Raw genomic sequence first — 922,746 nt, forward strand, 5'->3', positions numbered from 1 at the left:
CTTTGCAGCGATTGCCAAAGAGAAGAACCAAGATGCTACGAAAGAAACCGGCGGCGACCTGAACTTCTTCGGACGCGGCCAGATGGACCCTGCATTTGAAGAAGCAGCGTTCAAATTGAAGAAGGGCGAAATCAGCGACCCGGTGAAGAGCTCCTTCGGTTACCACATCATCAAGGTTACCGATCGTAAAGCAGCCACGAACCCTACCCTTGAAGATAAGAAGGAAGAGATCCGCAGTCAGCTTGAGAACCAGAAGGTTTATTCCGAATCCACGGCTTATATTCAAGAACTGAAGGATAAAGCAACCATCACCAATACGCTGGAAGAAACACCGGCTAAAACGCCAGCAGATCCTGAAAAGGAAACACCGGAAGCACCTGCTGCACCATAAATATTAGTCCAAGCCCCTACCCTTGAGGTATGGGCTTTTTTTAATGCGAAATAAAAAGTTCTTTAAACCCCAGGGAAAACATGTTAGAATGTAAGCGTTATCAAATGTTGATCTTGGAAAAGGGGGAAGCAGAATGATGAAGCACGTATCGGAATCCCGCAACATGTATGAGGACTTCGTGGTGGAGACAGACATTCTGTTCTTTAAAACCGGATCGCACGGTTTGGTCAGCTTTCACGGCAGAAACTATAACATTAAAAAGAGAATGACTGCCGAAAAAATTGCATCCCTGCTCTCCGGTAAACAGTTCTATCATGTCGGCGGAAACTGCTACGTTAACGTAGACAAAATCACGACGGTGGAACAAGGCATCGTTTACTTTGGGGAGAAGGCACCTTCTGCCAAACATCTTCGGATTCCGAGATGGAAGCAAGAGTCACTCAAGCGCCTTGTCGCTGAAGTAAAACAGCCTGTTTGAGAGCAGCGCTCTCTTCAGAATCAGGCGTCAAACACAGAAGATCCCGTATCCGTTAACCGGAAGCGGGATCTTTTGGTTTACAGGGTTAAAGCTTCAGTTTTTTAGCATTGACGATGTACAGATGCTTCAGCGGCATTGCACCGTTTCTGTACTTCCGGGCACCGGATTCAAACAGAACGTACAGATCATTACCCCTCATCGCAATATTCTCGGACATCGGAGGCATCGTCAGCGGCGTAGCCGCAGCCTTTCCCTTTGCTCCACGAGTATATATGAGCAATTTGCTTGCATTGTTGCGGCCGCAGGATTGGCTGTACACAACGCGTGATTTCGTCACGACCGCCCCTTGTATACGGTCAGGTGTACTCCATATATAGGTCACCTTCCGATTCGACGGGAAACCGTCGCTGGACGTCAATGGATAACCTCGCAGTTTGCCCTTAGGTCCCGGCGCACACTGTTTGCCTCCTTGATCCTCACCATCCATATATTCGCCAATCCATAGAATGCCATCTGAATACGTGGCATAGGATGCTTTATGGCCGAGCGCATATGGAGTCATGACAATATTGCTGTAATCTTTCTTGCTGCTAATTGTACTCAGCGGAATTTTGTACACATTTTTGCCGGACGCTACCCACAGATGATTTTTGCTAACCGCAAGCCCTCCGACATGCCCGGTATGCTTTTTGCTGCCGCTCTCATACAAATAGAGTGTTTTGATACGTTTGCTGGTTTTGCTGCTTGTAATCGAGATGCTGCTGGCTTGATTGTTGTCCTTATTGCCCCAATAATGCGAGATAATAATCCAGTTCTTGCTCGGAACGAGAGCCAGTCCTTGCGGAATCCACTCCTTGGTCCCGGAGTAACCAGGAATAGGAGCGCCCTTTTTGCTGATATCGAAAAACTTTTTGTACTTCGAGCTGGCTGCTTCGACCTCTACGGGATGAACAAGCCCGCTTAAGCTGAAGATCAGCACTAAGCTAAGCAGGAGAAATGCATAACGTTTGGCTCCCTGTCGTTTACTCACAATCAATACACCTCTCTTCCATCGTCATAATCTATAACGGTATGATTTTCACCTTGCTTACCTACTTAAATGTAATGTATTCTGGTCAGGTTGTACCTGATGATCGATAGGGATGCAATGGTATGATCCCACCTCTAACTTGCCCCATATTATGGTAATATCAAATTAAAGGCTTATGAACATAGAGAGGATGATTGCGCATCAGACCCTATTTTGATCCGAAATATCCGAAAGTTTTTACTGCTTTCTCCATTGAACATTGGATAGTCATTATGGTATTTATCGCCCTTGGCTCGCTGTTGTACCTGTTCAGGACTACAATCGCCTCCAAGCCTTCTTTGCAAAAGACCGTGAGATGGGGGCTGCTTGCTGCACTTTCGTTACCCGAAGCCTCCCTTCATATCTGGTATGCGTCAACGGGAATATGGGACCCTGCCACTTCGCTTCCATTGGAATTGTGCAGCTTGACCCTGTTTCTCTCCATCGCCATCCTGCTTACGGATGAACGCCGTCTATATCCGTTAGTTTACTTTGCCGGAATTGGAGGGGCCTTACAAGCTATATTAACCCCCAATCTGGGTTACCCTTTTCCCCACTTCCGGTTCTTTCATTTCTTCGTTGTCCATATCGCGATCATATTGACGGCGTTGTACATGACATGGGTTCGAGGATACCGTCCAACCTGGAAATCCATTGCCTGGACTATGGTCTTCCTGAACGTATCCGCAGTCGTTGTCGGTCTGGTCAACCTCGCTGTCGGCTCGAATTATATGTTCCTGATGCACAAGCCGGACACGGCTTCGCTGCTAGACCTGCTGGGACCGCATCCCGTATACATCCTCGTTGAGGAGCTCATCGCACTCGCGCTGTTTATCCTTATGTATGCCGCCTTTTTTGTCATTCCGGATCGCTTGAAACGCAGTCGCCGCCGTAAACAAGAACAAACACCTTTTTCTTCGGCTGGCAGTTGAAGAAGGAGTCCTATAAATATAAAGCGTATGGATTGTAAACGCCCTGTGTATTCGGGCGCGGCAATCCATACGCTTTTTTTCAGGGAAAAGCCTAGACTAATCCTTAATCCTTAAGATACAGCCTGGAGGTTGCTTCCCAAATTTCGCCCGGAGCCAAACCGAACAGGCCGATATCGTCAGCCGGCAAGTCCACGTTCGGTGCATTCACCAGGTTGATCTGTGGTTCGGGACAGAAGAACTTCCGGGATGCCTTGTTGTTCCATACCATCCACTGCTTATACGAATTGCCGACATCATAAACGAACGTTTTACCAAGCTTGGTATCCGTCAATTCCATGCGGTTTCTGCCATTTTGCGGAACGGCCGTGTAATGGTTGTCCATCGAATCGAAATAAGGATTTACGCCGCTTGTCCGAAGCAGTTCTTCTTCTGGCGTCAGAGTCTGGAACTTGCCAGTCGGCAGCATCCGCTCACTCATTTCCCACCGCTCGCCCATGGTAATTCTCACGACGCAGTCATCCGCCGTGCTCCCGGGTGCAAACGGAGCGTTGATCGCCGTGTGGAAGGCTAGCAGGCACGGCATGCTGCCGGTACCCAGATTACGGATAAACACATGCTGGGCCAATCCATCCTGATTCAGTGTATAGCGAAGCCGGAAGGTGAACTGGTGCGGAAGCATGGCATACACGGGATGATTCTCATCAATGGTGACCGAAACTACCACGTAGCTTTCAGCCTCGCTGCTGCCATACTCCTCCACGATCCAAGGAATTGTATGTAAAAAGCCATGGAGGTGATTGCCCGTCGCTTCTTCGTTAATCGGAAACTGATAGGTTTGTCCATTCCATGGAAACCGGCCGTCCTCATAACGGTTAGGCGGAAAGAGAACTGGAATGCCGTGAACGCCCGGATTGGATTTGAATGCTTCCATCTCGCCTGCTTCCGGTTCGCGGAGGAACCGGTAACCGCTTTCGTTATCCCTAAAAGCGATGAGATTGCCTCCGATTTCGGGCAATATCGCCGCTTCGTAAGGGCCGTGCTGGAGCCAAACCGCGCGCTCTCCGTGATATGATCCTTCATACGCTTGGTGGTTCATCGGGTCATCTCTCCTCTCAAGTGTGAACGTATATAGATTATCATACCAATGCCCTTAACTTCTATATTTGAGGAGGGATAGTCATCAGGGTCATCCGCTCCCCCCTCACCCCGTTTGTTTAAAATTAGATGCCGGTTAAGACGTAAGTTTCGTTTTAGAAGAGTTTTGCAAAAGTGGAGCCGGGGCCGATTGATCGCTTGCTGCAGGCTGTGTGGCCGAGACCAACTCCTCATCCAGTTCCTTCGTGTATTCGAGTGTCTGCTGCTCGCTCCAACCCAGTACCGTAGCCATATAATCGATCACAGGCAGCTTCCATTTTCTCGTCCAATCGATATGAAATAATAGGGAACCCGTGCGACGGATAAAAAAGTCGGCCGGCCTCACTGCCATCTCATGCTGAATCGCATACATCAGAGGAACCAGCACCGATACCGGAAGCGCCGCTGCTTCCGCCTGTTCGGAGCCCTCCTTGGCCAAGCGGAACAATTCCGACACGTTGGAGCCGTACGTTCGCGCCCACTGCTCGGCGAGCTTACGATCAATTCCTTGCGCGGCGCCGATCTTCGCCTGCTTGCGGACAAAATCAGGGAATTGGGCCGAGCCGCCAACCTCACCGCCGGAAATAGGCAGATTCTTCGTTACGCAGGCACCATACGCTTTCCCGCCGCTTTCTTGGATCCGTCTCGCAACCAGGTCGACGACGGTGCCGGCCATTTTGCGATAGCCGGTCAGCTTCCCTCCGGCAATGGTAATCAGGCCGGACGGGGACTCCCAAATTTCATCCTTTCGTGAAATTTCGGACGGGCTTTTGCCTTCCTCCAGAATCAGGGGCCGGACTCCCGCCCATCCCGATTCAACGTCTGCCGGGTTTAGCTTCACGCCAGGGAACATGTAATGAATGGCTTTCAATATATAATCCCGGTCCTCCACCGTGATCAAGGGACGTACGGGATCGGCCTTGTAGACCGTGTCGGTGGTGCCTACGTAGGTCTTCCCGTCGCGGGGAATAGCAAACACCATTCGGCCGTCAGGTGTATCGAAGTACACCGCTTGACGAAGTGGAAACTTGGATTGATCGATGACCAGATGAACCCCTTTGGTCAGCTGAAGCATTTTCCCCTTCTTGGACTTATCCATTTCGCGCACCTGATCCACCCAGGGCCCTGCGGCATTTACGATTTTGGTTCCGGATACGGACTTGACCCCGCTACCCAGCATATCCCTCACGGTGATACCGGTTATTCGTCCATTCGCATCATAATTCAATGATTCGGCCTTCGCATAATTGAACAGAACCGCCCCTCTGGCGGCTGCCTCCTTCATGACCTCCAACGTCAGCCTGGCATCATCCGTCCGGTATTCCACATAATAACCGCCGCCCTTAAGGCCCTCCTGCTTCAGAAGCGGCTCCCGCTTCAGTGTCTCGGATGCAGACAGCATGGAACGCCGTTCTCCCCGCTTTACGCCGGCCAGGAAATCATACACCATCAACCCGATGGAGGTGCTGAACTTCCCAAAGGTGCCACCCTGGTGTATCGGCAGGAGCATCCACTCCGGCGTCGTTACATGCGGCCCATTCTCATACACAACGGCCCGTTCTTTGCCAACCTCAGCCACCATGCCAACTTCAAACTGCTTCAGGTACCGCAGGCCGCCATGCACCAGCTTGGTCGAACGACTGCTCGTTCCTGCGGCAAAATCCTGCATTTCTACCAACAAAACCGACATCCCGCGGGTGACCGCATCCAGCGCAATCCCCGCACCGGTTATGCCCCCTCCGATAACAATCAGATCGAAGGTTCCCTCTGCCATTTCTTGAAATCGATGCCTGCGGTCCAAACTTGAAAACGACTGTGCCTGCTTCACAATGAATCCCTCCCAGTATGATTTACCCTGTTTTTATCTATCGTTACCCTTCCAATGCAAAAAGACAGCAAAAAAGAGACCACGAAACGCGCAGTAACAAACCCCATATCATGAGGTATTCCGCGCCTAGTGGTCTCTCCAAGTCTCCAGACATGTATTCACTTAATGATCATTATACCATAGAAAATGCTAATGAAAAGCCATTGCCGCATAAACGGCTTTTTTCCAGCCGCTGTATAATTGCTCCCTTACGTCTTCCTCCATGGTTGGCTTGAAGCTTTGCCCCATGCTCCATTTGCTGCAGATTTCCTCCTGATCCTTCCAGAAGCCGACAGCGAGCCCCGCCAGGTAAGCGGCACCGAGTGCCGTTGTCTCCGTAATGTTCGGCTGTTCCACCGGAACATTCAGGATGTCGCTTTGGAATTCCATGAGAAACGTGTTGGATACAGCCCCTCCATCCACCCGCAGGGATGTGATGCCATAGCCGGAATCTTCTTCCATCACGGATAGGACATCCCGAGTTTGATACGCAAGCGACTCCAGGGTTGCACGGATGAAATGCTCCTTCGACGTGCCTCGCGTCAGGCCGAATACGGCCCCTCGGACATCGCTGTTCCAGTATGGACTGCCGAGTCCGACAAAAGCTGGCACCACGTACACGCCATCTGTTGAGTTGACCCGACGCGCATAGGGCTCACTGTCCTTCGCCTCGCGGAACATCCGAAGACCGTCGCGCAGCCACTGGATCGCCGAGCCGGCCACGAACACGCTGCCCTCAAGCGCATACTGTACACCGCCATCCAGTCCCCAGGCGATCGTGGTGATCAGCCCATGCTCGGATTTTACGGGCTGGTCGCCGGTGTTCATCAGCATAAAGCTGCCGGTTCCATAGGTCGTCTTCACCATGCCTTCCGAGAAGCAGGTCTGCCCAAATAGCGCCGCCTGCTGATCGCCGGCTGCTCCGGCAATTGGAACCTCGCGACCGAAGAAATGATAGGAAACGGTATTGGAATATACCTCGGAAGAAGGCCTGACTTCGGGCAGCATGGCCATGGGGATATCTAGGAGTTGCAGGAGCTCCTCATCCCATTTCAATTCATGAATGTTGTAGAGCATCGTTCGCGATGCGTTGGAATAATCGGTCACGTGCGCCTGGCCTCCGGACAGCTTCCAGATCAGCCAGGTATCGATGGTCCCGAATATAATGTCTCCGCGCTCGGCCCGCTCACGGGCACCGTCTACATGATCGAGGATCCATTTGATCTTCGTTCCCGAGAAATAAGGATCAATCAAAAGTCCGGTCTTCTCCCGAACCATCCCGTCATGTCCGGCGGCAATCAGCTCCTCGCAGATGCCCGCCGTCTGGCGGGATTGCCAGACAATGGCGTGGTATATCGGTTCGCCACTATTCCGATCCCAAACCACGGCCGTCTCCCGCTGATTCGTAATTCCGATTCCGGCAATCTGATCCGCCTTCACGCCCGCTTCGGATAAGCATGTCGCAATGACTGCAAGAATGGAGCCCCATATTTCATTGGCATTCTGCTCCACCCAGCCCGGCTTGGGAAAATACTGTGGAAACTCCTTATGAGCCGAGTGTACGATTTCTCCTTCCTTGTTGAACAGGATCGCGCGCGAGCTTGTTGTTCCTTGGTCAAGCGCCAGAATGTACTGCTCCAATCAACTTCTCCCCTTCCGCATATGCATTTAACCAAAGATAACGTGCAGGTGGAAACGTTGTCAAATCCCTTATTCCGTCAGCGAGAAACCTAGCAAGTCCTGCAGCAGGACTGAGGCCGCACCCATTAACTTGTCTTCCTCGCCAAGGGAGGCCAAACCGAATACCATGTCCTCCTTCAGAATAGGCAGCGCATGCCGGTCTATATAGCTGCGCACCATTTCCAGCAAATTCGGATTTCCATGCGCCATTTCCCCGCCCAGGATTAGCGCTTCGGGATTAAACATATTGACCAGATTGACGATGGCTGCTCCTAGAAGCTCCGCCACTTCCTCATTCAGATCCCTCGCCAGCCTGTCCCCTCTGCGAAGAACTTCTTTAAATACGGACGGAACAATTTTACTGTAATCTCCCCCGCTGAGCTCCTGGATTAGCGTCGGTCTCCCCGTTGCGATTGCCGTAATAATTCGCGAATACACGGCCATCCAGCTGATGTAACTGTCCAAGCAGCCTACATTGCCGCATTCGCAGCGGATGCCGCTGCGGTTTACGCTCGTATGCCCGAATTCGCCGGCACCGCCATGCTTGCCCCTTAGGAGATGATCGTTAATTAAAATACCGGAACCAAGCCCGTCGCCAATGGAGATATAAATCAGGTTCGCAAATGCGTAATCGCCAAATCGGCGTTCAGCCAGTACAACGGAATTCATATCGTTCTCCACCCAGGTGCGCAGTCCATAGCGTTCTTCAATAATCCGTTTCAACGGAACATCGGTCATGCGAAGTTTCGTGTTATAGTGCACCAGGCCCTGACTATCACTCACAACACCCGGCACGGTAACGGAAATCCCGACACACCGCTCTAAGTCTTCTTGGCCTGTCATGAAATTGTCCATCAGGCTCAGCAGTCGCTCGATAACGGCTTCTCCTTGGAGCCCGGCTAGAGGATGCGTTTCCTTCTGGAGCACCTTCGCCTCCAGATTCATGCGGGCCAGCATCATAACCGAATTCGTTATCGCTACAGCGAACAAATAATGATTATCCGGATTGAATTTAAGCAGAATGGGTTTTCTCCCTCCGCTGGAGGAGCCCGTTCCAATCTCGGAAACGTAGCCTTCCTTGATGAGTTCCTGTACGGCTGAGGCGACCGTGGAGGGACTCAGCTTGTTCTTTTTGGCCAGATCGATTCTGGATATGGGTCCCTCTGTGCGGATCTTGTTCAGCACCATGGACCGGTTTAATGCCTGAATCAGCTTATGGTCACCTTTTTTCATATTGTTCAAGCAAGCTCAACCTCTCTATCGTTTCTTCGCATAGTGCGACTTTCTGTATCGGAAAAATGAGGATAGAATCACTATAACATGTTCCAGAACTGAATAAAAACTTATTCCATTGATCGAAATAAGATGTAACGTTAGATCTCATGCTGATTCTCTCATATTGTGAAAAAAAGAATTTAAATGGATTTGAAATCGCTATCTTGAAAAATAATCGAGGGGATTATATAATCTTTCGCAATAGAAGCTGGTTGTTCTGTCAAGAAAGATAGCATATCGATGTTAACTTTTTTCGACTTGTGGAATAACTATTGCTTTTTACATCACTTACATAAAGGGGGCGCATATGGGGTCCGCTTCACTTCGAACAAGCCGTACGACCAACCACGCTTGATCAAAAACCATGTGAATTCAAGGAGGGTTATCTGATGAAAAAAAGAATGTCTGTCCTGATTTCGGTATTATTCGTGTTCACCGCGTTACTCTCTGCTTGCGGAGGCGGCAATGCCTCTGGAGGAGAAAACGGCAAGAAGGTCATCAGCGTCGCTCTATGGGACGAAAATGTGCGGGACACGCTGGACAAGTCCATTAAAATTTTCAATGAGAAGCACCCGAATGTTGAAGTGAAAGTGACTTACACCCCATGGGCCGATTATTGGACCAAGCTGAAAACCAGCCTCGCCGGCAACAGCGGTCCTGACGTCTACTGGATGAACGGTCCTAACTTTCATTCCTATGCCTCCTCCGGTCTGATCAAAGACCTGTCTCCCCTAATTGAGAAGAGCGGTCTGGACACCTCGGTTTATACCGAAGCGCTCGTCGATATGTACACCTATCAGGGTAAACTTCACGGACTCCCTTACTTCCAGGATTCCGTTGGACTTTTTTACAATAAAGAATTGTTTGACCAAGCAGGTCTGCCTTATCCCGACAAGAGCTGGACCTGGCAAACCGTCGAGGAGAACGCAGCCAAGCTGACGGATAAATCGAATGGCATTTATGGCTTCATCGCGCCGATCGACAGCCAGATCGGATATTACAACTTCATTGCTCAAGCGGGCGGATACGTCATCTCGGACGATAAGAAATCATCTGGATTTGATACACCCGAAGCGCTATCGGCCTTCCAGTGGGAGCAGAGCTTGATTGAAAAGGGTTATTCCCCAAGCGCCCAGCAGCAGCTTGAAACGAAGTCCCGCCAATTGTTCGGCTCCGGCAAGGCCGCTATGTTCCCGGGGATTTCGGTTAACTCCCCCGAGTTGTACAAGCTTCTCGGCGATAAACTCGGTGTCGCTGAACTTCCTGCCGGCAAGAAAAAGGCATCGATCGTTCATGGACTCAGCTGGGCCATCAACGGCAAGACGAAGGTCGAGCAGGAATCCTGGGAGCTGATTCAGATTCTTTCCGGCAAGGAAGGTCAGGAATTACTCGCCGAATCTGGATTCTCGATGCCTGCATACAAAGGCACGGAGGGCGGCTGGCTGAAGTCCATCCCATCTCTTGATCTACAGGTGTTCGTGGACAGCCTGGAGTTCGCCGTACCTTATCCCGTATCCCAGAAAACGGCAGAGTGGCAAGACGCTGAAGTGAAGGAAATTCAGGCGGCTTTCCTCGGAAAGAAATCGTTTGAAGAAGCACTGAAAAATGCCGGCGAACAGATGAATGCGATCCTTGCGACAGAAACGAAATGACAAGCGGCCACGCCCAATACGGAAATTAAGAAAGGACGGTGCAGCCTGTGAGCTCTCCCATCACCGTGACCACAGAACCTCCTAAAACAACAACCAAGCGAAAAGTTGGGAAACTTGCCTTACACGAAGCTGTCTGGGGGTATATCTTCATTCTTCCTGTTGTGCTGGGCCTCGGTCTGTTCTATATGGCACCTTCCGCAGCATCTCTGTTCCTGTCGTTTACGTCGTGGGATGGATTAACTTCACCTCAATTCATCGGATTCGATAACTTCGCAAATTTGATGAAGGACGACAAATTCACCGGTTCCTTGCTCAACACGATGCTGTATACGGTCGGTACGGTGCCATTATCCGTTGCACTCGCAACGGTGCTGGCCGTGCTCTTGAACCAGAAGATCAAAGGCATGGTCTTCTACCGCACCCTCTATTTCATTCCCGTGATCACCATGCCGATCGCGGTCGGCATGGTATGGAAATGGTTATACAACTCCGAATTCGGATTGATCAACCATGTGCTGGGCGTCATGAACCTGCCGCAGCCCAACTGGCTGTTCGATGAGCGATTCGCCTTGTTCTCCATCGTGCTTGTCAGTGTCTGGAGCAGCATCGGATACAATGCCGTCATTCTGCTGTCCGGTCTGCAGGGCATCTCCGGCAGCTATTATGAAGCGGCTTCGCTTGACGGAGCGGGGACGTTGTATAAGTTTTTCCGAATTACACTTCCTCTGCTCACGCCCAGCTTGTTCTTTGTCTTGGTCATGTCCTTCATCAATTCGTTCCAGGTGTTTGACCTGATCTTCATCATGATGGATCAACAGACCACGATGCTGGAATCCACCCGAACGGTTGTATACAGCATCTGGGAAGATGGCTTCAAATACTTCAACATGGGTTACGCTTCAGCGCAGGCCTTCATTCTGTTTATCGTTATTCTGATCATCACCATGGTCCAGATGTATATTCAGAAGCGCTGGGTCCACTACCAATAACAGGAGGTGTGTAGATGTGAATACTTCAACCAATACGGGAAAAGCAAGCCGTCTAGCGGTCCACATCCTGTTAGCTGTCGGGGCGCTGCTCATGATTATGCCGTTTCTGTGGATGATTTCCACATCCTTCAAGTCCTTTGCGGACTCCATGTCCGTTCCGCCCAAATGGCTGCCTGTGGAATGGCACCCGGACAACTACCTGCGGGTCATCCAAACCATCGACTTCGGTACCTATTACTTGAACACCATCATCGTGACGGTGGGACGGACGGCTGGCCAACTCATTCTGTGCTCCCTTGCAGCCTATGCATTTGCCAGCTTGAGATTCCCTTTCAAGAACGCCATCTTTCTCGCGCTCCTGGCCGTGTTGATGGTCCCTTCCCAGGTCGTTATGATTCCGAGCTTTGTCATCATGCGCGAGTTCAATTGGCTGGACACGTTCTATGTGCTGATCGTACCCGGCATATTCAGCGCCTTCGGTACATTTTTATTGAGACAGTTCTTTATGACGCTGCCGAAGGACCTGGAGGAAGCGGCCAAAATTGACGGCTGCAGTTACTTCCGGATTTACTGGAATATTTACTTGCCTTTATCCAAGGCGGCTCTCGTCTCCCTGGCGATCTTCACCATATTAGCCTCATGGAACGATCTGCTGTGGCCGCTCATCATGACAAGCTCTGAGGAGATGCGCGTGCTTTCGATCGGGATTTCCAGCTTCCAGGGACAGCATTCCACCGATTACCCGCTGCTGATGGCAGGCGCCTTAATGGCTACCCTTCCCATCATCGTTCTGTTTATCTTCCTTCAGCGTTACTTCATTGAAGGCATTGCGATGAACGGGATTAAGGGATAGAACTCGGAAAGCACGAACCATGCAGAAAAAAGAGTGGACGGAAATGTTACAGGTGTTAGTCATTGGAGCAGGCACCATGGGAAGAACCCATGGTGCCGCCTATGCTTCGATCCCGGGCGTTAAGCTTGCTGGCATTGCGGGTATCCGGGTGGAGGAAGCGCAGCAGAGTTAGCGGACAGACATGGCGTACAGGCCTATGTTTCATTCGAAGCAGCGGCACAGAAAGCGTCGTGGTATTTGAGAGGGTCTTCTGTGCTTTTTATCATTGCGCATCCGTCAATCTAGGTTCAAATGAGTGCTTGAATAATATGGATAGCGGGGCTATAATCACGTGTGAGTAATCGAGTTACCGGAATATGTAACCAACATCTTATACGATCAGGAGTGAGGCAACCTATGATTAAAGCAGGCGTGCTTGGAGCGGGAGGCATGGGCGCCGTCCATATCAAAAACCTTCACGGGAACGAACACGTTCAGCTGGCTGCAATATGCGATACCAATGAAACGTTAGCGCAGCAGCAGGCCGAACTGTACGGCACAGCTTATTATACGGACGGCAGCACGATGCTGGAGCAAGAGCATCTGGATGTGCTGTATGTGTGCATTCCACCATTTTGCCATGGGGATATCGAAGAACAGGCAGCCGCGAAGGGCATTCACCTCATGGTGGAAAAGCCGCTGGGACTGGACGCCCAGTCCGTCCGCCACAAAGCCAAGGTCATTGCTGAAAGCGGAATCATTGCAGCTTCCGGCTACTGTCTGCGGTACCTGGACACGGTTGCGATTGCCAAAGACTTTCTCAAGGACAAAAAAATCGGCATGGTTCGCGCCCACTACATTACAACACCTGTACCAACTCCTTGGTGGCGCAAAAAGGCATTATCCGGCGGACAGCTAGTTGAGCAATCCACGCACACCATGGACTTGGTTCGCTACCTGTGCGGCGATATCACCCGCCTGTATGCCGATATGAAGCTGCTGCTGGTAGACGACATCCCGGACCTCGATATTCCGGATGTGGGCGCCATCCAATTCGTGCTGGATTCCGGAGCCGTCGGCCATATGCAAACTGGATTTATCCAGTTCGATCACCGCAGCGGAATCGAGATCATGGGCCGCGACTTCCGCGTCGTTCTGGACGGAACCACGCTCTCCATTGTAGAGAAGGAGAAAGAGATCGTGTATCGGAGCAAAACGGACTTCTACAAAAATCTTACCAACGCCTTGATCGACGCCATTCGTAACAACGACCCAAGCCTTGTGCTGGCATCTTATGAAGACGGCTTCAAGACGCTGGAAGTGACGCTTGCCGCCAATGAATCTGCGGAAACTGGAAAACCCGTTATCCTACAAGCATAATAATATGGGGCATGCTCATGGTCTGAAAACCTTGAGCATGCCCCTTAATTTTGAATTGGCATGGAGTAGCGCAGTAACATATATGCTTGTCAATCCACCCGTTTCGCATTCTTGTGCAAAGATATACTCCCCCCGCTCTTATAAACCAAGCGAAATATACTTCACCTCCAGGAACTCATCCATTCCGTAGTGCCCGCCTTCCCGGCCCAGTCCACTCTCTTTGAATCCACCGAATGGTGCTTGCGCCGTCGAAGGTACGGGATCATTCACGCCCACAATCCCGTAGTCCAGCGATTCCGCAATGTTGACCGCTTCACCTAGATTCTGCGTGAATACATAGGCGGCTAAGCCATAAGGACTGTTATTGGCTCGCTGCACCGCTTCGTCTATCGTCCGGAAAGTGGTAATCGGCGCAAGGGGGCCGAAGGTTTCCTCATTCATACACTCCATGTCATCGGTTGCGTTCATGATGACCGTCGGCTCAACATAATTGCGACCCAGCTCAGATAATGCTTGACCTCCTGCCAGAATGACGCCGCCCTTCTCTTCCGCGTCCTTGATCTGTCTTACGACTTTATCCACAGCGTCCCGGTTAATCAAAGGACCAATATCGACGCCGTTCTCCAGTCCATTTCCTACCTTCAATTGCTTGACAAGCTCAGCAAACTTCGCGGCAAATGCCTGCGCAATGCCTTCCTGAACATATACCCGGTTGGCACATACGCAGGTTTGTCCCCCATTGCGGAATTTAGAGGAGATTAATCCGGCAGCCGCTTGGTTCAGGTCAGCCTGATCCGTCACAATAAACGGCGCATGACCGCCAAGCTCCAGCGATATTTTCTTGACGTTAGCGGCAGCTCCGGCCATCAGTTGTTTCCCCACCTCGGTTGATCCTGTAAAAGACAGCTTTCTTACACGGCTGTCCGCCTGCCACACGCCGGAAATGTCGCTTGAAGATCCAGTTACGATGTTAATGACCCCGGCAGGAATACCAGCCTGATCGGCAAGCTCTACCAGCTTGATGGCCGTGAATGGCGTCTCACCGGATGGCTTGATCACCACCGTGCATCCGGCGGCTAGAGCGGGCGCCACCTTACGGGTAATCATGGATGCCGGAAAGTTCCACGGCGTAATCGCTGCTACGACGCCAACGGGCTGCTTCGTTACGATGATGCGTTGGCGGCTGGATGATCCGGGGATGGTCTCGCCGTAGATTCGTTTGCCTTCCTCCGCATACCAGGCCACAAAGCTGTTGGCATATTGTATCTCGCCTGCTGCTTCCTTCAGCGGTTTCCCCTGCTCTGTGGTCATAATCCGCGCCAATTCATCCATATGCTCCGCTATGAGCTGATGCCAGCGGCGCAGCAGTTCCCCTCGCTCATTTGCCGTCCTGCGAGACCACGCCGGAAAAGCATCGGCTGCCGCATCGACGGCCAGGGCGGCTTCCTTCTTGCCAGCCTTGGACACGGTACCTATCACCTTGCCATCCGCCGGATTATATACATCCATCTGTTCTTCGGTCTGAATCCATTGTCCAGCAATATAGACTTGATTTCGAAACATAGTAAAGACCTCCTCATCGTCTCTTCAGGCTGCAAGTGTCTATTGATCATCATCTTCTAGGTCACGATTCGTCCTTCTTATTATCCGTTACCCACTTACCCTAATGCAAAAAAATAAAACACCGGAGCTCATGTGAAAGCTCCAGTGTTTTCTATGTTCATCACGACTTCACTATCTTATTTAATCGCTGCGTCTACTTCCGTGATCATTTCGGATACGGACGTCAGGCCGCCACCGGAAAGATACCAGAAATCCGGATTCAAGTAAACGATATTACCCTCTTTCGCCGCGTTCGTTGTATTCACAAGCTCGTTCTCAACGACCGCTTTAGCGCCTGAATCCCCTTCGCCTGTGGCAACCGCTGCACCGCGATCGACAACAAAGAGATAATCCGGGTTCATCTCAACGATGTACTCATTCGAAATGTCTTTACCATGTGTGCTGACTTCGATGTTAGGATCTACAGCTCCGAAACCGAACACATCATGCAGAATGCCGAAGCGGGAACCTGGTCCGTATGCACTGATTTTGCCTTCGTTAGCCAGGATGATCAATGCCTTCTTGCCGGTTGCTGTAGCTTTCTCATTCAAAGCTTTGATGTTCTCGTCAATTGTAGCAAGCTCTTTTTCAACTTCTGCTTCTTTACCAAAGATTTGACCCAGCGTGTTCATGTTTGCTTTAAAGGATTCCATGTATTTGCTTGTATCCACACCCAGGAAGATGGTTGGGGCAATTTTGCTGAGTTCATCATACGCATCTTGCTGTCTGCCGGAAATGATGATCAGATCTGGTTTAATGCTGTTGATTTTCTCGAAGTCCGGCTCTTTCAAGCTGCCCACATTCTCATATTTCTTGTCTTCGAATTTGGACAGGTAGGCCGGGACATTCGCTTGGGGTACGCCCAGAACCTCAACGCCCAGTTTATCGACAGAGTCCAGAATACCAAAATCGAAAACAACGACGCGGGAAGGATTCTTCTTAACAAGTGTATCGCCCAGTTGATGGGTAATCGTGATTTCTTCGGTTGCAGCCGGTGTATCTCCAGCTGCATCTCCTCCACCCGTGCCGCTTGTTTTATCGTCTTGACCACAAGCCGCGAGTACAAGCGTGAACATTGCTACCATAAATAAAGCTAACCATTTTTTCATTATTTCACACCCCATTTTTATATTTAAAAGCTTTAACAATCCAACATATATTTGAACTTATGGTTGAATATGTAATTTAATATGAACAGACTAAACCATGCCGTCCTGTATCCAAGGCAGCCCTGTCCTTGTCTATGATTAAGGATTCCGTGCTTCTGTTCCCCCAGAATCCTTATCCTCTACTCTCTACTACCATGCCGCTTAGCCGTAGTAGACGCATACCCGATTGTCATTAATCTCTTCGATCTCAATGTCCATGTCATAGATTCCGCGGAGCACATTGCTCTGAATGATGTTCTCGGTCTTCCCTTCGCTTTCAATGGCTCCATCCTTCAATGCCACGATGTAATCCGAATAGAAGGAAGCGAAGTTGATGTCATGAATCACGATGACAATCGTCTTGTTCAGATCAGCGACAAGCTTTCTGAGAATCTTCATAATCTGTACGGAGTGCTTCATGTCCAGATTGTTCAGAGGCTCATCCAGCAGGATATACTCTGTATTCTGGGCGATAACCATTGCAATGTAGGCACGCTGGGTCTGACCGCCGCTGAGCTGATGAAGATATTTATGCTGCATATCCCCAAGCTCCATATAAGAGATCGCCTCATCTACGTATTTCTCATCTTCCGCGTTCAATCTGCCCTGAGAGTAAGGAAAACGACCGAAGGATACAAGCTCACGCACCGTCAGACGGAGGCTGATATGGTTGGATTGTTTCAGGATGGAAACCTTCTTCGCCAGATCGCCGCTCTTCCATTGGCTAACCTCTTTACCGTCCACCGTAATTTGTCCGCTGTCCTTGCCTGTTAATCTGCTAATCATGGACAGCAAGGTACTCTTGCCGGCACCATTCGGGCCGATAAAGGAAGTGATTTGACCTTTCGGGATCGTAACCGACACGTTATCAACGACTTTTTTGCCGCCATACACTTTCGATACGTTCGTAACCTGGATCATGCTTTACTCTCCTTTAGTAGCAGGTATATGAAGTAGACACCGCCGATGAAATTGATGATGACGCTGAGCGTTGTAGAGAACGTAAACACCCGTTCTACAACCAATTGACCGCCGACCAGTGCAATAATGCTAATCAGTATGGATGCTGCAATTAAATATGAATGCCTGTACGTCTTCATAACTTCGTACGCAACATTGACAACCAGGAGCCCGAGGAATGTGATCGGCCCTACCAAAGCGGTAGCCACCGAGATCAGAACGGCAACCACAATCAGAAGCCGCTTCACAACATAATCATAATTCACGCCGAGGTTGATCGCCTGCTCACGGCCAAGCGCCAGCACGTTCAGGTACTTGGCAAATCGGGCAAAGTACAGCAAGGTCAGCACAACGACAATGACGGACAGGACCAGAAGCTCGGTCTTCACATTGTTAAAGCTGGCAAACATTTTGTCGGCCACAAACTGGAACTCGTTCGGGTCAATCAACACTTCCATAAAAGAAGACATGCTCGAGAACAGGGTTCCAAAAATCATGCCGATCAGCAGCAGGAAGTAAATGTTGTTTCCTTCCCTTTTGAACAGAATCTTATATAAGACTCCGGCGAATAGGATCATCCCGCCGACGTTGATCAGAAAGTTAACATTGCTGCCCAGTTTGTACAGCGTGAAGGATCCGAAGACGAAGATGACGGTGGTCTGGATCAGTACATATAAGGAATCTAATCCCATAACGCTTGGCGTCAGTATCCGGTTATTCGTGACCGTTTGAAACACCGTGGTAGACAGAGCGATCGCTCCGCCGGTCAGAATGATGGCAAGCACCTTCTTGATTCTTCTTGGAAGCGCGTAATCCCAATTGCCGCCAAGATCAATGAACAGAAAGACTGCCACCAGGATGATTGCCGCTGCGGCCAACAGGCCGAGTTTGGCTTTATAAGTCATAAGCCTTTCTCCTCATCAGTAAGAAAATGAATATACCGCTTCCGAGTACGCCCACGGTTAGACTAATCGGAATTTCATAGGGATAAATAATGATCCGGCCCAGGATGTCACAGAACAGTACGAACCCGGCCCCCAGCAGCGCGGTATGCGAAAGGCTTTTTTTCAAGTGGTCTCCTAAGTACAAACTGACAATATTAGGTATGATCAGACCAAGAAACGGAATCACGCCGACCGTCAGCACGACAGATGCCGTAACCAGCGCCACGATGACCAATCCCAGATTCACAACTCTCCGGTAGTGAAGACCCAGGTTGGTTGCAAACTCCTCTCCCATTCCGGCCACCGTAAACTTGTTGGCGAACAGATACGCCAGAATCAAAAGCGGGATACTAATATAGAGCATTTCATACTGGCCCTTCATGATCATGGAAAAATCACCCTGAAGCCATGCGGACATATTCTGAATAAGATCATATTTGTATGCAAAGAAGGTGGCTATCGAACTCACGATATTACCAAACATCAGCCCTACGAGCGGGATGAAGATCGCATCCTTAAACTTAATCCGATCCAGTATCTTCATGAAGATAAAGGTTCCTACCAGAGCGAATACAAATGCCACGAGCATTTTGATAAGCGGACCGCTTGTCGTGAAGACGAGCATGGCTACCAAAATCCCCAGTCTGGCAGAGTCCATCGTACCTGCCGTGGTCGGCGATACGAACTTATTGCGGCTGAGCTGCTGCATGATCAATCCGCAGATACTCATGCTGACACCCGCCAATATAAGACTGACAAGCCTAGGAATCCGGCTTACAAGCATAATATGCTGTTGTTGTTCTGTCATCGAGAACAGTTGCAGTGGCGAGATATCTTTAACTCCAATAAATAATGAGATTATCGAGAGTACCACAACGGCTGCAAATAAGTATCTAATCTTCATGGCTCTTCCTTCTATGCGTATGTCTCTAAAATATCCGGGATCTCGCAATTTTCAACGCCATTCTCATTGAGATTGATTATCAATCGCGCTCTGATATGCATTATATCATCCTCATTCTGGCTCGACAAGGGTAATTGAGAATCAAAATCAATTAATTTGTTCATACTTGTATATTTTGTTCATGAATTGTTCATAATATGAAGTTTCGAGAAGACATAGCTAATATCCTCAGGTAGGAAGCACTCCTTTCGTTTAAACCTCCATATAATGAAGCTTCTCAAAAAGCCAAACGGATTCAATTCATATTTAATATATAAGGGAAATTATATTTAATCAAAAGTCGTTGACAATTACTCTAAGTTATATTAATATACTAACATAAATATTATTCCTAACTAAACGTAAGTTAATATGGAATGATAATTAAAAATATTGCTAAATAAGCAACATGCATATTTGCTTGAAGTAAAGGACATCTTCTTATCAGGCGAATGCAAATTCGATTACACCAGGAGGTTTTTTTTCAATGTCTAAAGATTTTTCAACTGCACTCAAAAGTCGCCGTTCTTATTACGGGATTAGCAAAGAATCCGTTATCTCGGACGAGCGTATTCAGGAAATCGTAAACGAAGCGGTTAAGTATACCCCGTCTTCTTTCAACTCTCAAAGTGCACGCGTCGTTGTATTGCTTGGCGAACAGCATGATAAACTGTGGAACATCACGGAAGGCATCCTGAAAGAAGTCGTTGGCGATGAAGAAGCATTCAAATCCACTGCCGACAAAATGGGCGCATTCCGCGCTGGTTACGGTACGGTATTGTTCTTCGAGGACAACAACGTCATTGCCGGGCTGCAACAGAACTTTGCCGCTTATGCCGACAACTTCCCGATTTGGTCCAACCAATCCAACGGCATGCTGCAATTTGTAGTATGGACATCCCTTGAAGCAGAAGGTCTGGGCGCATCCCTGCAGCACTACAACCCGCTGATCGACGAAAAAGTAAAATCCGAATGGAACATCCCGGAAAGCTGGAAGCTGCTTGCTCAAATGCCTTTCGGTAAGCCGGTTGCTGAACCAGGCGAAAAAGAATTTGCACCGCTTGAAGATCGCGTAAAAGTATACAACTAATTAAATAGATGAAAAAAGGCCGCCTCCCTAAGTTCCCGCAACTTGGATAGGCGGTCCTTTTATAATGGGCAAAGATTGAAAAACCGATCACTAAGCGATACAATTAGTCAAGTAAGAACCCTCGAACTTCTAAGATAACAGAAGCTCCGGGCAAACTTGCGATAACCAACTACATAGAATGTTGGCTGTACTAGGGGTGCCATGTGCTGAGAGACGGCGGTTTGCCGTTAACCCTTAACACCCGATCTAGGTCATACTAGCGTGGGGAAGTGTAGCATTTATGTTTATTTCTTTTCGTAGGCATAACTGCACTTTCTTCACGGGGTGCGGTTTTTTTGCGTGGACTTATATCATGGGGAGGAAATAACAATGAATGAGCTTGTATGCGGAACCAGTCGGATCGTTGGGTGCCGGTTCTCGGTATTTCCCATGACGGACCGGTTTGTGGAGGTCATCATGGGCGCACTACATTCCGTAGATACGGGGAAGGTATGGATTCAGACAGATGATGTGAGCACCTGTATTCGTGGACGTGCAGAGCATGTCTTTGATGTTACAAGGGCGATATTCGCCTATGCTGCAGCGAGTGGCGTGCATACCGTTTTTAATGGTACTTATTCCATCGGTTGCCCCGGAGATACGGACGCCGATGTATATATGACCGAGGATTCGACTCTCTTAAACAACGACATCGGGGAACATGCCGATATTGAGACTGCTTGCCAATTCGCTCTATACCCCATGGGTACCGATGACTACATGGATGTCATCTACGGTGAAGTTAATCGTACGAAGGCAGCCGGGACATTCGCCGGAAGCGTTCATTACGCCAGCCGATTGGATGGGTCTCTGGCCCAGGTGTTTGGATCCCTTGAAGAGGCTTTTTTACATGCGATTCAATCTGACAGCAGCCATTTGGTCATGACTGCGGTTGTGTCCGCACACAGCCCTTCGGTCAAAGCCGCATCGAATTGAGCTTTATTGAGGCAGACAAAAGCCCGGCAAGCGCCGGGCTTCCTGTCACTACTGCCAAGAATCTTGACGGTTTAAACCCAAGCACTCAAGATAATTACGAGCAGGATAAAGAGAACCAAAATAATTCCTACTGAATTGTTCCATCCACCGCCGCCATATACTCCGCTCATGAAGATCCCCTCCTGGATTTAAAGAATGACGTGATGTAATCACACTATTATAGTATTTCCCGTCTCGTGCTAGTGTCACGGCTAATGTACCCCTCTTTTTATATTGGCAAGGAAATTCTATTCGTCATAACCAATGAGAAGCTTGCCTCCGTACGGATGGAGCATTTCCTCGGTGAATGCCATAAGAACTGAAGGATCATCCTGGCGATACATCGCCGTGAGCGCTGCTTCCAATCGTTCTCCCAAGATCGAGTCATAGCGGTTGAACAGACGGAACAGCGTTTTCCCTTCACCCGTCCACTCCCGGTTCACCCTAAGTACAAAATCACAGAGAATCGCCGCTATTTTGTGCACCGTAAACCACTTTTCGGCATCCCTTCGGGGACTCTGCAAATCCAGCAGGTACTCGGTTAGCATATAACGGTATTCGTTAATGTCGGTTAGCATCAAGGGCATGGGTCCGTAATTCAAGTCGCTTCGAGCTTCCGCCTGCACCTCTTCTCCCTCAGGCAGCGCGTGCAGCACCGTCCCTTCTACGACCATCCGCTGCAATGAAGGATTCGCCGCGATCACTCCCTCATCGAAATATTCGCGATAGGAGGATAAAGACAATATAAATATTTCCGCGATCCACCCATGTGCCTCTATCGTCTTCCTGCTGAAATCATGACCATCCCGTTCAATGACTATGATGTCCAAATCGGATTGTTCGTTATATTCACCTCTGCTCGCGCTGCCGCCAAGCACAGCAAGCAAACAGTCGGGATAATCGTATTGTATGATGCGTTCCGCTGCCTCTACCGGTTCCATCCTCATGACGTTTCCTCCAGTATGATTCTGATCCTCCCGAAAAAAGGGCTCAAAATATCTAATTCAGCTAAAACCCTAAACGTACCTGAATCATATGGTAAATAAATAAACGATTACCCTCATGTTGATGACAAGGAAGAAGGGATAGATGAGATGAACTATATTCATATGCTCTCCAAATTAGGTATGGGCAGTGCCCACCCGGGAGGATTCGAGGCAACCCTCCGAATGCTGAAGAATTATCCCATTCAACCGGGCAGCCGCATTTTGGAGGTCGGGTGTGGAACGGGCAGAACTGCATGCCATCTCTCGGAGATGGGGTATCAAGTAACGGCCATTGACTTGAACGAAAATATGATCAAAAAAGCCCGTGCAAGAGCCGAAGCGATGGAAATCGACGTGCAATTCCAACAAGCGGATGTATGCGCATTGCCTTTCGAGGACAACCAATTCGACCTAATCATGGCCGAATCCGTTACCGTATTTACGGATACTACGAAATCACTGCCCGAATATTACCGCGTTCTGGATCATGGAGGCGTCCTGCAGGACAGAGAATTGCTGCTTGATAAACCCATGCCGGAGGCAAAACTTCAGGAACTGCTCGAATTCTTCGGAATTCCTAATCTCATGATGAGGGAAGAATGGGCGGACTCCCTCTTGGCTTGCGGGTTTAAACAGGAAGAAATTCTGGAGTACAACCACTTCAATGACCAGTTAAAGGAAGAGCAAACACGTCATCTGGATACATTTGAACAGCGCGATAAAGGACTCCTGTTCGATGTGGCGCTCTGGGAAACGTTGTTCAAGCATGACCGCATGATCCTGGATAATACCGATTATCTCGCTTCCGCCTTATTCCGGGCTGTAAAATAAAATCACTTCATATCTGTGCATCAAGTGGGGATTCGCATATTTGCTGCGCATCCCCTCTCCCTCCTCAATTTCGGTCCTTTCGACCTAATCCAACACTTTTTGTCAATTCGTTATATCTAGTTTTGCCTGTCGATGCTATAATCATGGTAAATATATCCTATGTTGTTGAGGAGGACTCATTCTTATGGCATGGTTCAACAGACTCCCTATCTCGCGAAAAATTACCGCAGCCTGTTTTCTCATTGCCGCTTTGTTTGCGGTTCCAATGCTGCTTGCATTTATTCTAATGGGTAAAGCAATCATTGGCGTGGTCATCGTCGTGGCACTAACCGGTTTTACTTTTCCTCTTTCTCGTCTTATTGAGAAAACGCTTACCAATTCCTTTGCGGAGATCTCCAGCGTTTCCGCCAAAATCGCCAAAGGCGACTTCACCTTCCAGGTAGAAGAGGTTGGGGGCATGAACGATCTCAGCCGAACGTTCAACAGCATGGTGGACAAGCTTCGAAAAATATTGCAGGAAACCTCGGATATCACCCGCCAGGTCATGTCGTCAAGCTCCAACATCTCGATTAAAAACCAGGAGCTCATTCAAGTGATGAATCAAGTCTCCTTATCTTCCAATGAGCTTGCTGTCGGCGCGAACGAAATATCGGAAGACGTAGCCGAAATGACGCATTCCATCGGTGAGATCGAAGAGAAGGTCAGCAATTATACGCATTCAACCCAGGAAATGAATACCCGTTCGATCGAAACGCTGGGACTGGTTGAGCAAGGAAGGGACTCCGTTGCCAAGCAGTCTGCAGGGATGCAGCGTAATATTGACGCAACAGCAAAGGTCTCGGAATCCATAGATGCGCTGGCTAAGAGCGCCAGGGGAATTACGCAGATCACGGAGACGATCTCGGAACTTGCCGATCAGACCAATTTGTTATCCTTGAACGCATCCATTGAAGCGGCAAGGGCAGGCGAGCATGGCGCTGGCTTTGCCGTTGTCGCCCAAGAGGTGCGTAAATTGGCTGAGGAATCCACATCATCGACAAGAGAAGTATTCAATCTCGTACGGAGCATCGAATCGGACGTCAAACATGCAACTCAGAACATAAAAATTAATGAAGAGGTCGTCAGGCAGCAAACCGAAATGATCCGTGAAGCTGAGCTGGTGTTCATGGAGATTGTAAACAGTGTGCAGTATATTTCGGAACAGATCTCCGCTTTCTCCAAGGAGAGCGAATCCATGCTGGAAAGTGCGAAGAGCATTTCTTCCGCAATTCAGAATATATCGGCGATTACGCAGCAATCCGCCGCAGGCACGGAGCAGGTGTCGGCATCCATGAATGAGGGCATCTCATCGATCCAGAAGATGGCCGAGGAAGCAGAAGCGATGAATAATGCCGTCTTCCGGCTGCAAAAAACGATCAACATTTTCAAATTTTAAGTAGGGTACAGCCTACATCATGTCTATTACTTTCGAAGCAGCAAACGAACCGAAAATGCGAAAAATGGCTGTGCAAGGATACCATCCTGAGCACAGCCATTTCTTCATTGGACACATTTTTTTAATCTGACGAACCATCCGTGTGAGCAGACCCTTCATATGGGACAGCTCCCTTTTGTATCATGTCAAGTACACCTGAATTATTGCTCGCTCCATAACCGCGCGATATTCACAAGCCGCCCTTCTTCAAACTCGACTCGATATATATCCGGCAGCGTCATTCCTTGCCAGAAATGATAATCGAATCGTTGATCATAATGCTGCAGCATAAGTGTCATAATGTCGCCGTGCGTGCCAATCACGACACGCTTTCCTATATGCGCATTCAAGATTTCCTCTAGCACCTGGACTGCTCGGCTTTGCGCGATTTTGCTGGATTCCCCTCCGGGGAAGGACGTAGTTTGATCCTGAAACAGCATCTTTTTGGCATCGAGGAATGAATGCCCCTGAAAATCCCCGACTTTCCGTTCTCTTAAGTCCTCTTGCTCCGCAATCGGGAGTCCTAAAGCATCCGCCAATGGTTGGACCGTGTCCCTGGCTCGCTGATAAGGGCTTGAAGTAATAGCGTCAATCCCTTCACCCAGGAGCAATTCCTTGACTCGAACCGCAGCGAGGGAGCCCTCCGCGGACAATCCCCGCGACCTTTCCTTCCCATCGATAAAGGGAGATTCCGCATGTCTTACAAAATAGATAGTCGTCATCCTTCGACCTCTGCTTCTTTATGAGCCTCACCCTTTAATACGGGCTCCATCATCATCTCTACAAACGGTGTTAACGGTAACACCCCCAATGACTCCAAGGGAATCCATTTGGCCCCTAATGAGTCTTGGCCGTCACCGTCCGTTTTGATAACAGCTTGAAGATCCAACAGCTCGACATCATACATGATACCAATGTGATGCAGCTCTTCCATCTGATTCGCCTCATACTGATATACGATCGTGTAAGATACAGCCGTCCGAATGCTCCCCTTAATCGGAGAAAGCCCGGTTTCCTCTAAAAATTCGCGCTGCAGCGTATGCTCCGGCTCTTCTCCGAACTCAATGGAGCCGCCCGGTAAATCCCACTTCCCCTTGTGCGGTCCTCTCGCTTTCTGGATCAACAGGATATGATCATGCTGAATCAGTATTCCATAAACACCGAGATGCGTATGTTTCACCACGGTCAACAACCTCCTTTTCTTGCAGTGAAGGTAATCCATTGACTTCGGAAAAGTACGTCTCTCCCATCCTTCACTTCCTGAATATCCTGCTGCACCTGCCGCCTCGTTAAGATCTCCCATTCCGAATACAGCTCATCAAGGATGGAAAAGGCTTTGTCGGCGGATAGATTCAACTCGATTAAGCCTGCCTCCTCCAAACCCGTTTCCTGATCGATTTCCTTTACCTCGGTGCTCATCAATATGCAATGTACGCCCTGCTCCACGGTTCCAGCCTGCATCTGTTTGATCTTGGATACAAAGGCTTCCTCGGAGCTCATATGCTCCAGACATGAGCATGCGATGACGTAATGATAAGTATCCTCGGTAATTTCATAGTGTTCTACGTCTGCCACAAGTGCCTCAAGATTTGAGCTTACGCCATGCAATTCGGCATACTGCCGCAGCTTGTCAACTGCCGATGGCAGCAGATCCACGCAGATGACCTTCCCGTTAACCGCTTGGATCCGCTGCGCAACCGGGATGCTGTTACGCCCGACGCCACAGCCTAGATCCAGTACCCGCACCTCATGAAACGGCAATAATTCCAAATGATCCAGGACCGTCTGAACGGGCTTGGCTAACCAGCTCCCAGGTTGAAACAGTACGGCTTCTTCGTACAATGTCTCGTGATACGATATTTCCTTTTCACGTGCGCGGTTGAATATGTCCATGCTATATCCCCTTGTTCTGGCCGTTATAACGTCACTTCCATATAGACAAGCTCATTTTCTTGCTCACTGCAACTCCTGCTAGGATACCTTTTTCTAATCTTCGCTTATCGTTAGCTGCGGCCACTGATCCTTCCATTGCTTCTTTCCTACCCGCTCCAAATAATAGCGTCGCTTATGAAAGTTAGGGCATCTGCGAACCCGAAGCGCAAATAAATCCTCCAGTCCGTAAGGACAGCAGAGCTCAAGCTCTCCTTCGGCGTTCAGCCTTGCCCCGACCGCGGTAGCCGTCTCCGTCCAATGAGCTAACGCATCATAGGTCGAGTGATAGGGTTCATCTCCATTCTTCACATGCATTCTGGCCTGATTCTTGACCGACCATTTCGGGTTCCCCGTGGTTGTTCTTAGAAGCTCTTCCAATCGAATATCCCGCGCTTCAGACACATCTTCCGGATCGAAATACACCACATCGATATCCGTATGCCGATCCGTCCCTTCTAACCCATGAAGCAAGTCCCACACATAATTTCGGATGTAGCCTGCAGCAATATAGCATTGCGGCAGCCCTAAGTCACGAACGATGTCCAAATCCGTCATCAATTGCTGATGCTGGCTTATGTACTCCTTTAACCGTTTCTCTAACATACCATCCACCGCCAATGACCTAAATTCTTCTCAGCCCTCTTACCATTCAGCTGCCACATGTTCTTATATTAGTTAGCTGCAACTTGAATAAGAGCGTACCCTAAAATCCTGTATTCGTGTAAAAAAGCATAGACCGCTTCACGAAGAGAAGGAAACGGTCTATGCACACTCATAGATATAACTATTATATTCCAGATAATCCCTGAACGGCAAGAGAGAGCAGGGATTATGGGACGCAGCGGGTGATACCCGAGCTGCATGTTGGACAGAAATCTGAGCATGCATGCGCCATAACTGCTTCAACTTGAGCCAGATTGACTTCGGTATGCTCATGTGAGAGAGCTTATAAGCCGGATTTCGGACAGCCATGCACGAAATAATCCCACTACCGAACAATCAAGCCCAGTGGTGCTAGCTACACAGCCGCGTCCACCCGCTCCTGCGAAGCGCCGTCGCAGCGCTTGCACACTTTCAGGGCAGTCCCGTCCGATTTGGTTCGGGGATACAACAATTTCGTTCGGGTACTCTTGCACACCGGACATGTACCGCGCGCGCGAGTTGGTAGGTTCCACAAGGATTTGCCTCTTTTTTGTTTTGCCATTAGTCAGATACCCCATTTCATAGATTCATTATTATCACTCTTACTTATATGAAAGGGTTCAGCAGAACATGTCGGGCAGCTCCATTTAGATCTCACATACCATCGCTCACAACCATTGCAACCTCATCAGATCCGGAATAGATGGTGGATCGCCCTCATGGTATGTCTCCGTCGCACATTAGAAAAACGAGTGGGTAAGATAACAAAAGCGAGAAGGCAATGAAGACGCCCTCCCGCTTGTGCAACGAATTACTTATTTATAAAAGCCAGAATCTCTTCCTTGGACGGTATGGAGGCTTGTGCGCCTGGCCGGGTCACCGTCAATGCAGCCGCAGCAGTTGCAAACTGAAGCGCTTCTTCCGTTTCCAGCCCCTCCGTGCAAGCTGCCGCATAAGCACCGATGAAGGTATCTCCTGCCGCCGTGGTATCCACGGGTCTGACGTGGAAAGCCGGAACGGTGAAACGCTCACCTTGTGCATTCCCATAGAAGCAGCCTTGCTCGCCAAGGGTGATGATCACGTTGGAGGTGCCTCTGCCGATAATCGACGCTGCAGCCGCATCGGCTGAAGCAGTGTCCTCCACCTTTAGGCCGCTTACCACTTCGGCTTCCGTCTCGTTCACAATCAAGGTATCGATCAACGGTAACACGTTATGAGGGATCTTTCGCGCAGGCGCCGGATTCAACCAGACGCGAACGCCTGCCTTGTTAGCCGATTGGATAACATACTGCGTCGTCTGCCATGGAATTTCATTTTGCAGCAGTACAGCATATACTCCATCCCACTTCACCTCAGTCGCAACATCTTCTTCAGTCAACCGCCCATTGGCTCCTTCCGACAACACGATATAATTCTCGCCCGCCTCGTTAACCGTGATGATCGCCATCCCCGAGGTGCCTGTCTTGGAGAGGACGGATGTAACGCCAACCCCGCGCTCCTCCAAGGAAGCAACCAGGGTATTCCCAAAAGGATCAAGACCGACCGCGCCGACCATGACACAATCCGCACCTACTGAGGCTGCAGCCACAGCCTGATTCGCTCCTTTACCCCCAGGAAAAAAAGATGTGCCGCTGCTATGAATCGTTTCTCCCGGCCGGGGAAACTGCTCTACATTACTCACAACATCCATATTAATGCTTCCAATGACAACTAGCTTGCGCAAAGATAACCTGCTCCCTTCTCTTAAACCAACTTCGGCTCTGATGTACGGACGTGAACATCCCTGATCTCATTCTCACCATCCTCCAAGCAGCCAAAGCCGAACATGCCATGACCATAGGCGGTGTCCTTGCATTCTAGCACATGGTCTCCATTAATATACAAGATGAACCGATCCTTCTCGGACACCAGCTTCAGGCGGTATTCTTTACCCCATTCCCAATCGTATCTTGCCGTAATCAGACGCTTGATCCCGAAGTCCTGTTTGATAAACGATACGGAATTCGGACCGTCGAACCCGGCCAGATAATGCCGCATGACCCCCTGCGCCCTCGTAATCAGGCAATGGCTGGTGCCTGATATTGGTCTAATGGTCGCTTCAATCTCCATATCTCCTGCATAGTAATTGCCGGAATAGGACGAGGTATCTCCTTCAGATATACAATGCAGTGCTCCCTCACGCAACTCCCAGTTTCCTCGATGATGCGAGAATGGAGTGACAGAAGCGAACTCTTTGGCCTGCTTGGCAAAATCGATCGTATAATCCGCAGCTCCCGTGATGCGGAATTGACCGACGAACAAACTACCGATAGCGCGGTTCAAGAGCGGCGACGGGCTCTCGAGTATCCAGCCGATCTCATCAATCATGGCGCTTTCGGTATCCGGAATGACGAATTGAATCGTATTCCACTCTCCGCCAACCGGAGTAACGGCCTCAAGACACACATCTTCCTGTATAAAAGTATTCCGTACGTACGGTGTCAGTCTTACCGGTTCGCCTTCCCACTGATCCACATAAATTTGGGCGGATACGGTCTGCCCGCTATAGGCCAGGGGGGCAAAGGTCGGCTTATATTTCTCATCGTTAAACTCCGCCCGGCGATAGAACGGTTTATAGTAGATTTTGCTGCTGTCGCCTTCTACCAGTCGGTCAAAGACCACTTCCAAGGATCCTCTGCTATCATACGTATTCTTGGTTGAATGGCGCAAGACAGGCGTCTTGAACGAATTGCTTGTCCGAAAGCCGTGCGTGGACCCCGGCAGGTCGAAATCGAAATACACCTCGCCTTGCTTCACCCGCGACACCAACGCTTCGGGGGCCTTCTCTCCATTGAGGCGATAGCCAAGCAGTGCAAGCTCTTTGGCAAATGTCGGGAAATCCACCAGATTCAAATAACCGGATACACTCGAAGCCACGATGAAGTCATTGATCGGCTTGCGATAATGATCCGGAATCCCCGCCAGGCCGCCGTAAACGCCTAGGATCGTGCCCACGTTTCCGGCGTTGCAATCGGTGTCCCAGCCACACATCGATGCGATCTCGACCGTGCGCGCAAAATCCCCCTCGCCATACAGAAGGGCAAGCACGCACACGCCCGCATTCGGGATAATGTGGCATACGCCAGTATACTTATCGTATCCCCAGTGATCCTCCAAATATTGACGGCAAGCGCGGAAATCCGATGGATGCTCCCGGTGGAAGTCCATCACCACGTGGACCACGCGCGCATAAGTGGAGTCATCCGGAATCATGCGAAGTCCTTCCGCAATAATCTCATCCATGGATGAAGCATCAAAGGCTTTGGCTATGCAAGCAGCCATGAAGCGGGCGCCGTACAGCCCGTTGCCGTCGTGCGAAACACTGGCGGCTTTTTCCGCATAATCCGCCGCTTTCTCCGCCTGACCCGGGAACAGCAGGCCCCAGGAATCGATGAAGATCTGGCCGCCGATCTGCTCCGCCATCTCCGTGCCGTTGACCTCAATCGAACCGGAGCGCGGGGCTGAAATGCCTTTGCGCAGATTAACATAAGCACGGTGCTCCGTACTGATATCCTCGCCGCCCCACCAAAACATGCCAATCCCTTCCCTTGCGTAGTTGAGCCATGCCTTGCCCACATCCTCAGGCTCAAGCTCGCGGTCCGTCGCATCGTCATACAGCGCGCGAATAAAGAATACCGGTCCGTTCGCGTCATCGTCGGCGGCAAAGGTTTTGTACGGCTTCACGTAATCCCGGATATCGCCGTATACGTCCCGAATGCGTTCATACGTCCAAGCTACCGGTTCGATGGGAGCACCGAGTCTGATGCCAATGTTCATACCGATGAATCCCGCATATACCGTCTCTACATAATGTTTAGGTATCATTTGCTCTCCCTCCTGTATCAACCATTCCTCTACATCCGCTAAGCTGCAATAGCTTGTGAAAAACTATGGACTCACAATATTCTTCCGAGATTCATTGATGCGAAGATCATCCTCAATGATCTGCACAGCAATGGCGCTGAACCTGTCCGCGATGGCACACAGGTCCAAGCGGTTCACCTTATTCAACTGCTCGATATCTTCTTCGCGGATAACCTCACAACCATACATGGCGCCCAGGATGACCCCGGCCATAACGCCGATCGAGTCTGTGTCACGCCCGGAGTTAACCCCGTCCAGAATCGAACGATAGTAATCGCCGTCGTTGAGAACGATAAACGCTAGTGCCATCGGCAGCTCTTCAATCGACCATAGGCGGCTTGGCGTATAATGGTTGCTCGGGATGCCGACCTTGTCGATATGGCGACTCACGTCATCGCCCATCGGCGAATATTTGAGCATGATCGCTTGCAATACCTCGATCACTTTGTCCATGTCATCCCGCTGATGCCGCAATTCGCGGGCGGCTTGCGTCATTTCCACAATGGCTGCTTTCGTGCCGTCTTTTGCCAGGCTGATCGCGGTGCGGACAATATCGTCCACACTCACCCCCGGCTCAAAGGCCTTCGCCACGCAAGCAGCCAGAACGCCTGCGGCTTCCAGACCGTAGCTGCTCTGATGACCCATCGCAAACAGGATGGCCTCATCATAGGCCGCCTTGGGATTACCGGCATTGACGATCCCGATCGGGGCGATGTACATCGCCGCCCCGCAGTTCACCATATTCCCGATGCCCCCTTCTCTCGGATCGCAATTGGCCAACACATGACGCATGAAGATGTATTTTTCCGGATAGAACAACCGGTCAATGATCAACGTCTCCTCATTCAGCTCCGGGACAAACGTCTTGCGGAACGCAATCTCCTTCACGAATTCATTGCCCATATCATAGGCATCCAGATGCCGGCCTTCAGTAAGATAAACATTCATGAGCGCAATGGTCATCAGCGTATCGTCCGTGACAATCCCGTCGCCCCTTACCCGTCCAAGCCGGACGTCGGCGGGCAGATCCATCTTATGCCATCTTGTCATAAGAGATTCCACGCGTCCGTATTTGGACTTAATCTCCTCGTACGTCAATTTCTCGATTGGAGCTCCCATTGCGTCTCCGAGCGCGGTGGATATCACCACGCCCCTCACCCGGTCACGAAACGAAGTCATAGTCATAGGCTCCTTACTTGATGTTTTCGTTGGCATATTTCGTAATTTCTGCACCGCCTGCAGCATTCCAGGCTTCAACGAATTGGTCGAATTGGGACAAGTCTTTCTTGCCCGTAATAAAGTCCGTCGAGTATTCCTTGTACAGATTGTTCATTGCATCCCAATTCGCAATGAATTGCTCAGGAATGATGAAATTGTTGTCTTCCGTGTAGAATTCGGTAGCCATTTTCAACGATTCGGTTCCAGGCTCACCCAATAGCGGCGTTTTCAAAGGCGTTTCGGACTTGATCTCGGTCGGCTCCCAGAAACGCGCATACCATTCGCTGTAGTATTTCTCGTTCAGCTCGATCTCGCCGTCAACGACCTTATAATGCTCGTCTTCGAAACCGAGGCGGTCCAGCATTTGCCCCTTCGGACTTGCAAGGTAATCAAAGACCTTGAACGCTACGTCTTTATGCGGTGACTGCGAAGAGATCGCAAGCCCTCTGGATTCCTTCGTCACGTCGGTTGCCCCGAAGCCCTGCGCTTCGCCCTTAGCCGGCGGCAGGACGATCAGATTGGCGTCATCTCCGCCCAGTTCCTGCATTCTTCCATCATACAAATCGATGATTTTACCGGCTGTGCCCGTGATAACGGCAGCTTCCCCTTTATAGAAGGCGTCCTCCTTGGTATCCCATTGCTTTGTAATGAATTGCGGGTCCAGCAGCCCTTCCTTGTAGAGCTTATTGTAGAACGTCAGCTTTTCTTTTTCTTTCTGAGAAACCTTGGAATACTCATAAGTTCCGTCTTCCTTCTTGAGCCAGGTCGTATCCAAACCGAAAGCCGTATTGAAAATAAAGTTGATCTCGGCAATATCGCCTGCTGCCGTCAGCGCGTAGCTCGGCTTGCCTTCACCCGGCTTCTTCTCCACCAATTCCTTGAAGAAGGCATAATAATTGTCGACACTTGGGTTCTCCATCAAGGCCTTGGAGCTCTCCATGGCATTAAACCAATCCGCCCGGATGACCGGTGTTTTAGGTGCGAGCGGTTTGATCCACAGCAGATACGGATAACTTGCCATCCGGGTCTTGTTGTGCGGCTCCATGATATTTTTGATGTAGGTTGAATTTTCAATATAAGGTGTCAGATCTTCCAACAGACCTTGATCGGCAATTTGCTGGTCACCGCCCTGGAAATAGATGATATCCGGAATGGTTCCGCCCAGCAGCAGCAGATTGAGGTTCTCGGCATAACTGCCTTGTGCCAGATCCACAAGCTCGAATTTCACGTTCAAGCCTTCATCTTCAGCCAGGGATTTCTCCAAGGTCTCGAAGAATTTAACCGAAACGGGGTTTGCCGTTCCTTCATCCTTGTACACGATCTTCAGCGTAACCGGATCCCCGGTCCCGTCAGACTGGGCGGTTCCGGGTTCAGTTTGACCTGCTCCCGGCGTGTTTGACTTCGATGTACATGCCGACATGACCATAACCAGCATGGCAACGATGAATAACAGGCTTAATTTTTTCATGTTCATCTTTCTCCCCTTTTTTGAATTTGAACATTCATGCCTTATAAGTTAGCTGCCTTCGCCTTCCCGCTTAATCCTTCACTCCGCCCTCCAGTTCGCCTTTCGCGTAATATTTAAGAATGAACGGATATAGGAATAACAGCGGTACAATCGCAATCATGATCGTACCTGCCTGCAGGGAAGCAAAATCAAAGTTGATCGAGCTGTCGAACATGTTTTGGTTGCCGATCAAGGACGTATTATCCTTGCGGACAACAAATTGTCTGAGTACAACCTGCAGCGGCCATTTGGTTGGATCCGAAATGTAGAGCGTGGCTCTGAAATATTCGTTCCAGTGATATACCCCGTAGAACAAACCCAATGTCGCCAGCCCCGGTTTGGACAGCGGCAGTATGATCTGACTATATAAGCGAAAATGACCTGCGCCGTCGATTCGGGAAGCCTCCAGAATCTCCTCCGGAATGTCCTGAATGAACCGCATAAGAATAAAGAGATAGTACACGTTGACCGCTTTGTACAGGATCAGTGATGTTAGCGTATTCATCAGTCCGAGATCCTTTACCAGCAGGTATTCGGGAATCATGCCCGGCTCGAACACCATAATGACGATCAGAAAGAACAACACGACTTTTTTACCGATAAACTCGGTTCTGGCCAGCACGTACGCTGCCATGGAGGTCAGCAGCAGATTCAGGAATGTACCCGCTACGGTAATCCATACCGAATTCAGAATACTGCCCGTAATCAAGGGATTGGACAATAACAGTTGGTAATTGATCGTTGAGAATCCCTTCGGAAAAATGTCCAGTCCGCCCATCAAATGGGCTTTGCCGGGATCGGTTAAGGATAGCGCCAGCAGATTCAGGAGAGGAACCAATACCATGAGCGTAAACACAAACAACATGAGATAAATAACGATTTTCGAAACTTCCAGTCGTCTCATCGTAAATCCCTCCTTTACCAGACGCCCTTGCCCGAGAAGCGCTTCGAGATGAAATGCGTGCCCAGGATGAGGATGATACCGATAACGCCCTTGAACAAACTCGCTGCGGTTGCATAAGCAAATTGTCCGTTCCCGATACCGATTCGGTACACATACGTGTCCAAAATATCCACCACACTGATGATGGAATCGTTCATAAAGTTAAACACTTGATCGAAACCAGCATTCATGAAGAAGCCCAGATTCAGAATGAAGACGGTTACAACTGTGCTGTATAAATGAGGAAGCGTAATGAACCTCATCTGCTGCAGGCGGGTCGCCCCGTCAATCTTGGCTGCTTCATACAATCCTGGGCTGATCTTCATGATGGCTGCCAGATAGATGATGGAGTCCCAGCCGGCGCTTCGCCAGATTTCGGAGAATACAAGCACCCAACGAATATGCTCTTTGCTGGTCATGTAATCAATGGATGGCAGTTGAAAGAAATTCGCAATCAGATTGACTCCGCCTTCGGCAGGATTCAAGAGGCTGATCCAGATCCCGGCAATAACGACCCAGGATAGAAAATGCGGCAAATAAACCACGGATTGCACGTATTTGCGGTATTTCGAGCTTCGAACTTCATTAATAAGCAGTGATAACATGATTGGAATCGGGAATACAAATACGATTTTCATCAAACTGATAATGATGGTATTCTCCAGTACGCTTGTGAAGGCGGGCGAACTGAATAGCGTCTTAAAGTGCTTCCACCCGACCCACACATGATCCCCCAGAATCCGGTAATCCTGAAAGGCAAGCTTCATGCCGTATAGCGGAATGATGTGAAAGATAAAAAAGTAGAGCAGAGGCAGCGACAGCATCGCGTATAGTACCCAATCCTGCCTTAAGCGTCTCAACACCTTCATGGCTTACCCCTCCTCCAGATGTTCAATGGATAATTTCATGAGGGGAGCATGCTGCTGGGCTCCGTACACGTCGCGGTCGCCGACACTGCCGGACGATATATCCCGCGACATCGTGATTTTGAAACCCAGCGCCTGGTCGAAAAATACCAGGTGATGAATCTGCTCCTCCCGTATCTGATACAGCTCACATATCGTCCGTTTTGTAATGATGCCGGACTGTTTCACTTTGTCATATTGCTCTTTGGAATCAAACAACACGTCTAAAGTAATTTCGAAGGGGCCTGAATTTTTGCTTCGCAGCACCTTCGCCAAATCGCCGAGTTGAGTCATGGTTTGATCCTCCTTATCGATGCTCTATCCGAAAAGCATTATTGTTCATTTCCATCAGATGGTAGACGGAGAATTCATAGACAGGACCGAACTCGATATCGCTTGGCGCGAAGGGAAAAGCCAGATTGCCTGCCGTTGATTTACGGCCTTCGTATCCATAATGCAGGAAGGTGGAACGCACCGTGGCGCAGATGCTGTTCGCTAACTCCTGCGTCTTGGCCACCACTTCGAACATAACGCCGACCTCGTGTCCGACGAACGACTCCGGCTCCTTGCTTCCGAGAACACCGTTCTTGCCGTAGTTGTAAAATTGAATCTGATAATCCGATTCCGGAATTTCCCGGTAATATTCCCGTGCCTGATTGCGAACATATTCCTCAACCTCTTCCAGCTTCCCGATCAGGATCGGATCCCGGATCCCCGCCACCACGAAGGTCCGATAAGCGACGCGCCTAGCGCCTTCCAGCTTAATGAAATATTTCTCTGCCGGAAGGAACCGGCTGCCGGTTACGCGAACGATGCCTTTCTCCTCTTCCTCGAAGCGGCAATTCTCCAAATCGAGCGTAAATCCGGGACCATGCAGAATATAAGGGTGTTCCTTCTCATAAAAGGTATGGGCCGCAACGCTGGTCGGGCTGCACGTCCGGTCCGGGTTAAGCGACTGAACGGTAAACGAATCGTCGCTGATCGTGCCAAGAATGCTGTCTTTGGTTGTTCCCGGTTCCGCGCACAATGCGCCGCATTCCAATATTTTGCCCAGATGATAGGATAGCCCCGGGTCCTTGCCGTGGTAGATCCCGATCGCCGCGAAAGGCGAAGGATCATACGCCCTGCCGCAGACGATGATGTCCACGCCCTGTTGAAGCGCTTCCACAATAGGTTCATGTCCCATCTGGGCAACGATGCTGTTGGTGGAGTCAATCAACTCACTGGTGAGTGGCGGAATATTTGGACTTAATGCCTTAATCCGCCCTTCTTCCTTCGCCTGATGGATTTCCTCCCGGGTGAAGTCGGCCCATATGACGGACACCTTGGCCTGAAGTCCCCGCTCATCCAAAATTTCATCAATGATGTCGAGTGTCCATTTCACATGGGTCCGTGCGCCCGAGCCGCCGGCCGAGCCGATGATGATCGGAATTTTACGGGGCAAACCGTTCGTGAGCATAATATCCAGGTCTTTCTTAACCGCCCGCTTGCTGACGATCGATACGCCGGCACCCAACTTATGCGGTCCCCCGTCCGTTGAGCCCGCATCAACAACGATGCCGTGCAGCTCGAACTTCAGTCCGTTCATGAAGGATTGTTCAGGAAATCCATATCCCAGCATGCCGCAGGGGGATAGAATTCGAATGTCTGTATTCATCTGCAGTCCCTCTTTACCAAAATATTCACCCATGACCATTGGATAATTGGATTATCCAATTTGTGCTAAAAGGGGTATGTTTCTCCCCTCTTAAACATGAATGTAGTTTTTCTGTATGTTTTCTTTAACCCGGCTGAGATGGTTCAGCAAAGCGAGCTTTGCTTTTACCGGATCGCGTTCCTTAATAGCTTGCAAAATAAGTAAATGTTCTTCGTAGACCTCGCTCTTGCGACCCGGAATCTGGGCTGTTTTGCTCAGCGTCCGCTGAAGCAAATCCATATGCAATTCAATCATATTGACGAGGACCACGTTATGCGTGGCTTTAGCAATTGACAGGTGAAACGCCTGATCCGGCTTCGATCGATCCTCCGCATTCTGATCAATCTCCCCCCACGTCGCGAAGGCTGCCTCAATCTCGGCGATATCCTCATCGGTTGCCCGCTTGGCCGCTAGCTCCACGATTCCTGTCTCGAACAATTCACGCGCTTCTAACAACTCAATGATAGTCGCACGTTCGATATTATCCAGGATGCGGCTTCGATCCTCGGCAACATCCAGTGCCTTGCTCAGGAAGCGCCCGCCGCCGGGTCTGGCTTCAATCAGTCCTTCGCGCTCCAGAATGCGGAATGCTTCCCGCAATGTCCCGCGGCTAATGCCAAACGATTGGGCCAGCTCCCTTTCAGTCGGAAGAACATCACCCGGAGCCAGATTTCCTTCCAGAATCAGATTCTTGATCTGTTCGATAACATCCTCGTACACCCGATGATATTTAATCTTCTTAATGGTCATATGACTACCCTCTCTATCCCTACTTGCGCAAACGATAATTGGGTGATCCAATTAACCGCATGTTTAGCATAAACGCATCGTAAAAGGCTGTCAAGCATAAAAATAGCGCTTACATTATCTTTTTGAAGGTGTTTATTGCCTGATTGAAGACATATGCCGGGTAATTGGGTGACCCAATCATCTTCGGATTTTTCTTTTTCAAAACAAATAACCCTGGCTTTGGACGGAAATCCATAACAGGGTTTATGCTCTCTAGAAAATCCAATATTAAGGTTGCGGTCTTCGTTTTGCCAACATCCATCGAACACATCCATATAAGCCGCCCAATACAATAAAGCCTCCAATTGCAGCCACGGTAAGCCATTCGCTATTCCGCTCGATCATGCCAAAAGTTACTTGAGCCTGGAGGGATTCCGCCCGTTCATATTGCCTGGTCAAATCCAGATCCCGCACATGTCTCTGTGTTAGCACCAGGCCTTGCAGGATCATAAATACAAAATAACCTATGTATATCGCTGCAGCAAACAGCACGGATTCCATAACTACACGTTTACGAGTCATTACGATTCTTCCTCTCTCCTTCTGACTTTCTAACCACAACCATAGTCCTTATATCCACTTCACAATCTCACTGATCACATAAGCGGCCGGAATGATCACGAGCTGTGCCAGCATGGTCCCAAAAAACCTTGAAACCATCAGCATCGTATACACTTTGCCAAGCTGGTCCCTCGCTTCCTCGTTCCGAGTCGCCTTGTCGGTAATCAAACCAAGCTGGGGATCGATAAATATCGTTAAAATAATCGTTGCAATTCCGTTAATCAGTCCCGATGCTTGGGATGCCGTGGTGCTGTACTGAGGAACGAGATGTGCTGCGTACAGAGATGACAGGACACCTACTGTGTAAAAAGCGGTGACCACAATATTCAGCATAATAAACCGTTTAGGTATTCCTAAGTAACGAAACTGACTCCATTTCAAATTGGGCTTTCTTATGTAATGCCTTGTGTTCTTGAGCTGCCCGATGGTCACGCTTGATACAAGTTTCGGAATGGATCCGGCAACCTCCAGCTTGCTGATGACTCTGCTGAACAGATTGACGAAAGTAGGAAATAACGCGATTGCGACAATCGTTCCGATCGAGGCCGCTAACAAAATCGCCCTGAAATAGGAAAGCACGTCAAACGAAGGATCCACCTTCGCATAATCAACAAACTTGGCCGTCAGCGGGGCTTGAACTAAGTTGGATGTTCGGGAAACCAGTACAATGATCCCCGTCAACGATAAGGCAACAGCAATCTTGTTTAGCTTCACCCCGGCATATCTTGCGGAGTATGATAAGGTTTCCGCCGTATGAATAATCATCGTCAGGACAAACACAACGATCAAGCTCTGTATCATAGAGGGCTCCTCCCCACCTGATGTTCAGTTCAAACGCCGTACCCTGTATTGTCGCCAATTGAGTCTGTAAGCTCTAGCCCACTCTTTATATCTATCCGATTTACGATCGAATTAGTACATGCCCTCCCTGCTCTTCCAGCGTCAACGCCGTCCGACTATATATCTGATGCAGCTGCTGTTGAGTGATGAGACTGGCTTTGTGTTCAAATGTTACATGAAACCGTGAATTGCGTTCTGCAAGATACCGCAAATAGGCGTAGGCATCTCCATAGTTCACATCATGATCCTGCTCCGGCAGGACAGGCAGATGATGCGTGAACTTGTCCTCATCATAAAATACGTTACTGTAATGGACCAAATAAACCTGGGATGCCATCCGATCAAGAAAATGATACGGATCGAACCCGTGAAAGGCCCTGCGGGTAATATCAAGCCTGGCCGTGTCCAGCACAAACCCAATTTCAGGATAAGCGTGAAAGCTATCCACAAAAACATCCTCGTAATCACCAAAAAAATCATGCTCCAGCACAATGCGCTGCCCATAACGGAGCTGCAGCTCACAGAGGAACTCAAATAACCGCTTGGAAATTTCCCGGAATTTTGTTTTGCTCAATTGGTTGTAACTATAACGATGTGCAGGATCGGGAAGTCTCGGATATGGGGTAAAGGGCTCCTGGAAGACCGGATAAAATGGATAATGGAACAGCATATAATCTGCGCCCACACTGGATGCTAACTGAACCTCGGCCGAGATTTGTTCTAGTGCTTCCTGAAAGTCCCCGGACTCGGGAGCATTAACTTGAGGCAATCGAAATCCAGCGTCGCCGAGAATCGGGGCATGCACACCGAAAGCGATCCGCTGGCTGCAGCAATAATCGCTGACCTGCAATAATGCCTCCCGATTCGGAAAGCTGCATATTTCCATCCCGCTGATATGCTGGTCAGCAAGCTCATCCCATCGTTCTTCCGTAAAGTGATCCCACATCCCTACCTGTAAACGCCTCGGAATCATGCCTTTGCCCCTCCTTTGACTTTCCTCTTATCCATGCCGAATCATGGATCCATAATCAACGCTGACCCGGCTGTGCGTCTCGGACGACAGACGAATTGCATCCAGAACAGCTTGTACCCTATGGCCATCCACGAAATACGGCATGTTCAACGTCGGTTTATTTGCAGTTATGCTGTGGTACATGCCATCTATCATCTGATAGAAGCCGTTATAATAGTGCACTGCCGGAGCCTCCAGGTTAGCCGGAGGGTCAAACGGATCAATCGGGATAGATTCAAATGCCCCGCCAAAGCTGCATTCGAGGGTATGGTCATCTCGCATCCTCAGCGTCCCCTTCGTTCCGTAGATCTCTAGCGTCCAACCGACTCCGCCAATTCCCGGGAAAAACACATCCGCAAGGACAGAGGTTCCACCCTTAAAACGACCCGAAAAGGTAAAGGCATCCTCAGCATCCCTGAACTCAAGCCCTGCATCTCCCTTATAGGCAGGGATCTGGGTTCTCAGGTCACCGTACACTTCCGTAATCTCTTCGTCCATCCACCATAGGAGTGAATCTATCATATGCGAACCGATCGCAAACAGGAATCCACCGCCATCCTCGCTGCGGGCTTCCCATCCCCGGTAAGAATTAGCCAGTACAGAGTATCCGGAGAAGCTCCCTGTATATTTGATATGCTGAATATCTCCCAGCTTTTTATCTTGCAGCATCTGTTTTATTCGTTGCCGAATCGGCGTCCATCTCCATTGAAAATTAACGAAAGCATGTCGGTCCAGCCGTTCCGACTCTCTCAGCATTCGTAACGTTTGCTCCGTATTCATGCCCAGAGGTTTCTCTGTCAGGACATGGTGGCCGGACTGCAAGGCGAGCATCGTCATTTCATAATGATGGACGGGTGCCGATACGATCGATACCAAATCCAACGGCTCACTCTCCAGCATGTCACGCCAATTCCTGTAATACGGAATTCCATTCCACAAGCGGTCCTCCGTGCGTTGTCGATGGACACTAGCAATGGATTTCACTTCTATCCCCGGGTGCAGCTGAAGAATGGGAGCATGAACGGTACCGCCAAATCCGGTCCCTATAATTCCTACTGACAATGTCTTCATCTTATGAAACCTCCTAACATCAAGCTACCCGCCTGATGTTATTTTAACATTATTTCCCTCTCCCGTACCCTGTGACTTTGGCCAAGCCTAACTTTTCAATGGTCTAATGTACCCCCGCATCGTCGATGTTTTAAGTTTAAACGGTTGTTGCTTAGATCATAATGGAATTATAGAGGTTTATGTTTAAACGACGCTAATGTTGACTTAGCAGGGGGATCAACATGTGGAAAATGGTGCTTTCCTACCTTCCGGATTGGAAGGTTTTTATGCAGGGTTTCATCGCATTGGTAATTCCGTATATGATCTCAAGGTTTTTTAAATGGATTCATAACTCAAAGGAAGACTGAGGAAATGGCGGGTATCAACAATGAAACAACATGAGAATGAAAAAAGCAAAACATTGAGTTCTGCTCAAGCCTCATTAGAGCATTTTACGGGGAATTTCGCCTTGGATCTTGAACTGGTAAGAGAAGCAATCGGCCATAACTCGGATGTACACTTTAGGGAGTTTCATATTGGAGGCACTGGCATTTGTGCGGCCCTCATTTTCGTAGATGGACTGTCGGATAAAGAACTCATCGACAAACACATCATGAAATCTCTTATGGTGAGCTTCTCCGAAAAAAATAATGAGGATCCATCTTTTGGGCAAGGGACCGTTTCTAAAGAGTTTATTAAAAATCAAGTTCTTACCATTAGTGAAGTAACCGAAGCACATCATGTAAAAGATTTAGTGTCCAAGATATTGACAGGTTCGACCGCACTGTTAGTGGATGGCGTGCAGAATGTGCTCATTCTCGGTACAACCAAAGGGAAATCGCGCAGTATTGAAGAACCTTCCTCGGAACCACTGGTTAGAGGCCCACGTGTAGGCTTCACAGAATCGTTAAGTGATAATACTGCCCTTTTACGACAGCATGGTGACAACTACAACTTGTCCATCATCAAGTTTCAAGTAGGACTACGTTCAAAAAAAGAACTTGTCATCGCCTATATCAAAGATATGGCGGACCCTGCTTTGGTGGAAGAGGTCCAGGAAAGAATCAAAAAAATAAAGATAGATGATGTACCGGAATCAGGATACGTAGAGCAGCTGATCGAGGATAATTACCTCAGTCCTTTTACACAAGTACAGAATACAGAGCGTCCCGACCGCGTTTACAGTGCCTTGATGGAAGGACGAGTTGCGATCTTGTTAGATGGGACGCCTTTCGCATTAATCGTTCCGGTTTCATTTAGTATGATGCTGCACTCACCAGAGGACTATTATGATCGTTGGTTACCGAGTTTTCTCATCCGCCTATTGCGTTATTTCGCGGCCCTTATATCGCTTTTGGGACCCTCCTTGTATATTTCGTTTGTCTCGTTTCACCAGGGAATGATCCCAACCAAACTGGCCTTGTCTATTATGGGCACGAGAGAAGGCGTCCCGTTTCCCGCAATAATTGAAGCACTGATCATGGAAATAGCCATCGAGATTCTGCGGGAGGGCGGACTTCGATTGCCTAAACCCATTGGTCCGGCCATGGGTATCGTCGGCGGATTGGTCATTGGAGAAGCCGCCGTACAAGCGGGGATTGTCAGTCCAATTTTGGTGATCGTGGTGGCGTTAACTGCCATTTCTTCCTTTACCGTCCCTCAATACAGTGCCGGAATTACGTTTCGCATGCTTCGTTTTGTAGCCATGTTTTTCGCTGCTGTGTTTGGATTGTATGGGGTCGTTCTCTTTTTCCTTTTCCTTTGCAGCCATTTAGTGAGGTTGAAGAGTTTTGGTGTTCCCTATATCACTCCGATCGTTCCTTATCGAGCAAGTGATTGGAAAGACTTTATGATTCGTATGCCACTTTTGAAGATGAAACGCCTTCGGAAGGCGATACATAAGAAAGATTCCATCCGCTAATGATAGCTCTCTATGAAAGGAAATACACCAACATGATAGGTAGTTCAAAAGACCAAATTACGACTTCGCAAGCAGTTGTTATCCTCGTCAATTATATTCTTGCAGCCGGGATCCTCACCCTCCCCCGCACATCTGTGGAGAAGGTGAAAACACCCGATGTGTGGATCACCGTTATTTTGGGCGGGATGATCGCAATGATCGTAGGGGTGATCATCGTGAAATTAAACAAGCGATTCCCCGAAAAAACCTTTTATCAATATAACCAAGAAATTGTAGGAAAATGGGTGGGCGGGTTCCTCAGTTTACTTGTGATCGGCTACTTTTTTACCATTTCTGCATATGAAGTCAGAACAATGGCAGAAGTAACCGGCCTTTTTTTGCTGGAAGGTACCCCCACCTGGGCCATCATCCTGCCTTTTATGTGGATAGGTCTCTATCTGATCATAGGTGGAATAAACACGATCGCCCGTTTGTTTGAAATCATATTCCCAATTACGATCGTCATTTTTTTATTGGTTGCCTTTTTGAGCTTAGGCATATTTGAGATTGATAATCTCCGTCCCGTGTTAGGATTGGGAATTGCCCCCATGCTAAAAGGAATAAGGACAACGGCTCTTGCATTTTTAGGTTCTGAAATTATGCTGCTCCTTGTAGCCTTTATGAAACAGCCGGACAAAGCCGTAAAAGTTGTTCTAGTTGGAGTATTCATCCCCTTGCTCTTTTACGGCATAACCGTTGTCATGGTCATAGGAGCCCTATCGATCGATGGAGTGGTCACGAGCACATGGCCTACACTTGAGCTTATGCGAAGTTTTGAAATCCCCGGTTTGATCTTTGAACGGTTTGAATCTTTGCTGCTTGTGATATGGATTATGCAAATATTCACTACCTTTACCATTACCTATTATGCGGCTGCTTTAGGGCTGGCTCAGTTGTTCAAAAAGAAGATCCATCCATTTATATATGGCTTGATTCCGATTATTTACATCATTGCCATGATTCCCAAAAATATCAATGACCTCTTTAAACTTGGGGATACCATCGGTAATGTCGCGTTATTATTATTTGCTGTACTACCATTAATCTTACTTCTAGTATCGAGACTGAGAGGTGGAAAAGCTTGAAGCACATCACGATACGGATCCTCTTGAATGCGCTGTTGGTTCTTATCCTCCTACCTCTTACTGGATGCTGGAGCAATAAAGAAATTGAAGATCTAGGCCTTATTGTAGGCACTTCATTGGATTTGGAAAAACAGGAGGAGGCACAGGAAGAGTCAGCGGGACAAACAGGCAGGTATCCTAACCGGGATCAAATTACGATAACCAATCAATTTCTCACCGCAGAGACAACAGGTAAAACAGGTAAAGGAACAAAAACAGGTTCATCACAAAAAGCTTACAACAACGTTTCTGAAACAGGAGATGCTATCCTGCCGACTTTACGCAATATGGTATTAAGAATCGACAAACGTGCCTTTGCCGAACATTCAAAAGTGATTATCATTGGAGAGGATCTTGCGCGTACTTTGGATTTGCAAAAGTTGTTGGATTTTTTTATTAGAGAACAAGAGATGAGACCAAGCGGCCTCCTTCTAATTGCTCAAAACCGTGCGAGTAAAACACTAGAATCGAAAAAACCGATGGATATCCCAGCATTCCGGCTCGTTGAAATGACACACGGTCACGGAAGAACCACCAAAATTTTGCCTCCAACTACACTTACCAAAATAGAGGGGAAGCTGCATTCCGGAGCCAGCTTTCTTTTGCAAAATGTCGTCTCGTCGTCGAATGGAGAAATAAAATTTGCAGGAGCTGCCGTCATTGAAGGGAAAACTAAAAAACTGCGTGGTTTTTTGAATGAACAGGAAATAGAGGGCTTAACGTGGATAACCGGAAAGGGGAAAGGCGGTTTGGTTAAAAGCGTTGATAAAAAGACAGGTCAGCCTATTGTATACGAAATGCTGTCTATGAAAAGTAAAATTAAACCTCATGTTGATGGAAACAATATCTCGTTTAATATAGAAGTCGAGTCCGAAGGAAGAATTGCCGAGCATTGGGTGGTTTCGGAGAAACCCATTGAAACTGAATTTTTGAAAAGAGTGGAAAAAGCTATTGAAGAAGAGGTTGAGCGTTTGGTAAAGAATGTACTCGATAAAATTCAACATGAATACAAGACAGACGTTTCCGGTTTCGGAAACAAATTGAGAATTAAGTATCCTCATATATGGAAGACAGCCAAAAAAGATTGGGATCAAACATTTAGTGAGGTTCCGATCCAGTATGAGGTAAAAATAACGATCAAAGATTATGGGACATCCGATGAATGAGTTCGCTGTATATCCTTCTTCATCCCAATGGTGAATCGCTGAAAACCCAGCTTCTCATAATACGGCTCCAGCTCTTCCTCACACATCAGTTGCGGGAAGACCCCGAACTTCTCGCAATGTTCAACCAATCGATGGAGGATCTCGCGGCCTATCCCTCTGGACTGATAATCCGGATGTACGCCTAATCCGCATATAACGCCGGTAATAACCCCATCGGAAACCAAACGTCCCATGCCTACCAATTTATGCCCTTCATATGCATAGATGGCATACCAGCTCTGCAAGCACATGGTTTTCAATTCGGTAACGGATAGATGAATAGAGTTCCAACCAAGCGAAGCGTACAAAGCTTCCAGTTGACGAAAATCCTCAGGCGCCTCTGAGGTATATATTACGGTTTGTACCATACAATCACCTTCCTTAGGATCTGGTTACCGGATACGCCATGACACTCATTAAGGCATTCTCGGCCTGAGTCGAATCGAGACGGCTGTATTGAACAAATACGGGTGCACTGCTCGTAACTTCCATAGCATAGGGAATACCTGGAGGAATACTTTGCCGGCCAGCCGTTTGAAGCGAGCTGGTTCGTATGTGCTTGGTTCTTCTAGCTGGTACGATGGTTTCCATTCCTAGCAATGGATCACGATCCTCAAAGTAAGCATGTATCGTGACCACAACGTCCTGCTCGGATAAGTTCAAGACACAGACGGATTCATGACTGGTTAATTCTCCGCTGCTTTCAGGAGGGATATATCCGTCGGGAATAATCCAATGTTTTTCACCTTTTGACATGCGCTTCGCTCCTCGCAACTCATGGATTTAAGCTGCATAAATAAAAATACATTCTCTATGGACACCGAAAATTCCTTTAATCCTCGTTCCGACCCATCACGCTAGCGCAAAAACAGAGACAACGGCTGGAGTCCAAGCGCCTTCAAACGGCGAGCCACCATGTCGGCCAACCGGGCCGCACCGCGCTCTTGAAAATGAGTGTTGTCCATCACGCCCTGCGGAAACAGAAGAAACTCCCCTGACCTCCCCCACATAAACACGGATTTAGTCCCTTCGGGACCCAGCTGGTTAAAATTTTGTCTAAATCCATTATGGATTGGGAGCCTCCGAACATAAATTCAAATAACCGTTCTCCTTGTTCAAATAACCGACTACATAAGCAAAGTCTCTTTAATTATTCCAGGCTGGAATAACAGCGCTTGTATTGACAGCGTTTACAACCCGGTACATAATGTGTACACAACATTTTAGGACCAGCGCAAGGAGACGTTGCTGTGCAAAAATGGAAAACGATTTATAAAAATATGAAAATCAAAAACAAGCTTTCCCTTCTTATCAGCTTAATCGTTGCAATGGCATTTACCTTTGCCGTCATCGTCCAGCAATATGCCTTCTCCATCTACGACGAACAGCTGTACCTCAAATCATCCCAGGTCTTACACCTGTCCTCCTCTGCGATTGAGTCAGAGCTCGAGCGGATCGAACAGTTATCCTTCAACATCATTACCGATACCCAGATTCAAAATATGTTACGTTCCATCGCCGGGAGCGACTCCGATTATGACCGCCTCATCCTGCGGCAACATCTGGCGGACCGCCTCCTGAATTATGTAGGTTCCGAGCCGATGCTGTATTCCATCCACCTGATCGATTCCTACGATAAACAGCAGGACGTCGGCAGTGTCGTCCCGATTCATCCCGCCAAAAGGGAGTTTATTCTACAGCTTGCTGGAGATGCGGATGGAGAAGAACGCTGGGTATACCCGGACGAAACGGATTCGGCTCTTCTACTTTCCCGGGAAATAAGATCCTACTCTGGAACCTTATTCGATCTTAACTACTTGGGAACCATCATTATTCGTATCAATATGGACAAAATCGTCCGGAAATCCACCGGTGGGGAGGGCGACCTAATCGTGACTTCGGGTACGGATGTCATCTACCCCGCAACCCCGCACTTCGATCCGGCTGTCATTCAATCCTCCCTATCATCTGGTAACGGGTACCTTACCCGTGAAATGGATAGTCATACCTACTTCATCGCACATAACCGATCAGGCAATACCGGATGGACGTATATGAATGTCACGCCCTTTAATCAGACCTTCAAGCAAATCATATTCATTAAAGAGCTTGTCATCATCGTGTTTACCGTTATTTTCGCGGTTGCGATTCTGCTCGGCATCCGGTTCAGCCGAGGCCTGACACGTCCTATCGAAAGTCTCATCTCTCGGATGAAGCTTGCGGAAAAAGGAAACTTTGCGGAAGCCAACGTGCTGCCTCAGGACGCTGCTCCTGTCGCCATGAACGAGCTGGGCCTGCTGCATCGGACGTTCCGTCTCATGATCGAGAGAATCAATGCGCTGATTACCGAGAACTATTCGAACTTGCTGTTAATCAAAGAGACCGAGTTCAAAGCGCTGCAAGCGCAAATCAACCCCCACTTTCTTTATAACACGTTGGAATCCGTGAACTGGCTGGCGAAGATGAACAAGCAAACCCAAATCTCCGACATGGTGCAAGCCTTAGCTTTCCTTCTTCGTAACTCCGTCAGCTTAAAGGAGCCGATTCTGACACTGGGAGAGGAACTGGAGATTGTCCGAAACTACGTCATTATTCAGAAATTCCGATTTGAAGACCGCCTAGATTTCACGATGGATGTGAAGGAGCAGGATTTGCAGCGCAAAATTCCAAAGCTATCCCTTCAGCCCCTGCTCGAAAATGCGATTCATTATGCGCTGGAGCCTTCCGTTAACCCTTGCCGAATTACGTTGTCCTGCAAGGAGACCCCTTCCGCGTTCTGCGTCATCGTGGAGGATGACGGCCCCGGCATGGCGCCGGATACGTTGGCGCGATTACGAAGCGGCGAAATAGCCACCAGCGGTAACGGGATCGGACTGTTAAACATCGATGAACGGATCAAGCTGGCTTTTGGCGAGCACCACGGGTTAACCATCGACAGCGGATCGGGGCTTGGAACCCGCGTAATTCTGTATTTACCCAAATAACGGAGGGATTCGTATGTACAAAGTTCTGCTCGTGGACGATGAACGAATTATTCTGGACGGCATATCTCAGATGGTGGATTGGTCGGCATACCGAACCGAGCTGGCCGGTACCGCCCAGAACGGAATTCAGGCATATGAAAAAATCGTCAGGGAGAGCCCGGATATCGTCGTATGCGATATTCGCATGCCCGGACTGGATGGGCTTGAGCTCGTAGCCAAAACCTATGCCTCCCACCCTCACATTAAATTCGTGCTGCTGTCCGGTTTCGGCGAATTTGAATATGCCAACCGTGCCATGCAATACGGCGTGAAGCATTACCTGCTCAAGCCGACCGACGAGGTCAAGATCGGAGGGGCGCTGAAAGAGGTCACTGACGAGCTGACCCTAAACGAAAACAAGGAGTCTTTTATCCAAGAGATGAAAGGCCGTCTTCGAAAGGTGCTGCCTCATGTCAAAGAACAGGTGCTCAAGGAGTTTGTCACCAACAAAACCTATGGACGCCATGACTTGGAGGAGTACCGCAGCCTGTTCGAAACTAATTTCAATCAGCCCGTCCGTCTGCTGTTGTTCCAACTGGAGGGCATCGTTGAATATGAGCATCAATTCGCCGTGAAGAACATTGCCGAGGATCTGTTGGACACAACGCTCCTAAGTACGACGATCGGGCAGCATGTACTGGTGCTCATTGAGAACCAAAAGGATCAACAGCGGCTCCATCAACAGCTGCAGGATATCCGGTGTACTTTTAAACAGTATTACAAGATGGACGTCACAATCGCGATCAGCGATCCCGGACCTGTAACCCTGGCGCGGAAGCTGTACCGGGATACGCTGCAATGCCTGAACTACCGTTTCTATCTGGATGAGAGCGGAATGATCACCACGGAAGATACGCTTCATGCCGGCGGCTTGGAAGGAACGTTTGTCCTCGATGAGGAGCGCCTGTGCATGCCGGTCCGATCCGGCCACCGCAACGAAGCGGAGCTTGCCCTGGCCGAATTCATTCAGGAGCTGAAGCGTGCGCAGCTTAGTATCGACATGACCAAATCCTATGTCATTCAGCAGTATGTATCCCTTATCCGTTTAACCGACCCGGATCAGATGCAAGAACGCTATGCACGGATTCCGGAAATCGCCGAGATGAGTACGCTTCAAGCCATTCAAGCCTTTTTGGAAGAAACGGTTCGGGAAATCACGCTGCGAAACTTCGAGCAGAACAAAGTCAAATATAATGCCATCGTCCGCAAGGTGGTTGAGATTATCGAGGAGCAGCTGGGGAACTCGGAGCTTACGCTCAATTTGGTGGCAAACGACATGCTGTATATGAACGCCGACTATCTCGGCAAGCTGTTCAAGAAAGAGACCGGCGAGAAATTCTCAAATTACGTAATGAAACTACGGATGAAGCGCGCAACCGAAATGATGGCAAGCGATCCCGATATCAAGATTTTTGAAATGGCCGAGCTGCTCGGTTTCGGCGATAATCCTCAATATTTCAGCCAGGTGTTCAAAAAACAGATCGGGTGCACCCCCTCCGAATATATGAAAAAGAGTGATTAACTTGTACGTACATCTCTGCTTTTTAAACAAATTGCACGGTTTTTTTCCTTACTCTTTCCCCGCGGAAACAAGATAATTGGGAATGTAAGCACTAACAATCGAAACGATATGAAGTGGTTTATTAACAAAGGGGAGGAAATGGAATGAAAAAAGTGTTACACGCGGTTCTGATGTTTTCCCTGATCGGAAGCTTGATTGGCTGTTCGGGCGGCGGCGCTGCAGAACCGCAAGCCAGCGGCGGAACCGGAACGGAGACACCGCCGGCGGCTGCAAGCGATAGCAAGGATCCGGTCAAACTCCGCATTGCTTGGTGGGGCGGACAATCCCGGCATGATTATACCTTGAAGGTCATTGAAATGTATGAGTCCCAGAATCCGCATGTCACCATTGAGCCGGAGTATGCTCCATTCGATGACTACTGGAAAAAGCTTGCTCCCCAAGCGGTGGCTGGCGGACTCCCGGACATTATTCAAATGGACATCTCCTATCTGAATCAATATGCTGGCCGGAATCAGCTGGCGGATTTGAAGCCGTTCACCGAAAGCGGCGAGCTGGATGTCGCCGATGTCAGCGAGAATGCACTGAGCGGCGGTGAGGTCAACGGCAAGCTCGTTGCCATGAACCTCGGCGTGAACGCACTTCAGACCACCTTCGACGTTGAGACGATGAAGAAGAACGGCATCGATATTCCATCCAAAGAATGGACTTGGGACGACATGGACAAAATGGGCGCCCAAGCCAAGGAAAAAGGCCTGCAGATCGGAGGTTTTGCTTACCGGCATGACGTCTTCTTCCCTTACTACCTAAGAACTATCGGCCAGAAAATGTACAGCGCTGACGGTAAAACGATCGGATACAGTGACGACCAGCTCTTTATCGATTATTTCACCCGCTATCAGAAATGGTACGACAACGGATATATCCTCTCTCTGGACAAGGAAGCCCAGAAAAAAGGCGTAGCGGAAGAGGATGAAATTGTCCTTGGCAACTCCATATCGGGCACCGGCTGGTCCAACCAATTCCTTGCAGTGGCCAATCTGGTCACCGATCGTCCGTTGGAGCTGAATCCGATGCCTGGGCCTGGAACGAAGGACGGTCTTTTCCTGAAACCTTCGATGTACTTCTCGGTCACCGAAACGTCCAAGCATAAAGAGGAAGCCGCTAAATTCATCAGCTTCTTCATTAACGACATCGAGGCCAACAAGCTGATTAAGGGCGAGCGCGGCGTTCCCGTATCCGCCAAGGTGAAGGAAGCGCTCAAGCCGCTCCTCTCGGAGAACGAAGCCAAAATTTTCGACTATGTTACTTGGGCTGAGGCCAACAGCACGCCAGGCGATCCGCCTAACCCGATTGGCGCGGTGGAGATCGAGAAGCTGCTGCGAGATCTCAGTGAACGTATTCTGTTCAAGAAAATCTCGATCGAAGATGCCGCGGCTGAGTTCCGCAAGGAAGCGAACGCCATCTTGGCCAGATCTCAGCAATAACCAGGACATGGTCAGACAAGGCATCTCCCGCACGTCTTTCCCGTGTGCGCAAGAGATGCCCTTTTTGACATCCGTGACCCCTGCACGGGGCGCAACCAAATCTAAATCGTAGGGGTTGAAGTCTATGAAGAGGCTCCGTGAGAACGAGCATATCACCGGTTATGTTTTTTCTGCACCGTTCGTTCTTGGTTTTCTCATCTTTACCTTATATCCAATCCTGTCGTCACTGTATTATTCGTTCACCAATTACAATCTGATGGAAGCGCCAAGATGGCTGGGCCTCGGGAATTATGAGCGGTTGTTCCTGGAGGACGACAAGATCGGCAAGTCATTTCAGGTCACGTTCACCTATGTATTTGCCAGCGTCCCCCTCCGCCTCATCTTCGCTCTATTTGTTGCCATGATTCTGAATACCGCGACCAAGGCGGTGGGACTGTACCGCTCGGCCTTCTACCTGCCTTCTCTTATTGGCGGAAGTGTGGCCGTGGCTATCATGTGGCAGCAGATCTTCGGTGACAAGGGTCTTGTGAACTCTGCCCTGTCCCTCTTCGGGATTCATTCCACGACCTCCTGGATCGGGAATCCAAGCACAGCGCTGTGGACGCTGATCGCGTTATCGATCTGGCAGTTCGGTTCCTCGATGATCATTTTTCTGGCCGGCTTAAAAAATATCCCGAAGGATTACTATGAAGCTGCCAGCGTGGACGGCGCCAACGCAGTCCATCGCTTTTTCAAAATTACGCTGCCTATGCTCAGTCCGATTATTTTGTTCAATCTGACGCTCCAGACGATTTCGGCGTTCCTGACCTTCACCCCCGCCTACATTATTTCGCGCGGCGAAGGCGGCCCGCTGGACCAAACGCTGCTCTATTCACTTTACTTGTATCGCAAGGCGTTCTCGCATTTTGAGATGGGATACGCGTCGGCGCTTGCCTGGATCATGCTCATTATCGTTGGTGTCCTAACCCTGCTCATCTTCAGATCATCTACCCGCTGGGTTCATTACGAGTCGAAAGGAGATTGACGGTTGTGACCAAATCCAGACGTTTCCTCTACCATACCCTGGTCGGATTGTTCGCCCTCGGCATGACCTATCCAATTCTGTGGCTGGTGGCTAGCTCGCTAAAACCTAACCATGAGATATTCACGACGGCTTACAGCCTGATACCGAGTCGGCTGGAATTCTCAAATTATGCTACAGGCTGGAAGGGTTTTGCCGGAACTACCTTCGGTACCTTCTTCAAAAATTCTTTTATCATTGTCATCATATCCACCATTGGTGCCGTCGCTTCCTCCGCGCTTGTCGCCTTCGGCCTGGCTCGGACCAAATTCTTCGGCCAGCAATTCTGGTTCGCCTGCATGATGATTACAATGATGCTGCCCCATGATGTCGTGATCGTTCCGCAATATGTCATGTTCGCTAAATTCGGCTGGCTGTCTTCCTTTAAGCCGTTAATTGTTCCCCAATTCTTCGGCATTCCGTTCTTTATCTTCCTGATCATGCAGTTCATCCGCACGATTCCGAAGGAGCTGGACGAAGCGGCCAAAATTGACGGATGCAGCAAATACGGGATATTCTTCCGGGTCGTAGTGCCGTTGATCGTGCCCGCTCTGATCACGTGTTCGATTTTCTCCTTCTACTGGAGATGGGATGACTTTATCAATCCGCTTATTTACTTGAACAATCCGGAGAAATACCCGGTATCACTCGCCTTGAAGCTATTCCTTGACGGGGAGTCGCTCAATAACTGGGGCGGCATGTTTGCCATGGCTACCTTATCGCTGCTGCCGGTCGTCATCGTCTTCTTTATCTTCCAGAAATACATCGTGGAAGGGATCAGCACAACGGGATTGAAAGGGTAATTCAATAGAATAAATTCAATGGAATATGAAGGGAGCTCATACGATGCCTGCACTTGTATTTGATGATCAACAGATTGAACATGTCATAGACCGCGTGGTCGACCGGACCTTTCGTATGGATTTCAGCTGGGATTGGCCGGGCGGGGTCGCCTTCTACGGAGTATGCGAAGCCTATAAGGCCACCGGCAAGAAGGAGTATCTGGAACGGCTGAAAGCCTGGGTCGACGAAAACATGGAGGAGGGGTTGCCCAAGCTGTCCGTCAACGGCGTCTCCATCGGCCACTCCTTGTTAACGTTGTACGAAGTTTATGAGGATGAGCGGTATATCGAAACGGCCAAGGAAATGGCCGAGTATCTCACGCATGATGCGCTGCGTTTCGGCAACGGCATCTTTCAGCATACGGTGAACTCCGAAACGTATAACTTTCCGGAGCAGGCGTGGGTTGATACGATGTTCATGGCAGGCTACTTCCTGCTTCGGATTGGCGTGATGCTGGACCGGGAGGATTATTTCGAGGATGGCCTGAAGCAGTATCATGGCCATGAGGATTGCCTGCAGGATCCCGTTTCAAATCTGTATTACCACGGCTGGGACAATATCGCTGGCAACCATATGTCCGGCGTGTTCTGGTGCCGGGGCAACGCCTGGGCTGCCCTTACGATGGCCCGTGCCCTGGAGCTCGTCCCGGTGACGCATCCCTCCTTCATGATCATCGAAGGCTCGCTGCGCGACCAGCTCAGCGCCCTGGTCCGGCTGCAGCATGAATCCGGCCTGTGGCATACGATTACAACCGATCCGCAGTCTCCACTGGAAACGTCCGGCTCAGCCGGTATCGCTGCTGCCCTGCTCACCAAAGGACGCATCTACAATAAATACACGCAGAAATCGATTGACGGCATTTTGTCCAAGATCACCGAGGATGGCACCGTTACCGGCGTCTCCGCGGGAACGGCGGTCATGAAAGACACCGCGGGATACAGAGGCGTGCCGGATAAGCGGATACAAGGCTGGGGTCAAGGGCTGGTCTCAACCTTTCTGGCAGAGGTGCTGAAGATCAAGGACAATCCTTATTGATTAAATGCGATACAAAAAAGGCAGGATTGGAGAGGAGAAGTTCGCCTCTACAGCCTGCCTTTGGTTTATGCAATTTAACGCGACTCTGCGACTACGGTTCTTATCTATTGTCCTCTGTCTCGTCCTCACTGCTTTCCTTCTTCTGCTCTTCAGTCTTCTTCGGATGCGGCGTTCCATCAAGTCCGTAGACTTCATCATAAGCATCGAATATTTTCCTCGCAATCGGCGCGGCGCTTTGCGATCCGAAGCCGCCTTCCGGTACAACGACGGCAACCGCCAGCTTCGGATTATCCCGCGGAGCAAAGGCGATGAAGACGCCGTTATCAATCTTCTTCCACGTTCCATTCACTTTAGCTTCCTGCTCGGAGGTTCCCGTTTTTCGGGCAAAATCATATTTAAAATCTTCGAATGCTGCCAGCCCCTGCGTATTCATCCCACGCTTGACGGTCTGCCAATACGCTTTGGGGAATTCGACCTCGTTCAGGATCTCGCGACCGAACTCCTTGACCACGTTGCCCTCCTGATCCGTGATTTTGCTGACCAGTTGCGGCTTGATCCGCTTGCCTTCATTCGCCAGCATAACGGTGTATTGGGCTAGCTGGAGCGGCGTGTATTTCCCCATCTGACCGAAGGAAGCATAGGCTAAAGCTGCCAGATTACTCCCCGCTGCCTTTGTATTCGTATACTCCCCACGGCCCTTAAATTCCCCGGGCAAGCCGCTCCCCGTGGCAACACCAAGACCAAACTGCATCATATACTCATCCCACTTTTTGACGCCTTTCTCTCCTCCGTACTTGCCAACTAACTCCTTGCCGATCATATCGATCATAAAAGCATTCGAGGATTGCTGGATTGCTTGCTGCGGCTTAATGGGTCCATTTCGATGTCCGCTCGAGTTGGAGATAGCCTTCTCATATCCTTCCCGGCCGATTAAAGCGTACCCTTTATCGTCATACGTTTCGTTCAAGCCAAATAACCCCTCATTCAGCCCGATCAACACGGTCAGCGGTTTAATGACAGAACCAAGATAGATCGTGGATTCAAACCCGTTTCCCGATCTGCCCGATCCGTAGATTGTAATCGTGCCGTTTCCCGACGAATCCACGATATCCGGCGTAATCTTGCCTCCGTTTACACGTACATTCGAGTCGTAATCCGGCATACTGGCCATCGCGACTACATTACCGGTGTCCACCTCCATAGCGACCGCGTATCCGGTCAAGGCATCCTTATGAAGCTTGCCCGATACGGGATGGGTATGAAGATATTGAAGCTGATCCGTAATGGCCTGCTCTGTCGAAAGCTGAATGTCTTTATGAATCGTGGTGTGAATATTATGGCCTTTTTCAGGAGCGACCATCGTCGGTACGCCGTCCACCATATTCTGCGGATTGATCGGAATGCTGAGATACCCGCTCTTGCCGCGCAGTTCTTCCTGAAACATCCGCTCCAATCCGTCATAGCCAATCCACTCTTCTTCCGTGTAGATCAAGCCGGGATTCTTCTGATCCTTGTTGCTCTGATCAATAGCCTCATAATCCTTAAGGTCTTTAGAGCCACTGAACTTCTTTAGAAATCCGATCGTCTGAACCGCCACCGTATCCGGATCATAGTGCCTTACATTCTCCTCCACGATCTGGATGCCGGGAAACTTGGCTCGGTTCTCCATGAAATAAGCGATCTCTTCCTTCGTCAAATCGGATTTGATTCGTCTGGGTTCATAACCATGCTGCTTGTTATATTCCAAATCCAGGTCGTCAATCACTGTTTTGACGGTCATCGGTTCCGCCTTGGGGTCCCCATACTTGTTAAACGCCTGGACAAGCCGCTTCGCCAACTCTTCCGCTTCCGGCCTGTTTTCTTTTCCTTTGTCCGTCTTTTTGCTGTAATCCTTCATGAGCGTGATATATAAAGAGTTTGAAGCCGTAGAGTAAGCAAGCTTCGTGCCGGATGCATCGATGATGGACCCCCGGATCGGCTGCAGCGGGAAGTGCTTCTGCTCTCCACCGATTTCCTGACTCGCAAGCTCCGGTCCCTCTACGAACTGCAATATGGCCATTCGAATGATAATGACGCAAAAGATAAGAAATGCACTAAAAAAGAAAATATTAATCCGTCCGTTATATCTGCGTTTCATTTCCGCTTCATCCGGTGCGTCCTTATAAATTTTAAAGCCCTTCACATTGTCTACGCTCCTTTGTTATATGGTTTAATCCAGCCAAGTTGGCAGATGAGGCTGTTTCTCGAACTCGAAGATTCGCTGCAGCTGTTCCTTGGTATTTCGTTCCTGAGACAGCGGAGGCAGTTCGTCCTGCGCGAAAAAACCGACCGCGGACGTCTCGGTCCCCACACCTGCAGTTCCACCCGTAATGTCGCACTGAATGAACATTTTGTACACATGGAAGGCCGAAGGCGGATGGTTATGAAACTTCTTATCCAATACAGCCAGTAATCTCGTTGCGCGTACCTCATAACCCGCTTCTTCCTTCACTTCCTTCACAACAACCTCGGCAGGCGATAGACCGATGTCCGCCCATCCTCCCGGCAATGCCCAAGCTCCGTCGGCCTTTTCCTTCACCAGAAGTAGCTTCCCCTCTTGAAAAATAACGCCACGGACGTCCACCTTCGGCGTTTGGTATCCGGTTTCACTCGCAAACAGCGTACGGATCTTCTCGTCGCCAGCTTCGGTATACTCCTGCATGATCTTGATGCTGAGCTCCCTTAGCTGCTCAAACCGTTCCTTGTCATAGACATCCCTCGTATATTCCAGTCCGGCCTGGCTGATCGCCTGTATCTCTTTTGCCCAATCCAACCATTTTAGTGTCATAGATTCATCCCTCTTCGATTTCTTCTCATATATATAACGCCTGCTACCCACGATTGGTTTATAATGGAAGTGTTTGATTTCAAAATTATAACATATTTTCCGCCTGATTATGAGACGAGTGATATATTAAGGGGGCTTTATTACATGAAGAAAACCCGATCGGTTCTATATGTAATCCTGCTAATCGTTGTGTTCGGTACGGGCTATTATGTCGGATCGAGGTCAGAGAATTCAAAACCGATCTCAAAGGAAAATGCCCGCAAAGCCATCCAAACCCTGTGGGTAAGATCCGCCGAACCTCCGTTGCCCAAGGTTACAATCGACGGCACCGAAATCGCGGTGCAGCGAGGCTGGTACCTTTATTCATGGTGCAACGGGGATAAGTGTTCGATGACGGATGCAGTCCGACCGGAGCTGAAGGATATAACACCCGTTGTAGTCCAAGGCGGTGTGGACATTAAAACAACGCCACCCGAAGGAATACATGGCTTCACCGTCCTAAACCTGACGGAGCCCGATATCGACGGATATACCGTACCGACAGGACCCGGCTCGTACCTGTACGAAATTCATTGTACATGGCCTCTGGAGCAGGGACGCGCCAGCTTTTATTTTGCGGTAACGGTCCAATAGGGTAAGCAGCTCAACTAAAGCGATATCAGTGTTCATAAAAAAAGATGACCTCGACGAATTCGAGGTCATCTGCTTGCTAGTTAAGTCCAGGACGGTTTTCTCTGAACCTTCCCCAATCGGTTCACAGTTCAAACGCCTGGAATGTTCCCTTTTTCCATTAGGAATTCAGTCCTTTTCATCCCTTTGATTCGTTCGGATTAAGGCATACGCCAATTGTCCAGCCATCCCAAGGAATATACCCGTACCGACGACAATATACACCATCGTGAATGTTTTACCAAGCGGTGTCTGCGGCACGAATTCCGGATGACCTACTGTACTCAACGTCACTACGCAGAAATACAGGGCATCCAGCACGGATAACCCTTCCTGCTTGGTATAAAACATCGTACCCGATATCAGCATAATGACGATCAATACAAACAGCGCTACAAAATACCGCTGCTTAAACGCTCGAAACAGACCGCTGAAGAGACGTTTTAACGTTAGTAAAAAAGATATCATCCCGAAAACCGTCCTATTCTATGACTGGAGTATACGTTACATAAATCACATACAGCTATTATATCAGCGTTTTATCCCTTGCGCCCATCCACACTCTTAGAGGCTCAACCCTGAAGCGTCAGCAGCTCCCGGATTTCCGCCTCGGTCCAGCTTGGAAGCGACTCTCCTCCCGGTTGAACCAGTTCCTCGATCAGATCCTTCTTCTTCTGTTGCAGGGCGACCATTTTATCCTCGATGGTATCCTGAGCCACCAGCCGTATCACCTGCACAACCTTCTTCTGTCCGATGCGATGTGCCCTGTCCGTCGCCTGCTGCTCTACAGCAGGGTTCCACCACAGATCATACAAGATCACCGTATCGGCCCCGGTCAGGTTTAGCCCCGTTCCGCCTGCCTTCAGTGATATGAGGAACACTTCCCGTTCTCCTTCGTTGAAGCGTTCGCACAGCTTCACTCGCTCCGATGCCGGAGTCTGTCCATCCAAGTAGAAAAACGGGATCCCCCGATATCCGAGCTCCCCGGCAATCAGATTCAGCATCCCCGTAAACTGGGAGAATACCAGCATCCGTCTTCCCGCAAGCCGACATTCCTCAATGGTTTCCAGAAGCTGCTCAAACTTGGCCGAACTACCCTCATAGCCCTCCACGAATAGGGCCGGGTGACAGCAGATCTGGCGCAGACGAGTAATGCCCGCTAAGATGCGAATCCGACTCTTCTGAAAGCCATCCTGCGCCAAATGCTTGAGCGTCTCTTGCCTTAACTTCGCAAGATAGGCGGTATAGAGCTTCTTCTGCTCGACCAGCAGGCCCGATGCCTGAACCGTCTCGATCTTCTCCGGCAGCTCCTTGAGCACATCCGATTTCAGCCTGCGAAGCAGGAAGGGACGCACTCGCCTCACCACGGTTTCTTTCGGCAATTCCTGAAACGTTTTTCGATCTCCAAAGAGTGCCGGGAAAACGGCATCATATATGGACCATAGTTCCTCAAGTCGGTTCTCGACCGGGGTACCTGTCAGCGCAAACCGATAACGGGCATGCAGCGTTTTGACTACCTGAGCCGTTTGCGTTGTGTAATTTTTGAAGAATTGGGCTTCATCCAGAATTAACGTTAAGAACGGCAGCTTCGCATAGCGCTCAACGTCCCTGCGGAGCAGCGGGTAAGAAGTAATGATGACATCTGCGTTCCCCGCATTCTGTATGATTTTAGCCCGTTCGGTCTGCGTACCATCGGCAATGACGGCCTTGATCTCGGGCGCAAACTTCTGGAGCTCATTATGCCAGTTATAGAGCAGAGAGGCCGGCGCCACGATCAACGCAGGTTCGTTACGTTCTCTGATCTCCGGAAGTACTGACAGAATGAATGCAATGCTCTGAATCGTTTTACCAAGGCCCATATCATCGGCCAAGATGCCGCCGAAGCGGTAGTGGGCCATCGTCTTCATCCATTGGAAACCAAACTTCTGATAATCCCGGAGGACCGTTTCAAGGTTCGGCGGCACGGCAAAATCCAAATGATCCGGATTCTTCACATGCTGCAGCATTTGGCGCAAGGATCGGCCAAGCTGGACCGTTGATCCCAAATTTTCCCAATCCAGCAGCTGAAGTCCTTGGACTGCCGGCATTTTGAACTGCGTGCCCTCCCCTTCGTATAACCAAGGCCCTACCCGGTTCATTAAAGCAACCATTGCCTGGAACTCGGCGCTTTCCAGCGGAAGCAGCGCGCCGTTTCGCAACCGGTGATATTTGCGTTTTTCTTCAAGCGACTTGACGATCTCCCGAATTTCGGCTTCCCGAATCCCCTCCATATCAAACTTCAATTCAAGCCAATCCGTCCGTTCGTCGACCTCCACCCGCACCTTGGCACCCATCGGTTCAGTAAGCACCCGTTCCTTCACGGCCGTCGTTGCATAAACAACCAGCAGCTTCTCCAGCTGCGGGATCGTATGATACAGGAAATCGTATTCGGCATCCTCATCGTTCATGAAGAAACCGCCATCGGTCTTGGCAAAGGAGGCGTTCTCCATGAGCTCAAGAATCCGCTGCTCCTGCTCTCCGTCGCGAACGAGGATCGAGCTGCTGCTGCGTATGGCGCGATGCCCCTCCAACGGATTAATGGTGATTTCTCCATATTGAAATTCGAGTCCGGCCAAAAGCCGGCCACGCACCCGGTCCAGATAGAGCTTCGCTTTTAAAGGCGTTTTGACAATGCGGTCAGATACGGTCTGTGCCACATGGACACTTCCAAGCTTCATCAGTCCCGGAACCACCCGCTCCATAATGGACTCCATCATCTCAGGTTGAATCCGGATATGCGGTTTATTCGCATTCTCAAGCAGCTGCTTCATCTCGGAGAGTCTTCTGCAAGCATCCAATTCAAGCTGAATAAGCTTACCGTCCACAATGACGAGTCCGTAACTTTCCAGAACGGTCATTCGCTCCAGTCCCTCGATCTTCATCAGGTATTGATCATTCCCGGCTTCATCAAACTCGAATTGAAGGGGGATCGGATCTTGAACGAATTCCAGCTTATCCGTGAGGATCCCGTCCAAAGACAACAGGGAATGGTTCGAATGGGACAATCGTTCCCTTACTTGGGGCCAAAAAGTGGGAGGAATAATCAGCATTCGGTCACCGCTTCCGTGTTTGCCATGCGGAGCATACATGTCCAGTGACTGTTTAAACATGCTTTCATGCTCGTATACACGAATCAGCTCCTGGAGAATATCATCATCCTCCTTTTTAAAACTGTGCAGCTCCGGATCGTACGTGAAATTCTTCGTGAACATGCAGGTTTTGCCGTATTTTACACACGCCAGAAACTCTCGAATCCGCTGCACGATATACAATCGTTTCTTACCTATTCGCAGCTCTACGCCGAACAAGTATTTCCGATTTCCGTAAGGATATAACTTGAAGATGAACTCCATCTCCAGAACTTCTCGGGTGTCAAACCTGGACGCTGCCGTGGCCCTCCGGCCTTCGGAATAAGAGAACAATCCGAGCAGCTGGCTGCTGAGCAGCGCATCCTGCTTCCCTTCATCCGAGCTTCTGTCATGCTCCGGAGAATACCGAGGCGTTAATTGCCCGTCTTCTGTATTTCCGCTACCAGAAGGATGTAATAACGATGGATAAGGGCGTATCGGAGCTTCCACCGTTTGCTCAATATCACGGATGTTCAGGAGCAGCGCCGCAATATGTCTGCACCGCTTCCGGGAGAATCCATAATCGATGCAGCTGCATTCGGTGAATACATCCCCGTTCGAGTCAATCTCAGCATAGGCGATACCCAACTCCTGATCCGTCACTTCTGCCTCGTATTTTCGAGTGTCCGGATCTTGTTTCAGCATCGTTACATATCCATCTCTATATAAAACCCCGCCACGATCATAGGAGGTCTTTCCGCATAATAGTTTGATCACCCGTTCGGTCAGTTGGTAACCCATAACCACAATCCCTTCTCTATTTACTGCTAAAAAAACAGTATACCATTTTGTACGGAAAGGCTAGTAATGCCGACGGCCGATATTCGAAAACGTCTATCGACGTACATTCTCAGAAAACTGACCGCATTTACTGGGATATTTTTCGTGCCATATCAGGAAGGCCCATACTTTAAAGTTTATCCTTACTGATATCAAAAAAAGAACTCGCCGCTACGGCAAGTTCTTCTTCCGCTGTTTCTCATAATAACGGGTCAAATTGTCATAGCGGGTGTTTTGGCCTCTCCATGCTCCGCTAGAAATAATGAAACCGACAATCATATAGATAAGAAAATAATAATAATACCGTGTTATAAAAAAATCAGGATCAAACTTGTCCTTGTCAAGAAACCAGGTGGCTGCAGCCCACACAATATATAATAAAAAGCCATGTAAAAGGCCCCGTGAAAGCACAAACCTGCCTTTTCCCTTCGCCCGAATCGCCGTCCATTTGCGATAGAATCGCTCATCTCGATTCATCCAATCCCTCCGCTTCGTGGCTTAGATACGTTTGTAATACAGCACCGTCCCGTCCAATTGGCCGTTAGAGGATATGGCATAATCGGGTATGACTCCAGCTTGGATGTAACCCAGAGACTGATACAGCTTGTTGGAGGGGTCCCCCTCCCGGGTATCTAAGACCAGCAAGGTTCTACCCTCTTGCTTGGCTTTCGGCTCCAGATGCAGCATCAACGCTCTGCCGATGCCGCCGCGACGGGATGCAGGATCCACCATCAGTTTCGCTACCTCGGCCCGGTGTCTACCATTCGCCTTCATGGCGCACTGCAGCTGAACCGTGCCGATCATCTGCTCATCCTGCACGGCAACCCACAGGGTAACCCCTGGGCCAAGTACATCCTCCCAGTAAGCGAAAGCTTCATCGTAAGACAGCGGAGCTAAGAATCCTACCGATGCCCCATTTTCAACTACCCGAATCAATAATTCCGTTAATTGATGATGCATGTCGGTTTCTAATGGATCGACCTCTATTATGGAAAACGCAGGGTTCATTATAGGACACTCCCTCTCTCTCATCTAATAAAATCATTCTATCCTTTCCGTTGGCATATGCAATCATTTTTTACGATGCGAAAACCACGACGCGCGGTCAGAATCCTCTTATCGCTTCAAGATGTCAGCCAGTGCTTTATTCAGCGTATCGTATGTAAAATGAAACCCTGCCTTGCAGAGTCTGTCCGGCATAACCCAGCGGCTCTTCAGCACGAGTTCCGTTTCGGTTTGAATAAGCCGGGCGCCCAGCTCAAGCAGCCATTTAGGTGACGGCAATCCCAATCTGCGATTCAATGAAAGCCGAAGCTGCTCCATCAATTCCTTATTCGTAACCGGATAGGGAGACGCACAATTGAAAACCCCGCTCAGCTCTGCCCTCTCTTGTAAGAACAGAATCATGCGGTACAGATCCTCCACGTGGATCCAACTGAACTTTTGCTTGCCCGTACCTTGAACGCCACCAAGTCCGTATTTTACCAGGTTAACATAAGGAGTCATGACGCCGCCGCCCGGTCCCAGTACGATGGCAATACGCAAAGCGATTTGTCTTGTTTGAGGCAGCGAGAATGAGAAGAACGCGCGTTCCCATTCCTTGGCAACCTCGACGGAGAAGCCCGAGCCGATTTCGCCCTGCTCCTCCGTCATCGGCTTATCTTCCGCATGGCGATAAATCGTAGCCGTACTGGAATTAAACCATGTACGCGGAGGAGTATGGCATGCCTCGATGGCACTGCCGAGTATATTCGTTGTATCTACTCTTGATTTGATTATAAGCTCCTTATTTTTCTCATCGTAACGGCAATTGACCGATTTACCTGCTAAATTAATCAGCATATCCGCCCCCTCCAGGGCAGCAACGATAGCTTCTTGATCGTTCCATGCGATATGACCCTTCCGTCGGGATATCATAAGTACTTGTGTTTGCTGTTCATTCGTGAATTTTTTCGTAAGATAAGTTCCGATAAAGCCAGTTCCACCGGCCAAAACGATCTTTTTCATAGAATAGAATCAGCTCATTTCTCTTTGTTTTATCCACATAATAAACTTCCATGATATCTATTGTTTCTTACAATATACCATTTCCTCAATAGAGAACAAAAAAGAAAACACCTTCCTCATAGAAGATGTTCCATTCATATAGAACTCGCGGAATCGTAGGATGATTTCAGAAAATGATCGCACCTACTTGCCTGTCATCGAAAACAAATATGTGGAAAAATCACGGTTAATGTAATCCTTAAAATGCCTCTTGTCAGCTACGGGAAACAGATCCAGCTCCTCCGTTGTCCATATGCTTAAATGGGTCTCGAATTCGTTCCCGTATTCGGCTCCCTGGGGCCAATCCGTTCCAATCGGAATATTAAGCAAAACAAAACGGGATTTTTGGATACAGGTTTGCAGCAGGATAAGCGCCCGCTCTTTTGTAAAGTGCTCCAGAACGTCACCCAGGATGATCAGATCGAATTGTCCCGGCTGTACGCCCGTTTGTATATGGTCGTATGCATCCACAACATGAATATCGTTATAGAAACTGGAATGATAGGAATCGATATTAGCCGGATAGATTTCAATCCCCTCGATGCGCGTGTTCCAATTTGCGCGAAATACGCGCCCTCCCCATACGTCCAAATATTCACGGCAGATCATACCCCAGCGACCAAAACCAACGCCGACATCCAGGACGGACTTAGGAGATACATATCGGATCAGATCCACACAGTAAGATAAATTCTGCCAGTTTGATGTTCCCATTCCCATACCTCCATTCGATCTCTCTACGCCATGATTCAAGACGATCCCGCACTTCAACTCAACCTAGTCCAGTATATTCTTAGCCAATCATTCTGGACTCGTCAGTTAACTATTCCGTTTCACACATTTCCCCATAAAAAAAGATCCCCGTAGGGATCAATCAATTTAATAGCGACATGATTTGGTTTTTCATGAACTGATAGCTGTGGGGATCATCCTTCTTCGCATAAAAACGGAGTCCGTCCAGCGCTTTGAACAGTTGATGGCCTAACAGCCTCTCTTCAAAATAAGGAATACTTACGCCTTGCTGCTCCATCGCTTGCTGCAGCTTTTTGGGAAACTCCAGCATCGGGTACCACATATGAAGAACAGAGACATCCAGCATGAAGTCGCCAAACATGGCCATCTCCCAATCCACGATCCCCGTTACGTTCTCGTTCTCTCCCAGCATATTGCCCAAATGGAAATCTCCATGTACAAGATATCGCTCCGGAGGCGAATAACGAACCAGTTCGATCATCGTTTGGTAGATTTCTTCAAAGAACTCTTTTTCCAGAAAACTATTCTCATACAGGCTCTGCCATCCATGGTAGAAACCTTCTTGCTCCTCATCGAAAACAGACGTCAGGTAGGCCAGCCATGAACCATGAGCAGCCTTGCCTTGCGGAGTAATCCACCCGAAGCCTTCATAGGACTCTCCGATATGTATCTGACGGATCCGCATGAACTGCTGGACAATGTCGGGGATAAGCCCTCGGATTTGGATCGGCTCAAGAGCACTTATCGGCGTGCCGGATACTTTATCCGAAATGGAGAAGTGAATATTCTCCACCTTCCCTATCTTGTGGATACGGGGAATGGGCAAGGATTGCGTGCCGTACATATCGTAGATTTTGAGCGCTTTATGAAGGCTGTCCCCATTATCCTTAAAATGAATGACATAATCGGCATCTCCCTTGCGGTAACTGAACACCTTGCTCAGTTCCCCCATCTCGATGGGGGTGACATTCATTACTGCTTCCCCTTCAATATGCTTCAGATGACTTACCGCCATATCCAAAGTCATCTCCGGCTTAAATGTTTTCATAACATGATCTCCTCCTTCATCATCTGATCCGGGTTCGATTTGGACGCATTCCATCTTCGATATAACAAGGGGAATAATTCATATAAATTAGCGGAGATACTCGATGCAGAAATATGAATAGTAGAACCCGTCATGCCTTTATTCATGTTCATAAGCTTCCGCTTCCAGGCAGGGTGCCGGGACATCAGATGAGCAGGATCATAAACCTCAATTCCTATGAACTTCTCATTTTTTATCTGATAGATATGAATATTTTTAATTTCGTTCCACGCGACGGCTCCAGCGCTCACATAGGAGGATTTATCGACGATCCCCTCTTTATTGATCAAGAGTGCCGGGTCTGATTGGAAAAGCTTTGTGATGGCAAACACCAGTCCCGCGCCAAAAAACAACGCGCAGATAATTCCGACAATGGCAATGACCATGTTGTCCGACGTCACCCCGCCGTATACTAATCCACTACCCAGCAGCACAAACGCCAGAGAGCCTATTAGCATTTTTGTCACCTTGGAATAAATCTTTATCTCTTCTTGTTCCTGCATTAGTCGTACTCCTTGTTTGTATTAACTTATGTAGACGATTCTATCATTCGTTGGTCATCCATCAATAGCTAACCTGGAACTCCTTGACGAACACCGCCGTACCGGATATATAGACATCCATGGTCTCTTTCCAGCGATTCACTTGAACATGCACTCTCCCGTCTTTCCCCATTTCCTGGCCTTGTTCAATATTAAATTGAGCGGAGGATACCTCAGGGTTCAGGTAAGTCATATAATAAGCTCCCATTACCCCCGATGCAGTTCCAGTTACCGGGTCTTCAACGGTGCCAGAGTATGGTGAAGAGAAATGTCTCGCGTGCATGAACGAAGACGCATCCATCGTTTCCAGGCAAAAAGGATGCAGCGAGGCTTTAGGATTTTCTGTTAAAACGTCCGGAAACACTGCATTATCAGGCACCATACGGTCAAAATGCTCCAACCCTTTTATCGGCACCAACAATGTCCAGATCCCCGTGCTTCCATACACGATGGGCATACTTAAGTCCAAATCGTCACGTTTCAGACCTATGGATGATGCCAAGCGGTCAACATCTCCCTCATAAGATATGAATCGAGGATGATCCTGCTTCATCTTCATGGATAACTGGCCCTCGGCATTTTGAAATTCTATGGGCAGAATGCCCACTTTGGTTTCAATCCACACGGTTTCTTTTTCCGGCAGCAGACCCTTGGTTTTCAAGGCATACATGGATGCCATAGTGGCATGGCCGCACAGGTTCATTTCATGGCCGGGAGTAAAATACCTCAGTCTGATATCTGCTTGCTCCGACTTTACGATAAAGGTGGTTTCATTGAATCCAACGCTGCGGGCGATGGATTGCATCTCTTCCTCCGTCAGTTCATCCGCATTCAAGACCACACCAGCAGGATTTCCCTTGTTAGGCTGCACCGAGAATGCATCATAATGAAGTACGTTTATGGATTTCATGTTCCTCTGATCCTTCCTCCTGCATCGTCTAGAATTTGCGATCGAAATTTGAGACGATTTTACCATTGGATTATTGTTAAATCCAGACCATTTTACGAACGGTTCTCTTCATACGATAAACTTGATTTCATCCCATCAACCGTTATCGATATGTAAGCAATCTAAAAACCGGCCGGGACGACCGGTTTTTAGATTGCTTTAGGAGGGCAAGACCATCGTCTCTTATTGATCGTTTGGTTATTAACCTTTCGATTTCCGAAATACCCCGAGCTCTCTCGTTTTACCTGTACCTGTCGTTATACCAAGCTTCTCATAATGATCAAAATGCGTGCTGCCCAGTAAAATTGCCTTTTCAAGCTCCGGTTGATCTCCGGATTCCCAAAACAACATTTCCTCAACGGTCTGGTTAATTTTACGTAAGAATGCATCACGAGCATTCACGTCTTTCATCATATGATAAAATACGGTTAACAACAGGCCAATATCGTATCGTTCGATCAGATTGGATGTCTCAAATCGCTCTTTCCGCAAATCAAAATAAACTCTTTCCAGATGATTCAGTCGTTGAGCCAGTTCATAATGCTCGGTCAAAGCCTCTACTCCCGTTACAATTGCCCCTTCTCTTGTAAAGTGACGGGCATAATACCCGATATTGCAGCCGATATCGATTACCTTTTTCCCTGTAATTGAAGTTGTATTCAGATATTCAAGAATCAAGTCAAGTCTCGTCGGATAGATGTCATCCCGTTCGCTTTTTAGATCCATGAACGAGGGGTGCAGAATGGGAGTATATATGAGAGTTCGTTGTTGCTGCTGAAAAACTTCCAATACAGACCCGAGCACCTCTGCGTTTTTCCATTGATCATAATCCTGCTGAGTCATGCTAACCCATACCTGTTTGACGCCATGACAATGAAGAAATGCAGTGCGATGATGACCGTCCTTAAGATTAAAGTAACCACCATTTCCGTTGTATTTAACCAATGGTGGATCCTGCTGAAAATAGGAGGTTTGTTTCTTCGAAAGGGCTCCCTTCATTATGTTATATTGAACAAAACGCTGATCTATGATCTGAGTATCAGATAGAGGAGGAACAAGGTTTCTGGAAGAAAAGATGGTATGATACCAATCCAAATACATGCTTGGAAAATCGGCCCGCTTCATAAAATAATGATACAGTTGTTTATGCGGGGAAAAGCGAATAACGGGCTTATTGGCAAAGCGTTTGTGGTGCTCATACCAACGCTCCGTAAAATAGGGAATATCCCTAGTGCCTTCTTCCGGTATGAAATCCGTAAACAACAATTCAATTGGTACTTTCGTATTCACAAGTTGATTCTCATGGTTTACAGACATTGTCTCATCCTCCATTAAGGCAACTTTACTTCGCTCGCGCTCGGGCTAGGAATATAAATATGTGGAACAATCCTTGTTGACGTAATCGGTTTTCTTAAATCCCCCGTGTACGAATATGCCTAGTGGCAGTATATTCCTCTGATTATGATGCGGACTCGTCAGTCATCTATATCCATTCACCTATTTACAAACTGAGTCCTTCATCCGGGATTCACGGTTTCAATAAGCTGATAGCGTAAGAGCCTTACTTTAACTCCTAAAGAAAAGCTATCCCGGAACAGACACAGCCCGGCTCTTCTAAAGAGCCGGGCTGCTGCTATTCTATTGGATCTATTTGACAGAGACGGTGATGGATACGGTCTTGGAATTGTACTGCCCTTTAATGCGGGCGGTTCCCTTCGCGATCGCTTCAATACGTCCGTTCGTTACTTTGGCAACGCTGGAGTTGCTGGTTGTCCAAACGGCGGTGTCTCCAACATTTGTTTTCGCGCCGGTATCGAATTCAGCAGTAACCGTTACAGTCTTAACGTCACCGGGCTTCAGATTCAGTTTCTTCTCGCTTACCGTTAATTTCTTCAATTTCGGAACTACGTTTACCTTAACTGTGGCCTCTTTGCCTTGGTAAGAACCCGTAATCGTAGCCGTACCTTCGGCAACCGCTTTAACAGACGTTTTGGATACCGTCACAATCGCGCTGTCCGACGAGCTCCAATTCATCTTGGAGGAGAGAGAAACCGTCTTGCCATTACTGTAGTAGCCTGTAACTTTAATCGATTTGGATTTCTTGATGTTGAGATCGATTTTCTCGGGCTCTACAACGATTTTTACAACTTCCTGTTCAACCACTACCGGAATCTTGATGTCTTTATTCAAGTAAGTTCCTTTCAGTGTCGTCGAACCTTTGGTTAATCCCTTAAGCGTACCGTCCTTAATGACAGCTGCCGAGCCCGTCAGTGACCATTCAACGGAGGAGGTCACATCGCTCTCCTTGCCATCTTCAAATACAGCATTTACTTTCGGCAGCGCAATGCTTCTGCCCATAACCAACTGATACTCTTCTACATCCGGCAGCAGCACCAGCACTTTTTCATTGACGGTAACCGGCACCGTCGCTACCTCTCTGGAACCAATCTTACCGGTGATTGTTGCTGTACCGGCGTCAATGGCTTTGATTTTGCCGTCTTCAGTCGTTACCACTTTCTCATCGCTGGAAGTCCAGATAACCGCACTGCTGAAATCCTCTTTCTCGTCGTCCAGAAGCGTTCCCGTCACTTTAGGGAAAGATTTGGATTCGCCTTTGAGCACTTCCACTTCCGTATCGGCTGCCTCAAACTTGGTCACGGTCGGATAAACCTTTACCGTGAATTCTTTGCTGATTCCCAAGTAACTCACCTTGATGTTGGAGGTTCCCGAAGCTCTAGCTGTAATCACACCTCCATTAACGGATACGGCCAGCGGGTTGGATGAGGTCCATTCCCCTGCCACGTCAATGGATTGCGAAGCCGCGTTGCGAACCTTGGCTTGTACCGTAATCGAATCATTCATAAACAGCACCGGATTCTTGACGAAATCCGTCTGATCCAGAATTAAAGCTTCATATGGATTGCGCACATACACATCCAGTTTGGCCGTTGAACCCAGATAGCTCACGCTGATCGTAGATTTACCCAACGCAACCGGTTTTAGCTTGCCATCCTCTATTGCAGCTACGGAAGAATTGGACGATTTCAGCTCGATCTTATCCGTTACATCCATACCTGCATCGGTCTCCGACTGCTTGGCGAATACTTTCAGCTCAACAGGTGCATCGCCAACTAAGAGCTCCAGATCTTCGCCCGGGACGATCGCAAGCTTTTGGTAAGGTGCCGTGACTTTGACCGTAAAGGAAGCCTTACGTGCTTTGTATTCCGCAGTCACGGTTGCGCTTCCCAAACCTACAAGGGTCAGTTCGCCTTTACTTACTTTTACTACGCTGTCATCGGAAGTGGTCCACTTCGCTTCTGTTGTTACGTCGTTCGTTCCGTCAGCCAACGCTTTGACGGTTAGACCTTCCGTTCCAAGCTTATGTTCCACTTTATCCGGCTGATCCAGTTTAAACTCGTCAATGGCAAATTTGACATCAACATCAATCGTTTTGATCGCGCCTTTGAATTTTGCCGTAATTCGAGCCGTACCTTTCTCCAGTGGAATAATGAGTCCACCGTCAACCTTTACGATTCTTGTGTTGGACGAACTCCACGTCGATTCATTGGTTACATCCTTCTTCGTAGAAGAGCCTTCAATGTTAGCCAATACTCGAAGTTGTTCCGTTGTTTCATTAACGGTTAAGTAAATTTTGCTCTCGTTCGTATCAAATTCAATCGACGTTACGTCCCCGGAGGCGGCGAATACGCTGGTTGGAAAAACCATCGCCAACATCATCACAACGACAAGAAACATCTTCGTTGTCTTTCTGTTTAAGCTCATTTATTTCTCTCCTTTGTACCTTCTGTCTCTCAGGCTTTTTTTCAGTCTATCTCTATATCGACAGTCCCGGATTAAATCGTTACCTTCTGACGCCAAAATAGGCACAAAGTAGGATAATTTCCCAGCGCCAAATTCGAAAAAAATCCCGACGTGATGAAATGAACAGCTGCCCCAATTAGCTCAAGCCGGAGTGACGGTCATCTTACTCCATCAGTTCAATTTAATGAGTTTATAATTGTTCAACAGATAATGAATGCCCGAGTATATCGTCAAGGCTACTGCGGCTAGCATGAGAAATTCGTCCACTTGAATCATAGTGATGAGCTGAAACGGATAATTGTCCAGCAATACCGCTGCAATGGCTATCACCTGAAGCACCATTTTCAATTTCCCGAGACTGTCAGCGGACAATGCGATTCCCTGCTCGGATGCGACCATCCTAAGCCCTGTGATAACAAATTCCCGCGCAATGATGACAACGGCTATCCATGTCGCAACCATCCCTGATTGAACCATCATGATTAAGGCGACCGATATGAGCAGTTTATCCGCGAGCGGGTCCAGTAATTTTCCGAGATTCGTAATTTGATTGTATTTCCTCGCGATATAACCGTCCAGCTTGTCCGTAGCCGAAGCAAGAAGGAATATACCCAGCGCGATGTTGGTTCCATAAACATGAATGAATCCGAAAAAGCCGCTTTTCTCGGTCAACCATAATGGGTATTCTGCAAAAAAAAGAATAAATAATGGAATCAACAGCATTCTGGCTATCGTAATACGGTTGGCAAGGTTCATCGGCTCATCTCCTCGATCTGCAATTGGAATCGTTCGTTTCTGCTAACTATTCGGCATCGTAAAAGATCATATGCTCTTTATCCGCGCGGTAATAATCCAGCCTGTCTTCCAAGCTGCCCGTATGAAACTCGAACATATGCCCATCCGGGTCCAGGAAGTAGATCGACTTCTTGTCCTTCTCATCCCTTGACCTCCCCGGCAGAATCTCCACCTGGAGCGCTTGCAGACGAAGCAGCGTTGTTTCATAATCCTCCTCTTCCAAGGTAAAGGCAATATGCGTATACGTTCTTTTCGCGGTGCTTCTATCGACATCTTCTTCATTTAAAGCAATCCACAGTCCGTTCAGATCGAAATAAGCCAGCTTTCTCCCCTTGACCAGAAGCTTGGCCTCAAACACGTCCCTGTAAAAAGCGATGGACCGTTCCAATTCCGAAACGGAAAAACAAAGATGGTTAATGGCTTGCAGTTTCATGGCTCCGGCGACTCCATTTCTGTCGAAGATTCGATAAGATCCAGAACATGCAGCGGTTGATGGATCTTCTCGTACTCGCTCTCAATAAACGTATTGTACCAGTAAGCATGATACGGCCTTAAACCGGCGCTGCGAGCGCCTCTCAGCTCATCCGATCCGCCATCTCCGATAAACAGGGAATCCTGTGGTGTTACTGATAAGCGATCACATGCCAATCGATAGATTTCATAATTCGGCTTGGCTACCCCTACCTTATAAGAGAAGATGACGTCATCGAAGTAGGGTGCCAATTCGCTCTGCCAAAAAGAAATCACCTCTTCTTTCGAGCAATTGCTGATCAAGCCCAGCTTCAGACCCCTTTTACGCAGAAGTTCCAGCATCCTGCAAATCTCCTTCGATATCCTATTGAAAGGAACTTTCTTCTCGCTGGCTCTCGACTGATAAAGGAACTCCACGTGTTCCTGAGAATAGGGCAAACTCCGCGAATCCAGAATGTCACGGATTATCGAATGATAGTCGGGAAAATGCCCATTCATTCTTCGCTCAAAACGGATACGCCACTCCTGTTTAAACTCCGCTTCCGATAGCCCGAGGCTATTCATATAATCATAGGACCTCTTAGATATCCGCTTGCCCTTTTCGAACTCCGTGATTAACGTCTCGTACAAATCGAAGAACACCGCTCTGACCGCCATGAACACAGCTCCCTTCGTTATTCAACGATACCTGCTGCCTGAGGTATTTTCGCCGGATACCGCTTGACCGTTTCTTCCAGAACAATCCCTGCCTTCTCGTCCCAAATCTCGCTTAATTCAAACGTGCCTTCTTCAAAAAATAACGGAAACCGGCGTTTAAACCAATCCTGCATGGGAAGTTTCAATGCCTCTTCCCTATCCACCCATAATAGCTCCCCTTCAGGTGGATGCTCCAGCAATTCCCCTTCAAAGGACGTGGCCAAATAATTAAACACCATATACCGCAGCCCTGTATTCGGCTCGCACGATTCCTCGAGACCTTTATAGATGATGTCCTTTACAATCAAGCCGGTTTCTTCCCGTACCTCCCGAATGGCTCCGTTGACAATGCTTTCCGGAAAATCCACTTTGCCACCGGGCGCAATATAACCGGGAAATCCTTTGGCATCCGGTCTATTCATCAGCAGGATTCGGCTTCCGTCTTGGATCATGCACATGGTGTACAACTTCACTTCGGTCTGCAACCTAATCCCCCTCATTCCTAACAATTCTACTTGGTTATAGTATACAACCGGAAGCACTGGATGACGATATGATGAACGGATATCCATACCCGTTTTTTTCATGCTCAAGATTGTTAATCTGCATCAAAAAAAGGCCTGAGCAACTTCTGCTCCGGCCTTCCAAGATAAAGTGTATGATCAGCCGGCTTGAATCTTCGCTTTACGCGGCCATTCTCATATCGGACGAATATCCGCCGTACATCATATAACTTGCGCTCGGGGTTTGAACCTGCATCGGAACCATGCAACCGATGGCTGATGCTTCACTGCTATTCCATTGAATAAGTCTAACGACCGCTTCAACATCCCCGGATTGGTATGCCTCTGCCAATGCCCGAAGATTCAGGGTCATCTCCTCCTCTTCCGGCATAGCCAATGCAAGTTCCTCTTCCTCTGGATCCAGCGATTGCAGCACTTTGTGGGCACGATGAAGGGCCGCTTTCACCGCGCCCTCCGTTGTTTTCAGTTTCATTGCGGTTTCCGAAACCGAATATTCATACACTTCACGAAGCAGCAGCACTGTTCGCTGCAGGGGCGACAAGTGTTCCAGCAGCCATTGAAAAGCGAACTCGATGTTCAGTTTGCTGTTCTCGTTCGACGTTTCTTCCATAGGCAAAACATGTTCCAGCTTCTCATCCAGAATTCGTCTATAGGTCTGATCCCGGCGGACCCGATCAATCCATGTATTCTTGGCAATCCGAAGCAGCAGCGCTTCAGGATTGACATGGCTCCGCTGCTTCATATGCTCCAGTGCCTTGATCCAAGTGTCCTGCACCAGATCATCGGAATCCCATGAGGAGTTTGTAAGGGACAGACAATATCTGTGCAGGGTCGCATTCAATTCCTCCAGACTCAGATCAGCCGGAGGGGAGACGCTCGGTCGATATATCGTCATCGGAAGCCAACTCCTTTCCTCATCTCGGTAAGATATCTTATAGGTAAACGAACGAAGTTATCTTTTCGTTACTTTGATGGTCGAAAATTTTATTTTGTGGTTTCTCCGTATCTTTTGCGGCTGCCTCTTCGTTTACTTGCTGAAACCAGAAAACCTAACGAATATGGAGGATGAAACCATGAATATTGTTCCTTATGTTGTTGAACAAACCAACCGGGGCGAACGATCTTACGATATTTATTCCAGATTGCTGAAGGATCGGATCGTGTTTGTGGGTGCAGCCATCGATGACGCCATCGCTAACAGTATTATTGCACAGCTGCTGTTTCTGGCGGCTGAGGATCCTGAAAAGGACATCCACATGTACATCAATAGTCCGGGTGGCTCTGTTTCTGCGGGCTTTGGCATTTACGATACCATGCAAATTATCAAACCTCAAGTCAACACCATCTGCACGGGCTTCGCCGCTTCTTACGGCGCGATTCTCCTGCTGGCCGGGGCCAAAGGCAAACGTCTTGCGCTGCCGAACAGCGAGATCATGATCCATCAGCCGCTGGGTGGTGTACAGGGGCAGGCCACCGATATTGCCATTACGGCTAAACGCATCTTGAAAACCCGCGAGAAGCTGGCGCACATTATATCCGAGCGGACAGGTCAATCGGTCGAACGCGTCGAAAAAGATATGGAGCGGGATTATTTTATGTCGGCAGAAGAAGCTAAGGAATACGGGATCATTGACGATATCGTCACGAAACTGTAACGCTATTCGAAATCATGTCCAACACCGCTAGCCCCGATACTTTATTTTATTCACAAGGAGTGGACTGTATATGCTGAAAAGTTTGCTGAATCAGGAAGTGAGCATTTATTTTACGGATGGAAGTTATGTGCGAAGTGGCACGCTTGAGGAAGTAGGCGAACAATTCATCCGGTATAAGGATGAATACGAGATGCTGTATGTACCTTTAACCGCCATTCGTTACGTTTCGGTGAATACCAAGGAACGAGACAAACCGAAGGTCGGATTCACGCCGACTGCCTGATCGGATAACAAGAACCGCATGGGCTAACTTAGCTCACGCGGTTCTTGTTTGTATCGCTGTTTATTTTGTCTAATATGAATGAGACCATTCGCTGTTTGCAGACATCGTTCTGCTCCCTCTGATGAAAGCCGATAAATTGCAGGGCATGAATAACGGAGTAGAAATCAATCAGCGCCCGCTGCTCTTCGTTCGCCCCCCACTGTCTGCATAACGCCTCCACGTAGGGCATTCCCTGATCTCCAATATCGGAGACCACCGCCGTCTGGGTGAGGGCGACCATGTACAGCGGATCCCCGTAGCAAACCCAGTCGAAATCAACGATACCCTGAAGCTTGCCTTCAGATACAATCACATTCTTGATCGTAAGATCATCAAGGAAACAGATTGGCTCCACTTGGTCGAAATAAGGCATGTAACGGTGCTTCATTTTTTGCAATAGGACAATGGTTTCCGGAGTAACATCATCGATAATGTTATCTATGTGATTGCGGATATCACGATCAATGATCTGTGTCCAGGATGAAAAAGGCCCCTGCTCCCCGATCGGAACCCAACCGAATCCGGTGCCCCTGGGAAGCTCTGACACTCTTCGCTGGTATGAAATGATTCGTACGGCAAGTTCAGCCAATTGTTCATGTGTCATTCCCTCAAGCTCATATCGGAGGTCCCGTCCGGGAAAGTGCTCCAGTATCATATAAGCAAAGGGGACCTTTTCCAAGGATACATCCGTTCGGATCACTCTCGGTACCGGCAAGCCTAATGAAGAGAGAATCGCAATATTGGCCGCTGTATGCTTCAGGACGCTGGGCTTGCGATTGGTTCGGAGAATGATTTGTTCGTCTGATAATGTCACACTATATACCTGATTGGTATGGCCAAATGACATGCGTTCGATCTTTAGCGGCGGACTGCTGTAAACCTCCGTTATAAGATCTTCCAGGCTCATCTCAAACACCTGCCTTAACGGTTGCTTTATTTATACATCTTCAAAATGTTCAACGACAGGGAATGGATCGTAAAAGTGATGCAGCAGGTTTTTCCATTCCTGATATTCGGCGGATCCCCTAAAACCTATCGTGTGATCCTCCAACGTCTCCCATTTCACCATTAGAACGTACTTGTGTTGATCCTCCAGGCATCGCTTCAACTCATGATGGATATATCCCTCCATCTTGGAGATGATCCCTGAGGCGACTTGGAAATTCCGTTCAAAATCTGCCGTTAGTCCTGGTCTCACCTGCAGCATGGCCACTTCGAGTATCATTGTTTTCCCTCCTTGGTATCTCAGCTAATATTCATAACACTTTATCCTCTATATTCAAGCTCGGTAGAAGCCTGAAACGTGAATAACCCTTCTTCATCCGGCTCAAGACGATACACCTTCTGGACGGCGTTCAGGTTCAGCCCTCCATATATATGCGGGTACAACTGGTTCATCTTATATAAGTCCTCATATACAATCTCCGCATCCACCTGATCTTCTTGAATACCCAGCACCAATAGATCCGTCCTACCTGTATAGAACATATTGGCTACTCCGCTGACCTGCTCCTCTGTGGAGCAGTGGATAAATCGGTCCGTCTGTAAGCTCGGCGGCTCGTACAATCTATTCTTTTGTGCTACCGTCCAGGCTTGCTTAGAAATGATATGATAGATCATTCGCCCGTTCCCCCAGTCGCTTATTTTCCGTATATCTTGACACATTTGAGATAAAAAAACCATTCTTTTCTTATTGTTTTCATGAAAGCATCCTTCTCATTAGCGAGATCTTGCGGGGGCCCCTTCTTGCTGTTAGAAGACGCTCCGTGTGCGAAAACATACGTTAGACATACGAAAAGAAACCGTTTCTTGATTTCTGATTGAGGACTGACGAAAGTGAGTCTAGAGGTCAGATGGCTTTCGTTTGCCCATAATCTTCGTCAAGCAAGCAGCAACGGACCGAAGAGCAAGAAATAGCGGTGCAAGGATAACATCCTGAGCACCGCTATTTCCTCATTTGACACATTTTTTAATCTGACGAATCGTCAGCCAAGTGAGTAAACCTACTTATGGGACTGCCCCTTCACAATCGCATATTGATCCGGGTCAAAATCCTCGAAGATTACTTCATGGACGGATTCGCCCAAAGCATACGCCAGCTGCCCATTGATAAAAGCGGCACATGCCTGCTCATCAATGCCGATCCCGCGCTTCACCTTCTTAGTTCTCATACCCTCCAGCAGATTGGACTGGTCGCTCCACTCCGTATAGTGAACGCTGATCAATACATTCGAAAGTAACCCTACCCCTTGCTTAAACAGCATTACGCTCTGTTCATTATCCAGCGGCGATATGAGGCAGATCTCCGGAAGAATCAAGGCACCTGCCGAATTCCCCGCAATGGGAACACCGTTCTCATAACAGTTGATCAGCAGATCTTTAAAACGACCGGTCGCGTAATAGTGATGGTATTTCTCCGTGTTGCCCCCGCCAATAAATATCCCCGTGGCCTGTGACAACACCTGTTCGGCCTGTTCCATGTCCAGGATCCCATCCTCATCAGGAACGATCACCTGCATATCCTGGGCACCTGATTCTGTCCACATCTGCTGAAACAGGGGAACATACTCCTCCCAGCCCGGTCTGTTCATGATGCATAAAACGATTCTAGCGTTGGAGCCGCCCGCTTGCTCTACAAATTGTCTATTGGTCTCTGTTTGAAAGGAATGTCCTCCAAGCAAATATAGATATCGATCCCTCAAGATAACGCCCCCCTTATTTCTTCTTTTTCGGACCTCGTTTGTAAACATAGAACAGCAGCACGGATATAAAATAAATCGGAAGCAGGATAATGCCAATCACAGCGCTCAGCAGGACGATGGAGAGCTGACCCCGGTCTGCCATAACATCGTAATTCACATACCCGTACACAATCCAAACCAGCCATACCAATGTAACGGCATATCCTATTTTATAAGGTAATCTCACAGCATTGTTCACATCCTAGAAGTTGTTTGGGTGAGCATTATTCATAAACATCTCGAATACAACAATTCAACAAACTCACGTTGGTTCCGTTCCATCCATTCACTTCTGATCAGAAGTTGCTTCAACATCAGGTGAAAATAGGAGGCGATGTTCCTTCCGGCCAAATGCTGTCCGATATAGATGCTTAATAATGAAACATAATATAACTCCATGATATAGGGAATCCACTGGATCTCTGCTCGGGTTAACCTCATATATTTTCGATATTCATCTAAAAATAACTCGACCTTCGTCAGGGTCTGGTCCTCTTGCTGAAGAAGATGGTTCAAACAGATGGATAGTTCCCATATCCGTAAGTCCATAGCCGCAAAATCAAAATCCAATACACCGCTCATCTCCCTGGACTGGGGATCGATCAAGAGATTAAAAACTAAAATATCATGATGGACCATTTGCTTAGGCAGTACATTCAGTTCGGCTGCATGGTTCAACCCAGATTCATAGTATCCTTGCAAAACAGCTATCTGTTCGGCATCAATCTCAAAAGGAAGACATGTCAAAAACTCATAAATGTTCGTCTGATTGGCTAGAGAATGAAGGTTGTAAACTTCATGGAACGCAATCTCAGGACAAACCACATCAACGGAATTCAATTCGAATTGCTGAAGGGCATATGATATTTCCCCAACTGTCCGCCCATAACTAAGCACATCGGAAGTTCTGGATAGATCAGGGATCTCTCCTTCGATAAACCGCGTCAGGGAGCCCAAGGAACCGTCCGACAGAACCACGTACTTCGCATCATCCTTACAGGAAACGAAACCTGGAACATCAAACGATAAGGAACAACGCTCCAGATAAGCTGTTAATTGAACCTCGAACCGCAATCTCTCTTCATTCTTCGTATGACGATTGTATATTCTTGCAACGTATTTCCCTTGGTTCATTACGACAATTCGGGAGTCATTCGTCATGCCGAAAGGCACGGTCTCGATCGAATGCACAGGTCCATGAACATAATGCTGCAACAGCTCCAGAAATAAGTGTTCCAATGTCTACACCTCATTTTTTTCCAACGCGTTCCCCTTATGATCAATCTTATAAACCCCATCCTGATTCATGGTCTCACTCAGCAATCCCCCCTGATATTCGTGTAACTTTTTCGACACATACTCACGAAGGAATGCTGTCACGTATAGACTAATGGTCCTTTGAACCTGCGATACTTCACCCTCTTTAAACAGTAGGGGAACATCACTGAAGGTCATGTGATTGGCGCCCTCTACCTTTAAACAGGACATATACCCAGACAAATAATAATACAACCCTTCATACCCATTGACAAATGGATTCAAGATCGCTTCTGAAAATTGGGGTTGGAGTTCCTTATGGGTACATTTTTCTTGCCGCATCACCAAAAACGGAGTTGCGATATCAGCTCTATCCTGCAGATGGAGAAGATGAAAGCTGGGATCCAGCAAAATCGCTGCCCTGAAATCGGCTTTTCTCTTCACGGCTTCAAATACAGCTGCCCCGCCCAAGGAATGTCCAACCAGACCGATCCGTTCCATGTCCATCAATGGGGATGAAAAACAAGACTCCAGCTCTTGCAAATGAGCAGCCGTATACAAAATATCCTCCACTCTTGCCTGCAACAGCTCGTCCCACAGAACAGTATCAGTACTTTCGATGGATGACATCTTTTCCGCTTGTCTGATAAAGCGACCATCAGGATAAATAGAAAACATGGATTCGTCAGTCGCTCCAATCGTTACCACGATAAATCCCTGCTTGACTAAATTTTCGATTTGAAACATGTACATATCTCTTACAATCCCAAAGGCAGGAACATAGAGAATAACCGGGCGTTTCTCAGCTGTATACATGGGCTCGGCTTGATTCACCACCGGAATCTCTATCGATTTAATATGCTCCTCATCCGCACCCATCTCTTTGAGACTAGCGAGTGCCATTTCAGCACAGGGATCAAACAATCGAGCGTACGATGAGACCGTGGGACTCTCTGCATTAGTCTCTGCCGGATAAAATAGACTAATTATGATACTCCTACCCATATCGCTAGAGTCAAAATCCCCCCTTGAGCGATCGTAAAACACATGTACAAACCTTCCTATGTTCATTCACTTCACTCCAGAATAAGGCAGTTATTAACGTTGCGAATATTATCAAGGCCAGAAGGAACATATGATTCATCTGTGCTACTTACATAAGTGGATCTAAGGCCGACCCGGATTACTCCAGCAGCTGGCAATCCGATGAATAAATTGATAAAGAGTCATGACACAGCTCCTTCATCCAATGTCGGCGAGCCAGCGAACGATCCTTACACACCCTGTTCTTCCCTATAATGACTGACATCCCCATGCAGGATGATGGAAGGCACCTCATCCGTCAGTTCAATCTTGCTCAGGCATGTCGGGTGGATATATGGCAGATCCCACAGCCGGTCCATGCTTCTCCCTTCAAAATAAGCCATTAACAGCTTGACCACCACGGTATGCGTGACCAGCAAAATGCTGGCGCCTGGATTCGATGCGGCAATATCGACAAGCTTGTTCACCGCTCGTTCTCTGACCTCATGAAAAGTCTCGCTGCCCGGGACGCCGAACAGCTCCGGATGATTCCAGAAATGATCCAACTGCTGAGGATATAATTCGCCGATCCGTTCCTGTATCTGTCCTTCCCATACGCCCAAATTAATTTCTTTGAATTCATCGCAAGCCGTAACCGACACATCTCGGTTCCCTCTAATAATCTCAGCTGTATGGAATGCTCTGTTACTGGTACTCGAGTAAATGAGGTCGATAGGGTCATGCTGCAAGGCTTCGCCGAGCCATTCCGCTTGCTGAATGCCTAGCTTCGTCAGCGGCGAATCCAGATGTCCTTGAAATCGGTGTTGCACATTCCACTCCGTCTGTCCATGTCTCACGAGGTAGATCGTGGTTGTTTCTTTCATTAATTGTTCCCTCCCTACCTTAGTATGTTAATCATGGTTCGTCGTTTGTTAAATCGAACGGTCTGCTTGACGTACGGCATAAGCCAGCTTGTACAGATCAGCAATATCCTGCCTGCCCGTCTCTTCAAATCGCTTAACAGCTTCCTCCAAATCAACCGCCTCTACCGCGATGACCTGCTCGCCATCTTCGGGATTTAGCGGCTCTCCAACGATGCGTACATCTCCGTAACCTACCAATCGGACAAAATGAGGATGGGGAATATGCGGCCGATAGGGAGTCTTGCAGCTGGATTCACAACGAAACTGGCCGAAGATCCGATATGACTCGAGCTCAGCACCCAGCTCCTCTTTAACTTCCCGTCTAAGTCCATCCATATAGGACTCTCCGGGTTCCAGGGTTCCTCCAGGGAGCTCCCAGCTTCCGTCCTCTACCTGAAAAATAATGCAGCGATCCCCGTCAAATGGAAGAATGGTGACATTGCTGACTTTCGATTCTTCGATTTCTTCGCCAAAGGCAAACCTGGCTCGCACTACGCCCCAATGGATATCATTCGAGAGAGCCGGGTACAGGCTTAAATCCGTGTTTTTTCTCATGAACACAATTCCTTTCGAGCTTTACAAATAATCATTCAACCTATGGAGTGCTGTATTCATGAACCATAAGCACCTGCTCTATCGAGCTCGTAAATCCAAGCTCCTGCAGCACGTTTACCAGTTCCTGATGCGAATCCCGGATGTTGAATGCGGATCGCTTGCAGGCATAACCGGGTTGTACCATCTCCAGTACCGCCGTCTTCATCACAGCTTCTGCATCGGGGTGTCCTGGAGCGGCCTCACAGCGAAACAGCGTAATTGCTGTCAAACGACCTTTGGCATCGAACACCCGCTTAAACAAACCAAAGCCTACCTGTTCTTCCCCTTCATATACAATAACGCATTCGCCGTCCTTGATACTGGAAGCGTCTGTCTGCCAGACTTCACCGGATCGATAGAAGTCTACGGAGGCAGTCTCCGCGGCTAGGCCTCTGACCAGCGTATACCTTGAAGACGCATCCTGCGCACACTGCTGCTCGATGGACTGTTCATTCGTCATGATGAGAAGCCGGTCGATGATTTCATACCCAACGCTTTCGTAGAGACGGATCGCTGCAGCATTCGTGCTGATCGCCTCTAAATAGGCACGACGGACGCCTTGTTCTACGTAGAGCTCGGCGTTTTTCTCCATCATGTTCTTGCCGATTCCTTTCCCCCGGAAATCGGGGGCTATCGCCGTCCCGCCGTTACGTGCAATCTTAAGGCCATCTTCCTCCCGAAAGCTATTCATGACGATACCGGCCGGTACGCCATCCATGTAACAAGCGAGTGATCTCTCCATGCACAGACCATCGTTTCCGATACGGGCAATGAAACGGTCCAGCGGCATCGAGGCGTTAACCATGTATCCTTCAAATGAGTGATTCCAGAGCTCCGATACTTCCCGAATCGGAAGCTCGCTTAGCGGTTTGTAGGTAATCATATTCAAATCCTCCTAATCCATGAGCCACGAGTGAGTAAGGCATATTTAGAGATGCTCTCTATTAAAAACATGCAGGAAAAACACCTGAGTAAAGTACTCATCGTGTTACCCTGCATGTCTTAGCCATGCTTATTTACGATTTAAAGAGCTGCATCGTCTACGCTGTCCAGCCAAGCTTCGATGCTGCCAATGACGGAAGTGACACAGCCATCCTCGAATGGGGAGATCAACCCTGCCACCTTCACCAATTCGGTGAACGACTTGCTTCCGCCTTGGCGGCACAGGTGCAGATAATCTGCCCATGCAGCGGATTGATCCTCATGCATCTTCTTCCAGAACTGGAATGCACAGATTTGAGCCAGCGTATAGTCGATATAATAGAACGGCGAATTAAAGATATGACCTTGTTTATGCCAGAAACCGCCTTGCTCCAGATATGCATTATCATCATAGTTCCGGTGCGGCAGATATTTCCGCTCAATCTCGCGCCATGCCTGTTTCCGTTCGGCCGGCGTTGCATCCGGATTTTCATAAACAAAATGCTGGAATTCATCAACCGTAACCCCGTAAGGAATGAAGATAAGTCCGCTTGCGAGATGGTCGAAGCGGTATTTATCCGCCTCATCTTCGAAGAAGCGGTCCATCCACGGCCATGTGAAGAATTCCATGCTCATGGAATGAATTTCACACGCCTCATAGGTTGGGAACCCATACTCCGGCACCTCGAAACCTCTGCTCTCATACACTTGGAACGCATGACCGGCTTCGTGCGTCAGCACATCAATATCGCCGGAAGTCCCGTTAAAATTGGAGAAAATAAACGGTGCGCCGTACTCGCTAATATAGGTACAGTATCCACCGCTCTGCTTACCTTTTTTGGCAACCAGATCCATGAGGCCGTTCTCCTGCATGAAGGTAAAGAACTCGTGAGTTTCCGGAGACAATTCTTCATACATCTTTGCACCATGGTTGACGATCCAATCCGGGTCACCCTTCGGTGTTGCATTCCCCGATTTGAATGAGAAGTTCTCATCGTAGTACAGCAGTTGGTCCACATCGATTCGTTTCTGCTGACGTTCTTTCAGCTTGGTTGCAACGGGAACGATATGCTCCAGCACCTGGTTGCGGAAATTAGCAACCATCTCCGCGTTATAATCCGTACGGGCCATGCGGGCATAACCAAGCTCTACATAGTTGTTAAAGCCTAGCTTCTTGGCAATCTTGGTTCTCACCTTAACCAGATCATCATAGATACGGTCGAAGTTTGCTTCGTTCTCAGCCATGAAGCCGCTGGACGCCTCCATAGCACGTTTACGCATATTGCGGTCCGTCGATTGCTGGAAAGGAATCAATTGCGACAAGGTACGCTCTTCACCTTCGAACTGAATTTTGGCAGAAGCGATCAGCTTCGAATATTCCGTCGTCAGTTTATTCTCCTGTTGCAAATCCTCAATGATCTCAGGACTGAATGTTTTGAGGGAGAGCTCTGCCAGCTGGAACAGCTGCCGCCCCCATTTGTTCTCAAGCTCGGCTCTGAATTTCGAATCCACGAGGGCCCGATAATAATCCGTTATGTATTCCTGGATGACGGGTCCATTCTCGTCAAAGAAATCCTGCTCTGCCTTATAGAACTCATCGTTCGTATCAATCGAATGCCGGATATACACCAGTTGACTCAGAGTATCCATCTCACTGCGGAGTTTGTTAATTTGGGTCATCGCCTGGTCCTGCTCCTCATACGTACTGGCGGAGGTGAAGGCGTTAAGTTGCTCTTTAAACTTTTGCTCAAAAGCTTTTACGTCGGGGCGTTCATAGCGATATTCGCTGAATTTCATAAGATACACCTGTCCTTTCCCATGTAAAAATGCATCCTGGCGTCTGATCGCATGGATTCAAAACACCAAACTATATCTAAATTCTATATGCTAATCACAATATCCTTCACAGGTCTATGAAATTCTACACGCCCCGATTGGTTACGTGATGATCTTAAGACCAATCGCTGAAGCCAGGATTAAAGCAATGAAGAAAACCCGACGCGCTTCCTTCGGTTCACCGAACGCAAACATCCCAAGCAGGGTGCTGCCGGCCGTCCCCATTCCCGTCCAAATCGCATAAGCGGTGCCCATGGAAATAAAGGCCATCGCGTACGTCAGCAGCAGGAAACTCGAACCAAGCGAACACGCTAAAAAGATGTAGGAGCCCAAGCTGCGAGTCAGGCTCACCCTTCTTAAGGCGATCACTCCCAACACTTCACATAACCCTGCGGCGATCAGAGCGATCCATTCCATTACGCACCACTCTCCTTCGCCTGGTTATCCGTATCCTTCGTGACCTGTTTGAGTCCCAACACCCCTGCAGCCAACATGCCAATCAGTAGCAGCTTGATGGGATTCGCCTGCTCGCCAAACACGACGATCTCCACCAGCACCGTACCGGCTGTCCCAAGTCCTGTGAAAATCACATAGACCGTACCGATGGGAAGTTTAGCCGCAGAGTCCAGAAAAACTTTAAAGCTGAATATAATCGAAGCGATGGTAATGATCCACTGCCACCAGGTATCGGAATGCTTCAAACCGGATACCCATACAACCTCCAGTGCCCCCGCCAATAATAAGAGCCACCATGCCTTTTTCATCCTCCAACATCCTTCCACTCTATATTTGCATGAAAATATTTATGATGTAGTTGTGATTGTAATCTAAAAATGGCATACCGTATAATGATAAATAATAATGATGTCATCATTTTTAGTGATGCCTGAAGGAGAGAGGAAGGTTTAGATGGAGCTTACCGATCTGAAGGTTTTTCTAAGGATTGCCGATGAAGGGAATATTACCCGCGCTGCGGAGCAACTTGGGTATGTGCAGTCCAATGTTACGGCCCGGGTCAAAAAGCTCGAGAATGAACTGGGGGTTCCCTTATTCAACAGACACTCCAATGGAGTGACTTTGACGGAAAAAGGACGCATGTTCCGGGACTATGCGTGTACCATTCTCAATCTGTCGGAAGAAGCGGTGCGGGCTGTACAGGAAACGCCTTATCCAAGCGGTTCTTTAACCATTGGCGTCGTGGATACGGTGCATTGCGGACATTTCATTAAATCCTTGTCGGACTATCAAACCAGGTACCCGGACGTCACGCTATCGCTCTTGACCGGCAGCTCTTCGGAGCTGATTGAACAAGTATTAAACTACCAGCTGGACGGTGCATTTGTGACAGGAAACATTCCGCCGAAGCTGGTTGCCGATTATGTAGAAGAGGACGAGGTCAAGCTGCTGACCAAATCGAAGGAACAGCCCTTTCCCGACCTGGCGGTGACCAAATGGGCCGTTGCTCCAGCAGGATGCCCATTTCGAAGTATTCTCGAAAGATGGCTGTTAAGCGAAGGAATTCCGCTAACCAATATGATCGAAGTCTCATCGTTAGAGACCCAATTAGGCATCGTACAATCAGGTCTTGCCGCTACGCTGCTCCCCACCTCCGTCTTGAGCGGAGAATTTGCGAATATGGGCAGCTTCTCGATCCCGGAAGCCTTCCGGCATACCTCGACAAGCCTGATCCGGCGCAACGACCGGTTCAGGAACAAGGCATTTTCCGCTTTTACCGAGCTGGTTAAAGTTAATTTCGATAAGACAGAAGGTTTATGAGCTGTGACGTTCTCAACGTCATAATTGTCCTCCCAGAGTGGATATAATGGTATGCTCACCCGACAGTTCCATCTGTTGCTGGATATAATAGGCGACGCCATCAAGCTCATTCGAGTCGATAATATGGTCAGCCAGCTGCCGTATCCTTTCATGCGCGTTTCGCACCGCGATCCGGGTGCCTCCGGCTTCAAATAGCCCCACATCATTGATATGGTCGCCGAAGACCACCGTGCTCTCCAGATCAATACCCATTTGTGAAGACCATAATTGAAGTCCGTCACGTTTGTTCGCTTTGGCATGACTGAATTCCAGGAAAAAATGGTTATGGATATAGTAATCCGGCATCATATGTGCATGAATCACATCACCGAATAATTCCATGACCTTGCACCGTATCGGCTCCAATTCCTCAAAAAGTCCAATGTATGTAAGAGCTAGCGTCCGGTAATCCGGCGGACAGTTCAGGGTCTTCACTTCCATAAATCGCGGATCATGGGGCCGACTATGATAAAAAGCCTTCTCTCCCTCTCTCCGCAGCGCCTCATGCAAAACACGCTCACGATGATCCACATCCAATGAAAAATAGTAAGGAGTAATACCAAACTTCCTCCCCACGTCGATAATCTCATTCGAGATCTCCCGTTCAAGCCAGGAACCATCGATTACAGTTTGATTCACCCCGTCATATATCAAAGCGCCGTTATATAGAATCAGCGGGTACTTCCAGGAGATATCCGAGACGACGCTTTGAGCGCTAATATAGCCGCGGGCAGTGGCAAACGTGACGACCACGTCCTGCTCCAGCGCATTCGCGATAACATCCCTAGTATAGGGTGAGAGTGTCTGATCTGATCGTAGAAGCGTTCCATCCAGGTCGGTAATATACGCTCTTTTCTTCATCATGAAGCAATGCCTCCTTCGCCGTCCAGTATGTGACAAAACCCAGCCATAGAGTAGCTCTTTCTAAGACTGGGCCTTTATTATGATTTAGACATCTTCCATGATTATACAACTTCTAAGTTGGAGAGGGTAAAGGAATTCTATAGAGTCATCAATATGGCATAACTTGTCCCTCGGTATCCTATACACCGAAAATCAGGTATCCCAGTGTCATATATAGAAACAGAAATAGCAGTAACACGGAATGGCCTACCATTGCTGTAATATGGATTATCGTGAGTTTACCTCGATATCTGCTAATGATTGCTAACAGAATCCCCACGGGTGACAACAGAAGAATCGACGCATACGACAGTCCCTGCAAGGGACTGCCTGCCTCAGGCGGAAACATGAAACTGTACAGTGTGAACAGGGTGATGCAGACAAATAAAGTCAGAGACACATGGGACAAATATCCTCTCATCATGTAACCTCAGCCAACATACCTGATAGAATACCGGCTCTACGAATGACCTCAATCCGTTCCTCGCGGCCTTCAATCGCCTTTATCATTTCGATAGCCGTATCAAAATTCATCCTGACGTATCCGGTTGTTTCATAACCTTCCGGTCTCTCCACGAAACGCTTCACGCCTACCAGATAAAATAACCGATATGCGTCGAATTCCTTCCAATGCCATGCCGCGAACAGGGTCCGCTCATCGCTGATTTCGATTCCTGCTTCCTCCAAGGCTTCACGGGTCAAGCCATCCATAATCGACTCACCCGGTTCCAGCCGCCCTCCTATAGTTGTGAGCACCTTCTCATAACGATCCCAAACCATGATCACATCACCATTATCAAGCACGGGAACACAGTGTACACTGCCAATCTGTTTCCCCTCTGGAATCTCCGTTATAAAACTCAGCATAGGGGGATGGCACCTCCGAGATTTATTTAGTGATACGCGGCTGAAGATAATCTATAACTTCTTCTATATGCTGAATCTCGGCAAGCGGAAAAACACCCATGCTGTTCATTCTCGCAATGTTCCCGCGATAGGCGATAAATGGAATTCCGGCGCTCTCGGAGGCCTTGCCATCCACCCAGGCATCTCCGACAGACAACCATTCCTTCGGTGATGTATGAGGGAAATGCTTCAGTACCTCCAAATAACCATCGGGTGCCGGCTTTAACAAGCCCATGGCTTCTCTGCCAATAATGAGATCAAAATATTGCGCAATCCGGTTCTCTTCCAATGCGGCCATCGCTGCTTCCACCGCATTATTCGTCACAATGGCCAGATGCATCTGCCCATGCAAGTGCTGAACAAGCTCGCTTGCGCCCGCTTCTAGTTCTGCACCCATCATCCCTCTCATCTCATGTTCTTTGGCAATATTCCACATCGCCTGACGAAGATCTTCCGACAGCAGCCCTGTATTCATGGCTTCAGCAATAATGGTTGAGGTGGTATGGGTGTCCATAGACAGACCTTGGGGCAAGATTCTGTGATGGCATAGAAAGGCGTAGATGTCCCTCTTCATCGCGCCAAAATCAATGCTGGAATACAGTAGCGTATTATCCATATCAAAAATAATCCCTTTTATCGTGAACCCGATATCTAATCAACTCCAGTCATGGAAACGCCTTGAATTGCGGCCCTAGCAGGTAAGCCTGATTTGGGTATTCGGATCAATGATGTGACGCTTGCCTGGCCAGGGTAATCCTCCGTCCCATCATCTGCTTGTGAAGCTAAAGTGATATATAGATGATTTTTTGGATCCCCTATCTGTTCGCTGGTCATCTTCATGGATGCGATCCGAAAACCTTTTGCCGACGGAAGCTGTCCTCCGCTAATCAACATATAAATTTCCTGACTCGTTTCCTTAAGCACCCACCCGCCGGGAGCCCTATTTATGCTGTCATCATAAAGCTGTTGAATATCCGGATCAAGATGCTCTACCGAACGGGACTGCCAAGTAAATTCCGAGGCGGTTTTGGTATATAGAAGCTGCTCATATGGAACTTGAATATAGTCTGTCTCGCGGATTTCCCTTTCTTCTTCCGTTACACGCCCCGCATCGTAGAAATCGTCTGCTCTCTGCTCATAGCAGCCTGAAATCAATATCATCATAACAATCATGGTGAACGTCAGCCGTCTGTTGATGCGTAGTCGCAAAAAATGCACACACCCCTTCATCTCCTAATCATACACAACTTCCGTACCGGCGATAAAATCGTGAAGGGAACGCTTATCCTCGCGCATCGCAACCATAAAGATACTCATGATGAGACCAATTCCAAACGTTAGCGTATACACAATTCCCGCTACGAGGTTGCGGAGCAGCATCGTTCCTATGCCCGGCGGCTCAAGAAAATCGAATTTGCGTATGCGAATTCCGCATAAACGCTTGCCGATGGTATAACCATTCCAATACACGGGCACCAAAATGGCATACAGACCATAAATCAAATTATTGATCGGCTCATTCTCAAAATTCCCAGTGATCAAACCTGCAATGAACCATAACGGAAGGCTCACGATGATTCCATCCAGGAGATTGGCGCCTAGCCGGATCCAAAAACCGGCCACTTGGTTTTCGTCCATCAATATACCTCCTTAAAAAATCAAGATAGCATTCAATTATGGACTCCTATCGGCGCTGTCTGTCTGATCAAACTCCTCCCAGTTACTCTTGATCTTGTTCAGGTCATCCTCTAGCCATTTACGAATGATGGGGACGATGAAGCATAAGATACCAATAATCAAACTGATGATGCTGAATATCAATGGTCCTTTTCCAAATTCTGATAACAAATCCTCAAACATCCTAGGACTGTATATCCCCGCAATTGCTGCCGTTAAATACCGGATACCGTACAAAAAAGCCGAAATACAGATGAAAATAATGCCCATCGCTTTATTGTTCATAGGGTATCTAGTCCTTCCTATTATCAGTTACTTTATCAACCAAGCAGCGGCAAATGATTATACTCTTTGGCTAATTAGCTCACTTCTGGCTGCGATTAACCACGGATGCACCAATTTCATTTTGTCACGTTGATTCCATACATGGTCCAAATACACAAGCGCCGCTCCGTCTAAATCCAGTTCGTCCAGTCTAGTGCGCATGTCCGCTTGATAGGTGTGATCGCCTTCAAGTTCCCAAGAGATCTTATCCGCAACGAATAATACCTTATCCAATTGGCTTGCCCCGGCTTTTAACGTTGTATGGCATTCAATAGCGTTCAATATGTCCGGAGAAGTGCAGCCGAAGATACGCTGAGCCATTTCCATGGAAAGCTTCTGATGAATGATCCTGATATATCGGTGTTCCTCTTCCATAATGGGTAGAGACCATTCTTCCGCGGCCTCCTTCATTTCACTTACCGAAATAGCATTGCTGATATCATGCAGCAGCGCCGCCTGCCGGGCTGCATCTGGGTTTACATCAAATAACGGTGCGATGGCTAACGCCTCTCGAACTACATCCATGATATGCTCAAACGTTTCCTGCTCTCCATGCTTGATGAGAAAAGCTTCTACATCATCCCTTAGGTTATATGTAAACTCTATGTCATGAGTCAACTTACTAAACACGGAATCCCTCATCCTAGACACACACCTTTCCACACAACATTTTCCATTCCCTCATATCATTGTAAGCTTCGGTTCCTGATCGAACAATAGTTTTTCCCACATTTCCCCATCCCACCGTCATCCAGCTCAAGTAGAGAATGTAACTTTCACACAACTAAATCAGCCACAAATAAAAAAACAGAATGACTTTCCTACATCGTAGTTAAGCCATTCTGCTGCCTGTTATACACTATTTTATGTATGATCGAAATATGCGGTTACAGTTATCTGCTCCTCGATTTCATAATGACCCCAAGCAAACCATAACCAATCGTAACACCTACCGAGTTCAAAATAAAATCGTCCACATCCAGGCTTCCCCGCCGGGAGATCAGCTGTGCCATTTCGAGCACGAATAACCCGACTAAAAAGAAACCCAACATCTTAACGTATCGAATTCGAAATACAACTGGAATCAACACCCCGAAAGGCACAAACACAGCGATATTCCCAACGATATTGATCAATGAAGCCAAGCTGCGAATGGGGAAATAACTTGCCATCGTCGAAAATGGCACCAGATTATAACTGAATTCCGATTGTGTGGTCCTCCCGAATCCCCAGATCATCCAGTAAGTTAGCAACATGGTGTATCCAATGAGGAAGATCAAGGCGATCATTTTATAATGCGATTTCATTGAGGTCTCCTGTGAAAATGAATTCAAACATATTTATCCAATACGTAATCTTCGATTATTTCAATATTTCTGCATTCCTGTGCATACTGTTTAATGTGCTTCTTAATATTCGGATACAAAATAATGTCGTCCAGCTGCTCGAGCGGAATCCATTTCACATCGGTTTGATTCGGATCTGGCGCAGCCGGAAGTTTCGGGGATGATCCTTCATGTGGATAACATTCAAACACGATGTATAGCGTGTGAATGTCCGTTATGTTATTTCCTGGCTGCTTATGAGGAGCATTGTCGTACACAAATGCGACAGGTCCAGCCTCTGCTTCCAGCGTGGTTTCCTCGTACAATTCTCTCAAAGCGCCCTCTATAATCGACTCTCCTGGCTCGGCCCCGCCTCCAGGCAAATTGTAATGCATTCCGTTCTCATCTACATACTCGACCAATAACACATGCTCATTTTGAAAAACCAATGCTGTCGGTCTCACCCGAATATGATACGTCATAAAAACCACCTCTCCACACGGCTAATGAATAGCTGCTGAATTTTCTTGATCTGTCTATCATACAATTAACGAAGTCAAAATGGGAATATTGTGTATAATTGCAGGTCAAAAAGGCTATCGGGTGATCGCAGCAACCTCCCAGATAACCTCCATCCATTAACACATATCGTTAATTCTTTTAACTTCCTGTTCGATCGTTATCATCCAGTCTCACGGTTTCTCCCGTCTCGCGAGAGACATTTGCAGCCTCCAGAAAACGAATGATCTCCAGCGTCTCAGATAAAGGAACATCCGAGACACCTGTCGAGAACATCTTCATGACCTGTTCCAGCAGACTCGCATAATAGGGTTTCGGATGCGCCATAATGTCTACAAAACTGCTAGCCTCCGTGCGATGAATGGTCATCCCAAAGCGATCATTACCTGCGCGATTGCCCCGAATCGTCCCGATTCTCCCATCATTCCAAACCGCTGTTAATACCTCATGCAACTCCGTCGCGGCGACATGTACGCTTACGCATCCAGGTCCGAGAACGCGGTAAAGCATCTCCGCCGCGTGGATTCCATACCAGAAAAATCCCGGCTGTGTCGGTTGAAGGGGAAGCGGTCCGGCGCAGTCCACGCCAATGATATCATCTACACCGCCGCGAGCCAGTTCATCCTGAAGCCCTTGCGCATATCGAAGTGACGAGCTGCTCATAACGGTAACCTGAAACTGCTCCGCCAGTTCGGCAATTTCTATTGCGTCCTTACTGCTCACCGCAAACGGCTTATCAATAAATACCATTTGGCAATGAGGAGCAATCGCGCGAAACAAGGACAGATGCGACCTTCCGTCGACCGCTTCGAGCATGACGGCATCGACCTGTTTGGCCACGTCTCCCGGAGAATCCAATATTTCGGTTCCCCACGCAACAAGTTCCTTGGTATACCCGTCCACCCGGTTTATACTAAGCTCGAAGTCCGGTGATCCTCCGGGAAATGCCGCTGTAACCCTTGCGCCTGGAACGTAATAGAGATGTGCCTTGTCATGCAGCATTTTCGAGAAAATGGAGACATGCGATGTATCCAAACCAATCATACCGATCTTCAAAGTCATAAGTTCATTCTCCTTTACCTGCAGGATTTTAGATGATCACACTGGCATTTCCATTCGCTACGTTACTGAGAGATATCAGCAGCCGGAACATAGGCTTTTCTTACAATCATCATATCACCCTGAACGACTAAAGGACGTGACTTTAATTCGTCTTTTAAATTAAACCTGAATCCAATGCAAAAAGACCGCCTCCATCTGATTATCAGACGTAGGCAGCCTTTTTAGAGGATTTATAAATGCTCCGTGCAGTTGAATAAGGGGCAATTCCATTCACCGTTGGACTTGGTTAGAAGAGTTAAGGAGGCATTATTCATATAGGTTGTTGTAAAACGCTGGGGTAGCAGTTTTTGCAGGGATAATCCAATGACGGCACCATGACTCACGACGAGAATATTCTTATTCCCATAGGTTTGCATTACTTCCTCCAAAAACTGAGTTCCTCGCTCAGCAACATCCTCATAACGTTCCATACCTAAATCCAGTTCTCGCCAGGAGTGCCCCCAAGACACCAGTCTCTCTTCCTCTGTAGTTCCTTCAATATGACCGCAATCGATCTCGCAAATCCGTTGATCTTCCATGATATCAAGCACAGAGATCTTTTCAGCAATGATCCGCGCAGTAGCTCTGGCACGGATCAAGGGACTTGAGATGATGATCTCCCAAGACTCTTTCTTTAAGCGCTCAGCGATTCGTTGAGCCTGTTGCCTCCCCTCAGCATTAAGAGGAATATCGCTCCGTCCCTGAGCCCTATTCTGAACATTCCAATCCGTTATTCCGTGTCTAATAAGGCCGATGGTAGCCGTATCATCCACCTCCCACTAGGTACATCTCCATGTAAATCTGCACTATACGCTCTACGGCTGCATTCTCCATTTTATCACGATGAGGCGGTTCACCAGAGCCACAAATGCAAACACAATGGCAAACGTTATTAAGCCCGAGGATACCTGGCATGCCACCGCGGTTGCAAATATAAGAAATTCGATGAGCAGCACCACGGCAAGCGGCAGCTTGATCCTTGCTTTTGGAGAGATGGTCATGCCCCAGATGACGGCTGCAAGCAGCGGAAGCCCAATACCGAGTACGAACTGTGCCACGAGCCCGGAACCAAAATGGAAGCCCCAGTAACCTATCGAAAACAATAGAATCAATTCCAGAATAAATCGAATCGCAAGATTCAAAACTTTGAACATATTGGAGCACCTTTCGTTTCCTGTTGTATACCAAATGTCAATGCTGTAATCACAGCTCGATTTGCTCCAGGTGATGGATCATATGATCGACATAATCGTTAAATAACCACTCCAGTGTGACCTCCGTTTTATCAGGCAGCACGCATTTTTTCTGGAAATCAGACGAATCGGCTTTTTGCATGACACGCAGAATCATCCGGTTCATCTGCTGCCACAGTGACAACACTTCCGATTGATCATATTGATCCTGGTAATTGTTCACTCGAACCCAATCGTTCTGCGCGTACCCCTGAATGGCAATCGGATAATCGGACAGCAAAATTTTTACAAACCGGATATGGTTATTTACCGCTGAATCGCAAAGGTGACCCAGGATCTCCTTCTTGGACCATTTATCGGGCGCAAGCTTCAGATTGAACTCCACCTCGTTAGTCGCCGTTACAATCTCTGTCATTTCGGTAATCAATGCTTCCAGCTTCATGATTGACTCCATACGCTATTCCTCCTAAGAGCTCCTCTCAGCCAATAAGCTTAGAGAGCTTGGTTCCATTCTATTCGTGCAATCGGCATTCCCATGAAATCGCTATATTGCTTGGCAGCTTCCATAAACTCCTCTTCTCGATCATTCCTTGGCAAAAACGGACTAAATGCGATTTCGATGCCGCTGCGCTTGATCTCCCGCTTCCAGACACCGACCACTTCCCCGCCTGCCACCATCATCGGTTGAAATACCCCGTTGCGATGGGGAGCGATCTTCGCATCGTGCTCTATCTCTATGATCGCGCTGCGATCCTTGTAACCCAAGTAATATTCATCAAAACCCGGAAGCAGAACCACCGAATCCGTATCAGCGGACACGGCCGGTGTTGTGACAGAGCTCCAGTATTCCGTGCCGTTGACAAAATCTAAACGAAGGTTTGATTTTACGGCCTCAAAGCCTCGTTTAGCTTCTGTCAGCGTTAATCCGACCCACCACGCAAAATCCTGAATCGTTGCGGGCCCGTGACCTGAAAAATAACGAAGCGCAAGCTCCGCCAGCGATTCTTCAAGCGTTAGCTCCCTCGAATTCGGGACCCATTCATCCAGCAGCACGAAACTCTGCTGTTTACCTTCATACGGGCCGAAACAGATCATGCCTGTCCGTCCCAAATATCCGAAAATGAAATAACCGCGGCCATTCTTGGTGCTGATCCCCGCTTCCTCCAGCAACTCCATCAGTCTGGGACGGGATACGCGGGTACAGCCACTCAGCGCGTTGCGAATGATCGTGCGGCATCGATGGAGCGTACCTTCGTCAAGCTCAAGTTCGGCCTGCTTCTTCTTATCATGCGTGTGAAAGCGCGATGCCGTCAGCTTCAGCATCCACTTGGCATCCTCCGCAGGCACGAAGAATATCGTCCCTCGCATCGGCCAGGTCAGCACGATCTTGCGATCGATCATGGCCTGCTCCACATCGGACAGCTTGGCAGAATGTGTACGGAGACCGATTCCCCATACCGCTTGATGAAAATCCTGGGCCTGCACAGCGCCGAGCCCTCTTACGACTTGCTCTGGACTCTCATGCTTCATACCTGTTATTCCTTGATTGAACAGCCTTCGATTCGCAATGATTCGACTTGGCACAATGGTCACTCTCCTAAGACATGAATATCTCGCGAGCCTTGAGCCTTCATTTTAAATCCGGAATGGACATCCAGGCGCGATCGTTCTGCCAGCTCACCTCAACCGGCGTCTCAAAAAACGAGGTCAAATTCCCGCTTGTCAGCATATCCTTGGAGCTCCCCTGTCCGAATACTGTGCCCCGGCGGATGAGCAACGAGTGCGAGAAGATCGGCAGTATTTCTTCGATATGGTGCGTAACGAATAGCAGGGTCGGCGCATCGGGCTTTGAAGCCAGTGCCGTAATGCTGGACAGCAGCGCCTCCCTCGACAGAAAATCCAGTCCGTTACAGGCCTCATCCAGTATCAACAGCCTTGGAGAAGCCATAAGCGCCCTAGCGATCAGCAGCTTCTGCTTCTCCCCTTGCGAACAGGTTTCATATGTACGACCCAGCAGATGAATGCAATTGAAATCCTTCATAAGCTGCTCAGCCTGTTCCCGATCTGCTTCATCCACCTTCTGATACAAGCCAATCGAGGCGTGTTTGCCGCTGATCACGACATCCAGCGTGGACTCATTCGGACGGATTCTTTCCTGCAACGAGGAGCTGACCCAGCCTATCGATTTACGCAATTCTCTTAAATCCACCCTGCCAAAACGATGCCCGAGCACCGAAACCGTACCGCTGGTCGGCCAGATATAACCGTTAATCATATTCAAAATGGTTGTCTTTCCGGAGCCGTTCAGCCCAAGAACCGCCCAATGCTCTCCTTGCTGTACGGTCCAATCCACGCCTGCAAGAACGGTCTTCTGCTCCCGTTGCCAGGTTACGTTATTCAGTTCAATCGTCGTGTTCATTGCTGATCCCTCTCCTTCTCTACTTCGTCTCTCTTTTCCTCTTTTCAAGGATTATACCAGCAATTACATATTCCTCAATAGCGAGATGAGATCCAGCCTTGTGAGCAGTCTACGTCTTGGAGTCAAGCTATGTATACCGAGCCGGACATTTCATTTATTAAAGAGGTTTTGATCAACGAATTAAATGTTGACAAATAATTATTTTTGTGTTATGATATAATATTTCACTATTTACATTAGTTTGCTGATTTGATAATCTACTTCTACTCATCTCTCCCGGAAAGATAAACACGGGAAGAACCCTTTATACGTGGAGGTATGTAACATGCAAATCGATCAAGGCATTGCCATGCTGGAAATTTCCGCAGCCATGATGGGACGAATCGAAACGATCCATCCAACATTCATATGGGATCATCAGAACCGGGTGCTTATCGATACCGGCTATCCCGGCCAGTTCCCGATCATTCAGGAGCAGCTGTCGGACATCGGGGTTTCCGTCCAGGATGTAAGCAAAATTATTATAACACACCAGGATTTGGATCATATCGGCAGTTTGCCGGCCATGATCCAACACAGCAACCACGCCCCGGAAGTGTTCGCCAGCGAAATTGAAAAGCCTCATATCGAAGGAGATACAAGGCTCGTCAAATTATCGCCCGAGGCCATTACACAAGCGCTGGCTTCGATGCCGGATCACGTTCCGCCGGAGTGGAGGAATGCGTTTAAGCAAACGCTGGAGAATCCTCCCACAGCCCCAGTGAACAGCATTTTGCGCGACGGCGAGGAACTGCCGTTTGGCGGCGGTATCATCGTGATCCATACGCCGGGCCACACCCCGGGCCATACCAGCTTATATCATATACCGAGCAAAACCCTGATTGCCGCAGATGCCCTGAACGTGATCAATGGATGGTTGGTCGGGCCGGATCCGGCAACTACATATGACATGGCGTCAGCCAAGCTTTCGTTGCAAAAGCTCACTCATTATGACATCCATAAGGTGATCTGTTATCATGGGGGACTATTTACGGACAATCCCAACCAGCGCATTCGTGAATTGGCTTATGCTTAAGCGTTTGTCGGTTCACTTTCCATCAAGTAGACTTCACTTCGTTCTTCTGTCCGTCGATCCAGCTAATCTCAAGGTACCACGTATACGTGCCGCCGGCCGGCACTTCGGCCGCTGCCTGACGATGCATGGCATACAAGAGATCATCGAGCAGCCCCGTCGCTGGTTCCAGCGCAAGATGGTACTGTCCCTGATAGCCGCCGTAATTGGCCCATATCCCTAAATAAGGCACCTGCTCTTTAGGAAACGTCATGCGGAGTCCTTCTCCCGCAACCGGATCGTAAATGGAAGCTTGCCCATCCGGCAGCTCGCCTGCAAAATAAAACTTCTCCGCCGATGCTTCAAGCCTGCTCTCGGTTCGATTCAAGCGGATATGGAGCTTTTCATCCCATGGCTGCGGCCATTTCCGAATATCGCCGAATTCTCCCAATCGACCGTTCGCCGAGTACGATACGATGATCTCCCTCAGCTCGTGAGGAACAATAATCTCTGCGCCTTCATCGATTTGAAACAACGGATGTGCTGCCCAAAGGAAAGAAAATGGGAACGGACTCGAATTATGAACGGCATAATCGATCCGCAGGGTATCTTCACGAGGGAAGGAGTAGGTTTTGCGCAGCTGATAGGGAATTCGGATTCCCTGCACGCTGCAGTGTAGCTGTTCTTGCTCGCTGCGCACCTTCCATGGAATGGACCATACCTCGCCATGATCGGGAAACTCGGTTCCTTCCCATGGATAGGCGGGATACCGGCAAACATTGATCGTAGGAAACATTTCATCCCAGCCGCTCCCGTCCCGCTGTCCGAAGGAGCTTGCATACCCGTTCGTTTCCAGAGCTCCGGCAGGCTGCGCCAGCCATTCCCGGCCTGTTATTCGATTGCGAAGCGAGATGACCCTGCTTCCGAGTTCAGGCACCACGACCATCTCCATAGCCGCCGTCCGCCCTGTCCAAACCTCATATTCATCGAGCGTCCCTTTGCTCCAGATCATCATCGTCATCCTCCTCCGTTGTAGTCAATGCATCACCCGGAATGCACAAATTCTCAAGGACCGTTCATAACGGCCCTTGAGAATGAAGTGTGGATCCCTTAAATAAACGTCTCGCAAAGCGCCAAATGCAACGCAGCTCCTTGATGGTGAGACTCCAGCTGCAGCACTTCGCGGAACAGGTTCTCCGCGGACTGCCGGTCACCGAGTCCAAGATGCCCAAGCCCCATCATGTAACGGCAATGAATTTCGTTTCTTCGGTCCAGATCTTCATCAAACACCAGAAAGTCCGGCAGCGAGACGGCAAAGTAATCGATGCTCTGAGGCTCGAATATATGCTTCTCCCCGTAATCGATCAGCTTATTAAACCGGCTGCGGGCTTCATTCTCTCGGCCCAGTCTCCGCAGCGCGGCCCCTTGATAAAAAATCATGTGCGGCGGCTGATCGTTGTAATACATCGCACTGGTCGGCTCATCCAGCCCCTCCGAAGCTTTCAGGAAGTAGGCCTCCGCCTCTTCGGACCGGCCAAGCCCGTCGTATGCGCAGCCCAGGTAATAATCGATGTTATTCTCCTGCGCTCCCGTGAGTTTCCCTTCATTGATGTTGAGCGGGTATTGCTTGGCAGCAAGGAGCTGCTCTACGGCATCCTCGCAGCGATGCTCCTGAAGCAGCTGCTTCGCCAGCTCCACACGGGCCAACACATACTGGACCGGAACCTTGCCCTCGCCGCCTTCCCATGGGTGAAAGTTGCGTTTCAGAATCAAGGCCAATGCCTCCTCATAACGATTCAGCGTATTGTGCAGCGTCATATATTCCAGATATAAATCATCTCGCTGCTCGACCAGCTCCATGTGCTCCTCCATCGCTTTCAATCGATCGGCCGGAGCATGACCAAGCTTTTTATACAGCTGGTCCAGCTCGTAGAAGACCCTGGCGTCCGCCGGATTCAGCGAGAAGGCTTTTTGCAGCGATGCCAATGCTTGGTCGTGATCCTGCCTCTTGTTATAGAAAGCGAGCGCCAGATTCCGGTGCGGCGTAGCGAAGCTGTCGTCCAGAGCGACCGAAGCTTCCCAGCTGCTTGTGGCTTCATCGTAGCGCTTCTTGTCGTACAGCAGATTCCCCAAGTAGTACAGAGCCTTCGCATCCTGAGGGTGTAGGGCGAGCGCCTGCTTCAGCGTCGCGTAATCATGCAGGGAATTCGGGAAACAGTACGACGGATCGGCCGCTGAGGCCAATCGGTAACAAGCAGCTGCCTCTTCCGCTCGGTTCATCTTCATTAAATAACTGCCCTGATAGTAATAAACCATCGGATATACGGCAGGCCCTGTAAGGCGTTCGATGCGCTGCAACACATCCAAAGCGTCGGCATATTGGCCTGCTTCCGCATAGTCCTGAGCCAAGGCGATATAATTGTGCGGATCATCGCGCAGGAGCTGGGCAAGCGATTCATAAGCCCGCCGGCTTTTATCCTCTTGCTTCTGTTCTTGATATACGGCTGCCAGCTCGTTCATCGCGCCCGCATCCATGGGATCCAGCTTGAGCGTTTCCTCAAGCCATGACTTCGCATCCGCCAAGCGTCCCAGCTTTCTTAAGGCGAAACTCTTGAGATGCCGCGCCTTATAATTCCGATACTGGGCAGCCAGTGATCGTTCGATCAGATCGAACGCTTCCTCATATTCCCGCTTCTCGCAGGCAATCTGGGCCAAAGCCAGATAACCAGCCCCTTGCCAGGCCCCCGCCCAGACCGACTTGTACAGATAAGCGTACGCTTCGTCCAAACGTCCCTGCCATTTCAAGGCTTTGCCCAAATGATAGAACGGTTCGCTGTCATAGGGTCGGGCGTTGTGGCGGGTCAAGGTTTCAATGGCTTTTCTAAAATAAACCTTACTCTGCGTAAAGCACCCTCTCCGCAGCAAGAGCAAACCATAGGCATTGTTTAGCCTTGCGTCTCCCGCATCGCGCCGAAGACCTTCCATATAGTAGGCTTCCGGTTCATAGGTTGCGTGCCGGTACTGCTCCAGATGCTGTCCCGCTAAGAATAGCGCTTCGGTATTCTTCAGCTCCTCCGGCTTGCCAATCTCCGTGGCAGGGTCCGGTGTCCGCTCCAAGGTACGCGGCTTGGGCTGGTAAGCGACCAACTCCTTGCCGTCCGCAGCGAATACCGCGACACGCACATCTTCTTCATTGACACCGGGATCCAGATCGATCACGGCATGGAAGGTGTCGGCCGGCGACAGCTTGACCTTCCGATCCAAATAGGTGCGTCCCGCTCCGGTCACCAGGATGCGAGCCCCTTCCCTAACCGAGGTGGCATAGACATGGACAACGGCTTTATGGTCGTGAACTTCGAGATTTACGGCGGCGTCAATGGACGCGTTCTTCACCAGTCCGATGTCTTTATAGGGCATGAAGTACTGCTTGAAGCTTTTCTCCTCATATGGCGCCAGCCAGGTGAAGTCAGGCTGGTTATCGGTATACACGCCGGTCATGAGCTCGATGTACGGGCCGTCTTCGTCGGTCAGGTTGCGATCCCAGGCTTGGCCGAATTCGCCGTGCCCCCATGTCCACTGTTTTTTACCGGGAGATATATGTTTATTGGCCACATGCAGAATCCCCGCTTTCAAGCCATGGTCATATCCGCCGACGAAATCATAATCCGAATGATAAGCCATATAGGAAGTCGGAACGGGAATGTTGCGGTACATGGAAATATCGACGCCCGCCGAATAGTCCTGCTTATAATACGTGCCGGTGGCAATCGGAAATTTGGACACGTCCCGTTTCCCATGATCGAACACCGCGTGAACATCCGGCGGAAATACGGACTGGGTATGATCGTTGACCGCTACGGCCGGATTCGCCCACCACAGAAAAGTCTGCGGCTCCGAGGTCCGATTGTACATCTGTGCGTGAATTTCAAGATACGCCTTGCCCGGATACAGCGTGAAGCCGGTAGACACCTTCGTGCCGTACATCCGGTCGATCTCGCCGACCCATACCGTCTTGCTGCCATCCGGGTGATCCGTTAAGCTCCACTCCACCTCGCCAAAGGTGTTCGGACGGTGATGCTGCGGCCAGTTAAACTCGATTCCCCCGGATATCCAAGGTCCTGCGAGGCCAACCAAAGCCGGCTTGATCACTTGATTGTGGTATACAATATCATAGTTGTTGGTTTTATCGATGGCCCGGTAGATGCGGCCGCCAATCTGCGGCATGATCTGAATCTGCACGTACTCATTTTCAAGGAAAATGATCCGGTAGGGCTTTACTACTTTCTCATCGTAAATTTTATCGATGACCGGCAGCGGATAGACACGCCCAGAGCTCCCCTGATACACGCGTTTCTCCAAAAACATCGGGTTCAGGTCCGGCTTCCCCACTTCATACGTGGGAATCTCTACGGTCTCTTCCCGTACGCTCACTTGCAGCTGTTTTGTCATGATTCGGCATCCCTCCATTGGTATCAGCATTGGCTGCTTCATGTCTATTTTATAAGCACGTCTGCACGCAGAGCCATTGACGATATCATGTTCAGGATGGATTATATTCTGATTATTTTGCTCTCCATGAGGTTGACAAGGCTGCCGTCCCGATACATAGTAAAACTATGGATACCATACGAAAATCAGACGGATTCGAGTCTCAAAAAGTCATTGTCCTCCCGGATCATATTATGAAAGAGGCGGCCCGCCATCCACTTGTGGAACCGCTGCACGTAACTGACATCGGATACTTTCCGCGTGCGCTTCATCACTACCGGGAACGCCCGGAGGGCAGCGGCGCGTACATCTTAATCTACTGCGTAGAAGGTGAAGGCTGGTACCGGGTCAACGGCGGCAAAACCTATTCTCTGCTCAAGGGGCAGGCGGTCGTCATCCCGCCGGATACGCCGCATGAATATGCATCCTCGGAGCTTCATCCCTGGAGCATTTACTGGTGGCATATGAAGGGGACGAACGCGGGCCTATTATTTGAGGGCTTTAGCCATTCGGCGGAACCCGCCGTCCTTCCGGTCGATCAGTCAAGGAGCATCGTGGAGCTGTTTCAGGAAAGTTACGATCTGCTGCAAAAAGGGTATACGCTGAACCATATCATCCATGTCTCGCAGCTCGCCGGCCACTTGGCGGCTCTGATCCGCCTCGCCCGGCTCCAACCGCAGCGGGGGCTGGATCAGCAAAATAAGCATGACATGGAGCAGACGCTTCGGTTTATGACGGAGCACCTGGAGGGACATGTGAGCCTGAAGGAGCTGGCGGTTAACGCCAATCTATCCATTCCGCACTTCACCTTCCGGTTCAAGGAAGCAACGGGCTACTCCCCCATCGATTACTATCTGCGGCTCAAAATCCAGCGAGCCTGCCAGCATCTGGACCTGACCGGCCAGAGCGTCAAGGAGATCAGCCACCGTTTCGGCTTCCAGGACCCCTACTACTTCTCGCGACTGTTCAAAAAAATCATGGGAAAATCCCCTTCCGAATACCGAGATACCCGGAAGGGGTAGGTTTCTCCTCTTTATGTGTTGTGAGACGCTCCACGTACGAATCGTTCCTACCATCGGTGTTGTCCCCAATTTCTTGAATTGGTTCTCGTCAGGGAAGAAATTCGAGGACAAAGGCGACCGCATTCGCTTCTCGGAATCGTTTCATCCTTTCCACTGCTTCGTGCTGATGCCATAATTAAAAAAATGTTGCAGAAAAAGAAATCATCGTTTGGAAATATGACCTGCGACCTTTGTGGTTACAGTTAAACATAAATCGAGGCTATCCCCAGTAAATAAACTATCTTCTTCCCAAACAAAAAAACTACCCTGACGGTAAAAGTTCCTAGAACAATTGATTCACATGAAGTTTTCAAGTACCGTAAATCGTCCGGTAAGGATGGGGTGATAATGCAGGTAGTGTGGAGCAATCAACCTGTTCTTGAGAGTGTGCGTAGGGGCTAGAAAGAACAAGAAGAAGGCGCTCCATCACGCTGTAGTCTCCATGTTTCACTGCACTTTCTAGAGCGGCCTCTACCCGGTAGTTTCGAGAAATTTCGCGCTGTAGGACGGTCTAACTGCCGTCGCCGATGCTTTCAGAGCGCCGCGATCCGCTGCCTGATACGCGGAAATAGTCCAATGGCATTCTGGTAGAATACCTTCTCATGATGCTGCTCAGGCACGAGCCTGCGAACGAATTCCGCATACAGGTCGATCGGTGCGAGCGGCCAGTCGGTTCCGAACAACATTTTCTCGTAATGATCACAGTACACCAGCGCCCGGCGAAAATGGTCCATGAACAGCGGTTCGTTCATGAACCGTTCAAAATGGGGCCGATCTCCGACGACAAGTCCGGACAAATCGGCGTAGACGTTCGGGTTCTTAGCCACCACTTCGGCGGCATCCATCACCCAGGGATCACCCAAATGGCAAATCATGAAGTTCACGCCGCGCTGCTGGTAGGCCAATTCATCTACGGTAAGCGGATGCGAATACTTCAGCAATCCGTTCATCGAGTAAGTATCGCCGGTATGAATCACCACGGGCATGCCGTACTTGGCAGCCAACTCATAAATCGGCGTGTAGATTTTGTCATAGACGTAATGATGGTAGTACCCAGCATATAGCTTAATTCCCGCCACCTCGGGAACTTGCAGACGAGCTTCAATCCTATCGAGCTCCTCTAGGGCGTGCTTGCCGGTGAGCATGTTCGGATTGATGCCGACGCATTCCATTAGGAACGGTGGAACGCTTTCTTGCAGGTCAAGACCCATCGGATTAGGTGAATTGGAATCAGGAAAGGCTCCCTTGGTCTGCTCCGTGACGCCCATTCCAATACCGAGAATGACGTCGTTCTTGTCAAACTCCGCCTTAAGTCCGGCAGTGGTGTAATCGACTTTGGACTGATCAATCGCTGTTTGATGAAAGCTGTCGATGTCCGACAGATGAATATGAATGTCAATGATCGGCATGTAAGATCTCCTTTTCGTCGGCAGGATTGGTAAAGGTCAGCTTCTGAAGGTCACGGACATCCTCCGGATTCAGATCGATTCGACCCAAGATCAGAAAAGTCGGCTGTGTCCAGGCGGTTTTCCCATTCAGAAGTGAAAGATGGTGATTCACATCGTGACTAAACACCTTGTTGTTCACATACGCTGATGAACTCTGATTGTGATAACTATTCACTATATGCAGCATGTTCTGTCGAGAATCAGCGCCTATTCGCAAGAGTCCCTTGAAATGAAGCTCGGCTTCCAGCTTCCCGAGAAGGAACTTTCCTTCCCCGGGGATTTCCATCCATCCTTCGGAGAAGACTGGTGAAGGCTTGAAGAAATTATCATCCCTGAGCGAATAATGCGGCAGAACCAGGCCACTTTCGTTGGTCACCGAATGCAGCACGCAGAGAACAGGGACACCAGGCAGCATAAGGTAATGCTGGTCGATCGTGATCCCCCGATTCGCTTCCTGCTTCTCGATGACAGTGGTCATTCGGAGTCCCTTCCAGACGTTGCCGTGCACATCCATCCGCTCCGCCCATGTCGCACTTCTCGGCTCCTGCTGTCGACTGAAGCCACTCATGCCGGGAATGTCCACGCCGAGTCCGCCGTACCAGGGATTCCACCAAGAACGCGGGGCAGCTTCCGGATACGAACTGTCCAACCATTCTTCGCCTTGGTGCTTCAGGGAATGCACGACGCTGCCGAAGCCAGGGGAAGCCGCTATGGAGAGAATCCCGTTGCTCACTGTGTACACGGGACCTGCCGCTCCTTCCTCCAGCCCGCAAACGACGGCTGCTTCCGTTTGGGGAAGCCAGAGAGCCGACCGCTCCTGAACCCAATCCTCGCCGCGATAGACGGCACGGGCCTTCCAACCGGATTCGCCATTTTCCGGGTCTTGCTTTTCCCCAGGGGAGTACTCAAAGCTCGCAGAACGAAGGTCCTGCTCCTTTTGCAACTTCATGTCGGCAACCTTCCGCTCCGGTTCCTCACCGTTTTGCACATACAGTTCCAAGCTACCGGCGAGCGGAACCATCTTTCTTTCGATAAGTTCTGCATTCAGCGGCCCAGCCAAGAACGGATTTCCGCCGCCAAGCGCCAGTTCGAGATGATCGTCCAGCATCGGTACGACCGGGTTCCGCAGCTTCCGGGCGAAGCAGCGGAAATCCCACCACTTGGCGAAGGTGTTTAGAGCAAACACGGTCGTCTTCGTCCGCACGACGGCTCCGCCAGAAATTCGGCCAAGATCATGCTCCAGACCAAGCGGGTATTCCGGGCGAAGCAGCTTCAGGGAAGGGTCCCAACAGATGCCGCAACCGACGTTCTCTTCCTTGCTGAACAGCCAGTTCTCCGTGATCTGGGCGCTGTCCCAATGATCCGGATCGCTGGAGTAAGCATCGCCCATGTCCACATAATGGCCCTGGTATGGCAGGATGAGCCTGTTGCCGAAGAAACCGAAATTCGTCAGCAGATACATGTTCTCTTCCAGCCCTTTGCTGCTGGTGTTGCAGATTTCGTGATAAAACTCGGCGATGCCGCTTGCGAACAGCTTGGCCACCGACTTTATCTCCAGGCCGGGGAAGTCTTCCGACTCGTAAAGGGCTTCAAGTACCTGACTCTCCCCTTCTGAGTAAATCTTCACTTCTTTGGCCTGCTTCTTGGAGAATTCTTCTGCAAACGGCTTACCCAGCTTCGGATAGTTCCACCAGAAACTGTGGTGGGATCCTGGATAATCGATCCACATGTTATTATCATGCTTGCTCAGATGGAGGGAGAATGCACCGTTCACGGCGACCCACTGTTCACCATCTTCCCCACCGAAACGGCCGTGTGTTCCCTTCATCAGGACGGACAGCTTGCTTGTGAAGGAAACCGCCTTTTGATCAACCGGAACTGCCGTCACCCCAACCTCTCGCGAGTAGAGTCCGTAGGACCGCAAGATGAAGGATACCGGGACAGAGGCTTTTCCTTTAGCTGGAAGTGTGAAGCGTACGACACGATCGGCCCATTCCACGCATTCATCCTCTGGCCATTCAAAAGCGAACTCCGCTTCCGAGGCAAAATGGTTCTCCACGTTCAGATACAGCTCAGCCGGAATGCCCGGATAAAGCTCCTTGACTGGCAGCGCCGTCTTCATCTTGACCGGGAATTTAGGAGCGATGCCTATTCGGAACTCGGCTCGCTTGCCACCGATAACCCATTGGCTCTTGACAACGGGATGGGTCTTCTTGTCATTCACTTCTTCCCGGACCGGGTTAAGCTCGAATTCCCCCTCCACGATGACCGTCTCTCCCGGAGCGATCGTTTGTGCAGCAGTCAGCGCAAAACGGATACACTTGTCGTCCTGGCCATTGATCTCAATCGCCAGCTCGGAAGCCGAGCGGTTCTTGATTCGATAGCGAACCTTGTAGGCAGAACCGAACACAAGATCGTGATCGTCGATTTCGGTGGAGATTGCATAATCAGGCGTGTCGAGAGCGGTCAGCCCGCGACCGGACTTTTCGAATTCCGCTCGCACGGAGAGATCTCCCTTACCCCAGGTGTATTCAAAAAAATCGAAGCCGCGCTCCCGGCGGCCATCCGGCTCGATGACGAGCTCGCGGGTGCTGTCTGCATACCAATCCAGCTCCTCAAAATAAGGAGCGAGCGCTTCGGTTTGCAAGATGGTCGGAATGAAGTTCATCAGGTGGACGTAATCATCATTTTTTTCCCAGAAGAACCCGCATTTCTTGTACATCGGCACGGCTTTGGTGTTGCCTGCCCAGGTAAACAGATCTAGGCGTGGCCACCCCGCTTCAACTGTCTTGCGGACGGCATTCAAGATCAGATTACGGCCGACCTTGTAGCCGTGATAATCGGGCCGAACATTCAACAGCGGCACATACAGGGCCCCTTCGTCATGGCGGTAGTGGGCGAAACTACAGAAGCCGACAACCTCCTTACCATCGACGGCGAGAAACGCATGAAGATTGGACGAAATCTCCATCTCCCGGCGAACAGCGTCCTCCGTTCTCTGCCTGGTGCCGCCTCCCCAACTTTCGTTGCTGCGGTTCCACATATCAGTGAGCGCCCCAGCGTAGGAAGGGTCATATTCGATAATTCGAATTTGTTCCGCGGTGGTGTTTGTTGTCATGCTCTCATCTCCTTATCATCATCTAGAAGTATGTAGTGAATATAGCTGCACCAAATTACTTTATCTGCATTAGCTTCAAAATTTGATATTTCATTAGAATTCATTAACATATTTATTTTATCGCCACCAATATGTTCGTCATTATCAGCATTATAGAATTGTAAATTCCCAATCTTCATCTACAAATGTCTATTTATCTTCATTAACTAGCGCAATAAAATTAGTGTCACCAAGAGGAAGACAAAACTTCATTTTTAAACCTCCTCAAAAAATAAAGTGCTATTTCATGCCATAGGTTATATTCTTGAACACACCCTGATAAGCCCTATGAGCTATAACTTATCATACTATAAAATGGAAGTATTTAGGCATACAACTAATCCACTACTTCAAAATAAAAACTCCTACCTAGGGGTCGCTTTCGATACTTTCAGCATGTTTTAGATACTCATTTTTAATATTGAAATTACTGCTCGTCTATGTTACCTACACTTTTTCTTTTTATGTAAATAGTTGGGTTTAATGTTATACATTTTTTATTTTGAAAATTATAAACTTTTTAAATTAATTGGAGGTTTTTTCTGTGTATGGTATGTATATATTGTTTATTATCTTAATTATTATTGGAGTTACCCCAACTTTTTATAGATTCAACAAACGGATAAATCTATTAGAAGAGCGCATTCGCAAACTTGAAAACAAAGATTGAATATCAGAGCGTAAAAAAAAACGGCCTAATCCACAAGGAAAAGGCTGTTTGCTTTATTATCTGCAATCTTCTTTTTTGAACGTTCCAGCATCGTCTGTACCACACTTTTTGTAATCCCTATCTCTAGGTCCACCACAGACAGCTGGCTGCGAGTACGACTGGATATGTAGTGGATCTACTGTAACGGTGCGCTGTAGTCCTAATATATGGTGTATGCCCCTCCTCGCTCCTCCATAGGGCGAATATGGAGCCATTCGATACTGTACATTGGTTAGCATACTCAAGACTAACCCCATAATGGTGATCTACATTTCGTTCCTCCCTTAAGTCCATGATGTAATCTAATATCAGTCATAACATTGAGGTTAACGTGGAAGTCGACGGCAAAAAAAACGCCGCATTGCCTATAAGACAATGCGGCGCGCTCCGTTCCGGGGGATATACGAACTATTTTTGGATCTGAATGTGATACACCAAGCTGTCAAAATCCCCGCGCAGCGGCAGCTCGATCCCGATGTTCATGAGTGCCCTGCCGCTCCATGTACCTTCAAGCCCCTGGATGCCATACGACTGATCGGCTTGCAGTCCGGTCAGCCGCAGTCTCGGCAGTGGTTCGCCCAGATTCTGGCTGTGCAGGAACGCAAACAGCACGTTATCGCTTCCGTCTTCGCTGCCGTACTGCACGGCCGTTACGCCTTTATGCCGAAGCGAGTCCAAGCGATACTGGCTGCCGAACTGAACCAGATGACGAATGGATTTATACTGCGCGACAAATTCGGCCGATTCCGCAATCAGCTCGTCGCTCCACTCATTCAGGTTGGAGCCGATGCCGAGCGTTCCCATCATGGCGCTGTGGAAGCGGTATTTCAGGGATACCTGCCTGCGGTTCATCCCTGTCGGCGATTCCGTTACCCAGCAGGTCATCATCCGCGGAGCATAGGTGTACGAGAAGCCCTCCTGAATGCTGAGGCGGTCAAAAGCATCCGTATTATCGCTCGGCCAGGATTGGTCGGCATACCGGAAGATGCCAAGATCGATGCGCGCTCCGCCGCCGGCGCAGGTTTCAAACGCCACATGCGGGAACTTGCGCCGCAGCTCCGCCCAAATCTCGTACAGGCTCTGAACGTGGCGAATCCAGATCTCCTTCTGGCGGTGAAGCGGATGATCCTTCATGCCGGGTTCGGTCACCGTCCGGTTCATGTCCCATTTAATGAACTTGATATCATGCTGCTCCAGCAGGTCCGTCATAAACTGCAAAATGTATGCCTTAACCTCCGGCTTCGAAATGTTCAGCAGCAGCTGATTGCGAAGCTCCGAGCGCTCCCGCGTCTCGAAATGGTAGACCCAATCCGGGTGCTCCCGGTACAGATCGCTGTCCGGATTGACAGCCTCCGGCTCCACCCAGATGCCGAACTCCATGCCGAGCTCATGCACCCGGTTAATCAGTTCGGCGAGGCCGTTCGGGAATTTCTCCCGGTTCACGAACCAATCGCCAAGGCCTGCGCGATCATGGTTACGCCCGCCGAACCATCCGTCGTCCACGACGAACAATTCCACGCCCAAACGCGCGGCTCTTTCGGCCAAAGCCATTTGATCCTTGGCATTGACATCGAAGTATGTTGCCTCCCAAGAGTTATACAGGACCGGTCTCGTTTCGCGGCCCGGCAGAACATCCGAATATTGATAGCGATGCAGCTGCCGGCTCATCCCGCCAAAGCCCCCGCTGCTGTATCCCCCGACGAAGCTTGGCGTATCGAAGGCTTCTCCCGCTCCCAGCACCCACTCGCTGTCGAAATCGTTGATGCCTCCAGTCACCCGAACATGCTCGAACACCGTCCGCTCGGCCGTGATCTTCCAGTTCCCGCTCCAGGCCAGCGCGCCGAACCATACCTGTCCCGCCGACTCCGTGGCATGTCCGTCATCCATCGCAAACCAAGGGTTGGCGTGGCTGTCCGTAAAGCCCCTGCGGGATTCCAGCACCTTCTTTCCTTCGGTGAGAAAGGTGCTGCGCAGCTGAAATTCGCCGGACCATTTCCCCGTCACGTGTGTGAGGCGGTAATCCGCCAGATAGGGGATGACCCATGCCGCGGATTGCGCATTTTCCAGCACGATATCTGCATCGCCTCGGTTTACGATTCGGACTGAGCGTTCGATCAGGTCGCACTCGGGAATCGCCCGGTAGGACAGCTCCACTTCCAGCGGGTACGCTTCATCCTTCATGACGATGACCAGCGTCTCCCTGCCTTCCGTCTGCAGCGTGCGGTGCCCGGCATAACGAACCGCCAAGTCGCGCACGCCATCCGGCATGCGGACCTTCAGACTGGGCTCGCTGTATTTGACGCCGCCCCAGAAGCTGTATTCCTCCACCTCCGAATGGACTTCCGCGTCAAACGAGCTGTGCGATCTCGGCCGCAGCAGCGGCGCAGCGTCTTCGATCGCGACGGACTCCCCCCAGTAGAGATGCTGCAGATTGCCGCTATCGTTGATGCCGAACAGATAGGAGCTGTTATCGGTTTGTATTGCAAACACGCGAAACTGTTCTTGGTATTGAATGGTCACAGAATATCATCCTTCCGATTCGTGTTGATATGGTTTATGCCTGCGCAAGAAAAAAAGGAGAGCCAAAAGACGAAGCATCTTTTGACTCCTCTTGGCCAGATTATTTGCCCCACAGCTCTTGACGTTTGTTGAAGTTGTCCGTATAGATCTTTTCCAGCTTGGCCAGGCCAGCCGCCTCGATCTCGGCCATCATCTGGTTATAGGATTCCACCACTTGGTCCTCGGACGGCGACAGGGCCATCTTCAGGAAATATTTATTGATGGTGTCGTTCACCTTCGTTTCCATAATGGCTTCCGGCGTTCCGCCAGCCGGACCCAGGTTATCGTACGGTGCCGTATCGAATGACGTATCGGCCAGGTTCTTGATCGCCAGATCCGTGACCGGATCGGTCTGGTAACGGCCCATCAGGTCATACGGGGTTCCGTCCTCGCCGGGACCGTTCTTGATCATCCAGGTCCACTTGCGAATGCCCGTCGTACGGGAAGCTTCGTCCCAATTCTTCTTGAAGGCGTCCAGCACTTCTTGTCTTGGTACATGCTTGCCGTCCTTCATGTCCCAATGCTCGCCCTCTACTCCCCACATCAGCAGATACTGGCCTTCTTCGCTGGCCAGGAAATCCAACAGCTTCATCGTACGGACCGGATCCTTGTTGGAGCGGCTGATCGCGACGCCGTCCCAGCCAAGAGAGCTCTTCGGTCCGTAAGTGGCCTCTTCCGGCTTCACGCCCGGGGCCAGCACTTTATATTGGTAGAACTGACGATCGTCCTCGGTGGCCTTATCGGCTGCCTCGGTTTTGAGCAGCGCATTGGCATTTCCCACATTCCAGAGCGCTTCCGCCGTGGCGAATACGTTGCCGTTGCCGAGCTTCTGCTCGAACTGCTTGGTCTTCATCGTTGCCCATTCCTTATCGAGCAGGCCTTTGCGGTACAGGGAGTTCAGGAATTTAACCATTTCGAGATAACGCGGATCGCGGACGTCCTTCTTCAGCTCCCCGTTCGTTTCGTAATACGGCATCATACCGTACATGCCCTTGAAGCTGCCGGTCACGGCTCCGACATTCTCGCCGTTGAGCGTCATCGGAATGCTTTCTTTTCCGTCAATGGTTGGATATTTCTCCTTAAACTTGACGAGCAGCTGCTCGAATTCCTCCGCGGTAAACGGTTCGCCGTTGTTCACCTTATCGCCGACGCCAAGCTCCTTCATGATGTCCATGCGCATCATGAAGCCGAACACCGGGTACTGCTCCAAGCCGTACCAGTTGGAGAAATAATAATTGTTGCCGTCCTCGCTTCGCGTTTTGGCAAGCGTGTCGCCGTACATTTTTTTGATATTCGGTCCGTGCTCTTCGATCAGATCATTCAGCGGGACGACCGCGCCCGAGGTAATATACTTGTTCATGATATCGCTTCCACGACTCATCAAAATAACATCCGGAAGATCGCCGCTGGCCAGCATCAGATTCAGCTTCTCAACCGGATTGCCCGTAGGCTGCTGGATCTCGACGGTCACGCCTGTTTTTTCCGTAATCACTTTAGCGACCGGATTGGTAAAGGCATCCCCCGTGTTTTGGTCAAACCAGGTTAACGTGATCGGCGCGTTGCTGTCCGCATCCGTGCCGCTGTCTCCGCCCGATGCCGCCTTCTGGTTGCCGCCGCAAGCCGAAAGCGTTGTCATAACGAGAGCTGCTGCCAGAATCAATTTTAGTTTCTTCATTCCCTGAACCCCTTTCTAAGGTCGTCATATTCATGTGCTCGAATATATCTATCATTGTAAAAATCGGGAGTTCATTGATCTATAACGCAATCTTACAATCCATGATGCAAAATGTCTTTCATTCAGGGTAACGCCTGCTGCGGGTCCCGTTCGTTTGCAGGATGCCTATCGGAGATTACAGGTATCCGAATGGTCACCGCGGTTCCGATGCCGAGCCGGCTGAAGATGCTGACGCCATATTCTTCCCCGTAGGTCAGCTTGATCCGGTCATCCACATTCTTCACGCCGTAGCCCGACAGATTATCCGATTTGTTCAGCGCGTGATCGAGCTGTTCCGGCTTCATCCCGATGCCGTCGTCGATGACCTGGAGCAAGATGTCGTCCCCCTCTTGCCTCAGCTTCACGTTAATGTTGATTCCCGATTCGTCCCCAATGGCATGATTGATGCAGTTCTCGATGAACGGCTGCAGTATCAGCTTGATCGTCGTGTTCCCGAACAGCTGCTCATCCAGGTCGTAATGCATATGAAGCTTGTCCCGGAACCGAATCTTCTGAATCGCGACATAATTCTTCACCAGGTTGATTTCCTGCTCCAGCAGAATGATGCGCTTCCCTTTATTCAGCGACACCCGGTAATACTTGGCCAAATAATTGACCATCTGGTACACCTGCAAAGCCCCTTCCTTGATCGCCAGAGAAGAGATGGAGGACAAGGTGTTGTACAGAAAATGGGGGTTGATCTGGGCCTGGAGCGTATTCAGCTCCGACTCCTTCCTTGCAATCTCCTTCACGTACACGTCATGGATCAGGGATTGGATGGTCGAGGCCATCTTATTGAACGCAAAGGACACCTGGCCGATTTCGTCATGCCCCATCGGCTTAATCGACAGCCGGAAATCCCCGCGCTCCACCTTCCGGATCTGCTGCAGCAGCACCTCGATGCGCTTGGTCATGACCTTGGTCGTAAAATAGAGCAGCAGGATGGCCATGCCAATCGCCAGCACGGAGAACCAGATGACGTTCTTGGTCGCCTGATTCGCATTGGCCAGCAGCTCGTCGTAGGGCACGGTGATGACCGTGGACCAGCCGTTGCTGAGCTTTTTATATGTGAAAAAACGCTCCTGCCCGTTAATCTTAATATCGAATGAGCCTGCATCCTGGGTCATCCGCTCCTGAATCGGGAACACGTCGAACAGCTGGTTCGATTGGAGGTTCTGATCCCCCGTGCTGATCACGCTGCCAGACTCGTCGATAATATAGACGCTTTTGTTGTCGTTTTCCATTTTGATCAGGGAATAGAATTCGTTTGCGTTAATGTCCATGGTCAAAATCCCGTACGGATGCTGCAGGCTGAAATAACTTAACGAACGGGCAATGGTAATATACGCATCATGGGCCTTGAAATCCCCGGAATGGAAATACACCGTATTGCCGGCGGCATCCAGCACCTGCTCCTCCATCGCCCGAGGCAGCTCTTCCGTATATTTGACGTATTGACCGTCCGAATAAAGGGTATGGTTCCCCGTATAAATGGTGATGCCCAGAATGTTGGCATTCAGGGTCATCAGGGACGGCAGCGTCCGGTTGATGTATTGGAAGGCATCCAGATAATAGTACGCCTGCTCATAATCGGTAGAGAGATAATTGCGGAGCTGCGCATCCATGTAAAGGATGTTCGACAGCTGATTGTAGTACTCCAGCCGTTTCTCCACGTTGGTGTTAATCTGTGCCAGCGATCCGCCCAAAGCCGTATAGGTATGCTCCGTAATCGTGCTGCGGGTCGAAGAATACGAATAATAGATCAGCAGCGAGAACGGAAGGATGATCACGATCAGAAAGATGAAAAAGAACTTGTGCCGGAGCCGCCAATTGGTGTATGCGCGTAAGTGCGCGAACGGGAAAGCCCCTGCCAGACGGCTCCACGGGCCGGACGGGCTAGATGTTTTTGCGGTATTCATTCGGCGTAACTCCTTGGCTTTTTAAGAATAAGGAAATGAAGTAGGATGTGCTCTCATAACCGACCCTTTGGGCGATGTCCTGCACTTTGAGCGAATCGTCGGCCAGCAGCTCCTTGGCTTTGTTCAGCCGGATTCTCGTTAGGTAATCATGGATCGTCATGCCGGTTTTCTCCTTAAAGATGGAACGCAGGTAGTTGGGAGACAGATACACCTGATCGGACAAGCTGTTGATTGTAATGGCCTGGTGATAGGTCTGGTCGATCGTCGTGCGCACCTGGTGCACCAGCCTGGCATTTTTGTCCATGAAGCGGTGTTCCAGCGTCCGAATCGCATGCGCGGCGTAATCCATGATGATCGCTTCGATTTCAATCATGGTTCGGCACTGATAGATGGCATGGTAAAGCTCCGCCCGCTTGTGGCTCTCCGTGATCGGTTCGTGAATCCCCTCCAGCAGACGCTCCACCAATCCGATGGCAAAGTCGCACACTTCGGTTTTTCGGATTCGCAGCATGACCAGCCGGTTGAAGTAATCCCGCAGCTTCTGCGCGGCCTGCTCGGACGCCAGCTGATGAATGTTCTCGAAATAGGCCGGCTCTTGGAAAGGAGGAATTTGCCGGCTCTCCAGCTGCCGCAGCACGTCCTTGGCATAGATGACTCTCCCGTTCCCGACGTAAAACATCTCCTCCAGCATCATCCGCGTCTCCCGGTATAAATCCTGGATGCGGGACAGCTCTTCCGGCTCCTCGTTCACGGCCGCGGTCATCGTAAAGCCCAGCGCATTCTGCATCTGCTTCAGCAAATCCTCCCACGTAAAGCGGCTCAGATGGCTCGCGGCATCCATGAAGATGCCCAGCTCGCCTTCCCGGCAGATGACCAGATCCGCCTCGAGTTTCTTGTCCGCAAGCCACTCCTCCATATGCGTCTGCAGGCGCGCCATACCATCCTCGAGGGACAACCCCGGCTGCGCAGCTTGTGGAACATCGAGGCCAAGCAGCGTAAGGGTATACGTTCTCGGCTCCGTGTGGCGGGACAGCTTCTGGTAGCTGGCGGCGAGGTTCAGGAATCGCTCCTCGTTCTGCTCGAACATCATCTCTCGTACAATATTGGATTTGGTCACGCGAATGGAGCGGTTCTTCATCCGCACTTCCTCGCAGCGCCGTTTCACTTTATCGATAACGCTTACAATTTCACTCAGATCCAGCGGCTTCAATAAATAACCGACGGCACCCACGTTTAAGGCCGACTTCACATAATTGAATTCATCGTGTCCGGTCAGGAAGACGAACTGAATCCAGTCGAATAACTCACTCACCCGTTTTGCCATATCAAGCCCGTTCATGACGGGCATCTGGACGTCCGTCAGTACGATATCGGGCTGAATCACCTCGATCTTCTCCAGGGCATCCCTGCCGTTCAGGGCTGTTCCGGCCACATATATCCCCATCTCTTCCCAACGAATATAATCTCGGATCATCTCTAGCTCCAGCTCTTCGTCATCTACGAGAAAAATGCTATACATGCTCATACCCCCTGTGTCGGCTTATCCCTTAATATTATAGCGATTTCGTTATTTTAACTATGGGAACAGGCAATGTAAGTTATTTTCAAGCATCTTTCGTTACATTGTCATATCGACACTCATTTTTTCGGAGTCTTATAATTTGAGTTAACTTGAGATGCGAGGTGCCCCATATGAAACCTGCTACAACCTTACAGACGCGGAGTGACTTGAGCTTGAGTCCTCATCGAAAAAGCCGCTGGGCCATGCTGAAGCAGCAGAAGTATCTATTCCTGATGATGCTGCCCGGACTGATCTGGGCCATTGTGTTTGCGTATACGCCCATGGTTGGCCTATACATGTCCTTCGTCAATTACCAGCCGACGCTCGGCGGCTTCTGGTCGACCCTGTTTTCGAGCGAGTTCGTCGGCCTGGAATGGTTCCGTTACTTCTTCAACAACGGCGACTTCTGGATCGTCATGCGAAATACGCTGGCCTCCACGCTGATCACGCTGCTCTTCTCCTTCCCGATGCCGATCCTGATCGCCATCGCGATTAATGAGATCAAGAGCGTGAAGTTCAAAAAGACGGTGCAAACCGCCTCCTATCTTCCCTATTTCATATCCTGGGTTATCGCGGCCAACATCATCGTGACCCTGCTCTCCTCGGACGGCGCGATTAACGGCATTTTGAAATTCCTCCATATTACCGATGAAAGCGTTTTATTCCTGCAGAACGGCAAGTACTTCTGGTGGATCGTCGCACTCGGCAATACGTGGAAGGATATGGGGTACAGCTCGATCATGTATCTGGCAGCCATCTCGTCGATCAACCAGGAGCTCTATGAAGCGGCCAAGGTCGACGGCGCCAACCGTTTTAAGCAGATCCGGTACATCACCCTGCCCCATCTGAAGCCAACCATTGTCATTTTGCTGATTCTGGCGCTTGGCGGCATCCTGAACGCGGGCTTCGACCAGCACTTCCTGCTCGGCAATGACCTGACGCGGGATTACTCCGACGTTCTGTCCACCTATTCGTTCCGCTATGGTATCCAGAATGGCATGTTCTCCTATGCGGCAGCCGTCGGCATGTTCAGCTCCGTGGTGGCGTTCATCATCGTGGTCATCGTCAACTATACGGCGAAGAAGTTGAACGGGCAGTCCCTATTCTAAACCATAAGGAGGTACATCCATGTTAAGCAAAAAAACCGTGCCCGAGCGTATCTTCGATGCCTCTTTATACCTGTTCCTGACCGGCATTTTTCTCGTGACCTTCTATCCGTTCTGGAACATCCTGGTCATCTCCTTGAACGATGCAACCGATACGATGCGGGGCAACCTGTACTTCTGGCCGCGCGTGCCAACCATCGAGAGCTACCTGACCATCTTCCGGAACCCGGAGATTTGGAGCGCCATTAAGATCACCGTGCTTCGTACCATCGTCGGGACGGCGGCATCCATCTTCTTCATCACACTGCTCGCCTATCCGCTCAGCAAGCGCAATCTGCTCGGATGGAAATACTTCTCCTTCTTCTTTGTGTTCACGATGTATTTTGGCGGCGGGCTGATCCCGACGTATATGATCATCAAATCCCTGGGACTGATCGACTCCTTCTGGGTCTATATCTTCCCCGGCCTGATCGGCGTGTTCCTGATGATTCTGGTGCGCACCTTCATGGAGCAGATCCCCGGCGAGATCGAGGAATCCTCCAAAATCGACGGCGCAAACGACCTGCAGACGTTCTTCCGCATCATCATGCCGCTGTGCGTGCCGGTGCTCGCCACGATCGGCCTGTTCCTGGCCATCGGCCACTGGAACTCCTGGTATGACTCCTATGTGTATACCTACAAGCCGGAGCTCAAGACCCTGCAGGCCGTCCTGGTCAAAATCCTCAATCAGTTCCAGACCGCCGGCATGATGTCCGATGCGCAGCAGCTGGCGCAGGGCTCCAAGCGGATCCCTGTCTCCAGTGAAAGCATCCGGATGGCGGTGACCATGGTCGCCACGCTGCCGATCATTATGGTGTATCCCTTTGTGCAAAGGTATTTTGTGAAGGGGATTATGATGGGGGCTATAAAGAGTTAAAATTTTGTTAGGAAATGAAGAGAGCCCTTACCCGGGAGGGGTAAGGGCTCGTTTTTCCAGAAAAACTTTGCTTTTTCGAAACGTGTACAAGCATTATTCGTGAGTAAACTCACTTAACTTTTGTATTATAATTTCTGCTAATTGAACAGGGCTAAAATTCTTTGCTTCCAAATACCCAAATCGATCCGTTATTCCCTGAATAGAAGTCTGATCAAGACAAACAGGCAATATATATTCTCCATCCTTTTGCTGCCTAACCATTGCACTTTCGAGCTCTAATTTACACCAATCTTTGTTTATATAGACTTGTGAAATAAACATCACACAGAATGCCGCCTTAAAACTAAACAATTGATCCAGGTATGTCGAGAGATCTTTCCCCCAAAGAGAAACTTGTTCAAATTCATCATAAAACACTTTTATTTTTCTTACCTTTAATTCCTTTGCGATAATCTCAACATAGCTTCGATCTTCCCCAGCAAAAGACAAAGCAACATCATAATTGTATCTAGATTCTATTACTTTATTACCCTCTGTTAGAGAGTCTTGATTGTAACTTAGTTTTTCAATTAATGTTACATTTCCTTCGACTTTCCCACCGGAAATAACTATCCCTTTATTATGATTTATGTTCATAGAACCTCCTTCTAGACAGAACTATTCTTGAATGCACTCCTAACTTGGTTTATAAATTTATTCTTTAGAGTTCCCACTGATACAACATCTCCGTTAATCTCTCCACCATTTATCATAATCCCGTGATTAATAATTGACTCTTTACGCTGGTTAAATTCAGAGATATCAATTCCTGTACTCTTAAGATATTGAACAATACTATCAGTAAAACAACGTTCTATTTGTAATTTATACATATTCAAATCATTTTTTTGAAAGAAATATTGCAAATTTTTGCTCGCTGCCATTTCCCTAATACTTTGGTAAGCTCCATAATCAAATTTCTGATTTATATCTACTTGTTTTATATTTTTTCTGTTATCTTTTCGTCCCGCTAAAAATGTCATCCCATATTTAACCGCACGAAATGGTGAAAGTGGTAACTGTAAAATAGCCGGAATTATCGAAGTAGCACCCATTTTCATAACTCGCCCTAATGAAATTGATGAACTTAGCTGATCTATCTCATAATATTGAGATTCAAGTGGCGGTAACGCATAATAATTTGCTTCAACTAATAAATGTTTCTCATTCTTAGTGACCCTAAAAAATGAAGAAAATACAATATTCCCTTGCCAACCCACTACTTTTACAGTCTGATAATAGCGAATATTTTCTTCATTCCTTTCTTTATATTCATCTACTAAAGAATCTGCAACAATTGAAATAGGGGATTGATAGGGATCCTGAAGGAAACGAGTATCCTCTCGTATCTCTCTTCCATTTACAAAGAGCTTATCCTCAACAGAGAGATTGGGTATTTTCAAAGAGTTCATATTTCGCTCAATAAGATCATACAGTACGTATATAGAAAAATTTTGGGGTTCAGATTCTAACTCCTCTTGTTTTTCTATACTGCATACAAAAGACCATCCATCCAATCGAAATCCAGAACCAACGAATGGGTTGTAGCCACTATAGTATACGACATTACCATCTTGGAGTTTTTCCAATTCGTTCATACGGTCTTCGTATTGAGCTTCAATAATAGAGCTTTTATAATCTTTTTTGTCGAATGTCTTCAAGTCACGCGCAACGATTTTATAACCAAAATATAAATTAGACCATCTTAAGATGATTGCAAATAACCATGGATATGTAAATAAAGTGAGTACAAAGTAAAAAACTCCACTTACAATTCCATAGGACTTTAACGATGAAAAAAACGCATAAATTAACACAATAGATAACAAGGATTCAACAACAAAGTCTCTGATTTGACCTCTGATACAGTGTCGGGCAACAAGTGGAACATCAACCCCATATGATGGTGCAACGTATCGGATAGTATTATCGATAATTTGTTCAAAGACCTTAGTTCTAAACCTTGGTCCGATTTCTGCCGCCGCACACAAATACCTAGTAATATCATACTTCGGTTTGTTCATTATCATCTTCCATTCATCAAATTATTTAAAGGCATCAAATTATTGATATACTGTAGTTCCATAGTTTCTTACTTTTATCATAAGCATTTTCGATATATTTAGTTGGATTTATTAGAAACTCCTTTTCGCTTATTAACAAACCTATGAGGGTGTCTGTAGTTACCTAATTAAAGCGATAATATTAATTATCCCATAGAAAAAATCATTACTCGTTAGTGTCGAACTATTACCATCGTTATTAGTATGTACTGGTTTGTGCCAAGTATAATTTCCGCAATACTTCATACTACTCCAAAACACATTGGTTCCGGATGCTCTGTCACCTCGTTTGATTTGCTTAAGTGAATATTTGAATTCCCAGTCATCCGGTTACTATATTTCATATTAGGAGATATTATTACAATGTAACGGATGTCGAATAAATCATATCCTTTAATTTTTGTCTAAAGAAAATAAAGTATTAGGCTTAGGTTTCTAAAGCTACATCAGTTAAATTTCTGTATTTAACAATAGTATCTCTTATCTTACTTATACAAGTATCCATATTCTCATACAAATCAATAATGTGTTTTTCATCAAATCCATTTGGTGTTATTTTCCTATCAAATTCATCTATCGCAATAGGGATGCAAAATAAAGGACTTTGACACCTTGAAATCATTAGCTCTCTTATTAGCTGTAATTCTTCTTGAAAATAACCAGTAGTATTCTTCATGGACTGTTTAGAGAAACATACAATAACAAATTCTGACTCTTCAAGTTTCTGCCGAATTTTTATTTTCCATTCTTCTCCAGGAAGTATATCCTCTGTATCCATCCATACTTCTACCCCATATTCATCAAGCTTTCCATACAATTGGAAAACAATATCTTTATCAATTCTTGAATAAGAGATAAAAACTTTTGTAGAATTTACTATATGTCTAAGTTCTTTCCGAAGTAATTTGGATTCTTCTAACAACTTACTCACCTTAGTATCTCCCCAGATAAAATTATCCAGTGTAAACAGGAGCACTCTCGTAGCATATTCATTAATATTCCATAATTCATTAAGAATTCTACAAGCACGATCGACATCAAATAGTTCAAGATCTTTTCCTGTCCTTAAATAGTAAATGAACCACCCAGCATGAATATTTGTTCTCCATGGTTTAATTAAAATAATCGCTAAAATTTCGGATAATAGTTCAATATCCTCATCTAAATTAGCATTCTCAACTAATTTTGTAAAATGAGTTCTTCTTCGTTCTGGTGGTGAAATCAGGGGATTTTGGCCATATCGCAACAACTCATCAAAATCAGCCGCTATAATGCCAGTTCCTGCATGTGTATTCTTTATTTTCTCTTTGAGTTCATTCCACCCTTGAATGATAAAATTATCATTTTCATCCCAAACTAAGCCCTTTTCATACTCAAAAATTTTAATGTCAATCACTCCGAACCCATTGAACGCTTTCATGTTCAGCATTATAGTCGAGCTCTTTAAATCGCACTTCTTCTTCATCCGTAAGATTGATACACAATATGTTTTTTCCTAAATCCCTTGAATAATCCAATTCAAAGTTAACCCAATCAGATTCGAGCGAATTTTGTGTTTTAACAAAAACCACATTATTGGATTGCGCTATACGTTTTTTCAACACAACTTTCGTATAGTCACTTACTAGCTCTCTCTTAAGAAAGTCATTATCGCTTGTCCAGTCACAATAAATGTTGAGAGAATGTTTGTTAAGTGCTTTAATTATTTTCTTGATAATATCTGTGTCTTTATAGCTATGAGAAATAAATACATCATATACCTTTTTATTTTGAATATTATTACTCTCAATTCTTTTTAATAAATCAATAGGGGTCATGAAGAACTGAGTTTTCTCCGTCATGAAGTACTTCTTACCTTTAAAGTTTTTTCTTAGTTTCACGTAGTTTCCTGTCACCTGCAGATGTTTAAAAGCCATATTTCTTATCTGATTATTTCGTTCACTATCATTTAGTTTATAAAAGAGTTCTAGAACTTTTCTTGATTTATATTTTTGAAGTTCTTTAAATATTTCCATCTTGCCATCAATACTTATGCCTCGTTTATGATATGCAGCAATAAATGCATCAATATATAGTGGTTCAACCTTTTGAATAAGTTCATTTGCTTTAGCAATCTTGTCACTTCTACTCTTAATAGTGTTTTGCCTCTTAGCCTTAAAACTATCGAACTTTTCTTGATAACCCAGCTTATCAAAGTTGGCTTTGTGCTTAGCAATCATACCTTTAGATAGCATGTGTTTGACTTTAGGCAGATTAAGAAAATGCACTCTCGGTGAATCTGGCGTGTACCTAATTTTCTTTCCGTTCTTTGACAAAAATTCGTCTTTCTTTTTATATTGTTGATAACGTTGATTCAATTTTTCCCACTCATGTGGGTACAATTCTTGAAACAGCGCTAACAGTGTATCCTCATTGTAGTTATAAGGCAAAACATCAGATATACGCCTCAATATTTGAGTTGTTTTTTTATTAATACGCATTGTTTCTCCAACATATTTTCTTTGGGCTACACCAGGCATGCTTTATCCCCTAAACTAACGTTTATAAAAATTATCATAGACTTAAACACTTTTTCGAATGTTATATGAATCAATATTTTCGTTAATGTCATATGCTATTTGCAGATAACGATTGATATCATCAATAAAATCAATCCATTTAACAGATCTTATGTAAGATGATTCTCCAGTATATACCTTGTTAGGTTCGCTATGGTTACTACAATCGTTAAAAGTTGGCGATTTGATGTTGAACATATTTTCCTTTAAGATTGTAAACAAGGTATGTGTCTTCAGTGTCGTACACTCACAATAAGGGCATGAGTTATTCTGAATGAAGTATTCATAGCTATTAGTTTGGTCTGGTAATACAACTGCTAGCAATGCATTAGAGCCACTTTTTCTACCATTTCTCGTAAGTTCCCGCAATGAGTAGGATATCTCCCAAGGAATCCATTGATCTGAATCACTAGTAAAAACAGACTTCATATTTTTTGAAATAAACACAATGGTAATACTACTATCAAAAATTTTATCCTTTAGCTTTGTCCAGATGCTATCATCTTTAAAATCACTTAGGTCCTCACCGTCAGCCTCCCCTTTATTAATGTGATCTTCTTCTTTGAGTTTACTTTGAAACTCGTCTACGTAATGTCTTACAGTAGTGAAATAATTGTTATTAAGCGGATAAACACTGCTATCAGAATATTTATAGGAAATGAAAATCTTTTTTCCCACTTTAAATCACTCCTTATTATAAATAAACTCTTCATCTGCTATTTCGCAAAGCACTGATAATTTTAATTATTATTTTTATTATTTCCTGATGATCATTCTTTGCATCTCCAATGAATTCAAAATCAGGTTTAAGCTCCGGGAAATCACTATAATATGTATCAAAGTTTGCAATTACCTCACCCCAAAGAATCTTGCTCATATAACCAGTGGCGCCAACTGGAATGACCTTAATCCCCTGAGCAACAGCAATATTAAACTCTTTTCTAACACCATCTGCATCTACTAATTGTCCCTTTACATCTTTATTTCCGAATATGAACACCGCGCAACCAACTTCTGATAAAAAATCATGTCTGTACTTATCCCACAAATCTTGTAAATCTTCACCATTAGTTGCGTATTGCGGAAAAGGCCTAAGTATTAAGTAATCGTTGATATTTCTTTTATTTGTAGAATATACGTAATCCAACGCCCCGTTAATAACAGCACTCCCTACACCCAAACCAAATCCAGAAGCGATTTTAAAACTGTTCTTTACTATTTCTCGACTTAGAGTATGAATGAACATTTGTGCATCTTTCTCATTGCTAACAAACTCACTATAACCAGCAGCACTTCCCGATATGAGAATTTTGGACCGACAAAAACGTTGTAAAATAGTTCTTAAGATTTCAGTAATCTCTTCATACTTTTCAACTAAAACTGGTTTAATGTGATACCTTTCTAAATCTACGCATTTTAGTTCCTGCTTAATTGAATCATATCTAAACTTCTCATCACCTTCTTCTTGGGGAAGATAGTTGTAATCATTTCGATTAACCTTCTTGAAAAAACAATAGTGGTTCCTTCCGTCCTGTCCCATCAATACTCGTATTCGACTTAAAATATATTCTAAATCTGGATCTTCAAAGCTATAGCCTATAAATAAAAAGGTCTTTGAGATCAAATCGCCCTTAAGACCAATTGAAAACAGCTGATTTTTTTCATGATACATTTCGTATTCATCCTTTATCAAGACTGTTTCATCGGCTCTTTCTATATCTCCATGCATCTTGTAAACGATCGCATCTCTTTTTGGCCTTAGAAGAGCAAAATCATTAGGTTTTATTTTAATGTCTGGATTCTTGCCTGCCTCAGTTAATGACCTCTCAATTAGTCGATCGTAATTTGTTGTCCAATAAGTATCAATAGGTAGCTGCGCTAAAATTCTGTGATTATCGTTTATCTGCGCCTGCGCTGAAAAATTATCAAGAACTAATTGTGAAAGTCTTTGCCTGCCGTTTTTATTAAAGAAGTACTGTGCCAATGAAATCAGGTCGGTTTCTTTATTAATATCAAGTTGAAGTTCTTCTGCTGCCTCTTTTAAGAGACCTTTCCAATTAACAAACCCCGATGCAGCAGACAAGCCGGCTCCTGCAAAAATAGCTGTATTTTCTTCATGAAGAGCTTTAACATATTCTCGTATCAGGACTTCTTTATCAGTCGCCATTTATTTTTGCCTCCAAATTAATAGACATAGCTAAACAAGAAGTCTCTGTTAGCTATGCCTAGGTGGTAGTATTAGAAATCCCCTCTTCTACATTGTAGATTAATCCTGTCGTTTGATAGGTTTATTACCTTCAAGCCATGAAGGAAAGTTAATGTATACATCGTGAGAATCTTGTATCCATAGTTGTAGTTTCCCTCCCTTAGTGTAGTCTTTAGTTACATAGCTATATAAACCAAGATACTCTTGTCCTGAGTAGCTATTCCCATTATGACTTTGATCAGTTATTGGGAGAATTGCAACCTTCCCCTTAATGCCGTCAAAATAGCCTAATTCCCAGGGCATCCAAATGGAATCTGAAGAGTTGTCTGAAGTTGCAAAAAATAAAGATTTGCAATTCAACATTCGATTACGAAGTACTTCTGCTGTTTTCTTTGAAACATTTGAACGATTTAGCTGCTTATCTTCAATCCAATCAACATATATAGAAAAGCCCATGTCCTCGATTTCTTTTTTCAAGCCCAATACTATCTTAGCATCTGAAAAACTATGTGAAAGAAAAATGTCATAGTACTTTTCAAATTGTAGTGCTGCGCTTTCTAGTATTGTTGAAGCACTTTTTGTTGAATAACTCTTTAATAATTCTGAATCTGCTCTGGCTATAAGATCCCTCTTGTTAAATAAAGCCACCAATTTCACCTGCTTGAACATTTAATTAATGTTACTGAAAACACAACCAAATTTAATCCTTTAAAAATCATTTTCCATTAAACCATTTTACATATATTGTATTCTTTAATATTATCTTTAATGTTTATTGATATTTGAATATGCTTTTCAATGTTTTGAATGAAATCAATCCATTTAACCGAACGAATATATGAAAACTCTCCAGTATATATTGGATTACCAACACTATAATTACGGCATCCGTTAAAGGTCGGTGACTTTATATTGAACATATTTTCTCTAAGAATTTTAAATAACGTGTTTGTTTTGTATATCCTACAAGGACATGCATTATCTTCGAGAAAATAACTGTAGCTATTTTGCTTATCCGGAAGAACTATGGCCAAGACAGCATTTGATGAACTCATTCTGCCATTCCTTATTTGTTCTTTGAGTTGAATAAGAAATCTCCCAGGGAATCCACTGGTCTTCTTCTCTCATAAAAATCTCTTTCATGTTTGGTGAAATTAAACCAATAATGATACTACTATCGTATATTTTCTCCTTCAGTTTTGACCAGATAGTTTCATCTTTAAAGTGGCTTAAATTCTCACCATCAGCTTTATCTTTATAGATATTGTCTTCCTCCAATTTAATTTGCAGTTCATCTACATAACTCCTTGCTGTTGTCTTATAGTATCCACTTAGTGGATACACATTATCATCTGAATATTTATATGATACAAATATTTTTCTTCCCATTGCTGCCACTCCAAAGATATAGTTAGATTCCTAACGTATCTAGTATTTTATTGGCTAATGAAGCATAGTCCGGGCTAATCATGAGTTCCTGGTTAAACTCTATGGACAAATGATTGAGTTTACCTTGCCATGCAGTGTTCTCATACTCTGCTGCAATTTCAGCAGATCTTCCTCCGACAGAACCTATAAGAAATACTGGAAGACCAGCAGTTTTAGCCAACTCAATTTCTTCATCAATACCTGGTGATAAGCCAGGCCTTAGGGTTTTTCCACCTAATACTATCATACATGCTGCTTTTTCATGATTAATCATTGCTTTTCTCATTGCTGTTAAACTCTTTCCACGATCATTCTCTACATTATCAGTGCCTATAACAAATGCATGAGAGGACGCTTCATCAATAGTTGCCTCAGTAACAAAGTATCTTGAGATAAACATATGAACTGCTTGTACAAAGTCATTAGGACGTCGCAGCTTAGCAATATCAAATATAACTTGTTGGAATGTTGGATGAGCTCCAAAAATTACGTTCCCATTCCTATCTAGTATAGCTTGGATAAAAGCATAAAGCGCATTCCATAACGCTTGCTGGTATTCAGGTTCGCAGTCTGGAAATGCCCCTGATATAATCACACCCTTTCTCTGATTTGATGATAATAATTTCCCCCTAGAGTAAACCTCTAAACTCGATATGTATTCATCACAAGAATCAATAAAATGAGGATCTTCTATTAAATCCTGATTATTCTGTGGAGCCATTGGGGCAAGCAATATAGCAGCATCATAGACGTGTCCTAATCTTGGATGTTTTGAATATCCTTGTTCAATAATCGAATGGTTAAAGGTAGCTCTATCATCATCTCTTGGTATTCTTCCGTAGAAGCTAATGAGATGTGTCATTGGGCGTTGAATATAACGAAATCCATTTCTAGGTATCTTTACCTCATACATATAAGATTGCTCGTTTATTAATTCCAGTGATATTTTACCATCCCTGTCTAATTCTCTCATTCTTTGCAAATGACCAAAAACACTCATTGAACACTCCCGCGAAATTTCAAACGCCTTATGTATTACAGAATCAACCAAATTTTGATCCACTTCCCTCAAGCTCAAATCTACAGATTTGATCCAAAAATGAGGGGATTCTGCAGGCTTTATTCTAAGTTTTACACGTCCAGTCTCTTCTCCTAGTTTTACCCATACTATAGGCAAATTCATTGATAATGCCATTTTTATTTCCGTTTCAATCCAAGAAGATTCACCACTTTGGGGGGTATCTAAAAAAATCACAGCATCACTCTTACGAAGATTGTTTTCAATCACATCTTGTGCTTTCTCTCCAACATGAATATCACTTAAATCGCGAAACCGATTTTGGGCTCTTAAACATAAAGCATCATAAAATCCACCTGCAACTGCCTCGCCATCGGATCTACGATGACTTAGAAACAAAGACATGTTCCTTCTTGTTAATGTGGGCTGTAAAATAGAAACAGCATCTCTAGCTACAGCTATAGCAATTGTCTCTAACTGTGAATTAGTTAGATTCCTTCTTTCAATAGCATCCTTAACATCATAACTTTGCGGATCGGGTATACATCTCGGAGGAACTCGATGTGCAGGTGATATCGAAATGGGATAGAATTCTACTCCTGAATGCACTCCTTCGCTGAGAAATTTATCAAATAATTCAGAGTAGTTATTATCAGCTCGATTAAAAAAAATGACGACATCTCTTTCTGTAGGCTGACCCATAGATTGATGTAAATTCATCTCGTTTTGAATTATTCTAGTCTCAGCATGCCTGTTTAATTCATGCAAACAGAATTCATAGAATCTATGAGCTTGATCATCTTTTCCTATTGTAACTCCTGGATCTGCAATATAAACTCGCATAAAAACACCTCTAGTTTGGAATAGTATCAATATCAGAGCTGTAGCAGACACAAAAAACCTAATCTAAAGAACTAAAACACTAGGTATATTATACCATAAATGTGAAATGCATAAATAGATCTTATTAACTATTAAGGTTTTACGACAACTTTTATGTACCCAATCTCTAATTGTATCGTTTTGATAGCTTTACCTTTCAACAATTAATCTGCTACAGTTCTCAAAAACAAAACTATCCCAATGACCACTCTTCTGAACCAGTCCATCCAAGAGTTGCTTTATTTCTTTTCGATTTCATTGAGATTTACCCTTGTAAAGGTTAAAGCATTAATGTCAATATCGACCAATCATCCGGCTGCGCGACCTCTACAATGATATTTATTAAAAACAGCTGTAGATACCTGAACAATAGCACAAATGTCCTATATGAACCGTTCGGACAAATCGAAAGCCGCTTGCCAGGTGGAATACCACTAGAGGCATTCGAATGGAATACGAAGTCATCTCCTTCAGCAAACTTTTCATCTTCAAAAAGTCTACTAGACCAATAGCTTCAGATATTGGAACCATCTTTAGGCTTTGAAAATCACCTGTCCATTTATTTATTACTCATAGAAAATCAGAGCGCTTCAAACCCAAACAAATGACAGGGGAGAGCCCTATTTACATGCTTTATCATCTAACCCTGAATTATTTAATAAACCCTATGGGACTTCCCACAACATCCCTTTCTCAAGTCCCACCTCCATCTCCCTCCCCCCATAAAACACCCGCACACTCTTATCCTCATTCCCCTTCACCCTCGCCTCAACCAACTTCCCATCTGCCCAGCTCATATCCACCTCAATATTCCCTTTTGCCTTCAGCCCTGTCACGCTGCCCGTCGGCCACATCGTCGGCAGTGCAGGCAGAAGATGAATCTCGCCCTCGTGGCTCTGCAGCAGCATTTCCGCAATGGCGGCGGTGCCGCCGAAGTTGCCGTCGATGACAAAGATGTTGGCCTCGGCTCCGGCTACGCCGGGTTTGGAGTAGGTGAGCATATTGTCGAAACACAGCTCCCCGATCAGGTGAGCAATATGCTGGACGGCTTGGTCTCCGTCATGCAATCGGGCATAAAAGAGTCCGAACAGCGCTGCGGTAAATTCAATGTCTTCCAGGTCGGCTCGGCTGTTCCGATTCTCCAATGTCACTCGGGCTGCCGCAGCGAGTTCCGGCGTATGATGCGGGGTGATTTGGCTGCCGGGATACAGGGCAAACAGATGAGACAAATGGCGATGCTCCGGCTGCGCCTCCTCATAGTCCTCCAGCCATTCCTGCAGTTGCCCCTTCTTGCCGATCATCAGCGGAGGCAATTGGTCCAGCGCCGTCTGCCATTTCTGCTGAAGCTCCTCATCCACGCCCAAGGTCTGTGCTGCGTTCACGCAGAACGTCAGCAGATCCCGAACCAGGACCTGATCCATGGTCGGGCCCATGGACAGCTGCTGATGCCCATCCTCCGGTTTGCTTGTATAAAAGCTGTTTTCCGGCGAATTCGACGGACCTGTCACCAGCCAGCCATACTTCGGATGTACCGTCATGTAATCCATGAAAAAGGCTGCGGCCTCCTTCAGGATAGGATATGCCAGTTCCTCCAGAAAAGCCCGATCGCGGTTGTACGCGTAGTGCTCCATCATATGCGTCGCGATCCACAGTCCGCCCGTCACATTCAGCCCCCAGGAGGTTCCCCACCCCGGTGACGCAAATCCCCAGGCATTGGAGAATACATGGGCCACCCAGCCGTCGGCATCGTAGTAATGGCGTGCCGCCGAGCGACCGGCCACCGATAGCTGCTGGATATACCGCATGAGCGGCTCATGGCTCTCGCTCAGGTTCGCGGCCTCCGTCGGAAAATAGTTCATCTGGGTGTTCACATCCAGGTGATAATCGCAGCTCCAGGCCATCTTGTTGGCTTCGCCGTCATTCCATATGCCTTGCAAATGCATGGGCAGGATGGAGTCTTGTCGTGACCCGCTAATCGTCAAGTACCGGCCGTATTGATAAAACAACGCAAACAACGCCGGATCATCCCGCTTGCCCAACTTAAACCTGCCGATCCGCTCGTCCGTAGGCAGACTGGCATGCTCGGAGCTTCCCAGATCTAATCGTACGCGGGCATACAGCAGGTGATAATCCGCCAGATGCTTGGCTTTCAGCTCGTCATACCCTAGCAGCAGAGCCTGTTCTAGCTGCAACGCGCTTTTCTCCCGCCAGCTCTCACCTTCTTCACGATAATCCGTATTCACCGCAAAATAAATCGCCGCTTCATCCGCCCCGGATACGCTTATGGTGTCATCCGTGAAACTCACCTGCCCGCCTTCCGTTACGACGCGCAGCTGGCCTTGGCAGGACGTCCCGCACTCCCCATTGCTATGTATGCCTTCCAACGCCTGTCCCTGGAATTCGATCGTGTTCTTTTCGGTTACGACAGCATGAAAAGGACCGTTCTCGCCTCGAATCGAAATGCGGAATGACACGCCTAACGAGCCAATGCTGCGGCGGATCCGCGAAACGATGACCTGATCGGGGTGGGAAGCAAATACCTCTCGCGTCATCTCCGCTTCATCGATCTCGCAAAAAGAACGCGCCATTGCCTCCTGTAGATCCAGTTCCCGATGGAACAACAGTTCAGCTGCTGCATTTTGTCTCCCGCCCTCGGATGGCTTCACGTTATGGTCAAACTCCAGAAAGACTTGGCATAGTCCCAGATTGGTGCCAAAATTCAATTTTTCCGGCTCCAAGTGCTTCTTGGCCAGCCGATCGCCTTCGCGATAATCGCCCTGGAAGAAATGCTGCCGCATCCGCTCCAAATCCGCTTTGCTGTTGCATCGCCCTTGAGCTGGCTCCGGCTGGCCGGACCAATAGGTGGTTTCGGTGATATGCCATATCTCTCTGTCAGGGGTGGATACCACCACATTCCCCATTCGGCCATTGCCGATCGGCAGCCCTTGCGACCAGCCCTGGGCCGGGTTCGTATACCAAAGCTTCATATCTGTCATGTTGTTTTCTCCTCTTCAATTGATTTTCCAGTATGGATACAAGCGCTATCCCTTTCAGCAAAAAGCAAGAAATCGCGATTCCCGGATAGAGCCGAGAACCGCGATGAACTTGCAGATGTACATAATTAATCTATGACTTCTTGTTATGGATTAGGGACGATTTTATAAATCTTGGATTCAGCCGCTTTAAGCGTCACATTCAGCGAAGAGCCAGACACCGTCTGAGATTGACCGCTCCATACATCCGTCACCGTATATGACGCCGCCCCTTCCGAAGCGATACCGACACGAACGAGATCCACGGTGTGCTGTGCCGCATTGTGCGTATAGTTAAACACGGCTACATAGTGGGTTCCCTGATCGTCCAGCACGAATACGTTCGCTGCCTGCGTGCCCGTGTTGCCTTCTACCGGCCGGAACGCCTTGCCCTTCATCGCTAGCCCGTTCACTTCCGGGTTGGTCAGCAGCGTTTCCATGTACTGCCGTGCCGTCGCATCCGTTACGTCATCCGAATTCAGGAAGACCGTGCCGGAGATCGCGGCCGCATTGACGCGAGACTGCGCGCCTTCCATCGATCCGCCTTTGGTTAAGTGCATATAGTCCGGATCGGTATAATGGTAGATCGTTCCGTTCTGCCACCAGCCGTACGTCAGATTGTTCAGCTGGTATTCCGTGCTGCCGATGCTGCCGTCGATATCGCAGGAGATGCGGCGGCTGTGCGCATATTGGCTAGGGAACAGCGGCGCGATGGAAGCGCTGATGAACATGGAGCCGTCCAGCACTTCATTCACGTAAGCCATCCCTTGGTTATAGGCCTGGATGCCGGTTTGAACGCTAGGGTCATAATGCTTGCCTTCCATTGCCCCATGGCTCAGAAAATCGATTTTGATATATTCAAAGCCCTTGCTCTTGAACTTATTCATGTAATAATCGATCCGCTGCTTCACGCCCGGATGCGTCGGATCCACGGCATAAGCGCCGTCCAGCGTCGGCAGCACGTTGCCGTCCCCATCGCGCAGCACGATATCGCCGTATTTATATTTGCCGTTCGTCCCTTCGACTTCCTGCTCCATATTGTTGCCCCAGTACACGAACGGCGAATAATAGATGCCGGCCTTCTGTCCATTGCTATGAATGAGCTGAACCAGATCCGTCAGCTGCTGATCCGTCATGTTATCCCAATAGGAATCGAGATTGATGTAGATATCGCCTTCATTGTTGAAGGAATGGTTCTGAATATGGTCTTTAAAATAATTGGAGACCGAGACTGCCTTGTCAAAGCTTAAATCGCTGGCATAAGCTCCCCAGCTGTTCCAGCCGACCGGAACGCCTTCAGGAATGTCTTCGCCAAAGGCTAACGGAGGCTGGATCGCTGCATTCACCTGACCAAACGCCTCCAGCCCGGTCCGGTAATCCTCGAAAAAGCCGACCATGATTTTCGGCGAAGCAATCTGCTTGCCCGTTACCTTTCCATGCGGGATCGTGTCCCACGTGGAGGTGGATGACGTAAATCCGCCATATACGCGCAGTTTGTTCAATTTGTCATTCGATCCGCTCCAATAGATGCCGGTCTTCCACGTGTCATGCGTCACCGATCCGATGACGAGGCCGTTCCGGCTCGTATTGTCATAGATGGCCGTCAGCTCCGAACTGACATACAGACCATTGTTGAGGCCGGTATTCATCGACTTCGCCTGGTATCTGGACCAAGCATCATTGTCGAAAGGAACGACGAGGACCCGGTTATCGTCATAACTGCCGATGTCGATGCCGCCTCTTGCTTCCATCGTGATGGGTGCTATGTTCCCCGTAGATATTGCGGAATGATGGGTAGCGACTGTTTCCGTAAGCAGATACGGCCCGTCTTCGTAGACATAATAGATTTGGCTGAGCGATGGCATTCCCCCATCCTCATTCACGACCGTCACCTTGATGCCCTTGCCGGTGGCATCCTGGAATGGGACCACCTGATTTTTATAAAATTTATGATGTTTATAATCTTTGCTTGCAACCATCCGGTCGAGCTGGATCTCGCTGTATAACCCCGTGGCAACCGCTTGGCCGTTCCAATTGTATTGGGACAATCCGGTCGAGGTGTTGTACAACAGCTCATACGTCGGATTGGATACTTTGAAGCCGTTGGCATACTCGGTTAGGGTGATCGAGCCATAACTGGTGGCTTTCTTTTGCTTGCCCAAATCGCCAATGCTTCCATCTGAGCCTGATCCGTCATCGCCGGCTGAATCAAAGGTCAGCTCAATTTTGTCAAAATCGGGCGAGTATCCGCCTGCGTCATCGAACAAAATTGTGTTGCTGCCCTGATTCAAGTAAATTTGAATCTGATAGGTGCCGATCGTGTTCCAATCTGCTGTTTTCGGAAAACTGAAGTTCTCCTTTTCCGCTCCGTTCACGGAGATCGAAGCTGCGCGGGAATCCCCGGAGATGTAGAACATGTTCATATTGTATATACCGGCCTTATCGGCCTGAATCCCGTTAAACGTCAGGGTGGAACCGCCGTACAGATTGCCGGCTTTTTGCCCGCCCGAACAGAAGCCGCAATCGACTGCACCTGCATTGCCGGTAAACGAGTTCTGAGAAGCCTCTGCCTCGTAGGAAAGGATGCCTCCGGCCGTTTGACTCGGCTGCTGCGGTTCTGCCGAAGCAAAGGAGCTGCCTAGCATAGCCCCCGCTAACAGCATCGATAAGAATAGCATGAATGACTTTTGGAAGAATTTGAACGGATAAATACTCACTGAACCTCTCCTCCTTCTATTCATTGATTTCGGCTTAATTTTAGGATTTTCGATTCGGCTGGCGCCAGCTCGACCGTAAGTGTGCCTTCCGATTGACCCGCCGTTCCTTCCCACACATCCAGGACCGTGTAGGTAGCGTGCGCCTCTAGGCCGCAGCGTTTCAAGGTAACCGTCTTCTGTACGGACTCGGCCCCGTCAAAGTTAAATACGGCAATATACGTTGTTCCCGGTTCGCTTGGATGTGTCAGTACAAACGTATCCGCAGCCTGTTTCCCGAGATTCCCCTCTACGGGCACAAAGGTTCTACCCAATCGGGCAATCTCAGTGATTGCCTCATTTCCCAGCCAGGTCTTGGCGCGCCATGCCGCTTCCTCATGCCGGAAGTCATCGCCCAGCAGCAGCACCGTTCCCGAGATCACGGACGCGGTCAGACGGCTTCGCCCTTCATGACGGGTCGTCGAATCCTGGTAGAAGCTTTTATAGATCACGGCATGGTCCGGATCGTTAAAGCGGTACAGCGTATCGTTCATCCACCACCCGTGCGTCAGCGAGTTCAGCAAATATTCCGTATCCTTGATCGTTCCGAACACATCGCAGGAAATTCTGCGGCTGTGCGCATAGGAATAAGGGAACAGCGGGGCAATCGACAGGTTGATGAAGAACGGTCTGCCGATCCGCTCCGGGGAGAGTTTATCCGTCAAATACGACAGGCCGTAATTGTATGCAGCGATCCCCGTCGTAATATCAGGGTTATGATGCTTGCCCTCCAGAGCCCCGTGAGCCATGAAGTCCAGTTTGATATACTCAAATCCCTCGGAGATGAATTTATCCGTGAACCAATCGATTCGCGCCAGGTTTCCGGGATGCGTAGGATCAATCGCAAGACCGCCGTCAACATCCGGCAAAATCTCGCCATCCTGGTCGCGAAGCAGGATATCGCCATAGGTATACTTCCCATCGGTGCCCTCCACGGGGTTCCCGAACCCAGCCGGACTTCCCCAGAAAGCAAACGGCGTCCAGTATGTACCGGGTTTGTGCCCGTTCTCGCGGACCCTTTTCAAGGCATCCTCCATCTCGGCAGGCGTCAGGCGATCCCAGAACGCATCGAAATTAATGTACAGGGTATCCTCGTTATGAAAGCCCTGCGGCTGAACCTCCCGCTTCAGAAAATCGCTCGTCGCCACATAGAGGTCGTAATCCAGCGTGCTCATGGCGGCCGACCAACTGTTCCAACCGATCGGGACGCCGCCGTCCCAGCTCAGAGCAGGCGCTACCTTCGTATTCGCTTCCCCATACGCTTCGAGTCCTGCCCGGTAATCGTCGTAATCCCCTACCATAACCAGCGGAGATTCGACGCGCGTTCCTCTTACGTAGCCATGCGGCTGGGAATCTCGGGTCATGGTGTCGGCCGCGCCAGCGTACAGTTCCACTTCATCCAGCTTGCCTGCAGTTTCCCCTTTGACGCGAATGCCTGTTTTCCATACGTCATGACTGATCGATCCCAGGATCAATCCATTGCGGCTATCCGGCTGGAACAAGGCCGTCACTTCGTAACTTTCCGTCTCCAGAGGGGCCGTCTCCGTCAGATAGCGCACCCATTTGTCATTGTCATACGGCACGCGCAGCACATGCAGCGCTTCTCCCGGAACCGTCTCGCTCCCGCTGGATACGCTATCGGTTTTCACCACCGCGATGCGGTTTACCTTTAATTCCTCTTGGTCGACAATGACGACCCGCGTGATGAAAGATGAAGTTCCTTCATAGACGTAAAAATGCTGTTCCAGTCCTGGGAGCAGATCGGATTCATGCTTAATCACGGCATGGATTCCTGTTCCGAACCGATCTTGGATCTTCTCCGGCTGCCCTATCATATAATGGCGGTCGTAATTTCCCGTATGGTATTCCCGGCCCTGCCAACGAAAGCCGCTTCGTACTTCTTGCAGAGCGAATCCCCTGCTGCCTGCGTAGGCGTAATCGCCTTTTTCCAAATCCACCTCAATGGCCACCATGCCATTCGCCAAGCGAATGTGAGTTTCGGCATTCACCCCCACGTTCACCGCCGTATCGCTGCTTCCTAACATCTGTGGATTGCCTCCTTCTGCGTGCATCTGTGCTGCATTCAGGCCGTTCAACTTTTAGAGCCTTTTACAGCTTGCTATCATTATAGAGACGCGGGTAAAGCGCTTTCTATACAACGATCTTCCGATCCATATCGGGATGTAACGCATCTGGAGCGACTCATTTGTTAAAATGCAATATGGCCTCATTTCGCTATGAAATCACCTAATTAAAAAGGTTACCCGAGGACAAACGAATCGCCCGGATAACCTCTGTAAATACATAAGCTATATTGAAATAAAGCACCTATTCGCGAGCCATGATGAAACACTTGATACCATCAGGACCCGTGAAACTGGCAAATCGGCCAATCCCAGGCTTATCCTGAGTCTCAATGATGGAATGCGCACCAAGCCTCCGAGCATTGATTAAACTTCGTTCACAGTCTTGAATGGTGTAATAAACATTTCATTCAGACCAAGCTGCTCCATTATCGGAAACAACCATACTCAGGCCGCATTCATATTGGCTACGATTCTGAAACACAATCGTTGCATCCTCATTTCGATTTTCAAGTTTCCAATCGACAGCTTCGAATAGAATTCTCCCGGTACTGCTGCATTTGTTAATGTAAGTACCAGCCAGCACGGCAGCCCTTCTGTTGTCATATCCGATATCTCGTTATGGGCATCCTTAGTGATCACGGCGCCCATCGGATCCTGAATGGTAGATAAACGCAAATTCAGGACGTCAAAAGGTTCTCCAATAATTCATCTGATATCAGTCGGAGGCGGGGTCTTAGCCGCTGTAGCCGCCAGTATAGCAAGCATGTCGACTTCTAATTTCCACTGTCGGACCGGCGATTTCGCGATCTGGTCTACCAGATTGCGCTCCAGCAACTCATGACTTCATTTTTGCTAAAGCGCAGCACCAGAAGAATCAAACATCTGTTTTATGTCAACTGCAGGATTGGATCTCTAGTTTACCTAGTTACATCAAGGGTTTGTTTAATTGTTTAAAATAGCGAAAGTTGAGATGAAGTTAAATCAGGTCTGACCAACTAAAGGACTCAATGCACGGATCACTCCAGTACCCCAATAGTTTGCCATTTAAACGAAATTTCTGAACGGATCCCTGCTTCATCAGCTAGATCTATCAACGCTTGTTGCAAATCCTCTTTGTTTACGTAAACATAGGGACTTTTCCAACTGGATTCCAACTGCAATGAACGAATCTGATTCGGCTTGATTTTCGGGAAATTATAGACCCATTGTTGAAGATCAGATTCAGGAATATCAGACTTCACATTTTCACCGATAATGTCCAATATGTTTCCCCATTGGGAAATCCCTTGAAAATCCCCCAATTTCTCAATGATCTGCTTGATCACTTGCTGCTGTCGATCGTTACGTGCGAAATCGGAGGACTCCCGAGTCCCTTGATTTGATTTACGATACCTGACATAGTCGAGCACTTGTTGACCATTAAGAGTCTGCAAGCCCTTTTTTAAATCGATATGCGTTCCGTCTGCGGAATCGTTATATTTCATATCCATGTCGACATCGATTTGCAGTCCGCCAAGTGCGTCCACGGTCTGCCGTAAGGCATCAAAATTCAACACGACCATATGATCAATCGGAAAACCTAGCAAATCAGAGAAAAAACGTTTTGTATTAGGAATAGCCTCTGACTTATCCTTTATATAGTAATAAGCATAATAATAATTGGATTTATGAGCAGGCAACGATTTAGGTTTTAGCAGCAAATCACGCGGCAGGGACAACAAACTAGCAGATTGGGTTTGTGGATTGAAACTGACAAGCATAAGAACATCTGTATTCATCACCCCACCACCACCATCCCGACTATCTACACCCGCCAAAAGAAATGTCATAGGTTGAATCGATTCCTTCTTTACATAATCAATCGGATCATCAGCCAGCTTTGGAGCTGCCACACGTTGAATCGCAGCATCCGCCTTATAATATATATACCCTGCATAGATTCCAACTCCAAGTATCAGGGCGCTTATAACAAGGTAAATGCTCATCATAACTTTACGAATTGCTTTTCTCTTAGGTTTGATAGACATAATTTCCTCCACTCAATTCTAATAACATTCAATTTTTGAGTTTAGAAGCTTTTTTATAACTTTTCCAAATATTATTCTCGATTTTTTCATAAAGATTGATGCCAGCGTTCAAACATTTATGAGCTACAGACCATCGATGAACCATTTGATAAACCAAAAATGCACTAATTACACCAATAAATGCTCCCGTGATGACATCAGAAGGATAATGAACACCATTCCAAATTCGGGAGAATGAAATTAAACCTGCCAATATAAGCCAAATTACGCCATCTTTCTTACGAAACAACCATATACCTGTTGCGATTACAAAGGCCCCAATCGAATGATTACTTGGAAATGAAGCGTTAGCGGAATGTTCAACTAATTGGTTAACCATATGATGGACAAAAGGCCTATCCCTATAAAAAAAGTGAGAAAGTATACTACCAACACTAAATCCAACACAAGCTGACAAGAGAGTTGTTATCACCATTTGCCTGTTCTTATGGATGCGAGTAAACCAATAAACAATAATCCCCATGTAAAAGAGGTATTCCGCTTTTTCTGATAAAAAACGCATAAATGGATTTAGTGCAGAGAATGTTACTGCCATTTGATTGATGAATTGAAATACGAGATCATCCGTTTGAGAAATGCCCAATTTCTTAACCTGCTTTCTATTTCTGTAATAATAAGGTTGTCTTTAGTTCATTCTATATAGATATCGTTTTTATGAAATTTGACACTTAACACCAAACCAATTGCAATCATATTACTAAGTAGTGAGCTGCCTCCATAACTTATGAACGGTAAGGAAATACCCGTCAGGGGTACCAAACCGATATGCATGCCTATATTAACGAAAATTTGAAAGACTAACATTCCTATAAGCCCGGTAACAAGATATGCCCCTGCAAGTTCTCTACTATCTTTGACGATATGAACCATGCGATATATGAGAAGGAAATATAACAGTAACAGCACCGCAGAACCCAAAAAACCATATTCCTCGCCTATGACCACATAGATCGAATCGGAATACGCATAAGGAACAAACCCTCTACGTAAAAAAGATACGTCACTTCCAGTCAATCCTCCCAAAGCTATCGCATATTGTGCGTTTTTAACATGCCATGATTTATCGGGATCGCTGGCTGGGTCAAGAAAGGTCTGAATTCTTGACATTTGATGAGGCTCTACAATCTTGGATAACAATTCGAAATTGGCATAGTATAGCCATAATATTATGCCTACCGTAATGATCATAATACTGATGAACAGAATCATATATAATGAACGGATGTTACCCATCCACAGCATACTAAGCAGTGCACCCACAAAAACTAGAGAAGTGCCTAAATCCGGCTGCTGCATGATTAAGATGATAGGAATCATGAAAATGATACAAATCGGTAATATATCTTGAACAATTCGAAGCTGGGCTCCCTCTCGCTTGCCTAATAAATGAGCAATCAGAAGCACTGTAAATAATTTAGCTAATTCAGAAGGTTGAAGCTGAAAACTTCCAATACTTAGCCAACGAACAGCACCGTTAATGTTCTCTCCGGTAAACTTGACAAGAACCAGCATCCCTATGCCAATTACATAGAGAACGTAGGATAGCTTACCAAACAGAACTCTATAATCTAACAATGCGAGAGCCAGCATAGGAAAGCAGAATGCACCGAATAGATATAAATAACTAATGTGAAGGCCTTCTAAATTCGTATCCACTGTAGCTCCATAAATAGCAATCGTACCAATGGCAACAAGACACAATATAATGAACAGCATGGTTTTATCCAGTTTTGAAATTATGTGGGTGATAAACATGATGGCTACCTCTATTTTGTTGAATTTCTGTAGGAATCCCCCTAAAAATGAACATCACAAATAATCCGATGAGCGCAAATACGCCTTGTTTCATGACGTAATGCCACGGACTACTGTGTTTTATGATTCAGGTCGGCCCCTTATTTTACCGTTCAAATCATAGGACACCTCCCCCATTTTAACTACAATCCTTGGGAAGGATACTCAAGATCGATCTTACCGTGATACTCCTCCTTGGATAACAGCTTCAATTTATCTTCACTCAAGCCATAAATGTCCAGACCATTCCCTGCAGCCCCTAGCGACCAGCCAAGCACGAGCTCGGATCGACCGTCCTGATCGATATCTGGAAATCCAGCATACTCCAAGCCGTAACCAAAGCCCTTGACTTCCGAGACGATTCGCCACTCCTCATTATCTTGCTTAAATAGCGCCGCTTTCAACATTTTACCTGTCGCTTTATTCTCTTCATATACAACGACGGCTTCATCGATACCGTCCCCGTCCATATCTCCGAACGAGATATCATTACCGTCTTTTCCCTGCGTAGGAACTAACAATTGAACCTCGTCAGGTAGTAATTTGATAAGTTCATGGTTCGTTTTTTCTCGCTGAATACTTGCTTCTGATAATGGAGGCTTAATCATATCTACTGGTGTTGCGGGAATCCCACATCCTCCGAGCAACAATAACGTAGTTGATATGAAACCTATTCTAATGAGTTTGTTGAGCATTCTGATTACCAGCTCCTCGATTGTCAAGGTTATTTACTATTCTATCTTTGAAAGGGAACGAAGTGGTTATGAAAAAGTTAAATTTTATAATTTTCTTCTATCGGCAAGTAGATCTGGACTTTAGTACCCTTACCTACCTCACTAATTATGCGTAATTCTCCATGATGTAACTTAATGATCTCATTTGATATGGATAGACCCAGACCACTGCCAGGTGCTTGTGGATCTACTTTGTAGAATTTTTGCAGCACATTCTCTAGATTCTCCTCTGCGATTCCTGACCCAGTGTCCTCAACGGTAATAACAACTTGTTCTAGAGCTGTATGAGCGTGTATAAAAATTCGACCATTGGCATCTGTAAATTTGAGTGAATTATCAATTAAATTTATTAGTACTTGCTTCAATCGATTCTCGTCCGCATGAATGGTAGGGAGAATCTCCTCAGTTTGTATTTCGAGTGAGACTCCTTGCCGAGCTGCTCTTGGGGCAAGTTGTCTACCCACATGATGCAATAATTCTGATAGATGAACAGGTGCTGAGTGTAAGACAATTCTTCCATTATCCAGTTTAGAGAAATCTAACAGTTCTTCCACCATACGAGATAACCTGTCGCTTTCTGATTCAATAATATCCAATCCTTCTTTAAGGATTTGCTCGTTGTGACTCCCACACGATGTCAGCGTGATAACCCAGCCTTTAATTGACGTTAATGGCGTTCGCAGTTCATGGGACACGGATGAAATAAAATCATTTTTAAGCTGTTCGCTCTTCAAAATTCTACCTGCCATCATATTTAACGTATCAGCCAAAGAACCCAGCTCATCCTGATAGCGTTTATGTACTCTTATGCTGAAGTCTCCTTCTGTCATCTGATCTGCCGCCTGTTTAAGATCCTTAATTGATCTCGTGATGGTCCGAGACAACAATAGTCCAAGAACGGTAACAATCGCAAGAACAAACAGACCTACACAGATCAGTACGATTGCAATACGATTAACCGTCTGAAGTGTTTCAGTCAAGGAAGTGACAAATCTGACTTCTCCCACGATGATATCATTGGCTCGTAAGGGATAAGATACCGCTAATATCGCTTCTTGGGTGGAAGGGTCCTTGCCTCTCCATGTGCCGGGTTGTCCTTGGAGTGCAGTTCGTACATCTAAATACGTAGTCATGTCATTGCCGCCTGGAAGTCCGGTAGAGTCCTGCAAAAGTCGGCCTGAGGAATTAATAATCTGTACTTGCGCATCCGAGTTATGTGCAAACCCCTTTAATAGTCGATACGATTGTTTCTCCAGATCTTCATCGGCAAAATATTGCTGAAAAAAAGAAGCAGACAGCTCCGCTTGATTCATCAGAATCCGCTCAACATTATGAAGATAATAATATCTCACGTAAACCATGAGGAAAATCTCAAGAATGAGAACAGTGATACAGATGACCACAAAATAACTTCCTACTAATCTTTTCTGAATACCCACTTCTTAACCGTCCTTCCTAAAGCGGTATCCCACTCCCCATACCGTTTCGATCCAATGTGGGTTAGAGCCATCATCTTCAATCTTTTCCCGTAACTTTCGCACATGAACATCTACTGTTTTAGGATCTCCAACATAATCCTCTCCCCATACGAGATTTAATAATTCATTTCGGGATAGTGCTGTATCGGGATGTTCTAGAAAGGTTCTAACTAGTTGAAATTCCTTCGGCGTTAATTCAATAAAGAAGTCATGTTTGAACACTTTATTCGAATTCAGATCCATCCGAATTGGACCGGATTGAATCACGGATCTTTGTGGTTTTAGAGCAGTTTCTGTTCGGCGCAATATCGCATTAATTCGTGCTACAAGCTCTAACGGATTAAACGGTTTGACAATATAATCATCAGCTCCGATTTCTAATCCTTTGATCTTGTCCAGATCTTGTCCGCGGGCAGTTAAAAAGACAATGATGACCGCAGGCTCTATCTCTCTTAACTGTCGGCAGATTTCAAATCCATCAGCATCTGGCAGCATAATATCCAGAACGACTACATCGGGTCGATTTGCAGTGAAAAGTTGTATCGCTTCTCCTCCAAATGCAGCCTCACTCACCACAAATCCGTTATTTATTAAATTAATCGATATAAAACGTCTAATATGTGCATCATCTTCAACAATAAGTACTTGATTACGATTAGCGGTATCTATAGCCGCCACCCCCATAACTCGATTTCTAACACGTAATAATGCAAAAAAAGCTCCCCCTGTAAAGAGACAGCCTTGAACTCAGATCCTTATTCTTACCTGTGTAATTATTACATGTGGATATTACTTTAAATTAATTAACTTGTCAAAAGCTTCTACTGACCAAGGAATCCTGTCAACTGGATTATGTGCGTGTTGCAGCAAATACAGTGACCTTTCCTTGGTAAATCAATTGAGATATATTATTCGTTGTCATTGGGCATATTGCTCCGTAATAAACCTGCACAAGTTCTTGAAATTTTATTTAGGCCATTTCCAGCGAGGAAGAGCAAAGCCATATCTTAGCAACGGGGCTCCAATGAGAACGGCAATGGTCTTTTAAGAGAATTTATTCCCAAAGGTCATGGCTTTGCTGGTATCTCGGATGAAGTGTTAGCTGAGGCCGCTGGCTCATCAAAACCGCCCCCGTAAATGCTTGAGGTGGAAATCTGCTCACGAAGCCTTTATGGAAGAGTTGTCGTACTCAGCTTGACAATCCATCGCAGAATAGCCTGAACGTCGGCAGCCGAATGAATAGTAATTACTGCTTGCTACCATTATAGAAGCGAAGGTAAAGCGCTTACTATACAACGATCTTCCGATCCATATCGGGATATAACGCTGTTTTAATCTAAACAACCGTAGACCGTGTTCATATGGAGTTTAAAAATGTTATTGACACGACACCAAATGGTGTCCAATTAGAAAGAATCGGAGGATGTATATTCTTTTCTATTTGAAAGAGAGAAGGACTTAACCTGGAAGGCAGGGCAATATGGTTTGTTTAGCATTACGCATAAGACCATAAAAAACCCTACAAAACCATTCAGTTTGGCAGCTGCTCCTACAGAGAATATAGTTAAAATCACCACGCGAATCAGTGATAACCCAAGTGATTTTACAAAAGCTTTATTAGAATTAAAGCAGGGTATGAAAGTTAAAATGAGTGGCCCTGTCGGTTCTTTTTATTTCCAAGATAATAGTCCTTCGCTTCTGATTGCGGGGGGATTGGAATCACACCATTTCGGTCGATCCTTAAACAATTAGAGGCAGAAGGGAATAGTGACGAGAAACATAAAAAGCTGCTCTATTTGGATAGTAAAAAGTCTTATATCTACAAGAATGAGCTAAATGAAATGGCTAACAATACTTCATTAACTGTAACTTATCTTGATTCAAAGGAAGACTTACATCAGGAAATTGAATCGTTTAACGCCTTATATAAAAACAATGGGAAATACTTTATTGCGGGTCCGAAGTCATTGGTAGATTCTATTTCTAGCCATTTGCTACATAATCAGATTTTTAAGCGGAATATCAAAAAGGATGCCTTTTTTGGGTATTAGTTAAGAATAAACATTAGAGATTAACACTAAATCTCTAATCGAGTGATCGTCATTTCTAGGCTTGAATTCGAAAATTCCACTTATAAAATCATGATGCAGAGGCGGTGAAATTAACGGCGGTCCCTTCATACACCATTAGATTACTAACAACAAAAATAAGACTTTTAGGAGGGTTGTCGTGATTGAGAATAATCCGTCCCGCGATGTATTTGACGCAATTGCAGATCCCACTAGGCGTCAACTGATTCATCTGTTATCACAAACAGAGGAGAAACCACTTCATGAACTAAAGGCACAATTTTCAATGGGCCGTACAGCGGTATCCAAGCATTTGACCATCCTTAAAGAGGCCGGCTGGTGCTCGACCGGAAAGTAGGCAGAGAAACGCGATTTAGGCTAAACGCCGAGCCGCTTAGAGAAGTTCAAGATTGGGTGGCTTTCTACAGCAAATACTGGACTACAAATATGTTCTTGAGCCAACTGTGTTGGATCAATAACCGCGTTGAACCCTGCTTGACCCGAATCAACATAAACCGGCTGCATGATTGCAGCCGGTTTATACTATTCTGTAAAGTTTGGCAAACTCTTTCCATTTCGGATCAAGAAGGCAATCAACTTCCCATGCTCCCGCCTCATATCCACCTGGATATTTCCTTTCGCCTTAAGCCTTGTCACGCTGCCCATTGACCACATGGCTGGCAGTGCAGGCAGGAGATGAATCTTTCCTTCGTCGCTTTTGCAGCAGCATTTCCACATGGTTCAGTTCTCGGCATAGAATTCATAGCTGCCCTGCCATGCGAACTTCTCTCCTTGTTTCAGTTCCGGTGTCATCCCTTTGATCTGCAAGAAATAGGTCTTTCCGTATTCCTGCGTAAAGATGACAGGCATATGGTCAGCGAGATTCGCTAAAGCCCCTAAACCATATTGCCGATCCAACCTTACACGCAGTTTGTGCTGGAATCCTCCCTGATCGGTTGAGCTGAGTTGATAGCTGTCGACATTCGGATTCACGGCTTTCGTGCCTGAATCGCTGTATCTATTCGCAGGGCTTGAAGCAACTTCCTGATCGCCTGCGAAGTAGCGAACCGTATCGTTCCATGCGCCATTCACCGACTGAAGTCCGTAATACGTATCGAACGTGATGTCTTCCAGCGCCTCGATTTCATTATGGACCTGTACATGACCGCCCGAGATCTCGTACGTGACAGTCTCCCTAAGCACGGGTCTTCCAGAACCATCCGCCTCTTTCGTGTTATAGGCTTGGATCAGACTGACCACTACGATCTTGGTATAAACACTCGCCGTCACGGTACCATCCGCTACTTCCATACCGTCCGCCCACACGCGGAACGAATCCGTCCTTCCTGTATGCGAGCTGGTGCTGCCGCCATCGTAGTTGTGGTTGCCCCCTGTGAAATCCCACGGATTGCCGTTGCCGTTCGCATTCGCTCTCACCACGTAAGGCCCGATCCAGTCCGATACATCCGCCTGAAGAAGCGTCGATGGTCGAGACATATCCGGATTCACCGTCGTTCCCGTATTCTCGGCCAGTCGCCATTCCTTGAGCCCTTCCAACTTATTCGCACCAAAACGATCGAATACGATCCACATATCGCTTTGGTCATTGTATTTATGGGCGACCGTAATTTCAGTGCCGCATTTCACCACGAATTGCGTCGCATCCGAAGCCACGGGGTCTTCTGGCTGCTTGGAGCAAGGTCTTGGCTTCGCATACGTCCCTGTCACGAACTGAGCCATGAGGTCATAATTCTGACGAACCAAGGGGTCGCTAGACTCGGCACTCTGAAGCAAGGATGCCGTATTGCCTTGATCGAATGCCATAAATGCTTGGTTCATATAGCCATAGTCAATGCCTCCGTTCAGCAAATCGACATATCGCGCCTGCTTATCGGTGTCGGTATTCATCTGTTCATCGAACTCCAGCTCGATTCCCATCTGATATTGCTTCGCTAAACCTGCGGCATCCTCTACGCGCTGCGGAACAGCGGAAGCGTAAGCACCCGGCTCCAGCAGCGCGGCGTCAAATCCTAAAGCCTTCCAGTCATAATTCCGGTTACCTTGGAAGGTTGGAATCCAGTAGAAGTTCACACCCTTCTCATGCACTTGCTTGCTCGTTCCTTGGATTATTTTCGCTTCGTTCAGATCGGTCATACTGATGCTTTTACCGCCCCAATATATGCCGTTCAGCTTCAGATTCGGGTACTTCTCTTCTTTCCACCGTTGCTTGATCTGCTGCATCCACCAGGTAACCGCCTTTTGCTTATTGGCGGAAGCCGCTTCGACTCCGATAACGGAAGAATTAAAATTCTCAGTCACGCCATCGCCATCCACATCCCCGAAATCCGACACGGTATCACCTGGGTTTGGCATCATGAGCACAACGTTCACCTTATGACCTTGTTCTCCCAGCTTTCGCCCCGCTTCAGTTACCGCTTCATTCAAATGCTGCAGATCGCCCTGATCCGTGAACATCTTGTCTAAATACCCCTTCCAATCGCCGAAGGTAGCGGTTCCCTTCGTGAAATCCTGTCCACTCGGCGATTGCTCGCTCTGGAACAGCACCCCGTCGAACAACCAATCCACCGGCTCACCTTGTCCATTGACATAACTCACGTATGGCATAAGGTTGTCTTTCGTCCAGGTATCAGCCCTACCCGGACCGTTCCCGTTATTCAACAGCACGAGATTACGCATGCCACCAGTTGCCTTCCCCGATTCCTGATAAGCAAGCCGATCCGCAGATACCTGCTTGGCTTTGTTCATTTTGCCATCCGTGCCCCAGATCTCGATCTCATCCAAAAATACGAACACATCGGTGGTAAATGTGACTTTGACATATTGGGCATAGGCCATTGTCGCATTGGGGTGATGCTGAGCTAATCCATCCTCATTGCCGTCCCAGATATAGCCTTGGGTGCTCGGAGGAACATCTGCCCATCTCACTTCGCGGCTAGGGATGTGCGCGAGGGTTCCCCACTGTGAGCCATCGTTGGACGCATACATGGATACCGTGTTCGGATAGGCAATACCGACCGAAGAATCTTGGAGGAAATGCGCCTGAATCCGAGCGATCGATTTCTTCTCCCCTAGGTCGAAGATGACGCTGCGCGTGGACTTGCGGAGATGTCCTGTCCATGCCGAATCCGTGAAGATCGTCGAACCGTACTTCCCGTCCGTTAACTTATTCCCCGCATCCCCATAGCTTGGTTCCGGCTGCTCCGACCATGTGTACCCGATACCTGCAGCGAGGTTTCGCAATTCAGGCTGATCTTGGGCCGCTTCGGCTGTCGGCAGCCATAACAGTACTATCCATACTGCAATAGCTGCAGCAATCCCTTGTCGCCTGTTTCGTTTCATTCATTTCCCTCCCGATTCGATGAAATAAGATTAATGAATGCGGTTTCATAAGTAGCTTGGTAATACTGTGCCACAAACGCCGTAATTCTCACCATCGGCCATTGGAACCAAGTAAAAATTTTAGATTACCATCGAATAGTGTGGGTATATGCTGAATTATAGCGAATTAAAAAAGGGCACCTGCGAAAGGCGCCCTTCGTTAGACCTGTTCTTACCTAGGGACACCCAGTCATCGGCACTATAAATGAAAGATCATGTCGACCACCCAGGTCACAACTACGCATTCTATGACAAAGATTCCTAAACAACAAAAATAGAAAACGGACAGCTTCAGCTCCCCGAACTGATCCTTCCAAAAACGTCTACGGAACAAGGAGATGAGATCCGGCGTAAACGAATACTTCACCGACTGCTTCAGATCATCCACATTTTCAAAAATCCGTCTAAACATCCACTTGTATATCGGTATGTTAAGAATAAACAAGATCACATACATTAGAAGTTCCATGAGGTCGCGTCACCTCCTAGTTAAACATGCTTCCACCAGATCCCGGCGCACTCCGGCACCGTTGACCATTGGTTCGCCTGGATCTTGTTCGTTAACTCTTCACCGAAAAAGAATCCCGTGTTTTGCAGTGCCTCTTCTACTGTATCAAACACATAATCCGTTCGAATCCACTGATGGCTAAATTCGTATCGATGCTCCAATTGAGCGTAATAGCCGGTCAGGAAATCCGGAGGATTCGGTGTCTCCGTGCCCGTTCCCATCGTTTCCAGAATTAAGATCGTCCCGCCTGGTCTCAAAACTCGCTGCAGTTCATCCATGACACGTCCGAGATTGTCACTCCATTGTTCTTGGCTTGAATCAGCGAGATAACTAATACTCCAACCCGATACGATCAGATCTACACTTGAGGAATCAACCGGCAGGCTGCGATGATCAGCGACTACGGTAGTCCAATTACGCGAATGATACGCTTCAGATAATTTGTCATCTAAAATATTCAGCATCGGCTCGGATATATCGGTACAAATCAAGGATCTGGCATCACGGGCAAGCAGCATAGATAACCGGCCAGATCCTGCCCCCAAATCAAGTACATCCAGCCCCTCATATGACCTGATTCCATGAATGATTTCGGATAAATCGGGCTGTCTGCTAACCATCGACTCATAGGCTTCTGCCTGTTTTCCGTATATTTCTTCAATAACCATTTGATATTCACTCCCCTGAATTGGTACGATCAATCTCTCTTTTCCAAGTCGCGCAACAGCTTGTCAATCCGATAAAAGTCTTCCTTCGCATCCTTAAACATCGCCCTCATCGCTATGCCAACAACCAGCAGTATAATGGAGATTAACAGGAAAATAACCGTAAGCAAGCTGCCTCTCAAGTCATTTGTAAAGTTGTATGCCAGAATCTCGGGGAACTCGCTGTTAAAAAACGTAATTACCGTCACAATGAAAAAAAATGCGCTCAGGGTTAGGAATACGATGGAGCACTTTCTCGTCCTATCGAAGTATGGCACATCATTCCCTCCTATCCACCCAGCTGTCAGTTTTATTTTTCCGCTGATGTTCCGTCATATCTCCGGTTTGCAAGTCCTTGTATCCACTTGTATATGAAGCACAGCAGCAGCGAGAAGGCGATCATCATGAAGTACGTATTCCAGTTGAAAAATTGATTGTTCAAATGTATCGAAAGGAGGCCGCCGGTCGTAATGGATTCAATATGTTGCCAGTCCGCTGTCCCCCACCTCAATTCGAACGCCTCGGCTAGGACTTCTCTATAGGCTTCGAGTCGATGAAGCTGATATACATAACCCGCTACGATATAGCCGGCCAGGGCTAAGATCAGCATGCTTAACTTGCTGAGGGACATCTTAAGATCCTTGAACATACGAATCCATTGAAGAACAAGCACCAGGAAAAGAATACTCAGAGGGATTAACAGCAGGATGACTGGATTTCCGTTTCCAGAACTAGTGCCGGGCTTCGGGGTCATGGCATTCCCCAGTAGAACCAATATTAGACAGACCAGAGCATTGATGAACAGACCGGTGAGATATTTAATCTTCATTGTCATTACACTTCCCTCAAGCTTCCCAGCAAAAGCCTATTATCTCTTCATGAACGAGCTCCGGCACCTCATGATTGATCGCATGGCCAGCGTCCTTAACGATGCGGTAACGCATCCCATTTGTCTCCAGTCTGGCAACCGCCTTCGGATAATAGCTAAGCAAATCTTGCTCGCCGATAACAAACAAGGACTTGCTGCGAATAGCCTGAATGTCGGCAGACGAATGGATCGTAATGGTATGCTTCATCATGGAGCGATTGTTGAAGTACTTCAACAGGTAGAACCAGTGCTGCATAAGCTCCGGGTTGTTCTCGAATGCATCTGCATGGGCACCGCACAGCTTGCGAAGCAGTGTACGCACACTCCGTTCTGAAGGGAACAGTGCTTCCGGCAGAAAAGCCCGCATCATTTTGATCATCAGTTCAGATTGACTTCCGGCAATGCCGCCAGCCAAGCATACAATCTTTCTTATCCGATCCGGTCTGACAATAGCGTAATGATAGGCCAGATAAGCTCCATAGGATACACCGGCGATATAGGTTGCGTCAACATTCATCGCCTCCAGGACCTCGTCCAACCATTTTGCCTGATTAAAGTTATGCGCATACCGGTCATTCGGCTCGCTTTTCCCCGAACCTCCGATATTATCCACGGCGATGATATAGAAATTGCGGGATAACTCCGACACGTTATAAATCCACATCATGGCGACGTTGTCGCCCGTTCCATGCAATAACAGCAGCGGGGGGAGGTCCGATGAACCTGCCGTTATTACGTGAGTCATCCCGTACGAGGTGGATACTTTATGCTGCTCGTAAGGTACCGTCCATCCCGCCATCAGGCGATCATAGGATTCATAGACGAGCTTTTGTCCATTATCGCTTTTAAAACGCTTCAATCCCTGCACCTCCAGTGACACTGGACTCTACCTTCATTGCTAGCTTTCATAATGTTCATTATAAATACGAATCAATTCTTCCAGCCTATGTATGGTCCGATATGGCTTTACTTCTTCGGAGTAGTCCCAGTTGCCATCTCGCGTAAACCATATGGGTTTGATACCGCTTTGCGCTGCTCCGATGATATCGTTATGCGGGTGGTCGCCGACGAACCACGTCTCTGATGGCAGAACATTAAGCAGATCTAAAGCCCTCATATAGATCCTTGGATCGGGTTTTTTAACGCCCGCCTCTTCGGAAATCACGATGGAATCAAAATACTCGCGTATGCCCAGTTGACGGATCTTCCCTTCTTGTACTTGGACGGTTCCATTGGTAATGATGCCAAGCTTAAGTCCCATAGACTTCAACTCGTGCAACATGGGAGACAGCTGATCCATCGGCTGGATACAAAGCGGGATTGCTTCCCTGAAAAATGTTAAGTATTCATTAGCCATAGGCGGATTCACCCACTGAAGATGCTCGACCAGCATCTCATACACTTCATGCTTATCCCGGTAGCCGTTATGATCCGCTTCCTTGAATCGCTTGGCTATCATGAACTGAGTGTTTACATCAGAGTCCGGGAAATACCTGGCAATCAATCGCTCAATGAACGAGTTAATCGCCGCCCTTCTGTCCGTTAGTGTCTCATCCAGATCAAAGATTATCGCTTTTAACGTCATAGGGGGACCTGCTTTCTAATGTCTTGTCTAGGAAAGAGAAGCCATCTGTATTTCCTATCTTTCCTATCTCGGTAAGATCTCATAGCTTTTGACATAACCACGGTCGTCAAAATAAATAAAGAGACCCTCTCTCTTGTAATCGGCCCTTCGCCGTGCTCCAAGATCATACACAGCTATATCGTCTGTGGCATTTGCCCATTTGGCATTGTCGTTGGCACCCAGAAGGTCCATCACTTCCCCTTGGGTTAAACCGATCAAATCATGTTTCTGTAAAAAATCGTCCACCATGATCAATCTTTGTTCAGGATAACCAACCCAACGGTTGTAATCGAAGTGCTGCTGTGATTGGTTGTAACTTAAGGCGTAGATTGAAAAAGATAAGAGAATCACCCCGATAATGCCAGTTGACCAATAATGTGTGGAATGTAACTTGCTCCACGGTTTTTTGGATATCAGATACAGAATGAGTAGCAGCAATAGCACAGGAAAAGAAATCAATACTACCGATACGTAAGACAACACAACTTTATAGTGGTAAATCAACCGGATGATTACTCTGGCGTAGACCACAACGTATATGCCTACAATCAAACCAAGAACGGCAGCATGCGGATTCCATCTTGCTTCCTTTCTCTCCGACATTAAACGCCGCCACCTCCATAGATTCAGTCTGTCATACCCTTCAGAAATGAGCCCGCTCTCCATTGGCTTTGGTGAAAATATGCTCCGGATATTTTATTGCCATGGGCGGAAGTTGATCCTCTGGAAAGAACATGAGTTCCGCGAACTCGTCATTCTCACGATCCAACTCACCCGAAATGAAGCGGCACTCGAACACAATCGTAAGGTACTCCACTTGATGTCCGTTGCTGTACGTATATCGGCGTTCTTTTCCACCATATACCCCAATGATTCGTTCGGGTAAGATATCAAGCCCAGTCTCTTCTTTCGCTTCGCGAGTCATCGCCTCTGCCGGGGATTCTCCCAGCTCGATGGCACCGGCCACAAGTCCCCATAAATCTTCATGATGCTTTCTTCCAAATAAAATAAAATCCTGATCATTGCGGATAATGCCGGCAACGGACGGCATAAATATTAGCTGGTCTCCGATCTTTTCTCTTAGATCCTTGTAGTAATCTGACATTCCCATGATTTGATGGCTCCTTTGGATTCCTAATAAAATGGATAACTAGAATCTGTTCTCTATGATCAATGCCCTCATCGAATGTATCGCACTGATTAATGCATCTGTATCGCGTTGTCTACCTTTTGGGGTTGATGTCATTTCTATCATTTCAAAGGCCTGCTCCACGCCAACCCACTTGATTTCCTGCGTTTCCTCATCATAATGAGCACTCCATCCTTCCGGACTCATCAAAAAGTATTTCGTCACGCATGTATCCGATTCATATTCACCCGGAATGGCCGCGATAATGCTGCATTTATAACCTGTCTCCTCTAACACTTCCCGGGTTGCGGTTTCTTCCGGGGAGCTATCGCTTAATTCAGCACCGCCTTTGGCGAAGGTCCAAACATAGCCACCCCAATGGCCACTCGGACTTCTCATTAGGACCTGTTGATTCTGATTGAACACGATGCCTCCATAAGGATACTTGGATCTCCAGCTCAATTGGGCTCACTCCTTATGTAACTTCGCGTTTTCACGGTTCAATATGGATGTAATCTGCGCGATATGATGCTGGTTGTGCCACACAAATCGCTGCAGCGCGATATCCAGGGTAATGCTGCCGAGCACTTGGGTTCTCATGGTTCTTTTGAAATCCTCGGGCTGTAAGTCCTTCAGCAGTATTAGAAAACGAAAATGAAGTGTTTCCAGAAGCGTAAGCGAGTTCTCAATGGGAACCTCCGTGTAATCAGTCAGTTCTGCCCATAAATCCTCCCGGTACGAGTTTGCCACCGGCTCCTCCTCGGTCAATGCACGTTTAAATCGCAGATATGCGTTCATATCGTTATCAGCCAGATGGTGCACAATTTGCTGAATACTCCACCCCTCTTCACGATAAGGCATATGCAGCTGGGAAAGGGGACATTTCATTATGATTTGCCGGAGCGTCGGTACGATTGAAGGTATCTGTTGTATAAACCTCTGTCTCTCCTCCAATGTCGGCTCCACCTTTGGCTCAAAGGAACCCAGGGGAAAACGGATGCTGATCACTTCCTTACCTCCTCGATACATCAATCGTATCCTTCACATACGAAAACATATGAACGGTGTTCCACAGCAGTAAAGAACCATCATGCTTCTCATCCTATTACTAGTCCCCATCTATGGGTTAGACCTATGTTTGTTGTTGCAGATAGATCGTATAAACAATACACCGGAGAACACGGAAAGCAGCATGTGAATTTCCGGTTTCCCTAATATCTCTATAACAAACAGCCTTCTGAGTCCAAACCACTCGGGCCAATAAATACTAGGAGTGAAGATGATGACCGTAAGTATAGCAGCAGGCAATAACAGCCAGCTTATTCGAACATGCCCCTTAATTAAATCCCCAAGTGCTCTCCACTCTATTAAAACTCCGAATAGAAATCCCAATAAACTCATCTTTAATAGCAAGAATTGCTGGGGAGATAAATCATAATACGCTCTTTGAATTTCATGATGCGTTTCTGTCATCAAGTACAGTAATATGAACATACCGATGACAACGAATCCGCCAAAAGCGATTTTTTTGGGTTGGCTCATCCCTCTTTCGCTCCTTTATTCAAAAAAATATTACGAAATTCCCCACTAAGAATTATGAATATGCGATGACCCCGAAGTTAGACGTAAAGACGGATGAAACAATGCAAGCGAGTGCTGCACGCCATTCTTGAGATTCTCAACGATCTGTCTCATGACTTCGACATCCCGGAAATTCATGCTGTCATCTGCCAAGATATCAGGCAGCATAACCCACCGGCTATCCTTAATCTCGCCAGCTCCCAATTGAAGCGAGCCTCCCACCACTTTTCCGGTAAAATGAAACATGATGACAGGGTGATTCAAACTGCTGATAAATGGATACACGCCTGTAGTGCCTGTCAATTGGACATCATATCCCGTCTCTTCCTTCACTTCTCTTATAGCCGCCTCAAACACAGCTTCCCCAGGCTCGATGCGCCCGCCAGGGAAGTTCCAGGTATCCCGCACCGAAGGTTTATTTTCCTGGATGATGAGCACTTGATCCCCTTGAACAAGGGTAACGCTGACCACAAGTACAATTCCATTTTCCGTCATATCCTCATTCCTTTGCACACTGATCATAAACAAACAGAACCCACCTTTGGTGTTAACCACGAGGAGGGTTCTTGGATGAAATATTTGCTGATTAACATCATTCTACCGTTAACGCACATTACGCGCAATCCAACCATGTCGTTGAAACTTCAAAACGGATGACTACCCTTCTCGCGCATAATGATCCAGGCTTGTCCAAAAGGATCCGAAAAATCCAGAAACCATGCGAAGCCTTCGTCCCGAATCTGCTCAACTCTCGCGCCAGCCGCAGATAAATAGGAACGCAGTTCTTCAATGTCCCGATTGGTTTTGAATATAAACGAGGCCTCTTGTCCAGATTCCGGCTCCCTTGCTTTCACGCATTCCAACAACAAATTCGGGCTGTTATACAACGTCAACATATAGAAGCCCTCTTCCTGCATTAATATGTTGAATCCTAAATTCCGGGTATACCAGTCAGCCGCTGCCTCAATTGTATCTTTTGTAAAGATCATACGGATGTCGTCCAATCCCTCCAGAACCGGAATGGGTTCCTCCACAGATTCCACCTGTGGCATTGGAGCCGGCTTATAACCACCTTCAACATGGAGAGCTTCAATCTCGCAACCCTGAAGGGCACGATTATAGATCCGCAGGTCGTCGATACGTCCCTGGAAAAAGAAGTACGGTTCATCGGTTGATTTTCTTCCTATATACATCGGTTCTTCATTGTGTGGTGTAAAACTGCCTGAACGCTCGGCAACGGGACGACCATTCACGTACATTCGGTAACGGGATTCCTCGTAAGTCATGGTCACATGATACCAGTGTTCCTTCACGATCTTGGCGTTCATCGATAGATCCGGTTCTCTCAGGAAACCATGGAGCGTAATATACTCATCCTTCGTGCTAAGCTGAAACGCCCGGTTCTGGTTGTGGCCATCTTGCGAAACTATTGCGCTATGCCATCCTCGGAGGATCTTGTGCGTATCATAATAACACCATACGGATATTGAAAAGGCATCATTAGAAAGAATAGGCGGTTGGTCGATCCGGACATAATGATTTCTGCCATCCAACGCTAAAGCCCCGCCCTTCCGTCCAAAGCGGTCGATGCCATATTTTCCGCCTTCAAGCCGTCCATGTCGTCCCTCTCCGCTGCTGTCTCGTACATCACCATCGAACAAATACTCCAGTACGAGGCCTTTCCGTAAATCGAAGTTATGGACATTCCTGCCAAAAAGCTCATCAATCGTGACCCCGAATATATCTGCGAGCATCGGAATTAGTAAGATATCCGGGCAGGATTGCCCATTCTCCCATTTACTCACGGCCTGATAGCTGACACCCAATCTGTTAGCCAATTGCTCCTGTGTGATGCCGAGCTGTTTTCGCAATCTGCCGATATTTCCGTTAATCACGTTATTCGCCTGAATCATAAGTCAAGACCACCACTTTTCCATGAGATGCCTCTACTATAAACAACACTGTAACGAAAAAACATAACGCGGATGTAGAGTATCGCTATCCGGAATTCAACCTCTGGTTGAGTTTCTTTTATTGTCCGGCTATGGGTATATTCCTGATACACTCATCCATTTCCTCCACGAATATCCAAAACGAAAGCAAAAACCTAAAAAATTGTAAATACGCAACCAGCTAAAAATAAGATATGATATGGGCAAATCAGGAAGGGAGGACAGGATAAACCTACTTAATTACCCCCTTTAGAAGAAACATCATCTTGCATATGACGAAGGAGGATTTTAATGAGAATCCCTAAAATCACCAGCCTGTTCATGATGCTTACATTTCTGACGACGGCGCCGCTATCCGCTTCCGGCGAACTGGCAAGCGCGGCTGAAGCATCGTCGGGACCTTTACGCGTGATGAGCTTCAACCTGCGTTATGCCGCCAATGACAGTCAACCTTGGGAGAACCGCCGCCCTGTTACGAAGAACCTGATTCTGGAGCATAAACCGGACGTCATCGGGACGCAGGAAGGACTTCACCGGCAAATTGTCGATCTGGAAAACGATCTGCCAGGATATGATCGGATTGGAGTCGGACGTGAAGGCGGGAGCTTAGGGGAGTACATGGCGATTTTTTATAATAGGGAGCGGCTGAAGCCTTTGGAGCAGTCTCACTTCTGGCTGTCCGATACGCCGCAGACGATCAGCTCCGCCAGTTGGGGGAACCAGATTCCGCGGATGGCAACCTGGGTTCGCTTTCAGGATCTTCAGAACGGCAAAACCTTTTATATGGTCAACACGCATCTGGATCACCAATCCGAGGTTTCCCGGCAGAAGAGCGCCGCACTCATTGTCGACAAAATGAAGGCCTTTGCCTCGGATATCCCCATAGTTGTGACCGGCGATTTCAATACTGTTCCGGGAAGCGATACGTATTCGATTTTTGCAAGCAACGGGTTGTCGGATGCACAGGTCACCGCCAAGAAGCGAACCAACGATGACTTGGGAACCTTCCATAATTACAAGGACCCTACCGGCGGCGGCAGCGGAAACCGGATCGACTGGATTCTGCACAGCCAGGGCTGGAATGTCCTGCACAGTGAGATTATCAACTACAATGAAGATGGCCAATACCCTAGCGATCATTACCCCGTCCTGATGGAAGGTACCCTGCAAAAATCCAACAAAACCACCGAAGAAACCGTGCCCAAGCTGCCCTTGACCACGGCTCTGCACATCACTGAAGTGGTCGCTAACTCGAACGAGCAAGGAAATTACAATTATGTGGAGATCTACAACCCGAATGACCGGGAAATCGACCTGGAAGGATATCAAATCTACTACTATTACGACCCTGCCCTCCCATTCGATAAATCCAAGTCCAATCGCTGGACCATTACAAAGGATCGCTTCAGCACCGAAACCATCATCCGCCCAAATGAAACCAAGGTGATCTGGATCAAGAAGCAGCCCTGCTGTTATGACCTGAGTATGGAGCAGTTCCTTGCCAACTATAACGTCGCCTCCGGAGATAAGCTCTCGCCTTCTCAACTGCTGGCCGTCTTCACGCCGGGCAACAATCAGGGCCTGAACGGAACCTCCACCAACGGACGCGCTTTGGGTATTTCATCGCCTTCCGGTACGCATCTTATAGGTGTCCAGTTCAATAACGGACAGTTGGATATGGGAATCAATGAATCGATCACATATCAGGAGCCCGAGCCGCTGACGAGCATTATGCAGAAAAAAGAAACTCACCAGGTCCCTTCTCCTGGTCAACCGTAATATATAAAGTCCCCCTTGATCGCTGAAAGCGCCATCTAAGGGGGACTTACTTTATTAGATCGATGTGGATTTATATTGAACCTCCAAACACTGCTTCGCGATGTAAAAAATCTGACCCATGTGCTCCGAATAATGCGTGGCGCATTGATGCAGTATGTCGAGGTTGCTGCGTTCTTTTCCGCGTACCGATTGAACCTGTTCAAAGTCCTCGCCAGGCATGGATTTTACCGTATCGATCAGGAACTGAAACCGATTCTTCACGATCTGAATCAGATCGTCCCGGCTGACAAAAACCTGTGCCAACTCTTCCTCCCGGTTCCGCGTAACATCTTGATGCAGAATCCCCTTCATGACCCGCTCTTGAATGTTGCCTTCGATGTGCCTGATCAACGTCGATATACTCAGACTGGAATGGTTGGGCCGCCAATTGACTTGCTCATCGTTTAACTGCACCAGCACTTTTAAGGTACGGCTGCGGATGTTTTCAAATTTTTCCTCCAGCCACTTCCGGTTGAACTCATGATCCATATCGCAACACTCCTTTTTGGGTATGATAAAAGATTTGATGTCACGCCTTCATCGCTTTCCAGATGTATTTATGTTCACGAACCCCAAGCTGTCCGTCGATCTGATTCTCTCGTATCTTGGCGTCCAGCTCTCCCTTCATCTCCGGCAAGGTGAAATCGGGATTCCCTGGCGTATCCGACAGATTTAATGCAAATTCGTGGGCATTCGGGAAGTAAGTAATCGCTTCATTATACTCCTCAATCTCGACATTCATGTAGCCATTCTCCGACAATCGCCTTCGAACGTCAGTCACATCCGTATGGATCCCGATGATGGTGCCGCCTGAAGCTAATATCCTGGGATGTTCCAGGATCGAGGTGGGTCCTCTGCGGTCATAGATGAGGTCAAACTGACCATCTTGAAAGGGCATCTCGGTCTTCGTTGTGGCATACACAAATTCCACATTCCGGGTTCCGCTGCTCTCGAGTAAGGATTGGGAGATTCGGATCATCTCCGCGGAGTTGTCAAATCCAATGATGTTCTCAGCATGCCTGGACATCCGGAGCGTGAACTCGCCATGCCCGCAGCCTGCATCCAGCACCGAATGAAACTGCTGCAGCATCTCCACTAACCGCTCCTCAAACACCTCTTCCGCCGATCTCCCGACTACGGTACACACCGCCCTTCCTTTGTAGCCGCCATTCCTGCGTGCGACCATGTCATACCAAGCGATTCCCATACGTTTCCTCCTCCGTGATAGGCTGCATTGCATTCACCATCCAAGATAGCAGAAACCTGTTGTAATATGATCTGGTACAAGCCGATAGGTACTGAAATCAACCGGTATATCTAATGAATTAAAATATTACCATTTTGTTCCGTAATGTCAACGGTTACATTCAAAAAAATCCCATCAAAATCATACCTTTATCTTTCAAAGTCCCCGATAGCATTCAGAAAAAACAATTGCTTTTGTCATAATTTGTCGTCTACAATGATGGGATATAAATCCAATACATAACTACATACAGGGGGATTCAAATGTTTCTAAGAAGGTGGAGTCGATTATTATCTTTAACTCTTATTCTATCGTTGTGCATGACAACCATGGCAAGCGCGGCGGAATCCAGTCCATCCAAATATGCCTGGGCCAATGAATCCGTTGATTTCCTGAGATCCCATGGGGTCTTTAAGAACATGGAGAATCGAACAAATACCTTAGGCAAGATGGTGACCAAATCTGATCTTACCCTCATGGTTCATCGGTTGTTTACCGATTTACGGGTCGAAAGCGATAAGAACATCAAAATACCCGGCGTACCTAGTGAGCATTCATCTTACCAGATATTCAAGGATGTTTACGGCAGCATACCGTCGGCGCCGAGCGGATTAATTGCGGCCGCCGACAAAATCAATTATCATGACGAAACCTTCAAGTTTATACCGGAGAAAGTGCTAACACGCTGGGACTTGTTGATTACGCTGAATGCGCTGTTCGATGATATTGGATATTCCCTGGAGTTATCGGACGGTGAGGATATTGCGAGACTGCGGGATATCAAAGATCTTCCCAAAAGGTATTTCAATTCCTACAGCCAATATGAAAAATGGAAGTATGCCTATCAGCCGTTGGCACCCGAAATCGGATTGATGCAAGACAAAAAATGGGGGGCTTCCTTAGCCTCCGATCTGGATTACGTCAAAGCTTATGCACTGCTCGGCTTTGCCGAGGCGGGCATCATGAAACCCGATGCGAAAGGGTATTTTCGCCCGAACCAAAAGGTAACATTAGCCGAAACCGCAGTCGTCCTGCATCGTATTTACGACTATTATGATGGCAACGACTATGTCCAGGAACCATCAGCAGATGATCTCATCCCGAATGGCACAAGAAACTTTATCTATGCGGGTTCCCCATCAGGGCACGGAGAAAGTCCGGTTTCTGACTTTGCTTTGGTGAATCCCGATTCCATACCGGAATTCTATTTGGCCGTGAAGGCTTCAGAGAAAATCGACTTGCAAATCAACGTGAACGGGGAGCCATCCTTTTATACTTACGAACAATTGAGCAACCCTAAGCAGCCTGTTCGAATAGCCATGAATGGCGCATCCTATGCGGAGTTCATTCCCATTATCCGAAGTAAGGGCCAAAAAGCCACCGATGACAATAATAACATTGAAGTTATGTATTATTACGCTGATACGTTCCAGGACTTTACCAAAGCCATATGGTATGAACCCAAGTTCTAGTTAAGTTAACAAAGGGAGTGCACAACTGTTGCAAACAGTAGGCACTCCCTTTTTATCGTGTTACAAGACATATTCAAGTTCTTAAAATGTTTGCCTTCCCGCTTTGCAGATCCTCAAATACCGGTCTTTGCACAGAGCTGATGTCCTCTAGCTCAATCTCATGCAATGCCTTGAATTCCAACTGCAACGACTCGTTGTTCACATCGTGATGAATAAGTACCCTGCCTTGTTCCTCTGTCTCCCCTTCCAAATCCACCATGGCGTTAAAAATAAACATCACAAACACGACTTCATTTCCGTCCGGATATCGATACTGCATTCTGGGTCCGCTATAGACCGCATGAAGTTCACTATCACGGACGACCAGCCCCGTTTCTTCGAGCACTTCCCGTCTCATCGTCTCTTCCACGGATTCGCCGGCCTCCATACCGCCACCGGGAAGCCCCCAGTTGCCATAGTCTGAGCGTCGCTGGAGCAATATTCGCCCTTGATGATCCCGGATGATGGCGCCGCCAGTCACTATGATTTTCATATCAGCATAATCCTCTCCACATACGTATAGGCCAAGGGTTTACAGCATAAGCTTCGCTACCGATTCACCCTCCGACCACGGCATGACGCCGATTTCCTCAAAACCCGCTTTGATGTAAAGCTGCCTGGCCCGTTCGTTCTTCGGATCAAAACTTATCATAAGGACATCCGTCCGGTCAGGTTTGTTTCGGATTTCTTCAACTATGTATCGCAAAGCCGCTTTACCGTAACCTTTCCCTTGAAAATTCCCGTCGATCATCAAACGGTAAATCCAGTAGTTGCCGTCATCGGAGTCCAAGCCATACAACGCGAATCCGACCATCGTCTGCTCATCATAAATGGCCATCGCTTCAAAATGTTCAAGAAATTGAAACTGGGCAATCGAATACAGATTGGAAGCAATAAAGCCTTCTTGCTCCGGCTTGGCTTTCAGTTTAATGCATTCGGTCCAATTATCCTTATCAACTGGTTGCAGTCTAATCATGTTAAGCTCCTTCGATGGTTGTTGGTTTTATTCGTTGGTATAGATCATGCTCGTCAGTTCATCTCCTGGTAAGAACCCCAGCTTCGTATATAAAAGCTCAGCTCTATTCCCCGTAGTTACAAACAATCGTAGGACGTCATAATAGCGGTCTAATTTGCGTATGGCTTTTCGTAACATATACTCGGCCAATCCCTTCCCCCTATAGGCATGAGCAACAGCAATTTCATAAATTAACGGTAGGTCCTCCCAAAGGGATACGAAACATACACCCACGATTTCATTGGATTGTTGATCGACTATAGTTGAAGAAGCATCTAATAGAATATCAATTGAATTATTCTCAAAATAATAAAGTATATCCTGGGTAAAAGCCTCACCATCACGGTCATCGATACTATTACGATAGGCATCCATCATCAGTCGGGTTATTTGCACCAATTCATCTGGTTCTGGTTGTTCACACCTAAATTGATCGACAAGTAAGGGGTTGTGTGTATCCACTGTGGGTCGAATCATGCATTTTCTTGCTTGCTCGGGTTTAAAGCCTTCTGCCGCGAATGCTGCCATATGTTCAGGTAGAACGTTGTACGCATGTATTCTAGTGATTCCAGTTATATTTTCCAAGATATATTTCTTCAAATAAGCTGCAATCGGTTGCGAAAAACCAAAGGGAGGGATAACAAACAGGGATCCCAGCGTATTCTCCGATATTGATATTCCTGCTATTCTTATACCGCCAGACATGATCCAGTAGCAGTCGTCCGCATCCGCCATCATCTGCTGCACATGCTTCCAACTCGGTCTGAACCAAACATTCTTCCGATATGTTGCAAAATACCTGGAATATAGGACAGGCTCTGCTTTAACTAATGAATATACCGGATGGATATGCTGCTGCGCCTCTCCCATTCTCTATAGCTCCCTTCCTCGACTAAGACTTAACTTTCCATGACCAATCTTTTCAGTAAGTAATAATGCTGATGACCCCTCGGGGCATCGTCGATACGTGCAATTTCTTGAAATCCATGTTTTCGGTAGAATTCCGGCGCTTGAAAGCTGAAAGTATTAAGCTTGATGAAGGTACATTGCTTTTCTTTTGCAATCCTTTCGATCTCCTGTAATAATCTCGAGCCGTAGCCCCGCCCCCGGAATCGGTCATCCACCCACAGAATATCGACCTCAATCCAATTCCAGCAAAACACACTATTGATCCCGCCTACGATATCACCATTCTCATCTTTTATATGTAAGTTGATCTCCTCATAATTCTGCTGTAAATCTTCTGCGATATGCTGTGCATTAAATTTGATCAGGTTCGTCCGTACCGAATGCGCTTCTTCAGGACTGCTTTGATTGATGTTAATCTGTGACAATTGGTCACTCCCCTTTCTCTTTACTTGTAGGTTTAATTGAACATTCAGCTTCATAACTTCCTCATCGCCAAACCAGATTCCCGTTTCCACAAAACCTAGATTGCTGTACAAAGTTTTCGCTATCTGGTTATCCTTATGTACGGTCAGGCGTATTTCTTTACATTGCGGAAATTGGCCTTGGATCCATGTAATCATCTGGAGTAAAGCTGCTCTGCCATATCCTTTGCCCTGTTCTCTTGCATCTATTAAAAAGCCGTTAATCCAATAACCATCGGCTGTATTCACTTCATAAGCATGCATGATAAATCCGACCATTCGGTTCCCGTCATATATCGCAAAAGGAATGTATTCTACTTGTTCACCATCCGGTTTGATGTAGATCTTGGCTAGAGATACAGCTACCGCTGGCACAAACCCCTGCTGTTGGTCCAAAACCTGCAGTGCCAATGCTTCTTCCCAGTTCTTTCGATTGACCGGCATTAACTCTATGTCCATGTCATTGTCCTCCCTAGCGAGATCCCGAGTGAATCCTAGATTTCTTTCATTTAAAAATCCAGTACAGTGATGTACTCCTTTATCATGGACACCGATTCTCCGCGCTTCACCCAGTATGAATAATACAAGCCGCTTTGACGATACTGGTATACCTTATTTTCCATATCGGTATGGATTGACGCAACTTAACCAAATAGTACCATATGGAAGTGAAATATTCCTGGAATTAAACGACTTTAGATAAACTCTTCCAATCCTTTCGATCGAATGGTATGAGCTTGTTGATGTTTGGAAGTGTTCACGCCGGTGTACCTCTCAACTATAATCCTCTATCACCGCTATCTTTTCGTCCCTAATTTTCATAAGATCCACACTACATTTCCCCTTCGTCAATTTGGGTTGTAACCATGATTTTGTAAAACTCCGCCCTTTGCTTTGCACACTTCTCATCAGCTTATCATTTAATATACTGGCTCTACTATAATAAAAGAGGTGAATCGAATGGGTCGTGTCACTGCTGTTCCTCAACCGGATTTAGTATTAATCAGCTGGTCAAGAAACCCTCTTGTTGCGGGCTCCGCGCGTAGAATCGTTGCTGCCCGTGTCATTGGCAATGCTTCTCCCTGCCGAGCTGATTTGACGCCGAATGCATTGCTAAGAACTGCATTAGCCTGCTTACTAGATAATGATGTAGGTTTCAAAATCGTATTCCGCCAAAGAACATCCAACATTAGCGGTTACCTGTTATTGCAGCGTAATGCATAACCTATGATGAAGAGCAGCGTTATCGCTGCTCTTTTTTGTCTCTGTTCTAGTCGTCATCTTATATACTCATCTAGTAAGTCGTTATTCTCTTTAATTCATCAAGATTTTCATTTAAAAATGCCTTGTGTTTATCCATCCCTCGTTTTGCACACCATGCCACCCCACAAAATGAATCATATAATGAATAAAAGGGCAGTGTTCGCTCAAGATCAATTAACGTTTTAATGCTGTTATAACCTTCTTCAAATATTTCTCTTGTTGCTGGATTCCTCTCCCAGATATATCGATTCACTTTCGTAAAATCAATTTCTGATGAACCTCCCCTGGAACTCTCAAAGTCAATAATACCTGTAATTTTATCATCTTGAACCAATAGGTTTCCCGGTCTAAAATCTAAATGAACAACACATGGAGAATCCGGTTCTGGAAGAGTTGAATACGCTTTATCAAAAAATGCGACGCATCTTTCATATAGCCCCGGTTCTAATATTCCCCTGCATACTGGTTTACAATTATCAAAATTCCTACGTATATAGGTCCGCCAATTATTTTCGGGTAAAACATGAAATCCGTCAGGGCTATCGTAACCGTACCCCGGCATGTTTACTGAATGCATTTGCGCTTGCAAACTTCCGATTTCATAGGCAAGTTTACCATGGATAACGCCTGTTATAGGTAGTCCGGGTATGGATTCTAACAACAATGCACCGGTGACTTCATCATCTCCTTCCCAATAATGATGAACTCTTGGGACAGGCAGCTTCCCAGCCAATCGTTGCAACATAGCAAATTCACGATATAATTTCACCTTATTGAATGGGATCTTTAAATAGACTTGTTGTTGATTCGACAGGGTTAACCGGTAGACTTCCGAGCTATAAGACTCCGGAACTCCATCAATATGAATCACATTCAATTTAAATCTTTTAATGAATTCTTGTATGTTATTTATGGTGGTTCCCTCTTTTCACATCATCCAATATTTCATATAACATCGATTTCAAGTAAACCTATCATAATAAGATTAATGAATTACGTACATCCCTAATTTTCTTTCCCCTTCTGATTTCCCATCTTTTTGCCAGATTAGATTGCCCAGGAAATATCTTTTCTCGAATAGCCTTTTGTAATGAAAAAAGCTTGCAGGTATTCCTTCCCCCTGCAAGCTTCCTCGTAAGAACCTCTATTTGCCTTTTTCATATCTAAACCATATCTCTATAATCTTTTGTCTCTATATTTATTTCAAAAGGGCAACACTTACGGCAACCTTCTCCAGCTGTGCTTTGCTTAAGGAATGATCCGGAGAGCTGATCGTCACGAAGCGGTCATTGATCTGAAATCCCAGCATGTCCGTATCATCCGGTGTATACCATTTCGCTTTAACCCCATTGGACAAAGTAACCGGTTTGCTGTCATATCCGTGAGCGTAGTCTCTTGGGGAAATGTATACCGTCATATGCTTGAAGACCATGTTGACGCCATCTCCCGAAGCACCCGTCTTTTGATACACATCGCCTTTTACCATCTGACTTGGAGCATACGGTGCTTGGAAACCATCAAATTTAGAGAATGCATTTTTGATTTCTTTTAATTGAGCATCGTTATATTTCACTGTAGTTAACTCGATCGTCTGACCGTTTCCAGGATTACTTCCGACCAGCACCTGATGATTCTTCGCATCGTATTGCACGGGTACATTCAGTACATCAGCAATCGCGCGAACCGGCAAGTACGTTGTGTTTTGATATGTGATCGGTGTCAATTTTTTGCCCGTGTTATATACGGTTCCATCCACTTTGATACCGATGCTGTGATTCAGGTAAGCCGAGATTTTCTCCAGGTTTGCCCCCGCATAGACGCCCGCGGCTCCCGTTAACGTCATTCCCAGCACAGCAACTGCCACGATTGATTTTTTTAATGATTTCATTTTATCCATTCCTCTCGTTGTCTCACCAACATCACTAAGTCGATGAGTAATATGATGAAGCTCGATATAAACCTATTTAAAATCCATCACATACGTCGCAATTAAAGCTTCTTTATCATCAATCGTAATTCCCAGTCTTTTTCCAGATGGGCTCCAAGTCAGAGGATAGACAGGATGGGCGGCAGGATGCACTGCAGAATAATAGGGCGCCATCCAGCTTACCTTCCCCGAAGAGGTATCAAATACGTACACTCCGTTCATCCCGCTCTCATTCTCCGAATACACATCGAAGGCTATTCTGGCGGAATCCGGCGACCAGGACAAGTACGAGATCAGATTGCCTTTTCCGATAAGTGAACCTTGCAAACTTCCGGCAGCGTCATAGATCAGCAGTTTGCTGCTCTCGTCCCCTCCTGTGTTGGTCGCTGTCGCAACGGCAATGTACTCGCTGTCCGGAGAAATCGCAAAGTTCCATACATTTTCAATGAGATGTATCGGCTTCGACTGTCCGGGTTCAACGACCTTCAGCACCTGGTTCACATCGGTATAATAGATCCGGCCCTTACTCGCTCCGAATTGGTTGTAAAATTCAACATCCTCATCCTCAATGGCTATGGTGGTATAAGTGCCGTCCGTGGAAATGAGTCGAATATCGCCTTTGCCGCTCATGGAGCCTGCTGCGAGAACATAGGTGTCGGAATCCAGCCATCCCCCAATCTCCATGTAATTGTCACCCTTAACCGGGATGCTCTTGCCAGTACTCAAATCCTTCAGAAAATTGTCAGCCGTGTACTTATCCCTCCATTTCTGAATAAAGCTATATTTACCGTCTGGCGAGATCTCTTCTTTGACAAGCTGTTCGCCTGGATGCGACTCTTCATGCTTCGTGAGCTCACGCCGCTCACCTGTACTTACGTTCACTGCTTCTGTGGTATAAGCATATTGCGGTTCTTCCGTTTCGGTCGCTTCCTTGATCAGTTTGGTTGTTAGCACCTTGACCTCATTCTCCGACAGCCATGCCTCAATGTTGGACGAGGCGATCCGGTGCGTCTGATTCACGATCACTTCCCGACTGTATTGCCCACTCGCCCCTTCTACAACCGTGAGTTTGCGCTCCCCCGATGCCGTCTCTCCAGCATTCGATACAGGAGGCTGACCGGTTGCACTGTTGCCTGGCTCCACGATCGTCAACCGATCCTGGGACTGGCAGGCCGCAAGGGCTGCAGCCACAGCAATAACAGACAGCAACTTGACCCCATGCTTCCCAAATCTATGTTTCATAACAGGTTTCCTCCTATGCATATCCCCAAGGAGCTTCGGCAGCTGCAACTAATGTGTCATAACATGCCGCCTCTTTCCCTGTTGAACTCAGTATAGAATGCGAATATCTCGATACGATATCGAGCTTGTAACGAACTTGTAAACAAATAGATAAGCTTGAAAAAAGAAAGCCCAGACCTTATTCCAAGTCTGAACTTTCTTCTGTCGAAATAACCTCTGTCGATTGTGGCCGATTCATCGGCAGGACAATCACAAACGTAGAACCGCCGGGACCCGATTCCGCAAGCTGAACGGAACCATGCTGTTTCTCCGCCAGATTGCGTACCAGAGATAACCCTAAGCCAGTTCCTCCGTGAACCCTGGAGCGGTCGCTGCTCACCGTATAAAACGGATCGAAGATCCGTTCTCTGGCATCGTCCGGGATTCCGATTCCGGTATCACTTACCTTGATGATCATCCGATCATGGCCATGCTCATCCTGCTTCACTTCGTTCGTGAGCATGACAGTTCCTCCGGGCCGATTGTATTTAATTCCGTTATCCAACAGATTCAGAACCATGTGCATCAGATTCTCCGGATCGGCCCATACCTTACCATCCGTTAGGGAGGGCTGAATCGCAATGTTAGTTTGCTCTGCCTTAGCTTCCAGTCGGGCTGCCGCCTCTTGCAGAATCGGCAGAAGTTCTACGTGCTCCGCATGGGTTTCGAATTCGTAAATATCCATGAACGATAACTGAAGCGCCTTCTCCACCAATCGATATAGACGCTGTGCTTCCTTGCTGATCTGTCCCCTGGCTTCCTCAAGCAGGGCTGGATCATCGCGATACATTTCAAGCAAATCCGCATAGGCCAATATGGAAGTCAGCGGCGTTTTCAATTCATGGCTGATATTCCCGATAAACTGCTTCTGCTGCTGTTCCAGCTCCTGCAGCCGTTCGATGGCATCCAGCAGCTTCAGCTTCTCCTCCGTGAGCTGGCTCACCGAGGAGGAAATTCGCCCGCTCATCTCATATATGCCTTGCGCCAGCTCACCGAGCTCATCATTTCGCTTAACCGTCGGCTCACTAAGATAGACTCCTTCGCCAATCTTCTGCGCAGCCTGGTTCAATCTGCTGATGACATGAACCTGCCGCCAGACGTATAGAAAACCGATTAAGAAGCCCGCGGCCAATACGGCAAGACCCGTCACGATAAACAGGTTCTGGATCCGATCATAGAAAGCATGCTGCTCAGCTAGCGATGCGTGGAATTGAATCGTTCCGATCGGTTTATCCATATTCCGAAGCGGAGCGAGATAGAGCAGCTGGTCCCCCTCGGTAATGTAGGCGGAACGCCCTTGCGCTGTGTGTGCAAGGGCGTCTTGTACATCCATTTTCGGCTGAAACGGAAGGGAAGTCCCTGTGAATGTACCATCCAGCTTATACAGGGTCACCGGCATGCCGCTCTGGGTTCCAAGATCAACCGCTAGCCGTTGACCGACATTTTCCATAAAATCATCCGGCTGGGTTTGAGGATTCGTCAAAAATTCCTGATGAACCCTGAGATTGGCCGCTTCGGCTTCATGGGCGAAGGATTGCTCCAGGCGCACCCGCTGATCCTCCCGTATCCCAGCAAGAACCAATGTGCTAAGAACAACAACAACGGCGATCAACAGCAAGGCGAGAAGAAGTGCGACTTTCCACTTTAAGCCGAAACGGACCTTTCTTTTGCTCATGATGGAATCTCCGTGCTTTTATATCCAATGCCATATACGGTCTGAATCACTTCGTGCTGGTTTCCCAGCTTCTTACGCAATCTCTGGACGTGAATATCGACCGTACGCGTGCCGCCGGCAAAATCCATATCCCATACTTGTTCAAGCAAGGCCTCGCGCGAATATACCCGTTCCGGATTCCGAGCCAGGAGAGCCATAAGGTCAAACTCCTTCGGTGTGAGCTCAAGAGGTTTGCCTTCAGCATGAATGGTGCGATTCAACAGGTTAATGGTAAGCCCGGATATTCTGATGACATGCTGTTCCGGGGCTTGCTGCCCAACTGTCTCAGGGGTGCGGCTTCTTCGGGACAATGCCTTTACCCTGGCGATGATCTCCCGCATGTCAAAGGGCTTTGTCATATAATCATCCGCACCAAGCTCAAGTCCTAGCACCTTATCCACAATATCGTCCTTCACCGTCAAGAGCAGAATGGCAGGACGCTGCCGATCCTCGAGCTTGCGACAAACATCGTACCCGCTAAGCTTCGGCATCATAACATCGAGCACCATCACGTCAGGATCAAACGATTCCACACGCTCCAGCGCTTCCTGCCCATCCCCTGCCGTCTCCACCGTATGTCCTTCTCTTCGCAGCGCATAAGCGACTGCGCTTGAGATACTAATCTCATCATCCACTACAAGTACCTTGGTCATTGCAGATACGACTCCTTTACTGGCCGATTACAACATTTACTAGTGCAATGATGGTACCGTATCCGGCATCATAATTCAACCTGGATGGGCTGCAGTACACTTGAACAGAAAAAGAGAACCCAAGGCTCTCTTTGATTTACCCGCTTATTTTTCAAAAATATACATGGCACCATTCCTGGGTTGTACAAATCCCTTTCCTCGGTAACCTCTTTTGGACAATTCCTGAGTCAGCACTTTCATGAATGCACCGTGACTAACCACTAATACGTTGCGATTATCGTAACGTTCTTCAATCCAATCGATGATATGCCCAGCTCGCTCCAGTGTCTCGCTTCTCCGTTCAGCTTGTGAGCCGTGAGACAAATACCAAGCCAAACGCCCCATCAGCAACCACATATGGTAATGAAGCTTTAGATTTCCCAAAGGATGAATCGATTGGACCTCAATCTCTCTTAACCGATTCGTTGCGATGATAGGGCCTGTATATATCGTTTCTGCCGTCTGAATGGCTCGGGATAAATCACTGGATATACATACGTTCCACTCCGAAAAACCATAGTCCAGGTCCGATTGTTCAATTTCAGCGTTATTGTAAGCTTCCACCCAAGCATTAAACTGATTGGACGTCATCCATTTTCTATCGAGTTCATGTATAACTTTAAAATGTCTTACCAATCCAATTTTCATAGGGCTCCTTAGGTCGTTTATTCTCGACTAACCGTGCCAAAAGAAATCTTCATATTCGGCGCGTAAGTTAACCACGAATCGCTATCAAACACCTGAAACAGCTTAAGTTCGGCGGCATATTGGGCTTGTGCTTCTTCCACTGATAAACCTCTCTGTACCAACTGCTCCACTACCTTAATCGAATCCTCGAGTTCCTGCCCAATGCCTTCTTCCTTCAAGGACTGAAAAAGCCGATCTTTCTCTGCAGCGTCCATATTCTGGTCCAAAAAATTCACTTTGTCACTGACTCGGCACTCCACATTCCGTAATCCCAGCTGACTTAGGAATATCGGCAGCTTCATGCCGATGTTTCCGTCTTTTCCGCTATCTTTGGCGCTCTCTTCGTACAATTTCTGTAATATGCCTAGAGGGACAACTTCAGAATGCTGGATTTCATCAAAGCCATAATTTGCCGTATTAGCAATCCAATGGGGCTCAAAACAAATGACTCGGCCACCGTACAGTACACTATCGATCATTTTTTGAAGAATCATCCGAGGGTTTGCCATATGTAATAAAAATGCATGGCAGATCGCAACGTCATACTGACGATGCACAAACATGTCCTCAATATCTCCTTGAATGAATTCAGCGGAATAGGGCAGCTTATCAAACACCTCTCTTGCTTCCTTGATCAAATCTTCACCTTTGTCTATCCCTGTATAGGTTGACCCTTCGGGTAATAGCGGGAGAAGCTTCAGTCCAAGATACCCATATCCACAACCATAATCCAGGATGTTAACGGGGGCATTCAATTTCCAGACGTTCTTCACTAGAAACTCCAGGTAGTCATCGTTGTAATATAACCATCTGGTATTTCTCAAATATTCGATTTTAGAATCCCAGTAATATTCGGACATCATCTTTACTTCCTTCCAGCATCAAGCCTTGCCTTATGGATCACTTCACGAATGAAATCAGCCTTGCCGTTGGTATAGGCCACGCGGTCATGTTTATATTGACTCTCAAGAACTTTTTTTAAGGTACAATACTGATCCCTTGTATCCGGATGGTTCATTAAATACTCCCTGAATAAAATTTGGTCGTTCCACTGTTGGCCTTGATACTTATAAATATGAAGATGATGCGTCCCCGCCCGCCATTGCCCTCTTCTAAAGAACAGTCGTTCCGGAAACTCCGGTTTAAACACATATTCATACCCGATCCTGGCCAGATTCTCTATATATTGTTCATTTACTAGAGTTAAACTCAAAACACCAGCCATCATATCAATGGTCGGTTTCGATCCTAAACCCATCACAGACGTGCTCCCGATATGTTCGATATGGAAATCAAGTCCCTTCAGTGCTGACTCAATTTTAGCTTTTTCCCGTTCGAACTCGTCTTTCCAGTCCGGATTGTACGGTGTTACAATAACTTCTTCCATGCGAATATTCCTTTCGATACATGATAAACCAATACGAAGTCCTTATATATTCCGTCTCAGCTTAATTTCAAACTCCGGCTTCGTGATATATTCCATATAGACGACCTCTCGATTAAAATCCAGATACGCCTGAAACCGCGTACGAATGGCCGGGGGCTGTAATGTATTGGAGTACTTCATCCTTAGCGATCCAACGACTATCCGTCGTTTCTTCCGAAATCCTCAGCTCTCCACCCGTAGGTTTACACACAAAATCCATCATCACCTTCGTTGGAACCTCAGCAACTCCGCTGTGTCCCGATTTTCACAAGACAAGGCCCCTTAGATATCGTTATAATTTACAGTGCTTCCGGATTCAAAATCCTTGTCGATGATATGTAGCAGATGCGCCCCGATTTCCTCTGTAGATAGCAGCTGTCCAGACTCATGCGCATGGGCGAAGGCTTTGGCCATTTCAAATTCCTGCTCATTTTTCCCTCTGGCCATTCTTTGCATATCCGTGTCCACCATTCCAGGATTGACCGCAATGATCTCCACCGGGTTCTGCCGATTCCTTTGCTCGGTCCCAACACTCTGCGTAAACATATTGATCCCGGCCTTCGCTGTGCAGTATACGCTCATCGTAGGTGCTGGATATGTTCCGGAGCCAGAAGAGATGTTGATGATTTTCTTTCGAATGGAGAGCCCCTCCGTTTTCTTGATGAAGCTGGACGTTAAGATCATCGGCGCAATCAGACTGATTTGCACATTCATATGAATATCTATCGCATCGCATAGTTCAATGGCCTTCAGTGGTTCAAGCATGGACGCATTATTGATAAGGCAGATCATATCCGCATGATCGGCATCAATCTCGTCAAACACTCTATCCACAAGCTCCTCCAGACCCAACGTATCGCTCAGATTATATACATGGTGACTGTATTTTGGATAGCTGCTCAATCTCTCGGACGTTCCTCTCGCGACCCCATGCACGACATGGCCCTTCTCTAGAAGCATATGGGCCAACTGCTCGCCGATTCCTCTCGAGGTTCCCGTGATTATGAAATGACATCCACTCAATGTTTTAACCTCCGTTATTCTAAAAAGATAGCTTCATAATATATTCTTCCACTTCTTCACCACGAGCATGGGCATAGCCCTTATCTTCCCCCCAGATGATGAAGCCGTTTTTTCCCAGGATCCGGATCGAGGCGATATGATCTTTAACTGCGCGTGCATACAATGGACGGGTTTTGATATCTCTGATAAATAACGAAAGGGCTCTCGTCGCTATGCCTTTCCCCCAATATTCGCGCCCTATCCAGTAGCTAACTTCGGGCTGACCCATATGTTCGAAGAATAAAATCTGCCCGGCTACTTGTCCCTCATATAAAACGGTTTTCTTGATGATGGTCTCATCGCCTAAGATTTTGGCCCAGTGCGCATCAAAAGCTGCCTTATCCGAAGGATCTTTCGCTGTAAAAGCCGCCATGTAGTTTGCCTCAGGGTCCCGTTGATGCTCGAAAAATATATCAAGATCCTCTTCGAATACATCTCGCAAAAGCACATCGCTCATCACTAGTCACCCCAGTCGCCTATTGTTTTCTTCCATCGTCTATACCTAATGGATTTCACATGAGACATCCGTTATCCTGCAACCATCGCACAATTTCCTAACTGCATTGTTATGCGAACCCAAAAGTGGCAGGAATAAATTTCTTGAAATTATGAAGAATAGGGTCCAGAAGATTTCTCCAAACTTGTGGTTTGATCACCAAGCCGAGGAAGCAGCCCAGCATTATGTCTCTATTTTTAAAAATTCGCAGATCGAACGAATCACGCGTTACGGTGCAGAGAAGAATGACAATCATGAGTTTGCCGAAGGTGCGATCATGACTGTGGATTTCCTGCTGGAAGGCCAACATTTTGTTGCCTTAAATGGCGGTCCGCATTTCAAATTCAACGAAGCCATTTCATTTATTGTTCATTGCGAGGCACAAGAAGAACTGGACTATTATTGGGAGAAGCTGTCTGAGGACGGTGACGAGAGAGCACAAGTATGCGGTTGGTTGAAAGACAAGTTTGGCGTATCGTGGCAAATCGTCCCGGCTAATTTAAGCGAAATGATAACCGACCCCGATCCGGCAAAATCGAAATCAAAAATCGATATGCAGACGTTGCAACAAGCATACGAGGGGTAAGGAAGGCTGCCTTTAGGGTAGCCTTTCATAACCGTTGAAAGCTCTCTATCAGATCGAGACGGGACATTAGTGATTACATCATAACTCCAGTTCATGCGTGACTAGTTCATCATCCGCATTTTCCTTAAAACCTAAATTCTTATAAAATTCAGCTGCCTTGGGATTGTCCGTTTTCAAGACGAGTTTAGTATAATGGCTGCTCGCCATATGAATTACCGCTTCAACCAACTTTCTCCCGGCTCCATGACGCCGAAATTCCTTTAACACATACAATCTGCGGATCCTGCCGATGCTTCCGTCAGAATGCGGATCACGATTTAACCCGCAAATGCCAATGACTCTATGACCAACTCGACATTCAAACAAGGCTTCAGCTTCATGCTGAAACGTATTGATACCCTCTTTATATTCATTCACTAGCCTATGGATATTCCTGAATCCTTCTTCCTTGCTTTCAGTCAGGAGCTCGGTGATGTCTACTGCACCCAGGTCGGAAACTTCGTGAACGATCATGTTGTTCATGGTATGTCATTATCCCCTGTTTCCCTGCAATTTTTATTATTTGTGTAGAGTCTAGTATTTAAAAAAAGTATTCAGAATGCCAATCGCTCGTAATTGATAATCCTTGTTATCTTCCGTATATATTTGTTCGACTCCCATATAAATGGCAGCATGTTTTATATGCCCTGACTTAAACCGGATGTCCTTCCCGGATTTACTACATTTATTCTCTATCCCTGTGTTTACGCACGTAATTCCATATTCCTTCGACAACCATCTGTTGTAATCGGCCTCATTGGGGCAGGTAACTGCTAAAATGATGAGAACCAGTACCAATATTGCAACCATTCTTCTGATTACTTTGTTCATAACCCTTATCGTTTCTGCCCAATATACAATAAATGAGATGAGACCCCCAAAATGCTTGGGTTCTCCGCTTCCTGGTAGATCAGGTTCATGACTTCTTGGAATTCCTCTTCCCCACGGGACCGCCAATAATCGAACTGCTCTGCCTTGAAGGAGCCTGCTATACTTGACGAACCTATCAATTTAATCGTCTCGAAGCCATGCGATTCCATGAACGGCTTAACGTCCTCCAAGTTATAATAATACGCACCGGTAAATCTTCCTTCATCGTTATGATTGAATATACCGGTCCTAACAAATTCCTTAATGCTGCTGATATTATCATTCGGTTTCCATTGTTCCGGAAATGATAATGATGTCATCAGATGCCGAATTCGAGTCATGAATGCCACAAATACATAACCGCCTGCTCGGGTAACACGATTCAATTCTCGGACAGCCGTAGACCGATCTGATTCTGTCTGTAAATGGTATAACGGTCCCATCATAAGTGCACCGTCAAACAACTCATCTTGAAATAGGCTAAGATCGTTGGCATTGGCACGGTGAAACCCCTTGAACTGGCCTGTTAACTTGAATTCTTCGGCTTTAGCAGCCGCTATCTCGACTAATCTTGGCGTAAGGTCTGTTAAGGTCACATCGTAACCGTTCTTCGCTAATTCCATCGAATACTTCCCAGGTCCCGCACCGTTATCCAGCACATGACCTTTCTCAGGCAGCATACTCAAGATATGATGCAAATTGACGATAAATTCAATGGGCTCCCTATCCAAGCGCCCCCATTCATCGAAGGCATTATAATAATCTATCACTTTGTTCAACTGATTCACCCCTTCACTTACCTGATTAACCCTTACTCGTCACTTCAATCCATCTAACGATGACTTCTTTTAATTGTTCTTTCTTCTCCTCCAGATCGTTTAAATTATAAATCTTCACGATTGCCCGATCATTAGAGGCCCATTCCAATAGAGTATCCTCAGGCATGGCTCCCTTGATGTCATGAGTTTGAACTTTTGGCCCACAATGAAAAATGATGCGAAAGAAGCCTTTCCCTTGTAAATTCAATGTGATTCGGTCTTCGCCCTGAACGCAGAAGCTGGGTGCATTCCATTTGATCTGCTCGGTTATCTGATCATCGACGCTTAATATGAAGCTTCTTACTTCCTCAATTTCAGCCTTTAATGGATGCTCAAGATGGTGAAGATACTCCACGACTTGTTCGTGACCTGTTAATTTTGCCATCCATAACTCCTCCTCATATACTAAGGCAATTGAAAGGAACTCATTTTACCCAGGTGGAATTCATACATAATTTCCTTGCCGTCAAGATCGGCTGATAGAAACCCGATTCCGAAGGCATATGCCATCTGATATCGGTGAATCCCGCTTCTTCCAATAGTCCACTTAATTCCGTTCTCAATAAAGCTCTATAGGATGTGCTGTTGACTTGAGTATTCCATGACCCATCAAGCTCTTGCATAATAAATTGGTTGGTTATATAGTGATTGCCAGCTTCAGCCCAATCCCAGACTTGAAAAACGATACGTTCTCCTTCATCCATAACTCGGGGCAACGTGGAGCGCTGTCGATTCTGCAAAATCTCGTCATAGTCCCTCATCGATATAATCAGTAGCCCCTTGTCTCTAAGCTTCTCATAGAAGTTCCGGCAAGCCACGCTTAATTCTTGGTCGTCCAGTAGGTGGGGAACAGCATTGTCAGCAGACAAAACGACATCGAATTGTCCAGGAACATCCTTATCCAGCGTCCTGAAATCCGCGACTCCAAAACGAACATGTACCCCAAACTTGTCAGCTTCCCTCTTCGCTCGCTCAACCGAATTAGGGCTAATATCTGTTGCCGTTACAGTAAAATCATGCTGCGCTAATCCCAAAGCCTGTGTTCCTATCCCACATGATGCATCCAGGAGATCGATCGGATCCTCATGGCCCTCTGTATATAACGAACGAATAAACTTATCGAAGAAAGCCCCCTGCCATTGAACGGTTTCATGCCAATTCTTAAATATCAGGTGATATGTTTCCGATAGCTCATTGTAAAAATACAAGCTTGTGTCCTTCAACCTTATCCCCTCCTATGAACAATGCATGTTTTTATACGAGTATTGTTAATAATGTGGAACCAAATCTTAAACCGTCTTTGGGAGCAAGCAAGAGTCCAAAAAATATGGGGACTAACGCCTTTTCAATAAATTTGCCCATTATGCTGATAATCTCCTTGGATTTCAGAATCCTTAATCAAGCTTCGTCTGACTTAAGGCCCCTTACAAATATGTTCCACACGGTAGATGAACTCCCCTGCAAGTTCCAATTGTGAACAGGCGAATTCCATATCCCCATGACCTGCAATGGCGTAATCCACGTTGCCAAGTGTAGACATTAATATGCGGGCGGACAGTGCAAATCCAAAGGCATCCCGGTCTGCCACAATGTCGGGACGGCTTATCATAAACCGGAATGTTGGCTCCTGCTCCCCTTTAAATAAAGCCAGATTTGCCACAAATGAAGCCAGATCCCAGTAACGAGGCATCAAGGATACATCTTCAAAATCCATCCAGAGCCAGCCCCTTGGGCTCGGCATTAAATTGCGGGCATGAGCATCGCCATGGCTGGGAGCTAACAGTTGGGATTCTGCGCGCATCTGTTGATCTATTTCATAAAATTTGTGGATTAATCGCTGTATCCGATCATCTGGATGATCGGATAATCGCGTAACCGATTGATAGATCCTGTCCCACACACCCAGAATAGGGAGTTCTCCGGTATATTGCTCCATGGCAAGGGTTAATGTATTCACTATGTTGACCGCTTCACTCGGTGAAGGGAATGGGAGTGCTGTTTGAGGAATGTACTCCCAGAACGTCATCCAGTGCCCATCCAGCGCAAATGGTCCTTCTTGCGAGAAATGCACAGGCAGCAGCACTGGAACTCCCTCCTCGTGAAGATGAGAAGCTACGCGCAGCTCTTGTTCAAGTTTCTTGCCTATTTGGGGATCTTGTTCGGGGGTAAACGCAGCAACCCGGGCAACGATCGGATGAGGGGCCAAGTGAATGATGATATTTCCTCCGCAGCTTAAGATCTTTGGCATAACTTCAGTCAGGCCGAAATTCGCTGCAGCAGTTTGCAAGTGGGAACAAAGACTGTCCATGGCTGACAAGGCAGCACCTCCTTTAAACGGTAATAGCATCATCTTAAAGTTCTCATCGTCTACTTCATTCTAATACGTCTACGACAATGATTATTGGGGTAACAACCTTTTTCAATCCGTTCAACACCTTCAGGATTCTATTTCACTCTGCCAGTGAGTTCCAGAGCTCCTCATACTGAAAGCAAAACCCGGCCTAAGATATTTCCTATCTAAGTCGGGTCATGTGGTGTTTGAGTATTTTTTTCTAATGAGATTAAATCGTAACTCCCTCTTCCCGATACGGATTCAACAACGCCTCTCTCATCGCTTCATCCGTTTCAATCAAGGCACTGATCTGAATCGGGGTTTGTTCGACGAGCTTACCGTCCTTATATGTACAGCGATGATCATAGCAATTGGGATCATGCAAGATAAGTTCGAGCGAACCCGGTATATTGGCTGCAATTCCAACATTCGCATCGTCCGTTATCCATTTAACGGGTTTCCAATCCAATATGCCTTCAGCTGTCGTGATTGGAGTATGGTAGATGTAATCCTCAGGCACCTCTGCTAGATATAAATACATACCACCCGTAATAGAACCGTTGACGGACCAAGTCACTACGCCTTTAAAGGTTAGACTATAGTCTTGTAGATGTGTCTCTTCTTCCAGTTCACGTAACATCGAGTCTCGTGGGGTTTCGTTCGCCTCCAGCTTGCCTCCCACGCCATTCCAGCACCCCATCCAGGGCGGGGATTTACGATTCAACAATAAAACCTCATCACCGCGCCGAACAAAACAAATATTGTATTTAATCATTTGAAATGGATCCCCCTTCTGCATCGGTTGCTCTTATGTTAAGCTTCTGGTCTAATCTTCGATTGGCTTCTGTGCATCTTTATGTCAGTTTACTTTGACAAAACTCCATTTCTTGTTCGAGTAAGTTAACCAAACCTGGTACTCAGTGATTTCATCTCTAAATTCATATACCTTATCCAAATCCAAGTAATGCCCTACGGCAGTAACAGGTACGCTTATACTCGCTTTGCTTTTAACGATTTTCGAGAAATCGATGAATAAGCCTTCCTTAGTCGATTCCAGAAGCATGGCGGCTATGTCATCTGGAAGGTCTTCCATTTTCCGACGTGTTAATCTATGTAATTTGGACACGATGACCCTAGACAACAGAGTCTTATAATCCTCAAGGTCAGATACATACAGCTTATTGAACCATCCATCATCATGCGCGTAGTAAGCAAACCTAGCTTTCGGTATTTCATGTAAGGGCTCGGCAAAATGAGCGAAGGTTAATAATTCCGCAATTTGGAGTTTGGTTAATTTGACCAGATCTTCTTCCCTATCAAAATCAACCCAGCAAAAATCTCCATAATCGTATACGCTATCTTCCACTAATCGATCAAGTTCTTGAGATGTCACATAATCTAATCTGGAATGGATACTCCACTGGGCATCTTCGAACTTGTGTTTAAGGAGAATCAAATTCTCCGGTCGGTTACTTACACATGACATAAATTCATAAAATTCAATGCCATAGGAATAAAAGTACAGGTTATGTTGTTCCTTCCCATTCACATAGATCAAATCTCTAAGATTTTGTTTAGACATGATGACCTCTCTCTAATGCTATCAATGTATAGTCTCTCCAAGCAACTACTCCCTCGAGTACAAGAGCGCACCACCAGACCCAAGAATAACGAAATGTTGACCAGACGGGGAAAAACCGCATTTTATTTTCCCATCCAGCCGGTTCAAATCGATTATCGCGGCATGTTTGAGATATTCATAGTTAGGGACAAACACCCGATCCAAGACTACGGAAGCCCTTGGCCACCAGGGGTAAATGACTTCCAGCATCCAGCCATCGTTCGTAATATGAATCCCGTCTCCAGACTCAAATCCAAAAATAGAAATGTCCTGTCCGTCCTGCGGAATACGAAAACTCAAGTAGTTATCGCTAATATGATCATCCGTTACATTAGGATCCTGGTCTCTGTGCAGTCGGTTCCCGGACCTGGCCTGTGTAATGCTGTAACCGGAGCTGCTGATCAGAACAAGGTTCTCATCGGCATCCCATCCGCACGCAATGCACCCCGCAGCTGGTATGATAACCTCGTGACGCCAAGGATGGGGTGGTTTCGTAGGTTCTTTGGCTTGTGCCTGGTGCAGCAAATCGATCTCAAACTTCGTTCTGATTTCTTTTTTTGAATGTTTAAAAGGGGTCATATCATACTCCCACATTGATCTGAATTAAGGCGAATACGCTCATTCCTTCTCTGCTGGTTAGCAAGACTATCCTCGCTAATTAAAAACAATATCACGGTTTAGGATGATGATTCATCTCCTGTAGTCTTATGTTAAGCTCATCCAGTGATCGCTGCATGTGCTCCATCCTTCTCAGAGCAGAATACTGATTGCTAATAATCCCGGCCAAGCCGACTATCATAACGATAATAATCAAACCGATCATGTAGAATGCATCCTTTCCGTTCTTAGATTGATCTCTAATAATATTTGTTATCGGGTAACATCGATGGTACGTCCCCGGTTTATCTAATAAAGAAAATAAAAAATCATCCCGATCGCATTGTCTTGCTATGCGAAGGCGGATCATCACTACCCAACTCCTTGCGATGAAGAATAGGATCCATATTACTTTGATCGATGTTCAATGTTCCATCAGCTTGTTTTGCCTCATGATTAAATACCAAATACCCTCCAATGATTTCATTGCCTGACTCCAGTATATATCCCACAATCTGATTGTAAGTCATTGTTTTTTCTTGCAGAATATACCCTGTTTCGATAACCTCTTTATCCAAAAATGGTTTCAGGTCCACATGACCCAATTCTTTAATATCTTTCACATGCGACTTAAAGGATTGTAAAGTATGAGCAGCGTATTTTGTTTCGGACGCAAATCTATCAATGCTCCATCCGTAATCCTCCAAGTAATTAATATGCTGTTCTTTATGGATTTCTATGACGACCCCATCATCCTCTTTATTACAACCAACAAGGATAACTAACATTAGAATGAAAAATAATTTTAATTTCAATTCTCCAGTCCTTTCTTGCATCCGGATTATATATCCGAATGAGAAGCCTTTAATTCCTTCTACACAAAACGGCTACGAGTATCCCATATGTTCGGGTCCAATTTTACCGCTGGCGTAAAAGTTGTCGTCAATGCGTACCGCCCACCGGATTCCGCAGATTGATAGGCACCGAACAGAATCTCGTGCACATGTAGCTGCTGTTTCGCAGACTGGACGGGCTGTTCACCCGTACGAAGGCAGCGAACAAAATGGGCAATAACACTCTCATCACGTTGTTCCGCAATTTGACGATACGGCACATAACAGCTCTCATTCCCCCGCCAATTGACTGGCTCCGCATCTGGAACAGCGTCTCCCAACGTGTGAACAACCAAAGGATATCCACCGTCATTCATAGCTATAGTGCCTTTTCGTCCGTAGATCAGCGTATTATTCTGCTTGAAGGACATTCCCCATAACGAGCGAATAACGGCATGCTGCCCACCTGCAAATTGAAGGATGAGGGTGGCATTATCATCCACATCGCTGTTCACCTTCTTACCATCGCCAACGATGCGATTGGGAATTAGCGTGTTGACTTCAGCCATCACACTTGTAGCGGGGCCTAACAAACCGATCAGGCGGCTAACAGGATAAGCCAGGCAATCCAGTACCGCACCTCCATGCGCTACGGATTTATCATAATACCAGTTATCGCGCCATGGGCCGGGAAGGGAGAGTTGTGCTTCCGCGCCTGTGATTTTTCCAATGTAACGCTCATCAATAAAATCGGCAGCAGCTAGAAAGACGGGGTTCAAGTCAAAAGGCAGGCTCATGAAAATCAGCCCCTTCCCCTCTGCGAGCGTAACCATACGCTTACAGTCTTCAAATGTGCTCGCCATCGGTTTCTCGTTCAGAACAGGCAATCCCTGTTCCAGCGCAGCCAGCACGGGCTCAGCATGCATGGAATGAGGAGTCGTAACCACTACACCATCCAAATCTTCTCGTTCCAGCATGAGTCGATAATCATCATACCACCCAGGAATTCCATATGCCGCTGCCTTCTTCTTCGCATTCTCCAAAAGTCTGGAGTATGTTGCTACAATCTGCACACCTTCAAGCATTGCCGCCTGTTCAAAATAACGATTGCTGACATGACCGCTACCGATCATGCCAAGCTTAATCTTTTTCATGGAAATATAACCCCAAACACTCGTAAAATGTTTCATTAAACATGGTCTGATCTTCACTATAATTCTCTGTATATTTGTTCAGCATCCGAACCCCTACCGCATTGAATTCAGGAATAACTACGCAATGACACCCGGCGGCTCCGGAAGCATAAAACCATTTTTCTTGAAAATACCATCCAAAAATCCGGTGCTGATCTTGAGTTTCAGCTCTTAATTGGTTAATCAAACGAAATACTTCATTAGATAGGAGTTGTTGGTCATGAACGGCTCCCTGAAGTAGATGCAGGTATCCCCACATCGCCAAATCTTTGGCGCTCGCGTACAAATTCCGGTCGTGGCCTTCATCGGACTCTATTCGAATGGATGCATACCCATCCGCAGCCTGAAAATCACATACTAAATTGGAGTATGGAACAGACACCCACTCCGAATGGTTCAGCTCCAGTGGTTTAAATACGCGTTCTGTTATTAATTGAGAGATCGTCTTGCCTGTTATCGTTTTTATTAGTTTTCCCGCGACTTCCTCGCGTTCGATTCGCTGGGGACCAAAGTATTTGGCATTGGTTTTGGTTGCTAAATCGCGGATGGTCACTCCTTTTAAATCGCTGGTTGGCATATCTTTCACAATATCAGAGACAACCGTATCGATGGAGATGTTCCCTTCTGTAACCGCAATGGCCGTTGCCATGCCAACGTATGACTTTCTGATTGAATATAGATTAAACATTGAATCCCGGGTTACCGGCAATGCACCACTCTTAAAATGATGCTGTCCAGAATACCATTCCCTTATGGCATGACCATCTTGAATGATGAACAAAGCGGAGGCAGAAGCACCATACTTTTCCTGAGAGGCTTGAGTATATGAAACTAGTTGCTGGAACGGATCGCTCATAAAAAGTCCCTTCTAACGACATAACCCGTCCTTTAGATCTTGCTCTTCTTAGGTCGGGTCAAACGTCGTCTTATTATTTTATTTCGTAGCATAAATCGATAGCCACTGAGGAAGCGCTGCAAGCGGGTTCAGTTGCCAGTTGCGGAAATCTTCCAACTCTTGATCTGACAAACGGCTAGCCTCGTCTTTGGATTCATCCACCCAGAATCTGCCGTCCACTGCGAACATTTCTTCCATATGTTTTACGTTCAAACCGGATGACATCATGGCGTTCAATATATCTTGAATACGCCACTTATACGTCGGTATTTCTCCAAAAGGTCCCGTAGAATCATATGGATTCACCACTTGGATCTTCTCTGTAGAGCTGGTTCCAAATGGACGCATAAACGGATGAATGTCAAACATCATGTACGTCCCTTCTAGTTTAAGAATTCGATGGATCTGGGTATACATCGAATTCAAATCATGAATCCATACATGGACCCCATTCGAGGTGTAGACGAAATCATATTCATCACTCTTGATGCAGCTCAGCTTCATGGTATCGTCACAGATGAACTCAATATTCCATCCGTATTTCTCTGCTATAACCGAACTATTCTCCAGCTGTCGTTCCGAAATGTCACACGAAGTAACCTTAGCCCCCATGAGATGAAAAGCAAACACAGCATGACTGTCTCCGCTTGAAGGAACACATATCCTTTTGCCCCCCAGGTCTGGGAAAGCCTTCATGATCATGGAGAACGCTGTAGGATGAAATGCGGATTCCGGTTGTTTAATGATGTTGGCTATGACCTCTTCGGTCCGATATCCTACATACCACGAGTCTGACCATTCATCCCAAGATCTTTTAATGATATCCTCTTGTTCTTTCATCTTGCAACCTCCTTGCCTGCCAAACACAAGCGTTCATAATTAAACGTATATCGGCTATTATGCTACAACCAAGCCTGACAGGATATGGAGAATTTATATGTAATTGAACTCTACCGACGAATTTAGGAAACGAGTAAACTAATGAATGCAAGATAGATGTCACTACAAGGCTCCGATCGCCAACAGCCTGCTCTGAATCACTCTATTTTGCTCTCGTTTCCCGTCCATTTATGCAGCACAAGCGCTGCACTGAAGATGATGAAAATGGCTAGAATCCTTCCATATGCTAAGGCTGCCGCTCGCGTTCCATCGCCTCAAGCGCCTCGAGTTTTTGCCTATACTGACGTATTAGATCTGGATCGGGCCCATCACGGTGCTTTTCGATGAACGCCTGAAGTGCCAAGCGGTATTCTGAAATGAATGTCGGATTGGTGGGGCTTGTTGCAAGCTGGGCTTCGGCTTTTGCAACTGGTTTCAGGTCTTTATTGAGTACCCATTTCTTCCCATAATCTGACTTGTCGCTCATGATGAGGATATTACCCTCGAAACCTGGAACATATTTGGCAACGAAAACTTCACCCTTGGGCGGAATAAGAATGACATTGCGCAGTGGATAGATGCTGGCAGACATGGTAGTAAAATTCGTCACCACATCTTCCCCCTCGGAGGTTTTAAGGACTGCTTCGTACTCCCAAACATATTGATCATTGTACAGGGAGTTTGTTTCCTCTGCATAAACAACGACTGCAGTACCTTCCGTGCCAACGGCGTTAAGAAATAAGGCATTTAGGTGATGCGTGAAGAAGATGTTGAACATTGCTGCCAGAAAGCCTAAAATCGGCAAGATAAAAAACCACTTTCCGTGGTTACGCCATATCGATAGGAGGATACCCATGGCAAAGCTGAGGAATAAGATTATCAAAAATGACCAGATCGGGTGATGCGTGAGGAAATACAAGACGGCCGAGATCATATACATATATATCACTCACTTCCTCTCATGACGCTCCTTATATCTGGAACCTTTTGACCACGACCTCGTCCTTGAAATGATTGGGTAGAAAGCGAATCTCCACCGGTTGCCCTACCCCTCTATTTCTCTATAAATGCTCAGTGCCTTCTTCATCTTCTCTGTGTACTCCATGGAGTGGCTCGAATTTAATAGCTTAACATCCTGACGCCCGCTGGAGCTGAGCAGATCCTTGTCACTTAATACCTGAATGAGCCTGTTCACGGTTCCTTTACTGCCATCTATAATGCGAATGTGATCCGGCAGCAGATCCGTTAAGATTCTTTTGTAAAAAGGATAGTGGGTACAGCCCAAGACGATGGTTCCATACTCATTCATATCGAAGGATTCGAATTGCTTGGTAAAGTAAGCATTCATGACCTTTTGATCGAAATTCAAAGCCTCACAGTGCTCTACCAACTCCGGCAGAGGCAGGGAGTCCACGATATGCATGCTATCGACTCGTCGAACCAAATCCCTGTACTTCGATTCCTTTAAGGTCAGCGGCGTAGCAAGCACCAAGATTCGCTTCCCGCTGGAACGATTGATTTCGACGGCCGGCTTTACGGCCGGCTCCATCCCGATGACTGGGACCGGATAAGCCTTCCTTAGATCGGAAATCGCCATACTTGTAGCCGTGTTGCATGCAACGACGATGGCTTTGACTTCTTCCTTCATGATCGTTTCCATCGCATGATGGATGTAAGATTTCACGTCTTCCTTGTCTTTGGTACCATATGGCACATGTAGGGTGTCCGCATAAAACAAAAAGTCTTCATGCGGCAGCTCCTTCATAGCCGCCGATAACACCGTTAAACCGCCTAAACCTGAATCAAAAAAAGCTATTCTCATGTTTTTCACCTATCGTTGTATGTTTTTCTGTCAGCATCCTTACGTAAATATCCTTATACATTATACTCCACTACTACAATCTTCGCAGGGCCATCTGTACGATTGGGATCGTAAGTGGATCAGGTTCAAAATACAGAACGACCCAGCCTTATTGTAATCTCAGAGGCCGGGTCGCGTGCGTCGTTTCTATGCAATTCTGAGAAAAACATGTAACTTCCTTCGCAAACATTAAGAAATGCGTGTTTTACTCAAAACATTTCAACAGTGCCAAGGCCTCTTCATGATCGGGTTCCAGAACAAGCGCCTCACGCGTGTATTCCAAAGCCTCCTCGTCAAGACCAAGCTCATAGCAGCAGATCGCCAAGCAATATAAAACCGTTGACACCGGCTCATCTTCATCCGTCTCCACGGATTCCTTCAGGAAGAACCTCGCATCCTCGTACATATCCATCTCGAACAGCACCAGCCCCGCGTCCAATGCCAGATCATAACGCTGCTCCATCACATAGTACGATGACCACATCTTATATATGCCTGTTCGGATATCCAGTATTTCTTCGTCATTTGCATCCGGCAGCAGATTCGATATGCGTTTCGCGCTTTGAATGAAGAACTCGGCGTCATACCCGCCCAATCGCCAAAAAGACAAAATTTGCTGCATGCCCATGCTCTCAATATTCCGGTCGATCCATTCCTTCATACTGAAGAATTCATCCGGTCCGAAGCGTTCGATAAATTGGCGGTAAGCGATCCGAGTATTGGCATAACTCGTGGGTGCTTCCAGCATGAGGATACAGCCGATGTTAATATTTTTATAATGCTGCGTGGGGAAAATCGCCTCTGCGCCCCTTTGCTCAAACACATACTGAAACGCATGATAATTTGCTGTTAGAGAGAAGCTGCCATGGAAAATTAATTGCGGCGGTTCGGCGAACTTCCAATTATCGAGATGATGATCTCCTTTATCCGCTGTGAGAAGCATGAAACCCGACGTTGATAACTGATTCAGACGCTCCATGCAGGTCAAACCCACCTCTGGAAACAGGATATGCGAATCCTCCAGTTCTTGCTGGTAGTGGGCAATCACATCGCGGTACCGGTAGGTGTCCTCCTCGTATCTGGGTTCACGGCGATGCTCGTATGCCAGTTTCATTCGTTCCAGCACTTCAGCTGGCTTGAGCTTGTTGTGCTGCTCCGGAAATTCGATGACAACATCACTCTCGTAAATCTTGCCTTCCCCCACATAGATCAGTTCTTGCGGAATGCCGTCAAAAAAGTAGTTAGCGACAACCAGCAGCGGCTGCTTCAGATCTCCCGGACGTATCGTTGTCTTCGATACCACCAGGTTCAATTCCGTGTCATGCACGGCATCGAACCTCGCGAAGTCCAGCAGTCCCTGTTCAATATAGGATTGCATGGCAGGATGTTGATTCCATGCTGTAACATTTTTAATCGGCAGATCGGTCATGACATAGCGGAAAGGGGGCAGTGCTATACCCGCAAAATCTCTCAGCTCGCACAGCTTGTGCAGCACATGATAACCGAGGCGCCCAGCTCCGGCTCCCAATTCAAGAATTGTTACAGTTTCGGTGAGATCAGCTTGATCGGCGCGGTCCCGAAGGAATCCGAATATAATTTCGGCGTAAGCTGTAGCAATCATAGGGTTGCTCGTAATATACTGTGGAACCTGATCATTATTCCAGGCTTTCATCCCCAGTTCTTCGTAATAATTCCGCTGTAGTTCCCAAATGGGTGCTTCACTGTAACGGAAGCGTTGTTGAATATTGTCCGTCATTCTATATAACCCTGCTCTCTGTATCATTAAAGTACACTCTGATGATGTGCATGCTCATATGCACCGGTCGACCAAGAACGTCTATTGAATCGTACCATATAACTTGGTTCTACCCAAACCTTCTAATGATAAAATCCTGTGTATAGGCTTGAGCTTGATGGCAAATATGCCATTCTTAGGCGTATAGGCACCTTTCCTTCCACACCCTAATATAGTGTAGGAGAACAGAAGGGCGGGATGTGCATGGGTACGAGCATGGAACGAGAACAATGGGCCATTTTCTTGGCAGCGATCTGCGGACAGACCTATACACAATTCACCAATACGGACGGCTCATTTGTCCTTCCGCTAAATTATTCGCTTTATGACACCATTGAGGCGAACTCCTTAATCAGCGTGTCCGAGCGCTTTGGGTTTATTCTAGAGTCACCGGATGAAATTATTATCGCCTTTCGGGGCACCAGTTCCACGACAAACTGGATCTCAGATGCCATCGCCTCCCAAAAAAACTTCAAATATATTAAGGACTCTTCTCTCACACACCGCGGTTTCACTAACATATACGCCTCTGCTCGCGGCCAGATTATGTCGGCACTTAACCAACTTCCTACCCACAAGACACTGTTCATTACCGGCCACAGCCTTGGAGGAGCGCTCGCAACCTTATGCGCAGTCGATGTGGCCGCCAACACGGACCACCAATCCCCTTATGTGTTTACCTATGGGTCCCCTCGTGTGGGAGATCCCGATTTTGCCAAGGTCTTTGCCAAATATGTTCGAAGCAGCTGCCGCATTGCTAACCTGTTTGACGTCGTAACGCACGCCCCGCCTCATATCTACAAGATGCCAAAACGAGAGAAGAAATTCTATTACAGCCATGTGCATACCCAATGGCCCTTGACCTTCCAGAATGGGTCGGTGAGCGGAAACCACGTGATCGGAAGTTATTATACGGAGCTTGCCAAGCTCCAGCCGCAATTTGCCGAACGCTTAAGTTCGACGAATCCCGAGTTCTGTCCGGTTGTAGAATCACCTTTGGAGAAGGTGTAAGCCTATTTTTCGGATCATAAAAGAAAGCGGATTTCCCTGAGAAAGGAATCCGCTCTTTTATTTCTGATCTAACCAAGAATAGATTACACATGAGTACCGGTTAACATCGGGAACAAAACCTTCATTTCAGCTTCATTCGGTCTTCTGCCATAATCAGCAATTTCGAAAGGCTCTGCATATTGTACGCTGGCTGCATGGTCTTGGCCATATTGCTTCGCAAGTGAAGGCAGCATTTCGTTCGAGACGCTCAGGAACCGATCCCAATACTTCAGAATAAAGTCCCGCTTCTCTTCCCAGGTATTCGGTACCGCATCCAAGAAACCGCCCTGCCAAGGTGCAAACTCATAGAATTGGGAAGCGTGGGCATCACAGGCCAGCAATTTCTTCTCGATGACGCTTCCTGCATCGAAGACAATATCCGATTGATACGTCGCCCGTGCTGCATAATCCGGCATCAGCAGAAATATCGGCGATTTCTTCAATGACGGCACTTCAGGGACGGCATTAGGTACGTTCGCAACAAAATCTGCCGCATCCCGCACTACCTTCCCGACATTGCGGTTATCCACATGACCGGGACCGTCCGGATGGAACGTAATGACGATATCAGCCTCCCAGCCACGAATTTGACGGATCACTTCCTTGCGTACTTCGGGCGTTGGCATCAATTCGCCATCGGGAATAGGTAGAACGACGTATTCCAGTACCCCAAGACATTTTGCTGCCTCTTGCGCTTCTTGAATCCGACGTTCGACCAGCTGCTGCCCGCTCATTTCATGATGACCACAGCATCCATCGGTTAACGTTACGAACTTCACCCGATGCCCCATCTCCGCGTAAGCTGCCGAGATCGCGCCAGCATAGATTTCAGGTTCATCCGGATGCGCTGCAATGACAATCACATTGAGAATTTTAGACATCTGCTGCTTCCTCCTTGTAGTTTCTTGAATATACGATCGATATGATATACCGATTACTTCGTCCGTTTCATCAATGGATGATCTTCCTTCAACTCCAGCAAATCCCACAGGTTCCCGTATAAATCCTTGAATACCGCCACCATGCCGTAATCCGCTTCTTTGGGCTCTCTTACAAACTCAATTCCCCGCGATACCATTTCACGGTAATCTCTCCAGAAATCATCCGTGTTTAAGAATAGGAACACCCTGCCGCCCGACTGGTTGCCTATAAATGGCTCTTGCTCCGGCTTGGACGCCTTGGCAAGCAATATTGTCGTGCCAGCCGATCCGGGAGGTGCTACGACCACCCAACGTTTATCTTGTTCAGGCTGGTATGTATCTTCAATCAAGGTGAAATTCAGCTTTTCGGTATAAAATGCGATAGCCTCATCATAGTCCTTCACGACTAAGGCGATATGGACAATGGATTGGATCATGTTCTCTCCCCCTCCGATATGATTGTTCAATTCTTGTACGATCCTCATGAAGTTCCCGTCCGGGAGCTGTACATCTCCCATAAGGACCGAATCCGAAAGGTACACTCAGAAGCCTCGTATACCACCATTCTACCGCTTTTTCCATATGGTTAACATGAATAAAAACGGAAGCTATCTTTTTCTGAATTAACGGGTCAATTAGGTTGAAGCTGCTCAACCGAGTTAGCGGACTGAATTAATTCTTGCTTATCTAACTTAGGCTGGCCTTCATTAAGAAAATATACAAATCTATACGTTAAGCCGTTATTTCTCCACCACAATGATTGATCATCATCATCTTCTTCATAATATCCTTGAATGCCATGATCCAGAGCGTGGCTTACTTTCCCTCTCGCAATGGATTGTTCACTGTATATCTGGTCAGTCTCATCATAAGTAATGATTAAATTATAAAGCTGCTGTTTATTAGTATTCCTATGGTGATATACCACTTCCTGAAATTTCCCTTGCTTGGTTTCATACGATTCCAAAGAAGCGGTTTCTTCTGTTACATCAATTGGGATGTATGTTGGAATCTCCGGGGTAAATTCCAGTTTGGATTCAATAAGCTCAACCGGCTGCTCAGTTAAATACATATAATTTGTAGTTGAACCTTCAGAGTTGGTCTTACATGATGTAATAACAATCAACACAAAAAAGATTAGAACGCGTTTTGCTACTTTCATGAGCCCCTCCAGATTGAGATTGGCATTAACGATTCATTAAACCGGCTCCTAGAACGGAACGCATGGTTGCTATTAGTTTCAGCTCAACTAGTCTTTCCTACAACTGTTTACCTTCAAAGAACTCTTTTTCAAGAATGGAGTAATAGAACTGATCCGTCCACTCTCCCTTCCAAAAAAGCTCTTCTTTAAAAACAGCTTCTTGGGTCATACCGATATGCTCCATAAGAGCTGCAGATCGAGCATTTTGCGAATTGCACATACCAACCACTTTATGCGCGTGCAGTTGTTCAAAAGCAAATTTCAAAAGGAGCTTAGCAGCCTCACTTCCGTATCCCTGTCCGCAATGTTGAGGAAGGATCGCAAATCCCAATTCCCAACTCTTCCTGTAGTCGATATAACTCCACACTTGAGCAAGTCCGATTGGAGTTCTATTCCGATCATTCACTAAACGAACGATAAAATCATAGCTTGTTGTTTCGCTTCCCTCATTGATTTTGTCCAGATAGTTGCTTCGAACAACTTGTTCGTCGGACGGTACTGATTCTTCAAACTGCCATAAATCTCGATCGCATTCAATCCTGCATATAAAATCCAAGTCATCGTTTGTGATTCTAGATAAGATTACGTGTTCTCCATAGATCTCCATTGGCTTGGATGGTTTATTCCCTTCTAAGTCATTCAGGAACGAAAAACCCACCTTCGGCGCTTAACCTTTGGGTGGGTTTTTACTTTTTCTTGTTGTTATTATTAATGTATGTTAAAAGAGCAAGAATGAACGATCCAAACAGAAACATCGAGCGTTGGAGTCAGCTTCACAGCTGCAAAGCCCTCCTCTGTTTCGATCAATTCCCCAACGAAATAGGCATGCATTTTATATTCGGCCAGAAGTAACCTTTTATCATCACTTAAATTGAATTGAATAAGTGTTCCTGCGCATCTTGCTCTGTTTTATATTGCTCTACCAACATGCCGACGATGACAAGTATGCGTATGATCATGATAACGTGCCCTTTAATTCTCTCAGTCTTAACAAAATTTGAGCTGCATGCCCTTTTATACATACGCTGATAAATAACCCTTCGTTAAATCGATCCCCGCGAATATAACTGGTCATTAATTTTCTAAGGGTTTCCAGATCGGCGTTCATGATGCTGGTATCCATATTGTTATCTAAGTTCCTATAGATCTCGTTCTCCATTAACCAGTCGCTCCAGTTAAATACCATTAAGAAGCCGACATCATCTAACGCTTTACGAAAACTTCCAATTTTCTCACTTTCGCACATGTATCCATTTACTTCATGGTAAAAAACGGACCCAGGATCCTGGAAATATTCGAGGAATTGGAGTAATCGATCCACGTCTGCGGAGGTTAAGTCTGCGTCATACGGCATTCAATCACCTCACTGATTCTAATTAATCCCTGCACAGGGTTCCCACGCACCTATGGATCCCCCCCTGAGAGCACTAGTTCTACTAGCGCCCTATCGGAGCTTTCCTAGCCTCGAATGTAATCATCTGATCCGCTTTAACGGGTTTATTCAACCATGCATAGTCAGCCGATTTCGTGATCTCTTCATAACCCTGCTTCTCTAGCATGAGTTCAAATTCGTGATATCCATACCAACTTAGAGGAAACCGTTGCAGCTCGGTCTGAATCAGATTCCCTTCCTTCCACTTTTCATATTTCATAATCGACACAGTATTCTGCTCCAGCAGATTCATTTCCGTGATTCTTTCTTCTAATATGATCACTTCATGATCAGAAGTTTCCCAAGTTCTAGTAGAGGCATGATTCGCTTCGATATCAGTAGGAATAAACAAATCCATAATTAATCTGCCACCAGGTTTCAGATGAGAATAAAAATGATGCAGTGCCGCGACTGCCTGCTCCCGACCCTCCACTAATTGGAAAGATCCGGCGGGAATGATAATGGCTTCATATGAATCCGTCAATGCAAAGTTATGCATTTCGTCTTCATACAGTTTAGTTGCAAGACCCAATTCCTCGACTCGTCTTCTGCAAGAATCCAGCATGGCTGCTGAGTTATCGACACCTTCCATATCGATCCCCGCTTGAAGCAACGGAATTAACACCCTGCCTGATCCACAGCCGACTTCCAGGACTTTTCCTTTTACGTCCTTCAGACGCTCTAAATAATACTCCACGTCGCCAAACGAGAAACCTAATGGTTTACTCAGATCATACACTTCCGTACACAGCTCTCCGTACAAACTATACATAGGATAAAACTCTCCAATCTATATGTATTTTTTCGCTGTTAATGCCCTCTAAATCAGTATCATTACACTTCTCTTTTCTCATCCGGTCGATAGAGGATTCTTTGGTAATCCCAATCTTTAGTATCCATATCGCCTAGATACATTCTCTCATGCTCAGGTACTCGTTCATATTTCTCTCTAAGTTTTTCTCTGTAAAACTCGATGGGATTTTCTAAATATGAATAATAAGCATCCCTGCATTCTTCGAGCGCTGTTTTCTCTCCATTCAGTTTCTTGTGAAGATCCATGAATTCCTTATGTTTCTCCTCGATCTCTGCCGCATACAGCGGTTCAGATAATGTAACCTCTCCAAGTCCGGCCATGCGAATAGGCAATTCCCTATCAAAGGTAGTAAACAAAGTCCCGTCCTGAAACCAAACGTTTGCTTCGTCAAGATGGCACTGGACGTCTTGAGGCAGGTTGTAGATCATGACTTGACCGTCCTGGTAAACATTCAGATGAACTAAATAGTTCGCACCTTCGTATTTCATGAAAATGTTGAAGCCGTCACCCTCCACCGTCTGATAGAACAGTTCGCTTTTTACATAAAAATCAGTGGGACGGGGGGAATGGGCCACTCTTCTGGCTTCCCATTGCTTCTGCTCCCGCTCTGAAATTTCATATATATTCACGAATTCCGGATTCAAGAGCCGAATGGTCTGCTCAATGTGCTCATAGTAGCTTTCTTGATTAAATCTCCAGTTCGCTTCCTTCACTTGGAACGCACCCAGGCCATGTATAGACAGATTTTGGCCAACCGGTACGACAGGCGTCAGCCAGTTGGAGTCGATCTTGTTTTTTAAGCCTTTAAGGTCAACAAGTTCCCAGCAATTCGTCATGCCATCATCATAAATATCTACATCAATATAAAAGTACTGCCCTCCGTTGCAAATCATCCCCGGGATGGTTGTACCTTCAACGATTTTGGATCTTCTAATTGTTTTTATAGCAATCACCTTTTCGATTATAGTTAATGATGCTTCCGTCTATTGCGAGCCTGGTGGCTAAACAGGATCGTAAAGTTTGAACCTGTAATCCGCATGTTAGGTGAAGCGATTAGAATCTATTTCTTTAGAGGCATTCCTTACATCATATAAGAGAGCCACAGGAAGAACTATACCATTTATATTTATAAACAATCTCTACCTAAAACGATTCCCAAGGCACATTCAAGACCCTGTTGTTCTTCTTCGCATCGTAGCGAATGGAGTCATATTTAACGCTTGGGTTTTTAATCGATAATGATTGATTGATCTATATACCTAATATGCTAATGACCTTGTGATTCTGCAGTTGAAGCGCGATCCAGTCCACGAATTCCTGCATGAGCCGGATTAATTGATCCATATTCTCTTCCAGGGCCTCGATAAAATCCGTTTCAGACGAAGTAAATATGAAGCCAATATGCTCCTTCAACTCCTCCGCTTGGGGACTGCCTTTCAAGAAAATCAGGGTTTCTTCAAGTCTGTTCACGATCCGCCTCCATCTTTCTGCATCCAATTCATTGAATGCATAGTGGTCGTACGGTTCATATTCTTTTTCAACGGCGCTTTCCAGGTAACCGAAAGTCTCTTCATCCATATAGATCGAATCCACGTTCCAGCACCGATTCCGGTAAGGCCCCGGCAATACCTCTATGTAACATGAACCTTCCAGCTCATCCAGCCTGTATATTTTCATAATACCATCCTTCTTGTTCCTAACATTCTCATTCTATATTACATCCTCATTTCCGTTTGGTAAAAATAGCAAAAGGACTCCCCCGGCTCATGAAAATCATGGCAACAGGAAGTCCCCTATGTGTAGTGCGTTTAAGCTACGCTCTTAAAAAGGCAATGTAATCCGTTATGATCCCCTTGTGTCCTAGATGCCGGAGCATTGTAGTGATATTGCCTCTATGATATGTTCCATGATTTACGACCTGCTGGAGAATCTCCGAAATCGAATTTTGAAATGCTTCCCCCGCAGTGTTGTGATAAGTCACAACCTTCCCCATATCGTGAGCCGACGTTAAATATTCACGATGCTCGGTTTGGAGCTGGCTCATGTATTGACGAGCTGCTTCCATATTTGCAAATGGTCTCGCGACAAGCGACGGAGGACTTTCCTCCTTGATTCGGGCAAACCAAACTTCCTCCGCAGCTGCAAGGTGACCGAGGACTTCCGCGATGGAGTTGAAGCCCAGATTCACTTCCTGGAGAAACACGCCTTCCGGCAAGGATTGCAAATGATTCAAAACTCTTTCGTTCGCCCACATGTGATAGTCGTACAATTGAAGATACGGTTTGTTCATTCTGCTCTCTCCTCTCTTGATCGCTTTATCGGTCGATTGGAATGCACGATATCCTAATACAACATCGATCCCGTCGAAAAAGCCCCCGGATTCTACACACGATATGAGCACAGCAATTGGCTTATATATGGGTATTCTCCATTGGATTCGGTTATCCTTTTTTCAACGCGTTCAGCACCCCATCCACCTCTCATTCTGCAGGTTGGTGGTGCTGCAGGCTTCCCCTCCGTCGAAGCCGCCAAGAGAGTCTGCGGTCGAGGGGCTGGTTGGGAAGCCCGTTGTCCAGCCCCATTGGACCTTGTGATTCTTAGCCTTTCACCTGCAAACTCGCGATCTCTCCTCTTGTCGAGTCGGGGCCGACCTGAATGCGGAACTCGCCGGGCTCCACCACGGGCTTCATGTCAAGGCCGATTAGTTCCAACTGCTCGCTGCCGATGGTGAACGTCACTTCCTGCGTCTCCCCTGCCTTCAAGAATACTTTTCGGAACCCTTTCAGAGCCTTCTCCGGCCGGGTCACGGAGGCGGACAAATCCGAGACGTACAACTGAACGACTTCCACGCCGTCCCGAGCTCCCGAGTTGGTCACGTCGATCCGGACCGTGGCTTCGCCACCTATTGGGATGAACTCCGGCTCGACCGTCAGGTGGCCGTAACGGAATTCCGTATAACTTAACCCGTAGCCGAACGGATATTGGGGCTCCAAATCCGTCTCCAGGTAACGCTTGCCCCGGGTCCGTCTTGCATTATAAGGAATCGGCAGCTGACCGACCTCCTTCGGAATGGACAGCGGCAGCCGACCGGAGGGATTGACGTCGCCGAACAGTACGTCCGCGATCGCGTTGCCTCCCTCCTGGCCGGGATACCAAGCTTCTACGATCGCCGGAATAAACTCGTCGATCCACGGCTCCGTAATCGGCCGTCCGTTAATATAGACGACGACCACCGGCTTGCCAAGCTTATGGATCTCCTTCAGCAACTCCAACTGCACGCCCATCAGCGTCAGGGTCGAGCGGTCAATCCCTTCCCCGCATTCCATATCGCTCTCGGCATGCCCGGTCACGACCGAGGCGCCGGTTCTCAGATCGATGGTGCCCTCCCCGAAATCCCGTGCGCTAGAGCCGCCAAGCACCATCACGATGACATCGGCTTGCTCGGCGCACGCCAGCGCCCGAGGAAACCCTTCCCTTGAATCGCCTTGAATGCGGCAGCCCGGCGCATACAGAACGCGGCTGTCTCCCAGCCGTCGGCGGATGCCGTCCAGCACCGTCACGATCTCCCCCGACGGCTGAGGGGAGGTATAATCGCCAAGCTGATTATACGGCGCATGGGCGTTGGGGCCAATGACGGCAATCGTTCCGACACTCGGACCCAGAGGCAGCATGTTCCCCTCGTTCTTCAGGAGCACGATTCCTTCAGCCGCTGCTTGGTAGGCCAGTGCGATATGCTCTTTGCAGCCTATGACCTGCTCTGCCCAGGCTGGATCCATATAAGGCCGATCAAAGAGACCCAGCCGAAACTTCAGTTCCAACACGCGGCCGGCTGCCTTATTCAGATCGTCTTCGGTGATCAGCCCTTGCTCCAGCGCTTGGTGAAGATGTGCCCTGAACATGGTCCCGGACATCTCCATGTCGACACCAGCTTTTAGCGACTGGGCTGCCGCTTCCACGCCATTTCCGGCCGTATTATGACCGCATGCCAACATATGGATAGCGCCGCAATCGGTAATGACGAAGCCGTCGAAGTTCCATGCCTCGCGGAGCACGTCTTGCAGCAGGTACCGGCTGGACGTGCAAGGTACTCCGTCGATTTCGTTGTAGGCCGTCATGACCGACAAGGCTCCCGCTTCAACGGCCTTGCGAAACGGCAGCAGATCGACTTCGTGGAGCTCCCGGAGCCCGATATGCACCGGTGCCCCATTGCGCCCTCCTTCGGAAGCGCCGTAGCCTGCGAAATGCTTCAGCGTAGCCAGCAGGCTGGTATGCGAATCAAGGCGCTCTCCTTGCAGTCCCTGCACGGCGGCAACCGCAAATTCGGCCACCAAATGGGGGTCCTCGCCAAAGGTTTCTTCGGTACGGCCCCAGCGGGGATCCCGTACCACGTCCAGCACCGGCGAATAGGTGGCTGCTCCCCCCTGAGCCCTTGTCTCGGCGGCAACGGCGCGGCTTATGCTGCGGAACAGCTCCGTGTTCCAGGTGCTCCCGATCGTGAGCGGTACGGGGAACACCGTCGCCCCGATCGCCATATGTCCGTGGGAGCATTCTTCCCCGAACAGAATCGGAATCCCCAGTCGAGAGTGCTCCATCGCGTAACGCTGAATCGCATTAACCGCTTCCGCCCCTTCCCGCGGGGACAGTCCGTTCGCCAGCGTCACCCCGGTCCAGGGATCGGCCCGCAGCGTACCGTACAAAGAACCGATTCCTCCCTCCGCAAGCTGCGACTTGAACTCCTCGGTAAGCTTGATCGTACCGTCGTCGTTCTTTATGTAAGCTTTCCAGCCGAACGGCTGGATCAGCTGTCCGATTTTCTCCGCCGCCGTCATCCGCTCCAGCAAGTCCTCGACCCGCCGCGAAACTGGCCATGCAGCGTCCTTGTAGTCCATGGCGCACACCCTTCCTTTTTCCAGTTAAAATCATTCAAAATGATTACATGCAATCGTTCGTTGAATGTTCCCCCATCCTATAGGGGTTCGGGTTTAGGCTCTTTCCCATCGGATTCAACGCCACACCGCCCAAGCAGCAGCCCTTCCGACGTTCCCAATTGAAGAAAAAGGCCCTCCGGCACGATCCGCTCGACCGGAGAACCTCCCTCTATGTGTATCGTGCAGAAGGCCGCGCCGTGACTATCCAGGTCAACAGAAAGAACCCTCTTCCAACCGTTTAAGGGGCGAGTACGCCTCAAGATGGTTGGCTCTTCCGGATCCGTACCTCCTCCGGCCGGTATACGGTCCGCACTTGTCCCCCGGCATCGGTCATGAACATCACGGTCCGCTCCCGTTCCAATTCGAAGGCATAAACCGCCTCGGTTACCGGATCCCTTACCTCAACTTCTGCGCTTGCCCCATGCTCGGAGACGAAGACGTACAAGCTTCCATGCCCGAATGCCAGCTTGCGGCCGTAGATTCCGGGCAGCTCGCCTCCCTTCAGCCATTCCAGCTCAGGCGAAACGGCTGCGGAGCGGATAGCTTCCGCGTACAACGCTTGGATCGGCTCCCAGCGCTCGTTCATCTCGACCGGGAGCGGGCACCAGATGAACCGTCCCGCGCCCAAGATAACCGTGATGGGCGCTAGCGTCCCATCCAACCGGCCCGCCGGGCGATCCACCGCCAGCGCGTTAATCTTCCGTTCGCCGAACGAAACGGCGAAATGCTCTCCCGCCAGTTCCAGCGTTTCTTCCCGAAGAACGTTAGCATGGACGGTTTCGCCGATCTCCTGCTGCAGGCGGTGCGTCGCCGGCCCCCAATACGCATCGGTGCGCAGCGGGCCTGTCCACAGGACCGTGCTCCCTTCCCTTGCCAGGTCGAGGAGCTGATCAAACGCGGCATCGTCGAAATTGTGCGCGCTCGGCACAATGATCAGCTTGGCCGGATAGCGCTTCAGGTCCTCCAACTGGTATTCGCCGATGCCTCGCGGATGGACGTTCATGCCGAACGTCAACGCGCGCATAGCCCTCGTCGTTGCTTCGTATGCCAGCTTGCGGCTGGAAAAATCATTCGAATACGGGTAAACGACGGCGATGTCCTCGAGCTGCCGTTCATCGTCGAACAGGCCGGCTGCTTCCTTCATGAAGCGGCCGAAGTCATAGGACACATCGGCCTCGGGCTTCTGCGTTCCGTCAGCCCGAAGCGCCCCGATGTTGGATTCGTTGGCATTGTCCATGAAGTAGTTAATATTCCAAATCCACTGCACGGCACCCGCGCCCCCGGTCGAAAACGAATACGCGTACTTCCGCTCCAGGATGCTGCGAAGCTCTTCCTCCGTCCGCTTGGCAATGCCGTCCGGACGCTGCACGTGCATGATGCCGGTCTCCTGGATCAGATTCGGCTTGTCCGGCGTTTTCGTAAATATGCCGTCCCAAGCCAGGTGATCGTTCTGCCACCAGGAGTGGACCGTCGTGTAATCGACGGCAGGCCCGTAGAACGAAGGCGACGGGCGCTGGGAGCAGATGCCCTCATCCTGCCCGACCGTTACCAGTTGGCGGGGATCGGAGCGCCGAATGGTGCCGATGAGCTCGGATGCCCACCGATTATGCATGTCCATGGTGAACAGCGTGAAATCGATCCACGGTCCCCACTTCTTCGGCTGCAGCACGCTGTTGAACAGCTTGTCGTCCGGTCTCGGCGCCGGCGCCGAGTCGAAGGACGGAAGCTCGCCAGGCGTCATGTTCCAGCGCTCCTGAAGCAGCGCGAGATCATCCCTGTGGCGCTCCCGGAGCCACTCGGACCAAGCTTGCCGCTCGAACCGGTCCCCTATCGATACCGGCCCCTCGAAGATTCGCTTCGGATCGAACAGCGAAGGCTCATTGATCAGGTCCCAATGCACGTTGGTCGTGCCCCTGTGACGTCCCACGATGGAGGCGACAAAGCGCTTTTGCGCCTCCACCGATCGCGGATCCAGGTACGGGTTCACGCCTTCCCAGGCTTCGGGAGCAAACGAGAAGAACGTAAACGTCACTTCCAGCTCATGCCGCTTGGCCGTCAGGATAAAGGCATCGATCGCCCGCATAACGTCCTCGGCAGCATGACCGTCGGCGTACATGATCATCCGGTACCCCGTCCATATGCCCGTCCGGATCAGGTTGATCCCTGCCCGCTTCATCTCCGCCATATCCGCATCCCAACGCTGCACGTTCGGCAGATGGAGGAATTTGCGTGCGACGTCGGAGGTCATGTACGTCATGCCAACGATCGGAACCGTCCGCCCGCCGCGGTGGAAGTAATCGCGCCCGCATTCCAGCCGCTCTCCCGCCAGCAGCAGCGGACGATCAACGCCCCATACCGCCTGGGTCAGGGTGCGGCGCTCCCCGGAATCGGACTCGGCTTCGCAAACGATCCGGTACAAGCCCGCTTCCAGCCGTACGGGTACGGACAAGCGAAGCTGCTGCAGATCCCGCTGTTCCATGCCGGCTTCCGACTTCTCGTGTCCGGTCCAGACGGTCTCGCCGTCGTCTTCCTTGATAAGACTCACATCAAAATGCCAGGTCTGCGCCGGGGCGGACGTCCGGGATAGCGTCTGCAGTTGGATCGTCAACCGCATCTGCTCGCCCGGCTCGTAAGAGGCATAGTTCGGCTTCAGCCACAGCTCTGTCACGCCTGTTCCCGCGTATTCGGCCAGATCCTTCAGGATGTCCATCCCTTTCGTATCCCAGAACGATGCCCTCAGCTGCTGGTTGATCAGAATCCAGCGGCCCCCCGCGTAATCGCCCTTATGCTGTTCCAGCATGACGACCGGAGCGGACCGCTCTCGTCGATCACGGTCCATGCCGATCAGCAGCGGCGAGATGACGGCGTCCATCGGACCGCATGCCCCCATCTCGGCCGGGATGTCGCTCGCTTTGGTCGGATGCAGCGTCAAGCCCCAGGTCGGCTCGATGCCGAACAGCTCCTCGCGTCCGTGCAGAATCGGAAATTCGGCAGAAGCCTTCAGCTCCCGGACGCGCGATACGTCAACCGCCAGCGCATCATGGATATCCATTCGCTGATGATAAGCCAGCTGCTCGCGTTCGGCATGCCAGCTTCCGTTCAGCTCTCGAATCGGCCTGCGGAAAGGCACGCCACCAGCATGAACCAGACCGCCGCCGGCCTTCAGGTGGGCTTCGATGGCCGCCCAAGCCGCTTTTGGAAAGTACGGCCCGTGCAGATGAACCAGCGCGTCCCAGCCGCCTTCCGTCAGCCGCTCAGCCACGTCCGCGGCACCTGTGACCACCGCCCATTCCCGCAATCGATCCAGTGACTCGGCAGATGGGCGTTCGCCTTCATAAGGAAAATGTTCGTCGTAAAAAACCAGTATTCTCATCGCTTACTCCTTTCTCGTCCGCGGCTGGCCGTCGACGTATACGGATGTTCCGCGCGTCCGAGCCCACTCGGCGATCCGGGAAGGGTCGCCGGTCCAGAGGCGGTTCACTCCCCATTGATTCGTCTGCGGCCGCTCCTCGCATTCGATGCGGATGACCGGGAACAGCTCGGTCGGACGTTCCCGCGGCAGCCCTTCGATCCACAGCACGTCGCCCTCCTGTCGGAACGACAGCTCCTGCCTCGTTGTCAGCAGCGTAACCCGTGATACCGGCGTCACCAAGTCCGCCAGCCTCAGCACCGGCCTCCCATCCCAGAAGCGGATGATGAGATACAGCTTGTTGTCTTTCATCGTCTGCCGCCCATAGGTGATGAACTCCGTGAGGTTCCCGCCGTCGGAGCCGTAGATGGCCTCGCCGTGAACGTCCAGCCACTCCCCGATCTTCAGTGCCCGCTCCACGAAGGCCGGCGGAAGCTGTCCGTCGGGCTGCGGTCCGACGTTAAGCAGAAGATTGCCCCCCACGGTCCCCCCTTTTTCCGCGCACTCGCACAGCATGTCGAGCAGAACGTCGGCCGGACGCCATCGTTCGCCGTTCGTATACCCCCACAACCGCCACGTTGTTACCTGGCTGGATTCCCACAGCCGCTTCTGATCCGGAACGATGACATGCTCCGGCGAGCCGAAATCGCCCAGCACCTCAGAATCGCCCGAGCCGCCGCCGCCGTCCGCATGCAGTTTCTCCTCCTCGGACAACCCAAGGCGGTTGTTGACCAGGATGTCCGGCTGAATCGACTTCATCCGTTCCACCAGCTTGATGCTTTCCAGGTCCTCCGCGGTTCGCGGCCAGACCCCGTCAAAAAAGAAATGATCGATGCGCCCGTATTTCGTGACCAGCTCTTCCACTTGGGCATGCAAATACTGCTTCATTGTCTCCCAGCCCTCGGGATCCTTCTCCGGTCCGTCGAAGTAAGCCGGGATCCGCCAATCGATCCAGGAGTAATATAAGCCGACCCGAAGCCCCTGGGCTCGGAACGCATCGGTAAATTCGCGCACCAGATCCCGGCCGGGCGCCTGCTTCGCGCTGGAATAATCCGTCGTGGCCGTATCCCACAAGCAATATCCGTCATGATGCCGCGTTGTTAAGCAGGCATATCTCATCCCCGCCTTGCGCGCGGTGTGCGCCCACAGCTCGGCGTCAAAGAACTCCGGATTCCACTCGCAGGCCTTCTGCGCGTATTCGGCCTGGTCCAAATGCTCCCGGAACAGAACCTGCTCGCCGCGCCCGTATTGGGCATAAGGCCCGAAATGAATAAACATGCCGTACCGGCTTTCCGTAAACCATTGCCAGCCTTCCCGGATGGCTTGTGTTTGCTTGGTCATGAACTACGTCCTCCTTATTCTGCACGGCTCTTGCCGTGCGGCCAGCCTTAATAAAGACTTTCGCTTCTAACTCTTTGAGCAGTCTCAAGGCTTCTTATGACCTTTACTCTAGCCCGGGAATCCCTGTCTTGAACACTTTACTTTTGAGAGAAAACTTTGATTTTGGCCAATATCGGAGAATTGAAGCCGTAAGGCGGCGCCCATGATCACTCCCGAATCCCCTTAGACTCGACTCGAAATTCCTCACGGCCTGCTTCATGGTTCATGCACGAAAAAAAGCAATTCCTCCCCGGCACTAACCGGGAGGAATTGCCCTGTTTAAAAATCATGTTCATTGCCGCCGATCGCGTCTGCACTTACGACTGACCGGCTCTCCACTCATCGAATTGCCGTTTATATTCATCCACGACTTCATCGAGACCGGCGGACTTCATCGCGGCCAGCATTTTATCGTAGGCGTCCTCGTACTTAACGACCCCATGCATGACCGGATAGACGCTGGTCTTCAGCTCTGCGATGCAATTCGCGTACTGGGAAGCGACGTTTGTCGGATCGAAGGTGAAGCCGATCGTGATGCTGTTCACGGCATCGTCCGCAACTGTCGTACGGCGCTCCAGCCGCGCAGGATCTGTATTCGTCGGGTAACGGTTCATCTCGACGTGGCCGAGCAGCCAGTACGGAAGCTCATAAGCCGGGGAACCGTTCTCGTTCTTGGCCAGATAATCCTTCGTATTCTTACCGGTATCCTTCCAATGGACGTCCTTCACGCCACTCTGTACGAGATCCATGTTCTCCTGACTGCTGTACACCCAATTCAAAAATTGAATGCCGGCCTCCGGATGCGGAGACGTGGCCGAGATCCCGTTGGAATTCCGGATCGCGTAGGATCTGAATTTCGGCTGGTCCGCCAAATAGTAAATATCCAGCTTCGCGTCCGGGAATGTTTGAAGAATGGCGTCGCTCAAACCGACGTCGCCCGGTCGATACAGATAACGCCCGGCAAGCTCCTCCTGATTGATGACCTCCGTCGGTGTCGTAAGCAGATCACTCATGATCAGCCCGCGCTTGTATGCCTCGTTCATGTACAACACGTCTTTTTTGAACTCCTCGGTTTCAAACCAGGACTTCACGTTCCCCTGCTGATCGATGTAAATCATGTTGTCGGCAACGGTAAACGGATAGGTGTCGTAGGTTGTATGCAGGAAGTAGGCTGGCTCCTCGAGCATCTTGATATACACGTTCTTGTTGTCCTGCGGCCAGTTCTTCTGCAGCGTCTCCGCCGCATCCAGCAGCTCCCCCGGTGATGTCGGTGGCTTCAGACCGTTTTTCTCGAGCAGATCGGTGCGGATCGTGAACATGCCATCGTTATAAGCGGTATCCGCCCAGAAATTCGGCACGTACGTGATCTTGCCGTTGATTTTCGACGACTCCCAGATCCAGTCCGGCATGGAAGCTTTCAGCTCGCTGCCATACTGATCCAGCAGATCGTCGATCGGAATGATTCCGCCGCTGCCGGCAAGCACCGTCGGTCCTTTTGTATCGTGCATGATGGCAATCAGCTCGAACTCCTCGCCCGTCGACATCATGAGGTTGGTCTTCTGATCCCATACGTCCCACGCGATGTAAGTCGGTTCATACGTGAGGTTCAGACCGTCGGCCTCCAGCTTCTCGTTGATCGCTTTAACCGCCGTTTCCAAATCCTGCGGCGCGGAGCCCGGAAGCAGATACCGGACCGGCAGCTTGTCCCCTCCGCCGTTCTCGCCGCTCGCCGATTCGTTCTGGCCGCCGGCATCACCCCCGCCGGAGCAGCCTGCGATTACGGATACCATAAATATCGCGGCTAGCCATAATGCTAGCGCTTTCCTTTTTTTCATGTGTGTCTCCCCCTGTCTTCATTTGGTTTGGTCATGCGGTACGATTCCTATCTTAAGGAGACATTAGGGATGACGTATACTTCAAAATGATGATTTTCGCCATTTTAAAACACTGAAACCGCCCGTCACTGCGCTTTTTTCGTCTCGATCGCATGCTGGCTTCGGAACTGTGCCGGGGAGATCTGGTAGTGCTTTTTAAACAGCGTATAAAAATAGGTCGTATTCAGAATGCCCACCTGCTCGCTGATCGATTGAACCGACTCCTCGGTGCTTGCGAGGAGCTCTCGGGCCTTTTCCAGTCGAACGGCATTCAGGTAATCGTTGAACGACAGCTCGCAATGCGCCTTGAAGAGCTTGCCGACATAGCTGCGGGACAGCTTCACCTCGCCCGCGACCTGCTCGAGCGACATATCCGGCCTTGCATAATGCTTGCGTACGTACATCTGGATAAAATCAACCACCTCCGCATGCCGGACCGCTCCCGATTCCTCGGACAGGCTGCAGAGCCTAAGGGCAAGATCCTTCAGGGCATCCGCGGTTTCCTGCAGCGTCTGAAAACGGGTAATCCGCCGGGTAAAGTCAAGGAAGAGATCCGCGCTTTCCCGATTTTTCACCGTATGGACATTGAGCTGCTTGTACAGGCCCCCGATGAACTGGTTGATGAAAAACATGACTTCATGATAGTTGTAATCGCGAATTTCCTTAATCCACTGATCGATTTCCTTCTCTAATTTATCCCGCTGCTGCAGCTTGATGGCCTCGATGATGCGCTTCTCCCGCTTGTCCGGATACTGCGCCTCGGTATGCTCCGACTCCGCGGCGATGACCGGATCGCCATGGAACATCCTGCCCTTGCCTGCGAAGAAGCGCTGCTGGAAGCAGGACTGCGCGCAATCGAACGATTCGCGCAGCTCCTCGTACGTCTGCGCGGCAGTTCCGATGCCGACGGTGACGGACACGCGGAGCGTGCGGAGCATCTCGCCCTGCAGCTCCTCCAGCATGCCCAATACATGGAGCGGAAGCCGGCTCTGCTTCATGGGGAGAATGATCGCAATGGTCCCGTCCCCCACCGTTGCCACGCTCGCTCCCTCCGGTTCCAGCATCTGCTGGGCCGCCTGGGCGACGGCTGCGCAGGTATAGGACTGCAGCTCCTCGTCCTCGCCCCCGGGCGAGCCGTCAAAGCTGTCGAGCAAAAGGACAGCCGCCAAGAAATAGGGCCCCTTGCCTTCCCGGGCCAAACGGCGGAATGCCGTCTCGTCGCCGCCTTTCAGCAGCTGCAGCACGTGCGCCTGCCTGGCGACGGAAGCCTCGGACTCCATCGACTTCATTTTCTCCGTCATTTCGGCATAGGTTGTATCCAATATGGCAAATTCGTTGATTTGCCGCCGGTTTTCCTTCATTTTCGGTATGGCGCTCATTTTCTCCAGCAGGTGGCGGATCGGGTTGTACGCATGATGCGTCAGCCAGATCGACAAGAACATGCTGACGACGAAGCATGCCAAAGCGAGAACCAGCGCCGACGTCCGGAGGGCCTGCATGTTGAACAGCAGATTTTGATATTGGCTTACGCTGATAAACGTCCAGTTCATATCCCTGGATTTGACGTAGGTAACGAGGCTTTTGCGGCCGTCGATAGAGCGGGTGAAGTAACCGCTTTCCGTCTCCGTTCCCAGAATGGACTGGACATAGGATTCCTGCGATACATCCTCCATGAACCGGGACCGATCCGAATGGGTGATGATGGTCCCCTTGTCGTCAATGACGTGCAGCGAATCCACCGCTTCGTTGCGGTAGCCTCCGATCAGATCCTGGATGGTGTCGGTGCTCATATTGATCACGATCGCGCCCTTGGAGCTTAACGGCGAATAATAGCTCGGAAGGAGGACGAAAGTAAGGACATCTTCGCTCCGGTTCGCCGAAGTGGCGGAAGAAATCTTGCGCGGAAACAGGTGAAAATAAGATGTATTCTTGCTGTTGATCTCCTCCAGCAGCGCCTTCTCCTGCTCCTTGGTAATCCCCTTCGTATTCAGATACGTGTTATTCGAGCCGTTATAGATCCCGATTGAATGGATGAACGGATAGGTGGACTGAACTCGGTTAAGGGTGCCGAACACGCCATACTGTTTCACCGGATCGGCCTCTTTGTCCAAAAGGGCATTCACGATCTCCTTGTCGCTGAGCAAAAGGTTGCCCACGTTATACACCTGGTCGCGGATGACGCTGGATACAGCGCTGTTCTGCTTCAGCATCGACTCGGATATTTTCCCTACCTCCTTCGCGGTGCTCCAGGAGAACATCATGTACAGGACGACGGTTACGAGGGCAATCATCGCTGCCGTGAGCAAAACAAAGCTGAGAAACATATTTCGATACACTGCATAACGGAATAATCGCTGCCGGATCATATTCTCCCTCCTTATCATTCGGTCTGTATAGTCAACTGAGATCTTATCATTCATGAAAATTACTAACATTATATGTAATATACATGTTAATTTAATAGGGTTGCCTAGCCATCCGATCGCTTGGAACGGATCGATATTTTATTCTCATCTTACATTTGCTCAGGGCATACATCAATATGAAAACGCATTCTTTATTTTCCTCCCCAAACTCCCCTTCATAGACTTCATCGGCTAAACCCCTTATAAAACCAAGCTTTTCCGGTTATTATTCAATCCTGGCGACACTGTGCGAAATACTCAAATTCGAAGTTTTTGCCGTTTTTTAAAGCAGGCGTTCCCCCTTTCAATCCGCTCAAACTCCATTTTCATAGTTTACTGCACGCGGCAACTCTCTTTACACTCGAATCAGAACTGCTACGCTTGCAGCCCCCATCACTTACGAAAGGACGTGCCTACCTATGAAAAAAAGCCGCTCCGGCTTCCTGCGCGAAATCCGTTCGAACGGATCCGCCTATCTGCTCGTCGTACCGGCTGCCATCTATACGCTGGTCTTCGGCTATTTCACGCTTCCGTACATGCTCATTGCGTTTCAGAAATTCAACTTCAAGACAGGACTCTTCAATTCCGCCTGGGTCGGCTTTGACAATTTCAAGTTCTTCTTCTCGTCGCCCCGGGCGTGGGAGGTCACCTTCAACACCTTGAAGCTCAATTTTCTATTCATCATCGTCGGCACGCTCGGAGCCATGGCGCTGGCCATTCTGTTCAATGAACTGCGCAGCCGCTGGTTCTCGAGGGTGACGCAATCCACCATTCTGTTCCCGCATTTCTTGTCATGGGTCATCGTCAGCTACATCATCTATAGCTTGCTGTCGACCGATTACGGCATCCTGAACCGGATCCTGGCGTTCTTCCATATTGATCCCGTCAACTGGTACGCCTCGCCACAGTACTGGACGTGGATCCTTACGACCGCGGCGGTCTGGAAGGACCTCGGGATGAACCTCGTCATCTATCTGGCGGCCATTACGGGGATTGATGACAGTTATTACGAAGCCGGCCGGATCGACGGCGCTACCCGCTGGCAGCTCATCCGCCATATCACCATTCCGCTCATGCTGCCGACCATATCCATCCTGACCCTGCTGGCCTTGGGCAAAATCATGTACGGCAGCTTCGACATGATCTATGCCATCGTGAAGGACAACGGACTGCTGTATCCGACCGTCGACGTTATTGACACGTATGTGTTCCGTTCCCTTCGCACCATCGGGAATCCGGCACAGGCCATGGCCGTCGGACTGTATCAATCCGTGGTCGGCTTTATTCTCGTATGGGGCAGCAACAAAATCGTGAAGAAGGTGAATCCGGACCATGCCTTGTTCTAAAGCAAGCCGGAATCATTCGGAAGGGAGCGAAATCTAGATGACGTCCAGACCTAAATTTTTCGACGCCGTAAACACCGCGCTGATCGGCATCATCTCCATTCTCTGCATCCTGCCGATGCTGCTTGTGCTCATGGTGTCCTTTACCGACGAAGCCAGCATTAAGCAATTCGGCTACCAGCTGTTCCCGAGCGAGCTGTCGCTGGATGCCTACAAGCTGCTCCTGTTCGGCAGCACGCCGCTGTACCGGAGTTACATGATCTCGATCATCGTGACGGTCGTCGGCACGATCCTTGCGGTCACCATCACGTCCATGGCCGGATATACGCTGGCCGCCAAGCACATCCGTTACCGCAACGGGCTCGGATTGTTCTTTTTCATTACCATGGTGTTTAACACGGGCCTGGTGCCCTGGTATCTGATCAACCTGAATCTCGGCATGAACAACACCATCTGGGCACTGATCATACCGTCCCTGGTGTTCAACCCGTTCAACCTGTTTCTCGTGCGCAACTACATGTCCCAAATTCCGCCATCCCTTACGGAGGCGGCCAAGATCGACGGCGCAAGCGATTTCTATATCGCGTTCCGGATCTACTTCCCGCTGTGCATGCCCGTCCTTGCAACGATCACGCTGTTCTACGGCATTGCCTACTGGAACAACTGGTTCAACGCCATCATGCTGGTGGACAACGAGAAGCTGTATCCCCTTCAGTATCTGCTGTTTAAGCTGAACTCCGAGATCAGCATGATCCAACAAATGCAGAGCAGCGGAGCCATTCTCGGCACCCAGACGCTTCCTCAGGAATCGGTGAAGATGGCCACCGCCATTCTCACGATCGGCCCGGTGGTGCTGTTCTATCCGTTCCTGCAGCGATATTTTATTAAAGGGCTGTTGATTGGCTCTTTGAAGGAGTAAGAGGTTTTATCCACATGCCATGGTCTTTGGAAAAAAACTGTGAATCAGCTTTAACCGAAATCAAAGAGGCTAACCGCTCACACGGTTAGCCTCTTTTTTATATGATGGATGTCTTTATGGATACAAAGTCTGCCGCTTCGGATGGAGCATCGTCAACGGGGGTGTTAGCATGACCCTGATGTTGTGCATTGGGTCAGTAACGGTAATCCGCTCTTTGAAGAACAGGAAGAATGCTAAAACGCTCGGCTTTTAACTTCTCCTTGATAAGCCAATGCATCCTGGGCCCTTAACCGCTGAACTTCGCTCAGCTCCGACAACTCGGCCCATTTATACTCAGAGTGCTCCGAACTAAGGATAATTTCCTCATGAAGAGGGATCGAACAGCGGAATATGCCGACCTGTGCGTTGATATGACTGTGATAATAAAATCCGGTCAAAACCGCATCATGTAGGGTGATGCCCAGTTCTTCGCGGCATTCGCGGAAAATGGCTCCATGGATCGTTTCGCCGGGGTCGACCCCGCCTCCGGGCAAACTCCATCCCTTGTTCCCATAGGTCCGTTTTAATAAGAGCAGCTTGCCGTCGGCGTTCGATATGATGGCATGCACACCAAATCTGTACGTATCATGAAAGCTCAAATTCCATCCTCCCATCCTGACATATACTATATCCGTTAACGCAAGCCATCCTTCATTTCCTCCAACATAATTCCCCACCATGAAGAGGAACGGACGGCAGCAGGATCCATGTCTTTTAGCTCCCGCATCATTTGTTCGAAGGCTGTCTTCCACACGCGTTCTGCCTGCAAGGCGTCTGGACGGGTTCCCGGCTTGATCTCCCCTCTCCTAAACTTCTCAAGTTTCAGGCGAGATTGTTCTGCCGTCATGATCATGGGAGGTGGATCGGGCTGCAAGCGCTCCGACTGCTGTTGGAATAGGAACACCCGGTCCATAAATGCAAGCAGGCTCTCGACGGAGGCGTTCATGTAGGTCGGTTTCTGTGTACCGCCTTCCGTTACTGCCCAAATCTCCCCTGTATCCGTTTGGATCGCGACATGCAGCCCTTCGCTCCAGATCTCCCTTCCGATCGCGATATAGTCGCCATGAACATCCTGTAGCGGTAACGCTTGGTGAAACAGAAGACCCAAAGGAGGCTCTTGTAGCTCAAAGTTCGGCATTCCCCAATGCACGAGCATTTCCGCCGTCTTCTGGGGCATTCCCAGGCGATCCAAGCTTTCCCTCGTATAAGACAGCACTCCGTGATCGTACAACGTGTGAAATTGCTGCTCCACTCTATCCCTCCCCTAAAATTCTAAACTGGTACGCAGTCATTAGCATATGATGATGAAATGGTCTACAGATATTCGCCGAAATAAAACTGCAGCGCTTCCCGGGAATACCCATCGCTTCCTTGCCACTCCGACATCGAGAAGAAATCATCGTCCCTCCTCGGACGCGTGCGGGGCGTATCCTTCGGAACCAGCACGCCGGCATATCCCCAAACTTCCATGAGCACGTCTCGTTCATGCTTGCTTGAAGGCAGAATATCCTTCCATCGCTTCTCCAAGTGACGTGGGCTTTCTTGTTCGGTACAGTCTTCAACGGCTTCAATCAGGCCCCGCAGGATGCCGATATCTTCATCACCCACCGTTAAGGTCTCCTCATGGCTCAACAGCTCCAGATCGAGCCAGCAGTAGAGCAGCTGATTCAAACGGATACCTCCCCATTTGACCCGTTCGAAATTCAGCACGTTCAAGTCGGTATTCACATAATCCCGGTCAGACTGAATCCCGGCGTGATTGCAATCCCCGCAGCTGCTGTAATTCGGCACGGCCGAGCACCGTTCTTCGTACGTATGAAGTGGCAGGCGCGAGGTCAGCGCCCAGCTGGAGAGCGCGCTTCGCAAATGCACCTGTTTCGTAGACAAGCTGTGCAGAAAAGCAGCCGCAACCTTTTCTTTTGTTACGCTCTGATGCAGGCTTTGCAGCCGCTGGATCAGCTCATCATGGCCGATGGTGATGGGATCGAACATCAGCCCCATGCTTTTCGCGTATTCAAAATCCTCCCCAGCAAATGGCATTGGGTTGTTCTTCCAGCCGCTGGATGACCAGAACGTTTGCAATAATATCTTTTTTGCCTTTTTTTCCACAGCTTCTCACTTCCCATTTTTTTCTTGCTCCTATCATATCAAAATAAGCAAAACATTTATTTGAATCCTTCGATAATTTCATTTATTTGTTTAATATGTCTTTGTTCATGCAAGTACAGTGATTTAACCCATTCAATTAATAACATCTCTTTAAAGACAGGGTGGGTGAAATGTCTTCTGCTTAGCACGGACGGGTCTTCTAATGAATGGAGCAGTTCCATTAGCTTCTCTCTTGAATGATGCAGTTTCTCGACAATTTCTTGATATTCTATAATTTCATCGGTTGGTTTAGCAATGTCAGGAGCTTCTAACTTTCTACTTCTGTCAAGCAGAAATTCCAAAGGTTTATTCTCAATAATTGAATCTTCCTTGCCCTTCAATCCTCTTTTAATAGCAACCACATACAATTCTTCTGTCTTATATAGATGTTGACATACCTGACTGATACTCCAACTGTTTGAATCATGCCGCCTGTTCAGCTGATCTCCGTTCAATCCATTGAGGATTGTAAGCAATACCTCCCTTGTTTCCTTTAATCTCTGATTGATTTCTTGAAGTTCCAGGGTAAACACTCCCTTCCAATGGTTTTTAAGATGCCGTTCCTTTTCCGGATTGCTGACGATCTTCATTTCTAAAATAGTCAATATAAAATGCCCCAGCCCTAGATAGCTGTTATCTTAGGCTGGAGCATGATCTGTCTGCTACTTCCATGATTATACATCTGATAGCCGAGGCGTGTAAGCCCTGCGTGACAAATATGGTAACAAAAAAATTGTTTCTTCCCGCTGCAAATCCATTATAGGAGGTCTTTCAGTTTTACAAATATAACGGTTGGACGGGCATTTGAGAACAACGAATCAAGCATGGAAAGCCTGCGGCACATTACCTTGCGCTAGGCTGGCTTCCGATTTATTTAGGAACATATTTTATTTTGAGCAAAATCGAAGCCAGGGCAAGGATCGCAAACACGATTCCGCTCCAGATTAACTGATGGATACCCGCAACGGCTATCAACCAGCCCCCTACCGTGGTGCCAAGTGTAATGCCCAGGTTGGAAAACGATACAAACAAGCTGTTGCCAAACGCCGGTGCATCTTCAGTCACCGTTGTCAGCCATGTTTGGCTGACGATTAATCCTCCGGAATGGACCATCCCCCATAAAACCACAACGATCATAGCCGGAATCCAGTATGGCGCCAGGCTGTACAGCAGTACGTAAACCGCAATATACAGGATAGGGAACAGCATCACGGTCACCCGTATGTTTTTTTGCAGCATGGCGCCAAAAACGAAATTGCCGAAAATCATGATGATTCCAAAACCCATCAGCATCACACTGATCACCGATCCGTTCATAGGTGTAACCTGGCTGAGGTATTCCGCAAAATAACTGTACACCGAAAACATCGCCGCAAAAATAAAAATGACCGACGTTATATTTAACCACAATGCGGGTTTCCGCAATATCCCCAGCTGTTTGCCGAATGACATTTTGTTCTTAACCGGCATGGACGGGAGCCAGACCAATATACCAGCAAAGGCAATCGCGCTAACAGCCGCTCCAAACAAAAATGCGGTTTCCAGTGAAACCTTTTCCGCCAGGTAAGAAGTCAAAGGCACACCAAATGCAAATCCGACGGTAATCCCGGCAAATACCTTCGTGACCGCTTTACTGCTCTTCTCAGGTGGAACCAGCTGGGCCGCAGTGACCAAAGCCACGGAAAAAAAGACCGGATGAAAGCAGGCCGGAATGATCCGGAACGCCAGCATCACTTCGAATTTCGATGTCATGGCGTACACGATATTGGACACCGCAAACATGAATACTGCGATAAGAAGAATCACCTTCCGGTTGATACCGGATGCCAATAATGTCAGAAAGGGCCCCGAGATGGCGACCACAAGGGCAAACACACTGACGAGCGTACCCGCCTGTGATGCCGTGATATTAAATTTCCGGGCCACTTGGGGCAGAACGCCAACGATACCCATTTCTGTCGTAATAATGCCAAAAACACCTAAAGCCAACATGATAATAAGTAAAGGGTTCACTTGTTTCTGTCTCAAAGAAATGATGCTCCTATTCTGTCATTCGTATTTTCATATCTGTATATGTAGATATGTTAGTCCGCAGTTTCACCATCTATATTCAATTATATATCTATATATCTAGATGGATTTAAACAAAAAAACACCTCCTTATAGTTTGTTTTGAATATACTCGGAAAATTCCTTGATGGTCTGTTCATTCCGGCGATAATAGGTCCACTTTCCGATACGCTCGGACTCAAGCAGTCCCGCTCTTTGAAGTGTCAGCAGATAATTGGAAATGACGGATTGCGCCAGCCCGCTCTTCTTTTGAATATCGGCTACACAAATTCCGGTCCGGAAGCTGATGCCGTATTCCATATATTTCTTCTCCTCAAAATGATGCTCCGGGTTTTTCAGCCAATCCATGATTTGACAACGGGTCTCATTGGATAACGCTTTGTAAATTAAAATAGGTTCCATACAGATCATTATATCTATTTATATAGATTTGTAAATGTTTTTTTGAATACTGGTCACTGGATTAAATAGATAATCTAGAGTAAAAGACTTTCTAGACAAAGGATTGCCAAGTTCCAAAGAGTGCATCGAGGAAATCTACTGACATTACAAATATACAGAACAAAAACAGACACGCTGAATAGTGTGTCTGTTTTTTCTTTTTCGGATAAATTCATTTGGAAACGAAGGTTTGATGTTGGTAATAGCTGTGCGACTCAGCTGAAATCAATGATGATTGATTGGATTGATTAATGTATAAATGGAATATTTATACATTACCTCATCACTTTAGCAAGCTCCGTGAAAATAACCCCGAGCGCGTGTGCGCCCGCATCCGGGTATCCGATGCTGCGTTCGCCTACCGTGCCCGCTCTACCCATTCGGGCAACGATGTCTGCCGTCTTCTGCGCTCCGAGCACCGCCGCTTCAGCCGCCTTAATCGCTGCTGGCTTCATCTCTTCACCTTGCTCTGCACTCTGCGTCCAGGAATCCGCGAACGGGACGAGTGCGTCGATCAATGTCTTGTCGCCGACGACAGCTCCTCTTCCGAACGATCTTTCGCCCGTATCCTGGATTCCTTTCACAACGGCCTGCATCATATCCGCGACCTCTTGAACGGACAATTCCTGCTTCTGACCGGCAGATTTACTCGCTGCACGGAATGCGGATCCCCAGATCGGTCCGGAAGCCCCGCCGCAATGCTCCATGATGATCAACGAGCAGGCGTCGAGGAAATCGCCGATATCGCTGAGATGGTGGGTCAGAATATCGTCCCACTCCGCCTTGAGCTGCTTGAAACCCTTGGCGACACTCATGCCGAAATCGCCGTCTCCGGCATGGGCGTCGAGCTCGCAAAACGGCACCTCGTTCTCGATGATGACCTCGCTCATTTGATCGATCAGATATACGATATTTTGCAAGGATAGCCGGTTGTTCTTAATCACCGCAGCGTCAGCATCCGTATTGTTTTTATACGAAACTGCCCTCTCTGACTTCTCTTCTTGAATAACCTCGGTATAGTTCACGGGCTCAAAAGATCCCTTAACCGACAGTGCCGGCGTATCGCACGGCGCAGACAGCCACTTCTTAAGCGTCTCGTCCAGCTTCATGATTGTCACCGATGCGCCTGCCATATCGATGCTGGTCATATAGTTGCCGACGAATACTTTGAATACCCGCTTGTTTCGGGACGCTAATTCGCGCATCACCGAATTGTTCAGCAAGTACAGCTCCTGCAGCGGCGTGCCGCCAAACCCATTGATTAATACGGCAACTTCGTTCTCTGCAGAATCATTCATCTGCAAGTTGTCCAGCAAAGATGTGACCATCCGCTGCGCCAGCTCATCTGCAGGAACAACGTTCTCCCTGCGGATTCCCGGTTCGCCGTGAATGCCGACGCCGTATTCCATCTCGTTATCTTCGATATGAAACGTCGGAGTTCCCTTGGCGGGCACGGTGCAAGAGGTAAACGCAAAGCCGATGCTGCGAACATGGTTAATCGCATGCTGCGCCGCTTCTTTCACATCCGGCAGGGACAGTCCCGCTTCTGCGGCTGCTCCGGCTACCTTATGAACGAGCACCGTTCCGGCAACTCCTCTTCTCCCTACCGTATAGAGACTGTCTTCAACGGCGATGTCATCGTCGACCTTCACATAATCCACTTGGATACCGTCCTCGCTCGCAAGGTGGGCCGCATTTTTGAAGTTCATGATGTCGCCGCTGTAATTTTTGATAATAAGCAGCGTTCCCTTATTACTCGCAGAGCTGCGGATCGCTTGATACACCTGGATTTGGGACGGGGAAGCAAACACATCGCCGCACACGGCCGCATCCAGCATGCCACTTCCAACGAATCCGGCATGAGCTGGTTCGTGGCCGCTTCCGCCGCCGCTGATCAGTGTAACTTTATCTTGGTTGATCTCTTTTTTGGAAATCACTTTGAATTTAGGGCTGAACGCTAACTCAGGATGCGCCAGCACAAGCCCATTGCACATTTCCCGAACCAAGGTTTCCGGTTTATTCATGATTTTCTTCATCTTATAACTCCTTACTTAATTTGTATTGACGACCCAACTGGTCAGCGGCCATAATCGCGGATGCTACCGCTTCCTCCGAAATCGGGAATGGCATCGAATGGATGGATTCCTCGGCAATACATGCCTTCTTGGCCACTTCAAGCAGCTCCTCGTAGGTCACACGCTCTACGCCGATATCCTCCAGGCATACAGGAAGACCGATCGACAGGCAGAAGTCCAGCACTTCCTTCATTTCGTCCCGGTCGGCATTCTCAAGCACCAATTGAGCAATCGTACTAAAGGCTACCTTCTCGCCGTGATAATAATGATGCGTTCCTTCAAGAGCCGTCAAGCCATTGTGAATCGCGTGAATCGCTGCCAAACCGCCGCTCTCGAAGCCTAGTCCCGATAACAGAATATTCGTCTCGACGATATTCTCCAAGGCTGGCGTCACAATATTTTGATCACAGGCCAGTTTTGCTCTGTACCCGTTCTCAAGCAGTGTTTCATAACATAGCTTGGCAAGTCCCAGCGCTGTAATCGTCCCTTTGGCGTCACCGCATACGCCTTCGCGAACACCGCACGGCAGACCGGCATTGACATTGGAGTAAGATTGAGCCGTCGCTCTTGCTTCGAAATAGGTAGAGAGCGCATCCCCCATACCAGCAACAAGGAATCTAGTCGGCGCTTTGGCAATAACCGTCGTATCAATCATGACGACACTAGGACTTTGTTTGAAATAAGCATAATCATCGAATTCGCCTTCCGGAGTATAGAGTACCGCCGAATGGCTTGTCGGTGCATCGGTTGCCGCAATTGTCGGGACAACAATCAGGGCCTCACCTTCGGCTACGCATTTTGCCGTATCAATCGCTTTGCCTCCCCCGAGGCCAATCGTGCAGGCACATTGATGCTCCTTCGCCAAAGCTTGCAATCTGGCAACCTCCTGCCGGGAGCATTCCCCACGGAAGCCGCTTTCAACTAGCGTTATATTAAATTTCAGTTTCGTTGACTCCAGCTTGTCTTTCACCCGTGCAACATCATCGGGATGGGCAATCAGCAGAGCGGATTCACCGAATGTCTTCACAAAATAACCTAAATTCAACAGTTCGTTCTCACCTTGCACATATTTTGTCGGACTGATAAACGCTCTTCTCATGTTCATTCCTCCTAAGTAAACTATACTTATTATTATAGGTTGTACTTAATCGGGAAGCATGAAACAATGAGATCGGAATAAAGCGTTTTCTTATCGTATTTTTTTGTCATCTCTATGGAAAATTGTATTATCTTGTTCTTCAGTAGAAGCATTCGCTATAATATTCAGTAGAGTTTCTATAACTTTTCATAGGAGAATGTTGTCATGTCCAAATCCCGATATGATTTAGAAGAAATCATTGATTTGGAGAAATGGGAGAAGCTGCAGGATTCCTTATCGCTCGTGACCCAAATGGCGATCCTTACGGTCGATTACAAGGGCGTTCCCGTCACCAAGCACAGCTATTGTCAGCCTTTCTGCCAAGGCGTGCGCCAGGATTCCCATCTCTCTCCATATTGTCAAAAATGCGACGCGCGTGCCGGCATTGAAGCGGTTCGCCAAAACAAGCCATACATCTATTTATGCCATTTCAACATCATCGATATCGCCATCCCGATCATTATTGATAACCAATATCTTGGTGCGATCATGGCGGGACAGCTCAAGCTCCGAGAATCTGACGCGCCGATGCTGGAACAGATCGTATCTCGGCCGCCCAATGTGGAGTCAAACCGGAAGTTTAAGGAACTCGAAGGGGATTACGATGCACTACCCGTCTTATCCTATGATGAGGTGACGAAATGCGTGGATCTGCTGCTGCAATTAAGCACCTATATCGTGGAGGAAGCGATTCAGAAGCATACCACGATCGATTTATACAAAAAAGTGCTCACGTCCAACATGGATGCGCCAGCTTCCATGGAAGGTTATAACGAGTCGGATCGTGCGGTCCGCAGCATCCAATCCATGCAACAGGAGCTCTCAGGAGCACTGATCGATACCAAATTGAAGAATGGCGCTGGGCGGTTCGTCTCATCGAATGCCGTGCTTCAGCCTGCGTTTGACTACATTTTTACGCACAAGCATGAGAATTTCACCCTGAAGGAAATGGCCAAGCTTTGCCATATTAGTCCCAGCTATTTCAGCCGCATATTTACGAAAGAAACGGGAGAGAATTTCTCCGCCTTCATCGCCCGACTCAAGATTGAATGGGCCAAGCAGCTGTTGGAGTCCACCGATTCGCCGATCCATCAAGTGAGTGATGATTTGGGCTTCTGCGATACGGGCTATTTTATCAAAACATTTAAAAAGTTCGAGCACCTCACCCCGGCCGTGTACCGGAACATGTATGCCGGGCTATCGGCTAAGTGATCGGTTTACCAACCGATTATTACAAGTAAACCCCTTCGTTCATGAACGAAAGGGTTTTTGCACATCAACCATAATAATCGAATACAATTTTAAATCTTCATGTGACCCTTTAACCCAAATCGCTTTTCTTAATAAACCTTCATAGGACATGCCGGCCTTTTCCATCACTCTGGCTGACCCTACGTTTAATGGGTGACAACTGGCTTATTTATATTTTTGTTAAACAGAAATCCATTATTAATTTATATTTCGATCTCCTGCATTTTCACCATAACTTTCTTGACCCTGCCATCCATATCCGTTCCCCCAAACTTTGGAAGCTTGAGTTCGCCTACAATCTTCCCATCGCGCATAAACATAATGCGCTCCGTCCGTGCCGCAACTTGTGCATCGTGAGTGACAAGCATGACCGCAGTACCGTCTGCATTGATTTCAGAGAATATGTCCATCGTTTCCTGAGCGGATATGGAATTGAGTGCGCCCGTAGGCTCGTCGCCGAAAATAATGCTCGGGTTGTTCATCAGCGCCCGGCATATCCCCGCACGCTGAAGCTGACCACCCGAAACCTGGGTGATGCTGCGTTTTTCAAGCTCTGCAATGCCTACCCTTTTCATAAGCTCTCTTGCCTTCACCGTAATGTTCGCGGCGTTTTTTCGGTTATCCCGCATGGATGGAAGAATGATATTGTCGAGGATATTCAAATTTTTCAGCATCGTCGGCTGTTGGAACACAAAACCCATTTTGGTTCTGCGCATATCTGCAAGCTCATTCTCCCCAAGCGTCGATAAATCCTTACCCTCAAAAACGACTTTTCCGCCATTCACGCCATCCGTCCCGCTCAGTGCAAACAATAGCGTTGATTTCCCCGAGCCTGATGGTCCCATAACAGCTACGAACTCGCCCTCGTGAATATAGGCGGACACCCCGTCCAGAACATTGTGCTGTTCGCCGCCTTCACCGAAAGATTTTACGATATCATCACCGATAATCATCTTTTTCATCTGCCTACTCCTTTATATTTTCGGATATTGTTATTTGTCCTGCGCCCGATGTGCCGATCATGGTAGCGATTAGTATCGAGGCTATCATCATAAGCGGGCTGTACAGATACGCCGAAAGCGGATTGACCGCAAAATGAAACGCCGACGCTCCAAACGAAGAGATAACCGCACCCGCAAGCATTTCTCCGAGCGTGTTTGCCAGAAGGGTTCCGAGAACAATGCCGACAATCAGAACAAATACAGAACGCGAAGCATATTGCACCTTAATGTCCGTGTTCGTAAATCCGAGAGCTTTCATAACGGCAATGGAATATCGGTCCTTAGCAACAAGCATTTTCATAAACAACAGGGTAATCAGTACCGATAATATCAGCGCAACAGCCATTGCGGCGTGTGAGGCCTTCTTGACGGAATTTATGGTTGAGCCAAATGTCTGTGCAACAAATTCATCAATGTCTGAAATCTTGGCAAAATCAAACCTGTCCGCGTAGTCCGAAATCCTGGCGTCGACAAGAGATTTATCCGAAAGTTCAGCGAAGATCATGCTCCACATCATATCCGCCGAATTGTCGGTGAATACCGCCTTTGCGGTCTTGCCGCCGTTGGTAATGTCTGAGTATATTCCGCTTACCGTTAGTTCCTTCTCCTGTCCCTCTATCACCAGCGTAATGCCATCACCGGCCTTTTTGCTCAGCTCATCCGCGTTCAAAACCGACAGTGCAATTTCATTCTCTGCGGCAGGTGCTCTGCCTTTGGAATAGGCAATTGGGAATATGGAATGGTCGCCGAGTTCGATTTTTATGTTTTCCTCAGAACCGTCTTCTGTTTTGATGTTAAATGCTTTTGTTGTAAGGACGGCAACCTTGGATATGGCACGGTCGCTGCCCATCGCATTTCGTAGTTCAGCCGTTTTCTCTGAAATGTTATCGGTCTGCTGTATGTCAGCACGTATATCATAGTTTCCGATCCCCATATATTGGATGAAGCTTGTAGAGGAGATGGTGTTGTACAAATTCTGTGGAACAATCAAGATAAATGCTGCAATCACCAACACCGTTAGGCTTGTAGCATAAAGCTTTTTCCTTGCGAGAACATCTTGGATACCGAGGAAAACATTCGTATTCAACAACCTGTTTCCACTTAGATTAAAACCTTTGGCGCCTGTGTTTTTCTCCTGTGAAGTGCCAAAGCGTATGGCTTCTGCGGCGGATATCTTTCGAAAACGTTTCAACACTGTGTTTACATAGGCGATGATGGCAAGGAATACAAGCAGCATGCCGATGATTCCGAACAACAAAGCATAAGCGGAATTTTCGCTTCCCCCCATATACAGCCTTATATTTTCAAGAAGCATGCCTTGGAACATAACCGACAGTGCAAAACCGAGCATACTACCCACCCCGGCAATCGCTGCGTATTTCGTAAGATACATCTTCTTTATGTCGGAAACACGCAGCCCTATTGCCTTCATAACCCCAATCTCGCGATAATCTTCTTCGATTTTCGCCAGGAGCGTAAATCGTATGCACATCAATGCGATGGCCACAACAAGCGCGCTCACAAGAAGTATAACCGCGATCATCAACCCATCGGAAAGTGCATTCATCATTTTAAAAAGCTTATATGTAACGGTTGGTCCGTTTCCTTCAAGTCCTGCGGAGGCATAAGCCGTTTCAAATGAACCGAGCTCAGATAAATCCTTTAATCTAAACTCAATCAGATACTCCATGCTGCCGAGGCCCTTGATTTCCGCGTAATCATGTTCATGTACAAGAAATCTCTTGGATGAAGAGAGTGTAGAATTCATCTGCGAATCCCGGAGGAATCCCGCAACGATAAACTCCTTCCCACTAATGAACGCCTGATCACCGACCTTGGTGGTGCCATCCTTCATATAGCTTACTGGAACATATAACTCGCCGATGGCGGGTTTAATGATGTTACCGTCGAGATCAAGAAGATAATCGAATTTTTGGCTCTGCATGCTAAATCCGTTATCCTGGACACTATTCGCAAGCGAATGTTCGCCTAATCGTATCCGCGCACCGTCCATATTGAGAAATTCTATCACTTGTACATCATCCACATTGCTATGCTGCTCCGCAAAAGCCGAAAGCCGCGCAGTATCTATTTCACCGGAATGCATCTGCATAAAATGCGGGGTTTTAGCTTGCGTCATCAATGTGTTGAGCGCACCCGAGAGATTGACGACGAGGATCGCCGCGAGCGAAACAAGCATTGCCGCAGCAGCGACAAATACCATAGTTGTTAGTGTAGTGGCTTTGCTTTTTAAAAGATCATTGCGGATTATTCTGGAGTACATAAGACACCTCTGTTTTCAAGCATTTTAACCGACTTTAATTTATACAGAATGACCGAAGTTACACATAACAGCATTCCGGCGATGATAATGAGAAATCCCATCCCTCTGCCGAGTCCCGTACCGATGATTTTTCCCACACTGTCAGAAAGCACGCCACCTTCAACTAACAAAGGGGTGAACACATAATCCGCCAAAACACCCGAAAGGGCATAAGCCACTACAAATCCAAGCTGGGAAAGGATTCCGATCAGTGCCCAAGCTCTGCCTTGAACGGAATTATCAATGTTGGTACGAACTAGAAAATCCAGGCTTGTGTTGGCAAACGGAAGCATTGCAAAAAACAGAAATCCCGAAACACAGATCAAGGCAATATGTTCTCGAAATCCGAACGCCATCATAAACACGCCTACACCAAACAAAGAAATCGAAAGAATGTTCACATAACCCTTTTGAATGGGAAGAAATCCTATAATGACACTGGATACGAGCATTCCCGAAGCGATAATGGTTTCTATCATCCCTACGACGGAGCTGCTTGTAAACGTCAGCAGCATGGGAATGGAGAGTGTTTCAATAACTCCAAGGTAAAATGTCAGCACCGATGTCATAATCACAAGAACAAGCACACCTCTGTTAGTAGAGACAGCGTTCCAACCGGCTTTGATTTCGTGGATGAACGATTGCGTGTGTTCGTATGTCTTGGAGACGAGGCCCCTGCGGACGGCAAGCGTAGTTGCAACGGTGACAAAAAAAGTGCAAATGTCGATGACAAGCAGCAGCTTTATATCCGTAACGGTGAGCAAAAATCCCGCAAGGATCGGCGAAATCAGAAATTTTGCCGATCCTGCCACCTGGACAAAACCGCTTGCCCTCGTATACTGCTCCTCGGTCAGCAAATCCGTAACCGTAGCCTTGTATGCGGGGTCAAGCAGCGATGAAAACACCGAGCTTATGGTAACTCCCACACAAATTTGCCATAGCTGTGCTTCTCCGCGAAGCATGCATATGAGGATGAATACAAGACCGATCGCAGAAAGACTATCGCCTAGCACCATTAACAGTCTGCGGTCATAGCGGTCCGCAAGCACTCCGGCAAATGCGCTTAAGAGTAACGACGGCATGAACGCAAGCAAGGTTACAAGCGCCATGGCCGAAGCCTTTCCCGTCTGTTGGAAAACATAAATCCCAAGCCCGAACGATGTGAGCCCGTTTCCTATGGTTGAAATAAGCTGTCCCGACCACAGTAGGAGAAATTTCTTGAAAGACTTCTCTGGTTTATTCATGGCTGCTCTCGTCTCCTCCACCAAACATCTGCATGACGTCCATCAGACTTCCGCTTGCTGCACCGAGCAGCCTTTCTACGTTACAAACAAAGGCCAGCATTCGTGAACCGCGCTCCTCATTCGTCAAGGTAATCATATCGTCATCAAAAACGGTATTCGCATAGATCACAACCATTTCCATGCATTCATACGGAAACGGTGTGCTGAACATTCCCTGCTCAATGCCTTCGAGGATGATTGCTGTCAGGATCGGCGGAAGGCCGTTGATGATGACCTTTTGTATTTTTTGATGCATCAGCGCGTTCTGCGGCTTGTGAATATGCTCCATAATTTCCTTGCTGCTTCCGCCGCTTAAGTTCATTGCCATCACAACGCGGATAATGCGTTCGACTACGGGTATCGTCTTGTCGGCCGCAATGACCTGTGCCGCATCCAGAAGACCGTCACTATACCGATCAATCAACGCATCCATAATATCCTCCTTCGACTTGAAGTGATGATACAAGGTTCCCCGTGCAATACCGACCTTTTCAAGAATATCGTTTGTACTTGTGCCGTCAAAACCCTTCTGACCAAAGAGTTCATCCGCGGCGTCGAGGATTTCGTTCCTGCGTTCTTCCGCTTTTTTTACAACTCTCATTGTTACACCTCCTTCACACCGACCGACTGACTGTCGGTTATAGAATAACAGGTTTCCTGATATTGTCAAGATATTGTTAGCTGAAAAACAAAAGCAGCCCATCCTCTATTGAGGAATGAGCCACTTTTAGTTGTTCATTTCATCTTATTACTGTCTTATTACGAGGATGTCTTGAGGCGGTCTGGCGGTGCTTTGGATTTGGGATATTTCAGCGTCTGTAAGATTCCGTCCTACAACAATGAACGAAGATGTTACATTGTTAAAGTTAAAATTCCCTAAGTTCGCTACGTTTTGGCTGCCGCGGAACACACGGAACGATCCCTGAAAGTTAATTCTCGAAAATAATACAAGCGTTATTTCAGAGCTCTGCACAACATTTCGGAGTCGGAAACTCGAGAGAATATTGTCAAACCGAAACGCACCCAGATCACGGACCGCAACGCCTCCTCGTCTGAAGAGAATCCGACGAACGGAAAAATTAGTGCCTGACCAAAGCGCAAGACGTATATCACTGTTTGCCATCTATATCACTCCTTGTATGAGAATGATATAGTATATTACTTGAGTAATAGAAAGGTGAAAGACAAAAACACCTGAATAATCGTTTGTTTTTCGGATTCTACTTCCCCTGCGATTTCTTAGCTGTTCTCCGAAATATATTCATCCCTTAAAAGGCCATAATACACGAGGTCTTCATATTGGTTCCATTTCCTCACATGCTGTCTTAAACGACCTTCATATTTCATTCCTAACTTTTCCATGACTTTACCCGATGCAGGGTTTTTCCCCAGATAACGGGCAAATATACGGTTCAATTTCATTTCGTCAAACGCATACCGTACGATACCTTTTGCCGCTTCCGTACAATATCCATTGTTCTTATACTGTCTCCCAATCCAATATGCAAGTTCACCATGATCAAAATTCCTATTACATCCAATACAGATAGCGCCTATTACATGCTGTTCTTCTTTATGTACGATAGCTAGTTCCAGTGATCGGTCTTCATTAAAGTTATGAGCATGTGTTTCTATCCATTGTTCTGCCATCCCATCCTCATACGGATGCGGGATATATAATGTTGTTTCCGCAATATATGGATCCCCTGCTAATTGTTGAACGACTTTGGCATCATCTAGACGGAAAGGCCGTAATGTCAATCTTTCCAATTGAATGGTCGGCAGTTTCTTCAAATGGTTCTCCCCCTTAGTTCCATGAATACTCCTCTGTTCCCTGTCAACCAAGAGAAGACAGACCCTTTTTCGGCAATCGAATCGTGAACGAAGTTCCTTGTGAAGGCTCACTTTCTACACTAATTGTGCCGTCATGAACCTGAACCAGCTTGTAGACAATCGCCATTCCGAGTCCCGTGCCCTCAGAGGTAGAATCCGTGGTCGTGCCCCGGTAATATTGCTGGAATAGGTGCTCCACCATATGGGCCGGCATCCCTACGCCATTGTCCTTGATGCAGATTACAGCATGCTCTCCTGTATCCGCAATCTGTACATATATATTCGTATGTTCAGGATTGTGGAGGATGGAGTTCATCATCATATTTTGCAGGATGCGCTGCATGAATTTCAAATCAAAATCAACATAAATGGCAGGTGGATCCGCTTGAAAATGCAAATGATAGCTGCTCGCTTGCGGACTATTGCTGATATCGGCAACTACCCGTTTTGTAAATTCGACGATATCTTGATTCGTCTTCTGTAATGGCAAAGCGCCGTCAGCGCGATTGAGCTGTGTGACGAGGCTTAAATCTTGAATCAATTCCTCCATATGCTTTCCTTTGTCGTCCATTTCCCGAATGAAAGAGATCGCCTCTTCTTTCGACCACTCGTACTGCTCATTCAATAAAAGCGCTGAGTAGCCTTTGATATAGGTTAACGGTGTTTTCAAATCATGAGAAATCCCCGCAATCCATTCCTGCTTGGCTTCTTCGATTTGGCTCCTCTCGATTTCGTTCGCTTGCAGTTTGACTCTCAAGGATTGAAGATACTCAAGCACCTCCTGATACAGGCGGAACCGCATGCGAAGTTTCCCTTTACGGGTATATATTTGAGGTAAATCGGCAGGTTGCTCATAGTTGTCCTGCGAGAGTCGATGAATCCAGGCCATGATGAATCCGATCGGTCCGCCAAAATACCATCCAAACAAAACGATGCACAGCAGCGTACTCGCACCAAAGATCCATCCGACAAACAGTCCTTCATCATCTAGACTGACATGGATACCGAGCAAGGGAAGAAGGCCTTCAAGGATAATAACAACGAGTACACCCGTGCCAAGCATCCATAGAATAAGTCCTAATGCCAAATGAATCGTAAATCGAGTTTTTATTCGCATGACAGTGCCTCATTCGGGGGGATGAATTTATAACCGATTCCCCGCAAATTCACGATGATTTTTGGTTTTCGGGTATCATCGCCGAGTTTTTTCCGCAGCTTGGCGATATGGATCGTGACCGTTTTTTCTTCCCCGTACACATCATTTCCCCATACCAATTCGTAAAGCTGAGCCGTCGTGAAGATATGATTCGGATGTTTACAAAAGAAATGCAGCAGCTCCAGCTCCTTCGCCGTGCATTCTACAGGTTGACGCTTCACGGTTAACGTTGCCGATTCCGGATGAAAAGAGAAGTAGCCGTAATCGAACGCCGTGTTTTGTTGATGAGCATTCTCCATAAACCTTTGCCGGCGAAGGATCGCCTTGATCCGGGCAATGACCTCCAGTGGATTAAACGGCTTGGTAATATAATCGTCCCCGCCGATCCCTAGACCCGTTAATTTGTCGAAGTCGGTGGAGCGTGCGCTAATAAAAATAATCGGTGCATTCGTATGTTTCCGAATCTCCGCACATAGTTCAAAACCGCTTAGATCCGGGAGCATAATATCGAGCAAAATCATATCATATGCCTTTTCTTTGATGCGCTGCAGCGCGCCTTTGCCCGATGATGCGGTGTCGATATGCGTAAAATTCTCTTTGCGAAGCGTGATCTCCAATAGCTTCAAAATACCGATTTCATCATCGACAGCTAGTATGGATGCAGATTCCATTGCGATTTTCCCCTCACTTCAAGCTTTATCCTGTGTATTCACTTTTCTATCTTACTCTATTTACAAGATCCCGAGTTTACTCTAGTTAAAATGTTACGAGCTTTTTCCATTGTGTTTACTTTATTTTTACTTTCGTTCCCTAAGCTTAGTGTAGCACATCATTAAGGGAGGAAATGACAAGTGAACGCCGCCATTCAAATCAATCAAGTAAGCAAGGCATTCAAGGGCACGGAAACCATTACAAACGTCAATATGAGTATCAGCAGAGGAGAAATTTACGGATTTTTAGGTCCGAATGGGGCCGGTAAAACAACCATTATGAAAATGATCTTAAATCTGGTAAAACCGTCTTCCGGTGATATCCAAGTATTCGATCAGCTGGTTCTGCCAACATCGGTTCAATACTTAAAAAGAATCGGCAGCATCATTGAATACCCCGTGTTTTACGACCGGCTGACGGCGGAGGCCAACTTGGAGTTTCATTGTAGATACATGGACTATCGCGATAAGACAGCGATCAAGGAAGCGCTGGAGATCGTAGGTCTTCAGGGTGTGGGGAAGAAAAAAATCCATGAATTCTCTTTAGGGATGAAGCAGCGATTAGGGATTGCGCGCGCGATTGTTACGAAACCCGATATTCTTATTCTGGATGAACCTATCAATGGGCTTGACCCGATCGGGATTAAGGAAATGCGGGAGCTTTTCTTGCATTTAAAGGAGAGATACGGAACGACCATTTTAATTTCGAGTCATATCGTATCGGAAATCGAATCGGTCGCCGATACGATTGGCATTATTCATCAGGGAAAATTATTAAATGAAGTCAAGATGAATGATATTCGAAGACAGCATGCCGGATCATTAGAAGAGTACTTCATCAATCTCATTCATGGAGGCAAACGCTATGCTTAAACTTATACAGCTGGAATGGCAAAAAAGTAACATATCCCGTTATTTTAAAGGATTGGCCGTTTGTATCGTGGCTATTTTCTCCGCCGCTGCATTGATGTCCCAGGGCCCTAGCGGTGATAGTGAACCGCTGTTTCAAAATTATACTGAATTCATTGCTTTAACGGATCTTTTAATGCGCATCACTTATATCATTTTCGCAAGCGTTATCTTATCACGTTTAGTGATTGAGGAATACAAGAGCAACATGATCCAAGTGTTATTTACCTACCCCCTGCAGCGAAAAAAAATCATTCAAGCCAAGTTATCGATTGTGTTTGGATTTAGCTTCTTCAGCATCATCATCTCTACGCTTATAATCAATTTGTTAGTGTACTTCTTGAACCCGATGATCGGATTATTTGAAGACCCGGTGCATATCGGAGACATAATGGCTACACTTCCAACAATGTTGCTCCAAGCATTTATGATCGCCGGAATCAGCCTGATTCCTTTATCTTTTGGCATGCGAAAAAAATCGACGGCTTCCACGATCACCTCGGCTGTCGTCATTGGATTCGTGGTTAACACAACGGTGTCTGACGGGGGAAGCTCGACCAGTCTGTTTCATTTCATCGCCATCCCGATTGCTCTCTGTCTGCTTGGCCTTATCCTTGGCTATCTTTCTTTTCATAAAGTAGATCGAACCGATGTAGCTTAAAATTTCACCGTATATGAATGGAGGACTAGAGCATGAGGAAAATCATAACCACTTCGCTTGTTTTGCTTACCGTTGGCGGATTAGTTATGGGCTGCCAAGGTGTAGGGAAATCAACAAGTTATAACCATGAATCTTCCTACGAAGCTAACCGCATTGAAGAAATTGAAGTCAACAACGAATCTTGGGACATTGAATTCAAGCGTTCCGATTCCCCGAACATCACCATCGCTTGCGAAGGCAAGCGGCAGAACAGTAAGAGCGACCCTGTAACGATTAACCATGACGGGAATAAAATTGTCGTTACCCAGGAAGACCAGGGTAGTGCCATGGCAGGGTTCACTTTTGGCAAAAAAGGGACGATTTATATCTCGATTCCCGACCGTGAAGTCGATACGATTACATTGAACAATCATGCAGGTGACATCAAGATGAAGAATGTAGCGGCGCAAAACATTGTCATTGCCAACAATTCGGGGTCTAAGAACATCGAAGGACTTTCAGCAGAAAAGGGTGTGTTTACTTCCAAAGACGGGGATATCAAATTGAAAGACAGCTCGCTAAACGAATTAACGGTAACCACAGGCAGCGGCGCCAGCTATATGACAGACGTGACCAGCCCCGTGATGAACATCACTTCAACCTATGGGGAAGTATCCGTCAAAGAGATCGAAGAGGGAACGTTGCTGCGAGTAGAAACACAATCGGGAGATATCGCCGTATCTTATAAAACACCCCCTGCTTCGTTAAAGCTTACCGCAAGCAGCGACTCATCGGATATAAGCGTTGGTTTAGATGGCTTCAATGTAAAACAGAGCACGGAAAAGATAGTGGAAGGCACGATTGGGGATGCATCCAATACAATGGAGCTTCTCAGCCGTGTCGGAACGATTGCTGTAAAATAACTGCATCCATACGAGTAGCAACATATTTTTGTCGTCAACCCTTAATAACGCAGAAATCCCCCACGCTACCTCCGGTTGCAAGGTCAACTGAGTATATCCATAGCTTTATCATATTGTTGTGTCAGAGCCCTCCATGCTACAATATCCAAATGGAGCTATAACGCCTACAGGAGAAACTTTCATTCGCAAAGTTCTGGTGATAAATTCCGTTTCGTCCGGAGCATGCGGGTTGCTATTGTTATTATTTCCCGGGTATGTTGCTGAATGGACTGGATTAGACAGTAGAACCGGCTTGGTATCAACTGGTGTTTTCCTGCTCGTATTCGTCGCATTTCTCGTATGGACCGCATCCAGGAGCATTGTTTCTCCAGCGGCCGTGCTTGTTATTACAGTGCTCGACTTCCTCTGGGTCGTCGGCAGTGCGCTTCTACTGGCGGATATAGGAACTACAGTGACGATGACCGTTTTCGGCATTTGGGCGGTTATTCTGGTCGCCGCAGTCGTCGGCGTATTCGGGATTTTCGAGGCAATATATTGCTGGCGCAACCGTGCTTTTGGAAGAGATCAAACGATCCGGTAAATGGCGCAGCCTGTCGGATTTCTTCTTCGACTAGTGCTTTACAGCAAAGAGCCTTTGTCTTGCACGGGCTCTTTGCTCTTGGGTAATGAGATTGGCTTATTCAGAGTGCGTAAAGATATTCGCTGTCACCGCTTAGTTACAACAAGTGAATTAACGAGCTTCCGTTCATCATTTGGAAGCTGGGTACATCCGTATTATTCGAAATAAACACTTATTTCGATAGCTTGGCATCTGCAGCATGAATTGCACTCCTAATATTCCCCTCCCATTCAAATATCTTCTTCTGTAAAGCATGAATCTGGTTAGCATCATCAACGATCCGTTTCAATTCTGCAGCAGCCCTCACAGCATCTCCCTCCTTGACAGCTGCTTTATAACGTTTATTCACTTCATTTTTATTTTTATTGAAGTCTGTTATTTTTTTGTTCTCGGCTGTGATTTGTTTCTTTAGCGTTTGCACCGGTGATAAAGCATCTTTGACGATTTTGGCTTTTGCGGTAGCCTGCTTCTTCGCAGCTGTTAGAGCATCCTTTTTCAATTTGATCTCCTGTCGCGCCGTATTAACAGCACCCTTTATACGGTTTCGCTTGAGATCATACAGAAGAGCGGACTTTCGATCTTTGCGTTTCCTTGCTTCCGTCGCTTTCTTGCCGAGATCAGTATATTCCGCAAGCATAGGAGCGTATTTTTTCTGAGTCTGGTCTGCTTCTGTCTTTAACTTGTCGAGCTTTACCTTGTCAATGAGCTGTACTTTCGAATTAATTTCTTTAAGTTTGTCATTGTTTTGTTTGCGCAGCACCTGTATTTGCTGCTTATCCTGTTTATTGGCTAATTCCAATGAGGTAAGGCTGTCATGCAACTGATCAATTGTTGTTAATGCAGCATCCCACCCTGTATTTGAAGCCTCTGCATAAGCTGGTCTAGCGACAAAAAGAAAACACATGACTAGGACGGCTAAAGCGTTTAAATACCATTTAGTTCTTCTTCGTTGCAGCAATACAATCATCTCCCTTATCCATATCATCCTCAAAGGAAGCGCAAAAAGCACCCCACAAGAAAGGCTTCATAGCCTGTCCTGCGAGGTGCTTCTCCCGCACTTCTTTCGATTTGATAATAGTATATATTTGATCTAATAATATGTCAATCATTTCCTGGAACATTTGTTCTCATTCCAACCTCGAAATCGTTTATTGATTTTTGCATAGATTTCTAATCTCATCAAAGTTCCCAAAACACTCTTATTATTTGTGTTGCCAATGCCAATTTCTCCTGCTTCGAAGAAACTGGAGTTGCATTCACTGGTAATGGTAGCAAGCTCCTATGTTGATTCTAACCTTGTATCCTGCGGAAAAAGTGTTGGTTTATCAATCCTTCATTACATACAGCGCAGCAGATTATCCTGGACGATGCGGGTACCCGCTCCTCCTTCCAGAGCGAGGTCAGCCTGATCCAGGGAACAAATGATAGCAATGCCGCCCTTTTCTGCAAAGCCTATGGCTGATTCCATCTTAGGGCCCATACTTCCGACACTAAACTGACCCTCATCCGCATATCGCTTGGCTTCTTCCAGAGATATCGTTTCCAGTGATTTTTGATTCGGCTTTCCGTAGTTCACATATACATTGTGAACATCGGTCAGAATCATAAAGATATCCGCCTGCACATCCTGGGCCAGCTGATATCCGCTGCGATCTTTATCGATGACGGCTTCCACACCGACAAGGGTCCCGTCTGGTTGCCGGGATACAGGAATACCTCCTCCACCTGCGGCAATGACAATGGCTCCCTGACTAGCCAAGGACTTGATTACATCAGCGCCAACAATGGATTGAGGCATTGGAGATGGAACAACGCGACGCCAGCCTCTGCCTGCATCTTCTTTGACAACCCAGCCTTTGTCTTCTGCAAGACGTTTGGCCTCTTCTTCACTGTAGAACACACCAATAGGTTTAGTTGGGTTTAAAAATGCAGGATCTTTCAAAGATACTTCCGTTTGTGTCAGGATGCTTGTAACAGCCTGATTTAGTCCCAGTTTTTGCAGTTCATTTTTCATGCATTGGTCCATCATGTACCCGATAAAGCCTTGGGATTCCGCACTGCACACATGCAGCGGAAACGGCGGAACCACTTCTCTGGCTTCGTCCTGCTGACGCAATATATTCCCTACTTGAGGACCGTTCCCATGCGTAATAATGACTTCATAACCTTGCCTTACAATGCGGGCGATCACTTCACAGCTTTTCTGGATATTTGCTATTTGATTCTCATAGGTTGCCTGTTGTTTAGGTTGTAAAATAGCATTGCCGCCAAGAGCAATCACAACTTTTTGTGCCAATTTGAATTCCTCCTAATAATCAGCATACCGATCAGTATGCCGAATGCTGTATCCAGGCCTGAGCTGTGTCCTACAAGCAGTAATTCCCTGGTCCGCTTAATCAAGCTGTCTGCATCTCGTTGCAGAAGAGCATTCATGACACCTGTCACTGCTGAACTGAAGTTTCGCTTCAGCGCGTACTTTAGATATTCCCGGCTGATATCGGTAGTTAGTGTTTCTTTCTCCACCAGTTCAGATAATTGTAAACGGAACGTATCCGTGAATATCCCTGCTGTTGCATCCACCGCGAGCATTCCCGCCAGTATGTCATCTCCGGCAGGGGTTAGGCCTTTTCCGCGTCCAATCCAATATCTGAGTATTTCATCTATCTGTGACAAGTTCCCGGCTCGTACAGTATTTATTAGCTGCATCATTTTTTGTTCACTAACCGAACAAGTTGCATGTGCTTCGTTAATGAAACATTCAATGAAATGATCTATCGAAATCCCTATGCCTGTCGGCTGATTATGGATAAGCAGCTCGGTTGCAAACGCATTCAAAAGATGAAGCAGCGATTCCGGCTGCTCCGTTCTCGGTCCTATCCCAGATTGATAAGTTGCCTGAGGATCTAATTTAATACAGAAGGAAGAGAAGAGAAGAGACGATGTATCGGTGTCATAATGAATCATCTGATCTTCTTCATCTTGTTGGAGCATAGAAATGAGCTTTGGCACTTGTTTGTCTTCCAGATGGATGCCGAAAGGAAGCTGCCCGTTCTTTGTGGTGCCTATAAAAATAAGCCCATCTCCCATCCGGATATTCCATCCATTGTGAAATATACTATGCACACATCCAGGTTTACCGCCATGAAGGAGAGGGAGAACAGCTGCGCTGCATACTCCATCTACTTGGATTAAATATTTCATGCGACTGCCACTCTCCTCTGTTCCTTCGTGTTGTTTAGATTAGACCCAGTTTTTGGGCATACGCTTCAAGCGCTTTTTCAAAACAAGCTAGAGGTGCGCGAACTGTACCTGCCCCGATTTGACCAACTCCTGGCTCTTTGTGGGCAATCCCGGTATTAATTACCGGTGTGATGCCTGTTTCAACGACTTTTCTTGCATCAATACCGAGACAGATTCCCTGGAAGTTCCAAGTTGGAATCGTAAAGTTAGGGTTATGGCCAATACAAATTTCAGCCATTTCGCTGCTGGTTGCCAGTGCATCGTCAAAACCGCCCGCACCTACGAAGCGGGTCACACCTGGAGCAGCCACCATGGCCATGCCTCCTACACCGAATGCCTCCGTAATGGCGCTATCACCGATATCAGGATTCGCCATGTCTTGGGAATAACCGGTGAAGAATAAACCTTGCGGCGTATTAACTGGAGCAGTAAACCATTCGTCTCCCATGCCGCTGATTCGGATTCCGAAGTTTTGGCCATTTCTCGACATCGCCGTTACGACAGTACCGTGCTCAATCATTCTTGCAGCATCAAGTACCGCTTTAGAGGTTGCCATAGCAACATTCAGGAAGAACTGATCGGTATCAGCCAGAAATTTCACTACAGCCAATTTGTCTGTTTCGGTTGCATCGGTTTGTAAAATATAAGAACTTATTTCTTTTAGAAATACGAGAGAAGCTGCGATATTCCGCTGATGGAATTCGTCACCCATTGTGATTGCCTTCGCGATCATCACATTAATATTCAGACCTTGCTCAGTCTGGCGTAGAGCTTTAGAAAGGATAGGGCCCAGCACATCTCTCATCCATTGCAGACGCTGAATGACCTCTTCGGAATAGGCTCCGAAGCGCAGCACTTTCCCGATCCCTTCATTCATGGTGCAGAATGCGCGGTTACCATCCGTCTGATTTTCTACCACTAGCAGCGGCATGTTAGCGGAGGTGATTCCGCCCATAGGCCCCACAGCTTTGACATGATGGCACGGAATGAAGGTTACCCCTCCTTGCTCCAACATCTTCATCGCTTGTTCTTCGTTGGCTGCCCAACCTTCAAACAAGACCGCCCCGATACAAGCGCCCTGCATGGGGCCTGTCATGTTGGCGAATGAAATGGGTGGACCAGCATGCAGAAGCACCTGTCCATTTAATTGGTCCACTACTGATTTGGCAGGAACGACGTCCACCAAGAAAGGGGCACCGGCTACAATTTTTTGAATGACTGCCTGATTGGCTTCATCGATCGTTTGATATGGTCCATACATGCTGCATATCTCCTTTTATTTAAGAGGTTGTTCAAACTTTAATTTATTTGAGTAAGCTCAGAATTTTCCGCATCTTCTCATTGCCTCCAGCTATCGGGCGCCAGTCAAAGTGAACGGCATTTCCGCCGTGGCTGGTTACTGCATTTACAAATTTCTTAAGCCCCACATTCACAACTTCTGGCTTTCCGCTCAGCAGTTTAACAATGGATTCAGATACGTTGATGTTTCCTTGTTCGGTCTGCACTGCAGGAATGAATGATTTATCCTTATCCTGAAGCTGGATGCCCATCATCGCCAGAGCGGTTCGCACAGCCTGATTGTTACTGTCTTTAACAATAACGCCTGCTCGTTCAAGTTTGGCCTTTTGCTCTTGATAATTTTGCGGGTCTTGTTCGGTGCCACACACCGCTGCTACGAAATATAAGCTTTTGCCTTGTGCTGCAGCTTCACTCTGTGTTTTCTCAATGACAGGCAAAAGTGCGCCAGCCATATCTTCATGTGAACCGTACCCTAGAACGACATCCAGCATAATAATCGCTGTGGATTTATCCTGGGCTGCCTGCTCGATGTAATGGATTCTCGTTTCTGGATCAATCATCGGGTGTGGTTTACCTTGTGTATATTTGTCATCTCCCAGATCAATCACTTCATGACCTTTAGCTTTTAACATGTATCCATCTTCATGAATCAACTGTCCCAGTTCCAAGCCTTTGGAAATAAGAACCGCAGCTTCGTAAGCGAGTGTACCACCGGAATACAGACCTTTAATCGTTGTCTGCTCCGGTGCCAGCTTCGTCTGTGGAACCTCAACGTTCAGTTTATTGTAGTTCGCCCTAACTTCTCTGCCTTTAGACAAATCCACGGCTATCATGGCAGTCTCTTCCAGCGTATAGGCATAATGTACCGTGCCTTCATGTGTTTCTGGCTCTTCGCCGACGAAGATAGCGACTACCGGTTTTGATATACGATGTAACAGTCGAACGACCTGATTCCGTACTTCGATGGCAGGCGGTTTGGAAATAACGACGATCACTTCAGTAGCTTTGTGATGCTCTAGTCCTTGAATCGCATCCAGCATCGTAATCGCTCCAATCGGTTCAGACAGATCGCGTCCGCCTGTCCCGATTGCCTGGCTCACGCCGCTGCCCAACCGGTCAATGAGGGTGGTAACTTCTTGAATGCCTGTGCCTGAAGCACCGATAACGCCAATGTTGCCTTGTTGTACTACGTTGGCAAAGGCTACCGGAACACCGGATACAATTCCGGTTCCGCAATCTGGACCCATGACCAGCAAGCCTTTGTCATGCGCTTTCTGTTTCAGACGCAGTTCGTCCTGGACGTCAACGTTATCGCTAAAGATAAAAGCGTGCAACCCACGGTCAAGTGCTTGTTCCGCTTCTTCCGCTGCGTATTGGCCAGGGACAGAAATAAGAGCTAGATTGGCATTCGGGAGCGCTTGCAGCGCTTTGTCCCAAGTCCGTACGGATTGGAATTCCTGCTTGTTACTGCTTACCGCCTGATTTTTCAGTTCCGCTTCAATAGTATCTAACACCTCGGATACGTGTTCTTGACTATCGGTCTTGATTACGATACACATATCATTAGGGCCCGCTTTATCGAGTTCATCCGTATACATGGCGGTATTATGGAAAATATCTTTATTCGCAGGCGTCCCCATCATAATAGAGGCTTGCTCTACTCCGTCCAGCGTGGAAATTTTGTTTGTTAAGAGCATGAGGTTAACTGAATCTTGATAGGAATTTTCTTTAATGATGGAATATAACATAAGTACAAGCTCCTCTTCAGTCAGAATAGACAATTGGTGAAGTTACTTGGCAAATGGATCTTTGTTGTCATACTGATTTCTATGAACGACGTCTGATATCAGGTATTCATAAATATCGTCTACCATTTCAATCCCGTTTTTCTCGTATTGTTCTTGAATCAGATCATTATTTTGTCCGGGGAACAGCACTTGCTCAAAGCCAGGCGCCGGTTTGATCTGATTCAAATCGTCCATGGTATTCGAAATATGTTGTTTAAACATGTCAGGGTCCGTAAAAAATGCGGGGTTAATGACAAGATGAAACTGACCAAGATTTCGGTATTCGGTTAGATCATGGTACATCGATGAAACTTTATTCCCAAATGGCAGGCCGAGCAGAATACCTGAGAGCACATCCACCATCATCATCAGACCGTATCCCTTTGGACCGGCAATTGGGAGTAAGGCATTGACTTTAAAAGGATCTGTCGTCGAATGGCCTTCTTTATCGACTGCCCATGAATCCGGGATCGACTCGTGTCTTGATCTGGCATGAAGGATTTTGCCCCAAGCTTGTATCGTCGTCGCCATGTCCAGCGTCATGATCCGTCCATCCTGGCTAGGAGCGGCAAATGCAATCGGATTCGTCCCGTAATAAGGTTCTGAGCCGCCGAAGGGTACGACCATCGGATCGGATTGACACATCGAAATACCGATCATTCCGGATTTGGCTGCTTGCCGTACAAAATAGGATAGGGCTCCGCTGTGTCCGATTCTTCTGACGCCAACAGCTGCTATCCCGTGTTCTCTCGCCATCTCGATGGCCTCATCCATAGCTAGTTTGGCAGCGACATGACCTACTCCATTGTCCCCATCAAATATCGCTGTGCTGGGACCCGTTTTGTTAAATTTAAACTCGGGATTTGTATTTAATCCGCCTTTAGCGATTCGTTCCGCATAGTATTCCACTCGCATAGCGCCGTGAGAATGAATGCCCCTTATGTCGGCATGGACCAGAACATCCGCTACACCGGCGGCATGTTCTTCTGTTAAACCCGCCATGTGCAGCTTTGTTGTGATTAACTCGTGTAACTGTTGTCTGAATATTTTCAATGCTAACACCTCTGTTCATTCGATTTTCTACATGGCACGAGTTTAGAGATCCGCATCCCGATTGCAATCTTTAGAGTAAACATAAGCCAGTTTCTCGCGACCAACTGCATAGCAAGCTTGTTGTACATATGGACCCATGAAGATATAGTCGCCTTGTTTTACCGGAATCCACTTGTTATCCAGATTGTACAGTCCTTCACCAGACAGCAGGTAAGCTCCATGTTCTTGTACATGCGTTTCGATGAATGGATGACATGCGCCCGGATCGAAGGTTAATATGTGAAAATTCATATCGAAAGCAAGATCTTTCGGAAGTAAATCCTGAATTCTCATATTTGTCATTCCGTCATAATCTTCTTCAGGAATGTTGCCTGAATGCCCGGATACGACCCATGGTTTCAAGTCTTTTAACGGTTTATGCTTTTGTTTGTACAGGAACAGTTTGCTGTCGCCGTCTACCAAGTTGTTCAGATACATCTTCGTTCCTGGCGGACAGTACAGGTATCCACCGCTTGTCAGCCTATACGACTTGTCAGCAGCAGATGCCTCGACTTCACCTTCCAGCACATAAACGAAAGTTTCGATCTGTTCTTGTCCGCCAAAACCATCTGTATTTGCGCCGCCTTTGTGCATGGTAACCATATAATCGACAAAGCTTGCTCCAAGTTTTGGGGATGCCAGAATCGATATCGTGCAGTTGTCAAAGCCCGGTACTACGTTATTAACCAGGCCTTCCGGAGTGATTAAGGCATATTTGCCATGTTTAATGATAGAACGGCTGGACAGCAGATCAGTTGGATAACCCATTGTGTGTATCTCCTTTTTCTCTTAAGTTTGTGTGTGAAATAAATGCTATTGTTCTTTTACAGCGCAGGGCGCTTCCTTAAATTTGCGAAGAACAGGAATACAGTACCTACAATAATGATGCCGATAGCTAGGTAAAAGCCCAAAACCTTACTGCCTGTAGCGTCTGAAATCAAGCCAGTTACGAACGGAGCGATGACCGAGGACATCATTCCGAAGAAGTTAAATACGCCGAATGTTGTACTATACCCTTGCTTAGGGGCAATATCTGCTACGTAGGAGATCATGATCGGGTCAACAGCCAGTTTACCGAAGAAACCGTACATAATCAGGAACAACATCAGCAGTTCATTACTTTGAATAGCCACTGTTAGATACAAGGTAACTGCGGCAATCACTTGCAAAATAATGACAACCATAATCTTCTTGTTCTTGAACTTGTCGGATAACCGACTGAACAACAGCGCACCTGGCACAGATGCAAAAGCAACCAGAGCTGAGGCAAAACCGATAGCAGCACCTTGGAATCCGCGCTCCATTTGCAGGTAACTTGGCAGCCAAGTCACAATCATGTAATACCCGTAACATATTGCAAAGTAAATCACGTAAGCCGAGATCATTCGGATATCGCCAAAGAGCGTCTTCATCGTTGCTTTATCATCTGCATCTTTTCCCTTGTTAGCTGCAACGTTATTCGATGCCGGTTTTTCCTTAATGACTTTGGCAAAGGCGATCGCCATAATAACAATCAGGACAGTTGTGACAACGAGCAGCGGTCTCCAGTCCCAACCTAGCCCTTTCACCAAGTAAGAGGAACCGATATATCCGATAGCCATTCCGAGTGCTGAACCGCTGTTGATAATAGCGGTAGAGAAGCCCCGCTTCTCGGCCGGGATTGTGGACGATGAGATCGAATAAGCAGGTCCGTAGTACGTTCCTTGTCCAAGTCCTGCCAGGAAGCTGCCTACCAGGAGGAAAATCAGAGACGGTGCGATTCCGACGGTAAAAACTCCGAAAGCAAAGATAAGGAAACCCGGGATCAGCATTATTTTTCTTCCGAATTTATCAGCCATAAAGCCGGATGGAATCTGCATTGAAGTGTATGCCAGAAAAAACAAACTAGAGATCAGACCCATGCTGGCATCCGATTCAACGCCAAGCTGTATCTTGATTTCCGGTAAAATCGGATTCAGTATTGTTCTGTATATCCAGATGACAGTCCAACCAAGGCAAAATAAAATGACGACCTTTTTCCAATATTCAAGTCCACCTTGTTTAGGTGTAGTAGGGGTTTGTACCTTCATCTTTTTCTGCTCCTTATAATAAGGTTGTAGGCAAGTTTTTTGCCAAGACGTCGTTTATTCTTTGTATGCCAGATTATACAAAGTTCCGATCAGAACCTTCACACCTTCGGCTAAATCATGAGGCTCGGTATATTCAGCCGGATTGTGGCTAATTCCTTGCCTGCTTGGTACAAAGATCATGGCCGATGGTACAAAAGGAGCCAGAATCTGGGCATCATGCCCTGCCCCACTATGCATCAGTTTATAATTCAAGCCTTGTTCCCGGCACTCGCGTTCAATGACTTCTACGACATGTTTATCCATAGGAACCGGATTTGCATCCATCCACATATCGATTTTCAGTTCTACTTTCCGTTCTTCTGCAATGTTCTTTAGGGAATTCGTAATTTCTTCCGTAAATTGAACAAGTGCGTCTTTCTCGGTATGACGAATGTCCATCGTGAATAAGGCGTATCCTGGAACGACGTTAACTACATTTGGCTTCACTTCGATTTTGCCGATCGTTGCCACTAACGGATCTCCGTGTTTGTCCGCTCGGCTTATGACGTCAAAGATCATAGCACTTGCAGCTTGGACAGCATCTTTGCGGTAACTCATCGGAGTCGTACCTGCATGGTTAGCCTCACCTATCACTTCTACGGTAAATCTGCGCTGGCCTACAATGCTGTGGACTACACCAACGGGTTTTTGCTCTGTTTCCAGAACACTGCCTTGCTCGATATGGATTTCTACAAACGCTTTCAGGTCTTTGCGAAGTTCTCTAGATTCCTGGCGGAAATTAAAGTTGCATTCTCTCATCGCATCCACGAAAGCTACGCCATCAAAATCAACAATGCTCTCTACTTCTTTACGTTCTGCTGTGCCTACGATGTTTTTTGACCCCCAGAATGTATATGGGAAACGGCTGCCTTCTTCTTCAGCCATCGATACAACCTGAAGATTGCGCAACGGCTGACCATAGGTCTCTTGTAAATATTTAACCGCAAGCAGACCTGCGACAATACCGTATTGTCCATCGTATAAACCGCCATTGCTTACTGTATCCACGTGAGAACCGGTCATAATCGTTTCATCTGGATACTTCGTTCCTTGTAGACCTCCAAACAGGTTGCCCACCTCATCAAAGTGAGCATGGAAGCCTTCTTTGTTCATCCAATCTTCCAGAGCTTTCTGAGCGTTGAGCCATTCTTTGGAATAGAGAAGTCTGGTAATACCTCCTTCAGGATCATTTCCGAAATATCCGAGCCATTCTAACATCTGCATGATATCTTTACTTTGTTCTCCCATACTTACCGTTCCTTTCTGCGATGATAAAAGTGCTTCAAAAGTGCTGATTAACTTTCTTACACCTTAATTGTAAGCGCTTACCGATATGGGCGTCATTAACAGAGGTGGATAAAAGATTAACAGCTTCTTTATCCACCTTGGCTAAAAACAGGGTCTTTTTAGTTAAAATTTTTAGTGTTCTTCTTCGTTATTTATTAAATTCAGAATTTTTAGACCAACCCGGGTTTCCAGCATCTCTTCAGAATTATCGAAATCCATGTCGCTAATTTCTTTGATCCGTTCCAGTCGGTACATGACCGTTTTGTAATGGACAAACAAATCCTGAGCTGCTTTGGCAGCATTTTGGTTATGCTGCAAAAAGACCTCAAGCGTATGCAGCAAATCTTTTTTGATGGCACTTTTGCTTTGAACAAGCCTGTTTAAAGAAGCGGGAATAAACGAGGTCAGTACGGCAGGATCTGGATACTGACAGAGCAGGCGGAATAAACCAAGCTCGGCGAAGGCGGTAATCGATTCGCTACCGTAGAGCGTACCACCGAGGTTCAGGGCTTCTTGCGCCTCTTGATGGCTTCTCGAAATATCCATGACAGTTGCTACCACATTGCCGATGCCGACCTGTATTACAATATCTTTCGTTTTCGTGCGGATGTTGTCTTGAATCCCGCGGATTTTGTCTTTAACTGCTGGCAACCAGATTTTCTCTTTCCCTTCCTGCGAATCAACAGGCAGTAGCAGAATGATGGTATCGCTTCGGCTACGCGTAATAGCATCTGCAAAATGAGCGTCAATTGCTTCGTGTAAGTAAGTAAACGTTTTACTCTGCAGTCTGCGCAAGTTTTTAGGTTTAAACATTTCTTGTTGGTTGAACGAGATGAACTCTTCTTTCACATGAAACAAAAGCACGGCATATGATCGATCTAAATCCCAGCCGATCAGGTTAGCTCGTTGATACACCGTCTCCGACATCTGACCTTTACCTGAAAGCAGATCATCAATGATATCATTTTTATATTTCCGCTCGACTTCCGCCACAGCAAATTGCTTGACCAGTTCTAGAGACAGAGCAGTAGCGGCATTCTCTATTGCAATGAAATCTAATTCTTCTAATTGTTTATGGATTTCGGTGATAACGAGATGCACCTTAATACGGTTTACTGTACGTATAGGCACGACTACATGGTGGAGCGATTTCAACTCCGGTTCGGTAACTTGCGTAGTTATCCAATAATAAGGAAATTTGGTTTCGAATATTTTCTCGCGTTCTACAATATGCTCCTGTTGGTGTGTGGGAATCGTGTACAAGGAAGTATGAGTCATACAGACAAAATTTCGGTCATAGATGGCAACAGGGTTTCCGATTAATTGTTCCAATGTAGTGATTATTGGTTCCATACCGCTATCTGTTAAGGAGAGTGTAGTGAAGCGATCATGCACCTCTTTAAAATATTTGAGCTTCATTACCTGGTTATTAAACAGTTCTTCCATAACCGGATAGAGCACATCTACATAAGGGATGTCCTGTGGGATTTGGATAATTGGCAGCCCCGTCTGTTCGCCTATTTCTATGATTGCCTCGGGAATCTTCTTAACAAAACGGTGGTTTTTGATCAATATGGCGCTGACGCTTTTGTCAGCCAAGCGGAAGATAAATTCGCGCTGCTCTGCTTCTGTATAATTGAGGATCGGATATAGACTGGTCAGCAGCATCTCTCCGCCTTTCAGCCAATCTGCGATGTCGGGTGCTTCCATAATTGTGATGCCTTTTATTATATTCGTAAGCCCTTTGCTGCCCCCTAGCACTTTTGCATGCTGCAGTCGAGCCATCTTCAATACATGTTCTACTCTGAATTCCATATCTTTAACTCCTTATGATTGCAAGTCTGACGTCTTCTTAATTGTATTGCGTCGGAGTAAGGGTGGAGTATAGCATAATGGTGTATTCGTAAATGGGTGTATTCGCTTACACTCATGCCCGATGAGTTGCCTTTGAAATTGATGCGCGCGGATCAGCTCCTTTATATCTATGTATAAAGGATAAACAATGTAGAAAATGAAGTCAAAAATAGGGGGAATAACTGATGAGAACGATTTGTTATAAAACAGTTGAAGGTGTTGATTTGCTTGGAGACTTTTACAGTGCTTGTCAGACTAGTTCCGCTGTGATTGTCTATATTCATGGAGGCGGATTAATATTTGGTTCAAGAAAAGATATTTTGCAAGAACAGGTGGAGCAGTACAATCAGGCTGGTCTGCACGTTCTGTCCATTGATTATCGACTAGCCCCTGAAACGCGGCTTCCAGCTATTATTGAAGATATTCAGGATGCTCTTCGCTGGCTACGAGAACAAGCATTCATCGAGCTTGGCTTTCAGCCATCCGCTATAGCCGTCGTAGGGAGTTCCGCAGGTGGATACCTTGCTCTGCTCGCCGGATCCAGGGAGCCAACTTTGCAAGCGGTTGTGTCTTTTTATGGCTATGGGGATATTCAAGCCAACTGGTCTTCGAGTCCTAGCCCGTTCTATCTGCAAAAACCTACGGTGCCTAAAGAACTGGCAGATCAGTTGATCACAAGGCGGACGCTTGCTGAAAGCTCCATTCAGCAAAGATTTGGTCTCTATTTATATTATCGTCAACAGGGAATCTGGACTCAGGAGGTTACGGGGTTGGACCTTGTTCAGGATAAGGAGGAGCTGGACTTGCTTTGTCCGGCACAAGTTGTGGACGATTCTTTTCCGCCTACTATGCTGCTGCATGGGGAGGATGATCAGGATGTGCCTTGTGAACAATCTATCGGTATGGCGCGGCGGTTGCAAAGTGCGGGAGTTGAGCATACGCTTCTGACCCTTCCAGGTGAGGACCACTTATTTGACATGCAGCTGGAAAAAGAAAATGTTCAGCGGGCATTTGCGCAGGTTCTGGAGTTTTTGCGGCGTCATTTAGTTTAATAATGGAGCTTTAAACTATGGAATGATTAGAAAAACGTCAATCGACGTACTTTCTACGCACAAAAAAGTTGATAACTTCCCGCCTACTTCTTCCGGTGCATGCAGGTATTTAATCTTGGACAGCTGATCATCATTGTATTCCACATGAACATTATGGGCGCCTGCCTTGTAAACATGCAGAGTAATCAACCGGATCAGGTCGGCTGCTGCGATCGGTCCCATCACCACAACCGTCTGGCCTGGCTGTACATTCACACCTACCTTGAGGGCTAGCTCCGCATAATTTTCCAATTGCTGCTTCAGTGATGCCACAATGCGGAATGAGAGTCTGATATCATAAAAAACCCATCTTTTTCAAGATGGGCTCAAACGAGAGGATTAGATAGAAACCTGCATCCGTAAAAATAATATTCTGAAAAAAAACGCTATTATGACTCCTGAAGTTCTTCCTTCGGTTCCGGAGCCATCTTCTTAGCCAAAAACAGGGCTACAACCACCGCCGTAATTCCGCCAACAAGCTTCCCGACAATCATTGGGAAAATCATTTCCTTCGCGACCCCAGCCGTAAAACCAAGATGATCGCCGAATACAAATGCGGCCGACACGGCAAATGCGACGTTGATGACCTTGCCCCGCGCATCCATGTCTTTCATCATGCCAAACATCGGTATGACGTTAGCAAGCGTCGCAACCAGCCCGGCTGCCGCAATCTCATTCATGCCAAGCAACTTGCCCAGCTTCATAAGCGGTTTATTAAATACTTTCGTAATTACAAATACCATCGCAAAAGCGCCGGCGAGTACAATAGCAATATCGCCAACGATTTTGATTCCGTCTTCAACCGGAGCAAGCCCTGGAATGATGGTAATCCCCGTCAACTGCTGCGTGATGCCAGCTGCGAGTCCCAATGTCGCGACGATGACGATGAACTGCCCAAAAACCGTGAACCCTTTGATCATACCCTGCGGAAATTTCCACAATCCCAGCACGATAAGTACAGCAAACAAAATAATTGGAACTAGGTTGGACAAAATCATTGTGATCGAGTAACCGGCAACCAATCCGCCAATCAAGCAACCGAGCGGTATAGTTACGATACCGGCCAGCACGCCGGTAGCCAAAAATTTCTGGTCTTCTTTTTTAATAATGCCAAGTGCAACCGGAATGATGAATACAATCGTAGGGCCAAGCATAGCCCCCAGGATCGTTCCTGCGAATAATCCCGCTTCCGGACTCTGCGCGAGTTCCTGTGCCAGCGAGAAGCCGCCCATGTCGTTCGCCAGCAATGTAGTCGCAAACATGGCGGGGTCTGCTCCCAATGCGCTGTATATCGGAACGACGACCGGACTTAGCACTTTGGCCAGGACCGGAGACAGGCAGATGATCCCCACCATGGCGAGCGTAAGCGAACCCATGGCCATAATCCCTTCATCGAATTGATGTCCCAATCCAAACTTGTACCCAATGCACTTATCGATGGCACCGAGAATCATGAAAATAACCATGCCGTATATGATAATTTCATTAATCTCCACGTACATGCTCCCCCATTCTATCGCTATATGATCCAAAGCAAATGGTTTTCATTGACCATCGTGCCCTGAAAACTCCCTACCGGAAGTGTTGTATGATTTCTTCGGACGGGGAACGAAGCACCGCATGATGAATGATCCGCTTTGGATCCATGGAGGATACAAACACCTTCATCCCCTGCTCCACATCGCTGACACTTCCTGTGAACACGGCGAGAAACTTTCCCCCAATCGCCATGCCAAGATTCATTTTTTTCACATGAATGTCGCATTGCTTCAAAGCTTCATTTAATGCAAAAATGCCGGGAGACACCGTAGCCGTCTCCACAATGCCAAGCGCATTCACAGGCAGGGAGGAAGGACGGCGTTTCAATCCATCGATGATATCGGGATGTACGCCATGCAGTTCAAAGTCGCTGATCCGGAAGTCGCCGGCTTCCACCTTGGCTGTCTCCATCGCTGCCTGTACGTCTGCGGTATCCCCGCTCATGACGATCAGAAATTTGCCCGGACAGATCGGCTTCATATGATGCACCTCAACAGGCGAAGTCTTCAGCATTTGGTCCGCTGTTTCGTAACCTTTACTAATGCTGCGCATCTCAACAACGCCTATTGCACTAATCATGTGTCACCTCGATCGAATCGACGATCCCTACGATGACCGCATCAACGGGTACGTCTCCATTGGCAAACGATGTTCGGGCCGCACTTCCGGTCGTTACCAATACCGTATCCCCTATGCCCGCCCCGGCATTATCCGCAGCGACAAAATATTCACGTGTGACGGGTTCTTTGGCATATGATAACGGTTTGACCACGAGGAAGGCCATCCCGTTCAGCTTATTATCCTTGCGGGTAGCCCACAGGCTTCCCATAACTTGTCCCATGATCATAAGTTCACCTCGCCCGTTATCTTCTACGTATCTGCATCTGCTGCATGCGTAAGTAATCCTGAGCAAGCGGCGTAATGATACTATGCCGGTCTATCACGATCTCTGTCCGGTTCTGCAGACGGTGCTTTTTCACTTCCGCTTCGGTAATGACTTTGCGGCTCAATACTTCCGCATCATGCGGTGCATAAACGGATTCGGTATGAGGCTCAACCTGAGTCATATCCTTAAGCCGCCCTTCCTCCATACATGCCGCAAGCATTTCCGTTTCTTTGACCATCCGGATTCCGTAATCGCTCAGCTTGTCTGTAAATTCATCGTACATTTTGTACAGCAAAACTGGGGCCGTTGACTTGTATTTTCGGTAAAGCAATCCTTCCTCGAACGCAATCACCTTTCGTCCCTTCAGCAGCATCGTGAGCACGAACCGTTCACGCGGGCCTGCGCTTATGCCGTTCGCAAGGTGGGATAACAGCTGAATACATATTGTAGGAATAATCAGCACATCACAATCTCTGAGCGCCTCATCGTAATAACGCACCTCATAATATGGCTTCAGCTTATTTTCCAGTTCCGGCAGCGGTTCCACAGTCAGAAGAACCGCTTGCTTTTTGGATACATCCGGCTTCTCCGTCTGTGCCAGTTCCAGCCGTTTCATCACCTCAGCCGTTACGGTTTCGATAATCGCTGCCCGATCCAGAGCTTCTATGTTCATTTTTTCACGCTCCTAAACCTGGATGCCCTACTTCAAAATTTTCCCCTTCGTACCTTTCGTAAAGCCGCATGCATTTGCTTCGTCGTAGTCAATATGCATGTAGGTCTCAAAGTTCGGGCTCACTCGAACCAGCACATCGTCAAAAATAAGCGGACGTTTGCCATACACTTTTACCTGTACGATTTCGCCGTTTTTTACGTTGTATTTCTCCGCATCCTCCGCTTTCACGTGAATATGACGTTGTGCTGCGATTAATCCTCGATCGAGCCGAATCATATTGCTGCCCGAAGCGATGACGATTCCCGGGGTTCCTTCCAACTTACCGCTTTCTTTTACCGGAGCAGATATTCCGAGCACAACCGAATCTGTGAGCGATACCTCTACTTGCGATTCTTTGCGTTCCGGACCCAGCACGACGACATTATGCAAAGAGCCCTTGGGCCCGATCAGCGTCACACGTTCTTTGCAAGCATATTGCCCCGGCTGGGAAAGATCCTTGGCTTTCGTCAGCTGATATCCCTTGCCGAACAAGGCATCGATCGTTTCCCGATTCAAATGCACATGCTTGCCGGATGCTTCGATTTCGAAACAGGTTTCATCCTGCACCCGCTTAACCACTTCATTAATGATGCTCTCTACCAGTTGGTTATCCACCTTAGTCACCTCATCAGTTGTACTCTCCAACACGGATGCGGAACATGATAATCCAGAACAAGGAAGACAGCCTGTTCAGTGATCGAATGATATCTTCACGCTCTACATCTCCATGTTCCTTCTTGAAGGCTTGATAAGCCAGCAGTTCCGTCTCCCTCGTCAATGTGCGTAACGCATTTATGACAACAACCGCTTCGCCCATATCATAGCTGGGTTGAAAATGTTCCAGTCCAAAGTATTTCTTGGGAAAATGGGATTGCTCCCTGAGTTCCTTGGGGTTCAGCCCAAGCAAATGGAATTCTTCAATGCTTTCGCTAAGCACTTCGCACCGTACGATCCGCCTAACGAATTGCAAAATCTCTTCCAAATCGTTGACCAACTTGGTCATATTCAGCTTGAAGCAGCTGATTTGTGCTTCCAATATTTTTGTTTCCAATGAGTCCAGCTTGCCGCGGAATAATATCCGTGGATGATCCTTAAAAACGAGCATATTTCCATACAAATGGGTCATATGCTCAGGCTTCGTTTCCAAAAATCCGCCGTACAGCGTTCGAAATCGCTTTTTCCCGCCGGTTGCTGGTTCAACATCCAGGTTGGTCGTCACTTGAAGCTTAACTTCGTTTTGCAGCATCGATTCTTGCGCTGGTGCCGGTACCGGTTCCTTTACCGTATCCTTATCCGTCTCAGAAGCTGTCACATACCGCAGTTCAATCTGATGATCGGTCAAAAAGCTTTTGGCTGATGGCGTCAGTATCGTTCCCGCAGCCGTCTCATAAACGGCAGCATCCTTCAAATTCCGATTTCGAAAATACTTGCGCAGCTCGCTTTCCGTAATCACAGCCATGTTTTCACATCCTTCTAAGGCGAATGCGTGTTCATATTTCCTTACGCGATCGTCCGAACTGTTACAAGCCAGGATAAATCGCCATAGTCAGAAGTGGAATGCGGGCGAAGTGCCCGCATTCTGCTGTCTTCCTCGTCCGGCTTGTCAGAGTAGTTTTATTCTGCTTTTGTGGTTTTAGGCAGGATTGCGTCCACTTCGGCATGAGGTCTTGGAATCACGTGTACCGAAAGCAATTCGCCAACACGTTCTGCCGCAGCTGCGCCTGCGTCGGTAGCTGCCTTAACAGCGCCCACATCGCCGCGAACCATAACCGTTACGAGACCTGCTCCGATTTGTTCTTTGCCGATCAGTGTAACATTCGCTGCTTTCACCATTGCGTCTGCTGCCTCGATTGCTCCTACCAAACCTTTAGTTTCTACCATTCCCAATGCGTTTGCGTTTGCCATGATAAAATTCCTCCTAATAATTTGTATTTATAATGAATTTTAGGGTTACCAATAATGGATTGCTCGTCTTGCCGATGAAATCTACGAAAACTTACATTTTTTCAAGAATACGTGCCACAATCATGTCGATAAGTTGTTCTTTGTCTTCCGGAAGGCTGCATGCGGCTTTCGGCTGCGATTCTTCCTTTCGGTCTGCCAAATCTTCCATTTCTATTAGTCCATAAGCGATTCTGCGAATGTTAAGCAGATTAAGCGGACTGATGTTGTCGGATGTGGAGCTTCCGCCAACCGCACCGCAACCAAGCGTAAGCGCTGGTGCAAGTGCTGTCGTTGCGCCGATGCCGCCAAGCGTACCCGGCGTATTGACTAACAAACGGGATACCGGTTTTTTCAAAGCGAACTGGCGTACAATCTCTTCATTTTCGGAGTGAATGCACATCGTATGGCCTGCGCCTTCTCCATTCAGAATTTCGATGCAGCGTTCGCATGCAGCTTCCCAGCTATCCTCTGTGTAGAAAGCCAGAATTGGAGCCAATTTCTCTCGTGAATATGGAACATTGCGTCCCACGCGGGTTTCTTCGGCGATCAGCACGCGAGCTCTAGCAGGAATATTCAGATTCGCCAGTTTTGCGATATGATCTACGCTGCGTCCAACGATTTGCGGGTTCATGGTGCCATTGGCCCGCATAATGAATTTGCCAAGCTGATCGGCTTCCTCTGCGGAAAGGAAATAAGCTCCTTGCTTTTTGAATTCAGCCACAACCGCTTCCTTGCTGCATGCTTCGACGACGACGGATTGCTCCGAAGCGCAAATCGTGCCGTTATCGAAAGTTTTGGAGTCCATGATGCGTTTGACTGCAAGCGGAATATTCGCACTCTTCTCGATAAAGGCAGGGCCGTTGCCTGGACCAACACCGATTGCCGGCGTACCGGATGAATAAGCGGCTTTGACCATCGCCGTTCCGCCTGTTGCTAGAATCAAGGCGACATCGTTATGCTTCATCAATTGATCTGTTCCTTGAATTGTCGGAACCGTCATGACGCCAATGGCACCTTCTGGGCATCCTGCTTGCACAGCTGCCTCGTTAATGACCTTCACCGTTTCCAGAATACTCTTAAGCGCATTCGGATGCGGGGAAAACACGATACTGTTTCCTGCTTTAAGCGCAATGAGCGTTTTGTAGATAACCGTCGAAGTCGGGTTGGTGGATGGAATTAGACCGGCAATGACACCAACTGGGACAGCTACCTCCATCAACTTATTCTCTTTGTCATCTTTCAAGATGCCAACGGTGTTCATGTCCTTGATGGACTCGTAGACTTGCTGCGAAGCAAAAGCATTCTTGATGACCTTGTCCTGCCAGCGGCCGAAGCCAGTTTCCTCATTGGCCATCTTCGCCAGCTTCTCGCGATGGTTGTATCCGGCATCGGCAACCGCTTTGACGATCGCGTCGATTTGCTTTTGCGTCATGGCGGCGAGCTTAACTTGCGCTTCCTTGGCTTTGTTGATCAGATCACGGACTTCTTGAATGGATCTCAGGTCTTTATCCAATGTTTCCATCAATATTCCTTCTCTCTACTGCGTTTTTACATCGATAGATGTGTATTTGTTTTCTTTAGTAAAAGCGGTCGGTCTTCTTTGCATTTTCATCGATAGATGTTTCTCCTATGAGCTTGCCCTTTTTGACTTCTTGCCGGACTTGGCTGCCGATTTTTGCTTCGGTTGCTCACGGAGTTTACTGTCATTGTGCTTGCTCTTTGGCGCATCGGCCTGCTTCTTATCCGGTGTTGCTGCCTGATCATCGGCATCCTTCTGCTCAGTGACAAGCTTTACTGCGGCTTTTGTTTCTTCTGTTTCCCTGACGTCGGGTGTGGATTTCTCCTCCGCTTGAGTTTGAATTTTCTTCATCGGTGAAGGTTTCCGCTCCGGCTGGGACCCAGCAGCATTCGCTCCATTTGTCTTTAATGCCTGCGGCCAAGCCGTATCTGCCGCTTTGAGTTCTTCTGAACTTGCCCCTTCTTCCGCCAAATCTTTAGAAGCGGCAGTTTCTTTGATGGCAAGGTGTACGGCCTCGTCAACAGCGTCGTTGGGTACAGCGATTTGTTCAGCACCGTCTTCAGCTGCTTCTGTCGTTTGTTCCTGCGCCTGTTCATCCATGGTTGCGACTGCCTGAAGCGGACTTTCGTCAGAATCATCCTGTTCTTCCACCAAAACTGCCGTTTCTTCATGCATTCTAGCAATCACATGGCGGGTCAGCAGCACATCTAATTGCTTCGCCATCTCCGCTCCCGCCTCAACAGCAGCCTGCACCGCTCCGACATCTCCATCCAGTTTGACGGTCACCAGTCCACCACCGATGATCTCCATGCCGATACAGGTAACGCTTGCCGCCTTTAATGCGGCATCCGCTGCGGCGACTGCACCTAGATACCCTCTGACTTCAACTAGCCCTAACGCGCTATATCTCATGGTCCGCTACCTTAATAACTCGTTGGGTTATCCGCAACGAATTGGACAGCGTCCGCGAAAGCGTCACATGCTGCCTTGCAGGCCGATTGACTGCCTGTCAGCAGTGCGCCAGCGAAGTTGGTCTCGGACGGTGGGCCAAAGAAGGTTGCAATCGTAACATCGGCGGCTTTCAGTGCTGCATCGATCGCATACATCGCTTCCAGCGGCGGAGCGATCAAATAAGCGAGCGCCTCACCTTCTTGGATCCCCGCCGTCTCGGATAAATAGGAGCCTGTTCGGGATACGCAGTGGGCGAAATAGGTGATGCTGTCATCCTCATTGGCGCTAACGAAATGAGCGCCGCTTCCGATGAAATCAACGACAGCGTTCATGCCGCTGCGTACTTCCTCGGGATTTGGCCCAGCCAGAATCCCAATGACTTCACCTGCCAGCTTCGTTGAAGCATTAGCCGATCCGGCATACATGCTTCTTGCATACACAACATCCACAGCGGCTGCTTTCGTTGCTTCATCCAGTGCTGCGTAAGTTACGTCATCAATGTCAGCAGTAATGATACCCAAACTTTTATGGTGCGGCTTCAACTCCAGCTTGTTTGCCATATCCAGGCTTACGTTGGAAATGAGCTTCATCCCGAGCACTTGTGCATGAATCGGTTCGTTTCTCATACGTGCCTCCAGCCTTTCCTATAGTTTTAAATCAATACCTGATGCTTTGCGATCAATCATGGTCTTGATCAATTCGGCAATATGCGCCCCTGCTTCTACGGCAGGGGTACCGCCGGAATGAATGTTGGAAATAACGGTACGTCTTGCTTCAGGCATGCCCACTGTTGGTTTATAAGCAATGTAGGCACTCATGGATTCTGCCGTTACAAGCCCCGGACGTTCGCCGACCAGCAGGCAAACCACATCTGCTTCCGTTACATCGCCAATGACGTCCATGGAAGGAACACGGCAATGCTTGACGAACAGGATATTGCCTGCATCGATGCCATACATCTTAAGACCTTGCGTAATGGATGGAATGATATCCCGCAAATTGGCTTCGATCGCTGCCGAACTTAAGCCGTCTCCAACCATGATTTGCACTTTGGCCTGCTTGGTCGTGTGCTGCTTGATGTACTCGATGGTCTCATCCGAGAATTGACGTCCCAAGTCCGGACGCGTAATATATTCATCCTTGTCCTGACACTTGGTGGCGATAGGCACAAGGTGCATCTCCTTGACGAAATCTTCGGATACATAGGAGAACACGGCGTCTTGAGCAGCGGCATGGTCAGCGCGGAAACGCAGCGATGTAAACGTCTTGTACCGCGGACCTGCGCGCCAAACGCCAAGACGGGCCGGCGTTTTTGCTTTCATTCTCATGTATCCTTCGCGATCCGCCGGATCAGGCACGAGCAGCAGCTTGCGAAGGTTAATTTCCGTGATATCATCCAAGCATTCACCGTCGTCCTCTTGTGCTTCCTCAGGTACAGTTTTCTGTACAAGTCCACCTTCGTGCGGCTCCGCGTTATGCGCAATCGGTGCTGCAACTGTCGCTGTTTCAACAGGCTTAGCAACTTCTTGCTCTGCCTTGTTTCCTACCATCTCGTTCAAAATCGATTCAATCATCGATTTCAGATCTTTCTCGTTCATGTGAGCTTCCTCCTTTCCTTACTTGAGAAATACTGACGCATCCCCGGCTTTTTTGGTCAGTTTGCCGTTTTCGATAAAGCCCATTTTCTCCATCCACTGCTCGAACTCCCGAATTGGACGCAAACCGAGCAATTCACGCAGCGTTGCCGTTTCATGATATCCGGTCGTCTGGTAGTTGAGCATGACATCGTCGCCATGCGGGATACCCATGAAGAAGTTGCAGCCTGCTGTAGACAGGAGAACCGCCAGGTTTTCCAAGTCGTTCTGATCCGCCTTCATATGGTTCGTATAGCAAGCGTCGCAGCCCATCGAAACGCCTGTCAGCTTGCCCATGAAGTGATCTTCCAGGCCGGCACGGATAACCTGCTTCGCGTCGTACAAATACTCGGGCCCGATGAATCCGACAACCGTATTGACAAGGAACGGGTTATACCGCTTCGCGAAACCGTAACAGCGTGCTTCCATCGTCACCTGGTCGATGCCATGATGAGCTTCGGAAGACAGTTCGGAGCCTTGCCCCGTCTCGAAATACATTACATTTGGCCCAACCACCTGGCCTTGATTCAGCACAAGCTGCTGCGCTTCCTCAATCGTGGCCGCATTGAAGCCAAACGCCTCATTCCCTTTCTGCGAACCTGCGATCGATTGAAAAATAAGTCCTGTGGGCGCGCCGCGCTTAACAGCTTCCATCTGGGTCGTAACGTGAGCGAGCACGCAGGTTTGCGTAGGAATTTCCCACTTTTGCCGAAACTCCTCGAACCGTTTCAGGACACGCGTCACGCTTTCTACGGAGTCGTCGACCGGATTGAGGCCAAGCACCGCATCCCCGATCCCGAAAGTCAGGCCTTCCATTAGGGAAGCCATGATACCGTCGGGATCATCTGTCGGGTGATTCGGCTGCAGCCGTGCCGACAACGTGCCCGGACGCCCGATCGTCGTATTGGCATGCGCCGTAACCCGAATTTTCTTGGCCCCGTAAATCAGGTCAAGGTTCGTCATGATTTTCGCAACCGCAGCGATCATTTCTGCTGTCAGTCCACGGGAGATGCGCTTGATGTCGCCTTCCGTTGTGTTCTCATTCAAAATCCACTCGCGCAACTCTTCGACGGTCCAGTTTTGAATTTCACTGTAAATGCGCTCATTCACGGCATCCTGAATGATACGTGTTACTTCGTCCTCTTCGTAAGGAACCGCCGGATTATTGCGCAGGTCCGACAATTTGATCTGGGAAAGAACTACCTTGGCGGCTACGCGTTCTTCTGCCGAAGCGGCTCCCAATCCGGCCAGCGTATCCCCCGACTTTTCTTCATTGGCTTTTGCCATGACATCCATGAGCGTCTTGAATTGATAGACTCGCCCAAACAATTTCGTTTTTAAAATCACAAAAGCTCCTCCTTCCACTTGCAGCTCGAATAGATGAAACTCGAATCGTTAATGTGCGACTCTTAGTGAAAAACAAGCGTTTTAATAACGACAGGCAGCACCTTGCCACCCGCAATCGGCTTGCCGATGTCGATATAGTCGCCATTGTCTACCTGTACGCTATCGATGCAGATGACATCTTTCTTGTAATTCAGCAACGCGTACAATGTTTGCCCCAGCACCTTCGCCAGATCGTGATGAACAATTACGATGAGCGGATACTCCCGCTCCAGCAGTTCAGACATCCCTTTGTACAAACCTTGGGCATATTTCTGAACCTCCTGAAAGCTTGCATTTTTCTTTCCTTCAATCGCAATGGCCACCCGCTGCAAATCATTGTTCAGTTTGAACCAATCCAGCTTATCGGTGATGGCCTTTGCCAACTGCTCACTGCTTCCGGACTCGTCGACCACAGAAAGCTTCAAGATCGGTAAATTCTTGATCGGGAAACTTTCATCCGTATAGGTAATCGTGCTTCCACTGATCTCCGTCGTATGGGATCCTGCTCCGACAACGGTAGCCCGGATGGTCTCGGCTGAACGGGCAACGGTTAGCTGCTGCGTTAGCGGAGAAGAGGCGATGGCTCTTCCAAGCAATATACCGATGTCTCCGAACTCGAATACGTCTCCTGTGGATTCATGATAAATGTAGTCTGCAACCCCTCCTGAGAAGGAAATACACGGAATCGCAAGGTCCAGCTTCAGCCCTTTGTTGGTGACGATGGTGTTATAGAAGTCTCCCGGTGGCCTGAGGCCGACGCTTTCTTCGAGCAGCTTGACCATTTCCCCGATAATCGGCTGAAGATCATCTGGAGTGACCCGCTGGCCTATAGCAAGACGGAATCCCCTTCGCTCGGCAAGCTGCTTGATTTTAGGCGCGATATACGTGATTTCATGCGAACTTTGATCAACCTTGATCAGGCGCCCCCCAATATCGAGGCAGCCCGTATCCAACAGTTCGCCATCGGCGAATAATGCCAAATTGCTTGTACCGCCGCCAATGTCGATGTTGGCGATGCAGGTGGAATGCTCTTTGGAATACGAATGTGCACCCGCGCCTTTGGCGGCAATAATGCTCTCCAGATCCGGCCCTGCGGTTGCGACGACGAAATCACCGGCAAAGCCGCTTAGCGAGAGCACGACTTCATTCGCATTCTCTTTGCGTGCCGTCTCACCCGTGATGATGACCGCTCCTGTCTGGATCTCATCCTTGCGGATGCCTGCCTTCTCGTATTGCTCCTGCACGAAGGACTGAATCTTCAACATATCGATCCGGTTATCTTCCAACACGGGTGTAAAACAAATGTCGCTTCGATAGACCACTTCCTTGTCCGTAATAACCAAGCGAGGCACCGAAAACGAAGAAGCCATGTTTTGAATATGGAGCTTAGACAGCACCAGTTGGGTCGTAGAAGTTCCCATATCGATGCCAACGCTGAGCAATTGTTCTTCCACTTTGTTCACCCCCTGGCTTGATTTCTTATCATTCGGACTACAACTTGAAGAGTGCAAAAAGGCTTAAAGTCACAACCTTCCAGATATACCGGAAGGTTTACTTTAAGCCTCATTGCTTCGAAGACTACGCCCTTGTAGTCCGATGATATTATTTTTTGAACGTAAAAGTCACTGTTGTGCCCGTATCGCCGGATACGATCGAAAGCTTACCTTTCAGCTTGTCTTTAACATAGCTGCGGACAATCGTCAGCCCCAAGCTTTTATGCGAAGTTTCCCCGACAACGAACCCGGCTCCGTCATCTGCCACGACGACCGTCACCAGCTCGCCTTCTACTTTTGTCTTGACGGAAATTCTTCCCTCCGAACAATCGCCGAACGCATGTTCATAACTGTTATGTAGCAGTTCGCTTACAATCAGCGCGACAGTTACGGTCCGATCACTGTCCAAGCAAATGTTTTGCTCTGAAGCAATCTCCACCTTGACGGCGCGGCAATCAACAAAACAGCGTTCGATATTGGATGCAATCAATCGTATAACATCCATGAGATCCACTTCGGCTTCGATCTCCGTCGACAGCAATTCATGGGTTGCGGCGATCGCGAGCACGCGACTGACACTGTCATCAAGGCATTTCTTGGCCTCAGGGCTTTTGCACTGCCGCCCCTGAATGCGCAGCAGAGACGCTACCATCTGCAAATTGTTTTTTACCCGGTGATGAATTTCGCGGATGGCAACCGATTTAGAAACGATCTCAGCTTCCTTGTTTCTAATCTCGGTTATATCATGCAGAATAACGCCTACGCATAAATCCTTTTCCTCAATGAACAAGCGTTTCACCTGATAGTAACGTCCGGCGGCTTTCACTTCCACCGTAAGCGGACAACATAGCGAAGATGAATGCTGGCTCATGACCTCGGAGAACATCGTCTGATCAAGCGACAAATTATCATAATGCAATCCTTGGATATCTTCCAAATAACCAAGCTGTCTGTAATATACGTCCGCCTGTTCATTTTTCAGCTTCAAAAACCCATATTTATCGAACACCAGAACGGCGTCTTCCAATTGATTGATAATCGAATCCTTGAACTGCAGCATAGCCCCCAGCATCGAGGACATCTCCCCATCCTCGCATGACGCTCTCTGCCTGTTGAAGTGGGCTTGTATATTGTCGCGGACATCTTTTTCATAGATCAGAACGGCAATGACGCCGCTTTGATTTTTAATAGGATATACCGTTTGCCGAACCAGATGATTCTCCTGCGTCCTGGCGACGAGCCCCTGCGACATAATGCCTGTTTCAAGCGTCCGCAGGACGCCAGGTTCATTCTCGCGCAGCGCCTTCTCCCCCGTAACCGGAAAATAATATACCGATTTGCCTTCACATGGACGACGATGATAGACCACGATGGCTTCGCTTGCCACGCTCGACAATACGTCGATGAACACATCATCCTCTACCTCGGTCATTTGAAATGACTCCGCTATTTCGCAGATCCGGACTATATCCTCTTCCGACAATCCGGTGTGAAGGCTGCAAAGCTGCCTGATCCGTTCTTTGAAATCAATCATAGGAAATGACGATGGTACTAGCAATTTCAATCAGAGGACATCGCCGATCCATGCTGAGTTTTCGTAAGATTTGATAGGCTTCCTCTTCCGTGTAGCCATTTTCTCTCATCAATATGCCTTTCGCTTTCTCGACCGCTTTGCGTTCTTCCATCTTCTGCGTCAGCTTTGAGAGATCTTGTTCCAGCTTTCGGAATTCCTTGCCTCTGGCTATCGTGACTTCCACCATAGGAATGAACGACTTTTCATCAAGCGGCTTTACCAAGTAACCAAGCGCACCGACAGAAGATGCTTTTTCAATCGTCTGTTTGTCGCTGTAGGCGGTCAAAAGGATGATCCCGCCCGCCAGCTGTTCTGAAAGAATTCTTTTACTCGCCTTGAGCCCATCCAAAATGGGCATTTGAACATCCATGATGACGAGGTCAGGCAGATGCTTCTTGCATAATTCGATAGCTTCAAAGCCATCGGAAGCTTCGCCTACTACATTGTAGTTAGCCTCTTCTAGCATCTCACGAATATCCATTCTTGTAATAGGTTCGTCATCGACTATTACAATTTTTCCATTCATGCGTCATGCACCTCATTGTCTGTCGTTATTTGCTTGTCGCTTGTCTATCGATAAGCCCCGCTTGCATTTGAACTAGAATCCAAGTCGTTTACGCCCTCAAATAATCCCGAAGAGCATCCACTCCCACGTTCTCGATCGTCGAGACTTCAAAAATCCGCTCCACGCCGGCCGCCATTAAATGCGCTCTGGCCTGCGCGATTTCTTCTTGCGACTTGGCCAGTTCCACCTTCGTTACCACTCCGATAACCGGCTTGGCGAATACCGTTGCAAAAGCCGGCGGGAAATAGCTGTCTTCTTTCGTGCAATCCTGAACCAGCCCAATGACATCGGCATCTACACTGGATACTAACAGCATTTTGTATAAATACCGGTTCTCGATGCATTCGCCCGGCGTATCGATCGCCTGATCGAAATTTTCAACGGCTTGCGTTTTCTTATAGGCAATCTCCTCACCGTGCAGCCATTGGCACAGCGTGGTTTTGCCCGATCCTGTACTTCCGGCAAAAATAATTTTCTTCATCATAAGCTTCTCCTACGTTCTCGTAATATTCGTATTTGCCGAGAAGCCCAATATATTCTGCAATCCATGCAGCACTGCGCTGATCGCAGATTCTACTGATGATACATCGCCCGTAATGACGAGTGAACCGCTGAAACGGTCGACAAAGCCGATTTGTACGCCAGCCGCCTTTGTAGCGATATCCGCTGCAATGATGGAGGCTTCGCTTGGCGTGATCGTCATAACGCCGATGGACTGATGCGCTTCGTTTCCGAGTCCCAGCTTCTTGTAAATGTCCGGGTTCGGGTTCGCGATAATGTGAGCGAGCGTGACCTGTTTGCCAGGCACATACTCCTGAATCACACGTTGTTTCTCGGCTCCTTGTTCCATACTCCTCATCTCACTCTCGTATCGAAAACACTAAAAGAGGTTGTTCAAAAAGTCTACTTTTGATAAGAAAACCTGCAAAAAAACAATAAAAGCCCCTTAAAAGTCCATGCGGAATTTTTAAGAAGCCACTTTGCTTTGATTTGTATGCAACACGCCATTGTGTTACTTTCACTATATTTGAATATTGCAAGCGATGTCAATACGAAATCCGTCAAATTTCGACTCGATCTTAGAATTGAAACATTTTGTTCAAAATTTGAAGCACGTCCTCTGCCGTAGGAACGCGTGGATTTGTTGCCGTGCATCCGTCTTTCAGCGCGCCTTCGGCGATCGACTCTCTCATCTCTCCAAACAGCGATTGATCCACACCGCATTCACGCAGCGTTTGCGGCATATTCAATTGCTTCTGCAGCAGTTTGATTGCCTGTACGAGACTACGGACGCCGCTCTTCGCATTGGGTGCGGATAACCCCAAGCTTTTGGAAATTTCGGCATACCGAACCGCCGCTCTATTGCTTTCTTCCTTGCCGTAACCCGGCTTGTAATCGGCATTAAATTCGATGACATGCGGAAGAAGAATCGCATTCATGCGTCCGTGGGCAATTTTGAATTTGGCTCCCGCCACATGCGCGATCCCATGATTCAATCCCAGAGACGCAATATTAAACGCCATCCCCGCGATGCAGGATGCATTATGCATTTTTTCGCGCGCCTCAAGATCATTTCCGTCCTTATAAGCTCGCGGCAAATAAGCAAAGACCAGCTTCATTGCCTTCTCCGCCAGTGCATCGGAGATATCATTGGATTTGGTGGATACATAGGCTTCAATGGCATGCGTCAACACATCCAGTCCGGTATCGGCCGTAATGAAGTCCGGCACGCTTTTGACGAGCTCAGGATCGAGAATCGCTTCTTGCGGCAGCATGTCATCGGATACAAGCGGATATTTGATGTTTTTTTCTTTGTCGCTGATAACGGAGAATGACGTAACTTCAGAACCCGTCCCGCTTGTCGTCGGGATTGCAATGAACGGGATATCTCGCTGGTCAAGCAGCTTTTTCGTAAACAGCTTCATCGCTTTAGCGGCATCAATGGCAGAACCGCCGCCAATGGCAATGATTAGATCGGTGTTGAACGCACAGAGCGCCTCGACACCTTCCGTGACGACTTCAATCGGCGGATCAGGCACGATATTGCTGAAAACATATTGCTCGTTACTGCTGTGCAGGCGATCAAACACCATGTTAATCATGCCCGACTTCACCATAAATGGATCTGTGACGATGAACATACGTTTGTTTTGCCACTCTGTTAGACGATCCATCGCGCCTTGCCCCATATAGAGGTCGGCTTTAATCGAAAGTTTATCCATGTAAAGCACCTCCAAGAAGTAATTGCAACAAAAAAAGAGGCCATTCAAAGGGAAATCCCCTTCAAAAGCCTCTTTGCTTGTTATCATGTATGCACGCCATTGTGCAGCTTCTTATCATTTAGTTTTGCATATATACTGTACACCGTCATTCCGATCTTCGTCAACCGCTTCCGGAACTTGTCCTTAGATCAGACACATTAACGGCACGATTTTATAAGTGCCTGTTCAAAAAGGTCGGTCATCAAAAGCGGACTTTGGGAACAGCCTCTATCAATAAAAAAAAGGGATATGCACCCCATAGTGCACGTGCTTCTTCGTCCTTGAAGAATCTCCCCGTTTGCGAGCTATACCTCATTGTATATATTCGGCGGCGAACACCCGGCTGTGGCCGACAACATCGTCGGCAGCCTCTGCTGCAATTAAAAAAAGCCTAGCGAGGCGAGAAACGTCACTAGACTTGTAAACCAGCCATTTTCGCCTCGAAATGACTGGTCTCTCCAAAGTTATTAGGCAAAAGACCTGACTTAAGACCGATCATTCGGTCTATCACAGTGGCGGGACCGTGTTGGATTTGCACCAAACTTCCATTACCTATAACTTTTTCTATTGTACATGACGCGAATAGTTGCCCATTCGACATCATTATAGCACAAACGACGCGTTTGGCGATATAAACCTTAAAAAAATGATTGACCGAATGAAACTCAAATAAAATAAAATGCCTCGGGCAGACCAAGGGACGAACGCTGCAGCGTAGATACGGTGAATTGTCTCAGAAAGACAAACAAGGAAATGGTTTTCCCATTCATTTATTCATGATCCATGTCTTCTTCTGCTCAGAGTACCACTTTCTAAGCTGATTAATATGGGCTTGATGATAACGGTTATGGTCGGCCATATGCCATAAACCCCACCGGATGGTGGCTTGCTTTTCATTCTCGTGTCCGAATGTAACGATGCGATCCAGATCGGCATCCGTTAACTGCGTACATACATCCTTCAACATACTGAGTACAACTTCATATTTAGATATAAGCGTGTCCAGAGACATTCCTTTGACCATCGGCAGCCTGTTATGTTCATCGATCATTGGGCCGTATTCATCTATGAATGACTGGGGAAGCGCCTCACCTTTAATCCTATATACCCAGTTCAGGTCGACGTACATGATATGTTTTATTAACTGAGCGGCACTATTGAAATTGTCACAAGGTCCCTTGAAGTCTATTTCCTCTTGGGCCATGCCCTCTGATATGGACTTTAGCCGTTGGCTGTTCTCTCTGACAGCGCTATATAACATTCCCACGATCGTTGACATATTCTCTTCGCCTGGCAAATCGTACAACATCCTAACACAACCTCCCTTGTAAAAATAAATAGCATCCCGGCCTCACTATTTGGACTCACGATGCTTCTTCCTTAACCGCATGCTGTACTTTAAGTTCATGAATTCTTGCCGCTTCAACTTTTTGCTTAAAGTCGCCTGGCAATAAACGGGATATGACTTCACGAGTGTTTCGCCCAACTTCACTTCGATAAGCTAATAAAGAACCAATATCAAGAGCCGCACTCAAATTAGCGATTTCTGCTTCCGTCATTTCATTTCCAGAATGAACATCATCAATGTGGAGTTTCTTGTTCCATTGACCTGAATGCAATACTTGGACATCGTTATTTACGAGCACGCTCATCGTCATGTCTTCAATACGCGTGATATGCCACATATGCCATATTATTGAGTTTTTTGTATCAGGAGCCTTAACTGGATATTGGCGGAATGTTTCCTCTTGTAGATCTTTAACTAACTCATCCTCAAGGGTCGCAATGGGTGAATGGCTCATTCTTGATGAATGTAACAAGCGATGCTGCTGTAAGAATAGGTCAACCGCACTTTGATGCTTAGCCGGATCCAGAATTATCTGGGTTAGCTTTTTGTGATTTTCATTCCACTGTTTTCTTTCACTCAAATCCATGGAGAACCCTCCCTTTATAGCCTCTTCCTAATATCCATGTAACGGCTTCATTAAAGTCTGTCGCGATAAAATCAGGATACGCTTCTTTCCATTTGCCGAAATACTCGTTGTTATTATATTTTTCCAGTTCTTTGAGGCCAGCTCCCGTCTTCACTAGCACTTTCTTACAACCGGCTTCTTTGGCAGCAACCATATCCGTCCATCTATCCCCTATGACAAAGCACTCCCCTAAGTCCAAATTATTTTCTTCCGCGGCTTTCATCAGCATCCCTGCGGATGGCTTTCTACACGGACAACCCGCTCCATGCTCATGAGCACAAAGATAGATCTTATCAAAACCAAAGGCTAATAATTCCGATTCGAATTCGTCCTGTGTTACTTCGCCACGAGCAATTCCAGGTTGATTCGTAAATGAACAAACAAGCATGCCTGCGGCTCTGAGTGAACGAATCGAATCCTGTACTTGTGGAAATAGCTCAAATTCACTGGGCAAAACAACCCGATCGGTTCCTCCAAGTGTTCCGTCCCTGTCAATGAAAACAGCTTGTCTTGAGAGCTCTAGCAATTAGTTATGCTCCTTTCCTTATTCATTTTTTGCGTTGGATAGTACAGGATGTACAGGACGATTTAAACATCACTGATTGGCCGATTCATATCGCTTTCTCACTCAATTTCGTCGGTTTCGCTCCAAATAGCATATGCGCCGTAGCCTAAATACTCGCGCACCTCAAGAACCTTACTGCCCCGTATCAGAATTTCCATACCATTTTCGGAGTCCCACGCTGTACCTCCACCCAAGATTGCTCCGAATGTATTATCGTTTCGATCACAAGGATTTCGATAAAGGTCAACTTCCCCTACGGACATAAACTTCAAAATATCCTCTCCATACACTCCCTCTAAGCCGGGAGAATAATCAGCCGTATCGCTAGACATTTTGAGATTTTTCCACGCGCATGCTTTCTTGCATATTTCGTTTATGTTTTCATCCGGCAGCTGATTCAACAGATCTTGTATGTAAATTTCCGCTTCTTCCACACTCATGTCTTCCGTGCTAAAACGATATTCAACTTCACATTCGAACAACGCAAGATACCCAAACCCAGACATGCCGGTTTCCTCTGAAGGATCTTCTATTCCTACGTGTTTTAACTCAAATCTATCGCTCACGCTATCTTCCTCCCGAATAATCCGTTTATTCTTGATTTATAATTCAATTGCTATATTCTTCATTCTCGACTGCACGGCAAAAAACCTTTTGCCACTGACGCTTCGCATGTACCGGGACACTCCATGGTCCCCCAGGCTAGGCACTGGCTGAAGGAAGTTGACTTTTATCCACAACCATACTACGATATGTAGTATGAGGTGGAATAGGAATGAAGATTAAAAAAATGAATATCGATGGTGAAGGCCTGAATCGATTTTTTGGACCACTGGAGTCTCGAATTATGGATATTCTCTGGTCTTCGGAAGCGCTTAGTATCAAGGAAGTCCAGTCGATCCTGAATCAGGAGAGTCCGATCTCGATCAATACGGTGATGACCGTCATGAATCGTCTTCTGGATAAAGGCCTGCTGACAAAGACGATGACGGGAACCGGCCGGACACGGGCAGCCAAGTTCAGTCCGCTGCAGTCAAGGGAGCAATTTCTCACCGAACAGACAAAGGAAGTGTCGCAGGGACTCATTCAAGAGTATGGGAGCTTGGTCGTGAACCATATGATCGATGCGCTGGATGATGTCGATCCCGAGGTGATCGCAAAGCTGGAGCGTAAATTAAACGATATCAGACACGGGAAAAAGCAATGAATCCCACCACACGGCTAAGATGTACCTATGCACTGATGATCGTATTCGTTTCTGTTGTTATCGTACATATGGGAATATTCATTACCTACCAGGTCCGAAGCGGAATATTTCAAGGTCCCGTTCTGAATTACGCCTTAATCGACATTGTCATTGTATATACAATTGTTCAGCTCATTTGGCGAAGTACCCGGCAATTGGTTTTATCGCATAAATGGTTAAAGCACTTCCGTGCCAACAGGCACGATAAATTATCCAAGCGCCTGAATTACAAGTACCGCGGCTGGGGAACGGAAATCATCGTTGTACAGGACAATGCCTTTGTGGCTCTGACAATTAGTCTTCTGCGACCGAAAATTGTCGTGTCCACTACGGTTTTAGAGATGTTTAATGACAAGGAAGTAAAGGCAATTTTACTGCATGAACGATATCACTGTCGCAATCATGATGGTTTAAAATCGTTCTTTTCGACCCTGCTGGCAGACGCCTTTGGTTATTTACCAATCGTTAAACCGATTCTTCGGTACTATCAGACGTGGCAAGAGCTGTTTGCTGACCGATTCGCCATCCGAAAGATGGGCACGGAGCTGTATTTAGGCAGTGTCTTATTAAAATTAGCCCAACTTGGTAAGCTTCGGCGTTATGAGGCTGCCGTTCATTTTACGGATACGACATTGCAATACCGGGTCATGCAGGTTCTTGAGCCTGACAGAGGGGTGAATGTTCCGCTAGCCCTGCTGAAGCCTTTTCTGAGATCCTGCTCCATTTTGCTACTCTTTATGTTGACCGGGGATTCGTAATCCCTTTTTTTGAATTATTATACTACATCATGTAGTTTGATCACACCGAGCATAAACAGAATATTTTATCCGGGAATCTATGAGGGGGGTATGAACATATGCACAATGAACTCATTCGTATCGGACCTGTGACCATTTATGGATATGGATTGATGATCGCAATCGGAATCCTTACCGCTTACAAGATCGTTGTTAATAGAACCGCACCTAGGCAACTGGAACTTTCTCATGTTTCCTCTCTAACTTTCTGGAGCTTATTAGGCGGATTGATCGGAGCTAAGCTTTTGTTTTGGATAACCCAAATAAATAATATCATCCATGATCCTTCATTGGTTCTGAATTTTTCGGAAGGATTTGTGGTATACGGTGGAATTATCGGGGGAATTGGGGTTGGTTATGTCTATAGTAAGAAGAAAAAGATAAACTTTCTAAAATATCTTGACCTTTTTGTACCCTCCCTTGCATTAGCGCAAGGCTTTGGAAGAATTGGCTGCCTTCTCGCCGGCTGCTGTTATGGTGAAGAAACGGATGGTTGGTTTGGAATTACGTTTCACGAATCCGAGCTTGCCCCGAATGATGTCAAACTCATTCCTACACAAATATTAGAGAGCTTACTCAGCTTTTCCATTTTTTTTATATTAATCTACATTGCAAGAAGAAAAAGGCCTAACGGCCTAATAGCAGGTCTATATCTCATTTTTTATAGTTCAGGGAGATTTATTATCGAATTTTTCAGAGGCGATATCATCCGAGGACAGTTCGGTGCCCTCGCTACTTCGCAGTGGATCGCACTAGCTGTTATTTTGGTCACTTGCATCGTATTCTTGACTAAGGCTCCCAAAAAAGATCACGATATAAGATACGGACAATCTTGAGCCCTTCACTATATCGTGTTTTCTTCCCTAGAGTAAAAGCGTTAGATACATGGCGGGGCTCAGCCTTAAAAAATGAAAAAACTGAGCCCCGATAGTATATCCTGTCTTCTTGTAGAAACTGATCTTGATCTCTAATATCACGTAATCTTAATCCAATATCTTTTAATTACGTTTCCATCTTCCTCTATGTAATCTGTATCCGGCCTCCCACCGTTCTTGATAATAGTTCTTTCCGATCCCACATTACCGGCATCACAGACAACTAATACATCGTTTATCCCCAGTTTCTTAGCTTCAATCAAGGACAATTCCAATAGTTTAGTCGCATAGCCTTTCAATCTTTCCAACGGGCGGATTCCATAGCCAATATGCCCGCCAGCATTATATAAATGTTCGGTTAATTGATGTCTAATATTAGCCGCACCTAATACTCTATGATGATGATCGACCAACCAAAAGGTTGAATCGGAGACCCAGCCTTCCTTTACACCAATACCCTTCTCTTGATTAGAGAGTTCCTTCAACATTCCCTGAAAATCACTTGGATCCTTGCTTATGACCCAGGGGATCATATTCTCACCGGATTCTTTCCATTCTTGATAAAATGATAAATATTCTTCTTCAAGCTCTAGCTGAGGCTTAACTAATCTTACATGGTTCATATGTTGAACGTCCTTTCTTGGCATTTTATGTCCTTCAAACGGGAACATAGTACAAAATAGGCTGCCCCTAAAGGCAGCCTATTCTAGTTACTGTGTTTACTTGCTGGCGGAGAGAAGGAACTTCTCAAGTGCCCCTGTATCGGTAATACTGTGATTACATGCTTGGCTATCCAAACATACGTATTGGCCAATGAAAGAAAGATTATCTGGTGAAGCGACGGCTGGCTTGGTCTTGACCGAGAACAAGGCAAGCTCTTGATGCCGGTTGCAGAACAGACAGTACCCTTTCTTGTTGGTTGGGGTGATTCTCCCCTCGATCCCGATGAATCTTCCTTCGAACGGATATACGATAAATAACTTGTTAGTGGCAATGTCCACCCAGCCTAAATACGTTACATATCGAAAATCGATCGATTGCAGATCCGGAACTTTCAGTTTCTTATTTTTAGGAAATAGCTTCTGAATCTGTTTCAGCGTAATCGTCGGATAAGGCTCCAGATAGGGTTCTAATGCGTTAAGATATTTCTGGAAATCCTCGGCCCTCTCGATGGTTGATATTTCGCTCAGCATCCGCTTCTGATCCTCTGTCAAAGACGGAAATGCTTCCATAGCGTTCGTTACGGCACGATATCTAACCGTTTCCAAAACCTTTCGATCCGCGACCGTGCGCAATGTTTTCAGAAGGAACTCCGATTGTTTTTTAATCACATTAAACTGGTGGTTTCTAATAAATGGTGTACTCATAGCTTTCAGCCCCTTATTTTTATTAAAAATGAAGGTGCAAAGCCTGTTATTAGAAACGATAAAGTTAAGGTTGGGCGATCGAATTCATCTATCGCACCCCACGCAAAGTATCGCCCCAGATCAGGCTTTGCATGAGGACTTCCTAGCTAATGAGCAATTCGGTATTGCCATCAGTATAACCCCCAATCACATATCATACGCAAAATTATAACAGCAAGTGCCAGATGGCGCAATTTATTCCGTTGGAATGAAACACCGTCTTTCTCAAACTTCAAATCTATTTAATGGTGTCATACAAGTCTGCTTCAATATCATCCACTTTCCCTTGTCCCCATTCATCCGAAATCTCCAGATGCCAGGATCTCAGCAATCGTTCATGGTTATTTTCTCGTATCCAGTGATGGAGCTTTTCATATGTATCTCTAATTTCATAATTAGGCCCCTGATGTCGTTGGACTGCATATTTTTGTTTTGGAATGACTAAAGAAACCATCTCTTCAGGAACCTTTTTGATTTCATTTACCTCAACACATACCCAATAACCATCTTCTTCTTCTGATACTTCCTCAACGAAGAATGCACCGACAAGTCTTGCCGGTGTTACAACGTCATGAATCTCATGCAATCTTTCTTTAAGTTTAACAGAAGCCTTGGGGATCTCATTGACATACTGGTCACCTGAACATACCACTCTTATTCCGACTAACTTCAATTCATGGAGCTCGACTACTTTCATAGGGCTCACTCTCTTTCGTTGAATTGATTACCTTCACGCTTCGTCTTTCTAGAACTCATACCGGCTGTTTTACTCACAGAGCATGTTTTGCATTGGTTCTTTGCAATGCTGGTATCCATTCTTTTTGTAAAAATTAACCCCTCCATCACTGGGCCATACTATAATAAATTCATATTTGTTCTCTTTTGCCCATTCGTTGATTTTTGATATTAATTTACTTCCTATTCCTTTACCTCGATAATCAGGTTTCGTATATACATTCGTCATATATGCAAATGGATGTGTGATTCTTCCTGGTCTCGGTACCTTGTGAATGAGTTCAATATATATGTTGGACACGACCATTCCGTCTTCTTCAGCAACCCATATTTCCCAAATATCACTTTGAAAAGCACCTAATAAAAATTCATAACACTCCTCGTAAAAGTCACTATAGATTTCATTTTGTAATTTTCCATCTAGATCGTCCTCAAGTGTAAAATCCCATCTCATTTGAATGAGTTGATCCATATCTTCCTTAGTCGCAATTCTCATTATCATTGAAACACCCCAGAATTCATTAAAATCACTTCGCCTTTCAAATAACTCCACACACTATCTGATGTTACTTCTTTGTACTGAATTCTTGAATGTATTTCTTTGAATCTTCCATGTATCTCTCCGTGTAATTATTCTTGGAAAATTCACTGATTACTTTTCTCCAAAAAGATATGGCAGAAATATTACTCTCCATCTGAGCTACTTTCCAATTTGCATTGAATAACCCAAATGCCTGCTTAGCTGCAGTGCGACCGATCCCGTTTCTTCTATATTTCTTCAAAATCATAAAATCATAAATTACATGCGTTGGGTCTGGATCCGTGTCTAAGTTTTCAAAAAGCACAACCAAGAATCCTACAATTGCTCCTGACGATACTATGAAATACGGGTTCCATCTAGGGTCATCTTCCCAATAGAAATCAATGTTCACCCCGTATGTTCCATCATCATTTAAATCCTCATTAGTATATCGACTAAAATCATAATGATAAAATTGATACATGTTTGATAATCTTTCTTTCTCTTGAACTGTAACAGGAATAAGTTCGATTTCCATAACGTCTCCTTTTTTATCATCCTACTATTTCTGGAAGTTTCATAGATTCGGCCTAAAGATCCGGTTTACCTGGTTTCCAACCACCTTCCAATCTATGTAACAACATATAATTGGGGTTTGCTTCCCAAGCTTCAAAGGGCACAAAACATGCTGCATTCATCGCATCTAATAATCTAGATCTTTGCTGCGGTCTCGTTATGTATTCCTCGATATTAGATTGATCAATTTTTATGTATCTAGCTTCGAGTATCTCATCTTCTTGTATTTTAATTTCTCCACTTATGTATTGAGCTCTAAAACATATAGACAAAACTTGTTTTGTTGTATTCATATAAACACCGGTTATACCAATTGGCTTAATAACGATGCCCGTCTCCTCAAGAAACTCTCTGCAAATTGCTTTATCAAGGGGTTCCCCTAATTCAACATTGCCACCTGGCATTTCCCATGTATCTGAACGCCAATGTGTTCTAAGCAACAATACCTCACCACGATCATTAGTGACTAGAGCTGAAACCGAAATACATTGTTTAGGTACCTGGTATTCCAAACTACTCACTTCCTCTAATTTAACTTTAGACCCTTTCATCAACTGAGATGTTTCTCTAAAATGCCATTAGGATAAACCATAATAGGATATTTGGTAGTCAAAATCAAGGGACATTCCAACTTTCTCTGCAAGTCGAATAGACCCTGTATTATCCGGAGTACAGTCCCAGTAAGGATGAATTCCTTGTTGTAGGCATTCCTGAACAAATGCTCGAGCTACTGCAGCGCCATAATTTCTTCTTTTATGCTGTTCAAGAGTTTCGATATCAATTGCATGCGTTTTATCCACAACAAATGCTGAAAAACATAAACTCACCACATTGTTATTATCCTCAACAAAGTATCCGAATCCTTGCTCTAAGAAAGAGTCTGTAGAATCCCAAAACCGTAATATTTTGCTTTCTAAAAACGAATGGTTTTCCAATCGCCTTGACTTCAATAACTCACAACTTATCCGTTGAATATTCACCTCTTGATCTTGAAATTCAATAGATTGAGGATTCCCTCTTAATGTAAACACATGTTGAGTATCGCTCGAAATGTTACGCTGCTGAAAAATGTTTTGTATCGTTTTATCCCAAGGATCAGGATCTAAGCCAATCTCGACCCAATTAATATTTTGCTTCTGTAGTTTGGGTTCTATATGCTTTCTCATGTATTCTTCTAATCCTGTTAAAAAAGATATACTCTGCGGATCTCCAACAATCTGAAAACCTTTTTGTCCTTCAATCCAAATGAATGCTGCTGTGGGTTCTGTTGAATGATCTACATAGACCCCACCCGGGTTATTTCCGCTAACCACAGCCCTAACCTCGATATTCTTACACTTATCCGTAATGTGTCTTATTTTATAAAACTCTGATTTATTCAGTTCTGTTATCATTGTTACATCCCCGATTCTATGATTTATTGATTATACTGAATTAAGGAGCATATAAGTTTCTTGTATTACGAACCGGAGAGGAATCTTGATCCATATCGTCAATTCCGTTTTCTTTTTATTACAAATGCTTTATCTGCCCTTTCAAATCCGATCCTCTCATAAAATCCTGCGGCTTTCGGTGCTGAAGTGAGGACATATTGAATTTCGTCTTCTCCTAATTTGTCCCTCAATACTCTTATTAGTTCTTTGCCAATTCCTAATCCCTGATAGTCCATATCCACTGCAATATCTGAAATATAGCAGCAATATGAATAATCTGTAATTGCCCTTAAAAATCCCACCAGTTTACTTCCTTCTCTTACCGTTATAATCTCATCTGCATTATCTATCATCCTATGAATTCGATCTGAATCGCCTACCGGTCTCCTGATCCCTGATCGAATAAATACTTCTTCAACCTCGCTGACAATACAGTTATCATTAATTTTATATTCCAAATTCACAGTCAAACCCTCGTTTATTTTATTTTTCACTTACTAACCATGTCTTGGCCTCCATAACGCTTAGCAAATTCTTGATCCAATAATTCAGCTTCTTCTATTGTAGTTAGTCTCTTTATGTTTATGATGTCCCTCATGTTTAATCTCCTTGTTCGATATAAATGTTAAATATCCAATGCGTAAATACTATGTTATCTGATGTCATTAACTTCTAGATTCCATTTGAAATAACGTATGCACAAAACGCCCCATCCTAAATAGCTTTTATCTTAGGTTGAGGCGTTTATTGTTTGAGCTGCTTGAATACTTTCTACTTAATAGACCACTTACTCCTCTGCAGACTGATTTAATGACTGGGCCGCAAAATGGTAAAACGCCATGGCATCCTCCCCGGTGGCAAAACCGGCCTGTGCCATCTTGTCGCTGCCCCCGCCTTTACCGCTATAATCAGCCAGATACTGCTTGAAGAACGCACCGCAGGCGAGTCCGCTCTTTCCTCCTTGAGCGAGGACTAGCTTATTGTCCGCGTTGGACACGAAGAGCACGATAAGTTCAGCTTCTTCGGTAAGCTTGGCCGCCAGGTTCTGCATATCCTTCAGCGGCTTGTCCGCAAAAACGTGTTTGATCAGCCTGCCTTGACGGTCTGCCAACAGCTTTCCCGCCAGGTAAGCATCATTCTCAGCCTTCACGGCGTTCAATTCAGCCTGGAGCTGCTTCTGTTCTTGATCCCATTTTGCAATCCGATCTAGAATCTCTTCCTTTCCGGTATTAAACCTAGCCGATAGGCTGCCGAGAATCTCCATTCCGGCATTAAATTCATTCAACGCTCGATATCCGCATTTAAAATAGATGCGCATATGCCCCTTCTGCTTCTCGGCTCTCAGCAATTTAATCATTCCGATCTCACCCGTTGCGGAGACATGTGTACCTCCACAAGCGTTATATTCGATACCTTCAATTTCAACGATCCGGATATCGCCGGTTACCTTTGGCTGCTTCACAAGCGGCAGGGCAGCAGCCTGCTCCCGGCTCACAAAATAATTCGTTACTTTTCGATTAAGGTAAATCTGATCGTTAATTTCCAATTCCAGCATCATCAGTTGGGCCTGAGACAGGTCAGATCGGGCGATATCAATCGTAGTGTAATCTTGACCCAGGTGAAAACTGAGTGTTTCCGCCTGGCATACTTCCAGACATATGGCAGACAAGAGATGCTGGCCGCTATGATGCTGCATATGGTCGAATCTTCTATTCCAATCCAAACGACAGCTAACCTCTTCCTTCTCAGGCAAACGCTCGACTCTATGCAGAATTTCTCCTTCTTCCTGAACAACATCAAGAACGGGAATCTTATCGATCCACCCTAGGTCACAGGGCTGCCCTCCACCGTGCGGATAAAAGGCCGTTTCCTCCATTACTAGATAGGTCCCGTCCTCCCGCTCCAGTCTGCGTGTGATTCGTGTCTCCCACTCCCGAATATAAGCGGATTCGTAATATAGCTTCTTCGTCATCTTCATGTCCCCACAGTTCTCAGGTTAATTTATTTCAGTACTACTTAATAATAGAACAACAAAAAACATATACAAAGATAATAAAGTCTCCAACAGATGGAACTTCATCTGCTATATATCCCGAGATAATCATATTTAAGGAACTAGATAGTCTTCTCGAAAATATATAGGTCACCTTCTTCTCTGACTTTGGTGAATCCACACTTTGTATAGAAGTTATGATTTTTGACACTCCACCTAGGAGTATCAAGCCACCATTTTACGCTATCCGGAAAACTTCCTTCAATTTCTTTCATTACTTTTTTACCGATTCCTTGATTCTGATAGTTTGGATCAATAAAAATCCGCCCTAGATTATGTACTTGATTGGTTTCTATAAATATCATTGCGCCCCCAATGATTTCTCCATTATAGAGCACTTTAAAATATTCACAACTATGCATCATCTCTTCTTGCCAACTTACGGAATCGTATCCTAGTGGGCCACAGATTTCATTATTATTAAAATGCTTCAATTCATCATCAAAGCTGGCCTTTTGTATTTCAGCAAGTTTTGGTGCATCACTTTTTATTGCTCGTTCTAGTATCAACATGAGATACAACTCCATTATGTGATTTATTTGTCCTTCACAGGTTTTCTCCTAGTAGCTCACGTGGATATTAACGAAACAACCCAGCCTTAGACATTTCTTATCTTAGGCTGAGTAATGAAACCAGATTGTAAAACATCAAAATATTCTTTCAAAATAGAATCAAACTCAGCATCCTCGGAGACCTTCTCTATATTTCCAAAGAATCATTTCTTCCGTTTCCATCATGATTTTATCATACTAAGAGTCGAGCATTCTCATTGTGTTTCGTGTATTCTTTATACTAAATTCCCTACTGTGAATCACATTCATCATCTTATCTACGATATCGCCATCTTCAGATACTTATTTAGTTCATTCAGCCATCTCTCTTCTTTTTTCCATACCTGCAGGAACCATGACATATAACGTAATCCCATATATCGTGAAGCTACATTAAAATGTCTCGTAAAAATATCCTTTGATAAGTTCAGCCCCCGCGAATTTACCAATTGCCTATAATTTTCCGCTTGGGAAGCTTCTCTAAATCTAAGTGAAATATCTAAGTACAAAGACCCATATCTCGCTTCTTCCCAATCAATAAAATATACTTCTTTATTGTTATAAATTAATGTATTTCCAGGATGTAAATCATTATGTATGAGGGTAAGGGAACTTTGGTCTAAAAGCACTTCCTTGATGTCTTTAACAATATATTTTGCTGATTGTTCAACTTCAGAAATATATTGACCAAATGTACTTATAAAATCTGCATCCAGCTTTGCCTCATCCCAACTTGGTCTCCACTTTTCGTTTAATGCATATTCAATATGATTGGGGTCTGCAAAAGGGAGCCAACTCAATTTATCCGACTTTTGATAATTAACCGCATGAATATGAGATAATGCCAATAGTTCATTTGATTGAAGCAAATGATAATTCAAATGACTGTAATCTGTCTTATAGTCAACATCTTGCATGCAAAGATACACTCTATTACTACTTATTAAATCAGGTGTGTAACTAAAAGGTACATTTGCTGATTGTTCGAAAAGATGTGAAAGCACTCGCCTTTCAATCAGAGTTGCTTGCTTTGAAATAAGATTAATAGTTCTTTCATCATTAGTATCTCTCAATCGTATTTCATGTCTCTTTAGTGCAACGGCTGATAAACCGTAGGCTAACTCAAGATCATTAATACTTAAAATTTCAGCGGTTGGCGATATGTATCGTTCAATGGTACTCTGAATTGTTTGTCTGAGATCAATATTCATTTCTCCTCCTTGAAACTCGTTACAGTGATTGCATATAACGCTTTTATATCTACGAGTCCATAGTACGATGCCCTCCAATCATATTGAATTTATTAATTTCGGTTACTTCATTTAAGAAACCTTTAATCTCGATATGAGGATCTTCTAAGTCAATATTATGATTTCCTTCATACATTTCCTTAGGAGCAAATACGGTGAGAAGTAATTCTTCTCCTGGATTAATATTGAGTTTATTATTTCTAGCTTCAATCTTAAAATCATTGCCTCTAAAACCGTTTTCAACTTTTATGGGAAAACTTAAATATACAATATTCTGTACTATAATATGACTGGATTTGTTATGTAATTTTAATGTGAACACTTTTCCATTTGCTTCTTCTGTTTGTTCTATTAATTCTAATTTAATATTGTCAATGTCGTCTGTAGTAACTTCTCTCTTATTACTACAACTTACGCTAATTAGTAAGCACAAGATGACGAAAATAATGAATACTGGTTTTCTATCCACTTCCTGAATCCCTCCCAAATGTATAGTAATCTGGTTACTGTCGAAATTATTTCACTTTGTAAAAATACGGCCCACACATGTCTTCATGGGTATTCACATACGTCCAAGTAAAGTTTTTATCAAAAATATATATATCTTGTTGAGAATCAAAATCCTCCGCGACTATGGCATTTGCGTTACTGTATAGAAATACATCGGGGGAGTCTTGGTACATTACATATAATTCATCTTTACTTTCTGTATTAAAAGCATTTCTTGCTTCATGTTTTTTCAAACAATCTTGTATTTCATAACTAAAAATATGCCACTTATATTGACTGTAATAAATGCTTTCTTTTACATCTTCACTAATGTTTAGTGTAAATGTCTTATCCCATCTATTAATAATTTCTGTTGCTCCATCAAATACATCTGAGATGTTTACGGCTTTTTCAATTAATTTTTCCCTGTATAAATAGTTTTCTTGAAATATTTTTATTGACCAATATATTTTTTGCAATTCTCTTTCTGGTAAGCTATCTAAAATCAATTGAATCTCTTTTCTGATCAAGTTCTCTCCCCCTAAATAAGTGTAATCCTTTATTATACTTATGGGCCCTCTTCTCGACTTGCTAACAAAAGGCTCTTTCCTAGCATCGGTTCAACTTGTTCTATCCATTTATGCTCTTTATCCGCTAACAGGGTTTTCCATCCAAGTTCGATAACAGGCTTTAGGTTCTTTTCCTGATCATCAATATAAACAACCGTTTGGCCTAGTTCAAATTGTTTCCCGACATGTTGATAAATTCGGATATCAGGTTTTCTTAACCTTACTTGATTTGAAATCGTTATGCTCCTTGTATAAGGTTCTACTCTTTCTAAAATTGGTTCCAACCATTCCTTACAATGATTACTTAATATATGAATATCTGCGATTTCACTCCATTCAGCCAAGTAATTTAATCCTGGCAGCGGTTCCAGTGATTGCATCAACAACGCTCTGGCCCGCTCTTTGTTGATCTGCTTCATTCGCAGGCTCATCCATTCCCAAAACTCATCTTCTTTAATCTTTCCAGTCCATATATCCTTTCGAATCTCATCAAATTGTTCTCGAATGTCTTGGAATGAGATTTCGGAATCCTCAGATAATTGCAGCCAAACCGCAGTTGAAAAATTACTAATTAATACACCAGCTAAATCTAATACCAGTTGTGGCTTTGCAGTCATCGAATCATCTCCTAAAATCTTATACACAAGCTTTACCTAGGGGTTAAGCGAAGTGGAAGGCATCATTGAAGTACTAAGAATCGTCACTATTCTTTATGTCAATTGAAATATGTTTTCTTAAATCAGTAATGTATGCGTATGCATCATTGATCTCAGTAATTCCTTCAACAACATTGTCCATTAATTCTTCAATAAAAAATTCAAGCTCACTCTCACGTAAATCTATATCCTTCAAATAATTCTCATTATAATCCTTGATAAAATCTGACTTGATAATCCTTGATAAAATCTGACTTGCTCTTATAAAGTTTAAAACGTTCTATAACATAAAGTTCCTTAAGGGTGATGAATAAAGCTAGAAAATCTTTAAGGTTTCTTGCAACCAAGTTTACTGCTTTTTCAAAAAACATGCGTTGTATAAAAATAATCGTGGCCTCTTCTAAATCTTTAATAGATTGATTAAACGTATAAAAAGCGAAGTGGTCTCCACCTACCCCAGTTTTGCCAAAAATCACAGCGTCCTCTGGTGTGCATTCATATCTGTCATTATCATTATTAAAGGTAATATAAAAACCTATATAATCATTGACAGTGTGCTCAGGTAGTTAATGAAATTTCTTGTCCAATTGAACAAACTTTTCTAATGTTTCTGGTATTTTGTAATTTAACGGTATCTAAGGTTCCCCTGCTATTTAATATCTGTTATATCGAATAACCTTCTTGCATACACGGACTACTTATTTTAGAAATTATTCATTGATCTTATTTAATTCTTGATTTAGCCTATCTATTTTGTCTTCTATTCTTCTCAAGCTTTCTTTTGTATTTTTTGTGTGTAAAATTAATCTATTCACAAATCGAAATAATCCTACCAAGAACAATATAACTAATAATATAATGAATATTTGAGATAACGCTGCCATCCAAAAAAAATCCAAGTTATTAGCCCCCTTAATAAACTAAAAACTAAATTACGGACCATTGTCCCTTAAATCGATTGTTAACATTAATATTTTCAGGTGTTTCACATAAGATTCAGATAACCTTTCTTCCATCATTATACATATGACAATTAAGCGGTGGTAGTCCAATAGTTTGAATACTGTGTTATCTGATTTCATTCCTTCCACTAACCAACTATCGTTTCTCGCTAGTTCAATCATTCAATAAATATACACTCTAACATCTTCTTTCATCTAAATTATCTACAAAAAGGATTTTCACTACAATGTGGAGTTGACAGATGAAGAAGTAAAAAAGCCCTACTGCGTGTCTTCAAACTTACGCATTGTCCGTAAAGCCAGTCTCCGTAATGCCTCTTAGTTCAATTTTGAACGGGATATAAAATTCTTGTTAATATTCATATGGTTAACAACCGATAATTACCTCAAGGAAATATTCACCATTTCGTTTATAAGGGATGTGTTTAAATGCCTCAAATTACAAGCGTATCAAGCAGATCACAGTCTACGTCGCCTGTAAAGTCCAGAACAAATATTATGTCTCCTATTGACCGGGAGATTGAGCAGCTAATCAATCAAAAAGGAATTATTAATGAAAAAATCGCGAGTATTAAATCAGACGAAAAGCTGGACTCTAAACAAAAAGATGAAAGAATTAAACTTTTAACCACGGATATGCAATTACTTGAATCTCAAATTATGCAGAAGAGAATGGAGAAGACTGAAGAGAATAAGAATAACAATAGTGCTTCTTCTCAAAAGGAGAATTTGAGTAATAAAATCGAAATGGATACAAGTAAGCAAGATGTGTCAGGCATATCAATGGAAAAGTTTTTACAAGCTAGTAATCTACATGACCAATTGACCAAAATGGCAAGTGTACGTAGATCACTGAAAGTGGAAACTGACACTCTTAGGCATGAAGTAAGAAAGGGAAGAGCTCTTCTTGGAGGTGAGAATGAGCCCGGCGACCCAGGCAAATCGGAAATGAGAAAGAATCTAGAATTGACAGTTAATAAATCGAAAACCGATGAAGCGCTAAACATCGAGATGAAAATTACTGAATTGGATCGTAAAATGAGTGAAAAGATCGAAGCCACTAAAGAAGAGATTCAAAGCGATAACAAGAAGATCGTCACCAGAGAGGTTGATCATAAGGAAGATGTATCCGTATCTGCACAAACTGTAAATGCTGCTGATACGCTAAGGCAGAATCAGGATGCCGCCGATAAGAATAAGCATAATAACCTTGAAACACAACGGAATATTGGTATTGACATTCGCGTTTAGAAGAGAACTATACTTCAAAATATACATATATTTATCATAAGATAGAACCCGTCGGGTCAAGGATTGACTTGAAAATGAATAGCACCGTATGAACAGTTATTGACTGTTTGTAACGGTGCTATAGTTATATGCTCATGATCCTGTCGGTCCCGTGTTTTTTTCCAGTGCACGCTCATTATTCAGATCTACATTGACTTATAAATTCAAAAATCTCATCAACAGCTTGATGATACCCACCTGATTGCAGAAAGGATTCCCTAATATTGGCGGCGGCTTTCTTGAAAGATGAGAGACTTAACACACGATCTGCTGCTTCACGCAATTGATTTGCAGTCAAGCTTTGCATTTGTAATGTTATGCCTGCTCCGATATGGGCGACTTGCTCCGCAATGATTGGCTGATCTGCGCTTTGTGGGATTACAATGAGCGGAACCCCATAATAAAGACCTTCATGGGTACTGTTCATTCCACCATGTGTAATAAATAATTTAGCATGTTGCAGTACATCGGTTTGTGGAACGTAATTCTTTACGATGAAGTTTGTAGGAATTTCACCTAAATCAGAAATTTGGACTTTACTTCCAATTGACATGACAATCGTATGATCGGTGTTCCCAAATGCCTCAATACAAAGCTTATAAAAATCCATTGCATGATTAAACACGGTACCCAGTGATATGTAAATGGGGTTTTTTCCCTGGATTGCAGTAAAGTCGAAGTTTTCTTGGGTTAATCGTGAAGAGATGGATGGACCTACAAATTTATACGTTTGGTCGAATGCTTTTTCTTCAGGTTGAAACTCCCTTGTTGTATAAACAATCGTCAGCGGCGCAGGATTGCAAATCACTTCATAAGGCGAATCGATCTCCACATTATATTTTTCCTGCACCATTGCCGTCAGGCTTTGGAATTTATCGTTTATGGGTTTCGCGATGTCTGTAGGGACATTTACAAAAAATGGTTCCAGCATTTTATCGAACGATTCTTTTGTCTGCGCAAAAGTAGTACAAGAGCTGATTGCAGGAAGCTTAAGAATTTGAGCAAGTAAACGACCGCAACCAAACATGGAATCATGAATGATATAATCAAAATGCTCTCCTTTGATCTGTTCAACAACGCTTGGTATGACGATATCAGCCGTAAGTAAAAGACCGTTGACTCTTTCGAGCAAATAATCTCTCCCACCTGAGATAAAGGCTTTAATAAATTTTTGATCGTCAAATGTTCGAACGGTTGCCCCCGCCTTCTCGATACGCTCCCGAAAAGCTTCTATACAAAAGTACACGACCTCTTCTCCACGCGAAATAAGCTCTTGCACAACGCCAATCGTTGGATTGATATGTCCTTCAGATCCGCCATTAATAAATAACACACGCGCCATATCTACCACTCCTTAAAAGGGACTGTCTCCTACCATCGTTCAATCAATGGAATCAAGTTTATCATAGTACAATACTCAAAAATCTCAAAACTTGGATCGCCCATACTTTCCGGTTGAGCAATGTCCTTACAGAGCGGGTCTGCTTCATGGACAGTTCTGCACCCGAAGTACTAAAAATTCAAAATCGTTCTGTATACATGTTTCAAACTAATGCTAACTGGGTAATAGTATTAGACATATTAATGTATTAGGCAGTTATACGGTCCTTCTCGAAGGGGACTCGTTGCCTGCTTACGCATTTTGGATATATCCATTTGGGCCGAGGGAAGCAGTGGCACCATGACATAGCTGCTTGATTCTCGCAGGTATAACTGGGATTCATGTATGAGATCGCATATTTTCCCGAATACGAACAGGGGCATACAGGCTTGGAATACTTCTTCGGATGGATGTAACAAGGGATTGCACAGTTTGGAAAGCTACAATGCATATAAAGGTGGAATTTTGGGTATGTAAGTCAATACCATAACGATGATTTTTAACTTAAATTGTTAGTACCCTCAGGGCTTCCTCTTAGATCTTTCTCCACCCCTTAATCATGCGCTTAATCCTATTCCATTTTGATTTCTTTTAAAGCTAACTTGCTTAGCTTCATTTTCCATTTCTACATAACAAGGCTGAAGCCTTCCCTTATCTCTGGCACCACACTGTTCCTTCAACAATTTTTGGGTCCCGATGGATGATATGCCAAATGCTCCGCATAATATGGATACTGCTTGCAAAGGGGCGATTGAATGATAGTACTGGAGCATGTGAACAAGGTTTACGATAATGGCTTTCACGCGCTGAAAGACATTAATCTGGAATTCAAAAAAGGGGAAATCACCGTCCTCATCGGACCGAGTGGCTGTGGCAAATCGACTACCATGAAGCTGATCAACGCGCTTAATACGCCATCATCGGGCAAAGTTCTGATTGACGGTAAAGATATCTCGAGATTGAATCCGGTTGAACTGCGGCGCAATATCGGCTATGTCATTCAAAGCGTTGGTTTATTTCCGCATATGAATATCTCCAAGAACGCGGGCGTGGTTCCACGTCTGAAAAAGTGGGATAAAGACAAAACAGAACAAAAAGTAAATGAATTGTTGGACATGGTCGGACTGGACCACACCATTTATGGTACGCGCTATCCATCCGAGCTTAGCGGCGGACAACAGCAGCGTGTAGGCGTAGTGCGAGCGCTTGCCGCTGAACCCGATATCATCCTGATGGACGAGCCGTTCTCCGCACTGGATCCGATCAGCCGTGAGCAGCTTCAGGATGAGCTGATCCGGCTTCAGCAGGAACTCAATAAAACCATTATTTTTGTGACGCATGATATGGATGAAGCTATTAAAATCGCGGATACCATCGTTCTGATGAAAGATGGGGAAGTGGTTCAAACGGGTAGACCGGACAGTATTTTACGGCATCCCGCAAACGATTTTGTACGTGACTTTATCGGTTCGAAACGTCTGCAAAATGAAAATGAAAGCGCCTATGAAATTCCGCTTGTTGATGAAGTGATGATTACGAATCCAGTCACGGCATTCCCGAGCCGGGGATTAGCTGAAGCCATCAAGATGATGGAAATGAAGAGGGTCGATTCACTGCTGATCGTGGACCGTAACCGTCAGCTTCAAGGAGCGGTTTCAATCTATCGGGTTCTCGACCAATACGGCGAGGAAGGCAAAACGGTGGCTGACGTTATGCATCCAGTCCGTTTTTCTGTGGCTTCGGGAAGCACGCTTCCACAGGCCATCGAGATCATGGACAGCCATCAGCTCAGTAATCTTCCTGTCATAGACAGTAATAACCGGTTCCTCGGATTAATCACAAGAGGCAGTGTGGTTAAACATTTGGCCGAAGTCTATCCAACGATGGTTCCTCCGGTGCTGAACGGAGAGGGTGAGTGATATGAACGCATTCTGGAGTTTTATCACGGAACGTTATCCGGATATTCTAAATGCATTGCAGGAGCATCTGGTCCTCTCATTCTCTGCCGTGCTTTTGGGGACTGTTGTTGCCGTACCGATCGGAATCCTGTTGGTATACAACCGGATAGGCTGGATCAACAGCATCGTATTTTTCATTACGAACCTGTTTCAGACGGTTCCAAGCCTGGCGCTTCTGGCTATTCTGATTCCGCTGCTCGGCATCGGCATGAAGCCGGCCATACTCGCGCTATTTTTATACTCCCTCATGCCCATCCTGCGGAATACCTATGACGGTTTTCACTCCGTGGATAAAGGGGTGCTCAATTCGGCCAGGGGGATGGGATACAGCACCGCCCAAACGATTTTGAGGATTCAGCTTCCCTTATCGCTTCCTTACATCATGTCCGGTATCCGCATTACGACCGTGTACATCATCAGCTGGGCAACACTGGCTTCCCTGATTGGTGCTGGCGGTTTAGGCCAGCTTATTGTATCTGGACTTGGTGTCAACAAGCCCGAGATGATCTTCATCGGTGGCATTGGTGCCATTCTCCTGGCACTTGTAGCTGACGGTCTGCTTGGGCTGCTTGAGGGCTGGCTAAGCAAACACTACCATCAGACTCACACCCGGGACGCTGCGATATGAGTCACATCAACCGTAGACAGCGAGGCGGACGGAACAAGGAAGGCGTGATGAAACTGAAAAAGCTTAAATGGGCTCCGTTGTTAATCTGCATGATGGCTCTTGCCGCTTTAACCTCCGCATGCGGAATTCAAAGCGAGATTACGATCGGGACTCAAACCTATACCGAAACCAAGATTATAGCTGAAATGTATAAAGCTCTGATTGAAGACCAAACCGATCTGAAGGTGGATATTATCCCGGATCTGGCATCGAGTTCATTGGTCATCAATGCGATGAAAAGAAACGACGTTCAGATGGCAACATTATATACCGGTGAGATTTTCAACAACCATTTTCCGATCAGCGGTACCAAAGACCGCGCCAAAGTCTTGAAGGAAGCTCAAGATGGATTTCAGGAACACTTCGGGTTCACCTGGATGAACCCTTTGGGTTTTGAGAACACCTACGCGTTCACGGTAAGAAAGGATCTGGCCGAAGCCAATGGATATACCAAAATTTCCGATGTCAAAAAAGACATGGATCGTATGAAACTTGGGGTAGATACCACATGGCTGGAGAGAAGCACGGATGGATATCCGGCGTTCTCCAAAGCATATGACATTAAATTCGGTCAGGTGTTCCCCATGGAAATCAGCCTGGTATACAGTGCGGTAGCCAATGAGCAGGTGGATATCGTGTTGGCCTATTCTACGGATTCCCGGCTGAAAGCCTACCAATTGCAGACGCTTCAGGATGACCAGCAATTCTTCCCTCCATATGATGCAAGTCCGGTATTGCGTTCGGACCTTTTAAAGAAGCATCCTGAAATCCAGGATACGATAGCGCCTTTAATCGGTCATTTGGATGCAGATACGATGATATCGCTTAATTATCAGGTGGACATTGAGAAGAAAAGCGAACGAGAGGTGGCAATCGCGTACTTGAAAGAGCAGGGCCTCTTGAAAAGCTAAAGGAGGGTAAGCATGGAAAATGAACATTTAACATTTGCCGACTTTTTGTCGTATATATCACGAAATCAGGGGTTGCTCTGGGAGTATTTCATCCAGCATATTACGATGGTGGTTATCGGTCTGGGACTGGCATTCATCGTCGGAGTACCGCTTGGCATTCTCTGCTCTAAGAGCAAATGGGCTGCCAAGATCATTTTGTTTATCACCAACATCTTGCAGGTGGTACCGAGCTTGGCCATGCTCGTGGTTCTCATGTTATGGATGGGACTCGGAACGAAAACGGTCATGGTGGGACTCTTCCTGTATTCACTGAATCCAATTGCACGTAATACGTACGTTGGATTAAAACAGGTGGATCCGAGCTATCTAGAATCCGGAAAAGGAATCGGGATGAGCCCCTTCCAAATGCTCGTTAAAGTGCGTTTTCCGCTTGCGCTGACTTATATCTTGTCAGGTTTGCGCATTGCCGCCGTCATCGCCATCGGCGTGGTAACGATTGCTCCACTCGTAGGAGGAGGAGGGTTGGGACGGGAAATCTATGCCGGACTCAACAGCAATAACTCCCTTCGGATCTTTGCAGGCGCCATTCCTGCCGCGGTGCTGGCAATCGTTGCGGATCTTGTGCTTGGCATGCTGCAGCGTAAAATGGATCTGGCTAAACGAAAGTCAGCCAGTGCGGCTCCATCGCCTGTGAAAATGCAAAATATCAACTGACGCTTGTAAAGCGTATATTTGACTCAAACGGGGCATCCCAAAAGATCTAAGATCTTGCGGATGCCCCTTTTCTATGAGTTGTTAGCACCAGCGACTTAAGGTGCGTACGCCTATGTGTGATAAGGCGTTAGACGAAGTCACTTTGTTTAACCTACAACTGATTACTTGCTTAGATATTCCATATATATCCTTACGAGTTTACTTAGAATCTCAATACTTTCCTCAACATTTTCGGTCTCTAAAGAATGATTGGCATTAGGAATTTCAATGACCTCTCTAACTTTGTCTATGTTAATTTGATTTGCAAGTTCATTATTAAACACTTCATCCTTTGTTCCATAAACCACAAGTCCGTTAAACTTGTTGATATAGTGAATTGTATCTTTGATTGGTGTCAAAAATAAGTGTTTGATTGGAATTTCAAGTTTCCCATGAACTTCACCAGCAACTATTGTCCCTATGCTCTTACTAATAAAAACAACTTGCTTGTACTTGCCAATGATTCGTTGAACCGATTCGTGGCTATCTTCTATGACTCTTTGCAGTTCATTAACATCCAAATTCGTTCTCGCAGCTTGATATCCATATTCCAGTACCAATAAATCAAAACCACTTTGAAGTGCGGAGGTTCCAGCAAAATGTAGAATTGGTTTATCACAAGGATAGTTTTTTCCGGGAAACAAAACAACCAACTTGCTGTTTTCCTCATAAAGTTGAATATATTTTTGTTTCATTTCAGTTTTCCAATACGAGGGAACACTTAAAACCTCTAATTTCATTGTCTCCCATCCTTCCCTGTTTCAAATGATTTCGTCTAACGTTTGGATACTCGCGAACCCGAGAACCTTAAAGTCCAAACAAATAATAATTCCATTATTGTTTAAATGCCCCCATTTCGCTAGTAAATAATTATTTTCTTCGTTGGCCAGCTTTAGCGTCCTTATTTCAAATGATTTGCACCCCGATGCAATAAATGGGTCAGAATTTAATAAACAAATGTCATCTATTTCCCCTCCTCACACATTCTTATCTATCCCCATTCGCTTCCCCATTTCAACAGATTCTCCTCTTCCGTCCAAACATCTAACACGAGATCGCGTGGAGCATCAAACACGGCTGTTCACAATCTAGCGTCCACTCTTTTTGTTTGTTGCAGTTCATGCACGTCTCCGACTTTAACTTGTTGAAACTATGCGAAGATTTTTTCGCAGCTTGCAGCTTGCGGCTTGCGGCTCGCTGCTTAACCCCAATGATTTGCAATCTCTCCCCACTTATAAGGGCCAATCTTTAATATGGTCGATTCAGTTTTATATTCGCCAGTGCTTGATCTTAATAATGGCAACCCTTTCCTGATTTTATATGATTCCGGAAAAAACAACCATCCTTTATGCTGAATATGTCAAAAGCACATCAAATATGGAGGAGGAACTACGGTTTATGCAGATGAGCAGGAACATCATCAAAAAGCTTATACCTGTTATAACATCTCTGGGACTGGTTGCCACAGCGATGGCCGGCTGCAGTAGTGAGAAGATGCCAAAGGGGCGTACGGAATCCACAGAGTCAACCCAACCTTTGAGCAACTTATCGTATTGGAAACAGATGCATCCCGACGCAGCCGCTATTATGAAAAGCTATGGTGAGATTACCGCTATTCAAGAAATCGAAAATAAAACCGGTGTCAAAATCGATTACCAACACCCGGCCCAAGGCCAAGCTGGCGAACAATTCAACTTGATGATGGCCTCGAAATCGCTGCCCGATGTCGTTGAATATTCGTGGAATAATTATCCGGGAGGCGCTCAAAAAGCGATTAAGGATGGAAAGATCATTCCATTAAATGACTATTTGGACCAAGCGCCTAACTTCAAAAAGCTGCTGGACGAAAACCCAGAATGGAGAAGACAGGCGTCAACGGACGATGGCGATCTTATCGGTTTTCCGTTCATCCGCCCCGTGAGAAAACTGCAAACCCACTCCGGCCCGGTTATACGTAAAGATTGGTTGGACAAGTTGGATTTGCCTATTCCCAGAACCATCGACGAATGGTATACCGTTTTGAAAGCGTTTAAGGAACAAGATCCCAACGGCAACGGAAAGGCGGATGAAATTCCGATCATGATGGGAGCAGGCGAACTTGCCTTTACTGGCGCTTTTGGCATCCCGAACGGCTTCTATCACGAAGGAAATACGGTTAAATATGGCCCCGTTCAACCCGAATATAAGCAATACCTGGAGGCTATGAACCGTTGGTACAATGAAGGCTTGCTGGACAAAGACTTTGCAGCCAATGACAGCAAAATGTACGATGCCAAAATAACCGGCAATCAGGTCGGTGCGGCTGTTATGGCTGTAGGCGGAGGCATGGGCAGGTTTATGGATTTAATGGAGTCCAAGGAACCGCAATTCAAGCTTATTGCCACACCCTATCCGACGTCACAATCTGGCGGTAAACCGATATTCGGTCAAATGGACAATCAGATTGTCGGCATATTCACTGCTATAACTGAAAGCAACAAGCACATCGCTGAAACCGTAAAATTCTTCGATTATTTCTATAGTGAAGAAGGACGAATGATCATGAACTTCGGTAAAGAAGGCACATCCTATACGATGGTTGACGGTTATCCGAAATATATGGATTCCGTCATGAACAATCCGGAAGGATTGCCGCTTGCCCAATCCCTGAAACAGCATGTCTTGTCCGCTGATGCGGGTCCTTTCTTGCAGGATGTACGCTATATGGAGCAATATGCGGCCAGACCGGAGCAGCAAGAGGCTTTGACGGTCTGGGCAGAACCTTCGAATGAAAAAAGAATGCCTCCGATCACCATCGCCCGGGAAAATAATAGCCGATATGCCTCGATCATGAACGATATCGATACGTATAAAAATGAAATGATCGTTAAATTCATTATGGGAGCAGAATCGCTGGATAAGTTCGATGAGTATGTCGCTACCATGAAAAGCATGGGTATCGACGAGGCAATTCAAATGCAGCAATCCGGATTGGAACGCTATAACAACCGATAACATGCCTACTACACTGGAGACGGAAAGCTTGCGGCTTGCCGTTCTCCGGTATTCAAAGAAGGAGTAAACCATGCCTAATGTACAGAGAAACATTGTGAAGACGGCAACGGGGAACCGGGCAGAGAAGAAATGGAGCATGATAAAAAAGGACATAATACGGAACCGCTACATTTATCTTATCCTGCTGCCCGTCGTTGCCTACTACATCGTTTTTCATTACGGACCCATGTATGGTCTGCAAATTGCTTTTAAAGATTACGGACTTGCCGACGGAATTTGGGGAAGTCCATGGATGGGTTTCGATCATTTTGAAAGTTTTTTTGGAAACCACTATTTTTGGAGACTGATTCGGAACACCTTGCTGATCAATATCTATGAATTGCTGTTTGCGTTCCCCGCTTCGATCATACTTGCCTTATTGCTTAATGAGATTCGCAGGAGTTTTTTTAAACGGATCGTCCAGACGATAAGCTATCTCCCGCACTTTATCTCCATCGTCGTTGTGGTCGGGATGATGATCGATTTCTTTGCCCGCGACGGTCTGGTGAATCAACTTCTTGGCATGATCGGACTTGAACCGATTGCCTTCATGCAGGAGCCGGGGTGGTTTCGGTTCATGTACGTCTCTTCCGGCGTCTGGCAGGGAATCGGATGGGGCTCTATTATCTATCTCGCCGCCATAGCCAACATTGATCCGACTCTCTATGATGCGGCCCGGATTGACGGAGCGGGACGATGGAAACAGACCTTGCATATTACCCTGCCCGGGATCATGCCGACCATTGTGATATTGCTCATTCTCAACATGGGATCCATGCTTTCCGTCGGGAGCGAGAAAATTATTTTGATGTACAATCCGATGACCTATGAGACGGCCGATGTCATCTCTACCTATGTATTCAGGAAAGGTATCCTGGGAGCCGATTTCGGTTATACCGCTGCCGTTGGGTTATTCAATTCGGTCATCAGCTTCATTCTGATCGTACTCGCCAATTCCATTAGCAAACGAGTGAGCGAACATAAATTGTGGTAAGGGAGGACCGGTATGTTTCACAAACGCAGCCTGGGTGAATCGATATTTTCCGTCGTCAATACATGTTTCATGCTCCTGCTTTGCTTCGTCACGCTTTATCCGTTCCTATACGTATTATTCGCATCTTTAAGCGATCCTGCAGAAATCGCCCGATTTCGCGGCATGCTGTTTTTCCCGACCGGGTTTAATCTGGATGCGTATAAAGCCGTTATAGATAATCCCATGATTCTGACCGGCTACCGGAACACCCTCTTCTATGTTGCTGGCGGCACAATCATTAACCTATTCATGACAACGCTCGGTGCCTATGCCCTTTCTCGCCGCAACGTCTATTTCAACAATTCCATCATGCTCATCATCGTGATTACGATGGTGTTCAATGGGGGGCTGATTCCAACCTTTCTGCTGGTGAACAGTCTCGGCATGCTGGATACGCCTTGGGCTCTTCTCTTGCCCGGGGCTATCAGTTCATTTAACTTGATCATTATGCGAACCGCCTTTCAAGCGGTACCCGTTAGTTTGGAGGAATCCGCGCGGATCGACGGGGCCAATGATTGGATTATTATGAGCAGAATCATTGTGCCTCTTTCGATGCCCGTTATTGCCGTCATGGTGCTGTGGTATGCAGTGGGACATTGGAATTCATACTTTAGCGCATTGATTTATTTGCGTGATCGGGAGTTATTTCCTCTACAGCTAGTGCTCCGTGAAATTCTGATCTCGAATAGTACGGACAGTATGACGACCGATGCAGCAGCCACAGATCGGTTGGACATCGGGATCACGATCAAATATGCGACGATTATCATATCTACACTTCCAATATTATGCCTGTACCCGTTTCTGCAAAAGTATTTTGTGCACGGTGTCCTGATTGGTGCGTTAAAAGAATGATCATCACACGAATCGGTCATCCAACGAAGGGAGCAAGCTTGCTCTTCCCGAATTATAGGGATTGAGCAAGCTTTTCTATACTAGGAGGATCGCCATGTTTTCAATCATTCGAAGAAAGAATGCCGGAAGCAAAAGAAGGAGCCTATTCATCAGGATGCTCGTATCCAATTGTCTTCTGCTCCTGGTTCCCATCCTGATTTGGTTTGTGTTCTATACCAATATTGAACATATCATGAAATCCAATGCGGAACGGTCCAATCTCGGCATGCTGGAGCAGATGCGTCTCAATATAGACAGCAATTTTAAAGAAATTGAACAATTATCCCATCAAATTATACTCAATCCGAAGCTGCGTTATTTATTGGATACGGAACACAAAGACTTGTCAGAACGGTATCATTTGGTCCAGTTTACAAGAGATTATTTAAACATGCATTCGAGAATTACCAAGGATTTTGTATACGATTTCTATATTTTTTTGGACCGAAGCGATTCTGTAATCAAACCGAATCTCGTAACCGATTCTCACAACTTTTATGATAAATATTATCGCTTTGAACATCTGACCCATGAAGAATGGCGTAAGCAGATGACTAGCTATCATAGTCAAACATACCTGCCGTCCTCCACCTTACAACGAAACGGCTACCTGAAGGATGACCCCATGCAAGTGATTACCTTTATGCAATCGTTGCCGGTCGAAGACACATCCAATATTAAAGGGAATCTTACGGTTCTGATCGATGAAACCAAGATTCACGAAATGACACGACAAATCGAGTCCGCAAACGGGAGTTCCGTTTATATCGTGAACCAAAATCATGAACTCATCAGCAGTACCCCTGGTGCAAGTCCGTTATCACACTCGATATTGAATGAACTGAAGTCGAACTCCGGTTTACGCAATTACAATCTGAACGGTCAAGATGTAACGGTATCATTCACAACCTCGGGACAAGTCGGATGGTACTATATTGCTGTGATGCCTTTGAATATATATCTACAGAAAGTGAAACAAATGGAGCATCTTGCGCTGTGGCTTCTCTTGCTATGTATCCTTGCGGGGAGTGCAGCTGCATATGGAATCGCGTACAGAAACTATTTTCCAATCAAGAGAATGATAGAGGCGATTCAGGCCGGAAAGTCTCATCCACGTAAACCTGCTGTGAATGAATTTGACTACATCCTGGAAATGATGAAGATTTCCTGGGATGAAGAAAGGCATATTAAAAACAAACTGACTCAACAACTGCCCATTCTTCGTTCTAACTATTTGCATCGTGTGCTTCAAGGCTACTTTGAACCTCCAGAGCAAATGAAACAGTCGCTGGAATTTATGGGCATCCATTTTCCATTTCCTCATTTTGCCGTCATTCTCGTTCAAGTGGACGACATGTCCCGGTTCGCACCGAACCAAAGTGAAAAACAATGGGCATTGGTGCGATTTATCATCTCCAATCTGGCTGAAGATTCAATCTACGAAGGCCATACGATACATACGATCGACTTGGAGAAAGACCGGCTGGCCCTGCTCGTTAATCTAATGCCGGATCAGATGGATCATCCGGCTTGCCGGGTGAAGGACATCGTATCCGAATTGCATCGCATGCTGGAGACTAGGTTCAAGCTGGAGATCAGCATAGCCGTAAGCGGCGTTCATAAGGGCCAGCATCAGATTGGGGAAGCCTATTTGGAAGCGGCTGCCGCCTTAGAGTACAGGATGGTCAATGGGCAGCTGTCGACCTTTTACTATCATGATATTCGCCAGAAAAAGCTGCAATATTATTACCCCGTCGAAACCGAGCTGCAGTTAATTAACTGTATTCGAAGCGGCGATACAGAGCAAGTTATCCAACTGCTCACACAGCTGTTCGATCGAAATTTTCGCGACGAATCCATCACTCCGGAGCTTGGGAGGTGCTTATTATTCAGTCTTGCCGGTACCCTGTTGCGTATCATGGCATCGGATTCGGATACGCTGGCCTACCGGAAGCTTACAGAAGGTGACATCCACCCTGTGCGATTCCTGGTTTCCTGTAAAACAACCGACGAAATGTTTGAAAAAGCGAAGGACCTGTATGTATCGGCCGCCGAATCGTTCAAACTGGAACGAAGCGATCACAATGAACAGCTCCTTCTGCAAATTCAAACCTGCATTCAAGCGAATTACGCCGATCCAAACATGAGCTTGAATTTAGTGTCTGAGCATTTGCAGATCACGCCGCAATATATTTCACAATTTTTTAAAAGAGTGAGTGGACAGAACTTCAACGACTATCTGACTGTCGTACGCATGGATCACGCTAAGAAACTGATGTCGGATCCTGGGCTGACCAACGCACAGATTGCCAAGATGGTCGGTTATACAAGCGATACTGTTTTCATTCGGGTTTTTAAGAAGATCGAAGGCATTACTCCCGGTAAATATAGAGAAAGTATTACGAAATGTGCCGGATTAAATCAATAGGAATATATACCGCATTATTTTATATCGGCAGCACATCTCTCATTAAAAGACAGGATGTGCTGCATGATTACGGTCGCTTTTCTTGACGCGCTATCCGCCATTTTTCAATCCATGGGAGGGTTACTGCCAGGGATAGGCTACTTGATTAGTCCCCTCGCTACAGCCCCCATTGTGTTATGTACGATCCTTTCCGTCGGTTCCGGTCTGACCGCCTATTTGCTCACGATGTTGCTTCTCTTTTTTATCCAACCAAGCGAACTGATCGTTTTTCCTTTCACGACAGGCTTATTGGGGCTTGGGGTTGGCGGTTCGCTGATTTATTTGAACATACGTTTGCCGGTCGTGATTACCGGGTCGTTGTCTTTGTGGGCAGGAATCCTTTTTTTGCTATACGTTTTTTGATTTCCTGTTCTGGGCCCGGCAGTTTCATCTACATTTAGCCTGAGTACGATCGCCATCATTTATGTGTTCTCGCTTTTCTACAGCTGGCTTTGGGTAGAAATAAGCAGGTATTACATTAAGAAAATAAGTAAAGGGATTACTTGATTAAGACTAGGCAATCCACGCTATCAGCGCCCACTAACCTCTTTCTTCTACCAGCTGTTAGTATCTTCTTCGAATTCCCCATAACTCCTGCCAAATAATTCTTCTAAAACTCCATTGTCAATTTTTTTGAACCGAGCCTTTTTCAATTAAAAAAATAAAACGGCCATACGATTGAGCTTGGCCGTTTTAATCTCTATGTCTTTTATTAATTGGCTTGATTCAAACTAACAGGTCCTAAACTACCATAAGACCCTTGGAATTGTCCTTTGAGGACATAAGTTCCAGGGCTAAGATAACCTACTGAATACTCGACAGGACTTGAAGAAGTTGGCCCAATATTCACGGTAGTCGTGAAGACTGTACTAAGTTGACCAGATGGTCCTTTCGAATAAAGCGTTAGATCAACGGTTTCATTCGTAGAACTCCATAGGCCAACACTTAATTTATATTGAGCTGGTTGGCTAACTGTCAAATCATGAGATGTTGCAGTATAGGCAGCAAATGCACTAGTAGAGAAAGAGAAGCACGCTAATAATAAGATTAGTACTACTTTTTTCATTTATTCACCTCCTTTCTTTCCTTCCTTCTTGATATAGAATGTCAGTAGAGAAAATATATGTAATGGTTAGATCATAAAGTAATATTTTAACTATTATACCAAAATAAATATTATATGCATATATATCGAAATTCTGAACAAAAAACGTTTGGTGTTGGTGGTACGGTTAATATATTGCAAAAAAAAAGCACCGATTCCATCTGCAGTGCAGAGGAACTGGTACTTCTAGATTTCAGGTATTCGCTTCCCCCTGCATTACCGTAAATTTCCTGTGTGTGTTTAAGTTTGAAAAGGAACCAAGGTAGCCGTGTTAGCAACTCCAATCATCGTTATGATCAATGTATTCACCATTGCACCGAGCCAAATGTTTCCTGTCAGTTTGTATAGGCTTCGACTAATCATTGCCGCTGCAAATAATAAGAAAATAAAGGGAAGTAAAACCATGGGATAAAGTCTCGTCTCTTGCCAGAATGAGTTGCCCGTCATAAATAAAACAGCATACTGGATTCCATTGATCATCATGATTCCAAGCACATTTCCGAATCCAGCGACAATCATGTTTACTTTTTCAGACTTGATATTGCTGAAACTCAATTTGTTTATAAACAACGAGTTCGTCAGATAAAAAATGAAGAAGAATGGCAGGTAGTTCATCCACACCAAGAACTTATCTGAATGGAATGTAAATACCCCCAGTATCCATAATTTAAAATCAGCATTTAAGATGTATTCTGCCAAAAATACAACCGTAAAAAAGATTCCAAAGATACATAGAGCAAGAATAAAAGTCTTCATCAAGGGGTTCAGACCGATTTTTAATCCTAGATGTTGAATAGAAAGCTCAGCACTATTTCTTTTCTCCTGTCTATATTTCCAAATAACCAGGGCCAATCCAACAAGGCTATTAAAGATCGCCCATATCATAATATAGTTTGTAATCGGCTGGGGAAACCATTTTACAGACATGAAACTGGACGTGCTCTTAAAAATAAACCGGTCTGTTCCACCATCATACAGAGCAACATAGGGGAGCTCCAACTGCTCCTCTCCCTTCCTATAACAACCGAGTAGGTAGGGCAGCTCCCCCTTCCACTCACACCACCGTACATGCTGGCCGTACGAAAAAAAAGGAGATCCCCGCCTTCGCGGAAATCTCACATGCCTTTAAAATGATCATTCATTATCTAATGTTTTCTAAACAAAGAGTTCAACTTCCTCACGAACACTTACTATACCCGCAATTCCCGCAAGTCTTGCATCCTTCGATGTTAATCAGAGACGCCCCGCCACAAGATGGGCATAGATCCAGCGACATGGAACTGCCGCCTGCGTGCGAACCATGTCCACCATATCCCGCGGCTATGGTCTCACTCCCGGCATCTGCATCAGCAGGCGCCATCGTGGCTGCGACCGGTGCCGGATCATGGTCATGATCCGCCCCAGCGTTGTTTACCACGTGCGTTTCGAGCGCCTTCGCCACCGCGTCGGCGATAGATTCTACACGGTTTGCGCCGAAGCCGATCGCGCCGGTGCCGCCGATGCCCTTGAGGTGCTTGATCAGCAGCTCTACCTTATTGCCGTGGTCCCCGTAACGGAGGAACAAGGAGCAGACGCGGCCCAAGGCTTCCGCCATCGCGAACACATCCGATCCGGCCTTGCCGACGTTCAGGAAGATTTCGCTTGGAATGCCGTCCAGATCGTTGATCGTAATGTACGCCATGCCAAACGGCGTGTTCATTTTATAGGTTGCGCCGCGCAGCACTTGCGGACGCTTCTTGTATTGTTTATCCAGCCCGCTCTTGCTCGGTGAGGCTGTCACTGCCACGCTTGCAGCCGCCGGCTCAACGCTCGCCGCATCCTCTGCGGCTTGGCCTGTCGCGCTTTGCTCCAGCGCCGTGTCCACAGTAGAAGCTGTTGTCGCTTCGGCGGCCTTATCTTCTTTTTTCTCCGTCTGCAACACCTGCACGTCACGGCTGCCGTCGCGGTAGATCGTTACACCTTTGCATCCAAGGTCGAATGCCAGCTCATACAAACGCTTTGTATCTTCAACCGTGAAGTCCGACGGGCAGTTTGCCGTCTTCGAGATGGAGCTGTCTACCCAGCGCTGAATCGCCGCCTGCACGCGGATGTGATCCTCGGCAGAGAGGCTCATCGCCGTGACGTAATAATCCGGAAGCTCCTCGCCCGGATGGCTGTCCAGCCAATCCTGGGCAATCGGCACGAACTGCTCGTCGAAGCCAAGTCGGCTTTGACGGAAGTATTTGAAGGCAAAGTACGGCTCGATCCCCGTCGACGTTCCGACCATGGTACCCGTGCTGCCCGTTGGCGCTTGGGTAATGACGGTTACGTTGCGCGCACCTTTTTTGCGTACCGCTTCAGCAACCTCAGGATATACCTCAGTCATATTTTTCATGAAACCGCTTTGCAGGTACAGTTCGGCATCGAATGCTTGGAACGAACCCTTCTCCTCGGCAATATCCGCGGAAGCGAGGTACGCTTCGCGAGCAATGAAGCCATACAGCTTATCCAGAAACTCCAGCGATTCCGGGCTGCCGTAACGGATGTTCAGCTTGATCATCAGCTCGGCCAGGCCCATCGTTCCGAGACCCACGCGGCGCTCTTTTTTCTGGTTCAATTCGTTTTCTTCAAAGTGGTACGGCGTCCGGTCAATGACATTATCCAGGAAACGCACAGAGTAACGCGTCGTTGTCGCCAGCTCATCCCAGGCAACGTCATGATTCGCTTCATCATAGAACTTCGACAGGTTCATCGCGGACAGATTACATACGCCCCAGCCCGGAAGTCCCTGCTCACCGCAAGGGTTCGTACAGATAATTGGATTGAAATACCAGCTGTTGGACATCTGGTTATAGTATTCCATGAATACGACGCCCGGCTCTGCCGATTTCCATGCGGATTCGATAATCGTGTGCCAGACCTCGCGTGCTTTTACGGTTTTATATGGAATGATACGGTGTCCGGCTTTCTTCCATTTATCCAGATCCCCGTCCCACAGCTCATCATAATCAGGATCAGTAGTATCCGGGAACACCAGCTCCCAGTCCAGATCTTCCTTCACGGCCTTCATGAAATCATTGCTGACGCATACCGACAGGTTCGCATTCGTAACTTGTCCCATCGTCTGCTTCACGGTAATGAAATCCTCCACGTCCGGATGCCAATCGTTAATCATCAGCATGAGCGCACCCCGGCGGCTTCCTCCCTGCTCGATCAATCCCGTTGTATAACTGAACAATCCGCCCCACGATACCGCGCCGCTGGAAGAACCATTCACGCCTCTTACGATCGCACGCCGAGGACGCAGGGAAGACAAGTTAATGCCGACACCGCCGCCGCGAGCCATGATCTCGGTCATCTCGCTCAGGGTTTCCATGATGCCGCCCCGGCTGTCCTTCGGCGAAGGAATCACGTAACAGTTGAACAGCGTCAATTCATCGCTCGCACCAGCTCCAGCTGCAATCCGTCCGCCCGGTACCAGCTTCCAATCATCCAGAATCTCGCGGAACTTTCCGCGCCACTCTTCCTGCAGTTCCGGCGTTGCCTCAACCGATGACATGGCAGCCGCGAGTCGATCCCACATTTCTTCCGGCGTTTTCTCGATGGTTAACGTCAGTTTCTCCACATCCGATTCCACAAGCTCGCCCTTCCGTGTCTTCACCGTGACCTTGCGGCCTTCGCGATTCACGATTTCGCCAACTTCCTTGGTCGGAAATTTAGGATCATCCTTCGTCAAAACGAGCACCACATCGCCTACCTTCGCGTTGTTGGTGTCCGCGTCCTTCCAGGCATACCGGTCCAAAAAGATCTTCTCGCTTAAACCTTCCAGCCGCTGATTCTGCATCGTACTCAAGAGCAACTACCTCCTATATAAGATATAAAATTAAAAAGTTCCGCAGTTATGCGCTCACCAACAACATAACCTGTTATGTAGTCGGTCAAACATCTAAAACCACTATATACACCATATATAGTGCTACCAATTCATTATACTACACTATATATAGGTTAACTATGCCGATAATGTGAAAATTAAGCCAACAGATCCAAGCTCCCGCTCGCAAGCTTCCGCTTTCTTCCTCTCGCTCTCTTTTTCACCCTTCCCTATGAAAAAAAAGGATGAAAATATCCAATTCCAGCAGCCGTGCGCCCTATAGGGTATTCCACGCCTCCCGAATTCGTGCAAGGTTATGAAGACTTCTTTTTTCGTCCATACTACATATACACCGCTGGCCCGGAATCTTTCACAACAGGAGGAGATCGACATGAACCATCAGCCATCTGCCGAATCAGGCATGATTACCGACCCACGCCTTCCCGTTCCACTGCAGATCGACCGTTCCTGGTTTGACGATCTCGCCGGTCGACTGGACAAGGGTGGACCTTGGGGTGACTATCGTCTGGCCCAACTTGCCGTTGAGGGCGAGAAATCCCGCTTGGTTACAAGCTTTGAAGAATTACAATGCCTTAAGCATCTTGGCGCCTTATCCCCGCTCCCCCATCAGACTGATACCGCCAGACGCGTATTGTTCGAGATGTCGGGCAGAGCGATTCTCGCCGATGAGGTGGGACTAGGAAAGACGATTGAAGCCGGTCTTATTTTAAAAGAATACATCGTGCGCGGTCTGGTATCCAAAGTGTTGATTCTCGTTCCGGCTTCCCTTGTGCTGCAATGGGTTCGCGAGCTGAACTCTAAGTTTGGCATTCCCGCGATTGCGCAGAAAAAAGCGTACTCTTGGGGTAATGATATCGTCGTCGCCTCCATGGACACGGCCAAACGCGATCCGCATCAGGAGATTCTGCTGAACGAGGAATACGATATGCTCATCATCGATGAGGCGCACAAACTCAAGAACAAGAAAACATCCAATTATCAATTCATTCAAAAGCTGCGCAAAAAATACTGCCTCTTGCTGACGGCCACGCCGGTGCAGAACGATCTCAGCGAGCTCTTCAATCTGATCACTCTGCTGAAGCCGGGCCAGCTCGGAGGCCAAGGGCAGTTTGCCGCTAATTTTGTTGTCGATAAACGAAGACCCAAGAACCAGGATCAGCTCAAGGATGAGCTGTCCAAGGTCATGATCCGTAACCGCCGCGGCGAGGGCGAAGTGAAATTCACCAAGCGATCCGTCCGCAATGTAGGGCTTAGCCTTTCGCCCGAAGAACAGTCATTATACGACGGCGTTACGTCCTTCGTCAAAGATCAGTATCAGGCAGCAGGGGGAAATTTAAGCAGTATGCTGTCACTCGTTACGCTCCAGCGTGAAGTGTGCAGCAGCCGCGATGCCGTCTTCGTGACTCTTGTTAATCTGTCCAAGAAGCTGCCCGAGGACTCTCCGCTGCGCGATAAAATCTGGGAGCTCGTCTATCTCATCAAGGCCATCAAAGCCAACACCAAGGCGGAAAAAACCATCGAGCTCATCCAGCAAATGAACGAGAAGGTCATCGTATTTACGGAGTACCGCGCCACGCAGGAATACTTGCTCAATTATTTCCGCGATCATGGACTGATCTCCGTACCGTACCGAGGCGGAATGAACCGCGGCAAGAAGGACTGGATGATGGATCTCTTCCGTGGCAAGGCGCAGGTCATGATCGCGACGGAAGCTGGCGGCGAAGGCATCAATCTGCAATTCTGCCACCATATGATCAACTTTGATCTGCCCTGGAATCCCATGCGGGTTGAGCAGCGGATTGGACGCGTGCATCGTCTCGGCCAGACCAATGACGTGAAGATCTATAATCTGTCCACGTCGGGAACCATTGAAGAGCACATCCTGAACCTGCTGCACGAGAAGATCAACATGTTCGAGATGGTCATCGGCGGACTGGATGTCATTCTGGAGCGGTTCGAGAAGAAGGAATCCATCGAGAAGAGTCTGTACAAAATCATGCTGGAGTCCGGCAACGACGATGAGCTCCGCCAGCGCATCAGCACATTGGGCGATTCGATTCACCATATTAAACAGGATATCGAGCAGGGAAGCACCGTCGAAGAAAATCTAAGAGAGGAAGAAGCCTAATATGACCATGACGCCGCAGGAGGTGCAGCAGCACTTCATGGCCTATTTGGAAGCCACCGAATGCTCCGTCATTGAAAAATCGCCTGAGCATGTCACCGTGAAACTGTCACCGCAAGCCGACAAAATGCTCACCAACCGCCCGTATTACTGGGGCTTCGTGGAACGTACCGGCGCTCCCGCCGAAACGTTGTCCTTCAATTTCGTGTTTGATCCGGAGAAATACGACGAACGGCTTGCAAAGACCCAAGCAGCCGAGGCCAAAGCGCAGCTCGCCTCGCCTACGCAGGATCCGCTCCTAGCCCGCTTTTATGGGAATGCCCCAGTTCTGCCTATCCTCGGTCCCGGCCGCATTCAGCGGGAGAACATTGGCTACGGCAGCAGCCGGCTCGCCCAAATCTGGAATGCTTCCCGGGAGGAAGGCAAATGCGTCTACCTGTTCCAGCAGCGCGATACCGAGCCGCGTCCGAGAGCCCGTTCCACTCCGTATGAGCAGTGGCTGGGCGTCTGCTTCAAGGTGGAGTTCAGCTGTGATCTGAAGCGGGAGGAATTGTTTTTTCTCGGAATCTCATTATCTAGTCGTACGATTGCCCAAGACTTCCCGGCGATCCTGATTGGACGCGAACTGACGCCCCGCTTGCCCGAGAGCGTTCACGTCCGACCGGCGGCTCTTACGCTCGAACAGGCCGTAGATGCGCTGGAGAACCATCTTATCGACAAGATAAGCAAGCTGGACTATGACTGGGCCACCAAAGCAAGAGAACGTCTTGAAGAAGAACTGCTGGTGATCGACAGCTATTACGAGGACCTGCTCAAGGAGCAGGATGAAGAGAAAAAAGCGCTCATTGAGGAGCAATATAAGAACCGTCGGTCGGAAATGCAGTGGCAGTACGAGCCGAAAGTGAGCTTGTCCGTCATAACCTGCGGTCTATTTCATCTGTGTTCGCCTGTGGGTGCGCCATCATGACGCCCCTCTACAAAAGCAGGCAAAAAAAGAACCATTCTCCCTTCTCCTACCGCGACAGCTTGCAACAGCCTTTGCAGAGCTTGTCCGATATGATGATTTCAATACATCCACGGCGCGTAGGGCCAAGGAAAGGCGGTTAATGATTTGAAACAGTGGAACATGAAACTTCATAACCATAATGACAAGGATAGCAAGAATTCCCAGCCAAAATCACCCGATAACAAACAGACCAGCCGATATCGAATGCTGTCTGTCTCTATGATCGTAACAACTATCCTGTTCAGCTCGTTCCAGCCGCAGGCAAGCTTGGCTGCCGCTAGCCAAGCCGACGTTTCCAATTCTGCGAACAGCCCTAGTCTGACCAGCACCAGCACTCAGCTTACAGCCGATCATCATAGATCAGGCGTTTCAGATGTTAATCAGAACAACGCCGTGGCTCAGGTACCCGGGAGTTTGATGGACTTTGCGGAGGAGACTGTCGCTCAATTATCGGCCCATGCGCCATTTACGACCTGGGATGAAGCCAAGCTCGAATTCACCCCGCTTGGTCCGGGAACGCACGGCTGGTTGGTCACGATTTCCGATGAAGGACTGCCGCAAGGATACATGATTATCAGTGCAGAAGAAGACGGTGGATATATCCTGAGTGAATACGGAATCGGCTCGACTCTTCCCTACAGCCAAGCGCCGTTGAAAGAACGGCTCTCTGCGGAAGGACTTGTGAAGGCCGGAGGATCATTGCCTCAAGGAAGCATCGTGCGCAAGCTGTATGACGTGTCCCCCGTCTGGCAGGTCCAGCTGCCCGGCAAGAAGCCGATTTATTTTAATGCATTAAATAGTGAAGCTCTCCCGGATGAACCCCAGCAGACGCATTCAACGACGAAGCTGGTATCCGTATCTCTGCCTACAACAGCCAAAGGACTCGTGGCTTCATCCACGTCCAATCATTGGTTTGCCGCCACTCCCTCCATCGCAACCGGCGACTTCATGGATCCTTACGATAATCTGCTGTGGCTGACCTCAAGCGAACTAACGACCCGAAGCAGCGCCGATCTGCGGAGTTTACTACAAGAGCACTCCACCCTGATATTCAAGTCCAAAAAAGGCAATGCTGCTTACGGTGCACCTTTTAACTTAACCGGCTGGCATCGCTGGTCCCCGGCGAATCAGGAGAACCCGGCTGCGCTTTATGTGTCGGTTCCCTTACGGAATACAGACACTCTCCGTTTCTTGCCGGCATCCCGGTTAATCGGACAAGGTCAATTTTATGCTCAGCCGAAATGACACGGGTTAAAGCAAGCAGCCCTCATCCATGCAATATGCCATGACTGACAAAAGGACGCGGCCCTTAAACGGGCAGCGTCCTTTATATTTTTTCAAAACGGTTTATGGTTGTGCACTCAGCACTCACAAGGGTCTACAGCCATTCCAAAGCATGTTTCGAACCTGACATCGTGCGTAACAGGGAGCAATACGCACGATGTACAAAATGCGACTTCATGAAGGAACGTGCAGCAGCTGCTACTTTGCCCTTTTTTTGCGCTTGGTGGTTACATCTTCTTTCCATAGCGACATGGAGAACGGAATCATGCCGAACCACCTTGTGGTCCAGGATTCCTTCACCTTCGCCTTGCGCCGAACGTCCTTGGGTGTATCTATATAATGAACCACGCGCTCGGTAATGTACTTGATTAAATCATCGCCGCTAGCCATATGAATCAACTCCTTATGGTTTATCCACATCCCAATATCAGTTTGCTCCATTTCGATCGATTCTAGACGCACGTATTTGAACGGCATGATTTTTCCGCTAAATGCACATTCTAATAAAGCCGAAATTTTACGTGAAAGAAGGAATCCATCATGGTTAAGGCAGCAGGGGTGTGGATGCTTCTCTTTACGCTGGCATTCCCGGGTTCTGTCACCGAAGCCTGTCCAGTGAAGAAGCATGCCATGACGCATCCCGCAAGAACCGTTCATCAGACATCGATACAGACAGCCCGGCTTACGTCCGAAACGCCGGAATCCACCCACTCATCGGGTCAGGAAATCGACCAGTCCAAGCTCCGGCACCTGCACCCTTTTGCACATGATGTCGTTCTGATCGATGTGGGTCATGGCGGCATTGACGGCGGTACGTCGTATGGGGACATTCTCGAAAAAGATATCAACCTGGCCATTTCACGCAGAGTGTTCATGCTGCTTCGCAAGGAGGGTTATCATGCCGTGATGAATCGTGATGCCGATTACGCCCTTAGCGACGACAACCGCTGGCACCGAAGCTCCTCCAGACACCGCCGGGATCTGTCGCATCGTAAACAGCTCAGCAGCGAGATTCCGACCAAGCTTGTAGTCAGCATTCATGTGAATTGGGGAAAAAACTCCTCCAAGCGCGGAGGCATCGTCCTGCATCAATCCGAGGGACGGAGCACCTTACTTGCGGACACCATCCAAGAGCAGTTGAATCTGGTTTACCGCAACAACAATGGCATCATGATAGGCAAGCCGTATTATCTGCTCAATCAAACCCAAGTACCCGCCGTCATCGTTGAAACGGGTTTCCTCAGCAACATGGAGGACCGGAATTTATTGACCAGCCGCAATGGTCAAATGCAGATTGCCGAGGCCATTGCCGACGGGATTATCGGTTATTTAACGGCCCTGTAGATTGGGGCTGTTTTTTGTTTTCATCCTACCCGGCTCAGTAGCCAACACGATTCGGAACGGAAATCATCTGTTCGGGACCTTTTAGGGATATTCCGATTACGCACAGCGCGTCAGCAGCAACATTAGCGAGATCATTCACAGCATGCGTGGCCGCTGCCTCAACATAAGTACAGCCTTCCATACAGGGAACGGAATCACCGGGTCCTTGTCTGGAAGGCTATTTATTTTTTATGTCTATACAAGATATGGGCTGACCTTTGTCGGATAACCTTTTATCGTCCAGTTACTCACAACATGGCAAAAAATTGCTATCGGTGCTGCTATTGCACTAATACGCAGGCAGCGGATTCGGTCGCCAGCTTGATCGTTCCCTTACCAGATCGCTGATACCTACAAACTCCACCTTCGCCTGCAGTTTAGGAATGCTTCCTTTTAGCGCTTCTGCCGTGCGGATTCCATACACGCCAACGTGGCCTATTGCAATGCAGGAAGTTCTCTCTTCCGCATGCTGTGCTGCGGTCTGCAGCTGCTTGCTCACGTGCTGAACGGTATGAACGTCATCCAGGAAGATATCGTTGGCGATGGATGGCATCCCCTTCTCCGCTGCCAGTTTGCCAACCACACTGTAGTAATTCGTCTTGCTGTCGATAAAAAACAGCCCTCTCTCCCTGCATACGTCGAGTACGATGGACATGACTCGTTCATCCCCTGTAACCTTGGAACCCATATGATTATTAATCCCTACAGCGTAAGGAATTGAATCAATGGCCTCTTCCATGCGTTTACGAATCTCCTCATCGGTAAGCGAGGTTAAGATGGCACCCGGTCCAAGCCAGGAAGCTCGCCCCTGCTTAGGCTCCATGGGCATATGGATAATCACGTCATGGCCTTGCCGATGCGCGGCCTCGGCCTCCTTCACGCTTGTGGGCAAAAAAGGCATCACAGCGACCGTGATTTTGACAGGCAGACTGAGCATTTCCTGAGTCCCTTTCTGATCATTGCCAAAATCATCGATGATAACGGCTAGCTTATTCGTTTTCTTTTCCTGGCCGGGTCTGTTGCGCCCGGATTCTTCGTGCACTTGGTTTGGCTCCTGACGTGACAGATCAGTCCAAGCAACCATCCCTGCACCATAGCCTATCTGTGGTCCGTTCACGATCCCCCATACCATACACAGCAGGATCACCGAATTTTTATATACCTTCCGCATCTTGACGCCCCTTTCCATCCTATTCATACATACCTAACCGTATTGTTTGAGTAAAGTTGATCAAATATGTAAGTCAGAAAGTAAATGTTGCCGGTTTGCCGTCCAAATTTCAACACAAAAAAGCTCGTAAACTGCTAAAAAGCAAGTTTACGAGCTTCTTCATAAGGATGCGGTCGAGAGGACTCGAACCTCCACGGGGGTTAGCCCACACGGACCTGAACCGTGCGCGTCTGCCAATTCCGCCACGACCGCGTATCATCTTCATCGCTTATAGGAGACAAGCTCTTATCAGCGGCGACAAGATATATAATATCACGCCAGGTAAATCGAGTCAACACTTTTTTTGAACTTGATTAAAAACCTGTTTTCCGGTTAAAATAAGAACATAAGTTCCTATCCAATTAACCATTTTCTATATAAAGGCGGTGATGTTGATGGCCATACCGGCTGTTACGACAGAAGAACGAGCATTGATCAAGAGTTACCTGCTGCTGATGTTCATCCATAAGGTGTTTGAAAGGGATTGCCGAATCATTCAGGAGAGCGGTGTCTTCAAGAGCCCGCAATTGTATGTAGAGGTTGTGGGGAACGGAGCCAAGCGTGCTGCTGTGCTTCTTCGTGAGGTGAAACAGGAATTCACCAAGCGGGCGATCAAGGTGTATGATATTGGGCAAAACCAGGATGGAATCCAGGCGCGATATGCATGCCGGGGTTACATTGGTTCGATGAACATTCTATGGCCATCCTTCCGTGAGGAGATGATGGACCGCATGCGAGCCTATCTTGGGCTGGTCCCGCCCGAGACCGAGTCCTCCGAGCAAGCCCGTCCTCCTGCCGCTGTTTCCGCCCGCTAAATCGCCGCCCTTTAAACAGAGAATAACCGTCTCCCCCACTGCACAAGAATGCTCCGGTTGAGACGGTTATTGGTAACACGTGAATCAATGAAGATTATGCTGCACGCGGGTCAGTCCCTGCGAGAGAGCATGTCCCGCACTGGCGGCAGACGCCACGGCTACAGCCTCCATTATCTGTGCATCCGAGGCTCCCTTCGCACGGGCTTCCTCCATATGATAGAAGGTGCACAGCTCGTTATTGGCAAACAGTCCGATCCCGAGCGCGATCAGCTGCTTCGTTCGCTCATCCAGCTCGCCATCCTGAAAGCAAACGCCGGTGAACTGATGATACGCCTCTGCCATCTCCGGCATGCTCTGCTTCAAATTCAGAATTTCATTCTTATAAGCCGAGACCTTGTCATTGGACATTTCCATAACCCAAAGCAACTCCTCCACAAAAATTTGATGCGAGGTTAAGTTGTCCGACAAGTTCGAGATCTATGCCTACTCCTACTCTTTGATCGGGCTTACTCTTGGATCTTTTTTAAGCTGGTAGCTGTAGCGGCGATCCAGTTTAACGACCCGCCGGTTTCTACGGCGTATTATGACCTGCTCCGGGTCCCAGGCGACGACAAAGCCTATAATATCATTGGTCTCCAAGCCATCTCGCACAACCCGAACCAATTCGCCGGAGAGCCGCAGCTCATCGAGTCTTTCATCGCTAATCATCACAACCATACCTCCTCCATAAACGTACTCTGCAAAAAAAGACCTAAATGAGATCATTTAGGTCTTTTGAATGCGTTGCGATATCGATAAACATCCCGACTAAGAGATGTTCTATATACCCATTAACGCTGTGCCGGCTCGATGCTGTCATTCTTCTCGTACCAAAAATCCAGAACGGTTGAAGACATGACACGCTTCTCGATATATTCTACCTGCTGAGGCGTAAACTGTTCCTTCCATTCGAAGGAAACCTCCTCACACAATCCGGCAATCGTCAGCAGTTCTGACCAGGCAACATAGCGTTTGTACCAGAAAAACTGAGGATGTTCAATCATATAGGGATATAGATCATCAAACTCCGTATGTTTACAATCCAAAGCACGTTCAAAATGTACCTTTGCTTCATTCAGCTTCTCGATCAAAAACGGCTCGGTTACAGGTTGTTTCCCCATGGTGCTGCCTCCTCTCTCTTGCCTACCTCTTTATTATAAGCGAAAATCACGGAGGCGAAAAGATTTTGTTGTGATTTTAGGCAGAAATCCGATGAACATTGACTACGAATTGCCATTTTTCCACTTCCCCAAAGATAGGTGGAATCGTTCATGACTTAAGGCCTAATCCGTCGTTGCTCTATCGCTAACATGCCAAAGAAGATGCTAAGTTTTAGCTGAACGTAATCTTGCCGTCCTCAAGCGACGAGATGGTAACAAGCGATTCCACATGAACATTCTGTTCGCGCAGCGTTCGCGCTCCGGCTTGGAAGCTCTTTTCAATCACAACGCCAAGCCCGATTAATTCCGCCCCTGCTCGTTCAATAATTTTGATCAGGCCTCTTGCAGCGTCCCCGTTCGCGATAATGTCATCAATGAAGAGTAACTTATCCTCTTCACCGATAAACTGGCGCGATACCATAATGTCCGTGACAATGCCCTTGGTAAAAGACGGAACCCGCTCACACAAGGCGTCTGGATCGGCGAGCAGCGTTTTTTTGCGCCGGGCGAATACCATTGGAACTCCCAATTCCAGCGCCGCGGCAAAAGCAACAGAAATGCCGGAGGATTCCAGCGTTACGACCTTGGTCACACCGCTTTCTTTAAATCTCACCGCGAATTCCCGACCCATATCCATAATTAATGCCGGATCTACTTGATGCGTCAGCAAAGCATCCAGCTTCAGCACCTGATCCGACAACACGACACCTTCTTTGATGATCCGCTCCTTCAACCAATCCATCCAAAAGACCTCCCACGATTCCTTTGTCGTAAAAGTACCATATTCCACTCTATACGGCAAGTACAAACGGGGACTCCGTCATTTAACTGTACGATTCTCGTCACAATTCCTGACATGGATCTCCGCTACCTGGCACTAACCCTTGTCACGCCTCCGGCAAAGGACCTGGACAGGTAGGAGTCATGTCCCAGCTGAGCCAAGCATACCTTGTACTATGCAGAACGATTAACTTTCAAGGGGGATGCGGGGCTTGCGTAAATCTATTCGTGTTTTACAGATCGCCTTTACATATATCGGAACCATCGTCGGCGCTGGCTTTGCGACCGGACGGGAAATCCTTCAATTCTTTACCCAATATGGACACTGGGCTACACTGACCATTCTGCTTACGACAGGATTATTTATTTGGCTCGGCACGAAAATCATGACGATATCCAGGCAGATCGGGGCCAAATCCTTTGAGGACTTGAATAAATTTCTGTTTGGAGAGAAAGCCGGCGTCTGGATCAGCCTCTTTATGTTTGTCATTCTGCTCGGGGTGAACAGCATCATGCTTGCCGGCGCTGGCTCTGTTTTTGTGGAGCATCTGAACATGAGCTATCAGACCGGGCTGTTTGTCACGATGATCGGAACCTATTTCATTCTCAGAAAAGGCATCCAGTCTATCATGACGATGAACAGTCTTGTCGTGCCCATGATGCTGACCTTATCGCTTGCGATTATTTCTCAGACGATTCAGACGCCGGGGGCCACCCGTTTCTTAACCTTGACTACGGACCATAGCCTGCCTGCGGTTTGGCTGGCGCCCCTGCTCTACACCGCATTTAATCTGGTTATGGCGATGCCGGTGCTGGTCCCACTCGGCAGCCAGACCGAAAGTGCGCGCACCGTAACCTGGGGAGGTATCATTGGAGGTACGGGCGTAGGGTTTATGCTGATGGCAGCACATTTTGCGATGTCCGCCCACATGCCCGGCGTCGCCCAATTCGAAATCCCGATGGGCAGCATCGCCAACCAGCTGGGCTGGCTCGTGCAGATCATCTATCTCATTCTAATCTTCCTTGAAATTTTCAGCACCTTCGTGGCCAATATCTACGGTATTACCCTGCAGGTTCAGCAGCGAACCTCGCTCTCGCCCAGAGTGATTACCCTTGGCATTATGGTGTTCTGTTATTTCTTCAGCCAGTTCGGGTTCAGTTCCTTGCTCTCTCTCCTCTACCCGATGTTTGGGGGAATGTGTCTGCTCTGGGTGCTCCGGCTAACTTTGTTCGGAACCCCCGATATCAGGGGAAAATAAAGGGGCTTTCCCAAAGGTATGATAAACCTGCCCTTGGGAAGCCCCCTTCTTATGGCTACATCGTGATAAATTGTGCATTGGGTATGCGTTTCATGGTTTGATCTGCTACATGTCGATGACACGTCATCATCACGACTTGCCGGTCTTGCGACAATTCCGCGAGAAGCTCGAGCGCATGTCCGAGCCGTTCACCGTCAAAATTAACAAACAGATCATCAAGCAATAGCGGCAACCCCATCGCATGTGGCATCGATTGAATCAGACCGAGCCGCATCGCCAAATATAACTGTTCCGCCGTGCCGCGGCTTAGCCTGCTGCTCTCTACCAATTCACCAGTCGGGCGCTCTGCCAGCAGACTCTGATCTCCCATCCGCATGACCATCCGGCTGTACATGCCGCCGGTCAGTATGGAGAAGTAGCGGGAAGCCAACTGCAGCACCTGCGGCTGTTTCTCTTCCTCGTACATGCGGCGTGTACGTTTGATAAATTCGGTGGCCATCGAACGTACCGCATATTGCGAAACTAATTCCCTCAGGGCGGAGCGCTGCTCCTCCAACTGCTGCAGGGCGGAATCCTGGTTCCCCGCGGCTTCCAGTGACTCTCTCTCCTGAAGCAGCCGCCCCCGCCGTTCCTGAAGCTCGTCCCGAAGGTGGAGCACGGCGGATACGGCTTCCTCCTTCTTGAAACATTGAGCTTCAAGTTCCGCAGCATCCGTCAGCTCCAGCAGCTGTTCAAGCTGCCGGCGACCCGCATCATCCCAGCCGCTGAACATGGTAATTTCGTGATGGCGGATCGTGCGTACAAGTTCCTCCCGGCGTTTCGCAGCAGCTCCCATACGAAGAAAGGTTTCTTCGTCTGCCGATTGAGACGATGCAATCAGAGCCGCTTTACGCAGCTGCAGCGCTTCCCGCTCCTCTTCTATCACAGCCCCCTCTTTGCGAAGCTCTTGAACACGCTCTGCAAGGACCTTCTTCTGTCTCGAATCCTCTTGATAGCTCTTCCATCTAGAATGTACGTTGCCGAGCTCAGCGACGGCTGGGATTCGGCTGCCGTTAGCGTCTCCCTGGGGATCCGCCGCAAAGATCTCATGGCATTGGATGATATAATCCTCCGCCTCTTTTAATAGCACATCCATTTTCAGGCCAAGTGATTTTTGCTGCCGGATCAGCTCCTGCCCCTGCTCAACCTTGACGAATACGTCCAGCATCACGTCAGGCGACAGACTCTGCGGGAGTGATATGGACATAAGCCAAGCCTCCCACTGCCGCTCCAGCTCCAAATATCGCTTCTCTTCCTGATCGATGGCGCCCTGAACTGTTTGTAATTCAACCTGTTGCAGCGCAGCCTTCTCCTCAGCCGCCGCACAATCGGACGTCAGTCGATCGAGCCGCTGCCGCCATGCTTGCCAGCCCTCCATCACGGATCGAAGCTCGCGCATCTGCGCCTCCACCATGAAGGGGTCGCGAGCCAGGACAACGTTTTTGTCCCTTCGACTGCCCGGGATCGTACTCACTGCTGCTGCCGCGTAAGGGGCAGAGACCAGCCTGGAATAGAGATGATCTATATGTTCCGTTCCCTGCCCGTCTAGATTATTGATCTCATTCGAAACCGTACCATGATCTTCCCGGTCACGTAGACCGCTCCAGAATACATAACTCATGCCGAGCAGCATCACGATGCCTGAGACCACAGCAGCTTCCGTGGTTGATGTCCATAGCAATACGGCTACCAACAGGAATGTCATAACAGCCATTCCCGCCAACAGAGCCGCGTACATCCGAGGCAATCGGCCCCTCCCCGACTGGCGTGTGGAAGCAGGTTCCGGCTGTGTCCGGGTCAATCTCCGTTCGCGCCAACGCTCGATCTCCAGCTGCAGCTGATTCCACAGGGCAGCGGTCTCCTGGGGCGCTGCCGGCTGAATCATGGCAAATGCCTCTTGTCCCCGATCCATTTCCTCGCGCAGCTGCCGCCTGGCTTCCCGCAGCGCCGATTCGGCTGCTGCCGCCGAACGCTGGGCCCCGCGCTGTTCAATGAACAGTGCCTCCATCCGGCGATCATACCCGGCAAAGGCCGCACTGATTCGCCGGACCTCCTCGCGCTCCGAAGCGGATACCGATAGAGTCAGCAGCTCTTGCCGGGTCCATGCCGGATCGATATCTCGGAGCAGCTGTTCCAGCCGGATCTCCTGAGACTTGTATTCAGCCGTAAGCTCGGCAAGCTCCCGGTTTGCGGTTTCATGCAGACTTCGTTTCGCCCACAGCTCCTCAATCTGTTCGCCATACTGTTCCATGAACGCATTAAGGGGGAGGGCTCTCAGCTTATCCTCCACGTCCTCGATCGCCCGCTCGACGCGGATTAACTGGGCGAGGAGAAGACGCTCTTCCTCCTGCATCTTTTCGTATCGGGTGATTCCATCCGGAGGAAAGTTGTCACTGTCCATCAGATCCTTGAGTTCCAACCTGGCCTCACGCCATTCCAGCCAGGCCGGACGAATGTCCTGCGCTTTTCGAAGCAGCGACAAATCCTCGGCGTCCCTGTTGCGATCCTGTTCCAGAAGATTCAACCGTTCCTGTATTTCCAGAATGGATGTAACGGTCTCGTTATAGCGGGAAACGTACATCTTGCTCTCCGAAACCTGGGTTCTTAAATGCTCGATGGATTGCAGCAGCTTGGCGGTATGCTGAACCTTTCCGCGCGGCTTATACAGCTTGTCCATCTCCTGGGACAACTTGCGTTCGGCTTCCAGTATATTAGCCCCGCCGCCGATTCCGGCATGAAACAGGTAACCGCTCATTTCGGCAGATTGCAGGCTGCGGATTTCCTGCAGCTCGCTTAACGAGATGGCAAACAGCTGACGAAACATATCCCTGGATACGCCGCCCAAGGCATATTGCTCCAGTTCCTGCTGTCCAAGCTCGATCACGATCCCGTTATCCGCTAGTTTATGAATATGTACGCGCTCGCCTCTGCCGGTGGCTGAATTTCCTTCTCTGGAACGGCTGTAGCGCCGGATCACCCAAGGCACTCCCTCCTTATCCAGAAAACGCAGCTCGCCGCCGTGTACGCCTTCCCCTGAAGGCTCGCCGCGTTCTGCCGGCGAGCCCTTCCCCGGGAATCCGTACAGCATGGCTCGGATAAAATACAGGACACTGCTCTTTCCCGCTTCATTCGGCCCATACAGCACGGTTACAGGGGCATCGATATCAAGGCTCTTGTCCCGGACAGCTCCGAAGCCTTGAATGTTCATCCGTTCTAGTCTCATGTTCCGACACCTTCCTCTTGCGAACGGTCGCGCAGCAATAAGCCTAAGGTCAGTTCCTCCGCTCTGCGAACCCATTCCAGCAGTTCCTCCGGATTGATCTCGTCCAGCAAGGTGCGGAGCTCCGCATGCTCCAGCAGAGGCTCCAAGCTCTTGGCAACAACCCCATCAGGATCTTGAACCCGTCCCTGCTCGCCTCGAACAAGACGAAGCAAGTCCCCTGCAAAGCTGTCTTCCGCAAGCAGCCTCTCTGTATCGATCGCGTCCCCGGATTGAATGGAGAAACTCTCGATCCAGACGCATCCCCGATAGCCGCATGTCTGCCCCTTCGCGGCTTCTCTTCTCCGCAGATCGGTCAGCAGCTCATCGAGTACATATCCGCCTTCAAGCTGACGATGAACCGGACCTCGTCCCGTAATCCGAACGCGGATCATGCTAAGCCTATCCGTGTTCTCTCTGGCTATTTCGGTGAGAATGGATTCCAGTGAGCGTCTCCATTCATCGACATCCTGATAAGAATCAAGTGGCGCTTCAACGATGTGCCAGCGCATGGAATCGAGCTCATGAAAGCTCAGCTTCGCATTGAAGCTCCCATCCACATCAACGATATAACATCCCTTGGGTCCCGTCTCCCGGACATGACGTCCCTGGATATTGCCCGGATACACAATAAAAGGAGATTCCTGCAAAGTTCGACGGGAGTGAATATGCCCGAGCGCCCAGTAATGATATCCGGCCTGGATTAGATCCCTTTTCGTACAGGGTGCATAGGTTTCGTGATGGGGATCCCCATCCACGTTCGCGTGCAGAAGTCCGATATGGTAGAGACCGGATGACGGAGCAGGATAACGTATCGCAATATTATCGGTTACCTTCGAGGTCGGATACGACATCCCGGTAATGACCGCCACTTCTTGATGATCCGAGCGGCGAACGGCTGTTACGCTTGCAGGCTCCGCCCCAAACACATGGACATGGGGAGGCAGCGTCATAGTAAGCTTGGTGCTGTCCAGCGGATCATGATTTCCATGGATCACATATACCGCAATCCCTTCCGTTCCCAGACGGTTAAGGGACTCCAGGAAGCGAAGCTGTGCGCGCAGCGAGATGTTGGAGCTATCATATATGTCCCCGCTGATGACGATAAAATCAACATGTTGGTCGATGGCGAGCTGCACGAGCCGCTCCAGCGCACGGAAGGTCGATTCCTGAACGAAAGACCGCAGGTTGTCATCGAGCCCGCTGATCCCGATAAACGGACTGTCCAGATGTAAATCCGCAGCATGCATAAATCGAAAAGAAGCCATAACCGATCCCTAACTCTCTATCATAGGTTGAAATTTCAAATACATTTTTTTCAGTTCATTTACGGATCTGGACAGGGAGTATTGACTCTTCGCCTTATCCGAAGCGGTCCGGGCAAGCTCATAACGATAGAGCGGATCACTGATAACCTTCTCTAGCGCAACACTGAGTGCTATCGGATCCTCCGGCGGTACAAGCAAGCCGTTTACCCCATCCTCGATCTGCTCAGCGATACCGCCGACATCGGTGCCTACCAGCGCAAGGCAACTAAGCGCCGCTTCCGCGAACACCGAGCCGAACGCCTCCGCTCTCGAAGGCAGGACAAAGATATCAAAGAACGGCATAAACTCCTCGGGATGCAGCGTATATCCGTAAAAAATCGTCTCCTGGTAGATGCCGAGTGTTTTGGCCATCTCCTCGAGCTCCTGTCGGGAAGGTCCGTCGCCGATAATATGAAGAACGTAATCATATCCTTTGCGTTTCAGTTCCGCGCAAGCTTGAAGCAGAATGTCCAATCCTTTTGCAGGTACCAGACGGCATACCGTAATCAACTGCGGCACCGCATTTTCATGAGGCACCGGTTTAAATCTTTTATCATCAAATCCGTTATGAATAACCCCGATTGATTCGGGCGTATTCACGTAGGGAGCCATATAATCCTTGAAGGAGTTCGACACCGTCAACAAACGGTCGCTGATATACTCAAGCTCCTTATATAAAGAGACCAGGAATCTGTGTTCCAGCCCTCCTTCTTTGATTCTTCCGTTCAGGATGAGCTCGCGCTCGTAACTGGAATGCACGGTTTGGATGAGCGGAACCTCAGGGAATACGGCTTTCATCGACATGCCTGCAATCGGATGATGACTATGGATAAGATCATAAGGCTTTTGAAGACGCAGACGTGTCCACCACAGGTAATCCCGGTAGGTTTGAAGGTATTTCGCTACAATCGCACTCCCTTCGAACTCTTTCCAATCAAAGGTATGGAATACCGGATCCTCCTGGCCTTTGTTGCGGATCCGCTTGGGCAGCCAGAACATCTCCATCTCCCAACGAGAGGAATGAAAACGCTCCTGCAAATAAGGAATCATGGACGAGACGCCGCCTGGCTGTTCAGGAGGGAAGAATAATGCTTGAAGAAGTTTCATGGGGATCCCCCTTTCTCTAAATCTCTTTTCAGATTCATTGTTTTTCGATATGATATATTAGAACATATGTTTCATACAAAGGAAACCTATCCCTACTCAGGAGTGAATCGATTTGTCCTATGAATTGAGTTACTGGTCCACTTCTCCACTACCTACCATATTTGCTGTATGCGGAGCTTATATCGCGCTTATGATGCTGATCATGTGTCTCTTTATGTACAGCAAGCAACGCAAGAATGCTTACATATATATGGCGGCAGCCTTCTTCTTCATTATGACATACGAGGGTCTGAACATCCATTCGGCTTGGAGTGGAAAATCTGTTTTTTCACCGGAATCGGACGTCCTTCGTTTCATTCAGCTTTTTTCGTTTGTCCTGCTGAACGTCTCGATTGTCATGCTGTACCGTAGAGTCAAGACCATGCATTATTGGCTTCCCTTGTTGTCAGCCCTACTTCTCATGCTTCCGCTCATTCTTCCCTCATTTCTTCCTTACACCCTGGACCCGATATGGCAAAGCATATATTTTGATGGTTTTCAGCTCTTGGCGCTCTATCTGGCTTATACCAAAGTCACCCCGCGGATCGGACAACCGATCAAATATGCGATTGGACTTGCCGTCTACGCTCTCTCGGCTATCCTGCAATCCATACATACCTTTTCTGGCAGTCTGTCTCCTCCGCTTCAGGGACTCGCACTCGCCCTGCCGGTGCTTTTCTATAGCATCGTATTCTTCATCCTGTTCAGACGCATTGTCGAGCTGATGCAGTCCATCTACCGGTCCGCCATTACGGACGGATTAACAGGACTCTACAACCGCAGGCATTTTATGAAGTATCTGGACCATTACGCGTCTCAGGAATTGAAGATATCCGCTATCTTCTGCGACATCGACAATTTCAAGAAGCTGAATGATACCCAGGGCCATGCCAGAGCCGATGAAGTACTGAAGCAGGTCGCCGCCATTATGGAGGAAGAGCTTGATGGTATCGGGATTACCGGCCGGTATGGCGGCGAGGAGTTGGTCGCCGTGGTGGTTGACCGCAAAGTCAAACCCGCGCAGGTCGCCGAGAACATCCGAGCCAGAGTGGCAAGCGAGAGCATCGTCACCATCAGTATCGGCTACAGCGTATTGCGCAAAGGCGTTCGCGGCGATGAACTCATGAAACAAGCCGATAAAGCGATGTATCATTCCAAAACAACCGGCAAAAACAAGGTATCCGATTACCGGTCCTTAAAAACCTCTTCAACCGAATCAACGGAATCCGCCGGATAACACTGGCGCAGACTGCCCACTATATGAAGTGGGCGGTCTTTTTTTTTGCTTGACATTTCTTTACTACGCCCTCGGCAACATGATAAACTAATGACCGATTCCTTAAAGCCAGAGAAGAAATGAACTCTGAACTGGGATTTCTTTTCCATACACTGCAGCATGTACCTTATTCTAAAGAAGGAGCAATATAACGAATGAGAAAGGAACTATTGCCTGTTGGCTTTGTCACCAGCATGAATGATATTCTTGGGGATGCCTCGTGCGATTTTTGGGACAGCTATGATTTCCCCCGCACCCACGGGCTGCGTCTTAATCGGCTGAAAGCGGTTCATGCCGCAGACAGCGTAAAAAAACTCATCCGGCAATTCGAGCTGACGCCAGTGCCCTGGTGTGATACCGGATACTATTATGATGAAAGCTTGCGTCCAGGCAAACACCCCTATCATGCCGCTGGACTATATTATATTCAGGAGCCCTCGGCAATGTCCGCAGTCGAGCTGTTGAATCCTCAGCCCGGAGAGACCATCCTGGATCTTGCGGCAGCTCCCGGCGGCAAGACAAGCCATATTGCCTCCAAGATGATGGGCCGGGGACTGCTCGTCTCCAATGAGATCCACCCCGAACGGGCGCGGATTCTAGCCGAGAACGTGGAACGTATGGGAATCATGAATACAGTCGTTACGAGTGCGGCACCGGATAAGCTATCCCGCCGTTTCGTTGCCTGCTTTGACCGGATCATGCTCGATGCGCCATGCTCCGGTGAAGGCATGTTTCGAAAGGATGCCACAGCGATTGAGGAATGGTCGCCTGAACATGTGGATCTGTGCGTCGCCCGGCAGTGGGACATTGTCCAGGAGGCTTACCGGATGCTCAAACCGGGAGGAACTCTGGCTTATTCTACCTGTACATTCAACACGGCCGAGAATGAAGAGATGATTGAGCACATTCTTTTGCAGTATCCCGATATGGAGCTGCATGAAATGAAGCGCTTGTGGCCCCATTTGGAACGGGGGGAGGGGCATTTTGTTGCTATCTTGGTCAAATCGGCGGCTGCCGGAGCTTTACATGAAGACCTCGGTTACTCTGAGGGCAGCAGCAAATCTCCCGCAAAATCAAATCGAGGCAGCAAACAAACGCCTGCGCCTTCCGCTCTGGCTGAATATCAGGCTTGGGCGAAGCAGGACATCCCTGGATTTGAGCTTAACGGCGGTACTCCGATATTGTTCGGTGAGGAGCTGTACTGGCTTCCGGTCAGCGAGAGCTTGGCATGGAATGACAAGCAGCTAAAGGGATTGAAGATGCCGCGCGCAGGACTGCATCTGGCTCATCTGAAGAAGAACCGCATCGAACCGGCGCATGCCCTTGCTATGTCCTTGCATCCTGGCCAAGCTGCCCGCAGCTGGGATCTGCCTTCAGATTCTGCCGAGGCAGCTGCTTATTTGCGGGGAGAAGTGATCTCCATTCCTTCCGAATACCGGGGATGGACGTTGGTAACCACGGATGGATTACCTCTGGGTTGGGGCAAAGCCAGCGGCGGACAGCTCAAGAATCACCTGCCCAAAGGCTTGCGCAAACCCAAGTAACGCCCATTTCTAAAACCCATACAGAACCGTACAGATCGAAACCATCGTTAAAACGGATAAGCTTCCGTTCAGCAGTCTGATTAAATATGTACAAAGGGGCCATCTCTCTGCAACAACATGCAGGGAGTATAGCCCCTTTATCATTTATAAAACTTTATCTGGCCATCTAATCTAATCAAAAATCATAAGCTGCGTCTTTGGTCTCCTGGATCGCGGACACCACATTCAAAAGCATTACCGTGTCTTCGACCAGACGCTCAATCATGAGGGCATCTGCCGCCATAATTGTCTCAGCTACATAGCGGGTATCCCCCTCATATTCCCGATAATCCCGGCCATCGCCAAGAACAAGGTTGTATTCAGCTAAATCCAGCAAGATCATCTCGGCATCCGGATATTTATCGCGAGCCAGCTAACAGCGTATAATTCATCGCCGTTGGTACTGGAAATGGAAAAGGTCAGGAGATCAGCGGCGAAGGCGATACTGCTGACGGAGAACATATAGAGGCTGAGGCTGAAGATACATTTTAATTAAGTGAACCCCCTTAAGGTAGATATTGTTGGAAACCCATATGGGAAACCAATGATACTTTAGCGGGATTTTATGAGGAACAAGCCATTAGACCAACGCCGTGTGGACCGTGATTCCGCTATTTGTAGGCAAAGGTGCTAAACATAATGTTAAGCGGACACGGGTTCCACTATGGCCGGCATATCACAGCAAAAACAGGGAAAAGTCGAGAATAACGGATTCTGTGACCGCGAATCCTTGAATTTGGTACTGTTGTTGGGAAATAGCGGATCTCCTGTCCGCATACATCAGTGCACACTGCCCATCAATTGTCCGACGTTTACATTATTGAATCGGTATTATCTTAAGGCTCATCCTTACTTCCAGCCCCATTTTTGAAAGATTTGATGAGATTCTTCCGTTCTTAAATAATCAATAAATTGCTGTGCTTCTTTTTTCTGATCGGTGATTTTCGTCAGGGAGATCGGCGTTCCACGATAGAGCTTTTCTTCTTCGGGTAGTTCGACCAGGCTGGTCACATCCTGGAGCCGGTAATGCCACGATTCATAGGTAATCCAGGCGTCCAGGCTGGAATCCGATTTCCATCGTTCAATGGCTTCGGCACTCGACTTTACAGAAAGGTTAATATTTTGGGAAATGCCTTCGATCAGCCCTTTTCTGCCTGCCAGGTCTTCCCACAGGCCAAGCTGGCCAGCCCCATTCACATCGAGTATTTTCACTCCCTTTTTCGTTAAATCCTCAAGGTTTTCAATCTTCTTAGGATTTCCTTTCCTCACCAATATTCCTGCAGCACGCGGGTAAAGCTCCGTTCTTGATTTAGTGTCAATGATTTCGGGGTGGTTGAAGATGAAGTCCTGCAGCATATACTCGGAGCCACCGAAAATAATATCTGCATCTTGCTTTGCCTGGCCGATCCAATTGCCCTCTGGTCCGGCTGTTACTTCTACCTCGATTCCCGTTTCAGCTGAAAAATGTTCAGCAGCTTCCTTGATCGGTCCAAGTGGTCCGCCCGGTCCGTACACCCGGATGACATGATCACTTTGGCTGGAATTTGGTGTCGCCTGGGACGCCGGCTTAGGATCCATTTCTGCATAGGCTGACAATCCCGCAGCCGTAATGACAAAGAGCAGTAGAGCTGATAGGAACACGGTCTTCTTCATGATTCTTCCTCCATTTCACACATGATATTTACCGGTATTATTAAAGGAAACGAAGGGAAGTTGTATACGGTTTGATTATAGTTGCAAAACAGTTCGAAAGTTTCATAAATCTATTGAAAATTAGTCTGGTGAAGAATAAATAAAGGTGCCTTCGCTGAGTTAACAAATTATCCACAAACAGGGGTCCTGTCATTTAAACATAAATAAAGAAGAAGCTCATCACTTGCTCACATTTATTAGACAAAATCATTTATATATTTTTTTCGAACCGCTAAGACATTTCGTTCGTTAGCTGATATGAGATGTATTTTTATCCTATGGGAGGTTGTTTGATGATAATCAAAAATCGATTCGTCACCGTGCTATTCAGTCTGGTTATTTGCGCAGGATTTGTTCTGCCAGTAACCGGTGCATCCGCCGCAGAAGGGAAGTTCACAGTGAAATCCGATGTGGATACAGCAAGAGAGCTCGGTCTGCTCCAAGCAGACGGAAACAGTGTCAATGTCGACTTTTTAGCTAAAAAATCAACGAGACTGCAGGCTGCAATCACTTCACTCCTTCTTCAGGGCTACTTGGAGGAAGCCCTTTCTTACAAAGGAAACGGCAATTTTAAAGATGCTGCTCTTGTCGACACTGAAAACCAGGCTATCCTGTCTTACCTCAAAAACCACCCGGAGCGTGGATGGGCAGGCACAACGGGAAACATGTTCGACCCATTAGCCGAAATCAGCGCCCAGCAATTTTATAAAGTACTACTGGAGGTCCTTGGATACGGGGTTGGGAAAGATTTTAATTATGCGGATACTCTATCGTTTGCTGCCTCTAAAGGCCTTATGCAAATTGCCAACGCAGCCACTCTGACGAACACCGATATTGCAACGGCGCTTGTGGAAGGATTGTCAGCGACGTCAGCCAGAAACAATACGCTGTTTTCTGAGCTTCAGGAGCGTAAAGTGCTCCCAGCCGACGCCAAGCTCCCTTTGGGCGAACGGATTACGCTGCGTAGTGACGCCAAGCTGGGTACATATTTTGCCGATAAGACAGGACGCACGCTTTATTTCTTCACCAAAGACGCCGAAAATACGAATGCCTGCCAAGGTAAATGCATCGAAAACTGGGCGCTTTTCTACTCAGAGGATCTGCAGATTCCCGCAGAGCTGAACGCCGCTGACTTCTCCGTATTGACCCGTACGGACGGCACCAAACAGCTGACATACAAAGGCTGGCCCCTCTATTATTTTGCAAAAGATATGGCAGGTGGCGATATAAAAGGAGAAGCATTTGAAGGCGTCTGGTTCGTCGCCAAGCCCGATTATACCGTTATGCTCGGGACTTCTTCCAAGCTGGGCAACTATTTGACTGACGACCATGGGCGTACACTATATTACTTCGATAAGGACGTACCGCAAACAAGTACATGCGAAGGCAAGTGTATCGACAATTGGCCTGCTTATATGGCTGCCGGAAACAGTGTGCCTACAGGAATCGCTAGCTCCGACTTCAGCACGATCACCCGTTCGGACAGTCGCAAGCAATTGACGTACAAAGGGTATCCGTTATACTACTTCGCCAAGGATCAAGAGCACGGCGCAACCTCCGGACATGATTTCAACCAGCTTTGGTTCGTAATCGATCCGGCCAAATTCGACGGGACAACGGCCGCAAAAGCTTCCGGAGCGCCAACAGCACCGGGATCAAGTAATTTATAAAAAAAATTTGAACTTTCCATTAACGGGAATGGAAATTTTCTTGTTAACGCAACGATAGGCCCCATTCAGGATTGAAAACAGTGATGGGTCTAGGTAAGACGGGCTGACAACCTGGTCAAGCACAGTGTGCACAGCTCGAGGCTGGATCATAATTGTCTCAAATGGCAATCGGTTCCCGGTTGCCATTTTTTTTGATAGGATAAAAATAGAGCTTTGAATGAACTCACCTGGAGGCACGGTATGCAGAATCTTTCCGATTATGAACTCATGCTTCTAATAAAATGCAGGCAACACAATGCTTTATCCATCTTGTACGACCGGTATTCATCGCTCGTCTATTCCTTTGCGCAGAAAGCGATCGCGGACGAATCGGCTGTGAGGGAAATCGTGCAGGCCGTCTTCCTTCGTCTGTGGACCACCCAATCCGCTTACGATCCGGATAAAGGCCGATTTACTAGCTGGCTGTTAACCATTACGCGCAATATAACGATAGATTATCTTCGTAAGAGAAGAAGAGGTGAGGCAGAAGTCGTTTTTTTCGATTTGGAAAAGTTGAAGCGGTTTCCCGACGAAGTTGCGGCCTCACCGGAAGACAACGCGATTCGTGAATCGGAGAAGGAGCAACTCCTCGCCGCTTACCGGCATTTGTCGGAGCAGCAAATTCAACTGCTTGATCATTTTTACTGGCAGGGCTACAGCTTAAGCGAGTTGGCCGCAATCTATAACCAGCCGCTTGGAACAATCAAGAGCCGTCTACATCAAACATTGAAAGTATTGCGCAGGTATTTGGCCTCGGAAAGGGAGGAATGATGTATGCATGAGGAAGAACAGCCAACAACCATTTGCGGCCTGATTCTGGACTATGTTGCCGGGAGTTGTAAAAATGGGGAAAAACTGATCTTCGAGCGTCATCTGCCCTACTGTGACAGCTGCCGTTCGGAAATTGCTGAACTTCGTACGGTTTGGGAGGCGCTTCCGTCCGATATGGAACGATTGGAGCCCCCAAGTGATTTAAAACAACAAGTGATGGATGCCGTATTGGCGGCAGAGCCTTCACAGAACCATGATAACGTATCCGCCCGCAAAAGACGCATAGCGATTCACCGGATTCCAGCGAGTGTTACCGTTGCTGTCTTACTGGCCATTGTCCTCACCAGCTCCGTCTGGAATTACCTTCTGTATCAAAAACGAATCACGACAAGTCCCGCTTCCCTGGAGCAGGCACTGACTGTTCCAGCGGCCACAATCCAACGACTGATTACGCTTAATCCGCAAACCGCCGCCCCTAGTGATGCTTACGGAATCGCTGGCGTGGTCGAAAACGGGCAATCCAAGCAATTCGTCGTCTATGTTTTCAAGGCAAAGGCCACAATCGGCAACGAAGCATATCAGGTCTGGCTTATCCGGGATAACAAGCGTAAGAGCGCGGGTACGTTTCGCGTCGACGACAAGGGGGTAGGCATTCTGTCAATGCCGGTTGCTTCCGAGGAGAGCCTCGTCTTCGACGGTATTGGCATCACGCTCGAGCCTGATGACCGCGGCAATCTGCCTCGCGGCACTAAAATGTTCAGCTCAACCCTGTAACAGCAACGCGGGTATTCAGGAATATAAAAGGAGCTAAACTCTTCAGCTTAGCTCCTTTTTTTCTATATTGGTTTGCAGATACATATGAATTATATCTTGTTCGGGTTAGCCAGGTGCTCCTAGCCTATGTTCTGCTGACTGACGGCCCGGTGTTAGCATACAAGCTTCGTTGCCGCAGATCAACCCAGTTCTCGTTGATAAAGGCCACGCATTCCTCCCGCGTGCTCAGTCCAAAAGCCGGTGTCCAGCCGTTCGGAACAGCCGCGAAATCCGGCCAGAGCGAATATTGCCCCTCATGGTTCACCAGTACAAGAAACTTGCCGTCGACTTGCTCAAAAGGATTGGTCATGGATAAGTTCCCTCCTCTCCAATGTGGTCTGCCCTCGGGGTACAGCTGCCTCCAGCTTGCTTAGAATACACTTGCCGATATAGTCCAGAGGACCTGGCTGGCATAGATCCTTATGTCGGCATGCGATATCATGCCGTTCAATTCGCCCTCCAACATAAGGGCTCCACATCTCCGGTTCGATGGGCTCGAACCAATCGGGGATGATGGTCGAGTGGAAGAATATTATATCCCCTTCAAACTTCTTCGGAACGAACGCCTTCAACAGCCGAACCGAGTTCTCATAAGTCGCCTTCAGATTCATCATCGTCTCTTCCTCCAGGGACGCCAGCGCACTGCTCTCATTACGCAGCAATTCCAGCGCTGTCGCTATGGTTAGCGGTGTGTCTCCAAGCCCCTCTTCAATGCTCTCCTTGTCAAAGCCGCCAAGCGCCAGCAGCGCGGTCAAAGCCTCATCTTCGTCGGGGTTTTCCTTGATCGGCAAATAATGACTTGGGTAAGCATCCAGTATGGCTAGCAATTCAATGTCTTCACCCGCCTCCTGCAGCTGTACCGCAATCGACTGAGCGACATTGCCGCCCAGAGACCATCCGAGCAGCCGGTATGGCCCTCTTGGTTGAAGGGAACGTATGTGGTCGATATAGTCTGTCGTCATCTCTTCCAGTGATTTCGGCAGCTCCTCTACTTGCGCTATCCCCCTCGCCTGTAAGCCGTAAATCGGATAATCCATGCCGAGATGCTTCATCAAGCCGGCATAGCACCAGCTTAGTCCTCCAGCCGGATGCACGCAGAACAGCGGGATTTGCCTTCCATGCGCCCGAAGCGGAAGCACAACCTGCAGCGCACTGGTACCGCCACCCATCTCAAGCTTGTCGACAAGGCCCGCTACCGTAGGGGACTCGAATAAAGCCGCTATGCTTAACTCTTTTCCAAGCGCTTCGCGAACCCGGCTGATAAGCCGGACAGCCAATAACGAATGGCCGCCGAGCTCGAAGAAGCCGTCATCGATACCCACCCGTTTGACTCCCAATATCTCGGCAAACAACTCGCATAACACTTCTTCCTGCGGGGTTCGTGGATGGCGTCCATCTGCATCGAATGCCATATCGGGAGCCGGCAGCGCTTTGCGATCGAGCTTTCCGTTAGGCGTAAGCGGCAGCTTGTCCATAAATACGAACGCCCCGGGAACCATGTAATCAGGAAGCATCGAGGCGGCATAACGGCGCAACTCTGCACCTGAAGACAGCTCACAACTGGGCTTGCTCACAACATAAGCCGCAATCCGCCGATCTCCTGGCTGGTCCTCACGCACAATGACAGCCGCCTGCGCGAGTGCCTCATGGCGAATGAGGACCGATTCGATTTCACCAAGCTCGATCCGGAAACCCCGTATTTTCACCTGATGATCGGACCGTCCCAAATAATCCAGCGAACCGTCAGCCTGCCGCTTCGCCAAATCGCCGGTTCGGTACATTCTTGTCCCAGGCGGACCATACGGATCTGCCACAAACCGGTCCGCCGTCAGGTCGGGTCGTCCCCAATACCCCCGCGCAAGTCCTGCGCCGGCGACATACATCTCTCCGGTTACGCCATACGGAACGGGCCGAAGCTTGGCATCCAGGACATATACTCTGAGATCCGGTATGGCTTCTCCGATCATGCTGCCGGCTCCCGGCAGCGCAAGGTTCCGGTTCAATTCCATATAGCTGACATGCACGGTTGTTTCCGTAATGCCGTACATGTTGATCAGGCGCGGGGCATCGTCGGCATAACGCTCATACCAATCCGCAAGCCGTCCGAGCTCCAAGGCTTCACCGCCAAATACAACGTACCTGAGCGACAGTTTCTGCCCCATCTCCGCCTGCTCTCGATCCGCCTGAATCAACGGATAGAACGCCGAAGGCGTCTGATTCAGCACCGTCACGCCTTCCCGGACCAACAAGTTCAACATGTCGTCCGGCGATCTGCTGATCGTATGCGGAACAACGACGAGTCGGCCACCGTACAAGAGCGGTCCCCATAATTCCCATACCGAGAAATCAAAGGCATACGAGTGGAATAATGTCCATACATCGGTCTCATCAAATTGAAACCAATTCGCGGTAGAATCAAACAACCGGATGACATTCTGGTGCGGTACAAGCACGCCCTTCGGTTTGCCGGTAGACCCGGAGGTATAAATGATATACGCAGCATTCTGCGGCGTAAGCGGCCTGTGACGCTCATGGTCGCTTGGATTTTCTTTAGAATAACACTGCAACCGTAAAGCTTGCTCGGACTCATCGATCACAATGCATCTGATGTTTGCTGATCCCGGCAGCCGATCCAGCACATGAACACTCGTAATGAGACATACCGGACAAGCGTTCTCCATCATGTAAGCCAGTCGTTCCTCCGGGTACTCCGGATCCAGCGGCAGGTAAGCGGCCCCCGCCTTAAGTACAGCCAATATGCCGATAACCATGTCCATCGAACGCGGCAAGGCGAGTGCTACGATCTGATCCGTACCGACGCCTGCTGCAATCAACCAGTGAGCAAGCCGATTAGCACGCTCATTCAGCTCCTCATAACTCAGAGACAATCCATCATGGACAATCGCGACCGATTGAGGCGAGCGGCTGACCTGCTCCTCAAACTGCTGGGGCAAGGTTGCCTGCTTAGTGACAGGCAGCGGAGCACTCCACTGTCGACGGATTTCCTCACGCTCATGAACGGTTAATATATCAAGTTCACTGATGGTTTTACTTGGTTCAATGGCAGCACTCTCCAACACGCGCACATATCGCTCCGCCATCGCTTCTGCCGTTCTGCGCTCGAACAAATCTGTACTGAATTCGATTAAACCGTCCACTCCGTCAGGTTCGCCGTTCATATCCCGCCGCTCTGTCAGCTCAAAGGTTAGGTCAAACTTCGCCGTACCTACGCTTTGCAGCTGCAGCTTTGAGCTGACTCCCGGCAGCTCAAGCAAAGTTTCCGGCGTATTTTGCAGCACGAGCATCACTTGGAAAAGCGGATGTCTCGCCCGGGAACGCGGCGGGTTCAATGTCTCGACAAGCCGCTCGAACGGCACATCTTGGTGCTCGAAGGCGGCCAGGCTCCTCTCCCGTACCCGTTGCAGCAGCTCGTCGAATGGAGGGTCATCCGACGTGTCTACACGAAACACAAGCGTATTGATGAAGAAACCAATCAATTGATCCAGACTGTCGTCGTTCCGGCCCGAGACCGGACTGCCGATCGGAATGTCCGTACCTGCACCCAGCTTCGTAAACAGCGCAGCCATTGCAGACTGAAACACCATAAATAAAGTCGCTCGATTGCTCTGCGCGAGCGCATTCAACTGCCGATGCAGTTCACGCGAAATCGGAAACGACACGCTTCCGCCCTGATAGCTGGCGACAGCTGGCCTCGAATAATCGGTGGGCAGCTCCAATTGCTCCGGTAAATCGAAAAGTGCCTCGGTCCAATAGTCCAGCTGACGGGCGATCAAACTGCTCTTATCGCCCGAGCTGCCAAGAAGCTTCTCCTGCCAAACTGCATAATCTGCATATTGGACCGGTAACGGAGACCATTCCGGTTCACTCCCCAGGCGCCGTGCGGTATAGGCGTCTGATAGATCTCGTGACAGGGGAGTAAGCGACCAGCCGTCTCCCGCTATATGATGCAGCAGCAACAGCAGAACATACTCTTTGTTATCCAGCTTGAACAACTTTACCCGCAGCGAGGTTTCGGTGGCAAGCTCGAATGGGTGCCTGACGGCTTCGGCCAATCGATCAGGCAGCTCCGACTGGCTGATTTCGGTCACCATCAGTTCCGGTCGTGCCTCCTCGGCGTCCAGGATGTGTTGATAGGAAGTCCCCTCTTGATCCGGGTAAACCGTGCGCAGCGATTCATGACGAGCCGTCACATCCCCCAGCGCCATTCGCAATGCGTCCACATCAAGCTCACCTGACAAGCGAGCTACAAGCGGAATATTATAGGTCGGACTCGGACCCTCCAGACGGTATAAAAACCATAACCGCTGCTGGGCAAAAGATAACGGCAGATGCTCGGTCCGCATCACGGGACGCACAGCCTGTCTGGCCGCTTGCGCATAATCAAGCCGCTTGACGAGACTCGCGACCGTCGCTGCTTCAAACAGACTTCCCATGCTAAGCTCCACGCCAAAGGCCTCCCTGACACGTACCATCACCCTGCCGGCAAGCAGGGAATGGCCGCCGAGGGCGAAGAAATCATCATCAATGGTAACCCGCGGTAACCCGAGCACCTCGGCAAAAATCGTGCAGAGCATTTCTTCCTGGGGTGTCCGCGGCATACGGCCGACTGTCAACGGATGATCCGGCGCAGGCAGCGCCTTGCGATCCACCTTTTTGTTCGGCGTTAACGGCAGCGCGTCGATTGCCACGATAACAGACGGCACCATGTACTCGGCCAGTTTCTCTGCGGCATAATCCCGTAACTCTGCCATATTGATGAGGCTTGAAGCAGATGGAGACGGTACGATATAAGCAACGAGGCGTCGATCACCGGCCCGATCCTCACGGATGATGACACAGGCCTGCTCCACCTGGTGATAAGCCACAAGCACGGACTCAATCTCTCCCGTCTCGATACGGAAGCCGCGCAGCTTGATCTGATGATCGGCACGCCCCAAATAATCAATCCAACCATTCTCCAGCCAGCGGGCAAGGTCGCCTGTTCGGTACATCCGGGATCCGGACGGACCAAAGGGATCCGCTACAAATCGTTCCGCCGTCAAGTCGGGTCTTCCCAGATACCCCCGGCCAAGCCCCGAACCTGCAATATACAGCTCACCTGTTACGCCTGGCGGAACCGGCGAGAGTGAAGAATCGAGCACATACAGTCTCGTATTCCACACCGGTCCCCCAATGGATGGCTTGTCCCGTTCATGATCGAGCTTCGCCGCCGTCGAATAAATCGTTGTCTCCGTCGGTCCATATTGATTATTCACTTCACAGTTTAGATCTTGCAGCGCAAGCTTAAGACCGACAGGCAGCGCCTCCCCCCCTGTGATGACTTTCAGACGCTCAAACTTTTCTGGACGGCAAGCGACAATGGACTGCCATAACGTCGGGGTCGCCTGCATGACGGTCGTCCCGGTTTCCCGAATTCTGCCTATGAGCGCCGTCGCATCGAGAATGGTATCCCGCATCACGATGTCGAGCGTCGAACCGGATGCTAGCGGCAGCAGCACCTCCATGACCGAGATGTCGAATGACATCGTGGTAACCGACAGCCAGCGATCCCGCTCCCCAATCTCCAATCGCTCGCGCATATCCGATAGCAGATTGGCAAGTCCTTCGAACGTGAGCAGGACGCCCTTGGGCCGTCCTGTGGATCCGGACGTATAGATAACATAGGACGGGTGAAGCGGCAGCAGCGGCCGTATGCGATCAGCATCGACAGGATCATGAAACGCCTGCTGCTCCAATTGCTTGTGGGTAGCCGGCGCATCCAGCACAATCACGTCTTTGTCTTTCATGACAGCTGCGAAATTTCCAGCCAGCTCCTGTGTTATGATCAAACACGCCGGCTTCGCATCTTCAAGCATATAGGCGATCCGTTCATCCGGATAATCCGGATCTAACGGTAAGTAAGCCGCTCCAGCCTTATGCACGGCCAGGATCGCAACAATCATGTCCGCCGAACGGGGCAGGGAAAGGGCAACGATTCGTTCAGGACCTACTTCACGGGCAATAAGTAAGCGAGCCAGGCGGTTCGCTCGCCTGTTTAGCTCCTCGTAACGAAGGGTTAACCCTTCGCATACCACCGCCTCCGCCTGTGGGGTACGTGTCACCTGCTCCTCGAATAATTCCGGTATGCTTAACTGTGGTAAGGGACGAGCCGTATCATTCCATTGAAAAAGCACCTTGTCGCGTTCTTCCGGCAAGATAAAGGCCACACTTCCTACAGAATGGGCCGGCTCCGCTTCGGCCAAGTTGTCCAGCAAATACAAATAGCGTTGTAAATGGGACTCTAACTCCTCCAGGGTATAGATTAAGGGATTGGCGTCCATTTCGACTCTCAGCCCGTTCCCATCCGAACTATCCAAACTTCCATATACGTTCAAGGTCAAGTCATCCACCGGTCCGGAAGCCAGGTTACGAACGCTGCCGCCGAAACCACCAAAGTTCAATTCCGAAGCAAAGGGCATCACATTCACGAGTGGTCCAAATAACCTGCGGTTATCGGCGAGCAGCTTGAGATCGCGCCGGATGTCCTGATGCCTGTAGCGCTGATGCCGCTTGATCTCGCGAACCTCCCGTGCGACCTGCTGCAGCAGGTTGATCAGACTCATATCGGGCCTTATGTGCGCCCGGAGCGGCAGCACATTCATGACCATCCCTGGTATACGGATGGAAGCCGAACCTAGGCGACCCATCACCGGCAATCCAAGCACAACATCCTCAGCGCCTGTTATACGGTGTATATATAAGGCCATTGCAGCCGCAATTACATCCGGCCAGCTTGTCCCTGATGCTTGTGCAACCTCCTGTAAGCGATGGATCGAAGATTCGGGAAGCTGCACCGATCGGCGCAGGAAGCTGCGTGCCGAACGCTGTGCCTGACCGCCTAAGCTGACGACCTCCGGCTCATCGACAAAGCGCCGTAGCCAGAATTCACGATCCGAGTTGAGCTGCTGCGACATGCGGTATGACGTATCTTCTTCCAGGATCGTACGAAACCTGCCGAACGCTCCTATGCCGGAAGATACTCCGCCCGCCAATTCCGTGTAGACTTGGGAAACTTTTTGCAGCAGAAGCGATACGCCGAACCCATCGATTACGATATGATGAATGCGTTGGTACCAATAGTAGCGATCGGCAGCGATCTTGAACAGCGCCTCCGTAAACAAAGGCCCTCGGCTCAGATCGACCGCTTGGGCAAGATCATGTTCCATCCAGCTTTGGGCAGCATGATGGGGATCCTTCTCCCCGCTGACATCCAGCACATGGAGGACCCAGTCCGGAGATGGATCGATCGACTGCCAAGGCCCGTCCACATCTTCGCCGAAGCGAACATGCAATGCATCCGCCTCCACGACCACTTGACGTAAGGCCCTCTCGAACAGAACCGGGTCTATAGGTCCTCGTATTTCAATGCATTCCGCCGTGTTGAATATCGGATTGACCGGGTCAAGCTGCTGGGCGTACCAAATCCCCAGCTGCGCTCCGGACAGAGACCAGCGCTCCTTCTCCCGCTCAAGCATATCCATCCCTCCTTACACCGTATAGTAATCATAATTAGGCCGCGACAAGCACAGCTTATCCGACAACAATTCCCACCAACCCGCCAGTGTAGGCCGCTCGGCCAATTCCACAAAGCTGATATCGATGCCTCCACGCCGCAAACGCTCGGCCAAACTCATGATCCGAATGGAATCCAGCCCCCAGTACTCAATCAGATGGTCATCTTCGCCAATATTAGACGACTGCTCCTGCAGTAAATCTGCTACGTTCTCTCGCAACGTTTGCAGCGTCAACAGCGGTAGTGCGTCCGCAGAACTCTCCCCCTCTCCGCTTGGAGCTACAGAATGCTCCGAGACCGTATGCTGCCCTTGGGTTAACGAAGCAACCAAACGTTCCGTGGTCAGCGTAACAGCGCAGCGTTCGGCAGCATAAGTCAGTGCCAGACGATGCTTCTCTTCCGAGAAATCGGCAAGGGCATCCGCAATGAAGAATGGCTGGATGTCTTTCATAAAAGCTTCGGTTGCGGTCAGCAAACAACCGATATGGGCGTAAATCCCGCAGATCATCAGCTGGTCGCGGCCTTGCTCGCGCATCATTTCATGCAAATTGGTTTTCTGAAAGGCGCTGTATCTCCATTTGGTTAACAGCAGATCCTGCTCTGTTGGCGCCACCTCATCCACGAATCTCTTCTGGTAAGGACCGTCATTGATGCCCGACCCCCAGAAATCCTGCAGCAGACCACGCTGCTCCGGTGCTTGTCCGCCAGGTTGTGCCGAATAGATCACGGGAATGCCAAGCTCAGCACAACAAGAGCGAAGCTTCTGAATATGGGCGATCAGCTCAACGACAGGCGATTGATCCGGAGTGAACGCGTCGATGAAATATTGCTGCATATCGTGGATGAGCAGCACGGCTCGGCTGTGATCTGCCGTCCATGCCACCTTATTCTTGGGCAGATCCGCCTCCCCAGGCATGGGATAAGGTAAAATCTTAGGAAGTGCCATCATATCTCCTCATTTCTAAATGAATTGGATATATTCACCCGAGCGTCATGATGTTTGTATCGCTAGTTCGCGCAGACTCTTTTTGCTTACTTTACCGACACCCGTGTGCGGGAAGGAATCCATAAACTCCACCCGATCCGGGATTTTGTATGCAGCGAGCCCCCTATTTCTGAGAAAAGCCTTCAGTTCATTGCCGCTAACCGCAGCATCATGGACGATAACGAATGCACATGTCCGCTCGCCCAGATACTCGTCCGGCATGGCGACCACGGCTGCATCGTGCACGCTCGGATGGGCAAGCAGATGATTCTCGACCTCCTCGGCCGCGATTTTGTCACCCCCGCGGTTAATCTGATCCTTGGAACGGCCTTCGATCACCAGGTATCCTGAGGGCGTCATACTCGCCAGATCCCCCGTTCGATAGAAGCCGTCTGTGGTAAAAGCCTTTTCGTTAAACTTGTCCGCTTTATAGTAGCCGCGAATCGTATAGGGTCCCCGTGTCAGCAGTTCCCCCACTTCACCGGGAGCCACCTCCACGTCATCCTCATCGACCAGCCGCACTTCATCATACGGGGACATCGGACGCCCCTGCGTATGCACCGTTATCTCTTCCGGGTCATCCAGCCTGGTATAGTTCACCAAGCCTTCCGCCATCCCGTATACTTGCTGCAGCGTACATCCCAGCACCATTTTTACCCGCTTGGCTGCCTCTGCACTGAACTTGGCCCCACCCACCTGCAGCACCTGTAGGTGGGATAGATCATCCGAGCGGGATTGTGCGGCCTCTAGCCAGATTAAGGCCAGAGGCGGGACGACCGCCGTTATTGTTACGGCCTCGGAGGCGATCAGCGGAAACGCCACCTCCGGACTCGCGGACCGGGCAAGGACAACTCTCCCTCCCGCATACAGCGTCCCCAGTACGCCCGGCGAGCTAAGCGGAAAGTTATGGGCAGCGGGCAGTACCGCCAAATAAACGCTATCCTTATCCAGCGAGCAGATTTCGGCGCTCATGCGCAAGCTGTAAATATAGTCGTCATGCGTGCGCGGAATGAGCTTCGGCAGTCCGGTCGTCCCGCCAGACAGCTGCAGGAACGCAACATCGCCGGGATCGGGGCCTTCCTCGTCTAATTCGCTTGAAGGACTGCCCAAATCATTGAGATACAGATCATCCAGGGATAGAAATGACCCCGAGCCCGGGTCGCCTGCAACGATGACATTTCGCAGCGAAGGAACCGATATCTGAACTTGAGCTGCCAAGTCCCGGTAATCATATCCCGAATCCTGATCCGGTATAATATAAGCGGCAGCTTCGCTGAATCCGCATAGATATACGATTTCGCTCCGGCGGTGGACGGGCAGGGCGAAGACAGGAATTGCCCCGATGCGGAACAGCGCAAATATCGTATCGAAAAATGGCGCGATATTCGGCAGCTGAACGATAACCCGTTCCTGCGCTTTAATCCCGAGTTTAAGAAATCCCGCTGCTAGGCGGTCCACCCGGTTGTCCAGCTCAGCATAACTTGTACGCTGATCGCCACTCACGATCGCAGTTCGCTCCCCATGCGCTGCCGCACGCTTCCGCAGCAGCGCTCCAAACGTTTCGCCCTGCCAGCATCCTTCCTCCCGATAACGGGCTGCAAACTCCTCCGGCCAAGCCTTGCAACCTGCCAATTCCGACATCCTCATTCCTCCTCCAAAAGCGTTGTCTGTTGCTCATTCAAGCCCATGGTTGCAAGAATCGTGCGGAATTTGGCTGACGTCTCGGCCAACTCGGCTTCCGCATTGGAGCCTGATACGATTCCGGCTCCCGCAAACACCCGCAGTAAGGTTCCTTCCGTTTCCGCGCAGCGAATCGTTACGGCCCACTCGCCGTCTCCGTTAGCATCCGACCAACCAACGGCCCCCGAATAGAATCCGCGATCAAACGGTTCGATCGCTCGTATGACATCCCTGGCCGCATCGGTCGGCGTGCCGCAGATCGCCGGTGTCGGGTGCATCGCCAGAGCAAGATCCAACGACGTTACGGAATCATCCTTCAGGACGCCGTTGATCTCGGTAGACAGATGCCACATGGCATTCGTGTGGATGAGGGTAGGTTCGGCGGGAACTTCCAACTTGCTGCAAAAAGGCTGCAAAGCCGACGCCACAGCATCAATTACGAGGGCATGCTCATATCGGTCCTTAGCGGATGACAGCAGGGCTGTCGCCCGCCGCTTATCTTCAACGGGATCGGTACTCCGCGCGGCGGAACCGGCCAAAGGATTCCCCTTGATTCGAAGCCCCTTCTTCGTTACGAGCAGCTCTGGGCTTGCCCCAAACAGAGTCCTTGTAGATGCAACGGCATCCGGACTGGAAGCGTGGGGTAACTCGGGTGCCAACGGAACGGCAAAGTTATAGCCATGGGAGTGATGATAAGCTAAGTGATTCAATATATGAGGAATGGACAAGGCATGAGGAAGCGTGATCTCCAGTGTTCGGGATAGCACCGCTTTATGGAGTGTTTCTTGACTAATCAGATCCAGCAACCGGTTCACGCCTTCCTTGAACGCCGCCGGTTCAGGAACGGACAGCACGTTATAACTGGAAATCCGGGGCCTTTCCGGGGCTTGTCCTGTAGAGAATAGAAGGGTATCATACCACTGAGCCGTAAGCGGAATAAACAGGTTCGCCGGCTTCAATATGTCAAAAGGGATGGCGCCTACAACAACGGCATCCGACCGTCCCGCTTGCTTGGCGAGGTCCAGCAGTTCCCAGGCGCGTTCCGGCAGTGAACTATGATCGTTCCCTGAGGGAATCGAAAGTCTTGAATACTCTCCATGCGTTAACAACGTCTTGCGCGGGGATGAGAAGAAGAAGGACGAACCGACCCGGTATTGTTCCATAAGTTGCACAGCCTCGGCTGCGGTTGGAGCATCATACTGTAACATTTCAGTCTCCTCTCTGCTTATGAGCCTACCATTTATCGAATTTGCAAAAAGAGTAAAACACGAGAATCCTCAGCAGCCCAACGTCGCGCCGCCATCCACGCATACATCCTGCATGGTCATGTGCCGGGCCCGATCGGATACGAGAAAAATGACGGCATCCGCAATATCGGAAGGGAGCGCGATTCGACCAAGCGGTATACCGACACGGTAAGAGTCCAGCGCCCCCTCGATGATGGGCCCTGTGCCTTGATCATCCTTCCAGAGCAAACGCTGCATCCCGGTATCCGTAGAACCCGGGGAAACCACATTACAGCGGATGTGATGACGAGCATATTCCAGCCCCAAACACTTCGTGAACATCGTGGACGCTGCCTTCGAAGCAGCATAAGCCGACATCTGGGCCCGTGGAACTTTGGATGCATTCGAGCTCACGGTCACGATAGCCCCAGAATTACGGCTCGCCATCCTTCGGACGACGGAGCGCGACGTGTAGAATACGCCGTTGGTGTTGACGTTGAAATGCGCCTGCCAATCCTCGTCGCCAAGTGACTCAACCCCTCCGATTCGCAGCACTCCGGCAACGTTAACGAGAATCTCGATCGGACCGAGTTCCTCCTCAATCCGCTCGATCATCACTTCAACCTCGGCACTGCAGCTGACATCCGTCTTGTAAGCCGCAGCCTGCACACCTGAGCCGCATAGATCGGCCGTAAGGCTGATCAGCTCGGCCTCCTTCTGATCGCAAGCCGCGACGACAGCTCCTTCCCGGGCGAGGGCTCGTGCCACCGCTTCGCCTATCCCTTGGGCGGCACCGGTCACGAGGGCTACTTTCCCGTTAATACCTGTAATCTCCAAGGCGATCACCTCCTTAGTCGTGAGGATAAAGTGCATGCCGTAATGCTCTGCTGATGAGGACAGGCAGTACGGAAAGATGCCCCTCGTCCTCAAACTCTCTGAATTCGGCTGAGATGCCATACATAGACACAGCAGCCAGACGGTCGGCGAGTTCGGATGCGCTGATGCAATTGCCGGTGACATGGGACCTCTCGTGCTCTCCTGCACCAAGCAGCAGCCGAACATGGCAAGGCTCTTCCTTGATGCGTTCGACAAAGCGCTGCTCCAGCTCATGTAAATATTCCTGATTCCAGTGAATAGATGGGCTGCCCGCGATATAACACGAGAATGCCTGCGGTTTGCTGAACATGGCATAGAGCGTGAACAGCCCGCCAAGGGAATGACCGAAGATCGTCTGACGACGGCGGTCGATGTTAAATTCGCTCTCGATCTGCGGTTTCAGTTCCTCCTCGATGAATTGCAGGAACTCAGCCGCTCCTCCCTGTTCCGGTACGGAACCCCCATCCAGCTTGTTTTTGAACTTCATGTTGGGGTAGGGCGTGTAATCATAGAACCGATTCGGGGCATACTGCCCCTCCGTCTCGTAACCGATACCGACTATGACCGCCGGCAATATCCCTGTTTTGTCCGGCCTGTGGCACTGCAGGCGCAGCGTTTCGACCATCGTGTGAAACACGCTGTTGCCGTCCAGTAAATAGATGACCGGATATCCAGACGGCGGGGCCGGTCCCATCGGCTGAGCCGCAATGATTCGGTAGCGGCGCTGCCCTGCCCTCGAGCGCATCACCCAATGCTCCGCATGGGGCAGCTCCACGCTGCGCCGCATCATATCAACGTAAGGCGTATGATTGCTCATGCAGTGCCTCCCTATTGACCCGTGATGGAGCGAACGACATCATCCACGATTTTCTCGTAGGCAATAAGGCCGCTTCCCAGCCAGTATTCGTTATTCGCTTCATAGACATGCCCGTTCTTAACGGCTGGCATGCCCTTCCAAATCGGGCTTTCCGTGATTTCCTTCAAACGCTCGGTTCCCTGATCATAGGCGTTAATGACAAAAATATAATCTGCATCCAGCTGCGGCAGTATCTCCAGCGAGATGTTAGCTGCATTCTCGTTCTCGACCAGCTTGGACTTGCCCAGTCCCAGGTCTTGATGGAGCACAAAGCCGCAGAGATAATTTCCGCCCATCAAACTGACGCCTCTAGGTGCAAAACGAATGATGGCAACGTTCTTGTCCCCCACCACGGAACTCAGCTTAGCCTTCGCTTCGCTTGCTTTTTGCTCGTAATCCTTCAGAGCGGTCTCGGCCTCCGTTGCTTTCCCAAGCAGATCCCCCAAGGTGGTCAGCGATTTCTCAACATTACCGGAAGCATTTTTGAACACGTATGTTGGCGCAATTTTGGCGTATTTTTCATATGTACCGTCCGCGGCATAGGTTTCGGTATGGAGCACGATGAGATCTGGTTCATAGGACATCAGGGCTTCTGGTGAAGGTAAGCCTCCTGAAAAATCAATCAAGGGGACGCCGTCCAGCTCCTGCTGCAAATAGGTGTGTCCCATCTTGCCGTTGGCCCATTGTGCAACAGGCTTCACGCCGAGCTTCAGCAAAGAATCCTCCATGTTCGGTGCGAACACGTTTTTCACGTCAGCCGGAATCTTCACCTCATGCCCAAGCTCATCCGTTACCGTTCGCTCCTCCTTCGTCGATGTCCCTTCACTGTTCGTTCCTATTTCCTTCGTCGATTCTTGACCGTCCTCAACAGTGCCGGTCGTCTCGACTGCTACGTTCTTCGCTGCCTGCTGATCGCCGCCCGCTGCTTCGGAATCCACCTTGTCCCCACAGCCTGACAACAAGCCTATGACGATAACACAGCACGCCAGTGCTGATATTTTGATCCTCCAACTTCTCTTTCCACGGTTAAAACGTTCTGCCACAATATATCTCCTCCTGTGATAATGATTCTCAATTAAGTCGAGTATATATTACGTAACAAACGATTCACCATGGCTTTTATCCAGAACTCCGTTTGGACTATCTCCTGTAAACAGAAGCAATGCCTCGTCCAGCATTCTCGTCACGGCAAGAGCGGAATATTCGAACCACGGATCGGACGAGATCATGTAGACGCTGCTTCGAACGACAGCTCGGAGTGTCTGCCATTTCGCAGAATGCAAAAGCGCAAGCCAATAGCGGCGTGATGTGGCTTCAGGGCATACCGCGATCAGGATTCGGTCCGGATTAATCCGTTGCAAATCATCCAGCGTGATCTGTTGATTACGCATGGTATCCAGAACGCAAGCTTCCTTGAGCTGTAAATCCTGGTATAGCACTTCCTTAAGTCCCCGGTTACCGTATGCATAGAGGCTCTGTCCATATATTCGCAGCGCAACGATACTCTCGCTTCCCATTACTTGCCGCATTCGTGAGCGTGCGTACTGCACTCGACGTTCATACTGTTCTATCCATAATTGTGCCTGCTCTTCTTTATTCAAAAACGTTGCGATACTCTCCAGCTGCTTCCTCCACCCTGCATGGGACGGAACAATTAAGGTAGGGGCAATATGCTCCAACTTGGTGACTTCCTCTGGACCGAGATGGTCCATGCCGATAATAACGTCAGGTTTTGCGCGGAACAGCTGCTCGATATTCTCCTCGAAACGGCTGTCCGGATAAGGGGACGTCAGCTTTAAGCGCGACTTGATCTCCGAGTGATAGGCATTGTAGTAATACGGGGTCCACTTCGCGTCAAGAGGCGCAGCGGCAGGGACGACATTCAACGCTACCAGCTGCCCGATGATAGAGGAAGAGCAGGCCGCAATAAGCTGCCTTGAATTTCGGGCATATTCGGACGGCGACATGCCCACCTTCTTTTTAAAAATACGGCTGAAATAGAACTCATCCTTGTAACCGACTCGCTGTGCAATGTCTCGAAGCCGATCGTCCGATTCGGCCAAATAACGCTTGGCATGATTCATACGAACGTGGGTTAGGTAGTCGATCGTGGTTTGGCCGAATGTCTTTTTAAATAAATCCACAAAATACTTAGGACAAATATTAGCCATCCTGGCCAATTGGCCAATAGATAACGCCTCTTCATAGTGGCAATCGATAAACTCTTTAATCTCAACCAGACTGGTTCTCCCGCTACGATCCGAATCCGATAGGCTATCTATTTTCAGCTCTTCTTCCGTACGCATGAGTTGCCTCCTTTTTCCGATAAAACGAGATGCAGGCTATGCAGGCATGTTTATCAGCCTCAATAATTGATAATGATTATCATTTTCATTGATAAAAATAGCATGCCATTAGCAACGTGTCAATCCAAATTTGGAAGGAAATGCTTGTCCCTATACTCTGAATGAAACCTGTTAACAGGTTTCAAACTACGCAAAAAACCCGCCATTAGGCACTTTCCCAAGTGTCCTGTGGCGGGTTCTCTTTTATAAAATAGTCGATTTACGACAAACAGTATTTCACCAATGCCTCGTGTACGCCGTCCTCATTATTCGAAGTTGTCACCGCATTGGCTGCAGCCTTGACCTCGACCGGAGAGTTATCCATCGCAATCCCCATCCCTGCATAGGTCAGCATCGTAATATCGTTGAAGTAATTGCCGATGGCCAGCACCTCGTCCGGCTCATAACCTCTTCTTGCTGCCAGCTGCTGAAGCGCGCTTCCCTTGGATGCTTCACTATGCATAAGATCGATGAAGTACTCTCCGCTTCGCAGCATGTTAAAAGGAAGGGTCCACTGGCTCCAATCTGCGTAAACGCGGTCGATATCGGCGGATTCGCCAAAGGTTGTGAATTTGACGACCGGGTCTGACAGCTCCTCCCATGACGGCAGGTTGCTTGGCAGCATTAAATAGTTCTCGTACATCGAACGAACCGGACCGGCAAGCTCCTCCACCTGGTCCACATACATCTCAAAGGCGGTATTCACGTCAAAATGCACCCCGTGCTCACGGCAGTATTTCATGAAAGGCTCAAGCTGAAGCGGGTCCATGCCGAACTGATGCACAATTTTTTGGGTCTCCACTTCTACCGTTGCCGCACCATTATGACTGATGACATAACCGCCAAGACCCATGCTTTTCATAAAAGGAATCGAATTCAGCGGTCCTCTGCCTGTGCACAGTACAATTTCCACCCCTTGTTTTGCGGCTTCCATTACGGTGTTCCTCGTTTTCTCCGTAATTTCATGATCATCATTCAACAGCGTTCCATCAACATCAAGTGCTACCAATTTGTATGCCATTCTCCATCCATCCTTTAGTCTCTATTTCTCTATCGTGATTATGCCCTTCCGATCAAAGACAATTCTTGCTCGGTCAGCTCCCGGTACGCCCCGATCTCGAGCTTTTCATCCAATCGAAGTTCGCCCATGCTGACTCTTTTGAGATAAACGACTTTTTTGCCTACCGCCTCAAACATCCGCTTGACCTGATGAAATTTACCTTCATGGATCGTCAGCGAGATGCGGGACATCTGGGCCCCGTCGCCTCGTTCCTCATGGGAATCGATTACCAGCTCTCCGGGCAACGTTACGTATCCGTCATCTAAGGTAATTCCCGCAGCAAACAACCGCACATCCTCATCGTCCACCCTGCCCTCTACTATCGCTTCATAGGTTTTCGGGATATGCTTCCGGGGCGACAGCAGCTCATGGGCCAATTTACCGTCATTTGTAAGCAGCAGCAGTCCTTCCGTGTCCTTATCTAATCGGCCCACCGGAAACGGCTCGAAGATCAGGTATTCCTCATCTAGGAGATCCAGCACCGTACGGTCACGAAGATCCTCGGTCGCCGAAATGACGCCCGGAGGTTTGTGCAGCATGAGATACACAAATTCCCGGTACTGAACGGTCTCTCCCTCAAACTCAATGATATCCGTATAAGGATCAACATGTTTGCCAGAGTCCTTCATCACCGTTCCGTTGACCACGATGCTCCCTTGTTTGGCTTTTTTCTTCAATTCGGCCCGCGAGCCGAATCCCAGATTGGATAACACCTTGTCCAATCTTTGCGTTGTTCTGCCTTTAGCACTCATATCGATGTCCACCTCCACCCTGCCGGATACTCATTCTTCAATATTCCTGCCTGCCATTTGCCCCAACCGGCTGAGTATCCGTCTATACACACTAACACATAACCCTTCGCTTCAGCACCCGATCGACAGATCACGCGCTCTTCCGGAATCGATAAGGTTTCCCCTTTCAAATACCGGACCGCTTCCCCGTCCTCGGAGGACAGGCTGACATAGCGAACAGCCTCATCCGCTCGAAGTGCTGTAGCCAAGGGATGTCCAGGTACAAACCGTTCATTCTTCAACTGTCCCATATACCATCCGGGACGAATCACTTTGAGCTGCTTCAGCCGCTCTTCTGGCAGGGGCGATACATACACATGATTCCCGTAGACTACGAGATATCCCGTCAGCTCCATATCCAGCTGCTCGCGAATAAAGGCTTGTAAAAGATGAATCGAACCCGATTGAGAATCCGTAACGCTCCGGCGGGATGCCTGCTGGCGCGTTGCACCTTTACCGTATTTCCCTGGTTTACCTGATCTCTCCTCCCGAAGAGCAGTTTTACCTTTACGTTCACGGGATTGCTCTGTCCGGGAGGATATAGCAAGCGACTCGTTGACCAAGCCGCCAGGCTTGAATAATGGAGCTTGTTCCCGTTCAGCCTCACGCATGTTCAGCTCGCCCTCCCGCTGAAGCACGGCCATGAAATGTCCTTCGCCTCTGACCTTATGCGGCCACAGTCTGGCGGTCCCGGAAAGCTGCTTCAGTACATCGTCCTTCACCTTTTCCTGTCCCGACATCCAGGCCGTTTCACCCGGAGAATAAAATTCCGAATGATCCACCGGGACCACGCAAAAATCCGAATGCTCATTCAGAAACTCCGCAATCATCCCTTCGTTCTCCTCTGGAGAGAAGGTACAGGTAGAATACACCAGCCGACCTCCCGGACGGAGCATGGCTGCTGCCGATTTCAAAATATCCCGCTGCATCTCCGCAAACTTCAGCGGAGACGACGCTTCCCAGTACTTCAGCATGGATTCCTCTTTGCGGAACATCCCTTCGCCGGAGCAGGGGGCATCGATCAATATTTTGGAGAAAAATCCGGGGAAAGCACCCGCGATCCGCTCCGGATCCTCATTCAGCACCACGGCGTTCCGCACGCCGTACATCTCCAAGTTTTTCGCAAGCGCTTTGGTGCGGTCCGGATGAAGATCATTGCTAACCAACACCCCCTGCCCACTCAGCTTTGCTGCAATCTGCGTAGATTTGCCGCCGGGAGCCGCGCACAGGTCCAGTACCAGATCCCCCGGCGTTACGCCGAGCAGTTCAACCGGAGCCATCGCGCTTGGTTCCTGAATATAATATAACCCCGCATGATAGTAAGGATGCCGTCCCGGACGCTCTCCAGCCTGAGTATAATAACCGGTGGAACACCAGGGGATGGGTACAAGGTCAAAAGGGGACAACTTCATGAATTCCTCTCTGCTGATCTTCAGCGTATTCACCCGAATGCCGGCATTCGGGGCTTGTTCATAAGACTTCATAAAATTGTCATAGTTTTCGCCAAGCAGCGATTTCATCTTCGCCAGAAACGGCGAGGGCAGTTGTAATGCCATACATGGTACCTACCTGTTCTGTATCGTATCGTTTGAAAGTATATTTTCACCGTGCTGAAGCAAACATTCGCATGTTCCGCTCCGACTTTTAATATTGTATAATAAACTACATTAAAAAGGACAAGTCCTTATTTATTATTAATCATTAGGGGGTGGATCCATGAACCGCAAAAAAAAGAATAAATACACCGCATTATACGCCTTCGGCGGAGTCTTCGTCTTATTGATTGCTGCACTCATTTTCTTGAACGGTCAAGGAGAAGCAAGCGAATTGTACGGGGGCAAGAAGGTCTCCAGCCTGAACCCGGCTACGCAAGAACTCCTTAATGATCCGAACTACCAGCAAATCATTTTGCCGGATCAGCTGAAGAGCAAGGTTGACAACAAAGAGAACTTCTTCGTTTACTTCTTTGCATCCGACTGTCCGCACTGCCGTGCGACGACCCCGGAACTGATGCCTTTGGCGGATGATGCTGGAATTACCATGCACCAGTACAACCTTCGCGAGTATCAGGAAGGCTGGAGAGAGTACAACATTGAGTTCACCCCGACGCTGGTCTACTTCGAGAACGGTGTAGAGAAAGAACGCATGGTCGGCGGATTGAAACCGGAAGGTTCCAGTGAAGGTTATTCCATCGATGACTTCAAGCAAATCCTGGATAAATATAAAGGGAGCGTGACGAAATGAACCGCACTCGCGCCATCCTCTTTACCTTCGTCATTTCGGGCATGCTGCTGACCGCATGCGGCGGTAAAGAATCCGCTGCCGGGCATCAGCACGGCGCCGATTCTGAACGATATGAGACAACAGCCAGCATGACGGTAATGCCGAAGTTCTTGTCGAGCTATACCGACAACACGCAAGCAACCTATGCCACGGTCGGAGAATTAGAAGACATCATGAAGGAAATCAAATGTTATTGCGGCTGCATGGACGAGGAGAACGGCTATCACGATTCCCTTCATCGCTGCTTCATTGCCGAGAACAAGGACGGCGAAGTCAAATGGACGGACCATGGCGCTCAATGCGGCATCTGCCTGACCGAGCTGCAGGATGCCAAACGGCTTCATGACGAAGGAAAATCCGTCGAGGAAATCAAACAGTTCATCGATGATAAATACAAAGGTACCGAATCTTAATCCTAAATGGTCATATAAAAAAGAGCTGCCCAAAAGTAGATCCCTCTACAGACGGGCAGCTCTTTTTTCACTTGTTCCTAAAGTTACTTGGAATGTGCCCGCTCCGGCTTTCGCCGCTGCGGAATGTTCGGCATGATGCGCTCCGATGCCAACCGAACTGCCTGCTTAAGCTCAGTATCCCCAATTTCGATCGTCAAATCCCTATAGGGAAATGGACGAACGTCATACGACGCCAACTGCTTGGCATAGTCACGTACTTCGCTTACCAGTTTCCCCATCGAGATCCCCAGTTCATCCCCGGGATAACCCCCGAGTCGGGATACAGCGCTTGTGAACATTTTAAATGCTCCTCTTACGTTGTTGTTCCGGAAATGAAAAAGCCCGACAGCCACTTGCAGAAGTCCCTTATACCTTGGATCACGATCCCGCGCGAGCCACAGTTCTTCTAACACTTCATGACATTCGAAGTAGTCCCGATCACGGTTAAAGTAAACGAGGTAAGCGACATACAGCGGTTCATAGCTCATGCTCGTTTACTTTCTTCTTGGCTTCGGCCAGCAGCTCCTTCACCTCATCCAGAAGCACCTTCATCGCATCCATGTCATGATCCTGAAATATCGCGTTAAACCGGCTCTGAAAAGCAATTGCCTCATTGACCAGATGGAAGAAATACAGCTTGTGAATCGCGTTCAGCACCTGTGTCGTAATATTGGAATCGTCCTCGAACTGCCGCTGCGCCTCCAATATATCCTCCCGGATGCTCGACATTTCCGTATCCAGCGTATTCGCCGCTTCTCCGGCCTTCTTCAGCCGTGCCCGAATGTCATCCGGGAGGCTTTCCCGGTACTTGTAGCTAAGGGAATGCTCAATCGTAGCCCAGAAATTCATGGCCAGCGTACGGATCTGAATTTCAGCAAGCACCTTCTTTTGCCCCAAAGCCGTTTGCACCGGATATTCGATAATCATATGAAAGCTCCGATAGCCGCTCTCTTTGAAATTGGTAATGTAGTCCTTCTCGTATAATACGGTCAGGTCTTTCCGTGCCCGGATATATTCGGCTACCCGCCGGATATCCTCCACGAACTGACACATAATCCGAATGCCTGCGATATCCTCAATCCCGGTTTCCAACTCGTCCATCGGCACATCGAGGCGTTTCGCCTTGTCCAGTATGCTCGAGATCCGTTTGACCCGACCCGTTACGAATTCGATAGGTGCGTATTCCTCCCGTTTTTTCAGTTCGGAACGCATCGTCTTGAATTTAACCTTCAATTCCTCAACGGTCTGCTCATACGGAAGCAAAAATGTCCCCCAGTCTCTAACGTCCATCGCCTTGCCTCCTGTCTTTACCCTTTACCGATGATTAGCCCCGACGGCTTCGGAAATATGGCTGAAGCCATCCCGTGCAAGCAGCTCCCGGAGACCGGAATGAAGCTTGCGGTTCACCTCAGGCCCTTCATAGATAAGTGCTGTATAAATTTCCACCAGGCTTGCGCCCGCGCGTATTTTGTCATAAGCATCACTTGCCGTAAAAATTCCGCCAGACCCGATAATCGGAAGCGCACCGCCGGTCTGCTTGTAAATCCGGGATACAATCTCCGTCGATCGGTTACGCAGCGGTTTCCCGCTAAGGCCGCCGGTTTCTTTGGCGTTACTGTGCGTCAGGCCATCCCGGGAAAGCGTCGTATTCGTAGCGATAATGCCGGAAACGCCGCTTGCACTAATCGTATCCACCATGAATTCCAGTTCCTCATCACTCACATCCGGCGCAATCTTCACCAGGACGGCCTTCTCGCCTCCATGGATCTTGGCTTGGCGGGACATTTCGTTCTTCACGGCTTCCAGCAAGGATGACAATTCGCTCCCATGCTGAAGGCTGCGCAAGTCCGGCGTGTTCGGGGAACTGATGTTGACAACAAAAAAGTCGCCATACGGAAATAAAGCTTGAATGCAAGCTTCGTAATCACCGTTGGCTTTCTCGTTCGGAGTCGCCTTGTTCTTTCCGATGTTGACGGCAACCGGAATACGGCGTTCCTTGAGTGCGGACAGCCTTTTTGCCATCGCCTCGGCCCCTTCGTTGTTGAAACCCATCCGGTTGATGAGTGCCTCATCCGGAGGAAGCCGGAACAATCGCGGCTGTTCGTTGCCCGGTTGTCCTTTCGGGGTCACCGTTCCTACTTCCATAAATCCGAAGCCTATGGAGGAGAAACCTTTGACGGCCTGGGCATTTTTATCTAACCCGGCGGCAAGTCCGACCGGTGTCGGGAAATGAAGCCCGAACAGGTCCACCGCCAAATCCGGTGTTTCGCTAACACCGTACATCCCTCGCATGACAGCGTCTGCGCCGACCACGCCGGAGGCACGTCCAAGGCCGCCAACCACAAGGTGGTGAGCTTTCTCGGGATCGAGTTTAAAAAATATAGGTTTGCCTATGTTGCGGTACAGCACATCCACTCTTCCTCTCATCCAGTTATTTCTCTATCCTTCAGTTTATCCGTTTCTGCCTCAAAAAGAAAGTTCTTCAGCATAAACCGGGCGATCGTCCTGACGAGAAAGCGATGTGGCAATTTCGGGACAAACCCCTTACAATAAAGGAGGATTGTACAAATCATTTTCATGATCATGAGAGAAAGAGGGGAAAGACATGTCAGCCAAACGTAAGCCTCCGACCTTGCAGCAGAAAAAAGAAGAGGTTAATAAGAAGGCCATACTATGGATCAGCTCCGGCATCGCTCTTCTTATTATCCTGATTATCGTTCTGATTGTGATCGCCCAGCCTTAATCCAGCCAGTGATACACCTTGTTGGGGTTGGTCTGCCCCTGGGCAAGCTTGAGCTTAAAACGCTCTTTCGGCGTCCACAGGTCCTCGGGCAGAACCCCTTCCCGAATTGTCACGACGGTTCCCATCGGAACCAGATCAAACAGCTCCTCCACATCCTCTTTAAGCATACGGATGCAGCCCTCAGATTCATTCGCTCCGATACTGTCCACGTCTAGCGTCCCGTGTATCGCGTATTGCGTATCGGACAGCTGCATTCCCCGCGTCCCATAGGGGCCCTTCGTGGTCCCGTTCGGATTAACAACCTTGTCATTAATATGAAAATCACCCAGCGGCGTTTTCGCTCCTCCAAGCCCGACCGCATAATTGCGCAGCATGACGGTGCCGCTGACAACGGCAAGCCGATGACGTTTCCGGTCAATGATGACCTGAAGCGGCTGCTCAAAAAAAGGATCCCCGTTCGGCGAAGTCCCCCAATATCCAATCTCCTCCGGGTTGTTCCCAGGCTGCTGCCCCGGCTGGTCCTTAGGGCCGCCAGTTCCTTGGGACTTATGCTTCATTAATGCTCCGAACATCTCCTCCATTGCTTTCGAACGGCCGGACAGCCAATTATTCGGATACGGCTGTGTCAGTTCGTTCAAGCCTTTAGGCAGACGTCCATGCCGAGCCTTATACTGGTTGGCCGCTTCCTGCAGCACGGCCGTCTCAACTTGCAGATCCGCCCATTGCCCCGCGCTCCGCTTAAGCTGCGAACTATCCGCAGGCTCGCAATCACACTCCAATGCCGCTCCTTCATATGGCTGGATCGCAATGGCGCCTTTAGCATCCCGATGCAATCCGTATAAACGTTCCATGTCCTTGCTCCATAACTGCCACTTGCCCGATTGCTTCATCCCCAGCGCGACCGACCAATTCGGCAATGCCTGCGGATGCCGAAGCAATGAGGACAGGGCTCCGGCGGAATCCTTCCCCTGACCGGAAGCAACGGCGGTATACAGCGGTTCTTTACGCGAATCCCGCTTCTCTTTGTTAACGGCCGAGGCGGATACCGGCTCATTCGGCGGAAACACATCTGATGCAAAATCCCCCGGAACGGAGCCCGGTGCCTGGGCTGGAGGAAGGAATACCAGCAGCAATAACACCAGCGCAGCAAGCAAACGCCGGGTTCTTTTTCGCCTGCGGTCCTTGTCCCTCTCCATCTCCAATAAACGCTGTTCGTAATTTTTCCATATATCGGACGGGACCTGACTAAGCTCGAAGGCTTCATAGACCCCTTCTGCCTTGTTGTAGCAGTAATTTGCCTTGCCCTGTTCGCCGGCCTGCTCATATTCCTTCCCCAGCAGGTACCAGGCCATTTTATTATCAGGATGCGTCTCCACATACCTTTTGAGGTACAGCGAATTGTTCATTCGGGAGCCTCCTTTTATGACATTTTTACCTCTATTATCCTGTATATCGGAATAAACGCTCCAATTATGTATGAATCGTCGGATACGAAAAAACGCCCCCTGCCTTTGTCGGGCAGAGGGCGTCGGTATAAGTTCAAGATGGAATATCAGGGCTTAAAGCGGTATTGGTTATTCTGCGTTAAACGGCTCGTCTGCAATCCGAATTGAATCTGTTGGGCAGCCATCGCAGGCATCCAGCATATCATCATGCATATCTTCCGGAATTTCAGTTACCCCGCGGTTGTTGTCTCCGTCAAAAATAACTTCTGCCAAGCCTTCGTCGTCGTAATCGTAAATATCGGGTGCCGTTGCTCCGCATGCGCCGCAAGCAATGCAGGTATCTTTATCTACCCAAGTAAACTTCGCCATAGTCTCTCTTCCTCCTGTATATCTATAAACATCTCTATAAACATAGTATAAGCTGACGGTCTCCCGCCACCATCTACATATATTAATACAATTTTTTTAGGAATACAAATATATTTCCTAACATTTTCCGACAATAATTTGTTATTTTCAAAGGAAATGAAGGAGCTTCAGCTATCAAACAAAAGGCTAATCGCGGTCCGGGTCCTTCGCGGGCGGCTGAACGGCATTTTTATTATCGTTCCCCAGATCCCTTACAAAATCCATCTGTAAAGATGTACCTCTCCGCTTATGATTGCGGATTAAGGACGACGGGTCATCTCCCAGCATGCCGGCGGTCAGCACCGCACTCTCGCCGAATTTATTACGCAGCTCGTCCATGACCCGGGTCAGCGATTCTTTCTTTGGCTGTTTCTCGTAATCAAACAAATCCAGCTGAATGGCGGATTCCTCCTTCGCGATAAGCTGCTGCAGCGTAACGCCAAGCAGACGGAGCGGCTTGTCCTGCTTCCAGTGCCGGTGATACAACTCGCACGCATCCCGGTAGATATCCTCGGTATTTTCCGTCGGAATGGCCAGATGCCTCGACCGGGTGATCGTCTTCATATCCGGTGTACGCAGCGTGATCTGTATGCCGCTGGTCATTAGACCCTGCCTGCGAAGTCGGCGTGCTACCTGATCGCTCAGATTCAGCAGCACCCTTCGCGCCTCCTCCGCCGAAGTAACATCCTGCGGGAGCGTGGTCGTGTGTCCGATCGATTTGCTCTGTTCCCGCTCCGCAACGACAGGAGCATGGTCGATGCCGCTGGCTGCCCTTTTCATCCATGACCCCATTACGCCAAAAGTCGAGGTCAGCAGGCCTTCATCGGCAGCGGCCAGCTGTCCGATCGTCTGAATGTTCAACTTACGCAGCTTGTCGGCTGTCTTGCTCCCGATGCCAAACAGCTCTGCGCAGGGTCTGTTCCAGAGTACCTGCGGGACATCCCGTATCCGCAGCACGGATAGCCCGTTGGGCTTTTTCATGTCCGAGGCCATCTTGGCCAGCAATTTATTCGGAGCAATGCCGACGGAGCAAGGCAGCGACAACTCCTCGCGAATGCGCTCCTGGATCTCCCGGGCGATATCCAGGGGGGTACCGAACTGCTTTGATCCCGTTATATCCAGGTAACATTCGTCAATCGAAGTCGCCTCCAACAGCGGCGTATAGGCATAAGCTATATTCATAAATGCATTGGAATACTTGCGGTACAGATGAAAATCCGGCTGGATGATCATCAGGTCAGGGTAGATCCGCAGCGCCTGTCTCACGTTCATTCCTGTGCGGATCCCGAGTGACCGTGCAGCATAGGAGCAGGTGACGATGACGCCTTTTCGCAGCTCGATGCTGCCCGCGACAGCCGTGGGCTTGCCCCGGTAAAGTTCCGGCTCCTCCGCTTCGTGTACAGAACAGTAAAAAGCATTCATATCCACATGAAGTATAACGCGGCCACTGGCCGGATAATAATGGTCGATATGTCCCACGCAGAATTCCTTCTTTCTTCGGCACGGTTCTACTTAAGTCTTATTGCTGCCCTCATCTTGAAGTTCATTTTGAATGATTCTCACGTTTTCCTTATGGCACTTCGCCGTGAATTCGGAGACAAATCCGTGCTCCTGCCGCAGCTGGTCAAGAGCCGTATCATCGCCATCCATAACAGCCTGACGCAGTCGTTCCAGATAGCTCCGGGCTGCCTCCACTCTTCGATTCATCTCAGATCGACTTGTCGTATGCCGGCCATGCCCAGGGATGAGCAAAGCAACCGGATGCTCCTTCAGGATCCTTGCAGCTTGGCGAATCGTTCCTTCATAGTCCCTCGCACTTTGGAAGATAAATGGAAGCTCAAAATCGGATAAATAGTCACCGGCTGCAAATACGCCCACGGAATCAATCACAGTAAACAAGCCGTCGGCCGTATGTCCCGGTGCTCTATAGAACGTAAGCGTTGTGGAGCCCATTGCGAGCTGTTGTCCATCTTCCTCGATAACCATATCAAGTACCGGGAATTCTATGGGATAATCGCGAGTAATATAGTGGGAAGCATCAAAATCACGAATTGATTTCAGTTTATCCTCTTTTTCCGGGTCATCTCTGAGTCCGGCACTCCCAATCGTCTTTGCGTCCGGGAAAGCTTTATATCCGATAATGTGGTCGTAGTCCCCATGCGTGAAGATGAGATAACACTCCCTGTTTCCCCGAACCGCGTTAACATGTTCTCGAATCTCATCGATTTCGTGCGGCAACCAGGTCGGATCGATGATAATGATACTCTCATCCAGCTGGATTACCGTTGATGTGGTCTGAAATAACGCACTTTGAAAAATCGTCACCTGATCATTAGAATATTGAATCATGTCATAAACTCCGTTCCATTATATCTTCTTTAGTCAATGAAGTGTCTTCATGTCATTATCCATGAGGAATCATGAAGGCTTCACCAACGCCTCCAGCATATCGTTACCCTTAACACGGGTCAAGAATAAGCCTCTATAGGTAAGGTTTGTTTTTTACTCTGTTACTTTCCCGCAAAGAAATGTTATAATACAAAATTATAAACAATACGGTCCAATCCCGGACACCCAAAGGAGGACATCATGTCTAAGTCCATTTCCATCTTTGATACGACACTTCGCGACGGAACCCAAGGCGAAGGAATCAGCTTGTCGGCGGACGACAAGGTCAAAATCGCCAAGAAACTCGATGCTCTTGGTGTTCATTATATTGAAGGCGGTATCCCGGGAAGCAACAGCAAGGACATCGAATTTTTCAAAAGAGTCCAGGATCTCGGCTTAACCTCAAAAGTAACCGCGTTTGGCAGCACTCGCCGCAAAGGCTCCATCGCCGACCAGGATGCCAATCTGCTTCGGATTTTGGAATCCGGCGTTTCTGCGGCCACTTTGGTCGGGAAGTCATGGGATTTCCACGTCCATACCGCGCTTCAGACGACACTTGAAGAGAATCTGGCGATGATCTATGATTCCATCGCTTTCCTGAAGCAAAAAGGCCTCGAAGTGATTTTTGATGCCGAGCACTTTTTTGACGGCTATAAGAACAATCCCGAGTATGCTGTTGCCGTATTGTCCAAAGCACGAGAGGCAGGCGCTGATTGGCTTGTCATGTGCGATACGAACGGCGGCAGCCTCCCGCACGAGATCTCGAACATTGTTACATCTTTAGCGGGTCCATTGCCCGGCGCTCCACTCGGCATTCACACCCACAACGATTGCGAGCTTGCCGTTGCCAACACCCTGAGTGCCGTACAGGCTGGTGTCCAGCATGTGCAGGGAACGATGAACGGTTACGGGGAACGTTGCGGGAATGCCAACCTGTGCTCCATCATCCCGAATCTGCAGTTGAAGCTGGGCTATGAGTGCATCGGAGACGATAACCTACGCACGCTGACAAATACCGCACGGTATATCAGTGAAATCGCCAACGTCAATATGCCGGTTAACCAGCCGTATGTGGGTAACGCTGCCTTTGCCCATAAGGGAGGCATCCATGTTTCGGCGATCCTGCGCGATTCCAGAACGTACGAGCATATCGAACCGGAGAAAGTCGGAAACAAGCAGCGCGTGCTTGTTTCCGAGCTTGCAGGACAGAGCAACATCGTATCGAAGGCGCAAGACATGGGTCTTGACTTTGATCCGGCTAGTGAACAATCCAAGCATATTATCGGAAAAATCAAGGATCTTGAGCATGAAGGATATCAATTCGAAGGCGCGGACGCCTCCCTGGAGCTGCTTCTTCGGGAAGCAAACGGAGAGCTTAAGGAGCTGTTTACCTTCGAATCCTTCAAAATGCTGGTAGAGAAATCAGCCGGGCAACCGGTTGTCTCCGAAGCCTTCGTTAAAGTCAACGTTGCCGGTGAGAGCATCTACACTGCGGCAGAAGGCAACGGTCCGGTCAATGCGCTTGACAACGCGCTGCGTAAAGCGCTGGTCCAATACTTCCCGACACTCAAGGAAATGCATCTCGCTGACTATAAGGTACGGGTGCTCGATGACAAGGATGCGACGGCAGCCAAAGTACGGGTGCTGATCGAGTCCAAGAACTTTGAGAACTCCTGGAACACCGTCGGGGTCTCCAGCAATGTCATTGAGGCGAGCTGGGAAGCGCTGGTGGACAGTATGCGCTATGCGCTGCTCGGCCAAATCTCACCGGAACAGGTGCATGAGTCCGCGACTAGACAAGGGTTGGTTAATCACTAAGATTGTATCCAAATATAAAAAGCGCGTATCCGCCATGTCTTGAACATGGTGGCCGCGCTTTTTTGGTGTTTCCGCCGCTTTTCGCTTCACAACTAATTCAACAGCTTGGTTACCTTCTTGCGAAGATCCTTGGGGTCCGGAGCGCCCAGAATGATTTCCTGGATCACGCCGTTTCGATCAATCAGCACATTCGTTGGGAAGACCTGGCCTTTATACAACTCCTCGAACACTTCTCCTTTGGGATCGAGAAGGATCGGATACCGAAGTTCAAAATCCTTAACGAATTGACGCGCTTTCTTCTCATTGTCATACTTGGACACGTTCACGCCGTAGATTTCCAGCTCATCTGCATATTCCGCCGCCAACTTGTCGAGTTCCGGGGCTTCTTGCTTGCACGGTTCACACCATGATGCCCAAAAATTGACGACCATTGCTTTATCGCGCGCTCCGCCGCCGGCATAGGTCTTGTCGTCCATCCCCTTCAAGGTGAAGGTGGGGGCAAGCAGTCCAGCCTTGGCGCCTGTCTCCGTCGGGAGCGGCTTCTCCTGCGTGAAGACGGCTTGAATGTTGTCGCCGGCTTGGTTATAGATTACAGCGCCTGCCGCAACAACAAGCAGGACGAGAATGATGATATTTCGTTTCATAGGTATAGGTTCCTTTGCTAAACTTAGTTATAGTCCCTATTGTACCCTGAAACCCTGATCTTTCAAACACGCGATCAACTTCAATTATAGCCCGGGAGGGAAAAAGATGAACCCGTCTGACATGGCCCTGGAGCAGCTTCTGCTGCACGCGGCAGTACAACAGCATATATCGGACTATACGTACGATTGTCTGCCAGAGGAAGCCTGTGGCGTCCTTATCGGGCACTCTAGCGCAATAAGTCGATCGGTAACTGTTACGCAATTTATCCCCGTAAAAAATACAGCGGAGTTTCCCCTGCATTCTTTTCATCTGGACCCTGTTCAATGGACCCGCTTGGTGTTAACTGAAAAAGGAATCATCGGTTTGTTTCACAGTCACCCGCACACATCCCCTGAGCCGTCCGGCGAGGATCTGCTGCAGCTCCCATCCTTCGGCGGATTGCTTCAGGTGTATGCCATCGGATCTCCTGCAGCTCCAAACGCTCCCGGCTTGAAACCATTACAGCTTCATGCCTACAAAATTATGCGGGAAAAAGAAACCGCCGAATTAGACAGCGATCTACCGTCAAATTCCTGGGTTCGTCCGGCAGCGGAGTTCTATTCCCTCACCCCGATTCCTTGCCAGATTAAATAGGGTAATAGGCTATTGCTGCATCCATCATGTTTGAGGTTATGCCTCGCTTAGATAGACATACAAATCTCCCAGGGTGATTGCATGGCCGCGCGCTTGAATTTCTTTCATATAAGCCGCCCACAACCGGGCAGTCATGCGCGCGTCGGACAGAGCATGATGCCGGCCCTCCACCGGGATGCCGCTGCTCCGCAGCAGCTCATCCAGACTGTAGTCCTTCTGCTCAGGATATAATCTCTGTGCGAGCATCATCGTATCGAGGAGCCGATGGGTTAATCGGACCTTCGATGTCTTCCACAAGGCTGCGTTCAGGAATCCACGGTCATGCGCAGCGGCATGGGCAACAAGCACCCTGCCTCCGATAAATGCCATGAAATCATGCAGCCCCTCCATTAAAGGCGGGGCTGCATCAACCATATGCTGCGTAATTCCCGTCAGCTCAGCAATGAATGGAGGAATAGGAGCACCGCTGTTAACGATCATATGAAAGGTTTCGTTCTCGATCACTTGCTCGCCGATGACCTTGATAGCACCGAATGACAAAATTTCATCACCGTGCTGGTGATTGAACCCCGTCGACTCCAGATCAAATACGACAACCTCCAGCTCGTCCAGCGGGGTACCCAGAACCTCCGGCCTCCGGTTATCCTTCATCTGGGATCGGATGAAGGCCAGCTGCTGCGCTGTCTGCGCGCCGCGCATGGAGGCGATGGCGGAATTAAAGTCACCCAAGCGGAGTGATCTCCAGAACCCACCGTTCGATTGTCCCGGTTCAGTCATGGGTTCCTCCTCTCCGCAAAACGGTGCTCTCGCTGCAATGACCGGTGTATCCGTCTGACCACACCAAGCGTATCGCGAAGCTCGTACTGCATGGTTTTGTTCTTGAGCTGCTCCTGCGGGATATACCCGCTGCTGATGATCAGCCCGTTCTCCAGCCTATGGGGCGTGTTATTTCTCAGCCGAAGCGCCGTCAAAAAAGCGCGCTGCACGCTTTCCAGCAGCAGGTTGCCTCCCTCAAGCAGCATCACCTTCTCCATGCGCTTTTGCGTTGAGGTTTCGATGATGCCTCTTTGCAGCGCCATCGTGCGAATGCTGTTCACAAGCGGAATATAGACGCCATACTTCACGTCAAATTCACCGGCATGCTCACCAAACCGCTCCGTCACAATTCGTCCCATGACATTTAGCGTTGCCTTATGCTTGACCGTGTTTCGCAGCACGGCATTGCCGATGCTCGGATGCAGCTCGACAGCGCTTCGGAAATGGTCAACCCATTCCTCCGATAGTTTGCCATCTCCTGCTACATGACGGAGATCCGAGGCGATGATGAAATTGCGAATCGGCTCCCACTGCTGGTCTTCACACCACTCGCTAATCTGATTTTTCCAATCGCCAAGCTTTTTGCTCCATAATGGTTCCGAACACATTACCTTTCCCGAACATTTGGGATAGCCTGCATCCTCCAGCAGATTCGCCAGCCGAAGGCCAAATTCCCGAAAAAAAGGGAGCTGATCCTCCTCCAGCTCATCACCAATGATCAGTCCATTGTCCTGATCACTCCACAACGTAGCTTCCTGCCTTCCACTGCTGCCAAAAGCAACAAACGCATAACGCGCAGGAGGCCGGCCCAAGCCAGCCTCCCACATGTCCTGCTCACAGATTGCCGCGGCACGCTGTCCAATCAGATCGTGCATCGTATTGACGGATGCGATCCACTCTCTCATCTCCATGTCATGACGCATCTCGATCAGATGGTTCTGACAAGCGATCCGTTCATCTCGTAATTGCTGGGCTGTTGCTGCTGTCTGGATTTCAGAGAATACCGGAAACAGATTGACGGATTTCAGAGGTTTCATGCCGCGGCCTCCTTATTGCATATTCATTAACCATTTCGAGTTTATTATTTATAATGCGGTGTCGCTTCCAGGTAACGCTTTGCCTCCGGAACGAAACTCAGGGGAGTTCCCTTCCGATTCCGCCAGAAGTTTCATTTGCTCCGGATATCCGTAAGTTCCGTGTTCACTGATATCAAGGCCCATCAATTCTTCTTCCTCCGTTACGCGAATACCCATCGTGACTTTCATGATATACAGAATGATGAAAGAGATCACGAGAACGAATGCAAACGTTCCGATCAGACCCAGAAGCTGAACGCCAAGCTGACCGAAGCCCCCGCCGTAGAACAAACCTTCTTTGCCTACGCCTGTAATTTCAACAAGTCTCGGTGCTGCGAACAAACCGGTGGATACGGCACCCCACATACCGGCAATACCATGTACGGAGAATGCATATACAGGATCATCAATGCCTTTGCGGTCAAACCACTGAGCCGTAAAGAAGGTAATCGTACCGGCTACTGCACCGATAACAACAGCCGCCCAAGGTTCCACGAATGCGCAAGCCCCTGTGATGGCAACAAATGCAGCGAGGATACCGTTCAGCATGCTGGGTATATCCGCTTTGCCCAGAACCGCCCAAGAGATCAGCAACGCTGCAAGCGCACCTGCCGCTGCTGCGATATTCGTATTTAAAGCCACAAACCCGAAGAAGCCGTCCGTGAGTGCGGAGATGGTGCTCCCCGGATTAAATCCGAACCAACCAATCCAGATGATGAACACGCCGAGTACCGATAATACCTGGTTGTGACCTGGGATGCTGTTAGGCTTCCCGTCCTTATTATATTTGCCAAGTCGGGGTTTCAGAAGAACGGTAGCCACCAGCGCCGCTGTAGCACCTGTCAAGTGAACGACCGTCGATCCGGCAAAGTCCTGCATACCCAAAGCCCCAAGCCAGCCGCCGCCCCACACCCAGTGAGCAACAATCGGGTAAATCACGATGGTGAACAGCAATCCGAACACGATATAAACGCTAAGCTTCGCACGTTCGGCCATACCGCCGCAAGCGATAGCTAAGGAGACGGCTGCAAAGGATAAATGGAACAGAAACATAATGGTCGTTGGCACATCGTAAGCGGACAAGGAATCAAACGAGCCTGATGCATTGTCACCGCTTAAGAAAAAACCTTCAAATCCGAAAAAGCTGTTCCCGTTACCAAATGCCAGGCCAAATCCTAGCGCCCAGAAGGCCACGATCGAAATGCCGAAGGTCAGGAATGTTTTACCGGCAACGTGGCCTGCATTCTTCATACGAACCGATCCGGCTTCCAGCAGTGCGAACCCTGCTTGCATGAAGAATACGAGCAATGCTGCCAAGAATACGAACACGGAGTTCAAACCAGCCGTTAATTCAACATTTGTAGCTCCTCCATCAGCGGCGAACGCGCTCGCCGGGAATGCAAGCAATGCGATTGCTCCCGCCATTAAACCTAGCCATCTTTTGTTCATGTTTTACACTCCCCTTAATGTTAACTAATATAACATATACTTGAATTCATATTGTCATTATAGGGGGGTAAATGAATATCTGCAACGATTTTTTTCATGATAAACACCATTTGTGTAATATAATCTAACATTAAGTGCATTCAGTGCAAATTGTCTAACATCATGTAGAGTTAAAAAAGACGACTAAACATCCATGTTTTTTTGTCACAACTATGACGTTTGACTGTATGGTTCATGATCATGTATCATATTTCTATTAAAATGAAAATATAAATGCATTCATTAATGTCCAATTCAATGAAAGCTTGTGAGGTGATGAATGATGGGGATCACGAGAGGAAACCTTTTCCGGATCGGTGAGCTGGCCAAGGTTGCCGGAATCAGCGAAAGAACCATTGACTATTATACGAAGCTGGGTTTAATCTCCCCTGAGAAACGGACGTTAAAAAATTACCGGTTGTATAGTTCTGAAACCTTAAGCACTCTCGAACGTATTAATCAGTTAAAGCAAGAGAAATATACTCTCGATGAGATTAAGGAGAGACTGGATCGCTGGAAGTCGGTACCCGATGATTCCGAAATGACGGAGAAGCTAACCAAGCTCGAAATACAGATGAGACAGCTGGAACGGGATGTGAAGGAACTCAACCCGCTTCTGCGTGAATTAAAACCAAGTCAAGCCCGGGAAGTACTTGCTAACATCCTTCCTAAAGGAGCTGCCTGTATCGAGTCGATTCAAATTTTGTTGAACCAGTTCACTTCGATGTAATGGTGAAGAACCAAACGACAACTTTGTATGGGGGTATGATATATGTATTCTGACTGGATGTTCATTCTCATTATTATCGCTTTTATATTCTCGCTCTGGGCTCAGTTCCGGGTCAAAGGCACATTTAATAAATGGGCCAAGGTTGAGAACAGCACAGGCATGACTGGATACGATGCTGCCCGGCACATGCTGGATGCGAGCGGTCTCCACGATGTTCCGATTGAACCGGTGCCAGGCACACTCTCCGACCACTATGATCCGACTAAGCGCGTTGTGCGTTTGTCCGAGCCCGTTTATTATGAACGTTCCATCTCGGCTGTCTCTGTTGCTTGTCACGAGGTCGGCCATGCGATCCAGCATGCGGAACACTATCCGATGCTTGTCGCCCGGCACAAGATGTTCCCTGTCGTAAATTTCGCATCGGGTATCGCTCCGTTTCTCTTGATTGCGGGATTCCTGTTCCAAGCCATGAATCTGGTCGGTCTCGGCATTCTCTTCTTCTCTTGCGCCGTTGCCTTCCAGCTTGTCACCCTGCCGGTCGAGTTTAACGCAAGTAACCGTGCCCGTCAGCTGATGGTTCAAGAAGGCTATATCGCCAATGACGAAGAGCGCGGAGTGGCTAAAGTATTGAACGCCGCAGCTCTGACCTATGTCGCTGCCGCCTTGATCTCTCTGCTTGAGCTGATCCGTTATATCATGATCTTTACAAGCAACCGGGAATAATTTAATAAAGCGTAACAACAAAGGGCTTTCCTCTCTACCATGGTTTGGCGGAGAAGGAAAGCCCTCTTTTTGTATTAGGTTATTCTTGATGAATGAAGCCAGGTTAGGGAGTTGTTGTGGAATCCGCCTTCCCTTCCTTTTTCGGTGACGGATCAATACCAAAATATTGAAGCAGAAACGCACGGAAGGCTTGCGCAACCGGTGGCAGCTTCTCGTCCGCGCGGTGAATCAGACCGATGGAACGCGTTACCTTCGGCTCCGAGATCCGGACGCGTGCCGGCTGCAGCGGATTCGTCTGGAATAGCGCCATTTCAGGAAGCAAGCTGACCCCCATGCCGGCTGCAACCAGCCCGCGGATCGTATCCGTTTCCTCGCCTTCAAAAGCAATTTTCGGCGTGAACCCGGCTTCCAGGCAAGCATGCCACACAATCGGACGCAAGGAGTAACCTTTGCTGAACAGCACAAAGCGCTCCTCTTTCAACTGCTCCAGCTTGATGGACTGCTCCCCCGCAAGCGGGTGATTCGGCGGCAGGATCGCAAACAACTCCTCTGTCAAGACGATATCTCCGTCCACTTGATCATGACGATCCGGAAACGGCGACACAAATGCCAAATCCACTTCAGCCCCAACCACGTCCCGGATCAAAGTCGGGAACATCCCCTGCTTGAACCGGAACTTCACGTTCGGGTATTTCTTCCGGAATTCAGCCACAATGGACGGAATCAAATGGATGCCCAGGCTGTGCGGGAATCCGATGCGGATCTCCCCCTGCTCCGGGTCCAGAAATTCATGTATCTCGACGACCGCACGGTCCAAGTCCTTCATAATGCTCTCCACCCGTTTGCAAAAAAGCTGACCTACCGGGGTTAACTGCAGATTCCGGCCTTTTTGCATGAACAAATTAACACCAAGCTCTTCTTCCAACTGATGTATTTGACGGCTGACGGCTGACTGAGCCACATGAAGTTCTTCTGCCGCTTGGGTAACGTGTTCCTTTTGCGCAACCTTTACAAAGTATTGCAACTGTCGTAATTCCACGCCTTTTATCGCTCCATTCTTATTCCCTAGAAGACTTGAAGACTTTATCAAATCATCCAATTCTATTATAACAGACCCCTCTAAGGTCCGATTATGTTCGACGTTTAAATAATCGAATCATGAGACCGTAGAGGAAAAATCCGCCTACCAATCCGCCGACATGTGCTACAAGGCTGACCCCTGGGGTAAACGAGAACAGAATCCCCAAAATAAGCAGGGTGAACAGCGTCTTGCGGGACGACTCATCAATGACATGCCGCTGGAACAGGGCAATATACAGATAAGCGCCATATGCACCGTATATGGCTCCAGAAGCGCCGACAAGAAAGTGGTAACCCTCAATGCGCTCATAATATGCCAATCCGATGATATTGCCGAGCAGACCACTGAGCAAATACAGGATCGCAAATTTCCAACTCCCCATGATTCTCTCCAGCGGGGGAACAAACACCAGTAGTGCAAAGCTATTAAACAACAAATGATCAAATCCATTATGGAGAAACATCGCGGCAAAATATCGCCAAGCTTCATCAACAAACTGCGGCAAATCCGATAAAGCCCCGTATTTCATCAGGGTCAATGGATTTCTCGATCCGCCGTCAATCGACGTCAGGACGAACATCACCAGGTTGATCACGAGCAGCAGCGATGTAACAGGATAATAACGCAAATAACTTTTCCAATTTTCATAACGTACGAATATCATAGCATCCTCCTCATCCTAAATCAGGCCAGGGATGCCCCTTAGTGGACATTCCCTTTTTAAAAAGATTATAATGTACCATGAACCTGATCACCAAACTTTGATATCCAAGGAGGAGATTTCTCATGGCTCAAGAACGTTCAGGAGCTGCCACTTTCAAAGGCAATCCTATTACACTCATCGGACCACAGCTCAAGGCTGGTGATGCCGCGCCGGATTTTACAGTGAGCAAAAACCTGCTCGAAGACGCATCTCTTAAGGATTATGCTGGTAAAATCAAGCTAATCAGTGTCGTTCCTTCCCTCGACACCGGGGTATGCGACGCACAGACTCGCCGTTTCAATGAAGAAGCCGCCGGTCTAGGCGATGATGTGGTGATCCTTACAATCAGTGCCGACCTTCCGTTCGCCCAAGCTCGCTGGTGCGGAGCTGCAGGCGTTGACCGGGTCATTACGCTGTCCGACTATAAATCGCGTTCTTTCGGTGAAGCGTATGGCGTGCTCATCAAGGAATTCCAGCTCGACATGCGTTCGATCTTCGTCGTGGATACTAACGATACCATCACCTATGTAGAATACCTTGGTGAGATGACGGAGCACCCGAATTACGAAGCCGCGATCGATGCAGTAAAATCTTTGCGGTAACACGCCAAAGGCTACATACACTGCACACTTTTAAAAAGCGGGAGAGCAGCTCTCCCGCTTTTTCTTATTCTACTAAGCATCCACTTTATACTTGCTCAGTTTCTTATCCAGAACAGCGTACAGGTTCAAGATAACCCGGTAGTTCGCTCCCAGATCCCCTAGAGAACCGCGGGACGCCGAATACATATCAACTGCGCTGCGAACCGGACTGATGCCAAGCACGGATACGGTAATGTCCAGTGTACGTCCAAACGAGGTTCTTTTCTCGAGCGTAATTTCTCCCACGGATTTAACCTCATGCAGAACTTTGTAACCCGGAATTTTTTTTAGTGTCGAGGAAACCTCTTCAAAACACTTTTCTTTTGAAAGATTGTAATAACGCGTCTTCAGCTTGGGATCTTTAGCACGGTCGCTTGTGCCGTCATAGCTGCGCACGATACCAATTAGAACTCGTTTTAATGACAAAGACCGTTCCTCCTTTATAAATGACCGTTCCATCCATACTCTAGTTTAACATTGTTTATGCTTTCAGCAAACCTTTATATATAGCAAAAAGGCACCTCTTTCACTTCAAATTCGAAATGAAAGAGGTGCCCATTCATTGGTTTAACGAAACCCGCCTATGCCGTCCGGTAAACATTGTCTTCGAACCTGCATTAGCAGGTGGGTGACCGCAGAACCGCTTATGAATTCCCCTTGTCATATAGACAGGGCATTTCAGCCACGATTACGTATAGATCTCCCTAGACATCGTCATTGGTTCAAAACAACGGAAAACCGAAACGAACATCGCAGGATGTAGTCTTATTATAGGGGGTTTTGCCGGAAAAGTAAACCTCGTATATTAAGGTTTCGATCCATTATCTCCCTTTTGGGCAGCATCCATGCTTTCCAGAAGAGCTTGTTCGGTTTCAGACTCCTCTTCCTCGGCTTTCTTCATCTTCTCCTGCTGTTCCTGCATTTTGGTAAAGGTAGCATAGAAGTTAAAGAACGCGAACAATGCCATCAGGCAGAACAGGAAGAACACGAACAGCACCGGCATCTGCGTGCCGATATATGCCAAGACAGCGCTTCCGATCAACGTCGAAAATACCCGGAACGGGCGAATCAATGTCAGCAGTACGGCATTTTTCAACAGCTGTATCGTTTTCATCTCATAATGGACAGTCATGGAGAAGAAATTAAACAGGGAAACAAACAGCACGATAAGCAGCACGAGCATCACAATGCCGACAAGCTGGAAACCATCAAGCTGCGTCATATAAACCGTGTAATCCACATACATAATCACGAACAGCAGCGTATAAAAAATGCCGCCGATCATGCTCTGCTTGTAATTTTCCTTATAACCCTTAAAGAACGTTTTGAATACGGACACATCCGGATTGCCCATGACCCACTTACGTACAACGGTAAATAAAGCCGCCGTAGCCGGAAACAGAACAAACGGTGATAATATTCCGAGAACCCAGTTGGACAGCAGCTGCTCATTATGCGCATCCGGTGTCTGAACGGCCATCAGGAATTTAGTTAGAACAATAAACAGGAAAGGCGATGTACAAATAACCCACAAGATGTTCGAAAAAGCAATACGGGTAATCCACTCGGTGAGCTTGTATAAGCCACCCATGGCTCCTTTCATTTCCAAATCCGTTTCCTCCTCACTCAAATCATGCATGTATCTATTAATATACCTTATTTTGTACATGCATTGCCAGAGCCTAATTTATACGCACCTGGGTGAATGTCCAATCCAGCGCCATCGTTTTTCCATACGATATCTCGTAATCCGTTCAACAAGCTTGAATTTCCAAATTAAAAGAGGAGGGATTATGTATGTCTTGTGAAGGTGGCGGGTACGGCTACGGATCAAATGTCGGTATTGTCTTGGTTCTGTTCATTCTCCTTGTAATTATTCTCAGCACATTCTATATCTAATGACTCCTTGAATCATTCAGTGAAACAGATCAGCTGTTACTGATCTAAAACTGCAAGTTTAAAGGGGATGCACCCAGGGTGCATCCCCTTTAAACACAAACAAAAGACGAAGCGGGCTTCACTTAGCGTGGGCAACTGCTTCGTCTTTTGTGCTCGGTTACTTCAGTCAGATAAAGTTAACCGTAAATACTATTCGTCTCCGTTCCGGTTAGGACGACGTTCGCCGCCGCTGTAGGAACGCGGTTTACGGTCACCGCTATTGTTGCGGTCACGGTTGTAGCCACCGCCATCGCGGTTGCCATAACTGCTGCCGCCGCCATCACGGTTGTATCCGCCTTTGGAGTAGCCGCCACGGTTACCACCGCTGCCACTTCCGCTTCCACCATCACGGCGATATCCGCCGCCGCTGCTGCGGCCACCATAGCCGCCGCTTGGCTTGCGACCATTGCGGATGTCCGGCTTCCGGCGTTTTGCGCGGATTGGATCTTCTGGAGTCAAGTGAATATCGGATCCTTCCTTCTTGTCTCCAGTAAGGATTTTCATTGCAGCTGCCAGCAATTGTACGGAATCGTATTGTTCCAGCAATTGAATGGCAAGACCTTTATACTCGGTCAATTCACCTTGCTCAATAATTTCAAGCACACGTTCAGCGATGATACGTTGTTTGCCTTCAATCGCTTCGGCAATCGTTGGCAACGGCTTGCGTGGAATACGGTGACGAGTCACACGCTCGATGAAGTACAGATGATCCATCTCACGAGGAGTTACGAAGGACCAAGCTGTACCTTCTTTACCAGCACGGCCTGTACGTCCAATACGGTGTACATAACTTTCCGGATCTTGCGGCAAGTCAAAGTTCACAACATGGGTAACGCCCGATACGTCGAGACCACGTGCAGCCACATCTGTCGCTACGAGAACATCAATGCTGCCGTCACGGAATTTACGCATAACGGTATCACGTTGATGCTGAGAAAGGTCACCATGGAGACCGTCTGCAGAGTAACCGCGTTTTTGCAGGGCTTCTGCCAGTTCGTCTACCCGGCGCTTCGTGCGTCCGAATACAATCGCAAGCTCAGGCGATTCCATATCCAGAAGGCGGCTCAGCGCTTCAAACTTTTGACGCTCAGGAACTTCAATGTACGCTTGATCAATCAGAGGTGCACTAACGTGCTTAGGAATAACGGATACATGCTCAGGGTCTTTCAGGAACTGAGAAGCCAGTTTCTGAATGTTAGCTGGCATAGTTGCGGAGAACAGCAGTGTTTGACGTTCTTCAGGAACAAGCTTAAGGATCGACTGGATGTCTTCCATGAAGCCCATATCCAGCATTTCATCCGCTTCATCGAGTACAACGGTTTGGACATCATCAAGACGAATGGTTTTTCTGTTGATGTGGTCAAGTAATCGACCTGGTGTACCGATAATAATTTGAGGCTTCTTTTTCAAAGCGCGGATCTGACGACCGATATCCTGTCCACCATAAATAGCCAAGGAACGGATTCCTTTAAAGCGGGACAGTTTACCGATTTCTTCAGCAACCTGGATGGCAAGTTCACGGGTCGGTGTCATAATGAGAGCGACGATACGTTCCTCTTCCTTGGCGATCTTGTGGATAAGAGGAAGGCCGAATGCCGCTGTCTTACCCGTACCCGTCTGTGCTTGTCCAATCATATCCTTGCCGGTAAGAGCAATCGGAATCGATTGGGATTGGATCGGTGTGGCTTCCTCAAAGCCAAGTTCAGTAATTGCTTGCAGCACGCGCGGCTCCAAGCCAAAATCTGCGAAATTTTTCAATAGGTTCATACTCCTTCTATACTGTGGACTTCCACTTTCTTCTCTGTATTCTTAAGTAGTGGTAACGTTTATAGGCTTTCCCGGCCAGCAGGATTTTCTGCACGAGGTGAACCGGTATATTTCTCTTATCACCAGTATGTTGACTGGATAATGTATAATCATCCTGATAAGCTTGCAAAGTTATCAATGTAACGGACTACTCAAGAATATCCAATACATTATATCACAAAACATTTCTGGAATACCAGCAAGCTTAAAGAAGTCATAATAACCGGGAGGTGATTCCTATGTTGAAGCGTCTATGGACCTATTTCGCGATCGTATTCGGCGGCATCATTATCGCCGGCGGATTTAATTTATTTCTGATTCCCCATCATCTGCTTAGCGGTGGCGTTTCCGGCGTGGCTCTGATTATCGGCTATTTCACGCCGCTAAATATCAGCATCATGTATTTTGTGCTTAATATCCCGATTCTTATAACCGGTTGGTTCAAGCTTGGCAAAAGATTCGTTGGTCTCAGCGTGATCTCGGTTATTGTTACTACCCTGTTCCTTGAGCTCATTCCAGTTACTCCGGTTGCAACCGATATGCTGCTCTCCTCCGTTTTCGGCGGCGTGCTTGTCGGATTCGGCACCGGCCTCTCCTTTCGGGTTGGCGGTTCTACCGGGGGCTTTGATATCATCGGCTCCCTCGTTACGAAATATCGGGACTTCCCCGTTGGAAGTGTACTCGTGACGCTGAACGCCATCGTCATTATGGCGGTTGCTTATTTGGAAGACGACTGGAATCTGGCCCTCGCCTCGATGGCTTCCATCTATGTTGCCGGAAAAATGGTGGATATGCTCCACGTCAGTCATATCAAGGTTACCGTCTTTATTGTCACGAACCAGACGGAAGCCCTGCTGGAGAAACTGCTCAAGCGCCCCCGCGGCATAACCAAGATCAAAACCGAGGGAGCCTTCAGTCATAAAGAAAAGGATATGCTTATGACCGTCACGACGCGATATGAGCTGGCTGAGCTAAAACAAATTATTACAGAAACAGACCCCCTGGCCTTTGTTAATATCGTGGAAACCACGGCTGTCATGGGTCAATTCCGCAAGAACTAAATATTTACCACCTGTGAGGGGTTGGTAAATATGTGGTATAATATTTGTGCGCGGTTCCTACAATATTCATGAGCTCTGTTTCCCGGGCATCGCTTTGGCCCAATTTTAATTGTTTTTCCGTTTTACAAAAGAACGTCCTGCCTAACCAATTTGGAAGGAAAGGGTGATTTTTATGGAAATGGAAACGGTAAAATTGTCACAAATCGTCATGAAGTGGTTCCCGGAAATGATACCGTTCTTTAGACAGAAGGAACTAAATTCCATGATCGTTCTAAGGGACGGGCTGAGTATTCTGGAGCAGGAGGATGCTCTTGAAATCATTCAGTTCAGCATTTGCGAGCATCAGAATCAAACGCCGCTTCATTAATTTTAATGCAACACGTGAATATCGCACGACAAGTGCCGTTATTCACCGGTAAAATTCACCGGTGAATAACGGCATTTTTTTATGGAGAAATGTAAATTCTATAAGCACGTCTTTCCCCACCATGCAGATCAAGCTGTAAGTAAACGCTATCACCTTCTTATGCTCATTATTTCCGATGCTTGTCACTCCCCATGTTCACAAGTTGTTCACGGCCAGCGCCGAGAAATGTCGATATTTAGCGTTTAAAACGCCCTTGACCCGTTTAATGAACTAGGTACGCTCACCCCCGTTTCCAATTTATTGTCGATTGTAACAATCCTGTTCTTTTTGAAGGCATCCGTTCCTTTATAATCATGATGTGAATGTACACAAGGGAGAGAGTAATTATGAATATCATCTTGGCTTTATTCATCTTAGCGTCCGCGGGCTTCGGTGGTTCCAGTCCGCAAGATAGCAGCCTTACCGCCAAACTTCAGGCTTCATTAAATACCGCTATGATTCAGGGCATGCACCAAAACAACAACCAAGGTCAGGGCCACAGCGGCATCAAATCAAACACAACAGAGATCGATCCGCAGATTGAAGCGCCTAAAGTCAAGGGCATTTATGTAACGGCTTATAGCGCAGGCGGCTCCAGAATGAATCAACTCGTAGATCTTATGGACAAGACCGATCTCAATGCCATGGTCATTGACATCAAGGACGATGAAGGATACATAACGTATAAAACCGAGAATCCGAAGCTGAAGGAACTCGGTAAATCTCAGCCTTTTATCAAAGACATCAAGCAATTGATGAAGCGGCTGGAGAAACACGATATTTATCCGATCGCCAGAATTGTCGTGTTCAAGGACACGATTCTTGCCAAGAAAAACCCGGAGCTTTCCTTCCGTAAAGGAGACGGCAGCGTCTGGACCAATGGCGGGGGCGACAGCTTCGTGAACCCGTACAGTAAAGAGGTTTGGGATTACAACATCGAAATCGCCAAGGAAGCTGCAAAACTTGGATTCAAGGAAATCCAGTTTGATTATGTTCGTTTTCCGGAGGGCTTCGAGAAACGCGCCGATTCCCTGAAATATACCAAGACGGATCAATCGCGCGTGGACGTGGTATCCGACTTTGTACAATACGCCCGGGAAGAACTAGCACCGCTCGGCATACGCGTATCCGTTGACATCTTCGGGTATGCTGCTTCGGTACCCGCGGCAGAAGGGATCGGCCAAGACTTCGTCAAAATTTCCAAGAACGTCGACATCATCAGTCCGATGGTATACCCTAGCCATTACACGGCAGGCTGGTTCGGCTCTCCTGTACCGGATAAGGCTCCTTACCAGACCATCAAAGGCTCCATGGAAGCTACCCACAAAAAGCTGGATGAGCTGGGGGATCAAAAACCGATCATTCGGCCTTGGATTCAGGACTTTACTGCGAGTTGGCTCGGAAGCGGAAATTATGCCAAGTACGGCAAAAAGGAAATCGAGGAGCAGATTCGCGCCCTCAAAGATACAAACGTCGATGAGTATTTACTCTGGAATGCTTCCAACCGTTATACGGAAGGCGTCACTCATAAATAATTCAATTATCAGTCGCGAAGGGTCGGCCAACAACAGGGCCGGCCCTTTCTGCGTTCAAACCGTTCGGTGAACTCTCTTGACAGCAGATGCTATGATGATGGATAGGGCTGGTTTCCCCCCCAATCTTTGAAATTGACGTACTCCAATTCAACCGCTGGTTGAGTTCTGGCTTGCCGCTCAATAAGCCAGTTATTGTTCCCAGCCTTAGCAGGACCCTACAGTATGGGGACAGCGTCATAAAAACTACAATAAGAAAGGCACAAACGCACATGCAACCGACCACAACAACACGGGGAAAGCTGAAGCAATTCGCGATCATTCTGATCCCCATTCTGATTACGCAGCTAGCTTTATCGGCCATTACTTTTTTTGACACCAACATGTCCGGAAAATTCAGCTCGGCCGACTTGGCAGGCGTAGCTATCGCTACAAGCATTTGGATCCCGGTCCAAACCGGCCTTAGCGGAATTCTAATGGGGATAACCCCCATCGTTTCGCAGCTCGTTGGCGGGCGACAGGAAAATAAAGTCGCTTACCAAGTGAACCAGGCGCTCTGGCTGTCCATCTTACTCGCCATCGTCGTACTTGCGATCGGGTATGCCGTTGTACCGGGCATTCTCGGAGCCATGAGCCTGGAGCCGGAAGTTCGGCGGATTGCTTCCCAGTTTCTCGCCGCCATATCGATTGGCATCATCCCGCTGTTCGCATATACCGTGCTCCGCAGCTTTATTGATGCCCTTGGGCAAACTAAAATTTCTATGGTGATCACGCTGATTACCCTGCCGGTGAACGTAGGCTTGAACGCTCTCTTCATTTATGGATTCTGGGGCTTTCCAAGAATGGGAGGCGTAGGTGCCGGCATCGCTTCCGCGATTACATACTGGACCGTTCTCATCATCGCGATCGTAATCATCCATAAAAATCAGCCCTTCTCTTCATTCAGCATCTTCAGGCAGCTTCAAGGTGTTTCCTTGAGCGCATGGAAAAGCCTGTTAAACATCGGCGTGCCGATCGGGTTCTCCATCTTCCTCGAGACCGCCGTCTTCGCAGCGGTGACGCTGCTTATGAGCAGCTTTGATACGGCGACCATTGCCGCACATCAAGCGGCCCTGAATTTCGCTACGACACTGTATATGCTTCCATTAAGCATATGCATGAGTCTGACGATCCTGGTTGGCTTCGAGGCCGGCTCTGGACGCATGAAAGATGCCTGGAAGTACGCTAAACTTGGCATTAGCACAGCCGTTATCCTATCGCTGATCACGGCGGTCATCCTATTTATGGCCGGCAGACAGGTCGCCGGATTATATTCTAACGAGCCTGCAGTCGTCGCGCTGATCCAGCAGTTCCTGCTGTTCGCGATTTTCTTCCAGATCTCGGACGCGATCGCCACGCCGACTCAAGGGGCGCTGCGAGGCTATAAAGACGTGAATGTCGCTTTCATGCTCGCTTTTCTGTCTTTCTGGGTCATTGGCCTGCCTGTAGGATATGTGCTCGCCAACTACACCGATTGGGAAGCCTTCGGCTACTGGATCGGATTAATCACAGGCCTTGCCGTCGGCGCTGCCCTGATGCTTATGCGTCTGGTCAAAGTTCAACGCAAGTACACACGACAGGTAGATGCTTCATCTCGACCCGTATCCTAAACGTCTATCGACGTACCTTCTTAAAAAAAGACCGCCTCCATGCAGAATGCGTTCTGCAATGAGAGACGGTCTTTTTGCTTATCATCAAAAATTAGGCAGCAGCCTAATTTATTGGGACAATCGCAATGCCAAATCGTAAAGCTCACGGTTAAATTCTTTCTTCGTGTTAACGACCTTGTCAATATCCGTGAGGACCAGCTCGCCCTTGATGATGCCGCATCCTTTATCGGATTGGCCGTCAATCAGACTGCGAACCGCAAAATCGCCAAGACGGCTGGCCAGGTTGCGGTCAAACGGAGTCGGAGCTCCACCGCGCTGGATATGTCCAAGCACCGTTACTCGTGCATCGATTGAGGCATGGCACTCTTTAAGATCACATACGATGTCCTCGCCGCGTCCAACGCCTTCCGCTACGATGATGATACTGTGGCGTTTACCTTTTGCAAAATTCTCGCGCAAGCGGGTTGCCACTTCATCAAGGTTATATTCTACTTCCGGCACCAGAATGGTTTCTGCGCCTGATGCAAGACCTGCATGGAGCGCAATGTCGCCGCAGTGGCGTCCCATAACCTCTACAACGGACGAGCGAGCATGGGAAGACATTGTGTCGCGCAGTTTATTAACGGCGTCTACAACGACGCTAACGGCTGTATCAAAGCCGATCGTATAATCGGTAAATGAAATATCGTTATCAATCGTTCCTGGAAGGCCCATCGTTTTGATTCCGAGTTTACTGAGCTTGTTCGCCCCATGGTAAGAGCCGTCTCCTCCAATAACGACCAATCCGTCGATGCCATGCTGATTCAGAATGTCGGCACCCTTCTGCTGCCCTTCCGCCGTCTTGAATTCTTCACAGCGGGCGGAACGAAGGATTGTGCCTCCACGCTGGATGATATCCCCTACGCTGCGAAGATCCATTTTAATAATATCGTTCTCGAGAAGTCCTTGGTAACCGCGCTGAATCCCATATACTTCAAGACCATAATACATACCGCTGCGTACAACGGCGCGAAGCGCTGCGTTCATCCCTTGGGAATCGCCACCACTTGTAAGAACTGCAATTTTTTTAACCTCTGCCATGTTTCGTTTCCTCCTTCAATGTCACTCATGCTTTATGCTTACGAATCCATCGGCTGTTGACGTAGAAAAAGATCCGGGTCATCGGACTCTTCTTCATCAAACGTTTGGATACGGAGCGAACCAGCTGCTGCTCGCTGACTTTTGGATCGGATAAATATAACGCCAGTAACCCCTCAATGATCATACGATGAAAAGGGGTCGAGGGAATTGTTCTGACATCCTTCCGGGCCCACTCAACTATGGAAGCTATACGGTTCAGCATCGTATCGGCATCTTCGTAATAATTACAAAAGTTCAGATCGCCACCCAGCCTGTCTTCGTCTTGATCAATAAGATAATCCAGCATAATGTGGAGACTGCATACATTCGGAAAATAAGACGCATGAATGGACGATGCATCCTCGTCATCCAGAAACGGATCAGTTGCAGCCAAGAATAGCATGAACACACCCAAGGTTGATCCCGTTGCAGCCGCAAACTCGTTCCACCGCAGATGCGGTGTCCGATGAGCATGCTGGGACCACCATTCAAGCAATGCTGCTTCTCTCTTATCCGGATGGATGTGCTTGTGTACCTGCAAATCGGTATACAGCCCAGCCAAATCCCTTATGTAGGGCTTTGCCGCTTCATATCCTGATAATTGACCGATGCAATCCCGGCATTTCTGCACAAGACGGAGAAGGTAACCTCCATCCTCCCTTTCGGTCCGGAGAGCGTAATAATCGGCCGGCTCAGTCTCAGGCGTAACGGCATCCAACATCGACTGATGGAGCTGTCTGAAATCCGCTGGATCCAGCGAAGTACTACGGTCACATAAATTATCGAGATAATCGCTAATTGTCTGGTAAGCTACAATCAATGGAATGAGAATATGCTTCTCCGGCAAATTGGCTGCGGCATACACCGCTCCGCCCTGGCAGTGAAATCTTTTGTTATCTATACTGGCCAGTGCCTGCTTTCGTAGCTCCTCATCCGGAATTTGCTCAGCCTCCCGGCGCCACTTCTCCAATTCGATCCGCACTTCCGGAAGTATGAATTTATACACCCGGCTCATCAGCCCAACCGGACTGCGCGGAACTTTGCGGCTTAGCTCTTGATTATTCAATGAACTCTGCCTCCACATGGTTGTCTTTTTATACCTATCCAAATCAAACCTATTATAATATGATCGTTCATTTTGCACAAATAACACAAATCATTGACGGCGTACGGTAGTTGGACGCGTCCTATAATCCATCTATCTCCATTATGCGATATGTTATATACTAGTCGGAGCTGAATAACAGACCATGAACCTCATAAATAGCGTTATCTATACGGGCTCATGAAAAGAACGGAGATCCCCAGCATGAAACTTCCCGCTACGCCCAGACCGGATCAGAATTGGCTGCGCGCCTTTATGTTTACGATTTTTGGCACGACAGCCCTCGTCATTTCCTATTTCCCGCTATATTTCAAAGAAATCGGCTTCAGCAGCGCGCAGATCGGTTATCTGTATGCCATCGGCCCGCTTATATCCATGTTCTCCAATATGATTTGGAGTTACACCAGCGACAAATACCAGACTATCAAACGTATTATGAACATTCTGATTATCGGACAGCTCGTCACGATGCTTGTGTTGTGGCAGGTTGCAAGCTTCGGCGTTGTATTGTTCACGATCAGTCTGTTTTATTTTTTCTACTATCCGGTCTATCCCCTGGCGGATACGATGGCCATCCAAACGGCACAGAGGTACGGACGCAGCTTTACCGTCATTCGCGTATTCGGCTCACTCGGCTATGCGTTCTTCGCGCTTGCCATTGGATATGCCATCGGTGCTGCAGGCGCATCGGCCACACTGGCGATCGGCATTGGAATCGGCGTGTTCACACTGCTCTGCTCGTTTCTTCTCCGCGACGGAGTTGCTGTCAAGTCAGAGCCTGTTGAGCTGGGAGCCCTCCTCAAAATATTGCGTTCCAAAGAAATATTGTGGTTCTTCGGCTGCACGTTCTGCCTTGCCATCGCCCACCGTATGAATGAAGCCTTTCTTACGCTTACCTTATCCGAGCTCGGTGCGGGCGAAGGACTCATCGGCTGGTCCTTAATGGTCTCGGCTGGCAGCGAGATCCCGATTTTCTTCCTGCTGAGCAAGTATGGCGACAAGATAAAGGAGCTGCCGCTGCTGACCTTTGCAAGCCTAATGTTTGCGCTCCGTTTCCTGCTCATGGCCCTGGCAGCTGATCCGTTGTCCGTGCTCGCGGTTCAGTCGCTTCACAGCATTACTTTCGGCGTGTTCTATGTAACCGCCGTGCGTTATATTACAAGGATCATTCCTTGGCAGTACCGCGCGACCGGCATGGCTCTATTCATTATCTTCTGGTCAAGCGTTTCAGGACTTCTCAGCGGAGCCTTCGGCGGTTTGCTGTTCGAAGCGGCAGGAAGACCGGCCTTCTACCAGCTTGCAGCCCTCCTGGCCTTAATCGCTGGTCTCGGGTTTCTTTACCGGCACCTCTTTGCCAAGCCGGAGGATATGAATGTCGGCGGAATCAGCGCTTAGAGGATCCGCTTGGATATCCCTCGCTTGCTCCAAAACAATAAAGGCAAGTACGGACCAAAAATCATCCGTACTTGCCTTTGCTTTCTAATGACACTGGCTTGACCCATCAGAATACAAAAAAGCACAGTTCTCAAAACCGAGAACTGTGCTTCATGCCTTGGTAATTCTATAAGATCTCCGTATTGGGAGCTAACTTACAGTTTTGTTACGTTGGCTGCTTGAGGACCACGGTTACCTTCAGTGATGTCGAACTCAACCGCTTGACCTTCTTCCAAACTCTTGAAGCCTTCTTCTTGAATTGCGGAGAAGTGTACGAATACATCCTCGCCACCTTCAACGGAAATGAAGCCGTAACCTTTTTCTGCGTTAAACCATTTAACTGTACCTTTCAAATGAACAACCTCCTAAAAATACCGCCATCTATGGCGAATATCCATATTATATCCCATGTTTTCTGACAATGCAATCCGTCAATTCGCCCTAAGAGGCTTTTTTTGAACCACTATTTAACAGAAGATTATTTGCTTTTACGCCCACGAGTGCGTTATCATTTACCCAAAAGCCTAAGTAGCAAACGGAGAATGCATATGATCAAAAAACATGAAATATACAAAAAAGACAAGTGGAACATGATGACGGTTGAAGTTCAGGGCCGGTACATCGTTCTACGCGAGATTTCTGACCAGTGGGGCGAAGAGACCCATACCTTTATGAGTCGGCCAGCCTTGATGCACTGGGCTCAAAACCGTTTCCCCAAAGCAGATTTTGAAGGCCGGGAAGATGAGTGGAGAGAAATGATGGCTGCTTTTAAGCAGGTGTAGAGCATGGATTATACAAATATTGTCATCTTCATTATTCTCGCGTTCAGTCTCGGTGCCGTCATGATCATGTACCGGGATAAGATACCGCCAAGACTGAGGAAGGGGATGGCCCTGATTGCCGTCGCCTTCATCTTGTTTGCCTTTTACCTTATTGTATACAGTTTCTTGAATCCAGGTTCCTCGTAAATTTATAGGATGAAATTGGCGGGTACGCGGCATACTATCGCTCGGATGCTTCAATTCGAGGAGGTATTATGCCATGAGAGGCGCCAAGGTGCTCAGCATGACAATTGCAATCTGCCTGATCGCTCTAACTACCCGCAACGAAGTCTTATCTGAAGGAACCCGGACTCCAACTAATACATATCATTCAAGGAGGATTTCCATGGAACAATTGTTAAAACGCGCTGATGTCCCTAAAGAGCATCAATGGAAGCTTGAAGATTTATTCGCTGACCAGAAGGCATGGGATGCGAGCTTTGCGGAGCTGAAGAATCTTCTGAAACGCACAGCCGATTATCAAGGCAAGTTAACCAACGCGGCTTCCATCAAGGAATGCTTCGAGCTTGAAGACGAAATCTCATATCATGCCGAACGTTTATATGTTTATGCTCATATGCATCATGATGAGGATACAGCAAACCCTACATATCAGGCGCTATCTGCCAAAGCCAAAAAATTGAATGTCGAAGCCGGAGAAGCCCTCTCTTTCATCACGCCGGAAATTCTGTCCTTGTCCGAAGCGGAGCTTGACAAACTCATTGAAGACCCTTCCCTCAAGGAATTCAAATTTACGCTGTCCGAGATGAAACGGGAGAAAGCGCATGTTCTGTCCAAGACCGAAGAAGCGCTGCTGGCTCAAGTCGGCAACCTCTCCTCTGCGCCGCAGACCATTTTCGGTATGCTTAACAATGCGGATATGAAATTCCCGAAAATCAAAAACGAGGACGGCAAGGAAGTCGAGCTCACGCACGGCAACTATATTCAATTCTTGGAGAGCCCGAACCGCGAAGTTCGTGAGCGTGCTTTCAAAGCCGTGTACGAAACCTATGGCAAGCAGAAAAACACGATTGCGGCTACGCTGAATGCCAATGTAAACAAAAATATGTTCTATTCCCGCGTACGCAAGTACCCTTCCGTACTGGAAATGGCGCTCTATGGCGATAACATTCCGAAGGAAGTCTACACCAACCTGATCGACACCATTCACGAGAGCCTGCCGCTCCTCCACCGGTACATGGAGCTCCGCAAGAAGCTGCTGGGCGTGGATGAACTTCACATGTACGATTTGTTCGCACCGCTCGTAGAAGAGTACAAGTGGGACATCACTTACGAAGAAGCAAAACAAATGACCAAGGAAGGCCTTACGCCGCTTGGTGAAGATTATCTCAGCAGCCTGCAAGCCGGATATGACAACGGCTGGATCGATGTATATGAGAATGAGAACAAACGGACTGGCGCATACAGCTGGGGCGCTTACGGCACCCATCCTTATGTGCTGCTGAATCATAAAGATAACCTGAACAGCATGTTTACCCTTGCTCATGAGATGGGTCATGCGCTTCACTCTTACTATTCCGACAACGCCCTGAAATACCGTGATGCCCAGTACACCATCTTCCTGGCTGAAGTGGCATCCACTACGAACGAAGCGTTGTTGATGGATTACTTGCTGAAAAACGCCAAAGATCCGAAGCAAAAAATGTACCTGCTCACCTACTATGCCGATCAATTCCGGACCACGGTATTCCGTCAAACGATGTTTGCCGAGTTCGAGAAGATTGTGCACGAACGCGCGGAGAGCGGCGAATCCCTGACTCCTCAAGACCTATCCGACATCTACTATGAGCTGAACGTGAAATATCACGGCAAGGGCATGCAGGTGGATAAGGAGATCGGCATGGAATGGGCACGGATTCCTCATTTCTACAACAGCTTCTATGTGTACAAATACGCCACTGGCTTCTCGGCTGCGACCAGCTTCTCCAAGCAAATCCTTGAAGAAGGCCAGCCTGCCGTTGACCGCTACCTCGGCTTCCTGAAGAGCGGCGGCAGCGATTACTCCATTAACATTCTCAAGAAGGCCGGCGTGGATATGTCCTCACCAGAGCCGATTCGTGAGGCGATGAGCGTGTTTGAAGACATCATCAGCCAAATGGAGCAATTGACGAAATAAACAGCCTCTATAGCAGGATGAGCGATTCTTAAATTGACCAGTGGAATAAAATCCCTTGCCCTTTACAGGCAAGGGATTTTATACTGTTTGGAGGAAGGAGGTGTTCCCCATGAAAATTCAATGGTCGCTAATCGCAGCCTTATTATTTGCCCTGATTACGGCTGTATTCGCCGTCATCAACGTCAATCCGGTTGAAGTGAATCTGTTATTCGGCACAGTCAATGTACCGCTGATTCTGCTGATTATCGGGTGCTCACTGATCGGGGGACTGATTGTCGGCACGTTCGGCATTTACCGTCAATATCAAATGCAGAAGGAAATCCGTTCGTTAGCGGAGCAACTTATACATATCCGTGAAGTAACGGGATACACCCCTGAAGTACAAGCTGCCGAAGAGGAAAGCAAGAAAGAAGAGAAGGACGCCCCCGCTGCTGAATAGGGAGGGCGGTTCGTTTGAAACAAGGAGGCTTAACAATTCGTGTCGATACAACCGAATGAAACTTATGTGCTGGACCTGCTAAAAGAACTGCTCGATACACCGAGCCCTACCGGATATACCCAAGACATTATGAAGCGGATCGAACAAGAAGCCGCTTCGCTGAATGTCTCGCTGGAATGGAATGAAAAAGGCGGTGCCATCCTGTCCGTTCCTGGACAAGACGGCAGCCGTACAGTTGGACTGAGCGCCCATGTGGACACGCTTGGCGCGATGGTTCGTGCCGTGAAATCAGAGGGCACACTCCGGCTTACCTCCGTTGGCGGATACATGATGAACAGCATTGAGAATGAATACTGTATCATCCACACGCGCAGCGGCAAGAAATATACAGGCACCATCCTGTCCACGCATCCTTCCGTTCACGTGTACAGCGATGCTCGTGATTTCAAGCGCCAGGAAGCCCATATGGAGGTCCGGATCGACGAGCTGGTGGAGTCAGCCGATGATGTGAAGAAACTCGGCATTGGGGTTGGCGATTTTGTTTCCTTTGATGCTCGTCCGGTCATTACACCAAGCGGGTACATCAAATCGCGCCATCTGGATGACAAAGCCAGCGTTGCCGCCCTCTTCGGCTTGCTCGAAAGCATGAAGCGGGATAACTGGAAACCTAAACACAATGTGAAGCTTCTCATCTCGAACTATGAAGAAGTGGGACATGGCGCAGCCTACATTCCTGCCGACATCAATGAAATGATTGCGGTTGATATGGGCTGCATCGGGGATGACCTGAGCTGCAAGGAAACCGATGTATCCATCTGCGCGAAGGATTCATCCGGTCCCTATGACTATGACATGACCAGCCGTTTGATCCAGCTGGCCGAGAGCGAAGGCATTGCTTATGCGGTGGATGTCTACCCTCATTACGGCTCTGACGCTTCTGCGGCGCTTTCCGCGGGCAGCAACATCAAGGCCGCGCTGATCGGTCCCGGCGTTCATGCATCCCATGCCATGGAAAGAACACATAAACAAGCCGTTCTTAACACCGTTAAGCTGCTGGCAGCCTACGTCAGGTAAATCATTCATAAACACGTCTATTTACGTACTTTTATAGAGGACCGTCCACGTTTAGAGGATGTTGTTCTTACGAATATCACAATTGTTCAGCTTCGCTGAAACCTCGATCTAACAAAGGGGCGTCCCGCCAAGGCATTATGCCTGGGGACGCCCCTTTGTTATTGATATGGATCGCTTAGAATCATTACGATTTCTTGCTCTGTTCAATCTTCTCCGCGAGCTCGTTTAGATAGGTCCAGCGTTCCATCAGATGCTCCAGCTCACGTTCCGTTTCCTCTTGAGCCTTCATCAGCTCCTGAAGCCTGGCTGCATCGCTGCCGGCGGTCTCCATCTCCGATTGAATGGATGCCAGCTTGCTCTCTGCTGCTTCAATTAGGCCGTCAATCTGCTCATACTCCCGCTGTTCTTTGTAACTAAATTTCAAACGCTCTCGCGGTGCTTCTTTAGCTGAATCGCTATCCGTGCGATCATTGCTCCCCGAGGCAGACTTGGAACTGGATGCTTCCATTTTACTCGCGGCAGCTTCACCACCATGGCGCTGCATCCATTCCGCATATTCGCTGTAAGAGCCGACATGGACACGAATCTCTCCGTTGCCCTCAAACGCCATAATCTTGTCTACCGTTCGATCCAGGAAAAAGCGATCATGGGATACCACGATACAGACGCCCGGAAACTCATCCAAATACTGCTCCAAGACGGACAATGTCTGGATGTCCAAATCATTCGTCGGTTCATCCAGCAGCAGCACATTCGGTGCGCTCATCAGCACCCGAAGCAGATACAACCGTCGCTTCTCTCCTCCGGACAGCTTCGCAATCGGCGTCCACTGCAGCGCGGGCGGGAACAGGAACCGCTCCAGCATCTGGGCCGCGGTAATCGCCGAGCCGTCCGCCGTGCGGATAACCTCTGCTTCATCCTTGATATACTCAATCACGCGCTGACTACCATCCATCTCCTGATGCTCCTGCGTGAAATAACCGAGCTTGACCGTCGGTCCCAGCACGACTTCCCCGCCATCTGGCTGAATCAGCCCGGCAATCAGATTGAGCAGCGTGGATTTGCCGCTGCCGTTGGGGCCTACGATGCCAATTCGATCTTCGGGAACTGCGATGTAGGAAAGGTCCTGAATTAACGTTTTGTCGTCGATCTTCTTCCGGAGACCTTCGATCTCCAGAATTTTGCGTCCCAAGCGGGTGGAAGCGACTGAGACGTCAAGCTCACCAGAGCTGTGCAACATTTCCTGATCCTTGAGTTTCTCAAAGCGCTCAATTCTCGCCTTCTGCTTGGTCGTACGGGCCTTGGCACCTCTGCGAATCCAGGCAAGCTCGCTCCGCAGCAAATTCTGACGCTTTTGTTCGGAAGCAGCCTCGCGCTCCTCGCGTTCTGCCTTCAGCTCCAGAAAACGGCTGTAATTCGCCTCATATCGGAACAACCGTCCATGATCCAGCTCCAGCATGACATTCGCCACCCGGTCCAGAAAATACCGGTCATGCGTAATCATGAGCAGCGCACCGCGGCGCTTCTGCAAATACTGCTCCAGCCAAGCGACGGATTCATTATCAATATGGTTTGTCGGCTCGTCCAAAATGAGCAAATCGGAAGGCTGAATCAAAGCGGCGGCTAATGCCACTCGCTTACGCTGGCCGCCCGACAGCGTACCCATCTTCGCTTCATAATTCCGAATCCCCAGCTTGGACAGGATGGTTTTCGCATCGCTTTCAAGCTGCCACGCCTGCAGTGTATCCAGCGTCTGATTGAGCTTCAGCAGTTTCTGCTGCAGCTCCTCATGACTCGGATGCAGCTCCAGCAGCTCCATCGTTTCGGTGTACTCCCGCACCGCCTTCATCTCCGGAAGATCGCCCTCAAACACCTGCTGGAGGACGGTTTTGTCCGGATCAAACTCCGGGTTCTGTGCCAGGTAACGCACCCGGATGCGATTGCCCATCGATATTTTACCGGAGTCGGGCGGCTCGAGCCCTGCGATGACGCGCATAAACGTGGATTTCCCCGTGCCGTTAACACCGATAATGCCGACTTTATCCTGATCCTCCATTCCGAAGGACGCATCTTGAAACAAAATTTTATCTCCATAGCTTTTTGTTACCTGTTCGACGGTCAAAATATTCATTGTTATGATCCCTACTTACATCTATAGATTTCGTTGAGCGTTGTTTCATCGGTAAGATGGATACATTATAACGCAATCAGCACTGCAATCCCATAAGCTGCCGCGCCGCCGAGAAGTGAACTGACCAGATTAACTGCATCGTTGGACATCCAAGCATATCCGCGCATGCGCACCGTATCTTGGCCGCAGTGTTGAGATACTTCCACTGATTTGCCGCACGCACGGCACCGATACATCACCTGTAAAGTCGCTCCGAGGTACGAATCGGCAAAAGCCCCAACCAATCCGCCCGCAAGGGCTGCCAGGACATACGGCCATATCTCTGCATCCATGCCGCTCCATCCAGCAAGTAACCATCCGCCTGCCCCAATCAGTATGCTCCCTACCGCTGCAGCCGTGGAGCCGACCCAGGAGACGCCGCCGGATTCGCCGGCGGTCAGTACCTTGCCGTTCAGAACGGAACGCGGAGGCTTCCGGCTAAGGCTGCCTAACTCCGTGGCCCAGGTATCCGCTGTTACGGTAGCCATAACACCTATAAACAGGAATACCCACAGATCGGACGGGAACCATGCGTTTATCAGACACAGCACCATACCGATGCCGCCATTGGCGAATACCTGGCCTGCATCCCGTCGGCCTGTCTTGGCATAGGATTTCTCCAGGTCGGCCTTCCGCTGTTTCCCGTACCGGGAGAGAAGTGTAGACGTTATGAAAAAAAGAAGCAGGGTTCCGAACCAAAACACGTTCCCTGCTCCGTAATATATGGTACCCATCAGAATAGCGGCCGCGGCTCCGGATTCCGATAGCGATCGTTTCCTGTATGCGGCTCCTGCCACGATAAGGGCACCTGCCGCTCCGATCAGCCAATCCATCTGTGACCCCTCCCATGATAAAGCATATCAGATTACCCGATTTCGCAGCGGCCCAGACGGACATCTCCCCAGAACAATTCGAATACGTCACCGGATTCCGTCGGACCTACGCCAGCCGGTGTACCCGTAAAGATTAAATCACCTTGACCAAGGCCATAATGTTCGCCGATGTAATCGATGATGCGCTGAAGGGAGAAGATCATATCCTTCACATTCCCGCGCTGTACCTCTTCGCCGTTCTTCCTTACGATAAAATCAATATCCGCCAGCTTCGCGGTTCCGGGAAACGCTATGGATGGCGTAAGCGGTGCGGAAGATTTAAACGCTTTTGCCGCAGTCCAAGGATGTCCCTTCTCCTTAATGACCGACTGTACATCACGCAGCGTGAAGTCGATGCCAAGAGCCATCGTTTTTACAAGCTCGTCAACACTTTTGCCTGGCGCGTAATCCTCTGCGAGCTGTATAACAAACTCACCTTCAAAATGAAGACTGCCGCGGTCCATCGGCAGCTTCAGCACGCTGCCATCCAGCGGAACGACGGCATGCGAGGGTTTAAGAAAAATCATCGGCTCTTCCGGTACGGCATTGCCGAGCTCCGCCGCATGCAATTGATAATTACGACCTACACAGTAAACGTTATTCACTAAGGCACACATACATTAAAACCTCCATTTTCTTCGCCAGAATGGAACTTTAGGTGCAATTTTATGGATAAAAATCTGCCCCCATGTATCGGGGCGGTTCGTACAGATCATGATGGCAGGATTCATTCTGGCCAGCGATCTCATGCTCTTCGCATCATCCACCGTCCAGGCCATCGGCGTAATGCCATTCTTCACCAAATCCGACGCGAAGGCCGCATCCAGATGGGAGTAGCCGATGGATAAAAAGGAGCATTTCATTTGCTTCAGGCGTGCTACCAAATTGCGAGGATGCGCATCAATAATAAGTCCGGTTCTCACATTAGGTTCCAATTCCTTCGCTTTCATCAAGGCTTTTGGCTCAAAGGAAGTGAGCACCACATCCGGAAGCATCCGGTGGGCATGAATCCGTTCCAGAACGGCCTTCTCAAGGCCGGGATACATATCTCCGCTTGTTTTAAGTTCGATATTAAGTTTCAATCGGCCTTTGACAAGCTGCAGGACTTCATCGAGCGATGGAACCTGCTCTCCCCTGAATTGGCGTCCCTTCCATTCTCCGGCGTCCATCCTCCGGATTTGCTGCCAGGTCAGATCCTTCACCTTGCCCTTCCCGGTCGTCGTACGATCCACGCTGAAGTCATGTATCACTACAGGGACCCCGTCCTGAGTCAATTGCACATCAATTTCCATCCAATGCACGAAGGGCTCATCCATCGCCATCTGAATGGCTGCGCGCGTATTTTCAGGTGCTTTACCGGAAAATCCCCGGTGAGCCACACATAAATTGTTCATGGTGGGACCTCCTTGCTGTAACGTTTAACGAATTATTCCACAGCCTTGCCTGCAATTACTTCACCATCAAGCGCTATTTTGACGCCGCCAACGGATCGCTTCTCCACCTCTTTCAGCAAGGCCTCAGCTTCTTTGCCTTCAAGCGGGATGACCTGTCCGATCTCCGTACGATAAGGCGTCAGCTTCAAGTCACAATCTCCTTGCTTGCTGCATGACGCCTGGAATACGGCTGTTTTCCACGTATCTTCATTCGACGATTTAGTAAATATAAAATTGCCGGTACTATAGGCAATCCACTTGCCTTTGTACTGCTCCAATCCCTGCAGCACATGGGAGTGCCCGCCGATAATCAGGTCAGCCCCGCCGTCAATGAACGCGCGTGAGAGATTGATCTGATGGACATTTGGCGTCTTATGAAGCTCCTCGCCCCAATGGGCAATCACGACCACCAGATCGGCCTTGGAACGCGCTGCCTGGATCGCTTCAACCGCCTTGGGCAGCACATGGTCATACGCCCCGGCCACCCCCGGCCTGTTCTCCAGCGCGTACCAGGTCGTTTCCGGGAGCACACGGCTGAATCCAAGCAATGCAACCTTCATGCCCTGAAGCTCGAAATACTGGGCCGCGAAGGCTTCTTCCTCATTCCGTCCCGCTCCCACATAACGGATATCCTGGTCCTTCAAGTGCTTCAAGGTATCCAAAAGTCCTTCTTGGCCTTGATCCAGGATGTGATTGTTAGCCAGATTAACGGCCTCTACTCCCGCATCTCGGAGAGCCGGCAATACGTCCGGTGAGGACTTGAATACGAATTTCTTATTGGCCGCGCCAACGCCTCCGGTCGTAACCGGCGTTTCCAGATTAAGCACGGTTAGATCGTCCTCCAGGAATGCGGTGCCCAGATGCTTGAAGGGATAATCATATCCGTGCTTCTTCAGCTCAGCCTCCACCTTGCCCGAGAACAAGGTATCCCCTGCAAAATGCATAACCACCCGCTTTGCCATCGCGGAATCGGTAGGATCATCTGTTGCGCTGCCTTCTGGCTCGGTCCTATCGGAACCTGGGGGTTCGCCAGTCTCCGTCGTCTTCGGAGGCTTCGAATCCGCCCCCTCCCCGTCAGCTTGTTGTCCGGAGCCGGGGCTATCCGCCTGATCCCCTTCCATGCCAAAGTCCGGCATACCAAGCGGATAAGCCGTTTGCTGAACAGGATTTTCCTTAAATTTAAAATGATAGACAAGCAAAGCAGCGATCATAAAAATCAAACATAAGTTAAGCATGATCCAAACCCGTCCGGTTCGCTGCTTACGGGCCTTCTTCTCGGCCTTGCTTTTCTCTGATCGTGACAGATGCATAGGTCACTCCTTTATTCACTTATGAGCTCGCGTTATAAGTCGCTTCCCCCATTATACCAGCTTCCATATAAAGAATAGAACCCCCCGTCACCGGGGAGTTCTATATCTAAGCTTCTATTCGAATTTCCGGTAATAACGGATTTACAGACCTATCAAGGTGATCACGGAATCGCTGAGCGCTTCCATGTAAAGCGGGTCACTGTTCAAGGAGTCGATACGCTCAAGCCGCATATCCATTTCCTTGGCAATGCTTTTGGCTTCAATATCCAGATCGTACAGGACCTCAAGATGATCCGAGACGAAACCGACCGGCGCAACCAGTACATCCTCGACCTGCTCTTCTTTATTCAACGTTTGCAGCGTATCCAGAATGTCAGGACCGAGCCAAGGCTCCGCCGTCCGACCAGCACTTTGCCATGTGAACTGCCACTTCTTGACGCCGGCCTGTTCGGCTACGGCTTTGGATGTCTCGAGCAGCTGCTCCTGATAGGGATCTCCGATGGACAAAATGCGTTCCGGGAGGCTGTGAGCACTGAACAGCACTCTCACGCTGTCCCGGTCAGCCCCTGCTTCCTCGAACTGGTTCAGCTTGGCGGACACCCGATCGGCAAAGGCCTCGATCAGTTTCGGATGCATGTGATAGCTCTCCACAAACGAGATCTCAAGTCCCAACTCATCCGCTTTGGCTTGAGCGCGCTTCACGTAGGATCCGATGCTCATGGTGGAGTAATGAGGTGCCAGCACGATGCCGACGGCTTCCTTAATGCCGTCCCGCACCATTTGCTCAACACCATCTTCGATGTACGGTGCTGCGTGCTTTAGTCCCTGATAGCATACAAACTCAAGATCGATCGCGCGAGGATCCGCATTTAATGTATCCTCCAGCGTGCGTACCTGTCGGTCCGTATTCTCCCGGAGTGGAAAGACCCCCCCAACAATCGCCTCATAGCGGTCAGTAAGCTCCTTGAGCTGCTCCTCCGACGGCTTGTTCCCGCGACGGATGTGGGTATAATAACTCTCGATTCCTTCCATGTTCTCCGGAGTACCGTAGGACATAACCAACACGCCAATCTTGTTCTTCATACCAACTCACCTCTGACTAATAAAATATTCAACATTTAAGAGCGTTGTGCACCTGCGTGCAGTGCCTGAGCGGAGTATTCGTGAATATACGATGTCAACTCACGCAGTTTCTCTAGCGAAGCCTCCGGGAATAAACCGTGCCCTAGATTAAACACAAAGCCGGGCTCCTGAATCCCTTGATCGATAATCTCCTTCGCATACTGCTGGATGACCGGCATCGGTCCGGTCAGAACGGTCGGGTCCAGATTGCCCTGAACAGCATACTTATGCTCTAAACGGCTGCGTCCTTCTGCAATGGACACTCGCCAGTCGAGACCGATGACATCCGTGCTGAGATGCGTAAGCGTAGGGAGCAGCTCACCCGAGCTCACGCCTGGAAAATAAATTTTCGGAACACTCAGGTCCTGAAGCTCCGCAAAAATACGCGTAATCGTTGGTAGGACAAACGTTTGGAAATCCTGTGGAGACAATGCCCCCACCCAGCTGTCGAACAATTGAAACGCTTTCCCGCCGTTAGCGACGTGGGCACGCAAATAAGCGATCACCATATCCCCAAGTTTGTCCATCAGCGAGAACCATACCTTCGGCTCACTGTACATGAGCTCTTTCGTGCGAAGATAATTTTTGGATGGTCTGCCTTCGATCAGGTAGCTGGCAATCGTGAACGGAGCGCCGGCAAATGTGATAAGCGGCACTTCCAGCTCCTTATCCAGGATACGGATCGTCTCCAGGACATGTCCAAGATCCCCCTCGACATCAATCGGGCGTAGTTTCTCTACATCCGCCGCAGATCGGATCGGATTATCAATCACCGGGCCGATATTTTTCACGATATCGAAGTCTACCCCGATTGAGGCAACGGGATTCATAATATCGGAATATAAAATAGCCGCGTCTACACCAAGCTTCCGTACGGGCATCAAGGTTACCTCTGCCGCCAGCTCCGGTTGACTGCATATTTCCAGTAAGGAGTACTTTTCTTTAATCTTTCGATACTCCGGGTCGTAGCGTCCCGCTTGACGCATGTACCACACAGGAACATGATTCACTTCCTGCTTACGGCAAGCGCGAATGAATTGATCGTTATAGGTCATGATTAGGCCCCCATCAATGTGTATAAAGTTTCCTAAATTTCATTATGCCCTTTTTAAAAGTAAGTAACAACCGTCTTACATGGACATCCTATGAAAATCACATGACAATCTTATGACATTGTTAGCTTTTGGCACTTTTTAAATATGTTATACTGAAAGAACGGCATTTTTAGGGTACTCCCGCAATTCGCCCGGTCATTCCGGGCTCGACAGCTTAGAAAGGAAGTGAAGGGCACATTGACCAATTGGAAAATCAATCTCATTGTGCTTTGGTTCGGACAGTTTTTGGTCAACTCCGGGATGACAATGATCACCCCGTTCCTGACATTATACCTGGCGCAAGACCTGAATGTTGTTGGAGACCGGGAAATAGGACTATGGGCAGGATTGATATTCGCCGCCAACTTCCTGACATCATTCATTTTTCAACCGATCTGGGGAAAAGTCGCAGATAAATACGGACGCAAAATCATGCTGCTGCGCTCCGGCTTCGGCATGGCGCTGGTCATTGCCTGCATGGGCTTTGCTACCCATCCATGGCATCTGCTGGTTCTGCGTTTGCTGAACGGTACCATATCGGGATTTAATCCTGCGGCGATATCGCTCGTATCAAGCACGACGCCAAAGAATCGAATGGGATTTGCGATGGGCATCATGCAGTCGGGACAAGTTGCAGGCACCATTCTCGGTCCGTTGATCGGCGGACTCATGGCCAGTTGGGTCGGATTCCGGCCAATCTTCTATATCACCGGCGGACTGATCTTTGCCGCTTCGATGCTTGCCTTGTTCCTGGTTAAAGAAAACTTCAACCGCGAGCAGGCAGCCAAGGCGCCGCAGCCCTCGGTTATTGCCGGGCTTAAAGAGCTGAGCCACATTCCGCAGCTGCCGGCGTTATTCGCCGTCACGTTCCTGCTGCAATTCGCCATGATTAGTCCCATGGCACTGCTCCCGCTGTACGTTCAGAAACTGCATGGAACCGCGGTGGATATTGCGATATGGGCCGGGTTCGTTGTAGCCGTAACGGGGCTGTCAAACATGATCGCCTCCCCGATTCTCGGCAAGCTCAGCGACAAGGTCGGTGCGCACCGCATCTTGACCTACGCCTTGATCGGTACGGGACTTACGCTGATCCCGCAAGCCTTCGTTCAATCGGTGTGGCAGTTGATTATTGTGCGGTTCATGATGGGCGTCTTCATGGGCGGGCTGCTGCCGAGTGTCAACGCGCTGATTCGCTCTTACACGCCGGACGGCATGGAAAGCCGCTCCTTTGGTTTCAATACAAGCTCGCTTGCGCTTGGCAACATGCTGGGCGCGGTGATCGGCGGATTCTTATCCGGTTTCATCGGAATCGAAGGATTGTTTATTACTTCCGGCTGCCTGCTGATCATCAATATGATGTGGGTGAGACGAAAGCTGTTCTCGCAAAAGCCTTCGCCCAAATATCGTTGATCCCCCTGGGTCTGTCATCTAGATGGAGCGAGTCTCCCAAACCAAACAACAAAGGGCTGTCCCGTGGTCTACATCGACCCGTGGACAGCCCTTTGTTATATTCATGTACCCGTCAAATCACCTACATCCATGGGCCATGCGCCGGATTATACCAGGCGGCAAGCTACAAAATGACCCGATGCACTCCTTCCAATGGTTATCTGATCGTCCAGCACATCTCGCTATTGATTGTTTCATCCTTTAACTCGTGCAAGGATCAGCCCGTCATAAGCGGGCAGCAGCGTGCTGATCAGCCTCTTGTCCGTCGCGATGACTTCATTAAACCGGCGTACCGCTTGAACCGAAGGACCGTTCTTCTCCGAGTTCAGTGTTCTGCCGCGCAAAAAGCAGTTATCCCCAGCTATAAGCGCACCCGGATTCGCAAGCTCCAAGGCATATTCCAAGTACAGAGGATAGTTCTCCTTATCCGCATCAATAAAGAAAAAATCGAATGTCCGCCCTTCCTGCTTCAAAGCTTCCAGACTATCCGCCGCCGGACCGATGCGGTACTCCACCTGATCCTTGAATCCGGCCTTCTCCAGATGCCTGCCTGCAAGTTGCGCATATTCTTCCTTCAGCTCGAGTGAGGTGAGTTTGCCGTCCGCAGGAAGCCCTCGGCACAGACAGATGCCGCTATAACCGCCAAGGGCACCGATTTCGAGAATATTTCTAGCGCCGGCCGTCTGTACCAGCATGGTCAGCAGTCGGCCATATACCGGTGCCACCGAAACCTCCGGCATCCCATGCTCGCGGATGACCTCTATCACGAACTGAAGCTCTTCATCTTCAGGGTATAATTGGTTAACATAATCATCAGGGGTCGTAAGCAATGAATCCGCCTCCTTTGTCTTCATAAGATGCGTTGTTTCCCGTTAAACCTAACGAGAACTATCATATGATAATTGTCTTAGTCAATGCAATCGCCTATACTATATAGATTGAACCGGCGGCGACTATCGCCGTACACATGTTAAATGGAGTTGACGTCGTTAATGCCTCGATTACAATTGATCGCGACGGCCCCGATGGGGCTGGAAGCTGTCGTTGCCCGCGAGTTGAAAGAGCTCGGGTACACCGACATGGAAGTAGAGAATGGTAGAGTTACCTTTTCAGGTGACCTGATTGATATTTGCCGCTGCAATCTGTGGCTCCGGACGTCGGACCGTATTCTCGTCAAGATGGGTGAGTTTAAAGCCTTTACCTTCGACGAACTCTTTGAAGGAACCAAAGCTCTTCCATGGGAAGAGTGGATTCCGGCGGATGGCGAATTTCCTGTGGAAGGGCGTTCCCATAAATCGCAGCTTAGCAGCGTTCCCGCCTGTCAGGGCATCGTGAAAAAAGCAATCGTGGAGAAGCTGAAGCTCTCGCACCGTACGGAATGGTTTCCCGAGGACGGCCCCCGTTATGTAGTCGAGGTTTCTCTCTTGAAGGATCGAGCCATACTGACCCTTGATACTACAGGACCAGCCCTTCATAAACGTGGCTACCGCAAGCTGGTTACGGAAGCTCCGCTGAAGGAAACCATGGCTTCCGCCCTGCTGCAATTAAGCCGCTGGGGCCCGCATCGTCCGCTGTATGACCCATGCTGCGGTTCGGGCACCATTCTGATCGAAGCCGCCATGATGGCCTGGAATATTGCGCCCGGCCTGCGCCGCTCGTTCCCGTCCGAGCATTGGGATATCATCGGAGACAACCTCTGGGAAGATGCGCGCGAGGAGGCTTTTGACGCTGTGAAGGACGATATTCCGCTGCATATCGCCGGAAGCGATATCGACCCGAAAGCGATCGAAGTAGCCAAAGCCGCCGCCAAAAGTGCGGGACTTGCCGGCGAAATCGACTTTAGAGTCCTCCCTGCTGCCAAAGCCATACCTGAAGGTGAATATGGTTGTATTATCACCAATCCACCCTATGGCGAGCGGTTAAGCGAGAAAGAAGAGGTTGAACGTCTCATTCGCCAGCTCGGATCCGTAACGCATTCACTCCCGACCTGGTCCTTCTTCGCGCTTAGCCCGACCAAGCAATTCGAGCATTACTTCGGCCGCAAGGCGGACAAGCGCCGCAAGCTGTTCAATGGCCGGATCGAATGCCAGTATTATCAATACCTGGGCCCCTTGCCGCCGCGTAACAAATCGGCGGAATAACGAAATGACGCTTCCTGCAATCGCCGCCCTTGGGCGGCTTTTTTGCTCGGTCATCCAGGCCAAGCTATAATAAAAAGATGTTTTTGAAAAAAGGAGGATACCCACGTGCTCTCATCCCCATCATGGAGCGATATCCGAAGCCGGGTCTCCAAAGGGCTGCATTACCGATACACCGCATATTTATTATTCCTTATCCTCATGATGTACAAGCTGATCATGCTTGATCATCATCTCCATATTACCAACATGAAGCTGGATCAGACAGACTATGTGATCGCTGTTGGCTCGCTCCTGCTGATCTCCTTCTGGACCTTGTGGCTTCCGGCAAGAGGCCGGCTTGCGGCCTTAACTTTCTTAAATCTCTTATGGACGGGGATTCTGTACGCCGATTTGATCTATTATCGCTACTTCGATGATTTCATTACAGTGCCGGTACTTATGCAGGCCGGACAAGTCGGTTCCCTCGGGGATAGCATTCGTTCCCTGATTCATGCGTCCGATCTGTTCTTTTTTATCGATTGGCTTATGATCGTCCCATTTACTGCCGTGATGGTGTTCCGCAAACGGAGATCCACCTTGGGAACTTACACTCTCCCGGGTGAAAATCGCCAGCATCGGCGGAACCGGATCATTCGCCGTTTGGTAACAGGCACACTTGTGTTCATCCTCGGCATGGTCATGACTTTCATTCCGATCAAGAAAGCGTCCAATACATGGGCCGTTGGCCTCTTTGAAGGCAATTGGTGGAATATTACGCTGTATAATGTGACGGGACTGATCGGCTTTCACGGTTATGATATCTACCGTTATGGACGAGATCATCTCGTGGGGCAGCCCAAGCTTCCGGAAGAGGAAATCAATCAGATCAAGGCATGGTTTGATGCTAAACGTATGGAGCCGTCCGATACGGACGCCTTGTTTGGCAAGTATAAAGGCAGCAATGTCATCATGATTCAGACGGAGGCCTTCATGAATTTTGTCATCGGCCAGTCGATCGGGGGGCAGGAAATCACCCCTAACTTCAACCGTTTGATGAAGGACAGTATGTATTTCAGCAATTTTTATCATCAAACCGGTCAAGGGCGAACGTCCGACGCGGACTTTGTCACGCACAGCTCCTTGCTTCCGCTGCCTACAGGTTCCGTATTTACGCGATATGCTGATCGCGAGTACGATACCCTTCCGGAGATTCTGAAAGAACAGGGCTATGGCGCAAACGTGTTCCATGCCTATGACAGCAGCTTCTGGAACCGTACCACAATGTACCGAGAAATGAATTACGACCGGTTTTACAGCAAGAAAGATTTTGAAATGAACGATGTGCAGGGATGGTCATTGAGCGACAAAGCGTTCTTCGCGCAATCGCTGGATGCGATGAAAGGCATCAAAGAGCCCTTCTATTCCTTCCTGATTACGTTAACGAGCCATCATCCGTATTATGTCCCCAAGGATGGGGTGAAGCTGGATACAGGGGCTTTTGAAGGCTCAATATTCGGGAACTATTTGCAGTCGATCCACTATGTTGACGAAGCATTCGGCCAGTTTGTCGAGCAGATGAAACAGCAAGGACTGTGGGATAACACCATATTGATCATCTATGGGGATCACGACAATTCGATCAAAGAAAAAGCGGACTATGAGAAATTCCTGGGACGAGAACTGAATGCACTCGACATGGAGCAAATCATGAATCAGGTTCCCCTGCTCATCCGCCTGCCTGATGGGAAGCAAGCCGGAGTATATCCGGAAGCCGCTGGCATGATGAACGTGACACCAAGTATTCTTCATCTTCTCGGCGTGCCAAAAGAACCGTATTACTGGATCGGAAGCCATCTGTTGGATAACAAGCCGCGTCTAATTCCGCTGCGCAGCGGCGCATTCTCCGATGAGAAAGTGTTCTACCTGCCAACCGAAACGGCCGGACTTGAAGGGGGAACCTGCTACGATCTTGCGACGCGTCAGCCGACCGATATTCAGGCCTGCCGTGAAGGTTATGATAAGACACAGGAGCAGCTGCGTATTTCCGATCAAGTGATCACGTATGACCTGCTGAAGTTATTTAAATCACAGGGCGAAGCGAATGCCCGATAACCGGGCCTAACATTAACAAATTCCAAATTTTATTCAGCCTCTGATCGCTGTTGACTGGGGCTGCTTTAAACCAAACCAACCAGGCTGATCATATCCATCAGCCTGGTTGGTTTTTCGAGCTAGGCGTGTCCGAAGAGGCACGCCTAGCTGCATTTATGAAGAATCATCTTTTTACTGGTAACATTTCTTATATCAAGCCCGGCGGGTAACCGACTCAAGATGTTTTCTCCGATTGACAAGCGTTCCGTACATCAGCACAAGCCCCATCCATGCCAGGCTAGCAACAATCCCGAGTGTCATATAGGCAATGTCAGGTGCAAAGAGTCGTATGGAATTCCAAGGGGAGCTTGTCAGACGCGTGAAGAGCGGAATGATGCCAGCTGACATCGCAAATAGAACCAAACTCAGCGGAAGCGTGAGATATAACTTCAAGTTGCGTTTCTTCATTCTTAGCAGCAACCATATCAGAATAGCGAGCAGGATGAACAAAGTTCCCGCCAATCCCCAAATCATCGGATGGACTCCAGCGGAAGGAGGTTTCGGGTCTTGTCCGTCTAGTATCCCCCTCAAATCCTTTGAGACCTGAGACAATCTGGCTTCCTCCAAAATGTGATTCTTGTTGGTTAAAATAACGGCCCCTACGCCCCGATCAGGGATGAAGAAGATTTCCGCCCGTGCCTCCGGCGTTGATCCGGAATGCCATACCAGAGTCTCGCCTTGGTCCGTCTCGCTTATTCTCCAGCCAAAACCATAGGCGCGATCCGGTCGATGCTGAACTAGAGGCGACAGGAGCAGCTCCTTATATTCTCGACGAAGCAACATGTCGTTATCTTGGAGCAAAAATTGGAGATACCGTGCCATATCGTCGATACTCGCCGTGATATAACCATAAGAAGCACCGCTATTGTCATAGGGAACGCTGCTCACTCGCGGATAGCCGAACCAGGATTGATACCCTTGTTCAAACCCGGATCGAACCGCCCGCTCCTCATCGGCTGCAGCTGTACTCATGCCCAGCGGGCCAAACACATGCTGCTCCATATAATCGGCATAGGATTGACCCGACACCTCCTCCAGAACTGCACCCAGGATCATATAATTGGCGTTACTGTATTGATGTTGTTCCCCTGGCGCTCTGCTAAGCTTCGCGTGGGAGAGATTGCGCACATTCTCTTTCAGGGCAGAAGCATCCTTCGCACCCACATCGGAATACTCCATGCCCGTATATGTACTATATCCGCTCGTCTGAGCAAGCAATTGCCTTATCGTTATTGACGACGCCTCGGAAGACGCTTCGGCCGCAAACCATGGCAGATAGGTCCCAATGGACTCATCCAAGTCGACCTGGCCCGACTCCACAAGCTGGACAATCCCTAACGCCGTCATGGATTTGGAGATGGATCCGAGGAAAAATGGAGTATTGGAGCTGACCGTGCTGCCTTCTGCTGTAACGCCATAACTGTTTGTATACAGCGTGTCCCCATCCTGTACGATGGCAACGGAAAGGCCCGGAATTTGATATTCCTCCATCATCGCTTTCATGTAGAGGGCAACCTTATCGGTCATGCCTTCATCCGCTTCGACAACGTTCCCCCATGTCGGAAGTAGAAATGCTAGAACGGTTACAACGACATACGTCCACTTCTTTCTCATAACACGCTTCCTCCTTTTGTAAAACGGAGGGCACGTCTATGTTTTCTTTTACCAAAGACGTAGACCAGAATCGTAACGAGCACCGATATCGAAAGGCTGGATACGATCAACATCATATTCCACCACATCTGATCGGATATCCGGTACAACAGATTGAAGCCGGTTATCTCAAACCCCTTCACCCATGCCGTCGTTAATGAGAAGGAAAACAACAGCTGACATAGGATATAAACGGCCGCAAAGACCAGTGGATATTTCATAAAGCCCCATACACTAAGCCGCCCGCTACGCGGTTCCGGTTCTTCAGGAACAGACTCGAGATCCCTGGCGTCTTGTACTCTAACCAAACCTTGCACCTCTGCATAATCCCTGACATACATATTGGGAGAGCCCAGATCTTCAAGACCATTCTCCCCGTGCTCCCTGCTTGCCTCCAGATGCTCCTGGATCTGTTCGACAACGGCCTCGACCTGGCTTGACGTCATTTCGTATCGTTTCAACTCGCGGCGAACGGCCGCGATAAATTGTTCTTCTTCATAGGATAATATCATGATCTCTGGCTCTCCTGTTCCACGCCATCTTCAAAACGCTGCACATTCGATGAAAGCAATGATCGAATATCCTGCTGCAGCTCCTGCCACTCCTGAATTTTCTTATCCAGAAACAAATCTCCGCTAGGCGTTATTTCGTAATACACTCTGGCTTTACCGCTCTCGCTAAACTCCCTCGTATCCGTCACCCATCCCTGATCTTTCAGCTTGGACAGGATTGGATAAATGCTTCCTACTCCCTTCAATTTCAGTCGGTGTTTCTCCAGCTCCTTCATAATCTCGTAACCATAACTCTTTCCATGACTCAGAATGGCCAATACGCACATTTCCAAATGCCCTTTAATTAAACTTGTTCTATCCATGACAACAATTTAACAAAAATATATATCGGAATCAAGTATATAATTCAAATACGTATATCAATATGTAAAAAAGCCCGTTCATTAGCTCGAAAGCTATTGAACGGACTGCACAGGATCATAAACTACTTTTTAGCTGAACGAAGCTTGGACAGACGTTCCTTCTCATCGCCTAACAACTCTTCCGCCAATTCCACCGCGTTCCGATTTCCCTGCTCAATCACCTGGGAAACCGCTTGCTCCGTATGGGATAACGAATTCTCCGCTTGCTGAATCAGCTGTTCCGTCGGATGGGACATTGCCGAGGATACGGCACGGTGCAGCTTCTCCACGGAATCTAGCGCGCTGTTGCTGGGACTGTTGGAGTGTAGACTGGAATCGTGACTGTTCATGACGGATGCTCCCTTCTAAAGTTGTTGTTCCCGTTGCCCTCTTAGCATGGATGGCTGAGCCAGGAACTATACCCGTAGAATGGGAATTCCACTTTAACTTCAATGCAGATGTGTTAAACAGCCTGTTTGTTATTTCACAAAAGGCAGCGCCTTTGCCAGCACTTCATCCTCTGTAGGCGCGCTGACATAACGGCCATTGATATACATAAATGCTCGTTTGCCGCAAGGACCGCAATAGGATTTACAGCCGATCTTAATGTCGGCATCCGGTACCATTTTCTTAATTTTCGGGATCATTGTCTTCAACTTCGTATGTCTGCACTTCTCGCAGACTCGAATATCATTAGCCATTGTTCATTACCTTCTTTATTCTGAAGTAACCTAGTGGTCGCCGTGATTGCCTTGGGACGGATTCGTAATTACAAAGCCTTCCTCAGGAAAATAAAGATAGTCGATTTTGACGCCGTCCAGGAAAGGTTGTCCTGCCTCCAAAATGACGTCGATCTCTTTATCTGTGGATACGATGACATCATTTTCCTTAGGCGTGTCCAGATCCAGGCCGTAGTGGGCATGATCGCCATGCGCATGGGTAACCAGCACGCGGAGTTTCTTATTCTTGTTCTCTTCCTTGTCCAGCTCTCGCTTTAACACCTTGGCGGCATTACGGGTAATTTTACATTTCACGTATATTCATCTCCTCACGGATGTTTCATTCAATATGTTATTGTAGACCCCTGCCAACTTTTTCGCAAGGGTCCGAGCCGTATTGTTACCGCCCGAAGCTCATTTACCGTACGCGCTTGGCGGGGCCCTGGTCCTCACCGATCAGACCTGGATATTTCCGTTCGACACGGGATACGAACCAGTTCATCAGCAGCATCGTGACTCCGATGTCATCGATCGGCAGCAAAGGCATAAAGTCCGGCAGCACCCAGTACAGCACAACGGGGACCAGAAATAAAAGCTTGTCCCCGAGTGCAACCCGGGAAGAGGCTAAATACCCGAATATCCGCTGGAATACATGCGACCAGCGCCGAAGCGACCATAATCTTCTCCACTTCATATTGTTCCCTCCATTCCAGGCAGCATGTCTATATCATTACCCAATTAGCAAATCTCTAAGAAATCCCGGAAACACGGTATTCCGGTGGCTGCAGCAATAAAAGCGCGAAAAGAGGCCACTGCCTTGTGATCCATTAAAGCAGCGGCCGTATTCTTCTATATTTTATACGTTGAATAGACCTATTCGTTTCAAACGATCTTATTCCAAAGACATAAACGCAGCTAGAATAGAACCCACCTCGACGCACAGATCCTCGAAATCCTCAAGCGGCAGCGGATTCATCCCATAACCAATCTCCACGGTAAAGCCCGGCCTCCGGTAATGCTGAATGAACCAATCCTTGTATCCTGCATCGCTGCCCTGCAGCTTCACCGGCCTGTAACCGCCGGCCTGACCTAATCTTCGGGCCATGTCCTCACTCTCCGGAGGTTCGTAGTCTCTATAATTCCAATAGATTTCCCTGCCTTGGCTGTGCAGGGAAATGGCCCGTTCCGGAGATATCGATAAAGTATGCTGATAGACGGCCTCGGCTTCTGGCTCACTTAGCGGCTTTGTCCCCGCATAATCCTGCGGCGACGGATGGATCTTGCCCCTCCGTGCGACTTCCTCATTCCAATGCGCAGGGAATTGATCCCCCAAATCCACGCCGTTAATATTAGCCTTCCAGCGGCGAAAGTCCTCGCGCCCGCCATTCCATTCGAGCAGACGCTCATAATATGGATGAGAAGGGGTAACGCCTTCTTGGACAAGCTCTACCCCATCCGGGTTCGCCATCGGCACGATCCATAACGTATAGTTCCGGTACCACGCATTCGGATCCTGAAAATAAACCGGTGACTCTTGCGATAAAGCCTTGCTATATTCCTCCATGAATCGCATCAGACAAGGGGTTGTGATCCATTCATTGGCATGCAGTGCTGCATTGATGTGAAGGTTTTTAGGGCCTTTGCCGATTTTGGCCGCATAAATGGGTTTGCCGAGCACACTTCGGCCGATGACACTCCACTCGATAACAGGGTAGCGAAGCTGCATCTCTTGTATATCACGTTCCAGATCCCCCGGTCCGTATTCGCCGGTTAATCGTATCATGCGCCTATGCGTGGTACCCGGCAGAACGATCGTTTTTCCCTGTGGCAGATGATGAGCTGATAATCCGGGATTCAGTTCTTCCAAGGCTTCCTTCCGAAACCGGAACGTACTGGCAATACTATCAAAGGTATCATGTTCCTGAATGACATACCTTCGGCGCAACGATGCAGGAAGATAGAGCATTTGCCCCTGCTGGAGATACGGCTGCTGCGCCGCCCATGGATTCGCCGTAATCAGCTGTTCATACGCCAGACTATATCTGGCAGCCACGCGTCTTAGCGTGTCGCCTTTCTGTACGACATATTGCTGCATAATGGATTCCTTTCCGCGGCAAAGCCGCTTCAATTAGCGTCCATTCCATGTATATGAGCAGCCGGTTGTCCAACATGTATGATGCAAAAGATCAAAAAAGGCTCCGATATCCCTATCCTTTTGGAAACTTAGCACTGGAAATAATGAAGGCAGAACAAGGTGTTATCCCTTGTCCTGCCTGCGCTTGCTTGCTCTTATTCATTCCAGATAAGCTCTAAGGTATGAACGTGAATTATAGCTTCGTAATTTGCCAGACAACAGGTGTCCGCTTGATATGCTCTCCGAGCCATTCGGTCGCAATGCTCTGAAAAATGACCGGATCTCCTGTACAGAAAAATTGATGCACCGGGCTCTCCATGCTGCTCGCGAGCTGGCCCTTATCGTACAGAATCGTGCTAACCTCGCGAGCCGTTTCATCGGCGGAGCTGATCAGTTTCACGGACGGTCCCATAACTGTCTGGATCGTATTCATCAGGAACGGATAGTGAGTACAGCCCAGGATCAGGCAATCAATGGAGGTATCCTTGATGCCTCTCAAGGATTCTTGCACCACCTGCAAGGCATCCTTGGATCGGAACAATCCGTGTTCGACGAGCGGTACCAGTTCGGGACAGGCTTGACTTTGCACCTCGACGTAAGGCGAGAGCTGTTTCAGAGCCGCTGTATATGCTCCGCTGCCAATGGTTCCGACAGTACCGATGACGCCGACGTTACCGGTCTTCGTTGCGCTTATGGCGGCACGCGCCCCTGGGTGAATGACACCGATGACCGGTACAGGCACTTTGGACGAAATATAATCAAGCGCCGCCGCCGTAGCCGTATTACAGGCGATCACAATCATTTTAGGATCATACTGAATTAAATAATCTACAATTTGCTCCGTAAATAAACGGACTTCTTCCGGCGTACGGGGTCCGTAGGGTGCGCGGGCTGTATCTCCGAAGTAAATAATTTTCTCTCTCGGGAGCTGTCTCATCACTTCTTTAGCGACAGTCAGCCCGCCGACACCCGAGTCTAGTATTGCGATTGCTTGCTGCACGAACCCACCGCTTCCTTCTTGTCAAATTCATGGTTTACAGTGATACCATATGTCATTTCGGATCGAAATGTACCTTAAATCTTACCCCAATTCCCCCCTATCTTCAACAAGGGTGCCGCTCCCAAAAGACTGTTGGTTAATTGTTCAAGTAATTGTAGGACTCTTGCGCCGGTCGCTGACCGTAGGTAGTTTATACTATAATAAGCGCGCGTATAGTAAAGGAGAATTCTACGTGAATGACAACATACATCATACCGACCTTATGGAAGCTGCGAAGCCGTTTATCGAGCTTTGTTATGCTGAATTAAACCGCACCCCGGAAGAAGCCGAGGACCGGCTCATGAACATCCGCTCACAGATCGAGCTGACAGGTACATATGAGCATACGCTTGAGGAACTGACGCATGGAGCCAAAATGGCTTGGCGAAACAGCAACCGCTGTATCGGCAGACTGTTTTGGGATCGCCTCAAGGTATTCGATGCCAGGCACTTAACGGAGACCTCTGACATTTTCTCGGCACTCCTTCACCATATCGAGAGTGCCACCAATGGCGGGAAAATCATGCCTACGATTACGATTTTCAAGGCTGCACGTCCAGGGGAGGCCCCGCTTATTATCAAAAACCACCAGTTGATTCGGTATGCCGGTTACGAAACGGCCGAGGGGACGATTGGCGATCCGGCTTCCCTATCCTTCACGAAGGAATGCATGGAGCTGGGGTGGCAGGGAGACTTGACCGACTATGATGTGCTGCCGCTGGTTGTGCAGCAGGGGAATGAGCCGCCGGAGTGGCTCGCGATACCGAAATCCTACGTGCTGGAAGTCCCTTTGGAGCATCCCGAACTTCCTGCTCTTAAAGCGGAAGGGATAAAATGGTATGGGGTGCCTCTCATCTCAGACATGCTGCTTGAAATCGGCGGCATTATGTATACGGCCGCACCGTTCAACGGCTGGTATATGGGAACCGAAATCGGAGCCCGTAACCTTGCAGATGAAGGGCGCTACAACAAGCTTCCGCTTATTGCCAAGCTGATGGGGCAGGATACTTCCAGCGAAACTACCTTATGGAGGGATCGCGCATTGGTTGAACTCAATGCTGCCGTGCTCTATTCCTACAAAAAAGCGGGCGTCAGCATAGTGGACCATCATTCGGCAGCAGCCCAATTCGGTTTGTTTGAACAGCGCGAACAGCAAGCCGGGCGGGAGCTCACAGGGGATTGGAGTTGGTTGATTCCTCCGGTCTCGCCGGCTACAACCCATATTTTCCACACCTCTTATCATAACGACATCCGTTCGCCGAATTTCCATTACAGGAGCAAAGGGCAGTAATCGGGGCTTTATTTCGAATCGTTTATACACAACAAAGCCGGGGCTCATTGCCGCCCCGGCCTTCATGTATTTTGATATGATCCTTATCCTCGTAAATGAGTGCTGAAGCGGTCATCTGATCCCGGATTAATCGTTGACCTTCACTTCGGCAGCAGTGGACACATAAACCTCTTCTTCAAAATCCTCGTCAAACGCGGAGACCTGCGCAATTTCCTCATCTGCCATCCAGCTTTCTTGCCGGTTGCGCCAGGACTGAATGTCGGAGATCACATTCTCTGCCCGATCCGTCATAATGCCGATCAGGTTAACGCCCTGCTCTCCTACCTTCTCTGCTGCCTCCTGCACCTTGCTGCCGATGCCGCGGGCGCCGTCGGCAATGTCATTCCGAAGCTCTTTGCCGGATTTTGGAGCCAGAAGAAGTGCGGTAACAGAACCTGCAACACTGCCGATCAATACTCCCCAGAGGAGCCCTTTGCTCTTCTCTTTCATATTCCATCTCTCCTTCTATTTGGCTTGCCCTTCGTCGGACTTGGAGGTGTATTTGTTCCATGAATGCCAAAGCGTCATTCCGGCATCAACCCACCGGAACACCTCCCCGATCTGCCGTTCATTATCGAGGCGAGCACGTTCCAGATGCTCAATGGCAGTTATGGAAGCTTTTTTCCCTACAGCATGAACCGCATCGGCCGTCTTGGCTACCGCTGACGCAGCATCGGACATGGAAGCGGCAATAGCTTCGCTCGCTGCCAGCTGACGCTGAATCATCTCTAACGAGACCGATGCCTGCTCCAGCACCTGCGAGGCTTCTTGACTCAATCGGCTACTGTCTTCCTCAAGCCTGCCCAGCGTGGTCTCGGCCCGCCCGATCAGCTTTTTAACCGACAGCATCATGATCACCGCCGCAACCGCGATCAGAACGATGCCGATAGCAGCGGCCAGCGCACTCCATTCTGTCATCGGGAACTCCTCCTTTCGTCCGACCGGGCGAATGCCTAGTCGCTTGATGCATTATAAGCAGTATGGGCTTGTCTTGACACAACATCGGCGATTTTTTTATTCCAGCAGAGAAAAACCACGAGTATCCCCTACAACTTCGGAACATCCCAGCCGCTTGAGATAAAGACAACAAAAAAACAGACCGTTCAGGGATTACCTGAACGGTCTGTTATGGATGAATCGTATGGAAGAGCCCATGGCGCGTCATGGATATCTCTTTTTTAAAACTATACAAGCCTCAGTACATCTCGTTCTTTAAATACTCACGGACATTTCCCGCAAACTGCTCCAGCACATCAGGCAAAATCGTGGTTAAAGAATGAAGCGCATGCCTGTCCCAATCATAGTAGTCCTGCACGAGCGGTTTACGCAATCGAACCAGCTCCAGCAGCACCTTATGAACCTCTTCAGGGAACACCTTTTCCTCATGATTAATATCCATGATATCTTCATAACTGCTGGCATCCCGCATAATAAATCCGTCAATCAAGTAGCTGCCGACATCCGTTACGACTTCGATCGCCAGATGAAGCGCACGCTCCTGAACCAAGCCCAGCACCAGGCCTCCGTCCCATGATTGTGCCGCAGCACGCAATCCTTCCGCGATTTCGGGAATCGCGCTCAGACGCCGTTCAATTTGTTCTTGATTCACATAATACACCGCAAATCTCCTCCAGCCTGTTGTTGTAAAGTCTATATCATTGCCTACACTTCAAAATCAACGCTAAGCGTATGATCTTTCACCGTATTGATGTATTGGATCACTTCCTGGTGAACAGGATGAACGGCATATGCTTGTAAATCTTCAAGATTGTCCACTTCAACGATCAAAGCCAAATCATAAGAGCGCTCGGAGCGAATAACATCGGCACCCGCCTCAAGGGATCTTAGCATCGGAATCTTGCCATCCATATCACGCAGCACCTGCACCGTCTTCTCAATATTCTCGGCGGATGAATCCTTCAATTTGAAAAAAACAATATGTTTAATCATCGTCCGTTCCTCCATCTCTAGCATTTATGTAAATCTTTCGTATCTATCATACCCCGTTCGTCCGGAAAAAGAAATCGCTACCACCAACATAGCGGACATATCAGCTGCGCCAGATCTAGCCAAATAGGAGCACGTTCTGACTTACGCCAGAACGCGCTCCTGAAATCGAATTCTATTTAAGGGAACAACCGCTAAAATCACGACCCTAATTGGTTCAGCATGTTCTGGGCAATCCAGACGCCGGCGGCTCCTGCCTGAGCAAGACCCCTGGTAATTCCGGCACCATCCCCGCCACAATAAAGACCCTTGATTTCCGTCTCGAAAGACTCCGACAGCTTCGGTCTTGCGGAGTAGAACTTGGCCTCCACCCCGTAGAACAGCGTGTGCTCTGACGCAATCCCCGGCGTGACTTTATCAAGCGCTTCGACCATCTCGATCAGGCTTTTCATAGTGTTGTACGGCAGCACCAAGCCAAGATCTCCAGGAACCGCTTCCTTCAGCGTCGGCTCCAGAAACCCTTCACGAATTCGGCCTTCGGTGGATCTCCGGCCGCGGAGCACGTCACCGTATTTCTGTACAATGACCCCGCCGCTGGATAGATCGTTAGCCCGCTTGCATATTTCACGCGCATATTCGTTAGGCTTGTCAAACGGCTCCGTAAACTTATGGGATACGAGCAGCGCAAAGTTCGTATTGGCTGATCCCAAAGCCGGATCTTTGTAGGAATGGCCATTGGCTGCCATAACTCCACTATGGTTCTCAACCACAACATGACCGGAAGGATTGCTGCAGAACGTACGCACCCGGGTTCCAACCGAGGTGTTAAAGATGAATTTGCCTTCATACAAATGCTCATTGATCTCGCGCATGACCACATCCGAGGTTTCCACCCGAACGCCCACGTCCACTTGGTTATTATGCATTTTCAATCTGCGTTTTTTTAATATACCGGTCAACCAGGCTGAGCCGTCACGCCCAGGGGCAACCATCACTAAATTCGCCTCATGGACCTCCCCGCCTTTCATTGTGATACCGGTAATACGGTGGGTTCCGTCTTCTTTGACGGTGACAATGTCCTCGACTTCCGCCCGGAAAGCCATATCAATTCTTGTCTTCAAATATTCATATATCGACTTTAGAATCTCCAAATTCTGCTCAGTTCCAAGATGTCTTACCTGAGCGCGAAGCAGCTTCAGGCCCGCTGCGTATCCACGGTGTTCAATATCCCGAATCGCATGGGTTGTCGGGTCCGTAATGGCAGGTGTCGCTCCATGCTCCAGATTGATGGCGTCGACATATTGGATGAGCTCCATGACTTTGGAGCCAGGCAAATAATCGGTCATCCAGCCGCCAAACTCCGTGGTGATGTTGAATTTGCCGTCGCTGTATGCTCCCGCCCCACCAAACCCGGCTGTAATCGAACAAGCCGGCAAACAACCGGCAAATTCCTTGCGTCCTACTGCCGGTGGACAGAGCTTAATCTTCTCTTCCAGGATCGGGCAGCTTCTCCGGTAAATATCATGTCCCTTGTCAACCAGCAGCACCTTGCTTCCTGGTGACTTCAATGTCAGTTCATAACAAGCGAAAATGCCAGCCGGACCGGCACCAACAACGATAACATCATATTTGCTCATCATATCCCCCTGTGTGTTTGACTGTCGCTTTGCGCACAACACTTCCGGGCACAAAAAAAATCCTGCTCCGAATAGGTATGCTTGCGCATCCTATTCGTAGTCAGGAATTTAAGGTCCCTTGTAGAAACCCCTGAACCTTATTTTCAGGGATATACGAATAAGCATCATTTTTCTTTATCAACCGTAGTTAATATAAAACGAATTCACGAATGAGTCAAGTTAAATAATGTTTATCGTTCGTGTTTATCCTCTTATATTCTGGTTTTACATGCGATTCTCCCCGAGTAAAAACATCAAAAGACGAACAATACATTATAATAATCAAATAAACGAGTAGGTCCATCGGACCATTACATCGGACTTATAAATCATGTAACAACGAAATGGAAACAATTGTTTTATGTTTGGCTATTGAAAAGTGAGTGTCGAATATTGTAGTATTGTGTTAAAAAAATCGGAGGAATTATGCCTACAAAACTGCAGCAAGAAAAACACTCCATTGAGGCGTGGTCCCTGATCAATCGTAAATATTTGGGGAAAGGTGTGCGAGTCAAGCGCTTTCGCCGGCCGACCCGCTGCCAAATTCGCAACCGCGTCCTACTAGCCGTACTTATGGCCAACGATATCAAGTTGTCGCAATTGGCCGAGGAACTGGGAGTATCCTCCCGTAGTGTCAGCGCCTGGGTATATGAGGGACGCGTTCCCGGAAAAAACAACCTGGAGAAGGCTTGTGACTACTTGGGTTATCCCCGCCACATACTCTTCAGAGAGGAACTGCTGGACAAGTCACCTTTAATCTGTCAGCCGGCACCTTCCCGCTTCATGAAACGCACCCTGACACGCTCACCGGTTAGCAACCGGATTCTGACAGGTCTGTGCATGGTTCATGATTTGTCGGTAAGCGATGTAAGCCGCTGGATCGGCGTGCATCCTGGCACATTCCGCAAATGGCTGCACCAGGGCACCGTACCATCCCCAGCGTTCCAGGAAAAAGCGGAGCAGTTCTTCCGTATCCCTAAATCTGTTCTATTCGCAGATTGCGCATTAAAGCAAAATTCCTAATCGAAGTTGCCGTAATGCCATAACCATACTATTATTTCAACCCATGCTCAGCTTGTCGGATCGCTCCGGCTAAGCCGGGCTTATTTTCTGTCATGGCATATTTCTAGACGATCAGGGAATACAAGTAACATTCAGACCGCAATACTTAACTTTGAGGTGACAGACATATGACGTTACGTCATAAACAAATTGGCGCTGCACTGGGATTGCTCACCGGAACAACCATGGGAAGCGGCATTGGATTCCTGCTCGGCTGGCACTCCTTTAATCTGATCGTCTTGGTAACCCTCTTCGGCTTATTCGGAGTTGCGGCTGGTCTTTGGCTAGGCTCCCGAATGATATTCAAAGAGCTCCCTTAATGAATGATATGATATTCATCGTTCTGCCTCTTCCTCGCTGAGAATGGAGGCATAACCACACAAAGAAGACCGGAGGTTTCCGGTCTTCTTTGTTATGAATTAGTTATGGGTCCTTGTATTAACAACATACAATGGTCCAGACACAGCGCCTACGTTCTTGGGAGCTTCAGCAGCTCCATCGGTGATAGCTCCCGTGGCAGGGCTGCTGGCGGTCGTATCCGGTATATCCTGGTCGCTCCAGGTTTTACCTCCGTCCTCGGTTTTGGCTTGACCGCTGAATCCCGTTTCAGGCGAGATGAAATGGAGAAATCCGGCATTCGGCGTGCTTCCAATCCGAATCCACGTCTCCCCGCCATCCGTGGTGCGATACAGATCGTTATTCTCCATCACGGTCCAGGCCTGTTTGCCATTCAGCGCAAAGATTTGGCGTACCGTGCCTTTCGGCTGAGCCTGAACCTCCCATTCCGTACCACCGTTATCACTAAAAGCAATCCAGCCTTCCCCGCCAATCCAGCCCGAGCTATGATTAATGAGCCGGACCGCCGTCACATCCGCTAAATCCACATCGGGTTCAGCGGTCTGATGATCGGGCGATACGTCCGTATCCTCTACTGCAACGACACTGCTTCCCGCGGTGTCATCACCTCCTGAAGCTGAGCCGGAAGGGAGCTCTGTCTCCGGGGTATTCTCATTCGAAGAAATCACCGATTGCTCAGGTACCGGATGCTGAGCCACATTCCCCTCATCCGTTGGTTGACATCCAACAGACAAACTCACAACAACGAGCATCGACAACATAAAGCTAAACCCTATTCGAGGTTTTATCACAAGATCACACCCCTTGTATTCAAAATAACTCGCCCATAACTCCCGCTAACAGGTCTTATATTATAAATCCAACTCCATTGAATTCACCTTAAAGCTGAACGGTTCCTCCTGTTTAGTATAACGCGAGTTCTGCATGAAGAGGAACGAAAAAAAGCTGTTCTCCAAGTTAAATTTCCACTTGAAAAACAGCTTTGCTTCATAGAAGCGGTCGAGAGGACTCGAACCTCCACTGGGTTTAGCCTGCTAATTCAAATACTTGATAAGCTTGGACCAAAAGGCCGAATAGTGCTCCCAGTTCATAAACTCCAACGATCCCCAGTGCGGCGAACAATCGCTTGCAAAGGCTGCCGTCTTGCCGGCTCCGTAGGTTCCAACCGTCAGAATGGCATCGCCTTCATGGCTTAGCAATTCCTCTGCCCCCGGCTTGGCTGACAGTTTATTATAACCCAGCAGCCTAGGCCATTCCCCCAAATCATTTACCAGTGGATGCGGCTGCGATACGACAGGCGAGAAGCCGCTCGGCATCTCTACCCGATCATCTTTGTCCATCATGACTACCGGCAGCACATCGGCCAATATCGTATTTCTATAATTGGCTTTTCCTTCGATTCCCATGAAGGTCAGGTAACCGCCAACCATCAGCAAGCCGCCCCCTTCAGCGACATACTGCTTCATTAGCTCAAGGGCGTTCGGAATGATTTGCATTTGATAGAAGGTTGGATTTTGGAGCAGGAATGTGTTGGCCCCTACGTCACTAAGTACAATCGCATCATAGGCCTTTAGCTCTTCCAACGATTGAGGGAAGCGCACCTGTACTTCATGCGCAGGCATATAGGTGACGTCAATTCCCTCCTGACGCAGACAGGAGAGCAAATAGGTTGCTCCCTCCTCGTACTTGGTCGAGGTAAAGCTGTCATAACCTTTCGTATGAATCATATGCACAACCCAAGATTCGCCAACAAATAAGATTTTCATCAGTTCAAGCACCTCCGTATTGTATATCACCAGGCCCTATACCTACAGGCCGTCTTGATCCCGTTTTTACGCTTCCGCGATTTCACACCAGTCCACAATCGTTTTGGCAATCATCTTGACCGCTTGAATCACTTCATCGACAGGTGTAAATTCGTCGCTATGATGGGCAAGGCTTGGGTCGCCTGGTCCAAAGTTAACGGTCGGAATGCCGACGTTCACCGGCCAGCCCATATCGGTATGGAAGCCCAATCCTTCGATCTTCCCTTCCTCTCCAATAGCCTTCAAGGATTGTACACAAGTCTGAACAAAGGGATGAGACACATCCGTTTCTGCACAATCGGCATCCACCAGCCATTCGATTTCCGGCATATGCTCACGCAGCCAAGGATCTGATTCCGATACCTCGCGCAGAAAGTCCGTCAATTCCTTCTTTACGTTGCCGCCTACAAGCTTCTCGTCACGCTCCGATGGCAAGTATTGCGCGTTAAATACGATTTCCGCCTCATTCGCGAAGGAGGTCGGATATTCCCCAGCGTTTAATTGCGCGACATGCACCTGACAAGGGATCGCCAAGTAGGGATGAGTCTTGCTGACAGCCCATTGCTCATTCAAGCGGTCCAAATGCTCCAGAATATATCTCGCTTTCTTAATCGCATCCACCGCGCCGCCGTCCTGCCAATCCGCTTGCGGCATCTCAATATGACCGCTGCGGCCTTGGATTTTGATCTTCCCCCATAAAATCCCACGGCACAGCGGGGCGATCGTTAGCGAGGTCGGTTCTGTCAAAATGCATGCATCTGCTCGATATCCATGGTGGATGAAATCAAGCGCCCCCATGCCTCCCGCTTCTTCATCGACGACCGTGCCGACAACAACCGGACCTTTAAGCTTAAACCCGCTGCGAAGAATAGCTTCGACGGCCATAATCATGGCTGCGACTCCGCCCTTCATATCAACGGTGCCGCGGCCGTACATCTTCCCGTCAATCACTTTGCCCTCGAACGGATCGACCGTCCACTTTGAGCCTGCCATGACGACATCAATATGGCCAAATAAGAGCAAGGACTTGCCTTCCGTTCCTTTGCCAAACGTAGCCGCCAGATTGGGTCTGCCCGTAAAATCTCTTCCCGCATAATAGCCCGCCATGCCTTCATATTGCTTCAGTTCATCAGCGACGGGCTCCCAAATCTCGATGTCCGCACCCAGTTTCTCCAGCTTGCCGGCAATAAATTGTTGCAGGTCCTTCTCTTTCGATGGCCCTGGCTCCTCGAAGAACCAGGGGTTCACGCTCGGAATTTGAATAAGCTGCTGTAAAAATTGAATAATTTCATCTTGATGATTCTCGATCCAATCCATCACTCTTTGTTCTTGGTTCATCTCTCTCTCTCCTTTGTGGCAGCACTCTCCTGATACCGCATGAATCCGCAGCTGCCGTAAGCAAGAGTATCAGGAGCCGTGCCTGCTCCCTTATTCGAATCGAACAGTGCTTCCGTTCATAAAATCAACCCACGGATTGATCATCTCATCCCCGAATTTATCCTTTTTCTTCTCGATGCCGAACATATAACGGGCGTCGTCCGCAGCCGGGTAGGCCGGGCTATGCCAGACCCCCCGATGGATGACGATAGCTTGTCCGGGCTTGATTCGGAAGCACTTGACGGTGGAAGCATCAGGGCTTTCATCCGGATTGTCAATATCCATGCACAATGCTACAGGCTGCACAATCTCACGATCAAAGGTAAGCAGAAGCTCTTCACGACTGACATGCCTCTCCATAGCCGTGACGACAAATTCACGTCGCTTGGTGATCACAAGGCCAAATCCGATGGGCTCCCATACGTCCAGCATTTGAACATAGCTCCAGCAATCCCACCCGTCACCGGATTTGGAAGGGTCAATCGCCGGCACATCCACCACTTTGCCATAGGGAGCAAAAGCCTCCTCCGTTAAATCTTCTATCTGCACCTTATACTCCATTAAGGCCGCCTCCTAAGGGTGTTATTAGAAATCAAAACTGTCCACATTATCGTTCGTGACTTCAAGCGTGCCAATAAAGACGCTTTGTCCGTCTACCTTCACTGTTCCAATCGTCGGAATCTCCATGCCGTCTTTGATTTCCTTGCCTTGAGCCAGTTGATCCATAATATAGACCGTTACGTAAGCCAGCTTGCCCGGATCCCAAATAATATCTGTTTTGATCGTGCCGTTCTTGATGTAATTTTTCACGACGCTCGGCACGGCAATGCCTGTAATGGCCACTTGGTTCTTCTCCAAAGTGCCTGCCTTTACAGCTTGCTCCACGACCTCCGCGGCTGCAGGAGGTTCGCCGCCTGCAAATCCGATTATGCCTTTCAGATCAGGGTAGGTTTGAAGCAGGTTTTGCGCATTGGCATACGCCTTCTGTTGATCGTCGTCGCTCGCGACAGTCGTTACGACCTCAATCTCCGGATAGTTGGCTGCAAAATAAGCTTTAGCCGCATTGGATTTGGCAATCTGGTTTTGCGAGCCCAGACCGGCTACCATGAACGCGACCTGTCCTTTGCCGCCGATTTCCTCTCCGATCGTTTTGGCCAGAAGCTCCCCGATTTCTTGGTCTGTAGCCGGAGCTACATAATATTGGCGGTCTGTATCCGGCGCGTCACTGTCCCAGGTCACAATATTGACGCCTTGGCCTGCCGCCTTCTTGAACACAGGGCCTACCGCTTTCGCATCATTGGGCGATACGCCGATGCCGCTTACTTTGCGGGTCAGCATATCCTGAATCATATTAATTTGCTTGGAGGAATCCGCCTCTGTCGGCGCATTGAACAGAACCTTTACCTTCAAATCGGCCTCCGCCTTCTTCGCGCCCTTCTCAGCCGCCGCCCAATAAGCAGGGCCGATGGACTTTGGATTCATAAAGTAAGTTCTGGATCCCGAAGCTCCCTGGTTCGTTTTGCCTCCGTTATCCGTTTGATTCCCGCTTGTACTTCCGCATGCTGCCAAATTCAAAGCCAATACGCCCGTCAGTAACGTCAATGCCAGCTTTTTCATAGGTTTCACTCTCCATTGAATTTTTTGTTTCCTACAGCAAGCAGAAGCAATGCCCCTAATATGACTGCCTGGTAAAGCACGGATACACCTAACAGATTCAATCCATTACGCAAAAACACGATGATTAGCAGCCCGACAAATGTGCCTGAAAGACTCCCCCTTCCTCCAAAAATATGTGTGCCCCCTATCAGAGTCGCTGTAATGACATCGAGCTCTATATTGGTACCCGATGTCGCCTCTGCGCTTGCCAGACGCGACACCAGAAATATACCCGCCAAGGCCGAAAACAATCCGCTAAGCATAAAGAGGATAAACCGGATGCGTACGACCGAGATACCTGAGTAGCGGACAACCTCTTCATTGTTGCCAATGCCGTACACATAAGTGCTGAATCTTGTTTTCTTCATGACAAAGCTGGCCAGAAGGAACATCACCACTAGGAAAATCGCATTAACCGGAATGCCGCCGACATACTGCTGGCCCATAAAGTAGAATGCATCCGGAAAGCCGCTAATGGGTCTGCCCTGATTGATTACGTAGACCAGACCCCGCAGCATCACGAGCATGCCAATGGTGACAACGATCGCCTGCATTCGGTGCCTTGCGATCAGATAGCCGTTAACCGCCCCGCACAGCAAGCCAGCCAGCAGCCCAATGATCACGCTGATCCATATATCGAGGCCCCGCTCAAAGGCAACTCCCATACTTACAGCGGAGAAAGCGAGAATTGAGCCTACCGAAAGATCCATGGCACCGGATATGATGATCATGGTCATCGGTATGGCGATCAGCCCTACTTCAACCATCTGGTTCAGCACATTCATAAAGTTAGTGACGGTCAGGAAATAGGGAGACAAGAAGCTGAACAGCACGATAATGACGAGCAGCAGCAGCATTTGAACGATCAGCTTATTTCCCCTAAGCGGGAACCGGCTTGTCCATGTACTCATACCAAATCCCCCTCTTTTCCTTTGTTTTGCCTTATACGCTGCAGCGTATTAATGACAATTGCCAGAATAATCAGAAAACCGGTTGCAGCATCAACCCAGAACGGTGAAACCTTGGATATAATGAGCCCATTTTTGACAATGCCCATAAAGAGCACACCCAGCATCGTTCCGGCTATGGTGCCGACTCCTCCAAAGATGCTTCCCCCGCCGATAAGAACGGCTGCCATGACTTCAAACGCTAAACCGCTGCCTGCTGTCGAGGCTTGCACACTGCCTACCTTTGCTGCGAAAATAACCGAGGCGATCCCGACTAGCAAGCCAGTTAATACATAGACCTTAAACTTGGTTCGGGCTACGCTGATTCCCGCCAGCTTGGCTGCTGGTCCATTCCCGCCAATGGAGTAGATTCTTCGGCCCTCACGGGCGAATTTCATTAAATAAATGAAGACCGCGATAAGAATGACGGCTATTAGCAGCGGGAAGGAAATGCCGAGCAAATACCCTTGTCCGAAGAATCGAAATCCTCCCGGAAAGTTCGTCATCCAGGTTCCTCCGCTGATCCCTACCGCAATGCCCCGGAAGATATACATGGTGGCCAAGGTGACGATGATGTCCGGTATTTTCCTAACCGCAATGAAATAACCATTGACCAGGCCGCATAGAACCCCGATGCATATCCCCATAGCGGCTGCAATCCATGGATGGATGCCATGGCTGAGAAACAATCCGACAGAAGTCGCTGTCACTGCCAGCACGGAGCCGACGGATAAATCCATGCCCCCCAGCAGAATGACCATCGTCATCCCGATCGCCACGATGAACATGGAGATGTTCTGATCCAGAATCAGCCTTATATTTTCGAATTGCAAGAAGTCAGGAGATATAATGGAAAACAACAGCGTAACGAGAATGGTAAATAAAATAATAGGCGCTTCATGCACATTTAGTAGGCGTTTCATATGCGGCCTCCTTCTGAAAGCGGATGTGAAGCACGCTGCAGCAATTGTTCCTGATCAGCCTCGCCATGTGCAAATTCATGCACGATCGTGCCTTTGTATAGCACCAGGATCCGATCACAGAGTCCAATCACCTCCGGCATTTCGGACGAAATCAGCAGGATGCTCAAGCCTTCCTGGGCCAGTTGATGAATAATATTGTAGATCTCCGCCTTCGCTCCGACGTCAACTCCCCGGGTCGGCTCCTCCAGAATAAGAATATCGGGATTCGCTGCAAGCCATTTGCCAATCACAACCTTTTGCTGGTTGCCGCCACTCAGAAAGTCTACGCTTTGGCCATCGTTGGGCGCTTTTATTCGAAGCTTCTCCATATACTCCTTGCTCATCTCTTTAATCCGCGCCTCGTCCAGCACCGTATACTTTGAAAGCTGCGGCAGCATCGGAATGGACAGATTTTGCCGAATTGACATCGGTTTAATGATGCCTTGACGGTGACGATCCGGCGGAACATAAGCAATCTTCTTTGCTTTGGCCTGACTCGGATTATTGATTTTCACCGCTGCGTCACGAATAGTGATTTCACCCGTTCCCCGCTTTAGACCGAATAAACGCTCGGCAATCGTGTGCGTGCCCGAACCCGGAACGCCGAACAGCCCTAATATCTCTCCTTTTCGCAGCTCAAAAGATACACAGTGTGCGGAATCGAGCGACAACTGCTCGACCTTCAGCACAACCTCTTGATCGTGCTTCTGTTCCCTGACCGGATATAGCTGGCCAACCTCTTTGCCCACCATCATTTGAATCAAGCTCTGTTCGGTAACCTCTTCGATTCCACGGGTATCAATCTTGGCTCCATCCCGCAGCACCGTTACCTTATCCGCAATTTCAAATATTTCCTTCATGCGGTGAGAGACATACACGATGGCTACGCCCTGCGCCCGGAGCCGGTTGACCACATCAAACATTTTTTTCACTTCGTTTTCCGGAAGCGCCGCTGACGGTTCATCCATAATGAGCACATCCGCCTGAAAAGACAGCGCTTTCGCAATTTCGATTACTTGCTGGCTGTGAACGCCAAGATGCCGGACCTCCTGGCGGACATCAATTTCACCTCCCCCTATGGAATCAACCAAACGCTGCGCCTCGTCATACATTTTGGACCACTGTATCCGGCCGAATTTGCCCACCATTTCCGGACGGTCGATAAATATATTTTCCGCGGCTGTCAAATTAGAAAACAAATTGAATTCCTGGTGGATAATGGACACTCCTTGCCGCTGGGCGTCAAGCGGGTTGCCGAATGTCACTTCTTTGCCCTTCAGTCTGATCGTTCCTTGCGTCGGTGAATATACGCCGGACAAAATTTTCATCAGCGTGGATTTCCCTGCTCCGTTCTCCCCCATAAGCGCATGGACTTCGCCCGGATAGAGCTCAAAGCTAACATCTGATAACGCTTTGACCCCTGGGAATTCCTTGCTGATGCCTTCCATTTTCAAAACCGGATGCCTCATCGTTCGACCTCCTATTCACCTTACTGAGCTGCTTTTTGGATAACTTTAACAAGACTAAGCGTTAACTCACCAAAGTCTGAGAATACAGGTGTCCCTTTCCAGGAAAGAAACCCCGTATATTACCTTTTTATAACGGTCTTATTAACCTATTGTTCTACACCGTAAGAAACGATTGTACCTGTTCTTCTGTCGGAATCGAGCTTTGGGCACCTGGTACAGATACAGCCAGCGCCGATGCCGCTGTCGCGTAGCACAGACAATCGCGCAGCTCCGCTCCCGTTACATATTTAGCTGCGAACGCTCCGATGAAGGTGTCTCCGGCCGCTGTCGTATCCACTACGTCAACCGAAAATGCGGTTAATGTGATTTGCCTTCCGGATTGGTCCATATAGATAGAGCCTTTGCTTCCCAAAGTAATAATGAGATGAGGAATGCCGTCATTAAGCAGTTTCTTTCCGGCCTCCAGGGCCTGGCTGCTTCCTTCAATACGGATGCCGCTCAGCTCCTCCGCCTCGACCTCATTCAGAATGAGGAAAGTGACCTTGCTCAGTTGGCTCTGGTCAAACCCGTCAATTGGAGCTGGATTCATAAATACCGGAATACGTTGCTCTGCCGCTTTATCCAGCACCCTTTGATTGGCTGCCGATGATATTTCATTTTGCAGCAAAATGACGTCGAAACCAGAGAGGTCCAATTTATCTACCTCGTCTGCACCATACCTTCCATTAGCGCCTGAGGATAAAATAATGTTGTTCTCCCCTGCTCCATCGATTGTAATCAAAGCAAGCCCCGTCATACACGGCTTCTCGATAACATGATCAAGATCAATCCTAGCCTCCGCCAATTCCCTGCGTATGTCGATCCCAAAGGAATCCGAGCCCAGTGCACCCGCCATAGCGACCGAAGCTCCGGAGCGAGACGCGGCAACCGCCTGGTTAGCCCCCTTGCCCCCAATAAAGAAACGGGTCTCGTTGCCCTGTATCGTTTCGCCGGGAATGGGGTGACGCTCAACCTGTGTGACAATGTCCATATTCATGCTGCCCACTACCAAGATTTTCGCCATAGCGCTCTCCCCCCAGTATTACTCCTTCAGTCTTTTGACTGAGCCGAATTTCTTCAATTCAACATCCAATATCATTTTTTTCAGCTTCGTCCGCTCTTTAGGCTCTCTCTTGATTTTTTGAATGAGCATTTCCGCCGCTTGAATTCCCATCTCTCTTGTCGGTCTGCTGACCACGGTCACTCTTGGCTGCACGAACTGGGCAAGCTCGTTATCATCAAAGCCAATTAAAGAAATATCCTCTCCGATTCGGAGATTCAAATCGCGTATCGCTTTAATCGCACCCGTACAGATGACGTTGTTAGCCGCAAATATAGCTGTCGGTGGCTGCTCGGATTGCATAAGCTCCGTCGTAAATCGGTAGCCGTCCTCTTCCAGCCAATTCCCCTGCTTGTGATAGGCAGGATCGGGTGTCAGGCCCCTCTCATGCATAGCTTGACGATATCCCCAATAACGGTCCTTGCCATCGTTAAAATCATGCGCCCCATCTATAATGGCAATGCGTTCATGACCATAGTCCACGAAATGCTTGGTCGCTTCGTACGCGCCGCGGAAGTTGTCGATTAAGACACCATCGTGGCCGCAATCGTTGATATAACGGTCGACAAGGATGGTAGGCTTGCGAATGTTCCGGTAAAACTCTGCATCCTTATGCGTACCGATTAAGATGATTCCATCCACATTTTTCCCTAGGAAGCTTTCAAAAAATTCTTCCTCCTCTGCCTCATCGCTATTCGTGGAGACTACTAGAGTAAAGAAGCCTTCCTTCTTGGCCACCTCTACCATGCCGCCAATGACTGCGGTGTAGAAGGGATTCTGAATCTCCGGCACCACGACGGACAGCATGTTGGTTTTTTTATTGACCATCGATGCAGCCATCGTATTCGGAACGAAGTTCATCTCTTCTATTATTTTGAGTATTTTCTTGCGAGTGGCTTCACTTACGCGATCTCGTCCATTCATCACTCGGGATACCGTAGCTACAGATACATTTGCTTGCTTGGCTACGTCCTTAATTGTAATTTCCTTGTTCGTCATAGCCACCCCCCTTCCTTTAGTTTAAAGTCATAACGTTTTCTCAATATTTCCCTTTGATAATAAACGATATGAGTTCATTTCCCACTCTAAAAATGTAAACGTTTACGCAATTTCTGATTTTATTGTAGTTCATGATCAATCAGATTACAATAGGTTTTTTTCGAAAAATCAAAAAATAAAACGGTTACATTTTTAATATCTAACATTAATGTGTTAGGTATTTGTTCGGTATTCAACTTAAATTTTAATATAACTTTGTATCTGTGGCATATATTATAACATTAAATCAAGTTTTTCATTGGTGTCGAGTAAATCTCAGGAAAAATCATACAATTTTTATTAGAATCTAACCTGTCAGCCACTCCTTTAAAAACCAGAAGTGATTTAACCCATTGTTTCCTAATTTAAGACTCCTTTTTTCCAATCAATTCCTTGTTAAAACGTTTACGCAATTTATTTGGAAATGCGCATTGTTAATGTAAAACAAAAAGCCTGGAGGAATCAGGAATAAAAACCTGAATGCCACCCGGCTTGCTGCCTCTTACTTTAAGGATGCATGATAGTTCTCAGGAGATTGCTGTTCCCAAGAGCCATTGGCTAGATCTATTTTACAAGACCTTAGGACGGAAAGTGTAGGATGTAATTACAGTATCGAACATATTACCTGGTAGCTCACTCAAACGCTAAAAACGCCGAATTAGACACATGATCTATTGATCTAATGAACTACTGATAAATGCATTTGGTGCCGGTGAGAGGACTCGAACCTCCACGGTTTCCCTCACGATTTTGAGTCGCGACTGCTATTGAGAAGATAGCAGAAGTTAAGTCCAAGAAGAGGAATTTAAAAACCGCTAAAAGCCTTGTAGAATCAAGGTTTTCACCAAGCCCTTCACATCGAACCCGATTTTGAAAACTTGAGCATCGATTCTACATCGGTCAAAGCCCACCAACACAGTGCCGGTGCAAAAAAATCGCAGATTGACACGAAGTAAACCAACACATCGGCGTCAGTCGTGGCGGCAAGACGACCAAACTTCATGCCGTAGTCGATGGATTAGGCAACCCTCTAGCTTTTCTACTGACGGGTGGTCAAGTTTATGATTCTGTTCCAGCGATCGAATTGCTTCAGGAGTTGGATATTACGGGAAGCCACATTCTTGGCGACAAAGCCTATGGCTCAGAAGCGATTCGGAACTGGATTACGACTAAACAGGCCACTTACACCATTCCGCCTAAAACGAATAGTCAACATCCATGGGAGGTCGATTGGTATCGGTACAAAGAACGCCACTTGGTTGAATGCTTTTTCAATAAAATCAAACACTTTTGCCGTGTGGTCACTCGTTACGATAAGTTGGCTAAGTCATTCCTCGCGTTTATATACATAGCTTCCATTTTTAAATTGACTCAATGATAGTTTTCAGACACGCCCTAAATGACAATGTTAAAAAAAGTGGCGTAATGGCCTCCTCCTATGTAGGTGGGCTTAATAGTAGAGCCTTTATTCCGGTCAATGAAGATCACGGCATGATTCAAGCAGTTCAGCGGGGTACCCTTACACTAGAGAAGCTGGAAGCTATGACCTTTGGTCGAATTTGGCGGCCTGCTCGGATATGCACCAGTTATAGCAGTAAACGGCTTCAACTGCGCGAACTTCGTTAATCGTGGCGGACGAATCTCAGCTCCAATTCATAGCTTTAAGAATTAATTGAAACCTCAAACAGCAAGTCCCTATTTCACTTAGGAGACTTGCTGTTTTTTTGTGTTAGTTGGTCAGTCGTAGAAAAAAACTTTAGCTGAATGAAGAGGCATATCATTTGATATACCCCTTTATCCATCTTATTGCAATTAAATCAAACCGTTTCCATTCTATTTGAACTGGAACCAAGTTAAATTTGCAACTGTGGTTGAATCTGACTTAACAAAAGTAACATATACCGTATGGGTTCCTACAGCTGTCCCGGCATTAAGCGGGATATTCTTGACTGACCATGTCTGCCATCCGCCTGTGCTTTCTGCCGTCCAATAACCCAGCATAGTGCCTGTAGGACTGTCCAAGTGGAATTCTATCCTTCCGCCGGAATTAGCGGATGCAACCTTCAAATCAATACTTGTTTTAGCTGTACTACCAAAGTCTACATTTTTAAATGCTATATAGTCGCCATTACTCCCTCCACCAACATCCAGCCCACCATCAGTGCTTGCCTCATAGGATATAACACCTGAACTAAGGTTATAACCTTCCGCTTCAAATTTCAATGTGTTGAATTTGGGAGCTGCAGCATAGCTGTTAGTATCTGTTATTTTCAATTCTGCGAGTGTAGTTGCCGCAACTCCACCGACGCGAACATTGTTTAATGTAACTCCGGAGACAGTAGATGTGTCACTCCAACCCTTCATTATTGAAACTTCACCTAAAGCGCGTAAATTGATATTATTATAGACCACATTTTTTATCGGACCGGTTTTTGCAGAAAGATCAAACCACCTGGAGTGAACACCGGATCTTGGCCAGAAGCCTTCTACATCTATATTGTCAAATATGATGTTTTGTGCTGCTGGAGTCCCATAAAGATGACCTACCGCTAAAGCGCGCCAGCATCTGTATACATAAGAGTTTTTAACAACTATGCCATCCTGAAGCTGTTTCACTCCATCTCCAACCTTGAATGCTCCACATCTGCTCCAAGCCAAAGCATCATCCACAACTACATTTGACTGGTTTTCAGGACTTCCCGGCCAGTTTGCAGCTATATCCGTAGTTGCTACATCCCATGTCTTAAATGAGTATGTGTCATCCTCCGATACTGCTACCGTGTGCTTTATGAGTACATTCTGGCTCTCTTGAATGTCTATTGCATCATTTTCATAATCAAGTTCATTGTTGTTGAAGTGCTTTGTATTCTGGAATGTTACGTTATTAGATCTTGTAACGATTGTAGCCCAGCCACCGCTGTCTCTTATGGTTATGCCGTCAACCGTGAAGTTGCTGCACTGCAAGGGTACAAGAATATTGTTCAAATAATTGTTTGTATTTCTCATATAATGGCCATTGCCGTCAATAGTCCCCCTGCCGTATATCTTAATATTGTTTGCATTTGTTTCGGTATAAATAAACCATGTTCCATCCTTATTCAGAGAATTCTTATGAAAATGAGTAGTGTAATCGCTTGGATTTCCTGAACCCCTTATAACAGAACCACCCTCCAGATAAACCGAAACATTGCTTTTTAGAACAAGGTTTCCGCTCTTGTAAACTCCGGCTGGAACGTATACGATACCGCCACCTGCTGCGTTAGCCGCATTTATGGCGTTTTGTATTGCAGTTGTAGCCATAGCGGCACCGGTACTGTCGGCACCGTATTGAGTTTTAACATTGTATATACCTGTACCGGATGAAGCCGGAACATTGGTTTCAAGAGCATCTGCCGCAATAACCAGATCTTTCAGGTTATTGATTTTAACTATAAGATAGGTTGGTGATGAAAGTGTAAATGTAAGTGTATTTCCGCTCTTTGTTGCAGTGATTCCCAAAGCTTTGGGAGAAATATTATAGGTATTGATTGGCTCGCTTGCTGTTATTGTGATTGTAGTCGTACCTGAAAAAGAGAAATTACAATAATTATAGTTTACAAATACCTCCGAAGTGTCGATTACCGGTATATTGGTAGAGTCTGCTGTTACTGTGTATTGATTGGTCGTGGTATAGACCGATGGTAATGGATAGCTTACAACTGAAGCCGCGTTTGCTGACGAAGGAACGACAGGTAACAGACTGGCCATACAAATAATTAATAATGCACTTAATAATTTTAACTTTTTCAACATCATTAAACACCTCTTTCATATTTTTTTAGCAAACACTAGGTCATCAGTGAATAATGATTTCACCAGTGATGCTCTATTACTCTTTTCAAAAAGTCGACATATTCCTGTTCAGCTTCGGAAGTGGCAGAGTAATACTAACCTTTTCTGCATCAGCAAAGTTTCCTTTTAAAGTACAGCCCCGGTTTTGTTGCACCTTGTGCAGGATTTCTGCGTTGGTCGCTACTACTGAGCTGTATTGTTGCATTTTATGCACAATCTCCCCACGGTCGCTGCTATTGATCTAGCATTGTTGCACTTCATACACAATCTCCGCGCAAGCCGCTCCAATCATGGCACATGGCCCACACTGTTACTCCGCATTTCCGCCCTCAGCCTGCTTCCAATCTTATCTATGCTCCGGCTCCAGACAGAGCCGGAGCAGATCGTCCACATGGGCCGTTGCCAGACATTCCACCGTATCCGCAGAGCCGTAATAGATCTTGACCTCGCCGTCATCCTCCAGAATCATCCCTCCCGGAAAAATCACATGATTGCGGAAGCCCCCGCCAATCTCATAGTCTGTCTCCGGTGCCAGCAGCGGCTGCCTGCTCATGCCGATCACCTTGCGGGGGTCCTCCAGATCCAGCAGCATAATTCCGGCGGTATAGCGCTTCTTCCAGGTGTCCTCCCAACCGTGCTTGCCTCTGGCCGGGTCCACATCCACCGCATGGAAGGTGGTCAGCCAGCCCTTATCCGTCCGGACCGGAGGTGCGGCCGGGCCGACCTTGTCATTGGCAAACGGCACCTGCTCAACGGCGAGCAGTAGGCTGGAGTTGCCCCAATGCTTCAGGTCCGGCGACTCGGAGATCCAGGCATCGAAGCGGTCCCGGCCGCCGCGGCTGTATACCGTGAAGGGACGCTCCAGCCGGACATACTTGCCGCCGATCAACTCGGGAAACAGTACCATATTGCGCAGGTCCGGTGTAGACAGGCTGAGCACCTCGAAGTGTTCCAGATCATCGGTAACGGCAATTCCGCCGCGGATGCCATGGTGCGTATCCACGGCAAAACACATATAACAACGGCCGCCGATCACGGTCAGGCGCGGGTCGTAGGCGCGGATAATTTCCTCGTCATGCATTTTGAACACTGGCTTCGGGCCGGCGGTCCAGCTCAGCCCGTCGTCACTGTAAGCAATGCCGAGATCCGTGGTGTGGTGCGGCTCAAGCGTCTGATCGACCAGTGAGCCGTAATCATTACGGAAGATCATCACATACTTGCCGTTAAATTTCGTTACACCGGCATTGAATACCAGTGCGGTGGGGTAAGGAACCTTCGTTGCATCCAGCACCGGATTGCCCGGATACCGCCGGATGAACGGGGCAGATTGCAGAATTGCCGGAGCGTGTTGAGTCATGGGGTGTACCTCCTTGAATGTTAAATATGGAATATGGGTTGCGCAGGGCCGGACCGCTACCCTTTGAGGGAACCGGCCGTCATCTGCATGAAGGATTTGTTGGCGAACAGATAGGCCACGAGAATCGGCAGAATGGACAAGCAGGCGCCCGCCATCATATAGTGGGTCTGAGAAGCGGCCGAAATCCCGTATTTCAGGTTCGCCAGCCCGACGGTCAGCGTCTGCAGCTCCGGCTTCGTCATCGTGAACACGAGCGGCAGCAGATATTCATTCCACGCGCCGCGGAAGGTGAACAGGGCACCTACGCCAAGTCCGGGTCCGAGCAGCGGCAGAATTATCCGCCAGAAGGTCCGGCCGGGAGAGCTGCCGTCCATCAGCGCCGCCTCGTCCAGCTCGCGGGGAATCCCCTTCATGAAGCTGGAGAGAATGAAGAAGATCGAAGCATGGGCGGAGATCAGAATCAATATAACGCCCCACAGGCTGCTGTGCAGATGAAGCTTAACCATCAGATCGAACTGCGGACGCAGCACGACCGCCCCTACAGCCACGAACATGGTGAAGGATTGCAGTCCGATATACAATTTTTTGCCGGCAAAATCCATCCGGTCCACCACATAAGCCGCCATGGATGATACCAGCAGCGTGCCGACCACCGCCGCCAGGGAGACAATCAGGCTGTTCAGGGTATACCTGGAGAAATTGGCCTGCGCCCAGGCTTCGGCATAGTTCGAGAAGTGCCAGCTCGCCGGCAGGAAGGTCGCTCCCGCAGTAAGCTCAGCATTAGTCTTGAAGGAGCCCAGGATGGTGATAACGACCGGAATCAGCGTAATAAAAGCAACAGCCAGCAAAAAAATCCACAGGATGATATTGCCCAGTATGGTTCTTAGTCTCATAATAGCCTCACTCCTCAATCGGTCTGATTCATGCGTCTGGATGCGTAGAAATAAATGAGTGATATCATCCCTACAATGACCGCAGACACAAAGGCGACCGCACTGCCGTATCCGAACTCCTGGACCTGAACCGCCGCGCTGCTCCCGCCGACAGGGAAAAACAATTTGTACAAATACAGGAACATGACCTCTGTCTTGCCTACAGGACCTCCTTCAGTCAGAACCATGATGCTCTCGTAACCCTTCAGGGCTGTAATGATCGCCAGCATAATAACCATCTGCATCACAGGTCCGAGCATCGGCAGGGTGACATAGCGGAACTGCTGGATTCTGCCTGCCCCGTCCAGGGAAGACGCCTCATACACATCCTCCGGAATATTCTGCAGACCGGCGAGGAAGAGCAGCATATAATTGCCGACCGCCCCCCAGGCCGCAACCAGAATGACGGTGAGCATGGCATATTTCGGCCCCAGCCAGTCCACACCGGAATCGGAGAGGCCCAGGCGGATCAGAAACTGGTTGAGAATCCCGTTATATGAGTTGAAAATCGTGAAGAAGACTACGGCCATTACAGCGGTACTGATGACGGTCGGCATGAAGAAAATCCCCCGCAGCAGTTGTCTGCCCCGCAGCCCCCGGTTCAATATGACTGCCAGCAGCAGGGCCAGCGGAATGGTGATCAGCAGCTTGCCGCCAGCATAGACAAATGTATTCACCACCGAATCCCAGAACTGGGTGTCCTTCAGAATGCGGCTGAAATTGGCCAGACCGGTAAACCGCGCCGTTCCGAACCCTTTGTAATCATAGAACATATAGCGGAACGCCCAGGCAATCGGGTAAATCCCGAGAACCAACGTGAGCAAGGCACTTGGAAAGATAAAACTGTATGAAAATAAGGCATGTTTCGTTTTGTTCATCTGGTTTCTTCCGGCTCCTTTCCTTTACGACCAGAGCAGAGGGATGAGGGAGTTGCTCCCTCATCCCCTGCTATCCCGGCCTATATCTCTATCCCTAACCTTCTGTCTACTTGGCGAACTTGCCGCCCAGAGCGGCGGGATCAAAGCCGGTATCCGGCTCAGCCTTTATGCCGTCATTCGCAATCACACTGTCCAGTGCAGCGTTATAGCGTTTGTTCAGATCAGCGATAACCGCCTTCAGGTCGCCGCCGTTCAGCATATATTTGAAGAAGGCGTCATCCGATTTCATTCCTTCCGGTGCTACAGACGGATAGACCGGCCACACCCCATCGTGCTTGTTCGGCAGGAAGCCTTCAATGCCGTTCACATCCGGTGTCTTGGCTGCTGCGCTAATGGATGGAACCATGGAGATGCCGAAGCCTTTTTCCTGATAATCCGTCAGCACCTGATCGCCGTACATGAACTCCATGAACTTCCAGGCTGCTTCTTTATGCTCTGATTTCGAGCTCAGCGCCAGCCATTGGCCCCCGAGGAAGCCGGAAGCCCCCTTCACGGTGCCGTCGATGGTAGGAACCGGAGCGGCCGCCCAGTCAATCTTGGCCGGGAACTGATTCTTGTAGACGCCAGGCTCTGAGGAGTAGGACATATACATTCCGATCTTGCCTTCCGCAAACTGCGCCCGCAGCGGATCAATATCCAGCGATTCTACACCCGGCAGCATGCTGCCGTCGTCCCTGATCTGCTTAAAGGCATTGATGATCGGCTCGAAGCCGCTGAAGTCGTAGCGGGCTGTCTTGAAATCATACCCGAAGCCGCCATAGCCGCTCATCTCCGCAACCACCCGTGCCGAACGTGCGAACGCACTGCCGGGGCTCTTGAAGTTAAGGGCGAAGCCGTAAGCGCCGTCCGCTTTGCCGGCTTCTGTCAATTTCTTGGCTGTATCCACCAGCTCCTGCAGGGTAGTCGGCGGATGTTCAATGCCCGCTTTGGCGAACAGATCCTTGTTGTACACCAGACGCATGGTCGTTCCATAGTTCGGCAGACTGTAACGCTTGCCGTCGAATTCATTCAGATCCGGCATGGCCGGGAATTTCGCCTTCAGCTCATCGTTCAGGAACTCGTCAATAGGAGCGAGAAAGCCTTTTTTGTAGAAGGTCTGGATGGTATTCTCCTTCACCCGGATCACATCCGGTGCATCGGAGGTCTGGAAGGACAGATCGAGCGCGGTATCGAAGTCGTCGCCCTTGACGACCAGCTCCACCTCAATCCCGTCAGTATTGGTTGCGTTGAACTCGGCTACCTTCTCCTTCACGAAATCCGCATCGTGGCGGTCGCCTGTCCAGTAGCTGATTTTAGTTTTCCCCCCCGAGCCGGCTGTCGCCCCGTTTCCCGTGCCTTCAGCAGCATTGCCGCCGTTGCTGTTACCGTTGCCGCAGGCTGCCAAGCCAAGTGCCAGGACCAGGCTCAGAGATGTCATTAGCATACGCTTCATCATTGGTAGTGCCCCCTTATATATCCCTGCTGTATTCGCTTACAACCTGATTATAGTTCGATAGGCGCATCCAGATAAGGCGGGTAAGCCCACATTAAGGGCAGATTTCTGCAGGAGTTCTATACAGACAAGGGAGGTAATCTCCGCCCTGCGGAAATCCCTCCCCTGCTGATTCCTATTCTTTTCCAAGATAATACAATTTGAACTCGGACGGGGTCATGCCGGTATATTTCTTGAACACCTCGCTGAAATAGCGCCTGTGCTCATACCCGAGATCCTGGGCGATCTCCTGAACCTGCCGGCCGCTGATCAGCATCGCCTTGGCCTTCTCCATCTTCTCATGCATCACATACTGCTGAAACGAAATTCCCTGAACCTTCTTGAACAGATTGGAGAAATACCCCTGGCTAAGGTTAATCTGCTTCGCCATCTGCTCCAGCGACAGCCCCGTGTCCAGATGACTATGGATATATTCGACGGCCTGACGGATAATCCGCGTGGACTCCAGAGAACGGGCTTGCTCCACCAGCGCACAGGCCTCCCGGCAGAGCCAGGACAGCAGGTCCCGTATATCTTGAAGGGAAGGATGCACCTGGTTCTTCATGGCAGCAATTCTGAGTTCCAGCGGCTCCACCTGCCCATAAGGGAACTGCTCCAGCAGGACCCGGCAGATCCTGGAGCTCAGCTCATAGCCGACACTTTCAACATAACGCGGCTCAGGCAAAAGCCCGCTGTCCAGCAGCTCCGCGAACAGCTGGTCCAGCACCTGCAGGCTTTTGGCGGAATTGCCGGAACGCAGGGCGAACAGCAGCTCCTGCTCGGCGGCGGCGGAATAGCTGTGGAGCGAGAGAGGTTTATTCTCGATATTGCTATAATGATATACCCCGTTGCCCCCGGTATAGAAATGATACCCCAGCGCGCTAAGCGCCTGCCTGTACGCCGTGCCCAGCTCCTGAATCGCCGCTGTGCCCAGGCCCACGCCAATAGAAATGGTATGACGCGAGAAGCGGCTTACATTCATGCAGCAGGCCTCCGTAATCAGCGCGGCGGTCTCCGGGTCTGAGCCGTTCATGATACAGACGTACCGGTCTGTCGCCTCCCGGATAATAACGCCGCGGGTCAGGGCGGAAATCGTCTCTTCGAGAATATTGTGCAGGCTGAATCTTAGCAGCTCGACCTCCTGCACAGGCTGGCCGCTCAGCTTCTCCGCGAAATGATCGATCTCGGCGACAAACACGAAGAAATCATACTGGTCCAGCGGGATATCGAGATAGGCCCAGCGGGAACGGGCATCCGCTTCTGTCGTCCGGTGGTGCAGCAGGAAGGTGAGATATTCCTGGCGGAGAATAGGCAGACTTTCCCTGATTCTCGCCTCCATTACAGCAAGTCTGGCGGTCTCCTGACGCTCCTCCCGGCACAGCTCCCTGGCCTTCAGCACTGCATTCACAATCTCCTCCAGGGAAAAGGGCTTCTTCACGAAATCAAGCGCCCCCAGCCGGATGGCTTCCTGGGCATAAGAGAACTCCGAGTAAGCGCTGAGGATAATAATCTTACAGTCCGGCAGCACCTCCAGTATCGCCCGGGTCATCTGCAGGCCATCCATTCTTGGCATTCGGATATCCGTCAGCACAATGTCCGGCCGGGTCTCGCGGATGATCTGCAGGCCCGCTTCGCCGTTAAGCGCCGTACCTGTGACCTCAATACCGTGATCCTGCCACGGCGGCTTGCGCGAGACCATCTCCACCACACTTTTGATATCGTCGATTACACATAATTTGAACCTTTCCGGCTCCAGATTTTGGTCCATCCTTCAACTCTCCTCCTCTGCGGGAATCCACAGATCCGTCCGCGATCCCTTACATGGTTCGCCGCCAACGTCCATACGGGCTTCGTCCCCGTAATACAGGGCCAGCCGGTGCCTGATGTTGAACAGGGCATAACCTTTCCTCGACTGCGGAGCCCTGACCAGCCCCTGCTTGACCCTTGCAGCATCAAGCCCCCGTCCGTTGTCGGTAATGCAAATATGCAGCAGCCCCTGCTCCCGGCTGACCGTGATGTCTATCCTGCCTCCTATTGTCATGTCGCTGAATCCATGCTGAATGCTGTTCTCCACCACCGGCTGCAGGATAATCTTCGGCAGCAGGCAGGACAGCAGGGCCTCGTCCTCTACCGTCACCGTGTATTCAAACAGTCCTTCATAGCATTTCTGCTGAATGGCGAAATACTGCCGCATGTGGGACAGCTCATCCGCAAGGGTAATCAGATCCTTGCCGCCGCTGAGCCCGATCTGGAACATCTGCGACAACGACAGGATCATCTCATTCACATCCTCATTCTCGCCCATGACCGATTTGCAATAGATGGTATTCAACGTATTGTACAGAAAGTGCGGCTCCATCTGCGCCGTAAGGGCACGGATCTCTGCATGACGCTTGTCCTTCTCCTTCGCCTTCACATCCGAGATCAGCGTCTTAATCTCCGACATCATCCGGTTGAACTGAAAGCCGACCTGGGCAATCTCGTCCTCATAACGGCTCTCATACACCACACTGAGCTGGTTCTCTTCGACTCTGCGCATCAGTCGCCGCAGCTTGAACAGGGGCTTCAGCAGTACAGATGTTAGCTTATTGGAAATCAGCCAGGTCGCCAGCAGGAAGACAACGATGACATAGAGGGTAATGCGCTGCACCCGCTGCAGCTTACCTAGCAACTGGTCCCGCGACTGCATACCTGAGATGATCCAGTCGGGTGATACGGCTGAGCTTGTATAATTCACCAGATATTCCTTGCCGCCATAGCTGTAGTAGTGATCCTGCGGATCGGCTGCTTTTCCGGCTTCTGCAAGCACCGGCTTCCAGGGGAACCTGCCCCGGAACGGCCAGCGGGACTCCACCACCGCCTCTCCTTCCCCGTTCACCAGATAATAATTTCTCCCTGCTTGTTCTCCGCCTGTATTCAACAGCTCATCTATCCGGCTCTCCCTGATATTGACCACAATAAATACATTGCTGATCGGCGTGTAAGGGTATTCATAAATTCCCCGGACTACGAAGGAGACCACCCGCTGGCTGCCTGTGAACAACCGGTCATAATGTCCTTTGGCCCAGTAGCCGCCCGGCTGCTCCTTGCTCAGATCATATAATTCCGAGCCGTAGAACGAATTGTCCTGCGCCCGGATCTGCGTAGTGGGATAGAAATCGCCAATCGGGGTAACGATCAGCACATTCTCAATGATCGGCTGATTGAACATTGCCTGCGAGAGGACATACTGCAGATCGGACAGATGTACGTAGTAATTCGACACATCATGGCTGAACACATCGAGCATCATCTTGCGGTACGCATCGCTCAGCATCAGGGACTGCACGGACAGCGCCACATCATTCAGGCGGGAATCCAGAAGCTGGGCAGTTTTGCTTACGGTCTCCCGGCTGCCGGCGTAGGCATTATCCTCGATCTCCTGCGCGGCAATCCAATACGAGAAGGTGCCCATTGCAGTGATGGACAGCGTGATCAGCACGATGAACGAGAACAGAATCCTCTGTTTGATCGATATCCGGTAATACCTGCCGGCAATCTGCTGCCGGAGCTGCCGGCCATAGGCTGTGAATGTATTCATAGTTCCCCCTTCTTGAGCATGTATCTCCCTACGATTGTCAGTTCTTGTCACTTGTACCATACGGCTGCTCCGGCCCGGCGTCAAGACAGGGCATGATTATTTAGCGGATTCCGTCCCTTATTATCAATAGGCGCAGGGGGCCCTCCGCAAAACATGGTGCGAATTCACTAATCATGGCTAAGGTTGACGGGAAGCTGCGCGATTGAGTAATTATGCTTGTGACGGTCAGTCCATTCCGTTTGATGCCTTTCTGCGGCAAATGTTGAACGATCCAACAGTAGCAGAGCTCACTGATTTTGTTGCCTCATACGTAAAAAATAATACAATTAGCCAAACTGACGGTTTCAAGGGCGATTCTATGAAGCATGAAACAGAGATGGGGGGGAACGTTGAGCGAAGTCCTGCCCCAACTGAATACTGGCAGCAACGCAGTGTTCACTTATTATGGCGGCGGGGAATCTGGTCCGCTTCATGTGGTATTCCATGTATAGGTCTGGGAACAATAAACTGCTTCCATTTGCTGCTTCGACACCTGGATGAACAAGGGCTGGGACCAGTTGTTGGCATTACGATTGCGGATGTAGAGCGCTATTGAGACCAGGAGCATTGACGGACTGATCGAACGACTGGCTGACGACTATGCGGCCCGTCTTCTGGATACCGGACATCGTCAATTTCAGCTAATCGGCTACTGTTTGGGAGTGTTACTGCTAATACATAATGACCGGCGGTTGACGGCGTAAGTTGTCCTGCTGGTGACGGCCAAGCTGTCCGGTCTATGGTGTGAAGAAAGGGAGAATCATGACAATTCTCCCTGGATGACGCGTTTGATCATATGATCGTCAATGATGCGATGTTTGTTCTGCGAGCCGTAGATGAGGCTGTGCGTGCAGACCTTGTTGAAGGCATGAGTCCGGTACAGTACCGAACTCATGCCCAACAAGTTGCCTAATAAAATAATATGTCTAACTTTATGGGGTCACTTCATAGCGGGTGGTTTTTTGTTTCGCGCGTTTCACGCACTCAACTGGCTAAAGCCATAATAAAAACAGTCCACTAGATTTTTAATCTAATGAACTGCTCTTAGTAAAGTAATACCGGCGAGAGGACTCGAACCTCCACGGTTTCCCACTCGATTTTGAGTCGTACATGTTATTGTCCAAGAAGAGGAACATAAAACCCGGAAAAACCTCGTAAAATCAAGGTTTTTCGCGGGTTTTTTCGTTTCTTCCAGGCTACGAGGAGATAAAACATGTCAGAAGCCGGCTCAGAGCCGACTATTATTCCTGACCCTTATACCCTTCTGCTTCTGAATTACCCAGATGTCGTTACGGTGGAGCAAATGTGTGAAATGCTTGGCGGCATCAGCACCAAAAAACAGCTTACAAATTACTGAAAGTAATGAGCACTAGCCTCAATATTTTAAATAAAAAAAGTTCCTGCTCTGCCAAAAAAAGCAGATCAGAAACCTATTATAATTGAAGTGGTGCGGTCGAGAGGACTCGAACCTCCACGGGGGTTAGCCCACACGGACCTGAACCGTGCGCGTCTGCCAATTCCGCCACGACCGCATATTATGTAAAGTCGGTATCGTGTTGATCACCGTAATTAAGAGTATATTACGCCCATAGTTAAAAAGCAAGCATTTTTTAAAAAAATGGTCGAAACCATATATTCCGCGTGATTTCGACCATTCATGGCAACATCAGATCGTCCACTGATCATGAATAATTCCGGATAAGACCCATGTATTCCCTTCCTGCTGAAACACAAGACGCAGGCTTTCCCAGTCCATGCCAGCATAATCAGGATGAACCCCATCGAAGTAATACTCAACGATGACTGCCCCTTTATACTGGCTGGTCGCATTGTTCAACGTATTTCCTTCGCTTTTGGATTGGTTGTAACCCACCCAAGGCGCAGCGGCAAAATCGCTTGTATAAATAAACGTCTTATAATACTTTTCGAAATTCATGGAAATCGGTTTACCGCTGCCATCAAACTCGCCCCAACGGTATAAGGTATCATCTTTAAACCCATCGCGCAGCTGTTGTTTGCTCAACGTGATATCCTTCTGACGGTCCACATAAGCGTATGGGGAGAAGGTGACTCCTTTTGAATGAGCGAATTCTGCAAGCTTCTCAAAATCTTTGTTTTTCAATAGCGTCATCACTTGATCCGCACTCTTGGACAAGGCAGTTTCAGCCTCTTTAGGTGTGAGCACAGGAAAGATCATGGCTTGTTTTGAAGCGTTATTCCAGGTTACCTTGCCTCCGAGACCTTCAGCCGAGAACCGCAGTGGAATATAGACCCGTCCTTCCTTAAGCTTAGGCGAAGCATCCAGCGTCACCCATTTACCGTCTTGTATCGCATTGGGCTTTCCCACTGTATAACTTGTCGTATGTTTACCGTTGCTCACAACCGCGGTCTGCTTGGCTTGATTCCAGTGAACCTCCGCCCCCATCGCAGTCGAAATATCGCGAAAAGGAACCATGACTAGGCCATGCTGAATAATTGCCGGAGAATCGAGCATCAGCTTCCCTCCATTCACTCTAATCTCAATCTGTTTGTTCGAGGATGCCTCCGCTGCCACTACTCCCCCTCCATACTGTAAGTTTCCGGTTAAGGCTATAACCGCCGCAGTAATCCCTGCCAGCAGCACTCGAACCCCTTTGCGCTTCTTCATCAACAGCTGTCACCCCTTCTTATGTTCTCTGTCCATTTTCGCTGATAAATGGCCTATACCCTTAATTCCAAGCGCGAAACGTTATTTTATCTATTCTTACACTTCCATGACGATGCGATTCCGCTTTAAACCTCGATTCATGCTCACGGGCTCCGAATACTCATCCTCCATGATATGTTCCCCCTTATACTAAGGCAATTAAAATATATAATCGCGGAATATATTTTCCAAGCAATTTCAGCAGATTTAATTTATTTCTAATAATGCTTTACATTCCTATTTCATGCGAAGACAGGAAAGAGGGATAGGGATGCTATAAGAAGAATACTCTTACATTAAGATTACATGCGCATAGGAGGACTGTATTTGAAACGATACATGTTGCCATTGATCATCCTGATCATGAGTCTGCTTTATATGTTCTTCATTCCATCCGAACCCTTGGCTGTCAAGCTGCTGTTCAAGCTCATTCCGATGTGGCTCATCATCCTGTTTGCCTATCGGCAATTCCCGCCCCATAGATCCAGAATTCACTATTTGCTGTTAACAGGACTGTTCTTCTGTATGATCGGTGACGGGACGCTCATCTGGTTTGTTGTCGGTCTTTCTGCCTTTCTGATCGGGCATCTGTTCTACACGTCCGGCTTCTTGGGGCAGTGGCGCTATTCAGCTCCCCGCCTTCTCAGCATCGTTCCGATTGCAGCCTATTCGGTATGGATGGGCATCCAATTGGTGTCTTCTCTCAAGTCGAACGGAGAACAGGCTTTGATTATTCCTGTCATCGCCTATATCGCAGTCATTTCGTTCATGCTCTGGACAGCCATCATGACCGGGAATCGATATGCGATGCTTGGAAGCCTGCTCTTTGTCATCTCTGACTCGATCTTGTCCTGGAACATGTTTGTTGCCGATATCCGCTATTCGGACATATGGATCATGACCACTTATTACGCGGCCCAATTCCTGATAGCCAGAAGTATCTCGGCTTTTGACAGCCCTCGATTGCAGGCCTTAGGAAGCTCGTCCTTGAATACATCTGCCGCCCCATAGAAGACATAAAAAAGCCGAGCCCGGGTCCACCCGGGCTCGGCCCTGTGCATCATATGTAGTCCATCATAGGACCTGACCATGTAACATTTTCGCTCATCAAACCAATACAAGAAGCTCTTAATCACGCCAGTTCATGCGTACCTGCTTAATCCCCTCTACCTGCCACAATTGCTCGAACAATCCATTAATTCCCTTGCTGTTAAAAGAGTACACCCGGAACTCCATCGTTACCTTGGTCGAATCGTCTTCCGTCGTGTCATTATTCACGATCATGCCTTCCACCGTCATATTTGCCTTTTGCAGCAATTCCGTAATGGTACTTACATGAACTGGACGATCTCCAGCCTCAATGATGATCTTCAAACTGCCTGACTTTTTAATAAAGAGAAATTTTGATTCCAATTTATTCAACACCAGCGTGCTGACCAGAACGATCGCTGTCGTTATGATCGCGGGCCAGTAAAATCCGGAGCCGACACTTAAACCGATAGCCGCTGCTACCCATAGGGTTGCCGCCGTGGTAAGACCTGAAATGATATGATTGGAACGCCGCAATATTGCCCCGGCACCAAGGAAACCGATACCGCTTACAACTTGTGCCGCCAGCCGGGCAGGATCAAACCTCGCATTAGGATGATTGATCAGTGCAGAATCAAAGCCATAAATGGAAGTCAGCATAATCAGTGTTGATCCGACAGCCACCAAGAGATGGGTTTTTAAACCGGCCTGCTTGTTTCTGCGTTCCCGCTCCCAACCGATTAAACCGCCAAGCAATGCAGCCAATAGCAGCCGCATCAGCATGGTCTCCGTATCCAGTAGAAACACATCCATTCCCTAATCTCCACCCATCTTTGTCATTTACGGAGGATCTTCGCTATACCATATGTTCATCCTGCCAGCGCCATAGCTCTTTGCTGGAGGTGGATATGCCAATTACACCGCTCTTCAAAGCTGTATCAAAATCCTCCAAATCGATCATGAGTCCTCCTGCGATGACGGGTACGTCCACCTCTGCACGAATCCGTTCCATAATCCGCTGACACACCATGCCCGGCAGCACTTCAATGGCATCCGGATTGGAGGCCTTAATCATCTTGATCCCGTTGTCCAGGGAAACAGAATCGAATACAAACAGTCGCTGAACCGTTAACAAGCCCAGTTTCTTCGCTTCAACAATCGCGGTGTTTTTTGTCGTAACAATACCATCGATGCCAACCTTTTCTGCTAAATACTTAACCCCCGTCTTGTCTTTGCCGATCCCTTCAATCAGATCAAAATGCACAAACGAGAGCTTGCCCGCCTCCCGAATCTGCTCAACAATCGATTCGATGATAAAAATATCGGTCTTTAGAATAAACACGATATTCGACTCAGTTGCTAGTACATTGGGGAGTTCATCGGCATTCATTAATGAAGTAATAATGGGCTTACGCTTCAAGCAATACGAAATTCGTTGTGCACCTTCAACACTGGTTTTCATGTCTTCACCTCGTTGCCGCAGCAGCATCTCCAATTCTCCCGTTGCCCCGGCTTATTTTTGTAAATACTCATGACTTGGCTTCGTCTGCCTGCTTCACGGCAGTACCACTGAGATAAATATCGTAGACCGAATTCAGTACATAGGTGGGCTTCACGCTGCTGTTCATCAGATCGTCCCTGGTTGATACGCCTGTCAGCACCATTGCCGTACTCATCCCTGCCTGATTTCCCATCTTGATATCCGTCTCCAGCCGATCCCCTGACATCAGACAATCTTCAGCCTGCACTCCCAAAATATCAAGAGCCGTCAATGCCGTCAAGACGGAGGGTTTGCCCATGACGGTCGTGATTGTTATACCGGCAGTGCCTTCGATGGCACCGATCATACCGCCGCAATCCGGCACATCGCCGCCAGGCATTGGACATGTTCGATCCGGGTGGGTGGCAATCACTTCAGCGCCCCGTTTAATCGCCTGATATGCAAAATCCAGATGACGGTAGTGAAAATCCCGATCCCAAGATACAACCACAACATCGGTTTCCTCCGGTGATGAGGCGAATCGTATTCCATTGTCCAGCAGCTCATTCTTCAATATATCTTCGCCAATGACATACACGTTTGCGCCCGGATGATGTTTTTGAAGATAATGAATCGTAACGAGTGCAGGATTCAATATATTATTCAGTTCAACTTGAATGCCAAGCTTCCTTAATTTCTTCAAATAGTTTTCCCTGGAATCTATCGTTTTGTTGGTCAAAAACAATAGCCTCTTACCTAGTCCCTGCAAATAATGAATGGTCTCCACCGCACCATCAATGGCCTCAGCCCCAAGATAGATCGTGCCGTCCAAATCAAAAATATACCCTGAATAATGATCCATAATTTCGTTCTCCTCTGCATGTTCAATCTGTAATTTCGCCCGCAAACGTAAATTGGACATGTTCTGGCCAGATCAGTTCTGTTATGGACCCACAGTCCCCATCCGTAAAGTATACATATGACAACGTCATGCCCTTTAGTCCTTGGACAAGCGGTTCCACGCGGATACAAAAAAATGAGAAGCACTTTGCATTGAAAAAGCCTTCATTCATGACAAATGAAAGATTCTCGTTATGCAAAGGGCTTCTCATCATCTCTGCCCAGCTCTATAACTTTATATGGTTATACTACATCCACATTTTACATTTGACAAGATGCTCCTGATAAATAAGATTCCTATCGATTCATCGCTGAAACGGCGGAGGAATGCTCGGCTTCCTCGTCGGAGCGCGGTCCTGTGACGTCTTCCCGATCCGGCAGATCCGTAAACCGTTCCATCCTGCTGTCTTCCACCATTCCCCATGCCAATTGCAATTGATCCTGCAGCAGCTCCCATTGCCTGTTGACTTCCACATGATTCCATTCTAAATATTCACGCATTATTCTCATCACGGAAGCAAGGGTTCGCTCGGTTTTTTGCCGGTCGAATAATATCCAGCCTGTTCTTCTTAACAGAAAGTCCACTGCGGTCATCGTCATCTCATATTCGATGGAATACTCGATTTCCGCGCGTAACAATCGAAGCTCGACCGTGTCTGCTTCCTGCGAAGAAGCACCGATCCGGTTCATCAGTTCCATCGTATTGGAGCCGTACCTGTTCATGAGGCTCACAATGTCTTCGGGTCTGATGCCGAGGGATTCACCCTGCTTGATTAACTTCTTCTGAACCTCCTCATAGGTGAGGCCATTCAGGTCGCCTCCGCTGATGGGAACACGATCCGTCGTACAAGGAGGATAGATGGTGCCATCGCCGTCTTGAAGCTGTCTGGCTGCAAGATTCACGACCTTTTCAGCCATTTTCCGAAATCCGGTCAGCTTTCCGCCTGCAATGGTGATCAATCCGGAATCGGATATAAACATCTCATCTTTCCTTGATATTTCCGAAGGATCCTTTCCTTCCTCGCCGACGAGTGGTCGTAACCCCGACCATCCGGATTCAATATCGTTCAGCTTCAGCCTTGATTCCGGAAAAGCATGATTCACCGCATCGATAAGATACCGCCGATCCTCCTCGGTAATACCGGGCTTCTCAATCGCACCCTCATAAAGGGTATCGGTCGTTCCGATGTAGGTCTTGCCCTCTCTTGGAATGACAAAAATCATTCTCCCACCCGGCACATCGAAATAAGCAGCCTGGCGTATGGGAAGCTTGGCATGATCCACCACCAGGTGAACGCCTTTCGTTAAGAGCAGCCGCTTTCCCTTGAGCGAATTATCCTTGAGCCTGACCTGATCCACCCATGGCCCGGCCGCATTGATGATTTTTTTGGCGCATATCGTATAGGTCTTACCACTCACTTGGTCTTCTACGTGAACTCCTACCACTTTTCCTCCTCGATACATGAATTCCTGGACTTTGGCATAATTCGCGATGAGAGCTCCTTTGGCCCTTGCAGACTTCATCACTTCAACCGTTAATCGCGCATCATCGGTTCGGTATTCATAATAATAACCGGAACCTTTCAATCCCTCCTTTCGAAAGAGCGGTTCAAGGGTCAGGGTACTCTCGCGCCGGAACATCTTTCGCCGTTCACTTCGTTTGACCCTTGCCAACCAGTCGTACAGACACAACCCGATCGAGCTGGCAAGATAACCATAAGTACCCTTTTTATAAATAGGGAGCAGCATGGGAATGGGCTCCACCAGATGCGGAGCGCTCCGGTGAAGCAGTGCCCGTTCAGAACCTACCTCGCGTACCAAGCCGATCTCTCCTTGCTTCAAATACCGAAGACCGCCATGAATCAGCTTCGTTGATCTGCAACTCGTTCCCGAAGCAAAATCATTCATTTCCACCAATCCGACGCTCATCCCTCTACAGCTGGCGTCCCAAGCAATTCCCGCACCCGTGATACCGCCGCCAATCACCAGCACATCCAGCTTTTCGGCCGACATGTCCTGCAAATATTGGGTCCGCATCTTGGCGGATAAGCTTGTGTACACCTGACATTCTCCTCTCTAAAAATATAATGAAGAACCTATTCCATAATAAGAACAACGTCTATCGACGTACTTTATCTGAAGACAGACCGCATTTAGCGGAAGTTTTTCTTGCGAGATAAGGATGCTAAGCCTCGGATGTTTATACTTTCTTATCTCTTCAAAAAAAGAACCGCTTCTGCTAAGAATACATACCGAATACAGTACGCATTTAAGCAAAAGGGTTCTCCGTTATCTCCGCCACTTTATGCAATAAATATGATTATTCATTATAGGTTGCTTTTATACTTATGTCTACATGGAGCCCATTCAGAACCGTTAAAGCCGATTCTCACTTTTTTCGTAAAGCCGATGGAGCCATACTTTTATATTTTTTGAAGGTTCGACTGAAATAATAAATATCATTAAATCCGGTTGCAGCCGCGATTTCGGATACCGTAAGCGGACTTTCACGAAGTAGATAATCCGCCCGGTTGAGCCTCGTCTCATTCACATACTCTGTCACGGTCCGACCGCTGATCTCCTTGAACAAGCGACTGAAATGAAAACGGCTGAGACCAGCCATGCTTGATAGGAGCTCCACTGACAAATCCTCCCGGTAATGCTCCTCAATATACTTGAATATCGGGGCAAAGCGCTCTACATTCTTCATCCGCTCGACGTATTCATCCAGTGTAAGGACCGTCGCTACATAACCTCGTACAAGCAGCGTAAGCAGCCGATACAGCTCTGATTTGACCGCCAGCTCATAACCGAATTCCCGCTGTTCCAGCTCATGAATGATGGACAACATGGAGGCTAGCGCATCATCCCCGCTAATTCGATTCTCGAAGATTAGCCGGTTCTGGGTGATGGGTGTGATGAATTTCATCTCGGTTGCATCCAGCGAATGGCTCTGAAGCAGCGAAAAGTCCGCGATTAACGCATAATAAAACAAATGATCCGATAAGCTGAGGCCGTAATGCAGCTCATTCCGGTTAATGACGATCATATCGCCTTCCTTGACCGTGAAGGTGGACGAGCCGCACTCCAGACTCGCTTCCCCAGATATAATATATAGAATTTCAAGATGTTCATGCCAATGATGGTTAAACAAAACCTGTCCCCGGCCGTCAAACTCGCAACGATGGACCTTAATCGGAAACTGAGGATCCGGCATTGTCATCGGTTCTTGAAGTGTTTTGTCCAATGTTCTGATCTCCTTCCAGTAAGACAGCACAATTGTACAAACAAACAGCACGGTTTATCATGGTGTCTTCCTCTAAAAGCATTATAATACGAAAGTGTAATGCAGTAAATTCAGAGGAGTGAACTCATGAAATCTATTAATATTGGCGTCATTGGCACGGGATCGATCTCTGCTATGCATTTGCAATCTTATCAAAAACATGCGAACGCGAATTTGCTCGCCGTGTGCGATTTAAATGAAGAAAGAGCACAGCGTGCAGCTGAAAAATACGGTGCTACCAAAGTCTACACCGATTATAACGAACTTCTGGCTGATCCGGAAATCGATGCTGTAAGCATCTGTACCTGGAACAATACGCATGCCGAAATCAGTATTGCGGCACTGAATGCGGGCAAACACGTTCTGGTTGAGAAACCTCTCTGCCGTACCGTTGAGGAAGCGCTTCAAGTACAGGAAGCCGTTAAATCTTCCGGCAAGCTGCTTCAGGTCGGCTTCGTAAGACGTTACGATCCTAACGCTCAAATGCTCCGCGAGTTTGCAGACAAGGGTGAATTCGGGGAAATCTATTTCGCGAAGGCTTCCTCCGTTCGCCGTCTCGGCAATCCAGGCGGCTGGTTCTCTGACATTGAGCGTTCCGGCGGCGGACCTCTCATCGATATCGGCGTGCATGTCATTGATCTGTGCTGGTACATGATGGGTCGCCCTAAACCAGTTTCTGTAAGCGCCAATACATACCGGAAGCTGGGCAATCGCTCTAACGTTCGCAACCTCTCCTTCTACAAAGCGGCTGACTATGACGCGGAGAAGAACACGGTTGAGGATATGGCGAATGCGATGATTCGTTTTGAAAACGGCGCTTCTATACTGGTGGACGTCAGCTTCACGCTGCACGCTAAGGAAAATCTGCAATCCGTTAAATTATATGGAGACAAGGGCGGCTTTGAAATTGATCCTGAAGTGGTCATCGTCACGGAGAAACACGATACCATCATCAACATTCAGCCTCAGACAGACAGCACAGGATTCGCGTTCGACGCGGCTTTCCAAAGCGAAGTCGATCATTTCATTTCCAGCATCGAGAACGGCACATCACCTCTCAGCCCAGTAGAAGACGGCGTTGAGATCATGAAGATTCTGTGCGGGATCTATGAATCCGCCGAAAAAGGGGTTGAAGTTCTACTATGAAACTTGGAATAAGCTCGTACAGCCTGTACCAGGCCATGAACAAAGGCGAAATGACCATTACCGATGTCATCGACTACGTTGCAGAAATCGGTGGAGAGCATATCGAGATCGTTCCGCTCGGCTTTAACCTGAAGGAAACACCGGAGTTGATCGATACAATTAAATCCCATGCCGCTTCCAAAGGGCTTGAAATTTCCAACTATGCCATCGGCGCCAATTTTGCGGAATTGGATGACGCTGCATATGAAGCGGAGATTGAACGAGTTAAAGGTGAAGTGGACATCGCAGCCGCACTTGGCGTTAAGCTGATGCGTCATGACGTAGCCTCTTCCAAAGACTTGTCCATCACGCATTTCCTGGAGGAGCTTCCCCGCCTCGCCAATGCATGCCGGATCATTGCCGATTATGCGGCTGAACGCGGCATTACGACAAGCGTGGAGAACCATGGCTATTTCATTCAACATAGCGACCGTGTAAAAGCGCTGGTTCAGACCGTGAATCACCCTAACTTCAAAACAACCCTGGATATCGGAAACTTCCTCTGTGCAGATGAGGTGTCCACTGTGGCTGTCAAGAATAACATCGGCTTGGCCTCGATGGTTCACTTCAAGGACTTCTATTATCGCCCGGCTCACCGCGCACCTGGATCCGGTTGGTTTAATACCTCCAGCGGCAACTGGCTGCGTGGCGCGATTGTCGGCCAAGGCGATATCGATATGCCCGAAGTCGTTCGCATCGTGAAGGAATCCGGTTATGACGGTTACATCTCGATTGAATTCGAGGGGCTGGAAGATTGCCGCACGGGAGCTAAGTTTGGATTGGAATATGTCCGTAAAGCCTGGAATGAAGTTTAAGTTAGACGGTCGATGGATGAACACAAGGATGATACAAGGGGGATATTAGGATGTCGAAGCCTATCATGCCTAACAAAATTGGCGTTATTGTTGACAGCTTTCGAGTTGGAGTAAGAGACGGCCTTCTTAAAGCCCGGGATGTCGGAGCAGACGGCGTTCAGATCTATGCCGTTCATGGCGAAATGGATCCGGCCAACCTCTCTGCTTCGGCCCGTAAAGAATTGAAGGATTACATCGATTCACTGGGACTTGAAATCTCCGCTCTCGTTGGTGACCTTGGCGGACACGGTTTCCAGGACCCTGCCGAAAATGCGGCTAAAATCGAGAAATCCAAACGAATCATGGAGCTCGGCTTGGAGCTGGGAACCAATATCATCACCACGCATATCGGTATCGTGCCGCAAGATCATAACAGCCGCGTATATGAAACGATGCATAAAGCTTGTCTGGAGCTTAGCACACTCGCGAAGTCGATGGACGCCTTCTTTGCCATCGAGACAGGTCCGGAGCCTTCTGCTCATTTGAAATCATTCCTGGATGGCCTCGGTTCCAACGGTGTGTCCGTTAACTTTGATCCTGCCAATATGGTCATGGTCACTGGAGACGATCCGGTACAGGGTGTGTACAATCTGAAAGATTATATCGTTCATACACACGCGAAGGACGGAATCAAGCTGGCTGACTATATCGATCCTCGCGATGTATACGGTGATTTCGGATACGAAGCACCTGCGCTTGACCATGACAAAATTGCCGATATGGCTGAATCCGGCGAGAAGTTCCGTGAGGTACCTCTTGGAGAAGGTGGCGTTAACTGGAATGCTTACTTGCAAGCTCTCAAGGATATTGGCTATACGGGGTATCTGACAATCGAACGTGAAGTGAAAGCCAATCCGGAAGCGGATATCAAGCTCGCCGTGGACTTCTTGAAAACATTCAGAGCTTAACGTTTACACGATTATTTAGTGTTCTTGCTGTGGGATATCAGGCGCTATTGCTTTGGTCATCTGCAATGAGCTCATTAACCAAATAACTAAACAAGGCCAATCAGGTTATTCCCTGATTGGCCTTGTTTATATTTGTTCTACCCTATAGTAAGTAAAATTAGGATACTACCTGTTTCCCAGATACCGTCTCCAAAGCGCCGTTCGCTCTCGCGGAACGAATCTCGGCTTCAATAATTTCTAGCGATCCGGCAGCGCTTTCTGGTGTACATACCGTTACCGGCTTTCCTTGCGCAACATGCTCAATGAAATACCGGAGTTCACGGTAATAGCCGGAATCCTCGGACAGCTCAGCCGTAAAGCCTGGAGCGTTTTCAGGGTACACCGTCAGTTCATTATTCTCAAACACCAGCGTAGCCTCTTCCAGATTCACCCGATATCCCATATAGAAACCGTGTTCGCCGTGCAGTGTCCAATCCGCATGCGCGTTAATCACTTTGCCATCCGGGAAACTGTAGTGGGTGGATACGATATCGTACGAGCTTCCTTTAATAATCGTTTTGGCGAATGTCGATACCCGCTCAGGTTTGCCCATAAGATAGTGGATCATATCCACGTCATGCACATGCATGTCCGTAATGCAGCCACCACTCTTGTCTCCTTCCAGGAACCAGCCTTTAGGCGGCTCCGATCCCCGGAAGAATTCGCCTGCAACGATGCTTCCATAACGGCCGTCCTCCACACATTCTTTCAAATATTCATAGGCTGGCCAGAAACGCAGGCATTGTCCGATCATGAGCGTTTTTCCTGTGCGCTCCGCTGTTTTCACCATGCGCCAGGCTTCCTCCGAGCTGCCTGCGACAGGTTTCTCGCACATGACGTGAATGCCCTTCTCCAGCAGCATGCAGGACATGTCTGCATGCAAATATGTCGGCAGGCATACATCCACTATATCCAGCTCTTCATTCTCCAGCATTTTGTCCACATGGTCATAAAGATGATAGGGCTCCAGGTCGTATACATCCCGCTCGGTCGCCATATTGCCGTTGGCTTTGCTGTCCTTAAGCTCATCAATACGCAGATCGCAAATCGCCACCAGTTGGATGTCCGCACCCTCTTCGGCTAGTCGAACATAATTGTCGAAATGCATGCGCCCCATGAAACCAAATCCCAATATTCCGATTTTTAGCATTCTCTTTCCCTCCGTATCCCTTATTATGATTGGCCTTGATGCTGGCGTGCATCCGGCTTGCGCAAAGATGGCGTACGTCCAAGAATCGCATCCATTGCATTGGATGTATTAAATATGATCTGCTCCGAATAGTGGGTATACGCCGGGATCATCTCTGCCGTGACATAGTTGTCATAGCCGATCAAGCGCAGCGCTTCAACAACGGCCGGATAATTAACGTCCCCTGCCAACAGGTCGACAAAACCGTGCAATCCGCCTGCCTGTCTGCGGTAATCTTTGAAATGGACTTTTTTGATCCGCTCACCCAAAATCCGAATCCAGTGCTCCGGATAACCGTTATGCACAACATTGCCTACGTCGAAATAGGAGCCGACATATTCGGAACCGATCTCATCAATGAAGGTCCGCAACTCCAGCGGTGACAGCAGGAATTTATTCCATACATTCTCGAGTGCGATGGCAACGCCGGCGCTTTCCGCGTAAGGAACCAGCTTACGAATGGATTCTTGAGCCCGCTCGTAGGCATATTCGTAGTCAATAACTGCTGAACCGGGAACGAAATCGACCCCGACCGCCCCTGGGATCACAAGTATGGCATCCACTCCAAAAGCGGACGCGAGTTCCAGCTGCTTCTTGCAAATATCCATGGCCTTCTCACGGACAGCCGGGTCATCACTTGTCATCGGGTATTCCCAATACAAACCTGTTGCCAAACCCGCGATTTCCAGGTCCGCTTCTTTCAGCTGTGCCGCTATGGCCTGTACTTCCTTGTCGCCAGCCTGAAGTCCGAGCTCCCCTGTTTGGTTTAATGACAATTCGATTCCTTCAAACCCAGCTTCTTTTGCCAATCGGATGCAGTCGGAGATGGAAGCATCTCCCGGGAACGACCAGATATTAATCCCTTTCTTCATCGTGAATCCCTCCTAAAATCAATAGGTTGATGTTGTAACACTCGTTTTCTGAAACACATCATTTGACTTTTTCCGTCAAGTTGTAAATAAACCATTCGGATGTAATAATACTTATATAATAAATAAATATTCCGCCAAATGATTTAGATAGAAAAGTGATTATTTGGACAATTCCGTTCTATTTATCATCTCTTAATAACATTTTGGAGTGAGTTTACAATGGCCGATATGGATCTCAATTTTCCGATAAAACGCGAAGCGCCTTTTAGGGAATGGTCACCCTGCATTCACTATGCTCAGTTTCAACGCATGGCGACGGGATCACTCCCGCAGCGCAGGTTATACGATTTTGAACTGCTCTATGTATACCAAGGGGAAGCCGCTACAACGATGTACGGGAACCGCTATCGCATCGAAGCTGGTCAGTTGATCTTTCTGCCGTCAGGTGTTTACCATCAGAATGAGGTGGTTTCCCATCCTGATGCGCGGTTTCTGGGGATTCATTTTGATTTCTTTGATGAGCTGGACATACAGACCGAAGCTGATATGATCGTGAATGAAGCCGTGCTGGATACAGATAAATTCGCGCATGAAGCGGTGTCCTCCGCATTTCCCCCACTCTCTTCCCGTGTCATCTACACGCCACCATTGCCTTGCGTTCAGATGATGGAACGAATCGTGGAGGAATTCACCCTGCGTCCCGCCGGCTATGAGCTTGCCTGCAAAGGGCTGATGCTGGATGTGCTCGTGCAACTGCTTCGGACGCATCCTTCCCAAGCCTTGACGGAAACGTCACCGCACGATGCCAAACTGATTGAACTGATGTCTCAAATCGAAAAAGCTCCAGCCAAAGACTGGAGCAACAAAGTGATTGCGGAGCATTTGATGTTAAGCCCGGATCATACCGCCAAATTGTTTAAACGCTTTGCCGGAATGCCGCCAAGTGAATTCGTGCAAACCGTTCGTCATCGCGAAGCGCGCCGGCTTCTCCGGGAATCCGACATCTCGATCGAGATGGTTGGCGAAGGGGTCGGATACCCGGACATTCATTATTTCAGCCGGATCTTCCGCAGACTGGAGGGAATTACCGCTACCGATTACCGTAAACTCTCAAGAATTCTGTAAGGTGGGCAGACCACGGTCAGCACTTGCATGCGTTCGAAGCCAGCGCTCCATTCGGTCGAGTGCTTCGCTCAATTGATCGGACGAAGTTGCATACGAGCAGCGAATAAAGCCTTCGCCCCCGGCGCCAAACACATGACCGGGTACAACGGCGACTTTTGCCTCCCGAAGCAATCGCTCCGCAAACTGCTGCGAGCCCAGACCCGTTCCGGTTATGCTGGGGAACGCGTAGAAAGCACCCTGAGGATCGCGGCAGCTTAGGCCGATATCGGTCAGACCTTGCACAAACATCTTTCTGCGTTCATCATAAGCCTGCTTCATCACGTCCCGATCCCCGAGTCCATTCCTTAAACATTCGAGAGCCGCAATCTGCCCCATGATGGGTGCACAGAGCGCAGTATACTGATGAATCTTGACCATAGCGCTCACCAAGTGGGAATCGCCGCAGAGGTAACCCACCCGCCAGCCCGTCATGGCAAAGGCTTTGGAAAATCCACCAATGACGATGGTGCGCTCCCGCATCCGAGGCAGCGAAGCAATACTGGTATGCGTGCGGCCATAGGTAAGCTCGGCATACATCTCGTCTGAAATCACCACCAAATTGTGCGTAACCGCAAGGTGCGCAATCGGAAGCCAATCCTCATAGGTCATCACGGCGCCTGTCGGATTGCTTGGAAAGTTAACAACGATCGCTTTCGTCCGAGGGGTAATCGCCTTCTGCAGCGCATCCGCAGTCAATTTGAAGTTATGCTCTGCTGAGAGCTCCAGTTCAACAACAGTTCCTCCGTTCAATTGCACAAGAGGAGCATAAGCGACATATCCCGGCACGGGAATAATAATTTCATCTCCCGGCGAAATGAGCGCCCGCAGCGTAAGATCAATCGCTTCGCTGCCGCCAACCGTGACCAGTATCTCTCTCGTCGGTTCGTATTGCAGCTGGAATCCGGTATCCAGATATTCCGCAATCCCTTCCCTTAGCTCCATTAGCCCTTCATTCGGCGTATACATCGTGCGGCCATGCTCCAGAGCTCGTTTGCAGGCCTCAATCGCACACGATGGCGTCACAAAATCCGGTTCCCCCACGCCGAGAGAAATGACATCATCATCCGCTTCCGCCGCATTAAAAAATTGCCGGATGCCGGAAGGCGGCATGACTTGCACCGTTGATGTTAGAAAGCTGCTCGTTGTATTCATATGCCTCTACTCCTTGCCTTCGCTTTTTCGTTCCGATAATGAAGTTTCAATGATGGCATCCAAAAGCCCGCTGAACGAATAGCCCGCCGCTTCCGCGCTTCTTGGCAGCAAACTGTTCTTCGTTAAACCCGGAAGCGTATTGACCTCCAAAATATAAGGAGTCTCTTCCTTCAGGATGATATCGATTCGGGCATACACACTGCACTTCAGCGCCTTATAGCATTGAAGCGCAGCTGCGCGCACCCGCTGCTGAAGTTCGGCAGGAAGCTCAATTACTTGCTCATCCGCTTCGCCTTCTTCGTATTTGGATGTATAATCGAAAAACTCGGAGTTCGGCTTGATGGACACAATCGGGAGCATCTCGCCGTTCAAGACCGGGCAAGTAATCTCTTCTCCCTTGATCATTTGCTCGATCATCACCGAGCGGTCCCACCGCAATGCCTCTTCGACGGCAGAAGCAAGGGCTGCCGAATCACGCACGATCCGAGTGCCCACGCTGGACCCGCCTGCATTCGGCTTCACCACGACAGGAAATCCGAGTCCCTCCACGTCAGCGGCGGCCAACTCCTCCATACTGCTGACCATGATCCAATCGGCTGTAATCAATCCCTCGTACCGCAGCAGCTTCTTGCTCAGGTCTTTATCCATGCAAACGCTGCTGGAGAGAACACCGCTGCCTGTATACGGAATGCCCAGGGAGTCGAGTGTGCCTTGCACCGTCCCGTCTTCCCCGTATTGCCCGTGCAGGGCGAGCAAAGCAATATCGATGCCTTTCGTTTTGCTGATCAGCTCGCGTTTATTGTTAATCTCGATCGGATAAACCTCGTAGCGGCTTTTATCCAGATGAGCGATCATCTCTTTGCCAGTCATTAGCGAAACTTCACGCTCGGATGATACGCCTCCCATGATGACGCCAACCTTCATGATGTAGACCTCCTAAAAGTTTTGTGACACCTCTCCGCATGCCCCGCCTTCACCGTTGCAGTCAGAGATCCGACTTCCTTGTAAGCTGATCATCACTACGCATGCGGATTATTCTTCCGATCTCTGTTGCCCTCAGATTTCTACTGGTTTGAATACTCATTGTTAAAATCCGACGGCAAAGGAGAACGCTGCGCTTCTACACAATAATTCCGCCTTCTCCGTTGAAGTCAAAAGTTCTTTTTCTCAGACCAACTTCCTTGCAAGCTGAGCATCACTCCGCATGCGGATTATTCTTCCGATCTCTGTTGCCCTCAGATTTCCGCTGATTGAATATTCATTTGTTGAAATCCGACGGCAAAGGAGAACGCTGCGCTTCTACAGAATCATTCCGCCTTCTCCGTTGCAGTCAAAAGTTCTTTTTCTCAGACCAACTTCCTTGCAAGCTGCTCATCACTACGCATGCGGATTATTCTTCCGATCTCTGTTGCCCTCAGATTTCTGCTGATTGAATATTCATTTGTTGAAATCCGACGGCAAAGGAGAACGCTGCGCTTCTACAGAATCATTCCGCCTTCTCCGTTGAAGCTTTACTACACCAGCTTTCTGGCCGCCTCGCCGATGATGCGGATTCCCTTCTCGATGTTCTCGTCGGAGACGCGGGAGAATCCGAGGCGCATGGTGTGATGGCCGCCGCCATCGGTATAGAAAATGTCGCCCGGCGTGAACACCACTCCCTGGGCTGAGCATGCCTCTAACAGTTCCCGGGTCCGGAAGTCGGGACCGAATTCAACAAACAGGTGAAGCCCGCCGTCGCCGGACAACCGCTCCATCGGAATCCACTCCTCGCAGCAGCGGATCGCCAGCTCATATTTCCGCTTGTACTCGGCCTTCGCCCTCTTTAAATATTTCTCGAAGTTGCCGTTGTACAGATATTGAAAGAGCAGGGATTGATCCAGGGTCGACGTATGAATGCTGCGGGCGCGCTTCACGCTCTCCAGATAATGAATCAAGGTCTTGTCGGCAAGCACCCAACCGACTCGCAGGCCAGGAAATAGGATTTTGGAGAAGCTGCCCAAATAGATCACGCTGTTGTTCTCTCCGCCTGCACATGCAACGAGAGGCGCGATGTGCGAGCCCGAATAGCGCAGCTCTTCGTTGAAACCGTCTTCGATAACGGGAATTTCGTACTCATTCAGCAGCCGGAGCGCTTCCAGCCTCTTCTGGTGAGACATCACGATTCCTGTAGGATTATGATAGGAAGGCACAAGGTACGCCATGTCGTACGTCCGCTCCGACAGCTCGCGTGCAAGCCCCGTCAGGCTGATGCCGTCTTGCTCCATCTCGACGCCGGTAATGGCGTACCCGTGCATTTTGAAATTTTTAATAGCTGTATGATGGGTAGGATTCTCGCACAGAATGCGGCCATGCCCTTTGTTCAAGGCGGATAGCACCAGACTTAATCCTTCCGTAAAACCGCTGGTGATCAGCATATCCTTACCCTGAATGTTCACGCCCTTGTTCTCCATATAACGGAGGAGGTAATCAATAAGCGGTTTATAGCCCTTGGCGTAACCGTAGTTTAGAAGTACATCACCTTCAAGCGACATCCGGTCCAGGAATGCACGTTTGACATTTTGCAGATCGAACAGCTTCTCATCGGGAGCGATGCTTGTAAAAGATATGGAGCCCTTCTCAGCGCGGATGCCGTGTTTCATCAGATCATTCTCTTCCGCAAGCCTGGCGTATTCGTTCAGACGAGGACCCCAGTCCAGCCGTTTGCCTTCGGGCTGCATGGATGCCCCGCTGATCGAAGGGACAACAAAGTGCCCTTGCCCTTTAACCGCGTAGATATAACCTTCATCCTCCAAATCCGAGTAAGCACTCAGGACCGTATTACGGCCTACCCGAAACAGCGCGCTTAGCTCGCGCGTGGAGGGGAGCTTCTGATCGGCTTGCAGCGCCCCGGTCGTCATCAAGCGCTTCATGTAATCTTTGACTTGAATATACGCCGGGCGGTCATTCGCCAACTTGAAATCCAAATACATCGTCCGTTCCCCCTTGCTCTTATGATGGCATATTTTCGGAGATACCACTAGAACCACGGCAGGCCTCTTTCGCCTCGGGCGTGGTTTACCCGGTAACGGCTAAACGTTCCCAGAATCCCAAACATCTCATCTCTATGATCGGTCTGCCCTTGACATCGGTATACTTTAGAAACATGCCATCTCCCTAACCATGGAACCATAAGGGAACTCGCCTAAGCAAGTATGCATCCTGGAAGAAACCATCCGTGCGAGGAAAAAGCAGCCGTTATGCAAATCAAAAACTGCCCCACCTTCTCAAAAGAAGATGGGGCAGTTTTACGGATGATTCATGCGGCCTAAATCGCCTGATTAGTCTAAATAAGCCGCCAGCCGGCTTACTTCACAACCAAACTTTCCTTGATCTTATCGTTGATCAACTGCCGCTTCGACAGCAGCCATTCCTGCTCCCTCGGATAAGTCTTAAAGGTGATTGGCTCTTCGAGCCCTTCCTCCAGCGCCTGCAGCACAGCCTCTCTGCCGATCTGCGTCTCCAGCAGCTGAAGCGCTCTCAAATCCTGAAGCGCTTCCTGAAATACCTTCAGTCTAATGGATTCAATCGGTCCTTCTTCACCAGGGTAGACCACAAAAGCATCCCCGGAAGGAAAACCGCAATCCGCATCCGTCACCTTGAACGGATCAATGGCGCGTTTCGAGTATTGCGAATTCCAAAAGTTATATCCCCAATGGAGAAATCCCTCGATATTAAACTTATACAGCTGAATCCCGATGATCCGGTTTCTTGCCGAAGGCAAATTGAAGAAACGGTTGGACACTTCCTTGTACTGGGAACAGCAATAATAGGTCCACAGTGGCGTTACCTGTTGATCCAGAAAAGGCTCAATGTGATTGCTGGCCGGAATCGGACGCTTCACCAGCCCCTGCTCATAGAACGAAATATCGGAGAGCGCGTCAATGATCGGGTAATCCGGCAGCAGCTCGTTCATCAGCCGGCTTGCATGACCGTAAGCCTCCAGATGGGACTCGGATGGCTCATCGGATACATGGAAATAACAGCGCTGCTCAAGTCCCCGGCTTTCAATCCAACCGGTGAGGGCCGGTATGAATTGTCTGATGAAGGCATGATACGCTTCTCCGGTTGCATCCGTCTCCCATCCGAACAGCTTCTCAGGCTTTCCGTTCACGTTAGCGATAATCTTCGGCGCATGCCCGGCTCCCCACTGGGTGAAAAGATGCGAGAATTCCAGGTACTGAATCCCATTAGAATTACACAGGTCTGCCCAGCGGTCCAGCTTATCAAACCCAAACGCATATGTTCCATCCTGGGTAACAGCCACGTCAACCAGTTGCACCGTTGGCCGTTCTCCGCCCACTTCTGTATCCAGCGGAGGCGTAAACAATGGGGTCAGGATCATATTGATGCCATGCTGAGCGGCGGTCCGCATAAATTGACCGATCAACGTCCAATGCCGTTCACTAAAAATCTCCACCTCGTAGTAGTTCGCCAAGCAATCGGCATGAAACCATTCCGTATGAATCAGCGTCTGGTCCGGCAAGGCTGCCGGAATCACTTCCAGTGTGAATACCTCTTCCCCAAGCGACTCCCCCGATTCCGCTTCAAAACGAAGCTGGATTTCATATGTACCGCCCTTGATCTCACCCTCAGGCTGTACCGTAATCCATAGACTTCTCCACTGGTTCGGGCATCCGGTTATCACAGGCTCTGATGTCAGAGGCAGCAGCGGGTCCGGATACAGCCCGGGCGTAGCTCTTAAGATAAACTCGTCATGATCATAATATGTAGGCATCTCCGATGGAACCAGGCCTACAGAACGGACGGTAATCCGCTCGCTCAACTCAGATTGCAGATGAACCCGGATGTTTTTCAACAAGCGATTGGAACGGTAAGCAACTTGAAACGAGTACGTCTCATTGCCAAACGACGACCCTCTGTCATACGAGGCTTGGGATAGTTCTTCATCGGCAAATACTTTGGACAAAGAGCTCAACAGCCGGGTCTCAAATGATACGGAATGACTCATGCAGGTTACACCTCTCTACAATGAAATGGGATACTTTCACGTACATCTTACACTAATCTGGATGAAACGGAAGGTGAATTTTGCGTTTTCGAAAAAAAAAGGAGCCACCGCTCCTTTGCGGTGGCCGCCTTATTATGGCTCCATACCGGAATTCCGCGAAGATGCTAGAATTCTCCCATCAATCCTGCGAGCTACAGTATACTTCAAAGCCGGACAGACGCGGACACCATCTCGATTCCAAAATGGTAAGCCTGATATATTGAGCCCGTACAGCGGGAAAGCGGCAAATGCGTTTGCGCCCGACATAGAAGAATGAACGGGGATTACCAACACTTTTTTGGAGTACGGAAGAAAAACAAGTCGAAAGCATCACGACTTCCATAGCATTTACACCGCCCATAAGCTATGGTAATTATCCTTGTCTTAAGCTGCGGCAACAGAGGGAGATCAACCGACTATAGACCGAAACTACGGATTTGGAGGAGTCGGCACTGCTGGTTCTCCCTCGCGGCCAAGCCGCCGGCTTGCCGTTTCCCTGCGTCCCGTCGCGGGGACATGGGCCCCCGCTTTTGCCAAACCGAACCTCGGCATATTGTTGTACAGACATTCATATTGTCCTTCCGGAACCAAATAGGTTTCGTGGAATATCCCTACGTCCCCTCCCGTTCCAATCTTGCGGTTGAAATCCCGCCATGCCTTCAGGTGATTGGCTCCGTGACGGGCGTAATGCTCCAGGTGTTCGAAACTCCTCCAATATTGAATAAGAGTAAGCCCCTTGCCGGAAAAATGATAGGTACCGTCCATGAAACCGAGCTCATCCTTGTTCCGGTACAGCTCCTGAAGCATCGGGGACATGGCATTCATGACAGGCAGCCACTTATGGACCGCCCACCACTTGTTAATCCGAAACCCGATCACGAATACAACGAAGGATCCTTCCATGTGTGCGGTATATCGACCTGGAATGACTTTGCTCATACCTGTTCACTCCTCTTCCTTTATTTCTAGCAGACCAAGATGCGTTTCGTAAAAGCGACTGATTTCGGTTGAATTATACAATTGCGCCGTCAGAAACGCGCCATAAAAAATGGTGAAACAAATCTGCACAGCTTGCTCCAAGGTAAAAGCTTTGTTCAGCCTTCCGGCTTGCTCCTCTTCCTTCATGAACTGCTGGAACAAATCGTACATGTTAGGTGACTTGCTTCCCGCTTCCTCGTGTCCGGGAAAGAGCAGCGATACTTCCGCAGAGCTGAGCTCCGGCATGCAGGGCTGCATGTTCTGCTCCGCGAGAAAGGAGATCAGGCTTGGCATCATGCCTGGCCTCACTTGATGCTCATTAGCCACTTGGGACAACAGATGCCGGAAAGCCTGAAATCCCTTTTTCCCTTCCGTATCGATCTCGATAACCCGTTTGGTCAGCCATACCCGCATAAAATAAATCAGCAGATCCTCTTTGTGTTGATAGAACTTAAAAAAAGTGACTTTTGAGATTTCGGCTCGCCTGCAGATGTCCTCCACCATAACCTGGCTGAACATCCGATCGCTCATCAAGGATAATGCCGCTTCATACAGCGCGATTTTGTTCTTGGCTTTTTTTAACTCCCTTAATGGGATATCCGGATCCATTGTGATAGCCCCCTTAAAGTTAACTTATGTAAATAAATTAACACGAGTTAATTTATTTTGTCAACACAACCATATCAAATAGCAGACAGACAAAATACCCCTAACATCAGGCACGCTGATGTTAGAGGTACGGGATACTTACACTCTGTCTTTTGAATATGGGCTCTCTTCCTTTACCAGTACATATCCCAATCTTTAAAGACCCTCACTAAAGCTTCGAAATAGAAATAGTCCCCCCAGATGCAGCATTCGTCGATTCCGTTGCCGAGCGGCTTTCCGTACACCGCATGCTGCAGAATACCGTTGGATCCTGGGAGCGATACCGTAGTATATCGATCGCTTAATGACCCCAAAACGCGCAGTGCCGCGTTCTCGTACGTACGGCGCCGCGGGTGTGAGAGCGGCAAATGCTTTGCCAGTTCCAGCATTCCGCATACCGAAATGGCTGCGGCCGAGCTGTCCCTCTCTTCTTTTCCTTCGGTGAATATCAAATCCCAATAGCACACATAATCCTCAGGCAGCCGATTCAAAAAGTAATTCGTTACCCGCTCCGCATCATGCAGCAGCGATTCTTCCCTCATATATGCATAACTGAGCGGTAAACCATAAATGGCCCAGGCCTGACCGCGGGACCAGCATGAATGATCCGCATATCCTTGGGACGTTTGCCCAAACCTTGGTTCTCCGCTCTCGACATCCATATAATACGTGTGATACGTTGAGGAATCCTCGCGGATCAAATAACGGGAGGATTGGTGCGCATGGCTTATGGCGGCGCGCCGATACTCCGGTTTGCGGGTTTCCTCTGTCGCCCAATAGAGCAAAGGCAAATTCATGCAGCAGTCGATGATCATTCGGCCGCGCTGTGAAGGCTGGTCCAGCTTGCCCCAAGCCTGAATGATCCCGGCTTTCTCGAAATACCGCTCCATCAACAGGTCTGCTGCGGCCAAGGCAATCCGTCTTGCTTCCTCATTCCCGGTCAGCTTATAGGCGGCAACGCAGGACAAGGAATACAAAAATCCCAGATCATGCGTCTCCGTGGCGATGCGCTGCTCCACGCGCTCCTTGTAGCTGTGGAGCTGAAGCTCCGCAGTCGACCGGTACTTGGCATCTCCCGTGACTTCATAAGCAAGCCACAGCATCCCGGTCCAGAATGACGAGGTCCATTCCGTGTTGCCGATTGCCTCGTAGATATTATCGCGGCTGGCAGGAGACGGAAAACAATTGGAGAACGTGTCTAAATTCTGATCGATCCGATGAAGAACGAATTCGATGGCGGCTTCGGTCCTTTGCTGCGTCCATGTCGTTACCTCACCGTATTTTAAAGGTTCCTGAATCGCTTCCATTTCTGATTGGCCACTCCTCTCTGCGTTCAACGTTATTGTCCGCTAGCGCTCACCCGATATTTGCCGGGGGTGACCCCCTCCAATTTCTTGAATGCCCGGATGAACACGACATCATTGGTATAGCCGACCAGTTGGGCCAGCTGCGCATTGGTCAGTTCCGATTGCTCCATCAATGTCTTCGCTTTCTCAATTCTCGCTCGGGTAATATAGTCGGTGATATTGCATCGATTCATCTTCTTAAAGAAACTCGAAATATATTGCGGCGTCATGCCGAAATGATCGGCGATCATACCGAGTCCTAAATTATAATCGGTTAAATTCCGGTCAATGAATGCCATCATATCCTGCTGCAGCTGGATGCTGTGATCGCTGTGCTCCGTATGAAAGAGACGGGTCAGCTTTTCATACAACCGCTTGGTCTCAGCCTGCATTTCATCGCTTGTGGCACAACCGAATATATGCTTTACAGGGTCAAAGTTCGGGCCCAGCAGGCTTTCATGATCCGTGTTCGTCAAATTCAGTATTTTCAGAAATGTGCTTATGATATTGAAGAACAGGCATCTGCCCAGTTCAGGGGTCATGCCCGCCGAATTAAAATTCATCGTATAAATATTGTCCAGCAGCTTAGCGACGTTTTCCTTATCTCCGCCTCTCACATGATTGACAAGCTGCGTCTCGAATTCGATCGGATAGTAATAATGATGCTTAATGTCCCGCACATGACCGAAGTGAATGATGGAATTTCTTCCGCTGAACATGCGGTAATCCAGAGCGGCCATGGCTTCGAGATAAGCACTGCCGATGGTTCCGTTTCCTGTGTGTATGCTGCTAACGGCAATGGTCACGGAAATGTGGAAACGGTCCTCCAGTATACGGAGCAATCGCTCTGCAATCTCATGAAGGAAGAGCTCGGCATCCGCCTCCTCAACCGGATGGAAATTGACCAGGAACGCTACCCGGTCGCGTTCCATATCGACGGCGAATCCCTGGTGACCCGAATTCGCAATGTCCGTGCCGATATTGGAGACAATAAAGCGGATTTGCGTCCAATCTTGCTCCGATGGTTCCGGCGACAGCCTTGTAATATCCACTGCCTGAACGATGATGACTGCAAACATATCGGACCTGAAGTGGATGCCCATGCCCACTAATGACGGCCCTCCTTGATTCTCCGCATGATCCGGATCGATGTACCCCCGAATGAGCCTTGACAGAAAATCAGCGCGGATGACGGGCGTTTGCCTGAACAGTCGCTCTCTCAGATGCCGCTGCTCAACGAGCGAGCCTTCGATCGTTTGCAAAATGAAATCATATTCGTTCGCGGCCGGCTTATCCTGAATCGGCTTTCCTTGAAGAATGGCATCAACCACCCGTTTGACGGGACTGTATTGTCGGTATGCAAACCAACAAGCAACGGCTGCTCCTGCGACAAGCGAAACGACAAACACCGTCAGCGCCATTCTCTTCAGTTGTGCTACTCGTTCCATGACACTGTCCATCGGCATGACGGATACATACTGCCAGCCGGACTCCTTGGATTCCGTAAAAGTGATCATGCTGTCCGTGCCATTTAATGCTGTCTTGAACAATCCCGATGGTCCGGCTAGTCTTTCCGTCACCTGCACGGACAGCTCCGAGTCCGAGGAACTTGCGATCACGCCCCGTTCCTTATCGAGGATATAAATCTCGCTGTCGTTGGCGTACTCGATTTGCCGGAACATTTCTTGAAGCTGCTGCCCATCGATCATGATAACCAGCGTTCCGCGGATATTAGACACTTCATGAAGCGGAAGGGATTGCGCATAAGTGATCACATTCGCCGGGTTGCCATTTCCTTGGTTCGGGTCCTGAAGCAGCACATCGGAGGGCAGAAATGCCTTGTTATGATAGCTGCCAAGCAACGTCCGCTTCCATGTATCAAAGTCCATATGCCCAAACCGGTAATACTTGTCGTAAAAGGTTCTTGCATCCGTCCGCAATCCAGGCTTCAAAATGACGTCTCCGGCCTGCAGATGAACATAGTAGTCCTTCACGAATCCGCTTACAAAAGATTGATAACGATTTAAGTAATCGCGGACGAATTCTACCTGGCGGTACGCCCCCCCTTGATCATGCCGATCAAGATTCAGCAAATAAGCCAGTTTGGGGTTAAACATAATTTGCTTGGCCAAAATATCCACTTCTTTAAGCTTGCTGTCCATGGAAAGCCGCAGCTGCTCCAGCATCGCCGAATTTGAACGCTCCGCATTGTTTTCCATCACGTTTTCCACCCGTCCATATAGAAAAAGCCCTACGGTCATAGGCAATAAAAGGATGAGCAAATACGAAACGATCATGGTTTTCAAGACGCGTCCCCGACTGCTCTTTCGCTTGCCGGGAAGAAGGCCGGGTATCGAGATCATGACGCATTCCTCCAAGAAAATGTATGGAAAAGCCTATTTCTTGAATCCTTCGCCAAACGGACTAGCAAACCCTTTAATAATTTCGGTCACCCCAAGAGAGACGCCCCCCCCCCCCCCCCCCGTTAAAAGGAACGCTTAAATTTTGGGTACATCGGGGTATTAAAACACCTGAACTAATCGTACCGAACGAAGCTTCACGGCAGCCGCCTGCCAAATTTCCGGTCCGAAAGGTTTCGGCTTCACAAGCTTGGTCGATAAGGTCAATGCATACGTACCTGGATTGTCAATGACGATTCGCCCGATCGATGACTGAACCTCGGTATACGGATGCTGGCAGGATATGGAGTCGCTGACGACCTTATCCTCTTGAGGAACACACACAATCGTCTGCTCTGCTGCCTGTACGGTGACTTCATGATCATATTCCTTTTCCCAAACGGCATCGGATCTTTTAAAGTTGACGAGTTTGACTTCATATATGCCAGACGACGACGCCTTAAAGGTCCACCGGGCCTCGTTCATCCCGTTGCCTGTCGTTATGTCCGACAGTACAAGATCCAAATGAATGGCGCCCTCCGCCTGTTGGATAAAACTCCGATCTACATCGATCCTGCCCTCGACTTCCAATGCAATAACTGATACGTGATCTTCCGGAGGAAGCTCCGGCAATCGGATCCGCATCGCGTGATGGTCCGTTTCCGGCCGATAGCTCTGTTGCACGGGAAGACTGCCTGTACTCGGGTCTGTGAGCAGATAAGCTTTTTTAACCGTATTTCTCACCCCGTTCAATAACAGTTCTTCCGTTGGCCAATAGCGATTGTACACATGGAGAAAGAGCGTATTTCCTTTCACCGTAATCGCCCCCCATTCCAACTCGTAAGGGAACGGGCTTGCGCTTGTGCCGTAGACCGCCTCTCCATTTCGCGCCAGCCAACCGCCAACTTCCTCCAGGCGTAGAGCGGATTTTTCCGGAATTATTCCTGTTTCCGTAGGGCCGACATTGAGCAGCAGATTTCCTCCCTTGCTTACGATGTGCACCAATTTTCGGACCAAAGCATCCGTCGATTTCCATACTTGATCCTTCGTGCTGTACCCCCACGATTGATTTAGGGTCATCGGCGTCTCCCATTCCCTTGTTTCCTCGCCATGCATCGGGATTTCGTTATCCCCCTTGGATTGGTAGTCTCCGAAATCAGGCCAATGGCTTACCCTGCTGTTAATCAGGCATTCGGGCTGAAGCTCGCGGATCATGTTCACCATCGTTTCGCTCTCCTTCTTCGACAATCCGCCGGATGTGTCGAACCAGAGCAGGCCGACCGGACCGTATTCTGTCAGCAGCTCGCGTACTTGTCCCTTCGCTTTATGGTTCCAGTAACTGAAGAACGCCTTCTTCTCCAGCTCGTAGTCCCACAGATTGTTAAACGTATCATGGAGCGCATGCGGATGGTGCCAATCAATGACATGCGAATAGTAAAAGCAGAGGCGGATTCCTTCCTCCCTGCAGGCCTCGGATAATTCCTTCAACACATCCCGGCCGAATGGAGAAGCATCCACGATATTGAATGGGTCCGTCCGTGAATGGTACATGGCGAAGCCATCGTGATGTTTGGCTGTAATGACGATATATTTCATGCCTGCCCTTTTGGCGCAATTCACCCAAGCTTTGGCATCAAACTGTGTCGGATTGAATTCCTCGGCAAGTTTCTCATATTCCTTTACCGGTATTTTGTTGGCATACATGACCCACTCCCCTTTGCCGAGCAGCGAATATACCCCCCAGTGGATGAACATGCCGAATTTGGCATCCTTCCACCACTGCATCCGGTTCTTCCTTTCCGTTACGATCTCTAATGAGTCAGCCATCGTTCTCCTCCTATTCCTTAATGGCGCCGATCAAAACGCCTTTGACGAAATATTTTTGCAAAAACGGATACAGAAGCAGGATCGGCAATGTGGATACGATAATCGTTGCATATTTTATGGTGTCCGCGATCGCCATCCGGTCTCCCGAGGCTTCCGTCATCATGCTGTCCGTTGTATTGGTTATGAGAATTTCCCGTAGCACGAGTTGGAGCGGGAATAGCTCCCGGTCCCTTAGATAGATGAGCGCCCCGAAGTATGAATTCCAGTGCCCCACGGCATACCATAGAATCATGACGGCGATAACGGGCATGGACAGCGGAATAATAATCCGGAACAGAATGATCAGATCGTTCGCACCGTCGATTTTTGCCGACTCCTCAAGACTAATCGGGACGGACTGAAAGGCGGTCCGCATAATGATCATATTGAACGTGCCAATCATCCCGGGGATCAGCATCGCCCAGATCGTGTTCAGCATCCCCAGGTTATTGATCAGCAGATAAGTCGGAATCAGGCCGCCGCCGAAAAACATGGTGATGACGATCAGCATCATCAAGAGATTTTTGAAGTACAGGTTTCTGCGGGACAGCACGTAAGCACCGATCGCCGTGGCCACCAGATTGATGGCTGTACCCGCCGCGACGTAGATCAGCGTGTTCCGATATCCCGTCGTAATCATCGGATTGTTAAACACCGCCTTATAGGCTTCGAAGTTAATGTCAAGCGGAGCGAACAGCAGCCCCCGGTGTTGGGCCAATGAAGCGGGATCGCTGAACGAAGCGAAGGCAACATACACGAACGGATATAAGGTGACGAAGCAGAGGCCCGTCAGGATCAACGCGTTCAAACAGACGAAGGTTAACTCTCCTGCGGATCGTTTGTTAGCCATGAACGCCCTCCTCTCTACCACAGTTTATGTTCGCTGACCCGCTTGCTGATCGAGTTCGCGAGTACAAGCAGGATGAAGCTGACGACCGAATTAAATAATCCAACGGCGGTCGTGAAACCGTAATCCGTCTCCAGAACCCCTCTACGGTAGACAAAGGTCGAGATCACGTCTGCCGATTCATAAGTAAGCGGGCTGTACATCAGCAATACTTTTTCGCTGCCAACACTAAGCATGGAGCCCATATTGAGAATAAAAATGATGATGATCGTTGGCAGCATGCCCGGCAGCGTGATGTGCAGCATTTGTTTCCACCGGCCTGCCCCGTCCATCTTGGCAGCTTCGTAAAGGGTCGGGTCAATGGTGGTGATGGCGGCAAGATAAATGATCGAACCCCAGCCTACGCCTTGCCAAATGCCGGAGCCGACATATATCGTACGGAACCAGCTGGCCTCGCTCATGAACGGAATCGATTCGATGCCGAAAAAGCCCAGAATCTGATTCACCAAGCCATCTCTTGCAAGAAAATCGAACATGATCCCTGTCACCACGACGATGGATACGAAATGCGGCAAATATGATATCGTCTGAACCGTACGCTTAAAAAGCCGGCTGCGGATTTCGTTCAGCAGCAGGGCAAGAATAATCGGTGCCGGAAACGCGAAGATAAGCTCATAGACATTGATCAGCACCGTATTGCGCAGAAGGCGTTCGAAATAATAGCTGTTAAAGAAATTGCGGAAATGCTCAAATCCGATCCACTCGCTTCCCCAGATGCCATCGGCAATACTGAAATCTTTGAAAGCCATCAAGAGACCGTACATGGGTCCGTAGTGGAAGACGGCATAGTATAGAATAACGGGAAGCGCCAGTATATAAACGAATTTATTCCTTCTCAAATCGTTCGCAATCGTTGTCCATTTCCCTTTGTGCTCGAAGGGATTATCCTGGGTTGCAGACAAACGAATCCCTCCCTCCAAATCAATTTATATTGCAGCGCCAGGAGCGGCGGAGACTGCAGATTTCTGCCGCTTCAGGACGTTTAACCGTTTACCGATTACCGTAACGCTCCAAGGCTTTTTGCTGTATTTCCAGAGCTTCGGCAAGACCCATGGATTCAATGGTTTTCACATACTTGTCAAACTGATCCAAAGGCTCGGCGCCCATGACGAACTTCAAGTACATCTCGTCCTTGTAAGTGTTGATGTCCGTCATGATTGAAGCATAGCGGCTGCTCTCGGATTGGGTCGGCGTTGTGCGCGGCATTTTCTTTTCCATGGTCGGCTCTGCCCAGATGATCTTGGACTCCAACTGATCCGGCTCGGTCGTGTATTGTTGATCGAATCGTATATCAAGCATGAACGGTCCGCTGAAGGTTGCGCGGTTATGCTTGGACATGGACTGGATCAATGGCAGTCCGGAAGGATCTTTCAATACTTCGGGCTTAAATATCGGCTTGCCGTCCTCCATCGCGTAGCTGACGCCCTCTTTTCCGAAATTAAACAACAGGGCGCCTTCCTCGGAATAGCCGTAATCCAGCCACTTAACCGTTTCAATCGGATTTTTGTTGCTGGTGGTAACGGCTGCCCCGATTCCATTAAATGCATAGTCCTTATATCCCCAAATCTGCTTATCGCCTTGGTTCATCACAGGATAGGGGGCTGCCACCAATCTGAAGTTCGGATCTTTATCCTTCATCAGCGTTCCATACTTGCCAATCCCGCTGCCGGTGTATAGAATCGCTGATCCGATTTGCCCGCCCGTAATCTTGGCCTCCAGCATTTTCTCATCGGTCGTCGCAAAGTCCCGATCAAGTAAGCCTTCTTTGTACCACTGGTTCATGAGCGTCAGGAATTCCTCGAACCTCGGGTCCGTCGGGCCGTATTTAACCTGTCCTGCCTCTTGGTAAAATCCGGCATTAATTCCCCATGCCCCGAGAAAAGCGGTCGTTGTATCGACATCTCCTTTCGTCAGATACAAGGGAATCTCATCCGCCTTGCCATTGCCATTCGGATCTTGTTCCTTAAAAGCCTTCAACACGTTGTACCATTCATCAATCGTTGTCGGCATCGAAAGCCCCAGCTTATCTAACCAATCCTGCCGGACCGTCGGTCCGAGAAATACCTTAAGCTTGTCGTCGGTGCGCAGGAACGGGAACACATATATGCTGCCGTCATCGGTCGTAATTTCCTTCTTCCACTCCGGATGCTCCTCAAGCACCTTTTTAAAGTTCGGGGCGTATTGGTCGATCAAATCATTGAGTTTGATGATTTTGCCGTCCTTGATCGCCTTCTCCGGTCCCCCCGGGTAACCGGCCCATGAATACTCGATCACGTCCGGGAGCTTATCCGAGGTCATCATGAGGTTGAACTGCTCCGTAGCCTGCTGGCCCTGCGGAGGATGCTGAAAATCCACTTTCACCCCGGTTATCCTCTCCAGTTCCTTATAAGCCTCGATTTCGTTATAACTTTTCATCGTAGCGGACACTTGGCTAACGATTTGCACCCAATACGTCAGTTCCGATAGAACCGGAGGGGATTCCGGGTCCAACGCTGCCTCCGGTTGTTCCTTGGCAGAGCCGCCGCAGCCTGCTGTTATGGCGATGGTGGCGGCAAGCAAAACCATCCAGAATACTTTAAACCTGTTGACCTTCATTATCATTTGCCTCCCTTTTCATTTGCATGTTGTGTGAACTTCTGGTTTGTTAAGCACCACCTTACTGAACATTCTGGCGATTGAACACTGCCGTGTTTTCTAATTGTGCAGTATATTTTTAAGGCAGTACATTGTCTATATTTAATCTTGGACTGATTTATTTAACGATAGATGGTCATTAAAGAGTTCAAGGGCGGCCGAATCGGCCGCCCTTTTCATCAATATAAGCTGCTAGGAAGCCGAGCTGCGGCTTCGGATGTAGTCTATGTCTCCAAGAAGAAGCTCCGCGAAGCCGGAATCGATATGCTTGCCTTGCTGCGCTTTGATGGCATTCTCCAGTGAAGTCAGCGCATCTTCGATGGCTTCGCTTCCGGCCGGGTACTGCTGGAGATCCGCGATTTTGGCCAATAAGCTTTGGGAGATGCCATGATTATCGATCCAGCCCTTCTCTTCCCCTGCTCTCACGATATCGTCGAGCTGTTCCTGATCGACAACGACTTCGAATGGGTATTCGCGAGCCGTGATATTCCCGGCTGCATCTTCGGCCGTAATCCGAAGGGTGTGCGGTCCGGCCGTTAGCGTTAACGCTTCTACAACCAGCGTATCAGGAGCTTCCTTACCATCCAGCTCCAAGGCGATATTGGATACACCGCTTAATGTGTCCGAGATTTGAGGCGAAATGGTGATATGCTCGGTTTGGTATACGGACTGGGTCACGTTTGCCGTGATTTCCGGCCCGGTCCGGTCGATCTTCACCGTCTTGGAAGCCTCGTCGCTGGTCACGCCCGACATAGCGGCCGCTCGGGCATGTATCGTTGTCTGGCCTTCCGCTTCGACAAGTATGGGAGCCGTGTAATCCGTCCATTTGCCTTCGGATCCGATCTTGTACTGGCTTCGCATACCCGCCGCTTCAGCTTCCGCTGTCATGGCAACGGTGACCTTCACCGATCCACGGTTCCATTCGCCGTCCGTGTCGGCCTTGATCTCGGGAGGAGCGTTCAGCGTATGCGTCTCCCTCAGCCGCCACACCTCCTGCGAAGGCATCGGCAGATTGAGGGCGTCAAGGCGGGAACGAACTTCTTCTTTGGAATACGGCAGCGCCCATTTGTCAAAGAACTCCGTCAGATTCTCGCCTGCGATTGTGGATGCCATGACCACAAACGTATCGATTTCCTCTTGGTTCGTCGCAGGCAGCTGCGATGCCGGCAGCTCCCGGTACGCCTTATGAAGCTCAGCGTAGAAATCCCATCCGTAAGCTAGCGACAGCTGACGGAACATCACAAGATAACCGAAGAGATCCAGCTGGCCCGAACTGCCGAACGACTTGTTTGGTATGTCGCTTTCGATATAATCAAATGCGCGGTCGTAGAAGTCCTTTCCTTCCGCGTTCCGAATCAATAAGTTGCTGCTGTTGCCGAATTTTTCTTGGACATATAAAGAATAAATATTAACGGTAATTTCGCCCGTTACGTTCCAGTTCCAAGCTCCTTGCTGATATTCGTGGCCGGTCTCGTGCCAGAAGCCCCATCCTCCCTGAGTAACTCGGGATATGTCCACGGCATGGCCCGCTGAAGGATCGATGTGGAACATGATGGGATAGCCGGCATGCATATAACCCGCGCTAATCTGTCGATCCGCAACATAACGGAACGGAAGGTCTATACTCTTATGCGGCAGCGGTTGATTCGGGGAAAGCCCTGCGACTTCCTCTGTGTAATCCACGATCGCGTCCCACTTCTCCAATAATTGCTGCGGATCTCCAAGCTGCCTGATATACTCGGACGGAAGCGTCAAGATCACTCTGCGTCCTTGAAGTTCTGACCATGGGGAAGGATAATATCGAATCGCGTCTTCCCATTCGTCAGAAGAGGTCTCACCAAGGATATAATACGGAGCACGAACTCCCCCGCTGATTTCAATATTCTTCTCAACGCCAGGCTGCGGCTTGGTCGGAATCAGGTAAATCAGGCCGCCATACGGGCTGCGAATCCGATTTTCACCCGGAAGAAGCGGCTTTCGCTGCGTTATGACCGGAGATCTTTCCCATTCCGTTTTACTTGTCAAATTGTCCGTGTGTGCCCCAACCTGCACATCCAGATGCTGCGTGCCTTCAGGGACCTGTACCGTCACCCATTCCCCGGCCGGCGCGTATATCCCCGTGCTGATCCAATTCTTTGGAACCGTCCCTTGACGTAAATAGTCAAAGGTTGAATAATCAAAATCCACGTGAACGGATTGTCCCGTCACTCGCGGGGCGTCCGCCGGAACGGCTCCAGGAAATTGATCGGCATAAGGGGATTTGGGGGCCGTCAGATCATTGCCGATCCGCCCTAATTGAAAAGCTAACAAAGCACTGGTATAGGGCGCCTTGGAACGGTCCAGCGGAAACGTAAGCTGGGACTCCAAATCGCTGGCATCCTGCTCGATCACGGCATACAGCGGACTTTGAGGGGTGATGCTGCTGACGGTTCCACCAGTCACTGAAGCGATGACCTGCAGCTTCTTATCCGCGCCGGCACCAGGCCGCCCGACGTTCACCTGATCCGGCGACAGCGTTCCTGCCTCAATCGCTTCGGCCTGCTCCAGCAGCTTTAGCGAGTGGTAATTGGCGGATTGCTCCGTCGTCAGTTTAGGCAGGGTTTCCGTTCGAGTCGATGCCGTATTGTTCATTAAGCCGAGGCCCATCCGGTTCAAAAGACGCTGTACCGGGAAGTCCTCACTGAGCCTACCCGACCGGCCTTCATATGCATTCCCGAGAAAGACATGCGGATACTGCTCCATCACCCAGCCCTTTAAGGGAACAACGACATGACCGCCTTGCGCGACGTAGTCCTCGAGGACGTCGACCTCACTATCCTTCAAGGTGCCGTCAACATAAGCTACGGGGTAGCGGGACGGATCCAAGTGCTCAGGCGTGAATTGCTCCAACCGGACCAGATCGATCGGCACATCGGTTTCGATGGTATAATTCTTCCACGTTGCCGACAACATGGGCAATCGGCCCTTGCCTTCCAATGCCTCCTGATAGGTCAACGTCTCGGAATCCTCGGTCAGCCACAGGAGGATGTTACGGGCCACCGTCTTCCGCTCATCGGTAATATCGGAGGTAAACTTGAAATAGGAATCGTCACCTGCAACAACGACTTTGCCTTTTCCGTAACGGGCAGCCGCGAGAATCGGCGTCGTATCGGGGTTCACCGCCAGGACGAAGGCTTGATCTCCGATGGCAGCTACTCCCCCGTTATACGTGGCCGACACCGTCGGATAACCGGACAAACCCTTGTAAATAACATCAAGATCCTGTTGAGTCGCCATATTCGCGGCGGTGTTCGAGTCTAATAAATGAACATCAGCCTGCTCTGTCATACCATCGGCCGCCATCAGTGTCTTTCCTGCTGGCGGAACGGCCACAAGCGCGCACGTAACTGCCAATAACAGCTTCAACCACTTTTTGGTGTGGAAACCCATAGTCAACCGTTCAACTCCTTTGTCGATGATTTCGTAATTAGCAATGAGAAACGAATAACTTCGATTCCACCTCCCCTGCGATCCCTTTCTCCCCACGTCCTAAATATAAAACGGCCGCCCGGAACACCATACAGTCGATTTTTAAGATCGGACTGTATTTTTTCCGGACGGCTCTGCCTTTTTTTAATATTCGGTTGACGGTAATCAAGCGGTGTGCCTGTTTTTGATAATCAGCCCCTGGCTGCGGCATCCGCATAGAAGATAATCGTGTAAAATTTCGTTGTTTCATTACCAGGATTCACGTACCGATGGGGCCGGTTAGCCGAGAAATGCACGGAGCTTCCGGCAGGCACGGTGTAGCTTTCGTCTTCTCGCCAGAGCTCCAGCTCCCCCTGATGCACAAAAATATACTCCTCAACGCCATCATTATGAGCTTCAGATCCGTGATCGCAGCCCGGATCCATTATAACCATGTAGGACTCAAATTTAGTGCGCAGGTTGTAGGAGAACAAAGGGTATACCCGGTACGCGCCTTCAGCCTCGTGAAAAGGCTCCACGTCCTCCGGTGATACCACGGTTACTTCGGTTTCCGCCTCTTCGATGAGCGTGGTGAATGAAATACCGAGGCCGCTAACGATGCGCCACAATACAGAGATCGTCGGATTGGAATCCCCCCGCTCGATCTGTCCCAGCATGGCTTTGCTTACACCGGTCAACTCGGCTACGTTATCGAGGCTGAGGCCCCGTGATTTGCGGATGGCTTGCAGATTTCTCCCTACCTTTTTATGAATGGGTTCCAAGTGTAACCATATCCTCCTTCTGAAACTAAGCCGTTAACTGATCTTGCTCTGATCCGCTTGCGGCTTCTCCATAAGCTTTGACACCATATCATCGGTCATATGGTTCAAATCATATTGTACATCAAATCCCCATTCTTCGCGTGCTGCAGTTGCATCGATGGAATCCGGCCATTCGTTCGCAATCGCCTGACGGACAGGATCCACGTCATAGTCGAGGCTGAAATCCGGTATATGCCGGCGGATGCTAGCCGCAATCCCCTCAGGATCGACACTCATCGCCGTGACATTAAAGGCGTTACGGTGCTTCAGCTTGGACGGATCAGCTTCCATCAATGTCATGATGGCGGAAATCGCATCCGGCATGTACATCATGTCAAGGTAGGTCCCTTTATCAATATAGGAAGTGTAGCTTCCATTGCGGATGGCCTCTACATACATCTCAACCGCATAATCCGTCGTTCCCCCGCCCGGAGGCGCAGAGTGGGAGATCAGCCCTGGAAAGCGCAATCCGCGGGTATCCACTCCGAATTTATGGTAATAGTAGTCACATAACAGCTCGCCCGAGACCTTGCTGACTCCATACATCGTTAACGGGCGCTGCACCGTGTCTTGCGGCGTTGCTTTTTTCGGGGTATCCGCCCCGAATGCCGCGATGGAGCTCGGCGTAAAGAACTGGCAGGATAATGTCCGTGCCGTCTCGAGGGCACTTAACAAACCGCCCATGTTCAGGTTCCACGCCAGTGCCGGATTGGATTCTGCCTTGGCGGACAACAGGGCTGCAAGGTGGATAATCGCATCTGCTCGGTGTTCTTTAGCCGCTTCGTGGAATGCGTGGTGGTCGGTTACATCTAGTATTCTGAATGGTCCTGATTGGACCGTTTCATGATGGATTTGGCGAATGTCCGTTGCGAGAACAGCTTCTTCACCGTATATTTGCCGCAATTTCACCACCAGGTCTGAGCCAATCTGACCGAGCGCACCGGTTACCATAATTCGTTTCATCACTTGTGCCCCCTTATTAGATCAGACCCAACTCGCGTCCGATGGTTTCATATGCGGAAAGTGCGCGATCCAGCATCTCCTTCGTATGAATGGCGGTTGGCATATTCCGAACTCTTCCCGTGCCTTTTGGTACCGTCGGGAACACGATCGATTTGACATACACGCCTTCTTCGTACAATCTGGTGCTGAATTTCTGGGTGGTTGTTTCATCTCCAATAATGCACGGCGTAATCGGAGTTTCGGTACGACCGACAGAATAGCCAAGACGCTTGAGTCCTTCCTGCAGATAACGGGTGTTCTCCCACAACTTCATTTGCAGATCTTTGCTGTTCTGCAGGATATCGATAGCGGTAATACAAGCGGCTACGGTGCCTGGAGGCAGCGCCGTGGAGAACAGGAACGGCCGGCTGCGGACCTTGAGCCAATCCACCAGATCCCGTGATCCAGCAACATACCCGCCGACAACGCCAACCGCCTTGGACAGCGTGCCGATCTGAATATCTACCCGCTCCGACAACCCGAAATGCTTCACCGTACCTGCACCGCCGCCAAGAACGCCAGATCCATGAGCGTCATCCACATAAGTAATCAGATCATAGGTTTCGGCGATCTCCACGATTTCGGGGAGCTTCGCAATATCGCCATCCATCGAGAACACGCCATCGGTAATGACCATAATTTTGTTATATAAACCGGATTCTCTCGCTTCTTGTGCTTTCGAACGCAAATCGTCCATGTCCGAATGGTTAAAACGAATAACCTTCGCCTTGGTCAATCGGCAGCCATCAATAATGGACGCATGGTTGAGCTCATCCGACAAAATCGCATCCCCGGCACCCATCACAGCCGAGATTGCCGCCATATTGCAATTGAAACCGGATTGATACGTCAGCACCGCCTCGGTTCCCTTGAACTGGGCAAGCTTCTCCTCAAGCTCTACATGAAGTGCAAGCGTTCCGTTAATGGAGCGAACAGCCCCGCTTCCAGTCCCGAAATCGGTCGTAGCCCGGATCGCCGCTTCTTTCAATCGCTCATCATTCGCCAGTCCGAGATAGTTGTTGGAAGATAAATTTACGAATTCACGACCCTGAATGGTAATAAGCGGGCCATTCGGACTTTCAAGAGGCTGGATCGTATTATAGAGTCCTTGCTCCTTGAGTTCCGTTAGATTATCCTGTAAGAAAGCGCTTAACGATTGACTGGACATTTGAAATTCCTCCCGTGAATCCGAAGTATCTTAACGTACATATCATTTACCATTCCATTGTATGCAAAAAGTCACACGCATGCAATATCCTGTACAAAAATATGTTATATTGCATAATAGATATAAAGAAGCCCTGCTTCCTCAACTGGGACAGCCCCGAACCTTATCCAATAATATTAAAGAGCCATGATTTTCGCGGCGATAAATGAATTAAGGCTCTTGTCACCCGACAGAAGCTGATGATGATGATGTCGGATGACGGACACTCAGCCGATTCCTTCCTCTTCATTTCCTTCTTTAATCTCATTATTCTTCAATTCTAAAATCCCATCATAGGATGATGGGATTTTAGAATTGAATTTTGATACGCATTTATTATTTACGAACGTTTTCCGCGTTTTGGTGGCGAGATCCCTAATTCTGTCAGTGAACTGCTGAACAGTTTGAATATTTTTTCTTCTGTTCGTTTGCAAATTTCCCGAACTGTGATGATGATATCACAGTGATCGCTACCAGGCCCGATAGTTAATTACTCGTTGATTAGATAACCTGCATTGAGCGATGGCCTTCTCTGCAGTGTTTAGGTCATTTCCCCAATAAACCGAATATCGAAACTCATAAAAACCTCCCAACGTCGCTTTGAAATTCGTCTCCCAGAAATTGTTCAATATCCATGAGTAAATCGCTCTAACTTCGTTACGGTTCTGTTGACCTTGTAGCAACCGGTCCCCAAAAACAAGCGGGCCGAGCTGGACTAAAGGGGTATCCGGCATAGCGATAGCCAAGCCTTGCTCTTGGCCGATCCATCCCAATCCGTTTTGAATGCAATAGAAGTCAAGTCCTGTACCGGGAATTTGGTCAATCCCCGGCCGCATGAGCGCACCCGCTTTCTCTAGCCAAAGCTGGGCGTGTGGAAGGGAGAACGGCAGCGGAATATACACATTCTCCGGTTCCCAAACACTGTCTTTATGCAAGCGTATCGCCACATCCACTCTTGGCTCATGGGCATACACCGTCAGCCGCACCACGTAATGGCTCATCCCGACCGATTCGTACTCCTGCTCTATTGTGATCCACAGCGGACCGCGTTCCACTTCAAGTGCATGAACAAGACGGCCTACGTGCCTCTGCACGTTCATTCCTTTCCGGTTCCGTCCCATTCTCGTACGTGTCTTGCGGATCAGACCATGGTCTTTCACCGGCGTCACTTCGTAGACAGGAGCAAAAGCTGAGTGCGGAGCCGTGATATCGATTAGATTGATCCCTGACCGTTTGTCAATCCATGAGACGATGCCTTTCCCCGCTTCCCAGGAGATCAAGACATGTGCGCTCTCAACGGAGTTTTGGGTCACGCAGAAAGATTCATCTTCTGAGCGAAAATCGCGAATATCCTTCACTCGATCCGAGCCGGTTAAGGCAAAGCTTGAGGTCGTCTTCCCATTCTCGGCGGAATGGGGAACCAATCGGAACGTTCTTTCTTCCGCTGCCATCAGCGTGATCAGAATGGACACCTCTGTTCCCCGGCTGACCTGGCTTACTTGATGGACTATGACGACGTCAGTCCGACCTTCCTCCCTAACCTCAAAGCCGTTCCGAATCAACGGAAGCTCCCAATAATCCAAGTACATCCTTGCGATGACCCGGATATCGTGCTGGAACGGATTGATTACCTTGTAGCGCATTGACCGCCCGGGTGCGAGCATGGCTTCGCCCTTGGATTCCAATACGGCGTCAATAGCGGTATGGACAAGCCGGCTGGCATTGGCCGCATAGGCCTCCTTGCGGGCACCGAGCGATTGCACCATAGGATTCCAAGGCTCGGTAATAGAATGAGAATATCCCCAAGTATGCTCTGCATACAGAGTAAGCTGTTCCTCCATCTCCCTAACAGCTGCTTCGGGAATGATGCTGTTCACCGGATCAAGTTGAACGAGAAGTTGGAAATTGCGCTGTGCATCCCGGAATAGTTGAGTGTGTGCGGCAGTCGACGCAACACCGTCCGACCACCAATCTGGCCAGTCGCCGCGGTAGACGGGAATTTCAATATCCGTCTGCTGCCTAAGCTTTGCAAACAGGTCCGACAGAGTCGTCATTTGAATCGTAACCACATCACCGTGGACCTCATTCCATTGATGGAACAAATCCATAATGGAGCCGTTAGGGGGAGCGTTGTCTACAATGATTCCGGAAAGTGCAACCGGAGCGAAATCGAAAGGATACCCTTCTTTCTCCAACTGGCTCAAATAGCGCATGATTCGAGCCTCCATCACCTCCCAGTGATTGTTCACGATAGGCGGAGTATGAAACTCGTCACGAATGATATAGGAATGAAGCGCATTCAGGGCTAACCCCAGGTCATTGCCAAGGTTATAATGGTCGCCGTTCCACACAAGCAGCCGCTGGCCAGAAGGGGCTTCCCACCAAAACGGCGTCTGCTTTTGTCCAAGCGGAAACATGCCATGATGCGTATGGATGCAGGACAGTAGGTTATGTATGCCTGCATCTAATAAGCATTGCGCAAACCCCCAACTGTATCCATTAATATCGGCCGTCATAGCTGAGTCCAGCGTAACGCCGATAGAATTGGCGTAATTCGTGGAGCGCTTGATCATTCTGGCAAGCAGGTCTGCATCAATAAGTTCGGTCATATTCAAGTAAGTGCCGGACAATGAAATGTCCCCGGACCGGACGTAAGCTTGAAACACCTGCGCCTCATCGTCGGTTGCCTGCGCCAAAAACCGTTCCACGGGCCAAAACGTTTCACAAGTCCATTTAAAGCCTTCCCAATTGCTCTTCTCGCCTGACTTGATGCTGCTTAGGATTTGTAGGGCTTGCTTAATAAAATGAACGTGAAACCGTTCGATCTTCTCTTGACGTTCGGTGTAACCGATATCCGTATGGGAATGATGGATAATGTCTAATGTCCACTTTCGGGTTGGCTTCTTCATATGCGGTTTCGAGCTCCCTCCCTATTCCTTCACGCTTCCCATTACCAGGCCGGTCATGAAATATTTTTGCAAAAACGGATAGACAGCCATGATCGGCAATGCGCCTATAAAGATTTGCGCCGCACGTGTAGTCCGATCCGAAATCTCCGACAAGGTTTTAACATCCTCTGCGCGCATGTTAGCGAAATCCTGTTGAATGATAGCAGTCTGCAAATACGTGGCGAGTGGGTAATCACTTGGCGAGTTCACGAGCATAAGACCATCGAACCAGGAATTCCAGTGCCCGACGATTGTAAACAGCGAGACCGTCGCAATGGCGGGCATGGACAGCGGGAGATATATTTTCCACAGCGTTATCCAATGACTTCCTCCATCCATGAAGCTCGATTCCTCTAGCTCCTTGGGCAGTCCCCGAAAAAAATTGAGCAGCAGAATGACGTTAAACACGGTCACCGCCCCCGGAATGACTAGTGCCCAAATTGTATCCATTAAATGGGTGTATTTGATCGTCAAGTACCATGGAATTAAACCGCCGCTGAATAAGATCGTTATTACAAAATACCAGGCATAAAAGGTCCTCATCCGAAAATCCTTCGCTTCTTTGGAAAGCGCGTAACCCAGCGTTACGGTTAAAAACATACTAATACCAGTACCCAATATTACCCGCTGAATGGAAATCAGGAATGACCCCAGAAAATCTTTCTTCTTCAAAATAAATTCATAAGATTTCAGTGAGAATTCGACCGGCCATAGCTTGACTAGCCCTGCCGCTGCAGCGCTGCTGGAGCTGAATGAGACGGCAATGACCTGGATGACTGGAAGGATGCAGAGCAATGAGAGCGCGATCAAAAATATAAGATTGCAAATATTGAATAGGCTCCGCGTTACGGAGGCGTGTTGAATCATTGTGTTCCCCCCCTATTCCAGTTAAAAAATTCGGTAATTCGCAAACCGGTACGCCAGCCAATAAGACACCGAGATCAGCAAAAAAGAAACGAACGATTTCAGTAATCCAATAGCAGTTGCCGGACCATATTGGGCATCTGAGACACCGATGCGGTAAATCAATGTATCCAGAATATCTCCGCTTTCGTAGACTTGAGGACTGTATAAGTTAAACACTTGGTCGAAGCCTGCATTCAACACGTTGCCTAGGCTTAGCGTGGCCATTAGCACAACAATCGGGATCATCCCCGGCAGCGTAATATAGAGGGTTTGCTTCCAGCGGTTTGCGCCATCTATAGTGGCCGCTTCATAAAGAGATGGATTAATGCTTGTCAGCGCGGCCAGGTATACGATTGTGTTGAAACCGAATTCCTTCCACGTATCCGTCAGCACGAGCGTGATGGGAAACCATCGGTTATCACCGAGGAAGTATATAGGTTGGATGCCGAACCATCCAAGAACTTGATTGACGATGCCGTGCTGTAGAGAGAGGACATCGATGAGGATGCCGGCAAGAATGACCCACGATAGGAAATAAGGAAAATAGATTAAAGTTTGAATGCTGCGCTTCACAATCGTCTTACGGATTTCATTCAAAAGCAGAGCGATGATGATCGGTACGATATTGCCCATTATAATTTTCATCGTAGCAATGTAGACGGTATTCCAGATAATGCGGTATGTGTTCGGCATTTCCAGGACGTATTCCAGATTAGAGAGCCCTGTCCACTCCGAGCCCATAAATCCTTTGATCGGTTTGAAATCCTGAAATGCAATAACGTTGCCAAACATAGGAATATAGCAATAGATCAATACAATAACTAAGCTGGGAAATACCAGTATATGCAAAGGTAACTCGCGGCGCCATTTGCCCGTTTTCATCTGTCATCCCACCGTCCGGTTGTATAATAAAGATAAGGGAAGAGAAGTTGAAGATCATCTTTTCCCTTTCTTTTTTGGTCCTTTAATTATTTGGAGGTTGAAGCCCACTCGTTTACTTCTTTCGTAATTTGGTCGCCGCCGGATTTTTTCCAGTTTTCCACGAATTTATCGAATTCGTCCAACGGTGCGCCAACGATAATCTTGGTGATCATTTCTTTCTCCAGATTTAAGAGCGTCAACCATTTCAGCGTCATCGTCTGCGTCTGTAGGCTAGAGCGATATTCATTGGTATACAACAGATCTTTCTCTTTGTAATAATTCAGAACGGCGAATGAAGAGTCTGTCGGACCTGCTTGCCGAACCGTCGACCACTTCGTCTGATCTCCGTTCTTGAACGCTTGATAAGCTTCGTAGTCCGCTTTTTGCTCACCGTTTAGTGCTGACGGATCATTGGATGCTACTGCTTTTTTTAATGCCTCGTAACGTCCGGGAACATCCTTATCGGGTGGGAAGCCATAGACGAACGGCCACTTGAACGCTTCCAGCCGTTCCTTCGTCACCGGGTCCTTCGTCACGCTCCATTTGTCCCAATCGCCCGTTTTTCCGTAAAACTTCTCGAAGTTCGCGTTAAACATCTTGACTATAACTTCAGGATGCTTGAAATTTTTCTTCACAACATAGTAGGTACCGATAGGGAAGCCTACGGTTGGCCGAGCCGGTTTATTATCGATAGAAGGGATTGGATACGCTTTCCAGTCCATATTCGGATTCAGCTTGCGCGCATCATCGAATGGATAAAAAGGATTGGAGTTCGCCCCGAACGTAATGCCTAATTTATTCTGTCCGAGCAGTTCCGCCTCCTTGGCCGCGTCCTTCGCTCCGAATTCCTTATCGATTAATCCGGATTTGTACAGCTCCTGCAGCTTCGCAAGGGCCGGCTTCATCTCTTTCTGGATGCCCCCGTATGTCAGTTGGCCGGCAGCGTCCTTGATCCACATACCGTTCGGATAAGCGTGATACCCGTTAAAGAAGCTCAGCAGATCGGCGAAGCTGTCATAGATGTTTTTGTTCGCGGCCAATCCGACTACGCCTTCGCCGCCATCGCCATTCGGATCCTTGGTAGCAAAGGCTTCCATGATGGCGAACAAATCCTGCATCGTTTTGGGCTCAGGCAGATTGAGCTTCTTCATCCAGTCCGAACGAATCCATAGTACATTGGCGTTGGTAATGTTTCCGTTAAACCCGGGAATCGCCAGAAGTTTTCCATTGATCGTAGCCGAATTCATCGCCATACCGCCATCCTGCTTGGCCACATCCTTCAAGTAGGGGGATGCGTAATTCTCGAACACTTCTGTAAGATCGGCTAACTGTCCGTCCTCCGCCAGCTGCTTAAACTGCTTGGAGTTCACGGCCACAATATCCGGCAGCTCTCCGGAAGCGATCATGAGGTTCAACTTCTTGTTGTATGCGCTTTCATTTCCGCCAGAGCTGTCTGCAACCCAATCATAGATCAGGTTGATGCCGAACTCGTCCTTGTAAGTCCTTGTCCAGAGGTTATTACCGATATCCTCTCCCTGCGGGAATTTATAACTTCCATTAATCCCACGTACCGCATGGACATCAATAGGTGTCTCGTATTTCCCCAATGGACCACCAGCATCTACCGTCGTCTGTGTGTTCTTGCCGCCGGCAGGGGACGGACTGTTTGCTCCTTGATTGCCTGAATTGCTGCATCCCGTAGTTAGCAGGGCGGCACTCATGAAGCAAGCCATAGCCGTAGATACAACCTTTCGTCTGTTCAAACCAACTTCCCCCTCATCGTATAGTGTTGTATTACTCCCTTCCTCTGTATTATAGAAGGATGGTTTGTGCGCTATCTACTGACGCATCTATACTTGTTGTGACCAAAATTTACTTCTGCAGTTCGCGATATTCCTGCGGAGTCAGGTTAGTGATCGATTTAAAGAACCGGTAAAAGGATCGTTCGGACAAGAACCCGACACGTTCCGAAATATCGCTCATCCGAATGCCGGGATTTCTAAGGAGCTCCTTTGACTTCTGCAGCCTGACTTGTTTGATCGTCTCTGTAAGCGACTCCCCTGTATGATGCTTGTATAATCTTGATAAGTACGATGGGTTGAGCGATACAATATCGCTTAAACGAGTTAAGGAAAGGTCTCCGTTCAAATACTCGTGTATATATTTCTTAATCTTCGTGATGACGTCGTTCTCGGAGTTCGTATGTCCCTCAGATCGATGATTAATAATCAATTCCGCTAATTCTCGTAAATAATCAAACGCCGAGCGCCATGTCTTATGGGCTTGCATCTTCGTCAGCTTATCCAGGTCCATCTGTTCGGCTGCCAGGCGGAGGACAGAGCTGTAATTCAAAATGGACATGTAGATCACGACTAACGTATAGTACCACTCCGTTCTGGCTTTCTCGGTCTGCTCATCCTCTGCAGCAAGCAGCGCGGTTATCCCATCAAATGCAGCCAAGTAGGCTTCACGCCGTCCGGCTTCCAAATCATTTTTTAAATCGATCCACAAATGGGTCTGTAAGGGACTTTTTACTGATTCGAGTCGGCCGTGATCCGTACCATAGGCTTGGTCGGTCAATAATAGCTCTTGACCCAAGCCAAGCCCATATCCGAATAAGCGTTTAATCGCTATAAAGCGGAGAGGCAGTTCCTCCCACTCGCAAGGCTTGCTGGCTACTATAATGGAGAGTTTGATCTTGAGTAATTGCCTGCTCGTATGTTGGATTTGCTCCAATGTACCTTGGACTAACCTAAGGACTTGATCCCACGAATCTTCAGCATCCGATTTCGGTTGAATGAACCAAACCATGCGGAAGCGTTCGTAATCTGTGAAAGCGACACGCGCCGAAACACCTAGCAATTCTTCTGAAATATTTTGCACCGCATATAGGATCAAGGCCCGGTCGAATGTGCTTAGGCCCTCCTGCCATTCATCTACGCGGCCTACAACTAAAAGAACGGGTTTGGTAGAGTGGAGTGAAATGGACAGCTGAGTAAACTGATTGTGAAGGTTGCCGAGCGCATAAGATTCTCCTTGAAGAATATCGCGGAGGTATTCTTTCTGAATATAAGGCAGCGCCCGCTGCAGCAAAAGCGTTGTTTTCTGAAGCGTGCTATGCATGTCCATCTCTTCGTCCAGCTTCGCGATTGCTTTCTTGATGGATCTGATAATGGTTTCGTCGGTCTCCGTTTTAAGCACGTAATCGAACGATCCGTTTCGCATCGCTTCGTGGATATAGGTAAATTCGTTATAGCCTGTCAGGAAAATGATCTTGCAACGTGGCCAAAGCTCTATAATTTGCTGCTGCAGTTGGAGTCCGGTTAATCCAGGCATCTGAATATCAGACAGCACAATGTCAATCTTCCTTCGCTCGAGCCAATCGATCGCCTCTAACACATTGTAGGCACAATACACCTCCAGCTCCATGTCTGTTTGCTCTTGAAACAGATCGGCCATCCCGTCCACAATCACATCTTCGTCGTCAATGATCAACAATCGATACATTCGGCACCTCCCTGATCGGAATGCATATCTCGGTTCGCAACCCGCCAAGGGAGCTGCGCTTAACAAGGACGCCGGCATCGGTCCCGAACTTCAATTGCAGACGCCGGTGCACATTGATTAATCCCGTCGTTTCCATATGTTCATTATGAGAATTCAGTTTGGCTTCAAGCATACTCAATTGCTCGTCAGTCAATTCTTCTCCGTTGTCCTCAACGGCAATACAAATCAGTTCCATCTTTACTTCAAAAGAAACTCGGATGATTCCGTCCGTAATCTTGTTCTGCAGTCCGTACTGGTAGGCGTTCTCCAGAAGAGGCTGAATGATAAGCCTTGGTACATTCAAAGAAGCATACGTGCACGGCTTATCGAAAAAATCGGTCCGCAGTCTCTTGCGGAAACGGACCATCTGGATTTCCGCATAGTTACGGGCGTGCAGCCACTCCGCTTCCAGCGTTACCTCATCATCCGCATTTCTCGTAATATATTGAAAATAATTTCCCAGGTGTTCAACAAAGCTAATTGCGCTTTTATTGTCACCCGCCGCTATCATGCGCTTCAGGACAAAAAAGCTGTTGTATAAGAAGTGCGGATTGATTTGCGACTGCAGCTGCTTCAGCTCCGCGCGCTGGCTATGAATTTTTTGTTCGTACACTTCCTGAATCAACGTATTCAGTCGGCTGATCATAGCATTGAACTGCCGATACAGGTAACCGAATTCAAAGGCCGTCTTGTAGGGGATCGAAATGTCCATATTACCGCTCTCCACGCGGCGAAAAGCGGATACAAGGGAACGCAGAGGTTTATGGATCATCCGATAAATCCAATAAGAGAAGAAGATGATTACTGTTATTGATAATACGGACAGCACTAACAGCATCACGAAATAATGACTAAGGGGATCGAGAATTTGTTTCTCCGGCACATACACGAGCAGGGTTGCATCCAGCATCTCGGATGGTTCGTACGTGACAAGGTAGAACCGATTGTCAATCTTGAGACGTTCGCTTCCCGCTTTATGATCGCCCGATTTATTCTCCCATTGTTTCTTCAAGGTTTGAATAAGCGCAGCCTCTCGGGCTTCTTGGGAGGAAGCGATATGCCAATCTTGCTCTCTCGCAAATAACACGGCCCCCCCTTCCGCTGTATTGGGGATTTGCTTAAGTACGTCTCTCAGGCTTTTTAAAGAAATCTCAACCTTAATGACCGAAGTCGGCGCTTGCGCAGCGGTAAGTCCTAAGGGGAATAAGCTGCCCATGAAGAGACGGTCGTTCAGCATGGTAAAAGGCGACAGTGTTTTATATTGCACAGAGCGAATTTCGCTTATTTCCTTAGCCGTCATGGCTGCCTCGTCATAGCCGCTCCCATGAATCGTAATTTCCATCGAGGGGATGTACAACTTCGAACTTGAAATATACTGGCTAGAATTATTCAAGAGAAAAAGCTTGCTCTCCAACCTATTCAACATATTAAACCGTTCAAAGGTGGGAATGTTCGGGTACAAATTGCTTAAAGTGGATAAGTCGCCGTCATTAATGAAATCCCGCATGGATTTGGTCACCCGGCTCAACTCGGCTTCATACGAGGATAGGTAGAAATGAACCCGGGATTGCATCGAATTCGTAATTTCCTGGCGGACGCTTGCCGCACCTGACATGTTGATGTATAGACTTAAGGTATACATTGGAATAATCGACAATAAAAAGGTTAATACCAAGTTGAGATATATAGATGATTTCCGCAGCCGCACTTGTTTCCCTACCCCCTAGTATCCCATGAAAGAAATAAAGCAACCGACGGAATTCCGTAAGCTGCTTTATTAACCCATTATAAGTCTAACTGACACATCTCCCGCTTATTTCCCATTTTTGATTACTGACAGGTTCTTTCTTTACTCTGTTTTAATTTTATATTTGGTTTTCACATAAGGATTGAGAATGTATTCCGCCCACAAATCTTCAACCGATTGCCCTGTTATTTCTTCAAAATCATGAATATGGAAAGTATTCTGTTGCATTTGTTTGTTTAATATATCTACTACTTTATTATTCTTGTTTTGTTCGATCCATAATAAAAAGCGTGCAGTCTCTCCATAACCGCTATTATAATTATCAGTTTCTTTGGGTTCCCTAAATTTCCAACCTTCATGATGAGGTCCGTATTCATATCGAATATAATCTGCTATTCCTTCTGTAATCCACCATGTCTGATCGTCATACCTTGGATACGCTTGAACAATGTGAGATAATTCATGTGTAAATAGCCCTAAATCCCATGGACGATTAAGGATCCATTTAGAGCTTACAACAATCATTCCAGCATCTGCATCAGCATATGCTACCCCATCGTACGTAGGATCAAATTTTAATATCACTTTTTGGGTTGCAGTTTTTGGGTCAGCAGCATACTTTGTTACTAATTTTGGATAGACATCAAAATATAGTTGAACAAATTCACTAATAATAGGATCGATTGCTGGATCATCCACCTCATTAATCACTTCTAGGATATATCCACGTTTTTCATATTGTCCCCCAGATTCAGCAACATGAGATTTAATAGCGCTTTCATTTGCTAAAACATTTTGGGTGCTTAAAGGACTTAAAAGTATACCCACACAGACTACACTGCTCAACAGCCTTTTCATGAAATATCGCTCCTCCTAAATCTATTATACAGATTTGATAGATAGAATATATGATTCTAGAAGACTCTATCTTTAAGCAGTATGACCTTTATTCAGCATGAAATCATGTTGATTTGCTAAAAACTATTTCCCTCCTTTCCTTGTATGTTAATTTCTCATGACTCATCGATCACTTCGTTTTGTCAATCCTATCATCCTGTAATAAAGCAACCAACGGATCCTGTAAGCTGCTTTATTACACAGATTATAAGTCTCACCGATACAATCCTCCACTGACTATTCTTGATTTTGTTATGACCAATTTTTACATGAACCTGCTGCCGATTCATGCAGCCGACAGCCGGTTTTTACAAGCCTTTATCCCGATGATTCCTTCTACCTGGTACTCGATTGACATTCTAAGCTTTTCATCCCCGAACAACACGGATTCCATGCCGCTTCTTTCCCGTGCCGAACGCTGGAAAGCATTAAGTTTTCCTCTAGGACAATCGAAACGCTCCAGCGCCGTTCGCAACTGCGCATGGTTGGATTCTTCTCTCCCTCACCAAAAAAAATTTCTCTGTAAGAGAGGTATATCATTCTGCTGTCGCTATTCAGTAACTCTAATAAACTATAGCCAGCTATAGTCTATTGATGCTATATCGAAAAAATCAGGTGGCAATCGCTTCATGCAGCGCCTCGACATAAGCTGCGGCAAGCTTGGACAGGGTCGCATTCTTATGACTGATCCATCCGACGTTGATCGTCTCATCGCATGCGAGTGGAACCGGAATAATCTCGTTCCCGTTCAGGTCGGCGCTCAGCACCCCGGTCGAAATGGTGTAACCGTTCAGACCAATCAGCAGATTAAACAGGGTTGCACGGTCATTGACCCGAATGCTTTTTTTATGGGATAACGTGCTGAGGATTTCCTCGGAGAAGTGGAACGAGTTGTATTCCCCCTGCTCAAAGGATAAATACGGATAATTCTGAAGCTCGTCAATGGTCACGATGGACTGCTTCGCCAGCGGATTTTTGATGCTGATAAAAATATGCGGTCTCGCCGTAAACAAGCTGGTAAACTGAAGCCCTGCATCCTTCAATAGCTTGTTGATCACTTTGGCATTGAATTCATTGAGGTATAGAATGCCGATCTCGCTGCGCAGAGTTTTGACATCCTGGATGATTTCGTAAGTCTTCGTCTCCCGCAGTGCCAACTCATATTCGTCCTGTCCGTATTCCTGAACCAGATTCACGAAGGCATTGACCGCAAAAGCATAGTGCTGTGTAGATACCGAAAAATGCTGCGGAGAAGGCTTCGCATTCAGATAACGCCCCTCCAGTAGCTCGGCCTGCTCTACCACCTGCCGTGCATAGCCAAGAAACTCCGCGCCCTCTTTGGACAATGATATGCCTTTGTTGGTGCGCTCGAATATCGTAATGCGAAGCTCCTCTTCCAGATCCTTGATTGCATTGGACAGACTGGGTTGGGAAATGAACAAGCGTTTAGCCGCCTCATTCATCGAGCCTCGATTGGCTACCTCAATGGCGTATTTTAATTGTTGTAAGGTCAAAGACGAGCCCCCCTTTTATATTTCATGTTCAAAAAACGGAAACACCGACCCTGCCAAGGTTCGCTTTGTACTTGGATGGATCACCGTGAGCAGATGGAATCCGGCTAGCAATCGAAAGCACCAATCGGTTTGGAAACTGCTGTATCAACTTTAGAACCATTATAACCCGTTTCCATCATAAGAAGTGATCTGGTGGAACATCTATATCAGATCCAACAAACGCGGCTGGACTGTCGATGTTTCTCATACATGAGGGGGGTTACGCATTACGAAATCGGGAGTGCCACCGTCAATAGACACGATGAACAAAAAAACAAGCGCCAATCACCAGGCTTCTTCGAAGTTATTGGTAATTAAGCGCTTGTTTGCATTCGTAAAAACTAACTAAGTCTCTAAATATTCACCTTATAACCCAGAGCCAGTTCATCCCCCGGAAGCCCCCGGATTCCCCAGTTATGCTGCGGTGTCTCAAATAACGTAATCTCCACATCCTGTGGTGCGATATGCAGCGTATTCTGAATCCGTTCGAATAACAATCGAATCAGATGTTTCTTGGCCTCCACAGTACGACCTTCAAATACGCTGATCTCGATCACGGTATAGCGATCCGTTCTCCCGTCAGGGAAGTGGAAATCCTCCCTGTTCATGGGAAAAAACCGATGGAATTTCTTATCCGCCGGAAGTTCAAACGCTTCGACCACGCATGCGTGTATCACTTCCGATAATTGCTCTTTGACTTGGTTCAACTTATCCCGGACGCCGTAAATTTTGATCTGCGCCATGCTCTGCTCATCTCCTCTATTCTCATCTAAGCTCAGGCTATGTTACCTAATATTTCTATTCGACTCGAGCAGTATAAAAACCTTCCTGTATGGTCCTACTCCCCGGTCTGGAACTGCTTCTTCGCCCATTCTACATAGGATGGATGGTTCCGGATCAATTCCTCATGCGTCCCGCTTCCCGTAATATGGCCCTTCTCCAGAACAATAATCTGGTCAGCCTCGACGACAGTCGATAAACGGTGGGCAATGACCACGGTCGTACGCTCGACCATCAGATTGTTCAGCGCCTTCTGCACTTCATGCTCGGAGTCGCTGTCCAGGCTTGCTGTCGCTTCATCCAGAAGCAGGATGTCCGGCTTCCGAAGCAGCGCCCTTGCAATCGCCACCCGTTGACGCTGACCTCCGGATAACTGGATGCCTCGCTCCCCAACCTCCGTGTCATATCCTTTCGGCAAAGCCTCGATAAATCCCTCCGCATAGGCCAATCTCGCCGCTTCAGCAATTTCCTCGTCGGAGACCGGCTCTTCCCGTCCATAGACGATATTGTCCCGAATCGTTCCGGTCATCAGCGGGCTGTCCTGGGACACATACCCGAGCTTTCGCCGCCAGGACTCCAAAGTATAATCACGGATCGCTTCCGAGCCAAAGTAAATCCCCCCGCCGGATGGCGCATAGAATCGCTCAATCAAGGAGAACACCGTGGTTTTGCCGCTGCCGCTCGGCCCTACCAATGCGGTGACCTTCTTGGCAGGAATCGCAAAGGATACCTCGGACAGAATGGTCTCGCCTTCATGATAAGCAAACGTCACCTCTTTAAATTCAACATCCCGATGCCCTTCCGGTGCCATGCGCACCGCACGATCGTCGCTCTCCGGCTCATATTCGAGGATAAGTCGCAATCTCTCGGTTGCCGCCATCACTTTTTGGAGCTGGGAATAGAAAGTGGCAAACTGGCTGAAAGGAAACATGATCTGGAACAGCAGCAGAATAAACGATACCAGTTCGCCTGCACTGAGTGCCCCTGAAGAGACGCGAACGCCGCCGTATCCGATGATGACCACCAGCAGCACAACCATGACCATCGACATCAACGGAATCAGGACTGAATTGATCTTGGCTTCCTTCATGCCGAATCGGTACAGACTGTCCATATCGTCATACCCGCTTTTCTCCTCCCTCCGCTCTGCATTGGAGGCTTTCACCAGGCGAATCTCGCCGATCACCTGGGTCAGCATGGCGGACAGCTGTGCCAGCTGTCCATACATACTGATGGAGATTTTGTACATCTTCCCGCCAATGGGCATTAATATGCCGAACCCTACCGGAACGGCAATCAGGATGATGAGGGTCATCCGCCAATCCAAGTAAAACAAGATTGCAACGGCCCCCAAAACGGTCAATAGATTCGAGCAAAAAGCAATCAAATGATCCGTGATCAGCGTCTTCACTTCGTTTGTATCGTTGGTCACCCGGCTCATCGTTTCTGCCGAGCGATGCTTGTCAAAGAACGGAACCGGCAAGGCCAGCACCTTGGTCCAGAGCCGTTTCCTAATTTTGTTGACCGTCTGGTTCCCGACATAGGCAAGCATATAATAGGAAAGTCCGCTCGCCACGGCTTCCAGCAGGAACAGAACGGCCAAAAAGCCGACCATGCGAATATTGAACGAATCTGCCGCAAAATTATCGATGAATTGGCCGGTGATGAGCGGGACGACCAGTCCCGTCACCGCACCAACCAAACTGAGCACGATGGCCAGAAAGAGCACCAGCTTCGGGATACCCGAAGAACGCAGAAGCTTCAAAAAATATCGAATCGTGGTTTTTGTAACTTTACCCTTTTCTTCTACGGTTTGCTCCACATGGAATTCCTCCCTTTTCGCATCCATCCGTCACATATAGATTTCTTTGATAAAACGGCCGGTAAACGAGGCTTCCACAGCCGCCACGTCTTCAGGCGTTCCTGTCGCCACCACAGACCCGCCGGCAGCTCCTCCGCCAGGTCCGATATCGATGATCCAATCCGATTTCCAGATCAAGTCCAGATTGTGTTCAACCAAAATCACAGTGTTCCCCGCGTCCACCAAGCGGTTGAGCAGAACGAGCAGCTGCCGGACATCTCCTGGGTGAAGCCCGGTTGAAGGTTCATCCAGCAAATACAGCGTGTGATTCTTCGTTTTTTTGCTCAGTTCCTTGGCCAATTTAATCCGCTGCCCCTCACCGCCGGATAAGGTACTCACCGATTGCCCCCACTTTAAATACCCAAGTCCGACATCGCAGAGCAGCTTTGTCAATTCCATTATTTTCGGTCGATCCTCCAGAATCGACAGACTTTCCTCAATGGTCATATCTAAAATGTCGGAGATGGTGTAACCGTTATAGGTCACGCGCAGAACCTGTTCCTTAAACCGCTTGCCCTTGCAATCCGGACAACGTACTTCCAGCTCCGGAAGGAAGTGCATATGCACGGACACCACGCCAAGGCCTTGGCATGTCTCGCATCGCCCACCTTGCGTGTTAAAGGAAAAGTGCTTGGCCGTCAATTGACTTTCCTTGGCTTCCGGCAAGCTAGCGTACCAGTTTCTGATATGGGTGTAAACATCGGTATACGTAGCAATGTTGGAGCGCTGCATTCGGGATACCGGTGATTGGTCAACCGTAATCAGTTGCCCTACCGATTCCCAACCCGTGATGGCCTTGCAGCCGATTGGAGTTGATTGATCGCTTCCGGATTCCGCCAGAAGATCAAACAAAAGCGTGGATTTACCGGATCCCGATACACCTGTCACCGATATGAGACAGCCGAGCGGGAAAGAGGTCGTGATATGTTTCAGATTTCTTAAATGTGCATCCTCGATCGTCAGCAGCCTTCCGTTTCCAGCCCTGCGCTGACTCGGCGCGTTAAGCATCGTGTTATCCCGGAAGTAGGATCCGGTCACAGACTTGGGATTTTGGATCAATTCCTCCAGCGTTCCTTGACCGACAACCGTACCGCCCATCGTTCCCGCACCCGGTCCGATATCAATGATATGGTCAGCGGCCCGCATTACTTCTTCGTCATGCTCGATGACGAGGACCGTGTTGCCGAGATCCCTCAGTTGTTTCAGAACCTGGATGAGTCCCCTGGTATCTTTGGGATGCAGTCCCGTTGTCGGTTCGTCCAAAATGTAAAGCACCCCTGTGAGGCCTGATCCCAGAATCGATGCGAGCCGAAGCCTCTGGGCTTCTCCGCCCGACATCGTGACAACCTGCCTCTCCATGGACATGTAACCCAGCCCCACATCCAAAATGCGCTTTAGTCTCACGACGGAATCATGAATGAGCGGTTCCACAATCGTTAATTGGTCCTCCGTCAGCTTCTTCAGCAGTGCCTCCATCCAATTCAAGGCTTCCCCGATCGACCAGGCGTTGACTTCGTTAATGGAGACTCCTTCTACCCGGACGCGGCGGCTGTTCTCCTTGAGCTTCGTTCCGTGACAATCCGGACAGACATGCTCATGATACAGGGAGGCTTCACCGGACTCGCTCCCCTTCTCCCGGTACCTTCTCCATATCCCGGTGACTACACCCTCGTACTTGCCTTGTCCTACGGACTTCGGCGGCTTCATCTCAGGAAAATGCCGGCTGAACTGCTCGCTCTCTACACCGAAATACAGGAGATCACGCTGAACATCGTCATAATCCCGAAGCGGCATGAACTCATCGAATGCGAACCCGTAATACTTGGCTGCCGCTTTCAGAATGCTGGTGTTATAATCGGTAAGAGCGCTGTACCACGTTGCCACCCCACCGTCTCTTAGGCTTAATTCCGGACGGAACACGGCATCCATGTTCAGACTCACCGTTTGACCGAGTCCGCTGCATGTTTCGCATGCGCCTTCCGGCTTGTTAAAGGAAAAATGCGACATCGTCAATTTTTCGAGACCATGGCCGCATCGCCTACAATGAACCGTCTCGTGAGAATCGCTGATCTCTTCCTCATCCGCCAGTCCGTGATAGGCTTCTCCATCCACATGAGGCATCACCGTATCGCCACAGGACGGACAAGTACGTTCACCAAGCTTGGCAAACAGAATTCGAAGCAGCGTGTAGATATCCGTCACCGTTCCGATGGTGGATCTTGGATTCCGGTTCGTAATGTGCTGTCCCACGCTGATCGACGGGGAAAGTCCTTCAATCGAATCCACCTTCGGCTTGCTGACCGAGTCCGACACCATGCCCATGGATTCCATGTACTGCCGCTGGCATTCCCGCTGCAGTGTATCCATTGCGAGCGTGGACTTCCCGGAGCCGGACGGCCCTGTCATGACAACCAGTTTGTACTTCGGGATTTCAAGCGAAACATTCTTCAGGTTGTTCTCCCGGGCACCGCGAATCTTAATCGTTCCTTCCATTTCCAAACCTCCTAAAGTTTTGTGGAGCTGAGCTTCATTGAGAACCTTCGCCATAAAACTCGCTTCGGATACTCTTTCATTTTGGAACCTTAGCTCCAATACTTCATTTTACAAACCCATCTTACAACATTGATGCAAGTACAAAATTCCAAACAGAAAAAGGTTGATCTATCGCCGTTTTGGAAATCAAAAGCCGTCACGGAGCTTTAAGGTTTATGTATAATGTTTGGTGCCGTTTCATTTGTGTAAACACAGCATGGACTATATAATGGGCTACAAATAAGTACTTATCGTGTGTTCTGAGGAGAGCGGTACCTATGCCGAAAAAAATCGCACCCGAATTTTATTTTATTGGCAACCATCCCGTACTGGATTTCGTCAATACCAAGATTGCTGTCAACGGTCAGCCGCTGGATTTGCTGCATGACTTCGAGGCTTTACTGGATTGGCAGGTCAAGGCTAACCTGCTGACCGAGGTAGAGCGAAACTTGCGCAAGGCGGTATGGACTGGCTCCGAGGAGGAAGCCGGGATCGTGGAAGCCGCCAGATTGCTCCGCGATCACCTCTTTATTCTGATTCAGCCGGGCAGTGTGAACGAAACCTCAACGGAGGCAAGTCTACAGTTTGTCAATGGGCTGCTGCAGGAGCAAATCACTCGCACAACGCTTGTGGCAGAAGGCAGCACGTACAGCCGCAAAAGCCGGATGCTGTTTCGCAAGCCGCTGGATCTGTTAACCCCGATCGCCGCATCTGCCGTTGATTTTTTAACTACCCATGACTTGAAACTGGTGAAAACATGCGAAAATCCGGCGTGCGTGCTTCGCTTTTACGACAATAGCAAAAAAGGCGAAAAGCGCTGGTGCAGCCCCAAAACATGCGGAAACCGCATGAAGGTCGCGGCTTATCTGGAGCGTCAGAAACAGCAGCAAACGAAGGAATCTTAGATAAACCATCTAAGATTCCTTTTTTAATACCCAAAATAATACTTTACAGGTTAAAACATTTTTGGAACGGCACTCATCATGACATAGATCAAGACGAGGATCCGCAATTTTCCCGGCAGGCTTTTCATTGAGCCATGCTTCATGATACAATCCCCCAGAAAAAGGATTCAGGCAGATCCGCATGAGGCAAGGGGGACCGTCATGGGTATCAGACCGATTGATATCGCCAAGAAACTGGGGGTTACCACAAGTGCGCTCAAGCACTATGAAAAATGGGGAATTGTCCCTCCTGCGAAGCGTGCTCCGAACGGTTACCGGATATATACCGAGGAGCATGCCGCTTACTTTGAATGCATCAGAGCCATGTTTCCCGGTTTCGGCGTAGACGTTACAAAGCAAGTGATGATCAAACTGCAGGAGAACGAGTTGGATGAAGCGCTGTGGATCGTAAGCGAGGTCCAGGCCAATCTGCAGCAGGATAAAATCCTCGCGGAGCGGACCATCCGCATTCTGGAAACCGAGCAGCTTGACGTTGTCGATGCCCGTGGCCGGAAAAGAGAGTTGACTATCGGGGAGGTTGCGGAAGAGACCGGCGTTCCTACCTCGGCCATCCGCCACTGGGAGAAGGAAGGCGTCCTTAATCTGCCTCGGGATCAGGATAACGGCTACCGGAAGTTCGATGGCGCGCAGATCCGGCAGATCATGATCATTCGGATTCTTCGCTCAGCCAATTATCCGCTTGAAGTCATTAAGGATGTACTGCATGAGCTCGAGCATCATCAAGTTCATAACGCCAGACGGGTGCTCAAGGACACGCTGGTTTACCTCAATTACCGCAACCATAACCAAATACGCGGCGTGCACTATCTATATCAGCTGTGCCAAGTATTGAAGTTAATGTAAGCCCCACTTCCAATTCGCGCTATGGTTTACACATACAAAAAAAAACAAACACGAAAGCTCCATCCGTGTTTGTTTTTTTGTATATTTATTGATCCTTGATAACCTTATGTACTAGGGGGATTTGAAGAGTTTTCCCCGATTATTCCTAGAGATTAGCTCGTTATGGAGTCTGGCATGTTCTTAGCTATCATGTGCCGCTTATGGATTAACTTTGATGGAACCAAGGGCGGTCGTCAGGGATATTTTCGCTCCGCCGCCGTTTATGTCACTCTGACCCCGGCTTGCTCCAGTAATCTGTCCAAGCTCGGTTTCGGTATCCAGCGTGTATTTCATGGACGGCGCAAACATGGCCGTGATGCTGCCTGCCGATGTATTGGCCGTCAGCGTGCTGTCCTTATCGATCTGCTCAAGGTCCAGCTTAACACTGCCCGCTTCGGATACGATCTTGGAATTGCCCGTGATTTCCGTTTTGGCGAGCTGAATTTCCCCGGCTCCCAACTGAAGGTCAAAATCCCCCTTCAATTCGTTCACCCGAATCTTCCCAACATCATTCTTGATGCGGATATGCTGCAGGTCTTCCGGTACTTCGATCACATAATCTATCATGAATCCGGAGTCGCCAAATTGCTTCTGCGACCAATCCCATAAACTCTTGCTGGAGTCCTCCATAGGGTGCGTTCTTAATTCCAGGATGTCGTCCTTGAGCGTAAAGGAAGTAGCGGCCTGCTCCGTAACCTGGGTACGAATGTTGTCATTCTTGAAGAAGCCTTCGTTAAACCACACGGTCGTTTTCACTTTGATCTCATCACCGGGTGCAGCGATGAGCTCCACATTGCCTACGGCATGGTCGATGGCCAGTCCCTCGGCTGTGCCGACTTCCTGAGCCGTCGTCAACTCGAACTCTTTCCCTTCCCGCTTTACATGATCACTGATAGCAAGTGCTGAATCGCCGGCTATATTCCCGACTTGCGCTAATTTATCAAGCTCCCGATTTACCGCTTCATCCGCATTTTGGGCGGCGTCACATCCGACCAGCACGGCAAATATCAACAGCGATGAAATTTTCACTGCCATCATGCTATGTTTTCTCATAAAATCCTCCACGTCCATTCCTGTGTATGTATATGTCCATTATATCGTGAAGGAAAAAGTTAACACGCTGCCACGGACCAGTTTCTTCCTGGACCTTAGTCTGGGACGCCCCCTCCGTCTTTTGTATGACGCTGCGCGTACGAATCATTCCTCCATCGCTATCCGCAGCACGACCTTCCCCCGAACATGGCCGGACTCCACGGCGCGATGCGCTTCTGCCGCTTCGCTCAGCGAAAATGTCCGGGACACATGGATCTTCAATTTCCCTTGTTCATATAATTGAACCAGTTCGGCCAATCGATCCTTGGATCGCTGACTGCGGATCGCGCAAACTCCCAGTTCTTCTACCTGATCAAAGGCTACAATCGTGCCGATGCGGCTCCGGTCTCCGACAAGCTCCACCGAGGCTCGCAGCGCTTCTTCGCCAGCTGCATCAAGTGCAGCACTCACTCCCTCGGGGGCTGCCGCCTTAACCCGGTCTACAAGACCTGGGCCATAAACAACAGGAACAGCGCCCAGTGAACGAAGATAATCATGATTTCGCTCGCTCGCCGTTCCGATGACCCGGGCTCCCCAGGCACGAGCGATCTGGACGGCAAAAGAACCGACGCCACCTGCTGCCGCATGAATCAAGACCGTATCCCCGTGACCAACCCCTAACGTCCCAAGTGCCGTATGAGCGGTTTGCCCCGATGCGGTCAAGACTCCGGCTTCTTCCCAAGGCATGGAATCCGGTTTGCGTACAACTTGATCTGTGCTGACCACCACATACTCAGCGTAGCAGGCGAGTAAAGACCAGCCAATGACGTCCTCTCCAACCTCAAAGCCGGTGACCCCCTCACCTACCTGATCTATCGTTCCAGCGAACTCGTTACCAAGGATTTGCGGCATCCGCAATGTCACGCCGGGCGGCGCCCAGCCGCTCCCCCTGATCCCGCAGTCGGCCGGTTGCACGCCTGCAGCCTTGACTTTAACCCTTATCTGGCCGTTACCGGCCTGAGGATCTTCAAATTCCAAGACACGCAGGACATCCGGCGGTCCAATCGTACTAAACGCAGCGGCTTTCATATCGATCATCCTTTCATGAATTCCTTGATCTTGTTTCTGAGATCATTCTATAATCATCAATAGATAATAAAAAATACAAAATTGGCTATGTATATATATACTGCAGTATATAAGCAAGGGGGGGGAACCGTAATGGAAATGTTACAGCTGAAGTATTTTGTAACCGTAGCAAGACTTGAACATATGACCAAAGCCGCAGAGGAGCTCCATATTGCTCAGCCGGCGCTCAGCAAGACCATTTCCAGACTCGAAGAGAATCTCGGCGCTCCGTTATTTGAACGCCAAGGCCGGCAAATCCGTCTCAATCCGTATGGCAAAGCATTTTTGGCAAAAGCCAAAGCAGCCCTGCAGCTGCTGGAAGAAGGACGGAGGGAAGTCGAGGATCTGGCGGGACTGGAGCATGGGCGCATTCATATGGCCTTATCCAACATGGAGCAACTCAGAGAGCCTTTAAGATTGTTTCTAAGCAAACATCCAAAAGTCAACTTTCATATCATCCAGTCTTCGATGGAGGATATGGTTCAGACCATTGAACATAATGAGGTTGATTTCTTTCTCACTTCCATGCCCATCCGGCACCCGGATATACGGAGCTTGCCTTTGCTCGTCGAAGAGGTGTTCTTGGCCGTTCCCCCCACCCACCGTTTAGCCGAAAAAAATCAAATTCACTTAAGCGAGGCTGCAGGAGAATCATATGTCGGTTATAAAGAAGGCCATCCGTATCAGAAGATGAATAATGAGTTTTGCAAACAAGCCGGTTTTCAGCCGAAGGTCGTCTGCGAGGTGGAAGACCCCGGAACCATAGCCGATCTGGTCCGTTCTGGATTTGGCGTAGCTTTAATCGGTGAATGCAGAAGCGGCGAGGAGTTAAAGCTGACGAAGCTAAGCATTCGAGAGCCTCAGACTCGTCGCATATTCCAAATTGCATGGCTGGAATCCAGGTACTTGTCCAAGGCCGCGATTGCCTTCCGTGATTTCCTCGTGGAATATTACGCGGAATCACGGTAAGCCGACCACAAGGGGCTGTCCCAAAAGATCTTAGATCTTGCGGGAGGCCCCCTTCTTGCTGTTAGAAGAACACTCCGTGTACGAATCGTCCCTACCATCGCTGCTGCCCCCACATTTCTTGGAATGGTTCTGGGTAAAGACGAAACGTGGGGGCAAAGGCGAGCGCTGACGCTTGTCCGGAATCGTTTCTTCCTCTCCGCTACGCCATGCAGATTTCTTACTTTTTTAGACGCAAAGAAACCGTTTTTCGGTAAAATGGAGGTGCTATCCAAACTATTAATGGATTTGGAGGAAGATATCCCTTAGGCACCATCTGGTTTGCATCTTCAATGAAGCCATCAACACGTTTGGACGACCGAATCTTTGCGAGTGCCTATCCCGGCGGCGGTCAATAGATGAAAAAACAGCAAAATAAAGGAATGGCGGTTCCAGGGAGATCAGCCCTGTACCGCCATTTCTCTCTTTAACGTTCTAGATCCGTTGTGTGTAAGCGTAGACGATGACTTTGGTGAGCATCTTGGGATGGTAGCTGTCTCGACGCCGTGTGCCAAAGCAACAGGATTGTCAATCAAATCCTATACTCGAATTCCATCATGCCCGCCTCTAATCGTCATCTTATTCAAGCCAACTTGCTACCGCATTTTAACGTCATCGCCATATTGCGCGCTGTACGCTCCATATTGGCGGCGGCTTGTCTTATCGCATCGTCCAGGCTGCATACGCCGGGCACAATCGTGAACACGATATCGATGCCATGCTCAAGCACCGCTTCATGCCCGTCCGCAAGCGAGCCCGCGATGCCGATGACCGGCACTCCGTACCGCTTGGCCGTCTTGGCCACGCCCATCGGCGTTTTGCCGTAAATCGTCTGGCCGTCGATGCGGCCTTCTCCCGTAATGACGAGATCCGCATCCTTCACTTGCGAAGCCAGCCCCGTCGCTTCGATAACAATATCCACGCCCCGCTTCAACTCAGCGGCCAAAAAAGCGAGCATACCGGCGCCAAGCCCTCCGGCTGCGCCAGCGCCGGGAATCTGGGCCACGTCGCGGCCCAAGCATGCCTTAATCATCGCCGCATAATGGTCGAGATTGCCGTCAAGCTGCTGTACCATGGCTGGATCGGCGCCTTTTTGGGGGCCAAATACGGCCGATGCGCCGCGCTCTCCGGTCAGCGGGTTGTCCACATCGCACGCGGCCACGAAGGCAACTTGCTTCAGCCGCGGATCGGCTCCGCCCGTATCGATGCGGGCAATGCGATGCAACTCTCCACCGCCATGGCCTATTTCCGAGCCATCGGCGTCAAGCAGCCGCACCCCGATCGCCTGCGCCATGCCAGCGCCGCCGTCGTTCGTGGCGCTGCCGCCCAAGCCGAGAATAATCGTGCTGACGCCTTCGTTCAGCGCCGACGTAATAAGCTCGCCGGTACCGCGCGTCGTCGTCGCGAGCGGATTGCGCTGCTCCGGCGGCACAAGCGCTAGTCCCGAGGCGGCCGCCATTTCGATAATCGCGGTCTTTCCGTCACCAAGTATGCCGTAGAACGCGGTCACGGGGGTGCCAAGCGGTCCCGTCACTTCGCGGTGAACCAATCGTCCACCTGTCGCATCCACCAAAGACTGTACCGTGCCCTCCCCGCCGTCAGCCATCGGCACATTGACGATATCCGCTTCGGGATACACGGCGCGTATTCCCTTCTCTATGGCATGACATGCCTCTAATGCGGATAAACTCTCTTTAAATGAGTCTGGAGCAATTACAACCTTCATTCTCTCCACTCCCTCTCCATCAGTCTTAACCAACTGCCTGAACAATCATTTTGCCGCAGATTACAAGAACCAGCCGAACACGCCGAACACCAATGTCGATACGACGGCCAGGACGAGACCGATTGCGGTCTCATACGGAATAAGGCGCAGCCGCTCCTTCATCGCCATATTAACGCTTCCGCCCGTTGCATGGAAGAAGCTGCCGTGCGGCATATGGTCGAAGACAGTCGCCCCGGCGTGAATCATCGCCGCAGCGCCCAGGGAAGCAACGCCAAGCCCCATAATCGTCGAGCCGAACACCGAGCTGGCGACTGCGGTACCTGCTGTTGTCGAAGCGGTGGCTAAGGACATGAACGCGCCGCTTATCGGCGCAAGCAAGTAAGCCGGCAAGCCGGAGGAGGCCAGACTGTCGATGATGACATCCTTCAATTGCGAATTCGATATAATGCCGGCCAACGTCCCTGTGCCGAGCAGCATGACAGCCACGCCCGACATTTTGCCCAAGCCCGATACCGCAAATTGATTGATCTGCTTGATGCGGCCCATGCACAAGGCGCCAACGAGCCCGCCGATCGGCAGCGCGATAACCGGATCGATGACGATGCCGGCAATCGGGCGCAGCGCCAACAGCACAATCGCCGTGATCGGAGCCATCATCGCTGCCAGGAAGCCCGGAAGCTGCTGAGCGCCGTCGTCTACGCTTTCCTGGCCCGTGATCTTCGTTCCCTTTTTGGACAGGCGCTTCGCGATCAGATAAGTGGCAAAAAGCCCAAGGACAGCCGGTATGATTCCTGCCATCATCATCGATGTCAGTGGAATGTTGAATGCCTCTGCCGCCGAGATGGCGTTCGGATTCGGCGACATAATGTTGCCGGCCTTCCCGCCGCCGATCATGGCAAGCAATATCGCCATGCGGGACAAGTCGGCGCGCTGCGCAATCGCGATCGCAATCGGCGCCACCGTAATGACCGCGACGTCGATAAATACGCCGACCGCCGTCAGTACCATCGTCGCGAACGCCAGCGCAAACAGCGCACGCGTCTCGCCGACCTTGCGGATCAACGTTTCGGCAATCGTCTTCGCGCCGCCCGATTCAATCAAGACGCCGGCAAGCACGCCGGCTGCCAGGATGCGCAGCACGGCCGGAATCATGCCCTTCGCGCCATCCATCATCAAATTCACCGAATCAACCAGCCCGATTCCGCCGACGACCCCTCCGGCAAGTGCCCCAATCATCATGCCATAGGCAGGAGGGACTTTACGCAATATAAGCACAATCGCCACAACCAATGCCGTCAAAGCACCAAGTACAGTTACAGATACGTCCATAGTCAAGACCCCCTAATGTGTTGTCTCAATTCGTTATACTATTACTGTACCTGTAATGTGAAAGCGCTTCATCATGCATGAAAATGAAATAAAGCGCTTTATTGAGCGTGTTTTTTGTTCAAATGCACAAATCATGCATGTTCCTTCCAGACGCCGTCACTCTCCGGCTTCCTCTCTTTCAGCGCGCTTAGCCAGCGGGCTGTCATTAGCGTATATAAATCGCGAAAATGCTTCGGGTCTTTGCCGGTCGCCTCATGAATGCGCTGCAGTCGGTAGCGAAGCGTATTCCGGTGAATCGACAGCCGCTCGGCGATGCGCTGCTGCTCGCCGTTCTCATCATAATAGGCCTCCAGCGTCTGCTGAAGTTCCCCGCTCTTATCCTCCTGCGCAAACCGCCGCCATAGCCGCTGCAGCTCTTCCGCCACCCACGAGGGCGAAACGTTCGCTGCCACGGTCTCATTCGGCATATCTTCGCCGTAGTATACCGTCTGCTCCGGGAATATCGCCTGGCCCGCCCGCATCGTATCTTGCGCGGAACGGTAAGACGCGATTAAGCCGTCGATGCCGGAATACGCCTTACCAACCGCAATGCGGAGCGGCGTAATCCGCTTCTCCTCCAGCAGCCTGCGAATGTGACGGATGCCTTCGCATATATCGGCGTTCGGCTCCCGCGGGTGGAGATGGGGCTTATACAACACGATTTGGCGCGTATTGTGAATGGCGATCAGGTCGATGGCGGGCCGACCCTCCAATATTTCAACCACCTGCTTGAGTGTAGACAATGAATTCGCGTCCTGCGCACCGATCAGCTCCATAATGCATGCAACCCGCGCTTTATCCGGATGGAAGCCAATCCGTTCCGCCTGGAGGCGCAGCATGGCGTTATCCTTGCCGTCCGCATGAATGATGGACTGAAGGAAATCCTCCTTCATCCGCTTATCCCATTGGGCTTTTTCCAGCAGATCTGCTTGCTCCAAGTACATTTCAGCCGTCATTTTCACCAGCTCGCCGTACTTGGTCACCTCGTTCGGATCGCCGGTAATACCGATGACCCCAACAACTTCGCCCTGGAAGTGAATGGCCAGATTCGTTCCGGGCAGCACCCCTTGCAGCTTGCGCGCGCTTTCCTCGTCAATCTCGAAGCGACCCTTCCTCTCAATCGCAATGAGCGCCCCTTCATGCTTCTGATATAAGCGCGAGCGGTCGCCAGAACCGATAATCCGCCCCCGTTCATCCATGACGTTCACATTATAATGAATCACTTGCATCGTCCGCGTTACAATTTCTTGTGCCAATTCCTTAGTCAATCTGCTCATCTTGTCTATCCCCTGTCTATGTCCGCCATGATATGAAAAAACGCCCTCCATCCGATAAGCGCGATTAATCGCATTCTTCCGGGATAGGGGCATTCAGCTTCGAATAACGTTATTATACGCCCTAAATGTGAGTGTTAACACGAGGAAGGGAATTTCCTCACGAAGTGGCTGTTATTCGGTGAGTTACTATAATTAACGATTATTTTGTCTGAGTATACGCTTTCGCGTTTCTTTTGTAAACTCAAACACCACCAGTATAGCCTCAAGAGAACGCAGGTACTCATGATTCCGTCGCTTGCGGTTGAGGCGGATTTCTTTCTAAGAATGTATCGCTTAAACGAAACTTCCCGGTGAATCGCTTATTGTCTGAGCATTCATGCCACGAACCAACAAGCCGATCCTGATGGATCGGCTTGTTACTCCCTGTCTCTCCTGAGTTTGAGGCTCCCCTCTATGCTACTTCACGGTACGGTTATAATCCTGAATCTTGGTCGTAATTTCTTTCGCTGCGTCGTCCAGTGCCTGCTGCGGTGACTTTTTATTGTTCAGCACCTCTTCAATCGCCCCTTCCACAATCTGTCTTGCCTCGGGGAATACGCCCATCACGGCACCCTGGGTCGCTTTAACCAGCTTCGTCTGGTGCAGCTGATCAATGGCTGTCTGGAATTGCGGGAATTTCTTCAGATTCTCCTTCACGCTTTCTTCCTCATACGCCTTCGTGGTAATCGGGAAGTACCCGGTATTGATATGCCAGTATGCCTGCTCCGATGGAGAGGTCAGGAATTTAATGAACTCCCATGCGGCTTTTTGCTCTGCTTCAGGACGACTGTTCATCATCCACAGGCTTGCTCCTCCCACGATAACACCGCCTTCTTCCGCTCCTTCCGGCTTCGGAAGGAAGCCTGTGCCTACTTCAAACTTGCCTTCCGAGCTATCCACAAGTCCCTTCAAAGCTGCAGTTGAGTCCAGAATCATGGCGACCTGACCGGCCGAGAATGCCTTCTTGGAATCATCGGTTTTACGTCCCAGGTTATTGGCTGCCTTGGAATCGATCAGATCCTTCCACCAAGTCAGCACCTTTACGCCAGGCTCGGTATTGACTAGTGACTCGGTCGCCAGATCGTCTCGGCCGTTGCCGTTGTTCACATACTCCGCACCCTGATTGGCAAACAACTGCTCCATAAACCAGCCGTATATAGCAAAATTCGCTCCAACCGCCTTCCCTTTTTTCGATATCGTGTCTGCCGCGATTTTCAGTTCTTCAAACGTCTTAGGCGGACTTTCCGGATCGAGCCCTGCATCCTTGAACAGGTCTTTATTGTAATACAGTATCGGATTAGAGGAGTTGAAAGGCATGGAATACAGCTTATCCTCAAATGTATAATACCCGCTGATGTTAGGCTCTAGCTGCGACACATCCCACTGATCCGCATCAATGAACTCCTGTATGGGTGTAATTAGTTTGGAATCGATCATAAACCGGCTGCCGATCTCGTACATCTGGACCACGGAGGGCCCCTCGTTTGTTCCCATCGACGCCTTCAGTTTACTTAACAGGTCATCATAGGTTCCCTGATACACCGCTTCTACCTGCACCTTGTCCTGTGAAGCGTTAAAGTTGGCGACCAATTGATCAACCACCTTGGTATTAGCTCCTCCCATCGCATGCCAGAACACCACTTTTTGAACACCAACATCGGTTTTTGGTACGGAATCCGTCCCCTTATCAGGCTCCTCACCCATGTTAATGTTACACGCGCTAAGCAGCAGCATGATCGCAGCTAACACGATACTTACCAACCTCGTTCTTTTTTTCATCCGCGATTCCCTCCCCTTTCGTTCGTAAAATGCATCCTATGATAAACCTGCATATGACAGGCCAACCACCGCACTAACCTTTCAACGCCCCAGCGGTAATTCCGCGCACCAATTGTTTGACGCCAAAAGCCAGCAGTACAAAGGAAGGAACCAGCACGATGGTCACGCCGGCCAGAATCAGGTTCCATGACATCACCTCAGCATGCTGCAGCATAGCCACCCCGATCTGTACGGTTCGCATCGAGGCCTGGTTTGTGATCAAAAGCGGCCACAAGAAGTGATTCCAGTGCGTGAGGAAGGTATACACCGCCAAGGTAGCAATGGAAGACCGGGACAACGGCAGCACCATGGACAGAAAACTGCGGATATGACCGCACCCGTCGATTTTAGCCGCATCAAACAGCTCACGCGGGAGCTGCAGAAAAAACTGGCGCAGCAGAAACACGCCAAAGGCCCCTGCCATAAACGGCACGATCAATCCCTGGTAGCTGTCCATCCAGCCCCAATCCTTAATGGTCAGATAATTCGGAATAATCGTGACTTCCCAAGGAATCATCATCGTTGACAAGAAGAGTCCGAACAGCAGTGCCTTACCCTTAAAATTAAGAAATGCAAACGCATATGCGGCCAGACTTGATGTAATGACCTGACTGATCATGATGGCCGACGAGACAATGAAGCTGTTCAGAATAAAGCGAATAATCGGGAAGCCGGAGATGGCCTCCGTAAAATTGCCCAAATAGAAGCTCGACGGGAACAGCGGTGGTGGGAAATTAGCTACCTCCTTCTCGGTCATAAAGGCTGAGAACACCGTAAAGATGAGCGGATATAACACAATCAAAGACAGGAGGATGAGCAGCAGATAGGTAAACAGGGACGTAATTCCGCGCAGGGTCATTGGTAATGCACCTTCTTTTCCAGAACTTTAAACTGCAGCAGCGTAAGGAGCAGAATAATCGCAAACAGGATCAGAGCCTGTGCGCTGCCGATGCCAAACCGGAAATTGACGAAGGCATCCTGATAAATGGAGTAAACCATGACATTGGTGGAGTTGATCGGACCTCCCTTGGTCAGAATGTGAATTTGCCCGAATGCTTGAAATGCACCGATAACCGATACAATCAAAGCAAAGAAAATCGTAGGTGACAGCAGTGGCAGTACGATTTGGATAAAGGTCCGGATCGGCCCGGAGCCGTCCATTTTGGCGCTCTCGTATATCTCCTCCGGAACTCCCTGTAAACCGCTGGACAACACAATAAACAGAAACCCCATGTTCATCCAGATTGTCATGATCGAGATCGAGATCAGAGCCCAAGAAGGATCGGTTAACCAAGGGATCGGCCCGAGATGAACGAAGCTTAGAAAATAGTTAAGCATGCCCGCCGTAGGATGAAACAACAAAAACCATATAATCGAGCCGGTCCCGACGGAAATGACAATCGGCAATGAGAAAACAAACTGAAACACCTTCATCCCTCGCAGCTTGTTGTGGGTAATGGCGGCAAGAAACAGCGACCATATCAAGGAGGTGGGCACGGTAAACAAAATAAACATCAGCGTTACGCCAAGATTCTTATAGAATGATCCTGATGATAAAAGCCGGATAAAATTCTCCAACCATACAAATTCAACAACCTGACCCCGCGGATCCGTTATCGTCATGCTGAGATAAACCGATTTCAGCATCGGGTAGAACAAGAACATCATAAACAAGATGATGGAGGGTGCCAGAAATCCATAGGCTAAAGCATGCTCACCCCAGAGCCTTTTTCTTATCGCTGCACTTTTAGGTTTCTTACTGTGTAAAACGCTTTCATTACTAGACAACCGACATTCCCCTTTCTTCGAAAATTTCTCTCTGCCTTTCGAAAAGACGCAAGGATTCGCAAAAAAAGAGAACAAAAAAACACATAAACTGCATGCCGAAAAACAGACAAGCAATTCATGTGATTCTCCTCTTCTCCATCACATATGCAGCATGCTCTAAACAATCCTCCCTTCATTATTATCAATAACATTGAAAATTTAGAACATTCCATGCCTTGATATTTCGAGCCTTGACAATAGCTGGAAATGACAATATTCTTGAGTAAACACTCAGTATATGGGATTCGTCATTTAATCAAAAAAGGAAGCCATCTGCCTATGCCTACAACAAACAATCGAAATGCCAAGAAGGAACGGATATTGAACGCCGCTCTGAAGCTGTTCTCGCAGAAGGGATTTCATGCGACGACAACCAAAGAGATTGCCGCCGAAAGCGGCGTTGCCGAAGGGCTGATCTTCTACCACTTCGGAGATAAGCGGAAGCTGCTGCTCTACCTTGTGAACAATTTTTCATTTGTTACGCAGCTTCAAGAGGATGCGGATGAACTGTCGAAGCTGCCTGCGGAGGAAGCCCTGTTTCAATACGGCTTGGCGTACCTTGGGTTCCTCAGGACGAACATGGATTATCTGATGCTCATTTGGTCACCTGAACTCATAAGGGATGCCGAGGTATCCAATGAGGTGTCACGACTGATCGGAGGTTTTGGGACAGCAGGCAGCAGCATACTCAAACAGGCCGCGGGATCGAAGCATCAACCGGAACATACGGTTCAGGTCGCGATGACGATGATGACCTCCTCCATTCTGGTCTACTGCATGCTCCATTCCCGCTTCGGACTGGAAGCCCTCCCGCTCGGGGACGAATCCTATATTCGCGAGCTCGTCCGACTGCTGATGCATGGTTTTAATGAAGGATCCTAAGGCGCCGATGTTCATCCCAGTAAGGATAGAATAGAAAAGCTGATAGCAGAACAGAAATAACCTCTCTGCATCAGCTTCTTTTATCGGCTCAATTTGAGTGTACACTCAGTTTCTATAAATATCGCTAATAGTGTTAGAAGGAAGGGAGAAATGAGGATCATGCTGTCAATCATGCCAGATTGGAGTTTCGCCATGATGTTGTGGCTGCTGCCGGTTGTATTTTTCATTCACGATGGAGAAGAGATTGCCACGATGGAATGGTGGCTTAGGAAGAACAAGAATAACCCTGTGCTATCCAAAATCTCGCCTGTCTCCACTCCGTGGGATAAAAATATCACCCTGCAATTTACATTTGCCGTCCTGCTGATCGGCTTCATTCTCACCAGCGTAACGGCCATTACGGCTCTTAACTTCGAGATCGGCAGCCCATTCAACGCGCTGTTCGCGGGCTTTGTCACGGTGTTCCTGCTGGATGGCGTGAAACATGTGGGAGCCTCGATCGCCCTGTGGGCATACACCCCGGGTGTCATTACAGCTGCCATCTTTGAAATTCCTTACGGGATTTATGCGCTCTATCGCCTCTTTCATGCAGACATCATAAATATAGCTTCATTCGCCCTCGGAACCATCATCGCCCTGCCGATCACCCTGCTGCTTGTATGGACGGGTCTGACGCTAGGAAAACGGATTGCCCCCTTCCGCCACGACATATAGGGCATTCCTATCATTGCGAAAACCATCTTTGACTTGCCTTGCATTCCCTTACATATTAGCCAAGCGATGGCTCATAACCATTATGGATAGCCGTTTAACAGGATATTTTACGGAAAAAGCCTAGAGAGGGAGATACAGATTAATGGAGGATCAGAACCGGAACAGAGGAAATCATGACCGTGTCCCACAGCCGATACGCAGCGACGGAGCAGGCGGGCCAGACTATGGTCCGCGGGATGTGATGAGGGATATCGAGAATCCCGACATGCTAGTGCCTCCGATTACGGATGCGGGCTTGATGCCCAATCTGAAAATGTCGTTCTCCGACACGCATATGCAGCTGAATCATGGCGGCTGGTCGCGGGAAATTACGGTACGGGACCTGCCGATTGCGACCACGCTGGCCGGCGTCAATATGAGCCTCACGCCCGGCGGCGTTCGGGAGCTGCATTGGCATCAGCAGGCGGAGTGGGCCTATATGATCTGGGGTAGCGCAAGAATTACGGCAATGGATGCAAGCGGTAGAAATTTCATCGCGGATGTGGGGCCCGGCGATCTGTGGTATTTTCCTGCCGGTCTCCCCCACTCGATCCAGGGACTCGAGGAAGGCTGTGAATTCCTGCTGGTTTTTGACGACGGCCACTTCTCAGACCTGAACACCTTATCGATCTCCGACTGGTTTGCCCATACGCCAAAGGATGTGCTGTCCGCCAACTTCGGCGTTCCGGAGAACGCTCTTAACCATATCCCGAAGGAACAGGTTTATATTTTTCAGGATCAGGTGCCAGGTTCGCTCGAAAGCCAGGAGATCCAATCCCCTTACGGAACAGTGCCGCTGAGTTTCAAGCACCGGCTGCTGGCGCAAGAACCGATCATAACCCCCGGCGGAAGCGTAAGAATCGTGGATTCCAGCAATTTTCCGATCTCCAAAACCGTTGCAGCCGCGCTCGTTGAGATCAAACCGGGCGCCATGAGGGAGCTTCATTGGCATCCGAATCAGGATGAATGGCAGTATTACCTGGCCGGACAAGGACGAATGACCGTGTTTGCTGGCAATGGAGCGGCGCGGACCTTTGATTACAGAGCCGGTGATGTGGGATATGTCCCCTTTGCCTTCGGCCACTACATACAGAACACGGGCACGGAATCCTTATGGTTTCTCGAAATGTTCAGAAGCGACCGGTTCGAGGATGTTTCCTTGAATCAATGGATGGCCTTGACCCCTCGGGACCTGGTCCAGGATAACCTGAGAGTCGGAACCGAAGTCACCGATGCTTTGCGCAAGGAAAAGTGGCCTGTCGTGAAATATCCGGGATATTCGTATTATCCGAGGTAAGTTCTAGCCTCCCCCTTTGATTGAGGACATTGCCTGTTAAATTCGTGCAGACCGGCCAAGAGGATTTTATTCCAAGGCCGTCTGCCTTTGCCGTCATGCGGACATTTGACTTTTCTTTCCTCCTGCCATATAGTTCATTAATGAAACTATTTCATACGTGAACTATTCGAAAGGAGAACTATTGTTGAACGACAAGGCAAAGCAATGGATCGACCGATATGTGGATGTCTACCTGCTGGTCACCCGGCGGATTAACGCCCAGATTCGGGAACATCTCGGTGAAGATCTGACCAATGACCAGTTTCAGGTTGTGCGCATCATCAACAGCATGGATCACTGTACTTCATCCCATCTGGCGGAAACGCTTGCCGTCGGCAAGAGCTCGATTACCGCTATCGTCAACCGTCTCGTGGATGCCGGCATTATCGACAGAACCCGGGACAAAGCAGATCGCAGGCTGGTTTATCTGACTTTAACGGAATACGGACATACGATTTTTGAATCTGCCCAGGAACAGATGAGGGAGATCGTCTCTCCTTATATGGAGCATTTTGAAGAAAAAGATATCGAAATGTTTATCTCAATGTTCGAGAAGCTGGGGCAATTGATGCTTGAATCAGGGGGGAGAAAGAATTGAAAGCCATACTGAAAGCAAGATGGGCCATTATCATTATGTGGCTGGCAGCCGCAGTCGTGCTGTTTTTGTTCGCGCCATCCATGTCGGACCTGGTGCGGGAGAAGGGGCAATTATCCGTACCGGACGGTTACACCTCTTCACGCGCTGCTGAAATTCTCAAGGAGGCCTCCGGCGGCGAGGGCGCGGAAACCCTGCACCAGGTTGCGCTCGTCTTCAATAAACCCGATGGGTTAAGCGAAACGGATAAGGAGAGTATCCGGGAGGGCGTTCAAGCTTTAAACAACAATAAAGAAAGCCTCCATATTGATTCCATCAATGAACCGTTCACGCAAACGGAGCTGGAAGACACGCTGATTGCCAAAGACGGCAAGACCATCATGGTCGCGCTTCAGGTCAGCGGCGGTCAGGAAGCCGTGAAAGCTCTGCCCCAGAAGGTTGATCAGGTGCTGGAAGGCGTTCAAGCCGATCATTACCTGACAAGCGAAGGTCTCATCAATGAAGATACCATCGTCAGCTCGGAGGAAGGCCTGAAGAAAACGGAATATATTACGGTTGTCTTTATTCTCCTCATTCTATTCGTTGTATTCCGTTCCTTCGTAGCACCATTCGTACCGCTGTTGACCGTAGGTCTCAGTTATATCGTGTCACAGTCAGTCGTTTCTTTTCTCGTTGACCAATTCAACTTCCCGATATCGTCCTTCACCCAGATCTTTATGGTGGCCGTCATGTTCGGGATCGGAACCGACTACTGCATCCTGCTGATCAGCCGGTTTAAGGAAGAACTCACCACGTCGGAGGATACCAAATCGGCCATCATCGAGACTTACCGAAAAGCCGGCGGCACCGTGCTTTATTCCGGGCTTGCCGTATTTGTAGGTTTTGCAGCCATCGGGTTATCCAAATTCATTCTGTACAAATCCGCAGTTGCGGTTGCAATTGGCATTGCCGTTATGCTTCTAGCATTGGTTACAGTCGTTCCATTCTTCATGGCGGTGCTGGGCAAGAAGCTCTTCTGGCCGTCACGCGGCAAGCTGGAGCATAGCGAGAATAAGCTTTGGGGAGCGGCAGGTTCCTTCTCTCTTAAGCGCCCTTGGGCGGCATTGCTTGTCGTCGCTGTGATCGTGGCCCCTTTCTTGGCTACATACAGCGGCAAACTGTCATTTAACAGCCTGGAGGAAATCGGGCCAAGTTACGCTTCAGTCAAGGGCTTTAACATTATTTCGGACAGTTTCGGTCCCGGACAATCGCTGCCTTCCACCATCGTGATCAAGAACGATGACCGGATGGATACGGCAGAATACATGGGACTCGCGGAAAAAATCAGCCGGGAAGTGGAAAAGGTTGATGGCGTATCCAGCGTACGCGGGCTCTCCCGTCCAACCGGTGAGCAGATCAACGATTTCCTCATTCCAACGCAAGTGAAAACGTTAAATGAAGGATTGGGAGAGTCCAAAGACGGACTGACCCAAATCCAGAATGGACTATCCGAAGCAGGCAAGCAGCTCAGCGAGAATACGCCGAAGCTGAATGAAGCCGCAGCGGGAGCCAAAGAGCTGACCAAGGGAACCGCCGACCTCAAGGACGGCATTAAGGAGCTTGGCCAAGGCCTCAGCGCCATTCAAAAAGGAATCCAAAGCGGAAGCGCAGGCGCAGGCGAACTCAAAACCGGGCTTGCCCAAGCTGCGAAAAGTGCGAAAGAGTTAGCTGCAGCCCATGCCCAGCTTCTTCAAGGTTATAAACAGCTTGATACCGGATTAGCAGCTCTTGACGGCGGCGTTGCCGAACTTAAAGAGCAACTGGGCGGCGTGGCGGCCGCACTGAGTGGACTTGAAGGCTCCTTCACGGGATTGGAGAGCAATTACCCGGAACTCATTCAAGATACCGACTACCAAACCATTAAGGGTACCGTTACGCAAACAGCTGCAGGCACAGCCGAGCTGGCAGCAGGGTTAGGACAAATCTCCGGGCAGCTTAAAGGTGCGTCTGCCGGCTTATCGGAAGCAAACGCCGGCTACGCTAAGGCAGCCGCCGGGCAAACGGCGCTTGCCGACGGTCTTCAGCAGCTCGTGACCGGTATCGCCGAGCTGCAATCCGGCCTTTCGCAGGCAGCTAACGGGCAAGGACAGATCGTGAACCAAATTCCTTCCATTACGGGCGGTCTGGACCAGCTGCAGGGCGGGCAGAAGCAGCTTGCCGACGGCTTTGGTGATCTAACCGGCCAGATCGGAGAGCTGACGGCGGGACTGAACTCCAGCGCGGACGGATTGAAGCAAATTTCGGACGGACTGCATTCCGCTCAGGATTATCTGCAGCAGATCCAGGACGTTCAAGATGAAGAGCTCAGTGGTTTCTTCATTCCACAGGAAGCTCTGGAGAATAAAGAATTCCAGACGGTATTCGACACCTATCTCAGCAAGGACCGCAAAGTGATGACGCTGGATGTGGTTCTGGCAACCAATCCGTACAGCGAAGAAGCTCTGGGCAGCGTTGAACAAATTCAAGCTGCGGTAGACCGTGCAGTAAAAGACACGAAATTGGAGAACGCCGAAGCTGCCATCAGCGGCATTACCAGCACAAATAACGATTTGCAGAACATATCCAACGAAGACTATTCGCGAACCGTCATTCTCATGCTGAGCGGAATCTTCATTATCCTGGTCGTGCTGCTGCGCTCCATCGTGATGCCGATCTATCTAATTGTCTCTCTGGTCATCACATACTTTACGGCTGTCGGCGTTACGGAGATGATCTTCGTGCACGGCTTCGGGTATTCCGGCATCACCTGGGCCACGCCGTTCTTCAGCTTTGTCATGCTGGTCGCGCTTGGGGTGGATTACAGCATCTTCCTCATGGCGCGCTTCAATGAGAACAAGTCCTGGAATGTTCAGGATGCCATTCTGCATGCCATGCGCAACATGGGAACCGTGATCCTGTCCGCGGTGGTCATTCTTGGCGGTACCTTTGCGGCGATGTATCCATCCGGCGTACTGTCCATGATGCAGATCGCAACGGTTGTCCTGGTTGGACTTGTGCTCTATGCACTCCTGTTCCTGCCATTCTTCGTACCGGTGATGGTCCGTATCTTTGGCCGGGCTAACTGGTGGCCGTTCACCCCCAAGGAGCAGGACACAAAGAGCAGCCCGTCCGGACATGACGTAGGAATGTAACCATTATAAAGATGACCCAAACCTAACAATATTCACAATAACCGCCTTTTTCCTGATTGATGACAGGTAAAAAGGCGGTTTTTTATACGCCATATCATTAAAAATGAACGGAAACTTTGTTCATATTTGGAACTGCCTCCAAAGAACTGAACAAATGCTTTTTGCAGGGGAATAACTATACGACCGTCACATTTTCTCGTATATTAAGAAGAAGAATCTCGAATTTTACAACAACCCATACAAAACCTAGAAGGAACGTGAACCGTGCCGACTCGATCTGCAAAAAATACATATCACATTGGAAGTAAAAAAATTGTTCAGTATCTATTGGCAATTACTGTTTTTCTGTCCGTGCTCCTCAGCATTCGCTGGTATTGGATCGAAGCCTTCGTCCCTCCCCACCACCCGAAAGCCTCCCAAGGGGTGCTCGACTTGCGCAGTTGGGACCTCATTCATTCCAAATCCATAACATTGGACGGGGAATGGGCGTTCTACCCTGACAAACTCGCCACAAAACAGGAGCTGGAGCAAACCCATCCGCAGCATCGCTATGTGCAGGTTCCGGGAAATTGGCGGGGAAGCCAAACGAAGGAATCCGAATCCGCCTATGGTACCGGCACCTATCGGCTTCGTATTCTGATTGATCCAGCCTTAACCACTCCCCTTTCCTTCTGGATCCAACAAATTCAAGCTTCGGCGAGTGTCGAGATAAACGGGCTTAAGGTAGGGGAGATGGGCAAAACTGGAGAGGACGGAAAAGACACCTATTCACCGGCTCGAAGTCCCTTCGTTGTCGATTACGCTCCAGCTAACCACACGCAAGAAATCGATTTGATTATACGGGTGGCCAATAATGAGCATCCGCTCAAAGGCGGAATTGTAAATTCCATCAAGCTGGGATCCAGCGAAGCCATCCACGATGAACGCGGACTTTCCATCGATCTTCAACTCATTACATTCGTCGTGCTCATCCTTCATGGTCTGTATTCCTGCATCCTGTTTTTATTCAATCCGAAGGAATGGACGCTGCTTGATTTTTTCCTGCTGCTTCTCACCGCATCCGTGACGATTGTAGTGTCAGATGACGATTTACTGCTGAAATGGCTGTCCATCAACTACACTTGGGATCTTAAAACCTCCATTTTGTCTTATTCTTGGCTATCTTTTTTCATATTGAAAATGACCAGAAGTTTCACCATAAAGACTCGCAGCCGATGGTTTATCGGTTATGGCATTTCCCTGCTTCTATATTCCGGATTTATTGCAATCGCACCTGCTTCCCTTGTTTTCTGGACGGTGGAATATAAAGTTTTTAGCATTTATTATATATTGCCGGTTGTCATCTCTATCTATATGTTCGGGAGAATGGTGGCTGCAAGCCGGGATGACGCGATCTTTCTGCTCCTGGCAGCCAGCGGCATTTTCTCCAGCGTGATCTGGGGAGCGCTTAACAAATATCAAGAGCTTCCAACCGTATACTACCCCGTTGATGTCATCTCGGCCATCATCGGTTTCTCGGCCTATTGGTTTAAGCGTTATTTCCGTAATGCCGATAAAATCAGCAAGCTCAACCGCCAATTACAGAAAGCGGACAAAATGAAAGACCGGTTTCTAGCCCAGACGTCACATGAGCTGCGAACGCCGCTGCACGGGATCATGAATATCGCCCAGAGTGTGACGGACAGGGAGCAGCATCATATGGACAGTCGAAGTGCAGAGGATATGAATCTCCTTATTAAGGTTGGACGTCAGATGTCGCATTTGCTGAATGATCTCCTGGACGCAGTAAGGCTGAGGGAAAAGCGAATCATACTGCATACCGAGCCGCTGTCCCTGCCCTCTGTCGTAAATGGCGTTATCGATATCTTGAAGTATTTAGTCGAAGGAAAAGCCGTAGAGTTGAAAATGAACTTAGACATATCCGAAGCCCTCCCACTTGTTATGGCTGATGAAAAGAGGCTTGTGCAAATCCTCATGAATGTACTGCATAATGCCATCAAACATACCGAGGAAGGAATCATTGCCGTATCGGCCATCGCCAAGAACGGGCAAATGATCATCGAGGTAACGGACACGGGAACAGGAATGGATCAGGAAACACAGCAGCGTGTATTTCTGCCATACGAACAAGGCGATCCCGGATACGGCGACACCAACGGCATCGGTTTGGGCCTTAGCATCAGCAGAGAGCTGGTAGAACTTCATGGCGGCAGCATGACGGTTCACTCCGAAGTCGGAAAGGGTTCAACGTTTACCTTCACCCTTCCTTTGGCTGATTCGACGGATATAGAGATTTCTCCGAGCATATTGACCGAGCGGCTCGGAGCCTATGAAGAAATGGCAGCAAGCCGGAACGACCTCAACGGCCAGCCGCTCCTAACCGTAGAAGCGCCGTCCATGGAAGAGCAGATGAATATCCTGGCGGTTGACGATAATCTTGTAAATTTAAGAGTGCTTACCAGCATACTGATGACTGAACCTTACCACCTGCAATTAGCAACTTCGGCCGGAGAAGCGCTGGAATTGCTCGGAACGAAACCATGGGATTTGGTTATCGCAGACGTGATGATGCCGCAGATTTCAGGCTACAAGCTGACACGGATGATAAGAGAGCGTTATTCCCCTTCCGAACTCCCTGTGCTTCTGCTGACGGCGCGCAGCGAGCCCTCCGACATGTATGCGGGATTTCGGGCAGGTGCTAACGATTATGTCACGAAACCGGTGGACCCGATGGAGCTTAAATACCGTATCCAGTCATTAATTACATTAAAACAGTCCGTAAACGAGCGTCTTCGTATGGAGGCCGCTTATCTGCAAGCGCAAATCCATCCGCATTTTCTGTTTAACACCTTGAATTCCATCCACGCTTTGAGTGAAATTGATGTGGAAAGAATGCGAAAACTTAATGAGGCTTTTAGTTCATACCTGCAAATCAGTTTTCAATATCAAAACTCCGGCAAATTTGTCTCACTATCGGAAGAACTCGAACTCGTACGCGCTTACTTGTATGTTGAGAAGGAGCGACATGGTAACCGGCTCCATGTCATATGGAACCTGGATCAGGACGCAAACCTCCTGCTTCCTCCCTTAACGATTCAGCCTCTGGTCGAGAATGCGGTACAGCACGGTATTATCCCAATAGCTAAAGGCGGCACCGTCGAAATCCATATAATCCGTCAGGAGCAGTCCACGCTAATTCAGGTCAAGGATAATGGCATGGGAATGAATAAAGAAAAAGTACAGGAGTTGCTGGATGCTCCGCGCAAGGACAAAAGAGGGATCGGTCTGTATAACACAAATCGCAGACTAATTCAGACGTATGGGAGCGGTCTTTCCATTCAAAGCGAGGTCCGGGAGGGGACAAGCGTATCTTTTGTCATCCCTGATCCGGAGGAATAGCATCTCTTAACAGAAAAAGGAGGGGGTCCCGTCAGACACCCTCCTTTTTTTCAAATATAGACGGATCCGATTGCTTCGGGTTCTTGTTCCTTCTGCCATTAACTTGATCAGGATCGCCGCAAACGAATAAGATGCTCCAGTCTAGCAGCTCACGATACAACTCCGATATAAAACCCGTCATACCCCTTACTTCCCACCGTTTGAATAGCTGTGCCGGAAATGGCGGAGTGGGCGGACAGCATATCCATGAATTTGCGGATACCGTGCACCCGAGGGTCTGTGCTGTGATGATCGATAACTTCTCCATCACGGATCACATTATCGCTAATAATGACGGTGCCTGGCCGTGAGAACTGTAACGCCCACTTCAAATAATTCGGATTGTTGGGTTTATCGGCATCGATAAAGATCAGGTCAAACGGCTTCACCTTCTCTTTGGCCAGCTGCTCCAACTGCAGCAGGGCATCGCCTACCCGGATTTCCACTCTATCCTGTAGTCCGGCCAATACCACGTTGGATTTGGCAACCTCGGCATGATGCGGATCGAGCTCCAGTGAAATTAGTTGCCCCTCAGCCCCAATCGCCCTAGCCATCCAGATCGTACTGTAACCTCCCAGCGTACCGATCTCCAAAATTCGTTTCGCGCCTTTGATCTGAACGATGACTTTCAGCAGCTTACCTTGAGCCTTGGATACATCAATTTCCGGCAATCCGGCCTCGCGATTTGCAGCTAACACCTTCTCCAGCACCTCATCATAAGGAATCAAATGTTCTGTGATATAATCATCCACTTTTTCCCAAGTTGCAGCTGCAGCATCCTTCTTTTTCATGTCCGTTTCCTCCCTTATTCTCCATCTGGATCTTACAAAATCATTGTATGTGATTTAATGTTATAGATATAATATATATTTAAAATACTTATATAACTTAAATATATGATTGGATTGGAGTTCGGCTCTCATGAATTTACACGCATTACGTCTCTTTCACGTCATCGCCACAACGGGCAGTGTTACCCGTGCTGCTGAATTGTTAAATATAAGCCAACCCGCCATAACAGCCCAGATTAAAAAATTCGAGAAGGAACTCTCCCTTACTCTCTTTAAACCGCAAGGCAGGGGCATCGGATTGACGGAGGCCGGAGCCGAGCTCGTCCCGCTTGCCAAAAGACTCTTCTCTGTCGAACAGCAGATTGAACAATTCTGTCTGGATTACCGTAGCGGTTCGAGGGGACAGATCCGCTTGGCGGCAACCTATCTTCCTTCCCATTTTCTCCTGCCGGCCTGGCTTGCAAAATACAAGCAGCGGTACGAAGAAGTAGAAATGAGCATAACCACCACGAATTCAAGCGATGCGCTTAAGCAACTGTTAAATATGGATGTCGAGCTTGCGATATACGGCGGCCTGCCAGAGGAATCTCCGAATACGATACAGACCGAGGAGCTGTTCCGGGATGAGTTATGGTTTGTCGTATCCCCCGATCACCGTTATGCCAATCAGCGTATCACCCTAGAAGAGATGATGAGAGAGCCTTTTGTTATGCGGGAGGAAGGCAGTTCAACGCGGGAACGGTTATTTGCCTTATGTCGTACCCATAGCGCACCTTCCCCGCGGATCACGCTGCAATTCAATGGTCTGCACGAAGCGATCACAGCCGTCATTGCCGGATACGGTGCAAACTTTGTGTCTTCACTCGTCGTGCGGGAGTATGTGGAACGCCACGAGCTGAGCCGGGTCTATGTTGATGGAATCGAGCTGCAAAATATCATTGCAGTCTGCACCCGCAAGCATGAACCGTTATCCGCTGCCGCCATGAACTTCGTGGATATGATCCGGAATCAGTAAGTTACCGTTACATTTCCCCTATACATATTTCCTGCCGGGCTTCTCGTATTCTGATATGCCGTTGCTGATGCATTGTTATAAGCCCCGATCACATACGGAGAAGGGTCTGTCAGGTAAAGCGTATTGTTGGAGAACTCGTTATCGATTCCCCACCCCGGCACGATCTCGTGGAGCTGAAACGCATCCACAATGATGCTGTTCCCGTTCTGATAAGCCGTATTATTCCGTATGATAGCCCCATTGCCTTTCACATCGATAAAGCTGTCAGCATAATTCGCACCGCTAATTCCCTCGCCATAGAAGATGCAGTTCTCAACGAGCGTTCCCATCGACCGTTCCTTGATATCGATGTGCTCTGCCGTTATATTCGGACCAAAAATAACATTACGTATCGCATTGTAGTGGGTATTCTGGTTGTAGCTCGCTCCCTCTGCAGAACCTACATAGACCCCTTCCCCAAAGCCCGCTCCCGTCTTGCCCGTATTATGAATACGGGAGTTCTCAATGGAGCTATAGGATGTGCCATCCCGGAAATGCACCGCTTCGTAACCGATATGGTAAACCTCCACATCCGTGATGCGGGTAAAGTTGGAATTGTCCAGGATGATTCCCTTTTGCGCATTGGTAAACTTTAGATTGCGTATGATCCAGTAGTCGCCCCGAACGCGTAAACTGTAACCAGAACCTGCGGAATACCCGGAAATAATGGCTGGTTCAGTCGGGTTCTGGCTCTCGATGACGATAGGCTTCAGGGCAGTTCCCTCGACATCCGTGGAGAAACTTCCCGTGTATGTCCCGGGTGCCAGGACAATTCGCTTCCCGGGTACCACGTTCTTCAATGCGCTCTGCAAACATGACGTTGTGGAACAAGCGATAAGATCCGACGGATCAGGGTTCGGCGTGCCCCCGCCGCCGTTTTCGGAATTGCATGGTCCTTTATCCTGCCACACGCCCCAAAGGCCAGTGGTTCCCGGCTCTTCGCCAGTCGTCCACCATTTCGCCTTCCACCGTTTCCCGAGATGCGATACTCCAGCTCCGCTCTTGTAAGCGCTACCAACATTCCAGGGAATATTCGTGCATTCGGCAAGAGCCGTACCCTTTCTACTTAATGTATCCTTTCCACCGGATACCACTGACGACTCGGCATTAGCATAGTCCGATCTAACCCATGTAGACGTCAATAACAGCAGCGTCAAAATGACTAATATCGGTTTGATCAGGCCGCGGTTCGTTCCCGTATTTCTCATCAAACATGCCATCCTCCTTCAAATTGATCATGATATGCATCATTAACATATTAATGTGAAGGAGAATCAAAACATTCCATTCATGAGGTTAATAATCGATTCAACACCGCTCTCATAAAGGGCCGACTTAAGCCGGCGCTCGGGAGGCGCGGCGTCGGCAACGGCCTCCATTCGGTCCATCATCCGAAGCGTAACGTCATCCCGAAGCAAGCCGTAAAATTTCTTTTTCGCGTCCCGCCAGATCCAGGATCTTTTGGGGCACCCCTTTTTTGTCTATTTTTCTTAAGCTTGATTATTAAATTCGCCGAACGCGTTAACCTTTAATGGAGCCAATCATGACGCCTTTCTCAAAATATTTTTGCATAAACGGATAAATGAGTAGAATCGGAAGCGTTGATACGATAATGACCCCGTACTTGATCTGATCGGCATACCGCTGGGCATATCCTCCTGCATCCCCACCTGTTCCGGCACCGCTTGAGAACACCTGGTTCGACAGCAGAATATCCCGCAGAACGATTTGCAGCGGCTGGAGCTTCGTGTCCCGTATATAGATCAGCGCGGTGAAGAAATCATTCCAATGCCCCACCAAATAATAAAGTCCGATGACGGATACCAAGGCTTTGGACAGCGGCAAGGCCACTTTGAAGAAAAAGGTGAAGTGGGAGCAGCCGTCCATGACGGCCGCCTCATGTAGCTCCTGCGGCAGCGAGTTTTCAAAAAACGTCCGCGCAATGATCAAATAGAACACATTCACGGAGAACGGGAGAATGAACACCCAGATGGTGTTGGTCAGTCCAAGCCCCTTCATCAACAAATAGGTGGGAATCAGCCCCCCATTGAAAAACATCGTGATCACGAAAATGAACATGATGATTCGTCTGGCGCGAAATTCCTTTCTGGACAGCACGTAAGCTGCCGGAAGCGTGAACAGCATGTTAACCAAGGTTCCAAACACTGTGTAAAACAGCGTATTTCGATACCCGGTCCAAATTCGCATATCCTTGAAAATCTCCTGGTAACCGAAAAAGCTGATGTTTTTGGGGATAAACATAACCTTCCCCGTCGATACGAGCGTTGAGTCGCTGAACGAAGCAATGATGATAAAGTACAGCGGATAGGCGATCAGCAGAAAAATCAAACCGCTCAGAAAACCCAATATGATCTTAAACGCTATCTCCTTACCGTTGATGCGCGTCCTACTATGTTCATGTTCCACAACCGTTTCTCCTTCCCCGATCATTAGAATAGGCTCGTTTCCGACATTCTCTTCGATATCGTGTTCATCGCATACAAGAATACGAAATTGATGAGCGTGTTAAACAAACCGATAGCCGAAGCCAAGCTGAATTGATTGGAGATGATCCCGATTTTATAGACGTAGGTGGCAATGACCTCCGAGACGGGAAGGTTCAGCGAATTCTGCATCAAAAATATTTTCTCGAAGCCGGTCCCGAGGATATTCCCCATGCTGAGAATAAACAGGATGATGATGGTCGGGATGAGAGCGGGAATGTCGACATACCGGATCGTCTGCCATCGGCTGGCCCCATCAATTTTGGCAGCATCATACAGCTGGGGATCAACGGTGGACAAGGCTGCAAGATAGATAATGCTGTTCCAGCCGCAATGCTGCCATATGTCGGAAAGCACATACACCGGGATAAATGTCGAGGTGGAGGCTAACAGATTGATATGCCCCAGCCCCACCGCCTTCATAAAGTGACCGACAACTCCGGTTTCGGAGGATAGCAGCACATTCAGCATGCCGACCAGCACGATGATGGATATGAAATGGGGGAGGTATACAGTGGTCTGCATCAGCTGCTTCATTCTTTTTCTGCGGATCTGGTTAAGAATGAGAGCCAATATGATCGGAGCCGGAAAGCCGAGCACGATCGTAGCCAAACTGATCAGAAATGTGTTACGCATTAAATCCGTGAACAGATAACTGTCGATGAATTGCTGAAAGTAGGCAAGCCCTCGCCACTCGCCGCCAGTCAAGCCTTTGCTGAAATCGTAATCCCGAAAAGCAAGCTGGATTCCGTACATCGGGATATAGTTAAACAACAGGATGACGATAATAGCCGGAAAAATCATAATCCACAGCTGATAATCTCGTCTGAAGGTGTTCTGTCTTTTACGGATTTCCATATCCTCCCTCCTAGTTTTGATTCATGTAGTCGTCATAATATTTTTGCATAATTTCCAAGTTCTGCTTCAGGCCTGCTTTCTCGCTTTCCTTGATGTACGTGTCCCATTCGGATTCCACTCCGCCCTTGGTCACCCATTTGGCAAAGCTGGATTCCGCCAGATTCATCACATTGGTGTTGTTCAGGCTCATGGCGTTATTGTCCATGGTGGAATATTTAATAAACATGCCAGGAAACACGTCCTTGTCGGGATCCACTTCTAAAGCAGCCTCCAGAGGCTCCGATTGTCCCAGCACCTCCTGCATATCGGTGCCGAGCGTCAGCTTCAAGGAATCGGGGATATAAAATGCGCCGTTGTCCGCCATCGTTGAGGTCCATTTCCATGTTCCCGGATCCATCTTGGCATCGGAAGGAGGCAAAACGGCATATGTACCGTCACCGTTATCTTTAATATTCGGACCGATGGATCCGAACAGCACTTGCATACCCACCTCGGGCGCATAGAGCTCGTTGATGAATTTCATGGCCGCTTCCTTGTTCTTGGTCTTGGCGGACATGACAATATGGTTGGGTCCATAGTTCAGCGAGTAATGATCATAGCTCCAGGACAGCTTCCCTGCATAATCTGCAGATACTTTCATCGGCGGCATGGAAGCATACTGCGGTGCCAACTGCTCACCGAAACGGTCGGAAGCCACCCATCCCCAGGTGAAGCCGACCTTCGCCGTGTCCCCCTCGCCGCGCGCAATGGATTGATATTTCGTATAATCATGGGTGAACACTTCCGGGTTAATCAGCCCCGCCTTGTACAGCTTGTTCAGGAATATAACCATCGTTTTGTACCGTTCATCCGTCAGGAAGTTCTTCACCTGTCCGTCCTCCACAAAATAGCCCTGCCCGCTGCCATCTGTCAGCGTAATGCCCATGCTGCCCAAGAGTACCGCAGGGTTAAAATATCCGCCGATGCCTCCCGGCCAATCCATCGGAATCTCGTCACGGGGATCGCCGTTGCCGTTGGCATCGTTCTCTTTGAAGGCAACGAGCACTTCATACAGCTCATCCCATGTCGTCGGCATGCTCAGTCCGAGGTGATCCAGCCACTGCTGGTTAATGAATTGCCTGCTGGCGGAAGCCGGCCAGAACCGCTGATATTTCGGTAGACCGTATATTTTGCCGTCCGACTGCGTTGCAATCACTTTCGTATCCGGTTTTTCATTAAACATGTTCTGTACGTTGGGTGCTTGATCAAGCATGCCGGACAGATCCTGGAAGAGCCCCTGGAACTGCGCAAAGTCGGCATCCGTAATCACGTTCGGTCCGATAAACAGATCCGGTATATCCCCGCTGGCTAGCATCGTCCCTTTCTTCTGTCCCCAATCCGCGGTAATCTCCTGCCATTCGATGTCCACGCCCGCCGTCTCCTCAGCCTTTTGCAGCCATTCCATTTCAGCCAGCGGCTTCGTAAGCGGATGCTTGGTAATGATGGCAGTGAGTTTTACTTTTTTGCCTGTTTGATCTCCGGGTGTTTCGGCCGATTCGTTAGCGTCACCTCCGCCCCCGCTGCATCCTGCTAATAATAATGCAGAGATGACGATAAGCGAGATGAAAACGTTTACCCTTTTCTTCATTCCATTACCTCCTGATTTGGTTTGTTGGTCTGGTCCATGGGGGAGTGCGGCCATGTTTTGGCCTTGCCTTGGGACATATTTCACTCTAAACGGAGGGGAAGAGCCCCGTAAACGAACAGTTTTTTAAGCATCCTCATTTTTTGAAAGCGCTTTTAATTAAAGAGGTGAAAGTGCGACCAGTCCGGATCGCTACAGGGAATTCAAATATTGTATATGTTCAAAAATTGAAGCTGCTCGGCTTTAAGAAAGCGCCGGCAAAGAAGCGTATAACGAAAAAAGTTTACAAAAGACCGCTGTAAGCTGCCTTATTCGGCATCAGCGGTCTTCGTTTTATGCTTTATGCGTATTTCGATATTGACCAGGTGTCGTACCCACCATCTTTTTGAAGGAACGGATAAAACTCGAGGTGTTGGTGTATCCGACCTGTTGGGAAATGGATTCGAGGGTCTCCGCGCTGTCCCGCAGAAGCTGTATGGATTTCTGGATGCGAAGCTGATCGATATACTCTTTGAAATTTTGCCCCATCGTTTTCTTGAAGTGATGGCTGAAGTTGGAGACCGACATATCAAAATAATCGGCCATCATCTGCAGCGAGCAGTTTGGATCCATTCCTTTCTCCGCAATAAGGGACAGAATCTCTTCCTGCGTTGCCGTACGGGACACGGGGAGCGTTTCACTGATCATATCGCATAGCTTGGCATAACTCTCCCTGATAATTCCGATCATCTGCTCCAGTGTATAACGGTGGTTAAATGCCGCCTCGGTTAGCCGAAGCAGGCTCTGGTCGTCATGACGGAACCGCTGGAGGCCGTTGAAGATAACGGTAACCGTATTGAGGTACACGCTCCGTATCATATGCGGCGGCAGGCTGTCATTGCTTAAGTAACCGATCATTCGCTCCGCCAAAGAGGACAGCATGGCCGCATCGTTCTTGAGGATCGCAAGCTCGAGGGATTGCAGGATTTCGGCAAAATAGGAGACGGCTCCGGTTTGGGGGACCTCGAGGTTGTCAAAGACCAGCACGGTCCCGGTCTTCCGGATGCGCAGAAACTCCGCTGTGCGGAGCGCCTGCAGGTAGGAGAGATGGAGGTCCACCGGCGATTGGGCAGCGCTAGGCTTGCCGATGCCAATCGCCGTCTGTTGGCCGGTACGCTCCAAGATTTCTTCCTGCAGCCGCTCTAGGCAGGATTTAATAGGGAAATCATCTGTATGGGAGCACGCCAGAATCAATTCCTGCTGATAGATGCTCTTGAAGAAGTAACCCTGGGCATCATCAGGTAGCAGGCCCTCATATTCCCGGCAGCAAGCCAATATCTTGTCCATCCCTGCTCCATCCGCTTCACAACATAATACGGCAACCGTGAAGTTATCATGATGAAACCGGATGCCGACCCTGCAGGCTTCCTGTTCAAAGTTCTCCCAGTCTGGAATATGCCCACTCACCAGCTCAAACAGCAGGTTATCCCGCATAATCGGCAAAGATCCTCTCACATGCTCATCCAGCTTGCTGTTAGCCTGCGAAAGCTCCTCCAACGTATACTTGATCGTATCAATCTCATTCATCGGTTTTCGCTCCTGCGGTTCAAACACATGTACGGCCAGATCAACCAGACGTCGAATTGGCTGGTAGTTCTTCCGGATGGATACGTAGATGATGAACACTTCAAGCAGCAGGATCAGCCCGACAAGGATGGCTGTATTCAGCTGAATCGTCCGAATGCCCTGCAGGGACTTAGATACCGGCAGCAAACTCACCTATTTCCATCCATTCTTCTCCGAAACCGAGGACGATACCAGATAGTCCGATCCGCTGATTGTATGAATACCCGAGGAGGAAACTGACTCTTCCCCTAAGTCATGCACAAGCTTCTTGAAATCATCGGAGGATTGGTATGACGTGTCATTGGAGGATACCAATCGCCTTCCCTGGCCGTCTAACACAAAAAAATCGCCGCTATAGGTTTCCGAAACGGACTTCATCATCCGGACAATCGTATCCTCCCTGACCATGATCATGACGGCTCCGGGGGAATTCGAGCCCCCTACCGGCAGCGGCTGGACGAAGGTCAGCATTCTGACCCGGTTATTGCCGGGCACAACCACATTCTCCACAGGCCTGACGATAGGAGCATTAAGATCATTCAGGGTCTGGATCATATCTTCATGCGCCCAGTTTTCATAATAGTAACCGACACCCGGAATGGAGAGGTCATCCAGACTGTATGCGCTTCCAGTTTTGGAAAACAAATAACCGATGTTCTTCACATACAGCAAGGTGTTGTAAATAAAAGCATCGGTTGCATTGTATTTTTTCATCTCATTGGCAATAAGCACCCGCTGGTAGTCGCTTTCCTCCGCCTTATACATTTTGAATTCCCGGTTCTGCACCAGCTCAAACGGCAGATTGTACACATACCTTGTAAACGTATCCATCGATGTCATAAACTGCTCCGTAATATGCGCATTCCAGTCCATTTCCTTCTCTTTCACCACTTCTGCCGAATAAGGATAGTAATAGCACAGAATGACAATCACGGGAAACATCAGCACAAGCAAATAGGAAATCAATAATTTTGTCAGCAGGTTAATCTTATGGATTCGCAAGCGGCGACCACCTCCCTATCCTTCATACCCAATCTGAAAATGTTATCTATAAGAATACGTAATTTTCAAAAAAAAGAAAACTCATTTCCTGTTATAACCTTTGGAAATGAGTTTTTTGATATGTGTACTATTTTAGTGGCATGTGGCAGCAGTCAAGAGGATTGTTCCACTCCCCATTTTTCGGCCCACTTCTCCATCTCCTTCAAAGAATCCAGGAAGTCCAGTCCCTTCTCGGTCAATGAATACTCAACGGATATCGGAACGGTAGGGAATACCTCACGTCTTACAATACCGTTTCCTTCCAAATGCCGCAGCACATCCGTTAAGGATTGCGTCTTGATAATAGCTGCATCCCGATGAAGCTGATTAAAACGTTTCGCTCCTTGAGCTAATTGCGCGATGACAAGAAACGCCCATTTGGCTCCAAGAATTTGCAGCACTGAGCAGATATGATTGAACGCCGGCGTTTCCTGAAAGTCTTCTTTAACCGGTTCCACTGCCTCACCCCATTACTAACTAATCGTAAGTTAGTCAAAATGATTGGATAATATCCAAATACTTTGCCTTCTTACATAATATATGCGTCTTACTTATAATACAAACACAAAGAGATTTCAAGTTAATGCAACTCGCTTGCGGCATGTGCTAGCCATGATCGCAGAGGGTAGTGATCTCCTAACGAAGGGATGAATTAAATATGAATCGATTTACGATATATTTATTGGCGCTTGGGGTTTTTCTTACTGCCACCTCGGAACTGGTCGTCTCCGGTATTCTGTATGCAATCGCAGACGATCTTCGTATTTCCTTGGCCTTTGCCGGCCAGCTGATTACCGCTTATTCGCTTGCTTTTGCAATTGGAACACCGATTCTGGTCTCGCTCACCGCTCGGTTCAACCGTAAAAAAGTGCTGGTCGGCTCTCTTCTGCTGTTTATTGCCGGCAGTCTCGTTTCCTATTTCAGCACTGAAGTCTGGATGCTCATGGGTTCCCGCATCATCCTGGGGGTAAGCTCAGGAATGTATCTCGTTGCCGCAATGGGGACAGCAGCCAAGCTGGTATCACCGGATACATTAGGCCGTGCCATCGGCACCATCGTGCTGGGTTTCAGCAGCGCCATGGTGCTGGGCGTACCGATCGGAATATGGATCACGAATCTGCTGAACTGGCAATCGATCTTTCTGCTGCTGGCTCTGCTCAGTCTGCTGGTCGCCTTTATCCTGATCAAACTCCTGCCAGATGTTGAAGGGGACGCCCCCGTTCCCTTTCACCAGCAATTCAAAGTGCTGGGGAGTCTCGTCATCGTGAGCGCGCTGCTGCTTACGTTCTTCCGGGAATCCGGCAACTCGGTACTGTTCACGTATGTTACGCCATTTATCCAGGATATCTTCCATATCGCTCCGTCAGGCATCAGTATCATTATGCTCGGCTTTGGACTATTTGGAGCGATCGGCTCCAGACTCGGCGGATATGGGGTCGACCGGTTTGGGCCAGCGAAAGTGATTACCCTCAGCACGCTCATTCATATCGCGGTATTCGCATTTCTTCCGCTGCTCATAGGCCAATCGTTTATAGGACTCGGGCTGATGGGAATCATGGTGCTGTCCATGTTTGCGGCGGGTCCGGCCGTTCAGAGTTATTTTATACAGAAGGCACCGGGCTCCTCCAATCTGATTCTCAGCTTAAACACCTCCATTGTGCACCTCGGGTTAGCCGCAGGCGCGGGTGCAGGAGGCTTCATGGTCAATACGACATCCACGCTTCAATATCATCCATGGCTCGGTGGATTCGTGCTCACACTAGGCCTGGCTGCAGGACTTGTCAGCTTCTCGGCCGGTCGAAAGACATGGGTTCCAAAATCGGCTTGACCTCACCCGCTCCATCATATGAAATTTGCCCAAGCCACCCTGCCAACGGGTGGCTTGCATGCTGCTGGTTCCAAAAATGGGCTCACGCATGATTGCCCATGGGAATAACGTATTTTATGGGTCAACGCCTATTACAATATGAAGGGCAGGAATCACAGTGGCAACCTCTTATATGGATTTCACCTCACCGTCCGTTCGGTATACTTATGATATGAGCAATAATCCGTTTTTCAAAAAAGATAGCCGAAATTATATTAATTCTCTCTCCATAAAAGAATTGAACACGCTCGGCAACGCTTCCCTGCTGGATATATACCTCAGCACCGGAAACGTGATAGAGCCGCATATCCATCAGAATGCATCGGAATTGGTGTATGTCATTTCTGGTGCAGTCATCGTCTCTATCGTCAATCCATTTACGAAGGAGCTGCTAAACTTCACGTTAACGCCCGGTCAGGTTGTGCTCGTGCCCCAAGGCTGGTGGCATTATGAAATGGCGACGGTTGACAACACCCACCTGATCGCGATTTTTGACGCACCGGTGCCTGAGTTTATTGGAGGCTCGGATCTTTTGAGATTGACGCCGGCCAGCGTGTTCGCTCACACCTACTGCCTGGATGAAGCCAAAGTCAAGGATACTCTCGCTCCGATTACCGATACGGTTATCATCGGCCCGCCCAACGACTGCTCGCTGCAAGAGCAAGTGCAAGGGCAGATGAAACATCCTCAGTATTTGTCACATCATAATCAGCACTATTATCATCAAGAAACATCTGGTAATCGTCGAGACTATGAGCTTCTTCAGCAGCAGCAACAGCAATACCAACAACAGCAGCTGCAATTTCAGCAGCAGCAACAGCAACCGATGTTCCAGCAGCAATTTCAAGCTCAGGATCAACCGCAGCATGGAGCATATGCTGCTGAACCGCAGCGAACATCAGGTCCATCACAAGAGCAATTCCGTTCACAACAGCAATTACAAGAACAACAGCGTCAGCAATTCATCCAACAGCAGCGGCAGCTGCCATTCTTACAGCGCCAGCTGATTGGAAATGGCTGGGATCAATTCTGATCAACCTTTTGGTGATAGGTCCTCGAGCACAATACGCAGCATCACTATTCGTCAGTGATGCTGCGTATTTCTCTTTTTTATATGGAATTATATTATTTAGGAAGACCGGATGCTCCCGTTATTTTCATCTTCCGGCACGTAATGTTCTCAGGCCGCGTAACCGATATGGACCACTGTATACCCGAGGTCAGATTAACCAGACTTAAGTAATATCCGTGTCCTGCGCCGGTATCAATACCCAGCTTACCGTCGCCATACCAGAGCTCCTCTGGCGGTACACCTAGACGAAATGTAGACGTATGACCGAATACAATCGTTTTATCCAACCATCGGGGGGACAGAAAAAACGGCTCGCGAATTTCCGTTAATTCTTCCGGGCTCTGAGCATGAAGCGGAATTCCGGGCCGAATGCCTGCATGCACAAACAAGTATTGATTATACTCGGTCCATAGCGGCATTGTTGCTATGAACTGCTGATACTTCATGAGCCTGGGAGCCGCGAGCCCTGCTTGTTCCGGTCGGTGATGCAGCCATTTGCGTTCGTTATTACCCAGCAGTGCAATAGCACCGGCATCTCGCAGTTCCTCCACATAATCCAGTGTCCCTGCTGAATCCGGTCCCTTATTTACATAATCCCCAAGCAAGAACAAGCGGTCCACCTCCGGATCATAATGTACATGCCGCAGGAGAGTTTCAAGCAGATAACCGTAGCCATGAACATCCGAAACCGCGTACACCTGACTCATGGGGCTAACATACTGCTGTCTGCATATATCATGGTTTGATCCGGAGACAGTCGTATCAACAATTCGCTTCCGGCATCCACGCTGCAATCATGGAATAAATGAATGGGCTGCTGATCTGCCGTTTCCACAATGACTCTCCATCTTGTTCCTTCGTACACCGTCTGCACCACCGTCACCTTCAGCAGGCTCCCTTCCTGCGAAGCTTCGCCGCGCCAAATCCGGATGGATTCAGGATGGACCATCATCACGGCCCTGCCGTCTCCCTTATCCACGCCGATGCGGAGTCCGGCTATCGGACTCCCGGCAAGCATGGCTATTGGCTGTCCATCCTGGGTCAGTTTGGCTTCCAACTGATTATGATAGCCCATGAGCTGCGCAACCCAAGGGCTTGCCGGTCTCTCAAACAACGCCCTCGGCTCCCCGAATTGGTCAATTCCTCCATCCCGTAAAATCAGGATTCGATCAGCGACCGTAAATGCCTCCATACGATCATGCGTCACATACAGGGTAGCGATGGATAATTCGCCGAGCAATCTGGCCAATTCACCGCGCATATCCGTTCTAAGTTTGACATCCAGATTAGACAACGGTTCATCCATTAATATCAGCTTTGGCTCTGTTGCCAACGCTCTCGCTATGCCTACTCGCTGCTGCTGACCGCCAGACAGTTGGGCCGGCAGGCGGTCCAATAAGCCTTCCAGCTTCAGAAGCGACTGGAGTCGATCCAATGTATTCGCTCTGTCTTTAGTGTCTAACTTTCGGCGTTTCATCCCATACTCCATATTTTGTTTCACCGTCATATGCGGCCAAAGGGCATAATCTTGAAACACCATATTAATGGGCCGGTTCTCCGGGGGAATATAGTGTCTCCCCCGTTCAACGGTGACCCCCGCCATCTCTACCTCGCCTGAATCTATGCGCTGAAGTCCGGCAACCATCTGCAGCAGCGTCGATTTTCCGCAGCCCGATGGACCGAGAATGCAAATGCGTTCCCCTTCCCTCACTTCAAACGTGATCGGCTTCAAGACTTGCTGCGAGCCGAATGATTTCGATACGCCCTTTACCTTTAGGATCATTCCACTCTCCATCCTTTCTAAGTTGGATCACGCTCTATCGACAGCCATTTCCGTCTACCGCTTTCTATTGCCATCCAGCCATCGAAATACAAGGCGTCCCGCAGCTTGAAGCAGTACGATGATGAGCACCACGGTACCGCAGCTTACAACGGTAGCAGCCGTAGCATAGCCGTAGCGCGAGAATTCAAAAGCTCTGTCGATAACCAGTGGCATCAGTGAATAATTAGCCGGTTTCAGCATCGAGGCCAAGGCCAAATCAAACACGCTGGTTCCAAACGAAGCTAGGATCGCGATAAGCAAAGACTGACGTACCATGGGCAGTACGATATCCCGCATCCGTTCGAATATGCTCGCGCCTTGGATAGCGGCTGCCTTCAGCATCGTGCCGGACAAATTGCCGAACGCTCCAAGCTGGACCCTGACTGCGTAGGGGATGGCACCGGCTATACCCGCAATCACGAGCAGCGAGGGGGTTCCGTATAAATGGAGTCCTAAAGGCTCCAGCCATTTCTGATTCCATATGAAAATATAGCCGATCCCGAGCACAACGCCGGGGACCGCTAGGGATATGATGGAGAACAGCTGAAGCATGGGCTTTAGCTTAGACTCCGTGAAGGTCAGCATGTAGGCAACTACAAACCCGATCAGCATGCTAAACAATGCGGCTGCGGCTGCAATTGCGAGTGAATGATACATTCCTTCCAGATAACCGAGCAGCCGGTGATCCCCAGCCTGTCCTGCAAATAATTCACGATAATGCTCCAGCGTAAAATTGCCCGGATTCAGGCCTCCGCCTGCCTGTTTCAGCAGAGATACCGCTGCACTCGTCCCAATCGGAATCCCGAGACTCAGGAAAAGAAAAACCGTAATTGACAGATTGTACATCCAGGCAAACCGCGGCTTAACCTTCTCCATTTTGACTGCTCTCGCATTCAGAAAGTCAAATCTGGATTTACGGAGGGTCACCATCAGCAAGGTCATCGCCAGCACCAGTATCAATACCAAGTAGAATGCCAGCACTCCCGCCATATCAAAACGTACAGGTGACTGGTAAATGGCCGAGTAAATGGAGTAGGTCAGCGTCGGGAATTTATACACAGTTGCCAATGCGGCAGGCAGCCCAAAATCGCCGATCGAATCCATAAAGACCAGTGTCCAGCCCGCAACATAAGAAGGGAGTGCCAGTGGCAATTCGACGGTTCTCCATACGGTGAAAGGCCCCGCGCCGTTCAGCCTGGCTGCATAACCGAACTGCCTTATATTCCACTCCGAAGCTGCCATAATAGCCAAGTAAGCTAACGGGAATTTGCTTAGGGACATGACAAACACAAGTCCGGCAGGTTGAAAAATAAATGAAGTGACCCACGTCAGCCCCAGCCACTGATGAACCAGTCCATCCGCACTGGCAAACAATACCCAGCCCTGTGCAATCATGAACGATGGCGCGATCAGCAGAACCCACGCCGTCATATCCAGCAATCTTGCTGTTGCAAAGTTCCATCTTGCCCGGATGGTTGCAAGTACGCCTCCAATGATCGTACCGAACGTAGCCGTCCCCAGCGCTAATGTGACTGAATTCAGGAGGGATTGTTTCCACAGAGGTCGGTGAAATATGTCTCCGATCAAACCCAAGCTGCTGGACTGGATCTGCCCGAAAAAGAGTCCAGGGAAAATCACGTTGATTAGCACGGCAAGCAGCGGCAGAAAAATAAAAACAAACAGGAGGAGGGTTACCCCGCCTCCATAGCGAGCTTCCGAAGTATTCATGTTATGTGCCTACCTTACGTTTTGATCCGCAAACCAAGTCTTGATCTCAACCTCATGCTCTGAGGCCCACTTCGCAGAAGGCAGCATAAAGGCTCCGTTCGGTTCACGTTCACTTCGCGCTGACACACCTTCAACGAGCGGCGTAAAGAAACTATCCGTGGAATCCTGACTGGTTAACATCTGCTGTGTCTCGGGTTTTAGCATATATTCCACAAATGCCTTGGCCGCTGCCGGGTTCTTGGTATGTTTGCTGATCGCTACAACACGCAAGCTGCCTGGCGCACCCTCGCGCGGCCATATCACCTCAATAGGCTCACCTGCAAGCTTCAGTTCATAAGCATTGTGCTCCTGGAGTGCCGCAACCTCGATTTCTCCGCTTAACAATGCTTTTCCGACCGGACCATTCTTGGGGTAGACATGCAGCCCCTTCTTAAAACGCTGCTCATATTTCTGCTCTGCCGCTTCGACACCCCATTGCTCATAAAAAGCAGATACGAGCGGATAGGCAGGCGCTGCTACGGCCGGATCGGCATGACCCACAGGACCGTCATAGGCAAAAAATTGCTCCCAGGTCGTCGGTGCCTTCTCCGGCGTTACCAGCGTTGTGTTATAAGCGATGACCCCGGCCGCATGAATGCCTATAGGAAAGTAGGCGAAATCTTCGGGAACATAACTCCTTCCGTTTTCGGACAGATTTCCCAGATTCTCAGGCTCCCAGTCTGTCAGCAGGAAATCGCGATCTGCCAAATTGCGCACCGAACCGTGCCCATCCATCATCAGGACGTCCCACTGCGGGTTACCCTGCTCGGCTTCTATTTTGGCCAATGCTTCTCCCCCGCCGTAATGCACGGCTTCGATCTTGAAGCCTGTCTCTTCCATAAACTTCGGAGCAATGAAATCTACAAAATCATTCCCGTATAAGTAGATCGTTTCCCCGGTATCCTCTGCGTTGTCGCTGGTCAAGGATACGTCCGACTGTCCGGCGGTACTTCCGCTTCCGCTGGTAATGGGTCCTGTCGTTTCCTTAGATCGAACCGTTTGCTGTCCATCCGATTGCGCGCAAGCCGACAACAACAACATCAGCGCAGTTAATGCAATGAATATCCCATGTTTAAAGCCTCTTTTTTTGTTCATGTCACCCTCCTGTTTCTGATTTCCTTCTTGGTTCCATTTCAGCATAACGCGCCAAATTCAATTAAAAATTATCGCTGCGTTAACAAAGAGTTAAATAATATCTATCAAATGTTAGATAAGATTAAGATTATCAATGATGAAATGGAAAGAGAGGATAGCAACATGAACTTACAGCAATTAAAAGTATTTGTGCTTACCGTGGAGCTGAGGAAGTTGTACCTTGTGGCTCAGAAGCTGGGCATTACCCAGCCAACCGTCACCTTCCATTTAAATAAGCTGCAGGAAGAGCTTGGCCTTGCCCTGTTTCACACCAAGTCCTACCATGTCATCAAGCTTACGGAAGCCGGTCAAGCCTTTTATCATTACGCATCGCAGATCCATTCCCTGTCTGAGGAAGCTTCATCAACTATGGATGTCTTCCGCGGAACCGCTGCAGGAGTACTCGCCATTGGCAGCACCCATACTCCCGCTACCTACCTGTTACCGCCGTTTCTGCAACAGTTGAAACTTAATTATCCGGGATTGTCCATCCAGTTGGATGTCCGACCGGCTGCCTATATTATCGAGAAAGTCAAAAAATACGAGCTCGATGTAGGCATCATATCGAACACGCAAGTAGATGAGCCTGAATTCATCGTACAGCCGCTGATCCATGATGATCTGGTGCTTATATTCGCCCCGGATCATCCCTTTGCCAGCATAAGAGATTTAATTCCGAGCGATCTGGTCGAACATCCCTTTGTTTCGCATGAACCAGGCTCCATCAGCAGACAGCTTATTGACCGCTGGGCTGACAAACATCATATCCACCTTCTAATATCATTGGAAATCTCGGGAACCGAAGCACTGAAAGCAGCCGTTCGGCACCGTCTGGGGTATGGCATGATCGCAGAAGCTGCCATACAAGAAGAACTGGCAGAGGGGAAACTCCAATCACGACCTATTCCGTCCTGGCTGCCCGAGCGCCGGATTTATGCCGTTCGCCACCGTAATAAGCTGATCAGTCCGGCGCTGCGGATGTTCTGGAGAAACCTTTTGGACAATTTTGCATCACAACAGCCGGAAGAGAGTCATGACACGATTCAAGATTAATCCCGCTATATTTCGTATTCCTCGAAAAACGGTTAGAATAGTAAGGTACGGCATCCATCGAATGCCAATGAGAATTTTGAAGGAGGATCCCTATAACATGAGTATTGATTATAAAGCGTATTTCGCTGAACACCGCGAAACCCATCTGAATGAGTTGAAGGAATGGTTGTCCATTCCGAGCATTTCGGCCCTGTCCGAGCACAAAGGCGATGTGGCAAAGGCTGCCGAGTGGCTCGCAGGCAAGCTGACCGAAGCAGGCCTTGAGCATGTGGAAGTTCATCAAACGGCAGGACATCCTATTATTACGGCAGACTATCTGCATGCCGAAGGCAAACCAACCGTGCTCGTATACGGTCACTATGACGTACAGCCTGTAGACCCGCTTCATCTGTGGGAAACGCCGCCCTTCGAGCCGGCTATCCGTAACGGAAAATTGTATGCACGCGGAGCAACGGACGATAAAGGCCAGCTCTTCCTGCATGTCAAAGCCGTTGAAGCCATTTTGAAGCAAGAGAAAGAGCTTCCGGTCAACATCAAATTCTGCATTGAAGGCGAAGAAGAGGTGTCCAGCCCGAACCTCCCGCTCTATCTTGACAACAACAAGGACAAGCTGGCCGCAGACGCCATCGTGATCTCGGATACATCCCTGCTCGCACCTGGCAAACCGGCCATTTCCACAGGCCTTCGCGGATTGTGCTCCCTAGAGTTGTCTCTGGAAACAGCCAATACCGACCTTCATTCCGGTACATATGGCGGCGGCGTACCTAACGCCCTGCATGCCCTCGTCTCCCTGCTCTCTTCGCTTCATGACGAGCAAGGCCGTGTCGCCGTAAAAGGCTTCTATGACGGCGTGCTCGAGCTGTCGCCTGAAATGCGTGAGGAATTTGCCAAGCAGGAATTCGACGAGGATAAGCTGAAGCAGGATCTCGGCCTCGATTCCCTGTACGGTGAGGAAGGATTCTCCTTCGTTGAACGCGTGGGAGCGCGTCCGACCCTTGAGCTGAACGGCGTATACGGCGGATTCCAGGGTGAAGGCAGCAAGACGGTTATTCCGAAGGAAGCCCATGCCAAAATTACGTGCCGCTTGGTGGCGGACCAGGATCCGGAAGCGGTCCTCGACGCGATTGAAGCCCACTTGCATGCCCACACTCCAGTCGGTTCGAAGATTACGTTTAAACCGAAGGAAAAGGCATTCGCCTTCAACATCGATCCGTCCCATCCAATGCTGCAAAAAGCCGCGGACGCCTTCGAACATGTCTACGGCACGCGTGCCCTCTTTACAAAGGATGGCGGGTCCATCCCGATCGTGGAGAAGCTGTCCAGCACGCTCGATGCACCTGCCGTCATGATGGGCTTTGGCTTGCCGGACGAGAATCTGCACGCTCCGAACGAGCATTTGAATTTGGAGAATTTCGATAAAGGTTTGCTGACGATCGTTGAGTATTTGAAGCTCGTGTAAACTTTTGCCGCCAACGGCCAAAGCGTAGACGCCAACATCACCTGGACACCGCGACCTTCCCGCGGGAAGGAAAGCCCAAAGAGTAATCGTAAAGATCCTAAAAAAGAACGCGTATGGCGGGATAACCGAATCCCTGCCAATACGCGTTCTTTGTTTTTAGAAAAGTCCCTTATGCCATCCACATACCGACCATCGGACTGCGGCTTCGGTTTACCGAAGAAAATCGGCCATGGGGTGTGTCCTACAAAAACTTATTACTGGCTGCTATCACCAAACAGGTAATTTCATCACCAACAAGCCGCTGCTATCACCAACAAGCCACACTATTACAATAAGCCGCAACTAACGGACCACAGATCCGCTATTTGCACGATTCAGACGATTTTCTTATCCTAACGGACACCAAGTCCGTTATTCATCCCTTTCGCCGCGAAAAAACGGACTTTTTATGCAAATAACGTACCTCATGTCCGCTAGAATCCCAGTTTAGCTCTTATCGGATCAAATAACGGATCCTTTGTCCGTTAGAATTCGAAGTTATCCAGTTATCGAACCAGCAGTTATCACCGTCCTATGTCCGGTAAGCCCGAAAGTATACATTTAACACGCTTGCCATCGGGCTCGCTTAACACCGTGAATTTACTCTGTTTATCATTGACCGTTCTTCAAACAAACTATGTTTTTGCGCGTAGCAGCGCATATGCATAAATAGCGATGGGGATGTTAATAAAAGTGCATATCGGGTATTGAAAAGAGAACATATGTACATCGCATGAGGAGGGAACAAATGAGAGCAGTCACATTTCAAGGCGCAAAAGACATTCAGGTCAAAGACGTGCAGGATCCATCCCTTCAGACACAGGATGATATTATCGTCCGCATCACCTCTACAGCCATTTGCGGTTCCGATCTTCATATATACCTCGGGACTATGCCCACGTCTAAAGATTTCGTGATCGGCCATGAGCCCATGGGGATCGTAGAAGAGATCGGTGCTAACGTAACCCGCGTAAAAAAAGGCAACCGCGTCGTTCTTCCGTTCAATGTTTCTTGCGGCCACTGCTACTATTGTAATCATGATATGGAAAGTCAATGCGACAATTCCAATGGCAACCCGGATGTTCATACCGGTGGATACCTGGGTTACACCGAACGCTATGGTAACTATCCTGGAGGGCAGGCTGAATATCTGCGCGTGCCGTACGGGAACTTTATGCCGTTTGTCATCCCCGAATCTTGCGAACTGGAGGATGAGGCGCTTCTCTTCTTGTCTGACGTTCTGCCTACTGCCTATTGGAGCGTGGAAAATGCCGGCGTTAAGCCAGGTGATACCGTGACGGTGCTCGGCTGTGGACCGGTCGGTCTGATGACCCAAAAATTCGCCTGGATGAAGGGGGCTAAACGGGTAATCGCCGTGGACCGCCTTCCCTACCGGCTGCAAAAAGCAAAGCGGATGAACAATGTTGAGATCTACAATTTTGAAGACTATGATGATATGGGCGCGTACATCCGCGAGATCACTAAGGGCGGCACGGATATTGTGATCGACTGCGTTGGCATGGACGGGAAGAAGTCAACCATGGAAGCCATTGGTCAAAAGCTGAAGCTCCAAGGCGGAACGTTAAGCGCAATGGATATTGCCTTCGATGCCGTTCGCAAATTCGGCACCGTTCAGCTGACCGGCGTGTACGGTTCATTGTACAACATGTTCCCGCTGAGCCATATTTTTGAACGAAACATTACCCTTACCATGGGACAAGCCCCTGTCATCCATTATATGCCGGAGCTGTTCAAGAAGATCACCGCCGGGGAATTTGATCCAACCGAGATTGTATCCCACCGGCTTCCACTGGAACAAGCAAGCGATGCCTATCGGATATTTAGCGATCATGAAGAAAACTGCACCAAGGTAGTTCTGAAGCCGTAGCATCAATTCAAAGCTACAAGAATAAACCAAACATTCCCTGTCACAACCTTTGGATTGGATAGGAAGTGCTTGGTTTTTTGTGTCCCGTTTCATGGAAATTAGTGATTTTGTGTCCCGGTTCATGAAACTTAGTGGGTGAGGTTAAAATCTTCCCGGATGAGTATTGGACGTTTCGACATGACCTCAAGTCTCAAGGGATCGTGTCATCAACGGCTAATATATTCGCCGGGTAGACTGTCTATTCATTCGCTTTTCTGGGATTCACCCGGATGATCGTTCCGCACGGATCGGATATCCAGTAGCCTCGCGAGTTCTCGTAAACCTCCACCTCATCCCTGCGATCCACCTGATGTTCTCTCAAATATGAAGCGGCGGTCTCGGGATGGTCCGTAGTGACCTCTAACCAGACATCCTGCTGAGCATAGTGAGTCATGCAATCCAGCCATAAATTGTTCGGGCCGTGCTGAAAGAGGTGTGAACCATCCTTGAAGCCTAAATAAGGCAGCCGCAAAACCTCTTTGTAAAAATGCACGGTTTCCTCATACTTGTACTTCGGAATTTTAAGGGCAATATTGTTTCCGCCGACAAACTGAATATCCGCTGATGACATGAGTACAAACCTCCTTTTGGGATTTGATGTCATTGTATCATGCAGCATCACCGAAAAATTCTTCTGGATTGCTATCCTAGCAGCGTTGGTTTAAGACGACCTCGGCATTGGTTTATACCAGTTGGGCATATGCGTCTGGAACCCCTCATACCAGTTCAGCACCTCTTGAGCCTGATTCACCATAACCTCCACTTCCTGCTCTCCAAATGGAATCGCCCAATGAATTGAGGAAATCTGATTGCTCGCGATATAAAGTGCCATTAATCTGAAAAATGAATCCGGTACCTCACGTCCTTGAAAATATCCGTGAATACGACCGGAAGCGAACCACGGGCTAATCGCGGCATCCCACGTAATCCGATTAAACTCCTCCCAAGGGTCACCATAATCCGCCCGGTTGAAATCGATGATGCCCAACTCACCTTCAGAAGTAACCACCATATTGCCGACATGATAATCCCCATGCTGAAAAGCACGGGGCCGCTCATCAAGTAAATACCGATGCTCCTCCATAAAACGAATGATGTTCTCAGCACCTGCGAGCTGGATGCCACAGTTCTTATAATTTTTGATGTACCTATCCATTTTGGAATTATAATAATCTGCCCATGTGTCAAAGCTGCTTTCAGCCGGAATGCGATGCATTTCGCTCAAATATTGGCCTGCCTGAACGCCAAGCCGGTACTGCTCCTGAGAATCCAGTAATGGAATCGCATCCCTTGCATCTTCTCCCGGAACCCATGTAAACAGGGAAAATACTTGCCTGCCATCATGGCATACGCCAAAATCAATCGGGCGAGACGTACGCATTTCGATAGAATCAAGCTTTTTTACCGCTTCAAACTCCCACCGCTTTCGCTCATATTGAGAGATGTCGGATAATCGGAGAAGCCATTCCTGGCCTTCCGTATCCTGAACATAAAATTTACGATCTGCCGACCAGCCCTTGTCAACCGTTTGAACGGTCATCCATTTATCTGCCCCCGGGATTTCGCGAATCGCGTCCTGCATGCTGAACACCCCCTATATTCGATATCCGGCACGATCTTTAAATCTCATACATTATAAAGGAAGATGGTTCATTAGACCATGCAGATCAATCTCCGGCTAAGCACTGGAATAAATAAATTCGTTGCGCCCCATAATCACTGACCGTAATTGTCAGGAATGATGTAATATACTCGACTTACAGCATCCATCCTAATATAAAGCGAGGGTTTACACATGAACATGAGCATAGAGGATTTTACGACAGAATGGTTAAAAGAGGCACGGATTACGGAACAAGTCATGGACGCATTAACCGACGATTCGCTCAAAACCGCCATGACAGATCAGCATCGCACGCTCGGTCAGCTGGCATGGCATTTGGTAATGTCGGTTCAGTATATGACCATGCTCGGTCTACAATTTGAAGGCCCGTCCCGTGAGCAGGAAATCCCGGATTCCGCCGCCGAGATTCAGAGCAGCTACCGCCGGATCCGGCATGCCTTTCTGGATGCCGTGCAGTCGCAGTGGAGCGAGGATGATCTTCGCGCTACCCGTGATTTCGACGGAGAGCCTTGGGCAAATGCGGCATTCCTGCATTTTACCCTTATTCATCAAGCCCATCACCGCGGACAGATGACGGTGCTGATGAGACAAGCCGGCCTGCGGATTCCCGAGCTCTACGGTCCGACTTACGATTCCTGGATCGACAAGGGAATGGACCCGCTCGTGTAGAAAAGATACAATCTACTTAAAAGCAAACATTCGGGATCATCCCATCTGGAAGGAGCGAATCTAGATGTCCAAAGCGGATAATATGCTGTCGATCCTGTGGATGCTCCGCTCGGGCAAGAAGATGACCGCGCAGCAAATCGCCGATGAGCTGGAAATCCATGTTCGAACGGTGTACCGCTGCATCGATTCGTTATGCGCCAGCGGCGCGCCCATCATCGCCGATTCCGGGCCGAACGGCGGCTTTCGGATCCTCGGACAGTTTGCCGAATCCCCGCTGATGTTTCATGCAGAAGAGCAGAAGGCATTGGTGCATGCCTCGATCTTTGCCAAAGAAAGCGGCTATCCGTTCACGGACGCACTGCAGCGGGCGATCGACAAGCTGAAGCTTTATACAAACGAGGAGCAGCTTGATCAGATCGAACGGCACAGCAGCGGCATCTCGGTTTTGCAGCCTCCTACTCATAAGGGACTGCGACCGCTGCTTCAGACACTTGAACGTGCCGCGGCGCAAGGACAAACCCTGAAGATGATGTATTCGAAGGGCAGGGAAGGCGCCAGCGTTACCCGAGACTTCGATCCCTACGGCATCATCCACTGGAAGGGTCAATGGTATGCTGCGGGCTTCTGCCATCTGCGTCAAGAGATTCGCAATTTTCGCGTGGATCGGATCATCGAGCTGGAGCTGACAGAGCATGGATTTGAACGGCCCGCTGATTTTTCGGCCAAGGATGTACTGCTTGGCAGTCTGCTGCCCGATCAAGGCAGCCATGAACCGCTGGTCAATGTCGTCATCCAAGGCCACGATCATGTTCTGAATGAATTAAGTCAGCATTGGTTATTTGGACATACGCTTGTGAAACGCCGTGATGGAGAAGCTCATTTCCGACTGGATACGTCTTCGCTGACGTCTTATGTTCCCTATTTCCTTCTCCCATATGGCAAATCTTTAACCATTCTGGAGCCCGCTTCTCTTGTTCTGAAACTGTCAGAAATCACGACAAGCATGGCGCTCCATTACGAACGCATGTTAAGCGACATGACCAAAAAGGAAGGGTGAACCCGATGGAGAAATTCGCGATGTACGGAAAGCTGATTGCCCATCCCGGCAAACGGGATGAACTTGCAGAGATCCTGCTCGAAGCAGCAGCGATGCTTAGCGATAACAAAGATTGTGAACTCTATATCGTCAACGTTTCGGACAGCGATCCGAATGCCGTCTGGGTCACGGAATTGTGGAGCAGCCAAGACGCGCATGCCGCTTCATTGCAGGGAGCCGATACGTCCGAGCTGCTGCAGCGCGGGCGGCCGCTGATCGCCGGCGCGGAGCCGCTCAAGCTTAAACCGCTTGGAGGAAAAGGTTTTTAGATATACCTGATCAGAAGAAAAGAGGCTTTCCCCGAATCGAAATTCAGGGACAGCCTCTTTTTTTGCTATATATTGTTCCGGTATTCCGAGGGGCTGTAACCAACCTCTTTACGAAACGTCTTCGAGAAATAGTTCGCCGATTCAAAGCCGGTTGCGTCCGCAATTTCTTTGATGCTCAGAGGGGTCGTTCTCAGCATGAGTTTGGCCTGCTCCATTCGTTTGAGGCTTAAATATTTCTGCGGCGTGATCCCGAAATGCCGCTTGAAGTACTTAATAAAATAATTCGGATGCAAATGCAGCGTCCCCGCCATCTGCTCCAGCGTAATCTCCTCATGCAGGTGATTCTTAATGTACTGCTGCACTTTGTGGAGCCTGCCCATATCTTCCATTTTGTCCGTATGAATCTGCGGGTGCTGGTGCTCGAACACTCGGGACAGGATGTCCAGCATCACCGACTTTTCCTTTAACCGCGCGGCGATGGTACCGGTACGATGCGCATCCACCAGCTGCTGGAATAATGACGGAATCTCCGCGTTCTCCGATAAATCATAGCAATAGGGAACGTTCAGCCAGGAAAATACATCGGAATCACCTACGGTCGCCGAGAAGTGCGACCAATATTTAAGATAGGGGCGGCCGCTGATGACAGAGTAGGATTGCCTGGTCCGTGCCGGCATCAGAACCAATTGACCCGGAACGGGATACAGCTCCTCATCGCCGATTTTCACCCATCCTTCCCCATCCAGGATAAAATAGAGCTTGTTGTAAGACACGGTGTAGTCGAATTCCTTCCACTCCGGCCAGCACTGCGTTCTTTCGGCCTCCCAGATCTGAACCTGCATGTTCAGGAGCATCTGCTGAATGGCTTCATGTTCATTTCGTTCATTCTTCATCTTCGATTATCCTCTAAAGTTATTATAATACCCGTCAGAGTTAAGTAATTATCTATTCATACTAACACATTCTTGTTAAAATCAAACTCGACAATTCCAAGAATCGGAGGTTTGAATCCATGACAACAACTACCACTCCAACCAATCAAGTCATCCAGGAACGAAACCAGCGTGTGCAATGGTTCCAGAACGACCGTTTCGGCATGTTCATCCACTGGGGGCTCTACTCGATCCCAGCCAGAGGCGAATGGCTCCGAAGCTCGGAACAGATGAGCATCGAAGACTATCAGACCTATTTCGATGAATTTGATCCCGTTGACTATAATCCGCGGGAGTGGGCCAAAGCGGCCAAAAAAGCAGGCATGAAATATGCGGTGCTGACGGCCAAGCACCATGACGGATTCTGCTTGTTCGACAGCAAGCTGACGGAATATAAATCAACGAATACCAAAGCCGGCCGGGACCTCGTGCAGGAGTTTCTGGAAGCTTTCCGTGAAGAAGGCCTTAAAGTCGGCCTCTACTTCTCGCTGATCGATTGGTACCATGAGGACTATCCGGCCTATGGGGACCGCATTCACCCGATGCGCGCCAACGAAGCCTTCAAGCGCGATCCGAAAAACTTCGACCGATACCTGGATTACATGCACGGGCAGGTTCGAGAGCTGCTGACAGGCTACGGTAAGCTCGATATTATGTGGTTTGACTTCTCCTATGGTAACATGCGCGGCGAAGTGTGGCGCGCCACCGAGCTGATGAAGATGATCCGCGAGCTGCAGCCGCACATTCTCATCGATAACCGGCTCGAAGGCAGCGGCGAGAGCGGAGGCAGCATCTATACTACCGATCCTTCCGTTTACAGTGGAGATTTCGCGTCACCTGAACAGATCATTCCGCCGCACGGCGTCGTGGATCAGACAGGTGCCCCGATCCCATGGGAAGCCTGCATTACACTGAATAACAATTGGGGCTATGCAGCCGCCGACCGCAATTACAAATCGGCAACCACGATCATCCGCAAACTGGTGGAATGCGTTAGCAAGAACGGCAACATGCTGCTGAACGTCGGGCCTGACGCGAGGGGCGTCATCCCTAAGGAGAGCCTTGACGTGTTGGAGGAAATCGGTGACTGGATGAGCAAGAACGGCGACAGTATCTATGGCTGTGCGGCCGCCGATTATCCGAAGCCGGATTGGGGTCGGTACACCCAAAAAGGCAATAAGCTGTACGCCCACGTCTTTGAGGAGTCCATCGGACCGATCAATCTCATCGGCATGGCCGACAAGGTGAAGAAGGCCCGTCTGCTCGCGGACGGATACGAATTGTTCCTCAGCCGCCCATGGAGCGCAGCGGAATTCATCGAGGACGCATTTGTGAATTTCGCGCGTCCTGAACACTTCACTTATCCGCTCCCCGACAAACGCAATACCGTCATTGAACTGGAGCTTTATGACGAATCGGATCGTTCGTAACGATAAGATCGCATATACTATGAACTAATCCCTATAAGAGCCTGACTTGATGTTTTGTTACATCGCGTCAGGCTCTTTTTTATGCCCCGACACCCTATCCTCCTGGATCATCATGCAATTCCTCAACGCAAAAAAAATCGTATTGCACAATAACTGTTTATGAAATATACTAATTATCAATTAAACTGTTTATTATATATACAATTGATTAAGGGAGATGTGCTGACAATGAGTAACTATGCTGTTGAGATTCGGCAACTTCGCAAAAGCTTTGGGCACCAAACCGTGCTGGACGGGATCGACCTGAGCGTGCCTCAAGGAAACGTATTTGCTCTTCTTGGTCCTAATGGGGCCGGCAAAACAACCCTGATCAACATCCTGTCGACCTTGGTAGCGCCCGATGCCGGCAGCGTGAGGATTAACGGATTTGATCTCCGCCATCACAAGCAGAATGTGCAGCAGTCCATCAGTCTGACCGGCCAATTCGCTGCGGTCGACGAAGTATTGACCGCGGAAGAGAACCTGCGGATGATATGCAGGCTGTCCGGTCTATCCGCAGCGGAAGCGCGCCTGCGAACTGCCGAACTGCTCGAACAATTCGATCTCGCTGCTGCTGCCGCCAAGCGCGTGAAGACGTATTCGGGCGGGATGAAGAGAAGACTTGATCTTGCGATCAGCCTTGTTGTGCCGCGGCCCGTGCTGTTCCTGGATGAACCAACCACGGGACTGGATACACGCAGCCGCCGTACCCTGTGGGATATCATTCTGCAGTTGAAGAGCCAAGGTATCACCATACTGCTGACCACGCAGTATTTGGAGGAAGCGGATCAGCTCGCGGACCGGATCGCGGTCCTGGATGGCGGGCGAGTCGTTGCTGAGGGAAGTCCGGCCGAGCTGAAGACCCGTGTCGGAGGAGAAGTTCTGGAGCTCCGCGACGAACACGACGAGGTGATTCACAGGATTCCGACAAGCGGCAGCATCGGGGACGTCGCTCAGACGCTCCATGAGTTCACTCACCTGCTACCGAACGAGACGCGCGTAAGTCTTCACAGGCCAAATATGGATGATGTATTCCTGTCGCTAACCGACAAGAAATTGGAGGAAATCGTATGATGAGAGGAACAGCTTCGAACACAAAAACAACGTCCTTTGCGGTCACCCAGAGCGTCTTTATCGGTCGCAGCTTACGTCACAGCATCCGGAACGCGGAGGCGATGATTACGGCAATGATGCTGCCGATCATGTTGATGCTGCTGTTCACCTATGTATTTGGCGGCGCCATTGATCCCAGCGGACAGTATGTAGACTACGTGGTGCCGGGAATCATTCTGTTATGCGCCGGTTTCGGATCGTCCAGCACGGCCGTCGATGTCTCCCAAGATATGACCAATGGCATCATTGACCGCTTCCGGACCATGCCCATTCAAAGCATGAGTGTCATTACAGGACATGTGGTAGCCAGCCTTGCCCGAAACATGCTGGCGACTGGCGGCGTTATCGCTGTGGCTCAGCTCGTTGGATTCAGGCCTTCAGCCGGACTTCTGGATTGGATTCTCGCCATCGGCTTGATCGCGCTCTTCATCTTTGCCTTCACTTGGCTTTTTGCCGCCATCGGCCTCGTTGCAGGCAGTCCGGCAGCGGCCAGCAGCTATGGATTTGCACTGCTCTTCCTCCCCTACCTCTCCAGCGCCTTCGTTCCTACTGAGACGATGCCGACATGGCTGCAAGGGGTCGCAAGCAACCAACCGATCACGCCCGTCATTGAATCCATTCGCGGGTTGCTGACGGGTGGTTCTATCCAGGATCACATCGGCTGGGCAATTGGATGGTGTCTGTTCATCCTTGTCGGGTCCATGGTATGGAGCATGTGGACGTTTAAGAGAAAAGCCGGTCGACGCTAACTATGCATAGGGTCGACAGCTATCCAAGGATGCACCGGACCACGCACCGTGCGCATAATGGAGCAGTGCGCACGATGTAGCAATGCTTTTTTAAGAGCCAATCTGGACATGGCATCTGCCTTCCAGCGGATGTCATGTCCGTCCCGGAACGATATCAACCAAACCCGACGCTTGATAAAACGTCCGCTTTGGGCCTGATCAACCAGCAAAAAAAAACCGATCCTCATGCGAGGATCGGTTTTTTACCCAGCTGCGGCACGCTTTTACTGCCCTCTCTTACGGCAAGCTCTTACTCCACACTCTTACTGCACACTCTTATCCACCACGACCTGTAACTGTAACTTTGGCCGATATCATTACTTGTCCGACTTTCCCGGCTGTGTCTTGGTCTGGAGATAATGATCAATGCCGTCCAGAATGCGTTCTAACCCGAAATCAATGTCATTGCCAATCGGATTCACTTCCTCGTTGTCTTCCGTATAGACCCCCGACATCACAACCGGATACAGGAACGGAAACCGATCCGGCTTCATAAGCTGTTTCAGCGCTGCCGTATAATCGATTCCACTGAACTGTTCCGGGGTGGAGCCTGCCTGTATGGCGCGGTCCATATCCCGCTGCATCATGCCGCTTGATCTAGCGTAATTGCTTAACAAGAGAATCAAAGACATCCGCTCATAATCATTTAGCGGGAGATCCGTCATGAACCGCAGACCCCAATCGATAAATCGCAGATTGTTCGGCGTAATGGGAATACCCGTAATCGGAATGTCTCCAAACCAGGGGTGATCCCGGAATACCTGCATCGTCGATTTGACGTAGGCCCGCATATTCTCGCGCCAGTCGGCAGAATCTTCTGGAGGAATGGGAATATCGCACGCGGCGTTCTGCATTAGCAGCAAAAGGTCGTCCTTGCTGGAAATGTACCGGTACAGCGACATGGCGGTAAAACCCAAGGAGGACGCGATTCGATTCATGGAGACAGCGGAAAGCCCTTCTTTATCGGCGATATCGATAGCCGTCTCCACAATCTGCGACAGGCTCATCTCCCGTTTCGGTCCCCGCTGCGGCGGCTTTACCAATCCCCAGCTAAGAGCCGCCCCTCTGGGCAGCTTGGATCCAATATCCGAATCCATACTCTGATCGTTTGACATAAACAGTGTATCCTTTCTGCATCCTAGCTTCTGATGTCATCGATAATTGTTTATATTATAAACAGTATATCATATATGCTCATCCTTATGTACTGGGTAGCATATAAGCATCAGTGCGAGGATACCGACTTGACCCACGTATACTCAATCATGTGACAGATGCATCAAAATGTTGACCAGCTTCCCGAACGGATCGCGGACAAAAAAGCGTCTTACTCCCCAAGGCTCATCAACCGGTCCATATTCAATGGAAAAGTCTGCCCGCCTCATCGCATCCAGCACAGCCTCTAGCTCATCCACTTCGATCGACAGATCCGGAACGGGCGTGCCGCTGCCTCCCTCGGAAGCAAAGCTGATCTGTATGCTCATCCTCTCCTGCGAGCCATAAGTGGTGAGCCAGCCATGATCCATTAACATATCCAGACCCAGCACATCTTGATAAAACGTCTTGGCTGCGGCGACATCCTTCGTTGCGACATTTGCGACAATGCGTTTAACCCCCAACTTATACTCCTCCATTCATCATGCTAAAAATATCATTACATCTACGTTATACACACCCTCATGTAACTACACGACTAGTATAACAAATCCTTCCAATAGAAAAAACTGTTGAGGTTTACTCAACAGCTGATTCGTTAGCTTCCCCTATCCCTTCGTTCCGCCCTGCAGCCCGAAGCCCTTGGACATGAATTGCTGGGAGAGAATGTACATGATGATCGCCGGGATGGCGTACAGCACCGAGAAGGCGGCCAGGCTGCCGTAATCAACCATGCCATACTGCCCGAAGAACTGATAGAGCTTCAGGGAAGCCGGGAATTTCTCAGGCGACTGCAGCAGAATATACGGAACGAAGAAATTGCCCCAACTGCCCGAGAAGGTAAATATCGCCACCGTACAAATACCCGGAACCATCAGCGGTGCCACGACCTTGCGCATTCCCGTAAACACCGAAGCCCCGTCCACCCAGGCGGCTTCCTCCAGATCGCTCGGCACGGAATCCATGAAATTCTTCATCATCCAAATCCCGTATGGCATGGATGACGCTACATAGAACAAGATGACGCCCAAAATATTGTCATACAGCTTCAGCCCCAGAAACAGCTGGTAAACAGGCACCATCACAGCCGTAATCGGGAGCGATGTCATAAACAGAATGGTCAGCATAAAGGGTTTCTTATATTTCATCTGATAACGGGATAGCGGATAAGCTGCAAGCAGCGCCAGAAGAACAACCAATACGGCTTGGCCAAGCGACATCACCAGACCAATCAGGTAAGCGCGCTGGTTCTCGCTGCTGGTAATCACCTCAACATAGTTAGCGCCGGTAACCTTGCTGGGCATCTTCAGCGATTGCATCGCATTCGGATCGACGGAAGCCACGAGAACCCAGAGCAGCGGCAGCACAAAGCAAATGCCGATCCCCGTAAGGATCGCGTACGGCAGAATACGATAGATTAATTTACGTTGTTTGGCATTCATATGATCTCACCTCTGGTTACTCTTTCATCGACCTGATATACAGCAGGCTTAAGACAATCCCGATCAACAGCAGCAGCAGCGAAATGGCAGTTCCATAGCCTAATTGATAGTTCACAAATGCCTGATTGTACATGAAGATCGGCAGGGTCGTCGTAGAATTGCCCGGACCGCCCCCGGTCATCGCATAGATGAGTCCGAACACCCCAAGCGTCTGCAGCGTAACCAGCATCATGTTGGTTGTAATGGTGCTTTTAATGTACGGAATAATGATACGCGTGAAGATTTTCCACTTGGAGGCTCCATCCACCACCGCCGCTTCCTCAATTTCGTTAGGCACATCATCCAGCGCAGCTTGAAATACCAGCATCGAGAAAGCCGTGCCGTGCCAAATATTCGCAAGAATGATCGTCAGCATCGGGACGGTAAACAGCCAGGTCACTTCCGAAAATCCAAAAAAAGTAATAATTGCATTGAGCGTGCCCTCATCCCCGAAGAAGCTGTACAAGCAAAGAGCGCATACAATCTCGGGCGTCACCCAGCCCGCAAGCACAATCGTTCCAATCACTCGCCGAAAAGTCTTGTTCCTCTGCTTCATCAGCAGGGCGATCAGAAATCCCAGCACCTGCTGCCCGATCACCGCCGAGCCGATAAGGAAAACCAGCGTGTTCCATATACTGATTCGAACCGTGGGGTCCTGGAACATCCGGGCATAGTTGTCAAGGCCGATAAACTTAAGCTCCCTCGCCGCTTCGCCGGTTAACGCCAGGTTGGTGAAGGAATAGAAGAATGTTAACAGAATCGGATATATAAAAAACACGAGCATAATCGCGATTGAAGGAAGCAAAAAAAAGAGCCAGGTATACGTTTTTCTTCGTTTCGGGTAAACGTCCACGGACAGACTGCTCATGTGTCTTCTCCTTCCATGCAGATGATCTGAAAAACCGCTTGCCCAAGCCTCCGCAATGAATGGAGCGCTTGAGCAAGCCGGTTCTGTGTGTATATCGATTATTTCTCCACGATATGATCCGCTCCGACAATGCGGGTAACGTCCTGCGCATATTTATTCATGGCATCCGCAGGCGACGTTCCCGTTGCCACGGACTCTACCATCGTCTGGATCTGTGTCGACACTTCCGGATACTTCTCCTGCGCCGGTCTGAACTCTGCATTCTGCAGGTATTCGGTCGCGATTTCGTTAAACGGCATTTTTGTATATTCCGGATCCTTGGCAACATCGGCACGTACCGTGATATTCCCTGAGGACATAACAAGCTTCTGCGTATTATCCTTGTTTAGCGCATATTGGATAAATTCCCAAGCCTCGTCTTTGTTCTTGGAATTGCTTGGAATCGACAGCGCCCACCCTCCGGCCAGCGTAATGGACCCAGGGTCCTGCCCTTGGCTGGTCGGCATCGGCGCGAAGCCGAGCACATCTTTGTATTCAGGCCATGGCGCCGCGCCTGATTCCATATAGTTGCCCGTAATCCATGAGCCATCAAGTGAAATCGCCAGCTTGCCCTGCGGCAGGTATTCACGGGAAGCCGTGTTGCCTGCCTGGCCGTTCAATACTTTGGAGAGCGGCGGTCCGAGTTTCTCCTTATTGACCGTCTCCACAAAGGTCAGCGCATCGAGAATGCCCTGGCTTTTCGTAATCCATTTGCCGCCGGCATTGTCATACAGTCTTTCGCCTGTTCCGTAGAGCAGCATTTCATAGGTTTGCATGGAGGTTGCTTCGCCTGTAGCTTTGCCCATGTTCATCCAGATCGGCACAACGTCAGGCGCCTTCTCCTTGATCGTTCGCGCAGCGCTTAAGACCTCCTCCCAGTTCTTAGGCTGCCAATCCTCCGGAAGACCTGCTTGTTTGAAAATGTCTTTGTTGTACCAGAGGCCCCTGGAATCCGTATTGTACGGTACGCCGTACACCTTGCCATCGCTAGCGGTAACCCCCTTCTTCATCGCTTCAATGAAGGAACCGTTGCCCCAGTCTTCCCATGCCGCCAATTTATCGTCAAGCGGTTCCAGATAGCCTGCGCTTGCATCAGAGTTCAGGATAAAGGTATCCTCTGTCACAATATCCGGCGCCGTATCTTTGGACTTGAGCGCCAAGGCCACCTTGGCAAAATAATCGCCTTCCGATGCCTGAATTGGTGTCGGCTTAATCTCTACGCTTTTGTCGGGGTAACTTGCCGATAGTTCCTTGAGCCATTTATAGAACGCTCCGTTCTCGCCGATTCCGTCATCCCGAAACGTCACGGTAATGATTTTCTTGGCTGTCTCTCCATCCTTTCCCGGTTCCGGATCGCCGGTATCGGCTGGGGTTCCCTTACCCCCGGTACAACCGAATAACAAAGAAACGCTTAATAAAGCCGTCGTTACTAGCCAAAAACCCCTCTTGCCTGACTTCATACGAATCCCTCCTTTTGGCTGCAGCAATTTGATATATTATCCAAATTTTGTATACGCTTACGAGAGCGTATATATAACTCTATTTTGAAAATAGTGTGGATATTCTGAACTTTTTTTCGTAACAAATAGGCCGCTCAATATGAAAGCGACCTATAGCAGCCATTCTTCTGCATTTTCTCATCGTATTCTTTATTTTCATAACAGGATATGTAATCAACTAATTACCAGAAATAGAAAATATTAATATATAAATGTGAGTCTATTGATTGATATTAAGTTCCAGCCTATTTAGGTCTTTACTTTTGCTGGAAACCCAATTATATTTGTATGTACAAGCAATTAAAAGAACATGCTGGACTGGAACCATACCAGTAATAACCTATGCCATTGGAGGTATACCATCCATGAGTGACCGCTTGATTTTTTTGTTGGCTTTATTCTCGGTAACAGGCTCGGGACTCATAGCCGGGCTGTTCTTCGCTTTCTCGTCTTTTATAATGACAGCGCTGGCCCGGATTCCCAATGAACAGGGGATTCATGCCATGCAGTCCATCAATGCAACCATTCTCAATCCTTTGTTCGGCACATTGTTTACAGGTACTGCATTAACCAGTATCGTGCTTGCGGTCTTATCCATCATGCGCTGGGGAGAACCCGGCTCGTTGTACTTGCTTGCCGCCAGCCTGCTTTATTTAGCGGGATTCATCGTAACGATGGCGTTCAACGTCCCGCTAAACGACGCACTGGCCGCGGTTGACCCAGGTAGCGGTGCCGGAGGCGAGGTATGGATTAACTACCTGAGACGCTGGGTGCCATGGAATCATGTACGAACCATCACTTCTTTAGGGGCGATGATCCTGTTTGTTTTTGCCTTACGGCATCTCCCTTAAGACGGGATCACGGGAATGGGGCGGCTATAATCCATAATCCTTGAATGCCTCCCCATCGTTCCACATGTTATTAAATGCCGATTCAAAACTTGCGCCTGTCGCTTCATCCTGAATGATCACGGCAATATCATCGTTCTCTTCCACGGCCGACTGGAAGTAATTGAATGAACCCACTTCCACCTTCGTTCCGTCAAGCAAAATTCATGCATCTGTGGGTATAACGCCCACCGCTTGTTTGATAAAATTGTACAATTCTTTGTCCATCCCATAGGATAATGCATCATCCGGATACTCCGCATAGTACTGAATGCATCAGTACATTTTGGCGGATAAATCCAACGGTCTCATGGAGATACCCGGCAAGATTTTCAAAGACATAGAGATTGTCGGGAGCATCCCGATTCAACATTTCTGTGGCTGTTCAAAAGAAGTGTTATACCCCATACTTCATTCACTAGAAAAGAAAGATTTGAAGTACGCTGTTATGAAAGCAGAACCGATTGAACTTGTCTGCCATATTTGCGGCAGCAAATACGATTTCGAGCCCCATGAAATTGCCGGACTCCTCTAGCTCTCTTCATGGGTACACCAAGATCTAAACAAACTTTCTAACAGAAAACCCATACCAAATCTACCGATTCTTCATTAGATATACTATCAATCTAGTAAAGGCGGTGGAGATATGGGGATTCCCATGATAGATAAGTGGAATCACGCATGCCAACTTGACACTTCAGCCAAGCCGCGTCGTAACATCGGATGGATTTCAAGCAATTGGAGCGGATACAGCGTCACAGGAAAAAAAGGGGCCTTCAAACGGATATCCGCCAAATGGAATGTGCCGTTTGTTCGTCCAAGCCGTGCGGCGACCTATTCCTCTGCATGGATCGGAATCGACGGGTTCCGCAACAGCCATTTGATACAGACCGGAACGGGTCATGAATTCATAGATGGTAAGGCTTATTATTATGCCTGGTGGGAGATTCTCCCCGCCTCGGTTACGATCATTCCGCTGCCAATTCAGCCGGGGGATCGGATGCATGCCAGCATCAGCAAGCGTAGCGGTTCTAACTGGTTAATCTGCCTTCGAAACGTATCACGAAATTGGATCTTTCGAACACTACAACGTTACAATGGTCCACAAACCTCGGCGGAATGGATCGTCGAAGCGCCGCAGGTCAATGGGGCACTTGCAACAATGGCACGGTTATCCCCTGTCGCCTTCTCCTGCTGCCGCGTCAATGGGAAAAGTCCAAAACTCACAGCCGATGACGGAGGCATTATGCTTCAGAATTTAAGCGTTACTTCCATACCTTCCAATCCGAACAGGGCAGGAGACCGGTTCGTTGTCAAAAGTGTTCCTCAATAGAGTCTTGACCTTCAGGCAGCGTAAAGGACGATCCTCATGATGATACGGAGCAGCTGTATACCCGATAACCAACAACAGCCGCTGCACACCGGAAAAGTCCGGCATGCAGCGGCTGTTTCTTTATCATGATTCGTAAACCTGTTTTCCCTTGAACAGCACGGCCCGGCGCCGTGACCGTCTGGCAACGGCTTCTGCGGAGCAGCTGGCTTCTACAATCACCGCGTCTGCCGCATCCCCGACGTTAGGCCAGGCATAGCGGCCGTCCTGGTCTAATGGCGTCACGCCTCCCGTAATAAACCCGAGAGCCTGTCCGAGGGAACGCTCATCGGACATATGGAAACGTTCGGCCAGCAAGCCCGCTTTGTCCAGATTATCCCCTTTGCCGAACGGGGACCAATGGTCCATTATGCTGTCTTGCCCAAGCGAGATGTCTACACCACGGCGGTGCAGCTGCGGAATCGGAATGGTTCGGCCAAGCGGTACGGAAGAGGTGACCGAGATGCCCAAATCCGCCAACCGAATCGCCACCTCATCTACTTCGCTTGGTGAGACATCCGCGAAAGCCAGCGCATGGCTGAGCGTGACTCTCCCATTCCAACCCGCCTCTTCCGTAAGGTCAGCCACGCGCTTAAAGGTGTTCAGCCCAACATGTGACGACTCATGCAGGTGCAGGTCAATGCCGGCGTTGGCTTCAACAGCCAGCTCCATCACGGTGTTCAGTGATTTCTCCATGTTCTCATCCACCGTTGTAGGATCCAAGCCCCCAACCAGCGCTGCGCCGTTTCGGAGCGCATCCCTAACCAGGGATACGGACTGGCTGCGAAGCAAGCCGTGCTGAGGAAATGCTACAATCTCAACAAAAGCTTTTTCCCTGTATCCTTCAACCGCCTGCAAGGTGGCCTCTAAATTTCTCAAGCCGACAACAGGATCCACATTGCAATGGGAGCGGATATGCGTAGACCCATAGCGCAGCAACAGGTCAAGCAGTCCCTCCGCTCTTTCCTTGGCGGTAGGAAGAAGCTCCGGAAGCAGCCTCTCTTCCTCCTCGATTCGGCTGAAGATCCCATGAGCCGGACGTCTCGGTGCCTTCCATGGGCCTCCATAATAGGTTTTGTCCAGGTGGATATGCATATCCCTAAATGATGGGAGCATCAGATCCCCGTTCATGTCCCGTGTCGGCAATAACGTATCAGGCAAAGCATCCGCAGGGCGGATCTCGGAGAAAGCCTCGTTCTCTATTTTCACATGAAAAAGTCCCGTTTCGGTTCCGATCACGACGTCATCCTCGTAGCGATAACCCGTCTCCAGACGGACATGCAGCAGCCAATATGCATTACTCTGTTCGATCATAGTGTTCATCCCCTTCTCGTTTATACCTGCCTTCTATTTGCCTCGCTCTTCGTTTACAGCGTCCAATAAGATGCGCTCAATCTCTTGGTATCTCCGCTCCCTGGCATGCTGCAGGGGAGTTACGCCATTTCCGTCGGGAAGCCCAGCGTCCGCCCCATGCTCCAGCAGCAGCTTCACGATGCGCTGATAATGCTCACTGCCGTCACCGAGAATGACAGCCTCGAGCAGCGCGGTCCAGTTCAAGTTATTAATATGGTTCACATCGATGTCGGTCCGGGTCAGCAGCTCTTGAACAATCTCTACATGTCCGCGGTCGGAGGCCGGTATGAGAGCCGTCCCGCCAAAACGGTTGGTCAACGTCACATCCGCATCGGCTTCGATCGCCAACCGCAAAATTTCCATCATTCCTTCTGCACCGGCATACAAAAATACATTATTTAGTTGCTTATCTCGAATATTGATATCAGCGCCAGCCTGGATCAAAGCCTCTACCGTTCCGACATGATTGTGGTAGGTTGCAGCCATTACCGCTGTTCTTCCCTGCTCATCCGTCGCATTGATGTTTGCGCCGGATTGAAGAAGCTGGCGTACTTGCTCCGTATTGCCTTGCTCGGCATATTCAATGAGTTCATGATCCATATTCTGCACCTCTTCTTTCTCCAGATTAGGTTGACAGGCCGACAGGAGAAGGATCAATAGAATCGCTGATAAACGCAGCACTCGATTCTCCCTCCTCTTTCTATCGTGTATATAGGTATGCTAACATGAGAGAGAACCATATGAAAAATACTTAAAAAATTGAATTCACTAAGGTTTTTCATATACAAGGAGGATTGTTTCAACCTATGGACATCAGACAGCTCCGGTATTTTATTGCCATCGTGGAGGAAGGTACGATCTCGCTTGCCGCCAACCGGCTTCATATTTCCCAGCCGCCTCTCAGTCAGCAGCTGAAAGCGATGGAGGAAGAGCTCGGGTCCGTCTTGGTATATCGTAGAGGCAAGCGGCTCGAAATCACCGAATCAGGTAAAACGCTGTATAAATATGCGCTCCAGATGACCCAGCTCATGGAAGAGGCCAAAGCCGAGGTTAAAGAGGTCGGGAACGGTGATAAGGGAGCACTGAGTCTTGGCATCAATACATTATCTTCGGTAGAACTGCCGTCATGGCTGCAGGAGTTCAAAGCAAGATATCCCCAAGTTTCATATAAAATTCAGCAGAACGAGTCGTATCAGCTCTGTGAGCTCGTGAGAAACCGGTCGCTCGAATTAGCGATCGTCCGCCTGCCGCTCGAATTGGATGATTTCTCGATCCTTCATCTGCAGACGGAGCCTTTTTATATGCTCACCTCTGAGCCATCCATCGAACAAGAGATAACCCTCCCTCATATTGCGCAGTATCCGCTCATTCTGCCAAGCACGGAAGGGTTGGGCGTGTATTATACGATCCAGATGGCATTCTCGGAACAGAAACTCCAGCCGAACATCGCAGCCGAATGCTCCGACATTTCGCTGCTGCTGCGTTTGGTCGCTTCGGGTTTTGGCGTGGCGATCGTTCCCGAAACGCTGGTCAAGCAGCACTTGCCTGCTTCTGTTCATGCTTACAAAATCAAGGACACCCCGGCTGCGGCTTCCACAGCCTTGATCTGGCTGAGAGATCATCACGTCTCCAGAACGGCTCTGAACTTCATTGACTTGTTGACAAGTGCCCTATAACTACTTACTGCTTCCATAATCGGCCCCTCATAAAAAAGAAGACAGCGCTAATGAAAGCTCCGTCCTCTGGGAAGAATTTATAGCTGTTATCTTGTCCGATACAATGAACCGGCAGCCTCCTGCTCCTGCTTCTGTCCTTGGGAGTGAAGATACAGCTCTTCATAATACCCATGGGAGTCCAGCAGTTCCTGATGCGTGCCTTGCTCCACGATCCGGCCTTTGCTCATGACTAAAATCCGGTCTGCCCCCATGATGGTAGATAGGCGATGGGCAATGACTAGGGTCGTTCGCCCCTCGGCCACGAGTTGCAGCGCGTTCTGGATCAGCTGCTCCGTGTGTGAGTCCAGATTGGCGGTTGCTTCGTCAAGAATGAGAATCTTGGGCTGGAACACGATGATCCGGGCAAAGGAGATCAGCTGCCGCTCACCGGCGGACAAGCCGCTGCCCCGCTCCGACAACCGGGTATCATAGCCTTCCTTCATCCTCATGATGATCGAATCCGCACCGATAAAGCGGCAAGCCTCGATCACCCGCTCCCTCGAGATGGTCTCATCGAACAACCGTACATTGTCCAGTACCGTGCCGGAGTAGAGATACGGCTCCTGCTGAACAAGGCCTACCATCCGGTGCAGGTCAGACTGTGCCAGCTCCCTAATGTCGATTCCATCAATCCGAATGCTTCCTTCGTTCACATCATAGAAACGGCATAGGAGACTGATGAGTGAGCTTTTTCCCGCTCCGGTGGTTCCGACGATCCCGATCATCTCTCCGGGTTTGATATGGAGATCCAGGTCCTGAATGACCGGCGCCCCGCCTTCGTAACCGAACGTGATCCGGTCAAAGTCAACGCGTCCCTCAACTTTTGCTTTCTCAATAGTCACCGGCTTGCGTTGATCGGTAACCTCAGGCTGAATCGCCAGGAGGCCCCATATCCGGTTAATCGCCACCGTTGCCGATTGCAGCGTATTCCACTGCTGGGTGATCGTGTTAATCGGCTGGAAGAATAAACGGATATACGTTATAAAGGCATACAGCACGCCGAACTCCAGCGTTGTCCCCAGGACGGCTTGTCCACCGAGCCATGTCACGAACGCAATCGCCAAGTTGTTCAATATTTCGTAGGAGCGGTTAAACAGCACATTCGTCCGGATCTCCCGAATATTGGCCTTGAAGTAAGAGCCGTTCCGTTCCTCGAACTGCTTCTCCTGCTCCTTCTGTTGATGGAAAACTTGAATCAGATTCATCCCCGAGAGATTCTCCGCCACAAAGGCCACCAGCCGGGATAACCTTGTTCTGGCCATCTGATAGGTGTGGCGCATATAACGCCGGAACGCAATGGCGATTCCTGCAATGATCGGCAGCAGGATCAAGCAGTATAAGGTCAGTGTGACATCCAGCTGGAACATCAAGACCAGAATGAAGATCAAAGTGAATCCGTCGCGGAACAGGCTGAGCAGCACCTGGTTAAAAAACTGATTAATCGCTTCGGTATCACTGGATACATGCGTAATCAAGCTGCCGCTCGGCACTTTATCGAAATAAGACATCGACAGCTTGGATATATGGGCAAACAGCCGTTTGCGAATGCTCGCTACAATGCTCTGCCCCGCCTTTTGCAGCAAATTATTTTGCAAATAGGTGAACACCATACTGAGCAGCGATAACAAAAAATAAATGCCGCAAATGACCATCAGGCTCCGAAAATCGTTCTTGCCGACCATCAGATTATCATCGATTGCGATTTTCATCAGGTACGGCTGCAGCAGCTCTGCCGATATGGCAATCAAGGTGCAGCCGATAAACCCGGCAAAGATCAGCCGATATTCCTTCATATAACCCGATAAAGCACGAAATGTGGATATATATTTGGGCTTGGACTGAGGGGCATTCAGATCCGCCTTCTGGTCCAGCTGCCAATTGTTAATGGCCTGTGCCATGATGCTTCATCCCCTCTTCCTGAATGTCATGCAGCGTTCGGTACAGTCCGTCCTTCGACAGCAGTTCTTCATGCGTACCCCGCTGAACGATCTCTCCCTGATCCAGGACGATGATCTCATCGGCATGTTTCAATGCACTGATCCGGTGGGCAATAATGATCGTGGTCTTCCCAGCGCGGATATCGCGAATCGTCTCCATAATTTCGGTCTCCGTCACCGCGTCGACGGCGCTTACGCTATCATCCAGAATGAGGATAGGTGCATCCTTAATCATCCCCCGTGCAAGGCTTGTCCGCTGCCGCTGTCCTCCGGACAGCGTAATGCCTCGCTCCCCAAGGCGGGTTTCGAACTTGTCCGGAAACTCCGCGATGTTGTCATACACCCGTGCTTTTCGTGCCGCTTCCTCAACGACAGCCGGATCCGTGTCCCGTTTATAGAAGGCAATATTCTCGCGGATCGTCGAGCTGAACAGGAAGCCGTCCTGGGGAACATAGGCGATCCCTTCGCGCAGGCTTTTTAATGTAAGCTTCCGAATATCCACGCCCCCGATCAGCACTTTCCCCGGAGGCGGATCGTAGGTACGCAGCAGCAGCTTCATCAGCGTAGTCTTGCCGCTTCCCGTTCGGCCAATGATGCCCAGCGTCGATCCTGGCGGAACATCCAATTGAATGCCGCGCAGAACCTGTCTGTTCCCCTCCTCTTGACCATTCACATCATCATAGGAGAAGGATAAATCACGCACTTCGATGCCTGGAATCTCCTGATTCAGCGCCTTGGCGCCAGGCAGTTCCTTAATGTCGGCCTGCTTGCCAAGCAGGTCGTTCAATCGGTCAAGCGAAGCCCTCGCGCGCTGAACGACATTAATGACATTGCCAATCTGCTGCAGCGGATTCATCAGCATGCGGATGTAAAGCGTCAATGCGACAAAGTTTCCGACCGTAATGCGGCCCAGAATCGTCAGATAACCGCCGAATAAGAGGGCGATAATGAGTGAGGCGGCACCCAGAAACGGAATGATCGATTGAAAGAGCGATGACACGCGAACCAGCCGCAGCTGCTTGTCCCGGATGCGGTCCACCGTCGTCCCAAAGCGCCGCTTCATCGTGTCTTCCACCGCGAACTTCTTGGTGACACGGATCCCTCCAAACTGCTCCTCTGCGGATTCTGTCATCAAACCCAGCGCTTCCTGAACCTGCAGCGATCTTCTCCTGATAATCGGCCCGAGCCAAACGACAATTACCGGAATCAGCAGCAAGGGAGCGATGCTCGCAGCCACCAGATACAGCGGTACATTCGTTATAAGCAGCATGACGATCGTGGAGACCAGAAGGATGGAGGAGTTTGCCGTCTGATTGATCCCCATCGAGATCGCTTCCCTTACTGTCGTCACGTCATTCATGAAATAACTTAGCAGCTTGCCAACGCCATTCTTGGAATAAAATCGCTCACTGAGCCCCGTAAAGTGGACAAACAATCGGCGCCGGTTCATAAATTCGAAATACCGTCCCGTGTACATCACCAGAAACTGGCCGATGCCGCCGATGACGGCGAAGCCGACACCGATGCCCAGCAGCGTCCAACTGTACTGCACGATACCGTCGACAGACAATAAACCATCCTTCAGTTCATCCGTGAAATTGCCCAACACCCTCGGGAAATTCACGTGAATGATGTTAGCAACCAAATGGCAGCAAACCGACAATACATAAAACGGCCACGTCTTCCTGAAAAAATCTCCGAGTATTCGATGAGAGTCCAATGTCCCATATCACTTCCTGTCCCGTTGTTGGATTGATTAGTCCTTTACGTTTTCCTCCTTCCATACGTTTGCTGTGATACTCCCATATTAATAGGTTCTAGAAATAAATCGGTCCTCCTTCCTGAACGGCCATATGATTTATTCAAATTTAGACATACTAGAGTAACAATAATCGATGTAATTTCACTCCAATCATCTAAAGAAAAAAGCCGCAAACATCGGTCGCGACTTTTTTAAAAAGGTTTTCCTATGGATGACATGGATGACGCTATCCTGATTTTCGGCTCACGCTCACACGGCCAACCAAGGTGCCAGCTCGCCCGAATAGGTCAGCGATAGCTTATGCATGGCCCGGGTACAAGCAATGTAGAGTAAGCTTCGATCCATCTCGGAACGATAGTTTTCGGCGTCCGCAAAAGGAACGATAACCTGATCGAATTCCAGGCCCTTGGCCATATGGGCGAAGGTGATCGTAATCCCATCCTGAAAGCGGTCGCTGCTAAAATCGAGCAAATTTACGCTGCCCTCAAGCTCTCTGATGGACTCATACACCTGCCGGGCCTGTGAAGATGTTTTGCATAGGATCCCCATCGTCTGCATTCCGGAATCTAAAAAGTGACGGCTAAGATCTTGTATGAACTCCAGTTCCTGCTGGGCGTCACGACACCGGATCACCTGCGGTTCTTCTCCATGCCGCTCCACGGGAATCATGGTGCTGCCCGGATGGATCCGCTTCGCAAGTCCCATAATCTCCAGCGTGGAGCGATAGCTTTTTAACAACTCAATCGTATCGGCATGTGGAAACACGCCCTTGATATCATGCAGTGAAGTGGACGTATATACGTTGACCGACTGATTGCTGTCCCCAAGAATCGTTTTTTTGCACGAAAACCATCTAGAGAGCACGGCATATTGAATGGGTGTATAATCCTGCATTTCATCGACCAGCAGATGCTTCACCATATCGTATGACGTGCTTCCCTCCAAATACATATTGAGATACAGCAGCGGAAAAACGTCTGCATACTCGATCATTTTCCTTCCTTTCATGACAAACATGTCCGGTATGTTCCTATACGAGAAGAATTCCTTGTACATGCTGAGTGCATTTTGAGATTTGAACATTTTCTTGATCGCGGTTTTGACCTTTTTGGCTTCTGCCGCAGTCAGTCTCTCTCCATCCTCTGTACGAACCCGGCCTGACAGGATGGAGGCCGTCTTCTCCAAGCGCTGCCTGAGCGGCATGGTCATGATGCTAAGGTAAATGTCCCTGATCTCCGAAGCCAAAATACATACGCCCTTCAGCTGAATATCCGCAGGCAGGAGGAACTGCTCATCTGCATATTTCATATAAGCCTCCAGCTCGTGTACGAAGTGCATACTGGCCTTATACCGGATCCGTTCAATGACCTGCTCGTCATGGGTGCTCACGATTTCGTTCACCTGTTCGGAGAAGGTCTGAAACTGACATAATCCACCCAGCTCTTTGGCAGCAAGCTCCTCCATCGTAACCTCCATGATTTTCTCTTCGCCAAGCTCTGGCAGAACGTTGGATATATAATCGGAGAACACTTTATGGGGGGATATAATGAGCACGTTGCTGGAAGTCAAGGTCTCCTTATGGCGGTACAATAGAAACGCTACCCTATGCAGAGCCACTGAGGTTTTGCCTGAGCCTGCCGCCCCCTGTATGATCATCTCATTTGCGGTTTCGTTTCGTATGATGGCATTTTGCTCCTGCTGGATGGTAGCCACAATATTCTTCATCTTCTCGTCCGACGTGCTGCTGAGCTCCTTCTGCAGAACGTCGTCATTGATGTTCATGGCGCTCTCAATCATATATTCCATATGACCGTCTTTGATTTTGTACTGCCTTTTGACGGTAATTTCGCCTTGCATCCTGCCCATGGGCGCTTCATACGACGCAGGACCGACATTGTAATCATAGAACAAGCTTGCCACCGGCGAGCGCCAATCATAGATGAAATGCTCCTGACTCCCTCCGTCCGTGAAAGAATGGATGCCGATATAGTAAGCACCTTCTTCAATCGTTTCATTCGTTCGGAAATCCACCCTGCCAAAATACGGCGAGGCAAGTAGTTTGCGAATCTTTTGCAGCCTGGCCACCGTCTTCTCTCCCGTATCAATCGATAAGGAAATATCAACCCGGTTGGCCGCTCGTTCCGCCGCATCCAATTGGGCCATGTTCACCCACAGATATTTCTTCGCTTCAATGATATCTTTGTACGAATCAGACACCTTCCCCTCTAACTCCTCCGATGCTCGATGAAGCTCCTTTAATACAAACTCTAGATACTCCCGCTCTGCGCTTTCGCTTGGATTCAGCATTCGTAAATTCCCCCTCTATGCTAAAGAATAGCTCTAAGTATAGGGGTTTCCCGAAAAAAATATAGACTTATACTTTCCGTTGTAGTATTGTGTATTTATCGTGGGTCCAAAAATAGCGATACGATTTACATCAACCATAATGACGATAAATAGATGAAAAACCAGGCTGCATGCTCATGCAAACCTGGTTTTTTTGTGCCTATTACCGCTCGTTTTTTGTCTGGTACAGATACAGTGTAAGCGGGGTGAAAATAGCGATAAACAGCACGCTGACTCCAATTCCGGTCATAATCACAGGCATGGTTGCCGTGCCGTTCATCAGTCCCCTGACGGTGGCTGCCGCCATGCTGATCGGATTCAGATCGATGAGAATGCCCGTCCATTTTGGCATCGTCGACGAATCCACCAGAATGTTGCTGGCGAACAGCAGCGGATATATCGCAATCATGCTGGACCCCGAAACCGTTTCCGGCCGTTTGGCCACGACGCCGATCAGCGCAAATATCCAGCTGACGCTGAATGCAAAAAATAGGATGAAAGCAATGGCGAGTACAATTTGGATGACGCTGCCCTCGGGGCGGAAGCCCAGCGCAAGCCCTGTACCCAGAGCAACGATAACGCCGACCGTATAGCGTAAACCATCCGTCAGGATGGAACCAAGCACGGAGGCGGGCTGCCAAAAGGGCAGCGTTCGAAAACGATTGTATACCCCTTTGGTAATATCCGAGCATATCGTGGTTCCGCTATACACCGTCATAGGAACGACTGTCAGGATTAGAATGCCGGGCAATAGGAATTGAATATAAGCCCCGGTTGACCCGGCCATGGCGCCGCCGAACAAGTAACTAAATATAAGCAGCAGCAAAACCGGCGACAGAACCGCGTCCATCACCAGACCAAATCCGTTATGCTTGGTATGCTGCCAGGTTCTCCACATAAAAATTCGAATTGCCATCAGGGCATTGGGAGGATCGGTGTCGGCTTGGCGAACAGGCAGCACGCCGTCCTTATTCGCTGTATGTTGGCTCACACTCATGGAGTACCTCTGCCTCCCTTCGACTTCGCGTGGGTCAATGACAGAAAGACTTCGTCCAGACTCGGTTCGCTCAAGGCGAAATATTCAATGGCGAACCCGTTCTTCATCAGCGTACAAAGGGCCTGATTCGCAGCACTTGCATTCTTCACCGGAATCTTATGTACCAACGGATGATTGTCCTGCAATACGTTCAGCGCGTGTTCCTCGTTTAACAAAGTACCGAGCTTGTGCTGATTGGTCGGTTCGATGAATTGGATGGTTAACGTTCTGTTGCCAACGGAAGCCTTCAATTGCCGGGGCGTCCCTTCCGCAATCAAACTCCCTTTATCCATCACGGCAATTCGGTCCGCCAACTGGTCAGCTTCTTCCAGATATTGCGTCGTCAGCAGCACGGTGGTTCCCCGCTTCAAAAGCGACCTTACCACCTCCCACACTTGATTGCGGCTTTGCGGATCGAGGCCAGTTGTCGGCTCATCCAGAAAAATAACGTCGGGCTCGGTAACGATACTGGCGGCAATATCCAGCCGTCTCCGCATCCCGCCAGAGTAACGCTGTACCACGCGGTCCTTCGCTTCGCTGAGTCCAAAAGATTCGATCAACTCCTCGCTTACGAATCGAGCCATTTTCGCCGAATAACCGTAAAGTCTTGAAATCAGCATTAAATTCTGAAGACCGGAGAGTCCTTCATCCAGTGCTGCAAACTGGCCTGTCAGGCTAATCTTTCTCCGAACGTTCCGGGCATTGCCCACGACATCAAACCCGGCCACGCTTGCGAACCCCCCATCCGGCTTAACCAGGGTGGATAACATATGGATGGTGGTTGTTTTTCCGGCGCCATTCGGCCCTAACAAGGCAAACAACTCTCCTTGTTTGACTCGTAGATCAATTCCTTGAACGACCTCCATGTCGTTGTAAGATTTGCGAAGCTCCTTCGTTTCAATGGCGTAAGGCAAGTTTCACAACTCCTCCTCTTTCTATAAATACCGACCTACAGTATGCCATGCCGGCTTATTCTTAAAAATCGTCCAAATGATCACGGACCCAATCAGCAAGCGTTGCTGCCGGACGCCCCGTGACTTCCTCTACCGTCGGCAAAACTGTATAACCGATCTCGGGCGGATTTTTTCCCATTTGCACAAAAAACTCAATCGATTCCTCGTCATAGCCTTGCCCTCTCCATTGATCCCTCGCCTGTTTCTCGGTCAGTTCGACAAAACGGATGTCCTTGCCTGTTACCTCGCTTATGATCCGAACCGCTTCCGTTCGCGATAGGGCTTCCGGTCCCGTAAGGAAATATTCTTGGTCATGGTGACCTTCCTCAAGAAGTGCGGCGACGGCAACCCTCGCGATATCCGCTTCATGTATTCTCGCACTCAGCGCATGGCCGAACGGCTCGCGGACAACCCCCTCCGTGCGGATCGACTCCTGCCAATCCACCAGAATATTCGCCATAAATTCGCCTGGCTTAAGCAAGGTCCATTCCATTGCGCTCTCTCGAAGGGCGGCTTCGACAGGACCTTCTTCATAGCCCACCAATACCGTTACCCGCTTTATGCCGGCCTTCTCGGCAAGCTCAATAATCCGCGGATCCGTCTGCAGGGTCCCATAAGCCTCATCACTGGAGATGATCAAATGCATAGCCGTCACGCCTTGCAGGGCGGGAATCAGGCTTTCCGGGTCATTGAGATTCCCGGCAACTATCTGGACGCCCTCCGGTACTTTCGCTTGCTGCGGATTGCGAGAGATCGCTCTTACTTCTATACCTTGCTGAACAAGTTGCTGCACGATGTGCTTTCCAACGGTACCTGTAGCACCTGTTACCAAAATAGTCATATTGAACTTCCTCCTTGATCGTTGATTTACGATTCATATTTTTGGATTGCTCATCATTCATAACGTTTACGTATTTCCTCCAGCTCCTGCAGCAGGTCTTCTTTCAGTTCCGGCGGGGAGATGATCTCCACCTTGGAACCGTAGCTTAAGATCACCGAGATCGCATAAGCTTTGGTATAAAAAATGGTTTGGACATCAAGAAGTCCTTCGCCGGAGATGAAGGCCTCCGGAAATTGCTCGGTCACCCGCGGTCCCGCGGAAGTATCGAAACGAAGATGAGCCTGTATACCCGGCACCACCTCCTGATCCTCCCGCTCCAGGTTTCCTCTTGGGAGGAACGTGTCAGTGGATACTTCAAGACTGGATATGCGCGATACTCTGAAGATTCGTTTTGCCTGCTTTAACAAGCAGTAAGCCTCCAAATACCACACGCCTTGTTCCCAGTACAGCTGGAGCGGCTCCACTTGCCGCTCCGAGCAGCTGCCGGATGTGCTCGTATAATAAAGGGTCATCAGGTTCGAGCGTTCAATGGCATTTAGAATGGGCTGTACCCATGCCCGCTCATGTTCCGACGTGCTCATATCGAATAGGATTTGTTCATGACATCCTCCGTTCAACAGGGCGGGCTGCAAGGTTCCGAGCTTCTTCATGATGGTGGTGTATCTCCCCTTCACAGTCCTTTCGATGCCCTTCAAAAGATTGTAGATCGCCAAAAAGTCATCAACGGAGAAGTGCTGCCTCGTCAGATAGAACCCGCTCATCAATTCAAAGCCGCCATCCGCACCGGGATAGGAAGCAACCGGGATTCCAGCCTGATTAATGAGGTCCACATCGCGGTAGATCGTACGAACCGAGACTTCATACCGGGCGGCAAGCGTCGTGGCCGTCACTCTTTTTTTGGTCAACAATTCCATCGTAATGCCTAGCAGCCTGTCGAGTTTCATCGTTAACACTCCTCGCGTGTCGTACTTTTTGACTTCTGAATCGAATGATAAATCATAAATCCTGACATCTAGTATGTCAGGATTAAATATCGTTCCTGTTGGAATGGGGATTATTTTGGCAAGCGAAAGCCACCCGACCTCAGGCTCACCTTATGCAAGCCCCGAAGCAGAATGCGCCGGAATCTCCGGTTGTTTTTGATCTGCACGGGAGGAACGATTCGTACACGGAGCGTCTTCTAGCAGCAAGAAGGGGGCCTGCCGCAAGATCTAAGATCTTTTGAGACAGCCCCCCCTGCTATGCCCAGCTGTTGCGTTTTACGCTTTCCATTCGACCCATTCGCCATCCTGCGGAATTTCGATTTGTGCGCGCAGACCTTCCGCTGCCAGACGGCCAGATAGCCCCTCTCTTGTCACAAGGCAGTGGTTGATGGCTTCCATATGGACCGCAACCGCCTTTGTGTGGGGAGCATAACGCAGCAGTTCGATCACATCGTCCTCATCCATGATGATCGGATCTCCCGTGAGAAACCGGGCACCGCCGGCGTTGACCACCGTCATATCAGGCTTGTGGGCATCCAAAACTTCTTTCACTTCATCACACCAGATGGTATCGCCTGCTATATACAGGGTCGGCTGTCCTTCTGCCTTCAAAATAAAACCGGATACCTGCCCCATCATCTGACCGATCTCACCCGTACCGTGATGACCGCCGGTTCGGATTATCGTAACCCCTTCATATTCCAGGGTTTCCTGGACTGCCGTCACGGACGTAAAACCTTGCGATGCCAAGGTATCCTCGTCCCCCGGTTGACACAGAATCGGCGTCGTCTTTGGCAGTGCATCTCTAGCAGCTTGATCCCAGTGATCCAGGTGCAGGTGCGTGACCAGCACCGCGTTCGGACGGAGCTTGTTAGCCATGGAGAACGGCAGCGGCACAAGCGGATTCCGTCTGTCATTCGCAGTGTTGATGACCGGCGGGTTCGCCTTGGCATTGCTAAACATCGGATCGACCAGCAGTTCAAGATGGGCATACTGTATTCTTAACGTAGCATTACGTATAAGCTGAAGTTTCACTTTCATTTCCCCTTTGTTTCATTTAATATGGTTCTGAACCCATTATAGAGAACGCTAATATTCCCGCCTACAGCTTCGTGAAAGGAATTAGGGGAACTCACTTTCATCGTGAAAGGAAATGACCATGCCAAGCGCTCATGAACTCGACAAAGTCGATCTTCGCATATTACATCACCTGCTGGAGGATGCGAGCCTATCTCACAAAGCCATCGGACAGCAGGTACATTTGACAGGTCAAGCCGTCGGGGCCCGTGTTCGGAAGCTGCAGGATCTGGGTGTCATTGAAGGCTTTACGCTGCGCTGGAATCCGGACAAAATCGGTCTGACGGTTCATGCGTTTATTACCATGTTCATGGTGTTAAACACGGCTCATTCCGCCTTTGTATCCTTTGTTCAGTCACATGACATGGTTGCCGAAACCCATCGCGTCAGTGGTGAAGGGTGTTATTGGTTAAGAGTACGGGCCAGCTCACCCAAGGAATTGAATGATTTTCTGGAAGAGCTTCTGAAGTACGGCAATTATAAAGTCAGCCTGTCCATTGATCAGGTGAAATAAAAAAGAAGAAGCCGCAGATCCACGAGATCGGCGGTTTCTTCTTGGTATCTATTGTGAATTTTTCATATGATGTATTTTTAATATGATTTCATTTATTTCACCGCGTTTTCTTCCGCCATCAATTCCCGCGCATATTCGTTCAAATTGATGGATTCGCCGTGATTCAGCCTCGATTTCTCTGCCGCGAACGCAATAAGGTGACTTCGTACGGAGGCACTGGCCGACGTCAGGCTCTCCTGCCCGTTATAGCTCCGAACCTCCTTCAGGAAGCTCGCCACAATTCCGCTGTCGCCCCCGCCATGTCCGCTGGACTGCGAAGGAATCGTGATCTCCGTTTTCTGTCCGGTCAGGAAATCGTAAACCGTAATCTTGCCTTCCTCTCCCCGAAGCTCGCCGCGGGTGCCCATGATCTGAATTCTGCGCTCCTGTTCATACGTGAATCCGCACATGCTGAACATCGCGGTGGCACCGCCCTCAAACTCCATGTTAACGACCTGATGATCGACCACATTGTTATCGCTCCGATATACGCAGCGGCCATAGTCCGTATCGCGAAGCCCTTGAATGATGTTCGGCTTGGTCAGCTCCTGGGTGAAATGCCCCGCCCATCCCTTGTACTGGTCGCTCAAGTAAAACCGCGGTGCCGAATACGGACAGGTTGGTTCCACCTGGCAATCGAGGCACCGATCGGCCGAACCTTCGGGAGCCTGCTCCTCCCGGAAATGCATCAGGGAGCCAAACGAAGTGACCTGCGTACACGGCCGGTCCATCAGCCACGACAGCACATCCATGTCATGGCAGGATTTAGCCAGTATCATCGGGCTTGCCTTGTCGGAGTTATTCCAATTCCCCCGCACAAAGCTGTGCGCGATATGCCAGTATCCCACATTCTCGTTCAGTTGGATCGAAGCCACCTCACCGATGGTCCCTTCCTGAATCACCCGTTTGATGGTACTCCAAAAAGGGGTATATCTCAGAACATGGCATATGGTCAGCAGCCGGTTGTTGCGAATGGCCGCCTGCTCCATCTCAAGACACTCCTTCGGTTCCGGAGACATTGGTTTCTCCAGAAGCACATGATACTGTTTCTCCAGAGCTTGCATGGTTGGGCCATAGTGCATGCGATCCTGTGTACAGATGACGGCGATATCGGCAAGGCAGGGCTCCGCCAGCAGCGGCTCCCAGGATTCATAACACCGTTCCGGCGGAATTCCATGCTTCTCGGCAAAACGGATTCGCCGCGCCGGATCGGCCTCGGCCACGGCCACGAAGGTCAGCTCATGCGGATAATCCAGGGCATAGGGGGCATACCCCCCGGCGCCGCGCGCGCCTGCCCCAATCAATATGGCTTTCAATTGTGTCATATCATGTCGCTCCTTTTAGGTTCTGCTACTCGCTTTTATTTGGTATATCGATCAGCCGCGGACTGGTAAATGGCCAGATAGCGCTCCGACCCCATCTTTTGCAGGTTAGCTACGTATTGATCCCAGTTATCAAAGGACTCGTTGCCAGCTATGAATTTATCCCGCATCTCATCCACGTACGTATTAATGTCGGTCTGGATACCGGTAAGCTCGGACTGCTCATCGGCGGTAAAGTTAAACGGCGGCCAGACCTTGTCTTGAGGTATGACGTACGGCTCGGCTTTTTTTGCATTCTCTACGGACGTCGGCAGGCCTTCTGCTCCCTTGAAATACTTCTGCTTCACGAAACCCGGATAATATCCGCCAGGCCATATCAGATACTGCCCTACCGCCTGGTCCAGATTGAGACCCTCCGGATTGTTCTTGATCTCGTCCACGTAATCCACATTGCCATCAGCATCTTCCTTATACGTTTCATCTTCCCAGCCCATGAAGAACATGCGGATGCCCTCGTCACTGTAGAAGTAATCCATCCAGCGGATCAGCGCGGCTGGATTCTTCGCTTTATCGGTCAGGACAAACATCCCAATGTTCCCCAGCGGAGAGCCCGTGGCGCTGAACATCTGATCGCCGTGCGGCCCCTTCAATACCGGAAGCCCTACATAACCCTCTTGATTGTAGATGGCGATCGGGTCCACATTATCAACGACGCCGAGAAGACCTTCCACGCCTTTGGCGTCCACCTCCGTGCTCTTCACGGACATGATATCCTGCTCCAACAGGCCGTCCTTGTACAGCTTGTTCACGAACTGAAGCAGTTCCTTGTATCTTGGATCCGTCGGAATGAACCGGACCTTTCCGCTCGCCGGATCGGTATCCACGTTAATGTTCGAGGTTCCGTGATAATTGAGGCCGAACGAACCGCGCAAATAGTTGACGATACCGGTAGTTCCCACGCCGCCCCATGCATATTCATCCTTCTGGCCGTTGCCGTTCGGATCCTTCTCCTTAAACGCTTTCAACATATCGTAGAATTCATCCAGCGTCTGCGGCTCTTGAAGGCCAAGCTTTGTCAGCCACTCCGACTTCACCCACGGCGTTCCGTACAGCACGGACCGGAATTCCGGATCGTACAGCGTCGGAAGCCCGTAAATGTTGCCGTCCGGCATCGTAATCCCCTTCTCGATGACAGGATATTTCTCCATCAATGCCTTGAAATTCGGCGCATATTGATCAATCAGGTCATTCAGCGGGATAAAAGCGCCCTGCTTGCCGTATTTTAGCAGATCTGGCCTCGGGAATGCGGAAGCATAGAACATTTCCGGATAATCGCCGCCGGCGAGCAGCAGATTCCGTTTTTCCGCCAAGTTGTCTTTGTGCACCGTGTCCCACTGTACCTGAATATTGGTCATTTTCTCATATTCCTGCCACAGCTTGATGTTGTTCCAGTCGGCGTTGGCAAAGAACTTTCCGGCAAATCCGGTCACCGTCATCTTGTCACTGACAATCGGAAACCCGGTCTCATTAATCGCTGTTTTCCCTTCACCCGCGGAGTCCGATTCAGCCGTTCCTCCCGAACCTTTCGAACTGCAGCCCACCGTCAACGATACCGACAACATGCAGGTCAACAGAAGACTTCCCCATTGCTTCAGCTTCATCCGTAATCCTCCCCTTTTCATGTTCCATCCATATATCCATGCAAGGAATTATCCTTTGATGGCCCCAATCATCACGCCTTTGACAAAATACCGCTGCAGGAACGGATAGAGCGCCAGCACGGGAATATTAGCCACGACCAGCACCGCGTACTTAATGCCCTCCACTTCCCTTTGCTGCTTGATCGCCGATTCGGTCGACATTTTGACCATGTCGTTCGTTTGCCCCTGAATCAGAATTTCACGCAGGATGAGCTGCAGCGGAAATTTATCTTTATCCGATAAATACAGAAGTGCATTGAAGAACGCATTCCAATGACCGACCGCATAGAACAAAATGGTCACCGCGATAATCGGCATGGACAGCGGCAGTATAATCCGGGTCAAAATTTTAATGTTCGAGCATCCATCGATCGTCGCGGCCTCCTGCAGCTCGCCGGGTATGGACTGCTGAAAGAAGGTACGCATAATGATGATATTCCAGATGGATACGGCATTCGGGATAATCATGACCCAGAGCGTATTCAGCATGCCGAGGTTCTTGATCAGCAAGTATGTCGGAATGAGTCCTCCGCTAAAAAACATCGTGAAGACCAGCAGCGCCATAATGGCATTTCGCCCGACAAAATCCTTCCGCGACAGCGGATAGGCTGCAAGGATGGTCATTGTGAGATTAATGAACGTGCCAAGCGAAGTATACACCAGCGTATTGGTAAAACCGCTGATAATATCCTTGTTCTGGAAAATTTTCACATAGGAATTCAGGTTGACTCCCTTGGGCCACAGCAGCATCTCGCCCCTCAGAACCGCCTGCGGGTCGCTAAACGATGCGCTGAGCACAAAGACCAGCGGGTACATAACAATGATGGTGACCAGGATCAGAATCGTATAGTTGATAACATTAAAAATGCGGTCCCCTCTGGTTTCAATTTGCATGGCTCTTTCGCTCCCCTCTTTACCAAAGACTGGTCTCGCTCACGCGCTTCGAAATAAAGTTCACGACAACCAGCAGGACAAAATTGATGACGGAATTAAACAATCCGATGGCTGCGGAGAAACTGTACTCGGCATTCTGAATCCCCATTCGGTAGACATAGGTGGCAATAATGTCGGAGCTATCCATATTCAGGTTGTTTTGCATCAGGAGCACCTTCTCAAACCCGATCCCCATAATGCTGCCCATGTTCAGGATCAAGAGGATGATGATCGTTGGCATAATACCTGGGATGTTAATATGCCATATGCGCTGAAGCCTGGTCGCACCATCGACACGCGCTGCTTCGTGCAGCTGGTTGTCTATGCCGGCAAGGGCTGCCAAATAGATAATGGAGCTCCAGCCCATGGTCTGCCATACATCCGATAGAACGTACAGAGATTTGAACCAGGAGGGCTCCGTCATGAAATTGATCGGCTGACCGCCAAACATTTCAATAAAATGATTGATGATGCCGTAACGGGGCGACAGGAAAATCATCATCATCCCGACAACGACCACGGTAGACAGAAAGTGAGGAGCATACGTGATGGTCTGCACGAATTTCTTGAAACGTTCAGCCCGAACCTCGTTCATGAGCAAAGCCAGAATAATCGGGATCGGAAAACCGACAGCAAGGCTGTATAAACCGATGCCCAGCGTGTTCTTAATCAGGCGCCAGAAATAATAACTGTTGAAAAAGCGATCGAAGTGCTCAAAGCCGACCCACGGACTGCCCCATATCCCTTGCGTTGCTATAAAATCCTTAAAGGCGATCTGGATGCCGTACATCGGAACATACTGGAACAGGATGTAATAGGCGATGACCGGTGAAATCAGGGCATAAAGCTGCCAATTACGTAAAACACGATTCCACAGTAAGCGCTTACGTTTCGTTTCAGGTACCGCGGTTGCTGCGGGCTGCAGGGTCGTATTAGCCAATGAGCATCACCTCGTATGTATGGATTGGGTTAACCTCGTAACACTAGCAAAGCGATCTTCACATGCCATTAAAGCATTGGGATATCCGCTCATTCAGCGGATCAGTTCCAATTCACATGAATGGAGCTTGGAAAGTACTCGTTTATGATTTCCCTCCTTTTCTCTGCAATCCGTCATATGACTAAGCTATCTCCACCTCAAGCTATCCGTTAGCCAATATGGTTTTTGGAGCGCACTATATGTTAGATATAGTAACGCAACATTTTTTATAAATAAAACCCGAACAAGTCAGGTGTTATTTCATTTCTTGGATTTGTTTTGGATATTCATTTGGTTAATTCCGGATTTTATTTGGATATATATTGGTATATGAAAGGCATAACGCTGAGCAAGCGCAGGGCCTAATACATTAATAAGGGGAATTTCTTTATTTTTATAATCTATTTATATAAAGGAAATGAAAGCGCAAACAAAAACAAAGTGGAAATATGCGAAGTGTCGTTTATTCCGAATTCCAAAATCAGAAAATCTATTCCAAACATATCATTGATTTTCACTCATAATAATATAGCAATATGACATTGTCAAACACTTTTTGGACTTTTTTGGCGCAAAAACCTCAAACTTTAGGTAAAACCCGCAAAAAAACAGCTGTCGGATTTCAAGCCGACAGCTGTTCGATGATCCTTTTTTTATCTTCTAATGTTAATTAATTATACATATTGAGTCAGTTAACTTCACTCTCTTGTGAAACTTGAGGACTCCCGAACAATCAATGAGCATGGCAGTAATATTTTGGTTGCCACCTTGAAATGTCCGTCCAAATAATCCACGATGGATTTGGCAGCCACCCTGCCGATCTCATATTTGGGCACGGAAACCGAGGTTAACGGAGGCGTTGTATATTGGGCTACATCAATGTTATCCATCCCCACGATTGCGATATCTTCCGGTATGCGACCTTGATTCTCGACAACGGCACGCATGGCTGGAATGGCAAGCATGTCGCTGGCACAAAAAACAGCCGTTGGCCATAACTCTTTGGGAAGCCCTCCCAATAGCTCGGACATTTTGCTGAAGCTCCGATCCACATTCCATCCCGTATTCATCAGCCACTCCTCGCGCACTTCCAGGTTGGCTTCCAGCATAGCGAATTTATATCCGACATACCGTTCTTCGCTCTCCATCTGCTTGGAATACGCAGGCCCCCCGATATAAGCGATTCGCGTGTGCCCCTGGTCAATCAGGTGGCGTACGGCTGCCCTCGCTGATAAAATCCGGTCACAGTCTACAACGGGCACGGTCAGCCGCTCATCATTCAAACTCACTCCCATGATGACAACCCCGGCCTGCTGTATCAGTTCAAACAGCTCCTTGTCGTACCAGCTGACGGCTACAATCCCCTGGGCTCCTGTCTCCCTAAGCATAAGGCTTATTTTGTCCGCATCGCCGATTTCCTCGCATGTACGAACGATCGCCGGAGGCTGTCCGAGTTCCTCCATTTTTTTATGGAAACCGGCTAGAACCGTTGAGAAATACGGGTGGTCGTCCATCAGGTTTTGGGGCACGACACAGACAACCCGCTTATCGGCCATGCCGTTATCATGTACACTTTTGGATGGCTCAGGTAGTCTATATCCAAGATCAAGCGCAGCTTGCCTGATTTTCTGCTTGGTATCCTCGCTGACCGGACGGCTTGCATCATTGCTGATGGCCCGCGAAACCGTAGATATGGATACCCCGACCCGTTCGGCGATATCTTTAAGCTTAGCCAATCGCATCTCCTCCTTCGCAAAATTTGGAACCAAATTTTCCGCCATCCATTGATCATAGCATAAACTTTCTCATTTTGGGGCGTCAAATTGATGTCCATCTCATTGCTGAAAGGAAAGGTGATGTCTTGCCGATTCTTTGCGGATTCTTTCGTTTCCGGCAGTATGAAAATGCTGCATTTCAGGCGCCGTTACAGCATAGCTGTCACCAGCGGTTACTCACATTAAGCTTCCAATGGCACGCGCTCGGTGCTCTCCCGCTTTCCTAATCGGAAAAGTACAAACGACACTCCCACGGCTATAGCAACGCCCCCGGCACCGATCCAGGTGATGGACGATAAGGACCATTGCTCCACGGCAACTCCTCCGATGCCTGCGCCCGCAGCCATGGCGAGCTGCATCACGGACTGGTTCAGGCCTAGCATAACCCCGGATGAATTCGGCTCCAGCTGGACGAGGTTATACTGCTGCGTCGGACCCGAAGACCAGGCGGATAACGACCATATCACAAGAATCGCAAACACGAAGATGACAGATACGGCTGCTTGGGTAAAGGTCAGAACGATTAGCGCGAGAATATGCAGAAGCATGCCACCGGTTAATGTAAGCGGCACTCCCCATCGATCCGTACTGAATCCGCCGAACTTGGAGCCGATAAGGCTGGCAATGCCAAAGGCAAACAGTGCTGCACTAATCAGACCTTCGTTCAGGCCGCTGACTTGAAGAAGGTAAGGAGACAGGTACGTATAGGCAATGGAGTACCCGCCTAGCCAGAAGAACGTGATCGCCAAACCGAGTGCGACTTTAGTCTTTTTGAGCAGCGCAAATTGCTGAAGCAGCGGCACGGGAGCATCTCCTTTTGTTTTTGGAATCGCCTTATGCAGCACGATCATGGAAACAACCCCTAGAATGGCAATGAAACCAAATACGGATTTCCATCCAAAAACAGCAGCTACGACACGACCGAGGGGGACGCCAATGATCAGGGAAGCTGTGAAGCCCATGACAACCGTAGCGATTGAACTCGCCTGTTTACCCGGCGGTGCGATTTTGGCGGCTATCCCGAGCGCCGTTACAACTACCATCCCTGCCCCCATCGCCATAATAACGCGCGCAATCACAAACGGAATATACCCCGGAAGGGCAAATGACAATAGATTCGCGATCACAAAAATACCCAATGAATAAACCAACAGCTTCCGTCTCTCCACTCTAGCGGTCAGCGCCATAAGAATAGGGGTCAAGATCGCATATACCAAAGAGAAAATCGTGATCAGCTGGCCAGCAGCGGTTATCGTAATTCCTAACGAATCCGCAATTTTATCCAAAACCCCCGATATAATATACTCTGATGTTCCCACTAAAAAACTAACGATAGCCAAAAAATAAATCTTCCATGCACCTGTCATAATTGCTAATTCCACCTTTACCTCAAATTTATATATTGTGAATTGTCGATATGTTAAACCAATAAAAAGACATATCGCAATATATAGATATATGGTACGGAGCAAGACTGAATATTCCTTATTTCTTAAGGAATATTCAGTACCTGCGTTATATCTCCTGCTTCAAATACTCTCCGATTTCTTGGATAACTTCTTCATCCCGCTTATAATACGTGAATTTTCCAAGCCGCTCCGTCTTGATCAAACCTGCCCGATGCAGAATCGATAAATATTGCGATGCGGTGGACTGCGTCATATTCAGTTTCTCGGTCACCTGGCTTACGCATACCCCGACTTTCCTCATATCAATCCCTTCGTGGGGTGTAAAATATTGTTCCGGTTCCTTGAGCCACTGCAATATTTCAAGCCGCGATTCATTCGACAACGCTTTAAAAACTTCGATTGGTTTCATATGTATCATTATATCGAGAATTATCGATGTGTCAACCTATTTCCCTCAAATACCTCCCGATCGAATGCCATAGCGTCTCATGGCACTCGCGTAGAACCATCCATTTGCCGTATGCAGCGCCGTCTCCTCGTCGATCCAGTCAGATAGGACCCGCTCCCACAGAAACTCGGCAGCCAGCTTCTTCACAAGCAAAATCTTGCCGTAACTCCATTCCATACAGCGGGCATCGGAGACGATAATCGAGCTCTTGCTTGCCGGGAGTGCCTCCAGACGGTACTGCATGCTGTCCCGGTAGGTGCTTGCCCGGAAGTTGAACCACCACATGCCGCCAACATGAACGTTCGGGAAATTCCAGGCTGCCTGCACCGCATCAAGATTGTTGAGCTCCGATGCAAGCACAAGCTCAAATTTACAACGATACGACTCAAACAAAGCAGTCAGCTTGAGAATCCGCTCTGTATCGTTGGCCGGGAACGCCGTACCGCACCACGACCTCTCTACTCCCAGAAACAGCTGTACGAGCAGGCCGTTCCGCTCCGCAGCACCACATATGACGTGAAGCAGCTCCATCAGAATGTCGTCACGCCCGCTTGCGGGCCCAATCTCCTTACGGATGTGCGAACTCGATTCATACCGCGGCAGCGTTGTCATGATGCCCGGGAGGCCAGCTTCACGAAATCCGCCGAGCAGCAGGTCAATCTCGCCTCTCACATCCAGAAAAGTCCTGGCCGGATCATTAGAATGCACCATGCGGTCAACCCATGGACCCAGCACCCCGTCAATCCGGGGGAGCAATACGGCATCATCCCGCATCCCTTGAAACGTTGCATGTTCCGGATGATTCACGACAAACCGGCGGATGTTCATTCGGTCTGCCGTTTGTTGTGCCCAGCCCTCTTCGGCGGACGCTTGCCGTACGCGAGCCATAGCTTCCTGCACCGAATGTTCATCCTTGATGATGACTCCGTATAATTCACGCATAATGGAGGTAAATACCCAGTTCATCAGCGTGCTTCTCGTTGATTGATAGGCTTTTAGAAAAGCAGCAATTCGCTCCGCCTCCGGCAATTTATCCGCTTCATCCGGGTAGCCACCGGCTTGCAGCTCTCGGTAGAACCAGAAGTAATGGGCGATCTCCCAAAAGTCCCTTGCGCCAAGCCGGTCACCGATAAGATGGGTATGGGTATCGAAGACCGGCAACCCCATGATTTGCTCGAAGAATACAGCTTGTTTGCCGCTCATATCATGCAAGCTCATGTGAACATCTCCTTCTCTTCATGAATCGGTTATTTCCGGTTTTCCGAGATGACAACGCCCTTCCCTTCGTTGTAGCGGTCTGTGGCTTCCTTAATAATCTCAAGGCCACCCTTCTTCTTATATTCCTCAATCACTTTCGGCCAATCCGAGATCGGCTCTCTGCCATAAATCATCTTGATCATATGATCGAGAACCAGCTTCGGCCCCACGTCATCGCCTTGCGGTGCGGTATCCGGATATTTGGAATACGCGTCCAATGCCGGGGAGAAGCGGATCGACCCCAGCCCTTCCTTGAAGACCACCGTATCCATGAACTTGATCATGTCCTGCCCGTCCTCGGTCAACTCTTCCTTTGCCTTGTTGTACACCATATCGTGGACGAACCAGAACATGCTGCGGAAACCGTCTTCATCCATGGCTTCAGGCGTGGATGGAGGCGTAAACTTGATTGCGCCGTTCTCCCGGGTGTAAGTTTCACCTTCAATCCCGAACGAGAAATATGTCTCCGCCTCCGGCGTCAGCATCCAGTCAAAAAACTTGATAATACCGATGGCCTTCTCCTCTGAGACCTTGCTATTAATATAGTAAGACGTATTAATGCTTGAATACAGAAGATGGCCTCCGGTGTTCTCCGGACCGCGCGGCGATGCAATGATATCAACCTTGGCGTCTGGTACGGCATTTTTCAGCTTGCCGCGGAAGCCTGCCAAAAGCTGGGCGTTGGCGGACCACATACCGGATTTACCGCTCTCAATGTTTTTGCCATAGTCACTGGAGGTCAGGGTCGCAAAATCTTTGGGAATCAGACCTTCATCGTACATGGTCTTATAGGTCTCCAGTGCTTTCGTCATATTTTCCACGTCAAAGAACTTGGGAACAACCTCCCCGTTCTGCAGTTCGTACTGGGATGGCAGCACATCAAACGCCCCCAGAATCGTGTCGGCATATTTAAAGTTCTCCCGCATTTGATACGGGAACTCAACGCCTTCCTTCTTCATCTCACGCATTACGTCCAAAAATTCATCCACCGTTTTTGGTGCCGGGAGCCCTGTCTTTTCCAGCAGATCGGTCCGGATATACAGCCCTCTCCGGGACGGGTTGGACAGCCATGCCGGTATTCCATAAATTTTGCCGTCATAGCTTGTCTCCTGCCAGGCTTCCTTCGGCACACTCTTCATCAAATTCGGAGCATGCTCCTTGAGCAAGTCGTCAAGCGGCATAAATACGCCTGCTTCTACGGAACCGGACATCCCCTTGCTTGTAGCCCCTCCCACGTTCTGAACGACATCAGGAATATCATTAGAGGCAAACATTAAAGTCATTTTGCTATCGAAGTCCTTCAGTGGAAGCATCGTCAGTTCAATATCCGTATTGGTCAGCTTCTCAAGCTCCTTCACCCATCTCTCTTCATTTACATCCTTCGAACGCTCGACATGTTTATTTCCGCTGGTTGCCATAGACATCGTGAAGGACAGCTTGCCATCAGCGGCACCGCCCGAAGAACCGGGGGTTCCGCCATCCGCTTCCTTTGCACCGTTACAGCCGACCGCCGTTAAGGCAATTAGCGCGCTCATCAAAACCAAACTCCATCTTCTTCTCATCCATATCGCTTCCTTCCATATTTCTCTCGGATTGTTTACCTTTGCCACTTCTGATAACTGCTCGAATTTCGAGCTGCTCATCTCCTTGTAAACCGGATATCCCTTTCCCCCTTGAGCATCTCACCTCAAAATCTAAAGCGCTCTCATAATAACATCCAACTTCCGGATATTAACATGTACTTTCTTCTGATCGCATGTGTTTTCATATGCTGTCCGTCTTTCATTACTAGATTTTCTTATCGGAATGCTGATGAACAAAAGCAAGTATTCTTGCATTCACCTCTTCCGGAAACTCGCCATTGATGGCATGCGAGGCGCCAGGCCAGTTCTCGATTTGAATATTCCGCACATGGGACTTGCCCATACCTGACTCTATCAGCCTTGCAATTGGATCACTGTCATCCGCCTTGGTTCCGCTGAAATGTGGCTCATCTGAACACGGCCAAATGCCGTCTCGACATCCTTCGTTTCGGAGGGAGAAACTTCATGGCATCTTCATAAGCAGCCTCGAACTCTGCCTTTCCCTTCTCTGAGAGGTAACGCCCTTGGAGGAATTTATGGCGGGGATGACTCAGCAGTTCAGCTGAAAATTAGAAACCACCAGCTCCCGTTATAAACGTAGCTGGTGGTTTCAGGTAATTCATCCTTAATTGGATGACAGAGGCTGTGTCTTTCCTCCGCCCACACGGCTGGCAGCAGGGACAGCAGACCGAGAAGAGCCAAGAACGCACCGACCCATAAAGGAGAGGCCAGACCTAGCCCGGCATCTATGGTCATTCCACCCGTAGATGAGCCGACAACAACCCCCAAGCTGATAACAGAACCATGAACCGTCGTTACAAGTGACCCCGTATCGGCGACCCTTATCACCCGGGTAGCCATCGCCGGGTTCATTGGTACACCCACCAGACCAACAAGCACAACAGCGATCATGGCAACGACCGGGCTGTGAACGAACAGTCCAAATACCATCAAGGCAGCGGCTAAGGTAATCAGCCCTATCGTGAGAATCGGCATCATATAATGATCCGCCAGCCTGCCGGTAACCACATTGCCAAGCACCGTGGCCACGCCGTATACGCCCAGCAGGATTGGAACCGACGAAACACTGAATCCAGCAAGCCCGGTTAAGATTGGCGAGAAATAACTGAATGCGGCAAAGGTTGCGCCTATAATCAGCATGCTTGTAGTATAAGCAGCCCACAGTCGGCGATTCTTAAAGGCAGCCAGCTCTTGCCGGATGCCAGCCTTCTCCGGCTTCGGCAAGGATGGAATCGTAAACAGCCCTACCAGTCCTGAAACAAGCAGCAGGACAACCACGGCCCAGAAGCTGGCACGCCAGCCAAGCAGCTGCTCGATCCACATCGCCAGCGGAACTCCGATCGCGGTAGCAACCATCAATCCGCCGATAACGATAGAGCTTGCGCGTCCCCGCGACTCCGGATCAACAAGGCTGAAGGAGATAGCGAGCGATACACCGAACGCGGCAGCGGAGGAAAGCCCTGTAATGATCCGCGCCGCCATCATGACTTCGTAATTCGGGGCTATGGCGCCTAAAGTCTGTCCCATTAGGAAGATAACGGACACGGTCATGAAGGCTTGTTTGGGCCTCACTTTCAACAGCCCTATCGTCAGCAGCGGCCCTCCTACGATCATCCCGACTGCATATGCGGTAATGAGATACCCGATGGCGGCAATCGAAACGTTGAATTCCGCTGCAAGCGAAGGCATAATGCCAGCCACCATAAATTCGGAGGTGGTCATTGAGAAGATCATTAGGCCTAATACATAAATGGAAAAAGGCAATGGGAACAGCTCCTATCATAATTATTCAATAGTTTTGTAACTTTCGGTACAAAAATAAGCGCAATAAGTCCAACCACACTTTAAACCGCACTATAGCTGGATTACACTTTCACATAAAACCAACTTCTTTACTACTCAGTACAAAAATATTCAAAAAAACATGCCTCTCTAAATTACTACATTTCGTAACGTACCATTTCGTCGTTGCAACAACATGCCCTCCATACGCTTGCGCATGGTGTTGGCTGCTCCTTTCCTAAGGGTTCCAGCTCATTATATATATTTTGTAACGGTCGGTCAATAAATGTTGTTCATTCCACAGAATTGTCCTTTACGACAGCCAAAATACCCCACTTCTACATGAAGATAGGGTGGGGTATTTAGCTCCGCAACAGCTTTACGTTGCCTTAATGACTTGCTCATTAGTGAACGTACCGAGCTTCTTTAGCTTATCAAATCAACCATCAACGATCCCAATGACGGCATTCATTATAATTCTCTCGCCGGCTCTTGCACCAGCGTATCGTGGCTGGTATCAAGCAATACCGCATTAATTCCGTTAAGAAAAGCCAACGCGCTCGCCTTAATAATATCCGTATCCATTGCGCGCCCGGAATAGATTTTGCCCTGATATTCGATTCGAATGTTTACCCGGCCGATGGCTTCTTTTCCTCTGGACAGACTGTTGATTTTGTAATCCTTTAACTGTACGTCCAAACCGACCAACGCCTTCATGGCGCTGTACAGCGCATCAATCGGGCCATCCCCCACCATGCTGTCCCTGAACGTCTCGCTGCCTTTTCTCAGCTTCACGGTTGCCGTCGGATACAGATCATTGGTCACGACCTGGAACGAATCCAGCTCATACAGATGACTGCTGACTTCTTCATGGGTACGATGCTGGGTCACCAGATAAAAAACGTCATGATCATATACTTCCTTCTTAGCATCGGCAAGCTGCAGGAATTTCTCAAACAGCGCTTCAAAATCTTCGCCTTCGCCTGTCTCGAAACCAAGCTTCTCCACCGCATTCTTGAACGCATGTCTTCCGGATCGCGCAGTCAGGATCAGCTCCATGCTGTCAGCGCCAACTTCCTCCGGCGACATAATTTCGTAAACCTGTTTATCCTTAAGCAATCCATCCTGATGGATGCCGGAAGAGTGCGCGAAGGCATTCTCACCCGTAATTGCCTTATTCACCTGAACATCCAGGCCCGTCAAATGCGTCAGCAGCCTGGAGGTTCTAATCAACTCCTTGAGCCGGATATTGGTGGAGGCCTTAAAATGATTCTCCCGGACTTTGAGTCCCATGACCACTTCTTCAAGCGACGTATTGCCTGCGCGCTCCCCTAAACCATTGATCGTGCATTCTACTTTTTCGGCGCCGTTTCTTACTGCGCTGAGCGTATTGGCCGTAGCAAGCCCGAGATCGTTATGGCAGTGAACGCTGAGGATAACCTGATCGTTCAGATTCTTCAGGCGCTCGTTGATTTTGCGGATCAATTCGCCGAATTCGTCCGGAACGGCATAACCGACCGTATCCGGAACGTTAATCATCGTGGCACCGGCCTTTACCACGGCCTCGATCGTTGTCCACAGATATTCGAAGTCGGACCTGGATGCGTCCTCGGTCGAATACTGTACATGAGGCAGCAGCGTTTTGGCGTACTTCACCGCATCAACACCCATCTGAAGCACCGCATCCTTGGAGCGGTTGAATTTCTTCTCCACATGAATATTCGAGGTGCCGAGCACGATATGAATCAGCGGATTTTGCGCGAGCTTAATGCTTTCATATACGGCGTCGATATCGCCCTTCACCGCACGTGCAAGTGCGGTAATGGAGACGCTATCGCCTACGGTTCGGGCGATTTCCTGAACCGCTTGGAAATCCCCTGCCGAAGACGCGGGAAAACCCGCCTCGATAATATCGACATTCAGCCGCTTTAGCTGCTGTGCAAACTCGATCTTTTGCTGTACGTTCAGTTTGGCGCCCGGAACCTGCTCTCCGTCGCGCAAGGTTGTGTCCAATACGATAATGTTGCGTTCCATTTGATATTCCTCCTCGATAATCGATCGTTCATTTTCCTTCATTTTCCTTCATTTATATCAAGCGGGGTTGGTTAAACCCGGAATTTAACCAACAAAAAACCCCGCCTCTACATATAGAGGCGGGGTTGAACCCGCGGTACCACTCTAATTCATTTTTATGCAAAATGATCTTCTTCGATGGCCATCACCATCTATCCCTATAACGGTGGAACTCCGGCTAACCCTACATGATCAGGCAGCTGTTCATAGACGAGTTCAAAGGGAACGACATTACCGTTTCACACCTGCCAACGGCTCTCTGAAAAGTCATTACGCTTTTACTATTTCTAATCAAAACATTTAGATATGAATTTTGATAACTATCTTAAGGAAAGAGGAGGGTTTTGTCAACCCTTTATCTTCCAAAGGCAAAAGAACGCATGGGTTACAGCAATCCGGACTTCTTCACATTCGCCAGGAAATCATGGAATTCCGGAATATTCAGCTGCTGCGCTGCATCGGACAACGCCGTAGCCGGATCGGGATGAACTTCAACCATCACACCGTCTGCACCTGCAGCAAGAGCCGCTCTGGCACAAGGGGCCAGGATGTCCTTACGGCCTGTGGAATGGGTCACGTCCACCAGTACTGGAAGATGTGTTTCTTGTTTCAGAATCGGTACCGCCGAGATGTCCAAGGTGTTTCTCGTCGCCTTCTCATACGTCCGTATGCCGCGTTCAATCAGCATCACCTGCGTATTGCCGCGGGATACAATGTATTCCGCAGCGTGCACGAACTCATCGATCGTAGCCGCGAGACCGCGTTTCAACAGCACCGGCGTCTGAACATCCCCTGCTGCTTTTAACAGCTCAAAGTTCTGCATGTTCCGCGCACCGATCTGAATGACGTCAATGTATTCGCACGCAAGCTCGATATGCGCAGGATCCACGATTTCGCTGATCGTCTTCAGTCCGAACTCGGACGCCACTTCCTTCAGAATTTTCAGGCCTTCAATACCCAAGCCCTGAAAATCGTAAGGCGATGTTCTTGGTTTGAACGCACCGCCGCGCATAACAGTCATGCCCGCTTCCTTAAGGGCAGCTGCAACCTGGCGTACTTGCTCATAACTCTCAACCGAGCATGGTCCTGCGATCATTACTGGCGTGCCTCCACCAATGATGGTGCTACCCAGTTGAATCAGTGTATCCTCTTGCTTCTTCTTCCGGCTCACCAGTAAATGTTTCTTGTGATCGACTTGCTGCAGCTTCAAGGATGCCTGGAAAATCTGTTTAAATAAATGACGCACCGTTTCATTATCGAAAGGACCTTGGTTATGCTCAACCAGAGTATCCAACATTTTTTTCTCACGTACCGGGTCAAAGTCAGGAACTCCCTGCTTTTGCTTCTCCTGACCGATCTCCTGGGCGATCCGTGCCCGCTCCGACAACAGCTCCAGCAGCTGAAGATTAACGGCATCGAGCTCCGATCTTAATTGTTCCAAACGTCCTTGACTCATACGAAATCTCTCCCTCACCTATTTTTCTAGTTTATAAAAACAAAAAGACCCCCCGCCCGGAAAGGGACGAGGAGTCGTGGTACCACCCTTATTAGATATGCCGAAAAAAGCAAACACATCTCACTTGAACCTCTTAACGCAAGGGTTACGGGTAAACCTACCATCCGCACAGAACATGCAGATTATCAGCATACCAGCTCCGGAATGAACTTCAGCGGAGAACCTTCGCCCGGGCGCTCTCAGTCGGTGGCAGCCCTTTCCTGTCAGGAACGTTCTTTCGCTTACTCTTTCCATCATCGCTTGTTATAACATATCGTGTTCGTTAATTAAGAAGCATTGTAATACACCCCGGATTGAAATTGCAAGAGTTTTATTTAAAGCTTGGGTGCTTTGATGCAGTGAAGTTTATATAAGCGGGCTTCATGTCAGAGACGAACATTCACCTTCTGCCCCTGTTTTACCGGATTCCCCCAATACGTAAACAGGCGCCAGATGTATTCGAACGGTCCTATCGGGAGCCGCTTCAACCAGACTCTGCTGAAGATCGCTTGCAGAGCAAAAATGACGACAACCATCACCATCTGCCAGATCGGTTCGATCGTTCCGTACCACCCCAATCCATAGCTGTAAAAGATCAATCCGCACAGGATCGATTGGAGCAAATAGTTGGTGAAGGCCATTTTTCCGGGATAAGAAAATAAATTCAATACCTTCTGCCACGATGTATTCTGGTATAAAAGTGCAAACGCGCCGATATAGCCCAGGGTCAAGAGTGGTGCACCAACGAATAAGGCTACCGCCTCGCCCCAGGATGGAAGTCCATCCGCTAGCGACATCACGAGTTGAAGGACAAGGCCCAAACTTCCGCCAATGACGACCAATTTGATGATCCCCTTCCGGTTCTTCTTGACCTCGTGCAAAATACGGCGCTTGCAGAAGTAGGCACCCATCAGGAACATTCCTAATACTTGTGGGTAGAAGACCACCATATTCAAGATGGAGCCGATGTAATCATTCAGCCGCTGAGCGATGATCTGGGTCATCGTCCCCTCTCCGTATATGGCTGCATCCCGCTCCTGGAAATAGATCCCCATCTGATGCGCATCCGCCTGGCTCAACGGCTCAAAAACCTGTCCGGCCGAGGAGCTCAGCAGACTTGCTCCCGTCAGCAGGACGGGAACGAGCAGCAGCAGGGACAGTGACCAGATCAGCAGCGTTCTCGGCTTGCAGCGCTGAAATAGCATCAGCAGAAAACCCATGAGTGCATAGTGGGTCAGAATGTCTCCGTACCAAATCAGGATGCCATGGATCAGACCGATCAGAAGCAAAGCCGTCAATCTGCGAGTATAGATGCGGTTAAAGCTTCGGCCTTTGGCCTGACTGCTCTCCTGTAACAACACCATGCCAAAACCAAACAGGAAAGAGAAAATCAAAATAAATTTGCCGTCAATAACAATTCCGCGCAGCAGCATCAGGATCTCATTGTACCAGCCTGACCATAATTCGACCCCGAAGGAAATGGTTTGTAGCGATGTTGTAAAAAACGTAATGTTCACTAAAAAGATGCCTAATAGTGCAAATCCTCTCAAGCTATCGATGAGCTGTATTCTTGGCTGTGGATTCGTTGCCATCATCGTACCTCCTTATCATTGTGCCTTCAGGTTAAGGTACAATCATAAAGAAAGGATAAAGAAACTCATATTGATTTGTAAGTATACAGTAGCTTAAGCATCACTGCGCATGCGGATCATTCTTCCGATCGCTGTTGCCCCCAGATTTCTATCAATCCATTTAAGAGTGGTTGAAATCCGGATGCAAAGGCGACCGCTGCCGCTTCTCCAGAATGATTCCGCCTGCTCCGTTGAAGTATGGATACTTCATAAGTTCAAATAACAAAACCTTTCTTTATCCTTTCTTTAGAACTTTCAGGTAAACTATCAAGATGAATTTACGACTAGGACTTCTTGGAGGATGTAATAAATATGGCAAACGAAACGATCCTATTGGTGGATGATGAAGAAGAAATCATCGCTTTTATACAAGACGCTCTGGAGATTGAAGGCTATCACGTACTGACTGCCGGAAGTGGACGGGAGGCGCTAATCCAGAGCGAGCAGCAGCCGTCCCTGATCATCCTCGATGTGATGATGCCCGAGATGAACGGCATTGAGGTCTGCGAGCAGCTTAGGGAAAGGACGCAGTGTCCCATTGTGTTCTTGAGTGCTTGCCAAAATGAAATGGACCGGATTCGAGGGCTCGCTGCTGGCGGGGACGATTATCTGCTCAAGCCCTTTAGCCTCGCGGAATTGAAAGCCAGAATCCATGCTCATCTGCGGCGAGAAAAGAGAATCCACGCGCAAAAAGATCAAGGCGTCCTGCGATTCCAATCCCTGATGATTGATTGCAAGGGACATGCCGTTACCTGCAGCGGGCACAACATCGCTCTTACGAATAAGGAGTATCAGATCGTAGAACTGCTGGCGATGCATCAGGGGCAGGTCTTTTCCAGAGAACAGATTTACGAGAAGTTATGGGGGTTTGACGCTGAGGGTGACGACGCTACCATTACCGAGCATATCAAGAAAATCCGGGCCAAGCTGGCCGCCCATGCCAAGGAAGGCAGCTATATTCAAACCGTATGGGGCATCGGCTACAAGTGGGATCCCAAATGATGAAACAGCGTTCCATCAAAAACACGTTCGCCCGCCATTTCGTCTCCATTCTGGCCTGCAGCTTGCTGGCTACGCTTGTAACCTGGGGACTGCTCGTCATGCTGCTTGGGTACTTGTTCAACCATGACATCGTGCTCCCGGCAAATCATTACGAAGCTCAGATCCCTGTTATTTCGGAGTACGCGGTAGACCGGGGCGATTCTGTCATGAGCACGCAAGGACAAGCCGAACTTGAAAAGGTGATCCCCTCGCAGGGCATGTCCTACCTGGTTGTATCCCTTACCGGCGAACCCTTATATGGTGATCTTACTCTAAAAGAATCGCTTAGCCGGCAAAAGATACTGGCACGCTTGAACCAGACGCGCAGCAGCATGAATCAAGTCGTTAAATACATTCCGGTTGTCTCCAGTGACGGAGATCTTGCAGGAGCTCTTCTGCTTGGATATAACCTGAAGGTGACGGCAGCCAATCCGGCGCTGAATCCCGTGATAACCTTTGGCTCCCTGGCCTTTATTCTGACGCCTTTTCTGTATATCATCTTGTTCACTCTGATATTCGGAAGACGATTCAGCCGCAAAATCAGCACTCCGCTGCAGCAGCTTCTCCAAGGAGCCGAACAGATTAAGGAGCGAAATTTACACTTTTCCATGACGGGGACATCATCCATAACGGAAGTTAATCAGCTTACAAATGCTTTTGAGGACATGCGTCAGGAGCTGGAGCAATCCATCGAGCGGGAATGGAGATTGGAGCAGGATAGAAGCACCATGTTTGCGGCTCTCGCTCACGACCTTCGGACACCGCTTACGATTATTCAAGGACATGTTGAGGGCTTGGAGCAGATGAATGGGAAGTCTTATGGAGCTAAACAATCGCAATATCTGCAAGTCATCAAACGCAACACCACACGTGCTTCGAAACTCCTTCAGGATATGAACACCATCGCAGAAATTGAAAAGGTATCTTTTCGGCTCCAGCCGCTTCCCGTGGATATTGAAGAATTAGCGGATGATAAAACCATGGAATATACCGCTTTATGCAGCAATAAGAACATAACATTCCATACGGAGATCAACGATAATCGAATGAACAAGAAGCCCGTCATCCTGGATCCCTATCGCATCATGCAGGTTCTGGATAATCTCGTTTCGAACAGCATTCGATATACCCCAGAAGCCGGACAGATTCTATGGCGGATCGAAATTACCGAGCAGGAGGTGATGATGGCTGTGACGGATAATGGAGCAGGCTTTGGGCAGCTGCAAGATCTGCAGCAGGTATTTAAGCAGTTTTATCAAGGGGATCATCCTACCTCCAGACAAAAAGGGCATTCCGGTCTGGGGCTGTATATCGCCAAACTTCTCATTCAGCATCATGGAGGGCATATTTCTGCCGAGAACACCCCGCCTCGCGGGGCAACGGTGCGCTTCACCATACCGACCCAAACATCATAACTTCTCCAAGCATCATAAAGAGGCATCCTACACGATCCTATGGATCGGGGATGCCTCAATTGTTATACCTTTAACCGATAAATCGCCTTATTATCGAGTCCGCGGATCATCGGTGTCCACGGCTCCGTTTCAAGCGTCGTATCCAGGGCATCCTCTACCATCTGCAGCTTGGCATCCAGCAGGTCGATATGGTGCAGCGCAACGGCTTCAGCTGTTTGCGGCTGAACCGGGCTCCCCCACTCTCCCAGGTTATGATGGGACAGTACGAGATGCTGCAATCCCAGTACCACTTCGGATTCTAACGCGATGTCGTTCTGAATGGCCGCTTCCACGATCCAGTTGGATGCCAGGGCGATATGTCCGATCAGTTTACCCTGGTTGCTGTAGTCCGTAACGATGCCCATCTGGGCGATCATCTCTTCCGGCTTTGCGATATCATGAAGGATAATGCCGGCCTTGATCAAGTCCGGATTCAGAAACGGCCGCTGCTTGCAGATGAAATCGCCAATCTCCAGCATGCGGACAATATGATAGGCAAGTCCGGCAAAGTAAGCATGATGATAGGTTTTGGCAGCCGGATAGTGCATCAGCTTCTCTTCCACCTTTGACACACAATACTGCACGATGCTTCGTACCTGCGGCTCTGCAATCTCATTCATCGTAAGTTTGATCGTATGTAACAGATCCACGGGACGGATTGGCGCAGCCCTCACAAAATCGGTCAAGGAAACGCCATCCTCATCCGTTGCCTTACGGATTCGGCTGATTTTGACTTGAAGCTGATCCCTGTAGCTCAGCACGGTTCCCCGGATTTTGACTAATTGCATCGGCAGGAACGTTTCTTTATCCTGAGTGGTCACATCCCAGTACTTGGCCGAAATCTGGCCGCTCGCATCCGAGAGAATAATGTCAAAATAATCTTTCGGCGGCGTGCCGTTGGTCTGTCTCATATTTAACTCTTTCAGCAAGTAAAATCCAACAAAATCATCTTGAACGCTAAGTTTATTAATCGGTTTCATCTGGTTCCTCCCACGATCTTCATTCCATAAAACTACTCTATCATATTTATAACCTATTACTAAATACGATTCCCCATTCGTTCATAATTCTTGATCTGAAAGATTACAATCTAACGAAAAAAACCACTTAGCAAAGTGGCTTTTTACGATTTTCATATTATTTATGTCTAGATTCAAAGCCGCAGCTCATAAGATCAGCTAAAATAATAAATGAAATCCAAGCGTTTTATTCCCTCCACGCACCTGGATGATCGTCCTGGACCAAATCCAGCTCCACGGCTCTTGCGTTCATCTGCACCTGCTCGACGCTCTTGCAGCCTGGAATAACACAGCTGACAGCAGGATGCTTCAAGCACCAGGCCAACGCCCACTCGGCCATATTCACGCCCTCCGGCACTTCGTTCTGCTTAATCTCTTCCACAAGCTTCAGCTTGGCATTAATCTCATCCTGGTCACGGTTCTTGCGCACATTATCGCTGAAGACCGTCCCCGGCTTATACTTTCCGCTTAAGTACCCGCTCGCTAGCGGAACACGCGCCAATACGCCAAGATCCTGCTTCATGCATGAAGGAAGAACCTCTTCCTCCGGAGCTTGGTCCAGACGGTTATACACGACCTGAATGGCTTTGGCATTAACCTCCGCGGCCTTGTCGGTTTGATAGATATTTTTGTTGCTACCAATGGAAATGCCCAGATTACGGATGGTTCCCGCCTGAACCTGCTTGTCCAGCATCGTCCACATATCATCATTGTTGAACACTTCATCCGAGCCGGAATGGAATTGATACAGGTCGATGTAATCGGTACGAAGCGCTTTAAGTGATTCCTCCAGTTGAATTCGGATTTGCTTCGCATCCCAAGCGTGCTCCCATTGCTCATGCCATCGATGACCAAACTTCGAGGCAATGACCCAATCCTCGCGGCGGTCGCGCGACAAGAAATCGCCGATGAAATTCTCGGACATATGATGAGGCCCATAACATTCGGCTGTATCGAGCAGATTAATGCCAAGTTCCTTCGCATGCGTTAAGATGGCATCGACTTCCTTTTGATTGAAATCCTTCCCCCAATCACCGCCAAACTGCCAGGTTCCCACACCGACTACCGATACTTTCAGATCCGTTTTCCCGAGACGTCTGTACTTCATATACTCACCCCTACTCGTAGATTTGTGCGCCTATATCTTATTTGAAATTGCAACCGTTTGCAAATCTTGCTGCAGACTCTTTTTTTTCGTCCATAAACCTTATTTTCATTCACTTGCCGCATCCTGACTGTTTAATAACAAGTCGTTATGGTGAACCCTATAATACGTAAACATTTTGCTATAATAGAACGGAATCAGAAAGGAGGATTGCAGGCGTGAATACTCGGACACTGGAGCAATGGATACCGGATATTATCGAGAGTCTGAAAGCAAAAACACCAAATGACTTTCAGCGAATGATCGATGAATTTCTGCCTTATGACCTGGCCAGAATACATAGCCATCTCAGCGATACAGACCAAACCCGCTTTCTGCAATTTCTGAACGAGGAACAGCTGGCCGATATGATTCAGGAAATGGAGCACGACCAGCAAATCGAGGTTTTGGGCAAGCTGGGCAAAGAAAAAACAGCCATCATCCTGGACTTGATGGATAACGACGACCTCGCCATTCTGCTTGACGAGCTGTCACCCGAGCAGAAAGACGAATTCCTCAAGGGAATGCGGGACGAGGAATCCCAATTTGTCCAGAACCTGATGAAATACCCGCCGGAAACTGCGGGCCGAATCATGACGAACCGTTATGTGTGGATTCCCCAGCATTACACCGTATCGGAAGTAGTCCAGAAGCTGAAAACCTACGTCTCCATTTCGGAAACGATCAACTATCTGTACGTCATTGACCAAGACAAAAAGCTGATGGGCGTGGTGTCCTACCGTGGACTCATTTTGGCCGAGCCGGATGAATATATGGTAGATATCATGCACAGCCGGGTTCTGTCCGTACCTGTGGATGCCGATCAGGAGGAAGTCGCCCAGATTATCCAAAAATACGATCTCGTCGCCATCCCCGTCGTTGAACAGGATAACAGGCTTGTAGGCATCATTACGGTTGACGATATTCTCGACGTCGTCATCAAGGAAGCCGACGAGGACATTCGGAAAATGAATGCCACTGGGGGCAAATCCATCGACTTCAACACCAAAGCAACCGTTGCCGCCTTTCGAAGATTGCCATGGCTAATCTTGCTCTTATTCATCGGTCTGATCTCCGGAACGATCATTTCCCGATTTGAAGAGACGCTGGCTCAGGTTGTGGCGCTAGCCTTCTTCATGCCCATGATTGCAGGAATGACCGGCAACACTGGCACGCAGTCCCTTGCTGTTATTGTGCGAGGCCTGACCACGAAAGAAATGACGAAATCGCTGGTGTACCGGCTATTAGCGAGAGAGCTGAAGGTCGGATTGATGATTGGGGTCACATGCGGCATTCTGATATCCTTGATCGCATATTTCTGGCAGGGCAATCTCTATCTGGGGTTTGTGGTCGGAAGCTCGTTGATTGCAACACTCATCGTGGGAACCATGGCAGGTACCATCATCCCCCTCATTCTGTTCAAATTCAAGATCGATCCGGCCGTAGCCTCAGGACCGTTAATTACAACCATTAACGATATCCTATCGCTTGTCATCTACTTTGGTATCGCCACCCTGTTTCTTTCTTACATTTAGCTGGTATTTACGAATATATTCCTTTACTTTAAAAAGACTTCCGGTTAGCAAGCCGGAAGTCTTTTTTTGGACTCTGCCAAGCAAGGATCTCCATTGGCTCAAGAACCTGCTTGTTCATTACCCGTGTTTCCACTATATCGATGAGCATGTGGAATCCTGCCATCTACTGTGGTATAGCCTTCAAAATAATGATAGTGCCCGCCGCCTGCCAAGGGAATGGCGGGGCCAGTTGTTCCTCTAATCATGTGCTTGTGTTGGTCATTAAATGATGTTTGGGCATGATAATTATGGACGTGTGGAACGCCACTTGGAGCTGGTTCAGTTACACCCACGTAATGGTGGAAATGTCCAACATCAAAGGATGTATCTCCTTTAAAGGGATGAACATGAACATTAACGGGTCTTCCATCCCAAGATGTAAGAAAGAGTTGATGCGAGTGTTCCGAATCGGAGTCATTGGAATGAACAATAAAACCGGTTATTGGTATTTCCATCAAATAATAAACCTCCTTTTCTTAATGCATGATTTCTTTCTTGTTAACCTTCATGCCGGACAATGACCGATCGAACATGTCAAGAATAAATAAGAATCGTTCGGCTTCACGAAAAACGTGATCTGCTAATAAAGGGTGAATGATGCTTTTGATTCGACACTCCTCAATTAAGTCGCGCGCCGTCTTCTTAAAATCTCGCAATGATTTGACTGAAACGCGGTTTTCATCAACAAATTGACTTAGTAATGGATGGGTTTGCGATTGTGGACGCATGGAACTTAAGTCAATGGCTTGAAACATCAACGTATCAAAATCTTGGCTAAACTCCCTTGCTTGTTCCACTAATTTTCGCTCGGATGGATCAAGCAGATGACCTATAAATTTTGCATGGTCAGCCATGATTTTTAGGAAAAAGACATTTTCATCGATAATCGCATCAGGTAATGGTTCAAGTCTCCCGCTATTGAGTTCCTCTAACCGATTTCTAAAGTAATTTGCTTCTCGGCTAACATGATCTACAAGCAAAGGGAAATTGTTTCCCCCAGGAAGTTGGCACCTTAGTATAAGCCCGAGTACCTTTCTCTTAAATGCCCAAATGTGAACAGCGGCATTGTGAACTTCTGAATTAAACTGTCGAATTGTTTGGGGATCAGTATCAGCTTGAAAAGAATGTGATCTTCTTTCAATATCCTCGAAGGTTTCATGAAATTGATTAGCCTCATTAATTAACTGCGTATCTTCACACCTAAATCCTAGTCGAAGAAAAAAGGAATGTTCTTTCATAATGCGTGACCAAAAACGTATTTCGTCTAATGATCTGACTACAAAAGGATCCGACAAACCATATCCCACCTTTCGGCACACTTAAAAACAACCATCTTAATTGGCTTGATAGGAGAGTATATGGTGAGGGCATGTTTCAATATGCTGTCGAAAAATAAAAAATCAAGATCAATTAGATTTAAGTTAAAAAACCTCTCTGGCAAGTTGCCATCTGAGGTGAGAAAATGATCAGGCGTAATGAATGGGACAAAAATTCACTGTATATTCGAACTGCGTGTTTGACGAAAAGATCGTACTTTTGTTACAATCTCACCAACACTTAGGAAAAGGATGAGGACGATGGTTCGTCGTTTGAAAAGGTTTAAGAATGTAGCTACTGCATTAAGCTTCTGAGTAAATAATGATTTTATTCTACTTAGAAGCGAGGAAAAAGAATGAAACAACATCGGTTTGAACACTGGTCCGAAATTAAGTATTTAAAGGATATTGTCACCAACCCCATGATTCAAGTAGGGGAATACTCTTACTATTCTGGTTATTACGATCATCATGATTTTGAAGATGGGTGCGTTAGATACCTATGGGGGGATGAAAAATCCAGAAGATTGTTTAACCCCATCGAAGACCATGGTTGGCATATAGATAAATTGATTATTGGAAACTACGTATGCATTGCAAGTGGTGTAGTTATTTTAATGGGTGGAAATCACAATCATCATCCTGAATGGATAACCGTATATCCGTTTGTGGAGCAGATTGAAACTTCTTACCTACCAAAAGGCGATACAGTCATCGAAAGTGATGCCTGGATTGGAATGAATGCCATGATTATGCCAGGTGTGACCATAGGCGAAGGCGCCATTGTAGCGGCTGGTTCGGTAGTTGCAAAAGATGTCCCACCATATACTATCGTAGGCGGTAACCCTGCTAAAGAGATAAGGAAACGCTTTGCGGAAGAAGAAATTGAAAAGTTAAAGGAAATGCGATGGTTTGATTGGAAGCGCGAGAAAATTAAACGGGTCAGTCATATCTTGTCCAGTTCTTCCGTTGATCAATTATATGACTTTTATCAAAAAGAAATAAAACCATACGTTTAATTTCAGATCTTCTCATAGAAAAAACTAATAGTTTAAAAAGCAATAGTCCCTTCTTGGAATTCAAGAAGGGACTATTTTTCTGAGCCCGATCCTCAAAGTTTTGTTTATCATTCAAAACTCTTTTGTCATCCTGTTCAAAGAAACCCATTAGCTTCGTATCCCCTTAGATTTATGTGGTTGGCATTGCTTAAACATTACCAAAAAGTAACTAGGTCACTTCAAAGTGCGTACTTCTCAATCCGAACCCTAACGTGCAAAATGACATTAATCAAGAACATGTCGTTAGGAGATGAATTTATGAATACGGATCAACAGTCACATTATTCGCAAAAGACGGCTTTGGTTGTAGGAGCCAATGGGGTGATCGGCCGCAACCTCATCGAATACCTTGCGACGCTTCCCGATTGGGATATTATTGGTGTATCGCGCCGAGGCGGGGAATCAACGAACCGCGTTCGTTATATATCGGCCGACCTGCTTGATCGCGAGGATACGATCGCCAAATTAAGTCACTTATCGGAAGTGACGCATATCTTCTATGCTGCCTATCAGGACCGGCCAACGTGGGCCGAGCTCGTTGCACCGAATCTGGCGATGCTCGTCCATGTAGTGGAAGCTATCGAGCCGATTGCTGCCAATTTGCAGCATGTCAGCCTGATGCAGGGTTACAAGGTATACGGCGCGCATCTCGGTCCATTCAAGACGCCAGCACGGGAGTCGGATGCCAGCCATATGCCGCCAGAGTTCAATATCGATCAGCAGAACTTCCTCGAGGAACGGCAGCAAGGCAAAGCTTGGACCTGGTCAGCCCTGCGTCCATCCGTTGTCAGCGGCTTCGCCCTTGGAAACCCGATGAATCTGGCGATGGTCATTGCCGTCTATGCCTCGATTTCGAAAGAGCTCGGCATCCCGCTGCGTTTTCCAGGTAAGCCCGGGGCCTATCACACTCTGCTGGAGATGACCGATGCGGATCTGCTCGCGAAGGCTACAGTATGGGCAGCAACCGATGATCGATGCGCCAATCAAGCATTTAATATCACGAACGGGGACCTGTTCCGTTGGAACGAGTTATGGCCGAAGATTGCGAAATACTTTGACATGGAAACCGCGCCACCCCTGCAGATGAATCTGGAAACGGTCATGGCGGATAAAGAGCCGGTTTGGAATCGTATGGTTGAGCAGCACGGACTTGCGGAGCACACGTATCAAGAGGTTTCCTCCTGGAAGTTCGGTGATTTTGTGTTCTCCTGGGATTATGATTTCTTTGCAGACGGTTCGAAGGCCCGACGCTTCGGATTTCATGAGTATGTCGAAACAGAGGCCATGTTCATGAACATCTTTGACGAGCTCCGGCGGCGTAAAGTCATTCCATAAGTTATCGCGCAAGCTGCATGACGAAGAGCCGACTATACGTGGAATAGTCGGCTCTTTCATTTATCACACCTTTTAATGCCTATCCTCAAATGCCGGCTTCTCCAGCACCATGGCCGATTCGCCATACTTCCGTTCGATATGAATATCTCCCCATCTGCACATCAAATGAAGAATTTCCTTTAAGCTCCAGCCATACTCGCTCAATTCATACTCCACCTTGGGCGGAACCTGATTATACGTCTTGCGTAATATAATGCCCTCCTCTTCCAGCTCCCGCAGATGCTGTGTCAGCATTTTTTGCGTGATCTGGGGAATCAGGCTTAAAAATTCGCTGTTGCGTCTTTTACCGAAGGTAAGATGAAAGAGAATGACCGGTTTCCACTTTCCGCCGATGACCTCCAGCGTAGCTTCGACCGCGGTGTTGTATACTTTTTCCTTATGCTCCATGAAAAGCCTCGCTCCTTCGTTCCACGATATGGCATTACCAGTGATTTCCGACCTCTCGCTTTACTTCTTCCACTATAACACGAACCCCTTCCTCGATCTGTTCCAATCGCGCTCTGGAAATACTGATACGTATAAACTTCTCGCGCATAAGGTAGTCGGACAGATAAAACAGCTTGCCGGACACCACATGAACGTTCCGCTCTTGTAGCCGCCTGATCAATCGCTCCAAGTTAACGGTCTGCGGCAGCTTAAACAGTTTATATATGCCGCCGTCGCCGGGCATGGCTTCAATGAATCCGGTTCCCTCGTACGGTTGCAAAGCGGCATTCAGGGCTTGCATTCGGGTTTCATACTGGCTATAAATCTTCTGTTTGTGCCGCTCGTACATCCCGTTGCTTATATAAATTTCGAGCGCCGCTTGGGACAGCAGCGACGTATCCCCATAACTACTGTGGGCATTAAACGTTTGGAGTAAATGTTCCGGCAGGACGACGGCTCCCAGGCGCAATCCAGGGAAAATAATCTTGGAGAAGCTCTTCAAATACACGACATGCGAAGTTCGGTTGTAGGCATAGATGGGATCGTATCCCCGCTCCTCGCCGAGATCAGCCATATAATCGTCTTCCACAATGTAGACATTATATTTCGCCGCCAGGTTAGCAATAGCCTTCCTCTGCTCTGCACTGTAGGAGGTGCCCAGCGGATTATGATATCTTGACATCGTATAGAAAAATTTAATATGTCCGGATCGGAAATGCCCCTCCAGAGCCTGCAGGTCGATTCCCGCTGCCGTGCGGGTTATTCCGATAACGGGTATTCCTTCACTCTCCAACAACTGCAAGTAGTTATTGTAGCTTGGCTGTTCGACCAGAATGGCGGAATTTCCGCCGGGAAACGGCATTTTTGTCAAAATCTCAAGTGCCTGCTGGGCGCCCGCCGTAATCACGATCCTCTCCGCGGCAGTGAACACTTGAGCTCCTGCCAAATGGGAGACCAGGGTATGGCGCAGTTTCTCCATCCCTTGCGGATCGCCATAGGTAAACAGTTCATATTTATAGGTATCAATCGCCTTGTTCAGGCAATGCTGAAAATCCAGATACGGGAATACATTCACATCCGGAGAGGCCGAAGAGAAATCGATCATGGTGCTGACACTCGCGTCTTCTTCCTCTTTCGGACGGTCGACCACATAATATCCGCTCTGGGATACGGAATAGATCGCATGTCGTTTCTCAAGCTCGGCGTAGGCTCGCAGCACGGTGCTGACACTGCATCCGTACGTGAGCGCAGCACTCCGTACGGAAGGCAGCTTCTGCCCGGGACGGTATTGTCCTTCCGATATTTTGGATTCCATATCCGAGAGGATGGACAAGTATTTTCTCATCATGCACCTCCTGTCATTTCTATGCTTGATTATATCCGACCGAGCCTCAATCTAAAAAGATCTAATATTTTTAGGTGAAAAACCTAATTTTATTAGGTTTTTTGGGAGGAAAGCGTCTGATAGAATTAATACAAGCGCTTACAATGCAACGATTCAAGGAGGAAACGTGATGACCAAACCCGTACAGCCTAATGAACCGATCGTAACCCATATCTATACCGCGGACCCTTCCGCCCACGTATTCGAGGGTAAAATTTATATTTATCCATCCCATGATCTGGACCACGAGAATACCTCCAATGATAACGGCGACCAGTATGACATGGAAGATTACCATATTCTATCAATGGATGATGTGAATGCTCCATGTGTAGACCATGGCGAAGCCCTTCATGTAAAAGATGTTCCATGGGCGAAAAAGCAAATGTGGGCACCGGATGCTGCCTTCAAGAACGATACTTACTATTTATACTTCCCTGCCAGGGATCATGACGATATTTTCCGTCTTGGCGTAGCGACAAGCTCCTCCCCTTCCGGCCCCTTTAAGCCGGAGCCTCATTACATCCCGGGCAGCTACAGCATTGACCCTGCCGTATTCGTGGACGACGATAACCGGGCCTATATTTACTTCGGCGGCCTCTGGGGCGGACAGCTGGAACAATGGCAGACCGGATCGCATATTTCGGATGCGGAAGGACCTGCCGCAGATGCGCCTGCCATCGGACCGCGGGTCGCAGAGCTGAGCGACGACATGCTTACTTTCAAGGAGACGCCGCGAGAAATATCCATCGTCGATGAGGAGGGCAACCCGATTGTCGCGGGGGATGAAGAGCGAAGATATTTTGAAGGACCTTGGGTCCATAAATACAACGGCACCTACTATCTTTCTTATTCTACCGGCTCAACACACAAAATCGTCTACGGCACGAGTCAAAGTCCAACGGGGCCTTTCGAGTTCAAAGGCACGATTCTAACACCTGTTATCGGCTGGACGACCCATCACTCCATCGTTCAGTTTCAGGATAAATGGTATCTCTTCTACCATGACAGCTCCCTCTCCGGTGGGGCCGACAACAAACGCAGCGTCAAGTTCACCGAGCTGACCTACCATGAGGACGGTACCATTCAGACGATTGATCCGTACGGTAAATAAGGCATACCAAGCTGAATTCCACGATGATGGAGTTCAGCTTTTTTTAGTTCATTTTTTATACAGCTGCTTCGCTGTCGTTATTTAGTGATATAATGAAAGCTGCTATCATTTTTTGATGTTAGTGTCGGCGGATCCATCTATATCATAACGAAGAAGGAATGCAACCATGACAAGGCAGCTTATGAAACGATATATCATCCTCATTGTAGGTCTATTCTTAATGGGACTTGGCACGGCTCTCGTGACCAAAGCCAATATTGGAACCTCCCCTATTGCCAGCGTACCGTATGTGCTGAGTTTAAAATTCCCCCTCTCCATGGGACTGATGACCATCCTGTTATGCCTGCTGTTTGTGGTGATCCAGGTCCTCCTGCTCGGTAAGCAGTTTCCCAAGATGCAATATCTGCAAGTGTTTGTCGGTGTTCTGTTTGGCCTGTTTCTGGATATGGGGGCGTATATCGTAAGTTCGCTCAACTTTACAGTGTATTTCATGAAAATTTTGGCGTTACTGACGGGCTGCATGATTCTGGCGATCGGCATCTATCTTCAAATCATCGCGAATACGATCCTGAACCCGGGTGAAGGCATCGTGAAAGTCATCTCTGAAAAGCTCGGTGCCGAATTCGGTAACATTAAGATCATGTTCGACTGGACCCTGGTATCCATCGGCATCGTCATCTCGCTGTTTGCTTTCGGTTCGATTGAAGGCGTACGAGAGGGCACGGTCATTTCGGCTTTTCTGGTCGGTTATTTTATCAAGCTGCTGCGCCGGATCATCTTTCGTTTGCGCAGCAAAAGAGCCCGGGAAGCAGTGCTCGAGCAGAACTCGTAATTTTCATGAGAATCCTGTGGTTAAACGATCACATTTTGATTATAATAAGTGGCAAGAGACGAAGAACGTCCCAGCGCATTCCTTATTTGGAGTGAGGCCGGGGCGTTCTTTTTTTATTTATATGGGGAGGTATACCGTAAGATGGATTTTGAGAAGGCTCATGGGACATTTATGCATTATCATCTAAGGAACAGAACCGGAGAAAGAAGAGGTCGTCTGGAACGAGGGCATGGTGAGGCCGAAACCTTGTTTTGCCAAAATGTCTGGTGGCCGCTGCGTGGTCATTTTCGCGAATTACATCCACAATTCGAGGTGCTGGATTGGCGCGGACGATCCTATTATTGCAGCTTCGCCTTCATCACTCCGCATCTGAGGCTGATCATCGAGGTTAAACCATTTAGCACACATACAACCGAGATGGACCGGCAGAAATATTGCAACGAGCTGAATCGGGAAACCTTTTTATCCGCCATGGGTTATCAGGTGATTTCATTTGCTTGCGATGATGTGGCTCACCGCCCGGAGCTGTGCATGACGCTCCTGCGGATGGTCATAAACCGGTATCTGGCAGAACCGCATTCAACAAGTGTATCCACGGTAACAGAACGTGAAATCATCCGATTTGCATGCATGCTTGCACGACCCCTCCGCCCGATCGATGTGAAGACACATCTGCGTCTGAATCATCGGACCGCCCTTCGCTTCCTTCATTCTCTTTGCGATAAGGGACTGTTAATTCCGGTAACCGGGTCCCAGGGCAAACATGTCGTGAAGTATGAGCTCCATCCCTATGCGGCGCAGTGCCTATAGCTGCTATGGGGGAGGTCTCCCGAACGGATAGACTCGCGCTTTGCCGTAAAATAAACAAGCTGACCCATTCGATCCTCGAGTCAGCTTGTTGGCAGTTCGTGTAGTTTATGCTTTGGAGAACCCGCCCGTTATTACACACCCTTTTTATACAAAGAGAATGAGTATATCGCTGGAGCCGCTGCAATCAGTATAATGATAGGGACAACTGCGACGGCAAGGTTCACCTTCAGAAACGCCATCAGGATCATGAACGCTCCGCCTGCCATCCATAGATACCCTGCAAAACGATGCGTTTTATTCCAATTATCCTGGCTGTTCAGCGTCCAAGGCAGCTTGATGCCCACCGTATAATTCTGTTTGCTCTTCGGCAAATAATTGCCGGTGACCACGAGAAGCATGCCCACGAGAGCCGGTGCAATCGTCTGGATCGGCAGCTCGGCCCCCATGGCCTTGAACAGCGTGATCGGCATGAGAATGAGAGACAACGCGGGGATGAGCCAAAGACCCATCGTTCTTAAAACCGGGGCAGCATTCATTTTCTTAGGATCGTTGTTAAGCGCTACATGCATAATGACGTTAATAACTGCCGTAAACAACGGAAGCACAAACGCCGCAATCGCCTTCGACACATAATTATCCGGATTGCCCGCCGCGTCCCAGTGAACAGCCACCTGCTCAGGCAATTGGCTATACAGCGTCATTGATAAAATAATCGGCAACAAACAGATCAGCGTTGTTATAACCAGCATCGAACTATTCTTTTTCCCCATCTTGTTTCCCCCCGTTAAATTGTGAAAACCACAACATAATTTCTTCGAAAACGGACACGTTGATCTCATAGTAAATATAATTTTTATATTTCGTTTCAAATATCAGCCCGGCCTTCTTCAGCTGCGATAGATGATACGAAATAGTTGCCCCGGTCATATCGAAATGCTGGCCGATCTCTCCGGCTGACATTTTACCGCGCTTGAGCATAACGAGGATGTCCCGTCTCACCGGATCAGACAACGCCTTAAATGTTTCCGGAAACCCCATTGTGCATCACCCATATTTCTATTTAGAATTTCATCTAAATACATTATCTCTCATCCCTGCACCGAATTGCAATACCTATTTTGAAAAAAATCTAAATAGAAGATAAAATGGGTATCCCGACAGGCCCCATCACCATAACCAAGAAATCGTTACTTATCTTAAAACAACAAAAGTCCGCTGCGGAACAGCACACGAGCTGATCCGCAGCAGACTTACTTTCAAGGTCTGTTTATCCAAGTACCTTTTCAAATACCGGAAAGCTTGCTGTTCTGCCCGGGAAGTTGACTTCTCCCCGCAGGTCATAACCTAATCCTTGATACAGCTTGAGTGCAGCGGTATTCTTGGCATAGGTATCCAACCGAAGACTCGTGTAACCCTCTCGAGCGGCATATTCTTCGGAGAAGGCTACCAATTTTCGCGCAATGCCCTGTCCGTGTGCTTCCGGATCGACGGCAAGCCGATGCATCATGAGATACGGTCCCTCTACTTGCCTCCAATTAATGGTCTCGTACTGTTCATCCTGCGTTTCATCGAGGACAACAATCCCCAAGATGCGGCCTTCGCGCTCAGCTGCAAACAATGTTCCTCGCTGCAAATCTTCACCGATCACCTCTCGGTTCGGATACTGATCATCCCATTGATCGCTGCCTCCGGCCTGCATGACCGCAACACAGCGGGTTATCAAAGCCATGATCTCTTGAAGATCCTCTATTCGTCCTGTCCGTATGTTCATATCCATCGATGCACCTACTATTGTTTTTTAGAACAGTTTACTATGCTTGGACGGCTGCAACAACACCTAAACATGAAACCCAAAAGGCATCCGCGAATTACTTTGGTGGGATAGCGCCTTTAAACGTTCCAGTTAGGATGACCATTTATCTAAGCAATGTAAGAGTCACCTCTATCGTATTATTTACGAATGAGCGCTCCGGACGGGATTTCAACATGACGGTCAGCCCAATTAGCGATACGATGAGCGCTTGTGATAAAGCTTTGGCGTTTGTGTCACTCGCAAGCTCGCCCGATTGTATGCCTCGTTCAATGGTTTCTTGAAATATGACCGCCAGGTACATCTGATGCTCCCTTGTCAGAATTTCAAATTTCTCATCATGAGGCGCAAGCTCGACCATCGTATTGATGCAAAAGCATCCTCGGCTGCGGCTTACGGAATATTCCTCATCAACCACATTCTCAAAAAGAGCTCGAAAAGCCTCTCTGACCGATGGCTTGTTTTGAAGCCTGGTTCGCGCCTCGGAAGCATGCGACATCGTGTATTTTCGCAGAGCGGTTTCGAACAGTTCTTTCTTGTCGCCAAAGGCTGAGTATATACTGGGCCGCTGAATACCCATTCTGGAGGTCAAATCGCTTAATGAGGTAGCCTCATATCCCTTCTCCCAAAATAACTGCATCGCGGCATCTAATACTTTCTCTTCATCAAATTCGCGGACTCGTCCCATATTGAAATACCTCTCGTTACATTTGATTTTAAAGAAATTTTATGATCACACTGGGAAGCAAACAGGTTTTTAATTACCAATCAGTATAATTGATATTATGATATATGGCTGCTTTTGTCAAATACCCATTCCCTTTATATTGCAGTGTTATAACTACATTTTCAAATATTACTCATACGATTGAAATAAATCCATTGACATAGATTGTTATTATGGGATATATTTATCAGGCAATTTAACATACTGATCGGTACACAAAAAAACCTCGATAGGATTGGTGCATAAAATGGAAAAATTGATAGCAAAAAAAGCGGTCCATAACGAAGCAGCGGCGAATGCGTCACAGGGGACGGTGAGCACGGCCGAATCCGGTAATCGTATGCCTCTGACTCGTTACGTTACGTTATTGTTTGCGACTGCTTGCGGTATGTCAGTTGCCAATATCTACTTCGCTCAGCCGCTGCTCGATGAGCTGTCGAACGAGTTCAACATGGATTATTCCATTATTGGAATTCTGATTACCGTCACACAGATCTTTTATGCATTGGGACTGCTGCTGCTGGTGCCTCTAGGGGATTTACTGAACCAGCGTCGATTAATTATCGCTCAAATGGCGATCTCCATGGCGGCTCTCGTTATCGTTGGAACTGCTTCGTCCGGCACGATGCTCTTTGCAGGTTTGGCTTTGGTCGGATTGCTTGCCGTAGTAACGCAGACGATTGTGGCGTTCGTGGCGACCATAGCTGCTCCTGCTGAACGAGGGCGTGCCGTAGGTATGGTAACCAGTGGAATTGTGATTGGGATCCTTCTTGCTCGAACCATTTCAGGGGTTTTGAAGGATCTTGCAGGATGGCGTTCGGTTTATTTGGTTTCTGCTGCGTTGATGCTGCTCATGGTTTACGCATTATATAAGGTGCTGCCCAATGTTGAGCGTAAAGTAAAAACTCTTCCCTATTCTCAACTGCTTAAGTCGGTACTGATGTTGTTCCTGCAAGAACGGTTATTACGAATCCGCGCTGTTTTAGCTATGCTGATTTTTACCGCTTTCAGCATTTTGTGGACACCATTGGTGCTGCCTCTTAGCGCGCCGCCACTATCCCTTTCGCACTCTGCCATCGGGGCGTTTGGTCTCGTGGGCGTCGTGGGTGCATTGGCTGCAGCAAAGGCCGGTAAGCTAGCCGATCGAGGTTACGGCCAAAGAACGACGGGAATTGCATTGTCCCTGCTATTGCTGTCATGGCTGCCGATCAGCTACACGGAACAGTCCCTGTTTGCCTTAGTCATTGGTATTATTCTGCTGGACTTGGCGGTACAGGCGGTGCATGTCACGAATCAAAGTATGATATTTGTATTGCGCCCACAAGCGCGCAGTCGCATGGTTGCCGGGTATATGATTTTTTATTCCATCGGAAGTGCCGCCGGTTCCATTGCTTCGACCCATATCTATGCACAGTATGGCTGGCATGGAGTTTGCTTGCTTGGAGCCTCCGTCAGCGCTGTTGCTCTTATATTTTGGGTTATGACCAAAGGCGTTAAGGGCAATTACGGTTACTAAAATCTAAAGGAGAGTATTTCCTAGAGGCTGGCATTACTTCGTTTGTAGAAACTAAGCGGATGTTCACACAGGTGAAGTGAAGAGTCATGTCCCAGTTGTTGCGAAAAGTATTAGAAGAAATTGTTCTTACTGATAAAGTGGGACCCTTCATGTGTTTGTAGGCGGGCATCATCGGAAGGATTATGCGGCATCTTCGCCGACGGTTGTGATGTCCGCATGCCTTTCCTTAGAATAGCAAAAGACACGCCGGTATGGGCGTGCCTTCATTAATCTTTCCTTATGGTGTTTTCCCCAGGATCACTTCGCCTGTCGCCCTATTCCAGGACATCGGAATGCCAAGCTTTGATGTGATCAACTCCAATGGAAACATGCTCGAATCAGCCAGGAATGGAATGCTGGCATTATCTCGCGTCACCTTCCCGTTCACCAATACAACTGCAGGATCACTGGACTTAATGGATACGGTATTCCCTCCATAAGAGAAAGACCAAATTGGAAATCGATGATTTCCGTGTTTCGGATCCGGAGTGGACTGTCCGCGCTTCACTTTGATCCCGAGCGCTTCAAATACGCTATTATACGGTACATACAGCTTGTCTTTCACAATGGCGGATGATCCGTAGAAGCTAACCTTTTGTCCGTTTACCGACCAGGACAGAGGAGGCTGTACGAAGACTGGATTCCCATCGTTCTCGTTAAGAGAGCCGCTGCCCTGATATTTCTCTTCTCCCCAAGCCAGCACCTTACCGTCCTGATTGGTTGCATAACCTGTATATCCCTTGGTGCCCCATAACGCCGTTATACCTGTCAGACCTTTCACTTGAAAGGGCTTTGCCGTTGGGTCGTTGTAATTCCACTGCCAGACTGTGCCGTCGTTTTTAAGCATAAATAAACGGTTGGACCCTGTTCTTATCTCTCGGATTTCTTTAAGGCCCTTTACTGCAATCGGCGCTTGCTGCTTGGTATTCACATTCCACCGCAGCACCGTCCCATTCTCATGCAGCAGGAACACGTCATACCAATCCACTGCGATTCCGGTAATGGAGGAGGTAACCAGCGGTTTAACCTCGCCAAACTCACGTTCCAGGCGGAATCGATCGTAGAAACTGTTATATACCGTTAACATATCGACGCTGCCGTCTTTACCGAGAATCAATGCCTCATGTCCGGCGACCACTATTGTTTTTGCATTCGTGACTCCTTTGATAGGGAAGTATTTTACGGTCATCTTTAAATGATCATTCGGATCATACGTCGGACGCCATATCGTTGCAGTCCCATCCTTATGTAATGCGACAGAACCATGGTTTGAAATGACCAAACTGGCTACACCCTTAAGTCCTTCCAGCTTCATCAGCCCTCCCCGTTTTTGGAAAGGGTCCCCGTTAATATAAGGCGAGTAATTATCGCCCCAGGCCCACACATCCCCGTTTTTGTCCAAGGCATATGAAGAATTGTCACCTGCCGCCACCTGAACAATATCAGTTAGACCCGCAACTTGCTTTGGCACCAATTGATGAATGCTAGTCCCGTCACCTACTTGACCTGACTTGTTATAACCCCAGGCGGTCACGGAGCCGTCGCTCCATGCCGCTACACCATGCCCGCTGCCGCCAGCCACGCTTACCGGTATGGGGCGGGAATCACCGTTCACGGCCTTTGCAGCTCCCACAACGCCCATCGCGGTACAATTGACTGCCAGCAGTATCGTCACTAACATATAAGCTACTCTACGTTTCAATACCTTCAAGTATGAGGCCTCCATTCTCAATCCTTATAATGGTATATAATAACATATCAAAAGATGGTACGGAAAAAATAGTATACTGCCCGTTCTGATAGCTGGAATCAGTTACTCAAATCATTGCTTAAGTCAGGTTACGTCTGCTGGAACAAGGTTGCGGTCACCTGGCAGTCCGCGCACAGGAACATATAATAAATGCCTTCTCCATACTCCTCGATCTGTTCCCAGTCCAGCTGCCCGATGAATGTCATGCTTTTGGAACAGCAGGAGCAGGAGGGATATACGGCGTCCTGAATCCAAGCCTGATAGCCGCCGATTTGCGAAACCGCCGGACCAAGCGCCCAATAGGCCGCATAATAGCTGTTGCGAGGATGGTCCGCAAGCCGTAAGGACTGCCCCACCGCCGAATAGTTCCTATCATCCTTCTCGGAATTAGGCTCCGGTACATAACCCTGTCTACTATTGACTTGGCTCCATTCGGATTTCCCATGGAAATCTACGTCCATATAGATCGTATCGTAACAGCTGCAGTTCAGACAGGTGCTCACTCGCAGCCTCTCTCCGGACACCCCCAAGAATTGAAGCTTCGGATGGCTGATGTCCAGATCCGTCAAGGTGGTTAGACTGCTTCCGCACCATGGACAGAGAGTGGAATGCTCCTTCAAAAATTTTGCGGGTTCCGGTTCTGCTACACATGTGCTTTCTGACAGCTCTATTTTTTCTATGGCGTAGCTGTCATGATAGAATAATAGGCGCTTGCTCCCTTTCTCCGTAAGCTCCCATCCCCCTTCATGCGCATAAGCTTCAGGCGGAACATATAGTTCCTCTGCCCATGATGGAGGCACGGCCCGCCATTCTTGAAATTGGTGCACAACCTGATCATCCCCAATCCAAGCCAGGGCAAGCAGCAGATGGTTGCGGTTATCCTTGTCCTGTTCTACTTGTTGCAGCAGCTTGTCGCGGCTATGGGCAGATGCATCTTTGAACAAAATGCCGGGATAATAGATACCGTGCTCCATCAATGTTGGGATACAGGATTCAAGCGACTTGTTCTGATAACAGACCAGGGAAACCACAATTTCCTGGCAGGTGTCCTCATCGCCCGCTTCCAGCAGATCAAGGGCAATAGTCAGCATGCGCTCGGCCTCACTTGGTGATAATGCTGAATATACCTCTTCTCTTTTTAGAGGATAGGGAATATATCGAATCAATGGATCCCGCCTCAGCGGGGCATGCATGATCTTAAGGATCTCTACTGGATCTGTAATCCCTTCGTATAAGTCGATGTCTCTCCGATTTTGTTCTATGTAACGCTGCCGTTCCTTGCGCTCCATTTCCTGCTTGCACGGCATGCAATAACCGCCGGTCTTGGCCGCGGTTGCCGGTAATATCGTTGCGGAACAGCCTTCGCTTCGACATGGCAGCCGTTCTGTCATGCTAGCCCCTCCTTGTTCTATGGTTAGTCAACTCGGTTCAGTTGGATTCTGGCTCTTTTTCTATGGTAAGTCCACTCAGTTTGATCCTGGCTCCTATTCATCCTCATGGCCATAATCTCCTCTATTAACTATAACTTTCTTTTCATTCCCATATCAACAGGGGCTAAATGAATCATACCACTGGGCCGGCAGGTATTTAGATTTCAGCATATTAGGGAGCATGATGATTGGGAGCCCTATAGCGTCTCCATTGGATTCGTGCACGCTGCTCCCTGTATGCACGGTGCGTGGTCCGGGACATGCTCTATATGCTAATCCTTCCTTTACGGTGTCCATTGTGAATAGCATACTCCTTGTGTATGTACTCTTAACGGTGGAACCGGTTGGCGCATCGCTAAGCGCTCTCATCTCAGCGAATGCGCGAACCCTGTTCGCCACGTGGGGTGCAGCGGATGCCAACCGTACTCCTGCCGGGCTTTGGCGTTGGAAGCACCCCGTTCGCCGCGCTTACTCCCCGCTTGATATGCTGGAGCAGGCGCTTGCAGCGCCTCGGCATACACCGGTAGCCACACCGTACCTGTAGCAGGCTCGTCATCTACGATATTGACCGGACCCGCCGGCCAGTTCAATGCCTGCAGAGCGGCATTCGCCGCATCCTCGACATGGAGAAATGACATGATGCCATCCGTTGCCGGAAGAGCTCGAGTTCGTACCTTTTCCGCCATTACCCCGTTGGCGTCGTACCACGTGCCAGGGCCATAGAACATACCATACCTTAAAATGACGTGATTCGGCATTTGTGCAACGGCATGTTCCAGCGAGACGATCCCGTCTATCGTGGACTTGCGCGGCGCAGGCGCCTGGACATCCAAGGGGACGTCTTCGGTGGCAGGATGATCTCCGGGCTCATAAGCCCAGGCAATGCTCTGGGCAATCATTCGTTTAACGCCATGGATCTGCGCGGCTTCTACCAGATGACGGGTACCCTCCATTCGAATCCTCGCATTATCCTCCAGATTCCATTGGCTTAGCGAAGTGAGCTGATGGATAACGACATCCGGCCGTATTTCCCCGATCGCGGCTATCATCCCTTCCCGATCAAAAGCATCTGCTATGATCCCCCTTGCTCCCCATGATTCGATCAACCCTTTTCGCTGAGGATGGTGGGTCATGCCTGTAACCTCATGACCAGCTTGCACCAGCCTCGGAAGCAACCGCTGACCGATAACGCCAGTAGAGCCTGCTACGAATATTTTGATAAATGATAACCTCCAGTCTGCTGCATATGAAGTGGATTGGGTATCTCCCCATCAACAATGGGATATTTTCAGTTTGATCTTAGCATGATGGATAGACAGCTATAAGTACCACTTTTCATCAAGTCAACCATGCCATTTCATTCGATTGATAGATTGTGACTGACAGGTGGAAAGAGTACGGGGCACTCGCAGTTTGACAGGCGCGACAGGGTGCACTGTGACAAGCGTGAATAGAGTACTCGCTGTACGTGAACAAAGCATTGTAGTTAGACAAGTGCTTAAAGCACTGTTGTTTGACAAGCACGATAGAGTACACAGCAATCGCATATTCGTTCAACATAAAAACGCACCACATTAAGTGGTACGTTTTTATGGGAACAACCTTCTCCTATCATTACTCTTCGTCTATTACATTACTTACTGATATATGCATACGGCTGTGCAGCTGCTGGCACTCCGGCTGATCGCACACGCTATAAAAAGTAACAATTCGATTCGTATCCACCGTATCGATTTGAGAGTTGCAATGCCTGCACAAGATGACACCCATATTCACCTTTTTAATGGAATTGTTCACGCTTCACTCATCCTCTCTTGGTATCAGATTTGTGTTCGAACTTCCCAGCCATCGTCTTCCTGATTAATTGCAGGACTGAACCTCCCCTTCTCGCTTCAAACTCGTCTGGTTTCGATCCACCTCCAATAATGCATATTTTATAATCATCTTATGTGATTAATGTACATTATAAATAAATAATACACAATATATATTCGTGTATTTGTTTAATCGCATCATATATGACGTCATATTTATTTGAACAACATAAAAAACGCTCCCTGTAGTAACAGAAAGCGGTTCAATGACCTAATTTGAGAAGATCAGGCTTTCAGATCTTTTTAAATCAATTGGCGAACTATATCGCTGTCAAGCATAATATGAAAGCAATACCTTATTGCTAAACCCGCAAAACACGAGTTATACTAGCCATCATAACGACGTGAAGAACACGCCGCTTCTATGCAAAGTGCCCCAATGAAAGATTGGGTTGCATTGTATGGGGCGGCTTTTTTATGTTCTAGCGCAATCGCATTCCATCTAATACTAAGGGGGAAAATTGAACATGTCACGGTTTGATCAACAATATGAGCTTTGGATGCACACGAATATCCTGAATGAAAGGAATCCCCGCAGGCTCGAAATCCTTCATAAAGGGTTGGACCACGGCACCGTCGAGTTTCTTCGCTCGGTATGGTTTCCGACGATCGGTAATTTAATGACTTGCATCCGGAATGGGAAGTACGCGATTTCGGCAATGGTTATCGTTATTTGGACCTTGCCTATATGCCCGGTGATGCGAGAGGAGGGATCGAAATCCAAGGCTACGGGCCGCATGCTCGTGATCTGGACGTAAGAAGGTTTAAGGATTTATGCCGCCGTCACTGCTTATTGGCACTGGATGGTTGGACATTCCTTCCCATTGCCTCCCCCTCCATCGTCGATGAGCCAAAACAGTGCCAGCAGCTCATCTTATCCTTCGTCGGCAGATTTGTGGCATCAGATGTACCTGCGTCCTTAAGTTGGCTGGAGGCAGAAGCTGTCCGATTTGCGCGGCGATTGCTGCAACCGATAACGCCCTTAGAACTCGCTAATCATCTTAGGGTGAGTGACCGGCATACCCGACGCTTATTGCATAAACTGGTCGAGCTCCAGATTCTGGTCATAGCAAGCGGTCAACAACGAGCCCGAACCTATAAACTCCGCATGTAATAAACTGCGAACACGCACCTATGAAACTCTGCTTGTTACATTAGGACTTACGGGAGCATCCAGCAGTTCTTGCAGATATTGCAGATATTGCAGATATTGCAGATATTGCAATGCTCGCAGTTATTCAGGTAACCGAGAGACAACTAAACAAACTAAAGGACACCAGATCCGTTATTCCGAAAAAAACAGCCACTTTACCCGTTCTTCCGGACTCAGAATCCGCTATTTACTTTAAATAACACGAATTATCGCACTTCCCTATGTAATAGCGGATCTGGTGTCCTCATATAGCCAAAAACCCACCGATCGAGGCTAAATAGCGGAACCACGGTCCTCATAACGTAGCAATAGTCAAACCCAAGACCGTGCATAATAAACATCAACACTTGCAACAGTCAAACACGAGACCGTACCTATAACATCTCTAAAATCCGCATGTAATGGCAGTACCTACGTGAGCATGCATCAGTTCTTGCAGATATCCACCAGACTCATACTGCGGCCTAGTATTCCTCGGGCAACATACCTACCCCTACGGACCCTCAGATCCATATGACTGAATCTCTTCATTTTGGTGCTATAACCTGGCTTTGTAAGGTAGTCAGCATCTCATCCCAATGACGCCTCATGATCTCTCTCATATAAACATCATCCAGCATCTCCTGGTGAATCGCGATGGTTGTTTTTCCGGTATTCGTGGATAACACATAGATTTGCAGCCGGGACGGGTTGTCCCACTCCTTGCGTTTCCAGGTCAGGCGCAGTTTATGGTAAGGTACGACCACGGTAATTTTGCCGGACACGCCTTCCTTCGACTCATACTCATGCCCGACCTCCGGCTCCAGAGAAGGGACATCTCCGATCCATAACGACAGCCCCTCAGAAGACATGAGGAAATCCCAAACTCTCTCTTTCGTCACGGCCATCGTTTTCCTGACCCCGATCTGCACCCCGGCATCTTTGGAAACGCCGACCGGCACCCGCCCCATGACCTGCTCATACATAACGGCGATCCACTCGCCCCATTCCCCGGATACCTGATGCTGCTCAACGATATGGTTTCGGATCTGCTCGTGTGACCAGAGCGGGCCCACTTCCTGCCCAAGGGCCACAATCCATTCTTCCCAAGAACGTCCCGTTACCTTCATCACTTCTTGTTTAAAAATAGAGCCTGCCATCAGCGTACTCTCTCCTCCCTGACACTATCTGATGGTGTTCATTATATAATACAAACACTGACAAAGAAGGTCAGTGTTTGTATTCAGGATTGATAATATTTTAATAGGGACTCCGCAATGTCGATCATGCCTGATTTCAGTTCATCGGGCCCCATGATTCGAATTTTTCCGCCAAACGACAGAAGGTAGTAGGCAACTTGCGTGTATAACGTATGCTCATCCAGCCTGAACACCGCATGCTCCGCCGTACGATCGACGAGGGCTTGACTGAGCAGCCAATGCGAACATAAATCGTCCAAAGCTTGTGGGATTCCTTGGATATGCACGGAAACCAAATGAGGATTGGATTCGGAACCTTGCCCCGATAGCAAGCTGTCCAATACGTACTCCCGCGGGGAAAACGACGCCGGACGGTCAAACGTGTTGTCGGTATGCCGGATATCGCGCATACGGTCGACACGGAAGCAGCGAATTTCACCGCGCAGATGGCAATATCCCACCGCGTACCATTTACTTTTCCAATGGACGAGTCCATAAGGATCCAGGATACGTGTTTGTTTCATACCGTCGTAGCCTGTGGTGTAATCGATCTCGAGACTGGATTGCCGATCGATCCCCGCCTCGATCTCATGCAGTATCCTGGTGAGCGAAGAAGCAATAGGAGGATGGATGGCCTCTATACTGTTTTTGTGGCGTTCCAAACGCTCCAGCTGCTCCGGATTCGTATATCGTTTAATTTTGGAAACAGCTCGATGGAGCGGCTCTTCGGAGGGATAGCCCGCTTCCCGTGCGAATGCAGCTGCATGAAGAAGCGCCTTTTGCTCATCGCCCTCAAAAAACAGCGGCTCCAGCTTGATATGCTCCGGGATGGAGTAACCTCCATCGCGCCCAATCTCAGATACGACAGGCACGCCGGAAATGCACAGGGCATCGATATTCCGATAAATCGTTCGGATATGCACGCCCAGTTCCTCCGATAGCTGTTTTGCCGTGATTCTTTTTCGCGATTTCAGCAGCCATAGAATAGCCAGCATATTATCCGCTTTGGACATCGTGTGCAGCAGTCCTTCCCTTGAAATTCATTTCATTCTTGTGATCACATTATATATCACTTCCATAGAAGGCTCAGAGATTTCTTCCTGCTATCATCCGGATGTTGATCACCGCTCCCCCTCATTCCGATGAGAAAAGCCGACCCTCTGCAGGATCGGCTGGTAAATGAGTACATCGTGTGGCACTGCTCCCTGTACCCGCACGGTGCGTGGTCCGGGGCATGCTTGGATGGCTGTCAATATCCTTGAATGATGCCTTGCTTCATCTGCTGTCATAATCATGCCCCGCCGTGAATGATGACTTTCCCTCAATGATCATGGCCCACCGTGATGACAACGCTGCCCCTCTTGCGTCCTTCATCCACGTACCGGTGCGCCTCAGCCATTTGCTCCAATGCATACCTTCTGTCGATGACCGGCTTGATCTTCCCTTTTCCAAGCAGCTCCGCAAGCAATCTCAGATCCTCCATCAGCACCTTGGCCACCCCTTGCCCTTCAACGGTTACATAGCTCCCGCCCGGGGTGAGCAAATGCTTGCATCTGGATTTCGGCAGTTTACCGACCGCATCCAGGATGATGTCGTATCGCGCTCCGCTTGTGGTCAAATCCTCTTTTGTATAATCAATGACCCGCTCGGCTCCGAGCGACCTCACCAGTCCCACATTCGCGGTACTGCAAACGCCGGTAACCTCTGCTCCATAATGTTGCTTGGCAAGCTGTACAGCTAAAGTCCCCACCGCACCGGACGCTCCATAAATTAGCACCTTGTGCCCTTGCCGGATATTCCCTTTTCTTAGAAAATGCAGGGCCGTCGTTCCTCCGAAAGATACGGCGGCGGCATCGTCATAAGTCACATGATCGGGCTTTAACAGCAATAACGCGTCTTCGCGCATGCAGATATACTGGGCATACGTGCCGAATCGCATTCCCCTGAATGCCAAGACCTGATCGCCTACCTTGAATCGCGTAACATCCTTGCCTATCGCTTCTACTTCCCCTGCCAGCTCCACCCCGAGTATCGGTTGTCTTGGCTTTCTCAGGCCCAACACCAGCCGCATCGGAATCCTGTACAAAAGAGGACTGCGAAATCCCCGTACTCGGCAATCCCCCGAATTAACGGTGGTTGCGTAAATTTTGATCCGAATTTCGCGATCCTTAGGGATCGGCTTCTCTACCTCTTGCAACTTTAACACATCCGGTGATCCATAAGCGGTGCATACCATTGCTTTCATGGGTTTCCTCCAAACCTGCATTTGCAATCAGTATATCTGGCGCAGGGTACCGAGCCATAGATACTTAAGTATGGTTTTCTTATGAACAGCAGTATGGTTTTCTCATGAACAGCGATATTTGAAGGGAGATCGCTATGGATGAATAGCGATTCTGTGATCGTCACCTACAGTAAACCCAGCTCTCGCGCACGCGCTACAGCTTCGGTACGGCGTGTGGCCTCGAGTTTATCGAAAATCATCCGGTTATGCCCTTTCACGGTGCTGAGCGTAACAAAAAGCCTCTCGCTAATCTGACGATTCGATAGTCCATCGGCAATAAGACGCAGAACCTCCAATTCCCGCCGGCTTAGCGGCTCAATCAGGGACTCAGCAGGCTGAACAAACCCTGGAACGAATACTGATGTAACACCACTTTCGAGTCTTTCAGCATCAAATGCATGCAGCAGCCGCTCCAGATAGTCATGCATCGGTTTCTTTATAGCCTCTCTTAACAGCTGCTTCTGCTTCGATTTGTCTACGGCTTCCCTAAATAGCTTCTGCATCGGTTTGCTCACAGTTGCTGCGCTTAGTAACTCCCGCATCGGTTGCCCTTCCTCGATAAACAACCGGATGAAACCGCCCGGCTCGCTCATCCCCAGCACATCGGCAACAATCTGTGCCGCTTTCAGCTTCTCACCATGGGCTTGAAGGGCCAAAGCCTGCAGCACCATTACCCTAAGCTGTTCGTCCACCCATTCCTTAACTTCCATATCCGTCCGCAGTTGTTCGAGCATCACCAGCGCTGCCGCCGTATCCCCCTGTGCGAGCAGCACTCTGGCTAGGCTTAGCTTGAGCTCAAACTTCTGGGCAAGCTGCAACGCTGAACTGGCATTCCCTTGCAGCAGCATGGCAAGCACCTGTGCCTCGGCAATATGGGGCAGCTGATGCGTGAAATGATGCTGACGGGCGAAGTGATCCGCCCTGTCTAACATGGCAACCGCTTCGCTCACCGCTCCCCGTGAAAGCTTCAGCCTTGCGAGAAATACCTCGCAAGCCACGCCCCTGTCTATATGCTCGAACTGCCCTGCCAAGTGGAGGGCCTGCTGCCCATGCTGTTCCGCGGCATCCAGATCATTCCACTCACTGCATATTCGGGCTAGTCCCAGATGCGCTTCGCACGCTGCCGGCAGCGGAGGGTCACCCGCCAAATCCAGAACGCGCCGATACGTCTCGGCCGCTGCATATAACTGATTCTCCGCTTCCTGAATCATTCCGAGTCCGAGCGTCGCCATCATGTTGATCATGATGTGCCCAATCTTCTGACTGATGGTCACGGCTTCCCGATAAGCCTTGCCAGCCGCGGCCCGCTCCCCCTGCAGCTGGTAGGCATATCCCAGCGTCCATATCGTCGCTGTGCGCACGGGCAGATTATGCGGACTCAAGAATTCCAAGGCCCGGCGCGATTCCGCCATGATGGTTCCCGGCTGATGTTTGCTGACAGCAAGGGTGGCACGTATAGAGGCGATATGCCCTATAAGATCCCGGGTATAATCGTCCTCCGCAGCTTTCAGATAGATTTCGGCGGCTTGAAGTTTAGGTTCGATACCGGTCATTTGACCGACCATTAACATGGCGGAAGCATGCATGACATGTAGCGCGGGCCTTGCATCCATTTCTTCCTTAGGCAAGGAATCCAGCCAATGGAGCACAGGTCCTATTGCTCCACGGAAGATCAAAGGTATCCCCTCCCCTTCAATGAGGCGTGCGGCGCGATCCACATCCTGAGCGGCAATCGCATGTTGAAAAGCTTCCAGCAGAAGAGCTTGACGTTCATGCCATTCGCTGGCACGACGATGCAATTCGGACACGTCCCTCTCTCCGCCAGCCGCAGAAGCACCCGTTCGGGTTAGACGCTGCCGAAGCGCATCCGAGAACAGGTGGTGATATCGGTACCAGCGCCTCTCCTTGTCCAGCGGAACGATGAACAGGTTGACGCGCTCCAGATACTCCAGGGTTTCTTGCCCGGAGATGGTGTTCTTCGGAGCATCACGGTCTTCACTACGAAGAATATATTCACACAATGGACCACACAGCCGGTCAAGAATGGAGGTACTTAGCAAAAAATCCTGAATACCCTCAGGCTGCTGCTGCAGCACTTCTTCAACCAGATAGTCCAGTACGTCACGGTGCTTGCCGCCGAAGGTTCGGATGAAGGTGGCGGCATCTTGCTGGCCCTGCATGGACAGCGCCGCTAATTGCAGGCCGGCAATCCAGCCCTCCGTGCGGGATTCGAGAAGCGCCGCATCCTCTGCTGACAGATCCAGTCCCATGGAGCGGCGCAGGAATTCAGAGGTTTCAGCGGATGTGAAGCGCAAGTCCGATGTCCGCACTTCCGTCAACTGGTCCCGGGCACGCAGCCGGGCCAAGGGCAGATTAGGATCCTGGCGGCTGGCGATAACCACATGCATCTGCGGCGGCATGTGCTCAATGAGAAAGCCAAGAGCGCTGTCTATCGGTTTGGAATCAATTACGTGGTAATCATCAAGAACCAGAATGAAACGGTTCCCCATGGTCGCAATGTGATTAAGGATGGCCGTGACGATGGCTTCGACCGACAGAGGAAGTGGGGATGGAGCTTGGAGTTTGCTTATGATGCCCTCTGCGATATCAACCCCGACGGTTTGCAGGGCAGCCACAAGATAAGCCAGAAATCTTGCTGGCTCACGATCCCCCTCTTCCAAAGACAGCCAGGCGACGGGCAGTCGTGAGTCTTTGATCCATTGGCTGAGCAGCGTAGTTTTACCGCTGCCTGCAGAGGCGGAAATCGTAGTCAGCTTGCGTTGCAATCGCAGCCCCTCGTTCAAACGCTCGATCAAGCGGGGGCGAAGAACAGCCCTCGACCGGGGAGAAGGTATATACAGTTTCGTAGACAAAATAGGCGTGGACATCATAACCCCCGTTATGCCGTCATAGCAGCATTTTTTAACATATATATTATGATAAAGTGTTCGACAGCCTCCCGGTTTTCCCTCTTGTGCGCGATATTCGCTCGCTGCAGTCAAACGCAGAAGCATGATTTGCAGGGTTAGGCATACGATGTATGCGAAATGCTTGAAGCCCTGTAATTGAACCCATCATCCCTATCATTCATGCATAAGGAGGTTCCAGATGAAAATTCACCATTCGATTCCCTGGCGTGACAATCTGTATCTGTTCAACTATCGAAGCGTACATACAGAGCCGGTGGAATATTTTCATTATCACGAAGGGTTGGAGATCCTGTACATTCATGAAGGCGCCGGAAGATATATCGTCAATAATCAAACGCACTCACTTAAGCCCGGCACCTTGGTGTTGATTAAGCCTTTTCAAATACACCATATTCAAGTCATTGTACCGCCGAATTACATTCGCAGCCTGCTGAAAATCAAAGCCTCTGTCATCGAGCGCTTCCTCACCGCACTCCCGCAGCTGACAACCGCTGTTTCACAATTGTTGGAGCATCCGTGGTCCAATCAGGTTTTTCATCTTTCATCCAAGGATGCTTTATATTTGGAAAATCAATTTCTGCAATTGCATGAGATGCTGGCCAGCGTTCCGCGAAAGGTTCAGAAGGAAGTTGTTGCCTTGTTTTTATTTCATTTCTTCACCTACTTCAATAGCCATATTTATCCTCCGGATCGCAGCGGGGGCTTCAAGTATCATACAGCCGCTGCTTCGCTCGAACCTGTCGGCGCCATGGTAAGTTGGATTGGCAAGCACTATCATCTATCCTTTACAATTAACGAAATAGCTGCGGACCTTCATTTCTCCCCCAGTTATTTGTCCAAGCTGTTCAAAGACCAGATGGGCATGACCATCATCGAATATACGAACAACAAGCGTTTGGAGGAAGCCAGAACGCTTCTTGGCTTGCCTTCTCTGACAATCGAAGAGGTCAGTAAACAGACCGGATTCAACTACCCCTCGTATTTTATCGCCATGTTCAAAAAAAAGTACGGTATGACGCCTCTCCAGTATCGAATGCAGACGAAATTATGATATTTTCAAGCAGCAATGTGGTATTCGGATTGGATTATAATTAGAGCGCTTAAACAATGAATCTGATCTCCGTTAAGTGAGGTGATGTGTTTCGCCCAGAAAGAACATAAGGCAACAAATGCGACTGCACGATGAATAGTGTCAAAAATAGCGAGGAGGTTTCATGATGATCAAGCCATCATTCAAGTTTGGCATAGTATCCTTATTTTGCTTCATGCTTGTATTTGCGTTCTACCCTGGTCATATGGTAAAGGCGGCAACCAAATCGGTCCCGGCCGGTGACGTCGCGACGCTGCGGAGCTACTTAGCCAGTGCGAATCCCGGTGACATTATCGAAGTATCCGGGACCTACTCGGTGTCAGATGGAACCATTGCAACCTCCAGGAACGGAGCGTCAGGCAATTACATCACGATACGCGGCACGGGCAGCGGAGCTACATTTCATTTCACGGCATCGGCGGGAAATGCCGCATTCCATATCAAAAACAGCTATTACAAGCTGGAGAATGTGACGATTAACTCCAATGCCAAATCGAACAAAGGCCTGCTGATTGAAGCCTCACATGGCTACGTTACCAACGTAACGGTCAAAAATACGACGGCAGAAGCGTTCAAGATTCGCAAAAACAGCCAATACTGGCTTGTCTCGAACAGTACCGCCCAAAGCGCGGGGCAAGGTGGAAAATTCGGCGAGGGCTTCTATGTGGGGGATGCCGATCAGAACTGGACCACGCTGCCGAACCCGGATCGAAGCGGTTATATTACGTTCCTGAACTGCAGCGCCATACAGACCAAAAACGACGGCTTTGATTTTAAAGAGGGGACGCATCATATCAAAGTGATCGGCAGCACGGTTGACTTTCAGAATACAGTGCCGGAATCGACCGTGGGCAACAACGGAATATTCATGCGGGCCAATGACGTACAGATCATCAACACCACGGTCAAAAACAATGCAGCCACGGGCCAGGCGTTCAGAACAAGCAAAACCACGGCCTCGGACGGAGTGTCCTACGGAAGCAATTTGGAGCTTAAGAACGTAACCGCATCGAATATTTCGGGAGCGATGATTTACACGAACTATACTTCGAACAAATTATATACCGACTATACGATGACCGGTGTTGCCGGGGGACTCTACGCTTCCGGCTCCAAAACAGCGACGTCTACCAATCCGTCCTCCTTCGTGGAGATGACGTGGAGCGGCGAAGGCGGAGATACTTACGGCGGTTTCTAGCAAAAAGCTTTACAGGCCACCTCAAGGTTTTTCCTTAGGTGGCCTGCTGCTTCATGTGTTTTCCTAAGCGTATAGCATAATCCGCTCTCATTTTAAATGATCGGATTCACGAAACGGGCAGATCAACAGCGCTTCCCGGATCGTCTCGGCAACAATATCCGCTGCCGTTTGTCCCGAAGTCAGCCCTCTTGTGCCTTGCCCCGCCCACAATGACATATACTCCGGGTTATCTTGGCGATTAGCCGCGTTTCGTATGTCACGGGTCACCGTATTCTGCGTAGGAAAGGGTAGCGGCTCTACGCCGCTCTCGTCCCATTGCCTGATGAATGCATTTCGGATGCCCCTTGCAGGCCGGCCCGAGAACGCTTTGGTGATCACCGTGCTCTCTTCCGTACTCCGAAGCAGCGCTTGTTTGTAAACCTCATGCGCACCCGATTCAACCGCGGTCAGGAATCGCGTTCCCATCTGAACGCCTTGGGCTCCAAGAACAAGCGACGCTGCGAGTCCGCGTCCATCCATCACGCCTCCGGCGGCAATCACGGGAATCTTGACGCGATCCACGATTTGCGGTACCAAGGCAAACGTTCCGATTTGGGCACCCATCGGGTGCTCCGAAATGTCAAACGTTCCACGGTGTCCGCCCGCTTCGCTGCCTTGGGCGACGACGGCATCACACCCTGCCTGCTCAGCCAGCATGGCTTCGCGGACTGTGGTAGCCATCGCAACAACCAGAAGCTTAGCCGCTTTCGCTTGCTGCATATGAGGCTCATCCAGAATCCCGAATGCCGTACTGATGACAGGCACCTTCTCTTCGATCAGAACCGCGAATTGCTGCTCGAACCAATCCGGGGTTGTTACGTGATCCTTGCCCGCATGGGGAATGCCAAGGTCATTCCGCATCCGGTTTAACTCCTGTTGAACCTCTCCAATTCGCTCATGGCGATCCGGGGCACGTGTCGCAAACAGGTTGACGGCAAAAGGCTGATCCGTCCGCTTGCGGATCTCCTGAATGCTGTGACGAATGGCAGCCGGCTCCATATAAGCCGCACCCAGCGTGCCGAGTCCGCCTGCGTTGGATACGGCGGCGACCAGTTCAACTATCGTCGGTCCCCCGGCCATTCCTGCCAGAAAGAGCGGATAGCGGATCTGGAACCGCTCGCACAGATCGGTGTGCAGTTGAATGTTCATGATATAATCTACCTCCTTTAACATTACAGATATTATCCTATTATATAGAAGGAAACTTCCAATAAAAGAAAAACGTCGGTCGACGTACTTTTCCAGAAGACAGACTGCATATAAGACGTACTCTCTACAGCAGATGCTTTTCTTGCGAGATCAGGAGGGGGAGCATCGGGAGTTTATACTTTCTTATCTATAAAAAAGCCGCTAAGCACCTTGAAACGTGTTTAGCGGCTTTTTACGGGTGCTTTCGTCCGGGGAGACGCTTCCCCCTGTTGGTTACACCGTCTTCTAGGACATTTTCACCAAGCTGTAGTTTTTCTTTCCTTTGCGAATGATGATGAACCGGCCGCCGATCGCTTGGTCGGCTGTCACCTCGTGACCGACGTCGCTGATACGCTCGCCGTTCATCGAGATGGCGCCTTTGGTGATATCCTCGCGAGCTTGCCGCTTGGAAGGCTCGATGCCCAGATCCACAAGCCAGTCCACGATATTCTTCGTTTCTGGCGTGGCTTCGAATGTCGGCATCTCCTTGAAGCCCTGCTCGATCTCATCGGCCGTAAGGGATTTAATATCGCCGCTGAACAAGGCCGCCGTAATGCGCTTGGCCTGCTCCAGCATCTCCTCGCCGTGCACGAATCTCGTCATTTCCTCAGCCAGCATTTTTTGTGCTTCGCGTTTATGCGGCTCGCTCTGCACCTTTTCGGCCAGCTCGTCAATTTGCTCTTTGGTCAAGAACGTGAAGTACTTCAGGTATTTCACGACGTCGCGATCGTCGGTGTTCGCCCAGAACTGGTAGAACTCGAATGGCGTTGTTTTGTTCGGGTCGAGCCAGATCGCGCCGCCGGCCGTTTTGCCGAATTTCGTGCCGTCGGCCTTCAGCATGAGCGGAATGGTCAGGCCGAATGCTTTTGCCTCAGGTCCTTCCTTCTTCCGGATCAGGTCGAGGCCGCTTGTAATGTTGCCCCATTGGTCCGATCCCCCGATTTGCAGCTGTACGTCTTCGTGCTGGTACAGATGCAAGTAGTCAACCGACTGCAGGATTTGGTAAGAGAATTCCGTGAATGAAATCCCGCTGTCAAGCCGGCTCGCAACCACGTCTTTCGCCAGCATCGAGTTAATGCTGAAGTTTTTCCCGTAATCGCGCAGGAATTCGATAATGTTGATTTTATGCGTCCAGTCGTAGTTGTTAACCATGCGGATCTGATTGTCGCCCTCCGTCACGAAGAGCTTTTTCATTTGTCCGGTCAACGCATCAACGTTAGCCTGAACCTGCTCCAGCGTCTGCAGCGAGCGCTCGGTTTGACGTCCGCTTGGATCGCCGATGGTGCCGGTTGCGCCCCCGATTAGAATGACCGGACGATGGCCGGCAAGCTGGAACCGTTTAAGCATGATGAAGGGAATCAGGTGACCGATATGCATGCTGTCGCCCGTTGGATCTACGCCGCAGTACAGCGAGATTGATTTTTCATTCGTAAGCTTCCGGAGCCCTTCGGCATCCGTCTGTTGGTTGATCGCATCGCGCCATTCCAGTTCGTCGATAATATTCACAGTGTTAACACTCCTTCAATTCATTAATTTCCTTATAACGAAACGTCCAACTCGTTGAAAAACAAAAAATCGTCCCTTGTCTGTTATAGACATAGGGACGATTATTAACCGTGTTACCACCCAGATTGCACAAATGATCTGCACGCTTGCCGCGCGTCATTCATGCCGCTCATTAGACGAGATATCGTTCGCCGTTTCCGCTCGGCATTACCCGAGATACTCCAGAGTGTAATTCGCTGCCTTGGTGTGTACCGGGTTCCATCATCCCCCGGCTTTCTAGAACAGGGACCAAGCTGCTACTGGGCTCTTTCAACGTATGTTGCTTATAAGATTACAGACAGTATAGTGAAATAATAAATCGATGTCAACCTGCGTTTCGGACGGATGTCCTGCTTTCCCCGGCAGCATGGGTAAACGTTCGTCGGATAAGCCCCCTTGGTATCAGGTGCGGCGCATGTACGCACGAACCGTAATGGGAGCAAAGATCGCCACGATGACCGCGGCGCCGACCAAGGATATCGTGAGATCCCAGCCCACGGTGCCAGCGTTGGTGAGATCCCGAACGGCTGTCACAAGATGCGAGATCGGATTCATATTGACGAACCACTGCAGCCAGCCCGGCATCGTATCCACCGGCACGAACGCGTTGGAGAGAAACGTGAGCGGAAACAGCACGATCATCGATATTCCCTGTACGCCGGAGGCGGATCTTGCAATCACGCCGCAGAAAGCAAAGATCCAACTGATGGCCCACGAGCACAAAATGACGACCAGCCCGGCAAGAGCAACGTAACCCAAGCCGCCCTCGGGCCGATATCCCATAATATAACCCATCGTAAAGGTAAGCACCGTTGCAATGGTATATCGAATCGTATCTGCCAGCAGGGCACCGGCCAGTGGTGCAATGCGTGCAATCGGCAGCGATTTGAACCGGTCGAATACGCCTTTATCCATATCCTCACGCAGCTGAACACCTGTGACGACGGAGGTCGTAATCACAGTCTGGACGAGGATGCCGGGAATGATAACGGGCAGATAACTCGCCACGTCACCCGAGATGGCGCCCCCAAAAATATAGGTGAACATCAGTGTAAAAATAATGGGCTGGAACGTGACGTCAAACAACTGCTCGGGCGTACGCCGGAGCTTCAGCAGCCCGCGGTAGGCCATTGTCAACGAATTTCGCATCGTCTGAACGAAACTCGTGCGGTTCTTGAGCTGACGTTCCGTCCCTGGCTGAATCATGGTGCTGCTCATACCCTTGCCACCTCTCTATCATTGGATTCATAAGCCCCTTGGCCAGCGTCTTCCTTCACGCCGTGGCCGGTGATCGTTAGGAACACCTCATCCAGGGTCGGCTTCTGCACGCTCATCTCGGACAAGCCGATTCCTGCCGTGCGCAGCTCGATCAAAAGGTCTGTAACAAGACCCGCATTAGCCATCGGTGCCGTTATCTTTCCCGCTTCCGGCGATACATTAGCATGAACTTTGAGCACTTGTTCCACGGTATGGCGGGCGCGATCCATGTCCTGTAAATGCTGGACGGTCAAATGCAGCGAGGAAGTGCCTACCGACATCTTCAGTTCATCCGCCGTCCCCTCGGCCACAACCCGGCCGTAATCGATAACGGCGATGCGGTCTGCCAATTGATCCGCTTCCTCGAGATACTGCGTGGTCAGCAATACCGTTGAACCGGTATTCACCAATCGGCGGATCGTATCCCACATCTGGGAACGCGTACGCGGGTCAAGCCCCGTCGTCGGTTCATCCAGGAAGATGAGCGGCGGTTGGGCAATAAGGCTTGCCGCCAGATCCAGTCTTCTCCGCATGCCGCCGGAGAAATTTTTTAGCGGTCGCTTCGCGGCTTCCGACAAACCGAATTCCTCAAGCAGCTCACTCGCTTTGCGCCGCGCCTCCGTACGCCCCAAACCTAGCAAACGGGAGAATATAATCAGATTCTCCGTAGCGCTGAGCGATTCGTCCACCGATGCGTATTGACCGGTTACCCCGATCAACTGACGGACGATCTGCGATTCCGCCTGCACGTCGTGTCCAAAGATTCGGGCCGTACCGGCATCCGGCCTTAGCAAGGTCGCCAGCATCCGGATGGTGGTCGTCTTGCCTGCCCCATTCGGACCAAGCACACCGTAGATCGTTCCGGTACGCACGTTCAGATCCACGCCATCCACGGCACGATTATCGCCGAATGTTTTGACTAGTCCATAAGCCTCAACGGCCAAGTCACCAGGGTTAGGCTCTATTTTCTTTCTGTATACATGCTCCATTATGATTTCCTCCTCTTTGCTAATGGATGATGCTTGAATCGTAACACCCCTATTTAAACGGAATGTAAACCGGGAAAAGAATGGGCTCTTCTTATGAAATGATTCTCAATCGATAAGGATTCACGGTTTACTCCGACTACTTCTGAGGGTAAACAAAAAAAGTGACAGCACAGAAATACCTTCTGCACTGCCACTTTTTCCTTTATAAAAACGGGAAAACTCTCCGCCCACATGCTACCGCTGCACTTGCCTTTTCTTCGTCTTCTGTTAAGCCTTCGGCCACTTACAAATAGCATGATTAAAGGTCTTCCCCATCCTGATCCATCGTATATTTTACCTGCATGATAATATTCTGTTCGTGATCCCCAAATTGGCGTCCGAACAGATTCAGCCCCCCTTGATTGACGGCATCGGGCTTGATGCCGATACGCAACCGCAATTTGGGACTCTCGGAAAGATTCAGTTCATCCAATGTAACGCCCGATACTTTCTCCATGTCCAGCGTTGTCTTCTCATGATCAACCCGCCATGTCTTGAGAAACCCGTACTGCGTTGCCCAATCGTACCACCAATTCGGGTTCAGCTTGCCGCGCCGATCCCCGAAATCGCCGGGGCTAGTCCACATGCCGATCTCCACGCCATTGACCCACACCGAAATATTCGAAGGCCAGTTTTGATCATAATTGGGTGCCTCAGAGCACATCTCCATGGATAGTTCAAGCGATTGGATTCGTGCTCCGGCTGGAACATCCATCGGCAGCAAGTATTCCAGGTATCCCTTGCGAAGCCAGATGATCTGGGCATTCACATGCTTGGGGTGGTAAAAGCTGGCCGGCTCGTCTTCCTTAATGATGTAACCGTCCGCATTTGCCATTCCGCATGTAGGCGCTACTTCGCAATCGCTGTAATGGCCGATCGGCATATCGACTTCATAAACATGCGTGATTCCTTTAGGTACCGAATTTTTTAAATTTAATGCAAAATGAACATCGTCATAATTACGGCTGCACACCTTCATTGCTCCTCGCGAAGCCGGAAGCAATTCCGTATTAATTAACTCGGCTGCTTCCAACACTTTGATATTGCTCGCAACCGTAGAAACGGGAAGTTTGAGTTTCTCGGCGATTTCAATGACATTCAAGTTCTTGGAGTTCAAGAGCCTCAGAATATCCACCCTAGAGCGCGTTGACAAGGCATGAGCTACCGTGACCAGTCTTTCCGGGTCGTTAAAACCAAGTTCCAGCACAAATCCGCTCTCCTTTAAACATATTCATTACAATAATTTTACTTCTTAATGAAATGAAAAACAATCACACTGGAAAGGCTTACACCGTCCATTTTCCTGCCTCTTGCCATAGGGCATCGTATAGTCGGACGTAGAAAACCATGACTTCCATAGCCAGAAATGGCCTCCGGGAGAACCGGAAGCCATCCATGATCAAGCTAACAACACTTTATTTATCGACCCGCTATGCCATCCGCTGTATCCTAATTGGGCGGCTTGATGTCGAAAAAGTCGATTTCTCCGTATCCCTCGCCTTTTGAAAAACGTATCGTATTCACGCCAGCCTTCAACTGAACCCGCGCCGTGGACAGCCCCCAGTTCTCCCATCCTTTATTCGTGATGTGGAACTTGCTTGCGGTACCGGCATTTACGCTGAGCATGAGATGGGACCAATTCCCCCCGGCTGTTCCATTCGCCGTTCGGGCGAGCAGAATGTATTCGCCTGCGGACGCGGCATGTACCTTGAATTCCACATAGCTCTCCCGCGTATCGATATGCCCGGCCTTCATGCCTCCCGAGCCGTTAGGGCTCTGAGATGCATAGGCGATACCTCCAAATGTCCCTTCCTCACCTTCGTAACGGATATGTGCTGCTTCGCCGGAAGGCAAGGTTATCGGAGCATTCGGATTCACCGGGACGCCGAGATTGGGCGTGTGGTCGGCATGCCACGTGAATTTCTGCATTCGAACCTCGCGGTTCCACCCGGCATTATTGTATTTGGCGACATGATAGAGCATCCAGTCCTCCGTACCGTCGGGCGACTTGGTGAACGAATGATGACCCGGTCCGTACAGACCGTTACCGGACTTGAATATAGGCTGGCTGCGTTTGCTCCATGATGCCGGATTCAGCAGATCGCTGGTTGTGCTGGCTGTGATGAGGCCCAGGCAATAGTCGTTGGTCCAGCTTCCGCTTGCCGAGTATACCAGATTGATGAGACCGTTTCGCACCATCACCTGAGGCCCTTCGTTTACATGCGGGGAATGGTTCGTTTCCCAGCTGTGGGTAGGCCTTGCGATTTCAACGCGATTCGAATCGATCGTCCAGGGATTGCTCATGCGGGCGATATACAAATTCTGCCGGACGTTGGTGTCGCCTTCCCAGCCGGACCATATAAAATACAGCTGACCGCCTGTTTGCAGCACCGTGCCGTCAATCGCCCATTTATTCGTCGGGTCCGTAATTTGGCCCTTATACTGCCAGGTTCCCTGCATCGGATCCGCCGACGTGTTCTCCATGACATACATGCGGTGATTGACGTTATCCCCGTCATCCTTGGCATAGTAGATGTACCAGGCGCCATTGATGTAATGCAATTCGGGAGCCCAGATGCTGCAGCAGCCCGTTTCGACGACCGTCGTCGGAGCTGCATCGATCGTGGTAAGCTGTGCGGACTTCCATATGGTCACATTTCCGCCGGTCGTTTTCGTGAAGTAATAGAAGCCGTCGGTGTGTTTATATACCCATGGATCCGCCCCCTCCTGCATGACCACGTTGTAGAAGTTATTTTGAAGCGTAGCCGCATGTGTCGCCTGACCTATAGGAAGAATAAGGAATGCGCATATCGTGAGCAATAATTTATTCCGGTAATTCACCTTCATCCTTCGTCACGTTCCTTTCGGATAATCTGCAATCATACACCACGCAGAAATGTAACACCGCCTACTTCGATAACGGTCATGATACCGGCTCAATCTTCAATCGCGGCCTTGCGGGAATTGATGCGGCGAATCACTTCGGGATCGAATTTTGGACGTCTGTCATAGGTATACAATCCGTTCACTTCCTGCTCCACGTCGTACAGCTGGGTATAACAAAATCCGAACATTTTCGGATGATCCAGCAGCACATTCGTTAAGCCCGCATAGCGCGTTAGAAACGCTTCTTCGGAGGTCGGCCTGTCGCCGTAACCCCAGGACTTCTCGTCTTTTTGGTCCGGATTCCACCATATGCCGCCATATTCGCTGATGAAATAAGGCTGGCCTTCATACTGCTGCCGATTCGGGAAGCTATTGTACACCTCTCCGCCGTTCTTCATCGGCTCATATCGTTCCTTGAATGTCTCCGGGTTCTGGTCGTAATCATGGATATCGAAAATATCCGTCACGACATGGAAGTTACCGCTCGTATCAATGACGGGACGCGTCGGATCCATCTTTTTCGATACTTCGTACACAATGCGCAGCACTTCGTTATTTTGCTTGGCGCCGTCACGGTCCCATGTCTCGTTAAAAGGACACCAGCCGATGAGAGCAGGATGATTGAAATCGCGTTCCATGCCTTCGAGCCATTCCGGGAGAAAATGTGACAGCCCCTCCGTTGTGGTAATGTCCAATCCCCAATTTGCATGTTCTCCCCACACCAGATACCCTAAACGGTCCGCCCAGTATAGAAAGCGCGGTTCAAACATCTTCTCGTGAAGCCTTGCGCCGTTAAAGCCGAGTCCCATCGAAATTTCGATGTCTTTGCGGAGATCCTCATCGCTTGGGGCGGTGTAGACCCCATCCTGATAGAAACCTTGATCCAGCACAAGGCGCTGAAACACGGATTTGCCGTTGATGCGGAAGGCCATGCCGTCCAGCATGACGGTTCTAAGCCCGAAATAGGATTGGACCTTATCGCTAACCTGATCCCGTCCTTGCAGGGTTAATTCCAGATCGTACAGCCTCGCCTGACCCACCTCCCACAAGTGAACCTCCGCCAATGGAATGGTAAGTTTGACGGACGGCCCGGATACGACCGCACTGGCGTTCCCTACAGGTTTTCCCTCATACAGAGCGGAGGCGCTCAGTTTATGTCCCACAGCATTTCCGCATATCTTTACTTCAAGGTGCGCGCAGGCATTATCGGGATCACCCACTATTTTCATGTCGGACAAATAGGCCTCCGGCACTCGCTCCAACCATACCGTCTGCCAAATCCCCGTCGTACGGGTGTAATCACAACCATGCGAGTGAAACCGCCCGCTTTGTTTCCCGCGCGGCTGGCGTCCGGAACGGACGTCGTCTTCCGCACAGACGGTAATCACGTTCTTGCCCGGTATCACATGCGACGTAATATCAAAGCTAAAAGGCGTATATCCTCCGCGATGCATTCCTACGGATACACCGTTTACCCATACTTCCGTCTCGTAATCCACAGCTCCGAAGTGAAGCAGGATGCTGCCTTTCCATTCTTCAGGCACGGTAAAATCGCGTTTGTACCATACAGCTGCCATGAAATCCTTATATTCAACGCCGGACAGCTTACTTTCGGGGCAGAAGGGAACGGTGATCGTTCCGGATAGATCATGTCCCGGCTCATGGAATCCGCGCTCCTTCCCGCTTTTCCCATGATCGATTTCGAATTGCCAAGCACCGTTCAGATTAATCCATTCAGGTCTTACCCATTGCGGGCGGGGGTATTCCGAACGCGGCAGTGTTAATTCTGTCATGTTTAACTCCTTCTTTTAGGTTTAATTTGTCGGTATTTATCTGTTACCCGGCTGTCACCTATGGCTTTAGCCTCGGCTTTCCTTCACGTACAGCCTGCTGGTCTCTTCCCAGATTTCATTTGGCTCAAGACTGAAACACCCGATTTCTTCGACTTCCATGTCCATATTGGGCGCATTGACCAGATTGATCTGCGGCTCAGGACAAAAGAAACCCTCGGTCGCTTCGTTGTTCCAGATCATCCATTGTTTATAGGAGGTGCCTACGTCATAAACCAGCATCAGTTTCTCCGCCCGATCGGTAAGCTCCATCCGGTTTCTTCCATTTTGAGCTACAGCGGTATAATGATTGTCCATACTTTCGAAGAAGGGGTAAACGCCTGCTCCTTGCATGACCTGCTCGTTAGCGGATAGCTCCTGATAGGATCCGGTGGGCAGCATTCGCCCATCCAGCTCCCACCGCTTCCCGACGGTCAGCTTTAAGCGGTAATCCCGGGCGTCGCCTCCATTGGTAAATGGCGCGTTGATGGACGTATGGAACGCCAGCAAACACGGCATGGCTTCTTGGCCTGTATTGGTAATCGTTACCCGCTGGGATAGCCCCTGCCGGCTTAAGCCATACCGAAGCTGAATATGGAACCGGAACGGGAAGCTTTGGAATACCGGATGCTGTTCATCCACGTGGACAGACACGGTCACATAAGCTTCCTGCCCGGAATGCCCGTATTCATCGACCTCCCATGGAATGTTGTACAGAAATCCATGCAGATGATGACCGGTTGCCTCTTCATTGACCGGCAGCTGATGGACTTTGCCGTTCCACCGGAACTGGCCGTCTTTATAGCGGTTCGGGGGAAACAATACCGGAATGCCATGAATCATCGGCCTTGCTTTGAATCCCGGCATTTCCTCCGACGTCGGCTCATGCAGAAACCGATAGCCCTTATCGAGGTCCCGGAACGATATCAAATTCCCGCCGATATCCGGAAGCATGATGGCCTCATAACCCCCGGCTCTCAAATAAACTGCTCGCTCGTTATGGTATACGCCTTCGTAGGCATTCGTCCCTTCCATTTCTCCACCTCCTATTTACCCGTCATGATGTTGCGAATGGTTTCAAGCGGCGCCTTCGGCTTACGGTCATACGTCAGCAAACCGTTGATTTCCTGCTCAACATCCGTCAGCTGCGTATAGCAATATCCCTGGATCACCGGGGATGAAAACATCGGATCCACTACGGCCTTGAGCCGGATCAGGAAGTCCTCCTCGTTCTCGGCGCCGGAATACCCCCAGCCCTCCCAATCGCTCTTCTTAAAGGCTATCCCGCCAAACTCCGATACCAGAATGGGTTGGCCTTCGTAAGAAGCGCCGCCGACGAATATTCTCCTGTTCGCCGGCATGGCTTCCACCGCGGAAGCGGCTGTTGCATACCGCTCCTCCAGCACTTCCTGGCGGCTCTCGTAGTCATGAATAGTAACCAGGTCGGTGGTCATATGCTCCCACCCGTCGTTGTAAACAACCGGCCTGCTATCGTCCAATGACTTCGTTAAATGATACATGGCAAGCCCATGCTGCTGCTGACGCTTATCCATCTGAACATTGGGAACGCCCCAACTCTCATTGAGCGGAACCCAGGTGACGATGCAAGGATGGTTATAGTCCCGCTCGATGATCTCCTGCCATTCCGCCGTGAAGCGGCGAACATAGGACTCGGAATATTCATACGCGTTAGCCGCCTCGCTCCATAACAGCAAGCCGAGCTGGTCGCACCAGTACAAGAACCTTGGGTCCTCCGTCTTCTGGTGCTTTCTCACGCCGTTGAATCCCATTTCCTTCGCCAGCTCCACATCGCGCTTCAAAGCCTCGTCTGAAGGAGCCGTCAGAATTCCCTCAGGGAAATACCCCTGATCCAGCACCAGCCTTTGGAAATACGGGCGGTTATTCAGGCACAGCTTGCCGTTCTCGATCGATACCTTCCGCATCCCGAAATAACTGGATACTTGATCGACAACGTTCCCATCTTGAACAACGCGAAACTCGATGGTATACAAGTTCGGAAACTCGGGGCTCCAGAGGCGTCCCAGGCCATGATCCGTAAAATCGCTCAGCCCTATAGTCCGGAGCTGTTCCGCATTTCGGATCGTATACTGATCCTCGGCAACCAATTCACCCTTATACGATATGGTGATCTGCAGCTTAAAATCCTCTGTAGATTTATAGCCGTCAAGGAATGTCCGGATGCGAATTTCGTTCCGGTCAATGTCAGGCGTCATCATCGCTTTGCTCAGATGTACCGGGGATACCGGCTCTATCCACACACTCTGCCAGATGCCAGTCGTACGGGTATAGAAAATGCTTGCCGAATGCTCAAGCCAATATTGTTTGCCCCTCGGCAGAGTGACGTCGCGGCTGAAATCCTCCGCCCGCAGCACGACCGTGTTGCTTCCTTCCGTGAGCGCGGCCGTAATGTCCGCTTGAAACGGCGTATGCCCTCCTTCATGCATGGCCACCAAATGCCCGTTCACCCACACTTTGGCCATATAATCCACGGCACCGAAATGAAGCACGATCCGTTTCCCGTTCCAGTTCTGCGGGATTTCAAACGTTCTGCGGTACCATACCACATCATGAAAAGAAGGATCTCCAATGCCGCTCAGCCTGCTTTGGAACGTAAAGGGGACGTTGATCTTCCGTGTAAAGGAAGCCATCGCTTCCGCCCGATACCACCCTTCATCCTCGCCGATGGTTTCATCATCAAAACGGAAATCCCATTCGCCATTGAGGGTTAACCACTCTTTGCGCTGAAACTGGGGTCTCGGATATTCGTTGCGAACCGGTTGTGTCTTGCTAACTTCTGTCAACATGATGCAACTCACTCCTAATTATTTAATCTCTCTATCTGCTCGTTTGAACGTCTAGCCTTTGATCGAACCCACATAAACGCCTTTCACAAAATACTTTTGCAGGAAAGGATACACCAGCAATATAGGCACGGTCGAAACTACTATTGCGCAATATTTAACCAACTCCCGGAAAGCCGTCGAGCTCTGAGCACTGTTAATGACAACCCCGCCCGCGCTGCCGATCGTGGTGGCCGTCGAATCATTAGCGACCAGGATTTCCTTCATCAGCAGCTGTAACGGGAACAATTCCCTATCCTTCAGCAGGACCATCGCGTTAAACCAGGAGTTCCAATTCCCGACCAGATAATACAGGAAGATAACGGCCAGCGTGGCTTTCGACAGTGGCAGGATGACCGTGATCAGAATATTGGCCTGGCTCGCGCCGTCAATCAATGCCGCTTCTTCCAGCTCTCTCGGAATCGATTGGAATCCGGTTCTTAAAATGATGATGTTCCAAGTGCTTAAAGCGGTCGGCAGAATCATCGCCCACAGATTGTTGTACAAGCCGATGTCCTTCATTAACAGGAACCAGGGAATCAGCCCTCCGCCAAAAAACATGGTGATCGTAATTAAAATCATGATAAAATTTTTGAAATACAAGTCCCGCCTGGAGAGCACGTATGCGCCTAATATCGTCATGACCATATTGACCAAGGTGCCCAGTCCAACATAAATGATCGTATTCATGTACCCCTTCAGCAGGCTGTTGTCTTTAAACACCAGCTTGTAACCGTCGAGTGTGAACCCCAGCGGCTTTAACAATACCCCTTTATGGGCCATCAAGGCGCTGGGATCGCTGACGGAAGCAAAGAAGATATGCAATATGGGATAAAAACAAACCAACGTTAATGCGGTTAACAGCGTATAGTTCGTGAAGTCGAACACGCGGTCCCCTATGCTTTTATGCTTCCTTCTTCGTTTCACTTTGAGTTGCTTGATATCCTCCATAGCCTTCCCTCTCTCTTACCATAAGCTGGATTCAGATCTGCGCTTCACGATGGTATTTGTCATCCATAACAGCCCGAAGTTCACGATGGAGCTTATTAATCCGACGGCTGTGGAATAACTTAGGCTCGCTTCCCTCAAGCCCCTTCGGTAAACATAGGAGGCGATGACATCCGCCGTATCATAGATCAAAGGATTATAGAGCAGGATAATTTTCTCGTAGCCGGAGGCCATCAATCCGCCGATCGCAAAGATAAACAGGATGATGATGACCGGACTGATCTGAGGCAGCGTAATGTACCACATTTTTTTCACCCTGCCGACCCCGTCGATATCGGCCGCTTCATATAATGATGGATCGATGGAGCTCATCGCAGCCAGATAAATGATGCTGTCCCATCCGATGCTCTGCCAGATTCCGGAAAAGGTATAAATCGGCCGGAACAAATTGGAATACCCGAGAAGGGATGAGTAGTCTTTTCCCGTTATGAACGAAAGCAGCTGCGTAACGACACCTTCATTGGCCGTAAAGATGTGAATGATCCCGCACACAACCACCAGTGAAATAAAATGCGGCATATACGTAATGGTTTGAACGGTCCGCTTAAACTTGGAAGAACGAACTTCGTTCAGCAGCAATGCCAAGATGATCGGTGCCGTAAATCCAAACACGATCCCCCACACATTCAGCAGGAGCGTATTCTTGACGACTCTCCAAAAATAGGGTCCGGAGAAAAAATCGATAAAATGCTTGAAGCCCACCCAATCGCTATCCGCGAAGCCCAGCAAAGGCTTGAAATCCTTGAATGCGATCATAACGCCCCACATCGGCCCGTAGCAGAAGATAATGAACCACGCCACGACGGGAAGGGCCATCAGATAGACGAACCAATTCTTTTTCAGGTCCTTTTGAATCAACCGCTTGGCATTCTTGGGCTCCGAGGGCGTCCGAACATGGTCTATTTCCCTGTTTTTCCGTAATATCTCCATGAATCAACCACCTGTTCTTATTATGAAAACTATCGTTGGTTATACCGATCCAAGGCTGCTTGATGGAGACTTATGAATTCGTCCAGCCCCATGCTTTGCGCTTCCTTCAAAAATTTATCGTAAGCATCGACCGGCAATTCGCCCATAATGATCTTCGCAAAGTATTCTCCGCGCAGCGTCGATAACTGGTTTCCAAGCTCGGCTTCGCGCGAGGCTTCGTCTTTCGTAAACGTGATTGGCGGCATCGCCATGCTGGTATCCATGTTTTCCGTCCAATTCTTTCGGATATCTCCGGAATAACTTCCTTTCGCCGAGATCAACGGGTTGGCATGATGCTCGTCGCGGATATTCGGCCAACTGTGCCAGCGGTATTTCCAAAGTGTGACGTCTACCGGCTGACCGTCCGGATCATTGTAGATGTAGCTGTTTTCAGGATAATAAGGCATTCCTTGCTCATCCACCAAATGCACCGTGCCGTACTCGCCAAAGTTAATGAGCTCCCAGCCTTTTTTGCTGAAGTTGAAATCCAGCCATGCCATTGCAGCTTCGACATTTTTGCTCTGGGTGGTGATGGCCGCACTGGTTCCGGTTCTTTTGAAGTTTTTATAGGTGGTCGAGGATTTGTCTCCTTTGTTAAGTACAGGATTCAGCGCCCCCACGAAATCAATATCGTTCTGCACTTTCCAATAGCTCCACATCGTATCCGGTGAGTCCATCATCACGGCCGTATCATCGGATATCGCGCTAGCCATCCGTTGATTGAAATCAGCGGTTGCCCAATCCCGATTCAGCAAACCTTCCTTGTTCCACTGCTGCATGGTCGCGAGATATTCCTTGGCTTTCGGCTGCGCAGGACCCCATGCGACCTTGCCGTTCTCATCCAGGAAGGTCCAGTCCCAGACGCCATATGCACCATTAATGATGCCGGTAAAAATTTGACCGTACGTCGATCCGTAATTCAGTGGAGCTTTATATCCGACTTCCTTAGACTTCTTCAGGAACTCATACCATTCGTCTATTGTTGTCGGGATTGGAAGTCCCGTCTTATCCAGCGCTTCCTGCTTGATCAGCGTTCCGAACCAGATCCATTCGGAATACGGGGCGATGCCGTAGAAGCCCAGCAGCCTGCCATCGTCGGTCACGGTCGTTTTTCTTCTCGTTTCGTCCGAATTGCGCCACGCTGTATAGTTGGGAGCATGCTCTTCCATCAGGTCGGTCAGATCGAGGTAAGCGCCGTCATTCACCCCCGCTTCAAAGCCTCCCGGATAACGGCCCGGGTCAATAATGATGTCCGGCAGCTCGCCGGAGGAGATCATCAAGGTAAAAGCATCGGCTTCCTGTCCGACAGGCGGCGTAATGAAGTTCACCTTAATGCCGGTCAGTTTCTCCACCTGCTTCTGAACCAAGTGATTATTCATATCCGGGATGTTGGAGTTGGCAGGCATCCATACATCCAGCACCACATCGCCTTTGACGGGATAAGCGGAATAATCGCTAGGAATGACTTCTTCGAAAACGTCGCCAAGGTATGTATCATTCAGCGTGCTGTTTACCTCGTCAATTTGTTCCTGTGTTGGTGCTTTGTTGCCGCGTATGTCCCCGCTAATATTTTCAAAGGTCACCTCATTCTTCTCTTTGGAGACGCCCTCCTCCTGGGTTACGGTATTATCGGGCTCATTCTTTGCTTTACCGCTGCAAGCGGTCACCATCGAAATGATCAATATGGATATGAATAACAGAGTGAATAAAGGCTTCATCGTTCTGTTCATGCTTAACCTCCCATGATATGAATAATTGACGAGCACCCCCAGCATTAGCGTCGAGAGGATCTATATTCCGTAGTTTTTAAGGGGCGCCAGTTTAAAGCTTGCTATCTACCATTCTTCAATCGTCGGAGTGTCTAAGCACCCCCGTCTGAAATGCTGCTCTTCCTCATCACCACTCCAATGGATCCCCTTTCACATGTAAGTTGACGGTATTACCAACCTCTACGCATCCATTTAATACAATTATTCTGTATATTTAACCGAAGTATAAGCATATCTATTTATCTTGTCAACGCTTTCATACATAATTTTTGTAACTAAAATGAGTCGTTTTTTCAAATACACGCTTTTAATTTAGGATATCGGAAACGATAAATAAACTCATGCCCCTTTATACAAAGGGATTTTCATTTGGAAAAACACGATTTCCGTTATGGATTTGCAATTCCTTCACGTTTTACTCTTATCCGTAATAAACCCCCATTCATTACACAAAATCCGTAATGAATGGGGGTTTATATAAAATCCTATGAATGTTCACTTCATCAGTGCGGCATTTGCCACTCCTTTGCCGTCATCATCATTCTTCTCGGCAGTACCTACTCGTTTATGTTATGAATCCGCATACATGATTCTCCGGACGGTATCGGTATGGCCTCCGAATCACTGGCAGGGACACCGAAGTCCGGGGTTCCATCCGGCTTCCAGTCGAACTTCTGGATGCGGGTCGATCGCAAGGCCGTATCTGCTCCAGGCGCTGGAAGCGCATGGTAGACGATCCAGTCCTCCTTGCCATCCGGTGATTGCGTGAAGCTGTTATGGCCGGTGGCATACACCCCGTTTCCCACGCTTTTGCAAAATACAGGCTCCATGGATTTAGTCCAGGAAAGCGGGTCCATCGGATCTGCGGTTTCATCCATCGTGAGCATTCCCAGCGCATAATCCTCAGACCAGGTGGTGCTGGCCGAGTATACTAGGAAGATACGGCCGTTTCGCTGAAGGATAACGGGACCTTCGTTAATGGCCATTCCGCCTTGTTTTTCCCAGGATAGAGTCGGGGCCGTGAGCAATACATGGTCCCCCGTCAAGGTCCAAGGGTTCGACATTCTCATGATGTATATGGCGGAACCGTAGTCCGGGAAATGTCCGTACCCGGCATACAGGAAATAAAGCTGATTCCCTAAGGTCATGACCGTACCGTCCAGTCCGGGTACAGGGGTTGGCAGCGCGCCCTTCCACTCCCATTCGCCTTCCATCGGATCAGGCTCCACGTTCTCCAGCACGCATATTTGGCGTGACTCGTCGCCTCCTCCATCATTTGCCGTAAAATAAATGTACCATTTGTTATCCAAATGATGAATTTCCGGCGCCCACAGGTTATAACTATAGCGTCCGCCGGCTTCCGGAGTCCAGATCGTTTTCTTCCGGCCCTCCGCAAGGCCTGTCAAGGTCGCGGATTGCGTCAACTCCAGACGATCGCGTCTCGTCGACATAAAATAGTAATGGCCGTCCGTATGCTTCCATACCCAAGGATCGGCTGCTTGCTCCACAATCGGATTATTGAATGTTGGTCCATGTGGCATCTTCTTATCCCCTTCATCCCTTGAATTTCCTGGTTTTTGATCAACACTACGGCAATTCAAACCTTGACTACCTTTAGCTCCCCACACCTCCCCCGAAAAGTTAAACCCAATCTTACTGATGTCTTCCAGCCTTGTCTATACGCAATTTAGGTGTATTTACCGCGTTAGTTTATGTGACATATCTAGTTATAGTGAAGTATTGATGGCCTAGCATCTATTACCTTCTGAAGAAAATTGACGGCGTTTCGATGCGTTTATTGGAAATTCGTTAGGTGCTGCACGATCAAAAAAAAGCTAATCCATTAAGGATCAGCTTTATCGTAAAATCGATCTGGCCAGACGAAACCCGAGATCCTCAATCCGAAAGGTCGGGTGGCTACGACGGCGGCATGTCGCCCCACAGCCCCTGGCCTCTTCCGCCCAGCTTCCGCCGCGGAATACTCTGTATGAGCCGTATACGTCCGGATCGTATATATCCCAACACCATTCCCACACATTTCCGAGCATATCGTAAAGCCCCCAGGCATTCGGATGCTTTTTGCCTACCACATGCAGGGCGCCCCCGGAATTCCCTTCATACCAAGCGATGTCATCAAGCTCTCCGTAACGATAGCCATCACTCCCGGCTCTACACGCATATTGCCATTCCGCTTCCGTCGGTAGGCGGTACCCATCCGTCTCCCAGTTGCACACCACACGCTCACCATCTTCCGTGGCCGAATAACACTCGTCTAGACCTGAGTGCCGAGATAGCATATTACAGAAGTGAATCGCATCATTCCATGATACATCGACGACCGGAGCCTGCATGACATCAGTGAATCCTGCCGACTGCGACATAAGCGAGAAATATAACGCCTTTGTAACAGGAATCGGTGCAAGCTGAAAAGCATTCACTTCAACCGCCCACGAAGATTTGATTCGGTCGTCCCTTAATTGAATTTCGCCTGCTGGAATGTCTACCATCGGATATTCTTTTGGATTAAAAACTGGTACTGACAACCGTCTTCCTCCCGCTTTCGTCTCTTAGTTCAACCTGCTTAACCGTTCAATTCCTTGTTGTTCACTCGGCAAGAAAAAGAAATCGTTTCCCTTATTGCATTCATATATGAAGTCTTGCAAGCTTTGGCTCGGATAAATAGAAAAATCTCCGATAATCGCAACCTTTACATGATAATTGATATACTTCTGAAGGATTTCGCCTGCAAGGCGCGTCTTCAAATCGAAGAAGGCTTCGCTAAATATCGACTGATTCATCACCATACGATGGCTGCCCGTTTCATATTGCACGGTTGCCATAAGATCCAATGCGGATTGGACATCCTTTATCAATATTTCATTGCTGCTTACGACCGCTATGGTTCCTCTATCTGTTTCAACCTTCTCGATATCCATAGTTCCCTCCTGTTTGGGTAAGTCTTCTTACATAATCCTCACATATGTACCGGTTATCGCCGCCATTGGCCGGTGGAACGTTCGCTACTCTAAAGAAGCTCAGACCTATAACCATCGCCATCAGCCCATAGGCAGCGCTGTGGGAATCCTCAACAGACATCTGTCCCGTCCGTTTACCGTAATCCATGATCTTGGTGATGCCTTGGAGATCAGCCTCGTAACTCTTCGATACCACTTCCTGCAAATTGTGATCCAGCATGGCTTTTGAGAAAAACTGCACAAAGAGCTTGCCTTGATCTGCATGCGGGATATACATCTTCTCGACCCCATCCAGCTGCGACACATTAATCGTTTGACCCTTGTCATCGGTGAGCGGGGGAAGCATAAACTTCAGGGCAAGATCCATCATTTCCCCCGATGTCATGGTATGCTCAATGCCTGATTCGATCTTCAGTCCATAGTACGCCAAGAACGACTTGAAAGCTTCAATCGTCAGATGATCCTTATTCTTATAATAATAAGTGACAACTCCCTTGGAGCAGTTCGCATGATCAGCAACCTTATCCAGGGTCATGCCGTCAATCCCATACATGCTGATGCAGGTTAACGTGGCATTAATGACGTCTGCCCTGCGTTTTTGTTCCATCCCTAATTTGGGCATGATTTCTTCACCTGTATCTTTGTTGATTTTATTTATACTGAACAGTCGGAATAAAAAGAGTGTACACAAGAATTACACTTATTGTCAATGAAGGCTTATTAAGCGAGATGGCATCCAATGCCAGAAACCCCCGGTCTTGTTCAAGACTGGGGGTTTGCTTCTTCTCAAAGTGACATTATCCCTTTCAGACGTTCTTCTTTCATGGACTGTATGTCGATCCTCAATGTGTTTCTATCCTTTTTAGAACACGCTTTTATTTCCCCGCCAAAAACTCATCTAACTGACGTTGTACCTCAGCTACATATTCATCAATGCCTGCCTTCTTTAGCTTCTGAATGGCCTTAGGATACGCTGTTTCAAAGTCCACAAAACCGGAACGTATAGCAGCTAAGTCCTTGCCAACGACTTCTTTCAGAGCTGTTTCGATAGATTTGACTTTCTCATTATTAAATCGGAAGCCCAATGAAGCGGATCGTATAGCCTGGTCATCCCAGCTCTTATACTTATCGATGGACTCTTGTGCCACATCCGGCCCGAACAATTGGTAATTTTGGTTTCTGAACATCCATTCATAGAAGAATTCGCTAGGGGTCAGCTTATTGATTCTTCCATCCACAATCTCGTAATCCTTGCCTTCGACGCCATAGAGGGCAAACAGATAATTCTCCTGGGATTTATAAATCCAATTCACAAACTTCATGGCTCCTTCCGGATTAGGAGCATTTACTGGTATGCCAAGAACTTCTCCGCCTGTGGCTGTCACATAGCGCGGTTTATCCTCGGCTAACAGGTACGTTTTAACTTTGGCATCCGGTGCATTGGCTTTGATTGTATTAATAATTTCCATTTCCTTGCCCAAAGAGCCTTCAACCCATAAATATAAGCCTGTCTGCATACGGGAGTCTCTCTCGTTGTATTTGATGGTCAAATCCTCTGTATATAACCCCGCATCATACATGCCACGGTTAAACTTCGCTACTTGCTGGAAAGCCTCTGTTTCATAATAACTGTATGCTTTTTTACTGTCTTCCCCGAATACGACCAAATCTTCTACGGCGATCCAGTTATATTGTTCATCGGCAAAATATCGGGTTAAAGGTTTAAAGACGACATCGGCAGGTCCTTTCATTTCAGGAAACTTCTCTTTCGCCTTGGTCGCGAATTCTTTTAGATCATCGGCAGTCTTCAAGTCGGTCATCCCCACGGCTTCGAGGATATCCTGACGGACGGCAACCAGCTGGTACATGGCCGAGGACGGTGCATATGCCGACGGAATGCCATGAATTTTCCCATCGATCGTTGCGCCTTGAAGCTGTTCCATCGGCAAAACTTTCAACATATCCTGACCATAGTCCTGGATTAAATCATCCAATACCATGGCTTGTTTCTTGTTGACGATCGTCGAAAGGTCCGGGAGTCCATCCCAATATAAATCGATCGGTTCATTTGCGGCCAGCATGATATCTTTTTGTTCCCAATACTGGGCCCACGGCACAAATGTGACTTCGACCTTCAGACCGAGATCGGCTGCCATTTTCTCTGCGAATTCGTTGTCTAGAAATTCGTTCATGCGGTCGCTTCGTTCCCCAGGGTACAAAATCGTGACGGTTTCGAGCGCGGCTGCCCCCTCTTTTTTGCCGCTGCATCCTGCCATTACCGAAACAGACGCAATCAATAAAACCAACAAGATCAGCATTTTCCTTGCTTTCATGAAAGACCCTCCCTAATAAAATGGTTAATCTATGTTAAAAGCCTGAATTGGCCAATAACCACGCAGGTGTCTATTCTTTTACCGCTCCGGCCATAATCCCGTGCACGAAGTATTTTTGGATGTAAGGATACAGGAAAATGATCGGACCGATCGTAATGACCGTAATGGCCATCTTCACGGTTTCCGCAGGCAATGTGATGTTGCCTGATGCCCCTGACGGAATCCGTCCGGAGCTTATCGCATTGACGTTCGACAGGATGTTGTAGAGGAAATATTGAAGCGGAAATAAATCGCGTTCGTTAATAAAGATCAGAGCATGCCACCAATCATTCCAATATTGAAGCGCATACATTAATCCAACCGTCAATAGTGCGGTCTTGCTTAATGGAAGAGCGATTCTTACGTAGATCGTAAAATAATTGGCGCCGTCCATCTCAGCCGCTTCATATAAAGATGGAGAGATGCTTGCAAAGTACGTTCGCATCAGAAACATGTTCCATACGCTGAATATGGACGGCAGGATCAAGGCCAGAATGCTGTTCTTCAATCCGTAATAATTGACGCTGACCATATACCACGGAATCAAACCGGCTGAAAAGATAATCGTAAAGTTGCTAATGAAGGCGAGTACGTTGCGGTATTTTAGCTTTTTTATGGATAGGGAAAATGCAATCATGCTGGTAATCAACAGAGCCCCGAACGTCCCCACGGTGGTTACAAACAGGGTCACGCCATAGGATTTGAGCAATTTCATTCCACTATTAACAAAGATATATTTATAGGTATCCAAGCTGGGGCTCAAGGGAAAGATCGAATAGCCGTTTCTCGCAACGGCCTGTTCCGAAGAAAAGGACACGCTTAACGTTAATACAAGAGGATACAGACAAACGAGTGCAAATAAGCCAATGAATACATAGGCAAAGGCTATCACCAATTTATCACCAAGCAATCTATTCTTTTCCATCATCAAAATAGACCCTCTCCGTCGTTTATTTTCTTAGCGGATTTGTTAGCAGCCGTAATCAGGATCAAGCCCATCAAGGACTGGAATAACCCAATTGCCGTCGAGTAAGAAAAGCCCAGCGTACGCATCGACTGATAAACATAGGTATCGATGACCGTGACTTCTTCAGCCAGGACCGGGTTGTTGCCGACAATACCGTAAATCATCCCAAAGTCCCCGTAGAAGATTCGTCCGACGCTCAGCAAGCTCAAAACGATGATCGTCGGCTTCAGCATGGGCACGGTCAAAAAAAGAATCTGCTGCAATTTGTTGGCGCCATCCACCTTGGCCGCTTCGTATAAGCTCCCGTCAAAATTGGACATCGCCGCCATGTAGACAATGGAACTGTAGCCGCTCCATTTCCAGACGCTCGACAGAATGATGATCCACTTCCAATATTTTGGCTCCGAGTACCAGGAGATCGGCTCTGCACCGAAGAACTTCAAAATATGATTCGCTACGCCCACATCCGTGGAGAAAATTCCGTACAGAATCGCCCCGACGACAACCCATGATATGAAATACGGAAAAAACATCATGCTTTGAGCGATCTTTTTGTAGGCTTTATGCCGAATTTCATTGATCAGAATGGCAATGCTGACAGGAATGATAATGCCTAATATGAGACCGAAAAAGTTGATGTACAGCGTATTATAGGTTACCTTCCATCCCATGCTGTTTTCCGAGAAAAAGTATTTGAAGTTGTCCAGACCCACAAATTTGCTGCCGAAGATGCCGTCGACCACATTGAAATCGGTAAACGCCATCCATATCCCGGCAAACGGGATATAGGAGAACATGATCAGCACAATCAGCGCGGGCACGCACATGAGATACAGGATCCTGTGTTTTTTTATTTCATAGAGAAATCCCTTAACAGCCGAACTCATTCCATCACCCCTTTACATGTGATTACACGACTATACTGTAATGCCGTGTTGCAGCTTCATCTTTAGTTCATCCAGATCGATCACGGTACCGGTAATTCTCGCCTCTTCCGCGGCATAGGCCATCATATGGCTTTCAACGGACATGTCGATGGAGGATCTGCTGCTGAAGTCGGCATTCCCCAGATTCTCCAAAAAGTCGTTCATCAGACCAGTATCGCCGCCGTTATGTCCGCCGCTCACTGTTGCCGGCCGAATGACGGTTTGCTGAACAGGTTCTGCCATATTGGAGTTAAAGCGGGTGACTTCAATAACATTCAAACTGTCATCCCCGCGGATCTCCCCATGCTCGCACATGATTTTGAGCGTGCGGTACATTTTATTCGTAAATCCGCTCAAGTTAAACGTTGCCGTAACCCCGTTCTTAAACTCGATAATGGTCACCTGATGATCACACACATCATTGTCCATCCGATAAACGCAGCGTCCGTAAGGACTCGTTGCGAGCGCTTGGAGCAGTCCCTCTTCGCTTTGATCCGCCGAAATGACGGCAGCCGGCCATTGGCCCCTTACAGGCAAATAGGCTTTTCTTGCATCGAATCGGCAGTCCGCAGCTACCTTGCAGTCGAGGCATCGTTCCGCACTGCCTGCCGGTGCATTCTCCTCTTTGAAATACGTAAGGCTTCCGTACGAAGAGATTCGTTTCGCCCCGCTGTCTACAAGCCAGGATAGAATATCCATGTCATGGCAGGACTTCTGCATGATGATCGGACTCGCCAGATCGCTTCTTCTCCAATTGCCTCTTACGAAAGAATGTGCCATATGGAAATTGCCGATGTTCTCGTTGTGCTGTATGGTCACGATCTTGCCAAGCTCATTGCTATCGATGATTTTCTTGATTTCCGCAAAGAAGTTCGTATATCTGAGCACATGGCATACAATCACTTTCCGGCCTGTTTCATTGGCTTTTCGTTGTATACTCAAGCTTTCTTCAGGACTTGGTGAAATGGGCTTCTCGAGCAAAATATCATAACCAAGATCAAGCGCCTTCATTGTTTGCTCATAATGGTCCTTGTCCATGGAAGAGATGATGACGGCATCGCAAATTTTACCGAGTCGATAAAATTCATCTACGGATGCAAATTGTTTCTCCAGCGGAATCTGAAACTCATCCGCCGCTGCCTTTCTTCTGCCGACATCCGGCTCGATTACCGCCACAATTTCCTCACTTTGGTAAGCATGCCTTGAATAGATCATGCCTCTTTGTCCTGCACCAATTAATGCTAGTTTCAACTCCATAACCTCCAGCGAACTTGTATTTGTCCTAAACAATCTACTCCTGTTCTGGAACCACAGGATCTTCCAAGGGATAATATCCTTCCGGATAATAGGCATCCCAAATATTCATAAGCGGATCCTCATCGGATATTTCGACTTGTATCATGCCTGCCTCATAATACCCATCCTGCTGCGGATTCTGTATATGCAGGGGGATATACGACCGGTCTTCGAAATAGAGTGCTATACTCAGCGTATATTTACCCGGTGACATATCCTTCAAGGGGACCATCTCGTTATGGACAAGGTCTCCGGTTAACCAGGAATGCGTGGCTGCGTGCAGGGGATACTCATAGGAAACCTCCCCTTGCTTTAACTGCACCCATAACTGAAACTCCCGGTATATTCTCGAACTGCCCTCGTTGACGAACCAGAATCGCAATGGCAAGCTTCCACGGCTATATACCGTTTCCGGATAAGTCAGTCGGCGCAAAGTTAGATGATATCCAAGCCCCATATTCAGATTGGAGAGGCTGGCGTGCCAGCGATACGCCTCGCGTCTTGTATGAGGACCGCAAACGTTATCAGTCACATGAAGGACCACCTGGTAACGCTTCCATACTTTCTGCAGCTTATGTATGGCAAAAGCTTCACAGCATTCGATCCAATTCTCCTCACCGCACTTCACCAGCAGGCCAAATCCGCGACTGCGTTCTCTTAAATGTTGAATCAATCTGTCATTCTGCAGTTCGGCTAGCAGCGTCTGCGTTTCAAACGACTCCACATAAGCGTTCCATTCTTCCTTACTGTCAGCTAAGGTTGATATCAGAACGGCTGTTAAGTGTCTGTCGGAGTCAATATAGCTACCGACTTTTCGGATCAAAGCGGCAAAACAATCAGGTGCGTAATCCGGAGCCCAGATCGGCAATTCCGGTACCAGGACAAGAATGGGATTTTGGGCCGTATGCAGTGCTTCATGGATCGCTTCAAGTCTGTATTCTCCTCGAAACGGCTCAAGCGCTCTCCAGGAAAAGGAGACGTATTCGAATGGACCCTGGTTTGCATCAAACTCCCGGTTCAATAAGGGTTGCGGTCGGATTTTTACGGTTTTATACTTCTCGTAGTTTTCGAGCGAGTATTTCCCCATCCTCTTCTCTCCTTTGCAAATGGCTGTCAACGGTTTTATGGAACTGCTCGATATCTGCATCGGTTATATACGGCCTACTGCCAATCTTTTCGATATCTTCCCGCAATACAATCATGCTTAATGTGTTAAAACGGGCTCCCGTTTCCATATACGCCGCTGCTGCTTTTTGCAGGGAGGTTGTATATTCGCCTGGGTTTCGGACCGGGTCTGCCTTCCAGTCCCCAAAGGCTTCATAACGCAGCATGCCGTCCCCTTCCATGGTCGGATAATTATAGAATTGTCGTTGAACGAGGACGATATTGCTTTTTTCAGGGTCCAGGATAAGCGACAGCCTTGTATCATAGAGCCAGCTTGAGCTCCAGAAGCCCTTGATGAGTAACTCCGGAAAGTACTGGTCATAGAATGCAGCAGCCATCTCCATAGAACTCTTCAACCTGTCCGGTGTGTACCCGGGGCCAGATGGAATGTGAAGGGCTAACAGCGTATCCCCTTTTTGAAGTGCCGGCTCCCATTCCTTCTTAAGGATCGGCGTTGTTTCTCTTTCCACGAATCCCATGGGATTTATCCGATTAGCGATGACAAACTCGGCATTCTCGTGCCATTCTGAGGTGAAGTTTCCTTGAAGATCATATACATCATTGATGCCGTTCCGTTGTCCATCACTGCGAAATTCTTCGCCTGCGTGCCGAAGGGCAATAACCTCCTGCGTGTCCACATGACGGAACATGGTGAAAGGATCCTCAAATCGGTAGGGGATAAAATAAAACCGGTCTAACAGAAAGATGGAGCAGGTATAAAAATTCATCACCCATGGAAAATCATGAACCTTGGCATCGCCGTGCTCCACCAATTTTTCCAATTGAAGTTTCAGGGGCTGTTGAGGGATCTGCTCGTAGTAGGCTTTTGGTACGGAACGCGCCTCCAGTTTGTTCATGGAAGGAACAACGCAGGCCAGCAGCAAAAGAAAGGAGTATAATTCTCCGTATTGCTCCATGCATCCTGGTGTCATATTCGTATAATGAGTCTCATCACAGCGATTGCGCAAAGTGCACATATCATCTACCAAAAATTGGGTAAAGTGAAGTAGTACGGCATCTTTCTCTATCGCCTCAACCCCATGGACCAGCCATTGGCGGGTAGGTTCGGGAATTTGATACTGCTCAAAGATTCCAGACAAGAACTCCCTCGGAATGAGATGGAGCTTGCTATCCGGTTTATAGCGATTATATTTAGCCTCCAACCCTTCAGGCAGGTAATCAAAGTTGCAGATTGCGACACACTCGTTAAATTTCAACAGACTCTCCATTTCCTTTTCTCCCCCGTTCAACGATTAGCTTGCCCATCGGGTAATAGCCGTCCTTGTTCCCCTCGATCGCCAGCTGGATATTCCCGATTTCCTTAACTCCGGTTTCGATGCCAATCTCCAAATGATATTCGCCTTCGGACATATTACCGGGTAAATGGAAACTCTCTTCCCAAGCAATATCTTCGTCCGGCAGCCACTCCCTAATGTCCTCTCTGCTGCGCAGTGTATAGGTTTGATCATGGCCGGTAAGCCTCACGACCAGCGGATAGTGATTATAGATCGGGGCCACTCCTACATTAGCCCACAACGCACTGATTGTTAGCTGACCTCCCGCATTCACCATCGAATCGTACGTGAACTTCCTCAATTCAAAGCGGTATCCCATCTTGTTCAGCCAAGCCTTGACCTTCTCTTTCCATGGTTCGGGGACTACCGTTCCTTTGTTGTTAAAGGAAGAAATGTGCCACTTCAGCGTTTCTTGAATGATATAATCCATGTCCCAGCCCTGAAGATACCAATCATTCATGTGCCAGCATGCTTCAAATAGAATCGGAGCCTTCTCCCAGGCATCTCCCATGTTGAAATTCTGAATATTCTGGGGATAGAAATCCGTCATATGAGACCACTGTTTTCCATGAAAACCGCCCATATCACCCAAGCAATCGACGCGAAAGCCCACTTTGGCTTTGCGCTCCTTCATGATGCTGATCGACAGGGGATCATGCAGCAGAGCTTGGAGAGGGGTTATTTTAAACCCATCCAAGTAAGCATCTGTAATGCGCTTAATGGCCTCCGGCTTTAAAAACTCCGTTCCGCCGCCTTCTCCCCAGGCCCCTACAATCGTCAAATCAATCGAGCTTATGACTGGGTGTCCGTCAAACCGTGCGGCAAACGCCTTGATAAAGTCAGACCAATACAACACATAGGGTGTGGTCTCAGGGTCTACCCTCCAGAACGGAAAGTCGGGCTCCTCCGGATGTTCCGCACGATACCAAGCTGGTATATCATCTTCTTCGCTTAACGCGTATGGGGAACAGCGAACCACGGCCGTACAGCCTAGCGATTTGGCGTAGTCCAGCCTCTCCTCAAGAACTTCCCACCTATACTCCCCTTGACGAACTTCCAAGTCCCGCCAGCGCGCGCTGCAGAAATACACTTTACTGTCGGGATGATTGTACGTCCTGCTGTCTTCCGTGAACTTATATTTCTTCTGCTCTTCCCCTCGGTTGTTGCAGATCCGATCCGGGTCCCCCATTAACCCCGGTGCTGCTATAAAACCAATGCCCGGGTTGTTTAGGATGTCTTCTAAAATCTTGGGGTAAACCGTTACAGCTTTGTTCATCTTTTAATCAGCCCCCCGCCGCCTGCTCAAACGCCGCTGTTTGTTACGTAAATGTTACGTAACAAACAGCGTAAAACTTTGTAACATTTCGTGACTTCATGTTATATCATCCATGCATATCCTTGCAATAATAATTTTAGATTTTTAAAAAAATTCTAGTAACATTGCACGACAGGAACATGTTATGATTGATTTTAATCATGAATGACTGTAAACTTAGAACGTAACGGAATAACGCAACAAACTAACGCAACAAAACAACCAACAGGTCCATCATTGTTTACCATGTGACATTCCTATAAACTCTAAATGGTGACTATTCGTAACTAAAAAGGAGAATGTGTTTATTTATGAGTACCATTCGGGATGTTGCTAAATTAGCAAATGTATCTACTGCCACCGTATCCAGAGTGTTAAACAATGATACGAAATATAAAATTACGGACGAAACCCGGGAACGAGTTTGGCAGGCGGTTACGCAGCTGAACTATAAAATCACTTCAAGTCCCAAGCGAAAAGTTTCAACCAAGGATCATTCCGAGAGCAAGTCGCATATCAAAATCGGTTGTGTACTAAGCGTAACAAAAGATAAATACAACGATCCTTATTTCATGTCGATCTTATCCGGTGTGGAAGAGCGATTGCTGAGTGCGGGATATAACATTTCCTTCATCCGGACTGGAATCGAGCTGGATGATAGCAAGATCTTATTCAATACATTCAGCGAACCGATTACCGGTCTGATTCTTATGGAATCGTTGAACAGTGAAACCTATGAGTATATACGCAAGCAGGTTCCTTATATCGTGGGGATTGATACCGAGCGCGGGGATATCGATAATGTCGGCTATGATCATTACAATGTTGCTTCGATGGCCGTCAACCACCTCATTGAAAAAGGCCACACCCAGATTGGTTACATCGGGGGAAGCGGATTAACGAATAACCTGAAAGACAGCCGCCGTTACCGAGGCTACTACGCCACCATGCATGCTGCCGGAATGTCGGTGAATCCCGATTGGGTTATTGATTGCATGTGGGATGAAGCGGTCTGCATTGAACAAATAAATCATTTATGTAAGACCAAAAATTGCCCGACCGCCTTCTTTGCAGGCAGCGATCTAATGGCCATGGCTGCCCTCAACGGCTTGTATAACAACGGCATTGCCGTTCCTACTGAAGTGGCTGTCATGGGTCTATCCAATATCGAGGTGTCCAAGTATTCCAATCCGCCTCTATCAACGATCGATGTACCGACAAAAGAAATCGGTATGGTTGCCGTCGACAACCTGATTGACAGAATGAACGGAAATCAACTACTGCCCAAGAAGGTGATTTTGCCTACCCGTTTGGTCGTACGCAGTTCCACTTAAAGGGACTATGAAGTTGAAATGAATATATTCATCAACGCATTACACATGAAGGCACCTGACACGGTGCTCTTTTTTTCATGGTGGATGTTGGAAGTAAGGAAATTACATAGGAAAGGAGGTGAGAGGTTCAGATTCGGTAGAGTGAATCCATTGTTACAAAGACGTTTGGACTTGCTACTCTATGATACCAATCATTCTGTGAGGAGGTTTTGACATGAAAGCATGGGGTATTAACATGAAAATGACGTTCGCTATTTTTATTATGACGGCTGTTCTCCTTACCTTGCTCCCTTATCCCCTCTTTATTTCGACTGCTGAAGCGGCTTCTATCGTTGTGGATGGTGATCCGAGTGACTGGGAAGGGATTCCGGCGCTTGCCACGAATTCGGGAACCGCTGGTGTCTTAAAGGCTTCCCACGATGACAAGAATCTTTATCTGCTTGTGGAAGGCTCAAGCCTTAGCACTACCATGGGAAGCTTCTGGCTGAATACGGACAAGAATGCTTCGACCGGGTATCAAGCCTACGGATGGGGGGCGACCGGAATTGAATGGCTCCTCGAAAATCAATCGCTTTACCGCTACGCTGGAAATGGCAGCAGCTGGAATTGGGATTGGTCTTCCTCCCTCCCTTCTTCTCAATACGTGCGTTCCTCATCTGTGATCGAAGTTGCACTCCCTCTCGCTACACTTGGACTAGCTGTAGGCAGCAGCGTGAGCATTGGTTATCTGGACAACAATTCGGATATCCATCGCCTGCCAGCGCAGAACCAGCCGCTTCCCATTTATACCTTACAAGCACAAAATCCGGGAGGAAACATGATCGAATTCTACCCAGCCGAGCTGAATGATCCGCTCAATAACCCGTTTAAGGGTTGGGCTCCTTCAGCGAAATCAACCAATTACCCGCAGGACCACCGTCTCGTGTATGCCGGTGTCACCTGGAAGGAGTTAGAGCCAACAAAAGGCAACTATGATTTCAGTGCAATTGAAGCATCCAATCATTTCGACGATTGGCAGAGCCGCGGAGTCAAGGTGGTGCTGCGCTTTATTCTGGACAGTCCTTCCGGCGTGCCTCACCGGGATATTCCCGACTGGCTGTACAACGACATGGCCAGTTTGGGACAATCTCCAGGTAAAGCCTACCAAGATGAAACCGGTGGTATGGGAGCCGGCAACAACACGGGCTTCTCCCCGAATTACAGTTCCGAGTATTTGATCGCCAGACACAAGCTTGCCATTGAGGCGATTGCGGAGCATTACAACACGGCCGATAGCCCGATTGCTTTTGTGCAAATCGGTTCGCTGGGCCATTGGGCGGAATTCCACACCTGGCCTTACATCGGACCGAACGGGGAAAGCAACTATACAGGCGCGTTTCCTCCGAACCCAATATCCAACCAATACATTCAGCACTATATTGATGCTTTTGCCGATCAGGAGCATCATACGCAGCTATTGATCAGACGGAGCGTGGAATTGGCCAAGAATAATAACAAGGGTCTGATTCTAGGAATGTATAATGACGTGTTCGGAGATCAGCCGAGCTTCGATTCCGAATGGGGATGGTATACTGGCACACAGAACGGTTATTGGGATGATATCGGCCAGCAGCAGCCAAACCATGCCAACTTCTGGGACACTCGCGTCTCTGGCGGCGAATTTTACGGAGGTGCCTATGGTATGAATGCTGCGCTCACGACAGGCAGCGGCTTTAATGAGACGCTGCGGCAGACCGAGCTTAGCAAACCGAGCTGGCTTGGACCGAATTCTCCAGCTTCCTTGGCGCTAGGCAATCCGTTGCAGGGCAATATGGATACGCTGAAGAAACGAATGGGCTATCACTTTGTATTGAAGAAAGTTGCATATCCACAAGAAAATAGCGGAAGTGCGTTAAATGTATCCGTCGCTGTGGAAAATAAGGGAGTTCAACACTTCCCGTTCAATTGGCCTGTTGAAGTGCAGCTGCGCAGCGGAGGCCATGTCGTGGCACGTCAATCCACATCGGCGGACTTAAGAACCTGGAGGACTGGTTTGCATACAGTCTCAGGCTCTATCTCCACAAACACGCTGCCAAACGGTACCTATGAGCTGGCTATAGCGATTCTTAATCCGTCCACGAACCAACCCGGGGTTGATTTTGCTAATACGGAACGCCTTTCGGACGGAGCTTATAAGATCGGCACATGGACAAAATAATGAAAGCCGCGGGCTGATCCGAAACGATGAACAACAGCTATCGGGAATAGCCCGATAGCTGTTGTTTTTCACCTAAGATGCCAATAAAATCATCCTCTGGCTGAGTTCTCGACAGGTCAGGTAACCGCATTTCGATTGTGCAGCTTTGTTGTGGAAGAGTCGGCGAGGCAATTTCCGCTAAGCCTCATACTCCAAAGCCTCATAATCCCCCTCTTCTTTCAATTCCGTCCGTTTCTCCGCATATTCCGTCACCATTCACCACCCTAACTGGTAATATTGCCCTTGTTTTCCTCGGCCCATGCTATAATGGACTCACCATTTAAAGCATACGGAACAGGGGCGACTTTTTAATGAATTCTCCTAAAACAGTACTGATCATTGAAGATGAACAGGATATCTCGCGCATTGTGAATGACTATTTGCGTGTTCAGGGATTCAGCGCGTTCATCACGGAAAATGCCGGCGACGGATTGCAGGCGGTCCGCCAACGGCAGCCAGATTTTATCATTCTCGATCTGACGTTGCCTGACGCTGACGGGATTGAAGTGTGCCGCAAGCTCCGTACATTGACGGCTGCGCCCATTCTAATTTTGAGCGCCCGCAGCAGCGACACGGACAAAGTGCTTGCCCTGGGTTTTGGCGCCGATGATTACATGACCAAGCCCTTCTCGCTCAGTGAACTGGTCGCTCGCGTCCAGGCACATTTGCGCAGAATGGCAGATCCGAAACTCCCGGTATCCCCACAGCAGCGCTTGCAATTCGGCGCCCTGTCGATTGATAAAAATGCCCGCAAGGTCATGGCCGGACAGCTGGAAATTTCTTTATCCGCCAAAGAATTTGATTTGCTATACTTTTTGGCCTCCAACCCTAATCAAGTGTTTACCAAATCGCAGCTGCTGGATCATGTGTGGGGGTATTCGGCTTATGTCGAGGATAATACGATCACGGTCTACATTCGGCGGCTCCGTGAGAAATTGGAACGAACCGAAATCAAGTCCTCCTATATTAAAACCGTGTGGGGCGTCGGATATAAATTCAACCCCGATGAAACGGAGTAGCCTCTATGGACTGGAAAACTTGGTATGCTAGACGACTCTGGGCAGCTGGTCTATCCATCATTACAGTGATACTATCTGTCGTTTGGCTTACTCTTATTGGACCTTCAAACCAGCTGGCTCCGTCAACTATTGTGAAGCAAATTCGCGTACTGACGAATCCGATCGTCCATACCTTGGAAAATGAGCATGCGGAATTACTGCTCACCGACGCTCCGATCCGGCGGCAATTAACCGTCTGGAGTCAGGAGACGCGGGGCGGCCTCAAGGTTGTGCTTCCTGATGGAACGTTGATCTATGATAGCGAAAATTCATCGAAGCGCCCAATCAATCCGCGCTTTGAACTAGACTATACGCTGCGAATTTCTGACAGCGAACCGCCCCACTATCATCTCGCTTTTCCGCTGCGGGATGCGGGCACCAAAGCCTTTGTAGGTTACGCTCAATTTGCGGTCCCGGCATCTGCCTTGGCCGCAGTAATGCCCTCCTCCGACTCCTTTATTTATGTACCATGGATCATGCTTTCTCTGGCACTTTTGACGCTGCTTTATTTATTCTTCTCCATCGGACGCCGGGTGCAGCATGACCTGGTGCAGCCTGTTGCCGGACTCAAGCCTTATGCGGAAGCTATATTGAGAGGTGACTATGAGCAGCGTGCCGAATGGACAAGCAATAATGAGGTCGGGGAACTCTATGCCGTATTTGATCTCATGCGTGAAGAGATTCGTAATTTACATATCCAGCAAGCTGCACACAGCCAGTCGCATAAAGAACTCATATCCAATCTGTCTCATGACTTGAAAACTCCGCTGGCGACAATCAAAGCGTATATTGAAGCAATTCGCGAAGGGATTTGCCCTGATCTGCCAAGTGTGATGACTTATCTTGAAGTTGTGCACGCAAATACGAGTAAGATGGCCGTGCTCGTAGACGATTTGCTGCTGCACGCACTGCGTGATCTGGAACAGATTGCCGTACATCCGATTGAGCAGTACAGCGCTCCAACGCTGGAGCCTATCTTCAACGTGATGGGCCATTATATCCGAACAATGGGCGTACGCTGCGAAGAGCCTGCTGTGATTCCTAACGTGCTTGTCCGAATTGATGCTGTACGGATCGAGCAGGTCATTGCCAATCTCGTCACGAACGCACTGAAGCATACCAAAACCGGGGATACAATTCGCCTCGCTGTTGAAGAACACTCGGAAACATCCTGCCTGCAGATCATCGTCTCCGATACAGGCAGCGGGATTTCCCCGCGTGATATGCCTTTTATTTTTGAACGGTACTACCAGGGTAACGTTTTACAACGAACTGCCGGCCAACTGGCCGAGCGCCACGGGGTCGGACTGGGTTTGTCGATTTGCAAATATATTATGGAAGCGCATGGCGGTACGATCTCTTTTCACAGTCAACAGCAGCAGGGAACGACCTTCTGCTTAATTCTGCCCCTTTAGCTGACTCCTGTCATACTTTATTTATAATTTGATAACAAATGCGCAAGATTTGTCTTCTATACTTTGATGGCAGTGGGAGATAAAGAGAGGAGATCACAATATGCCTTCAAGCAACACCGTCATGCTGCAAGCTAGTAATTTATGCAAAACATACACCACCGGCAAGGAGCAATACCATGCCATCCGCAATGTCGATCTGTCCATTTATGAAGGAGACTTTACCGTCATCATGGGCGATTCGGGGTCGGGTAAGTCCACCTTGCTGTACTTGCTCAGCGGACTTGATGATGTGACAGCCGGAGAAGTCTGTCTGCAGGGACAGCGCCTTGATCAATTTTCAGCCAAGGAGCTTGCACGCTTTCGGGTGAATCAGATCGGCTTTATCTATCAAAACAGCAACCTTGTACCGGATCTGTCGCTATTTGATAACATTGCCCTCCCTGGATATATCGCTAATCAGGACAAGGAGCAAGTACGACAACGGGCACATGACTTAATGGTCAATCTGTCCCTCGATAAACAGAGCAACCGGCTGCCTTCCCAAGTATCCGGAGGACAGCAGCAGCGGGCGGCAATCGCCAGGGCGCTCATCAATAACCCGGACATCATCTTCGCCGATGAGCCTACCGGCAGCCTGAACTACGAGCAAGGCGTTACGGTGCTTGATATATTGAGCCAGATGCACGCGGAAGGTCAATCGATTGTCATGGTCACCCACGACATGAAGGCAGCCTGCCGCGGCAATCGCCTCATCTATATTCGAGATGGCAAGATCGGGGGCACGCTGGATATGGGACCCTACAGTCCAGAGCAAGCCTCCGAGCGGGAAGCGATGATCTTTGCTTATGTCACCGGGAGGAGGTAGTCTGGGATGCGAGCCATATTAACACTCTGCTGGGGCAACCTGCGCAAAAGAAAAATGCAAAACACGCTGATCGCATTGCTTATTGCCCTATCTGCCCTACTAGTCAGCACCGCATTTACGGTCTTGATGAATACGGAAAATGTATTCAACGATCGCCATACGGCTGCTCAGGGTGCCCATGAAGTCATCAATATGACCCGCGGGTTGCATGACAAACAAATGGTAGCCGATTGGTGGTCAAGCCAAGACGGAGTAACCGCATCCAGCTTAGTCCCTTATAAGCCATGGACGGGACTGGTCTATAACGGAAAAGAATTGCCCAATCTTTATCTGTATATGATCAATACGCCTCCGATGCCGCATGGGGTCAACAATCCTCTTCCCGGTACAGGCCCTGAGCATCTGACCGTTCCGGAAGCCGGCGAGATCTGGATACCCACCTCGCTTGCCTACAAATACAACATGCACATCGGTGATGAATTGACGTTCACCTCAGGGACTGCACCAGTACATTTCACGATTGGCGCCATTGTCATCGACTTATCCCATGGCGGTCCTTTCTCGACCACTGCCCGCATCTGGATGAACGATGCCGACTACCGGTCAACTATGGGTAGCTTGTCCACTCCGGAGCAATACATGTTATCGCTTCGCTATGCGTATCCCGAACAAAGCGGGGAGTACTGGCAGCGCTTTGAGCAGGCGCTCGGATCGCCGTTTTTGGAGGAACGCGTTTCGTTTGCCGAATTGTCGGCCTTTTACTTTATCATGAACAAGGTGATCGGCTTTGTCATGAGTTTCCTCGGGCTGATCATGATCCTCGTCGCTTTGCTTACGATCGGCTTTACGATCACGGACACGATCCTTGCCAATTATCGCACCATCGGCATTCTCAAATCGATCGGCATGACTTCCGAACGCATCATCGGTACCTACTTGCTGCAATACGGTTTAATGGCGATTGTCGCCTTGGTCCCAGCACTGATTGCAAGTCGTCTCCTTTCAGATGTCATCATCCAGAATTCCCTGTCTTTTCTCAAATCCGATACAGCACCTGTTCCCGTACAAGCAGTAGATGTTGCGATCTGGACCGGCTGCGGCCTGCTGCTCATCATCCTTCTATGCGTCCTTGTTTATGCTGCTAAGACACGCCATATTGAGCCCATTCAAGCGATCCGTTACGGCATGTCGGAATCCTCGCATAGTCGTACCCATCTGCATGGTGCCCGCATAAGACTACTGGACCGATGGTCCGTACCCACGGTCATCGGCTGGAAGCATGTGAGCGGCAACAAAAAAAGCGCAGCACTGATCTTTCTGCTAATGAGCATCACGGTGGCTGTGCTCGTCTTTGGCGCCGTGCTAGTAACCAGTGTCTATCGCATTGGTGAAACGTCGGCCCAGTGGGGTTATGACGATGCGGATATCGCCATTATGGTTATCCATGCGGAAGGTATGGATCGGGGAAAAATGCAAGCCTATATCCAAAACGACCCTCGGGTTCTCAGTCTAAACTGGTCTGGGGCCGCCACCGGCGTCATCGCGGATGTCGAAGGGGATAGCGATCATCAACAGACGTTTAGCCTCCCTTTGACGGTCGTGGAAGGCAGCATGGACGAGATGGGATTTGCCTCGCTTGCGGGCCGTAATCCTGCACTGCCTAATGAAGTTTCTATCGGAATCAATATTGCGCGTAAGTTGGACAAAGATATCGGCGACATACTCACGATCTACATTGAAGGAAAACCGCAGCAATTGCTGATCACCGGCACCTTTCAGTCTATTTCCAATTTGTCGAACGTCGCCAGGGTCACCTCGGACCTTGTGGAGCAGTTGCATCCGGACGCCGGGTTTATTCAGCTTAAGAGCAAAACCGATAGCGATGCGCTTGTACAGCAGCTGAACGAGCGTTACGGCCCTTCCATCCAAGCGCTGAAGCAGGATGTGCTGCTCGATTCCGTATTCAAAGAAGCTGCGGCGGTTTTGCTCATTCCGATGAGTATGCTGGCTCTTCTGTTCATGGCTGTCACTTGTCTTATTGTTTATACGACTTGCCGTCTGCATATTCGTAAGGAAACGAAAACATATGGCATCTATGCCTCGCTCGGCCTGACAGCAACCGATATCCGTCGTGCCTTGACAAGTGGCATTGCCGGACTGGCTGCGCTTGGTGCACTTGTTGGCATCGCTTGCGGTGTCTACGCATTGCCAGCCGTGCTGCGCGGTCTGCTCTCTACCTACGGTATTGTCAAGCTGCCACTCATCATGGAATGGCCGCTGGCCATTGGGCTGGCTCTGATCGCGCTTGCTATTGCCGTCAGCGGCTGCTGGTTGGCTTCACGAATCCTCCGCCGCACCTCCCTTCGGGTGTTGGTAATGGATTCATGAGGACAGTCCACGAGCAAAAAAAGATGACCTCCAAATTTCGGAGGGCATCTTTTCTTGCTTCTTGCCTTAGTAAATCTTAATCCGTTTGTTTCACCGCCCAAGTAGATATCTTCTTATGAAGAAGATCTACTTTCTTTTGATATATTCTTCTTGGTTTTTTAATTGCATGTAACGAACAATCAGCTTGTCCAACGACTGTGAAATGGCGACAACATCTTGATGCACCAATTCGAAACTGCTGGCCACTCGCTCAAGTTCTCTTCGTAGAAGTTCGAGTTTTTTCGCTACTTGTTCGAGCTCGCTCTCGATAGAAATCATCTTGTTCACCCACCCCCGTCGTAACAAGTGATTGATGACCGTTGCCACAGTTCCTGGGACAAACTTTTTCAAACCATAAGAATTGAAGCTCTCATCTTATCGATAACGCGAATCAGCTTAAAGCTACAGCTACTTATCATTATAAAATTCGACGTAAATAAAAAAAATACCCAGAATTGGGTAATCTTTGTCTTAAGAATTTTTATGACGGTTATGTAAATTTTTTAAGAAATGCTCCTTTATGGTTGACTCTCGTTTTTGCATATATCTTTTTAATAAAAGTACGAACCGTACTTTGACTAATACCATAAATATCAGCAATTTCAGGTACATTTTTATTCTCCAGCCACCCATATGCTATTTCTTTCTCTCGATTCGTTAATTCATATTGGTGAAAGTGAGAATAGATCAGCTCCCTTTGCAGAATGGGATCCTTTTGAGGTAACTTTTCTTCAATATTCTTGGCCAAGTGTTCAATGAGTGGTATGGCAAATGTAACCTCGTGTAAATAATGAAAACTAAGGCCAAGGTAGCCTATGATCACATTTTCTATTCGAAGGGGAGTACAAACACACGCCAATTCTGAAAACAAGCGATTACTATGCTCGGCCCCAACTACGACAGAAAGCGTTTGTTGTTCCATGGATAATGAAATGGCATTATTTCCTGCGTCTTCCCTTGCCAATGAGGTCCCACTTTTCATATTATTTCTCTCGAGAAAACTTTTTAACGAACCTGTTCCGCAATAATCGATGACGGTTCCATCCATATCTGTTATAACAAATAAATAGGGTATAGACAGCAAATCGTTCATATTCCTTGTTTCCTCTTGGAGCAAATAAAGAATTTCTTTCCGTTCAATCAACCTTTCTTTTATTTCAGTCATACTGAGGATATTAGGAAAATGATTGTTTGCTTCTACCAGTGTTCTTTGACCCATTATTTTCCCTTCTTCCCTTGTAAGAATAAGCGATTAATAATGGAATCGATCTCCTATTCATCGCCGTGTCTGCATTCGGCAGCTCCTAGCGAAAAATAAAAAAACCCCATCCATTATGATAACCACAACAAAACAGACGGAGGCTTCCGTCGTATTCGGTAACTGGCTGGCATCGCGGTCTTAAGTAGATCCACATTAGCCCCTGTAGCTTTGCGTCGCCACTTTTCAGTGGGTTTGCTATTATCGTACTACGAAGTATGAATTTGTCGAATATTCAAACATGTTATGACATATTCAAACTATAACTTACATTGTTTTTCATTTAATATAGGCCGCACGACCCAAATTTCCATATTTCTGTTATATTTGTCAATCACTCTTATGTCCGTACACAGAATCACTTTTTGCGCCAAGCAGGTTCATAGATCGACTTAGGAGGAGGAAACTGATGAATCCAGTTAATGATCCGGGTCGATATCCACTGGCATACAACTGCAAGGATAATAATTTTCCAATCGATCACATAGGCAGTGAAGGCGAATATGATTCCATTCATCCAGAACAATGAGGTACCGGGGTTGATTCTTTTATACTTATAAATGGCTAAGGCAACATAACCGATTCCCCCGTTCGATACCCTCTGCTTTATGAGGATGGCGACACCTGTTCCGAGAATAACCGAGCCGAATAGAAGATCGATCCATACGTTGCCAAACGGGGGTTCTAAGAACACCTCGAAGAAATTAACGGAAACGGACGTCACCGTTATAACAAATATGGTCCCGAAGGCACTGACACCGTCAAGATAAGGGACTGTAAAGGCGAGGAAAATAAAATTGGCTAACCACAGTCCGAGACTCATTGGGAGCTCAAACATATGGTTCAGAAGAACCGCGATCCCTGCTCCTCCCCCCGAAGGAATGGCGTGAGGAAACAAGAACATTGCCATGGCAAAACCTTGAATGATGGAGCCGGCGGTAATGAAGAAGAGTTTCTTGGAAATACGACGAAAGAAAAAGGGGCTCTTTCGCCCGGGCATGATCTGTAAATTCACGCGGAATCATCCTTCATAGATTAGAGTAACAAGCCAGTCCTGCTTGTTTAGTGTATGCTTGTTCCCTGAAGGGGATTACCGGGATCGGTCTCTTTAACGAAAATATGTATAGGCTGACTCTGGAGATCTCCATAGACAGCCTTCTAGTAATTATCATTCTCTTGTGGTTTGGTCTATGTTTAAATCACGTAACAAAATCCATCCGTATGTTTCTCTCTCACCCCGAGTTCAAACGTATCTTGACGAAGTCCCCGGCGCATCGTTTCAAGGGAAAGCACTTCGGTGGGTTGGATATTCCCCAAATGCACATTAGATCCCAATTTGCGGAGAAGCATCGCTTGCTGCTCCTTAAGAGGTGCCTCCCAAATCAGCTTTCTTGCATCCGACACGTAGTCGATGATAGTATTTATCATTTCTTCCTGGCACTCGCCATGCTTATCGAAAATACCGATACCCAGTCCTGACTCGCGCGCTTCAACGATGATATACTCGGCACCTACGTCTAAATCCGCTTCCATCGTATACGCGAGCATTTCGGCTTCGATGCGGGAACCGGATTGCTTTTTACCATACTCCGTAAAAACCCGAAGTCCGCGTTGTTTACCTTCCCGGATGAGCTCCGTTCGTTTTTTTCGCGACATCTCAATCGTGCCGTCGGATACTTCTATAGCGTTAAATCCAAGACGGCAAACGGTATTAAAAAATGCGGGGACGACATCTTGCTGCACGGCTGTCTCAAGCAAGGTTCCGCCGGGCATGACCGTGATTCCATGTTGTTTGGCTAGATTGATCTTATATAGCAGCATTTCCGTTTTATACAGCGGAGCCGTCCCAAAACCGAATTTGACGCAATCGATGTAATCCGAGGCTGTCTCGATCACATCTGAAAACATGTTTCTACCCAAGCCTTTATCAATAACCATCGTCATCCCGCGTTCCATGACCCCGTAGGTGTCGTGGTCTTTTTTGCCGTGCTCGGGATTTTCGCGCAGCCCGCTCGGATCACATATCTCCATGGGCCAAACTGTTCGCAGGGAACTGTTCATTTTAGGATCTCCTCAATTCTTTTTGATGTAGTCGTTTAATCCAATGACATTGGCATAATATGCTCATGCCCATTGACAGGTGCCCATCTTTTACAATAAGCGATTTGTCTGGTCATCCGATCTGCCGAGGCGGCTTAATCAAAAAGAACACGAATCCTAAAGCAACCAAAGATAGTGAAGACACGGTTATGAAAACGACATGATCCGATTTATCCATCATCCACCCGAATAAGGGAGGCCCTGCTGCAACCCCCAAAAATCGCAAGCTATTGTAAAGGGACGTAATCATTCCCCGCTCACTTTTCTCAACAGCGCCGGTGATCATTGTATTTAAGCAAGGAAGAAGCATTCCGGTTCCAATGCAGCTGACTGTTAGCAACCCGATAAACACATAAATGTTGTTAAAAAAGAAAAGCGTAGCCGCCAGAGAAAGGGTCATGGCAATCAGCCCGATATTCATCAGCCAACGGATCAGCAGGCCCTTTTTCTTGATCAAGCTTCCAGTTGTATAGGAGGTGATCACCATCCCGAGTAATGGGATGGCCAATATCAAGCCCTTCTTGACCCCGTCGATGTGGTACGGCTTGTCTTCAAGAATGTTGGATAAATAGAATAGTACGCCAAACAAAATGAACAACCCCAGTGATCCGGCAAAAAAAGCAGTGATGAGCCAGCGGCCTTTTTCTTTGAAGATGCCTTTGATTTTCCCAAGGTATTTCCCTAGTTCTTGCTTTGAAGATTGTTTCGATTCTTTGATCATAAAAATGACGGCCAACAACGATAACGCACAGAACACGGGAAATGCGAAAAAGGAAGCATACCACACGATCAGCATAAGCAGAGAGCCGATGATCGGGCTGAGTACCTTCCCTGCGCCATTGGAGGCTTCGATTAAGCCCAGTGCCTTGCTTTCGGTCCCGCCATCGTATAAATCGCCAACGAGCGCCATGGCAATCGGTGCTGTTCCGGCGGCCGCTAGCCCCTGAATCGCCCTCGCAGAGATAATCACCGCAAATGAGTTCCAAATGGCGCCGAATCCTGCCAGAATACCGGCAGCTCCATATATGATCAAGGCGGGTATAATAATAATTTTTCGTCCATATCGATCGGACAAATAACCAATAATCGGAATAAACAAGCCTGCTGCCAAGGAGAAAATTGTGATGATCAAGCTGCTTTGAAATTTACTGATACCAAGCTCCCTTTGCATTTCTGGAAGCCCCGGGACTAGCATGGAATTGCCGAAAACGAGTACGATCGGGATCGTCGCTAGTGCGATAAATTCCCACAATTGACCCTTTGAGCTGTTAGAAGACTTTGATTTTCCGGAAGATTCGCTGTCTTTTGTCTCCGCGGAGTCGGTCTGCAGGTCGATATCGCTATTAAAGCTAATATTCAGTTTTCGCTTTTTGGTCTTTTCCATGGTATCGCTCCTCGGACTTGAAGTTCGTTTATAGTAGGCCATTTATTAGTACATGCTTCCTAATTATCACCACATCCGAATTTAATATTCCTTCATTGCTGCCGAATCCTTGGAGGATTTGAGCACTCCTTGGATTTGGGCAAATATACTGTTACTAAAATAGCCCAAGTATGCCGGGTGAAAGGGGTTTGCTGCATGCCGATACGGATTATCCAAGGACATCATCATACATTGGAAGCATCCCACATCAATGTTGTAATTGATGTTATAAGGGCTTTTACCGTAGCTCACTATGCCTTTATCAATGGGGTTCAAGGTATCATTCTGGCAGGAACTCTAGACGACGCCTTGCGTCTAAAAAAAATCGATCCTGACTTTTTATTAGCGGGAGAGATACAGGGGCTGCCGATTCCGGGGTTTGAACTGGACAATTCGCCTGTACGTTTACACAACTTGGATCTTCGGGAGAAATTTCTGATCCAGAAGACAACCAATGGGGTTACAGCAACCCTAAACGCATTGAGTACCGAGCACCTATTCGTTACCGGGTTCACCAATGCAAGAACAACAGCAGAGTTTATAAAGAGGAACTTATTAAAAGAAGACAACATGATGATTAATTTAATTGCTTCGCATCCGTCAGGGGATGATGATCTGGCCTGCGCACAATATATATCGGAGATTCTCCAAGACACTAACCGTATATCTGCCGAGGAAACCATTGAACGGATTCGAAAGTCAGAAGCGGTCGAGAAATTTTACGATAATGAAAAACCGGAATTTTTACAGGAGGATATTTCGTTTTGCATCCAAGAGCTCCCTTCCGATTTTGTAATGAAAGTGAATCTTAATAAAAGTAATCCGTTGATTGAAAGGTTCCAGGTGGGGGCTTTAATCCCTGATCATGAGGGGTATCACTTGTGAATTTCTGATCCGTCATCATAAGGGTATAATTTACATTGATAAAAGAACGAATGTTCGCATATAATACAAACAAACGTTCCCGTCAATGAGGTGGTTAATGATGTTGAGTATTGGGTTGAAACCAGATGAAACCCAACTGGTGAAGGATTATATTTTATTACCCCTTTTACTTGATGTGTTAGAGCATGATCGTTCGATCCTATGCAGAGCAGATTTAAAGACCCCCGAGCTAACGAATGCGATCATCGACCATTTGCAGGCAGCCGCATTATCCGATTTAGCTCAGGCTCGTAAAAAAATGCGTGAATATGCCATTAAGGTTTACGAGGATCGAAAAACAAAGCTGGGCATTGAGGTTGAATTCATCTGTAGAGGGTATCATCACAAGCTGTCCATACTATGGGGGCTAATTGAGGCGGAGATCGAGCAAAGATCGTACACCTACCTGGGGCTACAAATTGCAGATAAGGGGAGTCTGTTGTGAAATCATCTAGCCGAGTCATCATGTTAGGGGATTGCCAGTCCTTTTATGCATCTGTTGAGAAAGCTGACCATCCCGAGTATACAGGCCGCCCTTTGGTAGTTGCAGGGGATCCGGAAAGACGTTCAGGTATCGTGCTGGCTGCTTGTCCGCTTGCTAAAGAAAAAGGAATAACGACGGCAGAGAGATTAGGGGAAGCACTGTCAAAGTGCCCGGATCTTGTCGTCATTAAACCCAGGATGCAGAAGTATATTGACGTTTCGATGCAAATCACGGAGATATACAAGAGTTATACCGATTTGGTTGAGCCTTACAGTATCGACGAGCAGTTTCTAGACGTTACCGGTTCGCTGCATCTGTTCGGCACACCCGATGAGTTAGCCCAAACCATTCAGCGTCATATCCAGGATGCTACGGGTGTTTACGCCCGCTTCGGCATCGGTGAAACCAAAATCCTGGCTAAAACCGCCTGTGACAACTATGCCAAGAAAAATCCGTCCGGCATTTACACTTTGTCCAAGGACTCGCTTGCGGATACCCTTTGGAAATTGCCCGTTAGCTGTATGTTTATGGCCGGCAGCAAGATGACCCGCCACTTTAACGTCATGGGGCTGCCCACGATCGGCAGCGTGGCTCAGACGCCTCTTGCTAAATTGAAGCAGATGATGCGCCGTAAATTCGGTAAAAATTCCGATATCTCAGCCGAGATGTACTGGCGAATTGCCAACGGAATCGATGACAGCCCGGTAAGACCAGGCACTCACCAAGTTGACCCTAAATCGGTTGGACACATGATGACCCTCCCTCGGGATTATACCAAGCTGGAAGAAATCAAGGTCGTGCTGCTTGAGCTAACCGAGTTGGTTTGCCAGCGATGCCGCGGTCTTGGTTTTATGGGGCATGTGGTGTCGGTCGGTTGTATGGGAGCAGACTTTGACCGCCCTACGGGATTTAGCCGACAGATGAAGATGGAGGATCCATCGAATATTACGAATCAGGTTTACCGCTGGGCATGCCGGCTGCTTGAAATGTATTGGGACGGCCTGCCGATTCGGCGGGTCGGTATTAGCTTGTCACAGTTTTCCCCGGATACGGAATACCAAATGTCATTGTTTGATACAGGACGGGAGCGGTCAATGGCACTTGAACGGGTGACCGATGCCCTAAAAAATAAATACGGGAATTCGATTGTGATTAGAGCCGTATCCAAAACAGACGCAGGCCAAGCGCTGGACCGATCAGCCAAGATAGGAGGACACTATAAATGACAACACGAAAAAAGCTTGAGGGTAACGGACTGTGGGAATCCAGTCGGATGATGCTGCCGGAACATAAAGAAACCATCATTCGCAGACAACTGGAAGAGGGCAGAAAAGACCGGCCGACGCTGGATCCGCAAGAAATGGAATTAATCGAGAGCGCGCTCGCCGAGTCATTTCATGAACACCGCATGATTACCGTGAGGCTGTTCGATGAATATGAGAACACGGAATTGACAGGAATTGTCGTGCTGATCCACACGTTTAGACGGGAAATCAAACTCTCCATGGCCGAAGAGGAATCGCGCTGGATTAAAATTGACGAGATCCTTTCAGCAGGATAAAGGCGGATAATAAAGCGGCCGTCCCATAAGTAGATTTAGTTGCTTGACGTACGGCTCTCATAAACAGAAAGTGTGTCAAATAAAGCCATGGCGGTGCTCAGGATGTTACTCCACACCGTTATGGCTTCTGTTTTGATCATTGGCCGCCTTCTTGAGCAAATTGGGATACTTCCTCCAAATCCATTGGCAGATAAAGTTGGTCGACCTGCACGGCATAGCGGAGAGGACGAATCGATTCCGGACAAGCGTCAGCGCTCGCCTTTGCCCCCACATTTCGTCCTTACTCAAAACCATTCCAAGAAATGTGGGGGCAACGGGAGGAACGATTCGTACATGGAGCGTCACCTATAACCTATACCCCATAAAATCTATCGAATCTAACGTTTGTTGACTATAGTATCAAGTTTGTTATCTGGAAGCAGCGAATCCTCCTCTTATACAATGAAACTAACAAGTGCACCGACAAGCGAGATAACACCGTAAGGAGTGACAGACATGAGCTCTACAGCCGAATCAAAAGATAAACGAAAGCGCTTACGAATACGCTGGCACAAGCAGGATACGGAACTTACCCTCTTGGCGCTGCCGACCACGATTTGGTACATCCTGTTTAGTTTCTTACCGATGTTCGGGATCATTATCGCCTTCAAAAATTTCAAGATTAGCGGCGGCTTCTTGAGCAATGTGTTTAACAGTCCATGGGTCGGCCTCAAAAACTTCGAATTTTTATTCAAATCGAATGACGCTTGGATCATTATTCGCAACACCATTGGCTACAACATTGTGTTTATCGTGCTAGGAATCGTTCTGCCCGTTCTATTCGCGATTATGATCGGACTCCTCCACAGCCGCAAAGCGAGCAAGGTCTACCAGACGATGATGTTCCTCCCCTATTTCCTATCCTGGGTAGTCGTATCTGCGGTAGGCTGGGCATTCTTAAGCTTCGATAAAGGAATTGTCAATCAAATGCTCGTCAATATGGGCAGCGATCCGATTAACTGGTATATGGAGCCGAAATATTGGCCATTGTTCTTGATTCTCTTAAATGTCTGGAAGGGGCTGGGCTATGGTATGGTCATTTATTTGGCAACCATCACGAGCATTGACAGCACCTATTATGAAGCAGCTGTTATTGATGGCGCTTCGATTTGGCAGCAGACGAGATTTATTACACTGCCCATGCTCAAGCTGGTGATCGTCATGATGTTCATACTGGCCGTCGGGCGGATATTTTACACTGATTTCGGCTTGTTCTATCAGGTCACGCGAGATTCCAATTCGCTGTTCAACGTGGCAACCACCATCGATGTCATGGTGTATAAGCAGCTGAAAACCGCCACCGTAGGGATGGCATCCGCAGCCGCATTCGTACAGTCTGTTCTGGGATGCGCAACGATTCTGATCGCTAACTGGATTGTTCGCAGAATCGATCCGGATAGCGCGATGATGTAAGGAGGCAAGACGATGACACCGAAAACCACTTACGAGACAGGCCTTGAGAAGTTTAACCGTACAAACAAAGCCGTCAATCTGTTCTTCAACTTGATATTTATCATCTTGGCTCTGCTCTGCGTCATACCCGTAGTTGTTGTTCTGTCCATTTCCTTCTCCAGTGAGGAGTCCATCCGTGAGACCGGTTATCACCTGCTCCCGGTCGCTCTGTCGGCTGAGGCATACGTCTATATCGTTAAGCAGGGAACGATGATTCTGCGAGCGCTCGGGGTATCCGCCCTCGTTACCGTGGCCGGTACCGTGCTCGGCGTATTGCTTACCGCCTCCATGGGTTATGTGCTGTCTCGCCCAAACTACAAGCTCAGGGGCTTTCTGACCTGGGTGGTATTCATCCCCATGGTATTCAACGGCGGCTTGGTGTCCAGCTACTTCATTAATACCAATTTATTAGGACTTAAGGATAGCATCTGGGCACTTATTCTACCGCTGGCTGTTTCATCGTTCAACGTGATTATATGTAAAACCTTCTTCAAGAGCACGATTCCCGATGGGCTGATCGAATCTGCTGAAATCGATGGTGCCAGCCAGCTGCGAATCTTCTTCTCTATCATCCTGCCGATCTCGCTGCCGGTCATCGCAACCATCGGACTGTTTCTCTGCTTTGCTTACTGGAATGACTGGTTCCAATCGATGCTGTATATCGACAACCAGAACCTGTATTCCCTGCAAGCACTGCTCAACAGCTTAATGAGTAATGTAGACGCACTCGCGAAAAATGCAGCAAGTATGGGCGTCAGCTACGCCATGCTCGTTGCCACGATGCCGAAGGAATCAGCCCGTATGGCTGTCGCCATTCTCATCGTGCTGCCGGTAGCATTTGCCTACCCTTTCTTCCAGAAATATTTTATTTCCGGATTGACGGTCGGCGCCGTGAAAGGCTAAAGACGAAATAAGCCAAGAAAAAACCTTGGTTTATGATAGATCACACTGTTCAACTCTTAAGCGATTTAACTTCAATGAGGGGGAATTTGGAATGAAGAGAGCTTTTAAGTTCATCTCTACACTGTGCGTACTGGCACTCATGTTGACCGTTTTAGCAGCCTGCGGCGGCTCGAAGTCTCCAGCTGCGACGGATGGATCTAAAGCGACAACAGACACACCGAAGGACGAAACAAGCAAGGATATTCCGACATTGACCTGGTGGACCATCGGGGGCCAAGTGCCGAACAATTTCAGCAAAGCGGTTGATGCCATGAATGCCTATACGGCCGAGAAGATTGGCGTGAAAGTTGACATCAAGGTAGCCAGCTGGGGAGAATGGGATACCAAAATGAACACCATCGTGAATACCGGCGAACCCTTCGACATCATGTTCACGAACAGCGGTAAATACAGCAAGCAAGTAGCTATGGGCGCATTTGCCGATATTACGGATCTGGTTCAGAGCGAAACGCCCGACTTGTACAAACTGATTCCCGAAAAAGTATGGGAAGGCACAAAAATCGGCGGCAAATATTATTCCGTTCCGACGTACAAAGATTCAGCGCTAACGCAGTACTGGGTATTCGATGATAAGTATGTGCAAAAGTACGGCATCGACATGAATAATATCAAAACGCTGCAGGATCTGGATAAACCTCTCCATGACATGAAGGCTGGCGAAGGCAAAAGCTTCTATCCGCTGCCAATGACGCAAGGCGAAGGCTTGAACGGTTTCTTTAACGAATATGACGATTTAACGCTAGGCTTCCCTCCTATCGGCGTGAAAGCGGACGATGCAGCACGCACGGTGGTCTCTGTTCTCGAGCAGCCGGATGTCATGGCTAATCTGAAGCTCCTGCACCAGTGGTATCAGGATGGTATCATCAACCCGGATGCTCCGACGAAAACGGAGAACGACAAAGGCAGACCGTTCTTTGCAGCCCAGGCATTCCCAGGAGCCGAGGTCAGCTGGCAAATCAATGACGCCGTTGAAAAGTATAATATGGTTCAGCATTATGGTCCTATCTATACCACCAGTACAATCCAAGGCTCGCTCAATGCGATTTCGGCAAATTCGAAATATCAGAAGGAAGCTTTGAAATATCTTGAATTAGTGAACACGGATCCCAAACTTCGCAATATGCTGGCATTCGGCGAGATAGGCGTAGACTACAACAATGTCGATGGCGAAAAGGTGATTGAGCGTACATCCGATACTTGGCCGCTGGCTGCCTACACACAAGGCACATTCTTTAATTTGGCGGTGACCAAAGGCGCTCCCGAAGATCAATGGGAACAGGTTAAAAAGCTGAACGATGCAGCGACCTCTTCGACCGTCCTGGGCTTTGCGCTTGACATCACCGATCTTCAGACCGAAGTGGCGAATTGCCAAGCGGTATGGGATAAATACAAATATGAGCTGATCACGGGCGCATCCGATCCGGAGAAAATGGTGCCGAAGATTACGGCTGAATTAAAATCAGCCGGCATGGACACGATTATGCAAGCTGCCCAAGAGCAAATCAACAATTACTTCAAGTAAGATTACACTCAAGCGCATCCCTTAATGAGGCTCTCTTAAGGGGTGCTTTTTCCTTACGATCTATGAAGCTAGGCGTTAATCGTGTTAAATTGAGATATAGCAACTTGTTTCAACGACCTGCTGCAATCGAGGTGTCATATGGGCTCTTTTTTGCAAATCAAAATTTATCGTCACAAGTTTATTGCCTATGTCATCTTCGTCGTCGCCATCGGAATCACGCTTGGTACGCTGACCTGTGCCATGCTGCTGAATCAATGGGTTGGCAACTCCCGGATCGAGGCGGCTAATGCCTTCTCGCGTGTAGAGAATGAGCTGCAGTATGATGCTGACCGCATTGAGGCTTACATGCAGCGTATTTACTCCAATACAGGTCTGATGGATGATGCTCGCAGCTTTTTAAGCAGCAGTGCTGAGGGATACTTAACCAGCAGGCTGCAGAACAGCCAATTCTCACAGCCGCTTGTTTCTTTTCCAGAGGATGTTAAGACCTATCTGTACAGCTGGGCGCAAGGTGAAATCACGCAGATAAGCACGCATACCGACAAGTATGGCAATGTCGTCCGTTTTAATGATAACGGAATTGCAAGCTTTACCTTCGGGCTTCCGAATACGGATGAAGCTTTTCGCGACACCCTGATGAAGGGATTCGTATATCGCAAGAAACTGTCGGATCCCACGTCAGGTCCCCAGGAATTCGGTGAGCTGCGCTTCTTGGTCAGCAGTGAGCAAATCTTTAAATCCGTTCAAAGCTTCCGATTGGGTAATGCGGCTGCAGTCAGCCCTTCCGGTGAAATATATCAGATCGGTAGCGGACAGGACCGGGACCTAGAAGAACTATCCCGGCTAGCAGCGGCGAATGGACGCAGTCACGGTATTATTTCTAGGGGTGTTTTGAAACATATCTTTTTTGTCTCCTTTCCATCCACCAAGTTTAATTTCAAATTCGTGAGCATCATCGATTTATCCATGCTCATCCGTCAGCATGCCGGGATGCTGATCACCATCTTTCTGATCGTATTGACGGCCATGATTAGTGTGCTTCTGCTCATTGCATACAATATGCGGGATGATGCCCTTTTCCTGCGCCGCATCATTCAATCGATTGGACGTGTGAAAATGGCTAATTTCACGCCTAACCGCCCTGCCCGTTACCGTCGGAATGAATACGGCATGATTGCCCGGGAATTGGACGATATGATTCAGCAGTTGGATAAGCATATCCGGAATGAATATCTGTTAAAGATCAAACAGCAGGAAACTGAAATGAAAGCGCTTCAACACCAAATCAACCCTCATTTTTTATACAACACGTTAGAGGTTATCCGCTCCACTGCTCTTGTCAATCAGGACAGGGATACCGCTGACGCCATTGCAACGCTGGGGACGCTCTATCGCGAAATCGTCAAAAAGGAAAATATCATTTCGATTGCAAGCGAGCTGGAATTGCTGCAGAAGTACTTGGAGATTATGGAGTTTAAGTATCCCGAGCGCTTTTATTATCAAGTCAATGTAGAGCCGGCACTGCTCCTCATCCCTACCGTGAAATTCTGGATGCAGCCTTTGGCTGAGAACTTTTTCATCCATGGCTTTAACGCGAATCATGAGTTTAATTTGTATGTCGTTAATGGCTTTGAAGCCGAAGACTGTTATGTACTGGAATTCGTGGACAACGGATGCGGTATTCCTCCGGAGCGTTTACGTACCGTTCGAAGCACAATGTCTAACCATGATGAACCATCTTCCAATAGTATCGGGCTGCGCAACGTATATACGCGCCTTCACTTTTTCTACGGGGACGGCTTTTCGATCGAGATTGCGAATAATGAGGAATCTGGAGTCAACATTTCCGTGCGGATTTCAAAAGAGGTGATTGAACATGTACAAACTGATGATTGTGGATGACGAACCTCAGATTTTGGAGGGAATGAAGCGAATCCTGGATTGGAAGCAATACGGTTTTGGTCGGATCGAAACCTGCGAATCCACGGAGGAGGCCATGTCCAAAATGGTCGACCTGCTGCCGGATGTCGCCATATTCGATGTTTGCATTGGCAAGGAGCTTGGATATGAAGCGATCCGCAGATTGAACGAATTTCAAATTCCTACGAAATATATCATTATGAGCGGTTATAGTGAATTTACATATGCCCAGGAAGCCATTCGCTGTGGCGTCAAAGACTATCTGCTCAAGCCTATAGAACGCACCAAGCTGCAGCAAGTGATTGAGAAGATCATCGTTGAGGATCTGGGCGGTTCGATAGGTAACAGGAATGGCGAAAGCCTGAACACGGACCCGGTATTAGGTGTAAGCTATGACAGCTTATCCAAGCTGGTCAACCGTATTCTGCTGATGATCAGGACAGAGTATGCTCAGAATATAACCTTGAAGTCCGTAGCGGAGCGTTTCCAGATGAACAGCACCTACCTTGGACAATTGTTTCTTAAAGAAACCGCGATGAAGTTTTCCGAATATCTCATGGCTTACCGAATGCTTCTTGCACAAGAGCGAATTCAATCGACAGATGAGAAGATTTCCTGCATCGCATTTTCCGTCGGCTACAACAATCTCAACTACTTCTATACGCACTTTCACAGCTTTTTTGAAAAATCTCCTTCTGAACTGCGGGGAAAAGGGTAACAACAAACGCGGCGAAAAAGGAGGATACCGATGATGTTTAAGCACCCAAGAAGGCCCAAACGCATCTTCATGATCATCAGTCTCATATTGCTGCTCACATCCTATACAACCGGCTGCTTCCGGCAGCCTGGATACAACGACGAAACATATGATGGGGACACGGTAAACCTGATCTATTATACGATCGGAGAGCCTGACAAGGATCTGCAGCTCGTCAATGATAAAATCAATGAAATCATGGCTCGTAAAATCGGTGTGACGATCACTTATGTCAAGGTAAGCTGGCAGGAGTATGAAGATCGGCTGAACACGCTGATATCCGCCGGAAGTCCATTTGATATTGCTTTTGCACCCGATTATGCAACCACCGCTATGCGCGGCGCCTGGCTGAAGCTGGATGACTATCTTGCCGGCCTTGGCAAGGAAATGTACGATGCCATTGACCCCACCTTTTGGCAAGGGGTACGTATGAACGATGGCAGCATTTACGGTGTGCCGACCAATAAAGAGTTAGCCGTGCTTGATCAGTGGATGTATCCCGCTTCCATCGTGAGTAAATATAATATCGATATTACCAAGTACAATACGCTGGAATCGCTTGAACCGCTGCTTCGGATGATTCATCGGGAAGAGCCGACATACATCCCCATGGAATTGGATCGGGATTCCCACAATTTCTTCGCTCTCCATGGATACGAATATATTATGAACCATAAATTGCCCTTGATGATCAAATCACTGGACCCGAGCGCTCAGGTGGTGAATATCTTCGAAACCAAGGAAGCGCGGCAGGTGTTAGATACGTTGCGGCGTTATTACAAGGAAGGCTTCATTAATGAGGATGCCGCACTGCGAGAGCCTGGAGGACTTAAACGAGGGGCCAAAGTGTTCTGGAAGTCTTCAGGCGGCGGTCCGCTCTCGGAGACGACTTGGAGTAAGGATCGCGGCTACAAGATTGTAGCGAATCCCGTAACCCCAAGCACCGTCACAACGGAATCCGTCCGGGGCGGCATCATGACCGTGAACGCCAATACGAAGCATCCGGTGGAATGTATTAAATTCCTGAATTTGCTCAATACGGACCCGGAAATACGAAACTTATTTAACTATGGGATTGAAGGCGTGCACTATACACTGGATAAACAAGGGCAAGTCGTTCTAACTACGGACAAGGACAGCGATGGCAACCCGATTCCGGATGCGCCTGCAAGCCGCTATTCAGGAGTACAGTACACGCAGGGGAATTGGTTTATCCTGAAAACCATGGGCGGCGATAACCCGGACCCCCTCGACAAATGGGATCAATTTCGCAAATACAACGCAGGCGTCGTCAAGTCCAACGTGCTCGGCTTTACACCCGATCTATCCCAGCTGACCGCCCAAACCGATAACATCGAGATGGTCTGGCATAAATATTATCCGAGTCTCATGACAGGCTCCGTCGATGTGGATACAATCCTCCCCAAGTTTAATGAGGAGCTGAAGCAAGCCGGCATGGACGACGTACGACATGAAGTGCAGAAGCAGCTGGATGCTTGGCGGGGTGAGATGAAGTGAGTATTGACAGCTTTTGCTTCCTGTGATCGGGTCGACCTTGGCCTCCACATTGAGACATGATCCTATTCAAAAGAGACCCTGAAGCGGATAGCTTCAGAGGTCTCTTTCGCCGTTTTTTCACTTGGTCCCCTATACGGTGACGGGGAAAAAGCACATTTTTGAAGTAAGTAGCTATTCCCATTTATCGTAGGCTGCGTGCAAATTAACTTCGGATAGGAGTCCTTTTTGCAGTTGTGGATTCGGAACCATTCGGTTGTACTTTATAATCTTTTGATTGATGGCCTCGAACGCTGTCTCCGGAATCGCAGTTGACTCCGGGCGGTCCAAGAGCCGCTTGATGTCGGCGGCGATTTCTTTTCTCAGCTCCACCCATGCTGGCTGGTAATTCGCATTCTTCATGATCCCGGTTAGAACATCCCCGTCTTCGATCTTAATCGGCTTTCCCTTTAACGGTGAATCGTCAAAGCCGCCTTCTCTGGCAAATTTGTCGACGGCCGATTCCAGAAGCCCGCTGCTGGTCGACATGTAGCGTCGTTCCTTTTCTTCACTTTGATCTTCTTCGGGAGCAAGAGCTGATTCTTTTGGGTCATCGTTCAAATCCATTCAGTCACCTCCGTCTTACATATCAGGGAAATAGATTCTATCCTTCGATGAAATGTTAACAAAATATTGAATTACCCAAAATATAACATACTGCGTCTGAAGTTAACAATTCCCTTGAGCGTGTATGATTACATCATTTGGGCTCGCCAGTAACGGCAAAAATCATTATGAATCCGCGGAGATTCTATAGGTCTTTTCTAGTAAAGAGGCTTATCGTTAAGAAATAGGAAGCGATGAATACAACTACGATACCGATTAGGATAAGAAGTAATGTTTGATCGTTAATGAGACCTTTCTCACTCACCATATTCATTAGCACCGCTGCAGGTTGTGCCAGGATAATTAGGGAGACCATGAATACTGCATTGATAATTCCGGCTCCTTTTTTACTAAGTGCGTAAAAAAGAGGCATATAGATAGAAATGAGAACAAGCAGCATTCCTACTGAAACCAATAGGGACAGTACCGTATAGTCTGGCTTTTCAAGCTGTGGGAATGAAAGCTTAATGAGTCGGTGAATCCCGTAAGAAGCAATGACTCCAAACAATGTATAGATGATGGCTGTTATGTATTTGGCTTGCACAATATGTTTGCGACTAATCGGCAGCGTGACCAGAAATTTATGATTATGGTTTTTGATATCGATCATCGTAGCTAGAATGATGGAGCCGAAAGCCGTATAGATTCCTACAAAATAAATGGACATTTCACTTTTGGGTATAAAAGCGAAACTGAATACAGCGAGATAAAGAAGAATCGTCCAAAGTGAGCTTTTTAAAGCGATAAAGTCTTTACGAAGCAAATTAAGCATGAACTCGTCCTCCCTTGGCCGTGAAATACATGATGTCTTCTAAGGATGGTTTTTCTAAAATAGCATTATTGCCGAACAGCTTCGCGGCCTTGCGTCTATTATCTACTAAGCCCTCAAAACCAAGCGCCGTCTCACGAATCCCGATAAATTCCTTTCGAATATCCGAATCAATCAGTTGTAAGTCGCCCTTCACGATCGCGTATCTCTCAAGCACATCATCTTTTGCTTCATTGAATACGAGTTTTCCGTCATTGACGAAAGTAATATAGTCAGCAATGCGATCCAAATCCGCTGTAATATGTGTCGAGAAGATAATCGTATTTTTTTCGTCCTGCATCATATCCGCCAGTAGATCGAGCATTTCCCTTCTGAACACAGGATCGAGTCCGGAAGTCGGCTCATCCATGACCAGGAGCTCAGCCTCATGGGATAAGGCAATGGCAAGGGAGAGTTTGATCTTCATTCCCTTAGATAAATCTTCAACCTTCTTCTTAGGAGACAATTCGAATTGTTCGAGGTGGCGGTTAAACTTCTTTTCATCCCAATGGCTGTAAAAAGGCGCAATCATTCTCTTCGTATCACGAATCGTAAGATGCTCATAATAGAAGCAATCATCTGTGACGATGCCAATGCGCTGTTTAATTTCGACTTCATGTTTAGGCATATCAAGGCCGAGTATTTTTACACTGCCGGAATCGGGACGGATCATGCCAAGCATCATCTTGATTAAGGTGCTTTTACCAACACCATTCGGACCAATGAGTCCGGTAATGTAGCCTTGTTTCACATCCAGTGAAACATGATCGACTTTAAAAAGAGGGTATGTTTTTGTTAAATTTCGTAATTCGATTGCATTCATGGCGTTTGTTCCTCCTCGAACAGTAAAGTCAGATGATCGATTACATCTTGTTGGCTCATGTTTAATTCCTTGCTTTCTCGAATGATATTCATCATTTTCTCTTCTAATCGCTTCATGCGCTGCTCCCTGATGAAATCTTTATTCGCCCCTGATACGAAACACCCCTTACCTACGACCGAATCGATTAGTTTTTCGTTCTCCAATTCTTCATAGGCACGCTTAGTCGTAATAACACTAACCTGCAAATCCTTAGCAAGTTGCCTTATAGAAGGGAGACTGTCACCTGCGCTCAATTCTCCGCTCAGAATACTCTGTCTAATCTGGTTCATAATCTGTATGTAAATCGGATCGCTCGATGCGTTGGATAATATGATTTTTATGCCGTTCACCTCACTGCTGTTAATCAAGTATATAGTGTATATATATAATATATACACTATTCTCTCTTGTGTCAATTCATCCATCTGGGCAGTCATTCTTGTCTACTTCGATTAAAAATAAAAAAGCCGCGGGTTACGCAACTTTGTATGGGTGTATGTTCTTGTCTCCGACAGGGCCATCTTATGGCATACTCAACTTCATTTATTGTTACTGGAGTGCCGATGCATCCCGAATCAAATAGGCTGCTGCTTCAGCTGAAAATTTCCCCTTTTTCTTTTAAGAGCTGGAACGAACGGATTAGGGAATTTCGTCGATTGACAATTGCCCCAGTTAGAATTACATTGAATATAGTTAAGCACTTAACTATATGGAAGGCGTGATCACTTTGAATGACCTGCAACAATACGTGCTGGATTTGCCGCTGCCTACCCTTGCTTTCTTCACACTGGTGGAAACAACGGCAAAACTGGTCGACGTATCCGAAAGCTACTGGAAAGCGCAAGGGCTGAACGGAGCCAGAATACGGATTTTAGTTGAACTTATGAAAGAAGGAGGGACCATGCTTCCCTCCAAGCTAGCACAAAAAATCGGTGTAACCAAACCCAATATCAGTCTGCTGCTTACCCCCTTGGAAAATGAAGGCTTCATTCGTCGGGATAACCATCCCCAGGACGGTCGAAAGTTGGTCATCACCATTACAAGTGAAGGTCAGCGTCTATTGATCCAAAACCTGCCCGCGAACAGGCAGCGGATTTCCGATAAAATGAACGTGCTGAATGATCATGAATTAAAGCAGCTCCTAGACCTTCTCCAAAAATTAAAAGAAGCGTAACGGTCTTTTACGCCCATTTAGTTAAGCACTTAACCCAATATGGAAAGGATGACATTCGATGTCTACCGTAATTACAGGAGCCAATGGCCGGCTCGGCCGTTTCATTATCAAAGAGCTTCTTCACCGTGTTCAGCCCGATCAAATCGTTGCTTGCGTTCGCCATATGGAGTCCGGAAAATCATTGAAGGAGCTGGGAGTTGCTGTCCGTTTCTGCGATTACGACGAACCTGCCTCCTTGAAGGAGGCATTCGCCGGCGCCTCGCGGCTGTTGTTCATTTCTAGCCCCCATCCCGATGATACCGTTCGTTTGCGGCAGCATGCCCATGTGGTTGAAGCTGCAAAAAAAGCGAACGTTGGCCATTTTTTATACACCGGCTTCGCCTTTCCTGAACATAGTGACATTTCAATGACTCATTTGCATTTGGCTACCGAGCATGCCATTCGCACAACCGGAATTCCTTATACTTTTCTTCGCAGTGGTTTGTACATGGACTTTATTGAAGCGCTGGATTTGAATACAGTCATGTCAACAGGGATTCTTCACATCCCTCCAGGATCGTGGAAATTCAACGCTGTTACGCGCTACGATCTGGCGGCCGCCATAGCGGGGGTAATACCCGGTGAGGACCATTGGAATAAGACTTATGAGCTTGTTGCGCCAGCCGCTTGGAGTTTCAACGATTTGGTCTCCACTCTTTCAGAGCTAACGGGCAAACCGATATCCCTATGTCCCACCTACGAGGTGCAACATTGGATATTTAGCTTTTTAAGAAAAATCGATACGGCTTCAACTTCTGGCGATCTGGAGAATTTGTTGGAACGTCCGGTAACAACGCTTAAAGAAATACTCAAATCTTATATCGGGACAGAAGTCAGATCTGACTGATGATAAAATCGGGACGAAAGTTTCTACGATGATCTCCATTTGGATTAACGATTAGCCCTTCACCATCGGACCGATACAGTATTAGTCACATTTGTCAGAACAAATTAATATTCTGAATTAGTTCATTTCCAGAAGGAGTGCGTTAATGAAGAAAAAATTAACCTATGATTACATTGTGGTAGGCACAGGCCCGGCAGGAGCCGTTATCGCAAAGTCACTCACTGATGATATGCGAACTTCCGTGCTTGTATTAGAATCCGGTGGAAATCATGACAAAGACAAACCGATCAAGGATTCAACCTTTGCGCTTGAGCTTGAAGAAGATTTCTTTCCAAATTACTTTTGGCAGGGAGAAGGCAGTCCCCAAGAAGCACTTGATGGACGCGCATTCGAATGGACGACGGGGCGGCTCTCGGGCGGTGGCTCTTCAATAAACGGAGAGCAATATGTACGACCGACAGCTGCCGTGCTCCAAAAGTGGGAACGACTGCTCGGACCTCTATGGTCACCTGATAAAGCCACACGACGATTCAAAGCTTTGGAGAATTATAACGGTGATACTACAAATTTCGAAGCTCGGGGGTATCGAGGAAGAATCAACATTAGGCAAGCTCCTGAAACTCCAACACCGATGGCACACAAGCTGACATCTGCGATCGAACGGGCATCAGGTTTTCCCATCATTCTTGACTATAATAATCCGGATACTCCTCTGGGACCGTTCACCCGTTGGCAATTATATCAACAACCTGATGGTCGTAGGGAGAGCTCTTCCACTGCCTTCCTGTCATCGGATATTATGACGCCAGCAGGTCGTGGTGTTAGTAACCGAAAATTAACTGTAATGTTTCGGACAACGGCTCTACGTATTCTCTTCTCCGGTAAACGTGCCGTTGGCGTTGAGTATTTGAAGGATGGCAAATGCATCCGTGCGTATTCGCGTAAAAAAGTTATTATATCTGCAGGGATAAATAGCCCTCAGTTGTTAATGTTGTCTGGAATTGGACCCGCTAAAAAATTGAAAAAGGCTGGAATCCCTGTCATCTTCGATAACCCAAACGTTGGACAAAGGTTAAAAAACCATACGCTAAATTCCGCTGTATTTACTACCAATTCAGAAGATCGTCCCCTCCCTTCCCTAGATCCAAATGCACTTTATACGGGAGGAGCTTTCTTGCCAGATCCATCTGGTATCGACCCGGATGAACGGGCGGTTCAACTCATTGGCATCGGATCTGAAGAAGAATTGACGATAGCGATTTTGTACTTGCGGCCAAAGAGCAACGGGGATATCCGCTTACAAAGCAAAGATCCGCTAAATATTGTATTGGCAGACGAAGGATTTCTCTCGAATCCAGACGACATGGAAGCTGTAAAAAGAATTTATCGAACGTATATCAGAGACATTGCCCTAGAGTTGGAAAAGATCGATTCTTCGTATCAGCTCCTATCCCCAACATTCGATGTGATTGATGATGATGACAGGCTTGAAGAATTTATTAAGGAAAATTTCGATCACAATCACCATCAGCAAGGCTTTTTGCGTATGGCTCCTTTATCGAAAGGTGGAGTCGTTGACCGTAGAGGAAATGTGCATGGAGTTCAGGATTTGGTCGTTGCAGATGCGTCCATAGTTCCATTTACAGTCGATGGAAACACGTCTTCTGCTGCATATCTTATCGGCTATACCATAGCCAAGCAATTAGGTAAACGCAAAAAAAATCAACGAGGTTGTAAGGAAGTGGGGGATGAATAAAAGCAGGCTCTTTCGCAACCAACTTCACCCATGAGTGCCCCTCCTTTTCAACGTTATGATTCATAATTATTCGAAATTTTATAAAGTTGACACGGCGATTTGTTATTTAGACACACCGGAAAACAAAGACCCTCTAACCGAATATAACGGGGGCTCTATGCAAAGAACCCTGCAGAATAATACCGCAGGGTTTCTTTGCACATATCCAATCAGAACCATGTGAAAGTGAAGAGCCGGATAAACTGGACTATTTCAACTTCGAAATCATGCAAATACCAGTTATGTATCAGACTTAAAACGAATAACCGCATAAATTAGACTGCAGCCGATATAAATGATCATTCCGATAACGATCTGTATTATTTCAGATTCTGAATGATGAGTATAATGATTAACAAGAAACATTATGAATATTAGGACTAGCGCATCTATTATCAATCGACTCCATTTTATCCTCTTCATCATAGGGATCATAGCAAGTAAATTACAGCATACTGCAATGAACTCCAAAGTGAGAATACCGACTGTTGCCCCCCTGTAATTTAACCCAGGTTTTGCTACAAGAAAGTAATGAACGATTAATGAAATACTTATTCCACTAATTAGACCAATTAACGGTACTTTTTTATACTCTTGGACCCAAAGTATGCTTGTGCTCACTTCACGTAAACCCACAAGCAATGGAACGATAAATAAAAATTGAATCGGTCTTGCCGCCTCAATTGTGCCAAATAAAATAAGTGAAATTTCCTTATTATAGACATAAAGAAACAGACTCGATATCCAGCCCCATATCCAGGATACCTTCAGTGCTATTCTGGTACGGAGATGAAAACGTTCATAGTTTCTTGCCTGCCAATCTGCTACCATTCTCATTGTTAATGTATGTGAAAGTGCAGCAGTGACCAGGGTTGGCATATAGGCTACAAGTGCAGCCATACCTGTAAGAACTCCAAATATTGCTGTTGCTTCTGCAGATGAATAACCCGCAGTTTGAAGTCTGTTAGGGATTATAATAGCGTCCAAAACATCAGAAAGCGGAATCAGCAATCTGGTAATGGATATAATGAAAGAACTGTGTATAAACCACTTTAATCTCTTTTGAAATTTAATGTCTGAATAACGGATTGGGGCTTGATTACCTTGTCGATTCACATATAGGTAATATGAAATTAATACTAAAAAAGCAGAAATCGCACCAAGCGATGTACTCAACATGCTGTTACCGGTTGCAATTGCAGGACCTTGAGGCAGGAAAAGAAAAACGATAGCTAGCATGAACAACACTCGAACTGCTTGTTCAATAATTTCGGAGACAGCAATTACATTGTATAATTCGATGCCTTGTAAATAACCACGAAGTAGACTTAACAATGGAACTGCAAAGAAGGCCGGGGCCAGAAAGTGAATGAAATAATAAAGCTGCTCGTTACCAAGCATTCTTGCTACCGTATCTGAATAATAAAAAGTAAGAGTAGTTGCGCATCCCCCTATAATGATTAAATAAATAGAAAAAATCTTGAACCATATCCAGCCTTGTGAGGGATGCTTCGCAGTGTACAAGGCTAATGCAGTTGGTAATCCGCCGGTTAGCAACATTAATCCTAACCCAAAATAGGAGTAAGCAATCTGAAAAAGCCCAATCCCCTCCGCACCAATAAGTCTTGTTAATGAGACTCTGCCGATTAAGCCGATTGCTTTTACCATCAAAATTGCACATATTCGGAATACCGTTTGTTTGATGAAAGAAGAGCTCATCATTTTCCTCCACTGCATAAGACTTGTCCGTATCATCCTATGACCATGAAGAAGGCGATATGAATGGTGCAACACTTTTATCTAGAATGCCAGTACATGTGCTAGTCGTTGATGTGAATCAAAATATATTTGGTATGTTTATCCCAGCCCAAATCAAAAGGCGCTCGGTAACGATCTGCAGTATGCGAATTAACCAGAGGATAACCGTTGGCATCAAATCCGGTTACTACTGAAAAGTGGTCAACGTCATTGTCTACAACATGAGCAATTAAATCACCCGGTAACAGTTTTGCAAAAGCGGTATCCGGATGTTTGCTTGTTGGTTTTATAAGTTCGGAGAAATATCCGGTTGCAATGACTTTTCCATAACCGGAGTGTACAATAAAGTTCTTAAAGGCATCCGTCTGAACCCAAGTTCGGGTCCCGCCTCCAGCATAGCGATAACGCCAAGGTCCCTTCATCTTGAGACCTCCACCCTCCGCCTGATCACCAACCACCTGGGAGGCAAAATTCGTGCAATCTCCACCTTTAACGTTATAATTCAAATATTTTGGATTGTACCGCCCATTATTGCCTGCACCCCAAGCAGTACCAGCATATTTATTGGCATATTCAACGGCTTTCTTTCTTTTGTAATTTTTCCCATCCCTTATAATTTCATTGTGAAGAGGAAAATACACAGTGCCTCCTGAAGTCCCTCCAATTAGTTTGGGGTTTTCTTCTATAGGATCAAGATACCACTCTTTAAACACAATCCAATTTCCATTCTTTTTTTTCAAAGTAATAGCATGCCAAGTACCAATACCAAAAGATTGGGTAGGCAAGATTTTATCTACATATATGTAGCTTAATTTTTGGGAATGAGCTAACGATACTTTCGCTGTATCCCCTTCCATTTGAATTCGGGTAACACGAATATTACTTTGAGAATCCGTAAAATGAATTCCTCTATAATTTCCCCATGTATTTAGATAGGTCTTTCTTTTTTCCTCTACTCGATATGCATTACGACTTGAATTATAAGCTTGATCGTAGTAACTCGTCATATTCGATGTTTTATTCACTAAAAAATTTGAACGAACAGCGAATAACTCGTTTAAATACTTTTTTATCTCATCCTCTGAAGGATTAGTGTTTGTGATGTGTGAACTTCCAAAAAGCAGCACTATTGTTGTGTATATACTGAAATAAACAGTTTTCGTCATTTTTTTCTCCCGTTTTCTCTACGTAGTATTGTTATTTTAACAACCGCGTATAAACGACTAGCCTCTTTTCATGCTCACCCTTTATTCGATCGTACTTTCCTGTACAAGTAATTAAATTTAACTGCTCTATATCGGTATCGCCGAATATTTTTTCGATAGGTGCTTGAGCTGTAGGGTAAGATTCTACCGCCACGACTTTGAAGACGAGATAATTCCCCTCATTGTCTGATAACACTACAGGTTCCCCAGGCTTTATCTTTTTAAGTGGGTAAAAAACAGCGGGGCCTGTATAATTGTCAACATGCCCTGCCAAAATAGCATTCCCCTTTTGTCCAGGCAAAATGCCATCTACAAACACGCCAGCTACCTTGCTTGATACGGGAGCATCCATCTGCCCATTCTCTAACAGTCCTACTGGTTCAACAGGGGCCTTTATACCAACCGATGGAACCCACACTTGGTTTGGTTTTATAAATACAGATTCTTCATCTTCATTTATTATGTTCTCTTCGTCTTGCTGCTTTGAATTTTTTACGGTTACACTTGGTTCTGCTTTCCCCTCGGAAATTTTTTTAGAGTAAGGCGACCCGGTTTGACGCAGGGGGGGAGGCGCTTTTTCAGAAGACTGCGATGCATGATAATGACAACCTGATAATAACAAAACAGGAAGAGTCATAAATACTATGAGTGTTAATTTGCGTTTATCATTCATTAGTATCATCCTTCGTTAAAAGAAAAGAGGAAAACCAAATTTCCCTCTTTTCGATCTTGATCTTACTCGCTCACGCCACCATAACCTGTTTTCGGTAATGCTTTTGGCTTAATGCTCTTGGTGTGCACTTTATGTGCTTTGCTTTTAGCTCGCATTTTGTGCTCTTTTGCTTTGTGTTCTTTCGTTTTGTGTTCTTTCGCATGCAGTTTGTGTTCTTTAGCTTGGTGTTCTTTAACATGCATTTTGTGCTGATGACTTTCCACTGGTGCTGCAGATGCGGTGATTGCCGAAGCTGAAAGGAACAAACAAGTTGACAAGGCAAAAATTGCTGTTTTTTTCATGTAAATACCTCCTTTGTTTTTTCCCCAATTTAGTTATCTACACAGTGGGTTGGAGTTATTGATGGTAATTTTGACCTGTTAAATAATCCGTCAAAATGAGGTGCTTTTGTGTCATTAGACATGAGCATGGTCATCGATCGATTGAGGATGGATAAAAAGAATCCCCTTAAAGCAGCGTTTAATGCGCCTACTTCAAGGGGATTCTTTCTCGAATCTTCAGATGTTTATGTTTTATCATATTCAACCACACGCTTTATTACATGATCAGGACACCGTTCAAGTCAACCAGACCCAATTGATAAGCCCTCATAATCGCCTCATACCGATGACGAGTGATCATACTCTGACCATTCTGTTGTTGATAAATGCGGTTATACTCTTCTTCATCAGACGGCGTCTGACGTGCAAAACCTGGATTAATCACGCGTTGATTATCAAGCGCTGTCATAAACTCTTCAAAAGTCATTGAACGGGAAGATTGAGGTTGTGAGCTGCCATTCAATTCATTTTGTAGACGGTTGACCAAAGTCAACTTGGTATAGGCCGCAAACTCTGGCGTGAACTTTCCGTTTATTACAGCTTGGCTTGTCATCTCATTTCATCTCCTTAATTATGATCATAGCTATACGTCTCTTTAGAAAATAGGAAGGTTTCAATCGCTTACCAACAATGAATACAGATCAAGATCGATCCATTGTCCCTTCGATTTTTCGGACTCTCGTAATGTTCCTTCAAGGGTAAACTTCAATTTTTTCAGGACCTTGGCGGAATTAATGTTTTCGGGTTGGACTTTTGCCTCTAATCTATGAAGCTTCAAATGATGAAAAGCGTTATCAATTAAACAAGAGATCGCCTCGGGAGCATACCCTTTACCCCAATAATCGAAATGGAGGTCATAGCCGATTTCTGCTTTGGCATGATCTAAGTCCAGGGAATTAAATCCACATGAACCAATAATATCATTGGATTCAGTTTCAATGATCGAGTAGCGAATGGCTTTATGTTCCTCCGCCAGGTTGTTAAGCAATACGATCATGTCCCTTGCCTCAGTTTGATCCGTGAAATGATCGATATTCATAAACTTGGTCACTTCCGGATTCGACCAAATTTGAAATAGCATAGCTGCATCTGCTAATTCCATTTTCCTTAATGTCAAACGCTCCGTGCTTAACTGTGTTGTCCATTTCATTTTTTTCGTTCCTTCTCCTTCATCATCTAGGTTTATAGCGCCTAGGTCTGCTGATTACACATTTAATGCTCTAGTCCATCAAGTAGATTTTGCTTTAAGGACTCGAGGCAGCTAAGAGGAATGCAACATCCCTTTAACAAATATTGTTCAATACTACCATACTGTTTCATAATCTCGTTTAGTACTTCTTCCAAATAGTCACGGCGCACTTCCAACATAGGCTTAATGCGTTCTGGTGGAATTCGGTACAGGCTCATTAATCGAATGAATTTCTCTATTTTTTTCATTTTAGGACCCATTCGTTCGTTGGAATACAAGTAGTCCATCATTACGGACTCATAATGTACCCCCAGAAATAATTGAATTATAGCCGTGACAAAACCAGTACGGTCCTTCCCTCCAGTACAATGGATCAAGGCGGGGACATTCCCCGCATCGGACAGCAGGCAAAAGATCTCCTTCATTTTATCCTTGCTACTGAAAGCCATATGATGATACATATCTTTCATCATTTGTTCAAAGTCCAAATTCTCAGAGTTGCTAACAAGAAGTTTCATGAATTCAAAATGGGTGAATTCCTGGCTCTTATCCTGAATGGATAGAGATTTAATCTCAATCCCCCGATTAAGCATTCGACTCTTTTTAGACTCTTGTTCTCTTACTGTTCTCAAATCACATATTAACTTCAGACGCAATTCATTCACGAGTTCGATATCACGTGTGGTCATACGTGATAACTCATCGGAACGAAATAGAATTCCGGTTTTTATTCGTTTTCCATCCATTGTGTGATGCCCTCCGATGTCCCGAAAATTAGTTAGGGAATCGAAAGATATGATGTTATTAGTTACTTCCACGTTTTTGGTTTTCCTTCCGCATTCGTTTTATTGTGATGTTATTATCAGACCGTGCTGCAATGAAACGTTTTGGTTGACAGCGATCCACTTCACTTTATCATAGTAATATGACTAATTAGTTTTGTAAAGAACCAACGATTCAAACCAGCTTTTAGTGTTGATCTTTTTGCATCCAAAAGCCCATAATGTCTCTTTTATTATTTACACTTAATGTAAACTTTGGGTCTTTCGTTTTCAAACCGGTCATATAGTTCAGAATCCTGTGCGGCATCATGACATCTAAAATGATCAGATCCACCTTTTGAACCCTAATAATTTCTAGAGCCTCTTGCCGCTATGAACGTAGAGAAGCGTAAAGCCTTCATTTTTCACATAGATTTCCATCAGTTTAATGATCGCGATTTCATCGTCCACCATAAGGATGGTTACTTCCGACATGGTTCCTCCTTAAAAAAGTGCTCCTAAACGTTATAGATCAAACGCCGGTCCCTTCACCTATCGAGAAGAAACCGGCGCTTGCTTGATATTATTAAATGAAATGGAGCCTATTCGCATTACCGGGAAGCGGCTGCTTTCTTCACACCGCTGATGTGTCCGCCATGCTGAACGACAAGCACGTCTTGGCCAATGAGGGTCGGCAATGGAACGCCTTTGTAATGAACGGAGGCCAGTGTTCGTCCAGTGTCCGTCTCCAGTGTTAACAGATTGCCATTCTCCAGCCTTATATAGGCGATGCCATTATCCCCGAGGGACCATTCGGACACCCCCGATTCAAACACGTAGGTTTTGTCCGGCTCGGACTTGGATCGGCTATCCATCGGAAAGCGGGAAACAACGGCTTTCTTTTGATTCTCATCATACTTTTCAATCACATAGAAGTAGTTTCCATCTGAAACGACATCGGATGCACTCTGAGCTTCCACGAAATCCACGGGTATGTAGGAATGGGTAGCCATTATTTTTCCGTTGTTCAGATTAATTTCATCGATATTGGCTGCATATCCGGCATCGATGCCTTCGGTTACATCACGCGTGTAGAACGACTTGCCATTCGAGAAGAGAATGTCCCGATGGTCTCCATCGGTCAGTGTCCATTTTACTTTGCCTGTCTTGGCGTCGATCCCTTGTAACCCACTAGTGGTCAGGGCGCCATTGATGGTGGTGGATGCGACAAGGATATTTCCCGTTTGGAGTAGATTGTACCCATAGTTGCTGCCCTTCAATTTCCACTTCACCTTACCGCTTGATGCGTTGTAAGCCGTCAGCCCATATTCATCCCCAACATAGATAACCCCGTCGGCTGCATGCAAGCTGAGGCTCACGTAGCTTTCTTTCTTTCCTGGCTGGGATTGTGTTTTAACTTTCCACTGCAGCTTACCGGTAGCGGCATTCAGCTTAATTAGCCGGCCTGTCGCATCTGTAAACCATACCGACTTATCATCCGTTACGGTCTGTGAGACGGCTGCGGCGGGATACGTCCAACGGGTTTTGCCTGCCAACGCGTCAAAGGCAACATATTTCTTACCCACTGTATAGTATAAATTATTCTTAATTAATGTTGCTTGGGTGTTGAGCCGACTTGGTTCTCCCAACGTCTTCGTCCAAATCGGTTTCAGGTTCAAGGTAGACTTGTCCACAACAGGCGCAGCGGCTGCGACATGCTCGGGCCCACCCGACAGAATGGAAGAGACTGGCGATGCGAGAAGAGCCACTGCCATACTTGTTGCGACGAGACGAGAGGCGGTTTTCTTTTGAATAATATACATGGATGTATTCCTCCTATGTCTAAATATACATATAAGACGATTAAACAAGGTTAAAGTTGCATTAAAATGATAAAAAAACCAAAAAAATATATGATTAACTCAAAATGGTTATTCGTTTGTTTCTTCTATACCTCAAAATCAAGTGACTAACTCGAACAATTCAACTATAAGTATCGTATCGTCGTTCAACTCATGAATGCCGTGCCAATCAGACTTATGATTTTCCTGAAATTGCTTAACGTTCTCTCCATTACCTTCGCCTCGTACCAGTCTTAAGTCTGGGTTCCCAAAAGTGGTTTCAAAAACTTCTATCACCTTAACCTTACATCGGGCATTCCCCTTTTTATCATAGACTGTCAACGTTTTCTTGACGGATTCGTACGTTTCATTTAGCTCCTCTGAAGAATATTCATCTTTTGGAGCGCAGGTCGCTGTTTTTTCGCCTCGCAATATTTGCTGAATCAACGTTTCGCCTAGGCCATTATCATCTTCCCAGCCAAAAATCATCTTATATTCCCTAGAATCAGACATTGTTAACTCTCCTTAAAACTTGTAATTTAAAACTCAATTGAAATGTGATAGTTATATTTTAATTTTAATGTGACTTATAAGTTTTTTTCAAGAACTATTAAGTATAGACGGATAATCTCCCCATTGGTCTGCAGCACTTCAGCATTGAATAAATAAGATATAAAAACAAATAGAAACCCGCCAGTCAACAAGGACAGGCGGGTTTCTAAAGAAATAGCATTCATTTACTTATTAGATAAATAGAGGCCGAGCTCTGATAACAGTGCACTTCCCACGTACGTTCCCGTGAACACGAAAACCGCAACGATTGCGACGCGCCACGATGTTTTGCGAAGATCAACCAGCCTGTCGGCAACGGAAATGCCGGCAAACGCCAAAATCGGGGTCGTAATGGACAAGAAATTGACGTTGGCGATGGCTTCCACGAACACATCCGAAATCAGGCAGCAGATAAGCGACACGATCGATACCCAGCCGAGAACCGGGAAGTCCTGCAAGAATTTCACCGGAGTCTTTTTCATGAGTAATGAGATCAAAACGCCAATGAATGAAAAAAGCCACAGCACGGCCAAGCCGGCAATCGTCCCTAACGTAATATGGCCTTCGCCGTTTTTGATGAACTTCATTTGCTCCGTAAATAAAATAAGACCAACGCTAAGCAGCAGGACGAGGGCGTATTTAGCGTATTTATTCAAACCGGTGCTCATTTCTTCTCACCTCTGACCATTAATTTGTACATAAACCGCTGCAGCGGCACCGCGAGAAATACCATCGTATACGTTCCGAGAAAGCTGGTAAGCAGCTGGCTCGCAGCAGCGTAGCTGTTAATGGTCTCCGTCATCTCAGGAGAATGCGCAACTAACGCGGAAGAAGAGCCTGTCATCATACTGGCGGAGCCGACGCCAGAGGACATGGCGAGCGCTTCGATTGAGAAGCCAGCGGCAAGCATGACAGGCGCAAGAATGCTGAAGAACAGCGTACCGAATAGGGTACCTATAATATAGAGGGACAGCACCCCACGGCCTTCGTCGGAGTCAAGTGTATATTTCTCGGATATGTAGGCGAGTTCCCCTTCCCTCCCGAGTCCAAGCGTAGCGCCGATAGCTTCCCTTCTCAGACCGAGCAGAATGGCGATTGGAAGTCCGAGCAGTATCGTACCCAAGTTACCGATTTCCTGAATGATGAACACCCAGCCTACTTTTAATATTTCTTCAATTTTGGGAGCGACATCAGCACCGTATCTCGCCATAAGTGGCAGCATAATGAAGATCAGATACTTGCTGGAGAAACCGACATTCTCCTTGCTGTAAATCTTCCTCATAAAACCTTTCCGGAATATCGACAAGCCGAGCACCATCGTGATCACAATGGCGAATACGAGCGGGAGCAGGCTTATTTTCACGGAGCCAACCTGGATCGACTGAATGCCGATAAATTCGGCAACCGCAATTACAATGAGCACGAATGCAAGCAAATATATATACTGTAGTTTTAACTTCATGCCATGTCCTCTTTTCTGTTTCTTAGTTAGAGCCAACAATCGACGCAAGGAGCTGCTCGTATTCAGCGAATGTACGGCGGTACAGCTTCGATCGGTCGATACGTCCGCTCATTCGCTCCAGAACCTGGGTTAAGAATCTCGGAAACACTTCGTAAATAAACTCGGGATCGATATCTTTAAAATCGTCGCCGTGAATCGTTCCTGTAAAGCCGCTGTATCCGATTTGAATACAAGGCATCATGAAGGCTAGGTCGCCAATGTCTCCTGCTGCGCTGATGGCGTTGTTGTTCCAAACCTTAGAGATCTCCTCGTTATCTTGGAACGCCTCCAGGACGAATTCGGACAAATACCGGTCCTGTACGAACGGCAAATATCCCATCTGCGTCTTAATCTCGACCTCGCCTTGAAGAGCCAGCGAGCTGCCCCTGGCCGCATCATCCATCTTGGAGGCCGCTTCCTTCATGTAGTCGACCGACTGAGTACGCAGATCGCTGCCAACCGTAATCCGATTAGGAATGACGTTTGTCGACATGTCGGACTCCAGAACGATCGGATTCATGCGGACCTTCTCACTGTCCTTCATTTGCTGCCTGCTCAGGCCTAACGCCACATTGAACAGGGTCGACATGCTGTAGGCATTTTTGGCGGAGAAGGGATCGAAACCCGCATGGGTTGCTTTTCCGGTAAACGTATAATGCTTGTATAGGAATCCAGCCAGGTCGCAGTTGATTTCTATCGTCCGTTCCGCAAACTCTCCACCCATGGCGTGTACGCATAGCCCAATGTCGATATCGTCGAACACGCCGAGTTTCATCGCTTCGGGTTTCCCTCCGTAATAGGAGATCTTACCGCTGGCGAGCAGCTTGTCCCTATAGGCGAGATCCAAATACTCCTCAGCAGGAATGAAAATAAACGTTATTCTATAATCCAGAGCTTCGTACGCCTTAGATTCAAAATAATGTTTGTATAAAGCCAGGGCGATCGCCACCTGCGTATAATGACCGCAATTGTGTGCCGCTCCCGTCGCCTTGTCTGATCGCCAATGAGTTGGAGCATATACGGCGTCCAACTCCGCAATAAAAGCGATGTTCAGCGGCTTGCCGCTGCCGAGGGTTGTCCGAAGCCCGGTTGTGCTGAATGATTGCAGCTCGATATCCGGATTAACCTTCTTCAGAAAATCCGACACCGTTTTATTGGTTTTAAATTCCTTGTAGCCAAGCTCAGGATTATCGAATATGGTTCGTGCTACATCTGCAATTTCTTCGTATTGTTCTTTAAAGTTCATAGCTGCCTCCTTCTTGTTGAAAATAATTCTAATGTTATTTTAGTTTTCTTAGTTATGTCAATAAAAATCACTTTATATTATTTTCCTATAAAAGTGATTATGATTTGATATAACTCTATCTTCCGCTTCATCTTCAATTCAACTGGTTGTTGACTCTTGCTGCCAAAGCAAAAACACCTCCAAGGTTGTCTCCATATCTCATGACATGGTTGCAATCTCTTGAAAGTGTTTTAATTTGTTTCACCTTATGGGGTCAGTCCCAGGGAACCCTTCAGGCTTTTTTTGTTGAGAGAATTGTTGAAGGATTTCAGTATTACAGGTACTGCACGGCGATGAAGAAGAACATACCGTCCGAATTGAAGTTACCTATAATAGTAGGGGCTCCTTTTTTCTCAAAAACAACGCGGTCAGATGGGAAAGCATCCTTCGTTGCTTCGTATCCGGTCAGATTAAGACCAAGCCAAGCTTCAGCCTGCTCTGTTGCTTTTGCCAACAGCTGCTTTTCGGTGAGCGCTTTGATGCTTTCTTCATATTTATCAATAACATCCTGATCCTTGCCATACAGATCATCTGCCAGGGCTCTAGCGTTCACACTCAGTACATCAAGAGTGTTTTTGTCGATCCCTATCCACGTTCCGAAATCACCGTCTACGAACATGAACTCATACACTTGTTTAGTCCCTTTTTTAATAAGAGAGACATTGGCCAACTCTCCTTGCTCCACACCCTCCAGTTTGTCGAAAACAGCTTCCGCAGCTTGTTGTATAGAAGAGTCTACCGCTTCCAGTTGGATTGACTCGGAGGTGTGACTGAGCTTGTCCTCATTGATGTGGTAGGTCAGATTGTCAGTGCTAATGCTAGCTCTACTAATTTTTCCTTTTGCATCCAAGATAACTTGGCTAAAAGGGGAATTTTTAACGGAATAGGACCATTCCTTCGTGCCGAAGGACTCACCTTTGTTAAGTTTATAGGCAGTCCCTGTTATTTTCTTTAATGTTTGCTCGGCTTTCTTGACTGCCGCAGCAGGTGCAGTTGTTGCAGCTTTTTCAGTTGCAGTAACCGTTGTTCCGACACTGGCTGCACTTGCCTGTGTTTGATAATATCCCATAGAAGTGGTACCAATGATTCCTGCTAGCGCTACTGAGCTGAGTACTTTGTAAACCTTTTTCATAATGGTTCCTCCATATTGTGTGATTTGTTTTACACCTATATAACAATCAAGAACCTGTCGATTGTGACACGGATTATTTTTGTTCCTAAAAGCATGCTTTTTGGAAGGCTAGAGTCCTTTCAGAGCCGTGAAACCAAGGGTGCCCCGCGATTCATAGATTGCGGGGCACCCTCTTTTTTAGGCAATAAGTTTCAGTATAGAATTACTTCACAGGAACGGTCATTTCGAGTTCTTGAATATAGTTTTTGACAATCTCACCATTGCTGTCTAATTTGAATTCGCCGTGTGTTGCATTTGGCTCCTTAAATTCAGGTGTGAACGTTTTGATTGTAATCGACTTCGCGTCTTTATCCAGAGCATCAAGAATGAAGTCGTAATAGTAATCGCCGTTGGTGTTATTCTCGTCGGTACCTTTTCCAGAAATCAGGTCAAGCTTGTTTCCTTTGTCATCAACAAAATCATGGAGGATCGTTGAATTTTTTTCTTGTCCTGTCAGGACGAGCTGAAGTCTTGAAGAAGTAGACGTTGCATGGACTTGTTTTAGCGTCATGCTCAGGTTACCTGATTTTTTGGTCAAGTTAGGCTTCATAACAACCGGATTGCCCGCGCTTTTTTGGATCGGAATCTCCAGCGTATATGGTTTGTCTACACCTTCCAGGCTGATTTTGGCCGTGACCTTAAACTTGTCCGGGAAAGCTTCGAGGTTGCCGCCAAGCTGGGAAGCATCCGAGATAATCATAAACGCTGAATCCGCATTTGCACCCGGTTTTGTGCCTAAGCTCGGTCTCTTGGCTAATTCTCCTCCACCATACTCGTAAATGGATTTACCGTCGATGAAGACTTCCATATTATTGATGGCGCCTTTCTCCTGGACATACTCTTTAGTCTTTTCATCCCATTTCCCACCGGTAATACTGCCGGTAAGTTTTTTACCGCTTCGTTGAAGCGCAATGCTGACATAGTTCCCGTCATATAACGCCTCAGACACTCCCAGTGTGATGCCACCTTGGGTAACGCTGGCTATGGTTTTGGATACGTTCTGTGTTGAGCTGCTCGTGGATACTTGGGCTTTAGTCGCGGTTTGGCTCGCGGCTTGAACGGTCCCCCAAGCTGCACCGCCTAAAATCATACTAGCCAACGCCACAGAACTCATCACTTTATACATTGTTTTCATTGTTAATTCCTCCTCATAAATGTTCTATTTCACAGAAACTGTCATTTCAAAGTTTTTCATGTAATTTTTAACGATCTCGCCATTACTGTCCACTTTATAACGACCGGAATCATCATCCATGTACTCCGCTTTGTACGGTTTAATTGTAAATGACTTTGCATTTTTGCCGAGTCCATCAAGGAGAAAGTCGTAGTAGAAATCACCATTCTTGTTGTTCTCGTCCGAACCATTACCGGAGATCATGTTAAGTTGGTTGCCTTGGTTATCGACAAAATCATAATTAATGTTCGAGTTCTTATCTTGACCCCTCAGTATGAGTTGCAGTCTTGTGGAAGAAGATGTGAGGCTAACTCTGTTCAATATCATGCTTAGGTTACCTGATTTTTTGGTTAAGTTAGGCTTCAGGACAACTGGCTTGGTTGCGCTTTTTTGGATCAGAATATCCAGACTGTACGGCTTGCTTACACCCTCCAGGGTGATTTTGGCCGTGACCTTGAATTTGTCCGGGAAGGCTGCTATATTTCCTCCAAGCTGGGAGGCATCCGTTAAGGTAATGAGCGCAGTGTCCGAATTGGCGCCTGCTCTCCATTGTACGCTTGGTCTTGTTCCCATGCTATTACCAAACGTTTTTGTGGATTTACCGTCAATCAAGATATCTAAATTACTGATGGCGCCCTTCGGTTGAATATACTCGTTGGTCTTACTGTCATATTTCCCATCGGTAATCCCGCCGGTAAGTCCTTTGGCGCTCCGTTTGACAGTAATGCTGACATAGTTGCCGTCATATATCGCCTTTGATAATCCAAGCGTAATGCCGGATTGGGTCACACTGGCTGAGTTGAATGCTTTTTGTGCGGAACTGCTCGATGCCGTGTTCTTCACAGTTGTTTTTGCGGTGGCCGATTCAGCGTTACCCCAGGCAGCACCGCCTAGCAGCATGGCTGCTAGTGTCGCAGAAGACATGACTTTATATATTTTTTTCATAGTGATCTCCTTGGGTATTTCCTTTTATGGTTAGTTATTGGTGACTGTCATACAGCTTTTCTAGGCTTGTGCGGTCTACCGGAATGGTGATCTCCAGATCCTTAAGGTACTTCTTGACAATTTCTCCATTGCTGTCGACTGCAAATAATCCGGAATTGGCCGATGGGTCTTGAAATACAGGCATGAACGGCTTGAGCGTAATGGTATCTGGTGCATCTTCAAATCGGTCAAACATCATTTCCGTATGATATTGTCCATCCTTGTTGTAGATACCCATGCCAGCTACCAATCCCAGCACCCTCCCACGATCATCCCATACCTCGTACGACAAATTTTTATGGTCTATTTTTTCCGATTTGCTGCTTGGCTCAATATTAATGATAAGGTCTGTCGTTAATGGAGTGAGTTTAAGCTGCTCGAGAGTCAATTTAAGACCGCCCCACTCCCTTGTCTCTTCAGATGGTACAACGATCTGGTCTGTGCTTTTATGAACAGGAAGATCGATGATAAATGGCTCTTCAATTCCTTCAAGCGTGATTTTGGCTGTTAAAAGGAATTGATCCGGCATGGTTAGAGCCCCTTCGCCCAGATGGGAAAAGGCAGTTAATTGGTATAGCATCGCATTAGGATCCGAGGTTGGGTTCCCCATTAAACCGGGTCTTTTACCTCCGCTATAGTCATAAAGTGAGGTACCGTCTACAAACATCTCGATATTCGTTATGGCACCTCTTTGATATAAATGCTTGATATTTTCGCCTTCCTGTACGATCTCATAGTCCGATATGCCACCAATAAGTCCATTGCCCTCCCGCTTAACTGCCAGGGACAAACGGGATCCGTCATACACAACCTGAGGTATTCGGATGGTCACCCCTTCATGGGTAACGCTGGCGTTCGGGTCTGCTACCAGCCCGCGTTCCTCCGCTGTCTGAAGTCCCAGGTCACTTGCAAGCTTAAAGATGCTGCCGACAAGTGGAATATTCTTTAATGACTCCGCCATAATCGGGGATACAAACGCGCTGCTCATCACCCCAATGATGGCTGCGGCCGCTGTTGCTCCCACAAATCTGCGTATCTTTTTGGAGTGGTATTGATGATCGGTTCTGCTTTGCATCGGAAGGTCGGCCAAGGAAGCATAGACTTCGTCCTGACGATGGCGAATGATGTCCGGAACCTCAAGCCGTAGCTCCTTCCCGGTCTCCCGAAGTTCTTTATCCAAGTCAAAAGGATTCATAGGCCAGCTTCCCCTTCCGATTTTGTTTTACTTGATCAGACAGTATTCCCCGTGCTCTGTGAAGACGTGCCCTTACGGCTCCATCCGAAATATCTAGCACACTTGAGATTTCCTTAATAGGCAAATCTTGAAAATAAAATAAATGGATGACGATTCGAAGCGATTCATCTAATTTTTCTACCGCTTCACGAAGATCAAACTTGTGGCTGTCTTCGTAATAGTTGGATGCTCGTGTGTGCTCCGGCACTTCAGCCATGACCACGATTCGTTCTCTGCTCCGAAGCAACTGATTGCATTCATTAATTAGAATCCGAATCACCCAAGTTTTAAAATACTTCGGTTTTTGTAATGTAGATAAAGATTTATATGCTTTAAGTGTTGTTTCCTGAAAAGCATCCGCACAATCTTCATCGCGTTTCAGAATGGACTTCGCCAAGCCGTACAGTTCGGGTTCCAGCCTCCGGAAGAGCTGGATAAACGCTTCACGATCTCCTCGCTGTGCTCTCTTGACTTCATGCTCCAATTCTTGCACGATATTCATCTCCTTTTGAGGGCCCTCTATAAGATTAGATGGACGAGTATACTGAAATGTTATATTTCTCGATAAGAAACTTGATGGATACCCGTTTGACACAGAATACGTTCATCGTTACTATTATAAATGACTTATTGGTTTTATTAAAAACCATCAGTTTAAGGGGCGGAATATCGCGGCAAATTTACGATATTGGAGAGAGCAATACTCCGCTCCGCAAATCTTCTTGCAAAATTTTAAAGAAAGTAGGTTCACCATCATGTCAGATCCATCAACTATTATCCGTAACGCCTCAGAAGAAAGACCTTTTACGATCAAAGACATTATTGCTCCACTACTTGCCGTCATCATCGGTACCTTCATGGTCCTGTTGGACAGCACGGTCGTTAATGTCGCCGTACCTACGCTAGTTCAATATTTTGATAGCCCCTTACACACCATTCAATGGTCGATAGCCGCCTATACGCTTGCTTTGTCAGCGGTTATCCCTCTCGCCGGGTGGATGTCAGACAAATTTCAGCCCAAGCGGGTGTTTCTAATGTCCATTGGATTGTTTACGCTCGGATCGGTGTTATGTGCTTTTGCCCAGACAGCCGAGCAATTAATCGCCTTCCGGGTTATTCAGGGAATGGGTGGCGGCATGGTATCGCCGATTGGTATGGCGATGGTGTATCGCCTAGCACCTCCGGATAAAAGAGGTTCTATTATAGGAATGTTTGGAATTCCTTTACTGCTCGCGCCAGCGCTTGGCCCCGTCATTTCCGGATGGTTGATTGAGTTTGTCAGCTGGCAGTGGATATTTCTGATCAATCTCCCCATTGGAGTAATCGGGTTATTCGTGGGGTTAAAACATCTACCTTCCTTTCCAGAAAAGGAAGCTCCGTCTCTGGACATTGTCGGCATGATTCTTGGACCATTAGCTTTTGCGATGATCACCTTTGGAGTCAGTGAAGGAGGGGTAGACTGGACTTCTGCCAAGACTTTATCCGGTCTTATCATTGGTGCGATAGCGCTTGTTCTTTTCATATGGTCTTGCTTGAGACAAGAACAGCCTTTGCTTGAGCTGCGTGCATTCAAATCCGTTGATTTTACACGAGGTATTATCATTTCCTGGATCATGCAAACCGCCATGTACGGCTCGGCACTTCTCTTCCCGCTGCTTCTTCAACAGATTAGAGACTTTACACCGCTGACGACAGGGCTTATCCTGCTTCCTCAGGCGGTCGGTTCCATGATCTTTATGCCTATGGCAGGCAAATTATTTGATAGAGTTGGAGCGCGTCCCCCACTTCTGGCCGGGATGACATTAATGACGGTAGCCTTGTTTACGATGTCCTTTGTTCGAACCGACACTTCGTTAGCACTCATTATGGGCGTATTATTTTTAATGGGTTCCGGTATGGGATTATCGATGATGTCTTTGAACACGCATGTATTAAATGCAACACCAAAGAACCTTGTAAGTAGAGTTACTCCACTCACAAGCGCTTCACAGCAGGTAATCGCTTCATTTGCCGTAGCCGGCTTCACGGGGTACTTGTCCTCTCAGATGACATCAAACCTGCCGAGTAACCCTGTTGGAACCAACGCTCTGGAATCCCATGCAGCATCCTTTGCGGACACCTTTTTCCTGGCTGCTTGCATTGCATGTATAGGTCTAGTTCTTAGTTTTTTTCTTAGAAAACCAAAACAAACAACTAACAACTAATGCACCATTAAAAGGAGGTACTGAATTGAAACTCTATCTTCATCCTAAAATGCTGCTGTCAGTCACTGTCCTCTCGGTCCTTGCCTCATGTATTGTTAGTTTTTATTGTTCTCCAGACATTCCGATCCATTTTAGCGGAGGACACGCGGACCAGTTTGTGAACAAATATATTGGACTATTTATTATACCGGCAATAATGCTCATTACGCTTTTCATCCACAGGATTTATAACCAGGCTGCCTGGCTGATCTACTTTTTGACTTGCCTGCATCTTTTTATCTTGTACAGCGCTTTGGTTTATTAAAGTTACCTTGAGCAGCTAGCAGATTTCAAACTATTAAACAAAAACAATAATAACCGTTAAACATAGGAGGAACTTTCTTGAGATTCGGAGAAATGGTTATCATTATTTTCATTATCGTATTAGCATTAGCCACCATTTGGGGACAAAAGACAAAAAAAAGCTGGCTGATTTACTCGTTAATCGCTTTATACGCGGTAACGCTTGTACAGATTATTGTAGGAGATTGCCGTTGGCAAATGATTCCTTGTTATGCGGCTTCGGTTATCCTTACGATTTGTATCATTTTTAGAAAAAACAACAGAAAACAACGCCCCAGAAACAGGAGATATTTCATAGCCTCGTTGTGGACCACAATGTTGATCCTCTACACGTCAGTCATGGTCGCACTACCTGTCCTACTGCCTGTGTTTAGCTTCAATCAACCCCAGGGGCCCTATTCTATAGGAACAACAGTATACCACTTTATTGACAAGGAACGGCCTGATGAATACTCTGCCGATCCAACGGACAACCGGGAGCTGATGGTACAGATCTGGTATCCTTCCGAACAAGAAACAACGGAAGAAACCGCACCCTACATTCACGATGTATCAGCTATTACGCAAGGTCTCGAGCATGCGCTGTCATTTCCAGCTTGGACGCTAAGCCATCTGGGCCTTGTTAAGACCCATGCTTATAGCAATATCCATCTGTCTTCAGCAGAGCAGAAATATCCGATCTTGATTTTCTCGCATGGTATGACGGGTTTCCGTAATCAGAATACCTTCCAAGTTGAAGAGCTGGCCAGCTATGGTTATATCGTCGTAGGGATCGACCATCCCTATGATGCAGCTGCAACGGTATATCCAGACGGCCGAGAGATTTTGATACAAATGAATAATCTTTCAGGTTTTGAAAAGCTTGACGCGCACATGCCATTATGGACCGAGGATGTATCCTTTATTTTGGATCGACTCGAACAATTGAATAAACAGGATGAACAGAACCTTTTTACCGGCCGTCTTGATTTAGACCGAATCGGCATGTTCGGACATTCTTACGGCGGGGCCACCGCTGCCCAGATGTTAATGAAGGATGCCCGGATTAAAGCTGCGATCAATATGGATGGAACCTTATATGGAGACCCTATGCCTGTCACTGGACTAACGAAGCCATATTTACAGATGAATGGTGAAAAGAGCATCGATAAGGCCGTATTCGACAATAAACTGGATCAAGCAATAGCCCAGAGTGATAAAACTAAAGAGGAATACGAAGAATTTTGGGAAGAGACCGTGAGACGGCGCACGAATGCGCTGCAGGGAGGCGGATATACGATGACGATACCGCATACTTCCCATATGAGTTATACGGATTTCCATCTATTTTCCCCGTTATTGCCTAACCCGGGAGAAGATCCGAGATTGGTTCATCGCATCATTAATGAGGTAAGCGTTACTTTTTTTGATCAGTATCTAAAAGGTACCCCGAATAGCGATATGGATCGACTCGCGGAGAAATATCCCGATATCGAATGGGTTCATGATTAAGTACTTGTTCAAAGTGTCTGGATTAGTTCCTAAAATCACGATATGATCAATATGTATTGTCGAAAGAATATGATCGCCGAGGAAATCGGTAAGTGCTTTCTGGCATGGGTGTGTATAATATCCATGTATCCATTAATGTGACCTGATTTTGTTCTGAATCCAGCTTATGTGTATATCGTTAAGGGGGCTGCTCTATGAGCTTGTTAAAGGAAAAAATATTGCAATCGGCCATTCGTTTTTTTGCTGAAAAAGGATACCAGGCTACGTCGATTCAAGATATCGCGGATGATTGCAGCATTGCAAAAGGCTCAATCTATAAATTCTATGGCTCCAAAGAAGAACTGTATATCAGTATTCTGCATAAACGCCAGCAAGATATGATTGATGCTGTCGAGAGAATCCGCAAAAGAGAATTGCCCAAAAGGGAAACATTTCTTGAGGAGATCGCTTACCAGTTCGATTTTTTCATCGAGCATGGTTATTATATTTCGCGTGATCACAACGAGCTTCCACCGGCGAACAGTGATAAAATCGGCTCCGTCATTCATCAGCTCCAATTAAATATGTTCCGGTATTACCAAGATATCTTGATCCGTCATTATGGGGATGCGATATCCGAATGGAAATGGGATGCCACAGCCATATTTAATGGATTGATCCGAGAGTATACCTTTCATGTATTGTTTGGGTTCAAACCACTGGTTCAAAAGGAATTAACCGTTTTTATTGCTGAACGAATGGATGGTCTCGTAGAGGGATTAGCACAACGTCCTCCCCGTCCCCTGCTCACCGATGAACTCATGAAGGAATATTCCATGATTAATTTAGAAGCACTTACTTATACACAAGAGATACGAAGAACCGCATTGATGGATATGATCGAGTCCATAATCCCGGATCTGTCAATTACGAACTCCAGAAAAAAAGATTTGTCTGATGTAGCGGCAATGCTGCGGGAAGAATTCATCAAAGAACAACCAAGGAGCTTCCTAATCCAAGCGCTGCTGCGGGATCTATCCTCAGAGACTGAGCTTGGCTTTTACACCAGTCAGCTGCAGCAATTAATTCGGGACAACAAAATAAATTAGTGTTTGACCAACTGATACTATCCCCTCAAAGTAGACGCTCGAAAAAAGTCTTATGTTATCATGAGAAGCGAGCAACTTGGAGGGGATATTTTTATGGCTAAAAAGGGCCCCGTTTTTCAAGCCCTGATCCGAATGGAGCACGGGTTCTGAGACGTCTTCTTTTTCGTGTCCATAGCTCGGCGGTGTCGACGTTGGAATGGGGCGCCGATCTCGAATATGCGCACCGGCGACGTTCGAATGGAGAACCGATCTCGAATATACGCACCGTCGACGTTCGAATGGAGAACCGATCTCGAATATACGCACCGTCGACATTCGAATGGAGAACCGATCTCGATATGCGCACCGTCGACGTTCGAATGGGGCCGATCTCGAATATACGCACCGTCGACGTTCGGAGAACCGATCTCGAATATACGCACCGTCGACGTCGAATGGAGAACCGATCTCGAATATACGCACCGTCGACGTTCGAATGGGGCCGATCTCGAATATGCGCACCGGCGACGTTGGAATGGAGAACCGAACTCGAATATACGCACCCGTCGACGTTGGAATGGGGCCGATCTCGAATACGCGCACCGTCACGTCTGCATCGTGTGGTAACAGACATTGGACAGATCGAGCGTTCGTCTACCTGATTCACAGGCCTCTGAAGTTGTTTACAAAAGATCGGGACTTTGAATCGATCCGATGTACTCGTATCGATATATCTTGCCAGCAGTACCTGTCGGTATTGCTCGGAACTTGCCTTGTTCCACCAATTTACGGCAATACTTGATGACCGTTTGCTTGTGAATCTCCAGTTCTTTCGCTGCTTGCGGAGGGCAAATGATACGATCATGCCGGATGGCCAGACGCATCAGTTGACGCTCGATTTTTCCGAATCTTCGATAGACGGTTCCGCTCTCATCTTGGATTGCCGCAAGATAAGGGGCTAAAATGCTCCGTACCATGGCCAGCACGAACGATGGATTTTCTTTCATCTCATCCAATGAAATGGAGATTACGTAACATTCTTGCGATTGCAGGAACAACCCTCGATTTAAATCCAATCGATATTTCGAACGATCTTTGCCATGCGAACCATAATCCATGATTTCAAATACGAACCGGAGCCCACCCACGATCCAAATAAAGTCCACAAAATATGACCGTCCTCTCCAGTCCTTCACCTCATATTCCGGATGCAAACCCGTAAAATGTCCCATGAGCGTCCACCATATTTTTTCTGCAAACATGTGATTACCGTACCCATGCCCCCTTCTCAGTGCATCTTTCCGCTCCCCGCGGCGGTTCGACAAGTGTTTCTTTATCCATTTTTCATGTTCGATTTCAAAACTCAATTCCATGCCCCTCTCTAAGGCAGAACAAAAACGCCCCGACTTCGCTTCCGCTCTGGAAGAAAGTACGGGGCGTGCTTCGCCGCGCTGATTATAATTATGTATATCTTAACTAAATCGCTCCCAGGTTGCAAGGAAATGAGCCAAACACGCCATCATTGAATTTTGGACGATTTTTCGTGCAAGTTTCCTTCGGAGATCGCTTCACGCTGGTTTTTTGAACGATTTTTCGTGCAAATTTCCTACTAGTATCGCTTCATGCTCGTTTTTAGATGATTTTTCGTACAAAATTCCTTCCAGGATCGCTTCACTCTCGTTGTTGAACGATTTTTCGTGCAATTTCCCTTCTAGAATCGCTTCACTCTCGTTTTTGTACGATTTTTCGTACAAAATTCCTTCTAGGATCGCTCCATAATCGTTTTCGAACGATTTTTCGTACAAGTTTCCTACTAGGAATCGCTCCACGCTCATTTTTGTACGATTTTTCGTTCAAAACTTCTTCCAGGATCCCTTCACGCTCATTTTTGTACGATTTTTCGTACAAAATTCCTTCCAGGATCGCTTCATGCTCATTTTTATACGATTTTTCGTACAAATTTCTGAAATTGTATCCTCGGGTATTCGTTTTTGTACGTTTTTTCGTACAACTCTCTTACAACAAATGACTGTGTACATGCTTTTGTACGATTTTTCATACAAATCAGGTATCCGATATTACGGTCGGGTAGCGCGTCTAGGTAACAATCTTGCTTCGGATCACAATAACCATAGGTACTATACAATTCCATTTCCGCACTACCACCTAACTCAAAAAAACGGCGAACCTCCCCCCAGCTATAACTGCCGGTTCGTGAAAGTCCACCGCACGCTTTATATTTTCGCCACCTTGCTGCCTTTCACCTTAACGTTCACGAGCAGAATACTGGCTACAATCATGACCAGACCTGCAATCAGATTGATTGTCACCGACTCCCCAAGGAACAGCACGCTGCACAGCAGGGCAATCAGCGGAATCAGAAACGTGAATGATCCCACCTTGCTCGCTTCACCAGAACTAACCAGTTTGAAGAACGCAAGCCATCCCAGTGCAATGACAAACACTGAAATAAACAGCATATCCAATATAAATGGAAGCACCCACTGCACGTCAACCCAGCTCTCTGTAGCGGTACCCGTCAATGTCAGTACAACCCCACCAATCAAAATTGGGATGGCAGTCATCCAGATCCCGTCGACCTTCGCAGAAGTCCTCTTCATGTATACCGTTCCGATCGCCCAGCTTATCGCACTGAACAACCCGAGCACAACCCCTTCGGGTGATACCATGCCTGTCATGCCGCCAATACTGATGGTAGCGACGCCTGCAAAACCGAGGACTAATCCAGCAATTTTCAATCCATACATCGACTCGCCCAACCACAACCAGGCCCCGATTCCGAGCAGCACGGGCTGTAGGAACACGATGGAGGAAAATAACCCTGCCGGTACTTCCGTCAATCCCATGGTCTGAAAGCCATAGAAGAAAATAATGTTGAGCACTGCAGAGATGACATAGATATGCCAGGTTTCCCGGAGCCGTAGCGTTTTGTACCGTGGAAAAGCATATAGTCCAAGCACCAAACCTCCAATTAATAGACGCATGCCTGCAAATAAAAGCGGTGGTGTGTAATTTAATGCGTATTTGGTCAGGGGCCAGTTCACTCCCCACATGAGTACCAGAAAAGCTAGGACCCAGCCTGCTTTTGAACGTGATAAAGCCATTATGTTTGTCTCCTATCCGGCACATGTCGAACTCGAACCCTTTCACTCGTGCTCTGTGCCTGCGTATGCATTTGGACTTCGATCCGAATCGGGCTAGAGCAGCCCGTTGATCGTTCCGTGTCTCCATGATACAATAATCATCGAAATAATAGAAATGCATGTTATTCATAAGGAGCATACCATATTTGTTATGAACAATTCACAACTGCAGTTATTCGTAAAAATTGCCGAGACAGGAAGTTTTACGCGCGCAGGTCAGGAACTGAATATGACGCAGCCCGCAGTCAGCCGGGCCATCTCTTCCCTGGAGAATGAACTGGATGTCACCCTAATCATTCGGGATCGGCGGAACGGCATTGCGCTCACGGATGTGGGACAGCGAATTCTGGTCATTTTCCGCCGGATTTTGCAGCAGTATGATAAAATCCAACAGGTCGTTGCCGCCGAAAAAGGATTGGAGATTGGTACGATTCGTGTCGGCTCTTTCCCCATGTCCTCCGCCCATCTGCTGCCGAAGATTATCCGTTCCATCCGGGACCGCTACCCTCAGATTCAGTTTGAACTGCACGAGGGAAATATCCATGAGATTCAGGAGTGGCTCAATTCAAGGACCATCGATGTGGCTCTCATCATCGTCACGGACAAAGAACCAATAGATATAGCCTATGAGACGCTTCCGCTGTATAACGAAGAGATGCTAGCGGTGTTCCGTGACGATGAACCGTTTGCGGATCAGGAGGTATTGCCTGTACGGATGCTGGACCAGCATCCGATGATCATATGCAACGGTGGGTATGAAGTACCGATTGTCGACCTGTTCAAACGTGCAGGAGCCGAGCTGCAATTCGGGTTTGTTGTGCATAATGTCAACACTTGCCTCAGCATGATCGAGCAGGGGCTTGGTACAGCCTTATTACCCGCGATCTCCTTGTCCTGGCTGCCTCCCGGTGTAAAAGCAGTCCCTACCAACCCGAAGGCCTATCGCAACATCGAGATTGCCGTCCCTTCCCTGATGGAAGCTTCCCCCGCAGCCCGTTTGTTTATCGAAACGGCGCAGCAATTGTTTGGACACCTTAGCTGATTAGAAGATTTAGATTGGCAGTCTTCAGCCCTGCAGCTCTCTGAGCGCCTTAATATCGCGGTCAAAAAACATTCTGCAGTTATCGTAAGTACGGCTAAAGCTGTATCCGGCAACCTCCAGCTTATAAAGTAACCAAAGCATGGACGAGTCATAATGGCTTTTACTAAAGCAAAAAACCCTTGATAATATATCATCAAGGGTTTTCTTTATATGGAGCCTAGGGGGATCGAACCCCTGACCTCATCGCTGCCAGCGATGGATATAGGGTAGGAGCTAATGGGCATTTCCGAATTTGCTTATGCCACAATTGGTGGCTTAATGACTATTGGAGACGAATTTGTTCCCCAATCCGTCCCCAACGTCCGTCAGACGCCTCCCTAGTTTTGTAATAAACATCCAACATTTTTGAACAACTTAATCGTTTGCTGTTACTTTCCAATTTTATCTCTTGGATTCTGTATTTGTTACGTTATTAAAGTCTACGTAGTTGTTACTTCCGGCACTTCATCCCACAATCGTATTAAGAAATCTGTTTCTTTTAGTTTATTTCATTGTTCTTTAGCTTCTCTCATCTCACTCCAATCGTACTGCTGTACTAAAATTTCGTTCCTATGGTCTGGTACAATTTCAGCCACTCCATAAGAAGCCTTTACTATGTCTAGAAGTCCGATCGGCAACTCATCGAGTTCTTTTGTGTTTAGATACTCATATGCCGAGAAAGACTTTGATGACCCCTTTTCATAATCATGTGGCATCTCAGCCTCAAATGTATGACGGAGAACAAACTTTTTATTTCCTCGGGCAAATGCTAGTTTTTCTAATTTGTGATTCAAAGTCAAGGTCGACTTTAATGAAACACTACTTCTTCTGCTACCTTTTCTATCTAGTTCAGTTATGTCGTAATCATGAATAATCGTATAGGTAATACCAAAATTATTCAAGATGTTCAACAAAACATACATTGTTCCTTTTCCGTTACAGTTAACTACACTAGTTTTATAATAATCTTCTGAGTTTAGCTGACCGTTTTCAACTAACTTTTCCCCTATGACTTTTAGAGCGATTACTTCCGTATCCCCCTCAACTAATATTACTCTATCAGCAAAAAAGACTTCGTTTACATAAGGATTAAACCTTAGAAGAGCTTGAAGCCTCTCTTTTTCGTGTCCTGGTAAGCCATAAACGTCTGAATTAACTTGATTTTAGACCAACTTCATTCTCCTGATTTATATAAACTTTTGATAATGTTCTATTTGGCTTTGATAAATCCACAAAATTAGGAGAATGTGAGGTAGCAATTACTTGAAAAAAACCATCATCTGCTAAGCTATACAGAGTATCTTTAAATACTCTTGCCAAATGTGGATGTAAGTATAATTCTGGTTCTTCAAGTGCAATAATTAAATGTCTACTGTTTTCAATATTGTCTGATTCAAACCGTCGTTTGTATTTCCTAAACCCTTTGAAAACGGACAAAATAAACGTCCTTTGTACGCCATTCCCTTGATGGTTTAACTCTGTATCTAAACCATTATAATTAAAATTTGTTGAGAGGGAAGTGCTTACTATTTCATCTAAAGGACTAACATTCACTTTAAACTTAACATCTGTTGAAGTAACTTCATTTAGAAATTCCCTCACTTCAGTTTCAAAGTACCTTATCTTTTCATCATTATGTTCATTGATTTTTTGCTGGAGCAACTGAGTTTTCTCATATGCTTCAATGTACTCTGGCAACCCTGCTACAACATTTTTATATAGACTATACAGCGTTTTCATGTGAGCAGACTTATTGGTTAGCTCATCATTGGCATCCTTAACTGCAGGTATGTATATAACTTCTGGAAAAACATTTAGGAAGTGAGTTCCGTTTCTACCACCTCCAAGTCTTCCTTCCCAGCCTTCTTGTCCTAAGTCATGGGTTAGAGGTCCAGAAATTTTGGCAGCACGTTCAACATTTGAACCTTCCTTATATATAGCTCTTACAATGAAATTACCTGATTCTCTATGTATAGAGTTTCGAATTCCGTGCATCTCGATCTCGTCTTCTGTCAAATTTGAGAAGGTAGCATGAAAACTAATAGGCTGAGACATATCATGTTTATGATAAAAATTTTTACTTAGCTGAAGTTCTTTACTTCCAAATTGATTCAGCGCTTGCAGAATGGTACTTTTACTGCAATTGTTTGGCCCAATAATGACAGAGATATTCTCTATGTCAATTGAAAGTTCTTTTATACCTTTATAATTCCGAATAGTAAATTTCCTTAATTTCATTTTCATTCCCTCCTTGTTACGTGATTCTTTACTCTTCCTAAAATACCTCCCAAGTATATCAAGCAAATTTCGACATTAAACGGGGCTGCAAATTTAGATCGATTTCACTTCTTTTTCATCCTCGAATTTACGCTTGAAACTACATATTTCCTTATCCATTAGCATCTTGATAAACACCCCGCCTTGTACCGATCTGTTCTGGAAACCAACCATCTTAGCATCGGTCGTCGAATACCAGTCAGTCATTGGAACACGGCTCTGCGACTGGTCGTAAGCAAGCCATAAGAGATCAATAATGGCATTGAAATCCTCCTTGCTCTCACACAATGCGGCGCTCCACACAAGCCAATCGGATTTGGTATACGTGTCGCGGTTATCGAGCATCAGGCCGTAGGGTCCCGAATGCTTTTCGATATAGGCCTGCGTCTCTGCCTTAAACGTATCATCAGGGAATAAGTTCAGACCGAAGATTCGAGCCCAAATGGCATTATACTTCATACTAAAAGTGCCGGGACGGTCGAATGCCAGGCGGAACGTACCGTCATCATTTGCAGCCATGGACATCCATTGTTCCGCCATTGATTGGGCGATCTCCATGAGTTCCTCCGCCTTCTCCCCGTTTCCTGCCATGTGGTTCAAGATGGAGAAGCTGGCTATCCCCATGATCGCTTTGAGCGACAAGTTACAGTTATGAGCCAAATGACCTGCAAAATCGTCTGTACACAGCTGATTATCCGGATCGATGCCGTTTTTGATCAAGTAATTGCACCATGTTTCAAGATATCCCCAGTTCTCTTGGGCAAACGATACATCCTGCTCCGCAATCGCGACGGCAGTGACGCAAATCAGCATGTTTCCGCATTCTTCAACCGGCATTTGCCAGTTGGGCGTAGTTCCATTGCTATATACCTGTCCGTTCAGAAGAGGGTAGGTACCCACATCGTGGGGAGCAAAGTCATAGTACCAAATATCGGTTGAAGCGTACTTGAAAATCGGTCGTAGCATCCCCTTCACCAACTCGGGATTATAAAGCAGGAATTGAGGGATGGACGGGTAAGTTACATCGAGCGTGGCGGCGCAACCATTACTGAAATTTTCCTTGGAGACGAACAACACTTCTCCTTCAGGACCCGCAACAATTTTATGTGCGGCAATAGCTTGCCGGTAGGCCAAGGATACCAGGTCTGCATACTTTTCACTTCCGGATTCCGCGGCGTCTTGATACAATTTCTTTGCAAACTGCTCACATTTCTCATGCAACGTATCGTATTCGCACAGAGCCTGCTTAATCGCCTCTTCGATCGTTTCTCCGTCTTTCTTCCAATAGGCATCAAGCGGTTGGTGAAAATACTCGATCGATTTTATATCGTCATATGCGACTGCAAATAGTCCTTCTACGTCCTGATCCGTATCCAGGTCAATAGACAGCCGCATAGTATGGTTTATTGTCCCGTAGACGTTTACATCCTCGGCAGCGGTTACTGCAGCTCGACTATGGTTTGATGCCAGATATACGTAACCCCAGTTAATTCTGAGGTCGTCCCCGCTTCTAGTTAACATATGCTGAATTCTGCTGCCCACCTTACCGCAAGTAAAACCGGGTTCACTGATATCCGAGTACACAGTAGGAAACTCGTATTTCATGTTTTGGCATAGTTCCCCATCTACCGTAATGGTAACCGTCACGTCATGTTTCATCTTGTCATTCGATTCGGTTTGCACGTGAATATAGGATACCGGTCTGGACGTCAGCTTCAAATCATTTAGCAATAGCGGAGTCGTGAACGTAACGGTTAAACAAATTTCATTGCAGACAAACTGGTATTGGCTTGAGAGCGCATGAATATCTAGCTTTGTCTGTTCCATGATCAGGCTGTCCGGGTTAACCCCCATGAATGTATACTCTTTCCCATCAACCAGCGCGGTGCCTGTCATCCGGTGAGGTTTACCCGTCCAATGCTTGGTGTCCGATTCATTGAGCTTATCCGCCATCGACCAGACAGAAAAGTACGGATCTACGGTTATCAGCGGAACAGCTGGAGCACGTAAAATCATATTATTCCCTCCCTTTAAATGTTGTTTCATACAAGATATAATTTATCATGCACCTAGGCGCTTTATAATAGGATAAATCATCATGAATGTGAGGATTATCATCATGCACGAAACCATATTCAATTTCTGGCATTTGAATGACCCTAAGCTTCCACTCAATGTTCTCATGTCGGGTATCTCTTATTGCGACAAAAATTACCGGATTGAACGACACGGCGAGAACCTGTTTTCGTTCGAATATATCATCGACGGCAGCGGCGTCCTAGAGATCAATTCACAAACGTTGTATCCTCAGAAAAACGACGTTTACATACTGACCAAACACAGCGATCACACCTATTATTCCAGCGAAGAGCACCCATGGAATAAAATTTGGATCATCTTTAATGGTGACTTCGCCGAATCTTTGTTCAAACAATATATCCCCGAAAATACGTATCTTATCAAGGACTGCAACATTCTTTCCTATATGAAAGAATTGATCAACCTTTCGTCTGCCAGGCAGATTGACTATTCCGGTTTTATTGACGAAGTGACTGTTATTCTACTGAAAATCGTATTGCGCTTAAAGAACCAATTGGAACATAAGGAGGCACCCACCGTAGCTGAGCAGATCAAGTTTTGTCTGGACGGTAACATCGAGAATAGAATAGATTTAGACGACCTTTGCGTACAACTCGGCTATTCGAAAAATCACTTGATCAAGCTGTTTCGGGAAAAGTACGGAATTACGCCATACGCCTATTTTCGAAAACACAAAATTGAAGCGGCCGAGCGATATTTGCTGAACACACATCTTAGCATCAATGAAATCTCCTCCAAACTGAACTTCGCAGACCAGCACTATTTCTCTTCAGTCTTCAAAGCCATCGTCGGCGTTTCCCCTTCAGAGTACCGACAGAATAAGAAATAAGGAAAAACGGTAACCATCAGACGTGTCCTCCGATCATTCATAGGTAGTTGAACAAATGCAGCCGATCACTTTGACCGGCTGCATTCTTGTCTTTATAGGGCTTATCCTAGATGGGATTTTTTAGATCTTAATGTTCATACAAAAAGCCATTAGCTTCACATACAGCGAGTTTACCATGTAGCCGGTCGGGTCCACCAAATATCTTGTCCCTGTGTCCAACCGTTGGATGCGCCCCATTTCTTCATTAGTCAGTTCAAAGTCGAAAATGCTCACCTCCATTTGGACACAGCAACTCATCCCTCTGATCATATTCGTAATTTCTTATTTAACCCTTAATTCCTGATAACGTTACACCCTTGACGATATACTTTTGGAAAATGATAAAGATGATAATGATCGGGATCGAAGCATACGCATTCACCGCCATTGGCAAGGTTTCATCCTGGTTATACGAGCTCATGAAAAACGGGATACCGATGGGAAGCGTAAACAAGACTTCCGATTGAATCGCCAGAAATGGCCACAAGAAATCGTTCCAGGTGCCTAGGAAAGAAAAGATCATCAAGGTAGCCAGCACCGGTTTGGATAATGGAATAAAAATGTTCCACCACACCCGAAATAAACTGCAACCGTCTATTTTCGCAGCTTCCACCAGCTCATTCGGCATCCCGTCGAAAAATTGCTTCATGATTAGTACACCAAGCGGTCCTGCGAGCCCCGGCAAAATGAGGGCTGCATAGGAATCCAGAATCCCCAAGCTGTTAGCTACCATATACAAGGAAACAATCGTCGCTTCGCCGGGAATCATCATTCCACTGAGAATGAGCCAGAAAGCTAACTTCCTATAACTGAAATCGATCCGCGATAAAGCAAATGCGGCGAGTGAAGCCATGGTCAAGCTGAGTACAGGCACAATAACAGCGATGGTTAAGCTGTTCATGGTCCATTTGATCACCGGCGCATTCTCAAAAATATAAGCGTAGTTTTCGAACGAAAACGGCGGCAGGAAACGGTCCATCAGATCGCCCATCGCACTACCCTGCGGTTTTAGAGATGTGAATATCATGTAGATCACCGGAACGACAAAGATCGTTGCCAAACCGTAAGCTATGATGTGCAGCAGTATTTTTGGACCCGTCCACCGTTTAGAGCCAGCGAAATCACCCATTTCCTCATCACCTCATTCACTTTTTTTACCGAAAATTTTAAACTGCAAGAATGAAAGTACCGTCAGAAAGACAAAGAAAATAAATGACATCGAGGTTGATAATCCAAGATCGTTGGCGGTAAAGCCGGTTTCATAAATGTATTGAATCATCGTCCGGGTTTCATTCCCTGGCCCGCCGCGGGTAACGAGCCATACCTGGCCGAATACTTTAAAGGACGCTATCACTTGAAGCACAGTAATTAGTACGAGAAGGCCTCGCATCGCAGGCAATGTGATAAATTTGAGTCTTTGCCAAGCATTGGCTCCATCCAGTGTCGCTGCCTCGTAATGTTCAGCAGGAATATCTTGCAGCCCTGCGAGTAGCACGATCATGTTAAAGCCCTGTGTCCACCAAAGCGTAATCATCACGATGGAAATCCAGGCAAGCTGCGGTTCATTCAACCAGAAAATTTCGGATTCCGGACTGAGAATCCCGAGATTATGCAGCACCGTGTTCACTAAGCCTGAGTAAGGCGCAAGAAGAAATATCCAGACAAAGCTAACCACCGCTACGGACAATACATTTGGCATGAAAAACACGGTTCTCAGAAAGGTCTTTCCTTTTACCTTTGAATCAAGAATTAAGGCAAGCAGGAAAGGCGTTACGATCATAAATGGTGTGGAGATTAAGGCGAAGTAGGTCGTATTCCAAAGAGAAGCCCAGAAATCCGAATCTTTCAGTGCATAGAGGTAATTTTGAAGGCCGACAAAGCCTTCTTTGCCAATCAGCGCCCAATCATGAAAGCTGACGAACAGTCCGTAGAAAATCGGCACAATCGAAAAGAGAATAAAGAAAAAGAAATACGGGGCAAGAAAACCGGTTGCCAGCAATTCGTTCTGCAGCTTTCTTTTCCGCTTGCCTATGGACATATCAACCAGACTAGGATCTTTTACCGTTACCGGATTCATGATTCAACCTCCCAAAGTGCATCGGAGTTACATCCTCGGTAACTCCGATGCAAATGCAACAGCCTATCGTTTCAGAAGCTTTTCCATGCTTTGTACCGCTGCGTCCAATCCTTTATCGACAGGTGCTTTACCAGACCAGATCGTATCTAATGCCTGCACAAGCTGGTCTTTTGCCGGCCACATTTTTGGCGATCTTGGCAAATACACACCATCGTTGCCAGCCTGCAAATAATCCTGGCGATAAGGCATATTTTTGAACGCTTCTGACTCGACAGCCGTTGTGGAAGGTGGAATATGTCCGGCCTTGGACCATTCAGCCGCGTTGTCTGTCACCCATTTTGCAAACGTGATCGACGCTTTTACCTTGTTTTCGTCCTGCCCTTTTTTCTGGACCGGCAAAATGAAGTTGTGTGAATCAATCCAGGTTGCAGGCTTATCATAAATTTGCGGGAAAGGAATGGCTCCGAATTCCAGTCCTTTTGTTCCTTCCAGTGTGCTCGTAAACCAGACCCCCGTTGGCATCACAGCACCCTTCCCCGCTTGGAATGTCTCGCCGATTTTAGGAAGGTTTCTTGGTATCAAGCCGCTCTCAAACCAGCTGCTAATATATTCTGCAGCCTGTTTGCCCTGCGGATTATTTAACGTCACCTTTTGGCCGGATTCATCAAACAGGCCCTCTCCTCCAAGCTGGTTGTAAAGCGCCCACCAGATCCGGTATGGATCCTCGCCTGTGGAGCCGAGCAGCATATTCACATTACCTTTGGGAACACCGTCTTTGATTTTTTGCAGAAAGCTGTTGAAGCCTTCCGGACCAGGTTCAATGATTGGCTTTTCATTTTCGTCCAGCAAATTCAACTCACGCAATATTTTTTTGTTGTAATACAGGATGAGCGGATGAGCATCCAGCGGCAAGGCATATTGCTGATCGTTAAATAACGTTGCGTTTACCATGTTTTCATTGAATCCGCTTAGATCAATACCCATCGAATCGATATATGGATCCAATGGCTCGATGATTTTCAGTTCTACCAGCTCGCTTAATTTGGACGTGTGGGATACCGCAAGATCAGGCGCATTGCCGCCTGCGACAGCGGTTTGCAGCTTGGTATAAAACTGGCCCCAATCCTGCGTCAATGCCTTCACTTCGATTTTACCTTTATGTTCATCGTTAAATTTTTTCACCAGTTCGTTCATAATGGCGCCGTCACCTCCGCCGAACATGTTCCAGTAGGTGATGGTGACCTTCTCACCGGGAGCGGTTCCCGGCCCTTTTGAAGCGTTTTCATTTCCGTTATCGGTTTTACCTTCATTGCCTAATGAGCATGCACTTAACACGAATGACATAACAAGCAGCATCCCTAATGCGACTTTATAGAGCTTGGAAGTTTTCATAAAAATCCCCCTTATAAAGTGATAAAACTAAACAAAACTCCGCTTAAATTCTTCGTTGGTTAAGTGTTCTCGTTACCGCTCTCCTCTCCCTCTTAATAATTGGATATAGCAAGAACCGGTAAAGATAAACCAAACATTAAACAATCTAAATCCATTCGTCAATACTTTTTTATCGTTTTTTTAATTAAAACAAAATACTTGCAATGAATAAATTTATAACCATCAAACCTAAATCTAATTCATAAAAAAGAGGCTTCCCTGTACAGGAAAAGCCCCTGATCCGACCCGTTTCGACTGTTTTACAAACATCAGCAGCATTTTTCAAATCCGACTTTATATCTCGATTCTACAATCCTTGCGATGCTATGATTCAGTAGATGATTCTCATTATGATATCTTGATCATAATCACCAAACTGCTTGCCGAAAATATTGATGCCTCCAATATGCTCTGCATCCGGCTTGATCCCGATTCGTAAACTAATCAACTTATTCTCGAGCAGACGGAGATCATCTAGATTCACCTCAGAAACAGCAACGTCGTCGAGGAAGCTCCCTGAGTTATCAACTTTCCAGGTTTTCAGCAGCCCGTATTGCGTATGACTATCGGGTAGCCACGGCGGGTTCAGCTTTCCCCTGCGGTCCCCAAAGTCACCAGGAGAAGTCCATGTTCCGATTTCTACATCATTGATCCAAATCGTAATATCAGACGGCCAGTTATGATCGTAAAGAAATGCTTCTGAACATAGCTCCATCGAAAACTGAATGGATTTAATGTCTACGTCTCTCTCTGAAAACAGAGGAAATTTATATTCTACATATCCGCGGGAAAACCAGATCAGCTGTGCAGAAATTCGGCTCGGATGAAAAAAGTAGGCCGGCTCGTCCGGCGGTTGAACCATTCCGGATTCAGTGATCAAGCCGCATGTCGGATGGATTTCGCAATCCGTATAACAGCCAACGGGCATCTCAATCTGGTGCAGATTGGTCGGACTGTAGATTCCGTTGGTTAATTTCAAACTCATACGTAAATCATCAAACGTTCGTGTGCAAACCTTCATTGTGCCTCTGGATGCGGGCAGTACCTCCGTCGCGATAATGCCCGCATTTTCCAGCACCCGAACATTGAAGGCGACCGTCGATACAGGCAGATCTAATTTTTCAGCAATATCGACAATATTTTCTCGGCTGTGATTCAAAAGCTTTAAAATGTTTATCCGGACTTCCGAAGCCAATGCATGTGCCACTTTTCTCAGTCGTTCCGATTCATCGATTGACAACTCCAACATTTTGCCCTTTTCCCCCTATTGCGAGTTTTATCTGCATAGCTGGTTATCATTATACGTTACAACAACCATATCTCCGCAACTCCCTAAGAGCACCAGATGTGATAACACATAGGCCCTTAACTGCAGCTGTTATATTGGGCATCGGCGTTGAATTGGCGCTTAAGCCTGTGCTGCCTGCAGAGTTCACGAATCTTCTCTACCATGTGATTTGTATTTGCTCCCGTAGGCGTCTTTCCAGCGATAGTAGGTGGCACGAGGAAGCCCGATCCATGCACTTGCTTGGTTACACTGACTTCCCCTCGAATGGACTCCATCCACTCCACTACAATCGTTGGAATTAACTTCGCTCACAGGAATACCCGTTAATTTCATTTCAATGGCTTTTCTCTTCACTTCTACAGGGTAGCTTACTCTTGTTGCCAACGCAAAAACACCTCCAAGCTTGTCTCCATATCTTACGACATGGTTGCATTCTCTTGAAGGTGTTTAAATTACCGAACGATGGCTCAAGGATGAAATCTCTCTTGCCTTCCTGTGCCGCTTAAACCAGTCTACCTACTATAATGACCGGTTTGTATTGCAGCAGCCATCATTACACCGCGTGCTAGGAGAGGCTCGAAGCGTTCGCAGTGGACAAGCCTGTATTGAACTCCGCTCCGGCTTCGACGCCCTACTGCTTCGATCACTTGTTGCCTTGGTAGTCTACACTGCCCCTAACTTGCCAGCCATGTGTTATAAACACTGACTTCATAATAGATTCTTCCTCATCTTCTATTGAGCAGTAGCGAACTCACGAGTGATGTTCCTATACTTTGTAGGTGAAATTCCTTTTTAGCTTTAAATTGCTTAATAAAGTAAGTGTCATACTCAAATTCGGTATCACGTGCAATTTCATCAAGGTTCATACTGCGGCCAGTTTCGTTCCGATATAGACAAACTCTCAATGAGTCATTGCTTCGTCTTATACATACTGCTTCCACGCAGTTTCAAGCATTTCGGTTGATTTAACCAAATTCATGGTGTAGCTGTCTCGCTCTCTCTCATGACGGAGGGAAGAAGAACGGAACTCCTCGACCATCTTCCCCTCTTTCATAACCAAAATATCCGTACACAATCCGGGTACAAGCGAGAGATCATGCGTAATGAACAGAAGAGACAACCCCTCTTCCTTCTGAAAGGACATAAGTAGTTCGATGATCTGCTGTTGTAATATCATATCAAGGTTGGAGACGATTTCATCGCAAATCAATAGTTTGGGATGAATGATCAATGCTTTTGCCAGGCAAGCCCTTTGATATTGTCCTCCGCTTAGCCTGCCTGGCCGATTTCTGAGCAGGCCCTCATGAAGGCCGACCTTGCATGAATATTCCATAACCCTCTCTTTACGCTCCTTTTTTTTCAAATCTGTAAAGTTAATTAATGGCTCTTCCAGGCACTGAAACAAGCTCATCGAAGGATTCAACGTTGAGGCTGAATTCTGAAAAACAATCTGAATATCGCGATACCATTCTTTATACGATTTAATTCCTTTGCTAGGTAACCCTCGCCCATTGAATAGAATTTGACCTGATGTCGGCTGCTTCAATGCCATAATCAGTTGGGTCAGCGTAGATTTTCCACTGCCGCTCTCACCTACAATGGCCAGAGAGCCTCCATCTTTTATAGTAAATTGGATGTCTTTCAGAATCTCCCTTCCATTGATTTCTTTATGTAACTGATGCACTTGAAGCATGAGCTCATACGCCTCCTTTGCTAAGAAACCTCTGCGATCGATGCATGCATAACCGTTGGGTATATTCATGCTCAGGTTGCCCCAGGACTTTATCCGGGCTTCCCTGCTCAATGATTTCGCCGGCACGCATGACACCAATCCGATCCGCAAGATAAGCGGCAAGGAGTAAGTCATGCGTAATAAACAACATACTCATGTCCAGTTCTTGTACTAGAGAACTCATAAGAGATATGATTTCTGCTTGTGTTGTGACATCGAGTGCACTCGTGGGCTCATCGGCTATGATGACTTCAGGTTTTAACAGCAGCGCCATCGCGATCATGACACGTTGATTCATTCCGCCGCTCAGCTCATGAGCATAACGTTTCATCACATGTGCCGGTTCTTTCAAGAGCACTTGAGATAGCATCTGCTCCGCTTGCTTCTCAGCCTCATATCTCGAAACGGGCAAGTGGCTCCGCATCAAATCACTCAATTGCTTTCCGATAGGAATAGAAGGGTGCAAGGCTTGTTCAGGATGCTGAAAAATGGCACCTATATGTCTCCCCCTGATTTTCCGCCAGTTCCGCTTGGATAAACGATTCAGTTTTTGGCCGCGTAACAGGACATCACCAGACATTTGCAGATTAGCAGGAAGCAACCCTAACATGGCTTTGCTTGTTAACGTTTTACCGCTCCCGCTCTCTCCGATTAAACAGTACGTCTTCCCCGATTCCAAAGAAAAGCTGCTGTTATTCACCAGAGTTAGACCCTCCGCATTTCGAATGTTCAGATGATTTACTTCGACTATGACCTCCATTTACTTCTCCCTCCTTAGCCGTTCGCCTACAATCTGGAAGGAACAGGCTGTCAGAAAAATCATGAACCCCGGAAAGAAACCCATCCACGATGCAACCTGCAAGTAATTTATCCCATCCAGCAACATAACCCCCCATTCAGGTGACGGAGGCTGCGCGCCAATCCCTAGAAAGGATAGACCCGATAATGTCAATATCACCTTGCTTACATCAAGGATCAGCATGGTTCCAATCTGAGGCGCGATATTCGGTATCATATGCCTTATCATCGTTCTCATTCCAAAGGATCCGCTTACCCTGCTAGCAATGATATACGGTTCCTTCTTAACGTCATGGATCAAACCCCGTATTAATCTCACGTACTTGGCCCACCAGGACAGTATCACAGCAAAATAGACATGTTCCATGCCGAAACCAAGAAAACCGACAATCACGATCGTGAGCAGGATATTCGGCAATGCCGTAAATGTATCCGTCACGCTCATCATGAACATATCAAGTTTTTTTCCAAAAAAAGCGCTCGCCGTACCAACAAAAAGCCCGATCAGCATGACAACGCCGAGAACGATGAAAACAGGGAACACCGATTCACTGATGCCGTGGATCACGCGACTGAACAAGTCCCTTCCTAAATAATCCGTTCCAAAGGGATGAGCAAGGCTTGGAGGAAGAAGCTTTTGCTCATGATTCGTATGGAGCGGGTCATAGGGTGAAACCCATGGGGCGGTGAGTCCTGTAATCATAAGAATCGCGATAAACAGCAACGCTGCTGCCGGAAGTTTATTGACCCGGATGAGACGAATCATAGTTCCCACCTCTGCTTGTCCAGATGAATGCGTGGATCGGCTAAGAAGTACAGCATATCGGTCACAAAATGAAACACAAAGATAAACGCAGCCACTAGAAGCGCGCTCCCTTGAATGACTGGAAAATCACGGCGATATATAGCCTCAAGCATATATTTACTGAACCCAGGGAAACTAAAGATCGTTTCCGTTATGATCGAAGCCCCGAAAAAACTTGGCAGACTCGTCGTGATTAACGTCAGGACCGGTACGAGCATTGAGCGAAATAAATAGGATGGATATAAGATCGAGTTACGCAAACCTCTGGCCCTTGCAGCCTCGATATACGAGAATTTGCTGTACTGAACGGTATAGGAACGTACCATTCGAATGAAATAAACGCTTTGTACCAGCGAAATGGCCGTCACCGGAAGTACATAATGCAGCAAGGTAGAACTGCCAATAACCGGAAGGACGGGCCATATGACGCCAAACGCATACATTAGAAGAATAGCGAGCCAATATAAAGGAACGGACAATCCCAAGATGGTTAACGAGTATACGACTCGATCAGGAATCGAACCCTCATTTAGCCCCAGCCATATCCCGACCGGTATGGAAATGATGATCGTTAGTACAAAAGAGCCTGCAATGAGTCTATACGTCGGCTCTAAACGACTTATAATTTCATGTAACACCGGTTCCCCCGACATGAAGGAATGTCCCAGTTCTCCTTGAACAATCTGAAACACCCAGGCCATGTATTGCTGAAGGAACGATTGGTCGAGTCCCCATTGTTCCTGTAGATCAGCCACCAACGACTGCTCCGGTACCGCTCCGATCTCTAACAGCATCATGGACGCCGGATCGCCCGGCGCCAGACGCATCAATGCGAACACGAACAACGAAAACAGGACAAAGGTAATCATCAGCATCAGCAGGCGATGGATCATGGAACGCAGCATTACTGGTCTTCTTTCTTCAAGCGATGCCATTTCAACGGATCGTCCTCGATTGCATTGAATGCAAAGCCAATCACATCGCTCGTATGAACAAAGGTTTGCTTGGTATAGTATATGGGTACCGACATAGCTTCCTCATTCATTCGAAGAAACACTTGGTCGAACAGGGCTTGCTGTTTCTCGACGGAAACCGTAGCCGCAATTTGATCCAGCAAATCCGACAAAGGACGATCTTGAAAGGCAACCCCCGGCGTAGATGGCGAGCTGTGGAATAACGAGGATAAGAATCGATACGGCAGTTGAGCATCCGTATAGGTCCGGTACATCAGCAGGTCATAATCCTTGCTGCCCCACAGCGTATCGTAGTATGCCGCCCTTTCCTGATTCACAATGTGGATTTGGATTCCGATCTGCTTCATGTTGTCTTGGAAAATCTCCGCCATCTCTTTCCATTCTGGATATTCTTCCGTTTGAATGACCAACCGCAACTGCAGGACTTGCCCGCCTTTCTCGTAAAGACGCTTCTTTTCGTTCCATTCGTAGCCCGAGGCTTCGATCAGTTGTTTGGCCTTCTCGGGATTGTAAGGATAGGAAGGCTGATTATCATCGGTTACAAACGCAACTTTCTCTTGAAACAATCCTCTGACGGCATCGCCGGTGCCATCGGCATATTTGCTCGTATCGTTTCCGTAATTGACGGCCTGGCGAATGTTCTTGTCCGATAGAAACGCCTGGTTTTGGTTGATGACCAAAAAGTAGGACATCGTACTCGCCCCGGTCTCCACCATGTACTTATCGTTATTTAGGAAAACACTTAGACTTTCTGCTGGAACATTACCAAGTTCCCCGCCTGCAAGATCGACCTCTCCGGATTGCAGCGCCATCACCCTTGCCTGAGGATCTGTAATCACTCTAAAAACGAGTGAATACGCTGACGGTTCCTCTAACCAATAATGTTCATTTGCTATCAGTATGGTCTCCACCCCTTGTCGGTAACTGCCTATTTTCCAAGGGCCCGTGCCGATCGCTTGCTGAAAGGTTCCGTTCGCGTCTCCCGCTGGAGTTACCGAGTTTGGACTCATAATCCGAAACGGCCTTGCCTGGCTGAGCTCATACAGCACTTGAGTTGCGGTATGTTTAAAAGAAAGCACGACAGTGTCATCATCCGGTGTTTCTATGTTTGCAATCAAACGGGATATTTCCAGCGTGGCATTCTCTTCCCTGCTGACCGCCCTCTCCAAGGAAAACTTAACCGCCGTTGAATTCAATGGGCTGCCGTCTGAGAATTGCACCTGATTCCTTAAATGAAAAGTGTACATCTTACCGTCTTCGGAGACCTGCCAGAATTCAGCCAGGCTGGGAACAAGCTCCCCTTCTCCTTCATATTCCACAAGCGCGTCATATACAGCGGCATGCGTATGTCTTGATCCATTGTAGGTCGAAGCATCGAGCTTATCTCCCTCAGCGTCCTGCGTTACGGCAACAACGATTTGCTTGTCTTCTGCTTTGCCAGGGACCGGGTCTGTTTCTTTCGAACACCCCATAAGCAAAGATAATGCGACAAGTCCTGCAACTCCGAATCTAAATCTCCCCAACATCCATGCTCCTCCTAATTTTCTTCTAGTTGTTTGTGATTAAACAGCCGCTATGATCTTGACCGCTTGCATACTGAGTAATCTTTGTATATTATTAATCGTAATAATTACGATTTGCAACATTTTTTTAAAAAAAGGAGATCTGAATAATGACCGAGCATAAACTTGCGCAGCAATATCGTGACTATTGGGACAAAGGAGCTGCTGTCTATGATGAAATTGTAGATACGGAATTTGCAACCGACTCCTATGATCAATGGAAAGCGATCTTGAATCATCAGTTATCCGGAAAACAAAATTTGAAAATCCTAGATGTGGGAACAGGTCCCGGCTTCTTCGGGGTTTTGCTTAGTTGGATGGGGCATGAGGTTACCGCCATTGACTCCTCGTCTGAAATGGTGGCTAGAGCTAATAAAAATGCGAAAAAGCACAACTGCAATTTCAAAGTAATAGAAACCGATATTATCGATTACAAGACGGAAGAAAGATATGATATCATCATTTCCAGAAACGTCACCTGGTTCCTATATAATCCTGTTGCCGCATATCAAAATTGGCATGGCATGCTGAACGACGGCGGACAAGTGATGATCTTCGATGCCAACTGGAATTTGTTTTTGAGTAATCCCCAAGAGGCGGAGCTGTTCAGAAAAGCTAAAGAAGAGGCAATTGATCAAGGTTACTTGCCTTATCGCGAAGAGAAGGATATCGAAGAAGGGGATCAATTGGCGCTTACCTTGCCATTGACCTACGTAAGAAGGCCGGGATGGGACGCCGAAATGCTGCGATATATCGGATTTGCCAAAATCCAAGTCCATGAAGGTTTCGATGCCGATTTTTATCGCGCAGGAGAAAAAATTCTCAATCGCCATAGGCCCATGTTTGCCATCGTTGCTGAAAAATAAGTATACATCCTAAAAAAGACGTCCAGCCAACCTTGATGAGAAAGCTGGCTGGACGTCTCTGTTTTACAGCCGGGTAAATTCTGCCCGGTCAAAGTTTCCGATATATTTATAGGTGGAATCGGTTGACCTATCAAAACAAAATACACATCGTGAACGCCGATGAGTCCTCCGTCAGCTGTCCGGTGGCGATTTTGTAGGGGCGCACCCGCTTGCCGTTGGAGGCACCGGTATCGTTCCGATCAAGGTGCCGTCCACTCCGCCTAGCCGAACCTCTACGGCGGAATACGGGGCACAGTTCGTGCTGTTGCCGGAATACTCGATGGACAGCTGGTTACGACAATTAGGGTCACACGGGTGTTTTCCTCCCCCAATGGTCCCCTCTGAAAATCGTCCCAGGAATCGTATTAGTACGGTGGAAACCTTGGAGCACCTGGTTACCAATGATATAAGTGGGTACGGCTCGAACTCCGCTTTCATAGTATGCATGATGCAGCGCTTTCTGATGAGCTTCTTGGTAACGTCTTGTCTCCAATGCTTGCTTGAACTCCTTTTCATCCAGACCAAGTTCAGCGGCCAAAGATGTTAGTACGGAGACTTTACCGATGTCTTTTTCCTCCTGATAGTAAGCGCTAAAGACACGTTGAATATATGCTCCTCCCTTGCGCTGCATGTTCTCATGACCTAATGAATGGCCATGCATGTTTCTCCATATTAATTTCGTCCCCAATTCGTCCCCAAATCCATTTAAATATGTATTTAAAACCGTCCTAATAAAGCAAAAAACCCTTGATGATATATCATCAAGGGTTTTCTTATTATGGAGCCTAGGGGGATCGAACCCCTGACCTCATCGCTGCCAGCGATGCGCTCTCCCAGCTGAGCTAAGGCCCCGTAAGCGACTTCTATATCATATAAAAAATCAGCAGGCATGTCAACATGTTTTTCACATTTTTTGATGACGTGCTGTATCCCTTTTACTTCTCTATATAATGTCACTTAGCGATGATGATAATGGGCCCTATGAGAGCACCAGAAGAGCACCTGGATCGTGCGGAACCATGGGCGCTCTTACAACTCCGAAACGTCCGTACCCTTGGACAGCAGGCTTTTCAGTTCCTTCATAAACATATTGATATCCTTGAATTGGCGATACACGGATGCAAAGCGGACGTAAGCTACCTCATCGACCGGATATAACCGCTCCATCAGAAGCTCCCCGATCTGGCGGCTCTCCACCTCTGCTGCTGCGGTATTGCGCAGTGCTTTCTCTACATCCGAGACAATCATATCCAGCTGGTCCACGGATACCGGACGCTTCTCGCATGCCCGGATCAAACCGCGGAGCACCTTCTCCCGGCTGAATTCTTCGCGGCTTCCGTCCTTTTTCACGACGATCAGCGGCGTTTCCTCCACCATCTCAAAGGTTGTGAATCTCTTGCTGCACTGCTCGCATTCCCTGCGGCGGCGGATGGATTTATTCTCGTTGGCCGGCCTGGAATCAAGCACTTTCGTTCCGGCATAACTGCAATATGGACACTTCATAAAGTCATCTTCACTTCCTTCGTTTCAGCGTATTTCGCCTTGAATGGCGCTACAGAAAAATTTACCAGCAAAACTTTGTTCTTTTATGTTATGAAAATGCGAAACCCGAGACATAATACTTTTACCAACCCAAGGAGGTGAACTTAACATGGCACAAAGCAACAACAACTCCAACAACCTGGTTGTTCCTCGCGCAAACGCTGCTCTTGAGCAATTGAAGTACGAGGTAGCTCAAGAACTTGGTATCTCCATTCCACAAGACGGATACCAAGGTAACATGACTTCCTACGAGAACGGTTCGATCGGGGGATACATCACAAAGCGTCTTGTAACCCTGGCCGAGCAACAATTGGCTGGTCAATTCTCCGGTCAATAATCGATTCTTCCTTAAAAAAGGAGTGTTGGACGGCTCGATGTAAGAGCCTGTCCAGCGCTCTTTTTTGTTAAAAGCCGTCCTTATACACATCTGTATACTGATTATAATAATAAATCACGCGCTGTACATAGTGACGGGTTTCCCCGATAGGAATACTCTTCACATTCTCGTAGGTTCCATCCCACATGCCCTTGTTGATCCAATTCTTCACGTTCCCGGGGCCTGCATTGTAAGCGGCGATGGCGGCAATCGGATTGCCGTCCATTTCCTTGTGCAGATTCTGAATATACCAGGTGCCCAACTGGATATTCGCATCTACTTCATTCTTCACGTTCAGCAGGTTCACCGATGGCAGCTTGGCCATTTCCATCGCCCAATTCGCCGTATCCGGCATCAACTGCATAATGCCCAGCGCGCCTCTCTTGGATTCCTTGCCTGGCTTGAAGTTCGTCTCCACTCGAATGATGGAAGCCACCAGGAAGGGATCGACCTCATAGTAAGCGGCATGCTTCCGGATTTCATCCTTATAATGAATCGGATACAGCAAGGTCATCCAGTTCGAGCTCAGAAACAGCAGCGCTACAAAAGAGACAAACAACAGAAGCAGCACTCTTTTTTTACGGAGCCACCTCATAACCGAACCAGCCTGCCCCACAGGTTGTCCACCTGCTGCTGTGTTTCGGCCAATGTTCCGCTGTTATCAATAAGGATATCCGCCAGACGCTTCTTCTCCTCGATATCCATCTGGCTGTTTAAACGCGCTTCTGCCGCTTCCCTGTTAAGATCATCGCGCACCATCAGACGCTCTAGCTGCAGCTCTCGCGGTACATAAACGACAGCGATCTGGTCAAGATAAGAATAATGCTCCTTAGCCTCAAGCAGCAGCGGTATATCCGCTACCACGAGCCGGTCCGGATACTGCCGCTCATACGCTTCCGTCCGTTCCCGGATTTCCTGCCGGATCGCCGGATGCGTGATCTCATTCAACACCGTTCTCTGCTCGGGATGATGGAAGATCATCTCCCCGAGTTTTTTTCGATTCAACGTACCGTCCTCAAACAGGATCGCTTGTCCAAAATGTTCGGTCACTTTACCCAGCACCGGATGACCCGGGAGCATCACTTCCCGGGCGATGAGATCCGCATCGACGAGAAGTGCTCCCTTCATGGTCAACATGGAGGACACGGTGCTCTTGCCTGTTGCAATTCCTCCGGTTAAACCGATATTCATGACTTCACCTCATAACAGCTTCATTATACCCATGACGATTAACAAAAAAGCAGGCAAATAAGAGATAAAACGCATGCCGCCTTTGGACGCAAAGCGTAAACCAACCCTCATACCCAGCACCAGGAATATCCCGCTAAACAAGGAAACAACCGTTGCGGTACCTAACGGTGAGAAGCCCAGCATGGCTGCGCCAAGTCCTGCCCCGAACGCATCGAGCGATAGCGCGATCCCGAGCCACATCGCCTCCCACGGAGAGATGCTGCCGGAGTCGTCCAGATCCGCCTTCGAGGGACTGCGGAGAATTTGAATGACAACGCCGATCTTCGGAATCTCAAGAGAAAATACCGCCCGCTGAAGATGCTCTTGACCTGCCGTGTTAACCTCACGTCGTAATTTTACTTGATGGTCAGCCCCCTGCGTTTCTATAAGAGACTTTGTAATAACCTTATTGGAAACCGGCTGCACATCAGACTCGTTTTTTCTGCGAACTTGCTGGCATAGAGACCACAAGCCCAGCAGAATCAAAATGGCGGCTCCGATCACGGACGCCACAGATGGGGATAAGAACCGCTGTAACAGCGCGCCTGCCTGCATGGAGGCGCCAAGCACCAAGCCGGAACATAGCGAGATGATCAATACAGACAGCAGCGGTATCCTGGTTTTGCGCAGACCGTATGTAACCCCCGCCCCAAATCCGTCCAGGCTTAATGCCATAGCCAGCAGCACAGACGAGAAAATATGACTGAGCACCCTTTTCCCTCCTCGTAAGCTCCACATCAAGCGGCTCATTCATGAAGAAGAGCAGCTCCATGCGCTCCACATATGTTCCACATTATATGTGTGAGGAAAGGAATGGGTGCACGCCTATTGGATTACTTCCTTAACGGCTGACACTTCGGGCAGAAGTGGGTCCCCCGTCCGCCAACCACGATCTTATGAATCGGTCCTCCGCATGTATTACACGGCTCGTCCTTCCGTCCGTAAATCTGATGACTGTGCTGGAACATCCCCATTTCACCCTGTCCATTGACATAGGATTTAATGGAAGAACCACCCGCGTCAACGGCTTCGGACAGTGTATCCACAATCGCATGAAACAATCGCTTGAGCTCGGCATCCTTCAGGCTGTTAGCATTGCGCTCCGGATGAATCCCGGCTCGAAACAATGCCTCATCGACATATATATTGCCGATACCGACCACATATGCCTGATTCAGCAGCACCGCCTTGATCTTCGTTTTCTTGCTGCCGATGACTTCCTTAAAGGTTCCGAACGTAAACGTCTCATCCAGCGGCTCATAACCCAGCTTGGCAAGAGGAGCGTGCTGGAACTCTTCCCCCGTTGCAAAAAGATGCATCGTTCCGAATTGGCGTACGTCCTTATAGCGCAGCTCCGTGCCATCCGAGAAATGAAAGATGACATGGGTATGCTTCTCCACCGGCTCCTCAGCAGGGTACACCCCGTAACGCCCTTCCATCCGAAGATGCGAGACGAGGACTAGCCCATCCAGCAATATCCGTAAAAATTTCCCGCGGCGCTCTACACCTTCCACGGTATGATCCTTCAGCATAAACGCAAATGCCTCAATATCGTCGGGACGCTGAATGATCCGCGGCAGATGTACGGATACGTGATCTATATGCTTACCTTTAATCAATTGGTTCAGTGTTCGTTTCACGGTTTCTACTTCCGGCAATTCCGGCATAATGACTTCACCTCATTTCCCATTATACCGGAAGTTGGGACAGAGCGGGACCATGGTTTTGTGGAAAGGTATGGTGCATATCGCGCCCCTCTTCACGCCATGATCCCTATAAAAGATCTTCTATTAACTGACACAATGTGCAACTTTACTTCGCTTCGTACCAGTTCTCGCCATAGCTGACTTCCGACTTCAGCGGTACCGACAGTTTTAGTGCCTGGCTCATCACTTCCGGAACCAGTTCCTTCATGATCTCCAGTTCATCCTCCGGCACCTCAAACACCAATTCATCATGCACTTGAAGCAGCATGCGGCTCTTCAATTGACGATCATACAATGCCTTGTCCATATGGACCATGGCCAGCTTGATAATGTCGGCGGCCGTTCCCTGAATCGGCGTATTCATCGCCGTCCGCTCCGCAAAGGACCGCAGATTAAAGTTGCTGGCATTAATCTCCGGCAGATACCGTCTGCGTTCAAGCAACGTTTTCACATAGCCATCTTGCTTCGCCTGCTTGACGATCACGTCCATATAACGCCGCACACCTTGGAACACCTCGAAATACTGGTCAATGAATGCCGCGGCTTCCTTCCGGGTAATGTTCAGGTTCTGGGACAAGCCATAATCGCTGATTCCATACACGATGCCGAAGTTAACCGCCTTGGCGGACCGCCGCATATTGGAGTCCACCTCATCCACGCCGACTCCAAACACATCCATCGCGGTCTTGGTGTGGATGTCCATATCGTGAACAAAAGCTTCCTTCAGCCGTTCATCATCCGAGATATGCGCAAGCACACGCAGCTCGATCTGGGAGTAGTCCGCTGCCAAAATGCTCCAGCCCGGCTCGGACGGAACGAAAACCTTACGCAGCTTGCGACCTTCCTCCAGACGGATCGGAATGTTCTGCAAATTCGGAAATTGGCTGCTCAGACGTCCCGTTGCGGCAATCGTCTGGCGATAATAGGTGTGCACTTTGCCAGTCTGTGACGAAATCTCCTTCAGAAGACCTTCCACATAAGTGGATTGCAGCTTGGCCAAGGTACGGTACTTCAGGATCAGACGGACAATATCATGATAAGGAGCGAGCTTCTCCAGCACCTCGGCATCGGTAGAATAACCGGTTTTGGTCTTCTTGATGACCGGAAGTTCCAGTTTCACAAACAGAATCTCGCCCAGCTGTTTAGGGGAATTGAGATTGAATTCCGTTCCAGCGATCTCATAAATCTCATGAACCAGCTTCGCGATCTGACCTTCAAACTCGCGACCCAGCTCTTTCAGATCCTCCGCATTCACGGCAATTCCCTGTTTCTCCATATCGGCCAAAATGCGGGACAGCGGCATCTCCAGCTCATGGAACAGCGGCAGCATTTCATTAGCAGCCAGTTCCTTCTCCTGAACGGGAACCAGTTCGGATACAGCCAGACATTTTCTGGCCATGTGCTCGCTGAGCTTCTCCACATCGGGAACCTTGTATTTGGCCCCTTTACCGAACACATCCTCATCGGCTTGAAGATACGCAAGCCCGTATTTGGAGGCCAGCCCGCTAAGGCTTTGATTCGCTTCCGTCGGGTCGAGCAGGTATGCAGCCAGATGAACGTCGAATGCTGCGCCGGCAAAAGCGATACCCTGCCAGTGGAGAGCCAGATCAATGCGGTGCAGATCATACCCGCGTTTCGGGATCCCGCTATCGGCAAGCCAAGTACGGACAGGCTCGGCCTCTTCCGACTTCAGAACCTCAAAAGGAATGAAGTACTGTCGTTCCTCTGTAGCGAGTGCAAGCCCGATCACCTCAGCATGATGAGGGTTTTCCCCATGCGTCTCAACATGGAGCACGGTCACCTGGGCCAGGTTATCCGCAACCTCCGCAAGTTCCTTCGTGTCCACAAGGGTCACTTCAATCTTCGCTTCGGGCTTCGACTCAGCCGGATCTCCGCCCATTCCGCTTGTGCTCAGGTTTAACCGTTCAATCAGCGATTTAAACTCCAGCTTCGCCAGTGCAGGTCCTGCCGTCTCTTCATTCAGGCCTGTAAACGCCATGTCATCCAGCGACTGCTCCAGTGGTACTTCGCGGAAGATCGTGGCCAGCTTCTTGCTGAGTATGGCGGAATCGGCATGCTCTTCGATCTTCTCTTTCATCTTGCCCTTCAGCTCATCTGTACGTGACACCACGGCCTCTACGGATCCAAATTCATGAAGCAGCTTCAGAGCCGTCTTCTCACCCACTCCTGGAACGCCGGGAATGTTATCGGAAGCATCGCCCATCAGCCCCTTAAGATCGATAATCTGATCAGGCGTCAGGTTATAACGTTCCTTAATCTGTTCAGGTCCGTAATACTCAATATCAGTAACGCCCTTGCGGACCATCGCGATCGTGGTATGTTCCGAAGCCAACTGCAGCATATCCTTATCCCCGGATACGACCATCACCTTGCGGCCAGCTTCGTCAGCTTGACGGGTAATGGTCCCGATAATGTCATCGGCCTCATAACCGCCAATTTCGAACTGGGAGACGCCAAGACCCTTCAGCAGCTCTTTCAGCAGCGGGAATTGTCCGGAGAGCTCAGGAGGAGTCTTTTGACGGCCACCTTTGTAATCCTGAAAATCCGCATGCCGGAACGTTTCCTTGCCGGCATCGAATGCCACCATCATATGGGTCGGTTTATGCTCCTCAATTAAGCGAAGCAGCATGGTCGTAAAACCGTAAACTGCATTCGTCTGCTGTCCGCTGGCATTGGTCAACGGCGGCATCGCAAAGAATGCGCGGTAAATGATATTATTTCCATCAATCAAAATCAGCTTGTCCATAGAACACCTCGCACCAATATTACTTCCTTTCCACATGATAACATAGGTTACTCCCAATTCCGAACAATCCGTTCGATTAACGATGAATTCTTGATGAAACGCAAAATAACCCCACAAAGTGGAGCCTGTGCTTCGATGCTATTCCAAATACTTTGCGGGGACCCCAAATATATAAATGCGATTAAAGAATGGTTTCCGCTTCGCTGGAGTTTTCTAAATTCTCGCAAAAAAACGCCAGCTTTCGCCAGCGTTAGGCTGTCATGATGCTATTGATTGAGGTCGGGACGGTGACCTGTTACGAGGTACACGGTGCTCTCGCCAATGTTCGTGGCATGGTCGGCGATCCGTTCAATGTAACGGCCCACCATGATCAGCAGCATCGCTTGATTGGCCGAGTCCGGATCAGAGGTCAGATGCGAATACAGATCCTGCAGAATGACGCTGTACAAATGATCGACCTGATCGTCATCCTGGGCCATTTTATAAGCCAGATCCGTGTTTTCCATCAGATAGGATTCGATGGATTCCGAGACCATCGCACGCACCAAATCCGACATCCGCGGAAGATCCACTAAGGGCTTGATCAGCTTCTGGCCTTGCAGACGGATCGTGACTTTAGCGACATCACGAGCCAAGTCGCCCATCCGCTCCAAATCGCTGGCAATTCGGAAAGCAACCAATATCCGGCGCAAATCCTTCGCCACAGGCTGCTGGGTTACGATCAAGCGGGAGCCGATCTCCATGATCTGCTCTTCCATTGTGTTTAACTGCACATCGTTCTTGATAACCGCCTGCGCTTTCTCCGCATCCAGGGTCTGGAGAGACTCTACACTGCTCGCCAGTGCCTCCTCCATATGCTTGCCCATATCCTGCAGCAAGGTTTTCAGCTCATTAAGCTGCTGATCAAACTCAATTCTCCGGATCATGTGTGATGTTCCTCCTATCTACTTTTAAGAAAGATCATATGAGTGTGGGTTAACCAAATCGACCCGAGATATAGTCCTCGGTACGTGCATCCGACGGCGTCGAGAACAGCGTATCGGTGCTTGCCGATTCAACCACTTCGCCATTCAGGAAAAATACCGTCTGCCCGGATACGCGGGCGGCCTGATGCATATTGTGCGTTACCATAACGATGGTGTATTTGCTCTTCAGCTCTTGTACCAGCTCTTCGATTTTCAGGGTCGAAATCGGGTCCAGCGCGGAAGTAGCTTCGTCCATAAGCAGAATATCCGGCTGTACGGCAAGTGCCCGGGCAATGCACAGACGCTGCTGTTGACCCCCGGACAAGCTCAGCGCGGACCGCTTGAGATAATCCTTGACTTCATCCCACAGCACGGCCTGCTTCAAACTCTGTTCCACAATTTGGTCAAGCTCCGCTTTACTGCGGATACCGTGGAGTCGCGGACCGTAGGCGATATTATCATAAATCGATTTAGGAAACGGATTCGGCTGCTGGAATACCATCCCTACCTGCTTGCGCAGGGCTTCAACGTGGACTTCCTCGCTGTAGATTTCCGTCCCGCCGATTTGCACGCTGCCTTCAATCCGGGTGGAAGGAATCATGTCATTCATCCGATTCAGCGTACGCAGCAGTGTGGATTTACCGCAGCCCGACGGACCGATGAACGCCGTCACCGTTTTTTCCGGAATGTCCAGATCCACGTTTTTAAGCGCATGATACGTATCATAGTAAAGGTTTAATTTCTTAATCTGTATGATGGAATCCATATCTTATTCATGTCTCCTTTTTCACGATTAGATCTGCTTAAGCGTCTCTTAGATGTTCTTCGAATACTTGTTCCGGATCCACACGGCGATGATGTTCATGATGAACAGCATGATGAGCAACAGAATAATACCCGAAGCCGCCAGCTCGTGGAAAGCCTCACTTGGTCTTGATATCCAGTTAAAGATCTGGATCGGCATGACAGTAAACGAATCGAGCAGATTTTCCGGCAAGAAGGCCACGTACGTTAAGGCACCGATCATGATCAGCGGTGCGGTTTCGCCAATCGCACGAGACAAGGCCAGGATAACCCCGGTCATGATTCCTGGAATCGCTGAAGGCAGTACAGCGCTGGATACCGTTTGCCATTTTGTTGCGCCCAGCGCATAAGAAGCATCGCGCCGGTTCTTAGGCACGGCGCGAAGCGCCTCCTGAGCGGCAACGATAATAATTGGCAGCACCAGCAGCGTCATCGTTAATACCCCGGAGAGCAGACTGCGGCCCAGATTCATCCCACGTACGAAAATAGCGAGCCCCAGGATACCATATATAATAGAAGGAACCCCTGCAAGCGTACTGATATTCAGCTGAATCAGCCGAACCCAGCGGCTGCGGCCCGCATACTCTTCAAGAAAGATCGCTGCGCCAACGCCTAGTATGAAGGACAGCGGAGCCATGAGCAGAAGCAAGTAAATCGTGCCGACAATCGGCGACTTCAGTCCTGCTTTATCCGCGATACGTGACGGATAGTTGGTGAACAGATCAGGCGATAGTCTGAAAATGCCATCCGTCACAATCGTAACAATCAAAGCCATCAAGGCAAGAATACCGATACTGGTACAAGCCAGAAATATAATGTGCAGCGTCTGGTCACTACGGCGTCTCCGGTTGATTCCTTTGCTGTCTCCCAGATTCAATTGTTCCATCTAGTATTCCTCCCTGAAGCGGCGAGCGACCCACTGCGCCAATATATTAAGCAAGAAGGTGATGACAAACAAGGTCAGACCTACCGCAAAAATCGTGCCGTATTCAATCGTTCCGCGCGGAACATCACCCATACTTACCTGAACGATATAAGAAGTCATGGTCTGGATGCTTTCCAGCGGATTCAGCGTCAGCTGCGGCGTAGCACCAGCAGCCACCGTTACGATCATCGTCTCGCCAATCGCACGCGAGAATGCCAATACGAAGGACGACACGACCCCCGACAGAGCGGCAGGCAGCACAATTTTCAGTGCAACCTCAAATCGGGTAGCACCGAGCGCGTAGGCACCGTGACGAAGACTCTTGGGTACTGCACGCATCGCGTCTTCACTTAAAGATGAAATCATCGGCAGGACCATGATCCCTACCACGATACCCGCGCTAAGCGCATTGAATATACCCATGTTGGGAAAAATCTTTTGAAGGAATGGCGTTACCGTTTCAAGCGCAAAATATCCATAAACAATCGTTGGTACACCAGCCAATACTTCAAGCACTGGCTTTACAACCCCCCGAACCCGGGCAGGAGCGTATTCATTGAGATAAATAGCGCATGCCAAGCCGATAGGCACTGCGAATAGAATCGCAATGCCTGTAATCAGCAATGTGCCGCCCAGCAGGGGCAGCACGCCGAATTCTTTTGGAGGGAGAATCGGACTCCATGTCGTTCCAGTCAGAAAGGACCATACCGGTACTTCCTTGAAGAAGATCACGGATTCCTGCAGAAGCGTATATACAATACCGATGGTAGTAAACACCGAAAGCAGGGCACACAAGCCGAGTAAGATTGGAATGATTTTGTCTGAGATGCGTGTTTTGCTTCGACGGAATGTCATGCTTTTTGTGTTTACCGCCACGGGTGAAGTTTTGTTCATTCTCCTCTTCCCTTTCTATGGGTCACCCGGAGGATTCCCTCCGGGCATCTAGTCTTTAATTATTTTGCCAACTTGTCTTTTTCTGCTTTGTACTGATCATCTTGAAGCGGTACGAATCCGACTTCGCCAGCAAGACTAGCGGCATTCTCAAGGTAGAAGTTCATGAATGCACTCACTTCTGGACGCTCAAGCTCTTTATCGTTAACATAGAGCAGCAGCGGACGGGACAATGGAGCGTAGCTGTTATCCTTGATCGTTTCCATGCTTGGAGCTACTGTAGCCGTACCGTTATCAATCGGAACCAGCTTCAACTTGTCTTGGTTCTCTTCATAGAAGGAGAATCCGAAGTATCCGATGGAGTTCTTGTCACCAGCTACCCCTTGTACGACTGCGTTTGTATCGGCACTGAACGTAATTTGGCTATCGTTTCTGCTTGCTTGCGCTTCACCGTTAATTGCTTCTGTGAAGTAATCAAATGTACCGTGGTCAGTACCTGGCGAGTAAATCTTGATTTCCTCTGCCGGCCATCCTTCACGAACGTCAGCCCATGTTTTTACGGTGCTGTTTGGCTCGTAAATTTTCTTGAGCTCATCCACGGTCAATTTATCTACGAATTCATTGCTTGGATTAACAACGACGGACAGTCCGTCATAAGCTACCAGAACCTCATGATAGGTAATGCCATTGGCTTTTGCTTCCTCAGCTTCGCTGTCTTTAATTGGACGGGAAGCATTGGACACTGCGATCTCGCTGTTGTTAAAACGTTTGAAGCCAGCGCCTGTTCCGCCTGTTCCGATTGGAATACGGACATCAGGGTTAGCTGCACCGAACTCTTCAGCAACCGCTTCGGTTAATGGATGCAGTGTACTTGAACCATCAATTTCAATTGTTCCTGTCAAAGCTGTTGAGGTATTTTCCTCTGTTTGCTGTGCTGAACCATTCTCTTTATTTTCTCCTGAAGCACCGCCGGAAGTTCCTCCTCCGCATGCTGCCAAAAGTGTGCTCAGCATTAACACCAATACGAGAATACCTGCTGGTTTACGACCCCTTCTTCTAAACAAACGAATCCACTCCTTCAAAATGGTTGTTGTCTCTACTTCCTGCTTACAATATTGATAATAATCCCGGAATGTAATAGCAGTTTCTTAGAAATGTAAACGCAGTGTAAAATATTTTAATAAAAGTAGAGTTATAGATTCGATCTTTCTTCCTTGATCGAAGATTCGCCGGTGTTCATTCCAGCAAGCTCATCCTTAACCCGCTCCACACGCCTAACGGTTTCCTCGGCCAGTTGATAAACCTGGCTCCCGGATTTCTCCACCTCTTGAACGGCGTTGTCCATTTCATTAAACATCTGGGCACCTTCCGTTACATACCCCTCGCAGGATTGAATTTCCTTCAGCGATGATACGGCCCCCTTGGCTGTATCTGCTGCCAGCCGCTGGATTTGCTCCAGCAGCTGCGATATATCCCCTGAGAGCTTGCGTGTTTGTTTAGCCAGCGATTGTACCTCTGCCGCAACCACTTGAAATCCCCGCCCATGCTCGCCGGCATGTGCGGCTTCAATCGAGGCATTCATTGCCAGCAGACTGCTTTGGTTCGCAAGCTCGGTAATCATGCCGGTTATGGAAAAAATGCGGCTGGCATCCGCCGCGAGCTCGGAGGCCTGGCCTTCACGCTTCGTCATATCCTCCACAAGGCCAAGGTACGAGGTTCGGACAAGATCCAGTTTCTCCTTCCCGGTTTGAGACCACTCCCTCATCCGTATACATTCCGAGTTCGTTCTCGCTGCTGCCGTTCGGACGTCGGTTAATGAGGATTGAATGTTCCGGGTATGCCGGTAGCTTTCCTGCAGGATCAGTTCCCGCTTCTCTTCCGCCTCCGCTTGGAGCCCGCTGGACAGACTCATCAGATCCCGGACGGTAAGCACACCTTGCAGTTGGTTTGAATCCGTGATCAGGACACAATCATAGAATTTTGAATCCGGGCGCTGTAGGGACAATTCCAGCAGCGTTCCGACCTTCTCGGATATATCGACACGCATCGGTTGATGGTCCGCAAACTGGAAGGCGGGCTTGGAATAATACAGGTCAACGGCAAACCTGCCCATCATTCGCTGGTAAAACACATCCCGCATGATCAGTCCTGCTGGTGTGTCTGCCTCATCGCAATAATTAACACACGGAATACGCGGGTCCTTCGCAAAAACATTCAACACATCAAGGCAGGATTCAGTCTTTCCTATAACAGGGACCCTTCTTATGTATTGCCGATATAAATCACCTGCTTCAGGCTCGTTTGCTACTTGTCCATCAAGTTCCGGCTCTACCTCCATCTTCATTCTCTCTGTCTGATTTGGTTTGGTTTGAAGCAGTGTCATGCGCCTTCACCCCTTCTTCATCTGGTCCTTTAGACGCATCTTACCGAACAAGTATTATGGGAATATACTCGAATGATTAAGGGAGCGTAAACTACGGAAGGATAATCGCGGGGATATGAGACATTAGACACATCAGGATCTGACCAAAGACCCAAAAAAAAGACTCCTCATCATTTCAAACGGAATGATGGGAGCCTTTTTTCGGATTTACTACAAGTTTATAACCAACCCCGCGAATGGAGTCAATGTGTACAGATTCAGGATCAAGCTCAAGCTTCTTGCGCAGGGAACTCACATGAACGTCCACGGTTCGCTGTCCGCCGATATAATCGAAGCCCCAGACCACGTTCATCAGATCATCCCTTGTTAACACAACGCCCGGTTTTTTGGCCAGGTAGAGCAGCACTTCAAATTCTTTCGGCCTAAGATTAATGCTCTGGCCGCCAAGACGAACCTCGTATTTCTCAGGATAGATTTCCAGTTGTCCAAGTGAGATGACATTTCCTTGATTATCTGTCGTCTTCACTTCATCGGCGTGACCGGAAACCCGGCGCATAACGGCCGATACGCGGGCCAGCAGCTCAGATACGCCAAATGGCTTGGTAATATAGTCATCCGCCCCCATCTTCAAACCTTGAACAACTTCTTCCTCGGCGTTCTTCGCGGTCAGAATGATGATCGGCGTGGTAATTCCGTTACTGCGAAGCTTCTCTAAAATCTGAAAGCCGTTCATGCCAGGCAGCATGACATCCAGCAGGATCAGATCATATTCATGATGCGACGCTTTCTCGTAACCTGCGGTACCGTGTTCCTCTACCTCGACTTGAAAACCTTCCTGCGTCAGATTGTAAGACAACAGCCGCGAAAGTGTCGGCTCATCTTCGATAACCAGCATGCGTTGCGTCAATGTTACCCCCGCCCTTACCTTGATAATTGGACTGCTTATGCAAGTATATCAACAGAATGTTAACGGAGTGTTAACTCCCTGTCTCCTGGGTTTCCTGCAATATCGGAAGCTCAATAATGAAGGAGCTGCCGATTCCGAGCTCGCTCTCCACCTTGATGGTTCCGTGATGAAGATCCACCAGATGCTTCACGATTGATAGTCCAAGCCCCGTTCCGCCTGATCCGCGCGAACGCGCTTTATCCACCCGATAGAATCGTTCAAATATACGGGGAAGATCTTTCTTCGGAATGCCAATCCCCGAATCCTTAACGATGAATTCCACAATATCCTCGGCGTTCCCATGACTATGCTTTTCAAGAGCCGTTAATTTTACTCGTCCGCCTTCTTGCGTGTAACTGATCGCGTTCGAGAGCAGATTCATAAATATCTGGCGGAGCTTGTCCTCGTCTCCCTCCATAAACAGCTCTTCCGGAATGTCGAGCTCCAGGCTGATCCGCTTCTTCTCTGCGACCGTGCGCATCATTTCGGATATCGTATCAAAGAACGCCGACAGATGAATCGGCGAATAATCCATCTGAATCCGCTTGGATTCGATCTTGGACAGCTCTAGAATGTCACCGATCAGCCGGTTCAGCCGCTCGGACTCGTCATAAATAATCTGGAGGAAGGAACGCGATGTCTTCTCATCGGTAACCCCGCCACCAAGCAGCGTTTCGGCAAACCCTTTAACCGCAGCGAGCGGAGTCTTCAGCTCGTGAGACACGTTGGCTACAAATTCGCTCCGCATGCGTTCAAGTCTGCGGATATCACTTACATCCTGCAGGAGGAACAGCATGCCTCTATATGACTCCTGCTCTTCCTCCTGCATCATCGCAACCCCATCCAGGCGGATGATCGATTCCACCGGATAATAAATGTTGCGCTCTTCATGGAAGCCTTCCTTGCTCTCCAAGCCTTGCTCCATCAGTTTGGTCAATTCATAATGCTGCTTGAGCTCACGGTACGATTTGCCTGTTATCACTTCGGCATTAATGCCGAGCATTCGCTCGGCAGCCCGGTTCACAAGAATAATCTGACCTGCTCCGTTCACCATGACGATACCGCCTGTCATATTGTTTAGAACGCTTTGCAGCAAATCCTCATTATCCCGTATCGTCCGCAGTTGGGTCTGCAGGCTGTCGGCCATTCCGTTAATCGCTTGCGCCAATTGACCGATCTCGTCCTTACGGTGAATCTTCACCCTCGCATCATATTCAAGGCTCGATATCCGTCTGGCAACGCGCGTGATTTTCTCTAGCGGTGACGTCAATCCTTTAGCGACACGATAACTCACCAGGGCAGCAATCAGGAACAACACCAGCAGGCCAATCCCCATGACGGTCCAGCCTTGCCTGACTCCCTGGTCCACTGCTTTCAGGCTAACCGACAATCTGACGAATCCGTCAAAATTCTCTCCGGACTTGACCGGAAGAGCAACGTAGAGCATGTCCTGCTCAAGCGTATCGCTCCGGCGAATGGTACTCCCGCGGCCTTCTTTAACCGCCTGAAGCATCTCTTCGCGATAAGCGTGGTTATCCATAGTTAACGGATCACTTTCCGAATCCCCGATGACCTTGCCATCCTTCAATATAAATGTCACTCTCGACTCGGACAGCTCCTCAAGCTGTATGGATCTGTTGGTATAATACGTGATAGCATCCGCGCTGTCCGCATCCGGAAACTCCATCATCGTCTGCAGAAGCCGAATCTCCCGGACCATATTGTCCTCCAGCAGCTGAACATGGGACTGCTTGAATACCGTCACCATAGCCAGTCCTGCCGCGAGCATAGATAACCCAATTAAAGTAAGCATAATCAGAGTCAAACGATTGCGATACTGCCTCATGGTCTCTCCTCTTTCTGCCGCGTGATCATTTTGGATAACTTACCGCCCGTGTGCGTCTTCGGTGAAATAACGCATGAATGATGGTCGCCGCTGGCTGCTGGAACATAATGCCAAGCACCACCGGGATGGAAGCCTGGGGTGAGAAATACGTTGTAGCCAGCACCATCCCGAGTGATATATTACGCATTCCGGACGCGTATGTAAATGTAATTTGCATTTCCCGTGTCGGTCCCGGCATCGCATACGAGCCAAAATAACCAAGCAAATAACAGATCACAATCAACGTGAAAACAACCGGGATAACCACCAGCATCTCATCCTTCATGCCTGCTGCATGGGGAGCGATGGCAGCTGCATTCAGCATAACCACGAGCATAAAAAACACCTTCGAGATCGGCTGGGCTACGGGAGCCGACCAGTCTTTAATCCGTCCTTTGGAGCCTTCATACAGCATCACCCCGATCACAGTGGGCAATACCACCATGGTCAGCAAATCGAGAATCAGCTCAGACGCATTCCAGGTAACCAAAGCATCCCCGATAAACATATCCATCAAAGCCGGTACGACTAGTGGACTGAGTATGGTATCCAGCACGACCACCGCTAAGATGAATGGAACGCTGCCGCCGGAGCTCCCGACCCACATCACCGAGGATATCCCCAGCGGAATGATCGCGAACAGCAGCAAGCCGATCGTATAATCCGAGTGCGCACCAAACACAGCCGAGCCCAGTGCATAAGCAAGCACCGGTGCGGCCGCATGGGCAAGAAACAGCGTCAACATAACGGCAAAGGGGCGTTTTAGAACTCCTTGCAGATGACGGATCCCACAGCCAAGCGCCATAACCAGTGTAATATAACCGAATAAATAAGGAATCCAGTGAACAAAGCCCAGCAAGACATCCGAGAGCAGCCAGCCTAGCACCAGCGAGCCGGGAATCAAGAGAAAGGTGTACTTTTCAAACCAAGATGCAAAGGCTAGTCCAAAACTTCTCACCTGTTTCCTCCCATGTCTGAATTGACGTATTTGACTTTCATCATAAACCGGAGTGTGCGAAAACCGCAACGAAAATTCGAAATAAGGGCCTACCTCCCCTGCTCAACAAAAAACATCGACCGGCACATAATGGCCAATCGATGCTTCTTCAGATGCTCTGGATTAGGAGAACACCGGCTCTTTAAACATGGCCAGCTTCTCTGCCGAATCCTTGCTCACATCGGCATGCAGGCTATTTCCGTGTGAATCCATCGTGACGATAGCGGCAAAGCCATCAACCTCCAAATGCCACATCGCTTCCGGAATGCCAAACTCCATGAAATCCACGCCGTTTACTTTTTTAATGCATCTTGCGTAATACTGAGCGGCCCCGCCGATTGCATTCAAATACACGCCGCCATGCTCCTGCAGGGCTTGCAGCGTCTTCGAACCCATGCCGCCTTTTCCGATGACCGCGCGAATGCCGAATTTTTTCAAAATATCGCGCTGGTACGGCTCCTCGCGAATGCTGGTTGTTGGGCCTGCAGCCTTGACATGCCATCCCTCTTCATCCTGCATCATAACCGGACCGCAGTGATAAATCACGGATCCGTTCAGATCGATAGGAGCATCGTGATCCATCAGGTATTTATGAAGCGCATCCCGTCCGGTATGCATCTCGCCTCGGATAACCACCACGTCCCCAACGCGCAAAGAACGAATTTGCTCCTCGCTGATCGGGGTCTGCAGCACCACTTCGCGGCCCTTGGAATCACTTGGACCGGCGTCTTCGGCTTGGGACACAGCCGTTTCGGAATTTGCGTTCATCTGCACCTCGCTGCCCGCTTCATACAGCCAGTCCGTGATCTCCCCGGTTTCCGGCTCAATCAATACGCCCTGACGGCGGAATGCCCAGCAGTTATAAGCAACCGATACAAAAAAACTTGCCGGCAAACGGTTCATCGCACCGATCTTGCAGCCGAGCAGCGTGACTTCTCCGCCAAAACCCATTGTCCCGATCCCCAGCTTATTTGCATTTTCCAATATGTAATCTTCGAGCTTCGCCAAATCTTCATTCGGGTTCACATCTTCCACATGACGGAACAGCTGATGCTTCGCAAGCTCATAACCGGTCGTCCGGTCGCCTCCGATGCCTACGCCGATAAATCCAGCGCTGCAGCCCTGACCTTGTGCTTGATACACGGCATGCATGATGCATTTGCGGATCCCGTCCAGATCACGACCCGCTTTCCCCAATCCTTCAAGGTCTGCAGGAAGACTGTACTGGATATTTTTGTTCTCGCAGCCGCCCCCTTTCAGGATGAGACGGACGTCCACCTTATCCTGCTCCCATTGCTCGAAATGGATGACGGGCGTGCCAGGACCGAGATTATCCCCGCTGTTAGCGCCAGTCAACGAATCCACCGAGTTTGGACGCAGCTTGCCATCCTTCGTCGCGCGAATCACTGCGGAGTAAATCGCCTTCTTCATCTCGATTTGGTTCGCACCCACCGGTGTATGCACGATGAATGTTGGCATGCCGGTATCCTGGCAGATCGGCGATACTTCCTGCTCGGCCATCTCAATATTTTGAGCGATTGTTGCCAGCGCCAGCCCCGCTCGCGTTGCCGCATCCTCAGACGCTCGCCCGCGGTTGACTGCTCTTCGCACATCTCCGGGCAAATTCGTGGAGGTTTCTACAATCAATCGATACATGCTTTCTTCAAATAATTTCATAACGTTGGTAAACTCCTCTCTTTCATAACCCAGTCATGATAGCAAAAAAAGAATCATTATAAACTGCCAATATTGTTATCATATCATATCATTTCGCACATGAAAGGGTTTACTTCAAAAAATGAAAGAGTAGAGAAAATGTGTTGATACACCCGTTTGATCGACCATACCAATCTATGAATTTCACATATATTGGTTAAGGAAAGGAGGTGATAGTTATGACGAAAGCCTCAATCTCCCAAGTTGTCTTTCCAAGACTTGCCCTGTTTAGAAACGAGTTTTACAGAGGACGCCGATTTGTGGTACGTGGAAATGTAGGTATCCGCAATCTCGAGAGAACTTTCGGTGACATTGAAAGCTTGAGATTCTTCTCCACCAACCCCAATGCAACCCTGGTCCTGTTCTCGGAAACGAATTTCAGGGGCAGATTCAGAGTATTCCGCGGCAACACCAACATCGCCGATCTTGATGATATTATTCGTGGCGAAGAGCCGGAATCCATTATCAGCTCCAACCGTCGTTTGACGCTGGCTCAAATCCGGGCGATCCGCGATACCGGTACACTTCCAAACGGTTTTAGAACCATCTGATTCTCCGTAATCTCTCCTAATTCACCTATGATAAAATAGCGGACATCCGGGCTGGAGCCCCGGATGTCCGCTCTATTTTATTCATTGAGTATGTCTTCACAACGTAAGTGAAACAAACACCTTAACCGTTAATCACTTCGCCGCCATTCACGTGAATGACTTGACCGCTCACGTAGGAGGAGTCCGTCGAGGCCAGATATACATAGGCAGGAGCTAGCTCTTCCGGTTGACCCGGACGTTTCATCGGCTGGGTCGCCCCAAACTCGGCTACCTGATCCGGTGGGAACGTCGAAGGAATCAGCGGCGTCCAGATCGGTCCCGGCGCAACGGCGTTCACCCGGATCCCTTGCCCGACTACGTTCATCGATAACGAGCGCGTAAAGGCAACGATGGCCCCCTTGGTTGATGCGTAATCCAGCAGCTGCGGACTTCCCCGGTAAGCCGTAATGGAGGTTGTATTAATAATCGAGCTTCCTTTCGACAGATGCGGCATTGCCGCCTGCGTCAGATAGAACATACCGAAAATATTCGTACGGAACGTCCGCTCCAATTGTTCTTTGGTAATATCCTCAATCTTCTTCTGCGGATGCTGTTCGGCTGCATTGTTAACGAGAATATCGAGCTTTCCGAGCTTCTCCACGGTTTCGGTAACCGCATTTCGGCAAAACGCATCGTCGCCGACGTCACCGGCGATCAGCAAGCATTTACGGCCTTCCTGCTCCACCTGACGCTTGGTCTCTTCCGCATCCTTATGCTCATTCAGGTACACAATAGATACGTCCGCGCCTTCCTTGGCATAGTGGACCGCTACCGCACGGCCAATACCGCTGTCACCTCCGGTAATCAGCGCAACCTTTCCCTTCAACTTACCGGCTGCTTTGTAAGCACTGCTCTCAAACTCCGGCTTCGGACTCATCTCCGATTCCGTTCCGGGTCTGTGATCCTGATGCTGGGGCGGCAAGGTTTGTTTCTGTTGATCTTGTGGCATATGAACATTTCTCCTTTCGGGTCAGTATCTCAAACTACCACTCATAGGATGCGTACGACACGCCTCTTTATACTCATAAAAAGCCCTTCGCTATAGTTTTTACCCAGATTGAACGGGATCAAACGTAAGTAAAGCCCTTCTCTCCCCATAAATTCCTCCCACAAAGTGGGGCATTGCTCCGAAGTCTATTCAGATCCTTTGCGGGGGACGCCGGTAATTTATATGAATGCAATAATATCAAAAAAAGCCGCCCGATAAACGGACGGCTTCTCTTTCGTATGTAGCTGTTCTTAGATGATATGGTTGAATACCATGAAGAAGATCATAACCAGGAGCAGCAAGGAGAGGAGTGCGCTAAGCGTACCCAACTTGCTTGTTTCTTCCTTCACTTCACGCTTCTCGCGGATTCCTGCAAGCGCATTCTTCAATGGCTTGCTCATGATGCCTCCAATAGCAAACATCGCCAGCAGCAATACCGTTACAATGATCATCCAAGGAACCGAATACTCGCCTTGGGACATCATGTATCCGCCAGTCAACAACTGAATAACCAAGCCATACTGAGCAAACCGGTTCGCTACACGAATCGTATTAACGGCTCCTTCTTGTGCGCCGAGGGACAGCTTCTGAATACCGCCAACAACAAACGGCAGAATCAAGTAAAATCCTAGCGCCGCCGTACCGACCATATGCAGAAAAAATGTTACGTTCCACATAAACAATTCCTCCAAAGTCGTTAGTGTGATTTTTGTTACATCAAGTTCATCGTCTCTTATTATACTGGAGAGATCCTTCAAAGAAAAGCAATCCCGCCCCGAATCACGGGACGGGATTGCATTATTAGACGATTTTGTGAATCCTGATTCAATTACAGGGTCACGACCGCGGTTACATTACGTACGGATTCCGCAGACTTATCGAGAGCAGCTTTCTCTTCGGCCGTCAGCTCAAGCTCGAAAATTCGCTCGATGCCGTCTCCGCCGAGAATTGCCGGTACGCCCATGAACAGATTGTCATAGCCATACTCGCCTTCCAGCAGAGCAATAATCGGAATGATCCGTTTCTTGTCCTTCAGAATCGCTTCCGTCATTTGTACCAGGGACGCAGCCGGCGCATAGTATGCACTACCGTTACCCAGCAGGTTCACAATTTCGCCGCCGCCAACCCGGGTACGCTGCACAATGGCTTCAATGCGCTCAGCCGGAATCAGCGTGTCGATCGGAATGCCGCCAACACTGGAGTAGCGAACGAGCGGAACCATGTCATCACCATGGCCGCCAAGTACGAATCCGCGGACATCCTCAACCGATACGTTCAACTCTTGCGCGATGAAAGTGCAATAGCGAGCCGTATCCAGTACGCCAGATTGGCCGATGACGCGGTTCTTGGGAAATCCGAGCGTGTTATATGCCACGTAAGTCATGGCATCGACCGGGTTGCTCAAGATGATCACCGTGGCGTTCGGTGCGTGACTCTTCACGTTCTCACATACGGATTTCACGATCCCTGCATTGGTATTAACGAGATCATCGCGGCTCATGCCCGGCTTGCGGGCTACACCTGCTGTAATGATTACGATATCGGAATTAGCTGCATCCTCATAGTTGGATGTACCAACTATGTTGCTGTCAAATCCTTGAACGGGACTTGCTTCGAGCATATCCAGCGCTTTACCTTTCGTTGGGTTCTCGAGCTGCGGGATATCCAGCAGCACCACGTCACCCAATTCTTTTTGAGCAAGCATCAGGGCGGTAGTCGCACCTGTAAAGCCAGCACCTACTACCGTAATCTTTTTACGAGTAATTGCCACGATGAATCTCCTCCTTACAGGTTTTTAATGATTTCGTCTGCGAACTGGGAGCATTTCACTTCGGTAGCGCCTTCCATCAGACGGGCAAAGTCATACGTCACAGTTTTGTTGTTGATCGATGTTTCCATCCCTTTGTAGATCAGGTCAGCGGCTTCCTGCCATCCGAGGTGCTCAAGCAGCATTACGCCGGAGAGGATAACGGAACCAGGATTTACTACGTCTTTGTCTGCATATTTCGGAGCTGTACCATGAGTCGCTTCGAAAATCGCATGTCCAGTTACATAGTTGATGTTAGCCCCTGGAGCGATACCGATACCGCCAACTTGTGCAGCCAGCGCGTCAGACAGATAGTCACCGTTCAGGTTCAATGTCGCAATGACATCAAAGTCGGTTGGACGAGTCAGAACTTGCTGCAGCGCGATGTCAGCAATCGCATCTTTAACGATGATTTTGCCAGCATCTTCAGCTGCTTTTTGAGCAGCATTAGCTGCATCTACGCCGTCTTTATCCTTGATGATATCGTATTGAGCCCAAGTGAACACTTTATCGCCGAATTCAGCTTCAGCCACTTCGTAACCCCAGTTTTTGAAGGCGCCTTCTGTAAATTTCATGATGTTGCCTTTGTGAACCAATGTCACCGATTTGCGGCCATGCTTGATTGCGTATTCAACCGCTGCACGTACAAGACGCTTGGAACCTTCGGAGGATACAGGCTTGATGCCGATACCGGACGTTTCCGGGAAGCGGATTTTGTTGGCTCCCATCTCGTCTTGAAGGAACTTGATCACTTTCTTCACTTCTTCGGAGCCTTCTTTATACTCAATACCTGCGTAGATGTCTTCCGTGTTCTCACGGAAAATAACCATGTCAACCAGCTCAGGGCGTTTTACCGGAGATGGTACGCCGTCGAAGTAACGAACAGGACGCAGGCAAGTGTACAGGTCCAGCTCTTGACGAAGGGCAACGTTCAGGGAACGGATACCGCCGCCGATAGGCGTTGTAAGAGGCCCTTTAATCGCAACGATATACTCGCGAATCGCTTCAAGCGTATCGTTCGGGAGCCATTCACCGTATGTATTGTATGCCTTCTCACCGGCAAATACTTCATACCAGGCAATTTTCTTGGAACCGTTGTATGCTTTTTCTACTGCTGCATCAAGGACGCGTTTGGAAGCTTTCCAAATGTCACGGCCAGTACCGTCACCTTCAATAAAAGGAATGACAGGGTTGTTAGGCACCTGCAGAGTTCCGTTATCAATCGTAATTTTCTCGCCTTCAGTTGGTAGTGCGAATTTTTCCAATTTCATGAGTATGAGTTCCTCCTTTGAATATGGTTCTTGTCTCTAACTATTCCAAAAATTCCACCAGAATAGGCACAGAGAAACCCGCCACCCGCGATTCACTCACGTTTGAGCGGTTCTCTAGCCTATTGTACATGATTGCCAGCCACTTAGCGAAGTTCTATCGGCACATATTTTTGGTCGGTCATACCTGTATACTCTGCACGCGGGCGGATAATACGGTTGCCTTCATACTGCTCAAGGATGTGCGCAGTCCATCCGGATACACGGCTGATGGCAAAAATCGGCGTGAACAATTCCTGCTCGATGCCGAGCTGCGTGTAGACCGATGCGGAATAGAAATCAACGTTCGGCTTCAGCCCTTTTTGGTTGGTAACCGTTTCGTCGATCAGTACCGACATGTCGTACAGCGTAGTGTCGCCTTTCATTTCACCAAGCTCACGCGACATTTTTTGCAGATGCTTCGCGCGCGGGTCGCCGTTTTTGTAAACGCGGTGTCCAAAGCCCATAATTTTTTCACGGTTGTCCAGCTTCTCCTGAATGTAAGCCTGAGCCCGATCAATCGAACCGACTTCGTTCAGCATCTTCATGACGGCTTCATTCGCACCGCCGTGCAGAGGACCTTTCAGCGCACCAATGGCGGAAGTTACGCCGGAATATATGTCGGACAGCGTGGCTACGGTTACACGGGCAGCAAACGTGGATGCGTTAAGCTCGTGATCCGCATGCAATACCAGTGCCTGGTCCAGAGCCTTGATCGAAGTCTGATCAGGATCTTCGCCTCTGAGCATATACAAGAAATTCTCCGAGATGGAGACGCCGGCTTTCGGAGCGACCGGCTCTTTACCCTGACGAACACGGGCGATGGCAGCGATGATCGTCGGAAGCTGAGCTTGAAGTTTAACCGCTTTCTTTTCGTTCGCTTCACGGCTCATATCGTCGCCTTCGGCGTCATACAGAGCAAGCGCGGATACAGCCGAGCGAAGCGCAGCCATCGTATTGGTATCCTTCGGATACAATTTGATCTGCTGGATAAGCTCATCCGGAATGGCAGCATAGTCGCTCAAATCTTGTTGAAGGGCCTTAAGCTCTTCGGCATTCGGAAGTTTTCCGAACCAGAGCAGATAGGCTACCTCTTCAAAACTTGCATGTTCTGCGAGATCGTCAATATCATATCCACGATAAGTCAGAACGCCATCGACGATCGAACTAATCGCGGAGGTGGTAGCTACAATGCCTTCCAAACCCTTGGTAGCTGTCATGCAACATCTCTCCTTTATGATCGGGATAAACTGAACTATTTTGACATTCATGAAAACATTTTCATGAAGTCGGATAAAAAAGAAAAACGCGAAAAAATTGCTATGGTCCTAGTCATAAACCTTCTCATATCATACTGGATTTTGTCTGATATGTGAACATGAGCAGCGACATTCGCCGCATCAAATTGTTTTATCGACACCATAAACATTTTTTTGAAATCACTTACAATTCCATTATACCTGTGATAATTCTCATTGTCGAATCATGAAGACAAGCGTTTTCCAACTCTTTATCCTTATATTGAAACTCCTTGCATAGGTATAGAGAATGAGCGACTCTGCTCGTCCTTGAAGTGCTGCAAAGGAGTGTGATTGTTTGGAACGATTGATGCTCAAGCGTTTTGGCCGGGGAGTGTGGGTGCTGTCTTCCATCTTCGTGATTGCCTATTTAATATATGTACTGCTGCCGCTGCTTTATCCCTTCCTTCTGGCCTGGATCATCGCCTATGCCATGAATCCTTGCGTCCACCTGCTTCAGCGGAGTTTGAAGCTGCCGCGGTGGCTCGCCGTCACGTTGTCCCTGCTGCTGTATTTCGGAGCGGCTCTACTGATTCTTACTGCGGCTGTTACCAGACTGGTCAAGGAACTGATTATTCTGTCACAGTCCTTCAATCTCCATATTGATACCTGGATGGAATGGCTGACGGCCTGGATGCAGAATGATAGCTTCCAGAATATCATCAATGAGATTAGCCGGTTCTATCAGAACAACCCGAATTATCACGATACCATCAATCAAAATATTACCCGCACGACACAAACGATTGGCACGGCCGTGACCGATTTAGTTACCAGTATTTTCAACGGAATTTTGCAAATTATTTATTATTTGCCGAACTTAGGCACGATTCTGATTGTTGTTTTACTGTCAACATTCTTTCTCAGCAACAGCTGGGAGCGCCATAATCGCGCGCTTATCCGCATCCTACCGGGCGTCATTCTCAAACCCATGATCTATATCTTCTCGGATCTGAAAAAAGCATTGTTCGGATTCGCGAGGGCCCAATTGATCCTCATCTCCATCACGGCCCTTATCGTCATGCTCACGCTTTATGCGCTCGGGGTCGATTCCGCCTTCTCCATCGGACTTCTGATCGGCTTGGTGGATCTTCTCCCATACCTCGGCGTTGGCATCGTCCTGATCCCCTGGTCGCTGTATGCCTTTATGTCGGGCGACCTGACGCTCGGCATCGGACTGACCGTCCTGTACAGCATCATCCTGATCGTCAGGCAGATCATGGAGCCCAAGGTGCTCGCCAGCAGTGTGGGACTGGACCCGCTCGCCGCCCTGCTGGGCATGTTTGTCGGGCTCAAGCTGTTTGGCATTCTGGGATTGATTGTAGGTCCTGTGTCGCTTGTCATCCTGGATGCATTCCACCGGGCCCATGTATTCAAGGACCTAAGGAATTATATTATCGGAGGCAGGTTCAGATAGTAAATAGACCGGCCCACGAAGGGGCCGGTCTTATGGGTGATCCTGTTTGTTTTATCTGCGAAAGATCGTAATCTTGCCGTTTTTCATATTTTTCTTCATCCATTTCAACAGCAGAATCCGATACAGCGGGCGGGTCAACGGAAATATCAGCGTAAATCCGATAATGTCAGTTACAAAGCCCGGCAGAATAAGTAGTACTCCACCTGCAAATATACATAGGCCATCAGCCATGGAAGCACCCGGAACCATGCCTGAGTTCATTCTCTGCTTGGCATCTTCCATCGCTTTGCGACCTTCGAACCTCATCATGGCCACGCCAACCGCAGAGGTCAGCAGTGTCAATAACAAGGTATTCATGCCACCCACGCGATCCGCAACAATCTGGAAGCCGAATATTTCAATAGCAGGCACGAAGATAATCGCTGCCAGCAACCATTTGAACATGAAGCTACTCCTTCCTCCCCCAAAGGGTGTCCCTCAATGCATCATACAGCTTTGGGGAGCATTTATCCAGTCGGGCCGGCTTCCACTCTCGATTCAGCCATACATGTCGGGTCGCACCTGCCGTTAACAAGGCACCGGGCAGCCCGGATTCGGGAGACAAATCCATCGTCCCCAAATCTGCCTGCTCCTGTTCGCTCAGCAAACGGACCTCATATTCATAGTGTATTCGAAGTGGGGAGAAAGCAGTCATTCTGGTAAATACCGTTAAGAGATCATCATACCGCGCAGGCTGGCGGTACTTGATATCAAGTTCAACCACCGGGAGCAGGACGCCTTCTTCTTCCATTCCACGATACGTAAATCCCATTTCACGGATCATTTGGGTGCGCCCGATCTCGAACCAGTTTAAATAGTTAGCATGGTATACGACACCCATTTGATCGCTTTCCTGATAACGCACCCGAAATGACGTCCAGAACCAGCGGCTTAGTGTCGGCACGGATGGCTTAGGCATCAACATCCCCCCCTTATCTATGCAAAAAGCAATGGTCGACAGAATCATCGTCCATTGCTCATATGCTGCTATATTCAGAATCCAACGGATTCTTGACTGTTGTATTACTTCTGTTGTGGAATTTGATCCACTTTCAGCAGGTTGGTCGAACCGGAACGGCCCAGCGGCACGCCTGCTGTAATCACAACAAGATCGCCTTCTTTAACGAGTCCGGACTTCACGCCGCCTTGCAGCGCGTAATCAAACATCTCGTCCGTAGAAGAAGCCTGTTCGCCTTTAACCGGCGTTACACCCCAAGTCAGTGCCAAACGTCTCATCGTTCTGTCTTGAGTCGTGACAGCGACGATAGGAGCCTCTGGACGGTATTTGGATACCATACGAGCCGTTTGACCAGATTCCGTGGACGATATGATTGCTTTGGCATTCAGGTCGAGTGCCGAGATCGCAACGGATTGGCTGATTGCTTCGGTAACGCTGGTATCTTGAGCAATACGCTGTTTCAAGAACATTTCACGATAGTTCAGTGCGGATTCCGCTTTCTCTGCGATACGGGACATGGTCAAAACGGATTCTACAGGATATTTACCAGCAGCCGTTTCGCCGGACAGCATGATGGCATCGGTACCGTCAAAAATCGCATTGGCAACGTCACTTGCTTCCGCACGGGTAGGACGTGGGTTGCGCTGCATGGAATCCAGCATTTGCGTAGCCGTAATGACCGGTTTGCCAGCCAGGTTACATTTTTCGATCATGCGTTTTTGCACCAATGGAACTTCCTCAGCCGGAATCTCAACACCGAGGTCGCCGCGGGCTACCATCAAGCCATCGGATACTTCGAGGATTTCATCCAGGTTGTCAACGCCCTGCTGGTTCTCGATTTTGGAGATGATTTGGATGTGCTCGCCATTATGCTTCTTCAGCAATTCGCGAATTTCAAGCACGTCACTTGCTTTACGAACGAAGGAAGCAGCAACAAAATCGATGCCCTGTTCGATCCCGAAAACGATATCGTTGGCGTCTTTTTCCGTAATCCCTGGGAGCGAAATCGCGACTCCCGGTACGTTTACACCTTTTTTGCTCTTAATGGTTCCGCCATTGACGATGCGGCATCTGATTTCGGAGCCTTGAATCTCCACCACGGTCAGACCGATCAAACCGTCATCGATCAAGATCGTGGATCCCACTTGAACATCTTGCGGCAACTCTTTATAAGTAATGGACAAACGATTCTTATCACCAAGGATTTCCTCGGTAGTAAGGGTGATATATTCATCTTGTACAAGCTCAATCGGTTCCACTTCAAGTTTACCTGTACGGATTTCCGGTCCTTTGGTGTCAAGCAGGATCGCTACCGTTTTGTTCAACTCTTCACAAGCTTGGCGGATGTTCTTGATCCGGTTGCCATGCTCCTCGAAGTCGCCGTGAGAGAAGTTCAGACGAGCCACGTTCATGCCGGCCATAATGAGCTTCTTGGTGTTTTCCAACGATTCACTGGAAGGACCGATGGTACATACAATTTTTGTTTTGCGCATTTGGGTTTCCTCCGTTTATTAAAGGGTTCTCTATATCTCTTTTTCCAACAACTAAATCTACTACAAAAAGTCTAATTTGTATAGGAACTTTGTCATATCGTCACATACTCATCAGATTTTCACAGAATCGTCTTCCTGTTCCGCCTTCGCAAAATCGAATTCGCCAATCTTGCGGAACTTGCGGTACCGGTCTTCCTTCAGCTCGCAGGCATCCATGACGGATAGCTCTTTCAGCTGGCTGATCAGTGCGCTTTGAATGGCGGCGGCCGTCTCTTCATAGTCGCGGTGCGCACCGCCCTTAGGCTCCGGTATAATTTCCTCAATTACTTCCATTTCAAGCAGGTCCTTAGCGGTGATCTTCATGGCTTCCGCAGCCTGGTCCGCTTTGGATGCATCCTTCCACAGAATGGATGCGGCGCCGTTCGGTGAAATGGCGGAATAAATGGCATGCTCAAGCATCAACACACGATTGCCTACAGCCATTGCAAGAGCACCGCCGCTCCCACCTTCGCCGATGACCACAACAACAATAGGCACCCCAAGGGACGACATTTCCCGTAGATTACGGGCAATCGCCTCGGACTGACCTCTTTCTTCTGCTGTATTACCCGGATATGCGCCTTTTGTATCAATAAATGTGATAATGGGACGCTTGAACTTGTTCGCCTGCTGCATAAGTCGCAGAGCTTTACGGAAGCCTTCCGGATGCGGACTTCCGAAGAAACGCGCGATATTATCCTTCGTATCCTTACCGCGCTGCTGACCGACCACCGTGACGGGAACACCGTCCAGTTTGGCCAAGCCGCCGACAATGGCAAGATCGTCCCCGTAGAGACGATCTCCATGCAGCTCAATAAAATCCGTAAAGATCAACTGGATCAAATCAAGCGAAGTCGGTCGCTGCTGATGACGGGCCAGATGCATTTTCTGGGAAGGCGAAATCGAAGAATAAATTTCTTCCTCCAAACGACTATATCGTTCTTCCAGGCGGGCGATTTCATCCGTGAAATCGATCCCTTTTTCCTGTCCGAATTGTTTCAGTTCATCAATCTTCTTGCGCATTTCGGCAAGTGGCATTTCAAAAGGCAATTCGCCTGACATCAGAATCCCCCTTTCACGGTATGCATCTCCAGCAGCTTACCAAGCATGGAGCGCATATCTTTCCGATGAATAACCATGTCAAGCTGACCATGAGCCAAGTTGAACTCCGCTGTCTGGAAGTCATCCGGCAGCTTCTGGCGAATGGTCTGTTCAATAACGATACGGCCCGCAAAACCGAATACGGCTCCCGGCTCGGCAATATTGATATCGCCAAGCGTCGCAAAGCTGGCGGATACACCGCCGGTCGTCGGATCCGTTATCACTGAAATATAAAGCCCGCCGAGTTCGTTAAACCTGGACAGGGCTGCGCTTGTTTTGGCCATCTGCATCAAACTGAGAATACTCTCCTGCATCCGGGCACCGCCGGAAGTGGAGAAAATAATGAGTGGTAAACGCTTGTCCGTCGCAAACTCGATCGCTCGGGTGATTTTTTCCCCGACGACGGAGCCCATGCTTCCCGTGAAGAAATCAAAACTCATCACAGCCACCACAACAGGCTGGCCGAGAATCGAGCCTTGACCGGTAATAACCGCATCATGAAGACCGGATTTCATCTTCTGCTGCTCCAGCTTGGCCGCATATCCCGGAAACTTGAGCGGATCCACCGAGATCATATCTGCGTCAAACTCTTCAAAGCCTGTCTCATCCAGCGTCATGGCAATCCGTTCTACCGCATTCAGGCGCATATGATGTCCGCATTCCTGACACACCTTCAGATTCTTCTCAAGCTCTTTGCTGTATTGAATGGTGCCGCACTTAGCACACTTATTCATCAGACCTTCCGGAATTTCCCGTTTCGGGCGTTCGCCTTCCTGAGGCTGCCCTGCTGTCCCAAGTCGTTCCGATGGGATCGTTGCGTATTTCCTTTTTTTCTGAAATAAGTCTTTAAACACAACTACACCTCTCCAGCCGTAAATTTGAATGGCCGCCGCAATAGCACATCGCCGATCCGTACGCTAAGCTTCGCTATGTAACCCAGATGAAACTAGGGGTGCAATATCGAATTCAACACTTCCTGTACTTCCTCAAGCTCTCCGGAGGGTACCAAAATCTCAAACTGCTGTTTGGAAAGATTCACAGGACGGCTTTGAACCAAAAAACCTTCTTCCGTTAGCCTGGTCTTGATCATTTCCGCCACCTTTGCAGTTGGCGCAATATAGATTACCGTCCACATGCCTTTCAGATCCCCCTAATCTCGTCCCACAGGCATATCCTGAGCCGATATAATGGATAATGATAACATACTTCAGTTTTTACCTCAACAAAGAGAGCAGGGGGGCTGAAAGCCAAATCTTACCCTTATGCAGCGATTCGACACCGCTCGCGCAAATCAGTCAGAACCTGCGGTATAATGGGCCGCATCGGGATTGTTATGGGCGATGCGTGAGGAAGCGGCAGCGGCGATGCCTGCAACGAGATCATCCAGAAACACATGTATCCCGTCCGACTTTTCATTTAATATCTCAATCACACCTATTTTTTCTTTGTCCAGGTAACCGAAACTGGTCAATCCGATCATGCCATATATGCTCGTGACACCAAGCGCCATGGTCTCATCCACTCCGTAGAGCGGTTCGTCTTGCTCCATAATCGATTGCAGCGGCTCCGGCAGCAGTTTCTTCTCCGCCAGCTCATCCAGCGCAATGCCCGTATACAGCGTATACTGAACTTCGCGCTTGCCGAGAACGGCCCGGACGCTTTCTTCACACTGCTCGATGGTTAACTTCGGATGATAACGCTGCTGCAGCTTCAACACAATATCCGCGATGGAGCTTACGCTGACTCCTCTGCGGCTGAGCATGCTTTCTGCCAAGTCCATTGACATCACAAATCCCCCCCGCGTCTTTGGCCGCGCTCTTTCAATCCGGTTCTATCATGAAGAGCCTTCTTCATGCGAATACTCGGCCAACATTACCTGTAGTGTCCTAATTGTATGCGGGAGGGATGGGAAACGTTCTTAAATTTTCATGTCACTTCACTTTAACGGTGTCCTTGCCCAGCATGCTCTCCATTTCGGCAAAAAGCTCTGTCGAAGGCTTAATCCGATAGGCATCGCTAAGCGCAAGCACCTTCTGGCTTCGCTCATAAAACAGCACCGTTGGCACATGCCCCGGATGCTGCTGCAGGAGCTCTTTCAGCTTCACCAGCAGCTCCGATTGCTCCGCATCGGCCGTTATTTTCACAAACACGCGCTGCTCAGCCTTATGATTCGATACTCCGGTACGAGATTCCTTCTCGGACGATAAGCTGCTGCCCGATGCTTCATTTCGGATTGAGGTCGAATCATCGCCACTCCGGGCGGCAAGCGGCTCCGGAGGCGGGACGGCCGAGGGATTACCGGCCGAAACCGGCGGCATGCCGACTGCGCCCGATTTTACGCCCCGACCGTTATTCTCTCCGCCGGATCTTCCTCTTCCGCCTGCTGTTCCCCGAACCTTGCTCCGGTGAACCAGTTGGCTCAAGGTTTGCGCCTCAAGCGGAGCGATTTCTTCGGCCAGCAGCTTGAAGCCTTCGTCCTGCAGTTGGACCTTTGCCCGGATCGCGAGCAGTGCGCCTTTTTCAATCAGATGCGCGCTTCGCTTCCACACTTCGGGAAAGAGAACGACCTCGCAGCGCTCGATTTGGTCCTCGCACTCCATGAAGGCCATCGCCTTCCCCTGTTTCGTCGTAATGGTCTTTAGTGTAACCACCATCCCGGCAACCGTAGCCATCGATTCATCTTCCGCTTCATGCAGATCCATTAACCGATCAGCTCCGGATTCCGTCAGCGTATCTTCGAATCCGTCTAGTGGATGACCGGACAAATACATGCCCAGCAGCTCACGTTCGAATTCGAGCTGCTGACTTGCGGTATACGGGGGGATGTCCGGATATTCAATGTCCCAATTCGTCGTTTCCACGAAGTCGAAGAGCTGAATCTGGAGATCATCCCGCTCCTTTCTCCACTTCACGGCCGCTTCGACCGTTTCGTCCAGCATAGCAACCAGTTGGGAGCGGTGACCCTGCAAGGAATCGAAAGCCCCCGCCTGGACAAGCGACTCGATCACGCGCTTGTTGCATACGCGGAGGTCCACCCGGCGGCAAAAATCAAGCAGGCTTTCAAACGGCTTTTCACGCCTGATCTCGACGATATTCTCCACCGCTTGCGTGCCAACATTCTTAATCGCGGCAAGCCCGAATCGGATTCCGCCTCCGGCAGGACAGCCTTCATCATCGCCGCCCTCGGCAGCAGGACCGCTCATGACCGGCGTGAAATACGTTCCGCTTTCGTTGACATCCGGCGGCATGACCTCGATGTCGAGCCGCCGTGCCTCCAGCACGTATTCGGCTACCTTCCGGTGACTGCCCATAACCGCAGTCAGCATGGAAGCCATGAACGGAACCGGATAGTGCGCCTTAAGATAAGCCGTCTGGAAGGCCAGCACGCCATAAGCGGCAGCATGCGCACGGGGAAATCCGTAATTCGCGAACCGGACGATCATATCGTACACACGGTTGGCCTCATCCTCGCTATAGCCGAGCTTGAGACTGCCCGACACGAAATGGCTCCGCTCCCGGTCCAGCACTTCGCGCTTCTTCTTCGAAACCGCTCTTCGCAGCAAATCGGCTTCCCCGAGCGAGAAGCCGGCCATCGTCGAAGCGATCTGCATGATCTGCTCCTGATAGACGATAATGCCGTAAGTATCGCCTAATATCGGGATCAGGTCCGAATGGGGATACTCCGGCTCAATCCGGCCGTGCTTGGCTTGAATGAACTTCGGAATAAACTCCATGGGACCCGGGCGGTACAAGGCATTGACAGATACGATATCCTCAAATGCCGAAGGTTTCAGATCCTTCAACACCCGCCGAATGCCCGCGGATTCGAGCTGAAATACGCCCGTGGTATCGCCGCGCCCCAGCATCTCATACGTCAGATGATCGTCATCTTGCACTTGTTCGAAATCGAGTGTTCTGCCGGTCAATTCTTGAATCCATCGCAGCGTACGCTCAATGATGGACAACGTCCGCAGACCCAAAAAGTCCATCTTGAGCAGCCCCACGCTCTCCAGATTCTCCATGGAATACTGTGTCAGCGCCGTCTTCTCGCTGCCTTCCTGCAGCGGCACCGCATCCGTCAGCGGATCGCGGGAAATGACAATGCCCGCCGCATGCGTCGAAGCATGACGAGGCATGCCCTCGACCTTCATCGCCATATCGATCAGCTCGCGCACCTTCGGCTTCGTCTCGTACTGCTCCTTTAGCTGTGGGCTTTGCTCCATCGCTCCTGCGATGCTGATGCCCAGGTGGTTAGGGATCAGCTTGGCCGCCTTGTCCACATCCCCGAACGGCACATTCAGCGCACGTCCGACATCACGGACGGCCGCCCTTGCCGCCATCGTACCGAACGTGATGATCTGAGCGACATGTTCTTTCCCGTATTTATCCACCACATAATCAATGACCTCTTCCCGGCGCTCGTCACTGAAGTCGATATCAATATCCGGCATCGTAATCCGTTCCGGGTTCAGGAAGCGTTCAAACAACAATTTATATTTCATCGGATCAACATTTGTAATGTGAAGCGTGTAAGCTACCAAGCTCCCCGCCGATGAACCCCTGCCCGGTCCAACCGCGATGCCTTGCCTGTGGGCATAGGCGATAAAATCCCATACGATCAGGAAATAATCGCTGAAGCCCATGCTCTCAATGACACCGAGCTCATAGTTCAGTCGCTGCTCCAGCTCGCTGCGCAGCGCTTCATCCTGCCACCGCTCCGTATTCTCATAACGTCCTTTCAGCCCGTTCAAACAGAGATCCCGCAAGTATTCTGCTGCATTTTTCCCTTCAGGAAGAGAGCTGTATTCCGGCAAAATGGACTTGCCGAACTCCAGCTCCAGGTTACATTGGTCCGCAATCTTAGCCGTATTCAATATAGCTTCAGGCACATGGGGGTACAGACGCTCCATTTCGCTGCCGCTCTTCAAATAGAGCTGGTTCGTCTGGATTTGCAGCCTGTCTTCATCTTCCACCGTTTTGCCCGTGCCGATACAAATTAGGACGTCCTGAACTTCGGCATCGCTCTCAGCCAGATAATGCACATCATTGGTAGCGACCAGCGGAATACCCGTCTCGCGGCTCAGCTGAATCAGCTGGGGATTCACGCGCTTCTGCTCCGGAATTCCGTGATCCTGCAGCTCCAAGTAGTAGTCTTCTCCAAAAATCGCCTGGTAACGAAGCGAAGCGGCTTTTGCTTCCGCCTCACGTCCATGAAGCAGATGCTGGGGAACCTCGCCGCCCAAGCAAGCGCTGAGACATATGATGCCTTCATGATGGGCGGCGAGCGCCTCCATATCGATTCGGGGTCTGTAATGGTGCCCCTCCAGATGCCCGATCGAGCACAGCTTCATCAAATTGCGATAGCCGGTCTCATTCTTGGCAAGCAGAATCAAATGATAGATCGGCTGATCCTTGCGGCTTCCCCGCTCCTTGCGGGAGCCTGCCGTGATATAGGCCTCGCAGCCGATAATCGGTTTGATGCCTTGCGCCATACAAGCTTTATAGAACGGAATGGCACCATACATCACGCCATGATCCGTAAGCGCCAGCGATTTCATTCCAAGCGCCGCCGCTTCCCGCACCAGGTCACCGATACGTGCCGCTCCATCGAGCAAACTGTATTCACTATGCACGTGCAAATGCACGAAAGAGCTCATCGTAACGCCTTCCTTTCGCCGGTACATGTATATTTAAAATCAATCCAAAGATATCTTTAAAAGTCTTTATACCATTTTATCATAATCCCGCTAGGCCCGCCCATAGAATGAAACTAGGGAGTACGTGGACAGGCGGTTGCCGTGACATCCACCAAGAGAAGAGAGGAGACATGAGGGCATGAGCGTTTTTTTATCAAAAGCGATCCTGGACTTTTTTATAGCCTTCGGCATCGTGCTGGGGGGAGCCATGGTGGGAGGTGTGGGCGCCGTGCTGTCCCTGCAGCCCCCCACCAACACCATGATGGAGGTCGCAGACCGAATTAAGATCTGGGCGCTTGCGGCTGCCATCGGAGGCACCATCGATCCGATGCGGGTCATTGAGAGCAATATGCTTGGTGGTAATTTATCCCCTGTGATCAAACAAATTCTATATCTCGGCTTTGCATTTCTTGGAGCACATATGGGCAGCGAGCTGGTCAAATGGGTGTGCTCCAGCCGGAGTTAATCGATGCGCGTACCTCCAACCCACCGCTTCCGCCCCTTCTATCAGGTCGCATCCATCTTCGTGCTGGGGATGGTTGTCGGCAGCATCGTCTACAACTCGGTCTATCATGCAGCCTACAATAAACTATGGGAAACGAATCAAGGCCAGCAGATCAAAATTGCACAATATGAAGAAGACATCGATTCGTTAAAAAAATACAATAAACAATCCACGGTCATCAAAGAAATCAAGATCCGGAGCGAGCAAAACGACAGGGCGCCGCTGGATCCCGTGATCATCAAAGAACTCATCAGGCTTATGGGCGATGATCTGGCAGCCCTTCGGGGCCGTAATGTGTTTGATATCGACGCGGACAGCAAGCTGACGCGCTCACTCCTTAGCGACAAAATATATACGGTTCGCGAAAAGGATTACAAGGTCCAAATCAAGACCATGCTTGTGATGGAAGGTGTACTTCAAATCTGGGTTAGCTTTGATCATGTGGATGCAAAGTCAACGGTATCATGATACAATACCGATATTGTACATGATCGAATCTACACGCTTTTAGAGGTTGTTCAATAAGTCAGCCTGACTTATTGAACACGCACTTTTAGCTATATCGTAAGCATGTTACTGAATATAAAGGAGCCTTCCATTCCATGATCACAGTCATCCACTATATCCTATACATTATCCTCGTTCTGTCCGTGATCGCTGCCGCGCTGTACAGCATTCGCGCACGACGAGCAGCGGATCCCGCAGACCGCGGAATCTATATGTCCATGATGAACCTCTATATGGGCATTATGCTGGTTTCCCTTTCGCTAGTCTGCATGTTTCTGTTCAGCGGCTCCACGCCGGCTGTCATTGTTGAAGCCGTATTCTTGGTGCTTGGCGCATTTAATATATTTTCCGGCATAAGAAGCCGCACCTATTACAGCAGACTGAAGGATTCGCGGACGGCCAGCTAAATTAAATTAAACGGAACAAGGGCATCCCGGAAGGTCTATTATAAGACCTGCAGGATGCCCCTTTATTTTGTCCGGAATTTACGTCAGCCATGATCGATCGCCTGCATCGTCATGACCGCTTTGGCAATCAGGTTCGTCTGATGCTGAATCTCAATCTCCATCTTACAGGTACGGCGGCTGATCTCCAGCAGTTTCGGCATAATGACGATCGGGTCCTCGATCTGCACGGGCCGGATGAAATACGTTGACAGATGGTCCAGCACATGATCCCAGCCGCTGATATCCTTGGCCGCTTTAACCGCCGCTTGGCTCATTACGGTCGTAAGCACTCCTTGTGAAATCGTTCCAAGTTCTGAAGCCATTTGGGGCGTGATAAAACCGTGAAAGAACAAACGCCCTTCCTCATCCCGATCCTCTGCAATCCCATTCCAGATCAGCTGATCAAACGTTTCGCCGAGCTGAGGCTGATTTCGCGCATCCCGCAGTGCCCCTAACACTTCTTTACGAGTGACCGTTGCAAGCAGCTTGCGGTTCCGATCCACAATCGGCAGAAAATCGATCCCTTCCCACATCATAATCTGCGCCGCTGATGCAAGCGAAGTTTTCATGCTTGCCGTCACCGGGTTACGGGTCATCGCTTTCTCGATCGGCTGGGTGTCGGCGAGCCCTTCCACATCCCGGACACCAACAATGCCGATGACCCGGTTCCATTCGTCGGTTACCGGATAACGGATTTCCCCGGTCGCTTGTGAAATCCGTTTGAATTCCTCAACGGTGACGGAGTTTTTCAACTGATGATTCTTCGGCTTATCATGAGCGATATCCTCCACCAGCATAATTTTCTTCTTGATTAAACGGTCAAAAATGGCGCGGTTAATCATGGAGGCGACGGTAAACGTGTCATGACGGGACGATATAATGGGCAGATGCAGTTGGTCTGCCAACTGCTTCACTTCCCGGCTGGTTCCGAAACCGCCCGTAATCAATACGCCCGCTCCCTGCTCAAGTGCCAGGAAATGGGCATCTTCACGGTTACCGACAATCATGAGGCTTCCGGCATCGATATATCGGATCATCGCCTCTACCTTCATAGCGCCAATCACGTATTTATGCAGGCTTTTATTAAGCCCCTCCGCACCGCCAAGCACATGCCCTTCCACTATTTCAACAACATCGGCAAACATAAGCTGCTCGGATATGTTCCGCGGCTTCCGTTCCACACGAACCGTGCCGATCCGCTCCTTCGTGACCACAATGCCCAGGCTTTCCGCTTCCTTCACCGCCCGATAAGCGGTGCCCTCGCTGACGCCCATCTCTTTAGCTAACCGTCGTACCGATATTTTGCTTCCAACCTTCAAACTTTCAATATGCTGAACCAACTGCTCGTGTTTAGTAATCGTATCATCTCGAACGTCCAACTGTTACACCCCCAGAACACTATCTGTACCATACTGTATCTATTATATCACGTCCTATGACACTCCCATACCCGTCAGATACAAAAAAACCTCCCATAAAGGATAACGGATGGGCGATCCAACCGTATCCCTTATGGGAGGTTTTTGTTCATCACAACGCTCGCTATGATCCAACTCTTAATTAGCTTCCTGGCTCTTCTGTTCCTCAGGCCATTTCAATTCCCATTGACGCAATTTCTCCTTGCGGATCTCATCGAGCGCTTTCTGTTTCGCTTCATCTACACCGATGAGGTAATAGAGATGCGAACCGATCACGAGCAGGGCAAATCCTGCCCAGACTGCACCGAACAGCGAAACCCACGAGAACCCGCCAGAAAAGGAAATGCTGGGAAGGGCGTATATCAACATGCCGAGTGCAACCAATAAATAAGCGGTGTGTTTAAACTTGTTCTTCTTTTTTTTCATTGTAAACGCAGCTCCTCTACTCTCTGAAATCTATATTTCTACTCTATGAGGAGCTTGCGCAATTTATGAGACAAGTTTTTAAAAATTGTTCAAATTCGATCCGAAATTAACGGCCCGCATCATGGTTACAAATAGATTGCTTTAAGGTTGAGCTGGTCCGTACAGATGCTGGAGGCTATCCGATATAATCTTGTTCACGTCTTCGATGATGACACTCAATCGCCGCTCCGCGTCAAACAAACGACGAATGTTCAGGTTCAAGCTAAGCACCTCAAACTGCTTCTCCATCTTCTCCATTTCGTCCTGAGCCGGCATATCGCCGGACATCATACGCTGTTGAAGCTCCATCTGGCGCTGACGGAAATCATCCAGCATGCGTCTGCTCTCCGGATCTGCATCCACGAGTTTCATAGCAGAGGTGATCTCCTCTACCTCCTTGCTTTCCCTCATCGCTTTTGCCAAATCATGTGCCTTGTCATAAATGTTCATTTTTAATTCCTCCAATATATTCGGCCAAAATGCCATTTTTTCAATTCGCCTTTCGCCTTTCGCCTTACTCCATCAAACATCTCATCTCCACAGCACAATCAGCATGGATTGGAACAATCCGATCACTCCACCCAGCAGAACTCCAAGCCAGGTGATAGCCCTGAATTCACGGCCGGATACACTTAGAATGATCTCTTCCAGCCGCTCAATTGGAAACTTCTCCACCTGCTCCTGAACGAGCTGCGGCAAGTTAACAGCCTTCATGGCAGCCGGGATGCTTCGCTCAAGGAAACCCAGTCCCTTATCGAGCAGTCCAGGCAAGGCTGCCCCAATAGCCGGCATTCGCGGTCCGATCACTTCGCTAACACGAAGAAGCTCGATCCGCTCAATCCACTTGGACCAAGGAAGCTTATCATCCAAAGTTCGGGTGATCCAAGCTAAGCCCGGCTCATCCGCGACATGTTCGATGAGATTCCCAAGCGGCATATCACCGTAATACGACAGCTTTCCTGAGATGATATCCGTGATGGTCTTGCGGACTTTCTCTCCCTCCAGCTGCTGAATCAGCATGGGCGTCAGCTTCTGGACCAGCTTATCCTCATCCACAAAGATCGAAGCCATGGTCCCGAGAAATCCGCCTGCCTTATCGATGAGCGATGAAGCCACCTCCGATAGCATAAGCTGTCCCTTGGCAGACAGCAGCGTGTTCTTCAGCTCCTTCAGCACCATATCGGCGGCAGCCCCGCTCCAGCCCTGGATCGTTTCCTCCGACCAGCCGGGAACAAGCTCCTTCAGCGGCTTTGCCTCCAGCCCGTAGCCATGCCATACTGCTGCGGCACCCCGGGCCGTAAGCTGGCGGGCTGATTGTTCAGCACGGACCTTCAATTGCTCCCACTGTTCCGAACTCCATACCTTTAGCGCCAAGTCTCGGAAGCTCAGCTCCGACTGGCTCCATTCCTCCAGCTTTCGATAGAGGCTGTCCTCTATCTTACCCCGAAACACCGGCTTACGAATAAGCTCCTGCAAGCCCTCGCTTGTTACCAGGTAATCCGAGACCACGTGTCCGAGCGACTCGGCTATTTCGTCTTTACGCTTGGGGATGAGCCCTGGTGTAAAGGGTATGCGGCGACCCAGGATGATTTTTTCTTCAAGAGGATGAAACAGCATTTTTATCGCAAAATGGTTCGTTATGCCGCCAACAAAAGCAGCAACGCACACGTTCACCAAAATAAACAGCCAGTTCTGCATTTTAAGCACTCCTTTTTCCCGAGCAGTACAATCACCAAGGGATATATGTCCTCATATGATGCATTACATGCAATGATCAGATGAAGTCTTTGTCTGTTCACTTAAGTATCCAGTTGTTGTCGGAAGGAGATCCATCATGCGCAAATCCAAGATTAAATCCAACACCAAATCCAAGATATCGGTTCAATTAATCCGCTCAGCCCAGCTTTCGGATAACGATATCAAGCTTGGTGACCGTCTCATAAGACAGCTCCGTATCCCGACAGATTCAAAGGTACAGCTTGCCTTTGGCTCCTTCAGGCAGGAAGTCAGCGTTACCTCAGGAGGAAAATCGAACTCGCTGGCCCTAAGCCCTTCCGTATTCAGCCATTCGGGACTTCTTCCTCGTACCGTCATGAATGTCAAATATTATCCAACGGAAAGAACACTGAAGCTCGGTCCGCTTATCGGGATCATGGTCAGTCGCTATCAACCGGATGAACCTGATAAACCTTTCGGATCGATCTCAGCTTTCTGCTTGGAAATGGTCAACGCAGCCAGGAAACAAGGCGCATATGTATATTTTTTCACACCTGACATGATCGGTTCGAACCCGGCAACACTTGAAGCCATTGCTTATGACGCAGGATGGAGAAAGCTCAGCGTTCCAGCTCCGGACGTCATTAATAACCGGCTGTCTACCCGCAAACTGGAGAATAGTCCTAGCGTACAGCATTTTATGAGAGAAGTAAAATCACAATTCGGCACCCATATCTTTAACGAGAAATTTCTCGATAAATCCGATGTCTTCGAGGCACTCGGACCTGATGCGAAACTGCAGAAATACTTGCCGGAATCCTACTTGCTTAGCGGTTATCCGACGCTCAAAAAAATGTGTTCTACTTATCGGACGGTCTTCCTGAAACCGGTCCGGGGTAGTCTGGGAAAAGGTATCATCCGGATATCCCGCCAAGAGAACGGCCATTATCAAACGATGACCACCTCTCTTGAAGGAAGCAAGAAGAATACCTACTCCTCGCTTCCAAAGCTGTTCAGCAGCTTATCCGGAAAAATAAAAAAAACGCGTTATCAAATTCAGCAAGGATTGGATTTAATCCGCATCAATAAGCGAAACGTTGATTTTCGCGCGCTTGTTCATAAAAACAAAAACGGCAAATGGGCAGTGACCTCGGTCGTGGCCCGCATTGCCGGCGGAAACCACTTTGTTTCCAATCTCGCCAGAGGTGGTACACTGTCTTCCGTCAAGGATGCGCTTGCCATGAGCAGTATCCCGTTAAACTCCAAGCAAACGGCCCCCGCTCGCATGAATCAAGCGGCGCTCGATATTGCTCATGGTCTGGAAGCTGCCATCCCCTATCATTTCGGAGAGCTGGGCATTGACTTGGCAATTGATACGACAGGACGCATTTGGCTCCTGGAGGTCAACTCCAAGCCGTCCAAAGGCGAAAACGCACCGCTGAATGCCGACTCCAAAGTAAGGCCGTCAGCCGTACGACTCGTTCAGTACTGTCAATACTTGACGGGTTTCTAAAAAAAGGAGAACCCTATGGCCTCAAACAAGATAGGCACCCTGGGTGTCATGGTATGCCGCAAACCGGGCTTCCCTCCCTTTAATGAGAAGGAATTTCTCCGTGAACTAAGCTCGAAGGCTAAGGAACTCGGCATGCAGGTATTTGTTTTTTGTCCGGATGATGCCTCTCCTGCTTCTGGTGCAGTAAGCACCATAGACAGGATACAAGGATATCAATTCAATCCGGGAGATGGCTGGACCATCGGCACCTTTCCTCCTCCTGACGTCATCTATGACCGATGCCTGCACCGAAACGGTGAGGAAACGGCTGCTGCCAGCCAATGTCTGGACCAACTGCTGCAGCAGGGTGTAAAGCTGTGGTCACGAGGTCTGCCCGGCAAGCAGAAAGTGCATGAAGTATTAAAGCGCTCCTCCGCCTTACGACCTTATCTGCCGGCAACTTTAAACTATACGGGTGCCGAGACACTGAATAGGGCTTTGCTGGCTTTTGGCAGCAGACTTTTCATGAAACCTAGCGGAGGCTCCCAAGGCCGTCATACTTTGTACCTCGCTCTGACAGATCACCAGCGTGTCAGACTGCAAGGAAGGGATCGGAGCAATCGCATGTTCCAGCAGACCATTCCCGCACAAGAGATGAACGAATGGGTGAGGCGTTTTACCGGCCGACGCCGATTTATCATTCAACCCTACCTGGAGCTTTGCAACCGTAACGGAGACCCGTTTGATATTCGGTCATTGGTTCAAAAGAATGACCGCGGCATATGGTCCATCACAGGAATCGCCGCACGGCAAGGCGTAAGCCAAGGGCTGACCTCGAACCTACACGGGGGAGGTACGGCATTTCCAGCCCTCCCCTATCTAACGACTGATTTCGGAGAAGAACAGGCCATGAAGATCATTCAGAACATCCGGAATCTGTCCGCTCGGCTTCCATCTTTGCTCGAAGAAGGATTCGGCCGACTCGGCGAGCTGGGAATCGATTTTGGCGTGGATACAAAGGGACGGATCTGGATTCTGGAGGTCAACTCCAAACCGGGCCGCCGCGCATTTACACTAACGGGGGATGGTCACGCAGCCCGGCTGTCCGTCGAACATCCGATTCAATACGCCCGTTATTTATTGCTTCGACAACTTAGGAGGGTAAATACATGAGTTTGAATTTCGGAAATATTCATTTCTCGCAGCAGCCCGAAAAAGTCGTCTTTTTATCCGGTTCGCTTCTAAAGAGCCTGGGGCTATCAAGCAGGAAATCGATTAAGCTTCGCATCGGTACCAATACGGTGTCCGCTGCTGTGAAACCGATTGAGCGATCGGGGAAACACATCTATTTAAGCAACGGTGTCCGAAATGGCATCAACGTCCCCAGACAGGGCCCTGTCTATATCCATTCCCCTGGTGAGGGCGAAATCGTGCTGGGGCCTGTGGTTGGGGTTCTGTCCGACGGACCACATAATCCATCCAGCCCTTTTGGAGCCCGAACCTCGTATATTCGGCAGCTTCTTCGTGAGGGCAACAAAAAAATGTTCGTATATGCCTTTGCCCCCCGGGATATCAACTGGCAGCGCGGAACCGTTCATGCCTATATGCTCGGTTCCGGCGGCGGTTTTGTCCGCAAAACTGTTCCGCTCCCTGATGTCGTCTATAATCGCCTTCCTAGCCGGAAAACCGACTTCTCCCCTTTTACCAATCAACTGAGAGATCGGTTTCTGAAGCGTAACATCAAATTTTTCAACTGGGCCTTCTTCAATAAATCCGATGTGTACTCCCAACTGGATGGCGATGTGCAGGCAGGCAAATATTTGCCGGAAACGTATAATAATCCTAGTCCTGAGCGGATTAAGGATATGATGGAGCGTCACAACTTTGTGTATTATAAGCCCTCAGCCGGAAGTTTAGGCCTTGGAATTTACCGGTTAACCTATCTTCCAAAAAAAGGATACTTCGCGCGTTATCATGGAAACGGGGGCAACACCCTCCTCAAGTTTCCAAACTTTAATAGTCTGATGCGGATGCTTCAAGCCAAACACGGCTCCAAGCTGCGAAACTATGTTATCCAGCAAGGAATCCGTCTCATTGAAATCGACAGCTGCCCCATCGACTTCAGATTCCACATGCATAAGAACAGCAAAAACCGCTGGTCCGTGGTTGGTATCGGTGCGAAAAAGGCCGGAAGGGGCAGCGTCACGACGCATATCAAGAACGGGGGCTCCTTGATGACGCCGGAGCATGCGCTCAGCCGGGCCTTCGGCTCCAAAGCGAAAGAGGTGCTGGAGCGTGCCAAGGACGCTGCCATCGCGATGTCGGAAGCCATCGAGAATCATCATCCGCATCTGTTAGGAGAAATCGGGTTCGATATCGGAATAGATGACAACGAGAGAATATGGATGTTTGAAGCGAATTCGAAGCCGGGCCGATCGATATTCAACCACCCTTCCCTTAAAGGGGAAGGAAAAGCATCGGTCGAGCATATTTTTGAACACAGTATGTATCTCAGCGGCTTCCACAGGGGGAATGATTCGTGATCAACCGAGTGGAGAGTGATGGAAGACCGGTTGTAGCCATCCTGACCATGCACGATACGCATACGATGTTCAGGGGCAACCGGCAAAACTTTCAGGAAATCATCAAGACGGGAAAAGATATGGGCTTTATGGTCTACGTAGTGACTGTACGTGATCTGAAGCTTGATACGGGTACTGTCAAGGGCTACATCCTGAACAACGACCATTCCTGGGAGCAGAGGCCATGCCCTCTGCCCCAGGTTATATATAACCGGATCCCCTACCGAGAGGATGAAGCTCTTCCCTGGGTTCGCCGCAAAATCAAGGAATGCCAAGATCATCCCCATATCGATATCTATAATCCACACTTTTTCAATAAATGGCGGCTGTTTGCTTGGCTGAACAAATCCCGGTTAACTAAAAAATGGGCTCCTTTGACAAAGCGTTTGAAAGGTTACCCCACTTTATATGAAATGATAAAGCGGAAGCCTTACCTGTATCTTAAACCCGAGGACGGCAAAGCCGGGCAAGGGATCATGAGGGTACGATATCAGAAAAACAAACCGCTCCCCTACCGCATACAGATACAGAACAACAAAAACAGCACCACATACAAAGCAGCCTCCTTGGAGCGGCTTTGGAACCGGGTTTATCAAGAGACTAAAGGAAGCTCATACCTGATCCAGCAGGGAATCGAGCTGGCCCAGGTCCACGGTCGCGCCTTCGACCTCCGTATACTTGTGCAGAAGAACGAATACGGTGTCTGGGCAGTTACAGGAATTGGAGCTAGAATGGCAGGCGCCAAGAGCATAACCACGCATGTTCCTCGCGGAGGAACGATTGAGGATCCAGAGAAGCTGCTTCCGATTGTATTCGGTCAGGAACGGTCCGACGCCATCCTTAGCGAAGTTAAAAAAGCAGCCGTGCATATGGCACGGCAGATTGAGAAGAGCTCTGGTCAAATCCATGGCGAAATGTCCATGGACCTCGGAATTGATAACGAGGGCGTCCTTTGGTTCTTCGAAGCCAATTCAAGACCCATGAAATTTGACGAACCCGCGATCCGGAAAAAATCACTGGAGCGGATTTTTCAATATTCCGAATACCTGATCAATAAAAGGTAGTCCTTGCATCCTCTAGAGCAACCGTTAAGGAAGATATGAAAGGAGGGGATCATGTGGAAATCTCATGTCTCTCTCTCTCAAGCCCGGAAGAATGGCCGCATGCCAGACAGCAGTGCAGCGATTTCTTCCGACGGTACGGCAACAAACGTCTAACCCGCGAAGGTTACCAGTGTCTGGCCTCGCTATCCTATGAAGGGCTGCAGCAGCCCGGCACCTCAATTATGGCGGCTACGGTTCGAAGCGATATCGGCCGCATACCTGTGGGGATATGCTTTGCGGCGGATTATGGAGAAGGTGCCTGTATGATTGCTGTACACCCTCTATACCGCAACCGGCATATCGGTTCTTCCCTGATCCGCTCACAATTATCCAAATTTGGACGGCTGCGATGCAAAGTGGCCGCCGATCATTCCGCAAGTTTGCAAATGTGCTTTCATGCAGGGCTTAAGGCCATTGCTCTTGAGCAAGGTCCGACGAGCAAACCTACGCTCGTTATGAGCGGAGTCCTGCCCCTGCACCCATTCCAAAGTTGTTCAACATCTAGTGCTGACTCTATTCAAGAAGGTGAACTTCTGTGTCAAAACCCGTCTTAGGTATTATGACGTTATACTTGGATGAACGAAAAACGCTGGAGGAGCGGCATATCTACGAGCATATGATCAGAGAAGGAAAAGCGATGGGGCTCGACGTTTACGTCTTCACTCCTGCCGACGTCAACAGTACCCAAGGCCTGATCAACGCCATGGAATACGATCCAGATCATCGGAAATGGAGCCGGCGATGGCGCTCGTTTCCCAATATGATCTTTGATCGCTGCCGCATTCAAAAGAGCCCCCGCTTTCAACAGCTGCTGCGATTTCGTTCCCGCTATCGGCATTTATTGTTTCTGAACAGACCTTTACGCAACAAATGGACGATTCATCAAGTATTGTCCACCAAGAAACGCTTCCGGCCCCATCTGCCGGATACTCGGATCGTAACAAGAACAGGTGACATCCACCGGATGCTAAATGTTCATCCTACCGTCTATTTTAAACCGATCAACGGAACGGGCGGACGCGGAATTCTGCGGATTACGAAGGTCCCGGGGGTTGCGGGCACGTATGAAATCCGGGGGCGCAATTCCAACCGGAGCATCATTCGACCAAAACGAATGCCTTCAGGCCATTTGGCGCAATATCTGTCGGGCTGGGGCAATAAAGATCGATATCTGGTTCAAGAGGGGATACAGCTGGAGCTGACCGACGGAAGAGTGCATGACTACCGCATGCTCGTACAGAAAGATGGATCCGGTCAATGGCAGGTGACCGGTTGCGTGGGACGCGTCGGGGCGCCGAAGAGCGTTACCTCCAACCTGCATGGCGGCGGAATCGCGACCATGATGGAAGAATTATTAAGTAGATGGATCACAGATCCGGTAAAGCGCGCCAGCATCCGCGAGGAAGCCGATTCCCTCGGCGTGGATGTAGCCCAATTTCTTGACGGACAGTATGGAGGCTTGTGCGAGCTTGCCCTGGATCTGGCCGTGGACAAAACCGGAAGAGTTCTTCTCCTCGAGGTGAATCCTAAGCCATCAAGGGAAGTCTTCTCCCAAATCGGCGATATGGCTGCCTACCGTGAATCCATGGTGAAACCTTTAGAATATGCAATGTGGGTATACAGTCAAAAAAAATCCGCGAAAAATGCTTAAGATAAATCATAAGAAACCGTATTTTAGAATCAGAAATGCACAAAGGCTGTTTCCAAGAGGTTGCTTGATACCCTTGGGAACAGCCTTTATGACTCCTATCGATCTACTCTGCTTGATCATGAAGCTTCAGCAGGTGTGAAAAAGAATGAATAACGACGTCTGATCCCTTCAGCTCCTGCTCCCCGCCAAAGCCTGCATAGTGGCAGCCAATGACGGTTTGTCCGTTCTCTTTGCCTGCCTCCACATCCGATGACCGGTCCCCTACCATCCAGGCGTCCCGGATATCGTGTTCATCCAGCAGCAGTCTTACCAAATCCACCTTGGAAGCCGTTCCATGCTCTCCGGCACTGTAGACGCCTTCAAAGAGCGACATGATCCCTCTCGCTTCGGCTATGCCTTTCACGTAATGCTCCAGGCCGTTGCTGGCAACAAACAATCGGACGCCGCGCCGATGAAGCTCCTCCAGCGTCTCCTTCACTTCTGGATACAATACGGCTGCTTCATTGTTTAAGCCTTCGAGTTCCAGCTGCAGCAGCAGCTCGTCTGCACGGCGATGGGCTGCCAGCGTTCCATTCGGCATGACAATCTTCCAAATGTCTTCGAGCAGCATGCCCAGACATCCAAGCATGAGCTCCTCATCCGGGGTTTCTCCTTCATAATGCCCCTCTTCACGTAAAATGTCGAACAATTTGTGATAGGCGGGCAGCAGCAGGGTCTCCGTCTGAAACAGCGTTCCATCCATGTCAAATATCATCGCTTCCGGCTTGATCAACGTTGCAGTATTTTCCAATTTGGTCCTTCCCTTCCCTTCAATCCATATAATCTGATTCTAGTCTAATCTTTCCTCATCATATAGGAACCATATCACATCTGCAAACCCCATCTCCTCATTTACTTTTGATCTTCCGCCTAGAAAATATGCGTAACCAGGAGTGCTTTATAGTTGTTATACATATAACACGTACTACGATGAGGGGGATTTACATGCCTGGAATAAAGGAGTCTGATACTACACCGCCAATTGGGCAGCTTGAAGCCGAGCTATTGGCTGAGCTGAGCCGCTATGATCCCCATGAACAAGCTGTCATTCTCAAGCGGATGGTGAGCCGCCTTAAGAAAGAACGGTATGTCCGCAGCCCGATCGTAGTGGTTAAAGAGATGATCCGGACGCCGCTCGTATGGCTCCTGCTGTCCATGGGAATGATGATCCCCATTCTGTTCTATATCCTGTTCGTTTGGGTATCGCTGGCAGTTGAAGGGTAATAGGGTAGAGGTAGGTAATCACTTCATTCAGAATGAGCCCACCCGCATAACCTCCGATTAAAGCCATAAAGAGCACCGCAAGGCCTTTCATATTCAATCTACCCCTCTTTGTCCCTGTCGATAGTACGGCAGAAGGGAGCGCGCCGTGTCCACCGCGAGCCAGAACAATCCGATGGCAATGACCGGATGCCATGCACCCGCACCAGGGAAATTGGCCGTGAAATACTGGCTGAGGACCAAGAATAACATGACCAACGAGCTCCATTTATATTTGGCGGGCAGCTTGCCTACAAAACCCGAAAGCAGCATAAGCAGCGGCACAATTTCAAAAAAATGAACAAATAGAGTATGGCTTCTCCACATCGATCCATCGTGAAACAGCGCCATGCCAGCAAATAGCGTCTGAATGGCAATACAAACAACAAAAATCCAGGCCAGCCCTAGTGAAATCCAACCGGCGAGCGGTGTTTTTCTGACAGATGAAGCTTGTTGATTCATCTCGATACCCCTCTCTTGTTTCATGATCGTTACGGATACCATCCTATCACCGGAATGTTGTGATCTTGTGATGATGGCTTGCGGATTCCGTGAAATTTTCCATTCGCGGCTGGAAACCGTATATAATGGGGGGGATTTAAGGTTAAACCTAACGAATCAAAAGAAAGGCAGGATTCAGCATGGCACATACCTTGCTTCTTGTAGACGATGAGCGCAAAGTCATTGAATTTATGGAGTCATTCCTCAGGCAAGAAGGATTTCAGATTATTACCGCTGCGACAGGTACGGAGGCTTTGGCCAAAGCGAGGGATTTCAAGCCTTCCCTGGTCATACTCGATTGGATGCTGCCTGAATTAAGCGGCATTGAGGTATGCCGCGAGCTCAGAAAATCAAGCCGTGTCGGCATCATTATGGTTACTGCAAGGATTGAGGAGACAGATAAACTAATCGGGCTTGAGGTAGGGGCGGATGATTATATGACCAAGCCTTTCTCACTCCGCGAGCTAGCTGCCCGGATTCGTTCTGTTCTGCGCAGAATGGAGGGCGGTTCGGTTTCCGAGGATTTGCTTGAGCGCGGCGAATTAACGATCTCGGAAACCCAATGCCGGGTATGGAAACGCGGCCAGGAGATACAGCTGACTCCTACCGAATTCAAGCTCCTTCTTACCCTCGCTTCCAGACCGGGCGTGGTATACAGCCGTCTGCAGCTGCTTCAAGCGGCCATGGAGGACGATATCCACAATGATGAACGGACCGCGGACGCCCATATCAGCCGGATCCGTAAAAAAGTAGAAGATGACCCTGCCGAGCCCACTTTCATAAAAACCGTGTATGGTTTCGGCTACCGGTTTGAACAGCAGCCATGAGTGTTGGACGTAAGATATTCATCGTGTTGTCGTCGTTTATTATCGGATTCAGCACCGTTTTCGTCCTTCTTACTTACATTGTGATCCGCGACTCCATGGATGTTATGCTGCAAACCTCGCGTGAAGAGGAACTGGATCAGCTTGAGGCCAGGCTGCTCAGCTACTATGTGAAGAATGGGAACACCTTCCGTGCCATTCAGGATCAGGAATGGTTAAGCGAAAGTCTACCAGTAGCCGACCACCAGGAAAGTATCCTGCTGGTATCCAGGGAACAAACGGTTCTCTTGCATGAGGGGGACGCGGTGGAAAAACAGATCAAACACTTGGGGGTTAAACGGACGTTATATTTTGAAGGCAAACCGATTGCGGACGTGTATTATTATGATACGGATATAGCAAACCTGTCCAAACTTCGAATTGGCACACCCACATCCATCATCATTCTGTTGGGAGGCGGCACCATCCTCTTCGTCCTGCTCTCCCTCGGAGCCGCCTACTGGATATCGCGGAGGCTTACTGCGCCGCTGCGCAAACTCGTACCGGCCATCGAACGCCTCGGGCAAGGCGAGTACGGTATCCAGGCTCCCGTTACCTCGGAAGATGAATACGGGAAGGTCGCGGTTGCTTTTAACGGAATGTCTTCAAGACTCGAACAGTCCGAGATGGTCCGTCGCAATCTGGTGGCTGATGTCGCACATGAGCTTCGAACACCGCTGACGATCGTCAGAGGCAAGCTGGATCTGCTTCAGCAGAGCGTGCAACCGATCCAGCCGGAACTATTGCTTCCCATCCAGGATGAGTTGATTCGCTTAACCCGTCTCGTAGGAGACCTTCATCAACTATCACTGGCCGAAGCGAAGCAGCTGCCGCTGGTTCGGAAACGTACGGACATGCTGGATCTGCTGGGTCAGATTCAGGAGCGCATAGAGCCAGATGCCGATGCCAAGAATTTGACCCTGCGTTTAACGAGCGCTACGGAACACACTTCCGTTCCTGTGGATCCAAGCCGCATCACACAGGTGTTTCTGAATCTATTCATCAACGCGGTTCGGTATACACCCCAAGACGGGCTTGTCCACATCACGTTACAAGAGGAGCCCGCTTCCGGCATGCTACGGATTGATATTCGGGATACAGGCCCAGGCATTGACGCCCAGCATCTTCCCTATCTCTTTGACCGCTTCTACCGCGCGGATGAAGCACGTGCACGGCATCAAGGCGGTATGGGACTGGGTCTGGCGATTGCCAAGGAATTTATCGTATCTCACGGCGGCACGATTCAGGTGGAGAGCCAGCAGGGGCAAGGAACTACATTTACGGTCCGGCTGCCCTATCATGACTCGGATCTGCAGTCGCAAGTGATATAATAGCCCCAAACTCCTATCCAACATAAACAGACAGGTCCGGACAGATATCGACCGGACCTGTCATTGTTTTATTATCGAAACGATATCCTCTCCCTTAGAATATTTTTTTCGTTGCCCGATCTTCCTTGATGATCTCTACAGCTTCCCTGAAGCGGATGGAATGAATAATCTCACGTTCCCGCAAAAACTTAAGACTGTCCTGCAAATCCACATCATCCGTCATGTCGATGAGCCATTGATATGTAGCGCGTGCTTTCTCTTCAGCCGCAATGTCCTCATACAAATCCGCAATCGGATCACCTTTTGCCTGAATGTAGGTTGCTGTCCAAGGGACCCCGGCGGCATTCTCATAATACAGCGCATGATCATGATTGGCAAAATGCGCACCCAATCCGGCAGCCTCCATCTCCGAAACCGTTGCATCTTTCGTCAATTTAAACACCATGGTGGCGATCATCTCAAGGTGTGCAAATTCCTCTGTTCCAATATCGTTCAACAATCCAATGACCTTGTCGGGAATGGTATACCGCTGATTCAAGTAGCGGAGCGCTGCTGCGAGCTCCCCATCGGCTCCCCCGTATTGCTCCGTCAAGAACTTCGCCATTCTTGGATCACATTTACTTACGCGTACCGGATACTGAAGCTTTTTTTCATATACCCACATGGGATCGTCCGCCTCCTTGTTCTCGCGTTTCCTCTTCGTGAGGGCTGCATGCATGTGGTAAAAAATAGCAGCAGCCCGCTTGCCAACACCGTCACCGTTAAACCTGCCAAGGCCAAGGCCCCTGGGCCCATTCAAACGGATATCTGGAATAAGCACGGCCAAAATTTTGCAGCGGCCCGTACAGCTCTTGAAATTGCTTCGCGAGCACGGTCCTTTCCTGCGTCAATTTATTGAACTGCTCGATGCTCTTGAGATCATCCGGATGGGTGTCCAAATACAGATTCAGCTCCACCAGGACAAAATCCAATGCCTGCAGCTGCTCCAGCATTTCGTAATATTTCAGATCTCCAACCTGGGGTGTGGCTTCATTCACCGCCGATCACTCTCCTTTAAATTTTCGCGAGGTATACGGGCTATACAAGGATGGCCATAACGTTCCGTGTCTCAGCGCCTCGGCAGGGCTGAACTGCGGCAGTCCTGCCGGTTGAAACACCACATACTGGTTAACAGGTACCACATACGATCTGTAGAGCTTGGGAGGGCATGGATCAAATGGCGAATGAAATACCGGGTATACGCGCACCTCTGGATTTTCCTTCAACAGGTATTCCTCCTTATCGTTACGATCCGTCGTTATCAAGGACTCTTCGTATTTAACATATGTCTTCCGCCCAGAAAATGAACTGCAAATTGACAAAAAAACCCTCTCCCCTGGAATATTTCCGGGAAAAGGGTTCTCGTTGAGTTGTCCTCAAAATTTAATTTTGATTTGGAACAAGCCGGCTTTACGCATAGCGGAATAGATAATAACGACCAAAGGGCCGATAAAAAATCCGATCACACCCACCAGTTTAAATCCGATATACATGCTGACCAGAGCAGGCAATGCGCCGATTCCGACGGCATCCCCTATGACCTTCGGTTCCAGCACGCGGCGGATTACCGTAATCAGAATGAACATGAAGATCAAGCCAACCCCTGTAAAAATATCGCCTACTGCAAGCAGGTAGATGGACCATGGTATCAAGACGGAACCTACACCCAGAATCGGCAGAATGTCGACAATGGTGACAAGCAAAGCGATGGCAAGCGGATAGTTAACGCCTAATACCAGCAAGCCGAGCAGTGTAATCACGTACGTAAACAGGCTGAGAATCAGCTGTGCCCGTAAAAAGCCGAAAATTGATTTTTTCAGGCTGATCAGCACTTCGTTCACCTGCGACTGTGATGTCTCATCGAATAGCGACAACACTTTCTCACGCATCGTATCGAGGCTGAAAGCGAACAGGAACACCGCTACACAGAATACAATGAACGTGACGAACAGGTTCGGCAGCGTTTTGGCAAAGGACAAAAATGTTGATGATAACGAATTGACAAGCGACCGTATATAGGAAGAAATATTCGACATGAATTCGGTAAGACTGTCGGCAAGCCCCGGCGAAATGCCGTTCAGCATGTCTTGCGCTTGAATAATCGTATGCTGAAGGAATTCGTTAGCCCCGTCAAAATATTGCGGAGCCCGGCTCCAATATTCGACGAGCTGGTTAAACACCTGCAGACCGATCAAATAAGCCAACAGCAGCATCAAAAGAAGGAATAGCGTGCTTGTCACCGTTGCGGCCGCGATGCGATTCAACCGAAGTCTTTTCATTAAGAGCCGATTTAACGGCTCCAATGCAATAGCAATCACGATGGCCAACAAGAACGGAGCTCCAACGGTAAACATTCCGTACAGTAACAGGAGGCCGAGACCGACAAATATGAGCTGCTTAATCGACATAATCCACTTCCTAACAAATAGAGTCTTGCTAGTTCTAGGTGAAGCTGCTCTCGAGCTTCTGATGAATCATGACGCGAGTTACACGCAATCGTGTAGACTCCTCTACCTCAAAGACCACCCCGTCAAAGGTGGTTTTCTTCCCAACAGCCGGGTTCCCTTCAAGCTCCTTGAATAACCAACCGCCAATGGAATCCACGTTATGCTCTTCAATCATCAAGCCGGTCAAATCATTCACTTCTTCAATGAGCATCCGCCCATCCACTGAAAAGTACTCATCATACACTTCAATTTCAGGCCGCTCATCTTCAAATTCATCGTACAGGTCCCCAACAATCTCTTCCAGAATCTTCTCAGCTGTCAGGATACCGGCCGTCCCTCCATATTCGTCCACCACGAGCGCAAGCTGCTCATGTCTTGCCTGCATCTTCCGCAGCACCTCGCTGATCTCCGTCGATTCCGATACATCCATAATCGGTCTCATCAAGGAAGCCAGATCACGCTGCTTATCAGGCTCCGCCAGCAAGAGATCGGTAATGTGGACAAACCCGATAATGCGGTCTTTGTTGTCCGTTGCAACCGGGTAACGGGAATGCTTCGTCTCATTGACGATCTGAAGATTCTCTTCCAAGGTATAATTGGTGAAAAGAACGTCCATGTCTGTCCTTGGCAGCATAATTTCTCTGGCTCTCAAGTCAGAAAAATCGAACAGGTTGTCCATTAATTTCATCTCGTTCTCGTCAATGACACCGCTCTTTGCGCTCTCGTTCATCAGAATCCGAATCTCTTCCTCGGAGTGGGCTGCTTCGGCCTCACTTGCCGGCTCGATGCCAACCATCTTCAGAATACGATTAGCGGAAGCATTCAGAACCCAGATCACCGGCAGAAAAATGCGATAAAACCAGAGCAGCGGCGCCGACAGAATCAGAGCCGTCCCCTCTGTCCGCTGAATAGCCAAAGACTTCGGTGCAAGCTCCCCTAACACAATATGCAGGAAAGTGATAATACAGAATCCCACCGCAACCGATATCGTGCTAATCAATCGTTCATCCGTAAAGCCAATGCTATGCATAATGGGAGCCACCAGCAATTCTGAAATGGCAGGCTCCCCAATCCAGCCAAGACCCAGGGAAGTTAAGGTGATCCCAAGCTGAGTTGCGGATAAATACGCATCCAGCTTCTGATTTACTTTCAGGGCAATGCCAGCCAGCCGGTTCCCTTCGCTAACGAGCTGGGTCAACCGGGATTGACGCATTTTCACCAGTGAAAATTCGGCAGCTACAAACACGCCGTTCAACAAAACGAGCAGGAAAACCAAGAGCAAATTCAAAATCAGTTTCCCGACCTCAAATTCCTCCGCCATGTGACACGCCTTCTTTCTAGAGTTCTAGTTTGTCTTTGCTTGCCTTGACTTGAAATCCACACCCCGGTAGTACATGTCCGCCACCAACAGGTTCGGCCCACAGCAGCTCACTGCATCGCAGTGACAGTTAACTGTTTGATTCAACGGGTGTCCCGTTGTCCATTCATTAAAAATATCGTCAAGCTTCTGTTCCTTAATATTACCAAACGCCGGGATATCAGCAAAATCCGTTACATACACATCGCCCGAGAATAAATTCACATTCACCCGATTACGACCATCCGGATCATTCCGGACCGTTACGTTCGGTTCTTGCCGCAGACGGCGAATGATCTCTTGGTCATGATCATCGGAGCTGCAGGCATAGAAGGGCAGCGTTCCGAACAGCATCCACATGTCCCGATCCCGGACATCGAGCAGATGGTGGATGGCAGCTTTCGTGTCATTCAAGGACAATACGGGCAGAGCGGAAGCAAAGTTTGAGGCATACATCGGGTGAACCTCGTGCCGTTTGCAGCCCATATCCTTGATCAGCATGTGGATGCCGCTGAGTTTCGTATGCGTCCGATAGTTAATCATCGATTCAGCGGATATGTACATACCCGCTGCACTCAGCTTTTCCGAATTGATCAGCATCGTATCGTACATTTTGTATGCCGTCTCCTTGGAGACAGGACGTGCGCTATTTGCAAATCCGACCTCATAGAAGTCATCCCCGTTCAAATAATTGAATGAGATATGCATAACGTCCAGATAAGGCAGCATTTTCTCATACCGACTCATATCGAGCGTCAGATTGGAGTTAATCTGGGTCCGGATGCCCCTTTCCTTGGCATTCTTGAGTAAGGGAACAATCACGTTGTCCACCGTCTTGCCCAAAAATGCCGGTTCTCCACCCGTCAGACTAATCGTCTGTAGATGCTCTACCTCGTCCAGTCGCTTCAGCATCGTATCGAGAGGCAGCATCGGGGCTTCCTTCATGACAAGCATATCACCGACAGCGCAATGCTCACAGCGCATATTACAAAGATGCGTCACTGTCATTTCCACACTGGTCAGCACATGACGACCATGCTCGCGCAGTGAAGTTATCGGATCCCACGGATCATAACTCGGCGAAATGGGCCTTACGGCTGATGGAAATGGCTGTGCTGTATTACTCATGGTTCTCTCACCTTATTTCTTTGAATTACCGATTCATGCAGTACAACTTACGCTTTATGTACTCTACGGCTTTGATAATGTCCATTATATGATTATAACATACCCAAACAGAAGGCTTCTGCTTGTTTCGGCTGGGAAATCATCCGGTTTCCCCAGGTTTGTCTGAGCGTTCCTTGGAAGTAAGTTTGTGTGCCGGAAACATCCACCTTGGACTCCACCAATTCGCTTTGCCCATCATCTTCATAAACGCAGGCACAAGCAGCACCCGAATTACGGTAGCATCCAACAGAACGGCTGCTGTTAGGCCTAAACCGATTGCTTTCATCACTTCATTATCCGTAAATACAAACCCACCCACAACGACGGCCAGGATTAAGGCAGCGCTTGTAATCAACCCGCCCGTGCTCTCCAGACCTTCAGCTGTGCTGAATTCGTTGTCCCCCGTCCGTTCATAGTTCTCCATCATACGCGAGAGCATCATGACTTCATAGTCCATCGATATGCCGAACACCACACAGAATATCAGAATCGGCAAAAGCGCAAAGATAGATCCCGTAGAGGAAACACCCAGCCACTGCGCGCCTATCCCCTCTTGAAATACCCACACTACGATACCGAGTCCGGCGCCGAGGCTGAGCATATTCATTATGCTTGCTTTTAAAGGGAGCACGACCGATCGAAACGCCAGGAGGAGAATGACATAGGTAACTACAAATACAAAAACCAGAACATAGGCGATTTTCTGATGGATGGCATCCATGATGTCCAGTTTGTATGCGGGACTTCCAGTGACATAGGTCGTCAGCTCATGAGTATCCATCGTCCTTAACGCTCGGACAAGCTGCATTGTAAGTGCATGGGATTCCCCATATTCTGGGATCACGGCGACGGCTGCTATATTCCCCCTTACAAAACGATGCTGCTCCAGCTGCTGGCGGATATCTTCGCGGGATAAATACTTCGATGCTTCCACTACCGATCCTCTGCCAATGCTCAGATAACTCTCTACCTGCTTCACACCCGGCATCATCCTGATTTCATCCGTATATGCCTTCATTAGCTCGATGCTGCGCGACTCCTCATAAGAGGCCGGAAGCTCCACCGCCACAACGATCGAATTCAATTCACGTTCGTCATAAGCCTGTGTGAGCAGGTCGTGACCATAACGGGATTCATAGGCGGGGGGAAGCACATCGGCTGCGGGGATCGCGATATTCATGTGCCTAACAGGATAAATCGCCAGCAACAGTAAACCGATCGCTGCGATAGAGATGGTTACAGGATGCGCCATGACAAATCTGGAGAGCTTTCTCCACATACCGGAGGTCTGCCGTGCCCGGAGCGTTCGATATGCGGCAGGGAATAGAGGGAGCGTTTCTATACGCGGGCCCAATATTCCCAATAATGCGGGAAGAAGCGTGTTACCGCCCAGCACCGATAACAGCACGACGGTAATGCCGCCTATGCTGAAGGAACGGAAGATCGGCAGGTCTATGAAACTCATCGCCACGAAACCAATCAACACAGCCGCACCGGAGAACATCACCGCTTTGCCGGCGGTTGCGCAAGTGACAGCCAGAGCAGTCCCCACATCTCCGCTCCGTGCCCGCATCTCTTCTTTGAAGCGGCTTACGACCAGCAACGCATAATCGATACCCACGGCCAGCCCCAGCATCGTTACAACATTCGGAAGGAAATTGCTGATCGAACCGTCGGCCGAAGCGACGAAATACAGGATTCCCATCGTGACCACCACGCTGGCAACACCGGCTAACAAAGGCAGGATCGCGGCAGTCAATGTTCCGAATACGACCGCCAGAATGAGCAAAGCTGCGGGAATGCCTACCATCTCGGCATGGATGATATCGCTTTTGACGGCTCGGTTCATATCGGCGAAGATGGCGGTATTCCCTGTTATGTATGTATCCGCTCCCGTGATGCTCGGAACCGAATCTCGAATCTCTTCAAACTGCTTCAAGGCTTCCGTGGAATCCAGATCCAGCAGCACCGTCACGGATACGATATGATCCTGGCCTGCCTTATGAGCTGCCATATTCATATAAATATCCCTGACATAGGGACGGGCTCGCAAAGGCGCAAGCTCCGTCAATATTCGCCTCTGCGCCGTGCCTGCCGTCAGATTCTCATCGTGCTGACTGACTACGACAACATCCAATGATGCTGCCGACAATCCTAATCCCTCTTCCAGCTTCTCAATCCCGATCTGGGCCGGACTATCCTTCGGCGTAAACCCGTTGTGCTCCAGAATGGACGGCAGCTTAAACGCAAACGGAAGCAGCCCGCAAAACAAAAGAAGCCAGGTCACAACAATGGCTTTACGGTAGCGATATATCTGTCGCCCCCATGTATGCAGCAATGTTGTATGGCTGTTACGTCTCACGAGTCAACCTCCTTAAGTGTAAGTTTGATCTATGGTGCTCGTCCGATACCAGCGATCATAATGGCCAGCGTTTCCGACAAATCCAATTCGTAAGGTGCAGTTAGCGGTGTGCCTTCGGCATCCGTTAATATGCGGACAACGGGGCGGTGAGGCACATGTGCGTGAATTTTGGATACCACTCCACTCTCACCCGTATGCAATTTCACGGTGATCCCTGGAGGATATATCGCTACCCGATCCCGAAACATGGCCAGGAATGACTGTTCATACAGTGTTCCTGAGCCTGCATACATCACCTCTACCGCTTGGTGCGGCAATAAGGCAGGCTTGTACACCCGCTGTGTTGTCATCGCGTCGTAAGAATCCGTAATCGCAATCCATTTGGCGTATTCATGGATCTCCGATCCTTTCAAGGCTCTGGGATAACCGCTGCCATCCAGGCGCTCATGATGTGACAAGGCGCAATGCGCTGATAACAGGGGAATGTTGGGTTCATCTTTCAGTATTTTGAACCCGATCTCCGTATGCTTCTGAACCTCGCGAAATTCTTCTTCACTCAAACGTCCTGGATGATTCAGCAGCTCCTGGGATATCCTCGTCTTGCCGATATCGTGAAGCAATGCCCCCAAGCCCAGCACCTTCAGATCCTGCCGATTATACCCGTAAGACACACCAAGAACCGTTGAATACAGACATACGTTAAGAGAATGACGATACAAGTTGTAATCGTTCGTATTCATATCGGTCAGCAGCACCATGCCCTCGTCATGATCCGATATTTCATCCATAATAGACTCCATCATTCCCGAGAACGTTTTGCCTAAATGAAGGAAGCTTCCCTTCAGAGCAGCCTGGCTCTCCAGGGTCTTGAAGCTCGTCCGAATTGACTGGATCGCGTGCAGCCGAGTTTCCTCGGTCAACAACTCCGGAACCACGATATCCTCCGTCATCGGTTCCTCGATATAGACATACCCGAGTTCCAACGTGCCCAGACGGCGGATCAGCCCTGTTGTCAGCTCCACGCCTTCGGCAAGCAGAATTAAACCATCGCTATTATATATTCTTTTACCAAGAACCATCCCCGGCCTCAACGCGTTGATAGGTATAAGACGCAAAATCCGTCACTTCCTCTGCTATTCTCAAACTTGTGTGGGATATAGCGTCTAGTCTTCAGTGGATCACGATACGAAGAAGCCGGATCTCCTCCTTGTGTCTCCTCCTGCTTATTGCATGATAAACAGCCAAAAAACGGCAGCGAGAACAAAACGGTAGATCGCAAAATGAGTAAGCCTTATCTTCTGTATGAGCTTCATGAAGGCCAAGACGACAAAATAAGCGACAACAAACGAAACGATAAATCCGGCAAGAAATACACCGATCGTATCTAAAGTAAAATATCGATAAGAATCCAGCAATTCATATCCGGATGCAGCACACATAATGGGAATTGCGATAATAAACGAGAAGTCGGCCGATGCCTTATAGCTCACACCGCTAAGCATCCCCCCGGAGATGGTGGATCCCGAACGGGAAAATCCCGGCCATAATACGGATATGATCTGGTAGACGCCAATCTGAAAGGCCTGTTTATATGTCAAGTCATCCATATCATGCGACGTCACTTGAACTTTATGTTTATTGTACCATTCTGCAAAAATCATAAAAATACCGCCGGCAACGAGTGCAAACAACACAGTCTGTGCATGGAACAGGCTCTTGATGAAATCCCTCGCAAAGAAAGCAACCAGCAGGGCCGGCGCAATCCCCAAAAAGATATGAATCAAATTCAATCGTCTTCGAGGCATCTTCTTGGTCAATGGTTCACTTCGGCTCCAGCCGAGCAGATTCAAAATCCGATTCCAGTAAACAATTGCGATCGCCATAATAGCGCCAAGCTGAATAACAACCTCAAACGTCTTCATGATCGGAGTTTGATCGTCGTAACCGAGCACCTTAGCCGTCAAGATCATATGGCCTGTGGAAGACACCGGAATGAATTCGGTCAGTCCTTCCACAATCCCCAGTATAATGGATGTGATAAAATCCATGATCCTTCCCCTCCTTACCTTTGTCCTCCTCATATGTATGCTCGGCCAAAGGAAGTTAGTCGGGGATTGTCAGGATAACCAGCGTGGAATCATGGACTCTTCAAGCGAACCGGGCCTCGAAAGCTCACTTCGCAGCAAGTCTCTAATAAACTCCGGCAGCATATATACCGTGTCCTTACCAAGTGACAACGACTCATATCCGATTTTGAAAGTGAACATGTCGAGTGTTCCCACCTTGTATTCTCGCTGCAGCTCTAGCGGTTGTCCCTTCATGGAGATATGCGTGATCTTGCGATAGGGCTCTCCGTTCTTGTCAAAGTGAATCTTCAAGCCATCGACAGCCAGGCCGCCTAATATATAACCGCGGAAGCCAAAGCCCAGTATCTTCTTCCCGCTGAACTCCTGGAGCAGGCTTTCCTCAAGTGCTTGATAAATATGTTCTCCGCGCAGCTTCACGACACAGGGATTAATCGGGGACGGACACAGGCCATGGAGCATGCCGGTACTGATCTCGCCCTCCGGCAGCGGTCCTAGCAGCTGCCCCGAGTTCACGATAGAAAAATCAGCATCCGTATGCTGCAGCACTGCCTGAGCCAGCAGGTTCGCAAACGGCGACTCCTCCTCATAGTGAATGGGCAGACTACGGTCAATAACGGCTACGGCCTCCGTTAATTTCTCCCTTGCCAGCTCATGGTGTTTCATGATCGCCTGCTCTACGATGGGTTCCATCAAGTTTTTATCCACGGGCAGCAGACTTCCCTCTATACAGGTAAAGCGATCTTCTGCATGATCGCGCTGCATGACAAGGCGACCTACGTATTGTCCGAACTTGCCTGCACCGCACACGGCAGTCTTCCCAATCATCAGAGGCTCCTCAAGGATGTGATGGGTATGACCGCCTAGAATAACATCAATCCCCTCAACATTTTCTGCTAATCTTTTATCAATCGTTAGTCCTAAATGGGATAAAACGATCATGATATCACACTGGCCCTGAAGCGCTCGCACTTGCTCAGCAATAGCCTGCACCGGATCTCCGGCTTCCCAGCCTAACAATTGATAAAATCCTGCAAAAGCAGCCGTTGCGCCGGTGAGCCCGATTCGAATGCCTTCTCGTTCCAGGATCACATGCGGCTTCATCCATGAAGGAGGTTTACCGCTCTTTGTCTCGCTTATGTTGCAGCACACAACGGGACACTGCAGTCCGGCATATACACTCTCCAGAACATCATACGAAATGGTGAGCCCTTCGTTATTGCCAATCGTGATGGCGTCGTATCCTGTCAAATTAATGACATCCACATTGGCTTGGCCCATCGTGCCTTCAGTTTCCACCGATGCCCGGTCCATATGATCACCGATATCCAGCACAATTGCCTTATCACCGGCAACCGCCTTTTCCCGGGAAATAAGTGCCGCCACATTACTCATCATTTCAAAATGGCTGTGAATATCGTTGGTATACAATATCGTCAGCTTCTGCTGGTTGCTTCCTAACCCCATCTGGCGGCCCCCTCCCCATGTTCGTTATTCCATAATTTCCGGTCTTACAAGCATAACATTTTAGCGAAGAATATGGTATATTGTAGCCCATAAGAATTACGAGGTGATGAAGAATGTCAACAACCATTTCTATATTATTATTTGCAGGATTAGCTGATCGAATCGGCACAGCTTCACTTACATTTAACGTACCGGGCTTTCCCCTTACAGCCGGGGAATTGAAGCTGCTTCTTAGCGGGGCTTATCCTGATGTCCAATCCCAGATTTCCACGGCTTTCGTCGCGGTAAATCAAGAGTATGCGTTATCGGATCAGCTTATTCAAAGCGGTGACGAGGTAGCTCTGATTCCACCTGTGTCCGGCGGTGACGGAACCGCCCCGCAAGACTCCGGATCCAGGTCCTCGGCAGATGGGAAGTGCTCTATATCCTACGACCAGCTGTCCGTAGAAGCAACCATTGCCAAAGTTCATGATGATAATCATGGAGCAACGCTTTCCTTTGTAGGTACAACGCGAGAGATGACCGGCCAGATGCGAACGGTTACGCTGGAGTATGAAGCATATATCCCGATGGCGCTAAAAGAGATGCAGCAAATATGCGCTGACATTTTTCGACAATGGCCCGGCACGCAATGTGCGATTTCCCACCGTATCGGTACGGTCGGTATTGGGGAAACCAGTGTTGTTATCGCTGTATCCTCCCCGCATCGGAATGCATGTTATGAGGCCAGCCGTTATGCCATCGAACAATTGAAGCGATCCGTCCCAATCTGGAAAAAGGAGATCTGGGACGATGGTTCGGAATGGAAAGGACCGCAGACCGGACCCTGGGACCCAACCGTTAGGCAATAAGTCATGATTACACATTGTAAAACCATAATTTTCTTGCTAAGATAGTTTTGATCTTTTTACTTATATAAGGGCAAGAGGTGCAATGATTTGAGAGTACATGTCACGGACCTGATACCCGGTGATCAAATGCAGGATGATGCTTACAACACAAACGGCGTTCATGTTCTACAAAAAGGAGCAACCCTTCGTTTAGAGGATATATCCAAGCTATTGCAGCACGGTATCGATTACATAGAAATAAACCCACGCAAACTGTCCGTATCCCTCGATTCATCATCTGAAATTTCAGATTCATACAACAAGGTTAAACCCCATTTCAATCTTGCATTTGACGGGTGCTCCACCTTATTTACCGAAGCGTCACAAACCGGTAAATTCAATGAGTCCGTTGTGGATGATGTTTTCAAACCCTTAGTCGGCTCTCTGAATGAGCATACGGATGTGGTCTCCTTGCTTCTGCTTTTTAATGGTAAAGATGATTATACCTACAGGCACTCCATTCAAGTAGGAATGTTATCGTACTATATCGCGGATTGGATGGGTTACTCCGACAAGGAAGCTTATGAAATCGGCAAAGCGGGCTATCTCCATGATATCGGCAAAAGCAAGATTCCAAGGAATATACTGGACAAGCCAGGGAAGCTGACTTCTGAAGAATATGAGAAAGTGAAGCTGCATACCATCTATGGTTACGAGATGATCTCCGAATCCATGGAAGATAAGGTCACCGCTATGGTCGCACTCCAGCACCATGAACGGGATGATGCTTCCGGCTATCCACGAGCGCTCCGTGCAGACCAGATTCATCCATACTCTCATATTTGCGCTGTAGCCGATGTATATAGCGCGATGACAACGAACCGGGTCTATCAATCCAAGCAGCAGCTGTTAACCGTACTTCGGGAGCTATATCGTCTTAGTTTCGGTAAACTGAACGGCAAGCCGACGCATGCCTTCATCCAGCAGATGCTGCCGAACTTTATCGGTAAAAAGGTTCTGCTGACGACCGGTGAATCCGGCAGTATCGTCATGAACAATCCTTCGGATTACTTCCGTCCGCTCGTGAAGACTGAGGATCGATTCATCGACCTCTCCAAGGAATATAATACCGAGATCCAAGAGATTCTTCTGTAACCGGCCTTTTCGCCTAAGACCCCTTATGAATAACTCATATAACCGCCAGACTAGTATGCTGGCGGTTTTTTCGCGCGTTTTTGTGACATTTCTCACATCATCTCACTCTTGATTTCTGGCAAAATAAAAGGTGTATCCTATCGAGACGAGCTCACGCAACTATAAAGGTCACAATGAATCAACATAATATAAACAATCCAAGCATCCCCAGCATAAAAAAGGGGCAGACCACTCGTGCCCGAGTGATTTGCCCCCTGTGTATATAAGAACTATTTAGCCGATACTTCCTTCCATCTCGAACTTGATGAGACGGTTCATCTCAACCGCATACTCCATCGGGAGTTCTTTGGTGAACGGCTCGATGAAGCCCATAACGATCATTTGCGTAGCTTCAGACTGGCTAAGGCCACGACTCATGAGGTAGAACAATTGTTCCTCGGACACCTTGGATACGGTCGCTTCATGCTCCAGCGTAATGTTGTCATTCTTGATCTCGTTGTAAGGAATCGTATCAGACGTCGATTCATTATCGAGGATGAGTGTATCACACTGGATGTTGGCTTTCGCGCCTTCTGCATTGCGACCGAAGGAAGCCAGTCCACGGTATGTTACTTTACCGCCATGCTTACTAATGGACTTGGATACGATCGTAGAAGTCGTGTCCGGTGCCAAGTGAATCATTTTGGCTCCTGCATCCTGATGCTGGCCTTTGCCTGCTACAGCGATGGACAATACCATCCCTTTTGCACCGCGACCCTTCAGAATAACGGCAGGATATTTCATTGTCAGCTTGGAACCGATGTTGCCGTCCACCCATTCCATTGTTGCATTCTCTTCAGCAACGGCACGCTTGGTCACGAGGTTGTAGATGTTCGGCGCCCAGTTCTGAATGGTTGTATAGCGAACGCGTGCATTCTTTTTACAGATGATCTCTACTACCGCACTATGAAGCGAGTTCGTGCTGTAGATCGGAGCCGTACATCCTTCTACGTAGTGCACGAAGCTGTCTTCGTCTGCAATGATCAGCGTACGTTCGAATTGGCCCATGTTCTCGGAATTGATACGGAAATACGCTTGCAGCGGAATTTCACATTTCACGCCTTTTGGAACATAGATGAAGCTTCCGCCAGACCATACGGCACTGTTCAGTGCAGCGAATTTGTTATCCGTTGGAGGCACCACTGTTGCAAAGTATTCTCTCAAGATCTCAGGATGCTCTCTGAGAGCTGTATCGGTATCCATGAAGATAACGCCTTGATCCTCAAGATCCTTTTGCATGTTATGGTAAACAACTTCGGATTCGTACTGTGCGGATACACCCGCAAGGAACTTCTGCTCTGCTTCCGGAATACCCAATTTATCAAAGGTTTCCTTGATCTCAGTAGGAACTTCCTCCCAAGTCTTGCCTTGCTTGTCGGAAGGTCTTACATAGTACTGGATATCGTTGAAATCCAGCTCGTCGAGATCGCCGCCCCAGCGAGGCATTGGCATTTTCTCGAACTGCTCCAGTGATTTCAAACGGAATTCCAGCATCCATTCCGGCTCGTTCTTGATTTTGGAAATTTCCGTTACGACTTCACGCGTCAAACCTTTGCCAGTTTGAAAAATAGCTTTGTGCTCGTCACGGAAACCATATTTATATTCTCCAATTTCTGGTGCTTTTTTAGCCATTTAACTTACCTCCCTATCGATCTATTGATTCACTTACTTCGCGTCTATTCCTTTTCGGAGTGCGTTCCACGCAAGAGTTGCGCATTTAATGCGTGCAGGAAACTTGTTAACACCGGATAGGGCTTCAATATCCTCGTACTCGTCAAAATCTACAGCCTCGCCTTTCATAAGGGAGGAGAACCGATCCGCCAGACTTATCGCTTCATCCAGCGTTCTGCCTTTTACAGCGTCCGTCATCATCGAAGCGGAAGACATGCTGATGGAGCAGCCTTCCCCTGTATATTTGGCATCGGCTACTACGCCGTTCTCTACCTTAAGCTGCAAGGAAATGCGATCTCCGCAAGTCGGATTGTTCAAATCGATGGTTACTGCATCGTCTTCAAACTTGCCGCGATTGCGGGGGTTCTTATAATGATCCATGATGACACGTCTGTACAAATCGTCAAGTTGCATCGCCAAAATACTCCTTTGTCTGGATTAAGGCGCTAACTAATCGATCAACGTCCTCTTCTGTATTATACAGATAAAAGCTCGCGCGTGCCGTAGAGGATACTTTTAACCAACGCATAAGCGGTTGACAGCAATGATGTCCTGCACGAATAGCAATCCCCTGTGCATCCAGCACGGTTGCCACGTCATGCGGGTGAACGTCGCCAAGGTTAAATGTAACGAGGCCTACTTTACGCTCACGGGGACCGTAAATGGAAATGCCTTCGATCTCGGAGAGGCGGTTCATGGCGTAAGCCGCAAGCTGCGATTCATGCTGCTCGATGGCATCCATTCCGATTTCCTCCAGGAAATCGATGGCAGCGCCCAAACCGACAGCCCCTGCAATGATAGGCGTCCCTCCCTCAAACTTCCAAGGGAGCTCCTTCCAGTTCGACTCGTACAATCCAACATCATTGATCATTTCTCCGCCGAATTCGATCGGCTCCATTGATTCCAGCAGCGCCTTCTTGCCGTATAATGCGCCGATACCTGTTGGAGCGCACATCTTATGGCCGGACAAAGCGTAGAAATCGCAATCCAGGTCCTGGACGTCCACTTTCATATGCGGTGTGCTCTGCGCACCATCCACCACAATGACGGCACCGTGGCGGTGCGCGATTTCCGCCATTTGTTTCACGGGATGTACAACGCCCATCACGTTGGATACGTAAGCGATGGCTACAACCTTGGTCCGTTCGGTAACGAGTGCCTCTACATCTTCGACACGGATCGTGCCGTCAGGCTGCAGAGGAATATATTTCAGCGTAGCGCCAACGGCGATAGCCGCCTGCTGCCACGGTATGAGATTACTGTGATGCTCCATTTCCGTCAGGACAATTTCATCCCCAGGACCGCACACAGAGCGCGCGTAGGACGAAGCTACCAGATTTAGGGCCGTCGTCGTACCGCGGGTGAAAATAATTTGCTCCGAACTCTCGGCATTAATAAAACGGGCAACCTTCTCCCTGGCTCCTTCATAAGCATCAGTAGCACGGCTGCCGAGTGTATGAACCCCGCGATGTACATTGGAGTTCTCCCACTCGTAGTACCGCTTGATAGCATCTATGACCACCTGCGGCTTTTGCGATGTCGCGGCATTGTCGAGATATACCAGCGGATGTCCGTTGATCTCCTGATGAAGAATGGGAAATTGCTCACGGACAGAGGCGATCATTGTCCCAGCTTCCTTTCAACGAGCCCCTGCAGTTGGTCGCGAAGTCCCTCAAGCGGAATTTCGCTGACTACCGGAGCCAGGAAGCCGTATATAATCAAGGATTCTGCTACGGTACGCGAAATACCACGGGACATCAGGTAGTAAATTTGCTCCTGATTCACTTGTCCTACGGACGCTGCGTGTCCAGCTGTTACATCATCCTCGTCAATCAACAGAATCGGGTTCGCGTCACCGCGAGCTTTCGGGCTGAGCATCAGCACACGCTCGGTCTGTTGTCCGTCCGCCTTCGTTGCACCCTTCTCGATCTTGGTAATTCCGTTGATGATGGCTTGTGCCTCTTCGCGCATAACCGCACGGGTAATCATCTGGGATTCGGAGCTCTTGCCATAATGCTTCGCTCGCGTGGTGTAGTTGAGCTTCTGGGATCCGGAACCTACCGCGATGACTTTTGCATCAGATGTCGAGCCGTTGCCCTTTAGGATACTCATGGTATCGCTAGCTGTATCGCCATTGTTCATTTCACCAACGATCCACTCGATCGAAGCGTCATTGTCCAGCATCGCACGACGGAATGTAACATCGGTTACTTCCCCAGCCAATTGGTGAACGGAAGCATAACGCACCTTTGCGCCATTGTTGGCGAATACTTCCACTGCTCCGTTATGGGTCAACGGTGCTGCCAGAGAATCCGATACGTAGTTGTCTACATAAGTGATCTGACTGTTCGCTTCAGCTACGATCAGCACATGCGGAGCAAATGTTGCTTCGGCATCATCCGTCAGCATCACCGCCTGCAGAGGTACATCGACCTCCACATTCTTAGGAACATAGAGGAACACCCCACCGTTCCATACAGCAGCATGCAGAGCGGCCATCGAATGCTCGTCATTCTTAAGCGCTTGATGCAGATAAGGTTTAACCAAATCCGCGTGTTCTTTAACCGCTGTTTCCAAATCGGTGAAAATCACGCCTTTGGCGGCAAGTTCCGGAGCCAGACTTACATATACGGTTCCCGAGTTGCGTTGAATAACCAAGCCGCCTTCTCTTGAACCTTCGACAAGTTTGGCTACCTGTTCTGGCAATTCGTCAAGGGAAGCAAGTTTGTTGCTCTCTTTATATTCACCATAGCTTTGGATGTTCCAGCGCTCGATGCGTTGTTTCTCCAGCTTGGGCAGTTCCAACTGGCCAGCCAGTTCCAGGGAAGCCAAACGGCTGTCTGTCAGCCAGGCCGGTTCCTGTTTACTTTCGGACAATGCCTTCAGAGCCTCAGCGTTGACCGGAAGAATGGTTTGTGTAGTCATATCGTTTCCTCCTCCCGTCTATTTACGCGTCTTGACCTACAGTTTCATCAGTAATGCCCAGCTCTTCCTTAATCCAGTCATAACCTTCTGCCTCCAGGCGCTGTGCCAGTTCAGGGCCGCCGGATTTTACGATACGTCCTTGCATCATCACATGAACGTAATCTGGAGTGATATAGTTAAGCAAACGTTGATAGTGGGTAATAATCAAGAAACCGCGTTCCTCGGATTTCATGGCATTGACACCGTTCGCCACAATTCTCAAAGCATCGATATCAAGACCGGAGTCGATCTCGTCAAGCACGACGATTTTCGGATCCAGCATCATCATTTGCAGGATTTCGTTACGTTTCTTCTCACCACCGGAGAAACCTTCGTTCAGGTAACGGTGAGCGAACTCAGGATTCATCTCGAGCTCCTTCATTTTGCCTTCCATTTGACGAATGAACTTGATTAGGGAAATCTCATTGCCTTCACCCCGGCGTGCGTTGATGGAACTGCGCAGGAAATCGGAGTTCGTAACGCCGGCGATTTCGCTTGGATATTGCATGGCCAGGAACAGACCTGCGAGGGCGCGCTCGTCAACTTCCATCTCCAGCACGTCTTCATCGTTAAGGAATACTTTACCTTCTGTAACTTCATATTTAGGATGCCCCATCAACGCGGAAGCCAAAGTACTTTTGCCTGTACCGTTTGGTCCCATGATGGCATGAACTTCTCCGCCCTTCATCTCAAGGTTGATACCTTTAAGAATCTCCTTGCCTTCGATTGTTGCTTTCAATCCTTCAATGACAAACTTGGTTGACATATTAGATTCCCTCCGTTGAATAGGTAGTGTATTGTTGTCCTATATGATAACAGGATTGGACGCCCTGATTTCATAAAACAAAAAATAATTATTTATTTATAATCATTCTAAACTGATTATCAATGATTCTCAAGCCATTTTATAATAAAATATGACGTATTTCAACCGGACAAGCGTTTTGCAGACAACATTCAGATAACCGTAACAATTAAAAAACAGGCATGACCGATAGACCGGCCAAGCCTGTTTCGTTCGCCCTGTTCCCCTTCATATGTGCTTGTTGCCCCCGAGAGTCATTACGGCATCCGGCAACGGCGTTTATCGCGCGTTGACAGACGGTGCTCAGGTCAACAGCATGAGCTAAAAGGCACGCGGCAAGGTAACCGGTACCCTCAGCTCTTGCAAATACTAAGGAAAGAACAGGCATCATTCTGTTGTATCACGCTTTATCCAAGGAACGAACGCAGCATCCACATATGCTTCTCAAGATCAGCCTTAAACCCGGTGAACATGTCCGCTGTTGGCGCATCTCCGGCTTCCTCGGCCATTTCGATGCCTTCCGCCAGCTCCTCGGATACGGTTGCAAAGTCTTCAATCAAGGCTTGTACCATGCCGCGGGTATCCTCGTTGCCTGAAGCCTCCTGGACCGTTGCAAGTTCCAAATATTCTTTCATCGTTGCAGCCGGTTTGCCTTTAATCGACAGCAGGCGCTCCGCAACCTCATCCATTTTAAGCGTAACTTCATCATACAATTCTTCGAATTTAACATGAAGGGAGTAGAATTGCTCTCCGGTTACATACCAGTGATAATTGTGGAGTTTGACATAGAGCACGTTGAAGTTCGCAACCTGTTGATTCAACAATTGCTCCAGACTTGCGTTCTTCGTTTTTCCTGCAGCTTTGCCAGATGTAGTTTTTGCCATGGTTAATCCCTTCCTTTTCTATATGAAATGCACCCTGTACTGCTTCAAAGGAACATTCGGCAGAGCGGTGTATACCCATTGTAACTGGTACCATCTGCTAATGCCATTCCTTCCTTAATATATGAGTACATCCTGTGCTTGGGCGTCTATTTGTAGTTTACCCTTAGGACTACGAAGCGAATCAGTTTCGCAAACCTTTCGTCTTGCCAAAAAATTATACAAAATTCGCGAAAAAACGTTATACTAGGTAATACCAAGCAAAAAAGTTGGCTTTGTTTTTCTTCTATTATATTTGGGGGTGACCATCCATGTCTGCATATCATCCGTTGAACGCGGAAGAAGCTATACAATTAGCTAAAAGTATACCGGGCCGGTTCCCGGACCATGCCGAGCTCGAATGCCGCGAAATCGGCGACGGCAATCTCAATCTGGTGTTTCATGTCACCGCCAAAAATACAACTGATAGTATCATTATCAAGCAAGCTGTTCCTTATGCAAAAGTTGTAGGCGAATCCTGGCCGCTGTCTCTCGACCGGGCCCGCATCGAACGTCTCGCGCTGGAGACAGAGTACTCCATTTGCCCCGACCTCGTGCCCAAAGTATACGGTTATTCGGATGAGCTCGCCTACACGGTAATGGAAGACCTGAGCGAGTATACCATCATGCGCAAAGGCCTGATCGAAGGCAATGCCTATCCGAAGTTCGCAGAGCATATTGGCCGCTTCATGGCCAGAACCCTGTTCTACACGTCGGATCTGGGGATGAACCAACAGAAGAAGAAGGAACTTGCCGGCCGCTTTGTCAATCCGGATTTATGCAAAATCACCGAAGATTTAATCTTCGAAGATCCATACCGCGAATCCACCAATAACAATTATGCGCAGAGCATCGCCGATGAAGCCGAAGCCCTCCGTGCCGACCTGCCGCTTCACTTTGAAGTCGCGCTGCTTCGGGAGAAGTTTCTGACTCATGCACAGGCTCTGCTGCACGGGGATCTGCATACAGGCAGCATCTTCGTCACGCCGGAATCGACCAAGGTCATCGACCCGGAATTTGCTTATTTCGGCCCGATGGGATTCGATATCGGTGCGGTCATCGGCAATCTGCTGCTCAACTATGCGGCGCAGCCGGGCTGGAGTCAGGACGAGCATACGATGGCGGCCCAGGAAGCCAGACTCCTCGAGATGGCAAGCGACGTGTGGACCCACTTCGAGAACAACTTCCGCATGCTGTGGAACGATGATCTCTTGGACGAAATGTCCCGAACACCAGGTTATCAGGACCATTATGTATCACAGATTTTGAAGGACACCGCAGGATTCGCAGGCTGCAAAATGATCCGGCGCATCGTCGGATTGTCCCATGTTGCAGACATTGACACCATACCCGATGATAAGGCCAGAGAAGCTGCGCAGCGCAAAGCGCTTGCCATCGGCAAAAATCTCGTGCGTCATCATCGCAGCATCAAGTCCTTTGAGGACATTTTAACTTTGATCACACAAGCAACTACAGGAAATGAGGTATCGATATGAGCGGTATGACTACCGGCAATGCCAGCACCTATGAACCGCTAAGCTCGGTTTATTGGGGGGGAGACCATCTGGTCCTACTGGACCAGCGTTTACTCCCGGAAGAGATCGTCTATCTCCAACTCTTCACACCGGAGGAAGTCTGGGAAGGCATTCACTCCATGAAAGTCCGCGGCGCGCCGGCTATCGGCATCGCGGCAGCATTCGGCGCGGTCCTTGGCGGCATGCAGGTTGAAGCCAGCGATAACGAGGGATGGCTGCAGCAAGTCGTAAAAACTTGCGCTTATCTCGCCACTTCCAGACCGACGGCCGTCAATCTGTTCTGGGCGCTGGACCGTATCAAGCTTGCGGCTGAGAAGCTGGCAGAATCGAAACTGGATACGGCCGGACTGAATGCATCGCTGCTCGCCGAAGCCGAGGCTATTCGGGCCGAGGACGAGGATGTATGCCGCCGCATCGGCGAAAACGCGCTGCCGTTCTTCAAAGAGGGTATGGGTGTGCTTACCCACTGCAACGCGGGCGGACTGGCGACTGCCAAGTACGGGACCGCACTGGCACCGATGTACCTCGCTCATGAGCAAGGGATGAACATCAAGGTGTTCGCCGATGAGACAAGACCTGTCCTGCAAGGCGCGCGTTTAACTGCTTTTGAACTCCAGCAGGCGGGGATCGACGTGACACTGCTGGCAGATAACATGGCCGCCATGGTCATGTCCAAAGGGTGGATACAAGCGGTGATCGTCGGTACGGATCGCGTTGCCGCAAACGGTGATGTCGCCAATAAGATCGGTACGTACGGGGTCGCGGTTCTGGCTAAAGCTCACGGCATTCCTTTCTACGTGGCGTGCCCGCTGTCCACGATTGATCTGAATACGAAGACAGGTGCCGATATTCCGATTGAGGAGCGTCCTGCGGAAGAGATCACGGAAGGTTTCGGCAAGCGCACAACCCCGCAAGGCGTAAAAGTGTACAACCCTGCCTTCGACATTACGCCGAATGAGTATGTGACAGCGATCATTACGGAAAAAGGCGTCGTGCAGGCTCCTTATCATGAGAGCTTAAAAAGCTTGTTCGAATAGCCGCCATATCCGAATGTTTTATGGCATCATAAAACGGACAAACGGCCCTCCAGCCGTATTGTCCGTGTTTTTTTGCGGTTTGCATGTTAGTGCATTTAGAGTTGATACTTTCTTATCTCTAAAAAAAGAGCGATCCGCACGGGAATCACTCTTGTAACGTAAGGATACATGACTCATAACATGCGTAGGATCGCATCCTTGCCAGCCAAGCCAGGATGAATGCCCCATTTCTCCGCCTCCAGGGTTACCGATTCCAGCGGCGCCTCCAGCAGTTGCTCCAATGTGCGAACCCCTACGGCTCTTCCTGCGATAATCTTGCGGTCCGCAAGCTTTTCGTTAAGAAGGCCCACATCGAGTGCACCGCACATAATATAGCCGCGGGAAGTGTATACGGCCAGCAGCGTTGTTTTCGGAAGCTGTACCTCGACGCCCATAACAATATGTCCTTCAATATCGATCGGCAGTAAAGTCACCAATATCAACAAACCTCCCCTCGCGTCGGCTTAGAATTATGTTTATTCTTTTGCAACCGACATGGTGCGAATGTCTCTGATATTATGCATTCCAACCTACGTATATGGTGCGAATGACTCGTAAGTCAATAGAATAAAGATGAAATACATATGACATTAGGACTATTATTATTCGAAAATTATGGTATATTTGATTCAGTAGAAAACATGTGAAAGCTGGTGAATGATAAAAGCTATGAACACAATTCCTGTCACCGATGATAACGGCTTTTTATTCAACGTTGATATTCTGGTCAAGAGTTCCTCCAACGCACTGGCTTTGCAATATTTGCTAGAGATGCTGAACGACAAGGCTGAAGTCGTCGATTTCCGGGTTAAGTCCGGAATGGAACTTGGAGAAATTATCAACACCTTGGTTCAAGCCAAGAAAGATTCCGTTATTAGCAAAGCTTCCGGGAAGATGGCTTCTGCCGCTTCTCAGAAAGAGAAACCTGCGCCGCCTGCGGCATCCTCGCCGGAAAAAAAGATCGCTGCAAGCGTACCCCCTGTCCAAACTCCACTCACCGGAAGTGATCCTTTCGAATGGATTAAAGTATACAGTAAGGACAATCGCCTTGTTCGCCTGACAACCAACCGCCACGGTAAGCAGACAAGTCTGCCCTGCCGGATTCTCAACTATGATGAAAGCAATTTCCTGGTCAACGTTTATCATGTCGATGAGAAACAGGTGTATACCTTCAAGCTCAATGAAATTGACGAATTTAGCGTCAGCTGAGTCGGTATCACATCAACGGAATCCATTTTAAAAAAAACGGCTTCGCCGCCCCATAAGAAGGGATCGGTGAAGCCGTTTTTTTAACATCAGGCATTTTTTCGGGAGAGCGCGGAAGACATCAGCATCAGCCAGCCCACGATAAAGGAGACACCGCCGATCGGCGTGATCGCCCCAAGCCACTTGATGCCGGATATACTTAACACGTAGAGACTTCCGGAAAATATGACGGTTCCCGCGATGAATAAAGTCCCTGCCCAGAACAGCTTCCGGGATTCGCCCAGAACCTTCGCCACAATCCCCGCAATCAGCACCGCAAGTCCGTGAATCATATGATAATGAACTCCGGTCTCATAAATGGCAAGTTCGTCCGGCGTAATCTTATCCTTCAGCATATGGGCACCGAATGCCCCGATAGCGACAGACAATGCCATCAGGATCGAACCCCATGCAATGAATCTACGACTCATGCCTTTTCAACCCCTTTTGTCAGTGGACACCCGTGTCCTTATGTAATCAAATTAAGTTTAACGGATTCGAAGAAGCTTTTCCACCGGCATGCAAGCGCTTTGGACTTGATTTCAGGGCCATTTTGTGAAAGATTAATAAGGATGTCTTTTTATTGAAGACCCACATGTACCTATTAGAGAATGAATTCTTAAGTTAGGAGCGATTAAACACATGGATCAACAATCACCTTCCTCCCCATCCGAGGACCAAGGTTCACCCAAACGACCTAAAACCACATTTATTCCACCCGAGGACAGAAAAAACTCTCGCTTCGGCATCGCCTCATTCATACTGTCGATCGTGACGCTGCTCGGGTATATTCTACTCGGCGCACTCGGCACAACGATGATTGAGCCTTACATGACGGAGAATGGACCGATCCTTGAGCCGACTCAGGAAACGCTGGAAGCGATGACCACGCTGGCGGCCGTGTTCATCCTCGTCATGGTCATTAATATCGTCGGCTTGGTGCTTGGCATTGTAGGCTGCTTCTCCAAAACGCGCAAGCGTGTCGTCGCCGTCATTGCAACCATCGTGAACGGCGTAGTCATTATCACAATCGGAGCCCTTTTCCTATTCGTATTAAGTGCTTAAGGAGCACCACTTCGAGACACTTGCCTGATTCATCTTTAGGTTAAGTGTCTTTTTCATGACAAACCCGGATTCATTACTCACATATCGCTCTTTCTCCCGAATATAATGAATTACTACAGCCGAAAAGACGGCAACCGAGTCAAGGCTGCACTTGGGAGGTGACTGTCCATGCAAAATGAAGACGCTCTGTCGTTTGTCGTATCTCGTGAAGACTGGTCGCTGCACCGCAAAGGCTACCAGGATCAGGTACGTCATCAGCATAAAATCCGTGAAGTCATCAAACGCAACCTGCCCGACCTTATTACCGAGGAAAACATTATTCTGTCCGACGGAAAGCAGATCATTAAAGTTCCGATCCGGAGCCTTGACGAATACCGTTTCATCTATAACTACCAAAAGCAAAAGCATGTCGGTCAGGGCGACGGTGACAGTCAGGTTGGGGACGTCCTGGGACGCGACCCTTCGTCAGCCCAGCCCGGTAGGGGGGAATCGGCCGGCGATCAGGCAGGGCAGGACATCGTGGAAACCGAGGTCAGCCTGGAAGAACTGGAGAATATGCTGTTTGAGGAACTGGAGCTCCCGCTGCTGCAGCCTAAGGATAAAGAGCAGATCGAAACAGAATCCATCGTTTTCAACGACATCCGCAAAAAGGGCATCATGTCCAACATTGACAAGAAGCGCACCATCCTGGAGAATCTGCGCCGCAATGCCAAAGACGGCAAACCCGGCATCCACGGCATCAGTCCGGACGACCTGCGTTACAAGACTTGGGACGATACCGTCATTCCGGAGTCCAATGCGGTTATTATCGCCATGATGGATACGTCCGGGTCCATGGGCTCCTTTGAGAAATACTGCGCGCGCAGCTTTTTCTTCTGGATGACCCGTTTCCTCCGCAAACAGTACGAGAAAGTAGAAATCGTGTTTATCGCCCACCATACCGAAGCAAAAGAAGTGACCGAGGAAGAGTTCTTCACGCGAGGTGAAAGCGGCGGAACCATATGTTCATCCGCTTATCAGAAGGCGCTTGATATTATCCATCACCGTTATCCCCCTTCCCAATACAACATTTATCCCTTCCACTTCTCCGACGGCGATAATCTCACGTCCGATAATGAACGATGCGTCAAACTCATCGGCGAGCTGCTGAAGGTAAGCAACATGTTCGGTTACGGTGAGGTCAATCAATACAATCGCAGCAGCACACTGATGTCGGCCTATAAGAATATCAAGCTGGACCAATTCATGTACCATGTCATTAAAGACAAAGGGGAAGTCTACGAGGCGCTCAAAACCTTTTTTCGTAAACGGCAAGGAGCCGCCATCTAATCCATATACTATATTGTTCAAAGGAAAATCATGGATATTTAATCATCCAGATATTGGAGGAGGCTGGGACCTCCTCTTTCTTATGGCCTGCGGCGATACAGTTAACAGACCGTTACCGAAGCATGGATATACCAAACATAAAGGCTTGTCATTTCAAATGAAAAATCTGTCTTATTATTGACATCACAATGTAGCCGTAGGTTCATTTTTTTGTCACCTTCTGTTTTTCCAAGGATGGTAGTATTAGCTATGACATCTTGTTGCAGGATATTACAGGATTCGATATGCGTCTCCTTAATTTAAGATATCCTCCTATAAAGGAAAGGGAAGGTTTACCATGTTCCAAATGACACATTCACTATTCAGCACCCAGACGTTTGAGAATATGTCCTACATATTATCGCAGCGGCTGTTACAGGGCGGCATAAGCGCAGATCCTTCGAAAGGAGCGATCTCCCGTGCCAGCATCAGATAAGCCACGTTCACACTACATGCCCGGTCTCGATGGGCTTAGGGCCCTCGCCTTGATCGGAGTGATGGGATACCACTGGAGTTTTGGTTTTGCAGGCGGTGGTTTTCTCGGAGTAAGTTTATTCTTCGTACTGTCCGGGTATCTCATTACCGATATTCTCGCATCGCAATGGCATCACCAGCGCCGGATCGATCTGAAAGATTTCTGGATACGAAGGTTCCGGCGGCTCCTGCCGGCCATGCTGCTCATGCTGTTCATCCTTGTGGTATGGGTTACGCTGTTTGACCGATCGCGACTAGCTACGCTCCGGAGTGAGGTGCTCGGCGCCGTTACATACATAAGCAACTGGCAGTTTATTTTTCAACAGCAATCTTATTTCGAATCATTTGGCCCACCTTCTCCACTGGGGCATTTCTGGTCGCTTGCCGTGGAAGAGCAGTTTTACTTACTGTGGCCTTTGATCATGTTAGCGGTTCTCAAGCTATTCCCCCGCAGGGGACAGCTGTTCACTTTCATTACTGCCGGAGCCGCGATTTCGGCTTTGGCCATGGCGGTGATCTATCAGCCGGGAGATGATCCAAGCCGGGTCTATTATGGAACGGATACCCGAGCGTTTGGTCTGCTCATTGGAGCTGGGCTGGCTGTCGTATGGCCCAGTTGGAAGCTGTCCACCCCTGTTTCAAGGGCTACCCGGCGCAGACTCAATGTGACAGGCGCCGCGGCAATGCTTATCATACTCTCCATGATGTGGCAGGTGGACCGTTACGATTCGTTCCTGTATCAAGGAGGCATGTTTCTCTTCTCTCTTGCCGCCGCCGTCCTCGTTGCGGTGTTGGCGCACCCAGGAGCTTCGATCAGCCGCTTGTTAAGCTGGAAGCCCCTGTTATGGATCGGCGTTCGATCCTATGGAATTTACTTATGGCATTACCCGGTGATGATCCTGACCTCACCTGCATCCGGTGCAAGCGATCTGAGTTTGCCTCAGGTTGCACTGCAAATCGCGGCAAGCGTTCTGCTGGCCGCCCTATCCTGGAAGTATGTTGAAGAACCGATACGACATGGCGGACTGAAGAAATTATGGTTTAAGGCCCGATCCATTCGGCGCCGTTCAACTTCGATTTCGTTAAGAGGCTGGGTCGTGTCGATAAGCTCGCTAATTCTAATCGGCGTTTTTTGCTCGGGGATGATGAGCAGTGTATCCTCTGCGAGAACGGTAGGTGATATCGCTGCCATGCTAAACCTCGATGATCCTGCCCCGGAAGAACCGGACCAGACTGAAGGTGGAGAGACCGGAGCGATGGAGCCACCACAAGATCAATCGCCGCTTCCTGCAGACACGAACGGGAAAGTACCCCCGCCTCCTACCGACGCGAAGCAGCCTGGTGTTGTGAAGAAGCCAAACTCCGATGAAGAAGCGGATCAACTGCCGATTCCGGATGGAGCAACAGGGTCTGGCAATGACGATGCTGGCGGGGACGAAGAGCCGGACCATCCTGTTGGATATGACGTTGACAACAAAGATGAGCCAACCGACGCAGGGAACGGAAGCTCCGATAAGGCTGATTCCGGGAAAACAATCCCGGATCAACCGAATGAAGATAAAGCTGATAAACCTGGTGAGGATAAGGCTGATAAGCCTGATCCATCCAAGGACGCGGCAACCGAAACGACAGGCGGAAAGAGCAATCCTACGAAGCCAACGAATAAGCCTCAAAATCCTCCGGTATCCAAGTCCGCCATCACGGCCATTGGAGATTCGGTCATGCTCGGGGTATCCCCTTATCTGGAGAAATCGCTGCCCGGCATTCACATCGATGCGGTAATAGGCCGCCAAATGCGTCAGGCCGATGACCTGATTCCCGTTATGAAAGCCCAGAACCGGATAGATGGCGGCATTATCGTCATCGGGCTGGGAACCAACGGCGCTTTCTCGAAAAAGGATCTGGATTCTCTTCTGCGTCCGCTGGATTCAGCTAAGCAAATTCTGCTTATCAACACACGGGTTCCACGTGATTGGGAACAGAACGTAAACGGCATGCTGGCAAAAGCGGCTGCCCAGAACCCGAAGGTTACGCTGGTGGATTGGTATTCAGCCAGTAAGGATCATCCGGAATACTTCCGGTCTGACGGCGTCCATCTGGAGCCGGAAGGTGCCGAAGCTTACACGTCCATGCTGCTTCAAGCCATCAAGAAATAAAGCGTTTATCCTGATTCTTGCCATTATTCATTCTCATATCGTCGACCTGATCTCATCCTTCTATGAGACAGGTCGACTTTTTAGTTATATACGTAATCGGAAGCAGCAATATGATATAATTCGGTTACTTAATCTCATTATTTCTTAATAGAAGGCGGTGTCCTGGCATATGAACAATATCGTGACAATGAAATGGCTGCTGGCCAGACTCTATGAACCGGATCTGGTCATCGTTGACTGCCGTTTTGCCCTCGGCAAGCCGGAAAGCGGCCGAGCCGCTTACGAGGAATCGCATATTCCCCGTGCCGTTTACCTTGACTTGGAGAAGGACCTCTCCTCTCCTATCACCCAACATGGCGGACGCCATCCTCTACCGGACCTGGATCAGCTTGCACAGCGTCTCGGCCAGTCCGGTATTCAGGAGAGCAGCCGCGTCGTCATCTATGACGACCAGGGCGGAGCCATGGCCAGCCGTCTATGGTGGCTGCTGAAATACACCGGGCATGAACAGGCTTATGTGATGGATGAAGGATTTACAGCTTGGAAGAATGCCTCGTATCCTATAACGGGTGAACAACCGATCGTCATTCCGGTACCATATGAAATCAACCTTAAGCCCGATAAATTGGTCCTCGTAGATGAGGTGCGCGAGGCTTCGCAGCATGGTAACAAAACGCTCATCGATTCACGCGAACCACGTAGATATGCCGGAGCTCAGGAGCCTTTGGACACCAAGGCAGGACATATTCCGGGGGCGGTGAACTACTTCTGGAAGGGGGTCTTGGACACCTCTGGACATTGGAAGGATGCTGGCGCGCTTCGCGAGCATTTTACCAATATCCCGCAAGATGCCGAGATTATCGTATACTGCGGCTCCGGCGTCACTGCTTGTCCGAACGTGCTTGCCCTGGAAGAAGCTGGGTACGGCAACGTGAAGCTGTACGCGGGCAGCTGGAGCGATTGGATCAGCTACGAGGAGAATCCGGTGGCGACTGGAGAGGAATAAAAGATTGAATTCGGCAAAAAGCCCGCTACCATAGCGGGCTTTTTGCCGATTTTATAGCATCTGCACTCTTACATCAGTCTCCCTGATAGATGCTCAAGAGCCATCGATTGTATCCGCTTCTCCTCGGCGATATTCTCATAGAGAAGATGCTCTTTGCCCGCTTCAGCCATTCGCTTGCGCATGGCGGCAATGCGGCCTTTTCCGGTATCGATAAACCGGAAGTCTACCTGCCGCAGGCAATCCATATCCGCCAAGCTGTCCAAGGCTTCCGCTTTGATCCTTGTAGGGATCTCCTTTAACATCAGAACCTCCAACCGGTCCGCGGTCCACAAGTTCCCGATCTCCTGCAAGGATTTCATGTAATCCAGTTCAAGCTGCCGGAGATTTCGCATATGCGAGAAATCGCACAAGCGCTCGACTTTCGGCAGCGACAAGTGAAGGAAAACCAAATGATCCAATACCGCCAGGGCATCGATATTCGTCAGATTTCGGACGGCAGAGAGCCTCAGCATACTTATATTGGAGCTAGCCAGCACTTCCAGCGAACCGTTCAAAGTACAGCTGTCTATGGCCAGATACTTCATCAGCGGCAAATCCACGACAAAATCCAGCTGGTCGATCGGGCAGTTCAGGACCAGCGTATCCAGCCGAATGCAGTCCGCTATCGCAGATAGATCATCAAATTTGCCACTAAGCTCAAGGTATTTTAAAAACTTGTAATTCCGGATAAAGTCGAGATTTTGCGTTTTGGGCGAGCGTATCTTTAGAAATTCCATTCGATCCATTGCAGCCAGCCTATTCAAATCCTGTTGCTGTTTGAGATCCAGGTGCAAAGCAGCAACAAATTTCAATCCTGAAAGTGTCTCCAAAAATTCCTCCCTATAACGACCTTTCGCCTCTGCATGATAGATATGCAATATCAAGTCCGGACGCTTGGAGAACACCTGTTCATCCAGCTTCAGCAGATCTTCCGCTTTGTCTGCCCCAACAACAAAACCGATCGTAGCACGGTTCCGTAGTTGTTTGACGGCACTGTCCATCTTGTCCGTGCTCCAGGGAACCCCGCTCATCGATGCTGTCCACGGTTCGCTCATACCGCTCGCCTCCGTTTCTTTGAAAGGAATTAAAGTTCTATAAGAAAAAAAACCATTTGAGCCTCATGCCACCATTAAAGACCCACTATCTTCTTCAACATGCCCCGCACATGCGTGCATTCTGTCGGAATCTCTCTTTCGACCTCCTCTAATGAGGCAAAGGCGAATTCCTCCAGCCGCACCTTGATATAGGAGCGGATGTAATCCTTGTTGGTCTTATGCTTACGCAGCAGCTGTTCATAGATTTCCATCAATCCGGGATCGGTGACCTCCCCCAGTGCCTGCAGTGCGGTATACTGCACACGTACTTCTTCGTCTTCCAGGGCCCGAATAAAATCCGGCAAATAATTCGCCTTGTCCGCTGATTTTCCAGCCAGATAAACAGCCTGAATACGAACCTCCAGGTTAGGGTGCTTGAAAAAAGGAATGAGCAGCGGTAGCGGCTCCACCCCGGCCTCGTACAGAAGCTTACTGCAGAGTCGGAATGCCTCCTCATTCAGTTCCTGCGGGAGCAGAGCTAGCAGTTCGTCCATAAAGCGCCTCTCCCCCTGCGGCATATACCGTTTGATCAGCTGCATGCCCAGCAGCCGCGCCGCGGGGTCCTGACTATGCAGCGTCCTCCGGATGAGTGGATCGGCACGGTCAAAATCCATTTTGGCCAGTACTTGCAAAGCCAGTCTTGGAATATTCGCCGGGCCCCTCTTATATTGATTGACTAGAAAATCTGCAGTTTCCGGTGCAATGGATGGCAGTTTAAGCATGCCTTCCAAAGCCTCGAACCGGGTATATTCTTCCCGTTCAGTATGGTACAGCTTCATCAAGGCCTGGGCATCCCCTCCTCTTCGCCGCCCAAACCAGGCGCTCTCATAGCCAGCTATGGTCTCATCCAGCCAGCGTTCATACCAATCCAGAAAATGCTCTTCATATGTGAAAAAGAATCGGGTTTGATCTAGATCAAGATACACAACTTTTCCGCGGTATTCTCCGGTAACGATCAGCATCGTCTCATAGCCGCACCACTGTTCTCCGATATTCAGCAGGCCCTGGCACCACTCAGCCATAGCCTCATCGTACGCCTCATCGTCTATATCATCATCAAGACAAAGTTTCGTCATCCTTCCAGCCGCTTGATCCTCCCTAGCTGCAGATCGGAGTACTGAGGGTTCATGAATCCGTTCCAGCCCAATCACCTGCTTCTTCCCAAGCGGATGAATGCCGTAATAGGGACCAGCTCCTCCATTTCCAATCTCAGTAAGAAAAACCCTGTACGCATCCGGAAGCTTAACGCCATGCTGCTGCTCAAACTGCATAAGCTCTGCCTGACTCAACGGCTCATACAACCGGTATTGGTGTATACGCGCACCGAATACCTGACAGTTCGGATCTGCGGCAGCCGCCTGTTTCAGCTTTTCACGAACTCGCAGCACCTGCTCGCCATACATTCTGATCACTCCTTAGATATCCATATAATCAATCGTTTTTCGTCACGGCAATGTCCGTCTAGGCTTTTTCAGACAGCCATCGACATGAAGCCTGTCCGCATCCACGTTCTACCCTTTGATCCGACCCAGATAATAGTCAAGATACTTCTTCGGTCTTCTCTGGAAGACCCTTTTCTTCCCGCATTGAAAGGATCAGTCAAATTAGTGACTAATCGGTAAAGTATAGTAATTAAATGCTTGATCCAATAAGGCACTAGCCTCTTGACGTTTCAAAAGTTCTTTTGAACGGAAGTTCACGGAGCCATCCGTTTTAACCTTGGTATCTGGGTCTATGATACCTTGGGAAACAAGCGCCTTGATCGCTTCCACTGCCCAGGCATCCGTTTTTCCACTCAGTTTAACCTTCGTTCTAGGCTCTACCTGTTTCAGGTTTTGGATCATTACCGCCGCCATTTGTCTAGTGATCGGAGAATTAGGCTGATAATTAGGCAGTCCGGCTTTCATCTGCTTCTTATTGGGTTCAATCATGTAAGGCTGTTTATGCATCCCATGGGCGCGAAGCAGCACTTCTGAGAATTCTCCCTGAGTCATCGTTCCTTTTGGATCAAAGATATGGGAAGACTTCCCGATCATGACTTTCAAAGCGTTAAGATTGTTAATATATGATTTATACTTACTATTCGCAGGTACATCAGAGAAAGGTGAATCAACGTTAATTTTTTCTGAAAATGCAACTAAGTCTGGTAGCCTCGTAGAATACATATATGCGATATGGCCAGCTGCGTTTTTCTTAAACGTAATTTTAGTACCTGATTCATCTTCGAACAATAAAGGATGGATCATTTTCAGCGTCTGTTTGCCTGCAGCTCCTGCTTCCAAAACTAAGTTCCCGTTCGAATAAGAAACCTTAGTCCTCATGGCATCAATACGCGTGTTTTTATATAGTCCGACATACGCTTTGGCTTGCTGCTCACTGATTGCCGAATAGGTTGGCTTTGGAACTTCTGTCTTTCTTGGATAATAGTGATTCATAAATGCTTCATACACGTCAATGCTCACATAGGGGTTGTCGTCATTGTTTGACATATACAAGGCTGTATTTTTCTCAGGCAGAATAACAATCAGGGATGAATGCCCTGTAACATTCCCTCCTTTTAGAACCACATGTTGACCATTCATCTTCTCATGGAAGTAGCCTTCAAACCCGATTGTTGCAATAGGAATCGTTTTATCAGCAAAAAGCTGGTATGTTTGCATTTGCTCTATGCTTTTTTGACTCACAATTTCTTTGCCATCATACTTTCCTTTGTTCAGATGCATTAAGAGATACTTTGCCATGTCATCTGCTGTTGAGACGATACCACCTTCAGGTTTTTCTGTAGGAATAGTTCCATCCATAGGGATTTTTTCACCCTTCGGTCCATAGTGAGCAGCCATTCTGCCTAATAGTTCAGGCGTAATTCGCACATTCGTTGAGGTCATGCCTAACGGTTTGAAAATGTTTTTCTCCATATACTTCGAATAGGGCATTCCCGAGACGTTCTCTACCGCATACCCCGCTAGCAGAAACCCAAAATTGTCATAAGTGTATATTTCCCCCGGAGGCCTTACAACCGCTGACATATGTGATCTGACAAAATCCTTTATTGGAAAGTTTTTGTTAACATATTCCGGTGAATAATACGAAGCGATATCGGGTGAATCAAATCCGGTTGAATAGGTAAGCAGATCATACATGGTCAGGTTTTTCCCCGTTTTATTCGGAATTTTCACTCCTCCTAAGTACTTTTGAATGTCGCCTCGTAAATCGATTTTCCCCTTATCGACCAACTGCATTGCCGCCAAGGCCGTGAATGTCTTGGTAACAGAGCCGATCTGGAAAACGGTGTCTTTATCAACGGGAATCTTCTTTTCTTTGTCGGCATAACCGTAACCTTTGCTTAGTAACACTTTCCCATCGGCCACGACCGCAAAATTAGTACCGACTGTGTTATACTTCTTCATCACGTCCGTAATAACGCTATCTGCAAATGCTTCTACCTCCTTGGCATCGCGGGGCCCCTCCAAACTAGGACTTACAGATGCAATGGGCGTGGCCATTGTTGCGCTAGCTGTCGAGCTGCTAACTGGGATACATGCGGTCGTTGCCATAGCGGATAATAGCAGAACAGCGATGGTGCGAGTCTTTTTATTCATACATGGTCTCTCCTCAAAATGTATTTGCCTCATAACAACTGGCTGAACCGAGTATGGCAAAAGGCTTGTCATATCAACAAGTGTCATTTCGTCACCCATCATGCCAAGACACTTTAAAATGTCATATGACAATTAGGCACCAGGATTTATGACCATAGAAGAATGCTCAACAAGTATCAAGAATTTGGATGAAATAGTCATTTTTACACAGTGTATTTCTTTATTGTAGAAAGCGAATTTATTCAGTTCCATCACTTTATTTAAGTAAAGTATTATAGGTCTATAAAATGGTACCAAACCATGGATAAATATTCCACTGTGACGGGGAATCTTTTATTGATAGGCGTACCACCGCCGCTCTATTAATCCAGTGGCAAGAAGAAGCTGCCCCTCCTGCTAGAAAAGGGACAGCTTCTTTTCAATCCTATATGAAACTTAAACAAGATGCCAAACTACCTCCGCGCATATCCAGCAAGCTTCTTGCTCACGCAGACCATGACTGCGGCAAGGCCAAGAAAATACAAGGGCATCACGATTAACGAGCCATTGTGAAGAAGACTCATGCCGCTCGTAATCAGGCTGACAACAATGTAGTAACCCAATCCGAAGATCGCTCCTGCCGTTCCGAGCACATCTCCATATTGGTTCAGCGCTAGACTAAGGCAATTCGGAATCGCCATTCCGATGCCGAGCAGCAGAATAAAAATACACGCTACCATTAACACCATATCCATTATAGTGGCGTTAATTCCGATAACAGCAAGAACGGTAAGGCAAAGAGCCCCCAGCATCGTAATGATCGTGCCGATCACGATAATGCGCTCAGCCTGAAGCCTGGTCAGCAGTTTCTTCGACAGCATCGCACCTAAGATGGATGACATCGCAACAAAGATACCGAAGAAACCAAAGCCGCCGGGGCTCATCTGAAAAAATTCAATAAAAATAAACGGGGCCTCCGCATAGTAACTGAACAATATGCCGTTGGTGGCTCCAATGAGAAAACCGAATCCCCATATTCTGGGGTCAGAGACCAGGCGCTTGCCCACGGAGAGGGTGTTAATCTTCGAGACAGCCTTTACCCTGGTTTCAGGCAGAGAAGTCCAGGTATACAACAAAATGGCGGCGCTCATCAAAACCAACGTCAAGAACACTGCTCTGAAACCAAGAGATTGATCCACCCATCCGCCAATGAGCGGCCCAATAGCGGGTGTAAACGCAAGCGCTGCCGAAATCTGGGCAAACACCGCATGACGCTTGGCTCCATCGATACTCTCACGCAAAATGGTTTGGGTGACGACCGAGCCGGTGCTGGCACCAAAAGCCTGAATGAATCGGCTCACCAATAACCATTCGGCCGAACCGGATAGATAGCAGCCCAAGCTGCCTAATCCATAAACCAGGATGCCCCACAGCATAGCAGGACGACGTCCGATGGAATCCGAAAGCCTTCCCCAGCAAAACACTCCGAAGGCAAAGCCTAGGAAGTAAATGCTGAGCGTTAGTTGGATTGCATTGTTGCTTGCTCCCAATTGATGGGCAATGTCCGGTAATGAAGGTGTATATATCGTTTCACTAATTTGTGGGAAACCCACAAGGATAATTAATAACCATATGGATGGATTTGAGATTTTTCTTTGCACAGCTAACATCCCCCTTATCATTTCAAAAAATCTCTAGTTGGCTGGCAAAGAAATTACGGGATCGGGGGTTTGCATTTCGTTAGTCTAGTAAATGAAAGCATGAAAAGTCACCTTTTTTTCTGAATAAGGGGGTTATATCTACCGAGTATTATAGCAGAATTGCAGGCAAAATGCGCTCTTGAGCTCTTGATTCTCCCTCCCACGGGAGGCCTTACACTTTGGGCCAGGGGCAGCAAGAATAGAAAAATGAGAGGAGGTTTTATTTTTTTGAGGATTTGATTGCTCGTACTTGCATCACGATCAAAAAAGGGTGCCCTACCATCGCCCTGTATAATGACAAGACTCTGACGAGCACCTTTTATGTATCAATTCTTCTTGGAGAGCCATTCTGCCAATTCTTCCGTCTGGGCAAGAACGGCAAGCGGATCGTAATACCAGGAACGCTCCTCGGGCCATACATACATGTTCCCCTTCTTGACCGCAGGGAGACTGCCCCAAATCGGATCCGCTCGGAAATCTTCGATCGTACGCGTATTAGACGTCATAATAATGTAATCGCCCGCGTATTTTCCTATCATTTCAGCCGTTAACTCAGCCCATTGCTTCTCTAATATTTCCGCAGCCACCCCGCTCGGAGGCTTTCTTCCCAATGCCTGATAGACAGGCTGACCGCCACGGCCGAAATTATCACCGTACACCCAGGTTGTCTTCTCGCCGTCTTCCATAATGCTAAAGGTCGCATCCGCCGGAATCGCTGCATCGACTTTAGCTTTGGCTGCCGCTATACGCCGATCATACTCCTCCAGCCAGGTTTTGGCTTCCTCTTCCTTACCAAATAACTCACCGAAATAAGTCAACTCTTCATGAGCATTCTTTAAATCTCCATATGGAATGACGATAGTCGGTGCGATTTTGCTTAGCTGCTCATAGGTTGTTTCCCCATTGCCGGTAATGATGAGATCCGGGTTTAAAGCCATGACTTTCTCGACCGACGGTTTTCCGTAATCCCCGATATCCTCGATTCCTTTTAAGGATTCTTTAAAATAATAATTTTGGATGGTAAGCCCCGGCGCTCCAACCGGAATGACATCAAGCGCAATCAGGCTGCCCAGATATTCTTCTGCGATGATGCGCTTCGGACTCACCGGAACTTCGATATCGCCATTGACGGTAGAAACGGTTTTCACTTTGGATTCTTCCGCCGAATTCGTATCCAGCGCTTGCGATGAATCATTAGCTGCGGTCAATACGGTCTCCGTGTTATTTCCCTTACTTGTCTCTCCTGCTCCACAGGCACTGAGCATAAATGCCAGAAAGAGCACTGCGGTAACAAGAGTTACACGCCTTCTGCTTAAACTACGAAAAGAAAACACTTTATATCCCCCTTATATATCGATAACGATAATCATTCTCATATAAAACATTACCTCCTGTCCCCTCTAATGGCTATGCCTTAAAATGATGTCTACTCATGCAAATTTATGATGTCCTGTCAGCACTTTCATCAATTCGCTCAGCTGTGCTTGCGAGGAGATAGGATCATATCCGAAGAATAATTCCGGTTGATTCAGAACATAGACTCGATTATGCCGTACCGCATCCAAATGCCGCCAATCCGGTGATCTAAACAATGCTTTGATGCGCTCCAGACCGTGAGGATGGTTAGGTAATGACGTTATGAATATATGATCGGCCGCGTAAGAAGCGACCTTGCCGATTGCCGCTTCCACATATCCGCGGCGATGGAGCCCTTCATCCACCAGCCCGGCAGGCGGATGAAATCCAATATCGTCGTATAGAATCTGGCTCCCTCTGCCAAAACTGCCGCTGAAGCAATAGGCTGTATCCGCGCAAAATTCCCAGACGACGGCGCTTCCCCGCTTACCAAGCTCTCCATTGAGTACCTCATTCGAGTGATCGACCCGTTCGTCGTAACGCGACAGCCATTCCTCCGCTTCCGCATCTTTATCTATGGCGGAAGCGATGAAGCGGAATTGCTCGCGCCAGCTCATCGTCTTGAACGGCAGATCCAGGACAGGTGCCAAAGCGAGCAGCGCCTTGTTCTCAATTGCCGAATCGTAGCTGATAATCAGATCCGGATTGGATGAAGCTATCGTCTCATAATAATGATCGAATGCGAGAGCATACGGTCGAAACGATGGTCTGCACTCAGATGATTGCTGTATGGGGTCTGCTGAAGCCAAGGGGTATACACCCCCAGCTCAGGCGTAACCCCAAGCGCCAACAAGGATGCCGTATGGTTTAGGTTCAATGCGGCGATTCGCTTTGGTTTACGTTTATAAGCCGTAGGAGACATGCCTACGGCTTCCTTGAATTTACGGCTGAGGTACAAGCCCTCCTTATACCCTACTTCCTGCGCCAGCGTATTTAAATCTTGCGACCTGGTCAACAGTCGTTCTTGCGTTTTACGTATTCGAAACAGGGTCAAGTATTCATTAAAGGTACGTCCGGTATGGTTGCGAAACTTGCGCGAGAAATGCTCCGGACTAACACCCGCCCTAGCAGCCATCTGCTCTCTTGTCAGATCTTTAGAGTAGTTCTCTTCCATATACTGCTGGGCTTGTTCCACCCAAGATCGTTGCTGTGAAGATGATCTGGATATCGTCTCCGCATGGATCTCTTGCAGCAGTTTAATGAACAGATGCTGCAGCTGAAAAGGCTCCCCGTGATCCGCACCTCCCCAGATGCTCTCAAGTTCTCCGGCCATCCGTAAAATCTCGGACGGAATGTCATGAATCGGAACATTACATTCAAGACCGTAAGATGCACTGTCATCTACACATAAGCATCGATATTCCATATAAAGCCCCCGTAAAGGCGTTAATCTTATGGATTCCAACTTGAGTTCCGTTAGGCTGCCGGAACCAAATACGCTTCCTCTGAAAACCGGATAGGATCGCTCATCCGCATGCAGCAGGCCCTCTCCCTCCTGGATGATCACGATGCGATAGCTCTGCTCTTGATGATTTCCGCTGGCGCTCGGAATCTCTTCATCCAATCCCATTAGACGAGTCGGTACGTGAAAAAAATGAGGGGGAAGTTTATTCGTTGAAGCTAGTGACACGGAACGCCCTCCTTGATTATGATAATCATTATCAATTAATGTGATGTTATTATACCAGATGCTTGCTCCATCTGTTACGTTAAATCCATTTTATACGCTTCCTCCTTCCAAGCAATCATGGCGAAGCCCTATCTAAAACATTCGACTTGTATGACGGGTTTCGCCGACCATGCCTGCCCTAAACCTGCATAAGCTCTCCACTTGCTTAAATGTGCTACGCTTAAATTAAGAATCACTCATTCCACAGAAAGGAAGTGTGCACGATATGATACTGAACCATCTTAATCTCACTGTCACTGATGTAACCGCAGCAAAGGAATTTTTGCAAACCTATTTCGGACTCAAAATCGGAGGCGAGCGCGGCCAATCGTTTGCAGCGATGTTTGACGATCAAGGGATGGTGCTGACCTTAATGCGGGGGACCGAGGTTAACTACCCCAAGACGTTTCATATTGGCTTTATTCAGGAAAGCGAAGCGAAGGTAAATGAACTTTATCAGCGTCTAAAGGATGATGGGTTCGATGTCGAGCCGCCACAAAGAGCCCACGGATGGACATTTTACATTAAAGCCCCGGGCGGGTTTACTGTCGAAGTTCTGGCCTAATCATCATCGTTACATGGGACAACGCCATTCCTCATCCGCTACACGCAAAAGCCCACGCATCACGCGTGGGCTCTTATGTTATGTCAGGCTTAATATAGCTCCCATGTCTCCGTGCATAATGCGGGTAAAGAATCCGCAACCCGCTCACAGTCCTCATAGCCCAAGCTGCCGGAATGCGCAAACAAAATCGGATATTCTCCGTTTACCGGCTCTTCCCTCATATCGAACATATAATGGTTTCCGCTTCCATCCATCGCAAACGACACCGCCTTCGGCATATACTCCGGCAGCTCGTAAGCCAGGTTCATCTCCCTCAGGTCATCCGTGCTAAAGAACTGGAAAAGACGTTCTCCCTGTTGAAATTCCCCGCCGTTGGAATACTTCAATAAGTCCAAATAGCTTGCGGGGAAATTCCTCTGAGGCAGCTTCCAGCCTGCAGGATCGAGCGGCGTATATTGATCGTAAAAGGGAGACGTTTTGTGAAAAGGATTCACTTGTCTTCCCTTGATTTCATCCATTTCTTGGGCAGACAGCTCCGTATTCCACTCCTTAACAAAACGAGCCATTTGTTCACCGGTCGCGCCGGAACGTTTGTCATACGGGTGCTCAAAATTGATATTCCACATCTTGGCCTTCCTCCATCCTGGTACTTCCTGTCTTGGATCTTCTCCAATCATTATAATGGAAATATCGGAAAGAGGGAGCAGTCATTACAGATGGGATCCTCCACTGGCATCGATGCATTGACCGGTGATCCAGCGGCTGTCCGGAGAAGCCAGAAATGCTGCAATATCTGCGATATCCCCAGGCTCACCCCATCTTCCGAAGATCGAATAGCCGGCTCCGAATTGGAACGAGGCCGGGTCCTGAAGCATGGCGGCATTCATGTCAGTAGCTACGAATCCAGGCTGTATCGCATTGATCGTGATTCCGCGGGAACCCAGCTGGCTCGACAGGGAGAGGGTCAGCGAATTGATGGCCCCCTTCGTCATCGTATACGCAGGAATATTGGGCAAGGAGATTCGGGTTACCGCAGAAGATAAATTGATAATGCGGCCATCGTCTCGAAGGCGTGGGAGAGCCTGCTGAATCATGAAGAATGGCGACTTCACGTTCATTCGTATCACTTCATCAAAGCTTTCCTCCGTGGTCTCCTCGATGGTTTCCACTAAGCCGATCCCTGCGTTGTTAACCAGAATATCAAAATATGTTTCACCGGTTCGTGCTTTCAACGTCTCATCCAGCGACCCGTACAGGGCACTTATTCCATCCATGGAAGTAAGATCCGCCCCTACCAAGAAAGCTTTGCCTCCGGCCTCGGTTATCTCGCTCACGACCTCTTCCGCGGCCTCATGGTTCTTGCCATAGTGAACGGCTACCAACGCTCCTTCCTTTGCCAATCGTATCGCGATGGCACGTCCAATGCCTCGGCTGGAGCCTGTAATCAAAGCAACTTTTCCCGTCAATGTATTCATGTTCTCATCATCTCCTCTTTTTCTTTCACTTTTAGTTTTATCACAGGCCCCATTTCGAAATATTGCGCTCCTATTCTCGTCGTCCTCTCGATAACCCTATAAAAAACGCCCCACTTGTGGTGGGGCTAAAACGTAGGCATTTGCGTCGCCGCCTACGCTCAGTGAATTAAAAATCATTTACATTCCATGTAATGATTATTATAATGAGAATATCAAAAGAGCTGCGCAACCTGTGTTTGCATAAAGCGATTAAAGGATGATTTTTTCCTTTAGTCGCTTTTTTTGTGAGCTTGTTGAAAGTCATGGAGGTATATCGTATGAAAAAAAGAGCGTTTGATATGATCATGCTGCTCATCGGGGCATTTATTTTTGCGCTGGCCGTCAATTTATTCGTCATTCCCAACGATTTTGGCGAAGGCGGCGTTACCGGGATCTCGATCATTCTGTTTTATGTGCTGAAATGGTCCCCGGCGCTGGTCGGCATTGTGATTAACGGGATTTTGCTGATTATCGGCTACAAGCTTCTGGATAAAAAAACGACGGTCTATACCATTATCGTTGTTGCCTTTCACTCTCTGTTCCTTCATTTGACGGAGAACTGGAGCATCGCTTCGGATGAGCCGGTGATCAATGCTATATTTGCCGGACTGTTTGCCGGCGTCGGGATTGGACTCATCGTCCGGGTGGGTGGCACAACGGCGGGTACGGTGATATTGGCCCGCCTGGCTAATAAATATTGGGATTGGAATATCAGTTATGCCCTGCTGTTCTTTGACCTGATCGTGGCCGGACTGTCTGTCTTTGTAATCGGGATCGAGAAGGTGATGTTCACCGTGGTCATCCTCTATATCGGCACCAAGGCGATGGAGTTCATTATTGAAGGCTTGAATCCCAAAAAGGCCGTTACCATCATCTCAACTCATCATGACCGCATCGCAATTCGGGTTACGGAGATTATGGATCGCGGGGTGACTGTCCTCCGGGGTTATGGATATTACACCGGTCAGACCAAAGATGTGCTCTACATCGTCATCAGTAAACAGGAAGTCTCCATGCTCAAAAAAATCGTCCGGGCCGAAGACAAAAACGCTTTTGTCACGATCCATGACGTACGCGACGTGTTTGGCGAAGGATTTATTGATATTTCAAAATAAGAGCGGACTTATCCTTTTATACGAAAAAAGATCGAAACAGCCGTTTGGGCAGGTTTCGATCTTTTTTATCTTTTTTTCATCATACTCAGCTTCATCTTCGGTTTATTAGGGAGACATATATCTTCCATACGCCAGCCCGAGATCTGTAATGGCATCATCCGACACGGATAGAAGCGAAACATTCTCTCCTTCCGAGCCCATCCATTGGACGCCCAACACAAAGCCAAGCTCCGTTTTTGCCGCAAAGAGAAATGAGAACATCTCCGGCCGCACCTCGCCTTGATCATCCACTCTCCATGTAGAGCTCGGATCAAACTTCGCCGGATAATCATAATATAACCAGCCGCTCTCACGTTTCAGCGCCAGGCTTGCCAGCATATCATCACCCTGTCTGACGAATTGCACCAGATAGAGGGACTCCCCATCAGGAAGTTGAACAATGGGCCATGCCTTGTCTACTTCTCTCCCCTTGCTGTTCTTGATGTCCTGCAGCTCCTGTTCATTGATCTCCTCCGGATTTGCTGGTTGAATAGTCATTAAGGCATCCGTAGGAAGATGGCGCTTAGGGATGATAAAATAGGTGGCATTCGGTTCTGCGGCCCCTTCGCTCACCTCATATAATTGTCCAGCCTGATGGCTGAAATTCGGTGCGGTTTGCCTGCCGTTATCTTCCTCCGTCGCTGGCTGCGAGCCGGCATATTGAACCGGAAGCACCACGCCTCCCTGTCCCACGGCAATCAGCGAGGCTTGCTCATCCTGAATAGCCGCATCCGGGTCTACCAACAGCCTATGCCCCGTCTCGTCGGCAAAAGCGAAGGTCCCTTCCTGTAAAGCAGCCACATCCTGGACCACCAAGGGCTGCTCATCCTTTATATCAGGCGCTGGCTTCACGTTCGAAACGGGTGGGGCGGGGACCTGCTCCATCTCCGGATCCGCACATGCCGTCAAGGTACTTATTGCCAAAATAAACATCGCTGCCGATAACCTTTTCATGCCCTCTCAGCTCCTGTAATAAGATTCCAAGTCTTCCATAACCTCAGACGCTAAACATACCGAAAAAGTTGAAGCCTAAGTTCCTTTTATTTGTATTTTCCCATGACAAATTCGGATTATTTTTTGCATTTTAGCTACACGAAACACGGAGTTATGGCTTATTAACTTACACCAAATGACAACTTTATAGAAATATTTAATGAGTTCGCAAAAAACATTTTATTGGTAATACGGGGCAAGATTCTATACAATTCTTTTTAACTTAAAAATGCTGAGTGCAAACTTTTAATGTTTTAGTACAAATTGTCCGAGACAGGCTACCTTTCCCGCAAAACAGACGATTTATCACGCAATTCTACTTTAACGATTTGAAGGAGTGCATCGCAAAAGTGACTACGAATATTTCCGTTTCTTCACCCCTTACTGCCGCGAAAGACTATGTGGAATCCATCTATAACCAAGTGGTGGCTCGAGATCCGCATGAGCAAGAGTTTCATCAAGCCGTCCGTGAATTTGTAGATTCCCTCGTCCCTGTTTTAGCCCAGCATCCGAAATATCGGGAACACGGTATTCTGGAACGCCTTGTGGAGCCTGAACGAATGATCACCTTCCGTATTCCATGGGTGGATGATCAAGGCAAAACCCAAGTAAACCGCGGGTTCCGTGTCCAATTTAACAGCGCGCTGGGTCCGTACAAAGGCGGCATCCGGTTCCATCCTTCGGTGTATGCCGGTATCGTCAAATTCCTTGGTTTTGAACAAATCTTCAAAAATGCGCTCACAGGCCAGCCCATCGGCGGCGGCAAGGGCGGTTCGGATTTCGATCCGAAAGGCAAGTCCGATCAGGAAGTCATGCGTTTTACCCAGAGCTTCATGACCGAGCTTTACCGTCATATCGGACCTGATTCCGATGTGCCTGCTGGCGATATCGGTGTCGGCGCTCGCGAGATCGGTTATATGTTCGGCCAATACAAGCGGATCCGCGGCGGACATGAGGCCGGCGTTCTGACAGGCAAAGGCGTCATCTATGGCGGAAGCCTGGCACGTACGGAAGCAACCGGCTACGGCTGCGTCTACTTCGTACAGGAGATGCTGGCTTCGCAAGGCCTTAGCTTCAAAGACAGCCGCGTCGTGGTGTCCGGCTCGGGCAACGTCTCCATCTACGCGATTGAAAAAGCACAGCAGCTCGGTGCACACGTCATCGCCTGCAGTGATTCCAACGGGTACCTGTACGATCCGGACGGAATTAACCTCGAAACCGTGAAGCTGCTGAAGGAACGGGATCGCCTGCGGATCAGCGAATACGTCAAGATTCACCCGCATGCCGAATATACCGAAGGCTGCACGGGCATCTGGACCATTCCATGCGATATCGCACTTCCTTGCGCCACGCAGAATGAGCTGGATGAAGAAGCAGCGAAAACACTCATCATGAATGGTGTAAAAGCTATCGGTGAGGGAGCCAATATGCCTTCCACGCTGGAAGCGATTGAGCAGTTCATCAACAGCGGCGTGCTGTTCGGACCGGCTAAAGCCGCCAATGCAGGCGGGGTTGCCGTATCCGCGCTGGAAATGAGCCAGAACAGCATGAGAATGTCATGGACCTTTGAAGAAGTGGATGCGAAGCTGCATCAGATCATGAAAAACATCTACAGCAGTGCCGTAGATGCTGCAGAGGAGTATGGCGTAGCTGGCAATCTAGTGGCTGGTGCCAACATCGCAGGGTTTATCAAAGTGGCTGATGCTATGATCGCACAAGGTATCGTATAAATAAGAAACAAAAAGAAGCCCTACCGCATATGCGGTAGGGCTTCTTACAGCTTATAGAAGCTCGCTACGGAGCTCTTCGGCCGATTTTGGAGATAAGTATCCCAGCGGGATATCAAACACCGTCTTGGCGCCTTTCTGTCCCTCTCTGCTCAAACGATGGGCAGCTCTTGCATAAGACACCAGCACACTGGCCGTAAATTCCGGGTTGCTGTCAAGCTTCAGGCCAAATTCAACAATTTGTTTATTTCCGCTTCCGGTTAAGCCGCTGCGAATGACAAATCCGCCATGAGGCATGCCTGCATGCTCAGCCTCAAGCTCTTCTTGCGTAATGAAAGTTACGGTTGTATCGTAATCGGCAAAATAGTTAGGCATCGACACAATCGTTTGACGGATCTGCTCTTGGTCCGCACCTTCTTCCGCTACGATGAAGCAATCTCTCCGGTGCTTCTCGCGCGTGGCGAGCTCCGGTGTTTCACCAGCACGGATTTGGTTGATAACCTCTTCTACTGGAACCGTATATTGAACGCCTGCCTTCACCCCGGGAACACGACGGATGGCATCCGAGTGGCCCTGGCTCACGCCTTTGCCCCAGAAGGTATAATCTTTTCCTTCCGGCAAAATCGCTTCGGCAAGCAGACGATTCATGGAGAACAAGCCCGGATCCCAGCCCGTCGAAATGACGCTGACACGGCCTCCGCCCATCGCTGCTTTGTTGACTTCCTCGAAAAACTCAGGGATTTTCGCGTGTGTGTCAAAGCTGTCTACCGTATTGAACATGCTGGCAAGCTGTGGCGTTTGCTCAGGCAAATCCGTAGCCGAACCGCCGCACAGAATCATAACGTCAATCTTGCCGATGTATTGCTCTGCCGCTGATATATGCTCGAAGCGAGCACCGGAATTGGACGGCATTTGCTGCGGGTCTCTGCGCGTGAAGATGGCTACCAGCTCCAGATCCGGATTTTGCCCGATTGCTTTCTGTACGCCTTTGCCCAAGTTTCCATAACCTACGATCCCTACTTTAATAGATGCTTTCAATGTAATCCTCCCTTTGTCAGAACCATTTCCCTGTAGCATGATGTTTATGTACCGCTTTAAAGTATAAGTATATAGACATCAATCAAATTGTAAACTATTTTATATGGACAGGAAATTGTTTCTATCTGTGTTATTCTTATTTTTCACCGTACTATCCGATAACTTGTACAACATTTCCTTCTTGATCCTTGATTTCCGTCTTCAGGACCTCAATCCGGATTCCTTGCAAGCCAGAAAGCTCGAAGGTGCTGACCTGCGGCAGCAATCGGCTTGAGAATTCACCCGCGGTTCGATCGTCCAAAACCAGGGTAACATCTCCGTCCTCCGCAGTCCAGCGGCTCTCTTCTCCCGGCTCAAATACGACCCGAACATCCGAACCTACAAGGCTCAGTTTCTTATCCTTCAGAATTCGGCCCTGCAGCAGCTTCCCGATAATTTCGGCCTGCTTGGCACCTATTTGTAATGTAGCCCGAGTTTTACTTAACCAGCCCTTCTTCCCCGGTTCAAAAGCCAGCTGGCTCACGTAGAGAAATCCGGTGTTGGAGCCCTCTTGTTTTGTCCCTCGGTCAACGGCTTCCGAAATCGACGGTACATTCAGGAGCGAATCCCGATCCAGATCCGTTATATATTGCGGCATATAATCTGCACAAGCCTGTAATACGCCAAGCGTATTCCATGTCTGCATCGCCTCGAGTTCTTCACGTGTGATGCCAACCATCTGCAGGAATTCTACCCGACCATTCGGCGTATTCATCCCCGGCAGCTCGGGATCCAGGGTGAAGGCGAGTGCTGTCAATTGCGTATCGGCACCCAGACAGATCGGCCCATTGGCATCCAAATAATCTCCCGAGCGAAAAACATTCCCGCTGTTAAACACATATCTCCCCATGTTCTGAAGCAGATTTAGCGCCCACGCCGGTGGCTCTTCCTCTTCCTCCCCCTTAGCCAGCCTGAACGTCAATTCGAATCCGTAACCGCTCTCCTCCAGATTGTCCGATTCCTTGTCATACAGCTCGCTAAAGCCATAAGTAACCATATGCCAATGCGGACTTGGGGCATTTGACGTATAAGCGCTGATTCCATTCAGCGGATCGGGTCCTCCAAGGGCATAGGGAATTAGAGCCCCGTAATGTTTCGGCTCCTGCTCCCCGTACAGTTTCAGCAGCTGCTCATCAATCGCGTCCCAGCCTGCGGCGTTTTCTTCATGTGTCATATCCTGTTCCCCCCGTTATCGTTTACCTCCATTATATAGGACGTATAGGGAATGAAGAAGTTTCCAGAGAAGTGTATAATAGAACCATATCAACGAAGGAGCCTACATGTTCATGAAAAAAATAACGGCATTATCCGTAACCTTAACACTTTCAGCTTCGATTATGGTCTCTTCACTAACTTCGCTGCCGGTTTCCGTCGATGCGGCCTCAGCCAAGGAATGGATACAAATCTCCGAAAGGACGTCCTATTACGGTGAAGCAGCCAACGGCCAGCCCAATGGACGCGGTACGATCAAATGGGGAAATGGCAAACAATATTCCGGCGAATTCATTAACGGGAAGCGCACCGGAAACGGTAAATACATTAACGAATACCAAGAAGAAGGTGAAACACATAAGGTGGTATACACCGGCCGCTGGAGCAACGACAAAATGGATGGCGAAGGCATCCTGACGCATAAGGTGAAATTGCCTGACGGGTCCGTCCGATGGAATCAGATCCAGAAAGGGACATTCCAGGCAGGCGCCTTCCAAAGCGGATACGATGTCACTCATGCCATCGCGGATCCCGACTACAACTTTATCTACAAGAAAGGCCAGGAATCGCTCGAAATCATGGGCTTCAATCAAAACATGAAGAAAGCCTGGGCCGCCGGAACGATGTTCAGCGTTCATTATAAAAACGGCACCATCAACAAAGAATCTTCGATTTTCCCTGCCAACTCGGCGGCTGAACAGCGTCAAAATGACGCCGCGATCCAATATTTCAAGAGCATTCAAAACAAAGTGGCTCCTCACCTGGAGCAATTTGAATCATTGTCCAAGCAGGTTCCATTAAAATAACCTGACCCAATACAATCGTCAAAGAACCCGGTAACTTGCCTATAGCAAGACCGGGTTCTTCTATTACCGAAGGAGCCTATCCATCACAATATCTCTATGATGCAGGACCCTCGAGTACAAACTGTAACGTATACTGATCCAGCTTCTTCACCTCTACTTGATACCCCAATAAATCTGCCGTTTGCAGGAGGGGCATCATCGTCTTGCCCTCCGAGATATAAGGAGCATGCCGAAGCGTAATTTCGGCTGCGGCCGCTTCTTTCTTGCGATCCTCTTGGCTGCTCCACCCCCAAGCTTTCGTTGAATCTACCGTCAGTTCGGCGACAGAACCTTTACCCGATAAAGTTATTTTTCCTGCGTCATATGCCGCCGATAACCCGAGCGCTTTAACCGCTTCCTTCACGGGTACCATCAATTCCGTCTCATCCGGCATCTTCCGACTTGTAAAATGGACGGGTTCTCCGTTTTCGGTAATCCGTACCTCCACGCTTCGGGCTTCCTTCCCGACTATCAGCACTGTATCAACCTGTTTGGTTAACCGCTCCATGAAGGTCGCGGCATTCTCGGGGGTCATCTTATAGCGGGCATCCTGCAGGCTCACCGCTTGAGTAATCCGGGAGTTTATGTCCTGGGAATGATGAGAAAGATCCTTGAACTGCGAGAAGTCATACGTCCAGTCCACTTCGGCCTGAAAATCATATACTTGCGTGTTGCCGTAATGATTCAGCTGCTGGAACATCCACGTCTTCATCTCCAGTTGATTGCTGTAACGGGCCGGGTTCGTGTCCTGCCACAGCTTCTGCCGCAGGATGCTGTATGGTGGGTAATAGACAATAAATTCAACGTCGGGATATGCCTCTACCAACGACAACACATATGTATTGAAATGATGCTGAACCTCCTCGATCGGCTCTTCATTCACGCCAAAATAGTGTTCTGTATTTCTGGCCCGATCATAGGCATTCATCACTTGATCATTTCCGTATGACACCTCGTTGTTCCAGTTGTACAGATATTCGATATTTTGGGGAGTGCCTCCCATGAGTGTTCTGACGATCCCTCTCGCAAAATTTTCATAGGCTGAATAATTGAACCAGTACTTATAGTCATTCCACCAGATATCGTCATACAGATATTCCGGAAAATAGTCGTCCGCGCCTTCATCCGGATTCTTCAGTGCAAAATAGTCCAATCCCCACAAAACGGTCTTTACCTTCCCAGTCTGAAGCGCCAGAGACGCTATCTTGTACTGCTCATCGGCTGTCGACCCGCGCATGGATAACTTTAGCGCTTGGCCTCCCATCGCCTTCCCCACTTCGGACGGCAGGAAATTCTCCGTCATGGATGTGCCGAGGATGATGATATCATATGGGTAATTGCGGACTAATCCCGGATTCTGGTATCGCTGCTCGCTAGTAAAGATCGGAGTGTACCAGGTCGCTTTGCGGTAGAACTGAAAGGGATCCAATACAAATGTCATGCAGCCGACCAGCAGTGCAACAATGAGGGAAGCGAGCGCAAACTGAATCAGCATCCTTCTCCCTGCCCTCCGATGAATACGAACGGATTGAGGAGCAGCGGCTGCGCTCGACTTGGGAGACGCCGACTTGGTGGCCGTTGATGTCGTTGGCATGTTGAACGCCGCCTTTCCTAGAAATTAAAATACAAAAACTCGCTAATGCGGGTGATGTACATCAGAGAGATGACAAACAGAACCGCACATACGACGGCTTGTTTGAAATTCGGACGGAAGGAAACGGACAATTCCGAGGAATTCCGGCAGAGCAGCACAATCGGCGCGATGACAACAATGATGGCCAGCGGCTCTAATATGGCATCGTTCAAATAGAGGTGGATGCCTGACAAACCGCTCATTCCCTTCAATAAACGCACAGCCTGAGCCCAGCTTTCCGCACGGAAAAAGACCCAGGTAACCGTAATGAACACAAAGGTGATCGTCCAAGCGAGAAGACGCGGCATCGCAATACCGAGCTTCCCCCAAAATCGGTGAATGACTTGTCCCACACCGTGCAGCAGGCCCCAGAACAGAAAGGTCCAGCCGGCACCGTGCCACAGACCACCAATCAGGAAGGTCAGCACCAGGTTCCGCAGCATGATCGCTTCACCCCGGCGGTTGCCTCCGAGCGGGATATAAATATAATCCCGCAAAAAACGGCTGAGGGTCATATGCCAGCGCCGCCAGAAATCCTGTATGTTCAGCGCCTTATAAGGTGAATTGAAGTTCTGCGGCAGCCGAATATTGAACAGAAGCGCCGCACCGATGGCCATGTCGGTGTAACCGCTGAAGTCAAAGTAGAGTTGAAATGTGTACGATAAAGCAGCGATCCAGGAGTCAACGAAGCCTGCTGCTGAGTCAAAGCCCGCATTGGCATAGACCGCCAGTGTATCGGCAATGACCACCTTCTTAAACAAGCCGATACAGAATATAAAAACACCATTTGCGGCATTTCCCCAATCCCACAGCTTCCCCCGAACCCGATCGAACTGCGGCATCATCTCACCATGATGCAGGATCGGTCCCGCAATCAAATGAGGATAGAAGGTCACAAACAGCACATAGTTGACGATATTGTACTCACTGGCCTTCCCTTTGTAGGCATCTACCAAATATGCGATTTGGGTAAAGGTAAAGAAGCTGATCCCAAGCGGCAGCGCCAGATTGAGGAGAGATACTTCCCATCCTGTTGCAGCTCCTATATTAACGAGAAAGAAATCGGCGTATTTATAGTAGATTAACAGCAGCACATTGCCTGCAATGCCACAAATTAATATGCCTCTGGCGCCTCGCCGGGAGAAAGAAGCGTCTTGGGAGTTGGCTTGACGGGCTTGCAGCAGCCGTCCGATGAAATAGTTGAAGGCAATCGAACCGAGAAGAAGAGGAAGATAGCTGATATTCCACCAGCTGTAAAAAAATAACGAAGAAAGCGCCAGCCAGCACTTGGCTGCCAGGCTATACCGAAACCGATTCAACCCAAAATATACGATAACCGTGATCGGCAGAAATATAAAAATAAAGGGATAGGAATTAAACAACATGCCGGGAAAGGCACCTCCGACTTTCTAAATTGACCATTCGTTAACGATGTCGATTCTTGGCGGTAATTTCTAAATAATATCATATATTTTACATTTGAGATATAATTTTCTTGCCCACTAAATGATCCTTTATGTATAAAAGAGGCGCCTTTTAAGCGCCTCCATGTTACTCTACTCTTTTTTCAATTGCCAGGCTATCTCTACTGTGAACGTCCCTCGTTCAGAATCGTAATGGTCTTATCGATTCGCCGCTGACGGGTTTCCATCGCCTTAGCCCCCTCGATCGACAGCACCAAGCGGCGTTTATTATCCCGCGCGTTTATTGTGCCGTCCAGCCGCCATCCACAAGCAGCAAAGTGCCTGTCACAAGATCTGATGCCGGGGAGGCGAGATAAATAACGGCTCCAGCCACATCGCCAATGGTACCGATCCGCCCTGCCGGGATCCGTGCCAGGACACCGTCGCGGAAATCGGGGGAGTCCAGTCGCTCGGCTGTTCCCGGCGTATGGATGAACGTAGGACCGACGGCATTGATGTTCACGCCACGGCTGGACCACTCCAGCGCCAGCACCTTTGTCAGCTGATTCACACCGCCTTTGGAGGCGCAATAGGCAGCCCCTTCCGTAATCCCAACGACACTCACCTGGGAGCTGACGTTAATGATTTTTCCGTACCCCTGCTCCAGCATGATGCGGCCAGCAGCCTGACAGCAGAAAAATACACCTTTCAAATTCACGTCCATCATCTCATCCCAATAATCCTCGGTGATATCTTCCGCAAGCCTCCCCTCTCCCAGACCCGCGTTATTAACCACGATATCGAGTCGGCCGAAATCCTTGGCTACCTGATCAAACACGGTTCGGATCTGCTCCACATTCCGGACGTCCAGCTCATAGGCCTTGGCCTGACCTCCTGCTTGAGAAATTTCCTCGACCAATCGATCCAGCGAGTCTTTGCTTCGTGCCATGACGGCAACCTTGGCTCCTGCTGCTGCCAGCGCTTGGGCTAGTCCATAACCGATGCCTTTGCTGGCCCCCGTCACGATTGCGATTTTATCCTGAATGCTGAAATTAGGCTGCATATGTAATACCTCCATCACCTTAGATTCTATGTAGTTTCATTAAAGCATGATGGCTGGTCAGTGGCAATCTTTGCCAGATCCTCCTCCCCAGTAAATCCATCCGATTAAGGCCTAAAGTACGTTAATTTGCAGCAGCAATAGAGGAATCTCTGCCCGTGGGCTAGAAATGATGAGAACTATAGCGATCGTTGTCTAGTATGGAGAGTATGGAGGAAATCCAAGTATGAGCGAACGATTATCTGAAGCGCAGCAACAAGCGATTCTTCATGTCGAATCAACAGCGGCGGGCCAACGAAAAGTCGCTTTGGAAATGACGGAACAAATCTTGAGGACACATGAACAAGACCCCGTAACGATCAGCTCGCTGTTAACCAGTCTCGGAAAGTCTGCCCACGTCACGTTGAATTTCCATCCGGATCGGATACGGCCCACCGGGCACGCTGTCATCGAATCCCTCTTGGCAGAGGGCATATATCATAACCAGTTCATCACGAGCGTGACGAATGGAAGCAAAACCGCCTACCCGGGCGGCGACCGCGACCAATGGGAACGGCTCCTGTTTGGCGGTGCCTACCAGCAGCCCGGCGTACATAATGACGAGCGGCCCAAATACGGGGCACTCAATCTCATGCATTATGCCGATGGTGCGTCGCCCCGCTTCGGTTCCTGTTTTTTGGTGCTTTCCCCTAATATATTGACCCGCTGCACCTTTACATTCGGAGACAGTCATGCAGGTCCTGAATTTGTGGGCACCATCCGTCAATGGGATTCGATTCTCGCTGCACTCTTGCATCAAGTCGAGTCCACTGGCGCGGCCCTGGGCTTCCCTAATGTGGACATTCCATCCATGCTGGAACGCATTCTTCATCTGCCTTTTTCGCATACCGGTTTCTCCGGGCCTGTCGGTCGTTCCTTGGATGATTATATTGAAGCGCAGATCCATGGTGTCATCGACTTGTCCAGCGATGTGGAGGCCCTGGTGGCCGATCCGTCCTATAAGGACTCCCCGATCGGGCATTTGCTCCATGCATTATGTGAACGGTATGACCTCACCTTGTCCTGGCATCCAGGCTTCTGCCTTGCCTTACAGGATGTTCCGGATGATTTCCGGGGACCCGTCATGCCGCCGCTCGCCAAGCGGATCGATCAACGGTTTGGAGGCTCGCTGGGCATACTGGATGCAGCCCTTATTGGCAAAGCCGCTGCTCAACTGCACCATGATCCAAGCGAATGGAGCGATTGGGGAACATTGGATGAAACCTTCCAGCATCTCAAACAGCTGTGGCATGTGCTCGTAAAGTATGGACATTCGTATCCGTGTACACCAAACCGCTAAGCTGTATTTTTCCCTATGTACGTGCACTGGCCTGAGGGTCCGACTAAAGATAACCGGGCTAGCGATATCCGTGCAGCAACGGCTAGGTCTTTTGGGCGCAGCTTCTTATATATTGATCTTAGAAAGGATGATGACCGGATGGATTGGGTCCAGCGGATGAATGAGGCCATAGGCTATATAGAAGGACACATAACCGAGGAGATCGATTACGCTGAAGCTGCTCAGATCGCATGCTGCTCCGTGTACCATTTTCAACGCATGTTTCCGTTCATTACGGATGTTTCGCTGTCTGAATACATACGGAGACGCCGGCTGACACTGGCCGCCTACGAGCTGCAAAACAGCGAAATCAAAGTAATCGACCTTGCCCTTAAATATGGTTATGATTCCCCGGAGGCGTTCGCGCGTGCATTCCAGAACATGCATGGCACAACGCCGACGGCCGCACGCCAGACCGGCACCAAACTGAAGGCTTATCCCCGCATCTCCTTTCAATTCTCAATGCGAGGGGCTGCCGAAATGAATTACAGAATCGAAGAAATAAAGGCGTTTTCCGTTGTCGGTTTCAAGGAGCAAGTAAACACACAACGTGCCTATGAAGACGTTCCCCGCCTCTGGATGGAGGCTCAGGAGAAGGGCATTTTCGAGAAGCTATGGAACTATCGTGAGCAAGACCACTCGATCCGGGGCATACTGGGTGTCTGTGCAGACGGTGACTACGGGAGGAATGAGCATTTTGACTACATCATGTCCGTCGTATCCAAGGATACGCCTCAGGAACCGATGATACAGCGGCATTTCCCTGCCGCCACTTGGGCCGTATTCGAGCTGGAAGGAGATCCGAGCGGCATTGCGGAGATGTGGAAGCGTCTTTATACGGAGTGGATACCATCCCATACTTATGATCTCGCGCCGCTGCCTGCCATCGAATGCTATCTTCCTCCGGACGAGTATAAGAACGAGTTATGGATTCCTGTAGTTAGAAAGGCATAGTACATTTCCGCTGAAACGATGAATTTTTTTGCTCACCGCTACGAAGATCATGAACAGGAGCTTCATATCGATCCGTGCGGTGAGCACCAAATGCTCAAATCTGAACGGGAATCATGATGATAAATTCGGGGTCATCCGCATAAGGATCCTGACTCATCGGATATTTTTCGAAATGCGTTAAATGATCCGGGTTATATTCCGAGTAACCTTGTTCTTTGATCCAGGCATAGATATTGTTATAGGACTGATCGATGCTCTGCTCTTTCCGATGAGCACAAGTGGCATAGGTTAAAGCGGGAACGGATATCATAACCATCCCGTCCGGAACTTCGTCGATCCGTTCCACTTCCACGACCGCATAATGGATAAATCCGTCACCGCCGGGAGCTGCGTGGTAAGATAGCCCCAGCAACGTGTCGGTATGTAAGACATGGGGGATCTCCGCGAGCCGCTCCTGCAGCGTTCGATGCACCGCACGTATCCCGCCTGCACCCGCCTCGGCAAATGTGCCTTCCCACTTCAATCCTATCGCCTGAAAAGCTTCCTTACTCGTAACCGCTGCTTCGTTTCGTTGATCGATAGCCATTAGAAATGCTCCTTTATCCTATATTTGGTTTCATTATATACTTGAACTATGCCAGAAACTGTCACAGTATAAAAAAATCATAGGAGCGAAATCATGCCCAAAACCGAACGGATCCTTAAGGTCATGCAGCGGGTGTATGAACGGCAAAACTTCACCGTCGGCGAGTTAGCCGAAGAATTCTCGGTTTCGTACCGTACGATGCTCCGCTATCTTCACGAGCTGTCTCGTCTAGGTGTTCCTTTATACGCTAATGAGGGGAAAAACGGCGGTTATTCCATGCTGACATCGCGGCAAATGCGAGAACAACCTTCGCAGACGAATGAATCCATTCAGCGGATCATCAAACCGCAGACCCTGATCGTCGGCCTGGAGATGAAGCTTCCTTTCACGGCTTATTATATGTCTCAAGCCCTCAAGCCAAAACTCTGGCAGGAACTCCAGGACCGCATGGAGGAAATTCCATATATCCGGAAGAAAACATCGAGTCCCTCATATATTGCAGCTGTTTTGAACCGGCAGCAGATCTATCATTATGTAGCCGGAGTCGAGGTAACCACGATTCGTGATACGCCAAAGCGGATGGTGAGTTTAACCCTGCCGACACAGGAATATGCCATGTATACCCATGAAGGGCATGCCGACCGGGAGGATACCGACCAATCCTATGCCTATGTTATCCAGCAGTTGAAACAACGGAGCCTTACGCCAAACCCGACGCTCTACAGCTTGGAACTGAGAACCTCGATACATGCCTCTAAAGCCCAAATCTATATCCCTTTAATTGAATAAGAGACTTCCCGAATCGTCATCAATCCTTCGGTAAGTCACACCTTACACAGGGGCAAATGTCTTGTTCCAGCTAAAAAAAGCGAGCCCCCGATCATGTCCGGGACTCGCTTTTAGTCGTTAAATGGCTTTCGGATTATCAACTACAGGATTCACATCCGCATCATAATCCACGCCGTCGGTTTCAAAGCCGAACAGCTGGAAGAACTCGCGGCGGTAACCGGCAAGGTCCGTCAATTCTTCAATATTTTCGCTCGTAACCTTGCTCCACAATTCGGCCACTTCGGCCTGCACATCCTCACGAAGCTCCCAATCGTCGATGCGGATACGCCCCTTCTCATCGACTGGCGTTTCCTGCCCGTTATAGAGACGATCGGAGAACAGACGATAGATCTGCTCGATGCAGCCCTCGTGCAGCCCTTTCTCCTTCATGACTTTGTACAGCGCCGATACGTACAGCGGAACGACCGGGATCGCCGAGCTGGATTGGGTCACTAACGCTTTGCTGACCGTTACATAAGCCCGTCCGCCTCCGGCAGCGAGCCTCTCATTCAATTTCAGCGCGGTGGCCTCCAGATGATCCTTGGCTTGTCCAATGGATCCGTCCCGATAAATAGCTTTGGTAATCTCAGAGCCGATATAGGAGAACGCAATCGTGGTCACATTAGGAGCCAATACGCCGCCTTCCGCCAGCTCATTCATCCATAATTCCCAATCGTCACCGCCCATCACCTCAACGGTGTTCTTCACTTCCTCTTCCGTGGCCGGCTCAATCGTTACCTCCGTCACTTCACCTGTATGGAAGTTTACCGTCTTGTTGGTATAGGCTGGTCCGATCGGCTTCAATACGGAGTTGACCGTCTCGCCCGTCTCAGGCAGCGTACGGCGCGCCGAGGCAACACTGTACACCACAAGATCAACCTGGCCCAGCTCTTGGCGGATAAGCTCAACCGTCTTGGCTTTGGTCTCTTGCGTGAAAGCATCTCCCGTCACACTGAACGATTTTAAGCCTGCGGCCTCCGCTGCCTTCTCGAAAGCGACCGAATTGTACCAGCCCGCCGAAGCGGTCCGCTTCTCGGTTGCCTGGCTGGGACGATACACACCTACAGTATTCGCCCGGGAGCCGAATGCGGCAGCAATTCTGGCGGACAAGCCGTAGCCCGTTGAAGCGCCGATGACCAGCACATTGCGCGGCCCCTCGATGCCAGGCTGTTTCAACACATAATCAATCTGCTCCTGCACCTGGGCTTCGCAGCCTACAGGATGGGACGTTGTGCAAATAAATCCGCGTGTTCTAGGTTTAATGATCATATTTATATACCTCTCTTCCAGTACTCGTTGTCTGACACCATATGTATGGTCTTTTAAATTTCCTTTCTATTTTAACTGTTTTTTGTGGAGAGAGGAAATCTTTTGACAGGAAAACCAAGAAAACCTCTCTTCGGAATAACGGAGGCTTAAGCCTGCATTCCTTCCAAAGAGAGGTTCTGTATGTTTAATGCTCTATATACGTTGCCATTAAATACCGAACGAATTATTTGAATGAAGCATAGCCTTGGTCAGCCATGACCACGCTGCCTGTAATCGCAGCAGCTTCATCCAGAGACACGAGATACACGGTATCCGCTACAACTTCAGGCTGTGTTAATTCTCCGCCCATGACTTTGGCTCTCATGGAATCCAGCATTCCTGAATCTTTATAGCCTTGGATAATCGGTGTATCAACTGCTCCAGGAGCAACGGCAACGACACGAATGCCGTATGGTGCCAGTTCAAGCGCAGCGGATTTGCTCATCATGATGACGGCGCCTTTTGTAGCGTGATAAGCAAACGTTCCGGGTGAAGCCAGGAATCCGAATACGGATGCTGTATTAATGATTACGCCTTTAATGCCAAGCTCTTTCATCTTTCGGCCTGCCGCTATAATACCGTAGGCAACCCCGTGCTGATTCACGTTAATGGTGCGATGGTAGAGATCCATATTTTGCTCGAGAACCGGTCCAGCGCCGCCAATCCCCGCATTGTTGTGCATGACATCGATGCGGCCATAAAGCTCAACCGCTTTATCCACAAGGGCCTCGACGCTTTCTTGTTTGGAAACATCGACTTGAACGAAAGTGGCTTCGCCGCCTTCTTTTTTAATCATGTTCACCGTCTCTTGACCGGCAGCCTCATTATAATCGGCTACGACGACGCGATCGCCTTTTCTTGCAAATTTAAGGGAGACCTGACGACCGATTCCGCTCGCTCCACCGGTAATTACCGCTACACGTTGTTCTGACATTATCAATGACCTCCTAGGGCAAAATAGCGTTATTCTTTGAACATTGTGTGTCAATGTCCTTGTGTTCATTGTAACGCCGCGTTATATTTAAGTAAATTTAAACCTAATTAATATTACTTAACTATAAATTAAGGATGAGGTCATATGAATCTTGAACAACTGGAATATATCGTGGAGACGGCCAAGGCAGGATCATTAACCAAAGCAGCCCAGAATTGCAACGTTACCCTTTCCGCCGTCAGCCAAGCGGTGTCCAGCCTAGAAGCCGAGTTCGGTTTCTCCTTGTTTACCCGATCAAGGCTTGGTGCCGTACCCACAGCCGAGGGCCAGCGAATTCTCCAGAAAGCCTACGCCATTTTGGAACAATTTCAGGAGCTGAAATCGGAGGCCGAAGGATATTCCAACCTGCTGAGCGGATCTTTGCGGATTGCTACCGTTCCGGTACCCTTAACGCTGTCCATCGATGCCATTATTCAGTTCAAAAAAGACTTTCCCCAAATCAAACTCGAAATCACGGAAAAAGCGACTCTTGATATTATTGAGGATATCAAACAAAATCATGCGGATATCGGTTTGATTTTTGTCGATGATTCCATCATTCATCAACACCGCGGCCTCCATTTCGGCAAGCTGCTGGAGAGCAAATTCGTGGTCGGAGTCAGCCGTCAATCTCCACTCGCCATGCGGCAATCGATCACGCCGGAAGAACTGCGTAAGTACCCCTTGGTTCTCTACAAGGATGACAGTCTATTCAAACTGATGGATGTATTCGAGGAGCAGTACGGGGAAATGGATCTGCTCTTCTCAACCAACCAGACGAGGGTCATACAGAAGGTCGTCGAAGAGAATGTAGCGGTCACGGTGGGGGTCGATTTGTCCTTCTCCAGCTTCACTCCCATACCTTCGGGAAACATCGTAACGCTGGAGCTGGAGATGCCCCCGGGCCACGCTGCCTCCTCATTCGGGTGGGTACAGCCCGGAACGCACCATCTGTCGAAGCCGGCATCGATCTTCCTGGACAAGCTGAAACATCAGATTGGGTAAACGCCACCTTTGCTCCCGAATATAAAAGCCAACCGGCAAAAAGGGGCGTGACCGTTATCACGTCCCCTGCTCTTCGGTTGGCTTTTTTAGAAAAATCGGTATTAACGTAGTGACTCGCTAAGCGTCAAACTCACCGGGCAATGATCGCTTCCCATCACATGGCAGTCGATCTCGGCATCCTTCAGTTTCTCGGTTAAACGGGCAGACGTCAAAAAATAATCGATGCGCCAGCCGATATTCCGCTCCCTTACCTTGGCCATATACGACCACCAGCTGTATACATCCGTGCGATCCGGGTAGAAATAACGGAAGGAATCGATAAAGCCGGCTGACAGCAGGTCGGTCATTTTACCCCGTTCTTCCAGCGTGAAGCCGGAGTTGCCATGATTGGACTTGGCATTTTTCAGGTCGATTTCCTGATGCGCCACATTCAAGTCGCCGCATGCGATCACGGGTTTGCGTTCGTCAAGCTGAAGCAAGTAAGCACGGAACCGTTCCTCCCACTCCAGCCGATAATCCAGCCTGCTCAGGTCACGCTTCGCATTCGGCGTATATACGTTCACAAGATAGAAGTCCTCAAACTCCAGCGTGATCACTCTGCCCTCCGGCTCGCTGTCCTCCTCCAGACCATAGCGTACGGACAGTGGTGCGATTTTCGTAAATATCGCCGTTCCCGAATATCCCTTTTTCTCTGCATAGTTCCAATATTGTTGATATTCCGGCCCTAAATCGAGCTCGATCTGCCCTGCTTGCAGTTTCGTTTCCTGCACGCAAAATATATCGGCATCCACCTGCTGAAAATAATCCATAAAGCCCTTCGTGACACAGGCCCGCAATCCGTTGACGTTCCATGACACTAGCTTCATATCGCAACCTCCGTGGTATCCATATCGTTTAAGCGTGTTGAATCTATGAATCTTCTAAATTCTATTATGGTATCATGTCACGGCTGAAACGAACAAGCAGCTACGAGCGCTTTCATCATAACTTCATATTCGGAAGATGAAGCCCTGCGTGCATAATCCCGCGCCAAATCAGGAACAACATAAACGTTCGCAAACTGCGATCATTCGTACGTCCGCAATCGATGAGAACCCCATATAAGGAGGAGTACAGCATGACAGGCAGAAACAGCAAACCAAAGAACGACGGTCCTTCCAGCAGTCCTGAACGTTTGGACCAATACGGTGACAAGCTTGCTTCCGAGAATGAGGAAGAGTTTACTTCGGCGGCCGAGGAGCACTGTCGAGATCAGGAATAACGGATTTGATACGACTGTCGATGCACATTCAATAATCACCGCAGCAAAAACACCCATCCATGCCAAGGCAATGAATGGGTGTTTTTCCTATTCAATCATCTGGGCAAACACGATGCCCGTCGGTTATAACCATCCCGCTTCTCGATGTCGTTACTCCGTGACCCCACAGCGGTTGCCGTCTGGATCCGTCAGGGAAAAGCCTCTGAACCCGCCAAAATCCTCAATTTCAGTCACGTCGGCTCCCTTGGCAACCAATCGTTGATGAATTTCACTCACATTCGTGGTATGCAGGTTGAAATATTGCCCCACGCCATAATCATTCCTGGGAAAAACCGGCTGCTTCACCTCATAGGACCGCACGAGGCAGAAGGATACCTTCTCATCGTTCATTCGCATGACCACCGCATTCGGTTCATCCGTGTGGATCACTTCAAACCCGAGCATATCCGTATACCAGGCCGTCGAACGCTTCAGATCACTGACCGGTACAAAAATGCCAACGCCGTACAATAGGGATTTTTTCAAACTCCTTCCTCCTCTTTGATTTAGTTATATAGCATCTGACACATAAGAAACGAAATTTCGGGCTAAAACCAGACAGCGTCCAAATATAATTTTTTTATTCTGTAAGTTTCCACGCATTACCATCCGGATCTTCCATATAAAATGCAAGGGCTCCGCCAACCCGGCTCAATTTGCTTATTCTTATTCGCAGCCTCGTCAATTGGAGATACGAGGTACAAATGGCTTTGGGATCCCTTTTCCGAAAAGCCTCCACAAGCGCATCCATATCCAGTCCTGCGGCTGTGCCTGCCCGGGCTCTCTCTTGCGGTTTAGGTTCCACGCCTGTTTGCTGTATGCGATGCAGCTTCTTCAGCCTGGTTCGCGCACGTCCGAGCGACACCTGAACCGTCCCTTCCGACATGAAGAGAAAATCAGCCGTCTCCCTGGCCGTGAAATCAAAAACATCCATCAGCAGCAAAATAACCATCGCCCGTGGGGATAACCGATCCGCTAATGTCTCCAGAAGCTCCCTGGTGGATAAGCCGTCATCCTCGGCCGCCCTATCTCCTAACGCATCCTCGGAAACCCTCAATCCGGGCTTATCCTTCTTCAGTCGGTCCTTCCACGCGTTGCTTGCGATGCGATATAAGTAGGCATTGGACAGATATTTTCCAGGATCGGTTTCAACGGCTCGCATCACCTTTATCATGACATCCTGAAACAGATCCTCCGCTTCCCATGGATCCCCTGAGATTCGCATACAGTATCGGTGCAGCTTCGCCTGCACATTGGATAAGTCCGGCATATACTTCGGCATCATCATTCCCACCTCGCTAACTAGTTCTTTGAGTGTCCACATTTTCCTGCTGAATGTTTGCGCCGTCCTTGTTCCATATACTCATCCATACAAAAAACCGCCTCCCCACTAATATGGGAAGACGGCTGATTTGCTCGATCTGATAGCGTTTATTTCACCAAACTCTCCAGCACGTTATCAATGATCTGGCTGTTGGCAATCGTGCCTGTATACAACCAGCTCGTATCTTTTCCATATTCATAGATGTTGCCGTTCTTAACAGCCGGAATATTCGCCCAAAGCGGATCCTGAAGCACTTCGGCCCCTTCGCCGTCACTATTAATGAAGAACAGATGATCCGCGTCGAGCTCCGCCAATTTTTCCAGGGAAATGGATGACCAGTTGCCCGTAGCCGATGCCGAAATTTCCTTCACCACACTCGGAACCGTGAGACCCAAGTCACCGTACATAACGGCTCCGCTGGACAACGTCTCGCTAACGACGAACAATTTACCGCCGACAAGCCAAATCGCTGCAGCAGATTCACCGCCGATCGATTGCTGGATTTTCTCCTTGGCATCCTTTGCCTTCTGCTCGTATTTATCGAGCGCCGCTTGCGCTTCCTCCTCCATGCCAAAGATTTCTCCCACTTTCTTCAGCTCTTCGCGCCAATCGTTATTGACCTCATTGCCGATGACATAGGTTGGAGCAATCTTCTCGTATTGGCTGTACTTGTTGCCTTCTACCATGGAAGCCGAGTCCATGATCAATAGATCCGGCTGGAAGCTCGCTACCGCTTCAAAGGGAAGATCATGCTCAATCGTAGGCACATCCTTCAATGAGTCCTGCAGATAATCCTGGACGCTTCCGCCTTTGACCGACCACTGCGCAATCGGAGTAATACCCAATGCCACGAGGTTATCCTCCAAGTAAGAAGCTATCACTCGTTTCGGCTCCGCCGGAATTTTCACCTCATGGCCCATAGCGTCTGTCAATGTGCGTTCTGTCTTGGCTTCTGTGCTTCCTTCGTCCGGCTTGGCTTCGGTGCTGTTGTTCTGGTCACTTGGCGCTTGGGCCTCCGTTGGCTCGTTCCCGGCTGCTTCCTTGCTATTTCCACAAGCTGCAAGCAGCGTGAAAGCTGCCAATAGTCCTGCGATTATCCATATTTTTTTCTTGAATCGATTCATTGTTACAGATCCCCTTTATGTATATTTTTTCTGCCTAGATCACTAGCAATCTTAGGATGAAGTGATATAATAATAACCATGATAATGAAATTCATTCTCAATTACAATACGTTATTTAAAATTTTTTATCAACATGAAGGTTTAGGTGACTATGCAAGCAAATCAGCCCATGAACAAAAAAACCGCAAAATCCATTTATCGCCCCAAGACGGCCGCGGTCGTCATTCTGTTGGGGCTTAGCCTCCTGGCTGTCGCTATGGCATCCTCGATTATCTATGGTGCGTCGAATATTAAATTGTCCACCATATGGGAGGCGTTTGTTCGATTCGATGCCCATTCCACCTCGCACCAGATTATCCAGAGACTGCGCATGCCGAGGGCCTTGGCAGCTGCGCTGATCGGCGGTTCCTTGGCTGTTTCCGGAGCCATCATGCAGGGCATGACAAGAAACGCGCTCGCTTCCCCTTCCATTATGGGAGTCACCGCAGGTGCCACTTTCATGATGTCGATTGGGTTTGCCTTTATGGAGTCGCCGTCCAACACCGTGCTCATGCTGCTATCTTTTGCCGGTGCGGGCCTTGGGGCAGGACTCGTGCTTCTCATCGGCTCGTTATCCAAACGGGGCCTGACGCCCGTCAAGCTGGCGCTGGCCGGATCTGCCGTAACCGCGCTCCTCAGCTCGATTTCCTCAGCCATTGCCATCCGCTTTAACGTTGCCAAGGATATCAGCTTCTGGTATGCCGGAGGCGTGTCGGGCGTGCAATGGGTAAACGTGCAGCTCCTGATCCCCGTCGCGATTGTCGGGCTGCTGATTGCGCTGGCGCTCAGCAGATCCATTACCGTCATGAGCCTGGGCGAAGAGGTCGCTACCGGGCTTGGCCAAAAAACGGGAGTCGTGAAGTTCCTGGGCACACTCGTTGTGCTGCTGCTCACGGGCGCAGCGGTAGCTGTGGGCGGAACGATCGGATTCGTGGGGCTTGTCATCCCGCATATCGTTCGCTTCATCGTAGGTCCCGACTATCGACTGATCATCCCTTGCTCCGCTGTCATGGGAGCACTTTTGCTGGTGTTTGCCGATGTGGGGGCGCGGATGATCAACCCTCCGTTCGAGACGCCTGTCGGTGCGATTACGGCGGTCATCGGCGTTCCCTTCTTCCTCTATCTTGCACGACGCGAAGGGAGGGGACTGTAACGATGAATACAACAAGAAAAGTGATGTCCGTGTCGATGATCCTGCTGCTGGCCATATTAGCCGTGTTTCTGGTCAGCCTGAATATGGGAACGATGAAAATCCCGCTCGCTGAGGTCATCAAAGCGTTCAACGGAACAGGATCTGAGCAGAATTATACCGTTCTAATGCACTTTCGTTTACCCCGCATGGTCATTGCCATTCTGATCGGTGCGGGAATCGCCGTCTCCGGCGCTATTCTGCAGAGTGTTTCGCGGAACGCGTTGGCAGATCCGGGCATTCTCGGCATTAATTCCGGAGCAGGACTGGCTGTCGTGCTGTATATCTTTTATTTTCAAGGCAGCTCGTTCAGTTCCGGCATATGGTCCGTCTATATCATGCCTTTTGCCGCGCTATTCGGGGCATTTCTCGCTGCCTTTCTCATATATTCAATAGCCTGGAAGCAAGGCGTGACGCCGATTCGGCTTGTTTTAGTGGGGATTGGCATCAACGCGGCCTTCGGAGCGCTTATTATCGTGTTTCAGCTCATGATGGACCCCAACAATTTCATGCAGGCTACCATCTGGTTGTCCGGAAGCATCTGGGGAGCAAGCTGGGAGTATGTCTATGCGATCCTTCCGTGGATCCTTCTGCTGGTTCCCTGGGCGGTATATAAATCGCAAAATTTGAATGTGCTCAACCTGGGAGACCATACGGCAGCTGGGCTTGGGGTTATGGTGGAGCGCGAGCGAAGAACGCTCCTGTTCATCTCCGTTGCCCTGGCAGGTGCCTGCGTGGCCGTTGGCGGCGGCATCGCGTTTCTTGGACTGGTTGCTCCGCATCTGGCGCGTAAGCTGGTGGGTCCCCGTCATCAGGGAATGCTGCCTGTCTCTGCGCTTCTTGGCTCTCTGGTGCTGCTTGTTGCCGATATGATCGGCAAGAACCTGATGGCCCCTTCCGAGATCCCTGTTGGATTGGTCGTTTCCTGTCTTGGAGCGCCCTACTTTATTTATTTGTTGATCAAGGATTAAGTTGAACAGTTTTTTTTAAAAAAAGACGGCGATCTCCTCCCGGTCCATGCAGGAGGAAATCGCCGTTCTTTTGTGTCATGCGCTAAAAGCTTGATTGGCGCACATGAGCGAGTGCTATGCACTGTTCTGACTAAGCTCGGAGGCAACCTTTTTATTCCGCAAAGCAAAAAGACCGCATTACGTTGTCTTTCATAAGCTGTGCAACTGCGTCACGCAGCGGCTTTATTAGTGAGCACTCACCAGAATCTTCACCTGGTTCTTCTCTTTGAGGAGAGCCTCAAAGCCCCGTTCAATAATCTCATCCAGTTTGATCCGCTGAGTTACCAGCTTATCCGCAGGGAAGAATCCTTTTTCCATCAGGCTAATGACAGCCGGGAATACGTCGCGATAACCGATGATTCCGGTAATATTACGCTCCTTCATCACGATGTCATTCGGCACGATCGGAGCGGAGGTTTCGAATATGCTGACAATCATAATCTGTCCGCCGATCTTCGTAGAGTTGATGGCTTGATTCAGTACAGGTGGAACACCCGTTACTTCGAATGCCACATCTACCCCGGTGCCGGTCCGACGATGAAGTTCTTCTACGACATCGTAAGCCTTAGGATCAATGACGATAGCCCCCAATTCTTCGGCCTTTTGTTTACGCTCAGCAGATAGTTCTACTGCGTAAATCTCGGACGCCCCTGCTGCCTTCAATGCTTCGATAACGAGCAGACCAATCGGTCCCGCACCGAATACAACTGCCCGATCCCCTGCTTTCAGCTGACTTTGGCGTACAGCATACAAGGCGACTGCCGAAGGCTCTACCAAAGCCCCTTGTTCATAGGAGACGCTGTCCGGAATTTTATGAACCATATGCTCATCCGCAGCTACATATTCGGAGAATCCGCCGCCACCGCCGGCAAGGCCGAGAAAGCCCATTTTGTCGCACAGATTGTATTTGCCTTGTCTGCAAGCTTCGCATTTTCCGCATGCAAATACAGGCTCAACAACCACGCGGTCACCAGCCTTGAATTTCGTGACGCCTTTGCCAACCTCTACCACCTGGCCAGAAAATTCATGACCCATTACCACCGGAGCCTGTTCTCCGGTAAGGGGATGAGGCGTATTCTCAGGTATAAATATAGGCCCAGCTACGTATTCGTGGAGATCACTACCACAAATCCCGCACCATTCGACCTTGATTTTCACTTTTCCACTCGTTGCTTGCGGCTCTGCAATTGTCTCCAAACGCAGATCCTTTACTCCATGCCAGCGCAATGCTTGCATTGTCTTCATCTCCTTATGGGTTCGAAAAAATAAAAACAAAACAGGAAACGTTTCCGAAATCAAATATGTCACAGTTTTGACAATCTGTCAAACCCGTTCCACTAAAATGTATGAAATGTCATGGACAACCGGCGATCTAAGCTCCTCCTCTTTTTCAGTGATTATCAGCAATGTATACAGAACGCACCCTGCACCTCTTTTCTTCGTCGAGGTGTTCTATGATTTAAAGGTATTCTTAATGGTATAATATAGATATTGCTCCATTAAGATCTCAAATCAGAACAAGAACAGGAAACGTTTCCGATATAGAGAGGACTTTTGAATATGGTGAATCCCAAAAAAGTGACGATTGAAGATGTCGCCAAACAAGCGGGCGTTGGAATAGCAACCGTGTCCCGAGCCATCAACAACAGCAAGGGAATCAGTCCGAAAACGAAAGCACGGGTCTTGCAGGTGATCGAAGAAATCGGATTTAGTCCGGATACATCGGCTCAAAGCCTGAAGGTGCGGCAGACGAATCAAATCGCCTTAGCCGTGCCTGACATTCGAAATGCGATCATCCCAGAAATCGCCTGGTCGGTGGAACAGACCGCCAAGCAGCACGGATATCGAGTCGTTCAGATCAATACAGCCGGGAATGCCCGAAACGAGCTTGAAATCGTAAGAGATATCAAGAAGCTGCACGTAGACGGCTTGATTATCATGCCGCTGGCTTATCCGAAAACACTGGGCGACCTGATCAACAAATCGAGCCTCCCCGTCTCAATCATTAATTACGGGAAACAGCTGGGAGATGAGTATAGAGCCGATATCGTAGGCCTCGCACGCCAGGAGGGCAGGCTTGTTATGGAGCATCTGCTGAAAATCGGACGGACCCGCATCGCCTATGCCGGTGCGCCCAAGGATAAAATCGAAGAGCGGTATTGGGCATATGAGCAGTCGCTGACGCAAGTTGATCCGTCGCTTGTCTATTTCGGGGAGGATTTCTCGTTTGAAACAGGGGTTCGTGCCGCGGACTATTTCCATGGCCTGAAGCATATGCCGGACGCCATCTATGCGGTAAACGATATGGTTGCTATCGGCATCGTCAACCGTTTTAAAGAGCTGAAGGTCCGGGTTCCCGATGATGTGGCCGTCGTCGGCATCGATAACAATGTATGGACCACCGTCACGACGCCTCAGATCAGTTCAGTGTCCATCATGGGCGATGAAGTAGCCCGGCTGGCTACGGAGTTGCTGCTCAAGCGGCTCCGCGAGCAAAAGTCCGGCCAATACGAACGCGTGCAATTCGAACCGAGGCTCATCGTCAGGGAATCCAGCATGTCCTTTATACGAAATGCAACAACCGACTAGGATGCAGCAACCGACTAGGATGCAGCAACCGAGGCCCATAAAGAAGAGCCTGGAACATGAAGTCCCAGGCTCTTTCTTTCGACTCTTTAATTGGAATATTGGACGCTTAATGACTCAAAGTATACAAGTAATAGCCGTAGTCGGTAGGCGTACCCGGATGTTCGATTTGCCGGAGCATGGCGGTTACGTTTCCTCGGTGGTACGACCCGTGATTGACCATATGCTGGATATAATCCAGACAGCTGGCTTTAAAGTCTCCGGACGGATAGACGGTTTCCAGATTCTCATGCTCTTCGATGAACAGCCTGAAGCGCACCGCAAGATCGTCCATTAGATGCCCCAATTCTTCGATTCGCTTGCCTTCTGTCTCCGCAACCAGCCGATCGATCGAATCCTTGAGATTTTCCAGGTACAAAGGTGACACCTCCGAGACTCCGCCCGCATTAAAAAACGACAGCCAGCCGGAATCAATGACATAGATATGAACCATCGCTTCATAAATGGATGGAAAGACACTGACTATCTCCTTGCGGTATACCTCTTCCGAAAGCCCCTGCAAATATTCGCAAACCTTCCGGTTTGCCCATACGTGGTAATCATACTGCCGCAATATCCATGTTTTCAAATCGTCGTTCCCCTTTTCATAGGCGGGGAAGCACGCAGTTTAAGGGCAATTATGCGCTAATCCCCATATAAGTTTGCCCGTGAACGATTGTTGTTTTCATCTCAAACGCCTCCTGAAAATAATCTGATCCTATTCTAGCATACATGTTGCCAAGTAACCGCGAATAGTCGTATTGCTTTCACAAAAATATATTCATGATCTTGTTATCCCTACCCATTCTAATTCACTAAATTGGCACCGGCACATGCTGCTGCCGATACGAGGTAGGCGACGTGCGGTAATATTTCGCGAATGCTCTCGAGAACGTGTGGAGGTTGGAATATCCCAGCGAAAAAGCAGCCTCCGTCACGGACACATCGGTTTCGGTCAGTAGCACCGCTGCCCGCTCCATCCGCAGCTTCATTAAATAATGACTCGGACTGATGCCATACGCCCGGATAAACTCACAATACAGATGCGTCCGGTGTACGCCGGCATACTCAACAACATCCATAACCGTAATCCCCTCCATGTAATGGGAATCCATATAAAATACGCTTTGCTCGAGCCAGTTCGATTTGCTCCCTTTTCTGACCGTGGCGGCAGCCAGCAGCTCAAACAGCTGATATAACCATTTCTGTCGTCCAAATTCGTTGCCAACGGTGTCGTCATCCACGCACCCGTATATTTGATTCAGCACCGCCTGCAGCTCCCCCTTCATCCCGGCAAACATAAAGGGCTTGCGCGGAGATAACCCGATCCGGGTCAACGCATTGTCGGTTAATTCACCATCCAGGACGACCCACTGCGTGCGCAGCGTCGGCTCCGAATGGGGGTTCGGTTCCCAGTAACTGAACCTCGTATGAGGGAACAGGCAAAAGACATCCCCTTCCGACAAGGTAACTTCCTCATCCCCATAAGCCAGTGTGATTTTTCCGTTTAGAACAAAATGCAGCGCATAGTTTTCGGATACTTTGGGGCCCACGTAATAATGGGGCTTCGCCATGCTGCGGCCTGTACGGAGAATCCAAATTCCGCCCTTTCTTTCCATCTCCGAAGGTATGCAGTACTTCATTTCGGCATATTCGAAGGCCATCCCCTTCACATGAAATCCCTCCCTCACAAAAAAGAATGTTTCCTGCTGCCGCAGAGTCCTGGTATTGTTGCGCCTGACTTTATCAGATAAAAAACAACAAAAAGACACAGCCCCATAGCTGTGCCTCCAGTGATCTGGTCGACAAACCTTCGTACTTATCTATCCCCTGCTCCCTTATTGTCCCTGCAGCTGATCCAGTTGCTCAAGCTGGCTTGGCTATCCGCCTGTATCAACGGCAGCCCTGTACAGAGACTCACTTGCCATTCGCCGTAACATTCGTTCGCTCCAAAATATCAAATAAGGCCTCGTTGAATTTCCCCTTCCGCTCCAGCATGGGAACATGGCCCGCTTCCGGAATGGAGTAAAAGAGCTTGAGCGGGGCTTTGATCGTCGAAAAAAATTGCTGTGCCAGCGGATAGGGGGTTTGCCAGTCCCGCTCTCCATGAATATAAAAGACTGGAATATCAAATGCAGCCCCCATAGACGACAGATCGAACGATTCCCATAAATATTCCCAAATAGGGCGCTGTCCTTCGCCAAATGCTCCGGAGATGAAAAAATATCTCATATCCTTAAGCGTATAAAATGGTGAACCTAAAGCATTGAGGATAAGCTCTGTTGTTGGACCAGCCGATAACTTATATTTTCTTTGGAATTTTCGAACCTTCATAAGGTTCCTGATCATGCCGTCATCGAATGCTGGCGGAGGATAAGGCTTCAAACGAAGAAGATCCCGATAATCGTTGTCGTTCCCGGCCATTTTCGCCGCTTCCAGTACTTTTTCATAGCCGACGCGTTCATTGTCCATCATATTCACAACCTGCCCAACGCCGATATAAGCCTGCACAAGCTCCGGATATTGTTTGCTGAACAGGCTACCTAACACTGAGCCCCAGGAATGCCCCAAAATGATAATCTTCTCTTTGTGATACTTTTCTTTCAAATAGTTCACAATTTCATATGTATCCTGAACGATACGGTCAACCGTAACTGTTGGGGCAACTTGTTTCGGATCATTATTAAAATAGGTTTTGCCGCTGTTTCTTTGATCCCAATGTACGATCGTAACATGCTTCTCCCACGGGATCTGAAACTCTTGGGCAAACGGCAATATAGGCTCTCCTGGACCGCCGTGCAAAAACAGCATCACTGGATTATTCATGTCCTCGCCCCGATGATGCAAATATTGCGAAATGCCGCCGATGGTTACGAATTCTCTGCAATCAATGCCATTACTCATGGGATTGATCCGAATTTGATGTGCAATCTTCTTTTTCTTGTACTGGGCAAACATAACGAAGCTGACGGTGAATAAGAGCAACCCGGCTAATACGATCCATATAACGCTCATCGTGTCCTCCGGTAAACGTTAGGACCTGGGTTACGCAGAGCAGAGCCATTAGGGGCAATCCCATACAACGGTTTGTATTTCTCCAAGGATTCTCTCATTGCTCGGCTCCTCCCGTCATATAGTCGGCAATGGCATGGACGAGTAAATCCAAGGCCTTCTCTCTTCCCCGCTCACCAAAAGACATATCTGTCGACCCAACAAAATGGAGTGCATTCATTAAATAGGCAAGCACATCCATTTCGCATCTCGATTCGTCAATGCCGCAAAGCGACAGCGTCCTGCTAAAATAGTTGTTTGATTTTGACGCTTCCCGGTCCGCCACCTCAGCTGGGAGCTTACGAAGCAGCAGCTCTATATCCGATGGGGAAACGTAGAGCACGATACTGTCAGCCGCCAGATAAATTTCCTTTAATACTTTTACAAGCCTTTCATTCAAATTTGCGTTTTCAGATAATACGGCCTCCACTCTCTCAAACATTCTGCTCTCGCTCTTTTTGATAATCGAATAGAGAAGTTCTTCTTTGGAATTGTAGTACGAGTAAAAGGAACCTTTGCCGATATGGGTCGCACTGGTGATATCCTCTACTGTAATCCGCTTTACGCCTTTCTTGCGAATCAGTTCAATCCCTTGTGTAAACATCGCTTCTCTCACCATATCTTTTTCATGTTCGGTGACAATCTTAGGCATAATCCCTCTCCTTTTAATGACTATAAATACATTGTACAGTCAATAAAAATATAATAATCCTTTTTCCTGTTTCTTACAAGATGTTTTATTTTTGCTGAATAGTGTTTCGCTAGTGGAGAAAAAACAGGAGAATAGATAAGGAGAGTTCAAAGGCATATATGTGCTACACCGCTTTATCACCGGAACCCGCATCAGACGCAGGCTCTTCCGCTTTACACGTTCCCAGTGGCTACCGGATTGTCCATGTAGCTGATCCAATCGCTCCAGCTGCCTGCGTACAGCTTCACCTTGCGGTATCCGGCTTCCTGCAACGCCAGGACGTTCGGACAAGCCGACAACCCCGAGCCGCAGTAGACTATTACTTCATCCTCGGGAGATATTCCAGCAAAACGTTCCCGCTGCCGCTCTGCTCCCTTCAGTGTCCCGTCTTCATTCATCCCGTCCTTCCAAAAAGCATGCACCGCTCCCGGAATATGTCCGGCCACCGGATCCAGCGGCGCGGTTTCTCCCGTGAACTGCTTCCAGTCCCGTGAATCGAGCAGGGTCACGCCGGCTGCGCCAAGCTTCACCCTCACCTCGTTCACATCAGCCAGCCAGTCCTGCTGGACATTTGTCTGGAAAGAACGCGGCGTCACTTCACTTTCCTCCGAAGTAAGCGGATATCCGGCTGCTTTCCAGCTTGCGAACCCTCCATCCAATATATATGCCGACCCGTGGCCCAAGTATTTCAAAATCCACCATAACCGCGCTCCTTCCGGGCGGAGGTCACCGTCATAGACAACGACAGGCGTATTTGCATCGATCCCCAGCTTGCCGAGTCGCCGCGCCAGCTCCTCCGGATGCGGGAGCGGACTCCGGCCGCCATGCTCGCTTGGCAGATCCATCAGATGCTTTTTCAAATCAACGAATACCGCACCAGGCACATGCTCACGCTGGTAAGCCTCAAAGCCGTAACCCGCATCACCCGGGCTGAATCGGACATCTGCGATAACCAGCTGACCCGGTTTCGACTCCAACTGTTCCAGCACCCATTCCTTGCTTACGAGATTTGACAATAACTCCACGTCCCTTCTGTTTTCAAGCGGCTGTTCTTAAATCGTAAATTCCAAATCCTCTTCTGTCTTCACGTCATAAATCGCCGAGTAGATATCGTTCTGAATCTTCAGCAGACTGGCATCCTCCCGCTTGCGCGGACGCTCATAGGGAACGTCGAAAATATGGTGAATACGCCCAGGACGCGGAGATAACAGGACGACTCGGTCTGCGAGAAAGACGGCTTCGGATACATCATGGGTAACAAACACCACCGTTTTCTTCTCCTCCTGCCATATGCGGAGCAGATCCTGCTGTAGCTGGAGCCGGGTAAGATGGTCCACCGCGCCGAAAGGCTCGTCCATCAGGAGGATGTTGGGACTATTCACAAGCGCCCGTGCGATCCCGGCGCGCTGCCGCATGCCTCCCGACAGATGATGGGGATATTTGGAACCGAATCCCTGCAGACCGACCATATTCAAATATTTGTCTACGAGCGCTTGCCGCTCTGCTTTTTTCATGCCGCCGAGCTCCAGCCCAAGGCCGACGTTCTGCGAGATCGTACGCCATGGATACAAGGATGCATCCTGGAATACAACCCCCGAGCTCCGGGTGGGTCCCTTAATCTTCGCGTCATCCAGCCAAATCTCGCCTTCCGTTGGGAGCTGCAACCCCGCCAGCAGTTCGAGCAGCGTGCTTTTGCCGCAGCCGCTCGGCCCAAGGATGCACAGGAATTCGCCATCTCGGACTTGCATGCTTATATCTTGAAGCGTGATCGTAGGAAGATCACCGTCATATACCATCGAGACATTTTTCACCGTAAAGCCAGACATATGAACTCCTCCTGCCACACTTTATTTTTTCGGAATAAACCGTAGGTCCAGAATGTCCTCCACCTTGTAGATCTCATCCTGGAAGCCCAATTCCTTTTGGATCTGCTGGGTGTCATTCAGCGCGTTGATGTCCACATCCGGGTTGTTCTCCCATAGAACTTCTTCGCGCTCCAGCGCCAGATCCAGCACCTCGGGATCGATCTCGATGTTCTTCAGATAGTAAGCCTTATACTCGTCCGGATGACTCTTCGCATATTCTTGCGATTTAAAATAGGCCCGCAGCAGCTTCTCGACCAATTCCGGCTTCTCGTTCAGAATCCCCTCACGCGCCGCCAGCACCCCGGTGTGGAAGGTCGGTAGGTAATCCCAGCCTGTAGCAATGATATTTCCTTTTCCCTGCTTCTCCGCGAGAGAAGCGAACGGCTCATGGATGATCGTGGCGTCAACCTGTCCTGTTTCCAGACTCGCGTATGCCGCCTGATGCGTACTGTTAGCAATGAAGGTCACATCCTCCGGCTTCAATCCATGCTCCTTCAGGATGACCTGTGTATATACCTCCAGCCCGCTGCCAAACACAGCGATGCCTACCTTCTTGCCCTTCAGGTCTTCCACCGTCTTGATCTCCGGCGAGGCAATCAGGTAGAATGGGCCTTTGGTCCGGAACATGGAGGAGACAATTTTGACGGGGGCGCCCTTGCCCGCAGCTACAATCGCTGTCGTTGTGGCTACGTCGACCACATCGATGTCTTTGCTAGTCAGGCCGGCAATTGGGTCCTTGGTGGTAATAAACTCGACGTCGAGTCCTTCTTCCTCGAAGAATCCCTTCTCCGCCCCGAAGGACACCGCCAATCCGCTGGCACCGCTAAGCGGTGCGTATCGGATCTTCTCCAGCTGGTTTCCCGCAGCGTTTTCTCCGCCCACTGTGGACGGAGCTGCTCCCTTGCCGCTATCCGTGCCGCTTGCGCAGCCGGCCGTCATGGCGATCAGCCATATCGTTGCAAATGCAATCATGTATGAACGTATTCCTCTTCTGGTCATATGGATCTCTCCTCTGTAAGTGACGCTTTTTCCAATGGTCTATGATGATTTCCATTTCAAAAACACATTGCGTTCCAACAAATCGATTAATGAAATAATAAGTACGGATACGACGGTAACCAGCGCTACAATAGCAAAGGCCTGCGCGGTATTATACAGCGATGTTGCCTTCACGAGAATATTTCCAAGACCATCCTTCGACGCCAGCATCTCCCCAAACAGAGCCCCGACCAGTCCGGTTGCAGCCGATAGGCGCAGACCCGCAAAAATGGTCGGCGCAGCCGATGGCAAAATCACCTTCATGATGGTCTGGTACTGCGTGGCCTCGAATACTTGGGCGACCTTCAGATGGTTGTGCGCCGTCTGCTTAATCCCGGTCATCGTATTGACCGTGATCGTAAAGAAACAGAATAGGAACACAATCGATATTTTATGCGTGATCCCGATCCCGAGCCAGAGGGCGAGCAGCGGCACAATCGTCACCTTTGGAATCGCCATCAGCGCCGAAAGATAGGGCCTGAAGAACTGCTCCGCCCAAGGAATCAGCACCAGAGCCATGCCCACGGCCAGGCCTCCAAGTGCCGCAATTCCATAGCCCGCAACGAATTCGGCCAGCGTGACGTACAGATGCTTCCAAATCTCCCCTTCACCGAACAGTTTGAACAGCTCTTGGAATACCTTGGAGGGCGCAGGCAGATACAAGCTGCTGACGGTCTCCGTGCGAACCAGAAGCTCGCAGATGCCCAGTATGATCAGCAGCAAAATCGCTTGCCCCGCCCAGATGCCGCGAAATTTCTTGGCTTTCCTCGTTCCCATCAGGCTCACCCCTTTGCAATCAGATCATAGCGGTTCCCCGGACGGCTTAGTCCCAAGTGCTCCCGGAAGGTGCTGCCTTCATATTCGGTACGAAATAAACCCCGACGCTGAAGCTCGGGTACAACCAGCTCCAGGAACAGATCCAGTCCACCCGGCATATAAGGCGGGCATACATTGAATCCATCGGCCGCTTCATCCCGGAACCATTCCTCGATGATATCCGCCACTTGCGTCGCGCTGCCGACAACAAGCAGATGCCCGCGGACCGTGACGGTGAAGAAATAGAACAGATCCCTGATCGTAATATCCTCCCGTCCGTTGGCCTTTCTCGCCAGGTCGGCCCAGTGCAACGCCGTTTCCGAAGCGGATACATCCGGCAGCGGATCCTCCAGGGGATATCCCCTTAGATCAATCCCGATCTTATCCGACAGCGGACCCAGATCGTAATCGGTCACAACCAGTTCATTCAGCTCCGCATATTTGGCACGCGCCTCTTCCTCCGTCCGGCCCACGATCGGAACCAGTCCAGGCAGAACCTTCAAATCCGAAGCTTCCCGTCCATACTCCGGCAGCCGGCCTTTCACTTCCTTAAAGAATTTGACGGCAACTTCCTTCACATTCGTTCCCGTGAAGACCATGTCGGAATATTTAGCCGCCAGCATTTGGCTGCGCAGGGAGGTTCCAGCTGTGATGAGCGGCAGCTGCCCCTGTATCGGGCGCAGAATGTTCAGCGGCCCGGCGACGGAGAAGTGCTCGCCGACATGGTCCAGAGCGTGAACTTTGCTTCCGTCGGCGAACACACCGCTTGCCTTGTCCCGCGGAAGGGAGTCGTCCTCCCAGGTGTCCCACAGCCCGCTGACGATCTCGATAAATTCCTCAGCATAGTCGTACCGCTTGACGTTATCCCAATGCTTCTCCCGGCTGAAATTCAGCGCGGCCCGCGGATCGGAGCCCGTCACGACATTCCATGAGGCCCGGCCTTGGCTTAGATGATCCAAGGATGCCGTGAAACGTGCGATGTTGTACGGCTCCGCATAGGTGGTGTTCACCGTGCCAATCAAACCGATTTTATCCGTTGCCGCAGCCAGATAGGACAGCATCGTAAACGGCTCCAGCCGCGTCATTTGGGAAGGGAATAAATGCTGCATATCTGCGCTCGTGGCCAATCGGTCCCCCAGAAAGAAGAAATCAAACTTGGCCTTCTCAAGCTTCTGGGCAACCTCCTTCAGGAACTGAGGGTCATAGGCACCGTCCGTTTTGCCTTCGGGCAGCCTCCAGCCCGCGGGATGATAGCCCGTCCCAAATAAAAACAATCCAAGATGCAATTGACGACGTTTTGAACTCATAGTTGTGCCACCTTCCTGATCTGTAATGGTTTTGGTTGATAATCATCGTGCCGTATGGTTTCGTTATATATCTGCTTTATCCGCGAATTTCCTCTGATAAGCGGTCGATTTCCTGCAGTTCTTCCTCTGTCAGCCGCTCATCCGAATACTTCAATGTATCCGCTATATGCTCGGGCTTGGATGCCCCGATAATAGCTGATGTGATGCCTGGGCGACTGAGCACCCAGTTCAGGGCGAACTGCGGAAGCGTCCATCCCCGATGCTCCGCCAGTGGCCGGATCGCTTCCACAACGGAGAGCGCATGCCGCTGGTTCAGCAGCAATTGCAATCTCTGTTCGCCTGCAGCCAGGCGCGAGTCCGATGGGGGAGCTTCGCCCGCCCGGTACTTCCCGGACAATATGCCCCGTCCGAGCGGGCTGTACACGATAACCCCAACCTGCTCGGACTGGGCAAAGGGAATTAATTCACGTTCGATATCCCTTGTAATGAGACTGTATTCCGGCTGTACGCTCTCGAACCTGCGCAGACCGTGGAGCGCACTGATGCCATGAGCTTTGGCCAGCTGCCAAGCCGCATAGTTCGAGCAGCCGATATAGCGGACTTTGCCCTGACGTACAAGATCCGTAAGCGCCTCGAGCGTCTCGTCCAGCGGGGTACACTCATCAAACCGGTGCACTTGATACAGATCGATATAATCCGTTTGGAGCCGGGCAAGGCTATTCTCCAGCGCACGGTAGATATGATAGCGGCTTTGGCCTTGGTCATTAATGCCGGGACCGATCCGGTTATGCAGCTTGGTAGCTAGGAGAATATCTTGTCTTCGCTCCTTCAGCAGCCTGCCTAGAATTTCTTCCGATTCCCCAAGCTGGTTTACGTTCCCGTTATCCATACCGGTACCGTACACGTCAGCCGTATCGATGAGATTGATGCCAGACCCAAGTGCCTGATCCAATACGGCGGCCGAAGCCCTCTCATCAATCCAGCGCCCGAAAGCCATCGTCCCCAGACTCACCTCCGACACTTGAACTCCGGTTCTACCCAGTGCTCTATACTTCATGATTGCTGCCTCCTCGTAAGATTCATACAAAAAAACAGCCGAAGACACACCTCGGATCATAAGCTGATCCAAGGATGCATCTCCGGCTGTCCGGTAGAATGTGCATCAATTCTATTATTTCCGATATGTTAAGTAGGATTATAGCATCGTCTAATTTTGTCGTCAATTATTTTTAATGTTGGATTTCCGGCCGGGTGAGACCGAGATGGTCCCGTAACGTTCTACCTGTATAGTCCTCGCGAAACACGCCGCGCTGCTGAAGCAGCGGCACTACACGCTCCACAAACTGCTCGAGACCACCCGGAAGCAAAGGGGCCATAATGTTGAATCCGTCGCAAGCCCCGCTTCGAAACCAATCCTCGATCCGATCGGCAATCTGCTGCGGGGTTCCGATCATCGTCATATGACCTCTAGATACCGCGTAATGCCGGCCGAGCTCCAGAATGCTTTTGCCCGATTTTGCAGCCATATCCATAATCATGATCGCTCGGCTGCTGTTCCCTTCCCTCGGAAGATCAGGCAGCGGACCGTCTACCGGATATCCTGTCAAATCAGCATTCAGCAATTGCGATACATATTTCACCCCTGCTTCCGGCAAGATGAGCTCGCTGAACGTCCGATAATACGCCAAAGCTTCGGCTTCGGTCTCTCCAAGGAAGATCAGCAGGCCCGGCAGAACCTTCACCTCTTCCCCTTCCCGTCCATACTCCTTGAGCAACTCCTTAAACTCGCGGTAATACATTATCGCATCTTCTTTACTCTCGCAGGCCGTAAACACAACATCGGCCGTTTGGGCCGCCAGCCTTCTTCCCGCTTCCGAGGTTCCCGCTTCAATGATAACGGGCCTGCCTTGTGGAGATCTAGGCATGTTCAACGGGCCCTCTACCTTAAAAAACTCTCCTTCATGATGAACCCGATGAATCTGGGTCGTATCCGCAAAGACAGCTCTCTGCCGGTCCAACACAAGGGCATCGTCCTCCCAGCTGTCCCAACATTCCTTCACAACCTGTAGAAACTCCTCCGCCCGTTCATACCGCTTCCCATGCTCCATTAATTCCGCCGAGCCGAAATTGCGTGCCTCCGCATCCTTCGTGGAGGTCACCACATTCCATGCAGCTCTGCCGCCGCTGATATGATCCAGCGTGGACAGGCGCCTTGCCAATGCGTAGGGCGCGTTGAATGTAGTAGATGCCGTGCCAGCTAATCCAACATACTCCGTGACACCGGCCAGACTGCTGAGCATGGTCAACGCTTCAGGTTGAAGAAAGCTGACATTCGTCCGCAAATCCTTAATCAGCGGTATCGAGTTGTTGTCTGCAAGGAACACCATATCGAATTTCCCGCGTTCGGCTGCTTGAGCGCAGCGCTTATAGAAATCGTAATCCACAGCTCCGACCCCCGCCGAACCGGGATGCCGCCAAGCGGCAATATGATGGCCGTAATTCATTAGAAAAGCGCCCAGACTTAATTGGCGTCGCTCCGCACCCATCTCTATACTCCCCTTCCCTTTATCTCTACTGAAGCTGTTTATCTCTACAGAAACTTACGCTCAACCAGTTTCTCTACGTAATCACCGACATACTTCATATCATCAAGACGGGATTGAACCTCCTTCTCCCATTTACCGGCATCCCGCAATGATGCAAGAGTAACCTGGTCGCCATACCAAGACTCCACCTCGTCCCGTCGGATGGTGAAGGTTTCGTCTTCAAAGGTGAAGATCAGTTTCTCCAAATTATCAATCATGGCAAAATTCGCAGTGGAATTATAAACCAGTAGCTGCTTCAGCTTCTCCTCTTGCAGATCACCGGCCCTGGCCTGGAGCCGGAGCTCGGCCGTCAATTCCTCCGGGTATAACTGAAATGTGCGTTCGATGTCACGCATGGGAAGCGAAGCATTCAAATTAATCAGGTTCGCAGCATTCCCCATATACGGGCTGGCGAAGCTTAACGAATTCCGGATATCATGCGTCAACGGATCATTCTGCTCCGCTTCATATTGAATGGCCTGTTCATTTGCCCTGGGCTTAATGAATCCCTCCAGTGCAGCCATACCCACTACGCCGATAAGCAGCAGTGCAACAATCAGCCAATTTTTTCTGCTCATGGTTCATTCACCTCAAGTTGAAGGGTTAATTTACAAGCTTTTTGGACAAGCAGCGGAATGATGACCGACGTCATCGGGATGGCATATCGCATGACGGTCTCATAGAACGAATAAGGTCCATCGATTCGCAATGCTCGCCCAAACCATAGATCACTGCCGTACTGAATCACGAAAGTGTACAAGGATACGACTACGATAAATATCGACCACAGCCACCATGCCCCTTTACTCCATTTGGCCAATTTGCCTGCGTTGATAATAGCTGTCTGCTTCTCATACCGTTTCAGATGCCGTGACATGGAAAGATACACCGCTCCGGTGAAAACAACAACGCACAGCAGGAGGGTGTTCACCCCTATACCGCTTGGCAAAAATCGGGCCGGGATGGTGACGATCCAGGCCAGCAAGGAATAAATAAGCGCGCTCTGAACAAGGTCATAACGGAAACGATAGCTGTAAACTTTTTGATTATCGTCAATGAGGGCCTCGATATCTTCGATGTTATCAATAGCGAGGCTGATGGCCGATTGATATTCCATGCCGTTCTCCATATAATCCGTAACTCGGGCCTCCAAATTGCTGAGAACCTCATTCTTCAGCTCTACCACTTCTTTGGTTTTGCGTTGATTTGCAAATAGACGGTCCACAAAGATCTCCAGGTCATGCCTGTTGGTCATTGCTCTGTCAGCTCCTTTCCGTTCCCGATCAGAACATCGATAATCTCGCGTGCAGCCTTCCATTCCTCTTGATTTTGCAGCAAGCGCCTCTGCCCCTCCTGGCTGAGGTTGTAATATTTGCGCCTTCCACCCTGGGTTTCTTCTCCCCAATAGGAACGGATTAATCCCTGCTTCTCTAACCTTCTCAGACTGGAATACAATGTAGGCTCCTTCAGCTCAAATCGATTCCCGCTTCGTATCGAAATTTCTTTAATGATCTGATAGCCGTAATTATCTCCGTCCGATAACACGCGCAGAATAAAGGTATCAATATTTCCACGTATCAAATCACTGTTATGTAAGGATTCAATCAAATACCCGGACCTCCTTAACGGAATGGAATGGGTATAATATAACGCATATTACTATGCGTGTCAAAGTAATACCTCACACATATATTTCTTTCTTCGTCGATTGACGGTTTACAAGCACTACTATATAATTTTTGAAAGTTCTTCCTATTAATAATTAGAATCGCTTCATTATTGTATTTAGTACGTGCAGGAGGAGACGGTTTTGCTTCATAAATACATTCGACGACTGAAATACTATATTATCCGGACTCTCCGCATGCAAAATAGTGATCATCGAATTGCGCTCGGTTTTGCCGTAGGTTTCTTTCCTTGCTGGTATCCAACCTTTGGCATTGATCTGCTGCTGGCTCCGCTGCTCGCTCGCATGGTTCGGGCGAGCATTCCCTCCGCCTTCCTTGCAGCTTCGGCAGGGACCGTCTTATGGCCGATCCTGTTCTATACAAACTATAGAATCGGGGTATTTGTGCATCTTTTCACCACATTTCCCAAAACCTTTGAAATCGAAGATGCCCTCTCGGCACCTGTCCCAGAGACGGATTATCGAATTGAGACAAATCATTTTGGCAGATTAGGCGATATGGGCGTCAACTTTTTTGTCGGCGCTCTCATCAACAGCATCCTGTCTACATTGATACTCTATATTTTGCTGCGCATCTTACTCTACGTTTACCGCAGACCTATGCTTCACAAAATCAAAGAATCCATCCGAAGAAGAAAATCGAAGTCCAAATGAAAACTCACATTAAAAAGCGCCTGGAACCTCCTTCCAGACGCTTTTTTGTATTCAGATCAAGTTTGCATTGTCCCTGCCGCATCCCAACTTCTTTTCAGTCCCTAAGCCAGCTTCTTTTGGAAAATTCGGTATAAGTTGCTAAAAGTACGGCATTCTAAAGAGGATGAGCCTTTACTACGAACCGGCAAAGGAGGGAAGAACAAAAATGAAATCGAAGGCGCAGCACGTACTGCTTGTCCCTGTTAAAGAGCGGCTTGCGAATTGCGAGGATGTCATCTATCAATCCTTACGTATCCATGGATCGACGTGTACCGTTATCTATATTGAATCCATTGTGGATATCAGCACCCTGCACGAGCATATCGTTAAACCGCTGATTAAGGAAGCAGCGTTGATTCAGCATAATTTTAACGACTTCATTGACCGTATGGATCGTGGAGATATCCTATCGGTTCCTTTTCATCGTTCTTCCTCGGCGGAGTATATTGCCAATATGATTGTCGAAGGCACAGCGGTAGTGGTTGTGGAGCAGTTGGCAGAGGCTTATTTATTCGACATCGCCTTGTATCAGAAACGGGCGGTTTCGGAATCTCAGAATGAGCTGGTGGTGAATGGACCGCAAGAAGCTTTTATCGAAGACATTGGCACCAATTTATCGCTGCTCCGGCACAAAATCAAGCATACGGATCTCAAAACCGTACGTTATCAGATTGGTGACTATTCCAAGACCGCCGTATATATGGTGTATGTCGACGGCTTATGCAAACCCGAAATTGTCGCTCAAGTAGACCGGAAGCTGAATAACATATCCATTGACGGCATCTTCGGGATCAGCACCTTGTCCGAGCAAATGAAGGAAGGTGTGAAATCCCCGTTTCCACAGTTCCAATATACCGAGCGACCGGATTCCGTAGCCGCTTCTCTGCTTGAAGGCAGAGTCGGCATCATGCAGGATGGAACACCGTCGGCTCTTATTGTGCCTGTCACTCTATTTTCCCTGCTGCAGTCGTCCGAGGATTATTATCACAGCTTCTTCTCTTCCAGCTGGATCCGGATAATCCGATTCGTGTTCGCCGTCATTTCATTGCTGATGCCTTCGCTATATGTAGCGATCACCACATTTCAGCCATCCATCATACCCACCGATCTGCTGATCACGATTGCGGCATCACGTGAGAACATCCCATTCACCGCTTTAACCGAAGCGCTGATCATGGAGCTTACCTTCGAAGCCCTGCGGGAAGCCGGAACCCGGATCCCCAAGCCTGTCGGGCAGACCATATCCATCATCGGCGCCATCGTCATTGGGCAGGCAGCAGTAGCAGCCGGTGTTGTATCCAATCCGATGGTCATCGTAGTGTCCATAACCGGCATCGCTTCTTATATCATTCCGCACTTCGAGCTCGGGCTTGCGTTCCGATTGCTGCGCTTCCCCATACTCATTCTGGGAGGGACACTCGGTCTTATCGGCGTATTTGCTGCTGCCTTCCTTGTGTATGGCCACATGGCTTCCCTGAAGTCGTTTAATACGCCCTATCTGCAGCCCGTTGCGCCGCTTGTGATATCTGAATGGAAGGATACCTTCCTGAGGGCGCCATCCATGCTGATGAAGAAGCGGCCTAAGACCTATGCGTCATCCAACAATTTAAGGAGAAGAAAGCCATAATGCCTCTACTCAAATTGTTTAACATGTTCAAAATAGTGCTTCCCCTTACGCTGTTGACGGGTTGCGGTTTCACGATGACTAAGGTTGAGATCAATCAGCAAACCTTTGTATTTGCCATGTATGTGGATAAAGGTCAGCAAGACGACACCGTAGAAGTTACGATTAGTGCCCCCCTTCCAAATCGGCTTACATCTGGAAGCCAAGCAGGCAAGCAAGGTGGTGGTGAACCGTATGCCACGGTAACCAAGACCTCCAGCACTGTGCAGGAAGCCTTGCACCTGATTCAACGGGATCTTTCCAGGCGTTTGGACTTCAGTCACGCCAAGGTCGTTGTCGTTGGCAAAAGCTACGCGGAGGCGGGATTAGAGGAGCTTACGGACTGGTTACAGCGAGAACCGACAACCATCCTCAGTACTTATTTAATGGTTGCGTCCGGAGATGCGAAAAAAGCCGCGGAGCTGACGCCGGTCTTTGAGCAGATGCCCTCGGAGGTGCTCACCCGTTTTGCGGACCAACACAACATGATCACAACGAACTTAAAGGATTGCCTCTATGCCGAATCGGCCAACCAAGGCTATGCCTTGACCTATTTGGCAACAGGCATGAAGCCTATGGTCGCCGATCAGGAGAAACTGAAGCCTTGGACAGGGATTCAAGGCACGGCGCTTTTCCATCATCATAAACTAGTTGCTACACTCCCGATGAAGGAGTCACTTGCTGTCAGTTGGGCAGTAAACGAGGTAAAAGGTCCTATGTATACCGTTTCATGGGATGAAGGTAAGAAGGCAAGCGTGTTTCTCATCACATCAAGCTCTAAGAAGTCTCTTCGCATGGTTTCGGGTCATCCAGTGTTCACGGTAAAGCTAAACGGAACAGGCGATATCGTATACAAACAAAAGCACAAGCAGCTTGATACCCTTCAGGTGAAAGAGCTCATCGAGCGTGAGCTCAATGAGCAAATCACCGGTCATTTAACAAAGGCTCTTCATACCTCGCAACGAGTAGGAGCAGACATCCTGCAGCTTGGCATGCTGGTGGATTGGAACTATCCGGATCATTGGAAAAGAGTTCATGCCAACTGGCCCGATTATTACAAAAACGAAGTTGAGATCCAGGTTGTTACCGACATCAAGATTCGAAACTTCGGATCCATACTCAAAATGAATCCGAAATAAGGAGGTTTGCCCATGCTCGCTCTTCTGTTCCTCGTGTATTCCTTGGTGGAATGGTATATCGCGAAGAAAAAGGCAAAAGCACCTCGTGAAAAATGGACGGTTCTCCTTCTGATCCTTGCGTTTACCGTCTGGAATTTATTCGCCTTGTTTTATCACGAGTGGCTGACCCCCAACCAACTGATTATGCTGCTGTTCGGTTGGCTTAACAACATATAACAAAACATTTATCGTTGTACCTTCACAGAGGACTATAATCTATAACGGAAAGGATGTACGAACCGACATGCGCAATACTCCCTGGCAGCTGTTCCGTTTCGGATTTGTCTATCTTAACGCCATACCTACTGGATTTCTGATCAGTCCCTTATTGTGGAACTCCGCTTATTTAGGATGGGCCGCGATTCTCGGCGGCTATGTGATGAGTCTAATCTTCCTGTGGTTTACCGTAAAGCTCGCGCTGTGGGACCCTCAGAAACCCTGGATCGATTTCGGCAGTAAACTAGTCAGCAACTGGATTCACGTTCCGATCGTCGCTTTGGTTTTCTTCTGGTCGATCAATTACATAGGGATGGATATCGAAAGCTTCACTTTATTCTTCGACACCAATTACATGCGTGAAACTCCTCAATGGTTCGTGCTCCTGATCGTGGGTTTGGTCGTTATGGTTACCGCCAGATGGGGCATGGAGACGATGATTTACATTTCAGACGGGCTTTTCCTCGTCATTGTCATTGCGATCGTCTCCATGAACATGTTTTTCTTCAAGGAAGCCCATTTCGATATGATGATTGCGACGGTCAGGCATCATAATTATGAGTCTGCAGTTAAGGACGCCCTGTTCTGTCTTTCTTTCTTCGCCGAATGGATCATCTTCCTCTTTCTCGCTCCCTATATCCAATTTAATCGGAAATCGTTTCGAAACCTCGCTGCCGCAGGGATTTTGGTGACTATTGGTATATTGCTCCAATGGGCTTCTGCTTTACTGAATTTCGGCCCTTATCTAGGGCGGGAAATGCAATATCCACTTGTTGAATTAATGCGCGCAGCTAGTGGGTTCCTCGGCAATGCCGATCCACTTATCATTGGATTATGGAGCAGTTCGATGTTTTTCCATAGCGCCTTTCTCATCCACGTAAGTGTAAGTTGCCTTGCCAAATTGTTTAACCTGAAGCAAATGGATGGGCCACTAATCTCCATCGTTGGGGGAACCGCTATCGTGATTGCATACCAATATTCGCAAAATCCAATCCGCTTTCTCCAGGACTTCAATTCATTCGAGATGGTGATGTTCTTTATTCTTATAGAGTTCATCCCTGTTTTCTATTGGATTGCCTCCCTGTTCCGCAAACGCAAACACAAACCTAAAACTAATCATAAACCTGCTTAAAACCTGAAGCTGTATCGATATCCTATTGAAAAACAGAAACGGGGAGAGCGGCATTTGCTGCTCTCCCCATTTTCCGGATTATATGTCACCTTTAGTACCGAGATACGTATGATAAGCCTCTGGAGTTTATACTTTTTGATCTCGTCAAAAAATCAACATTTTATGTAAGCGCTTCCTACAAAAAGGTTCTTTTATTGTAAGCAATTGGCATATTATATAGTACAGTAGACCAGCTGGCAAGGGTGGCAGCAGGAGGTGATAGGCATGGGCGTGAATGAAGCTTTGGCTTTAATGATATCGTTCGCCACTCTGGTCGTCTCGATCCTTGCCTTCCATAATAAGAAATAGACCCGTCCCTTGTACAGATGAATCTATTTCTTACGTCTGGTTGCAAGCAAATATCCACCTTGCAGGTGATGATCTGCTGTGTGAGGAGTCGGCGGCAACCGGCTCCTTTTAATACACAAAAATATCCTATTCTGATTTTCACGGAATTATGACTCGGCGGCGCCCGAATTAAGTATTTAGGATTGGCTTTACCTCCGCTATAATTTTCTCGATCTGTTTGGAGCATTCTTCATACATTTTCTTGGCCTTCTTACTCTTTGTGCTGAGGCTGAATAACTCCAAGTCCGCCTGACATTTCTTTAAATTCGCATAGAGCAGTTTCCGCTCCTCATTTTTGGGAACCTGAATCTGATCATCATATAAATCGATGGTTAGTTGTCCATAAGCATCAACCTGGGCAAGAAATACGTCCTTGATCTTGGCGCCCTGCTTGTCCAGTTCTTCCACCAGCCATCCCTGATTGAAGCCTGCGACGCGCAGCGGTTCATCCATGACTTTACCATCCATGACCACAACCTGTGCGACTTTTTCCGGCGCTACCTGGATACCAAGATCTTTAGGGGTTAAAGGCAGATTCTCACGTGTCTGCAGAATATTAATCTCCCCGCTTGACTCCATGATAGCAAATTCCACGTCAGCGACCTGAAACACGTCTTTTTTCCGCAACTGCTCCATTAACTCATCGGTAGACAGTCTTTCTTTCTTTAAATTGTCTTCTAATATCTTGCCATCTTTAATGAGTACGGTCGCCTTAAAATCGATAAAGTCCCTGGCCTTCTTGCTCTTGATTTGCAGGAATTCAATAAGTAATGAACAAGCTACCCATACGCCCAGCCCAACTAATCCCAAATACCAATTCGCCTCAAGATCCAAGGAGATATAGGCGGCCAAGCTGCCGATCGTAATCCCCGTTAAATATTCAAAAAAGGAAAGCTGCGAAACCTGCCGCTTTCCCAGCACTTTCGTCATCAGAAACAACACAACCACAGCACATAAGGTTCTAAGTACAATTTCCAACCATTGGGCCACAATAAAGCCTCCTCATTTGATGTCTCGACTTAATAATCACTCTATAGATTATTGTCAAATATCCTTCCAGAAATCACACCATTATTTCCCAGGCTATACTCCATGCATGTTCTTCTGCAAAATGCGTACATTATTACGCATGAAAGGAGTGATAAAAACCAATGACCGTAGCATCCGATGTCAAAACATGTCTCTCATCCTTAAAAAGCGCTCAGGCCAGCCTTGAGCAATTTGCACTGTCCACGCAAGATCAAAATGCCAAGGATTTGTTCACAGCTGCAGCATCACAAACACAGCAAGTCGTGGACCAAGTGGCCCAGCGGGTTCAACAGCTTGAACAGGAAGAGCCTCAGTATAAAGGTTTCTAACCATTTTTTTTGTTAGCTCCATCGCGTGTAAGCCCATGCATACCTCCTATCTTCCCCTGATAGGAGGTACTTTATATTGTGTTATTTATTATTGAGTTATCTTCCCCATCAGGGTAAAGTGTTAATAACGGAGACTGAATACAAAGGGGTAGATTCTATGAAGAATGGTACGCGTTCTATCGATGTCATCACGTTCGGTGAGTCGATGGGATTATTATATCCGGAAGGCACACGTGGCATAGGTCAAGGAGGAAGCATGGCACAATCCTTCGGTGGTGCCGAAAGCAATCTCGCCATCGGATTAGCCAGGCTTGGCTGCAGCAGCGGATGGTTCGGTCAACTCGGCAACGATCCGATCGGAACCGGTATTTTGAAAACGCTTCGAGGCGAAGGTGTCGACATTTCCGCCGCCAGACAAACGGATGTTGCACCGACCGGTCTTATGCTGCGACAGAATGTTCGCGGTCAATCTTCCGTCTATTACTACCGCAAAGGCTCTGCCGCCAGCCAAATGACGCCGGACCATGTAGACTCCGAATACATAGCCGATGCTCGCATCCTTCATTTTACAGGCATCACCGCAGCTTTAAGCAGCAGCTGCCTGGAGACGATACGGCATGTCATTTCCGTATGCAAAGCGCATGGCGTCCTGATCAGCTTTGACCCTAACCTCAGGCTCAAGCTATGGAATATCGAGGAAGCACGTCCTGTACTGCTGGAGCTTGCGGAAGTCTGTGATTATTTTCTTCCAGGCTATGATGAATGCAAGCTGCTGTTCGAAACAGAGGACGAGCAGGTGATCCTGGATCGTCTGCGACAGCTTCCCGCAATGTCAATTATCAAAAGTTTCAATGGGAGTAATGTCATTGTCCACAAGAACCACACCTATTCCCTTCCCTTTGAGCAGGTGGATCAAGTGGTGGATACCGTGGGAGCAGGCGACGGCTTCTGTGCCGGTTTCCTTGCTGGTATTGCCAAAGGCTGGACACCCGAAGAAGCTCTTTCACTGGGCGGTTTAACCGGTTCACTGGTGATCCAAGCGCCCGGTGATTGGGAAGCACTTCCGACATGGGAAGAAGTAGAGCAGCGGCGCGGGAATGCTGCTCATATCGAACGTTAACTCCTGTTCTTTAAACGAGCCATCTTTCTAATCCATTCATAGACGAGAAGGAGTGTGTTTACATGAAAAAACTAAGACTAATCGAACAAATTCATCATGCAGGTGTCGTTGCTGTCCTTCGCGGGGATTCCCCTGAAGAGGTTGTCGAGATTGCCAAACGTGCGATTGAAGGCGGTATCAAGGTAATCGAAGTCACCATGACTGTACCGTTTGCTACCGAAGCCATTACAACGCTGGCCAAAATGTATTCCTCCAAAAATCCGCAAGCGGCTAATTATGCCATTATCGGCGCAGGCACGGTTCTGGATGCCGAAACAGCCAGAATCACCATTCTTGCCGGCGCCGAATTTGTGGTCTCGCCCGGCTTCGACCGCGATACCATTCTCCTCAGCAATCGTTACCGCGTCCCGGTGATGCCGGGTGCCGTAACCGTTCATGATATCGTCGCCGCTCTTGAACTTGGCGTCGATGTCGTTAAGCTCTTCCCGGGGAATTTGTACTCCCCATCCGTCATTCCATCCCTTAAGGGTCCGCTCCCGCAAGCCAACATCATGCCAACCGGGGGCGTAAATTTGGACAATCTGCATGAATGGATCAAGGCCGGCGCGTTTGCGGTCGGGATCGGATCGGATCTGACCAAGGACGCGCTAAAGAATGGAGACTTCAGTCTGATTACAGAAAAGGCACGCGCATATATCAACGCGTTTAAAGAAGCTCATGCCCAAAGATAAAAATGATGTACTGATTTTGCAATACATTTTTTTCTAAATATTGTTATTTTCATAAACAGACAAGCCTATCAAGAGTCAACTTGATAGGCTTGTCTGTTTATTTAATCCGTCTCTTTTTGAACCAACGCTTCTGCGTAAGCATTCCCGTCGTAAACCCGCCTGCTACTATTGTCAAAACGGAATACATGAAGGTGCTTCCCGACAGCAGGATGCCTCCGAAACCGATGATAACGACATCCATCAGCAAAATAATGACGCCTACATTTAACGGCAAATATTTTGCCAGGAAATGCGCCAACAGGTCCGTTCCGCCCGTGCTTGCATTGTTTCTAAGCATAAATCCAAGGCCGGCTCCGATCAAAGCCCCGCCCAGGGGCGCGCTTAGGATGACATTCGGGGCAAAAAATCGCAAAAAACCCGGTTGCAGCGGTGAAAGCAAATCGATGATAAATGAAGATATCAGCATGCCTGACAGACTATTGTAAAAGATTTCGCGATTTAATATCCAGGCTGCGATAAACATGGGAATGCTGCACAAAATGATGACGAATCCAATATGTAGATCAAACACATAGTTAGCAATCAGAGCAATGCCGATAACTCCACCGTCCAAAACTTTATGCGGGACAAGAAAAAAATTGGTCCCCATCGCGATCAGAAAACTGCCGATCACGATAATGACATGTTTTCGAAATGACACCATTTCCCCATCTCCATTTATAAGGGCATGTCTTATTTATATGCTTGTCATTTCGAAAAATTGCGAACTTGCTGTCCCGCATTTGAAAAAAATTCCACCGTGTTCGATTCGGATGCTTTTCGCTTTTAATCTTTTACATAAATTAAACGCTCGGTCCGTGCCATCACCTTGGTCTTCATATATGGATAATTCTCATAACAATAATCCACAAAATACCCTGGCTTCTCTCCATTCCAAGGGAAAATATCGTAGTGCATCGGAATGGTCAGATCGAATCTCGATACTGCGGCAAGCTCTGCGGCCTCCCGGAAGCCCATATTTCCAACGATCCCATCATTCCGGCGGAAGGCATCTCCCCCGTTGATCGGCACCATCCCGATATCAATCGAATACGCCTGTAATCTTTCAACCAGACCAGGATAAACGACGGTATCTCCTGCATGGTAAATCAACACGCCCTGGATATCCACCAGATATCCGACAAATCGGTGTCCAAACTGTTCATGCTCATCCAAGGTTTCATGGGCAGCCGGAATCGCCATCAGACGGAAGCCCTCAAACTGCTGCCATTGATCGCACATCGCCGCGAACAAGCGCTCCGGCGCGACGCCAGCCTCTCTCATCGCTTCATGACAGCAAGCTGGTGCAACAAAGGCTGTCTCCGGATTCTGTTTGGCTATGACCGCAATCGTTCCCAGATCCATATGATCGTCATGCTCATGGGTGATTAGTACCATGTTCGCATTCGTGATATGCTCCGGCTTCAGCGGTGCAGGGAATGCACGCTTAAATCCCGCCTTGCGTTCCAGATCCTCTGACATATAAGGGTCGATGTAAATGACAACCTCCCCGCCTTTAAGGACAACGCTCTCCTGCCCCAGAAACCATACCGCTGCCATCCCTTCGGCTGTGGACGTCCGGTTGATTTCTTCGATAAGCAACTCGGGACCTCGACCCTTGCTGTTCTGTTCCATCATCTCTCTTCTCTCTCCTTCCTTTTTCTATCATGACTAGATTATAACATGCAGTCATTTGTAGAAATGGCCCAACCCACAAAGAAAAAAACGAGTCCAGAGTAAGCAAAAATGCCCACTTCAAACTCGTTTTGTCTCATCTATATGAATCCTAATTACGTTCAAGCGGCTTCTTCCATAGACCAAGCAGCATGCCTGATATTACCGCGCCAATGAGGACGGCCAGCAAGAACAGAAGCGCATGATTCGCCAGTGCGGCAACAAAAATCCCCCCATGAGGAGCAGGGACGTTAATGCTCCACAGCTGCGTCAACCCACCGGCAACCGCCGAGCCTAGGATACAGGATGTCAGCACACGCAACGGATCGGCTGCGGCAAACGGGATCGCGCCCTCCGTTATGAAGGAAAGGCCCATCACGTAGTTGGTCACGCCGGACTTTCGTTCCTGCTCCGTAAACTTATGCTTGAAGAACGTCGTTGCCAGCGCAATGGCGAGCGGAGGAACCATCCCGCCAGCCATAACCGCAGCCATCATGGCACCGTTCGTGTTGCCGCTGGATGTAAATACGCCGATCGCAAATGCATAAGCCGCTTTATTAAAGGGACCGCCCATATCAATTGACATCATTCCACCCAGAATAAGACCGAGAATCACGGCGTTGCCGGTACCCAGATTGTTCAGAATATCAACCAGACCGAGATTGATCCAGCTGAAGAACGGATCAAACAGGTAGAACATAATTGTTCCGGTGACAAGGAGGCCGACAACCGGGTACAGCAGAATCGGCTTTAAGCCGTCAAGTGCTTTTGGCAGTCCGGCAAATGCTTTGCGCAGCAGGATCACCACATACCCCGCCAAGAAACCTGCCGCAAGTCCGCCTAGGAATCCCGAATTGGAATTGAGGGCCATCAGGCCTCCGACCATGCCGGGCATCAATGCCGGACGATCACCTATACTCAGTGCAATGAATCCCGCCAGAACCGGAATCAGGAAGTGGAAGGCGCCGTCTCCCCCGCCAATCGTCTGCAGCAGCTGAAAGAGGGGATGATGTTCACCTGCAAGCTGCTCGATCAGGAAGGAGACAGCCAGAAGAATGCCGCCTCCCACGACGAATGGCAGCATTTGCGAAATACCATTCATCAGGTCCTTATACACTTTAGTGCCAATACTGCCCTTCTCTTTCGTCTGCGACTCACCGCCGCCTTCGCTCCGGTAGATCGGCGCATCGCCGCTCATCGCCTTGCGAATCAGCTCCTCCGATTTGCGGATACCGTCGCTGACAGGTCGCTGGAGCACGGGCTTTCCGTTAAAACGGACCATTTCCACGTTTTTGTCGGCCGCAATGATGACGCCTGCAGCCCTGCGGATTTCCTCTTCCGTCAACACGTTTTGCGCACCTTCCGAGCCATTGGTCTCTACCCGAATTTCGACGCCCATTTCCTGGGCTTTCTTCTTCAGGGCATCTTCAGCCATAAATGTATGGGCAATACCGGTTGGGCACGCCGTTACGGCAACAACAAAAGCTTCCGAGGTTCCGGCAGAAGCATTCCGTTGGTCAGATTCGGGAGCGCCGCCGGACTCCTGACGGTTGTTCTCGGCTTCCTTTTGTGCAGCTTCCCTTTTTTTAGCCGCTTCCCTCTCCGCTTTGGCGGCTTCTTCTACCGCCTGCTTCGAATCGAATAAAGCCGTCACTTCCCCGGGCGTGTTCGTATTCATCAATTGACCGATGAATTCCGCATCGATCAGCAGCCGTGATAGCGCTGCAAGGGTACGGAGATGGGTATTCCCGGCTCCTTCCGGAGCAGCGATCATAAAAAACACATACGCCGCCTCTCCGTCCAGCGCTTCAAAATCCACGCCCTGTCTGCTCTTGGCAAACACAACGGTTGGTTCATTAACCGCTTTCGTCTTTGCGTGCGGCATCGCGATGCCGCCCCCGATCCCCGTACTGGATTCGGCTTCACGCTTCAGAATCATCTCTTTAAACAAGACCGGATCGTTGATCCGTCCGCTTGCTGCCAGGCTTGCGATCAATTCATCAATGGCTGCCTCCTTCGTGACCGCCTTCAGGTCCATGATCATCGTTTCTTGTATCATTAAATCCGTAATTTTCATGCTGGTTCACACTCCCTTGAAATCATCGTGATGACTACCACGCCATAACCGCGTCATAACCGCCGGATTCGTAGTAAAGCAGCTTACCATTCCGTGATCCTAACCTGCGGAAGAAGTCGATCAATCGTTTCCCGCACAGCCAAATCGTCCGAGAACGCCGTCGCGCTTCCCGAGGCGACCCCTGTCCGGAATGCCTCGATCGGATCCTTGCCCATCGCAAGCGTACCGACGAATCCGGCAATCATCGAATCGCCGGCCCCAACAGAATTACGGACTGTACCTGACGGTACATTGGCATGATATACCCGATCAGTCGTGATAAACAGCGCCCCTTCGCCTGCCATGGAGATAAGGACATGCTGCGCTCCTTCCTCAAGCAGCTTTCGGCCATACTCCACAAGCTTCTCGCTTGAGTCGATAACAACGCCGAATAACTCGGCCAGTTCGTGATGATTCGGCTTCACGAGGAGCGGCTTCCAAGCCAAAGCCTTCATCAGCGCCTCGCCGGTGGTGTCCATCACGAATTCGGCGCCGCTCTTCCGGCACGCTTCGATAAGACGGCCATAGAAGTCAGGACCCAGCGAAGGCGGAACGCTGCCGGACAACACAACGATATCCCCTGCTTGAAGCTGTGACAGCTTATGAAGCAGCTCCCTTGTCTCTTCCTCATGGATGATAGGACCCAGGCCGTTGATCTCGGTCTCGTCGCCATGCTTAAGTTTGACGTTGATGCGAGTATCGTCCGCGATATTTACGAAATCAGTCCGAATTCCTTCCTTGCCCAGCATCTCGTCTATATAACAGCCGGTGAATCCGCCCAGGAAACCGATGGCCGTATTATCAGCTCCAAGCTGGTTCAGCACCCGCGATACATTAATTCCTTTCCCCCCCGGAAACTTCATGTCCCGGCTCATTCTGTTCAATCCGCCAAGCTCGATATGCTCAACTTCCACGATGTAATCAATGGAAGGATTCAGTGTTACCGTATATATCATCATGATCCCTCAATTATTTTGGTTTTCTGTGAAATGGCCTTCTTCCATGATGCCGGCAAGGGCTCTGTAATTAGCGTCGCTTCGTTCAGATCCAGCAATTTAGCGAAGGAAACCTCACCTATTTTGCTGGAATCCGCAAGGACATAACTGGAGGCGGACAGCTGGTGGGCTCGCCGCTTAATCAAGGCTTCTTCCGGATCCGGCGTGGTGTAGCCCATTTCTACATCCACACCGTTCGTGCCCAAAAAGCAACGGTCAAAACGGAAGTTGTCCATATTTTGCAGCGCAATGCTTCCGATGACAGCTTTGGTATGAATTTTCATCATGCCGCCCAGTAGATAGCTTTTGATTCGCTTGCTTACCAGCGCTTCAATGTGGGATAAACCGTTTGTAACAACCGTGACGTCCTTCGCGTCGATGAACGGTATCATCGCCAGCGTGGTCGTTCCCGCATCGAGGTAAATGCTTTCTCCATCCTCTACCTGTGCGGCCGCTAAACGAGCAACGCCATTTTTTTGTTGAATGTTTTTGAACGTTTTTTCCTCAATTCCAGGTTCCTGTATCTTAGGACTCGGCAGAGCCGCTCCGCCATGAATGCGCTTTAATAATTGACGTTCTTCAAGATCGATCAAATCACGCCTTACTGTTGATTCCGAAGCTTCAAGGAGTTCAACCAATTCCTGCAGCTTCACGACGCCGCGTTCTTGCAAGCGCTCTAGAATGATTCGGTATCTTTCTTCCGTCAGCATAATGAATCCCCTCCTCATTGCATATAGTACCATAACTATCTCGAAAAACAATCTAAAACTTTCAAAAACATTCATAATCATTCAGGTGATCCGAGAATCATTTACCATATCGAATCATTTCCATTCGCCATTTTTTGCTTGTTCATGACAGTTTACCCATTATCAAGCCGGCAAGTGTCGAAACATCACATAAACGTTTGTAACCTGCAGCCTCTACACTATATACTGGTAAATAGGAAACTCTCACAGTATAGAAGAGGTGACATGAATGGACCAATTGAAAGAAGCCTATGAGCGAATGGGTCTACCGGAGGATGCAACCAAGGAACAGCTCGACGACCGGTATACGCTGCTCATGCGCCAAACCCGCTCACATCAAAGGCGGGAGCCGGACCGGGCGGAGGAGTTCGAAGCCGAGTTTGCCGAAATCACCAAGGCCTATAAATTCATCCTTGAAGAAAAGAACCGTAAAGCTTTGGAAGAGATGAATCAGAAACGGTACGGCAAATATAAAAGGTTTGCCGGGACAGCGGAGAAAACCGATCATTTCTTCCGTTATTATAAATTTCATGTGCTCGGCGGTATTGCTCTAGTCGGCGTACTCATTTATATCGTGATCAGCATGTTCAATCATCAGGCCGAGAAAGAACGGTTAGCCAATCTGCCCCCGGTTGATCTGGAAGTCATGTTCCTCGGATCTTATATGAATCAGGATGGAGGACAAGACCTCAAACCGATCGAAGACGCAATTCTGGCGCAATTTCCCGATTGGAAACGCGTAACCGTTAACATTAACTATGTACCGCCTCTGGATTCCAACAATCCGCAGGATGCAGCCATGCTGCAAAAGGCACTGCTTGTACTGTCCACCGAGCGCCCGGACCTGTACATTATGGATCAGACTGCCTTTGATTGGGTGGGCAATCAAGGGATGGTACGTCCGCTCGAAGCGGAGGTTGAAGGCGAACTGAAGGAACTGCTCACGCCGGAGATGCTGATAAAGGGGAAAAATGAGGAAGACGGTTCGGAGCATGTGTATGCCGTTGATATTATGGGCAGCCCGCTTGGCGAAGAACTGCCTGTCCTTAAGAAAGAAATGTTTGCGGGCATTCGTGAAGGCACGGAACGTGACGCAAATGCATTGCGCTTCATTAAGCAATATTTGGAGACGTCCAAGCAACAATAGATGCTCCCATCCGATATGAACAACAAAAACAGCCTCGCTGCTTAGCCTTATGGCCAAACAGCCGAGGCTGTTTTTATGCGCATTATTGATTAACGATCGAGCTCAAGGATGTAAAGGCATGCGTGGCAAATCCTTCGGAAGGTTCACGGTGAGGGTTATTGACGCGGAAAATATACCCCTGACCGTCAATCTCATCCACAATGTACATCTTGGTCAGGCTCTCACCTTCGCCTATCATGTACACGGACGCCTCCTCCATGCCCTTATGCTTCTCATTGTCGCCAGCCTCACGAACTTTACCCACCTCGGCAAGCTCTTTCTCCGCTTCCCGCTTGAGTTCATCCTCGTTATAATCCGAAGGCAGCTTCGTTATCTCGACATAATAATCTGGATCCACATTCATGGTCAGTTTGTTGGTCTTTGCATCAAAGGAAAAGATATCAAATATATACAGCGCGTAGCCATCACCCTTGGCCAGTTTAGCTGTTTTGGTCTCTTTCATGCCCTCCAGCTCAAGTTCAAAATCCTGGGTTGCTGGCAGCTGCGCGTTCTCTGAACCCGTGCCCCCGCCTCCCTCTACCACCGTCAGCTTGGTGAGGATCAGTTGTTTCAATTCCTCTTCGCCCTCAATGGGCTGCTCCCAATACTCATACGAGACGGACTCATCTCCCTGAAGCTTGGATATCACTTGGTCCATACCAGCGCCCAGACGGAACGCGGTAGGGCCATCTGCTGTTTCAATTTCAACGGAATTGTTATCAATTTGACCTACATAGGTACCAGTTCCCTGCTTAATCTCGTACTTCGGCTCTTCGACGGGTTCAACCGGTTCCTTGACATTATCCTCTATTGGATTCGGATTAGCCGGCGGCTGAGAAGTTGGGTCTTCACCTCCGCATGCCGTTATCGCCATCAGCAGCATTGCAGCGGTCGTTAATGCGATCATTTTGCTCAAATGCCTTCGCTTAGCCATAAAACCACCTCCATTATGATTAACGGGAAACTTATGGAATATGTTGCACAATCATCGCCTTTTTGGCTTATGCTCACAGTACCCGCCCCAAAACGACAAGAGCATTCCCTTTTCCCATCAAACAAGGTATTCTAGTAATACAAGATTCAATTAGTTGATAAAGGGAGATGTTCATGTCTGGTAAAATTAGAATTTTTGCTGACAGTACTTGCGACTTACCACCTTCATGGATAGAAGAATATAATATCGGCATCGTTCCGCTTTACGTCGTATTCGGAGAACAATCCTTGCGCGACGGAGTCGACATTACGCCGGAACAGCTATACGCCAAAGTCGACCAGATCGGCAGCCTGCCCAAAACAGCGGCACCTTCTCCGTCTGACTTCATTGCGGCCTTCACGCCTTCCATTGAACAAGGCGAGGATATCCTGTTCCTCAGCATTTCTTCAGAGCTTTCTTCCACCTACCAAAATGCGTTGATCGCCGCAGGTGAGCTGCCCGAGGGCCGGGTTGCCGTGTTTGATTCACGCAATCTTTCCTCCGGCATCGGACTGCTTGTCATGAAGGCTGTTCACGCGGCCAATGAAGGTTTATCCATACCGCAAATTGTGGAGCTATTAAGCCGTACGGTAAATGAAGTGGAGTGCGAATTCGTTGTCGATACGCTGGATTACTTGTATAAAGGCGGACGCTGTTCCGGCATGCAAAACATCATCGGCAGCCTGCTGAAAATCCGCCCCGTTATCAAAGTCGTGGACGGCGGCATGATCCCCGCTTACAAGGTACGCGGCAAAAAAGAGAAGGCACTGGAGCAGATGATCCAAAATGCGCTGGCTCAAGTGGACAAAATGGACAATGATCTGATTGTTGTTGTACATACCATGGCCGAAGAGGAAGCCCGCTTCCTGCAGAAGCAGCTGCAGGAGAAAACAGGCGCACGGCAGGTTAGCATTTCTACGGCGGGTTGCGTCATTTGCAGCCACTGCGGTCCTCAAACCGTCGGTCTCATGTATACCAAGAGGCCTTCATAATATTTATCATCCGAAAAAGACAGTCCTGCTTTATAACGCTCTGCTGCAGGACTGTTTTTTCTGTAGTCAGGCCTGCCTATCGGGCACTTAGTGCCTTATTAAACGGGCTGCCTATTGGCTAAACATGTCATCCTAGACTAAAGTCTAGGATAAACATTCCCCGAAGGACCGAGGACATCCCCATCCATAACATGGTATTCTTGGATTAATCAATCTACAAAAGGAAAGGAACGAAGTTTGTATGACAAAACGTACAATCTTGGCACCGCTGCTCATCCTGCTCGGCGCATACTTGCTCTTAAACCAAGGCGGATCGGTAGGCGCCGGTTCCATCTTCGCCACATTCTGGCCTACCTTGTTCGTGATCCCGTTAGGCCTGTTTTTTCACTGGATGTACTTCTCGCTGGTTGGACGACAGGGTATCGGACTGTTGATACCGGGCGGCATTCTGCTCACAGCTGGTATTGTCAGCCAAATCGCTTCCTTGTTTGACTCGTGGGGTTCCATGTGGCCCGGCTTTATTCTGGCTGTTGCGGCAGGGCTGTTCGAGTTCTACTGGTTCGGATCGCGTAACAAGTGGCTGCTCATCCCAATTAACATTCTAACCGTATTGTCGCTGCTGTTCTTCGTGGTATTCTCAATCGTACCCGTGCTGAATTACCTGTCCGTCGTGCAGCCTGTCATCGCCGTGCTGCTTGTGCTTGGCGGAGCTTGGCTGATGCTCGGACGGAAGAGACACGGTTAAGCATCCGCTGCGCTAAACTGTTAACAACGCATAAAGGCACTCCGAAGGTTGGTTAACCTTCGGAGTGCCTTTATTATGCTATGGATGCCCTGCGTAAGCATCAAGAAGAGGCAGCAGCAGCTAAGGTTTCACTGCTGTGAAACAGATGATGAACGCTGCGGATATAACGGACGGTTCTCGTGCCGGAGTACATCATGACGGAATGCGTTTCGGCCCGCTGACCTGGCATATACTTCACGCCGCGCAGGAAATCGCCAGCTGTCACGCCGGTAGCCACGAATAATACGCCTTCTCGCCCTACCATATCCTCCATCGTCAGCAGCTGCTCCGGATGTTTCAGCCCCATGTCCTGGCATCTAATAAAATCCTCCGGTGTCTCCGGTATAAGCCGTCCCTGAATTTCTCCGCCCAGGCATTTCAAAGCGGCGGCAGCGAGAACGCCTTCCGGAGCCCCTCCGGAGCCCACATAGAGATCGACTTCACTGTCGGTGCAGGTCTCGATCGCTCCCATGACATCTCCGTGACTCAACAATTTAATCCTTACCCCGGACTCTCGCAAAGCCTTGATCATCGCGCTGTGTCGCTCACGATCGAGAATGGATACCGTCATCTCCGACAGCGGCTTTGATAAGATCTCCGATGCTTTTCGAAGGGTTACCTCAATCGGATCATTCAAACTCAGCTTGCCCGTAAGCTCGGGTCCAACCGCGAGCTTATGCATGTAAATATCGGGTGCATGCAGAAGGGTTCCGCGGGGAGCTGCCGCAATCACGGACAACGCGTTGTTCAGCCCGCTGGCCACCGTTTCCGTTCCTTCGAGCGGATCCACCGCTACGTCCATCTTCGGACCTTTGCGGTTCCCTACGCGCTCTCCAATATACAGCATGGGCGCTTCATCCATCTCACCTTCTCCTATGACAACGACCCCATCCATCGCTGCGGAATCAAAATGCTTGCGCATGGCAACCGTCGCGGCTTCATCAGCACTGTTCTTGTCACCTCTTCCTGTCCACCGGGCGGATTGCAGCGCCGCTTCCTCTGTCACTCTTACAAGCTCCAATGCTAATGAACTCTCCATGAATGAATCCCTCCTTTTAGCTTTTTTCATTACCGATGCAGCTTATTTCAAATAATTCGTAATCAGTCCTGCGGTTTCCTCAATCGCCTTGTCAGTAACATCGATGACGGGACATCCGAGCTCCGCATACAACGACAACGCATAATCCAGTTCTTCTTGTATCCGCTCAAGGGATGCATATTGCACCTGGTGCGGCAATCCCATGACCTTTAAGCGCTCGCTGCGGATTTTAAGCAGATGCTTCGGTTCGATCGTAAGTCCGATAATCGTGCCATCCGTTACTTCTCTAAGCTGTGAAGGGGGCGACATCTCCGGTACGATCGGGAAATTGACCGTTTTGTAGCCTTTATGAGCGAGAAACATCGATAGCGGCGTCTTGGATATTCGGGATACGCCCAGCAATATGATGTCCGCCTTCAAAATGGCGCTAACGTCCTTGCCATCGTCATATTGGACAGCGAATTCCATCGCGTCGACCCTCCGGAAATAGCTGTCGTCCAAGCGATGCAGCAGCCCCGGCAGCCGTTTGGGATAGTCGTTGAACGTATCGGCAAATGCCTGCATCATCGGCCCCATAATATCCACCGTACGAATGTTGAGTCGCACGGCTTCCTCCCGAATTACCTCGCGAAGCTCCGGCTGCACGAGCGTGTAAGCCACAAAGCCTCCGCGCCGCGCCACCTCCTCCATCAATTCGGTCAATTCATCCTCGTCGCGAACGTTCATATAACGTTTAATCTCTGTATTCGGAAGCTCGAACTGGCGTAACGTAGCTTGCACAACCGCTTCAGCCGTCTCCCCAATGGAGTCCGAACAGATTGCTATGAAATGTGTTAATGCCTGATTCATCCGATTCCTCCCATTATTCCTCGGCTACCATGTCGAGCAGCATTTTGATAATATTCGTTTTTGTAATCCGACCCACAACCTTCCAGTGTTCCCCCGGATTCCCCGTGGTGGATGGTACAACAACTGGCAGGCTATCGATTTGATGATTGATGATTTTTCGCGCGGCATCCAGCACCGTATCTTCCGGCTGCACAGTTGTCACGTTAGCCCGGCGGGTCATAATCAGGCTTACCGGCATGGAGGATGCAGTTGGGTTGCCAAGCGTTACCTTAAGCAAATCCTTGCGGGACACAATCCCGGCCAGATGGCCGTCGGCATCGGTAACGATCAGATTCCCCACGTTCTCCAGAAACAAGGATACAACGGCTTCATGAATCGTCGTGGTCTCACGCACAATAACCGGAACACCGTGCAGATCGCCAACCTTCATTTTGAGCAGGCGAAACTTCTCCTCCCGGTCGCGCGTACCCCGCTTTCCCAGGAAGTACCCTACCTTTGGCTTGGCATCAATATAATCCAGAACCACCAGTTTGGATAAATCGGTACGAAGGGTGGCTCGGCTGACATTCAGCATCTCCGCAATCTGATCTCCTGTAATCGGTGCATGTTTTTTTACGATATCGACGATATCTTGCTGCCTTGTCGTCAGTTCGATAGTGATCCCTCCTGCGTGCATTTCCTCTACTTGCCGATATAATACGTCATATATAATATATATGCAACATATTTTCGTCCAAAAATACATAATTAGGTATTAATCATTTTTTTGATGCCCATCAAAAAAAGTTATAAATCCACTAAAAAAGCATGCTTCAGGAAAGTTTCCTCCCCCATAAGCATGCTTTGTGTTTGTATTTACTTTTCATCTAACCATTATCAATTGTTTAATCTTGAGGGTCTGTACCTTTGCATTCTCCTTTACCGCAAAATCCATAAATGATCTTCACTCCGTCGGTTGGAATCGTGTCCACCATTTCATCACATCTGGAGCATATAATCAGGCCCCATTCCTCGTTTGCCTTGCCTTTCGCTGCCTCTGGACTTGTTAACGCTTTCATAACATTTCCTCCTTATGTTTTTTCACTTTGCTGCAAGGCTGTTTACGCTTTGTTATCAAGGGGTAACTCGATTCGCCACATCTTACTGAAGACCAGACCAACCGTTTCGCTAACATACATCCCTTTATTTTCCACTATATTCTTAATGTATTGGGTAAGAAATGAAGATATGAGTAAATTATGATTATGAAACAAAAAACACGTTAAGTAATATTTATGTCATCATGATTCATGTGTGGAGGATAGGGGATACCCTTAATTTGGCATGATATGATAATATATACTTCAGATTTAATGGAAATTGACATTATAGACGGAGGGTTTGGATTGAAGAACACATGGCAGCTCATTAAGAAAGGAAACACCTCATCCGCGATAGCGGCACTGGGCAACACGGGACTGGCCATAATCAAGGGGATTGCGGCGTCTGTTAGCGGCAGCGGCACGATGTTTGCCTCCGCCATGCACTCCGTGGCCGATGCCGTAAACCAGGGGTTTGTATTCGTAGGCAGCGTGCTCGCCGAGCGGAAGCCGACCAAGAAGTTCCCCACCGGATTCGGCAGGGTCATAAATCTGGTTTGCATGGTCGCGGTGATCGTGGTTACCATCATGGCCTACGAAACGATACTGAAAGGTTTCAAGCTGTTAAACCATCCGGAAGAAGCCACGAATTTCTGGCTTAATTTTATTGTGCTGGCCATTGCCGTTATCATTGACGGTTCCATACTGGTTAAAGCCATGAAAGAAATTATGAAGGAAACCCGTGTTCAAGCATCCGGCCTTGCCCTGCTGCCCGCCGCTTTCAAAAATGCCGGCCGTGCTGCCCCGCCTACACGGCTTGTGTTCTATGAAGACATCGTGGCTACACTCGGCGCCCTCTTTGCTCTGGTTGCCATTATATTCGCATATTTCTTTAACTTCCTCATCCTGGATGGAATCGCCACAATCCTGATCGGCTGTCTGATGGTAGGCGTTGCCTTTAAGGTCGGATATGACAATATGGTCGGCTTAATCGGAGTCGCCGCTCCGAATGAAGTGGAAGAGAAGATCTCCCAGATCATTCTCGGCGATCCGGATGTCCGCGACATCAATCGTCTTCGCATCCTGCAGGAAGGGCGCAACTATCATGTGGAGGCCTACATTGAACTGAAAAAAGGGATGACCCTGGCCGAAGCAGGCCATTCCAAAATGAGAATCAACGCCCTGCTGACCCAGGATCCGAACATCTCGGATGTGACCTTGGGCATCCTGGAGGACGATGGAATCAAGCTCTGGAATCCGAGCGATCCTATAGATAACTAAAAGAGAAAGAGGCGTACCTCAGAGTCCGAATGGACCTTGGGTACGCCTCTTTTTTCATACGACTCTTACTGATTGCGCTTCAGGAATTCGACCATCCGGGCATAAGCGATTTTTTCGTTGGCCTTCTTCGTAATGCCATGCCCCTCGTCTTCGAAAACAAGATATTCCACGTCACGGCCCTTCGCTCTCAAGGCTTCGACGATTTGGTCAGATTCCTCTTTGACGACACGCGGATCGTTAGCCCCTTGGATGATCAGCATCGGGTTCACCATATCATCCAGGTACGTAATCGGCGAATCCTTGATAAAGCGTTCTTTATCCCGTTCCGGATCGCCTATCCAGCGCTCCATAATCGGCTTCCAGTGCTCCGGTACCGAGTTGTAGAAAGTAAACAGGTTGCTGACCCCGACAATATCAATGGCCGCTTTGAAATACTCCGGATTACGCCCTGCCAGCAGCAGAGTCATATAACCGCCGTAGCTTCCGCCCATCACGAAGAGTTTCTCACGGCTCGATATGCCTTGCTCGAACAGCCAATCCATACCTGCCAAGCAGTCCTTACGCGGTCCCTCGCCCCAATCCTGCTCCACCAATTTCACGAAGGAGCTGCCGTAACCCGTGCTTCCCCGGAAGTTCGGGCAGAAGATGTGATACCCTTTGGCCAGGATATACTGGAACATCGAACGGAACTGCTTGCGTTCCGAGGCTTGCGGGCCGCCATGCGGCCAAAATACCGTATAACCGTTCGCCACGTGGTCTTTGGCACGGAACAGGAGGGCTTCGATCTCCATGCCGTCAAAAGAGGGATACGTTACGACCTCAGGCGTCACCATGTCCTCGTCGGTTAATCCGGTCAGGACATTCTTCGTGATCATGCTCCATGCGCCATTCGCATACCGGTAAATGTTAAGCGGCTTCACGGCTCCGCGGGCCAGCAGGTACAGATTGCCGGATTTCGTCACGTTCAGCTGCTCCACGATGTCCGATGGAAGAGGAATGGCGGTTAACTCACCACTGTCTAGCGAATAGGCATACAGTCGATCCTCCACCCCTTTTTCCGTGACGATGTAAAGCGTCCGTGAATCCTTATGATAGCGCAAGAGCTGGATGCTCTCCCGGTCAATGCGGCACAGCGGTTCAAACTTCTGCTGAGCAATGTCGTAAGTGGCTACATATGAAAATTCCGATTCGTAATCCGTTGCAAATATGACCTGGTCATTGCTGGCGAACAGTACATCGCCTGAGATATGCACCTGTTCAGGGGAAGGCGTCAAGCACAACGGCTCTTGGCCTTCACGCTTCACGTAACTGACATAGTAGGTGTTGGCATACATTTGGGTATACGCGATGGTTTTCTCGTCAGGACTGACAGCACACATTTCGGTTGACGTAACCTGGCCTTCAAGCAGCAGCTGATCCTTTTTGGTATCCAGATGGTATACACGTGAGTTCAGAAAGGATGGATTGTCTTTCGACGTAACGTAATATAAGCGCTTGCCGTCCTCTGACAGATGAACGAAATAATGTTTGTCATCCGCATCAGCCCCTTCGAACAAAGGCATCGGTTCGCCACCATTCCAAGGCAGCGCATGAAACTGATAATTCTCATTCCCGTCACGGTCAAACGCCGTTAAGATATGTCGCCCTTCCGGGTCCAGCTTGATAAAGCTTGCGATCTGATCATTGTATGTAAGCGGATAAGGGTAGGACGTCTCTCCTTCTAACTCCATGGCCCATAAATTAAACTTGCCGTTCAGGCTGCTGCTGAACACGAGCCGTGACTCGTCTGCGCTGATTCCGAAGGTACGAATGCCATACGTTTGAAAAAATTGCTCCACATCGGGTTTAGGAAATTCGATCATTCATTTGCCTCCCTGACCTCATTTTATTATCCATCGGTTAATAAATGGAGAAGTTTGCCAACCACTGGATTAATCCCATTATAACGCAAAGCTTTCTAAGGGGCATCATTACATAGGCTGGCAGATTGCTACGACTGTGGACCGAGATGAGGCACTTTTTGACCTAAGGCTAGCCTGTGCGTTTGCCATCATCCGTTCACGGATTCCCTCTTCAGCCCGCATATCTGCACCAAGATTCCATATAAATGATAAGAACCATGTTTTTAATAACGAAGGGGGGATTCTCGTGCACCAAGACGAGATCGCGGAACTGGAACGTTCCATTGCGGAGATTACCGAGATCGCTACAGGCTTTGGCCTTGATTTTTACCCTATGCGATATGAGATCTGCCCGGCAGACATCATATACACCTTCGGTGCCTACGGCATGCCAACCCGGTTCAGCCACTGGAGCTTCGGAAAAACCTTTAATAAAATGAAGATGCAGTACGACTTCGGCCTTAGCAAAATCTACGAGCTCGTGATCAACTCCAATCCGTGTTATGCGTTTCTCCTGGACGGCAACTCCCTGATTCAGAATAAACTCATAGTCGCCCATGTCCTTGCACACTGCGATTTCTTTAAAAACAACGCCCGCTTCTCCGTCTCCAACCGTAATATGGTCGAGAGCATGTCGGCTACAGCCGAGCGCATCTCCCGTTATGAGATCGAACATGGCACGGAGGCGGTTGAGCAGTTTATTGACGCCGTTCTAGCGATTCAAGAGCATGTGGATCCCCATATCATAAGACCGGATAAACTTGATAAGCAGCGGTACACCGCACGGCGGATGCAGGCGCAGAAGGAGGAATCCAAGCGGCAGAAGCCTCCCGGCCGGTACGACGATTTATGGGATATGGACGAAGACGGTGAAAACAAAGCCGACAAATTGCCGGCGTCACCCAAACGCTTCCCGCCCGAGCCTGAGAAAGACATCATGTGGTTCATTCAGGAGCACTCCGACATTCTGGAGGATTGGCAGCGAGACATTATGAGCATGCTGCGGGAGGAGATGCTGTACTTCTGGCCGCAGATGGAAACCAAAATCATGAACGAGGGCTGGGCTTCGTACTGGCACCAGCGCATTCTGCGGGAGATGGACCTAACCAGCGAGGAAACGGTGGAATTCGCCAAGCTCAACGCCTCGGTCGTGCAGCCGTCGCGCCACAGCCTGAACCCTTATTACCTCGGACTGAAAATCTTCGAGGATATCGAGCGCCGCTGGGATCGGGAGAAGATGTTTGATGTACGCGAATACGATTCCGATATTTCCTTCCTGCGCAATTATTTAACAAAGGAACTCGTGGAGGACCTGGACCTCTATGTCTTCGAGAAAAAAGGCCCAGAGTGGAAAATCACCGACAAGGCATGGGAGAACATCCGCGATCAGCTGGTCGTCTCCCGCGTAAACGGCGGCTCGCCGTTTCTCGTCGTGACCGATGGCGATCATCTCCGTTCCGGCGAGCTGATGATCAAGCATCTGTACGAAGGCATTGAGCTCGACCTGAAGTATATGGAGCGCACCATCCCTTATGTCTACCGGCTCTGGGGCAAACCCGTGCATCTGCACAGCATGATCGAGGGCAAACCGATTCTGTTCTCCTATGACGGCAAGAAGCTCCATCGGCGATTTATTTAACAACGCAATGCTTGAAGGACAATATGGCGCCATATAACAAACAGCACCCGCACATGAGGGAATTCTCCTCAACGCGGGTGCTGCTGTTGTTTACAGATATCCTTAATCTATTCGCTTCTCAGGTCCCTGTTATACGCTTACCTTCTCGGATACGGTTCCCTCTTGGACATCGTGCTTCTGAACATCATATTCATGTTGAAGCGATTCCAAATCATCGGCCAGCTTTTCCATCATTTTCACAAAAGCAGCCAATTCCTGCGAGCTTGCCGCCTGATTACGTGCGTTCATCGACGTTTTTTCCGATTCCTGCTCCACAAGACCCAGCTTGCGAATAATGCCGCTAACCTTGTCCTGAATCTCATCCATCGCCTTCTTGGAGTTGGTGGCCAGCTTTCGGACTTCCCCGGCAACCACCTCGAAGCCTCTGCCTAATTCCCCGGCATGAGCAGCCTCAATTGCCGCATTCAGACCGAGCAAGTGGCTCTGATCCGAGATTTCCCTGATCAAGCTGCCCATCTGCTCAATATGCAGAATTTCCTCGCCCAGCTCGGAAGTCAGAGTATGCGCTTTATCCTGTGCCTCTGCTGTTTTGATTGCATTGTCAGCCATTAACGCCGCGCTTTGATCCAGCTCCACGATCATGGCAGTCAATTCTTGAACTGCATTTGTAATCGCTTCCAACATTCTTTGTTGATCCGATACCAAGTTGCTGATCTTCTCTTTCTCTTTCATTTCGTAAGCTTCCAGGACGAGCTGGGAGTCTAAATTAAACATCTTGCTCAGCGCATGCACCACTTGGATCCACTGATCCGGTACGATTTGCTTCAGTAAATCGGTGGCGATGTCCAGATAAACCATGTAACTTCCAAGGTAATAGTCTGTTTTCAGGCCGATTCTGGAGTGAACTTGTCCGATCTTAATCCGTTCGGCAATATAAGCATCATCCACTCTCCCTGCCGCAAGTGACATCCAATATACCCGCTGAGTCTCCTTAAGCCGTTCCACGGTCGAGGTACGCTCGATAATCTGCATCAGCTGCGGCTGCGTCCCGATCTGCGCGTAAAACCGGTTAACGACCTCTTCAACCACCTTCGCAAACACATCACGATGTTTAGCCAGCAGTTCCAACCCTTGTTCATCCAATCCGATATACTCCAACTGTTGGCGTCTTTTCGGGGAAACATCAATCATTTCGAAAAATCCACTCCTAAATAACGTGATCCATATCACAGGTTCAAGTACTTAGGGTCCATTATAGACTATATTTACCACCTAGACATAATGCTAAAGTCCTAATTATGTGTATATTTGCACCTCCTAACCGGGCTATTTCATCCCGAAGCATGAGAAACCACCCTAACTTCTTGGGTGGCTTCTCATAGCATTCCATTATTCTATCCGGTATTACCGATTCAATAGACTGCCCACATAACGCAGCAGCTCGTTCGCACATACCGGGCAATATCCATGCTCCTCGATCAGTCTGGAGCTAACCTCGTTGATCCGTTTCAACTGCACGGCATCCGGCGTTTTGGTCGAGGTTGTAATCTTGACGATATCCTTCAGGTCAGTGAACAGCTTCTTCTCAATCGCCTCGCGCAGGCGCTCATGATTGTGATACTCGAACTTTTTACCCTTCCGGGAATAAGCCGAGATGCGAATCATGATCTCTTCCCGAAAAGCCTTCTTCGCGTTTTCCGAGACGCCGATCTGCTCCTCGATCGAACGCATCAATCTTTCGTCCGGATCCATCTCTTCATCCGTTAACGGATCGCGAATTTTCGTCCAGTTGCAGAATGCTTCGATGTTATCCAAATAATTCTCGAACAGCGTCTTGGCAGACTCCTCGAAGGAATACACAAAGGCCTTCTGGACTTCCTTCTTCGCCAGATCATCATACTCCTTGCGTGCGGCGGCAATAAAATTCAGATAGCGCTCCCGCTCCTCCTTGGCAATCGAAGCATGCTGATCCAGCCCATCCTTGATCGCCCGCAGCATATCCAGCGCGTTAATGCACTGAAGATCCTGCTTAATCAAAGCACTGGATATCCGGTTAATGACATATCGCGGATCAATCCCGGACATGCCTTCTTCCAAATATTCATTCTGCATCTCTTTCAGGTCCGCTTCTTTATACCCTTCGACTTCCACCCCATCGTACATCCGCATCTTCTTGATCAGATCCATCCCTTGCTTCTTCGTTTCCTTCAGACGCGTCAAAACGGAGAATATCGCGGCAGAACGAAGCGCGTGCGGCGCGATGTGAATATGCTTCATATCGCTTTGGCCGATCAGCTTCGAGTAGATCTTCTCCTCGTCGCTAACTCTCAGGTTATACGGAATCGGCATGACAATCATCCGCGATTGCAGCGCCTCATTTTTCTTATTCGCGATAAATGCTTTATACTCGGATTCGTTGGTGTGGGCCACAATCAGCTCATCGGCGCTAATTAGCGCAAACCGGCCCGCTTTAAAGTTCCCTTCCTGGGTCAGGGAGAGCAAATTCCACAGAAATTTCTCGTCGCATTTCAGCATCTCCTGGAATTCCATCAAACCGCGGTTCGCTTTGTTTAACTCGCCGTCAAAACGATAGGCCCGCGGATCCGATTCCGAGCCGTATTCCGTGATGGTGGAGAAATCGATGCTGCCGGTTAAATCGGCAATATCCTGCGACTTGGGATCGGACGGGCTGAATGTGCCGATGCCGACGCGGTTCTCCTCGGAGATTAACACCCGCTCGACTTCAACCTGTTCGATATCTCCGCCGTATTCGGTCTTGAGGCGAAGCTGGCAGGCCGGGCACAAATTGCCCTCGATCCGGACGCCAAGCTCCTTCTCGATTTCGGGTCTTAGCTCCAGTGGAATCAGATGCAGCGGCTCCTCCTGCATCGGGCAGCCGGATATCGCATATATAGCCCCCCGATCGGTACGGGAATGCTTCTCCAGGCCGCGCTTCAGCAGCGTGACCAGCGTGGATTTCCCGCCGCTGACGGGCCCCATAAGCAGCAGTATGCGTTTGCGTACATCCAGTCTGCGGGCCGCGGAATGGAAATATTCCTCAACGAGTTTCTCAACAGCTCGGTCGAGACCGAAGATTTCCTGTTCAAAAAACTTATATTTTTTCTGACCCCCGCTCTCTTCGAAACCGTAGGATTCGATCATGTCATATACACGGGCATGTGCCGTCATGGCTGGAGAGGGATCCTTCTTAAGTATTTCAATGTATTCCCTGAATGTGCCGCTCCACGCCAAACGGTCGCCTTCTGCCCGATATGATGCTATGCGTTCGAAAATATCCATTTCGCTACCTCCTATGAGTCTGTTTATGGGGATTGGCTTCCATTCCACAGCGTCATTAGAAAACATTCCATTTTCGAAAAAGTGTATTACATACCTATGCGACTTGCTTGGAATAGTTGACCTTATTTTCGAAGTCATGCGCATGCAATTTATCTAACCACCGGTCCATTCTACACTCGGGTACGCCACGCGAGCCGTCCCCATGCTATACTGAAATTACATTAACTTGACATTAAAGCATCTTTCGAATAAAAGGAGAGTCATCATGGCGATAAAGCATGAAGCCGAGCTGTACGCTCCCCTGAAGGCCTTTTTTGAATTGAACGGATATGAAGTGAAAGGCGAGGTACGCAATTGCGATCTGGTCGGTATGAAAGAGGGCGCCGATGAACCGCTGATCGTGGAGCTGAAAAAAACATTCAATCTGGCCCTTCTGCTCCAAGGCATCGAGCGGTTGAAACTGACTCCTTACGTTTACCTGGCCGTCGAGAAGAGCCGGGCGAAGAAAGGAGCGGTCAATCAGCGCTGGGCGGATCTGACGGGGCTTTGCGGACGATTGGGATTGGGACTCATTACGGTCACCTTCTACAAAACCAAAGCGCCCTTCATCGAGGTGCTCTGTGAGCCGGAAATTGCGGTACAGAAGGGAAGGACAGCCATCAGGCGCAAGGAACGCCTGTTGTATGAATTCCGTGAGCGCAGCGGCGATTACAATACAGGTGGGGTAACGAGAGCCAAGCTGGTTACCGCTTATCGCGAAAAGACGCTGCGCGTGGCTGCTGCCATGAATGCGGCGGAAGTGGAGCAGCGGAGCTCGCGCGAATCTCAGGAGGGGCATGAGCTTCAAGAAGGAACTGCCCCTGCGATACTGCCTGGTATTTCTCCCGCAGCTGTGCGGGATCGAAGCGGCGTTGGATCAGCGGCTGACATTCTGCAGCGCAATTACTACGGCTGGTTCCGTCGGGTGAGCCGCGGACGCTACGTGCTCACACCAGCAGGCGTACAGGCCCTGGCAGACTATGCTACCGTATTGAAATCATAAATTCTGGATGCAGACCTTCGAACAAGTAAATATTCGCCCATGAAAAAAAGCCGCTGATTCTCTTCCGAACCTGAAATCAGGCTCCATCAGCAGCTTTGTTATGTTATACACGATTCGTAAAAAGAAACCTTCCATGTCTAATTCCGGGCTGTAAATTCCATTACGGCCTCGCTGATGAGATTCATACCGAGCAGCAGCTCATCCCGCCCCGGATGCGTAAAATTCAGCCGGATACACTCACGGGTATGATCAGCTGCCGAGCACATCGAGCCTGGCAGGAAAGCGGCTCCTTTTAATAGAGTAGCTCTTAGGAGCGCATCCCCATTCAATCCCGGAGGTAGCCGTACCCAGAGAAACATCCCCCCGGGAGGCACTGCATACTTCGAATCCTTCCACGCGCTGCGTTTCAGCAGTTCCACCATCAGCTTGAGCCTCGTTGCGTATTCCCGATTAAGCATGCCGATATGATCTTCCAGCTTAAAATGCTTCGATTCCAGCAGATGGTGCAGCATCCGCTGGTTCAGCATGCTGGATTGCCAGTCGGCCATCTGCTTCACGGCCGTCATCATCTCAATCAAGCGCCGGTTCCCAGCAGCCCATCCCGTACGCAGCGCTGGCGCAACGGTTTTACTGAACGAGCCCACATACAGAACATGTCCTCCCTGCGGCTCCTCAAGTGAGAAGATGGAAGGAATTCGGGGCTTCGGATTCTTGGGATCCGCAAAATAAAGATCACCGTAAGAATCATCCTCCACAATAAGAAGTCCGTGTGAGATACACAGCTCCAGCACCTGCTTACGCCGTTCCAAACTCCACATCACGCCTGTCGGATTGGTAAAATTGGGCGCAGCCATAAGCAGCTTCGGCTTGTGCTGCCGAATCATGTTCTCCAGGTGCTCCGGCAGCATTCCGTCTTGATCTCCCTCCACAGGCACGATGACGGCACCTTGGAGGCGCAGCACCTGGAGCAGTCCTGGTGAGGTTGGATTCTCCACCAGTACCGGGTCGCCCGGGTCCACATACACCCTGACCAGCAAATCGATGGCCTGCTGGGTGCCCGTTGTCAGCAAAATATGCTGAGGCAGGACACTCAGGCCTTTACGCCGGGAAAAATCCTCGCTCAGCCACTCCCGCAGCGGCCCATACCCTTCTGCCTCACCGTACTGCAAGGCGAGCGGGTCCTCGGAGAGCACCGATGTCGCAGCTTCTGCCAGTGAATGCAAAGGAAACAATTCTTCAGCCGGCAGCTCTTCTGCCAAGGAAATAAAAGAATCCCGCTTCGCAAGTTCCCTGATATCGCGCAGCGGGGATGACAAAAGGGTCTGTGCACGGGAAGCAAAGGAAAACTGCATGGAAGTCCCTCCTCTAACCGTTATCAAAACCTCGGTTTTGTATTCAGGAGCCTCTTAACAACCTCTAAAAGGTATTCCTGATATTTATATATTATAACCATAATCCTGCATTAGGCATAAATTTGCCGGCCTTGGCGGGTGTAGAGAGCATATTTCTCGATCGCCTGCGCACGAGTGGATACCCCCAGCTTCACATAGATTTTGCGGAGGTAATTGTCAATTGAGCGGCGGCTTACCTGAATTTCCATGGCGATTTTGTCGTATGTAATGCCCTGGACGATCCGTTCCATTATAAAAGCCTCCGTCTCGGAGAGCTGGAGTCCGCCTTCATTCATTGCAGAGGCCGTTAACGGCCAGATGCCTTGCCTTACCCAGTCGAGCGGCAGCGAGGCAACGCCTTCCCGGAGTCCTGTAATCATATGTATGAGCTGAAAGGTGGATGCCTGTTTGGACAATAGGCCGCTTGCACCGCGGCTGATCAAGGATTGCAGTAACGGAAGGCCATCATTATCGGTCATAATGACGACATGGGTCTTAGGGGACAGCTGCTTCATCTGCTCCAATACGGCTTCCGAGGTATGTTCCGACAAATGATAATCCAATAGTACCAAGTCAGGAAGCAAATCCCCGACCATTCGAAGCCCTTCTGAATCCGAGGATGTCATTCCCTCAACCAGCAGATCCTGCTGCTCTTCCAAAATCAATTTTGTGCCCAGCATGCTTGTAGGTTGACTGCCAACGATAACTACCCGCCAAACCTGATTCATTTTCTAATAGACCTCCTGTATCAGCAAACTTGAATCTCTAGTATCTCTATTAAGTAAGCGCCGTCAATTTCTTACATATCCGGTATTGCGAATCTCCGTTGTTTGCAGATATGGATAGACGCAATTCGGGGCTGCCATTCGTGTAGAAATAAGGTTAATTAATCCTATAGGCGCAGGGCCTTTGACGGTATGCATGGCGAATGTCTTATATGTATCCTGTTTGATAATCAAATCTATACAGATTGTATCCCACTCTATCTTTCTAGGCAATCTATTTTTCATAAAAACAAGTGCTATTAGTTCGTCTTTGCGAAAGTAATCCTGACATGTTAGAATGAAATTTGGAAAAAATGATAGTTTTTGAGGGGTGATGAAATGCCATTGTTGGAGCAGGAACACAATACCCCCTATAAATCCCGTGAGGAAACGCAGCAAAAGGGGCCATCCACCAAATGGTTCTGGGTATTTTGGATTGTTCTCATCGGGCTGGGTACCACCGCAGCCTACCTATATAGTAATCACTTGAAAGAGCAAGTCGTGGTGCAGCTGCAGCAGGATACGCGCCAGAAGATGGCGGCATTCAAAGCGGAGTACGACCAAAGGTTTAACGAGCTGGTTCAGGAAATGGACGAGATGCAGAGCAAGGTTCAGTCGTTTAATGAGCTGCTGACCTTTACCAAGGATCAGGCTAGCGGCAAAACGGACAACAGCAACAAGCTGTACAGTCAGCTAAGCCAAGTTGAGAAACAGCTGAAAGAGCTGGAACGCAAGATGGAGCTGCTGAAGTGAGAACACTGAAGTATATCCGTCCCAAGCAGTTAAATCGTACATTTATGCTGGCCATTGCACCTTTTATCGGAATGCTGCTATGTATGTGGTTAATTACGGAACCGCCGCACCTGTCGCACGAAACAGCGGAGTACATACCATCCGGCAGCATATCAGAACAGTCCGCCGTAATCAAACAGGATTTGGATCAAGCCGCTGTCTATGCGGAACAGACGATATCCTCCATTGAAAAAACGGCCAAGCTCTATCGGCAAACGACCGCCACGGTAGGAACCATTCTGCAATCAGCGGAAGCACAAGCTTCACGCCCGGAGCAAATCTATAATCGCCGGATCACAACCAAACTGGGTGTCCCTATTGAAACGGTCAACAGTGACCGGATTCGAATTGAGTTATACAAGATCAACCCGGGTACTTATCACGGATATGCGATGAAGGTCAAATTGAAGGATCCTTCCGCGATGAAGATGTCGCTAGGCAGCGAAAGCGGCAGGCCCGGGTCCGTAGAAACCACCATGCGTGCCGTAAGCCGGCATGGTGCGGTTGCAGGGATTAATGCCGGTGGATACGCTGACGGGAACGGGGGCAGACATCCACTGAGCACAACCTATTATGATGGCAAATACGTCTCAGGGTTTCAACCGAGCTTTAAGGATCTTGCCTTTGTCGGCATGAGCAAATCCGGCAAGCTGATCGGTGGCAAGTTCTACAGCCAGAGCGAGCTTGACCGGCTCGATCCCATGTTCGGTGCTACCTTTGTACCCGTGCTGCTCCAAAACGGCAGTAAAACAACAATTCCCGAGAAATGGAGAACGACCCCTGGCCGGGCACCGCGTACCGTCATCGGCAATTACAAGGACGATCAGTTGCTCATCCTGGTTACCGAAGGATATGACGAGAAGGGCAAATCGGGAGCCACGCTGCAAGAGCTGCAGAACAAGCTTAAAAATTTGGGCGTGATTGACGCTTATAATCTCGATGGCGGCGGGTCCGCATCCCTAATCCTAAACGGCCGGGTCGTGAACAAACCGTCGGACGGAAATCTGCGCCCGGTACCCACGCACTTCTTATTTTTCAAATGATAGAATCGGCACTAATATTGTCGTTTATTTTTTGGCTCAAGGTGGTTATAATAAGGTTAGCTTAGCAGGAGGTGGCAAGAATGTCGTTCTCATTAACATTTTGGATCGTCATGCTCGTATTCGCCCTTTACATGGTTGGCATTTGGACCGCGGCATACAATGATGATAAAACCAAAGGCCTGTAAGGCGTCTCCCTCGTATATCGGGGGAGTTTTATTTTTTTGAGGAACAAAAAAGGCACCGCTCATTAGCGATGCACAAAAGGTAATTCATTTGAGGTACTAGGCATGTTTCGGAAGCTGCTGCATTTCGGACATGCATTGTGAACAGATATAGCGCTCTTTAAACTCGCTAACTCCGTCCATAGAACCACAGAAGACGCATTTCGGACGATAGCGCTCCAATATAATATGGTCCCCCTGTACAAGAATTTCTACGGGATCCCCCTCGTTCATTTGATATCTCTTGCGTAGAGACTTAGGCAGAACGATTCTTCCCAGCTGATCAACTTTACGAACAACACCAGCAGGTTTCATAACGATTGTACACCTCTTTCATTTTCAACAAGTGATTTCTGACACCACAGTTCAGAACTGATAACAAGGGCCTAGTATAATAGTTCGATAAAAAGTTGTCGAATCCTGCTGGAAATTAAGAATTTCTTAGTTTTTTTCAATATCAACTAGGTATACTGGATGATATTCCCCAAAAAACTCAAAGTTTTGCAAAAACTTATTCCATACCCGGGAAATCCAATTGACGCAGTGCTTCATATACCATAATCGCTGCAGAGTTGGATAAATTCAAAGAACGCACCTTATCGGTCATCGGCATGCGGATGCAATGCTCGCTATTCGCGGCTAGCAGCTCCGGCGGCAATCCCTTGGTTTCTTTGCCAAACACCAAAAAATCCCCGTCTTGATATTCAATGTCCATGTAACGCTTGGTAGCCTTCGTCGTGGCGTAGTAATAACGTCCTTCCGGATAGAGCGCCTGCAACTCCTCAAAGGAATCGTGATATTCAATATGTACGGCATACCAGTAATCCAGCCCGGCCCGCTTTAATGTCTTGTCGTCTGTATTAAAACCGAGCGGACGGACCAGGTGCAGATGTGTGCCCGTTGCGGCGCAAGTTCTGGCGATATTGCCCGTATTGGCTGGAATTTCCGGTTCGACTAGTACGATGTGTAATGCCATGTTGATAAGTCCACCTTTTCTTCTGTTTTATTTTTATTATAACCGATTCCTTCCCGATTTCCCGGGATATCCAGAAATAACCTTCCGCTGAACCGGCGGAAGGTTATCATTGTGTAATCTTGTATGATTTTAGCTGTGGCTCTTCTTAAACTGCTGCATAAATTGTACCAGCGCCTGAGCGCTCTCATACGGAACCGCGTTATATACCGAAGCCCGCAAACCGCCGACGCTGCGATGACCCTTCAGGCCGACAAAGCCTGCTTGCTCCGAAGCCTTCACGAATTCCTTCTCCAGCTCCTCAGAGGCAAGACGGAACGTAATGTTCATATCGGAACGTACCTCTGCATTCACGCAGCCGCGGTAGAAGCCTTCGCTGTGATCAATGGCATCATAGATGAGTGCGGCTTTCTTGCGGTTCATCTCTTGAACGCCTTGCAGGCCGCCCTTCTCTTCAATCCACTTCAACACTTCGTTGATCATATAGATGCCGAAAGACGGCGGCGTGTTGTATAGCGAGTTATTTTTCAAATACGTATTGTAACGGAGCATAGTCGGCAGATGTTTAGGAGAATCTGTAATCATATCCTCTCTGACGATCACAACCGCAACGCCGGACGGCCCCAAGTTCTTCTGAGCGCCCGCATAAACCATCGCGAATTGGTTCAAATCGAACGGACGGCTGAGGATATCGCTCGACATATCACAGATAAGCGGCACCGAACCGGTATCCGGGAATTCCTTAAACTGTGTGCCTTCAATCGTTTCATTGGAAGTCAGATGGAGATAAGCTGCATGATCCGACAGCTTGATGTCCCTAAGGTTAGGCAGAGCCATGTACTTGCTATCCTCAGAGGAGGCTGCCACATGAGTTTCGCCGATCAGCTTGGCTTCTTTAATCGCCTTGTCAGACCAGCTTCCCGTCATTATATAGTTCGCAACCTGGCCTTGTCCCAAGAAGTTCATCGGAATCATGGCAAATTGCGTGCTTGCACCGCCTTGGATGAACAACACCTTGTAGCCGGATGGATTCCCCAGCAGGGACAGCAAGCGCTCCTGCGCTTCGTTATGAACGGCTTCATATACAGCACCGCGATGAGACATTTCCATAATCGACATGCCGGTATCCCCGTAATTGACGAATTCGGCCTGGGCGCGCTCCAACACTTCAAGCGGCAATGCAGCAGGTCCTGCGTTAAAATTGTATGCTCTCTTGCTCAAAAGACTCTCCACCCTTTCTCTACTATGAATGCTAATTAACGCTAATCATAGCAACAATCCCATAGACCTTCAAGTGTAATTATTCACATTGAATTCTCGCTACCAACAGAAGAATTGGAACTTTCTACTCCAGAATCTCTTTTCCCCGGGTGCCAGGCTTAATTGAATAAACACTTCTGGCGATATAACGTGGCCAGTCCCCCACAGAGCCATATGCGCAACCGGAAAATCACTAATCTCCCTGACTCCCGCCCTGCTGGCGCTGTGCGTTAGCTCCCAGGAATAAGGATAATCGCTGCCGTTAAAGCCTTGCATTCTCCCATAAAAGGGTTTGTCCGGTCTGGCATTCCAGCCTACCTCGTTATCCTGAACAGACAGCAGGCCCGAGGTATAATCCGATTCGACCTCCGTAAAGCGGACAGGGACCGGTAACTTCAGTTTATACTCTGGACCTACCAGTTCTCCGTTAATCCCTATGAAATTATGAATGTACTCCTCCGTATCCATCCTCTGGCTTCCTTCGTTGCAGAGCTCATAATCTATCGTCAACGCCGTGTTCTGAATCGAGATTTTCTTAACGAGTTTTGCCGCATACCCTTTGACGTTCCTAGGATGCATCGTATATGAAATGCTAACGTCATCCGAAGTGATATCCACATTGAAAGGTTCCACCGGATACGTATACTGAAAGTGATACGGGTCCTCGCTGACCCGTTTGAGAAGGCCCACTCCTAATTTGGGAAACCACCCACCTACTTCCGCCTTTGCATAACCCATCCCCTCATGCAGTCCAAACTCGTTGCACAATCCGGACCCGGCCTGAGGGTTAAACCCATCCGCAAACTCATGAACACAGAATGTGTGACCACTTTCGGTCAATTTGACCTGGGTAATGAAACCGGTCCGGTCAAAACGCGTGCCTTGATAACGACCGACTTCCGCTATATCGACTTCCAATTGTCCGTTTGCTAATTGATGTCCCATAACAATCGCTCCATTCATGATGAAGAAACCCCGGCCAACTTGCCTGCCGAGGCTTCTGAAATGTTGTATGCTCGTGTGTCAGGCAAGCTCGACACGAATTAGTTGACACTCATCTTCGGATAACGCGTACAGCAAGCTGCGATCCAATTCGGCAGCCCCCGGTTTCTGACTACGCAGCTGAATCTTCTCGCCGTTCAGCGTTACCGATTGAATCGTATAACTTCCGTAATCCAATCGCTTCGGATTGCTGTATACAATCTGAAGCGGTTTACCCGCAAACCGCGTATGCACAGCAGCAGTACCGTCGGCTCCAAACTGCGAAGGACTGAGCTTCGGCTCCAAGAGCAGATGTCCCAGATTTCCTTTCACTCCAAAAACCTCGGTCAGCATGGTAAGCAAAAGCCAGCTTGCCGACCCGGTAAGATAGGGATACATCCCTCTTCCCTTCTCGTTGATGTACTCGGGAATACCCGGATACATGCGGCTCCGTTCAAAGTCATTGCTTAAATCGTAAATCGATTGTAATACCTCGTATCCCTCTTGGACAAAACCTCTCTTATAGAGAGCGTTAGCGTACATGACGCTCATATGGCTGAACATGGCTCCATTCTCTTTATGTCCGAACGCGAAACCGAATGCCCGCCCGAGATTTTGTTGAATCTCGCCAAAGTTCGAATTCAGACGATAGCCAATGCTCGAATCTTTTAAATACCGATCAACAGATTTCGTAATTTGTCCTACCTGTTCATCGTCCGCAATTCCGCCCATAACGGCAAAGACCTGACCTGTGAGCGTCATGCGCACGCCAAGGGGATGATCGCCTTCCACGCGCGCTCCGTCATTATTGTAATAACCGTTGAACCACGAGTATTCTTCTTGGCTTGTAATCCATTCTTTGCTGCGCAAATGCCGGATGATCCAGTCCGCTTTCAGTTTCAAATCCTTTACAACTTCCGCAACGCTAAACTTTCGTTTGTTTCCGGTCACGGAGACTTTAACAGCCTCATAATACTGATCAAGCAGCTCCAGCTTCCCCTGCACATCTTCATATGAGACGGGAGCCGTTACCGAATCGAGCAGCACAGCCATTTCCTCCGCGATTTCAAGAAACGCAACGCCTTCTCTGTCCTGCCATGCCAGCAGCAGATCGCCAAGCTGCATCAAATTGCTTGCATAGAACGCAGTAAAGGCCACGCTCTCGCCTCTGTCCGGAGCAAGATCGAGACCATCATTCCAGTCCGCTCCCTCAAGCTTGATGTTATTGTGCTCACCTACATTAAAGAACGGAACCAGATTCTGCAGCAGCATGTGCTCCAGTATCGTACCTTCGTATACCTCACCGTTCACGGTTAAGAGTAGATTCCCATGCTCAGGCAGCCATCCGCTGTCCTTCTCCTTGCACCGACTTACAAATACGTCGCGGAAATAGGTCTGCGGCTGCTTCAGGAAATCCAAATCCCCGCTCTGGTCCAAATAAAGCAGCGTCGTCATGAATGGCCATGCACCGTGATCCATCCATACACGCGGTATGTTGTTCCGGTCAGCGATAAACTCACCGGGCTTCGTTCCAATAATTGTAGCATTGCTTCCATCCATCCGTACACCTGCATAATTATTAAGCAGCAGATACCGGACCTCGGATGGTTCCATGATCATCAATGCCAGGCAGTCCTGCCAGAGGTCACGCCATCCACGTCCTCCACGGCCATAGTCATGATAAGGAAGAAATGAGTTGCCATAGAGACGCCTCAATATCGGCTGCAAGGTTACCCATTTCATCCACAAGTCCTGCTGCTGATCGCCGGTATGGAAGGATACGGTATTCAGCTTGTCATTCCAATAGGCTTCATTTTGAGCAAGCAGCTCATCAAAACGCTTCTCCGATAAATACGTTTCAGCAAGTCTTCCGGTCTCGGCGCGATCTTCCGAAATGACCATCGCCATAACATAAGCCCTTGATTCGCCAGGCTGCAGTTGAACCCCCGCAAACCGTAGACCTCCAATGGCCTCATATCCCTCCAAGGAGTCACCTGCCTGCGCGCCCGCTTGCTTATTGGCAATGATAGCCTCAGGCCAATCGAGCGCGCCGCCTTCCCCAATATACTCTTCAAGCACCGGAAAATAACCGATCGGTTCCGCACCGTCCGCTTCCGCTCCTAGGACGCTGTAGGATACGTGATTAATACGGTGACCCCGCTCGTCAAATGAGAGAGCAGGCTGGACTTCGATTCCTTTGCGATGGACAAAGATCCGGTGAAGCAGGGATGTCACGTGACGGTGGTCCCGCAGGTCGTCTGCCGAACGGCCATACAGCGGGATTGCCGCGGTAGGGGTCAGTTTTAGCGTCTGCTCGCCTACGTTGGTCAGTGTTACTTTCATTAACTCGATTTTGTCATCCGTTACCGGAACGAAGCTGGTTACTTCCGCTTGCAGTCCGGCTTCCCCGTTCATCCGTGTCAGCTTATGCCATAAAAACCCGGCTGCCAATTGGCTTTCTTCTTCCTCGTTCATGAACCGGTTTGCATTCTGCTTGGCTGAATTGCCGGTTACGGACCATGCACCATGCCCGTCAATATGCACCCAAAAGTTACGTGCGGACTTGGAATTATGTAGATCCTCCACCGATACGGGCGACATGAAAAACGTATTATGACTGCTTGTCATTTCACCGTGAAGATTCGGCGTGACGGCCGACATCATGCCGGCCTCATTCACTAAAGGGAAATATAAATAGTTATGATGTTCGGGATTACGCAACGTAAAGACCCCATGGTTTCCCTCAAACTTCCATCCTGTTGATTTCATATCGCGATCTCTTCCCTTCTATGCCTTAGGATTTGACGGCTCCGGCCAGCGCCCCGTCCACCAGATATTTCTGTATGAACGTGTACAGAATGATCAATGGCGCCGCTACGATCGTAATTCCGCATGCAAGCAGCGGCCAGTTATTCCCGTATTGCCCCCTGAATTCCTTTAGGCCAAACGTAATAGGATAGTTGGACGGACTCGGGAGATACATGATCGGACCGACAAAATCATTCCAGATTCCAATCGCAGTCAGAATGACGCCAGTTGCGATAACCGGCTTCATCAGTGGCAGAATGATCTGGAACAGGTAACGGATATAACCGGAACCATCCATCCCCGCGGCCTCATCCAGATCGCGGCTAATCGACTTGATGTAGCCGACAAACATCATGAACACAACGCCCGTTCCCGTCGTTTTCAGCAAGATATAACCAAGCTTGGTATCATACCCGAAGAACGAAACACTCTCCTTGAAGGACAGCATGAGTTTATACTGGGCAACCATCGGATTCGGAAGAAACTGGGACAACAAAAAGAACATATAAATGAAGCCGCTCCACATCACATATCCGCGCGCGACCGGAAAGGCCGCAAACAACGACACGATGATGGTCAGTACCGTCGCAGATACCGTATAAATTAAGCTGTTCGCGAAATAACCGGCGAAATTGCCCTCAGACCATGCCTGTGTATAATTACCCCATTCCATGTTCTGGACGATCCCGATCGGATTGAGCAGATACTCATTGAAGGATTTGAGTGATACGTTGAATACGAGCAGAAGCGGAACGACATACAGAATCAGCAGCATACCGATGACGGCGTAAGAAAGAATTTGCGTGGTTTTGGAATTTCGCATCAATACTCCACCTCTCTCTTACGCGTCTGTCTGACAGCCACCACAACAAAGAGGAGAATAATCAGGAACTGCACAACAGACAGCGCCGAAGGAAGGCCCATTTCCAAACTTCCCCGGAACGTCTCTTTGTACACGTCGTAAGCCATCGTCCTTGTATTGAAGCGACCGTCCGTTGTCGCCAAAATGATATCAAAGGTAGACATTGCGCCAATGATGGATAACAGCATATTCACCGTGAAGGATGGTGCGATCAGGGGGAAGGTAATATGACGGAAAGATTGCCACTTGCTGGTGCCGTCAATATGACCCGCCTCGTATAAATCTTTAGGGACCGATTGGAGTCCAGCCAGAAAGATCAGCATGGAATAGCCCATGTACATCCAAATCTGGACGAAAATAATATAGCCAAATGCGTGAGTGAAACTCCCAAAGAACATGTCCTGATAGCCGAAGAGAGCGTCGTAAAGGCGGTTGACCGGTCCGTTTAACGGATCGAACATCATCCCCCAGATCAGAGCAACGACAGCTACGCCCAGTACAACCGGCAAGAAGAATACCGCGCGATAGAAATAATCGCCTTTTAGGCGCTGGTTAATGATGACGGCGATAAACAGAGCGACCCCGTTCTGCACGATCGTAACAACGAACATAAAGATCAGGGTGTTTATGATGGAACGCCACCGCTCCCCTGAGTTCCCCGAGAAGAATAATTCCTTATAATTATCAAGCCCGACAAATTGGTACGTGCTGCCTGGGAGGTTCTTGACATCGGTAAAGGAATAGATGACTGTCAGGATCGATGGTCCAAAATAAAACACGATGTAAAGCGCCATCGGTATCAGCAGCAGCAATAAGGGTATGAATCGGTTAAATCCTTTTCCAAATGGATACATCTCTCTCACCTCGCAAAATCCCATTTCAATAAATGTCGGGGCCTGCTGCACAGACCCCGACTACAGTATGGTTCATTCTATATAGGTCTCTTTATAATAGAAGAATCTTATTTCGGAGCAGCAGCTTCCCATTCTTTTTGTTGAATATCAGCCAGCTCTTTTGCTGTTTTGTATGGACCGCCCGGTGCCAGGAATTCCGTATGAACGCCTTCTGCAGCCAAATGCTCGCCAATATTTTGACGGTTAATCATCATGATTTCGTACGCCAATTCGAACTCTCCGAGATATGGGGTCAGTTCATTGTCAATAAAGTCGCTTTCCGTCTGAATGTTATCCTGTGTCGGGATGAAACCGGCAGCTTTCACGAATGTTGTGTAATTTTCCGGCTCGGAGAAGAATTCAAGCCATTTTAGGGCTCCTTCTTTATTCGGTCCCTTCTCGGTTGCATACCAGGTTACGTCATACTTGCCGACAAAAGAGGCATTCTTGGCTGCATCTTCCGTAGCCGGAAGCGGGAAGTAACCGAATTTCAGCTCCGGATTTGCTGCTGCGACGGTTGGAGCATCCCAAGAGCCATCAGCCAGCATGGCTGCTTTTCCTGTTGCAAAATAGGAAGGCGCTGTTGCATAATCAATCCCCATGAATCCGTCAATCATGTAATTGTCTTGAAGCGTCTTCATTTTTTCCAATACTTCGATTGCTTCTTCATCGTTATAAGCCGTTTCGCCTTTCCAAACGCCTTCAATCCATTTCTGCTGGTCTCCGCCGCCAAGAATTTTGGCTTGCAGGGCGAATACAGGGAGTTTCAAAGGCCATACGTCTTTACCTGCAACAACAATCGGGGTAATGCCCTTGGCTTTCAGATCATCATTCAGCTTGATGAACTCCGACCACGTTTTCGGAACACTCAATCCATTCTGTTCAAAGATTTCCTTATTGTAGAACAGACCGGACATCGCAACCTTGCCCGTTGGAATCGCATACACTTTATCGTTATAAGTTCCGGCTTTTTCAATATCGTTAGCATTATAATTCTTAATGAAGGCTTGGTCGGATAAATCCGCGATCAATCCCGTATCAATCCACTGCTGCCAATCAGGTACTTTCGCACCCGGTGTCCATTCCTGCGGGGAAAGTCTCATTCCCGATAAATCAGCCAAAACGTCGACGTCATTAGCGGTGATTCTTGCTCTCTGAGCCTGCTTGTATTCGTCATCCGGACCCGTAGTGGTATACTCTATCGTATACTCAGGATACTTCTCTTCAAATTTCTTGTTGATCTCTTCAACCGCTTTATTGATGTTATCTTGTTTCCAGTGTAAAATTTTGATGACCTTTTTATCACCTTTCGAAGGTGTACCTTTATCGGCTGAATCACTGCTTCCGCAAGCCGCTAGCGAGAAAGTCAGAGCACCCGCCAAAAGTATTGCTGATAATTTCTTAATCATTTCCTTACCCCCTGAAATTAAAGTGCAATTCATTATGAAACCGGATTCATCATTCCGCTTTTTCTCGCCCAGTACAATCTTGATGTTACGAAACAATAATTATTAATTTTCGCAATTCAGCGAAATATACCGAAAGCGGTTTCGCAAGGCCTATTATTACTCATAATATTTTGTTTGTCAAAGCTTTTTTTCTCTTTCCCAAAATATTTTGTTATTAAACGCGATACAGCTTTATTCCTTTCTATTACAAGCATCATGACTACTCTCTTCATTGACTTACCTAGTTAAAGCAGATACACTAATTTACGAAACAGTTTCGCTTCTGTACTGAATAACGACAAGTAGCAGTCATCTTAACGAAAACTCACGAAAATTATGAAATGATAATATAAACAGAATAAGGGGCGTTTCGCATGGCGTTAAACATCAAAACAATCGCTAAAATGGCCGGGGTATCCGTATCCACCGTCTCCAAGATTATCAACAACTACAGTGATGTATCCGAAGAGACCAAAGCACGCGTGTTGGAAATTATGAAAGAAACGGGATACACCCCTTCCAATTCTGCGAAAACATTAGCAACCAAGAAATCGAATTTGATCGGCATCATATTTGCGGGAAAGCTGAATGTCGATTTTACTCATCCTTTTTTTGTTGAAGTTCTCAATTCCTTTAAGAAGCAAATGGGGGTTCTCGGTTACGATCTACTGTTTTTTTCGAATGAGAAATTCCAAGGGGATGACGCCGACTACCTCGGCCGATGTCGTCATTATCAGGTGGATGGATGTGTCATTATATCCGGCGAGGAAATCGAGCCCTCGATTAAAGAGCTGGATGAGAGCGATATTCCGTGTATCGGGGTCGATATTGAACTATTCGGCGAAATGTCGGGGCATATCATGTCCGATAATTATAAAATGTCCTCGAAGGTCGTGGAGCATTTCTATCTTCAAGGTTTCAGAGACTTGGGGTTCATCGGAGGCAGCAAGGAGTCTGAAATCTCCAACAAGCGTGAGGCCGGTTATCGTAACGCCATGGATAGCTTCGGACTTCCGGCCCGGGCGGAATGGTTCCAAAGCGGTGAGGATTTTCATGAGGCAAGCGGATACAAAGCCATGACACGGCTGATCCAAGCAGGTTCCCTTCCTCGCGCGATCTTTGCGGCCTCCGACCAGATTGCGATTGGAGCCATCCAAGCGCTTCAGGAACATAGCCTGAAGGTCCCTGACGATGTATCGATCATCGGTTGTGACGATATTGAGGCGTGCAAATATACAACTCCCAAACTAACGACGATTCGGCAAAATAAAGAGAAAATCGGTCGCCTGGCAGCGCTCATGCTCTATGACCTTATCCATAAACAATCACCCATCAGCTCCTTTGTCGTAGAGCCTGAACTCATCGTTCGGGAATCTTGTGGAAGCAACACGCATCACTACGGATACTTTAAAGAGTAAAGCTGGGTAAGGGAGTGAGGGACCGCTTCAGCCAAGAGCAAGGTTATTCATGCCTGCCTTTGAAAATAGCTCTTATTCTCCTAGGTATGATAATCCTTGTCTAAACCTAGCTAGGCTTTATATGTGTGCAAAAAAAAGCCCAGGGCATGATGCCCTAGGCTTTTTGACGTTATTTATTATAGGTCGTAGTACAGGGAGTACTCGTGCGGATGAACGCGGATGTTAACCGCTTTGGCTTCGGCACGCTTGAACTCGATGAAGTTCTCGAGGAATTCTTGCGTAAATACGCCGCCTTCTGTCAAGAACTCATAGTCTGCTTGAAGTGCATCCAAAGCTTCATCCAGGGAACCCGGTACGCTGCGAATTTCTTTCTTCTCGGCATCAGACAATTCATAGATGTTTTTATCGAATGGTCCATAACCGAGTGCGGTAGGATCGATTTTACGCTTGATACCGTCCAAGCCAGCCATCAGCATGGCGGAGAATGCAAGGTAAGGGTTCGCCGTGGAATCCGGTGTACGGAACTCGATGCGGCAGCCCTTCGGCGTTACGGCTGCAACCGGAATCCGCACTGCAGCAGAACGATTGCCCTTGGAGAATACGAGGTTAACCGGTGCTTCATAGCCTGGTACCAGACGTTTGAAGGAGTTGGTGCTCGGATTCGTCAAAGCGATCAATGCAGGCGCATGGTACAGAATACCGCCGATGTAGTGGATCGCTGTTTGGCTCAGGTTAGCATAAGCGCCTTTTTCATAGAACAATGGGGTGTCACCATCGAAAATGGACTGGTGAACGTGCATGCCGCTTCCGTTATCCCCGAACAATGGCTTCGGCATGAACGTAGCCGTTTTGCCATATTGGCGCGCTGTGTTATGCACGATATATTTATAGATCAACAAATTGTCAGCTGTTTTCTTCAATGTATCGAAACGGAAGTTGATTTCCGCTTGGCCGGCAGTTGCTACCTCATGGTGGTGACGCTCAACGCGAAGTCCTGCTTCATCAAGCAATCGGCACATTTCGCTACGGATATCCTGCTGAGTATCCACAGGTGCTACTGGAACATATCCGCCCTTAACGCCAACTTTGAAACCAAGGTTGCCGCCTTCTTCCTTGCGGTTCGTATTCCAATGCGCTTCCTCGGAGTCTACGAAATAGCTGGAGCTGTTCATGGAGCTTTCATAGCGAACTTCATCAAACAGGAAGAACTCGGATTCCGGTGCAAAGAATGCTGCTGTTCCGATACCGGCCTCTTGAAGGTATTGCTCGGCACGAGCTGCGATACCGCGCGGGTCACGCTCATATGAATCACCTTCCGGTGTATAGATGTTGCTCATAATGTTAAGCGTAGAATGTGCTGTAAACGGATCGATATAGCAAGAATCCGGATCAGGCATCATAACCATATCCGATTCTTCAATGCCGCGGAATCCTGGAATAGAAGATCCATCGAACGCTACCCCGTTCACGAATGTTTCTTCATCTACTTCTGAAGCCGGCAAGCTAATATGATGAACCCGTCCCGACAAGTCTACAAAACGAAAATCGACCCACTCAATATTGTTCTCTTTAATGGTTTGCAATACTTTCTCTACCGACATGTCTCTTCCTCCCAATTTCCGAACATTAAGACTTAAACAGCTTAACAATGTTCATAATCTTTCGATTTCTTTTCGTCATTATATGCCGGGAGATAACCTGACGTCAATACCTATGTAAGGTATTTTTGAAAACAATGTTAGGTTATATAACACAGGAACCCAATTAATGTAAACTCAGAAAAAAGACACCTGCAAGCTTTTTGCAGATGTCTTTTATATTAGATTTAAGGAACTGGCGAACCTTAACTATGTTCTTAACGCTATCCCCGAGTGTACAACGTCGCTTATCAATTACTATACGCGCGCAAATTCAGAAGCAGGTGCTTTGGAAGTCGCAAAGCTTTTGCCTACTAGTGGGGCCAGCTGCTCCAAGTCTTTAAGCAATGCGGCAAATTGATCCGGGAACAGGGATTGAACCCCGTCGCCTGTCATGGAATTATCTGGATCTGTGTGCATCTCAATAATAAGGCCGTCTGCCCCGGCCGCCACAGATGCCTTGGACATCGGTTCAACAAGCTCGCGTCGTCCTGTTCCATGGCTCGGATCAGAAATGACCGGAAGGTGGCTCAAACCTTGTAAAACAGGGATGGCAGATAAATCCAGCGTATTCCGGGTGTACGTTTCGAATGTTCGGATTCCACGTTCACAGAGCATGACATTCGGATTGCCGCCGGCAAGAATGTACTCCGCTGCATTCAGGAATTCATCATAGGTTGAACTGAAACCTCTTTTCAACAAAACCGGCTTACCGCAGGTACCCAGTTTCCGAAGCAAATCGAAATTTTGCATATTACGGGTACCCACTTGCAGAATATCGGCGTACTCCGCGCAAATATCCACGTATTCGGGCGTCATAACCTCCGTAATCGTCAACAGGCCATGTTTTTGCCCGGCTTCCGCCATCATAATCAAACCTTCAACGCCAACGCCCTGGAAGCTGTATGGGCCCGTACGTGGCTTAAAAGCGCCACCTCTAAGCACCTGTCCGCCTGCTGCCTTAACCAGCTGCGCGATCTCGTCAATCTGCTGTGCGGATTCCACGGCGCATGGACCACCCATGACGACCAGATTGCCGCCGCCAATCTTGGTGCCTTTAATATCAATAACGGTATCATCCGGATGAAAATCACGACTAGCAAGCTTGTAGGACTTGGAGATTTTAACCACATTCTCTACGCCCTTCATTTGGCGAAGGTGCTCCGCAAGCTTCGGGTTCACGCTGCCGATCAGCCCGATTACGGTACGGTCCGCCCCTTTCGATACGTGAGCCTGCAGTCCTTCCTTCTCAATCTCGCTTACGATATGCTGAACTTGTTCCTCTGATATTTGATTGGATGTAATAACGATCATAATAAAACCTTCTTTCTGAATTTATTCCATTTTCAATTTCAATCGATGGATAATCACTTTCGCGCTTGTTCGCTTTTAAGCTTTTATGCTTTTATCCGATAAAGTAAATATACAGAAAAAATCTCCCCTCGTCAAGCCCATTCTTCAAGCCTGCACGATCGGGAGATGTCGATTACCTGTTACATCAATGTTTTGCTGCGTCCTTCCGCTACGGTTCGCTTCACGAGTGGTATCGCAATTCTTGCCGTTGTCCCAATTCCGGCTCGGCTGAATAACGTGACCCCATATTCGCTGCCATAGTGAAGTTTGATTCGTTGATCCACATTCCGAATACCGTATCCGGCATTGGTTAGATCCTGTCCGCCTGTATTGTCCAAAACTCTGCCGGGCGGGAACCCGACTCCATTATCGATAATTTTAAATTCCAGGACATCTTCCAGCACTCTGGCGGTAATTCGAACATGAATATAATCCCCGGTCCAGGCATGCTCCAGCACATTCTCGATAAACGGCTGCAAAATCAATTTCACGGTTTCATACCGGACCACTTCCGGCTCGAAATCATAAGTAACCTGCATCCGTTCGTCGTATTTAATCTTTTGAATATCTACATACGCCTGAGCCTGTTCCAGTTCATTCTTCACGGAGATGATATTCCGGCCATCGTTAAGCGACAGGCGATAAAACTTCGCTAGGTCCATCACCATACGCTGCAGTTTATCCAGCATCCCAAACCGCGCCAAGCGGCTGATGGAGGATAGGGTATTGTATAGAAAATGCGGATTAATCTGCGCATGCAGCGATTCCAGTTCCGCTTCTTTTTTCTGAAGGTCGGCCAGATACACCTCATTGATCAGCTTGCCGATATTGCTGCCCATATCATTCAGAGCAGAGGAAATATGCGTAAATTCATCATTGCCCTTAAAGGATACCCGCTTGTGGAATTCCCCTTCCTGGAACGAGTCCAGCACCGATACGATTTTGGAAACCCGGCGGCTGAAGTATCTGGAGACCAAAATGCTGACCACAAAAAAGATAGCGATACAAATCAGACAGATCAGATAAGTTAAATTACGAATCTTGACCGTATCTTTCTCCACGATTTGCGCAGGGACAACGGCAATCAAATCCCATCCGAGCTGGGGAATGGGCTTCCGAATGAGGAGGTCACCGTTCTTGCGAAGTTCTTTTTCCTTGAAGACGGTTGTCTGTATGCCACCCGATGATAGAACCACCCGCCCTTGGGAATCCGATAAATATAAAGCCGTTCCGTCACCGATCTTGTTGTAATCCATGCTTTCGAACAGGTCGGTCATACTGACGTTGATCCGCATGAATCCGATCTCCTGCGGTTTAATAGTCGAGCTGATATCCACCAACCGCCGCAGCAAGGAAATGCGTCCGTTCCTCACATCGTCTTCAATCTGTTTCCATTGCAAGGTTACACCATAATTCTCATCCTTGGGATACAGCTTATACCATGATCGGTCCTCTAGCCTGTCATATTGATAAATATCAAACAGACGTTTGTTGGAATCCAGTGGATCTGAATTCGAATAATTGTCATAGATCTCCCTAAGGTCGTCATTACGCAGGTAGATCGATAACCAGATCCTTCGGTTAGCCGTACTCACCGCGGTCTCCAACTTGGGAATCAGCACATTAATCGTTGTGTCGTAGCTAATCCAAGCGCTTTCAGTAAACCGCAGGCGGCTGTTAAAGGTCGTATCAAAATAAAGCATGTCCGAGATCCGAATCATGTCCTCCATCTTATACGATATATTCTCGCTCATCTGATGCAGCGTACCCTGAATATTGTTATACGTCTGCTCGCGAGTGGACTTTACGAAGACCTGATTCGCAATCTGACCGACAAGCAGCACCGGTATAATGATGAACACGCAGTACGAAATCATTAACTTGTACCCGAAAGGTATCTTGACCCGTATTCGTTCGAATTTCCCTGCCATCACCTGTTTGACCCCATATCTAATCTGAATTTTACAAGTTAAGAGTGTTTGCGCCGATATTCCAGAGGTGTCATTCCATACATTTCCTTAAACTGTCTACTGAAATAAGGCAGATACTGATACCCTGTTTGCGATGCAATTTCGTATATTTTGAGCTTGGTCGTCTTGAGCAGATCTCTAGCGCGCTCCATGCGGAGCTTGATTACATAATCGCTGAAGTTATGTCCGGTTTCTTCCTTGAAGAGCACCCCAAGATAATTCGGTGAAAAAGAAAACCGGTTTGCCATATCTCGCAGCGTGATATTCTCATGCATACGCGCTTGGATATTTTCTATGATCTCTTCGACCAGCCTGCCATTCTTTGTTGATTTTCGGTTCTTGAGCATTTCCGAAATTTCCATTGCCTTCATACGAAGCCATGAGAAGATATCATCCATCGTTTCAAAATGAAGTAGAATATCAAGATTTTTGAGATCCAATCCTGCCATACGGTATAACTCTTCATTAATCGTCTGCAGATGACCTTCGAGCTTCACCATAATATACACGGCTAAATTGCGTATGGTGAACTTGGATCTGATATTGGATGCAAGCAATTGAATCGCTTCCAGTTCATCATAAATACGAACGATATCATACTCTGTCATGGCTGTAAATAAGGCATCCAGACGGATATCGAGACTTTTTACATCCTCACGGTCCTCGGTAGGCACCTCGCTGTACAGAATCCATTTACCTTTGCCCCGGAACATTTTGTAGTCCAGCGCGGCCAATGCCTCCTGATACGACGTGTGAAGCTGCTCCAGTTGGTTGGCAGCTCTTCCTTCTCCTACCGTCATCGTATAGTTATATTCCTGCTTCAATTCCTCAAGCAGGGATTGAATCTCTTCTTTGCCCCTGCCCCCGTTAAGCAATACGGCCGTCCGCTGATCTGTTACCTTGCATATGTATTCGAAGCCGTTCTGTTCGAGCAGTTTATGCAGTCTCGAGAAATACTCCTCTATGACACTAAGCTTTTCCTCGGAATCGAGCAAGCTGCTTCGCCAGGTGCTCACATTATCAAGCTCTAGCAAAATGACACAAACCGGCCAGTGAAGCTCCGTCAATCGGTACTCCCGCTTGATAATATCCAGTATGGCTCCATCGTAGGGCCTCTGGAGAATTTGCAGGAGGTACTGATTTTTGAGGATGGGGATCATCTGCTGGTAAGCTTCTTCCGTCTCCTTGCGTTCATGGAGACGATCCAACTCCAGCCTCACCTTCGTTAACGCATCAATCAGCTCTTGGTCCTCCATCGGCTTTAGCACATAACTGCATGCATTCAAGGCAATCGCCTGCTTCACATAACCAAAGTCCTGGTAACCACTTACGAAGATAATCCGGAGTTCCTCCTGCAATTTCAGTGCCCGCTGAGCAAGCTCAAGCCCGGTCATATTCGGCATGCGTACATCGGTAACAAGGATGTCGATCTTCTCCTTTTCGAGAACCTCACAGGCAGCGAAGCCATTATTGACCGAGTCTATCACTTTCATTCCGAGATTTTCCCATGGAATAAAGCTCTTCATGCCCTCTAGATCCAGTATTTCATCGTCTGCCAGCAGCACTTTATACACGGGTATCATCTCCCCCATAAATTCCGATAAGGGTATACTGCATAAGCAGCATACCCTTCTTGGTTTTAAGTAAAGAATATTATTGGCCTTTCATTTTTGCAACGTTTTCTTGCCATTTCGTTGTTTTGAATGCAAGAAGTTTATCATATCCGGCAGATTGCGCATCGGCTTCCGCCTTGTCGAGGATTGCCAATACTTCGGCATCATCCTTGGCATACAGGGCTTTCGCTCTGGATTCTGTAAAGATATCCTCTACACGCTGACGGATAATTCCTTCCTCGCTGTCCGGGGCCGGATCGAGGTTGATGTATTCCGTAGCATTTGCTTGAGTCTTCCAAGTGACTTCATACTGCCAACGAGTGGACCAGTTACGCTGCTCCTCTGGCAATGTGCTTTCATATTTTGCTTTTGCTGTATCAATAAATACCGTGTTACCGTTCCAATGCAAGTTCGTTGTTATCGCTTGCAACTTGTTAAGACCGGCTGCATCCGATACATACTTCTCAGTAAATTTAGGTGTCACACCGTCGTCTTCAAATCCATCCCAATATCCTCCTGGAGGACCCCACATCAGAACACTTTGTCCTTCAGGACCTGTGTACCAATCCAAGAATGCGAAGATCGCTTCTGGATTTTTAGCAGACTTCGTAATTACACTTACGTTCCAACCCAATTGCGTGTAAGTACCAGGGAAGATTTTGTTCTTGTCCAGGCCTTCTTTATGAATCGGCCAGATCATGAAATATCCTCCGTTTGGATCTTTTGCTGCCAAATCGGCATGTGCGTTCATTGCATTTTCAGTCGGGCTTGAAGCAGCATATACTGCAACTCGTCCCGTGTTCACTTTCTCTTTAACCTGATCTACAGTTTGAGTCATAGCATCCTGAGAAATCAACTTCTCACGGAACAGCTTCGCGGAATACTGCATCGACTCACGGAAGATAGGATCAGTAAAGATGGAAGACAACTTGTCACCGTTAGGCACGCCGCGGATGCTGATCCAGCGCGTTAGAGCATTTTCAGCAAAAGCGGAATACAGTACTTCAATACCTTGACCTTGAACGTGCGGTTCAAATGGAACAACTTTATCGCCATATTTGGCTTTAACTGCTTTCAGGTATTCGTACAAATCATCTGTTGTTTCCAGTTTAGGTGAACCTAACTCATGGTAGATTTGTTTATTAACAACATACCCTGCGTTACCGTTCGGTTGGTTCGTATACCAGTTCGGGAACTGATACAGTTTACCGTCAGGGGAACGAAGCATGTTCAGGCCTTCCTCACCCATCCATTCCTTCAAGTTAGGGTATTTATCGAGATATTCGTCATAAGGCACAAGCATGTCTGCTTGACGCAATTTCTCTACATCCGGTCCGCGATCCATCCACATAACATCTGGAAGCTCCGTGGAAGCAATCATGGTATTGAATTTTTGTTGTGCGTTACCTTGCGAATGAATGGCATTTACGGTTACTTTCTTATTCTCTTTAATCCATTTCGAGGATTCGTCTTGCCCCCATGGAGGCATGGTGTACTCGTTATAATGACCATAGAAGCTGAACTCAAGCGGAGTTTCGCCAAGCACAAACTTGTCAGATGCCTCCGTTGGAGGCGTGCTAGTTCCGCTTTCGCCTGCTGGCTCAGGGTTAGCAGTCTTGCTTCCACCGCCGCCGCCGCATGCAGAAAGCATTAGCGCTGCCGCAAGCAAAGCCGTCATCGATGTGGTCAGCGATTTCTTTCTCAACCTCATTCTCTAATTTCCCCTTTCGTCTTTACACTTGATATTTATGTCTAAAGCATAATGCTTCAAACAACACATATTGTTGCCCTTACTCTTTCAGGGAGCCTACCAGAACACCTTTAACGAAGTGCTTCTGTACGAATGGATACACCATAATAATCGGAAGTGTTGCCACCATCATGGTTGCCATGGACAACGACTTGGAGGTCACACTCTGCATCCGGGAGAGAACGGCCTGAGAAGCCGAATCTAGATTGCTCATCTGTTCAGACATAATATTAGAGTTCAATATTTGGCGAAGCATGGTCTGAATTGGCAGCAAGTTCTCGTTATTGATGTAGATACTCGGCAAGAACCATTCATTCCAATGCGAAACCGCGGTGAACAATGACAATGTTGCGATTACCGGACCGGACAGTGGGAGAATGATCTTAAAGAAAATACCCCAGTTGCCACAGCCGTCAATTTTGGCGGACTCTTCAAGACCATTCGGGAGGCCGTTAAAGAACGTCCGGAAGATGATCATGTTCCACACACTTACCAAGCCCGGAATAATGAACACCCAGAAAGAATCCATCAGACCCAAACCGCGAACGAGCATAAAGGATGGGATCAAGCCACCGCCAAAATACATCGTAATAATACACATAACCATGTAGTACTTACGGCCGATCAGTTCGCTCTTCGTCATCCCATAAGCGAAGATAGAGGTTACAAGTATGGAGGAGATGGTTCCGATCACGGTACGAAGCACCGAAATCTTGAAACCATTCAGCAGCCTGTTATCCTGAAAGACGATCCCATAATTCTCTAATGTAAAGTCCCGGGGCCAGAAGGTAACGCCCCCCATTGCTGTATCTGAACCTGAGTTAAATGAAATGACAAGTCCGTTCCAAAACGGATAAAAAGTTACAAAGGCCAGTAATGCCAAGAAGATATAAATGATGACCATCATCACTTTGTCACCAAATGCTAGACGTACCACAATTACCCGCTCCCTTCATCATAGTGGTCTTTTACCATAAGCTGTTCCCTGATTTACGTGCAATCAAGTTGGCAATCGTCAGAAGCATGACGCTGATTACCGCTTTAAACAAGCCTACAGCCGTTGCATATGAGAATCGGGAATTTTCAATACCTATTCGATAGACATACGTGTCGATAACGTCGGATACCTCTCGCAATACCGGGTTCTTAGCCAAGAGCAAGATGTCTTCGAAGCCCGCAGTTAGCAAGTTACCAATGGCAAGAATCATAAAGATAACAACGACCGGCATAATCGATGGAAGCGTAATCGTAAAGATCTGCCTGAATTTGCTTGCACCATCCATGTCAGCTGCTTCGTACATGTGCGGGTCAACCCCGGCAACAGCTGCCAAGTAAACAATCGAGGAGAACCCGATCTCTTTCCAAACCCCTGTCGTTACGAGTATCGTCCAGAAATACTTAGGAATGGACAGGAAGTTGATCGGCTCTTCAATCAAATTCAGCTTTTGTAGCAGAATGTTCACACTGCCGTTATCCGTTGACAAGAGAGAAATCGCAAATCCTGAAACGATAACCCAAGACAGGAAGTGCGGTAGATAACTGACGGTTTGCACCAATCTCTTAAAGAACATATGCCGAACCTCGTTCAGCATCAGCGCCAGCATAATCGGTGCAGGGAAACCAATGATAAATTTAAGTAAACTGATGACGATCGTGTTTCGCATAACCGTCATAAATTCAGGTGATTCAAAAAACATTTCGAAATGCTTGAATCCAGCCCATGGGCTCTCGCCCATCCCTTTGAAAATGTTAAAGTCCTGGAAAGCCATTAGAATACCGTACATCGGTATATAGCTAAACACAAAAATGAGTGCGAGTGCAGGAAGCACCATTAACTGAATATCCCATTGTTTAGCAAAGCGAATCAATAAGCTGTCCTTTTTCCGTTTTGGAACAGGTTCCTGTTCTACGGATATTTGCGCCATGTCCAACCCCCCGTGTGTTCTATGCCATGAAGTTTACCTAATGTCTAACATTGTAGAATAAACTATCCAATATAAACATTTGCCTATTCAACGAAAAATGATATTATTCAATCGAGAATTGAAACGCTTACACAGCATGGGATATTTACGGGGGTACTGCTAGTCCAAAAAAATGATCCTGCCTCCGGCGAGGTTGTCCAATATTCATCCTTCCATTCTTAGTGCGGGACATAGAAAATCCCCTTAGGTCTATAGTGTCAAGTTCATTTCACATGAACTGTTGTTCCACCATTCACCACAAGGGGAGAGTATCAATTAGCACTATTTGGCTAACCCATTCATAGTTTTTATAAACTAAGCTAAAATGGATCTCTTGTTATGTTTAGGCTATGATTCATGAACTGATATAATTTCCGGTAACACCATCAATGTTTAGCTGAACGCTGTCCTATGCTGGTATGCTATAAACCATTTTCTGTAATGTCAATGGACTCGAACTCTTAATATATCATAGGTGATCATGAAAATAAACGCTTATCCCCCTGTTCGAGAAAAGGAGCCAAATAGGACGATGACAAGATACTATTAAGGACGTACCGATATCAACAAAAAAAACAAGGGTCGCGATTAAATCGCGACCCTTGTTTAAGAAAAAGCTTCCATTCTTATGATTTACTCTTCACCCGAACCGGCGGAAGCAGTTTATTCATATTCACCGTACGTTTGATCTCCCAAGTTTCCGGCTGATCATGTTCATACTGTTCCAAATAGGCGATGACTTCCTTGGTAATTGGAGTCGGTGTTGATGCCCCTGATGTAACAGCCACTTTGCCTACGCCTTCAAGCCATTCCCGTCTGAGTTCCGTCACATCGCCAATGCGGTGAGCCGGTACGCCGGCTATCTCTTCGGATACCTGGGCAAGACGGTTGGAGTTATTACTGCGCGGGTCGCCAACCACGATGACCAAGTCCGCCTGACCGGCTTGCTCGGCTACCGCTTCCTGCCGCACTTGCGTTGCAAGGCAAATTTCATTATGAATCTCCGCTCCCGGGAATTTATCGAGCAGGCTCTTCATGATATGCTTGATGTCCCATTGACTCATCGTTGTCTGGTTCGTAATGATGATTCGGGATGAATTTATCTGAAGCTGTTCAATTTCTTCTTCCTTCTCGATCAGATGCACGTGTTCCGGTGCGATCCCAATCGCGCCTTCCGGCTCGGGATGCCCCTTCTTCCCGATATAAATGATCTCATACCCGTCCGCTACCTTTTCCCTGATCAAATCATGGGTTTTCGTAACATCAGGACAAGTGGCGTCGAGCGTGGTTAACCCTTTATCTCTCGCAAGCTTGCGTACTTCGGGAGAGACCCCGTGTGCGGTAAAAATAACGGTGCCGCTCTCCACCTGACTCAGGATTTCCATCCGATTCGGACCGTCCAGCGTAATGATGCCTTCATCCTCAAAGGATTGCGTGACATGACTGTTATGCACGATCATGCCCAATATATAAATAGGCCGAGGAAGATCCAGATTCTGGGCCGCCTGACGTGCCAAGACCATAGCGTCAACGACACCGTAACAGTAACCTCTCGGTGATATTTTCAAGACTTCGATGATCCTCACCTGCTTTCCGTTGTAATACGTAAAGTATCTAGTCTATTATAACCTATTCCAGAGGAGGAGCAAAGACGACAGGCAGCCAGACGATAAAGGTGCTTCCTTCCCCTCTTCGAGTAACAACCTCGACAGAGCCCTCGTGCTCATCGATAATCCATTTGGCGATAGACAGTCCAAGACCAGTCCCGCTCGTGATGCCTCTCGACTGATCCGCACGGTAGAAGCGCTCGAATATAAACGGAACCTCATCCTTATCCATACCGATCCCCGTATCCGAAATTCGCAGACCGACCTGGCCCTTGTACAGGACGACATCCAGGCTAACTTCACCCTCCGGCGTATACTTGAACGCATTCTCGATAAAGATGAACAGCATCTGCTGTAAGTAGTCCTTATTTCCTTCCACATAAACACCGTTCAGGACAGACAGCTCTCCGACATGCCACTCAGCGGTTTTCTCCAGGAAATGAGCGCGCCGTGCGACCTCTTCAACCAAAGGCTGCAGAGGGACCGGATCCAGTTCAAAGGTCTGGCCGGTATCGGCCCGTGCCAGAGACAGCATATCGTTCACCAGTCTGCTCATCCGTTTCGCTTCATCAGATATATCTCCCACCGCTTCGACCGAGATTTGCTTAATCGTTTCTTCGTCCATATTCGCTCTCTCGCCAGGGGTTTCCGTCCACATCTTATGGAGAAGATCCACATTCCCCCGGATGGTGGTCAGCGGCGTTCGGAGTTCATGGGAAGCATCCGATACAAATCGACGCTGCGCCGCATAGGCATCTTCAAGCTCTTTGTAAAAGCCCTCCGTCCTCTCAAGCATCCCGTTAAACGTGCCGATCAACTGACCAATCTCGTCTTCCGGACCATCGTATTCGATACGTACGCTGAGGTCGGTCCCCTTCTGGATTTGCTCCGCTGCCTCCGTTACCTTGCCGATTGGTTTCATGGATTTCCGGGCGAGGAATAACCCTAATGTTGAAGCAATGACAAGTGTTGCTGCAGATCCCATGATGAGGATGGATTGGAGTCGATCTAAGGTTTGCTCGATGGTTCGCGTACTTACTCCGATCTGAAGCCATCCGAATAATTTCCTTGAGTTCGTTTCAACGACCGGGGATTCGTATACAATGAAGGATGCCCCATTAAAAGAAAACCGTTTAAACTCTCCGGGTTTGGTCATACTTAATGCTCTGTCTACAGTCGGATTCTCAAATTGCAAACCACTGAACTCCATATTCCCAGATCTCCAGATGGACCCATTATAGAAAGTATACAGCTGAACGTATAAATCAGCTGCCTCCATATTAAGCGCGGAGGAACGATCCGGTAGAAGTGCAACAGACGAAGATGTGTAACCAATCTTATTTGCTTCCTGTACTAATCGCTGCTTTAACTCCTCATACGTATACAAATGGACAAAGCCATACACTGCCGAGCTGAAAATCAGCAGTGTCACAAATAAAATGCCGGTATACCATGCTGTCAGTCTTAACCGAATGGACATGCTAGTTATCTCCTCTTAAAATATAGCCAGCTCCGCGGATCGTCTGGATCAGTCGTTTACCTCCATGTTCCTCGGTCTTCTGCCGGAGCATGGCGATATAAACCTCCAGCACGTTGGACTCCCCGCTGTAATCATAGCCCCATATTTTATCCATTATTAAATCGCGGGACAGCACCCGCTTCGGATTTTGCATAAACAGGTGCAGGAGCTCAAATTCCTTGGCGGTTAGCTCCAGTCGCTGCCCGCTGCGAATAACTTCCCTTGCATCGGTATCCATCACAAGATCCTCGTAGGTCAGTCGGTGGTTAGAGCTATCGTCCCCGGTTTTACGGCGCAGCAAAGCCCGTACGCGGGCAAGCAGCTCCTCCAGCGCGAAAGGTTTGACCAGATAATCATCTGCTCCGGTATCCAGTCCCTTCACCCGATTCTCCACTTCATCCTTCGCGGTCAGCATCAGCACCGGTGTCGTGCTTCCGCCTTCCCGGAGTCTGCGCAACGCTTCAAATCCATCGACTTGAGGCATCATCACATCCAGAATGACAACGTCCGGGTCCTCACTCAATATCACCTTCAAACCTTCCGCTCCGTTGGATGCGGTTAGGACGTCATAGCCCTCAAACGCAAGTCCCCTGCGCAGCATGGAAATAATCTTCTCATCATCATCTACAATTAATATCCGGGATCGCATAGCGGCATCTCCTCTATCTTCTAGCGTTTAATTTAGTTCGACGTTACAATCCCATTATATCGGTCGCCTCAAGGACAAGACAAGCGGAAGGGAACGGTCCCTTCCGCTTGTTGTCACACCTATCCAGGGTTACGGTTGCTGTTGCTGTTGTTGCTGCTGTTGGGATAGATCAAACTTATTACGGTCCCCAATCGTCAGCGGCAAATCAATGTTCTTACCGTTACGAACCACATTCAGTGTGATTTTGTCTCCAACCTTCTTCGATTGTATGAACTCAATCAGATCCTTCGAGGTCGGATATTTTGTTCCGTCCACGCCCACAATGATGTCATATTGACGCAGGTCCGCTTCATAAGCCGGCGAACGGAATACAACGCTGTCAACATAAGAACCTTCCTTCACGTCGGTACCCAAAGACTGGGCAATTTGCGGAGTGACCGTTCCCAGGCTTGCCCCGATAAACGGAATCGGCTCTTTCGGAACTTCCTGATTATTCTTCAGATATTCCACAACTTCCTTGATCGTGCTGGACGGAATTGCAAATCCGATCCCTTGCGCTTCGGCGCTGACGGCTACGTTCATCCCGATAACCTCGCCCTTCAGATTGAGAAGCGGTCCGCCGGAGTTACCCGGATTAATCGAAGCATCGGTTTGCAGAAGATGCTCATAATTCCGCTCAGCTTCGCCGTTCGTTCCTTGAATATCAATTTCGCGTTCCTTCGAGCTAAGTACGCCTGCGGTTACCGTATGCTCAAAACCATGCGGGTTACCGATGGCAACAAGCCATTCACCGACCTTCAGCGAATTGGAGTCGCCCAGCTGCACCGTTGGGAAATCGGCCCCTTCGATTTTTAGCACGGCCAAGTCGAGCTCATAGCTGGAACCGAGCAGCTTCGCTTCATAAGGCTTTTTGGTACCCTGTACCGTTACTTGGATCACATCTGAGCCATGGATCACATGCTCATTCGTCAAAATGTATCCGGACTTCTCAAAGATGAAACCCGAGCCGATGCCGGAAGGCTGAAGCTGGGATTCCTGACCTCCGTTGCTGCTGCTTCCACCGTTTCCACTGTTTCCGCCATTTCCTTCCTGGCTCGATTGGCCGCCGCCGAAGAAGTACCAGAACGGATCATTCATATTCGGATTCGTGCTCTGGCGATTGCTGCTGTTTACAAGCGTCTCGATCAGTACAACGGCAGGACTCGCCTGATCTACGACTGCCGATACATCTCCTTGGCCCGAAGGAATAATGCTCGATGCCGTAGTAGCTCCGCCGTTATCATCGACTTTGGCTGAAGTTTCTTGAGCTGGCTCTGATGAGTACGCCGCATCAGGTGTAAACAGATTCGTGCGGTCAGCGGCAAACATCAGGCTCGAAATGACAAGGACACCTGCCATGAAGGACAACAGCACCGTCTTCACGGAATTTTTAGGCTTCTGGCTGTAGTTCCATTCTTTATTTCTTTGCATCGAATCCATAGACCCGCCGCCCCCCTGGCTTCCGGAGGAATGTGACTGCGAGAAACCGGAGGATGGTATTGGTTTAACAGGCTGCGGAGCGGTAACTTCTACTTCCTTCGATTCCCGGCTCTGGTATGGCCGCTCTGGCTGCTGATCATCACGTTCGCTGGGTATGGACTGAAACGGTCCGTAAGAATAGTAATAAGACGAATTCTTCGTGGATGCTTCCTCACGTCTCGGTGCTTCATTGTTATTTGACTCGTTGTTCATTCCCTCATCATCCGGATACCCGTAGCGCTTTCTTTGATCGTCCATAGGTCTACCTCCTATTTAAAATCACTTGCTTCCAAGTGGTTTAATTGATTAACTGTTCTTATTGTGTACTATAAACCTTAATAGTACCTTAAAAACAATTAAAAGGCAGATAAAAAGAAAGCTAAGGCCGCGTCAAGGGAATCTGATCCGAGTGGAGTCGCTACATTTTGACCCATCCCTTACGGTGGGCGTAGATCGCCAACTGTGTGCGGTCTTCCAGCTCACACTTCATCAGCAGATTGCTGACATGGGTTTTGACCGTTTTAATGCTGATATGCAGCTCTTCGCCGATATCTTTGTTGCTCTTGCCTTCGGCAATGAGCAGCAAAACTTCCTTCTCGCGCTCGGTAAGCCCGGAATCATCGCCGTTCACCATATGTCGGCGGATCCCGCGGGTGAGTGCTTCCGACACGTCTTTGGTCATGACCGGCATACCCCTGAAAGCTCCCTGAAGAGCGTAAATGAGCTCGTCGGCCGAAACGGTCTTCAGTACATAACTAACAGCCCCCGCTTCGATGCACTCAACCACAAGCTCGTCTTCAAGAAAGCTGGTCAGAATCACGATCTTCTGGTCCGGGAACTCGGACATGACCGCACGTGTGGTCTCTGCCCCGTTCATCACCGGCATCATCAGATCCATAAGAATGAGATCAGGCCGGTCTGCCTCATCCCCATTTCTTAACATATCAACGACCTCTTGGCCGTTTGCGGCCTCTCCGATCACTTCAAATCCCGGGTCCAGTGACAAATACGTTTTTAATCCCATCCGAACCATATCATGATCATCCGCCAGCAATATCCGAATCGTTCCCATAATGATGTTGTCCCCTCTCTATTCCACTGGCTCAGCCAGTACTTCCTGATCCTTGCTCTCTTCCGTAGTCGGTCCCTGATTACCCTCGGCCTCAAACAGCGGAATATTCACGCGAACTGTTGTCCCTGCACCCTTTTTACTTATAATATCGACCTGCCCACCAAGCTTTTCGGCTCGCTCACGCATCGTGGACAGCCCGTATGAACCCTGCTTGCCTGCCACCTCGTCAAACCCAATCCCATCGTCGCTAATGCTTAAAATAACGCGTTTCTGATCCTCACGAAGCGACATGCTGACAAGGCTTGCACCGGCATGTTTCACAATATTAGCTACTGCTTCCTGTATAATCAGGAACAGCTGATGTTCAATCGCATCCGATACCCCGCCGTAAAGTTCCACATCCTTCATGCCCTTTAGGCCATTTTGGCGACAGTAATCCGGGAACCACCGTTCGAGTGCCTCCTCTAGGGTTCTTCCTTCCAGTTCAACAGGCCGAAGCTGTGCAATTAGCGCACGCATCTGCTTCTGCGCCACGTGAGACATCTCAATCAACTGGCCAAGCACTTTATCGCCCTGCTCCGGGTTTCTCTTCAGAACCGCCGGAAGCGATGAAGCCGACATATGGATCGCGAACAGCTGCTGACTGACCGTATCATGCAGGTCCCGTGCCATCCGGCGTCGTTCCTCAAGCACCGCGGCTTCCGCAGCAATCTCTTTCTCAATGACATCCTGCTCACCCAGGCGCTGCAGCAGCTTCATCTTCTTCTCCAGCGCTTCTGTCATTCCGTTAAACTCATCGTATACTCTGGCAAAAGAGCCGTCTTCCATGGCTGGAAGTCGCACGTTCAGATTTCCTTTGGCAACCTGCAGCATGTTCAGATGAAGCAGGTCCAGCGGTCGCTGGATGCGCTGTCCCGCAATGTATCCCGCAATCCCCGTAAACAGAAGTACACCGACTGTGTAATACACCCACAGCCGGTTATCTTCAATATGTATGTAGCCGGATTGGTTTGCTGTATACAGGAAAACAGCAACCCCGGCTCCAATCAACAGAAAGTAAAACAGTATCACCCATTTGGTATTTTTCAATATTCCCATCATAACGGTTATCCTACCCTATTCACTTTGACATCACCGATAAATACGCTGACGGTGATTCGAATTTTCTTACCTGCTTCCCTGTAATGCGGGCTTTCCAGACCGGCATTGCTCATAAAGCCGCTGCGGCTTTCCTCCAGCACCTTCATATCGCCGATGAAGGAGTTGGTCGTGACATGAATGCCGACATCCGAATCATTTGGAACGAATACTTTGACATCCCCGATAAACGCCGAGATGTTGATTTTCGTTTCACCGTAAGGGATTTGGGCTTTAGTCAGATCCAGCACCGTATCACCGATGAACTGCGAGATATTTGTCGGCTTCAGCTGAAAATAATCTTTCCCCATATGCACGTCCCCGATAAAAGAGGACTTGTTCACCGCATCATGGCTGTGCCAAGATTGATGATGGTGATGGTGTTGGTGGTGCTGTTCATCCTTATAATCCGATCCGTCGCTGTAGCTTTTGCCGTTATCGTCAAAATCAACATGAACTCTGAACCGGCTGCGATCTTGACGGTCCTGGCGCTGGCGTTCATGATGCTGTCCCTGCCAACGGTACCCCTTGCCCGGCTCATGAAAATCCGGTGATTCTAGTTCAGGATCGGGCAGGATATTTCCAGTCTTGTCAGCCTTGTCTGGCTTGCCAAATCTCCGTTCGAATTCTTCATCCAGGGAAGAATCAAGCGGACGCGCTTCAGGCGGATCGGGAATGTTGTAATCGTCGCGCCGATGCGAGCTGAAGTCATCCGGACTTGGCGGTGATGGCGGCGGCGTATGAGGTTTCGGTTTAAAAATAACCTGCAATCCAAACCCAATCAGGATAATCGGAATCGCATACTTGATCAGATCGCCGAATGAGAAGTCAATCAAATCCAGGTTTCTTCCAAGAAAGTACGATCCGATTATGATTGGCACAACGGAGCCCCATAGTGCTCCTCCACGTGCATAAATTAAGCTTTGCAGGCCGAACCAGATGATGAACACCGGCCAAAAGGTCGAGAATATATAACCAAGATCCACATGTATCATATCGAGCTGATTTAGAAGAAACACCACACCAATACCGATGAGCAGCAAACCGTTGCTAAGCTGGCTCCATCCTTTTCTACTCATGGTCATCCCCTTGCCTTCCAGTTCTATTTTTTTCTTAACTACAGTGTACAACATATTGCATTGAACAGGTTAGCGGCGGTGGAATGAAGTTGATCTCGGTCTTGAGACTGAGTCCATGGATAAAAATGGGAATTGGACCATAATAAAAGACCCCCGCTAAAGCGGAGGTCTTATTTGGCACGAACGGGCGCTGACATCTACACCTTAACGGTTTGCAGAATGGTCCCCTGGTGTGTTCAGTTCGCCAAACTCAGCGTCAAACTTCTCGTTCGGTTTTTTGTAGTTCTCCTGAACCTTGGAATTCCCTTTTGGATTGCTGGCTATGCTGGTATCTTCAGCAAACTCAGCGTTAAACTTTTCATTTGGTGTTTTAAAGTTTTCTTGTACCTTGTTCTTTTTAGCCACAGTATTCACCTCCCTGTTCATATGCAATACCATCATCCTCTTCAGGGGTTTAGCCCCCGAAAAGTAGTATGTGATGAACAGGTTGGCATTATTCTTAAATGTTTACTGCCAATCTACACGCCAAAATCATCCTAAATGGCTTCCTCCAAAACAGATGAAGGCAGGAAACGATAAGTTTCAATCGCGTTATCCAGGGTTCTCAGCATTTCTTCCGTGCATTTGCCGCTTCCGGTTTTAATAACCTGTACCTCGACGTCCTTCTTCCCCCACTCCTTAAACACTTGTTTGGTTGTGGAGAAGTAAAGATCGATTTTTTGCCCTTTGATCGCAGACCCGATATCCGCTACGATTCCATAACCATAGCCCGGTATATAGAGAATACTGCCAAGCGGGAATACATTCGGATCCGCGGCAATCGTAGATACCATATTTCGATCCCGCTTAACCTTCACCCCGGAGTAGGTGATTCCATATTGAGGATGTCCCGGCTTCTTTCCGGTCGATTCATAACCTGCCGTATACCCTGTAGCGGTTACCTTCACCGTATGCAGCACCTGGTCCTCCCTCGGCGCAAGCACAGGCATGGATTCGCGTTTCTTCCCAGGCTTGCTGGCCTTAGGCCCCGTATTCGGAACTTCCAAGTATCTATTCATATCTCTAAAACCTGCTACACGAAGCGCATAGAAGCGAGACATTTCCACGTAATCGGAGCCTTGAATTTCCCCGGCCGGATCATACACATTTCTGAAGTCTGTTGAATCATAGGATTCGCTTAGAATCAGATTGTGGGCTTCTACCATTGAAGAACCTGCACTAAACAAGACGGCTGATAAAATAAAACCAGCAAAAAACCTCTGCCACTTTTTCCATTGGATCATTGTGAGTACCTCCCCCTTACTAGCGAGGGTTCCCACTTCCCAAATAGAATATACGTGATGGCAGAGGTTTGCATGTCCCATCGTTACTTAAGCTTTATAGAGGTTGTTCAAAAAGTCCGCTTTTGATAAGAAAACCTCTATCGAGGCCACTTCAAGGATGAGCGACCGCGATGCATAGGTAGGTTTCCTTGCGATATAGAATTTCATCAGTTCCACTGATAACTCATAAATTCTATATCTAACACGAAGCGAATCAGGAAGCAGCTCGGCATCGAATCTTGAATTCAGCCGGGCCTAAGCGGATGCTTACGAAGTCATGTTTCCTGCGGAAACATCTTAGGTGCTCACGTACCCAAAACGTACGCTCCGCTCCTCACTCCCTAGCTTCATCCAACTGAAGCGTTTTGAAAAAACGCACATCGGAAGCATAAGCTTCGGTGCTGAAAATCGACCTTTTTGAACATGCACTTATAGCTAAACTTAAACGACGTGGGTGTTAATTTCTTCACGAAGCTTGAGGATGATCTCGTCCAGCGGCTGGGCACCGATGTCCCCTTCGCCGCGTTTGCGAACGGAAACCGCACCCGCGTTTTTCTCATTCTCGCCAACGATGAACATGTAAGGAATCTTCTCGAGCTGGGCTTCCCGAATCTTGTAGCCCATCTTCTCGTTGCGAAGATCCGACTCGACAGAGATACCGGCGAATTGAAGCTTCTCGGCCACTTCCTTGGCATAGTCTTCAAAGGCATTGGAAACCGGAATGACTTTAACCTGTACCGGTGACAGCCACAGCGGCAGCGCACCTGCAAAATTCTCAAGCAAGAAAGCAGTAAAGCGCTCCATCGTACCCAGGATACCGCGGTGGATAACAACCGGACGATGCTTCTGGCCATCGTCGCCGACGTATTCCAGCTCAAAGCGCTCAGGCAGCAAGAAGTCGAGCTGAACGGTTGACAGCGTCTCTTCCTTTCCTAGAGCCGTACGGATCTGAACGTCGAGCTTCGGACCGTAGAAGGCAGCTTCGCCTTCGGCCTCATAGAACGGCATGTCCAGGCTCTCGACGACTTCGCGCAGCATACGCTGGGACATTTCCCACATTTCATCGTTCTGGAAGTACTTCTCGGTATCCTGCGGATCCCGGTAAGAAAGGCGGAAGCGATAGTCATGGATGCCAAAGTCCTTGTAGACGGTCATGATTAGCTGAATAACTCGTGCAAACTCTTCCTTAATCTGATCCGGACGGCAGAAAATATGCGAGTCGTTCAACGTCATTGCGCGCACGCGATGCAAGCCGGTCAGTGCACCGGACATTTCATAACGGTGCTGCATGCCAAGCTCAGCAATACGGATCGGCAGATCCCGGTAGCTGTGCATATCGCTCTTATATACCATCATATGGTGAGGACAGTTCATCGGACGAAGGACAAGCTCCTCGTTGTCCATCTCCATTTTCGGAAACATATCTTCCTGATAGTGCTCCCAGTGACCGGACGTTTTGTACAGCTCCACGTTTCCGAGGACAGGCGTGTACACGTGCTGGTAACCAAGGCGCTCCTCCATGTCCACGATATAACGCTCCAGGGTACGGCGCAATTTCGCGCCGTTTGGCAGCCAGATCGGCAGGCCTTGTCCAACGAGCTGCGAGAACGTAAACATTTGCAATTCCTTGCCCAGCTTACGATGATCGCGCTTCTTGGCTTCCTCAAGCAGGTGAAGATGCTCATCGAGCTGCGCTTTTTTCACGAACGCCGTACCGTAAACGCGCTGAAGCATTTTGTTCTTGCTGTCGCCGCGCCAGTATGCGCCTGCCACATTCATAAGTTTGAACACTTTGATCTTGCCGGTTGAAGGGACGTGCGGTCCACGACAGAGATCAAAGAATTCGCCTTGCTCATAGATCGTGATAACGCTATCCTCAGGCAGGGCATTGATTAGTTCCAGCTTGTACGGATCCCCAAGCTCGCCAAAGATGCGCAGCGCTTCCGCACGGCTCACTTCCTTGCGGACAATCGGAAGATTCTCGCCGATAATGCGTTCCATTTCCTTCTCGATCTTCTGCAGGTCCTCCGGATTCAAAGGCTCTTCCAGATCCATATCATAGTAGAAGCCGTCCTCAATGACCGGACCCACGCCCAGCTTTACTTCTTTCGCTCCATACAAACGCTTGGTTGCCTGAGCCAGCAAATGCGCTGTACTGTGGCGCATCACTTCAAGCCCTTCAGGCGTATCCTGGGTTACGATCTCGATCAAAGCTCCGTCCTGAAGCGGTGTCGAGAGATCCACAACGATCCCGTCCATTTTTCCCGCGACCGCATTCTTTCTAAGTCCGCTGCTGATCGACGCAGCCACATCCTCAATACTGCTGCCCGCCTCATACTCCCGTACGGAGCCGTCAGGCAATTTAATGCTAATAGCCACCTTGTATTCCTCCCAAGAAAAAAGAATTTCACGTTTCTTCCATATATGAAGGACGCGTTAGTCTCCCCGCGAACTCCAGGCATGGACCGCTCGGTACCGCCTGGACTTCAACGAAAGATACCGGAACATGCAAAAAACACCCGTCCCGCGAAGGGACGAGTGTTATACCCGTGGTTCCACCCTAATTCGATCTCTCCCTCAGCTTATGTACCGGGTACATAATTGATTAAGATCCTTCATCAGCATTGAGTAACGGTCATGAACCGGTGAAGCCTACTCATCCGCATTCATCATAATGTGCGGGTTCGACGACACAGCTACAAAGGGGTAAATCAATGGCGAACCGGAGGAAATTGCAGCCGAGGTTCCTCTCTCTGAGCGGTCAAATCCGGATTGATTCATGTCTTTGTCAGAGCTTTTACGTGAATTTATCAGTAATTATAATCCTCACCGCTTCGGTGCGTCAAGTCATCATTCGTCCGCTTCCGAGAAGCGCGCTGCATTCCGGACAACTGCAGCATACTTCGGCGCGGTTATCAAAGATGTGGGCCAATGTCACAATAACGGGAAGCTCAGGCTGTCTCGTGTGGATAATCATGCGGGCCGGAGATACCGAAATCAGCGTACTGACCACCATATCTTCAATCTCCATATCCTGGTCCAGCCTTTCCATAACGAGTCCTTCATCTCGAGGACGTTCAATCGGGCGAAGATTGCCATCCAGCAGCAGAAAATCTTCCTCCCCCTTATGAATGACGTGTACCAGCGGCATTTTGGGCTCCTGAAAATAAACAAAATATTTCAGCAGGCTGACGAACTCCTCGTACTGCTGATCGAGCATAAATTCATCCACTGCATACTCCGCCATCTCGCGGAGCTCCTGTTCGTAGGACTGAAGCCGGAAGGTCATAAATCCATCCAGGTTAAGCTCAGGTGCCTCGTTCAGGCACTGATATATGCCTTCAGACAGCTTGCGTCTGCGGCTCTGCCAGAAGTCCCCGGACGGGCCTTCCTCTTTTTGCAGGAGCATCAAAAACCACTGCAGAATCCGCCCTGCTTCTTCCTCATCATCAAACTCGAATTCCGAGAACATTAACCGTGCAGCAATCTCCTGCTCCTTCGCTTCCAAAATATAAGCAGTGACTGCTTCGGCAGTGAGCCGGCGCAGCGTGTCGGCCGATGCGGTCCATGAGGACAGCGGAAGCTTGCCGGAGCACGTCCAAATCACGCGGTCATCCGAAGCGCTGAACGTGAATTTCAGCTGCTTGCATTGTTTATGTAGCTCTTTCTGCTTGTGTGACAATATACGGTGAAACGCCTTTTTCTCGTCTTCCGTCCGTGTACCGACAGAAATGCTGAACAGTTCCATGGAATCACTCCTTTCGAGTTCCCTTTTCAGTATATGGGGACCCGCTCGGGGATATACGGAACTCCTGCTTGGAAAAACAAGCAAGTCCGAAAGAATATTTAATAAATGGCGCGCTGCTCGGAAGGTTATACTTTCAGATAATAAAAAAAGCGGACCGAGTTGCTCGGCCCGCCTTGCGGATCTTCATGAAGTATAGAATTAGTTCTGCATGACGAAGTCGCGCTCAACGGTGCTGTTATCTTCGAACACGCGCAGAATATCATACCGGGTGTTGCGTTGAGCCGGAATGTTGCCGGTCTCGCGGATCAATTGAATAATCGATTCAATATTGACCTTATACACGGCTCCTGCGGAAGAAACCACGTTCTCCTCCATCATCGTGCTGCCAAAGTCATTACAGCCATAGCTGAGTGACAGCTTGCCGATCTCAGGTCCCATCGTTACCCAGGACGACTGCAAATTCGGAACGTTATCGATTGCCAAGCGACCGATGGCTACCGTCTTCAAGTACGCCTCCGGCGTTTCACGCTCACGCTTAAGGTTCGTGTTGTCCGGCTGGAACGTAAATGGAATGAAGGCCAGGAAGCCTTTGGAATCATAACCGTTCTGAATGCATTCATCCTGCGCATCACGCACGCGAAGCATATGTAGCGCACGCTCTTCCATCGTTTCGCCCAGGCCGATCACCATAGTAGCCGTCGTGTTCATGCCGACTTTATGGGCCGTTTGCATGACATCCATCCACTGGCGCCATGTGCCTTTCAGACGGCTGACTTTTTTGCGGATACGATCATCCAAAATCTCTGCACCGCCACCAGGCAATGAGTCCAGACCCGCGCTGTGAAGCTCGCGCATCACCTCTTCGAGCGTAAGCCCGGAGATCTCCACCATCTTCATAATTTCCGCCGGGGAGAAGGAATGCATCGTAATGTTAGGAAACCGCTTCTTAATATTGCGAAGCAGATCCGTATAATAATTGAAAGGCAAATCCGGATTGACTCCGCCCTGCATCAGAATTTCAGTACCGTTCACATCCTCGGTTTCCTGAATCTTCTGGAAGATCGTCTCATCGGGCAGAACGTAGCCCTCAGAAGAGCCCGGTCGGCGATAAAAAGCACAGAAACGGCAGAATACATCACATATGTTCGTGTAATTGATATTCCGGCCGATAACAAATGTCGTGATAGGATCCGGATGCAGACGCTTTGTCATCACATCCGCCGCATGACCCATTTTCTCAATCTCATCACTTTCAAAAAGCGTCACGGTATCTTCGAGGTTTAAACGCTCACCGCGTAAAGCTTTATCCAATATACGGTTTACCGCACTCATTCTTGCAGCCTCCCTACTTAGAGCAAAATAACAAACACCAGTAAAACTTTTTCTATCTCATCCTACCACAATCCGGCATTAAAAACGACATCCCGTCCGTGACAGGATGCCGAATTCTATGATTTGGCAAATCTTCAAATGACGTCCCTAACTTCATGCAAATCTTTAGTAACTTGCAGCAAAAGCCCGATCCAGATCAGCAATCAGATCGTCCACATCCTCGAGTCCGACCGAGAAACGGAGCAAACCATCCGTAATTCCGCGTTCATGCCGAACCTTCTCGCCCATAGCTGCATGGGACATCATCGTCGGGTAAGACAAGATGCTCTCCACAGCTCCCAGGCTGACCGCTACCAGCGGCAGCTTCACATGGTTCAGCACCTGCTTGGCACGCTCGCCTGAGCCGACGTCAAAGGAGATGACCGCGCCATAACCGCTTGATTGCTTCTCATGGACCTCACGTCCCGGATGATTCAAGAGACCAGGGTAGTACACTTGCTCAATATCGCTTCTTCCTTGCAGCCAGGCCGCCAGCTTGGCTGCACTTTGCTCGGAGTGGGCCATACGCGTGCTGAGCGTCTTCATGCCGCGCATAAGGAGCCAGGAATCCTGGACCCCAAGCACCGTGCCCAAACCATTTTGCAGCTGTTTCAATTGGTCTCCAAGCTCCTGGGTTCTGGCTACCGCGAGACCTGCCAGCACATCGCTGTGTCCGCCAAGGAATTTGGTCGCGCTGTGAATGACGATATCCACACCGAATTCAATCGGACGCTGGTAAAACGGCGTCATGAACGTATTATCCAGCAGGGTAAGCAGTCCATGCTCCTTCGCCCAATCCGTCACGGCACCAATATCGGTAATTTTCAGAGTCGGGTTCGAAGGGGTCTCCATATAGACAGCTTTCGTATTCGGTTTGAGAGCAGCCTTCACCTGATCCAGATCGGTCATATCTACGAAGGTGCTCTCGATGCCCATACGACTTAAAATGCTGGTTAGCAGGCGGTAGGTTCCGCCGTACACATCCTCCGTCACGATCATATGATCGCCCGCGGAGAGCAGCATGAACGAGCTGGAGATCGCCGCCATACCGGAAGCATAAGCGAAACCGCGTACGCCTCCCTCCAAGAGGGCGATATATTCTTCCAGCGCCTGCCTCGTCGGATTGCCGGATCGACTGTAATCGTGCAGCGGCGGGTTAAAGATGTCCTCATGATGAAATGTCGAGGCTTGATAGATCGGAACGCTGGAAGCGCCGGTTGCCCGGTCGATTTCCCCGCCGAAATGCAATAGTTTCGTCTCGAAACGGAGTTCATCTTCTTCATGTCCCCGTTTTGCTGATAACTGCTTGGTTTGCGTTTCCAAGCCTGATGGACCTTTATCGATGCTCATTCTCGCGTGCTCCCTTCCACTTCAGCTATGGCTGCGCTCAGTGCAGCATCCAAATCCGCGATCAGATCATCCGCATGCTCGATGCCGACCGAGAACCGGAGCAAGCGGTCATCCACACCGATCGCTTCCCGAATCTCAAGCGGGATGTCCGCATGGGTCTGGACGGCAGGGTAGGTCATCAGAGACTCGACGCCCCCCAGGCTTTCTGCGAACGCAATCAGTTTAATGTGCCGCAGCACGGGCTCCACATAGCGGGCGTCCTTCACCTTGAAGGAGAAGATGCCGGTGTTGCCGCTGGATTGACGATTCTGGATGTCATGTCCCGGATGATCCGGCAGGGCAGGATAATACACCTCGCCAATCGCTGGGTGAGTTGTCAAAAATGTTGCCACTGCGGTTGCATTCGCTTCATGCCGATCCATGCGCAGGGCAAGCGTCTTCATTCCTCTCATCAGCTGATAGGAATCGGTCGGGCTTAACACCGCGCCGATGGAATTATGAAGGAAAGCCATCTCTTCCGATAGTTCCTTGCCCTTCGTTACGATGATACCCGCCAGCACATCGTTATGTCCTCCCAAATACTTGGTGGCGCTATGTATGACAATATCCGCCCCAAGCTCGATAGGTCTTTGGAAATATGGAGTCAAAAGCGTATTATCCACGATGCTGATCAGTTGATGCCGCCTTGCCCACGTACAGACGGCTTCGATATCCGTAATCATCATAAGCGGATTGGTCGGCGTTTCGATAAATACAGCCTTCGTGTTGGGCCTTCTTGCCCCTTCCAGCGCATCCAGGTCATTCGTATCCACGTACGTAGCCGTTACGCCAAACTTGGACATGATCCGCTCCAGAAGCCTATACGTCCCTCCATACAAATCCAGCGATACAATCAGATGATCCCCTTGACCGAACAAAGCAAAAATCGTCTGAAGGGCAGCCATGCCCGAGCTGCAGGCAAAGCCGGCATCACCGGATTCCAGCTCGGCGCAGGCGTCCTCCAGTACCGAACGGGTCGGATTTTTCGTACGGGTGTAATCAAACCCTGTGCTCTGGCCTAATTTGGGATGGCGGTATGCCGTAGCCTGATAAATCGGAAAATTCACGGCTCCGGTTACCGGTTCTTGCACCGACCCGATCTGTGCCAGCCGGCTCTCTATATTCAAAGGTTTCTTCTCCATCACAAACTCTCCTCCCGTATACTTCTATATTTGCGGACCAATATCGTATGGCGTTTCCTGATATACATAGTAATTGAGCCAATTAGTAAATAATAAGTTTGCATGCGCTCGCCATATGGACGGAGGCGTCCTTGTTGGATCATCATTCGGGTAATAGTTGCGCGGCAGCGCGATATCCATTCCTTTGGCAGCGTCCCGGTCATACTCCCATTTCAGGGAGTCCGCATCATACTCGGAATGTCCTGTGGCAAATATCTGCTTGCCATCCCGGCTTGAAACTAAATAAATTCCTGCTTCCTCGGACTCGGACAGGATGACCAGATCGTCAATGCCTGTAATGTCTTCGCGCCGAACTTCCGTATGACGAGAGTGCGGAACAAAGAACATTTCGTCAAAGCCGCGGAGCAGCTTGGTACACGCTTCATTGATCGTATGTGGAAATACGCCAAAGCATTTTTCTTCGAGGCTGTATTTCGGCACGCCGTAATGATAATAAAGCCCGGCTTGCGATGCCCAGCAAATATGGAGCGTGGAGGTCACATGCGTCTTGGTCCATTCAAAAATTTCAGTAAGCTCATTCCAGTAATTCACTTCTTCAAACTCCAACTGCTCGACTGGAGCTCCTGTAATGATCATGCCGTCAAAACGACGGTTCTTCACTTCTTCAAAGGTTTTGTAAAATGATTTCAGATGCTCAGCCGACGTATTCTTCGAAACGTGGGAACTCGGATGAAGAAGGACAACATCCACCTGGAGCGGGGAGTTACCGATCAATCGCAATAATTGGGTCTCCGTCGTTTCCTTGGTTGGCATCAAGTTCAGAATAGCAATCCGCAATGGACGGATATCCTGATGAAATGCGTGACTCTCATCCATGACAAAAATGTTTTCTCCAGCCAGAACTTCCTTTGCCGGCAAGGCGTCCGGAATTTTAATCGGCATCGTGGCTCACTCCTTCGAAATATGAAATGATACATCCATAAAAAGCTGTGAGAAAGAGCGTTAGACTGTATAAACGCAAGAAACCTTTCTCAAAGTAGAGAAAGGTCATCATATACGTATCACAATGCGCCTCTCTCATCTGTCAGACTATACAACGGCTTCTAAGAAGCGTCGTATCTCCTGCAAGAATTAGCACCGTGCGATGTTGCCGCCGGTTGCCGGGTTTCATAGGGCTAGTCCCTCCACCTGCTCTTGATAAGATTTCGCTTTATTCAGTTGTCTTAAATTGTTCGTAATTGATACTTACTTTAAATCATTCCCAATTTTTCGTCAAGAACCTTTTCATAAAGTTTGTCACACTTCACCGAAGGTTTCCATACCCTGTACCATGGTCCTTGGCTGCGCCGGATTTCAACTTGAAAGGTCCTACACCCGGCGTTATACTAGACAAGTGCTGTTGAAAACCGAGTATGAAAGAGGTGACATGGAAGATGGACGGTGACCCGAGCCAGAAACTAGATCAAGACGCACAACCGCATAGGATTAAGATCAGTCTACCGGCAGAGGACGGCGTTATTTTTCATGCGCTTTTATCGTATTCTAACCTTCCTTGACATGCCCCTACACCGGTGGGCTGATATCCTGTGCCTTTACTGCTTAACCAAGCAGCTTGTATTTGACAAAGGAGTGATATCAGATGAAAATCCGGTTGGTCGATTCGGGCGTATTTACCCCTGTTGATGACATCGAAATGACGCTGACCCCTCCGGCCAGCGGCTTCTACTGGCTGGATGCGGACGAGGATGATTTAGCCGAACTGCAACCTCTCTTCTCCCTGCATGATCTTGCGGTTGAGGATTGCCTCAGCGAAGAAGAGCAGCGTCCAAAAATTGAAATATATGAGAACCACTATTTTATCGTTGTGAACAGCATCCGGTTTGACGACGAAGAAATTTTCCTTCGGGCATTGAACGTTTTCTTGGGCAGGCATTTTATTATTACGATGACCAAGCAAAAGATCCACGAGCTTCGCAGCGTTAAACCGCTTCTCTGGGAGGATGAAGTCAGCACGCCTGACCGCTTCCTCTATCTCTTGATCGACCTCGTCACGGACAACTATTTCTCCGTTGGGGACCGCATTGAAGCACGGATTGAAAAGCTGGAGGAAGACATCCTCATGCATACCAAAAAATCCCACTTAAGCGAGATTATCGGTCTGCGAAGCGAGATTCTATGGTTGAAAAAAGTGCTTGGACCGCAGAAGGAAGTCATCAATACTCTGAACAAAAAAGACCTACGGCTGATCGATGACCAGCTGCAAAAATATTTCAGCGACATCTATGAAAATGCCGTGAAAATTTCCGAGACCTTCGAGACTTATCGAGATCTCATGGGGAACCTTCGAGAGGCTTACCAATCCAGTATCGCCAATCGGGCCAATGAAATCATGCGTGTGTTTACCGCTATTACAACCATCTTCATTCCACTGACGCTGATTACGGGCATCTACGGCATGAACTTTGACAATATGCCTGAGCTTCACTGGAAATACTCTTATTATGTGGTTCTAGGCATCATGGTTTTTGCCGGTGCTCTTATGTTTTATCTGTTCCGTAAAAAAGACTGGATATGAAATACCACAGAACCACAGACAGAATCAGGACGGATCTCCTTGCCACGAGGAAATCCGTCCTGATTTTCGTTTATGCGGATTAGCTTGCGTTTGCTTTGCCAGACTCTTCCCGCCGGAAGCGAATCCGTATCAGGCGCAGCCGCTCATACAGCTTCTCCATTCCGCCAATGTCTTCTACCTCTCCATTCCGGGCTTGTCCTTCTCCATATACCCGTTGTAATACGGGTTTAAGAAACGTATCGCCCAGCTCTTCAAACGCCTTCCATACCGTTGCCTGCTCTGAAGCCGTCATCGTATTCAATTCAACCTCAAGCAGTTGCTCCGTATCATAACCTTCCTTCTCGAGCCCCTCCAATTCCTCAACCAAATCCCGACGAGATAACGAGGTGCGCTCTTCCAGCTGGGCCAGTGAAGCTCCCTCAGCTATCCCAATCAGCATCGTACGGCGGATTCGGAAGCGGTCGAGCTCTTGCTTGTATCGCTGCTCCTTCTGTTTATACAGCCAGGACAAGAACACCTCTTCCTGCAGCTGCTCGTAAACCCAATCCAGTGGAAAGGTTGTGGTTCGTTCAATTTTCGTCGTGATCTCCAGCCACTCCGCCCCATGCTCCGAAGCCTTGCTGACCCCGATTCCCGGAAGCTGCAGCAGCTCTTCCTCATTCTGGGGGATGAAGGCGCTAATCATACGCAGCACTCGATTGCTGGCTATGAAATAAGGTGCTTTTCTTCCGGAGGCCGCCTTTCTTCTGCGCCAAGCACACAGCTCCGTGTACAACTCCTCCGAGCCATACAGCTCACTGTAGCACTGCAGCTTCTGAGCGCCGAGATTCTTGCCTCCAGTCTCTCCCGGTTCATGGAATACCCCCTCAACTAGCGGCCGGAAGCCCTCTCCAAGCTTCTTCGCTAATTGATGTCGGTACACGCATAATAACTCATTCCATGAATTTCCTTCATACCACTCATCATCGGATACATCACCGTCCGGTTCCATGTTCCGCCAGCCAAGCCGCCATCCCCCCTCTTCTTCACCGATCCATACTTGAGCAGAACGGATGTGACCTGACTCATCCGCTCCGCTCATCTGATTCATGAACACAATTTGCATCCCTCAAATACCTCCCGCTTACGCATTCAGCACAACGATGGAACAACGCAAAAAAGCACCTCTCCTCCGCCGCAGCGACAAAGAAAGGTGCTTCCCGTTCCATACGTTATACTGTTGAAATCATAATACCATAATCTGTAATAAAATCAACCTAATTTTGATTCACTCTATATAAGAAATAGGGTCAAGCTTGAACGCTCTTGGCCTCATCTACTGCCAGCTTGGCCAACGCCAATGCGCCGCAGAGACCCGCATTATCGCCGAGCATCGGCGGAACGATAAATTGATCAATCCCATCATGAAGGCTTGGATGCTGAACATATCCGGCCAGCAGCTCCTGAAGCTTCGTGCGGATCAGCGGGAACAGCTGCTCCTGCTTCATAACGCCTCCACCCATCACGATACGCTGTGGGGACAGAATGAGGACATAATTCATCAGCGCTTGAGCCAGATAATAAGCTTCCATCTCCCAAGCCGGATGATCCGGCGTCAATTCCACACCGGGAACTCCCCAACGTTTGCCAAGAGACGGTCCGGCAGCAAGCCCCTCCAGACAGTCTGCATGATAAGGGCATGTCCCTTCATACCGGTCTTCCGGATGGCGGCGCACATAAATATGACCCATCTCCGGATGAGACAAACCGTGAATCAATTCACCAGCTACCACGGCGCCTGCTCCTACTCCCGTTCCGATGGTGATATACAGACAGCTATCCAGTCCCTGGGCAGCGCCCCATGTATATTCTCCAAGAGCGGCTCCGTTTACATCGGTATCAAATCCAATCGGAACATTAAAACGCTCTTCCAATGCTTTGACAATATTGTAATTGCTCCAATGAGGTTTCGGTGTCGTAGTAATGCAGCCATAAGTCGGGCTGCCCTTCACCGGATCAATCGGTCCGAAAGAACCGACTCCGATCGCCTCTATATCCTTATCAGCAAAAAAGTTAAAGACGTTTGCCATGGTTTCTTCAGGGGTTGTTGTCGGGAAGCTCACTCGCTCCACAACCGTTCCATCCTCCATACCCACGCCGCAAACGAACTTGGTTCCTCCTGCTTCAATTGCTCCAAGTAAACTCATGCTTCTTCCATCCTCTCCACGATGTGCTATGCCTTGTTCTCTATATAGTTGCTAACAAGCTCTATTCGAAGCATATGTAAACATTGTGCTCCCGTCAAGTCCGCCCGCCTCTTTCTCTGTTTCTGCCCGTTCCTGACGCGGCCAGCAACAGCCAAGAGAACAAAATAATGACAGCCGTCCACGCCCACGCCAGCCCGCTCTCGCCATTGCTTACCGCAACGTAAATCGCCGTGGGCAGCGTTTGCGTAACACCCGGTATATTGCCTGCAACCATCCAGGTTGCCCCAAATTCACCTAAACCTCTGGCAAAAGCCAGAATGAACGCCGAAATCCCCGCTCTGCGGACAAGCGGCAGCGTAATCCAGCGAAGCACCTGCCATTCGCCGGCCCCTGCCGATCGCGCCGAATCCTCAAGCTCCGGTTCCACGGACTCAAAGCCTACCCGCATGCTCTGATACACAAGCGGAAACGAGACCACAATAGCCGCTATAACCGCGGCCCCCCAACTGAAAATGATGGGCCTGGCAAACAGCCATTGCGCAGCTGCGCCAATCCAGCTGTTTCTGCCCAGCATGACAAGCAGAAGAAAGCCAACCACCGTAGGTGGAAGCACAAGCGGAAGCATCAGCAGCGTTTCAACCGCCGTCTTGCCGACAAACGAGCGCCTGGACATCCAGCGCGCTGCCGCTAATCCCAGTATAAATGCAATGATGCTGGACAGCAGTGATGTTTTTATCGACAGCCATACCGGCATCCAGAACATTTCGGTCGCAGTCACGGCGACGCCTCCGCTACCTCAAATCCAGCTTCCGTGAAGATATCCCTGATCTCTGGCTTCCGCATAAATTTGAGGAACGCCTCAGCCTCCTGCGGATGCTTGGCATTGCCCGGAACCGCTGCAGGATATTCGATCGGCTGGTGCTTGTCCGGGTCAACCTCAAGCGCAAGTGTTGCCTTGGCGGAACTCTTCAGATCGGTTTTGTACACAAAACCGGCATCCGCATTCCCCGACTCCACATAAGCGAGAACTTGCGTCACGTCCTTGGCATACACCGCCTTGGATTCGACATCTTCCCAAAGGCCTTCATTCTGAAGAGTCTCCTTCGCGTACTCCCCGGCCGGTACAGTATCCGGCTGCCCGATAGCCAGAACTCGTACTTCAGGTTTGAGCAGATCGGATAACTGCTTCACGTTCTGTTTGCCAACAGGCTCAATCAGCACCAACGCATTTCGAAACATTAACTGAACCGCATCGGATTGTACGATCCCCTTCTCGACCAGTCGATCCATCGGCTCCGTTGCCGCGGATACAAACAAATCTACAGGCGCCCCTTGCTCAAGCTGTTGTCCTAGAGAGCCCGAACCGCCAAAATTATAACGCAGCGTAACATTCGGAAACTCTGCTTCAAATCGTCGTCCGGTCTCTTCCAGGCTGGATTTGAGACTTGCTGCTGCCGAAACCATAACTTCAACCTTCTTCTCAGCCCCTGAGGGCGGCTTAGAGGTATCGGTTAAAGGAGTCTGATTGGAGGCACATGCGGATATAAGAAGCAGCATGGCCCCAAGCAGTAATCCGGTCAAGATTGATTTTCTACCGAAATTAAACTGTCTCCACATAACTAGGAAACCACCGCCACCCCAAAAAGATGGCCCAAGCTCTTCATCTCAAGCTCCTCCAGTTTGGTTAATGCACGTTCGTGATCCACGCTCAAGCGGCATAGTTCCAGTTCGCACTCCATTGGAACCTCACAATGGATTTCCGCCAAAGACCTGGACAGATGCAGCATTTCCAGATCTGCCTCGATCTTGGTGCGGACCCCTTTGGTCAGTGACTCAAGATTCGCAAGAATTCCTTCCACGGTTTCATACTCCTGAATCAGCTTGACCGCCGTTTTCTCGCCAATCCCACGTACGCCAGGATAATTATCACTTGTATCTCCCATCAGGCCTTTCACATCGATAACCTGTCTTGGGGAAAGTCCTTTTTCGGCATACAGCGTTTCCGGGGTATAGTGCATATAATTGCCGTGTCCCTTTTTCATGATAATGACGGAAGTGGAATCGTTCACGAGCTGAAGCAGATCGTGGTCCCCCGACAGGATCATGACATTCATGCTATCCCCGTACCGTCTGGCAAGCGTACCGATGCAATCATCGGCCTCATAGCCCACGACGCCCAGGTTCGGAATTCCCAGACATTCCGTCACATCACGAACCAACGAAAACTGCGGAACCAGATCATCCGGCGCTTCCGGACGATTGCCTTTATACGAGGCGAATTGCTCGGTACGAAATGTTTT

Annotated in this window: 846 protein-coding genes, 3 tRNA genes, 1 other RNA gene, 10 pseudogenes, 5 riboswitches and 2 other annotated features (2 of these 867 running past the window's edge); of the genes and pseudogenes, 220 read left to right on the plus strand and 640 right to left on the minus strand. The window is 48.6% G+C overall.

All coding sequences use genetic code 11. The annotated features are described in order from the left end of the window. Both NYE54_RS22610 and NYE54_RS22615 read left to right on the plus strand, forming a co-directional pair. Window positions 1–391: the end of a peptidyl-prolyl cis-trans isomerase gene (locus NYE54_RS22610; protein WP_339266323.1), read on the plus strand. Its footprint begins 794 nt before the window's first position; 391 of the gene's 1,185 nt are visible here — the last part of the coding sequence; its start codon lies off the left edge, out of view; the stop codon is at window positions 389–391. Window positions 392–524: 133 nt separating this feature from the next. Next, complete coding sequence (locus NYE54_RS22615) at window positions 525–869, plus strand: LytTR family transcriptional regulator DNA-binding domain-containing protein (protein WP_009590070.1); 345 nt, start codon at window positions 525–527, stop codon at window positions 867–869. 85 nt (window positions 870–954) lie between these two features. On the opposite strand, the gene NYE54_RS22620 is transcribed toward NYE54_RS22615, so the two are convergent. Then, the gene (locus NYE54_RS22620; protein WP_339266325.1) at window positions 955–1,899 is read right to left on the minus strand and encodes a hypothetical protein; all 945 of its coding nucleotides are present in this window, start codon (window positions 1,897–1,899) and stop codon (window positions 955–957) included. 272 nt (window positions 1,900–2,171) lie between these two features. On the opposite strand from NYE54_RS22620, the gene NYE54_RS22625 reads away from it, so the two are divergent. After that, complete coding sequence (locus tag NYE54_RS22625; protein ID WP_339266326.1) at window positions 2,172–2,870, plus strand: TIGR02206 family membrane protein; 699 nt, start codon at window positions 2,172–2,174, stop codon at window positions 2,868–2,870. A 103-nt stretch (window positions 2,871–2,973) separates the two neighbouring features. On the opposite strand, the gene NYE54_RS22630 is transcribed toward NYE54_RS22625, so the two are convergent. The 4 genes from NYE54_RS22630 to NYE54_RS22645 form a co-directional block, all read right to left on the minus strand. Next, the gene (locus NYE54_RS22630) at window positions 2,974–3,966 is read right to left on the minus strand and encodes an aldose 1-epimerase (RefSeq protein WP_339266328.1); all 993 of its coding nucleotides are present in this window, start codon (window positions 3,964–3,966) and stop codon (window positions 2,974–2,976) included. A 135-nt stretch (window positions 3,967–4,101) separates the two neighbouring features. Further along, on the minus strand, window positions 4,102–5,832 hold the full coding sequence (locus NYE54_RS22635; protein ID WP_339266330.1) for a glycerol-3-phosphate dehydrogenase/oxidase: 1,731 nt from the start codon (window positions 5,830–5,832) through the stop codon (window positions 4,102–4,104). Between the two features lie 189 nt (window positions 5,833–6,021). After that, window positions 6,022–7,512 carry a glycerol kinase GlpK gene (gene glpK / locus NYE54_RS22640; protein WP_076325066.1) on the minus strand — a complete coding sequence of 497 codons (1,491 nt, stop codon included), beginning with the start codon at window positions 7,510–7,512 and terminating at the stop codon, window positions 6,022–6,024. A 69-nt stretch (window positions 7,513–7,581) separates the two neighbouring features. Beyond that, a complete protein-coding gene (locus tag NYE54_RS22645; protein ID WP_339273611.1) occupies window positions 7,582–8,784 on the minus strand; it encodes an ROK family transcriptional regulator in 1,203 nt (400 codons plus the stop codon). Between the two features lie 431 nt (window positions 8,785–9,215). On the opposite strand from NYE54_RS22645, the gene NYE54_RS22650 reads away from it, so the two are divergent. The 5 genes from NYE54_RS22650 to NYE54_RS22670 all read left to right on the plus strand — a co-directional run bounded on the left by NYE54_RS22650 (window position 9,216) and on the right by NYE54_RS22670 (window position 13,679). Further along, a complete protein-coding gene (locus NYE54_RS22650; protein ID WP_339266332.1) occupies window positions 9,216–10,478 on the plus strand; it encodes a sugar ABC transporter substrate-binding protein in 1,263 nt (420 codons plus the stop codon). A 47-nt stretch (window positions 10,479–10,525) separates the two neighbouring features. Further along, window positions 10,526–11,467 carry a sugar ABC transporter permease gene (locus NYE54_RS22655; RefSeq protein WP_339266334.1) on the plus strand — a complete coding sequence of 314 codons (942 nt, stop codon included), beginning with the start codon at window positions 10,526–10,528 and terminating at the stop codon, window positions 11,465–11,467. Between the two features lie 16 nt (window positions 11,468–11,483). Then, the gene (locus tag NYE54_RS22660; protein ID WP_339266335.1) at window positions 11,484–12,320 is read left to right on the plus strand and encodes a carbohydrate ABC transporter permease; all 837 of its coding nucleotides are present in this window, start codon (window positions 11,484–11,486) and stop codon (window positions 12,318–12,320) included. A 43-nt stretch (window positions 12,321–12,363) separates the two neighbouring features. Then, window positions 12,364–12,492: a hypothetical protein gene (locus tag NYE54_RS22665; RefSeq protein ID WP_339266337.1), complete on the plus strand. Its 129-nt coding sequence runs from the start codon at window positions 12,364–12,366 to the stop codon at window positions 12,490–12,492. 224 nt (window positions 12,493–12,716) lie between these two features. After that, window positions 12,717–13,679, plus strand: coding sequence for a Gfo/Idh/MocA family oxidoreductase (locus NYE54_RS22670; RefSeq protein ID WP_339266338.1), 963 nt, complete (start codon window positions 12,717–12,719; stop codon window positions 13,677–13,679). A gap of 138 nt (window positions 13,680–13,817) precedes the next feature. Here the strand turns inward: NYE54_RS22670 and NYE54_RS22675 are convergent, their stop codons facing one another. The 5 genes from NYE54_RS22675 to NYE54_RS22695 all read right to left on the minus strand — a co-directional run bounded on the left by NYE54_RS22675 (window position 13,818) and on the right by NYE54_RS22695 (window position 19,237). Beyond that, a complete protein-coding gene (locus NYE54_RS22675; RefSeq protein WP_339266340.1) occupies window positions 13,818–15,242 on the minus strand; it encodes an NAD-dependent succinate-semialdehyde dehydrogenase in 1,425 nt (474 codons plus the stop codon). Between the two features lie 176 nt (window positions 15,243–15,418). Next, on the minus strand, window positions 15,419–16,390 hold the full coding sequence (locus tag NYE54_RS22680) for a siderophore ABC transporter substrate-binding protein (RefSeq protein WP_215160276.1): 972 nt from the start codon (window positions 16,388–16,390) through the stop codon (window positions 15,419–15,421). A gap of 201 nt (window positions 16,391–16,591) precedes the next feature. Continuing rightward, window positions 16,592–17,350 (minus strand): ABC transporter ATP-binding protein, encoded by a 759-nt coding sequence (locus NYE54_RS22685; RefSeq protein WP_076325073.1) that lies wholly within the window; start codon window positions 17,348–17,350, stop codon window positions 16,592–16,594. Next, window positions 17,347–18,294 carry an iron chelate uptake ABC transporter family permease subunit gene (locus NYE54_RS22690; RefSeq protein WP_098747217.1) on the minus strand — a complete coding sequence of 316 codons (948 nt, stop codon included), beginning with the start codon at window positions 18,292–18,294 and terminating at the stop codon, window positions 17,347–17,349. The genes NYE54_RS22685 and NYE54_RS22690 overlap by 4 nt, the downstream gene beginning before the upstream one ends. Then, complete coding sequence (locus NYE54_RS22695; protein ID WP_339266342.1) at window positions 18,284–19,237, minus strand: ABC transporter permease; 954 nt, start codon at window positions 19,235–19,237, stop codon at window positions 18,284–18,286. Before NYE54_RS22695 ends, NYE54_RS22690 begins: the two co-directional genes overlap by 11 nt. Before the next feature lie 526 nt (window positions 19,238–19,763). On the opposite strand from NYE54_RS22695, the gene NYE54_RS22700 reads away from it, so the two are divergent. Next, window positions 19,764–20,366, plus strand: coding sequence for a nitroreductase family protein (locus NYE54_RS22700; RefSeq protein WP_098747218.1), 603 nt, complete (start codon window positions 19,764–19,766; stop codon window positions 20,364–20,366). A 182-nt stretch (window positions 20,367–20,548) separates the two neighbouring features. Then, a riboswitch (TPP riboswitch) is annotated at window positions 20,549–20,651 on the plus strand. Between the two features lie 84 nt (window positions 20,652–20,735). Next, complete coding sequence (locus NYE54_RS22705) at window positions 20,736–21,341, plus strand: YkoF family thiamine/hydroxymethylpyrimidine-binding protein (RefSeq protein WP_339266344.1); 606 nt, start codon at window positions 20,736–20,738, stop codon at window positions 21,339–21,341. A gap of 71 nt (window positions 21,342–21,412) precedes the next feature. Here the strand turns inward: NYE54_RS22705 and NYE54_RS22710 are convergent, their stop codons facing one another. Then, on the minus strand, window positions 21,413–21,511 hold the full coding sequence (locus NYE54_RS22710) for a sporulation protein YjcZ (RefSeq protein WP_076325078.1): 99 nt from the start codon (window positions 21,509–21,511) through the stop codon (window positions 21,413–21,415). Between the two features lie 117 nt (window positions 21,512–21,628). Continuing rightward, window positions 21,629–22,327 carry a nucleotidyltransferase domain-containing protein gene (locus NYE54_RS22715; protein WP_339266346.1) on the minus strand — a complete coding sequence of 233 codons (699 nt, stop codon included), beginning with the start codon at window positions 22,325–22,327 and terminating at the stop codon, window positions 21,629–21,631. Between the two features lie 147 nt (window positions 22,328–22,474). Here NYE54_RS22715 and NYE54_RS22720 point away from each other — a divergent pair, with 147 nt between their 5' ends. Next, window positions 22,475–23,197, plus strand: a complete 723-nt coding sequence (locus NYE54_RS22720; protein WP_076325080.1) for a class I SAM-dependent methyltransferase — start codon at window positions 22,475–22,477, stop codon at window positions 23,195–23,197. A 184-nt stretch (window positions 23,198–23,381) separates the two neighbouring features. Next, a complete protein-coding gene (locus tag NYE54_RS22725) occupies window positions 23,382–24,632 on the plus strand; it encodes a methyl-accepting chemotaxis protein (RefSeq protein WP_339266347.1) in 1,251 nt (416 codons plus the stop codon). A gap of 200 nt (window positions 24,633–24,832) precedes the next feature. On the opposite strand, the gene NYE54_RS22730 is transcribed toward NYE54_RS22725, so the two are convergent. The 18 genes from NYE54_RS22730 to NYE54_RS22815 form a co-directional block, all read right to left on the minus strand. Continuing rightward, window positions 24,833–25,393, minus strand: coding sequence for a histidine phosphatase family protein (locus NYE54_RS22730; RefSeq protein ID WP_339266349.1), 561 nt, complete (start codon window positions 25,391–25,393; stop codon window positions 24,833–24,835). Beyond that, window positions 25,390–25,854 (minus strand): NUDIX domain-containing protein, encoded by a 465-nt coding sequence (locus NYE54_RS22735; protein WP_339266350.1) that lies wholly within the window; start codon window positions 25,852–25,854, stop codon window positions 25,390–25,392. The genes NYE54_RS22730 and NYE54_RS22735 overlap by 4 nt, the downstream gene beginning before the upstream one ends. Window positions 25,855–25,856: 2 nt before the next feature. Beyond that, complete coding sequence (locus NYE54_RS22740; RefSeq protein WP_339266352.1) at window positions 25,857–26,564, minus strand: class I SAM-dependent methyltransferase; 708 nt, start codon at window positions 26,562–26,564, stop codon at window positions 25,857–25,859. Between the two features lie 93 nt (window positions 26,565–26,657). Next, entirely contained in the window at window positions 26,658–27,206 is a 549-nt protein-coding gene (locus NYE54_RS22745) for a nucleotidyltransferase family protein (RefSeq protein ID WP_339266354.1), read from the minus strand. A gap of 415 nt (window positions 27,207–27,621) precedes the next feature. After that, window positions 27,622–27,807, minus strand: a complete 186-nt coding sequence (locus NYE54_RS22750) for a hypothetical protein (protein WP_074961828.1) — start codon at window positions 27,805–27,807, stop codon at window positions 27,622–27,624. 249 nt (window positions 27,808–28,056) lie between these two features. Continuing rightward, window positions 28,057–28,968: a ribokinase gene (rbsK, locus tag NYE54_RS22755; RefSeq protein WP_339266356.1), complete on the minus strand. Its 912-nt coding sequence runs from the start codon at window positions 28,966–28,968 to the stop codon at window positions 28,057–28,059. Between the two features lie 20 nt (window positions 28,969–28,988). Continuing rightward, the gene (locus NYE54_RS22760) at window positions 28,989–31,109 is read right to left on the minus strand and encodes an ADP-ribosylglycohydrolase family protein (protein ID WP_339266357.1); all 2,121 of its coding nucleotides are present in this window, start codon (window positions 31,107–31,109) and stop codon (window positions 28,989–28,991) included. A gap of 63 nt (window positions 31,110–31,172) precedes the next feature. Further along, on the minus strand, window positions 31,173–32,327 hold the full coding sequence (locus NYE54_RS22765) for an ADP-ribosylglycohydrolase family protein (protein ID WP_339266359.1): 1,155 nt from the start codon (window positions 32,325–32,327) through the stop codon (window positions 31,173–31,175). 13 nt (window positions 32,328–32,340) lie between these two features. Then, a complete protein-coding gene (locus NYE54_RS22770) occupies window positions 32,341–33,834 on the minus strand; it encodes an extracellular solute-binding protein (protein WP_339266361.1) in 1,494 nt (497 codons plus the stop codon). 70 nt (window positions 33,835–33,904) lie between these two features. Further along, window positions 33,905–34,777, minus strand: coding sequence for a carbohydrate ABC transporter permease (locus NYE54_RS22775; RefSeq protein ID WP_215160247.1), 873 nt, complete (start codon window positions 34,775–34,777; stop codon window positions 33,905–33,907). A 14-nt stretch (window positions 34,778–34,791) separates the two neighbouring features. Next, the gene (locus tag NYE54_RS22780) at window positions 34,792–35,685 is read right to left on the minus strand and encodes an ABC transporter permease subunit (protein WP_339266363.1); all 894 of its coding nucleotides are present in this window, start codon (window positions 35,683–35,685) and stop codon (window positions 34,792–34,794) included. Between the two features lie 3 nt (window positions 35,686–35,688). Next, window positions 35,689–36,015: a DUF4387 domain-containing protein gene (locus NYE54_RS22785; RefSeq protein WP_083659789.1), complete on the minus strand. Its 327-nt coding sequence runs from the start codon at window positions 36,013–36,015 to the stop codon at window positions 35,689–35,691. Between the two features lie 13 nt (window positions 36,016–36,028). Next, entirely contained in the window at window positions 36,029–37,378 is a 1,350-nt protein-coding gene (locus NYE54_RS22790) for an acyclic terpene utilization AtuA family protein (RefSeq protein ID WP_339266366.1), read from the minus strand. Window positions 37,379–37,468: 90 nt separating this feature from the next. Next, window positions 37,469–38,167 carry a FadR/GntR family transcriptional regulator gene (locus NYE54_RS22795; RefSeq protein WP_076325091.1) on the minus strand — a complete coding sequence of 233 codons (699 nt, stop codon included), beginning with the start codon at window positions 38,165–38,167 and terminating at the stop codon, window positions 37,469–37,471. Window positions 38,168–38,434: 267 nt separating this feature from the next. Then, the gene (locus tag NYE54_RS22800) at window positions 38,435–38,728 is read right to left on the minus strand and encodes a hypothetical protein (RefSeq protein ID WP_339266367.1); all 294 of its coding nucleotides are present in this window, start codon (window positions 38,726–38,728) and stop codon (window positions 38,435–38,437) included. Between the two features lie 48 nt (window positions 38,729–38,776). Further along, on the minus strand, window positions 38,777–39,568 hold the full coding sequence (locus NYE54_RS22805) for a lipid II flippase Amj family protein (RefSeq protein ID WP_076325093.1): 792 nt from the start codon (window positions 39,566–39,568) through the stop codon (window positions 38,777–38,779). Between the two features lie 100 nt (window positions 39,569–39,668). Then, the gene (locus NYE54_RS22810; RefSeq protein ID WP_076325094.1) at window positions 39,669–40,580 is read right to left on the minus strand and encodes a xylose isomerase; all 912 of its coding nucleotides are present in this window, start codon (window positions 40,578–40,580) and stop codon (window positions 39,669–39,671) included. A gap of 27 nt (window positions 40,581–40,607) precedes the next feature. Continuing rightward, the gene (locus NYE54_RS22815) at window positions 40,608–41,690 is read right to left on the minus strand and encodes a Gfo/Idh/MocA family oxidoreductase (RefSeq protein ID WP_339266369.1); all 1,083 of its coding nucleotides are present in this window, start codon (window positions 41,688–41,690) and stop codon (window positions 40,608–40,610) included. 367 nt (window positions 41,691–42,057) lie between these two features. On the opposite strand from NYE54_RS22815, the gene NYE54_RS22820 reads away from it, so the two are divergent. The 3 genes from NYE54_RS22820 to NYE54_RS22830 are packed head-to-tail and all read left to right on the plus strand — an operon-like array spanning window position 42,058 to window position 45,919. Then, window positions 42,058–43,590, plus strand: a complete 1,533-nt coding sequence (locus NYE54_RS22820; RefSeq protein WP_339266371.1) for a spore germination protein — start codon at window positions 42,058–42,060, stop codon at window positions 43,588–43,590. 32 nt (window positions 43,591–43,622) lie between these two features. Then, on the plus strand, window positions 43,623–44,714 hold the full coding sequence (locus tag NYE54_RS22825; RefSeq protein WP_339266373.1) for a spore germination protein: 1,092 nt from the start codon (window positions 43,623–43,625) through the stop codon (window positions 44,712–44,714). Further along, entirely contained in the window at window positions 44,711–45,919 is a 1,209-nt protein-coding gene (locus NYE54_RS22830; protein WP_339266374.1) for a Ger(x)C family spore germination protein, read from the plus strand. Before NYE54_RS22825 ends, NYE54_RS22830 begins: the two co-directional genes overlap by 4 nt. Here NYE54_RS22830 and NYE54_RS22835 read toward each other — a convergent pair. The 3 genes from NYE54_RS22835 to NYE54_RS22845 all read right to left on the minus strand — a co-directional run bounded on the left by NYE54_RS22835 (window position 45,898) and on the right by NYE54_RS22845 (window position 46,974). Next, entirely contained in the window at window positions 45,898–46,326 is a 429-nt protein-coding gene (locus NYE54_RS22835) for a GNAT family N-acetyltransferase (RefSeq protein WP_076325098.1), read from the minus strand. The genes NYE54_RS22830 and NYE54_RS22835 overlap by 22 nt on opposite strands. A gap of 13 nt (window positions 46,327–46,339) precedes the next feature. Next, window positions 46,340–46,714, minus strand: a complete 375-nt coding sequence (locus NYE54_RS22840) for a sensory rhodopsin transducer (RefSeq protein ID WP_339266376.1) — start codon at window positions 46,712–46,714, stop codon at window positions 46,340–46,342. 101 nt (window positions 46,715–46,815) lie between these two features. Next, window positions 46,816–46,974 (minus strand): hypothetical protein, encoded by a 159-nt coding sequence (locus NYE54_RS22845; protein ID WP_339266378.1) that lies wholly within the window; start codon window positions 46,972–46,974, stop codon window positions 46,816–46,818. 234 nt (window positions 46,975–47,208) lie between these two features. Here NYE54_RS22845 and NYE54_RS22850 point away from each other — a divergent pair, with 234 nt between their 5' ends. The 6 genes from NYE54_RS22850 (at window position 47,209) to NYE54_RS22875 (ending at window position 54,925) form a co-directional block, all read left to right on the plus strand. Continuing rightward, window positions 47,209–48,942, plus strand: a complete 1,734-nt coding sequence (locus NYE54_RS22850) for a histidine kinase (RefSeq protein ID WP_339266379.1) — start codon at window positions 47,209–47,211, stop codon at window positions 48,940–48,942. 13 nt (window positions 48,943–48,955) lie between these two features. Beyond that, window positions 48,956–50,503 carry a response regulator gene (locus tag NYE54_RS22855; RefSeq protein ID WP_339266380.1) on the plus strand — a complete coding sequence of 516 codons (1,548 nt, stop codon included), beginning with the start codon at window positions 48,956–48,958 and terminating at the stop codon, window positions 50,501–50,503. Between the two features lie 143 nt (window positions 50,504–50,646). Further along, complete coding sequence (locus NYE54_RS22860) at window positions 50,647–51,987, plus strand: ABC transporter substrate-binding protein (protein ID WP_339266382.1); 1,341 nt, start codon at window positions 50,647–50,649, stop codon at window positions 51,985–51,987. A 124-nt stretch (window positions 51,988–52,111) separates the two neighbouring features. Further along, entirely contained in the window at window positions 52,112–53,011 is a 900-nt protein-coding gene (locus tag NYE54_RS22865; protein WP_009589786.1) for a sugar ABC transporter permease, read from the plus strand. A 62-nt stretch (window positions 53,012–53,073) separates the two neighbouring features. Further along, the gene (locus tag NYE54_RS22870) at window positions 53,074–53,850 is read left to right on the plus strand and encodes a carbohydrate ABC transporter permease (protein ID WP_339273613.1); all 777 of its coding nucleotides are present in this window, start codon (window positions 53,074–53,076) and stop codon (window positions 53,848–53,850) included. Window positions 53,851–53,893: 43 nt separating this feature from the next. Beyond that, the gene (locus tag NYE54_RS22875; protein ID WP_339266384.1) at window positions 53,894–54,925 is read left to right on the plus strand and encodes a glycoside hydrolase family 88 protein; all 1,032 of its coding nucleotides are present in this window, start codon (window positions 53,894–53,896) and stop codon (window positions 54,923–54,925) included. Between the two features lie 100 nt (window positions 54,926–55,025). On the opposite strand, the gene NYE54_RS22880 is transcribed toward NYE54_RS22875, so the two are convergent. Both NYE54_RS22880 and NYE54_RS22885 read right to left on the minus strand, forming a co-directional pair. Then, the gene (locus NYE54_RS22880) at window positions 55,026–57,107 is read right to left on the minus strand and encodes a penicillin-binding transpeptidase domain-containing protein (protein ID WP_339266386.1); all 2,082 of its coding nucleotides are present in this window, start codon (window positions 57,105–57,107) and stop codon (window positions 55,026–55,028) included. 27 nt (window positions 57,108–57,134) lie between these two features. Then, a complete protein-coding gene (locus NYE54_RS22885; protein ID WP_339266388.1) occupies window positions 57,135–57,752 on the minus strand; it encodes an NUDIX hydrolase in 618 nt (205 codons plus the stop codon). Window positions 57,753–57,896: 144 nt separating this feature from the next. Here NYE54_RS22885 and NYE54_RS22890 point away from each other — a divergent pair, with 144 nt between their 5' ends. Further along, complete coding sequence (locus tag NYE54_RS22890; protein ID WP_339266390.1) at window positions 57,897–58,385, plus strand: hypothetical protein; 489 nt, start codon at window positions 57,897–57,899, stop codon at window positions 58,383–58,385. 165 nt (window positions 58,386–58,550) lie between these two features. On the opposite strand, the gene NYE54_RS22895 is transcribed toward NYE54_RS22890, so the two are convergent. From NYE54_RS22895 to NYE54_RS22970, 16 genes are all read right to left on the minus strand, one after another. Next, on the minus strand, window positions 58,551–58,889 hold the full coding sequence (locus NYE54_RS22895; protein WP_339266391.1) for a potassium channel family protein: 339 nt from the start codon (window positions 58,887–58,889) through the stop codon (window positions 58,551–58,553). 104 nt (window positions 58,890–58,993) lie between these two features. Then, entirely contained in the window at window positions 58,994–62,329 is a 3,336-nt protein-coding gene (locus NYE54_RS22900) for an SNF2 helicase associated domain-containing protein (RefSeq protein ID WP_339266393.1), read from the minus strand. Window positions 62,330–62,539: 210 nt separating this feature from the next. After that, the gene (locus NYE54_RS22905) at window positions 62,540–62,845 is read right to left on the minus strand and encodes a hypothetical protein (RefSeq protein ID WP_339266395.1); all 306 of its coding nucleotides are present in this window, start codon (window positions 62,843–62,845) and stop codon (window positions 62,540–62,542) included. 21 nt (window positions 62,846–62,866) lie between these two features. Further along, a complete protein-coding gene (locus NYE54_RS22910; RefSeq protein ID WP_339266397.1) occupies window positions 62,867–63,376 on the minus strand; it encodes a GNAT family N-acetyltransferase in 510 nt (169 codons plus the stop codon). A 108-nt stretch (window positions 63,377–63,484) separates the two neighbouring features. Next, window positions 63,485–64,375 carry a TIGR01777 family oxidoreductase gene (locus NYE54_RS22915; RefSeq protein ID WP_339266399.1) on the minus strand — a complete coding sequence of 297 codons (891 nt, stop codon included), beginning with the start codon at window positions 64,373–64,375 and terminating at the stop codon, window positions 63,485–63,487. A gap of 183 nt (window positions 64,376–64,558) precedes the next feature. After that, window positions 64,559–65,128 (minus strand): methyltransferase domain-containing protein, encoded by a 570-nt coding sequence (locus NYE54_RS22920; RefSeq protein ID WP_215163152.1) that lies wholly within the window; start codon window positions 65,126–65,128, stop codon window positions 64,559–64,561. Between the two features lie 160 nt (window positions 65,129–65,288). Further along, on the minus strand, window positions 65,289–66,215 hold the full coding sequence (locus NYE54_RS22925) for an aminoglycoside phosphotransferase family protein (protein WP_339266402.1): 927 nt from the start codon (window positions 66,213–66,215) through the stop codon (window positions 65,289–65,291). Further along, window positions 66,212–66,757, minus strand: a complete 546-nt coding sequence (locus NYE54_RS22930; RefSeq protein ID WP_339266403.1) for an STM3941 family protein — start codon at window positions 66,755–66,757, stop codon at window positions 66,212–66,214. The genes NYE54_RS22925 and NYE54_RS22930 overlap by 4 nt, the downstream gene beginning before the upstream one ends. Window positions 66,758–66,818: 61 nt before the next feature. Then, complete coding sequence (locus NYE54_RS22935; protein ID WP_339266405.1) at window positions 66,819–67,706, minus strand: PhzF family phenazine biosynthesis protein; 888 nt, start codon at window positions 67,704–67,706, stop codon at window positions 66,819–66,821. 240 nt (window positions 67,707–67,946) lie between these two features. Then, window positions 67,947–69,062 (minus strand): methyltransferase domain-containing protein, encoded by a 1,116-nt coding sequence (locus NYE54_RS22940; protein ID WP_339266407.1) that lies wholly within the window; start codon window positions 69,060–69,062, stop codon window positions 67,947–67,949. A 330-nt stretch (window positions 69,063–69,392) separates the two neighbouring features. Then, entirely contained in the window at window positions 69,393–71,528 is a 2,136-nt protein-coding gene (locus NYE54_RS22945; RefSeq protein WP_339266409.1) for an Ig-like domain-containing protein, read from the minus strand. A gap of 210 nt (window positions 71,529–71,738) precedes the next feature. Further along, the gene (pgsA, locus tag NYE54_RS22950; protein WP_076325118.1) at window positions 71,739–72,323 is read right to left on the minus strand and encodes a CDP-diacylglycerol--glycerol-3-phosphate 3-phosphatidyltransferase; all 585 of its coding nucleotides are present in this window, start codon (window positions 72,321–72,323) and stop codon (window positions 71,739–71,741) included. 46 nt (window positions 72,324–72,369) lie between these two features. Continuing rightward, window positions 72,370–72,795, minus strand: coding sequence for a metallothiol transferase FosB (gene fosB / locus NYE54_RS22955; protein WP_339266411.1), 426 nt, complete (start codon window positions 72,793–72,795; stop codon window positions 72,370–72,372). Continuing rightward, complete coding sequence (locus NYE54_RS22960) at window positions 72,792–73,490, minus strand: HAD family hydrolase (RefSeq protein WP_339266413.1); 699 nt, start codon at window positions 73,488–73,490, stop codon at window positions 72,792–72,794. The genes fosB and NYE54_RS22960 overlap by 4 nt, the downstream gene beginning before the upstream one ends. Window positions 73,491–73,507: 17 nt before the next feature. After that, window positions 73,508–74,029: an 8-oxo-dGTP diphosphatase gene (locus tag NYE54_RS22965; protein ID WP_339273615.1), complete on the minus strand. Its 522-nt coding sequence runs from the start codon at window positions 74,027–74,029 to the stop codon at window positions 73,508–73,510. Between the two features lie 184 nt (window positions 74,030–74,213). After that, window positions 74,214–74,948, minus strand: coding sequence for an RNA polymerase sigma factor (locus tag NYE54_RS22970; RefSeq protein ID WP_339266415.1), 735 nt, complete (start codon window positions 74,946–74,948; stop codon window positions 74,214–74,216). A gap of 178 nt (window positions 74,949–75,126) precedes the next feature. On the opposite strand from NYE54_RS22970, the gene clpP reads away from it, so the two are divergent. Both clpP and NYE54_RS22980 read left to right on the plus strand, forming a co-directional pair. Beyond that, window positions 75,127–75,708, plus strand: coding sequence for an ATP-dependent Clp endopeptidase proteolytic subunit ClpP (gene clpP, locus NYE54_RS22975; protein WP_036664303.1), 582 nt, complete (start codon window positions 75,127–75,129; stop codon window positions 75,706–75,708). A 70-nt stretch (window positions 75,709–75,778) separates the two neighbouring features. Continuing rightward, window positions 75,779–75,991, plus strand: coding sequence for a hypothetical protein (locus NYE54_RS22980; RefSeq protein ID WP_076325135.1), 213 nt, complete (start codon window positions 75,779–75,781; stop codon window positions 75,989–75,991). Window positions 75,992–76,019: 28 nt separating this feature from the next. Here the strand turns inward: NYE54_RS22980 and NYE54_RS22985 are convergent, their stop codons facing one another. The 13 genes from NYE54_RS22985 to NYE54_RS23045 form a co-directional block, all read right to left on the minus strand. Beyond that, on the minus strand, window positions 76,020–76,937 hold the full coding sequence (locus NYE54_RS22985) for an aminoglycoside phosphotransferase family protein (protein WP_339266419.1): 918 nt from the start codon (window positions 76,935–76,937) through the stop codon (window positions 76,020–76,022). Window positions 76,938–76,967: 30 nt separating this feature from the next. Continuing rightward, entirely contained in the window at window positions 76,968–77,255 is a 288-nt protein-coding gene (locus NYE54_RS22990; protein WP_076325137.1) for an antibiotic biosynthesis monooxygenase, read from the minus strand. Between the two features lie 41 nt (window positions 77,256–77,296). Next, window positions 77,297–77,650, minus strand: coding sequence for a DUF952 domain-containing protein (locus NYE54_RS22995; protein WP_339266421.1), 354 nt, complete (start codon window positions 77,648–77,650; stop codon window positions 77,297–77,299). Between the two features lie 383 nt (window positions 77,651–78,033). Beyond that, window positions 78,034–78,732 carry a Type 1 glutamine amidotransferase-like domain-containing protein gene (locus NYE54_RS23000; RefSeq protein WP_339266423.1) on the minus strand — a complete coding sequence of 233 codons (699 nt, stop codon included), beginning with the start codon at window positions 78,730–78,732 and terminating at the stop codon, window positions 78,034–78,036. Window positions 78,733–78,745: 13 nt separating this feature from the next. Then, on the minus strand, window positions 78,746–78,958 hold the full coding sequence (locus NYE54_RS23005) for a hypothetical protein (RefSeq protein ID WP_076325139.1): 213 nt from the start codon (window positions 78,956–78,958) through the stop codon (window positions 78,746–78,748). A 41-nt stretch (window positions 78,959–78,999) separates the two neighbouring features. Further along, the gene (locus NYE54_RS23010; RefSeq protein WP_339266425.1) at window positions 79,000–80,010 is read right to left on the minus strand and encodes a phosphotransferase; all 1,011 of its coding nucleotides are present in this window, start codon (window positions 80,008–80,010) and stop codon (window positions 79,000–79,002) included. Window positions 80,011–80,013: 3 nt separating this feature from the next. Continuing rightward, a complete protein-coding gene (locus tag NYE54_RS23015; RefSeq protein ID WP_339266427.1) occupies window positions 80,014–81,075 on the minus strand; it encodes a dienelactone hydrolase family protein in 1,062 nt (353 codons plus the stop codon). 227 nt (window positions 81,076–81,302) lie between these two features. Next, window positions 81,303–81,935: a histidine phosphatase family protein gene (locus NYE54_RS23020; RefSeq protein ID WP_076325142.1), complete on the minus strand. Its 633-nt coding sequence runs from the start codon at window positions 81,933–81,935 to the stop codon at window positions 81,303–81,305. A 48-nt stretch (window positions 81,936–81,983) separates the two neighbouring features. After that, window positions 81,984–82,529: an NUDIX hydrolase gene (locus NYE54_RS23025; protein WP_339266429.1), complete on the minus strand. Its 546-nt coding sequence runs from the start codon at window positions 82,527–82,529 to the stop codon at window positions 81,984–81,986. Window positions 82,530–82,569: 40 nt separating this feature from the next. Further along, on the minus strand, window positions 82,570–83,451 hold the full coding sequence (locus NYE54_RS23030) for a GNAT family N-acetyltransferase (protein ID WP_339266430.1): 882 nt from the start codon (window positions 83,449–83,451) through the stop codon (window positions 82,570–82,572). Between the two features lie 140 nt (window positions 83,452–83,591). After that, the gene (locus NYE54_RS23035) at window positions 83,592–85,286 is read right to left on the minus strand and encodes a M3 family oligoendopeptidase (RefSeq protein WP_339266432.1); all 1,695 of its coding nucleotides are present in this window, start codon (window positions 85,284–85,286) and stop codon (window positions 83,592–83,594) included. Between the two features lie 141 nt (window positions 85,287–85,427). Next, entirely contained in the window at window positions 85,428–85,742 is a 315-nt protein-coding gene (locus NYE54_RS23040) for a multidrug efflux SMR transporter (RefSeq protein WP_215163136.1), read from the minus strand. Further along, entirely contained in the window at window positions 85,742–86,089 is a 348-nt protein-coding gene (locus tag NYE54_RS23045; protein WP_339266435.1) for an SMR family transporter, read from the minus strand. Before NYE54_RS23045 ends, NYE54_RS23040 begins: the two co-directional genes overlap by 1 nt. 145 nt (window positions 86,090–86,234) lie before the next feature. On the opposite strand from NYE54_RS23045, the gene NYE54_RS23050 reads away from it, so the two are divergent. Then, on the plus strand, window positions 86,235–87,101 hold the full coding sequence (locus NYE54_RS23050) for a LysR family transcriptional regulator (protein ID WP_339266437.1): 867 nt from the start codon (window positions 86,235–86,237) through the stop codon (window positions 87,099–87,101). 18 nt (window positions 87,102–87,119) lie between these two features. On the opposite strand, the gene NYE54_RS23055 is transcribed toward NYE54_RS23050, so the two are convergent. From NYE54_RS23055 to NYE54_RS23125, 15 genes are all read right to left on the minus strand, one after another. Then, window positions 87,120–88,001: a Cof-type HAD-IIB family hydrolase gene (locus NYE54_RS23055; protein ID WP_339273617.1), complete on the minus strand. Its 882-nt coding sequence runs from the start codon at window positions 87,999–88,001 to the stop codon at window positions 87,120–87,122. A 462-nt stretch (window positions 88,002–88,463) separates the two neighbouring features. Then, the gene (locus NYE54_RS23060) at window positions 88,464–88,910 is read right to left on the minus strand and encodes an NUDIX domain-containing protein (protein WP_339266438.1); all 447 of its coding nucleotides are present in this window, start codon (window positions 88,908–88,910) and stop codon (window positions 88,464–88,466) included. A 22-nt stretch (window positions 88,911–88,932) separates the two neighbouring features. After that, window positions 88,933–89,565, minus strand: a complete 633-nt coding sequence (locus NYE54_RS23065; protein ID WP_339266440.1) for an HAD-IA family hydrolase — start codon at window positions 89,563–89,565, stop codon at window positions 88,933–88,935. Between the two features lie 35 nt (window positions 89,566–89,600). Beyond that, window positions 89,601–90,158, minus strand: coding sequence for a hypothetical protein (locus NYE54_RS23070; protein ID WP_339266442.1), 558 nt, complete (start codon window positions 90,156–90,158; stop codon window positions 89,601–89,603). Between the two features lie 24 nt (window positions 90,159–90,182). Next, the gene (locus tag NYE54_RS23075) at window positions 90,183–90,587 is read right to left on the minus strand and encodes an RDD family protein (protein ID WP_339266444.1); all 405 of its coding nucleotides are present in this window, start codon (window positions 90,585–90,587) and stop codon (window positions 90,183–90,185) included. A 36-nt stretch (window positions 90,588–90,623) separates the two neighbouring features. Further along, window positions 90,624–90,911, minus strand: a complete 288-nt coding sequence (locus NYE54_RS23080; RefSeq protein WP_339266446.1) for a hypothetical protein — start codon at window positions 90,909–90,911, stop codon at window positions 90,624–90,626. Between the two features lie 57 nt (window positions 90,912–90,968). Then, the gene (gene yqeK, locus NYE54_RS23085; protein ID WP_339266448.1) at window positions 90,969–91,580 is read right to left on the minus strand and encodes a bis(5'-nucleosyl)-tetraphosphatase (symmetrical) YqeK; all 612 of its coding nucleotides are present in this window, start codon (window positions 91,578–91,580) and stop codon (window positions 90,969–90,971) included. A gap of 263 nt (window positions 91,581–91,843) precedes the next feature. Beyond that, window positions 91,844–92,257 carry a VanZ family protein gene (locus NYE54_RS23090; RefSeq protein WP_339266450.1) on the minus strand — a complete coding sequence of 138 codons (414 nt, stop codon included), beginning with the start codon at window positions 92,255–92,257 and terminating at the stop codon, window positions 91,844–91,846. Window positions 92,258–92,280: 23 nt separating this feature from the next. After that, window positions 92,281–92,757 (minus strand): NUDIX domain-containing protein, encoded by a 477-nt coding sequence (locus tag NYE54_RS23095; RefSeq protein WP_339266452.1) that lies wholly within the window; start codon window positions 92,755–92,757, stop codon window positions 92,281–92,283. A 178-nt stretch (window positions 92,758–92,935) separates the two neighbouring features. After that, window positions 92,936–93,856: a gfo/Idh/MocA family oxidoreductase gene (locus NYE54_RS23100; protein ID WP_339266454.1), complete on the minus strand. Its 921-nt coding sequence runs from the start codon at window positions 93,854–93,856 to the stop codon at window positions 92,936–92,938. A gap of 230 nt (window positions 93,857–94,086) precedes the next feature. After that, window positions 94,087–94,668, minus strand: a complete 582-nt coding sequence (locus tag NYE54_RS23105) for a histidine phosphatase family protein (RefSeq protein ID WP_339266456.1) — start codon at window positions 94,666–94,668, stop codon at window positions 94,087–94,089. A 42-nt stretch (window positions 94,669–94,710) separates the two neighbouring features. Beyond that, window positions 94,711–95,049 (minus strand): YrdB family protein, encoded by a 339-nt coding sequence (locus NYE54_RS23110; protein WP_339266458.1) that lies wholly within the window; start codon window positions 95,047–95,049, stop codon window positions 94,711–94,713. A gap of 49 nt (window positions 95,050–95,098) precedes the next feature. Then, window positions 95,099–95,542: a DinB family protein gene (locus NYE54_RS23115; RefSeq protein WP_215163126.1), complete on the minus strand. Its 444-nt coding sequence runs from the start codon at window positions 95,540–95,542 to the stop codon at window positions 95,099–95,101. A gap of 38 nt (window positions 95,543–95,580) precedes the next feature. Further along, on the minus strand, window positions 95,581–96,672 hold the full coding sequence (locus NYE54_RS23120) for a winged helix DNA-binding domain-containing protein (RefSeq protein ID WP_339266461.1): 1,092 nt from the start codon (window positions 96,670–96,672) through the stop codon (window positions 95,581–95,583). A gap of 46 nt (window positions 96,673–96,718) precedes the next feature. Beyond that, on the minus strand, window positions 96,719–97,507 hold the full coding sequence (locus NYE54_RS23125; protein ID WP_076325161.1) for an ABC transporter ATP-binding protein: 789 nt from the start codon (window positions 97,505–97,507) through the stop codon (window positions 96,719–96,721). A gap of 325 nt (window positions 97,508–97,832) precedes the next feature. Between NYE54_RS23125 and NYE54_RS23130 the strand changes: the two genes are divergently transcribed. Then, window positions 97,833–98,582, plus strand: a complete 750-nt coding sequence (locus NYE54_RS23130) for an MBL fold metallo-hydrolase (RefSeq protein WP_339266464.1) — start codon at window positions 97,833–97,835, stop codon at window positions 98,580–98,582. Window positions 98,583–98,604: 22 nt separating this feature from the next. On the opposite strand, the gene NYE54_RS23135 is transcribed toward NYE54_RS23130, so the two are convergent. Next, on the minus strand, window positions 98,605–99,570 hold the full coding sequence (locus NYE54_RS23135; protein ID WP_339273619.1) for a hypothetical protein: 966 nt from the start codon (window positions 99,568–99,570) through the stop codon (window positions 98,605–98,607). Between the two features lie 98 nt (window positions 99,571–99,668). After that, window positions 99,669–103,007 carry a DUF5107 domain-containing protein gene (locus NYE54_RS23140; protein ID WP_339266465.1) on the minus strand — a complete coding sequence of 1,113 codons (3,339 nt, stop codon included), beginning with the start codon at window positions 103,005–103,007 and terminating at the stop codon, window positions 99,669–99,671. 167 nt (window positions 103,008–103,174) lie between these two features. Here NYE54_RS23140 and NYE54_RS23145 point away from each other — a divergent pair, with 167 nt between their 5' ends. Further along, window positions 103,175–104,068 (plus strand): AraC family transcriptional regulator, encoded by an 894-nt coding sequence (locus tag NYE54_RS23145; protein WP_339266467.1) that lies wholly within the window; start codon window positions 103,175–103,177, stop codon window positions 104,066–104,068. 349 nt (window positions 104,069–104,417) lie between these two features. On the opposite strand, the pseudogene NYE54_RS23150 reads toward NYE54_RS23145, so the two are convergent. The 7 genes and pseudogenes from NYE54_RS23150 to NYE54_RS23180 form a co-directional block, all read right to left on the minus strand. After that, window positions 104,418–104,600 (minus strand): annotated as a pseudogene (locus NYE54_RS23150) (hypothetical protein); the annotation flags it as partial. 40 nt (window positions 104,601–104,640) lie between these two features. Continuing rightward, window positions 104,641–105,516, minus strand: coding sequence for an amidohydrolase family protein (locus NYE54_RS23155; protein ID WP_090907997.1), 876 nt, complete (start codon window positions 105,514–105,516; stop codon window positions 104,641–104,643). Next, window positions 105,503–108,673: a GNAT family N-acetyltransferase gene (locus NYE54_RS23160; protein WP_339266469.1), complete on the minus strand. Its 3,171-nt coding sequence runs from the start codon at window positions 108,671–108,673 to the stop codon at window positions 105,503–105,505. The genes NYE54_RS23155 and NYE54_RS23160 overlap by 14 nt, the downstream gene beginning before the upstream one ends. A gap of 1,156 nt (window positions 108,674–109,829) precedes the next feature. Next, window positions 109,830–111,941: an alpha-galactosidase gene (locus NYE54_RS23165; RefSeq protein WP_339266471.1), complete on the minus strand. Its 2,112-nt coding sequence runs from the start codon at window positions 111,939–111,941 to the stop codon at window positions 109,830–109,832. A 100-nt stretch (window positions 111,942–112,041) separates the two neighbouring features. After that, complete coding sequence (locus NYE54_RS23170; RefSeq protein ID WP_339266473.1) at window positions 112,042–113,655, minus strand: ABC transporter substrate-binding protein; 1,614 nt, start codon at window positions 113,653–113,655, stop codon at window positions 112,042–112,044. A gap of 122 nt (window positions 113,656–113,777) precedes the next feature. Continuing rightward, on the minus strand, window positions 113,778–115,613 hold the full coding sequence (locus NYE54_RS23175; RefSeq protein ID WP_339266475.1) for a sensor histidine kinase: 1,836 nt from the start codon (window positions 115,611–115,613) through the stop codon (window positions 113,778–113,780). Next, window positions 115,591–117,132, minus strand: coding sequence for a response regulator (locus NYE54_RS23180; RefSeq protein ID WP_339266477.1), 1,542 nt, complete (start codon window positions 117,130–117,132; stop codon window positions 115,591–115,593). The genes NYE54_RS23175 and NYE54_RS23180 overlap by 23 nt, the downstream gene beginning before the upstream one ends. A gap of 173 nt (window positions 117,133–117,305) precedes the next feature. On the opposite strand from NYE54_RS23180, the gene NYE54_RS23185 reads away from it, so the two are divergent. Then, entirely contained in the window at window positions 117,306–118,283 is a 978-nt protein-coding gene (locus tag NYE54_RS23185; RefSeq protein WP_339266479.1) for an ABC transporter permease subunit, read from the plus strand. Window positions 118,284–118,302: 19 nt separating this feature from the next. Beyond that, entirely contained in the window at window positions 118,303–119,196 is an 894-nt protein-coding gene (locus NYE54_RS23190) for a carbohydrate ABC transporter permease (RefSeq protein ID WP_251497519.1), read from the plus strand. Between the two features lie 93 nt (window positions 119,197–119,289). Here the strand turns inward: NYE54_RS23190 and NYE54_RS23195 are convergent, their stop codons facing one another. The 19 genes from NYE54_RS23195 to NYE54_RS23285 form a co-directional block, all read right to left on the minus strand. Beyond that, window positions 119,290–119,832 carry a TIR domain-containing protein gene (locus tag NYE54_RS23195; RefSeq protein WP_339266482.1) on the minus strand — a complete coding sequence of 181 codons (543 nt, stop codon included), beginning with the start codon at window positions 119,830–119,832 and terminating at the stop codon, window positions 119,290–119,292. An 11-nt stretch (window positions 119,833–119,843) separates the two neighbouring features. Next, entirely contained in the window at window positions 119,844–121,259 is a 1,416-nt protein-coding gene (locus NYE54_RS23200) for a hypothetical protein (RefSeq protein WP_339266483.1), read from the minus strand. A 466-nt stretch (window positions 121,260–121,725) separates the two neighbouring features. Next, window positions 121,726–122,727 (minus strand): toll/interleukin-1 receptor domain-containing protein, encoded by a 1,002-nt coding sequence (locus NYE54_RS23205; protein WP_339266485.1) that lies wholly within the window; start codon window positions 122,725–122,727, stop codon window positions 121,726–121,728. Continuing rightward, entirely contained in the window at window positions 122,687–123,817 is a 1,131-nt protein-coding gene (locus NYE54_RS23210; RefSeq protein WP_339266487.1) for a toll/interleukin-1 receptor domain-containing protein, read from the minus strand. The genes NYE54_RS23205 and NYE54_RS23210 overlap by 41 nt, the downstream gene beginning before the upstream one ends. 42 nt (window positions 123,818–123,859) lie before the next feature. After that, window positions 123,860–124,534, minus strand: coding sequence for a TIR domain-containing protein (locus NYE54_RS23215; protein ID WP_339266489.1), 675 nt, complete (start codon window positions 124,532–124,534; stop codon window positions 123,860–123,862). A gap of 31 nt (window positions 124,535–124,565) precedes the next feature. Continuing rightward, the gene (locus NYE54_RS23220) at window positions 124,566–126,023 is read right to left on the minus strand and encodes an SIR2 family protein (RefSeq protein ID WP_339266491.1); all 1,458 of its coding nucleotides are present in this window, start codon (window positions 126,021–126,023) and stop codon (window positions 124,566–124,568) included. 99 nt (window positions 126,024–126,122) lie between these two features. Beyond that, window positions 126,123–126,710 carry a hypothetical protein gene (locus tag NYE54_RS23225; protein WP_339266493.1) on the minus strand — a complete coding sequence of 196 codons (588 nt, stop codon included), beginning with the start codon at window positions 126,708–126,710 and terminating at the stop codon, window positions 126,123–126,125. Window positions 126,711–127,073: 363 nt separating this feature from the next. Further along, window positions 127,074–127,451, minus strand: coding sequence for a TIR domain-containing protein (locus tag NYE54_RS23230; protein WP_339266495.1), 378 nt, complete (start codon window positions 127,449–127,451; stop codon window positions 127,074–127,076). 22 nt (window positions 127,452–127,473) lie between these two features. Further along, window positions 127,474–129,351 (minus strand): TIR domain-containing protein, encoded by a 1,878-nt coding sequence (locus NYE54_RS23235; protein WP_339266497.1) that lies wholly within the window; start codon window positions 129,349–129,351, stop codon window positions 127,474–127,476. A gap of 704 nt (window positions 129,352–130,055) precedes the next feature. After that, window positions 130,056–132,386 carry a glycoside hydrolase family 95 protein gene (locus NYE54_RS23240; protein ID WP_339266499.1) on the minus strand — a complete coding sequence of 777 codons (2,331 nt, stop codon included), beginning with the start codon at window positions 132,384–132,386 and terminating at the stop codon, window positions 130,056–130,058. Window positions 132,387–132,529: 143 nt separating this feature from the next. Then, complete coding sequence (locus NYE54_RS23245) at window positions 132,530–135,139, minus strand: carbohydrate-binding protein (protein ID WP_339266501.1); 2,610 nt, start codon at window positions 135,137–135,139, stop codon at window positions 132,530–132,532. Between the two features lie 20 nt (window positions 135,140–135,159). Beyond that, window positions 135,160–137,220 (minus strand): alpha-galactosidase, encoded by a 2,061-nt coding sequence (locus NYE54_RS23250; RefSeq protein ID WP_339266503.1) that lies wholly within the window; start codon window positions 137,218–137,220, stop codon window positions 135,160–135,162. Window positions 137,221–138,278: 1,058 nt separating this feature from the next. After that, a complete protein-coding gene (locus NYE54_RS23255; protein WP_339266505.1) occupies window positions 138,279–139,289 on the minus strand; it encodes an LCP family protein in 1,011 nt (336 codons plus the stop codon). A 28-nt stretch (window positions 139,290–139,317) separates the two neighbouring features. Then, window positions 139,318–139,932, minus strand: coding sequence for an undecaprenyl-diphosphatase (locus NYE54_RS23260; RefSeq protein ID WP_339266507.1), 615 nt, complete (start codon window positions 139,930–139,932; stop codon window positions 139,318–139,320). Window positions 139,933–139,979: 47 nt separating this feature from the next. Beyond that, window positions 139,980–141,104 (minus strand): FtsW/RodA/SpoVE family cell cycle protein, encoded by a 1,125-nt coding sequence (locus tag NYE54_RS23265; RefSeq protein WP_339266509.1) that lies wholly within the window; start codon window positions 141,102–141,104, stop codon window positions 139,980–139,982. A gap of 182 nt (window positions 141,105–141,286) precedes the next feature. Then, entirely contained in the window at window positions 141,287–141,664 is a 378-nt protein-coding gene (locus NYE54_RS23270; RefSeq protein WP_256720752.1) for a hypothetical protein, read from the minus strand. A 251-nt stretch (window positions 141,665–141,915) separates the two neighbouring features. Further along, on the minus strand, window positions 141,916–143,316 hold the full coding sequence (locus NYE54_RS23275; RefSeq protein ID WP_339266511.1) for an ATP-binding protein: 1,401 nt from the start codon (window positions 143,314–143,316) through the stop codon (window positions 141,916–141,918). Window positions 143,317–143,319: 3 nt separating this feature from the next. Continuing rightward, complete coding sequence (locus NYE54_RS23280) at window positions 143,320–144,039, minus strand: response regulator transcription factor (protein WP_339266513.1); 720 nt, start codon at window positions 144,037–144,039, stop codon at window positions 143,320–143,322. A gap of 105 nt (window positions 144,040–144,144) precedes the next feature. Beyond that, the gene (locus tag NYE54_RS23285; RefSeq protein ID WP_339273621.1) at window positions 144,145–144,225 is read right to left on the minus strand and encodes a hypothetical protein; all 81 of its coding nucleotides are present in this window, start codon (window positions 144,223–144,225) and stop codon (window positions 144,145–144,147) included. A gap of 615 nt (window positions 144,226–144,840) precedes the next feature. Between NYE54_RS23285 and NYE54_RS23290 the strand changes: the two genes are divergently transcribed. From NYE54_RS23290 to NYE54_RS23300, 3 genes and pseudogenes are all read left to right on the plus strand, one after another. Continuing rightward, window positions 144,841–145,107, plus strand: a complete 267-nt coding sequence (locus NYE54_RS23290) for a hypothetical protein (protein WP_339266515.1) — start codon at window positions 144,841–144,843, stop codon at window positions 145,105–145,107. Then, window positions 145,092–145,406: a hypothetical protein gene (locus NYE54_RS23295; protein WP_339273623.1), complete on the plus strand. Its 315-nt coding sequence runs from the start codon at window positions 145,092–145,094 to the stop codon at window positions 145,404–145,406. The genes NYE54_RS23290 and NYE54_RS23295 overlap by 16 nt, the downstream gene beginning before the upstream one ends. 178 nt (window positions 145,407–145,584) lie before the next feature. After that, window positions 145,585–145,874 (plus strand): annotated as a pseudogene (locus tag NYE54_RS23300) (metalloregulator ArsR/SmtB family transcription factor); the annotation flags it as partial. Window positions 145,875–146,165: 291 nt separating this feature from the next. On the opposite strand, the gene NYE54_RS23305 reads toward NYE54_RS23300, so the two are convergent. The 14 genes from NYE54_RS23305 to NYE54_RS23370 all read right to left on the minus strand — a co-directional run bounded on the left by NYE54_RS23305 (window position 146,166) and on the right by NYE54_RS23370 (window position 157,150). Further along, the gene (locus NYE54_RS23305) at window positions 146,166–148,784 is read right to left on the minus strand and encodes a DUF4855 domain-containing protein (protein ID WP_339266517.1); all 2,619 of its coding nucleotides are present in this window, start codon (window positions 148,782–148,784) and stop codon (window positions 146,166–146,168) included. A gap of 238 nt (window positions 148,785–149,022) precedes the next feature. Then, window positions 149,023–149,292, minus strand: a complete 270-nt coding sequence (locus tag NYE54_RS23310) for a hypothetical protein (RefSeq protein ID WP_339266518.1) — start codon at window positions 149,290–149,292, stop codon at window positions 149,023–149,025. 20 nt (window positions 149,293–149,312) lie between these two features. Further along, the gene (locus tag NYE54_RS23315) at window positions 149,313–149,999 is read right to left on the minus strand and encodes a class I SAM-dependent methyltransferase (RefSeq protein WP_339266520.1); all 687 of its coding nucleotides are present in this window, start codon (window positions 149,997–149,999) and stop codon (window positions 149,313–149,315) included. 29 nt (window positions 150,000–150,028) lie between these two features. Next, a complete protein-coding gene (locus tag NYE54_RS23320) occupies window positions 150,029–150,313 on the minus strand; it encodes a hypothetical protein (protein WP_339266522.1) in 285 nt (94 codons plus the stop codon). Window positions 150,314–150,345: 32 nt separating this feature from the next. Then, window positions 150,346–150,864, minus strand: coding sequence for a hypothetical protein (locus NYE54_RS23325; RefSeq protein ID WP_339266524.1), 519 nt, complete (start codon window positions 150,862–150,864; stop codon window positions 150,346–150,348). 16 nt (window positions 150,865–150,880) lie between these two features. After that, window positions 150,881–151,762, minus strand: coding sequence for an alpha/beta hydrolase (locus NYE54_RS23330; RefSeq protein WP_339266526.1), 882 nt, complete (start codon window positions 151,760–151,762; stop codon window positions 150,881–150,883). Between the two features lie 39 nt (window positions 151,763–151,801). Next, window positions 151,802–152,488: an HAD family hydrolase gene (locus NYE54_RS23335; protein WP_339266527.1), complete on the minus strand. Its 687-nt coding sequence runs from the start codon at window positions 152,486–152,488 to the stop codon at window positions 151,802–151,804. Between the two features lie 63 nt (window positions 152,489–152,551). Next, a complete protein-coding gene (locus NYE54_RS23340; protein ID WP_339266529.1) occupies window positions 152,552–153,130 on the minus strand; it encodes a hypothetical protein in 579 nt (192 codons plus the stop codon). Window positions 153,131–153,170: 40 nt separating this feature from the next. After that, window positions 153,171–153,638 (minus strand): NUDIX domain-containing protein, encoded by a 468-nt coding sequence (locus NYE54_RS23345; protein ID WP_339266531.1) that lies wholly within the window; start codon window positions 153,636–153,638, stop codon window positions 153,171–153,173. A gap of 39 nt (window positions 153,639–153,677) precedes the next feature. Then, entirely contained in the window at window positions 153,678–154,118 is a 441-nt protein-coding gene (locus NYE54_RS23350; RefSeq protein ID WP_339266533.1) for an NUDIX hydrolase, read from the minus strand. 6 nt (window positions 154,119–154,124) lie between these two features. Beyond that, the gene (locus NYE54_RS23355; RefSeq protein WP_339266534.1) at window positions 154,125–154,664 is read right to left on the minus strand and encodes a YfiT family bacillithiol transferase; all 540 of its coding nucleotides are present in this window, start codon (window positions 154,662–154,664) and stop codon (window positions 154,125–154,127) included. Window positions 154,665–154,775: 111 nt separating this feature from the next. Continuing rightward, a complete protein-coding gene (locus tag NYE54_RS23360; protein ID WP_339266536.1) occupies window positions 154,776–155,198 on the minus strand; it encodes a hypothetical protein in 423 nt (140 codons plus the stop codon). Between the two features lie 45 nt (window positions 155,199–155,243). Further along, window positions 155,244–155,732 (minus strand): NUDIX hydrolase, encoded by a 489-nt coding sequence (locus NYE54_RS23365; protein WP_339273625.1) that lies wholly within the window; start codon window positions 155,730–155,732, stop codon window positions 155,244–155,246. 149 nt (window positions 155,733–155,881) lie between these two features. Beyond that, window positions 155,882–157,150, minus strand: a complete 1,269-nt coding sequence (locus tag NYE54_RS23370; RefSeq protein ID WP_339266538.1) for a LamG-like jellyroll fold domain-containing protein — start codon at window positions 157,148–157,150, stop codon at window positions 155,882–155,884. Window positions 157,151–157,480: 330 nt separating this feature from the next. Here NYE54_RS23370 and NYE54_RS23375 point away from each other — a divergent pair, with 330 nt between their 5' ends. Continuing rightward, entirely contained in the window at window positions 157,481–158,968 is a 1,488-nt protein-coding gene (locus NYE54_RS23375; protein ID WP_339266540.1) for an endonuclease/exonuclease/phosphatase family protein, read from the plus strand. Between the two features lie 54 nt (window positions 158,969–159,022). On the opposite strand, the gene NYE54_RS23380 is transcribed toward NYE54_RS23375, so the two are convergent. Beyond that, window positions 159,023–159,496: a DinB family protein gene (locus tag NYE54_RS23380; protein WP_339266541.1), complete on the minus strand. Its 474-nt coding sequence runs from the start codon at window positions 159,494–159,496 to the stop codon at window positions 159,023–159,025. Between the two features lie 40 nt (window positions 159,497–159,536). Beyond that, the gene (locus tag NYE54_RS23385) at window positions 159,537–160,214 is read right to left on the minus strand and encodes a class I SAM-dependent methyltransferase (RefSeq protein ID WP_339266542.1); all 678 of its coding nucleotides are present in this window, start codon (window positions 160,212–160,214) and stop codon (window positions 159,537–159,539) included. A gap of 302 nt (window positions 160,215–160,516) precedes the next feature. Between NYE54_RS23385 and NYE54_RS23390 the strand changes: the two genes are divergently transcribed. Continuing rightward, window positions 160,517–161,725, plus strand: a complete 1,209-nt coding sequence (locus NYE54_RS23390) for an S-layer homology domain-containing protein (RefSeq protein ID WP_339266543.1) — start codon at window positions 160,517–160,519, stop codon at window positions 161,723–161,725. A 73-nt stretch (window positions 161,726–161,798) separates the two neighbouring features. Here the strand turns inward: NYE54_RS23390 and NYE54_RS23395 are convergent, their stop codons facing one another. The 5 genes and pseudogenes from NYE54_RS23395 to NYE54_RS23415 all read right to left on the minus strand — a co-directional run. Further along, a complete protein-coding gene (locus tag NYE54_RS23395) occupies window positions 161,799–162,257 on the minus strand; it encodes an NUDIX domain-containing protein (protein ID WP_339266545.1) in 459 nt (152 codons plus the stop codon). A gap of 39 nt (window positions 162,258–162,296) precedes the next feature. Continuing rightward, window positions 162,297–162,740: a GNAT family N-acetyltransferase gene (locus NYE54_RS23400; RefSeq protein WP_339266546.1), complete on the minus strand. Its 444-nt coding sequence runs from the start codon at window positions 162,738–162,740 to the stop codon at window positions 162,297–162,299. Window positions 162,741–162,767: 27 nt separating this feature from the next. Next, on the minus strand, window positions 162,768–163,649 hold the full coding sequence (locus tag NYE54_RS23405) for an N-acetyltransferase (protein ID WP_339266548.1): 882 nt from the start codon (window positions 163,647–163,649) through the stop codon (window positions 162,768–162,770). 29 nt (window positions 163,650–163,678) lie between these two features. Further along, window positions 163,679–164,167, minus strand: coding sequence for a GNAT family N-acetyltransferase (locus NYE54_RS23410; protein WP_144023508.1), 489 nt, complete (start codon window positions 164,165–164,167; stop codon window positions 163,679–163,681). A gap of 51 nt (window positions 164,168–164,218) precedes the next feature. Next, a pseudogene (locus NYE54_RS23415) lies at window positions 164,219–164,608 on the minus strand (GNAT family N-acetyltransferase); the annotation flags it as partial. A gap of 501 nt (window positions 164,609–165,109) precedes the next feature. Between NYE54_RS23415 and NYE54_RS23420 the strand changes: the two are divergent. Further along, the gene (locus tag NYE54_RS23420) at window positions 165,110–165,373 is read left to right on the plus strand and encodes a hypothetical protein (RefSeq protein WP_339266550.1); all 264 of its coding nucleotides are present in this window, start codon (window positions 165,110–165,112) and stop codon (window positions 165,371–165,373) included. A gap of 70 nt (window positions 165,374–165,443) precedes the next feature. Here NYE54_RS23420 and NYE54_RS23425 read toward each other — a convergent pair whose 3' ends face one another. From NYE54_RS23425 to NYE54_RS23475, 11 genes and pseudogenes are all read right to left on the minus strand, one after another. Beyond that, window positions 165,444–166,283, minus strand: a complete 840-nt coding sequence (locus NYE54_RS23425) for an aminoglycoside phosphotransferase family protein (RefSeq protein WP_339266552.1) — start codon at window positions 166,281–166,283, stop codon at window positions 165,444–165,446. Window positions 166,284–166,610: 327 nt separating this feature from the next. After that, window positions 166,611–167,300 (minus strand): hypothetical protein, encoded by a 690-nt coding sequence (locus tag NYE54_RS23430; protein ID WP_339266554.1) that lies wholly within the window; start codon window positions 167,298–167,300, stop codon window positions 166,611–166,613. 72 nt (window positions 167,301–167,372) lie between these two features. Next, entirely contained in the window at window positions 167,373–168,581 is a 1,209-nt protein-coding gene (locus tag NYE54_RS23435; RefSeq protein WP_339266556.1) for a WD40 repeat domain-containing protein, read from the minus strand. 178 nt (window positions 168,582–168,759) lie between these two features. Next, window positions 168,760–170,295, minus strand: a complete 1,536-nt coding sequence (locus NYE54_RS23440; RefSeq protein ID WP_339266558.1) for a HAMP domain-containing sensor histidine kinase — start codon at window positions 170,293–170,295, stop codon at window positions 168,760–168,762. Next, on the minus strand, window positions 170,292–170,987 hold the full coding sequence (locus NYE54_RS23445) for a response regulator transcription factor (protein ID WP_076325210.1): 696 nt from the start codon (window positions 170,985–170,987) through the stop codon (window positions 170,292–170,294). Before NYE54_RS23445 ends, NYE54_RS23440 begins: the two co-directional genes overlap by 4 nt. A 144-nt stretch (window positions 170,988–171,131) precedes the next feature. Then, a complete protein-coding gene (locus NYE54_RS23450; RefSeq protein ID WP_339266559.1) occupies window positions 171,132–171,674 on the minus strand; it encodes a histidine phosphatase family protein in 543 nt (180 codons plus the stop codon). A 17-nt stretch (window positions 171,675–171,691) separates the two neighbouring features. Beyond that, window positions 171,692–172,573, minus strand: a complete 882-nt coding sequence (locus NYE54_RS23455; protein ID WP_339273627.1) for a class I SAM-dependent methyltransferase — start codon at window positions 172,571–172,573, stop codon at window positions 171,692–171,694. Between the two features lie 5 nt (window positions 172,574–172,578). Then, window positions 172,579–173,100 carry a GrpB family protein gene (locus NYE54_RS23460; RefSeq protein WP_339266561.1) on the minus strand — a complete coding sequence of 174 codons (522 nt, stop codon included), beginning with the start codon at window positions 173,098–173,100 and terminating at the stop codon, window positions 172,579–172,581. 42 nt (window positions 173,101–173,142) lie between these two features. Then, a pseudogene (locus NYE54_RS23465) lies at window positions 173,143–173,398 on the minus strand (ADP-ribose pyrophosphatase); the annotation flags it as partial. A gap of 23 nt (window positions 173,399–173,421) precedes the next feature. After that, window positions 173,422–174,162 (minus strand): SDR family NAD(P)-dependent oxidoreductase, encoded by a 741-nt coding sequence (locus tag NYE54_RS23470; protein WP_339266563.1) that lies wholly within the window; start codon window positions 174,160–174,162, stop codon window positions 173,422–173,424. A gap of 19 nt (window positions 174,163–174,181) precedes the next feature. Continuing rightward, window positions 174,182–174,658: a GNAT family N-acetyltransferase gene (locus tag NYE54_RS23475; protein WP_339266565.1), complete on the minus strand. Its 477-nt coding sequence runs from the start codon at window positions 174,656–174,658 to the stop codon at window positions 174,182–174,184. A gap of 151 nt (window positions 174,659–174,809) precedes the next feature. Here NYE54_RS23475 and NYE54_RS23480 point away from each other — a divergent pair, with 151 nt between their 5' ends. After that, window positions 174,810–175,283 carry a VOC family protein gene (locus NYE54_RS23480; RefSeq protein ID WP_339266567.1) on the plus strand — a complete coding sequence of 158 codons (474 nt, stop codon included), beginning with the start codon at window positions 174,810–174,812 and terminating at the stop codon, window positions 175,281–175,283. A gap of 78 nt (window positions 175,284–175,361) precedes the next feature. Here the strand turns inward: NYE54_RS23480 and NYE54_RS23485 are convergent, their stop codons facing one another. The 16 genes from NYE54_RS23485 to NYE54_RS23560 form a co-directional block, all read right to left on the minus strand. After that, window positions 175,362–175,805 (minus strand): GNAT family N-acetyltransferase, encoded by a 444-nt coding sequence (locus tag NYE54_RS23485; protein WP_339266568.1) that lies wholly within the window; start codon window positions 175,803–175,805, stop codon window positions 175,362–175,364. 353 nt (window positions 175,806–176,158) lie between these two features. Further along, on the minus strand, window positions 176,159–176,971 hold the full coding sequence (locus tag NYE54_RS23490; protein WP_215155446.1) for a class I SAM-dependent methyltransferase: 813 nt from the start codon (window positions 176,969–176,971) through the stop codon (window positions 176,159–176,161). A 25-nt stretch (window positions 176,972–176,996) separates the two neighbouring features. Continuing rightward, window positions 176,997–177,395: a DUF1801 domain-containing protein gene (locus NYE54_RS23495; protein WP_076325220.1), complete on the minus strand. Its 399-nt coding sequence runs from the start codon at window positions 177,393–177,395 to the stop codon at window positions 176,997–176,999. Window positions 177,396–177,435: 40 nt separating this feature from the next. Continuing rightward, the gene (locus NYE54_RS23500; protein ID WP_339266571.1) at window positions 177,436–178,233 is read right to left on the minus strand and encodes a class I SAM-dependent methyltransferase; all 798 of its coding nucleotides are present in this window, start codon (window positions 178,231–178,233) and stop codon (window positions 177,436–177,438) included. A gap of 191 nt (window positions 178,234–178,424) precedes the next feature. After that, entirely contained in the window at window positions 178,425–179,318 is an 894-nt protein-coding gene (locus NYE54_RS23505) for a phosphotransferase (RefSeq protein WP_339273629.1), read from the minus strand. 253 nt (window positions 179,319–179,571) lie between these two features. Further along, window positions 179,572–180,117, minus strand: coding sequence for an 8-oxo-dGTP diphosphatase (locus tag NYE54_RS23510; RefSeq protein ID WP_339266572.1), 546 nt, complete (start codon window positions 180,115–180,117; stop codon window positions 179,572–179,574). Window positions 180,118–180,201: 84 nt separating this feature from the next. Next, window positions 180,202–180,924, minus strand: coding sequence for a hypothetical protein (locus NYE54_RS23515; RefSeq protein ID WP_339266574.1), 723 nt, complete (start codon window positions 180,922–180,924; stop codon window positions 180,202–180,204). A gap of 45 nt (window positions 180,925–180,969) precedes the next feature. Next, window positions 180,970–181,542, minus strand: a complete 573-nt coding sequence (locus tag NYE54_RS23520) for a hypothetical protein (protein WP_339266575.1) — start codon at window positions 181,540–181,542, stop codon at window positions 180,970–180,972. Window positions 181,543–181,633: 91 nt separating this feature from the next. Then, a complete protein-coding gene (locus NYE54_RS23525) occupies window positions 181,634–181,786 on the minus strand; it encodes a hypothetical protein (RefSeq protein WP_339266577.1) in 153 nt (50 codons plus the stop codon). Between the two features lie 103 nt (window positions 181,787–181,889). Further along, the gene (locus tag NYE54_RS23530) at window positions 181,890–182,375 is read right to left on the minus strand and encodes a DUF4830 domain-containing protein (RefSeq protein ID WP_339266579.1); all 486 of its coding nucleotides are present in this window, start codon (window positions 182,373–182,375) and stop codon (window positions 181,890–181,892) included. A 59-nt stretch (window positions 182,376–182,434) separates the two neighbouring features. Continuing rightward, the gene (locus NYE54_RS23535) at window positions 182,435–183,547 is read right to left on the minus strand and encodes a Gfo/Idh/MocA family oxidoreductase (RefSeq protein ID WP_339266581.1); all 1,113 of its coding nucleotides are present in this window, start codon (window positions 183,545–183,547) and stop codon (window positions 182,435–182,437) included. After that, window positions 183,534–184,442, minus strand: coding sequence for a serine hydrolase domain-containing protein (locus NYE54_RS23540; protein WP_339266583.1), 909 nt, complete (start codon window positions 184,440–184,442; stop codon window positions 183,534–183,536). Before NYE54_RS23540 ends, NYE54_RS23535 begins: the two co-directional genes overlap by 14 nt. Window positions 184,443–184,520: 78 nt before the next feature. Continuing rightward, window positions 184,521–185,321: a class I SAM-dependent methyltransferase gene (locus NYE54_RS23545; protein ID WP_339266584.1), complete on the minus strand. Its 801-nt coding sequence runs from the start codon at window positions 185,319–185,321 to the stop codon at window positions 184,521–184,523. Between the two features lie 286 nt (window positions 185,322–185,607). Beyond that, a complete protein-coding gene (locus tag NYE54_RS23550; protein ID WP_339266586.1) occupies window positions 185,608–186,300 on the minus strand; it encodes an AtpZ/AtpI family protein in 693 nt (230 codons plus the stop codon). A 105-nt stretch (window positions 186,301–186,405) separates the two neighbouring features. Further along, the gene (gene murI / locus NYE54_RS23555) at window positions 186,406–187,182 is read right to left on the minus strand and encodes a glutamate racemase (protein ID WP_339266588.1); all 777 of its coding nucleotides are present in this window, start codon (window positions 187,180–187,182) and stop codon (window positions 186,406–186,408) included. Window positions 187,183–187,426: 244 nt separating this feature from the next. Beyond that, complete coding sequence (locus NYE54_RS23560) at window positions 187,427–188,977, minus strand: tetratricopeptide repeat protein (protein ID WP_339266589.1); 1,551 nt, start codon at window positions 188,975–188,977, stop codon at window positions 187,427–187,429. A 243-nt stretch (window positions 188,978–189,220) separates the two neighbouring features. On the opposite strand from NYE54_RS23560, the gene NYE54_RS23565 reads away from it, so the two are divergent. Continuing rightward, the gene (locus NYE54_RS23565) at window positions 189,221–190,027 is read left to right on the plus strand and encodes a lipase family protein (protein ID WP_339266591.1); all 807 of its coding nucleotides are present in this window, start codon (window positions 189,221–189,223) and stop codon (window positions 190,025–190,027) included. Between the two features lie 83 nt (window positions 190,028–190,110). On the opposite strand, the gene NYE54_RS23570 is transcribed toward NYE54_RS23565, so the two are convergent. The 15 genes from NYE54_RS23570 to NYE54_RS23640 all read right to left on the minus strand — a co-directional run bounded on the left by NYE54_RS23570 (window position 190,111) and on the right by NYE54_RS23640 (window position 208,390). Next, the gene (locus NYE54_RS23570; protein WP_076325230.1) at window positions 190,111–190,947 is read right to left on the minus strand and encodes a PIG-L deacetylase family protein; all 837 of its coding nucleotides are present in this window, start codon (window positions 190,945–190,947) and stop codon (window positions 190,111–190,113) included. A gap of 53 nt (window positions 190,948–191,000) precedes the next feature. Next, window positions 191,001–191,423 carry a VOC family protein gene (locus tag NYE54_RS23575; protein WP_339266592.1) on the minus strand — a complete coding sequence of 141 codons (423 nt, stop codon included), beginning with the start codon at window positions 191,421–191,423 and terminating at the stop codon, window positions 191,001–191,003. A 194-nt stretch (window positions 191,424–191,617) separates the two neighbouring features. Then, window positions 191,618–192,148: a hypothetical protein gene (locus tag NYE54_RS23580; protein WP_339266594.1), complete on the minus strand. Its 531-nt coding sequence runs from the start codon at window positions 192,146–192,148 to the stop codon at window positions 191,618–191,620. Between the two features lie 97 nt (window positions 192,149–192,245). After that, window positions 192,246–192,845 carry a GNAT family N-acetyltransferase gene (locus NYE54_RS23585; protein WP_339266595.1) on the minus strand — a complete coding sequence of 200 codons (600 nt, stop codon included), beginning with the start codon at window positions 192,843–192,845 and terminating at the stop codon, window positions 192,246–192,248. A 28-nt stretch (window positions 192,846–192,873) separates the two neighbouring features. Continuing rightward, complete coding sequence (locus NYE54_RS23590) at window positions 192,874–192,942, minus strand: putative holin-like toxin (RefSeq protein ID WP_339273631.1); 69 nt, start codon at window positions 192,940–192,942, stop codon at window positions 192,874–192,876. A 200-nt stretch (window positions 192,943–193,142) separates the two neighbouring features. After that, window positions 193,143–193,541 carry a DUF6508 domain-containing protein gene (locus tag NYE54_RS23595; protein ID WP_339266597.1) on the minus strand — a complete coding sequence of 133 codons (399 nt, stop codon included), beginning with the start codon at window positions 193,539–193,541 and terminating at the stop codon, window positions 193,143–193,145. Between the two features lie 82 nt (window positions 193,542–193,623). Further along, entirely contained in the window at window positions 193,624–194,391 is a 768-nt protein-coding gene (locus NYE54_RS23600; RefSeq protein WP_339266599.1) for a class I SAM-dependent methyltransferase, read from the minus strand. A gap of 62 nt (window positions 194,392–194,453) precedes the next feature. Beyond that, window positions 194,454–195,269, minus strand: coding sequence for a hypothetical protein (locus NYE54_RS23605; protein ID WP_339266601.1), 816 nt, complete (start codon window positions 195,267–195,269; stop codon window positions 194,454–194,456). A 415-nt stretch (window positions 195,270–195,684) separates the two neighbouring features. Next, window positions 195,685–196,110, minus strand: a complete 426-nt coding sequence (locus NYE54_RS23610; protein WP_339266603.1) for a hypothetical protein — start codon at window positions 196,108–196,110, stop codon at window positions 195,685–195,687. A 136-nt stretch (window positions 196,111–196,246) separates the two neighbouring features. Further along, window positions 196,247–196,723 (minus strand): DinB family protein, encoded by a 477-nt coding sequence (locus tag NYE54_RS23615; protein ID WP_339266605.1) that lies wholly within the window; start codon window positions 196,721–196,723, stop codon window positions 196,247–196,249. 307 nt (window positions 196,724–197,030) lie between these two features. Continuing rightward, on the minus strand, window positions 197,031–199,322 hold the full coding sequence (locus NYE54_RS23620) for a glycoside hydrolase family 3 N-terminal domain-containing protein (protein WP_339266607.1): 2,292 nt from the start codon (window positions 199,320–199,322) through the stop codon (window positions 197,031–197,033). 295 nt (window positions 199,323–199,617) lie between these two features. Next, window positions 199,618–202,734, minus strand: a complete 3,117-nt coding sequence (locus NYE54_RS23625) for a glycoside hydrolase (RefSeq protein ID WP_339266609.1) — start codon at window positions 202,732–202,734, stop codon at window positions 199,618–199,620. Between the two features lie 3 nt (window positions 202,735–202,737). Continuing rightward, a complete protein-coding gene (locus NYE54_RS23630) occupies window positions 202,738–204,111 on the minus strand; it encodes an alpha-L-fucosidase (RefSeq protein ID WP_339266611.1) in 1,374 nt (457 codons plus the stop codon). Window positions 204,112–204,467: 356 nt separating this feature from the next. Next, the gene (locus NYE54_RS23635) at window positions 204,468–205,985 is read right to left on the minus strand and encodes a DUF3502 domain-containing protein (protein ID WP_339266613.1); all 1,518 of its coding nucleotides are present in this window, start codon (window positions 205,983–205,985) and stop codon (window positions 204,468–204,470) included. A gap of 125 nt (window positions 205,986–206,110) precedes the next feature. After that, complete coding sequence (locus NYE54_RS23640) at window positions 206,111–208,390, minus strand: helix-turn-helix domain-containing protein (RefSeq protein WP_339266615.1); 2,280 nt, start codon at window positions 208,388–208,390, stop codon at window positions 206,111–206,113. A 458-nt stretch (window positions 208,391–208,848) separates the two neighbouring features. Between NYE54_RS23640 and NYE54_RS23645 the strand changes: the two genes are divergently transcribed. Both NYE54_RS23645 and NYE54_RS23650 read left to right on the plus strand, forming a co-directional pair. Then, window positions 208,849–209,775: an ABC transporter permease subunit gene (locus tag NYE54_RS23645; protein ID WP_215155509.1), complete on the plus strand. Its 927-nt coding sequence runs from the start codon at window positions 208,849–208,851 to the stop codon at window positions 209,773–209,775. A gap of 37 nt (window positions 209,776–209,812) precedes the next feature. Then, window positions 209,813–210,691 (plus strand): carbohydrate ABC transporter permease, encoded by an 879-nt coding sequence (locus tag NYE54_RS23650; protein ID WP_339266618.1) that lies wholly within the window; start codon window positions 209,813–209,815, stop codon window positions 210,689–210,691. A 233-nt stretch (window positions 210,692–210,924) separates the two neighbouring features. On the opposite strand, the gene NYE54_RS23655 is transcribed toward NYE54_RS23650, so the two are convergent. The 8 genes from NYE54_RS23655 to NYE54_RS23690 form a co-directional block, all read right to left on the minus strand. Further along, window positions 210,925–211,329 carry an NUDIX domain-containing protein gene (locus tag NYE54_RS23655; RefSeq protein ID WP_339266619.1) on the minus strand — a complete coding sequence of 135 codons (405 nt, stop codon included), beginning with the start codon at window positions 211,327–211,329 and terminating at the stop codon, window positions 210,925–210,927. A gap of 35 nt (window positions 211,330–211,364) precedes the next feature. After that, window positions 211,365–211,982, minus strand: a complete 618-nt coding sequence (locus NYE54_RS23660) for an SUKH-4 family immunity protein (RefSeq protein ID WP_339266620.1) — start codon at window positions 211,980–211,982, stop codon at window positions 211,365–211,367. 62 nt (window positions 211,983–212,044) lie between these two features. Beyond that, the gene (locus tag NYE54_RS23665) at window positions 212,045–212,839 is read right to left on the minus strand and encodes a hypothetical protein (RefSeq protein ID WP_339266622.1); all 795 of its coding nucleotides are present in this window, start codon (window positions 212,837–212,839) and stop codon (window positions 212,045–212,047) included. A gap of 56 nt (window positions 212,840–212,895) precedes the next feature. Then, window positions 212,896–213,402 (minus strand): DinB family protein, encoded by a 507-nt coding sequence (locus NYE54_RS23670; RefSeq protein ID WP_339273633.1) that lies wholly within the window; start codon window positions 213,400–213,402, stop codon window positions 212,896–212,898. A 346-nt stretch (window positions 213,403–213,748) separates the two neighbouring features. After that, window positions 213,749–214,870: an MFS transporter gene (locus tag NYE54_RS23675; RefSeq protein WP_339273635.1), complete on the minus strand. Its 1,122-nt coding sequence runs from the start codon at window positions 214,868–214,870 to the stop codon at window positions 213,749–213,751. Window positions 214,871–215,038: 168 nt separating this feature from the next. Then, complete coding sequence (locus NYE54_RS23680) at window positions 215,039–215,350, minus strand: metalloregulator ArsR/SmtB family transcription factor (protein ID WP_076325855.1); 312 nt, start codon at window positions 215,348–215,350, stop codon at window positions 215,039–215,041. A 314-nt stretch (window positions 215,351–215,664) separates the two neighbouring features. Then, window positions 215,665–217,425: a dihydroxyacetone kinase subunit DhaK gene (dhaK, locus tag NYE54_RS23685; protein ID WP_339266623.1), complete on the minus strand. Its 1,761-nt coding sequence runs from the start codon at window positions 217,423–217,425 to the stop codon at window positions 215,665–215,667. Window position 217,426: 1 nt separating this feature from the next. Continuing rightward, on the minus strand, window positions 217,427–218,563 hold the full coding sequence (locus NYE54_RS23690; RefSeq protein WP_339266625.1) for a glycerol dehydrogenase: 1,137 nt from the start codon (window positions 218,561–218,563) through the stop codon (window positions 217,427–217,429). A gap of 204 nt (window positions 218,564–218,767) precedes the next feature. On the opposite strand from NYE54_RS23690, the gene NYE54_RS23695 reads away from it, so the two are divergent. After that, window positions 218,768–219,814 (plus strand): PocR ligand-binding domain-containing protein, encoded by a 1,047-nt coding sequence (locus NYE54_RS23695; RefSeq protein ID WP_339266627.1) that lies wholly within the window; start codon window positions 218,768–218,770, stop codon window positions 219,812–219,814. Window positions 219,815–219,853: 39 nt separating this feature from the next. Here the strand turns inward: NYE54_RS23695 and NYE54_RS23700 are convergent. The 9 genes and pseudogenes from NYE54_RS23700 to NYE54_RS23740 form a co-directional block, all read right to left on the minus strand. Beyond that, a pseudogene (locus NYE54_RS23700) lies at window positions 219,854–220,000 on the minus strand (GNAT family protein); the annotation flags it as partial. Between the two features lie 56 nt (window positions 220,001–220,056). Continuing rightward, the gene (locus NYE54_RS23705) at window positions 220,057–220,815 is read right to left on the minus strand and encodes an ABC transporter ATP-binding protein (protein WP_339266628.1); all 759 of its coding nucleotides are present in this window, start codon (window positions 220,813–220,815) and stop codon (window positions 220,057–220,059) included. A gap of 4 nt (window positions 220,816–220,819) precedes the next feature. Beyond that, window positions 220,820–223,138, minus strand: a complete 2,319-nt coding sequence (locus tag NYE54_RS23710; protein WP_339266630.1) for an ABC transporter permease — start codon at window positions 223,136–223,138, stop codon at window positions 220,820–220,822. Further along, on the minus strand, window positions 223,123–224,421 hold the full coding sequence (locus NYE54_RS23715) for an MFS transporter (protein WP_339266631.1): 1,299 nt from the start codon (window positions 224,419–224,421) through the stop codon (window positions 223,123–223,125). Before NYE54_RS23715 ends, NYE54_RS23710 begins: the two co-directional genes overlap by 16 nt. Next, the gene (locus tag NYE54_RS23720; protein WP_339266633.1) at window positions 224,414–225,061 is read right to left on the minus strand and encodes a TetR/AcrR family transcriptional regulator; all 648 of its coding nucleotides are present in this window, start codon (window positions 225,059–225,061) and stop codon (window positions 224,414–224,416) included. Before NYE54_RS23720 ends, NYE54_RS23715 begins: the two co-directional genes overlap by 8 nt. Before the next feature lie 147 nt (window positions 225,062–225,208). After that, window positions 225,209–225,583: a hypothetical protein gene (locus NYE54_RS23725; RefSeq protein ID WP_215155536.1), complete on the minus strand. Its 375-nt coding sequence runs from the start codon at window positions 225,581–225,583 to the stop codon at window positions 225,209–225,211. A gap of 116 nt (window positions 225,584–225,699) precedes the next feature. Next, window positions 225,700–226,254 (minus strand): GNAT family N-acetyltransferase, encoded by a 555-nt coding sequence (locus NYE54_RS23730; RefSeq protein WP_339266636.1) that lies wholly within the window; start codon window positions 226,252–226,254, stop codon window positions 225,700–225,702. A gap of 43 nt (window positions 226,255–226,297) precedes the next feature. Beyond that, the gene (locus NYE54_RS23735) at window positions 226,298–227,410 is read right to left on the minus strand and encodes a HAMP domain-containing sensor histidine kinase (RefSeq protein WP_339266637.1); all 1,113 of its coding nucleotides are present in this window, start codon (window positions 227,408–227,410) and stop codon (window positions 226,298–226,300) included. Further along, the gene (locus tag NYE54_RS23740) at window positions 227,401–228,120 is read right to left on the minus strand and encodes a response regulator transcription factor (RefSeq protein ID WP_098747698.1); all 720 of its coding nucleotides are present in this window, start codon (window positions 228,118–228,120) and stop codon (window positions 227,401–227,403) included. The genes NYE54_RS23735 and NYE54_RS23740 overlap by 10 nt, the downstream gene beginning before the upstream one ends. A 180-nt stretch (window positions 228,121–228,300) precedes the next feature. On the opposite strand from NYE54_RS23740, the gene NYE54_RS23745 reads away from it, so the two are divergent. From NYE54_RS23745 to NYE54_RS23760, 4 genes are all read left to right on the plus strand, one after another. Continuing rightward, complete coding sequence (locus NYE54_RS23745) at window positions 228,301–229,032, plus strand: ABC transporter ATP-binding protein (protein ID WP_339266640.1); 732 nt, start codon at window positions 228,301–228,303, stop codon at window positions 229,030–229,032. Then, window positions 229,025–229,729, plus strand: coding sequence for an ABC transporter permease (locus NYE54_RS23750; RefSeq protein WP_339266642.1), 705 nt, complete (start codon window positions 229,025–229,027; stop codon window positions 229,727–229,729). The genes NYE54_RS23745 and NYE54_RS23750 overlap by 8 nt, the downstream gene beginning before the upstream one ends. Window positions 229,730–229,761: 32 nt before the next feature. Further along, window positions 229,762–230,631 (plus strand): DUF4097 family beta strand repeat-containing protein, encoded by an 870-nt coding sequence (locus tag NYE54_RS23755; RefSeq protein ID WP_339266644.1) that lies wholly within the window; start codon window positions 229,762–229,764, stop codon window positions 230,629–230,631. 229 nt (window positions 230,632–230,860) lie between these two features. After that, a complete protein-coding gene (locus NYE54_RS23760; RefSeq protein ID WP_339266646.1) occupies window positions 230,861–231,211 on the plus strand; it encodes a hypothetical protein in 351 nt (116 codons plus the stop codon). A 211-nt stretch (window positions 231,212–231,422) separates the two neighbouring features. Here NYE54_RS23760 and NYE54_RS23765 read toward each other — a convergent pair whose 3' ends face one another. The 10 genes from NYE54_RS23765 to NYE54_RS23810 all read right to left on the minus strand — a co-directional run bounded on the left by NYE54_RS23765 (window position 231,423) and on the right by NYE54_RS23810 (window position 243,878). Continuing rightward, entirely contained in the window at window positions 231,423–232,208 is a 786-nt protein-coding gene (locus NYE54_RS23765) for a hypothetical protein (protein WP_339266648.1), read from the minus strand. Window positions 232,209–232,586: 378 nt separating this feature from the next. Further along, complete coding sequence (gene arcC, locus NYE54_RS23770; RefSeq protein WP_339266650.1) at window positions 232,587–233,546, minus strand: carbamate kinase; 960 nt, start codon at window positions 233,544–233,546, stop codon at window positions 232,587–232,589. Next, the gene (locus NYE54_RS23775) at window positions 233,528–234,451 is read right to left on the minus strand and encodes a DUF2877 domain-containing protein (protein WP_339266652.1); all 924 of its coding nucleotides are present in this window, start codon (window positions 234,449–234,451) and stop codon (window positions 233,528–233,530) included. Before NYE54_RS23775 ends, arcC begins: the two co-directional genes overlap by 19 nt. Before the next feature lie 34 nt (window positions 234,452–234,485). Beyond that, complete coding sequence (locus NYE54_RS23780) at window positions 234,486–235,751, minus strand: DUF1116 domain-containing protein (protein WP_339266654.1); 1,266 nt, start codon at window positions 235,749–235,751, stop codon at window positions 234,486–234,488. Between the two features lie 43 nt (window positions 235,752–235,794). Next, window positions 235,795–237,537, minus strand: coding sequence for an acyl-CoA synthetase FdrA (gene fdrA, locus NYE54_RS23785; RefSeq protein ID WP_339266656.1), 1,743 nt, complete (start codon window positions 237,535–237,537; stop codon window positions 235,795–235,797). A gap of 42 nt (window positions 237,538–237,579) precedes the next feature. Further along, window positions 237,580–238,629 carry an ureidoglycolate dehydrogenase gene (gene allD / locus NYE54_RS23790; RefSeq protein ID WP_339266657.1) on the minus strand — a complete coding sequence of 350 codons (1,050 nt, stop codon included), beginning with the start codon at window positions 238,627–238,629 and terminating at the stop codon, window positions 237,580–237,582. A gap of 42 nt (window positions 238,630–238,671) precedes the next feature. Continuing rightward, window positions 238,672–239,436, minus strand: coding sequence for a (S)-ureidoglycine aminohydrolase (allE, locus tag NYE54_RS23795; protein WP_339266659.1), 765 nt, complete (start codon window positions 239,434–239,436; stop codon window positions 238,672–238,674). Between the two features lie 56 nt (window positions 239,437–239,492). Further along, window positions 239,493–240,737 (minus strand): MFS transporter, encoded by a 1,245-nt coding sequence (locus NYE54_RS23800; protein WP_339266660.1) that lies wholly within the window; start codon window positions 240,735–240,737, stop codon window positions 239,493–239,495. A gap of 54 nt (window positions 240,738–240,791) precedes the next feature. Beyond that, window positions 240,792–242,024, minus strand: a complete 1,233-nt coding sequence (allC, locus tag NYE54_RS23805; protein ID WP_339266662.1) for an allantoate deiminase — start codon at window positions 242,022–242,024, stop codon at window positions 240,792–240,794. A gap of 171 nt (window positions 242,025–242,195) precedes the next feature. Further along, the gene (locus tag NYE54_RS23810; RefSeq protein WP_339266664.1) at window positions 242,196–243,878 is read right to left on the minus strand and encodes a PucR family transcriptional regulator ligand-binding domain-containing protein; all 1,683 of its coding nucleotides are present in this window, start codon (window positions 243,876–243,878) and stop codon (window positions 242,196–242,198) included. 224 nt (window positions 243,879–244,102) lie between these two features. Between NYE54_RS23810 and NYE54_RS23815 the strand changes: the two genes are divergently transcribed. Beyond that, entirely contained in the window at window positions 244,103–244,969 is an 867-nt protein-coding gene (locus tag NYE54_RS23815; RefSeq protein ID WP_339266666.1) for an alpha/beta hydrolase, read from the plus strand. A 15-nt stretch (window positions 244,970–244,984) separates the two neighbouring features. Here the strand turns inward: NYE54_RS23815 and NYE54_RS23820 are convergent, their stop codons facing one another. The 23 genes from NYE54_RS23820 to NYE54_RS23930 all read right to left on the minus strand — a co-directional run bounded on the left by NYE54_RS23820 (window position 244,985) and on the right by NYE54_RS23930 (window position 264,575). Then, the gene (locus NYE54_RS23820) at window positions 244,985–245,260 is read right to left on the minus strand and encodes an aminopeptidase (RefSeq protein WP_339266668.1); all 276 of its coding nucleotides are present in this window, start codon (window positions 245,258–245,260) and stop codon (window positions 244,985–244,987) included. 137 nt (window positions 245,261–245,397) lie between these two features. Continuing rightward, window positions 245,398–246,504, minus strand: coding sequence for an ethanolamine utilization protein EutH (eutH, locus tag NYE54_RS23825; RefSeq protein WP_339266670.1), 1,107 nt, complete (start codon window positions 246,502–246,504; stop codon window positions 245,398–245,400). 76 nt (window positions 246,505–246,580) lie between these two features. After that, window positions 246,581–247,126, minus strand: a complete 546-nt coding sequence (locus tag NYE54_RS23830; protein ID WP_215155574.1) for a BMC domain-containing protein — start codon at window positions 247,124–247,126, stop codon at window positions 246,581–246,583. Further along, window positions 247,119–247,394, minus strand: a complete 276-nt coding sequence (locus tag NYE54_RS23835; RefSeq protein ID WP_076325832.1) for a EutN/CcmL family microcompartment protein — start codon at window positions 247,392–247,394, stop codon at window positions 247,119–247,121. The genes NYE54_RS23830 and NYE54_RS23835 overlap by 8 nt, the downstream gene beginning before the upstream one ends. Window positions 247,395–247,410: 16 nt before the next feature. Further along, window positions 247,411–248,106 carry an ethanolamine utilization protein gene (locus NYE54_RS23840; protein ID WP_339266672.1) on the minus strand — a complete coding sequence of 232 codons (696 nt, stop codon included), beginning with the start codon at window positions 248,104–248,106 and terminating at the stop codon, window positions 247,411–247,413. A 27-nt stretch (window positions 248,107–248,133) separates the two neighbouring features. Beyond that, on the minus strand, window positions 248,134–248,760 hold the full coding sequence (eutD, locus tag NYE54_RS23845) for an ethanolamine utilization phosphate acetyltransferase EutD (protein WP_098747745.1): 627 nt from the start codon (window positions 248,758–248,760) through the stop codon (window positions 248,134–248,136). 13 nt (window positions 248,761–248,773) lie between these two features. Continuing rightward, the gene (locus NYE54_RS23850) at window positions 248,774–249,604 is read right to left on the minus strand and encodes a cobalamin adenosyltransferase (RefSeq protein WP_339266675.1); all 831 of its coding nucleotides are present in this window, start codon (window positions 249,602–249,604) and stop codon (window positions 248,774–248,776) included. A 155-nt stretch (window positions 249,605–249,759) separates the two neighbouring features. Further along, complete coding sequence (locus NYE54_RS23855) at window positions 249,760–250,050, minus strand: BMC domain-containing protein (RefSeq protein ID WP_076325828.1); 291 nt, start codon at window positions 250,048–250,050, stop codon at window positions 249,760–249,762. A gap of 91 nt (window positions 250,051–250,141) precedes the next feature. Then, the gene (locus NYE54_RS23860; protein WP_339266676.1) at window positions 250,142–251,611 is read right to left on the minus strand and encodes an acetaldehyde dehydrogenase (acetylating); all 1,470 of its coding nucleotides are present in this window, start codon (window positions 251,609–251,611) and stop codon (window positions 250,142–250,144) included. A 105-nt stretch (window positions 251,612–251,716) separates the two neighbouring features. Beyond that, window positions 251,717–252,520: a BMC domain-containing protein gene (locus NYE54_RS23865; protein ID WP_339266678.1), complete on the minus strand. Its 804-nt coding sequence runs from the start codon at window positions 252,518–252,520 to the stop codon at window positions 251,717–251,719. Between the two features lie 11 nt (window positions 252,521–252,531). Continuing rightward, the gene (gene eutL / locus NYE54_RS23870; RefSeq protein ID WP_076325825.1) at window positions 252,532–253,185 is read right to left on the minus strand and encodes an ethanolamine utilization microcompartment protein EutL; all 654 of its coding nucleotides are present in this window, start codon (window positions 253,183–253,185) and stop codon (window positions 252,532–252,534) included. 18 nt (window positions 253,186–253,203) lie between these two features. After that, complete coding sequence (eutC, locus tag NYE54_RS23875; protein ID WP_339266680.1) at window positions 253,204–254,157, minus strand: ethanolamine ammonia-lyase subunit EutC; 954 nt, start codon at window positions 254,155–254,157, stop codon at window positions 253,204–253,206. 18 nt (window positions 254,158–254,175) lie between these two features. Then, the gene (locus NYE54_RS23880) at window positions 254,176–255,540 is read right to left on the minus strand and encodes an ethanolamine ammonia-lyase subunit EutB (RefSeq protein WP_339266682.1); all 1,365 of its coding nucleotides are present in this window, start codon (window positions 255,538–255,540) and stop codon (window positions 254,176–254,178) included. Window positions 255,541–255,602: 62 nt separating this feature from the next. After that, complete coding sequence (gene eutA / locus NYE54_RS23885) at window positions 255,603–257,033, minus strand: ethanolamine ammonia-lyase reactivating factor EutA (protein WP_339266683.1); 1,431 nt, start codon at window positions 257,031–257,033, stop codon at window positions 255,603–255,605. A gap of 148 nt (window positions 257,034–257,181) precedes the next feature. Beyond that, window positions 257,182–258,606 (minus strand): sensor histidine kinase, encoded by a 1,425-nt coding sequence (locus NYE54_RS23890; protein WP_339273637.1) that lies wholly within the window; start codon window positions 258,604–258,606, stop codon window positions 257,182–257,184. After that, a complete protein-coding gene (locus tag NYE54_RS23895) occupies window positions 258,599–259,171 on the minus strand; it encodes an ANTAR domain-containing response regulator (protein WP_076325821.1) in 573 nt (190 codons plus the stop codon). The genes NYE54_RS23890 and NYE54_RS23895 overlap by 8 nt, the downstream gene beginning before the upstream one ends. An 88-nt stretch (window positions 259,172–259,259) precedes the next feature. After that, complete coding sequence (locus tag NYE54_RS23900) at window positions 259,260–259,691, minus strand: EutP/PduV family microcompartment system protein (protein WP_076325820.1); 432 nt, start codon at window positions 259,689–259,691, stop codon at window positions 259,260–259,262. 12 nt (window positions 259,692–259,703) lie between these two features. After that, window positions 259,704–260,060, minus strand: a complete 357-nt coding sequence (locus NYE54_RS23905) for a BMC domain-containing protein (protein ID WP_076325819.1) — start codon at window positions 260,058–260,060, stop codon at window positions 259,704–259,706. A 229-nt stretch (window positions 260,061–260,289) separates the two neighbouring features. Beyond that, entirely contained in the window at window positions 260,290–261,432 is a 1,143-nt protein-coding gene (locus NYE54_RS23910) for a 1-propanol dehydrogenase PduQ (RefSeq protein WP_076325818.1), read from the minus strand. 458 nt (window positions 261,433–261,890) lie between these two features. Next, window positions 261,891–262,044, minus strand: a riboswitch (adenosylcobalamin (AdoCbl) riboswitch). A gap of 193 nt (window positions 262,045–262,237) precedes the next feature. Beyond that, the gene (locus NYE54_RS23915; protein WP_339266685.1) at window positions 262,238–262,780 is read right to left on the minus strand and encodes a DinB family protein; all 543 of its coding nucleotides are present in this window, start codon (window positions 262,778–262,780) and stop codon (window positions 262,238–262,240) included. A gap of 55 nt (window positions 262,781–262,835) precedes the next feature. Beyond that, window positions 262,836–263,405 carry a DinB family protein gene (locus NYE54_RS23920; RefSeq protein WP_339266687.1) on the minus strand — a complete coding sequence of 190 codons (570 nt, stop codon included), beginning with the start codon at window positions 263,403–263,405 and terminating at the stop codon, window positions 262,836–262,838. Next, a complete protein-coding gene (locus NYE54_RS23925; protein ID WP_339266689.1) occupies window positions 263,392–263,970 on the minus strand; it encodes an HAD-IIIA family hydrolase in 579 nt (192 codons plus the stop codon). The genes NYE54_RS23920 and NYE54_RS23925 overlap by 14 nt, the downstream gene beginning before the upstream one ends. A gap of 98 nt (window positions 263,971–264,068) precedes the next feature. Next, complete coding sequence (locus NYE54_RS23930) at window positions 264,069–264,575, minus strand: hypothetical protein (RefSeq protein ID WP_339266690.1); 507 nt, start codon at window positions 264,573–264,575, stop codon at window positions 264,069–264,071. Between the two features lie 209 nt (window positions 264,576–264,784). Here NYE54_RS23930 and NYE54_RS23935 point away from each other — a divergent pair, with 209 nt between their 5' ends. The 3 genes from NYE54_RS23935 to NYE54_RS23945 all read left to right on the plus strand — a co-directional run bounded on the left by NYE54_RS23935 (window position 264,785) and on the right by NYE54_RS23945 (window position 266,888). Further along, window positions 264,785–265,216 (plus strand): BlaI/MecI/CopY family transcriptional regulator, encoded by a 432-nt coding sequence (locus NYE54_RS23935; protein ID WP_076325813.1) that lies wholly within the window; start codon window positions 264,785–264,787, stop codon window positions 265,214–265,216. Then, entirely contained in the window at window positions 265,213–266,013 is an 801-nt protein-coding gene (locus NYE54_RS23940) for a M56 family metallopeptidase (protein WP_339266693.1), read from the plus strand. The genes NYE54_RS23935 and NYE54_RS23940 overlap by 4 nt, the downstream gene beginning before the upstream one ends. Window positions 266,014–266,111: 98 nt before the next feature. Next, on the plus strand, window positions 266,112–266,888 hold the full coding sequence (locus NYE54_RS23945; protein WP_339266695.1) for a prolipoprotein diacylglyceryl transferase: 777 nt from the start codon (window positions 266,112–266,114) through the stop codon (window positions 266,886–266,888). Window positions 266,889–267,025: 137 nt separating this feature from the next. Here NYE54_RS23945 and NYE54_RS23950 read toward each other — a convergent pair whose 3' ends face one another. The 17 genes from NYE54_RS23950 to NYE54_RS24030 form a co-directional block, all read right to left on the minus strand. Then, window positions 267,026–267,550 carry a GNAT family N-acetyltransferase gene (locus NYE54_RS23950; protein WP_339266696.1) on the minus strand — a complete coding sequence of 175 codons (525 nt, stop codon included), beginning with the start codon at window positions 267,548–267,550 and terminating at the stop codon, window positions 267,026–267,028. A gap of 96 nt (window positions 267,551–267,646) precedes the next feature. Continuing rightward, window positions 267,647–268,294, minus strand: a complete 648-nt coding sequence (locus NYE54_RS23955) for a FusB/FusC family EF-G-binding protein (RefSeq protein ID WP_339266698.1) — start codon at window positions 268,292–268,294, stop codon at window positions 267,647–267,649. Window positions 268,295–268,571: 277 nt separating this feature from the next. Further along, window positions 268,572–269,030, minus strand: coding sequence for a GyrI-like domain-containing protein (locus tag NYE54_RS23960; protein WP_339266700.1), 459 nt, complete (start codon window positions 269,028–269,030; stop codon window positions 268,572–268,574). A 69-nt stretch (window positions 269,031–269,099) separates the two neighbouring features. Then, window positions 269,100–269,564: a GNAT family N-acetyltransferase gene (locus NYE54_RS23965; RefSeq protein WP_339266702.1), complete on the minus strand. Its 465-nt coding sequence runs from the start codon at window positions 269,562–269,564 to the stop codon at window positions 269,100–269,102. Between the two features lie 70 nt (window positions 269,565–269,634). After that, complete coding sequence (locus NYE54_RS23970) at window positions 269,635–270,126, minus strand: GNAT family N-acetyltransferase (RefSeq protein WP_339266704.1); 492 nt, start codon at window positions 270,124–270,126, stop codon at window positions 269,635–269,637. Window positions 270,127–270,178: 52 nt separating this feature from the next. Then, entirely contained in the window at window positions 270,179–270,676 is a 498-nt protein-coding gene (locus NYE54_RS23975; protein WP_256720801.1) for an NUDIX domain-containing protein, read from the minus strand. 66 nt (window positions 270,677–270,742) lie between these two features. Further along, window positions 270,743–271,558: a GNAT family N-acetyltransferase gene (locus tag NYE54_RS23980; protein ID WP_339266706.1), complete on the minus strand. Its 816-nt coding sequence runs from the start codon at window positions 271,556–271,558 to the stop codon at window positions 270,743–270,745. Between the two features lie 98 nt (window positions 271,559–271,656). Further along, complete coding sequence (locus NYE54_RS23985) at window positions 271,657–272,061, minus strand: GNAT family N-acetyltransferase (RefSeq protein ID WP_076325863.1); 405 nt, start codon at window positions 272,059–272,061, stop codon at window positions 271,657–271,659. 323 nt (window positions 272,062–272,384) lie between these two features. Then, entirely contained in the window at window positions 272,385–273,569 is a 1,185-nt protein-coding gene (locus tag NYE54_RS23990) for an alanyl-tRNA editing protein (protein WP_339266707.1), read from the minus strand. 143 nt (window positions 273,570–273,712) lie between these two features. Further along, the gene (locus NYE54_RS23995; protein ID WP_339266709.1) at window positions 273,713–274,162 is read right to left on the minus strand and encodes a GNAT family N-acetyltransferase; all 450 of its coding nucleotides are present in this window, start codon (window positions 274,160–274,162) and stop codon (window positions 273,713–273,715) included. Window positions 274,163–274,479: 317 nt separating this feature from the next. Then, window positions 274,480–275,412 (minus strand): aminoglycoside phosphotransferase family protein, encoded by a 933-nt coding sequence (locus tag NYE54_RS24000; protein WP_339266710.1) that lies wholly within the window; start codon window positions 275,410–275,412, stop codon window positions 274,480–274,482. 49 nt (window positions 275,413–275,461) lie between these two features. After that, on the minus strand, window positions 275,462–275,920 hold the full coding sequence (locus NYE54_RS24005; RefSeq protein WP_339266712.1) for a hypothetical protein: 459 nt from the start codon (window positions 275,918–275,920) through the stop codon (window positions 275,462–275,464). Between the two features lie 46 nt (window positions 275,921–275,966). Continuing rightward, window positions 275,967–276,470 carry a DUF4275 family protein gene (locus NYE54_RS24010; protein ID WP_339266714.1) on the minus strand — a complete coding sequence of 168 codons (504 nt, stop codon included), beginning with the start codon at window positions 276,468–276,470 and terminating at the stop codon, window positions 275,967–275,969. Between the two features lie 38 nt (window positions 276,471–276,508). After that, window positions 276,509–277,126 carry a haloacid dehalogenase gene (locus NYE54_RS24015; protein WP_339266716.1) on the minus strand — a complete coding sequence of 206 codons (618 nt, stop codon included), beginning with the start codon at window positions 277,124–277,126 and terminating at the stop codon, window positions 276,509–276,511. 73 nt (window positions 277,127–277,199) lie between these two features. Then, complete coding sequence (locus tag NYE54_RS24020; RefSeq protein WP_339266718.1) at window positions 277,200–277,361, minus strand: hypothetical protein; 162 nt, start codon at window positions 277,359–277,361, stop codon at window positions 277,200–277,202. Window positions 277,362–277,371: 10 nt separating this feature from the next. Next, the gene (locus NYE54_RS24025) at window positions 277,372–277,641 is read right to left on the minus strand and encodes a hypothetical protein (RefSeq protein WP_339266720.1); all 270 of its coding nucleotides are present in this window, start codon (window positions 277,639–277,641) and stop codon (window positions 277,372–277,374) included. 234 nt (window positions 277,642–277,875) lie between these two features. Further along, window positions 277,876–278,064 (minus strand): DUF4083 family protein, encoded by a 189-nt coding sequence (locus NYE54_RS24030; RefSeq protein WP_339266722.1) that lies wholly within the window; start codon window positions 278,062–278,064, stop codon window positions 277,876–277,878. 492 nt (window positions 278,065–278,556) lie between these two features. Here NYE54_RS24030 and NYE54_RS24035 point away from each other — a divergent pair, with 492 nt between their 5' ends. Next, window positions 278,557–279,378: a hypothetical protein gene (locus tag NYE54_RS24035; protein WP_339266723.1), complete on the plus strand. Its 822-nt coding sequence runs from the start codon at window positions 278,557–278,559 to the stop codon at window positions 279,376–279,378. A 175-nt stretch (window positions 279,379–279,553) separates the two neighbouring features. Here the strand turns inward: NYE54_RS24035 and NYE54_RS24040 are convergent, their stop codons facing one another. Then, a complete protein-coding gene (locus NYE54_RS24040; RefSeq protein WP_339266724.1) occupies window positions 279,554–280,759 on the minus strand; it encodes a macrolide family glycosyltransferase in 1,206 nt (401 codons plus the stop codon). Window positions 280,760–281,553: 794 nt separating this feature from the next. Between NYE54_RS24040 and NYE54_RS24045 the strand changes: the two genes are divergently transcribed. From NYE54_RS24045 to NYE54_RS24060, 4 genes are read left to right on the plus strand one after another with little or no spacing between them, the layout of a single operon-like run. Further along, window positions 281,554–282,717, plus strand: coding sequence for a betaine/proline/choline family ABC transporter ATP-binding protein (locus NYE54_RS24045; protein WP_339266725.1), 1,164 nt, complete (start codon window positions 281,554–281,556; stop codon window positions 282,715–282,717). Window position 282,718: 1 nt separating this feature from the next. Then, the gene (locus NYE54_RS24050; RefSeq protein ID WP_339266726.1) at window positions 282,719–283,384 is read left to right on the plus strand and encodes an ABC transporter permease; all 666 of its coding nucleotides are present in this window, start codon (window positions 282,719–282,721) and stop codon (window positions 283,382–283,384) included. Next, the gene (locus NYE54_RS24055; protein ID WP_339266728.1) at window positions 283,381–284,334 is read left to right on the plus strand and encodes a glycine betaine ABC transporter substrate-binding protein; all 954 of its coding nucleotides are present in this window, start codon (window positions 283,381–283,383) and stop codon (window positions 284,332–284,334) included. The genes NYE54_RS24050 and NYE54_RS24055 overlap by 4 nt, the downstream gene beginning before the upstream one ends. A gap of 12 nt (window positions 284,335–284,346) precedes the next feature. Continuing rightward, window positions 284,347–285,048: an ABC transporter permease gene (locus NYE54_RS24060; protein ID WP_339266730.1), complete on the plus strand. Its 702-nt coding sequence runs from the start codon at window positions 284,347–284,349 to the stop codon at window positions 285,046–285,048. A gap of 161 nt (window positions 285,049–285,209) precedes the next feature. Here the strand turns inward: NYE54_RS24060 and NYE54_RS24065 are convergent, their stop codons facing one another. Further along, the gene (locus NYE54_RS24065; RefSeq protein WP_339266732.1) at window positions 285,210–285,827 is read right to left on the minus strand and encodes an alpha/beta hydrolase; all 618 of its coding nucleotides are present in this window, start codon (window positions 285,825–285,827) and stop codon (window positions 285,210–285,212) included. A 658-nt stretch (window positions 285,828–286,485) separates the two neighbouring features. Here NYE54_RS24065 and NYE54_RS24070 point away from each other — a divergent pair. The 5 genes from NYE54_RS24070 to NYE54_RS24090 all read left to right on the plus strand — a co-directional run bounded on the left by NYE54_RS24070 (window position 286,486) and on the right by NYE54_RS24090 (window position 292,877). Beyond that, complete coding sequence (locus NYE54_RS24070; protein ID WP_339266734.1) at window positions 286,486–288,081, plus strand: extracellular solute-binding protein; 1,596 nt, start codon at window positions 286,486–286,488, stop codon at window positions 288,079–288,081. A gap of 70 nt (window positions 288,082–288,151) precedes the next feature. Then, complete coding sequence (locus tag NYE54_RS24075; protein ID WP_339266736.1) at window positions 288,152–289,114, plus strand: ABC transporter permease subunit; 963 nt, start codon at window positions 288,152–288,154, stop codon at window positions 289,112–289,114. Window positions 289,115–289,126: 12 nt separating this feature from the next. Beyond that, window positions 289,127–290,008 (plus strand): carbohydrate ABC transporter permease, encoded by an 882-nt coding sequence (locus NYE54_RS24080; RefSeq protein WP_076325790.1) that lies wholly within the window; start codon window positions 289,127–289,129, stop codon window positions 290,006–290,008. A 94-nt stretch (window positions 290,009–290,102) separates the two neighbouring features. Further along, window positions 290,103–292,475: an AraC family transcriptional regulator gene (locus NYE54_RS24085; RefSeq protein WP_076325789.1), complete on the plus strand. Its 2,373-nt coding sequence runs from the start codon at window positions 290,103–290,105 to the stop codon at window positions 292,473–292,475. Between the two features lie 63 nt (window positions 292,476–292,538). Then, window positions 292,539–292,877, plus strand: a complete 339-nt coding sequence (locus NYE54_RS24090; protein ID WP_339266740.1) for a hypothetical protein — start codon at window positions 292,539–292,541, stop codon at window positions 292,875–292,877. 349 nt (window positions 292,878–293,226) lie between these two features. Here NYE54_RS24090 and NYE54_RS24095 read toward each other — a convergent pair whose 3' ends face one another. The 3 genes from NYE54_RS24095 to NYE54_RS24105 form a co-directional block, all read right to left on the minus strand. Then, the gene (locus NYE54_RS24095) at window positions 293,227–293,580 is read right to left on the minus strand and encodes a hypothetical protein (RefSeq protein ID WP_339266741.1); all 354 of its coding nucleotides are present in this window, start codon (window positions 293,578–293,580) and stop codon (window positions 293,227–293,229) included. Window positions 293,581–293,859: 279 nt separating this feature from the next. After that, window positions 293,860–294,546: a hypothetical protein gene (locus tag NYE54_RS24100; protein WP_339266743.1), complete on the minus strand. Its 687-nt coding sequence runs from the start codon at window positions 294,544–294,546 to the stop codon at window positions 293,860–293,862. Window positions 294,547–294,796: 250 nt separating this feature from the next. Further along, window positions 294,797–297,451, minus strand: a complete 2,655-nt coding sequence (locus NYE54_RS24105) for an adenosylcobalamin-dependent ribonucleoside-diphosphate reductase (protein WP_339266745.1) — start codon at window positions 297,449–297,451, stop codon at window positions 294,797–294,799. A gap of 412 nt (window positions 297,452–297,863) precedes the next feature. Here NYE54_RS24105 and NYE54_RS24110 point away from each other — a divergent pair, with 412 nt between their 5' ends. From NYE54_RS24110 to NYE54_RS24120, 3 genes are all read left to right on the plus strand, one after another. Continuing rightward, a complete protein-coding gene (locus tag NYE54_RS24110) occupies window positions 297,864–299,621 on the plus strand; it encodes an SNF2-related protein (RefSeq protein WP_339266747.1) in 1,758 nt (585 codons plus the stop codon). 1 nt (window position 299,622) lies between these two features. Next, on the plus strand, window positions 299,623–300,585 hold the full coding sequence (locus NYE54_RS24115; RefSeq protein ID WP_339266749.1) for a YqhG family protein: 963 nt from the start codon (window positions 299,623–299,625) through the stop codon (window positions 300,583–300,585). 144 nt (window positions 300,586–300,729) lie between these two features. Further along, window positions 300,730–301,869, plus strand: coding sequence for a hypothetical protein (locus tag NYE54_RS24120; protein WP_339266751.1), 1,140 nt, complete (start codon window positions 300,730–300,732; stop codon window positions 301,867–301,869). Window positions 301,870–302,106: 237 nt separating this feature from the next. Here NYE54_RS24120 and NYE54_RS24125 read toward each other — a convergent pair whose 3' ends face one another. Beyond that, window positions 302,107–302,298, minus strand: a complete 192-nt coding sequence (locus tag NYE54_RS24125) for a YqzE family protein (RefSeq protein WP_076325781.1) — start codon at window positions 302,296–302,298, stop codon at window positions 302,107–302,109. A gap of 150 nt (window positions 302,299–302,448) precedes the next feature. Between NYE54_RS24125 and NYE54_RS24130 the strand changes: the two genes are divergently transcribed. After that, entirely contained in the window at window positions 302,449–303,252 is an 804-nt protein-coding gene (locus NYE54_RS24130) for an N-acetylmuramoyl-L-alanine amidase (RefSeq protein WP_339266753.1), read from the plus strand. A gap of 328 nt (window positions 303,253–303,580) precedes the next feature. On the opposite strand, the gene NYE54_RS24135 is transcribed toward NYE54_RS24130, so the two are convergent. Together NYE54_RS24135 and NYE54_RS24140 are read right to left on the minus strand one after the other, a co-directional pair. Continuing rightward, window positions 303,581–304,462: a divergent polysaccharide deacetylase family protein gene (locus tag NYE54_RS24135; protein WP_339266755.1), complete on the minus strand. Its 882-nt coding sequence runs from the start codon at window positions 304,460–304,462 to the stop codon at window positions 303,581–303,583. 168 nt (window positions 304,463–304,630) lie between these two features. Beyond that, window positions 304,631–304,714, minus strand: a tRNA-Leu gene (locus NYE54_RS24140). 182 nt (window positions 304,715–304,896) lie between these two features. Here NYE54_RS24140 and NYE54_RS24145 point away from each other — a divergent pair. Next, entirely contained in the window at window positions 304,897–305,316 is a 420-nt protein-coding gene (locus NYE54_RS24145) for a hypothetical protein (protein ID WP_339266757.1), read from the plus strand. Between the two features lie 84 nt (window positions 305,317–305,400). On the opposite strand, the gene NYE54_RS24150 is transcribed toward NYE54_RS24145, so the two are convergent. The 4 genes from NYE54_RS24150 to NYE54_RS24165 form a co-directional block, all read right to left on the minus strand. Next, window positions 305,401–305,730 carry a carboxymuconolactone decarboxylase family protein gene (locus NYE54_RS24150; RefSeq protein ID WP_071221734.1) on the minus strand — a complete coding sequence of 110 codons (330 nt, stop codon included), beginning with the start codon at window positions 305,728–305,730 and terminating at the stop codon, window positions 305,401–305,403. Window positions 305,731–305,805: 75 nt separating this feature from the next. Next, window positions 305,806–306,024, minus strand: coding sequence for a hypothetical protein (locus NYE54_RS24155; protein ID WP_339266759.1), 219 nt, complete (start codon window positions 306,022–306,024; stop codon window positions 305,806–305,808). 122 nt (window positions 306,025–306,146) lie between these two features. Continuing rightward, the gene (locus NYE54_RS24160; protein WP_071221736.1) at window positions 306,147–306,476 is read right to left on the minus strand and encodes a hypothetical protein; all 330 of its coding nucleotides are present in this window, start codon (window positions 306,474–306,476) and stop codon (window positions 306,147–306,149) included. A gap of 211 nt (window positions 306,477–306,687) precedes the next feature. Next, on the minus strand, window positions 306,688–307,257 hold the full coding sequence (locus tag NYE54_RS24165) for a xanthine phosphoribosyltransferase (protein ID WP_076325774.1): 570 nt from the start codon (window positions 307,255–307,257) through the stop codon (window positions 306,688–306,690). 250 nt (window positions 307,258–307,507) lie between these two features. On the opposite strand from NYE54_RS24165, the gene NYE54_RS24170 reads away from it, so the two are divergent. Continuing rightward, window positions 307,508–308,554: a hypothetical protein gene (locus tag NYE54_RS24170; protein ID WP_339266762.1), complete on the plus strand. Its 1,047-nt coding sequence runs from the start codon at window positions 307,508–307,510 to the stop codon at window positions 308,552–308,554. Window positions 308,555–308,609: 55 nt separating this feature from the next. Here the strand turns inward: NYE54_RS24170 and NYE54_RS24175 are convergent, their stop codons facing one another. From NYE54_RS24175 to NYE54_RS24185, 3 genes are read right to left on the minus strand one after another with little or no spacing between them, the layout of a single operon-like run. Beyond that, window positions 308,610–311,816 carry an AAA family ATPase gene (locus NYE54_RS24175; RefSeq protein WP_339266764.1) on the minus strand — a complete coding sequence of 1,069 codons (3,207 nt, stop codon included), beginning with the start codon at window positions 311,814–311,816 and terminating at the stop codon, window positions 308,610–308,612. Then, window positions 311,813–313,120, minus strand: coding sequence for a DNA repair exonuclease (locus NYE54_RS24180; protein WP_339266766.1), 1,308 nt, complete (start codon window positions 313,118–313,120; stop codon window positions 311,813–311,815). Before NYE54_RS24180 ends, NYE54_RS24175 begins: the two co-directional genes overlap by 4 nt. Before the next feature lie 9 nt (window positions 313,121–313,129). Beyond that, a complete protein-coding gene (locus tag NYE54_RS24185; RefSeq protein WP_213643895.1) occupies window positions 313,130–314,266 on the minus strand; it encodes a glycosyltransferase family 4 protein in 1,137 nt (378 codons plus the stop codon). Between the two features lie 112 nt (window positions 314,267–314,378). Here NYE54_RS24185 and NYE54_RS24190 point away from each other — a divergent pair, with 112 nt between their 5' ends. Together NYE54_RS24190 and NYE54_RS24195 are read left to right on the plus strand one after the other, a co-directional pair. Then, window positions 314,379–315,542: a GGDEF domain-containing protein gene (locus tag NYE54_RS24190; protein ID WP_339266769.1), complete on the plus strand. Its 1,164-nt coding sequence runs from the start codon at window positions 314,379–314,381 to the stop codon at window positions 315,540–315,542. 194 nt (window positions 315,543–315,736) lie between these two features. Next, on the plus strand, window positions 315,737–317,125 hold the full coding sequence (locus NYE54_RS24195; protein ID WP_339266771.1) for an RsmF rRNA methyltransferase first C-terminal domain-containing protein: 1,389 nt from the start codon (window positions 315,737–315,739) through the stop codon (window positions 317,123–317,125). Window positions 317,126–317,300: 175 nt separating this feature from the next. Here the strand turns inward: NYE54_RS24195 and NYE54_RS24200 are convergent, their stop codons facing one another. Beyond that, the gene (locus NYE54_RS24200) at window positions 317,301–317,501 is read right to left on the minus strand and encodes a hypothetical protein (RefSeq protein ID WP_339266773.1); all 201 of its coding nucleotides are present in this window, start codon (window positions 317,499–317,501) and stop codon (window positions 317,301–317,303) included. A 512-nt stretch (window positions 317,502–318,013) separates the two neighbouring features. After that, complete coding sequence (locus tag NYE54_RS24205; protein WP_339266775.1) at window positions 318,014–318,817, minus strand: substrate-binding domain-containing protein; 804 nt, start codon at window positions 318,815–318,817, stop codon at window positions 318,014–318,016. Between the two features lie 332 nt (window positions 318,818–319,149). On the opposite strand from NYE54_RS24205, the gene NYE54_RS24210 reads away from it, so the two are divergent. The 3 genes from NYE54_RS24210 (at window position 319,150) to NYE54_RS24220 (ending at window position 322,110) form a co-directional block, all read left to right on the plus strand. Further along, window positions 319,150–320,526: a hypothetical protein gene (locus NYE54_RS24210; protein WP_339266777.1), complete on the plus strand. Its 1,377-nt coding sequence runs from the start codon at window positions 319,150–319,152 to the stop codon at window positions 320,524–320,526. Window positions 320,527–320,766: 240 nt separating this feature from the next. Further along, entirely contained in the window at window positions 320,767–321,336 is a 570-nt protein-coding gene (locus NYE54_RS24215; protein ID WP_339266779.1) for a sigma-70 family RNA polymerase sigma factor, read from the plus strand. A gap of 3 nt (window positions 321,337–321,339) precedes the next feature. Beyond that, window positions 321,340–322,110, plus strand: a complete 771-nt coding sequence (locus tag NYE54_RS24220; protein ID WP_339266781.1) for an anti-sigma factor — start codon at window positions 321,340–321,342, stop codon at window positions 322,108–322,110. A gap of 124 nt (window positions 322,111–322,234) precedes the next feature. On the opposite strand, the gene NYE54_RS24225 is transcribed toward NYE54_RS24220, so the two are convergent. From NYE54_RS24225 to NYE54_RS24280, 12 genes are all read right to left on the minus strand, one after another. After that, window positions 322,235–322,459, minus strand: coding sequence for an MbtH family protein (locus NYE54_RS24225; RefSeq protein WP_339266783.1), 225 nt, complete (start codon window positions 322,457–322,459; stop codon window positions 322,235–322,237). After that, a complete protein-coding gene (locus tag NYE54_RS24230) occupies window positions 322,443–329,684 on the minus strand; it encodes an amino acid adenylation domain-containing protein (RefSeq protein ID WP_339266785.1) in 7,242 nt (2,413 codons plus the stop codon). Before NYE54_RS24230 ends, NYE54_RS24225 begins: the two co-directional genes overlap by 17 nt. A gap of 12 nt (window positions 329,685–329,696) precedes the next feature. Beyond that, window positions 329,697–330,668 (minus strand): isochorismatase family protein, encoded by a 972-nt coding sequence (locus NYE54_RS24235; protein WP_339266787.1) that lies wholly within the window; start codon window positions 330,666–330,668, stop codon window positions 329,697–329,699. Window positions 330,669–330,713: 45 nt separating this feature from the next. Continuing rightward, window positions 330,714–332,348 (minus strand): (2,3-dihydroxybenzoyl)adenylate synthase, encoded by a 1,635-nt coding sequence (locus tag NYE54_RS24240; RefSeq protein ID WP_339266789.1) that lies wholly within the window; start codon window positions 332,346–332,348, stop codon window positions 330,714–330,716. Between the two features lie 2 nt (window positions 332,349–332,350). Further along, the gene (dhbC, locus tag NYE54_RS24245; protein ID WP_339266791.1) at window positions 332,351–333,595 is read right to left on the minus strand and encodes an isochorismate synthase DhbC; all 1,245 of its coding nucleotides are present in this window, start codon (window positions 333,593–333,595) and stop codon (window positions 332,351–332,353) included. 69 nt (window positions 333,596–333,664) lie between these two features. Further along, entirely contained in the window at window positions 333,665–334,450 is a 786-nt protein-coding gene (locus NYE54_RS24250; protein WP_339266793.1) for a 2,3-dihydro-2,3-dihydroxybenzoate dehydrogenase, read from the minus strand. Between the two features lie 13 nt (window positions 334,451–334,463). Further along, window positions 334,464–335,306: an alpha/beta hydrolase-fold protein gene (locus NYE54_RS24255; RefSeq protein WP_339266795.1), complete on the minus strand. Its 843-nt coding sequence runs from the start codon at window positions 335,304–335,306 to the stop codon at window positions 334,464–334,466. 11 nt (window positions 335,307–335,317) lie between these two features. Next, the gene (locus tag NYE54_RS24260; protein WP_339266797.1) at window positions 335,318–336,388 is read right to left on the minus strand and encodes an ABC transporter substrate-binding protein; all 1,071 of its coding nucleotides are present in this window, start codon (window positions 336,386–336,388) and stop codon (window positions 335,318–335,320) included. Window positions 336,389–336,436: 48 nt separating this feature from the next. Further along, window positions 336,437–337,651: a helix-turn-helix domain-containing protein gene (locus NYE54_RS24265; protein ID WP_339266799.1), complete on the minus strand. Its 1,215-nt coding sequence runs from the start codon at window positions 337,649–337,651 to the stop codon at window positions 336,437–336,439. 259 nt (window positions 337,652–337,910) lie between these two features. Then, a complete protein-coding gene (locus NYE54_RS24270) occupies window positions 337,911–338,711 on the minus strand; it encodes a Cof-type HAD-IIB family hydrolase (protein ID WP_098747957.1) in 801 nt (266 codons plus the stop codon). 38 nt (window positions 338,712–338,749) lie between these two features. Beyond that, on the minus strand, window positions 338,750–339,502 hold the full coding sequence (locus tag NYE54_RS24275; protein ID WP_339266801.1) for a pseudouridine synthase: 753 nt from the start codon (window positions 339,500–339,502) through the stop codon (window positions 338,750–338,752). Continuing rightward, a complete protein-coding gene (locus NYE54_RS24280) occupies window positions 339,499–341,097 on the minus strand; it encodes an RsmB/NOP family class I SAM-dependent RNA methyltransferase (protein WP_339266802.1) in 1,599 nt (532 codons plus the stop codon). The genes NYE54_RS24275 and NYE54_RS24280 overlap by 4 nt, the downstream gene beginning before the upstream one ends. Window positions 341,098–341,257: 160 nt before the next feature. On the opposite strand from NYE54_RS24280, the gene NYE54_RS24285 reads away from it, so the two are divergent. Both NYE54_RS24285 and NYE54_RS24290 read left to right on the plus strand, forming a co-directional pair. Beyond that, window positions 341,258–341,785, plus strand: a complete 528-nt coding sequence (locus NYE54_RS24285) for a thioredoxin family protein (RefSeq protein ID WP_076325752.1) — start codon at window positions 341,258–341,260, stop codon at window positions 341,783–341,785. After that, window positions 341,782–342,237 (plus strand): PCYCGC motif-containing (lipo)protein, encoded by a 456-nt coding sequence (locus tag NYE54_RS24290; protein WP_339266804.1) that lies wholly within the window; start codon window positions 341,782–341,784, stop codon window positions 342,235–342,237. Before NYE54_RS24285 ends, NYE54_RS24290 begins: the two co-directional genes overlap by 4 nt. A gap of 83 nt (window positions 342,238–342,320) precedes the next feature. Here the strand turns inward: NYE54_RS24290 and NYE54_RS24295 are convergent, their stop codons facing one another. Genes NYE54_RS24295 through NYE54_RS24305 form a run of 3 tightly spaced genes read right to left on the minus strand, consistent with a single transcriptional unit; the run spans window position 342,321 to window position 344,685 of the window. Next, window positions 342,321–342,764, minus strand: a complete 444-nt coding sequence (locus NYE54_RS24295; RefSeq protein WP_339266806.1) for a DUF309 domain-containing protein — start codon at window positions 342,762–342,764, stop codon at window positions 342,321–342,323. Further along, a complete protein-coding gene (locus tag NYE54_RS24300; protein ID WP_076325749.1) occupies window positions 342,754–343,566 on the minus strand; it encodes a GTP pyrophosphokinase family protein in 813 nt (270 codons plus the stop codon). The genes NYE54_RS24295 and NYE54_RS24300 overlap by 11 nt, the downstream gene beginning before the upstream one ends. A gap of 24 nt (window positions 343,567–343,590) precedes the next feature. Further along, complete coding sequence (locus tag NYE54_RS24305; RefSeq protein WP_201259441.1) at window positions 343,591–344,685, minus strand: quinone-dependent dihydroorotate dehydrogenase; 1,095 nt, start codon at window positions 344,683–344,685, stop codon at window positions 343,591–343,593. Window positions 344,686–344,881: 196 nt separating this feature from the next. Here NYE54_RS24305 and NYE54_RS24310 point away from each other — a divergent pair, with 196 nt between their 5' ends. Beyond that, entirely contained in the window at window positions 344,882–345,019 is a 138-nt protein-coding gene (locus tag NYE54_RS24310) for a hypothetical protein (RefSeq protein ID WP_015736685.1), read from the plus strand. Here NYE54_RS24310 and NYE54_RS24315 read toward each other — a convergent pair. From NYE54_RS24315 to NYE54_RS24330, 4 genes are all read right to left on the minus strand, one after another. Continuing rightward, window positions 345,016–346,425, minus strand: a complete 1,410-nt coding sequence (locus NYE54_RS24315; RefSeq protein ID WP_339266808.1) for a L,D-transpeptidase family protein — start codon at window positions 346,423–346,425, stop codon at window positions 345,016–345,018. The two genes, NYE54_RS24310 and NYE54_RS24315, sit on opposite strands and share 4 nt — an antisense overlap. 168 nt (window positions 346,426–346,593) lie before the next feature. Further along, complete coding sequence (locus NYE54_RS24320) at window positions 346,594–346,833, minus strand: ferredoxin (protein ID WP_009594795.1); 240 nt, start codon at window positions 346,831–346,833, stop codon at window positions 346,594–346,596. Window positions 346,834–347,019: 186 nt separating this feature from the next. Next, entirely contained in the window at window positions 347,020–348,351 is a 1,332-nt protein-coding gene (locus NYE54_RS24325; protein ID WP_339266810.1) for a DNA polymerase IV, read from the minus strand. A 33-nt stretch (window positions 348,352–348,384) separates the two neighbouring features. After that, window positions 348,385–349,221 carry an MBL fold metallo-hydrolase gene (locus tag NYE54_RS24330; protein WP_339266812.1) on the minus strand — a complete coding sequence of 279 codons (837 nt, stop codon included), beginning with the start codon at window positions 349,219–349,221 and terminating at the stop codon, window positions 348,385–348,387. Window positions 349,222–349,461: 240 nt separating this feature from the next. Here NYE54_RS24330 and cimA point away from each other — a divergent pair, with 240 nt between their 5' ends. Next, window positions 349,462–351,078, plus strand: coding sequence for a citramalate synthase (gene cimA / locus NYE54_RS24335; RefSeq protein ID WP_098747981.1), 1,617 nt, complete (start codon window positions 349,462–349,464; stop codon window positions 351,076–351,078). 92 nt (window positions 351,079–351,170) lie between these two features. Here the strand turns inward: cimA and NYE54_RS24340 are convergent, their stop codons facing one another. Further along, window positions 351,171–351,722 carry a TlpA disulfide reductase family protein gene (locus tag NYE54_RS24340; RefSeq protein WP_076325743.1) on the minus strand — a complete coding sequence of 184 codons (552 nt, stop codon included), beginning with the start codon at window positions 351,720–351,722 and terminating at the stop codon, window positions 351,171–351,173. Window positions 351,723–351,828: 106 nt separating this feature from the next. Between NYE54_RS24340 and NYE54_RS24345 the strand changes: the two genes are divergently transcribed. Then, window positions 351,829–352,356, plus strand: a complete 528-nt coding sequence (locus NYE54_RS24345; RefSeq protein ID WP_339266815.1) for a M67 family metallopeptidase — start codon at window positions 351,829–351,831, stop codon at window positions 352,354–352,356. A 36-nt stretch (window positions 352,357–352,392) separates the two neighbouring features. Here NYE54_RS24345 and NYE54_RS24350 read toward each other — a convergent pair whose 3' ends face one another. The 3 genes from NYE54_RS24350 to NYE54_RS24360 are packed head-to-tail and all read right to left on the minus strand — an operon-like array spanning window position 352,393 to window position 355,697. Next, window positions 352,393–353,133: a 3'-5' exonuclease gene (locus NYE54_RS24350; RefSeq protein WP_339266817.1), complete on the minus strand. Its 741-nt coding sequence runs from the start codon at window positions 353,131–353,133 to the stop codon at window positions 352,393–352,395. Continuing rightward, window positions 353,130–354,209, minus strand: a complete 1,080-nt coding sequence (locus NYE54_RS24355; protein ID WP_339266819.1) for a DUF294 nucleotidyltransferase-like domain-containing protein — start codon at window positions 354,207–354,209, stop codon at window positions 353,130–353,132. The genes NYE54_RS24350 and NYE54_RS24355 overlap by 4 nt, the downstream gene beginning before the upstream one ends. A gap of 48 nt (window positions 354,210–354,257) precedes the next feature. Beyond that, entirely contained in the window at window positions 354,258–355,697 is a 1,440-nt protein-coding gene (locus tag NYE54_RS24360; protein ID WP_339266821.1) for an ammonium transporter, read from the minus strand. A 319-nt stretch (window positions 355,698–356,016) separates the two neighbouring features. On the opposite strand from NYE54_RS24360, the gene NYE54_RS24365 reads away from it, so the two are divergent. Together NYE54_RS24365 and NYE54_RS24370 are read left to right on the plus strand one after the other, a co-directional pair. Beyond that, window positions 356,017–356,466, plus strand: coding sequence for a MerR family transcriptional regulator (locus NYE54_RS24365; protein WP_076325738.1), 450 nt, complete (start codon window positions 356,017–356,019; stop codon window positions 356,464–356,466). A gap of 42 nt (window positions 356,467–356,508) precedes the next feature. After that, window positions 356,509–357,189: a zinc metallopeptidase gene (locus NYE54_RS24370; RefSeq protein ID WP_076325737.1), complete on the plus strand. Its 681-nt coding sequence runs from the start codon at window positions 356,509–356,511 to the stop codon at window positions 357,187–357,189. A gap of 103 nt (window positions 357,190–357,292) precedes the next feature. Here NYE54_RS24370 and NYE54_RS24375 read toward each other — a convergent pair whose 3' ends face one another. Next, a complete protein-coding gene (locus NYE54_RS24375) occupies window positions 357,293–358,228 on the minus strand; it encodes a LysR family transcriptional regulator (RefSeq protein ID WP_076325736.1) in 936 nt (311 codons plus the stop codon). A gap of 91 nt (window positions 358,229–358,319) precedes the next feature. After that, a complete protein-coding gene (locus NYE54_RS24380) occupies window positions 358,320–358,934 on the minus strand; it encodes a rhomboid family intramembrane serine protease (protein ID WP_339266824.1) in 615 nt (204 codons plus the stop codon). A 122-nt stretch (window positions 358,935–359,056) separates the two neighbouring features. Here NYE54_RS24380 and tpx point away from each other — a divergent pair, with 122 nt between their 5' ends. Beyond that, on the plus strand, window positions 359,057–359,575 hold the full coding sequence (tpx, locus tag NYE54_RS24385; protein WP_076325734.1) for a thiol peroxidase: 519 nt from the start codon (window positions 359,057–359,059) through the stop codon (window positions 359,573–359,575). Window positions 359,576–359,647: 72 nt separating this feature from the next. On the opposite strand, the gene NYE54_RS24390 is transcribed toward tpx, so the two are convergent. From NYE54_RS24390 to NYE54_RS24400, 3 genes are all read right to left on the minus strand, one after another. Next, window positions 359,648–360,040, minus strand: a complete 393-nt coding sequence (locus NYE54_RS24390; protein WP_006211699.1) for a DUF1499 domain-containing protein — start codon at window positions 360,038–360,040, stop codon at window positions 359,648–359,650. Window positions 360,041–360,184: 144 nt separating this feature from the next. Then, window positions 360,185–360,376: non-coding RNA, 6S RNA (ssrS, locus tag NYE54_RS24395), on the minus strand. Window positions 360,377–360,419: 43 nt separating this feature from the next. Beyond that, the gene (locus tag NYE54_RS24400; protein WP_339266826.1) at window positions 360,420–361,223 is read right to left on the minus strand and encodes a DUF624 domain-containing protein; all 804 of its coding nucleotides are present in this window, start codon (window positions 361,221–361,223) and stop codon (window positions 360,420–360,422) included. A gap of 188 nt (window positions 361,224–361,411) precedes the next feature. Here NYE54_RS24400 and NYE54_RS24405 point away from each other — a divergent pair, with 188 nt between their 5' ends. Beyond that, window positions 361,412–361,513, plus strand: a complete 102-nt coding sequence (locus tag NYE54_RS24405) for a sporulation protein YjcZ (protein WP_194543886.1) — start codon at window positions 361,412–361,414, stop codon at window positions 361,511–361,513. Window positions 361,514–361,702: 189 nt separating this feature from the next. Here NYE54_RS24405 and NYE54_RS24410 read toward each other — a convergent pair whose 3' ends face one another. Further along, the gene (locus tag NYE54_RS24410; protein ID WP_339266829.1) at window positions 361,703–363,310 is read right to left on the minus strand and encodes a DEAD/DEAH box helicase; all 1,608 of its coding nucleotides are present in this window, start codon (window positions 363,308–363,310) and stop codon (window positions 361,703–361,705) included. Window positions 363,311–363,597: 287 nt separating this feature from the next. Here NYE54_RS24410 and NYE54_RS24415 point away from each other — a divergent pair, with 287 nt between their 5' ends. The 4 genes from NYE54_RS24415 to NYE54_RS24430 all read left to right on the plus strand — a co-directional run bounded on the left by NYE54_RS24415 (window position 363,598) and on the right by NYE54_RS24430 (window position 368,006). After that, window positions 363,598–364,419, plus strand: coding sequence for a YitT family protein (locus NYE54_RS24415; protein ID WP_213643867.1), 822 nt, complete (start codon window positions 363,598–363,600; stop codon window positions 364,417–364,419). Between the two features lie 172 nt (window positions 364,420–364,591). Beyond that, the gene (locus NYE54_RS24420; protein ID WP_076325730.1) at window positions 364,592–364,786 is read left to right on the plus strand and encodes a hypothetical protein; all 195 of its coding nucleotides are present in this window, start codon (window positions 364,592–364,594) and stop codon (window positions 364,784–364,786) included. A 386-nt stretch (window positions 364,787–365,172) separates the two neighbouring features. Beyond that, on the plus strand, window positions 365,173–366,360 hold the full coding sequence (locus NYE54_RS24425; RefSeq protein ID WP_339266831.1) for a putative glycoside hydrolase: 1,188 nt from the start codon (window positions 365,173–365,175) through the stop codon (window positions 366,358–366,360). 269 nt (window positions 366,361–366,629) lie between these two features. Continuing rightward, a complete protein-coding gene (locus NYE54_RS24430; protein ID WP_339266832.1) occupies window positions 366,630–368,006 on the plus strand; it encodes an MATE family efflux transporter in 1,377 nt (458 codons plus the stop codon). 108 nt (window positions 368,007–368,114) lie between these two features. Here NYE54_RS24430 and pfkA read toward each other — a convergent pair whose 3' ends face one another. Together pfkA and NYE54_RS24440 are read right to left on the minus strand one after the other, a co-directional pair. Continuing rightward, a complete protein-coding gene (gene pfkA, locus NYE54_RS24435; RefSeq protein WP_076325727.1) occupies window positions 368,115–369,086 on the minus strand; it encodes a 6-phosphofructokinase in 972 nt (323 codons plus the stop codon). A 25-nt stretch (window positions 369,087–369,111) separates the two neighbouring features. Continuing rightward, window positions 369,112–370,191 (minus strand): tetraprenyl-beta-curcumene synthase family protein, encoded by a 1,080-nt coding sequence (locus NYE54_RS24440; RefSeq protein ID WP_076325726.1) that lies wholly within the window; start codon window positions 370,189–370,191, stop codon window positions 369,112–369,114. Between the two features lie 243 nt (window positions 370,192–370,434). Between NYE54_RS24440 and NYE54_RS24445 the strand changes: the two genes are divergently transcribed. Then, a complete protein-coding gene (locus tag NYE54_RS24445) occupies window positions 370,435–371,625 on the plus strand; it encodes an MFS transporter (protein WP_076325725.1) in 1,191 nt (396 codons plus the stop codon). A gap of 194 nt (window positions 371,626–371,819) precedes the next feature. Here NYE54_RS24445 and NYE54_RS24450 read toward each other — a convergent pair whose 3' ends face one another. Further along, window positions 371,820–372,017, minus strand: coding sequence for a cold shock domain-containing protein (locus NYE54_RS24450; protein WP_006211711.1), 198 nt, complete (start codon window positions 372,015–372,017; stop codon window positions 371,820–371,822). A 195-nt stretch (window positions 372,018–372,212) separates the two neighbouring features. Here NYE54_RS24450 and NYE54_RS24455 point away from each other — a divergent pair, with 195 nt between their 5' ends. The 5 genes from NYE54_RS24455 to NYE54_RS24475 all read left to right on the plus strand — a co-directional run bounded on the left by NYE54_RS24455 (window position 372,213) and on the right by NYE54_RS24475 (window position 376,135). Then, window positions 372,213–372,446 (plus strand): hypothetical protein, encoded by a 234-nt coding sequence (locus NYE54_RS24455; protein WP_076325724.1) that lies wholly within the window; start codon window positions 372,213–372,215, stop codon window positions 372,444–372,446. Between the two features lie 3 nt (window positions 372,447–372,449). Continuing rightward, window positions 372,450–372,632 (plus strand): hypothetical protein, encoded by a 183-nt coding sequence (locus NYE54_RS24460; protein WP_076325723.1) that lies wholly within the window; start codon window positions 372,450–372,452, stop codon window positions 372,630–372,632. 199 nt (window positions 372,633–372,831) lie between these two features. After that, window positions 372,832–374,622 carry an oligoendopeptidase F gene (gene pepF, locus NYE54_RS24465; RefSeq protein ID WP_076325722.1) on the plus strand — a complete coding sequence of 597 codons (1,791 nt, stop codon included), beginning with the start codon at window positions 372,832–372,834 and terminating at the stop codon, window positions 374,620–374,622. A 109-nt stretch (window positions 374,623–374,731) separates the two neighbouring features. Beyond that, complete coding sequence (locus tag NYE54_RS24470) at window positions 374,732–375,061, plus strand: lipopolysaccharide assembly protein LapA domain-containing protein (protein WP_076325721.1); 330 nt, start codon at window positions 374,732–374,734, stop codon at window positions 375,059–375,061. A 39-nt stretch (window positions 375,062–375,100) separates the two neighbouring features. Continuing rightward, a complete protein-coding gene (locus NYE54_RS24475) occupies window positions 375,101–376,135 on the plus strand; it encodes a M42 family metallopeptidase (RefSeq protein ID WP_076325720.1) in 1,035 nt (344 codons plus the stop codon). Window positions 376,136–376,319: 184 nt separating this feature from the next. On the opposite strand, the gene taeA is transcribed toward NYE54_RS24475, so the two are convergent. The 7 genes from taeA to hemE form a co-directional block, all read right to left on the minus strand. Next, window positions 376,320–378,266 (minus strand): ABC-F type ribosomal protection protein TaeA, encoded by a 1,947-nt coding sequence (gene taeA, locus NYE54_RS24480; RefSeq protein ID WP_339266838.1) that lies wholly within the window; start codon window positions 378,264–378,266, stop codon window positions 376,320–376,322. Window positions 378,267–378,331: 65 nt separating this feature from the next. After that, window positions 378,332–379,138: a DUF92 domain-containing protein gene (locus NYE54_RS24485; RefSeq protein ID WP_339266840.1), complete on the minus strand. Its 807-nt coding sequence runs from the start codon at window positions 379,136–379,138 to the stop codon at window positions 378,332–378,334. Window positions 379,139–379,170: 32 nt separating this feature from the next. Continuing rightward, window positions 379,171–379,794 carry a fumarylacetoacetate hydrolase family protein gene (locus tag NYE54_RS24490; protein ID WP_339266842.1) on the minus strand — a complete coding sequence of 208 codons (624 nt, stop codon included), beginning with the start codon at window positions 379,792–379,794 and terminating at the stop codon, window positions 379,171–379,173. A 3-nt stretch (window positions 379,795–379,797) separates the two neighbouring features. Next, window positions 379,798–380,571, minus strand: coding sequence for a glycerophosphodiester phosphodiesterase family protein (locus NYE54_RS24495; protein ID WP_076325716.1), 774 nt, complete (start codon window positions 380,569–380,571; stop codon window positions 379,798–379,800). A 32-nt stretch (window positions 380,572–380,603) separates the two neighbouring features. Continuing rightward, window positions 380,604–381,920: a CapA family protein gene (locus NYE54_RS24500; protein WP_339266844.1), complete on the minus strand. Its 1,317-nt coding sequence runs from the start codon at window positions 381,918–381,920 to the stop codon at window positions 380,604–380,606. Window positions 381,921–382,061: 141 nt separating this feature from the next. Then, on the minus strand, window positions 382,062–383,003 hold the full coding sequence (hemH, locus tag NYE54_RS24505) for a ferrochelatase (protein ID WP_215158667.1): 942 nt from the start codon (window positions 383,001–383,003) through the stop codon (window positions 382,062–382,064). 35 nt (window positions 383,004–383,038) lie between these two features. Beyond that, complete coding sequence (hemE, locus tag NYE54_RS24510; RefSeq protein WP_339266847.1) at window positions 383,039–384,097, minus strand: uroporphyrinogen decarboxylase; 1,059 nt, start codon at window positions 384,095–384,097, stop codon at window positions 383,039–383,041. A gap of 237 nt (window positions 384,098–384,334) precedes the next feature. Here hemE and NYE54_RS24515 point away from each other — a divergent pair, with 237 nt between their 5' ends. After that, window positions 384,335–385,546, plus strand: a complete 1,212-nt coding sequence (locus NYE54_RS24515) for an MFS transporter (RefSeq protein ID WP_076325712.1) — start codon at window positions 384,335–384,337, stop codon at window positions 385,544–385,546. A 233-nt stretch (window positions 385,547–385,779) separates the two neighbouring features. On the opposite strand, the gene NYE54_RS24520 is transcribed toward NYE54_RS24515, so the two are convergent. Next, window positions 385,780–386,415, minus strand: coding sequence for an O-methyltransferase (locus tag NYE54_RS24520; protein ID WP_339266849.1), 636 nt, complete (start codon window positions 386,413–386,415; stop codon window positions 385,780–385,782). Between the two features lie 162 nt (window positions 386,416–386,577). Between NYE54_RS24520 and NYE54_RS24525 the strand changes: the two genes are divergently transcribed. Both NYE54_RS24525 and NYE54_RS24530 read left to right on the plus strand, forming a co-directional pair. After that, window positions 386,578–387,726, plus strand: coding sequence for a class I SAM-dependent RNA methyltransferase (locus tag NYE54_RS24525; RefSeq protein ID WP_215158674.1), 1,149 nt, complete (start codon window positions 386,578–386,580; stop codon window positions 387,724–387,726). Between the two features lie 105 nt (window positions 387,727–387,831). Beyond that, window positions 387,832–389,817, plus strand: coding sequence for an LTA synthase family protein (locus NYE54_RS24530; protein ID WP_339266850.1), 1,986 nt, complete (start codon window positions 387,832–387,834; stop codon window positions 389,815–389,817). 192 nt (window positions 389,818–390,009) lie between these two features. Here the strand turns inward: NYE54_RS24530 and NYE54_RS24535 are convergent, their stop codons facing one another. From NYE54_RS24535 to racE, 9 genes are all read right to left on the minus strand, one after another. Further along, window positions 390,010–391,470, minus strand: a complete 1,461-nt coding sequence (locus NYE54_RS24535) for a serine hydrolase domain-containing protein (protein ID WP_339266851.1) — start codon at window positions 391,468–391,470, stop codon at window positions 390,010–390,012. Then, window positions 391,467–392,021, minus strand: a complete 555-nt coding sequence (locus NYE54_RS24540) for a hypothetical protein (RefSeq protein ID WP_339266853.1) — start codon at window positions 392,019–392,021, stop codon at window positions 391,467–391,469. Before NYE54_RS24540 ends, NYE54_RS24535 begins: the two co-directional genes overlap by 4 nt. Then, window positions 392,018–392,383 (minus strand): PadR family transcriptional regulator, encoded by a 366-nt coding sequence (locus NYE54_RS24545; RefSeq protein WP_339266855.1) that lies wholly within the window; start codon window positions 392,381–392,383, stop codon window positions 392,018–392,020. The genes NYE54_RS24540 and NYE54_RS24545 overlap by 4 nt, the downstream gene beginning before the upstream one ends. A 122-nt stretch (window positions 392,384–392,505) precedes the next feature. After that, window positions 392,506–392,772, minus strand: coding sequence for a hypothetical protein (locus NYE54_RS24550; protein WP_076325705.1), 267 nt, complete (start codon window positions 392,770–392,772; stop codon window positions 392,506–392,508). Between the two features lie 129 nt (window positions 392,773–392,901). Further along, on the minus strand, window positions 392,902–393,123 hold the full coding sequence (locus NYE54_RS24555) for a DUF1450 domain-containing protein (protein ID WP_076325704.1): 222 nt from the start codon (window positions 393,121–393,123) through the stop codon (window positions 392,902–392,904). A gap of 30 nt (window positions 393,124–393,153) precedes the next feature. Then, window positions 393,154–393,456: an iron-sulfur cluster assembly accessory protein gene (locus tag NYE54_RS24560; RefSeq protein WP_339266856.1), complete on the minus strand. Its 303-nt coding sequence runs from the start codon at window positions 393,454–393,456 to the stop codon at window positions 393,154–393,156. Window positions 393,457–393,559: 103 nt separating this feature from the next. Beyond that, on the minus strand, window positions 393,560–393,835 hold the full coding sequence (locus tag NYE54_RS24565) for a hypothetical protein (protein WP_215158683.1): 276 nt from the start codon (window positions 393,833–393,835) through the stop codon (window positions 393,560–393,562). Between the two features lie 198 nt (window positions 393,836–394,033). Then, complete coding sequence (locus NYE54_RS24570; protein WP_339266858.1) at window positions 394,034–395,236, minus strand: M14 family metallopeptidase; 1,203 nt, start codon at window positions 395,234–395,236, stop codon at window positions 394,034–394,036. Window positions 395,237–395,468: 232 nt separating this feature from the next. After that, window positions 395,469–396,275 (minus strand): glutamate racemase, encoded by an 807-nt coding sequence (gene racE, locus NYE54_RS24575; protein ID WP_076325701.1) that lies wholly within the window; start codon window positions 396,273–396,275, stop codon window positions 395,469–395,471. A gap of 262 nt (window positions 396,276–396,537) precedes the next feature. Here racE and NYE54_RS24580 point away from each other — a divergent pair, with 262 nt between their 5' ends. Then, window positions 396,538–397,605: a nitric oxide synthase oxygenase gene (locus tag NYE54_RS24580; RefSeq protein ID WP_339273641.1), complete on the plus strand. Its 1,068-nt coding sequence runs from the start codon at window positions 396,538–396,540 to the stop codon at window positions 397,603–397,605. Window positions 397,606–397,731: 126 nt separating this feature from the next. Here the strand turns inward: NYE54_RS24580 and NYE54_RS24585 are convergent, their stop codons facing one another. From NYE54_RS24585 to NYE54_RS24605, 5 genes are all read right to left on the minus strand, one after another. After that, on the minus strand, window positions 397,732–398,094 hold the full coding sequence (locus NYE54_RS24585) for a YtxH domain-containing protein (protein ID WP_339266861.1): 363 nt from the start codon (window positions 398,092–398,094) through the stop codon (window positions 397,732–397,734). Window positions 398,095–398,109: 15 nt separating this feature from the next. After that, window positions 398,110–398,562 (minus strand): DUF948 domain-containing protein, encoded by a 453-nt coding sequence (locus tag NYE54_RS24590; protein WP_339266863.1) that lies wholly within the window; start codon window positions 398,560–398,562, stop codon window positions 398,110–398,112. A gap of 277 nt (window positions 398,563–398,839) precedes the next feature. Further along, window positions 398,840–399,262 (minus strand): HepT-like ribonuclease domain-containing protein, encoded by a 423-nt coding sequence (locus tag NYE54_RS24595; RefSeq protein ID WP_339266864.1) that lies wholly within the window; start codon window positions 399,260–399,262, stop codon window positions 398,840–398,842. Between the two features lie 44 nt (window positions 399,263–399,306). Continuing rightward, window positions 399,307–399,594, minus strand: a complete 288-nt coding sequence (locus tag NYE54_RS24600) for a Dabb family protein (protein WP_076325696.1) — start codon at window positions 399,592–399,594, stop codon at window positions 399,307–399,309. 197 nt (window positions 399,595–399,791) lie between these two features. After that, window positions 399,792–401,228: an NAD(P)/FAD-dependent oxidoreductase gene (locus NYE54_RS24605; protein ID WP_339266867.1), complete on the minus strand. Its 1,437-nt coding sequence runs from the start codon at window positions 401,226–401,228 to the stop codon at window positions 399,792–399,794. Between the two features lie 77 nt (window positions 401,229–401,305). Further along, window positions 401,306–401,405, minus strand: a riboswitch (purine riboswitch). Between the two features lie 288 nt (window positions 401,406–401,693). On the opposite strand from NYE54_RS24605, the gene NYE54_RS24610 reads away from it, so the two are divergent. Together NYE54_RS24610 and NYE54_RS24615 are read left to right on the plus strand one after the other, a co-directional pair. Beyond that, on the plus strand, window positions 401,694–402,290 hold the full coding sequence (locus tag NYE54_RS24610) for a helix-turn-helix transcriptional regulator (RefSeq protein WP_339266869.1): 597 nt from the start codon (window positions 401,694–401,696) through the stop codon (window positions 402,288–402,290). A gap of 167 nt (window positions 402,291–402,457) precedes the next feature. Then, entirely contained in the window at window positions 402,458–402,649 is a 192-nt protein-coding gene (locus NYE54_RS24615; protein WP_076325694.1) for a hypothetical protein, read from the plus strand. A 99-nt stretch (window positions 402,650–402,748) separates the two neighbouring features. Here NYE54_RS24615 and NYE54_RS24620 read toward each other — a convergent pair whose 3' ends face one another. The 10 genes from NYE54_RS24620 to NYE54_RS24665 all read right to left on the minus strand — a co-directional run bounded on the left by NYE54_RS24620 (window position 402,749) and on the right by NYE54_RS24665 (window position 413,000). Next, entirely contained in the window at window positions 402,749–403,477 is a 729-nt protein-coding gene (locus NYE54_RS24620; protein WP_339266871.1) for a hypothetical protein, read from the minus strand. 243 nt (window positions 403,478–403,720) lie between these two features. Further along, the gene (locus NYE54_RS24625; RefSeq protein WP_098748081.1) at window positions 403,721–404,452 is read right to left on the minus strand and encodes a glutamine amidotransferase; all 732 of its coding nucleotides are present in this window, start codon (window positions 404,450–404,452) and stop codon (window positions 403,721–403,723) included. A 66-nt stretch (window positions 404,453–404,518) separates the two neighbouring features. Beyond that, window positions 404,519–405,829, minus strand: a complete 1,311-nt coding sequence (locus tag NYE54_RS24630) for an ArgE/DapE family deacylase (RefSeq protein ID WP_339266873.1) — start codon at window positions 405,827–405,829, stop codon at window positions 404,519–404,521. A gap of 90 nt (window positions 405,830–405,919) precedes the next feature. Continuing rightward, complete coding sequence (locus tag NYE54_RS24635) at window positions 405,920–406,429, minus strand: ureidoglycolate lyase (RefSeq protein WP_339266875.1); 510 nt, start codon at window positions 406,427–406,429, stop codon at window positions 405,920–405,922. Between the two features lie 24 nt (window positions 406,430–406,453). Next, a complete protein-coding gene (locus NYE54_RS24640; protein ID WP_076325689.1) occupies window positions 406,454–407,485 on the minus strand; it encodes an autoinducer 2 ABC transporter substrate-binding protein in 1,032 nt (343 codons plus the stop codon). A gap of 5 nt (window positions 407,486–407,490) precedes the next feature. Continuing rightward, entirely contained in the window at window positions 407,491–408,435 is a 945-nt protein-coding gene (locus NYE54_RS24645) for an ABC transporter permease (protein WP_076325688.1), read from the minus strand. After that, entirely contained in the window at window positions 408,432–409,394 is a 963-nt protein-coding gene (locus NYE54_RS24650; protein WP_339266877.1) for an ABC transporter permease, read from the minus strand. The genes NYE54_RS24645 and NYE54_RS24650 overlap by 4 nt, the downstream gene beginning before the upstream one ends. Then, entirely contained in the window at window positions 409,391–410,902 is a 1,512-nt protein-coding gene (locus NYE54_RS24655; protein WP_339266879.1) for a sugar ABC transporter ATP-binding protein, read from the minus strand. The genes NYE54_RS24650 and NYE54_RS24655 overlap by 4 nt, the downstream gene beginning before the upstream one ends. A 154-nt stretch (window positions 410,903–411,056) precedes the next feature. Then, a complete protein-coding gene (locus NYE54_RS24660; protein ID WP_339266881.1) occupies window positions 411,057–411,965 on the minus strand; it encodes a ribokinase in 909 nt (302 codons plus the stop codon). An 18-nt stretch (window positions 411,966–411,983) separates the two neighbouring features. After that, window positions 411,984–413,000 carry a LacI family DNA-binding transcriptional regulator gene (locus NYE54_RS24665; RefSeq protein WP_339266882.1) on the minus strand — a complete coding sequence of 339 codons (1,017 nt, stop codon included), beginning with the start codon at window positions 412,998–413,000 and terminating at the stop codon, window positions 411,984–411,986. Window positions 413,001–414,434: 1,434 nt separating this feature from the next. Between NYE54_RS24665 and NYE54_RS24670 the strand changes: the two are divergent. Further along, window positions 414,435–414,711, plus strand: a pseudogene (locus NYE54_RS24670) (DUF711 family protein); the annotation flags it as partial. 161 nt (window positions 414,712–414,872) lie between these two features. Here NYE54_RS24670 and NYE54_RS24675 read toward each other — a convergent pair. The 7 genes from NYE54_RS24675 to NYE54_RS24705 form a co-directional block, all read right to left on the minus strand. Then, window positions 414,873–416,834 (minus strand): carbohydrate-binding protein, encoded by a 1,962-nt coding sequence (locus tag NYE54_RS24675; protein ID WP_339266884.1) that lies wholly within the window; start codon window positions 416,832–416,834, stop codon window positions 414,873–414,875. A gap of 382 nt (window positions 416,835–417,216) precedes the next feature. Beyond that, the gene (locus NYE54_RS24680; RefSeq protein ID WP_144023517.1) at window positions 417,217–418,227 is read right to left on the minus strand and encodes a glycoside hydrolase family 130 protein; all 1,011 of its coding nucleotides are present in this window, start codon (window positions 418,225–418,227) and stop codon (window positions 417,217–417,219) included. Window positions 418,228–418,283: 56 nt separating this feature from the next. Beyond that, window positions 418,284–419,120, minus strand: coding sequence for a carbohydrate ABC transporter permease (locus NYE54_RS24685; RefSeq protein ID WP_018751893.1), 837 nt, complete (start codon window positions 419,118–419,120; stop codon window positions 418,284–418,286). A 14-nt stretch (window positions 419,121–419,134) separates the two neighbouring features. Next, window positions 419,135–420,037: a sugar ABC transporter permease gene (locus NYE54_RS24690; protein ID WP_018751892.1), complete on the minus strand. Its 903-nt coding sequence runs from the start codon at window positions 420,035–420,037 to the stop codon at window positions 419,135–419,137. 106 nt (window positions 420,038–420,143) lie between these two features. Continuing rightward, entirely contained in the window at window positions 420,144–421,532 is a 1,389-nt protein-coding gene (locus NYE54_RS24695; RefSeq protein ID WP_076325679.1) for a sugar ABC transporter substrate-binding protein, read from the minus strand. Window positions 421,533–421,704: 172 nt separating this feature from the next. After that, window positions 421,705–423,336 carry a response regulator gene (locus NYE54_RS24700; protein WP_339266889.1) on the minus strand — a complete coding sequence of 544 codons (1,632 nt, stop codon included), beginning with the start codon at window positions 423,334–423,336 and terminating at the stop codon, window positions 421,705–421,707. A 3-nt stretch (window positions 423,337–423,339) separates the two neighbouring features. After that, complete coding sequence (locus NYE54_RS24705) at window positions 423,340–425,148, minus strand: sensor histidine kinase (RefSeq protein WP_339266890.1); 1,809 nt, start codon at window positions 425,146–425,148, stop codon at window positions 423,340–423,342. Between the two features lie 202 nt (window positions 425,149–425,350). Here NYE54_RS24705 and NYE54_RS24710 point away from each other — a divergent pair, with 202 nt between their 5' ends. After that, window positions 425,351–425,743 (plus strand): hypothetical protein, encoded by a 393-nt coding sequence (locus NYE54_RS24710; RefSeq protein ID WP_339266892.1) that lies wholly within the window; start codon window positions 425,351–425,353, stop codon window positions 425,741–425,743. Window positions 425,744–425,947: 204 nt separating this feature from the next. Here the strand turns inward: NYE54_RS24710 and NYE54_RS24715 are convergent, their stop codons facing one another. After that, window positions 425,948–426,082 carry a hypothetical protein gene (locus NYE54_RS24715; RefSeq protein ID WP_339266894.1) on the minus strand — a complete coding sequence of 45 codons (135 nt, stop codon included), beginning with the start codon at window positions 426,080–426,082 and terminating at the stop codon, window positions 425,948–425,950. 318 nt (window positions 426,083–426,400) lie between these two features. Here NYE54_RS24715 and NYE54_RS24720 point away from each other — a divergent pair, with 318 nt between their 5' ends. Further along, window positions 426,401–426,544: a hypothetical protein gene (locus NYE54_RS24720; RefSeq protein ID WP_213643833.1), complete on the plus strand. Its 144-nt coding sequence runs from the start codon at window positions 426,401–426,403 to the stop codon at window positions 426,542–426,544. An 88-nt stretch (window positions 426,545–426,632) separates the two neighbouring features. On the opposite strand, the gene NYE54_RS24725 is transcribed toward NYE54_RS24720, so the two are convergent. Further along, window positions 426,633–426,719 (minus strand) — tRNA-Leu (locus tag NYE54_RS24725). A 134-nt stretch (window positions 426,720–426,853) separates the two neighbouring features. Then, window positions 426,854–427,834, minus strand: a complete 981-nt coding sequence (locus NYE54_RS24730; RefSeq protein WP_076325671.1) for a copper amine oxidase N-terminal domain-containing protein — start codon at window positions 427,832–427,834, stop codon at window positions 426,854–426,856. Between the two features lie 366 nt (window positions 427,835–428,200). Between NYE54_RS24730 and NYE54_RS24735 the strand changes: the two genes are divergently transcribed. Beyond that, on the plus strand, window positions 428,201–428,884 hold the full coding sequence (locus NYE54_RS24735; protein ID WP_083659815.1) for a lysoplasmalogenase: 684 nt from the start codon (window positions 428,201–428,203) through the stop codon (window positions 428,882–428,884). 117 nt (window positions 428,885–429,001) lie between these two features. Here the strand turns inward: NYE54_RS24735 and NYE54_RS24740 are convergent, their stop codons facing one another. From NYE54_RS24740 to NYE54_RS24760, 5 genes are all read right to left on the minus strand, one after another. Then, complete coding sequence (locus tag NYE54_RS24740) at window positions 429,002–429,715, minus strand: MgtC/SapB family protein (RefSeq protein ID WP_339266896.1); 714 nt, start codon at window positions 429,713–429,715, stop codon at window positions 429,002–429,004. Window positions 429,716–429,758: 43 nt separating this feature from the next. Continuing rightward, a complete protein-coding gene (locus NYE54_RS24745; RefSeq protein ID WP_076325856.1) occupies window positions 429,759–430,364 on the minus strand; it encodes a glycerol-3-phosphate responsive antiterminator in 606 nt (201 codons plus the stop codon). Between the two features lie 67 nt (window positions 430,365–430,431). Next, window positions 430,432–431,244, minus strand: coding sequence for an HAD-IIA family hydrolase (locus tag NYE54_RS24750; protein WP_213643830.1), 813 nt, complete (start codon window positions 431,242–431,244; stop codon window positions 430,432–430,434). Between the two features lie 335 nt (window positions 431,245–431,579). Beyond that, window positions 431,580–433,343, minus strand: a complete 1,764-nt coding sequence (locus NYE54_RS24755; protein ID WP_339266899.1) for a glycerol-3-phosphate dehydrogenase/oxidase — start codon at window positions 433,341–433,343, stop codon at window positions 431,580–431,582. Between the two features lie 328 nt (window positions 433,344–433,671). Continuing rightward, window positions 433,672–434,529, minus strand: a complete 858-nt coding sequence (locus NYE54_RS24760; protein ID WP_076325666.1) for an AraC family transcriptional regulator — start codon at window positions 434,527–434,529, stop codon at window positions 433,672–433,674. Window positions 434,530–434,655: 126 nt separating this feature from the next. On the opposite strand from NYE54_RS24760, the gene NYE54_RS24765 reads away from it, so the two are divergent. The 3 genes from NYE54_RS24765 to NYE54_RS24775 are packed head-to-tail and all read left to right on the plus strand — an operon-like array spanning window position 434,656 to window position 437,515. After that, window positions 434,656–435,714 carry a Gfo/Idh/MocA family oxidoreductase gene (locus NYE54_RS24765; RefSeq protein WP_076325665.1) on the plus strand — a complete coding sequence of 353 codons (1,059 nt, stop codon included), beginning with the start codon at window positions 434,656–434,658 and terminating at the stop codon, window positions 435,712–435,714. Further along, entirely contained in the window at window positions 435,711–436,568 is an 858-nt protein-coding gene (locus tag NYE54_RS24770) for a sugar phosphate isomerase/epimerase family protein (RefSeq protein ID WP_076325664.1), read from the plus strand. Before NYE54_RS24765 ends, NYE54_RS24770 begins: the two co-directional genes overlap by 4 nt. A gap of 50 nt (window positions 436,569–436,618) precedes the next feature. Continuing rightward, window positions 436,619–437,515, plus strand: coding sequence for a sugar phosphate isomerase/epimerase family protein (locus NYE54_RS24775; RefSeq protein ID WP_339266902.1), 897 nt, complete (start codon window positions 436,619–436,621; stop codon window positions 437,513–437,515). 157 nt (window positions 437,516–437,672) lie between these two features. On the opposite strand, the gene NYE54_RS24780 is transcribed toward NYE54_RS24775, so the two are convergent. Next, window positions 437,673–438,704 carry a Gfo/Idh/MocA family oxidoreductase gene (locus tag NYE54_RS24780; RefSeq protein ID WP_076325662.1) on the minus strand — a complete coding sequence of 344 codons (1,032 nt, stop codon included), beginning with the start codon at window positions 438,702–438,704 and terminating at the stop codon, window positions 437,673–437,675. Between the two features lie 23 nt (window positions 438,705–438,727). Continuing rightward, window positions 438,728–439,615: a sugar phosphate isomerase/epimerase family protein gene (locus NYE54_RS24785; RefSeq protein WP_339266904.1), complete on the minus strand. Its 888-nt coding sequence runs from the start codon at window positions 439,613–439,615 to the stop codon at window positions 438,728–438,730. Between the two features lie 219 nt (window positions 439,616–439,834). On the opposite strand from NYE54_RS24785, the gene NYE54_RS24790 reads away from it, so the two are divergent. After that, window positions 439,835–440,740, plus strand: a complete 906-nt coding sequence (locus NYE54_RS24790) for an AraC family transcriptional regulator (protein ID WP_339266906.1) — start codon at window positions 439,835–439,837, stop codon at window positions 440,738–440,740. Here the strand turns inward: NYE54_RS24790 and NYE54_RS24795 are convergent. From NYE54_RS24795 to uvrA, 27 genes are all read right to left on the minus strand, one after another. Further along, window positions 440,726–441,931 carry an aminotransferase class I/II-fold pyridoxal phosphate-dependent enzyme gene (locus NYE54_RS24795; protein ID WP_339266908.1) on the minus strand — a complete coding sequence of 402 codons (1,206 nt, stop codon included), beginning with the start codon at window positions 441,929–441,931 and terminating at the stop codon, window positions 440,726–440,728. The two genes, NYE54_RS24790 and NYE54_RS24795, sit on opposite strands and share 15 nt — an antisense overlap. Before the next feature lie 6 nt (window positions 441,932–441,937). After that, window positions 441,938–442,855, minus strand: coding sequence for a D-alanine--D-alanine ligase (locus NYE54_RS24800; protein WP_076325658.1), 918 nt, complete (start codon window positions 442,853–442,855; stop codon window positions 441,938–441,940). A 590-nt stretch (window positions 442,856–443,445) separates the two neighbouring features. Beyond that, window positions 443,446–444,900, minus strand: coding sequence for a PLP-dependent aminotransferase family protein (locus NYE54_RS24805; protein ID WP_339266910.1), 1,455 nt, complete (start codon window positions 444,898–444,900; stop codon window positions 443,446–443,448). A gap of 374 nt (window positions 444,901–445,274) precedes the next feature. After that, the gene (locus tag NYE54_RS24810; RefSeq protein WP_339266912.1) at window positions 445,275–446,939 is read right to left on the minus strand and encodes a DUF4091 domain-containing protein; all 1,665 of its coding nucleotides are present in this window, start codon (window positions 446,937–446,939) and stop codon (window positions 445,275–445,277) included. A gap of 468 nt (window positions 446,940–447,407) precedes the next feature. Next, on the minus strand, window positions 447,408–447,917 hold the full coding sequence (locus NYE54_RS24815) for a DUF4188 domain-containing protein (protein ID WP_215158737.1): 510 nt from the start codon (window positions 447,915–447,917) through the stop codon (window positions 447,408–447,410). Window positions 447,918–447,923: 6 nt separating this feature from the next. Beyond that, complete coding sequence (locus tag NYE54_RS24820; protein WP_339266915.1) at window positions 447,924–448,565, minus strand: helix-turn-helix domain-containing protein; 642 nt, start codon at window positions 448,563–448,565, stop codon at window positions 447,924–447,926. A gap of 173 nt (window positions 448,566–448,738) precedes the next feature. Further along, window positions 448,739–449,911, minus strand: a complete 1,173-nt coding sequence (locus NYE54_RS24825; RefSeq protein WP_339266917.1) for a glycoside hydrolase family 88 protein — start codon at window positions 449,909–449,911, stop codon at window positions 448,739–448,741. Window positions 449,912–449,943: 32 nt separating this feature from the next. Beyond that, entirely contained in the window at window positions 449,944–452,313 is a 2,370-nt protein-coding gene (locus tag NYE54_RS24830; RefSeq protein ID WP_339266919.1) for a helix-turn-helix domain-containing protein, read from the minus strand. A 159-nt stretch (window positions 452,314–452,472) separates the two neighbouring features. Next, a complete protein-coding gene (locus tag NYE54_RS24835; RefSeq protein ID WP_339266921.1) occupies window positions 452,473–454,176 on the minus strand; it encodes an alpha-L-fucosidase in 1,704 nt (567 codons plus the stop codon). 10 nt (window positions 454,177–454,186) lie between these two features. Further along, a complete protein-coding gene (locus NYE54_RS24840; protein ID WP_076324101.1) occupies window positions 454,187–455,065 on the minus strand; it encodes a carbohydrate ABC transporter permease in 879 nt (292 codons plus the stop codon). A gap of 14 nt (window positions 455,066–455,079) precedes the next feature. Then, window positions 455,080–456,024, minus strand: a complete 945-nt coding sequence (locus tag NYE54_RS24845; RefSeq protein WP_339266924.1) for an ABC transporter permease subunit — start codon at window positions 456,022–456,024, stop codon at window positions 455,080–455,082. Window positions 456,025–456,112: 88 nt separating this feature from the next. Then, entirely contained in the window at window positions 456,113–457,717 is a 1,605-nt protein-coding gene (locus NYE54_RS24850; protein WP_339266926.1) for an ABC transporter substrate-binding protein, read from the minus strand. Between the two features lie 231 nt (window positions 457,718–457,948). Next, a complete protein-coding gene (locus NYE54_RS24855; protein ID WP_339273643.1) occupies window positions 457,949–461,185 on the minus strand; it encodes a M60 family metallopeptidase in 3,237 nt (1,078 codons plus the stop codon). Between the two features lie 230 nt (window positions 461,186–461,415). Then, a complete protein-coding gene (locus NYE54_RS24860; protein WP_036660138.1) occupies window positions 461,416–461,985 on the minus strand; it encodes an XRE family transcriptional regulator in 570 nt (189 codons plus the stop codon). A 33-nt stretch (window positions 461,986–462,018) separates the two neighbouring features. Beyond that, complete coding sequence (locus tag NYE54_RS24865) at window positions 462,019–462,987, minus strand: NAD-dependent epimerase/dehydratase family protein (RefSeq protein ID WP_339266929.1); 969 nt, start codon at window positions 462,985–462,987, stop codon at window positions 462,019–462,021. A gap of 16 nt (window positions 462,988–463,003) precedes the next feature. Further along, window positions 463,004–464,194, minus strand: coding sequence for a glycine C-acetyltransferase (locus NYE54_RS24870; protein ID WP_339266931.1), 1,191 nt, complete (start codon window positions 464,192–464,194; stop codon window positions 463,004–463,006). A 509-nt stretch (window positions 464,195–464,703) separates the two neighbouring features. Then, complete coding sequence (locus NYE54_RS24875; RefSeq protein WP_339266932.1) at window positions 464,704–467,142, minus strand: glycoside hydrolase; 2,439 nt, start codon at window positions 467,140–467,142, stop codon at window positions 464,704–464,706. 21 nt (window positions 467,143–467,163) lie between these two features. Then, window positions 467,164–468,048 carry a carbohydrate ABC transporter permease gene (locus tag NYE54_RS24880; protein ID WP_096776097.1) on the minus strand — a complete coding sequence of 295 codons (885 nt, stop codon included), beginning with the start codon at window positions 468,046–468,048 and terminating at the stop codon, window positions 467,164–467,166. 21 nt (window positions 468,049–468,069) lie between these two features. Beyond that, the gene (locus NYE54_RS24885) at window positions 468,070–468,969 is read right to left on the minus strand and encodes an ABC transporter permease subunit (protein WP_216530264.1); all 900 of its coding nucleotides are present in this window, start codon (window positions 468,967–468,969) and stop codon (window positions 468,070–468,072) included. An 86-nt stretch (window positions 468,970–469,055) separates the two neighbouring features. After that, a complete protein-coding gene (locus NYE54_RS24890; RefSeq protein ID WP_339266935.1) occupies window positions 469,056–470,771 on the minus strand; it encodes an extracellular solute-binding protein in 1,716 nt (571 codons plus the stop codon). Between the two features lie 109 nt (window positions 470,772–470,880). Beyond that, window positions 470,881–472,515: a response regulator gene (locus NYE54_RS24895; RefSeq protein ID WP_339266937.1), complete on the minus strand. Its 1,635-nt coding sequence runs from the start codon at window positions 472,513–472,515 to the stop codon at window positions 470,881–470,883. Continuing rightward, the gene (locus NYE54_RS24900; protein WP_339266938.1) at window positions 472,493–474,262 is read right to left on the minus strand and encodes a histidine kinase; all 1,770 of its coding nucleotides are present in this window, start codon (window positions 474,260–474,262) and stop codon (window positions 472,493–472,495) included. The genes NYE54_RS24895 and NYE54_RS24900 overlap by 23 nt, the downstream gene beginning before the upstream one ends. A gap of 141 nt (window positions 474,263–474,403) precedes the next feature. Further along, window positions 474,404–475,159, minus strand: a complete 756-nt coding sequence (locus tag NYE54_RS24905) for a basic secretory protein-like protein (RefSeq protein ID WP_339266940.1) — start codon at window positions 475,157–475,159, stop codon at window positions 474,404–474,406. Between the two features lie 650 nt (window positions 475,160–475,809). Further along, on the minus strand, window positions 475,810–476,712 hold the full coding sequence (locus tag NYE54_RS24910; RefSeq protein ID WP_339266942.1) for a LysR family transcriptional regulator: 903 nt from the start codon (window positions 476,710–476,712) through the stop codon (window positions 475,810–475,812). 392 nt (window positions 476,713–477,104) lie between these two features. Then, window positions 477,105–477,494: a tautomerase family protein gene (locus NYE54_RS24915; protein ID WP_339266944.1), complete on the minus strand. Its 390-nt coding sequence runs from the start codon at window positions 477,492–477,494 to the stop codon at window positions 477,105–477,107. 95 nt (window positions 477,495–477,589) lie between these two features. Continuing rightward, window positions 477,590–479,353: an ABC transporter ATP-binding protein gene (locus NYE54_RS24920; RefSeq protein ID WP_339266945.1), complete on the minus strand. Its 1,764-nt coding sequence runs from the start codon at window positions 479,351–479,353 to the stop codon at window positions 477,590–477,592. A 30-nt stretch (window positions 479,354–479,383) separates the two neighbouring features. Next, window positions 479,384–481,885 (minus strand): excinuclease ABC subunit UvrA, encoded by a 2,502-nt coding sequence (uvrA, locus tag NYE54_RS24925; protein WP_339266947.1) that lies wholly within the window; start codon window positions 481,883–481,885, stop codon window positions 479,384–479,386. 317 nt (window positions 481,886–482,202) lie between these two features. On the opposite strand from uvrA, the gene NYE54_RS24930 reads away from it, so the two are divergent. Together NYE54_RS24930 and NYE54_RS24935 are read left to right on the plus strand one after the other, a co-directional pair. Then, window positions 482,203–482,829 carry an ABATE domain-containing protein gene (locus tag NYE54_RS24930; RefSeq protein WP_339266949.1) on the plus strand — a complete coding sequence of 209 codons (627 nt, stop codon included), beginning with the start codon at window positions 482,203–482,205 and terminating at the stop codon, window positions 482,827–482,829. Between the two features lie 201 nt (window positions 482,830–483,030). After that, window positions 483,031–483,732 carry a MerR family transcriptional regulator gene (locus NYE54_RS24935; RefSeq protein WP_339266951.1) on the plus strand — a complete coding sequence of 234 codons (702 nt, stop codon included), beginning with the start codon at window positions 483,031–483,033 and terminating at the stop codon, window positions 483,730–483,732. A 198-nt stretch (window positions 483,733–483,930) separates the two neighbouring features. On the opposite strand, the gene NYE54_RS24940 is transcribed toward NYE54_RS24935, so the two are convergent. Together NYE54_RS24940 and NYE54_RS24945 are read right to left on the minus strand one after the other, a co-directional pair. Next, entirely contained in the window at window positions 483,931–484,824 is an 894-nt protein-coding gene (locus NYE54_RS24940) for a DUF4097 family beta strand repeat-containing protein (RefSeq protein ID WP_339266953.1), read from the minus strand. Window positions 484,825–484,968: 144 nt separating this feature from the next. After that, window positions 484,969–485,892, minus strand: coding sequence for an NADP-dependent oxidoreductase (locus NYE54_RS24945; RefSeq protein WP_339273645.1), 924 nt, complete (start codon window positions 485,890–485,892; stop codon window positions 484,969–484,971). Window positions 485,893–486,024: 132 nt separating this feature from the next. On the opposite strand from NYE54_RS24945, the gene NYE54_RS24950 reads away from it, so the two are divergent. Next, window positions 486,025–486,900 carry a LysR family transcriptional regulator gene (locus NYE54_RS24950; RefSeq protein ID WP_076324116.1) on the plus strand — a complete coding sequence of 292 codons (876 nt, stop codon included), beginning with the start codon at window positions 486,025–486,027 and terminating at the stop codon, window positions 486,898–486,900. Window positions 486,901–487,519: 619 nt separating this feature from the next. Here NYE54_RS24950 and NYE54_RS24955 read toward each other — a convergent pair. From NYE54_RS24955 to NYE54_RS24980, 6 genes are all read right to left on the minus strand, one after another. Continuing rightward, entirely contained in the window at window positions 487,520–488,662 is a 1,143-nt protein-coding gene (locus NYE54_RS24955) for a glycerate kinase (protein WP_339266955.1), read from the minus strand. Window positions 488,663–488,722: 60 nt separating this feature from the next. Beyond that, on the minus strand, window positions 488,723–489,991 hold the full coding sequence (locus tag NYE54_RS24960; RefSeq protein WP_339266957.1) for an SLC13 family permease: 1,269 nt from the start codon (window positions 489,989–489,991) through the stop codon (window positions 488,723–488,725). 131 nt (window positions 489,992–490,122) lie between these two features. After that, window positions 490,123–491,307: a sugar diacid recognition domain-containing protein gene (locus NYE54_RS24965; protein WP_339266958.1), complete on the minus strand. Its 1,185-nt coding sequence runs from the start codon at window positions 491,305–491,307 to the stop codon at window positions 490,123–490,125. Window positions 491,308–491,763: 456 nt separating this feature from the next. Beyond that, a complete protein-coding gene (locus NYE54_RS24970) occupies window positions 491,764–493,125 on the minus strand; it encodes an ABC transporter substrate-binding protein (RefSeq protein ID WP_339266960.1) in 1,362 nt (453 codons plus the stop codon). Between the two features lie 73 nt (window positions 493,126–493,198). Beyond that, a complete protein-coding gene (locus NYE54_RS24975; protein WP_339266962.1) occupies window positions 493,199–494,023 on the minus strand; it encodes a carbohydrate ABC transporter permease in 825 nt (274 codons plus the stop codon). Continuing rightward, a complete protein-coding gene (locus NYE54_RS24980) occupies window positions 494,020–494,901 on the minus strand; it encodes a sugar ABC transporter permease (RefSeq protein WP_144023491.1) in 882 nt (293 codons plus the stop codon). The genes NYE54_RS24975 and NYE54_RS24980 overlap by 4 nt, the downstream gene beginning before the upstream one ends. A 369-nt stretch (window positions 494,902–495,270) precedes the next feature. On the opposite strand from NYE54_RS24980, the gene NYE54_RS24985 reads away from it, so the two are divergent. The 6 genes from NYE54_RS24985 to NYE54_RS25010 all read left to right on the plus strand — a co-directional run bounded on the left by NYE54_RS24985 (window position 495,271) and on the right by NYE54_RS25010 (window position 505,126). Continuing rightward, window positions 495,271–495,873 carry a TetR/AcrR family transcriptional regulator gene (locus NYE54_RS24985; RefSeq protein WP_339266964.1) on the plus strand — a complete coding sequence of 201 codons (603 nt, stop codon included), beginning with the start codon at window positions 495,271–495,273 and terminating at the stop codon, window positions 495,871–495,873. Between the two features lie 159 nt (window positions 495,874–496,032). Next, the gene (locus NYE54_RS24990; protein ID WP_339266966.1) at window positions 496,033–496,587 is read left to right on the plus strand and encodes an HXXEE domain-containing protein; all 555 of its coding nucleotides are present in this window, start codon (window positions 496,033–496,035) and stop codon (window positions 496,585–496,587) included. Window positions 496,588–496,729: 142 nt separating this feature from the next. Then, window positions 496,730–497,923, plus strand: coding sequence for an oxalate decarboxylase family bicupin (locus NYE54_RS24995; RefSeq protein ID WP_339266968.1), 1,194 nt, complete (start codon window positions 496,730–496,732; stop codon window positions 497,921–497,923). A gap of 184 nt (window positions 497,924–498,107) precedes the next feature. Then, window positions 498,108–498,560 carry a MarR family transcriptional regulator gene (locus NYE54_RS25000; protein WP_213643791.1) on the plus strand — a complete coding sequence of 151 codons (453 nt, stop codon included), beginning with the start codon at window positions 498,108–498,110 and terminating at the stop codon, window positions 498,558–498,560. Then, window positions 498,557–501,727: an MMPL family transporter gene (locus NYE54_RS25005; RefSeq protein ID WP_339266970.1), complete on the plus strand. Its 3,171-nt coding sequence runs from the start codon at window positions 498,557–498,559 to the stop codon at window positions 501,725–501,727. Before NYE54_RS25000 ends, NYE54_RS25005 begins: the two co-directional genes overlap by 4 nt. A gap of 264 nt (window positions 501,728–501,991) precedes the next feature. Further along, complete coding sequence (locus tag NYE54_RS25010; RefSeq protein WP_339266972.1) at window positions 501,992–505,126, plus strand: ATP-binding protein; 3,135 nt, start codon at window positions 501,992–501,994, stop codon at window positions 505,124–505,126. Between the two features lie 149 nt (window positions 505,127–505,275). Here the strand turns inward: NYE54_RS25010 and NYE54_RS25015 are convergent, their stop codons facing one another. Further along, window positions 505,276–505,956: an O-methyltransferase gene (locus tag NYE54_RS25015; RefSeq protein WP_339266974.1), complete on the minus strand. Its 681-nt coding sequence runs from the start codon at window positions 505,954–505,956 to the stop codon at window positions 505,276–505,278. A 130-nt stretch (window positions 505,957–506,086) separates the two neighbouring features. Between NYE54_RS25015 and NYE54_RS25020 the strand changes: the two genes are divergently transcribed. After that, on the plus strand, window positions 506,087–506,971 hold the full coding sequence (locus NYE54_RS25020) for a LysR family transcriptional regulator (RefSeq protein ID WP_339266976.1): 885 nt from the start codon (window positions 506,087–506,089) through the stop codon (window positions 506,969–506,971). Here the strand turns inward: NYE54_RS25020 and NYE54_RS25025 are convergent. From NYE54_RS25025 to NYE54_RS25055, 7 genes are all read right to left on the minus strand, one after another. Next, a complete protein-coding gene (locus NYE54_RS25025) occupies window positions 506,965–508,218 on the minus strand; it encodes a carbohydrate-binding protein (RefSeq protein WP_339273648.1) in 1,254 nt (417 codons plus the stop codon). The two genes, NYE54_RS25020 and NYE54_RS25025, sit on opposite strands and share 7 nt — an antisense overlap. A gap of 313 nt (window positions 508,219–508,531) precedes the next feature. After that, the gene (locus tag NYE54_RS25030; protein ID WP_076324131.1) at window positions 508,532–509,461 is read right to left on the minus strand and encodes a carbohydrate ABC transporter permease; all 930 of its coding nucleotides are present in this window, start codon (window positions 509,459–509,461) and stop codon (window positions 508,532–508,534) included. Beyond that, entirely contained in the window at window positions 509,461–510,372 is a 912-nt protein-coding gene (locus NYE54_RS25035; protein ID WP_339266978.1) for an ABC transporter permease subunit, read from the minus strand. Before NYE54_RS25035 ends, NYE54_RS25030 begins: the two co-directional genes overlap by 1 nt. A 10-nt stretch (window positions 510,373–510,382) precedes the next feature. Then, window positions 510,383–511,999 (minus strand): ABC transporter substrate-binding protein, encoded by a 1,617-nt coding sequence (locus NYE54_RS25040; RefSeq protein ID WP_339266979.1) that lies wholly within the window; start codon window positions 511,997–511,999, stop codon window positions 510,383–510,385. A 330-nt stretch (window positions 512,000–512,329) separates the two neighbouring features. After that, the gene (locus tag NYE54_RS25045) at window positions 512,330–513,754 is read right to left on the minus strand and encodes a helix-turn-helix domain-containing protein (RefSeq protein WP_339266980.1); all 1,425 of its coding nucleotides are present in this window, start codon (window positions 513,752–513,754) and stop codon (window positions 512,330–512,332) included. Next, window positions 513,755–514,603, minus strand: a complete 849-nt coding sequence (locus NYE54_RS25050) for a cache domain-containing protein (protein ID WP_339266982.1) — start codon at window positions 514,601–514,603, stop codon at window positions 513,755–513,757. Between the two features lie 152 nt (window positions 514,604–514,755). Continuing rightward, window positions 514,756–515,100 (minus strand): helix-turn-helix domain-containing protein, encoded by a 345-nt coding sequence (locus NYE54_RS25055; RefSeq protein ID WP_339266984.1) that lies wholly within the window; start codon window positions 515,098–515,100, stop codon window positions 514,756–514,758. A gap of 200 nt (window positions 515,101–515,300) precedes the next feature. Between NYE54_RS25055 and NYE54_RS25060 the strand changes: the two genes are divergently transcribed. Both NYE54_RS25060 and NYE54_RS25065 read left to right on the plus strand, forming a co-directional pair. Then, the gene (locus NYE54_RS25060) at window positions 515,301–516,470 is read left to right on the plus strand and encodes an MFS transporter (protein WP_339266985.1); all 1,170 of its coding nucleotides are present in this window, start codon (window positions 515,301–515,303) and stop codon (window positions 516,468–516,470) included. A 157-nt stretch (window positions 516,471–516,627) separates the two neighbouring features. Continuing rightward, on the plus strand, window positions 516,628–517,542 hold the full coding sequence (locus NYE54_RS25065) for a cupin domain-containing protein (RefSeq protein WP_339266987.1): 915 nt from the start codon (window positions 516,628–516,630) through the stop codon (window positions 517,540–517,542). 92 nt (window positions 517,543–517,634) lie between these two features. Here the strand turns inward: NYE54_RS25065 and NYE54_RS25070 are convergent, their stop codons facing one another. Genes NYE54_RS25070 through NYE54_RS25085 form a run of 4 tightly spaced genes read right to left on the minus strand, consistent with a single transcriptional unit; the run spans window position 517,635 to window position 522,265 of the window. Further along, window positions 517,635–518,288 (minus strand): metallophosphoesterase, encoded by a 654-nt coding sequence (locus NYE54_RS25070; protein ID WP_339266989.1) that lies wholly within the window; start codon window positions 518,286–518,288, stop codon window positions 517,635–517,637. After that, window positions 518,285–519,364 carry an ABC transporter ATP-binding protein gene (locus NYE54_RS25075; protein WP_076324139.1) on the minus strand — a complete coding sequence of 360 codons (1,080 nt, stop codon included), beginning with the start codon at window positions 519,362–519,364 and terminating at the stop codon, window positions 518,285–518,287. Before NYE54_RS25075 ends, NYE54_RS25070 begins: the two co-directional genes overlap by 4 nt. Before the next feature lie 54 nt (window positions 519,365–519,418). Continuing rightward, window positions 519,419–521,131 (minus strand): ABC transporter permease subunit, encoded by a 1,713-nt coding sequence (locus NYE54_RS25080; RefSeq protein WP_339266991.1) that lies wholly within the window; start codon window positions 521,129–521,131, stop codon window positions 519,419–519,421. Between the two features lie 9 nt (window positions 521,132–521,140). Beyond that, window positions 521,141–522,265, minus strand: a complete 1,125-nt coding sequence (locus NYE54_RS25085; RefSeq protein ID WP_339266993.1) for an extracellular solute-binding protein — start codon at window positions 522,263–522,265, stop codon at window positions 521,141–521,143. A 162-nt stretch (window positions 522,266–522,427) separates the two neighbouring features. Here NYE54_RS25085 and NYE54_RS25090 point away from each other — a divergent pair, with 162 nt between their 5' ends. The 3 genes from NYE54_RS25090 (at window position 522,428) to NYE54_RS25100 (ending at window position 526,743) form a co-directional block, all read left to right on the plus strand. Then, the gene (locus NYE54_RS25090) at window positions 522,428–523,357 is read left to right on the plus strand and encodes a LysR family transcriptional regulator (protein ID WP_339266995.1); all 930 of its coding nucleotides are present in this window, start codon (window positions 522,428–522,430) and stop codon (window positions 523,355–523,357) included. Window positions 523,358–523,460: 103 nt separating this feature from the next. Beyond that, window positions 523,461–524,816, plus strand: coding sequence for a dipeptidase (locus NYE54_RS25095; RefSeq protein ID WP_339273650.1), 1,356 nt, complete (start codon window positions 523,461–523,463; stop codon window positions 524,814–524,816). A gap of 787 nt (window positions 524,817–525,603) precedes the next feature. After that, on the plus strand, window positions 525,604–526,743 hold the full coding sequence (locus tag NYE54_RS25100) for a zinc-dependent alcohol dehydrogenase (RefSeq protein ID WP_339266996.1): 1,140 nt from the start codon (window positions 525,604–525,606) through the stop codon (window positions 526,741–526,743). Between the two features lie 238 nt (window positions 526,744–526,981). On the opposite strand, the gene NYE54_RS25105 is transcribed toward NYE54_RS25100, so the two are convergent. Together NYE54_RS25105 and NYE54_RS25110 are read right to left on the minus strand one after the other, a co-directional pair. Next, window positions 526,982–527,353 carry a hypothetical protein gene (locus tag NYE54_RS25105; protein WP_339266998.1) on the minus strand — a complete coding sequence of 124 codons (372 nt, stop codon included), beginning with the start codon at window positions 527,351–527,353 and terminating at the stop codon, window positions 526,982–526,984. 90 nt (window positions 527,354–527,443) lie between these two features. Continuing rightward, window positions 527,444–528,364 carry a phosphotransferase family protein gene (locus tag NYE54_RS25110; RefSeq protein ID WP_339267000.1) on the minus strand — a complete coding sequence of 307 codons (921 nt, stop codon included), beginning with the start codon at window positions 528,362–528,364 and terminating at the stop codon, window positions 527,444–527,446. Window positions 528,365–528,577: 213 nt separating this feature from the next. On the opposite strand from NYE54_RS25110, the gene NYE54_RS25115 reads away from it, so the two are divergent. The 3 genes from NYE54_RS25115 (at window position 528,578) to NYE54_RS25125 (ending at window position 530,440) form a co-directional block, all read left to right on the plus strand. Further along, the gene (locus NYE54_RS25115) at window positions 528,578–529,075 is read left to right on the plus strand and encodes a DinB family protein (protein WP_339267002.1); all 498 of its coding nucleotides are present in this window, start codon (window positions 528,578–528,580) and stop codon (window positions 529,073–529,075) included. 64 nt (window positions 529,076–529,139) lie between these two features. Next, complete coding sequence (locus NYE54_RS25120) at window positions 529,140–530,132, plus strand: YafY family protein (protein ID WP_339267004.1); 993 nt, start codon at window positions 529,140–529,142, stop codon at window positions 530,130–530,132. A gap of 5 nt (window positions 530,133–530,137) precedes the next feature. After that, on the plus strand, window positions 530,138–530,440 hold the full coding sequence (locus tag NYE54_RS25125; protein ID WP_100538611.1) for an antibiotic biosynthesis monooxygenase: 303 nt from the start codon (window positions 530,138–530,140) through the stop codon (window positions 530,438–530,440). Window positions 530,441–530,505: 65 nt separating this feature from the next. Here NYE54_RS25125 and NYE54_RS25130 read toward each other — a convergent pair whose 3' ends face one another. Continuing rightward, complete coding sequence (locus NYE54_RS25130; protein ID WP_076324149.1) at window positions 530,506–531,333, minus strand: AraC family transcriptional regulator; 828 nt, start codon at window positions 531,331–531,333, stop codon at window positions 530,506–530,508. 119 nt (window positions 531,334–531,452) lie between these two features. On the opposite strand from NYE54_RS25130, the gene NYE54_RS25135 reads away from it, so the two are divergent. From NYE54_RS25135 to NYE54_RS25145, 3 genes are all read left to right on the plus strand, one after another. Next, window positions 531,453–532,802, plus strand: a complete 1,350-nt coding sequence (locus NYE54_RS25135; RefSeq protein ID WP_339267007.1) for an alpha-L-fucosidase — start codon at window positions 531,453–531,455, stop codon at window positions 532,800–532,802. A gap of 228 nt (window positions 532,803–533,030) precedes the next feature. Continuing rightward, the gene (locus NYE54_RS25140) at window positions 533,031–533,915 is read left to right on the plus strand and encodes an ATP-binding cassette domain-containing protein (protein WP_339267009.1); all 885 of its coding nucleotides are present in this window, start codon (window positions 533,031–533,033) and stop codon (window positions 533,913–533,915) included. Beyond that, the gene (locus tag NYE54_RS25145) at window positions 533,912–534,703 is read left to right on the plus strand and encodes an ABC transporter permease (RefSeq protein ID WP_339267011.1); all 792 of its coding nucleotides are present in this window, start codon (window positions 533,912–533,914) and stop codon (window positions 534,701–534,703) included. Before NYE54_RS25140 ends, NYE54_RS25145 begins: the two co-directional genes overlap by 4 nt. Window positions 534,704–535,059: 356 nt before the next feature. Here NYE54_RS25145 and NYE54_RS25150 read toward each other — a convergent pair whose 3' ends face one another. The 5 genes from NYE54_RS25150 to NYE54_RS25170 form a co-directional block, all read right to left on the minus strand. Continuing rightward, window positions 535,060–535,857 carry a TetR/AcrR family transcriptional regulator gene (locus NYE54_RS25150; protein ID WP_339267013.1) on the minus strand — a complete coding sequence of 266 codons (798 nt, stop codon included), beginning with the start codon at window positions 535,855–535,857 and terminating at the stop codon, window positions 535,060–535,062. A 144-nt stretch (window positions 535,858–536,001) separates the two neighbouring features. Continuing rightward, window positions 536,002–536,361 carry a VOC family protein gene (locus NYE54_RS25155; RefSeq protein WP_127591679.1) on the minus strand — a complete coding sequence of 120 codons (360 nt, stop codon included), beginning with the start codon at window positions 536,359–536,361 and terminating at the stop codon, window positions 536,002–536,004. A gap of 144 nt (window positions 536,362–536,505) precedes the next feature. Beyond that, window positions 536,506–537,339 (minus strand): carbohydrate ABC transporter permease, encoded by an 834-nt coding sequence (locus NYE54_RS25160; RefSeq protein ID WP_076324155.1) that lies wholly within the window; start codon window positions 537,337–537,339, stop codon window positions 536,506–536,508. Between the two features lie 16 nt (window positions 537,340–537,355). Next, complete coding sequence (locus NYE54_RS25165; protein ID WP_076324156.1) at window positions 537,356–538,246, minus strand: sugar ABC transporter permease; 891 nt, start codon at window positions 538,244–538,246, stop codon at window positions 537,356–537,358. A 98-nt stretch (window positions 538,247–538,344) separates the two neighbouring features. After that, entirely contained in the window at window positions 538,345–539,745 is a 1,401-nt protein-coding gene (locus NYE54_RS25170; protein ID WP_339267015.1) for an ABC transporter substrate-binding protein, read from the minus strand. 404 nt (window positions 539,746–540,149) lie between these two features. Between NYE54_RS25170 and NYE54_RS25175 the strand changes: the two genes are divergently transcribed. After that, window positions 540,150–540,635 carry an anthrone oxygenase family protein gene (locus NYE54_RS25175; protein ID WP_339267017.1) on the plus strand — a complete coding sequence of 162 codons (486 nt, stop codon included), beginning with the start codon at window positions 540,150–540,152 and terminating at the stop codon, window positions 540,633–540,635. Window positions 540,636–540,659: 24 nt separating this feature from the next. Here the strand turns inward: NYE54_RS25175 and NYE54_RS25180 are convergent, their stop codons facing one another. Then, window positions 540,660–540,833, minus strand: coding sequence for a phospholipase D-like domain-containing protein (locus NYE54_RS25180; RefSeq protein ID WP_339267018.1), 174 nt, complete (start codon window positions 540,831–540,833; stop codon window positions 540,660–540,662). A 484-nt stretch (window positions 540,834–541,317) separates the two neighbouring features. On the opposite strand from NYE54_RS25180, the gene NYE54_RS25185 reads away from it, so the two are divergent. Further along, window positions 541,318–542,004 (plus strand): G1 family glutamic endopeptidase, encoded by a 687-nt coding sequence (locus tag NYE54_RS25185; RefSeq protein WP_339267020.1) that lies wholly within the window; start codon window positions 541,318–541,320, stop codon window positions 542,002–542,004. Between the two features lie 123 nt (window positions 542,005–542,127). Here the strand turns inward: NYE54_RS25185 and NYE54_RS25190 are convergent, their stop codons facing one another. Together NYE54_RS25190 and NYE54_RS25195 are read right to left on the minus strand one after the other, a co-directional pair. Further along, window positions 542,128–543,354: an amidohydrolase gene (locus tag NYE54_RS25190; protein ID WP_339267021.1), complete on the minus strand. Its 1,227-nt coding sequence runs from the start codon at window positions 543,352–543,354 to the stop codon at window positions 542,128–542,130. Between the two features lie 33 nt (window positions 543,355–543,387). Then, entirely contained in the window at window positions 543,388–544,074 is a 687-nt protein-coding gene (locus tag NYE54_RS25195) for an ankyrin repeat domain-containing protein (RefSeq protein WP_339267023.1), read from the minus strand. A 125-nt stretch (window positions 544,075–544,199) separates the two neighbouring features. On the opposite strand from NYE54_RS25195, the gene NYE54_RS25200 reads away from it, so the two are divergent. Further along, a complete protein-coding gene (locus NYE54_RS25200; RefSeq protein WP_215158856.1) occupies window positions 544,200–545,069 on the plus strand; it encodes a LysR family transcriptional regulator in 870 nt (289 codons plus the stop codon). An 86-nt stretch (window positions 545,070–545,155) separates the two neighbouring features. Here NYE54_RS25200 and NYE54_RS25205 read toward each other — a convergent pair whose 3' ends face one another. The 8 genes from NYE54_RS25205 to NYE54_RS25240 form a co-directional block, all read right to left on the minus strand. Continuing rightward, window positions 545,156–547,006: an ABC transporter ATP-binding protein gene (locus NYE54_RS25205; protein ID WP_339267025.1), complete on the minus strand. Its 1,851-nt coding sequence runs from the start codon at window positions 547,004–547,006 to the stop codon at window positions 545,156–545,158. Beyond that, the gene (locus tag NYE54_RS25210; protein ID WP_339267027.1) at window positions 546,990–548,765 is read right to left on the minus strand and encodes an ABC transporter ATP-binding protein; all 1,776 of its coding nucleotides are present in this window, start codon (window positions 548,763–548,765) and stop codon (window positions 546,990–546,992) included. The genes NYE54_RS25205 and NYE54_RS25210 overlap by 17 nt, the downstream gene beginning before the upstream one ends. Before the next feature lie 291 nt (window positions 548,766–549,056). Continuing rightward, complete coding sequence (locus tag NYE54_RS25215) at window positions 549,057–551,114, minus strand: 3'-5' exonuclease (RefSeq protein ID WP_339267029.1); 2,058 nt, start codon at window positions 551,112–551,114, stop codon at window positions 549,057–549,059. A 202-nt stretch (window positions 551,115–551,316) separates the two neighbouring features. Next, a complete protein-coding gene (locus tag NYE54_RS25220; RefSeq protein ID WP_339267030.1) occupies window positions 551,317–552,150 on the minus strand; it encodes an ABC transporter permease in 834 nt (277 codons plus the stop codon). Beyond that, window positions 552,147–553,103: an ATP-binding cassette domain-containing protein gene (locus tag NYE54_RS25225; RefSeq protein ID WP_339267031.1), complete on the minus strand. Its 957-nt coding sequence runs from the start codon at window positions 553,101–553,103 to the stop codon at window positions 552,147–552,149. The genes NYE54_RS25220 and NYE54_RS25225 overlap by 4 nt, the downstream gene beginning before the upstream one ends. Window positions 553,104–553,164: 61 nt before the next feature. Beyond that, complete coding sequence (locus NYE54_RS25230; RefSeq protein WP_339267033.1) at window positions 553,165–553,983, minus strand: NAD(P)H-binding protein; 819 nt, start codon at window positions 553,981–553,983, stop codon at window positions 553,165–553,167. 53 nt (window positions 553,984–554,036) lie between these two features. After that, the gene (locus tag NYE54_RS25235; RefSeq protein WP_339267034.1) at window positions 554,037–554,927 is read right to left on the minus strand and encodes a YafY family protein; all 891 of its coding nucleotides are present in this window, start codon (window positions 554,925–554,927) and stop codon (window positions 554,037–554,039) included. 315 nt (window positions 554,928–555,242) lie between these two features. Further along, window positions 555,243–556,001, minus strand: coding sequence for an MBL fold metallo-hydrolase (locus NYE54_RS25240; protein WP_339267035.1), 759 nt, complete (start codon window positions 555,999–556,001; stop codon window positions 555,243–555,245). Window positions 556,002–556,125: 124 nt separating this feature from the next. On the opposite strand from NYE54_RS25240, the gene NYE54_RS25245 reads away from it, so the two are divergent. After that, window positions 556,126–556,557 (plus strand): Lrp/AsnC family transcriptional regulator, encoded by a 432-nt coding sequence (locus tag NYE54_RS25245; protein ID WP_339267036.1) that lies wholly within the window; start codon window positions 556,126–556,128, stop codon window positions 556,555–556,557. A 92-nt stretch (window positions 556,558–556,649) separates the two neighbouring features. Here NYE54_RS25245 and NYE54_RS25250 read toward each other — a convergent pair whose 3' ends face one another. The 14 genes and pseudogenes from NYE54_RS25250 to NYE54_RS25315 form a co-directional block, all read right to left on the minus strand. Beyond that, window positions 556,650–557,921: a Gfo/Idh/MocA family oxidoreductase gene (locus NYE54_RS25250; protein ID WP_339267038.1), complete on the minus strand. Its 1,272-nt coding sequence runs from the start codon at window positions 557,919–557,921 to the stop codon at window positions 556,650–556,652. A 35-nt stretch (window positions 557,922–557,956) separates the two neighbouring features. Further along, window positions 557,957–559,579: an extracellular solute-binding protein gene (locus tag NYE54_RS25255; protein ID WP_076324173.1), complete on the minus strand. Its 1,623-nt coding sequence runs from the start codon at window positions 559,577–559,579 to the stop codon at window positions 557,957–557,959. 48 nt (window positions 559,580–559,627) lie between these two features. After that, a complete protein-coding gene (locus NYE54_RS25260; protein WP_113060632.1) occupies window positions 559,628–560,512 on the minus strand; it encodes a carbohydrate ABC transporter permease in 885 nt (294 codons plus the stop codon). A gap of 19 nt (window positions 560,513–560,531) precedes the next feature. Then, complete coding sequence (locus NYE54_RS25265; RefSeq protein WP_339267041.1) at window positions 560,532–561,491, minus strand: ABC transporter permease subunit; 960 nt, start codon at window positions 561,489–561,491, stop codon at window positions 560,532–560,534. 737 nt (window positions 561,492–562,228) lie between these two features. After that, entirely contained in the window at window positions 562,229–563,266 is a 1,038-nt protein-coding gene (locus NYE54_RS25270; RefSeq protein WP_339267043.1) for a LacI family DNA-binding transcriptional regulator, read from the minus strand. Between the two features lie 221 nt (window positions 563,267–563,487). Then, window positions 563,488–564,672, minus strand: coding sequence for an MFS transporter (locus tag NYE54_RS25275; protein WP_339267045.1), 1,185 nt, complete (start codon window positions 564,670–564,672; stop codon window positions 563,488–563,490). 148 nt (window positions 564,673–564,820) lie between these two features. Beyond that, window positions 564,821–565,123, minus strand: a complete 303-nt coding sequence (locus tag NYE54_RS25280; protein ID WP_339267047.1) for a metalloregulator ArsR/SmtB family transcription factor — start codon at window positions 565,121–565,123, stop codon at window positions 564,821–564,823. Between the two features lie 45 nt (window positions 565,124–565,168). Further along, window positions 565,169–566,380: a glucuronate isomerase gene (locus tag NYE54_RS25285; protein WP_339267049.1), complete on the minus strand. Its 1,212-nt coding sequence runs from the start codon at window positions 566,378–566,380 to the stop codon at window positions 565,169–565,171. 29 nt (window positions 566,381–566,409) lie between these two features. Next, window positions 566,410–567,981 (minus strand): extracellular solute-binding protein, encoded by a 1,572-nt coding sequence (locus NYE54_RS25290; RefSeq protein WP_339267051.1) that lies wholly within the window; start codon window positions 567,979–567,981, stop codon window positions 566,410–566,412. 226 nt (window positions 567,982–568,207) lie between these two features. Then, a pseudogene (locus NYE54_RS25295) lies at window positions 568,208–568,396 on the minus strand (alpha/beta hydrolase); the annotation flags it as partial. Between the two features lie 164 nt (window positions 568,397–568,560). Continuing rightward, a complete protein-coding gene (locus tag NYE54_RS25300; protein ID WP_339267053.1) occupies window positions 568,561–569,787 on the minus strand; it encodes an MFS transporter in 1,227 nt (408 codons plus the stop codon). 489 nt (window positions 569,788–570,276) lie between these two features. Then, complete coding sequence (locus NYE54_RS25305) at window positions 570,277–571,839, minus strand: 2-isopropylmalate synthase (protein WP_339267055.1); 1,563 nt, start codon at window positions 571,837–571,839, stop codon at window positions 570,277–570,279. 112 nt (window positions 571,840–571,951) lie between these two features. Then, window positions 571,952–572,182: a binding site (T-box leader), on the minus strand. Between the two features lie 81 nt (window positions 572,183–572,263). Then, window positions 572,264–573,334: a bifunctional 3-deoxy-7-phosphoheptulonate synthase/chorismate mutase gene (locus tag NYE54_RS25310; protein ID WP_053492057.1), complete on the minus strand. Its 1,071-nt coding sequence runs from the start codon at window positions 573,332–573,334 to the stop codon at window positions 572,264–572,266. Window positions 573,335–573,759: 425 nt separating this feature from the next. After that, entirely contained in the window at window positions 573,760–574,965 is a 1,206-nt protein-coding gene (locus NYE54_RS25315; RefSeq protein WP_339267058.1) for a DUF418 domain-containing protein, read from the minus strand. A gap of 351 nt (window positions 574,966–575,316) precedes the next feature. Between NYE54_RS25315 and NYE54_RS25320 the strand changes: the two genes are divergently transcribed. Both NYE54_RS25320 and NYE54_RS25325 read left to right on the plus strand, forming a co-directional pair. Continuing rightward, complete coding sequence (locus NYE54_RS25320) at window positions 575,317–576,006, plus strand: response regulator transcription factor (protein ID WP_339267059.1); 690 nt, start codon at window positions 575,317–575,319, stop codon at window positions 576,004–576,006. Next, window positions 576,003–577,460 carry a HAMP domain-containing sensor histidine kinase gene (locus NYE54_RS25325; RefSeq protein WP_339267060.1) on the plus strand — a complete coding sequence of 486 codons (1,458 nt, stop codon included), beginning with the start codon at window positions 576,003–576,005 and terminating at the stop codon, window positions 577,458–577,460. The genes NYE54_RS25320 and NYE54_RS25325 overlap by 4 nt, the downstream gene beginning before the upstream one ends. 62 nt (window positions 577,461–577,522) lie before the next feature. Here NYE54_RS25325 and NYE54_RS25330 read toward each other — a convergent pair whose 3' ends face one another. Together NYE54_RS25330 and NYE54_RS25335 are read right to left on the minus strand one after the other, a co-directional pair. Further along, window positions 577,523–578,479 (minus strand): HD domain-containing protein, encoded by a 957-nt coding sequence (locus tag NYE54_RS25330; RefSeq protein ID WP_339267062.1) that lies wholly within the window; start codon window positions 578,477–578,479, stop codon window positions 577,523–577,525. Window positions 578,480–578,705: 226 nt separating this feature from the next. Continuing rightward, window positions 578,706–579,626: an aldo/keto reductase gene (locus NYE54_RS25335; RefSeq protein WP_076324187.1), complete on the minus strand. Its 921-nt coding sequence runs from the start codon at window positions 579,624–579,626 to the stop codon at window positions 578,706–578,708. 215 nt (window positions 579,627–579,841) lie between these two features. Between NYE54_RS25335 and mgtE the strand changes: the two genes are divergently transcribed. Beyond that, on the plus strand, window positions 579,842–581,197 hold the full coding sequence (gene mgtE / locus NYE54_RS25340; RefSeq protein ID WP_076324188.1) for a magnesium transporter: 1,356 nt from the start codon (window positions 579,842–579,844) through the stop codon (window positions 581,195–581,197). Between the two features lie 98 nt (window positions 581,198–581,295). On the opposite strand, the gene NYE54_RS25345 is transcribed toward mgtE, so the two are convergent. Further along, entirely contained in the window at window positions 581,296–581,691 is a 396-nt protein-coding gene (locus NYE54_RS25345; RefSeq protein WP_215159955.1) for a YmaF family protein, read from the minus strand. 21 nt (window positions 581,692–581,712) lie between these two features. Continuing rightward, window positions 581,713–582,474: a DUF2935 domain-containing protein gene (locus tag NYE54_RS25350; RefSeq protein ID WP_339273652.1), complete on the minus strand. Its 762-nt coding sequence runs from the start codon at window positions 582,472–582,474 to the stop codon at window positions 581,713–581,715. 434 nt (window positions 582,475–582,908) lie between these two features. Between NYE54_RS25350 and NYE54_RS25355 the strand changes: the two genes are divergently transcribed. Both NYE54_RS25355 and NYE54_RS25360 read left to right on the plus strand, forming a co-directional pair. After that, window positions 582,909–583,571, plus strand: a complete 663-nt coding sequence (locus tag NYE54_RS25355) for a CatB-related O-acetyltransferase (protein ID WP_339267066.1) — start codon at window positions 582,909–582,911, stop codon at window positions 583,569–583,571. 297 nt (window positions 583,572–583,868) lie between these two features. Further along, window positions 583,869–584,945: an SDR family oxidoreductase gene (locus NYE54_RS25360; protein ID WP_339267068.1), complete on the plus strand. Its 1,077-nt coding sequence runs from the start codon at window positions 583,869–583,871 to the stop codon at window positions 584,943–584,945. 72 nt (window positions 584,946–585,017) lie between these two features. Here the strand turns inward: NYE54_RS25360 and NYE54_RS25365 are convergent, their stop codons facing one another. Both NYE54_RS25365 and NYE54_RS25370 read right to left on the minus strand, forming a co-directional pair. Beyond that, entirely contained in the window at window positions 585,018–585,392 is a 375-nt protein-coding gene (locus tag NYE54_RS25365; protein WP_100538657.1) for a helix-turn-helix domain-containing protein, read from the minus strand. Between the two features lie 34 nt (window positions 585,393–585,426). Beyond that, a complete protein-coding gene (locus tag NYE54_RS25370) occupies window positions 585,427–586,776 on the minus strand; it encodes a PLP-dependent aminotransferase family protein (RefSeq protein ID WP_339267070.1) in 1,350 nt (449 codons plus the stop codon). A gap of 169 nt (window positions 586,777–586,945) precedes the next feature. Between NYE54_RS25370 and NYE54_RS25375 the strand changes: the two genes are divergently transcribed. The 3 genes from NYE54_RS25375 to NYE54_RS25385 all read left to right on the plus strand — a co-directional run bounded on the left by NYE54_RS25375 (window position 586,946) and on the right by NYE54_RS25385 (window position 589,571). Next, window positions 586,946–587,929 carry a glycoside hydrolase family 43 protein gene (locus tag NYE54_RS25375; RefSeq protein ID WP_339267071.1) on the plus strand — a complete coding sequence of 328 codons (984 nt, stop codon included), beginning with the start codon at window positions 586,946–586,948 and terminating at the stop codon, window positions 587,927–587,929. 166 nt (window positions 587,930–588,095) lie between these two features. After that, a complete protein-coding gene (locus tag NYE54_RS25380; protein WP_339267072.1) occupies window positions 588,096–588,761 on the plus strand; it encodes a DUF6198 family protein in 666 nt (221 codons plus the stop codon). 141 nt (window positions 588,762–588,902) lie between these two features. Continuing rightward, on the plus strand, window positions 588,903–589,571 hold the full coding sequence (locus NYE54_RS25385; protein WP_339267074.1) for a hypothetical protein: 669 nt from the start codon (window positions 588,903–588,905) through the stop codon (window positions 589,569–589,571). A 131-nt stretch (window positions 589,572–589,702) separates the two neighbouring features. Here NYE54_RS25385 and NYE54_RS25390 read toward each other — a convergent pair whose 3' ends face one another. The 4 genes from NYE54_RS25390 to NYE54_RS25405 form a co-directional block, all read right to left on the minus strand. Beyond that, window positions 589,703–590,341, minus strand: coding sequence for an SdpI family protein (locus tag NYE54_RS25390; RefSeq protein ID WP_339267076.1), 639 nt, complete (start codon window positions 590,339–590,341; stop codon window positions 589,703–589,705). Further along, window positions 590,325–590,609, minus strand: coding sequence for an autorepressor SdpR family transcription factor (locus tag NYE54_RS25395; RefSeq protein WP_076324201.1), 285 nt, complete (start codon window positions 590,607–590,609; stop codon window positions 590,325–590,327). The genes NYE54_RS25390 and NYE54_RS25395 overlap by 17 nt, the downstream gene beginning before the upstream one ends. Before the next feature lie 229 nt (window positions 590,610–590,838). Beyond that, complete coding sequence (locus tag NYE54_RS25400) at window positions 590,839–591,342, minus strand: GNAT family N-acetyltransferase (RefSeq protein WP_339267078.1); 504 nt, start codon at window positions 591,340–591,342, stop codon at window positions 590,839–590,841. A 145-nt stretch (window positions 591,343–591,487) separates the two neighbouring features. Beyond that, the gene (locus NYE54_RS25405) at window positions 591,488–592,069 is read right to left on the minus strand and encodes a TetR/AcrR family transcriptional regulator (RefSeq protein ID WP_339267079.1); all 582 of its coding nucleotides are present in this window, start codon (window positions 592,067–592,069) and stop codon (window positions 591,488–591,490) included. Between the two features lie 379 nt (window positions 592,070–592,448). Here NYE54_RS25405 and NYE54_RS25410 point away from each other — a divergent pair, with 379 nt between their 5' ends. Both NYE54_RS25410 and NYE54_RS25415 read left to right on the plus strand, forming a co-directional pair. Beyond that, on the plus strand, window positions 592,449–593,624 hold the full coding sequence (locus NYE54_RS25410) for an MFS transporter (RefSeq protein ID WP_339273654.1): 1,176 nt from the start codon (window positions 592,449–592,451) through the stop codon (window positions 593,622–593,624). 32 nt (window positions 593,625–593,656) lie between these two features. Next, a pseudogene (locus NYE54_RS25415) lies at window positions 593,657–593,841 on the plus strand (LLM class flavin-dependent oxidoreductase); the annotation flags it as partial. A 60-nt stretch (window positions 593,842–593,901) separates the two neighbouring features. Here the strand turns inward: NYE54_RS25415 and NYE54_RS25420 are convergent. The 4 genes from NYE54_RS25420 to NYE54_RS25435 form a co-directional block, all read right to left on the minus strand. Beyond that, window positions 593,902–595,374, minus strand: a complete 1,473-nt coding sequence (locus tag NYE54_RS25420) for a chromosome condensation regulator RCC1 (protein ID WP_339267081.1) — start codon at window positions 595,372–595,374, stop codon at window positions 593,902–593,904. Between the two features lie 128 nt (window positions 595,375–595,502). Further along, on the minus strand, window positions 595,503–596,804 hold the full coding sequence (locus NYE54_RS25425; RefSeq protein ID WP_339267083.1) for a DUF1963 domain-containing protein: 1,302 nt from the start codon (window positions 596,802–596,804) through the stop codon (window positions 595,503–595,505). 404 nt (window positions 596,805–597,208) lie between these two features. Further along, complete coding sequence (locus NYE54_RS25430; protein ID WP_339273656.1) at window positions 597,209–598,063, minus strand: NAD(P)-dependent oxidoreductase; 855 nt, start codon at window positions 598,061–598,063, stop codon at window positions 597,209–597,211. A gap of 394 nt (window positions 598,064–598,457) precedes the next feature. Continuing rightward, complete coding sequence (locus NYE54_RS25435) at window positions 598,458–598,640, minus strand: GapA-binding peptide SR1P (protein ID WP_339267085.1); 183 nt, start codon at window positions 598,638–598,640, stop codon at window positions 598,458–598,460. A gap of 544 nt (window positions 598,641–599,184) precedes the next feature. On the opposite strand from NYE54_RS25435, the pseudogene NYE54_RS25440 reads away from it, so the two are divergent. After that, window positions 599,185–599,831, plus strand: a pseudogene (locus NYE54_RS25440) (transcriptional regulator). A gap of 566 nt (window positions 599,832–600,397) precedes the next feature. On the opposite strand, the gene NYE54_RS25445 reads toward NYE54_RS25440, so the two are convergent. From NYE54_RS25445 to NYE54_RS25460, 4 genes are all read right to left on the minus strand, one after another. Further along, a complete protein-coding gene (locus NYE54_RS25445) occupies window positions 600,398–601,009 on the minus strand; it encodes an SRPBCC domain-containing protein (protein WP_339267087.1) in 612 nt (203 codons plus the stop codon). An 83-nt stretch (window positions 601,010–601,092) separates the two neighbouring features. Then, window positions 601,093–602,061 carry a YafY family protein gene (locus tag NYE54_RS25450; RefSeq protein ID WP_339267089.1) on the minus strand — a complete coding sequence of 323 codons (969 nt, stop codon included), beginning with the start codon at window positions 602,059–602,061 and terminating at the stop codon, window positions 601,093–601,095. Window positions 602,062–602,369: 308 nt separating this feature from the next. Beyond that, window positions 602,370–603,293: an NAD(P)-dependent alcohol dehydrogenase gene (locus NYE54_RS25455; protein ID WP_339267090.1), complete on the minus strand. Its 924-nt coding sequence runs from the start codon at window positions 603,291–603,293 to the stop codon at window positions 602,370–602,372. Window positions 603,294–603,457: 164 nt separating this feature from the next. Continuing rightward, the gene (locus NYE54_RS25460) at window positions 603,458–606,220 is read right to left on the minus strand and encodes a LuxR C-terminal-related transcriptional regulator (protein WP_339267091.1); all 2,763 of its coding nucleotides are present in this window, start codon (window positions 606,218–606,220) and stop codon (window positions 603,458–603,460) included. Window positions 606,221–606,440: 220 nt separating this feature from the next. Between NYE54_RS25460 and NYE54_RS25465 the strand changes: the two genes are divergently transcribed. Both NYE54_RS25465 and NYE54_RS25470 read left to right on the plus strand, forming a co-directional pair. Then, a complete protein-coding gene (locus NYE54_RS25465) occupies window positions 606,441–607,313 on the plus strand; it encodes an AraC family transcriptional regulator (RefSeq protein ID WP_339267092.1) in 873 nt (290 codons plus the stop codon). Between the two features lie 166 nt (window positions 607,314–607,479). Then, a complete protein-coding gene (locus NYE54_RS25470) occupies window positions 607,480–608,550 on the plus strand; it encodes a hypothetical protein (RefSeq protein WP_339267094.1) in 1,071 nt (356 codons plus the stop codon). An 87-nt stretch (window positions 608,551–608,637) separates the two neighbouring features. Here the strand turns inward: NYE54_RS25470 and NYE54_RS25475 are convergent, their stop codons facing one another. The 23 genes from NYE54_RS25475 to NYE54_RS25585 all read right to left on the minus strand — a co-directional run bounded on the left by NYE54_RS25475 (window position 608,638) and on the right by NYE54_RS25585 (window position 637,200). Beyond that, window positions 608,638–609,738, minus strand: coding sequence for a nitronate monooxygenase family protein (locus NYE54_RS25475; RefSeq protein WP_339267096.1), 1,101 nt, complete (start codon window positions 609,736–609,738; stop codon window positions 608,638–608,640). A 285-nt stretch (window positions 609,739–610,023) separates the two neighbouring features. Beyond that, a complete protein-coding gene (gene tyrS, locus NYE54_RS25480; protein WP_076324215.1) occupies window positions 610,024–611,283 on the minus strand; it encodes a tyrosine--tRNA ligase in 1,260 nt (419 codons plus the stop codon). Window positions 611,284–611,373: 90 nt separating this feature from the next. After that, window positions 611,374–611,605 (minus strand) — a binding site (T-box leader). A 119-nt stretch (window positions 611,606–611,724) separates the two neighbouring features. Continuing rightward, window positions 611,725–612,540 (minus strand): tetracycline efflux ABC transporter Tet(58) subunit B, encoded by an 816-nt coding sequence (tetB(58), locus tag NYE54_RS25485; RefSeq protein ID WP_339267097.1) that lies wholly within the window; start codon window positions 612,538–612,540, stop codon window positions 611,725–611,727. Next, window positions 612,537–613,568 carry a tetracycline efflux ABC transporter Tet(58) subunit A gene (gene tetA(58) / locus NYE54_RS25490; RefSeq protein ID WP_339267098.1) on the minus strand — a complete coding sequence of 344 codons (1,032 nt, stop codon included), beginning with the start codon at window positions 613,566–613,568 and terminating at the stop codon, window positions 612,537–612,539. Before tetA(58) ends, tetB(58) begins: the two co-directional genes overlap by 4 nt. A gap of 298 nt (window positions 613,569–613,866) precedes the next feature. Further along, window positions 613,867–614,814: an ArsR family transcriptional regulator gene (locus NYE54_RS25495; protein WP_339267100.1), complete on the minus strand. Its 948-nt coding sequence runs from the start codon at window positions 614,812–614,814 to the stop codon at window positions 613,867–613,869. 242 nt (window positions 614,815–615,056) lie between these two features. After that, window positions 615,057–616,454 (minus strand): family 43 glycosylhydrolase, encoded by a 1,398-nt coding sequence (locus NYE54_RS25500; RefSeq protein ID WP_339267101.1) that lies wholly within the window; start codon window positions 616,452–616,454, stop codon window positions 615,057–615,059. 89 nt (window positions 616,455–616,543) lie between these two features. Next, entirely contained in the window at window positions 616,544–618,286 is a 1,743-nt protein-coding gene (locus NYE54_RS25505) for a sugar-binding domain-containing protein (RefSeq protein ID WP_339267103.1), read from the minus strand. A gap of 66 nt (window positions 618,287–618,352) precedes the next feature. Beyond that, window positions 618,353–619,357 (minus strand): aldose 1-epimerase, encoded by a 1,005-nt coding sequence (locus NYE54_RS25510; protein ID WP_339267105.1) that lies wholly within the window; start codon window positions 619,355–619,357, stop codon window positions 618,353–618,355. An 11-nt stretch (window positions 619,358–619,368) separates the two neighbouring features. After that, window positions 619,369–621,147, minus strand: coding sequence for a sugar-binding domain-containing protein (locus NYE54_RS25515; protein WP_339267107.1), 1,779 nt, complete (start codon window positions 621,145–621,147; stop codon window positions 619,369–619,371). 51 nt (window positions 621,148–621,198) lie between these two features. Then, a complete protein-coding gene (locus NYE54_RS25520) occupies window positions 621,199–622,134 on the minus strand; it encodes a carbohydrate ABC transporter permease (protein ID WP_076324223.1) in 936 nt (311 codons plus the stop codon). Between the two features lie 15 nt (window positions 622,135–622,149). Beyond that, entirely contained in the window at window positions 622,150–623,121 is a 972-nt protein-coding gene (locus NYE54_RS25525) for an ABC transporter permease subunit (RefSeq protein WP_076324224.1), read from the minus strand. A 29-nt stretch (window positions 623,122–623,150) separates the two neighbouring features. Then, entirely contained in the window at window positions 623,151–624,890 is a 1,740-nt protein-coding gene (locus NYE54_RS25530) for an extracellular solute-binding protein (protein ID WP_339267109.1), read from the minus strand. Window positions 624,891–625,486: 596 nt separating this feature from the next. Continuing rightward, a complete protein-coding gene (locus tag NYE54_RS25535) occupies window positions 625,487–626,470 on the minus strand; it encodes a glycoside hydrolase family 43 protein (RefSeq protein ID WP_339267111.1) in 984 nt (327 codons plus the stop codon). A gap of 315 nt (window positions 626,471–626,785) precedes the next feature. Further along, window positions 626,786–627,436, minus strand: coding sequence for an SUMF1/EgtB/PvdO family nonheme iron enzyme (locus tag NYE54_RS25540; RefSeq protein WP_339273658.1), 651 nt, complete (start codon window positions 627,434–627,436; stop codon window positions 626,786–626,788). A 60-nt stretch (window positions 627,437–627,496) separates the two neighbouring features. After that, entirely contained in the window at window positions 627,497–627,865 is a 369-nt protein-coding gene (locus NYE54_RS25545) for a DUF4180 domain-containing protein (protein ID WP_339267113.1), read from the minus strand. Next, on the minus strand, window positions 627,846–628,526 hold the full coding sequence (locus NYE54_RS25550; RefSeq protein ID WP_339267114.1) for a TetR/AcrR family transcriptional regulator: 681 nt from the start codon (window positions 628,524–628,526) through the stop codon (window positions 627,846–627,848). Before NYE54_RS25550 ends, NYE54_RS25545 begins: the two co-directional genes overlap by 20 nt. Window positions 628,527–628,779: 253 nt before the next feature. Beyond that, window positions 628,780–630,237, minus strand: a complete 1,458-nt coding sequence (locus tag NYE54_RS25555; RefSeq protein WP_339267115.1) for an ABC transporter substrate-binding protein — start codon at window positions 630,235–630,237, stop codon at window positions 628,780–628,782. 70 nt (window positions 630,238–630,307) lie between these two features. Next, window positions 630,308–631,204 carry a carbohydrate ABC transporter permease gene (locus tag NYE54_RS25560; protein WP_339267116.1) on the minus strand — a complete coding sequence of 299 codons (897 nt, stop codon included), beginning with the start codon at window positions 631,202–631,204 and terminating at the stop codon, window positions 630,308–630,310. After that, complete coding sequence (locus NYE54_RS25565; protein WP_076324239.1) at window positions 631,204–632,130, minus strand: ABC transporter permease subunit; 927 nt, start codon at window positions 632,128–632,130, stop codon at window positions 631,204–631,206. Before NYE54_RS25565 ends, NYE54_RS25560 begins: the two co-directional genes overlap by 1 nt. A gap of 30 nt (window positions 632,131–632,160) precedes the next feature. Next, window positions 632,161–633,420: a Gfo/Idh/MocA family oxidoreductase gene (locus NYE54_RS25570; protein ID WP_339267119.1), complete on the minus strand. Its 1,260-nt coding sequence runs from the start codon at window positions 633,418–633,420 to the stop codon at window positions 632,161–632,163. 40 nt (window positions 633,421–633,460) lie between these two features. Further along, a complete protein-coding gene (locus NYE54_RS25575) occupies window positions 633,461–634,552 on the minus strand; it encodes a DUF4832 domain-containing protein (RefSeq protein ID WP_339267121.1) in 1,092 nt (363 codons plus the stop codon). Beyond that, on the minus strand, window positions 634,515–635,858 hold the full coding sequence (locus NYE54_RS25580; RefSeq protein WP_339267122.1) for an acyltransferase domain-containing protein: 1,344 nt from the start codon (window positions 635,856–635,858) through the stop codon (window positions 634,515–634,517). Before NYE54_RS25580 ends, NYE54_RS25575 begins: the two co-directional genes overlap by 38 nt. After that, a complete protein-coding gene (locus NYE54_RS25585) occupies window positions 635,836–637,200 on the minus strand; it encodes a DUF4832 domain-containing protein (protein ID WP_339267124.1) in 1,365 nt (454 codons plus the stop codon). The genes NYE54_RS25580 and NYE54_RS25585 overlap by 23 nt, the downstream gene beginning before the upstream one ends. 350 nt (window positions 637,201–637,550) lie before the next feature. Between NYE54_RS25585 and NYE54_RS25590 the strand changes: the two genes are divergently transcribed. The 6 genes from NYE54_RS25590 (at window position 637,551) to NYE54_RS25615 (ending at window position 646,535) form a co-directional block, all read left to right on the plus strand. Next, window positions 637,551–638,573: a LacI family DNA-binding transcriptional regulator gene (locus NYE54_RS25590; protein WP_339267126.1), complete on the plus strand. Its 1,023-nt coding sequence runs from the start codon at window positions 637,551–637,553 to the stop codon at window positions 638,571–638,573. A 214-nt stretch (window positions 638,574–638,787) separates the two neighbouring features. Beyond that, complete coding sequence (locus NYE54_RS25595) at window positions 638,788–640,770, plus strand: DUF4832 domain-containing protein (protein ID WP_339267128.1); 1,983 nt, start codon at window positions 638,788–638,790, stop codon at window positions 640,768–640,770. A gap of 350 nt (window positions 640,771–641,120) precedes the next feature. Beyond that, window positions 641,121–641,828, plus strand: a complete 708-nt coding sequence (locus NYE54_RS25600) for a response regulator transcription factor (RefSeq protein ID WP_339267130.1) — start codon at window positions 641,121–641,123, stop codon at window positions 641,826–641,828. Window positions 641,829–641,833: 5 nt separating this feature from the next. Then, window positions 641,834–643,282 (plus strand): HAMP domain-containing sensor histidine kinase, encoded by a 1,449-nt coding sequence (locus NYE54_RS25605; protein WP_339267132.1) that lies wholly within the window; start codon window positions 641,834–641,836, stop codon window positions 643,280–643,282. Window positions 643,283–643,382: 100 nt separating this feature from the next. Further along, entirely contained in the window at window positions 643,383–644,147 is a 765-nt protein-coding gene (locus NYE54_RS25610) for an ABC transporter ATP-binding protein (RefSeq protein ID WP_339267134.1), read from the plus strand. 6 nt (window positions 644,148–644,153) lie between these two features. Next, complete coding sequence (locus NYE54_RS25615; RefSeq protein ID WP_339267136.1) at window positions 644,154–646,535, plus strand: FtsX-like permease family protein; 2,382 nt, start codon at window positions 644,154–644,156, stop codon at window positions 646,533–646,535. Between the two features lie 126 nt (window positions 646,536–646,661). Here NYE54_RS25615 and NYE54_RS25620 read toward each other — a convergent pair whose 3' ends face one another. The 5 genes from NYE54_RS25620 to NYE54_RS25640 form a co-directional block, all read right to left on the minus strand. After that, window positions 646,662–646,853: a Spo0E family sporulation regulatory protein-aspartic acid phosphatase gene (locus NYE54_RS25620; protein ID WP_339267137.1), complete on the minus strand. Its 192-nt coding sequence runs from the start codon at window positions 646,851–646,853 to the stop codon at window positions 646,662–646,664. 211 nt (window positions 646,854–647,064) lie between these two features. Next, window positions 647,065–647,793 (minus strand): LuxR C-terminal-related transcriptional regulator, encoded by a 729-nt coding sequence (locus NYE54_RS25625; protein ID WP_339267139.1) that lies wholly within the window; start codon window positions 647,791–647,793, stop codon window positions 647,065–647,067. Between the two features lie 154 nt (window positions 647,794–647,947). Next, window positions 647,948–648,042, minus strand: a riboswitch (cyclic di-GMP riboswitch). A 148-nt stretch (window positions 648,043–648,190) separates the two neighbouring features. Beyond that, the gene (locus NYE54_RS25630; protein WP_339273660.1) at window positions 648,191–648,832 is read right to left on the minus strand and encodes a YitT family protein; all 642 of its coding nucleotides are present in this window, start codon (window positions 648,830–648,832) and stop codon (window positions 648,191–648,193) included. Between the two features lie 194 nt (window positions 648,833–649,026). After that, entirely contained in the window at window positions 649,027–649,893 is an 867-nt protein-coding gene (locus NYE54_RS25635) for a phosphosulfolactate synthase (RefSeq protein ID WP_076324251.1), read from the minus strand. Between the two features lie 112 nt (window positions 649,894–650,005). Continuing rightward, window positions 650,006–651,316, minus strand: coding sequence for an MFS transporter (locus NYE54_RS25640; RefSeq protein WP_339267141.1), 1,311 nt, complete (start codon window positions 651,314–651,316; stop codon window positions 650,006–650,008). 195 nt (window positions 651,317–651,511) lie between these two features. On the opposite strand from NYE54_RS25640, the gene NYE54_RS25645 reads away from it, so the two are divergent. The 10 genes from NYE54_RS25645 to NYE54_RS25690 all read left to right on the plus strand — a co-directional run bounded on the left by NYE54_RS25645 (window position 651,512) and on the right by NYE54_RS25690 (window position 662,495). Next, window positions 651,512–652,240 carry a 2-phosphosulfolactate phosphatase gene (locus NYE54_RS25645; protein ID WP_339267143.1) on the plus strand — a complete coding sequence of 243 codons (729 nt, stop codon included), beginning with the start codon at window positions 651,512–651,514 and terminating at the stop codon, window positions 652,238–652,240. A gap of 97 nt (window positions 652,241–652,337) precedes the next feature. Next, on the plus strand, window positions 652,338–652,724 hold the full coding sequence (locus NYE54_RS25650; protein ID WP_339267145.1) for a hypothetical protein: 387 nt from the start codon (window positions 652,338–652,340) through the stop codon (window positions 652,722–652,724). Beyond that, the gene (locus NYE54_RS25655) at window positions 652,721–653,989 is read left to right on the plus strand and encodes a DNA polymerase IV (protein WP_339267147.1); all 1,269 of its coding nucleotides are present in this window, start codon (window positions 652,721–652,723) and stop codon (window positions 653,987–653,989) included. The genes NYE54_RS25650 and NYE54_RS25655 overlap by 4 nt, the downstream gene beginning before the upstream one ends. After that, a complete protein-coding gene (locus tag NYE54_RS25660; protein ID WP_215159859.1) occupies window positions 653,986–654,324 on the plus strand; it encodes a YolD-like family protein in 339 nt (112 codons plus the stop codon). Before NYE54_RS25655 ends, NYE54_RS25660 begins: the two co-directional genes overlap by 4 nt. A gap of 495 nt (window positions 654,325–654,819) precedes the next feature. Further along, complete coding sequence (locus NYE54_RS25665) at window positions 654,820–655,776, plus strand: ABC transporter permease subunit (RefSeq protein WP_339267150.1); 957 nt, start codon at window positions 654,820–654,822, stop codon at window positions 655,774–655,776. A gap of 12 nt (window positions 655,777–655,788) precedes the next feature. Continuing rightward, window positions 655,789–656,718 carry a carbohydrate ABC transporter permease gene (locus NYE54_RS25670; RefSeq protein WP_076324259.1) on the plus strand — a complete coding sequence of 310 codons (930 nt, stop codon included), beginning with the start codon at window positions 655,789–655,791 and terminating at the stop codon, window positions 656,716–656,718. A 91-nt stretch (window positions 656,719–656,809) separates the two neighbouring features. Continuing rightward, window positions 656,810–658,300, plus strand: coding sequence for an ABC transporter substrate-binding protein (locus NYE54_RS25675; protein WP_339267152.1), 1,491 nt, complete (start codon window positions 656,810–656,812; stop codon window positions 658,298–658,300). A gap of 138 nt (window positions 658,301–658,438) precedes the next feature. Then, on the plus strand, window positions 658,439–660,202 hold the full coding sequence (locus NYE54_RS25680) for a histidine kinase (protein WP_339267153.1): 1,764 nt from the start codon (window positions 658,439–658,441) through the stop codon (window positions 660,200–660,202). Then, entirely contained in the window at window positions 660,177–660,938 is a 762-nt protein-coding gene (locus tag NYE54_RS25685) for a response regulator (protein WP_339267154.1), read from the plus strand. Before NYE54_RS25680 ends, NYE54_RS25685 begins: the two co-directional genes overlap by 26 nt. Before the next feature lie 30 nt (window positions 660,939–660,968). Then, the gene (locus tag NYE54_RS25690; RefSeq protein WP_339267156.1) at window positions 660,969–662,495 is read left to right on the plus strand and encodes an ABC transporter substrate-binding protein; all 1,527 of its coding nucleotides are present in this window, start codon (window positions 660,969–660,971) and stop codon (window positions 662,493–662,495) included. A gap of 171 nt (window positions 662,496–662,666) precedes the next feature. On the opposite strand, the gene NYE54_RS25695 is transcribed toward NYE54_RS25690, so the two are convergent. From NYE54_RS25695 to NYE54_RS25710, 4 genes are all read right to left on the minus strand, one after another. Next, the gene (locus NYE54_RS25695) at window positions 662,667–663,098 is read right to left on the minus strand and encodes a DnaJ family domain-containing protein (RefSeq protein WP_339267158.1); all 432 of its coding nucleotides are present in this window, start codon (window positions 663,096–663,098) and stop codon (window positions 662,667–662,669) included. A 184-nt stretch (window positions 663,099–663,282) separates the two neighbouring features. Further along, window positions 663,283–663,909, minus strand: a complete 627-nt coding sequence (locus NYE54_RS25700) for an ABC-2 transporter permease (RefSeq protein WP_339267160.1) — start codon at window positions 663,907–663,909, stop codon at window positions 663,283–663,285. Beyond that, window positions 663,902–664,768 (minus strand): ABC transporter ATP-binding protein, encoded by an 867-nt coding sequence (locus NYE54_RS25705; RefSeq protein ID WP_339267161.1) that lies wholly within the window; start codon window positions 664,766–664,768, stop codon window positions 663,902–663,904. Before NYE54_RS25705 ends, NYE54_RS25700 begins: the two co-directional genes overlap by 8 nt. Further along, window positions 664,765–665,148 carry a GntR family transcriptional regulator gene (locus NYE54_RS25710; protein ID WP_326119361.1) on the minus strand — a complete coding sequence of 128 codons (384 nt, stop codon included), beginning with the start codon at window positions 665,146–665,148 and terminating at the stop codon, window positions 664,765–664,767. Before NYE54_RS25710 ends, NYE54_RS25705 begins: the two co-directional genes overlap by 4 nt. A 368-nt stretch (window positions 665,149–665,516) precedes the next feature. On the opposite strand from NYE54_RS25710, the gene NYE54_RS25715 reads away from it, so the two are divergent. The 3 genes from NYE54_RS25715 to NYE54_RS25725 all read left to right on the plus strand — a co-directional run bounded on the left by NYE54_RS25715 (window position 665,517) and on the right by NYE54_RS25725 (window position 668,623). Further along, window positions 665,517–665,981 (plus strand): MarR family transcriptional regulator, encoded by a 465-nt coding sequence (locus NYE54_RS25715; protein ID WP_339267163.1) that lies wholly within the window; start codon window positions 665,517–665,519, stop codon window positions 665,979–665,981. A gap of 58 nt (window positions 665,982–666,039) precedes the next feature. Continuing rightward, window positions 666,040–666,867, plus strand: coding sequence for an NmrA family NAD(P)-binding protein (locus NYE54_RS25720; RefSeq protein WP_339267164.1), 828 nt, complete (start codon window positions 666,040–666,042; stop codon window positions 666,865–666,867). 145 nt (window positions 666,868–667,012) lie between these two features. Further along, window positions 667,013–668,623 carry a GMC family oxidoreductase gene (locus NYE54_RS25725; protein ID WP_339267166.1) on the plus strand — a complete coding sequence of 537 codons (1,611 nt, stop codon included), beginning with the start codon at window positions 667,013–667,015 and terminating at the stop codon, window positions 668,621–668,623. Between the two features lie 279 nt (window positions 668,624–668,902). Here NYE54_RS25725 and NYE54_RS25730 read toward each other — a convergent pair whose 3' ends face one another. The 17 genes from NYE54_RS25730 to NYE54_RS25810 all read right to left on the minus strand — a co-directional run bounded on the left by NYE54_RS25730 (window position 668,903) and on the right by NYE54_RS25810 (window position 684,872). Then, window positions 668,903–670,381 carry an oligosaccharide flippase family protein gene (locus NYE54_RS25730; protein WP_339267168.1) on the minus strand — a complete coding sequence of 493 codons (1,479 nt, stop codon included), beginning with the start codon at window positions 670,379–670,381 and terminating at the stop codon, window positions 668,903–668,905. A gap of 101 nt (window positions 670,382–670,482) precedes the next feature. Beyond that, window positions 670,483–671,586: an amidase domain-containing protein gene (locus NYE54_RS25735; RefSeq protein ID WP_339267170.1), complete on the minus strand. Its 1,104-nt coding sequence runs from the start codon at window positions 671,584–671,586 to the stop codon at window positions 670,483–670,485. Window positions 671,587–671,617: 31 nt separating this feature from the next. After that, on the minus strand, window positions 671,618–672,298 hold the full coding sequence (locus NYE54_RS25740; RefSeq protein ID WP_339267172.1) for a class F sortase: 681 nt from the start codon (window positions 672,296–672,298) through the stop codon (window positions 671,618–671,620). A gap of 62 nt (window positions 672,299–672,360) precedes the next feature. Continuing rightward, window positions 672,361–672,639, minus strand: coding sequence for a hypothetical protein (locus NYE54_RS25745; protein ID WP_339267173.1), 279 nt, complete (start codon window positions 672,637–672,639; stop codon window positions 672,361–672,363). A gap of 256 nt (window positions 672,640–672,895) precedes the next feature. Beyond that, on the minus strand, window positions 672,896–673,231 hold the full coding sequence (locus tag NYE54_RS25750; RefSeq protein WP_339267175.1) for a hypothetical protein: 336 nt from the start codon (window positions 673,229–673,231) through the stop codon (window positions 672,896–672,898). 60 nt (window positions 673,232–673,291) lie between these two features. Continuing rightward, window positions 673,292–673,828, minus strand: a complete 537-nt coding sequence (locus tag NYE54_RS25755; protein ID WP_339267177.1) for a GNAT family N-acetyltransferase — start codon at window positions 673,826–673,828, stop codon at window positions 673,292–673,294. A gap of 62 nt (window positions 673,829–673,890) precedes the next feature. After that, window positions 673,891–674,613, minus strand: a complete 723-nt coding sequence (locus NYE54_RS25760) for a tyrosine-protein phosphatase (RefSeq protein ID WP_339267178.1) — start codon at window positions 674,611–674,613, stop codon at window positions 673,891–673,893. A gap of 626 nt (window positions 674,614–675,239) precedes the next feature. Further along, window positions 675,240–676,451, minus strand: coding sequence for a PQQ-binding-like beta-propeller repeat protein (locus NYE54_RS25765; RefSeq protein WP_339267179.1), 1,212 nt, complete (start codon window positions 676,449–676,451; stop codon window positions 675,240–675,242). 138 nt (window positions 676,452–676,589) lie between these two features. Beyond that, window positions 676,590–676,982, minus strand: a complete 393-nt coding sequence (locus NYE54_RS25770) for an ASCH domain-containing protein (RefSeq protein WP_339267181.1) — start codon at window positions 676,980–676,982, stop codon at window positions 676,590–676,592. 224 nt (window positions 676,983–677,206) lie between these two features. Beyond that, the gene (locus NYE54_RS25775) at window positions 677,207–677,689 is read right to left on the minus strand and encodes a hypothetical protein (RefSeq protein ID WP_213643654.1); all 483 of its coding nucleotides are present in this window, start codon (window positions 677,687–677,689) and stop codon (window positions 677,207–677,209) included. Continuing rightward, entirely contained in the window at window positions 677,686–678,483 is a 798-nt protein-coding gene (locus NYE54_RS25780) for a DUF3100 domain-containing protein (RefSeq protein WP_339267184.1), read from the minus strand. Before NYE54_RS25780 ends, NYE54_RS25775 begins: the two co-directional genes overlap by 4 nt. Before the next feature lie 22 nt (window positions 678,484–678,505). After that, window positions 678,506–679,768 (minus strand): M20/M25/M40 family metallo-hydrolase, encoded by a 1,263-nt coding sequence (locus NYE54_RS25785; RefSeq protein ID WP_339267186.1) that lies wholly within the window; start codon window positions 679,766–679,768, stop codon window positions 678,506–678,508. A 313-nt stretch (window positions 679,769–680,081) separates the two neighbouring features. Next, window positions 680,082–680,939, minus strand: a complete 858-nt coding sequence (locus NYE54_RS25790; protein WP_339267188.1) for a hypothetical protein — start codon at window positions 680,937–680,939, stop codon at window positions 680,082–680,084. A gap of 202 nt (window positions 680,940–681,141) precedes the next feature. Next, complete coding sequence (locus NYE54_RS25795; protein WP_339267190.1) at window positions 681,142–682,113, minus strand: DUF5643 domain-containing protein; 972 nt, start codon at window positions 682,111–682,113, stop codon at window positions 681,142–681,144. A gap of 24 nt (window positions 682,114–682,137) precedes the next feature. Beyond that, a complete protein-coding gene (locus tag NYE54_RS25800; RefSeq protein WP_339267192.1) occupies window positions 682,138–683,097 on the minus strand; it encodes a DUF5643 domain-containing protein in 960 nt (319 codons plus the stop codon). A 34-nt stretch (window positions 683,098–683,131) separates the two neighbouring features. Then, a complete protein-coding gene (locus tag NYE54_RS25805; RefSeq protein ID WP_339267194.1) occupies window positions 683,132–684,331 on the minus strand; it encodes a DUF4179 domain-containing protein in 1,200 nt (399 codons plus the stop codon). Continuing rightward, window positions 684,318–684,872 carry a sigma-70 family RNA polymerase sigma factor gene (locus NYE54_RS25810; protein ID WP_339267195.1) on the minus strand — a complete coding sequence of 185 codons (555 nt, stop codon included), beginning with the start codon at window positions 684,870–684,872 and terminating at the stop codon, window positions 684,318–684,320. Before NYE54_RS25810 ends, NYE54_RS25805 begins: the two co-directional genes overlap by 14 nt. Before the next feature lie 253 nt (window positions 684,873–685,125). Here NYE54_RS25810 and NYE54_RS25815 point away from each other — a divergent pair, with 253 nt between their 5' ends. From NYE54_RS25815 to NYE54_RS25830, 4 genes are all read left to right on the plus strand, one after another. Beyond that, on the plus strand, window positions 685,126–686,574 hold the full coding sequence (locus tag NYE54_RS25815; protein ID WP_339267197.1) for an MDR family MFS transporter: 1,449 nt from the start codon (window positions 685,126–685,128) through the stop codon (window positions 686,572–686,574). Window positions 686,575–686,955: 381 nt separating this feature from the next. Further along, window positions 686,956–688,407, plus strand: a complete 1,452-nt coding sequence (locus tag NYE54_RS25820) for an alpha/beta fold hydrolase (protein ID WP_339267199.1) — start codon at window positions 686,956–686,958, stop codon at window positions 688,405–688,407. A gap of 194 nt (window positions 688,408–688,601) precedes the next feature. Next, on the plus strand, window positions 688,602–689,495 hold the full coding sequence (locus tag NYE54_RS25825) for a TetR/AcrR family transcriptional regulator (protein WP_339267201.1): 894 nt from the start codon (window positions 688,602–688,604) through the stop codon (window positions 689,493–689,495). Window positions 689,496–689,732: 237 nt separating this feature from the next. Next, a complete protein-coding gene (locus NYE54_RS25830; RefSeq protein ID WP_339267203.1) occupies window positions 689,733–690,101 on the plus strand; it encodes a hypothetical protein in 369 nt (122 codons plus the stop codon). Window positions 690,102–690,157: 56 nt separating this feature from the next. Here NYE54_RS25830 and NYE54_RS25835 read toward each other — a convergent pair whose 3' ends face one another. Together NYE54_RS25835 and NYE54_RS25840 are read right to left on the minus strand one after the other, a co-directional pair. Continuing rightward, window positions 690,158–690,841 (minus strand): hypothetical protein, encoded by a 684-nt coding sequence (locus NYE54_RS25835; protein ID WP_339267205.1) that lies wholly within the window; start codon window positions 690,839–690,841, stop codon window positions 690,158–690,160. 867 nt (window positions 690,842–691,708) lie between these two features. Continuing rightward, the gene (locus NYE54_RS25840) at window positions 691,709–692,602 is read right to left on the minus strand and encodes a DMT family transporter (protein ID WP_339273665.1); all 894 of its coding nucleotides are present in this window, start codon (window positions 692,600–692,602) and stop codon (window positions 691,709–691,711) included. Window positions 692,603–692,789: 187 nt separating this feature from the next. Between NYE54_RS25840 and NYE54_RS25845 the strand changes: the two genes are divergently transcribed. Beyond that, a complete protein-coding gene (locus NYE54_RS25845) occupies window positions 692,790–693,680 on the plus strand; it encodes a LysR family transcriptional regulator (protein ID WP_339267207.1) in 891 nt (296 codons plus the stop codon). Between the two features lie 548 nt (window positions 693,681–694,228). On the opposite strand, the gene NYE54_RS25850 is transcribed toward NYE54_RS25845, so the two are convergent. From NYE54_RS25850 to NYE54_RS25865, 4 genes and pseudogenes are all read right to left on the minus strand, one after another. After that, window positions 694,229–694,633 (minus strand): hypothetical protein, encoded by a 405-nt coding sequence (locus tag NYE54_RS25850; RefSeq protein ID WP_339267208.1) that lies wholly within the window; start codon window positions 694,631–694,633, stop codon window positions 694,229–694,231. Window positions 694,634–694,636: 3 nt separating this feature from the next. Then, window positions 694,637–694,771 (minus strand): annotated as a pseudogene (locus NYE54_RS25855) (TOPRIM nucleotidyl transferase/hydrolase domain-containing protein); the annotation flags it as partial. Between the two features lie 100 nt (window positions 694,772–694,871). Further along, window positions 694,872–695,957, minus strand: coding sequence for an AAA family ATPase (locus NYE54_RS25860; RefSeq protein WP_339267210.1), 1,086 nt, complete (start codon window positions 695,955–695,957; stop codon window positions 694,872–694,874). Window positions 695,958–696,050: 93 nt separating this feature from the next. Continuing rightward, complete coding sequence (locus tag NYE54_RS25865) at window positions 696,051–698,012, minus strand: DUF4965 domain-containing protein (protein ID WP_339267212.1); 1,962 nt, start codon at window positions 698,010–698,012, stop codon at window positions 696,051–696,053. A gap of 82 nt (window positions 698,013–698,094) precedes the next feature. On the opposite strand from NYE54_RS25865, the gene NYE54_RS25870 reads away from it, so the two are divergent. Further along, window positions 698,095–698,925, plus strand: a complete 831-nt coding sequence (locus NYE54_RS25870; protein ID WP_339267214.1) for an AraC family transcriptional regulator — start codon at window positions 698,095–698,097, stop codon at window positions 698,923–698,925. A gap of 325 nt (window positions 698,926–699,250) precedes the next feature. Here NYE54_RS25870 and NYE54_RS25875 read toward each other — a convergent pair whose 3' ends face one another. From NYE54_RS25875 to NYE54_RS25915, 9 genes are all read right to left on the minus strand, one after another. Further along, entirely contained in the window at window positions 699,251–700,093 is an 843-nt protein-coding gene (locus NYE54_RS25875) for a carbohydrate ABC transporter permease (RefSeq protein ID WP_339267216.1), read from the minus strand. Window positions 700,094–700,105: 12 nt separating this feature from the next. Continuing rightward, window positions 700,106–701,041, minus strand: a complete 936-nt coding sequence (locus tag NYE54_RS25880; protein ID WP_339267218.1) for a sugar ABC transporter permease — start codon at window positions 701,039–701,041, stop codon at window positions 700,106–700,108. Between the two features lie 63 nt (window positions 701,042–701,104). Then, complete coding sequence (locus tag NYE54_RS25885) at window positions 701,105–702,433, minus strand: ABC transporter substrate-binding protein (RefSeq protein ID WP_339267220.1); 1,329 nt, start codon at window positions 702,431–702,433, stop codon at window positions 701,105–701,107. Window positions 702,434–702,803: 370 nt separating this feature from the next. After that, window positions 702,804–703,721: a helix-turn-helix domain-containing protein gene (locus tag NYE54_RS25890; RefSeq protein ID WP_076324278.1), complete on the minus strand. Its 918-nt coding sequence runs from the start codon at window positions 703,719–703,721 to the stop codon at window positions 702,804–702,806. 961 nt (window positions 703,722–704,682) lie between these two features. Beyond that, on the minus strand, window positions 704,683–705,453 hold the full coding sequence (locus tag NYE54_RS25895; RefSeq protein WP_339267223.1) for a dipeptide/oligopeptide/nickel ABC transporter ATP-binding protein: 771 nt from the start codon (window positions 705,451–705,453) through the stop codon (window positions 704,683–704,685). Window positions 705,454–705,457: 4 nt separating this feature from the next. Further along, the gene (locus NYE54_RS25900) at window positions 705,458–706,252 is read right to left on the minus strand and encodes an ABC transporter ATP-binding protein (protein WP_339267225.1); all 795 of its coding nucleotides are present in this window, start codon (window positions 706,250–706,252) and stop codon (window positions 705,458–705,460) included. Further along, window positions 706,253–707,056 carry an ABC transporter permease subunit gene (locus NYE54_RS25905; RefSeq protein WP_339267227.1) on the minus strand — a complete coding sequence of 268 codons (804 nt, stop codon included), beginning with the start codon at window positions 707,054–707,056 and terminating at the stop codon, window positions 706,253–706,255. Then, window positions 707,053–708,000: an ABC transporter permease gene (locus NYE54_RS25910; RefSeq protein ID WP_339267228.1), complete on the minus strand. Its 948-nt coding sequence runs from the start codon at window positions 707,998–708,000 to the stop codon at window positions 707,053–707,055. Before NYE54_RS25910 ends, NYE54_RS25905 begins: the two co-directional genes overlap by 4 nt. Continuing rightward, window positions 708,000–709,595 (minus strand): ABC transporter substrate-binding protein, encoded by a 1,596-nt coding sequence (locus tag NYE54_RS25915; protein ID WP_339267229.1) that lies wholly within the window; start codon window positions 709,593–709,595, stop codon window positions 708,000–708,002. Before NYE54_RS25915 ends, NYE54_RS25910 begins: the two co-directional genes overlap by 1 nt. A gap of 146 nt (window positions 709,596–709,741) precedes the next feature. Here NYE54_RS25915 and NYE54_RS25920 point away from each other — a divergent pair, with 146 nt between their 5' ends. Then, window positions 709,742–710,497: a class I SAM-dependent methyltransferase gene (locus NYE54_RS25920; protein ID WP_339267231.1), complete on the plus strand. Its 756-nt coding sequence runs from the start codon at window positions 709,742–709,744 to the stop codon at window positions 710,495–710,497. 346 nt (window positions 710,498–710,843) lie between these two features. Here NYE54_RS25920 and NYE54_RS25925 read toward each other — a convergent pair whose 3' ends face one another. From NYE54_RS25925 to nrdR, 3 genes are all read right to left on the minus strand, one after another. Next, window positions 710,844–711,224 (minus strand): DsbA family protein, encoded by a 381-nt coding sequence (locus tag NYE54_RS25925; protein ID WP_339267233.1) that lies wholly within the window; start codon window positions 711,222–711,224, stop codon window positions 710,844–710,846. A gap of 91 nt (window positions 711,225–711,315) precedes the next feature. After that, window positions 711,316–711,388 (minus strand) — tRNA-Ala (locus NYE54_RS25930). A 177-nt stretch (window positions 711,389–711,565) separates the two neighbouring features. After that, window positions 711,566–712,039: a transcriptional regulator NrdR gene (gene nrdR / locus NYE54_RS25935; RefSeq protein WP_076324309.1), complete on the minus strand. Its 474-nt coding sequence runs from the start codon at window positions 712,037–712,039 to the stop codon at window positions 711,566–711,568. 148 nt (window positions 712,040–712,187) lie between these two features. On the opposite strand from nrdR, the gene NYE54_RS25940 reads away from it, so the two are divergent. After that, the gene (locus NYE54_RS25940; protein ID WP_053492022.1) at window positions 712,188–712,415 is read left to right on the plus strand and encodes an alpha/beta-type small acid-soluble spore protein; all 228 of its coding nucleotides are present in this window, start codon (window positions 712,188–712,190) and stop codon (window positions 712,413–712,415) included. Between the two features lie 67 nt (window positions 712,416–712,482). On the opposite strand, the gene NYE54_RS25945 is transcribed toward NYE54_RS25940, so the two are convergent. The 15 genes from NYE54_RS25945 to NYE54_RS26015 form a co-directional block, all read right to left on the minus strand. Continuing rightward, the gene (locus tag NYE54_RS25945; protein WP_339273667.1) at window positions 712,483–713,049 is read right to left on the minus strand and encodes a lytic transglycosylase domain-containing protein; all 567 of its coding nucleotides are present in this window, start codon (window positions 713,047–713,049) and stop codon (window positions 712,483–712,485) included. Continuing rightward, a complete protein-coding gene (coaE, locus tag NYE54_RS25950; RefSeq protein ID WP_339267234.1) occupies window positions 713,046–713,645 on the minus strand; it encodes a dephospho-CoA kinase in 600 nt (199 codons plus the stop codon). Before coaE ends, NYE54_RS25945 begins: the two co-directional genes overlap by 4 nt. Window positions 713,646–713,654: 9 nt before the next feature. Continuing rightward, on the minus strand, window positions 713,655–714,395 hold the full coding sequence (locus NYE54_RS25955; protein ID WP_339267236.1) for an MntP/YtaF family protein: 741 nt from the start codon (window positions 714,393–714,395) through the stop codon (window positions 713,655–713,657). A gap of 122 nt (window positions 714,396–714,517) precedes the next feature. Then, window positions 714,518–715,351 (minus strand): DNA-formamidopyrimidine glycosylase, encoded by an 834-nt coding sequence (mutM, locus tag NYE54_RS25960; protein WP_076324313.1) that lies wholly within the window; start codon window positions 715,349–715,351, stop codon window positions 714,518–714,520. Window positions 715,352–715,496: 145 nt separating this feature from the next. After that, a complete protein-coding gene (polA, locus tag NYE54_RS25965) occupies window positions 715,497–718,157 on the minus strand; it encodes a DNA polymerase I (protein ID WP_339267238.1) in 2,661 nt (886 codons plus the stop codon). A gap of 266 nt (window positions 718,158–718,423) precedes the next feature. Further along, entirely contained in the window at window positions 718,424–719,083 is a 660-nt protein-coding gene (gene phoU / locus NYE54_RS25970) for a phosphate signaling complex protein PhoU (RefSeq protein WP_076324315.1), read from the minus strand. 49 nt (window positions 719,084–719,132) lie between these two features. Then, window positions 719,133–719,888 (minus strand): phosphate ABC transporter ATP-binding protein PstB, encoded by a 756-nt coding sequence (gene pstB / locus NYE54_RS25975; RefSeq protein ID WP_339267240.1) that lies wholly within the window; start codon window positions 719,886–719,888, stop codon window positions 719,133–719,135. Window positions 719,889–719,936: 48 nt separating this feature from the next. Further along, a complete protein-coding gene (pstA, locus tag NYE54_RS25980) occupies window positions 719,937–720,812 on the minus strand; it encodes a phosphate ABC transporter permease PstA (protein WP_076324317.1) in 876 nt (291 codons plus the stop codon). Next, a complete protein-coding gene (gene pstC, locus NYE54_RS25985) occupies window positions 720,813–721,745 on the minus strand; it encodes a phosphate ABC transporter permease subunit PstC (protein WP_076324318.1) in 933 nt (310 codons plus the stop codon). Between the two features lie 59 nt (window positions 721,746–721,804). Next, on the minus strand, window positions 721,805–722,806 hold the full coding sequence (locus NYE54_RS25990) for a PstS family phosphate ABC transporter substrate-binding protein (RefSeq protein WP_339267241.1): 1,002 nt from the start codon (window positions 722,804–722,806) through the stop codon (window positions 721,805–721,807). A gap of 128 nt (window positions 722,807–722,934) precedes the next feature. Continuing rightward, window positions 722,935–724,125, minus strand: coding sequence for a methyl-accepting chemotaxis protein (locus NYE54_RS25995; RefSeq protein ID WP_339267243.1), 1,191 nt, complete (start codon window positions 724,123–724,125; stop codon window positions 722,935–722,937). A gap of 175 nt (window positions 724,126–724,300) precedes the next feature. Beyond that, window positions 724,301–725,032, minus strand: a complete 732-nt coding sequence (locus tag NYE54_RS26000; RefSeq protein WP_076324321.1) for a response regulator transcription factor — start codon at window positions 725,030–725,032, stop codon at window positions 724,301–724,303. Between the two features lie 70 nt (window positions 725,033–725,102). Next, window positions 725,103–726,917, minus strand: coding sequence for an ATP-binding protein (locus NYE54_RS26005; protein ID WP_339267245.1), 1,815 nt, complete (start codon window positions 726,915–726,917; stop codon window positions 725,103–725,105). Between the two features lie 25 nt (window positions 726,918–726,942). Continuing rightward, window positions 726,943–727,914: a bile acid:sodium symporter gene (locus NYE54_RS26010; protein WP_339267247.1), complete on the minus strand. Its 972-nt coding sequence runs from the start codon at window positions 727,912–727,914 to the stop codon at window positions 726,943–726,945. Window positions 727,915–728,076: 162 nt separating this feature from the next. Beyond that, window positions 728,077–729,630, minus strand: coding sequence for a fumarate hydratase (locus tag NYE54_RS26015; RefSeq protein WP_339267248.1), 1,554 nt, complete (start codon window positions 729,628–729,630; stop codon window positions 728,077–728,079). 218 nt (window positions 729,631–729,848) lie between these two features. On the opposite strand from NYE54_RS26015, the gene NYE54_RS26020 reads away from it, so the two are divergent. Continuing rightward, the gene (locus NYE54_RS26020; protein WP_076324325.1) at window positions 729,849–730,220 is read left to right on the plus strand and encodes a hypothetical protein; all 372 of its coding nucleotides are present in this window, start codon (window positions 729,849–729,851) and stop codon (window positions 730,218–730,220) included. Between the two features lie 121 nt (window positions 730,221–730,341). On the opposite strand, the gene NYE54_RS26025 is transcribed toward NYE54_RS26020, so the two are convergent. The 5 genes from NYE54_RS26025 to citZ all read right to left on the minus strand — a co-directional run bounded on the left by NYE54_RS26025 (window position 730,342) and on the right by citZ (window position 735,581). After that, window positions 730,342–731,208, minus strand: a complete 867-nt coding sequence (locus tag NYE54_RS26025) for an SDR family oxidoreductase (RefSeq protein ID WP_339267251.1) — start codon at window positions 731,206–731,208, stop codon at window positions 730,342–730,344. A 290-nt stretch (window positions 731,209–731,498) separates the two neighbouring features. After that, on the minus strand, window positions 731,499–731,924 hold the full coding sequence (locus NYE54_RS26030) for a hypothetical protein (protein ID WP_076324327.1): 426 nt from the start codon (window positions 731,922–731,924) through the stop codon (window positions 731,499–731,501). Window positions 731,925–732,076: 152 nt separating this feature from the next. After that, entirely contained in the window at window positions 732,077–733,018 is a 942-nt protein-coding gene (gene mdh / locus NYE54_RS26035) for a malate dehydrogenase (RefSeq protein WP_076324328.1), read from the minus strand. Between the two features lie 14 nt (window positions 733,019–733,032). Then, the gene (gene icd, locus NYE54_RS26040) at window positions 733,033–734,325 is read right to left on the minus strand and encodes an NADP-dependent isocitrate dehydrogenase (RefSeq protein WP_339267254.1); all 1,293 of its coding nucleotides are present in this window, start codon (window positions 734,323–734,325) and stop codon (window positions 733,033–733,035) included. Between the two features lie 143 nt (window positions 734,326–734,468). Next, a complete protein-coding gene (gene citZ, locus NYE54_RS26045) occupies window positions 734,469–735,581 on the minus strand; it encodes a citrate synthase (RefSeq protein WP_076324330.1) in 1,113 nt (370 codons plus the stop codon). Window positions 735,582–735,957: 376 nt separating this feature from the next. On the opposite strand from citZ, the gene ytvI (NYE54_RS26050) reads away from it, so the two are divergent. After that, entirely contained in the window at window positions 735,958–737,076 is a 1,119-nt protein-coding gene (gene ytvI / locus NYE54_RS26050) for a sporulation integral membrane protein YtvI (RefSeq protein ID WP_339267256.1), read from the plus strand. A gap of 51 nt (window positions 737,077–737,127) precedes the next feature. Here ytvI (NYE54_RS26050) and NYE54_RS26055 read toward each other — a convergent pair whose 3' ends face one another. From NYE54_RS26055 to NYE54_RS26090, 8 genes are all read right to left on the minus strand, one after another. Then, window positions 737,128–737,520 (minus strand): FxsA family protein, encoded by a 393-nt coding sequence (locus NYE54_RS26055; RefSeq protein WP_076324332.1) that lies wholly within the window; start codon window positions 737,518–737,520, stop codon window positions 737,128–737,130. Window positions 737,521–737,524: 4 nt separating this feature from the next. Then, on the minus strand, window positions 737,525–738,034 hold the full coding sequence (locus tag NYE54_RS26060) for a thioesterase family protein (RefSeq protein ID WP_339267257.1): 510 nt from the start codon (window positions 738,032–738,034) through the stop codon (window positions 737,525–737,527). Between the two features lie 104 nt (window positions 738,035–738,138). Further along, window positions 738,139–739,566 carry a pyruvate kinase gene (gene pyk, locus NYE54_RS26065; protein WP_098748411.1) on the minus strand — a complete coding sequence of 476 codons (1,428 nt, stop codon included), beginning with the start codon at window positions 739,564–739,566 and terminating at the stop codon, window positions 738,139–738,141. 111 nt (window positions 739,567–739,677) lie between these two features. After that, window positions 739,678–740,667: an acetyl-CoA carboxylase carboxyltransferase subunit alpha gene (locus tag NYE54_RS26070; protein WP_076324335.1), complete on the minus strand. Its 990-nt coding sequence runs from the start codon at window positions 740,665–740,667 to the stop codon at window positions 739,678–739,680. Beyond that, entirely contained in the window at window positions 740,667–741,560 is an 894-nt protein-coding gene (gene accD / locus NYE54_RS26075) for an acetyl-CoA carboxylase, carboxyltransferase subunit beta (RefSeq protein WP_071218063.1), read from the minus strand. The genes NYE54_RS26070 and accD overlap by 1 nt, the downstream gene beginning before the upstream one ends. Before the next feature lie 92 nt (window positions 741,561–741,652). Continuing rightward, window positions 741,653–741,841: a hypothetical protein gene (locus tag NYE54_RS26080; RefSeq protein WP_006212044.1), complete on the minus strand. Its 189-nt coding sequence runs from the start codon at window positions 741,839–741,841 to the stop codon at window positions 741,653–741,655. 156 nt (window positions 741,842–741,997) lie between these two features. Next, window positions 741,998–742,492, minus strand: coding sequence for a phosphatidylglycerophosphatase A (locus tag NYE54_RS26085; protein ID WP_076324336.1), 495 nt, complete (start codon window positions 742,490–742,492; stop codon window positions 741,998–742,000). Between the two features lie 145 nt (window positions 742,493–742,637). Then, a complete protein-coding gene (locus NYE54_RS26090) occupies window positions 742,638–746,363 on the minus strand; it encodes a DNA polymerase III subunit alpha (protein WP_339267260.1) in 3,726 nt (1,241 codons plus the stop codon). A gap of 178 nt (window positions 746,364–746,541) precedes the next feature. Between NYE54_RS26090 and NYE54_RS26095 the strand changes: the two genes are divergently transcribed. The 3 genes from NYE54_RS26095 (at window position 746,542) to NYE54_RS26105 (ending at window position 747,821) form a co-directional block, all read left to right on the plus strand. Next, window positions 746,542–746,868 (plus strand): YtrH family sporulation protein, encoded by a 327-nt coding sequence (locus tag NYE54_RS26095; RefSeq protein ID WP_339267261.1) that lies wholly within the window; start codon window positions 746,542–746,544, stop codon window positions 746,866–746,868. A gap of 3 nt (window positions 746,869–746,871) precedes the next feature. Then, window positions 746,872–747,375: a hypothetical protein gene (locus NYE54_RS26100; protein WP_339267263.1), complete on the plus strand. Its 504-nt coding sequence runs from the start codon at window positions 746,872–746,874 to the stop codon at window positions 747,373–747,375. 134 nt (window positions 747,376–747,509) lie between these two features. Then, window positions 747,510–747,821: a YtpI family protein gene (locus NYE54_RS26105; protein WP_339267264.1), complete on the plus strand. Its 312-nt coding sequence runs from the start codon at window positions 747,510–747,512 to the stop codon at window positions 747,819–747,821. Window positions 747,822–747,904: 83 nt separating this feature from the next. On the opposite strand, the gene NYE54_RS26110 is transcribed toward NYE54_RS26105, so the two are convergent. The 4 genes from NYE54_RS26110 to NYE54_RS26125 all read right to left on the minus strand — a co-directional run bounded on the left by NYE54_RS26110 (window position 747,905) and on the right by NYE54_RS26125 (window position 751,441). Then, window positions 747,905–749,239: a DRTGG domain-containing protein gene (locus tag NYE54_RS26110; protein ID WP_076324341.1), complete on the minus strand. Its 1,335-nt coding sequence runs from the start codon at window positions 749,237–749,239 to the stop codon at window positions 747,905–747,907. A 177-nt stretch (window positions 749,240–749,416) separates the two neighbouring features. Next, complete coding sequence (locus tag NYE54_RS26115) at window positions 749,417–749,704, minus strand: hypothetical protein (protein WP_076324342.1); 288 nt, start codon at window positions 749,702–749,704, stop codon at window positions 749,417–749,419. Window positions 749,705–749,845: 141 nt separating this feature from the next. Next, on the minus strand, window positions 749,846–750,193 hold the full coding sequence (locus NYE54_RS26120; protein ID WP_076324343.1) for a YlbF family regulator: 348 nt from the start codon (window positions 750,191–750,193) through the stop codon (window positions 749,846–749,848). 81 nt (window positions 750,194–750,274) lie between these two features. After that, entirely contained in the window at window positions 750,275–751,441 is a 1,167-nt protein-coding gene (locus NYE54_RS26125; RefSeq protein WP_339267267.1) for a DUF445 family protein, read from the minus strand. Window positions 751,442–751,577: 136 nt separating this feature from the next. Between NYE54_RS26125 and NYE54_RS26130 the strand changes: the two genes are divergently transcribed. From NYE54_RS26130 to NYE54_RS26155, 6 genes are read left to right on the plus strand one after another with little or no spacing between them, the layout of a single operon-like run. After that, complete coding sequence (locus NYE54_RS26130) at window positions 751,578–752,972, plus strand: YheC/YheD family protein (RefSeq protein ID WP_339267269.1); 1,395 nt, start codon at window positions 751,578–751,580, stop codon at window positions 752,970–752,972. A 15-nt stretch (window positions 752,973–752,987) separates the two neighbouring features. Continuing rightward, window positions 752,988–754,124, plus strand: coding sequence for a YheC/YheD family protein (locus NYE54_RS26135; protein ID WP_339267270.1), 1,137 nt, complete (start codon window positions 752,988–752,990; stop codon window positions 754,122–754,124). Continuing rightward, window positions 754,121–755,494, plus strand: a complete 1,374-nt coding sequence (locus NYE54_RS26140; RefSeq protein ID WP_339267272.1) for a YheC/YheD family protein — start codon at window positions 754,121–754,123, stop codon at window positions 755,492–755,494. The genes NYE54_RS26135 and NYE54_RS26140 overlap by 4 nt, the downstream gene beginning before the upstream one ends. Further along, window positions 755,491–756,597, plus strand: a complete 1,107-nt coding sequence (locus tag NYE54_RS26145; RefSeq protein ID WP_339267274.1) for a YheC/YheD family protein — start codon at window positions 755,491–755,493, stop codon at window positions 756,595–756,597. Before NYE54_RS26140 ends, NYE54_RS26145 begins: the two co-directional genes overlap by 4 nt. Before the next feature lie 53 nt (window positions 756,598–756,650). After that, window positions 756,651–757,190, plus strand: a complete 540-nt coding sequence (locus tag NYE54_RS26150; RefSeq protein ID WP_339267276.1) for a GNAT family N-acetyltransferase — start codon at window positions 756,651–756,653, stop codon at window positions 757,188–757,190. Continuing rightward, window positions 757,172–758,287 (plus strand): YheC/YheD family protein, encoded by a 1,116-nt coding sequence (locus NYE54_RS26155; protein ID WP_339267278.1) that lies wholly within the window; start codon window positions 757,172–757,174, stop codon window positions 758,285–758,287. Before NYE54_RS26150 ends, NYE54_RS26155 begins: the two co-directional genes overlap by 19 nt. 103 nt (window positions 758,288–758,390) lie before the next feature. Here NYE54_RS26155 and NYE54_RS26160 read toward each other — a convergent pair whose 3' ends face one another. After that, complete coding sequence (locus tag NYE54_RS26160) at window positions 758,391–759,077, minus strand: HAD family hydrolase (protein ID WP_339267280.1); 687 nt, start codon at window positions 759,075–759,077, stop codon at window positions 758,391–758,393. Between the two features lie 194 nt (window positions 759,078–759,271). Here NYE54_RS26160 and NYE54_RS26165 point away from each other — a divergent pair, with 194 nt between their 5' ends. Next, the gene (locus tag NYE54_RS26165; protein ID WP_076324351.1) at window positions 759,272–759,550 is read left to right on the plus strand and encodes a hypothetical protein; all 279 of its coding nucleotides are present in this window, start codon (window positions 759,272–759,274) and stop codon (window positions 759,548–759,550) included. Window positions 759,551–759,643: 93 nt separating this feature from the next. On the opposite strand, the gene NYE54_RS26170 is transcribed toward NYE54_RS26165, so the two are convergent. Beyond that, window positions 759,644–760,048, minus strand: coding sequence for a DUF6220 domain-containing protein (locus NYE54_RS26170; protein ID WP_339267282.1), 405 nt, complete (start codon window positions 760,046–760,048; stop codon window positions 759,644–759,646). Window positions 760,049–760,227: 179 nt separating this feature from the next. Between NYE54_RS26170 and NYE54_RS26175 the strand changes: the two genes are divergently transcribed. Both NYE54_RS26175 and NYE54_RS26180 read left to right on the plus strand, forming a co-directional pair. Then, window positions 760,228–760,914, plus strand: a complete 687-nt coding sequence (locus tag NYE54_RS26175; protein ID WP_339267284.1) for a response regulator transcription factor — start codon at window positions 760,228–760,230, stop codon at window positions 760,912–760,914. Continuing rightward, window positions 760,911–762,281, plus strand: coding sequence for an ATP-binding protein (locus NYE54_RS26180; protein ID WP_339267286.1), 1,371 nt, complete (start codon window positions 760,911–760,913; stop codon window positions 762,279–762,281). Before NYE54_RS26175 ends, NYE54_RS26180 begins: the two co-directional genes overlap by 4 nt. A gap of 94 nt (window positions 762,282–762,375) precedes the next feature. Here NYE54_RS26180 and NYE54_RS26185 read toward each other — a convergent pair whose 3' ends face one another. The 10 genes from NYE54_RS26185 to NYE54_RS26230 all read right to left on the minus strand — a co-directional run bounded on the left by NYE54_RS26185 (window position 762,376) and on the right by NYE54_RS26230 (window position 773,204). Next, window positions 762,376–762,945: a manganese catalase family protein gene (locus NYE54_RS26185; protein WP_339267288.1), complete on the minus strand. Its 570-nt coding sequence runs from the start codon at window positions 762,943–762,945 to the stop codon at window positions 762,376–762,378. Window positions 762,946–763,042: 97 nt separating this feature from the next. Then, on the minus strand, window positions 763,043–763,318 hold the full coding sequence (locus NYE54_RS26190) for a spore coat protein CotJB (protein ID WP_280530285.1): 276 nt from the start codon (window positions 763,316–763,318) through the stop codon (window positions 763,043–763,045). A 6-nt stretch (window positions 763,319–763,324) separates the two neighbouring features. Further along, window positions 763,325–763,546: a spore coat associated protein CotJA gene (locus NYE54_RS26195; RefSeq protein ID WP_213643601.1), complete on the minus strand. Its 222-nt coding sequence runs from the start codon at window positions 763,544–763,546 to the stop codon at window positions 763,325–763,327. A 150-nt stretch (window positions 763,547–763,696) separates the two neighbouring features. After that, the gene (gene ytvI / locus NYE54_RS26200) at window positions 763,697–764,728 is read right to left on the minus strand and encodes a sporulation integral membrane protein YtvI (protein WP_339267291.1); all 1,032 of its coding nucleotides are present in this window, start codon (window positions 764,726–764,728) and stop codon (window positions 763,697–763,699) included. 34 nt (window positions 764,729–764,762) lie between these two features. After that, window positions 764,763–766,088, minus strand: a complete 1,326-nt coding sequence (locus NYE54_RS26205; RefSeq protein ID WP_339267293.1) for a hemolysin family protein — start codon at window positions 766,086–766,088, stop codon at window positions 764,763–764,765. A 24-nt stretch (window positions 766,089–766,112) separates the two neighbouring features. Next, window positions 766,113–767,252, minus strand: coding sequence for a radical SAM/CxCxxxxC motif protein YfkAB (yfkAB, locus tag NYE54_RS26210; protein ID WP_339267295.1), 1,140 nt, complete (start codon window positions 767,250–767,252; stop codon window positions 766,113–766,115). A gap of 139 nt (window positions 767,253–767,391) precedes the next feature. After that, the gene (locus tag NYE54_RS26215; RefSeq protein WP_339267297.1) at window positions 767,392–769,653 is read right to left on the minus strand and encodes an MMPL family transporter; all 2,262 of its coding nucleotides are present in this window, start codon (window positions 769,651–769,653) and stop codon (window positions 767,392–767,394) included. A 29-nt stretch (window positions 769,654–769,682) separates the two neighbouring features. Beyond that, entirely contained in the window at window positions 769,683–770,768 is a 1,086-nt protein-coding gene (locus NYE54_RS26220; protein WP_339267299.1) for an HD-GYP domain-containing protein, read from the minus strand. 108 nt (window positions 770,769–770,876) lie between these two features. Then, window positions 770,877–771,701, minus strand: coding sequence for an undecaprenyl-diphosphate phosphatase (locus NYE54_RS26225; protein ID WP_339267300.1), 825 nt, complete (start codon window positions 771,699–771,701; stop codon window positions 770,877–770,879). Window positions 771,702–771,770: 69 nt separating this feature from the next. Then, window positions 771,771–773,204 (minus strand): bifunctional UDP-sugar hydrolase/5'-nucleotidase, encoded by a 1,434-nt coding sequence (locus tag NYE54_RS26230; RefSeq protein ID WP_339267302.1) that lies wholly within the window; start codon window positions 773,202–773,204, stop codon window positions 771,771–771,773. A gap of 113 nt (window positions 773,205–773,317) precedes the next feature. On the opposite strand from NYE54_RS26230, the gene moaD reads away from it, so the two are divergent. Both moaD and NYE54_RS26240 read left to right on the plus strand, forming a co-directional pair. Beyond that, window positions 773,318–774,055, plus strand: coding sequence for a molybdopterin converting factor subunit 1 (gene moaD, locus NYE54_RS26235; protein ID WP_339267303.1), 738 nt, complete (start codon window positions 773,318–773,320; stop codon window positions 774,053–774,055). Window positions 774,056–774,142: 87 nt separating this feature from the next. Continuing rightward, entirely contained in the window at window positions 774,143–775,189 is a 1,047-nt protein-coding gene (locus NYE54_RS26240; RefSeq protein WP_076324366.1) for an HD-GYP domain-containing protein, read from the plus strand. 273 nt (window positions 775,190–775,462) lie between these two features. Here the strand turns inward: NYE54_RS26240 and sufB are convergent, their stop codons facing one another. The 6 genes from sufB to NYE54_RS26270 form a co-directional block, all read right to left on the minus strand. Continuing rightward, window positions 775,463–776,860, minus strand: a complete 1,398-nt coding sequence (gene sufB / locus NYE54_RS26245) for a Fe-S cluster assembly protein SufB (RefSeq protein ID WP_215159049.1) — start codon at window positions 776,858–776,860, stop codon at window positions 775,463–775,465. 33 nt (window positions 776,861–776,893) lie between these two features. Beyond that, the gene (gene sufU / locus NYE54_RS26250; protein ID WP_098748444.1) at window positions 776,894–777,313 is read right to left on the minus strand and encodes a Fe-S cluster assembly sulfur transfer protein SufU; all 420 of its coding nucleotides are present in this window, start codon (window positions 777,311–777,313) and stop codon (window positions 776,894–776,896) included. Continuing rightward, entirely contained in the window at window positions 777,303–778,523 is a 1,221-nt protein-coding gene (locus NYE54_RS26255) for a cysteine desulfurase (RefSeq protein ID WP_076324369.1), read from the minus strand. Before NYE54_RS26255 ends, sufU begins: the two co-directional genes overlap by 11 nt. Next, window positions 778,520–779,824: a Fe-S cluster assembly protein SufD gene (gene sufD, locus NYE54_RS26260; protein ID WP_076324370.1), complete on the minus strand. Its 1,305-nt coding sequence runs from the start codon at window positions 779,822–779,824 to the stop codon at window positions 778,520–778,522. Before sufD ends, NYE54_RS26255 begins: the two co-directional genes overlap by 4 nt. A gap of 22 nt (window positions 779,825–779,846) precedes the next feature. Then, window positions 779,847–780,629 (minus strand): Fe-S cluster assembly ATPase SufC, encoded by a 783-nt coding sequence (gene sufC, locus NYE54_RS26265; RefSeq protein WP_076324371.1) that lies wholly within the window; start codon window positions 780,627–780,629, stop codon window positions 779,847–779,849. A gap of 446 nt (window positions 780,630–781,075) precedes the next feature. After that, window positions 781,076–781,552, minus strand: coding sequence for a Dps family protein (locus NYE54_RS26270; protein WP_076324372.1), 477 nt, complete (start codon window positions 781,550–781,552; stop codon window positions 781,076–781,078). A 308-nt stretch (window positions 781,553–781,860) separates the two neighbouring features. Between NYE54_RS26270 and mtnK the strand changes: the two genes are divergently transcribed. Beyond that, on the plus strand, window positions 781,861–783,084 hold the full coding sequence (gene mtnK / locus NYE54_RS26275; protein ID WP_339267309.1) for an S-methyl-5-thioribose kinase: 1,224 nt from the start codon (window positions 781,861–781,863) through the stop codon (window positions 783,082–783,084). Next, entirely contained in the window at window positions 783,081–784,160 is a 1,080-nt protein-coding gene (gene mtnA / locus NYE54_RS26280; protein ID WP_339267310.1) for an S-methyl-5-thioribose-1-phosphate isomerase, read from the plus strand. Before mtnK ends, mtnA begins: the two co-directional genes overlap by 4 nt. 173 nt (window positions 784,161–784,333) lie before the next feature. Here mtnA and NYE54_RS26285 read toward each other — a convergent pair whose 3' ends face one another. Next, window positions 784,334–784,636, minus strand: coding sequence for a DUF1805 domain-containing protein (locus NYE54_RS26285; protein WP_076324375.1), 303 nt, complete (start codon window positions 784,634–784,636; stop codon window positions 784,334–784,336). 232 nt (window positions 784,637–784,868) lie between these two features. On the opposite strand from NYE54_RS26285, the gene NYE54_RS26290 reads away from it, so the two are divergent. Continuing rightward, window positions 784,869–785,408: a hypothetical protein gene (locus NYE54_RS26290; protein WP_339267312.1), complete on the plus strand. Its 540-nt coding sequence runs from the start codon at window positions 784,869–784,871 to the stop codon at window positions 785,406–785,408. Between the two features lie 86 nt (window positions 785,409–785,494). Here NYE54_RS26290 and NYE54_RS26295 read toward each other — a convergent pair whose 3' ends face one another. Next, window positions 785,495–785,875, minus strand: coding sequence for a DUF423 domain-containing protein (locus tag NYE54_RS26295; RefSeq protein ID WP_213643589.1), 381 nt, complete (start codon window positions 785,873–785,875; stop codon window positions 785,495–785,497). Between the two features lie 211 nt (window positions 785,876–786,086). Between NYE54_RS26295 and NYE54_RS26300 the strand changes: the two genes are divergently transcribed. From NYE54_RS26300 to NYE54_RS26315, 4 genes are all read left to right on the plus strand, one after another. Next, window positions 786,087–786,509: a hypothetical protein gene (locus NYE54_RS26300; RefSeq protein ID WP_076324378.1), complete on the plus strand. Its 423-nt coding sequence runs from the start codon at window positions 786,087–786,089 to the stop codon at window positions 786,507–786,509. A 168-nt stretch (window positions 786,510–786,677) separates the two neighbouring features. After that, window positions 786,678–787,838: a sporulation protein YhbH gene (yhbH, locus tag NYE54_RS26305; protein ID WP_339267315.1), complete on the plus strand. Its 1,161-nt coding sequence runs from the start codon at window positions 786,678–786,680 to the stop codon at window positions 787,836–787,838. Between the two features lie 458 nt (window positions 787,839–788,296). Further along, a complete protein-coding gene (locus NYE54_RS26310) occupies window positions 788,297–790,507 on the plus strand; it encodes an acyltransferase family protein (RefSeq protein ID WP_339267317.1) in 2,211 nt (736 codons plus the stop codon). A gap of 169 nt (window positions 790,508–790,676) precedes the next feature. After that, entirely contained in the window at window positions 790,677–791,513 is an 837-nt protein-coding gene (locus NYE54_RS26315; RefSeq protein ID WP_339267318.1) for a sulfurtransferase, read from the plus strand. A 68-nt stretch (window positions 791,514–791,581) separates the two neighbouring features. On the opposite strand, the gene NYE54_RS26320 is transcribed toward NYE54_RS26315, so the two are convergent. The 7 genes from NYE54_RS26320 to NYE54_RS26350 all read right to left on the minus strand — a co-directional run bounded on the left by NYE54_RS26320 (window position 791,582) and on the right by NYE54_RS26350 (window position 800,970). Continuing rightward, window positions 791,582–792,607, minus strand: a complete 1,026-nt coding sequence (locus NYE54_RS26320) for a hypothetical protein (RefSeq protein ID WP_339267320.1) — start codon at window positions 792,605–792,607, stop codon at window positions 791,582–791,584. Between the two features lie 74 nt (window positions 792,608–792,681). After that, window positions 792,682–794,049: a HEAT repeat domain-containing protein gene (locus NYE54_RS26325; protein ID WP_339267322.1), complete on the minus strand. Its 1,368-nt coding sequence runs from the start codon at window positions 794,047–794,049 to the stop codon at window positions 792,682–792,684. 201 nt (window positions 794,050–794,250) lie between these two features. Continuing rightward, complete coding sequence (locus tag NYE54_RS26330) at window positions 794,251–796,245, minus strand: serine hydrolase (RefSeq protein ID WP_339267324.1); 1,995 nt, start codon at window positions 796,243–796,245, stop codon at window positions 794,251–794,253. Window positions 796,246–796,697: 452 nt separating this feature from the next. After that, window positions 796,698–797,885: a multidrug effflux MFS transporter gene (locus NYE54_RS26335; RefSeq protein ID WP_339267326.1), complete on the minus strand. Its 1,188-nt coding sequence runs from the start codon at window positions 797,883–797,885 to the stop codon at window positions 796,698–796,700. A gap of 365 nt (window positions 797,886–798,250) precedes the next feature. Next, window positions 798,251–799,258: an ABC transporter substrate-binding protein gene (locus NYE54_RS26340; RefSeq protein WP_339267328.1), complete on the minus strand. Its 1,008-nt coding sequence runs from the start codon at window positions 799,256–799,258 to the stop codon at window positions 798,251–798,253. A gap of 96 nt (window positions 799,259–799,354) precedes the next feature. Next, entirely contained in the window at window positions 799,355–800,089 is a 735-nt protein-coding gene (locus NYE54_RS26345; RefSeq protein WP_339267330.1) for an ABC transporter substrate-binding protein, read from the minus strand. After that, on the minus strand, window positions 799,996–800,970 hold the full coding sequence (locus NYE54_RS26350) for an AraC family transcriptional regulator (protein WP_339267332.1): 975 nt from the start codon (window positions 800,968–800,970) through the stop codon (window positions 799,996–799,998). Before NYE54_RS26350 ends, NYE54_RS26345 begins: the two co-directional genes overlap by 94 nt. A 265-nt stretch (window positions 800,971–801,235) precedes the next feature. Here NYE54_RS26350 and NYE54_RS26355 point away from each other — a divergent pair, with 265 nt between their 5' ends. Next, a complete protein-coding gene (locus NYE54_RS26355; protein WP_339267334.1) occupies window positions 801,236–801,574 on the plus strand; it encodes a VOC family protein in 339 nt (112 codons plus the stop codon). A gap of 89 nt (window positions 801,575–801,663) precedes the next feature. On the opposite strand, the gene NYE54_RS26360 is transcribed toward NYE54_RS26355, so the two are convergent. Both NYE54_RS26360 and NYE54_RS26365 read right to left on the minus strand, forming a co-directional pair. Further along, entirely contained in the window at window positions 801,664–802,200 is a 537-nt protein-coding gene (locus NYE54_RS26360; protein WP_339267336.1) for an SMI1/KNR4 family protein, read from the minus strand. A gap of 84 nt (window positions 802,201–802,284) precedes the next feature. Continuing rightward, window positions 802,285–803,049: an SDR family oxidoreductase gene (locus NYE54_RS26365; protein ID WP_339267338.1), complete on the minus strand. Its 765-nt coding sequence runs from the start codon at window positions 803,047–803,049 to the stop codon at window positions 802,285–802,287. Window positions 803,050–803,366: 317 nt separating this feature from the next. Between NYE54_RS26365 and NYE54_RS26370 the strand changes: the two genes are divergently transcribed. Continuing rightward, window positions 803,367–804,203 (plus strand): YitT family protein, encoded by an 837-nt coding sequence (locus tag NYE54_RS26370; protein ID WP_076324391.1) that lies wholly within the window; start codon window positions 803,367–803,369, stop codon window positions 804,201–804,203. Window positions 804,204–804,308: 105 nt separating this feature from the next. Here NYE54_RS26370 and NYE54_RS26375 read toward each other — a convergent pair whose 3' ends face one another. Further along, window positions 804,309–805,196, minus strand: coding sequence for a hypothetical protein (locus NYE54_RS26375; protein ID WP_339267341.1), 888 nt, complete (start codon window positions 805,194–805,196; stop codon window positions 804,309–804,311). Window positions 805,197–805,585: 389 nt separating this feature from the next. On the opposite strand from NYE54_RS26375, the gene gdhA reads away from it, so the two are divergent. After that, window positions 805,586–806,965 (plus strand): NADP-specific glutamate dehydrogenase, encoded by a 1,380-nt coding sequence (gene gdhA / locus NYE54_RS26380; protein ID WP_098748466.1) that lies wholly within the window; start codon window positions 805,586–805,588, stop codon window positions 806,963–806,965. Window positions 806,966–807,016: 51 nt separating this feature from the next. Here the strand turns inward: gdhA and NYE54_RS26385 are convergent, their stop codons facing one another. Beyond that, window positions 807,017–808,000 (minus strand): diaminopimelate dehydrogenase, encoded by a 984-nt coding sequence (locus NYE54_RS26385; RefSeq protein WP_339267343.1) that lies wholly within the window; start codon window positions 807,998–808,000, stop codon window positions 807,017–807,019. Between the two features lie 151 nt (window positions 808,001–808,151). Beyond that, entirely contained in the window at window positions 808,152–809,213 is a 1,062-nt protein-coding gene (locus NYE54_RS26390; RefSeq protein WP_339267344.1) for a suppressor of fused domain protein, read from the minus strand. Between the two features lie 112 nt (window positions 809,214–809,325). Here NYE54_RS26390 and NYE54_RS26395 point away from each other — a divergent pair, with 112 nt between their 5' ends. After that, entirely contained in the window at window positions 809,326–810,057 is a 732-nt protein-coding gene (locus NYE54_RS26395; RefSeq protein ID WP_339267346.1) for a hypothetical protein, read from the plus strand. A gap of 94 nt (window positions 810,058–810,151) precedes the next feature. On the opposite strand, the gene NYE54_RS26400 is transcribed toward NYE54_RS26395, so the two are convergent. The 3 genes from NYE54_RS26400 to NYE54_RS26410 form a co-directional block, all read right to left on the minus strand. Next, the gene (locus NYE54_RS26400) at window positions 810,152–811,690 is read right to left on the minus strand and encodes a copper amine oxidase N-terminal domain-containing protein (RefSeq protein ID WP_339267348.1); all 1,539 of its coding nucleotides are present in this window, start codon (window positions 811,688–811,690) and stop codon (window positions 810,152–810,154) included. Between the two features lie 17 nt (window positions 811,691–811,707). Next, window positions 811,708–813,114 (minus strand): MBOAT family protein, encoded by a 1,407-nt coding sequence (locus NYE54_RS26405; protein ID WP_339267350.1) that lies wholly within the window; start codon window positions 813,112–813,114, stop codon window positions 811,708–811,710. Between the two features lie 319 nt (window positions 813,115–813,433). Further along, entirely contained in the window at window positions 813,434–814,195 is a 762-nt protein-coding gene (locus NYE54_RS26410; RefSeq protein ID WP_339267352.1) for a glucose 1-dehydrogenase, read from the minus strand. A 223-nt stretch (window positions 814,196–814,418) separates the two neighbouring features. Between NYE54_RS26410 and NYE54_RS26415 the strand changes: the two genes are divergently transcribed. Together NYE54_RS26415 and NYE54_RS26420 are read left to right on the plus strand one after the other, a co-directional pair. Next, a complete protein-coding gene (locus NYE54_RS26415) occupies window positions 814,419–815,531 on the plus strand; it encodes a DUF3626 domain-containing protein (protein WP_339267354.1) in 1,113 nt (370 codons plus the stop codon). A 138-nt stretch (window positions 815,532–815,669) separates the two neighbouring features. Next, window positions 815,670–816,524 (plus strand): AraC family transcriptional regulator, encoded by an 855-nt coding sequence (locus NYE54_RS26420; RefSeq protein ID WP_339267356.1) that lies wholly within the window; start codon window positions 815,670–815,672, stop codon window positions 816,522–816,524. A 94-nt stretch (window positions 816,525–816,618) separates the two neighbouring features. On the opposite strand, the gene NYE54_RS26425 is transcribed toward NYE54_RS26420, so the two are convergent. Further along, the gene (locus tag NYE54_RS26425) at window positions 816,619–817,110 is read right to left on the minus strand and encodes an effector binding domain-containing protein (RefSeq protein ID WP_339267358.1); all 492 of its coding nucleotides are present in this window, start codon (window positions 817,108–817,110) and stop codon (window positions 816,619–816,621) included. A gap of 93 nt (window positions 817,111–817,203) precedes the next feature. Between NYE54_RS26425 and NYE54_RS26430 the strand changes: the two genes are divergently transcribed. After that, window positions 817,204–817,899, plus strand: coding sequence for an effector binding domain-containing protein (locus NYE54_RS26430; RefSeq protein ID WP_339267360.1), 696 nt, complete (start codon window positions 817,204–817,206; stop codon window positions 817,897–817,899). A gap of 117 nt (window positions 817,900–818,016) precedes the next feature. Here NYE54_RS26430 and fabV read toward each other — a convergent pair whose 3' ends face one another. Both fabV and NYE54_RS26440 read right to left on the minus strand, forming a co-directional pair. Continuing rightward, window positions 818,017–819,207: an enoyl-ACP reductase FabV gene (gene fabV, locus NYE54_RS26435; RefSeq protein ID WP_339267362.1), complete on the minus strand. Its 1,191-nt coding sequence runs from the start codon at window positions 819,205–819,207 to the stop codon at window positions 818,017–818,019. A gap of 223 nt (window positions 819,208–819,430) precedes the next feature. Further along, complete coding sequence (locus tag NYE54_RS26440; protein WP_339267364.1) at window positions 819,431–820,180, minus strand: SDR family oxidoreductase; 750 nt, start codon at window positions 820,178–820,180, stop codon at window positions 819,431–819,433. A 144-nt stretch (window positions 820,181–820,324) separates the two neighbouring features. Between NYE54_RS26440 and NYE54_RS26445 the strand changes: the two genes are divergently transcribed. Further along, window positions 820,325–821,224 (plus strand): LysR family transcriptional regulator, encoded by a 900-nt coding sequence (locus NYE54_RS26445; RefSeq protein ID WP_076324407.1) that lies wholly within the window; start codon window positions 820,325–820,327, stop codon window positions 821,222–821,224. A gap of 101 nt (window positions 821,225–821,325) precedes the next feature. Here the strand turns inward: NYE54_RS26445 and NYE54_RS26450 are convergent, their stop codons facing one another. Continuing rightward, a complete protein-coding gene (locus NYE54_RS26450; RefSeq protein ID WP_339267366.1) occupies window positions 821,326–822,090 on the minus strand; it encodes an exodeoxyribonuclease III in 765 nt (254 codons plus the stop codon). A gap of 251 nt (window positions 822,091–822,341) precedes the next feature. Between NYE54_RS26450 and NYE54_RS26455 the strand changes: the two genes are divergently transcribed. Next, complete coding sequence (locus tag NYE54_RS26455) at window positions 822,342–822,485, plus strand: hypothetical protein (RefSeq protein WP_009595787.1); 144 nt, start codon at window positions 822,342–822,344, stop codon at window positions 822,483–822,485. Window positions 822,486–822,635: 150 nt separating this feature from the next. On the opposite strand, the gene NYE54_RS26460 is transcribed toward NYE54_RS26455, so the two are convergent. From NYE54_RS26460 to NYE54_RS26470, 3 genes are all read right to left on the minus strand, one after another. Continuing rightward, a complete protein-coding gene (locus NYE54_RS26460; protein ID WP_339267368.1) occupies window positions 822,636–823,010 on the minus strand; it encodes a VOC family protein in 375 nt (124 codons plus the stop codon). Window positions 823,011–823,104: 94 nt separating this feature from the next. Continuing rightward, on the minus strand, window positions 823,105–823,806 hold the full coding sequence (locus tag NYE54_RS26465) for an RNA polymerase sigma factor (RefSeq protein WP_339267369.1): 702 nt from the start codon (window positions 823,804–823,806) through the stop codon (window positions 823,105–823,107). A 149-nt stretch (window positions 823,807–823,955) separates the two neighbouring features. Next, on the minus strand, window positions 823,956–824,972 hold the full coding sequence (locus NYE54_RS26470; RefSeq protein ID WP_339267371.1) for an iron-hydroxamate ABC transporter substrate-binding protein: 1,017 nt from the start codon (window positions 824,970–824,972) through the stop codon (window positions 823,956–823,958). A 169-nt stretch (window positions 824,973–825,141) separates the two neighbouring features. Between NYE54_RS26470 and NYE54_RS26475 the strand changes: the two genes are divergently transcribed. Then, window positions 825,142–826,164 carry an iron ABC transporter permease gene (locus tag NYE54_RS26475; protein ID WP_339267373.1) on the plus strand — a complete coding sequence of 341 codons (1,023 nt, stop codon included), beginning with the start codon at window positions 825,142–825,144 and terminating at the stop codon, window positions 826,162–826,164. Window positions 826,165–826,166: 2 nt separating this feature from the next. Further along, the gene (locus NYE54_RS26480; protein WP_339267375.1) at window positions 826,167–827,171 is read left to right on the plus strand and encodes an iron ABC transporter permease; all 1,005 of its coding nucleotides are present in this window, start codon (window positions 826,167–826,169) and stop codon (window positions 827,169–827,171) included. 225 nt (window positions 827,172–827,396) lie between these two features. Here the strand turns inward: NYE54_RS26480 and NYE54_RS26485 are convergent, their stop codons facing one another. Next, on the minus strand, window positions 827,397–828,446 hold the full coding sequence (locus NYE54_RS26485; protein WP_339267377.1) for a 2,3-butanediol dehydrogenase: 1,050 nt from the start codon (window positions 828,444–828,446) through the stop codon (window positions 827,397–827,399). A 324-nt stretch (window positions 828,447–828,770) separates the two neighbouring features. Between NYE54_RS26485 and NYE54_RS26490 the strand changes: the two genes are divergently transcribed. Next, window positions 828,771–829,799, plus strand: a complete 1,029-nt coding sequence (locus NYE54_RS26490; protein WP_339267379.1) for a LacI family DNA-binding transcriptional regulator — start codon at window positions 828,771–828,773, stop codon at window positions 829,797–829,799. A 106-nt stretch (window positions 829,800–829,905) separates the two neighbouring features. On the opposite strand, the gene NYE54_RS26495 is transcribed toward NYE54_RS26490, so the two are convergent. The 14 genes from NYE54_RS26495 to NYE54_RS26560 all read right to left on the minus strand — a co-directional run bounded on the left by NYE54_RS26495 (window position 829,906) and on the right by NYE54_RS26560 (window position 842,796). After that, window positions 829,906–830,424, minus strand: a complete 519-nt coding sequence (locus NYE54_RS26495) for a DinB family protein (RefSeq protein ID WP_339267380.1) — start codon at window positions 830,422–830,424, stop codon at window positions 829,906–829,908. A gap of 226 nt (window positions 830,425–830,650) precedes the next feature. Then, window positions 830,651–831,499 carry an AraC family transcriptional regulator gene (locus NYE54_RS26500; protein WP_339273669.1) on the minus strand — a complete coding sequence of 283 codons (849 nt, stop codon included), beginning with the start codon at window positions 831,497–831,499 and terminating at the stop codon, window positions 830,651–830,653. A gap of 253 nt (window positions 831,500–831,752) precedes the next feature. Further along, on the minus strand, window positions 831,753–832,850 hold the full coding sequence (locus NYE54_RS26505; RefSeq protein WP_339267382.1) for an alpha/beta hydrolase: 1,098 nt from the start codon (window positions 832,848–832,850) through the stop codon (window positions 831,753–831,755). A 94-nt stretch (window positions 832,851–832,944) separates the two neighbouring features. Next, window positions 832,945–833,538 carry a TetR/AcrR family transcriptional regulator gene (locus tag NYE54_RS26510; protein ID WP_076324415.1) on the minus strand — a complete coding sequence of 198 codons (594 nt, stop codon included), beginning with the start codon at window positions 833,536–833,538 and terminating at the stop codon, window positions 832,945–832,947. A gap of 212 nt (window positions 833,539–833,750) precedes the next feature. Further along, window positions 833,751–834,593: a sulfurtransferase gene (locus tag NYE54_RS26515; RefSeq protein WP_339267384.1), complete on the minus strand. Its 843-nt coding sequence runs from the start codon at window positions 834,591–834,593 to the stop codon at window positions 833,751–833,753. Window positions 834,594–834,629: 36 nt separating this feature from the next. Then, window positions 834,630–835,403, minus strand: coding sequence for an ABC transporter ATP-binding protein (locus NYE54_RS26520; RefSeq protein WP_076324417.1), 774 nt, complete (start codon window positions 835,401–835,403; stop codon window positions 834,630–834,632). Between the two features lie 21 nt (window positions 835,404–835,424). Next, a complete protein-coding gene (locus NYE54_RS26525) occupies window positions 835,425–836,441 on the minus strand; it encodes an ABC transporter substrate-binding protein (RefSeq protein ID WP_339267387.1) in 1,017 nt (338 codons plus the stop codon). A gap of 39 nt (window positions 836,442–836,480) precedes the next feature. Beyond that, window positions 836,481–837,257 carry an ABC transporter permease gene (locus tag NYE54_RS26530; protein WP_339267389.1) on the minus strand — a complete coding sequence of 259 codons (777 nt, stop codon included), beginning with the start codon at window positions 837,255–837,257 and terminating at the stop codon, window positions 836,481–836,483. 5 nt (window positions 837,258–837,262) lie between these two features. Beyond that, window positions 837,263–838,603 (minus strand): LLM class flavin-dependent oxidoreductase, encoded by a 1,341-nt coding sequence (locus NYE54_RS26535; protein WP_339267391.1) that lies wholly within the window; start codon window positions 838,601–838,603, stop codon window positions 837,263–837,265. 76 nt (window positions 838,604–838,679) lie between these two features. Beyond that, window positions 838,680–839,660 carry an aldo/keto reductase gene (locus tag NYE54_RS26540; RefSeq protein WP_339267393.1) on the minus strand — a complete coding sequence of 327 codons (981 nt, stop codon included), beginning with the start codon at window positions 839,658–839,660 and terminating at the stop codon, window positions 838,680–838,682. Window positions 839,661–839,832: 172 nt separating this feature from the next. After that, entirely contained in the window at window positions 839,833–841,149 is a 1,317-nt protein-coding gene (locus NYE54_RS26545; RefSeq protein WP_339267394.1) for an LLM class flavin-dependent oxidoreductase, read from the minus strand. A gap of 44 nt (window positions 841,150–841,193) precedes the next feature. After that, the gene (locus tag NYE54_RS26550) at window positions 841,194–841,766 is read right to left on the minus strand and encodes a DUF4825 domain-containing protein (RefSeq protein WP_339267396.1); all 573 of its coding nucleotides are present in this window, start codon (window positions 841,764–841,766) and stop codon (window positions 841,194–841,196) included. Continuing rightward, window positions 841,763–842,443, minus strand: a complete 681-nt coding sequence (locus NYE54_RS26555; RefSeq protein ID WP_339267398.1) for a permease prefix domain 1-containing protein — start codon at window positions 842,441–842,443, stop codon at window positions 841,763–841,765. Before NYE54_RS26555 ends, NYE54_RS26550 begins: the two co-directional genes overlap by 4 nt. Beyond that, window positions 842,440–842,796: a PadR family transcriptional regulator gene (locus NYE54_RS26560; protein WP_339267400.1), complete on the minus strand. Its 357-nt coding sequence runs from the start codon at window positions 842,794–842,796 to the stop codon at window positions 842,440–842,442. The genes NYE54_RS26555 and NYE54_RS26560 overlap by 4 nt, the downstream gene beginning before the upstream one ends. 202 nt (window positions 842,797–842,998) lie before the next feature. On the opposite strand from NYE54_RS26560, the gene NYE54_RS26565 reads away from it, so the two are divergent. The 5 genes from NYE54_RS26565 to NYE54_RS26585 all read left to right on the plus strand — a co-directional run bounded on the left by NYE54_RS26565 (window position 842,999) and on the right by NYE54_RS26585 (window position 847,757). Continuing rightward, complete coding sequence (locus NYE54_RS26565) at window positions 842,999–843,529, plus strand: DUF2062 domain-containing protein (protein ID WP_339267402.1); 531 nt, start codon at window positions 842,999–843,001, stop codon at window positions 843,527–843,529. 205 nt (window positions 843,530–843,734) lie between these two features. Further along, window positions 843,735–845,195, plus strand: coding sequence for a spore germination protein (locus tag NYE54_RS26570; RefSeq protein ID WP_339267404.1), 1,461 nt, complete (start codon window positions 843,735–843,737; stop codon window positions 845,193–845,195). After that, entirely contained in the window at window positions 845,195–846,370 is a 1,176-nt protein-coding gene (locus NYE54_RS26575) for a Ger(x)C family spore germination protein (protein WP_339267406.1), read from the plus strand. Before NYE54_RS26570 ends, NYE54_RS26575 begins: the two co-directional genes overlap by 1 nt. Window positions 846,371–846,382: 12 nt before the next feature. Next, on the plus strand, window positions 846,383–846,586 hold the full coding sequence (locus tag NYE54_RS26580) for a hypothetical protein (protein ID WP_339267408.1): 204 nt from the start codon (window positions 846,383–846,385) through the stop codon (window positions 846,584–846,586). A 67-nt stretch (window positions 846,587–846,653) separates the two neighbouring features. Then, entirely contained in the window at window positions 846,654–847,757 is a 1,104-nt protein-coding gene (locus NYE54_RS26585) for a GerAB/ArcD/ProY family transporter (RefSeq protein WP_339267409.1), read from the plus strand. A gap of 516 nt (window positions 847,758–848,273) precedes the next feature. Here the strand turns inward: NYE54_RS26585 and NYE54_RS26590 are convergent. Then, a complete protein-coding gene (locus NYE54_RS26590; protein ID WP_339267411.1) occupies window positions 848,274–849,134 on the minus strand; it encodes a DUF421 domain-containing protein in 861 nt (286 codons plus the stop codon). A 161-nt stretch (window positions 849,135–849,295) separates the two neighbouring features. Between NYE54_RS26590 and NYE54_RS26595 the strand changes: the two genes are divergently transcribed. The 3 genes from NYE54_RS26595 (at window position 849,296) to NYE54_RS26605 (ending at window position 851,353) form a co-directional block, all read left to right on the plus strand. Then, window positions 849,296–849,502, plus strand: coding sequence for a DUF1657 domain-containing protein (locus NYE54_RS26595; RefSeq protein ID WP_076324431.1), 207 nt, complete (start codon window positions 849,296–849,298; stop codon window positions 849,500–849,502). A gap of 157 nt (window positions 849,503–849,659) precedes the next feature. Continuing rightward, complete coding sequence (locus tag NYE54_RS26600) at window positions 849,660–850,622, plus strand: sugar kinase (RefSeq protein WP_339267414.1); 963 nt, start codon at window positions 849,660–849,662, stop codon at window positions 850,620–850,622. Between the two features lie 62 nt (window positions 850,623–850,684). Continuing rightward, window positions 850,685–851,353 (plus strand): bifunctional 2-keto-4-hydroxyglutarate aldolase/2-keto-3-deoxy-6-phosphogluconate aldolase, encoded by a 669-nt coding sequence (locus NYE54_RS26605; RefSeq protein ID WP_339267415.1) that lies wholly within the window; start codon window positions 850,685–850,687, stop codon window positions 851,351–851,353. Window positions 851,354–851,450: 97 nt separating this feature from the next. Here NYE54_RS26605 and NYE54_RS26610 read toward each other — a convergent pair whose 3' ends face one another. The 5 genes from NYE54_RS26610 to NYE54_RS26630 all read right to left on the minus strand — a co-directional run bounded on the left by NYE54_RS26610 (window position 851,451) and on the right by NYE54_RS26630 (window position 856,887). Continuing rightward, a complete protein-coding gene (locus tag NYE54_RS26610) occupies window positions 851,451–852,056 on the minus strand; it encodes a YitT family protein (protein WP_076324433.1) in 606 nt (201 codons plus the stop codon). Window positions 852,057–852,178: 122 nt separating this feature from the next. Further along, on the minus strand, window positions 852,179–853,030 hold the full coding sequence (locus NYE54_RS26615) for an MBL fold metallo-hydrolase (protein ID WP_339267416.1): 852 nt from the start codon (window positions 853,028–853,030) through the stop codon (window positions 852,179–852,181). Window positions 853,031–853,178: 148 nt separating this feature from the next. Beyond that, on the minus strand, window positions 853,179–855,143 hold the full coding sequence (locus NYE54_RS26620; RefSeq protein WP_339267417.1) for a fructose-specific PTS transporter subunit EIIC: 1,965 nt from the start codon (window positions 855,141–855,143) through the stop codon (window positions 853,179–853,181). Window positions 855,144–855,226: 83 nt separating this feature from the next. Next, window positions 855,227–856,138 carry a 1-phosphofructokinase gene (pfkB, locus tag NYE54_RS26625; RefSeq protein WP_339267419.1) on the minus strand — a complete coding sequence of 304 codons (912 nt, stop codon included), beginning with the start codon at window positions 856,136–856,138 and terminating at the stop codon, window positions 855,227–855,229. After that, window positions 856,138–856,887, minus strand: coding sequence for a DeoR/GlpR family DNA-binding transcription regulator (locus NYE54_RS26630; RefSeq protein ID WP_339267420.1), 750 nt, complete (start codon window positions 856,885–856,887; stop codon window positions 856,138–856,140). Before NYE54_RS26630 ends, pfkB begins: the two co-directional genes overlap by 1 nt. A gap of 268 nt (window positions 856,888–857,155) precedes the next feature. On the opposite strand from NYE54_RS26630, the gene NYE54_RS26635 reads away from it, so the two are divergent. Continuing rightward, a complete protein-coding gene (locus NYE54_RS26635; protein ID WP_339267421.1) occupies window positions 857,156–858,073 on the plus strand; it encodes a J domain-containing protein in 918 nt (305 codons plus the stop codon). Between the two features lie 82 nt (window positions 858,074–858,155). On the opposite strand, the gene NYE54_RS26640 is transcribed toward NYE54_RS26635, so the two are convergent. After that, entirely contained in the window at window positions 858,156–859,046 is an 891-nt protein-coding gene (locus tag NYE54_RS26640) for a hypothetical protein (protein ID WP_339267423.1), read from the minus strand. Between the two features lie 173 nt (window positions 859,047–859,219). Between NYE54_RS26640 and NYE54_RS26645 the strand changes: the two genes are divergently transcribed. After that, window positions 859,220–860,077, plus strand: a complete 858-nt coding sequence (locus tag NYE54_RS26645) for a DegV family protein (protein ID WP_339267425.1) — start codon at window positions 859,220–859,222, stop codon at window positions 860,075–860,077. 241 nt (window positions 860,078–860,318) lie between these two features. Continuing rightward, window positions 860,319–860,822 carry a hypothetical protein gene (locus NYE54_RS26650; protein WP_339267426.1) on the plus strand — a complete coding sequence of 168 codons (504 nt, stop codon included), beginning with the start codon at window positions 860,319–860,321 and terminating at the stop codon, window positions 860,820–860,822. Between the two features lie 100 nt (window positions 860,823–860,922). Here the strand turns inward: NYE54_RS26650 and glpX are convergent, their stop codons facing one another. From glpX to NYE54_RS26670, 4 genes are all read right to left on the minus strand, one after another. After that, window positions 860,923–861,900: a class II fructose-bisphosphatase gene (glpX, locus tag NYE54_RS26655; RefSeq protein ID WP_339267427.1), complete on the minus strand. Its 978-nt coding sequence runs from the start codon at window positions 861,898–861,900 to the stop codon at window positions 860,923–860,925. 42 nt (window positions 861,901–861,942) lie between these two features. Further along, window positions 861,943–862,749 carry a pyruvate, water dikinase regulatory protein gene (locus NYE54_RS26660; protein ID WP_339267429.1) on the minus strand — a complete coding sequence of 269 codons (807 nt, stop codon included), beginning with the start codon at window positions 862,747–862,749 and terminating at the stop codon, window positions 861,943–861,945. A 13-nt stretch (window positions 862,750–862,762) separates the two neighbouring features. Further along, window positions 862,763–863,425 (minus strand): helix-turn-helix transcriptional regulator, encoded by a 663-nt coding sequence (locus NYE54_RS26665; RefSeq protein WP_009595798.1) that lies wholly within the window; start codon window positions 863,423–863,425, stop codon window positions 862,763–862,765. A gap of 208 nt (window positions 863,426–863,633) precedes the next feature. Continuing rightward, window positions 863,634–863,807, minus strand: a complete 174-nt coding sequence (locus NYE54_RS26670; protein WP_076324443.1) for a GapA-binding peptide SR1P — start codon at window positions 863,805–863,807, stop codon at window positions 863,634–863,636. 327 nt (window positions 863,808–864,134) lie between these two features. On the opposite strand from NYE54_RS26670, the gene NYE54_RS26675 reads away from it, so the two are divergent. Then, a complete protein-coding gene (locus tag NYE54_RS26675) occupies window positions 864,135–865,109 on the plus strand; it encodes a cation diffusion facilitator family transporter (protein WP_339267431.1) in 975 nt (324 codons plus the stop codon). Window positions 865,110–865,174: 65 nt separating this feature from the next. Here the strand turns inward: NYE54_RS26675 and NYE54_RS26680 are convergent, their stop codons facing one another. After that, on the minus strand, window positions 865,175–866,971 hold the full coding sequence (locus NYE54_RS26680) for a S9 family peptidase (protein ID WP_339267433.1): 1,797 nt from the start codon (window positions 866,969–866,971) through the stop codon (window positions 865,175–865,177). A gap of 286 nt (window positions 866,972–867,257) precedes the next feature. On the opposite strand from NYE54_RS26680, the gene NYE54_RS26685 reads away from it, so the two are divergent. Continuing rightward, complete coding sequence (locus NYE54_RS26685; RefSeq protein WP_339267435.1) at window positions 867,258–868,649, plus strand: SpoVR family protein; 1,392 nt, start codon at window positions 867,258–867,260, stop codon at window positions 868,647–868,649. Between the two features lie 129 nt (window positions 868,650–868,778). On the opposite strand, the gene NYE54_RS26690 is transcribed toward NYE54_RS26685, so the two are convergent. Both NYE54_RS26690 and NYE54_RS26695 read right to left on the minus strand, forming a co-directional pair. Continuing rightward, on the minus strand, window positions 868,779–869,840 hold the full coding sequence (locus NYE54_RS26690; RefSeq protein WP_076324447.1) for a globin-coupled sensor protein: 1,062 nt from the start codon (window positions 869,838–869,840) through the stop codon (window positions 868,779–868,781). A gap of 213 nt (window positions 869,841–870,053) precedes the next feature. Further along, on the minus strand, window positions 870,054–871,949 hold the full coding sequence (locus tag NYE54_RS26695; RefSeq protein WP_076324448.1) for a PrkA family serine protein kinase: 1,896 nt from the start codon (window positions 871,947–871,949) through the stop codon (window positions 870,054–870,056). 265 nt (window positions 871,950–872,214) lie between these two features. On the opposite strand from NYE54_RS26695, the gene NYE54_RS26700 reads away from it, so the two are divergent. Then, a complete protein-coding gene (locus NYE54_RS26700; protein WP_339267439.1) occupies window positions 872,215–872,991 on the plus strand; it encodes a DUF2161 family putative PD-(D/E)XK-type phosphodiesterase in 777 nt (258 codons plus the stop codon). Between the two features lie 137 nt (window positions 872,992–873,128). On the opposite strand, the gene NYE54_RS26705 is transcribed toward NYE54_RS26700, so the two are convergent. Together NYE54_RS26705 and NYE54_RS26710 are read right to left on the minus strand one after the other, a co-directional pair. After that, window positions 873,129–874,343 (minus strand): PLP-dependent aminotransferase family protein, encoded by a 1,215-nt coding sequence (locus tag NYE54_RS26705; RefSeq protein ID WP_339267441.1) that lies wholly within the window; start codon window positions 874,341–874,343, stop codon window positions 873,129–873,131. Between the two features lie 110 nt (window positions 874,344–874,453). Continuing rightward, a complete protein-coding gene (locus tag NYE54_RS26710; protein ID WP_076324451.1) occupies window positions 874,454–875,110 on the minus strand; it encodes a response regulator in 657 nt (218 codons plus the stop codon). 375 nt (window positions 875,111–875,485) lie between these two features. On the opposite strand from NYE54_RS26710, the gene NYE54_RS26715 reads away from it, so the two are divergent. Together NYE54_RS26715 and NYE54_RS26720 are read left to right on the plus strand one after the other, a co-directional pair. Next, window positions 875,486–875,899: a hypothetical protein gene (locus tag NYE54_RS26715; protein WP_339267443.1), complete on the plus strand. Its 414-nt coding sequence runs from the start codon at window positions 875,486–875,488 to the stop codon at window positions 875,897–875,899. After that, the gene (locus NYE54_RS26720; RefSeq protein ID WP_339267445.1) at window positions 875,896–876,981 is read left to right on the plus strand and encodes a phosphodiester glycosidase family protein; all 1,086 of its coding nucleotides are present in this window, start codon (window positions 875,896–875,898) and stop codon (window positions 876,979–876,981) included. Before NYE54_RS26715 ends, NYE54_RS26720 begins: the two co-directional genes overlap by 4 nt. A gap of 281 nt (window positions 876,982–877,262) precedes the next feature. On the opposite strand, the gene NYE54_RS26725 is transcribed toward NYE54_RS26720, so the two are convergent. From NYE54_RS26725 to NYE54_RS26760, 8 genes are all read right to left on the minus strand, one after another. After that, window positions 877,263–877,517 (minus strand): AbrB/MazE/SpoVT family DNA-binding domain-containing protein, encoded by a 255-nt coding sequence (locus NYE54_RS26725; RefSeq protein WP_009595823.1) that lies wholly within the window; start codon window positions 877,515–877,517, stop codon window positions 877,263–877,265. A gap of 196 nt (window positions 877,518–877,713) precedes the next feature. Next, window positions 877,714–878,178: a tRNA (uridine(34)/cytosine(34)/5-carboxymethylaminomethyluridine(34)-2'-O)-methyltransferase TrmL gene (gene trmL, locus NYE54_RS26730; RefSeq protein ID WP_076324455.1), complete on the minus strand. Its 465-nt coding sequence runs from the start codon at window positions 878,176–878,178 to the stop codon at window positions 877,714–877,716. A 129-nt stretch (window positions 878,179–878,307) separates the two neighbouring features. Beyond that, a complete protein-coding gene (gene serC, locus NYE54_RS26735; RefSeq protein WP_339267448.1) occupies window positions 878,308–879,396 on the minus strand; it encodes a 3-phosphoserine/phosphohydroxythreonine transaminase in 1,089 nt (362 codons plus the stop codon). A 99-nt stretch (window positions 879,397–879,495) separates the two neighbouring features. After that, window positions 879,496–880,380, minus strand: coding sequence for a hypothetical protein (locus NYE54_RS26740; protein WP_339267450.1), 885 nt, complete (start codon window positions 880,378–880,380; stop codon window positions 879,496–879,498). A gap of 78 nt (window positions 880,381–880,458) precedes the next feature. Then, on the minus strand, window positions 880,459–883,185 hold the full coding sequence (locus NYE54_RS26745; RefSeq protein ID WP_339267452.1) for a cellobiose phosphorylase: 2,727 nt from the start codon (window positions 883,183–883,185) through the stop codon (window positions 880,459–880,461). A 25-nt stretch (window positions 883,186–883,210) separates the two neighbouring features. Continuing rightward, window positions 883,211–884,047 carry a carbohydrate ABC transporter permease gene (locus tag NYE54_RS26750; protein WP_339267453.1) on the minus strand — a complete coding sequence of 279 codons (837 nt, stop codon included), beginning with the start codon at window positions 884,045–884,047 and terminating at the stop codon, window positions 883,211–883,213. Continuing rightward, a complete protein-coding gene (locus tag NYE54_RS26755) occupies window positions 884,047–884,940 on the minus strand; it encodes a sugar ABC transporter permease (RefSeq protein ID WP_339267455.1) in 894 nt (297 codons plus the stop codon). The genes NYE54_RS26750 and NYE54_RS26755 overlap by 1 nt, the downstream gene beginning before the upstream one ends. 107 nt (window positions 884,941–885,047) lie before the next feature. Further along, complete coding sequence (locus NYE54_RS26760; RefSeq protein ID WP_339267456.1) at window positions 885,048–886,388, minus strand: extracellular solute-binding protein; 1,341 nt, start codon at window positions 886,386–886,388, stop codon at window positions 885,048–885,050. A 413-nt stretch (window positions 886,389–886,801) separates the two neighbouring features. Between NYE54_RS26760 and NYE54_RS26765 the strand changes: the two genes are divergently transcribed. Then, window positions 886,802–887,845 carry a LacI family DNA-binding transcriptional regulator gene (locus tag NYE54_RS26765; protein ID WP_076324462.1) on the plus strand — a complete coding sequence of 348 codons (1,044 nt, stop codon included), beginning with the start codon at window positions 886,802–886,804 and terminating at the stop codon, window positions 887,843–887,845. 176 nt (window positions 887,846–888,021) lie between these two features. On the opposite strand, the gene glnA is transcribed toward NYE54_RS26765, so the two are convergent. From glnA to metA, 22 genes are all read right to left on the minus strand, one after another. Next, window positions 888,022–889,446 (minus strand): type I glutamate--ammonia ligase, encoded by a 1,425-nt coding sequence (gene glnA, locus NYE54_RS26770; RefSeq protein ID WP_076324463.1) that lies wholly within the window; start codon window positions 889,444–889,446, stop codon window positions 888,022–888,024. Window positions 889,447–889,740: 294 nt separating this feature from the next. Beyond that, window positions 889,741–890,796 carry a 3-deoxy-7-phosphoheptulonate synthase gene (gene aroF, locus NYE54_RS26775; RefSeq protein ID WP_076324464.1) on the minus strand — a complete coding sequence of 352 codons (1,056 nt, stop codon included), beginning with the start codon at window positions 890,794–890,796 and terminating at the stop codon, window positions 889,741–889,743. Window positions 890,797–890,975: 179 nt separating this feature from the next. Further along, the gene (locus NYE54_RS26780; protein WP_339267460.1) at window positions 890,976–892,766 is read right to left on the minus strand and encodes a sensor histidine kinase; all 1,791 of its coding nucleotides are present in this window, start codon (window positions 892,764–892,766) and stop codon (window positions 890,976–890,978) included. 38 nt (window positions 892,767–892,804) lie between these two features. Continuing rightward, the gene (locus NYE54_RS26785) at window positions 892,805–894,379 is read right to left on the minus strand and encodes a helix-turn-helix domain-containing protein (RefSeq protein ID WP_339267462.1); all 1,575 of its coding nucleotides are present in this window, start codon (window positions 894,377–894,379) and stop codon (window positions 892,805–892,807) included. Window positions 894,380–894,458: 79 nt separating this feature from the next. After that, window positions 894,459–896,129, minus strand: a complete 1,671-nt coding sequence (locus NYE54_RS26790; protein WP_339267464.1) for an extracellular solute-binding protein — start codon at window positions 896,127–896,129, stop codon at window positions 894,459–894,461. Between the two features lie 79 nt (window positions 896,130–896,208). After that, window positions 896,209–897,105 carry a carbohydrate ABC transporter permease gene (locus NYE54_RS26795; protein WP_076324467.1) on the minus strand — a complete coding sequence of 299 codons (897 nt, stop codon included), beginning with the start codon at window positions 897,103–897,105 and terminating at the stop codon, window positions 896,209–896,211. A 31-nt stretch (window positions 897,106–897,136) separates the two neighbouring features. Then, window positions 897,137–898,093, minus strand: a complete 957-nt coding sequence (locus NYE54_RS26800) for an ABC transporter permease subunit (protein WP_098748543.1) — start codon at window positions 898,091–898,093, stop codon at window positions 897,137–897,139. Between the two features lie 665 nt (window positions 898,094–898,758). Then, entirely contained in the window at window positions 898,759–899,709 is a 951-nt protein-coding gene (locus NYE54_RS26805) for a 4-hydroxy-3-methylbut-2-enyl diphosphate reductase (RefSeq protein WP_339273671.1), read from the minus strand. A gap of 52 nt (window positions 899,710–899,761) precedes the next feature. Further along, window positions 899,762–901,219: a HAMP domain-containing sensor histidine kinase gene (locus NYE54_RS26810; RefSeq protein ID WP_339267466.1), complete on the minus strand. Its 1,458-nt coding sequence runs from the start codon at window positions 901,217–901,219 to the stop codon at window positions 899,762–899,764. A gap of 1 nt (window position 901,220) precedes the next feature. Further along, entirely contained in the window at window positions 901,221–901,907 is a 687-nt protein-coding gene (locus NYE54_RS26815; RefSeq protein ID WP_076324470.1) for a response regulator transcription factor, read from the minus strand. A gap of 129 nt (window positions 901,908–902,036) precedes the next feature. After that, entirely contained in the window at window positions 902,037–903,683 is a 1,647-nt protein-coding gene (locus NYE54_RS26820) for a trypsin-like peptidase domain-containing protein (protein ID WP_339267467.1), read from the minus strand. Between the two features lie 160 nt (window positions 903,684–903,843). Continuing rightward, a complete protein-coding gene (locus tag NYE54_RS26825) occupies window positions 903,844–904,497 on the minus strand; it encodes a response regulator transcription factor (RefSeq protein WP_076324472.1) in 654 nt (217 codons plus the stop codon). An 18-nt stretch (window positions 904,498–904,515) separates the two neighbouring features. Then, window positions 904,516–905,598, minus strand: a complete 1,083-nt coding sequence (locus NYE54_RS26830; protein ID WP_339267469.1) for a sensor histidine kinase — start codon at window positions 905,596–905,598, stop codon at window positions 904,516–904,518. A 5-nt stretch (window positions 905,599–905,603) separates the two neighbouring features. After that, entirely contained in the window at window positions 905,604–906,719 is a 1,116-nt protein-coding gene (liaF, locus tag NYE54_RS26835) for a cell wall-active antibiotics response protein LiaF (RefSeq protein ID WP_339267471.1), read from the minus strand. A gap of 198 nt (window positions 906,720–906,917) precedes the next feature. Continuing rightward, the gene (locus tag NYE54_RS26840; RefSeq protein WP_071222739.1) at window positions 906,918–907,118 is read right to left on the minus strand and encodes a hypothetical protein; all 201 of its coding nucleotides are present in this window, start codon (window positions 907,116–907,118) and stop codon (window positions 906,918–906,920) included. Window positions 907,119–907,249: 131 nt separating this feature from the next. Beyond that, on the minus strand, window positions 907,250–907,996 hold the full coding sequence (locus NYE54_RS26845; protein WP_339267473.1) for a 3D domain-containing protein: 747 nt from the start codon (window positions 907,994–907,996) through the stop codon (window positions 907,250–907,252). Window positions 907,997–908,476: 480 nt separating this feature from the next. Continuing rightward, on the minus strand, window positions 908,477–910,414 hold the full coding sequence (thrS, locus tag NYE54_RS26850; protein ID WP_076324503.1) for a threonine--tRNA ligase: 1,938 nt from the start codon (window positions 910,412–910,414) through the stop codon (window positions 908,477–908,479). Window positions 910,415–910,877: 463 nt separating this feature from the next. Beyond that, the gene (locus NYE54_RS26855; protein ID WP_339267475.1) at window positions 910,878–911,783 is read right to left on the minus strand and encodes a putative sporulation protein YtxC; all 906 of its coding nucleotides are present in this window, start codon (window positions 911,781–911,783) and stop codon (window positions 910,878–910,880) included. Between the two features lie 198 nt (window positions 911,784–911,981). Beyond that, window positions 911,982–913,115, minus strand: coding sequence for a cyclic dehypoxanthinyl futalosine synthase (mqnC, locus tag NYE54_RS26860; RefSeq protein WP_339267477.1), 1,134 nt, complete (start codon window positions 913,113–913,115; stop codon window positions 911,982–911,984). A gap of 165 nt (window positions 913,116–913,280) precedes the next feature. After that, window positions 913,281–914,504: an aminotransferase class I/II-fold pyridoxal phosphate-dependent enzyme gene (locus tag NYE54_RS26865; RefSeq protein ID WP_339267479.1), complete on the minus strand. Its 1,224-nt coding sequence runs from the start codon at window positions 914,502–914,504 to the stop codon at window positions 913,281–913,283. Beyond that, window positions 914,501–915,685: a PLP-dependent transferase gene (locus NYE54_RS26870; RefSeq protein WP_339267481.1), complete on the minus strand. Its 1,185-nt coding sequence runs from the start codon at window positions 915,683–915,685 to the stop codon at window positions 914,501–914,503. Before NYE54_RS26870 ends, NYE54_RS26865 begins: the two co-directional genes overlap by 4 nt. 24 nt (window positions 915,686–915,709) lie before the next feature. After that, window positions 915,710–916,627: a homoserine O-succinyltransferase gene (gene metA / locus NYE54_RS26875; protein WP_098748553.1), complete on the minus strand. Its 918-nt coding sequence runs from the start codon at window positions 916,625–916,627 to the stop codon at window positions 915,710–915,712. 132 nt (window positions 916,628–916,759) lie between these two features. Further along, a riboswitch (SAM riboswitch) is annotated at window positions 916,760–916,889 on the minus strand. A gap of 435 nt (window positions 916,890–917,324) precedes the next feature. On the opposite strand from metA, the gene corA reads away from it, so the two are divergent. Next, on the plus strand, window positions 917,325–918,260 hold the full coding sequence (corA, locus tag NYE54_RS26880) for a magnesium/cobalt transporter CorA (protein ID WP_076324508.1): 936 nt from the start codon (window positions 917,325–917,327) through the stop codon (window positions 918,258–918,260). A 79-nt stretch (window positions 918,261–918,339) separates the two neighbouring features. On the opposite strand, the gene NYE54_RS26885 is transcribed toward corA, so the two are convergent. The 5 genes from NYE54_RS26885 to NYE54_RS26905 form a co-directional block, all read right to left on the minus strand. Further along, window positions 918,340–919,365 (minus strand): HRDC domain-containing protein, encoded by a 1,026-nt coding sequence (locus NYE54_RS26885; RefSeq protein ID WP_098748554.1) that lies wholly within the window; start codon window positions 919,363–919,365, stop codon window positions 918,340–918,342. A 184-nt stretch (window positions 919,366–919,549) separates the two neighbouring features. Next, window positions 919,550–920,446, minus strand: a complete 897-nt coding sequence (locus NYE54_RS26890) for an ROK family protein (RefSeq protein ID WP_215159249.1) — start codon at window positions 920,444–920,446, stop codon at window positions 919,550–919,552. A 94-nt stretch (window positions 920,447–920,540) separates the two neighbouring features. Continuing rightward, window positions 920,541–921,224 carry a molybdate ABC transporter permease subunit gene (modB, locus tag NYE54_RS26895; RefSeq protein WP_339267484.1) on the minus strand — a complete coding sequence of 228 codons (684 nt, stop codon included), beginning with the start codon at window positions 921,222–921,224 and terminating at the stop codon, window positions 920,541–920,543. Next, complete coding sequence (modA, locus tag NYE54_RS26900; protein ID WP_339267486.1) at window positions 921,221–922,063, minus strand: molybdate ABC transporter substrate-binding protein; 843 nt, start codon at window positions 922,061–922,063, stop codon at window positions 921,221–921,223. The genes modB and modA overlap by 4 nt, the downstream gene beginning before the upstream one ends. Window positions 922,064–922,065: 2 nt before the next feature. Then, a protein-coding gene (locus NYE54_RS26905) for a 5'-3' exonuclease H3TH domain-containing protein (protein WP_202619001.1) crosses the window boundary here: on the minus strand, window positions 922,066–922,746 show its 3' portion. The gene runs 216 nt beyond the window's last position; only the last 681 of its 897 coding nucleotides appear in the window; its start codon lies off the right edge, out of view; it ends in the stop codon at window positions 922,066–922,068.

Source organism: Paenibacillus sp. FSL K6-1330, assembly GCF_037976825.1.
Classification (GTDB): domain Bacteria; phylum Bacillota; class Bacilli; order Paenibacillales; family Paenibacillaceae; genus Paenibacillus_AQ.

What these genes read in the sequence shown, in the direction of transcription:
- NYE54_RS26790 (WP_339267464.1), bottom strand. Translation starts at nt 896,129, where the DNA reads ATGAGGTTGAGAAAGAAATCGCTGACCACATCGATGACGGCTTTGCTT.
- NYE54_RS23240 (WP_339266499.1), bottom strand. Translation starts at nt 132,386, where the DNA reads ATGACAGATATGAAGCTTTGGTATACGAACCCGGCCCAGGGCTGGTCG.
- NYE54_RS26185 (WP_339267288.1), bottom strand. Translation starts at nt 762,945, where the DNA reads ATGTGGGTATATGAAAAAAAGCTTCAGTATCCGGTACGCGTAAGTAAA.
- NYE54_RS25365 (WP_100538657.1), bottom strand. Translation starts at nt 585,392, where the DNA reads ATGGAGCATAAGGAAAAAGTATACAACACCGCGGTCGAAGCTACGCTG.
- NYE54_RS24460 (WP_076325723.1), top strand. Translation starts at nt 372,450, where the DNA reads ATGGATTATACAAATATTGTCATCTTCATTATTCTCGCGTTCAGTCTC.
- NYE54_RS25505 (WP_339267103.1), bottom strand. Translation starts at nt 618,286, where the DNA reads ATGACAGAATTAACACTGCCGCGTTCGGAATACCCCCGCCCGCAATGG.
- NYE54_RS26430 (WP_339267360.1), top strand. Translation starts at nt 817,204, where the DNA reads ATGCCCAAAACCGAACGGATCCTTAAGGTCATGCAGCGGGTGTATGAA.
- NYE54_RS26490 (WP_339267379.1), top strand. Translation starts at nt 828,771, where the DNA reads ATGGTGAATCCCAAAAAAGTGACGATTGAAGATGTCGCCAAACAAGCG.
- NYE54_RS24035 (WP_339266723.1), top strand. Translation starts at nt 278,557, where the DNA reads ATGCCTCAAATTACAAGCGTATCAAGCAGATCACAGTCTACGTCGCCT.
- NYE54_RS25830 (WP_339267203.1), top strand. Translation starts at nt 689,733, where the DNA reads ATGGAGAACCGATCTCGAATATACGCACCGTCGACGTTCGAATGGAGA.
- NYE54_RS22740 (WP_339266352.1), bottom strand. Translation starts at nt 26,564, where the DNA reads ATGGACATATTCAACCGCGCACGTGAAAAGGAAATATCGTATCACGAG.
- NYE54_RS25510 (WP_339267105.1), bottom strand. Translation starts at nt 619,357, where the DNA reads ATGGAAGGGACGAATGCCTACGAAGGCGTATACCATAACGAGCGAGCA.
- NYE54_RS23735 (WP_339266637.1), bottom strand. Translation starts at nt 227,410, where the DNA reads ATGCGAATAAAAACTCGATTTACGATTCATTTGGCATTAGGACTTATT.
- NYE54_RS24275 (WP_339266801.1), bottom strand. Translation starts at nt 339,502, where the DNA reads ATGAGTGCTAAAGGCAGAACAACGCAAAGATTGGACAAGGTGTTATCC.
- NYE54_RS26725 (WP_009595823.1), bottom strand. Translation starts at nt 877,517, where the DNA reads ATGAAACCTGCTGGTGTTGTTCGTAAAGTTGATCAGCTGGGAAGAATC.
- NYE54_RS22895 (WP_339266391.1), bottom strand. Translation starts at nt 58,889, where the DNA reads ATGATATCTTTTTTACTAACGTTAAAACGTCTCTTCAGCGGTCTGTTT.
- NYE54_RS23955 (WP_339266698.1), bottom strand. Translation starts at nt 268,294, where the DNA reads ATGAGTACACCATTTATTAGAAACCACCAGTTTAATGTGATTAAAAAA.
- NYE54_RS23440 (WP_339266558.1), bottom strand. Translation starts at nt 170,295, where the DNA reads ATGAGCAAAAGAAAGGTCCGTTTCGGCTTAAAGTGGAAAGTCGCACTT.
- NYE54_RS22710 (WP_076325078.1), bottom strand. Translation starts at nt 21,511, where the DNA reads ATGAGCGGAGTATATGGCGGCGGTGGATGGAACAATTCAGTAGGAATT.
- pepF (WP_076325722.1), top strand. Translation starts at nt 372,832, where the DNA reads ATGGAACAATTGTTAAAACGCGCTGATGTCCCTAAAGAGCATCAATGG.
- NYE54_RS24085 (WP_076325789.1), top strand. Translation starts at nt 290,103, where the DNA reads ATGTTTTCAATCATTCGAAGAAAGAATGCCGGAAGCAAAAGAAGGAGC.
- nrdR (WP_076324309.1), bottom strand. Translation starts at nt 712,039, where the DNA reads ATGAAGTGTCCATATTGCAGTTATGCCGGAACGAAAGTGCTTGATTCC.
- NYE54_RS23710 (WP_339266630.1), bottom strand. Translation starts at nt 223,138, where the DNA reads ATGTACTCCAGAATAATCCGCAATGATCTTTTAAAAAGCAAAGCCACT.
- NYE54_RS26810 (WP_339267466.1), bottom strand. Translation starts at nt 901,219, where the DNA reads ATGTCCATTCGGTTAAGACTGACAGCATGGTATACCGGCATTTTATTT.
- NYE54_RS24815 (WP_215158737.1), bottom strand. Translation starts at nt 447,917, where the DNA reads ATGAGCAAAGTCATTCCAGGTCGATATACCGCACACATGGAAGGATCC.
- NYE54_RS25360 (WP_339267068.1), top strand. Translation starts at nt 583,869, where the DNA reads ATGAATACGGATCAACAGTCACATTATTCGCAAAAGACGGCTTTGGTT.
- NYE54_RS25465 (WP_339267092.1), top strand. Translation starts at nt 606,441, where the DNA reads ATGAAAATTCACCATTCGATTCCCTGGCGTGACAATCTGTATCTGTTC.
- NYE54_RS23690 (WP_339266625.1), bottom strand. Translation starts at nt 218,563, where the DNA reads ATGAGAAGAGCGTTTATCAGTCCGACAAAATATGTGCAAGGTGAGAAC.
- NYE54_RS22665 (WP_339266337.1), top strand. Translation starts at nt 12,364, where the DNA reads ATGTTACAGGTGTTAGTCATTGGAGCAGGCACCATGGGAAGAACCCAT.
- NYE54_RS23570 (WP_076325230.1), bottom strand. Translation starts at nt 190,947, where the DNA reads ATGTCTAAAATTCTCAATGTGATTGTCATTGCAGCGCATCCGGATGAA.
- NYE54_RS26295 (WP_213643589.1), bottom strand. Translation starts at nt 785,875, where the DNA reads ATGAGTCGTAGATTCATTGCATGGGGTTCGATCCTGATGGCATTGTCT.
- NYE54_RS23125 (WP_076325161.1), bottom strand. Translation starts at nt 97,507, where the DNA reads ATGAACACGACGATTGAACTGAATAACGTAACCTGGCAACGGGAGCAG.
- NYE54_RS23025 (WP_339266429.1), bottom strand. Translation starts at nt 82,529, where the DNA reads ATGAGAAAAAACACGGATTTAAGCCTGTACCCGGCTCTCTCGAATGAT.
- mutM (WP_076324313.1), bottom strand. Translation starts at nt 715,351, where the DNA reads ATGCCGGAATTGCCGGAAGTAGAAACCGTGAAACGAACACTGAACCAA.
- NYE54_RS25725 (WP_339267166.1), top strand. Translation starts at nt 667,013, where the DNA reads ATGAAGAAAAAATTAACCTATGATTACATTGTGGTAGGCACAGGCCCG.
- NYE54_RS24810 (WP_339266912.1), bottom strand. Translation starts at nt 446,939, where the DNA reads ATGAGTCATTCCGTATCATTTGAGACCCGGCTGTTGAGCTCTTTGTCC.
- NYE54_RS25285 (WP_339267049.1), bottom strand. Translation starts at nt 566,380, where the DNA reads ATGAGCTTGCATGATATGAGCGGCAAACAAGCTGTATTCTTCGAGCAA.
- NYE54_RS24425 (WP_339266831.1), top strand. Translation starts at nt 365,173, where the DNA reads ATGAATATCATCTTGGCTTTATTCATCTTAGCGTCCGCGGGCTTCGGT.
- NYE54_RS23075 (WP_339266444.1), bottom strand. Translation starts at nt 90,587, where the DNA reads ATGGACGAAAACCAAGTGGCCGGTTTTTGGATCCGGCTAGGCGCCAAT.
- NYE54_RS25330 (WP_339267062.1), bottom strand. Translation starts at nt 578,479, where the DNA reads ATGAAACCGATTAATAAACTTAGCGTTCAAGATGATTTTGTTGGATTT.
- NYE54_RS26670 (WP_076324443.1), bottom strand. Translation starts at nt 863,807, where the DNA reads ATGAAAGCGTTAACAAGTCCAGAGGCAGCGAAAGGCAAGGCAAACGAG.
- NYE54_RS23265 (WP_339266509.1), bottom strand. Translation starts at nt 141,104, where the DNA reads ATGTTTATCACCCACATAATTTCAAAACTGGATAAAACCATGCTGTTC.
- NYE54_RS26750 (WP_339267453.1), bottom strand. Translation starts at nt 884,047, where the DNA reads ATGCGAAATTCCAAAACCACGCAAATTCTTTCTTACGCCGTCATCGGT.
- NYE54_RS23620 (WP_339266607.1), bottom strand. Translation starts at nt 199,322, where the DNA reads ATGGACTACAAGGACGCTGCATGGCCAGTTTCGCGGCGGGTCGAGGAC.
- NYE54_RS26550 (WP_339267396.1), bottom strand. Translation starts at nt 841,766, where the DNA reads ATGAGCAGAAAAAATTGGCTGATTGTTGCACTGCTGCTTATCGGCGTA.
- NYE54_RS25245 (WP_339267036.1), top strand. Translation starts at nt 556,126, where the DNA reads ATGCCAAGCGCTCATGAACTCGACAAAGTCGATCTTCGCATATTACAT.
- NYE54_RS25620 (WP_339267137.1), bottom strand. Translation starts at nt 646,853, where the DNA reads ATGATTTCTATCGAGAGCGAGCTCGAACAAGTAGCGAAAAAACTCGAA.
- NYE54_RS26370 (WP_076324391.1), top strand. Translation starts at nt 803,367, where the DNA reads ATGAAAAAAAGAGCGTTTGATATGATCATGCTGCTCATCGGGGCATTT.
- NYE54_RS23740 (WP_098747698.1), bottom strand. Translation starts at nt 228,120, where the DNA reads ATGGAATCTGCATCCATACTAGCTGTCGATGATGAAATCGGTATTTTG.
- NYE54_RS25735 (WP_339267170.1), bottom strand. Translation starts at nt 671,586, where the DNA reads ATGACGAAAACTGTTTATTTCAGTATATACACAACAATAGTGCTGCTT.
- modA (WP_339267486.1), bottom strand. Translation starts at nt 922,063, where the DNA reads ATGTGGAGACAGTTTAATTTCGGTAGAAAATCAATCTTGACCGGATTA.
- NYE54_RS23995 (WP_339266709.1), bottom strand. Translation starts at nt 274,162, where the DNA reads ATGTTGATACTAGAACGAGCAATAAAAAGTGATGCACCAAAACTTGCT.
- NYE54_RS26680 (WP_339267433.1), bottom strand. Translation starts at nt 866,971, where the DNA reads ATGATCGAATTTCCTAAACCCGATGTGGAGCAATTTTTTCAAACGTAT.
- NYE54_RS24365 (WP_076325738.1), top strand. Translation starts at nt 356,017, where the DNA reads ATGATGGGGATCACGAGAGGAAACCTTTTCCGGATCGGTGAGCTGGCC.
- NYE54_RS24495 (WP_076325716.1), bottom strand. Translation starts at nt 380,571, where the DNA reads ATGAACAATTTATGTGTGGCTCACCGGGGATTTTCCGGTAAAGCACCT.
- NYE54_RS26455 (WP_009595787.1), top strand. Translation starts at nt 822,342, where the DNA reads ATGACAGGCAGAAACAGCAAACCAAAGAACGACGGTCCTTCCAGCAGT.
- NYE54_RS25190 (WP_339267021.1), bottom strand. Translation starts at nt 543,354, where the DNA reads ATGATCGAACAGAGTAATGCATATTGGCTGCTGCATGTCCGTCTGGAG.
- NYE54_RS24915 (WP_339266944.1), bottom strand. Translation starts at nt 477,494, where the DNA reads ATGGCGCAGATCAAAATTTACGGCGTCCGGGATAAGTTGAACCAAGTC.
- NYE54_RS23910 (WP_076325818.1), bottom strand. Translation starts at nt 261,432, where the DNA reads ATGGATAAACTTTCGATTAAAGCCGACCTCTATATGGGGCAAGGCGCG.
- NYE54_RS23405 (WP_339266548.1), bottom strand. Translation starts at nt 163,649, where the DNA reads ATGGGAGAGGCGCAGCAGCATATCCATCCGGTATATTCATTAGTTAAA.
- NYE54_RS25545 (WP_339267113.1), bottom strand. Translation starts at nt 627,865, where the DNA reads ATGGATATCGAGAAGGTTGAAACAGATAGAGGAACCATAGCGGTCGTA.
- NYE54_RS23135 (WP_339273619.1), bottom strand. Translation starts at nt 99,570, where the DNA reads ATGATCTGGAGCAAAGGGACGCTCGATGAATATGAGGTTTGGACAGGG.
- clpP (WP_036664303.1), top strand. Translation starts at nt 75,127, where the DNA reads ATGAATATTGTTCCTTATGTTGTTGAACAAACCAACCGGGGCGAACGA.
- NYE54_RS25590 (WP_339267126.1), top strand. Translation starts at nt 637,551, where the DNA reads ATGAGTACCATTCGGGATGTTGCTAAATTAGCAAATGTATCTACTGCC.
- NYE54_RS25085 (WP_339266993.1), bottom strand. Translation starts at nt 522,265, where the DNA reads ATGAACAAAAAAAGAGGCTTTAAACATGGGATATTCATTGCATTAACT.
- NYE54_RS23905 (WP_076325819.1), bottom strand. Translation starts at nt 260,060, where the DNA reads ATGGAACAAGGAGCCGAGAAACAACGTGTGATTCAGGAGTATGTGCCT.
- NYE54_RS25170 (WP_339267015.1), bottom strand. Translation starts at nt 539,745, where the DNA reads ATGAAGTCAGGCAAGAGGGGTTTTTGGCTAGTAACGACGGCTTTATTA.
- NYE54_RS25315 (WP_339267058.1), bottom strand. Translation starts at nt 574,965, where the DNA reads ATGGCAACGAATCCACAGCCAAGAATACAGCTCATCGATAGCTTGAGA.
- NYE54_RS22815 (WP_339266369.1), bottom strand. Translation starts at nt 41,690, where the DNA reads ATGAAGACATTGTCAGTAGGAATTATAGGGACCGGATTTGGCGGTACC.
- NYE54_RS24840 (WP_076324101.1), bottom strand. Translation starts at nt 455,065, where the DNA reads ATGGCTAACAAACGATCCGCAGGAGAGTTAACCTTCGTCTGTTTGAAC.
- NYE54_RS22900 (WP_339266393.1), bottom strand. Translation starts at nt 62,329, where the DNA reads ATGGGTTACCAACTGACCGAACGGGTGATCAAACTATTATGCGGAAAG.
- NYE54_RS25770 (WP_339267181.1), bottom strand. Translation starts at nt 676,982, where the DNA reads ATGTCTGATTCTAGGGAATATAAGATGATTTTTGGCTGGGAAGATGAT.
- NYE54_RS26485 (WP_339267377.1), bottom strand. Translation starts at nt 828,446, where the DNA reads ATGCAAGCATTGCGCTGGCATGGAGTAAAGGATCTGCGTTTGGAGACA.
- NYE54_RS25070 (WP_339266989.1), bottom strand. Translation starts at nt 518,288, where the DNA reads ATGAGTCAGGTGTACGCGGTTTCGGATGTTCATGGCTACGGTTATCTG.
- NYE54_RS25765 (WP_339267179.1), bottom strand. Translation starts at nt 676,451, where the DNA reads ATGTATATTATTCAAAAGAAAACCGCCTCTCGTCTCGTCGCAACAAGT.
- NYE54_RS23715 (WP_339266631.1), bottom strand. Translation starts at nt 224,421, where the DNA reads ATGAATAAACCAGAGAAGTCTTTCAAGAAATTTCTCCTACTGTGGTCG.
- NYE54_RS26870 (WP_339267481.1), bottom strand. Translation starts at nt 915,685, where the DNA reads ATGGAGAAGAAACCTTTGAATATAGAGAGCCGGCTGGCACAGATCGGG.
- glpX (WP_339267427.1), bottom strand. Translation starts at nt 861,900, where the DNA reads ATGGAGAGTTCATTAGCATTGGAGCTTGTAAGAGTGACAGAGGAAGCG.
- NYE54_RS25860 (WP_339267210.1), bottom strand. Translation starts at nt 695,957, where the DNA reads ATGAAATTAAGGAAATTTACTATTCGGAATTATAAAGGTATAAAAGAA.
- NYE54_RS24645 (WP_076325688.1), bottom strand. Translation starts at nt 408,435, where the DNA reads ATGAGTACATGGACAAGCCGGTTCCCGCTTAGGGGAAATAAGCTGATC.
- NYE54_RS24235 (WP_339266787.1), bottom strand. Translation starts at nt 330,668, where the DNA reads ATGGCACTTCCTAAGATTTTACCTTATCCCATGCCTGGGGAGGCGGAT.
- NYE54_RS26355 (WP_339267334.1), top strand. Translation starts at nt 801,236, where the DNA reads ATGATACTGAACCATCTTAATCTCACTGTCACTGATGTAACCGCAGCA.
- NYE54_RS23095 (WP_339266452.1), bottom strand. Translation starts at nt 92,757, where the DNA reads ATGACGTATCATATTCGGGTGAGACCGACAGCATTGGTTTTTCAAAAT.
- NYE54_RS22785 (WP_083659789.1), bottom strand. Translation starts at nt 36,015, where the DNA reads ATGACTCAACTCGGCGATTTGGCGAAGGTGCTGCGAAGCAAAAATTCA.
- NYE54_RS25685 (WP_339267154.1), top strand. Translation starts at nt 660,177, where the DNA reads ATGTACAAACTGATGATTGTGGATGACGAACCTCAGATTTTGGAGGGA.
- NYE54_RS22685 (WP_076325073.1), bottom strand. Translation starts at nt 17,350, where the DNA reads ATGATCCAGGTTACGAACGTATCGAAAGTGTATGGCGGCAAAAAAGTC.
- taeA (WP_339266838.1), bottom strand. Translation starts at nt 378,266, where the DNA reads ATGAATATTTTGACCGTCGAACAGGTAACAAAAAGCTATGGAGATAAA.
- NYE54_RS25035 (WP_339266978.1), bottom strand. Translation starts at nt 510,372, where the DNA reads ATGGAAATCCGTAAAAGACAGAACACCTTCAGACGAGATTATCAGCTG.
- NYE54_RS25385 (WP_339267074.1), top strand. Translation starts at nt 588,903, where the DNA reads ATGGATTTTGAGAAGGCTCATGGGACATTTATGCATTATCATCTAAGG.
- NYE54_RS24110 (WP_339266747.1), top strand. Translation starts at nt 297,864, where the DNA reads ATGAACCATCAGCCATCTGCCGAATCAGGCATGATTACCGACCCACGC.
- NYE54_RS22840 (WP_339266376.1), bottom strand. Translation starts at nt 46,714, where the DNA reads ATGTCAAAAGGTGAAAAACATTGGATTATTCCCGACGGATATATCCCT.
- NYE54_RS25580 (WP_339267122.1), bottom strand. Translation starts at nt 635,858, where the DNA reads ATGGAGAGTCTGTTGAAATTTAACGAGTGTGTCGCAATCTGCAACTTT.
- NYE54_RS23365 (WP_339273625.1), bottom strand. Translation starts at nt 155,732, where the DNA reads ATGACGGAAAATGGAATTGTACTTGTGGTCAGCGTTACCCTTGTTCAA.
- NYE54_RS23310 (WP_339266518.1), bottom strand. Translation starts at nt 149,292, where the DNA reads ATGGAACTTCTAATGTATGTGATCTTGTTTATTCTTAACATACCGATA.
- NYE54_RS23595 (WP_339266597.1), bottom strand. Translation starts at nt 193,541, where the DNA reads ATGCCGTATGACGCAGACTTAACCTCCGCAGACGTGGATCGATTACTC.
- NYE54_RS23130 (WP_339266464.1), top strand. Translation starts at nt 97,833, where the DNA reads ATGCAAATCGATCAAGGCATTGCCATGCTGGAAATTTCCGCAGCCATG.
- NYE54_RS22930 (WP_339266403.1), bottom strand. Translation starts at nt 66,757, where the DNA reads ATGCAGGAACAAGAAGAGATAAAGATTTATTCCAAGGTGACAAAAATG.
- NYE54_RS25800 (WP_339267192.1), bottom strand. Translation starts at nt 683,097, where the DNA reads ATGAAAAAAATATATAAAGTCATGTCTTCTGCGACACTAGCAGCCATG.
- NYE54_RS24130 (WP_339266753.1), top strand. Translation starts at nt 302,449, where the DNA reads ATGGTTAAGGCAGCAGGGGTGTGGATGCTTCTCTTTACGCTGGCATTC.
- NYE54_RS25060 (WP_339266985.1), top strand. Translation starts at nt 515,301, where the DNA reads ATGAATCGATTTACGATATATTTATTGGCGCTTGGGGTTTTTCTTACT.
- NYE54_RS26425 (WP_339267358.1), bottom strand. Translation starts at nt 817,110, where the DNA reads ATGGCTATCGATCAACGAAACGAAGCAGCGGTTACGAGTAAGGAAGCT.
- NYE54_RS23830 (WP_215155574.1), bottom strand. Translation starts at nt 247,126, where the DNA reads ATGATTAGTGCAATAGGCGTTGTTGAGATGCGCAGCATTAGTAAAGGT.
- NYE54_RS23360 (WP_339266536.1), bottom strand. Translation starts at nt 155,198, where the DNA reads ATGAGCCAACCCAAAAAAATCGCTTTTGGCGGATTCGTTGTCATCGGT.
- NYE54_RS23345 (WP_339266531.1), bottom strand. Translation starts at nt 153,638, where the DNA reads ATGGGAATGTCAGATTACTACAAGGATCTAAGAGAAAAGATCGGAGAC.
- NYE54_RS23890 (WP_339273637.1), bottom strand. Translation starts at nt 258,606, where the DNA reads ATGATTGATTTCAAAGAACGGATCAGGCAGCTTTGCAGCCTTCACACC.
- NYE54_RS25745 (WP_339267173.1), bottom strand. Translation starts at nt 672,639, where the DNA reads ATGAAAAAAACAGCAATTTTTGCCTTGTCAACTTGTTTGTTCCTTTCA.
- NYE54_RS23780 (WP_339266654.1), bottom strand. Translation starts at nt 235,751, where the DNA reads ATGTATGGACCATATCAAACGATCGATGAAGCCAATCAGGCAGTCATT.
- NYE54_RS26365 (WP_339267338.1), bottom strand. Translation starts at nt 803,049, where the DNA reads ATGAATACATTGACGGGAAAAGTTGCTTTGATTACAGGCTCCAGCCGA.
- NYE54_RS24240 (WP_339266789.1), bottom strand. Translation starts at nt 332,348, where the DNA reads ATGTCGGAATTGGCAGGTTGCAAGGCTTGGCCGGAGGAGTTTGCAGCC.
- NYE54_RS25730 (WP_339267168.1), bottom strand. Translation starts at nt 670,381, where the DNA reads ATGAGCTCTTCTTTCATCAAACAAACGGTATTCCGAATATGTGCAATT.
- NYE54_RS25140 (WP_339267009.1), top strand. Translation starts at nt 533,031, where the DNA reads ATGAGTAACTATGCTGTTGAGATTCGGCAACTTCGCAAAAGCTTTGGG.
- NYE54_RS25535 (WP_339267111.1), bottom strand. Translation starts at nt 626,470, where the DNA reads ATGCCACATGGACCAACATTCAATAATCCGATTGTGGAGCAAGCAGCC.
- NYE54_RS24870 (WP_339266931.1), bottom strand. Translation starts at nt 464,194, where the DNA reads ATGTCCAGTCAATCGTTAAGCGCTTTCTTACAGGATAATCTAACGGAA.
- NYE54_RS23605 (WP_339266601.1), bottom strand. Translation starts at nt 195,269, where the DNA reads ATGACGAATTGCTGGGAACTTGTTGACCTTAAAGGCTTAAAAAACAAG.
- NYE54_RS23635 (WP_339266613.1), bottom strand. Translation starts at nt 205,985, where the DNA reads ATGAAAAAAAGGAAAGCGCTAGCATTATGGCTAGCCGCGATATTTATG.
- NYE54_RS24665 (WP_339266882.1), bottom strand. Translation starts at nt 413,000, where the DNA reads ATGACGAACAAGGAAATTACAATTAAGGACGTAGCCAAGCAAGCAAAT.
- NYE54_RS22910 (WP_339266397.1), bottom strand. Translation starts at nt 63,376, where the DNA reads ATGAACCCTGCGTTTTCCATAATAGAGGTCGATCCATTAGAAACCGAC.
- NYE54_RS25780 (WP_339267184.1), bottom strand. Translation starts at nt 678,483, where the DNA reads ATGAAGTTAAAACTACAGTATATATATTTGCTTGCATTCGTGCTCATT.
- NYE54_RS22725 (WP_339266347.1), top strand. Translation starts at nt 23,382, where the DNA reads ATGGCATGGTTCAACAGACTCCCTATCTCGCGAAAAATTACCGCAGCC.
- NYE54_RS24430 (WP_339266832.1), top strand. Translation starts at nt 366,630, where the DNA reads ATGCAACCGACCACAACAACACGGGGAAAGCTGAAGCAATTCGCGATC.
- NYE54_RS25585 (WP_339267124.1), bottom strand. Translation starts at nt 637,200, where the DNA reads ATGAACAAAGCTGTAACGGTTTACCCCAAGATTTTAGAAGACATCCTA.
- NYE54_RS23420 (WP_339266550.1), top strand. Translation starts at nt 165,110, where the DNA reads ATGGGTCGTGTCACTGCTGTTCCTCAACCGGATTTAGTATTAATCAGC.
- NYE54_RS24975 (WP_339266962.1), bottom strand. Translation starts at nt 494,023, where the DNA reads ATGACCCTGCGCGGAATTACGTCCCTGTTTACCTATCTGCTGCTCATC.
- NYE54_RS24205 (WP_339266775.1), bottom strand. Translation starts at nt 318,817, where the DNA reads ATGAAGAAGACCGTGTTCCTATCAGCTCTACTGCTCTTTGTCATTACG.
- NYE54_RS23705 (WP_339266628.1), bottom strand. Translation starts at nt 220,815, where the DNA reads ATGAAAAAGATGATTATCGGTGATGATATCGTAAAATCTTTCGGTGAA.
- pgsA (WP_076325118.1), bottom strand. Translation starts at nt 72,323, where the DNA reads ATGAACCTTGCCAACCGTATTACGATAGCCAGAATGCTGTTGATTCCA.
- eutC (WP_339266680.1), bottom strand. Translation starts at nt 254,157, where the DNA reads ATGAACGAGAAAGATCTGAAATCGATGATTGAATCGATTTTGAACGAG.
- NYE54_RS23055 (WP_339273617.1), bottom strand. Translation starts at nt 88,001, where the DNA reads ATGAAGAAAAGAGCGTATATTACCGACCTGGATGGAACGCTTCTACGA.
- NYE54_RS24490 (WP_339266842.1), bottom strand. Translation starts at nt 379,794, where the DNA reads ATGTGTGCCTTAGTGAATAACGTTTACTGTGTAGGTCGTAATTATCAA.
- NYE54_RS23080 (WP_339266446.1), bottom strand. Translation starts at nt 90,911, where the DNA reads ATGAACAATAAAGCGATGGGCATTATTTTCATCTGTATTTCGGCTTTT.
- NYE54_RS23340 (WP_339266529.1), bottom strand. Translation starts at nt 153,130, where the DNA reads ATGTCGGAGAGAAAGGAAGCAAGATGGAATCCGCATGCTGCCGTTCTT.
- NYE54_RS22825 (WP_339266373.1), top strand. Translation starts at nt 43,623, where the DNA reads ATGATAGGTAGTTCAAAAGACCAAATTACGACTTCGCAAGCAGTTGTT.
- NYE54_RS24775 (WP_339266902.1), top strand. Translation starts at nt 436,619, where the DNA reads ATGTCGAAGCCTATCATGCCTAACAAAATTGGCGTTATTGTTGACAGC.
- NYE54_RS24065 (WP_339266732.1), bottom strand. Translation starts at nt 285,827, where the DNA reads ATGAAATTAGAGGTTTTAAGTGTTCCCTCGTATTGGAAAACTGAAATG.
- NYE54_RS24590 (WP_339266863.1), bottom strand. Translation starts at nt 398,562, where the DNA reads ATGACAGAATGGAGTGCGCTGGCCGCTGCTATCGGCATCGTTCTGATC.
- NYE54_RS26695 (WP_076324448.1), bottom strand. Translation starts at nt 871,949, where the DNA reads ATGGATATTTTCGAACGCATAGCATCATATCGGGCAGAAGGCGACCGT.
- NYE54_RS26890 (WP_215159249.1), bottom strand. Translation starts at nt 920,446, where the DNA reads ATGAGTTTACTTGGAGCAATTGAAGCAGGAGGAACCAAGTTCGTTTGC.
- NYE54_RS24550 (WP_076325705.1), bottom strand. Translation starts at nt 392,772, where the DNA reads ATGAACAGTCACGATTCCAGTCTACACTCCAACAGTCCCAGCAACAGC.
- NYE54_RS24040 (WP_339266724.1), bottom strand. Translation starts at nt 280,759, where the DNA reads ATGGCGCGTGTGTTATTTATTAATGGCGGATCTGAAGGACATATCAAT.
- NYE54_RS26070 (WP_076324335.1), bottom strand. Translation starts at nt 740,667, where the DNA reads ATGTCAGGCGAATTGCCTTTTGAAATGCCACTTGCCGAAATGCGCAAG.
- NYE54_RS24270 (WP_098747957.1), bottom strand. Translation starts at nt 338,711, where the DNA reads ATGGCATACAAATTGGTAGCACTTGATGTTGATGGAACGCTGTTGAAT.
- NYE54_RS25130 (WP_076324149.1), bottom strand. Translation starts at nt 531,333, where the DNA reads ATGAAGAATGAACGAAATGAACATGAAGCCATTCAGCAGATGCTCCTG.
- NYE54_RS23965 (WP_339266702.1), bottom strand. Translation starts at nt 269,564, where the DNA reads ATGAGAATTGCGACTAAGGAAGATATGGATCAACTCATTCAAATGAGA.
- NYE54_RS24420 (WP_076325730.1), top strand. Translation starts at nt 364,592, where the DNA reads ATGGAAATGGAAACGGTAAAATTGTCACAAATCGTCATGAAGTGGTTC.
- NYE54_RS23175 (WP_339266475.1), bottom strand. Translation starts at nt 115,613, where the DNA reads ATGAATACCGCAAAAACATCTAGCCCGTCCGGCCCGTGGAGCCGTCTG.
- NYE54_RS23205 (WP_339266485.1), bottom strand. Translation starts at nt 122,727, where the DNA reads ATGCTGAACATGAAAGCGTTCAATGGGTTCGGAGTGATTGACATTAAA.
- NYE54_RS24405 (WP_194543886.1), top strand. Translation starts at nt 361,412, where the DNA reads ATGTCTTGTGAAGGTGGCGGGTACGGCTACGGATCAAATGTCGGTATT.
- NYE54_RS26395 (WP_339267346.1), top strand. Translation starts at nt 809,326, where the DNA reads ATGAAAAAAATAACGGCATTATCCGTAACCTTAACACTTTCAGCTTCG.
- NYE54_RS26100 (WP_339267263.1), top strand. Translation starts at nt 746,872, where the DNA reads ATGCGCGTACCTCCAACCCACCGCTTCCGCCCCTTCTATCAGGTCGCA.
- NYE54_RS25675 (WP_339267152.1), top strand. Translation starts at nt 656,810, where the DNA reads ATGAAGAGAGCTTTTAAGTTCATCTCTACACTGTGCGTACTGGCACTC.
- eutL (WP_076325825.1), bottom strand. Translation starts at nt 253,185, where the DNA reads ATGAGAAACGAACCGATTCATGCACAAGTGCTCGGGATGAAGCTCATT.
- NYE54_RS25125 (WP_100538611.1), top strand. Translation starts at nt 530,138, where the DNA reads ATGGAGAAATTCGCGATGTACGGAAAGCTGATTGCCCATCCCGGCAAA.
- fdrA (WP_339266656.1), bottom strand. Translation starts at nt 237,537, where the DNA reads ATGTTATATTCCATCATTAAAGAAAATTCCTATCAAGATTCAGTTAAC.
- NYE54_RS26505 (WP_339267382.1), bottom strand. Translation starts at nt 832,850, where the DNA reads ATGAGCGTTATATGGATCGTATTAGCCGGGTTGCTCTTATTCACCGTC.
- NYE54_RS25665 (WP_339267150.1), top strand. Translation starts at nt 654,820, where the DNA reads ATGAGCTCTACAGCCGAATCAAAAGATAAACGAAAGCGCTTACGAATA.
- NYE54_RS25110 (WP_339267000.1), bottom strand. Translation starts at nt 528,364, where the DNA reads ATGCAGGACGCGATTCGCGAAATCCCGGGGGCAGATAAATGGATGACC.
- NYE54_RS22745 (WP_339266354.1), bottom strand. Translation starts at nt 27,206, where the DNA reads ATGTTAGAGAAACGGTTAAAGGAGTACATAAGCCAGCATCAGCAATTG.
- NYE54_RS22615 (WP_009590070.1), top strand. Translation starts at nt 525, where the DNA reads ATGATGAAGCACGTATCGGAATCCCGCAACATGTATGAGGACTTCGTG.
- NYE54_RS26520 (WP_076324417.1), bottom strand. Translation starts at nt 835,403, where the DNA reads ATGTCTGGCTTTACGGTGAAAAATGTCTCGATGGTATATGACGGTGAT.
- NYE54_RS26125 (WP_339267267.1), bottom strand. Translation starts at nt 751,441, where the DNA reads ATGCAGAACTGGCTGTTTATTTTGGTGAACGTGTGCGTTGCTGCTTTT.
- NYE54_RS26475 (WP_339267373.1), top strand. Translation starts at nt 825,142, where the DNA reads ATGAACAAAAAAACCGCAAAATCCATTTATCGCCCCAAGACGGCCGCG.
- NYE54_RS26255 (WP_076324369.1), bottom strand. Translation starts at nt 778,523, where the DNA reads ATGATCGCCTCTGTCCGTGAGCAATTTCCCATTCTTCATCAGGAGATC.
- NYE54_RS24370 (WP_076325737.1), top strand. Translation starts at nt 356,509, where the DNA reads ATGTATTCTGACTGGATGTTCATTCTCATTATTATCGCTTTTATATTC.
- NYE54_RS23505 (WP_339273629.1), bottom strand. Translation starts at nt 179,318, where the DNA reads ATGGACAGTCTTTGTTCCCACTTGCAAACTGCTGCAGCGAATTTCGGC.
- NYE54_RS25205 (WP_339267025.1), bottom strand. Translation starts at nt 547,006, where the DNA reads ATGGCACAGGCCATTAACAATTGGCAGCTGGACCAGAAGGCGGATCTG.
- NYE54_RS24805 (WP_339266910.1), bottom strand. Translation starts at nt 444,900, where the DNA reads ATGTATTTGGATTTCAAGTTGGCGAATGACCGCCCGGCGTATATTCAA.
- NYE54_RS25865 (WP_339267212.1), bottom strand. Translation starts at nt 698,012, where the DNA reads ATGATTTTACGTGCTCCAGCTGTTCCGCTGATAACCGTAGATCCGTAC.
- allE (WP_339266659.1), bottom strand. Translation starts at nt 239,436, where the DNA reads ATGGGTTATCCAACTGATCTGCTGTCCAGCCGTTCTATCATTAAACAT.
- NYE54_RS25025 (WP_339273648.1), bottom strand. Translation starts at nt 508,218, where the DNA reads ATGAGAAATACGGGAACGAACCGCGGCCTGATCAAACCGATATTAGTC.
- NYE54_RS25905 (WP_339267227.1), bottom strand. Translation starts at nt 707,056, where the DNA reads ATGATTCGTCTCATCCGGGTCAATAAACTTCCGGCAGCAGCGTTGCTG.
- NYE54_RS23800 (WP_339266660.1), bottom strand. Translation starts at nt 240,737, where the DNA reads ATGAAGGTACAAACCCCTACTACACCTAAACAAGGTGGACTTGAATAT.
- NYE54_RS22990 (WP_076325137.1), bottom strand. Translation starts at nt 77,255, where the DNA reads ATGATACTCGAAGTGGCCATGCTGCAGGTGAGACCAGGACTAACGGCA.
- NYE54_RS25760 (WP_339267178.1), bottom strand. Translation starts at nt 674,613, where the DNA reads ATGGATGGAAAACGAATAAAAACCGGAATTCTATTTCGTTCCGATGAG.
- NYE54_RS22680 (WP_215160276.1), bottom strand. Translation starts at nt 16,390, where the DNA reads ATGAAAAAATGGTTAGCTTTATTTATGGTAGCAATGTTCACGCTTGTA.
- NYE54_RS23145 (WP_339266467.1), top strand. Translation starts at nt 103,175, where the DNA reads ATGGATACCATACGAAAATCAGACGGATTCGAGTCTCAAAAAGTCATT.
- NYE54_RS23775 (WP_339266652.1), bottom strand. Translation starts at nt 234,451, where the DNA reads ATGAAATATTTAATCCAAGTAGATGGAGTATGCAGCGCAGCTGTTCTC.
- NYE54_RS23990 (WP_339266707.1), bottom strand. Translation starts at nt 273,569, where the DNA reads ATGACGAAGAAGCTATATTACGAATCCGCTTATATTCGGGAGTGGGAG.
- fosB (WP_339266411.1), bottom strand. Translation starts at nt 72,795, where the DNA reads ATGAAACTGCAAGCCATTAACCATCTTTGTTTTTCCGTTTCGGAATTG.
- NYE54_RS24765 (WP_076325665.1), top strand. Translation starts at nt 434,656, where the DNA reads ATGAAATCTATTAATATTGGCGTCATTGGCACGGGATCGATCTCTGCT.
- NYE54_RS26205 (WP_339267293.1), bottom strand. Translation starts at nt 766,088, where the DNA reads ATGGCGGAGGAATTTGAGGTCGGGAAACTGATTTTGAATTTGCTCTTG.
- dhbC (WP_339266791.1), bottom strand. Translation starts at nt 333,595, where the DNA reads ATGTTACAGTATGATGCTCCAACCGCAGCCGAGGCTGTGCAACTTATG.
- NYE54_RS22810 (WP_076325094.1), bottom strand. Translation starts at nt 40,580, where the DNA reads ATGATTCCGAGGCGTTTACAGGTAGGGATGTGGGATCACTTTACGGAA.
- NYE54_RS26585 (WP_339267409.1), top strand. Translation starts at nt 846,654, where the DNA reads ATGCGCAATACTCCCTGGCAGCTGTTCCGTTTCGGATTTGTCTATCTT.
- NYE54_RS24215 (WP_339266779.1), top strand. Translation starts at nt 320,767, where the DNA reads ATGCAGAATCTTTCCGATTATGAACTCATGCTTCTAATAAAATGCAGG.
- NYE54_RS26825 (WP_076324472.1), bottom strand. Translation starts at nt 904,497, where the DNA reads ATGGGAACGATTCGGATATTGCTGGCGGATGATCATGATATGGTTCGG.
- NYE54_RS23180 (WP_339266477.1), bottom strand. Translation starts at nt 117,132, where the DNA reads ATGTATAGCATTTTTCTCGTAGATGACGAAGAGCTGGAGCTAGAGATG.
- NYE54_RS24565 (WP_215158683.1), bottom strand. Translation starts at nt 393,835, where the DNA reads ATGAAGTGGAGAAGATTATGGTCGCTTCGGCGCTGGTCGCATGTATTC.
- NYE54_RS24075 (WP_339266736.1), top strand. Translation starts at nt 288,152, where the DNA reads ATGCCTAATGTACAGAGAAACATTGTGAAGACGGCAACGGGGAACCGG.
- NYE54_RS23035 (WP_339266432.1), bottom strand. Translation starts at nt 85,286, where the DNA reads ATGAAATTCAGCGAATATCGCTATGAACGCCCCGACGTAAAAGCTTTT.
- NYE54_RS23280 (WP_339266513.1), bottom strand. Translation starts at nt 144,039, where the DNA reads ATGGGGGTGGCGGCTATAGATACCGCTAATCGTAATCAAGTACTTATT.
- NYE54_RS25310 (WP_053492057.1), bottom strand. Translation starts at nt 573,334, where the DNA reads ATGAGTCAAGGACGTTTGGAACAATTAAGATCGGAGCTCGATGCCGTT.
- NYE54_RS26360 (WP_339267336.1), bottom strand. Translation starts at nt 802,200, where the DNA reads ATGTGGAATATCAATTTTGAGCACCCGTATGACAAACGTTCCGGCGCG.
- NYE54_RS25470 (WP_339267094.1), top strand. Translation starts at nt 607,480, where the DNA reads ATGATCAAGCCATCATTCAAGTTTGGCATAGTATCCTTATTTTGCTTC.
- NYE54_RS22890 (WP_339266390.1), top strand. Translation starts at nt 57,897, where the DNA reads ATGAAGAAAACCCGATCGGTTCTATATGTAATCCTGCTAATCGTTGTG.
- NYE54_RS25350 (WP_339273652.1), bottom strand. Translation starts at nt 582,474, where the DNA reads ATGAAAGAACATTCCTTTTTTCTTCGACTAGGATTTAGGTGTGAAGAT.
- NYE54_RS25475 (WP_339267096.1), bottom strand. Translation starts at nt 609,738, where the DNA reads ATGAACATTCAACTGCACACCGATCTGTGCGAGCGGTTCCAGATCCGC.
- NYE54_RS24125 (WP_076325781.1), bottom strand. Translation starts at nt 302,298, where the DNA reads ATGGCTAGCGGCGATGATTTAATCAAGTACATTACCGAGCGCGTGGTT.
- metA (WP_098748553.1), bottom strand. Translation starts at nt 916,627, where the DNA reads ATGCCGATTAAAATTCCGGACGCCTTGCCGGCAAAGGAAGTTCTGGCT.
- NYE54_RS24485 (WP_339266840.1), bottom strand. Translation starts at nt 379,138, where the DNA reads ATGGATTGGCTGATCGGAGCGGCAGGTGCCCTTATCGTGGCAGGAGCC.
- NYE54_RS22925 (WP_339266402.1), bottom strand. Translation starts at nt 66,215, where the DNA reads ATGAAAACATTTAAGCCGGAGATGACTTTGGATATGGCGGTAAGTCAT.
- NYE54_RS23645 (WP_215155509.1), top strand. Translation starts at nt 208,849, where the DNA reads ATGAAAAAAAGCCGCTCCGGCTTCCTGCGCGAAATCCGTTCGAACGGA.
- phoU (WP_076324315.1), bottom strand. Translation starts at nt 719,083, where the DNA reads ATGATCCGGAGAATTGAGTTTGATCAGCAGCTTAATGAGCTGAAAACC.
- NYE54_RS23045 (WP_339266435.1), bottom strand. Translation starts at nt 86,089, where the DNA reads ATGAAAAAGGCATGGTGGCTCTTATTATTGGCGGGGGCACTGGAGGTT.
- NYE54_RS24500 (WP_339266844.1), bottom strand. Translation starts at nt 381,920, where the DNA reads ATGCATCTGTCACGATCAGAGAAAAGCAAGGCCGAGAAGAAGGCCCGT.
- NYE54_RS26710 (WP_076324451.1), bottom strand. Translation starts at nt 875,110, where the DNA reads ATGAATCAGGTTTGGCGGGTAGTTATCGTTGGCAGTCAACCTACAAGC.
- NYE54_RS22875 (WP_339266384.1), top strand. Translation starts at nt 53,894, where the DNA reads ATGCCTGCACTTGTATTTGATGATCAACAGATTGAACATGTCATAGAC.
- NYE54_RS24935 (WP_339266951.1), top strand. Translation starts at nt 483,031, where the DNA reads ATGGGTATCAGACCGATTGATATCGCCAAGAAACTGGGGGTTACCACA.
- NYE54_RS24800 (WP_076325658.1), bottom strand. Translation starts at nt 442,855, where the DNA reads ATGAAGGTTGGCGTCATCATGGGAGGCGTATCATCCGAGCGTGAAGTT.
- NYE54_RS24060 (WP_339266730.1), top strand. Translation starts at nt 284,347, where the DNA reads ATGGAAAATGAACATTTAACATTTGCCGACTTTTTGTCGTATATATCA.
- NYE54_RS24355 (WP_339266819.1), bottom strand. Translation starts at nt 354,209, where the DNA reads ATGAAACCTCTGAAATCCGTCAATCTGTTTCCGGTATTCTCTGAAATC.
- NYE54_RS22865 (WP_009589786.1), top strand. Translation starts at nt 52,112, where the DNA reads ATGAAGAGGCTCCGTGAGAACGAGCATATCACCGGTTATGTTTTTTCT.
- NYE54_RS22765 (WP_339266359.1), bottom strand. Translation starts at nt 32,327, where the DNA reads ATGACTTCGTTTCGTGACCGGGTGAGGGGCGTGGTGATATCCACCGCG.
- NYE54_RS24825 (WP_339266917.1), bottom strand. Translation starts at nt 449,911, where the DNA reads ATGGAAGCGATTCAGGAACCTTTAAAATACGGTGAGGTAACGACATGG.
- NYE54_RS23170 (WP_339266473.1), bottom strand. Translation starts at nt 113,655, where the DNA reads ATGAAGAAACTAAAATTGATTCTGGCAGCAGCTCTCGTTATGACAACG.
- sufC (WP_076324371.1), bottom strand. Translation starts at nt 780,629, where the DNA reads ATGTCAACCAAGTTTGTCATTGAAGGATTGAAAGCAACAATCGAAGGC.
- NYE54_RS25400 (WP_339267078.1), bottom strand. Translation starts at nt 591,342, where the DNA reads ATGAACATACGGACAGGACGAATAGAGGATCTTCAAGAGATCATGGCT.
- moaD (WP_339267303.1), top strand. Translation starts at nt 773,318, where the DNA reads ATGTCAACAACCATTTCTATATTATTATTTGCAGGATTAGCTGATCGA.
- NYE54_RS23460 (WP_339266561.1), bottom strand. Translation starts at nt 173,100, where the DNA reads ATGGAAGAAGTTATTGTAACACCGTACAATCCGGACTGGAAAGACGAG.
- NYE54_RS26830 (WP_339267469.1), bottom strand. Translation starts at nt 905,598, where the DNA reads ATGATGGGAATATTGAAAAATACCAAATGGGTGATACTGTTTTACTTT.
- NYE54_RS25200 (WP_215158856.1), top strand. Translation starts at nt 544,200, where the DNA reads ATGGACATCAGACAGCTCCGGTATTTTATTGCCATCGTGGAGGAAGGT.
- NYE54_RS25805 (WP_339267194.1), bottom strand. Translation starts at nt 684,331, where the DNA reads ATGAATCCTTTTGACTTGGATAAAGAACTTCGGGAGACCGGGAAGGAG.
- NYE54_RS25700 (WP_339267160.1), bottom strand. Translation starts at nt 663,909, where the DNA reads ATGCTTAATTTGCTTCGTAAAGACTTTATCGCTTTAAAAAGCTCACTT.
- NYE54_RS23725 (WP_215155536.1), bottom strand. Translation starts at nt 225,583, where the DNA reads ATGGCAAACAGTGATATACGTCTTGCGCTTTGGTCAGGCACTAATTTT.
- NYE54_RS23210 (WP_339266487.1), bottom strand. Translation starts at nt 123,817, where the DNA reads ATGCCTGGTGTAGCCCAAAGAAAATATGTTGGAGAAACAATGCGTATT.
- NYE54_RS24905 (WP_339266940.1), bottom strand. Translation starts at nt 475,159, where the DNA reads ATGAAAAGGCTGTTGAGCAGTGTAGTCTGTGTGGGTATACTTTTAAGT.
- allC (WP_339266662.1), bottom strand. Translation starts at nt 242,024, where the DNA reads ATGGGAGAACAAAGTAAAGATATCATGCAGATGTTAGAATGGCTCGGA.
- NYE54_RS25695 (WP_339267158.1), bottom strand. Translation starts at nt 663,098, where the DNA reads ATGGATTTGAACGATGACCCAAAAGAATCAGCTCTTGCTCCCGAAGAA.
- NYE54_RS24220 (WP_339266781.1), top strand. Translation starts at nt 321,340, where the DNA reads ATGCATGAGGAAGAACAGCCAACAACCATTTGCGGCCTGATTCTGGAC.
- NYE54_RS25740 (WP_339267172.1), bottom strand. Translation starts at nt 672,298, where the DNA reads ATGAATGATAAACGCAAATTAACACTCATAGTATTTATGACTCTTCCT.
- NYE54_RS23565 (WP_339266591.1), top strand. Translation starts at nt 189,221, where the DNA reads ATGGGTACGAGCATGGAACGAGAACAATGGGCCATTTTCTTGGCAGCG.
- NYE54_RS24715 (WP_339266894.1), bottom strand. Translation starts at nt 426,082, where the DNA reads ATGAGTTCGGTACTGTACCGGACTCATGCCTTCAACAAGGTCTGCACG.
- NYE54_RS24855 (WP_339273643.1), bottom strand. Translation starts at nt 461,185, where the DNA reads ATGGGTTTCCACACCAAAAAGTGGTTGAAGCTGTTATTGGCAGTTACG.
- NYE54_RS23650 (WP_339266618.1), top strand. Translation starts at nt 209,813, where the DNA reads ATGACGTCCAGACCTAAATTTTTCGACGCCGTAAACACCGCGCTGATC.
- NYE54_RS23305 (WP_339266517.1), bottom strand. Translation starts at nt 148,784, where the DNA reads ATGAAACGAAACAGGCGACAAGGGATTGCTGCAGCTATTGCAGTATGG.
- NYE54_RS26530 (WP_339267389.1), bottom strand. Translation starts at nt 837,257, where the DNA reads ATGGGAACGAGGAAAGCCAAGAAATTTCGCGGCATCTGGGCGGGGCAA.
- pfkA (WP_076325727.1), bottom strand. Translation starts at nt 369,086, where the DNA reads ATGGCAGAGGTTAAAAAAATTGCAGTTCTTACAAGTGGTGGCGATTCC.
- NYE54_RS24605 (WP_339266867.1), bottom strand. Translation starts at nt 401,228, where the DNA reads ATGAGCAAATATGATGTTATCGTTGTTGGTGCCGGTCCGGCTGGCATT.
- NYE54_RS25795 (WP_339267190.1), bottom strand. Translation starts at nt 682,113, where the DNA reads ATGAAAACAATGTATAAAGTGATGAGTTCTGTGGCGTTGGCTAGTATG.
- NYE54_RS23195 (WP_339266482.1), bottom strand. Translation starts at nt 119,832, where the DNA reads ATGAACATAAATCATAATAAAGGGATAGTTATTTCCGGTGGGAAAGTC.
- NYE54_RS25305 (WP_339267055.1), bottom strand. Translation starts at nt 571,839, where the DNA reads ATGGAACGCAACATTATCGTATTGGACACAACCTTGCGCGACGGAGAG.
- NYE54_RS23510 (WP_339266572.1), bottom strand. Translation starts at nt 180,117, where the DNA reads ATGATTAAATACAATATTTGTTTTGTTCGGCGCGGTGATGAGGTTTTA.
- NYE54_RS25030 (WP_076324131.1), bottom strand. Translation starts at nt 509,461, where the DNA reads ATGATCGGGGAAGGAGAAACGGTTGTGGAACATGAACATAGTAGGACG.
- NYE54_RS23575 (WP_339266592.1), bottom strand. Translation starts at nt 191,423, where the DNA reads ATGATCCAATCCATTGTCCATATCGCCTTAGTCGTGAAGGACTATGAT.
- NYE54_RS23630 (WP_339266611.1), bottom strand. Translation starts at nt 204,111, where the DNA reads ATGACCAAGCAAACACAAGCCATCCGGGAAGGCTGGCAATGGTTTACG.
- NYE54_RS23495 (WP_076325220.1), bottom strand. Translation starts at nt 177,395, where the DNA reads ATGGCAAAATTAACAGGTCACGAACAAGTCGTGGAGTATCTTCACCAT.
- NYE54_RS25460 (WP_339267091.1), bottom strand. Translation starts at nt 606,220, where the DNA reads ATGTCCACGCCTATTTTGTCTACGAAACTGTATATACCTTCTCCCCGG.
- NYE54_RS26610 (WP_076324433.1), bottom strand. Translation starts at nt 852,056, where the DNA reads ATGGTGTCATTTCGAAAACATGTCATTATCGTGATCGGCAGTTTTCTG.
- NYE54_RS25885 (WP_339267220.1), bottom strand. Translation starts at nt 702,433, where the DNA reads ATGAAAACTTCCAAGCTCTATAAAGTCGCATTAGGGATGCTGCTTGTT.
- NYE54_RS24455 (WP_076325724.1), top strand. Translation starts at nt 372,213, where the DNA reads ATGATCAAAAAACATGAAATATACAAAAAAGACAAGTGGAACATGATG.
- NYE54_RS26095 (WP_339267261.1), top strand. Translation starts at nt 746,542, where the DNA reads ATGAGCGTTTTTTTATCAAAAGCGATCCTGGACTTTTTTATAGCCTTC.
- NYE54_RS26415 (WP_339267354.1), top strand. Translation starts at nt 814,419, where the DNA reads ATGAGCGAACGATTATCTGAAGCGCAGCAACAAGCGATTCTTCATGTC.
- NYE54_RS24210 (WP_339266777.1), top strand. Translation starts at nt 319,150, where the DNA reads ATGATAATCAAAAATCGATTCGTCACCGTGCTATTCAGTCTGGTTATT.
- NYE54_RS25910 (WP_339267228.1), bottom strand. Translation starts at nt 708,000, where the DNA reads ATGCTGCGTTCCATGATCCATCGCCTGCTGATGCTGATGATTACCTTT.
- NYE54_RS23895 (WP_076325821.1), bottom strand. Translation starts at nt 259,171, where the DNA reads ATGAATGGAAAAATTGTAATAGTCGATGACGAACCTATTACAAGAATG.
- NYE54_RS26690 (WP_076324447.1), bottom strand. Translation starts at nt 869,840, where the DNA reads ATGATTGATGTTTCCCCGAAAAGACGCCAACAGTTGGAGTATATCGGA.
- sufU (WP_098748444.1), bottom strand. Translation starts at nt 777,313, where the DNA reads ATGCAACTTGACGATTTGTACAGACGTGTCATCATGGATCATTATAAG.
- NYE54_RS22980 (WP_076325135.1), top strand. Translation starts at nt 75,779, where the DNA reads ATGCTGAAAAGTTTGCTGAATCAGGAAGTGAGCATTTATTTTACGGAT.
- NYE54_RS24360 (WP_339266821.1), bottom strand. Translation starts at nt 355,697, where the DNA reads ATGAACAAAAGATGGCTAGGTTTAATGGCGGGAGCAATCGCATTGCTT.
- NYE54_RS25785 (WP_339267186.1), bottom strand. Translation starts at nt 679,768, where the DNA reads ATGAACTTTAAAGAACAATACGAAGAAATTGCAGATGTAGCACGAACC.
- NYE54_RS23400 (WP_339266546.1), bottom strand. Translation starts at nt 162,740, where the DNA reads ATGATTAGACTGCAACCAGTTGATAAGGATAATTGGACCGAATGCATT.
- NYE54_RS25630 (WP_339273660.1), bottom strand. Translation starts at nt 648,832, where the DNA reads ATGCCCGGGCGAAAGAGCCCCTTTTTCTTTCGTCGTATTTCCAAGAAA.
- NYE54_RS26660 (WP_339267429.1), bottom strand. Translation starts at nt 862,749, where the DNA reads ATGAATCAGGCATTAACACATTTCATAGCAATCTGTTCGGACTCCATT.
- NYE54_RS25520 (WP_076324223.1), bottom strand. Translation starts at nt 622,134, where the DNA reads ATGGAGGATATCAAGCAACTCAAAGTGAAACGAAGAAGGAAGCATAAA.
- NYE54_RS23545 (WP_339266584.1), bottom strand. Translation starts at nt 185,321, where the DNA reads ATGAAAGAACAAGAGGATATCATTAAAAGATCTTGGGATGAATGGTCA.
- NYE54_RS26465 (WP_339267369.1), bottom strand. Translation starts at nt 823,806, where the DNA reads ATGCCGAAGTATATGCCGGACTTATCCAATGTGCAGGCGAAGCTGCAC.
- NYE54_RS24295 (WP_339266806.1), bottom strand. Translation starts at nt 342,764, where the DNA reads ATGAGCTATGAACCGCTGTATGTCGCTTACCTCGTTTACTTTAACCGT.
- NYE54_RS23325 (WP_339266524.1), bottom strand. Translation starts at nt 150,864, where the DNA reads ATGAAGATTAAATATCTCACCGGTCTGTTCATCAATGCTCTGGTCTGT.
- NYE54_RS25375 (WP_339267071.1), top strand. Translation starts at nt 586,946, where the DNA reads ATGACCAAACCCGTACAGCCTAATGAACCGATCGTAACCCATATCTAT.
- NYE54_RS25615 (WP_339267136.1), top strand. Translation starts at nt 644,154, where the DNA reads ATGCGAGCCATATTAACACTCTGCTGGGGCAACCTGCGCAAAAGAAAA.
- NYE54_RS23720 (WP_339266633.1), bottom strand. Translation starts at nt 225,061, where the DNA reads ATGAGAGTTGTAAAAAAAGCGGAAGAACGCAGGAACGAAATCCTCGAC.
- NYE54_RS23375 (WP_339266540.1), top strand. Translation starts at nt 157,481, where the DNA reads ATGAGAATCCCTAAAATCACCAGCCTGTTCATGATGCTTACATTTCTG.
- NYE54_RS24545 (WP_339266855.1), bottom strand. Translation starts at nt 392,383, where the DNA reads ATGGATAGAACAAGTTTAATTAAAGGGCATTTGGAAATGTGCGTATTG.
- NYE54_RS23675 (WP_339273635.1), bottom strand. Translation starts at nt 214,870, where the DNA reads ATGTTGGCTTTAGGTGTTTTTGGCATTATTACGACAGAAATGGGTATC.
- NYE54_RS25220 (WP_339267030.1), bottom strand. Translation starts at nt 552,150, where the DNA reads ATGAGTGTGAGCCAACATACAGCGAATAAGGACGGCGTGCTGCCTGTT.
- cimA (WP_098747981.1), top strand. Translation starts at nt 349,462, where the DNA reads ATGTCTAAGTCCATTTCCATCTTTGATACGACACTTCGCGACGGAACC.
- NYE54_RS24865 (WP_339266929.1), bottom strand. Translation starts at nt 462,987, where the DNA reads ATGAAACGAATTATGGTAACCGGTGCGCTCGGTCAGATTGGCTCAGAC.
- fabV (WP_339267362.1), bottom strand. Translation starts at nt 819,207, where the DNA reads ATGATCATTAAACCTAGAACACGCGGATTTATTTGCACAACGTCCCAT.
- NYE54_RS24875 (WP_339266932.1), bottom strand. Translation starts at nt 467,142, where the DNA reads ATGAAGAAGCCAACCCGAAAGTGGACATTAGACATTATCCATCATTCC.
- NYE54_RS24100 (WP_339266743.1), bottom strand. Translation starts at nt 294,546, where the DNA reads ATGTCTGTAAAATGGTTTCCCCAGCCGATTACAAACTATATTATGATA.
- NYE54_RS24770 (WP_076325664.1), top strand. Translation starts at nt 435,711, where the DNA reads ATGAAACTTGGAATAAGCTCGTACAGCCTGTACCAGGCCATGAACAAA.
- icd (WP_339267254.1), bottom strand. Translation starts at nt 734,325, where the DNA reads ATGAAATTGGAAAAATTCGCACTACCAACTGAAGGCGAGAAAATTACG.
- NYE54_RS26300 (WP_076324378.1), top strand. Translation starts at nt 786,087, where the DNA reads ATGGATCAACAATCACCTTCCTCCCCATCCGAGGACCAAGGTTCACCC.
- NYE54_RS26800 (WP_098748543.1), bottom strand. Translation starts at nt 898,093, where the DNA reads ATGGCGCAAATATCCGTAGAACAGGAACCTGTTCCAAAACGGAAAAAG.
- NYE54_RS24990 (WP_339266966.1), top strand. Translation starts at nt 496,033, where the DNA reads ATGCTGTCAATCATGCCAGATTGGAGTTTCGCCATGATGTTGTGGCTG.
- NYE54_RS25335 (WP_076324187.1), bottom strand. Translation starts at nt 579,626, where the DNA reads ATGAAGTACAGACGTCTCGGGAAAACGGATCTGAAAGTATCGGTAGTC.
- NYE54_RS24175 (WP_339266764.1), bottom strand. Translation starts at nt 311,816, where the DNA reads ATGAGACTAGAACGGATGAACATTCAAGGCTTCGGAGCTGTCCGGGAC.
- NYE54_RS24695 (WP_076325679.1), bottom strand. Translation starts at nt 421,532, where the DNA reads ATGATGAAGCGTATGCTAATGACATCTCTGAGCCTGGTCCTGGCACTT.
- NYE54_RS23935 (WP_076325813.1), top strand. Translation starts at nt 264,785, where the DNA reads ATGAAGATTAAAAAAATGAATATCGATGGTGAAGGCCTGAATCGATTT.
- NYE54_RS25995 (WP_339267243.1), bottom strand. Translation starts at nt 724,125, where the DNA reads ATGACACTGCTTCAAACCAAACCAAATCAGACAGAGAGAATGAAGATG.
- NYE54_RS24090 (WP_339266740.1), top strand. Translation starts at nt 292,539, where the DNA reads ATGATTACGGTCGCTTTTCTTGACGCGCTATCCGCCATTTTTCAATCC.
- NYE54_RS24685 (WP_018751893.1), bottom strand. Translation starts at nt 419,120, where the DNA reads ATGAGACTAAGAACCATACTGGGCAATATCATCCTGTGGATTTTTTTG.
- NYE54_RS23335 (WP_339266527.1), bottom strand. Translation starts at nt 152,488, where the DNA reads ATGACGTTAAAAGCGATAATCTTTGATCTGGATGAGACACTAACGGAC.
- NYE54_RS26165 (WP_076324351.1), top strand. Translation starts at nt 759,272, where the DNA reads ATGCCTGGAATAAAGGAGTCTGATACTACACCGCCAATTGGGCAGCTT.
- NYE54_RS23615 (WP_339266605.1), bottom strand. Translation starts at nt 196,723, where the DNA reads ATGAACAAACCGTATCTTCAATTGTACGACTATCACATGTGGGCGAAC.
- NYE54_RS25815 (WP_339267197.1), top strand. Translation starts at nt 685,126, where the DNA reads ATGTCAGATCCATCAACTATTATCCGTAACGCCTCAGAAGAAAGACCT.
- NYE54_RS23230 (WP_339266495.1), bottom strand. Translation starts at nt 127,451, where the DNA reads ATGGGAAGAAAAATATTTGTATCATATAAATATTCAGATGATAATGTG.
- NYE54_RS26525 (WP_339267387.1), bottom strand. Translation starts at nt 836,441, where the DNA reads ATGACCAGAAGAGGAATACGTTCATACATGATTGCATTTGCAACGATA.
- NYE54_RS25650 (WP_339267145.1), top strand. Translation starts at nt 652,338, where the DNA reads ATGATGTTGAGTATTGGGTTGAAACCAGATGAAACCCAACTGGTGAAG.
- NYE54_RS23090 (WP_339266450.1), bottom strand. Translation starts at nt 92,257, where the DNA reads ATGAAATCGCATTATAAAATGATCGCCTTGATCTTCCTCATTGGATAC.
- NYE54_RS24330 (WP_339266812.1), bottom strand. Translation starts at nt 349,221, where the DNA reads ATGATTCAATATTCTAATGATCAGGTGACGATTTTTCAAAGTGCGTTA.
- NYE54_RS23100 (WP_339266454.1), bottom strand. Translation starts at nt 93,856, where the DNA reads ATGACTTTGAAGATCGGTATGATTGGTTTGGATACATCGCATGTCTCC.
- NYE54_RS22805 (WP_076325093.1), bottom strand. Translation starts at nt 39,568, where the DNA reads ATGATACAGAGCTTGATCGTTGTGTTTGTCCTGACGATGATTATTCAT.
- NYE54_RS23815 (WP_339266666.1), top strand. Translation starts at nt 244,103, where the DNA reads ATGAGAACGATTTGTTATAAAACAGTTGAAGGTGTTGATTTGCTTGGA.
- NYE54_RS25875 (WP_339267216.1), bottom strand. Translation starts at nt 700,093, where the DNA reads ATGGGTGATTTCGCTGGCTCTAAACGGTGGACGGGTCCAAAAATACTG.
- NYE54_RS26005 (WP_339267245.1), bottom strand. Translation starts at nt 726,917, where the DNA reads ATGAGGCAGTATCGCAATCGTTTGACTCTGATTATGCTTACTTTAATT.
- NYE54_RS26510 (WP_076324415.1), bottom strand. Translation starts at nt 833,538, where the DNA reads ATGCCTAAGATTGTCACCGAACATGAAAAAGATATGGTGAGAGAAGCG.
- corA (WP_076324508.1), top strand. Translation starts at nt 917,325, where the DNA reads ATGAAAATCCGGTTGGTCGATTCGGGCGTATTTACCCCTGTTGATGAC.
- pyk (WP_098748411.1), bottom strand. Translation starts at nt 739,566, where the DNA reads ATGCGCAAAACAAAAATTGTATGTACCATCGGTCCTTCCAGTGAATCG.
- NYE54_RS25500 (WP_339267101.1), bottom strand. Translation starts at nt 616,454, where the DNA reads ATGAAGGTGAATTACCGGAATAAATTATTGCTCACGATATGCGCATTC.
- NYE54_RS25750 (WP_339267175.1), bottom strand. Translation starts at nt 673,231, where the DNA reads ATGACAAGCCAAGCTGTAATAAACGGAAAGTTCACGCCAGAGTTTGCG.
- NYE54_RS23600 (WP_339266599.1), bottom strand. Translation starts at nt 194,391, where the DNA reads ATGTATAGTTTGTACGGAGAGCTGTGTACGGAAGTGTATGATCTGAGT.
- NYE54_RS24830 (WP_339266919.1), bottom strand. Translation starts at nt 452,313, where the DNA reads ATGATCTCGATACCCGGCCTTCTTCCCGGCAAGCGAAAGAGCAGTCGG.
- NYE54_RS22820 (WP_339266371.1), top strand. Translation starts at nt 42,058, where the DNA reads ATGAAACAACATGAGAATGAAAAAAGCAAAACATTGAGTTCTGCTCAA.
- NYE54_RS25595 (WP_339267128.1), top strand. Translation starts at nt 638,788, where the DNA reads ATGAAAGCATGGGGTATTAACATGAAAATGACGTTCGCTATTTTTATT.
- NYE54_RS26470 (WP_339267371.1), bottom strand. Translation starts at nt 824,972, where the DNA reads ATGAATCGATTCAAGAAAAAAATATGGATAATCGCAGGACTATTGGCA.
- NYE54_RS26500 (WP_339273669.1), bottom strand. Translation starts at nt 831,499, where the DNA reads ATGGCCTTCGAATATGCCGAAATGAAGTACTGCATACCTTCGGAGATG.
- NYE54_RS22730 (WP_339266349.1), bottom strand. Translation starts at nt 25,393, where the DNA reads ATGACGACTATCTATTTTGTAAGACATGCGGAATCTCCCTTTATCGAT.
- NYE54_RS22870 (WP_339273613.1), top strand. Translation starts at nt 53,074, where the DNA reads ATGACCTATCCAATTCTGTGGCTGGTGGCTAGCTCGCTAAAACCTAAC.
- pstA (WP_076324317.1), bottom strand. Translation starts at nt 720,812, where the DNA reads ATGGAACAATTGAATCTGGGAGACAGCAAAGGAATCAACCGGAGACGC.
- NYE54_RS24630 (WP_339266873.1), bottom strand. Translation starts at nt 405,829, where the DNA reads ATGAACCAAGAACAAAGAGTGATGGATTGGATCGAGAATCATCAAGAT.
- NYE54_RS22915 (WP_339266399.1), bottom strand. Translation starts at nt 64,375, where the DNA reads ATGAAAAAGATCGTTTTGGCCGGTGGAACTGGCTTTATCGGAACTTAT.
- NYE54_RS26715 (WP_339267443.1), top strand. Translation starts at nt 875,486, where the DNA reads ATGCCATTGTTGGAGCAGGAACACAATACCCCCTATAAATCCCGTGAG.
- NYE54_RS24310 (WP_015736685.1), top strand. Translation starts at nt 344,882, where the DNA reads ATGTCAGCCAAACGTAAGCCTCCGACCTTGCAGCAGAAAAAAGAAGAG.
- NYE54_RS25410 (WP_339273654.1), top strand. Translation starts at nt 592,449, where the DNA reads ATGCCTCTGACTCGTTACGTTACGTTATTGTTTGCGACTGCTTGCGGT.
- NYE54_RS26815 (WP_076324470.1), bottom strand. Translation starts at nt 901,907, where the DNA reads ATGCGATCCCGGATATTAATTGTAGATGATGATGAGAAGATTATTTCC.
- NYE54_RS23390 (WP_339266543.1), top strand. Translation starts at nt 160,517, where the DNA reads ATGTTTCTAAGAAGGTGGAGTCGATTATTATCTTTAACTCTTATTCTA.
- NYE54_RS26535 (WP_339267391.1), bottom strand. Translation starts at nt 838,603, where the DNA reads ATGAGTTCAAAACGTCGTCAATTGCATCTTGGATTGTTTTTATTTGGG.
- NYE54_RS23190 (WP_251497519.1), top strand. Translation starts at nt 118,303, where the DNA reads ATGTTAAGCAAAAAAACCGTGCCCGAGCGTATCTTCGATGCCTCTTTA.
- NYE54_RS26620 (WP_339267417.1), bottom strand. Translation starts at nt 855,143, where the DNA reads ATGAAAATTACGGATTTAATGATACAAGAAACGATGATCATGGACCTG.
- NYE54_RS24960 (WP_339266957.1), bottom strand. Translation starts at nt 489,991, where the DNA reads ATGGACGTATCTGTAACTGTACTTGGTGCTTTGACGGCATTGGTTGTG.
- NYE54_RS23970 (WP_339266704.1), bottom strand. Translation starts at nt 270,126, where the DNA reads ATGGAAATCGAACTTATTCCTGTTACAGTTCAAGAGAAAGAAAGATTA.
- NYE54_RS24340 (WP_076325743.1), bottom strand. Translation starts at nt 351,722, where the DNA reads ATGAAACGAAATATCATCATTCTCGTCCTGCTTGTTGTTGCGGCAGGC.
- NYE54_RS23960 (WP_339266700.1), bottom strand. Translation starts at nt 269,030, where the DNA reads ATGAAAGTAGTCGAGCTCCATGAATTGAAGTTAGTCGGAATAAGAGTG.
- NYE54_RS25230 (WP_339267033.1), bottom strand. Translation starts at nt 553,983, where the DNA reads ATGACTATTTTGGTAACAGGTGCTACAGGTACCGTTGGAAAGCACATC.
- NYE54_RS23535 (WP_339266581.1), bottom strand. Translation starts at nt 183,547, where the DNA reads ATGAAAAAGATTAAGCTTGGCATGATCGGTAGCGGTCATGTCAGCAAT.
- NYE54_RS23140 (WP_339266465.1), bottom strand. Translation starts at nt 103,007, where the DNA reads ATGACAAAACAGCTGCAAGTGAGCGTACGGGAAGAGACCGTAGAGATT.
- NYE54_RS24315 (WP_339266808.1), bottom strand. Translation starts at nt 346,425, where the DNA reads ATGAACAATTCGCTGTACCTCAAAAGGTATGTGGAGACGCATCCTGAT.
- NYE54_RS25825 (WP_339267201.1), top strand. Translation starts at nt 688,602, where the DNA reads ATGAGCTTGTTAAAGGAAAAAATATTGCAATCGGCCATTCGTTTTTTT.
- NYE54_RS25260 (WP_113060632.1), bottom strand. Translation starts at nt 560,512, where the DNA reads ATGCAAATTGAAACCAGAGGGGACCGCATTTTTAATGTTATCAACTAT.
- NYE54_RS25395 (WP_076324201.1), bottom strand. Translation starts at nt 590,609, where the DNA reads ATGGGGTTTCCGGAAACATTTAAGGCGTTGTCTGATCCGGTGAGACGG.
- mtnK (WP_339267309.1), top strand. Translation starts at nt 781,861, where the DNA reads ATGTCTGCATATCATCCGTTGAACGCGGAAGAAGCTATACAATTAGCT.
- NYE54_RS24135 (WP_339266755.1), bottom strand. Translation starts at nt 304,462, where the DNA reads ATGCGGAAGGTATATAAAAATTCGGTGATCCTGCTGTGTATGGTATGG.
- NYE54_RS25560 (WP_339267116.1), bottom strand. Translation starts at nt 631,204, where the DNA reads ATGATGGAAAAGAATAGATTGCTTGGTGATAAATTGGTGATAGCCTTT.
- NYE54_RS24185 (WP_213643895.1), bottom strand. Translation starts at nt 314,266, where the DNA reads ATGAAACTTCTTCAAGCATTATTCTTCCCTCCTGAACAGCCAGGCGGC.
- NYE54_RS22835 (WP_076325098.1), bottom strand. Translation starts at nt 46,326, where the DNA reads ATGGTACAAACCGTAATATATACCTCAGAGGCGCCTGAGGATTTTCGT.
- sufB (WP_215159049.1), bottom strand. Translation starts at nt 776,860, where the DNA reads ATGGCTAAAAAAGCACCAGAAATTGGAGAATATAAATATGGTTTCCGT.
- hemE (WP_339266847.1), bottom strand. Translation starts at nt 384,097, where the DNA reads ATGACCTATAACGATCAATTCATTCGCGCTTGCCGTAAGCAGGAAGTG.
- NYE54_RS25390 (WP_339267076.1), bottom strand. Translation starts at nt 590,341, where the DNA reads ATGGGGAAAAAGAATAGTTCGATGCTGGTTATAACAACGCTGATCTGT.
- NYE54_RS25720 (WP_339267164.1), top strand. Translation starts at nt 666,040, where the DNA reads ATGTCTACCGTAATTACAGGAGCCAATGGCCGGCTCGGCCGTTTCATT.
- NYE54_RS24705 (WP_339266890.1), bottom strand. Translation starts at nt 425,148, where the DNA reads ATGAATACATTCACAGCCTATGGCCGGCAGCTCCGGCAGCAGATTGCC.
- NYE54_RS25515 (WP_339267107.1), bottom strand. Translation starts at nt 621,147, where the DNA reads ATGTTGACAGAAGTTAGCAAGACACAACCGGTTCGCAACGAATATCCG.
- NYE54_RS26865 (WP_339267479.1), bottom strand. Translation starts at nt 914,504, where the DNA reads ATGAGCATCGATAAAGGTCCATCAGGCTTGGAAACGCAAACCAAGCAG.
- NYE54_RS24965 (WP_339266958.1), bottom strand. Translation starts at nt 491,307, where the DNA reads ATGAGCAGATTGACTAAGGAATTGGCACAAGAAATTGTAACGCGGACG.
- NYE54_RS23115 (WP_215163126.1), bottom strand. Translation starts at nt 95,542, where the DNA reads ATGGAGTCAATCATGAAGCTGGAAGCATTGATTACCGAAATGACAGAG.
- NYE54_RS24680 (WP_144023517.1), bottom strand. Translation starts at nt 418,227, where the DNA reads ATGACTCAACACGCTCCGGCAATTCTGCAATCTGCCCCGTTCATCCGG.
- NYE54_RS25945 (WP_339273667.1), bottom strand. Translation starts at nt 713,049, where the DNA reads ATGAGGTGGCTCCGTAAAAAAAGAGTGCTGCTTCTGTTGTTTGTCTCT.
- NYE54_RS23485 (WP_339266568.1), bottom strand. Translation starts at nt 175,805, where the DNA reads ATGAACAACATGATCGTTCACGAAGTTTCCGACCTGGGTGCAGTAGAC.
- NYE54_RS23850 (WP_339266675.1), bottom strand. Translation starts at nt 249,604, where the DNA reads ATGGCTGTGATTACGGAAAGCGAGCTGCGCAAGTATTTTCGAAATCGG.
- NYE54_RS25915 (WP_339267229.1), bottom strand. Translation starts at nt 709,595, where the DNA reads ATGTTGGGGAGATTTAGATTCGGAGTTGCAGGACTTGTCGCATTATCT.
- NYE54_RS24280 (WP_339266802.1), bottom strand. Translation starts at nt 341,097, where the DNA reads ATGGCATTACAACTGCCCTCGCCGTTTCTGGCGAAGATGAAATCGCTG.
- NYE54_RS23550 (WP_339266586.1), bottom strand. Translation starts at nt 186,300, where the DNA reads ATGTATATGATCTCGGCCGTCTTGTATTTCCTCACGCATCACCCGATC.
- NYE54_RS26140 (WP_339267272.1), top strand. Translation starts at nt 754,121, where the DNA reads ATGAGTTTGAATTTCGGAAATATTCATTTCTCGCAGCAGCCCGAAAAA.
- NYE54_RS26855 (WP_339267475.1), bottom strand. Translation starts at nt 911,783, where the DNA reads ATGGAACTGTTCAGCATTTCTGTCGGTACACGGACGGAAGACGAGAAA.
- NYE54_RS25015 (WP_339266974.1), bottom strand. Translation starts at nt 505,956, where the DNA reads ATGAAAAAGAAGGATGCTGCAGCTGCAACTTGGGAAAAAGTGGATGAT.
- NYE54_RS24720 (WP_213643833.1), top strand. Translation starts at nt 426,401, where the DNA reads ATGTCAGAAGCCGGCTCAGAGCCGACTATTATTCCTGACCCTTATACC.
- NYE54_RS24570 (WP_339266858.1), bottom strand. Translation starts at nt 395,236, where the DNA reads ATGCAGCAATATGTCGTACAGAAAGGCGACACGCTAAGACGCGTGGCT.
- NYE54_RS24015 (WP_339266716.1), bottom strand. Translation starts at nt 277,126, where the DNA reads ATGACTGCAAAGCCACAACTGGTATTAGATTTAGCTGGTGTATTAATT.
- glnA (WP_076324463.1), bottom strand. Translation starts at nt 889,446, where the DNA reads ATGTCGGTAGAGAAAGTATTGCAAACCATTAAAGAGAACAATATTGAG.
- NYE54_RS23450 (WP_339266559.1), bottom strand. Translation starts at nt 171,674, where the DNA reads ATGAAAATTGGATTGGTAAGACATTTTAAAGTTATACATGAACTCGAT.
- NYE54_RS26270 (WP_076324372.1), bottom strand. Translation starts at nt 781,552, where the DNA reads ATGGCAAAAACTACATCTGGCAAAGCTGCAGGAAAAACGAAGAACGCA.
- NYE54_RS24690 (WP_018751892.1), bottom strand. Translation starts at nt 420,037, where the DNA reads ATGAACAAAACGAAACATGCCTTATTTTCATACAGTTTTATCTTTCCA.
- NYE54_RS23040 (WP_215163136.1), bottom strand. Translation starts at nt 85,742, where the DNA reads ATGGAATGGATCGCTCTGATCGCCGCAGGGTTATGTGAAGTGTTGGGA.
- NYE54_RS24955 (WP_339266955.1), bottom strand. Translation starts at nt 488,662, where the DNA reads ATGAAGGTTGTAATTGCTCCAGACTCATTTAAAGAGAGTTTATCCGCA.
- NYE54_RS26705 (WP_339267441.1), bottom strand. Translation starts at nt 874,343, where the DNA reads ATGCAGTTTTCCTTTGCTTCCCGTGCACAGACCCTTTTGTCATCCCCG.
- NYE54_RS25645 (WP_339267143.1), top strand. Translation starts at nt 651,512, where the DNA reads ATGCCGATACGGATTATCCAAGGACATCATCATACATTGGAAGCATCC.
- NYE54_RS23185 (WP_339266479.1), top strand. Translation starts at nt 117,306, where the DNA reads ATGAAACCTGCTACAACCTTACAGACGCGGAGTGACTTGAGCTTGAGT.
- NYE54_RS25550 (WP_339267114.1), bottom strand. Translation starts at nt 628,526, where the DNA reads ATGCCCAAATTAGGGATGGAACAAAAACGCAGGGCAGACGTCATTAAT.
- citZ (WP_076324330.1), bottom strand. Translation starts at nt 735,581, where the DNA reads ATGACAGCTACCAAGGGTTTGGAAGGCATTGTAGCTACCACCTCCGCG.
- NYE54_RS25705 (WP_339267161.1), bottom strand. Translation starts at nt 664,768, where the DNA reads ATGAATGCAATCGAATTACGAAATTTAACAAAAACATACCCTCTTTTT.
- NYE54_RS23435 (WP_339266556.1), bottom strand. Translation starts at nt 168,581, where the DNA reads ATGAAACATAGATTTGGGAAGCATGGGGTCAAGTTGCTGTCTGTTATT.
- NYE54_RS22795 (WP_076325091.1), bottom strand. Translation starts at nt 38,167, where the DNA reads ATGACCATTAAGAAGATTAAATATCATCGGGTGTACGAGGATGTTATC.
- NYE54_RS26375 (WP_339267341.1), bottom strand. Translation starts at nt 805,196, where the DNA reads ATGAAAAGGTTATCGGCAGCGATGTTTATTTTGGCAATAAGTACCTTG.
- NYE54_RS24380 (WP_339266824.1), bottom strand. Translation starts at nt 358,934, where the DNA reads ATGATATTCGTACGTTATGAAAATTGGAAAAGTTATTTGCGTTATTAT.
- NYE54_RS24820 (WP_339266915.1), bottom strand. Translation starts at nt 448,565, where the DNA reads ATGGATCCGGATATCCCATTAAGGGAGTTAAAAAAAGCCAAGAACAAA.
- NYE54_RS22705 (WP_339266344.1), top strand. Translation starts at nt 20,736, where the DNA reads ATGAATGAGCTTGTATGCGGAACCAGTCGGATCGTTGGGTGCCGGTTC.
- NYE54_RS26765 (WP_076324462.1), top strand. Translation starts at nt 886,802, where the DNA reads ATGGCGTTAAACATCAAAACAATCGCTAAAATGGCCGGGGTATCCGTA.
- NYE54_RS24180 (WP_339266766.1), bottom strand. Translation starts at nt 313,120, where the DNA reads ATGGCTTCTTTTCGATTTATGCATGCTGCGGATTTACATCTGGACAGT.
- NYE54_RS24290 (WP_339266804.1), top strand. Translation starts at nt 341,782, where the DNA reads ATGAACCGCACTCGCGCCATCCTCTTTACCTTCGTCATTTCGGGCATG.
- NYE54_RS25090 (WP_339266995.1), top strand. Translation starts at nt 522,428, where the DNA reads ATGAACTTACAGCAATTAAAAGTATTTGTGCTTACCGTGGAGCTGAGG.
- NYE54_RS25105 (WP_339266998.1), bottom strand. Translation starts at nt 527,353, where the DNA reads ATGTCATCAGCGGATATTCAGTTTGTCGGCGGAAACAATATTGCCCTT.
- NYE54_RS22985 (WP_339266419.1), bottom strand. Translation starts at nt 76,937, where the DNA reads ATGAGCCTGGAAGATCTTATAACGGAGGTTTACAGCAGTCCGCCGCTA.
- NYE54_RS25185 (WP_339267020.1), top strand. Translation starts at nt 541,318, where the DNA reads ATGGGGATTCCCATGATAGATAAGTGGAATCACGCATGCCAACTTGAC.
- NYE54_RS25790 (WP_339267188.1), bottom strand. Translation starts at nt 680,939, where the DNA reads ATGAAAAAGGTTTACAAAGTACTCAGCTCAGTAGCGCTAGCAGGAATC.
- NYE54_RS24160 (WP_071221736.1), bottom strand. Translation starts at nt 306,476, where the DNA reads ATGGGGAAACAACCTGTAACCGAGCCGTTTTTGATCGAGAAGCTGAAT.
- NYE54_RS26545 (WP_339267394.1), bottom strand. Translation starts at nt 841,149, where the DNA reads ATGGGTGCGGAGCGACGCCAATTAAGTCTGGGCGCTTTTCTAATGAAT.
- NYE54_RS22695 (WP_339266342.1), bottom strand. Translation starts at nt 19,237, where the DNA reads ATGAAGATTAGATACTTATTTGCAGCCGTTGTGGTACTCTCGATAATC.
- NYE54_RS26555 (WP_339267398.1), bottom strand. Translation starts at nt 842,443, where the DNA reads ATGACCAACAGGCATGACCTGGAGATCTTTGTGGACCGTCTATTTGCA.
- NYE54_RS25075 (WP_076324139.1), bottom strand. Translation starts at nt 519,364, where the DNA reads ATGATCCTAAAGGTAAAGGGCGTATCGAAATCATTCGGCTCGCAGCAA.
- NYE54_RS24285 (WP_076325752.1), top strand. Translation starts at nt 341,258, where the DNA reads ATGAACCGCAAAAAAAAGAATAAATACACCGCATTATACGCCTTCGGC.
- NYE54_RS24835 (WP_339266921.1), bottom strand. Translation starts at nt 454,176, where the DNA reads ATGGCTGACTCATTAGAGATCGTAACGGAAAGGAAGAACCGGATGCAG.
- NYE54_RS25165 (WP_076324156.1), bottom strand. Translation starts at nt 538,246, where the DNA reads ATGAGCAGTCTGTCCGTGGACGTTTACCCGAAACGAAGAAAAACGTAT.
- NYE54_RS22625 (WP_339266326.1), top strand. Translation starts at nt 2,172, where the DNA reads ATGGTATTTATCGCCCTTGGCTCGCTGTTGTACCTGTTCAGGACTACA.
- NYE54_RS25680 (WP_339267153.1), top strand. Translation starts at nt 658,439, where the DNA reads ATGGGCTCTTTTTTGCAAATCAAAATTTATCGTCACAAGTTTATTGCC.
- NYE54_RS26600 (WP_339267414.1), top strand. Translation starts at nt 849,660, where the DNA reads ATGAAGAATGGTACGCGTTCTATCGATGTCATCACGTTCGGTGAGTCG.
- NYE54_RS24555 (WP_076325704.1), bottom strand. Translation starts at nt 393,123, where the DNA reads ATGGCTAATGATATTCGAGTCTGCGAGAAGTGCAGACATACGAAGTTG.
- NYE54_RS25670 (WP_076324259.1), top strand. Translation starts at nt 655,789, where the DNA reads ATGACACCGAAAACCACTTACGAGACAGGCCTTGAGAAGTTTAACCGT.
- NYE54_RS25810 (WP_339267195.1), bottom strand. Translation starts at nt 684,872, where the DNA reads ATGAATATCGTGCAAGAATTGGAGCATGAAGTCAAGAGAGCACAGCGA.
- NYE54_RS25605 (WP_339267132.1), top strand. Translation starts at nt 641,834, where the DNA reads ATGGACTGGAAAACTTGGTATGCTAGACGACTCTGGGCAGCTGGTCTA.
- NYE54_RS26315 (WP_339267318.1), top strand. Translation starts at nt 790,677, where the DNA reads ATGAACAATATCGTGACAATGAAATGGCTGCTGGCCAGACTCTATGAA.
- NYE54_RS25020 (WP_339266976.1), top strand. Translation starts at nt 506,087, where the DNA reads ATGAATTTACACGCATTACGTCTCTTTCACGTCATCGCCACAACGGGC.
- NYE54_RS23020 (WP_076325142.1), bottom strand. Translation starts at nt 81,935, where the DNA reads ATGAAAGAAACAACCACGATCTACCTCGTGAGACATGGACAGACGGAG.
- NYE54_RS24950 (WP_076324116.1), top strand. Translation starts at nt 486,025, where the DNA reads ATGGAAATGTTACAGCTGAAGTATTTTGTAACCGTAGCAAGACTTGAA.
- NYE54_RS26885 (WP_098748554.1), bottom strand. Translation starts at nt 919,365, where the DNA reads ATGCAAATTGTGTTCATGAATCAGATGAGCGGAGCGGATGAGTCAGGT.
- NYE54_RS24650 (WP_339266877.1), bottom strand. Translation starts at nt 409,394, where the DNA reads ATGAAACGCCTACTAAATGTGCATGAAGCGCCTATTATTTTATTTACC.
- NYE54_RS25275 (WP_339267045.1), bottom strand. Translation starts at nt 564,672, where the DNA reads ATGACAGGTGCATGGAAGATTTATTTTTTGGCTATCGTTAGTTTTTTA.
- NYE54_RS26015 (WP_339267248.1), bottom strand. Translation starts at nt 729,630, where the DNA reads ATGAAATTATTTGAAGAAAGCATGTATCGATTGATTGTAGAAACCTCC.
- NYE54_RS24985 (WP_339266964.1), top strand. Translation starts at nt 495,271, where the DNA reads ATGCCTACAACAAACAATCGAAATGCCAAGAAGGAACGGATATTGAAC.
- NYE54_RS23475 (WP_339266565.1), bottom strand. Translation starts at nt 174,658, where the DNA reads ATGAGCGATGTGCTTTTGCGAGATGTATTCGAAGAGGATCTTGATATA.
- pfkB (WP_339267419.1), bottom strand. Translation starts at nt 856,138, where the DNA reads ATGATATATACGGTAACACTGAATCCTTCCATTGATTACATCGTGGAA.
- mqnC (WP_339267477.1), bottom strand. Translation starts at nt 913,115, where the DNA reads ATGAGTGCGGTAAACCGTATATTGGATAAAGCTTTACGCGGTGAGCGT.
- NYE54_RS23255 (WP_339266505.1), bottom strand. Translation starts at nt 139,289, where the DNA reads ATGTCTATCAAACCTAAGAGAAAAGCAATTCGTAAAGTTATGATGAGC.
- NYE54_RS25355 (WP_339267066.1), top strand. Translation starts at nt 582,909, where the DNA reads ATGAAACAACATCGGTTTGAACACTGGTCCGAAATTAAGTATTTAAAG.
- NYE54_RS26230 (WP_339267302.1), bottom strand. Translation starts at nt 773,204, where the DNA reads ATGGGGTTAGGAAGCAACCAGCAGAAGCTGACGATATTGTATACCAAC.
- NYE54_RS23370 (WP_339266538.1), bottom strand. Translation starts at nt 157,150, where the DNA reads ATGATTCAGGCGAATAACGTGATTAACGGAAATATCGGCAGATTGCGA.
- NYE54_RS26405 (WP_339267350.1), bottom strand. Translation starts at nt 813,114, where the DNA reads ATGTTGTTTAATTCCTATCCCTTTATTTTTATATTTCTGCCGATCACG.
- NYE54_RS25325 (WP_339267060.1), top strand. Translation starts at nt 576,003, where the DNA reads ATGATGAAACAGCGTTCCATCAAAAACACGTTCGCCCGCCATTTCGTC.
- NYE54_RS25640 (WP_339267141.1), bottom strand. Translation starts at nt 651,316, where the DNA reads ATGGAAAAGACCAAAAAGCGAAAACTGAATATTAGCTTTAATAGCGAT.
- NYE54_RS23915 (WP_339266685.1), bottom strand. Translation starts at nt 262,780, where the DNA reads ATGTTGTACGATTTGCCAGGCGAAGAGAATATGTCAACGATCGTGGGA.
- NYE54_RS23385 (WP_339266542.1), bottom strand. Translation starts at nt 160,214, where the DNA reads ATGGGAATCGCTTGGTATGACATGGTCGCACGCAGGAATGGCGGCTAC.
- NYE54_RS24625 (WP_098748081.1), bottom strand. Translation starts at nt 404,452, where the DNA reads ATGAAAATCTTATTTGTTGGCGAATCTTGGGTTGTGCATATGATTCAT.
- NYE54_RS25555 (WP_339267115.1), bottom strand. Translation starts at nt 630,237, where the DNA reads ATGAAAGCAAGGAAAATGCTGATCTTGTTGGTTTTATTGATTGCGTCT.
- NYE54_RS26325 (WP_339267322.1), bottom strand. Translation starts at nt 794,049, where the DNA reads ATGTATGGCGAGCAGGTGCTGCGAGTTCGTGAAAAGCTGAAACAGGCG.
- NYE54_RS23430 (WP_339266554.1), bottom strand. Translation starts at nt 167,300, where the DNA reads ATGAAATCATTAAAAAAATCAATCGTGGCAGTTGCTGTGCTGGGAATG.
- NYE54_RS24115 (WP_339266749.1), top strand. Translation starts at nt 299,623, where the DNA reads ATGACCATGACGCCGCAGGAGGTGCAGCAGCACTTCATGGCCTATTTG.
- NYE54_RS24255 (WP_339266795.1), bottom strand. Translation starts at nt 335,306, where the DNA reads ATGAGCAATCATACGCCTTACGTTGATATGATGCGGCGCAGCGTGGAG.
- tpx (WP_076325734.1), top strand. Translation starts at nt 359,057, where the DNA reads ATGGCTCAAGAACGTTCAGGAGCTGCCACTTTCAAAGGCAATCCTATT.
- NYE54_RS23155 (WP_090907997.1), bottom strand. Translation starts at nt 105,516, where the DNA reads ATGCCGATCATTGACATTCATATTCATCTGTCGGACATCGACAGCTTT.
- NYE54_RS26745 (WP_339267452.1), bottom strand. Translation starts at nt 883,185, where the DNA reads ATGAAATCAACAGGATGGAAGTTTGAGGGAAACCATGGGGTCTTTACG.
- NYE54_RS26820 (WP_339267467.1), bottom strand. Translation starts at nt 903,683, where the DNA reads ATGGACGATCAAAGAAAGCGCTACGGGTATCCGGATGATGAGGGAATG.
- NYE54_RS25175 (WP_339267017.1), top strand. Translation starts at nt 540,150, where the DNA reads ATGAGTGACCGCTTGATTTTTTTGTTGGCTTTATTCTCGGTAACAGGC.
- NYE54_RS24745 (WP_076325856.1), bottom strand. Translation starts at nt 430,364, where the DNA reads ATGAAAACCAGTGTTGAAGGTGCACAACGAATTTCGTATTGCTTGAAG.
- NYE54_RS26760 (WP_339267456.1), bottom strand. Translation starts at nt 886,388, where the DNA reads ATGATTAAGAAATTATCAGCAATACTTTTGGCGGGTGCTCTGACTTTC.
- NYE54_RS22630 (WP_339266328.1), bottom strand. Translation starts at nt 3,966, where the DNA reads ATGAACCACCAAGCGTATGAAGGATCATATCACGGAGAGCGCGCGGTT.
- NYE54_RS25845 (WP_339267207.1), top strand. Translation starts at nt 692,790, where the DNA reads ATGAACAATTCACAACTGCAGTTATTCGTAAAAATTGCCGAGACAGGA.
- NYE54_RS24055 (WP_339266728.1), top strand. Translation starts at nt 283,381, where the DNA reads ATGAGTCACATCAACCGTAGACAGCGAGGCGGACGGAACAAGGAAGGC.
- NYE54_RS22905 (WP_339266395.1), bottom strand. Translation starts at nt 62,845, where the DNA reads ATGAATCGAGATGAGCGATTCTATCGCAAATGGACGGCGATTCGGGCG.
- coaE (WP_339267234.1), bottom strand. Translation starts at nt 713,645, where the DNA reads ATGAATATCGGTTTAACCGGAGGAATTGCAACAGGCAAGAGCACCGTG.
- NYE54_RS25660 (WP_215159859.1), top strand. Translation starts at nt 653,986, where the DNA reads ATGACAACACGAAAAAAGCTTGAGGGTAACGGACTGTGGGAATCCAGT.
- NYE54_RS22965 (WP_339273615.1), bottom strand. Translation starts at nt 74,029, where the DNA reads ATGAGGGGGATTAGGTTGCAGACCGAAGTGAAGTTGTACACCATGTGC.
- NYE54_RS22645 (WP_339273611.1), bottom strand. Translation starts at nt 8,784, where the DNA reads ATGAAAAAAGGTGACCATAAGCTGATTCAGGCATTAAACCGGTCCATG.
- NYE54_RS25450 (WP_339267089.1), bottom strand. Translation starts at nt 602,061, where the DNA reads ATGTCCAAAGCGGATAATATGCTGGCTATTCTATGGCTGCTGAAATCG.
- NYE54_RS24580 (WP_339273641.1), top strand. Translation starts at nt 396,538, where the DNA reads ATGGAAGCTGCGAAGCCGTTTATCGAGCTTTGTTATGCTGAATTAAAC.
- NYE54_RS25610 (WP_339267134.1), top strand. Translation starts at nt 643,383, where the DNA reads ATGCCTTCAAGCAACACCGTCATGCTGCAAGCTAGTAATTTATGCAAA.
- NYE54_RS25160 (WP_076324155.1), bottom strand. Translation starts at nt 537,339, where the DNA reads ATGAATGCCAAACAACGTAAATTAATCTATCGTATTCTGCCGTACGCG.
- NYE54_RS24785 (WP_339266904.1), bottom strand. Translation starts at nt 439,615, where the DNA reads ATGAAGAAAGGGATTAATATCTGGTCGTTCCCGGGAGATGCTTCCATC.
- NYE54_RS26410 (WP_339267352.1), bottom strand. Translation starts at nt 814,195, where the DNA reads ATGCAGCCTAATTTCAGCATTCAGGATAAAATCGCAATCGTGACGGGG.
- NYE54_RS23900 (WP_076325820.1), bottom strand. Translation starts at nt 259,691, where the DNA reads ATGAAGAAAATTATTTTTGCCGGAAGTACAGGATCGGGCAAAACCACG.
- NYE54_RS25530 (WP_339267109.1), bottom strand. Translation starts at nt 624,890, where the DNA reads ATGAACAGAACGATGAAGCCTTTATTCACTCTGTTATTCATATCCATA.
- dhaK (WP_339266623.1), bottom strand. Translation starts at nt 217,425, where the DNA reads ATGAAGAAAATCATGAATAAACCGGAAACCTTGGTTCGGGAAATGTGC.
- NYE54_RS26665 (WP_009595798.1), bottom strand. Translation starts at nt 863,425, where the DNA reads ATGCACGCAGGAGGGATCACTATCGAACTGACGACAAGGCAGCAAGAT.
- NYE54_RS22790 (WP_339266366.1), bottom strand. Translation starts at nt 37,378, where the DNA reads ATGAATACAGACATTCGAATTCTATCCCCCTGCGGCATGCTGGGATAT.
- NYE54_RS24525 (WP_215158674.1), top strand. Translation starts at nt 386,578, where the DNA reads ATGCCTCGATTACAATTGATCGCGACGGCCCCGATGGGGCTGGAAGCT.
- NYE54_RS25320 (WP_339267059.1), top strand. Translation starts at nt 575,317, where the DNA reads ATGGCAAACGAAACGATCCTATTGGTGGATGATGAAGAAGAAATCATC.
- NYE54_RS24660 (WP_339266881.1), bottom strand. Translation starts at nt 411,965, where the DNA reads ATGGCGAAAATCTTGGTAGTGGGCAGCATGAATATGGACATTGTCACA.
- NYE54_RS24945 (WP_339273645.1), bottom strand. Translation starts at nt 485,892, where the DNA reads ATGAAAGCCGCTGCGTTTAGTACGATTGGACCGCCGGATGTCCTGCGT.
- NYE54_RS25635 (WP_076324251.1), bottom strand. Translation starts at nt 649,893, where the DNA reads ATGAACAGTTCCCTGCGAACAGTTTGGCCCATGGAGATATGTGATCCG.
- NYE54_RS25900 (WP_339267225.1), bottom strand. Translation starts at nt 706,252, where the DNA reads ATGGAGGTCATAGTCGAAGTAAATCATCTGAACATTCGAAATGCGGAG.
- NYE54_RS25345 (WP_215159955.1), bottom strand. Translation starts at nt 581,691, where the DNA reads ATGGAAATACCAATAACCGGTTTTATTGTTCATTCCAATGACTCCGAT.
- NYE54_RS22800 (WP_339266367.1), bottom strand. Translation starts at nt 38,728, where the DNA reads ATGACTCGTAAACGTGTAGTTATGGAATCCGTGCTGTTTGCTGCAGCG.
- NYE54_RS23315 (WP_339266520.1), bottom strand. Translation starts at nt 149,999, where the DNA reads ATGGTTATTGAAGAAATATACGGAAAACAGGCAGAAGCCTATGAGTCG.
- NYE54_RS23580 (WP_339266594.1), bottom strand. Translation starts at nt 192,148, where the DNA reads ATGAAAGTAGCAAAACGCGTTCTAATCTTTTTTGTGTTGATTGTTATT.
- yhbH (WP_339267315.1), top strand. Translation starts at nt 786,678, where the DNA reads ATGCAAAATGAAGACGCTCTGTCGTTTGTCGTATCTCGTGAAGACTGG.
- NYE54_RS23455 (WP_339273627.1), bottom strand. Translation starts at nt 172,573, where the DNA reads ATGTCCGAATATTACTGGGATTCTAAAATCGAATATTTGAGAAATACC.
- NYE54_RS24880 (WP_096776097.1), bottom strand. Translation starts at nt 468,048, where the DNA reads ATGATTCAACACGCCTCCGTAACGCGGAGCCTATTCAATATTTGCAAT.
- NYE54_RS24780 (WP_076325662.1), bottom strand. Translation starts at nt 438,704, where the DNA reads ATGCTAAAAATCGGAATATTGGGATTTGGTTTCATGGGGCGCATGCAT.
- NYE54_RS26755 (WP_339267455.1), bottom strand. Translation starts at nt 884,940, where the DNA reads ATGTATCCATTTGGAAAAGGATTTAACCGATTCATACCCTTATTGCTG.
- NYE54_RS26640 (WP_339267423.1), bottom strand. Translation starts at nt 859,046, where the DNA reads ATGGCTAAGCGAAGGCATTTGAGCAAAATGATCGCATTAACGACCGCT.
- NYE54_RS24445 (WP_076325725.1), top strand. Translation starts at nt 370,435, where the DNA reads ATGAAACTTCCCGCTACGCCCAGACCGGATCAGAATTGGCTGCGCGCC.
- NYE54_RS23625 (WP_339266609.1), bottom strand. Translation starts at nt 202,734, where the DNA reads ATGAGAATACTGGTTTTTTACGACGAACATTTTCCTTATGAAGGCGAA.
- NYE54_RS23865 (WP_339266678.1), bottom strand. Translation starts at nt 252,520, where the DNA reads ATGAGATATAGCGCGTTAGGGCTAGTTGAAGTCAGAGGGTATCTAGGT.
- NYE54_RS24885 (WP_216530264.1), bottom strand. Translation starts at nt 468,969, where the DNA reads ATGAAAACGGGCAAATGGCGCCGCGAGTTACCTTTGCATATACTGGTA.
- NYE54_RS24895 (WP_339266937.1), bottom strand. Translation starts at nt 472,515, where the DNA reads ATGTATCGATTGTTGATCATTGACGACGAAGATGTGATTGTGGACGGG.
- NYE54_RS25145 (WP_339267011.1), top strand. Translation starts at nt 533,912, where the DNA reads ATGATGAGAGGAACAGCTTCGAACACAAAAACAACGTCCTTTGCGGTC.
- NYE54_RS25525 (WP_076324224.1), bottom strand. Translation starts at nt 623,121, where the DNA reads ATGGAGATATTACGGAAAAACAGGGAAATAGACCATGTTCGGACGCCC.
- liaF (WP_339267471.1), bottom strand. Translation starts at nt 906,719, where the DNA reads ATGACCATGAGTAGAAAAGGATGGAGCCAGCTTAGCAACGGTTTGCTG.
- NYE54_RS25280 (WP_339267047.1), bottom strand. Translation starts at nt 565,123, where the DNA reads ATGAAACCAATCGAAGTTTTTAAAGCGTTGTCGAATGAATCGCGGCTT.
- NYE54_RS23065 (WP_339266440.1), bottom strand. Translation starts at nt 89,565, where the DNA reads ATGGATAATACGCTACTGTATTCCAGCATTGATTTTGGCGCGATGAAG.
- NYE54_RS25150 (WP_339267013.1), bottom strand. Translation starts at nt 535,857, where the DNA reads ATGTCAAACGATCAGAGTATGGATTCGGATATTGGATCCAAGCTGCCC.
- NYE54_RS25775 (WP_213643654.1), bottom strand. Translation starts at nt 677,689, where the DNA reads ATGAGCACCGGTTTGAATAAATACGCTAAATACGCCCTCGTCCTGCTG.
- NYE54_RS24640 (WP_076325689.1), bottom strand. Translation starts at nt 407,485, where the DNA reads ATGAAAAAGCTGGCATTGACGTTACTGACGGGCGTATTGGCTTTGAAT.
- NYE54_RS23520 (WP_339266575.1), bottom strand. Translation starts at nt 181,542, where the DNA reads ATGACCCCTTTTAAACATTCAAAAAAAGAAATCAGAACGAAGTTTGAG.
- NYE54_RS22855 (WP_339266380.1), top strand. Translation starts at nt 48,956, where the DNA reads ATGTACAAAGTTCTGCTCGTGGACGATGAACGAATTATTCTGGACGGC.
- NYE54_RS26630 (WP_339267420.1), bottom strand. Translation starts at nt 856,887, where the DNA reads ATGCTGACGGAAGAAAGATACCGAATCATTCTAGAGCGCTTGCAAGAA.
- NYE54_RS26780 (WP_339267460.1), bottom strand. Translation starts at nt 892,766, where the DNA reads ATGGCAGGGAAATTCGAACGAATACGGGTCAAGATACCTTTCGGGTAC.
- NYE54_RS22720 (WP_076325080.1), top strand. Translation starts at nt 22,475, where the DNA reads ATGAACTATATTCATATGCTCTCCAAATTAGGTATGGGCAGTGCCCAC.
- NYE54_RS23200 (WP_339266483.1), bottom strand. Translation starts at nt 121,259, where the DNA reads ATGAACAAACCGAAGTATGATATTACTAGGTATTTGTGTGCGGCGGCA.
- NYE54_RS24635 (WP_339266875.1), bottom strand. Translation starts at nt 406,429, where the DNA reads ATGGAGTATAAGGTGCAGATAGAAGATTTAACGGAGGAGGCTTTTGCT.
- NYE54_RS24750 (WP_213643830.1), bottom strand. Translation starts at nt 431,244, where the DNA reads ATGGATCATTATTCAGGGTATATTTTTGATTTGGACGGCACGATCTAT.
- NYE54_RS24045 (WP_339266725.1), top strand. Translation starts at nt 281,554, where the DNA reads ATGATAGTACTGGAGCATGTGAACAAGGTTTACGATAATGGCTTTCAC.
- NYE54_RS22760 (WP_339266357.1), bottom strand. Translation starts at nt 31,109, where the DNA reads ATGATACCTAAACATTATGTAGAGACGGTATATGCGGGATTCATCGGT.
- NYE54_RS24050 (WP_339266726.1), top strand. Translation starts at nt 282,719, where the DNA reads ATGAACGCATTCTGGAGTTTTATCACGGAACGTTATCCGGATATTCTA.
- NYE54_RS26115 (WP_076324342.1), bottom strand. Translation starts at nt 749,704, where the DNA reads ATGAAAAAAAAGAAGAACAAGTTTAAACACACCGCTTATTTATTGGTT.
- NYE54_RS26020 (WP_076324325.1), top strand. Translation starts at nt 729,849, where the DNA reads ATGACGAAAGCCTCAATCTCCCAAGTTGTCTTTCCAAGACTTGCCCTG.
- NYE54_RS26030 (WP_076324327.1), bottom strand. Translation starts at nt 731,924, where the DNA reads ATGTGGAACGTAACATTTTTTCTGCATATGGTCGGTACGGCGGCGCTA.
- NYE54_RS26440 (WP_339267364.1), bottom strand. Translation starts at nt 820,180, where the DNA reads ATGTCAGAACAACGTGTAGCGGTAATTACCGGTGGAGCGAGCGGAATC.
- NYE54_RS23030 (WP_339266430.1), bottom strand. Translation starts at nt 83,451, where the DNA reads ATGATTACCTACAAACCGCTAAGCGAGCTTCCGATTCGGGAAGTATCG.
- polA (WP_339267238.1), bottom strand. Translation starts at nt 718,157, where the DNA reads ATGGACAAGCTGATTTTGATTGATGGAAATAATATCATTTACCGCGCA.
- NYE54_RS26105 (WP_339267264.1), top strand. Translation starts at nt 747,510, where the DNA reads ATGATCACAGTCATCCACTATATCCTATACATTATCCTCGTTCTGTCC.
- NYE54_RS23610 (WP_339266603.1), bottom strand. Translation starts at nt 196,110, where the DNA reads ATGAAAATATACAGGCTGGATGAGCTGGAAGGTTCATGTTACATAGAG.
- aroF (WP_076324464.1), bottom strand. Translation starts at nt 890,796, where the DNA reads ATGATCGTTATTACATCCAATCAAATATCAGAGGAACAAGTTCAGCAT.
- NYE54_RS24615 (WP_076325694.1), top strand. Translation starts at nt 402,458, where the DNA reads ATGACGTTACGTCATAAACAAATTGGCGCTGCACTGGGATTGCTCACC.
- NYE54_RS25040 (WP_339266979.1), bottom strand. Translation starts at nt 511,999, where the DNA reads ATGAAGAAAAGGGTAAACGTTTTCATCTCGCTTATCGTCATCTCTGCA.
- NYE54_RS22995 (WP_339266421.1), bottom strand. Translation starts at nt 77,650, where the DNA reads ATGATCTATCATATCATTTCTAAGCAAGCCTGGACGGTAGCACAAAAG.
- NYE54_RS23950 (WP_339266696.1), bottom strand. Translation starts at nt 267,550, where the DNA reads ATGAACCATGTAAGATTAGTTAAGCCTCAGCTAGAGCTTGAAGAAGAA.
- yfkAB (WP_339267295.1), bottom strand. Translation starts at nt 767,252, where the DNA reads ATGAGTAATACAGCACAGCCATTTCCATCAGCCGTAAGGCCCATTTCG.
- NYE54_RS25290 (WP_339267051.1), bottom strand. Translation starts at nt 567,981, where the DNA reads ATGAGAAGAAGATGGAGTTTGGTTTTGATGAGCGCGCTAATTGCCTTA.
- NYE54_RS26080 (WP_006212044.1), bottom strand. Translation starts at nt 741,841, where the DNA reads ATGTGGACGGTAATCTATATTGCGCCAACTGCAAAGGTGGCGGAAATG.
- NYE54_RS24080 (WP_076325790.1), top strand. Translation starts at nt 289,127, where the DNA reads ATGTTTCACAAACGCAGCCTGGGTGAATCGATATTTTCCGTCGTCAAT.
- NYE54_RS24265 (WP_339266799.1), bottom strand. Translation starts at nt 337,651, where the DNA reads ATGCGTACGGAAGAAGAGCTGAAAATAGATAGCCTATCGGATTCGGAT.
- ytvI (WP_339267291.1), bottom strand. Translation starts at nt 764,728, where the DNA reads ATGTCGATTAAGCAGCTCATATTTGTCGGTCTCGGCCTCCTGTTACTG.
- NYE54_RS24155 (WP_339266759.1), bottom strand. Translation starts at nt 306,024, where the DNA reads ATGATTAGCGATGAAAGACTCGATGAGCTGCGGCTCTCCGGCGAATTG.
- NYE54_RS24790 (WP_339266906.1), top strand. Translation starts at nt 439,835, where the DNA reads ATGGCCGATATGGATCTCAATTTTCCGATAAAACGCGAAGCGCCTTTT.
- NYE54_RS24145 (WP_339266757.1), top strand. Translation starts at nt 304,897, where the DNA reads ATGGCCATACCGGCTGTTACGACAGAAGAACGAGCATTGATCAAGAGT.
- NYE54_RS26085 (WP_076324336.1), bottom strand. Translation starts at nt 742,492, where the DNA reads ATGTCAATGGACTTGGCAGAAAGCATGCTCAGCCGCAGAGGAGTCAGC.
- NYE54_RS23110 (WP_339266458.1), bottom strand. Translation starts at nt 95,049, where the DNA reads ATGTTCAAAGTTTTGAATCTTGCGATTCGATTTATTCTGGAATTGATT.
- NYE54_RS26615 (WP_339267416.1), bottom strand. Translation starts at nt 853,030, where the DNA reads ATGATGGAACAGAACAGCAAGGGTCGAGGTCCCGAGTTGCTTATCGAA.
- NYE54_RS22970 (WP_339266415.1), bottom strand. Translation starts at nt 74,948, where the DNA reads ATGACGATATATCGACCGAGCGTCTCCCCTCCGGCTGATCTGAGTCTG.
- NYE54_RS26290 (WP_339267312.1), top strand. Translation starts at nt 784,869, where the DNA reads ATGAACACAATTCCTGTCACCGATGATAACGGCTTTTTATTCAACGTT.
- NYE54_RS24600 (WP_076325696.1), bottom strand. Translation starts at nt 399,594, where the DNA reads ATGATTAAACATATTGTTTTTTTCAAATTGAAGGATTCATCCGCCGAG.
- NYE54_RS25380 (WP_339267072.1), top strand. Translation starts at nt 588,096, where the DNA reads ATGACAAGGCAGCTTATGAAACGATATATCATCCTCATTGTAGGTCTA.
- NYE54_RS24000 (WP_339266710.1), bottom strand. Translation starts at nt 275,412, where the DNA reads ATGAATATTGATCTCAGACAAACAATTCAGAGTACCATTGAACGATAC.
- NYE54_RS25080 (WP_339266991.1), bottom strand. Translation starts at nt 521,131, where the DNA reads ATGAATACTTCGGAAGCTCGCTATGGAGGCGGGGTAACCCTCCTCCTG.
- NYE54_RS22750 (WP_074961828.1), bottom strand. Translation starts at nt 27,807, where the DNA reads ATGGCAAAACAAAAAAGAGGCAAATCCTTGTGGAACCTACCAACTCGC.
- NYE54_RS26180 (WP_339267286.1), top strand. Translation starts at nt 760,911, where the DNA reads ATGAGTGTTGGACGTAAGATATTCATCGTGTTGTCGTCGTTTATTATC.
- NYE54_RS26580 (WP_339267408.1), top strand. Translation starts at nt 846,383, where the DNA reads ATGCTCGCTCTTCTGTTCCTCGTGTATTCCTTGGTGGAATGGTATATC.
- NYE54_RS23480 (WP_339266567.1), top strand. Translation starts at nt 174,810, where the DNA reads ATGAAGAATAGGGTCCAGAAGATTTCTCCAAACTTGTGGTTTGATCAC.
- NYE54_RS25115 (WP_339267002.1), top strand. Translation starts at nt 528,578, where the DNA reads ATGAACATGAGCATAGAGGATTTTACGACAGAATGGTTAAAAGAGGCA.
- NYE54_RS23980 (WP_339266706.1), bottom strand. Translation starts at nt 271,558, where the DNA reads ATGATAACAGAACTGAATAAATCAGAGTTTTATAAAATAAGACACATT.
- NYE54_RS24585 (WP_339266861.1), bottom strand. Translation starts at nt 398,094, where the DNA reads ATGAAAGAGAAGAGCAAAGGGCTCCTCTGGGGAGTATTGATCGGCAGT.
- NYE54_RS26170 (WP_339267282.1), bottom strand. Translation starts at nt 760,048, where the DNA reads ATGAATCAACAAGCTTCATCTGTCAGAAAAACACCGCTCGCCGGTTGG.
- NYE54_RS26135 (WP_339267270.1), top strand. Translation starts at nt 752,988, where the DNA reads ATGGCCTCAAACAAGATAGGCACCCTGGGTGTCATGGTATGCCGCAAA.
- NYE54_RS23860 (WP_339266676.1), bottom strand. Translation starts at nt 251,611, where the DNA reads ATGGAAACATTGGATAAAGACCTGAGATCCATTCAAGAAGTCCGTGAT.
- NYE54_RS23235 (WP_339266497.1), bottom strand. Translation starts at nt 129,351, where the DNA reads ATGCGAGTTTATATTGCAGATCCAGGAGTTACAATAGGAAAAGATGAT.
- NYE54_RS24415 (WP_213643867.1), top strand. Translation starts at nt 363,598, where the DNA reads ATGTTGAAGCGTCTATGGACCTATTTCGCGATCGTATTCGGCGGCATC.
- NYE54_RS25940 (WP_053492022.1), top strand. Translation starts at nt 712,188, where the DNA reads ATGGCACAAAGCAACAACAACTCCAACAACCTGGTTGTTCCTCGCGCA.
- NYE54_RS25455 (WP_339267090.1), bottom strand. Translation starts at nt 603,293, where the DNA reads ATGAAAGCAATGGTATGCACCGCTTATGGATCACCGGATGTGTTAAAG.
- NYE54_RS25445 (WP_339267087.1), bottom strand. Translation starts at nt 601,009, where the DNA reads ATGGCAGGCTCTATTTTTAAACAAGAAGTGATGAAGGTAACGGGACGT.
- NYE54_RS24195 (WP_339266771.1), top strand. Translation starts at nt 315,737, where the DNA reads ATGAGAAAGGAACTATTGCCTGTTGGCTTTGTCACCAGCATGAATGAT.
- NYE54_RS24300 (WP_076325749.1), bottom strand. Translation starts at nt 343,566, where the DNA reads ATGGACGTTAGAGACTGGGGGACATTTTTGCTTCCGTATGAGCAGACC.
- NYE54_RS24940 (WP_339266953.1), bottom strand. Translation starts at nt 484,824, where the DNA reads ATGAGAAAACATAGCATGATGGCAGTGAAAATTTCATCGCTGTTGATA.
- NYE54_RS24230 (WP_339266785.1), bottom strand. Translation starts at nt 329,684, where the DNA reads ATGCTTGAGCGGGAGAAGGAGCGCTGGTCTCTGTCCGGAGCGCAGCTG.
- NYE54_RS25425 (WP_339267083.1), bottom strand. Translation starts at nt 596,804, where the DNA reads ATGACAGAACGGCTGCCATGTCGAAGCGAAGGCTGTTCCGCAACGATA.
- NYE54_RS23560 (WP_339266589.1), bottom strand. Translation starts at nt 188,977, where the DNA reads ATGACGGACAATATTCAACAACGCTTCCGTTACAGTGAAGCACCCATT.
- NYE54_RS26605 (WP_339267415.1), top strand. Translation starts at nt 850,685, where the DNA reads ATGAAAAAACTAAGACTAATCGAACAAATTCATCATGCAGGTGTCGTT.
- NYE54_RS25880 (WP_339267218.1), bottom strand. Translation starts at nt 701,041, where the DNA reads ATGAATCCGGTAACGGTAAAAGATCCTAGTCTGGTTGATATGTCCATA.
- NYE54_RS25120 (WP_339267004.1), top strand. Translation starts at nt 529,140, where the DNA reads ATGTCCAAAGCGGATAATATGCTGTCGATCCTGTGGATGCTCCGCTCG.
- NYE54_RS24150 (WP_071221734.1), bottom strand. Translation starts at nt 305,730, where the DNA reads ATGGAAATGTCCAATGACAAGGTCTCGGCTTATAAGAATGAAATTCTG.
- hemH (WP_215158667.1), bottom strand. Translation starts at nt 383,003, where the DNA reads ATGAAGAACAAGATTGGCGTGTTGGTTATGTCCTACGGTACTCCGGAG.
- NYE54_RS24795 (WP_339266908.1), bottom strand. Translation starts at nt 441,931, where the DNA reads ATGAATACAACGAGCAGCTTTCTAACATCAACGGTGCAAGTCATGCCG.
- NYE54_RS26635 (WP_339267421.1), top strand. Translation starts at nt 857,156, where the DNA reads ATGGACCAATTGAAAGAAGCCTATGAGCGAATGGGTCTACCGGAGGAT.
- NYE54_RS26595 (WP_076324431.1), top strand. Translation starts at nt 849,296, where the DNA reads ATGACCGTAGCATCCGATGTCAAAACATGTCTCTCATCCTTAAAAAGC.
- NYE54_RS23380 (WP_339266541.1), bottom strand. Translation starts at nt 159,496, where the DNA reads ATGGATCATGAGTTCAACCGGAAGTGGCTGGAGGAAAAATTTGAAAAC.
- NYE54_RS26570 (WP_339267404.1), top strand. Translation starts at nt 843,735, where the DNA reads ATGAAATCGAAGGCGCAGCACGTACTGCTTGTCCCTGTTAAAGAGCGG.
- NYE54_RS24070 (WP_339266734.1), top strand. Translation starts at nt 286,486, where the DNA reads ATGCAGATGAGCAGGAACATCATCAAAAAGCTTATACCTGTTATAACA.
- pstC (WP_076324318.1), bottom strand. Translation starts at nt 721,745, where the DNA reads ATGAACAAAACTTCACCCGTGGCGGTAAACACAAAAAGCATGACATTC.
- NYE54_RS22775 (WP_215160247.1), bottom strand. Translation starts at nt 34,777, where the DNA reads ATGAGACGACTGGAAGTTTCGAAAATCGTTATTTATCTCATGTTGTTT.
- NYE54_RS26450 (WP_339267366.1), bottom strand. Translation starts at nt 822,090, where the DNA reads ATGAAGCTAGTGTCATGGAACGTCAACGGATTGCGGGCCTGTGTCACG.
- NYE54_RS23945 (WP_339266695.1), top strand. Translation starts at nt 266,112, where the DNA reads ATGCACAATGAACTCATTCGTATCGGACCTGTGACCATTTATGGATAT.
- NYE54_RS23410 (WP_144023508.1), bottom strand. Translation starts at nt 164,167, where the DNA reads ATGAAGCTGAATGTTCAATTAAACCTACAAGTAAAGAGAAAGGGGAGT.
- NYE54_RS23395 (WP_339266545.1), bottom strand. Translation starts at nt 162,257, where the DNA reads ATGAAAATCATAGTGACTGGCGGCGCCATCATCCGGGATCATCAAGGG.
- mtnA (WP_339267310.1), top strand. Translation starts at nt 783,081, where the DNA reads ATGAGCGGTATGACTACCGGCAATGCCAGCACCTATGAACCGCTAAGC.
- NYE54_RS26060 (WP_339267257.1), bottom strand. Translation starts at nt 738,034, where the DNA reads ATGCCTAAGCCATCCGTGCCGACACTAAGCCGCTGGTTCTGGACGTCA.
- NYE54_RS22700 (WP_098747218.1), top strand. Translation starts at nt 19,764, where the DNA reads ATGTCTAAAGATTTTTCAACTGCACTCAAAAGTCGCCGTTCTTATTAC.
- NYE54_RS25600 (WP_339267130.1), top strand. Translation starts at nt 641,121, where the DNA reads ATGAATTCTCCTAAAACAGTACTGATCATTGAAGATGAACAGGATATC.
- NYE54_RS23835 (WP_076325832.1), bottom strand. Translation starts at nt 247,394, where the DNA reads ATGATCATGGGACAAGTTATGGGAAGCCTGTGGGCTACCCGCAAGGAT.
- NYE54_RS25755 (WP_339267177.1), bottom strand. Translation starts at nt 673,828, where the DNA reads ATGAAATGGACAACACAGTTAAGCACGGAGCGTTTGACATTAAGGAAA.
- NYE54_RS23680 (WP_076325855.1), bottom strand. Translation starts at nt 215,350, where the DNA reads ATGGAACCTATTTTAATTTACAAAGCGTTATCCAATGAGACCCGTTGT.
- NYE54_RS24610 (WP_339266869.1), top strand. Translation starts at nt 401,694, where the DNA reads ATGCCTACAAAACTGCAGCAAGAAAAACACTCCATTGAGGCGTGGTCC.
- NYE54_RS23755 (WP_339266644.1), top strand. Translation starts at nt 229,762, where the DNA reads ATGAGGAAAATCATAACCACTTCGCTTGTTTTGCTTACCGTTGGCGGA.
- NYE54_RS23855 (WP_076325828.1), bottom strand. Translation starts at nt 250,050, where the DNA reads ATGGCAAACGCAAACGCATTGGGAATGGTAGAAACTAAAGGTTTGGTA.
- trmL (WP_076324455.1), bottom strand. Translation starts at nt 878,178, where the DNA reads ATGGCATTACACATCGTACTAGTCGAACCGGAAATTCCAGCCAATACG.
- NYE54_RS24470 (WP_076325721.1), top strand. Translation starts at nt 374,732, where the DNA reads ATGAAAATTCAATGGTCGCTAATCGCAGCCTTATTATTTGCCCTGATT.
- NYE54_RS22940 (WP_339266407.1), bottom strand. Translation starts at nt 69,062, where the DNA reads ATGTCTGTAAACCATGAGAATCAACTTGTGAATACGAAAGTACCAATT.
- NYE54_RS24850 (WP_339266926.1), bottom strand. Translation starts at nt 457,717, where the DNA reads ATGAAGGTCAACAGGTTTAAAGTATTCTGGATGGTTTTGCTTGCCGCC.
- NYE54_RS25405 (WP_339267079.1), bottom strand. Translation starts at nt 592,069, where the DNA reads ATGGGACGAGTCCGCGAATTTGATGAAGAGAAAGTATTAGATGCCGCG.
- NYE54_RS23060 (WP_339266438.1), bottom strand. Translation starts at nt 88,910, where the DNA reads ATGCTGAGTTTTATAACGGAGATTCCAGAGGGGAAACAGATTGGCAGT.
- NYE54_RS22670 (WP_339266338.1), top strand. Translation starts at nt 12,717, where the DNA reads ATGATTAAAGCAGGCGTGCTTGGAGCGGGAGGCATGGGCGCCGTCCAT.
- NYE54_RS25575 (WP_339267121.1), bottom strand. Translation starts at nt 634,552, where the DNA reads ATGGGGAAATACTCGCTCGAAAACTACGAGAAGTATAAAACCGTAAAA.
- NYE54_RS22675 (WP_339266340.1), bottom strand. Translation starts at nt 15,242, where the DNA reads ATGTTTCGAAATCAAGTCTATATTGCTGGACAATGGATTCAGACCGAA.
- NYE54_RS26445 (WP_076324407.1), top strand. Translation starts at nt 820,325, where the DNA reads ATGAATCTTGAACAACTGGAATATATCGTGGAGACGGCCAAGGCAGGA.
- NYE54_RS25565 (WP_076324239.1), bottom strand. Translation starts at nt 632,130, where the DNA reads ATGAGTTCGGCTGTTAAGGGATTTCTCTATGAAATAAAAAAACACAGG.
- NYE54_RS26175 (WP_339267284.1), top strand. Translation starts at nt 760,228, where the DNA reads ATGGCACATACCTTGCTTCTTGTAGACGATGAGCGCAAAGTCATTGAA.
- NYE54_RS24700 (WP_339266889.1), bottom strand. Translation starts at nt 423,336, where the DNA reads ATGGACCAAAATCTGGAGCCGGAAAGGTTCAAATTATGTGTAATCGAC.
- NYE54_RS25870 (WP_339267214.1), top strand. Translation starts at nt 698,095, where the DNA reads ATGAATGTGAGGATTATCATCATGCACGAAACCATATTCAATTTCTGG.
- NYE54_RS24320 (WP_009594795.1), bottom strand. Translation starts at nt 346,833, where the DNA reads ATGGCGAAGTTTACTTGGGTAGATAAAGATACCTGCATTGCTTGCGGC.
- NYE54_RS26650 (WP_339267426.1), top strand. Translation starts at nt 860,319, where the DNA reads ATGACAAAACGTACAATCTTGGCACCGCTGCTCATCCTGCTCGGCGCA.
- NYE54_RS23750 (WP_339266642.1), top strand. Translation starts at nt 229,025, where the DNA reads ATGCTTAAACTTATACAGCTGGAATGGCAAAAAAGTAACATATCCCGT.
- NYE54_RS24225 (WP_339266783.1), bottom strand. Translation starts at nt 322,459, where the DNA reads ATGACCAATCCTTTTGAGCAAGTCGACGGCAAGTTTCTTGTACTGGTG.
- NYE54_RS26225 (WP_339267300.1), bottom strand. Translation starts at nt 771,701, where the DNA reads ATGGATTTTATCACATCCATTATACTGGGGATTGTGGAAGGACTGACC.
- NYE54_RS26025 (WP_339267251.1), bottom strand. Translation starts at nt 731,208, where the DNA reads ATGCCACAAGATCAACAGAAACAAACCTTGCCGCCCCAGCATCAGGAT.
- NYE54_RS22780 (WP_339266363.1), bottom strand. Translation starts at nt 35,685, where the DNA reads ATGAAGGTGTTGAGACGCTTAAGGCAGGATTGGGTACTATACGCGATG.
- NYE54_RS26540 (WP_339267393.1), bottom strand. Translation starts at nt 839,660, where the DNA reads ATGAAGTATAGAGCACTGGGTAGAACCGGAGTTCAAGTGTCGGAGGTG.
- NYE54_RS26845 (WP_339267473.1), bottom strand. Translation starts at nt 907,996, where the DNA reads ATGATCCAATGGAAAAAGTGGCAGAGGTTTTTTGCTGGTTTTATTTTA.
- NYE54_RS24675 (WP_339266884.1), bottom strand. Translation starts at nt 416,834, where the DNA reads ATGATGTTGAAAAAGTTAAAATTATTAAGTGCATTATTAATTATTTGT.
- NYE54_RS23445 (WP_076325210.1), bottom strand. Translation starts at nt 170,987, where the DNA reads ATGACCAAGGTACTTGTAGTGGATGATGAGATTAGTATCTCAAGCGCA.
- NYE54_RS23840 (WP_339266672.1), bottom strand. Translation starts at nt 248,106, where the DNA reads ATGAACATAGAAGCTCTGGATCGGGCAGCGATTATCGAAACCGTAACG.
- NYE54_RS25215 (WP_339267029.1), bottom strand. Translation starts at nt 551,114, where the DNA reads ATGCTGAATCCAAGCGAAAGCGCAGAGCGGGAGTATCTAGAGTTTGTA.
- NYE54_RS26130 (WP_339267269.1), top strand. Translation starts at nt 751,578, where the DNA reads ATGCGCAAATCCAAGATTAAATCCAACACCAAATCCAAGATATCGGTT.
- NYE54_RS25235 (WP_339267034.1), bottom strand. Translation starts at nt 554,927, where the DNA reads ATGAAACTCGACAGGCTGCTAGGCATTACGATGGAATTGTTGACCAAA.
- NYE54_RS24730 (WP_076325671.1), bottom strand. Translation starts at nt 427,834, where the DNA reads ATGAAGAAGCGCAAAGGGGTTCGAGTGCTGCTGGCAGGGATTACTGCG.
- NYE54_RS23515 (WP_339266574.1), bottom strand. Translation starts at nt 180,924, where the DNA reads ATGTCTAAACAAAATCTTAGAGATTTGATCTATGTGAATGGGAAGGAA.
- uvrA (WP_339266947.1), bottom strand. Translation starts at nt 481,885, where the DNA reads ATGGAAGGAACGATTAAGATTCGCGGTGCCCGGGAGAACAACCTGAAG.
- NYE54_RS26090 (WP_339267260.1), bottom strand. Translation starts at nt 746,363, where the DNA reads ATGAGCTCTTTCGTGCATTTGCACGTGCATAGTGAATACAGTTTGCTC.
- NYE54_RS23940 (WP_339266693.1), top strand. Translation starts at nt 265,213, where the DNA reads ATGAATCCCACCACACGGCTAAGATGTACCTATGCACTGATGATCGTA.
- NYE54_RS22770 (WP_339266361.1), bottom strand. Translation starts at nt 33,834, where the DNA reads ATGAAAAAATTAAGCCTGTTATTCATCGTTGCCATGCTGGTTATGGTC.
- NYE54_RS26645 (WP_339267425.1), top strand. Translation starts at nt 859,220, where the DNA reads ATGTCTGGTAAAATTAGAATTTTTGCTGACAGTACTTGCGACTTACCA.
- NYE54_RS22920 (WP_215163152.1), bottom strand. Translation starts at nt 65,128, where the DNA reads ATGGGAACATCAAACTGGCAGAATTTATCTTACTGTGTGGATCTGATC.
- NYE54_RS26400 (WP_339267348.1), bottom strand. Translation starts at nt 811,690, where the DNA reads ATGCCAACGACATCAACGGCCACCAAGTCGGCGTCTCCCAAGTCGAGC.
- NYE54_RS23050 (WP_339266437.1), top strand. Translation starts at nt 86,235, where the DNA reads ATGGAGCTTACCGATCTGAAGGTTTTTCTAAGGATTGCCGATGAAGGG.
- NYE54_RS22935 (WP_339266405.1), bottom strand. Translation starts at nt 67,706, where the DNA reads ATGAAATCCATAAACGTACTTCATTATGATGCATTCTCGGTGCAGCCT.
- NYE54_RS24930 (WP_339266949.1), top strand. Translation starts at nt 482,203, where the DNA reads ATGCCGAAAAAAATCGCACCCGAATTTTATTTTATTGGCAACCATCCC.
- NYE54_RS23160 (WP_339266469.1), bottom strand. Translation starts at nt 108,673, where the DNA reads ATGACAACAAACACCACCGCGGAACAAATTCGAATTATCGAATATGAC.
- NYE54_RS26055 (WP_076324332.1), bottom strand. Translation starts at nt 737,520, where the DNA reads ATGTTCAAATGGTTGCTGGCAGCGATTATCTTCGTGCCTGCTATTGAA.
- NYE54_RS23810 (WP_339266664.1), bottom strand. Translation starts at nt 243,878, where the DNA reads ATGGAATTCAGAGTAGAACATGTATTGAAGATGGCTCGACTGCAGCAT.
- NYE54_RS24540 (WP_339266853.1), bottom strand. Translation starts at nt 392,021, where the DNA reads ATGATATTATCCTATGAAGAAGAACAATTTATCGCGGCCGTTCGCCGC.
- NYE54_RS26740 (WP_339267450.1), bottom strand. Translation starts at nt 880,380, where the DNA reads ATGGGACATCAATTAGCAAACGGACAATTGGAAGTCGATATAGCGGAA.
- NYE54_RS25625 (WP_339267139.1), bottom strand. Translation starts at nt 647,793, where the DNA reads ATGGGTCAAAGAACACTGGTAGAAGCAAACAATCATTTTCCTAATATC.
- NYE54_RS25715 (WP_339267163.1), top strand. Translation starts at nt 665,517, where the DNA reads ATGGAAGGCGTGATCACTTTGAATGACCTGCAACAATACGTGCTGGAT.
- NYE54_RS25135 (WP_339267007.1), top strand. Translation starts at nt 531,453, where the DNA reads ATGACAACAACTACCACTCCAACCAATCAAGTCATCCAGGAACGAAAC.
- NYE54_RS26320 (WP_339267320.1), bottom strand. Translation starts at nt 792,607, where the DNA reads ATGAGCGAACCGTGGACAGCATCGATGAGCGGGGTTCCCTGGAGCACG.
- NYE54_RS24345 (WP_339266815.1), top strand. Translation starts at nt 351,829, where the DNA reads ATGAACCCGTCTGACATGGCCCTGGAGCAGCTTCTGCTGCACGCGGCA.
- NYE54_RS22690 (WP_098747217.1), bottom strand. Translation starts at nt 18,294, where the DNA reads ATGACTTATAAAGCCAAACTCGGCCTGTTGGCCGCAGCGGCAATCATC.
- NYE54_RS22945 (WP_339266409.1), bottom strand. Translation starts at nt 71,528, where the DNA reads ATGAGCTTAAACAGAAAGACAACGAAGATGTTTCTTGTCGTTGTGATG.
- NYE54_RS26330 (WP_339267324.1), bottom strand. Translation starts at nt 796,245, where the DNA reads ATGAATAAAAAGACTCGCACCATCGCTGTTCTGCTATTATCCGCTATG.
- murI (WP_339266588.1), bottom strand. Translation starts at nt 187,182, where the DNA reads ATGAGAATAGCTTTTTTTGATTCAGGTTTAGGCGGTTTAACGGTGTTA.
- NYE54_RS25100 (WP_339266996.1), top strand. Translation starts at nt 525,604, where the DNA reads ATGAGAGCAGTCACATTTCAAGGCGCAAAAGACATTCAGGTCAAAGAC.
- NYE54_RS25890 (WP_076324278.1), bottom strand. Translation starts at nt 703,721, where the DNA reads ATGTTGGAGTTGTCAATCGATGAATCGGAACGACTGAGAAAAGTGGCA.
- NYE54_RS25920 (WP_339267231.1), top strand. Translation starts at nt 709,742, where the DNA reads ATGACCGAGCATAAACTTGCGCAGCAATATCGTGACTATTGGGACAAA.
- NYE54_RS22860 (WP_339266382.1), top strand. Translation starts at nt 50,647, where the DNA reads ATGAAAAAAGTGTTACACGCGGTTCTGATGTTTTCCCTGATCGGAAGC.
- NYE54_RS23695 (WP_339266627.1), top strand. Translation starts at nt 218,768, where the DNA reads ATGTCCAAATCCCGATATGATTTAGAAGAAATCATTGATTTGGAGAAA.
- NYE54_RS23640 (WP_339266615.1), bottom strand. Translation starts at nt 208,390, where the DNA reads ATGATCCGGCAGCGATTATTCCGTTATGCAGTGTATCGAAATATGTTT.
- NYE54_RS24350 (WP_339266817.1), bottom strand. Translation starts at nt 353,133, where the DNA reads ATGACTGAACCGGGACAATCGAACGGTGGGTTCTGGAGATCACTCCGC.
- NYE54_RS23920 (WP_339266687.1), bottom strand. Translation starts at nt 263,405, where the DNA reads ATGGATTTGAGTGAAAGAAAACAGTGGAATGAAAATCACAAAAAGCTA.
- NYE54_RS25250 (WP_339267038.1), bottom strand. Translation starts at nt 557,921, where the DNA reads ATGACACAATTGAAAGCCATATTGATTGGGGCAGGCGCGCGCGGCGCC.
- NYE54_RS23525 (WP_339266577.1), bottom strand. Translation starts at nt 181,786, where the DNA reads ATGATCGGTTTGATTATTATCGTTATGATAGTCGGCTTGGCCGGGATT.
- NYE54_RS25540 (WP_339273658.1), bottom strand. Translation starts at nt 627,436, where the DNA reads ATGGTAGACATTCCAGCAGGCGAAATTCAATTAAGGGACGACCGAATC.
- NYE54_RS25690 (WP_339267156.1), top strand. Translation starts at nt 660,969, where the DNA reads ATGATGTTTAAGCACCCAAGAAGGCCCAAACGCATCTTCATGATCATC.
- NYE54_RS24095 (WP_339266741.1), bottom strand. Translation starts at nt 293,580, where the DNA reads ATGAAAAAAGTAGTACTAATCTTATTATTAGCGTGCTTCTCTTTCTCT.
- NYE54_RS26480 (WP_339267375.1), top strand. Translation starts at nt 826,167, where the DNA reads ATGAATACAACAAGAAAAGTGATGTCCGTGTCGATGATCCTGCTGCTG.
- NYE54_RS24970 (WP_339266960.1), bottom strand. Translation starts at nt 493,125, where the DNA reads ATGAAAAAAAGAACGAGGTTGGTAAGTATCGTGTTAGCTGCGATCATG.
- NYE54_RS26390 (WP_339267344.1), bottom strand. Translation starts at nt 809,213, where the DNA reads ATGACACATGAAGAAAACGCCGCAGGCTGGGACGCGATTGATGAGCAG.
- NYE54_RS25255 (WP_076324173.1), bottom strand. Translation starts at nt 559,579, where the DNA reads ATGAAGCTGAAGCAATGGGGAAGTCTTCTGTTGACCTGCATGTTGTCG.
- sufD (WP_076324370.1), bottom strand. Translation starts at nt 779,824, where the DNA reads ATGACTACACAAACCATTCTTCCGGTCAACGCTGAGGCTCTGAAGGCA.
- NYE54_RS23540 (WP_339266583.1), bottom strand. Translation starts at nt 184,442, where the DNA reads ATGAGCGATCCGTTCCAGCAACTAGTTTCATATACTCAAGCCTCTCAG.
- pstB (WP_339267240.1), bottom strand. Translation starts at nt 719,888, where the DNA reads ATGGATTCCATCATACAGATTAAGAAATTAAACCTTTACTATGATACG.
- NYE54_RS24995 (WP_339266968.1), top strand. Translation starts at nt 496,730, where the DNA reads ATGGAGGATCAGAACCGGAACAGAGGAAATCATGACCGTGTCCCACAG.
- NYE54_RS22960 (WP_339266413.1), bottom strand. Translation starts at nt 73,490, where the DNA reads ATGGCGGTCAGAGCGGTGTTCTTCGATTTGTACGAGACGTTAATCACG.
- NYE54_RS24655 (WP_339266879.1), bottom strand. Translation starts at nt 410,902, where the DNA reads ATGAGGCATCCGGTTTTGAAAATGGAAGGCATCAGCAAGGAATTCCCA.
- NYE54_RS26120 (WP_076324343.1), bottom strand. Translation starts at nt 750,193, where the DNA reads ATGAACATTTATGACAAGGCACATGATTTGGCAAAAGCGATGAGGGAA.
- NYE54_RS25370 (WP_339267070.1), bottom strand. Translation starts at nt 586,776, where the DNA reads ATGAGAAAATACTTGTCCATCCTCTCGGATATGGAATCCAAAATATCG.
- NYE54_RS26700 (WP_339267439.1), top strand. Translation starts at nt 872,215, where the DNA reads ATGGCGATAAAGCATGAAGCCGAGCTGTACGCTCCCCTGAAGGCCTTT.
- NYE54_RS26575 (WP_339267406.1), top strand. Translation starts at nt 845,195, where the DNA reads ATGCCTCTACTCAAATTGTTTAACATGTTCAAAATAGTGCTTCCCCTT.
- NYE54_RS22715 (WP_339266346.1), bottom strand. Translation starts at nt 22,327, where the DNA reads ATGAGGATGGAACCGGTAGAGGCAGCGGAACGCATCATACAATACGAT.
- NYE54_RS24740 (WP_339266896.1), bottom strand. Translation starts at nt 429,715, where the DNA reads ATGGATGTGTTTCTACTGGATACGGAGACCATGCTGATGCGGCTGCTA.
- NYE54_RS23250 (WP_339266503.1), bottom strand. Translation starts at nt 137,220, where the DNA reads ATGTTAGGAAGCAGCGATACGGCGGTGAACGTGGGGGTGAATGCCGAA.
- NYE54_RS24165 (WP_076325774.1), bottom strand. Translation starts at nt 307,257, where the DNA reads ATGGATTGGTTGAAGGAGCGGATCATCAAAGAAGGTGTCGTGTTGTCG.
- NYE54_RS24535 (WP_339266851.1), bottom strand. Translation starts at nt 391,470, where the DNA reads ATGAGAAAGAAGTGGACGTATGTCGTTGTAACCGTTCTAGCATTTCTA.
- NYE54_RS23220 (WP_339266491.1), bottom strand. Translation starts at nt 126,023, where the DNA reads ATGGCGACTGATAAAGAAGTCCTGATACGAGAATATGTTAAAGCTCTT.
- NYE54_RS25895 (WP_339267223.1), bottom strand. Translation starts at nt 705,453, where the DNA reads ATGCTTCAAGTGCATCAGTTACATAAAGAAATCAATGGAAGGGAGATT.
- NYE54_RS26420 (WP_339267356.1), top strand. Translation starts at nt 815,670, where the DNA reads ATGGATTGGGTCCAGCGGATGAATGAGGCCATAGGCTATATAGAAGGA.
- NYE54_RS22885 (WP_339266388.1), bottom strand. Translation starts at nt 57,752, where the DNA reads ATGACACTAAAATGGTTGGATTGGGCAAAAGAGATACAGGCGATCAGC.
- NYE54_RS22650 (WP_339266332.1), top strand. Translation starts at nt 9,216, where the DNA reads ATGAAAAAAAGAATGTCTGTCCTGATTTCGGTATTATTCGTGTTCACC.